815 protein-coding genes, 11 tRNA genes, 7 pseudogenes and 2 riboswitches (1 of these 835 only partly in view) are annotated in these 911742 nt (G+C 72.8%); of the genes and pseudogenes, 330 read left to right on the top strand and 503 right to left on the bottom strand.

What is annotated here, in order from left to right; genetic code table 11:
* Positions 1-146 precede the first annotated feature (146 nt).
* The 9 genes and pseudogenes from AGRA3207_RS31885 to AGRA3207_RS31845 form a co-directional block, all read right to left on the bottom strand.
* Entirely contained in the window at positions 147-1748 is a 1602-nt protein-coding gene (locus AGRA3207_RS31885) for an alpha/beta fold hydrolase (protein ID WP_231330831.1), read from the bottom strand.
* Between the two features lie 383 nt (positions 1749-2131).
* Positions 2132-3778 carry an alpha/beta hydrolase gene (locus tag AGRA3207_RS31880; protein ID WP_231330830.1) on the bottom strand — a complete coding sequence of 549 codons (1647 nt, stop codon included), beginning with the start codon at positions 3776-3778 and terminating at the stop codon, positions 2132-2134.
* Between the two features lie 312 nt (positions 3779-4090).
* Positions 4091-5284: a flavodoxin-dependent (E)-4-hydroxy-3-methylbut-2-enyl-diphosphate synthase gene (gene ispG / locus AGRA3207_RS31875; protein WP_231330829.1), complete on the bottom strand. Its 1194-nt coding sequence runs from the start codon at positions 5282-5284 to the stop codon at positions 4091-4093.
* Positions 5285-5420: 136 nt separating this feature from the next.
* Positions 5421-6620, bottom strand: coding sequence for a M50 family metallopeptidase (locus AGRA3207_RS31870; protein WP_231330828.1), 1200 nt, complete (start codon positions 6618-6620; stop codon positions 5421-5423).
* Positions 6621-6655: 35 nt separating this feature from the next.
* Entirely contained in the window at positions 6656-7891 is a 1236-nt protein-coding gene (gene dxr / locus AGRA3207_RS31865) for a 1-deoxy-D-xylulose-5-phosphate reductoisomerase (RefSeq protein WP_231330827.1), read from the bottom strand.
* A 70-nt stretch (positions 7892-7961) separates the two neighbouring features.
* A pseudogene (locus tag AGRA3207_RS40500) lies at positions 7962-8342 on the bottom strand (sensor histidine kinase); the annotation flags it as partial.
* A gap of 126 nt (positions 8343-8468) precedes the next feature.
* Positions 8469-8729 (bottom strand): annotated as a pseudogene (locus AGRA3207_RS40495) (histidine kinase dimerization/phospho-acceptor domain-containing protein); the annotation flags it as partial.
* A 1118-nt stretch (positions 8730-9847) separates the two neighbouring features.
* Positions 9848-11053: an extracellular solute-binding protein gene (locus AGRA3207_RS31850; RefSeq protein ID WP_231330824.1), complete on the bottom strand. Its 1206-nt coding sequence runs from the start codon at positions 11051-11053 to the stop codon at positions 9848-9850.
* A gap of 410 nt (positions 11054-11463) precedes the next feature.
* Positions 11464-11811 carry a hypothetical protein gene (locus AGRA3207_RS31845; protein WP_231330823.1) on the bottom strand — a complete coding sequence of 116 codons (348 nt, stop codon included), beginning with the start codon at positions 11809-11811 and terminating at the stop codon, positions 11464-11466.
* A gap of 338 nt (positions 11812-12149) precedes the next feature.
* Between AGRA3207_RS31845 and AGRA3207_RS31840 the strand changes: the two genes are divergently transcribed.
* Positions 12150-13742 (top strand): phospholipid carrier-dependent glycosyltransferase, encoded by a 1593-nt coding sequence (locus tag AGRA3207_RS31840; protein WP_231330822.1) that lies wholly within the window; start codon positions 12150-12152, stop codon positions 13740-13742.
* Here AGRA3207_RS31840 and AGRA3207_RS31835 read toward each other — a convergent pair.
* Together AGRA3207_RS31835 and AGRA3207_RS31830 are read right to left on the bottom strand one after the other, a co-directional pair.
* Positions 13678-15192 (bottom strand): CoA-acylating methylmalonate-semialdehyde dehydrogenase, encoded by a 1515-nt coding sequence (locus AGRA3207_RS31835; RefSeq protein ID WP_231330821.1) that lies wholly within the window; start codon positions 15190-15192, stop codon positions 13678-13680. The two genes, AGRA3207_RS31840 and AGRA3207_RS31835, sit on opposite strands and share 65 nt — an antisense overlap.
* The gene (locus tag AGRA3207_RS31830; RefSeq protein WP_231330820.1) at positions 15189-16496 is read right to left on the bottom strand and encodes an aspartate aminotransferase family protein; all 1308 of its coding nucleotides are present in this window, start codon (positions 16494-16496) and stop codon (positions 15189-15191) included. The genes AGRA3207_RS31835 and AGRA3207_RS31830 overlap by 4 nt, the downstream gene beginning before the upstream one ends.
* 112 nt (positions 16497-16608) lie before the next feature.
* On the opposite strand from AGRA3207_RS31830, the gene AGRA3207_RS31825 reads away from it, so the two are divergent.
* The 3 genes from AGRA3207_RS31825 (at position 16609) to AGRA3207_RS31815 (ending at position 20407) form a co-directional block, all read left to right on the top strand.
* A complete protein-coding gene (locus AGRA3207_RS31825; RefSeq protein ID WP_231330819.1) occupies positions 16609-18228 on the top strand; it encodes a PucR family transcriptional regulator in 1620 nt (539 codons plus the stop codon).
* Between the two features lie 105 nt (positions 18229-18333).
* Positions 18334-19113 carry an alpha/beta fold hydrolase gene (locus AGRA3207_RS31820; RefSeq protein ID WP_231330818.1) on the top strand — a complete coding sequence of 260 codons (780 nt, stop codon included), beginning with the start codon at positions 18334-18336 and terminating at the stop codon, positions 19111-19113.
* A gap of 172 nt (positions 19114-19285) precedes the next feature.
* On the top strand, positions 19286-20407 hold the full coding sequence (locus tag AGRA3207_RS31815; protein WP_231330817.1) for a glutamate--cysteine ligase: 1122 nt from the start codon (positions 19286-19288) through the stop codon (positions 20405-20407).
* A 174-nt stretch (positions 20408-20581) separates the two neighbouring features.
* Here AGRA3207_RS31815 and AGRA3207_RS31810 read toward each other — a convergent pair whose 3' ends face one another.
* On the bottom strand, positions 20582-21070 hold the full coding sequence (locus AGRA3207_RS31810) for a helix-turn-helix transcriptional regulator (RefSeq protein ID WP_231330816.1): 489 nt from the start codon (positions 21068-21070) through the stop codon (positions 20582-20584).
* 204 nt (positions 21071-21274) lie between these two features.
* Here AGRA3207_RS31810 and AGRA3207_RS31805 point away from each other — a divergent pair, with 204 nt between their 5' ends.
* From AGRA3207_RS31805 to AGRA3207_RS31770, 8 genes are all read left to right on the top strand, one after another.
* Positions 21275-22471 carry a hypothetical protein gene (locus tag AGRA3207_RS31805; protein WP_231330815.1) on the top strand — a complete coding sequence of 399 codons (1197 nt, stop codon included), beginning with the start codon at positions 21275-21277 and terminating at the stop codon, positions 22469-22471.
* Between the two features lie 482 nt (positions 22472-22953).
* Positions 22954-24990, top strand: coding sequence for a serine/threonine-protein kinase (locus AGRA3207_RS31800; protein WP_420830923.1), 2037 nt, complete (start codon positions 22954-22956; stop codon positions 24988-24990).
* Entirely contained in the window at positions 24987-26264 is a 1278-nt protein-coding gene (locus AGRA3207_RS31795) for a protein phosphatase 2C domain-containing protein (RefSeq protein WP_231330814.1), read from the top strand. Before AGRA3207_RS31800 ends, AGRA3207_RS31795 begins: the two co-directional genes overlap by 4 nt.
* 3 nt (positions 26265-26267) lie before the next feature.
* Positions 26268-27632 carry a vWA domain-containing protein gene (locus AGRA3207_RS31790; RefSeq protein ID WP_231330813.1) on the top strand — a complete coding sequence of 455 codons (1365 nt, stop codon included), beginning with the start codon at positions 26268-26270 and terminating at the stop codon, positions 27630-27632.
* A gap of 2 nt (positions 27633-27634) precedes the next feature.
* On the top strand, positions 27635-28390 hold the full coding sequence (locus AGRA3207_RS31785; protein ID WP_231330812.1) for an FHA domain-containing protein: 756 nt from the start codon (positions 27635-27637) through the stop codon (positions 28388-28390).
* The gene (locus AGRA3207_RS31780; RefSeq protein ID WP_231330811.1) at positions 28387-29910 is read left to right on the top strand and encodes a hypothetical protein; all 1524 of its coding nucleotides are present in this window, start codon (positions 28387-28389) and stop codon (positions 29908-29910) included. The genes AGRA3207_RS31785 and AGRA3207_RS31780 overlap by 4 nt, the downstream gene beginning before the upstream one ends.
* A gap of 148 nt (positions 29911-30058) precedes the next feature.
* Positions 30059-30865 carry a glutamate ABC transporter substrate-binding protein gene (locus tag AGRA3207_RS31775; RefSeq protein ID WP_231330810.1) on the top strand — a complete coding sequence of 269 codons (807 nt, stop codon included), beginning with the start codon at positions 30059-30061 and terminating at the stop codon, positions 30863-30865.
* Positions 30866-31024: 159 nt separating this feature from the next.
* Entirely contained in the window at positions 31025-32278 is a 1254-nt protein-coding gene (locus AGRA3207_RS31770) for a hypothetical protein (RefSeq protein ID WP_231330809.1), read from the top strand.
* 40 nt (positions 32279-32318) lie between these two features.
* Here AGRA3207_RS31770 and AGRA3207_RS31765 read toward each other — a convergent pair whose 3' ends face one another.
* A complete protein-coding gene (locus AGRA3207_RS31765) occupies positions 32319-33044 on the bottom strand; it encodes a hypothetical protein (protein WP_231330808.1) in 726 nt (241 codons plus the stop codon).
* 190 nt (positions 33045-33234) lie between these two features.
* Between AGRA3207_RS31765 and AGRA3207_RS31760 the strand changes: the two genes are divergently transcribed.
* Positions 33235-33753 (top strand): PH domain-containing protein, encoded by a 519-nt coding sequence (locus tag AGRA3207_RS31760; protein WP_338028235.1) that lies wholly within the window; start codon positions 33235-33237, stop codon positions 33751-33753.
* Here the strand turns inward: AGRA3207_RS31760 and AGRA3207_RS31755 are convergent.
* The 5 genes from AGRA3207_RS31755 to AGRA3207_RS31735 all read right to left on the bottom strand — a co-directional run bounded on the left by AGRA3207_RS31755 (position 33699) and on the right by AGRA3207_RS31735 (position 39337).
* Positions 33699-34550: an ABC transporter permease gene (locus AGRA3207_RS31755; protein ID WP_231330807.1), complete on the bottom strand. Its 852-nt coding sequence runs from the start codon at positions 34548-34550 to the stop codon at positions 33699-33701. The genes AGRA3207_RS31760 and AGRA3207_RS31755 overlap by 55 nt on opposite strands.
* Positions 34551-34621: 71 nt before the next feature.
* Entirely contained in the window at positions 34622-35482 is an 861-nt protein-coding gene (locus AGRA3207_RS31750; protein WP_231330806.1) for an ABC transporter permease, read from the bottom strand.
* Positions 35482-36669 carry a polyamine ABC transporter substrate-binding protein gene (locus tag AGRA3207_RS31745; RefSeq protein ID WP_231330805.1) on the bottom strand — a complete coding sequence of 396 codons (1188 nt, stop codon included), beginning with the start codon at positions 36667-36669 and terminating at the stop codon, positions 35482-35484. The genes AGRA3207_RS31750 and AGRA3207_RS31745 overlap by 1 nt, the downstream gene beginning before the upstream one ends.
* A gap of 44 nt (positions 36670-36713) precedes the next feature.
* A complete protein-coding gene (locus AGRA3207_RS31740; protein ID WP_231330804.1) occupies positions 36714-37865 on the bottom strand; it encodes an ABC transporter ATP-binding protein in 1152 nt (383 codons plus the stop codon).
* 44 nt (positions 37866-37909) lie between these two features.
* Positions 37910-39337 carry a gamma-aminobutyraldehyde dehydrogenase gene (locus AGRA3207_RS31735; RefSeq protein ID WP_231330803.1) on the bottom strand — a complete coding sequence of 476 codons (1428 nt, stop codon included), beginning with the start codon at positions 39335-39337 and terminating at the stop codon, positions 37910-37912.
* A 164-nt stretch (positions 39338-39501) separates the two neighbouring features.
* On the opposite strand from AGRA3207_RS31735, the gene AGRA3207_RS31730 reads away from it, so the two are divergent.
* Entirely contained in the window at positions 39502-39984 is a 483-nt protein-coding gene (locus tag AGRA3207_RS31730; protein WP_231330802.1) for an Lrp/AsnC family transcriptional regulator, read from the top strand.
* 94 nt (positions 39985-40078) lie between these two features.
* A complete protein-coding gene (locus tag AGRA3207_RS31725) occupies positions 40079-40336 on the top strand; it encodes a type II toxin -antitoxin system TacA 1-like antitoxin (protein ID WP_231330801.1) in 258 nt (85 codons plus the stop codon).
* Between the two features lie 120 nt (positions 40337-40456).
* Here AGRA3207_RS31725 and AGRA3207_RS31720 read toward each other — a convergent pair whose 3' ends face one another.
* Positions 40457-40843 carry an HIT family protein gene (locus AGRA3207_RS31720; RefSeq protein ID WP_338028234.1) on the bottom strand — a complete coding sequence of 129 codons (387 nt, stop codon included), beginning with the start codon at positions 40841-40843 and terminating at the stop codon, positions 40457-40459.
* A gap of 126 nt (positions 40844-40969) precedes the next feature.
* Between AGRA3207_RS31720 and AGRA3207_RS31715 the strand changes: the two genes are divergently transcribed.
* The 3 genes from AGRA3207_RS31715 (at position 40970) to AGRA3207_RS31705 (ending at position 43032) form a co-directional block, all read left to right on the top strand.
* A complete protein-coding gene (locus AGRA3207_RS31715; RefSeq protein ID WP_231330799.1) occupies positions 40970-41761 on the top strand; it encodes an ATP-binding cassette domain-containing protein in 792 nt (263 codons plus the stop codon).
* A complete protein-coding gene (locus AGRA3207_RS31710) occupies positions 41758-42447 on the top strand; it encodes a hypothetical protein (RefSeq protein ID WP_231330798.1) in 690 nt (229 codons plus the stop codon). Before AGRA3207_RS31715 ends, AGRA3207_RS31710 begins: the two co-directional genes overlap by 4 nt.
* A 132-nt stretch (positions 42448-42579) precedes the next feature.
* Positions 42580-43032: a VOC family protein gene (locus AGRA3207_RS31705; RefSeq protein ID WP_231330797.1), complete on the top strand. Its 453-nt coding sequence runs from the start codon at positions 42580-42582 to the stop codon at positions 43030-43032.
* Between the two features lie 632 nt (positions 43033-43664).
* Here AGRA3207_RS31705 and AGRA3207_RS31700 read toward each other — a convergent pair.
* From AGRA3207_RS31700 to rlmN, 3 genes are all read right to left on the bottom strand, one after another.
* Positions 43665-44492 (bottom strand): DUF1963 domain-containing protein, encoded by an 828-nt coding sequence (locus tag AGRA3207_RS31700; RefSeq protein WP_231330796.1) that lies wholly within the window; start codon positions 44490-44492, stop codon positions 43665-43667.
* 60 nt (positions 44493-44552) lie between these two features.
* On the bottom strand, positions 44553-45059 hold the full coding sequence (locus AGRA3207_RS31695; RefSeq protein ID WP_231330795.1) for a DivIVA domain-containing protein: 507 nt from the start codon (positions 45057-45059) through the stop codon (positions 44553-44555).
* Positions 45060-45122: 63 nt separating this feature from the next.
* Complete coding sequence (gene rlmN, locus AGRA3207_RS31690; RefSeq protein ID WP_231330794.1) at positions 45123-46280, bottom strand: dual-specificity RNA methyltransferase RlmN; 1158 nt, start codon at positions 46278-46280, stop codon at positions 45123-45125.
* Between the two features lie 129 nt (positions 46281-46409).
* Between rlmN and AGRA3207_RS31685 the strand changes: the two genes are divergently transcribed.
* On the top strand, positions 46410-47555 hold the full coding sequence (locus tag AGRA3207_RS31685; RefSeq protein WP_231330793.1) for a suppressor of fused domain protein: 1146 nt from the start codon (positions 46410-46412) through the stop codon (positions 47553-47555).
* 25 nt (positions 47556-47580) lie between these two features.
* Here AGRA3207_RS31685 and AGRA3207_RS31680 read toward each other — a convergent pair whose 3' ends face one another.
* The 5 genes from AGRA3207_RS31680 to rpsB form a co-directional block, all read right to left on the bottom strand.
* A complete protein-coding gene (locus AGRA3207_RS31680; RefSeq protein WP_231330792.1) occupies positions 47581-48588 on the bottom strand; it encodes a phosphatidate cytidylyltransferase in 1008 nt (335 codons plus the stop codon).
* Complete coding sequence (gene frr, locus AGRA3207_RS31675) at positions 48588-49145, bottom strand: ribosome recycling factor (protein WP_231330791.1); 558 nt, start codon at positions 49143-49145, stop codon at positions 48588-48590. The genes AGRA3207_RS31680 and frr overlap by 1 nt, the downstream gene beginning before the upstream one ends.
* Positions 49146-49237: 92 nt before the next feature.
* On the bottom strand, positions 49238-49939 hold the full coding sequence (gene pyrH / locus AGRA3207_RS31670; RefSeq protein ID WP_231336452.1) for a UMP kinase: 702 nt from the start codon (positions 49937-49939) through the stop codon (positions 49238-49240).
* 153 nt (positions 49940-50092) lie between these two features.
* Positions 50093-50929: a translation elongation factor Ts gene (gene tsf, locus AGRA3207_RS31665; RefSeq protein WP_231330790.1), complete on the bottom strand. Its 837-nt coding sequence runs from the start codon at positions 50927-50929 to the stop codon at positions 50093-50095.
* A gap of 85 nt (positions 50930-51014) precedes the next feature.
* Positions 51015-52004, bottom strand: a complete 990-nt coding sequence (rpsB, locus tag AGRA3207_RS31660; RefSeq protein ID WP_231330789.1) for a 30S ribosomal protein S2 — start codon at positions 52002-52004, stop codon at positions 51015-51017.
* Positions 52005-52400: 396 nt separating this feature from the next.
* On the opposite strand from rpsB, the gene AGRA3207_RS40380 reads away from it, so the two are divergent.
* On the top strand, positions 52401-53363 hold the full coding sequence (locus AGRA3207_RS40380) for a M23 family metallopeptidase (protein WP_420830809.1): 963 nt from the start codon (positions 52401-52403) through the stop codon (positions 53361-53363).
* Positions 53364-54174: 811 nt separating this feature from the next.
* Here AGRA3207_RS40380 and AGRA3207_RS31655 read toward each other — a convergent pair.
* Positions 54175-55101, bottom strand: a complete 927-nt coding sequence (locus tag AGRA3207_RS31655) for a tyrosine recombinase XerC (RefSeq protein ID WP_231330788.1) — start codon at positions 55099-55101, stop codon at positions 54175-54177.
* 157 nt (positions 55102-55258) lie between these two features.
* On the opposite strand from AGRA3207_RS31655, the gene AGRA3207_RS31650 reads away from it, so the two are divergent.
* Genes AGRA3207_RS31650 through dprA form a run of 3 tightly spaced genes read left to right on the top strand, consistent with a single transcriptional unit; the run spans position 55259 to position 58296 of the window.
* Complete coding sequence (locus AGRA3207_RS31650) at positions 55259-55612, top strand: YraN family protein (RefSeq protein ID WP_231330787.1); 354 nt, start codon at positions 55259-55261, stop codon at positions 55610-55612.
* Positions 55613-57160: a YifB family Mg chelatase-like AAA ATPase gene (locus tag AGRA3207_RS31645; protein WP_231330786.1), complete on the top strand. Its 1548-nt coding sequence runs from the start codon at positions 55613-55615 to the stop codon at positions 57158-57160.
* Positions 57157-58296 carry a DNA-processing protein DprA gene (gene dprA, locus AGRA3207_RS31640; protein WP_231330785.1) on the top strand — a complete coding sequence of 380 codons (1140 nt, stop codon included), beginning with the start codon at positions 57157-57159 and terminating at the stop codon, positions 58294-58296. Before AGRA3207_RS31645 ends, dprA begins: the two co-directional genes overlap by 4 nt.
* A gap of 311 nt (positions 58297-58607) precedes the next feature.
* On the opposite strand, the gene AGRA3207_RS31635 is transcribed toward dprA, so the two are convergent.
* The 16 genes from AGRA3207_RS31635 to AGRA3207_RS31560 all read right to left on the bottom strand — a co-directional run bounded on the left by AGRA3207_RS31635 (position 58608) and on the right by AGRA3207_RS31560 (position 75656).
* On the bottom strand, positions 58608-58922 hold the full coding sequence (locus AGRA3207_RS31635; protein ID WP_231330784.1) for a DUF2469 domain-containing protein: 315 nt from the start codon (positions 58920-58922) through the stop codon (positions 58608-58610).
* On the bottom strand, positions 58919-59644 hold the full coding sequence (locus AGRA3207_RS31630) for a ribonuclease HII (protein ID WP_231330783.1): 726 nt from the start codon (positions 59642-59644) through the stop codon (positions 58919-58921). Before AGRA3207_RS31630 ends, AGRA3207_RS31635 begins: the two co-directional genes overlap by 4 nt.
* A gap of 2031 nt (positions 59645-61675) precedes the next feature.
* Positions 61676-62554 carry a signal peptidase I gene (lepB, locus tag AGRA3207_RS31625; RefSeq protein WP_231330782.1) on the bottom strand — a complete coding sequence of 293 codons (879 nt, stop codon included), beginning with the start codon at positions 62552-62554 and terminating at the stop codon, positions 61676-61678.
* Between the two features lie 171 nt (positions 62555-62725).
* Positions 62726-63076 carry a 50S ribosomal protein L19 gene (gene rplS, locus AGRA3207_RS31620; protein WP_067461562.1) on the bottom strand — a complete coding sequence of 117 codons (351 nt, stop codon included), beginning with the start codon at positions 63074-63076 and terminating at the stop codon, positions 62726-62728.
* A 118-nt stretch (positions 63077-63194) separates the two neighbouring features.
* Complete coding sequence (gene trmD / locus AGRA3207_RS31615; RefSeq protein WP_231330781.1) at positions 63195-63977, bottom strand: tRNA (guanosine(37)-N1)-methyltransferase TrmD; 783 nt, start codon at positions 63975-63977, stop codon at positions 63195-63197.
* Positions 63974-64486, bottom strand: a complete 513-nt coding sequence (gene rimM, locus AGRA3207_RS31610) for a ribosome maturation factor RimM (RefSeq protein WP_231330780.1) — start codon at positions 64484-64486, stop codon at positions 63974-63976. Before rimM ends, trmD begins: the two co-directional genes overlap by 4 nt.
* Before the next feature lie 467 nt (positions 64487-64953).
* Positions 64954-65196, bottom strand: a complete 243-nt coding sequence (locus AGRA3207_RS31605; RefSeq protein WP_021598307.1) for an RNA-binding protein — start codon at positions 65194-65196, stop codon at positions 64954-64956.
* 1 nt (position 65197) lies between these two features.
* The gene (gene rpsP / locus AGRA3207_RS31600) at positions 65198-65647 is read right to left on the bottom strand and encodes a 30S ribosomal protein S16 (protein WP_231330779.1); all 450 of its coding nucleotides are present in this window, start codon (positions 65645-65647) and stop codon (positions 65198-65200) included.
* A gap of 233 nt (positions 65648-65880) precedes the next feature.
* Positions 65881-67458, bottom strand: coding sequence for a signal recognition particle protein (gene ffh / locus AGRA3207_RS31595; protein WP_231330778.1), 1578 nt, complete (start codon positions 67456-67458; stop codon positions 65881-65883).
* Positions 67459-67623: 165 nt separating this feature from the next.
* The gene (locus AGRA3207_RS31590; protein ID WP_231330777.1) at positions 67624-69996 is read right to left on the bottom strand and encodes a [protein-PII] uridylyltransferase; all 2373 of its coding nucleotides are present in this window, start codon (positions 69994-69996) and stop codon (positions 67624-67626) included.
* Positions 69996-70334, bottom strand: coding sequence for a P-II family nitrogen regulator (locus tag AGRA3207_RS31585; protein ID WP_231330776.1), 339 nt, complete (start codon positions 70332-70334; stop codon positions 69996-69998). The genes AGRA3207_RS31590 and AGRA3207_RS31585 overlap by 1 nt, the downstream gene beginning before the upstream one ends.
* Entirely contained in the window at positions 70331-71668 is a 1338-nt protein-coding gene (locus AGRA3207_RS31580; RefSeq protein ID WP_231330775.1) for an ammonium transporter, read from the bottom strand. Before AGRA3207_RS31580 ends, AGRA3207_RS31585 begins: the two co-directional genes overlap by 4 nt.
* 287 nt (positions 71669-71955) lie before the next feature.
* Positions 71956-73107: a signal recognition particle-docking protein FtsY gene (ftsY, locus tag AGRA3207_RS31575; RefSeq protein WP_231330774.1), complete on the bottom strand. Its 1152-nt coding sequence runs from the start codon at positions 73105-73107 to the stop codon at positions 71956-71958.
* 133 nt (positions 73108-73240) lie between these two features.
* Positions 73241-74089 carry a DivIVA domain-containing protein gene (locus AGRA3207_RS31570; protein WP_231330773.1) on the bottom strand — a complete coding sequence of 283 codons (849 nt, stop codon included), beginning with the start codon at positions 74087-74089 and terminating at the stop codon, positions 73241-73243.
* A gap of 5 nt (positions 74090-74094) precedes the next feature.
* Positions 74095-75246, bottom strand: a complete 1152-nt coding sequence (locus AGRA3207_RS31565; RefSeq protein ID WP_231330772.1) for a globin domain-containing protein — start codon at positions 75244-75246, stop codon at positions 74095-74097.
* Between the two features lie 2 nt (positions 75247-75248).
* A complete protein-coding gene (locus AGRA3207_RS31560; RefSeq protein ID WP_231330771.1) occupies positions 75249-75656 on the bottom strand; it encodes a globin domain-containing protein in 408 nt (135 codons plus the stop codon).
* A gap of 687 nt (positions 75657-76343) precedes the next feature.
* On the opposite strand from AGRA3207_RS31560, the gene AGRA3207_RS31555 reads away from it, so the two are divergent.
* Positions 76344-76874, top strand: a complete 531-nt coding sequence (locus AGRA3207_RS31555) for a hypothetical protein (RefSeq protein WP_231330770.1) — start codon at positions 76344-76346, stop codon at positions 76872-76874.
* A gap of 2 nt (positions 76875-76876) precedes the next feature.
* On the opposite strand, the gene AGRA3207_RS31550 is transcribed toward AGRA3207_RS31555, so the two are convergent.
* The 3 genes from AGRA3207_RS31550 to AGRA3207_RS31540 form a co-directional block, all read right to left on the bottom strand.
* Positions 76877-77800, bottom strand: coding sequence for a glycoside hydrolase family 16 protein (locus AGRA3207_RS31550; RefSeq protein ID WP_231330769.1), 924 nt, complete (start codon positions 77798-77800; stop codon positions 76877-76879).
* 188 nt (positions 77801-77988) lie between these two features.
* Positions 77989-78660 carry a response regulator transcription factor gene (locus AGRA3207_RS31545; RefSeq protein ID WP_231330768.1) on the bottom strand — a complete coding sequence of 224 codons (672 nt, stop codon included), beginning with the start codon at positions 78658-78660 and terminating at the stop codon, positions 77989-77991.
* Positions 78660-79904 carry a sensor histidine kinase gene (locus AGRA3207_RS31540; RefSeq protein WP_231330767.1) on the bottom strand — a complete coding sequence of 415 codons (1245 nt, stop codon included), beginning with the start codon at positions 79902-79904 and terminating at the stop codon, positions 78660-78662. Before AGRA3207_RS31540 ends, AGRA3207_RS31545 begins: the two co-directional genes overlap by 1 nt.
* 145 nt (positions 79905-80049) lie before the next feature.
* Here AGRA3207_RS31540 and AGRA3207_RS31535 point away from each other — a divergent pair, with 145 nt between their 5' ends.
* Entirely contained in the window at positions 80050-81129 is a 1080-nt protein-coding gene (locus tag AGRA3207_RS31535; RefSeq protein ID WP_231330766.1) for a hypothetical protein, read from the top strand.
* Positions 81130-81132: 3 nt separating this feature from the next.
* Here AGRA3207_RS31535 and smc read toward each other — a convergent pair whose 3' ends face one another.
* The 13 genes from smc to recG form a co-directional block, all read right to left on the bottom strand.
* The gene (gene smc / locus AGRA3207_RS31530; protein WP_231330765.1) at positions 81133-84807 is read right to left on the bottom strand and encodes a chromosome segregation protein SMC; all 3675 of its coding nucleotides are present in this window, start codon (positions 84805-84807) and stop codon (positions 81133-81135) included.
* Between the two features lie 636 nt (positions 84808-85443).
* Entirely contained in the window at positions 85444-85641 is a 198-nt protein-coding gene (locus tag AGRA3207_RS31525) for a hypothetical protein (RefSeq protein ID WP_067461544.1), read from the bottom strand.
* Between the two features lie 178 nt (positions 85642-85819).
* Positions 85820-86116, bottom strand: coding sequence for an acylphosphatase (locus AGRA3207_RS31520; protein ID WP_231336451.1), 297 nt, complete (start codon positions 86114-86116; stop codon positions 85820-85822).
* A gap of 157 nt (positions 86117-86273) precedes the next feature.
* Positions 86274-87185: a bifunctional DNA-formamidopyrimidine glycosylase/DNA-(apurinic or apyrimidinic site) lyase gene (mutM, locus tag AGRA3207_RS31515; protein WP_231330764.1), complete on the bottom strand. Its 912-nt coding sequence runs from the start codon at positions 87183-87185 to the stop codon at positions 86274-86276.
* Positions 87178-87918 carry a ribonuclease III gene (gene rnc, locus AGRA3207_RS31510; protein WP_420830922.1) on the bottom strand — a complete coding sequence of 247 codons (741 nt, stop codon included), beginning with the start codon at positions 87916-87918 and terminating at the stop codon, positions 87178-87180. The genes mutM and rnc overlap by 8 nt, the downstream gene beginning before the upstream one ends.
* A 419-nt stretch (positions 87919-88337) precedes the next feature.
* Positions 88338-88517, bottom strand: a complete 180-nt coding sequence (gene rpmF / locus AGRA3207_RS31505) for a 50S ribosomal protein L32 (RefSeq protein WP_067461541.1) — start codon at positions 88515-88517, stop codon at positions 88338-88340.
* Position 88518: 1 nt separating this feature from the next.
* Positions 88519-89166, bottom strand: a complete 648-nt coding sequence (locus AGRA3207_RS31500; protein ID WP_231330762.1) for a YceD family protein — start codon at positions 89164-89166, stop codon at positions 88519-88521.
* A gap of 177 nt (positions 89167-89343) precedes the next feature.
* A complete protein-coding gene (gene coaD, locus AGRA3207_RS31495) occupies positions 89344-89823 on the bottom strand; it encodes a pantetheine-phosphate adenylyltransferase (RefSeq protein WP_231330761.1) in 480 nt (159 codons plus the stop codon).
* 93 nt (positions 89824-89916) lie between these two features.
* Positions 89917-91368 (bottom strand): penicillin-binding transpeptidase domain-containing protein, encoded by a 1452-nt coding sequence (locus tag AGRA3207_RS31490; RefSeq protein ID WP_231330760.1) that lies wholly within the window; start codon positions 91366-91368, stop codon positions 89917-89919.
* A gap of 10 nt (positions 91369-91378) precedes the next feature.
* The gene (gene rsmD, locus AGRA3207_RS31485; protein WP_231330759.1) at positions 91379-91960 is read right to left on the bottom strand and encodes a 16S rRNA (guanine(966)-N(2))-methyltransferase RsmD; all 582 of its coding nucleotides are present in this window, start codon (positions 91958-91960) and stop codon (positions 91379-91381) included.
* A gap of 304 nt (positions 91961-92264) precedes the next feature.
* Positions 92265-93179, bottom strand: coding sequence for a HEAT repeat domain-containing protein (locus AGRA3207_RS31480; protein ID WP_231330758.1), 915 nt, complete (start codon positions 93177-93179; stop codon positions 92265-92267).
* A 43-nt stretch (positions 93180-93222) separates the two neighbouring features.
* Positions 93223-93303, bottom strand: a complete 81-nt coding sequence (locus AGRA3207_RS40375) for a putative leader peptide (protein ID WP_369688404.1) — start codon at positions 93301-93303, stop codon at positions 93223-93225.
* Between the two features lie 65 nt (positions 93304-93368).
* Positions 93369-95555, bottom strand: a complete 2187-nt coding sequence (gene recG, locus AGRA3207_RS31475; protein ID WP_231330757.1) for an ATP-dependent DNA helicase RecG — start codon at positions 95553-95555, stop codon at positions 93369-93371.
* A 252-nt stretch (positions 95556-95807) separates the two neighbouring features.
* Between recG and rpmB the strand changes: the two genes are divergently transcribed.
* Entirely contained in the window at positions 95808-96002 is a 195-nt protein-coding gene (gene rpmB, locus AGRA3207_RS31470) for a 50S ribosomal protein L28 (protein ID WP_030164391.1), read from the top strand.
* 68 nt (positions 96003-96070) lie between these two features.
* Here the strand turns inward: rpmB and thiD are convergent, their stop codons facing one another.
* The 3 genes from thiD to AGRA3207_RS31455 form a co-directional block, all read right to left on the bottom strand.
* Positions 96071-96886, bottom strand: coding sequence for a bifunctional hydroxymethylpyrimidine kinase/phosphomethylpyrimidine kinase (gene thiD / locus AGRA3207_RS31465; protein ID WP_231330756.1), 816 nt, complete (start codon positions 96884-96886; stop codon positions 96071-96073).
* Between the two features lie 30 nt (positions 96887-96916).
* The gene (locus AGRA3207_RS31460) at positions 96917-97690 is read right to left on the bottom strand and encodes a cellulose binding domain-containing protein (protein WP_231330755.1); all 774 of its coding nucleotides are present in this window, start codon (positions 97688-97690) and stop codon (positions 96917-96919) included.
* 101 nt (positions 97691-97791) lie between these two features.
* The gene (locus AGRA3207_RS31455; protein WP_231330754.1) at positions 97792-98712 is read right to left on the bottom strand and encodes a thiamine-phosphate kinase; all 921 of its coding nucleotides are present in this window, start codon (positions 98710-98712) and stop codon (positions 97792-97794) included.
* Between the two features lie 133 nt (positions 98713-98845).
* Here AGRA3207_RS31455 and AGRA3207_RS31450 point away from each other — a divergent pair, with 133 nt between their 5' ends.
* Both AGRA3207_RS31450 and AGRA3207_RS31445 read left to right on the top strand, forming a co-directional pair.
* Positions 98846-99079: an Lrp/AsnC family transcriptional regulator gene (locus AGRA3207_RS31450; RefSeq protein ID WP_231330753.1), complete on the top strand. Its 234-nt coding sequence runs from the start codon at positions 98846-98848 to the stop codon at positions 99077-99079.
* Between the two features lie 55 nt (positions 99080-99134).
* A complete protein-coding gene (locus AGRA3207_RS31445) occupies positions 99135-99521 on the top strand; it encodes a DUF3515 domain-containing protein (protein WP_231330752.1) in 387 nt (128 codons plus the stop codon).
* Positions 99522-99535: 14 nt separating this feature from the next.
* On the opposite strand, the gene AGRA3207_RS31440 is transcribed toward AGRA3207_RS31445, so the two are convergent.
* The 4 genes from AGRA3207_RS31440 to AGRA3207_RS31425 all read right to left on the bottom strand — a co-directional run bounded on the left by AGRA3207_RS31440 (position 99536) and on the right by AGRA3207_RS31425 (position 101489).
* Positions 99536-99617 (bottom strand) — tRNA-Tyr (locus AGRA3207_RS31440).
* 26 nt (positions 99618-99643) lie between these two features.
* A tRNA-Leu gene (locus tag AGRA3207_RS31435) sits at positions 99644-99716 on the bottom strand.
* 5 nt (positions 99717-99721) lie between these two features.
* Positions 99722-99795: transfer RNA gene (locus AGRA3207_RS31430), tRNA-Leu, on the bottom strand.
* Between the two features lie 224 nt (positions 99796-100019).
* Positions 100020-101489 (bottom strand): protein kinase domain-containing protein, encoded by a 1470-nt coding sequence (locus tag AGRA3207_RS31425; RefSeq protein ID WP_231330751.1) that lies wholly within the window; start codon positions 101487-101489, stop codon positions 100020-100022.
* 150 nt (positions 101490-101639) lie between these two features.
* On the opposite strand from AGRA3207_RS31425, the gene AGRA3207_RS31420 reads away from it, so the two are divergent.
* Entirely contained in the window at positions 101640-103610 is a 1971-nt protein-coding gene (locus tag AGRA3207_RS31420) for a beta-propeller domain-containing protein (RefSeq protein ID WP_231330750.1), read from the top strand.
* 67 nt (positions 103611-103677) lie between these two features.
* On the opposite strand, the gene AGRA3207_RS31415 is transcribed toward AGRA3207_RS31420, so the two are convergent.
* From AGRA3207_RS31415 to AGRA3207_RS31405, 3 genes are all read right to left on the bottom strand, one after another.
* Entirely contained in the window at positions 103678-104802 is a 1125-nt protein-coding gene (locus tag AGRA3207_RS31415; protein ID WP_231330749.1) for a D-alanine--D-alanine ligase family protein, read from the bottom strand.
* A gap of 77 nt (positions 104803-104879) precedes the next feature.
* Entirely contained in the window at positions 104880-105869 is a 990-nt protein-coding gene (locus tag AGRA3207_RS31410; RefSeq protein ID WP_231336450.1) for an NAD(P)H-dependent glycerol-3-phosphate dehydrogenase, read from the bottom strand.
* Between the two features lie 17 nt (positions 105870-105886).
* Positions 105887-106738: a lysophospholipid acyltransferase family protein gene (locus AGRA3207_RS31405; protein ID WP_231330748.1), complete on the bottom strand. Its 852-nt coding sequence runs from the start codon at positions 106736-106738 to the stop codon at positions 105887-105889.
* An 85-nt stretch (positions 106739-106823) separates the two neighbouring features.
* On the opposite strand from AGRA3207_RS31405, the gene cofC reads away from it, so the two are divergent.
* Together cofC and AGRA3207_RS31395 are read left to right on the top strand one after the other, a co-directional pair.
* Positions 106824-107492: a 2-phospho-L-lactate guanylyltransferase gene (gene cofC, locus AGRA3207_RS31400; RefSeq protein WP_231330747.1), complete on the top strand. Its 669-nt coding sequence runs from the start codon at positions 106824-106826 to the stop codon at positions 107490-107492.
* 9 nt (positions 107493-107501) lie between these two features.
* The gene (locus tag AGRA3207_RS31395; RefSeq protein WP_231330746.1) at positions 107502-107708 is read left to right on the top strand and encodes a hypothetical protein; all 207 of its coding nucleotides are present in this window, start codon (positions 107502-107504) and stop codon (positions 107706-107708) included.
* Positions 107709-107786: 78 nt separating this feature from the next.
* Here AGRA3207_RS31395 and AGRA3207_RS31390 read toward each other — a convergent pair whose 3' ends face one another.
* The 4 genes from AGRA3207_RS31390 to leuC all read right to left on the bottom strand — a co-directional run bounded on the left by AGRA3207_RS31390 (position 107787) and on the right by leuC (position 110599).
* Positions 107787-108068, bottom strand: coding sequence for an HU family DNA-binding protein (locus AGRA3207_RS31390; RefSeq protein WP_231330745.1), 282 nt, complete (start codon positions 108066-108068; stop codon positions 107787-107789).
* 158 nt (positions 108069-108226) lie between these two features.
* Complete coding sequence (locus AGRA3207_RS31385) at positions 108227-108460, bottom strand: SCO5555 family protein (RefSeq protein ID WP_231330744.1); 234 nt, start codon at positions 108458-108460, stop codon at positions 108227-108229.
* 134 nt (positions 108461-108594) lie between these two features.
* Positions 108595-109182: a 3-isopropylmalate dehydratase small subunit gene (leuD, locus tag AGRA3207_RS31380; protein ID WP_231330743.1), complete on the bottom strand. Its 588-nt coding sequence runs from the start codon at positions 109180-109182 to the stop codon at positions 108595-108597.
* Position 109183: 1 nt separating this feature from the next.
* The gene (leuC, locus tag AGRA3207_RS31375) at positions 109184-110599 is read right to left on the bottom strand and encodes a 3-isopropylmalate dehydratase large subunit (protein WP_231330742.1); all 1416 of its coding nucleotides are present in this window, start codon (positions 110597-110599) and stop codon (positions 109184-109186) included.
* A gap of 102 nt (positions 110600-110701) precedes the next feature.
* Here leuC and AGRA3207_RS31370 point away from each other — a divergent pair, with 102 nt between their 5' ends.
* The 6 genes from AGRA3207_RS31370 (at position 110702) to AGRA3207_RS31345 (ending at position 114373) form a co-directional block, all read left to right on the top strand.
* Complete coding sequence (locus AGRA3207_RS31370) at positions 110702-111421, top strand: IclR family transcriptional regulator (protein ID WP_231330741.1); 720 nt, start codon at positions 110702-110704, stop codon at positions 111419-111421.
* Positions 111422-111627: 206 nt separating this feature from the next.
* Complete coding sequence (locus AGRA3207_RS31365) at positions 111628-112257, top strand: MerR family transcriptional regulator (RefSeq protein ID WP_231330740.1); 630 nt, start codon at positions 111628-111630, stop codon at positions 112255-112257.
* A gap of 127 nt (positions 112258-112384) precedes the next feature.
* Positions 112385-112768 carry a YidH family protein gene (locus AGRA3207_RS31360; protein ID WP_231330739.1) on the top strand — a complete coding sequence of 128 codons (384 nt, stop codon included), beginning with the start codon at positions 112385-112387 and terminating at the stop codon, positions 112766-112768.
* Positions 112765-113124 carry a DUF202 domain-containing protein gene (locus AGRA3207_RS31355; protein ID WP_231330738.1) on the top strand — a complete coding sequence of 120 codons (360 nt, stop codon included), beginning with the start codon at positions 112765-112767 and terminating at the stop codon, positions 113122-113124. Before AGRA3207_RS31360 ends, AGRA3207_RS31355 begins: the two co-directional genes overlap by 4 nt.
* Positions 113125-113150: 26 nt before the next feature.
* Positions 113151-113972, top strand: a complete 822-nt coding sequence (locus tag AGRA3207_RS31350; RefSeq protein ID WP_231330737.1) for an SAM hydrolase/SAM-dependent halogenase family protein — start codon at positions 113151-113153, stop codon at positions 113970-113972.
* A 5-nt stretch (positions 113973-113977) separates the two neighbouring features.
* Positions 113978-114373, top strand: a complete 396-nt coding sequence (locus AGRA3207_RS31345; protein ID WP_231330736.1) for an NUDIX hydrolase — start codon at positions 113978-113980, stop codon at positions 114371-114373.
* A 57-nt stretch (positions 114374-114430) separates the two neighbouring features.
* On the opposite strand, the gene AGRA3207_RS31340 is transcribed toward AGRA3207_RS31345, so the two are convergent.
* Genes AGRA3207_RS31340 through AGRA3207_RS31300 form a run of 9 tightly spaced genes read right to left on the bottom strand, consistent with a single transcriptional unit; the run spans position 114431 to position 122843 of the window.
* The gene (locus AGRA3207_RS31340; protein ID WP_231330735.1) at positions 114431-115846 is read right to left on the bottom strand and encodes an NADH-quinone oxidoreductase subunit N; all 1416 of its coding nucleotides are present in this window, start codon (positions 115844-115846) and stop codon (positions 114431-114433) included.
* A gap of 17 nt (positions 115847-115863) precedes the next feature.
* Positions 115864-117351: a complex I subunit 4 family protein gene (locus AGRA3207_RS31335; protein WP_231330734.1), complete on the bottom strand. Its 1488-nt coding sequence runs from the start codon at positions 117349-117351 to the stop codon at positions 115864-115866.
* Position 117352: 1 nt separating this feature from the next.
* Entirely contained in the window at positions 117353-119191 is a 1839-nt protein-coding gene (locus AGRA3207_RS31330) for an NADH-quinone oxidoreductase subunit 5 family protein (protein WP_231330733.1), read from the bottom strand.
* Positions 119188-119493 (bottom strand): NADH-quinone oxidoreductase subunit NuoK, encoded by a 306-nt coding sequence (gene nuoK / locus AGRA3207_RS31325; protein ID WP_231330732.1) that lies wholly within the window; start codon positions 119491-119493, stop codon positions 119188-119190. The genes AGRA3207_RS31330 and nuoK overlap by 4 nt, the downstream gene beginning before the upstream one ends.
* Positions 119490-120002, bottom strand: coding sequence for an NADH-quinone oxidoreductase subunit J family protein (locus AGRA3207_RS31320; RefSeq protein WP_231330731.1), 513 nt, complete (start codon positions 120000-120002; stop codon positions 119490-119492). The genes nuoK and AGRA3207_RS31320 overlap by 4 nt, the downstream gene beginning before the upstream one ends.
* A 54-nt stretch (positions 120003-120056) precedes the next feature.
* On the bottom strand, positions 120057-120947 hold the full coding sequence (locus AGRA3207_RS31315; RefSeq protein ID WP_231330730.1) for a complex I subunit 1 family protein: 891 nt from the start codon (positions 120945-120947) through the stop codon (positions 120057-120059).
* On the bottom strand, positions 120940-121998 hold the full coding sequence (locus AGRA3207_RS31310) for a hypothetical protein (RefSeq protein ID WP_231330729.1): 1059 nt from the start codon (positions 121996-121998) through the stop codon (positions 120940-120942). Before AGRA3207_RS31310 ends, AGRA3207_RS31315 begins: the two co-directional genes overlap by 8 nt.
* The gene (locus AGRA3207_RS31305) at positions 121989-122336 is read right to left on the bottom strand and encodes an NADH-quinone oxidoreductase subunit A (protein ID WP_231330728.1); all 348 of its coding nucleotides are present in this window, start codon (positions 122334-122336) and stop codon (positions 121989-121991) included. Before AGRA3207_RS31305 ends, AGRA3207_RS31310 begins: the two co-directional genes overlap by 10 nt.
* Before the next feature lie 60 nt (positions 122337-122396).
* Positions 122397-122843, bottom strand: coding sequence for a helix-turn-helix domain-containing protein (locus tag AGRA3207_RS31300; RefSeq protein WP_231330727.1), 447 nt, complete (start codon positions 122841-122843; stop codon positions 122397-122399).
* Between the two features lie 207 nt (positions 122844-123050).
* Here AGRA3207_RS31300 and AGRA3207_RS31295 point away from each other — a divergent pair, with 207 nt between their 5' ends.
* Positions 123051-123635 (top strand): ArsR/SmtB family transcription factor, encoded by a 585-nt coding sequence (locus tag AGRA3207_RS31295; protein WP_231330726.1) that lies wholly within the window; start codon positions 123051-123053, stop codon positions 123633-123635.
* Between the two features lie 114 nt (positions 123636-123749).
* The gene (locus AGRA3207_RS31290) at positions 123750-125810 is read left to right on the top strand and encodes an MMPL family transporter (protein ID WP_231330725.1); all 2061 of its coding nucleotides are present in this window, start codon (positions 123750-123752) and stop codon (positions 125808-125810) included.
* 59 nt (positions 125811-125869) lie between these two features.
* Here the strand turns inward: AGRA3207_RS31290 and AGRA3207_RS31285 are convergent, their stop codons facing one another.
* The 14 genes from AGRA3207_RS31285 to AGRA3207_RS31220 all read right to left on the bottom strand — a co-directional run bounded on the left by AGRA3207_RS31285 (position 125870) and on the right by AGRA3207_RS31220 (position 139381).
* Complete coding sequence (locus AGRA3207_RS31285; RefSeq protein WP_231330724.1) at positions 125870-126811, bottom strand: SLAC1 family transporter; 942 nt, start codon at positions 126809-126811, stop codon at positions 125870-125872.
* 417 nt (positions 126812-127228) lie between these two features.
* On the bottom strand, positions 127229-128077 hold the full coding sequence (locus AGRA3207_RS31280; RefSeq protein WP_231330723.1) for an alpha/beta fold hydrolase: 849 nt from the start codon (positions 128075-128077) through the stop codon (positions 127229-127231).
* A gap of 82 nt (positions 128078-128159) precedes the next feature.
* Positions 128160-128232: transfer RNA gene (locus AGRA3207_RS31275), tRNA-Glu, on the bottom strand.
* Positions 128233-128380: 148 nt separating this feature from the next.
* Positions 128381-128453 (bottom strand) — tRNA-Glu (locus AGRA3207_RS31270).
* 22 nt (positions 128454-128475) lie between these two features.
* Positions 128476-128547, bottom strand: a tRNA-Gln gene (locus tag AGRA3207_RS31265).
* Positions 128548-128732: 185 nt separating this feature from the next.
* Positions 128733-129368, bottom strand: coding sequence for a DUF2461 domain-containing protein (locus AGRA3207_RS31260; RefSeq protein ID WP_231330722.1), 636 nt, complete (start codon positions 129366-129368; stop codon positions 128733-128735).
* A 60-nt stretch (positions 129369-129428) separates the two neighbouring features.
* The gene (locus tag AGRA3207_RS31255; protein WP_231330721.1) at positions 129429-130193 is read right to left on the bottom strand and encodes a fumarylacetoacetate hydrolase family protein; all 765 of its coding nucleotides are present in this window, start codon (positions 130191-130193) and stop codon (positions 129429-129431) included.
* A gap of 53 nt (positions 130194-130246) precedes the next feature.
* Entirely contained in the window at positions 130247-131542 is a 1296-nt protein-coding gene (locus tag AGRA3207_RS39985) for a cellulose binding domain-containing protein (protein ID WP_273699963.1), read from the bottom strand.
* 65 nt (positions 131543-131607) lie between these two features.
* On the bottom strand, positions 131608-131979 hold the full coding sequence (locus AGRA3207_RS39980) for a hypothetical protein (protein WP_273699962.1): 372 nt from the start codon (positions 131977-131979) through the stop codon (positions 131608-131610).
* A 133-nt stretch (positions 131980-132112) separates the two neighbouring features.
* Positions 132113-132394 carry a GNAT family N-acetyltransferase gene (locus tag AGRA3207_RS31240; protein WP_231330720.1) on the bottom strand — a complete coding sequence of 94 codons (282 nt, stop codon included), beginning with the start codon at positions 132392-132394 and terminating at the stop codon, positions 132113-132115.
* A 39-nt stretch (positions 132395-132433) separates the two neighbouring features.
* Positions 132434-134011: a citramalate synthase gene (cimA, locus tag AGRA3207_RS31235; RefSeq protein ID WP_231330719.1), complete on the bottom strand. Its 1578-nt coding sequence runs from the start codon at positions 134009-134011 to the stop codon at positions 132434-132436.
* A 290-nt stretch (positions 134012-134301) separates the two neighbouring features.
* A complete protein-coding gene (locus AGRA3207_RS31230) occupies positions 134302-135402 on the bottom strand; it encodes a branched-chain amino acid aminotransferase (RefSeq protein WP_231330718.1) in 1101 nt (366 codons plus the stop codon).
* 171 nt (positions 135403-135573) lie between these two features.
* Positions 135574-136629: a 3-isopropylmalate dehydrogenase gene (locus AGRA3207_RS31225; RefSeq protein ID WP_231330717.1), complete on the bottom strand. Its 1056-nt coding sequence runs from the start codon at positions 136627-136629 to the stop codon at positions 135574-135576.
* A gap of 43 nt (positions 136630-136672) precedes the next feature.
* The gene (locus tag AGRA3207_RS31220) at positions 136673-139381 is read right to left on the bottom strand and encodes a LuxR C-terminal-related transcriptional regulator (RefSeq protein ID WP_231330716.1); all 2709 of its coding nucleotides are present in this window, start codon (positions 139379-139381) and stop codon (positions 136673-136675) included.
* A gap of 149 nt (positions 139382-139530) precedes the next feature.
* Positions 139531-139701, top strand: a riboswitch (cobalamin riboswitch).
* Positions 139702-139732: 31 nt separating this feature from the next.
* Between AGRA3207_RS31220 and AGRA3207_RS31215 the strand changes: the two genes are divergently transcribed.
* Both AGRA3207_RS31215 and AGRA3207_RS31210 read left to right on the top strand, forming a co-directional pair.
* On the top strand, positions 139733-139963 hold the full coding sequence (locus tag AGRA3207_RS31215; protein ID WP_231330715.1) for a CbtB domain-containing protein: 231 nt from the start codon (positions 139733-139735) through the stop codon (positions 139961-139963).
* 10 nt (positions 139964-139973) lie between these two features.
* Positions 139974-140714, top strand: a complete 741-nt coding sequence (locus tag AGRA3207_RS31210) for a CbtA family protein (protein WP_231330714.1) — start codon at positions 139974-139976, stop codon at positions 140712-140714.
* Positions 140715-140747: 33 nt separating this feature from the next.
* On the opposite strand, the gene AGRA3207_RS31205 is transcribed toward AGRA3207_RS31210, so the two are convergent.
* The 7 genes from AGRA3207_RS31205 to AGRA3207_RS31175 all read right to left on the bottom strand — a co-directional run bounded on the left by AGRA3207_RS31205 (position 140748) and on the right by AGRA3207_RS31175 (position 150482).
* A complete protein-coding gene (locus AGRA3207_RS31205; protein WP_231330713.1) occupies positions 140748-141449 on the bottom strand; it encodes a (2Fe-2S)-binding protein in 702 nt (233 codons plus the stop codon).
* 602 nt (positions 141450-142051) lie between these two features.
* Positions 142052-143641: a phosphoglycerate dehydrogenase gene (gene serA, locus AGRA3207_RS31200; RefSeq protein ID WP_231330712.1), complete on the bottom strand. Its 1590-nt coding sequence runs from the start codon at positions 143639-143641 to the stop codon at positions 142052-142054.
* A gap of 336 nt (positions 143642-143977) precedes the next feature.
* Positions 143978-144616, bottom strand: a complete 639-nt coding sequence (locus AGRA3207_RS31195; protein WP_231330711.1) for a thymidylate synthase family protein — start codon at positions 144614-144616, stop codon at positions 143978-143980.
* A gap of 378 nt (positions 144617-144994) precedes the next feature.
* On the bottom strand, positions 144995-146527 hold the full coding sequence (locus AGRA3207_RS31190; RefSeq protein WP_231330710.1) for a DUF2079 domain-containing protein: 1533 nt from the start codon (positions 146525-146527) through the stop codon (positions 144995-144997).
* Positions 146528-146566: 39 nt separating this feature from the next.
* Complete coding sequence (locus AGRA3207_RS31185) at positions 146567-149185, bottom strand: FtsX-like permease family protein (RefSeq protein ID WP_231330709.1); 2619 nt, start codon at positions 149183-149185, stop codon at positions 146567-146569.
* Positions 149182-149898, bottom strand: a complete 717-nt coding sequence (locus tag AGRA3207_RS31180) for an ABC transporter ATP-binding protein (protein ID WP_231330708.1) — start codon at positions 149896-149898, stop codon at positions 149182-149184. The genes AGRA3207_RS31185 and AGRA3207_RS31180 overlap by 4 nt, the downstream gene beginning before the upstream one ends.
* A complete protein-coding gene (locus tag AGRA3207_RS31175) occupies positions 149895-150482 on the bottom strand; it encodes a PadR family transcriptional regulator (RefSeq protein ID WP_231330707.1) in 588 nt (195 codons plus the stop codon). The genes AGRA3207_RS31180 and AGRA3207_RS31175 overlap by 4 nt, the downstream gene beginning before the upstream one ends.
* Positions 150483-150621: 139 nt before the next feature.
* Between AGRA3207_RS31175 and AGRA3207_RS31170 the strand changes: the two genes are divergently transcribed.
* Positions 150622-151395: a hypothetical protein gene (locus AGRA3207_RS31170; protein WP_231330706.1), complete on the top strand. Its 774-nt coding sequence runs from the start codon at positions 150622-150624 to the stop codon at positions 151393-151395.
* A gap of 177 nt (positions 151396-151572) precedes the next feature.
* On the opposite strand, the gene ilvC is transcribed toward AGRA3207_RS31170, so the two are convergent.
* The 4 genes from ilvC to AGRA3207_RS31150 all read right to left on the bottom strand — a co-directional run bounded on the left by ilvC (position 151573) and on the right by AGRA3207_RS31150 (position 157976).
* Positions 151573-152556, bottom strand: a complete 984-nt coding sequence (gene ilvC / locus AGRA3207_RS31165) for a ketol-acid reductoisomerase (RefSeq protein ID WP_231330705.1) — start codon at positions 152554-152556, stop codon at positions 151573-151575.
* Positions 152557-152613: 57 nt separating this feature from the next.
* The gene (gene ilvN, locus AGRA3207_RS31160; protein ID WP_067461481.1) at positions 152614-153138 is read right to left on the bottom strand and encodes an acetolactate synthase small subunit; all 525 of its coding nucleotides are present in this window, start codon (positions 153136-153138) and stop codon (positions 152614-152616) included.
* A gap of 5 nt (positions 153139-153143) precedes the next feature.
* Positions 153144-154892, bottom strand: a complete 1749-nt coding sequence (locus tag AGRA3207_RS31155; protein WP_231330704.1) for an acetolactate synthase large subunit — start codon at positions 154890-154892, stop codon at positions 153144-153146.
* Between the two features lie 237 nt (positions 154893-155129).
* The gene (locus AGRA3207_RS31150; protein WP_231330703.1) at positions 155130-157976 is read right to left on the bottom strand and encodes a putative bifunctional diguanylate cyclase/phosphodiesterase; all 2847 of its coding nucleotides are present in this window, start codon (positions 157974-157976) and stop codon (positions 155130-155132) included.
* A gap of 428 nt (positions 157977-158404) precedes the next feature.
* Here AGRA3207_RS31150 and AGRA3207_RS31145 point away from each other — a divergent pair, with 428 nt between their 5' ends.
* Positions 158405-159484 (top strand): PQQ-dependent sugar dehydrogenase, encoded by a 1080-nt coding sequence (locus tag AGRA3207_RS31145; protein ID WP_231330702.1) that lies wholly within the window; start codon positions 158405-158407, stop codon positions 159482-159484.
* Positions 159485-159576: 92 nt separating this feature from the next.
* Here the strand turns inward: AGRA3207_RS31145 and gatB are convergent, their stop codons facing one another.
* Genes gatB through gatC form a run of 3 tightly spaced genes read right to left on the bottom strand, consistent with a single transcriptional unit; the run spans position 159577 to position 162877 of the window.
* Positions 159577-161061 carry an Asp-tRNA(Asn)/Glu-tRNA(Gln) amidotransferase subunit GatB gene (gene gatB / locus AGRA3207_RS31140; protein ID WP_231336448.1) on the bottom strand — a complete coding sequence of 495 codons (1485 nt, stop codon included), beginning with the start codon at positions 161059-161061 and terminating at the stop codon, positions 159577-159579.
* A gap of 14 nt (positions 161062-161075) precedes the next feature.
* The gene (gene gatA, locus AGRA3207_RS31135; protein ID WP_231336447.1) at positions 161076-162572 is read right to left on the bottom strand and encodes an Asp-tRNA(Asn)/Glu-tRNA(Gln) amidotransferase subunit GatA; all 1497 of its coding nucleotides are present in this window, start codon (positions 162570-162572) and stop codon (positions 161076-161078) included.
* A gap of 5 nt (positions 162573-162577) precedes the next feature.
* Complete coding sequence (gene gatC / locus AGRA3207_RS31130; protein WP_231330701.1) at positions 162578-162877, bottom strand: Asp-tRNA(Asn)/Glu-tRNA(Gln) amidotransferase subunit GatC; 300 nt, start codon at positions 162875-162877, stop codon at positions 162578-162580.
* A 171-nt stretch (positions 162878-163048) separates the two neighbouring features.
* Between gatC and AGRA3207_RS31125 the strand changes: the two genes are divergently transcribed.
* The gene (locus AGRA3207_RS31125; protein WP_231330700.1) at positions 163049-163306 is read left to right on the top strand and encodes a DUF6458 family protein; all 258 of its coding nucleotides are present in this window, start codon (positions 163049-163051) and stop codon (positions 163304-163306) included.
* Positions 163307-163569: 263 nt separating this feature from the next.
* On the opposite strand, the gene AGRA3207_RS31120 is transcribed toward AGRA3207_RS31125, so the two are convergent.
* The 4 genes from AGRA3207_RS31120 to mnmA all read right to left on the bottom strand — a co-directional run bounded on the left by AGRA3207_RS31120 (position 163570) and on the right by mnmA (position 170368).
* A complete protein-coding gene (locus tag AGRA3207_RS31120) occupies positions 163570-165705 on the bottom strand; it encodes a putative bifunctional diguanylate cyclase/phosphodiesterase (protein WP_231330699.1) in 2136 nt (711 codons plus the stop codon).
* Between the two features lie 253 nt (positions 165706-165958).
* On the bottom strand, positions 165959-168127 hold the full coding sequence (gene ligA, locus AGRA3207_RS31115) for an NAD-dependent DNA ligase LigA (RefSeq protein ID WP_231330698.1): 2169 nt from the start codon (positions 168125-168127) through the stop codon (positions 165959-165961).
* 119 nt (positions 168128-168246) lie between these two features.
* On the bottom strand, positions 168247-169257 hold the full coding sequence (locus AGRA3207_RS31110; RefSeq protein WP_231330697.1) for a methionine synthase: 1011 nt from the start codon (positions 169255-169257) through the stop codon (positions 168247-168249).
* A 34-nt stretch (positions 169258-169291) separates the two neighbouring features.
* Complete coding sequence (gene mnmA / locus AGRA3207_RS31105; protein WP_231330696.1) at positions 169292-170368, bottom strand: tRNA 2-thiouridine(34) synthase MnmA; 1077 nt, start codon at positions 170366-170368, stop codon at positions 169292-169294.
* Between the two features lie 258 nt (positions 170369-170626).
* On the opposite strand from mnmA, the gene AGRA3207_RS31100 reads away from it, so the two are divergent.
* Positions 170627-171709: a DUF695 domain-containing protein gene (locus AGRA3207_RS31100; RefSeq protein WP_231330695.1), complete on the top strand. Its 1083-nt coding sequence runs from the start codon at positions 170627-170629 to the stop codon at positions 171707-171709.
* A 16-nt stretch (positions 171710-171725) separates the two neighbouring features.
* On the opposite strand, the gene AGRA3207_RS31095 is transcribed toward AGRA3207_RS31100, so the two are convergent.
* The gene (locus tag AGRA3207_RS31095; RefSeq protein WP_231330694.1) at positions 171726-172556 is read right to left on the bottom strand and encodes a DUF1206 domain-containing protein; all 831 of its coding nucleotides are present in this window, start codon (positions 172554-172556) and stop codon (positions 171726-171728) included.
* Between the two features lie 61 nt (positions 172557-172617).
* Positions 172618-173793, bottom strand: coding sequence for a cysteine desulfurase family protein (locus tag AGRA3207_RS31090; RefSeq protein ID WP_231336446.1), 1176 nt, complete (start codon positions 173791-173793; stop codon positions 172618-172620).
* A gap of 85 nt (positions 173794-173878) precedes the next feature.
* On the opposite strand from AGRA3207_RS31090, the gene AGRA3207_RS31085 reads away from it, so the two are divergent.
* From AGRA3207_RS31085 to AGRA3207_RS31075, 3 genes are all read left to right on the top strand, one after another.
* Positions 173879-174400 (top strand): TetR/AcrR family transcriptional regulator, encoded by a 522-nt coding sequence (locus tag AGRA3207_RS31085; protein ID WP_231330693.1) that lies wholly within the window; start codon positions 173879-173881, stop codon positions 174398-174400.
* A gap of 177 nt (positions 174401-174577) precedes the next feature.
* Positions 174578-175783, top strand: coding sequence for an MFS transporter (locus AGRA3207_RS31080; protein WP_231330692.1), 1206 nt, complete (start codon positions 174578-174580; stop codon positions 175781-175783).
* Between the two features lie 64 nt (positions 175784-175847).
* The gene (locus tag AGRA3207_RS31075) at positions 175848-177653 is read left to right on the top strand and encodes a serine/threonine-protein kinase (protein WP_231330691.1); all 1806 of its coding nucleotides are present in this window, start codon (positions 175848-175850) and stop codon (positions 177651-177653) included.
* A gap of 52 nt (positions 177654-177705) precedes the next feature.
* Here AGRA3207_RS31075 and AGRA3207_RS31070 read toward each other — a convergent pair whose 3' ends face one another.
* The 8 genes from AGRA3207_RS31070 to AGRA3207_RS31035 all read right to left on the bottom strand — a co-directional run bounded on the left by AGRA3207_RS31070 (position 177706) and on the right by AGRA3207_RS31035 (position 186676).
* A complete protein-coding gene (locus tag AGRA3207_RS31070) occupies positions 177706-178656 on the bottom strand; it encodes an electron transfer flavoprotein subunit alpha/FixB family protein (RefSeq protein WP_231330690.1) in 951 nt (316 codons plus the stop codon).
* Positions 178657-178677: 21 nt separating this feature from the next.
* Positions 178678-179457 carry an electron transfer flavoprotein subunit beta/FixA family protein gene (locus AGRA3207_RS31065; RefSeq protein WP_231330689.1) on the bottom strand — a complete coding sequence of 260 codons (780 nt, stop codon included), beginning with the start codon at positions 179455-179457 and terminating at the stop codon, positions 178678-178680.
* A gap of 277 nt (positions 179458-179734) precedes the next feature.
* On the bottom strand, positions 179735-181048 hold the full coding sequence (locus AGRA3207_RS31060) for a hypothetical protein (protein WP_231330688.1): 1314 nt from the start codon (positions 181046-181048) through the stop codon (positions 179735-179737).
* Between the two features lie 78 nt (positions 181049-181126).
* Positions 181127-183031, bottom strand: a complete 1905-nt coding sequence (locus tag AGRA3207_RS31055) for a serine/threonine-protein kinase (protein ID WP_231330687.1) — start codon at positions 183029-183031, stop codon at positions 181127-181129.
* A 54-nt stretch (positions 183032-183085) separates the two neighbouring features.
* Positions 183086-183910 (bottom strand): serine/threonine-protein kinase, encoded by an 825-nt coding sequence (locus tag AGRA3207_RS31050; RefSeq protein WP_231330686.1) that lies wholly within the window; start codon positions 183908-183910, stop codon positions 183086-183088.
* A gap of 102 nt (positions 183911-184012) precedes the next feature.
* Complete coding sequence (locus AGRA3207_RS31045; protein WP_231330685.1) at positions 184013-184963, bottom strand: acyl-ACP desaturase; 951 nt, start codon at positions 184961-184963, stop codon at positions 184013-184015.
* A 200-nt stretch (positions 184964-185163) separates the two neighbouring features.
* Entirely contained in the window at positions 185164-185931 is a 768-nt protein-coding gene (locus tag AGRA3207_RS31040) for an SDR family NAD(P)-dependent oxidoreductase (RefSeq protein ID WP_231330684.1), read from the bottom strand.
* A gap of 79 nt (positions 185932-186010) precedes the next feature.
* Positions 186011-186676: an NADPH-dependent F420 reductase gene (locus AGRA3207_RS31035; protein WP_231330683.1), complete on the bottom strand. Its 666-nt coding sequence runs from the start codon at positions 186674-186676 to the stop codon at positions 186011-186013.
* Between the two features lie 82 nt (positions 186677-186758).
* Between AGRA3207_RS31035 and AGRA3207_RS31030 the strand changes: the two genes are divergently transcribed.
* On the top strand, positions 186759-187157 hold the full coding sequence (locus AGRA3207_RS31030) for a winged helix-turn-helix transcriptional regulator (protein WP_231330682.1): 399 nt from the start codon (positions 186759-186761) through the stop codon (positions 187155-187157).
* Here AGRA3207_RS31030 and AGRA3207_RS31025 read toward each other — a convergent pair.
* Entirely contained in the window at positions 187144-187926 is a 783-nt protein-coding gene (locus AGRA3207_RS31025) for an enoyl-CoA hydratase/isomerase family protein (protein ID WP_231330681.1), read from the bottom strand. The two genes, AGRA3207_RS31030 and AGRA3207_RS31025, sit on opposite strands and share 14 nt — an antisense overlap.
* Before the next feature lie 102 nt (positions 187927-188028).
* Here AGRA3207_RS31025 and AGRA3207_RS31020 point away from each other — a divergent pair, with 102 nt between their 5' ends.
* The 4 genes from AGRA3207_RS31020 (at position 188029) to AGRA3207_RS31005 (ending at position 192661) form a co-directional block, all read left to right on the top strand.
* Complete coding sequence (locus tag AGRA3207_RS31020) at positions 188029-191070, top strand: DEAD/DEAH box helicase (protein WP_231330680.1); 3042 nt, start codon at positions 188029-188031, stop codon at positions 191068-191070.
* Positions 191070-191858 (top strand): SWIM zinc finger family protein, encoded by a 789-nt coding sequence (locus tag AGRA3207_RS31015; protein ID WP_231330679.1) that lies wholly within the window; start codon positions 191070-191072, stop codon positions 191856-191858. Before AGRA3207_RS31020 ends, AGRA3207_RS31015 begins: the two co-directional genes overlap by 1 nt.
* 84 nt (positions 191859-191942) lie before the next feature.
* Positions 191943-192182: a helix-turn-helix transcriptional regulator gene (locus AGRA3207_RS31010; RefSeq protein WP_231330678.1), complete on the top strand. Its 240-nt coding sequence runs from the start codon at positions 191943-191945 to the stop codon at positions 192180-192182.
* Positions 192179-192661: a hypothetical protein gene (locus tag AGRA3207_RS31005; RefSeq protein WP_231330677.1), complete on the top strand. Its 483-nt coding sequence runs from the start codon at positions 192179-192181 to the stop codon at positions 192659-192661. Before AGRA3207_RS31010 ends, AGRA3207_RS31005 begins: the two co-directional genes overlap by 4 nt.
* On the opposite strand, the gene glgP is transcribed toward AGRA3207_RS31005, so the two are convergent.
* The gene (glgP, locus tag AGRA3207_RS31000; RefSeq protein ID WP_231330676.1) at positions 192658-195270 is read right to left on the bottom strand and encodes an alpha-glucan family phosphorylase; all 2613 of its coding nucleotides are present in this window, start codon (positions 195268-195270) and stop codon (positions 192658-192660) included. The two genes, AGRA3207_RS31005 and glgP, sit on opposite strands and share 4 nt — an antisense overlap.
* 268 nt (positions 195271-195538) lie before the next feature.
* On the opposite strand from glgP, the gene AGRA3207_RS30995 reads away from it, so the two are divergent.
* The 3 genes from AGRA3207_RS30995 (at position 195539) to AGRA3207_RS30985 (ending at position 200829) form a co-directional block, all read left to right on the top strand.
* Positions 195539-197551 (top strand): alpha-1,4-glucan--maltose-1-phosphate maltosyltransferase, encoded by a 2013-nt coding sequence (locus AGRA3207_RS30995; RefSeq protein WP_231330675.1) that lies wholly within the window; start codon positions 195539-195541, stop codon positions 197549-197551.
* 90 nt (positions 197552-197641) lie between these two features.
* Positions 197642-199417: a maltose alpha-D-glucosyltransferase gene (treS, locus tag AGRA3207_RS30990; protein ID WP_231330674.1), complete on the top strand. Its 1776-nt coding sequence runs from the start codon at positions 197642-197644 to the stop codon at positions 199415-199417.
* Between the two features lie 2 nt (positions 199418-199419).
* Positions 199420-200829, top strand: coding sequence for a maltokinase N-terminal cap-like domain-containing protein (locus AGRA3207_RS30985; protein WP_231330673.1), 1410 nt, complete (start codon positions 199420-199422; stop codon positions 200827-200829).
* Here AGRA3207_RS30985 and AGRA3207_RS30980 read toward each other — a convergent pair.
* A complete protein-coding gene (locus AGRA3207_RS30980; RefSeq protein ID WP_231330672.1) occupies positions 200811-201569 on the bottom strand; it encodes a GntR family transcriptional regulator in 759 nt (252 codons plus the stop codon). The two genes, AGRA3207_RS30985 and AGRA3207_RS30980, sit on opposite strands and share 19 nt — an antisense overlap.
* Positions 201570-201795: 226 nt before the next feature.
* Here AGRA3207_RS30980 and AGRA3207_RS30975 point away from each other — a divergent pair, with 226 nt between their 5' ends.
* The 3 genes from AGRA3207_RS30975 (at position 201796) to AGRA3207_RS30965 (ending at position 205146) form a co-directional block, all read left to right on the top strand.
* Positions 201796-202005 (top strand): hypothetical protein, encoded by a 210-nt coding sequence (locus AGRA3207_RS30975; protein WP_231330671.1) that lies wholly within the window; start codon positions 201796-201798, stop codon positions 202003-202005.
* Positions 202006-202329: 324 nt separating this feature from the next.
* The gene (gene glgB, locus AGRA3207_RS30970) at positions 202330-204774 is read left to right on the top strand and encodes a 1,4-alpha-glucan branching protein GlgB (RefSeq protein WP_231330670.1); all 2445 of its coding nucleotides are present in this window, start codon (positions 202330-202332) and stop codon (positions 204772-204774) included.
* A 9-nt stretch (positions 204775-204783) separates the two neighbouring features.
* Positions 204784-205146, top strand: coding sequence for an ACT domain-containing protein (locus AGRA3207_RS30965; protein WP_231330669.1), 363 nt, complete (start codon positions 204784-204786; stop codon positions 205144-205146).
* A 3-nt stretch (positions 205147-205149) separates the two neighbouring features.
* Here the strand turns inward: AGRA3207_RS30965 and AGRA3207_RS30960 are convergent, their stop codons facing one another.
* Positions 205150-206010 carry an NUDIX domain-containing protein gene (locus AGRA3207_RS30960; protein ID WP_231330668.1) on the bottom strand — a complete coding sequence of 287 codons (861 nt, stop codon included), beginning with the start codon at positions 206008-206010 and terminating at the stop codon, positions 205150-205152.
* 125 nt (positions 206011-206135) lie between these two features.
* Here AGRA3207_RS30960 and AGRA3207_RS39975 point away from each other — a divergent pair, with 125 nt between their 5' ends.
* From AGRA3207_RS39975 to AGRA3207_RS30945, 3 genes are all read left to right on the top strand, one after another.
* Positions 206136-207641: a serine/threonine-protein kinase gene (locus AGRA3207_RS39975; RefSeq protein ID WP_273699961.1), complete on the top strand. Its 1506-nt coding sequence runs from the start codon at positions 206136-206138 to the stop codon at positions 207639-207641.
* 120 nt (positions 207642-207761) lie between these two features.
* Entirely contained in the window at positions 207762-209465 is a 1704-nt protein-coding gene (gene sppA / locus AGRA3207_RS30950) for a signal peptide peptidase SppA (RefSeq protein ID WP_231330667.1), read from the top strand.
* Between the two features lie 41 nt (positions 209466-209506).
* Positions 209507-209944 carry a flavin reductase family protein gene (locus AGRA3207_RS30945; protein ID WP_231330666.1) on the top strand — a complete coding sequence of 146 codons (438 nt, stop codon included), beginning with the start codon at positions 209507-209509 and terminating at the stop codon, positions 209942-209944.
* Here the strand turns inward: AGRA3207_RS30945 and hutI are convergent.
* The 5 genes from hutI to hutH are packed head-to-tail and all read right to left on the bottom strand — an operon-like array spanning position 209926 to position 216922.
* Positions 209926-211098 carry an imidazolonepropionase gene (gene hutI, locus AGRA3207_RS30940; RefSeq protein WP_231330665.1) on the bottom strand — a complete coding sequence of 391 codons (1173 nt, stop codon included), beginning with the start codon at positions 211096-211098 and terminating at the stop codon, positions 209926-209928. The genes AGRA3207_RS30945 and hutI overlap by 19 nt on opposite strands.
* Positions 211099-211110: 12 nt before the next feature.
* Positions 211111-212457 carry a formimidoylglutamate deiminase gene (locus AGRA3207_RS30935; protein WP_231330664.1) on the bottom strand — a complete coding sequence of 449 codons (1347 nt, stop codon included), beginning with the start codon at positions 212455-212457 and terminating at the stop codon, positions 211111-211113.
* Between the two features lie 10 nt (positions 212458-212467).
* Complete coding sequence (locus AGRA3207_RS30930) at positions 212468-213682, bottom strand: allantoate amidohydrolase (RefSeq protein WP_231330663.1); 1215 nt, start codon at positions 213680-213682, stop codon at positions 212468-212470.
* The gene (gene hutU, locus AGRA3207_RS30925) at positions 213679-215367 is read right to left on the bottom strand and encodes a urocanate hydratase (protein WP_231330662.1); all 1689 of its coding nucleotides are present in this window, start codon (positions 215365-215367) and stop codon (positions 213679-213681) included. Before hutU ends, AGRA3207_RS30930 begins: the two co-directional genes overlap by 4 nt.
* Before the next feature lie 10 nt (positions 215368-215377).
* Positions 215378-216922: a histidine ammonia-lyase gene (gene hutH / locus AGRA3207_RS30920; RefSeq protein ID WP_231330661.1), complete on the bottom strand. Its 1545-nt coding sequence runs from the start codon at positions 216920-216922 to the stop codon at positions 215378-215380.
* Between the two features lie 92 nt (positions 216923-217014).
* On the opposite strand from hutH, the gene AGRA3207_RS30915 reads away from it, so the two are divergent.
* Positions 217015-217782 carry an IclR family transcriptional regulator gene (locus tag AGRA3207_RS30915; protein WP_231330660.1) on the top strand — a complete coding sequence of 256 codons (768 nt, stop codon included), beginning with the start codon at positions 217015-217017 and terminating at the stop codon, positions 217780-217782.
* On the opposite strand, the gene AGRA3207_RS30910 is transcribed toward AGRA3207_RS30915, so the two are convergent.
* Together AGRA3207_RS30910 and AGRA3207_RS30905 are read right to left on the bottom strand one after the other, a co-directional pair.
* On the bottom strand, positions 217783-218214 hold the full coding sequence (locus AGRA3207_RS30910; RefSeq protein WP_231330659.1) for an ATP-binding protein: 432 nt from the start codon (positions 218212-218214) through the stop codon (positions 217783-217785). It abuts the gene before it with no gap.
* 208 nt (positions 218215-218422) lie between these two features.
* Positions 218423-220513, bottom strand: coding sequence for a GAF domain-containing sensor histidine kinase (locus tag AGRA3207_RS30905; protein WP_231330658.1), 2091 nt, complete (start codon positions 220511-220513; stop codon positions 218423-218425).
* Positions 220514-220677: 164 nt separating this feature from the next.
* Here AGRA3207_RS30905 and AGRA3207_RS30900 point away from each other — a divergent pair, with 164 nt between their 5' ends.
* Complete coding sequence (locus tag AGRA3207_RS30900) at positions 220678-221334, top strand: response regulator transcription factor (protein ID WP_420830807.1); 657 nt, start codon at positions 220678-220680, stop codon at positions 221332-221334.
* Positions 221335-221475: 141 nt separating this feature from the next.
* On the top strand, positions 221476-222009 hold the full coding sequence (locus AGRA3207_RS30895) for a hypothetical protein (RefSeq protein ID WP_231330656.1): 534 nt from the start codon (positions 221476-221478) through the stop codon (positions 222007-222009).
* 98 nt (positions 222010-222107) lie between these two features.
* Here AGRA3207_RS30895 and AGRA3207_RS30890 read toward each other — a convergent pair whose 3' ends face one another.
* The 5 genes from AGRA3207_RS30890 to AGRA3207_RS30870 form a co-directional block, all read right to left on the bottom strand.
* Complete coding sequence (locus tag AGRA3207_RS30890) at positions 222108-223031, bottom strand: ABC transporter substrate-binding protein (RefSeq protein ID WP_231330655.1); 924 nt, start codon at positions 223029-223031, stop codon at positions 222108-222110.
* Between the two features lie 25 nt (positions 223032-223056).
* On the bottom strand, positions 223057-223743 hold the full coding sequence (locus tag AGRA3207_RS30885; RefSeq protein WP_231330654.1) for an ABC transporter permease: 687 nt from the start codon (positions 223741-223743) through the stop codon (positions 223057-223059).
* Positions 223740-224390, bottom strand: a complete 651-nt coding sequence (locus AGRA3207_RS30880; protein ID WP_231330653.1) for an ABC transporter permease — start codon at positions 224388-224390, stop codon at positions 223740-223742. The genes AGRA3207_RS30885 and AGRA3207_RS30880 overlap by 4 nt, the downstream gene beginning before the upstream one ends.
* Entirely contained in the window at positions 224390-225553 is a 1164-nt protein-coding gene (locus AGRA3207_RS30875; protein ID WP_231330652.1) for an ABC transporter ATP-binding protein, read from the bottom strand. Before AGRA3207_RS30875 ends, AGRA3207_RS30880 begins: the two co-directional genes overlap by 1 nt.
* A gap of 547 nt (positions 225554-226100) precedes the next feature.
* Positions 226101-227099, bottom strand: coding sequence for a LacI family DNA-binding transcriptional regulator (locus AGRA3207_RS30870; RefSeq protein WP_231330651.1), 999 nt, complete (start codon positions 227097-227099; stop codon positions 226101-226103).
* Between the two features lie 366 nt (positions 227100-227465).
* Between AGRA3207_RS30870 and AGRA3207_RS30865 the strand changes: the two genes are divergently transcribed.
* Positions 227466-227990, top strand: coding sequence for a cysteine dioxygenase (locus AGRA3207_RS30865; RefSeq protein ID WP_231330650.1), 525 nt, complete (start codon positions 227466-227468; stop codon positions 227988-227990).
* A gap of 129 nt (positions 227991-228119) precedes the next feature.
* On the opposite strand, the gene AGRA3207_RS30860 is transcribed toward AGRA3207_RS30865, so the two are convergent.
* Both AGRA3207_RS30860 and AGRA3207_RS30855 read right to left on the bottom strand, forming a co-directional pair.
* Positions 228120-229019, bottom strand: coding sequence for a hypothetical protein (locus AGRA3207_RS30860; RefSeq protein WP_231330649.1), 900 nt, complete (start codon positions 229017-229019; stop codon positions 228120-228122).
* A 98-nt stretch (positions 229020-229117) separates the two neighbouring features.
* A complete protein-coding gene (locus AGRA3207_RS30855; RefSeq protein ID WP_231330648.1) occupies positions 229118-230299 on the bottom strand; it encodes an acyltransferase family protein in 1182 nt (393 codons plus the stop codon).
* Between the two features lie 188 nt (positions 230300-230487).
* On the opposite strand from AGRA3207_RS30855, the gene AGRA3207_RS30850 reads away from it, so the two are divergent.
* Positions 230488-231255 carry an SGNH/GDSL hydrolase family protein gene (locus tag AGRA3207_RS30850; protein ID WP_231330647.1) on the top strand — a complete coding sequence of 256 codons (768 nt, stop codon included), beginning with the start codon at positions 230488-230490 and terminating at the stop codon, positions 231253-231255.
* A 41-nt stretch (positions 231256-231296) separates the two neighbouring features.
* On the opposite strand, the gene egtD is transcribed toward AGRA3207_RS30850, so the two are convergent.
* From egtD to egtA, 4 genes are read right to left on the bottom strand one after another with little or no spacing between them, the layout of a single operon-like run.
* On the bottom strand, positions 231297-232253 hold the full coding sequence (gene egtD / locus AGRA3207_RS30845; RefSeq protein WP_231330646.1) for an L-histidine N(alpha)-methyltransferase: 957 nt from the start codon (positions 232251-232253) through the stop codon (positions 231297-231299).
* 11 nt (positions 232254-232264) lie between these two features.
* Positions 232265-232999 (bottom strand): ergothioneine biosynthesis protein EgtC, encoded by a 735-nt coding sequence (gene egtC / locus AGRA3207_RS30840; protein ID WP_231330645.1) that lies wholly within the window; start codon positions 232997-232999, stop codon positions 232265-232267.
* A complete protein-coding gene (gene egtB, locus AGRA3207_RS30835; RefSeq protein WP_231330644.1) occupies positions 233000-234346 on the bottom strand; it encodes an ergothioneine biosynthesis protein EgtB in 1347 nt (448 codons plus the stop codon).
* Positions 234343-235560, bottom strand: coding sequence for an ergothioneine biosynthesis glutamate--cysteine ligase EgtA (gene egtA / locus AGRA3207_RS30830; RefSeq protein ID WP_231330643.1), 1218 nt, complete (start codon positions 235558-235560; stop codon positions 234343-234345). Before egtA ends, egtB begins: the two co-directional genes overlap by 4 nt.
* A 317-nt stretch (positions 235561-235877) precedes the next feature.
* Between egtA and AGRA3207_RS30825 the strand changes: the two genes are divergently transcribed.
* A complete protein-coding gene (locus AGRA3207_RS30825; protein ID WP_231330642.1) occupies positions 235878-237161 on the top strand; it encodes an RNA polymerase sigma factor in 1284 nt (427 codons plus the stop codon).
* A 218-nt stretch (positions 237162-237379) separates the two neighbouring features.
* On the opposite strand, the gene AGRA3207_RS30820 is transcribed toward AGRA3207_RS30825, so the two are convergent.
* Positions 237380-238990 (bottom strand): MFS transporter, encoded by a 1611-nt coding sequence (locus AGRA3207_RS30820; RefSeq protein WP_231330641.1) that lies wholly within the window; start codon positions 238988-238990, stop codon positions 237380-237382.
* 165 nt (positions 238991-239155) lie between these two features.
* On the opposite strand from AGRA3207_RS30820, the gene AGRA3207_RS30815 reads away from it, so the two are divergent.
* Positions 239156-239827 carry a TetR family transcriptional regulator gene (locus tag AGRA3207_RS30815; RefSeq protein WP_231330640.1) on the top strand — a complete coding sequence of 224 codons (672 nt, stop codon included), beginning with the start codon at positions 239156-239158 and terminating at the stop codon, positions 239825-239827.
* A 72-nt stretch (positions 239828-239899) separates the two neighbouring features.
* Here AGRA3207_RS30815 and AGRA3207_RS30810 read toward each other — a convergent pair whose 3' ends face one another.
* On the bottom strand, positions 239900-241072 hold the full coding sequence (locus tag AGRA3207_RS30810) for an acyl-CoA dehydrogenase family protein (RefSeq protein ID WP_231330639.1): 1173 nt from the start codon (positions 241070-241072) through the stop codon (positions 239900-239902).
* Entirely contained in the window at positions 241072-242178 is a 1107-nt protein-coding gene (locus tag AGRA3207_RS30805) for an acyl-CoA dehydrogenase family protein (protein WP_231330638.1), read from the bottom strand. The genes AGRA3207_RS30810 and AGRA3207_RS30805 overlap by 1 nt, the downstream gene beginning before the upstream one ends.
* A 298-nt stretch (positions 242179-242476) precedes the next feature.
* Between AGRA3207_RS30805 and AGRA3207_RS30800 the strand changes: the two genes are divergently transcribed.
* From AGRA3207_RS30800 to AGRA3207_RS30790, 3 genes are all read left to right on the top strand, one after another.
* Entirely contained in the window at positions 242477-243115 is a 639-nt protein-coding gene (locus AGRA3207_RS30800; RefSeq protein ID WP_338028231.1) for a TetR family transcriptional regulator, read from the top strand.
* Positions 243116-243343: 228 nt separating this feature from the next.
* A complete protein-coding gene (locus AGRA3207_RS30795) occupies positions 243344-244789 on the top strand; it encodes a S1 family peptidase (RefSeq protein ID WP_231330637.1) in 1446 nt (481 codons plus the stop codon).
* A gap of 129 nt (positions 244790-244918) precedes the next feature.
* Entirely contained in the window at positions 244919-245152 is a 234-nt protein-coding gene (locus AGRA3207_RS30790) for a DUF397 domain-containing protein (RefSeq protein WP_231330636.1), read from the top strand.
* A 193-nt stretch (positions 245153-245345) separates the two neighbouring features.
* Here the strand turns inward: AGRA3207_RS30790 and AGRA3207_RS30785 are convergent, their stop codons facing one another.
* Complete coding sequence (locus AGRA3207_RS30785) at positions 245346-246152, bottom strand: GntR family transcriptional regulator (protein ID WP_231330635.1); 807 nt, start codon at positions 246150-246152, stop codon at positions 245346-245348.
* Positions 246153-246190: 38 nt separating this feature from the next.
* Between AGRA3207_RS30785 and AGRA3207_RS30780 the strand changes: the two genes are divergently transcribed.
* Complete coding sequence (locus tag AGRA3207_RS30780; RefSeq protein WP_231330634.1) at positions 246191-247477, top strand: MBL fold metallo-hydrolase; 1287 nt, start codon at positions 246191-246193, stop codon at positions 247475-247477.
* Positions 247478-247772: 295 nt separating this feature from the next.
* On the opposite strand, the gene AGRA3207_RS30775 is transcribed toward AGRA3207_RS30780, so the two are convergent.
* The 11 genes from AGRA3207_RS30775 to uraD form a co-directional block, all read right to left on the bottom strand.
* A complete protein-coding gene (locus tag AGRA3207_RS30775; protein WP_231330633.1) occupies positions 247773-248000 on the bottom strand; it encodes a hypothetical protein in 228 nt (75 codons plus the stop codon).
* Positions 247997-248917 (bottom strand): hypothetical protein, encoded by a 921-nt coding sequence (locus AGRA3207_RS30770; RefSeq protein ID WP_231330632.1) that lies wholly within the window; start codon positions 248915-248917, stop codon positions 247997-247999. Before AGRA3207_RS30770 ends, AGRA3207_RS30775 begins: the two co-directional genes overlap by 4 nt.
* Before the next feature lie 69 nt (positions 248918-248986).
* Positions 248987-249985, bottom strand: a complete 999-nt coding sequence (gene alc / locus AGRA3207_RS30765; protein WP_231330631.1) for an allantoicase — start codon at positions 249983-249985, stop codon at positions 248987-248989.
* Positions 249982-251286, bottom strand: a complete 1305-nt coding sequence (allB, locus tag AGRA3207_RS30760) for an allantoinase AllB (protein ID WP_231330630.1) — start codon at positions 251284-251286, stop codon at positions 249982-249984. Before allB ends, alc begins: the two co-directional genes overlap by 4 nt.
* On the bottom strand, positions 251283-253601 hold the full coding sequence (locus AGRA3207_RS30755) for a molybdopterin cofactor-binding domain-containing protein (protein WP_231330629.1): 2319 nt from the start codon (positions 253599-253601) through the stop codon (positions 251283-251285). Before AGRA3207_RS30755 ends, allB begins: the two co-directional genes overlap by 4 nt.
* Positions 253601-254953 carry an 8-oxoguanine deaminase gene (locus AGRA3207_RS30750; protein ID WP_231330628.1) on the bottom strand — a complete coding sequence of 451 codons (1353 nt, stop codon included), beginning with the start codon at positions 254951-254953 and terminating at the stop codon, positions 253601-253603. The genes AGRA3207_RS30755 and AGRA3207_RS30750 overlap by 1 nt, the downstream gene beginning before the upstream one ends.
* Positions 254950-255435, bottom strand: a complete 486-nt coding sequence (locus tag AGRA3207_RS30745) for a (2Fe-2S)-binding protein (protein WP_231330627.1) — start codon at positions 255433-255435, stop codon at positions 254950-254952. The genes AGRA3207_RS30750 and AGRA3207_RS30745 overlap by 4 nt, the downstream gene beginning before the upstream one ends.
* Positions 255435-256313: an FAD binding domain-containing protein gene (locus AGRA3207_RS30740; protein ID WP_231330626.1), complete on the bottom strand. Its 879-nt coding sequence runs from the start codon at positions 256311-256313 to the stop codon at positions 255435-255437. Before AGRA3207_RS30740 ends, AGRA3207_RS30745 begins: the two co-directional genes overlap by 1 nt.
* Positions 256314-256345: 32 nt before the next feature.
* On the bottom strand, positions 256346-257212 hold the full coding sequence (pucL, locus tag AGRA3207_RS30735) for a factor-independent urate hydroxylase (protein ID WP_231330625.1): 867 nt from the start codon (positions 257210-257212) through the stop codon (positions 256346-256348).
* A gap of 8 nt (positions 257213-257220) precedes the next feature.
* Positions 257221-257535 (bottom strand): hydroxyisourate hydrolase, encoded by a 315-nt coding sequence (gene uraH, locus AGRA3207_RS30730; RefSeq protein WP_231330624.1) that lies wholly within the window; start codon positions 257533-257535, stop codon positions 257221-257223.
* Positions 257532-258068: a 2-oxo-4-hydroxy-4-carboxy-5-ureidoimidazoline decarboxylase gene (uraD, locus tag AGRA3207_RS30725; RefSeq protein WP_231330623.1), complete on the bottom strand. Its 537-nt coding sequence runs from the start codon at positions 258066-258068 to the stop codon at positions 257532-257534. The genes uraH and uraD overlap by 4 nt, the downstream gene beginning before the upstream one ends.
* A gap of 143 nt (positions 258069-258211) precedes the next feature.
* On the opposite strand from uraD, the gene AGRA3207_RS30720 reads away from it, so the two are divergent.
* Positions 258212-259714: a PucR family transcriptional regulator gene (locus AGRA3207_RS30720; RefSeq protein WP_231330622.1), complete on the top strand. Its 1503-nt coding sequence runs from the start codon at positions 258212-258214 to the stop codon at positions 259712-259714.
* Here the strand turns inward: AGRA3207_RS30720 and AGRA3207_RS30715 are convergent.
* The 8 genes from AGRA3207_RS30715 to AGRA3207_RS30680 all read right to left on the bottom strand — a co-directional run bounded on the left by AGRA3207_RS30715 (position 259647) and on the right by AGRA3207_RS30680 (position 268111).
* Positions 259647-260795, bottom strand: coding sequence for a DUF4037 domain-containing protein (locus tag AGRA3207_RS30715; RefSeq protein ID WP_231330621.1), 1149 nt, complete (start codon positions 260793-260795; stop codon positions 259647-259649). The two genes, AGRA3207_RS30720 and AGRA3207_RS30715, sit on opposite strands and share 68 nt — an antisense overlap.
* 42 nt (positions 260796-260837) lie before the next feature.
* A complete protein-coding gene (locus AGRA3207_RS30710) occupies positions 260838-261722 on the bottom strand; it encodes an alpha/beta fold hydrolase (RefSeq protein ID WP_231330620.1) in 885 nt (294 codons plus the stop codon).
* Between the two features lie 50 nt (positions 261723-261772).
* Positions 261773-262504: a Clp protease N-terminal domain-containing protein gene (locus tag AGRA3207_RS30705; protein WP_231330619.1), complete on the bottom strand. Its 732-nt coding sequence runs from the start codon at positions 262502-262504 to the stop codon at positions 261773-261775.
* Between the two features lie 38 nt (positions 262505-262542).
* Positions 262543-263478 (bottom strand): NAD-dependent epimerase/dehydratase family protein, encoded by a 936-nt coding sequence (locus AGRA3207_RS30700; protein ID WP_231330618.1) that lies wholly within the window; start codon positions 263476-263478, stop codon positions 262543-262545.
* 97 nt (positions 263479-263575) lie between these two features.
* Positions 263576-265090 (bottom strand): class I adenylate-forming enzyme family protein, encoded by a 1515-nt coding sequence (locus tag AGRA3207_RS30695; protein WP_231330617.1) that lies wholly within the window; start codon positions 265088-265090, stop codon positions 263576-263578.
* Positions 265087-266268 carry a cytochrome P450 gene (locus AGRA3207_RS30690; protein ID WP_231330616.1) on the bottom strand — a complete coding sequence of 394 codons (1182 nt, stop codon included), beginning with the start codon at positions 266266-266268 and terminating at the stop codon, positions 265087-265089. Before AGRA3207_RS30690 ends, AGRA3207_RS30695 begins: the two co-directional genes overlap by 4 nt.
* A 35-nt stretch (positions 266269-266303) precedes the next feature.
* Entirely contained in the window at positions 266304-267074 is a 771-nt protein-coding gene (locus AGRA3207_RS30685) for a glycosyltransferase family 2 protein (RefSeq protein WP_231330615.1), read from the bottom strand.
* Positions 267075-267085: 11 nt separating this feature from the next.
* The gene (locus AGRA3207_RS30680; RefSeq protein ID WP_231330614.1) at positions 267086-268111 is read right to left on the bottom strand and encodes a 3-oxoacyl-ACP synthase III family protein; all 1026 of its coding nucleotides are present in this window, start codon (positions 268109-268111) and stop codon (positions 267086-267088) included.
* A 240-nt stretch (positions 268112-268351) separates the two neighbouring features.
* On the opposite strand from AGRA3207_RS30680, the gene AGRA3207_RS30675 reads away from it, so the two are divergent.
* A complete protein-coding gene (locus tag AGRA3207_RS30675; protein WP_231330613.1) occupies positions 268352-269542 on the top strand; it encodes a cytochrome P450 in 1191 nt (396 codons plus the stop codon).
* A 32-nt stretch (positions 269543-269574) separates the two neighbouring features.
* Here the strand turns inward: AGRA3207_RS30675 and AGRA3207_RS30670 are convergent, their stop codons facing one another.
* On the bottom strand, positions 269575-270615 hold the full coding sequence (locus tag AGRA3207_RS30670) for an SCO2583/SCO2584 N-terminal domain-containing protein (RefSeq protein ID WP_231330612.1): 1041 nt from the start codon (positions 270613-270615) through the stop codon (positions 269575-269577).
* Positions 270616-270752: 137 nt separating this feature from the next.
* Here AGRA3207_RS30670 and AGRA3207_RS30665 point away from each other — a divergent pair, with 137 nt between their 5' ends.
* Positions 270753-270890, top strand: coding sequence for a hypothetical protein (locus AGRA3207_RS30665; RefSeq protein ID WP_231330611.1), 138 nt, complete (start codon positions 270753-270755; stop codon positions 270888-270890).
* Positions 270891-270960: 70 nt separating this feature from the next.
* Positions 270961-271113: a hypothetical protein gene (locus tag AGRA3207_RS30660; RefSeq protein ID WP_231330610.1), complete on the top strand. Its 153-nt coding sequence runs from the start codon at positions 270961-270963 to the stop codon at positions 271111-271113.
* A 482-nt stretch (positions 271114-271595) separates the two neighbouring features.
* On the opposite strand, the gene AGRA3207_RS30655 is transcribed toward AGRA3207_RS30660, so the two are convergent.
* From AGRA3207_RS30655 to AGRA3207_RS30645, 3 genes are read right to left on the bottom strand one after another with little or no spacing between them, the layout of a single operon-like run.
* Entirely contained in the window at positions 271596-272651 is a 1056-nt protein-coding gene (locus AGRA3207_RS30655) for a hypothetical protein (protein WP_231330609.1), read from the bottom strand.
* Between the two features lie 56 nt (positions 272652-272707).
* Positions 272708-274135 carry a sugar porter family MFS transporter gene (locus AGRA3207_RS30650; RefSeq protein ID WP_231330608.1) on the bottom strand — a complete coding sequence of 476 codons (1428 nt, stop codon included), beginning with the start codon at positions 274133-274135 and terminating at the stop codon, positions 272708-272710.
* 16 nt (positions 274136-274151) lie between these two features.
* Positions 274152-275201, bottom strand: coding sequence for a glucose 1-dehydrogenase (locus AGRA3207_RS30645; RefSeq protein WP_231330607.1), 1050 nt, complete (start codon positions 275199-275201; stop codon positions 274152-274154).
* Between the two features lie 285 nt (positions 275202-275486).
* Between AGRA3207_RS30645 and AGRA3207_RS30640 the strand changes: the two genes are divergently transcribed.
* The 4 genes from AGRA3207_RS30640 to AGRA3207_RS30625 all read left to right on the top strand — a co-directional run bounded on the left by AGRA3207_RS30640 (position 275487) and on the right by AGRA3207_RS30625 (position 280154).
* Entirely contained in the window at positions 275487-276755 is a 1269-nt protein-coding gene (locus AGRA3207_RS30640; protein WP_231330606.1) for a cytochrome P450, read from the top strand.
* Positions 276756-276978: 223 nt separating this feature from the next.
* On the top strand, positions 276979-278241 hold the full coding sequence (locus AGRA3207_RS30635) for a glycosyltransferase family 4 protein (RefSeq protein WP_231330605.1): 1263 nt from the start codon (positions 276979-276981) through the stop codon (positions 278239-278241).
* A gap of 52 nt (positions 278242-278293) precedes the next feature.
* Positions 278294-279052 (top strand): class I SAM-dependent methyltransferase, encoded by a 759-nt coding sequence (locus AGRA3207_RS30630; protein WP_231336444.1) that lies wholly within the window; start codon positions 278294-278296, stop codon positions 279050-279052.
* Positions 279042-280154, top strand: a complete 1113-nt coding sequence (locus AGRA3207_RS30625) for a prenyltransferase/squalene oxidase repeat-containing protein (RefSeq protein ID WP_231330604.1) — start codon at positions 279042-279044, stop codon at positions 280152-280154. Before AGRA3207_RS30630 ends, AGRA3207_RS30625 begins: the two co-directional genes overlap by 11 nt.
* Positions 280155-280164: 10 nt before the next feature.
* On the opposite strand, the gene AGRA3207_RS30620 is transcribed toward AGRA3207_RS30625, so the two are convergent.
* Positions 280165-280551, bottom strand: coding sequence for a hypothetical protein (locus AGRA3207_RS30620; protein ID WP_231330603.1), 387 nt, complete (start codon positions 280549-280551; stop codon positions 280165-280167).
* A complete protein-coding gene (locus AGRA3207_RS30615) occupies positions 280548-280778 on the bottom strand; it encodes a hypothetical protein (protein ID WP_420830806.1) in 231 nt (76 codons plus the stop codon). Before AGRA3207_RS30615 ends, AGRA3207_RS30620 begins: the two co-directional genes overlap by 4 nt.
* Before the next feature lie 185 nt (positions 280779-280963).
* Here AGRA3207_RS30615 and AGRA3207_RS30610 point away from each other — a divergent pair, with 185 nt between their 5' ends.
* Positions 280964-282259 (top strand): XRE family transcriptional regulator, encoded by a 1296-nt coding sequence (locus AGRA3207_RS30610; RefSeq protein ID WP_231330602.1) that lies wholly within the window; start codon positions 280964-280966, stop codon positions 282257-282259.
* Positions 282260-282507: 248 nt separating this feature from the next.
* Here AGRA3207_RS30610 and AGRA3207_RS30605 read toward each other — a convergent pair whose 3' ends face one another.
* Positions 282508-282945 carry a winged helix-turn-helix transcriptional regulator gene (locus tag AGRA3207_RS30605; protein ID WP_476692284.1) on the bottom strand — a complete coding sequence of 146 codons (438 nt, stop codon included), beginning with the start codon at positions 282943-282945 and terminating at the stop codon, positions 282508-282510.
* Between the two features lie 141 nt (positions 282946-283086).
* Between AGRA3207_RS30605 and AGRA3207_RS30600 the strand changes: the two genes are divergently transcribed.
* Positions 283087-283959, top strand: coding sequence for an aldo/keto reductase family oxidoreductase (locus AGRA3207_RS30600; protein WP_231330600.1), 873 nt, complete (start codon positions 283087-283089; stop codon positions 283957-283959).
* A gap of 168 nt (positions 283960-284127) precedes the next feature.
* Here the strand turns inward: AGRA3207_RS30600 and AGRA3207_RS30595 are convergent, their stop codons facing one another.
* Complete coding sequence (locus tag AGRA3207_RS30595; RefSeq protein WP_231330599.1) at positions 284128-284913, bottom strand: protein-L-isoaspartate O-methyltransferase family protein; 786 nt, start codon at positions 284911-284913, stop codon at positions 284128-284130.
* Between the two features lie 180 nt (positions 284914-285093).
* On the opposite strand from AGRA3207_RS30595, the gene AGRA3207_RS30590 reads away from it, so the two are divergent.
* Both AGRA3207_RS30590 and AGRA3207_RS30585 read left to right on the top strand, forming a co-directional pair.
* Positions 285094-286083, top strand: a complete 990-nt coding sequence (locus AGRA3207_RS30590; protein WP_231330598.1) for an XRE family transcriptional regulator — start codon at positions 285094-285096, stop codon at positions 286081-286083.
* A gap of 370 nt (positions 286084-286453) precedes the next feature.
* Entirely contained in the window at positions 286454-287443 is a 990-nt protein-coding gene (locus AGRA3207_RS30585; RefSeq protein WP_231330597.1) for an XRE family transcriptional regulator, read from the top strand.
* Between the two features lie 36 nt (positions 287444-287479).
* Here AGRA3207_RS30585 and AGRA3207_RS30580 read toward each other — a convergent pair whose 3' ends face one another.
* The 4 genes and pseudogenes from AGRA3207_RS30580 to AGRA3207_RS30565 form a co-directional block, all read right to left on the bottom strand.
* Entirely contained in the window at positions 287480-288346 is an 867-nt protein-coding gene (locus tag AGRA3207_RS30580) for a hypothetical protein (RefSeq protein WP_231330596.1), read from the bottom strand.
* Positions 288347-288349: 3 nt separating this feature from the next.
* The gene (locus AGRA3207_RS30575) at positions 288350-288772 is read right to left on the bottom strand and encodes a hypothetical protein (protein WP_231330595.1); all 423 of its coding nucleotides are present in this window, start codon (positions 288770-288772) and stop codon (positions 288350-288352) included.
* 254 nt (positions 288773-289026) lie between these two features.
* Positions 289027-289335 carry a hypothetical protein gene (locus AGRA3207_RS30570; RefSeq protein ID WP_231330594.1) on the bottom strand — a complete coding sequence of 103 codons (309 nt, stop codon included), beginning with the start codon at positions 289333-289335 and terminating at the stop codon, positions 289027-289029.
* A gap of 120 nt (positions 289336-289455) precedes the next feature.
* A pseudogene (locus AGRA3207_RS30565) lies at positions 289456-289523 on the bottom strand (hypothetical protein); the annotation flags it as partial.
* A gap of 757 nt (positions 289524-290280) precedes the next feature.
* Here AGRA3207_RS30565 and AGRA3207_RS30560 point away from each other — a divergent pair.
* A complete protein-coding gene (locus AGRA3207_RS30560) occupies positions 290281-290601 on the top strand; it encodes a hypothetical protein (RefSeq protein WP_231330593.1) in 321 nt (106 codons plus the stop codon).
* Between the two features lie 57 nt (positions 290602-290658).
* On the opposite strand, the gene AGRA3207_RS30555 is transcribed toward AGRA3207_RS30560, so the two are convergent.
* The 12 genes from AGRA3207_RS30555 to AGRA3207_RS30500 all read right to left on the bottom strand — a co-directional run bounded on the left by AGRA3207_RS30555 (position 290659) and on the right by AGRA3207_RS30500 (position 305452).
* Complete coding sequence (locus AGRA3207_RS30555) at positions 290659-291687, bottom strand: acetylserotonin O-methyltransferase (RefSeq protein ID WP_231330592.1); 1029 nt, start codon at positions 291685-291687, stop codon at positions 290659-290661.
* 26 nt (positions 291688-291713) lie between these two features.
* Positions 291714-292319: an NADPH-dependent FMN reductase gene (locus AGRA3207_RS30550; protein ID WP_231330591.1), complete on the bottom strand. Its 606-nt coding sequence runs from the start codon at positions 292317-292319 to the stop codon at positions 291714-291716.
* Between the two features lie 17 nt (positions 292320-292336).
* The gene (locus tag AGRA3207_RS30545) at positions 292337-293014 is read right to left on the bottom strand and encodes a VOC family protein (RefSeq protein WP_231330590.1); all 678 of its coding nucleotides are present in this window, start codon (positions 293012-293014) and stop codon (positions 292337-292339) included.
* Positions 292996-294102, bottom strand: coding sequence for an NAD(P)/FAD-dependent oxidoreductase (locus AGRA3207_RS30540; RefSeq protein ID WP_231330589.1), 1107 nt, complete (start codon positions 294100-294102; stop codon positions 292996-292998). The genes AGRA3207_RS30545 and AGRA3207_RS30540 overlap by 19 nt, the downstream gene beginning before the upstream one ends.
* Positions 294089-295168 carry a hypothetical protein gene (locus tag AGRA3207_RS30535; RefSeq protein ID WP_231330588.1) on the bottom strand — a complete coding sequence of 360 codons (1080 nt, stop codon included), beginning with the start codon at positions 295166-295168 and terminating at the stop codon, positions 294089-294091. The genes AGRA3207_RS30540 and AGRA3207_RS30535 overlap by 14 nt, the downstream gene beginning before the upstream one ends.
* The gene (locus AGRA3207_RS30530; RefSeq protein ID WP_231336442.1) at positions 295165-296400 is read right to left on the bottom strand and encodes a metallopeptidase TldD-related protein; all 1236 of its coding nucleotides are present in this window, start codon (positions 296398-296400) and stop codon (positions 295165-295167) included. Before AGRA3207_RS30530 ends, AGRA3207_RS30535 begins: the two co-directional genes overlap by 4 nt.
* Complete coding sequence (locus tag AGRA3207_RS39970; RefSeq protein ID WP_273699960.1) at positions 296397-298670, bottom strand: lantibiotic dehydratase; 2274 nt, start codon at positions 298668-298670, stop codon at positions 296397-296399. The genes AGRA3207_RS30530 and AGRA3207_RS39970 overlap by 4 nt, the downstream gene beginning before the upstream one ends.
* The gene (locus tag AGRA3207_RS30520; protein WP_231330587.1) at positions 298667-300133 is read right to left on the bottom strand and encodes a hypothetical protein; all 1467 of its coding nucleotides are present in this window, start codon (positions 300131-300133) and stop codon (positions 298667-298669) included. The genes AGRA3207_RS39970 and AGRA3207_RS30520 overlap by 4 nt, the downstream gene beginning before the upstream one ends.
* Positions 300133-302403, bottom strand: a complete 2271-nt coding sequence (locus AGRA3207_RS30515) for a lantibiotic dehydratase (RefSeq protein WP_231330586.1) — start codon at positions 302401-302403, stop codon at positions 300133-300135. The genes AGRA3207_RS30520 and AGRA3207_RS30515 overlap by 1 nt, the downstream gene beginning before the upstream one ends.
* Positions 302404-302449: 46 nt before the next feature.
* Entirely contained in the window at positions 302450-304255 is a 1806-nt protein-coding gene (locus tag AGRA3207_RS30510) for a hypothetical protein (protein ID WP_231330585.1), read from the bottom strand.
* 11 nt (positions 304256-304266) lie between these two features.
* Positions 304267-304527 carry an ammosamide/lymphostin RiPP family protein gene (locus tag AGRA3207_RS30505; protein WP_231330584.1) on the bottom strand — a complete coding sequence of 87 codons (261 nt, stop codon included), beginning with the start codon at positions 304525-304527 and terminating at the stop codon, positions 304267-304269.
* Between the two features lie 268 nt (positions 304528-304795).
* Positions 304796-305452, bottom strand: coding sequence for a class I SAM-dependent methyltransferase (locus AGRA3207_RS30500; protein ID WP_231336441.1), 657 nt, complete (start codon positions 305450-305452; stop codon positions 304796-304798).
* A gap of 237 nt (positions 305453-305689) precedes the next feature.
* On the opposite strand from AGRA3207_RS30500, the gene AGRA3207_RS30495 reads away from it, so the two are divergent.
* From AGRA3207_RS30495 to AGRA3207_RS30485, 3 genes are all read left to right on the top strand, one after another.
* Positions 305690-305881 (top strand): ferredoxin, encoded by a 192-nt coding sequence (locus tag AGRA3207_RS30495; protein WP_231330583.1) that lies wholly within the window; start codon positions 305690-305692, stop codon positions 305879-305881.
* 191 nt (positions 305882-306072) lie between these two features.
* Entirely contained in the window at positions 306073-307956 is a 1884-nt protein-coding gene (locus AGRA3207_RS30490; protein WP_231330582.1) for an endonuclease/exonuclease/phosphatase family protein, read from the top strand.
* A 129-nt stretch (positions 307957-308085) separates the two neighbouring features.
* Entirely contained in the window at positions 308086-308271 is a 186-nt protein-coding gene (locus AGRA3207_RS30485) for a hypothetical protein (protein ID WP_231330581.1), read from the top strand.
* A gap of 285 nt (positions 308272-308556) precedes the next feature.
* Here the strand turns inward: AGRA3207_RS30485 and AGRA3207_RS30480 are convergent, their stop codons facing one another.
* The 3 genes from AGRA3207_RS30480 to AGRA3207_RS30470 all read right to left on the bottom strand — a co-directional run bounded on the left by AGRA3207_RS30480 (position 308557) and on the right by AGRA3207_RS30470 (position 312442).
* Positions 308557-309099: a GNAT family N-acetyltransferase gene (locus tag AGRA3207_RS30480; RefSeq protein ID WP_231330580.1), complete on the bottom strand. Its 543-nt coding sequence runs from the start codon at positions 309097-309099 to the stop codon at positions 308557-308559.
* An 8-nt stretch (positions 309100-309107) separates the two neighbouring features.
* A complete protein-coding gene (locus tag AGRA3207_RS30475) occupies positions 309108-311699 on the bottom strand; it encodes a hypothetical protein (RefSeq protein WP_231330579.1) in 2592 nt (863 codons plus the stop codon).
* A gap of 125 nt (positions 311700-311824) precedes the next feature.
* Positions 311825-312442: a DUF1707 SHOCT-like domain-containing protein gene (locus AGRA3207_RS30470; RefSeq protein WP_231330578.1), complete on the bottom strand. Its 618-nt coding sequence runs from the start codon at positions 312440-312442 to the stop codon at positions 311825-311827.
* Positions 312443-312626: 184 nt separating this feature from the next.
* Here AGRA3207_RS30470 and AGRA3207_RS30465 point away from each other — a divergent pair, with 184 nt between their 5' ends.
* Positions 312627-313211 (top strand): Uma2 family endonuclease, encoded by a 585-nt coding sequence (locus AGRA3207_RS30465; RefSeq protein WP_231330577.1) that lies wholly within the window; start codon positions 312627-312629, stop codon positions 313209-313211.
* Positions 313212-313329: 118 nt separating this feature from the next.
* Entirely contained in the window at positions 313330-314265 is a 936-nt protein-coding gene (locus AGRA3207_RS30460) for an NADP-dependent oxidoreductase (protein ID WP_231330576.1), read from the top strand.
* A 15-nt stretch (positions 314266-314280) separates the two neighbouring features.
* Here the strand turns inward: AGRA3207_RS30460 and AGRA3207_RS30455 are convergent, their stop codons facing one another.
* Positions 314281-316173, bottom strand: a complete 1893-nt coding sequence (locus tag AGRA3207_RS30455; protein WP_231330575.1) for an elongation factor G — start codon at positions 316171-316173, stop codon at positions 314281-314283.
* 254 nt (positions 316174-316427) lie between these two features.
* Here AGRA3207_RS30455 and AGRA3207_RS30450 point away from each other — a divergent pair, with 254 nt between their 5' ends.
* Positions 316428-317138: a cupin domain-containing protein gene (locus tag AGRA3207_RS30450; protein WP_231330574.1), complete on the top strand. Its 711-nt coding sequence runs from the start codon at positions 316428-316430 to the stop codon at positions 317136-317138.
* A 183-nt stretch (positions 317139-317321) separates the two neighbouring features.
* Here the strand turns inward: AGRA3207_RS30450 and AGRA3207_RS30445 are convergent, their stop codons facing one another.
* The 8 genes from AGRA3207_RS30445 to AGRA3207_RS30410 form a co-directional block, all read right to left on the bottom strand.
* Positions 317322-317924, bottom strand: coding sequence for a GTP-binding protein (locus AGRA3207_RS30445; RefSeq protein ID WP_231330573.1), 603 nt, complete (start codon positions 317922-317924; stop codon positions 317322-317324).
* Positions 317905-318345: a DUF742 domain-containing protein gene (locus AGRA3207_RS30440; protein WP_231330572.1), complete on the bottom strand. Its 441-nt coding sequence runs from the start codon at positions 318343-318345 to the stop codon at positions 317905-317907. Before AGRA3207_RS30440 ends, AGRA3207_RS30445 begins: the two co-directional genes overlap by 20 nt.
* Before the next feature lies 1 nt (position 318346).
* Entirely contained in the window at positions 318347-318802 is a 456-nt protein-coding gene (locus AGRA3207_RS30435; RefSeq protein WP_231330571.1) for a roadblock/LC7 domain-containing protein, read from the bottom strand.
* A complete protein-coding gene (locus tag AGRA3207_RS30430; RefSeq protein WP_231330570.1) occupies positions 318799-321495 on the bottom strand; it encodes a sensor histidine kinase in 2697 nt (898 codons plus the stop codon). Before AGRA3207_RS30430 ends, AGRA3207_RS30435 begins: the two co-directional genes overlap by 4 nt.
* 160 nt (positions 321496-321655) lie before the next feature.
* Entirely contained in the window at positions 321656-322192 is a 537-nt protein-coding gene (locus AGRA3207_RS30425) for a GTP-binding protein (protein WP_231336440.1), read from the bottom strand.
* A gap of 190 nt (positions 322193-322382) precedes the next feature.
* Positions 322383-322757 (bottom strand): DUF742 domain-containing protein, encoded by a 375-nt coding sequence (locus AGRA3207_RS30420; RefSeq protein WP_231330569.1) that lies wholly within the window; start codon positions 322755-322757, stop codon positions 322383-322385.
* A gap of 3 nt (positions 322758-322760) precedes the next feature.
* The gene (locus tag AGRA3207_RS30415; RefSeq protein ID WP_231330568.1) at positions 322761-323219 is read right to left on the bottom strand and encodes a roadblock/LC7 domain-containing protein; all 459 of its coding nucleotides are present in this window, start codon (positions 323217-323219) and stop codon (positions 322761-322763) included.
* Complete coding sequence (locus AGRA3207_RS30410; protein WP_231330567.1) at positions 323216-325858, bottom strand: sensor histidine kinase; 2643 nt, start codon at positions 325856-325858, stop codon at positions 323216-323218. Before AGRA3207_RS30410 ends, AGRA3207_RS30415 begins: the two co-directional genes overlap by 4 nt.
* Positions 325859-326263: 405 nt before the next feature.
* Between AGRA3207_RS30410 and AGRA3207_RS39965 the strand changes: the two genes are divergently transcribed.
* A complete protein-coding gene (locus tag AGRA3207_RS39965; protein WP_273699959.1) occupies positions 326264-327109 on the top strand; it encodes a sirohydrochlorin chelatase family protein in 846 nt (281 codons plus the stop codon).
* Positions 327110-327190: 81 nt separating this feature from the next.
* On the opposite strand, the gene AGRA3207_RS30400 is transcribed toward AGRA3207_RS39965, so the two are convergent.
* The gene (locus AGRA3207_RS30400; RefSeq protein ID WP_231336537.1) at positions 327191-327337 is read right to left on the bottom strand and encodes a hypothetical protein; all 147 of its coding nucleotides are present in this window, start codon (positions 327335-327337) and stop codon (positions 327191-327193) included.
* 205 nt (positions 327338-327542) lie between these two features.
* On the opposite strand from AGRA3207_RS30400, the gene AGRA3207_RS30395 reads away from it, so the two are divergent.
* Entirely contained in the window at positions 327543-328613 is a 1071-nt protein-coding gene (locus AGRA3207_RS30395) for an NAD(P)H-dependent amine dehydrogenase family protein (RefSeq protein ID WP_231330566.1), read from the top strand.
* A gap of 3 nt (positions 328614-328616) precedes the next feature.
* Here AGRA3207_RS30395 and AGRA3207_RS30390 read toward each other — a convergent pair whose 3' ends face one another.
* Together AGRA3207_RS30390 and AGRA3207_RS30385 are read right to left on the bottom strand one after the other, a co-directional pair.
* On the bottom strand, positions 328617-329321 hold the full coding sequence (locus AGRA3207_RS30390; RefSeq protein ID WP_231330565.1) for a DedA family protein: 705 nt from the start codon (positions 329319-329321) through the stop codon (positions 328617-328619).
* A gap of 130 nt (positions 329322-329451) precedes the next feature.
* Entirely contained in the window at positions 329452-330396 is a 945-nt protein-coding gene (locus AGRA3207_RS30385; protein ID WP_231330564.1) for a serine/threonine-protein kinase, read from the bottom strand.
* A 139-nt stretch (positions 330397-330535) separates the two neighbouring features.
* Between AGRA3207_RS30385 and AGRA3207_RS30380 the strand changes: the two genes are divergently transcribed.
* From AGRA3207_RS30380 to AGRA3207_RS30360, 5 genes are all read left to right on the top strand, one after another.
* Positions 330536-331207 (top strand): AIM24 family protein, encoded by a 672-nt coding sequence (locus AGRA3207_RS30380; protein ID WP_231330563.1) that lies wholly within the window; start codon positions 330536-330538, stop codon positions 331205-331207.
* Positions 331208-331363: 156 nt separating this feature from the next.
* Complete coding sequence (locus tag AGRA3207_RS30375; RefSeq protein WP_231330562.1) at positions 331364-335071, top strand: multifunctional oxoglutarate decarboxylase/oxoglutarate dehydrogenase thiamine pyrophosphate-binding subunit/dihydrolipoyllysine-residue succinyltransferase subunit; 3708 nt, start codon at positions 331364-331366, stop codon at positions 335069-335071.
* Positions 335072-335132: 61 nt separating this feature from the next.
* Complete coding sequence (locus AGRA3207_RS30370) at positions 335133-335309, top strand: DUF6104 family protein (RefSeq protein WP_231330561.1); 177 nt, start codon at positions 335133-335135, stop codon at positions 335307-335309.
* Positions 335310-335403: 94 nt separating this feature from the next.
* On the top strand, positions 335404-336228 hold the full coding sequence (locus AGRA3207_RS30365; RefSeq protein ID WP_231330560.1) for a DUF4097 family beta strand repeat-containing protein: 825 nt from the start codon (positions 335404-335406) through the stop codon (positions 336226-336228).
* Between the two features lies 1 nt (position 336229).
* The gene (locus AGRA3207_RS30360) at positions 336230-336958 is read left to right on the top strand and encodes a PadR family transcriptional regulator (protein ID WP_231330559.1); all 729 of its coding nucleotides are present in this window, start codon (positions 336230-336232) and stop codon (positions 336956-336958) included.
* Between the two features lie 79 nt (positions 336959-337037).
* Here AGRA3207_RS30360 and AGRA3207_RS30355 read toward each other — a convergent pair whose 3' ends face one another.
* From AGRA3207_RS30355 to AGRA3207_RS30335, 5 genes are all read right to left on the bottom strand, one after another.
* Positions 337038-338006: a zinc-binding dehydrogenase gene (locus tag AGRA3207_RS30355; RefSeq protein WP_231330558.1), complete on the bottom strand. Its 969-nt coding sequence runs from the start codon at positions 338004-338006 to the stop codon at positions 337038-337040.
* A gap of 228 nt (positions 338007-338234) precedes the next feature.
* Positions 338235-338825, bottom strand: coding sequence for an RICIN domain-containing protein (locus AGRA3207_RS30350; RefSeq protein ID WP_231330557.1), 591 nt, complete (start codon positions 338823-338825; stop codon positions 338235-338237).
* Between the two features lie 172 nt (positions 338826-338997).
* Positions 338998-339750, bottom strand: coding sequence for an amino acid ABC transporter ATP-binding protein (locus AGRA3207_RS30345; RefSeq protein WP_231336439.1), 753 nt, complete (start codon positions 339748-339750; stop codon positions 338998-339000).
* Between the two features lie 65 nt (positions 339751-339815).
* Positions 339816-340730, bottom strand: coding sequence for an amino acid ABC transporter permease (locus AGRA3207_RS30340; RefSeq protein ID WP_231330556.1), 915 nt, complete (start codon positions 340728-340730; stop codon positions 339816-339818).
* Positions 340731-340733: 3 nt separating this feature from the next.
* Positions 340734-341633: an ABC transporter substrate-binding protein gene (locus AGRA3207_RS30335; RefSeq protein ID WP_231330555.1), complete on the bottom strand. Its 900-nt coding sequence runs from the start codon at positions 341631-341633 to the stop codon at positions 340734-340736.
* A 371-nt stretch (positions 341634-342004) separates the two neighbouring features.
* Here AGRA3207_RS30335 and AGRA3207_RS30330 point away from each other — a divergent pair, with 371 nt between their 5' ends.
* Together AGRA3207_RS30330 and AGRA3207_RS30325 are read left to right on the top strand one after the other, a co-directional pair.
* Positions 342005-343195 carry an NAD(P)-dependent malic enzyme gene (locus AGRA3207_RS30330; RefSeq protein WP_231330554.1) on the top strand — a complete coding sequence of 397 codons (1191 nt, stop codon included), beginning with the start codon at positions 342005-342007 and terminating at the stop codon, positions 343193-343195.
* Positions 343196-343367: 172 nt separating this feature from the next.
* On the top strand, positions 343368-343940 hold the full coding sequence (locus tag AGRA3207_RS30325) for a CGNR zinc finger domain-containing protein (protein ID WP_231330553.1): 573 nt from the start codon (positions 343368-343370) through the stop codon (positions 343938-343940).
* On the opposite strand, the gene AGRA3207_RS30320 is transcribed toward AGRA3207_RS30325, so the two are convergent.
* On the bottom strand, positions 343832-344311 hold the full coding sequence (locus AGRA3207_RS30320) for a S24 family peptidase (protein WP_231330552.1): 480 nt from the start codon (positions 344309-344311) through the stop codon (positions 343832-343834). The two genes, AGRA3207_RS30325 and AGRA3207_RS30320, sit on opposite strands and share 109 nt — an antisense overlap.
* A 193-nt stretch (positions 344312-344504) precedes the next feature.
* Here AGRA3207_RS30320 and sodN point away from each other — a divergent pair, with 193 nt between their 5' ends.
* Together sodN and AGRA3207_RS30310 are read left to right on the top strand one after the other, a co-directional pair.
* The gene (gene sodN, locus AGRA3207_RS30315) at positions 344505-344906 is read left to right on the top strand and encodes a superoxide dismutase, Ni (RefSeq protein ID WP_231330551.1); all 402 of its coding nucleotides are present in this window, start codon (positions 344505-344507) and stop codon (positions 344904-344906) included.
* A gap of 131 nt (positions 344907-345037) precedes the next feature.
* A complete protein-coding gene (locus tag AGRA3207_RS30310; RefSeq protein ID WP_231330550.1) occupies positions 345038-346459 on the top strand; it encodes a M1 family metallopeptidase in 1422 nt (473 codons plus the stop codon).
* A 13-nt stretch (positions 346460-346472) separates the two neighbouring features.
* On the opposite strand, the gene AGRA3207_RS30305 is transcribed toward AGRA3207_RS30310, so the two are convergent.
* Positions 346473-346943 carry a GNAT family N-acetyltransferase gene (locus AGRA3207_RS30305; RefSeq protein WP_231330549.1) on the bottom strand — a complete coding sequence of 157 codons (471 nt, stop codon included), beginning with the start codon at positions 346941-346943 and terminating at the stop codon, positions 346473-346475.
* A gap of 812 nt (positions 346944-347755) precedes the next feature.
* Here AGRA3207_RS30305 and AGRA3207_RS30300 point away from each other — a divergent pair.
* Together AGRA3207_RS30300 and AGRA3207_RS30295 are read left to right on the top strand one after the other, a co-directional pair.
* Complete coding sequence (locus AGRA3207_RS30300) at positions 347756-348184, top strand: ATP-binding protein (RefSeq protein WP_231330548.1); 429 nt, start codon at positions 347756-347758, stop codon at positions 348182-348184.
* Positions 348181-348993, top strand: a complete 813-nt coding sequence (locus AGRA3207_RS30295; RefSeq protein ID WP_231330547.1) for an RNA polymerase sigma factor SigF — start codon at positions 348181-348183, stop codon at positions 348991-348993. The genes AGRA3207_RS30300 and AGRA3207_RS30295 overlap by 4 nt, the downstream gene beginning before the upstream one ends.
* Here AGRA3207_RS30295 and AGRA3207_RS30290 read toward each other — a convergent pair whose 3' ends face one another.
* On the bottom strand, positions 348994-349467 hold the full coding sequence (locus AGRA3207_RS30290; protein WP_231330546.1) for a hypothetical protein: 474 nt from the start codon (positions 349465-349467) through the stop codon (positions 348994-348996).
* A gap of 88 nt (positions 349468-349555) precedes the next feature.
* Between AGRA3207_RS30290 and AGRA3207_RS30285 the strand changes: the two genes are divergently transcribed.
* Positions 349556-350497, top strand: coding sequence for a diacylglycerol/lipid kinase family protein (locus AGRA3207_RS30285; RefSeq protein WP_231330545.1), 942 nt, complete (start codon positions 349556-349558; stop codon positions 350495-350497).
* 291 nt (positions 350498-350788) lie between these two features.
* Entirely contained in the window at positions 350789-351055 is a 267-nt protein-coding gene (locus AGRA3207_RS30280; protein WP_231330544.1) for a WhiB family transcriptional regulator, read from the top strand.
* A gap of 242 nt (positions 351056-351297) precedes the next feature.
* Here AGRA3207_RS30280 and AGRA3207_RS30275 read toward each other — a convergent pair whose 3' ends face one another.
* Positions 351298-352968 (bottom strand): sensor histidine kinase, encoded by a 1671-nt coding sequence (locus AGRA3207_RS30275; RefSeq protein ID WP_231330543.1) that lies wholly within the window; start codon positions 352966-352968, stop codon positions 351298-351300.
* Between the two features lie 74 nt (positions 352969-353042).
* Between AGRA3207_RS30275 and AGRA3207_RS30270 the strand changes: the two genes are divergently transcribed.
* The 3 genes from AGRA3207_RS30270 to AGRA3207_RS30260 all read left to right on the top strand — a co-directional run bounded on the left by AGRA3207_RS30270 (position 353043) and on the right by AGRA3207_RS30260 (position 355828).
* Positions 353043-354215 carry an 8-amino-7-oxononanoate synthase gene (locus AGRA3207_RS30270; RefSeq protein ID WP_231330542.1) on the top strand — a complete coding sequence of 391 codons (1173 nt, stop codon included), beginning with the start codon at positions 353043-353045 and terminating at the stop codon, positions 354213-354215.
* Positions 354216-354252: 37 nt separating this feature from the next.
* The gene (locus AGRA3207_RS30265; RefSeq protein WP_420830804.1) at positions 354253-355056 is read left to right on the top strand and encodes a GntR family transcriptional regulator; all 804 of its coding nucleotides are present in this window, start codon (positions 354253-354255) and stop codon (positions 355054-355056) included.
* A 106-nt stretch (positions 355057-355162) separates the two neighbouring features.
* Positions 355163-355828, top strand: a complete 666-nt coding sequence (locus AGRA3207_RS30260) for a Uma2 family endonuclease (protein ID WP_231330541.1) — start codon at positions 355163-355165, stop codon at positions 355826-355828.
* A 79-nt stretch (positions 355829-355907) separates the two neighbouring features.
* Here AGRA3207_RS30260 and bioB read toward each other — a convergent pair whose 3' ends face one another.
* Both bioB and bioD read right to left on the bottom strand, forming a co-directional pair.
* Positions 355908-356903 carry a biotin synthase BioB gene (gene bioB, locus AGRA3207_RS30255; protein ID WP_231330540.1) on the bottom strand — a complete coding sequence of 332 codons (996 nt, stop codon included), beginning with the start codon at positions 356901-356903 and terminating at the stop codon, positions 355908-355910.
* Entirely contained in the window at positions 356900-357628 is a 729-nt protein-coding gene (gene bioD, locus AGRA3207_RS30250; RefSeq protein ID WP_231330539.1) for a dethiobiotin synthase, read from the bottom strand. The genes bioB and bioD overlap by 4 nt, the downstream gene beginning before the upstream one ends.
* Before the next feature lie 112 nt (positions 357629-357740).
* Between bioD and AGRA3207_RS30245 the strand changes: the two genes are divergently transcribed.
* Positions 357741-358538, top strand: coding sequence for a hypothetical protein (locus AGRA3207_RS30245; protein ID WP_231330538.1), 798 nt, complete (start codon positions 357741-357743; stop codon positions 358536-358538).
* 33 nt (positions 358539-358571) lie between these two features.
* Here the strand turns inward: AGRA3207_RS30245 and bsaP are convergent, their stop codons facing one another.
* The 7 genes from bsaP to AGRA3207_RS30210 all read right to left on the bottom strand — a co-directional run bounded on the left by bsaP (position 358572) and on the right by AGRA3207_RS30210 (position 365401).
* Positions 358572-358757: a biotin synthase auxiliary protein BsaP gene (gene bsaP / locus AGRA3207_RS30240; RefSeq protein WP_231330537.1), complete on the bottom strand. Its 186-nt coding sequence runs from the start codon at positions 358755-358757 to the stop codon at positions 358572-358574.
* A 10-nt stretch (positions 358758-358767) separates the two neighbouring features.
* Complete coding sequence (locus tag AGRA3207_RS30235) at positions 358768-360111, bottom strand: acetyl-CoA carboxylase biotin carboxylase subunit (RefSeq protein ID WP_231330536.1); 1344 nt, start codon at positions 360109-360111, stop codon at positions 358768-358770.
* Between the two features lie 114 nt (positions 360112-360225).
* Entirely contained in the window at positions 360226-361578 is a 1353-nt protein-coding gene (locus AGRA3207_RS30230; RefSeq protein ID WP_231330535.1) for an HD-GYP domain-containing protein, read from the bottom strand.
* An 11-nt stretch (positions 361579-361589) separates the two neighbouring features.
* The gene (locus AGRA3207_RS30225; protein ID WP_231330534.1) at positions 361590-362936 is read right to left on the bottom strand and encodes an HD-GYP domain-containing protein; all 1347 of its coding nucleotides are present in this window, start codon (positions 362934-362936) and stop codon (positions 361590-361592) included.
* Positions 362937-363442: 506 nt separating this feature from the next.
* Positions 363443-364372, bottom strand: coding sequence for an NAD-dependent epimerase/dehydratase family protein (locus tag AGRA3207_RS30220; RefSeq protein WP_231330533.1), 930 nt, complete (start codon positions 364370-364372; stop codon positions 363443-363445).
* A 40-nt stretch (positions 364373-364412) separates the two neighbouring features.
* Positions 364413-364709, bottom strand: a complete 297-nt coding sequence (rsrA, locus tag AGRA3207_RS30215) for a mycothiol system anti-sigma-R factor (protein WP_231330532.1) — start codon at positions 364707-364709, stop codon at positions 364413-364415.
* Positions 364710-364795: 86 nt separating this feature from the next.
* Entirely contained in the window at positions 364796-365401 is a 606-nt protein-coding gene (locus AGRA3207_RS30210) for a sigma-70 family RNA polymerase sigma factor (protein ID WP_231336437.1), read from the bottom strand.
* Positions 365402-365761: 360 nt separating this feature from the next.
* Here AGRA3207_RS30210 and AGRA3207_RS30205 point away from each other — a divergent pair, with 360 nt between their 5' ends.
* Positions 365762-366625: a class I SAM-dependent methyltransferase gene (locus AGRA3207_RS30205; protein WP_231330531.1), complete on the top strand. Its 864-nt coding sequence runs from the start codon at positions 365762-365764 to the stop codon at positions 366623-366625.
* Positions 366626-366814: 189 nt separating this feature from the next.
* On the opposite strand, the gene AGRA3207_RS30200 is transcribed toward AGRA3207_RS30205, so the two are convergent.
* Positions 366815-367597: an SOS response-associated peptidase gene (locus AGRA3207_RS30200; RefSeq protein WP_231330530.1), complete on the bottom strand. Its 783-nt coding sequence runs from the start codon at positions 367595-367597 to the stop codon at positions 366815-366817.
* A 50-nt stretch (positions 367598-367647) separates the two neighbouring features.
* Between AGRA3207_RS30200 and AGRA3207_RS30195 the strand changes: the two genes are divergently transcribed.
* The 7 genes from AGRA3207_RS30195 (at position 367648) to AGRA3207_RS30165 (ending at position 375450) form a co-directional block, all read left to right on the top strand.
* Complete coding sequence (locus AGRA3207_RS30195) at positions 367648-368346, top strand: DoxX family membrane protein (RefSeq protein ID WP_231330529.1); 699 nt, start codon at positions 367648-367650, stop codon at positions 368344-368346.
* A 122-nt stretch (positions 368347-368468) separates the two neighbouring features.
* Positions 368469-369071 (top strand): sigma-70 family RNA polymerase sigma factor, encoded by a 603-nt coding sequence (locus tag AGRA3207_RS30190; RefSeq protein WP_231330528.1) that lies wholly within the window; start codon positions 368469-368471, stop codon positions 369069-369071.
* Positions 369068-369898: an anti-sigma factor family protein gene (locus AGRA3207_RS30185; protein WP_231330527.1), complete on the top strand. Its 831-nt coding sequence runs from the start codon at positions 369068-369070 to the stop codon at positions 369896-369898. Before AGRA3207_RS30190 ends, AGRA3207_RS30185 begins: the two co-directional genes overlap by 4 nt.
* Before the next feature lie 229 nt (positions 369899-370127).
* Positions 370128-371492, top strand: a complete 1365-nt coding sequence (locus tag AGRA3207_RS30180) for a CHRD domain-containing protein (protein ID WP_231330526.1) — start codon at positions 370128-370130, stop codon at positions 371490-371492.
* A gap of 44 nt (positions 371493-371536) precedes the next feature.
* Positions 371537-372823 carry a 3-phosphoshikimate 1-carboxyvinyltransferase gene (gene aroA, locus AGRA3207_RS30175; RefSeq protein WP_231330525.1) on the top strand — a complete coding sequence of 429 codons (1287 nt, stop codon included), beginning with the start codon at positions 371537-371539 and terminating at the stop codon, positions 372821-372823.
* Positions 372796-373848, top strand: a complete 1053-nt coding sequence (gene rsgA / locus AGRA3207_RS30170; protein WP_420830803.1) for a ribosome small subunit-dependent GTPase A — start codon at positions 372796-372798, stop codon at positions 373846-373848. Before aroA ends, rsgA begins: the two co-directional genes overlap by 28 nt.
* A 102-nt stretch (positions 373849-373950) precedes the next feature.
* Entirely contained in the window at positions 373951-375450 is a 1500-nt protein-coding gene (locus AGRA3207_RS30165) for an FAD-binding oxidoreductase (RefSeq protein ID WP_231330524.1), read from the top strand.
* Positions 375451-375453: 3 nt separating this feature from the next.
* On the opposite strand, the gene AGRA3207_RS30160 is transcribed toward AGRA3207_RS30165, so the two are convergent.
* Positions 375454-376305: a hypothetical protein gene (locus AGRA3207_RS30160; protein WP_231330523.1), complete on the bottom strand. Its 852-nt coding sequence runs from the start codon at positions 376303-376305 to the stop codon at positions 375454-375456.
* 137 nt (positions 376306-376442) lie between these two features.
* On the opposite strand from AGRA3207_RS30160, the gene hisN reads away from it, so the two are divergent.
* The 3 genes from hisN to lhgO all read left to right on the top strand — a co-directional run bounded on the left by hisN (position 376443) and on the right by lhgO (position 378744).
* Positions 376443-377246, top strand: a complete 804-nt coding sequence (gene hisN / locus AGRA3207_RS30155; protein ID WP_231330522.1) for a histidinol-phosphatase — start codon at positions 376443-376445, stop codon at positions 377244-377246.
* Between the two features lie 97 nt (positions 377247-377343).
* Positions 377344-377535, top strand: coding sequence for a hypothetical protein (locus AGRA3207_RS30150; RefSeq protein ID WP_231330521.1), 192 nt, complete (start codon positions 377344-377346; stop codon positions 377533-377535).
* Between the two features lie 21 nt (positions 377536-377556).
* The gene (gene lhgO, locus AGRA3207_RS30145; protein ID WP_231330520.1) at positions 377557-378744 is read left to right on the top strand and encodes an L-2-hydroxyglutarate oxidase; all 1188 of its coding nucleotides are present in this window, start codon (positions 377557-377559) and stop codon (positions 378742-378744) included.
* 3 nt (positions 378745-378747) lie between these two features.
* Here lhgO and AGRA3207_RS30140 read toward each other — a convergent pair whose 3' ends face one another.
* The 3 genes from AGRA3207_RS30140 to AGRA3207_RS30130 all read right to left on the bottom strand — a co-directional run bounded on the left by AGRA3207_RS30140 (position 378748) and on the right by AGRA3207_RS30130 (position 384353).
* Positions 378748-379800: a hypothetical protein gene (locus tag AGRA3207_RS30140; protein WP_231330519.1), complete on the bottom strand. Its 1053-nt coding sequence runs from the start codon at positions 379798-379800 to the stop codon at positions 378748-378750.
* Positions 379801-379957: 157 nt separating this feature from the next.
* Positions 379958-381313 carry a cytochrome P450 gene (locus AGRA3207_RS30135; protein ID WP_231330518.1) on the bottom strand — a complete coding sequence of 452 codons (1356 nt, stop codon included), beginning with the start codon at positions 381311-381313 and terminating at the stop codon, positions 379958-379960.
* 76 nt (positions 381314-381389) lie between these two features.
* A complete protein-coding gene (locus AGRA3207_RS30130) occupies positions 381390-384353 on the bottom strand; it encodes an AMP-binding protein (protein ID WP_231330517.1) in 2964 nt (987 codons plus the stop codon).
* 300 nt (positions 384354-384653) lie between these two features.
* Between AGRA3207_RS30130 and AGRA3207_RS30125 the strand changes: the two genes are divergently transcribed.
* Entirely contained in the window at positions 384654-385838 is a 1185-nt protein-coding gene (locus tag AGRA3207_RS30125; protein ID WP_231330516.1) for a Kelch repeat-containing protein, read from the top strand.
* Between the two features lie 4 nt (positions 385839-385842).
* On the opposite strand, the gene AGRA3207_RS30120 is transcribed toward AGRA3207_RS30125, so the two are convergent.
* Complete coding sequence (locus AGRA3207_RS30120) at positions 385843-386697, bottom strand: alpha/beta fold hydrolase (RefSeq protein ID WP_231330515.1); 855 nt, start codon at positions 386695-386697, stop codon at positions 385843-385845.
* 98 nt (positions 386698-386795) lie between these two features.
* On the opposite strand from AGRA3207_RS30120, the gene AGRA3207_RS30115 reads away from it, so the two are divergent.
* Positions 386796-387185 carry a winged helix-turn-helix transcriptional regulator gene (locus AGRA3207_RS30115; protein ID WP_231330514.1) on the top strand — a complete coding sequence of 130 codons (390 nt, stop codon included), beginning with the start codon at positions 386796-386798 and terminating at the stop codon, positions 387183-387185.
* On the opposite strand, the gene AGRA3207_RS30110 is transcribed toward AGRA3207_RS30115, so the two are convergent.
* The gene (locus AGRA3207_RS30110) at positions 387182-387550 is read right to left on the bottom strand and encodes a hypothetical protein (RefSeq protein WP_231330513.1); all 369 of its coding nucleotides are present in this window, start codon (positions 387548-387550) and stop codon (positions 387182-387184) included. The two genes, AGRA3207_RS30115 and AGRA3207_RS30110, sit on opposite strands and share 4 nt — an antisense overlap.
* Positions 387551-387687: 137 nt before the next feature.
* Complete coding sequence (locus tag AGRA3207_RS30105) at positions 387688-388050, bottom strand: DUF3054 domain-containing protein (RefSeq protein ID WP_231330512.1); 363 nt, start codon at positions 388048-388050, stop codon at positions 387688-387690.
* Positions 388051-389029: 979 nt separating this feature from the next.
* Between AGRA3207_RS30105 and AGRA3207_RS30100 the strand changes: the two genes are divergently transcribed.
* Positions 389030-389422: a peptidase inhibitor family I36 protein gene (locus AGRA3207_RS30100; protein WP_231330511.1), complete on the top strand. Its 393-nt coding sequence runs from the start codon at positions 389030-389032 to the stop codon at positions 389420-389422.
* Between the two features lie 77 nt (positions 389423-389499).
* Positions 389500-389874, top strand: coding sequence for a hypothetical protein (locus tag AGRA3207_RS30095; RefSeq protein ID WP_231330510.1), 375 nt, complete (start codon positions 389500-389502; stop codon positions 389872-389874).
* A gap of 163 nt (positions 389875-390037) precedes the next feature.
* On the opposite strand, the gene AGRA3207_RS30090 is transcribed toward AGRA3207_RS30095, so the two are convergent.
* Together AGRA3207_RS30090 and AGRA3207_RS30085 are read right to left on the bottom strand one after the other, a co-directional pair.
* Positions 390038-390655: a dihydrofolate reductase family protein gene (locus AGRA3207_RS30090; RefSeq protein WP_231330509.1), complete on the bottom strand. Its 618-nt coding sequence runs from the start codon at positions 390653-390655 to the stop codon at positions 390038-390040.
* Positions 390656-391316: 661 nt separating this feature from the next.
* Entirely contained in the window at positions 391317-391934 is a 618-nt protein-coding gene (locus tag AGRA3207_RS30085; RefSeq protein WP_231330508.1) for a hypothetical protein, read from the bottom strand.
* Between the two features lie 142 nt (positions 391935-392076).
* On the opposite strand from AGRA3207_RS30085, the gene AGRA3207_RS30080 reads away from it, so the two are divergent.
* On the top strand, positions 392077-392835 hold the full coding sequence (locus AGRA3207_RS30080) for an SAM-dependent methyltransferase (RefSeq protein ID WP_231330507.1): 759 nt from the start codon (positions 392077-392079) through the stop codon (positions 392833-392835).
* Positions 392836-393130: 295 nt separating this feature from the next.
* Entirely contained in the window at positions 393131-393937 is an 807-nt protein-coding gene (locus AGRA3207_RS30075) for a protein-L-isoaspartate O-methyltransferase family protein (protein ID WP_231330506.1), read from the top strand.
* 343 nt (positions 393938-394280) lie between these two features.
* On the opposite strand, the gene AGRA3207_RS30070 is transcribed toward AGRA3207_RS30075, so the two are convergent.
* From AGRA3207_RS30070 to AGRA3207_RS30045, 6 genes are all read right to left on the bottom strand, one after another.
* On the bottom strand, positions 394281-394769 hold the full coding sequence (locus AGRA3207_RS30070) for a MarR family winged helix-turn-helix transcriptional regulator (RefSeq protein WP_231330505.1): 489 nt from the start codon (positions 394767-394769) through the stop codon (positions 394281-394283).
* A gap of 87 nt (positions 394770-394856) precedes the next feature.
* On the bottom strand, positions 394857-395915 hold the full coding sequence (locus AGRA3207_RS30065) for a PDDEXK family nuclease (protein ID WP_231330504.1): 1059 nt from the start codon (positions 395913-395915) through the stop codon (positions 394857-394859).
* A 35-nt stretch (positions 395916-395950) separates the two neighbouring features.
* Entirely contained in the window at positions 395951-396643 is a 693-nt protein-coding gene (locus AGRA3207_RS30060; protein WP_231330503.1) for an exonuclease domain-containing protein, read from the bottom strand.
* Positions 396644-396812: 169 nt separating this feature from the next.
* Positions 396813-396889: transfer RNA gene (locus tag AGRA3207_RS30055), tRNA-Met, on the bottom strand.
* Between the two features lie 100 nt (positions 396890-396989).
* Positions 396990-398621 (bottom strand): L-glutamate gamma-semialdehyde dehydrogenase, encoded by a 1632-nt coding sequence (gene pruA / locus AGRA3207_RS30050; protein ID WP_231330502.1) that lies wholly within the window; start codon positions 398619-398621, stop codon positions 396990-396992.
* Between the two features lie 17 nt (positions 398622-398638).
* Positions 398639-399553: a proline dehydrogenase family protein gene (locus AGRA3207_RS30045; protein WP_231330501.1), complete on the bottom strand. Its 915-nt coding sequence runs from the start codon at positions 399551-399553 to the stop codon at positions 398639-398641.
* A 118-nt stretch (positions 399554-399671) separates the two neighbouring features.
* On the opposite strand from AGRA3207_RS30045, the gene AGRA3207_RS30040 reads away from it, so the two are divergent.
* From AGRA3207_RS30040 to AGRA3207_RS30020, 5 genes are read left to right on the top strand one after another with little or no spacing between them, the layout of a single operon-like run.
* Positions 399672-402236 carry a helix-turn-helix domain-containing protein gene (locus AGRA3207_RS30040; protein ID WP_231330500.1) on the top strand — a complete coding sequence of 855 codons (2565 nt, stop codon included), beginning with the start codon at positions 399672-399674 and terminating at the stop codon, positions 402234-402236.
* The gene (locus AGRA3207_RS30035) at positions 402233-402517 is read left to right on the top strand and encodes a hypothetical protein (RefSeq protein WP_231330499.1); all 285 of its coding nucleotides are present in this window, start codon (positions 402233-402235) and stop codon (positions 402515-402517) included. The genes AGRA3207_RS30040 and AGRA3207_RS30035 overlap by 4 nt, the downstream gene beginning before the upstream one ends.
* Positions 402514-404235 (top strand): glycosyltransferase family 39 protein, encoded by a 1722-nt coding sequence (locus AGRA3207_RS30030; RefSeq protein WP_231330498.1) that lies wholly within the window; start codon positions 402514-402516, stop codon positions 404233-404235. Before AGRA3207_RS30035 ends, AGRA3207_RS30030 begins: the two co-directional genes overlap by 4 nt.
* Positions 404236-404258: 23 nt before the next feature.
* Positions 404259-404987: a response regulator transcription factor gene (locus AGRA3207_RS30025; RefSeq protein WP_231330497.1), complete on the top strand. Its 729-nt coding sequence runs from the start codon at positions 404259-404261 to the stop codon at positions 404985-404987.
* On the top strand, positions 404984-406471 hold the full coding sequence (locus AGRA3207_RS30020) for a sensor histidine kinase (protein WP_231330496.1): 1488 nt from the start codon (positions 404984-404986) through the stop codon (positions 406469-406471). Before AGRA3207_RS30025 ends, AGRA3207_RS30020 begins: the two co-directional genes overlap by 4 nt.
* A 16-nt stretch (positions 406472-406487) precedes the next feature.
* Here AGRA3207_RS30020 and AGRA3207_RS30015 read toward each other — a convergent pair whose 3' ends face one another.
* The 6 genes from AGRA3207_RS30015 to AGRA3207_RS29990 form a co-directional block, all read right to left on the bottom strand.
* A complete protein-coding gene (locus AGRA3207_RS30015; RefSeq protein WP_231330495.1) occupies positions 406488-407300 on the bottom strand; it encodes a phosphotransferase in 813 nt (270 codons plus the stop codon).
* Between the two features lie 17 nt (positions 407301-407317).
* Positions 407318-407596: a hypothetical protein gene (locus tag AGRA3207_RS30010; protein WP_231330494.1), complete on the bottom strand. Its 279-nt coding sequence runs from the start codon at positions 407594-407596 to the stop codon at positions 407318-407320.
* 378 nt (positions 407597-407974) lie between these two features.
* Positions 407975-408048 (bottom strand) — tRNA-Met (locus AGRA3207_RS30005).
* A 45-nt stretch (positions 408049-408093) separates the two neighbouring features.
* Positions 408094-409143, bottom strand: coding sequence for a YlbL family protein (locus tag AGRA3207_RS30000; RefSeq protein ID WP_231330493.1), 1050 nt, complete (start codon positions 409141-409143; stop codon positions 408094-408096).
* A 28-nt stretch (positions 409144-409171) separates the two neighbouring features.
* Positions 409172-409624 carry a molybdenum cofactor biosynthesis protein MoaE gene (locus AGRA3207_RS29995; RefSeq protein ID WP_231330492.1) on the bottom strand — a complete coding sequence of 151 codons (453 nt, stop codon included), beginning with the start codon at positions 409622-409624 and terminating at the stop codon, positions 409172-409174.
* A gap of 10 nt (positions 409625-409634) precedes the next feature.
* A complete protein-coding gene (locus AGRA3207_RS29990; protein ID WP_231330491.1) occupies positions 409635-410165 on the bottom strand; it encodes a PPA1309 family protein in 531 nt (176 codons plus the stop codon).
* A gap of 117 nt (positions 410166-410282) precedes the next feature.
* Between AGRA3207_RS29990 and AGRA3207_RS29985 the strand changes: the two genes are divergently transcribed.
* Positions 410283-413204, top strand: a complete 2922-nt coding sequence (locus AGRA3207_RS29985; protein ID WP_231330490.1) for a UPF0182 family membrane protein — start codon at positions 410283-410285, stop codon at positions 413202-413204.
* 124 nt (positions 413205-413328) lie between these two features.
* Here the strand turns inward: AGRA3207_RS29985 and AGRA3207_RS29980 are convergent, their stop codons facing one another.
* The gene (locus AGRA3207_RS29980; protein WP_231330489.1) at positions 413329-414411 is read right to left on the bottom strand and encodes an NAD-dependent epimerase/dehydratase family protein; all 1083 of its coding nucleotides are present in this window, start codon (positions 414409-414411) and stop codon (positions 413329-413331) included.
* An 89-nt stretch (positions 414412-414500) separates the two neighbouring features.
* Here AGRA3207_RS29980 and AGRA3207_RS29975 point away from each other — a divergent pair, with 89 nt between their 5' ends.
* The 3 genes from AGRA3207_RS29975 to AGRA3207_RS29965 are packed head-to-tail and all read left to right on the top strand — an operon-like array spanning position 414501 to position 416655.
* Complete coding sequence (locus AGRA3207_RS29975; RefSeq protein WP_231330488.1) at positions 414501-415943, top strand: zinc-dependent metalloprotease; 1443 nt, start codon at positions 414501-414503, stop codon at positions 415941-415943.
* On the top strand, positions 415940-416116 hold the full coding sequence (locus AGRA3207_RS29970; RefSeq protein WP_231330487.1) for a hypothetical protein: 177 nt from the start codon (positions 415940-415942) through the stop codon (positions 416114-416116). The genes AGRA3207_RS29975 and AGRA3207_RS29970 overlap by 4 nt, the downstream gene beginning before the upstream one ends.
* Positions 416113-416655 (top strand): NUDIX hydrolase, encoded by a 543-nt coding sequence (locus AGRA3207_RS29965; protein WP_231330486.1) that lies wholly within the window; start codon positions 416113-416115, stop codon positions 416653-416655. The genes AGRA3207_RS29970 and AGRA3207_RS29965 overlap by 4 nt, the downstream gene beginning before the upstream one ends.
* 22 nt (positions 416656-416677) lie before the next feature.
* On the opposite strand, the gene AGRA3207_RS29960 is transcribed toward AGRA3207_RS29965, so the two are convergent.
* From AGRA3207_RS29960 to AGRA3207_RS29950, 3 genes are all read right to left on the bottom strand, one after another.
* Positions 416678-417310, bottom strand: a complete 633-nt coding sequence (locus tag AGRA3207_RS29960) for a hypothetical protein (RefSeq protein WP_231330485.1) — start codon at positions 417308-417310, stop codon at positions 416678-416680.
* A complete protein-coding gene (locus AGRA3207_RS29955) occupies positions 417307-417867 on the bottom strand; it encodes a M48 metallopeptidase family protein (protein ID WP_231330484.1) in 561 nt (186 codons plus the stop codon). Before AGRA3207_RS29955 ends, AGRA3207_RS29960 begins: the two co-directional genes overlap by 4 nt.
* 165 nt (positions 417868-418032) lie before the next feature.
* Positions 418033-418881, bottom strand: a complete 849-nt coding sequence (locus AGRA3207_RS29950; RefSeq protein ID WP_231330483.1) for an enoyl-CoA hydratase/isomerase family protein — start codon at positions 418879-418881, stop codon at positions 418033-418035.
* A gap of 199 nt (positions 418882-419080) precedes the next feature.
* Between AGRA3207_RS29950 and AGRA3207_RS29945 the strand changes: the two genes are divergently transcribed.
* Positions 419081-420412: an ABC1 kinase family protein gene (locus tag AGRA3207_RS29945; RefSeq protein ID WP_231330482.1), complete on the top strand. Its 1332-nt coding sequence runs from the start codon at positions 419081-419083 to the stop codon at positions 420410-420412.
* A 208-nt stretch (positions 420413-420620) separates the two neighbouring features.
* Here the strand turns inward: AGRA3207_RS29945 and AGRA3207_RS29940 are convergent, their stop codons facing one another.
* The 5 genes from AGRA3207_RS29940 to AGRA3207_RS29920 all read right to left on the bottom strand — a co-directional run bounded on the left by AGRA3207_RS29940 (position 420621) and on the right by AGRA3207_RS29920 (position 424940).
* Positions 420621-420818, bottom strand: coding sequence for a hypothetical protein (locus AGRA3207_RS29940; RefSeq protein ID WP_231330481.1), 198 nt, complete (start codon positions 420816-420818; stop codon positions 420621-420623).
* A gap of 72 nt (positions 420819-420890) precedes the next feature.
* The gene (locus AGRA3207_RS29935; RefSeq protein WP_231330480.1) at positions 420891-421169 is read right to left on the bottom strand and encodes a WhiB family transcriptional regulator; all 279 of its coding nucleotides are present in this window, start codon (positions 421167-421169) and stop codon (positions 420891-420893) included.
* 121 nt (positions 421170-421290) lie between these two features.
* Complete coding sequence (locus AGRA3207_RS29930) at positions 421291-421635, bottom strand: hypothetical protein (RefSeq protein ID WP_231330479.1); 345 nt, start codon at positions 421633-421635, stop codon at positions 421291-421293.
* A 299-nt stretch (positions 421636-421934) separates the two neighbouring features.
* Positions 421935-422795, bottom strand: coding sequence for an acyl-CoA thioesterase II (gene tesB / locus AGRA3207_RS29925; protein WP_231330478.1), 861 nt, complete (start codon positions 422793-422795; stop codon positions 421935-421937).
* Positions 422796-422855: 60 nt separating this feature from the next.
* Positions 422856-424940 (bottom strand): ATP-dependent DNA helicase UvrD2, encoded by a 2085-nt coding sequence (locus tag AGRA3207_RS29920; protein WP_231330477.1) that lies wholly within the window; start codon positions 424938-424940, stop codon positions 422856-422858.
* Positions 424941-425061: 121 nt separating this feature from the next.
* Between AGRA3207_RS29920 and AGRA3207_RS29915 the strand changes: the two genes are divergently transcribed.
* On the top strand, positions 425062-425352 hold the full coding sequence (locus AGRA3207_RS29915) for a mycoredoxin (RefSeq protein WP_231330476.1): 291 nt from the start codon (positions 425062-425064) through the stop codon (positions 425350-425352).
* A gap of 17 nt (positions 425353-425369) precedes the next feature.
* Here the strand turns inward: AGRA3207_RS29915 and nudC are convergent, their stop codons facing one another.
* Both nudC and AGRA3207_RS29905 read right to left on the bottom strand, forming a co-directional pair.
* Complete coding sequence (nudC, locus tag AGRA3207_RS29910; RefSeq protein ID WP_231330475.1) at positions 425370-426287, bottom strand: NAD(+) diphosphatase; 918 nt, start codon at positions 426285-426287, stop codon at positions 425370-425372.
* Positions 426288-426321: 34 nt separating this feature from the next.
* Positions 426322-427707: a dipeptidase gene (locus AGRA3207_RS29905; RefSeq protein ID WP_420830802.1), complete on the bottom strand. Its 1386-nt coding sequence runs from the start codon at positions 427705-427707 to the stop codon at positions 426322-426324.
* Positions 427708-427833: 126 nt separating this feature from the next.
* Here AGRA3207_RS29905 and AGRA3207_RS29900 point away from each other — a divergent pair, with 126 nt between their 5' ends.
* Positions 427834-428049, top strand: a complete 216-nt coding sequence (locus AGRA3207_RS29900; RefSeq protein WP_420830801.1) for a DUF4031 domain-containing protein — start codon at positions 427834-427836, stop codon at positions 428047-428049.
* On the opposite strand, the gene AGRA3207_RS29895 is transcribed toward AGRA3207_RS29900, so the two are convergent.
* A complete protein-coding gene (locus AGRA3207_RS29895) occupies positions 428046-428654 on the bottom strand; it encodes an HD domain-containing protein (RefSeq protein ID WP_231330472.1) in 609 nt (202 codons plus the stop codon). The genes AGRA3207_RS29900 and AGRA3207_RS29895 overlap by 4 nt on opposite strands.
* A 136-nt stretch (positions 428655-428790) precedes the next feature.
* On the opposite strand from AGRA3207_RS29895, the gene AGRA3207_RS29890 reads away from it, so the two are divergent.
* The 5 genes from AGRA3207_RS29890 (at position 428791) to AGRA3207_RS29870 (ending at position 435984) form a co-directional block, all read left to right on the top strand.
* Complete coding sequence (locus AGRA3207_RS29890) at positions 428791-429930, top strand: ATP-grasp domain-containing protein (protein WP_231330471.1); 1140 nt, start codon at positions 428791-428793, stop codon at positions 429928-429930.
* The gene (locus tag AGRA3207_RS29885; protein WP_231330470.1) at positions 429927-431498 is read left to right on the top strand and encodes an IucA/IucC family protein; all 1572 of its coding nucleotides are present in this window, start codon (positions 429927-429929) and stop codon (positions 431496-431498) included. The genes AGRA3207_RS29890 and AGRA3207_RS29885 overlap by 4 nt, the downstream gene beginning before the upstream one ends.
* Positions 431489-433084, top strand: coding sequence for an IucA/IucC family protein (locus AGRA3207_RS29880; protein ID WP_231330469.1), 1596 nt, complete (start codon positions 431489-431491; stop codon positions 433082-433084). Before AGRA3207_RS29885 ends, AGRA3207_RS29880 begins: the two co-directional genes overlap by 10 nt.
* The gene (locus AGRA3207_RS29875; protein WP_231330468.1) at positions 433084-434241 is read left to right on the top strand and encodes a type III PLP-dependent enzyme; all 1158 of its coding nucleotides are present in this window, start codon (positions 433084-433086) and stop codon (positions 434239-434241) included. The genes AGRA3207_RS29880 and AGRA3207_RS29875 overlap by 1 nt, the downstream gene beginning before the upstream one ends.
* 141 nt (positions 434242-434382) lie before the next feature.
* The gene (locus tag AGRA3207_RS29870; protein WP_231330467.1) at positions 434383-435984 is read left to right on the top strand and encodes an AMP-binding protein; all 1602 of its coding nucleotides are present in this window, start codon (positions 434383-434385) and stop codon (positions 435982-435984) included.
* Positions 435985-436118: 134 nt separating this feature from the next.
* Here the strand turns inward: AGRA3207_RS29870 and AGRA3207_RS29865 are convergent, their stop codons facing one another.
* The 7 genes from AGRA3207_RS29865 to AGRA3207_RS29835 form a co-directional block, all read right to left on the bottom strand.
* Positions 436119-436427 carry a hypothetical protein gene (locus AGRA3207_RS29865; RefSeq protein ID WP_231330466.1) on the bottom strand — a complete coding sequence of 103 codons (309 nt, stop codon included), beginning with the start codon at positions 436425-436427 and terminating at the stop codon, positions 436119-436121.
* A gap of 85 nt (positions 436428-436512) precedes the next feature.
* On the bottom strand, positions 436513-437292 hold the full coding sequence (locus AGRA3207_RS29860) for a class I SAM-dependent methyltransferase (protein WP_231330465.1): 780 nt from the start codon (positions 437290-437292) through the stop codon (positions 436513-436515).
* A 106-nt stretch (positions 437293-437398) separates the two neighbouring features.
* The gene (locus AGRA3207_RS29855) at positions 437399-440806 is read right to left on the bottom strand and encodes an ATP-dependent helicase (protein WP_231330464.1); all 3408 of its coding nucleotides are present in this window, start codon (positions 440804-440806) and stop codon (positions 437399-437401) included.
* Positions 440807-440821: 15 nt separating this feature from the next.
* Positions 440822-444094 (bottom strand): ATP-dependent helicase, encoded by a 3273-nt coding sequence (locus tag AGRA3207_RS29850; protein ID WP_231330463.1) that lies wholly within the window; start codon positions 444092-444094, stop codon positions 440822-440824.
* Positions 444095-444290: 196 nt separating this feature from the next.
* A complete protein-coding gene (locus AGRA3207_RS29845) occupies positions 444291-444611 on the bottom strand; it encodes an MGMT family protein (RefSeq protein ID WP_231330462.1) in 321 nt (106 codons plus the stop codon).
* The gene (locus tag AGRA3207_RS29840) at positions 444611-446149 is read right to left on the bottom strand and encodes a S8 family peptidase (RefSeq protein ID WP_231330461.1); all 1539 of its coding nucleotides are present in this window, start codon (positions 446147-446149) and stop codon (positions 444611-444613) included. The genes AGRA3207_RS29845 and AGRA3207_RS29840 overlap by 1 nt, the downstream gene beginning before the upstream one ends.
* Positions 446143-447048, bottom strand: a complete 906-nt coding sequence (locus AGRA3207_RS29835) for a hypothetical protein (protein WP_231330460.1) — start codon at positions 447046-447048, stop codon at positions 446143-446145. The genes AGRA3207_RS29840 and AGRA3207_RS29835 overlap by 7 nt, the downstream gene beginning before the upstream one ends.
* Positions 447049-447227: 179 nt before the next feature.
* Between AGRA3207_RS29835 and moeZ the strand changes: the two genes are divergently transcribed.
* Positions 447228-448409, top strand: a complete 1182-nt coding sequence (gene moeZ, locus AGRA3207_RS29830) for an adenylyltransferase/sulfurtransferase MoeZ (protein WP_231330459.1) — start codon at positions 447228-447230, stop codon at positions 448407-448409.
* A gap of 99 nt (positions 448410-448508) precedes the next feature.
* Here moeZ and AGRA3207_RS29825 read toward each other — a convergent pair whose 3' ends face one another.
* From AGRA3207_RS29825 to AGRA3207_RS29815, 3 genes are all read right to left on the bottom strand, one after another.
* Positions 448509-449174 carry a response regulator transcription factor gene (locus AGRA3207_RS29825; RefSeq protein WP_231330458.1) on the bottom strand — a complete coding sequence of 222 codons (666 nt, stop codon included), beginning with the start codon at positions 449172-449174 and terminating at the stop codon, positions 448509-448511.
* Positions 449171-450454 carry a sensor histidine kinase gene (locus tag AGRA3207_RS29820; RefSeq protein ID WP_231336435.1) on the bottom strand — a complete coding sequence of 428 codons (1284 nt, stop codon included), beginning with the start codon at positions 450452-450454 and terminating at the stop codon, positions 449171-449173. Before AGRA3207_RS29820 ends, AGRA3207_RS29825 begins: the two co-directional genes overlap by 4 nt.
* 174 nt (positions 450455-450628) lie before the next feature.
* On the bottom strand, positions 450629-451342 hold the full coding sequence (locus tag AGRA3207_RS29815) for a TetR/AcrR family transcriptional regulator (protein WP_231330457.1): 714 nt from the start codon (positions 451340-451342) through the stop codon (positions 450629-450631).
* Between the two features lie 144 nt (positions 451343-451486).
* Between AGRA3207_RS29815 and AGRA3207_RS29810 the strand changes: the two genes are divergently transcribed.
* The 3 genes from AGRA3207_RS29810 (at position 451487) to AGRA3207_RS29800 (ending at position 454865) form a co-directional block, all read left to right on the top strand.
* On the top strand, positions 451487-453655 hold the full coding sequence (locus AGRA3207_RS29810) for an MMPL family transporter (protein WP_231330456.1): 2169 nt from the start codon (positions 451487-451489) through the stop codon (positions 453653-453655).
* A gap of 249 nt (positions 453656-453904) precedes the next feature.
* Positions 453905-454207 (top strand): hypothetical protein, encoded by a 303-nt coding sequence (locus AGRA3207_RS29805; RefSeq protein ID WP_231330455.1) that lies wholly within the window; start codon positions 453905-453907, stop codon positions 454205-454207.
* A gap of 127 nt (positions 454208-454334) precedes the next feature.
* Complete coding sequence (locus AGRA3207_RS29800; protein WP_231330454.1) at positions 454335-454865, top strand: superoxide dismutase family protein; 531 nt, start codon at positions 454335-454337, stop codon at positions 454863-454865.
* A 20-nt stretch (positions 454866-454885) separates the two neighbouring features.
* On the opposite strand, the gene ku is transcribed toward AGRA3207_RS29800, so the two are convergent.
* A complete protein-coding gene (gene ku, locus AGRA3207_RS29795; RefSeq protein ID WP_231330453.1) occupies positions 454886-455851 on the bottom strand; it encodes a non-homologous end joining protein Ku in 966 nt (321 codons plus the stop codon).
* A 113-nt stretch (positions 455852-455964) separates the two neighbouring features.
* Here ku and ligD (AGRA3207_RS29790) point away from each other — a divergent pair, with 113 nt between their 5' ends.
* From ligD (AGRA3207_RS29790) to AGRA3207_RS29755, 8 genes are all read left to right on the top strand, one after another.
* Complete coding sequence (gene ligD / locus AGRA3207_RS29790; RefSeq protein ID WP_231330452.1) at positions 455965-456939, top strand: non-homologous end-joining DNA ligase; 975 nt, start codon at positions 455965-455967, stop codon at positions 456937-456939.
* Positions 456929-457822: a non-homologous end-joining DNA ligase gene (gene ligD / locus AGRA3207_RS29785; RefSeq protein ID WP_231330451.1), complete on the top strand. Its 894-nt coding sequence runs from the start codon at positions 456929-456931 to the stop codon at positions 457820-457822. Before ligD (AGRA3207_RS29790) ends, ligD (AGRA3207_RS29785) begins: the two co-directional genes overlap by 11 nt.
* A 142-nt stretch (positions 457823-457964) precedes the next feature.
* Positions 457965-459317: a dihydrolipoyl dehydrogenase family protein gene (locus AGRA3207_RS29780; protein WP_231330450.1), complete on the top strand. Its 1353-nt coding sequence runs from the start codon at positions 457965-457967 to the stop codon at positions 459315-459317.
* A gap of 11 nt (positions 459318-459328) precedes the next feature.
* Positions 459329-459541, top strand: coding sequence for a hypothetical protein (locus AGRA3207_RS29775; RefSeq protein ID WP_231330449.1), 213 nt, complete (start codon positions 459329-459331; stop codon positions 459539-459541).
* Positions 459542-459745: 204 nt separating this feature from the next.
* The gene (locus AGRA3207_RS29770; RefSeq protein WP_231330448.1) at positions 459746-460366 is read left to right on the top strand and encodes a TetR/AcrR family transcriptional regulator; all 621 of its coding nucleotides are present in this window, start codon (positions 459746-459748) and stop codon (positions 460364-460366) included.
* Between the two features lie 147 nt (positions 460367-460513).
* Complete coding sequence (locus AGRA3207_RS29765) at positions 460514-460747, top strand: DUF3107 domain-containing protein (RefSeq protein WP_231330447.1); 234 nt, start codon at positions 460514-460516, stop codon at positions 460745-460747.
* A gap of 163 nt (positions 460748-460910) precedes the next feature.
* Positions 460911-461201: a GlsB/YeaQ/YmgE family stress response membrane protein gene (locus AGRA3207_RS29760; protein WP_231330446.1), complete on the top strand. Its 291-nt coding sequence runs from the start codon at positions 460911-460913 to the stop codon at positions 461199-461201.
* Between the two features lie 535 nt (positions 461202-461736).
* Positions 461737-463320, top strand: coding sequence for a DEAD/DEAH box helicase (locus AGRA3207_RS29755; protein ID WP_231330445.1), 1584 nt, complete (start codon positions 461737-461739; stop codon positions 463318-463320).
* A gap of 58 nt (positions 463321-463378) precedes the next feature.
* On the opposite strand, the gene AGRA3207_RS29750 is transcribed toward AGRA3207_RS29755, so the two are convergent.
* On the bottom strand, positions 463379-464080 hold the full coding sequence (locus AGRA3207_RS29750; protein ID WP_231330444.1) for a glycerophosphodiester phosphodiesterase: 702 nt from the start codon (positions 464078-464080) through the stop codon (positions 463379-463381).
* A 69-nt stretch (positions 464081-464149) separates the two neighbouring features.
* Here AGRA3207_RS29750 and AGRA3207_RS29745 point away from each other — a divergent pair, with 69 nt between their 5' ends.
* Together AGRA3207_RS29745 and AGRA3207_RS29740 are read left to right on the top strand one after the other, a co-directional pair.
* Positions 464150-465025 carry an alpha/beta fold hydrolase gene (locus tag AGRA3207_RS29745; protein ID WP_231330443.1) on the top strand — a complete coding sequence of 292 codons (876 nt, stop codon included), beginning with the start codon at positions 464150-464152 and terminating at the stop codon, positions 465023-465025.
* 42 nt (positions 465026-465067) lie between these two features.
* Positions 465068-466270: a serine hydrolase domain-containing protein gene (locus AGRA3207_RS29740; protein ID WP_231330442.1), complete on the top strand. Its 1203-nt coding sequence runs from the start codon at positions 465068-465070 to the stop codon at positions 466268-466270.
* Here AGRA3207_RS29740 and AGRA3207_RS29735 read toward each other — a convergent pair.
* The 3 genes from AGRA3207_RS29735 to AGRA3207_RS29725 form a co-directional block, all read right to left on the bottom strand.
* Positions 466200-467207, bottom strand: a complete 1008-nt coding sequence (locus tag AGRA3207_RS29735) for a RecB family exonuclease (protein WP_231330441.1) — start codon at positions 467205-467207, stop codon at positions 466200-466202. The two genes, AGRA3207_RS29740 and AGRA3207_RS29735, sit on opposite strands and share 71 nt — an antisense overlap.
* Positions 467208-467282: 75 nt before the next feature.
* Positions 467283-467984 carry an MBL fold metallo-hydrolase gene (locus AGRA3207_RS29730; protein WP_231330440.1) on the bottom strand — a complete coding sequence of 234 codons (702 nt, stop codon included), beginning with the start codon at positions 467982-467984 and terminating at the stop codon, positions 467283-467285.
* A 10-nt stretch (positions 467985-467994) separates the two neighbouring features.
* Complete coding sequence (locus AGRA3207_RS29725; RefSeq protein ID WP_231330439.1) at positions 467995-468840, bottom strand: PHP domain-containing protein; 846 nt, start codon at positions 468838-468840, stop codon at positions 467995-467997.
* Positions 468841-468987: 147 nt separating this feature from the next.
* On the opposite strand from AGRA3207_RS29725, the gene AGRA3207_RS29720 reads away from it, so the two are divergent.
* Positions 468988-470277, top strand: a complete 1290-nt coding sequence (locus tag AGRA3207_RS29720; protein ID WP_231330438.1) for a hypothetical protein — start codon at positions 468988-468990, stop codon at positions 470275-470277.
* Here AGRA3207_RS29720 and AGRA3207_RS29715 read toward each other — a convergent pair.
* Complete coding sequence (locus AGRA3207_RS29715) at positions 470274-470882, bottom strand: DUF6758 family protein (RefSeq protein ID WP_338028230.1); 609 nt, start codon at positions 470880-470882, stop codon at positions 470274-470276. The two genes, AGRA3207_RS29720 and AGRA3207_RS29715, sit on opposite strands and share 4 nt — an antisense overlap.
* 122 nt (positions 470883-471004) lie before the next feature.
* Here AGRA3207_RS29715 and AGRA3207_RS29710 point away from each other — a divergent pair, with 122 nt between their 5' ends.
* Complete coding sequence (locus AGRA3207_RS29710) at positions 471005-471394, top strand: NUDIX hydrolase (RefSeq protein ID WP_231330436.1); 390 nt, start codon at positions 471005-471007, stop codon at positions 471392-471394.
* A gap of 55 nt (positions 471395-471449) precedes the next feature.
* Here AGRA3207_RS29710 and AGRA3207_RS29705 read toward each other — a convergent pair whose 3' ends face one another.
* On the bottom strand, positions 471450-472610 hold the full coding sequence (locus AGRA3207_RS29705) for a CPBP family intramembrane glutamic endopeptidase (RefSeq protein ID WP_231330435.1): 1161 nt from the start codon (positions 472608-472610) through the stop codon (positions 471450-471452).
* Positions 472611-472834: 224 nt separating this feature from the next.
* The gene (locus AGRA3207_RS29700; protein ID WP_231330434.1) at positions 472835-473776 is read right to left on the bottom strand and encodes an HpcH/HpaI aldolase/citrate lyase family protein; all 942 of its coding nucleotides are present in this window, start codon (positions 473774-473776) and stop codon (positions 472835-472837) included.
* 39 nt (positions 473777-473815) lie between these two features.
* On the opposite strand from AGRA3207_RS29700, the gene AGRA3207_RS29695 reads away from it, so the two are divergent.
* On the top strand, positions 473816-474319 hold the full coding sequence (locus tag AGRA3207_RS29695) for a hypothetical protein (protein WP_231330433.1): 504 nt from the start codon (positions 473816-473818) through the stop codon (positions 474317-474319).
* A 22-nt stretch (positions 474320-474341) separates the two neighbouring features.
* Here the strand turns inward: AGRA3207_RS29695 and AGRA3207_RS29690 are convergent, their stop codons facing one another.
* Entirely contained in the window at positions 474342-475238 is an 897-nt protein-coding gene (locus tag AGRA3207_RS29690) for an RNA polymerase sigma-70 factor (protein WP_231330432.1), read from the bottom strand.
* A gap of 168 nt (positions 475239-475406) precedes the next feature.
* On the opposite strand from AGRA3207_RS29690, the gene AGRA3207_RS29685 reads away from it, so the two are divergent.
* A complete protein-coding gene (locus tag AGRA3207_RS29685; RefSeq protein ID WP_231330431.1) occupies positions 475407-476729 on the top strand; it encodes a magnesium transporter MgtE N-terminal domain-containing protein in 1323 nt (440 codons plus the stop codon).
* 11 nt (positions 476730-476740) lie between these two features.
* Positions 476741-477244 (top strand): DUF1003 domain-containing protein, encoded by a 504-nt coding sequence (locus AGRA3207_RS29680; RefSeq protein ID WP_231336434.1) that lies wholly within the window; start codon positions 476741-476743, stop codon positions 477242-477244.
* A 14-nt stretch (positions 477245-477258) separates the two neighbouring features.
* Here AGRA3207_RS29680 and AGRA3207_RS29675 read toward each other — a convergent pair whose 3' ends face one another.
* Positions 477259-477783: a MarR family winged helix-turn-helix transcriptional regulator gene (locus AGRA3207_RS29675; protein ID WP_231330430.1), complete on the bottom strand. Its 525-nt coding sequence runs from the start codon at positions 477781-477783 to the stop codon at positions 477259-477261.
* A gap of 88 nt (positions 477784-477871) precedes the next feature.
* On the opposite strand from AGRA3207_RS29675, the gene AGRA3207_RS29670 reads away from it, so the two are divergent.
* Positions 477872-479011: an Mrp/NBP35 family ATP-binding protein gene (locus AGRA3207_RS29670; RefSeq protein ID WP_231330429.1), complete on the top strand. Its 1140-nt coding sequence runs from the start codon at positions 477872-477874 to the stop codon at positions 479009-479011.
* Positions 479012-479078: 67 nt separating this feature from the next.
* Here AGRA3207_RS29670 and AGRA3207_RS29665 read toward each other — a convergent pair whose 3' ends face one another.
* The 5 genes from AGRA3207_RS29665 to sigE all read right to left on the bottom strand — a co-directional run bounded on the left by AGRA3207_RS29665 (position 479079) and on the right by sigE (position 484080).
* Positions 479079-479426, bottom strand: coding sequence for a sec-independent translocase (locus AGRA3207_RS29665; protein WP_231330428.1), 348 nt, complete (start codon positions 479424-479426; stop codon positions 479079-479081).
* A gap of 117 nt (positions 479427-479543) precedes the next feature.
* Entirely contained in the window at positions 479544-481310 is a 1767-nt protein-coding gene (locus AGRA3207_RS29660; RefSeq protein WP_231330427.1) for a S1C family serine protease, read from the bottom strand.
* Between the two features lie 115 nt (positions 481311-481425).
* The gene (locus tag AGRA3207_RS29655; RefSeq protein WP_231336433.1) at positions 481426-482535 is read right to left on the bottom strand and encodes a MucB/RseB C-terminal domain-containing protein; all 1110 of its coding nucleotides are present in this window, start codon (positions 482533-482535) and stop codon (positions 481426-481428) included.
* On the bottom strand, positions 482532-483203 hold the full coding sequence (locus tag AGRA3207_RS39960) for an anti-sigma factor family protein (protein ID WP_273699958.1): 672 nt from the start codon (positions 483201-483203) through the stop codon (positions 482532-482534). Before AGRA3207_RS39960 ends, AGRA3207_RS29655 begins: the two co-directional genes overlap by 4 nt.
* A 136-nt stretch (positions 483204-483339) precedes the next feature.
* Entirely contained in the window at positions 483340-484080 is a 741-nt protein-coding gene (gene sigE, locus AGRA3207_RS29645; RefSeq protein ID WP_231330426.1) for an RNA polymerase sigma factor SigE, read from the bottom strand.
* Positions 484081-484332: 252 nt separating this feature from the next.
* Here sigE and AGRA3207_RS29640 point away from each other — a divergent pair, with 252 nt between their 5' ends.
* Positions 484333-484935 carry an O-methyltransferase gene (locus AGRA3207_RS29640; protein ID WP_231330425.1) on the top strand — a complete coding sequence of 201 codons (603 nt, stop codon included), beginning with the start codon at positions 484333-484335 and terminating at the stop codon, positions 484933-484935.
* An 8-nt stretch (positions 484936-484943) separates the two neighbouring features.
* Positions 484944-485573 carry a hypothetical protein gene (locus tag AGRA3207_RS29635; RefSeq protein WP_231330424.1) on the top strand — a complete coding sequence of 210 codons (630 nt, stop codon included), beginning with the start codon at positions 484944-484946 and terminating at the stop codon, positions 485571-485573.
* A gap of 65 nt (positions 485574-485638) precedes the next feature.
* Here AGRA3207_RS29635 and AGRA3207_RS29630 read toward each other — a convergent pair whose 3' ends face one another.
* The 4 genes from AGRA3207_RS29630 to AGRA3207_RS29615 form a co-directional block, all read right to left on the bottom strand.
* Positions 485639-486379, bottom strand: a complete 741-nt coding sequence (locus AGRA3207_RS29630) for an anti-sigma factor (protein WP_231330423.1) — start codon at positions 486377-486379, stop codon at positions 485639-485641.
* Positions 486376-486954 (bottom strand): sigma-70 family RNA polymerase sigma factor, encoded by a 579-nt coding sequence (locus AGRA3207_RS29625; protein WP_231336432.1) that lies wholly within the window; start codon positions 486952-486954, stop codon positions 486376-486378. Before AGRA3207_RS29625 ends, AGRA3207_RS29630 begins: the two co-directional genes overlap by 4 nt.
* 100 nt (positions 486955-487054) lie before the next feature.
* A complete protein-coding gene (locus AGRA3207_RS29620; RefSeq protein WP_231330422.1) occupies positions 487055-488518 on the bottom strand; it encodes a leucyl aminopeptidase in 1464 nt (487 codons plus the stop codon).
* 114 nt (positions 488519-488632) lie between these two features.
* Positions 488633-488800 (bottom strand): DUF3117 domain-containing protein, encoded by a 168-nt coding sequence (locus tag AGRA3207_RS29615; RefSeq protein ID WP_075022250.1) that lies wholly within the window; start codon positions 488798-488800, stop codon positions 488633-488635.
* Between the two features lie 207 nt (positions 488801-489007).
* Between AGRA3207_RS29615 and AGRA3207_RS29610 the strand changes: the two genes are divergently transcribed.
* The 3 genes from AGRA3207_RS29610 to AGRA3207_RS29600 all read left to right on the top strand — a co-directional run bounded on the left by AGRA3207_RS29610 (position 489008) and on the right by AGRA3207_RS29600 (position 493226).
* The gene (locus AGRA3207_RS29610) at positions 489008-489793 is read left to right on the top strand and encodes an enoyl-CoA hydratase-related protein (RefSeq protein WP_231330421.1); all 786 of its coding nucleotides are present in this window, start codon (positions 489008-489010) and stop codon (positions 489791-489793) included.
* A gap of 77 nt (positions 489794-489870) precedes the next feature.
* Positions 489871-490635, top strand: a complete 765-nt coding sequence (locus AGRA3207_RS29605; RefSeq protein ID WP_231330420.1) for an ABC transporter ATP-binding protein — start codon at positions 489871-489873, stop codon at positions 490633-490635.
* A gap of 5 nt (positions 490636-490640) precedes the next feature.
* Complete coding sequence (locus AGRA3207_RS29600) at positions 490641-493226, top strand: FtsX-like permease family protein (RefSeq protein ID WP_231330419.1); 2586 nt, start codon at positions 490641-490643, stop codon at positions 493224-493226.
* A 10-nt stretch (positions 493227-493236) separates the two neighbouring features.
* Here the strand turns inward: AGRA3207_RS29600 and AGRA3207_RS29595 are convergent, their stop codons facing one another.
* The 3 genes from AGRA3207_RS29595 to AGRA3207_RS29585 are packed head-to-tail and all read right to left on the bottom strand — an operon-like array spanning position 493237 to position 494711.
* Entirely contained in the window at positions 493237-493812 is a 576-nt protein-coding gene (locus AGRA3207_RS29595; RefSeq protein ID WP_231330418.1) for a DNA-3-methyladenine glycosylase I, read from the bottom strand.
* A 15-nt stretch (positions 493813-493827) separates the two neighbouring features.
* On the bottom strand, positions 493828-494265 hold the full coding sequence (locus AGRA3207_RS29590; RefSeq protein WP_231330417.1) for an SRPBCC family protein: 438 nt from the start codon (positions 494263-494265) through the stop codon (positions 493828-493830).
* Positions 494262-494711 carry a hypothetical protein gene (locus AGRA3207_RS29585; protein ID WP_231330416.1) on the bottom strand — a complete coding sequence of 150 codons (450 nt, stop codon included), beginning with the start codon at positions 494709-494711 and terminating at the stop codon, positions 494262-494264. Before AGRA3207_RS29585 ends, AGRA3207_RS29590 begins: the two co-directional genes overlap by 4 nt.
* A 66-nt stretch (positions 494712-494777) precedes the next feature.
* Between AGRA3207_RS29585 and AGRA3207_RS29580 the strand changes: the two genes are divergently transcribed.
* Entirely contained in the window at positions 494778-495095 is a 318-nt protein-coding gene (locus AGRA3207_RS29580; protein WP_231330415.1) for a hypothetical protein, read from the top strand.
* Between the two features lie 66 nt (positions 495096-495161).
* Here AGRA3207_RS29580 and AGRA3207_RS29575 read toward each other — a convergent pair whose 3' ends face one another.
* The 4 genes from AGRA3207_RS29575 to AGRA3207_RS29560 all read right to left on the bottom strand — a co-directional run bounded on the left by AGRA3207_RS29575 (position 495162) and on the right by AGRA3207_RS29560 (position 499561).
* Positions 495162-496478: an alkaline phosphatase PhoX gene (locus tag AGRA3207_RS29575; RefSeq protein WP_231330414.1), complete on the bottom strand. Its 1317-nt coding sequence runs from the start codon at positions 496476-496478 to the stop codon at positions 495162-495164.
* Positions 496479-496607: 129 nt separating this feature from the next.
* Positions 496608-497252: an LOG family protein gene (locus tag AGRA3207_RS29570; RefSeq protein WP_231330413.1), complete on the bottom strand. Its 645-nt coding sequence runs from the start codon at positions 497250-497252 to the stop codon at positions 496608-496610.
* A complete protein-coding gene (locus AGRA3207_RS29565) occupies positions 497252-498052 on the bottom strand; it encodes an LOG family protein (protein WP_231330412.1) in 801 nt (266 codons plus the stop codon). The genes AGRA3207_RS29570 and AGRA3207_RS29565 overlap by 1 nt, the downstream gene beginning before the upstream one ends.
* 60 nt (positions 498053-498112) lie before the next feature.
* Positions 498113-499561, bottom strand: a complete 1449-nt coding sequence (locus AGRA3207_RS29560) for an MFS transporter (RefSeq protein ID WP_231330411.1) — start codon at positions 499559-499561, stop codon at positions 498113-498115.
* 101 nt (positions 499562-499662) lie between these two features.
* Between AGRA3207_RS29560 and AGRA3207_RS29555 the strand changes: the two genes are divergently transcribed.
* On the top strand, positions 499663-500259 hold the full coding sequence (locus tag AGRA3207_RS29555; protein WP_231330410.1) for a TetR/AcrR family transcriptional regulator: 597 nt from the start codon (positions 499663-499665) through the stop codon (positions 500257-500259).
* 13 nt (positions 500260-500272) lie between these two features.
* Here AGRA3207_RS29555 and AGRA3207_RS29550 read toward each other — a convergent pair whose 3' ends face one another.
* Positions 500273-500947, bottom strand: coding sequence for a 4'-phosphopantetheinyl transferase family protein (locus AGRA3207_RS29550; protein WP_231336431.1), 675 nt, complete (start codon positions 500945-500947; stop codon positions 500273-500275).
* Between the two features lie 30 nt (positions 500948-500977).
* Here AGRA3207_RS29550 and dapE point away from each other — a divergent pair, with 30 nt between their 5' ends.
* Positions 500978-502048, top strand: coding sequence for a succinyl-diaminopimelate desuccinylase (gene dapE / locus AGRA3207_RS29545; RefSeq protein WP_231330409.1), 1071 nt, complete (start codon positions 500978-500980; stop codon positions 502046-502048).
* 205 nt (positions 502049-502253) lie between these two features.
* On the opposite strand, the gene AGRA3207_RS29540 is transcribed toward dapE, so the two are convergent.
* Positions 502254-503180 (bottom strand): trypsin-like serine protease, encoded by a 927-nt coding sequence (locus AGRA3207_RS29540; RefSeq protein ID WP_231330408.1) that lies wholly within the window; start codon positions 503178-503180, stop codon positions 502254-502256.
* A 236-nt stretch (positions 503181-503416) separates the two neighbouring features.
* A complete protein-coding gene (locus tag AGRA3207_RS29535) occupies positions 503417-504253 on the bottom strand; it encodes a 2,3,4,5-tetrahydropyridine-2,6-dicarboxylate N-succinyltransferase (protein WP_231330407.1) in 837 nt (278 codons plus the stop codon).
* A 44-nt stretch (positions 504254-504297) separates the two neighbouring features.
* Here AGRA3207_RS29535 and AGRA3207_RS29530 point away from each other — a divergent pair, with 44 nt between their 5' ends.
* The gene (locus AGRA3207_RS29530; protein ID WP_231330406.1) at positions 504298-505203 is read left to right on the top strand and encodes a hypothetical protein; all 906 of its coding nucleotides are present in this window, start codon (positions 504298-504300) and stop codon (positions 505201-505203) included.
* 63 nt (positions 505204-505266) lie between these two features.
* Here AGRA3207_RS29530 and AGRA3207_RS29525 read toward each other — a convergent pair whose 3' ends face one another.
* From AGRA3207_RS29525 to AGRA3207_RS29500, 6 genes are all read right to left on the bottom strand, one after another.
* Positions 505267-505860: a hypothetical protein gene (locus AGRA3207_RS29525; protein WP_231330405.1), complete on the bottom strand. Its 594-nt coding sequence runs from the start codon at positions 505858-505860 to the stop codon at positions 505267-505269.
* Positions 505857-507116, bottom strand: coding sequence for a DUF7224 domain-containing protein (locus AGRA3207_RS29520; RefSeq protein ID WP_231330404.1), 1260 nt, complete (start codon positions 507114-507116; stop codon positions 505857-505859). Before AGRA3207_RS29520 ends, AGRA3207_RS29525 begins: the two co-directional genes overlap by 4 nt.
* Position 507117: 1 nt before the next feature.
* Positions 507118-507903: an ATP-binding cassette domain-containing protein gene (locus AGRA3207_RS29515; RefSeq protein WP_231330403.1), complete on the bottom strand. Its 786-nt coding sequence runs from the start codon at positions 507901-507903 to the stop codon at positions 507118-507120.
* Between the two features lie 11 nt (positions 507904-507914).
* Positions 507915-508358, bottom strand: coding sequence for a hypothetical protein (locus AGRA3207_RS29510; protein ID WP_231330402.1), 444 nt, complete (start codon positions 508356-508358; stop codon positions 507915-507917).
* A 321-nt stretch (positions 508359-508679) separates the two neighbouring features.
* Entirely contained in the window at positions 508680-510143 is a 1464-nt protein-coding gene (locus AGRA3207_RS29505) for an MFS transporter (protein WP_231330400.1), read from the bottom strand.
* A gap of 20 nt (positions 510144-510163) precedes the next feature.
* A complete protein-coding gene (locus AGRA3207_RS29500; RefSeq protein WP_231330398.1) occupies positions 510164-510778 on the bottom strand; it encodes a hemerythrin domain-containing protein in 615 nt (204 codons plus the stop codon).
* Positions 510779-511127: 349 nt separating this feature from the next.
* Here AGRA3207_RS29500 and AGRA3207_RS29495 point away from each other — a divergent pair, with 349 nt between their 5' ends.
* The 3 genes from AGRA3207_RS29495 to AGRA3207_RS29485 all read left to right on the top strand — a co-directional run bounded on the left by AGRA3207_RS29495 (position 511128) and on the right by AGRA3207_RS29485 (position 512475).
* Positions 511128-511667 carry a DUF6232 family protein gene (locus AGRA3207_RS29495; protein ID WP_231330397.1) on the top strand — a complete coding sequence of 180 codons (540 nt, stop codon included), beginning with the start codon at positions 511128-511130 and terminating at the stop codon, positions 511665-511667.
* Entirely contained in the window at positions 511660-511992 is a 333-nt protein-coding gene (locus AGRA3207_RS29490) for a hypothetical protein (protein ID WP_231330395.1), read from the top strand. The genes AGRA3207_RS29495 and AGRA3207_RS29490 overlap by 8 nt, the downstream gene beginning before the upstream one ends.
* A gap of 108 nt (positions 511993-512100) precedes the next feature.
* Positions 512101-512475 (top strand): glyoxalase superfamily protein, encoded by a 375-nt coding sequence (locus tag AGRA3207_RS29485; RefSeq protein WP_231330393.1) that lies wholly within the window; start codon positions 512101-512103, stop codon positions 512473-512475.
* A gap of 72 nt (positions 512476-512547) precedes the next feature.
* On the opposite strand, the pseudogene AGRA3207_RS40370 reads toward AGRA3207_RS29485, so the two are convergent.
* The 4 genes and pseudogenes from AGRA3207_RS40370 to AGRA3207_RS29460 all read right to left on the bottom strand — a co-directional run.
* A pseudogene (locus tag AGRA3207_RS40370) lies at positions 512548-514794 on the bottom strand (Hsp70 family protein); the annotation flags it as partial.
* Between the two features lie 269 nt (positions 514795-515063).
* Entirely contained in the window at positions 515064-515198 is a 135-nt protein-coding gene (locus AGRA3207_RS29470; protein ID WP_231330391.1) for a DUF397 domain-containing protein, read from the bottom strand.
* 204 nt (positions 515199-515402) lie between these two features.
* Positions 515403-515666: a DUF397 domain-containing protein gene (locus AGRA3207_RS29465; protein ID WP_231330390.1), complete on the bottom strand. Its 264-nt coding sequence runs from the start codon at positions 515664-515666 to the stop codon at positions 515403-515405.
* Complete coding sequence (locus tag AGRA3207_RS29460; RefSeq protein ID WP_231330388.1) at positions 515663-516475, bottom strand: helix-turn-helix domain-containing protein; 813 nt, start codon at positions 516473-516475, stop codon at positions 515663-515665. The genes AGRA3207_RS29465 and AGRA3207_RS29460 overlap by 4 nt, the downstream gene beginning before the upstream one ends.
* A 157-nt stretch (positions 516476-516632) precedes the next feature.
* Here AGRA3207_RS29460 and AGRA3207_RS29455 point away from each other — a divergent pair, with 157 nt between their 5' ends.
* Positions 516633-516848, top strand: coding sequence for a hypothetical protein (locus AGRA3207_RS29455; protein ID WP_231330386.1), 216 nt, complete (start codon positions 516633-516635; stop codon positions 516846-516848).
* 357 nt (positions 516849-517205) lie between these two features.
* Positions 517206-517655, top strand: a complete 450-nt coding sequence (locus tag AGRA3207_RS29450) for a DUF3592 domain-containing protein (protein ID WP_231330384.1) — start codon at positions 517206-517208, stop codon at positions 517653-517655.
* Here AGRA3207_RS29450 and AGRA3207_RS29445 read toward each other — a convergent pair.
* Entirely contained in the window at positions 517652-518944 is a 1293-nt protein-coding gene (locus AGRA3207_RS29445; RefSeq protein WP_231336430.1) for an ATP-binding protein, read from the bottom strand. The genes AGRA3207_RS29450 and AGRA3207_RS29445 overlap by 4 nt on opposite strands.
* 115 nt (positions 518945-519059) lie before the next feature.
* Positions 519060-520202 carry an acyl-CoA dehydrogenase family protein gene (locus AGRA3207_RS29440; RefSeq protein ID WP_231330382.1) on the bottom strand — a complete coding sequence of 381 codons (1143 nt, stop codon included), beginning with the start codon at positions 520200-520202 and terminating at the stop codon, positions 519060-519062.
* Between the two features lie 82 nt (positions 520203-520284).
* Between AGRA3207_RS29440 and AGRA3207_RS29435 the strand changes: the two genes are divergently transcribed.
* Complete coding sequence (locus AGRA3207_RS29435; protein ID WP_231330380.1) at positions 520285-520986, top strand: MerR family transcriptional regulator; 702 nt, start codon at positions 520285-520287, stop codon at positions 520984-520986.
* Positions 520987-520992: 6 nt separating this feature from the next.
* On the opposite strand, the gene AGRA3207_RS29430 is transcribed toward AGRA3207_RS29435, so the two are convergent.
* The 7 genes from AGRA3207_RS29430 to fdxA form a co-directional block, all read right to left on the bottom strand.
* On the bottom strand, positions 520993-522504 hold the full coding sequence (locus tag AGRA3207_RS29430; protein WP_231330378.1) for a polyamine aminopropyltransferase: 1512 nt from the start codon (positions 522502-522504) through the stop codon (positions 520993-520995).
* Positions 522505-522608: 104 nt separating this feature from the next.
* Positions 522609-523034 carry a DUF350 domain-containing protein gene (locus AGRA3207_RS29425; protein WP_231330376.1) on the bottom strand — a complete coding sequence of 142 codons (426 nt, stop codon included), beginning with the start codon at positions 523032-523034 and terminating at the stop codon, positions 522609-522611.
* 10 nt (positions 523035-523044) lie between these two features.
* The gene (locus AGRA3207_RS29420) at positions 523045-523488 is read right to left on the bottom strand and encodes a DUF4247 domain-containing protein (RefSeq protein WP_231330374.1); all 444 of its coding nucleotides are present in this window, start codon (positions 523486-523488) and stop codon (positions 523045-523047) included.
* Positions 523485-524000, bottom strand: coding sequence for a DUF2617 family protein (locus AGRA3207_RS29415; RefSeq protein WP_231330372.1), 516 nt, complete (start codon positions 523998-524000; stop codon positions 523485-523487). Before AGRA3207_RS29415 ends, AGRA3207_RS29420 begins: the two co-directional genes overlap by 4 nt.
* 2 nt (positions 524001-524002) lie before the next feature.
* On the bottom strand, positions 524003-524617 hold the full coding sequence (locus tag AGRA3207_RS29410; protein WP_231330371.1) for a DUF4178 domain-containing protein: 615 nt from the start codon (positions 524615-524617) through the stop codon (positions 524003-524005).
* A gap of 194 nt (positions 524618-524811) precedes the next feature.
* Positions 524812-525897 carry a succinyldiaminopimelate transaminase gene (gene dapC, locus AGRA3207_RS29405; protein ID WP_231330368.1) on the bottom strand — a complete coding sequence of 362 codons (1086 nt, stop codon included), beginning with the start codon at positions 525895-525897 and terminating at the stop codon, positions 524812-524814.
* Positions 525898-526034: 137 nt separating this feature from the next.
* A complete protein-coding gene (gene fdxA, locus AGRA3207_RS29400; protein WP_231330361.1) occupies positions 526035-526358 on the bottom strand; it encodes a ferredoxin in 324 nt (107 codons plus the stop codon).
* Between the two features lie 113 nt (positions 526359-526471).
* Here fdxA and AGRA3207_RS29395 point away from each other — a divergent pair, with 113 nt between their 5' ends.
* Positions 526472-526735 carry a putative acetyltransferase gene (locus AGRA3207_RS29395; RefSeq protein WP_231330359.1) on the top strand — a complete coding sequence of 88 codons (264 nt, stop codon included), beginning with the start codon at positions 526472-526474 and terminating at the stop codon, positions 526733-526735.
* Between the two features lie 36 nt (positions 526736-526771).
* Here the strand turns inward: AGRA3207_RS29395 and AGRA3207_RS29390 are convergent, their stop codons facing one another.
* Together AGRA3207_RS29390 and AGRA3207_RS29385 are read right to left on the bottom strand one after the other, a co-directional pair.
* Positions 526772-527758, bottom strand: a complete 987-nt coding sequence (locus AGRA3207_RS29390; protein ID WP_231330358.1) for a polysaccharide deacetylase family protein — start codon at positions 527756-527758, stop codon at positions 526772-526774.
* Positions 527759-528058: 300 nt separating this feature from the next.
* Positions 528059-528391 carry a hypothetical protein gene (locus tag AGRA3207_RS29385; RefSeq protein ID WP_231330355.1) on the bottom strand — a complete coding sequence of 111 codons (333 nt, stop codon included), beginning with the start codon at positions 528389-528391 and terminating at the stop codon, positions 528059-528061.
* Between the two features lie 67 nt (positions 528392-528458).
* Here AGRA3207_RS29385 and AGRA3207_RS29380 point away from each other — a divergent pair, with 67 nt between their 5' ends.
* On the top strand, positions 528459-529253 hold the full coding sequence (locus AGRA3207_RS29380; protein WP_231330354.1) for a class I SAM-dependent methyltransferase: 795 nt from the start codon (positions 528459-528461) through the stop codon (positions 529251-529253).
* Between the two features lie 10 nt (positions 529254-529263).
* Positions 529264-529956, top strand: a complete 693-nt coding sequence (locus AGRA3207_RS29375; protein WP_231330352.1) for a cysteine--tRNA ligase — start codon at positions 529264-529266, stop codon at positions 529954-529956.
* An 8-nt stretch (positions 529957-529964) separates the two neighbouring features.
* Here AGRA3207_RS29375 and AGRA3207_RS29370 read toward each other — a convergent pair whose 3' ends face one another.
* The gene (locus AGRA3207_RS29370; protein WP_231330350.1) at positions 529965-531938 is read right to left on the bottom strand and encodes a glycohydrolase toxin TNT-related protein; all 1974 of its coding nucleotides are present in this window, start codon (positions 531936-531938) and stop codon (positions 529965-529967) included.
* Positions 531939-532058: 120 nt separating this feature from the next.
* Here AGRA3207_RS29370 and AGRA3207_RS29365 point away from each other — a divergent pair, with 120 nt between their 5' ends.
* Both AGRA3207_RS29365 and AGRA3207_RS29360 read left to right on the top strand, forming a co-directional pair.
* The gene (locus tag AGRA3207_RS29365) at positions 532059-532580 is read left to right on the top strand and encodes an NADAR family protein (protein ID WP_231330348.1); all 522 of its coding nucleotides are present in this window, start codon (positions 532059-532061) and stop codon (positions 532578-532580) included.
* A 67-nt stretch (positions 532581-532647) separates the two neighbouring features.
* On the top strand, positions 532648-533826 hold the full coding sequence (locus AGRA3207_RS29360) for an alpha/beta hydrolase family protein (protein ID WP_231330346.1): 1179 nt from the start codon (positions 532648-532650) through the stop codon (positions 533824-533826).
* Here AGRA3207_RS29360 and AGRA3207_RS29355 read toward each other — a convergent pair.
* On the bottom strand, positions 533804-534781 hold the full coding sequence (locus tag AGRA3207_RS29355; RefSeq protein ID WP_231330344.1) for a zinc-binding dehydrogenase: 978 nt from the start codon (positions 534779-534781) through the stop codon (positions 533804-533806). The two genes, AGRA3207_RS29360 and AGRA3207_RS29355, sit on opposite strands and share 23 nt — an antisense overlap.
* A gap of 149 nt (positions 534782-534930) precedes the next feature.
* Here AGRA3207_RS29355 and AGRA3207_RS29350 point away from each other — a divergent pair, with 149 nt between their 5' ends.
* The 8 genes from AGRA3207_RS29350 to AGRA3207_RS29315 all read left to right on the top strand — a co-directional run bounded on the left by AGRA3207_RS29350 (position 534931) and on the right by AGRA3207_RS29315 (position 547067).
* On the top strand, positions 534931-535533 hold the full coding sequence (locus tag AGRA3207_RS29350; protein WP_231330343.1) for a hypothetical protein: 603 nt from the start codon (positions 534931-534933) through the stop codon (positions 535531-535533).
* A gap of 23 nt (positions 535534-535556) precedes the next feature.
* Entirely contained in the window at positions 535557-536330 is a 774-nt protein-coding gene (locus AGRA3207_RS29345; RefSeq protein WP_231330341.1) for a hypothetical protein, read from the top strand.
* A gap of 332 nt (positions 536331-536662) precedes the next feature.
* The gene (locus AGRA3207_RS29340) at positions 536663-538138 is read left to right on the top strand and encodes a hypothetical protein (RefSeq protein WP_231330330.1); all 1476 of its coding nucleotides are present in this window, start codon (positions 536663-536665) and stop codon (positions 538136-538138) included.
* A gap of 125 nt (positions 538139-538263) precedes the next feature.
* Positions 538264-539943, top strand: a complete 1680-nt coding sequence (locus AGRA3207_RS29335) for a VMAP-C domain-containing protein (RefSeq protein ID WP_231330329.1) — start codon at positions 538264-538266, stop codon at positions 539941-539943.
* Complete coding sequence (locus AGRA3207_RS29330; protein WP_231330328.1) at positions 539944-540909, top strand: AAA family ATPase; 966 nt, start codon at positions 539944-539946, stop codon at positions 540907-540909. It begins immediately after the preceding gene.
* Positions 540899-545182: an SAV_2336 N-terminal domain-related protein gene (locus AGRA3207_RS29325; RefSeq protein WP_231330327.1), complete on the top strand. Its 4284-nt coding sequence runs from the start codon at positions 540899-540901 to the stop codon at positions 545180-545182. Before AGRA3207_RS29330 ends, AGRA3207_RS29325 begins: the two co-directional genes overlap by 11 nt.
* Positions 545183-545225: 43 nt before the next feature.
* A complete protein-coding gene (locus AGRA3207_RS29320) occupies positions 545226-545798 on the top strand; it encodes a TetR/AcrR family transcriptional regulator (RefSeq protein WP_231330326.1) in 573 nt (190 codons plus the stop codon).
* An 81-nt stretch (positions 545799-545879) separates the two neighbouring features.
* The gene (locus tag AGRA3207_RS29315) at positions 545880-547067 is read left to right on the top strand and encodes a Cmx/CmrA family chloramphenicol efflux MFS transporter (protein WP_231330324.1); all 1188 of its coding nucleotides are present in this window, start codon (positions 545880-545882) and stop codon (positions 547065-547067) included.
* 16 nt (positions 547068-547083) lie between these two features.
* On the opposite strand, the gene AGRA3207_RS29310 is transcribed toward AGRA3207_RS29315, so the two are convergent.
* The 3 genes from AGRA3207_RS29310 to rraA form a co-directional block, all read right to left on the bottom strand.
* A complete protein-coding gene (locus AGRA3207_RS29310) occupies positions 547084-548313 on the bottom strand; it encodes a hypothetical protein (protein WP_231330322.1) in 1230 nt (409 codons plus the stop codon).
* Positions 548314-548501: 188 nt separating this feature from the next.
* Positions 548502-550571 carry a M6 family metalloprotease domain-containing protein gene (locus tag AGRA3207_RS29305; protein WP_231330320.1) on the bottom strand — a complete coding sequence of 690 codons (2070 nt, stop codon included), beginning with the start codon at positions 550569-550571 and terminating at the stop codon, positions 548502-548504.
* A 138-nt stretch (positions 550572-550709) separates the two neighbouring features.
* Positions 550710-551189, bottom strand: coding sequence for a ribonuclease E activity regulator RraA (gene rraA / locus AGRA3207_RS29300; RefSeq protein ID WP_231330318.1), 480 nt, complete (start codon positions 551187-551189; stop codon positions 550710-550712).
* Between the two features lie 116 nt (positions 551190-551305).
* Between rraA and AGRA3207_RS29295 the strand changes: the two genes are divergently transcribed.
* On the top strand, positions 551306-552250 hold the full coding sequence (locus AGRA3207_RS29295; protein ID WP_231330316.1) for a protein kinase family protein: 945 nt from the start codon (positions 551306-551308) through the stop codon (positions 552248-552250).
* 99 nt (positions 552251-552349) lie between these two features.
* Here the strand turns inward: AGRA3207_RS29295 and AGRA3207_RS29290 are convergent, their stop codons facing one another.
* Complete coding sequence (locus AGRA3207_RS29290; RefSeq protein ID WP_231330314.1) at positions 552350-552805, bottom strand: Lrp/AsnC family transcriptional regulator; 456 nt, start codon at positions 552803-552805, stop codon at positions 552350-552352.
* Between the two features lie 131 nt (positions 552806-552936).
* Between AGRA3207_RS29290 and rocD the strand changes: the two genes are divergently transcribed.
* The 5 genes from rocD to AGRA3207_RS29265 all read left to right on the top strand — a co-directional run bounded on the left by rocD (position 552937) and on the right by AGRA3207_RS29265 (position 558672).
* The gene (gene rocD, locus AGRA3207_RS29285; RefSeq protein ID WP_231330312.1) at positions 552937-554127 is read left to right on the top strand and encodes an ornithine--oxo-acid transaminase; all 1191 of its coding nucleotides are present in this window, start codon (positions 552937-552939) and stop codon (positions 554125-554127) included.
* Between the two features lie 106 nt (positions 554128-554233).
* A complete protein-coding gene (locus AGRA3207_RS29280) occupies positions 554234-555241 on the top strand; it encodes a glycosyltransferase family 2 protein (protein ID WP_231330310.1) in 1008 nt (335 codons plus the stop codon).
* A 111-nt stretch (positions 555242-555352) separates the two neighbouring features.
* The gene (locus AGRA3207_RS29275) at positions 555353-556318 is read left to right on the top strand and encodes an LCP family protein (RefSeq protein WP_231330308.1); all 966 of its coding nucleotides are present in this window, start codon (positions 555353-555355) and stop codon (positions 556316-556318) included.
* Between the two features lie 96 nt (positions 556319-556414).
* Positions 556415-557062 carry a PadR family transcriptional regulator gene (locus tag AGRA3207_RS29270; protein ID WP_231330307.1) on the top strand — a complete coding sequence of 216 codons (648 nt, stop codon included), beginning with the start codon at positions 556415-556417 and terminating at the stop codon, positions 557060-557062.
* On the top strand, positions 557059-558672 hold the full coding sequence (locus tag AGRA3207_RS29265) for an MFS transporter (protein WP_231330305.1): 1614 nt from the start codon (positions 557059-557061) through the stop codon (positions 558670-558672). The genes AGRA3207_RS29270 and AGRA3207_RS29265 overlap by 4 nt, the downstream gene beginning before the upstream one ends.
* Positions 558673-558691: 19 nt before the next feature.
* Here AGRA3207_RS29265 and AGRA3207_RS29260 read toward each other — a convergent pair whose 3' ends face one another.
* Genes AGRA3207_RS29260 through AGRA3207_RS29245 form a run of 4 tightly spaced genes read right to left on the bottom strand, consistent with a single transcriptional unit; the run spans position 558692 to position 562138 of the window.
* Positions 558692-559201: a flavin reductase family protein gene (locus AGRA3207_RS29260; protein WP_231330303.1), complete on the bottom strand. Its 510-nt coding sequence runs from the start codon at positions 559199-559201 to the stop codon at positions 558692-558694.
* Between the two features lie 24 nt (positions 559202-559225).
* Positions 559226-559732 (bottom strand): DUF6113 family protein, encoded by a 507-nt coding sequence (locus tag AGRA3207_RS29255; protein ID WP_231330301.1) that lies wholly within the window; start codon positions 559730-559732, stop codon positions 559226-559228.
* Positions 559733-559751: 19 nt separating this feature from the next.
* Complete coding sequence (gene mshB, locus AGRA3207_RS29250; protein WP_231330299.1) at positions 559752-560651, bottom strand: N-acetyl-1-D-myo-inositol-2-amino-2-deoxy-alpha-D-glucopyranoside deacetylase; 900 nt, start codon at positions 560649-560651, stop codon at positions 559752-559754.
* 59 nt (positions 560652-560710) lie between these two features.
* The gene (locus AGRA3207_RS29245; RefSeq protein WP_231330297.1) at positions 560711-562138 is read right to left on the bottom strand and encodes a serine/threonine-protein kinase; all 1428 of its coding nucleotides are present in this window, start codon (positions 562136-562138) and stop codon (positions 560711-560713) included.
* A 176-nt stretch (positions 562139-562314) separates the two neighbouring features.
* Between AGRA3207_RS29245 and AGRA3207_RS29240 the strand changes: the two genes are divergently transcribed.
* The gene (locus AGRA3207_RS29240) at positions 562315-564396 is read left to right on the top strand and encodes a S9 family peptidase (RefSeq protein ID WP_231330295.1); all 2082 of its coding nucleotides are present in this window, start codon (positions 562315-562317) and stop codon (positions 564394-564396) included.
* A 78-nt stretch (positions 564397-564474) separates the two neighbouring features.
* Here the strand turns inward: AGRA3207_RS29240 and AGRA3207_RS29235 are convergent, their stop codons facing one another.
* Both AGRA3207_RS29235 and AGRA3207_RS29230 read right to left on the bottom strand, forming a co-directional pair.
* The gene (locus AGRA3207_RS29235) at positions 564475-566205 is read right to left on the bottom strand and encodes an ABC transporter ATP-binding protein (protein ID WP_231330293.1); all 1731 of its coding nucleotides are present in this window, start codon (positions 566203-566205) and stop codon (positions 564475-564477) included.
* Between the two features lie 76 nt (positions 566206-566281).
* The gene (locus tag AGRA3207_RS29230) at positions 566282-568012 is read right to left on the bottom strand and encodes an ABC transporter transmembrane domain-containing protein (protein ID WP_231330291.1); all 1731 of its coding nucleotides are present in this window, start codon (positions 568010-568012) and stop codon (positions 566282-566284) included.
* Between the two features lie 386 nt (positions 568013-568398).
* On the opposite strand from AGRA3207_RS29230, the gene AGRA3207_RS29225 reads away from it, so the two are divergent.
* From AGRA3207_RS29225 to AGRA3207_RS29210, 4 genes are all read left to right on the top strand, one after another.
* Positions 568399-569562 (top strand): PP2C family protein-serine/threonine phosphatase, encoded by a 1164-nt coding sequence (locus AGRA3207_RS29225; protein WP_231330289.1) that lies wholly within the window; start codon positions 568399-568401, stop codon positions 569560-569562.
* A gap of 323 nt (positions 569563-569885) precedes the next feature.
* Positions 569886-570521 (top strand): succinate dehydrogenase cytochrome b subunit, encoded by a 636-nt coding sequence (locus AGRA3207_RS29220; protein WP_231330288.1) that lies wholly within the window; start codon positions 569886-569888, stop codon positions 570519-570521.
* Between the two features lie 2 nt (positions 570522-570523).
* Positions 570524-572461, top strand: coding sequence for a fumarate reductase/succinate dehydrogenase flavoprotein subunit (locus AGRA3207_RS29215; RefSeq protein ID WP_231336429.1), 1938 nt, complete (start codon positions 570524-570526; stop codon positions 572459-572461).
* A 2-nt stretch (positions 572462-572463) separates the two neighbouring features.
* Positions 572464-573216: a succinate dehydrogenase/fumarate reductase iron-sulfur subunit gene (locus AGRA3207_RS29210; protein WP_231330286.1), complete on the top strand. Its 753-nt coding sequence runs from the start codon at positions 572464-572466 to the stop codon at positions 573214-573216.
* A 77-nt stretch (positions 573217-573293) separates the two neighbouring features.
* On the opposite strand, the pseudogene secY reads toward AGRA3207_RS29210, so the two are convergent.
* Positions 573294-574579: pseudogene (gene secY / locus AGRA3207_RS29205) on the bottom strand (preprotein translocase subunit SecY).
* Positions 574580-574806: 227 nt separating this feature from the next.
* Complete coding sequence (locus AGRA3207_RS29200) at positions 574807-575325, bottom strand: hypothetical protein (protein ID WP_231330284.1); 519 nt, start codon at positions 575323-575325, stop codon at positions 574807-574809.
* Between the two features lie 117 nt (positions 575326-575442).
* On the opposite strand from AGRA3207_RS29200, the gene AGRA3207_RS29195 reads away from it, so the two are divergent.
* A complete protein-coding gene (locus AGRA3207_RS29195; protein ID WP_231330283.1) occupies positions 575443-576720 on the top strand; it encodes an MFS transporter in 1278 nt (425 codons plus the stop codon).
* 5 nt (positions 576721-576725) lie between these two features.
* On the opposite strand, the gene AGRA3207_RS29190 is transcribed toward AGRA3207_RS29195, so the two are convergent.
* From AGRA3207_RS29190 to AGRA3207_RS29155, 8 genes are all read right to left on the bottom strand, one after another.
* Positions 576726-577724, bottom strand: a complete 999-nt coding sequence (locus tag AGRA3207_RS29190) for a LysR family transcriptional regulator (RefSeq protein ID WP_231330281.1) — start codon at positions 577722-577724, stop codon at positions 576726-576728.
* A gap of 81 nt (positions 577725-577805) precedes the next feature.
* The gene (locus tag AGRA3207_RS29185) at positions 577806-578600 is read right to left on the bottom strand and encodes a Crp/Fnr family transcriptional regulator (protein ID WP_231330278.1); all 795 of its coding nucleotides are present in this window, start codon (positions 578598-578600) and stop codon (positions 577806-577808) included.
* A 238-nt stretch (positions 578601-578838) separates the two neighbouring features.
* Positions 578839-579735, bottom strand: a complete 897-nt coding sequence (locus AGRA3207_RS40155) for a VOC family protein (protein WP_338028228.1) — start codon at positions 579733-579735, stop codon at positions 578839-578841.
* Positions 579736-579871: 136 nt separating this feature from the next.
* The gene (locus AGRA3207_RS29175; protein ID WP_231330276.1) at positions 579872-580642 is read right to left on the bottom strand and encodes a succinate dehydrogenase/fumarate reductase iron-sulfur subunit; all 771 of its coding nucleotides are present in this window, start codon (positions 580640-580642) and stop codon (positions 579872-579874) included.
* Positions 580639-582573 (bottom strand): fumarate reductase/succinate dehydrogenase flavoprotein subunit, encoded by a 1935-nt coding sequence (locus AGRA3207_RS29170; RefSeq protein WP_231330274.1) that lies wholly within the window; start codon positions 582571-582573, stop codon positions 580639-580641. The genes AGRA3207_RS29175 and AGRA3207_RS29170 overlap by 4 nt, the downstream gene beginning before the upstream one ends.
* Positions 582574-582585: 12 nt before the next feature.
* Positions 582586-583416: a hypothetical protein gene (locus tag AGRA3207_RS29165; RefSeq protein WP_231330273.1), complete on the bottom strand. Its 831-nt coding sequence runs from the start codon at positions 583414-583416 to the stop codon at positions 582586-582588.
* Positions 583417-583836: 420 nt separating this feature from the next.
* Complete coding sequence (locus AGRA3207_RS29160) at positions 583837-585168, bottom strand: hypothetical protein (protein ID WP_231330271.1); 1332 nt, start codon at positions 585166-585168, stop codon at positions 583837-583839.
* Positions 585169-585179: 11 nt separating this feature from the next.
* Positions 585180-585884 carry a CHAP domain-containing protein gene (locus AGRA3207_RS29155; RefSeq protein ID WP_231330270.1) on the bottom strand — a complete coding sequence of 235 codons (705 nt, stop codon included), beginning with the start codon at positions 585882-585884 and terminating at the stop codon, positions 585180-585182.
* Positions 585885-586188: 304 nt separating this feature from the next.
* Between AGRA3207_RS29155 and AGRA3207_RS29150 the strand changes: the two genes are divergently transcribed.
* From AGRA3207_RS29150 to AGRA3207_RS29120, 7 genes are all read left to right on the top strand, one after another.
* Entirely contained in the window at positions 586189-587703 is a 1515-nt protein-coding gene (locus AGRA3207_RS29150) for an LCP family protein (protein WP_231330268.1), read from the top strand.
* Positions 587704-588030: 327 nt separating this feature from the next.
* Positions 588031-588342, top strand: coding sequence for a DUF4282 domain-containing protein (locus tag AGRA3207_RS29145; RefSeq protein WP_231330266.1), 312 nt, complete (start codon positions 588031-588033; stop codon positions 588340-588342).
* A gap of 102 nt (positions 588343-588444) precedes the next feature.
* On the top strand, positions 588445-590832 hold the full coding sequence (locus AGRA3207_RS29140) for a serine/threonine-protein kinase (protein WP_231330265.1): 2388 nt from the start codon (positions 588445-588447) through the stop codon (positions 590830-590832).
* Positions 590829-591959, top strand: a complete 1131-nt coding sequence (locus tag AGRA3207_RS29135; RefSeq protein WP_231330263.1) for a response regulator receiver protein — start codon at positions 590829-590831, stop codon at positions 591957-591959. The genes AGRA3207_RS29140 and AGRA3207_RS29135 overlap by 4 nt, the downstream gene beginning before the upstream one ends.
* A 51-nt stretch (positions 591960-592010) precedes the next feature.
* The gene (locus AGRA3207_RS29130) at positions 592011-593930 is read left to right on the top strand and encodes an AAA family ATPase (protein WP_231330262.1); all 1920 of its coding nucleotides are present in this window, start codon (positions 592011-592013) and stop codon (positions 593928-593930) included.
* On the top strand, positions 593927-594721 hold the full coding sequence (locus AGRA3207_RS29125; RefSeq protein ID WP_231330260.1) for a 4Fe-4S single cluster domain-containing protein: 795 nt from the start codon (positions 593927-593929) through the stop codon (positions 594719-594721). Before AGRA3207_RS29130 ends, AGRA3207_RS29125 begins: the two co-directional genes overlap by 4 nt.
* A complete protein-coding gene (locus AGRA3207_RS29120; RefSeq protein WP_231330258.1) occupies positions 594709-596082 on the top strand; it encodes an FHA domain-containing protein in 1374 nt (457 codons plus the stop codon). The genes AGRA3207_RS29125 and AGRA3207_RS29120 overlap by 13 nt, the downstream gene beginning before the upstream one ends.
* Positions 596083-596346: 264 nt before the next feature.
* Here the strand turns inward: AGRA3207_RS29120 and typA are convergent, their stop codons facing one another.
* A complete protein-coding gene (gene typA / locus AGRA3207_RS29115; RefSeq protein WP_231330257.1) occupies positions 596347-598200 on the bottom strand; it encodes a translational GTPase TypA in 1854 nt (617 codons plus the stop codon).
* A 194-nt stretch (positions 598201-598394) separates the two neighbouring features.
* Positions 598395-598528, top strand: a riboswitch (cyclic di-AMP (ydaO/yuaA leader).
* A gap of 7 nt (positions 598529-598535) precedes the next feature.
* On the opposite strand from typA, the gene AGRA3207_RS29110 reads away from it, so the two are divergent.
* Positions 598536-599543 carry a C40 family peptidase gene (locus AGRA3207_RS29110; protein WP_231330255.1) on the top strand — a complete coding sequence of 336 codons (1008 nt, stop codon included), beginning with the start codon at positions 598536-598538 and terminating at the stop codon, positions 599541-599543.
* 20 nt (positions 599544-599563) lie between these two features.
* Here AGRA3207_RS29110 and AGRA3207_RS29105 read toward each other — a convergent pair whose 3' ends face one another.
* Entirely contained in the window at positions 599564-599956 is a 393-nt protein-coding gene (locus AGRA3207_RS29105) for a (deoxy)nucleoside triphosphate pyrophosphohydrolase (RefSeq protein WP_231336428.1), read from the bottom strand.
* A gap of 34 nt (positions 599957-599990) precedes the next feature.
* On the bottom strand, positions 599991-600710 hold the full coding sequence (locus tag AGRA3207_RS29100) for a Mut7-C RNAse domain-containing protein (protein ID WP_231336427.1): 720 nt from the start codon (positions 600708-600710) through the stop codon (positions 599991-599993).
* 278 nt (positions 600711-600988) lie between these two features.
* On the opposite strand from AGRA3207_RS29100, the gene AGRA3207_RS29095 reads away from it, so the two are divergent.
* Positions 600989-601408: a guanyl-specific ribonuclease gene (locus tag AGRA3207_RS29095; RefSeq protein WP_231330253.1), complete on the top strand. Its 420-nt coding sequence runs from the start codon at positions 600989-600991 to the stop codon at positions 601406-601408.
* 3 nt (positions 601409-601411) lie between these two features.
* On the opposite strand, the gene AGRA3207_RS29090 is transcribed toward AGRA3207_RS29095, so the two are convergent.
* The 8 genes from AGRA3207_RS29090 to ychF form a co-directional block, all read right to left on the bottom strand.
* On the bottom strand, positions 601412-602461 hold the full coding sequence (locus AGRA3207_RS29090; RefSeq protein WP_231330252.1) for a C40 family peptidase: 1050 nt from the start codon (positions 602459-602461) through the stop codon (positions 601412-601414).
* Positions 602458-603111 carry a conjugal transfer protein gene (locus AGRA3207_RS29085; protein ID WP_231330250.1) on the bottom strand — a complete coding sequence of 218 codons (654 nt, stop codon included), beginning with the start codon at positions 603109-603111 and terminating at the stop codon, positions 602458-602460. The genes AGRA3207_RS29090 and AGRA3207_RS29085 overlap by 4 nt, the downstream gene beginning before the upstream one ends.
* Positions 603111-605747: a type IV secretion system protein gene (locus tag AGRA3207_RS39955; RefSeq protein WP_273699957.1), complete on the bottom strand. Its 2637-nt coding sequence runs from the start codon at positions 605745-605747 to the stop codon at positions 603111-603113. The genes AGRA3207_RS29085 and AGRA3207_RS39955 overlap by 1 nt, the downstream gene beginning before the upstream one ends.
* Positions 605744-608233 (bottom strand): ATP-binding protein, encoded by a 2490-nt coding sequence (locus tag AGRA3207_RS29075; RefSeq protein ID WP_231330248.1) that lies wholly within the window; start codon positions 608231-608233, stop codon positions 605744-605746. Before AGRA3207_RS29075 ends, AGRA3207_RS39955 begins: the two co-directional genes overlap by 4 nt.
* 157 nt (positions 608234-608390) lie before the next feature.
* Positions 608391-612035, bottom strand: coding sequence for a conjugal transfer protein (locus tag AGRA3207_RS29070; RefSeq protein WP_231330247.1), 3645 nt, complete (start codon positions 612033-612035; stop codon positions 608391-608393).
* Between the two features lie 87 nt (positions 612036-612122).
* Entirely contained in the window at positions 612123-612410 is a 288-nt protein-coding gene (locus tag AGRA3207_RS29065) for a hypothetical protein (protein WP_231330246.1), read from the bottom strand.
* A gap of 63 nt (positions 612411-612473) precedes the next feature.
* Entirely contained in the window at positions 612474-613490 is a 1017-nt protein-coding gene (locus AGRA3207_RS29060; protein WP_231330245.1) for a conjugal transfer protein, read from the bottom strand.
* A gap of 549 nt (positions 613491-614039) precedes the next feature.
* Positions 614040-615131, bottom strand: a complete 1092-nt coding sequence (gene ychF, locus AGRA3207_RS29055; protein WP_231330244.1) for a redox-regulated ATPase YchF — start codon at positions 615129-615131, stop codon at positions 614040-614042.
* Positions 615132-615309: 178 nt separating this feature from the next.
* Here ychF and AGRA3207_RS29050 point away from each other — a divergent pair, with 178 nt between their 5' ends.
* Together AGRA3207_RS29050 and AGRA3207_RS29045 are read left to right on the top strand one after the other, a co-directional pair.
* Positions 615310-616737 (top strand): DNA recombination protein RmuC, encoded by a 1428-nt coding sequence (locus tag AGRA3207_RS29050; RefSeq protein ID WP_231330243.1) that lies wholly within the window; start codon positions 615310-615312, stop codon positions 616735-616737.
* 56 nt (positions 616738-616793) lie between these two features.
* Entirely contained in the window at positions 616794-617300 is a 507-nt protein-coding gene (locus tag AGRA3207_RS29045) for a DUF6542 domain-containing protein (protein WP_231330242.1), read from the top strand.
* A gap of 19 nt (positions 617301-617319) precedes the next feature.
* Here AGRA3207_RS29045 and AGRA3207_RS29040 read toward each other — a convergent pair whose 3' ends face one another.
* Positions 617320-618282 carry a 4-hydroxy-3-methylbut-2-enyl diphosphate reductase gene (locus tag AGRA3207_RS29040; protein ID WP_231330241.1) on the bottom strand — a complete coding sequence of 321 codons (963 nt, stop codon included), beginning with the start codon at positions 618280-618282 and terminating at the stop codon, positions 617320-617322.
* Between the two features lie 249 nt (positions 618283-618531).
* Between AGRA3207_RS29040 and AGRA3207_RS29035 the strand changes: the two genes are divergently transcribed.
* Positions 618532-619374 carry a DUF8129 domain-containing protein gene (locus AGRA3207_RS29035; RefSeq protein WP_231330240.1) on the top strand — a complete coding sequence of 281 codons (843 nt, stop codon included), beginning with the start codon at positions 618532-618534 and terminating at the stop codon, positions 619372-619374.
* A gap of 89 nt (positions 619375-619463) precedes the next feature.
* Here the strand turns inward: AGRA3207_RS29035 and AGRA3207_RS29030 are convergent, their stop codons facing one another.
* Entirely contained in the window at positions 619464-619889 is a 426-nt protein-coding gene (locus AGRA3207_RS29030; protein WP_338028227.1) for a MarR family winged helix-turn-helix transcriptional regulator, read from the bottom strand.
* A gap of 106 nt (positions 619890-619995) precedes the next feature.
* On the opposite strand from AGRA3207_RS29030, the gene xseA reads away from it, so the two are divergent.
* Both xseA and AGRA3207_RS29020 read left to right on the top strand, forming a co-directional pair.
* Positions 619996-621210 (top strand): exodeoxyribonuclease VII large subunit, encoded by a 1215-nt coding sequence (gene xseA, locus AGRA3207_RS29025; RefSeq protein WP_231330239.1) that lies wholly within the window; start codon positions 619996-619998, stop codon positions 621208-621210.
* Positions 621211-621261: 51 nt separating this feature from the next.
* Positions 621262-621489, top strand: a complete 228-nt coding sequence (locus tag AGRA3207_RS29020; protein ID WP_231330237.1) for an exodeoxyribonuclease VII small subunit — start codon at positions 621262-621264, stop codon at positions 621487-621489.
* Between the two features lie 111 nt (positions 621490-621600).
* Here AGRA3207_RS29020 and glpX read toward each other — a convergent pair whose 3' ends face one another.
* The gene (gene glpX / locus AGRA3207_RS29015; RefSeq protein WP_231330236.1) at positions 621601-622635 is read right to left on the bottom strand and encodes a class II fructose-bisphosphatase; all 1035 of its coding nucleotides are present in this window, start codon (positions 622633-622635) and stop codon (positions 621601-621603) included.
* Positions 622636-622817: 182 nt separating this feature from the next.
* On the opposite strand from glpX, the gene AGRA3207_RS29010 reads away from it, so the two are divergent.
* A complete protein-coding gene (locus AGRA3207_RS29010) occupies positions 622818-623495 on the top strand; it encodes a TetR/AcrR family transcriptional regulator (protein WP_231330234.1) in 678 nt (225 codons plus the stop codon).
* 20 nt (positions 623496-623515) lie between these two features.
* A complete protein-coding gene (locus tag AGRA3207_RS29005; protein WP_231330233.1) occupies positions 623516-624214 on the top strand; it encodes a DUF4245 domain-containing protein in 699 nt (232 codons plus the stop codon).
* A gap of 56 nt (positions 624215-624270) precedes the next feature.
* Here the strand turns inward: AGRA3207_RS29005 and AGRA3207_RS29000 are convergent, their stop codons facing one another.
* The gene (locus tag AGRA3207_RS29000; RefSeq protein WP_231330231.1) at positions 624271-624888 is read right to left on the bottom strand and encodes a DUF1707 SHOCT-like domain-containing protein; all 618 of its coding nucleotides are present in this window, start codon (positions 624886-624888) and stop codon (positions 624271-624273) included.
* Between the two features lie 79 nt (positions 624889-624967).
* Between AGRA3207_RS29000 and AGRA3207_RS28995 the strand changes: the two genes are divergently transcribed.
* The 3 genes from AGRA3207_RS28995 to AGRA3207_RS28985 all read left to right on the top strand — a co-directional run bounded on the left by AGRA3207_RS28995 (position 624968) and on the right by AGRA3207_RS28985 (position 627944).
* Positions 624968-625900: an ABC transporter ATP-binding protein gene (locus AGRA3207_RS28995; protein WP_231330229.1), complete on the top strand. Its 933-nt coding sequence runs from the start codon at positions 624968-624970 to the stop codon at positions 625898-625900.
* Positions 625897-626688 (top strand): ABC transporter permease, encoded by a 792-nt coding sequence (locus AGRA3207_RS28990; RefSeq protein WP_231330228.1) that lies wholly within the window; start codon positions 625897-625899, stop codon positions 626686-626688. Before AGRA3207_RS28995 ends, AGRA3207_RS28990 begins: the two co-directional genes overlap by 4 nt.
* Before the next feature lie 74 nt (positions 626689-626762).
* Positions 626763-627944: an MFS transporter gene (locus tag AGRA3207_RS28985; protein WP_231330226.1), complete on the top strand. Its 1182-nt coding sequence runs from the start codon at positions 626763-626765 to the stop codon at positions 627942-627944.
* On the opposite strand, the gene AGRA3207_RS28980 is transcribed toward AGRA3207_RS28985, so the two are convergent.
* Positions 627930-628160, bottom strand: a complete 231-nt coding sequence (locus tag AGRA3207_RS28980; protein ID WP_231330225.1) for a hypothetical protein — start codon at positions 628158-628160, stop codon at positions 627930-627932. The genes AGRA3207_RS28985 and AGRA3207_RS28980 overlap by 15 nt on opposite strands.
* 29 nt (positions 628161-628189) lie before the next feature.
* On the bottom strand, positions 628190-629692 hold the full coding sequence (gene pdxR / locus AGRA3207_RS28975) for a MocR-like pyridoxine biosynthesis transcription factor PdxR (protein WP_231330223.1): 1503 nt from the start codon (positions 629690-629692) through the stop codon (positions 628190-628192).
* 115 nt (positions 629693-629807) lie between these two features.
* Between pdxR and AGRA3207_RS28970 the strand changes: the two genes are divergently transcribed.
* From AGRA3207_RS28970 to AGRA3207_RS28955, 4 genes are all read left to right on the top strand, one after another.
* A complete protein-coding gene (locus AGRA3207_RS28970; RefSeq protein ID WP_231330221.1) occupies positions 629808-630722 on the top strand; it encodes a DMT family transporter in 915 nt (304 codons plus the stop codon).
* Position 630723: 1 nt separating this feature from the next.
* Complete coding sequence (locus AGRA3207_RS28965) at positions 630724-632367, top strand: fumarate hydratase (RefSeq protein WP_231330220.1); 1644 nt, start codon at positions 630724-630726, stop codon at positions 632365-632367.
* 91 nt (positions 632368-632458) lie between these two features.
* Complete coding sequence (locus AGRA3207_RS28960; RefSeq protein ID WP_231330219.1) at positions 632459-633739, top strand: serine/threonine-protein kinase; 1281 nt, start codon at positions 632459-632461, stop codon at positions 633737-633739.
* 96 nt (positions 633740-633835) lie between these two features.
* Positions 633836-635251 carry a class II fumarate hydratase gene (locus AGRA3207_RS28955; RefSeq protein ID WP_231330218.1) on the top strand — a complete coding sequence of 472 codons (1416 nt, stop codon included), beginning with the start codon at positions 633836-633838 and terminating at the stop codon, positions 635249-635251.
* Between the two features lie 43 nt (positions 635252-635294).
* Here AGRA3207_RS28955 and AGRA3207_RS28950 read toward each other — a convergent pair whose 3' ends face one another.
* The 4 genes from AGRA3207_RS28950 to AGRA3207_RS28935 form a co-directional block, all read right to left on the bottom strand.
* Positions 635295-636302 (bottom strand): aggregation-promoting factor C-terminal-like domain-containing protein, encoded by a 1008-nt coding sequence (locus AGRA3207_RS28950; protein WP_231330217.1) that lies wholly within the window; start codon positions 636300-636302, stop codon positions 635295-635297.
* A 449-nt stretch (positions 636303-636751) separates the two neighbouring features.
* Complete coding sequence (locus AGRA3207_RS28945; RefSeq protein ID WP_231336425.1) at positions 636752-638068, bottom strand: PhoH family protein; 1317 nt, start codon at positions 638066-638068, stop codon at positions 636752-636754.
* 144 nt (positions 638069-638212) lie between these two features.
* Positions 638213-638947 carry an isoprenyl transferase gene (locus AGRA3207_RS28940; protein ID WP_231336424.1) on the bottom strand — a complete coding sequence of 245 codons (735 nt, stop codon included), beginning with the start codon at positions 638945-638947 and terminating at the stop codon, positions 638213-638215.
* Between the two features lie 282 nt (positions 638948-639229).
* Positions 639230-639751, bottom strand: a complete 522-nt coding sequence (locus tag AGRA3207_RS28935) for a hypothetical protein (protein WP_273699956.1) — start codon at positions 639749-639751, stop codon at positions 639230-639232.
* Between the two features lie 115 nt (positions 639752-639866).
* Between AGRA3207_RS28935 and AGRA3207_RS28930 the strand changes: the two genes are divergently transcribed.
* Both AGRA3207_RS28930 and AGRA3207_RS28925 read left to right on the top strand, forming a co-directional pair.
* A complete protein-coding gene (locus tag AGRA3207_RS28930) occupies positions 639867-641405 on the top strand; it encodes an MFS transporter (protein WP_231330216.1) in 1539 nt (512 codons plus the stop codon).
* Complete coding sequence (locus tag AGRA3207_RS28925) at positions 641386-642024, top strand: acyl-CoA-like ligand-binding transcription factor (RefSeq protein WP_231330215.1); 639 nt, start codon at positions 641386-641388, stop codon at positions 642022-642024. The genes AGRA3207_RS28930 and AGRA3207_RS28925 overlap by 20 nt, the downstream gene beginning before the upstream one ends.
* 30 nt (positions 642025-642054) lie before the next feature.
* Here AGRA3207_RS28925 and AGRA3207_RS28920 read toward each other — a convergent pair whose 3' ends face one another.
* The 7 genes from AGRA3207_RS28920 to mca all read right to left on the bottom strand — a co-directional run bounded on the left by AGRA3207_RS28920 (position 642055) and on the right by mca (position 649938).
* Positions 642055-643230, bottom strand: coding sequence for a C40 family peptidase (locus AGRA3207_RS28920; protein ID WP_231330214.1), 1176 nt, complete (start codon positions 643228-643230; stop codon positions 642055-642057).
* Between the two features lie 213 nt (positions 643231-643443).
* Complete coding sequence (locus tag AGRA3207_RS28915; protein WP_231330213.1) at positions 643444-645423, bottom strand: thioredoxin domain-containing protein; 1980 nt, start codon at positions 645421-645423, stop codon at positions 643444-643446.
* A 31-nt stretch (positions 645424-645454) separates the two neighbouring features.
* Complete coding sequence (locus tag AGRA3207_RS28910) at positions 645455-646813, bottom strand: dihydrolipoyl dehydrogenase family protein (protein WP_231330211.1); 1359 nt, start codon at positions 646811-646813, stop codon at positions 645455-645457.
* 31 nt (positions 646814-646844) lie between these two features.
* Entirely contained in the window at positions 646845-647777 is a 933-nt protein-coding gene (locus tag AGRA3207_RS28905; protein ID WP_231330209.1) for a ribonuclease Z, read from the bottom strand.
* A gap of 83 nt (positions 647778-647860) precedes the next feature.
* Positions 647861-648727: a tetratricopeptide repeat protein gene (locus tag AGRA3207_RS28900; RefSeq protein WP_231336536.1), complete on the bottom strand. Its 867-nt coding sequence runs from the start codon at positions 648725-648727 to the stop codon at positions 647861-647863.
* A 57-nt stretch (positions 648728-648784) separates the two neighbouring features.
* Complete coding sequence (locus AGRA3207_RS28895; protein ID WP_231330207.1) at positions 648785-649078, bottom strand: hypothetical protein; 294 nt, start codon at positions 649076-649078, stop codon at positions 648785-648787.
* Positions 649078-649938 (bottom strand): mycothiol conjugate amidase Mca, encoded by an 861-nt coding sequence (gene mca, locus AGRA3207_RS28890; RefSeq protein ID WP_231336423.1) that lies wholly within the window; start codon positions 649936-649938, stop codon positions 649078-649080. Before mca ends, AGRA3207_RS28895 begins: the two co-directional genes overlap by 1 nt.
* Positions 649939-650128: 190 nt before the next feature.
* Between mca and AGRA3207_RS28885 the strand changes: the two genes are divergently transcribed.
* Positions 650129-650515, top strand: a complete 387-nt coding sequence (locus AGRA3207_RS28885; RefSeq protein ID WP_231330205.1) for a DUF4307 domain-containing protein — start codon at positions 650129-650131, stop codon at positions 650513-650515.
* A 195-nt stretch (positions 650516-650710) separates the two neighbouring features.
* Positions 650711-651211, top strand: coding sequence for a transcription elongation factor GreA (gene greA, locus AGRA3207_RS28880; RefSeq protein ID WP_231330203.1), 501 nt, complete (start codon positions 650711-650713; stop codon positions 651209-651211).
* A 203-nt stretch (positions 651212-651414) separates the two neighbouring features.
* On the opposite strand, the gene AGRA3207_RS28875 is transcribed toward greA, so the two are convergent.
* Entirely contained in the window at positions 651415-651918 is a 504-nt protein-coding gene (locus tag AGRA3207_RS28875) for an Lrp/AsnC family transcriptional regulator (RefSeq protein ID WP_231330202.1), read from the bottom strand.
* Between the two features lie 103 nt (positions 651919-652021).
* On the opposite strand from AGRA3207_RS28875, the gene hppD reads away from it, so the two are divergent.
* From hppD to AGRA3207_RS28845, 6 genes are all read left to right on the top strand, one after another.
* Entirely contained in the window at positions 652022-653113 is a 1092-nt protein-coding gene (hppD, locus tag AGRA3207_RS28870) for a 4-hydroxyphenylpyruvate dioxygenase (RefSeq protein WP_231330200.1), read from the top strand.
* A 162-nt stretch (positions 653114-653275) separates the two neighbouring features.
* Positions 653276-654049: an RDD family protein gene (locus tag AGRA3207_RS28865; RefSeq protein ID WP_231330198.1), complete on the top strand. Its 774-nt coding sequence runs from the start codon at positions 653276-653278 to the stop codon at positions 654047-654049.
* A gap of 77 nt (positions 654050-654126) precedes the next feature.
* A complete protein-coding gene (locus tag AGRA3207_RS28860; protein WP_231330197.1) occupies positions 654127-655023 on the top strand; it encodes an RDD family protein in 897 nt (298 codons plus the stop codon).
* A 61-nt stretch (positions 655024-655084) separates the two neighbouring features.
* Positions 655085-656677, top strand: a complete 1593-nt coding sequence (locus AGRA3207_RS28855) for a M1 family metallopeptidase (RefSeq protein ID WP_231330195.1) — start codon at positions 655085-655087, stop codon at positions 656675-656677.
* A 93-nt stretch (positions 656678-656770) separates the two neighbouring features.
* Positions 656771-658168: a M1 family metallopeptidase gene (locus AGRA3207_RS28850; protein ID WP_231330194.1), complete on the top strand. Its 1398-nt coding sequence runs from the start codon at positions 656771-656773 to the stop codon at positions 658166-658168.
* Positions 658169-658285: 117 nt separating this feature from the next.
* Positions 658286-659722, top strand: a complete 1437-nt coding sequence (locus AGRA3207_RS28845) for a M1 family metallopeptidase (protein WP_231330192.1) — start codon at positions 658286-658288, stop codon at positions 659720-659722.
* Positions 659723-659855: 133 nt separating this feature from the next.
* Here AGRA3207_RS28845 and ilvA read toward each other — a convergent pair whose 3' ends face one another.
* The 3 genes from ilvA to AGRA3207_RS28830 are packed head-to-tail and all read right to left on the bottom strand — an operon-like array spanning position 659856 to position 663236.
* A complete protein-coding gene (gene ilvA / locus AGRA3207_RS28840; protein ID WP_231330191.1) occupies positions 659856-661076 on the bottom strand; it encodes a threonine ammonia-lyase in 1221 nt (406 codons plus the stop codon).
* 25 nt (positions 661077-661101) lie between these two features.
* Positions 661102-662085 carry an ROK family protein gene (locus AGRA3207_RS28835; RefSeq protein ID WP_273699955.1) on the bottom strand — a complete coding sequence of 328 codons (984 nt, stop codon included), beginning with the start codon at positions 662083-662085 and terminating at the stop codon, positions 661102-661104.
* Positions 662082-663236: an FIST signal transduction protein gene (locus AGRA3207_RS28830; RefSeq protein ID WP_231336421.1), complete on the bottom strand. Its 1155-nt coding sequence runs from the start codon at positions 663234-663236 to the stop codon at positions 662082-662084. The genes AGRA3207_RS28835 and AGRA3207_RS28830 overlap by 4 nt, the downstream gene beginning before the upstream one ends.
* Positions 663237-663385: 149 nt before the next feature.
* Here AGRA3207_RS28830 and AGRA3207_RS28825 point away from each other — a divergent pair, with 149 nt between their 5' ends.
* The 3 genes from AGRA3207_RS28825 to AGRA3207_RS28815 are packed head-to-tail and all read left to right on the top strand — an operon-like array spanning position 663386 to position 667533.
* Positions 663386-664807 (top strand): sigma 54-interacting transcriptional regulator, encoded by a 1422-nt coding sequence (locus AGRA3207_RS28825; RefSeq protein ID WP_231330189.1) that lies wholly within the window; start codon positions 663386-663388, stop codon positions 664805-664807.
* Between the two features lie 24 nt (positions 664808-664831).
* Complete coding sequence (locus AGRA3207_RS28820; RefSeq protein WP_231330188.1) at positions 664832-666928, top strand: VWA domain-containing protein; 2097 nt, start codon at positions 664832-664834, stop codon at positions 666926-666928.
* A gap of 38 nt (positions 666929-666966) precedes the next feature.
* On the top strand, positions 666967-667533 hold the full coding sequence (locus tag AGRA3207_RS28815; RefSeq protein ID WP_231330186.1) for a hypothetical protein: 567 nt from the start codon (positions 666967-666969) through the stop codon (positions 667531-667533).
* Between the two features lie 3 nt (positions 667534-667536).
* On the opposite strand, the gene AGRA3207_RS28810 is transcribed toward AGRA3207_RS28815, so the two are convergent.
* Together AGRA3207_RS28810 and AGRA3207_RS28805 are read right to left on the bottom strand one after the other, a co-directional pair.
* A complete protein-coding gene (locus AGRA3207_RS28810; protein WP_231330185.1) occupies positions 667537-668613 on the bottom strand; it encodes an alpha/beta hydrolase in 1077 nt (358 codons plus the stop codon).
* A 160-nt stretch (positions 668614-668773) separates the two neighbouring features.
* Positions 668774-669919 carry a cystathionine gamma-synthase gene (locus tag AGRA3207_RS28805; protein WP_231330184.1) on the bottom strand — a complete coding sequence of 382 codons (1146 nt, stop codon included), beginning with the start codon at positions 669917-669919 and terminating at the stop codon, positions 668774-668776.
* A gap of 157 nt (positions 669920-670076) precedes the next feature.
* Between AGRA3207_RS28805 and AGRA3207_RS28800 the strand changes: the two genes are divergently transcribed.
* Positions 670077-672239 (top strand): MMPL family transporter, encoded by a 2163-nt coding sequence (locus tag AGRA3207_RS28800; protein WP_231330182.1) that lies wholly within the window; start codon positions 670077-670079, stop codon positions 672237-672239.
* A gap of 122 nt (positions 672240-672361) precedes the next feature.
* On the opposite strand, the gene AGRA3207_RS39950 is transcribed toward AGRA3207_RS28800, so the two are convergent.
* The 5 genes from AGRA3207_RS39950 to AGRA3207_RS28780 all read right to left on the bottom strand — a co-directional run bounded on the left by AGRA3207_RS39950 (position 672362) and on the right by AGRA3207_RS28780 (position 681328).
* Positions 672362-672493 (bottom strand): hypothetical protein, encoded by a 132-nt coding sequence (locus tag AGRA3207_RS39950; RefSeq protein WP_273699954.1) that lies wholly within the window; start codon positions 672491-672493, stop codon positions 672362-672364.
* A 359-nt stretch (positions 672494-672852) separates the two neighbouring features.
* Positions 672853-673098 (bottom strand): Imm74 family immunity protein, encoded by a 246-nt coding sequence (locus tag AGRA3207_RS28795; protein ID WP_231330181.1) that lies wholly within the window; start codon positions 673096-673098, stop codon positions 672853-672855.
* A gap of 53 nt (positions 673099-673151) precedes the next feature.
* Positions 673152-673829 (bottom strand): SUKH-4 family immunity protein, encoded by a 678-nt coding sequence (locus tag AGRA3207_RS28790; RefSeq protein ID WP_231330180.1) that lies wholly within the window; start codon positions 673827-673829, stop codon positions 673152-673154.
* Positions 673830-673903: 74 nt separating this feature from the next.
* Positions 673904-674323: an Imm1 family immunity protein gene (locus AGRA3207_RS28785; protein WP_231330179.1), complete on the bottom strand. Its 420-nt coding sequence runs from the start codon at positions 674321-674323 to the stop codon at positions 673904-673906.
* 159 nt (positions 674324-674482) lie between these two features.
* Positions 674483-681328 carry a DddA-like double-stranded DNA deaminase toxin gene (locus tag AGRA3207_RS28780; RefSeq protein WP_231330178.1) on the bottom strand — a complete coding sequence of 2282 codons (6846 nt, stop codon included), beginning with the start codon at positions 681326-681328 and terminating at the stop codon, positions 674483-674485.
* Between the two features lie 450 nt (positions 681329-681778).
* Here AGRA3207_RS28780 and AGRA3207_RS28775 point away from each other — a divergent pair, with 450 nt between their 5' ends.
* A complete protein-coding gene (locus tag AGRA3207_RS28775) occupies positions 681779-683380 on the top strand; it encodes a hypothetical protein (RefSeq protein ID WP_231330177.1) in 1602 nt (533 codons plus the stop codon).
* A 47-nt stretch (positions 683381-683427) separates the two neighbouring features.
* Here AGRA3207_RS28775 and AGRA3207_RS28770 read toward each other — a convergent pair whose 3' ends face one another.
* Positions 683428-685230, bottom strand: a complete 1803-nt coding sequence (locus AGRA3207_RS28770) for a glycoside hydrolase family 9 protein (protein WP_231330176.1) — start codon at positions 685228-685230, stop codon at positions 683428-683430.
* A gap of 117 nt (positions 685231-685347) precedes the next feature.
* Here AGRA3207_RS28770 and AGRA3207_RS28765 point away from each other — a divergent pair, with 117 nt between their 5' ends.
* Positions 685348-686523, top strand: coding sequence for an ROK family transcriptional regulator (locus AGRA3207_RS28765; RefSeq protein WP_231330174.1), 1176 nt, complete (start codon positions 685348-685350; stop codon positions 686521-686523).
* Between the two features lie 10 nt (positions 686524-686533).
* Here the strand turns inward: AGRA3207_RS28765 and AGRA3207_RS28760 are convergent, their stop codons facing one another.
* The 4 genes from AGRA3207_RS28760 to AGRA3207_RS28745 form a co-directional block, all read right to left on the bottom strand.
* Positions 686534-687964, bottom strand: coding sequence for a gamma-aminobutyraldehyde dehydrogenase (locus tag AGRA3207_RS28760; RefSeq protein WP_231330173.1), 1431 nt, complete (start codon positions 687962-687964; stop codon positions 686534-686536).
* Positions 687961-688917: an agmatinase gene (gene speB / locus AGRA3207_RS28755; protein WP_231330171.1), complete on the bottom strand. Its 957-nt coding sequence runs from the start codon at positions 688915-688917 to the stop codon at positions 687961-687963. Before speB ends, AGRA3207_RS28760 begins: the two co-directional genes overlap by 4 nt.
* Positions 688914-690215 (bottom strand): flavin monoamine oxidase family protein, encoded by a 1302-nt coding sequence (locus AGRA3207_RS28750; protein ID WP_231330170.1) that lies wholly within the window; start codon positions 690213-690215, stop codon positions 688914-688916. The genes speB and AGRA3207_RS28750 overlap by 4 nt, the downstream gene beginning before the upstream one ends.
* Positions 690216-690352: 137 nt before the next feature.
* Entirely contained in the window at positions 690353-691864 is a 1512-nt protein-coding gene (locus tag AGRA3207_RS28745; RefSeq protein ID WP_231330169.1) for a PucR family transcriptional regulator, read from the bottom strand.
* Between the two features lie 147 nt (positions 691865-692011).
* On the opposite strand from AGRA3207_RS28745, the gene AGRA3207_RS28740 reads away from it, so the two are divergent.
* Together AGRA3207_RS28740 and AGRA3207_RS28735 are read left to right on the top strand one after the other, a co-directional pair.
* Positions 692012-693589 (top strand): APC family permease, encoded by a 1578-nt coding sequence (locus AGRA3207_RS28740; RefSeq protein WP_231330168.1) that lies wholly within the window; start codon positions 692012-692014, stop codon positions 693587-693589.
* Complete coding sequence (locus AGRA3207_RS28735; RefSeq protein WP_231330167.1) at positions 693586-695193, top strand: amidohydrolase; 1608 nt, start codon at positions 693586-693588, stop codon at positions 695191-695193. Before AGRA3207_RS28740 ends, AGRA3207_RS28735 begins: the two co-directional genes overlap by 4 nt.
* Before the next feature lie 18 nt (positions 695194-695211).
* Here AGRA3207_RS28735 and AGRA3207_RS28730 read toward each other — a convergent pair whose 3' ends face one another.
* Positions 695212-696585, bottom strand: coding sequence for a cystathionine beta-synthase (locus AGRA3207_RS28730; RefSeq protein WP_231336420.1), 1374 nt, complete (start codon positions 696583-696585; stop codon positions 695212-695214).
* Positions 696586-696762: 177 nt separating this feature from the next.
* Here AGRA3207_RS28730 and AGRA3207_RS28725 point away from each other — a divergent pair, with 177 nt between their 5' ends.
* Positions 696763-697755: an SGNH/GDSL hydrolase family protein gene (locus AGRA3207_RS28725; RefSeq protein WP_231330165.1), complete on the top strand. Its 993-nt coding sequence runs from the start codon at positions 696763-696765 to the stop codon at positions 697753-697755.
* Positions 697756-697758: 3 nt separating this feature from the next.
* Here AGRA3207_RS28725 and AGRA3207_RS28720 read toward each other — a convergent pair whose 3' ends face one another.
* The gene (locus tag AGRA3207_RS28720; RefSeq protein WP_231330164.1) at positions 697759-698637 is read right to left on the bottom strand and encodes a phosphotransferase; all 879 of its coding nucleotides are present in this window, start codon (positions 698635-698637) and stop codon (positions 697759-697761) included.
* Between the two features lie 217 nt (positions 698638-698854).
* Between AGRA3207_RS28720 and AGRA3207_RS28715 the strand changes: the two genes are divergently transcribed.
* The 4 genes from AGRA3207_RS28715 to AGRA3207_RS28700 all read left to right on the top strand — a co-directional run bounded on the left by AGRA3207_RS28715 (position 698855) and on the right by AGRA3207_RS28700 (position 701987).
* Positions 698855-699676, top strand: a complete 822-nt coding sequence (locus AGRA3207_RS28715; RefSeq protein WP_231330162.1) for a helix-turn-helix domain-containing protein — start codon at positions 698855-698857, stop codon at positions 699674-699676.
* On the top strand, positions 699673-699996 hold the full coding sequence (locus AGRA3207_RS28710; RefSeq protein WP_231330161.1) for a DUF397 domain-containing protein: 324 nt from the start codon (positions 699673-699675) through the stop codon (positions 699994-699996). Before AGRA3207_RS28715 ends, AGRA3207_RS28710 begins: the two co-directional genes overlap by 4 nt.
* A 344-nt stretch (positions 699997-700340) precedes the next feature.
* Complete coding sequence (locus tag AGRA3207_RS28705; protein WP_231330159.1) at positions 700341-701561, top strand: acetyl-CoA C-acetyltransferase; 1221 nt, start codon at positions 700341-700343, stop codon at positions 701559-701561.
* Positions 701562-701759: 198 nt separating this feature from the next.
* Positions 701760-701987 (top strand): DUF4287 domain-containing protein, encoded by a 228-nt coding sequence (locus AGRA3207_RS28700; protein ID WP_067455898.1) that lies wholly within the window; start codon positions 701760-701762, stop codon positions 701985-701987.
* A 155-nt stretch (positions 701988-702142) separates the two neighbouring features.
* On the opposite strand, the gene AGRA3207_RS28695 is transcribed toward AGRA3207_RS28700, so the two are convergent.
* The 4 genes from AGRA3207_RS28695 to AGRA3207_RS28680 form a co-directional block, all read right to left on the bottom strand.
* Positions 702143-702982 (bottom strand): Bax inhibitor-1/YccA family protein, encoded by an 840-nt coding sequence (locus AGRA3207_RS28695; protein WP_231330158.1) that lies wholly within the window; start codon positions 702980-702982, stop codon positions 702143-702145.
* A 122-nt stretch (positions 702983-703104) separates the two neighbouring features.
* Positions 703105-703177, bottom strand: a tRNA-Leu gene (locus tag AGRA3207_RS28690).
* A gap of 179 nt (positions 703178-703356) precedes the next feature.
* On the bottom strand, positions 703357-704598 hold the full coding sequence (locus tag AGRA3207_RS28685) for a class I SAM-dependent methyltransferase (protein WP_231330157.1): 1242 nt from the start codon (positions 704596-704598) through the stop codon (positions 703357-703359).
* 28 nt (positions 704599-704626) lie between these two features.
* Positions 704627-705988 (bottom strand): NAD(P)/FAD-dependent oxidoreductase, encoded by a 1362-nt coding sequence (locus AGRA3207_RS28680; RefSeq protein WP_231330155.1) that lies wholly within the window; start codon positions 705986-705988, stop codon positions 704627-704629.
* A gap of 295 nt (positions 705989-706283) precedes the next feature.
* Here AGRA3207_RS28680 and AGRA3207_RS28675 point away from each other — a divergent pair, with 295 nt between their 5' ends.
* Positions 706284-706931, top strand: a complete 648-nt coding sequence (locus tag AGRA3207_RS28675) for a DUF4232 domain-containing protein (RefSeq protein WP_231330153.1) — start codon at positions 706284-706286, stop codon at positions 706929-706931.
* 9 nt (positions 706932-706940) lie between these two features.
* On the opposite strand, the gene AGRA3207_RS28670 is transcribed toward AGRA3207_RS28675, so the two are convergent.
* On the bottom strand, positions 706941-707756 hold the full coding sequence (locus AGRA3207_RS28670; RefSeq protein ID WP_231330151.1) for a uracil-DNA glycosylase: 816 nt from the start codon (positions 707754-707756) through the stop codon (positions 706941-706943).
* A 148-nt stretch (positions 707757-707904) separates the two neighbouring features.
* On the opposite strand from AGRA3207_RS28670, the gene AGRA3207_RS28665 reads away from it, so the two are divergent.
* Positions 707905-708690, top strand: coding sequence for a DUF2510 domain-containing protein (locus AGRA3207_RS28665; RefSeq protein ID WP_231330150.1), 786 nt, complete (start codon positions 707905-707907; stop codon positions 708688-708690).
* A gap of 90 nt (positions 708691-708780) precedes the next feature.
* Here AGRA3207_RS28665 and AGRA3207_RS28660 read toward each other — a convergent pair whose 3' ends face one another.
* From AGRA3207_RS28660 to eno, 4 genes are all read right to left on the bottom strand, one after another.
* Entirely contained in the window at positions 708781-709731 is a 951-nt protein-coding gene (locus AGRA3207_RS28660) for a Ppx/GppA phosphatase family protein (protein WP_231330148.1), read from the bottom strand.
* Positions 709728-710249 carry a DUF501 domain-containing protein gene (locus tag AGRA3207_RS28655; RefSeq protein ID WP_231330146.1) on the bottom strand — a complete coding sequence of 174 codons (522 nt, stop codon included), beginning with the start codon at positions 710247-710249 and terminating at the stop codon, positions 709728-709730. The genes AGRA3207_RS28660 and AGRA3207_RS28655 overlap by 4 nt, the downstream gene beginning before the upstream one ends.
* 230 nt (positions 710250-710479) lie before the next feature.
* Entirely contained in the window at positions 710480-710950 is a 471-nt protein-coding gene (locus tag AGRA3207_RS28650; RefSeq protein WP_231330144.1) for an FtsB family cell division protein, read from the bottom strand.
* A gap of 107 nt (positions 710951-711057) precedes the next feature.
* On the bottom strand, positions 711058-712341 hold the full coding sequence (gene eno / locus AGRA3207_RS28645; RefSeq protein WP_231330143.1) for a phosphopyruvate hydratase: 1284 nt from the start codon (positions 712339-712341) through the stop codon (positions 711058-711060).
* 190 nt (positions 712342-712531) lie between these two features.
* Here eno and AGRA3207_RS28640 point away from each other — a divergent pair, with 190 nt between their 5' ends.
* The 4 genes from AGRA3207_RS28640 (at position 712532) to AGRA3207_RS28625 (ending at position 716801) form a co-directional block, all read left to right on the top strand.
* Positions 712532-713590 carry an ABC transporter substrate-binding protein gene (locus AGRA3207_RS28640; RefSeq protein ID WP_420830797.1) on the top strand — a complete coding sequence of 353 codons (1059 nt, stop codon included), beginning with the start codon at positions 712532-712534 and terminating at the stop codon, positions 713588-713590.
* A complete protein-coding gene (locus AGRA3207_RS28635) occupies positions 713587-714381 on the top strand; it encodes an ABC transporter ATP-binding protein (protein ID WP_231330141.1) in 795 nt (264 codons plus the stop codon). Before AGRA3207_RS28640 ends, AGRA3207_RS28635 begins: the two co-directional genes overlap by 4 nt.
* Positions 714371-715273 carry an ABC transporter permease gene (locus tag AGRA3207_RS28630; RefSeq protein ID WP_231330139.1) on the top strand — a complete coding sequence of 301 codons (903 nt, stop codon included), beginning with the start codon at positions 714371-714373 and terminating at the stop codon, positions 715271-715273. The genes AGRA3207_RS28635 and AGRA3207_RS28630 overlap by 11 nt, the downstream gene beginning before the upstream one ends.
* 76 nt (positions 715274-715349) lie before the next feature.
* Entirely contained in the window at positions 715350-716801 is a 1452-nt protein-coding gene (locus AGRA3207_RS28625) for a sensor histidine kinase (protein WP_231330138.1), read from the top strand.
* 273 nt (positions 716802-717074) lie between these two features.
* On the opposite strand, the gene AGRA3207_RS28620 is transcribed toward AGRA3207_RS28625, so the two are convergent.
* The 6 genes from AGRA3207_RS28620 to mfd form a co-directional block, all read right to left on the bottom strand.
* Complete coding sequence (locus AGRA3207_RS28620; protein ID WP_231330137.1) at positions 717075-717284, bottom strand: hypothetical protein; 210 nt, start codon at positions 717282-717284, stop codon at positions 717075-717077.
* 8 nt (positions 717285-717292) lie between these two features.
* The gene (locus AGRA3207_RS28615; RefSeq protein WP_231330135.1) at positions 717293-718237 is read right to left on the bottom strand and encodes an NADP-dependent oxidoreductase; all 945 of its coding nucleotides are present in this window, start codon (positions 718235-718237) and stop codon (positions 717293-717295) included.
* A gap of 101 nt (positions 718238-718338) precedes the next feature.
* Positions 718339-720852 carry a penicillin-binding protein gene (locus tag AGRA3207_RS28610; protein ID WP_231330133.1) on the bottom strand — a complete coding sequence of 838 codons (2514 nt, stop codon included), beginning with the start codon at positions 720850-720852 and terminating at the stop codon, positions 718339-718341.
* A gap of 70 nt (positions 720853-720922) precedes the next feature.
* Positions 720923-721936 (bottom strand): nucleoside triphosphate pyrophosphohydrolase, encoded by a 1014-nt coding sequence (locus AGRA3207_RS28605; protein ID WP_231330132.1) that lies wholly within the window; start codon positions 721934-721936, stop codon positions 720923-720925.
* A complete protein-coding gene (locus tag AGRA3207_RS28600) occupies positions 721933-722601 on the bottom strand; it encodes a SurA N-terminal domain-containing protein (protein ID WP_231330131.1) in 669 nt (222 codons plus the stop codon). Before AGRA3207_RS28600 ends, AGRA3207_RS28605 begins: the two co-directional genes overlap by 4 nt.
* Positions 722602-722655: 54 nt before the next feature.
* Entirely contained in the window at positions 722656-726189 is a 3534-nt protein-coding gene (gene mfd, locus AGRA3207_RS28595; protein ID WP_231330129.1) for a transcription-repair coupling factor, read from the bottom strand.
* A 221-nt stretch (positions 726190-726410) separates the two neighbouring features.
* On the opposite strand from mfd, the gene AGRA3207_RS28590 reads away from it, so the two are divergent.
* The 3 genes from AGRA3207_RS28590 to AGRA3207_RS28580 all read left to right on the top strand — a co-directional run bounded on the left by AGRA3207_RS28590 (position 726411) and on the right by AGRA3207_RS28580 (position 730196).
* Positions 726411-727478 (top strand): class I SAM-dependent methyltransferase, encoded by a 1068-nt coding sequence (locus AGRA3207_RS28590; RefSeq protein ID WP_231330127.1) that lies wholly within the window; start codon positions 726411-726413, stop codon positions 727476-727478.
* Between the two features lie 152 nt (positions 727479-727630).
* The gene (cysC, locus tag AGRA3207_RS28585) at positions 727631-729103 is read left to right on the top strand and encodes an adenylyl-sulfate kinase (protein WP_231330125.1); all 1473 of its coding nucleotides are present in this window, start codon (positions 727631-727633) and stop codon (positions 729101-729103) included.
* A 160-nt stretch (positions 729104-729263) separates the two neighbouring features.
* Complete coding sequence (locus AGRA3207_RS28580) at positions 729264-730196, top strand: sulfite exporter TauE/SafE family protein (protein ID WP_231330123.1); 933 nt, start codon at positions 729264-729266, stop codon at positions 730194-730196.
* On the opposite strand, the gene AGRA3207_RS28575 is transcribed toward AGRA3207_RS28580, so the two are convergent.
* Genes AGRA3207_RS28575 through AGRA3207_RS28565 form a run of 3 tightly spaced genes read right to left on the bottom strand, consistent with a single transcriptional unit; the run spans position 730173 to position 734202 of the window.
* Entirely contained in the window at positions 730173-731477 is a 1305-nt protein-coding gene (locus AGRA3207_RS28575) for a polysaccharide biosynthesis protein (RefSeq protein WP_231330122.1), read from the bottom strand. The two genes, AGRA3207_RS28580 and AGRA3207_RS28575, sit on opposite strands and share 24 nt — an antisense overlap.
* 23 nt (positions 731478-731500) lie before the next feature.
* A complete protein-coding gene (locus AGRA3207_RS28570; protein ID WP_231330121.1) occupies positions 731501-733036 on the bottom strand; it encodes a hypothetical protein in 1536 nt (511 codons plus the stop codon).
* A gap of 14 nt (positions 733037-733050) precedes the next feature.
* Complete coding sequence (locus AGRA3207_RS28565; RefSeq protein WP_231330120.1) at positions 733051-734202, bottom strand: glycosyltransferase family 4 protein; 1152 nt, start codon at positions 734200-734202, stop codon at positions 733051-733053.
* Between the two features lie 216 nt (positions 734203-734418).
* Between AGRA3207_RS28565 and AGRA3207_RS28560 the strand changes: the two genes are divergently transcribed.
* Together AGRA3207_RS28560 and AGRA3207_RS28555 are read left to right on the top strand one after the other, a co-directional pair.
* Positions 734419-735498, top strand: coding sequence for a glycosyltransferase (locus tag AGRA3207_RS28560; protein ID WP_231330118.1), 1080 nt, complete (start codon positions 734419-734421; stop codon positions 735496-735498).
* 10 nt (positions 735499-735508) lie between these two features.
* A complete protein-coding gene (locus tag AGRA3207_RS28555; protein WP_231330117.1) occupies positions 735509-736480 on the top strand; it encodes a phosphotransferase in 972 nt (323 codons plus the stop codon).
* Positions 736481-736611: 131 nt separating this feature from the next.
* On the opposite strand, the gene AGRA3207_RS28550 is transcribed toward AGRA3207_RS28555, so the two are convergent.
* On the bottom strand, positions 736612-738252 hold the full coding sequence (locus AGRA3207_RS28550) for an NHL repeat-containing protein (RefSeq protein ID WP_231330116.1): 1641 nt from the start codon (positions 738250-738252) through the stop codon (positions 736612-736614).
* A gap of 263 nt (positions 738253-738515) precedes the next feature.
* Positions 738516-741695, bottom strand: coding sequence for a LamG-like jellyroll fold domain-containing protein (locus AGRA3207_RS28545; RefSeq protein ID WP_231330115.1), 3180 nt, complete (start codon positions 741693-741695; stop codon positions 738516-738518).
* Between the two features lie 249 nt (positions 741696-741944).
* On the opposite strand from AGRA3207_RS28545, the gene AGRA3207_RS28540 reads away from it, so the two are divergent.
* Both AGRA3207_RS28540 and AGRA3207_RS28535 read left to right on the top strand, forming a co-directional pair.
* The gene (locus AGRA3207_RS28540; protein ID WP_231330114.1) at positions 741945-742529 is read left to right on the top strand and encodes a hypothetical protein; all 585 of its coding nucleotides are present in this window, start codon (positions 741945-741947) and stop codon (positions 742527-742529) included.
* Positions 742530-742751: 222 nt separating this feature from the next.
* Entirely contained in the window at positions 742752-744539 is a 1788-nt protein-coding gene (locus AGRA3207_RS28535; protein ID WP_231330113.1) for a right-handed parallel beta-helix repeat-containing protein, read from the top strand.
* Between the two features lie 45 nt (positions 744540-744584).
* Here the strand turns inward: AGRA3207_RS28535 and AGRA3207_RS28530 are convergent, their stop codons facing one another.
* The gene (locus AGRA3207_RS28530) at positions 744585-745469 is read right to left on the bottom strand and encodes a sulfotransferase domain-containing protein (protein ID WP_231330112.1); all 885 of its coding nucleotides are present in this window, start codon (positions 745467-745469) and stop codon (positions 744585-744587) included.
* A 66-nt stretch (positions 745470-745535) separates the two neighbouring features.
* Between AGRA3207_RS28530 and AGRA3207_RS28525 the strand changes: the two genes are divergently transcribed.
* Positions 745536-746882 carry an O-antigen ligase family protein gene (locus AGRA3207_RS28525; protein ID WP_231330111.1) on the top strand — a complete coding sequence of 449 codons (1347 nt, stop codon included), beginning with the start codon at positions 745536-745538 and terminating at the stop codon, positions 746880-746882.
* Here the strand turns inward: AGRA3207_RS28525 and AGRA3207_RS28520 are convergent.
* Positions 746829-747905 (bottom strand): hypothetical protein, encoded by a 1077-nt coding sequence (locus AGRA3207_RS28520; protein WP_231330110.1) that lies wholly within the window; start codon positions 747903-747905, stop codon positions 746829-746831. The genes AGRA3207_RS28525 and AGRA3207_RS28520 overlap by 54 nt on opposite strands.
* 77 nt (positions 747906-747982) lie before the next feature.
* On the opposite strand from AGRA3207_RS28520, the gene rfbC reads away from it, so the two are divergent.
* Complete coding sequence (rfbC, locus tag AGRA3207_RS28515; RefSeq protein WP_231330108.1) at positions 747983-748543, top strand: dTDP-4-dehydrorhamnose 3,5-epimerase; 561 nt, start codon at positions 747983-747985, stop codon at positions 748541-748543.
* A gap of 25 nt (positions 748544-748568) precedes the next feature.
* On the opposite strand, the gene rfbD is transcribed toward rfbC, so the two are convergent.
* The 12 genes from rfbD to AGRA3207_RS28455 all read right to left on the bottom strand — a co-directional run bounded on the left by rfbD (position 748569) and on the right by AGRA3207_RS28455 (position 761176).
* Positions 748569-749435 (bottom strand): dTDP-4-dehydrorhamnose reductase, encoded by an 867-nt coding sequence (gene rfbD, locus AGRA3207_RS28510; protein WP_231330107.1) that lies wholly within the window; start codon positions 749433-749435, stop codon positions 748569-748571.
* Positions 749432-750421, bottom strand: a complete 990-nt coding sequence (gene rfbB, locus AGRA3207_RS28505) for a dTDP-glucose 4,6-dehydratase (protein WP_231330106.1) — start codon at positions 750419-750421, stop codon at positions 749432-749434. The genes rfbD and rfbB overlap by 4 nt, the downstream gene beginning before the upstream one ends.
* Positions 750418-751485, bottom strand: a complete 1068-nt coding sequence (locus AGRA3207_RS28500; protein ID WP_231330105.1) for a glucose-1-phosphate thymidylyltransferase — start codon at positions 751483-751485, stop codon at positions 750418-750420. The genes rfbB and AGRA3207_RS28500 overlap by 4 nt, the downstream gene beginning before the upstream one ends.
* A 175-nt stretch (positions 751486-751660) precedes the next feature.
* Entirely contained in the window at positions 751661-752953 is a 1293-nt protein-coding gene (locus AGRA3207_RS28495) for a sulfate adenylyltransferase subunit 1 (protein ID WP_420830796.1), read from the bottom strand.
* Complete coding sequence (gene cysD, locus AGRA3207_RS28490) at positions 752953-753867, bottom strand: sulfate adenylyltransferase subunit CysD (protein WP_231330104.1); 915 nt, start codon at positions 753865-753867, stop codon at positions 752953-752955. The genes AGRA3207_RS28495 and cysD overlap by 1 nt, the downstream gene beginning before the upstream one ends.
* A gap of 127 nt (positions 753868-753994) precedes the next feature.
* Positions 753995-754993 carry a 3'(2'),5'-bisphosphate nucleotidase CysQ gene (locus AGRA3207_RS28485; protein ID WP_231330102.1) on the bottom strand — a complete coding sequence of 333 codons (999 nt, stop codon included), beginning with the start codon at positions 754991-754993 and terminating at the stop codon, positions 753995-753997.
* Positions 754994-755114: 121 nt separating this feature from the next.
* Positions 755115-756590: a sugar transferase gene (locus tag AGRA3207_RS28480; protein ID WP_231330100.1), complete on the bottom strand. Its 1476-nt coding sequence runs from the start codon at positions 756588-756590 to the stop codon at positions 755115-755117.
* Positions 756591-756772: 182 nt separating this feature from the next.
* Positions 756773-757348: an aminoacyl-tRNA hydrolase gene (gene pth / locus AGRA3207_RS28475; protein WP_420830795.1), complete on the bottom strand. Its 576-nt coding sequence runs from the start codon at positions 757346-757348 to the stop codon at positions 756773-756775.
* Positions 757349-757415: 67 nt separating this feature from the next.
* Positions 757416-758039, bottom strand: coding sequence for a 50S ribosomal protein L25/general stress protein Ctc (locus AGRA3207_RS28470; protein ID WP_231330096.1), 624 nt, complete (start codon positions 758037-758039; stop codon positions 757416-757418).
* A 274-nt stretch (positions 758040-758313) separates the two neighbouring features.
* Positions 758314-759294 carry a ribose-phosphate diphosphokinase gene (locus AGRA3207_RS28465; protein ID WP_273699953.1) on the bottom strand — a complete coding sequence of 327 codons (981 nt, stop codon included), beginning with the start codon at positions 759292-759294 and terminating at the stop codon, positions 758314-758316.
* Between the two features lie 207 nt (positions 759295-759501).
* Positions 759502-760938, bottom strand: coding sequence for a bifunctional UDP-N-acetylglucosamine diphosphorylase/glucosamine-1-phosphate N-acetyltransferase GlmU (gene glmU, locus AGRA3207_RS28460; protein WP_273699952.1), 1437 nt, complete (start codon positions 760936-760938; stop codon positions 759502-759504).
* Positions 760939-761104: 166 nt separating this feature from the next.
* Positions 761105-761176 (bottom strand) — tRNA-Gln (locus AGRA3207_RS28455).
* A 511-nt stretch (positions 761177-761687) separates the two neighbouring features.
* On the opposite strand from AGRA3207_RS28455, the gene AGRA3207_RS28450 reads away from it, so the two are divergent.
* Together AGRA3207_RS28450 and AGRA3207_RS28445 are read left to right on the top strand one after the other, a co-directional pair.
* Positions 761688-762641: an acyl-CoA desaturase gene (locus AGRA3207_RS28450; protein WP_231330095.1), complete on the top strand. Its 954-nt coding sequence runs from the start codon at positions 761688-761690 to the stop codon at positions 762639-762641.
* 17 nt (positions 762642-762658) lie between these two features.
* A complete protein-coding gene (locus AGRA3207_RS28445) occupies positions 762659-763438 on the top strand; it encodes a TetR/AcrR family transcriptional regulator (protein ID WP_231330094.1) in 780 nt (259 codons plus the stop codon).
* Positions 763439-763603: 165 nt separating this feature from the next.
* Here the strand turns inward: AGRA3207_RS28445 and AGRA3207_RS28440 are convergent, their stop codons facing one another.
* Both AGRA3207_RS28440 and AGRA3207_RS28435 read right to left on the bottom strand, forming a co-directional pair.
* Complete coding sequence (locus tag AGRA3207_RS28440) at positions 763604-764392, bottom strand: trans-aconitate 2-methyltransferase (protein WP_231330093.1); 789 nt, start codon at positions 764390-764392, stop codon at positions 763604-763606.
* A gap of 117 nt (positions 764393-764509) precedes the next feature.
* Positions 764510-765505 (bottom strand): aldo/keto reductase, encoded by a 996-nt coding sequence (locus tag AGRA3207_RS28435; protein WP_231330092.1) that lies wholly within the window; start codon positions 765503-765505, stop codon positions 764510-764512.
* A gap of 192 nt (positions 765506-765697) precedes the next feature.
* Here AGRA3207_RS28435 and AGRA3207_RS28430 point away from each other — a divergent pair, with 192 nt between their 5' ends.
* Positions 765698-766195, top strand: a complete 498-nt coding sequence (locus AGRA3207_RS28430; RefSeq protein ID WP_231330091.1) for a MarR family winged helix-turn-helix transcriptional regulator — start codon at positions 765698-765700, stop codon at positions 766193-766195.
* A gap of 173 nt (positions 766196-766368) precedes the next feature.
* On the opposite strand, the gene AGRA3207_RS28425 is transcribed toward AGRA3207_RS28430, so the two are convergent.
* The 9 genes from AGRA3207_RS28425 to metG all read right to left on the bottom strand — a co-directional run bounded on the left by AGRA3207_RS28425 (position 766369) and on the right by metG (position 775608).
* The gene (locus AGRA3207_RS28425; RefSeq protein WP_231330090.1) at positions 766369-768129 is read right to left on the bottom strand and encodes an ABC-F family ATP-binding cassette domain-containing protein; all 1761 of its coding nucleotides are present in this window, start codon (positions 768127-768129) and stop codon (positions 766369-766371) included.
* Between the two features lie 78 nt (positions 768130-768207).
* Positions 768208-768417, bottom strand: coding sequence for a hypothetical protein (locus tag AGRA3207_RS28420; protein WP_231330089.1), 210 nt, complete (start codon positions 768415-768417; stop codon positions 768208-768210).
* A gap of 55 nt (positions 768418-768472) precedes the next feature.
* Positions 768473-768637, bottom strand: a complete 165-nt coding sequence (locus tag AGRA3207_RS28415) for a hypothetical protein (protein WP_231330088.1) — start codon at positions 768635-768637, stop codon at positions 768473-768475.
* Positions 768638-768732: 95 nt separating this feature from the next.
* Positions 768733-769653, bottom strand: a complete 921-nt coding sequence (locus AGRA3207_RS28410; protein ID WP_231336415.1) for a 4-(cytidine 5'-diphospho)-2-C-methyl-D-erythritol kinase — start codon at positions 769651-769653, stop codon at positions 768733-768735.
* A 56-nt stretch (positions 769654-769709) separates the two neighbouring features.
* On the bottom strand, positions 769710-770816 hold the full coding sequence (locus tag AGRA3207_RS28405; RefSeq protein WP_231330087.1) for a glycoside hydrolase family 26 protein: 1107 nt from the start codon (positions 770814-770816) through the stop codon (positions 769710-769712).
* Positions 770719-771735, bottom strand: a complete 1017-nt coding sequence (gene rsmA, locus AGRA3207_RS28400) for a 16S rRNA (adenine(1518)-N(6)/adenine(1519)-N(6))-dimethyltransferase RsmA (RefSeq protein ID WP_338028226.1) — start codon at positions 771733-771735, stop codon at positions 770719-770721. The genes AGRA3207_RS28405 and rsmA overlap by 98 nt, the downstream gene beginning before the upstream one ends.
* An 18-nt stretch (positions 771736-771753) precedes the next feature.
* Entirely contained in the window at positions 771754-772563 is an 810-nt protein-coding gene (locus AGRA3207_RS28395) for a transglycosylase family protein (RefSeq protein WP_231330086.1), read from the bottom strand.
* Positions 772564-772990: 427 nt separating this feature from the next.
* Positions 772991-773818, bottom strand: coding sequence for a TatD family hydrolase (locus tag AGRA3207_RS28390; RefSeq protein WP_231330085.1), 828 nt, complete (start codon positions 773816-773818; stop codon positions 772991-772993).
* Positions 773815-775608 (bottom strand): methionine--tRNA ligase, encoded by a 1794-nt coding sequence (metG, locus tag AGRA3207_RS28385; protein ID WP_231330084.1) that lies wholly within the window; start codon positions 775606-775608, stop codon positions 773815-773817. Before metG ends, AGRA3207_RS28390 begins: the two co-directional genes overlap by 4 nt.
* A 225-nt stretch (positions 775609-775833) precedes the next feature.
* Here metG and AGRA3207_RS28380 point away from each other — a divergent pair, with 225 nt between their 5' ends.
* Entirely contained in the window at positions 775834-777447 is a 1614-nt protein-coding gene (locus tag AGRA3207_RS28380) for an ArnT family glycosyltransferase (RefSeq protein ID WP_231330083.1), read from the top strand.
* 96 nt (positions 777448-777543) lie between these two features.
* Here AGRA3207_RS28380 and AGRA3207_RS28375 read toward each other — a convergent pair whose 3' ends face one another.
* Both AGRA3207_RS28375 and AGRA3207_RS28370 read right to left on the bottom strand, forming a co-directional pair.
* Positions 777544-779367, bottom strand: a complete 1824-nt coding sequence (locus tag AGRA3207_RS28375; protein WP_231330082.1) for a hypothetical protein — start codon at positions 779365-779367, stop codon at positions 777544-777546.
* A 183-nt stretch (positions 779368-779550) separates the two neighbouring features.
* Positions 779551-780888, bottom strand: a complete 1338-nt coding sequence (locus AGRA3207_RS28370; protein ID WP_231330081.1) for a glycosyltransferase family 2 protein — start codon at positions 780886-780888, stop codon at positions 779551-779553.
* Positions 780889-781199: 311 nt separating this feature from the next.
* On the opposite strand from AGRA3207_RS28370, the gene AGRA3207_RS28365 reads away from it, so the two are divergent.
* Entirely contained in the window at positions 781200-783047 is a 1848-nt protein-coding gene (locus tag AGRA3207_RS28365) for a hypothetical protein (RefSeq protein WP_231330079.1), read from the top strand.
* A gap of 21 nt (positions 783048-783068) precedes the next feature.
* Here the strand turns inward: AGRA3207_RS28365 and AGRA3207_RS28360 are convergent, their stop codons facing one another.
* Positions 783069-783371 (bottom strand): DUF1062 domain-containing protein, encoded by a 303-nt coding sequence (locus AGRA3207_RS28360; protein ID WP_231330078.1) that lies wholly within the window; start codon positions 783369-783371, stop codon positions 783069-783071.
* A gap of 112 nt (positions 783372-783483) precedes the next feature.
* Complete coding sequence (gene rsmI / locus AGRA3207_RS28355; protein ID WP_231336414.1) at positions 783484-784317, bottom strand: 16S rRNA (cytidine(1402)-2'-O)-methyltransferase; 834 nt, start codon at positions 784315-784317, stop codon at positions 783484-783486.
* A gap of 68 nt (positions 784318-784385) precedes the next feature.
* Between rsmI and AGRA3207_RS28350 the strand changes: the two genes are divergently transcribed.
* The gene (locus tag AGRA3207_RS28350; RefSeq protein ID WP_231330077.1) at positions 784386-786083 is read left to right on the top strand and encodes a dolichyl-phosphate-mannose--protein mannosyltransferase; all 1698 of its coding nucleotides are present in this window, start codon (positions 784386-784388) and stop codon (positions 786081-786083) included.
* Positions 786084-786107: 24 nt separating this feature from the next.
* On the opposite strand, the gene AGRA3207_RS28345 is transcribed toward AGRA3207_RS28350, so the two are convergent.
* Positions 786108-787295: an MFS transporter gene (locus tag AGRA3207_RS28345; RefSeq protein WP_231330075.1), complete on the bottom strand. Its 1188-nt coding sequence runs from the start codon at positions 787293-787295 to the stop codon at positions 786108-786110.
* A gap of 111 nt (positions 787296-787406) precedes the next feature.
* Between AGRA3207_RS28345 and AGRA3207_RS28340 the strand changes: the two genes are divergently transcribed.
* From AGRA3207_RS28340 to AGRA3207_RS28320, 5 genes are all read left to right on the top strand, one after another.
* Positions 787407-788405, top strand: coding sequence for a LacI family DNA-binding transcriptional regulator (locus AGRA3207_RS28340; protein WP_231330074.1), 999 nt, complete (start codon positions 787407-787409; stop codon positions 788403-788405).
* A gap of 35 nt (positions 788406-788440) precedes the next feature.
* Positions 788441-789469, top strand: a complete 1029-nt coding sequence (locus tag AGRA3207_RS28335; RefSeq protein ID WP_231330073.1) for a magnesium transporter CorA family protein — start codon at positions 788441-788443, stop codon at positions 789467-789469.
* Positions 789470-789531: 62 nt separating this feature from the next.
* A complete protein-coding gene (locus tag AGRA3207_RS28330; protein ID WP_231330071.1) occupies positions 789532-789750 on the top strand; it encodes a hypothetical protein in 219 nt (72 codons plus the stop codon).
* 137 nt (positions 789751-789887) lie between these two features.
* Complete coding sequence (locus AGRA3207_RS28325) at positions 789888-792581, top strand: AAA family ATPase (RefSeq protein WP_231330069.1); 2694 nt, start codon at positions 789888-789890, stop codon at positions 792579-792581.
* A gap of 91 nt (positions 792582-792672) precedes the next feature.
* Positions 792673-794289, top strand: coding sequence for a toprim domain-containing protein (locus AGRA3207_RS28320; protein WP_231330067.1), 1617 nt, complete (start codon positions 792673-792675; stop codon positions 794287-794289).
* Here the strand turns inward: AGRA3207_RS28320 and AGRA3207_RS28315 are convergent.
* On the bottom strand, positions 794286-795581 hold the full coding sequence (locus AGRA3207_RS28315) for an amidase (RefSeq protein WP_231330066.1): 1296 nt from the start codon (positions 795579-795581) through the stop codon (positions 794286-794288). The genes AGRA3207_RS28320 and AGRA3207_RS28315 overlap by 4 nt on opposite strands.
* A 510-nt stretch (positions 795582-796091) precedes the next feature.
* On the opposite strand from AGRA3207_RS28315, the gene AGRA3207_RS28310 reads away from it, so the two are divergent.
* The 5 genes from AGRA3207_RS28310 to AGRA3207_RS28290 all read left to right on the top strand — a co-directional run bounded on the left by AGRA3207_RS28310 (position 796092) and on the right by AGRA3207_RS28290 (position 803433).
* On the top strand, positions 796092-797651 hold the full coding sequence (locus tag AGRA3207_RS28310; protein WP_231330065.1) for a gamma-glutamyltransferase: 1560 nt from the start codon (positions 796092-796094) through the stop codon (positions 797649-797651).
* 103 nt (positions 797652-797754) lie between these two features.
* Positions 797755-800127 (top strand): phosphoketolase family protein, encoded by a 2373-nt coding sequence (locus AGRA3207_RS28305; RefSeq protein ID WP_231330063.1) that lies wholly within the window; start codon positions 797755-797757, stop codon positions 800125-800127.
* A 10-nt stretch (positions 800128-800137) separates the two neighbouring features.
* The gene (locus AGRA3207_RS28300) at positions 800138-801211 is read left to right on the top strand and encodes an acetate/propionate family kinase (RefSeq protein WP_231330062.1); all 1074 of its coding nucleotides are present in this window, start codon (positions 800138-800140) and stop codon (positions 801209-801211) included.
* Between the two features lie 12 nt (positions 801212-801223).
* Positions 801224-802594 carry a sigma-70 family RNA polymerase sigma factor gene (locus AGRA3207_RS28295; protein WP_231330061.1) on the top strand — a complete coding sequence of 457 codons (1371 nt, stop codon included), beginning with the start codon at positions 801224-801226 and terminating at the stop codon, positions 802592-802594.
* A 59-nt stretch (positions 802595-802653) separates the two neighbouring features.
* Positions 802654-803433 carry an SDR family NAD(P)-dependent oxidoreductase gene (locus AGRA3207_RS28290; protein ID WP_231330060.1) on the top strand — a complete coding sequence of 260 codons (780 nt, stop codon included), beginning with the start codon at positions 802654-802656 and terminating at the stop codon, positions 803431-803433.
* An 18-nt stretch (positions 803434-803451) separates the two neighbouring features.
* On the opposite strand, the gene AGRA3207_RS28285 is transcribed toward AGRA3207_RS28290, so the two are convergent.
* The gene (locus AGRA3207_RS28285; protein ID WP_231330058.1) at positions 803452-803952 is read right to left on the bottom strand and encodes an Lrp/AsnC family transcriptional regulator; all 501 of its coding nucleotides are present in this window, start codon (positions 803950-803952) and stop codon (positions 803452-803454) included.
* 102 nt (positions 803953-804054) lie between these two features.
* Between AGRA3207_RS28285 and AGRA3207_RS28280 the strand changes: the two genes are divergently transcribed.
* Positions 804055-807630 carry an indolepyruvate ferredoxin oxidoreductase family protein gene (locus AGRA3207_RS28280; RefSeq protein ID WP_231330057.1) on the top strand — a complete coding sequence of 1192 codons (3576 nt, stop codon included), beginning with the start codon at positions 804055-804057 and terminating at the stop codon, positions 807628-807630.
* 7 nt (positions 807631-807637) lie between these two features.
* Here the strand turns inward: AGRA3207_RS28280 and AGRA3207_RS28275 are convergent, their stop codons facing one another.
* Positions 807638-808456 carry a transporter substrate-binding domain-containing protein gene (locus AGRA3207_RS28275; protein WP_231330056.1) on the bottom strand — a complete coding sequence of 273 codons (819 nt, stop codon included), beginning with the start codon at positions 808454-808456 and terminating at the stop codon, positions 807638-807640.
* A 173-nt stretch (positions 808457-808629) separates the two neighbouring features.
* Here AGRA3207_RS28275 and AGRA3207_RS28270 point away from each other — a divergent pair, with 173 nt between their 5' ends.
* Positions 808630-809172 carry a peptidoglycan-binding domain-containing protein gene (locus AGRA3207_RS28270; protein WP_231330054.1) on the top strand — a complete coding sequence of 181 codons (543 nt, stop codon included), beginning with the start codon at positions 808630-808632 and terminating at the stop codon, positions 809170-809172.
* A gap of 202 nt (positions 809173-809374) precedes the next feature.
* Here the strand turns inward: AGRA3207_RS28270 and AGRA3207_RS28265 are convergent, their stop codons facing one another.
* The 5 genes from AGRA3207_RS28265 to AGRA3207_RS28245 form a co-directional block, all read right to left on the bottom strand.
* Positions 809375-810190: a hypothetical protein gene (locus tag AGRA3207_RS28265; RefSeq protein WP_231330052.1), complete on the bottom strand. Its 816-nt coding sequence runs from the start codon at positions 810188-810190 to the stop codon at positions 809375-809377.
* Positions 810187-811005, bottom strand: coding sequence for a hypothetical protein (locus tag AGRA3207_RS28260; RefSeq protein WP_231330050.1), 819 nt, complete (start codon positions 811003-811005; stop codon positions 810187-810189). Before AGRA3207_RS28260 ends, AGRA3207_RS28265 begins: the two co-directional genes overlap by 4 nt.
* A 47-nt stretch (positions 811006-811052) precedes the next feature.
* Positions 811053-811772, bottom strand: a complete 720-nt coding sequence (locus AGRA3207_RS28255; protein WP_231330049.1) for a hypothetical protein — start codon at positions 811770-811772, stop codon at positions 811053-811055.
* 228 nt (positions 811773-812000) lie between these two features.
* Entirely contained in the window at positions 812001-812660 is a 660-nt protein-coding gene (locus tag AGRA3207_RS28250; protein WP_231330048.1) for a TetR/AcrR family transcriptional regulator, read from the bottom strand.
* A 297-nt stretch (positions 812661-812957) separates the two neighbouring features.
* Complete coding sequence (locus AGRA3207_RS28245) at positions 812958-814400, bottom strand: MFS transporter (protein WP_231330046.1); 1443 nt, start codon at positions 814398-814400, stop codon at positions 812958-812960.
* Positions 814401-814473: 73 nt separating this feature from the next.
* Between AGRA3207_RS28245 and AGRA3207_RS28240 the strand changes: the two genes are divergently transcribed.
* The gene (locus AGRA3207_RS28240) at positions 814474-815010 is read left to right on the top strand and encodes a winged helix-turn-helix transcriptional regulator (RefSeq protein WP_231330045.1); all 537 of its coding nucleotides are present in this window, start codon (positions 814474-814476) and stop codon (positions 815008-815010) included.
* Between the two features lie 170 nt (positions 815011-815180).
* Here AGRA3207_RS28240 and AGRA3207_RS28235 read toward each other — a convergent pair.
* The 28 genes and pseudogenes from AGRA3207_RS28235 to AGRA3207_RS28105 form a co-directional block, all read right to left on the bottom strand.
* Positions 815181-815798, bottom strand: a pseudogene (locus tag AGRA3207_RS28235) (GTP-binding protein); the annotation flags it as partial.
* Positions 815779-816210, bottom strand: coding sequence for a DUF742 domain-containing protein (locus AGRA3207_RS28230; RefSeq protein WP_231330043.1), 432 nt, complete (start codon positions 816208-816210; stop codon positions 815779-815781). The gene AGRA3207_RS28230 and the pseudogene AGRA3207_RS28235, both read right to left, overlap by 20 nt.
* A 27-nt stretch (positions 816211-816237) precedes the next feature.
* Positions 816238-816657, bottom strand: a complete 420-nt coding sequence (locus tag AGRA3207_RS28225; protein ID WP_231330042.1) for a roadblock/LC7 domain-containing protein — start codon at positions 816655-816657, stop codon at positions 816238-816240.
* Complete coding sequence (locus AGRA3207_RS28220) at positions 816654-819293, bottom strand: sensor histidine kinase (protein ID WP_231330041.1); 2640 nt, start codon at positions 819291-819293, stop codon at positions 816654-816656. The genes AGRA3207_RS28225 and AGRA3207_RS28220 overlap by 4 nt, the downstream gene beginning before the upstream one ends.
* Before the next feature lie 4 nt (positions 819294-819297).
* The gene (locus AGRA3207_RS28215) at positions 819298-819675 is read right to left on the bottom strand and encodes a hypothetical protein (protein ID WP_231330040.1); all 378 of its coding nucleotides are present in this window, start codon (positions 819673-819675) and stop codon (positions 819298-819300) included.
* Positions 819676-819805: 130 nt separating this feature from the next.
* Positions 819806-820324, bottom strand: a complete 519-nt coding sequence (locus AGRA3207_RS28210) for an ATP-binding protein (RefSeq protein WP_231330039.1) — start codon at positions 820322-820324, stop codon at positions 819806-819808.
* 135 nt (positions 820325-820459) lie between these two features.
* Positions 820460-821041: a PadR family transcriptional regulator gene (locus AGRA3207_RS28205; protein ID WP_231330037.1), complete on the bottom strand. Its 582-nt coding sequence runs from the start codon at positions 821039-821041 to the stop codon at positions 820460-820462.
* Between the two features lie 116 nt (positions 821042-821157).
* Positions 821158-823038 carry a fatty acyl-AMP ligase gene (locus AGRA3207_RS28200; RefSeq protein ID WP_231330035.1) on the bottom strand — a complete coding sequence of 627 codons (1881 nt, stop codon included), beginning with the start codon at positions 823036-823038 and terminating at the stop codon, positions 821158-821160.
* Positions 823039-823044: 6 nt separating this feature from the next.
* A complete protein-coding gene (locus AGRA3207_RS28195) occupies positions 823045-824814 on the bottom strand; it encodes an acyl-CoA dehydrogenase family protein (RefSeq protein WP_231330033.1) in 1770 nt (589 codons plus the stop codon).
* 100 nt (positions 824815-824914) lie between these two features.
* Positions 824915-825310, bottom strand: a complete 396-nt coding sequence (locus AGRA3207_RS28190) for a nuclear transport factor 2 family protein (RefSeq protein ID WP_231330031.1) — start codon at positions 825308-825310, stop codon at positions 824915-824917.
* A 107-nt stretch (positions 825311-825417) separates the two neighbouring features.
* The gene (locus tag AGRA3207_RS28185) at positions 825418-826248 is read right to left on the bottom strand and encodes an SGNH/GDSL hydrolase family protein (RefSeq protein WP_231330029.1); all 831 of its coding nucleotides are present in this window, start codon (positions 826246-826248) and stop codon (positions 825418-825420) included.
* Between the two features lie 32 nt (positions 826249-826280).
* Entirely contained in the window at positions 826281-826922 is a 642-nt protein-coding gene (locus tag AGRA3207_RS28180) for an SGNH/GDSL hydrolase family protein (protein ID WP_231330028.1), read from the bottom strand.
* Positions 826919-827176, bottom strand: coding sequence for an acyl carrier protein (locus AGRA3207_RS28175; RefSeq protein WP_231330027.1), 258 nt, complete (start codon positions 827174-827176; stop codon positions 826919-826921). Before AGRA3207_RS28175 ends, AGRA3207_RS28180 begins: the two co-directional genes overlap by 4 nt.
* A gap of 485 nt (positions 827177-827661) precedes the next feature.
* On the bottom strand, positions 827662-828738 hold the full coding sequence (gene hypE / locus AGRA3207_RS28170) for a hydrogenase expression/formation protein HypE (protein WP_231330026.1): 1077 nt from the start codon (positions 828736-828738) through the stop codon (positions 827662-827664).
* On the bottom strand, positions 828735-829853 hold the full coding sequence (gene hypD, locus AGRA3207_RS28165) for a hydrogenase formation protein HypD (RefSeq protein ID WP_231330025.1): 1119 nt from the start codon (positions 829851-829853) through the stop codon (positions 828735-828737). The genes hypE and hypD overlap by 4 nt, the downstream gene beginning before the upstream one ends.
* Positions 829853-830122: a HypC/HybG/HupF family hydrogenase formation chaperone gene (locus AGRA3207_RS28160; protein WP_231330024.1), complete on the bottom strand. Its 270-nt coding sequence runs from the start codon at positions 830120-830122 to the stop codon at positions 829853-829855. The genes hypD and AGRA3207_RS28160 overlap by 1 nt, the downstream gene beginning before the upstream one ends.
* Positions 830122-830802 carry a D-sedoheptulose-7-phosphate isomerase gene (locus tag AGRA3207_RS28155; protein WP_231330023.1) on the bottom strand — a complete coding sequence of 227 codons (681 nt, stop codon included), beginning with the start codon at positions 830800-830802 and terminating at the stop codon, positions 830122-830124. The genes AGRA3207_RS28160 and AGRA3207_RS28155 overlap by 1 nt, the downstream gene beginning before the upstream one ends.
* Complete coding sequence (locus AGRA3207_RS28150; protein WP_231330022.1) at positions 830799-831002, bottom strand: HypC/HybG/HupF family hydrogenase formation chaperone; 204 nt, start codon at positions 831000-831002, stop codon at positions 830799-830801. Before AGRA3207_RS28150 ends, AGRA3207_RS28155 begins: the two co-directional genes overlap by 4 nt.
* Complete coding sequence (locus AGRA3207_RS28145; protein WP_231330020.1) at positions 830999-831616, bottom strand: D-sedoheptulose-7-phosphate isomerase; 618 nt, start codon at positions 831614-831616, stop codon at positions 830999-831001. Before AGRA3207_RS28145 ends, AGRA3207_RS28150 begins: the two co-directional genes overlap by 4 nt.
* Positions 831617-831619: 3 nt before the next feature.
* Positions 831620-831751, bottom strand: a complete 132-nt coding sequence (locus AGRA3207_RS39945) for a DUF6893 family small protein (RefSeq protein ID WP_273699951.1) — start codon at positions 831749-831751, stop codon at positions 831620-831622.
* Complete coding sequence (locus tag AGRA3207_RS28140; protein WP_231330019.1) at positions 831748-832578, bottom strand: hydrogenase maturation protease; 831 nt, start codon at positions 832576-832578, stop codon at positions 831748-831750. Before AGRA3207_RS28140 ends, AGRA3207_RS39945 begins: the two co-directional genes overlap by 4 nt.
* Complete coding sequence (locus AGRA3207_RS28135; protein WP_231330018.1) at positions 832575-833591, bottom strand: hypothetical protein; 1017 nt, start codon at positions 833589-833591, stop codon at positions 832575-832577. The genes AGRA3207_RS28140 and AGRA3207_RS28135 overlap by 4 nt, the downstream gene beginning before the upstream one ends.
* Entirely contained in the window at positions 833579-834280 is a 702-nt protein-coding gene (locus AGRA3207_RS28130) for a DUF6084 family protein (protein ID WP_231330017.1), read from the bottom strand. Before AGRA3207_RS28130 ends, AGRA3207_RS28135 begins: the two co-directional genes overlap by 13 nt.
* Entirely contained in the window at positions 834277-834480 is a 204-nt protein-coding gene (locus AGRA3207_RS28125; RefSeq protein WP_231330016.1) for a hypothetical protein, read from the bottom strand. The genes AGRA3207_RS28130 and AGRA3207_RS28125 overlap by 4 nt, the downstream gene beginning before the upstream one ends.
* A complete protein-coding gene (locus AGRA3207_RS28120; protein ID WP_231330015.1) occupies positions 834477-835187 on the bottom strand; it encodes a DUF5947 family protein in 711 nt (236 codons plus the stop codon). Before AGRA3207_RS28120 ends, AGRA3207_RS28125 begins: the two co-directional genes overlap by 4 nt.
* Positions 835184-835678, bottom strand: a complete 495-nt coding sequence (locus tag AGRA3207_RS28115) for a hypothetical protein (protein ID WP_231330014.1) — start codon at positions 835676-835678, stop codon at positions 835184-835186. The genes AGRA3207_RS28120 and AGRA3207_RS28115 overlap by 4 nt, the downstream gene beginning before the upstream one ends.
* Complete coding sequence (locus AGRA3207_RS28110; protein WP_231330013.1) at positions 835675-837459, bottom strand: nickel-dependent hydrogenase large subunit; 1785 nt, start codon at positions 837457-837459, stop codon at positions 835675-835677. Before AGRA3207_RS28110 ends, AGRA3207_RS28115 begins: the two co-directional genes overlap by 4 nt.
* 45 nt (positions 837460-837504) lie before the next feature.
* A complete protein-coding gene (locus AGRA3207_RS28105; RefSeq protein WP_231330011.1) occupies positions 837505-838557 on the bottom strand; it encodes an NADH-quinone oxidoreductase subunit B family protein in 1053 nt (350 codons plus the stop codon).
* 115 nt (positions 838558-838672) lie between these two features.
* On the opposite strand from AGRA3207_RS28105, the gene AGRA3207_RS28100 reads away from it, so the two are divergent.
* On the top strand, positions 838673-839074 hold the full coding sequence (locus AGRA3207_RS28100) for a hydrogenase maturation nickel metallochaperone HypA/HybF (RefSeq protein WP_231336413.1): 402 nt from the start codon (positions 838673-838675) through the stop codon (positions 839072-839074).
* Complete coding sequence (gene hypB, locus AGRA3207_RS28095) at positions 839067-839801, top strand: hydrogenase nickel incorporation protein HypB (protein WP_231330010.1); 735 nt, start codon at positions 839067-839069, stop codon at positions 839799-839801. The genes AGRA3207_RS28100 and hypB overlap by 8 nt, the downstream gene beginning before the upstream one ends.
* A gap of 103 nt (positions 839802-839904) precedes the next feature.
* On the opposite strand, the gene AGRA3207_RS28090 is transcribed toward hypB, so the two are convergent.
* Positions 839905-840354, bottom strand: a complete 450-nt coding sequence (locus tag AGRA3207_RS28090) for a lamin tail domain-containing protein (RefSeq protein WP_231330009.1) — start codon at positions 840352-840354, stop codon at positions 839905-839907.
* A 246-nt stretch (positions 840355-840600) separates the two neighbouring features.
* Here AGRA3207_RS28090 and AGRA3207_RS28085 point away from each other — a divergent pair, with 246 nt between their 5' ends.
* The 5 genes from AGRA3207_RS28085 to AGRA3207_RS28065 are packed head-to-tail and all read left to right on the top strand — an operon-like array spanning position 840601 to position 845182.
* On the top strand, positions 840601-841134 hold the full coding sequence (locus tag AGRA3207_RS28085) for a 2,4'-dihydroxyacetophenone dioxygenase family protein (protein WP_231330008.1): 534 nt from the start codon (positions 840601-840603) through the stop codon (positions 841132-841134).
* A gap of 2 nt (positions 841135-841136) precedes the next feature.
* Entirely contained in the window at positions 841137-842420 is a 1284-nt protein-coding gene (locus AGRA3207_RS28080) for an MFS transporter (protein ID WP_231330007.1), read from the top strand.
* Positions 842417-843442: a 2,3-butanediol dehydrogenase gene (locus AGRA3207_RS28075; RefSeq protein ID WP_231330006.1), complete on the top strand. Its 1026-nt coding sequence runs from the start codon at positions 842417-842419 to the stop codon at positions 843440-843442. Before AGRA3207_RS28080 ends, AGRA3207_RS28075 begins: the two co-directional genes overlap by 4 nt.
* The gene (locus tag AGRA3207_RS28070; protein WP_231330005.1) at positions 843439-844185 is read left to right on the top strand and encodes an SDR family NAD(P)-dependent oxidoreductase; all 747 of its coding nucleotides are present in this window, start codon (positions 843439-843441) and stop codon (positions 844183-844185) included. The genes AGRA3207_RS28075 and AGRA3207_RS28070 overlap by 4 nt, the downstream gene beginning before the upstream one ends.
* A 58-nt stretch (positions 844186-844243) precedes the next feature.
* Positions 844244-845182, top strand: a complete 939-nt coding sequence (locus AGRA3207_RS28065; protein WP_231330004.1) for a helix-turn-helix domain-containing protein — start codon at positions 844244-844246, stop codon at positions 845180-845182.
* 132 nt (positions 845183-845314) lie between these two features.
* On the opposite strand, the gene AGRA3207_RS28060 is transcribed toward AGRA3207_RS28065, so the two are convergent.
* The 5 genes from AGRA3207_RS28060 to AGRA3207_RS28040 all read right to left on the bottom strand — a co-directional run bounded on the left by AGRA3207_RS28060 (position 845315) and on the right by AGRA3207_RS28040 (position 850415).
* Positions 845315-846991: a sulfatase-like hydrolase/transferase gene (locus AGRA3207_RS28060; RefSeq protein ID WP_231330003.1), complete on the bottom strand. Its 1677-nt coding sequence runs from the start codon at positions 846989-846991 to the stop codon at positions 845315-845317.
* A 128-nt stretch (positions 846992-847119) separates the two neighbouring features.
* Positions 847120-847782, bottom strand: a complete 663-nt coding sequence (locus tag AGRA3207_RS28055) for a TetR/AcrR family transcriptional regulator (protein WP_231330002.1) — start codon at positions 847780-847782, stop codon at positions 847120-847122.
* 155 nt (positions 847783-847937) lie between these two features.
* Complete coding sequence (gene merB, locus AGRA3207_RS28050; RefSeq protein WP_231330001.1) at positions 847938-848633, bottom strand: organomercurial lyase; 696 nt, start codon at positions 848631-848633, stop codon at positions 847938-847940.
* A 64-nt stretch (positions 848634-848697) separates the two neighbouring features.
* On the bottom strand, positions 848698-849618 hold the full coding sequence (locus AGRA3207_RS28045; RefSeq protein WP_231330000.1) for a dihydrodipicolinate synthase family protein: 921 nt from the start codon (positions 849616-849618) through the stop codon (positions 848698-848700).
* Positions 849618-850415: an aldolase gene (locus tag AGRA3207_RS28040; RefSeq protein ID WP_231329998.1), complete on the bottom strand. Its 798-nt coding sequence runs from the start codon at positions 850413-850415 to the stop codon at positions 849618-849620. Before AGRA3207_RS28040 ends, AGRA3207_RS28045 begins: the two co-directional genes overlap by 1 nt.
* Positions 850416-850583: 168 nt before the next feature.
* Between AGRA3207_RS28040 and AGRA3207_RS28035 the strand changes: the two genes are divergently transcribed.
* Positions 850584-851156, top strand: a complete 573-nt coding sequence (locus AGRA3207_RS28035; RefSeq protein ID WP_231329997.1) for a helix-turn-helix domain-containing protein — start codon at positions 850584-850586, stop codon at positions 851154-851156.
* A gap of 8 nt (positions 851157-851164) precedes the next feature.
* Here AGRA3207_RS28035 and AGRA3207_RS28030 read toward each other — a convergent pair whose 3' ends face one another.
* Positions 851165-854587 carry a CHAT domain-containing protein gene (locus AGRA3207_RS28030; RefSeq protein WP_231329996.1) on the bottom strand — a complete coding sequence of 1141 codons (3423 nt, stop codon included), beginning with the start codon at positions 854585-854587 and terminating at the stop codon, positions 851165-851167.
* 15 nt (positions 854588-854602) lie between these two features.
* The gene (locus tag AGRA3207_RS28025; protein ID WP_231329995.1) at positions 854603-856429 is read right to left on the bottom strand and encodes a WD40 repeat domain-containing protein; all 1827 of its coding nucleotides are present in this window, start codon (positions 856427-856429) and stop codon (positions 854603-854605) included.
* Between the two features lie 105 nt (positions 856430-856534).
* Here AGRA3207_RS28025 and AGRA3207_RS28020 point away from each other — a divergent pair, with 105 nt between their 5' ends.
* A complete protein-coding gene (locus tag AGRA3207_RS28020) occupies positions 856535-856894 on the top strand; it encodes a hypothetical protein (protein ID WP_231329994.1) in 360 nt (119 codons plus the stop codon).
* Positions 856895-856898: 4 nt separating this feature from the next.
* On the top strand, positions 856899-857810 hold the full coding sequence (locus AGRA3207_RS28015; RefSeq protein ID WP_231329993.1) for a hypothetical protein: 912 nt from the start codon (positions 856899-856901) through the stop codon (positions 857808-857810).
* 36 nt (positions 857811-857846) lie between these two features.
* On the opposite strand, the gene AGRA3207_RS28010 is transcribed toward AGRA3207_RS28015, so the two are convergent.
* Entirely contained in the window at positions 857847-858263 is a 417-nt protein-coding gene (locus AGRA3207_RS28010; RefSeq protein WP_231329992.1) for a DUF3052 domain-containing protein, read from the bottom strand.
* 182 nt (positions 858264-858445) lie between these two features.
* On the opposite strand from AGRA3207_RS28010, the gene AGRA3207_RS28005 reads away from it, so the two are divergent.
* A complete protein-coding gene (locus AGRA3207_RS28005) occupies positions 858446-859150 on the top strand; it encodes a S1 family peptidase (RefSeq protein WP_231329991.1) in 705 nt (234 codons plus the stop codon).
* Between the two features lie 58 nt (positions 859151-859208).
* On the opposite strand, the gene AGRA3207_RS28000 is transcribed toward AGRA3207_RS28005, so the two are convergent.
* Complete coding sequence (locus AGRA3207_RS28000; RefSeq protein ID WP_231329990.1) at positions 859209-861062, bottom strand: amidohydrolase; 1854 nt, start codon at positions 861060-861062, stop codon at positions 859209-859211.
* A gap of 755 nt (positions 861063-861817) precedes the next feature.
* Between AGRA3207_RS28000 and AGRA3207_RS27995 the strand changes: the two genes are divergently transcribed.
* Together AGRA3207_RS27995 and AGRA3207_RS27990 are read left to right on the top strand one after the other, a co-directional pair.
* Positions 861818-862810, top strand: a complete 993-nt coding sequence (locus tag AGRA3207_RS27995) for a diacylglycerol/lipid kinase family protein (RefSeq protein WP_231329989.1) — start codon at positions 861818-861820, stop codon at positions 862808-862810.
* 206 nt (positions 862811-863016) lie between these two features.
* Positions 863017-864636 (top strand): outer membrane protein assembly factor BamB family protein, encoded by a 1620-nt coding sequence (locus AGRA3207_RS27990; protein ID WP_231329987.1) that lies wholly within the window; start codon positions 863017-863019, stop codon positions 864634-864636.
* A 25-nt stretch (positions 864637-864661) separates the two neighbouring features.
* On the opposite strand, the gene AGRA3207_RS27985 is transcribed toward AGRA3207_RS27990, so the two are convergent.
* Positions 864662-865420, bottom strand: a complete 759-nt coding sequence (locus tag AGRA3207_RS27985; RefSeq protein WP_231329986.1) for a hypothetical protein — start codon at positions 865418-865420, stop codon at positions 864662-864664.
* A gap of 229 nt (positions 865421-865649) precedes the next feature.
* Between AGRA3207_RS27985 and AGRA3207_RS27980 the strand changes: the two genes are divergently transcribed.
* Entirely contained in the window at positions 865650-866708 is a 1059-nt protein-coding gene (locus AGRA3207_RS27980) for an L-type lectin family protein (protein ID WP_231336535.1), read from the top strand.
* A gap of 237 nt (positions 866709-866945) precedes the next feature.
* On the opposite strand, the pseudogene AGRA3207_RS27975 reads toward AGRA3207_RS27980, so the two are convergent.
* A pseudogene (locus AGRA3207_RS27975) lies at positions 866946-867692 on the bottom strand (helix-turn-helix transcriptional regulator); the annotation flags it as partial.
* 120 nt (positions 867693-867812) lie between these two features.
* Between AGRA3207_RS27975 and AGRA3207_RS27970 the strand changes: the two are divergent.
* Positions 867813-868427 carry a type 1 glutamine amidotransferase domain-containing protein gene (locus AGRA3207_RS27970; protein ID WP_231329985.1) on the top strand — a complete coding sequence of 205 codons (615 nt, stop codon included), beginning with the start codon at positions 867813-867815 and terminating at the stop codon, positions 868425-868427.
* Between the two features lie 44 nt (positions 868428-868471).
* Here AGRA3207_RS27970 and AGRA3207_RS27965 read toward each other — a convergent pair whose 3' ends face one another.
* A complete protein-coding gene (locus AGRA3207_RS27965; protein ID WP_231329984.1) occupies positions 868472-869650 on the bottom strand; it encodes an acyl-CoA dehydrogenase family protein in 1179 nt (392 codons plus the stop codon).
* A gap of 148 nt (positions 869651-869798) precedes the next feature.
* Here AGRA3207_RS27965 and AGRA3207_RS27960 point away from each other — a divergent pair, with 148 nt between their 5' ends.
* From AGRA3207_RS27960 to AGRA3207_RS27950, 3 genes are all read left to right on the top strand, one after another.
* The gene (locus AGRA3207_RS27960; RefSeq protein ID WP_231329983.1) at positions 869799-870971 is read left to right on the top strand and encodes a CaiB/BaiF CoA transferase family protein; all 1173 of its coding nucleotides are present in this window, start codon (positions 869799-869801) and stop codon (positions 870969-870971) included.
* Positions 870968-871645 (top strand): GntR family transcriptional regulator, encoded by a 678-nt coding sequence (locus tag AGRA3207_RS27955; RefSeq protein ID WP_231329981.1) that lies wholly within the window; start codon positions 870968-870970, stop codon positions 871643-871645. Before AGRA3207_RS27960 ends, AGRA3207_RS27955 begins: the two co-directional genes overlap by 4 nt.
* A gap of 225 nt (positions 871646-871870) precedes the next feature.
* Positions 871871-873031, top strand: a complete 1161-nt coding sequence (locus tag AGRA3207_RS27950; protein WP_231329980.1) for an alpha/beta hydrolase family protein — start codon at positions 871871-871873, stop codon at positions 873029-873031.
* Between the two features lie 8 nt (positions 873032-873039).
* Here AGRA3207_RS27950 and AGRA3207_RS39940 read toward each other — a convergent pair whose 3' ends face one another.
* Positions 873040-874770 carry a sigma-54-dependent Fis family transcriptional regulator gene (locus AGRA3207_RS39940; protein ID WP_273699950.1) on the bottom strand — a complete coding sequence of 577 codons (1731 nt, stop codon included), beginning with the start codon at positions 874768-874770 and terminating at the stop codon, positions 873040-873042.
* 392 nt (positions 874771-875162) lie between these two features.
* On the opposite strand from AGRA3207_RS39940, the gene AGRA3207_RS27940 reads away from it, so the two are divergent.
* The 12 genes from AGRA3207_RS27940 to AGRA3207_RS27885 all read left to right on the top strand — a co-directional run bounded on the left by AGRA3207_RS27940 (position 875163) and on the right by AGRA3207_RS27885 (position 887624).
* Complete coding sequence (locus AGRA3207_RS27940) at positions 875163-876095, top strand: hypothetical protein (protein ID WP_231329979.1); 933 nt, start codon at positions 875163-875165, stop codon at positions 876093-876095.
* Positions 876092-876925: an ABC transporter permease gene (locus AGRA3207_RS27935; RefSeq protein WP_231329978.1), complete on the top strand. Its 834-nt coding sequence runs from the start codon at positions 876092-876094 to the stop codon at positions 876923-876925. The genes AGRA3207_RS27940 and AGRA3207_RS27935 overlap by 4 nt, the downstream gene beginning before the upstream one ends.
* A complete protein-coding gene (locus AGRA3207_RS27930) occupies positions 876922-878538 on the top strand; it encodes an ABC transporter ATP-binding protein (RefSeq protein ID WP_231329976.1) in 1617 nt (538 codons plus the stop codon). The genes AGRA3207_RS27935 and AGRA3207_RS27930 overlap by 4 nt, the downstream gene beginning before the upstream one ends.
* A gap of 55 nt (positions 878539-878593) precedes the next feature.
* Entirely contained in the window at positions 878594-880117 is a 1524-nt protein-coding gene (locus AGRA3207_RS27925; protein WP_231329975.1) for an ABC transporter substrate-binding protein, read from the top strand.
* The gene (locus AGRA3207_RS27920; protein ID WP_231329973.1) at positions 880114-881133 is read left to right on the top strand and encodes an ABC transporter permease; all 1020 of its coding nucleotides are present in this window, start codon (positions 880114-880116) and stop codon (positions 881131-881133) included. The genes AGRA3207_RS27925 and AGRA3207_RS27920 overlap by 4 nt, the downstream gene beginning before the upstream one ends.
* A gap of 19 nt (positions 881134-881152) precedes the next feature.
* Complete coding sequence (locus AGRA3207_RS27915; protein ID WP_231329972.1) at positions 881153-881902, top strand: cupin domain-containing protein; 750 nt, start codon at positions 881153-881155, stop codon at positions 881900-881902.
* Between the two features lie 182 nt (positions 881903-882084).
* Complete coding sequence (locus AGRA3207_RS27910; protein WP_231329971.1) at positions 882085-882909, top strand: helix-turn-helix domain-containing protein; 825 nt, start codon at positions 882085-882087, stop codon at positions 882907-882909.
* 295 nt (positions 882910-883204) lie between these two features.
* Complete coding sequence (locus AGRA3207_RS27905) at positions 883205-884065, top strand: NAD(P)-dependent oxidoreductase (RefSeq protein ID WP_231329970.1); 861 nt, start codon at positions 883205-883207, stop codon at positions 884063-884065.
* A complete protein-coding gene (locus AGRA3207_RS27900) occupies positions 884055-884462 on the top strand; it encodes a nuclear transport factor 2 family protein (RefSeq protein ID WP_231329969.1) in 408 nt (135 codons plus the stop codon). Before AGRA3207_RS27905 ends, AGRA3207_RS27900 begins: the two co-directional genes overlap by 11 nt.
* Positions 884459-885529, top strand: coding sequence for a maleylacetate reductase (locus AGRA3207_RS27895; protein WP_231329968.1), 1071 nt, complete (start codon positions 884459-884461; stop codon positions 885527-885529). Before AGRA3207_RS27900 ends, AGRA3207_RS27895 begins: the two co-directional genes overlap by 4 nt.
* A complete protein-coding gene (locus AGRA3207_RS27890; RefSeq protein ID WP_231329967.1) occupies positions 885526-886410 on the top strand; it encodes an intradiol ring-cleavage dioxygenase in 885 nt (294 codons plus the stop codon). Before AGRA3207_RS27895 ends, AGRA3207_RS27890 begins: the two co-directional genes overlap by 4 nt.
* Before the next feature lie 146 nt (positions 886411-886556).
* Entirely contained in the window at positions 886557-887624 is a 1068-nt protein-coding gene (locus AGRA3207_RS27885) for a zinc-dependent alcohol dehydrogenase (RefSeq protein WP_231329966.1), read from the top strand.
* Between the two features lie 354 nt (positions 887625-887978).
* Here AGRA3207_RS27885 and AGRA3207_RS27880 read toward each other — a convergent pair whose 3' ends face one another.
* On the bottom strand, positions 887979-888170 hold the full coding sequence (locus AGRA3207_RS27880; RefSeq protein ID WP_231329965.1) for a hypothetical protein: 192 nt from the start codon (positions 888168-888170) through the stop codon (positions 887979-887981).
* Positions 888171-888394: 224 nt separating this feature from the next.
* Between AGRA3207_RS27880 and AGRA3207_RS27875 the strand changes: the two genes are divergently transcribed.
* From AGRA3207_RS27875 to AGRA3207_RS27865, 3 genes are read left to right on the top strand one after another with little or no spacing between them, the layout of a single operon-like run.
* Positions 888395-889039, top strand: coding sequence for a 3'-5' exonuclease (locus tag AGRA3207_RS27875; RefSeq protein WP_231329964.1), 645 nt, complete (start codon positions 888395-888397; stop codon positions 889037-889039).
* Positions 889017-889520: a dTMP kinase gene (gene tmk, locus AGRA3207_RS27870; RefSeq protein WP_231329963.1), complete on the top strand. Its 504-nt coding sequence runs from the start codon at positions 889017-889019 to the stop codon at positions 889518-889520. The genes AGRA3207_RS27875 and tmk overlap by 23 nt, the downstream gene beginning before the upstream one ends.
* 4 nt (positions 889521-889524) lie before the next feature.
* Positions 889525-889695, top strand: a complete 171-nt coding sequence (locus AGRA3207_RS27865; protein ID WP_231329961.1) for a hypothetical protein — start codon at positions 889525-889527, stop codon at positions 889693-889695.
* 376 nt (positions 889696-890071) lie between these two features.
* Here AGRA3207_RS27865 and AGRA3207_RS27860 read toward each other — a convergent pair whose 3' ends face one another.
* Together AGRA3207_RS27860 and AGRA3207_RS27855 are read right to left on the bottom strand one after the other, a co-directional pair.
* Entirely contained in the window at positions 890072-891181 is a 1110-nt protein-coding gene (locus AGRA3207_RS27860) for a methyltransferase domain-containing protein (RefSeq protein ID WP_231329960.1), read from the bottom strand.
* Between the two features lie 39 nt (positions 891182-891220).
* Complete coding sequence (locus AGRA3207_RS27855) at positions 891221-892711, bottom strand: helix-turn-helix domain-containing protein (protein ID WP_231329958.1); 1491 nt, start codon at positions 892709-892711, stop codon at positions 891221-891223.
* A gap of 248 nt (positions 892712-892959) precedes the next feature.
* Between AGRA3207_RS27855 and AGRA3207_RS27850 the strand changes: the two genes are divergently transcribed.
* The 5 genes from AGRA3207_RS27850 to AGRA3207_RS39935 all read left to right on the top strand — a co-directional run bounded on the left by AGRA3207_RS27850 (position 892960) and on the right by AGRA3207_RS39935 (position 894842).
* Positions 892960-893292 (top strand): hypothetical protein, encoded by a 333-nt coding sequence (locus tag AGRA3207_RS27850; protein WP_231329957.1) that lies wholly within the window; start codon positions 892960-892962, stop codon positions 893290-893292.
* Complete coding sequence (locus AGRA3207_RS27845) at positions 893289-893657, top strand: hypothetical protein (protein WP_231329956.1); 369 nt, start codon at positions 893289-893291, stop codon at positions 893655-893657. The genes AGRA3207_RS27850 and AGRA3207_RS27845 overlap by 4 nt, the downstream gene beginning before the upstream one ends.
* On the top strand, positions 893657-894004 hold the full coding sequence (locus tag AGRA3207_RS27840) for a hypothetical protein (protein ID WP_231329955.1): 348 nt from the start codon (positions 893657-893659) through the stop codon (positions 894002-894004). The genes AGRA3207_RS27845 and AGRA3207_RS27840 overlap by 1 nt, the downstream gene beginning before the upstream one ends.
* Before the next feature lie 202 nt (positions 894005-894206).
* Positions 894207-894518, top strand: a complete 312-nt coding sequence (locus AGRA3207_RS27835; protein WP_231329954.1) for a hypothetical protein — start codon at positions 894207-894209, stop codon at positions 894516-894518.
* Positions 894519-894719: 201 nt separating this feature from the next.
* Complete coding sequence (locus AGRA3207_RS39935) at positions 894720-894842, top strand: hypothetical protein (protein WP_273699949.1); 123 nt, start codon at positions 894720-894722, stop codon at positions 894840-894842.
* Positions 894843-894925: 83 nt separating this feature from the next.
* On the opposite strand, the gene AGRA3207_RS27830 is transcribed toward AGRA3207_RS39935, so the two are convergent.
* The 7 genes from AGRA3207_RS27830 to AGRA3207_RS27800 all read right to left on the bottom strand — a co-directional run bounded on the left by AGRA3207_RS27830 (position 894926) and on the right by AGRA3207_RS27800 (position 900320).
* A tRNA-Ala gene (locus AGRA3207_RS27830) sits at positions 894926-894999 on the bottom strand.
* A 49-nt stretch (positions 895000-895048) separates the two neighbouring features.
* Entirely contained in the window at positions 895049-895600 is a 552-nt protein-coding gene (sepX, locus tag AGRA3207_RS27825) for a divisome protein SepX/GlpR (RefSeq protein ID WP_231329953.1), read from the bottom strand.
* A gap of 218 nt (positions 895601-895818) precedes the next feature.
* The gene (locus AGRA3207_RS27820; protein WP_338028304.1) at positions 895819-896442 is read right to left on the bottom strand and encodes a GNAT family N-acetyltransferase; all 624 of its coding nucleotides are present in this window, start codon (positions 896440-896442) and stop codon (positions 895819-895821) included.
* Positions 896443-896487: 45 nt separating this feature from the next.
* Positions 896488-897327 carry a class II fructose-bisphosphate aldolase gene (locus AGRA3207_RS27815; protein ID WP_231329951.1) on the bottom strand — a complete coding sequence of 280 codons (840 nt, stop codon included), beginning with the start codon at positions 897325-897327 and terminating at the stop codon, positions 896488-896490.
* Complete coding sequence (locus tag AGRA3207_RS27810) at positions 897305-898231, bottom strand: 1-phosphofructokinase family hexose kinase (RefSeq protein ID WP_231329950.1); 927 nt, start codon at positions 898229-898231, stop codon at positions 897305-897307. Before AGRA3207_RS27810 ends, AGRA3207_RS27815 begins: the two co-directional genes overlap by 23 nt.
* A gap of 8 nt (positions 898232-898239) precedes the next feature.
* Positions 898240-899421: an N-acetylglucosamine-6-phosphate deacetylase gene (gene nagA / locus AGRA3207_RS27805; protein ID WP_231329949.1), complete on the bottom strand. Its 1182-nt coding sequence runs from the start codon at positions 899419-899421 to the stop codon at positions 898240-898242.
* Positions 899418-900320 (bottom strand): SIS domain-containing protein, encoded by a 903-nt coding sequence (locus AGRA3207_RS27800; protein ID WP_231329948.1) that lies wholly within the window; start codon positions 900318-900320, stop codon positions 899418-899420. Before AGRA3207_RS27800 ends, nagA begins: the two co-directional genes overlap by 4 nt.
* A 180-nt stretch (positions 900321-900500) precedes the next feature.
* Between AGRA3207_RS27800 and AGRA3207_RS27795 the strand changes: the two genes are divergently transcribed.
* Positions 900501-901286: a DeoR/GlpR family DNA-binding transcription regulator gene (locus tag AGRA3207_RS27795; RefSeq protein WP_231329947.1), complete on the top strand. Its 786-nt coding sequence runs from the start codon at positions 900501-900503 to the stop codon at positions 901284-901286.
* A 24-nt stretch (positions 901287-901310) separates the two neighbouring features.
* Here AGRA3207_RS27795 and AGRA3207_RS27790 read toward each other — a convergent pair whose 3' ends face one another.
* The 4 genes from AGRA3207_RS27790 to galU form a co-directional block, all read right to left on the bottom strand.
* Positions 901311-901796: a MogA/MoaB family molybdenum cofactor biosynthesis protein gene (locus tag AGRA3207_RS27790; RefSeq protein WP_231336412.1), complete on the bottom strand. Its 486-nt coding sequence runs from the start codon at positions 901794-901796 to the stop codon at positions 901311-901313.
* A 75-nt stretch (positions 901797-901871) separates the two neighbouring features.
* Positions 901872-902354, bottom strand: a complete 483-nt coding sequence (moaC, locus tag AGRA3207_RS27785; protein WP_231336411.1) for a cyclic pyranopterin monophosphate synthase MoaC — start codon at positions 902352-902354, stop codon at positions 901872-901874.
* Between the two features lie 5 nt (positions 902355-902359).
* A complete protein-coding gene (gene glp / locus AGRA3207_RS27780; protein WP_231336410.1) occupies positions 902360-903568 on the bottom strand; it encodes a molybdotransferase-like divisome protein Glp in 1209 nt (402 codons plus the stop codon).
* Positions 903569-903749: 181 nt separating this feature from the next.
* Positions 903750-904655, bottom strand: a complete 906-nt coding sequence (gene galU / locus AGRA3207_RS27775; RefSeq protein WP_231329946.1) for a UTP--glucose-1-phosphate uridylyltransferase GalU — start codon at positions 904653-904655, stop codon at positions 903750-903752.
* 33 nt (positions 904656-904688) lie between these two features.
* On the opposite strand from galU, the gene AGRA3207_RS27770 reads away from it, so the two are divergent.
* From AGRA3207_RS27770 to cpaB, 6 genes are all read left to right on the top strand, one after another.
* Positions 904689-905270, top strand: coding sequence for a 5-formyltetrahydrofolate cyclo-ligase (locus AGRA3207_RS27770; protein ID WP_420830794.1), 582 nt, complete (start codon positions 904689-904691; stop codon positions 905268-905270).
* 415 nt (positions 905271-905685) lie between these two features.
* The gene (locus tag AGRA3207_RS27765; RefSeq protein WP_231329945.1) at positions 905686-907170 is read left to right on the top strand and encodes a potassium/proton antiporter; all 1485 of its coding nucleotides are present in this window, start codon (positions 905686-905688) and stop codon (positions 907168-907170) included.
* 242 nt (positions 907171-907412) lie between these two features.
* Positions 907413-907796, top strand: a complete 384-nt coding sequence (locus tag AGRA3207_RS27760; RefSeq protein ID WP_231329944.1) for an FmdB family zinc ribbon protein — start codon at positions 907413-907415, stop codon at positions 907794-907796.
* Positions 907797-908578: 782 nt separating this feature from the next.
* A complete protein-coding gene (locus AGRA3207_RS27755) occupies positions 908579-910654 on the top strand; it encodes an MMPL family transporter (RefSeq protein WP_231329943.1) in 2076 nt (691 codons plus the stop codon).
* A gap of 129 nt (positions 910655-910783) precedes the next feature.
* A complete protein-coding gene (locus AGRA3207_RS27750) occupies positions 910784-911608 on the top strand; it encodes an S-methyl-5'-thioadenosine phosphorylase (protein WP_231329942.1) in 825 nt (274 codons plus the stop codon).
* A protein-coding gene (gene cpaB / locus AGRA3207_RS27745) for a Flp pilus assembly protein CpaB (RefSeq protein ID WP_231329941.1) crosses the window boundary here: on the top strand, positions 911605-911742 show its 5' portion. 486 nt of this gene lie beyond the right edge of the window; the window shows 138 of its 624 coding nt (coding positions 1-138); the start codon lies at positions 911605-911607; the stop codon falls past the right edge of the window. Before AGRA3207_RS27750 ends, cpaB begins: the two co-directional genes overlap by 4 nt.

The following is a 911742-nucleotide window of genomic DNA, read 5'->3' as shown; positions in this document are numbered from 1 at the left end:
AGTTGCGCGATTCCATCCCGAACCGGGACCTCTCCCACCAAGAATCGTGATCTCTCACGACAAGTCGCGGCGTGCCCGCCGTCCTCCTCGGGCGCGGGAGGACGGCGCGCACGCCGCGACATCTCAGCGGGCGGTGTGACCGGCCGCTACGGGCGTCCGACCGGGAGGTCCTTGCCGGCCACCGCCCCGGCCGCCTTCGCCGACGCCGCCGTCGGGTCCGGGTCGTTCAGCTCCGGGACGGCCTTGCAGAGGGCGTCGGGACCACGGTGGCTCTCCGGGAGCGCTCCGCTGTCGAGGTAGGCCGCGACCTTGTCGTCCAGGCAGGCATTGCCGTTGAGGGTGTTGGCGTGGGTCTTGCCCCCGACCTCGAAGACGAGACGCGAGGCCGGGAACACCTTGTGCATCTCCAGGCCGCCCGCGACCGGCGTCGCCGCGTCCTGGGTGGACTGGACGAGCAGCATGCCCGGGGCGTGCCTGCCGTTCAGCTTCAGCGCCGGGCCGCCCTGGAACGGCCAGAACGCGATGGGGGCGTTGAACCAGACGTTGCTCCAGGTGTTGAACCGGTAGCCCTGCTTGTAGAGCTTCACGGCGTCCCTGTGCCACGTGCGCCAGTCGCGCGGCCACTTGGCGTCCGCGGCCTGGACGGCGTTGTAGACGGCGAAGCCGTTGTCCTCGCCGCCGGCGTTGAGCCAGCCGAGCAGTCCGGAGGGGTCCTTGCCGTTGACCCACTGCGACAGCGCCTGGGCGAACGGGATGTAGTAACCGGTGTTGTACCCGGCGCTGAGGACGATGTCGTCGAGCTCGTCCGGCCCGATCTTGCCGCCGATCGGGGCCTTCTTCGCCGCGGTGCGCGCCTTGTAGTAGGCCGCCTCGACGGCCTTCTCGGTCGCGCCGAGGTGGAAGAGCCCGTCGTACTTGGCGGTCCAGGCCCACCAGGACTTCATGTTGCGCTCGAACGCCTTGTCCTGTTCGAGCTGCGAGTCGTACCACACCGTCTTCGGGTTGACGTTGCCGTCCAGGACCATGCGGTGCACGCGCCGGGGGAACAGGGTGGCGTAGGTGGCGCCGAAGTACGTGCCGTACGAGAAGCCGTACCAGCTGATCTTCTGCTGGCCCAGGAGGCCGCGGATCGTCTCGATGTCGCGGGCGGCGTCGGTGGTGCGCATGTGCGGCAGCAGCCATCCGAACCGCTTCGCGCAGTCCTGGGCGTATTTCTTCGACCTGGCGATCCAGACCTTCTCCTCCTTGGCCGACCCCGGGACGTAGTCCGGGCGGATCGGGTCGGAGTAGTTCGGGTCGCAGGACAGCGCGGGCTTGCTGGAGCCGACGCCGCGCGGGTCGAAGCCGATGATGTCGTACTTCGCCGCGGTCTTCGCGTGGCCCGCGCCGCCCAGCCACCGGGCGAGGGCCGGCGCGTACGCCAGGCCGCTGGCGCCCGGGCCGCCCGGGTTCACGAACAGGACGCCCTGGTAGTCCTTGGTGTCGGTGTGCTTGAAGCGCGACACCGCGATGGAGATCTTGCGGCCGCCTGGCTTGCGGTAGTCGAGCGGGACCGGCACCTGGGCGCACTCGGCCTTGGCCATGGGGTCGTCCGGGCCGGTGGTCTCGCAGGCGCCCCAGGCGATGCCGGGCGCCGCGACGGTGCCCGCCGTCCCCGGGGCGCTCGCGTTCGCGGTCGCGGAGACGGCGGCGGCGGTGCCGCCTGCTGTCACGGCCACCGCGGCCGCGACGATAACGATCCTCTTCACCTAACCCCCTCGGACCGGCGGCTCCGCGGGCCGGCGAGAGCCGGGGGAGGCACGCCGATGCATAGCCGATACGTGGATTGGTCGAGATTGTCGCGGTCCCGCCGCGGAGCCGCGAGGGCCGTTCCGAGTGGATGCCGAATCGTGACATCCGCTACGGAACTTCGTGATGTGTGCCGTCGTTCGCGTGCCCGTCCCGCGCGGCGGCGGACGACGGGGCGGGACGGCGTGCCCGCGCCGGAACGGCGCAGGGCCCGGGGATCGTGCTCCCGGGGCCCCTGCGCGCCCGGTGACACCGCGCCGGCGGGAGGCCGTGGTCTCGGCGGTCGCCCGCCGGCGCGAGGACGGTGTCCGTCGGACACCGCTGTGTCAGGTGGCCGGCGGCGTCAGCGGATGACGTCGTTCTCCAGGATCCCGGTGCCGGCCAGGGTCTTGGCCGAGGCGCCCGACGGCGGGGTCGGGTCGCCCAGCTGCGGGACGTGGACGGTCGGCTTGCCGGGCAGCTCGCCCTTGAGGAAGTAGGCGTCGAAGTAGGCGTCCACGGCCGCCGAGCCGCGGTGCACGATGCAGTGCGTGCGGTCGCCGTCCTGGACGACCAGGTGCGAGCCCTTGAGCCTGCGCTGCATCTCCAGCGCGCCCGCGTACGGCGTGGCCGCGTCGGCTGTGGACTGGAACAGCAGGATGTTCTTCGGCAGGTCCTTGGTGCGCCCGACGTCCACCGGCTTGCCGGCCTTCGCGGGCCAGTACAGGCAGGGGGCGTTGTACCAGGCGTTGCCCCAGGTCAGGAACGGGTGCTTCTTGTTGATCTTCTCGTTGTCGCGCTGCCACTTCTTCCAGCTGAGCGGCCACTGGACGTCGGTGCACTGCACGGCGTCGTAGACGGCGTAGCCGTTGTCGTCGGCGCCGCCGGTGGTCTGCGCGCCGAAGGTCTGCGCGAACGCGGCGGTGTTGCCGGCCTTGAGCGCCGAGAGCCCGGCGGCGTAGCCGTGCCAGACGGCCTGGCTGCGGCGGTACGCGGCGTTCTGGATGGTGTCGGTCAGCTCGTCCGGGCCGACGGCGAGGGTCTGGCCGCTGTCGGGGTCCTTGAAGTAGACCGGCTCGTTCTTGAGGTGGGCGCGCAGCCTGTAGAAGTACTGGCGGACGTCCGACTGCTTCGTGCCCAGGTGGTACACGGAGTCGTACTTGGCGATCCAGCCGAAGTAGTACTCGATGTTCTCGTCGAACGCGACGTCCTGGTTGAGGTTGGCGTCGTACCAGACGTCGGACGGGCCGACGTTGCCGTCGAGCACCATGCGCCCGACCTTCTTCGGGTACAGGGTCGCGTACGTGGAGCCGAGGTAGGTGCCGTAGGAGGCGCCGTACCAGTCGAGCTTCTTGTTGCCGAGGGCCTTGCGGATCGACTCGACGTCGTTGACCGAGTCGACCGTCTTGATGTGGTCCAGCAGCCCGATCTTGTCGGCCTTCTTGCAGGCGTCGGCGTAGCCCTTCGCCTTCTTCAGCCAGATGTCGACGGACTTGCGGTCGCCGGTGCCGTAGTCGGGCCGCGGGGCGTTGGTGTAGTCCGGGTCGCAGCTGAGCGCGGGGACGCTCATGCCGACGCCGCGCGGGTCGAAGCCGATGACGTTGAACGCCTCGCGCATCGGGGCGGAGTTCTGCGCGAACACGCGCGGGCCGAACAGCGCGCCGCCGCCGCCGGGACCGCCCGGGTTGACGACGATGTCGCCCTTGGCCGCACCCTTGCCCGTGTGGGGCGTGCGGGTGAGCTGCAGCGTGATCTTCTTGCCCTTGGGCTTGGCGTAGTCCAGCGGGACCTGGAGTTCCGCGCACTGCACGATCTTGGAGACCGGGTACAGCACGTCGTACAGGTCGTGCACCGTCTTCACGAAGTCCGCCGGGCAGGCGTGCCACTTCACCGCGGCGGGGTCGAACGCTCCCGCCGATCCGGCGGTCGGGCCCTGGGCCTGTGCGCTTGTGGCGCCGAGCCCGGCGAGACCGAGCCCGGCCGCTGCGGCCACGACAACGATCCTCTTCACATATCCCCCTAACGTGCCAACTCAAGTTGAGTCAGACATACGGGCAAATCGGTGAAGATTGTGGCGCCCCAGTCGAGCGTCCCGACAGAGCCCCCCACGAGTGGATGCCGAATCGTGACAAGATCAACGGAACCTCGTGATCGTCCTGGACGTTCCGGTTCCGGACACATCCCCACAGTGAACACAAAGCACGGCGGAAATGGACAGAAAAATGGACCCCGGGGTCACACCCGGGGTCCTCGTGTCGCGGCCGTCAGATCACGGCGCCGCCGTGCGCGTCAGTCCACAGCGCGCGTCAGCCCGCCGTGCGGATCAGCCGACGACGACTTCCGCGCCGGGGCCGGAGAGCGATCCGTCCTCGCCGATCTCGAAGCCCATCTCCTCGGCGATGCGCATCGCCTCCTCGATCAGGGTCTCGACGATCTGCGACTCGGGGACGGTCTTGACGACCTCGCCCTTGACGAAGATCTGCCCCTTGCCGTTGCCGGAGGCGACGCCGAGGTCGGCCTCGCGCGCCTCGCCCGGCCCGTTCACCACGCACCCCATCACGGCGACGCGCAGCGGGACGGGGAAGTCCTTGAGCCCGGCGGTGACCTGCTCGGCGAGCGTGTACACGTCCACCTGCGCCCGCCCGCAGGACGGGCACGACACGATCTCCAGGCCGCGCTTGCGCAGCCCCAGCGACTCCAGGATCGCCGTGCCGACCTTGACCTCCTCGACCGGCGGCGCCGACAGCGACACCCGGATCGTGTCGCCGATGCCCTCGGCCAGCAGCGCACCGAACGCCACGGCCGACTTGACGGTGCCCTGGAAGGCGGGCCCGGCCTCGGTGACGCCCAGGTGCAGCGGGTAGTCGCACGCGGCGGCGAGCCGCCGGTACGCCGCGATCATCACGACCGGGTCGTTGTGCTTGACGGAGATCTTGATGTCGCGGAAGCCGTGCTCCTCGAACAGCGAGCACTCCCACAGCGCCGACTCCACCAGCGCCTCGGGCGTGGCCTTGCCGTGCTTCTCCAGCAGCCGCTTGTCCAGCGACCCGGCGTTCACGCCGATCCGGATCGGGGTGCCCGCGTCCGCCGCGGCGCGCGCGATCTCGCCGACCTTGTCGTCGAACTTCTTGATGTTGCCGGGGTTGACGCGGACGGCCGCGCACCCGGCGTCGATGGCAGCGAACACGTACTTCGGCTGGAAATGGATGTCGGCGATGACCGGGATCGGCGACTTGCGCGCGATGGCGGGCAGCGCGTCCGCGTCGTCCTGCGACGGCACCGCGACCCGCACGATCTGGCAGCCGGACGCGGTCAGCTCCGCGATCTGCTGCAGCGTGGCGTTCACGTCCGCGGTGAGGGTCGTGGTCATCGACTGCACCGACACGGGGGCGTCGCCGCCCACCGGCACGCTCCCCACCATGATCTTCCGGGACCGGCGGCGGGGGGCGACCGGACCCGGCTCCCCTTCCCCGTCACCCTCGCCACGGACCGTCGGAATACCCAGTGAAACGCTCATCCCACTCCTCTGCATCGCCTCAGCTCACCCCGGAGGCGCCGGCCCCTACCAGCCTAGGCGTCCGGGACGGATGCGGTGACGGTGACCAGTACGCACTAGTGTGACCATACAAATACTATGCGTAAACATATTGGAATCATTGCGGCGGCCGGAGCGGATTGACCAGGTCCGCGAGGATCAGCAGCACCCCCAGCCCCACCAGCAGCAGCACGGCCAGGTAGGTGAGCGGCATGAGCTTCGTCATATCGACCGTTCCCGGATCCGGGCGGCCCCGGAAACGGGCCACACGCGCGCGGGCGCGCTCATAGGCGACCACGGCCAGGTGACCGCCGTCCAAGGGCAGCAACGGCAGGACGTTGAGCGCCCCTAGGAAGATGTTCACCGAGATGACCAGCGACAGATACAAGGTGAGCTTGTCGCGCGTGGTGCTCTCCGAGGAGAAGATCTGCCCGGACACCTCCGTCGCTCCGACGACGCTGCCGACCTGCCCGCCGGGCGTGCTCTCGCGCTCCGGCGTGAACAGCTTGGGGATCGCGGACGGGAGGTCGACCAGGACCTTCCCGATACCGGCGACGGTGGTGCCGATGGCGCGTCCGGCGAACGCCGCGGCGTCCACGGGGCCCTCCCGGGTGTACCCCTCGCCGACCGTCCGCGCGGACATGCCGAGGAACGGCCGCCCGTCCACCTTCGCCAGGCGCACCGGCAGCGTCAGCGGCCGGGACGTCCCCGGCCGCAGCACCACCACCGGCACCGTCCGCCCCGGCGCCGCGTCCGCGATGGCCGCGCGCAGCTCCGCCCAGTCGGCGACGCGGACGCCGCCGAAGGAGACCACCCGGTCACCCGCGCGCAGCCCGGCCGCGGCCGCCGGGGAACGCGTCCCGCCGCCGGCGCAGTCGTCCTGGACGTGCTCGGGCACGCAGGCCGTGACCTCGTCCACCGTCGTCGTGACCGAGCCGGGATCGCGGACGCCGACCGTCATCGCCATCGCCATCAGCAGCACGAACGCGAAGGCGAGGTTCACGACGACCCCGGCGCCGATCACGACGGCGCGCCGCCCGGCCGGCTGCCGGTAGAACGCGCGGTCCCGGTCGGCGGGGTCGATCTCCTCCAGCGGCGTATAGCCGACGATCTTCACGAAGCCGCCCAGCGGGATCGCCTTGACGCCGTACTCGGTCTCCCCCCGGCGCCACGACCACAGCGTGGGGCCGAACCCGACGAAATACTGGGTGGCCTTCATCCCGAACCGCTTGGCCGTGAGGAGGTGCCCGCCCTCGTGCAGCATCACCGACACCAGCAGCGCGACGACGAAGGCGACGGCGCCGAGGAGAAAGGCCATCCGAGCCCCCAGGGATCCCCGGGGCGCTCCCGGGGTCAGTCCAGTCCGGTCAGTTCCCTGGCCCTGGCACGTGCCCACCCGTCGGCGGTGAGGACGTCGTCCAGAGTCAGCTCCGCTGACATGCCCGAACCGTTCCCTTCTATACGGTCGCCCGCACAGTGCTCGTCCACGACCCTGGTGACGGTGTCGACGATCCCCAGGAAGGGCAGCCGTCCCGCGCGGAACGCCTCGACGCACTCCTCGTTCGCCGCGTTGTAGACGGCGGGCACGGTGCCGCCCAGCCCACCGGCGCGGCGCGCGAGCGCCACCGCCGGGAACGCCTCGTCGTCGAGGGGGAACAGCTCCCAGGTGTGGGACGCCGTCCAGTCGACCGCGGGCGCGGCGTCGGGGACGCGGCCGGGCCAGTCGAGGCCGAGCGCGATCGGCAGCCGCATGTCGGGCGGGCTCGCCTGGGCCAGCGTGGACCCGTCGGTGAACTCGACCATCGAGTGGATCACCGACTGCGGGTGGACCATGACCCCGATCCGGTCCATCGGGACGTCGAACAGCAGGTGCGCCTCGATGACCTCCAGGCCCTTGTTGACCAGGGTCGCGGAGTTGATCGTGATAACGGGCCCCATGTCCCAGGTCGGGTGGGCCAGGGCCTGCTCGACGGTGACGTCCGCCAGCTCCGCGCGGCTCCGGCCGCGGAACGGGCCGCCGCTCGCCGTCAGCACCAGGCGCCGCACCTCGTCCGCCCGCCCGCCGCGCAGGCACTGCGCGATCGCCGAGTGCTCGGAGTCGACCGGGACGATCTGCCCCGGACGCGCCCGTCCCCTGACCAGCGGGCCGCCCATGATGAGCGACTCCTTGTTGGCCAGCGCCAGCGTCCGCCCGGCGTCCAGCGCCGCCAGGGTGGAGGCCAGGCCGAGCGCGCCCGTCACCCCGTTCAGCACGACGTCGCACTGCCACGCGGCCACGTCGGCCACCGCGTCCGGACCGGCGACGATCTTGGGGATGGCGTACTCGCCGGCCGCGTAGCCGCGGCGCTTGGCCTCGGCGTAGAAGGCGAGCTGCAGTTCCTGCGCCGCGGACGCCTTCGCCACCGCGACGATCTCGGGCCGGAACTCCAGTGCCTGCTCGGCCAGCAGGCCGACCCGGCCGCCGCCGGCCGCGAGCCCGGTGACCCGGAACCGGCCGGGGTTGCGGCGGACCACGTCGAGCGCCTGGGTGCCGATGGAGCCGGTGGAGCCGAGCACGACGATCTCGCGGACGGCGTCTGAGGGAGACATCACCCGTCCATTGTCGGGTATCGGCGCGCCCGTCCCGGGAGTCCGCCCGGGACACCGGGGCCGCCCGCCCTCACCGCAGCAGCGGCAGCCGGAGGACGAAACGGGCACCGTACATGCCGTCGGCGACGTACAGGCGCCCCCCGTGCGCCATCGCGATCTGCCGGGCGATGGCCAGGCCGAGGCCGCTGCCCCCGGCGCCCCGGTCGCGCGCGGAGTCCAGCCGCGCGAAACGCTCGAAGACGCGGTCGCGGTCGGCGGGCGGGATGCCGCGCCCGTCGTCGCGGACCTCGACGACCGCGTCCGACCCCTGGGCGCGCACCTCCACCTCGATCATCGCGGCGGCGTGCCGCTCGGCGTTGCCGAACAGGTTGACCAGCACCGTGCAGAGCTGCGACCGGTCGGCCTCCACCCGCACGCCGCCCTCCACCTTGGCGGCCAGCGCCACCGGCGGCGTGCGCCGGGCGAGCTCCTCCTCCACCAGCGCCGCGAGGTCGACCTCCTCCAGGTCGGGCACCTCCCCCGAGTCGAGGCGGGCGAGCGAGAGCAGGTCCTCCACGATCCGGTGCAGCCGCTCGATGTCGCGCACGGCCTGCCGCAGGGTGTCCGGCAGCTCGCTGTCCTCGGGGTCGGCGAGGGCCAGCTCGATCCGGGTGCGGAGCCCGGTGAGGGGGGTGCGCAGCTCGTGCGAGGCATCGGCGATGAACGCCCGCCGCTGGAGCGCCGAACCCTCCAGCCGCGCCAGGACGGCGTTGACGCGGGCCGCCAGCCGCGCGATCTCGTCCCCACTGGACGGCACCTCCACCCGCCGCGCCATATCGGACATGCTGATCTTGAGCATCTCCGACTCCAGCCGCGCCACCGGCCGCAGCAGCCGCCCGGTGGCCCACCAGACGCCCCACCCGTACAGCCCGAGCGCCACGGCGCACAACCCGGCCATGCTCCCCGCCAGAGCGACGTCGTGGCCCGGCCCGACGAGCACGCGGAGCACGACCGCCGTCACCGTCACGGCGGCCGCCAGCAGAGTGCCGATCACGCCCATCGCCTCGCGCGTCACCCGCGCCCGCGCGGAACGCGGCTTGGACGACCGGGCGCGCGGCGATGCACCCCGGACCGACATGTCTCCTTTGTACGCAGTGAGCGCCCAAAGAACGGCAAAGGGGCCCCTCACGGGGGGCATAGCCCTAGACGATCTTCAGTGGCACGCCCTCGCGAGAGCCTTTGCCGCCCCTTGCACCTGCCGTACCAGGGACAACAACCTCCCCCGCCTATAAAGGGAACCTACGTGAAGTCGACTCCCGCCAAGGGGATGGACACATGGCCCAGACGGACGAGCCGACGATCGACCCCGCCCCGCTGACCCACGCTCAGCGCCTCGGCGACGCCTGCGTCGTCTGCCGCAAGAAGTGGCCCCGGCCACGCATCCGCGTAGGCCGCCTCCCGGACACCTCCGCAGTATTCGCCTGCGAAGACTGTGTTCCTGTGTCGTCCTCGGCGGTCGGGCCCTGGAGGCCCTCCCTTCAACGGACAACACGGCGATCGCTGCATCACTCCGACTCGCCTTAGAAGGCTCGCTCTTCTTATCTGTGTTGTCCTCGGCGGTCGGGCCTTGAAGGCCCTCCCTTCAACGGACAACACGGCGATCGCTGCATCACTCCGACTCGCCCTAGAGGGCTCGCTGCGCGATCAAGTTCTCGCACGCTCGAACCTGGCTTCGCACGCGATCGCTCTGCTTACTGTGTCGTCCTCGGCGGTCGGGCCCTGGGGGCCCTCCCTTCAACGGACAACACCGCGATCGCTGCATCACTCCGACTCGCCCTAGAGGGCTCGCTGCGCGATCAAGTTCTCGCACGCTCGAACTTGGCTTCGCACGCGATCGCAACGTGGCGGTTTGCTTCTGGCTGGGGTTACTACACCCTGTGGCTGGTGCGATCAACTGTTGTGCGTGGTCGTGCCGTTCTACTGCTTGGTTGACTGGATCCAGACTCTTGTCCAGTCGGCGTAGTCGGTGCAGTCGTGCTTGCCTGTGGGGCGGCCGTTCGGGGCGCACTCCTTGGTGGGGGTGTGGGCGAAGATGACCTTCTCCAGGTAGGCGCGGTCGCCCACGTGGTAGGCGTTGCAGAAACCGGGCTTGAGGCGGTCGCCCGCGCACGCCTGGGGGTTGGCGGGGGCCACACCGGTCCACTCGGCCACCTGCTGCTGGACGTCGGGAGAGGCCGTCCACTGCAGCCACTGGTACATGCAGTTGGGGTGCTGGACGCGTGCGCCGATCATCCAGGCGTCCATCCAGCCGGTGACGCCCTCGGACGGGACGACGCCCTGGACGGGTTTGGACGCGCGGGTGAGCACGTCCACCTGGTAGGGCCACGCCTCGCCGAGGACGGCCTCGCCACCGGCGAACGCGCTGACGGCGTCGGCGGGCAGCTCCCAGTACTTCTTGACGTGCGGGCGCTGCCCGGCGAGGGCGCGGCCCGCGGCGGCCAGCTGGCGGGCGTTGAGGGAGTACGGGTCGGTGATCTTGAGCTTGCGGTTCCTGCCCTTGAGGTAGAGGGCGGCCTCCGCGATGGACAGCGGGCTGTCCCGGACGACCAGGCGGCCGGAGTAGCGGCGGGCCTGGGCGGGGTCGAACAGCGCGGCCCAGCTCGACGGCGGCTGGACGACGCGCGTGTCGTACATGAGGAGGTTGGAGCCCCAGACGTAGGGGACGCCGTAATACTTGCCGCTGCGCTTGAGGAGGGCCCGCAGCCTCGGCTCCAGCTTCTTGTAGCCGTCCACGAGGTTGGTGTTGACGGGGGTGACCTCACGGTCGGCGATCAGCTGGCCGGCGACCTCGGGCGGGGCGGCGACGCCGTCGTAGCGGCGGTCCTTGTCGTGCATGAGGTCGGTCATCTCCCGCGGGGTCTTCACCACCCTCCAGGCGACCTTGCAACCGGTGCGCTTCTGGAAGGGGGTGACCCAGTCGACGCGGGGATCGCTGCTGCCGCTCTCGACCGCGCCGGGCAGGGTGACGAGGTTCAGCGAGCCCTCGCCCGGGCCCAAGGTGCTGACCACCTTGACGGTCCCGACCGGCTCATCGTCGGAGCTGCAGGACAGCAGGCCCGCCACGCCGAGGACCGTGGCCACCGCCAGCGCCGTGATCGCCTTGGCCGTGGCCGTCAGCCGCATGTCGCTCCGTCCGCCGTGCTTTCCCCGTCGGCGCAGCGTAGCGCCTTCGGTGGGGCGGGACGGGCCGTAACCCGCGCGGACGCCGGAACGCGTCGGCCGGAACCGCCATTCCCGTCAGGACGGAGGGCGGCGGACGAGCCCATCGCCAGTGGGCCGGAAGTTTTCCACCGGTCGGCGGATGAATGGCGCGGCATTACAAAGATCACGACTGCGGCGAGCCATTCGATGCAATTTTCGCCGTAGGGATTCCGGACTGCTTCTTAAGGGGGATACGCCACGGCCCCGGGGGCAGTGGGTGCTGGCGTCCGCGCCACACACGGAGGTTTCTGGAGAGGGATGTGGCGCGGGCTACTGCCTTTCCCGGGGCCGCGGCGGCACCGGCGGACGTGGCGAGGTTGGGGAACAGCGGATCACCTTGCAGTGCTGCCTGGCCACGCGACCGCCGGAACCCGGCGGAACGGCGTCGGTGTGATGCCCTCGAGACGGAGGAGGTTCGAGGGACGGCGCGCGTCCAGCCGGGGGTCGCGGGACGGCCATGGGCCGTCGTCGATCATGGGGGGTCCTGGTGCGGCGTACTCCACCACCTCGATCCGTGCGATGAGCAGCTGCGGGGTGTCGGCCTCCAGGAACTCGCGGGAGCCCGTGCCGCGGGGCGGCAGCGCCCACCAGTGCCGGGTGTACGGGCCGAACCATATGGTCCAGCCCGGAAATCGCCTTCCGAGCGCGTCGACCTCTGCTGCGTGGTCGTCGGCGGACATAGCGCGGCTCCCTGTGCCGACCCGGGTCACGATCCTGACTGCGAACCCTGACCTTTATTAATTCGCGGAAATGAATTGCCTTAGTAAGAGTGTGTCGCCCGTCACAGGGTCAGTCAATAGACGTTGCTATTATTTATGCAGGGCGAATGGACGAAAATTGACGACGGAAAGCTCCGTTCGGTGGAAATTGTCGTACCCGGTGGGACCAGCCCGTTCTCACCCTGGGCCCACCGCGGCTCACGCCCGGCAACCCCCCGTTCACCGGCGGGCCACGGCAGGCGCCTACCGTGACCGTCCTGCCGATCAGGACGACCGAGGACCAGCGAGGCGGAGCACGCGTGCCCTCACGGCTTTTCGCGGCCTTTGCTGCGATCTGGGGTTTTCGCCCCGTTCTGCGTCATGGACCGTTCCTCGTCGCCCTGGCGGGCGGGGCCCACCTGCGCTGGACGGCGGTGCGCGCCTACCCGCACGGCCTGTGGTTCACCGGCGACTCCTACTTCTACCTGGGTTACGCCCTGCATCCCACGCCACCTGCCAGCAAGACGCTCGGCTACTCCCTCATGCTCCGCCTGATGGAGCCCCTGCACAGCCTGACGGCCGTCGTGGTCGTGCAGCACGTCATGGGGCTGGCGATCGCGGCGATGGCGTACGCGGTGCTCTGCCGCGCCCGGCTGCCCGCGTGGGCGGCGGCCATCGTCACGCTCCCGGTCCTGTTCGACGCGTACCAGATCGAGCTCGAGCACCTGCTGATGTCGGAGGCGCTGTTCACCTTCCTCATCGCGGCCGCGTTGACCCTGCTGCTGTGGCACACCGGCGGCGGGTGTCCGGGCCCCGCCTGGTGGGCGGCGCTCCCCGCCGGCCTGCTGCTCGGCTACGCCGTCCTCGTCCGGTCGGCGGGCGCCCCGCTGATCCCGGTGATCCTTCTTCTGCTGCTCCTGTACCGGCCGGGCGGGCCGCCGAGGCTGCTGCCCCGGCTGCTCCCCCGCTCCCGGCCCGCGCTGCTCCCGGTGTCGGCGTTCGGCGCGCTCGCGGCCGTGCCGCTTGTCGCCTACGCGCTGTGGTTCCACGCCGAGCGCGGCACCTACGCCCTCACCACGTCCGACGGGATCTACCTGTGGGGCCGGACGGCCGGTTTCGCCGACTGCGCGAAGATACGCCCTCCGGCGGACGAGCAGGGGCTGTGCCTGGACGCGGCGTCCAGGGCGGAGAAGGACCCGCCGGGGCACCTCATCTGGCGCGCCGACATCCCGCCCCGGCAGCGGTTCTCCAGCGTCGTCTCCCCGGAGGCCAACGCCACGCTGCGGAGCTTCTCGGTCCACGCGATCCTCGCCCAGCCGGGCGACTACCTGCGGGCCGTCGGCGAGGGCATCGGCATGGCCTTCGGGACGGGGCGCCATCCGCATCCGACCGCCGCGACCGAGGGCCTGTACCACTTCCCGGACAGGCCGCAGCTCTTCCCCGGCGGGCGGAGCTGGACGGGCGGCGGCACGGCCCTGGCGGACGCGATGCGCTACGGCCGCACCGACGAGCCGAGCCGGGTCGTCCAGCCCTACGCCGACCGCATGATCGGCTACCAGGGGCGGTACGGCCTCCCGGGCCCGGCGCTCGCCGCCGCGTTCGCGGCCGGCGGCGCCGGGGTGCTGCTCGCGCGGCGGCGGCGCCGGGAGGTGCTGCTGGCCTGGGGGACGGCCGTGACCCTGCTGGTGTTCCCCATCGCCAGCGCCGACTTCGACTACCGCTACGTGGTGCCGCCAATGCCGTTCGCGTGCCTGGCGGCCGGCCTCGCCCTGTCCGCCCTCCGCGCCCGCGGCGACGGGCCTGGGCGCGGCGTCCCGGACGCGGAGGAGGAGGACGAGGAGAAGAGCGTCAGCCGTTGGTGGGGAAGCCGAGGTTCACGCCGCCGTGACTCGGATCCAGCCACCGTGCCGTGACGGCCTTCGTCCGCGTGTAGAAGTGGACGCCCTCCATGCCGTGCGCGTGGCTGTCGCCGAACAGGGAGTCCTTCCAGCCGCCGAAGGAGTAGTACGCCATCGGCACCGGGATCGGGACGTTGATCCCGACCATCCCGACCTCCACCTCGTTCTGGAAGCGGCGTGCCGCGCCGCCGTCGTTGGTGAAGATCGCGGTGCCGTTGCCGTAGGGATTGGCGGAGATCAGCTCCATGGCCTCCTCGTAGGAGCCGGTCCGCACGACCGACAGCACCGGGCCGAAGATCTCGTCCTTGTAGGCGTCCATGTCGGGGGTGACGTGGTCGAGGACGGACGGGCCGAGCCAGAACCCGTCCCCTCCGCCGCCGGTCACGGGCGTCCCGCGGCCGTCGATCGCGAGGGTGGCGCCCTGGGCGACGCCGCTGTCGAGATAGGAGGCGACCTTGTCGCGGTGCTGCCCGGTGACGAGCGGGCCCATGTCGGACGCCGGGTCGTCGCCGGGGCCGATCCGCAGCTTGGCGACGCGCTCGCGGACCTTGGCCAGCAGCTCGTCCGCGACCGGCTCCACGGCGACGACGACGGAGATCGCCATGCAGCGCTCCCCCGCCGATCCGAAGCCCGCCGACACGGCCGCGTCGGCGGCGAGGTCGAGGTCGGCGTCCGGCAGCACCACCATGTGGTTCTTCGCGCCGCCGAGCGCCTGGACCCGCTTGCCGTTGCGCGCCGCCGTCTCGTAGATGTAGCGGGCGATCGGGGTGGAGCCGACGAAGCTGACGGCCTTCACGTCCGGGTGGTGGAGCAGCCCGTCCACGGCGGCCTTGTCGCCGTGGACGACGTTGAACACCCCGTCCGGCAGGCCCGCCTCGGCCCATAGCTCGGCGATCCGCACCGACGCCGACGGGTCCTTCTCGGACGGCTTGAGCACGAACGTGTTCCCGCACGCGATCGCGACGGGGAACATCCACATCGGCACCATCGCCGGGAAGTTGAACGGCGTGATCCCGGCGACGACGCCGAGCGGCTGCAGGATCGAGTACGCGTCCACGCGGGTGGAGACGTTCTCGGAGAAGCCGCCCTTGAGCAGGTGCGGGATGCCGCAGGCGAACTCCACGACCTCCAGGCCGCGGGCCACCTCGCCCGCCGCGTCCGAGACGACCTTGCCGTGCTCGGAGGAGATGAGCCGGGCGATCTCGTCGCGGTGCGCGGTCAGCAGCTCGCGGAACCGGAACAGCACCCGCGCCCGCTTGCTCAGGGACGCGTCGCGCCAGGCCGGGAACGCCGCCTTGGCCGCCGCGACGGCGGCGTCGACCTCGGCCTCTGAGGCGAAGTCGACCGTCCCGGCGACGCGGCCGGTGGCGGGCTCGTAGATGTCGCCCCGGCGGTCGGAGCCGCCGTCGAACGGCTTGCCTCCGATCCAGTGGGTGACGTGCTTGCTGGGAGTCGGGTCGGTCACGATGTCGCGGCCTCATTCACGGCTTCGAGGGATGCGGTCAGGATGCCGAGGCCCTCGGCGGCCTCGGCGTCGGTCAGGGTCAGCGGCGGCGCCATCCGCACGACGTTGCCGTACAGGCCGCCCTTGCCGACCAGCAGCCCGCGCTCGCGGGCCGCCTCCATCAGCGCGGCGGCGAGCGGGGGGGCCGGCTCGCCGGTGGCCGGGTCGGCCATCTCGATCGCGAACATCAGCCCCTTGCCGCGCACCTGCCGGACCACGGGGAGCCCGGCGGCGGCACGTTCCAGGCCGCCGATGATCGTCGCGCCCTGCCGGGCCGCGTTGGCCTGGAGGTCGTGGTCGAGGACGTAGTCGAGGGTGGCGTTCGCGGCGGCCATCGAGATCGGGTTGCCGCCGAACGTGGACAGGCCCACCGCGTGCAGAGCGTCCATCAGCTCGCCGCGGGCGACGACGCCGCCGACCGCGAACCCGTTGCCGAGGCCCTTGGCGAAGGTCATCATGTCCGGCGTGACGCCGTGGTTCTGGATGCCCCAGAAGCCCTGTCCCGTCCGTCCCCAGCCGGTCTGGACCTCATCGGAGATGAACAGGGCGCCGAACTCGTCCAGAACCTCCTTGTAGGCGGCGAACAGCCCGTCGGGGGCCATCGTGAAGCCGCCGACGCCCTGCATCGGCTCGGCGATCAGCGCGGCCACGTCCCCGCCCGTCGCGGTCGCGAGCACGTGCCGCAGGTCCTGGACGCAGACGTCGATGTACGTCTCGTCCGACATCCCGGCGAACTGCGGGAGGTGGCGGTCGGCGCCGTGCAGGAAGTGGGCGTTCAGCGGCGAGTACGGGATGTTCGTCCAGGCCCGGTTGCCGGTGACGCCGATCGCGCCGAAGGAGCGGCCGTGGTAGCTCTGCCGCATCGCCAGCACCTGGTCGCTGCGCCGCGCGTAGGCGGCCAGCAGCAGCGCCGTCTCGTTCGCCTCGGTCCCGGAGTTGGTGAAGAACACCTTCGCGTCCGGGATGCCGGACAGGCGGGCGATCTTCTCGGCCAGCTCGACCTGCCCGCGCAGCAGGTAGGCGGTCGAGGTGTGCACGACGCCGGTGGCGATCTGCCGCTCCACCGCGTCCCGCACCTCGGGCACGTCGTACCCGATCATGTTCGTGAGGATCCCGGTGAAGAAGTCCAGGTACCCGCGCCCTTCGGCGTCGGTCACGCGGTTGCCCTTGCCGCCGACGATCTCGATGGGGTCCTCGTAGTTGAGCGCCAACCAGGACGGCATGACCGCCTTGTGGCGCCGGAGCAGGTTCGCGTGTTCCGACATGCCCCAAGTCTCATCTGCCGGGCCCCTCCAGGGCCACCGGCAGAGTGTCAGGACCGGGACCGAAGGTTTGACGGTCTGCCGGTGAGGAGGCCCCCGGATATCATCGCGGCTGATGCTGCCTACTCTCGACGACGTGCTCCAGCTGGACGCGGTCCGCCGCGGCAAGCCGCGCGTCGTCGCGGGCGCGGACCGCACCGGGAACCGGGTCCGCTGGGTGCACGTCGCCGAGGTCACCGACATCGCCCACCTGCTGCACGGCGGCGAGCTGGTGCTGACCACCGGCATCGCGCTCCCGGACGAGCCCGACCGCCTGCGCGCCTACATCGGCGAGCTGGCGGAGGTCGGCGTGAGCGGGCTGATGATCGAGCTGGGCCGCCGCTACGCCAGCGTCCTGCCGCCGGCGCTGATCTCCGCGGCCGAGGACCACGGCCTGCCGGTGATCGTGCTGGCCCACGAGCCCGCGTTCGTGGACATCACCGAGTCCGTGCACGCGCGCATCCTCCAGGACCAGTTCGCCGAGCTCCGCGCGTCCGAGCAGCTCCACGAGATCTTCACCCAGCTGTCGGTCGAGGGCGCGTCCACCGACGAGGTGGTCCGGCAGGTGGCCGGGCTCGCCGGGCATCCCGTGGTGCTGGAGAACCTGTCCCACCAGGTGCTGGCCGCCGACGCCGACGGCGGCGACCCGTCGGAGCTGCTGTCGGCCTGGGAGACCCGCTCGCGCGCCGTCCATCCCGGGCAGCGCACCGGCTTCGACGAGACGTCCGGCTGGCTGGTGACCACGGTCGGCGCCCGCGGCGAGGACTGGGGCCGGCTGATCATCGTGCTCGGGTCCCCGCCGTCGGCCCGCGAGACCGTGCTGATCGAGCGGGCCGCCACCACCCTCGCCCTCGGCCGGCTCCTGGACCGGCACGCCGAGAGCGTCGAGCGCCAGGCGCACGGGACGATCATCACCGGCATCCTCGCGCACGCCTACTCCGACCCGCAGGAGGCCGCCGCCCGCGCCCGCGCGCTCGGCGTGCCGCTCTCGGGCCGCCGCCTCCTCGGCGTCGTGCTGCGGCACCGCGGCCCCGGCACGTCCGCCCCGCCCGTCGCGGAGCTGGCCCAGCTCGCCGAGACGGCCGCCGCCGCCTGCAAGGACGCCCGCCTCGCCGCGCTCGTCGGCGTCCTGGACGAGGGCGGCCCGCACGCCCGCGTCGGCGTCCTGGCCTCCCTGCCCGCCCGCGCGGACGTCGAGACGGTCCTGAAGGAGGTCGCCACCCGCATCCGCAAGCGCCCGGGCGGCGACACCGTCATGGCGACCGGCTCCGTCGTGGACTCGATCCGCGACGTCCGCCGCTCCTTCCTGGAGGCCGAGCAGGTCGCCGACGTCGCCTCCCGGGGCTCCGGCGGCCGCCTGTTCTACCGCCTCCCCGACCTGCGCCTGCGCGGCCTCCTGCACCTGCTGCGCGACGACGCCCGCGTCCAGACCTTCGTCGAGCGCGAGCTCGGCCCCCTGCTGTCCTACGACGCGCAGCGCGGCAGCGACCTCACCCGCATCCTGGAGCTCTACCTGGAGTCCGGCCGCAACAAGGCCGTCGCCGCGCAGCTCGCCCACCTGTCCCGCCCGGCGTTCTACGAGCGCCTCCGCCGCATAGAGCGCGTCCTGGACGCCGATCTGGACGACGTCGAGTCCTGCGTCTCCCTCCACGTCGCGCTTCTGGCCCTCAGCTCCGTCCGCTGGGAACGCCCCTGAGACCGGCCTCGGCAGGGGCTTCGACGCCGCCCCCATCGAGATCCGCCCAGTTCTGACCGGTGAAGGCCCTCTCCCAGGGACGCCGGGGCGCCTACGCTTTCGACCATGACCGACGCGGCGCTGCACGTCCACCGGTACGGAGACCCTTCGGGGCCGCCGCTGATCGCCCTGCACGGGGTCACCGGGCATGGGGGCCGGTTCCGGAGGGTCGCCGAGGACCATCTGGCGGACCGGTCCGTCCTGGCGCCCGACCTGCGCGGGCACGGCCGGTCACCGCACGAGCCGCCGTGGACGGTGGAGCGGCACGTGGCGGACGTCCTCGCGCTCATGGACGCCGAGGGCGTCGGGCGGGCCGACCTCCTCGGGCACTCCTACGGCGGGATGATCGCCCTGCACCTGGCGCGGACGGCGCCGCGGCGGGTGGGCAGGCTCGTCCTGCTGGACCCGGCGATCGGCCTTGACCCCGCGGCGGCGGCCGAGAGGGCCCGCGGCTACATGTCCATGGAGTCCTTCGCCGACGTGGCCTCGGCGCGGGCGTCGCTGGCGGCGCGGTGGCCCGGGGCGTCCGAGGGCGTGCTCGACGACGAGGTGACCGAGCATCTGGCCCGGTGCCGGGACGGCCGAATGCGCTGGCGGTACGAGACCGCCGCCGTCGTGACCGCGTACTCGGAGATGGCCCGCCCGCACCTGCCGCCGCCCGCGGACGTCCCCACGCACCTGGTGATCGCGACGCGCGCCGACCTGGTGCGGCCCGGGTTCGTGGTGGAGTGCCGCACGGCGCTCGGCCCCCGCCTGGCCGTGTCGGAGATCGAGTCGGGGCACATGCTGTTCGTCGACGCCCCGGACGAGACGGGCACGCTGGTCGGCGGCTGGCTCGCGTCCTGACGACGCGTCCCCGCGCCGCCTCCGGCCGCCCTCCGGACGGGCGTGACCTTCCAGCCTCGTTCCGCCGGGGCTCCTGGTCAAGCGGCGGATTCCGGCCGCGGCCAGAGGGAGTGCATAGCCGTACATAGGCGGCTTAGGGGGCACAAACAGGAATGTGAGACTTCGTGGGTCCGTGCGCACGTTCGGGGTCGAGGAGGAACTGCTGCTCGTCGACCCCGACAGCGGCGCGCCCCAGGCCGTGTCGGGCTCGGTCATCCGGTGGGCGCGGCGGCACGAGGACCTCGCGCTCGCGGGCGGGCGGCGGACCGAACCACCCGACACCGAGCTCCAGCGCGAGCAGCTGGAGATCGTCACACCGGTCTGCAGCACCCTGGACGAGCTGTCCGCGCACATCAGGTCGGCGCGGCTGGCGGCGGCGCGGGCGGCGGCCGGGGCGGGCGCGGCGGTGGCGGCCCTCGGCACCTCGCCGGTCGTGGTGCGGCCCTCGCTCACCCCGACCCACCGCTACCGCCGCATGTCGGACACCTACGGGCCCACCGCCGACGAGCAGCTCACCTGCGGCTGCCACGTCCACGTCGGCGTGGAGTCGCCCGAGGAGGGGGTCGCCGTGCTGGACCGGATCCGGCCGTGGCTCCCATCACTGTTGGCACTGAGCGCCAACTCGCCGTTCTGCCAGGGGGCCGACACCGGTTACGACAGCTGGCGCCAGCAGCTCTGGGGGCGCTGGCCCTCCAGCGGCCCGACCGAGCTGTTCGGCTCCGCCGGGGCCTACCGGACGACGATCGAGGCGATGCTCGACAGCGGCGCGCTGGTCGACGAGGGCATGGTCTACTTCGACGCGCGGCTGTCGCGGCGGTACCCGACCGTCGAGATCCGGGTGGCGGACGTCTGCCTGGACGCCGACGACACCGTGCTGATGGCCGCGCTGATCCGGGCGCTGGTGGGCACCGCCGCCGACGCCTGGCGACGGGACGAGCCGCCCGACCCCGTCCGCACCGACCTGCTGCGCCTAGCGACGTGGCGGGCCAGCCGCTCGGGGCTGCGCGGCGACCTCGTCCACCCGCTGACCCGCCGCACCGCCCCGGCCCGCGCCGTGGTGGCCGCGCTGCTCACCCACCTGTCGCCGGCGCTCGAACGGTCCGGGGACCTCGGCGCCGTCCGGCACCTGCTGGGCGCCCTGCTCGACCGGGGGAACGGCGCCCGGCTCCAGCGCCTCGTCCACGCCCGCACCCGCGACGTCACGTCGGTCGTCTGCGACGCCGTCCGGCACACGGTGATGTTCGGGGGCGCCTGAGCGCCCCGCCCGGGCCGTCACGGAGCGCGCGGGCCGGCCTTCGGCTGGTGGATCTGGGACCGAGGGGGCGGCGCTCCCCGGTCGCGGCGGCCAGCGGCGGGCTGGGCCTGGCCGCCGCGCGAGCACTGGTGGACGAGGGCGCCGAGCGGTCCTGCTCTGGGTCAGCGGCCTGCTCTAGGCCGCCGGCCGGGTCCTGCGCTGGAAGGGAAGGTAGCGGTCGGCGCGGCGGGGGCGGGCGAGGAGGCCGGTGGACTCGACGGCCAGGACGCGGTCGAAGCGGAAGGCGCGCACGCCCCGGCGCATCCGGCACCAGCCGACGAGGTACCAGTGGTCGCGGTGCACGAGGCAGGTGACGGGCTCGACCTCGCGGATCGTGACGTTCGCGCCCGCGTCGCCGTAGCAGAGCCGGACGACGCGGTGCTCGGTGATGGCCGCGGCGATGACGCGGGCCCGGTCGGAGGTCGAGGCGTCCAGGGGCTCGGTGAGGGTGGCCAGGGTAGCGGTGACGACGTCGTCCTGCGCGGCGTCGTCGAGGAGGGTGCGCAGGGCGCGGCGCGCGGTGGTGGCCTGGGGGCCGGCGCCGAGGTGCGCCAGGGAGAGCGCGAGGGCGGCGATCTCGGCGGTGGTGAGCGCGGTGTCGGGGTGCGTCGCAACGTTCGCCATGGTTCGATCATACGTTCGAGCACCGACATTGTGGAGCTTCCGCGAGGGTCATGTGACGCAGCGCGACAGCGTCCTGGGCCCCGGCCTTGAGCCGATGGTGGCGCATGGGGAAAACTGATCCCCAAAACGGGCTCTACACGGGGGAATCGGGGGCGGACTTGGGTCGGTTGCGGGGTCGGCTTGAATGAGAGGGAGCGCCCGCCGATGAGCCGGGACGAGGCCGACCGGGCCCTGGCGCATCTGCGGGACGAGAAGGAGCGCATCGGTTCCGCCCTGCTGGAGCTGGAGGACCACCCGGGGTACCGGCTGCTCAAGGGAGCGGCCGTGGACGGTGAAACGCGGCGCGTCCAGGCCGGTGTGCAGTCCCGCGTGTCGGAGCTGTGGGCCCTGTTCGACCTGTACGGGCGGGTGCTCGGCGCCGCGGAGGAGCTGAGGGCACGGCAGCCCAGACCGGGCCAGGAGCAGCTCGCGCGGCTGACGTGGCTGCTCGCGGGTCCCTCGGTGGAGCTGCCCGCCGAGGAGGTCCCGCTGGAGCGGCGGACGCTGCTGTCCGCCCCGTCCGGCGAAAGGCTGACACTCCAGGCCGCGGTGGAACGGATGACTCCGCTGTACGAGGAGGCCGCGCGGTCGGTCGCCGCCGTGGACGCGGTCTGGTCGGCGCTGCTGTCCAGGCTGGCCGAGGTCGAGGCCGAGCGGCGGGCGGCGGTGGCGCTGCGGGAGACGCTGGGCGGGGCCGACCCCGGGCTCGACGGCCTGGTCGCGGAGCTGGCGGCGGCCGCCGCGGCCGTCCGCTCCGATCCGATGGGCCTGACCAGTGACGGGCGCGCCGACACCGCGCGGCTGGACGCCCTGCACGCCTCGCTCACCGCCGTCCGGCGCGGGCTGGAGGAGGCGGACCGGCTGCGCACCGGATTCGACGACCGGATCCGCGGTGTCGCGGACGTCCTGGAAAGGCTGCGCGAGGCCGAGGCGGAGGCGCTCGCCCGCCGCGACGCCGTCATCGCCAAGATCGCCGCACCCGCCGTGCCGGAGGTGCCCGTCGTCTCGGCCGCTCTCGCCGACCGGCTCGCCGCGCTGCGGCAGGGCGGTGCCTGGGACGCCCTCGCCGAGCGGGTGACGGGCCTGGAGCGTGCGGCGGACGCCGCGCTCGGCGAGGCGCGCGACACCGCCCGCGTGATCCAGGGGCTGCTGGACAGGCGCGAGGAACTGCGCGGCCGGTTGGAGGGGTACCGGGCGAAGGCCGCCAGGCTCGGCCTCGCGGAGGACTCCGGGCTGGCGGAGATCTACGAACGTGCGCGCGGGCTGCTGTGGTCGTCGCCGTGCGATCTCAGGAAGGCCACCGTGACGTTGTCGGATTACCAGAAGACCATCACCTCGCGGACGAAGGGAGCGGAGCGTTGAGCCAGTGCACCGCGCCGGGCTGTACCGGAACCATCGACGGCGGCTACTGCGTCGTATGCGGCATGTCGGCCGCGTCGAGCCCGCCTCCCCCTTCCTCCGCCGGCCCGTCGGCGCCGTCCGCCTGCGCCCAGCCGGGCTGCACGGGCACGATCGTGGACGGCTACTGCGACATCTGCGGCTCTCCCCCGGTGGTGAGCGCCTCGGCGAACGCCCCCGCCGCGCACGTCCCGGCCGCGCACGTCCCGGCGCCGAGGCCCCCGGTGACCACTCCGCCCGCGTCGGCACCGGACGGCCGATGCCGTCAGGGGGGCTGCTCCGGCACCGTCGTGGACGGCTACTGCGACGTGTGCGGCTCACCGCCCTCGGCCCAGGCGTCCTCGGGCGCGACCTCCGGCGGCACGGTGGGCAGCGGTTCCACCGGCTCCACCGGACGGACGGGCAGCACGCGCACCGGGTCCTCGCGCTCGTCCGGCCGCCGCGGGATGCTCGGCGCCGGGCTCGTCGAGGTGCCTCGCGTCCCGTACCGGGACCCGTCCACGGCGGTGATGCGCGATCCCCAGGTCGCCGAGGGCAAGCGCTTCTGCAGCAGCTGCGGCGAGCCCGTCGGCCGCAGCCGCGGCGACAGGCCCGGCCGGACGGAGGGCTACTGCCCGAAGTGCCGCGCCGCGTTCTCCTTCACGCCGAAGCTCGGCCCCGGCGACCTGGTCGGCGGCCAGTACGGCGTGCTGGGATGCCTCGCCCACGGCGGGCTCGGCTGGATCTACCTGGCCAAGGACAGGAACGTCAGCGACCGGTGGGTGGTGCTGAAGGGCCTGCTGGACAGCGGCGACGCCGACGCCATAGAGGCGGCCAAGGCCGAGCGCGCCTTCCTCGCCGAGGTCGAGCACCCCAACATCGTCAAGATCTACAACTTCGTCGAGCACGACGGCGACGGCTACATCGTCATGGAGTACGTCGGCGGGCAGTCGCTCAAGGACATCCTGCTCCAGCGGCGCAGCGACTCCGGCGAGGAGGCGCTGCCGGTCGCGCAGGCCATCGCGTACGCGCTGGAGGTGCTGCGCGCGTTCGACTACCTGCACGCGCAGGGCCTCGTCTACTGCGACTTCAAGCCGGACAACGTCATCCAGTCCGAGGAGCAGCTGCGGCTCATCGACCTCGGCGGCGTGCGGCGGCTGGAGGACCAGGACGGCGCCATCTACGGGACGGTCGGCTACCAGGCCCCCGAGATCGCCGACGTGGGCCCGTCCATCACCTCGGACCTGTACACGGTCGGCCGGGCGCTGGCCGTGCTCAGCTTCCCGTTCAAGGGCTACACCCGGGCGTACGCCGACAGCCTGCCTCCGCGCGCGGAGGTGCCGCTGCTCCAGCGGTTCGAGTCGTTCGACCGGTTCCTGCGCCGCGCCACGCACAAGGACCCGGCGCAGCGGTTCCAGGACGCGGCGGAGATGGCCGAGCAGCTCACCGGCGTGCTGCGGGAGGTGCTGGCGGCCGAAGACGGCGTGCCGCGGCCCGCGCCGTCCACGCTGTTCGGACCCGAGCGGTTCGCCGCGGGCGCGGCCGGAGCGGCCGGCGACCCGGGCGGGCCGGGCGACGGCACGGCGGCGCTCCCGCCCGTCCCCCCGGCGACGGCCGCCGCGGCGCTGCCGGTGCCGCTCGCCGACCGGGACGACCCGGCCGCCGGGTTCCTGGCCGGGCTGACCGCGCTGGACCCCGAGCAGCTCGCCGCCGCCATCGCGACCGCCCCGGAGCGGACGCACGAGGTCCGCCTGGCGCTCGCCCGCGTGAAGGTCGAGCTGGGCGCGTTCCAGGACGCGGCGGCCCTCCTGGACGAGCTGGCCCTGGAACGTCCCGACGACTGGCGGATCGAGTGGGCCCGCGCGGTCGCGATCCTCGCCGAGGGCCGCGTGGACGAGGCCGGCGCCCGCTTCGACCGGCTCTACCAGCGGCTGCCCGGCGAGGCGGCGCCGAAGCTGGCGCTCGCCTACTGCCGCGAGCAGAGCGCCCCGGCGGAGGCCGTCCGGCTGTACGAGCTCGTCTGGCGCACCGACCAGAACTACATCGGCGCGGCGTTCGGCATCGCGCGCATGCACCTGGCCGCGGGTGACCACGGCGGCGCCGTGGCCGCCCTCGACTCGGTCCCGGAGACCTCCATCCGGTACGTGCCGGCGCAGATCGCGGCGGTCGCCACGGCGGTGCGGGGACGTCCCGCCGCCGACCTCACCGCGGCCGACCTCGTCGCCGCGGGCGACCGGCTCACCGGCCTGCGCCTGGACGGCGAGCGCCGCGACCGGCTCGCCGCCGAGGTGCTGGAGGCGGCCCTGGACTGGCTCGTCGACGGGCCCGGCGCGGGCGGGGGGACGCGCGGCGGCGCGCTGCTCGGCGCCCAGCTCGCCGAGGCGCCGCTGCGCGGCCTGCTGGAGCGGACCTACCGGGAGCTGGCGCGGCTCACCCGCGATCGCGACGAGTGCCGGCTGCTCATCGACGCCGCCAACACCGTCCGCCCGAGGACGCTGCTGTGAGCGGCGAGCAGGCGGGCGCCAAGCCGGCGGAGCTGTCGTGCCCTGGATGCGGCGAGATCGTGTACGCCGGGGAGCGGTTCTGCGAGGAGTGCGGGCACCGCCTGGACGGCTCCGCGCCCGAGACCGCGCCGGGCGCCCTCACGCCGGCGTCGCGCGCGGGCCTGACCATGAGGCAGGGCTCCGCCTCGACCCGTCCGCGCCGCGTGGCGTCCGCCGGGCCGTGCGCCGAGTGCGGCGGGACGGCGATCGACGGCGACGGCTACTGCGAGACGTGCGGCCTCCGGCAGCCCGCCGGCCGCGACCACGTCGAGATCGAGCTGCCCGCCCCCGCGACGGCGCCCGGGTCGGCGAACGGACGGCGGCGCGTCGCCGCCGCGGGCGTCAGCGACCGGGGGCTGCGCTACCCGCGCAACGAGGATGCGATCGCGCTCGTCCGGCACGCCTCCGGGATCGCGGCCGTGGTGTCGGACGGCGTGGGATCCTCGCCGCACCCCGAGGACGCCTCGCGCAGGGCGGCCGAGACCGGCGCCGCCGAGCTGGCGGCACTCCTGGACGCCGGTACGGACGCCGAGGACGCCACCCGCACCGCCGCGCTGAAGGCGGCCGAGGCCGTCGCCGCACTGGCGGGATCGCCGCATGAGGCGCCGTCGTGCACGTACGTGTCGGCGGTGACGCGGGACGGGTCCCTGACCGTCGGCTGGGTCGGCGACAGCCGCGCCTACTGGCTGGCACCGGCCGGGCCCGGCGGGACGGACGGCGACGGCGACGGCGACGGCCCCGACACCGCGGAGTTCGCCCTGTCCGACATCGACACGGCCGACCTCGACACCGGCGACATGGGCGCGCTGGGTCCCTCCCGGCAGCTCACCGAGGACGACTCCTGGGCGGCGATCATGGTGGCGCAGGGCGCGCTGACCGAGGCCGAGGCGGAGGCGCATCCGAACGCGCACGTCATCACCGCCTGGCTGGGCGCGGACGCCGAGGAGGTCCTCCCGCACGTGGCGACGTTCCGCCCGTCGGGTCCGGGCACGCTGCTGGTCTGCAGCGACGGCCTGTGGAACTACTTCCCGCGGGCCACCGACCTCGCGGCGCTGCTGTCCGGGCCGGCCGCCGACCCCGCCGCGGACCCGTCCGCCGACCCGCTCGGCACGGCCCGGGCGCTGGTCCGCCACGCCCTCGACGCGGGCGGGCGCGACAACATCACGGTCGCCGTGATCCCCGTCCCGCCTCCCCTCCCGACCCCGAGCCCCCCGACCCCCGAGCCCGGAGCATGACCGATGAGCGACCAGCCGCAGTTCACGATCAAGATCGACCAGAACAAGTTCCTGCCCGAGGGCGGCCGTGAGGTGCACGCCATCGTGTCGGTGGAGGCGGACTCCCCCGGCGGCGGCGGGCCGGCCGCCGCGCCGTCCGCGGACGCCTCCGAGGTCATCATCATCGACACGTCGGGGTCGATGTCCTATCCCGACACCAAGCTGCGCGCGGCCATCGCGGCGGCCCAGACCGCGGTCGACACGCTCCGCGACGGCGTCCACTTCGCCGTCGTCTCCGGCTCCAACAACGCCGCGATGGTGTTCCCCCAGCAGGGCGGGCTCGTCCCGGCGGGCGAGGAGACCCGGCGGCTGGCGAAGCAGGCGCTGAGCGGGCTCCGGGCGTCCGGCGGCACCGCGATCGGGTCGTGGCTGCGGCTGGCCGACCAGCTGTTCGACGCCCGGCCGGGCGGCATCCGGCACGCGATCCTGCTGACCGACGGCAAGAACCAGCACGAGTCGCCGGAGGAGCTCGACGCGGCCCTGACCCGCTGCGGCGGCCGGTTCGTCTGCGACTGCCGCGGCGTCGGCACCGACTGGGAGGTCGCCGAGCTGCGCAAGATCTCCTCGGCGCTGCTCGGCAGCGTGGACATCATCGCCGACCCGGCCGGGCTCGTCGCCGACTTCCAGGCCATGACGCAGGCCGCGATGGGCAAGGCCGTCGCGGACGTCGCGCTGCGCGTCTGGACGCCGCAGACGGCGAAGCTGCGGTTCGTCAAGCAGGTCATGCCGTCGGTGGAGGACCTGACCGTCCGGCGCGTGGAGTCCGCCCCGCAGGCGGGCGACTACCCGCTGGGCGCGTGGGGCGCGGAGAGCCGCGACTACCACGTCTGCGTGGAGGTCCCGCCCGGCGACGTCGGCAAGGAGCTGCGCGCCGCCTGGGTCAAGCTCGTCGTGCCGGGGGCGCCCGGGGAGGAGGCGCAGGTCCTGGCGACGGGGAACGTGCTCGCCCAGTGGACCGACGACGAGGCGCGGTCCACCCGGATCAACGCGCGGGTCGCGCACTACACCGGGCAGGCCGAGCTCGCCGCCGTCATCCAGGAGGGGCTCCAGGCCCGCAAGGACGGCGACGTCGAGACCGCGACCGCGCGGCTCGGACGGGCCGTCGTGCTGGCGGACGAGGCGGGCAACGACGCCATCACCGCGATGCTGCGCAAGGTCGTGGACGTCGTCGACCCCGCCACCGGGACCGTCCGGCTGAAGCGGAACGTGGACAAGGCCGACGAGATGCAGCTCGACACCCGCTCCACCAAGACCGTCCGGACCCGCAAGGACGAGACGGTCCATACCCGGCGGGACGAGACCGTGCACACCCGCCGGGGCGAGGGCTGAGCATGGCGACCTGCCCCAATGGCCACGCCTCGCAGGCCGACGACTACTGCGACGTGTGCGGGGAACGCGTCGGTTCCGTCCCGTCCGGCCCGCCGGGCGGTGCGCCGGGCGCGGGCCGAGGCGCGCAGGCGCCGCCCGCCCGGCCGCCGGGCGGCACGCCCTGCCCCGACTGCGGGACGCCCGCGAGCGACCGTTTCTGCGAGGAGTGCGGCTATGACTTCGCCACCGGCGGAGGCAAGCCGACCCCGGCGCCCGCGGCCCCCGGCCGTGTCCCTCCCGCCCGGTCCGAATCCGCGCCGTCCGCGGCGGGCCCGCCCGCGTCAGGCACGTCGGCGCCGGGGGCCGCGGCGTGGACGGCCGTCGTGATCGCCGACCGCGACTACTACAACGCGGTCATCGCGGAAGAGGGGCCGGACTCGGTGTCCCTGGCGTTCCCCCCGTACGCCCCGGAGCGGCGCATCCCGCTCGCCGGGCACCAGATCCGCATCGGGCGGCGCGGCTCGTCCGACCCGTCCGCGCCCGAGATCGACCTCCGCGATCCCCCCGAGGACCCGGGCGTCTCGCACATCCACGCGGTCCTGCTGGCCAAGCCGGACGGCACCTGGACGCTGGTGGACCCCGGTTCCACCAACGGGACCTGCGTCAACGGATCGGCCGAGCCGATCCCGGTCAACGTCGAGGTGCCGCTGTCCGAGGGGGACCGCGTCCATGTCGGCGCCTGGACCACCATCACGCTCACACGAGGCGAGGCGACATGACCGCCGTTCAGCAGACGCCCGCGACCGGCGCGGCGCCCACGACGGGCCCGGCCGCCAACGCCACCGCGTCCGGTGCGCCCCCGGCCCGGCGCGGACCCTCCTCCGTCCGGCGGGGGCCCGCGCCGTCCCGTCCGCCCACCGGGCTCGCCCGCGCGCTGCCCCGAACCGTCGCCGCGCGTGTGCGCGCGCTGACGGCGCTGGTGGTGGTCCTGCTCCTGGTCCTGCTCGGGGTCGCCTGGGCGGCCGTCGCGAGCGCCCGCGAGGGCGTGCGGGTGATCGGCCGCGACGCCGGCCCGCAGGTCGTCGCGACCGGCGACCTGTACTTCCAGCTCACCGAGATGGACTCCCAGCTCGCCAACGCGCTGCTCATCGGCGACGCGCCGGGCGGCGGGAAGGACCGCGCCCTCACCGCCTACGACCGGAGCCGCGCGAAGGCCGGGGAGGCGCTGCTGAAGGCCGCCAAACTCGCCGACGAGACCACTGAGGACAACACCGCCCGCGAACTGGTCTACGCCCTCGGGCGGTACGAGCGGCTCGCCGCGCAGGCGCTCATGCTCGACCAGCAGGCCAAGCACACCTCCGGCCCGCCGCCGCAGCCGGTCGTCGAGCGGTACCGCGAGGCGACCGACCTGATGAAGCTGGACCTGCTGCCCAAGGCGTACAACCTGACGCTCGACAACGGCACCCTCGTCCGCCACACCTACGAGGACAAGCGGTCGGACATCCTGACCGGCCGGATGTGGATCCTCGTCTCGGGCGTGGCGCTGCTGGCCGCGCTTGCCGCTCTCCAGCTCTTCCTCACCGTCCGCTTCCGCCGGCTGCTGAACCCGGCTCTGGCGCTGGCCACGCTCGCCACGCTCGTCCTCGTCCTGGCGAGCAGCACCATGCTCTCGGGGCAGGCGGACCACCTCCGGGACGCCAAGAAGGACGGTTTCGACTCCATCCTGGCGCTGTCCCGCGCGCGCGCCATCAGCAACAGCGCGAACGCCGACGAGACGCGTTACCTGATCGACCCCGGGCGAGCGGACGCCTACGAGCAGGTGTTCCTGAGCAAGTCCCAGACCGTCCTGTACCTCAAGGCCGGGAACCTGAACGAGTACAACCAGGCGGTGCAGAAGGGCGTGGACTTCGAGCCCGGCCGGGTGCCCTTCCTCGGCTTCTTCGGTACCGAGGCGACACGCTCGACCGAGGACGAGCAACGGCGCGCCCTTGTCAGGGTGCTGGAGGAGTACAAGCGGTTCCAGGCCAACGACCGGCGGATGCGCGACCTCGTCAACGGCGGGCAGCGGGCGCAGGCCGTCGCCACGCGCGACGCGGCCGCGGGCGACTACGTCCGCTATGACAAGTCGCTGCAGTCGCTGATCCAGACCCACCGGACCGCGTTCCTGGAGGCGGTCGAGGACGGCGAGGGCGGGACGGGCGGCTGGTACGGCGTCCTGCCGGCCGCGGGAGTGGTCATCGCGGTGCTCCTCCTCGTCGGGGTGCGTCCCCGGCTGGCGGAGTACCGGTGGTCGAAGTGAACGACGGGGAGGCGCGGGCGTGAGGATCGGCGCGGGGACCGGACCAAGGCCACGGACGGCGGCCGCAAGGAAGGCCGCACGAACGGCCGCACGGACATGGTTCGCGCAGGCTGCGGCCGTTCGGCCGGGGCGCGTGTGGAGGGCGGCGGTGGCGGCGGCGACGCTGCTCGGGGCCGCGGCCTGCGGCGTCGCCGACGCGGGCGAGACGTCCGTGACGACGAAGGACCGCCTGGTCATCGGGGTCAACGCCGACCAGCCGGGGGTCGGCTCGCGCGTCGGCGACTCCTACGAGGGCTTCGACATCGACATCGCCCGCGAGGTGGCCCGGCGGCTCGGCGTCACCGGGGGGCGGCTCTCGTTCAAGCCCGTGACCTCGGCGACCCGGGAGTCGATGCTGCGCTCGGGCAAGGTCGACCTCGTCGTGGCGAGCTATTCGGTCACCCCGGAGCGCAAGGTGCAGGTGACGTTCGCGGGGCCGTACTACGTCGCGCACCAGGACATCCTCGCCCGCGCGTCCGACACCTCCATCAAGACCGTGCACGACCTCGGGGGCAAGCGGCTGTGCCGGGTGCCCGGCTCGGTGTCGTTCCCGCGCGTCCACGACGAGAGGGGCGTGCCCGCGCTGCCGGTCACCGCGAGCGGCTACGCCGACTGCCTCGCCCACCTGTCCGCCGGGCGGCTGGACGCGGTGTCCACCGACGACCTCATCCTCGCCGGCCTCGCCGCGCAGGCCGCGCGCAAGGGCGGCAGGCTGAAACTCGTGAACGCGCCGTTCTCGGACGAGCCCTACGGCATCGGCGTCCGCAAGGGCGACCTCGACGGCTGCGAGGCGGTCAACAAGGCGATCACGGGGATGTACCAGGACGGCACGGCCGCCGGCCTGCTGCGCAAATGGTTCGGGCCGGTCAGGCTGAACGTCACCACGACCGTCCCGCAGTACGAGGGATGTGACTGAGCGCGCCCGGGAGGTGACAGGGCGGTATTCGACGGGCGGTTGAGACCTCACAGTCACTGAGATCAGTCGGTTACGTAAGTGCCGGTCGGCGAGCCCGATCGTAAGTTATGGTCGCGATCAAAACCCGAATCGGTGGGAATCGGCCGCCCGAGGAGTGCCATGACGACGGTCGTTCTGGTGGTGATGTGCCTCGCGGTCGGGGCACTGGAGCTCTATGCCGGCAGGCGCAGCAGGGATCAGGCGGAGGCGTTCACCCGCCGCATCGAGGAGCTGAACGAGCAGGTCACCAAGCAGAACAGCGTCCTGGTCACGGTCGGCGAGCAGCTCACCGCCGAGCTGTCGCGGGTCAAGCAGGACGTGCTGCCCGCCCTCGACACCCGGCTCCGGCACAACACCGGGCAGGTCGAGGAGCTGGCCGGGATCGTCCACAACGCCGACGAGTACCTGCGCACGCAGTCCTCGCGGCTGCACGACCTCGAACAGCAGCGGATCACCCTCGCGGCGCTACGCCGCAAGCTGACCGAGGTCGAGACGTCCGTCCGCGCGGCGGCCGGGATCGACGCCACCGCCGTCGAGGGCCGGGTCGAGACCGTCGAGGGGCAGGTCGGCAGCGTCGAGGGCAAGGTCGAGACGGTGGAGGGCAAGGTCGACACCGCCCTCGGGCGGCTGGCCGACCTCGAAAAGGGCGGCTCGGAGATCCTGGAGCTGCAGCGCTCCCTCGCCCGCACCCTGGAGGGCCTTGAGGACGTCGTCGCCGAGCTGCTGCGGTTCACCGAGGGCGAGCTGGACGGCACCGTCGCGGCGGCGCTGACGGCAAGCCCCCCGCCGCGTCCCGGCGGCCTCTCCGTCACCGCGACGGGACGCCTCTGGACACGCGACGACCAGCTCCAGGACATCCTCGCCGACATGTACGAGCGATGCGTGCGGGCGAACCGGCTCGACATCCGTTTCCGCACGTCGGAGGGCGCGGACGGACCCGCGCCGGGCTCGGCCGGACGGCTCCGCTACTTCCTCGGGGGGCAGCCCGTCGAGGACCTCGCCGGGGCGTTCAGCGCCCTGCTCATCTCCACCGGCGCCGACCTGCCGCACAACGGCAACGGCCGGCGCGGGCTGGCGCGGGTCGAGGCGGGCCGTCCCTCGGGTGTGGAGCCGCCGCGCCCGCCGGAGGACGAGGCGGCGCTCAAGGCGCTGCTGCGCACCCTGTTCGAGAGCACGGGCGCGGTCGCGCAGATCGGGCCGCTGATGGCCGTCCGGACCCGGGAGGAGCTGCTGTGCGCGGTCCTGACGTCCGGGCAGTCGCTGGAGCTGGAGAACGACGAGGTGTTCTGGGACCCGGCCACCGCGACCGTCCGGCTGCGGCGCCTCCCGTCCCATCAGCTCTGGGACCTCACCGCCTGGGCGTCCACACCGTAGCGCTCGCCGGGCCTTTCCGAAGGCCCGGCCGCGGGGGGCCTTACATGCTGCCCGTAGCCGTCTCGTACGCGCGGACGGTGCGTTCCGCGGGGCCGCCGATGCGCACGTACACCGGGCACCGGGCGAAGCGCGTCATGGGCTCCACCTCGGCGCACAGCCCGATCCCGGCCGCGCGGTCGAGGAACACCACGTTCTCCACCGCGCGCGCGCCGCGTACCGCATACGGCACCGAGTCGGCGTCGGCGGTGTCGAAGAGTTCCTCGAACGTCAGCCTGCGGGCGAACCTCATCAGCGCCGCCGCGTCCACGACCCGCGTGCCGATCGCCGCCGAGGGCCCCGCGACCACGATGCCGAAGCTCGGGTTCTCGCGTCCCCGGACGTAGATCTCGCGGTCGGGTTCCAGTCCCCGGCGCCGCTCGGGCAGCTGGAGGCCGAACCCCGCGTCGCCGTTCAGGAAGGCCGGCGGCCCGAACCCCTCTGCTCCGCCATTGAACGCGTGCGTCCGGGCTTCATGTCCTTCACCCGCGGACCCCTGACCTGCGTGCCCGGGACCCGTGTGCCCTGGGCCCGTGTGCTCCTGGGGTGGCGAGCCGCCCGGCACGTTGGCCGTACCACCGAGGCCGGTCTCCATCCCGCCCGCGGTGACGGCCGCCGGACCACCGTCCGACACCCGCCGCACGCCTGCGGGTGTCTCCCAGCCCGGCAGGTACACGCCGAGCCCCCGCAGCAGCAGGCGCCAGATGGGCCTTCCGGTCACGTCCGCCACGGGCGCCCCCTGCCGGATCCGCCGCCGCCCGGACCGTCCTCCCGCACGCCGTCCATGCCGACCATCATCAGCCGCCCGTCCCGCGCGCACAAGGTCGCCAAGGGTCGCCCGCCCTTACCGTAGGGGCTCTGCAGCGGGGGCCGCCGGTCGGCTACGGTTGGAGCCACCAGATCATGACGAGGACGCCACCGTGAATCTGCAGGACATGATGGTTCACCGCGACACCTCCTCGCGGACCGTCGACAAGTACCTGATGTCCTACGAGGGACGGGTCATCGCGGTGCGCCGCCACCCGGCCGTGCTGATCATGCCCGTCGGGATCGTGGTCGCGGGCCTCATCGCATGCGGCGCCGCCTACGCCGCCTCCCGCGTCTCCTGGATCTGGTGGCTGTGGCTCATCGCGATCGGCTACCTGGTCTGGAAGGTCCTCGCCTGGTCGATCGAGTTCTTCCTGGTCACCGAGCACCGCATCATGCTGATCAGCGGCATCCTCAACCGCAACGTCGCGATGATGCCGCTGGCGAAGGTCACCGACATCGCCCTCGAACGCTCCGTGGCCGGGCGGATGCTCGGGTACGGGGAGTTCGTGATGGAGTCCGCCGGCCAGAAGCAGGCCCTGCGCAACGTCGGCTTCATGCCGTACCCGGAGCAGCTCTACCTGGAGGTCTCCTCGGTCATCTTCGGCACGATCGACGAGTCGCCCGACTGACCTCCGGTGGATCCCGGCAGGCGGCCGGCCCGGGCCGTCCGGCGCGCCGCCAGCGCGGCGGCCAGCGCACCCGCCGCGAAGATGAGCGTGCCCATCACGTTGACCTGCGGCGGCATGCCCGTCCGCGTCGAGCCGTAGATCCACAGCGGGAACGTCACCGTCGCGCCGCCGGTGAAGTCGGTGATGACGAAGTCGTCGATGGACAGCACGAACGCCAGCAGCGCCCCCGCCACCACCCCCGGCATGATCATCGGCAGGGTGACCAGCCGGAACCGCGTCCAGGGCCCGGCACCGAGATCCTGCGCGGCCTCCTCCACCGCCGGGTCGAGGCCCGCCACCCGGGCGCGGACGGTGACCGCCACGAACGCGATCGAGAACATCACGTGCGAGGCGAGGATCGTCAGGTGGCCGCGGGGCAGACCGAGCGTGACGAACATCGACAGCAGCGAGGCGCCCATGACGATCTCCGGGCAGCAGATCGCCATGAACAGCAGCAGGCCCGCCACCCCCTCGCCGCGGAACCGGTACCGGCCAAGCGCGAGGCCGGCGAGCGTCCCGACGACCGTGGTGACGAATGTGCTGGCCAGCGCGATCGTCAGCGAGTTGACCACGGCGGCGGTGAGGTCGTCCTTGTCGAGCAGGCGGGCGTACCACCGCAGCGTGAACCCCTCCCACCGGAAGTTCTGCTTGCCGTGGACGTCGTTGAACCCGAACATGACCATGATCGCGACGGGCAGCAGGAGCCACGCGATGAGCAGCATTGTGTAGACGTGCAGGCCGGAGACCTTGCGCGGCATGCGCCGTCGGGTTCGCCGTGGGATGCGACGCCGCAGGGCGGCGCGGCAAGCAGCGTCTGGTCTCCTGGCCGTCATCGTCCTTCCGCCCCCAGGACGCCGCGGGTGCCGAGGGCCCGCGCGTAGGCGAAGACGCCGAGCAGCAGGAACGCCATCAGCAGGAACGACAGGGCGGACGCGACCGGGTAGTCGCTGTTGTCAAAGTACTCCGACTGGATCACGTTGCCGATCATGGTGTTGCGGGGGCCGCCGAGCACCTCGGCGTTGACGTAGTCGGCCGACACCGGCGCGAACGTCATGACCACACCGGCGAGGACGCCCGGCAGCGACAGCGGCAGGATCACCCGCCCGAACGCCTGTGCGCGGCTCGCGTACAGGTCACCGGCGGCCTCCACCAGCCGAGGGTCGATCCGCTCCAGGGCCACATAGATCGGCAGCACCATGAACGGCAGGTAGTTGTACGTCAGTCCCGACACCACCGCGAACCCGGTGTCCAGGACGTGGAAGCCCTGCGGCAGGATCCCGTGGTCGCGCAGGGGGCCGAGGACCGGCCCGTTGTCGGTCAGGACGAGCTTCCACGACACCGTCCGGAGGACGAACGACACGAAGTACGGCAGCAGCAGTAGGAACAGGTACGCCGACTTACGGTGACCACCCCGGAACGCGATCCAGTACGCGGCCGGATAGGACAACGCCATGCAGGCGACCGTCGCCAGCAGCCCGTACCAGAGCGACCGGGCGAAGGTGTCACCGTAGGCGCCCAGGCCCTCGGTGTAGTTCTGCCAGTGGAACGTCTGCCGGAACCCGTCGACGAGGTTCCCGGTCTGCAACGACAGCGACACCATCAGCACCAGCGGGGCCGCGAAGAACACCGTCAGCCACAGGCCGCCCGGCAGGATCATCAGGTAGGGCGCGATCCTCCGCCGCCCGGCCATCACGCCCCCTTGGCGATGGGTTCGAAGACCTTCTGGTACTGGATCTCCTCCGCCTGGGTGAGCCGCCGGTAGTGCCGCAGCCGGGCCAGGTCCGCCGCGGACGGGAACACAAGCGGGCTGGTGCTCAGCCTGGTCAGGTCCTTCCTGTCGTCACCCGTGGCCTTCGCCGCGTCCGCCGCGATGATCTGCCTGGTCGCCGGGACGGGCGTGATGTAGTTGACGAACTCGGTCAGCGGGGCGTTGTTCGCCGGGACGTAGAGCCAGTCCATGAGGGTCAGCGCGTCGACGGGGCTCTCTGCGGTCTTCGGGATGCACATGTTGTCCGTCCAGAGCGTGCCGCCCTCCTCTGGCACCACGAACCGCACGTCCGGACTGGTGAGGCTGTAGACGTCACCGGACCACGCCATGGTCAGCCACACATCGCCCTTGCTGACCGCGTCGACGTAATCCTGCCTGTAGTACTTGCGGACGATCCCGCTGTCACGCTGCTCTCGGAGCTTGGCGGCGGCCTTCTCCCAGTCGGCGGGCGCCGACTTCTCCGGGTCGATGCCCAGCAGGAGCATCCCGAAGCTGCCGAGCTCTTGCGAGTCGCCCATCATGCCGACCCTGCCCTTGTAGCGGGGGTCGAACAGCTGGGCGATGCTGGTGATCTCGTCCTTGACGTACTTGGTGTTGTAGGCGATCCCGGTGATACCGGCCTGGTACGGCACCGTGAACGCGTTGCCGGGATCGTAGGAGGGGTTCTTGAAGCCGGGCCCGGCGTTCGCGGCGAAGTTCGGCAGCCGCGACGGGTCGAGCGGCGCCAGGTATCCGAGCTGCCTGCACTTCTCCAGCTGGATCCCGTTCGTCATGACCATCAGGTCGAAGCCGATCGACTGGCCGGCCGCGAGCGGGGCCTGGATCTTGCCGAACCACGGCCCCGTCTCCTGGATGACCTCCTTGTAGGTCACCTTGATGCCGGTGGCCTTCTCGAACGCCTTGATGGTCTCGCGGTCGTCCTGCATGTAGCCGGGCCAGTTCGCCCAGCTCAACCTCCCGGTCTTGGCCTTGCCCGACCAATACTCCTGGACATCGCTCTGGCTGACCTTCTCTTTGCCGCCCTGTCCGTCCACCCCGCACGCCGCAAGGGCGAACCCTGCGCCGAGCAGCTGAACGGCACGGCGGCGCGAAATGGTGGAGCGTGCCATACGCGGCTCAGTGAGTCCGCGCCGGAACGCGGGATCGGCAGCGCTCACCGGGACGCTCCGAGGACGTAGGAGTGGCGCGGATCCCAGGAAAGCCAGACGTCGTCCCCTCGCGTGGCGATGCCCTCGGCGGACGTGCTGTTCTGCGAGAAGACCACGACGTCGGCCCCGGCGGATGTGCTGACGTTGTAGCTGGTCGACGTCCCCAGGTAGACGACCTCGGTCACCGTGCCGCGGACGCCGCACAGCCCGTCCGCCGGCCTGCCCGGGCCGATGCCGATCTTCTCCGGCCGGACGGTCAGCTCCAGCCGCTTCCCCGCCGCGATCTCCACACCGTCCCGCACCGGCACCTCGATCCGCCCGTCCGGCCCGTAGGAGATCACCGCGGTCGCGGGGCCGACCCCCGCGACCTCGCCGCCCAGCAGGTTGGACGTCCCGATGAACCCGGCCACGAACCGTGTCGCGGGGCGCTCGTAGATCTCCCTGGGCGTCCCCAGCTGCTCGACCAGCCCGCCGTTCATGACCGCGATGCGGTCGGACATGGTGAGCGCCTCGCCCTGGTCGTGCGTCACGTATATGAACGTGATGCCGACCTGGCGCTGGATGCGCTTCAGCTCTACCTGCATGGCCTGGCGGAACTTCAGGTCGAGTGCGCCTAGCGGCTCGTCCAGAAGCAGGGCGCGCGGCCGGTTGACCAGCGCGCGCGCCAGCGCCACCCTCTGCTGCTGCCCACCGGACAGCTCGGCCGGACGGCTCCGCTCCCGTCCGGCCAGATCGACGATGCCGAGCATCTCGCCCACCCGCGCTTTGATCTCCGCCTTCGGAAAACCGCGCCGGCGGAGGCCGAACGCGACGTTCTCGAAGACGTTCATGTGCGGGAACAGCGCGTACGACTGGAACACCATGTTCACGTCCCGCCGGTTGGCGGGAACCCCTGTGACGTCCTGCCCATGCAGGTGGACCACACCGGCGCTCGGCTCCTCGAATCCGGCGACCACCCGCAAGGTCGTGGTCTTGCCGCAGCCGGACGGTCCCAGGAGGGAGAAGAACTCCCCCTGCGCGATGCTCAGGTCAAGACCGCGGACCGCCGCGAGCGTCTCACCGGAGGCGCGGTACACCTTCTCCACTCCCGCGAGCTCGATGGCGGGAACGGGACGGTCCGTGTCGTCGCGCGCGCGGGCGGCTTCGGGCTGGGCCATGGACGGAATTCCTTCGGTCGTGATGGTGAGCCGCTGATGCGCGCTCAGCCGCCGATGTAATGCATGACGTGCTTGATGCGCGTGTAGTCCTCGATCCCGTACATCGACATGTCCTTGCCGTAGCCGGAATGCTTGAAGCCGCCGTGCGGCATCTCCGACACCATCGGGATATGGGTGTTCACCCAGACGGCGCCGAAGTCGAGGGCCTTGGTCATGCGCATGGCACGCCCGTGGTCGCGCGTCCAGACGCTCGCCGCCAGACCGTACCTCACGCCGTTCGCCCACTCGACGGCCTGCCGCTCGTCCGAGAAGCCCTGCACGGTGATGACGGGACCGAACACCTCGTTCTGCACCATCTCGTCGTCCTGCCGGAGCCCGCCGACGACGGTCGGGGCGAAGAAGTACCCGCGCTCCCCGACCCGCGCTCCCCCGGTCAGGACCCGCGCGTGGTCGGGCACCCGATCGAGGAAGCCCTGCACGCGGTCGAGCTGCCCGGCGCTGTTCACGGGGCCGTAGTACGCGTCCGTGTCGCTCGGGGGCCCGACAGCGGTCCCCTTGGCGGCCTCCGTGAGCGCCGCGGTGAATTCCTCGTGCAGCCGGTCGGCGACCAGGACCCGCGTGGCGGCCGTGCAGTCCTGCCCGGCGTTGAAGTACCCGGCCCCCGCGATGCCCGCCGCGGCCGACTCCACGTCCGCGTCGTCGAAGACGACGACCGGCGCCTTCCCTCCGAGCTCCAGGTGCACCCGCTTGAGGTCCTTGGCCGCGGCGGCGGCGACCTCCATCCCCGCGCGGACGCTGCCGGTGACGGACACCATCTGCGGCGTCGGATGGTCCACGAGCGCGCGGCCGGTGTCCCGGTCACCGCAGACGACGTTGAAAACCCCCGGCGGCAAGAACTCCGCCGCGATCTCGGCCAGCATCAGCGTGCTCACGGGCGTCGTCTCGGACGGCTTGAGCACGATCGTGTTGCCCGTGGCCAGGGCGGGCCCGATCTTCCAGACGGCCATCATCATGGGGTAGTTCCAGGGCGTCACCTGGGCGCAGACCCCGATCGGCTCGCGCCGGATCGAGGACGTGTGATCCGCCATGTACTCGCCAGAGGCCCGCCCCTCCAGCACACGGGACGCGCCCGCGAAGAACCGGAGGTTGTCCACCATCGGGGGGACCTCCTCGTCCATGGTCAACTGCAAGGGCTTGCCCGTGTCGCGGCTCTCCGCCTCGACGAGGTCCCGCGCCCTGGCCTCCACCGCGTCCGCGAACCGCAGCAGCGCCAGGCTGCGCTCTCCCGGCGTCGCGTCCCGCCAGGCGGGAAAGGCCCCGGCCGCCGCCTGGAACGCGGCATCAACGTCCTCAGGGCCGGACAGGGGCGCCTCGGCGTACGGCTCGCCGGTGCTGGGGTCGACCACCTCCAGGGTCCGCCCGTCCTTCGTGTCCGCGTACCCTCCGCCGATAAAGTTGCGCAGCCGGCTCATCCTCGATCCCTCCCGCGTTGTTTCGCCCGAAGTGTCCCTGTCGTCCCGACCCTTACAGAGGATCCTCGCTGATACAAGTGATTCCGTTGTTACAATCAACGTTTACAACTGATTCACTTGAATCGGATATCCGTCACTTCCGATGCCGTAGCGAGGAGATCACGATGACGGCCCAGCCCCCTGCCCGCCGGGGCTCCCCCGCCGTCCCGCTCGACGAGACGGCCAGGCAGATCATCGAGCAGCTCCAGCAGGACGGCCGGCGCTCCTACGCGGCGATCGGCAAGGCGGTCGGGCTCTCCGAGGCCGCCGTCCGCCAGCGGGTCCAGAAACTCCTCGACACCGGCGTCATGCAGATCGTCGGCATCACCGACCCGCTCATGCTCGGCTTCTCCCGCCGGCTGATGATCGGCGTCAGGTGCGAGGGCGACCTGGAGCGGATCGCCGACGACCTCGCCGCCGTCGAGGAGATCGACCACGTGGTCGTCACCGCCGGATCGTTCGACATCCTGCTCGAACTCGTCTGCGAGGACGACGCGGGCCTCCTGGAGCTCCTCGGCCGCATCCGCGCCGTCCCCGGCGTCGTGTCCACCGAGAGTTTCGTCTACCTCAAGCTGCGCAAGCAGACCTACTCCTGGGGCACCCGCTGATCCACCACACCGACACCGATTATCGTCCTTAATGGGGATGTCCCGGCCGCTCCTCCCGACGTACTTTTAAGTGCCGCAAGGAAGGAGACCGGCCATGTCTGAGTCGGTTCGCCAGGACCTTCCCGCCACCGATCACATCGGTTTCCAGACATCCACGGAACAGAGCCTCGTGATCCGCAAGGCGGCCGAGCTGATCGGCTGGACGGTCCCCGAGTACGTACTGTCCGCAGCCCTAGACCGGGCAGAACGTGACCTCTACGAACACGCTGCCGCCCTCGCGGGCACCGAACCCACCCCACCCGAGACGGAGACAGTCGAACCCTACGTGGCCATAGTGGCGGCCCTGGGCTGACCCACCCGGCAAGGCCCCGGCCGGGCCTTGCCGGAAGACACGTCCCCCGATCAGGCGTCATCGTCCACACACCCGCCCCTGGGGCCGGTCAACGCCGCAAGGCCACGTCGGTGAGCGGTTTCAGGGCCCTTCCCGGACCGCATCCGCCAAGCGCGCCGCATACCCGGCCGCCTCGGCGTCGGACTCGTACTTCTGCCGCGGCCAGAAGAAGCCCCGCAGCCCGTCCTTGCGGTTCCGCGGGACGACGTGGACATGCAGATGCGGCACGCTCTGGCTCACCCGGTTGTTCATCGCCACGAACGACCCCGCCGCTTCGAGCACGGACTCCATCGCGCCCGCCAGCCTCTGCGCCTGACCGAAGAACGGCCCGACCAGATCAGACGGCAGATCCACCAACGTCTCGTAGTGCGCGCGCGGGACCAGCAGCGTGTGCCCCTTGAACAGCGGCCGGGTGTCGAGGAACGCCACCGCGTCCGGTGCGTCGAGCACGACGTGCGCAGACCGCACCCCCTTCACGATCTCGCAGAAGACACACGCGGCCGCAGAAGCACCCATTCCCACACTCTCCCGTCCCCGCAATGACCGCATGGACTAACACCACCCTTACAACGGCGTCGCTACCGTCCGTTGCCCATGCGGCTTGAACGCGTCGCCTTCCGGTACCGCCGGAAGGATCCCTGGGTGCTCAAGGATGTCACCCTCAGCCTTCCCCCAGGCCAGGTGACCGAGGTGACCGGAAGCAACGGCGCAGGGAAATCCACGCTCCTCAGACTGATCGCAGGGCTGCGAGCCCCACGCGAGGGCGTCATCAAGGACCGGCCGAGCCGCGTTGGATACGCACCCGAACGCTTCCCCGTGGACCAGCCGTTCACGGTCCGCTCTTACCTCGCCCACATGGCGGCTATCCGCCGCGCCCCCTCCTCCACGGTGGGCCATTGGGCGGAACGACTGGGCTTCGAACACCTCCTCAACGTGCGCCTGGGCGAACTGTCCAAGGGAAGCGCCCAGAAGGTCGGACTAGCTCAGGCACTGCTCGACGACCCGGCCCTCCTCATCCTGGACGAGCCCTTCGCCGGCCTGGACGCCACCACCCGCGCCGCGCTCCCGTCCCTGATCGCCGAACTCGCCGCCACGGGCACGACCGTGGTGGTCAGCGACCACCAGCGCTGCATAGAGACGCTCCCCGGCATCGACCGCCTGCGCGTCGCCGATGCCACCATCACCCCTCTCGCCCCCGAGGTGACCAAGACACCCCAGACATCCCAGACGACCGAGAGGTCCCAGGAGGTCCAGAGGACCCAGACGGCCCAGACGACCGAGAAGGCCGAGTGGACCGTTCTGGAGGTGATCGTGCCCAAGCACGAGGCCGACTCCGTCGAATCCAGGCTCCGCGCGGAAGGCCACGACGTCCGGAGGCCCCGGTGATCGCGCTCACCCGCTTCCAGATCGCCGGATACGTCCGTTCCCTGCGCGTCCTGCACCCGGTGATCGTCATCGCTCTCGTCGTGGCCCTCGTCCTCCTCAACGGGCCCAGCGGGCCGGACGCGGACGACCTCGCCGTGGGCACCTTCGGCGACGTCGCCGCCTTCATGTTCCCCATCTGGGCCTGGGCGTCCCGAGCCCTCCTCGACACCCAGCCCGACGAACAACGCGCGCTCTCGGCCACCGCCGCGCGCCACCGTTCGACACCCACGTGGGCGGGCCTCCTGGCCGCCTACACGGTGAACCTCTGCCTGGCCCTGATCGCCCTGGTGGTGCCGCTGATACAGGCGATCCTGGCCGACGCACCCGGCACAGCGATCCTGACGGGCCTTGCCCTGTCACCGCTCGTCGCCGCTACCGGCACCCTCCTCGGCGCCTGGACGAGCCGCGCCGTCCTCGCGGATCCCGGCGTCTCCCTCCTGGCGCTGCTGGGAGGCGTGGTCGTCTTGGTCCTCCTCGGCCTCGGCCGACTCTCCTGGCTCTCCATCCCCATGATCGAATGGCTCCGCGCCGCCCACGACAGCCCTCAGGAGTTCACCTCGGCCTTCCCTGCCCTGACCGTGCACCTGCTCCTCTGGACGGCGGTGACCGGCGCCGCCTACGCGGCTGTCCCCCGTTTCCGCTATTAAAAGCCCAGCTGGAACCGTCACCGGGACCATTCCAGGCGCGAGGCCCGGGGACACGATTTAGTTGCCAACCTGCGAGAACCCGCATCACCCCATGGTTGCACCGGTCTAGACGAAACTACTATAACTGGTTACATGGCACTCAGTTGGAAGCTGGTCATCGACAGCGCGAACGCGGCCACCCTCGCGGACTTCTGGGCCGCGGCCCTCGAATACGAGGTGGAGGATCCCAGCAGGCTCGTCGGCCAGCTGCTGGCCGCAGGCCACATCGGACCGGAGGCCGTCCTGGAGCACGGCGGTCGCCAGACCTTCCGCGGCTACGCCGCGGTCCGGCACCCCGAGGACCCCTACGACGAGACCAGCGGCGTCGGACACGGCCGTCGGCTGCTTTTCCAGGACGTACCCGAGGGCAAGACCGTCAAGAACCGCCTGCACATCGACATCCACAGCGGGCCCGGCGGCCTTGAGCAGCTAGCAGCCCGTCTGGAAGGGCTGGGGGCGACCCGTGTCCAGGAGATCGACAAGGGCCCCGCCGGTCACTGGTGGGTCATGCAGGATCCCGAAGGCAACGAGTTCTGCGCAACCTGACACCCACCCGCGCCGCCTCCACAAGGCCCCCAGCCACGGCACCTCACCGCCCTAGGGCAACCCACCGCCCCACGGCAGCCCACCGCTCTTTGGCAGCTCACCGCTTCATGGCAACTCACCGCACCACGGCCGCTCACCGCCCCACAGGAGCTCACCGTCCCACAGCGGCCACCGCCCCGCGGCCGCCCACCGCTCTATGGCACCTCACCGCCCCACGGCACCTCACCGCCCCACGACAACTCACCGCCCCACGACAACTCACCGCTTCATGGCCACCCACCGCCTCACGGCTACTCAGCGCCCCACGGCAGCTCACCGCTTCATGGCAGCTCACCGCTTCATAACAGCCCACCGCCCGCGGCCCCCGCCGCTCTATGGCAGCCACTGCCCCACAGCCGCCCACCGCTCTTTGGCAGCTCACCGCTTCATGGCAGCTCACCACTCCACGGCCGCCTTGTCGTCCCGCGATCAGCCGATTACGCCGACTCACAGTGCTCGGCCATGCCGACCAACACCGCGCAACCGCGCGGACGACGAGACCGGTACACGCTTCACCCTGGCCGACTTGGCCGCCCTCGTCGCGTCCCGACGCGGAGTACGGTCAGGCGGAGGCCTGGGACGGTGGGCCGGAGTCAGGTCGCCTGGACAGTCAGCCATGTCCGCTCCAAGGGTTCGTCTCGGCGGGCGCAGAAGTACACGCGGCCCGGATCGCCCCAGTGCCATCCGAGGCGGCGGTCGGAGTCGAGCTGGAGCAGCAGGCGCCACTCGTCCACGGCCGCCTCGTCCGCGGCCGAGAGCTCGACGGGCCGGAAGGAGTCCAGGTCACGGCCAGACGAGGCGTACACGCAGTCGGGGCCGATCGGGCGCTGCACGAGCGCGGGCCAGCCTCCCAGCTGATGGACGGGGGTGTCGTCGGGCCAGGCGTGCTGTGACCAGGCCGCGTGGAGCTGCTCGTACACGTGCAGGCAACCGTTGAAGGTCTGTTCCAGGTGGCGGATGGCGGGCTCCTGCGGTGAGGGCAGTGACAGGAAGGGAGCAGCCCCCAGCGCGCATCGCGGGTACTTGGAAGCGCCAGGTGGCGCGGTGGCCTCCCGCAAGCGTCCCGTGAAGATGCGCCAGCCGTCGCGCTGGTCCGCGGCGTCGCCCCACGGACGGGGTGCCTCGCACGCGTAGTAGAAGGCGGCCTTACCCGTGGAGGGCAGCCCGGGGATCTCGCCGAGGACGGCGAGGTCGGCGAAATCGACGGCGCCGAGGAAGTCGAGGGGGCGTCCTTGCCATTCGGGCCAGCGCTCGCCCTCCGGGAGCAGGGGGGTGCCGCCGAGGTGGACGTTGACCACGCCTTCGCCACCGAGCCGCAGCGCGGGACGGGTGAGGGGGAGCAGCGCGGCGGTAACCTCGGGAGCGAAGAAGAGGCCGAACAGGGAGCGCAGGCGCCGCCGCTGCGCGTCGAAGTGATCCATGTCACGTAGCGTTGCGCGCCGCGGCCCCCGGCGCCAGTCCCCCGGCGAATTGTGGATAACTCAGCGGCGTTCGAGGGCGCCCGCGAGCTGGACGAGGAACCGGTCGACCTCCTGCTCGTCGTAGCCGGGTCCGAGCCGGACCACCCGGAACGCGCTTTCGCGCACGTCACGGGCGGTCACCGGCGGGGCGGAGCCGCGCAGGCCCGCGACCACGCGGTCCAGGAAGGCGTCCACGTCGCGGACGTCGTAGCCCGAGCGGAATCCCGCGCCGGAGAACCGTGCGTTCTGGATCCAGTTCACCAGCCAGCCGGGATGGACGCGGGGACGCCCGGGGCGCTCACTGTGAGGGCCGGTGGTCTGGAGCTCCCTGATGCATTCGCGCACCAGTTCGTCCACGGCACGCTGCTCGTAGCCCCGCAGGACGATGTCGAACCGTGCGGCGCGAACCTGATCCGCTGACATCGGCGGCCCGCCGTTCAGCGCCCGCGCGATGCTCCTGAGCAGCTCGTCCACCTGCCGCCGGTCATATCCCCGCAACGCCACCGGCAGCCGTGCACCCGTTCTCACCGGCACCGTGCTCCTCAGTCCGGCCCGCCCGCCGGGCGCGCGTGGACACGCCCGCCGGCGCGCTCAGTCCCTCGTCGCCGCGGCCAGCTGCCCGCAGGCCCCGTCGATCTCCCTGCCCCGAGTGTCGCGCACCGTGACCGGGACCCCGTGGGCCTCAAGGCGCCGGACGAACTCGCGCTCGTCCTCGGGCCGTGAGGCGGTCCACCTGGATCCCGGCGTCGGGTTCAACGGGATCAGATTGACGTGTACGAGATGGCCGCGCAAGAGCCTGCCCAGAAGGTCGGCCCGCCACGCCTGGTCGTTGACGTCCTTGATGAGGGCGTACTCGATCGAGACGCGGCGGCCGCTGCGGTCCGCGTAGGCCCAGGCGGCGTCGAGGACCTCGGCGACCTTCCAGCGGTTGTTGACCGGGACGAGCTCGTCGCGGAGTTCGTCGTCGGGCGCGTGCAAGGAGAGCGCGAGCCGCACGGACATGTCCTCGGCGGCGAGCTTCTCCATCGCCGGGACGAGCCCGACCGTCGAGACCGTGACGGACCTCTGGGAGATCCCCAGCCCGGCCGGTGCGGGATCCGTGATGCGCCGTACCGCGCCGATCACGGCCTTGTAGTTGGCCAGCGGCTCGCCCATGCCCATGAAGACGATGTTGGAGACGCGCCCCGGGCCGCCTGGGATCCGCCCCCGGGCGAGTGCGCGCGCGCCCGCAGCGACCTGTTCGACGATCTCGGCCGTCGAGAGGTTGCGGGTGAGCCCGGCCTGACCGGTCGCACAGAAGGGGCAGTTCATGCCGCACCCCGCCTGGGACGAGACGCACATCGTCGCGCGGTCCGGGTAGCGCATCAGCACCGACTCGAACAGCACGCCGTCGAACGCCTTCCACACGGTCTTCAACGTCGTGCCGCCGTCGCAGTCCATCTCCCGCACCGGGGTCAGGAGCGAGGGCAGCAGTTCCGTGACGAGACGGTCGCGGACGGCGGCGGGAAGGTCGGTCATCTTCGCCGGATCGTCGGTCAGCCGCACGAAGTAGTGCCGTGACAGCTGGTCGGCCCGGAACGGCTTCTCCCCGAGCGCCGCCACCGCCTCGCGCCGCTCGGCGGTGGTGAGGTCGGCGAGATGCCGCGGCGGCTTGCCGCGGCGCGGGGCGGCGAAGACGAGCTTCGCGGGGGTCTTCGTGGGGCCGGTGGTGGCGGAGCCGGTGGAGGCAGACCCGGTGGTGGCAGACATGGTCCTTACAGTGTCGCAAACACCCGGCCATGCCTCGTCCGTCCGCGGTACCGCCCCGATTCCCAGCCGGGACACAAGCGAGACACGACATCCCTGCACATGACCTTGTCTGCGACTAAGGTGCCGATCATGTCGGTATTGCGCAGGGGCGCCGCATCCCCCCGGAGCCCCGCCGCCACGGTCGTCCACGCCGAGGCCAGCCCGTACGGCAGCCGCAGGCTCGTCATCGAGACCGATGGGGACGTCACCGCGGCCTACCTCAAGGACGCCCGCGACTCGGTGGTCGGGGCGGTCTGGGTCGCCAACCACCGCGAGGCCCCGTCCGAGCTGGACCGGCCGCGGCTGGACTCCGGCAACGCGCCGCTGCTGCCGGAGTCCCACGTCAGGCACCCGGAGGGGCGCGGGACGCTCGACACCGCCGACCTTGAGGCCGTGTGGTTCGAAGAAGGCGACGGGGTGGCCGTCCTTGAGGCGGGGGACCCCCTGTTCGTCATCCCCGGCTGGTCGGACATGGGCCGTGGGATCCCCGGCTACTGCCGGGACGCGGCGGAGCAGAGCCCTTTCGCCTTCCCTCTGGAAGAAGAGATCGAGGACTTCGGGCCCAGGATCGACCGCGCACGCGAGCACTGGAAGACCTGCCGTGCAGACGGATCCTGGGCGGAGTTCCAGCAAGCCATCCTCGGTCACCTGCTGCAAAGGCTCGGGCCAGGTGGCCACTACTGGCACGATGTCGGACGCCAACTGGCCGGCGGACGGCCGAGCGTGGCGCCGACCGTGGGCGTATCGGAACGCCCCCTACGCGGCGACCGTGATTTCACCGTTCTCAGTACGGTCGGCATGAGCCGCCAGAGGATGCCCACGGTGGAGCTGTACGAGGACGACGTCTCCCCCTACGGCAGGATCGAGCTGGCCGTGGCGAGCACCCTGCCCAGCCAGCGAGCGGGCAGTATCTTCCCCTGGCTCGCGCAGTACCCGTGGCGGTCCGTGACGTGGTTCGCGCCCGGGGACGTGGTCAAGTGGTACCACGAGGCCCGCACGTTCCCTCTCGGCACTGGTGAGGCCGCCTGGGAGGGGGTCTTGCTTCTGGAGGACCCGGGAAGACTCGCCGGGCCGCCTGCCCCGGCTCTGACCGGGCTGTCGATCCAGGGCGACCCTGTGCGGTGGCTGTGGCTCGTCCCCATCACCGGCGAGGAGCACCGCCTCGCCAAGAGCGAGGGTTCGGACGCCCTGGTGCGCCGCCTCGCGCAGCAAGGCCGCTCCTGGGTCGTCTCCTGACCCGGCCCAGCCAGAATGTCCCGGCTCAGCTGGGGATGAAGAGCTCCAGCAGCAGCCAGACGACCGGGGCCGTGGCCACCAGCGAGTCCAGGCGGTCCATCACCCCGCCGTGGCCGGGCAGGAGCGTCCCCATGTCCTTGATGCCGAGATCCCTTTTGATCATCGATTCGATGAGGTCGCCGACGGTCGCGGTCACGACGGCGGCGAGGCCGACCAGCACGCCCTGCCAGACCCTGCCGTCGTCCAGCAGCCACCACACGAGCCAGCCGCCGACGAGCATGCAGGTGAGAGCGGAACCGGTGAAGCCCTCCCAGGTCTTCTTCGGGCTGATCGTCGGGGCCATCTTGTGCCTGCCGAGGAACGACCCGGCGAAGTAGCCTCCGATGTCGCTGGCCACGGTCGTCGCGATGAAGATGACGATGCGGTGGTCGCCGTCGTCCGGGCGCATGAGCAGCGCGACGATGCCGCCCATCAGGACCAGGTAGCCCACTGCGAGCGCGCCTGCGGCGACGTCCCGCACATAACCGTCGGAGCCCTCGGTCATCCGCGTCATGAGCAGTGCCAGGACGGTGAGCGAGACCGCCGCGACCACGGCCGTCGGGCCCCACACGTACGCGACGACCGGCGTGGCGACCATGCCCGTCGCGACGGGGATGAAGGGCACCCGGATGCCGCGGCTCTTGAACGCCTCCGTCAGCTCGCGCATCCCGAGGAACAGGAAGACCACCATCACGCCAAGGAAGATCTCCTTGACCGTGTAGAGCGACAGCAGCACCAGGGCGCCGAGGGCGCTGCCCACGCCGATGGCGATCGGAAGGTTGCGTCCGGCCCTGCCCTGCCCCGGGCCGCCGGGAGCCGTCGCGCCGGACCGGTCCTCCTCAGGCTGACCGGCCGGGGAGGCGGCGCTGTCGGGGAAGGCCCCCGGATCGTCACCGGGAAGCGAGGCCGGCACCTCGTCCGTCGGCGGGCCGGGAACACCTGCCGCCGGCTCGTCCGGGGAGCCCGCGGGCTCCCCGGCGTCGTCGAGTCTCATCAAACCTCGAGCAGTTCGGCCTTCTTGTGCTCAAGGAGCTCGTCGATCTGCGCCACGTACCGGTGCGTGGTGTCGTCGAGCTCCTTCTCCGCGCGCCGGACCTCGTCCTCGCCGACCTCGCCGTCCTTGGCGAGCTTGTCGAGGGTGTCCTTGGCGCGCCGCCGGATGTTCCGGATGGAGATCTTGCTGTCCTCGGCCTTGCCGCCCGCGACCTTGATGAACTCCTTGCGGCGCTCCTCCGACAGGTCGGGGAAGACCACCCGGATGACGTTGCCGTCGTTGGTCGGGTTCACGCCGAGGTCGCTCTCGCGGATCGCCTTCTCCACGGCCTGCATCGACGACTTGTCGAAGACCTGGACGATGACCATCCGCGGCTCCGGCAGGGTGAACGAGGCCAGCTGGTTGATCGGCGTCGGCGTGCCGTAGTACTCCGCCGTGATCTTGTTGAACATGGCGGGGGTGACCCGTCCGGTACGGATGGCCTGGAAGTCCTCCTTGGCGACCGCGACCGCCTTCTCCATCTTCTCCTCGGCTTCGAGGAGCGTCTCGTCGATCACTGCGACTCCCATGTCATCTGGTCGGCCCTGGTCACTGCGGTTCCACAGTCCGGTCGCGCGCCGCGCTCGCGCACTGCGGTCAGGGGCTGCGGTCAGCCCTCCGCCGGGCTGACCAGCGTGCCGATCTTCTCACCCCGGACGGCCCGGACGATGTTGCCCTGCCCCATGAGGTCGAAGACCACGATGGGCAGCACGTTGTCCATGCAGAGGCTGATGGCCGTGGCGTCCATGACCTTCAGTCCCCGCTGTAGGACTTCACCGTAATCCAAACGGTCGAACTTGACTGCGTCTGGATTCTTTCGGGGGTCGGCATCGTAGACGCCGTCCACCTGAGTGGCCTTCAGGACGGCCTCCGCGCCGATCTCCAGCGCCCGCTGGGCGGCGGTGGTGTCGGTGGAGAAGAACGGCTGGCCGAGCCCCGCGCCGAAGATGACCACGCGGCCCTTCTCCAGGTGCCTGATGGCGCGCCTCGGGATGTACGGCTCGGCCACCTGGCTCATGGTGATGGCCGTCTGGACGCGGGTGTCCATGCCGAGCTTCTCCAGGAAGTCCTGGAGCGCCAGGCAGTTGATGACCGTCCCGATCATTCCCATGTAGTCGCCGCGGCCGCGGTCCATGCCGCGCGCGGCGAGCTGGGCTCCGCGGAACATGTTGCCTCCGCCGCACACGACCGCCACCTGCACGCCGTCCCGCACGGCCTCGGAGATGGCCTCGGCCACGTGCTGCACGACCTCGGGGTCGATGCCGAGGGGTTCGCGCCCGGCGAAGGCCTCGCCCGAGAGCTTCAGCAGCACCCGTTTCCAGCCGGCACGGGGTGCGTGCTGGTCGTGCCCGCGTTCATGCGGGCCGGACGACGAGGCCGCCGTCGCGCTAGTGGTCGTCTTCTCCGGCACGTCGGCGGCCTCCTCGTTGCGTCGCGAATCTCGGGTCCCGTCTCCAGGGTGCCCCTACACCTGCCCGACCTTGAAGCGGGCGAAGCGGACGACCTTCACACCGGCCTCGTCGAGGACCTTCGCGATCGTCTTCTTGTTGTCCTTGACGAACGCCTGCTCCACGAGCACGAAGTCGCGGAAGTAGGCGTTCACCCGGCCCTCGACGATCTTGGGGATGGCCTGCTCGGGCTTGCCCTCGTCGCGGGTGAGCTGCTCGGCCAGCGCCCGCTCCTTCTCGATCGCCTCGGCGGGGATCTCCTCGCGGGTGAGGTACTTGGGCGACATCGCCGCGATCTGCTGGGCGACGTCCTTGGCCACCACGGCGTTCTCGGAGTCCAGCTCGACCAGGACACCGGTGGTCGGCGGCAGGGACGGGTCGGACTTGTGCAGGTAGCTGGCCACGTAGGCGCCCTGGAAGTGGGCGAAGCGACGCAGCTCGAGCTTCTCGCCGATGGTGGCGCTGTGCTCCTCGATCAGGGCCTGGACGGTCTTGCCCGGCTCGATCTCGGCGCCCAGCAGCGCCGGGGCGTCCGCGGCGCCGCTCGTGGCGGCGAACCGGACCAGGCGGGCGGCGAGCTCGATGAACTGGGAGTTCTTGGCGACGAAGTCGGTCTCGCAGTTCAGTTCCAGCAGCGCGCCGTCGCCGGAGCCCTCGAAATGCTCGGCGACCAGGCCGTTCGCCGCGGTGCGCTCGGCGCGCTTGCCCACGTCCTTGGCGCCCTTGAGGCGCAGCAGCTCCGTGGCCTTCTCGAAGTCGCCGTCCGCCTCGGTCAGGGCGTTCTTTACGGCCATCATGCCGGAGCCGGTCAGCTCGCGAAGCCGCTTGACGTCAGCGGCGGTGAAGTTAGCCATCGCTCTCTTCGCTTCTCTCGTCGTTGGTCGTACGACCCGCGACGGTCCCGGCGGCACCCTCGCAGGGGCCGCCGGGACCGCGGGATCAAGCCTGCTCGGACTCGGCCTTCGCCTCGGCGGCGACCTCCGCCACCGGCTCGGCGGGCTTGGCGTCGTCGCTCTCGGCGGCGGGGGCCTCGGCCGGAGCCTCGGCGGGGGCTTCGGCCGGGGCCTCGGCGGCCGGGGCGTCAGCGGCCGGGGCGTCAGCGGGGGCTTCGGCGGGGGCCGCGGCCTCCTCGGCGGGCTTGCCCACCAGCAGGTCCCGCTCCCACTCGGCGAGCGGCTCGCTGGCACCGGACGCGGCGCCCTCGGCGGGCTTCTCGTCGCCGCCGGAGGACGCGCCCGCGCGGGCGATCAGCCCGTCGGCGACGGAGTCGGCGACCACGCGCGTCAGCAGGCTGACGCTGCGGATGGCGTCGTCGTTGCCCGGGACGGGGTAGTCGACCTCGTCGGGGTCGCAGTTGGTGTCCAGGATCGCGACGACCGGGATGCCGAGCTTCTTGGCCTCGTTGACCGCGATGTGCTCCTTCTTGGTGTCCACGATCCAGATGGCGCTCGGGACCTTCGCCATGTCGCGGATACCGCCGAGGGTGCGCTCCAGCTTGTCCTTCTCGCGGCGCAGGCCGAGCAGTTCCTTCTTGGTCATGCCGGAGCCGGCCACGTCGTCGTAGTTGATCTCCTCCAGCTCCTTGAGCCGGGTGAGCCGCTTGTGGACGGTGGAGAAGTTGGTGAGCATGCCGCCCAGCCAGCGCTGGTTCACGTAGGGCATGCCGACCCGGGTCGCCTGCTCGGCGATGGACTCCTGAGCCTGCTTCTTGGTGCCGACGAACAGGATCGTGCCCCCGTGGGCGACCGTGGCCTTGACGAACTCGAAGGCCCGGTCGATGTAGGACAGCGACTGCTGCAGGTCGATGATGTAGATGCCGTTGCGCTCGGTGAGGATGAAACGCTTCATCTTCGGGTTCCACCGGCGGGTCTGGTGACCGAAGTGGACGCCGCTCTCCAAGAGCTGCCGCATGGTGACGACGGGTGCCATGGCCCGTGCTCTCCTTCTCTGGCCCTGGCGGGCCGCATTTGGTTGTCTGCCTGCGCCCGGGCGCCGCCCCACCGTCGCCGTGGGCGACGGACCGAGGGACAGCGCCCCACCATGTCTGCGGTGGCATGCGGACGCGTGAAATCAGCCGCCGGGGTACCCCAGGCGGCTGTGATCCGGAGCCTTTCCCGGATCCGGCTCTTCCGCTCACCTGAAGCGGCTTCTCGCCTCCCCGACCGGACGGTGGATCGGCGACGGCCTGGCCTGGCCGGTGTCCTTTCGGGCACGCCTACAGATTATCAGGGCTCCGACGTCGCCGGGAATCAACGGCCGCGGCAGTTATCCACAGTTCGCGGACCTCCTCGACGAGCGTAGCGGGCGGCGGGCAGGCTGCCGGGCATGACCCTGCTCACAGTCCTGCTCACCTGCGTGATCACTTCGGCGTCTCCCGCCTCGGCCGTGCCAGAGCCCCCTCGCACCGTCTCTGCCGGGACGGCCGCCTTGAAAGCGCGTGCGCCTGACCTGGACGCGGGAGACCGGCAGGTGAATCCGAACGCGCCGGACCTGAACATGCGAACAGCTGACCTGAACAAGCCGAAGCCGCTGCTGAGCACGCATACCCGGAGACCGGCCCTTCCAGTGGCGACCCCGAGCAAGCCAGTCCCCGGCCTGACGGGGCGGGCGCCCGATCCAGATTCGCCTCAGCCTGCGCCGGACACATGGCGCTGGCCCTTAGGACCACCCGCTCCCAAGGTCCTGCGCGTGTTCTCGCCGCCGCCCACTCCGTGGACGGCCGGCCACCGCGGAGTGGACCTCGCCGCCCGCCCAGGGCAGATCGTCCGGGCAGCGGCCTCGGGCGAGGTCTCCTACGCCGGACGCCTGGCGGGCCGGGGCGTCATCGCGATCACGCACGGCACCCTGCGCACGACATACCTGCCCGTACGGGCGGGCGTCCGCGTCGGACGCCAGGTCAGGATCGGCGCCCGAATCGGCGAGTTGGAGGACGGTCCCTTCCACTGCCCCACGGCCTGTCTACATTGGGGCCTCCTTCAGGGGCGCATCTACCTGGATCCGCTCAGTCTGGTGAGACGCCATGTCCGCCTGCTTCCCTTCTGGACACCACCATCACCGGCGGCGACTCCGCCCCCGGTCCCCGCCCGGCAACCCCACCCGGAACCGCGTATGGGCCTCCGAGACGCCACGACCGCGACGGGCGGCGCCTGTGTGGGCCTCGCCCTCGCCTACGGCCTCGCGTTCACCTTGCGCCGCACTCGAACCCGCTCCGCTATGCGGCGTCCGCACCGTCCGCCACCGGGCGTCGTGGACCTGGCCAGAGAGCGCCGCCTGCGACGCACCCCCTAGCTGTGTTTCACAGTCCCGGCCCGCTCCGCTCGCCTGGCGGCTCGCTACGTGACCGGACCTGGGCGAACGCGGCATCGCTTCGCGATCTGCCCGCTTCCGCCCGCCTTCGGCTTCGCGGCACCGGGTAGGTCACGCGTTCGCGCGCATGGCCGAGCCCACTTCGAGACAATCCCTGGGCTCGCCCCTGGGCTCTTCGACCCATACCTGGCCAACAGGCCGCGTTCCTCGTCCCCGAGCGACAGCCCAAGACCTGCCGACCTGCCGCCCCCACCACACCGGTGCGGCAGGTCGGCAGTGCCCAAATCAATCATTGATCTCGGGCCCACCAATCCTCACGCCAGCCAGGCCGAAGCAGGCTTCGAGAGAACACGCCTTCACCCACATGGCGTATCCCCAAGCAGGGCCATCCGAGAACCAATACAGCAGGCAACAGCCCCCCACCCGTCCACCAAACCTCGCCTAATCGTCCAGCGGACACGCCGCCGACTCCAGGCAAGTGAGGACCAGCAGGGGTGCACTGCGCCACGCCCGGCAGCAACCCGGAAAGACCATGAACGCGCTGCCTCACCGCTCACCCCAGCGGCCGCCCCACGCGACCGCCTCCGCCAACGCGCCGACCCCGAAGCAGAAGAGACCACGCTGAGTGCATTGCCGCCACACCCGGCGGCACCCTGGAGCAGCATGACCATGCTGCCGCGCTGCTCACCGGCCCCTCCAGCGCAGTAGCCCCTCCTTACGCGTCGTCGCCCCCCGCGATGCGCTCTCAACGCGATCCGCACTCAACGCGATCCGCACTCAACGCGATCCGCACTCAACGCGAGTCGCTCTCGTGGTCCCGGACGCTGCGCGGGTGGGCTTGGCGGTGAACCTGTTTGAGCCGTTCAGCGGAAACGTGCGTGTAGAGCTGGGTGGTCTGCAAGGAGGCATGGCCGAGGATCTCCTGGACGCTCCGCAGATCCGCGCCGCCCTCAAGCAGGTGGGTCGCAGCGCTGTGCCGTAGACCGTGCGGGCTCAGGTCGGGCACTTCGCCGACCTCCGCTATCCGGGTGTGGACGATCCTTCTAGCACTCGTCGGGTGGAGACGTCCTCCCCTGGCGCCGAGGAAGAGAGCGGGCCCGCTCTCCTCGTTCGCCAGTGCGGGACGCCCTGCCCGGAGCCAATCCTGGACGGCGCGCACGGCCGGCTCACCGACTGGGACGGTGCGTTCCCGCCCGCCCTTGCCGAGCACACGTACGGTACGTCGGCCGGTGTCCAGATCGTCGATGTCCAGTCCGCAGAGTTCGCTCACCCGCACGCCTGTGCCGTAGAGCACCTCTAGCACCGCCAGGTCCCGAAGACCTACGGGCCCCTGAGCGTCCAGCTCGTCCAGGAGGCGGGCGGCGTCGTCCTGAGTGAGCACGCCCGGCAGATCCTGCGTGCGCTTGGGCGTCCCAAGGAGCAGGCCCGGATCGTTCTCCAGCAGCCCGCGCCGGTGCAGGTGGCGGGTGAAGGTCCGCACTGCCGCGGTGCGGCGGGCCAGGGTCGCGCGCGAGCGTCCGAGGGCGTGCTGGCGCGCGAGCCATGCACGCAGCAGGGAGACGTCCAAAGCCTGAGGCTCGGTCAAGCCGACGCTCCGCGCATAGGTGCACAAGTCCTCCAGGTCGCCAAGGTACGCGCGCAGTGTGTGCGGGGACACGTCACGTTCTGCGCGCAGATGACGGCCGAACTCAAGGACCGCTTCCTCCAAGGGGTTGCTCACAACGGCCACGCTGCGGCACCCACCCGACCGAAGCAAGCACCGAGGGCCGAATCGCACCGATTCGCCCTCCGATGCTCTCTGCTCTATCCACAGAATGTCGTTCTACTTCCGAGTCGCCCGCGGTTTCGGCACCGTCGGAGACCGGAGGTGAGGACGCATGAGAACCCACATCAACCTCGGCCGACGCGGTGAGGAAGCCGCCGCCGCGTACTTGGCGAAGCTCGGCTGGAGCATCCTCGACCGCAACTGGCGGTGTCCCGAGGGCGAGCTCGACATCGTCGCCCACGACGGCGCGGCGCACGTCGCCTGTGAGGTGAAGACACGCAGCTCCGCCCGGTTCGGCGACCCGCTCGACGCGATCACGCCGATCAAGGCGGCACGGCTGAGGCGCCTCGCCTGGCGATGGGCCGCGGCCAACGGAGTCGGCGGCACCCTCGTCAGGGTCGACGTGATCGGGCTGGTCGCCGAAGGCGACGGCTTCTCGATCGACCACATGCGGGAGGTGTGCTGAATGACGCTCGCCAAGACCCGCTCGGTGTCACTGGTCGGCGTGGACGGTTTCGTCGTGGACGTCGAGGCCGCCATCACGAGCGGGGTCCCCGGGCTACACCTGGTCGGCCTGCCCGACACCGCCCTCAGCGAGGCGCGGGACCGTGTCCGTGCCGCCATCTTCAACTCGGGAGAGGACTGGCCCAACAGACATGTGACGGTGTCGCTCTGTCCCGCAAGCCTGCCGAAGAAGGGCTCGACTTTCGATCTTGCCATCGCGATCGCGTTGCTCGCCGCCGCCGAGGCCGTCCCGCCCCGATCCTGCGCAGGGCTGGTGTTGGTCGGCGAACTCAGTCTCGACGGCCGGCTCCGTCCGATCTCCGGGGTCCTGCCCGCCGTCCTGGCGGCCGCCAACGCCGGTTGCCGGACGGTGGTCGTGCCGCGCGCGAACGCCGCCGAGGCCGAACTCGTCCCGGAGGTGGAAGTGGTCTCCGCGGGCTCCCTCCACGCTCTCCTGTGCTTCTTGCGCGACGAGCCGCCACCGCTCGACGACGAAGAACCCGACGTTCCGACCGCACGCGCCGACGGCCTGGCCCTCCGCCGTCCGGACGCGCGGAAGGACCTCGATCTGGCCGACGTCCGGGGCCAGGCCGAGGCCAGGCGGGCGTTGGAGATAAGCGCCGCAGGCGGGCACCACCTGTACTTCTCCGGGCCTCCAGGCTGCGGGAAGACGATGTTGGCCGAGCGGCTGCCGACGCTGATGCCGCCTCTGGAACCCGACACGGCGTTGGAGGTCACGGCCATCCATTCGGTCGCGGGAACCCTCCCTCCCGGCCAGCCGCTGATCGTCCAGCCGCCGTTCTACGCGCCGCACCACACCGCCACACGCGCATCGATGGTCGGCGGTGGCTCGGGCCGTGTGCTCCAGCCTGGCGCCGTCTCACTGGCCCACCGCGGCATCCTCTTCCTGGACGAGGCTCCGGAGTTCCAGCATGGGACGCTCGACGCCCTCCGGCAGCCCCTCGAAGAAGGTGAAGTACGGATCTCGCGGGCGGAAGGCACCTCCACCTTCCCGGCCCGCTTCACTCTCGTGCTGGCCGCCAACCCATGTCCGTGCGCGGCGGCCAAGCAGGTCGACTGCTCCTGCGCGCCGGGACTCCGCCGCAAATACACCTCGCGAATCTCCGGTCCGCTCATCGACCGGATCGACCTCAAGCTCGAACTGGCCCCCGCCAGCCGCGCCGAGCTCCGGTACGACCTGGAATTCGCCGAGTCCAGCACGGTCGTCGCCGAACGGGTCCTGCTGGCCAGGGAGAGAACCCTCAAACGCCTGGTCGGCACTCCCTGGCGCTCCAACTCCGAGATCCCCGGGCCGGAGATGCGCCGCCGCTTCACCCCCGGGCCCGAGGCCATGTACGCGGCCGACGAGGCCCTCCAAAGAGGCAGCCTCAGCGCGCGCGGCCTCGACCGCATCCTCCGGGTCGCCTGGACGATCGCGGACCTCTCCGGCCACGACGAACCCAGCGCCGACGACGTCGGCGGCGCGCTCGCGCTGTGGTCCCGCCCATGAACGCCGAACGGACCGCCCGCGCGACGCTCACGGCGGTCGCGGAGCCGGGCGACGCCCTGCTCAACCGCATCATCGACCTCTCCGGAGCCGAAGCGGCCATCGAGACCATCCGCACCGGCCGGGCTCCGCACGACCTGCCCGTCACGGCGAAGGGCGCCCAGCGTCTCGACCACTGGCGGATCCGGCTCGCCACCATCGACCCCGACCAGGACCTGGCCGTCTGCGACCGGTTCGGCGGTCGCCTCATCTGCCCGGGAGACCCGGAATGGCCCACCACACTCGACGACCTCGCCGATCACCGCCCCTACGCGCTGTGGCTCCGCGGTCCCGGCGACCTGCGGTACGGGTGCCTGCGTTCGGTCGCCATCGTCGGATCCCGCGCCGCGTCCCCCTATGGCCTGCGCGCGGCCTCCGACCTCGCGGCCGACCTGGCGGACCAGGGCTGGACGGTGATCTCCGGCGGCGCCCTCGGCATCGACGCCGCCGCCCACCGCGGCGCCCTGGCCGCCGACGGCTCCACGGTCGCGATCTTCGCCAACGGCGTCGACGTCCCCTACCCCGCCTCGAACGAGGGGCTGTTCGCCGAGATGGCCCGGCGCTCGCTCCTGGTGAGCGAATCCCCGCCGGGCGCCGCCCCGAACCGGCTCCGGTTCCTCATCCGCAACCGCGTGATCGCCGCGCTGTCCAGAGGAAGCCTGATCGTCGAGGCGGAGGCGCGCAGCGGAGCACTGAACACCGCCACGTGGGCCCGCAAGCTGGGCCGCGTCGTCATGGCCGTCCCGGGCCCGATCACCTCCCGGACATCGGTCGGCTCCCACAAACTGCTCCGCGAGGAGGGCACGATCCTGATCACGCGCGCCGAAGAGGTCATCGAAGCCGTGGGCCTCATCGGCACGGACCTCGCGCCGCCTCCGCACACTCCCGTCCTCCCCCGCGACCGTTTGGAGGAGGTCACCCGCTCCGTCCTGGAGGCCGTTCCCGCCCGAGGATCGTCCGGCCCGGCCCAGCTGGCCGCCAGGGCGGGAGTCGACCTCTCCACCGTCAACGCCAAGCTCGGCCTCCTCGCGGCGTCGGGCTTCATCGAGCGCTCCCCGGGCGGATGGCGCCTGACGAGACAAGCCAGAGCACCCAAATGACCAGCACACACCCGACACCCGAAACAGTGCCGCCGGATCGAAAGCTGGCGCACACAACCATCACCGACATCTCAGCGGTGCCGCTTCCGAACCCCGCCATACGCAGGCCGAGGCATCACCGCGCCCGAAACCGCCTGGCCGTTGTGATCGAAATTCATCAGGAGGAAACGATGAATCCGTCGCCCATCCAGGAGAACAGGCGCCCCACCGGCAGCTCACGACACGTTCTTCAGACAGTCCGATCCGCACCCTCCGGCACGGGCATCCCAGAGCAGGACGGTCTCGCCGCGGTCGGGGAAGTGAGGGGCGTCCTATTGCTGCGAAGGGAGCTCGAAGTCACTCTTGGCGAGCTCTTCGACGTTGACGTCTTTGAACGTGACGACACGCACGTTCTTCACGAAGCGGGCGGGCCGGTACATGTCCCAGACCCAGGCGTCCTGCATGGTGACCTCGAAGTAGATCTCACCGTTCTCGGCGCCGCGCACCTGGAGGTCGACCGAGTTGGTGAGGTAGAACCTCCGCTCGGTCTCGACGACGTAGGTGAAGAGCCCGACGACATCGCGGTATTCGCGATAGAGCTGCAACTCCATCTCGGTCTCGTACTTCTCGAGATCCTCGGCGCTCACGCTCGTGCCCCTTCCGTACGGCCCTCGCCAGGGACCTCTCCTTCGGTTCCCTCCCCTAGGGCCACCTCTCCATTGTTACGCAACGCACGTCCGACATTGACGTAGGAGAAGCGATGCTCCGCACACGGACCGTGCTCGGCCAGCGCCGCACCGTGCGCGCGGGTCACATAACCCTTGTGGACGTCGAAACCGTAGAGGGGATAGCGGTCATGCAGTTGCACCATGAGCCGGTCTCGGGTGACCTTCGCGACGATGGACGCGGCGGCGACACACGCCGCGACCTGGTCACCCTTGATCATTGCAAGGGAGGGGACCTCCAGGCCCGGCACCGGGAAACCGTCGCTCAGCACGTACGCGGGCCGCTTGTCCAGTGCGGCCAAGGCCCTCCGCATACCGGTGATGTTGCAACGGTGGAGCCCGATCCGGTCGATGTCGTAGCACGGGATCACGACGGCACTCCACGCGAACGCCCGTTCGGTGATCTCGGCGTACAATTCCTCGCGGCGCGCCGGAGTGAGGAGCTTGGAGTCGGTAAGCCCCTCGATTCTGCCGCGTCCCCCTTGCAGGATCACCGCCCCGATCACCATGGGCCCGGCGCACGCCCCCCGCCCCGCCTCATCAACGCCGGCGACGGGACTGAACCCTGCGTGGCCCAGGGCCCGCTCGAAAGCGTGAAGCCCTGCGTCACGGCGTGGCGTGAAGCGGAGTGGACGACCCTTCATGCTCCGCAGCGTACGTCGCCGAACCCCCTCGCCGGTCCCGAATGCCGCCTTCTCCGACATGTCAATGATCACGCCCCGGACAGCCCTGCAGACGCCCACACAGAGGGCACTGCCAAGCCGGTGAGGAGACCATGGCCCACCACGCCACATATCCGTCCCGCGGACGCGGTCACCACCTCTTGGCCGAGCGATCACCGAGGCCGAGGGCATCCGTCCCTCCAACCCACGCATGGGCCAACCGCAGCCTCGGGACGGATTACCCGGTTGCGCATGGGGATCCGAAGAGCAGAAGACAACGCCCGGCGCGAAACGTGGCGCACCAGAGCACGAGCGCACACGCGCCCTGGAACCTGGACGCCATTCGACCTCCAGCGGCAGGGACCCGGCCGACTGCGGCGCCGGCCTGCCCACGCGCTGGCCGACAGGGCCCGTTCCCCAGGGGCCAACCGCAGGTACCTGCGACGGCGGCAGGTACCTGCGACGGCGCGTCTTCGAGGCGGTGCTGACCGGGGTGCCCGCGGACGCCGGGAGTCCCCTCTCCGTGTGAGGGCTGGTGCGCCAGCGAGACCACGGCCGCCGCCAGCGCGGGATGAGGCACGCCATCCCCGAATCGGTCGATCAGCAGTGTCATCACCGCGACCGTGGACGGCGCGGCGGGCGTCCCCCGCCTTCGATTCCGAGCGCTACAGGGCACGCAACACCGTCGAGCGCATGATCAGCCGACTCAGTCGACGATGTCGCGCGGTGACGACTCAGCTTCGGTGAATGCGCCTATGCCTTCACCGGCACCATCACGGCTGCCGTCCTGCTCATCTGGCTCCGCACCTGATCCAAGGAGCAGTGCCTGTTCGGGTGAACGTGGTGAGGCGCGAGAAGGCAGCCCATGGGACGTTGGTAACCCGGGTCATGAGCGGGCCGGTCCTTGAGGCAGGCGGTATAGGCCGCAGAACGCCATGGCCAGGGCCCTCGCGTTGGCCCTCACGTTGGGCCCTGGCGCTGAGCCCTCACCTTGGGCCCTGGCACTGAGCCCTCACGCTGGACCCTGGCGCTGGCCCTGGCGCTGGGCCCTCACGTTGGGCCCTGGCGTTGGGCCCTGACGCTGAGCCCTGACGCTGAGCCCTGACGCTGAGTCCTCACGCTCAGCCCTGGCGTTGCGCCCTCACCCTGGACCCTGGCGCTGCGCCCTCACCCCTGGACCCTGGCGCTGCGCCCTGGCGCTGCGCCCTGGCGCTAGGCCCTGGCGCTGGGCCCTGGCGCTGGGCCCTGGCGCTGGGCCTCGGCGTTGGACCCTCGGCGTTGGACCCTGGCGCTGCGCCCTCACGCTGAGCCCTCACGTTGGGCCCTGGCGTTGGGCCCTGGCGTTGGGCCCTCGCGCTGGGCCCTGGCGTTGCGCACTGGCGCTGCGCCCTCACGCTGAGCCCTGGCGTTGGGCCCTGGCGCTGGGCCCTGGCGCTGGGCCCTGGCGCTGGGCCCTGGCGCTGGGCCCTGGCGCTGGGCCCTGGCGCTGGACCCTGGCGCTGGACCCTGGCGCTGGACCCTGGCGCTGGACCCTGGCGCTGGACCCTGGCGCTGGACCCTGGCGCTGGACCCGCTGGCCTGGCGCTGGACCCTGGCGCTGGACCCTGGCGCTGGACCCTGGCGCTGGACCCTGGCGCTGGACCCTGGCGCTGGACCCTGGCGCTGGACCCTGGCGCTGGACCCTGGCGCTGGACCCTGGCGCTGGACCCTGGCGCTGGACCCTGGCGCTGGACCCTGGCGCTGAGCCCACACGCTCAGCCCTCACGTTGGGCCCTGGCGCTGGCCCTCGCGTTGGGGCCTGGCGTTGGGGCCTCGGGGGTGGGTCGTGGCGTTGTTGGGGCGGATTACGGGAGCGATGCTCAGCTAGCACGGCGATTGGGGCACGGGAATCGGCGAAGTGCTGGCCCGGGTTATGGGCATGTCGGTCTTTGGCGGGGGCGGTGTGGGGCGCTATGGCCGACGGCCTTGGGGCGCTCGTGGAGGTGCGATGGGAGCGGTGTGGCGGGTTGGCGGTTATTTGAACCGGCGGCGGCGCAGCAGGTAGGTGAGGGGGAACGCGCCTGCCAGGCCCAGAGCCAGGGGGGTGCCGGGAAGGGCCATGGCGGTGCCCTTGAAGGCGGATTGCTTGAAGGTGCCGGGGATCGGGAGCGTGTCCAGGCGGTTCAGGGGCCAGACGATCACGAAGGCGCGGCCGATGACGCGGTCGGTGGGGATGGTGCCGCCGCCCGGGTCGCCGCGGTGGGAGCGGGAGTCGTAGGACAGTTCCCGGTGGTCGCCCATGACCCAGAGCTGGCCGGGTTTCACGGTGACGTCGAACGGGTCGTTGGACGGTTTGTTCTGCTCGTGCGTGATCGGGTCGGTGAACAGGTAGGACTTCTCGTCCAGGGGGACGCCGTTGACGGTGACACGGCCTTGGGCGTCGCAACATTTGACGTGGTCGCCGGGGACGCCGATGACCCGCTTGATGTAGTCCTTCTCGTTGGGGGCGACGCCGAAGGCGCTGCCGACCGCGTGCAGGGCCTTGGAGATGGGGTTGCCGGGCTCCTCGACCTGGGTCTCGGGGTCCCACGAGTCGAGGCCGTTGAAGACCACGACGTCTCCGCGCGCGATGTCGCGGGTGTGGTAGACGATCTTGTTGACCAGGACGCGGTCGCCGACCTGGAGGGTGTTCTCCATCGAGCCGGACGGGATGTAGAACGCCTGCACGGCGAAGGCCTTGATGACCAGGGCCAGGACGACGGCGACCACGATGAGGACGGGGAGCTCTTTCCAGAACGAGCCCGGCTTCTTCTTACGTTTCCCCTTGTCAAGGGACTCGTCGTCGGCCGTCTCATCGGAGGAGGTCACGGTCTGCTCGTCTTCGGGCACCGCGCCCTCGGCTTCGGATCGCACGTTTCTCCGATCGTCCTCGTCAGTCATCAGAGCGAAAGCCTAGCGGCGCCGGGGACCGGGAAGCTCCGCCCGAAGGCGTGTCGCCGGGGACCATGCCGGTCACCGCCTACCGAAACGGGCAACGCCCCGGTGACCGCGAACGGTTCCCGGGGCGTTGAGGAAGGCATGGGCTCAGAAGTCGCGCTTCTCCTTGATGCGCGCGGCCTTCCCGCGAAGGTTGCGCAGGTAGTACAGCTTGGCGCGGCGGACGTCGCCGCGGGTGACGACCTCGATCTTGTCGATCGAGGGGCTGTTGAGCGGGAAGGTCCGCTCGACGCCGACGCTGTAGCTGACCTTGCGGACGGTGAACGTCTCGCGGGCGCCGCCGCCCTGCCGCCGGATCACCACGCCCTGGAACACCTGGATACGGCTCCGGTTGCCTTCGGTGACGCGGACGTGCACCTTCAGCGTGTCGCCCGGACGGAAGTCCGGGACGTCGGCGCGCATCGCGGCCTTCTCGATCTCCTGGATCAGGGTGTGCATCGCAGCGGTTCCTCATGGTCGAACGCGGGCGTCGAGAGGCCCCGATGGGTCCTTCGTGGGGGCGTCGCGCCGCGGGAAGCGGTATGTGGGTGCCGTGCGATCAGAACGCACGGACGCTCTAGTTTGCCATACCTTCGCCGTCAACCGGAAAACCGGCCGCGCGGAGGACGTCACGGTCGTGGCCGTCGAGGGAGCCGGGGTCCAGGCGTCCGAGAAGTTCGGGGCGGTTCAGGGCGGTACGCCGCAGGGCCTCGTCGCGGCGCCAGCGGGCGATGGCGCCGTGGTGGCCCGACAGCAGGACGTCCGGAACGGGCCGTTCGCGCCAGATCGGGGGCTTGGTGTAGACGGGGCCCTCCAGGAGCGACTCCATGGCGCCGGGGGCGAACGAGTCGTCGGCGACGGAGTCGGCGTTGCCGAGGACGCCGGGGAGGAGGCGGCCGACCGCCTCGACCATGACGAGCACCGCGACCTCGCCCCCGGCGAGGACGAAGTCGCCGAGGCTGACCTCGTCGACGGGCATGCGGGTCCTGGCCTCCTCGGCGACGCGGGAGTCGATGCCCTCGTAGCGGCCGCAGGCGAACAGCAGCCTCGGCTCGGCGGCGTACTCGACCGCGAGGGCCTGGGTGAACGGGCGTCCGCTGGGTGTCGGGATCACCAGGCGGTTGGCCGAGCCTGGTGGCGCGAGGGCATCAAGCGCCTCACCCCAGGGTTCGGGTTTCATCACCATGCCGGGGCCCCCGCCATACGGGGTGTCGTCGACGGTGCGGTGCCGGTCGTGGGTCCAGTCGCGCAGATCGTGGACGTGGACGTCCAGCAGCCCGTTGCGCCTGGCCTTGCCCAGCAGGGAGACGTCCAGGGGCGCGAAGTACTCGGGGAAGATCGTGAGGATGTCGATGATCATGATTCGTCGAGCAGGCCGGGGGGTGGGGCGATCACGAGCCGGCCGCCGGGGATGTCGACCTCGGGGACGAGCGCGGCCACGAAGGGGACGAGCCTCTCGCCCGCGGCGCCCCGCACGACCAGGAGGTCCTGCCCATGGTGGAGGATTTCGGCCACCCGGCCGACGTCGGTGCCGTCGGCGGTGACGACGGCGAGGCCGATCAGCTCCTGGTCGTGGAAATCGTCCGGGTCGGCGGACGGCGGGATGTCGTCCTCGTCGACGACGAGCCAGGTGCCGCGCAGTCCCTCGGCGGCGTCGCGGTCGCCGACCCCGGCGAAGCGCAGGAGGAGCCGTCCCGAATGCCACCGGGCGCGTTCGATCACGACCGGCCCGGCGTCGGCGGGGTCGGTGGCGATCTCGCTGCCGGGGGCGAAGCGGGCGTCCGGTTCGTCGGTGCGGACGTCGATGGTGACCTCGCCGCGGATCCCGTGCGGGCGGCCGATCCGTCCGACGACGAGTTTCTCGCCCATCAGGACCGTTCCCTCACGGGACGCGGCCCCCCACCGGGGCGGATGGCCGGGACGGAACTGAACCCGCTCAAGCCCGACGGGTCGGAGGAAGGGGCGATCACGACGGAGCGGGCCCCTCCCAAGATCGCCTGTGGCGCGGTCTGGCGGATGCGGACACGGGTGGCCGACGCGTCGGCGGCTGCGGCTGGTGCCGCTGTTGCGGTTGCGCGAACCTGGCCGACCGGGCGGGGGTGGTGGGAGGGCCTTGTTGGGGAGGGGGGTTTGGGAGGCGGGGTGGGGGCGGCGGGTGGGGGTGCCGCCTGGGAGCAGCCATCCCGGGAGGTGTCTCCCGGGATGGCGCGGTCCAGGATGCCGCATCGGGGCGTGGGCGTCCGGTGCGGTCCGCCGGGGGCGGGGGCCGGGTCGGAGACCCGGGCACGTCCCCGGGCGCCGAGCGGCCCCCGGCATGCGCGATGCCGGGGGGTCACTCAGCGGACCTCGTTGACGTCGAGCAGGTCCACGCGCACGTACCGGCCCCCGGAGAGGGCGCTGATCACGGTGCGCAGGGCCTTGGCGGTGCGACCGCTTCGGCCGATGACCTTGCCGAGGTCCTCGGGGTGCACGCGCACCTCCAGGACCCGGCCACCCCTGATCCGGCGGGCGCGGACCCGGACGTCGTCCGGGTTCTCGACGATCCCGCGGACCAGGTGCTCGAGCGCTTCTTCGAGCACGTCAGCCCTCGCTCTTGACTTCGGTTGTCTCGGCGGCCTTGGCCTCGGACTTCTTCGGCTCGGCCTTCTTCCTGCCCCGGGTGGCGGTGCCGGTGGCCTCGTCGTCGCCCAGCGACTCCTTGACGGCGGCCTCGAACACCGACTTCTTGTCGGCCCTGGGCTCGGCGACCTTGAGGGTGCCCTCGGCGCCCGGCTCGCCCTTGAACTTCTGCCAGTCGCCGGTGATCTTCAGGAGGTTGAGGACGGGCTCGGTCGGCTGCGCGCCGACGCCGAGCCAGTACTGCGCGCGCTCGGAGTCGATCTGGATGAGCGACGGCTCCTGCTTGGGCTGGTAGAGCCCGATCTCCTCGATGGCCCGTCCGTCGCGCTTGGTGCGCGCGTCGGCCACGACGACCCGGTACTGCGGGTTCCGGATCTTCCCCAGACGCTTGAGCTTGATCTTGACTGCCACGGGTGTGGTGTACTCCAGACTTCATTACAGGGTGAGCGGGCCCGCTCCAGGTGGGGAACACCGGCTCACGGCCGCCCGATGGACTCCGGCCGCCGAGGACGAGAGAGGGCGCCTGGCGCTTCCGGGGTTTCCAGCCAGTCATTCTGCCAGACGAACCACGGAAAAGCGCAATCGTGCGATGACACGCGGCGACTTCTCTGCGTATCCGTCCGGTCGACGCAGCGTCCGGGCGGCTACTTCTTCTTACGGCTCTGGAGCTTGTTCAGGTCGGGCATCTGGAAACCGGGGGGCAGCTGGCCGCCGAGACCGGGCGGCAGGCCGCCTTGGCCGCCGCCGAGGCCGGGCGGGAGGCCCTGGGGCGCGCCGTCGGCCGTGGGCTGCCCCTCGGGGCGCCGGCCGCCCGCGGCGCGCTTGCGCGGGTCGCCGCTGCGCTGCTTGCCCTTCTTGTTCTTGGCCTTCGCCGCCTTGGCGGCCTTGCGGCGGCCGCCGGGCATGCCGGGAAGGCCCATGCCGCCGGCCATCTGGCGCATCATCTTCTGCGCGTCGAAGAACCGGGTGACGAGGCTGCTGACCTCGCCGACGCCGACACCCGAGCCGCGCGCGATGCGGGCCCGCCGGGAGCCGTTGATGATCTTCGGCTGGGCGCGCTCCTGCGGGGTCATCGAGCGGATGATCGCGGCGACGCGGTCGAGGTCCTTGTCGTCGATCTGGCTGATCTGGTCACGGACCTGCCCCATCCCGGGCATCATCCCGAGCAGGTTGCCGATCGGCCCGAGCTTGCGGATCATCATCATCTGCTCAAGGAAGTCCTCGAGGGTGAAGTCCTCGCCCGAGGCGAACTTGCTGGTCATCTTCTCGGCCTGCTCGGCGTCGAACGCCTGCTCGGCCTGCTCGATCAGGGTGAGGATGTCGCCCATGTCGAGGATGCGGCCCGCCATGCGGTCCGGGTGGAAGACGCTGAAGTCCTCCAGCTTCTCCCCGGTCGAGGCGAACATGATCGGACGGCCGGTGATGTGCCGGACCGAGAGCGCGGCGCCGCCGCGGGCGTCGCCGTCGAGCTTGGTGAGGACCACGCCGTCGAAGCCGACGCCGTCCATGAACGCCTGGGCGGTGTTGACGGCGTCCTGGCCGACCATCGCGTCGACGACGAACAGGACGTCGTCGGGGCGGACGGCGTCGCGGATGTCGATGGCCTGCCGCATCATCTCGGCGTCGATGCCGAGCCGTCCCGCGGTGTCGATGACGACGACGTCGTGCTGGGCGTGCTTGGCCTGGTCGATGGAGCGGCGGGCGACGTCCACCGGGTCGCCGACGCCGCTGCCCGGTTCGGGCGCGAACACCGGGACCCCGGCGCGCTCGCCGACGACCTGGAGCTGCTGGACGGCGTTCGGGCGCTGGAGGTCGGCGGCCACCAGCATCGGCGCGTGGCCCTCGGACTTCAGCCAGCGCGCGAGCTTGCCCGCCAGCGTCGTCTTGCCGGCGCCCTGGAGGCCCGCGAGCATGATCACGGTCGGGGGGGTCTTGGCGAACCGGATCCGGCGCGTCTCGCCGCCGAGGATGTTGATCAGCTCGTCGTTGACGATCTTTACGACCTGCTGGGCGGGGTTCAGCGCCTGCGAGACCTCCTCGCCCCGCGCGCGCTCCTTGACCTGGGCGATGAAGTCCTTGACCACGGGAAGCGCGACGTCGGCCTCGAGCAGCGCGATGCGGATCTCGCGGGCCGTCGCGTTGATGTCGGCCTCGGAGAGCCGGCCCTTGCTGCGCAGCGACGAGAAGACCGTCGTCAACCGGTCGGAGAGCGTCTCGAACACGTGTCTGGACCGTCCTTGGAAAGCTTCTGGGATCGCTATCAGCGTATCGGGTCACCGGCCGGGTCCCGCCCGGTCGCGTGACCCGTTTGAACCCCATCGCGTCCGGTCCCGTACATCGGGATGTGGCGCGTCCTGTGTTGATCCCGTCCGGCGGGGTGTTCGGGGTCAGCGCAGGACCGCTATGACCTGGGTGCGGACGGAGGACAGCGCGGCGGGATCGGTGAGGGACCGGCCCGCCTCGTCCACGACGTAGAAGACGTCGACGGCCTCGGCCCCCAGGGTGTCGACCCGGGCGGCGCGGACCTGGAGGCCGCACGCCCCGAGGGCCCGGCCGATCCGCCAGAGGAGGCCGGGACGGTCGTGGGCGCGGACCTCGACGACCGTGGCCGTGCTGGAGGCGTCGTCCACGAGCCGGACGCTCGGCGGCGGGACGGTCACGCCCGGGCGGGGGCGCACCGAGCGCGCGCGCCGTTCGAGCCGCGCGGCCACGTCCAGGCGGTCGGCGAGCATGCGGCGCAGGTCGGCCTCCAGGGTGGCCGGATCCGGTGGCGTCCCGTATTCGGGGACGGCCGTGAAGTCGAGGACGGTGGTCCCGGCGCCCGAGGACACGACGCGCGCCGTCCGCACCGCGAGGCGGTGCAGGGCGAGGATCCCGGCGGCACGCCAGAGGAGGCCGGGGCGCTCGGGCGCGGCGATGGTGATGCGCGTCCCGGCGACGCGCACGGCGGCGCCGTCGTGCCTGGCCAGCGCGAGCTTCTCGGGTCCCGGTTCGGGGACGGGCGGCGGGGTGCCGCCTGAGAGCGCGGCGGCGGCGCGGCGGGCGAGGTCGGAGACCAGCCCTGCCTTCCAGGTGCCCCAGGCGGCGGGGCCGGTGGCGTTGCCGTCGGCCGTCGCGAGGGCGCGGAGGATGTCGAGGGTCTCGCGCTCACGGCCGGGCACCTCGGACAGGGCGGCCACGACGGTCTTGACGGTGACGGGGTCGTCGAGGTCGCGGCGTGTGGCGGTCTCGGGGAGCAGCAAGTGGTGGCGGACGACCGCCGCCAGGACGGCGACGTCGCCCGCGGGGAAGCCCAGCCGCGCCGCGAGGTCGCGAGCGATGGCGGCGCCGGTGACCGAGTGGTCGCCGCCGCGTCCCTTGCCGATGTCGTGCAGCAGCGCGCCCACCAGCAGCAGGTCGGGACGGGCGACCTCGCGGGCGAGGGCGGCGGCGCCCGCCGCGGTCTCGACCAGGTGGCGGTCCACGGTGAAGCGGTGGACCGGGTCGCGCTGCGGCCGGTTCCGGACATGCTCCCAGTCGGGCAGCAGCCGGACGATCAGCCCGGCCTGGTCGAGCGCCTCCCAGACGCCGATGGCCGCGTGCCCGGCGCCCAGCAGCGACACCAGCGCGTCGCGGGCAGGGGCGGGCCAGGGCACCGGGGGCAGCGCGGCGCGTTCTGCGAGCCGCGCGACGGTGGCGGGGGCGAGGGGCAGCCCCGCCTGCGCGGCGGCCGCGGCGACGCGCAGGATCAGCGCGGGGTCGCCGAGGTCGGCCCCGCGGGCGAGGACGACCTCTCCGTCGTGCTCGACGGCCCCGTCGCCGAGGGGCCGCCGTTCGATCTCCCGCGCCCGTCCGCCGGGACGGGCCGTCCGCGGCCCGCCCCGCGGCCGGTCGGAGCCGTGCCGCCACGCTCCGTGGCGTCCCACGCCGTGCGCGGGGCCCCGGGCGATCCCGGACACGGCGGGCCGCGGGCGGCGGGCGAGGCGGTCGGCGTGGCGCCAGAGGTGGTCGGCGGCGTAGGCGATGGCGCGGGCGGATTCGGCGGTCGCGCGCAGCAGGGCGTCGGCGCCGGGCAGGCCGAGGGCGCGGGCGACGGTCTCCTGCTCCTGCAGGACGAGGCGGTCGGCGGAGCGGCCGGTGGCGTCGTGGAGGGCGTGCCGGACGTCCAGCAGCAGGTCGTGGGCGGACTGGACCGGCTCGCCCGGAGCGGAGGCCACCCACGACGCGGCGACCGCCCGCATCGCGTGGACGTCACGCAGGCCGCCGCGGGCCTCCTTGAGGTCGGGTTCGAGCAGGAACGCCAGCTCGCCGCCGGACTCCCAGCGCTCACGGCACAGGGCGGACAGCTCGGGCAGCCGGACCGGGGCGTCGGCGCGCCAGTCGGCCAGGACGGCGGCGCGCAGGTCGTCGACGACGGCGCGGTCGCCCGCGATGTGCCGGACGGTGAGCAGGCCGAGGGCGGCCTTGAGGTCCTGCCGGGCGATGGAGCGCGCCTCGGGGACCGTCCGGACGGAGTGGTCCAGGCGGACGCCGGAGTCCCAGACCGGGTACCAGACGCGGTCCGCGATCTCCGCGACGTCGGGGCGGCCCCGGTGCAGCAGGACGAGGTCGAGGTCGCCTCCGGGGGTCAGCTCGCGGCGGGCGTGGCTGCCCACGGCGGCGAGCGCGACGTCCGCGGGGGCGTCGTGCAGCAGGCCCGTCAGCCATTCGTCGAGGGACGCGGCGCGGGCGGCCCGCGCGGCCTTGAGGGTCGCGCGGGCCGGCCCGGGATCGCGGTCCACTACAGGGCTTCCGGGCCGGTCTCGCCGGTGCGGACGCGGACGGCGGTGTCGACGGGGACCGCCCAGACCTTCCCGTCGCCGATCTTGCCGGTGCGGGCCGCCTTGACGAGCACGTCGATGATGTCGTCGGCGTCCTCGGCGTCGACCAGGACCTCGATCCGCAGCTTGGGCACCAGGTCGACCTTGTACTCGGCGCCCCGGTAGACCTCGGTGTGCCCCTTCTGCCGGCCGTAGCCGCTGGCCTCGCTGACGGTCATGCCCCGGACGCCGAAGGACTCCAGGGCCGCCCTGACCTCGTCCAGCTTGAACGGCTTGATGACCGCGGTGATGAGTTTCACGCGTCCGCCTCCACCTTCGTCCCGGCCGGCTCCGCCACCGGCTCGGCGATGATCCTGGCGCGGGTCGCGCCGCCGCCCGCCGCGGCGAGATCGTAGGCGGTCTCGGCGTGGACGGTGACGTCGGCGCCGGTCGCCTCGTCCTCCTCGGGGAGGCGGAATCCGAGGGTCCTGTCGATGATCTTCCCGATGATCCAGGCCATCGCGAAGGAGTACAGGCCGATCGCGGCCGGTCCGAGGGCCTGCAGGCCGAGCTGCTGGACGCCGCCGCCGTACAGCAGGCCCTTGTGCTGCTCCGGCAGGAACGGGTACGCGGCGAGGAGGCCGAGCGACAGCGCGCCGATGGCGCCGCCGACGAGGTGGACGCCGACCACGTCCAGGGAGTCGTCGAAGCCGAGCCGGTACTTCAGGCCGACGGCGTAGGCGCAGGCGGCGCCCGCGACCGCGCCGAGGACGATCGACGCCCACGGGTCGACGAACCCGGCGGCGGGCGTGATGGCGACGAGGCCGGCCACGGCGCCGGACGCGACGCCGAGGGTGGTGGCGTGGCCGTCGCGGAACCGCTCCACGATGAGCCAGGCGCCCGCGGCGACGGCGGCGGCGATCTGGGTGTTCATGAACGCCAGGCCGGTGGTGCCGTCCACGGCGAGCTCGGAGCCGGCGTTGAACCCGAACCATCCGAACCACAGCAGGCCCACGCCGAGCAGGACGAACGGCAGGTTGTGCGGGCGCATCGGCTCCCTGGGCCAGCCGCGCCGCTTGCCGAGGACGAGCGCCAGCGCCAGCCCCGCCGCGCCCGCGTTGACGTGGACGACGGTGCCGCCCGCGAAGTCCTCGATGCCGAGCTTGTTGAGCCAGCCGGTCCCCCACACCCAGTGCGCGACCGGGAAGTACACGAGGGTCGCCCAGGCGGCGGTGAAGGCCATCCAGGCCCCGAACCTGGCGCGGTCCGCTATGGCGCCGCTGATGAGCGCGACGGTGATGATGGCGAAGGTCAGCTGGAACGCCGAGAACACCATCGTGGGGACGTTGTCGCTCTGGTCGGGCAGCAGCCCTTCGGAGACCTGGGTGGCGACGCCGTCCAGGCCGAGCGCGCCGGCGCCGCCCAGGAACTTGTTGACGAACGTGTTCCCGTTGTCGGTGAACGCGAGCGAGTGCCCGTAGAGGACCCAGAGGAGCGTGACGGTGATGATGCTCCCGAACGACATCATCATCATGTTGAGGACGCTCTTCGCCCGCGTCATGCCCCCGTAGAAAAAGGCCAGCCCGGGCGTCATGAGCAGCACCAGCGCCGTGGCCGTGAGCAGCCAGGCGGTCGCGCCTGTATCGATCTTCATCGCGGGGAGTGCCCTCCTCGGCCGGAGAATGTGACTGCCCAGCAGACTCCTGCGCCGCCGTTTCGCCCGATCGGCTCCGGTGTTTCGGGAGTGTGAAACCCCGTCCGGCCATGTTTCGCCGATGTTTCGGGAACCTCACCGCCTTACCCGGATGACCGGATCACCTGGCTGGACGGCCCGCCCCGCGGGTGAATTCGCCCGGTCCGCCCGGAGAAGCGGGTAAAAGCAGGCACCCCGCGACCGTCAGGGTCGCGGGGCGCCGGGCACGCGCGGATCGGCCGCCGGGATCAGTCCCCCAGGATGGCGTCCACGAACGCCTCGGGTTCGAAGGGCGCGAGGTCGTCGGGCCCCTCGCCGAGGCCGACCAGCTTTACCGGGACGCCCAGCTCGCGCTGCACCTGGACGACGATGCCGCCCTTGGCGGTGCCGTCCAGCTTGGTCAGCACCACGCCGGTGACGTTGACGACCTCGGCGAACACGCGGGCCTGCTGCATGCCGTTCTGCCCGGTGGTCGCGTCCAGGACGAGCAGGACCTCGTCGACCTCGGCCTGCTTCTCCACGACGCGCTTGACCTTGCCGAGCTCGTCCATCAGCCCGGTCTTGGTGTGCAGCCGCCCGGCGGTGTCGACGATCACCGCGTCGACCTTGGTGTCGATGCCCTGGCGTACGGCGTCGAACGCGACGCTGGCGGGGTCGGTGCCCTCGTCCTTGCGGACGACCTGCGCGCCGACCCGCGAGCCCCAGGTCTCCAGCTGGTCGGCGGCGGCGGCGCGGAAGGTGTCGGCGGCGCCGAGCAGCACGGTGCGGCCGTCGCCGACGAGGACGCGGGCGAGCTTCCCGCAGGTGGTGGTCTTGCCGGTGCCGTTGACGCCGACGACCATCAGGACGGCCGGGCGGTTGCCGTGCGGCTCGGTCTTCAGCGAGCGGTCCAGGTCGGCGCCGATCTGCTTGACGAGCTCGTCCTTGAGCATCGCACGCACCTCGGCGGCGTCGCGGGTGCCGAGCACCTGCACCCGGGTGCGCAGGTCGTCGGTGACCTGGCGGGCGACGGCGGTGCCCATGTCGGCGGTGATGAGGGTGTCCTCGATCTCCTCCCAGGCGTCGTCGTCGAGCGTCTCGCGCGACAGGAGGCCGAGGAGGGTCTTGCCGAAGGTGTTCTGGGAGCGGGCGAGCCGGGCCCGCAGCCGGACGAGCCGCCCGGCGCCCGGCGGCGGCTGCTCGATCTCGATCGTGGGCGGGGGCGCCGGCGCCTGCGTGGGGGGCGGCCGCTCAAGGGTGGGCGCGGCGCCCCCCGCCTCGTCGACGGCGGTGGCGCCGCCGCGCCGCTCCTCCGGTTCGACGGGCGGGCGGGGCCCGCGGCGGCCCGGCCGCAGCAACGCGACCCCGCCGACGATCAGGGCGACGGCGACCAGCCCTGCGATGACGATCAGATATTCCATAGCGCCCCCAGTTTTCCAGACCGGCGCCCGTGCGCCGACCACGCTGCGCCCATCCCCCGGTCACGCGCGTCCCCCGGCGCGCGCGAACAGGCCCGCCCGCCGCGAGGGCGCACGGGCCGGGCTCCGGGGCGCGTCAGCTCCGGGACTGCGGCCCCGGCAACCCGCGGGGCAGGGATGCCCGTTCGGAACTCTCCCACTCGTCGACGTTCCGCAGAAGGGCCTCAAGGTAGGAACGCAGGTGGGTCCGGTAGACGTCGCTGTAGGTCCGCAGGTAGGCGATCTCCTGCTCCATCCGGCGGCGCTCCTCGTCCGACTGGCCTACCAGTCCGGGCACCAGGCTCCCGGACGCGGCGGACGGAGCGGCCCCGGCGGTCCCGGACGCGGTGGCCCCGCCCGTCCCGGACCCGGCGCCCGCGACCACCTTGTCCGAGGTCTTGCCCGCGTTGTTGGAGCCGGGCGCGGCGCCCCCCGCGGGTACGGCGGGCTGGGCGGGCGGCACGGCCGCGGAGGGCGACGCCCCGGAGCGGACCACGGCCTCGGCCACCTCCGCGGCCTTGCGATGGGCGTCCTCCAGGAGGTGCTCCGCGCGGCCCTTGGCGTCGAACAGGATCGCCTCGCGGTGCAGCCTGGCCTCGTGCGCCAGCTCGCGGGTGTAACGCTCGGCGTCGGCGACGTACAGGTCGGCGGTCTGCTGGGCCTGCGACAGGATCCGGACGGCCTGGAAGTGGGCGTCCTCGGGTGCCAGGACCGCCGGACCGCCCTTGGCGACCTGCGCGCGGAGCCGGTCCACCTCACCGGTGAGCGCTGCCTTGTCCTTGAGGATCTGGACGAGTTCCCGCTCCACGCGCCGCAGGAAGGTCCGGACCTGCCCCTCGTCATAGCCGCGCCGGCCCCTGGCGGCCCGCGCGAACACCACCGACTGGATCTCGCCTGGCGTCAGCCTGGCTCCATCGGACACGACGGGAAGGTTCGGGGAGTTCATCGGGCTCACCTCTGGGCGTCTGCGAAGGTTTCCAGCCGGATGCGCGCACGCTCCACGCCGAGCGACTCCAGCCGCTCGACGGTCCGGCCGACCATCTCGGCCGGGCCGCAGACGTAGGCGTCGTGCGCGCTCCAGGGCCCGTGACGGGCCACGACGTCGGGGAGGTTCCCGTACTCCACGTCGCCGTCCCCCGACTGGAGCAGCGTGGAGAACCCATGCCCGGCCGACTCGTCCGACACGGCGGGCACGACCGTGAGCCAAGCGTGCTCGTGGGCGAGCTTGGTCAGGTCTTCAAGGTCGTACAGGCCATCCCGGTTCCGGGCGCCGAAGTACAGGTGCACGCGCGGCGGAATGGGGCGGCGCGCGACCTGTTCGAGGATGGCCTTGAGCGGGGCCAGGCCGGTGCTGCCCGCGACGAGCAGCATGTCCCGGCCGGACGACTCGTCCAGCGTGAGCACGCCGATGGGCGCGCCCATGCGCAGGTGGTCGCCGGTCTTCATGGTGCGCACCAGGACGGAGCTGACGGGCCCGCCGTCCACCAGCCGGACGTGGAAGTCCACGGTGTGGTCGGGACGGGGGGCGTTCGCCATCGAGTAGTAGCGCCACTGCCGCAGCCGCGCCGGGACCTCCACGGCGACGGACTGGCCCGCGAGGTAGGGCAGCGGCCGGTCCGGCTGGACGCGCAGGACGGCGATGTCGAAGCGCCGCCGCTCGACGCCGATGACCTGGCCGTTCCACCAGGCCGGGCGGGAGAGGGCGTCCTCGTCGGCGGCCTCCAGCATGACCTTGGCGACCAGGGTGTAGGCGGCGTTCCAGTCCTCGGCGATCTCGTCGGTCCAGGTGGACCCGGAGAAGTGGCGCAGGGTCGCGATCAGGCTGGCGCCGACGCTCGGATAGTGCTCGGCGATGATCCCGAACCTGCGGTGGTCGCGGCCGAGCTGCTGCAGGAAGGGAACGAGGGTGGGCAGGTCGTCGGCCTGGGAGACGATCCGCCCGAGCGCGCGGAGGAGCTTGTCGCGCTGGCCGGTCATCCCGACGGGGAACATGTCGCGCAGGTGCGGGTTGCGCACGAACAGGTCGGAGTAGAAGAACAGTGCGACCGCGTCGCCCTGTTCGGCGACGTGTGCGAAGTTGTCCTTCAGTCGTTGTGCGTCCACGGTCAGATGGCGGGCTCGGTGGCGGCTTCGGACATGACCTGGGCGACTTGGGAGTAGGCGGTCTGCCAGTCGCGTTCCAGGTCCTCGTCCCAGTCCTGGCCGGTGAAGTAGGCGAGGGTGGTCATCAGGCTGGCACCCACCATCGGGTAGTGCTCCCGGACGACGCCGAACAGGCTGTGCCGACGGCCGAGGTCACGCAGGAACGGAACGAGGCCGGGGGCGTCGTCGACCATCGACACGATATGCGACAACGCGCCGAGAAGTTTCTCGTGCTGCTTTGTCATCGCGGCCGGGAACATCGGCCTGAGCTGCGGTTCCCGCCCGAACAGATCAGCATAGAAGTATTCGGCCACTTCAATTCCGTTCGCATCGACCATGGCGAAGTTCTCCTTGAGTCGTTGCGCGTCCATACCACACCTCTCCAGTGGCTCTCCGCGCCGGGCGGGGTGTCCGGGGAGGGAGCCGGAGAACCACGGTGCACATGCGTAGTGGATTCGCTGATCACACACAAGCCCTGCCAGGGTCGCCGAGCCATTACAGCCGGTGCATCCGAATCCGGGCGGCCTGCACCGTTACCACTGCGGTGGAATCGATATTTCACGCTGTTTTGCAACGGTCCTGTGGAAACCAGGGCGGCCGGACGGTCCACCCCCCGGCCCGGACGGCGGCCGTGGCTGGTGACAGGCGCAGTCGCGTGCCACGGAGCGCGGTCGCGGGGTGGCACCGACGCACTCCGCTCACCATGCCCGCATGTTCCGCGCGCCCACGCGGGGGTACGGCCGTCCCCGCCGTACGGCACCGTCGCGGATCTGCGGACTTCCGCGCGGGAACTCCCGGACGGCACGCTTTCCCGATCCCCGGTGCATCGGAACGCCACGGATCCGCAATTCCTAGGACCAGGGTCCTAGGACCCTTCATATGGTAAAGGAGGCCCACCAGTGGAATGCCGTTCGGCGAACGCGGCCGCGGCGTCATTTCCGGCCGCTGGCCTTCCACGGCGGGGGGCGTTAATCTTCGCAGCGCCACCTGATCACGAACAAAGCGGTGGTCAGACCCGGGAAACGAGCGCGGAGACACCCGCCCGAGGAAGGCTCGCCATGGCTCATGCATCTCTGGTCCGCTCCGGTTGCGCGTCGCTCGCGATCTCGCTGCTGGCGGCGGCGTGCGGCGGCGGTGGCGACGACGCCGAGGGCCGGAAGGTGTACACGCCACCGGCCTCCGCGACGCCCGGAGGCACGGCGTCTCCGCAGGCCACGGCCACGGCGCCCGACCCGGGCGCCGTGGACGGGATCGGGGGCGCGCGGGCGGCCCTGCAGGCGTTCCTGCGAGGGCAGGCCGCGGGCGACGCGGCGGTCTGCCGCTATGTCGCCGTGAACGAGGCGTTCGTCAACGGCCCCGCCCTCAAGGGCGACTGCACGCGCGGCGTGGAGAACACCCCGCACGTCCTGCGGCCCCAGGAACGGCAGGCCATGCGCACCGTGGTCGTGACGGGCGGGCGGCTCAGGGACGGCGACGCGGTCATCCCGTTCACCGCCCTGCACTGGACGTCCGGCAACATGACCGTGAACACGCTCCAGGACACGTTCATCCTGCGCCGCACCAAGCTCGCCTGGCAGATCGTGGGCTGAGGTCACCGCCCGGCGAGGGAGTACATGCGGATCCAGTCGACTTCGAGCGTGGCGTCCGCGGTACGGCTGACGCCCTTCACCGTCGTGGGCGTCAGGCCGGGGAACCAGTCGAGCTGGATGGCCTGGCCCATCGCCCCCGGTGGCAGCGCCGCCCGCTTCCCGGTGCGGAACCACCGGCGTCCGTCGACGTAGCCGGTCATGGACGAGCCCGTCCACTCGACGGCGAACGCGTGCCACGTCCGCAGGTCGATGTCCAGGTGCGCGTCTAGGCGCAGCGACCCCTGCTCCGGCCCGTAGTGGAGGAAGAAGTTCGTCCCGTCGCGCAGACCTCTGTCGCCGTAGGTCTCCATGTAGTCGATCTCACCGCCGCCACCCCGGGGGCCGGTGCCGCCACCGCCCTCGACCGGCCAGAGCAGCAGGTTGGCGTTGTAGCACGCGCAGGCGCGGTTGACCCGGACCCGTGCCTCCCAGCGGCCCCGCTTCCGAGCGCCCCGCATCCACGCGACCCCGCCGGTGACGCCCTTCCCGTCCCCGGTGATCTTCAGGACGCCGTTCGCCACGCCCACCGCCTCCGCCGAGCGCCGGCCGAGGCCGCCGTTGCCCGCGCCCTCGTAGATCTCCCAGTCGCGCGGATCGAGGACGCGGAAGTCCTCGGAGGCGACCGGACGCCCCCACCCGTAACGCTGTGCGGCGGTCTTCGGAACGGTCCTGTTCCGCCCGCCTGCCCGGTCCTTCCCGCGCGTCCTGTCCTTCTCCGCGTCCTGCATGTCCTTATGGGGTCCCGGTCCGGGCTTGCCGACCACGATGGCGGGCGCCGGGCGATCCAGGACGCCGGCGGGGGCGGTGGAATGCGCGGGCCCCGCGGGCACGTCCTGCACGGCCGCCGCGGCGCACAGGCCCACGGCCAGGACCCCGGCCGTGAACACCACCATTCTTTTTCTGGCCGTAAAACGCACACGGACCTCCAGGCACGGATTGGCGCGGCGGTCCGGAAAAGTGGTGACCGGCCTTCTCTCACCGCTTGCCCGGAACGTTACGGAGCCGACCGGGAACGCCCGTAGGGCCCTAGGGCCCTACCCGTCTCCGCAGGGGACCCCAATCGCGAAGGCCCAGCTCAGCCCTGGGGAGGCATCCCGATCCAGGTGACGATGGCCGTCGCCCGATTCGGCGCCCCCAGTTTCGCGTAAATGCGGTTGATGTAGTTCTTGACGGTCTTCTCGGTGAGAAATAGCTTGGCCGCGATGTCCTGATTCGCATGACCGCGCACGATGAGGTCCATGACCTGGACCTCGCGGGCCGAAAGGCCGAACCGCGCGCGCCGCTCCGCCGGATCGGCGGCCGGCGCGGTGGCACGGTCCGTCCGCGCGGCGTCGATGAGCGCGGCGCTGGCCGCGTGCGAGAGGGGGTGGGCGCGGTGCCGTACCGTGTCCCGGATCGCCTCGGCGAGCTCGTCCACCGTGAAGGTGTTGTGCACGAGGTAGCCGACGGCGCCGTTGCGGACGGCCGACAGCACCACGTCGGGCTCCTCCACCTGCGTCAGCATGATCACCCGGCTGATCCTGCTGAGCGCCGCGGCGGCGCTGACCCCGTCGGTGCGCGGCATCCGCACGTCCAGCAGGACGACGTCGGGCATCAGCCGCCAGGCCAGCTCCTGGGCCCGGTGCCCGTCGGCGGCCTCGCCCACGACCTCGATGTCGTCGGTCGCCTCCAGCGCGGAGGTCAGCCCCGCGCGGATGAAGGCGTTGTCGTCCACGACCATGACCCGGTAGCGGCCGGCGTCGTCCATCACTGCCTCCCGAGCGCCGCCGGGGCGGGTTCGTCCGCGGTGCCCTCCGCGGGCATCCGCACCATGATCGTGGTGCCGCCGCCCGGAGTCGAGACCACGGCCAGCCTGCCGCCCGCCCGCCGGGCCCGCTCGTGCATGCCGACGAGGCCGTAGCGGCCCTCACGGGCGAGGGCGTCCAGCCAGCCGTCGCCGCCGGGCCGTCCCGGAAGCCCCCGCCCGTCGTCGCGCACCCGCGCCTCCAGGCCGCCGTCCGCGGACGTCACGGCGATCTCGACCCGGGACGCGTGCGCGTGCCGCCGGACGTTCTCCAGCGCCTCCCGCACGATCGTCACCAGCTCGTGCCGCGCCCGCAGCGGCAGGTCGGCGCCCTCCTCGGCGTCCACCCTTGCGGGGATCCCGGCGACGCTCTCCCACTCGGCCGCCAGCTCCGCGAGCGCCTCGCCCAGCGGGAGCCGGACGGTGTCGTCGCGCAGCTCGGCGATGAGGGACCGGGCCTCGCGGGTGGCGACCTGCGCCGCGGTGGCGATGCGCCGCGCCTCGGTCTCGGCGCGCTCCGGCGACCTGCGCACCCAGGCGGGCAGGCCGGTCGCCGACAGCGCGATCCCGGCGAGCGTCGCGGTCAGCGAGTCGTGCATCTCCCGGGCCAGCCGGGTCCGCTCCTCGGCCGCCATGGCGTGGGCCTCCATCCGCCAGCGGGCCTCCTCGGCCGCGGCGTGCTCGTCGAACAGCCGCCGCAGGACCGCGCCCACCAGCGCGCCGATCGCGTAGAAGGCGGGCAGCGCGACGAGCAGCGGCATCGCGGCGCCGGTCTTGCCCGGGCCGCTCTGGTACAGCGCCGTGTAGTACAGGACGGTCTGCTGGAGGCACAGCAGCGTCGTCGCCTGCCACCGGTACAGCAGCCCGGCCAGGCCCGCCGCGACGACCGTCAGCAGGAAGTACGGGCCGAAGATCCCGCCGACCCTCAGCACCGCGTAGCCGATGAGCACGTCGAAGGCCAGCAGCGCGGGCTGCTCGAACAGCCGCAGGACGACCCGCTCCCAGCCCGCCAGCACCACGCCCGACACCAGCGCCGCCACCGCGAGCACGCCGAGCGCCCACGGGTCGGCGCGGACCCTGTCGTCCGCGAGGACGGTGGCGCCGACGATGAGCACGCGCAGCTGCATCAGCAGGACGAACGTGGTGCCGATCCTGGTCTCGACGGAACGCCGCAGGGTCCGCGGGGACGGATCGCCGGAGCGCGGCATCGCAGGGCCCTCCATCGGACGAGCGCCGGATTCGTGGCGCGATGAACCAAGTCAAGAGACCGCACAGCGAACCTTAGTCACTTCGCCCGAGGAGATCGCTACGATGCCCACGAAATCACGTGCCCCCGGTCGCGAGAGGACTCCCGTGTCGGTTGCCAGGGCGGTGCCGCAGCCGGACGACGCCGGCACCCCGGCCGAGTTCCTCATGCTCCTGCGCCATCTCCAGGAGTGGTCGGGCCTGCTGCCGCCCGAGATCGACGAGCGGATCGCGGCGGCCGGCGTGCCCGTCCCCGGGGGGACGGCCGGGCTGCTCGGCGGGACCGTCCTGCCGGACCGGGAGCTGCTGGTGGCCTTCGTGTCCGCTTGCGGCCTCGTCCCCGACGAACGTGAGAAATGGATGCGGGCGCACGCGCGTCTCGGATCAGGCGTTCCGGCCGCCGTCGCACACCCGGCGGCAGACCGTGCGGGGCACCCGGCGGCAGACCGTGCGGGGCACCCGGCGGCAGACCGTGCGGGGCTCCCCGCACCGCCGTCCAGGCCACCGTCCCGGCACCGGCACCGCAAGCCGTCCGGCCGGGGCCCGGGGTCGAAGCGCCCGGTGTCGCTGATGGTGGCGGCGCCCGCCTTCATCACGATCGCGGTCGTGGCCTCGACGCTGCTGGGCGCGTTCGGCGGCGGGTCCCGGCACGACAGGTCGGGGACGCCGTCGGCGGCGTCCACGCCCATCCCGCCGCCCCGGCCCGGCTGGTACACCGTCATGCCGCTCACCGGCGGCGCGCCGGACGGCGAATGCCTGTCGATCCTCCCCGACGACGCGCTGAGACCACGGGTCGCGCGGGACAAGTGCGCGCCCGGCGACCGGTACCAGCGCGTCGAGGTCGCCGACGGCCCCGGGGCCGCTCCGCTGTACCGGCTCCGCGCGTGGACCCCGCAGGGTCACCTGCGCTGCGCGACGCTGGACACCGAGGCCGAGCGGTCGGCGCTCCACATGAAGCCGTGCGGGGACGATCCGCTCCAGCTGTTCCGCCTCGCCCCCGCCGGGAAGGCGCTGAAGGCGGGCCAGCCGTTCCGGGTGGTGCCGGAGGCGACGCGCGCGGACGGCATGTGCGTGGGCATCGACCTCGGCAGCACCGGCGGCGCGCACGCCGTCCAGGCGCCGTGCGGCCGGACGGGCATCGACGGCTACCTGTTCACGCCCGCGTCGGACCCGGGCGGCGGCGCGTGACGCTCAGGCGTGCTCGTGCTCGCGGAGCCGCTGGCTGACGACCTGGGTGACGCCGTCGCCGCGCATGCTGACGCCGTAGAGCGCGTCGGCGCCCTCCATGGTGCGCTTCTGGTGGGTGATGACGATGAGCTGCGACGACTCGCGCAGCTCCTCGAACACCGTGATGAGCCGCTGGGTGTTGGTGTCGTCCAGCGCCGCCTCGACCTCGTCCAGCACGTAGAACGGCGACGGGCGCGCCTTGAACACCGCCACGAGGAACGCGATGGCGACCAGGGACCGCTCCCCGCCCGACAGCAGTGACAGCCGCTTGACCTTCTTGCCCGGCGGGCGGGCGGCGACCTCCACCCCGGTGGCGAGCATGTCCTCGGGCTCGGTGAGCGACAGGCTGCCCTCCCCGCCGGGGAACAGCCGCGCGAAGATCCGCTCGAACTCGCGGGCGGTGTCCTCGTAGGCGGAGGCGAACACCTGCTGGACGCGGTCGTCGACCTCCTTGACGAGGCCGAGCAGCTCACGCTGGGTCTTCTTCAGGTCCTCCAGCTGGGAGGTGAGGAAGGCGTGCCGCTCCTCCAGCGCCGCGAACTCCTCCAGGGCGAGCGGGTTGACCTTGCCGAGCTGGTTGAGCTGGCGTTCGGCGGCCTTGGCACGCTTCTCCTGGACGGCCCGCTCGTAGGGGACGGGCAGCGCGTCCTCGCCCTTGTCGGGGTCGGGCGGGACGGGCTGGGCGGGCCCGTACTCGGCCACCAGCGACTCGACCTCCAGCCCGAACTCCTCCAGCGCGCGCTGTTCGAGCTGCTCCATCCGCAGCCGCTGCTCGGCGCGCGCGACCTCGCTGCCGTGCACCACGTTCACGAGGCGCTCCAGCGTGCCCGACAGTTCGCGGACCTGCGCCCGGACGACCTTCAGCTCGGCCTCGCGGGCGGCGCGGGCCTGCTCGGCGGCCTCCCGCCGCCGTACCGCCTCCGCCAGCGACAGCTCGATGCGCTCCAGTGCCGTCCGGGCGCCCGTGAGGACGGCCTCGGCGACCCTTGCCTGCTGCTCGCGGCGGGCGCGGCGGCGGGCGGCGCGGGCGCGCTCCTCCCGCTCGCGGCGGGCGCCGCGTTCGAGGGCGTCGGCGCGCCCGGCGATGGCCTGGACGCGCTCCTCGGCGGTGCGGACCGCCAGCCGCGCCTCCATCTCGGCGGAGCGCAGCTCCTGGCAGCGGGCGTTCAGCTCGTCGCGCGCCTCGGTGTCGTGCCCGGCGTCGTCGGCGACCTCGGCGGCCTCCTCCGACTCGGCGAGCCGCATGGCGAGCTCGTCGGCGGCCACCGTGTCCCGTTCCAGGGTCTCGTTCGCCGCGTCCAGCGTCTTCGTCAGCCGTTCGGCCTCGCCCCGGGCGGCGCGGACGTCGGCCTCCAGGCCGGCGGCGCGCCTGGCCTCGCGCGCGGCCTGCGCGTCGGACTCCCGCACGCGCGCGCGGACACCGTCGAGGTGGGCCTGGGCCTGGTCCACCGCCGCCTGCGCCTGCCCGGCGGCCGCCTGCGCGGCGTCCAGAGCGGCCTGCGCCGCCTGCTCGGACCCGATCGACGCGGCCAGCTCGCCCGCGGCCGTCTCGGCGGCCGTCTCGGCGGCGGCAAGGTCCTCGGTGGCCTGGTCGAGGGTGGCGCGCATCTCCAGCAGGCCCTGCCCGCCGCCCGACCCGCCGCCCTGCGCCCAGTGCGCGCCGACCAGCTCACCGCCGCGGGTCACGGCGCGCAGCGACGGCTCCCGCCGGACGAGCGCGGCGGCGGCGTGGACGTCGTCGACCACGGCGACGTCGCGCAGCAGATGCTCCAGCGCGGGCCGGACGGCGCCGGGGACGGTGACGGCGTCGATCGCGTAGTCGGCGCCCGCGACGCGTCCGGGCCCGCCGGGCGCCACGGCGGGGCCTCCGACGACCAGCCCCGCGCGCCCGGCGTCGCGGGAGCGCAGCAGCGCCAGCGCCGCCTCGGCGGTGTCCAGCGAGCCCACCGCGATGGCCTCGGCGGCGTTGCCGAGGGCGGCGGCGACGGCCGTCTCGTAGCCGGGACGGACGGTCAGCAGCGACGCGACCGTGCCCAGCACGCCGTCGAGCGAGCCGTCCGCGCCCGCCGCCAGCAGCGCCTCGCCGCCGTCGGCGGCGCTCGCCAGCGTCAGGTTCAGCGCCTCGATCCGGGCCTGGAGCGCGGTGACGCCCTTCTGCGCGCCCTGGTCGGCCGAGCGTGCGGAGGCGACCGCGGCGCGCGCCTCCTTCAGCGCCCCGCGCGGGGCCTCCTCCGCGGCCCGCGCCTGCTCGGCCGCGTCCTTGGCGGAGGCGAGGGCCTCCTGGGCGTGCTCGTGCTCGGCGGCGAGCGCCGGGTCCTCGACCACCTCGGCCTCGAACGCCTCGAACTCGCCCTGCGCGACCGCGGCGCGCTGCTCCGCCTCGTCCCGCGCGGCGGTGAGCCGCCCGATCTCCGACCGGCCCGCCTGCGCCTTGCTGCGCAGCGCCTCGACCCGGCCGCGCAGCCGGGCCAGCTCCTCGCGGCGGTCGGCGGCGGCGCGGGCGGCGGCCTGGAGGCGGCGCTCCTCGGCGGCGAGCGCGTCCTCGGCGCCCGAGCGCCCCTCCACGGCGGTGGCGAGCCCGCCCTGCGCCTCCTCCAGCGCGGCGCGGAGCATCTCCTCCTGCTCGCGGATCTCGACGGCCTCGCGCTCCATGTCCTCGGGGTCGCGGCCGCGCCGGTCCTCCTCGCGCGCCTCGGCGGCGTTGCGGTGCCGCTCGGCGGCGAGATCGGCGACGCCCCGCAGGCGCTCCTTCAGCGCCGACAGCTGGAACCAGGTGTCCTGCACCTGGGCCAGCCTCGGCGCCTGCTCCGCCTCCTCGGCCTCCAGGACCGCCTCGCGCCCCTGCGCCTCGCCCAGCGCCCGCTCGGTCTCGGCGCGGCGCTCGCGGACCGCGGCCTCGTCGGCGGCCTCCTGCTCCAGCCTCGTCCGCAGCGTGACCAGGTCGTCGGCGAGCAGGCGGAGCCGGGCGTCGCGCAGGTCGGCCTGGATGACGGCGGCGCGGCGCGCGATCTCGGCCTGTTTGCCGAGCGGCTTGAGCTGGCGGCGCAGCTCGCCGGTGAGGTCCTGGACGCGGGTCAGGTTGCCCTGCATCGCGTCCAGCTTGCGGAGCGCCTTCTCCTTGCGCTTGCGGTGCTTGAGGACGCCCGCGGCCTCCTCGATCACCGCGCGGCGCCCCTCCGGTCCCGAGTGCAGGACGCGGTCGAGCTGCCCCTGGCCGATGATGACGTGCATCTCACGGCCGATGCCCGAGTCCGACAGCAGCTCCTGGATGTCCAGCAGGCGGCAGGAGTCGCCGTTGATGGCGTACTCGCTCGACCCGGACCGGAACATCAGCCGGCTGATCGTGACCTCGGAGTAGTCGATCGGCAGCGCGCCGTCGGAGTTGTCGATCGTCAGCACGACCTCGGCGCGGCCGAGCGGCGCCCGGCTGGCGGTGCCGGCGAAGATGACGTCCTCCATCTTGCCGCCGCGCAGCGACTTGGCGCCCTGCTCGCCCATGACCCAGGCCAGCGCGTCGACGACGTTGGACTTGCCCGACCCGTTGGGCCCGACGACGGCGGTGATGCCGGGCTCGAACTTCAGGGTGGTGGAGGACGCGAAGGACTTGAAGCCGCGCAAGGTCAGGTTCTTCAGGTACACGTTCCTCCTCGCGTCGCCCTCGGCGTCGGGCGCGGAGCGCCCTTCTTCGACGGGCGACGCGCGCGGTCGCCGGTCGCTCCGACTCGCCGGGGGGCTCGCTGTGCGATCGGGTCGTCGCTGACTCGGACCCGGTCCCGCACGCGATCGCGGCGCTTCCAGTTGACGGCTCGGGTGATGTCTGATGCCGCAGTGTTCCGTTATACCCCGGCCGCCGGGAAGATGGGCGCAGGACGCGCGGACGAGAGACGGGATTCGGGGCACTACGCCTGTGTGACGTCGACATGCCCCAAAAGCCGACAATTACCTCATAGGCCCCCAGAATCGGATAGGACGAAATCCGATGAAGGTTTGACCGGAGGCTGACCCTGCGTGACGGGTCCCCGCGGCGCGGCGCCGGAGGCGCGCACGCCGCCGTTCTCCACGATCACGCAGTGTGCCCGGGGACGGGCCGCGCGGTGCGGGAGCCGACCTGCCCGGTGATCGGGCGGGGAGCGTGGGCCCCCGGTGCCCGTGGGTCCCCGGAGGGGCCCGCGGAACCCGAGGGCGGCGCCCCGGCCCCGGGAGCCGGGGCGTGGGGCAAACAGAAGGGACGCCGGGTGAAGGCGTCCCTGTCCACTCTCAAGAAGAAGGCGCCGATCAGGTCAGCGCCGGTTCACGGTCCTTCACCGCAAGGGACATCACGTCGTCCTCCGTCGCCGTCGCCAGCGCGTCGTTCTCCGCCTGGAGCCGTACGAGCTCGGCTTCCAGATCACGTACGCGCTGCTGAAGGCGCCGCATCTCCGCGACCATCCGGGGGTCGGGACCGCCGACGTGGCCGAGTAGAGCCTTCGCCATGACTAAGGGTCCTCCACGCTGAGTAACCAGCAGGGATCGCGCACGAGAAGCAACTCACATCGGTGCGCGTATCGTCTAGAGTCGCACCGGCCGCTGTCCTGGTCAAGACGCACATCACAGGCCGGTAACAACCTGTCTCCTCTAGTTTAGCAGGTACAAACCGGAATTCCCTACCCGATCACCGTTCATGGAAGCCGGAGGTCCCTCCGCGTGGCGCGCTCCACCGCTCGGTGACCCCGGTGACCCGCCCCGGACGGCCCGGAAGATCGTCCGATGGCCTCGGCCCGTGCGCCGCGTCGGAGCCCAGCAGGCCGAGCAGCCGCAGGCAGGCGCTCCGCGGCCCCTCCGCGACGACCTCCACGCGCCCGTCGCCCAGGTTCGTCGCGGTGCCGGACAGGCCCAGTTCGAGGGCCCGCGCCCGCACCCACCAGCGGAAGCCCACGCCCTGCACACGGCCCCGGACCCATGCCGTCAGCCGGACCGCCTCGTCCGCGGAGCCAGCCTCTGAGCCGCCCGTTGGGCCGCCCGTTGAGGTGTCTCCCCCGCCGGCTCCGGCGGTGTGCCCGACACGCTGCTCGCCGCTGTCCCCGCCGTCACGTCCGTCCATCATGCGCCCCTTCCGATCCCCCGCCCTAGTACCGTGCCCGGCGGGGCCGCGGCTGGCACGTGGGGCAGCTGTAGGACGACCGGTTCATGAACACGTCCCGGCGGATCGGCGTGCCGCAGCGGCGGCACGGCTCGTCCCGCCGCCCGTAGGCGTCCAGCGACCGCTCGAAGTAGCCGCTCTCGCCGTTCACGTTGACGTACAGGCTGTCGAAGGACGTGCCGCCGACGTCCAGCGCCGCCCCCATGACCTCACGGGCGCCCTCCAGGACGCGTGCGGCCTCCGCCCGCGTCAGCGTCTCGGTCGGCCGCGCCCAGTGCAGTCCGGCGCGCCAGAGCGCCTCGTCGGCGTAGATGTTGCCGACCCCGCTGATGAGCGACTGGTCCAGCAACGCCCTTTTGATCCCGGTCTTGCGGCGGCGCAGCGCGCCGAAGAACGCCTCCGGGTCGAACGCCTCCTCCAGCGGATCGGCGGCGATGTGCACGATCGGCTCGGGGACGAGCCCCTGCCCGGCCGGGCCGGGCACGCCGAAGGTGTCCGGGACCAGCTCGCAGACCATCAGGTGCCCGAAGGTCCGCTGGTCGACGAAGCGCAGGTCGTGGCCGCCGTCGGTGAAGACGATCCGGACCCGCAGGTGCTTCTCGCGCTCCCTGCCGGGTTCTCCGACGAGCAGCTGCCCGCTCATCCCGAGGTGGGCTAGCAGCGCCTCCGACGGCTCCTGGGCCGCCCCGGCGTCCTGGAGGGGGATCCACAGGTACTTGCCGCGGCGGCGCGGCGCCAGCATCACGCGCCCGGCGAGCCGCCCCGCGAAGTCGGCGGGCCCCGCCGCGTACCGGCGGACCGCCCGCGGATGCAGCACCTCGGCGGACGCGGCCGTCCGCCCGGACGTCCAGCGCTCCAGGCCGCGCCGGACGACCTCGACCTCGGGAAGCTCAGGCACCGGGCAGCCCGGCCGGCCGCGAGTCCCCGGCAGGCGCCGCCGCCCTCCGGGTCGCCGGGTCGCGCTCGATGACGATCTCGCGGATCGCGTTCCAGGCCGCCTCGGCGGCGTGCTGCTCCGCCTCCTTCTTGCTGCGGCCCTCGCCCGCCCCGTAGGTCGTCCCGCCGACCCGCACGGACGCGCGGAAGGTCTTCTGGTGGTCGGGGCCGCTCTCGGCGACGTGGTACTCGGGGACGCCGAGTTCCTCGACGGCCGTGAGCTCCTGCAGGGACGTCTTCCAGTCCAGCCCGGCGCCGAGCCCCGCCGAACGGGTGATCAGGGCGTCGAACAGCCGGTGCACGAGCGCGGACGCCTCGTCCAGGCCGCGGTCGAGATAGACCGCGCCGATCAGCGCCTCCAGCGTGTCGGCCAGGATCGACGCCTTGTCCCGCCCGCCGGTGCCCTCCTCCCCGCGGCCGAGCCGGATGTGGGCGCCGACGCCGAGCGCCCGGGCCACGCCCGCCAGCGCCCGCATGTTGACCACCGCGGCGCGCAGCTTCGCCAGCTGCCCCTCCGGCAGGTCCGGATGCCCCCGGAACAGGGTGTCGGTGACGACGAGCCCGAGCACCGAGTCGCCGAGGAACTCCAGACGCTCGTTGGTCGGCAGCCCGCCGTTCTCGTACGCGTACGAACGGTGCGTCAGCGCGCGTTCGAGCAGATCGCCGGTGATCTCGATGCCGAGCGCGCGGGTCAGTTCCGCGCGGTCCGGCGCGGGATCGGATTTCTTGCCGCTCACAGGCCCTCCTCGCAGGCCGTGGCGCCGCGCGTCGGGCGCGGTCGCCGATGTGGCGCGTACGGCCGGACGGCCGCGACGGCGAGGACGGACGGGCGCGGGTACGGACCGGGCTCCGGCCATGGCCCTCCACGCATGAGGACCACCGGGCCCGGCCACGACGTCCGGGGTCGCCCCCGGGACGACGGCTCCGCGAAGACGAGGTGCGCGCCGGTCGGTTGATCCCGGCGTGCACCACGGCTCCGGGCGCAGTGTCGAGGAGACGTCCCTGCCGCACCGGTCACCACGCCGACGTCACGCGCCGGGTGGTCGGGTGCCCGCGCACCTTGAGGGGCGGGCCGCGCCGTCCGCGCGGATCCGCCCCCCAGGATGCGAAAAGCTCAGGCCGACGGGGCGATGACCTGCCGCCGGTCGTAGGTGCCGCAGGTCGCGCACGCGGTGTGCGGCAGCTTCTTGTCGCGGCACGTCGGGCACTCGACCAGGGTCGGCGCAGCGGTCTTCCACTGCGAACGACGGTGCCGCGTGTTGCTCCGCGACTTCTTCCGCTTCGGGACGGCCACGTCAGCCCTCCTGCTTTCCTTCTCGTCGGTCGGTTCTTCCGCGGGACCCCGCGTCACCGCGTCCCCCGGGCGGGGGCGCCGGCGCCACGCCGCCGGCCAGGCCCTGCAACGCCGCCCACCGGGGGTCGGCGACATCGTGGTGGTGGTCGGGGCCGGCGTCCGCCAGCCGCGCACCACAGTCCGGGCACAGGCCAGGACAGTCGTCCCGGCACAGCGGCGACAGCGGCAGCGCGAGCACCACCGCGTCCCGGAGCACCGGTTCGAGGTCGATCAGATCGTCCTCAAGGCGGAGCTCGTCGTCGTCGGCGTTCCCGCCGGAACGGGTGTCAGGATAGACGAAGAGCTCCTGGAAGTCCGCCTCGAAGGTCGAGGCGATCGGATCCAGGCAGCGGGCGCACTCCCCCTCCAGGGGGACCGTCGCCGTGCCGGTGACGAGCACCCCCTCCAGCACCGCCTCAAGCCGCAGGTCCAGCTCGATCGCGGCGCCCTCGGGCACGCCCACCATCTCGACGCCGAAGTCCTCCGGTGCCGGCACGGACAGGCGCTTCTCCTTCGACGACCCCGGTTGCCTGCTGAGAGCTCGAGTGTCGAGCACGAGCGGGGCCTTGGGATCGAGGCGAGACAGCGGAACCCTGCTTTCGTGTGGCATGGCGGACGACGACAACCGGTGATGTTCCAGGGTAGCTTATTGCGGTGCCCTTGGCGTCAGGCGCTGGGGCGCCTCCCTACGGCGGGCACTTCGTGCGATCGCCGCAGCGCTCCGAACCCGCCTTGCCTGGCCGTGCTTCGAAGCGTGATCTTGGCGTGGGAGGCCGTCGTCTGGGGGTCAGTTTTCCTGGAGGCGTTCCACCAGGCGCTCGTGGACGATGTCGGGGACCAGGCCGGAGATGTCGCCGCCGAAGCGGACGACCTCCTTCATCAGGCTGGACGACAGGAACGCGTACTCGGGGTTGGTCGCCATGAACAGCGTCTCGACCCCGGCGATGCGGTGGTTCATCTGGGCCATCTGCAGCTCGTACTCGTAGTCGCTCACGGCGCGCAGACCCCGGACGATCACCGGGATGTCTTGCTTGCGGCAATAGTCCACGGTGAGCCCGTAGAAGGTGTCCACCGTGACGTTGCCGTACTCCTTGGTGACCTCTGTGATCATGCCGGCGCGCTCGTCGACGGTGAAGAGGCTCTTCTTGCTCTTGTTGATCAACACGGCGACGACCACCTCGTCATAGAGACGGGAGGCGCGGCTGATGATGTCGAGGTGCCCGTTGGTGACGGGGTCGAACGATCCCGGACAGACGACACGGCGCACGAGGTGAACCCCTTCGGTCCCGGTTTCCGACCTGCGGCGCGAACGTACCAAAACCGGTCGGCGGACCTCGCACCCGGGTACGGCGGCACGGGGTCAGCCCAGCGCGTCGAGGATCTTCGCGGCGATCGGGCCGGACTCGATGCCGTAGCCGGACGCCTCGGTCATCACCGCGACCGCGTACCGGGCGTCCGAGCGCGGGCCGAAACCGATGAACCAGCGGTCGTTGTAGGCGGCGCCCTCCACGTCGGCGGTCCCGGTCTTGCCACCCAGGACGGACGTGCCCCGCAGCGACTTCCCGGTGCCCTCCGTGACGACGGCCTCCATCAGCTCCCGCATCTGCGCCGCCTGGTCCGACGTCAGCGCCCGGGCCAGGCGTTCCGGTGTCCCCCGCCCGACCTCCTGGCCGTCCGCGGCGGTGAGCCTGGAGATCAGGTACGGCCGCATCACCTCGCCGTCGTTCTGGACGGCCGCGGCGACCATGGCCATCTGCAGCGGCGTGGCGACGGTGCTGCCCTGCCCGATCGAGCCCAGCGCGCTGAGCGACGGCTGGTCGGTCGAGGGGAAGGAGCTGGCCGCGCTCCGCATGCCCGGCTCGATCTTGATCGGCTTCCCGAAGCCGAACTCCGCGGCCCGCTCGCCGACGGCGTCGTTGCCGGGCCGCTGCGCGCCCATGTAGGCGAACGTGGTGTTGCACGACTGGGCGTAGGCGCTGATCAGCGGGATGGAGGGCAGATCGCACTCGCCGCCGATGTCCCCCGCGTCGTTGTTGATCGCCTGCCCGGCACCGGGCGGCCGGTAGCTGCGCCCGGCCCTGACCCGGGTCTCGGCGTCGCCACCCGCGGCCACCGCGGACGCGGCGACCACGGTCTTGAACGTGGATCCGGGCGGGAACAGCTCGTTCGTCGCCTTGTCCAAGAGCGGCTTGGACGGCTGGGCGTTGAGCCGCGCGAAGACGCGCTGCGCCTGCTCGCCGTCCAGCACGGACACGTCGTTGGCGTCATAGGACGGGGTGGACGCAAGCACCAGGATCGCGCCGGTCTTCGCGTCCAGCGCCACCGCCGCGGCACGGCGGGCGCCGCTCGCCTGTAGCGCCTCATAGGCGGCCTGCTGCGCCGCGACGTCGACCGTCGCCTCGACGGTGCCGCCCGGGACGTGCTTGCCGAGGAGCTTGTCGACGAAGCTGGTCGTCGCGAGACGCGGGTCGGTGCCGTCCAGGACGTGGTTGGCGGCGTTCTCCAGGCCCGTCTGCGAGAACGGCGAGAAGTACCCGGTGACCGGAGAGAACACGGTGCCCTGCTTGTAGCGGCGCCGGTACTTCTCGCCTCCGTCCACGGGCTCGGACCAGGCCAGCCGCTGGCCGTCCGCGACGATGGGACCGCGGTCGATCTTGTTGCGGTCCTCGTACTGGCGCGCGTTGAGCGAGTCGTCCCGCAGGTCCTGCGCAGCGAACCCCTGCACGTAGGTGACGTTCACCAGGAGCGCGATGATCATTACCAGGGAGATGACCCAGGTGCGCCCCACGGCGCGGTCGATGCCGGGCCTCATGCGCCAACCCCTACCCCGTGGCGGAGACCTGACCCGTAGCGCGCCCGTACCAGAAGACGGCCTCGCCGTAGCGCCGGTCGCGTTCTGCGGCGTACCCGTCCGGCCATCGCAGCGCGGGTCCCCGCGCGGCCCGCTCGACCGCGACCAGGGCGCCGGGAGCGGCCCAGCCATGGTCGCGCAAATCCTCCAGCAGACCGGTGACGGACGCGTCCGGATGGGCGTAGGGCGGATCGGCGAAGATCAGGTCGTACGGCTCGTCCGGCGGCCTGCGCACGAGCCGCTCCACCCTGTCCGCGCAAGGCACCGCCCCAGGCAGCCCAAGCGACTCGGCATTCTGCCGGACGACCTTCATCGCCCGCGGATGCGACTCGACCAGCAACGCATGCGCGGCGCCCCGGGACAGCGCCTCAAGCCCGACCGCCCCCGACCCCGCGTACAGATCGACGACCCGAAGCCCGTCCAACGGGCCCAGCAGGGCGAGGACGGTAGAGAACAAGCCCTCCCTGGCACGATCGCTGGTCGGCCTCGTATCCCGTCCCGCAGGCACGGCCAGCCGCCGCCCGCCCGCACTCCCCGCGATGACCCTCGTCACGCTCACAAATTACCGGGTTCGGCCGCGGCGACGGGTCGTCGGTGGCGCCCAGCTCAGCGCACCGACGACCCGGCCGCGGAGCGCCGGTGCCCCAGCCAAGTCACCGGCGATCCGGTCACAGACCGTCGGTGCCCCAGCTCACCGCACTGACGGTCTGACCGCAGGCCGCCGGTTTCCCAGCCCAGAAACCGGCGACCTGCGCTCCCCAGCGGTCCCACCCGCAGTTCGTGACCCCGGCCCCGCAGCGAGCGCGATGGAGAAGACCCGTGCCGCGCAGCCGGGGGGTTTGGGGGGTCGCCCCGAGTTAGCTCAGCGCCCAGCGGACTTGGGTGCGGACGCCTGGGTCGGGGTCTGTGAGGGCTTCTGTCAGGGCCGTCACCACGTCGGGGTGATCCCCGGCCCACTGTTCCAAGGCTTGGACGGCGGCGCGGCGGACGTCCACTGTGCGGTCGTTCAGGGCGGCCAGGAGCGGCTGCACCGCCACGGCGGGGTCGGCGGTGCCCAGGGCCAGGACGGCGCGGCGGCGGACCTGCCAGCTGGCGTGGGCGGTGGAGGTGATGACGCGCCCCTCCAGGGGCGCGGGGACTCCGATCTCCGCCGCGGTGTCGAGGGCGGCCATCCGGACCACGGGGTCGCGGTCGGCGAGGAGGGCCTCCAGCGCGGCGAGCCCCGCGGGGAGCGGGAAGCGGGCCAGGCCCTCGGCGACGGCGACGCGGACCTCGCGGGACGGGTCGTCGGCGGCCTCGGCGACGCGGGTGGCGGCGCGCAGGGCGACCAGGCCGAGGACGGCCTGGATCCGGACGTGCGGCTCGCCGTCCTGCAGGCCCTGGGCGTACAGCTCGGCGGCGCCCTGGGCGAGGATCTCCAGCAGGTCGGACGCCGTCTCGCGGACGAACGGGTCGCGGCCGCGGGCGGCGGCCAGCTGGAGGGCGGCGACGCCGTCGTCGCCCAGGTAGAGCTCGGGAAGGCCGCGCAGGGCGTCGGCGGCGACGCGGCGGACGTCCTCGTGCTCGTCGGCGAGCGCCCAGGCGAGGGTGTCGCCGGTGCCGCGCGGGGCGTTGCCCTTGCGGACGGCGCCGGTGAGCACCGTGAGGGCGGCGGCGCGGACCTCGGGCCGGGTGTCGCGCAGATACAGCTCCACGTCGTCCAGGCCAGGGTTCTGGATGCGTTGCAGTTCGAGGACGCGGGCGAGCGGCCCGGGTCCCTGGGTGATCGTCATGGTGCGGCCTCCTGTGAGCCGTCGGATCCGGAAGAGTGCGGGATCAGCGACGGGAACACAGGGCGCTCGCCTGCCGCCGGAGATCGACGTGCAGGCGCATGGTCAGGGCCTCACTCGGGTTCACGCGCCCATCGTGACCCGGCCCGGCGATGAAGTCAACTTAATTAGTCGGAAAAATCGGGAACACGACTAACCCTTTTCCAGGAAGTCGGCCCTGTCCTCGTCGAGCAGGGAGTCAAGGACGGTGGCGAGCCCCGGATGGCCGGTCAGATCGGGATCGTCCCCGACCAGCGCGGTCGCCTCGTCGCGGGCGTCGCGGATCACGTCCTCGTCCCGCTGGAGGGTGAGGAGCCGGAGGCTGGACGAGCGGCCGGCCTGCGCGGCGCCCAGCACGTCGCCCTCCCTGCGCTGCTCCAGGTCGAGGCGCGACAGCTTGAAGCCGTCGGTGGTGGAGGCGACCGCGTCGAGGCGCTCGCGGGCCTTGCTGCCCGGCTCGGCGTCGGTGACCAGGAGGCACAGCCCGTGCAGGGACCCGCGGCCGACCCGGCCGCGCAGCTGGTGGAGCTGCGACACACCGAACCGGTCCGCGTCCATGATCACCATGACGGTGGCGTTCGGCACGTCCACGCCGACCTCGATGACCGTGGTGGCGAGCAGGACGTCCAGCTCCCGGTCGGTGAACCGGCGCATCACCGCGTCCTTCTCGTCCGGGTGCAGTTTCCCGTGCAGGACGCCGACGCGCAGCCCGTGGAGCAGTTCCTCCAGCTTCGGCAGCAGTTCCATGATCCCGAGCGGTGAGCGGCGGTCGCCCTCCTGCTCGAAGGAGTCGCCCTCGTCGCCCTCCTGCTCCCCGATCCGCGGGCAGACGATGTAGACCTGCCGCCCCTGCGCCGCCTCCTCCCGGATGCGCTCCCAGGTGCGGGCGAGGAACGCGGGACGCTCGGGCGGCACCACATGCGTCCTGATCTCCGAGCGGCCCGCCGGGAGCTGACCGAGCACCGACGTCTCCAGGTCGCCGAACACGGTCATCGCGACCGTCCGCGGGATGGGCGTCGCGGTCATGACCAGGACGTGCGGGCGGCCTCCGGCGGTCTTCTCGCGCAGCGCGTCCCGCTGCTCGACGCCGAAGCGGTGCTGCTCGTCCACCACGACCAGGCCGAGGTCGGCGAACTGCACGCTCTCCTGCAGCAGCGCATGGGTGCCGACGACGATCCCCGCGCCGCCGGACGCGGCGTCCAGGAGGGCGGCCTTGCGGGCCTTCGCGCCCTGCGACCCGGTCAGCAGCGCGACCCGCGTCGCGTGCTCGGCGCCGCCGATCTGGCCCGCCTGCGCCAGGTCGCCGAGCATGGCCGTGATCGACCGGTGGTGCTGCTGGGCGAGGACCTCGGTGGGCGCGAGCAGCGCCGCCTGCCCGCCGCCGTCCACGACCTGCAGCATGGCCCTCAGCGCGATGACCGTCTTGCCGGCGCCCACGTCGCCCTGGAGGAGCCGGTGCATCGGGTGTTCCAGGGCCAGGTCGGCGGCTATCTCGTCGCCGACCTGGCGCTGGCCCTCGGTGAGCTCGAAGGGCAGGCGCGCGTCGAACTCGGCGAGGATGCCGCCGAACGAGGGGGGCCGCGGCGTCGCCGGGAGCGCGGCGGCGGCAAGGCGCCGCTGGGCCAGGGCCACCTGGACGACGAACGCCTCGTCCCACTTGAGGCGGGCCTTGGCGCGGCCCAGCTCCTCCCATGACCCCGGACGGTGGATCCCCTCGTACGCCTCGCGCAGGCCGATCAGCCTCCGGCGGCCGAGCAGCGGCGCGGGCATCGGGTCGGCGGGGAGGTCGAGCTGGTCCAGCACCATCCCGACGGACGTGCCGATCGTCTCGATGGCCAGGCCCTTGGTGGACGGGTAGATCGGGATGATCTCGTCCGCCCACTCCTGCGCGGCCTGCTCGGCGGACTTCTCGGCGACCACCTTGTACTGCGGGTGGGTGAGCTGCCGCTGGACGTTGCCGCTGCGCGGCACATAGGTGCTGATCTTCCCGGCGAACAGGCCGCGGGTGCCGGGCGCCAGCTCCCGCTCGGCGCGGTAGGAGCCCTTGCGCCCGAAGAAGCTGAGCTTGAGCTGCCCGGTGCCGTCGGTGACGGTGATCTCCAGCACGTAGCCGGGGCTGCGGGTGATGGCGCGGCCCTGGACCTTCACGACCTCGGCCATGACGGTGACGTGCTCGCCGTCCTGGAGGCCGCTGAGCGGCGTCAGCTCCCCGCGGTGGGCGTAGCGGCGCGGGTAGTGGTGGACGAGGTCGCCTACCGTCCTCAGGTCGAGGCCCTTCTCCAGCACCTTGGCCGTCTTGTCGCCGAGGACATTGCGCAACGGCTCGTCGAGATTCGCCACGCAGTCTTTTCTAGCCCATGGCGGGGACGGGATTCACTCGACGCCGGCGACCGACGCCCGGCGCTTCTGCCCGCGCCGGGGCGCCGGGACCGCGGGCGGGCCGATTCGCCTCTGCGGTGCGGGGTCGGCTACTCTGATTCGTGCGCCTCGTCCCGGGGCGCCGATCAGTGAGCGCCCATGCTGCCCGGCTCGCCCTCAACGGCGTCGGGTGGCGCTCCGGTTCAGAGCATCGACACCCACTTGGAGTTTCCCGTGGCTTCCGTCTGCGACGTCTGCGGCAAGGGACCCGGTTTCGGCATGCGCGTCTCCCACTCGCACCGCCGCACCCCGCGCCGCTGGAACCCCAACATCCAGCGCGTCCGCGCCGTCGTCAACGGCAGCACCAAGCGGATCAACGCCTGCACCTCCTGCATCAAGGCCGGCAAGGTCGTCAAGCCGACGGTCTAGCCGGGGCCGAGAGGCTTCGGCCGGCTCACCGGGTCCGATCCGGTGGGCCGGTTTTCGCGTGTCCGGGGTCAGGCGCGGTGGCGCCAGGCGTGGTCGACGGGGCCGATGCCCGCGCCGAGCGGGAAGCCCGCCGCGATGGCGCCGGTGACGTACTCCTTGGCCTTGCCGACGGCCGCGGGGACGTCCTCGCCGAGGGCGAGGCGGGACGCGATCGCGGACGCGAGGGTGCAGCCGGTGCCGTGGGTGTGCCGGTTGTCGTGCCGGGGCGCGGTGAAGCGGTACTCGCGCTCGCCGTCGAACAGCAGGTCGGCGGGCTCCCCGGGCAGGTGGCCGCCCTTGATCAGGGCCCAGCGTGGGCCGAGCGCCCAGACGGCCTCGGCGGCCTCGCGCAGGCCGCCCTCGTCCACCACCTTGATGCCGGTGAGCTGCTCGACCTCGTACAGGTTCGGCGTCACGACGGTCGCGGCGGGCAGCAGGGCCTCGCGTACGGCGTCGACGGCGTCCGGGGCGAGCAGGGAGTCGCCGTGCTTGGAGACGCCCACGGGATCGACGACGGACGGCGCCTCCGAGGCGCTCAGGGCCTCGGCGACGGTCTCGACCAGGACGGTGGAGGCCAGCATGCCCGTCTTGATCGCGTGGACGCCGATGTCGGACAGCACCGAGTCGAGCTGGGCGCGCACCGCCTCGGGCGGCAGTTCCCAGTAGCCCTGCACGCCGAGGGAGTTCTGCGCGGTGACCGCGGCGATGACGCTCATCCCGTGGACGCCGTGGGCGAGCATCGTCTTCAGGTCGGCCTGGATCCCGGCGCCCCCGCCCGAGTCCGAGCCCGCGATGGTGAGGACGAGCGGCGGGGCCTGCGCGGCGGCGGGCGGGTTCTGCGTCATGCCGTCCACTCTAGGGCGGCGCGGGGGCCGTCAGACGAGGGTGCAGGCGAGCCGGTTCAGGATGCAGTAGTTCGGCTTCCTGGGCGTGCCGGTGGCGGTGAAGACGATCCGCACGGACTGGCCGGGGGCGATCTGGGTGCGGCCGCGGACGAACGCGAGCGCGCCGGTCCTGACGACGGAGGCGCCGCTCACCGCCCGTACCGACACGGCCTGGATCTTGAAGGCGAGCGCCCACTGCGGGACGGCCGCCTGACCCTGGTTGGTGATCGTGGCGGTCGCCCGGAACGCGCGGGGGGTGCGGGAGACGACCCGGAAGGCGATGACGACGCCGTCGGGACGGCCCGCGCCGCGGCTGGCGCGCTGGCCGGGGCCGCGCTGGGAGACCTGGCTGTCGCGGGGGGCGTTCGCGGGCTCCTTGGGGGCGCCGCCGGCGAAGTTGAGGGAGATCTGCTGGGTGCTGAGCGCATAGGCGACGACGCCGACGGCGACGACGAGCGCGACGATCGGCAGCAGCGGGACGGGGACGAGCGCGAGCAGCCGGGCCGCGCGGTTCCCGGAGGGCGGGTCCTGGAGGGCGGCGGGTTCGGCGGAGGGCTCCTGCCAGAGGCGGGCGTCCGGGATATGGTCCTCAGTCTCGTAGCGTGACACAGCCTCGTAGCGTGACACGAACACCTGGTCGTCGGTCGGGCCGGAGAACGCGTCGTAGGACGGGCCCGGAGGGGCCGAGAAGAACGGTCCCGCGGGCGCTCGGGCGTCCGGTGCGGGCTCGTCGTCCGGTTGGCCGAGCTTGGTGTGTCGTCCCATCCCATTCCTCTTCGATCACAGGAGGTATACCAAACCAGTACCGGACATGCCTACCGGATGCATGAACGGGCACCGGCGGACACGGTCCGTCATGGGGGCCGTCAGGCACGGAAATGATCCCAGCCGCCGCGTCCCGGCTCACGCCCGTCCACCAGCACTCCCGTCCCCTCGGCGACGACTCCGACCGGACTCCAGGATGAGGGCAGGACGGCCTCCGCGGGGAACGTTCCGGCGAATGCGTGGTCCTCGCCACCGGTGAGGGCGTGGCGCAGCCCGCCGGGGCCGAGGACGTCCGGGACGGGCACGGCGGACGAGTCGAGGTCGATCCGCACGCCGCTCGACGCGGCGATGTGCCCGAGGTCCTGGACGAGCCCGTCGCTGACGTCGAGGAGCGCCGTGGCGCCCGCGGCGCGCGCCTCCGCGCCCGCCGCGTACGGGGGTTCCGGGCGGCGGTGGGCGCCGATCAGGACGGCGGGCCCGTCCCGCCCCTCTTCCAGGAGCGCCAGACCGGCGGCGGACCAGCCGAGCCTGCCACGGACGGCGACGACGTCGCCCGGCCGCGCCCCGGAGCGGGTCAGCGGCGGCCGGCCGCCCAGATCGCCGAGCGCGGTGACCGCGAGGGTGATCGCGTCGGCTCCGACGACGTCGCCGCCGGCGACCGAGGCCCCGGCGGCGCGGCACTCGTCGGCGAGCCCGTCGTAGAGGCCCTCGGCCCAGGCCGCGTCGGTGGTGAGGGGCGCCGCGAACCCGACGAGCAGGGCCGTCGGCCGGGCGCCCATCGCGACCACGTCGGCGAGGTTCTGCGCGGCGGCCTTGCGGCCGATGTCGTAGGGGCCCGACCAGTCACGGCGGAAGTGCCGTCCCTCGACCAGCAGGTCGGTGGTGGCGACGGCGCGGCCGTCCGGCGCCGCGACCACCGCCGCGTCGTCGCCGGGGCCGAGCCGGACGTCCGGGCCGCGCGGCAGCCGCCGCGTCAGCAGGCCGATCAGCCCGAACTCCCCCAGCTCCCCGATCGTCCCCATCGGCCCCTTTTCCTGGCATTTCAGCTCTCCCATGCCCCGTGCCGGGCACATGCGGCACCCCGTCCGCCCACCGGGGCCCGTAACACGATACGGTGACCGTTCGACGGCAAATTCTCCGCCCGGGGAGGACGTGATGGTGCAGGCCTACATCCTCATCCAGACCGAGGTCGGCAAGGCGGCCGAGGTGGCCGGCGAGATCGCCGATGTCACGGGGGTCACCCTGGCGGAGGACGTCACGGGTCCTTATGACGTGATCGTCCGAGCGGAGGCGCGGAATGTGGACGAGCTGGGCAAGCTCGTCGTGGCGCAGATCCAGTCGGTCGAGGGGATCACACGCACCCTCACCTGCCCGATCGTCCATATCTAAGGCGCTCGCGCTCGCCGCGCTCGCCCTGCTTCCCGCCGCGTGCGGCGACACCGCCGTGGAGGTCCCCCCGCCCAGGCCGGACGCGGCGACGGAGCGGCTGTGCCAGGGCCTCCGGCTTCCCGAGAAGGTGCACGGGCAGTCCGGGCGGGACACCTCCCCCGACTCGCCGCTGACGGCCGCCTGGGGGTCCCCGGCCATCGCGCTGCGCTGCGGCGTGCCGAGGCCGCCGACGCTGCGTCCCGAGTCCCAGCTGGTCACCATCAACGGGATCGACTGGTTCGGGGAGCCCGTCGACCGTCCCGTGACCTTCACGGCGGTGGCGCGGCAGGCTTACGTCGAGGTGACGGTTCCTGCCAAGTACGCCCCGCCGGGGAACGTCCTCATCGAGCTGGGCGGCCCCATCGGCTCGACGATCCCGCAGAAGCCCGAAGGCCAGATCTGACCCGGGGGCCGATGTGGGGCGGGTGGGATTCGAACCCACTCAGCCGAAGCACCTGGGTTACAGCCAGGCCCGACTCTCCAGCGTCGGCGCCGCCCCCTGCCGGGCCCGCGTGGGCCCGCCGGTACCCCTGGCAGGATTCGAACCCGCATCGCACAGCACCTCATGCTGCCGTCTCTGCCGTTGGACTACAGGGGCATGCGTGCGGCCCCCGGGACTCGAACCCGGAACATCCACTTCCTGAAAGTGGCCCCTCTGCCGGTTGGGGTAGAGCCGCATGACGTTCGCGAGGCGGCGTCACTCGCGGCGGCTCCGGCGGGGGCCTCTAGGAGAGGGGATACCGGCCGGGTCGGGCGGGCGACGCCGAGGGCAGTCGGTGGCGGAGCTGCTCCAGGGCCATGGCCGGTCCTCCTCTCAAAGTCTCGTGACGCCCGTTCGGACGGGCCGGCGTCGTCCACGGTGCCAGCGCGGCCGGGGCGGCCGCAACGGGTTTTCCCCGGGTCAGGGGGTGGGCTCGTCCGGCAGGGACATGCCGAAGGCGACGAGCGCCCAGAACGCGACCATGATCCAGCCGAGCGCGATCCCGGTGACCGCCATGCCCGCGCCGCGCTCGCCGGTGCGCCGCATCTTCACCCAGGCGATGTGCCCGGCGACGATCGCGGGGATGGACGGCAGGCCGCAGGTGATCAGCCCGACCAGCCCGAACGACAGCGCGTAGATCGCGGCGTGGTTGTAGGGCGGCTTGACGTGCGGGTTCGCGTGGCCGTGGGAGGCGTGTGCGGGCCGTGTGGCGGTGTAGGCGTCGTAGCCCGCGGACTGCGGGTACGCGGACGCGCGGGCCGCGACCGCGTTGGCGTACTGGTTCCACGTCTCGGCCTCCGCGGTGCGTCCCTGCTGCCCGAGCAGCACGGCCAGGTTGCGCATCGCGGCCGGATCGCCCGCCTGCGCGGCCTGCCGGTACTGGCGCTCGACGAGGGCCTCGGCCTCGCCGTCGGCCAGTGCGGGCGCCGGTGGCGCCATGGTCGGCGGGCCGGACCGGGGCGGCGGGGTCGCCGGGCCGGACTGAGGCGGCGGGGTCCGCGAGCCGGGCCGCGGGCCGGGCACCGAGGTCGCCGGGCGGGGCTCCTGAGACTGCGGGCGGGGCTCCTGCGGGGCCGGGCGGGGCTCCTGGCGCGGGGCGCCGCTGGAGATGAGCCGGTCCAGGAGCGCCTGCGCCGTCGGGCGGGACGCGGGGTCCTTGGCGAGGGCGCCGCGCACGGCCTCCAGCAGCGTGCCGCCCAGGCCGCCGAGATCGGGTTCGCCGCTGACGATCTGGTGGATGATCGCCGGGATCGAGTCGCCGCCGAAGCACGGCCCGCCGCGGGCGGCGAACGCCACCGTCGCGCCCCAGGCGAACACGTCCGAGGCCGGGGTGGCGCCGAGGCCGTGCAGCTGCTCGGGGGCCATGAACGCGGGGGTGCCGACGATGCCGCCGGTCGCGGTCAGCCGCGTCCCGTCCACCGAGCGGGCGATACCGAAGTCGATCACGCGCGGGCCGAACGTGGACAGCAGCACGTTGGACGGCTTGAGGTCGCGGTGCACGACGCCCGCGTCGTGGATGGCGGTCAGCGCGGTGGCGATCCCGACCGCGACGGCCTCCAGGTCGGCGCCCCGCAGCGCCCCGTCCTTGACCACCGCGTCGTCCAGGCTCGGGCCGTTGACGAACTCGGTCACGAGGTAGGGCGGCTCGGCGCCGGGATCGGCGTCCAGGACGGGCGCGGTGCAGAACGGGCGGACGCGCTGCGCCGCGGCGACCTCGGCCTCGAAACGCGCCCGGTACTGGCGGTCCGCGGCGTACTCCCGCCTGATCACCTTGATGGCGACCTTGCGGCCCGAGGAGTCCAGCCCGGCGTACACGGTGCCCATCCCGCCCTCGCCGAGCCGGTCCACCACCCGGTAGGGGCCGATGCGGCCCGGCAGTTCGGTCGGCAACGCGCGCGCTCCTCGGGGGATAGGGACCAAACCCCTCAAGGTTGGCATATCCGACGGCCGTCATGGCCCGCGGCGGGTCACAAGTCGAGCGTGATCCGCCCGCCGGATCCCCGGCGGGAACCGGAGACGCAGAACGGGCGTCCAAGGTCAATGCGAGCCCGCACCTACGCTCCCCTGGCACCGGCCGCGGCCATGCTGCTGCTCGCCGGATGCTCGGGATCCGCCGGATCCTCCGCCGAACGCCCGGCCGAGGCGCCGCCGATGCGCCTGGTGGCCTACGACGGCTGCGACGCCCTCCTCGACGGGCTGCGCGGCGCGGCCGCCGAGCGGGTCGGGCCGTACGGCCTGGAGGGACTCCAGGTGCCGCTGGCCGCCGCGGAGGACGGCGGGACCGCGCTGAACAAGGGCGCCGTCCCCGCCCCCGCGGACGGGCGGTCCGCGGCCGCGCCCGGGCACTCCACCACCAACAGCCACGAGGCCGCCGCCGACGAGCCCGACATCGTCAAGACCGACGGCCGCCGGATCGTCGCGCTCGCCCGCGGCAGGCTCCAGGTCATCGACGCCGCGTCCCGCAAGGTCGTGCACACGCTGAGCCTGGGCGAACGCGACGCCTACCCGTTCGGGGGCGGGAACGCGCGGCTGCTGCTGAGCGGCGACCGCGCCCTGGTCGTGACGCCGCAGGCACCGATGATCCTGGAGGACCGGCCGTCGCCGCGGACCGCCGGAGCCGCCTCACCGCTCCCCCCGGGCCCCGCGCGCCCGCAGACGCGGATGACGCTGGTCGACCTCTCCGGCGCCCCGAAGGTGGTCGGCACGATGACGTCCGACGGCTCCTACATCGACGCGCGGCAGACCGGCGCGACCGTGCGGGTCGTGGTCCGCTCCTCTCCGCGCGTCGCGTTCCCCACGCCGCCCCGGACGCCCGGCGACCCCGCGTCGGAGCGGGAGGCCACGGAACGCAACCGGCAGATCGTGCGCAAGGCCCCGCTCGACGCGTGGCTGCCCGGGTTCACGGTCGGGGAGGGAAAGGCCGCGAAGACCTTCCGCACGCCGTGCGACCAGGTCAGCCGCTCCGCCTCGTACACCGGGACGACCATGCTGACCGTCCTGACACTCGACCTCGGGCGGGGGCTCGCCGACCCGTCGCCGGTCGGCGTCGCCGCCGACGGGGACACCGTCTACGGGAACGGGTCGAGCCTGTACATCACGGGCGCCCCTCCGCGGCCGCCGACCCGGGAGACGCCCCGCAAGGACCCCGCGCCCGCCGCGCAGCGCACCGACATCCACAAGTTCGATGTCCGCGGCGCCGGGCGGCCGCGCTACGTGGCGTCCGGGTCGGTGACGGGCACCCTGCTGAACCAGTACGCGCTGTCGGAGTTCGGCGGCCACCTGCGCGTCGCGACGACGGACGCCCCCCAGCCGGGCATGCCGCGGCCGGGCACGTCGGCGCCGCCGTCCACGAGCACGCTGTACGTCCTCGCCCAGAACGGCCCTCGGCTCGAAGAGACCGGACGGGCCGGAGGGCTCGGCAAGGGCGAGCGCATCTACTCGGTCCGCTACATCGGCGCGACGGCCTACGTCGTGACGTTCCGGCAGGTCGACCCGCTCTACGTGCTCGACCTGAAGGACCCGCGGCGGCCCCGCGTGACCGGCGAGCTGAAGATCAACGGCTACTCCGCGTACCTGCATCCGATGGCGGACGGCAAGATCCTCGGCATCGGGCAGGACGCCGACGGCTCCGGCAGGACCAAGGGCCTGCAGGCGTCGCTGTTCGACGTCGGCGGCGAGCCCCGGCGGGTCGGCGTCTACCGGCTGCCGGGCGCCTCGTCGGAGTCGGAGTTCGAGCCGCACGCGTTCATGTACTGGCCCTCGACCGGGCTGACGGTCGTCCCGGTGTCCGGGAACGGCGGCGGGATGAACGAGGCCCTCGCGCTGAAGGTCACCGGCACCGGCATCACCAAGAGCGGGACGGTCCGGCACCCCGGCCGCGACTACGGCAACTCGATCCGCCGTTCCCTCATGGTCGGCGGCACGCTGTGGACGTTCTCCGAGGACGGGGCGCGCGCCACCGACGCGGCGACGCTGGCCGACCGCGCCTGGCTCCCCTTCACCGCGGGCTGAGCGCGGGCGCGGGACCGGCGCGCGCAGGAGCGGCCCGGCGCGCGGAAGCCGCCCGGCGCGGGTGCGCTCAGCGCAGGCCGGTGGAGCGGCCGGCGGCCGTCTGGATGAGGCGGTCGACCAGCGCCGGGTAGTCCAGCCCGGTCGCGGCCCACATCTTCGGGAACGCCGACGCCGGGGTGAAGCCGGGCATCGTGTTGATCTCGTTGAGGATCCAGCCGCCGTCGGGGGTGTGGAAGAAGTCGACCCGGGCGAGACCCTCGCAGTCGAGGGCCTCGAACGCCAGCACGGCCAGGCGCCGCACCTCCTCGACCTCCGCGGCGGCCAGGTCCGGCGGGATCGCCATGGTGGTGGCGCCGTCGAGGTACTTGGTCTCGAAGTCGTAGAAGTCGTGGCCGCCCGCCATCAGCACCTCGGCGGGCAGGCTCGCCTCGGCCGGGCCGTCGTCGAGGCCCTGCAGGACGCCGCACTCGATCTCGCGTCCCTCGATCGCCGCCTCGACGATCACCTTGGGGTCGTGCTCGCGGGCCGTCTCGACCGCGGCCTCCAGGGCGTCCTCGGCGGTGACGCGGGTGATGCCCATGCTCGACCCGGCGCGGGCGGGCTTGACGAACACCGGCCGGCCGTCCGCCAGGCCCAGCTCCTTGACCTCGTCGATCTTGCGTTTGCGCTCGCGGCGCCACTCGCGGTCGCCGATCAGCGCGTACGGGCCGACCGGCAGCCCGCTCGCCTGCCAGACGAGCTTCATGAAGCCCTTGTCCATCCCGACCGCGCTGGCGAGCACCCCGGCGCCGACGTAGCGGACGCCCGCCATCTCGAGCATGCCCTGGATGGTGCCGTCCTCGCCGAAGGGGCCGTGCAGCAGCGGCAGGACGACGTCGACCTCGCCGAGCGTGTCCGGCACCCGGCCGGGCTCCACGACGAGCAGGCCGCGGCTGCCGGGGTCGAACGGCAGGGCGAGCGCGCCGCCCTCGCCGGTGACCTCGGGGAGCCGGCCGTCCTCGATGGTGAGGCGCAGGCCGGCGGGGGCGAGCACCCAGCGGCCGTCGCGGGCGATGCCGATCGGCACCACCTCGTAGCGGTCCCGGTCGATGGCGGCCATCACCGCGCCGGCGGTGACGCAGGAGATCGCGTGCTCCGAGCTGCGCCCGCCGAACACCACCGCCACGCGGATCTTACGAGAGTCCTGGGACATGATGCCCGACCCTACCGGTGATCACCCGGGTCGGCCATGAGCGGGCCGGTGGCGGATGCGGCCGCGGCGCGGGCGCGTCACAGCCCGTAGCGCTCCGGCTTCGGGGACCGCGAGATCAGCGAGATCGCCGCCTCCCTGATCGGCATGCCGTGGTAGAGGACCGCGGTCACGGCCTCGGTGATCGGCATCTCCACGTTGTGCTTGCGCGCCAGCTCCAGCACCGCCTCGGAGGACTTGACCCCCTCGGCCGTCTGCTTGGTGACGGCGATGACCCGCTCCAGCGTCATGCCGCGCCCGAGGTTCTCGCCGAAGGTGCGGTTGCGCGCGAGCGGCGAGATGCAGGAGGCGACGAGGTCGCCCATCCCGGCGAGCCCGGCGAAGGTGTGCTCGTCCGCGCCGAGGGCGGCGCCCAGCCGCGCGATCTCGGCGAGCCCGCGGGTCATCAGCAGCGCCTGCGTGTTGGCGCCGAACCCGAGCCCGACCGACATCCCGACGCACAGCGCGACGATGTTCTTCACCGCGCCGCCCAGCTCGCAGCCGATCACGTCGGCAGAGGTGTAGACCCGGAAGTAGGACGTCATGGTGGCGGATTGGAGGCCCCGCGCCGCGTCCTCGTCCGCGCACGCGGCGACCGCGGCGCTGGGCTCGCCGTTGGCGATCTCGCGTGCCAGGTTCGGCCCGCTGAACACCGCGACCCGCTCCTCGGGGACGTCGGCGACCTCCCTTATCACCTCCGACATCCGCCGGGTGGTGCCGAGCTCGACGCCCTTCATCAGGCTGACGAGGACGGCGTCCGGCGGCAGGTGCGCCACCCACCCGGACAGGTTCGCGCGGAGCGTCTGCGCCGGGACGGCCAGCGCCACGAAGTCGGCGCCCGCGAGCGCCTCGGCGGGGTCGGTGGTCGCCCGGAGCGCCTCGGGGAGCCGGACGCCGGGGAGGTAGTCGGTGTTCTCGTGCCGTTCGTTGAGCGCCTCGACGACCTCGGCGCGGCGGCCCCACAGCACGGCCTCGCCGCCGGCGTCGTGCAGCATCTTCGCGAACGTCGTGCCCCAGGATCCGGAGCCCATCACGGCGGTGCGGAAGGTCACGAGCCGTCCGCCTTCCTTTCGGCGGCCTCGGACACGGCGGCGTCCGGTGACGCGACGCCGTCCGGCCCCGGGCCGGGCACGGCGGCCGCGCCCGCGCGGCGCCGCTCCTCCAGCACCTTGTGGTGGTCGTAGCGCTCCGCCGGGGGACGCTGGCCGCGCAGCTCGGCGAGCAGGCCGGTGATGGCGTCCATGATGTCGTCGGTGGCGGCCCGCAGGGTGCCCTTGTCGAGCGGGCGCTCCCGGTAGCGGGACAGGTCCACGGGCGGCCCGGCGATGACCTTCATCGTCTTGCGGGGGAACGGGTGGAAGCCCTTCTTCAGACGTCCCGCCAGCCCCTTCTGCTCGCCCTTCTTGTAGGGCAGCAGCTCGTGCGCGCCCCAGTTCGCCACCGGGACGACGGCGGCGCCGGTTCGCAGCGCCATCCGCGCCACCCCGGTCTGGCCGGTCATCGGCCACAGCTCCGGGTCGCGGGTGCAGCTCCCCTCGGGGTAGAACATCAGGCATTCGCCGTCCACCAGCGCCTTCTCGGCGTCCTCAAGCGCGAGCGCGGCGTCGGCGCGGTCGCGGTGGACGGGGATCTGGCCCGTCCCGCGCAGCACGCCCCGCAGGAACCGGACGTCGAACAGCGTGGACTTGGCCAGGTAGACCGGGTAGCGGCCGGACTCGTAGACGAAGTGGGCGAGGGCCAGCGGGTCCGACTCGGAGATGTGGTTCGAGGCGATGATCAGGCCGCCCTTCCCGGGCACGTTCCCCTGGCCTTGCCAGTCGCGCTTCAGGAGCCCGGACAGCAGCGGGCGCAGGATGACGATCGTGAGCTTCCGCCATGCCGGCGAATACCCGTGGCCCATGCCCCGTCCCTCCTCGGTCGGTCCCCCACGTGAACGCGGGGTGTCCTCAAGTCTCGCGGTTGCGTGCGCATAGTGTCGAGTTGCCATGTCTACAGCAGCGCCCAGCGCGCCTCATCTCCAGTGGTCGCTCGTCGTGCCGGTCAAGGTGCTGGCGCGGGCCAAGACCCGCATGTCCGCGGCGGCGGGCCCGCACCGGCGTGACCTCGCGCTCGCGCTGGCGGCCGACACCGTCGCCGCGGCGCTCCGCTGCCCCCGGGTCGGCGATGTGATAGTGGTCACCGACGATCCCCTCCCGGCCGCCGAGCTGGCCGCCCTCGGCGCCCGTGTGGTCCCCGACGAGCCGGACGCCGGCCTGAACCCGGCCCTGGTGCACGGCGCGGGACGCGGCCGGGAGCTGTCCCCGGACGCCGGAGTGGGTGCACTTTCAGCCGACTTGCCCGCTTTGAGGGCGAATGAACTCGCCCGCGTCCTCGAAGCCGCCGCGCTGGCGCCCGAGGCGTTCCTCCCGGACGCCGCGGGCACCGGGACCACCCTCTACACCGTCCGGCCCGGCGTCCCCTTCTCCCCCGCCTTCGGCGCCGGCTCCCGCGCCGCGCACCGCGCGAGGGGCGCCCGCGAGCTGCTCCTGCCCGCGACCGACAGCGTCCGCCGCGACGTCGACACCCCCGAGGACCTGAGGGCCGCCCTGGCGCTCGGCGCGGGCCCGCGCACCACCGCGGTCGCGGCCCGGCTCCGGACCGCGGCGCCGGGGTAGGGTGCGGGCATGCAAGGGACCGTGAAGGCGTTCGACGCGGAGACGCGATCGGGGAGCGTGCTGCTCGACGACGGCACCGAGCTGCCCTTCGACGCCGGGGCGTTCGACGCGGGCGGGCTGAGGCTGGCGCGGTTCGGGCAGCGGGTCAACCTGGCGATGGACGGCGACCGGGTGTCGGCCGTGACGCTCTCGACGTTCCCGCTGCCGCCGTCCTAGGCCATGACGCGCGCACGATCAGGGCCAAGGGGGCGAGCCCCCCTGGCCCTGATGGAAAACGAATAACGCGCGGCGAGGCTACTTCTTGCCCGCCACCAGGTTCTTGAAGTCCGCGCCGGCCTTGAACTTCGGCACGGACGTCGCGGGGACCTGGATCGTCTTTCCCGTTGCGGGGTTGCGGGCCGTGCGGGCAGGCCGGTCGGCCTTCTCGAACGAACCGAACCCCGTGATCGCGACCTTGTCGCCCTTGGCGACGGTTTCCTGGATCGTCTCCAGGATCGCGTCGAGGGCCTCGCCTGCGATCTTCTTGTTGCTGCCCAGCCGGCCAGAGATGGCGTCGACCAGCTCACGCTTGTTCATGGGTTACTCCTCTAGTTCCCCCCTTGCCCGAACGAAACTAAGGGACCTCTAGCATTGACACAATCACCTGCACGCATGAGTTGCCGTGTCGCTGGCGTTTTTGTCGGCCTCGCCCCCGTCTCGCCGGGTGACCGGACCGGATCCGGCCACTGGGCACGTTAACGGACGTCGGGCACCTCGTGGAAATCGGCGAGGAACGCGTCGAGCCTGCGTGCGGCCAATTCCGCGTCCCTCTTGGCCAGATCGGTGATCGCCAGCAGGTGGCGGATGAGCCGCTGGCGCGTCTCCGGCGGCAGCGGCGCGACGGCCCTGTGGGCGTCGCGCAACCGCCGTGCGAGCCGGGTCAGCGCCGGGTCGTCCCATTCCGGCGCGGTCCATGGGACCGTGCTCAAATCATGCCCCCAACAGTTCGAACGGGCTTCGTACAAGGGAATTGTCCCTTGCGCGAGGTCGGGGGCGCACATCCGGGGTCGCCGAAGGCCCGGCGCGCCGTATCGGACGGCGGGCCGGGCCTGGGCGGAACGGGTCAGACGGTGACGGGCAGCCAGGGGGCGCGCCGGGCCTCGAACGCCGTGATCGCGTCGCCGTGGCGGAGGGTCAGCCCGATGTCGTCCAGGCCCTCCATGAGGCGCCAGCGGGTGTAGTCGTCGATCTCGAAGGCGGCGGTGACGGCGCCATAGCGGACCTCGCGGGCGGCCAGGTCGACGGTGATCTCCAGGGCCGGGTCCTCCTCGACCCGGGCCTGGATCTCCTCGACCTGCTCGCCGCCGAGGACGACCGGGAGCAGCCCCATCTTCGTGGAGTTGTTGCGGAAGATGTCCCCGAAGCGCGGCGCGATGACGACGCGGAACCCGTACTGCTGGAGCGCCCAGACGGCGTGCTCGCGGGAGGAGCCGGTGCCGAAGTCGGGCCCGGCGACCAGGATCCCCGCGCCCTCGTACCGGGGCTGGTTCAGGACGAACTCCGGGTCCTCGCGCCAGGCGGAGAACAGGCCCTTGTCGAAGCCGGTGCGGCTGACCTGCTTCAGCCAGACCGCCGGGATGATCTGGTCGGTGTCGACGTTGCTGCGCCGCAGCGGCACCGCGCGGCCGGTGTAGGTGGTGAACGCTTCCATGTCAGCCCTTTCCAGAGTCGCCGAGGTCCTGGGGCGCGGCCAGGCGGCCGGTCACGGCGGTCGCGGCGGCCACGGCGGGCGACACCAGGTGGGTGCGGCCGCCGGGGCCCTGCCGGCCTTCGAAGTTGCGGTTGGACGTGGAGGCGCTGCGCTCCCCCGGGGTGAGCTTGTCGGGGTTCATGGCGAGGCACATCGAGCAGCCGGCCTCGCGCCACTCGGCGCCGGCGGCGGAGATGACCTCGTCCAGGCCCTCGTCCTCGGCCTGCTTCTTGACCTTCATGGAGCCGGGGACGACCAGCATCCGGACGCCGTCGGCGACCGTGCGGCCCCGGAGGACGCCCGCGACCGCGCGGAGGTCCTCGATGCGGCCGTTGGTGCAGGAGCCGACGAAGACGGTGTCCACGGCGATCTCGCGCAGCGGCGTGCCGGCGGTCAGGCCCATGTACTCCAGGGCCCGCTCGGCGGCCTGCCGCTGGGCGGGGTCGCCGTAGGACGCGGGGTCCGGCACGGACTCGCCGAGCGGCAGGCCCTGCCCGGGGTTGGTGCCCCAGGTGACGAACGGCGTCAGCCCGGCCGCGTCGATCACGACCTCCTTGTCGAAGACCGCGTCGTCGTCGGTGCGCAGGGATTTCCAGTACTCGACGGCCGCGTCCCAGTCGGCGCCCTGGGGCGCGTGGGGGCGGCCCTTCAGGTAGGCGAAGGTCGTCTCGTCAGGGGCGATCATCCCGGCGCGGGCGCCGGCCTCGATGGACATGTTGCAGACCGTCATGCGGCCCTCCATCGACAGCGACCTGATCGCCTCGCCGCGGTACTCGATGATGTGGCCCTGGCCGCCGCCCGTGCCGATCCGGGCGATGACCGCCAGGATGAGGTCCTTGGCGGTGACGCCCTCGGGCAGCGCGCCGTCCACGGTCACGGCCATGGTCTTCGGCTGGATCTGCGGGAGGGTCTGCGTGGCGAGGACGTGCTCGACCTCGCTGGTGCCGATGCCGAAGGCGAGGGCGCCGAACGCGCCGTGCGTGGAGGTGTGCGAGTCGCCGCACACGACGGTCATGCCCGGCTGGGTCAGGCCCAGCTGCGGGCCGATGACGTGGACGATGCCCTGTCCCTCGTCGCCCATCGGGTGCAGCCGGACGCCGAAGTCCGAGCAGTTCTTGCGCAGCGTCTCGACCTGGGTGCGCGACACCGGGTCGGCGATCGGCTTGAGCAGGTCCGTCGTCGGGACGTTGTGGTCCTCGGTGGCGATCGTCAGGTCGGGGCGGCGGACCTGGCGGCCGGCCATGCGCAGCCCGTCGAACGCCTGCGGGCTGGTGACCTCGTGGACGAGGTGGAGGTCGATGTAGAGGAGGTCCGGCTCACCCTCGGCACGCCGCACGGCGTGCGCGTCGTACACCTTCTCGGCCAATGTACGGCCCATCACTCCCACCTCACTGTCATGATCGGCGACGCGCCGTCGCGTCGCGGAGCCCTGCTCGTCCCCCGACTTGCATCTCAAATTGCGAGACGGCAATATCAAGTCATGGACAACTCTAGCGGAGTCGGCGTACTTGACAAAGCGGTTCTCGTGCTGAACGCCCTGGAGGCGGGGCCGGCCTCGCTCGCGCAGCTCGTCCAGACCACCGGGCTGGCCCGGCCGACCGCGCACCGGCTGGCCGTCGCGCTGGAGCACCACCGCCTCGTCCACCGCGACACGCAGGGACGTTTCATCCTCGGCCCGAGGCTCGCGGAGCTGGCGGTCGCGGCGGGCGAGGACCGCCTGCTGGCCATCGCCCAGCCGATCCTGGCCCAGTTGCGCGACCTGACCGGCGAGAGCGCCTCGCTGTTCCGCCGCCAGGGGGACGTCCGGGTCTGCGTGGCCTCCGCCGAGCGCACCAGCGGCCTGCGCGACACGATCCCGGTCGGCGCCGCCCTCCCCATGACCGCGGGCTCGGCCGCGCAGATCCTGCTGGCCTGGGAGGAGCCCGACCGGCTGCACCGCGGGCTGCGCGGCGCGAAGTTCGAGGCGGCGACGCTGGCCTCCGTCCGCCGCCGGGGCTGGGCCCAGAGCGTCGGCGAGCGGGAGCAGGGCGTCGGGTCGGTCTCGGCCCCGATCCGGGGCGCCGGCGGTCGGGTGATCGCCGCCGTCTCCGTCTCCGGCCCCCTGGAGCGCCTGACCCGCGCGCCGGGCAGGCTGCACGCCGGCCCCGTCGTCGCCGCCGCGGAGAAGATCTCCGAGGGCATGCGCCGCACCGCCTCGTGACACGGAACCGGGCCCCCAAATCCGTGCCGCCCACTTGACACGATGTCCGACATGCCCCGGCCGGACGGGTCGGCATCGGCCCCGCAGCCCCCGGTGCGTCTCGTTTCCAGTACGGATCTGGTCTTGACCATGTGAGCCCGTTGGATAGTGACAGTATCCAATGGGTCACCCTGGATAGCGTTAACCTCCAGTCAAGGGGGTGAGCGGTGCAGATCTCCGAGCTCAGCGATCGCAGCGGCCTGACGGTCCAGACGATCAAGTTCTACATCCGGGAGGGATTGCTCCCGAAGGGGTCGTCGGTGAGCGCGACCCGCTCGGAGTACGGCCGGCCGCACCTGGAACGGCTGCGGCTGATCAGCGCGCTGCGCGACGTCGGCGACCTGCCCGTCGCCGCGATCCAGCAGATCATCGCGGCCATCGAGGACGACGGGGTCAGCCTGCACGAGCTGTTCGGCACCACCCAGTACGCCATCGGCCCGCACGTCGCCGCCCCCCACGACCCCCACTGGCGCGCCGCCCGCGAGGACGTCGACGCCCTCGTCCGCGAGCTCGGCTGGACCGTGACCGACCGCGCCCCGGCCCGCGACCTGCTGGCCCACACCTTCGTCGCGCTGCGGCGGCTCGGCTTCCCGATCACCCTGACCGACCTGCGGCCCTACGTGAAGGCCGCGACCGAGGTCGCCGACCACGAGATCGGCCGCGTTGCCGCCGACATGCCGCGCGCCAGGACGGTCCATTCGCTGCTGGTGTCCACGGTCCTGTACGAACAGGTCCTCACGGCGCTCCACCGGCTCGCCCAGGAGGACGCCTCGGCCCGCCGCTTCGGTACCGGCTGACCAGGGGCGTTGTCGTTAATTCCGGTTTATTGTGTCGGAATTCGATGTCCCTTTTTCACCTAATATGAATGCTCTGGGGGCGGTGTTCGCCGCCTCCGAACACCGAGCATTGCAGAGTGACCCTTCGATGACCGCAGCACCGGACCCCCCGGGCGGCAGGTGGACCGACCGCCTCCTGTCCGAGGGCACCGACCCCGACCCGCGCTTCTCCCTGGCCAACGAACGCACCTTCCTGGCGTGGATCCGCACGGCCCTCGCCCTGATCGCGGGCGGTGTCGGGGCCGCCCTCAGCGGGGACCTGCTGGGCGCACCGCTGCGCGCCGCCCTGGCGATCGGCTTCTCCGCGACCGGCGCGCTGGTGGCCGCGCTGGCCTTCCGCCGCTGGCTGCGGACCGAGCGGGCGCTCCGCCGCTGCGAGACGCTGCCGCCTCCGGCGCTGGCGCCGATCATGTCCTACGGGCTGGCCGTCGGCGCCCTGACGCTCCTGGCGGCGCTGCTGGCCACCCGGTGACCCGGGACACGGGCCGGACACCCGGACCGGGCGCGGGTCCGCCGCCCGACCGGGGCGCGCAGCCGGAGCGGACGGCACTGGCGTGGTCGCGCACCACGCTCGCGCTGATCGCCGGAGGGCTGCTGTGCGTGCGGTTCGCGCCGTCGGCGCCGGGGACCGCCGCGGCGGCGGCGGTCGTCTGCGGCGGGGCGGCGCTCCTGCTCCGCCGGTCCGGCGCCGCCCTGCGGGACCGGCGCCGCCGGATCAGGGAACCGGCACCGCGGGGCACGGTCGCCGACCCGCTGTCCATCCTGATCGCGACCGGTGTGACGATGATGCTGGGCCTGGTGGGCGTGCTCTCCGCCCTCCCGGGGTGAGCCCGTCCCGCGAGTAGGGTCGTCGTGTGCCGGCCGCCCGCCCTTTCGTCAGCCTCACCACCGACTTCGGCGCCGCCTACACGGCCATCTGCGCCGGTGTCGTCTACTCGATCGCCCCGGCCGCGACCGTGCTGGTGCTGTCCGACGAGGTGACGCCGTACGCCGTCGCCGAGGGCGCGATGCTGCTGCGGCAGGCGCTGCCCTACCTGCCCCCGGGCGTGCACGTCGGCATCGTCGATCCCGGTGTCGGCACGCCGCGGCTCCCGCTGGCGATCGAGACCGGGCGCGGAGACCTGCTCGTCGGCCCCGACAACGGGCTGTTCGTCCCTGCGGCGGAGGAACTGGGCGGCGTGGTGCGCGCGCACATCCTGGAGGACCGGTCGTACCGGCTGCCCTCGGTGTCCGCCACGTTCCACGGGCGGGACGTCTTCTCCCCCGCCGCCGCGCACCTCGCGCTCGGCGTGGACGTCGCGGAGCTGGGCCCGCCCGCCGTGCCGCTGCCCCTCGACGTCGCCCCACCGGAGACCGGCGGCCGTGCCCTGACCGCCGCCGTCCTGTACGTCGACCGGTTCGGCAGCGTGATCCTCAACGCCGGGCCCGGCGACCTCGCCGAGGCCCTCGGCGACCTGGAGTACGGCGCCGCGCTGGTGGCCCGGGTGCACGGCACGGGCGGCCCGGCCGCCGAACCGGTCGTGTTCGCGGAGACGTTCGGGAGCGTCGCGGTGGGCGACCCGCTGCTGTGGGTCGACTCGTCCGGGCATCTCGGCCTGGCCGTCAACCAGGGTTCCGCGGCGGCGCGGTTCGGCCTGGGACGCGACGGCACCGTCACGATCGGGCTGGCAGACTGACCGGCATGGAGCTCGACGTGGTCGCCTGGGTGCAGGTGACGGAGGGGCGGCTGCTCGCCGTCCGCTCCCGCGGCCGTGACCTGCTCTACCTGCCGGGCGGCAAGCGCGAGCCGGGCGAGAGCGACTGGTCCGCGCTGTCCCGCGAGGTGCGCGAGGAGCTCGACCTGGAGCTGGACGAGGCGTCCTTCCGCGAGCTGGGCGTGGTCCGCGCCGCCGCGCACGACCAGCCCGGCTTCGCGCGGGTGCGGATGGCGTGCTTCACGGCGTCCTACAGCGGCGCGATGGCCGCCGCCGGGGAGGTCGACGAGTACCGCTACGTCGCACCGGGCGAGCGGCATCTGCTCGCGCCCGCCTCCCGCGCCGCCCTCGACCTCGCCGGGGAGCGCGGCCTGCTCGCCTGATCGATCTTCGGGCGCGGTCCCCCCGACTTTCGTCGTGGACGCCGGTACGCGCCCCGGTCAGGCGGCTAGCGCGATGCCGCTGCCGACGCCGAGGGCGATCGAGGCGAGCGCGGCGACGGCGGCGACCGCCGTGGGCGCGCGTGCGGGGCGCGGCGCGTTCCCGTCCGGGCGGCCGAACAGCGGGACGATCCAGCGCAGGTAGTAGAAGACGCTCGCGACCGTGTTGGCGGCGGCGACCACGGCGAGCCAGGTGGAGCCGCCGTCCAGCGCGGCGCCGAACATCAGGACCTTCCCGACGAACACGGCGGTCGGGGGCGTGCCGACGAAGCCGAGCAGGCAGACGATCAGGGAGAGGCCGAGGGGCGGTGAGGCGCGGAGGAGACCGGTGTAGCCGGGCAGGCCGTCCCGGCCCGCCGCGACGACCACGGCGAACGCGCCGATGTTGGTGACGGCGTAGGCGGCGAGGTAGTACAGCAGCGCCGGGCGCGCGAGTTCCGTCCGCCCGGCCATGGCGACCGGGACCAGCAGGTAACCGGCCTGGCCGACGGTCGAGTAGGCGAGCAGCCGCCGGACGTTGTCCTGGCCGAACGCGGCGAGGTTGCCCAGCGTCATCGTCGCGGCGGCGACCACCCCGACGAGGGCGGGCCACCCGGCGGCGCCCGGAGGCAGCGCGGCGGCGCCGATCCGGTAGAGGACGGCGAACGCGCCGATCTTCGGGACGGTGGTGACGAACGCGGCGACGGGCGGTGAGGCCCCTTCCGCGACGTCCGGGACCCAGAAGTGCCCGGGGACGGCGCCCGCCTTGAACAGCGGCCCGGCCAGCAACGCGACGACGCCCACGGCGACGGCCGCCGCCGGTGCGTCGCCCAGGTTCTCCCGCAGCACGGTGAAGGACGTGCCGCGCCCCACCCCGTACAGCAGGGTGACACCGGTCAGCATCAGCACGCCGAGGAACGCGCCCATCAGGTAGTACTTCAGCGCGGCCTCGGTCCCCGGGGGGTCCTTGCCGAACCCGGCGAGCGCGTACGCGGGGATGCTCGCCAGCAGGTACGCGCTCACCAGCACCAGCAGGTCGGACGAGGCGCCCAGCACGAGCGTGCCCAGCGCCGAGAACAGGATCAGGACGTAGTGCTCGCTCTCACGCGGATGCCCGCGCACCCGTGCGGCGGCGAGGACGATGACGGGCAGGGCCGAGCCGAGGACGACGGCCCGGGTGACGTGGGTGACCGGGTCGATCTCGAACGAGGCGAACGCCGTGAGGTCGGCGCGGGTCGCGGCGGCGGCGGTCGCGGCCAGCCCGGCGAGCAGACCGGCCGAGCAGATCACCGCCACCGGCCACTGCCGCGCGCGGGGCAGGAAGAGGCCCGTGACCAGCCCGAGCACGGCGGCGGCGAGCACGCACAGCTCCGGCGCGAGGTCGGCCGGGTTCTCGTTCATCATCGCTTCACCGGCCACGACCGCCCCACCGGCCATCACCGCTCCACCGGCCATCACCGTCCCACCAGCGCGATCACGGCGGCCGACAGCGGCTCTACCGTGTCGAGCAGCACGCGCGGGACGACGCCGACGAGCACCGACACCGCGAGCAGCGGCACGACGGCCCCCGCCTCGTCCCGCCGCACGTCGGTGACCCGGGCGGTCAGTTCGCCGGGCGCTCCCGTCAGGACGCGGTGCAGCACGCGCAGGAACAGCCCGGCGGTGAGGAGGATGCCGAGGACGGCCAGGGCCCCGGCGACGGCCGCCGCGGTGGTGCCGCTCCCGATCGTCCCGGCGAAGATCTGGAAATCGGCGATGAACCCGGACAGCCCGGGCAGGCCGAGCGAGGCGAACGCCGCCACCGCGAGCAGCGCGGAGAAGACGGGCGCGGTGCCCGCGACGCCGCCGAACCGTCCGAGGCCGTACTCGCCCGCCCGGTCGTACAGGACCCCGCACAGCAGGAACAGCGCGCCGGTCACGAGCCCGTGGCTGACCATCTGCGTCACCGCGCCCGTCACGGCCAGCCGCCGCGCGTCGGCGTCGCCGGAGGCGTACCCGGCCGCGCCGAGCGCCAGGACCACGTACCCCATGTGGTTGACGGAGGTGTACGCGACGAGCCGCTTGGCGTTCTCCTGCGCGAGCGCCACCAGCGCCCCGTACAGGACGCCGGCCAGGCCGACCGCCAGGAACACCCAGGCGAAGCGGCGCCACGCGTCCGGCAGCACCGGCATCGCGATCCGGACGAGCCCGTACGTCCCCATCTTCAGCATGACCCCGGCGAGGATCGCCGACCCGGCGGCGGGCGCGTCGGTGTGCGCGGGCGGCAGCCAGGTGTGGAACGGGACGACCGGCGTCTTCACCCCCAGGCCGATCCCGATGGCGAGCAATGTCAGCCCGGCCAGACCGGCGGATCCGGCCAGCGGCGGCGTGCGGGTCAGCTCGACGATGTCGAAGGTGTGGGGGTCGGCGCCCAGGTACAGGCCGATGAACCCCAGCAGCAGGACGAGCGACCCGAGGAAGGTGTAGAGGAAGAACGTCAGCGCCGACCGCGCGCGGCCGCCGTGACCCCACAGCAGGATCACGAAGTACATGCCGACGATCGACAGGTCGAAGAAGACGAAGAACAGCAGCAGGTCGAGGGCCGCGAACACCCCCAGGCACACCGTCTCCAGGAAGAGGAACAGGACGGCGTACTCGCGCACCCGGTGCTCCTGCCGCAGCGAGTAGACCGCGCACGCGGCGAAGAGCACGGCGGTCAGGGTGAGCAGCGGCAGCGACAGCCCGTCGGCGCCCACGTGGTAGCCCGCGTGGACGGAGGGGATCCACCGGACGTCCGTCTCGTACGACACCCCCGGACGCGTCCCGTGCGCGACCCACAGGGCGATGACGAGCGCCAGGTCCGCGAGGCACGCGCCCGCCCACACCCGCGTCACCGCGCGCCGGGGGACGACCGCCGCACCGAGCGCGGCGGCCAGCGGAAGGAAGATCAGCAGCGAGAGCACGTCACCCCGCCAGGACCGCGACGGCGACGAGCACCGCGAGCACCACCGCGGCCTGGGCGAGGTACATGTGGAGCTGCCCGGTCTGCGGGCGCCGGGCGAGCGCGGCGAGCGCGCGGGTGGCGTGCGCGACCGCGCCGACCAGGCCGTCCACGCGGAGCTCGACACCGCGTGCGGCCAGCCGTGCCGTCCGCAGCCCGCCGCGGGCGGCGCCTCGCACCGCGCCGTCCACGACGTGGTCGTCGAACCACGCCAGCGCCCGCGCCAGGCCGAACACGGGACGGACGACACCGGCCTCGGCCGCCCGTTGCAGGTAGAGCCATCCCAGGGCCCACCCCGGCTGCGGGACCCGCGGCCTCGTCCACGCGATGACGATCACCAGGATCGCCAGCAGCCCGGACACGGCCAGCCCCCGCACGTCCGGGCCGCCGGCGCCCGGAGCCGCGGGCGGGGCGTCGAGGACCCGCCGCCACGGGACGGCGCCGAGGACGCAGGCGGCCACGGCCAGCGCCGTCAGCGGCAGCCACTCCAGCGCGCCCGCCCCGGTCCCGCGTCCAACGGCCGAGGCTGGACGCCACACGATGCGCAGGGCCCTCGCCGCGTAGGCGGCGGACAGCGCGGAGGCGGCCAACGCCACGGCGAACAGGGCGGACGAGCGCTCCCCGGCCGCCACAAGCACGGTGTCCTTGGTGATCCAGATCGAGAGGGGCGGCAGCCCGGCCAAGGCGAGCGCGCCCGCGGAGAACGTGAGGCCGGTCAGGCGGCGACGGCGGGCGGCGCCCTCCAGCCCGGCCAGGCGTTGCGTGCCGAGGGCGGTCAGCCACGACCCCGCGCACAGGAACAGCAGGCTCTTCACCGCCGCGTGCGCGACGAGGAGGGACGCGCCGCCGACCACCGTCCCGGCCCCGGCGCCCAGCATCATGAAGCCGAGCTGCGCGCAGGTGGACGCCGCCAGCAGCTGCTTCAGGTCGTCCTGGACGAGCGCGACCCCTCCGAGGACGAGCGCGGTCAGCGCACCGGCCCAGGCGACGAACGTGTCCGCCCAGCCGGTCGCGTCCAGAAGCGGGTTCAGGCGGAGCAGCAGGTAGGCCCCGGCGGCGACCATGGTGGCCGAGTGCAGCAGCGCCGAGACCTGGCTGGGACCTGCCATCGCCTTGGACAGCCAGAACGAGAACGGCGGCTGCGCGGATTTTCCCATCGCCGCCAGGACGACACCGGCCGCGACGAGGTCACGCCACGGCGACCCGGCCGCGGCCAGGTCTCCGAGCCCCAGTGACCGGGTTCCCGCGAGGGCGAAGCCCGCCGCCACGTACAGGCCGACGTCTGCGGCCCGGGTGGTGAGGAAGGCGAGATCCGCCGCGCGCACGCGGTCCGCGTCCCGCCAGCGGTAGCCGATGAGGGCGTACGACATCGCGCCCATCACCTCCCAGCCCATCAGGAGCAGGACCAGGTCGGACGCGGTGACGGTGACCAGCATCGCGCCCGCGAACACCAGCATCAGCCCGGTGAACCGGGCCCCGTACCGCTCCCCCGCAGCGTGCAAAAGGACCGCCAGCAGGACGGACGCGACGGTCAGCGCCAGGACGGCGGACAGCGCGTCCACCGCCAATCCGCCCGGCCGTCCCGGGAGCAACGCGAACCGCGCGACCGGACGGGTGACGGCCACGGTGACCGCAAGGCCGAGCACCAGGAGGGCGGTGGCGACGCCCGCAACCGGCGCCACTCGGTCGGCCCGGTGGCCGGCGAGCAGGTGACCCGCGGACAGACGGCTCGCAGGCAGGTGGGCCGCGAGCAGCAGCAGCGTCCCGGCCAGCAACGGCGTCCCGCAGAGGGCGAAGATCATCCCTTGAGGTCCCCCGCGTCGTCGGTGACGTCCACGTCGCGGGCCCGGAACAGGGCGGTGACCACGGCGAACCCCATCGCCATCTCCAGCGCCATCACCGTGATCGCGACCAGCACGAGGACCTGCCCGTCCGCGCCGGACGGGGAGACGCGCAGCCAGAACCCGCCCGCCGCGACCAGCAGCCCGTTGATCATGAGTTCGAGGCCCATCAGCAGCATCACGACCGACTGCTGCGACAGCGCGCCGAACAGTCCCACCGAGAAGAGCGCGGCGGCGAGCAGCAGGAACGCCTGGAGGCTCACCGCGCGCGGTCCCGGTCGTAGCGGCCGCGGTCCGTGGCCAGGACCACGGTGGCGATCATGGTGACCAGGATGGCGAGGCCGATCACGATCATCACGAGCATCGCCGGTCCCATGACCGCCTCCCCGAGCGCGAAGGCGGGGTCGCGCGGCGGGCGGCCCCGGCGCTCCGGCCACGGGACCGTGAGGATCCCCGCCGTCATCGCCGCGAACGCGGCGCCCGCGATGGCGAGCGCGCCGCGCGTGTTGTGCAGCATCGTCATCGGCATGAGCCCGGCCGGGTTCATCATGTACATGACCATGAAGACGGCCATCACCAGCATCTCCATGATCATCATCAGGATCACCAGCACGCCGAGGTAGTGCAGGCCGGCGAGCAGCAGCTCGCCCCCGGTGCACAGGAACGAGGCGAGCAGCGCGAACGTGGCCCGTGCCATCGAGTCCACGGCGAACACCGCGGCACCGGTCCCGACCGCCGCGACTCCCAGGATCCAGAACGCGACCGTTTCCATGTTCCCCCTCCCGGCCATATCCCTTCCCGCCCGTCCCGCCCCGTTTGTCCCCTTCTAACTCACGACGACGATCCCGACCACGAGCATCTGGAGCAGGACGGCCGGGATGAGCACCGTCCACGCCGCCTCCATGAACCGGTCCATGCGCAGGACCGGCACGCGCCGCCGCACCCACACCAGCAGCGCCAGGACCGCGCACGTCTTCACCAGCGACCACAGCGGGGCCGGCAGCAGCGGGCCCGCGCCGCCTCCGAGGAACAGCGGCACCGCGACCGCCGCCGCCACCGTCAGCAGCCCGTACCGGCCGGCGGAGAGCACCAGCCGGTCCGGGCCGGACAGCTCCGCCATGGCTCCCCCGGCGAGGTCGGCCCCGACCGGGTGCGCGAGCGGCCCCCAGAAGGCCATGGCCGGCACCGACAGCAGGTAGACGGCGAACGCGACCGGCATCCAGACGACGAACCAGAGGCCCTCCTGCGCGGCGGCGATCCCGCGTGGGTCCAGCGAATGCGCGGCCAGCGCGGCCGTGATCAGCGCGAGCATGTGCGGCAGCTCGTAGGCGAGCCCCTGGGCGAGGAAGCGGTACCCGCCCACCAGCGCGAACGCCGAGTTCGCCCCCCACCCCGCAAGCCACACCGACGCCCAGGCCACGACCTCCATCGCGTTGAACCACACGATCCCCACCGGCAGGTCCGCCGCCGCGCGGTCGCCTAGCGGGACCACCACCGCCGCGAGCGCGGCCGCCACCGGCAGCGAGACCACCCCCGTCCGCGCCAGGAGGCGGTCGGCCCTCCAGGTGGTCCGGCGCTGCTGCGCCAGCAGCCTCCCGGCCTCCCGCAGGGGCGCGGCGGCGGCCCGCACGCCCGGCCCGGACCGGCCGTCCGCGAGCACCGCGTCCAGCGACGCGGCCGCGAGCGCGAGGACGCCGAGCGCCAGCACCTCAACCATCGGCGAGATCCGGGTCGAGGCTGGCGACGATCAGCCGGGCCGCCGCCAGGTCGGTGCCCTCGACCAGCGCGGGCAGGAGCCCCGCCAGCGCCTGACCGGACGCCGCGCCGACCCTCCCGCGAGGCCCCTCGTCCCCGGCCACCCGCCCAGAGCGGCCTCTTCCAAGGAGACGACCCCCCACACCCCCCGAAACGGACCTACCTCTCGTGGGGGGACGACCCCCCACACCCCCCGAAACGGCCCTTTCCAGAGCACTGCCGGTCTCGACAAGCCATCCGTCCAGGCGGTCCTTCACGTCGCCCGGGTGGCGCAGTGCGGGGCCGCCCGCCCCGTGCCGCTCCACCTCGTCCGATGTCAGGACGCCGAGTCCGCGTGTCATCCAGCGCAGGGCCCGCGACCGCCCCACCCGCCGAGCGAAGGGGACGAACCTGGACAAGAGCGTCTCGTCCGCGACTCCGCCGAGGGCCGCGTCACGCAGCTCGGCCGCCCGCGCCGCCGCGACCGGCCAGCCCGCCACGTGCAGGAACCGCGCGATGCTGTCGAGATGGGACGCCGCGCGCCGCCGTTCGGCGCCGCCGCCGTCCCCGTTCCGCCACGGCTCGTCCCAGAACGAGCCGCTCGCGGTGTCGACCAGGGTGACGCCCGCGCTCTGGATGACGTCGCCCTGCACCGCCAGGTCCAGCCTCAGTCCCGCGGGCCAGTGCGCCAGGACGGGGCCGAGCGGCAGGTGGAGCACGTCGAGCCGCAGCCCGTCGCGGTCGTCCGCGCGGTCGGCCATGGCGACGTCGTCACGAGGGGGCGGGGCGCTCCGAGGCGGGCGGCCGACGCGGACGCGAGGCTCCGGCATGTCCCGCCACACCGTCTCGATGGCCTCGCCCAGCGCCGCGCCGGGTTCCCCGCAGACCACCAGGTGGCCGGTCTCCACGGGAGAGAGCGCCTGGCGGCGGCCGCGGGCCCGGAGATCGGCCTCGACCGCGAGCCGGTCCCGCGTCCCGTCCGCCGCCGTGACCACGAACGGGCGGTCCGCCGCGAGCCGCTCCCTCAGGCCCACCGCAGCGCGCCCTCCCGCCACGCGTAGAGGACGCCGACCAGGAGCAGCCCGAGGAAGACGAACATCTCCACCACCGCCTTCGCCCCCACGGACGCGACGACGAGCGCCCACGGGTACATGAAGACCATCTCCATGTCGAAGGCGAGGAAGAGCATGCTCACCGCGTACCAGCGGACGTGGAAGCGCGACAGGGCGTGCTCGGCGGGCCGGGCGCCGGACAGGAAGGGCCCCGCGTCCACCGTCCCCGGAGGCGCCGCCAGCCACGAGACGGCGTAGATCCCGGCGATCACGGCCCCCACCAGGCCGAGCACCGAGAGGATCACGGCATACGGCGGCATCGTCCCCTCCCGGTGGCGGCTACGTGCACCTCCTCCCCGGAAACGGCCCCGCCATTCCGGCTAGATCACGCGGCGGTTCCGGTCGGCCGCGGCGGCGCCGAGGATCATCTCGTCCACGATCCAGCGGGCCTCCGGCGACAGGTCGACCAGGGCGCGCAGCACCTCCGGGCGGATGAGGCCCTGTTCCACCTCGCGGCGCAGCGCCTGGAGCGTGAGGTCGTCGTCGATCGGGCGCGCCTCGCCCGCGAAGCCGAAGTAGCCGATCGGCACCCCGAAGAACGTGGCGAGCGCGGTGAGGGTCTTGAGCTGGGGGTTCTCCTGGCGGCCGGTGCGCAGCTTCCAGACCGTGGTGGACGAGATGTCCTCGCCGGTGGCGCGCGCGATCGCGCCGGCCGTCTCCACGTTGTTGCGGGGCGGCTCGGCGTCCGCGGGCCACAGATTGCGGATCAGCCACTCGACCCTCTCCGCGAGCGACGCGCCTGGCGAGGTCTCCTGAACGGTGCCCACCTGGTCCCCTTCCCTCCTCGGACTGCCGAATGATTTTAATTGACCGCCGTCGCGCCCGTCAGCCATGGACACGGGAACACTTCTCGGCCCCCGGAGTGAGCCCGCCGCTCCCTCTCAGGTCGTGCGGGAAGGCACACCCTCACCCCGTCCGGTGAACCTTGCCAACAACCGTTGCAAAGGCTCTTTGCACGCCATAGCGTCCTGCTCATGACGGACCAGCCTCCTCCCGAGGAGCTCACCGACCCGCGCCAGGTGCGGCTCCTCGCCCACCCGCTGCGGCAGCGGATCGCCGAGATCATGCGGGACGGCCCGGTCTCGTCCACCACGCTCGCCCGCGCGCTCGGCCAGAGCACCGGCGCGACGAGCTACCACCTGCGCCAGCTCGCCAAGCACGGCTTCATCGAGGAGGTCCCCGAGCTCGGACGCGGCCGGGAACGCTGGTGGCGCACCGTCCCCGGCGACCGGCGTCTCCCCCGCTACAGCGAGCAGTCGCCGCGGATGCGCGAGGCGGTGGAGGAGCTCACCCGGCTGGAGTTCGCGACCGAGATGGAACAGCTCGCCCGGTTCCAGCGGGCCCGCGACGGCCTCGGCGACTGGGCGGACGCGCTGCTGTTCTCCTTCTCCAGCGTCACCCTGACGATGGACCAGGTCCGTCCCTTCTTCGAGGACTACATCGCGCTGCTGTACCGCTACAAGCGGGCCGACGGCGACCCGCCGCCGGACGCGCGCACCCTCCTCGTCAGGTTCCTGGCGTTCCCCGAGACCCGCGAGGAGGACGACCCGGCCGACTGAGGCCCGGGCCGCCGGGTGGCAGCCCGGCGGCCCGGGCGGGCGGAAGCCCCGCATCACCACGCCTTCCGGCGTGCTCACCGCGACACGACACCTCCACGGAAAGGAGAGCACCTCGTGCTGCTCTCACGCAAACTCGCCGCGCTGCCCACAGGGCGCCTCACCAAATGGGCGGTCCTGCTGCTCTGGATCGCGATCGTCGTCCTGGCCGTCCCCCTGGCGGGGAAGCTGTCGGACGTGGTCGAGGGCAGGTCCACCGCCGAGCTTCCACGCGGAGCCCAGTCCACGAAGGTCGAGGAGCTGACGCCGCGTTTCGCGGGTGGCCAGATGGCACCGGGCATCGTCGCCTACGTCCGCGACTCCGGGATCACCGCCGCCGACCGCGCGCGCGCCGAAGCCGACCGCCGCGCCCTGGCCCCCGTCGCCGAGGGCCGGATCGCCCCGGCCGTCCCGTCCCGCGACGGACGGGCGCTGATGCTGACCATCCCGCTGCCGGACGGCGACGACCTCTCCGAGAACGCCGGGAGGATCCGCGACCGGGTCGAGCGGGACGCGCCGCCGGGACTGCGGGTCCGCCTCACCGGCCCCGCCGGTTCCGCGCTCGACGTCGGCGACGCCTTCGAGAAGATCGACAAGCTGCTGCTGGTCATCACGATGGTCCTGGTCACCGCCGTCCTGCTCATCACCTACCGCAGCCCGCTCCTGTGGCTGCTGCCGCTGGTGAACGCGGCGATCTCCCTCCAGGTCACCAGCGCCGCCGTCTACCTCCTGGCCGAGCACGCCGGCCTCTACGTCGCGGACGGCATGTCCGCCATCCTCAACGCGCTGGTCTTCGGCATCACCACCGACTACGCGCTGCTCCTGCTCGCCCGCTACCGCGAGGAGCTCCGCCGCCACGCCGACCGGCACGAGGCGATGCGCGTCGCCCTCCGGCGCGCCGCCGCCCCGGTCATCGCCTCCGCCGCCACCGTGTGCCTCGGCCTGCTGTGCCTGCTCGCGGCGAAGATGGGCTTCAACTACGCGCTCGGCCCGATCGGCGCGATCGGCGTGCTCGGCGGCCTCGTCGTGGTCATGTCCCTGCTGCCCGCCCTGCTGGTGATCTTCGGCCGCTGGATCTTCTGGCCCCGCATCCCGCGCCACGGCGACGCGCCGCCGGCCGGGGGCGGCGTCTGGGACCGCGTCGGACGCCGCGTCGCCGCCCGTCCCCGGCTCGTCTGGATCGCCGGGACGGCCGTCCTCGCCGGTCTCGCGGCCGGGGCGCTCGGCATCAGCACCGGGCTGGACCGCGAGCACTTCCTCACCACCACGCCCGCCTCCGCCGTCGGCGAGCGGCTCCTGAACGCGCACTACCCCGGCGACCGGACCCGCCCGATCCAGGTCGTCTCCGACTCACCGGTCACCGCCGCACTGCGGAACGTCCCAGGGGTCGCCGACGTCGGGACGCCCCAGCCCAGCACCGACGGCCGCCTCACCAGGACGGACGTCGTGCTCACCGCGCCGCCCGACAACGAGGCCGCCAGAGACGCCGTCAAGCGGATCCGCGCGGCCGTCCCGCACGCGAACGTCGGCGCGGGCGCCGCCGGTGAACTCGACCTGGACGAGGCCCAGGCCCACGACCGCCGCGTCGTGATCCCGCTCGTCCTCGGCGTCGTCCTGCTGATCCTCATGGTCCTGCTCCGCGCGCTGGTCGCCCCGCTCCTGATCATCGCCACCGTCGTCGCGTCCTACTTCGCGGCGCTCGGCGGCGGCTGGCTGCTGTTCCGGTACGCGTTCGGCTTCCCCGCCCTGGACACCCAGCTGGCCCTCATGGGCTTCCTGTTCATGGTCGCCCTGGGCGTCGACTACAACCTGTTCCTCGTCTCCCGCGTCCGCGAGGAGGTCGCCCTCTCCGACCACCGCACCGGCACGCTGCGCGCCCTCGGCCTCACCGGCGGCGTCATCTCCAGCGCCGGGGTCGTCCTGGCCAGCACCTTCGGCGTCCTCGCGGTCATGCCCATCACGATGATGGTGCAGATCGGGGTCCTGGTCGCCCTCGGCGTCCTGCTGGACACCTTCCTCGTCCGCTCGGTCATCGTGCCCGCCCTGGCCCTCGACACCGGCCGCCGCTTCTGGTGGCCGGGCAGCCTGTCCCGCACCCCCTCCGCCCACGCCCGCCCCCGCGAGGTCGCCCACCACTGACGGCGTGCGGGCCCCGGCCGGCCGGCCGGGGCCCGCACGCGTCCACGGCCGTCCGGCCCCTAGTCGACCGGAACGGGGCCGGGACGCCGGGACCGGGGCCGTCCGGACGCACGGCGGACGGCACCGGACGCGACGATCAGCCAGGCGAGCACGGCGGGGCAGAGGAGGGCCTCGCCGACCGGCCTGAGCCACGGGACGGCGCAGACCGTCGCGGCCGTCATCGCGCTCACCGCCGTCATGCCGAGCGGGAAGACCGTGGACCAGCGGCGCGGGTCGTAGCGGGGACGCGGGCGCACGACCTCCAGGACGGCCAGCACCGCGTACCAGGAGAGCGCCGCGGCCAGGATCGCCAGCGTCAGCCACGTCAGCGGTTCCGGGCGGCCGGTCGCGGCGGCCAGCCGGGCGCAGGCCAGAGCGGAGATCGACAGGCTTCCGGCCACCACCCAGTGGTCGCCCGCGCCCCGGTGGAGCTGGCCGAGATCGAAGCGGGAGAGCACCAGCGCGTACAGGGCGAGGCCCGCGGCGAGCAGCACGCCCGCCGCCCAGGTGAGCCAGGGCGCCGACAGCGGGACGGCCAGCGCCGCCGCGAGCCCGGCCACCGACTGCGTCGCGACCGTCACCAGGTACGCCGCCCCCGGCAGGCTCCGCCCGAGACGGCGCAGCACCCGCGGCAGGAGCAGCAGCCAAAGAACCGCGGTGACGGTGAGGAGGACCGCGGCCGCCGCGGAATGGCCGGTCAGCGCGATGCCGTTGCCGAGGACGCCGGTACCCGCCACGCTCGTCAGCACGGCGGGGGCGGCCAGCTCCTCCCTGCGGGCGCCGTCGAGCAGCAGCCCGCAGAACGTCACCGCCAGGACCAGCCACAACGCCGCGGTGATCACCAGCAGGCCACGCGCGGCCCAGAGGAACCCGGCGAGACGCAGGCCCAGCGAGACGATGCCGGTGGCCATGACCTGCGCGCCCCAGGGCTGGGCGGCGCGTCCGGTCGCTCGGCTGTCCACCGCCTTTCTACTACCGTGTCGCGGCGGTGTTGGCGAGGAGCGGTCACGCCCTTTCCACCGGCGTGGCAGTCCGTATCGGAGGCCGTCCCCGCCACCGCTGATCGCGCACATGGGGGCGGGCGGACCGGCGCTCGTCCAGGCCCGCGTCGGCGAGGATGCCGAGGTCGGCTCCACCTTGCGCAGCGCGCCAGGGCCGTGCTGCGCGCGGGTCGTCACTATCTCCGCCAGCCCGGGGCAGGCGGCCAGCTCGCGGCGCATTTCGGTTCGTCGGCGCCCGAGGCCGGGCTGATTCTGCTGCCGGTCGCCCTTGTCATGATGGTCGCGAGCCCGGCCGCCGTCCGGATCGCCCGAGGTCACGAGCGCGCCTGCCGCTCTCAGCGGGGACGCTGTTCGCTGGGGGCCTGCTCGCCGCCGCCCTCAGCTTGCCGCGTCACGTGTAGCGAGCCATTCCAGGGCCGCTTCGGCGGAGTTCAGGATGGAGATGTGCCCGTCTTCCGGAGAGAGCCGCAACTCCGCGGGACCGCATCGCGAGGCGAGCCATGCGCCGTGCGCGCTCGGCACGATGCGGTCACGCGCCCCGTGCAGGAAGAGGGCGGGGACGCTCATGCGGGCGGGGTCGAACCCCCAGGGGGCGACGTAGGCGAGGTCGTCGTCGATGAGCGCCGCCGGACCGGCCTCGACCGCCGGTCCGACGACGTCGTTCAGCCAGGACCACGCTCCGGCGAGCGCGTCGTGGTCCGCCGGGGTGAACATCTCCGGGTCGAATCGGGCGGACGCCTCGTGACGTTCCTTCTCCGCGCGTCCGCCCGCCGCGGCGCGCAGGGACGCGGCGGACGCCGCCCCCATCCCCTCGTACCAGTCGAGGCCCTCCGCGTGGAACGGCGCGGGGCCGGCGATGGCGACCACGCCCACGACCCGGTCGGCCAGCAGCGTCCCACAGGCGAGGGCGTGCGGGCCTCCGCCGGAATGGCCCATGACCGCGAACCGCCCGATGCCCAGCGCGTCGGCGACGCGGGAGACGTCGGCGGCGGCGGACGCCACGTCCCGGCCGGGGAGCGGCGTGGAGCCGCCGTATCCCGGCCGGTCATGGGACACCCAGCGGACACCGAGACGGGCGGCGGCCGGGAACAGGGGTGCGGGGGGCGCGCCGATGTTCGGTGTGCCGTGATGCCAGAAGACGGTGAGGCGCCCGGCGGCGCCCGCGCCGGTGTCGTAGACGTGCAGGGTCCGGCCGTCGTCCAGTTCCAGATCGGTCTCGATGACCATCGGCTCAGCGTAGTGATGGCCTCGGTGCGGCTCGACCCGGACCTCGGGGACATCCCGGCATCGGGTCGTGTGGCGCGAAAGGTACCCCCGAGCGGATTCGAACCGCCGTTACCGCCTTGAGAGGGCGGCGTCCTAGGCCACTAGACGACGGGGGCCGGACTGCGGCCTTCGCGATCTCCCGCTCGGGCCTCGCCCAGCCTACCGGAACCCGGCCCGCGCCTCGAACCGGATTCCCGATATCGGCGGGACGGAAAAGCCCCGGTCACCATTGACGGTGAACGGGGCTGGAAACTGCGTGCCGTGTACCCCCGAGCGGATTCGAACCGCCGTTACCGCCTTGAGAGGGCGGCGTCCTAGGCCACTAGACGACGGGGGCGTGTCCATAAGAATGGACGCAGCTGGGGTACCAGGACTCGAACCTAGACTAAGTGAACCAGAATCACTCGTGCTGCCGATTACACCATACCCCAGTGTGGTACGGAGCTCTGGCCGTCTCCGGCCGGTCGCTCGCGCCTCAAGGAGAATACAGGACCCGGGGACCTGCGCCAAAACGATTCCCGAGGTTCACGCGGACGGTCCCGACGCCCGAGGTGAGGGCGGTCGGGAGGGGGCGGCGAGCCCCGCCGGGCGCGGCCGGCGGAAGGCCGCGGGGACGTCAGCGGGTGGACTCGGCCGGGCCGATGTGCTCGTTCCCCCAGTCGACGAGCGGGCGGAGGCGCCGCCACGACTCGCGGACGCGTGACAGGACCTCGGGGGTCTGCATCCACGGATCGGCGGGCCAGCCTTGGTGGGCGTACAGGGAGCGGTGCCGCAGCAGGTCGAGGCGGGGATGGTCCGCGGGGGTGCCGCGCGGGCGGGTCTTGAGCCGGTCGCCCGCGATCTCCATCCCGGACGAGCGGAGGTCGTCGACGATGGCCTGGAGCTCCTTGCCGGAGGCGCTGGAGTCGACGGCGGCGCGGTAGCGGCGGAGCTGCTCGGGCGTGGGCGCGTACATGCCGCCGGCGACCATGAGGCCGTCGGCGTCGACCTGGACGTAGAACCCACCGCTGATGTGAGCGCCCTGATGCGCCTTGTAGGGGGTCTTGTCCTTGCTGAACCGCACGTCGCGGTAGGGGCGGAACAGCTTGGCCGTGCCGAACTCCTCTTCGAGCTCGGCGCACAGGTCCGTCATGGGCCCGCGCACGTGCTGTTCGTAGGTGTCCTTGTGGGCCGTCCAGTAGGACTTGCTGTTGTCGGCCAGGAGGCCCTCATAGAACTCGAAGGTCTCACTGGTGAAACCGGTGAACGTCATGACCTCCCCCTTCGTGCGGCGCCCCTCCCAGCTTAGGGACGCCGTACGACAGGCCGCCCGTCACTCCCGGGCGACGACGCGGTTGGTGAGGGAGCCGACGCCCTCGACGGTCACGGTCACCTCGTCGCCGATCTCCAGGGGGCCGACCCCGGCGGGGGTGCCGGTGAGGATCACGTCGCCGGGCAGCAGCGTCATGACCTGGCTGACGTACTCGACGAGCGCCGGGACGTCGTGGAGCAGCTGGGAGGTGCGCGCGTCCTGGCGGGCCTCGCCGTTGACGGTGGTGGAGATCGCGAGGTCGGACGGGTCGGCCTCGGTCTCGATCCAGGGGCCGAGGGGGCAGAAGGTGTCGAAGCCCTTGGCCCGCGTCCACTGCCCGTCCTTCTTCTGCAGGTCGCGGGCGGTGACGTCGTTGGCGCAGGTGTAACCGAGGATCACCTCGGCGGCGCGGGAGGCGGGCACCTCGCGGCACATGCGGCCGATGACGAGGGCCAGCTCGCCTTCGTAGTCCACCCGCTCGGACAGCTTCTGCGGGTAGGCGACGGCCTCTCCGGGCCCGATCACGGCGGTGGAGGGCTTGGCGAAGAGCACCGGCTCGGCGGGCGGTTCGGCGCCCATCTCGCGGGCGTGCTCCGCGTAGTTCTTGCCGATCGCGATGACCTTGCTCGGCAGGATCGGCGCCAGCAGCCGGACGTCGGCGAGCGGGAGGCGCTGCCCGGTGAAGGTCAGCTCCCCGAACGGATGGGCCGCGACCGCGGCGACGGTGTTCTCCTCCACCACTCCGAAGGACATGCCCTCGTCCGTGGCGAACCTGGCGATACGCATGTCAGAAGCCTAGCGCCGCGTCGGCGGCGGGTTTCCCGCGCCGTGGAGGCCGGTCAGAAACCGCAGGCGCGGCCGTTGATCCGGCACCGCTCCGGCGTCGCCGCCGTCCCTTCGGCGCCGAAACGGACCTCCCAGGTGCCGCCCGGCGGGATCGCGGCGGCACCCGGCAGGTTCTCGATCTCGGCCCTGCCGCCGCCGCGGACGAGCCTGGCGCCCCAGATGTTCTTGACGTCGGCCGACGGCGCGTCGAACGTGAGGCGCCACGTGGTCATGGGCCGTCCGGTCCGGTTGGTGATGACCAGGCTGCCCTCGTAGTAGCCCTCGTCCTGCTGGACGAGCCGGTAGGTGATGCCGTTCCCGGTCAGCACGGGTCCGGCCGGGGTGGCGGGCACCGCTGGAGTGGTCCCTCCGGGCGGCGCCCCGGGGGGCGTCGCGACCGGCGCGCCGGACGGGGCGGGCGTCGCCGGTCCGGTCGGCCCGCCGCCCGGACCGCCGGTGGGGGCCGGTGAGGAGGCGCCGGTCGGCACCCCCGACGCCCCGGCCGAGGGTGTCGCGGACGCGGCGTCCTTCCCGCCGGAGCCGCCGCCCATGAGCAGCGCCGCGCCGACGACCCCGATGACGATGAGCACGGCGGCGGCGCCTGCGGCGGCGAGCAGCGGGCCGCGACGGCGGGACCGGGTCCCGCCGTCCGGGGACGCGACCGGCGGGAGGGAGACCGGTGAGGCCGGGGCCGTCACCTGGTTCGGCGGAGCGGCCGCGGGCGGTGCCGGAGACGGCGAGGGGGGCGGTGGGGGCGCGGGCGAGCGCATCGCGGCCGCGGCCGGGAGAGGGACCGGCGGCGCGGGCGGCGCGGGCGGGCGCTCCTCCTCGGCGCCGAACTGCGCCGTCCAGGGGAACGTTCCCGCCGCGGGCACCGACGGAGCCCCGGCGGCCGCGGGGCGCGGCGACTCCACCGTGGACGAGTCGTCCGGTGATGCCGGGGACTCGACGACGGCGTCGGTCAGCGTCGTCGGGGCCTTTCCGGCGTCCGCCGACGTCGCGAGGGCCTCCTCGGGGTCGGTCAGGGTCGCCGGGGCCTTCTCGGGGTCCGTCAGCGTCGCCGGGGCCGGCTCGGGGTCGGTCATCGTGACCGGCGGCGGCCCGGCGAAATCGGTGACCGTGGCGGGCGGAAGGTCGTCGGTGGGGTCGTCCGCGATGTCGTCGGACGGGAGGTCCCGGGACGTCGCGTTCGGGTCCGCCGGCCCGTCGACGGAGGTCGCGCCCGCGCCGGGGGTGGTGCCGCCGGGCGCGGCGAACTCGGCGGTGGTCCTGTGGTCCGGGGGGACGTACCCGGGCTCCTCGCCGCTCAACTGGTCACCTTCCGCAGTCGTCGATCTCATGGAGTCCGACGACGGAAAGCGCCGATCGGTTCGGGTCAGCCGGTGGCGGCGGACTCTAGGCCGCGGCGGGCGGCCTGCCGCTGATGCCGGTTGAGCAGGTCGGTGATGAGCTCGATGGCGTCGGGGGCGGCGGCGAGCGGGACGCCGCTGAGCCAGCGGGTGGCCTCGGCGAGCAGATCCTCGGCGCTGTCGTCGGCGCGGCCGTCGTCGGCCATGCGGCCGAGGACGGCGCCGAGGCGCAGCGCGGCCCGGGCGTGGTCGGACTCGGCGGCGCGCCGGTACCAGTCGGCGGCCGACTCCAGGTCGTCCTCGTGCTCGTACGTCTCGCCCAGCCCGAACGCCACATCGGCCCAGGACCCGCCCGCGGGACGCCCAGGGTCCTCGGGATTCCAGGGTCGGACAGGCATGCGATCACTCCGGTGGTCCGGTGGCTGGGAGACGGCGCGCGGGAACGTCACACGTGCCGTGCTGGTGACCATGGTGACGGCGGAACAGGAAATCCGCCACCGATTTCCCCAGTTTCGCCGGAATTCCTCCCGTTTAGGCGGCGACGAGGTCCCGGTAGTCGGGGTGCTTGTCGATCCATGTCCTGATGAACGGGCAGCGCGGCACCACCGTCAGGCCCTTGGCCCGGACGTCGTCGAGCACTCCCCTGGCCAGGGCGCTGCCCACGCCCTGCCCCTCGAAGGCGCCGTCGACCTCGGTGTGGGTGAGGACGACCTGGCCGGGACGCGTCTCGTACTCGGCGAACCCGGCGAGGTCCCCGTCCACCCTGATCTCGTAGCGGCCGCGGGCGGCGTCGTCGGTGATCTCGTTTCCCATGCCCCCGATAATGCCCGCGGGGCGCCGGTCATTCCCGGATCATCCGGCCTCGTAGCCCGCACGCAGGAGGCAGTAGGTGACGGCCTCCTCCAGCGCCTGCCAGGACGCGGCGATGACGTTGTCCTCTACGCCGACCGTGCCCCACTCGCGCTCGCCGTCGGCGGACTCGATGAGGACGCGGGTCCGCGCGCCGGTGCCGTGCGTCCCCTCCAGGATGCGGACCTTGTAGTCGATGAGCTCCAGCCGCGCGAGCTCGGGGTACAGGCGCCCGAGCGCGACGCGCAGCGCGTTGTCCAGGGCGTTGACGGGGCCGTTGCCCTCGCCGGTGGCGATGATCCGCTCGCCCTTGGCGCGGAGCTTGACGGTGGCCTCGCTGATCATGGAGCCGTCGGGGCGGCGCTCCACGATGGACCGCCACGACTCGACCTCGAAGTGCCGCTGCCGGACGCCGGTGAGCTCCTCGCGGAGCAGCAGCTCGAACGAGGCGTCGGCGGCCTCGAAGGTGTAGCCGGTGGATTCCAGGTCCTTGACCCGGTCGACGACGGCCTTGGCCTTCTCGCCGGACAGGTCGTAGCCGAGTTCCCTGCCCTTCAGCTCGACGGAGGCGCGCCCGGCCATGCTGGAGACGAGCATCCGCATGTCGTTGCCGACGGCGGCCGGGTCGATGTGCTGGTACAGGTCGGGGTCGATCTTGACGGCGGAGGCGTGCAGCCCGGCCTTGTGCGCGAACGCCGACACGCCCACGTAGGGCTGCTGCGAGCCGGCCGCGACGTTGGTGACCTCGGAGACGGCGTGCGCGATGCGGGTCATCTCGGCGAGCTGGGCGTCGGTGACGAGCGGCATCCCGCGCTTGAGCTGGAGGTTCCCGACCACGGTGAACAGGTTGGCGTTGCCGCTGCGCTCGCCGTAGCCGTTCGCGCAGCCCTGGACGTGCGTCGCGCCGGCCCGGACGGCGGCGAGCGTGTTCGCGACGGCGCAGCCGGAGTCGTCGTGGCAGTGGATGCCGACCCGTACCCCCAGCGCGACCACGTCGTGGACGACCTCGGCCAGTTCGTCGGGGAGCATGCCGCCGTTGGTGTCGCAGAGCGCGACGACGTCCGCCCCGGCCTCGGCGGCGGTGCGGACGGCCTCCAGCGCGTAGGCGCGGTTGGCGTGGTAGCCGTCGAAGAAGTGCTCGGCGTCCAGGAAGACCCGTTGGCCCTCCGCACGCAGGTGGGAGACCGTGTCGCGGATCATCGCGAGGTTCTCCTCCAGCGTCGTGCGGAGGGCCAGCTCGACGTGCCTGTCGTGACTCTTGGCGACCAGGGTCACGACGGACGCGCCGGATTCGCGCAGGGCGGCGACCTGGGGGTCGTCGGCCGCCTTCACACCGGCCCGGCGGGTCGCGCCGAACGCGGTGAGCTGCGCGTGCCTCAGGCCGAGCTCTGTTCGAGCCCGCCTGAAGAACTCGGTGTCCTTGGGGTTGGCGCCCGGCCAGCCACCCTCGATGAAGCCGATGCCCAGGTCGTCGAGGTGCCGCGCGATGGCGAGCTTGTCGGGCACGGAGAGGTTGAGCCCCTCCTGCTGCGAGCCGTCGCGCAGGGTGGTGTCGTAGACGTGGAAAGCGTCGCCTTGCATGGTGTGGACCCCCAGGGGATCAGCGCCAGGACACAAAAAAGACCCCTCACGGACGTGAGAGGTCTGCGCGCCGGCGCTGTCCCGTTAGATGCCGGCGCGCCAGCCGATAATCACGAGGCTGTGGCGCATGATGACCACAGTCTGCCACACCGTCCACGATGACGGCACACCCGTCTCATATGACGAGACACCTCGCCCGCGACCAGCCCGGCCGGGGATCGCCTGCGGGCGCCGCCCCGACCGGGCCGACCGCGAAGCGAGGTCGCGCTCACCCGGGCCGGACGGGCGGATCAGATCGGGTGCACCCAGCCGTAGGGGTCGGGGCGGGTGCCGTACTGGATGCCGATCAGTTCCTGGCGCAGCCGCATCGACACCTCGCCGGGCTCGCCGGAGCCGATCGACCAGGCGCGGTCGGCGCCCTTGACGTACCCGACCGGGCTGATGATCGCGGCGGTGCCGCAGCCGAACACCTCGGTGATCTCGCCGGAGGCACAGCCGGCCTCCCACTCGTCGATGCTGATCTTGCCCTCCTCGGCGGGGATGCCGAGGTCGGGGGCCAGCTTCAGCATGGAGTCGCGGGTCACCCCGGCGAGGAGGGTGCCGGTGAGGGCGGGGGTGAGCAGGCGGGCGCGCGAGCCGGAGCCGTAGACGAACATCAGGTTCATGGAGCCGACCTCCTCGACCCAGCGGTGCTCCACCGCGTCGAGCCACACGACCTGGTCACAGCCCTGGGCGACGGCCTCGGCCTGGCCGGCGAAGGACGCCGCGTAGTTGCCGCCGAACTTGGCCTCGCCGGTGCCGCCCGGGGCGGCGCGGGTGTAGTCCTGCGACAGCCACACCGAGACCGGCTTGACGCCGCGGGGGTAGTACAGGCCGGACGGGGACGCGATGATCATGAAGAGGAACTCGTTCGCCGGGCTGTTCACGCCGAGGGCGCGGGTGGTGGCGAACATGAAAGGCCGCAGGTAGAGGCTGTGCCCCTCGGCGTCGGGGACCCATGCGCGGTCGGTGCGGACGAGCAGCTCGACGGCGTCCACGAACAGCTGCTCGGGGATCTCGGGCATGGCCATCCGGTGCGCGGAGCGGTTCATCCGGGCGGCGTTCATGTACGGGCGGAAGGTGACGACGGAGCCGTCCGGCTGCTTGTACGCCTTGAGGCCCTCGAACAGCTCCTGGGCGTAGTGGAACACCTGGCTGGCCGGGTCCATCGGGATGGGGCCGTAGGGTTCGAGCCTCGCGTCGTGCCAGCCCCGGTCCGCGGAGTACCGGATGGTGACCATGTGATCGGTGAAGTGCCGCCCGAAGCCAGGATCGGCCAGGACGCGCGCCCGCTCCTCGGCGGACGCGGGCCGTTCGCTGAGGGTGATCTCGAAGTCCAGGGTCGTACTCATCGCGGTTTCCTCTCGCGGATCGCCGTGTGCGGCCCCATTGCCACATCGACGTCTTAGTCCTCATTGTCGTACTTCGTCTAGCCCTGCTCCTCAGCGCACGGCGCACACAGAAATCCGGGCGCGCCGCGCGGCGCGCCCGGAATGTCCCTGATCAAGCCGGGGAGGCGCGCCCTAGCCGGATACTCGCTTGGCGATCGCGTCGCCGATCTGGGTGGTCGAGCGGGCCCCGAGGGCGGCCCGCTCGGCGAGGTCGTCGGAGACGGCGCGCTCGACACGGCGCGCGGCGTCGGCGGCGCCGACGTGGTCCAGCAGCATGGCGACCGACAGGATCGTGGCGGTCGGGTCGGCCTTGCCCTGGCCCGCGATGTCGGGGGCGCTGCCGTGCACGGGCTCGAACATCGACGGGGCGGTGCGGCCCGGGTTGACGTTGCCGGACGCGGCGAGGCCGATCCCCCCGGCGACGGCGGCGCCGAGGTCGGTGATGATGTCGCCGAACAGGTTGTCGGTGACGATCACATCGAACCGCCGCGGCTGGCTGACGAAGAACATCGTGGCCGCGTCGACATGGCAGTAGTCGGTGGTGACCTGCGGGAACTCCGCGGCGACCCGCTTGAGGGCGCGCTGGTAGAGATCACCGGCGAAGGTCAGGACGTTGTCCTTGTGGACGAGCGTGAGCTTGCGCCGCGGGCGGGACGCGGCGACCTCGAAGGCGTAGCGGATCACGCGCTCGACGCCGTAGGCGGTGTTGACGCTCTCCTGCGTGGCGACCTCGTGCGGGGTGTCCTTGCGCAGCACGCCGCCGACACCGGTGTAGGGGCCCTCGGTGCCCTCGCGGACGACGACCATGTCGATGTCCTCGGGCGTCACGCCCGCCAGCGGGGTGGCGACCCCCGGGTACAGGCGGACGGGCCGCAGGTTGACGTAGTGGTCCAGCTCGAACCGGGCCCGCAGCAGCAGACCGCGCTCCAGCGTGCCGCTGGGGACGCCGGGGTCGCCGACCGCGCCGAGCAGGATGACGGCCTGGCCGCGCAGCTCCTCCAGGACCGAGTCCGGCAGCGTCTCGCCGGTGCGGTGCCAGCGCGCGGCGCCCAGGTCGTAGGACGTCCGCTCGAACGTCAGGTCGCCGGACGACGCGACGGCGTCGAGGACCTTCAGGCCCTCGGAGACCACCTCGGGGCCGATCCCGTCACCGGGGATGACGGCCAGTCGAATACTGCGGGAAGCCATGCGCGCACTCTACTGCAAACGTCTCAGTGCTTGGGCTTTCATCTCAAATCCCGGGACGTCGGTCTCGCCGCGGGCGTTCTACCTGCGGACCCGCCGGAGGGCCGTCCCGGGTGAGCGCGGCGGGCAGGTCGCCGCGGTCACGGACGCCGAGCCGTTCGTAGACCGCGCCGAGGTGGTTGGCGACCGTCCGGACCGACAGCACGAGCCGCTCGGCGATCTCCCGGTTCCCGAGGCCCTGCGCGGCGAGTCGCGCGACCTCCAGCTGCCGCTCGGTGAGCCCCGGCGCCGCGAGGCCCGTGAGCGCGGGCGTGCGGGCGCCCTGGCAGTGCCGCGCGAGGCCCCACGCCCGGATCTCCGACGCCTGGGACGCGCGGGCGGCGCCGGCGCGCCGGTGCGCGCGGGCGGCCATCGCGGCGGCCTCGGCGGCGTGCAGGAGCAGCCCCATCCCCGCGAAGTCCTCGGCGACCGCGTCGAGCGCGTCCCCGTCCCGGGCGACGGCGGACGCGGCGTGCCGGGCGCAGGCCCGCACGAGCGGCCCGTCCACCCGCACGGCCAGCTCGGCGAGGCGCGCGGCTGCCCGCCCGGGGTCGCCCAGCCGGACGGCGTCGTGCAGCGCGAACATCTCGTAGCCGTGCATGCCCCGCGCGGCGGCCTCGGCGGCCGTGGCGAGCGCGGCGTCGCGGGCGGCGGAGGCGCCGTCGCGCAGCAGCGTCACCCACGTCCCGGCAAGCCGGTGCGGGAAGTCGACCAGGTAGTAGGTGGGCAGCGTCCGCCGCGCCGCCTCGGCCAGCGCCCGCTCGGCCGCGGGCAGGTCGCCGAGCAGCGCGGCGGAGTGCGCCATCTCGCCGTGGCACAGGCCCGCGAACCCGGTGCGCCCGTCGCCGGACCCGGCGCCGAGGCGGGCGACGCCCTCCCGGCAGGAGCGCAGCGCGTCCTGGACGGCCCCGCGGGCCCGCTGGACCTGCGCCCGGTGACCGAGGAGCCCGGCGACGCCGAGGTCCCACTCGCCGTAGCCGGCGAAGCGTTCGATCATGCCGCGGCCCGCCGTCTCGGCACGGCCCGCCGCGCCCGAGAACAGCAGGGCCGACATCCGGGCGCAGGCGATGTCGAGCTCCACCACCGAGACCTCGTGGCGCGGCCCGGCCGCGCCGCGAGGCAGCCCCCCGGCCAGCCGCAGGCACTCCCCCGTCCGCCCGGCGTGCGCCGTCTCCAGGCACTCGGCCGCGATGGCGTGGACGGCCTGGTCCTCGCGCAGCCGCCCGGACGACCGGACGCGGCCGAGCGCCTCCCGGGCCTGCGCGAACTCGCCGAGGAGCAGGTGGACGCGGGCGCCGAGCAGGTCGATGTCCCGCAGCTCGACACGGCCGGTCATGCCCGCCCTCGCCTCGTCCAGCAGGCGCAGCGCGTCATCGCCGCGCCCGAGCGCGAGGACGAGCCCGAGCGCGCGGGTCGTGGCGTACCTGGAACGCTCCCGGTCGGTGCGGGGACGGTCGGCCGGGGACGCGGCCACCGACTCCAGCAGCGCCTCGCCCTCCTCGCCCCGGCCGGTGACGTACAGGATCCCGGCGAGCGGGAGCGCGGCCTCCAGCCCGCCCCCCGCGTCCAGCGCCGCCCGCGCGAACCGCTCGGCGAGGGCCAGGTCGTAGGCGCCGCGGGCCCGCAGGCACGCCTGGAGGGCGAGCGCCGGGTCGGCCGCGGTGCCGCTGTCCAGCCGCCAGACCGCGACGCGCAGCAGGTCCTCGCGGCGGCGCATGCCGGTGCGCTCCACCGTGTCGGCGAGGGCGGCCCGCCGGCGCCGCGCCCGCAGCACCGGCGTGCGATCGCGGGTCACCTCGCCGAACAGCGGATGCGCCAGCCACGCCTGGAGCCGCCGCCCCCGCCGGGCGCAGACGATCATGTGCCGTTCCTCGGCCCGCTCGACGGCCTCCGGCGAGGTGAGCGCGGCCAGCACCGGCACGCCGACCGGCTCCCCGAACGTCACGTACTCCAGGACGGCCAGTTCCTCGGGCCCGACGGCGCCGAGACGCGCCCCGACCAGCTCCCCCAGCCGCGGCGAGACCGGCAGGTCGCCCTTCCAGCGCCACACGCCCCGCACCTGCCCCAGCCGTCCCGCGGCGGTCCCGGCCAGCACCAGCTCGCGCAGGAACAGCAGGTTGCCGCGGGTCTCCCGCCACAGCCTGCGGGTCGTGCCGTCTTCCACCTGCCCGCCGAGCACCGCCTCCAGGACCGCGCCGGTCTCGGCCGCCGGCAGCGGTTCCAGCTCCAGGCGCCGCGCCAGCTCGTCCTTCCATAACGCGAGGACGGGGTCGGGCATCGCCTCCCCGGCCCGGACGGTCGCGAGCACCCGCGCCCGCTCGTGCACGACCAGATGGTGGACGAGCGCCGCCGAGCTCGGGTCGAGCAGGTGCGCGTCGTCCACCGCGAGCAGCAGCCGCGCCGGGTCGCCCTGCGCGCCCACCGCGTCCGCCGCCCACCGCAACGGGTTGACCACCGCGGTCCCGGGCCGCCGCGCGGGCAGCACGTGGCCGAACGCGCCGAAGGGGATGCGGGCGCCCGCGCGGGTGGCGCCGACCCGCACCACCCGGTACCGGCCGGGCTCCAGCCCCCGCAGCGCCTCCGCCGCCAAACGGGTCTTGCCGACTCCGGCCTCCCCCGCGACCACGACACCGCGCCCGCCGCCGCCCGTCCCGAGCAGTTCGCGCACCTCGTCCAGCGTCGCCCCGCGGCCGGTGAAAGGCCAGGTTGTCCCCACCTGCCGATGGTAAGGACGCGGGACCCGCCACGGATACACGGCAGCCGGAAACGGCCACGGCGCGTCACCGCCCGGTCGCCGGAACCGGCCGCTCCCCAGGTCGCCGACTTGACGCAGGGGCGGGCAAAGGGGACGCTCTGAGCGACAAGTCAACATAAGAGGCGACGGTGCGCAGGAACCTGGTGCGATTCCAGGACGGTCCCGCCACTGTGACCAGGGAGTCTCCCCCGCTTCGCGACCACGGCCGGGCGTCCGGCCGGAAGGTCGGGAGGAGGCGGCGATCTGGGAGTCAGGACACTGACCCGTCGTCCTCCCGCTACCGGGGCGAGTGCACCCCGTGAGGAGACCCCCATGGCCCAGTCCGCCATCCCGTCCGCGACACCGTCCCCGCGGACGGAGCCCGCGCCGCTGCGCGTGCCGGTCCGCGAGATCCTGCCGTGGGCGGTCCTCGCCGCCGTCCTCGGCGTTGTCCTGATCTACTTCGTCGGCGCCGAGCAGGGCGCCACCTCGCTCTTCGGCGGGACGTGGGTGCACGAGTTCACGCACGACGGCCGGCACCTGCTCGGCTTCCCCTGCCACTGAGCCGCCGCACATGATGAGATCTCTGCTGGTCCGCGGCATGCTCGTCGGTCTCGCCGCCGCGGCCGCCGCGCTGCTGATCGCCTGGCTCTACGGCGAGCCGCAGGTCGGCCACGCCATCGCGTTCGAGGAGGCCAAGGCGCACGCCGCGCACGAGGGGCACGAGCCGGAGGTGGTGAGCCGGACCGTCCAGAAGACGTCCGGGCTGATCACGGCGATGGCGGTGTACGGGGTGGCGCTCGGCGGGCTGTTCTCGATCGCGTTCGCGTTCGCCCACGGGCGGCTCGGGAACCTCGGCGCCCGCGCCACGGCGGCCCTGGTCGCCCTGGCCGGGTTCGTGGCGATCGAGCTCGTCCCGTTCCTGAAGTACCCGGCGACGCCGCCCGCGGTCGGCGACCCCGAGTCCATCGGGAGCCGGACGGCGCTGTACTTCGGCATGGTCGCGCTGGGGCTGCTGGCCACCATCGCCGCGGTGATCGTGTGCCTGCGGCTGGTCCCGCGGCTCGGCGCCTGGAACGCGACGATCGCGTCCGTCCTCGGGTTCGCGGTGGTGGTCGGGGTGGTCTACCGGCTCACGCCGAAGCCCGACGCCATCCCTGAGCATTTCCCGGCCACCGTCCTCTGGGACTTCCGGATCGCCTCGCTGGGCGTCCAGCTCGTCCTGTGGGCGACGATCGGGCTGCTGTTCGGGTACCTCACCGAACGGGCGTTCGCGCGCCGTCCGTCCGGCGCCGCGGTCCCCGCCGGCGCCTGACCCGCACGTGCCGCCCCGCCGCCGGCCTCCGGGTCAGCGGCGGGCCGGCCGGCCGGGCAGCAGGGCGCAGTCGCCGCACATCTCGCCGCCCGGCGGCACCCGGTAGTACAGGCAGCAGTTGCGGCGGACGAAGCCGCCCGCCTCGAACGCGCCCGTCCCGGCGAGCGGCTCACGGGCGAGCACCTCGCGGACGAGGGCGGCGCGTTCCGGCGAGGGCGGGCCGACGTTCAGGGACCCGGCGAGCGCCGACGCCGCGTTGCCCCAGAGCAGGCCGTCCGCCAGGCCGACGAAGGTGAGCATCGTCTCGCGCAGCGGCCCGAGCTGCCCGGTGACGACCTCGCGGTGGAGCAGCCCAGCGGTCTCCCGCACACTCGCGGCCCGCCATCCGGAGGGCCGGGCGAGCCACAGCGCCACGGGCGCGCCGGGCGCCCAGCGCCAGTGCAGCCCGGACAGGTCGGGAACGACACCGCGCGCCGCCGCCGCGACCATGGGCGACCACAGCCGCGACGCGAGCCCCTGGAACAGGATGGACGCGGCGACACGCCGTTCACCGGTCCCGAGCCGTTCGGCGTACTTGGCGGTGAGGTCCATGAGCCGGTCGCGGTCCCGTTCGGGGAACGGCCGCCAGGTCGGGTCCGCCTCCTCGGCGGGCTCGGTGACGATCTCGAAGTAGGGCCCGAGCCGCGCGGCCTCACGCAGCGCGTCCACGACCTCGGAGGGCTCGGCGAGGAGCATCCGCCCACTGTAATGCGATCAGGGACCGTCCCCGGACGGGACGGTCCCTGATCGGCGGGCGCCTACCTGGACGGGTGGCCGCCGTTGTCGCGGCGGTCCAGGGCGGTCTGCAGGGCGCGGGCCGCCTCTTCCTCCGCGTCGTCGGCGGGCGCGTTGTTCATGACGTGGTTCATGCCGTTCACTCCGGGATTCGCTGTGCTGTGGCCGTGGGCCGCCGGGGGTCCGTGGGTCGCACGGACCGGTGTCGTATCGGACTCACGGCCAGGCAGAGCCTCCGCAGCGGGTGCCGGCCTGCCGATGATCAGGCCCCGCTGCGGCAGCGAAGGATTACCACGAAGCGCCGCATGACTACCGCCACGTTACCCGCCGTCCGGACCAACGTCCCGACCCGTGGCGTAAAATCTCACAATCTGAGACACGCAAAGACCACGATCATCCCTCGGGACGACCTCAACGGTCACGCGAGCGCGCTACCAGCCCGGGAAGGCGATGCCGAAGGCGAGCCTTCCCGGGCTGATCGCGAAGCGATGACGCGCTCGCCCAAGCACGGTCAAGGGGGCGAGCCGCCAGGCGAGCTCCCTTGGGCCGGGATTGCAATAAATTCAGCCTTCGAGGTCGACCCGGCGGCCCATGTCGGCGCCGACCTCGGCGGTGATCGCGTCGACGAGCTGCGGGGCGATGGCGGAGTCGACGGTGAGCGCGATCAGCGCCTTGCCGCCCTTGGCGGCCCGGCCGACCTGCATCCCGGCGATGTTGACCTCGGCGTCGCCGAGCAGCTTGCCGACGGCGCCGACGATGCCGGGCCGGTCGACGTAGGTGAAGAACGCCATGTGCTCGGTCGGGACGAGCTCCATGTTGTAGCCGTTGATCTCGATGATGCGCTCGGCGTGCCGGGGGCCGGTGAGGGTGCCGGACACCGAGACCACCGAGCCGTCGGACATCGTGCCGCGGACCTGCACGACGTTGCGCCAGTCGGGGCTGTCCTCGCTGGTCGTGAGCGTGACCTCGACGCCGCGGTCGCGGGCCAGGAGGGGCGCGTTGACGAAGGTCACGGCCTCCTCGGTGACGTCCACGAACACGCCCTTGAGCGCGGCGAGCTCCAGGACCTTGACGTCGTGCTCGGCGATCTCGCCGCGCACCACCACGTCCAGCCGGACGGGGACGCCGCCGGCGAGCGCGGTGAAGATCCGTCCGAGCTTCTCGGCGAGCGGGAGGCCGGGCTTGACGTCCTCGGCGACGGCGCCGCCCTGGACGTTCACCGCGTCGGGGACGAACTCGCCGGACAGCGCCAGCTTCACCGAGCGGGCGACCTGCGTGCCGGCCTTCTCCTGCGCCTCGTGGGTGCTCGCACCGAGGTGCGGGGTGACGACGACGGAGTCGTGGTGGAACAGGGGGCTGTCGGTGCACGGCTCGGTGCTGAACACGTCGAGGCCGGCGCCGGCGACCCGGCCGTCCTTCAGCGCGAGGTCGAGGGCCTCCTCGTCGACGATCCCGCCGCGGGCGGCGTTGACGACGCGCACGCTCGGCTTGACCCGGTGCAGCTCGCGGTCGCCGATGAGGCCGAGGGTCTCGGGGGTCTTCGGCAGGTGGACGGTGATGAAGTCGCTCTCGCGGAGCAGCTCGTCGAGCGTGACGAGCTTCACTCCGAGCTGCGCGGCGCGGGCGGCCTGGACGTAGGGGTCGAAGGCGATCACGTTCATGTCGAACGCGGCGAGGCGCTGGGCGACGAGCACGCCGATGCGGCCGAGGCCGAGGACGCCGGCGGTCTTGCCCTGGAGCTCGACGCCGGTGTACTTGGAGCGTTTCCACTCGCCCTGCTTGAGGGCGGCATGGCCCTGTGGCACGTTCCGCGCGGTGGCCAGCAGCAGCGCGATGGCGTGCTCGGCGGCGGTGACGATGTTGGAGGTCGGGGCGTTGACGACCATGACGCCGGCCTTGGTGGCGGCTTCCACGTCCACGTTGTCGAGGCCGACGCCGGCGCGGGCGACGACCCGGAGCCGCCGGGCGCTCTGGAAGACCTCGGCGGTGACCTTGGTGGCGCTGCGGACGATCAGCGCGTCGACGTCGGCAACGGCGGGCAGCAGGAGCGCCTTGTCGCTGCCGTCGACGTGACGGACCTCGAAATCGGACTCCAGCACGGCGATGCCGGCCGGGGAGAGCTCTTCTGCGACGAGGACGACGGGCTTGCTCAAGGAAACAGTCCTTCGGATGTCGGATGTGCGCGGTCGGATGTGCACTCTGCGGGGCGGCGCGCGTGCCGGTGGGCACGGTGCGCCGCTGAAGGCGTGCAGGTGAAGTCGCGAGTCACCTCGTCGTGCTCTCGGCCCCCGCAGGCGAGTCTATCCCTCGCCGGCCTCCGGGTCGGCGGCAGCCGGGACTTCCGCGGCGGCCCGTCCGGACCTGGCCCCACCACATTCCGTCAAGCCACGTCAAATCGGGTCAGGTCCGGCCCCGGCACGGTCCCTTGTGGGGGGCCGACCTCCCACACCCCCCGGAACGGCGCGGTGTCCAGGCCGCGTCAGGCCGCGTCAGGCCGCGTTGTGCTCGGGCATCGCGGTCAGCACGGAGGCGACCCGCTCGGCGTCGGCCACCAGCAGGTGCGGGACGTCCACGAACACCCGCAGGGGCCCCGCCGGCAGTCCCAGCTCCTCGGCGACCTGGAGCTGGACGCCGCGCAGCGGGATGTAGGTGAGGTAGCAGGGGTACACGTCCTGCGACCGGAACATCCCGGTCATGATCAGCCGGTATCCGCGGATGCGGAACGACAGCGCGGTCAGCCTGGGCAGGCCCTCGGACGGCTCGCCCGGGAGCGTCAGCGAGATCCACGCGCTCGTGGTCCACGGCCGGGCCCGCAGCAGGCCCACGACCCAGGCGAGCTGGTCCACCCCGTCGAGGTCGTGCAGCCGCGGCCCGTACCGGCCCTGGACGACGCGCCTGGTGCGCTCCTGGGCCCGCCGGACGAGGCCCGCCCGGTCGCCGTGCTCGCGGAGGATCGGGTCCTCCCAGCTCAGCGAGGCCACCTCGAAGAGCAGCGGCGGGCCCTCGATGATGGGCCCGCGGTCGTCCATGCCGGCCTCGCCGGCCGTCCACACGTGCCGGAGCACGCCGATCCACGCCTGCCCGCACGTCTCCCATCGCTGGACCTCACGGCCCTCTGGCGCCGCCATGTCACGGCTCCCCGCCAAGGGCCGCCCTGCGGCCCGCTTTGCCGAGAGGGTGATTACCTGCCTCCGGCATTGGCGCGGGGGGAAGAAATTCCGCCGCCCGCCGCCGCAGCCCGTTCGCGTTGTTCTCGATCAGCCCGTCACCGCTCATGCGCTCCGCCCCAACGCCGCCCGGCAGCGGTCACACGAGTGTTAGCGCAGGCAGGTCTCCTGGCCGGCCGCGGCCGTCGCGACTTTCTTCAAGTATCCAGCAAAGCAGACGAAAAGTGTAGGTTTATTCGTCCTCCGCCGCCCTTCACCGGCATTCTGACTGGATCTGTGACGCACTGTCATTGGACGCCTTGTCCAAAGGTCCGGGTTTATCGGCCGTACAGGCCGCGTTCACCAGGGATCGGCTACGTTCCGGTGAAGGACGACGTATCCGTCCTGGCGGTAGACCTCCCGGTATCCGGCCGCGAGCAGCGATTCCACCCGGCGGCGCTGCTCGGCCACCGTCCGGAAGGGGAACTCCAGACGCTCGACGTCGGCGATCACCCAGGGAGCGCGGCGCGGCTGCCCGTCCCACAGCAGGACGCGGGTGCGGGTCGTGAGCGCGGGGCCGATCGCGTTGGCCGACTCGACGAGGACCCCGTCGGGGATCCGGGACGCGACGGCCGCCGCCGCGCGGGCGCGCTCGTTCCGCCGCCACAGCGCGGGATCGGCCAGGTGGGCGAAGGCGAAGAAGGGCACGCACACGACCGCCGCGGTCAGCAGCGCGGCGCCGGGCAGCGGGGGCGGGATCCGGGTGGCCCGCAGCGGCCCGAACCGCCCGCGCAGCCGCGCGGCCCCGTCCACGGCCGCCATGACGAGCACGGCGACGATGAACGCGTTGTAGTGGTAGTGGGGCTCCCACCAGTTGCCGAAGCGGCTGGCGAGCATCCGCTCGGCCAGCAGCGGCAGGACGGTCAGCGTCAGCGGCGACGCCAGCGGGAGCAGCAGCAGCGGCAGGACGAGCAGCGCCATCGTGCCGAGCTTGTGCGGGGGCGTGCCGAGGACGGCCAGCACGTCCCACGGGTGCGTGAGGGCGTACACGGCGGCGTGCGGCAGGTCGGGGCCGAGCGACCCGTAGGCCCAGTAGTAGTCGTTGTCGCCGCCGAAGACGGCGATGATCAGCCGCGAGCACACCCAGGTCGCGACGAGGCCGCCGACGATGTAGGCGAGGCCCGCGCGCCGGTCGCCGCGCGGCAGCCATCCCCCGCCGTCGGCGTCGCGGTGCTCGTGCCGGGTGAGCAGGAAGATCCCGAAGCCCACCAGCAGGAGGCCCATGTCCTCCTTGACCAGCAGGAGGGCCAGGGCGGCGGCCGCCGCCGCGCCGCGGCGCCCCGCGTCGTAGCGCTCGACCATGAGCGCCGACAGCACCGGCACGAACGCGACCTCGTGGAAGTCGAAGGCGAGGGCCTCGGCGACGGGCCAGGACAGCGCGTACGCGGCGGCCGCGCAGTACGCGGCGCCCGCGCCGAAGCGGCGCTCGGCGTAGCGCCAGATCGGCACGATCGCGAGGGCGAACAGCACCGCCTGCGCGACCAGCAGCGTCCCCGGCCCGTCGTGGACCCAGTACAGCGGGGCCAGCAGCGCGAGGATCGGAGAGAAGTGGTCGCCGAGGATCGCGAAGTGGGGGCCGAACCCGTTGTGGACGCCCTTGACCATCGCGACGGGCAGCTCGAACCGGCTGTAGGAGCGGATGGCCTGGTCGAAGATCACCAGGTCGTAGCTGCTCGCCCGGAACGCGCGCAGCCGCATGAGCGAGTACGCGGCGTACAGCGCCGCGCTCGCCGCGACGAGCGCCCACAGCGCCACGCGCCGCCGCCGCGTCCCTTCCCGGCGGCCGACCGGGGCCTCGTCCACGGGCCCCTCCACCACAACCGCCTCAGCCACGCGCCGGACGCTACCAGCCCACCGGCACCGCCCGGGCGATCAGGAGGCGATGCGGTGCGACATGGGGAGGCGGGACCGGGTGAGGATCCCCGCCGCGAGCATCGCCACCAGCGGCACCGCCACCCCGATGATCAGAAGGACCTGCCCCGGTATGTCCACGATCGTCCCGTGGGACGGCGCGGCGCCCCCGGGTTCGGCGGGCTCGTTGGTGAGGGGGCCGGCCGCGGCGATGCCCGGGACGGCCCCCGCCGCGATCCCGAGCCAGCAGCCGAGTGTCGCGACGAAACCCGCCTGCCCCGTCATCAGCAGCCTGCGGGTCCTCGGCCGGGCGCCGATCGCGGCGAGCGTGGCGAGATCCGGGCGGGCGTCGGCGGACGACAGCCCGGTGGCGATCAGCGCGCCGCCGAGCGCCAGCACCCCGCCCGCGGCCGCGAGCAGCAGCATGACCACGTCACCGGACCGGGTGAAGCCCCGCTCGACGTAGACGGCGCCGTCCGCGGGCACCTCGCTCGCCCCGGCGACCACCTCGGTCAGCCGGGCCTGCTCGTCCGCGGTGAGCCGGTGGCTGGCCCGGTCCACGCCGAGCCCCTCGACCCGGGCGGGGACGCCGATCTTGGCGGCGGCCGACGGGGGCACCAGGGCGGGCACGTGCGGGTCGGCCTCGACGCCGACGGCGGGCAGCCCCGGAACCTCCTTGAGGACGCGCGGCCGGTCGTTCTCCCAGACCGACACCGTGGCCGTCGTCGTGCCGCCGGGCAGCGGCCGGGAGGCGAACACCACGATCTTGCCCTGGGCGAGGGCCGCGGTGACGGCGGGGTCGTCGCGGCCCAGCACCATCCGGGCCTCGGGGGCGCCGCCCACGACCGCGTCCATGTACCCGCTCCTGGTCCCGCCGAGGTCGCGGCCGGCGAACCGCACCGAGGGACATTTGGACGTGTCGGCCTCCAGGCACGACGAGTTCTCTCCCGGCAGCACCCGCATGTCGAGCAGCGGGACGCCGGGGAGCTCCCGCGCGAACGCCGGGCGCAGGGCGTCGATCCGGTCCAGTGGCGGGCGGATCAGCGCCGATCCCATCGGGAGCCGGGGGACGTAGTCCATCCGGGCCTGGCGGAGGTCGCTGGCGTTGGCGATGGCCAGCGCGGTGACCCCCGCCACCGCCGCCATGATCGCGGCGACGGCGGGCGCGGACCGGCCGCGGTTGCGCGCGCCGTCCCGGACGGCGAGGCGCAGCGGCACCGGCAGCCGTCCGGCGGCCCGCCCCGCCGCGCCGACCAGCCACGGCCCGGCCATCACGCAGCCCGCGATGATCGCCGCGGCGCCGAGGGCCGCCCCGAACTCGCGCAGGACCCGCACGCCGACGAGGCTGAGGAACACGCCCGCCGCGATGGCCGCGGCGCCCGCGATCGGCCAGCCGCCGCGTGGCATGCCCCTCTCGCGGCGGCCCGCGAGGGCGGCGACGACGTCCATCCGCGCGGCCTGCCGGGCGGGCACGTACGCGGCGACCACGCCGCTGCCCGCGCCGAGCGCCATCGCCAGGGCGACCTGGAGCCACGGCACGTCGAACGGGCCGAGCACGTCGTCGGACATGGACTGGACGACCAGCGTGGCCACGCCCGCGCCGGCGACGCCGAGCGCTCCTCCGGCCAGCGCGGCGGCGCCCCCGAGCACCAGGCCGCCCGCCAGCACGATGGCCCGCAGGTGCCCGCCGCTCCCGCCCGCCACCGCGACGAGCGCCAGCATCCGCCGCCGGCGGCGGATGCCCACGGCGAACGCGGGCCCGGCCAGCAGCACGACCTCCAGCACGATCATCACGACCACCATCGCGACGATCGCCCCCGCGGCGCCGCCGTCGCTCCCGGCGCCCGGCGGCGAGGCCGCGGGCGGCGGGTGCCCGACGACCGCGCGGGACAGCACCCCGATCCCCTCCTTGTTGAGCTCGGTGACGTCGGCCCAGGTCACCGGCCTGCCGGTGCCGACCAGCCAGCCCGGGACCGCGGTCGCGCCGAGCGGGTCGGGAAGGACGCCGGGCAGCGCGAGCGCGAGGTGGTCGCCGGGCGCGCGGGGATCCTCGACGGTGCCGACGACGCGCTTGACGGTGCCCTGCCGGTCGATCGGCGCGGCCGAGCCGATCGGGAACTCGCGTCCGGCCAGCGACGGCGAGAGCGCGATCTCCCCGGGCCCGGCGGGCGCCCGGCCCCGGGTGATCCTGTAGAGGCCGCGCGCCAGGGGGTCGCGCACGTCCACTTCGACGCCCTCGGACCGCCGGTAGCCCCGCGGGGTCTTCAGTTCCACGCCCTTCCCCCGGTTCAGGGGCAGGACGCGGGCGCGCGGGCCGTACTCGGCGGTGATCCGCCGGGTGATCTCCTGCGTGGTCCAGGGCCTGCCCGCGGACGCCCCGCCCCGCGGGAACGTCATCTCGTCGTCCACCGGGTCCTGCCGGATGGGGGCGTGCCCGGCCCCGCTGATCCGCGCGTCGGCGGTGCCGAGCTCGTAGGGCAGCGACTCGCGCGGGGACCAGTCCATGGTCGCCACCAGCACGGCGACGGCGACGATCACCGCGACGGGCAGCCCGATCATGCACATGACGAGGGTGGTGCGGCCCTTGGCGCGCAGCGCGTCCCGCCGCGCCATGCGCAGCGCCGGCCGGTAGCCCCTCACCGGGTCTCCTGCAAGAGCGTCTCCGGGCCGGGGCGGCCGGGCGTGGCGTCGACGATCCGCCCGTCGCGCAGGAACACCACGCGGTCGGCCCAGGCGGCGTGCCGCGACTCGTGCGTGACCATCAGGCAGGCGGCGCCCGCGTCGCAGCGGCTCCGCAGGATGCGCATCACGTCCTCGCCGGTCTGGCTGTCGAGGGCGCCGGTCGGCTCGTCGGCCAGGACGAGCCGCCGGTCGCCGACCAGCGCGCGGGCGATCGCGACGCGCTGCTGCTGGCCGCCGGACATCTCGTCGGGGAAGCGGCCGGCCAGGTCGCCGACGCCGACCTCCTGGAGGGCGCCCACCGCCTCGCGGCGGGCGCGGCGGGCCCGGACGCCGTCCAGCTCGCGCGGCAGCATGACGTTCTCGGCGGCGGTGAGGGCCGGGATGAGGTTGAGGTCCTGGAAGACGTAGCCGACGCTGCGGCGGCGCAGCGCCGACCGCCCGGCCACGCCGATCGCGCCGAGGTCGGCGCCCTCGACCACGATCCGGCCGGACGTCGGGGTGTCCAGGCCCCCGGCCAGCGTCAGGAGCGTCGACTTGCCCGATCCGGACGGGCCCATCACGGCGACGAACTCGCCCGCCGCGACCTCCAGGTCGACCTCCCGCAGCGCGTGGACGAGCCCCGCGCCCGTCCCGTGGTCGCGTGACACGGCGTGCATGGCCAGGACGCTCATCGGTGCGCCTCCTCGTTGTCGGCCGGGTCCGGCGCGGGCGCCGGCGGCGCGGAGGCGGGGAAGGCGCGCACGACGTAGGACTCGCAGTGGTCCAGCCAGCGCACCTCCGCCTCCGTCTGGAAGATCATGGATTCCAGGACGAGCCGCCACGCGGTGTCACCCCGGTCGGCGGGCGTGGCGGGCGCGTCCGCCTTCAGCCGGGTGAGGTCCTGGAGGGCGCGCAGCGACGCGGTGCGCTGGGTCTGCACGACCTGCCGGACGTCGACGCCGGGTGTGGTGACGGCCATCGCCAGCTTGATCGCCAGCTCGTCGCGGGGCCGGTCAGCGCGGGCGATCGGGGTGGCGAACCAGCGCCGCACGTCCTCCTCGCCCGCGGGGGTGATCCGGTAGACGAACCGCCCCTCGTCGTCGGCGCCGACCCGGGTGACCATCTCGTCGCGTTCGAGGCGGGACAGCGTGGAGTACACCTGCCCGATGTTCAGCGGCCAGGTCGCACCGGTGGACGACTCGAACTCGGCGCGCAGCTGGTAGCCGTAGCGGGGCCCCTGGGACAGCAGTGCCAGCAGGCCGTGACGGATCGACATACCTACCAAGTATGCATACCGCGTATGTCACTGGCAATACCGAGTATGCATCCCCCGGGACACGCTCCCCGGATTTCACTGTCCGCGCTCGATCGGGGGCTTAGCGTGACCGTGACGAGCGACCGACAGGGAGGGGCCCGTGAGCCCGGACAGCACCATCAGCGTCCTGCGCGACGTCCTGCGCGTGTACGACCACCGCTACCTCGACCTGGACCTTCACCAGCGGGAACGGCTGGTCGAGGGCACCCGGCGGGTGATCGGCGAGGAGGGCCTCAGCGACGCCGCGCGGGCCGCGCTCCCCGCCTCCGTCCGGCTCCGGGCGTTCTGCATCCAGCACGGCCTGCGCGAGGAGCTGGAGCGGCTGATCCGCGACGAGGCGGAGGGCGCCCCCGGCGGCGCCGTCGTGGTCGGCGGGCGGATCTACGCGCTGTACCCGTACCTGCGCGGCGTCTCCCGGCAGGACGCCGACATCACCACCGAGGTCGGCGTCGACCACCGGCTCGACGCGGTCGGCTGGCAGGGCGGAAGGCTGCGGATCCGCGGCACGGCCGCCCTCCAGCGCGTCGAGACCCCACGGACGGACGCCGAGCTGATCCTCCGGAACCGGGCGTCCGGAGGCGAGCGGCGCTTTCCCGCGGAATCCCGCGAGGCGGGCTTCGAGGTCTTCGCCGACCCGGCCGTCCTCGGCCCCGGCCGCTGGGAGGCGCACGTGGCCGTCACGGCTCTGGGCGTGACGAGAGAGGCCCCCTTCGGCGCCATCCGCGCGCCCCGCTTCAAAGCCGCCCCACAGCGCCGCACACTCGGCGCGGCGAAGAGCGCCACGGCCGACTTCACCAAGGAAGGCCACCTGGCGGTCCAGATAGACACCGGGAACCCCCACCGCGAAAGCCTGCTACGCCGCCTCTTCAGCTGAGGAGACGAGCAGGGGCCCAGGCACCTCAACCGTCACGCGAGCGCGCGACCAGCCCGGTGAGGCAAGGCCGAAGGCGAGCCTCCCCGGGCTGATCGCGAAGCGATGACGCGCTCGCACAAGCACGGTCAGGAGGGCGAGCCGCCAGGCGAGCCCTCCTGGGCCGGGATTGCAATAAAGCTAGTCGTTCAGCCAGCTCATCATCGGGCGGAGCTCGGCGCCGGTCTTCTCGATCGGGTGCTGGGCGAGCTCCTCGCGGTACTTGCCGAAGCGGGCCTGGCCGCCCTCGAACTCCTCCACCAGCTCCTTGGCGTACGCGCCGGACTGGATCTCGCCGAGGATCTTCTTCATCGCGGCCTTGGTCTCCGGGGTGACCACGCGCGGGCCGCGGCTGTAGCCGCCGTACTCGGCGTTGTCGGACACCGACCAGTACATCTTGGCGATGCCGCCCTCGTACATGAGGTCGACGATCAGCTTCATCTCGTGGAGGACCTCGAAGTAGGCCACCTCCGGCTGGTAGCCGGCCTCGGTGAGCACCTCGAACCCCGTCTTGATGAGCTCGGAGACGCCGCCGCACAGCACGGACTGCTCGCCGAACAGGTCGGTCTCGGTCTCCTCGGTGAAGGTGGTCTTGATGCCGCCCGCGCGGAGGCCGCCGATGGCCTTGGCGTAGGACAGCGCCAGCGGCCAGGCGTTGCCGGACGGGTCCTTCTCCACGGCCACGATCACCGGGACGCCGCGGCCGGCGACGAACTGGCGGCGGACGAGGTGCCCCGGGCCCTTCGGCGCGACCATCGCCACGTCCACGCCCTCCGGCGGCTGGACGAGGTCGTAGCGGATGCTGAAGCCGTGGCCGAAGAACAGCGCGTCGCCCTCGACGAGGGCGGGCCTGATGTCCTTCTCGAAGATCTCCCGGTGGTGGTGGTCGGGGGCCAGCAGCATGATGAGGTCGGCCTCCTCGGCCGCCTCCGCGGGGGTGACGACGCGCAGGCCCTCGGACTCCGCCAGCTCCCGGCTCGCGGAGCCCTCGCGGAGCCCGACCCGCACGTCGACGCCGGAGTCGCGCAGGGAGAGCGCGTGCGCGTGCCCCTGGCTGCCGTAGCCGATGACCGCCACATGCCGACCCTGGATCACGCTCAGGTCGGCGGCGTCGTCGTAGAACATCTCAGCCACTGTGCTGTTGCCTTTCAGAGTTGTCGATAAGGACGGGAATCGCGCGGGTCACGCGCTGCGCTCGATGGCGCGCAGCGAGCGGTCGGTGATGGAGCGGGCGCCGCGGCCGATGGCCACCATGCCCGACTGCACCATCTCCTTGATGCCGAAGGGCTCCAGGACCCGGATGAAGGCGTCCAGCTTGTCGCGGTTCCCGGTGACCTCGATGGTGACCGCGTCGGGCGCGACGTCCACCACCTTGGCGCGGAACAGCTGGACGGTCTCCAGCACCTGGGAGCGCGTCTCGGCGTCGGCGCGCACCTTGACCAGGACCAGTTCGCGCTGGACCGACGCCGGCTGGTCGAGCTCGACGATCTTCAGCACGTTGATCAGCTTGTTGAGCTGCTTGGTGACCTGCTCCAGTGGCAGGTCGGCGACGTTCACCACGATCGTCATCCGGGAGATGTCCGGGTGCTCGGTGGTGCCGACGGCGAGGGACTCGATGTTGAAGCCGCGCCGGGAGAACAGCGCCGCGACCCGTGCCAGGATGCCGGGCTTGTTCTCCACCAGCACCGAGAGGGTGTGCAGGCTCATCGGGGTCAGTCTCCGTTCTCCCAGTCGGGGGCCATGTCCCGCGCGATCTTGATGTCGTCGTTGGTGGTGCCGGCGGCGACCATCGGCCAGACCATCGCGTCGTGGTGGACGACGAAGTCGATGACGACCGGCGCGTCGTTGATCTCCATGGCCTTGGTGATGACGTCGTCGACGTCCTCCGCGCGGTCGCAGCGCAGCCCGACGCAGCCGTACGCCTCCGCGAGCTTGACGAAGTCGGGGATGCGCCTGGCCGAGTGCAGGTCGGTGTTGGAGTAGCGGCCGTCGTAGAAGAGCGTCTGCCACTGCCGGACCATGCCCAGGTTACCGTTGTTGATCACGGCGATCTTGACCGGGATCCCCTCGATCGCGCAGGTCGCCAGCTCCTGGTTCGTCATCTGGAAGCAGCCGTCGCCGTCGATCGCCCACACCTGCGTGTCCGGCGCGCCGACCTTGGCGCCCATCGCCGCGGGGACGGCGTAGCCCATCGTCCCGGCGCCGCCGGAGTTGAGGAACGCTCCCGGCCGCTCGTACTTGATGAACTGCGCGGCCCACATCTGGTGCTGGCCGACGCCCGCGACGTAGTACGCCTCGGGCCCGGCGAGCTCGCCGATGCGCTCGATCACGTACTGCGGGGACACCGACCCGTCCGCCGGGGTGTCGTAGCCGAGGGGGTAGGTGTCCCGCCAGGCGTTCAGCTGCCGCCACCAGTCCCCGTAGTCGCCCTTGCGGCCCGCCTCGTGCTCGTTCTGGACGGCGACGATCAGGTCGGCGATGACCTCCCGCGCGTCGCCGACGATCGGGACGTCGGCGTGCCGGTTCTTGGAGATCTCGGCGGGGTCGATGTCGGCGTGCACGACCTTGGCGCCGGGCGCGAAGCCGTCCAGCTTGCCGGTGACCCGGTCGTCGAACCGGGCGCCGAGGGTGACCAGCAGGTCGGCGCGCTGGAGGGCGCCGACCGCGCCGACGCTGCCGTGCATGCCCGGCATCCCCATGTGCAGGGGGTGGCTGTCGGGCAGCGCGCCCTTGGCCATCAGCGTGGTCACGACGGGGGCGCCGGTCAGCTCGGCCAGCACCTTCAGCTCGGCGGACGCGCCGGCCTTCAGGACCCCCCCGCCGACGTACAGCACCGGGCGCCGCGCCGCGCCGATCAGCCGTGCCGCCTCGCGGACCTGTTTGGAGTGCGGCCGGGTGACGGGGCGGTACCCCGGGAGCTGGAGCTGGACGGGCCACTCGAACGCGACGGTGGCCTGGAGGGCGTCCTTGGCGATGTCGACGAGGACCGGCCCCGGGCGGCCCGTCCCGGCGATGTGGAACGCCTCGGCGATCGTGCGCCCGATGTCCTCGGCCTTGGTCACCAGGAAGTTGTGCTTGGTGATCGGCATCGTGATGCCGGCGATGTCGGCCTCCTGGAAGCCGTCGGTCCCGATGAGGGACGAGGCGACCTGGCCGGTGATCGCCACGATCGGCACCGAGTCCATGTAGGCGTCGGAGATGGCGGTGACGAGGTTCGTCGCGCCGGGCCCGCTCGTGGCCATGCAGACCCCGACCTTGCCGGTCACCATCGCGTAGCCCTGGGCGGCGTGGCCCGCGCCCTGCTCGTGCCGGACGAGGATGTGACGCAGCTTGCCGGAGTCGTACAGCGGGTCGTAGGCCGGGAGGATCGCGCCGCCCGGGATCCCGAACACGGTGTCGACGCCGACGTTCTCCAGGGCGCGCACCAGCGCCTGGGCTCCCGTCATCTGTTCGGTCGTCATGATCTGCGTTTCCTTGGGGAGAGATATCTAAGATCGCCGGGCAACAAAAAACCCCCGCCGCCGTGAGGCGGTCGAGGGGAGGCGCGCAGGTCGGAAAGCTTGGTCAGCCTGCGCGCCGACCAAGTACTACGAGAATGGTGGTAGTGCTCCGCACGGAGTCAACTGTCGCCGACTTCGGGCCGCCGGTCAAATCCGTGGACGCATTGTCTCACCTCGTGAGACATCGACCGGCTCCGGTCAGCCGGGCAGCGGCAGCGGGACCTCACCCGGCCTGCCCTGCGCGGACAGGTTCGTCCGGACGAGCGACTCCACGCGCCCGGCCGCCATCGGCCGCGCCACGAGGAAGCCCTGCCCGCGCGGGCAGTCCATCCCCCGCAGCAGGTCCAGCTGCTCGGGCCGCTCGATGCCCTCCGCGACCACCGTGATGCCGAGGTCGCTGCCCAGCCGGACGATCGTGCGGGTCAGCAGCGTCAGCGTCTCGTCCGACCCGAGCCCGGCCACGAACGACGGGTCGATCTTGATGACGTCCACCGGGAGCTGCCCGAGGTAGGCGAGCGAGGCGTATCCGGTGCCGAAGTCGTCGATGGCGAGCCGGACACCGAGGTCGCGCAGCTGCGACAGGCGCTCCACGTTCTGGCCCGCGTCCTCGACGAGGACCTCCTCGCGCACCTCCAGCGTCAGCGCGTGCGGCGCCAGCCCGGTCTCGGCCAGCGCCGCCGCGACCGACTCCACGAACCGCGGCGCGGCGATCTGCCGGGCGGTGAAGTTCACCGACACGCCCACGTCCCAGGAGTCACGCCGCCACCGGGCGACCTCGCGGCACGCCTCGCGCAGCACCCAGTCGCCGAGCGGGACCATCAGGCCGGACTCCTCGGCGGGGCCGATGAACTCCTCCGGCGGCACCGACTCGCTCCCCCGCCACCAGCGCAGCAGCGCCTCCACCCCGGTGACCCGGGACGTGGCGAGGTCGACCACCGGCTGGAACTCCACCGCGAACTGCTCCTCGGCGAGCGCCCGCTGGAGATCGCTGCCGAGTTCCAGCCGCCGGACGACGTCGGCGTGCATGTGCGGGGCGAACACCTCGACCCGCCCGCCGCCGAGCTCCTTCGCCCGCGCCATCGCGAGGTCGCCGTTGCGGATCAGGTCGGCGGCGGTGCGCCGGACCCGCCGTCCCGCCTCCTTCCCGGTACCCGAGCCGCCGGGCGCCGCGCCTCCCGCGGGCGTCCCCTCGTCGGCGGGCGTCTCCTCGTCACCGGCGAAGGCGATGCCGACGCTGGCCGTCAGCAGCATGTACTTGCCGCCCACCTGGTACGGGTCCGCCGACAGCACGCGCAGCAGCCGCCCGGCCAGCTCCACCGCGGCCTGCGTCTCCCGGTCGTCGGACGGGAGCTGGACGAGCACGGCGAACTCGTCGCCGCCCCAGCGCGCCACCGTGTCGTCGGCCTGGACGGTCGCGCGCAGCCGCCGCGCGGCCTGCGCGAGGACCTGGTCCCCGGCGGCGTGCCCGGCCGAGTCGTTGACCGCGGTGAAGCCGTCCAGGTCGACGAAGACGACCGCGACCCGCCCGCCCTCCCGCTGCCGGGTCAGCACCTCCCGCGTCCGCTCCTCGAAGTAGGAGCGGTTCGGCAGGCCCGTCAGCCCGTCGTGGAACGTCAGGTGCGCGACCTGCCGCTGGAGCGCCGCCTGCTCGCTGAGGTCGCGGGTGGTGACCAGCAGCCGCCCCGGCGCCTCACCGGTGCCCGCGTACCGGGAGATCGTGGACTCGGTGGGCAGCCAGGTGCCGTCCGCCGCCCGTACTCGGCACGACACGCGGAGCGAGTCCGGTGGCGTGTCCTCTTCGAGGAACTCGGTGAACACCGCCTCGACGCGCGGCAGGTCCTCCGGATGGATGATCTCGTGCAGCGGCCGCCCGAGCAGTTCCTCGGAGGTGTAGCGGTAGGTGCGCAGGGCGCCCGCGCTCGCGTACTGGACGGTCGCGTCCAGATCGCAGATCAGCACCGCGTCGTTGATGCTCTCCGACAGGGCGCGGAAGTGCTCCTCCCCCGTCCCGACCGCCCGGCGCAGCGCGTCGTTCTCGCGCAGCAGCCCGGCGAGCCGGGCGAGCAGCACCAGCACCGCCGAGCCCGCGACGATCGACACGACCGGCTCCAGGCCGTTCTTGCCGGTCAGGGAGTGTCCCGCGACGAACAGGCCGGCCGCGGCGGCGATCGCGGCGGGCGCGAGGCCCGGCCCGATCATCCGGCCGCGCTCGCCGGCGGGGGGCGGCGCCACGTCCTCGGGGATGTCGTCGACCTCGCCCGCCGGGACCGGCGCGGGGCCCGTCCACGGCACGAGCAGGAGCAGCAGCAGCCCGCCGAGGCGCAGGATGTCGGCGGGATCGTCGGCGGGGGCGCCGCCGTCCAGCCGCACGACGGTCGTGACGATGTCGGCGACGGCGAACGCGGTGAGCGCCCCGTACCCCATCCACGCCTGCCGCCGGTGCCCGCGTCCCGCCCCGAGCACGAACGGGAGCGCGCAGCACATCAGCACGATGTCGATCAGCGGGTAGAGCAGTTCGAGGAAGAACTCGGGCGGGGACTCCCCGGTCCGGTGGTAGAGGGTGCTGAACACCCCCACCCAGCCGAGGACGAACAGCCCGCACGCGCACACGTAGGTGTCGGCGGCGTACCGCAGCCAGGTCCGCGCCTCCCGGGGCAGCCTGATCGGCACCACGAGGCCCGTCACCAGCGCGGCCACGGCGACCAGGTAGAACAGGTCGGAGACCGACAGCGACAGGGCGCTGCGGCTGGGGGCGTCCGCGAGGGCCCCGCCTAGCGCGCCCGCGAACCAGGAGGCCGCGGCGAGGCCGTACCAGCGCCAGGACGTCCGCCAGACGGCGCCGTCCACGCCCCGTCCGCCGGGCGCGCGGGCCGACATCAGCAGTGAGACCGCGGCGGCGCCCGCGGCGCCCGCCTCCGCCCAGGCGATGAACGCCGTGCCGCCCCAGCCCAGCAGCGACCCGGTCGCGTACAGGACGCCGACGATCGCGGCCAGGGCGACCGGCAGCGCCCGCGGGGGCATCCGCCTCGCGTACTCGCCGCTCATCGCGCCCTGTCCCTTCCTGCCCCGAGGAGAACGCCCGGCCCCTCCCGGGCGCGGCGTCGCGCCGGAAGGGGGCATGAATCCGGGAACCTCACCGGCCGCTCGGGTAACGCCCGGAAGGTCATGAATCGTGCCCCGCGCGGGTTCGGCGCGAGGCGGACGGCGCGCGCATGGCCCTGCGCAGGCCGGAGATCAGCGACGTTGCTGCAATGCGGGATCACCGTGTCGCTCAATGTACGTTCCGTAGGTCACGGAGCGATTGAGGCTGGGCGTCCTCCCGGCGACAAACGACCGCGGTATCGCCCCACTTCGGACGTCCGAAACCCACTCGTCACCTTCGTCCGCATCACCGTGAGTGATCATTTTCACCCCTCCGAAGAGTGTGATACCCGCCTCGTCCCTGCTGGCATGCTGGTAGCCGGAGGCGATACATGCGACAGCACCCGTTCATCCTCGCCGTGGCCGCACTGGTCCTGGCGGCCTGCTCCTCGTCCCCGTCCACGGACGGCGGGGCGCACACCCCGACGCCCCTGGCATCGGCGAAGAGCAGCGCACCCGGCGAGCCCCGCGAACTCGTCACGGGCTTGGACATCCCGTGGGCCGTCGCCTTCCTGCCGGGAGGCGACGCCCTCGTGACGGAACGGGACACCGCCCGGCTCCTGCGGGTCACCCCGTCGGGTCGGAAGACCGACGTCGGCAAGGTCCCGGGCGTCGAGCCCGAGGGCGAGGGCGGCCTGATGGGCGTCGCGGTCTCCCCGTCCTACGCCCAGGACCGGCAGATCTACCTGTACTACACCGCCGCGTCCGACAACCGCGTGGTCAAGGCCACCTACGACGGCCGCCTGAAGACCCCGGCACCGATCATCACCGGGATCCCCAAGGGCGGCAACCACAACGGCGGCCGGCTCGCCTTCGGCCCCGACGGCATGCTCTACGTCACCACGGGCGAGACCGGCGACACCGGCCTGTCCCAGGACCGGGACTCCCTCGGCGGCAAGATCCTCCGCGTCACCCCGGACGGCGCGCCCGCCCCCGGCAACCCCTTCGGCACCCGCGTCTGGTCCTACGGCCACCGCAACGTCCAGGGCCTCGCCTGGGACGACGAGAAGCGACTCTTCGCAACCGAATTCGGACAGGACCGCTTCGACGAGATCAACCACATCGTGAAGGGCGACAACTACGGCTGGCCGGTGGTGGAGGGCGTCGGGGACCGCCGGGGCTACACCGACCCCCTGCTCACCTGGACGACGGAGGAGGCGTCCCCGTCGGGCCTCGCCTACGCGGGCGGCTCCCTGTGGGCCGCCGGCCTCCGCGGCCGCCGCCTGTGGCAGGTCCCCCTGAACAACGGCGAGCCCGGCCGCCCCGTCGCCCGCTTCGAGAACACCTACGGCCGCCTCCGCGCCGTGGTCGCCGCCCCCGACGGCTCCCTGTGGATCACCACCAGCAACAAGGACGGCCGCGGCGCCGCCACCTCCAGGGACGACCGCATCATCGTCGTCCCCGTCCGCTGATCAGTACTCCAGCTCCGCCCACCCGATCGGGCTGTTCGCGGCTACGGGCGCCCGGCCGTCCCGCGGTGGCGTGGGACGGCCGGGCGGTGCGGTCAGGACGCGCCGAGCCGCTCCAGGATGAGCTCGCGGGCGCGGCCGGCGTCGGCCTGGCCGCGGGTGGCCTTCATCACGGCGCCGACCAGGGCGCCCGCGGCGGCGACCTTCCCCGCGCGGACCTTGTCGGCGACGGCGGCGTTGCTGGCGATGACCTCGTCGACGATCGCGGCCAGCTCGCCCTCGTCGCTGACGACCTTCAGCCCCCGGGCGGCGACGACCTCGTCGGGGGTGCCCTCACCGGCGAGGACGCCCTCGAAGACCTGGCGGGCCAGCTTGTCGTTCAGCTCCCCCGCGGTGATCATCGCCTGGACGCGGGCGACCTGCTCGGGCGTGATGGGCAGGTCCGCCAGCTCGGCGCCCTGCTCGGTGGCGCGGCGCGACAGCTCGTTCATCCACCACTTGCGGGCCGCCGGGGCGGGGGCGCCCCGCGCGATCGTCGCCTCGATGAGGTCGACGGCCCCGGCGTTGACGACGTCGCGCAGCTCCAGGTCGGACAGGCCCCACTCCCCCTGGATGCGGGCGCGGCGCGCGGCCGGGAGCTCCGGCAGGGACGCGCGCAGCCCGTCCACCCACTCGCGGGACGGGGCCATCGGCACCAGGTCGGGCTCGGGGAAGTAGCGGTAATCCTGCGCCTCCTCCTTGCTCCGCCCGGCGGTCGTGCGGCCCGTGTCCTCGTGGAAGTGCCGGGTCTCCTGGACGATCCGCCCGCCCGCCGCCAGCACGCCGGCCTGCCGCTCGATCTCCGAGCGGACGGAGCGCTCGACCGAGCGCAGCGAGTTGACGTTCTTGGTCTCTGTGCGGGTGCCCCACTCGGCGGCGCCGCGCGGCATCAGGGAGACGTTGACGTCGCAGCGCATGGAGCCCTCCTCCATGCGCACGTCCGAGACGCCGAGCGAGCGGACCAGCTCGCGGAGCTCGGTGGCGTAGGCGCGGGCGACGAGCGGCGCCTTGTCGCCGGTCGCGGGGATCGGCTTGGTGACGATCTCCACCAGCGGGATCCCCGCCCGGTTGTAGTCGACCAGGGAGAACTCGGCGCCCTGGATCCGGCCGGTCGCGCCGCCGACGTGCAGCGACTTGCCGGTGTCCTCCTCCATGTGGACGCGCTCGATCTCGATCCGGTACGTCTCGCCGTCCACCTCGACGTCGAGGTGCCCGTCCACGCACAGCGGCTCGTCGTACTGGGAGATCTGATAGTTCTTCGGCATGTCCGGATAGAAGTAGTTCTTCCGGGCGAACCTGCACCACTCGACGATCTCGCAGTTCAGCGCGAGGCCGATCTTGATGATGCCCTCGATCGCCGCGTGGTTGGTCACCGGCAGCGACCCCGGCAGCCCGAGGCACACCGGGCAGACCTGCGTGTTCGGCTCGGCGCCGAAGCCCGTCCGGCAGCCGCAGAACATCTTCGACGCCGTGCCCAGCTCGATGTGCGTTTCGATGCCGAGGACCGGCTCGAACCTGGCCAGCGCCTCGTCGTAGTCCATCAGCGTCGGGGTGCTCACTTCGCCTCCACCAGTTCCGGGGCCTTGGCCAGCAAGGGGCCGCCCCAGCGGTCCTCCAGGGCGCGCTCGACGGCGGCGGCGACGCGGTACGCGCGGTCGTCGCCGAGGACGGGCGCCATGACCTGCAGGCCGACCGGCAGGCCGTCCGCCAGGCCGCAGGGCACCGAGATCGCGGCGTTGCCCGTCAGGTTCGCCGGGATGGTGTACAGGTCGGCCAGGTACATCGCCATCGGGTCGTCCGCGCGCTCGCCGATCGGGAACGCGGTGGTCGGCGTCGTCGGCGAGACCAGCACGTCCACCTGCTCGAAGGCGGTGTCGAAGTCGCGCCTGACCAGCGTGCGGACCTGCTGCGCCTTGCCGTAGTAGGCGTCGTAGTAGCCCGACGACAGCGCGTACGTGCCGAGCATGATGCGCCGCTTGACCTCGGGGCCGAAGCCCTCGGCGCGGGTCAGCGCCATGACCTCCTCGGCGCTGCGGGTGCCGTCGTCGCCGACGCGCAGGCCGTAGCGCATGGCGTCGAAGCGGGCCAGGTTGGACGACGCCTCCGACGGCGCGATCAGGTAGTACGCGGACAGCGCGTAGGAGAAGTGCGGGCAGGACACCTCGACGACCTTTGCGCCGAGCGACTCCAGCAGGTCGACGGCCTCGCCGAAACGGGCCGAGACGCCCGCCTCGGCGCCCTCCCCCGCGAACTCCCTCACGACGCCGACGCGCAGCCCGGCGACGTCGGCGCGCCGCGCCGCCTCCACCACCGGCGGGACGGCCGCGTCGACGGACGTGGAGTCCATCCGGTCGTGGCCGCTGAACGCCTCGTGCAGCAGCGCCGCGTCCAGGACGTTACGCGCGAACGGCCCCGGCGTGTCGAGCGAGGACGCGAACGCGATGACCCCGTAACGGGACGAGCCGCCATAGGTCGGCTTCATCCCGACGATGCCGGTGACGGCGGCGGGCTGCCGGATCGACCCGCCCGTGTCGGTGCCGGTGGACAGCGGCGCCTCGTACGCGGCGACCGCCGCGGAACTGCCGCCCGACGACCCGCCCGGGACGCGCTCCAGGTCCCACGGGTTGCGGGTGGTGAAGAAGGCGCTGTTCTCGGTGGAGGAGCCCATGGCGAACTCGTCCATGTTCGTCTTACCGAGGATCACCAGGCCCCGCTCGCGCAGCCGCGCCGTGACGGTCGCGTCGTAGGGGGGCCGCCACCCCTCCAGGATCTTCGACCCCGCGGTGGTGGGCATGTCGTCGGTGGTGAAGACGTCCTTGTGCGCGATGGGCACGCCGGCCAGCGGGCCGAGCTCCTCCCCCGCCGCGCGCCGCTCGTCGACCCTCCGCGCCTGCGCCAGCGTCGCCTCGCGGTCGACGTGCAGGAACGCCTTGACCTGCCCGTCCACCGCGGCGATGCGGTCCAGGTGCGCTTCGGCGACCTCGGCCGCCGACACCTCACCGGCGGCGATCAGCCCGCCGAGCTCCGCCGCGCCCTTCCCGACCAGCTCCATGGCGCTCACGCCTCCTCGTCCAGGATCCGCGGCACGCGGAAACGCTGCTCCTCGGCCGCCGGGGCCGCCGCGAGCGCCCGCTCGGGCGCCAGGGACGGCCGGACCTCGTCGGCGCGGTAGACGTTGGTCAGCGGCAGCGCGTGCGAGGTCGGCGGGATGTCCTGCGCGGCGACCTCCTGCACCCGCGCGACCGCGGAGATGATCTGGTCGAGCTGGGCGGCGAGATGGTCGAGCTCATCGTCGCCGAGCGCCAGCCGGGACAGCCGGGCGAGGTGGGCGACCTCGTCGCGGGTGATGGCGGACATGGTAGACAACCGTTCCTGCGATGACGTGGTTTCACCGGTCATCCTATTGGCCGCGCCCGCGCCGACCGACCGGTTTACGCGGGCGTGCCCGCCGCGGCCACCGCGCCGTTTCGTTTCCTCGTGGTGGGAAGGGATGTGTCGTCCACCCCGGGACGACGAGAGGAGCCCGCCGTGACCATCGGCGGCAGCATCGCCCTGATCATCATCGGCGCGATCCTGGCCTACGCGGTCAACTACGAGTTCAGCGGCGTCGACATCCGGCTGGTCGGCCTGATCCTCATGCTGGGCGGGCTGATCGGGCTCGTCATCGGCATCGTGCGGCTGGCCTCGGCGCGCCGGACGGTCGAGCGCCGTCCGCCCGCCGCGGTGCGTGAGGAGCACTACTACGAGGACCTCCCGCCCGGCTACGACCGCAGACGGCAGTATTGATTTTGATCTCGGCCCAAGCGGGCTCGCCTGGCGGCTCGCCCGCTTGACCGTGATCGTGCGAGCGCGTCATCGCTTCGCGATCAGCCCAGCGGGGGCTCGCCTTCGGCTTTGCCCCCGCTGGGCTGACACCGCGCTCGCTTGACGGTTTCGGTCGTTGGGTTGGTGCTCCCGGGCTTCAGGATCGTGGGGGCATATCTGCGGGGTCCGGCTGGGTGCGGGCCGAGCATCACTCCGCTGCCGCGTTGTTCATGTCGCGTGGGGGATTACGCGGCGGGCTCGGGGGCGCGTTCCATGCGGCGGCGGAGCCAGTCGGTGGCGGTCGCGGCGTCCATGGGACGGCCGAAGTGCCAGCCCTGGGCGGCGTCGCAGCCCATCTCGCGGAGCATCCTGGCGGTCTGCGGGTCCTCGACGCCCTCGGCGACCGAGCGCAGGCCGAGGGTGCGGACGAGGTCGACGATCGAGCGGACGATGACGGCGTCGTCGGACGACTCGGTGAGCCGGCCCACGAACGAGGAGTCGATCTTGATCTCCTCGACCGGCAGGCGCTTGAGCCGGACGAGGGAGGAGTAGCCGGTGCCGAAATCGTCCAGGCTGAGCGGGATGCCCAGCTCGGCGAGGGCCGTCACCGTGTCGGAGGCGTACGCCTGCTCGTTCATTAGGATCCGCTCGGTGATCTCCAGCTGGAGCGCCGCGGCGGGCAGCCCGCGGGCGAGCAGGCCCTCCTCGATGGTCTCGGTCAGGCCGGTGTCGAGCAGGTCGCGGCCTGAGGCGTTCACCGCGACCTGGACGGCGAGGTCCTCGCGCCACCACGCGGCGGTCTGGGCGAGGGCCGCCTCGACGACGTGCCGGGTGATCGAGCGCATCAGGTAGGTCTGCTCGGCGATCGGCAGGAACGTCTCGGGTTCGAGCAGGCCCCGGTCGGGGTGGCGCCAGCGCAGCAGCGCCTCCATCCCGACGAGCTGGCCGTCCCGCAGGGAGATCTTGGGCTGGTAGAACAGCTCCAGCTCGGAGCGGTCGACGGCGCGGCGCAGGTCGCCGAGCATGCTGAGCCGGTCCGGGGAGTTGCGGTCCTTGCCGGGCGAGTACACCTCGACGCCGGTGCGGGCCTCCTTGGCGTTGTACATCGCGACGTCGGCGCGCTGGAGCAGCAGCTCGAAGTCGGGCGCGTGGTCGGGGAACAGCGCGATGCCGACGCTGGCCTCCAGGTCGAACGACATGCCGTCCAGCCGGACGGGCTCGCCGAGCGCGGCCCGCAGCCGGGCGGCGACCTCGCGGGCGGCGGCCTCGTCGCGGACGGTCGGCAGCAGCACCGCGAACTCGTCGCCGCCGAGCCGGGCCACGAGGTCGCCGGGGCGGACGCTGTGGGTGAGCCGGTGCGCGACGAGCTGGAGGAGCCGGTCGCCGGTGTGATGCCCGAGGGTGTCGTTGACCTCCTTGAACCGGTCGAGGTCCAGCAGGAACAGCCCGGCCCGGTGGTGCGGCGGCTCGGCGACCTTGAGCAGCCGGGACGGCTTGATCACGGCCGGGCGGCGGCCGAAGCGCCCGGCGCCGCCCTTGCCGCGCCGCTCGGCGCCGCGCGCCTCGGCGAGGGCCTCCTCGGTGCGGACGATCAGCAGCTTGCGGTTGGGCAGCCCGGTGAGGCCGTCGTGCAGGGCCTGGTGCTCGCGGCGGACGGAGACCGAGGCGTTCAGGTAGACGGCGATGAACGGCAGGACGATCAGCGGGACGAACACGGCGGACCTGTCCATCGCGACGACCATCAGCGGGGCCAGGCCGAGCAGCGCCATGTGCACGAGGATCTGGTAGCCGAGGTCCCAGCGCAGCGCCTTGAGCAGCGAGACGCGCTCGTGCAGGGCGATGGCGGCGCCGACGAGGGTGTCGTTGCAGCCGAAGTAGACGGCGCCGGCGAGCGCGATCACCGGCAGGTCCTCGCCGGCGGGCACCCAGAGGGCCGTGGGGGTGGCCATGTCGCCGGAGACCGCCAGGACGAGCTGGGCGGCGGCGAGGCTGAGGGTGTACTGCGCGGCGTTGAAGGCGATGCGGTGCGCGCTGCGCCCGCGGAAGATCCCGCAGGTGACGACGGCGACGACCTGGAGGGCGGCGGCGACGGGGAGGCCGGCGTACAGGAGCGCGGCGAACGCGAAGGTGGTGGAGGTGGTCGCGCCGTTGTTCTCGGTGGAGCCGGGCGTGATGATCGGCCGCAGCTCGCCGAAGATGATGAAGCAGGCCAGGATCCAGAAGACGGGGTTGCGGGCGAGCGCGTCCAGGTCGGCGCCGCTCAGCCCGGAGAACGCGGTGCCGCACGCGGCGACGCCGAGCAGGATGACGACGACGAAGTAGATCCACAACGGGGAGCCACGGCGGGGCGCCGTGTTCCGCGTGTTGTTCGGGTCCTTCATCACATCCTCGGGGGGTTCGGGGGGCCGTCCCCCGGAGCGGAGCGCGCCGGACCGCGGGGGACTCACCCCGGGCGGGACGTCCGAACGTTCAGTGGGTCGTGATGACTGGGAGAGTACGGCCTTTGCTCAACTTCGCGAAACCGATTGCGTACGTTCCGTTATGCCCATTCCGTACCCGCCTCTCGTCGGTGGGTAGTGGGATTGTACCGCTGGGTAACGCGGCGCTGGTGGCAGTATGCACAACCACAACCGGTCACTCCTCCGCGCGCAAAGTCATGTTTTTGGCCGCATCTGGCCCGTCGGCCAGCAGTGCGCGGAACCCTTCCTCCGCCAGAACCGGTACGCCCAGCTTGACGGCTTTGTCGTACTTGGATCCGGGGTTGTCCCCCACCACGACGAAGTCCGTTTTCTTGGACACCGACCCGGACACCTTCCCGCCGAGGTTTTGCACCGCCTCCTTCGCCGAGTCGCGGCTGAAGCCCTCCAGCGACCCGGTGATCACCACGGTGAGGTCCTTCAGCGGCCGCGGCCCCGCCGCGCCCTCGTCCTGCATGCGGACCCCGGCCGCCCGCCACTTCTCGACGATCTCGCGGTGCCAGTCGACCTCGAACCACGCCCTGATCGAGGCCGCGATCGTGGGGCCGACGTCCTCGACCGCCGACAGCTCCTCCTCGGTGGCGGCCGCGATGGCGTCCATGGAACGCAGCTCGCGGGCGAGGTTCTGGGACGCGGCGGGCCCCACGTGCCGGATCGACAGCGCCACCAGCACCCGCCACAGCGGCTGCCGCTTGGCCTTCTCCAGCTCCTCGAAGAGGATCTCGACCGTCTTCTTCGGCTCGCCCTCCTTGTTCGCGAAGAACGACACGACCTTGGGCTCGCCCGTCTTCGGGTCGTTCTTGGGCGTGCCCGTCCTGGCGTCCAGGACGAGGCTCCTGATCGGCAGGAGCTGGTCGACGGTCAGATGGAACAGGTCGCCCTCGTTCCTGACCGGGGGCTCGGCGGGCTCCAGCGGCTGGGTGAGGGCGGTCGCCCCGACGTAGCCGAGCGCCTCGATGTCCAGCGCGTTGCGGCTCGCGACGAAGTACAGCCGCTCGCGGAGCTGGCCCGGGCAGAGCCGCGCGTTCGGGCAGCGGATGTCGGCGTCGCCCTCCTTCTCGTACGCCAGCGCCGTGCCGCACTCGGGGCAGTTCGCGGGCATCTCGAACTCGCGTTCCGAGCCGTCCCGCAGCGCGGCGACCGGCGCGACGATCTCGGGGATCACGTCGCCGGCCTTGCGCAGGACGACGGTGTCGCCGATCAGCACGCCCTTGCGCCTCACCTCGCCCGCGTTGTGCAGGGTGGCCCGCTCGACCGTGGAGCCCGCCACCTTCGTCGGCTCCATCACGCCGTAGGGGGTGATGCGCCCCGTCCGCCCGACGCCGACCTTGATATCGAGGAGCCTGGTGTTGACCTCCTCCGGCGGGTACTTCCACGCGATGGCCCAGCGCGGCGCGCGGCTCGTCGACCCGAGCCGGCGCTGGAGGGCGAACTGGTCGACCTTGACGACCACGCCGTCGATCTCGTACGCCGTGTCGTGCCGGTGGTCGCCGTACCGCCCGATGTACTCCCGGACGGCGTCCAGCCCGCCGAGGACCTCGTACCTGTCGCTGACCGGGAGCCCCCAGCCGCGCATCAGCTCGTACGCCCCGGACTGGCTCTCCGGCTGCGTCCCACCCCGCCACGCGCCGAACCCGTGCACGAGCATCCCGAGCGGGCGGTGCGCCGTGACCCGCGGGTCCTTCTGCCGCAGCGACCCCGCCGCCGCGTTGCGGGGGTTGGCGAACGGCTCCTTGCCGGCCTCGACCTGCGCGGCGTTGACCTGCTCGAACCCCTCCACCGGGAGGAAGACCTCGCCGCGCACCTCCAGGACGTCCGGCCAGCCCTCACCGGCCAGCCGGTCCGGGATGTCGGCGATGGTGCGGATGTTGTGCGTGACGTCCTCGCCGGTGCGCCCGTCGCCGCGGGTCACCCCGCGCACCAGGCGGCCCCGCTCGTACGTCACGGCGATGGCCAGGCCGTCGATCTTCAGCTCGCACAGGTAGCCGGCGACCTCGCCGACCTCCTTGACCACCCGCTCGTCCCACGCCAGCAGCGCCTCGTCGGTCATCGCGTTGTCAAGGCTCTGCATCCGCTCCAGATGATCGACCGTCGCGAAGTCGGTGGTGATCGGCGCGCCGACCCGCTGCGTCGGGGAGTCGGGGGTGACGAGCTCCGGATGCCGCTCCTCCAGCTCCTTGAGCTCGCGCATCATCGCGTCGTACTCGGCGTCGGTGAGCGTCGGCTGGTCGAGGACGTAGTAGCGGTAGTTGCCGTCGTCGATCCGCTCGCTCAGCTCATGGTGCCGCTCCCGCGCCTCGCCGGGAACCCCATCACTCGTGGTCATAGGCCCATTGTCGCCGCCGGGACCGACAATGCGACACCGGCGCGCCCCGTCCGGCGAGCGGATCGTCCGTGCCGTCTCCGCGGGGCCCGGCCTCCCGGCCTGCCTGGTGAGGGGGCCGGTCAGTCCGCCTCGTGCAGCATCCGGGCGGCGTCGCGGCACTGCTTCAGCGCCGCGCGGACGTAGCCCGGCGACGCCCCCGCCATCCCGCACGCCGGTGTCAGCACCACCTGGCGCGACAGTTGCGCGCGCGGGAATCCGAGCCGCCGCCACAGCTCCTGCGCGGGCCCGGCGGTCGCCTTCAGCGGCGGCAGGGCGGCGCCGGTCGCGGGCACCGCGCCGAGGAACAGCCCGACCCCCGCGTCGATCGTCTCGCCCACGGCGTCGTCGTCGCGGCGGGGCACCAGGCCGAGGTCCACCGAGATCGCCTTGGCGCCCGCGCCGCGGAGCAGCCCGTAGGGGACGTTCCGGGCGCAGCAGTGGACGACCGGGAACGCGGCGCCGTCGGCGCACGCCGTCTCCAGGACCGTCCGCAGCGCGTCCTCGGCGGCCGGCTCCTCCACCGCCCGCAGCCGCGAGAACCCGCTCGCGGTCGGCAGGGTACCCGCCAGCGCCGCGGGCAGGCCCGGCTCGTCCAGCTGCAGGACGATCCGCGCGTGCGGCAGGCGCCGCCGGACGTCGGCCACGTGCGCGGCGACGCCCTCGGCCAGCGACGCCGTCAGGTCGCGAACGGCGCCGGGGTCCTTGACCGCGCGGTCGCCGTGCCGCAGCTCGATCGTCGCGGCCAGCGTCCACGGGCCGCACACCTGCACCTTGAAGGGCCCGTCATGACCGCCCGCGACCTCCTCCAGCACGTCCAGGTCCCGGGCGAGATGGTCGAGGGCGCGTTGCGTGTCGCGTCCCGGGCGGTCGGAGAACCGCCACCCGGACGGCTCCAGGTGGATCGGCATGTCCACCAGCAGCCCGGCCGTCCGGCCGGTCATGTCGGCGCCGGGGCCGCGCGCGGGGAGCTCCGGAAGGTGCGGCAGGTCGGGAAGCTCTCCGAGGACGATCCGCAGCGCCTCCGCCGGGTCCTCGCCCGGATAGGAACCGATCCCGGTGGCCGACCCGGGCTGCCAGGGGTAATCCGTCACGCCCGGAACCCTACCGACAGCCGCCTCGGCGGCGTCAGACGGCGACCCGGGCGGTGTCGGCGATCGTGGCGGACCCGAGGACGCGGTCGCCCTCGTACAGGACGGCGGCCTGCCCGGCGGCGACCCCCCGCGCCGGGGTCTCCAGGCGGACGCGCAGCCGGTCGCCGTCCCGTTCGGCGGTGCACGGGAAGACCTCGCCGTGCGCCCGCAGCTGGACCTCGCACGCGAACGGCCCGGCGGGGACGTCGCCCAGCCACACCGGCCGCTCCCCCGTGATCTCGCGGACGTCCAGCGACTCGCGGGGGCCGACCGTCACGGTGTTGTCCACCGGGGAGATGTCCAGGACGTAGCGGGGGCGGCCGTCCGGCGCCGGGGTGCCGAGCCGCAGGCCCTTGCGCTGCCCGACCGTGTAGGCGTACGCGCCCTCGTGCTCGCCGACCCGGTTGCCGTCGGTGTCGAGGATCGGCCCGGGGGCCGTGCCGAGCCGCTCCGCGAGGAAGCCCCGCGTGTCGCCGTCGGCGATGAAGCAGACGTCGTGGCTGTCGGGCTTGTCGGCCACCTGGAGGCCGCGCGCCTCCGCCTCCCGCCGGATGTCGGCCTTGGCGGTGTCGCCGAGCGGGAACAGGGCGCGCGCGAGCTGCTCGGGCGTGCAGACGGCCAGCACGTACGACTGGTCCTTGCCCGCGTCCACGCCGCGCCGCAGCACGCCGCCGTCCAGCCGCGCGTAGTGGCCGGTGCAGACGGCGTCGAACCCCAGGGCCACCGCGCGGTCCAGCAGCGCCTCGAACTTGATCTTCTCGTTGCAGCGCAGGCACGGGTTCGGGGTGCGGCCCGCCGCGTACTCGCTGACGAAGTCCTCGACGACGTCCCGGTGGAACCGCTCGGCGAGGTCCCACACGTAGAAGGGGATGCCGATCACGTCGGCGGCGCGGCGCGCGTCCCGGGAGTCCTCCAGGGTGCAGCATCCGCGCGCGCCCGTCCGGTACGACCGGGGGTTGCTGGACAGGGCCATGTGGACGCCGGTGACGTCGTGCCCGGCGTCGGCGGCCCGTGCGGCGGCCACCGCGGAGTCGACGCCGCCCGACATGGCGGCGAGTACGCGCAGAGTCATAGTCCTCCGAGCGTACGCGCCGCCGCGTGGTCCCCGCCGCGCGGCGGGGCGCCGGGCCCCGCATCGTGGTGACGATGAGACCGATGCCCGCGCCCGCCGGGCACCTGCCGTGAACGATCGTGCACGCGGGGAGGCGGAGCCTGGACGCGCGGATCGCCCGGCGGGACGGGCCACGGGACGGGCGGCGGCTCGCGTAAGGTGACGGGGCGGGCTCCGGATGGGGAGCCGCATGACCCCACGACAAGGAAGAGACGACAGGTGGGAATCTTCCGCCGTCCGCGTGACACGCCCGCAGCGGTCCCGCCCGCCATCGGCGAGTTCTGGGAGTGGTGGGCGCAGGCACGCCCGACGATCGAGGCGTCGCTGGCCGCCGCGCCGGGCGCCGAGCCCGCCGAGCCGGGGACGCCGGGCGAGGGGCTGTCGGCGGAGACGATCGAGGAGCTCTCACGGCGCGTCCACAAGATCCACGCCGAGCTCCAGTGGGAGATCGGCGGGGCGGACGACCGGGCGCCGTCGCTCACGGTGACCGGCGGCGGCGACCCCGAGCTGCGCGGGGTGGCGGAGCGCTGGTTCCGGGCCCGGCCGGGCGGGTCCGCGGCGGGCGGCTGGACGTTCCACCCGGCGCGCCAGGCCGACCCTGAGATGCTCTCCCAGGACCTCGTGCTCGGCGACCACGAGTTCGACCTGGAGTACGTGCGGCTCGGCATGCGCGCCGACGCCGACCGGGCCCGGGTGCACATCAGCGCCTACCACCCCGACTTCCTGTTCGTGTCCGAGGAGCAGCAGCTGCAGGTGGCGCTGCACGTCCTCGACTGGGCCCTCGGCGAGGACGACGTGGCCCGCTGGGTCGGCGAGGTCTCGATCGCGACCGAGGCGCCGATCGACTCGCTGCCGCCGTCGATGCTGTCGGCGGTCGTGGAGCAGGTGGCCGAGCCGTTCGCCGAGCCGTCCTGGCTGAGCGGCGAGGGCCGCACGCCGCGCGGGCACCCCGCGCGCCTCGGTGCCCGCTTCCCGCTGCACCGGCAGGACTACCCGCTCTGCGACCTGCACGTGGCGATCACCGTCCCGTACGCCAACAGCAACCCCGACCGGCTGCCGGTGGAGCCCTCGTCCGGTGCGCTGCGCGCGTTCGAGAAAAAGCTCACCAAGCTGGGCGACCGGGCGGTCCTCGCGGTGCGGGAGACCGGTGACGGGCTGCGGGTCTTCCACCTGTACGCCGACCCCGACTCCGGGGTGATCGGCGAGCTGGACCAGCTCGCCGCAGGCTGGACGGAGGGCAAGGCCAAGGTCGCCTCGTCCAACGACCCCGGCTGGCGCGCCCTCGCCCCCTACCAGCCCTGACGGCCCCCGCGGCGCGTCAGGAAACGGCCTCCACCTTGCGCCAGCGGGCCTCACAGAAGGAGTAGAGGCCGAAGAGCAGTACCCCGGCGGCGACGGCGACGAGGCCCCACACACCGGCGGGCGTCGAGGCGAACTCGCGGAGGGTGCCGTCCAGGCCCTGGGCCTTGTCCGGCTCGAAGCTGATCGCGGCGTAGGCGAGGAAGACGCCGACACCGCTGCCGACCAGCCCGCGCGCCAGGTTCCCGGCCACGCCGAGCGGCTGGACGACGTGCCGCGCCGCCCGGCCCATGCCCGTGAGCTCCTTGAGGAACTCGCGGCGGACGGCGTGGACCACCACGACGACGCCCCAGACCACGAACCCGATCCCGATCGCCAGCACCAGCCAGCGGCCGCCGGGCTCGCCCATCGCCCGCGCGGTGTAGGTCTTGGACTGCTGGTCGCTGGAACTGCCGGTGTGGCCGAACAGGAAGCCCAGGGTCGCCGCGAACCCGACGGTGTAGACGACGGCGCGGGCCGCGGATCCCAGCCGCTTGGTCGCCTTGTGCCCGTCCGGGATCGGCCGCCCGTACAGCGCCTCGGCGACCTGCCAGAGGGCGAGGGCGGCGAAGCCGACGGCCATCAGGACCAGGACGGCCGGGCCGCCCGGTTTCTCCGCCACCGCCTGGAGCGCCCCCTTCCGGTCCGCCTCCTTGCCGCCGCCGTCACCGAACGCCACCTGGAGCGCCAGCCAGCCGATGAGGAGGTAGAGCAGCCCGCGCGCGACCAGGCCCACGCGGGACATCAGATGGAACCACGGGTGGCCCGCGGCCTTACGGCCCACCCGCTCTACTGCACTGTCGCTCGTCACGTCCGCCGCCCTCCTGAGGAACGGCAACGCTGTCCCCGGTACAGCGAAGGTAAAACCTCGGTCAGCCGAGGCCGGCGCGGCGCGCGCGCTCCACGACGGGCCCGATGGCGTCGGCGAGGGCCTTGACGTCCGCCTCCGTGGAGGTGTGGCCCAGGGTGAAGCGGAGCGAGCCCCGCGCGCGCTCTGCGCCCGCGTCCATCGCCATGAGGACGTGACTGGGCTGCGACACCCCGGCCGAGCACGCCGAACCCGTCGAGCAGGCGATGCCGCGCGCGTCCAGCAGCATGAGCAGGGCGTCGCCCTCGCAGCCGGGGAACGAGAAGTGGGCGTTGCCCGGGAGCCGGTCGGCGGGGTCGCCGTTCAGCACCGCGTCGGGCACCGCGGCGTGGACGGCGTCGATCAGCCGGTCGCGCAGCTCGGCGAGGCGGGCGCCCTCGGCCGCGCGGCGGCGGGACGCGACCTGGACGGCGGCGGCGAATCCGGCGATGGCCGGTGCGTCGAGGGTCCCGGACCGGACGTCGCGCTCCTGCCCGCCTCCGTGCAGCAGCGGGACGGGGTCGAGGAACAGCGGCTCCTCCGGCTTGGCCAGCAGCAGCGCCCCCACGCCGATCGGGCCGCCGAGCTTGTGGCCGGTGATGGCCAGGGACTGCACGCCGCTCGCCGCGAACCCGACGGGCAGGGTCCCGGCGGCCTGGACGGCGTCGGTGTGGAAGGGCACGCCGTGCTCGCGCGCGACGGCGGCCAGGTCCGCGACGGGCTGGACGGTGCCGACCTCGTTGTTGGCCCACATGACCGTGGCGAGCGCGACGTCCTCGCCGGTGCCGAGGGCCTCCCGCAGCGCCTCGGGCCGGACACGCCCCAGCCCGTCCACGGGGATCCACTCGACCTCGGCGCCCTCGTGGTCGGCGAGCCACTGCACCGAGTCGAGGACGGCGTGGTGCTCGACGGCGCCCGCCAGCACGCGGGTGCGCGCCGGGTCCGCGCGCCGGCGCGCCCAGAACACGCCCTTGACCGCGAGGTTGTCGGCCTCGGTGCCGCCCGAGGTGAACACCACCTCGCTCGGGCGGGCGTCGAACGCCTCGGCGATGATCTCGCGGGACTCCTCCACGACGCGCCGGGCCCGCCGGCCCGCCGCGTGCAGCGAGGAGGGGTTGCCGAGCCCGCGCAGCTCCGCGGTCATCGCCTCGACGGCCTCCGGGAGCATCGGTGTCGTCGCCGCATGGTCGAGGTAGGTCACCACGCGGACAACAGTAGCCGCGTGACGGGCCCGCTCCCGCCGCGGCTCGACAGGTATACCGTCCAGCCGGTACACTGAATCCGCCATGAAGAGGGAAGCCCTGCTCGACGCCGCCGAGTCCGTGCTCTTCGAGCAGGGGACGCAGGCGCTGACACTCGCCGCGGTCGCCGACCGCGCCGGGGTCAGCAAGGGCGGGCTGCTCTACCACTTCCCCACCAAGGAAGCGCTCGTCAAGGCCATGGTGGCGCGGGTCATCGAGGAGTTCGACGACCTGATCGCCTCCTACGACGACGGCACCCCCGGCTCCTACACCCGCGCCTACGTCGAGGCCACCTTCGAGATCCTCGCCGGCCAGGCGCGCACCCACCGCCGGTGGTCGGCGATCGGCGCCGCCGCCACGGATCCGGAGCAGGCCGAGCCGCTGAACGAGGCGATGCGCCGCTGGCACGGCCGCGACCCGGGCGGCGACCCGGACCCGGGGGCCGCGACGGTCGTCCGGCTGGCGGCCGAGGGCCTCTGGGAAGTGATGAGCCGCGCACCCGAGTTGTACGACGGTGACCAGCTCGAAGCGCTCAGGCTGCGCCTGCTGGCACTGCTGGAGCGATGAGACGGGGCGCCGAGCGCGCCCGACCGTCCACCCCCGAATGGAGCGCTCCACTGCGCCGCTTCCCGGCCCGCCCGCCCCACCCGCCCCCCTAACACCCCCGTCACCCGATCCCCCGACCACTGCGACGGAATCCCCAGCGGGGCTCAGCGCCCCGCCGAGTCCAGAAAGAGGTGAACCATGCTGTTCCGTGCCCGCTTGGGGGCGTTCCTGACCTTCGCCCTGGCCGGTCTGCTGACCGGGGTGTGGGTGGCCCGCATGCCCGCGCTGGCCGCCAAGTTCGGGACCACCGAGGGCGAGATCGGCATCGTCGTCCTCGTCTGGGGGCTCGGCGCGATCTTCGCCATGCAGTCGCTGCGGGCCGTGATGGCCCGCGCGGGCAGCCGGTCCGTCCTGCGCCTCGCGCTGCCGCTGACCGCGGTGTCCTACGCCGGGGTGGCGCTCGCCCCGACCTACGCCGTGCTCCTCGCGGCCGTCGCGGTGTTCGGCATGGCGTTCGGCGTCACCGACATCGCGATGAACGCGCAGGGCAGCGCCGTCGAACGGGCGCACCGCCGTTCGATCATGAGCGGCCTGCACGCCGGCTGGTGCGTCGGCGCGATGAGCGGCGGCCTGTTCGGCGTCGCCACCGCCGCCGCGGGGCTGGGCTTCACCGCGACGGTCCTCGCCGCCGCGGCGCTGACGCTGCCCGTGGGGCTCGCGCTCGGCCGCACCTACCTGCCCGACCCCGCCGCCCCCGCCCGGGACGGCGCGGGGAACGGCAGGCGCCGCATGCCCGCCGCCGTTTACCTGATCGGGATCCTCGCGTTCATCGCGTTCATGACCGAGGGCTCGATCGCCGACTGGAGCGGGCTGCTGCTCCACGAGGAGATGGGCGCCACCCAGGCCGTGGCGGCGCTCGGCTACCCGGCGTTCGAGCTGGCGATGCTGCTCGGGCGGCTCGTCGGCGACCGCGTCCGGACGCGGCTCGGCACCCGGCGGCTGCTGGCCGGCGCCGGGGTGGGGACCGCGCTCGGCATGACCGTCGTCGTGCTGGCGCCCGCCGCCCCCGTCGCCGTCGCCGGGTTCTTCGTGACCGGCCTGGTCGTCTGCACCGTCGTCCCGACGACGATCTCCCTGGCGGGCACCGCCGACCCGGACCGCCCGGCCGCCGCGGTCGCCCAGGTCGGCGCGATGGGCTACGGCGGCCTGCTGCTCGGCCCCGTGGTCGTCGGGTTCCTCTCGGACGCCACGTCGCTGCGCGTCGGCGTCGGCATCGTGGTCGTGCTCGCGCTGCTGATCGCCGTCGGCGCCCGATTCGTCCCACTTCGGATGGACACCGATGTCGTCGCGCACTCCTCCGAGGGCGCCGTCGCCGCCGCCGAACCCGAACCGGCGGCCGCCTGACACGGTCATAACGGCCCGCCATCCGGTATAACGCCCTCGGGATTGTCGTGCGGAGGGCGGTTGCATGGGCGGATGGCGGGTCCCGGGATACAGCGAGCTGCGCGTCCTCGGGGAGGGGGCGCAGGGCCGCGTCGTGCTGGCGCGGCACGACGCGAGCGGGCTCCCCGCGGCGATCAAGTACCTCGCGGACGCGGCGGGGTCGGACGCGGGGTTCCGCGCGCGGTTCCGCGGCGAGGCGGACCTGCTCCGGCGCCTGCGCAACCCCTTCGTCGCCCAGCTGTACGGGCTGGTGGAGACACCGGAGGGCGCCGCCATCGTGATGGAGGCGGTCGACGGCGCGCCGCTCAAGGCCGTGCTCGCCGAACGGGGGCCGCTGGAGCCGGAGGCGGCGCTGGCGGTGCTGAAGGGGTCGCTGCTCGGGCTCGCGGCGGCGCACGGCCTCGGGATCGTCCACCGCGACTACAAGCCGGCCAACGTGATCGTGCGGGGCGACGGGCTGAGCAAGCTCATCGACTTCGGCATCGCGGTGGACGCGGGCGAGGCGGGGCGGTCCGGCACGCCCGTCTACATGGCGCCCGAGCAGTGGCGCGACGAGCCCGCCTCGCCCGCCACGGACGTGTACGCGGCGACGTGCGTGTTCTTCGAGTGCGTGACGGGACGGCGGCCCTACGCCGCCGAGGACCGGGCCGGGCTCATGGGCCGCCACCTGACGGCGCCGATTCCGGCCGGGGACGTCCCCGGGCCGCTCCGCCCGCTCGTCGAGCGCGGGCTGGCGAAGAACCCGTGGGACCGCCCGGCGGGCGCGTCGGCGTTCGTGTCGGAGCTGGAGTCCGCCGCGTCCGCCGCGTACGGCGCCGACTGGGAGGGACGCGGCGTGCGGGCCCTCGCGGGCGCGGCGGCCGCGCTGTCGATGCTGTTCCCGCTCACCGCCCTCGGCCTCGCCTCGGGCGGCGCGGCGGGCGGCGCCGGGGCCGCGGGCGCCGCCGGGGCGGCGGGCGCGGCGGGAACCGGCGCCGGTGGGGCCGGGGCGGGCGCCGGCGCGGCGGGCAAGGGGGTGCTGGGGACGCTCGGCGCCAAGGGCGCCGCGGCGGTCGCGGGCGGCACGGCCGTCGTCGCGGCGGGCGGCGCGGCGACCTATGTGGCCGTCGCGCACGGCAGCACCGAGGCCAAGCCGATCGTGACCGCGCTCGCCGCGCTCAGCGGCCCCCGGCAGGACCTCGGCAACGGCACGACCTTCCAGGCGCGGGGACGGGTCGTGACGGTCTCGGGCGGGCGGCCCGCGCTCACCAGGAAGATCAACCAGGCGCTGCGGGCACCGCTCGAAGAACGCTGGGCCAAGACGCGCAAGGGTCTCGCCGGGATCGGCCGCGGCGGCTACACCGACCTCGTGACGCCGACGATCCTCATGCGCAACGACCGGCTGCTCTCCGTCTGGTACAAGGTCGAGCTGCGCGGGGAGCGCGGGACGGGCTGGGACCACTCGCCCGCCGCCACCGTCGATCTGCGGACCGGCGCGTCCTACCGCCCGCTCGACCTGTTCCGCGTCCCGACCGACCGGGGCCTCGCCCCTCTCGACACGAAGATCAAGTCGCATCTGCCGGGCGGCGCCTACTGCGACGGCGAACAGGATCCCGGGCCCGGGCCGGTGGAGATGCACGGGACGGACGACCCGTCCAAGTTCGTCAAGTCCGGCGACGTGACGATGGCGCTCACGCCGGCCGGCCTGCGGGTCGCGTTCTACGGCTCGGTGCTGGGCTACTCCGCGGCGTGCGGCGAGCTGGACACCGTCGTCCCGTACGCCGAGGTCGGGGACATGCTCAAGCCCGCGCTGCTGTCGGCCGTCCGCCGACCGGCGCCGGCGCGCTCCTGAACGCGGACGCCCCGTCCGGCGGGATCGGCCGGACGGGGCGCGCGGGAGCAGGTCACCGGCGCTTGGTGATCTCCTCGGTCAGCTGCGGCGCGACCTGGAACAGATCGCCCACGACGCCGTAGTCGACGAGCTCGAAGATCGGCGCCTCGGAGTCCTTGTTGATGGCGACGATGGTCTTCGACGTCTGCATCCCGGCCCGGTGCTGGATCGCGCCGGAGATGCCGACCGCGATGTAGAGCTGTGGCGACACGGTCTTGCCGGTCTGGCCGACCTGGAACGAGTGCGGGTACCAGCCGGCATCGGTCGCGGCGCGCGACGCGCCGACGGCCGCGCCGAGCGAGTCGGCCAGGCCCTCGATGATCGCGAAGTTCTCGGCGCCGCCCACGCCGCGCCCGCCGGACACGACGATCGCGGCCTCGGTCAGGTCCGGGCGCTCGCCCTTCTCCTGGACGACCCGCTCCACGATCCGCGCGGCCCGGTCGGTGTCCGACAGCGTCACCGAGACCTGCTCCTCCACCGGCGTCACCGGGGACGCCTCGGGCGCCACGGAGTTCGGCCGGACGGCGATGATCGGCGTGCCGGTCCGCACCCGGGCGTGCGCGATGATCCCGCCGCCGAAGATCGAGTGCTCGGCGACGAAGCCGCCGGCGACGTCCACCACGTCGGTGAGCACGCCGGAGCCGGTCCTGACCGCGAGGCGGCCGGCGATCTCCTTGCCCTCGGCGGTCGCGGAGACCAGCACCGCCGCCGGGGAGCGCTCGGCGACGAGCTGCGCCAGCAGCGCGGCCTTGGGCGCGACGACGTAGGAGGTCAGCTCCTCGTCGGCGGCCACGTACACCTTCCCGGCGCCGTACTCGCCGAGCTTGTCCTTCGCGCCCTCGTAACCCGGGCCCGCCCACACGGCGGCGGCCTCGCCCAGCCGGCCGGCCAGCGTCAGCAGTTCGAGGGTGACCTTCTTGACCTCACCGTCGACATGGTCGACGAGGACGAGGATCTCAGCCATCGTTGTCCGTTCCCTTCCCCGTCAGACGAACTTCTTCGAGGCGAGGAACTCGGCGATCCTCGCGCCGCCGTCGCCCTCGTCGGTGACGATCTGCCCCTGCGCGCGCGGCGGCGCCTCGGCGAAGTCCACCACCTCGGTGGCGGCGTTCGCCAGGCCGACCTGCGACGCGTCGATGCCGGCGTCGGCGGCGGCGAGCGTCTCCACCGGCTTCTTCTTGGCCGCCATGATCCCCTTGAACGAGGGGTAGCGCGGCTCGTTGATCTTCTCGACGACGCTCACCACCGCGGGCAGGCTCGCCTCGACGCGGTCGTGGCCGTAGTCGGTCTGCCGCTGGATCGTGACGGACGTCCCGTCGATCTCGACCTTGTTGGCCAGCGACAGCTGCGGGACGCCGAGCCGCTCGGCGAGCATCGCCGCGAGCACGCCGGTGCGCGCGTCGGTGGACTCCGAGCCGAGGACCACCAGGTCGAAGCCGGTGCGGCCGAGCGCCTGCTGGATCGCGTAGGAGGTCTGGAGCGCGTCGGAGCCGGCGAGCGCGTCGTCGGCGAGGTGGACGGCCTTGTCCGCGCCCATGGCGAGGGACTTGCGGATGGAGTCGGCGGCCTTGTCGGGGCCCATGGTCAGGACGGTCACCTCGCCGCCGTGGGCCTCCTTGATCCGCAGTGCCTCCTCGATGGCGTACTCGTCGAGCTCGTTGATGACGCCGTCCGCGGCGGCGCGGTCGAGCGTGCTGTCATCGGACTTCAGCTTGCGCGGGCTCTCCGTATCGGGAACCTGCTTCACCAGGACGACGATGTTCATGGCCGGTGGCCGACCTCCCTGCACTCGTTTGGCCGCTGGGGTGAGCGGACAGAGGGGCGCCGCCCATGACGGGTCGACGCGGGAAACGCGTTGTCGCTGTCACAGCCTGCCAAAGACCCGAACGCGTTTCGGCGGCGGGTCCCCGTTTCGGCCGTCCAGTCAATGTTACCCATGGGTAGCCTCCTGGTCGATCCCAAGGGGTGAGACATTACCCACGTCCCGCGGGTCTCGCGTGGACGCGTCCCGGGCCGGCGGGACACCCCCGGCGCGGCGCCCCTCACATCCGGTCGACGGCGTTCTGCAGCCGGTCGATCGAACTCTCCAGGGAGCTCTGGAGCCCGTACATGGGCGCGAAGCTCGGCGTCAGCGACATGGCGCCGACGATGGCGAGCAGCGCCAGCACACCGAGGACCACGCCCGCCGCCGCGATGCCGCGCGGATGCCGCGCCGTGGCGAGGGCCATCCGCTCCATCTGGCGCCGCGGGCCGCTGACGCCGGGCGCCGTCCACAGCACGGCCGCGCCCGCACCGGCGCCGAACGCGCAGGCGCCCAGCGGGTCGATCTCGCCGCCGACCGCCGACGCCGCGACGAGCGCCAGCGGCACCGCGACGGTGAACGCCGCCGCGTACGGCACGGTCAGCAGCGTCCGCCCGAGCGCCCACGCCCAGCCCCGGACGCTCGTCGCGGCGGCGGCGCGCAGCAGCGTGACGGCGGCCAGTGACAGCGCCAGCCCGGCGATCGGCATCATCACCGCGACGCCCACCGCGATCACCACGACCATCGCGGCGAGCAGCCGCGCCCATCCCCGCGCCACGGCCAGCCCGCGCGCCACGGCGGCGGTGCCCGACGCGTCGGCGACGGCCGGGGCCGGCGGGACGGCGGACGGCGCCACGGGCGCGGGAGCCACGGGCGCGGGCCGGGAGGAGGGCGCGCCGGACGGGCGCGAGGTCCCGGGCACGGGCGGCAGGTCGAGCGCGGACGCCGCCTCGGCCAGGTCCGCCGCGGACGGGCGGGCGCCCGGATCGGGATCGGTGGCGGCGGCCACGAGAGGCCGCAGCTCCGCGGGCAGGGCACCGGCGGGCGCGTCCGGTCCCCCGGCGGCGAACGCCACGACCGCGCCCCAGGCCGCCACGTCGGCCGGCGCGTCCCCGCCGGTCAGGCCGAAGTCGACGACGACGGGGGCGGCGTCCACGACCAGGACCGTGCCGGGGCCGAGGGCGCCGTGCGCGAGACCTTGCCGGTGGAGGGCGGCCAGGGCCTTGGCCAGCCCGAACGCCATGCGGCGGAGCGCCGCGCCGCCCACCGGCCCCTCCGCGGCGACGTGCTCGTCCAGCGGCCGCCCGGGGACGAACCGGGAGACGACATACGGGACGGGCCCGGCGGGCTCGCCGTCCAGCACGTCCACCACATAGGGGCTGCGCACGGCGCGCATCCGCGCGAGGTCGGGTTCCGTGCCGGGCGGGAGCAGCCGGATCGCCACGTCGCGTCCGTCCGGATCCGCCGCGCGGTGGACGGCCCCCGCGCCGCCGCCCAGCGGGGACAGCAGACGGTACGGTCCGATGTGCTCCTGGTGGCTCGTCTCACCGCTCATATCGGTCGCCACCCTATCGACGGACGGCGGATCCGGGCGCCGGATCACCGCCATGGACCGCGCGGCGCCGGTACGGGGTCAGGATCCCGAGCCGATGACCGGGAGCCCGTCCACGAGGTCGCGGACGTCGCTGCGCAGCCCTTCCAGGTCCTGGCTCATCCCGTCCAGCGGGGTGGTGTCGGGCGGCTGCTTCTGCGACAGCCCGGCCAGCATCGCGGCGAAGATCCCGAGGATGAGGACGGCGGCGAGGGCGGCCCCGGTGCGCGGGAGCAGCGCGCCCCACATCCGGGCCATCTGCCGCCGGGGGGCGCCGCTGCCCGGAGCGAGGCACAGCAGCCCGATCACGGCCATGGCCGAGTAGGCGATGGCCCGCGAGGCGGTCATGTCGGACTTGGCGAAGATCAGCACACCGAGCAGGACCAGCCCGGCGAGGGCGCTGAGCCCCGCCAGCAGGCCCGTCATCAGCACCGCGCCCGGCAGGTGCAGCGGCGTCTTGAAGGCCGCCGCGACCACGTCGCCCGAGCGGGGCCCCCGGCGCGTCCGCTTGTCCTCCATGCCCTTGGCCGCCTTGTCGGCCATCCGCAGCACGAGCACCCCGGCGACGGTGAACCCGACCGCGAGCAGCGGCGCGATGTTGGCGAATCCGAGCAGCGCCACCAGCAAGATGAAGCTGAGCACCCGGTACCAGCCGTAGGGCTTGCGGGCGTCCTTGTCGCGCTCGCCGCGCGTCCGCTCGGCCTGCCGCCGGACGTCCTCGACCCGCTGGTCGTAGGGCCCGCCCCCGCGCTGGAGCGAGCCGGGCGGGGGCGCGGCGTACGGCGGCGGGTACCCGCCAGGGCCCCCGCCGTCGTAGGCGCCCTGGCCGTAGTCGCGCTGCGCGTACTGCTGCGAGTCGTAGGGCCCCGGCGCGGGCGGCGGGACGGGCGGCGGCGCCGCCGGGGGCAGCTGGCCGACGAAGTCCTTGGGCTGCGCGTGGACGGGGGCCGGCACGGGCGTGGGCGCCGGCGTGGGCATCGGGGTCGGCGGCGGGGTGTCGGTCCGCGTGGCCGGCTCCGGCGCGGGCGGCCCGGGCGCGGGCATGGAGAACTGCCGCATGTGGTCCGGCTGCGCCATCGGCTGGGACGTGGCGTCCGGCCGCGTGTAGTGCTGGTCGACCCGCGTCTGGTCGGTGATGGTGGCTTCGAGGTGGATGCGCCGGGTCAGCTGGACGAGGTTGACCGCCTTCGGACGCTCGACCGGGTTGCGGGCCATCGCCGAGCGCAGCACCGGGAGCATCGCGTCCGGCACGCCGTCCAGGTCGGGCGTGCCCTGCATGATCTTGTAGAAGATCGACTCGAAGGTGCCCGAGCCGAACGGCGGCCGCCCGGTCGCGGCGTAGGCGAGCGTGCCGGCCCAGGCGTGCACGTCCGACGGCGGGCCCGCGTCCTCGCCCTCGATGATCTCCGGGGCGAGGTAGCCGGGGGTGCCGATCACCATGCCGGTCGCCGTCAGCCGGGTCGCGTCGGCGCCCTGCGCGATCCCGAAGTCGATCACGACGGGCTCGCCGTCGACCAGCATCACGTTGCCGGGCTTCATGTCGCGGTGCACGATCCCCGCGCCGTGGATCGCCGACAGCGCGGACGCCAGCCCGACGCCGAGCCGCTGGAGGGCCTGCCCGTAGATCGGGCCGGACTCCTCGACGATCTCCTCCAGGGTCCGCCCGGGCACGTACTGGGTCACGATGTAGGGCTGGTCGGCGGTGACGTCGGCGTCGAGGATCTCGGCGACGTGCGGGCTGTGCACCCGCCGCATCGAGTCGACCTCGCGCGCCAGGCGGCGCCGCGCCGTGGCGTCCCCGGCCACCTGCGGCCGCAGCACCTTGATGGCCACCTTGCGCCCCTCGGGGTCGGCGCCGAGGTAGACGACGCCCATGCCCCCTTCCCCCAGGGTCTGGAGCACGCTGTAGTGGCCGATTCGGTCCCCGGACGTGACAACCCCCTTCATCGTTTACGAAACCCTACCCTTCGGCTCTGAGCCCAGAGGGATCCAACCGGCATGTCAGGCCGCCCTCCCGCCGCCGCCCACGGTGACCTCTCCGGCACCCTGTGCGAGGGCCCCCGCGAACCACCTGGCGGTCGGGCGCCGGGACGGGTCCCTCCGCAGCGCCATCCCCAGCAGCCCCGCGACGGGCTCCGGCACCCCTTCCAGGTCGGCCTGCCCCCGCAGGATCCGGAAGCACACCCCGTGCAGCGACCCCCGCCCGAACGGCGGCCTACCCGTCGCCGCGTAGGCGACGGTCGCCGCCCACGAGAACACGTCCGACGCGGGGGTGGCACGTTCCCCCTCGATCAGCTCGGGCGCCAGGTACGCGGGGGTGCCCACGACCATCCCGCGCCTGGTGATCTGCTCGGTGCCCGGCTCGTGCGCGATCCCGAAGTCGATCAGCGTCGGGCGGTCGCCGAGCACGATCACGTTGCCGGGCGCCACGTCCCGGTGCAGGACCCCCGCGTCGTGCACGTCCCCGAGGGCGAGCGCCAGCCGCCGGGCGAACCGGACCAGCCGCTGCCCGCCCAGCGGGCCGTACGCCGGGACGAGATCGCCGAGCGGGCAACCCGGCACGTACTGCGAGACCACATACGGCCGCTCCGCGGCGACCCGCCCGTCCAGCAGCCGCGCCACGTAGGAACTCCGGACCCGTGCCTGCGCCGACATCTCCCGTGCCAGCCGCCCGATCGCCTCCGGCTCCCCGGCCAGCTCGGGCAGCAGCTCCTTCACCGCGACCTCGCGCCCCCGCGGGTCCATGGCGAGATGGACGACACAGGTGCTCCCCCGGCCGATCTCGTCCAGCAACCGATACCCGCCCAGCCGCCGATGCGTTCCCATGACCCCTTTGACGCCAAGAAACGCCCCCGCGTTCCCGTGACAAGCCCCATAAGACGCAAGGCCCAAGACCCAGGTTCCCGATTTATCTGGGGCAGGACGGCGTCAGGATCGTCGGGCGGCTTGGCGGGCTCGGCGCTCTTCGCGGCGGGTCTCGAACTTGGTGGCGGAGGCGTCGAGGTGCTCCAGGAAGGCGGCGAGGTCCTCGCGGGCCCGCTCGCCGTCGGCGTTCAGGCCGGTCAGGTCGAAGACGCCCCACTTGCGCAGCACGGGGGTCAGCACGTCGTCGTGGTGCAGGCGCAGGTCGTAGATGCCGGCGTTGGCGATCACGACGGACTTGCGCAGGAACCCCTCGATGCCGGCGCCGGGCATCTCGAACGACTTGACGACGTCGGTGATGGCCCGCATGGTCTCGTTCGGCGCGAGTTCCAGCGCCGCGGCGAGCAGGTTCCGGTAGAAGATCATGTGGAGGTTCTCGTCCGCCGCGACGCGGGTCATCATCTGCTCGCAGATCGGGTCGCCGGACGCCCTGCCGGTGTTGCGGTGCGAGACGCGGGTCGCGAGTTCCTGGAAGGCCACGTAGGCGGCGCCGTGCAGGAAGGAGTCGCCGTGGGTGGGCTCGTAGCCCGTCTCCATATGGTGCATCCTGGCGCGCTCCAGCGCGATGGGGTCGACGGCCCGGGTGACGGTGAGGTAGTCGCGGATGACGATGCCGTGACGGTTCTCCTCGGCGGTCCACCGGTTCACCCAGGTCCCCCAGGCGCCGTCACGGCCGAAGACGGTGGCGATGGCGTGGTGGTAGCCGGGGAGGTTGTCCTCCGTGAGCAGGTTGACGATGAGCGCCTCGCGCGCCTCGTGGCTCAGCTTCGACTGCTCCAGCGACCACGCCTCGCCTTCGAGCGGCCCGTCGAAGTCGCGTCCCTCTCCCCACGGCACGTACTGGTGCGGGAACCATTCCCTGGCCATTGACAGATGACGGTCGAGCTCCTTCGCGACCACCGGCTCCAGCTCGCGCATGAAGCCGGTCTGGATCTTGTCTTCGGGGGTGACGGACATACCGTTCCTTCGCTGGACGACAGGGACTACCGGGCGGTGCCGCCACGCCCGCGGCACGCTGATCAGGGCGCCCAGCAGGCCCGACTCAACCTACTCAAGCGTAGGTTCGATCGTCGCCAGTGGTCGGGGACCCCGTCAAGTCACCCGGTTCACAAGCAACGCGGGGCCCAGTTTGTAGGGGGACGCGAAAAGCGCCCGCGTCACCGGCTGTCGGCGGCCAGCCGCCACACGCGGACCACGGCCGCCCGCAGCAACGACCTCGGGACGAGCTTCAGCGCGGGCAGCGCGGCCTTGTACTGGGCGCCGGGGACGGACAGCGCCCGTCCCGTCGTCACCGCGACCAGGCCCGCCTTGGCCACGTCGTCGCGGCGCAGCCAGATGAGGCCGGCGGGCTCCTCGTCCTGCGTGCGTGTGAAGCCGGGGCACAGCGCGGTCACGTGCACGCCCTTGGCCGCGACCTCGGCGTGCAGGCTCTCGGAGAAGGCGATCACGTACGCCTTGGTCGCGCCGTAGGTCGCGCTGCCCGGCGACGGCGCGAACCCCGACATGGACGCGACGTTAAGGACGCCGCCCCGCCCGCGCGCGACCATGCCGGGGAGCGCGGCGTGGGTGAGCCGCACCAGCGCGGTGACGTTGAGGTCGATCTGCGCGAGGTGGTCGTCCAGCGGCAGCTCCGCGAACGCCCCGAAGGCGCCGTGCCCGGCGTTGTTCACCAGGAGCTCCACCGGCTCGGCGCGCAGCCGCCGCTCGACCTCGTCCCGCTCCACCGGGTCGGTCAGGTCGGCCGCCACCACCTCGACCGCGACGCGGTACCGCTCGACCAGCTCGCGCGCCAGCCCGTCCAGCGGCTCGGCGCGGCGGGCCACGATCACGAGGTCGGTGCCCCGGGCCGCCAGGAGCCGGGCGAAGCTCTCGCCGATACCGCTGGACGCCCCGGTCACCAGCGCGGTTCGGTACGCCTGTCGCATGGCCGCCGATGCTATCGGCGCACCTCCGGCGCGGGCGGGCGCCATGGCCAAAAAAGCCGCGAAGAACGGCGGGGGCGGTTCATCCCTCCGGTTCCGAGGTGCGCCGCGGGTCGCCGCCCGCGTACTCGGGCGGGGGGAGCATCGTGGACGGGTCCTCGCCCGCGACCCACAGCCCGACCATGAACGCCGCGGCGGCCTCCATCAGCGCGGCCCTCTCCAGGCCCCCGCCGTCCAGCGGGACGCAGCCGAGATCGGTCACGAGCGCGCGGACGACGTCCAGGGCGCCCGCGTCGTCGCCGCACACCGGGACGCCGAGCGGGCGGCCTCCGAAGGACGGCGGCGTCATTCGCCACACGCTCTCGTGGCACAGGGTGAACGCCTTGACCACGCGGGCCCCCGTCGCGTCCGCGACGCGGCGCGCCGCCGAGGGGCCGCCCGCCGTCTTCAGCCGCTCGAACGGCGGTTCCATCGGGTTGACGCAGTCGATCAGCACCCGGCCCGCGAGCGGACCCGCCGCGCGCAGCACGTCCGGGACGCCCTCGTACCAGACGGCGAGCAGCACCACCTCACCGAACCGCGCCGCCTCCCGCAGCCCGCCCCCGGCCGTCCCTGCGCCGATCCGTTCGGCGAGCGCGACCGCTTTGGCGGGCGTGCGCGCCCCGATCCGCACCTGGTGGCCCGCGCGCACCCACTGCGTCGCGAGCGCGTCCGCCATGTTGCCCGCTCCCAGGACTCCGATCCGCATGACGACCTCCCGTTCGATTACCGTCGGACGGGACGCTAGGCGGTCCGTTCCGCACCATCCGGTGCGTATCGGGAGGGGGACGATGTCAGGCGAGCCGATGCAGACCATGCCGATGCAGACCGCGACGCGGGCCGAGGGGTTCGTCGCGGACTGCCAGACCCGTCTCGCCCTCGACGTGCTGTCGGGCACCTGGACGGGCGTCGTGCTCTGGACGCTGCGCGACGGCCCGCTCCGTCCGGGCGAGCTCCAGACCCGGATCGGCGGCATCCGCCACAAGGTCCTGAACGGCACGCTGCGGCGCCTCGAACAGAACGGCCTGGTGACGCGCCGCCGTTACGCCGAGGCCCCGCCGCGTGTGGAGTACGAGCTGACCGCCCCGGGAAGGGGGCTGCTCGGACCCCTCTCCGCGCTGGGTTCCTGGACCGAGCGTCACGCGGAGGAGGTCCTGGACGCGCAGGAGCGCGCCCTCACCGGCCGGTGAACTCGGCCTTGCCCGGCCCGTGCTCCATGAAGCTCTTCATGCCGTTGGCCTGGTCCTCGGTCGCGAACAGGGCGGAGAACTGGAGGCGCTCGATCTCCAGGCCGGTGTCCAGGTCGGTCTCCAGGCCCGCGTCGATGGCCTGCTTGGCGGCGCGGAGGGCGACCGCCGGGCCGCCCACGAACGTCGCCGCCCACTCCTTCGCCGCCGTGTAGACGTCGGCGTCCGGGACGACCCGGTCGACGAGGCCGATCGCGAGGGCCTCGTCCGCCGCGACGTGCCGCCCGGAGAAGACCAGGTCCTTGGCCTTCGCGGGGCCGACGAGCCGCGCCAGCCGCTGCGTGCCGCCCGCCCCGGGGATGACGCCGAGCCGGATCTCCGGCTGCCCGACCTTCGCGCCCTCCCCCGCGACCCGGAAGTCGGCGGTCAGCGCCAGCTCCAGCCCGCCGCCGAGCGCGTACCCGGTGATCGCGGCGATGACGGGCTTGGGGATGGCGGCGAGCGCCTTCGCGAAGTCCTGGAGGAGCCGGGACGGGCCCGCCGACATCTCCGCGTAGCCCAGCGGCGCCATCTCCTTGATGTCCGCGCCCGCCGCGAACACCCGCTCCCCGCCGTACAGGACCACGGCGGCGACCGCGCCGTCCCCGGTGACCTGCGCGGCCGCCTCGATCAGCTCCGTCTGCACCCGGGCGTTCAGGGCGTTCATCTTCGGGCGGTCGAGCCTGATCGTCGCGATCCCGTCCTCGACCTCGACCCGTACGAACTCGCCCACGGCGACCCTCCTGAAATCTCGGCGGTGAACGCCACGAGCCTAACCAGAGCCGACGGCGGTGACGGAAGAGGACGTCCGAGGCGGCTGATAGCTTCGGGGACCATGCTCGTCGGTCACGCCACCTGGCATGGCGGTGCGCTCTGCCTGTGGGCCGAACGCACCGGCCCGGACGAGCCCGTCCCCGGCGTCCACCCGTTCGCGACCCGGGATTTCTCCGGCACGTCCTACGAGCCGCTCGTGCGGGGCGCGTTCCGCGTCGAGCTGACGATGTCGCTGCCGACCCTCGCCGGCCGTCCGCTGCCGTCCGCCGAGCTCGGCCCCGGGCCGGTTGACGACGAGCCGGAGCTGCGCGCGTGGCGGGTGCCCGCGCTCGTCCTGGAGCCGTTCCCGGCGATGGCGCTGCTCCAGGCCGCCGAGCACTCCGGCGACGTGGTCGCCGGGACCGACCTGCGGTTCCTGTGCCTGCTGGCCGCCGAGGCCGTGCACCTCGCCGGGCGCGGCCAGGTGCTGCCCGCGCTGCTGCGCGAGGACGGCGACCTCGTGGCGCGCTGGCGGCCCGTCGCCGCCGACCCGGCGCGGTTCCGGGCGCTCGCCGCGGCGATGCCCGCCGCGTGCCGCGCCGCGGACGGCGGCCGTCCCGCCGCCGAGGTGCTGCGCGAGGCGCTGCACGGCATGGTCGACACCGCGGTCCGGGGTGTGGTGCCGCATCCGCTGCTGCCGCTCCGGCGCGGCGCGGTCCCCGACCGGCTGCCGCTCGCCGAGCGGTGGGTGGAGGCGCTGACCGGCCCGTCCGCCGGGGTCGCCCGCGAGCCCGGCGACGACCCGGGCGAGCTGATCGCGGAGCTGGACGCCTGGGCCGCCGCGTCGCACCGCCCGTCCGGCCCGCTGCGCGTCTGCTTCCGGCTGGCCGAGCCGGGCGCGCCGGAGTTCGATCCCGCGCCGGAGTCGGCTCTCGCGCCGGCGGAGCCCGCCGGGCGGTCCGGGCACGACGACGCCGACACGTGGCGCGTCGAGTTCGCGTTGCAGGGCACCGACGACCCGAGCCTCTACGTGCCCGCCGCGCTGGTGTGGGCGGGCGAGGCCGCCTCGATCCCCGGCGCCGGGGAGGCGCTCCTCGCCGGCCTCGGCCGCGCGCTGCGGCTGTTCCCCGACATCGCCCCGGCCCTCGACGGCCCCGCGCCGGACGGGCTCGTCCTCGACACGGCGGGCGCGTTCCGGTTCCTGCGCCAGGCCGCGCCGATGCTGGCCGCCGCCGGGTTCGGGGTCCTGCTCCCGCAGTGGGCGGGCAAGGCGCGCCTCGGCATGAGGCTCACCACCCGCCCGGACGACCCGGAGTCCGCGGCCGGGGCCGCCGCGCCCTCGGGCTTCGACCTGAAGGGCATGGTGCGGTTCCGCTGGGACCTCGCGATCGGCGACGAGACCGTCGACGAGGACGAGCTGGAGGAGCTGGCGCGGCTGAAGACGCCGCTCGTGCGGCTCCGCGGCCGCTGGGTGGAGCTGGACGAGCGGCAGCTGGAGGCCGCCCTCGACTTCCTGCGCCACCCGCGGCGGGGCCGGATGACCGCCGCGGAGGCGATCCGCGCGATCGTGCACGCCGGCGACGACGCGCTCCCGCTCACCGGCGTCGACGCCGCCGGGACGCTCGGCGACCTGCTGTCCGGTGAGGCCGAGCGGCGCCTGACGCCGCTGCGGACCCCCGACGAGCTGGACGCCGAGCTGCGCCCCTACCAGGAGCGCGGCCTCGCCTGGCTGGCCTTCATGAACGACCTCGGCCTCGGCGCGCTGCTCGCCGACGACATGGGGCTGGGCAAGACGATCTCGATCCTGTCCCTGCTCGTCCACGAACGGGAGGGCGGCGCGCGGCCCGGCCCGACCCTCGCGATCCTGCCGATGTCGCTGGTGGGGAACTGGCAGCGGGAGGCGGCCCGCTTCACGCCCAAGCTGCGCGTCCACGTCCACCACGGGACGGGGCGGCACCGCGGCGGTGAGCTGGCGGCGGCCGTCGCCGCGGCCGACCTGGTGCTGACCACCTACGGGACGGCGGCGCGCGACGCCGAGGCGCTGGCGGGCATCGGGTGGGAGCGGGTGGTCTGCGACGAGGCGCAGTCCCTCAAGAACAGCGGGACGCGGCAGGCCAGGGCCGTGCGGGGCATCCCGGCGCGCAGCCGGATCGCGCTGACCGGCACGCCGGTGGAGAACCACCTGACCGAGCTGTGGTCGATCATGGAGTTCGCGAACCCGGGGCTGCTCGGCCCGCGCGCGGCGTTCCGGGAGCGGTTCGCGGTCCCGATCGAGCGGGACGGGGACGAGCAGGCCGCGCAGGCGTTGAAGCGGGCGACGCGGCCGTTCGTCCTGCGCCGCCTCAAGACCGACAGGTCGATCATCTCGGACCTGCCCGACAAGCAGGAGATCAAGGTCTACTGCAACCTGACGGCCGAGCAGGCGTCGCTGTACCGGGCGACGGTGGACGACATGCTCGCCCAGATCGCCGAGGCCGACGACAAGCGGCGGCGCGGGCTGGTCCTGGCGACGATGGCCCGGCTCAAGCAGGTCTGCAACCATCCGGCGCAGCTGCTGAAGGACGGCTCGCGGCTCCCGGGCAGGTCGGGGAAGCTGGAGCGGCTGGAGGAGATCTGCGCCGAGGTCCTGGAGCAGGGCGAGAAGGCGCTCGTGTTCACGCAGTACGCCGAGTTCGGCTCGATGCTCCAGCCGTACCTGGCGGCGCGGCTGGAGCGGCCCGTGCTGTGGCTGCACGGCGGCACCTCCAAGCAGGCGCGCGACGACCTCGTCCAGCGGTTCCAGGACGACCCGGTGCCCGCGGTCTTCCTGCTGTCGCTCAAGGCCGCCGGCACGGGGCTGACGCTGACGGCCGCCAACCACGTCGTCCACGTCGACCGCTGGTGGAACCCGGCCGTCGAGGACCAGGCGACCGACCGGGCGTTCCGCATCGGGCAGACCCGCGACGTGCAGGTCCGCAAGTTCATCTGCGTCGGGACGCTGGAGGAGCGGGTGGACGAGATGATCGAGCGCAAGAAGGCCCTGGCCGACTCGATCGTCGGCACCGGCGAGGAGTGGCTGACCGAGCTGTCGGTCGCCGAGCTGCGCGACGTCCTGCGCCTGTCCCCCGACGCGGTGAGCGGCTGATGCGCGGCGCACCGGACGGGGGCGAGGGCAGGGACGCGGGCCTGGGCACTCAGTGGTGGTCGCGGCGTTTCCTCGGGATCGTCGAGTCGTTCGCCGACGCGGAACGGCTCCGCCGCGGCCACGCTTGCGCGCGCGAGGGCGCCGTGTCCGACCTGAGGGTCGCGCCTTACGAGGTGACCGCGAAGGTGCGGGGGGACGCGCCGGAACCGTACGGCGTGGCGCTCGGGATCGACGCGATCGACGACGCGGGCTGGCGGGCCGCCGAGCGGGAGCTGTCGTCCCGCGCGGTGTTCCGGGCGCGGCTGCTCACCGGCGAGCTGCCGCCGGAGATCGAGTGGGTGTTCGCCGAGCTGGGGCTGGCGCTGTTCCCGGGGTCGGCGTCCGAGCTGCACCTGATGTGCGACTGCGCCGACTGGGGCGACCCGTGCGAGCACGCGGCGGCCGTGCTGTACGCGCTGGCCGAGGCGTTCGACGACGACCCGTTCCTCGTCCTGGAGTGGAACGGGCGCGGCCGGGACCGGCTGCTCGCGGCGCTGCGGCGCGACGCGGGCCCCGGCGCCGGGCCCGACCCGTTCGAGATGGACGGCGAGCCGCTCACCGCCGCCGGGTTCTGGACGCCGCCGTCCGGGCTGGCGGGGCTGCGCGAGCGGCCGCCCGCACCGCCCGTCCCGCCGGGCTTCGTCCTGCGGGTCGCCGCTCCCCCGCCGGTCCGGGTCCGCCGCCGGGACCTGGCCGACGTGCTCGCCCCCGCCTACGAGGCCCTCGCGGACGACCCGTCCCCCGAGTAAAGGCCCCCCGGTGGGCAGGTCCTTCGGGCGTCGCGTCACGCGGCACACGGCGCGTCCGGGCGCCGACTGCGGAAGACTGGACCGGTGTCCGCGGAGAGGGAGAGCGTCTACAACCGGATCGCGGTGCTGAGGGCCGAGCGGGGCGTCTCGCGCCGCGAGCTCGCGGCGGCGCTGGGCGTCCACTACCAGACGATCGGGTACCTGGAGCGCGGCGAGTACAGCCCGAGCCTGCACCTCGCCCTGCGCATGGCGCGGTTCTTCGAGGTGCCCGTCGAGGTCGTGTTCTCGCTGGCGCCCTTCCCCCGGCTGGGAAGCGCCCGGTGAGACGGCCCGTGCACGCGACGCGGCGGCGGCGCAGGGCCGCGGTGGTGGCCGGGCTGGCGGCGGTGGCGATGCCGTGGGCGGCCTGCGTGGTGTCGTGGAACCACGCGCCGGGCGACACCGCGACGTACGCGACGATCGCCCTGCTATGCCTGTCGGCCGTGGTCGCGGTGCCGGTGATCGGCGTGCTGGGCGCCGCGACGCGCGGGACGACGTCGCTGTCGGAGCGGGGGCTGGACGAGCGGCAGGTGGCCGAGCGGCTCCGCGCCCACACGGTCGCGCACCGGATCATGCTGGCGGTGCTGGTCGTGGTCGCCGCCGTCGTGCTCGGCACCGGCGACGGCCGGGAGGCGCACATCCCGATGGCCGCCATCGCCGACGGCGTCGTCGCGCTGTTCCTGACGCACCTGCTGCTGCCCGTCCTCGTCGCCGGGTGGCGGCAGCCGGACCCGCCACCCGACGACGAGGAGGACGGCCTCTAGCGCAGGTCGCCGTTCGTCATGCCGGGCGGCGCGGCGGGCAGCGCGACCAGCCCCATCTCCGCGCGCCCGGACAGCATGGGATGGCTCGGCACGACGCGGACGCTGTACCCGAACGCGCCGCTGCGCGCCAGCGGGATCTCCCCCGCGTAGCGGATCCGGCCGTCCTCCGCCGGTTCCCCGCCGCGCAGCTCCAGGTAGGCCGGGTCGACCAGCGCGTCGGAGTCGTCGACGCGGCCGTAGGCGGCCTCCACCGTCACGTCGCCGGGTTCGAGGGTGCCGAGGTCGACGAGGACCCGCACGGTCAGCAACCCGCCGACGTGCGGGCTCTCCTCCCCCGTGGACTCGACGTGCTCGACGGCGACGCGCGGCCACGCCGCGGCGACCCGCCGTTTCCACGCCGCCAGCGCCCGCGCCCCCGCGTACTTGTCGGCCGACATGGCGCGGGCGGACGCCGCGGCGGGCTCGTAGTACCGCTCCACGTAGTCGCGGACCATCCGCGACGCCAGCACCTTCGGGCCGAGCGTGGCGATCGTGTGCCGGACCATCTCCAGCCAGCGGCGGGGCAGGCCCGCCGCGTCCCGGTCGTAGAAGGTGACCGCGACGTGGTCCTCGATCAGCTCGTACAGCGCGGCGGCCTCCAGCGCGTCGCGGCGCTCGGGGGTGGCGAGCCCGTCGGCGGACGGGATCGCCCAGCCGTTCTGCCCGTCGTACCACTCGTCCCACCAGCCGTCGCGGATCGACAGGTTCAGCCCGCCGTTCAGCGCGGCCTTCATCCCGGACGTCCCGCACGCCTCCAGGGGCCGCAGCGGGTTGTTCATCCACACGTCGCAGCCCTGGACGAGGAGCTGCCCGAGCGCCATGTCGTAGTCGGGCAGGAACACGATCCGGTGCCGGACGTCCTCGGACCCGGCGAACCGCACGATGTCCTGGATCAGCCGCTTGCCCCCCTCGTCCGCCGGGTGCGCCTTGCCCGCGATGACGATCTGCACGGGCCGGTCGGGGTCCAGCAGGATCGAGCGGAGCCGCTGCCTGTCGCTCATCATCAGCGTCAGCCGCTTGTACGACGGGACGCGCCGCGCGAACCCGATCGTCAGCACGTCGGGGTCGAGCGCGTCCTCGATCCAGGACGTCTCGGCCTCGCTCGCGCCGCGCTGCCGCCACGACTCGCGGAGCCGGCGCCGGGCGTCCACGACGAGCCGCTCGCGCAGCAGCCGCCGCACCCGCCAGATCTCGCCGCCCCGGACGTTGCGGACGCTTTCCCAGCCGCTCGCCGACTCCGGCACGGAGGGGGCCTCGCGCGCGGCCAGCTCCAGGATCTCCGGCGCCACCCACGTCCCGGCGTGCACGCCGTTGGTGATCGATCCGATGGGGACCTCGGCGGTGTCGAAGCCGCCCCACAGGCCGCCGAACATCTCCCGGCTGACCTGGCCGTGCAGGGCGCTGACCCCGTTGACCCGCTGGGCCAGCCGCATCCCCATCACGGCCATGTTGAAGACGGTGCGGTCGCCGCCCGGGTAGTCCTCGGCGCCGAGGGCGAGGACCCGCTCCACGGGGACGTCGTCGTCGCCCGGGCCGCCGAAGTACCGCTCGATCAGCTCGCGGGGGAACCGGTCGATGCCCGCCGGGACGGGGGTGTGCGTGGTGAACACCGTCCCCGCGCGGGTGGCCTCCAGGGCCTCGTCGAACGTCAGGCCGTGCTCGGACACCATCTCCCGGATGCGCTCCAGGCCGAGGAACCCGGCATGGCCCTCGTTGGTGTGGAACACCTCCGGCTCCGGATGCCCGGTGATGTCGCAGTAGGCGCGGATCGCCCGGACACCGCCGATGCCGAGGAGCATCTCCTGGAGCAGCCGGTGGTCGCCGCCTCCCCCGTACAGCCGGTCGGTGACGTCCCGCGCGGCCTGGTCGTTGTCCTCGACGTCGGAGTCGAGCAGCAGCTGCGGGACGCGCCCGACCCGCGCGAGCCACACCTGCGCCCGCAGGTCACGGTCCTTCGGCAGGGCGACGCCGACCCGCACGGGCGTCCCGTCGGGCTCGCGGAGCAGGGTGAGCGGCAGCCCGTTCGGGTCGAGCGGCGGGTAGCGTTCCAGCTGCCAGCCATCTGGCGACAGCGACTGCGAAAAGTAGCCGTGCCGGTAGAGAAGTCCCACCCCGATGATCGGGACACCGAGGTCGCTCGCCGTCTTCAGGTGGTCGCCGGCGAGGATGCCGAGGCCGCCGGAGTACTGCGGCAGAGCGGCCGTGATCCCGTATTCGGGTGAGAAGTAGGCGATGGACGTCGGTGACTCGCCGCCCTCCCCGGGGGGTGTGGAGCGCGTCTGGTACCAGCGCGGGGCGGTGAGGTACTCGTGCAGGTCGTCGGCCGTGTCCTGGAGGCGGCGCAGGAACCGCCGGTCGCCCGCGAGGGCCGCCAGGCGTTCCGGTGCCACCTCGCCGAGCAGCCGCACCGGGTCGTGGCGGACGGCCCGCCACAGCGCCGGGTCGACGGCACGGAACAGGTCGAGCGTCTCGTGGTGCCAGGACCAGCGCAGATTGAGGACCAGCTCCTCAAGCTGCCGCAGCGGCTCGGGCAGGACGGTGCGTACCGTGAATCGTCGGATTGCCTTCACGCACAACCACGCTATGCGGTCCCGTCGGGCGGATGCGACAGGGGGGACCCCACCGTCACCTCGGAGACCGATCCGCGGCCGGGCGTTTACGGAATCCCGACCGTGCCCAGACCACGCGGGCCGCCCCCGATCGAGGCAAATGATCGTTTTGTGGTGATTGCTCCCTGTATCAGGTCACCAGCGCAAAGTTATCGATAATTACGGGGCGGTAAGCGGCGGATCCCGGGCATGTGACGTTTTGGATGTCTCGAACGGGTAGGGGTGGCACATGCAGGTCGAGTCCGGAACGTCCCAATTGACCGGCATTCCGAGGCTCGGTCGGATACCGATCCTGGACGTGTCGCCGGTGGTGGATGGGGGCCGGTGGCCGGCGAAGGCGGTGTCGGGGGAGACGATCGAGGTCGCCGCGACGGTGTTCCGTGAGGGGCACGAGATGCTGGGTGCGGCGGTGGTGCTGCGGACGCCGGAGGGCGAGGAGCTGCCGCCGTCGCGGATGGCGGAGGTCGGTGAGGGGCTGGACCGGTGGGCGGCGCCGGTGACGCCGGGCGAGCCGGGGTCGTGGTCGTTCCGGGTGGAGGCGTGGGGCGATCCGGTGGCGCACTGGCGGCATGACGCGGAGATCAAGGTGCCGCGCGGCCAGGACGTCGAGCTGATGTTCGCCGAAGGGGCCCTGCTCTACGCCCGCGCCGCGGAGGGCGTCCCGAGCAAGGACCGGGCCACGCTGACCCGGCTGGCCGCGTGCCTCGCCGACGAGACCGTCCCGGTGGCCGAGCGGCTGGAGGCGTCACGCGACCCGGACGTCGAGGACGTGCTGGAGCGCCATCCGCTGCGGGACCTGCTGACGGTGAGCGAGTGGTTCCCGCTGGCCGTGCACCGGCAGCGCGCCCTGACCGGCGCCTGGTACGAGTTCTTCCCGCGTTCCGAAGGCGCGTCCTTCGACCCGATGGGGCGGCGAGGACCGATGTCGGGAACGTTCCGCACGGCGATGAAGCGGTTGCCGGCGATCGCCGAGATGGGTTTCGACGTCGTGTACCTGCCGCCGATCCACCCGATCGGGACGACGTTCCGCAAGGGCCCCAACAACACCCTGGACGCCGGGCCCTACGACCCCGGCTCCCCCTGGGCCATCGGCTCGGCCGACGGCGGCCACGACGCCGTCCACCCCGACCTGGGCACCCTCGCCGACTTCGACGCCTTCGTCGAGTACGCCCACGACCACGGACTCGAAGTCGCGCTCGACCTGGCATTGCAGTGCTCGCCCGACCATCCCTGGGTGAGCGAGCATCCCGAGTGGTTCACCACCCGCGCCGACGGCACCATCGCCTACGCCGAGAACCCGCCCAAGAAATACCAGGACATCTACCCCCTCAACTTCGACAACGACCCCGAGGGCCTGTACACCGAAGTCCGCCGCATCCTCCACCACTGGATCGGCCACGGCGTGCACATCTTCCGCGTCGACAACCCCCACACCAAACCCGTCCCCTTCTGGGAACGCCTGCTGGCCGACATCGCCGCCACCCACCCCCACGTGCTCTTCCTGGCCGAGGCCTTCACCCGCCCCGCCATGATGCACACCCTGGCCAAAATCGGCTTCCACCAGTCCTACACCTACTTCACCTGGAAGAACTCCGCCCAGGAACTACGCGACTACTTCACCGAGCTCACCGGCCCCGCCGCCGCCTACATGCGCCCCAACACCTTCACCAACACCCCCGACATCCTCAGCGAATACCTCCAGCACGGCGGACCCCCCGCCTTCGCCATCCGCGCCATCCTGGCCGCCACCCTCTCCCCCGCCTGGGGCATCTACACCGGCTACGAACTCCACGAGAACACCCCCGTCCGCCCCGGCAGCGAGGAATACCGCGACTCCGAGAAATACCAGTACCGCCCCCGCGACTTCGACGCCGCCGCCCGCCACCACACCACCCTGGCCCCCCTCATCACCCGCCTCAACACACTGCGCAACACCCACCCCGCCCTCCAGCAACTACGCAACCTGCACTTCCACACCATCGACCAACCAGAACTCCTGGCCTACTCCAAACACCACCCCACCGGCGACACCGTCCTGACCGTCATCAACCTCAACCCCCACCACCCCCGCGAAGCCACCCTCCACCTCGACCTCCCCGCCCTCGGCCTCCCCGACGACCCCGACCACCCCCACACCGTCACCGACCAGCTCACCGGCGCCACCTACACCTGGCACCGCTCCAACTACATCCGGCTGGACCCCCACGACCAACCTGCGCACATCCTCACGTTCGGGGAGTAACGAGAGTTGAGCGGACCCCACGAGCCACGTTTTCCCGGGACGCCGGACCCCGAGCCCGGCCCGGTCCACCCGGGCGAGCCCCCTGCCGAGATGCCTCCCGCGGAGGTCCACACACCGGCCGAGCCGGTGCCGGACGCGTTCAGTCCAGAGACGCCGCGCGATCCGCACTGGTTCAAGACGGCGGTGTTCTATGAGGTGTCGGTGCGGGGATTCGCCGACTCCAACGGCGACGGCTACGGCGACCTGCGCGGCCTGATCAGCAAACTCGACCACCTGCAATGGCTGGGCATCGACTGCCTGTGGCTGCTGCCCATCTACCAATCACCCCTGCGCGACGGCGGCTACGACATCGCCGACTACACCCGCATCCTGCCCGACTTCGGCGAACTCGGCGACTTCGTCGACCTCATCGAACAAGCCCACGCCCGCGGCATCCGCGTCATCGCCGACCTGGTCATGAACCACACCAGCGACGCCCACCCCTGGTTCCAGGCCTCCCGCACCGACCCCCACGGCCCCTTCGGCGACTTCTACATGTGGGACGACACCGACACCCGCTACCCCGACGCCCGCATCATCTTCATCGACACCGAATCCTCCAACTGGACCTACGACCCCGTCCGCGGCCAGTACTACTGGCACCGCTTCTTCTCCCACCAGCCCGACCTCAACTACGACAACCCCGCCGTCCAGGACGCCATGCTGGAGGTCCTGCGCTTCTGGCTCGACCTGGGCATCGACGGCTTCCGCCTGGACGCCGTCCCCTACCTGTACGCCCGCGAAGGCACCACCTGCGAAAACCTCCCCGAAACCCACGCCTACCTCAAACGCGTCCGCGCCGAAGTCGACCGCCTCTACCCCGACCGCGTCCTGCTCGCCGAAGCCAACCAATGGCCCGCCGACGTCGTCGAATACTTCGGCGACCCCGCCGCCGGCGGCGACGAATGCCACATGGCCTTCCACTTCCCCGTCATGCCCCGCATCTTCATGGCCGTCCGCCGCGAGCAGCGCTACCCCATCTCCGAGATCATGGCCCAGACCCCCAAGATCCCCGACTCCTGCCAATGGGGCATCTTCCTGCGCAACCACGACGAACTCACCCTGGAGATGGTCACCGACGAAGAACGCGACTACATGTACACCGAATACGCCAAAGACCCCCGCATGAAGGCCAACATCGGCATCCGCCGCCGCCTGGCCCCCCTCCTGGACAACGACCGCAACCAGCTCGAACTGTTCACCGCCCTGCTGCTGTCCCTGCCCGGCTCCCCCGTGCTGTACTACGGCGACGAAATCGGCATGGGCGACAACATCTGGCTCGGCGACCGCGACGCCGTCCGCACCCCCATGCAATGGACCCCCGACCGCAACGCCGGCTTCTCCCGCTGCGACCCCGCCCGCCTCTACCTGCCCGTCATCATGGACCCCATCTACGGCTACCAGGCCGTCAACGTCGAAGCACAAGCCCACAACCCCGGCTCCCTGCTCCACTGGACCCGCAAAATGATCGAAATCCGCCAGCGCCACCCCGTCTTCGGCGTCGGATCCTACGTCGAGCTATCGGCCTCCAACCCCTCCGTCCTCGCCTTCACCCGCGAGATCCACAACGGGGACGCCAACCAGTGGGGCGGGGTCGACACGATCCTCTGCGTGAACAACCTGTCGCGTTTCCCGCAGCCGGTGGAACTGGACCTGCGGCGATTCCGGGGCTCCACTCCGATCGAGTGCATGGGCGGCGTGCAGTTCCCGGCCATCGGGGAACTGCCCTACCTGCTGACGTTGCCGGGCCACGGGTTCTACTGGTTCCTGCTCCCGCCACCGCCCGAGGAGCAGGACCCGGCGGCGCCTGGCGCGGGGACGGTGTAGCCATGCGGCCGGCCGACCCGTCCCTGGAGCGGCTCCTGGCGGGATGGCTGCCCCGGCAGCGGTGGTTCGGCGGCAAGGACGGCCCCATCGACCACCTCACCATCGGCACCACCACCCAGCTGCTCACCGGCGACCCCGCCCTCCACCACCTCGTCCTCGACGTCCACCAGAACACCACCACCGACCACTACCAGCTCCTCCTCGGCACCCGCCACCACCTCCCCGACCGGCTGCGCCCGCACGAGATCGGGCACCTCGCCGGTGACTCTCCCGGGCACCTCTACGACGCGGCGCACGACCCGGACCTGACCCGGATCCTGCTGGAGCACATGGCCCGGGAGACGTCCGTCGGCCCGCTGCGGTTCCGGCATGCGCCGGGCGCCGACATCCGGGCGGACCTTGAGGGCGCGCCCGTCATGGCCGAGCAGAGCAACACCTCGCTGGTCTTCGGCGGGACCTACATCTGCAAGCTGTTCCGCCGCCTGTCCCCCGGCGTGAACCCGGACCTGGAGGTCAACCTCGCGTTGTCGCGCGAGGGCTGCACGCATGTCCCGGCCGTGCACGGCTGGATCGAGCTGGAGCCGGACGCCGCGGGCGGCGAGCCGGTCACGCTCGGGCTGCTCTCGGAGTTCCTGAGCACGGGCACGGACGGCTGGCGGCTCGCGCTCACCAGCGTCCGCGACTGGTACGCCCAGCCCGAGCCGCTCCAGGCGGCGGCCGCCGGGGGCGACTTCGCCGCCGAGGCCGGGCGGCTCGGCGCCGCCACCGCCGAGGTCCACCGCGACCTCGCGGCGGCGTTCGGGGTGACGCGGGCGGCGGCGGACGAGGTGCGCGCGATGGCCCGCGGGATGGCCGAGCAGCTGGACCTGGCCGGCGCCGCCGTCCCCGAGCTGCGCCCGCACGCCCCGGCGATCCGCGCGGCGTTCGACCGTCTCGCGGCGGGCACGGAGGCGCTGCGGGTGCAGCGCGTCCACGGCGACTACCACCTCGGGCAGGTCATGCGGACCGAGTCCGGCTGGGTGCTGCTGGACTTCGAGGGCGAGCCCGCGCGGACCCCGGCCGAGCGCCGGGCGCCCGCGCATCCGCTCCGCGACGTCGCCGGGATGCTGCGCTCCTTCGAGTACGCGGCGCGGTTCCCGCTGGCCGGGGACGACGCCGTGCCCTCCGGCGCTGCGGACGCGCTGGAGCGGCGGGCGCGGGCGTGGGCGGAGCGGAACCGGGAGGCGTTCTGCGCCGGGTACGCGGCGGCAGGCGGCCCCGACCCGGCCGCGCACGAGACGCTGGTGCGGGCGTTCGAGCTGGACAAGGCGGTGTACGAGGTCCGCTACGAGGCGCGGAACCGGCCGTCCTGGCTGCCGGTCCCGCTCCGCTCCCTGGAACGCCTGGCGGGCGTTCAGAGGTCGATCGAGTAGTCCAGGACGACGCGGTCCGCGGGCAGGACGATGTCGCGGCACACCTCCATGACGCCCGCGCCCGCCAGCATCCGGCGGGTGATGGCGAGGACGGGGACGCCGCCGGTCATCCGGAGCGCCTCGGCCTCCTCCGGCGTCGGCATACGGGAACGGACGGCCTCCTCCACGCGGGTCGGCGGGTGGCCGAGATAGGCCAGTTGCGCGAGCGTCCCGCCGGGCCACGGCTCGCGGCCGGGGTCGGAGACCGGCGTGTCGCCGACGAGGTCCCACGGCAGGAAGTTGACGGAGATCTGCTGCGGCTCGCCGCGGGCGTAGAAGACGAACCGGCGGCGGAGCAGCTCGGTGCCGGTGGGCAGCTCGAACAGCGCGCCCAGGTCGTCGTCGGCGCGCACGCGGGTGAACTCCTTGTCGAGGCGGTACTCCTCCCAGGTGATCCGCTGGTCCCGGGTGAACGTCGTCTCGGGAACGGCCATCGGCCGGGTGACCGCGCGGTAGCGGTCCATCGCGACACGGCGCGCCGGGGGGACGACCCGCACGACGGTGCCACCACCGCGCCTGGTCTCCACGAGCCCCTGCTGGCGGAGCAGCGCGACGGCCTGCCGCACGACGATCTCCGAGACGCCGTGGATGTCGCACAGCTCGGCCATGGTCGGCAGCCGGGCTCCTTGCGGAAGGCTGCCGTCCCGGATCCCCTCTCGCAGCGTGTCGGCGATGCGCAGGTAGGCGGGACGGTCCGGCACCGGCGTCACCTCCCCTTCGTTTCGGGCGCTGTTCCCGGCGCGGCCCCCCGTGTACGGCCCCCCGTGATTCGACGCGGCGTTCGATCCTGACCCGTCTCCCACTCTCATCCATACCTTCCTCGCGCTATCTCAAGGGAGACGGTCCGCTTACGGACAGCTTGACACCTCTTTGACCGAGTAAGACTTTTGTATACAGAAGAGCCGCCTCGGGGAAAGGACGACCTTGATGGGCGACTTCGAAGATCAGAAGGCGGCCATCGAGAGCGGCTTCCCCGGCTGGCAGGTCTGGCGCAGCGACGCCGGCCGCTGGTACGCCACCCGCAGCACCGACCTGACCGACGCCCAACTCCAGGCGGGATACGCAATGACGGTCGCCGCCGACGACGCGGACGGGCTGCGCGAGCTCCTCGCGGAACAGGCACGCGAGGACCTGTGAAGCCGTGGTGCGGCACCGGGCGCGGCCCGGTCCGCGAGCGGGGGCGGGCCGGGCTGGGACGAACCGGTACGGAAGGTACCTCTGGCGCTGAGGTGACACAGGAGTGGAGGCCAGGGCGGCGGGGTCGGTGTAACCCCTGGGCGCAGGAGACGTGACCGCACGGGCGGCGCGCACGGCGCGACCCCCAATCGAGAGTCGTGGCGCCCGTGCGGTCGCAACAAATCGCGATCTCCCGGAAACAGGTCGCCTTCCCGCGTGAAACGTGCGGATCTCCGGGCACTCCTAGGGGGGACCAGCCACCGGTGACGAGGAGGCCATCACGTCATGGCACGGGTGACGCGCGCGGAGATCGAGCGGCTCGTCGGAGGCGACCACCACGATCCGCACGGCATCCTCGGAGCCCATCCCGACGGCGGCGTCGTGACCGTGCGCGCGCTGCGGCCGCTCGCCGAGCGGGTCGAGGTCGTGCTGCCGGACGGCGGCCGGCATCCGCTGCGCCACGTCCACGAGGGCGTCTTCGCGGGCACGCTGCCCGAGGGCGCCGCGCTCGCGGGCGGCGACGGGGACCGCGCGCCGCTCGCGGTGCCCGACTACCGGCTGGCCGTGACGTACGGGGACGGCGCCGAGACCGTCCAGGACGATCCGTACCGCCACCTCCCGACGCTCGGCGAGCTCGACCTGCACCTGATCAGCGAGGGGCGGCACGAGGAGCTGTGGCGGGCGCTCGGCGCGCGGGTCCGCACCTACGCCTCCGCGTTCGGCCCGGCCGGCGGCGTCGGCTTCGCCGTGTGGGCGCCGACCGCGCGGGGCGTCCGGGTCGTCGGCGACTTCAACCACTGGGACGGCCGCGCCCACCCCATGCGCTCGCTGGGCTCCACCGGCGTCTGGGAGCTGTTCGTCCCGGGCATCGGCGACGGCACGCGCTACAAGTACGAGATCCTCGGCGCCGACGGCGTGTGGCGCACGAAGGCCGACCCCCTGGCCCAGGCCACCGAGCAGCCCCCGGCCACGGCGTCTCGGGTGTTCACCCCGTCCTACGAGTGGCGCGACAGCGCGTGGATGGACGGCCGCAAGGAGCACGACTGGCTGCGCGAGCCGATGAGCGTGTACGAGGTGCACCTCGGCTCCTGGCGATCCGGCCTCGGCTACCGGGAGCTGGCCACGGAACTGACCGCGTACGTGAAGGACATGGGTTTCACGCACGTGGAACTGCTTCCCATCGCCGAGCACCCCTATGGGCCGTCCTGGGGCTACCAGGTGACGTCCTATTACGCGCCGACCTCGCGCTTCGGGAATCCGGACGACTTCCGGCACCTCGTGGACGAGCTGCACCGGGCCGGCATCGGCGTGATCATCGACTGGGTGCCCGCGCACTTCCCCAAGGACGAGTGGGCCCTGGCGCGCTTCGACGGCACCGCCCTCTATGAGCACGACGACCCCCAGCGCGGCGAGCACCCCGACTGGGGCACGCTCGTCTTCGACTACGGCCGCGCCGAGGTCCGCAACTTCCTGGTCGCCAACGCCTCGTTCTGGCTGGAGGAGTTCCACATCGACGGGCTGCGCGTCGACGCGGTGGCCTCCATGCTGTACCTGGACTACTCCCGCAACGAGGGCGAGTGGTCGCCGAACATCTACGGCGGGCGGGAGAACCTGGAGGCCATCTCCTTCCTCCAGGAGATGAACGCGACGGTCTACAAGCGCAACCCGGGCGTCATGACGATCGCCGAGGAGTCCACGGCGTGGCCCGGGGTCTCCCGTCCCACCCACCTCGGCGGGCTCGGCTTCGGTTTCAAGTGGAACATGGGCTGGATGCACGACACGCTCCAGTACCTGAGCCACGAGCCCGTCTTCCGGCACTTCCACCACAACGAGATCACGTTCTCGCTGGTGTACGCGTTCTCGGAGAACTACGTCCTGCCGCTGTCGCACGACGAGGTGGTGCACGGGAAGGGCTCGCTGCTCAGCAAGATGCCGGGCGACACCTGGCAGCAGTTCGCGGGGCTCCGCGCCCTGCTCGCCTACATGTGGTCGCATCCGGGCAAGCAGCTGCTGTTCATGGGCCAGGAGTTCGGCCAGGGCGCCGAATGGGCCGAGGAGCGCCCGCTCGACTGGTGGCTGCTGGACAACGCCGCCGAGGGCGCCCTGCATCTCGGGCTCCAGAAGCTCGTCCGCGAGATGAACCACGCCTACCAGGCGGCGCCCGCGCTGTGGACGCGCGACAGCGACCACGAGGGCTTCCGCTGGATCGACGGCAACGACGCGGGCGGGAACACGCTGTCCTTCCTGCGGTACGGCTCGGCGGAGACGGGCGAGCCGCCGGTTTTGGCGTGCGTCGTCAACTTCGCGGGGAATCCGCACGAGGGCTACCGGCTCGGCCTCCCGCGTGCGGGCGTCTGGCGCGAGGTCCTCAACACCGACGCCTTCGAGTACGGCGGCAGCGGCGTCGGCAACCTCGGGCGCGTCGAGACGACCGACGAGCCGTGGCACGGCCTCCCCGCGTCCGCCGTCCTGCGCGTCCCGCCGCTGGGCGCGGTCTGGCTCGTCCCCGAGGAACAGAAGCCCGAGGTACCGAGCGCCGAAGGACAAGCAGCCGAGGCACAGAGTGCCCAGGGACAAAGCTCCCGGGAACAGGGTTCCCGGGCACGAAGCCCCCAGAAACGAAGCCCCCAGAAACGAAGCCCCCAGAAACGGAGCCCTCGGAAACGGAGCGCGGGAGAACCGGAAGCCGGGAAGCAGAGCACCCGCAGGGGGCTTCCTCAGGGCGACTAGGGTGACGGCATGACCGCCCAGCGCCTGCACGTCGTCCCGTCACAGTTCATGGTGGAGCACCTGCCGAACGCGACGTTCCCCGAAGACGACGAGTGGATCGCGCTGGTGCGGGCCCCGGAGGGCCTCACCGTCGTCCGGGACGCATCGCCGTTCGCCGAGACGGAGCGGTGGGCCGGCTTCTACGGCGACGCCGGTCACGGCCTGGACACCCCGGGGATGCTGGCCGCGGTCGTCGGGCCCTTGGCCGAGGCCGGGGTGCCGGTCTTCGTCGCGTCCACCTACCACGCCGACCTGGTGCTTGTCCCCGAGCACCGCCTGAAGGACGCGACCGACACCCTCGCGGGAGCCGGGCACCGCGTCACCGCGCCCTGACGGTCAGGGGAGGCGGTCGAGGAGCCAGCGGGGGCCGGTGACGGCGGCGCCCTCGCCCTCGCAGCGGGCGCGGAGCTCCCGGTCGGCCGTCACGACCAGGTGGACCGTGTCCGGGCGGGGATCGCCGAGGAGCCCGACGATGTGGTCGTCGCCGCTGCCGGGCGCCGCGACGACGCGCACGCCCTCGCCCTGCTCGTCGGCGACCTTCCGCGCCGCGCCCTCGACGACCAGGACGACCTCCGGGAACGCCCGGTCATAGGAGACGAGGCCGCCCGGGATCCCCTGCACGCCCCTGTTCAGCGTCGCGAGCTCGTCACGCAGACGGGCGTTCGCGCCCGCCCTGTCCTTCCACCAGCCGTCCGCGCGCGCGCCGACGACGTTCGCCGCGTCCACGACGAGGACGAGTTTCTTCATCGCGTCCTGGAGACGCGGCCAGGAGCGGGCGAACGGTGCGAACAGCTTGCGGTCCTCGACCTCCTCGGCGCGCACCCACTCGGCCTTGCGCGTCTCCCGCGACGCGGGCCTCACCTCGACGCGCTCGGGGAGCGCCCCTGTCACGGACGTGAACGACCAGCCGCCGTGGTCCTCGACGCTGGTGCCCTGCACGTCCACGTCCCCGGGATCGAGCGTGCACTCCTCGGAGGTTTCGCGGAGGGCGCCGGTCACGGCGTCCTCATGGCTGTGCAGCGCGCCCCCGAACATGCCCCACGTGCCACCGCCGAGGCCCCACCAGGCGCGCTGCTGGAGCAGCACCCAGAGCTGCCCGCCCGCGTCGCGGTGGTAGGCCAGCAGCCCGGCGGCGCCGAACCGGCCCCAGTGGGTGTGGCCCTGCCCGCATCCGGCCCAGCCGTCGCCGTCTCCCATGGGGCCGACGATATCCGCCGGCCGATCCCAGTACGGTGGAGGCGTCGTTGGGGGGCGACACCGGTGGACCCTGTCCGAGTGCGACCGGGACCCTGTCCGAGTGCGACGGCCCCGAGGAGCCTGCGATGCCCGTCCTGCCCCTGGACCGCGACGATCCCCGCTCCGCCGGCGATTACCGGCTGACGGGCCGGCTCGGCGAGGGCGGCCAGGGCGTGGTGTACCTCGGTGAGGGGCCGTCGGGGGAACGCGTCGCGGTCAAGATGCTGAAGACCACCGACTCCGCCGCCCGCGCGCGCTTCGCGCGGGAGATGCGCGCGGCCCAGCAGGTCGCCGCGTTCTGCACCGCGGCCGTCCTCGACTCCTCGGCGGACGGCGAGCTGCCCTACGTGGTCAGCGAGTTCATCGACGGGCCGTCCCTCCAGCAGCGCGTCCAGGAGCACGGCCCTTTGCGCGGCGGCGAGCTGGAACGGCTGGCGGTCAACACCGCGAGCGCGCTCGCCGCCATCCACGGCGCCGGGATCGTGCACCGCGACCTCAAGCCCGCCAACGTCCTGCTCGGCCCGGACGGCCCCCGGGTCGTCGACTTCGGCATCGCGCGGGCCATCGACGCCGAGACCCACACCCAGCTCGTCGGCACGCCCGCCTACTTCGCCCCCGAATGGCTGGACGGGCACCCGCCGACGGACCGCTCCGACGTGTTCGCCTGGGCGGGCACCATGGTCTTCGCGGCCACCGGCCACCCGCCATTCGGGCCCACCACCAGCGTCGCGGCCACCATGCACCGCATCGCCAACGGCGCGCCCGACCTGGGCGGGGTGCCGCCGTCCCTGCTGCCGCTGCTCGCCGAGTGCCTCGCCAAGGACCCCGCCGGGCGTCCCGCAGCCCGCGAGCTGATGGTGCGGCTCGTGGACCCTTCCGCCGGGCCGCCGACCGTCCCGGGTCCCTCGGGCGCGCCGGTCCCGTCACCGGTTCCGCCGTCCTTCCCGCCGCCGGTCCCGTCGCCGGGACAGGCCGCGCCGACGCTTCCGCCGGTCCCGCTCTCCCAGACCGCCGCCCCGACCGCCGACCCCACCGTCGTCCCAGCCGCCGGCCGTCGCCGCGGGCGGCTCGCCGTGGCCGTCGCCGTCCCCCTCGCCGCGCTCGTGATGGCGGGCGCGGCGGCGTACGCCCTGACGAGGGAGGGCGAGAAGCCACCGCAGGCCGGGCGCTCATCAGCCGCCACGGCCTCCGACGTCTCCGGCCAGAAGTCCGCCACTCCCGGCCCGTCCGCGACGCGCCCGTCCGGCACGGCCGCCGTCGTGCCCGCCGAGTTCGGCGGGACCTGGAAGGGGACGCTGACGCAGACCGGCGGGATCACCACGGGCGACTCGTCCACGACCGCGACATTGCGGCTGGAGGGCGGCACCGGGGGCGGCACCTCCGAGTACGCCACCTGGGGCTGCGAGGACACCCTCGCCGTCACCAGCGTGTCCGGTTCGACGGTGGTGTTCCAGGAGACCCCGCGGACCAGCGACGGGACGGCCGGGTTCTGCATCGGCGGCACCGTGACGCTGAAACTGGTGTCCGGCACGCTGGAGTACACCTCGCCCGGCGTGGGGACCACCAGGGGAACACTCCGCCGCGCCGGCTGAGACCGGTGCGCTGGGCGGCGGCGCACGGGATCGGCCGGGCGCGCCGGCGTCGGCTGCGTGTCCTCCCGAACCGCGCCTTCGCGCGCCGAGGGGCCCCGCGGCAGCGCATAAGGTGGGGTCATGGTGGATCCCGGCACGGTCGTCAACGTCATCAAGCAGGCCCGGGACCGGCGGACGGCCCCGCTGATCCTGGAGCTGGACCTCACCGAGGGCATCGTGGAGACCGCGCCCGCGGACCCGATCTCGGCGATCATGTCCATGCGCCGCACCAACCTGCGGGACGTCCTGGACGGGCTGCGCCGCGCCCGCTCCGACAGCCGTGTCCGGGCCCTGGTCGTGAAGGTGACCGGCGGGGCCGGGCTGGCGCTCGCGCAGGAGCTGCGGGAGGCCGTCCAGGCGTTCCGCGAGGCGGGCAAGCTCGCCGTCGCCTGGGCGGAGACGTTCGGCGAGGGCGGCCGGGGCACCGTCCCGTTCTACCTGGCCACCGCCTTCGACACGATCTACCTCCAGCCCACCGGCGAGGTCGGCCTCACCGGCGTGGCGCTTGAGGAGCCCTTCTTCGCGGGCGCGCTGGAGAAGGCGGGGGTCCGGCCGCGCTTCGCCAAGCGGTACGAGTACAAGACCATGGCGAACACGTTCATGGAGCGGACGTACACGCCCGAGCACGAGGAGTCGTCCCAGCGGCTCGTGACGTCCATCGGCGAGCAGATCACCGAGGGCATCGCCGCCGCCCGCGGGCTGACCGCCGAGAAGGTCCGCGAGCTCACCGACCGCGGCCCGCTGCTCGCGGACGAGGCCCTGGAAGAGGGCCTGGTCGACCGGCTCGGCTACCGCGACGAGGTGTACGCCGACCTGCGCGAGCGGTTCGGCGAGACCGCCCAGCTGCGCTACGTGGCCCGCTACAACCGCACGCACGGCCTCGCCCGGCGCCTCCCGCAGCCGGGGCGGCAGGACTTCGTCGCCCTGATCAACGGGCACGGCCCGATCCGCCTCGGCCGCAGCGGGCGCGGCGGCCCGCTGCCGAACTCCGGTCCCGCGATGGGCTCGGACACCGTCGGCGCCGCGTTCCGGGCCGCCACGAAGGACGACCGGGTCAAGGCGATCGTCTTCCGGGTGAACAGCCCCGGCGGCTCCGCCGTGGCCTCCGACGCGATCTGGCGCGAGGTCGTGCTGGCCCGCCGCGCCGGCAAGCCCGTGATCGTCTCGATGGGCGACGTCGCCGCGTCCGGCGGCTACTACGTGGCGATGGCGGCGGACACGATCGTCGCGCAGCCCGGCACGATCACCGGCTCGATCGGCGTCGTGGTCGGCAAGGCCGTGGTGAACGGCCTGCTGGAGCGCGTCGGCATCGGCCTCGGCACCGTCGCCGACGGCGAGCACGCCCGCATGTTCAGCGCCACCAAGGACTTCAGCGACTCCGAGTGGGAGCGCGTCAACGCCTCCCTCGACCGGATCTACGACGACTTCACCACCAAGGTCGCCGAGGGCCGCGAGCTGTCCCGCGACCGTGTCCACGAGCTTGCCCGGGGCCGGGTCTGGACGGGCGCCGACGCCAAGGACGGCGGCCTGGTGGACGAGCTGGGCGGCCTCGACCTGGCCCTCGACCTGGCGCGCAAGCGGTCCGGGCTCGCCGCCGACGCGCCGGTGCGCACCTACCCGCACACCTCGCCGCTGGAGCGGCTGCGCCCGCCGGAGTCCAGCGAGGACCGCGCGGCCGCGGCCGCCCGCTTCGACGGCTGGGGCTCCCTCGGCGGGCTCGCCGCCCGGCTGGGCCTGCCCGCCGCAGGTCCCCTCACCCTCCCCGGCTCCTGGGAGATCCGCTGACCACCGGCTTCGTCGAGGCCGTCGCGTCCTTCGCCACCGGCGTGGCCGTGCTGACGGTCCGGGACGGCCGCGACGACCTCGGCACGACCGTGACCTCGTTCACGTCGGTGTCCCTGGAGCCGCCGATGGTCCTGGCGGGCGTGGGCTCGTCGTCCTACCTGGCCGAGGTCCTGCGGCGCCGCGAGCGGTGGGCCGCGACCGTCCTCGCCGCGGGCCAGCGCGCCCTCGCGGGACGCTTCGCCGCCGAGGGCCGCCCGAGCGCCCGCCTGCTCCTCGCGGGCGAGCCCCACCACCGCGGCCCCCTGACCGGCGCGCTCATCCCCGGCTCCGGCCTGGCCGCCCTCGAATGCGAGACACGCCAGGCCGTCGACGCCGGCGATCACACGCTCTTCGTCGCCGAGGTCCTGTCCGCGGACTACGTCGCCCGCGGGGAGAAGCCGCTGATCCGGGTCAACCGCCGCTACCTCGGCGCCACCTGACGTCCGCCCTTCCACACGGCGGCGACCTGGGGGACGCCGGGGCGGTAGGCGAGATGGATGTGCGACGGGGCGTCCAGTAGCAGAACGTCCGCGCGCGCGCCGGGCCCTAGGCGGCCCACGTCGGTACGGCGTAGCGCGTGGGCACCGCCTGCGGTGGCGGACCAGACGGCCTCGGCCGGGGTCATGCGCATGTCGCGGACGGCCACGGCGATGCAGAAGGCCATGCTGGAGCTGAAGCAGGAGCCGGGGTTGCAGTCGGTGGCGAGGGCGACGGTGGCACCCGCGTCCAGGAGGCGGCGCGCGTCCGGGTAGGGCTGGCGGGTGGAGAACTCGACGCCGGGCAGCAGCGTCGCGACGGTGCGGGAGGACGCGAGGGCGTCGACGTCGGCGTCGCCGAGGAACGTGCAGTGGTCGGCGGACGCGGCGTCCAGCTCCACGGCGAGGCGGACGCCCGGGCCCTGGGTGAGCTGGTTGGCGTGGACGCGGGGGGCCAGGCCCGCCTTCACCCCTGCCTGGAGCACGGCGCGGGCCTGGCCGGCGTCGAAGGCGCCCTCCTCGCAGAAGACGTCCACCCAGCGGGCGTGGGGGGCGCAGGCGGAGAGCATGCCGGTGGTGACCAGGTCGACGTAGGCGTCGGTGTCGTCGCCGTACTCGGGCGGGACGACGTGCGCGCCGAGGTAGGTGACCTCGTCGGCGACCTCCGCGGCGATGCGGACGGCGCGTTCCTCCTGCTCGACGGTGAGGCCGTAGCCGGACTTGCACTCGACGGTCGTCGTCCCCTGCCGGGCCATCTCGTCGACGAGGCGGCGCAGGTTGGCGCGCAGGCGGTCGTCGGACGCGGCGCGGGTGCGGGCGACCGTCGTGCGGATGCCGCCCGCGCCGTAGGGGCGGCCGCTCATGCGGGCGGCGAACTCCTCGGCGCGTTCCCCGGCGAAGACGAGGTGGGCGTGGGAGTCGACGAAGCCGGGGAGGACGGCGCGTCCGGCGGCGTCGAACGAGGTGTCGGCGGCGGGGGCCCGGGAGGCCGGGCCCGTCCAGGCGACCGTCCCGCCGTCGATCACGACGGCGGCGTCGCGGAGGACGCCGAGCGGGCCCTCCCCGGTCCCGGGCTCGTTGGTGACCAGTTCCCCGATGTTCGTGACGGTGATGCTCACGTGGGCAGGGTCTCACGCGTCCGTCACGGCGGTGACGGCTTCCGCCAGCGCGTCCGCGACATCGTCGACCAGCAGGTGGCGGCCGTCGTGGACGATCTGGCGGCCGGAGACGACCACGTGCCGGACGTCGGCGGCGGTCGCGGCGAAGACGGCGGCCTCGGCGGCGTGCGCGGCTCCGGCGCCGGCGGTGCGGACCGAGCCGAGGTCCACGGTGACGAGGTCGGCGTAGGCGCCGGGCTCCAGCCGTCCCGCCTCGGGCCAGCCGAGGGCGGAGTGGCCGGCGGACGTGGCGGCGGTGAGCAGCTCCCCGGCCGTCCAGTGGCCGCGTGCGCGGGTGCGGAGCCGCTCGTCCAGCTCCACGGCACGGGCCTCCTCGAACAGGTCGAGGACGGCGTGCTGGTCGGAGCCGAGGCAGATCGGGGAGCCCGCGTCGGCGAGGTCGCGGGCGGGGCCGATGCCGTCGGCGAGGTCGCGTTCGGTGGTGGGGCACATGCACACGCCGGTCATGGTGGCGCCGAGGAGCCCGATGTCCTCCTCGGTGAGGTGGGTGGCGTGGACGGCGGTGGACAGGGCGCCCAGGGCCCCGGCCTCGGCGAGGAGGCGGGTGGGCGTCATGCCGTAGGCGTCCTGGCACGCGCGGTTCTCGGCGGGCTGCTCCGACAGGTGGACGTGCAGCGGCGCCCGGTGCTCCCGCGCCCAGGACGCGACGGCGCCCAGCTGCTCGCGGGGCACCGCGCGGACGGAGTGGACCGCGGCGCCGACGCGGGCGTGCAGGCGGCGTTCCTTGCCGGTGTGCTCGTGGAGGCTGTCGACGCGGCGCGCCCAGTTGCCCGCGGTGCCGTCGCCGAAGCGGAGCTGGGGTCCCTGGAGCGGCCGCCCGATGCCGCCGGTGAGGTAGCAGGCGTCGAGGAGGGTGATCCGGATGCCCGCGTCGGCGGCGGCGGCGATCAGGGCCTCGCCCATCGCGTTGGGATCGTCGTAGGGCGCGCCGCCCGGCCGGTGGTGCAGGTAGTGGAACTCGCCGACGCAGCTGATCCCGGCGAGGGCCATCTCCGCGAAGACGGCCCGCGCCAGGGCGCGGTAGGAGCCGGGGTCGAGGCGGTCGGCGACCTCGTACATCTGGTCGCGCCACGTCCAGAAGGTGCCGCGCCGGGCCTGGACGCGGCTGCGGAGCGCGCGGTGGAAGGCGTGGGAGTGCGCGTCGGCCAGTCCCGGCAGGGTCAGGCCGGGCAGGCGGGGCGCGTCCCGGGGGGCGGGGACGTCGCGGGTGACGCCGGTGATCCGTTCGCCGTCGGCCTCGATGAGGACGTCCGCGGCGACGCCGTCTCCGAGCCATGCGTATTGGGCATGCCACTGCATAGTCGGTTATCTACCCGCAGGCCAGGTCGGCAAGTACCCCGGTGAGGGCCTCCACCCCCGCGAGGCAGTCGGCGGTCTCGGCGGACTCGGCGGGCGCGTGCGAGATGCCGGTCGGGTTGCGGACGAACAGCATCGCGGCCGGCACGCGGGCCGACAGGATGCCCGCGTCGTGTCCCGCCCCCGTCGGCAGGACGGGGACGCCGCCGTCCAGGACGCCCTCGGCGGCGTCGCGGACGCGGTCGCGCAGCGCGAGGTCGAGGTCGACGATCTCGGTGTAGGACTCCTCGGCGAGGTCCACGCCGACCCGGTGGGCGCGGGCGGCGGCCCGCGCGGCCTCGTCGACCTCCGCGACCGTCCGCCGGACGGCGTCGTCGGCGGGGCCGCGGGCGTCCAGCCAGGCGGTGACGGACGAGGCGATGGCGTTTACCCCGCCCGGCTCGACCCTGACCTTCCCGACGGTCGCGACGGTGCCGTTGCGCCGGGCGGCCTCGCGCGCGGCGAGGACCATCCCGGCGAACGGCAGCATCGGGTCGCGCCGGTCGCCGAGCAGGGTCGTCCCGGCGTGGTTGCCCTCGCCGTGGAAGTCGAACCGCCACCGGCCGTGCGGGACGATCGCGCTAGCCACCCCCACCGGCCCGCGCAGCGCCCGCCCCTGCTCGACGTGGAGCTCGACGTGGCAGCCGACGCGTCCGAGGAGGTCCTCGTCGGGGCCGATGGCCTGCGGGTCGAGCCCGGCGTTGTGCATGACCTCGGCGAAGGTGCGCCCGTCGGCGTCGGTGAGCGCCCGCGCCCGCACCGGGTCGATCGCCCCGGTCAGCAGCCGCGACCCGAGGCACGCGACCCCGAACCGCGCGCCCTCCTCCTCCGCGAAGGCCGCGATCCCGATGGGCCTGCGGAGCCGCGCGCCCCGCTCGCGCAGCAGGTCCACGGCCGCGAACGCCGAGACGACGCCGAGCGGCCCGTCGAACGCGCCGCCGCCGGGCACCGAGTCCAGGTGGCTGCCGGTCAGGACGGCATCGCCGCGTCCCCCGCCGTCCGGGTACCACCAGGCGACCATGTTGCCGTTGGTGTCGTGCTCGACGGGCAGGCCGCGGCGGCGCGCCTCGTCGGCGAACCAGGCGCGGCACTCAAGCTCCGGCGGCGTCCACGCGAACCGGTGGTAGCCGCCGGTCGCCCCGTCCCGCCCGACGGGCAGCAGCGCCGCCCACATCTCCTCGAAGCTCACGCCGTCCCCCCGCCGGCGGGCGACGGCCCGCCGGAGGCGCGCATGGGCACCCGGACGCCGCGCTCGTCGGCGACCTCGGCGGCGCGGTCGTAGCCCGCGTCGACGTGCCGCATCACGCCGGTGCCGGGGTCGTTGGTGAGGACGCGCCGGAGCTTCTCGGCGGCGAGCGGCGTCCCGTCGGCGACGCAGACCTGGCCCGCGTGGACGGACCGCCCGATGCCGACGCCGCCGCCGTGGTGGATGGACACCCACGTGGCGCCGGACGCGGTGTTGAGCATGGCGTTCAGCAGCGGCCAGTCGGCGATGGCGTCCGAGCCGTCCGCCATGCCCTCGGTCTCGCGGTAGGGGCTGGCGACCGAGCCGCAGTCGAGGTGGTCGCGGCCGAGCACGATCGGCGCGCTGATCTCGCCGCGCGCCACGAGGTCGTTGAACAGCTCCCCGGCCCGGTCGCGCTCGCCGTAGCCGAGCCAGCAGATCCGGGACGGCAGGCCCTGGAAGTGGACCCGCTCCCCCGCCATCCTGATCCACCGGGTCAGGGGCTCGTTGTCGGGGAACAGGTCGAGGACGGCCCGGTCGGTGCGGGCGATGTCCCGCGGGTCGCCCGACAACGCCGCCCAGCGGAACGGGCCCTTGCCCTCGCAGAACAGCGGCCGGATGTAGGCGGGCACGAACCCGGGGAAGTCGAACGCCCGCGCGTACCCGGCGACCTGCGCCTCCCCGCGGATGGAATTGCCGTAGTCGAACACCTCGGCGCCCGCGTCCTGGAAGCCGACCATCGCCTCGACGTGCGCGGCCATCGACGCGCGGGCGCGGGCGGTGAACCCCGCGGGGTCCTTGTCGCGCTCGGCGGCCATGTCCTCGAACGCGACGTCCTCCGGCAGGTACATCAGCGGGTCGTGGGCGCTGGTCTGGTCGGTGACGACGTCGATGGGCGCGCCGCGCCGCAGCAGCTCCGGGACGACGGCGGCGGCGTTGCCGAGCACGGCGATCGACAAGGGCCGCCGCCGCGCCCTGGCCTCCTCGGCGAGCCGGAGCGCCTCGTCCAGCGAACCGGCCCGCACGTCGCAGTACCGGTGCGCGACGCGCCGCTCGATGCGGGACGGGTCGCACTCGACGCAGATCGCCACGCCGCCGTTCATCGTGACGGCGAGCGGCTGCGCGCCGCCCATCCCGCCCAGCCCGGCGGTCAGCGTGACCGTCCCGGCGAGCGAGCCGCCGAACCGCTTCCCGGCGACCGCGGCGAACGTCTCGTAGGTCCCCTGGAGGATGCCCTGCGTGCCGATGTAGATCCACGACCCGGCGGTCATCTGCCCGAACATCGTGAGGCCGAGCGATTCGAGGCGGCGGAACTCCTCCCAGGTCGCCCACTGCGGCACCAGGTTGGAGTTGGCGATCAGCACCCGGGGCGCCCACTCGTGCGTCCGGAAGATCCCGACCGGCTTGCCCGACTGGACGAGCAGCGTCTCGTCGCCCTCCAGGTCGGCGAGGGACCCGACGATGCCGTCGAAGGCGTCCCAGCTGCGGGCGGCCTTCCCCGACCCGCCGTAGACGACCAGCTCGTCGGGGTGCTCGGCGACCTCCGGGTCGAGATTGTTCTGGATCATGCGCAGGGCGGCCTCCTGCGGCCAGCCCTTGGCGGTCAGGGAGGTGCCGCGCGGCGCGCGGACGGGACGGGGACCGGACATTGCGGGCTCCTTAGGAGAGGGGGCCGGTGACGGCCTCGGCGGCGGCGGTGAGCGAGCCGTCCCGGACGAGCGCGGTGGCGGCGGCGATCTCGGGGGCGAGGTGGCGGTCCGGCCCGGGCGGCGGGACGGCCTCCCGCAGCCGCGCGACGACCGCGGCGGTCGCCGGCCCGGGACGCAGCGGGAAGCGCAGGTCCAGGGCCCGCGCGGCGGTGAGGATCTCGATGGCGACCACCTGGGTCAGCCCGTCCACCGCCCTGCGGAGCTTGCGGGCCGCGTTCCACCCCATGGACACGTGGTCCTCCTGCATGGCCGAGCTGGGGATGGAGTCGGCGCTCGCGGGGACGGCGAGCCGCTTCAGCTCGGAGACGATCGACGCCTGCGTGTACTGGGCGATCATGTGCCCGGAGTCGACGCCGGGGTCGTCGGCGAGGAAGGCGGGCAGCCCGTACGAGCGGCCCTTGTCGAGCATCCGGTCGGTGCGCCGCTCGGACATCGACGCGACGTCGGCCGCCGGGACCGCCAGGAAGTCCAGGACGTAGGCGACCGGGGCGCCGTGGAAGTTGCCGTTGGACTCCACCCGCCCGTCCGGCAGGACGACGGGGTTGTCGACGGCGGACGCCAGCTCCCGTCCGGCGACCAGCTCGGCGTGGACCAGGGTGTCCCGCGCGGCGCCGTTCACCTGGGGGGCGCAGCGCAGCGAGTACGCGTCCTGGACGCGGGTGCAGTCGGGCCCCCGGTGCGACTCCATGATCTGCGACCCGGCGAGCAGCGCCCGCAGGTTCGCCGCGGACGCGGCCTGCCCCGGATGCGGCCGCAGCTCCTGCAGGTCGGCGGCGAACACCCGGTCGGTGCCGAGCAGCGCCTCGACGGTCATGGCCGCCGCGACGTCGGCGGCGGTCAGCAGCCGGTGCAGGTCGCCGATGGCGAGGACGAGCATGCCGAGCATGCCGTCCGTCCCGTTGAGCAGGGCGAGGCCTTCCTTGGCGCCGAGCGTCACCGGCTCGATCCCGGCCGCGGCCAGCGCGTCGGCCGCGGGCACCAGCGCGCCTCGGGCGTCCCTGACCGACCCCTCCCCGATCAGCGCCAGCGCGACGTGCGCGAGGGGGGCGAGGTCCCCGGAGCAGCCGAGGCTCCCGTACTCGAACACCTGGGGCGTGATGCCGGCGTTGAGCAGCGCGGCCATGGTCTGTGCGGTGACGGGCTGGACACCCGTCCGGCCGGTGGCGAGCGTCCGCAGCCTGAGCAGCATCAGCGCCCGGACGACCTCGCGCTCGACCTCCGGCCCCGACCCCGCCGCGTGCGACCGGACGATGTTCAGCTGGAGCTGGGCCCGCAACCCGGGCGGGATGTGCCGGGTCGCCAGTGCCCCGAACCCGGTCGAGACCCCGTAGACGGGTGTGGGACGGGCCGACAGTTCCTCGATATGCGCACGCGAAGCGGCGATCAGCTTCAGCGCCTCGTCGGTCAGCGAGATCTGCGCGCCGTCCCGCGCGACCGCTGCGACCTGCGCGAACGTCAGCGGATCCGGCCCGACGCGGACATCTGTGCCCCCCATGACGAAACCCATACCCCCACTATCGTCGGCGGGACGGCGCGGAAGGCAGGGCCGTCCGGCGACCTCTGTCTCACATACGAGACAATGGGCGCATGAGCCAGGTCCCCGCGGCGCGGCGGGCCCTCGCCGTCCTGCGCCTCCTGGCCGGGGCCGCGGGCCCGCTGCCCGCGTCCGCGATAGCCCGCTCCCTGGCCCTGCCGCGTTCCAGCACCTACCACCTGTTGACCGCGATGGCCGCGGACGGCTTCGTCGCCTACCTCCCCGAGGAGCGGCGGTGGGGCCTCGGCGTCGCCGCGTTCGAGGTCGGCTCCGCCTACCTGCGCCATGAACCCCTCGAACGCCTCGCCCGCCCCCTGCTCCGCCGCCTCGTGGACCGCGTCGGAGAGATCGCGCAACTGGGCGTCCTGCACGGGCCGGAGATCCTCTACCTGCTGAAGGAGCAGCCGCCCCGGCACGCCACCCTCGTCACCGACGTGGGCGTCCGCCTGCCCGCCCAGCTCACCGCGAGCGGCCGCTCCTTGCTGGCGCACCTGCCCCCGGCGCAGGTCCGCGCCCTGTTCCCCGGCCCGTTCGTGGACCGCACCGGCCGCGGCCCGGCGACGCTCCGCGACCTCCGCCGCGTCCTCGCCGACGACGCCCGCCGCGGCTGGTCGGCCGAGGACGGCCACGTCACCGCGGGCTTCGCGAGCATCGCCGCCTGCGCCTTCGACCACACCGGCCACCCCACGGCCGCCGTCACGGTCACGTTCCGCCGCGAGGACCGCCCCCCGGACACCTGGCCGGCGCTGGCGGCCCCCGTCCGTGAGACGGCCCGGGCCCTGACGACCCGCCTGACGGGCCGCCCGCCCTCCGAGTCCTGACTAGTAGAGGGGCGCGGCGCGGTGCGCGGGGAACGTGGCGCGGACGACACGCCCGCGCGCGTCGCCGGTCCACGACCAGGTGGCGGCGAGCGCGTCCACGGTCAGCAGCCCGCGCCCCCCTTCGGCGAGGTCGAAGACGCTCCGCAGCCGCGGCTCCCCCGGCCCGCCCTGGTCGGCGACGTAGACGATGACACCGGCGACGTCCATGCTCACGTCCACGGTGAACCGGCCGCCCTCCTGCCCCGACCGCGTGTGGCGGATCGCGTTGACGGCCAGCTCGTCCAGCACGAGCAGCACGTCGTCCAGGACCGGGAAGTCGACCAGCAGTTGCGCGGCGAACGCCCGGACGAGCCGGATCCGGTCGGCCGTGCCGCGGAACTCCCGCCGCCAGTACATCGAGACGGCCGGTTCCGCGCGAGCGAGAGCGAGCATGGTGCACCCCAAAAGGACGGTGTGTCATCAGGTCCGATCGTCGACGACACGGCCCGCCGGTCAGCGAGAGCCCCGGCCGGACCGCCCGCTGCGAGGCCGGGCACGCCGCCGCCACGGACGTCCCGCCCCGTTCACCGAACGGCCGGAACAGTCCGCCTACAGAGCATTCGCACACCGACCACCCCCGGATCGGTGCGACTTCGGTTCCTTACGGGGCCGGGTCTGGGGCCGTCCAGGGGAGGCGGGCTCGGACGATGGTGCCACGGGCGCCGCTGGAGATGTCGAAGGTGCCGCCGAGTTCCGCTGCGCGTTCGGCCATGGACTGGAGGCCGACGCCGGTGGACGGGCGGTGCGGGGTGATGCCGATGCCGTCGTCGCGGACCCCCACCCTGACGGCGGAGCCGTCCGCGGACAGCGTGACCAGGGCGTGGCGGGCCCGCGCGTGGCGGACGAGGTTGGTGATGGCCTCGGCGGCGATGCGGTAGGCGGCCGTTTCGAGGGCGGCGGGCAGGGGCGGCAGCGGGTCGGGGCGGAGGCGGACGTCGATCCGCGTGCTCGTCCCGGCGAGCCGTTCGGCCAGGCCGCGGACGGCGGGGCCGAGGCCGACGTCGGCGAGCGCGCCGGGGACCAGCCCCGCGGAGATGCGGCGGACCTCGTCGATCAGGTCGGCGACGTGGCCGGAGATCTGGCCCAGGGACGCCGAGGCGCCGGAACCGTCGGGGACGGCGGCCCGCGCGGTGTCGATGCGCAGGCGCAGCGCGGAAAGGGCGGGGCCGATGCCGTCGTGGATGTCGCGGCGCAGCCGCCACCGTTCGGTCTCCCGGGCGGTGAGGAGCTGCTCGCGGCCCGCGCGCAGGTCCTCGTACAGGCGCAGGGACGCCACGGCGGGGGCGGCCTGGTCCGCGAGGAACCGCAGGACCTCGCGGTCTTGGCCGTCCAGGGCACCGGCGTCGCGGGGCCGGACCCGCAGGTGCCCGATGACCGCGCCGTCGTAGGCCAGCTCGAACTCCTCCTCGGGGCCCTTGCCGCCGTCGTGCCGGGCCGGGTCGGCGGGGCGGCCGGCGGCGGCCAGTTCGCGGGCCCCTCCCTGCGTGGGGACGACCAGGCGGGCGCCGGGCAGGCGGAGGTCGTCGACGGCGGTCGCGCACAGCAGCGCCGGCGCGTCCTGGGGACGGACGGTCCGGCTGAGGCGTTCGGCGAGGTCGCGCGCGAGCTGGTAGGGGCGGGAGCGTTCGCCGTAGTAGAGGCGGTCGACCGCCCGGGCGCACCAGCGGGCGGTCGGACGCAGCGCCGCGCCGGCGGCGAAGATCAGGCAGGCCGGCAGCACGACCGCGGTGCCGCGGCCGTCCCACCGGGCGGCCGTGACCACCGCGATCACCGCGCCATAGACCAGGATGACCCCGGTGACCAGCACGAACGCGGTCAGCAGGCGGCGTGTGGGCCGGTCGATCACCCAGATCCGGTCGCGGGTGAAGACGCAGGCGAGGGCCACCGCCCAGCCCAGCGCGCTGCCGCCGAGCAGCCCCAGCCGCGGCCATCCCTCCAGCGTCATCGAGCGGTCGAGCGTGAGGGCGGTCACCCAGACGGCGAACGGGACGATGAACGCGACCGTCTGCCACCAGGGCGGCCCGCCGCCGCGCCGCCAGCGCGGGACCATCACCGCAAGCGTGACGGCCAGCAGCAGCGGCCCGGTCATCGCGATCGGGAAGTCCAGCGCGGCCGACAGCTCCCGCACCGTCCCGCCGGTCGCGCCGGGGACCAGCGGGTTGGGGACGCCGAACGGCTCGGGATGGCGGGCGAGGTCGAGGTAGGCGCGCAGGGCCCCCCAGACCGCGACGGCCGCCCCATACCAGCGCAGGGCGCGCCGGGGCAGCCGGCCGGAGGGGAACAGCATCGGCAACATCGCGATCACCACGGTGACCAGGGTCATCACGGGGATCCTGACCAGCAGCACGGCCAGGGCCGTGACGGCGGATCCAGGACGTGCCGCGACCGCGACCGCCGCCACGCGGGCGACGACGAGGAGCGGCCCGCTGGCCAGCAGCAGCCACCCCACCGCCCGGCCGGAGCGGTGCGCGACGATCAGCAGCCCGGCGACGGCCAGGAGCAGCCCGACCAGCGCCACCGCGGCGTCGTCCGCGAGGAGGACGGGCGGGCCGACGCCGTGCCGGTGCCGTTGCAGCAGCGCCACTCCCCACACCACCAGCGCCACCTGCGCGACGGTGCAGGTCGCCGCCGCGGCGAGGAGCTCCCGGTTCGGCAGGCCCCTCTCCGTTCGGTCCGGCACAAGGAGCGACATACCGGTGTCCTTCCTGAGCCTGGCCAGGGACGTCTTCCACACTCGCCCGCCCGCCGCCCCAGGCGCGTGGGACCAGTGCCTCAGGGTCGCCTGCCGTCCCGGACCGCATTCCATCCCCAGGATGTCACCTACGGTCGCGGCCGGTCACCCTTAGTATGACCTCTGTGGACGCCGAGCCGACCGTCCGTGTCCTGATCGTGGACGACCATCCGCTGTTCCGCTCCGGCCTGCGCGCCGCGCTCGACAGCAGCGACGACATCCGGGTGGTCGCCGAGGCCGACACCGCCGCCGAGGTGCCCGACGCGGTCGAGCTCCACCGGCCCGACGTCGTGCTGATGGACATCATGCTTCCCGGCGCCTCCGGCATCGAGGCCACCCGCACCCTCGCCGAGCGCGCGCCCGGCGTGCCGGTGCTGATCCTGACCATGTGCGACGACGACAGCCTCCTGCACGCCCTGCGCGCGGGGGCCCGCGGCTTCCTGCTCAAGGGCGCCGGACGGGACACGGTGCTGCACGCGGTCCGCACGGTCGCGACGGGCGGCGCGGCGTTCGGCCCTCACATCGCCGAGCGCATCGGCGCCCTGCTCTCCGGCCTCGGGCCCGCCGGGGCCCCGCAGGTCCTGCCGATGCTCACCGCCCGCGAGCGCGAGGTGCTCGACCTGGTGGCACGCGGGCACAACAACCACCGCATCGCGCGGGAGCTGGTCGTCGCGGAGAAGACCGTCCGCAATCACATCGGGCACATCTTCGACAAGCTCCAGGTCGACTGCCGCGCGCAGGCCGTCGCCCGCGCGCGCGACGCGGGTCTCGGCACGGACTGATCTCGCGCCGTCCCGTCCGGGCACCGGGCGGGACGGATTGAGCCGGCCGCCTCATGCGCCCGGGCCGTCGGGCGCCGCAGAGTCGTGACCGTCACCGCGGGTAGCGGCGGAGAACGGAACGCGACGAAAGCGAGGAGACCGATGGCCACCTGGACCACCATCGACCGGCCCCGGCGCCACGCGAACGGCGGGGGCGCCCCGGGCCGCAGGAAGACGACGTTCACGGTGAGGTCCGCGGCCCTCACCCTGCTCGTGGCGGCGCCACTGGTGGCCGCCGCCCCGGCCACGACCGCGACCCCGGCGACCGCCTCGGTCAAGGACTGCGACAGCTGGACCTGGCCCCACCCGAACACGACTCATCTGCGGACGGTCCGCCAGGTGGCGGTGCCCGGCGGCGGGGCCGTGAAGCTGGAGGAAGGCAAATCCAACGCGAACGGCAAGAAGGTGGTGTGGGGACACTTCCCTCCGAACAGGGCGGGCAAGGGGAAGTACCTCTGGATGGACGTGAGCTTCGACCACGGCCGCACCTGGCTCCAGTGCGGGCCGTTCCGGACCTCGAACGGGGACGACAAGGCCACCAAGTTCCACTTCACCTCGCCGGATCCCGCGTGGAGGATGCGGGCCTGCGGGAGCAACGTCGGCATCGAGCAGTTCGCGTGCACCACCTGGTACTGAGCACCGGCCCGATCGGGGCGGTGCCCGCGGTACCCGCGTGACCGTCCCCGTAGGCGCCCGTGCGGGGCGGGCGCCTACGGGGACTCGGCCGTCTTGCGTCAGGCGAGGCCGGACTTCTTCAGCCAGTCCTTGGCGACCGTCTCCTGGTCGTCCTTGTCGATGGCGACGCGCTTCATCATGTCCAGGAGGTCCTGGGTGGTGAGCTTGGCCGAGACGGCGTTCAGTGCCGTCCGGGCCTCGGTGTTCACGGCGGTCTTGTTGACGAGCGGTGTCACGTTCTGGGCGCTGAAGACGTTCTGCGGGTCTTCGAGCACGACGAGCTTCTTCTGCTGGATGGTCGGGTCGGTGGTGAACAGGTCGGCGGCCTGCACCTTGTCCTCGGTCAGCAGCTTGACGAGCGTGGCCTGCGCCCCGGCGTCGAACGGCTGGAACTTCTTGAACTCCAGCCCGTACTTGGCCTTGAGGCCGACGAGGCCCTGCTGGCGGGTCTTGAACTCGGACGGGCCCGCGATGATGAGCTGCCCCGCGACCGGCTTCAGATCCGCGATCGACTTCAGCTTGTACTTGGACGCGGTCTGGGGGTTGACGGTGACGGAGTCCTTGTCCTCCGCCTTGGCCGAGTCCAGGATCTCGACGCTCGGCGGCAGCTTGGCCTTGAGCGCGGCGTTGATCTCCTCGGTGGTGGCCGCGGTGCTGGACTTGTCCACCGACGTGGTGAGCAGCGCGCCGTTGTACTCGGGCATCACGCTGATGCCGCCCTTGACGACCTGGTCGTAGTAGATCTCGCGGGCGCCGATGTTGAACTTGCGCTGGACCTTCAGGCCCTTGGCCTCCAGCGCCTGCGCGTACAGCTCGCCGATGAGGCCGCTCTCGGGGAAGTTGGCCCCGCCGACGGTGATGGTGCCCTTCTCGCCACCGCCGGACAGCGGGTTGCCGTCGCCGCCGTCGTCCCCTCCGCCGCAGCCCGACAGCGCCAGGACCGCCACGAGGCCGAGGGCCGCTCCACGGATGATGTTCTTCATTGTCATTCCTTTTTCTCTGGGCCGTTCAGGACGAACGGGCCGAGCCCAGCAGGCCCGGCGACACGACGAGGCGGCGCAGCGCCGCGAAGATCAGCTGGACGAGGACGGCGAGCAGCACGACGAGGACCGTTCCTCCGACGACCAGCTGGTAGTCGTTGCGTGCGAGGCCGTCGATGATGTAGCGGCCGAGCCCGCCGAAGCCGGGGTAGGCGGCGATGGTGGCGGTGGCCACGACCTGGATCGCGGACGTCCGCAGGCCCAGCAGGATGAGCGGCAGGGCCATCGGCACCTCCGCCCGCCACAGCACCTCCCACTCCGACATGCCGACGCCCCGCGCGGCGTCCTTGGCGTCGGGATCGACGCCGCGGAGTCCCTCGAAGGTGTTGACGAGGATCGGGGGCACGGCGAGGGCGACGAGCGCGATCAGCACCGGGGTGATGCTGTACTCGATGACCACGATGAACAGCACCAGGCCGAACGTGGGGATCGCGCGGGCGATGTTGGCCACGCTGATCGCCAGGAAGCCGCCCCGGCCGGTGTGCCCGACGAGCAGGCCGAGCGCGAGGCCGATCAGCGCGGCGAACAGCAGCGCGACCCCGCTGTAGTAGAGGTGCTGGAGCAGCCGGTGCGGGATGCCGTCCTCGCCGTGCCACTGGGACGAGGCGGTCAGCCACGTCCAGGACAGGTCGATCTGGTTCCACAGGTCGTTCATGACGCCCTCCCGCGCGCCCGGGCCCAGGGGGTGAGCAGCCGCTGGACGGTGACCAGGATCGCGTCGGTGACGAGGGCCAGCGCGACGATCAGCACCGAGGCGGCGATGATCTGGGTCTGGAACTGCAGCTGGTAGCCGCGGATGATGTCGTAGCCGAGCCCGCCCTGGCCGATGAGCTGGCCCACGGCGACGAGGCTGATGGAGGAGACCGCGGCGACCCGCACCCCGGCGATCACGATCGGCACCGCGATGGGCAGCTCGACCCGCAGCAGGCGCCGCAGCGTCCCGAACCCCATCGCGGTGGCCGCCTGCCGGACGGGCTCGGAGACCGAGGCCAGGCCGTCCACCACGTTCGGGATGAGGACCGACAGGCTGTAGAGGGTCAGCGGGATCATGACCGTGGCCGCTTCCAGCCCGGTGTACTGGATGAAGATCATGAAGAGGGCCAGCGACGGGATCGCGTAGAACACGTTGGAGGCGGTCAGCAGCGGCGGGTAGAGCCAGCCCCAGCGGCGGCACAGGATGCCGAGCGGCAGCGAGATCAGCAGCCCGAACAGCACCGGCAGCAGCGCGAGCCGCAGGTGGACGAGCGCGTGGTCGGTGAGGGTGTCGGTGTGGTCGCCGATCCAGCCCCAGTCGATGTCCATCAGCCCGAGACCCCGTTCCCGTTCCCGGACACGGGCCCGGCGTCGTCCGCCGCGGGCGTCCGGGGATCGCCCGGGCGGCGGTGGCCCGCCCCGTGCGTGGGCACGGCGAGCAGCTCGGCCCCGCCGGTGACGCCGACGACGGCACCGCCCCCGTCGACCCCGACCGCGAGCCCGGACGGGGACAGCACGGCCGCGTCGAGGGCGCCGCGCACCGAGTCGGTGCCGACCTCGAACGTCGCGCCGACCGGCGCCAGCGCCTCCTCGCCGAGCGGGCCGGCGGCCTCGGCGCCCCGCGTCCACCCCAGCGGGCGCCGGGCCTCGTCGACGACCAGCACCCAGTCCAGCCCGGCGATGTCGGCGCCGGTGGCGGTCGCCGGGTGGACGAGGTCGTCGCGCAGGCTGAGGCCGGAGGTGTCGGCGAACGACAGGCTCCGGATGCCGCGGTTCTGGCCGACGAAGCCCGCCACGAAGTCGTCGGCGGGATGGGCCAGCAGGTCTTCGGGGCTCGCGACCTGCACGAGCCGGCCGCCGGTGCGGAACACCGCGATCCGGTCGCCGAGCTTGATGGCCTCGTCGATGTCGTGGGTGACGAACACGATCGTCTTGTGCAGCTCCGCCTGGAGCCGCAGGAACTCGGCCTGGAGCTCGCCGCGGACGACGGGGTCGACGGCGCTGAACGGCTCGTCCATCAGCATGACCGGCGGATCGGCGGCCAGCGCGCGGGCGACGCCGACCCGCTGCTGCTGCCCGCCCGACAGCTGGAACGGATAGCGCTTGGCCATCGCCGGTTCGAGCCCGACCCGCTCCATCAGCTCGCGCGCGGTGTCGCGGGCCTTCTTCTTGTTCCAGCGCAGCAGATAGGGGACGGTCGCGATGTTGTCCTCGATCGTCCGGTGCGGGAACAGCCCGGCGTGCTGGATGACGTAACCGATGCCGCGCCGCAGCTCGGCGGGCTTGCGGTCACGGACGTCCCGCCCGTCGATGAGGACGCGGCCGCCGGTCGGCTCCACCATCCGGTTGATACTGCGCAGCGCCGTCGTCTTGCCTCCGCCGGACGTGCCGACGAACACCGTGATCTGTCCGGCGGGGCACTCCAGGCTCACGTCGTCGAGCGCGACGGTGCCGTCCGGGTAGCGCTTGGTCACGCTCTCAAAGGTGATCAAACGATTCACGTCCTCGCTGGGCGCCGCAACGCCGATGATCGAATTCGGCCTTCTACCCAACCGTAGCCAACCGCTACCGTCGACCCAGAGACCCGACATGTCCGGAACATTGCTTGTTGAGCATAACTACCGGAAATAACGGGAAAGAAGCGCACCCCCGTGGAGAACAGCCGAATCGTTATCGACGGCACCGCCCCCACCTGCGCTCAGCCCCCTGCAAACCACGCACCAGAGAGTGACGATCGCCATAGATCCAGAGGCCGTCAGACAGCCCAGAGACGCCCAACACATCGCAAACGAGCCGGTAGTGGCCAGCCAAACCTCAGAACCGCAGCGCGCCCACTGACAGGCTCCGCAGAGATCTGACAGGCCCCGTAGAGATTCGCTCGACTGCAACCGCCCGAGCCGTCACGCGAGCGCGCTACCAGCCCGCCGGGGCGAAGCCGGAGGCGAGCCCCGGCGGGATGATCGCGAAGCGATGACGCGCTCGCCCAAGCACGGTCAAGGGGGCGAGCCGCCAGGCGAGCCCGCTTGGGCCGGGGTTGAGTCAAATACGAGTCGAGTCCCGGGCGCGCAGTGTCGGTTCGCGGACGACGCGGCGCTTGCGCGGCTTGCCGTCGATGACGTCGACGATGAGCCGGACGGCGGCGTGCACGATGCCCTCGATGTCCCAGTCGACGGTGGTGAGCGGCGGGGTGAGCAGCGCCGACATCGGGTGGTTGTCGTAGCCGCAGACGGCGACGTCGCCCGGTACCGCGAGGCCCAGCGCGCGGGTGGCCGCGTAGACGCCGTAGGCGATGGAGTCGGCGAAGCAGAAGACCGCGGAGGGGCGGCCGGGGCCGCCGAGCACGCGGATGGCGATCTCGGTGGCCTCGGCCGGCGACTGCGGCGCCACCACGACGTCCACCCGCAGGCCGAGCCGTTCGGCCTCGGCGTTGACGTGCACGTCGGCGGGGCGGTCAGGGGTGCTGGCCCGGGTGGGGGTGAACACGGTGAGCCGCTGGTGGCCGCGGTCGCGCAGGTGTTCCAGCGCGAGCGTGACGCCCCGCCGGTTGTCGAACACGACCTCGCCCTGCGCCTTCCCGCCGTGCAGGGCGTCGCCGATGGACACGACCGGGATGGTGTCGGCCAGTTCCGACCACAGCGCGGCGGACGGGTCGAGCGGCTGGACGATCAGGCCGTCGACGCGCTGGTCGCGCAGCCGCCGGGCGAGGGCCAGCTCCCGCTCGGGGTCGCCGCCGGCGTCCACGATCAGGGCGTACCGGTCGCGGGCGAGCAGGGCCCGGCCGATGCCGACCGCGAGGGACTGCTGCCAGTAGTCCTCCAGGGAGCCGCACAGGAGGCCGACCTGCCCGCTCCGGCCGCTGGCCAGGGCGCGTGCGATCGGGTGTGCCTCGTAGCCGAGCTCCTCGGCCGCGGCGCGGACCCGCTCCTGCGTCTCCTCGGAGGTCTGGATGCCGCGCAGCGCGTAGGACACGGCCGCGGGCGACAATCCCGTCGCCTGCGCCACTTCGCGGATGGTCGCGCGCTTGCGCCTGTCTGGCACCCCCCAACCCTAGAGGCCCGCACCGACGAAACCTGCGAGGCATCTTGACGCCCTGTCACCTGAACCGGTTCACTGAAACGGTTAACTGATACGGTTCAGTGCACTCTCCGGAAGGAGTCGGCCAGCGTGCGGGCGCGTGACGAAACGCACATCGACGTGCACCGGCCCGCGTGGAGCGCGCCACTGGCCGAGGCACTCCACCGCCGCGCCGTTCCCCCTTACCTCGACGGCTGGAAACTCCATCCGGCCGGTGAGCCACCTAGCGAGGTCGACCCCGCCGGAACGCTCCAGCCCACTGTTCGCCGTCCTGGAGGACCGGGACCCCCCTGCTCGCCCACCGTCTGCTGTTCGGAGAGGAGCGACACCGTGTCGTCTGAGGTCCTGCCCCGCACTTCCGGTTTCGAGGGGCTGCCCGACCGTCCGCTGGACAAGCGCGAGCTGCGCGCGCTGGTCGACGAGCTGGCGGGGCGCCCCGGCGTGTGGCGGCAGCACGTGGCGTTCTCCCGCGACCGGCGCCATTACGCGTCCCTCTACCGGGACGAGTACGTGGACGTCTGGCTGCTCTGCTGGACGCCGCAGGACGACACCGGCTGGCACGACCACGACGTGTCCTCAGGGGCGGTCCGGGTCGTAGCGGGGGCATTGGAGGAGAACAACCCGCGGATCGGCGGCGCCCACGTGCGGACGATCGTGCCGGAGGGGCGGTCCTTCTGCTTCGGCCCCGACCACATCCACCGGCTCGTGGGGGCGGCGGCCACGAGCGTGTCCATCCACGCGTACTCGCCGCCGCTGTGGCGGCTCGGCCAGTACTCCATCGACGGGACGGGCGTGATGCGGCGCCTCTCGGTCGGCTACGCCGAGGAACTGCGGCCGCCCGAGGGCACGCGCTGACGTCCGGCCTCCGGCGGGCCCGACCGGGGGAGACGGACCCGCCGGAGGTGGGGGGCCGGCCGATGCCCGCTCACATCGGCCGACCGCCCACACTCCCCTCAGCGACGTCACCCGCGAAAACGTCACACATCAGGCCCAATCGACCGCCCAGCGACGAAGTTCGCGGAACGCCGCGACCGGATCGGGGCCGTAGGCGGCCCAGGGCCGCTCGGTGGCGCGATGGCCGATCCGCTCGAACATCTCCGCCGCGAGGCGCGGCTCGCCCGCCATCACGAACGCGAACGCGAAGGCGTTGTGGATCGCGGGCCAGCCGGGACGGGCGCGGAAGGCGGCGTGCCGGACCGAGCGGTCCGCCGCCGCGACGAGATCGCCGCGCACGGCGCTCCCCGACATGTACGGGTTCCGTTCCGGAGGAGGAAGCGACTCCCACCGGCCCACGTGGGCGTCCGCCACCAGCACCCCCAGCGGGCCGCCCTCCGGGGACGCCCCGGCCGCGTCATGGGCGAACCCGAGCGCCTCGCCGTGGCCGCCCTCGTGTCCGAGGTAGGCGAGCATCTCCCGGTGCCCGGCCAGATGACCGGGATGGACGGCGACGACCTGCTCGAAACGCCGCAGCGCCTCCTTGCGGCCGAGTCCTCCGACGCGGGCGGCGCCGACGAGCAGCGACCACGCGGCGGCGTCGCCCGCGTCACGCGCGACGACCTCGTTCAGGCACTCCTCCGCGAGGGCGGGGGCGTCCGACGACAGGGCGTGCGCCCCGCGGATCACCGACGGCAGCGTGTCCCCCGGCCGCGCCCGGCACCACTCGGCGATCCAGTCCCGGACGCCGGGCGCGCCCGCGCAGACGCCGATGTAGAACGCCCGGTCGTCCGGATCGGTCACCGTCTCGAAGAAGCCGGTCACCGCCGACCAGTCGTGGCGCCGCATGGCCTCGCGCACCCGCTGCGCTCCCGGGTCGTCCATGCAGGGGTCGATCGCCGCGTCTGGCGGCAGCACGGGTTCCGGATCGTGCTGGCCGAACCGCCACATCCGTCACTTCCTCGCCTTCGGGCCTCTGAACACTCAGATCAGCGGTGATCAGCGCGAAAGCGTTACGATATCCACCACATCTCACGAACGCGTCGGCGTCAGTTGCGCACGAGCTCGGCGTCCGGCGGACGGGCATCGGGGACGGACCTCGCCGACCCGGACGAGGACTCCGGCGACGTCTCGCCAGGCGCCCCGGACGGCCCGGACGACCGGCCCGCCGACGGCCCGGACGGTGCGGCGGTCGAGCGCATCGGCTCCAGCGACTCCAGCAGCCGCGCCCGCATCCACCGCGCCCCCGGCTTCTCGACCAGCCTGTGCAGCGCGTACGCCAGGACGAGCGACGCCGCGATCACGGCCGCGAGCGCCGCCCACCGGTTCAGCCCCGGGTACACCGCGTCCAGCAGGGGCAGCGCGAGCTGCGAATGGACGAGGTACAGCGGGTAGGTGAGCGCGCCGAGCACCGTCAGGCCGCTCCACCGGACGCGGCCGAGCCGCCCGGTCGCGACCAGGATCATCACCAGGAAGATGCCGGTGACGGCCACCGACACGACCATGTCGTCCGATCCCTTGAACGCGTTGCCCGCGCGCCATGCGCCCCAGTGCAGTGCCAGCAGCCACGACGCCGCCACATACCCCCACAGCAGCAGCGTCGGGCCGAACCGGTGGATCATGTAGAGCGCCATGCCCGCGATGAAGTACGGGCTCCACGTCGGCACCAGCATGATCTGCAGCAGCCTGTTCCCGGCCTCGTCTGCGAAGACGCCGCCGAACATCCACGCCGCCATGAGGACCAGGCAGGACCGGTAGGTGATGCCGATGCCCGCGAGGACGGCGACCAGCACGTAGAAGTGCATCTCGACCCAGAGGGTCCAGTACACGGCGTCCACGTTCCGGAGACCGAGCCCGCCCTGCATCATCGTCAGGTTCGGCACCACCAGGCCGGGGACGCCGTTCCCCTCGCGGAACACCGCGTAGACGGCCGCGCCCAGCAGCACGCTCGCCCAGTACGCGGGCATCAGCCGGACCAGCCGGGAGATCCCGAACCCGCCGGGCCCGCGTCCCCACGCGCTCATCAGGATGACGAACCCGCTGATCATGAAGAACAGGTCCACGCCGAGGTAGCCGTAGCGCGTGATCCCCTCCAGCTCGGGGAAGACGTCCCGCGCGGGCTCGGGCCACGCCCCGGCCCCGCCGAAGCCGGTGAAGTGGTAGAGGACCACCGCCAGAGCCGCCACGAAGCGGAGCAGGTCAAGTTCGCGCAGCCGCGCACGCCCGGTCACCGCGGAACCCTCTCGGTGCCCGGTTGCGCGGCACCGGCCGCGGGGTGAGGGCGCGGTGAACGCACGGTGTAGGAAACGATGCGGTCTCGATCGGGGGAGGAAGCGGTCAACCGGCGTGGACGGCCGCGGGTTCGGCACCCGCCTCAGTAGGATGCCTGTACATCCCCCGGAACATTTGGTGGTCCTCCATGACATCTCGCCGCGCCCGCCGCGGCGCGGCGATCCTCATGCTGTGCCTGAGCCTGCCCGTCGGCCTTTCGCTGGCGGGCTGCGGCGGGCTCGTGGGGTCGGTGCACAAGTCCGCCGCGGCGGCGGGCCCGGCCCGCGCGCCGGACCGCGCCGCCCCGCCGGTGGTGATGTTCCTCGGCGACAGCTACACCGTCGGGGAGCGGGGCGCCGTTCCCGAGACGACCTACGCCCCCGCGACCGCGCGCCTGCTCGGATGGCAGGTCATCGTCGGCGGACGGGCGGGCACGGGGTTCGTGGCGCGGGGCGGGCAGGCGCACCGCGAGGCGTTCCTGGAGCTGTTCGAGAGCCAGCTCGGATGGCGGCCCGCGCCCGACATGCTCATCGTGTCCGGCGGGCACAACGACTGGCGCTTCCCCCCCACGCGGGTCGCGGTGGCGGCCCACATCCTCCTGGAGCGTGCCCGGCAGCGCTGGCCGGGCACGCGGCTGGTGCTGATGGGCCCGCTGTGGGGCGGCGGAAGCCCGCCGCCGAGCGCGCTCGCCGTCCGGGACGCCCTGAAGACGCTGGCCGCGCAGCTCGGGATCCCGTTCGTCGACCCGATCGGCGAGCAGTGGATCACCGGCGGCCGCCTGTCCGACTCCGGGAACGCGCACCAGTTCATCCGGCGCGACGGCACGCACCCGAACCAGGCGGGCCACCGTTACGTGGCGACCCGCCTGGCCGACGACCTCAGGCGCCTGAACCTCGCCCGGCCGGCGCGCGGCTAGACGGACCCGGCCGGCCCCGGACGGGGCCGGCCGGAGGCGGGTCAGTCGAGGGCGGGGCGGGCCAGGGTGAGGGAGAAGTCCCCCGCCTCGTCCGTCCAGAAGGCGACCAGGTCCAGGCCGGAGGCTCCCAGCTCCGCCTCCATGCGCTCGCGGCGGAACTTCGAGGAGATCTCGGTGCGCATCTCCTCGCCCGCCGCGAACGCCACCTCCAGGTCCAGGCCGGCGACATGGACGCGCTGGTCGCGGGTGGAGCGCAGCACCATCTCGATCCACTCCTCGGCGGCGTCCCAGCGGGCGACGTGCTCGAACGCGGACGGGTCGAAGTCGGCGCCCAGGTCCCGGTTGATGACGCGCAGGACGTTGCGGTTGAACTCGGCGGTCACGCCGTCCGCGTCGTCGTAGGCGCGGACGAGCCGTCCGGTGTCCTTGACGAGGTCGGCGCCGAGGAGGAGGAAGTCGCCCTCGCCCATCGTGGCGCGCAGGCCGCCGAGGAAGCCGATGCGGGCGGCGGGCGGCATGTTGCCGATCGTGCCGCCGAGGAAGGCGATGAGGCGCCGCTCCCCGGCGGGCAGCAGGTGCAGGTGCTGCTCGTAGTCGGCGACGACGGCCCGGACGGCGAGGTCCGGGTGGTCGGCGGCGATGCCCGCGGCGGCCTCCTCCAGGAAGTCGCCGCTGACGTCCACCGGGACGTAGGAGCGGAGGGTCCCGGCGAGGGCGTCCAGGAGCAGTCGGGTCTTCTCCCCCGAGCCGGCGCCGAGTTCCAGGAGCGTCCGGGCCCGGGTGACGGCGGCGATCTCGGGGGCGCGGGCGGCGAGGATCTCGCGTTCGCGGCGGGTCGGGTAGTACTCCTCCAGCCGGGTGATCTCCTCGAAGAGCGCGCTGCCGCGCTCGTCGTAGAACCACTTGGGCGGCAGCGTCTTCGGCGTGCCGGTGAGCCCCTCCCGGACGTCCTGTCGGAGCGTCTTGGCGAGGTCGTCGGCGGTCAGGAACCTGTCCACGCGGTTCTCCTTCAGAGCGGGTCTATCCGGACGCCGGTCGCGTGCGCGGCGGTGACGAGCGAGCGGTCGGGGACGGGACGCCAGCCGGGGCCGCCGTCGAGCGGCTCGGAGGCGATCCGGATCGCGTCCCCGGACTCGCGGACGAACAGGGAGTCGCCCCAGGTGGTGGCGGCCAGCGCCGTCCCGTCGGAGGCGAGCAGGTTGTAGCGGCCGGGGGCGAGCGCGGTGACCGTGGCGAGCACGGCGGCGAGGCCCTCGCCGAGCGGGGCGCCCTCCCGCCACAGCTGCGCGGCCAGCGCGAACAGCGGCGCGGAGTCGACCGGCGCCCGCGCGTCCGGGATATCGCCGAGGTCCCCGGCCAGCTCGCGCAGCTTGCCCTCGACCCCGGCGTATCCCTCGATCTTGCCGTTGTGGCTGAACAACCGGGTCCCGGCGCGGAACGGCTGCGCACACGACTCGTCCACGGGGAACCCGGGGGTCGCCGAGCGGACCGCCGCGACCGCGCACGACGCCCGGACGGCGCCGGCCACCTCGCGGAACGACTGGTCCGTCCAGATCGGCTGGGCCCGCCGGAAGCGGACGGCCGCGCCGTCGTGGTACCAGCCGACGCCGTACCCGTCGGCGTTGAGCAGGTTGCCCTGCGTCATGCGCGGCGCGTACGCCTGGTGCTCCAGGGAGTGCCCGCCCTCGTAGACGATCGATCGCAGCGCCCGTTCGGGACCGAGGTATCCGAGATGACGGCACATTCAGGTCCCCTCCCCCGCCGACCGTGCGCAGCGGAACCCGGAGAAGATCTGGCGGCGGATCGGATAGTCCCAGTTGCGGAAGGAGCCGCGTATGGCCAGCGGATGCGTTGCCCAAGAGCCGCCTCGCAGGACCTTGTATTCGGGTCCGAAGAAGACCTCCGAGTACTCCTTGTAGGGGAAGGAACGGAATCCGGGGTATCCGTGGAAGTCCGAGGACGTCCACTCCCACACGTCCCCTAGCAGGCGCCGCACTCCGTACGCCGACGCGCCGGAGCTGTAGGAGCCGCTCTCGGACGGGTGGAGCGCCTGCTGCCCCAGGTTGGCGCGTCCCTCCTCATACACCTCGCCCCACGGGTAGCGCCGGGAGTGCTCGGTGACGGGATCCCAGCGGGCGGCCTTCTCCCACTCGGCCTCGGTCGGAAGGCGTTTCCCGGCCCACCGCGCATAGGCGTCCGCCTCGTACCAGCACACGTGCTGGACGGCCTCGCCAGGCGGGACGGGTTCGACGCGTCCGAACCGGCGCCGTACCCACTGGCCGCCGTCGCGTGTCCAGAAGGCGGGGGCGCGTTTGCCACTGGAGTTGCGCCAGTCCCATCCGGCGGGATCCCACCAGCGCGGGTCGTCGTACCCGCCGGCCTCGATGAACGCCGCGTACTCCGCGTTCGTCACGGGCTCGACGTCGATGTAGAACGCGGCGACGTCCACCAAGTGCACCGGGCGCTCGTTGTCGTAGGCCCATGGGTCGTCCGAGGTGCCCATCTGGAACGGGCCCGCCTCGACCAGCACCTCACCCGCCCCGGTGGGTCCGCCCGGTATCTGGAGGGGCTCGGCGGGCGGGTCCAGGAGCGCCGGGGCGCCCTTGCGGAGCTGGTGGGTGGCCAGCATCGTCTCGTCGTGCATGTGCTCGTGCTGGACGACCATCGTGTACACGAACCCGCCGTCCGTGAGCGGATCGCCGGAGTCGAACCGCACGGACGGCAGCGTGTCGAGCACCTTGGCGCGGACGGTCTCGATGTAGGAGCGCGCCTCCCCCGGGGGCAGCAGCGGCAGGGACGGGCGCTCGGCGCGCGGATGCTCGAACGCGTCGTACAGCCCGTCGATCTCCGGGCGCATCGGCTCGATCCCGGCGGCCGCGCGGAGCAGCCACAGCTCCTCGTAGTTGCCGATGTGGGCGAGGTCCCACACGAGCGGCGACATCAGCGGCGAGACCTGCGCGGTGAGGTCGGCCTCCGCGAGGACGTCGGTGGTCAGGCCGAGGCTGCGGCCGCGGACCGCGCCGAGCTCGTCGGCGATCAGTTCCTTCAGCGCCTCCTCGTCGTGCCCGGCGGCCGTGCCCGGGGAGCTCATCGGGGCCATGCTGGGTCCTCCTCGGACATCGGGGAACGGGACGCCGCGTCGTCGGCCGGACTGCGGCCCCGCTCGACGTAGCGGACGGTGTACTCCTCCACCAGCGGGACGAGCCCGGGCGCGCCGAGCCGGGGCAGCGCGTCCAAGGCGGCGCGGAAGCACGCCCGCGCGGCGGCGGCGAGGGCGGGATCGGCGAGGCCGCACCGCGCCGCCTCCGTCCACAGGTGCGCGACGGGTTCGGCGGCCGCCTCGGCCGCCCGCGAGGCGCCGGGGTCGTCCAGCAGGGCGGTGGCGACGGCGACCGGGACCGGCCAGTACGGGCCGGGCAGCGCGTCGATCATCCTCAGCTCCAGCCATCCGCGCGGGCGGACGGGCGGGAACAGCGTGGACAGGTGGTAGTCCAGGTCCTGCTCGTCGGGCTCGCCCTTGTCGATCCACTCCCGGAACGACAGCCCGGGGGCGGACACCCACTCGCCCTCCGCCGTGTGGACGAGCATGACCTGCGCGTCCAGGGCGTAACGCGTCCACGCCTCGGCCGGGTCCGCGTCGGCGCCCTTCCGCAGGACGGGCAGCGTGCGGCACGGGTCCAGCTCCGTCCAGATGCCCTGCCGGGACGAGCGCAGCCCCGTCCGGCGCCCGCAGTGCACGGGCGAGTTGGCGAACGCGGCGACGAGCACGGGGCCGAGCGCGTGCGCGAGACGCCAGCGCCGGGCCGCGTCGGCGGCGTCGGCGCCGATGTCCAGGCACACCTGGACGGACGCGGTCGAGCACATCATCGCCAGGCCGACGTCCTCGAAGCCGCCCGAGACGTAGTAGTCGCGCATGCACTGGTAGCGCGGGTGGTCGGCCTGGAAACGCGGGCGCCGCACCGGGTCGACGCCGTGCCCGGCGAGCGCGAGCCCGGCGGGTTCCAGCGCGCCCTCGATGTGCTCGATGTCCGCCTTGAGCGCGCGGTGCAGGCGTCTGAGGCCGCGGAACGGCGCCGAGCTGAGCTCCAGCTGGCCGCCGGGCTCGTAGGTCACCATGCTCCCGCCGGACGGCGGGCCGGCCGCCTCGACGAGTCCGCGCACAAGCTCGCGGGGGACGTGGGCGGCCGGGTCGCCCGCGTCGACCACGAACCACTCGGTCTCCGCGCCGACCGTGCCGGGCGGGCCCGTCTTGAAACAGACGCCGCGAATGTGCTGGTAGACACCGTCCACGGTCAACCGCGTCACTCTCAACTCCTCCGAAATTCGATCACGGGTTCGAATCCTTCCCTGCTGAACCGGATCAGGAATCCGACAAAATCGGAGAAGTTCCTTAAATCTCCGTGTACGTCACTCTCCGCAGGTAGGCCGCATACCATCCGTCTCCGCGGAACGGTCCCAGCCGTCTCCCCGCGTCGCAGCTCTTGACGGGAGACGCTAGAGTCCCGGTACCCGCCGGTATGTCCGCTTGCGGACGTTCGACACCGGCAGCGTCACCGAAGGGTCACCGAAGGCTGACCGAGCCACAGTCAGGTGACACCACCGAGCACACTTCCGGAGGCAACATGCGCGGGGACCTGGGTTCCCTCTACGACGCGCACTCCGCCCGCCTCTACGCCTACTGCTGGTCGCTGGTCGGCGACGCGGAGGCGGCCTCGGCGGTCGGCGACACGTTCGCCGCGGCGGTGCACCAGCCGCCGCGGGGCGACAGCGTGCTCTGGCTGTACTCGCTGGCCCGCACGGCCTGCGCCGGACGCGGCGCGCCGGGCCACATGCCAGACCGCGCGCCGCACGGACGCCAGACGCCACACGGACGCCACACGCCGGACGGACGCGGCGCGCCGCTGTTCACCGGCACGGACCCGCTGCTGCGCGCCGCCGCCGGCCTGCGCTCCGACCACCGCGAGGTCCTGCTGCTGTGGGCGGGCGAATGGCTGGAGCCGTACGACATCGCCCGCGTCCTCGGCATCGCGCCCGACACCGTCGCCCAGCTGCTGCACGCGGCCCGGACGCGGCTGGAGCGGGCCGTCCTCGACACCCTCATGCGCGGGGCGCCGCACCACGACCTCATCACCGCGTTCGAGAAGGGCACGCTGCCCCGGCTGCTGGCCGAGCGCGCGCCGTCGCGGCCGCCCGCCTGGCTGCGCGACCGGGTCCTCGCCGCGTGCGAGGAGGAGGCGGTCCGGCCGCTGCCGAGCGTCGCCGCGCCGAGCCCGCTCATCGTCATCGGCCCCGGCACCGGCGCGCGGCACGACCGCGGCAGCGGGCTCTCCAAGGGCGCCGGCGCGGTCGCGGGCCTCGCCGCCTCGGCCGCCGCCGTCCTCGGGCTGCTCGCGACGTGGCCGACCGCGAAGGGCGGCAGCGCCGCGTCGCTGATGCCCACGGCCAGCACCGGCCGTACCGAGCAGGCGTCGACGGGCGCGAGCGGCACAGGGGGCCTGCCTCCCGGCCTGACGGGCGCCGAGCGGGGCACGCACCCCGGGGCGCCCGCCACCGCCGCCGGCGGCGACACGCCTCAGCCGGCCGGCACGTCCCCCGGCGGCACCGTGCCGGGTACGCCCGCGCGCTCACCGTCCGGCACGCCCGCTCCGCGTGAGGAACCGGTGACGCCCAAGCCGGGCAAGCCGTCCACGCCCGGCAAGCCGTCCCCCTCGCCGGGCACCCCGACCACGTCCCCGACCGGTCCCACCGGCCCGACGACCCCGCCCGGTCCCACCGAGCCGACCACGCCCCCGGGGACCCCGACGGACCCGCCGGCACAGGAGCCGGGGACGTCGAGCCCGAGTCCCACGTCCAACCCGGCGCCGAGCCCCACGTCCAACGCCGCGCCGGATCCCGGGGAGGGCTGAGCCGCCGCCGGGCGGCGCCGCTCGCGCACCAGCAGCGCGCCGCCGATATCCGGGACGTCCCCCGCGAAACCGCGCCGGACCAGCGCGAAGACCGCGCCGGACGCACGCCCGCCGTGGCGCGGCCGTCACGCCACGGCGGGCGTAACGGCGCGTCACGGCGGCGAAGGACGCGGCACGCCGTCCCAGGGCGGCATTCGCGGGACGGCGTGCCGCGGGTCTCACGCGACGGCGGCGCCCTCGACGGGCGAGGCACCGCGCCGGACGAGCAGGGCCGCGAGGATCGCGACCAGGGCGACGGCCCCGGCGACGGTCAGGGAGGTCTGGAAGCCGTCCATGAACGCCAGGTGGCTGCCGCTGGTGATGGCGTCCGCCGCCGGCGCCGGGGTGCCCGGCGGGACGGGCGCGACGCCCTGCGCGACGAGCCCACCCTGGCCGGACAGCCGCTCCGCCGCGGGGCCGGGCAGCCCCTGGTCCGTCAGCCGGGTGACCAGCACGTCGCCGACCTTGGTGGACATCAGGACCCCGAGCACCGACGTGCCGAGCACGCCGCCGACCTGCGCTGCGGTCTGCTGGAGACCGCCCGCGACCCCGGCGAGATGGGCCGGGGCGTTGCCGACGATCGCCTCGGTGCCCGCGACGATCACCATCCCGAACGCCACGCCGACCAGCACGAACCACGGCCAGAGCTGGATGTAGGGGGCGTCCACCCCGATCCGCGACAGGCCGAACATCGCCGCCGCGGTGAAGGCCATCCCGAGGGCGAGCGGCAGCCGCGGCCCGAACCGGTTCGTCAGCGCGCCCGCCACCGGCGAGGCGATGATGAACACGCCGGTCATGGGCAGCATCCGGACGCCCGCGTCCACCGGGCTCATCCCGTGCACCTGCTGGAGGTACAGGGTGATGAAGAAGATCGTCCCGAACATCCCGAAGAAGCCGAGGACGATGAGCCCGGTCGCCGCCGACAGCGACACCGACCGGAACAGCCCGAGCGGCAGCAGCGGGCGCTCGACCCGCAGCTCGTTCCACACGAACGCGCCGAACAGCACCACCGAGGCCGCGAACGACACCAGCGGCACCGCGTCCCCGAACCCGTTCTCACCGGCCTTGATCAGGCCCCAGACCAGCGCGAACAGCGCGCCCGTCAGCAGCGCGACGCCGGGCAGGTCGAACGAGCCCGCGGCCTCCTCGTCCCGGGACTCGCGGATCACCCACACGCCCATGAGGAGCGCGATCAGGCCGAGCGGCGCGTTCAGGAAGAACACCGACTCCCAGTTGACGTTCTCCACGAGCAGCCCCGCGACGATGGGGCCGCCGGCGATCGAGATGCCGACCGTGGAACCCCAGATGCCGATCGCGGCGTTGAGCTTGGCGGGCGGGAAGGTGTTGCGGAGGATGGCCAGGCTGGCGGGCTGCAGGAGTGCCCCCGCGAACCCCTGCACGACACGCCAGAAGATGACCATGCCGAGGCCGCCGGACAGGCCGATCAGCACCGAGGAGACGGCGAACCCGATCACCCCGGCCAGGAAGGTGCGCTTGCGCCCGAACCGGTCGGCGATCTTCCCCGCCGGGATCAGCGTGACGGCGAGCGCCAGGAGGTAGGCGTTGGTGACCCACTGGAGGCCGGACAGGCTGGCCCCGAGGTCCTGGGCGATGGCGGGGTTGGCGATGGTGACCACCGTGGCGTCCAGGCCGACCATCATGACGCCGAGCGCCACGGCGACGAGTGTGAGCCAGGGGTGGCCGTGTCCCGATCTCGTGCGCCGGCCGGGCGGCGCGCCGTGCTGGGGGGCTCCCGGGCGGAGCACCTCGGCGCCCTGCGACTGAGTCATCTTCCGCCTCCGAACGAGGGTGTGTGCGACTGCGAGGGGTCAAAACTGTCACAGCACGACACTTGTCGTCAAATGCCTGTCGTTATCCTGCGACATGATTCATCTCACGACAGCTTCGGGCCGCGGGCGGTTGGCCTCGGGTCCACCGCTCGTTACACTTCGCACATGACCGCGACCGCCCCCGAGGCGCACCCCTCGTGTCCCGGCACCCCGCCCCCGGGCAGGCGCGAACGCAAGAAGCAGCGCACCCGGGAGGCGCTCGTCAACGCCGCGTTCACCCTCTTCGCCGAGAAGGGGTTCGACGCGACCACCGTCGAGGAGATCGCCGACGCCGTGGACGTCTCGTCCCGGACCTTCTTCCGCTACTTCGCCTCGAAGGAGGACGTCGCGCTCACCTTCCAGGAGGAGCAGACCCGCGCCGTCATGACGGCGCTGGCCGGCCGTCCGGCGCACGAGCCGATCATGACGGCGCTGCGCCGCACGGTGGTCGAGATCGCGGGCGCCTGCGAGCGCGGCGAGCTGGGCTTCAAGCCCGAGCGGTTCCAGTGCCTGCTCAGCATGATGGCCGACAGCCCCACGCTCATGGCGGGCAGCCTGGAGCACGCGCAGCGCAAGCAGCAGCTGCTGACGGAGGTCATCGCCGAGCGGATGGGCCTGGACGTCGAGTCCGACCTGCGCCCGCACGTGATCGCCGCCGCCGCGACCTGCGGCTTCCAGGCGGCGGCCGACGTCAGCCGCCGCCACGAGGCGGCCTTCGGCTCGCTGTCGGAGACGATCGACCAGGCGTTCGCCATCCTGGAGTCCGGCCTCAACATCCCGCCCGGCGAGTCCGCCTGACCACGGCTCCGGGCACCGCGCCGGACACCCGCGCGCCGGACACCCGCGCGCGCCGGCGCGTCGGACCGCCCGTCAGCGGGGGGCGCGGGGCAGGCCGAGGCCGATCATCGCGATCAGCTCGCGCTGGATCTCGTTGACGCCGCCGCCGAAGGTGAGCACCACCGCGCCCTTCACCCCGTGGTCGAGCGCCTCGACGAACCGGGCGGTCACCGGGTCGCCGGGATCGCCGTGCCGGGCGAGGACGTCGCCGACGATCCGGCCGACGTCCTGCATCCGCTCCGAACCGTAGACCTTGGTGGCGGACGCGTCGGCGGCGCCGAGCGGGCCGGGGCCCTGGTCCGCGGCGACCTGCCAGTTGAGGAGCTCGTTGACGCGCAGATAGGCGTACACGCGCGCGACCGCGCGGCGGACGGCGGGCTCCTCGATGAGCGCGCGGCCGTCCGGGCCGGTGGTGGTGCGGGCCCACCGCGCGAAACGGTCGTAGGTGCGGCCGATGTTCCCGGCGGGCCCGAGCGTGACGCGCTCGTGGTTGAGCTGGTCGACGATGAGGTCCCAGCCCCGGTTCTCGCCGCCGACCAGCATGTCCGCCGGGACGCGGACGTCCTGGTAGTAGGTGACGTTGGTGTGGTGGCGGCCGTCCATCGTGACGATCGGCGTCCAGGAGAACCCCGGGTCGCGGCAGTCCACGACGAGCATCGAGATGCCCCGGTGCTTCTCGGCGCCGGGGTCGGTGCGGGCGGCGAGCCAGACGTAGTCGGAGCGGTGCGCGCCCGAGGTGAAGGTCTTCTGGCCGTTGACGACGTAGTGGGCGCCGTCCCTGACGGCGGTGGTGCGCAGGGACGCGAGGTCGGTGCCCGCGCCCGCCTCGCTGTACCCGACCGCGAAGTGGCACTCCCCCGCGAGGATGCGGGGAAGGAAGAACCCCTTCTGCGCGTCCGTGCCGTGGTGCAGGATCGTCGGCGCGACGGAGTTCAGCGTGATGATCGGGTACGGGACGCCCGCGCGGGCGATCTCGTTGGCGAAGATCTGCTGCTCCACCGGGCCGTAGCCGCGTCCGCCGTACTCCGGGGGCAGCGCGACGCCGAGCATCCCGTCGCGTCCGAGGCGCCTGCAATGCTCCAGGTAGGACGGGCCGAACGGGTCGGCGGCGATGGCGGCGCGCCCGTCCTCGCCGAGGCAGCCCCGGAAGTACTCGCGCAGCTCGCCGCGGAGCCTCTTCTGCTCATCGGTCAGGTCGATGAACATCACGCCTCCCGGGCGACGAGCGCGCCGAGGGCGTCGAGACGGTCGTCCGCGCCGCCGAGCAGGTGCCCGCAGTGCTTGGCCCACGCGAAGTAGCGGTGCAGCGGGTACGTGACGTCCAGCCCGATGCCCCCGTGCAGGTGCTGGCAGGTGTAGAGGGCCTTCACGACGGGGCCGCACGCGTTGTAGGAGGCGACGGTGAGGACCTCGTCGACGTCGTCGGCGTCCTCGGCGAGGCGCCACACCCCCGCCCACATCGCCACGTCCAGCGCGCGCTTGGCGATGTAGACGTCGCCGATCTGCATCGTGACGGCCTGGAACTCCGCGAGCGCCTGCCCGAACTGCTCGCGCGCCTTGACGTACTCCTTGGTGAGGTCAAGGGCGCCCCTGATGACGCCGGAGCACAGCGCGACGATGCCCGCGACGGCGGAGCGGCGCAGGGTGTCCCAGGCGGCGCCGTCGGCGGCGCCGCCGAGCAGCGCCTCGCGTCCGACCCGGGCCCCGCCGAGCGCGAGGCGCGACAGCGGCTCGGTCGTCGCGGACGGCTGCGGGGTGATCGTCACCTCCGGCGGCTCGACCAGGAAGACCCCGACGCCCGCGCCCTCGACGCGCGCAGGCACGAGGATCACCGACGCCTCCCGCGCGTACGGGACGAACGTCTTCACCCCGTCCAGGACGTAGCCGCCGCCGTCCGCGCGGGCCGTCGAGGCGACCCGCCCGGGCGGCCCGACCTCGCGGTAGGCGCCCGTCAGGACGCCCGTGCCCCCGGCCAGCGGCGCGAGCAGGGCACGCTGGCCCGGAGTGCCGTGCCGGGCGATCGGCGCGGCCCCCAGCGCGAGCGAGGCGTGCAGCGGGACGGGCGCGGCCCGCGCGCCGGCCTCCCGCAGCAGGACCGCCATCCCGACCGGGCCGAGTCCCGCGCCGCCCGCGTCCGCGGGCAGGACGGCGCCGAGCAGCCCGGTCCGCGCGAGCGCCCGCCAGGTCGCGCCGTCATAGGCGGCGCCGCCCCTCTCGAACGCCTCCAGCCGCGCCGGCGCCGCCTCGCGCGCGAGCACGTCGGCGGCGAGGCCGCGCAGCTCCCGCTGGGCCCCGTCCAGGTCGAAGTCCACTCGTCCGCTCCCTTCCCGCTCCGCTCGCGGGGCCGCCACCGCCTCGGCCCACTCTCCGCCCCGAAAGTAGAACAGATTCTAGTCAGTGTCCAGGGAACTTTACTGGCACCTGTCAGATCCTGTTGTGGCCCGTCTTGCAGGGTCTGCCACGTACAAGGCCCGGTTCTCGCGACGCGCCGACGCCGGACGATCAGATAACAGGTTCTCGCGAGGGTTGTACTCTGGTGGACGCAAGGGAAGGGCGAACGGGCCGGACCCGCCACCGAGCGGCGCGGCCCCCGTCCATGGAAGGAAGACCGTGACCGCAGATCCGACGGTGACCGGGGACGAGCCCCAGGGCCGGCCCGCGCCGGGGCGGACCGCGGGCCAGAGCGTCCGTTCCCGCAGCCAGCACCAGCGCCGCAGGCGCATCGTGCAGGCCGCCGCCGCGCTGGCCTCGCGCGGCGGCGTCGAGGCGATGCAGATGCGGACCGTGGCCGAGCGTGCCGGGGTCGCGCTCGGCACCCTCTACCGCTACTTCCCCTCGAAGATGGACCTCGTCGTCGCGGTGGTCGGCGAGGAGCTCGACCTGCTGGAGGGCAGCATCGAGCGCCGCCCGCCCCGCGCCGGGACCGCCCCGCAGCGCGCCGTCGACGTCCTGATGCGCGCCACCCGCGGCCTGATGCGCGAGCCCGAGCTGGCGGAGGCGCTGATCCGCTCGCTGCTGCTGTCGGACGTCAGGACCGACTTCGGCGACCGGATGACCGGGCTGCTGCTGCGCGCCGCCGCCGGCCCCGGCGCCACCGTCCCCGCCGACGATCCGCGCCGTGTCGTGGCCGGGGCCCTGACCAGCGTCTGGACGATGGAGATGATCGAGATGCTGCGCGGGCATGCGGACGCCGAGGAGATCCAGGCCCGGCTGGAGGTCTCCGCCGCGCGCCTGCTCACCGACTCCTGACGCCCGGTTCCCGGCCTACGGCGGCCCCGCCGCGTCCTTGCGCGGCCCTTCACTTCCTGTTCACACCGGCCTTGCGCGCAGTGTCCGAATTCATTCGACAGGAACGCAATCAACACTGAAAAACAACTTTAGAGCGATGAATTGTGGCCATTGTGACGCGGCCGTACAGTCCGGGCAGGGCAGCCCTGTTTCTCTCCCCACCCCCCCGCCACCCCCCAGGAGAGTGATATGTCCCGCAAACACCTTGTGCTGGGCATAGGTGCCGCGGCCGGCCTCGTCGCGGCGCTGGTGACCCCGGCGCATGCAGGCGAGCCGGCATCCCCCGCGGCGCGTCCGCAGGCCGCACCCGCCGCGCCCATCGCCCCCGGGCCCGGCGACCGCGCCGCCCGCGTGCAGAAGCAGCTGAAGATGAGCCTCGGCACGAAGTTCGGCGGCGCCTGGATCGGGCAGGGATCCCAGGTCGTCGTCGCCACGACCGACGCGTCGGCCGTCGCGAAGATCGAGGCGGCCGGCGCCCGGGCGAAGGTCGTGCCGTTCGGCGAGGCGAAGCTGGCCTCCGTCCAGGACGGGCTGAACCGCCACGCCGCGTCCGCTCCCAAGTCGGTGACCTCGTGGCGCGTGGACGCCGCGACCAACCGCATCGTCGTCAACGCGACCTCCACGGCCGCGGCGCAGCGGTTCGTCGCCGCGAGCGGCGTGGACGCCGCGACCGTGAAGATCGTCCGTTCCGCGCAGCGGCCGCGGCTGGTCCACGACCTCGTCGGAGGCGAGCGCTACTGGACGACCAAGTACGGCTGCTCGGTCGCCTTCTCCGTCACCGGCGGGTTCATCAGCGCCGGCCACTGCGGCAAGACCGGCGAGACGACGAAGGGCTCCAACCAGGTCGACCAGGGCACCTTCGGCGGCTCGTCCTTCCCGGGCGACGACTACGCGTGGATCGACACCAACAGCCAGTGGACGCCGACGCCCAAGGTCACCAAGTGGAACGGCTCGTACGAGACCGTCCTCGGCGCGACCGACGCCGCCATCGGCGCGCGCACCTGCCGCTCCGGCGGCACCACCAACACCCAGATCTGGTGCGGCCCGATCCAGGCGCGGAACGTGACCGTCAACTACCAGGAGGGCGCGGTCAAGGGACTCATCCAGGCCAACATCTGCGCCGACCCCGGTGACTCCGGCGGCGCGCTGATCACCGAGACCGGCGGTCAGGCGCAGGGCATCACCTCGGGCACGTCGGGCTCCTGCAAGAACGGCCAGGACTCCCAGGACACGACCTACTTCCAGCCGGTCGACGAGGTCCTGCAGATCATCGCCAAGGACGGCCGCAGGCTCATCACCCAGGGCGGCGGCGGCAGCCCCGCCAACCCGTGCGACGGCCACCAGACCAAGGCCGCCGGCTCGCTGACCTCCGGCACCAGCGTCTACCAGCCGGACGGCAGCTACACCACGACCGCGTCGGGCACGCACACCGCCTGCCTGGACGGCCCGGACGGCGTCGACTTCGACCTGTACCTGCAGAAGCAGAACGGGAGCACCTGGACGACCGTCGCCAGCTCCACCAGCCCCAACCCCGACGAGAGCATCACCTACAACGGCACCGCCGGCACCTACCGGTACCGCGTGCACTCCTACGACGGCACCGGTGAGTACACCCTGGGCTTCACCAGGCCCTGACCGGCGCCTCTGATCGTCCCCGGCCGTCCCTCCCCACACTGGGCGGCCGGGGACTGCTTTTCCTGTGGCGCGGGTTCCGCTCCCACTAGCCTGGGACGCGAACAGGAGCCGGGACGAAGAAGGTGCGCAGTGAGCGAGCAGGAACCGATCCTGAGCGACGGGGTCATCATCGAGTTCGTCGATGGCAAGGACGTGCCCGCCCAGCACAAGGACTTCGGTGAGAGGGCCGTCGTGATGCGCGACGCCAAGAACCCCGAGGGGCCGATCCTCTACTTCACCGAGGCCGAGTGGGACGCCTTCATCGCGGGCGTCAAGGACGGCGAGTTCGACGACCTGCTGGAGGAGCCCGTCGAAGGGGTCTGACCCCCCAGCGGCATTCGGCCCCGCGGCTCCGCCACAGCCGCGGGGCCGTCGCATCGGACGACCCGCTCCCCCACGGCTCGCGCCCCGCGCCACACCAGGACCGCCCGCCCGCCGCGCCCGTCCAGCGGGACACTCCTCCACCGGACCAAAGGCCCGTGGGCGGCGAACCTGCTGGAGACGCGAAGTCGATCGTTCAGCTGAGGGTGCCGGCCACGCTCAGTTCGTATCCCGCCCGTCCCGAGAACCGGGCGACGACCGCGAAACGGTCGCCCCGCACCAGTGTGCGGCGCCATTCCAGTGGACGGCCGTCCTGTTCCGCGAGGCGGTCGACGGCGAAGGCGGCGACGCCCCGTCCGACGCCGAGCAGGCGCCGCTCCGCCGAGGTGGGCACGACGGCCCGGATGTGCTCGCGCCCGCCGGTCGGCCGCACGCCGCAGCGTTCCGCCAGCGCGTCGTACAGGCCGGTGTGGGCGAGGTCGGCGTCCAGCAGAGGCGCGGCGACGTGCGCGGGGAGCCACACCCGGTCGAGGGCGAGCGGGTCCTCGTCCGCCAGACGCAGCCGTTCCACATGCAGCAGCGGCGTGGACTCCTCCAGCCCGAGCCGCGCGGCGACCACCCCGTCCGCCCGGACGTCGAGGACGCGGACGACGCTGCGCTGGTGCCGCCCCGCCGCCTCCACCGAAGCGAACAGGCTGTACAGGGCGCCGAGCGGCTGCTCGATCGCGACCGGCTCGGCGAGCCGGGGTGCCCGTCCGCGGCCGGCGACCACGACCCCGTCCGCCCGCAGGCGCCGCAGCGCCTCCCGCACCGTGTGCCGGCTCACCCCGTATTCGGCGACCAGTGCCAGCTCGCCCGGGAACGCCCGCCGGAACTCACCGCCCTCCAGCCGCCGGACGAGATCGGCGTGCAACTGCGCCCACAGCGGCAGGGCGCTGGACCGGTCGACCGGCCGTGGCCCCGGCATCGCCTGACCCCCGTTCCACCCGCGCACCTCGTTCATCGCATAATGTACGTACATTCGGACTTTTAGGCAACGGGATGGACATCGTGGACGTCGAGACCATCGAGACCGCGGAGCTGGGCGACCGCAGCTACGTCGCGCACGACGGCGAGCACGCGATCGTCGTGGACCCGCAGCGCGACCTGGACCGCGTCCGGCGGGTGCTGGACGACCGTGACCTGCGCTGCGCGCTGGTGCTGGAGACGCACATCCACAACGACTACGTCTCGGGCGGCCTCCAGCTGGCCCGCGCGACCGGCGCGACCTACGCGGTGTCCGCGGACGACCCCGTCGGCTTCGTCCGCAGGCCCCTCACGGACGGCGACGCCCTGCGAGTGGGCGACCTGTGGGTCCAGGTGGTCGCCACACCCGGGCATACCGACAACCATCTGGCGTACATCGTGAACGAGTCCGCCGTCTTCACCGGCGGGTCCCTGCTGTACGGCAGCGTGGGCCGCACCGACCTCGTGGACCCGGCCCGCACCGAGGCGCTGACCCGGGCGCAGTTCCGCTCCGTCCAGCGCCTCGCCGAACTCTGCGAGGACGACGCGCGTGTCTACCCGACGCACGGGTTCGGGAGTTTCTGCTCGTCCGGCTCCATCGCGGACGGCGCGTCCGTGTCCACCGTCGGCGAGGAGCGGGCCCGCAACGACGCGCTGGTCGAGACCGACGAGGACGCCTTCGTGTCCCGGCTCGTCGCCGGGCTCACCGCCTACCCCCGCTACTACGCCCACGTGGGACCGCTGAACCTGGACGGCGCCGGGCCCGCCGACCTGTCACCCCCGGCGCCCGTGGCGCCCGGCGACCTCGCCGCGCGCGTCGCCGCCGGCGACTGGGTCGTGGACCTGCGCGCCCGCACCGCCTACGCCGCCGGGCACCTCGCGGGCACGATCGGCATCGAGCTGGGCCGGAACTTCGCGACCTACCTCGGCTGGCTGATCCCGTGGGGCACGCCGCTGACCCTGCTCGGGGACACCCCGTCCGAGGTCGCGGACGCGCAGCGGCAGCTCGTGCGCATCGGCATCGACCGTCCGTCCGCCGCGCTCGGCCTGCCGTCGGCGGGGCTGCGCGGCTACCGCACCGCCGCGTTCGCCGACGTCCCGCCCGGGGCCAACGTCCTCGACGTCCGCCGCGACGACGAGCGCGCCGCCGGATCCCTCCCGGACTCCACGCACATCCCCCTGCACTCCCTCACGGCCCGCCTGGACGAGGTCCCGCCCGGCGACGTGTGGGTGCACTGCGCGACCGGCTACCGCGCGTCCATCGCCGCGAGCCTCCTCGACCGCGCCGGACGCGACGTCGTGCTCATTGACGACACCTACTGACGACGACCGAAGGGCATTTATGGACCTTCACGAAAATGCGGCCGTTCCCGCCGCTTAAAGATCGCACATAGAACCTTAGAGACATTCGCAACCGATCACCGCTTTCCGGCACCCGAGGAAGGGGGCCCCACGCATGGAGAACCCTCCCCCGGAGCCGGGCGGCGTGCTGGTCGAACGGATCGAAAGCGCGTTCCTGGGCGTCTACCGGAGCATGATCCAGGGCGTCGGCCTCAGCGTCCTCGCGGAGCGCGCCTCGGCGTCGCCTTCGCCGACCCCAGTAACCCCAGTGCGCGGCTCAGCCCAACAACTCTTCAGCAGACTGGACCGCAGCGACCCGCAAGAGCCAGCCGGTCAGAACATCCTGATCCTCGCAGGCCAGAATCCTCCGCCGCACCTCGTCCGATACCGACAATCCCCGCCCAGCGAGAACCGTCAACACCGCCTCCGCTTCACCCTCGATCTTGCCTATGGCCTGGTTACGGAGGGCGAAGTCGCTCTTAAAGACATGGCCCTCGGCGCTCACGGCACTTCGTCGAACAGTTCCTCAGCGAACTCGACCACAGCGACCCGCAAGAGCCAGCCGGTCAAGACATCCTGGTCCTCGCAGGCCAGGATCCTCCGCCGCGCCTCGTCCGATACCGACAATCCCCGCCCGGCGAGAACCGTCAACACCGCCTCCGCTTCACCTTCAATCTTGCCCTCGATCTTGCCTTCGATCTTGCCCTCGATCTTGCCTATGGCCTGGTTGCGGAGGGCGAAGTCGCTCTTGAACTTGTAGTCGGCGGTACCTGTGGTCACTAGCTCCTCCAGGACTTTCCGGGCGGCTTGTGGGAGCACGCCGAGCACCATGTCAGTGTACAGCGTGGCGTTCTCGTGCCCTGTGTTCTCGATGGTCGCCAGGGCGGCGTGGGTGATCTCCAGAGATTCCTCTGTATGCGGGCTGACGTTGGTCAGGGACGCGACGATGGTCAGTTCCGGCATCTGGGCGGCCTGGGCCGTGGACGTGACGAGGGGGCCGGTGCCCGGGCCGATGACGAGAGGCGTCAGGGTGAAGCCGGGGTGGCCGATGACGACGGGTTCGCGGGCCCAGTCGGCGACGCGGCGGGCGGGGCAGAAGACGAGGAGGTAGCTCGGGCAGCCGGATCTCGCGTGGAGGGCCGTCAGGTAGACGGGCCAGCTGCGGCATTTCCTCCGGTCGACGGCCCGCTGTGTCTCGGCGACGACACTGATCTTCGGCTTGGAGCAACCCCGTTCGCGGATCTCGACGACGTTGTCGGCGCGGTAGGCGGCCGGGGTGATCTGGGTGAAGTCCTCCGAGACCGTCCGGACGACGAGGTCGTCGGGGACCTCGATGTCGAAGGCCGTGCGGAGTAACTGCGCGAGGACCTCGGGGTGGTCGCGGACGATCTGGATCGGCGACTCGTGTTCGACGGTGACCATGCGCAGAACGCTACGTTGCGACCGGCATTGGATACCGGCACTATTGAATGACCCTGCGTGTGTTCTACATCACGTTCCGTGACGGAGATTTTGCCAGCGGGTGGTGAGGTCCCGTTCGGCGTCGGGGGTCAGGTCGCCCCAGAGGCGGAGCCGGGCGATGCCGCCGTCGGGGTGGATGTCCAGGCGGACGCTCGTGACCTCGGGGGACGTGAGGCGGAAGCGGTGGCGGGCGTCCGGCTGGAGGCGGACGCGGGTGAGGAGCGGTGTGGCCTTGCCCTGCTCGTCGATGCCGGTGAGGGTGAAGGCGCCGGGGGCGTTGAACTTCAGGTGGGTGGTGTCGACCTCGACGAGGCGGATGGTGCCGGGGGCGGCGAGGGCGATCAGCGCCCAGTCGTCGGGGCCCTCGCGGCGGCGGGCGGTCTCCCAGCCCTCGGCCTGGTTGCGGGCCAGGCCCGGGAACAGCATGTTGTCGGGGGACGAGTAGAACATGTTGGAGCATTCGGTGACGCGGGCGCCGTTCTCCAGGGCGGCCAGGTCGACGGTGAGGCCGGTGAGGTGGGCGGGGTCCGGGACGACCTCGCCGTGGACGCGCAGGCGGGCGATGCCGCCGTCCGGGAACATGTTCAGCCGGACGTGGGTGACCAGGCGGCCGGTGTCGACGGGGAAGGCGTGGGCGGCGTCGCCCTTGAGGGGGGACCTCGGGACGATCTCGGTCCAGTCGGCGGCGGCGAGCTCGTCCGGGGACGGGTGGCCGTCCACGGCGCACGCCTCCACGGACGCGTGGGAGGGGTAGTTGCCCTCGAACCACGCGGTGTCGATGACGACGCCGTGGACGACGCCGGGCAGGCCGAGGCGGATCAGGGTCCAGTCGTGGCCGCCGTCGCGGCGGCGGGCGGTCTCCCAGCCGTCGTACTCCTGGCCCTTGGGCCCGAACGTCTTGGGCCGGAACTCCGGGGTCCAGGGGTTGAGGAGGTTCTCCTTGGCCGCGAAGGACTCGTCGCTGGCCGCGATGACGGACCCTCCGAGGGTCCGGACGGCGAGGTCCGGGAGCGTCGTGAAGCCGGTCAAGGTGTCTCCGTTCGGCTGAGCAGTCGTCCGGCGGGCGTGTCGCCGGTGGGGGTGCCGCGCAGCCAGGTGGCCGTGACGGCGCCCGTGAGGGTGCGGCCCTCGTACGGGGTGACGGGGTGGCGGTGGTGGAGGGACGACGGGTCGACGGTGAACGTCGCGTCGGGGTCGAAGGCGACGAGGTCGGCGTCGCAGCCGGGGGCGATGCCGCCCTTGGGCAGGCCCACGAGGGCGGCGGGCGCCTCGGACATCCAGCGGACGACGGCGGGCAGGCCGTGGCCGCGGGCGCGGGCGGCCGTCCAGACGGCGGGCAGGCCGAGCTGGAGGGAGGAGACGCCGCCCCAGGCGGTGGCGAAGTCGCCGCGCTTGAGCTCGGGTGTGCAGGGCGAGTGGTCGGTGACGACGCAGGAGATCACGCCGGCGGCGAGGCCGAGCCAGAGCTCGTGGCGGTTCGCGGCGTCGCGGATCGGCGGGCAGCACTTGTAGGACGGCCCGCCGACCTCCTCCGCGGACAGCGTCAGGTAGTGCGGGCAGGTCTCGGCGGTGACGCGCAGGCCCGCGGCCTGGGCCTCCGCGAGGGGGATGAGGCAGTCGGCGGCGGACAGGTGCAGGATGTGCGCGCGGACGCCGGTCTCCTCCGCCAGCCGGATGACCCGCTCGACGGCGAGGCGCTCGGCGGAGGGCGGGCGGGAGGCCAGGAAGGCGGCGTATCCGCCGTCGGAGGGCGTCCCGAGGGCGGCCGGGTCCTCGGCGTGCACGATGACGAGCCCGTCGAACGAGGCGATCTCCTGGAACGCCTCGCGCATCCCCTCGTGGGTGAGGGGCGGGAACTCCGGGACGCCGGAGTCGGAGGTGAAGCACTTGAACCCGAACACGCCGGCGTCGTGGAGGGCGCGCAGGTGCGGGACGTTGCCGGGGACGGCGCCGCCCCAGAAGCCGACGTCCACGGCGCAGTTCTGCTCGGCGGCCTTGCGCTTGGCGGCGAGGGCGTCGGGGTCGACCGTCGGCGGCACCGAGTTCAGCGGCATGTCGATCAGGGTCGTGACGCCGCCGGAGGCGGCGGCGCGGGTCGCGCTGGCGAAGCCCTCCCATTCGGTGCGGCCGGGTTCGTTGATGTGGACGTGGGTGTCGACGAGGCCCGGCAGCAGGGCCGTGGTGCCGAGGCTGACCTCGGTCTTGGCGGGCAGGGGGGCGTCGTGGTCGGCGACGGCGGCGACGCGGCCGTCCCGGACGGCGACCGCGGCGGGGCGTTCGCCGTCCGGGAGGACGGTCCGCAGGGATCTGATGACCAGGTCGTGCGTCATGCGAGCGTGATGTGCTCGGGGCGGACCGGCACGCGGGTGAGCGCCCGGCCCGTGGCGTCGCGGACGGCCGCGACGACGGCGGGGGTGGACGACAGCGTGGGCGGCTCCCCGGCGCCGCGGAGGCCGTAGGGGGCCTCGGGGTCGGGGTTCTCGAGGATGTCGAGCCGCATCGGCGGCATGTCGAGGATGGTCGGGATGAGGTAGTCGGTGAAGGACGGGTTGCGGACGAGCCCGCCGGACACGACGATCTCCTCCATCAGCGCGAGGCCGAGGCCCTGCGCGGTGCCGCCGTGGATCTGGCCCTCCAGCGACAGCCGGTTGAGGATCTTGCCGACGTCCTGGACGGCGGCCAGCTCGACCACCTTGACGAGGCCGAGGTCCACATCCACGTCGACGACGGCGCGGTGGACGCAGAGGGCGAGCTGGGTGTGGCTGCGGCCCTGGCCGGTGACGGGGTCCATCCGCTCGGTGGGACGGTGATGGTATTCGCGGGTCTCCTCGATGACGGCGTCGCCGAGGACGTCCTCGATCGTGGCGAGCACCCCGCCCGACCGTGAGATGATCTTGCCGCCGGCGACGTCGAGGTCGGCGATGGCGCGGGCGGTGCCGAGGCGGCGGCGGGCGCGCGCGAACAGCTCGGCGCGGACGGCCTCGCAGGCGGCCTTGACCGCGCCGCCGGACATGTAGGACTGGCGCGAGGCGCTGGACGAGCCGGCGTCGCCGACCCGGTCGTCGGCCGGGGCGATGGTGACCTTCTGGACGCCGAGCTCGGTGCGGGCGATCTGCGCCTGGAGCGTGACGAGGCCCTGCCCGACCTCGGCGGCGGCGGTGTGGACGAGCGCGGTCGCCTCCCCGCCGATGACCTCCAGCCGGACGCGGGCGGTGGAGTAGTCGTCGAACGCCTCGGAGAAGCAGATGTTCTTGATCCCGACGCCGTAGCCGACACCGCGGACGACGCCCTCGCCGTGGGTGGTCTGGGAGACCCCGCCGGGCAGGTGGCGCAGGTCGGCCGGGTCGAGGGCCGGGGGCATCGGCATGGCCTCCAGCCGCGTCAGCATCTCGGCGAGCGGCGCGGGCGCCTCGATGATCTGCCCGGTCGCGAGCCGGGAGCCCTGCGAGACGGCGTTGCGGCGGCGGATCTCGACCGGGCCGATGCCGCAGGCGGCGCCGAGCTTGTCCATCATCGACTCGTAGGCGAAGCACGCCTGGACCGCTCCGAAGCCGCGCATCGCGCCGCAGGGCGGGTTGTTCGTGTAGACCCCGTAGGCGTCGATCCTGATGTTGGGGATCTCGTAGGGGCCGACGCCGAGCGAGGCGGCGTTGCCGGTCACGTTGATGGTGGACGAGGTGTACGCGCCACCGTCCAGGATGATCTCGACGTCGGCGTACAGCAGCCGCCCCTCGGAGGTGGCGCCGTACTCGTACCGCATCAGGGCGGGATGCCGGTGGACGTGCCCGAAGAACGACTCGTACCGGTTGTAGGACATCTTCACCGGCTTGCCGGTGCGCAGCGCGAGCATGCCCGCGTGGATCTGCATCGACAGGTCCTCGCGGCCGCCGAACGCGCCGCCGACGCCCGCGAGCGTCATGTGGACCTGGTCCTCGGCGAGGCCGAGGCACGGCGCGATCTGCCGGAGGTCGTTGTGGATCCACTGGGTGGACACGTACAGGTCGATGCCGCCGTCCTCGGACGGGATCGCCAGGCCCGCCTCGGGGCCGAGGAACGCCTGGTCCTGGATGCCGACCTCGTACTCCGACGTCACGACGACCTCGGCCGCCGCGCGCGCCGCCTCCACGTCGCCGACGACGACGGGCTGGTGGCGGGTGATGCCGCCGCGGTCCTGGACCTTCATCCCCTCGGGGTCGGCGACGACGGCGCGGGGGTCGGTGATCGGCTCCAGCACCTCGTACTCGACCGTGATCGCCTTCAGCGCGCGGCGCGCGATCTCGGGGTGGTCGGCGGCGACGAGCGCGACGGGCTCGCCCTGGTGCCGGACCTGGTCGATGGCGAGGACGGGCTGGTCCTCGGTGTGGTCGATGCCGAACATCTTGCGGCCCGGCACGTCCTCGTGGGTGAGGACGGCGCGGACGCCGGGCATCGCCACGGCCTCGCCGATGCCGATCGAGCGGATCAGCGCGCGGGGGTGGGGGCTGCGCAGCGTCGCGCCCCACAGCATCCCGTCGATCCACAGGTCGGACGCGTACGCGAACTCGCCCGCGACCTTCAGGGTGCCGTCCGGGCGCAGGGTGCTGGCGCCGACGCCGCCCAGTCCGGGCGCTTCGACGTGGCTCGGGCTCTTCACCGGGGCCGCCATCAGAGGACCTCCTCCGCGAGTGTCATGAGGCGGCGGTGCGCGGCGGCGCCGCGTCGTCCCGCCTCGTCCTGGGGGACGGTGACGAGGGCGTCGTCCCGTACGATCGTCCGGCCGCCGACGAACAGCCGCCGCAGCGGCGGGGTCTGCCCGAACGTGAGGGCGACCACCGGGTCGTCGATCGCGGCGTGGAACCCGTCGAGCCGCCACAGGGCGATGTCGGCGAGCTTGCCGGGCTCCAGGGTGCCGATCTCGGCCTCGCGGCCGAGGCAGCGGGCGCCGCCGAGCGTCGCCATCTCCAGGGCCTGCCGCGCGGTCAGCGCGTCCGGGCCGTAGCGGGCGCGCTGCATGTAGATCGCCTGCCGCATCTCCCCGGCGAGGGGGACGAGCTCGGCGGACGCGGGGCCGTCCACGCCCAGCCCGACCGGCGCGCCCGCCTCCAGCAGGTGCGCGACGCGGGCGATGCCGGAGCCGAGGCGGGCGTTGGAGCTCGGGCAGTGCGCGGTGCCCGTGCCGGTCTCGGCGAGGCGCTTGACGTCGGCGTCGTGCAGGTGGACGCAGTGCGCGAGCCAGACGTCGGGGCCGAGCCAGCCGATCGAGTCCATGTACTCGGCCGGCGTCATGCCGAACTGCTCGGAGGTGTGCTCCTCCTCGTCGAGGGTCTCGGCGAGGTGGGTGTGCAGCCGGACGCCCCTGGCGCGTGCCAGTTCCGCCGACCGGGTCAGCAGGTCGCGGCTGACGGAGAACGGGGAGCAGGGCGCGACGGCGACGCGCAGCAGGGAGCCGGGCGAGGGGTCGTGGTACAGGTCGATGGCGGCGGCGGTCTCGTCGAGGATCGTGTCGAGGTCCTCGACGACCTCGTCGGGCGGGAGCCCCCCGTCGGACCGGCCCCGGTCCATCGAGCCCCGGCAGGGGTGGAAGCGCACGCCGAGCTCGGCGGCCGCCTCGATCTCGGCGGCGAACAGGTCGCCGCGCCCCTTGGGGAAGATGTAGTGGTGGTCGGTGCTGGTGGTGCAGCCGGACTTGGCGAGCCACGCCAGGCCGGCGGTCGCCGCGCCCCCGGCGATCTCCGCGTCCATCTTCGACCAGGGCTTGTAGAGCGTGGTCAGCCACTCGAACAGCGTGCCGCCGGTCGCGATGCCCTGGCTCGCCCACTGGTAGAGGTGGTGATGGGTGTTGACGAGGCCGGGCGTGGCGAGGCAGCCGCGCCCGTTGATCCGCTCGACCCTCCCGGCGGTCGGGGCCGGCCCCGGGCCGACGGCCGTGATCCGGTTGCCGTCGATGACGATGTGCCCGGTGGGATGCTCGTCACCGGACACGGTGACGATGTGGGCGTTCTCGATGACGACCGTCATGTGCGGGCCGCCTTCCGGCGCGCCGCGAGGCGCACCGCGTCCAGGATCTTCTCGTAGCCGGTGCAGCGGCACAGGTTCCCGGCGAGGGCCTCGCGGATCTCGGCGTCGGACGGCGCGGCGTTCCGCTCGATCAGGTCGTGCGCCTGGACGATCAGTCCCGGCGTGCAGAACCCGCACTGGACGGCGCCGGACTCGACGAACGCCTCCTGGACGGGGTCGAGCCGCTCCTCGCCGGACGGCCCCTCGGCGAGGCCCTCCACGGTGCGGACCTCACGGCCCTCGGCCTGGCCCGCGGCGACCAGGCACGCGCAGGCGGGGACGCCGTCCAGGTAGACGGTGCAGGAGCCGCACTCGCCCTGCTCGCAGGCGTTCTTGGAGCCGGGGAGCCCCATCCGCTCGCGCAGCATGTACAGCAGGCTCTCGCCCTCCCACACGTCGTCGACGGTCTCCTTGGACCCGTTGACGGTGACGTTGACGCGCATCAGGATGCCTCCTCGCCCGGAATGCGGGCTCTGTAGTCGTTCCAGGCCCAGGTCAGGGTGCGGCGCGCCATCACCGACAGGGCGTGCCTGCGGTAGTCGGCGGTCCCCCGGACGTCGTCGATCGGCGCGGCGGCCTCCTTGACCAGCTCGCCGAACCGCTTGGACAGCGACACCGCCAGCGGGCCGCGGCCGTCCCAGTCCAGCTCGCCGGAGAGGAACTCCTCGGCGGCGGTGGCGCGGCGCGGCGTCGGGGCGGCCGAGCCGACGCCGGTGCCCACGCGGCGCTCGGCCGGGTGCAGGGCGAGCGCGAACGAGCACACCGCGATGACCATCGCGTTCCGTGTGCCGATCTTGGAGAAGTACTGCGGGCCGGCGGCTGGAGCGCTCCAGAACGCGCGGATCAGCTCGTCGGGCTCCAGCGCGTTGCGCTTCACGCCCAGGTAGAAGTCGGTCACGGGGATCATCCGGACGCCGCGGGCTGCGGACTCGACCTCGATCACCGCGTCCCCCGCCAGCAGCGCGGGGTGCGTGTCCCCGGCGGGCGAGGCCGCGCCGAGGTTGCCGCCGACCGTGCCGCGGTTGCGGATCTGCGGCGAGCCGACCGTCCGGGACGCCTGCGCGAGGCCGGGCAGCCGGTCCCCCAGCTCGGCGATCAGCCGGGTGTACGGGACGCCGGCGCCGACCCGCAGCCGTCCGTCCGCCTGCTCCCACTCCGCCAGCTCGCGGACCCGGTTCAGGTCCAGCAGCGCACCGGGGCGGTGCACATCGAAGTTGATCTCGACCATGACGTCGGTGCCGCCCTGGACGGGCAGCGCCTCGGGCCGCTCCGCCTTGACGGCGAGCGCGTCCGCCCAGGTCATCGGTCGCAGAAAGTCCATGATTCGGGTATACCTCCTCTGTTCCGGGCGGATCAGTGCCAGTGCGGCGGGACGGGCGGGGCGTCGTCGGTGAGCACGGAGCCCTCGATGAGCCCGTACGGACGGTCCGCGGCGAAGTAGACCTCGTTGTCGTTGTCCATGCCGAACGGCTCGAGATCGACCAGGAAGTGGTGCTTGTTGGGCATCGACATCCGCACCTCGCAGAGGCCGGGCTGGCCGTCCAGGACGCGGCGCCCCATCTCGTAGAGGGTCTGCTGGAGCGACAGGCTGTGCGTCTCGGCGAACCCGGCGAGCAGGCCCGCGCGGGCGGCGCGGTAGGACTCGCCCCAGGACGCGGCGGTGCCCCGGTGCCGCCACCACGCGGTCACGGCGGTGGCCAGGATCCGGTCGTCGGTGGGCGCGAGCGTCGTGTACTCGTCCTCGGCGAAGCCGTGGAACTCGCTGCCGGTCGAGTTGAGCAGGACCAGGTCCGTCAGGCCCGACACGACCGACTCGGGGCCGTCCGATCCGTCGCTGCGCACGAGCGCGGTGCGGATCTCGCCGCCGTCGCGGATGAAGGAGTGCGGGCCGGAGATCCGGTCCCAGGTGTACTCGCGGATCTCCACCCGCGCGTGGTGGATCGTCGGCTGGGAGTCCACGAAGTGCCGGGCGAGCAGGAGCCCGAAGTCCTCGATCTCCCCGATCCCGTACTTCTTCGCGAACGCGAACACCGTGTTCTTCTGCGTGTCGGTCGTCAGCACGGCGGCGTTGTCGCCGGTCAGGTGCACCTCGTCCATGGCGCCGGAGAGGGAGACGCTCACGTTGAGATCCTTGATCCGGTGGACGACGCCGTCCCTTTCGACCCGGACGACGCGGATCTCGGCCTTTCCGTAGCGGTTGGGCCCGAGCACGATGGCCATGGCGGGATCTAGCTCCCTCGGTAGGTGGAGTAGGCGAACGGGCTGAGCAGCAGCGGGACGTGCAGGTGCCGCGACGGGTCGTCGATGGTGAACGCGACCGTGACCTCGGGGTAGAAGTCGGACAGCCCGGCGGTGTCGAAGGTCAGCCGGTGCACCCCGGCGCCGGGGGTGACGCCCCAGTCCCGGATCCGGCCGTCCGCGTCGGTGCGGGCCTCGGCGAGCGTGGTCCAGCGGCCGTCGGGTCCCCGGTGGTCCAGCCGGACCGCCACCCCGGCGGCGGGCAGGCCCCGCGCCGCGTCCAGCACGTGCGTCGACAGGCTCATGCGGACCTCCCGTCCCCCTCGGTCCCTTCCCCGTCGAGCAGCCTGCCCAGGCGCAGCTCGACGATCTTGGCAAGCTCTTGGCGGACGACCGCCCGCTCGGTCCCGGGGTCGTTGCGCAGGCGGGCCCGGAGCGCGGCGAGCATCTCCTCCCCGCCGAGGCCGGTGGCGCAGATGAGGAAGACGTGGCCGAAGCGCTCCTCGTAGGCCCGGTTGCCCGCCGCGAGCGCGTCGCGCAGGCCGTCGGCGGCACCGTCCACGCCGGACTGCTCGGCCCGGGACCAGGCGGCCTCGCGGTCCTGGCCGCCGACCCGGTCGCCGATGCGGGGGTGCGCGGCGAGCGCCTCCTCGATCCCGGCCCAGTCCTGGGCGGCGAGGGCCGCCGCCGACGCCGCCCGCAGCGCGGCGGGGTCGGCGTAGGGGCGTCCCGCGATCACCGCGTCGGCCCAGCGGCGGGCCGTGCAGCAGGTGAGCAGCTCGGCGCGGGCGGCCTCTGCGTCCAGTGAGTTCATCGACGTCAGCCATTCCGTCGTCACTGGCACTTCCCTTGTCTCACCGTCACCCGCTGCACTGCTGTAGTACACACAGGGAGCGGGATCGGCGTCGAGGGACAGGAGATCCGAACTGTGAGCGGTCTTCCCGGCGCGTCTTCGTACGATGCTCCAGTTAACTTGAGTCCATGAAGCTGCGCGCGCTGCTCACCCTGCCGGATTCGCGGCTGGAGCTCGTCACCGGACGGGACGGGCTGGACCGTCCGGTGCGGTGGGTCGTCACCACCGACCTGCCGCAGCCCGGCCGGTACCTGCGCGGCGGGGAGCTGGTGCTGTCGGGGCTGATGTGGCGGTCCGGGCCCGCCGACTCCGAGGCGTTCGTCGAGGAGCTGGCCAAGGCGGGCGTCTCCGCCCTCGCGGGCGGCCTGGCCAGGGGCGCCCTGCCGGACGATCTCGTGGCGGCGTGCAGGCGGCACCGGATGCCGCTGTTCTCGGTGCCCGAGGACGTGGCGTTCGCGACCGTCACCGAGGAGGTCGTCCGGCACCTGTCGGGGGCCCGCGACCTGACCGCGGTCCTCGACCGGCACCGGCGGCTCGTCGCGGGCGCGGGCGAGGGCGCGGGCCTCGGCGCCGTCCTGGACCTGGTGACGCGCGACGTCGGCCTGCGCTGCTGGGTGCTGACCCCCACCGGGCGGGTGGTCGCCGGCCCGGAGCCCCCGCCAGCGGGCGGAGAGCTGGCGCACGCGTTCCTCACCGCGCCGCGGCTGCCGCACCCGCACGACGGTGTGACGATCTTCCCGGTCGCCGCCGAGACGGTGCCCAGGGCGGCGGACTGGTTCCTCGCCTTCGAGGGCGACGCGCGGGACTGGCCCCCCGAGCACCGCGCCCTGGCGGCCGAGCTGGCGGCGATCGTCGCGCTGGAGCGTGCCCGGCTGGACGACCGGCTGAGCGTCGAGGGGCGCCTCGCGCAGGAGCTGGTCCGGCTGGTCGTCTCGGCGGCGGGGGCCGGGGAGATCGCCTCGCGGCTGGCGCTGGCCGGGCTGGACGCCGGGGCGTCGTTCACCGCGGTCGCCGCGTCCGGCCGGCCGCCGCTGCGCCCGGCCGAGGTGCGCGCGGTGCTCGGCGAGGCCATCCCCGTCCCGCGCCCGGTGGTGGGGCTGCTGGAGGAGGAGGTCATCGCCCTCGTCCCCGTACCCGAGACCGAGAAGGACGTGGCGGACCGGATCCAGGCGGCCCTGGCGGCGCTGGCCCCCGGGTTCACGGACGGCGGCCTCGCGGTGGGGGTCAGCGACGTCGTCGCGGCGGGCGAGCTGCGGGGCGCGGTCGAGGAGGCGCGGTTCGCGCGGCGGCTGGCGGCCCAGCGCGCCGACCCGGTGTGCGTGGTGCGCCACGACGAGCTGGCGACGCACGTACTGCTGCTGGCCAGCGTCCCCGACGACGTCCGGGACATGTTCCGGGTCCGGCTGCTGGACCCGCTGCGCACCTACGACGAGGTCCACAACGCCGACCTGGTCCGGACGCTGGAGACGTTCCTCCAGAACTCGGGGTCGTGGACGCGCTGCGCCGAGCGGCTCCACCTGCACGTGAACTCCGTCCGCTACCGGATCCAGCGGATCGAGGAGCTCACGGGCCGTGATCTGTCCCGCCTTGAGGACCGGGTCGACTTCTTCCTGGCCCTGCGTCTCGGCTGACCCCGGCGTCCCCGCCGGTCCGCGCGTCCCCGCCGATCCAGGCGCGGTACGCGGCGGCGAGGGCGGTCCGCCGATCGGGCGCGGTCAGGACGTCCACGTTGTCGGACCACTGCTCCACCGAGCCCGCGCCCGGAGGCAGCGCGGCGACCTCCGGGTCGCGGACCCCGGCGAGCAGGCCGGCCGAGAGCCCCTCGTCCACGGTCCGGTACGGCCGGTCCCAGAAGGGAATCACCGCGGGATCGGGGACGGGCAGCCCGCGCCGCCGTTGCAGGCGGGACAGCGTCAGGACGGCCTCGGCCAGCGCCTGCTCGCGGTCCTGCCAGCGGGGCTCCGCGACGGCCGCGGCGAGCGGCCCTTCCAGCGCGCCCGCGATGTCCAGGCGGGCGAACGCCGTCCCGCGCCACTTCGCGTACGGCGCCCATTCGCGGGAGAGCGCGAACGCCAGGCGGCACAGATCTTCGGCGAGGCGGGCGCCGAGGATCCGGGAGCCGGTCCCGTCGCCGCGCGCGGCGGTGCGCCCGGCCACCGGCATCCACTGCGACACCCGCCGCCACCAGGCCGCGAGGACGTACCGCTCGACGTCGGGCGGGTAGCGGCGCAGCGTCGCGCGGACGGGCGCCAGCGTCGCCGTCGTGTCCTCGAACACCGGCCCGGCGGTCACCTCCAGGACGGACTGGCCGGTGAGGCACAGCCAGTCCACGGCCGACAGGGCGCGCGTCGGGTCCAGGCCGAGGCGGCTCCGGCAGAACCCCGCGACGGTCGCGACCTCTACGTTGTGGGTGTCCGAGGCGTCCCAGGTCACCGGGAACCGGACCGGGTACCCCCGGTAGTGCCCGGGCAGGCCGCGTTCGAGAAGGCGTCCCACCACGGGCACCGCGCCGGGGTCGTCGACCAGCAGCGTCAGGCGGCAGCCCCAGTCGTGGTCGCGGCTCATCACGTCGTCGAACCCGAGCACGTCGGACCCGGAGCCGAGCCGAGCCGCGGCGTACCGGAGCCGGGGCATCGCCTCGGCCAGGAGCGGCCGGACGACGTCGGCGTGGAAGGCCCCGGCGAGGGCGGCGCCGCGTAGGTGGTCGTCCACGCCGCCACCCCATCAGAGGACGCCGGGGCCGGGCGAGCGGTTTTATCCGGCCGCGGCGGCGCCGGAGGTGTGCTGGAGGATCGCGGGGACGATCACGTCCCATGCCGCGCGGGGCAGCCCATGGCCCATCCCGGGGACGGTGACCAGGCGCGCGCCGGGGATCTCCGCGGCGAGGGCGCGTCCGTTGCCCAGGGGGAAGAACGGGTCGTCCTCCCCGTGGACGACCAGGGTGGGCGCGGTGATGCCGCCGAGCCGCTCGCGCCAGCGATCACCGCTGTCGAGCTCGGCGAAACCGGCCGCCATCTGGTCCGCGCGGTGGGCCGCGCCGGGGTCGCCGTCCGGGGACGCCGGGTCCGGGAGCACGGTGCGGCCGGCGATCCGCTCGGCGCGCTCGCGCGCCTCGGCCTCGTCGAACGCCGGGCCCGCGAGGTGGCGCGCGTTCTCGACCATGAACGCGACGACGGACGCCCGGTCGGACCAGTCGACGGGCGGCGGGGCCATGAAGTGCGCCATCACCTCCGGGGCGTGCTCGGGGAGGTCGGGGTCGGCCGGGCCGGGCGCGGTCGGCCGGGCCGCGACCAGCGTGAGGGTCGTGACCCGGCCGGGGTGGTCGAGCGCGAGGAGCTGGGCGATCCAGCCGCCCACGCCGAAGCCCGCGACGTGCGCCCGGGGCAGGCCGAGCGCGTCCAGCAGGGCGGCCGCGTCGGCGACCAGGTCCCGCAGGGTGTGGCGGGGGGCGCCCTCGCCGGCGCCGGTGGACCGCCCGGTGCCGCGCAGGTCGTAGCGGACGACGAACCGGCGCAACGCGCTCAGCCGCGCGCACAGGCCGCCGGGCCAGGTGAGCATGGTGTTGCCGATGAGGAGGAGCGGAGGGTCGGCCGGATCACCGAACGTCTCGGCGCACAGCTCCACCCCGTCGGCCTTCATGAGGGTCTCCATGCCGATGTGGACCAGGGCCGCGCCCGGAACTCATCGGCTCACGCCTGCGGGCGGGCCGCGATGGCGTCCAGTGCCTCGGTGATCGTCGCCTCCACGGCGTCCTTGCCGAGGCCGAGGCCGGACAGCGTCCCGGTGCCGTCCTCGAACTCCAGCAGGGCGAGCAGGATGTGCTCGGTCCCGACGTAGTTGTGGCCGAGGCGCAGCGCCTCGCGGAAGGTCAGCTCCAGGACCTTCTTCGCGTCCTGGTCGAAGGGGATCAGCTCGGGGACCTGGCCGGCCGCCGGGGGCAGCACGGCGGCGGCGGCCTCGCGGACGGCGTCGAGCGCCACCCCCTGCGCGACGACCGCCCTGGCCGCGAGCGCCTCCGGCTCGCCGAGCAGGCCGAGGACCAGGTGCGCGGGGACGATCTGGTCGTTGCCCGCCGCGCGGGCCTCGTTCTGCGACCCGATCGTGACGTTCCGGGCGCGCTGGGTGAACCGGGAGAACCCCTGGGACGGGTCGAGGTCCGCCGGATGCGCCTTGGGGACGAACCGCTTCTGGGCGGCCTGCTTGGTGACCCCCATGCTCTTGCCGATGTCGGTCCAGGACGCGCCGGAGCGCCGTGCCTGGTCGACGAAGTGGCCGATGAGATGGTCGGCCACCTCGCCGAGGTGGTCCGCGGCGATCACCGCGCTGGTGAGCTGGTCGAGGGCGTCGGAGTGCACCTTCTTGATGGCGTCGATCAGTTCGTCGAGGCGGACCTGGCCGGTCGCCTGGAGGGGATCCGTCATGCGTCAACGATAGGTTGACGCTCCCCGAGTCGTCAACCTCAGGTTGACGACCAGCCGGCGGCCCCGGCGAAGCTCGTCTCATGCGGGGCATAGCCGAGGACCGCGCGCGCGGCGCCGATGTCGAGGGTCCGCTCGACCGCGAGGTGCCCGACGGCGTACCGGGTCAGGCGCGGGGGCCGTGGACGCCGCGCCAGCAGGAACGCGCCCTCCACGGCCGTGGCCAGGGGCATGGCGAGGCGGGCGGGGGCGTAGACGGGCCTGGCGCGGACGCCGCGCTCGCGCAGGAGCGCCCGGAGCGCGTCGTCGACCGTGACCGGCGAGGCGTCCGCGACGTTGAAGACGCCCGAGGCGACCGGCCCGGTCGCCGCCAGCACGCACGCCTGGACGAGGTTCGCGATCGAGGTGAGGCTGACGCGCTGCCGGCCGGTGCCCACGGCGGGCAGGACCGGGCCGCGCACCGCGGACAGGACGCGCGGGAGCAGCGTGGTGTCGCCCGGCCCGTAGACGGCGTGGGGCCGCAGCACGATCGCCCCCCGGGCCAGGGCCGCGCGCTCGGCGGCCGCCTTCGACGCGCCGTAGGCGTTGAGGTAGCGGGCGACGGGCGCCTCGTCCTCGGTGACCATGACGCCGGGCCGGAACGGGTCGTAGACGCTGGCCGTGCTGACATGGACGAAACGGGCGCCGGGGAAGGTCACCAGCGCGTTGCGGGTCCCGGTGAGGTTCCCGGCGAACACCTCCGCGGCCGGGCCCCAGTCGGTGACGCTCCCCGCGCAGTGGACGACGGCGTCGACGTCGGGGGGATCTTCGAGCGGGCCGAGGGTCAGGTCCCATGTGCGGTACCGGGCGCCGCCCAGGTGCTCCCCCGGCACGTTCGTCCGGCGCCCGAATCCGCAGGTGGTGACGCCCCGGCCCGCCAGCGCCCGGCACACCGCGCCGCCCACGAACCCGGACGCCCCCGTCACCGCGATCCTCACCGCGTCTCCCTCCTCACCGCGTCCCCCTCACCGCGTCCCCCTCACCGCGTCCCCCTCACCGCGTCCCCCTCACCGCGTCCCCCTCACCGCGTCCCCCTCACCGGGCGACCTGCTCGCGGAGCCGGTCCCGGTCGAGCTTGCGGGTGCGGCCGGAGCGGGGCAGCCCGTCCAGGACGACGATCCGGTCCGGGAGCGCGTCGTGGTCGATGACGTCGGGGAGGGCACGGCGCAGCCGGGAGGGCAGGCCGGGAGGGCCGACCACCGCGAGGACGACCTCCTCGTCCCCGGTCCCGGGGTCGGGGACGCCGACGATCGCCGCGTCCGCCACGTCCGGGAGCGCGGCGATGGCGGGCTCGTACAGGCCCGGGTAGAGGTTGAACTTGCCGCGGATCAGCATGTCCTTCTTGCGGCCGACCAGGACGAGCCGCCCCTCGTCCAGGCGCGCGAGGTCGCCGGTGGGCAGTTCGCCGCGGGGCTCGGCGCCGAGGTAGCCGCGGCAGAGGTTGGGGCCCGACAGCAGCAGCTCCCCGTCCGCGGCCAGCCGCGCGCCGACGCCGGGGAGCGGTGCGCCGAGGAGGTCGCCGCCCGCGCCGGACGCGGTGTGCGCGAGCTTGTCCCGCGCCGACGCGATGGCGACGGGCAGGATCTCCGTCATCGCGTACACCGACAGGACCTCGGCCGTCGGAGCCGCGGCGATCGCGCGCCGCAGGATCCCGGCGGGCGCGGGCGCCGCGCCGAGCAGCACGTGCCGCAGCCCCGGCGGCAGCGTCGGCGCCGCGTCCAGGATCTCGGCGAGGTGGGCGGGCACGCAGAAGGTGTGGGTGGCGCCGCGCCCGCGCAGCATCCGGGCGAAGTCCGCGGGCGCGCAGCCGGGGGGCGGCATCGACCAGCGGGCACCGGAGATCAGCGTGGGCAGCCCGAGCATGAGCTGGTCGGTGTGCACGACGTCGCCGGGGCCGAGCGGCATCCGCTCCCGGAACAGGCCGAGCGCCGCCGCGAGCGAGCCCTGGGTGTGGACGACCGCGCGCGGGTCGTCCGTGGTCCCGGAGGTGAAGATCACGGCGGCGGGCGCGCCCGGGTCGCCGTCGTCGTCCGGTTCGGGCGCAGGGCCCCGCGCCAGGGACGCGAACGACAGCGACCCGCGCGGGACGCCCGGCAGGCGGCGCCCGACGTGGACGTGCGACATCGGCCCCCCGCCGGGCACCTCCAGGTCACCGAGGTCCGGCAGGAGCAGCCCGCGCCGCCGCGCGTACGCCCGCACCGGCCGCAGCCTGCTGCCCGCGTACAGGACCGACTCGGCCGCCGACCAGCGCGGGCGGGCCAGCCGCAGCCGCGCGGTGAACATCGCGGGCCCGGCCCCGGGGTCGGCGAACACCACGACGCCGCCCGCCGCGACGACCGCCAGCGCCAGGACGAGCGACTCCGGCGAGGGCCGCACCGAGAACAGGACCCCGTCCCCCGGCGCGAGCCCGCCCGACAGCAGCCCGTGGCGGACGGCGAGGACCCGCCGCCGCAGTTCCCCGTAGGTCAGCTCCGCGCCGTCCCCGGCGACGAGGGCGACGTGGCCGGGCGTGCGCCCCGCCTGGTCCAGCAGGGCCCGGATCAGTGTCACGGCGCGCTCCCCTCCGAGCGGACGGCCAGGTGCCGGTAGGTCGGGATCAGCACGTCGCGGGCGGCGGCGCGGCGGGTGATCCGCAGCGGCGTGGCGGCGAGCAGGGTGCGGGCGACCAGCCGGATCTCGGCCATGGCGAGCGGATAGCCGATGCAGAAGTGCGGGCCCGCGCCGAACCACAGGCGGCGCAGCTCGGGCGGGTGCGGCCGGTCGAGGTCGAACGGGCCGAGGGCGCGGCAGCAGTTGTGCGTGGCGATGAGGACGCGGTCGCCCGGCCGGACCGCGACCCCGGCCACGGCGGCGGGGCGGTGGACGCTGCGCAGCATGACCGGCGTCGGGGTCGCCGCGCGCATGGCCTCCTCGACGGCCCGGTCGAGGAGGCCGCCGGGGTCGGCGGCGACGCGGCCGAGCTGCCCGGAGTCGGCGAGGAGGGCGATCAGGCGGGGCAGCAGCGTCGCGACGGTCTCGGTGCCGGTGAGGAAGAACGCCCCGGCGGCGCCGCGCGCCTCGTCCGGGGACAGGCCGAGGGCGCGCATCCGCCCCATCACGGTGGTCTCGTCCCCGGCGGCGTAGGACGCGGCGGCGATGTCGCCGAGCGGGTCCAGCACCGCGCGGGCCCGCGCCACCTGCGGCGGGGAGAGCCGGCGCGTCCGCAGCGAGATCATCGAGACGATCCGCTCGCCGCGCTCGAACAGGGCGCGGTAGGCCGCCTCGTCCCGCGCGTCCAGGCCGATGACCTCGCCGATCACCGCGCCGGCCATGACGCGGGAGGCGTCGACCAGGTCGACGGCCGCGCCGCGCGCCAGCCGGTCGGCGAGCCGCTCCAGCGGCGCGGACAGCACGCGGGAGCACAGCGCCGCAGCGTAGGACGGCGTGAACAGGTCGGCCAGGCGGCGGCGGAGCGCGCGGTGCGCGTCGCCTTCCATGTTGAGCAGGACGGACGGGCCGAGCACCGGCGTCCACAGTTCGGCCGGGGAGCCCGGCCCGTCCTTGCGGAACGTCTCCCCGTCCATGAGGACGGCGCGGGCCGCGGCCGCGTCGTTGACCACCACGCCGACGCCCGGGACGCGCACGGCGGGGCCGCGGCGGGCGATGCCGCGCAGCAGCGGGTACGCGACCGGGTGCGCGGCCAGGTAGAGCCGCCGTTCCCAGGCGGCGGCACGGTCCCCGGTGAGCACGGGGCGTCCACGGCGTGCACGCGATTCGACGGCGTTCACCGGATGTCCACGACGGCCGGGCGGTAACGGTGGTCGGCGTACCAGCCGAGCGTCCTGACCAGCCCGAACGCGCGCAGACGCCGGACGGAGCCGTAGACGGCCACGTCCTCGCGCAGCCCGTAGGCCGACGTCAGGCGCCGGACGCGGTTGACCAGCGCCCGGTCCTCGTGGACGTCCTCGATGCGGGTGCGCGGGAAGCCGCCCGCGCGCTCGTACAGCCCGGCGGTGATCGCGACGTTGCAGCCGGGCATCATCACGTACGGGCCGAGGAAGGACGGGTCCTGGTTGCCGGGCCGGAACCGCCCGAACAGCGCGGCGACGTCGATCACGGCGGGCAGCAGGCGCCGCTCCCAGAACTTGAGCGGGAACTCGTCGGTGCGGGGGCGCAGCGGGCCGGACACCATCTCCAGGCCCTCGCCGAAGGCCCGCTTCACCGCCGCCACCCAGCCGCGGTCCGGCAGGCAGTCGGCGTCGGTGCGGGCGATGTGCGTCGCGCCCGCGGCGATGGCGTGCCGGACGCCGGTGTCGGCGGCGGCGCCGGTGCCCTTCTCCGGCTCCGCGACGATCCGGACGTCCATCGACGGGTGCCCGGCGGCGAACTCCCGGACGACCCGCGCGGTCCCGTCGGTGCTGCCGTTGTCGACCACCACGAGCGCGAAGCCGGTGTCGGTCTGCCCGGCGAGGCGCCGCAGCGTCGCGCCGATCGAGCGCTCCTCGTCGTAGGCGGGGATGACGACCCACAGCCGCATGGTCACCCTGTCGGTCACAGCGCGCCCGCTCACAGCTCGGCGAAGACGACGCCGAGGCTGATGCCCCCGGCGAGCCCGGCCAGCGCGATCCGGTCGCCCGGCCGGCAGCGGCCCTCGGCGAGCGCGGTCGCGAGCTGGAGCGGCAGGCTCGCCGAGGCGGTGTTGCCGTGCTCGGGGAGCGTGACGACCAGCCGGTCCGCCGGGATGCCGAGCGTCGCCCGCAGCGTCTCCAGGTACGGCAGGGTCACCTGGTGGACGGCGATGACCGCGAAGTCGTCCCAGGCCAGCCCGGTCTTCTTCAGCGCGGTGTCGAACAGCTCGGGGCCACCGGCGACGAACGCGTCCTTCAGCCGACGCCCGTCGCCGCTGAAGTAGCCGCGCTCGGGGTCGCGCGGGTGCATCGACCCGCCACCCGGGAGCGTTCCGATCCGCCAGGCGCTGGAGACGGCCGCGAAGTCGCGGTAGAAGATCCCGCCGTCCGGGGCGGCCTCCACGAGCATCGCGGCGCCGCCGTCGGAGAGGGTGTAGCCGGCGAACGCGTCCGCGAACTGCGCGCGGTCGCGGACCTTCCACCGGATCGCGCGGGACGGGCTCTCCCCCGTGCACACCAGCACGCGCTCGTGCTGGCCCGTGCGGATCAGCGCGTCCGCCATCTGGAGGCCGTTCAGGAAGCTGTTGCACGCGTTCTTGACGTCGAACACCGGGCACGCGGCGCCGAGCTTGGCGGCGACGATGTGCGCCGTGGCGGGCTCGACGAGGTCCTGGGACGCCGAGCCGAAGATCAGCAGATCGAGGTTCCCGGGGACGGCGCCGCGTTCGCCGAGGACGCGGCGCGCGGCGGCGACGGCCAGGTCGGACGCCTGCTCGTCGTCGCGCATGACGTGCCGTCGGCGGATGCCGGTCAGCCGCTCGACGATCGTCGGCGGCGGCCGGTAGCCGCCGCCCCCGGATCCGGGCGGGACGGCGCTCTCGGCCGCGATCCTGGCCTCGACCTCGGCGCTGGTGACGGTCCGCGCGGGCAGGTGCGCCGCGACGGCCGTGATGCGGGCTCTCATGGGTGTCCCCCGGTTCCTCGTGCTCCGTGGACGGCGGCGCGGCGGCGGCCCCGTCCGCCCGTCCGGCCGCCTCGTGCCTGGTCGGACCAAGGTTCGCCGACCCCTGCCGTCCCCGGACAGGGAGACCTTACGGAACATCCCATGGGCGTTGTAACCCGGTTCGCCGTGAGTACTACCACTCATCCGGTTCATAGGCCATCGCGGTGTCGGGACGGCCGCGCCGCCCGGCACAATCGCGGAGTGACCAGCACAAGGACCAAGAACGCGGCCCGGCACGAAGCGCGCCTGCTCTGGCAGGGCAACCGCGGGCTCTACGCGCTCCTCCAGGCGGCCAGGCACACGGGCCCGATCACGCGCGTGCCACGGCTCGGCTGGGTGGTGACCGATCCCGTCCTGGCGCGCCGCGTCCTCAACGACCACGACCGCTTCGGGATGAACGGGGAGGGCGGCGTCGGGCATCTGTGGACGCAGCTGTTCGGCGACGAGATGGCGCAGTTCTTCGGCGGCGCCCGGCACGCGGAGGTCCGCACCCGCGCCCGCGGCCTGTTCACCGAGGACGCCGCCCGTGACCTGGTCGAACGCTCCCAGGGGAGGCATCACGCCGAGCTGGCCCGGCGGCTGGCCGCCGGCGGCACCGTGGACGTCGCCGACGCGGCCCGCGTCCTGGCCGGGCGGATGGTCGCCGACCTGCTCGGCCTGCCCGCGGACCGCCCGGACCGCGCGTACCGGGACCTGTTCGGCGCGGGCGAGCGGCTCGCCGGGCTGGCCCTCGGCACCACCGCCTCGACCGGCCTCGACCCGGCGACGATCGCGCGGGCCCGCGCGATCGTGGACGAGATCACCACCGGGGTGCCGCGCGGCTACGCGGACGGCGGGCCCGGCACCCTCCTCGGGCGCTGCCGCGCGATGGGCCTCGGCCTGCCCCTGGCGCGCGGGCTCGCCACCCTGCTGGTGATCGCGGGCACCGAGACCGGCGCGTCCGGGACGGTCCGCACGGTCGCGCTGCTCCACGACACCGGCCAGCAGCGGGCCCTGCTCGCCGACCCGTCACTGAGGGAGGGCGCCGTGCGCGAGGGCCTGCGCGTCGCCGCCCCCGCGCCGGTGATCGGCCGGCACGTCGCCCGCGACGCCGTCGTGGACGGCCGGAGGCTCCGCGCGGGCGACCGGGTCCTCCTGCTGACCTACCTCGCCACCAACGGCGCCGGGCCGTTCGACGTCCACCGCGCGTACGTCCCCGAGACCCGGCAGCTGTGGTTCGGCGGCGGGAGGCACCTCTGCCTGGGCGCCGCCGTGGCCCGCACGCAGGTCGCGCGGATGCTGTCGACGCTGCACTCCGGCGGGCGCCCGTACCGGATCGTGTCCCGGCGCGCGGCACGCCGCGTCCTGGTGCCGTCGTACGCGGAGCTGCGCGTGACGCTCGCGCGCGGCTGACACCCGGTCCCCCCGGGCGCCGGGCTCGCGGGTCAGACGCGGACGGTCTGCTCACAGCCCTGGTCACGCCGGACCGGGCCGGACTGGTCGTAGGGGTCCACCGGCTTCCCGGTCGGCGTCCCGCCGGGCGTCCCCGGGTACAGCGGGTGGACGAAACCGTCGCCGTAGTCGCAGGCGGACGGCGCTGACGAGGTGTCGGTCCCGGTGACCCACAGCCTCACCGTCCCGCCCTCGCGGTGGACGAACACCTCGGTCACCCTCCGGACCACCTCGCGGATCACCGTCTCGGGCCGCCCGGGACTCCGGACCGCGTACACGAACAGGTGGTCGGCCTTCACCAGCACCCCGTCCGCGCCCCGCTCGGACGCCTCGCCCGCTGTCGCCGTCCCGTGCACCTTGACGGTCTCGGCGGCCTGCTCGGCGGTGCCCGCGGCGAAGCTCGTCAGCCAGCCCCGGGTGTTGCCCTCGCCCGCGCGGTCGAGGTTCGCGCGGAAGTCGCGGCGCTGCCCGGGGTGGAGCAGTGCCGCGAACGCGTCGGGGCTGCGGCCGAAGACGGTGCCGGGGTCGAGGTTCGCGGCGGCGATCAGCTTGCGGACGCGGCCGTAGGCGAGCGCCAGGTCGGCGGCCGACAGCCCGTTCATCGCCCGTGGCCCGGGCATCCGCAGGCCCGCCTCACCGTCGGCGTAGGAGGCGGCGGGCGACCCGGCGAACGGGTCGGCGGGCGGGACGCCGCCGGTCGGGGCGGGCACGGGGACGATCGCCGGTGGCGCGGGGAGGGCGGCGGGGTCGCCGGGGCGATTCCACCACCACAGCCCGGTCGAGACCAGCAGCAGCACCAGCACCCCGGCGATCACCTGGACTACGGCCCCGCGGTGGCTCGGCTCGTGGAACTCGCGCCGCCGCGCCCGCCCGAGGCGGCGGCGGGCCCGGTGCCGCCTGCGCTCGGCCCGGCGCGCGCGGACCCGCTCGATCCGCCCGGGTGCCCTGGCGCGTTCGCGCGCGGACGGCTCGATGAACGCGGCGCCCCTGATGAAGTCGTCGTCGAACACGGGCTCGTCGGCATCTGCGGACATCTCGGGCTCTCTCCGGCGCGGGGGGGAGGGTGAGCCCAGGCTAACCGACCTTCCGCGCCTCACGCCGGGACGAGACGAGGTGGCCCCACCCGCGAGGGAGGACGGTCAGCTGACACCCGAGGACCTCGGCGGAGAGGGTGTGGAGCATCCCCGTCCCCCTCCCCGGCAACCCGCTCGGCGGCACGATCGTGGACGCGCTGGAGACCTCCCGCGGTCCCGAGGCGTCCGGCGCCTGGGTGGCCATGTGGCCGCCCTCCGCCGCGCAGGCGCGATGAGGACGACCTGCCCGACGCGGATCCGCTCGGCGATTTCCCCGGCTCACTGGAAAAGATCTCCGCGCTGCGCGTGACCGAGGTGCTGCCCGCGCGCCAATACCGCTTCGGCGATCTTTCCGGGTGCGCCCGGGAGATCATCGCGCATCATGAGGAACGCTTGGCGGAAGTCGCCGCCCTGCCGTCGGACTCCCCATTTGCCCTTGGGATCTCACCGCGATTCTGAGCTGGCGGGCATCCGTGCGCCGAAATGGCTTTATGGCTCGTCGCATGGGGACCGGTGAGGCGGCGGCCCGTCTGCGCACCCCGGAGGACCGGGGCATCGCCCGCCGCGCGGGCACGGGCGATCTCCTCCGCCACTCCCGTCCCTGAGGGCGGCGGGATCGATCCGCTGCCCTTTCAGCCACTCCTGATCCGCCACCGTCCAGCCCGGTGGGACGTTCCCGTCCCGACGCCACGGCCGCCGCCGGACGGCGGTTCTCACGACATCGGCCAAGGCGTACAGGAGAAGCGCCACGACGATCATTTTGAAATACGTGACGGCACCCCCGCTCTTTCGGCGATGCTCGAAGACGATACGCCTTTCGAGCGCGCGAAAAGAGACCCGTGTCCGCGTTGTTCCCCGGCGGGACGCAGAGGCGGCCGGAGGCGGCCGCAACCCGTCAGCCAGAGCCATTGACAGATGCCCGGAGGACCGCTCCCGGCGCGCTACCCGGCGGCGGGTTTGGTCTTGGAGAGCCAGTGCGCGGCCTCGCCGGGGTCCAGGGCGCGGTCGAGGGTGAGGACCGGCCGCATCAGCACGTAGGTGCGGCCCGCCTCCCACGTCTTCGGGGACGGCTCGGGCCCGGCGACGATGACCCGCCTGCCCTCGACCTGCGGGATGTCGGACGGCCTGCCCTCGGCCGGGATCGGCGCGCCGTGGGCGTCGGTGAGCGCGAGCCGCACCTTGACGCCCCCTTCGGGACGGGTCTCGCCGTCGGTCGCGGCGATCACCCACTCCGGGGCGGGCGCCTCGCCCTCCATGAGGCCGTCGCCGATGAGCGTCGCGGCGAGCAGGATCGTGAGCTGGGCGTTGTCGCCGATGCCGCCGATGGTCATCTCGTAGCCGCGGCCGCCCGCGCGGTCGAGGACGATCACGGTCTCGCCGTCCAGCACCCGCAGCAGCCCGTCCAGCAGGGCGGCGGCGGGGACGCGCCCGGACGCCGCCTCGACGGCGCGCACGAGGACGTCGCGGTGGGGCAGGTCGGCGCGCACCTCCGGACGCTGGAGCGGGACGATCACACCCCGCGCCCAGGTGCCGACGGAGAACCACGCCTCGGTGGCGTGCCCCGCCTCCTCGGGGGGCAGCGACAGCCGCTCGTGGTCGGCGTTGAGCAGCTCCAGCACCTCGCCGATCTGCGCGATGTCCTCGGGGGACGGCAGGCCCTCGCCTCCCGCGCTCTCCCACAGCTCCGGGAAGCGCGCGGCCGACTCCAGGCCCTCGGCGACACGCGGGACCAGGGCGTCCAGGCCGATCGCCGTGTCGGCGCCGAGGTCCATCAGCTCACCGGCCAGGATCGCCAGCTCGGGGCCCTCGCCGAGGGGGGCGTCGGCGATGGCCTCGGCGAGGACGACCAGGCCGTCCGTCAGCTCGGCGGGGTCGGCGTGGTGCGAGCGGAGGATCGCGAGGTCGTGTGCGAGGCCCGCGCCGTCCCAGTCGTGGCGCCGGGTCGTCCGGACGAGGTCGGCGCAGTGGTCCGGGAGCGCGCCTTGATTCCCTAGCATCGGCGCATCGTAGCCAGCGGCGGGGCGGGCGGAGCCCCGGCCGCGGGCATTGGGCACTAATCCGCAAGCCGGCGTCCGCCGAAGCGGCTCTGGAGGTCCCGGTCCACCTCCGCGAAGCCGCGCGCCTTCGTCTCCGGGACGAACCGGGCGGTGAAGAGCAGCCCGAGCATGGAGATGGCCGCGAACACCCAGAACGTCTCGCCCTCGCCGATGAGCCCGACGGCCGGCAGGAACACCAGGCTCACCGTGAAGTTCGACGCCCAGTTCACGGCCGTGCAGGCGCTCGCGCCCGTGGCGCTCGCCGAGGGCGGGAAGATCTCGCCGATCAGCGTCCAGAACACCGGCCCGACCCCGCCGGCGTACCCGGCGATGTAGAGGACCATGAACAGCAGCGCGAGGACCGGGGCCCAGCCCGCCACGAACGCCAGGCCGAGCAGGCCCATCGTGACGACCATCGCCGCGAACGACCACAGCAGCAGGTCGCGGCGCCCGGATCGGTCGATCAGCCGGATCGCCACCAGGGTCATCACGAGGTTGATCACCCCGATCGCGATCGAGTAGACGATGGCGTTGGACGCGGTCAGCCCCGTCCGCTCGATGATCGTCGGCGCGTAGTAGATGATCGTGTTGATGCCGCCGAACTGCTGCCCGGCGGCCAGCGCGAGGCCGACGACCAGCGCGGGCCTGACGCGGCGGGTCCGCAGCGCGCGCCATCCGGCCGTCTCCTCGCCCGGCGGCGCGCCCGGGTCCGAGGCGGCCCGGTCCCGCTCGCGCCGCTCGATCAGCCGGTCGGCGGTCGCCTCGTCGCTCACCGACGCGACCAGGGAGCGCGCCTCCGCGCGCCGCCCGTGCGCCAGCAGCCACTCGGGCGACTCCGGCAGCGCCCACAGCGCCGACGCGACCATCACCAGCGCGGGCACCGCGCCGACGCCGATCATCGCCCGCCACGTCCCGCCGCCGGAGAAGGCCAGGTTGACCAGGTACGCGACGAGGATCCCGAGCGTGATCATCAGCTGGTTGAGGGTGAGCAGCCGGCCCCGGACCTCCTTCGGGGAGATCTCCGCCAGGTAGGGCGGGACGGTCGCCGACGCCGCCCCCACCGCCAGCCCGAGCACCAGCCGCCCCGCGATGAGCGTCCAGTAGCCGGTCGACAGGACGGCGACGACGGTGCCCACGAGGAAGACCGCGCCCTCCAGGCAGAAGATCCGGCGGCGGCCGATCCGGTCGGCGAGCCGCCCGGAGCCGAGCGCCCCGGCCATCGCGCCGAGGACGAGCACGCTCACCACACTGCCCTGCTGGAAGGAGTCCAGGTCGAAGTCGTCCTTGATGAACAGCAGGGCGCCGGAGATGACCCCGGTGTCGAAGCCGAACAGGAAGCCGCCGACCGCGATCAGGACGGCGTGGAACCGGATCCTGCGGAGCCCGGCGGGCGAGACGCCCTCCACGGGGCCCTGGGCGATCGGGGCGCTGGAGTATCCCTGCATGCCTGGTCCCCCTTGGTCATGCCCGCAGGTCGACCACGACCTTGATGTCGTCCTCGTCCTTGTGCAGGCCGTCGGAGAACCCCTCCATCGGGACCCTCCTGGTGATCAGCCGGTCCAGCCAGCCGGGATCGGCCTTCGCCAGGGCCCCGGCCGCCTGCTCGAAGTTGCGGCGCCCGGCGTTGACCGTCCCGAGCATCACGATGTTCTCCAGCACCAGGTCCCGGTTGATCCGGTCGGCGCCCAGCGGCACCCGGCCCGCGTCCGGCGAGATTCCGGTCAGGCAGATCACCGCGCCCGGCGCGACCATCTCGACGAGCCCGAAGACCAGCGGCCCGTGGCCGGTGCACTCGATCACCACGTCGGGTGCGATGCCGGTGTCACGGACGTCGCCGGTGTGGAAGGCCGCGCCGAGGCCGGTCACGAGGGCGCGCTTGGCCGGGCTGTCGCGGATGTCGGCGACGTGGACCTCCAGCCCGCGCTGGACGGCCATCAGCGCCGCGAACAGCCCGATCGGGCCGGCGCCGGTCACCAGCGCCACCCGGGGCCGCCACGAGGCCCGCGCGAGGACGTGCTCGATCTGCTCCCACGCCTTGGCGAGCACCGACGCGGGCTCCAGCAGGACGCCGCGGTCACCGAGCCCAGGGTCCAGCTTGACGGCGTACTCCGCCTCGGTCAGCCAGCGCTGCGCGCCGAACCCGTCCAGTTCTCTGATGCCGCGCTCGGTGTACCGGCCGTTGCGGCAGAAGTCGGCCTCGCCGTGCGCGCAGGGCGTGCACGGGACGGGGTCGGGCCGCCGGACGACGCCGACGACCAGGTCGCCCTCCTCGAACGGGGCGTAGGGCGGCGCGGCCAGCACCCGGCCGAGCGACTCGTGCCCGATCACGAGCCGGTCGCGTCCGGGCGGAACCCAGCCGTAGCCCTCGCCCTCGACGATGTCGTAGTCGGTGCCGCAGATGCCGAGCAGCGACCCCTCGACCAGCAGGTCCCCGGGGCCCGGGACGGGGTCGGGCCGCTCCTCGACCCGGACCTGGTCGGGACGGCCGGGGACCACGGTGAGCGCCTTCATTCCGCCGTCCCTTCGCGGTCGGTCAGTACCGGGCGTGCCTTCCCCTGCCGGGGCACTCATTCCTGACTTCCCTGAGTGATACGGAAAACACACCCAGTAATAGGTCATTGGTGGGCCGAGGGGTGAACCATTGACAATCAATGACAGCCGACCGGTGTCAACGGCCACACCCGGGGGTGCGGACAGGATTACTTCCCTGGACAGAGCCCTAATGAGACTCCAGTCTCATGTGAGAACCAGCTCTACCAGGCAAGCGCTCAATCAGGCGCGACCGGAGGCTCGTCCATGGCCGTCGACATCCGCTCCGTCCCCGCCCGGTCCCCCCGGGCGCCTGAGATCGACGTCATCGACCCGGGCGTCTACGAGCGCGGCGGCATCCCCCACCGGCAGTTCGCGTGGCTGCGCGACAACGACCCCGTCCACTGGCACCCCGACCCCAACGACGGCGTGCCCGGCTTCTGGGCGGTGACCCGGCACGCGGACGTCGTCCATGTGTCGCGGCACCCCGAGCTGTTCTCCTCCCACGCGCGGACGGCGATGTTCGAGGAGTTCGCCGACGACGACATCGCCCTCTACGGGCAGATGATGCTGTTCCAGGACCCACCCGGCCACGCCCGGCTCCGTGGCATGGTCAACAAGGGGTTCACGCCCCGGATGATCGCCCGGCTCCAGGACCACGTCCGCGGGATCTGCGACCGGCTGATCGACGAGGCGGCCGCGCTCGGCGAGTGCGACTTCGTGGAGCACGTCGCCGCGCCGCTGCCGCTGTACACGATCTGCGAGCTGCTCGGCGCGCCGCTGGAGGAGCGCGAGCAGATCTTCCGCTGGTCCAACCGGCTCGTCGCGTTCAACGACCCCGAGTTCATCGGCGACCGGGCGGAGTCGCAGCTGTGCGCCGCCGAGTTCGCCGGATGGGCGGGCGAGCTGGCACGCGACCGCGCGGCCACCCCGCGGGACGACATCGTGACCAGGCTCCTGCGACCCGGCGCGGACGGGACGCGCCTCACCGAGGAGGAGTTCCAGCTCTTCGTGATCATGCTGTCGATCGCCGGCAACGAGACCACCCGGACGGCGACGGCGGGCGGCATGCAGGCGTTCTTCCAGCACCCCGACCAGTGGGAGCGGCTGCGGGCCGACCGGAGCCTGCTGCCCACGGCGGTCGAGGAGATCGTCCGCTGGGTGACCCCCGTCAACCTGTTCCGCCGGACGGCGCTCGCCGACACCGAGCTGGGCGGAAGGCGGATCGGCGCCGGTGACAAGGTCGTCCTGTTCTACGGCTCGGCCAACCGGGACGAGCGGGTCTTCGACGACCCGTTCTCCTTCGACGCCGGCCGCGACCCGAACCTCCACCTCGGCTTCGGCGGCGGCGGGCCCCACTTCTGCCTCGGCACCCACCTCGCCCGGCTGAACCTGAGGATCGTGTTCGAGGCGATCCTCGACCGGATGCCCGACATCCGCCCCGCGGGCCCGGCCCGCAGGCTCCGCTCCAACTTCGTCAACGGGCTCAAGGAACTGCCGGTCGCCTTCACCTCGTCCGCCCCGAAGCGGGCCTGACCTCCCGGCCTGCGGAAAGGTGCAGGTTACACCCGCGGACGCCCGCCGGGGCCGGGGCCGAAGTGCGATCGAGAACACTTTTGGACGCCGTGCCCAATATGGAACTGAGCGGTAACGTGCGGAGGCCAGGGTCGAGTTTCATCGACACCTTCACGGGGATGCCCGGTGCGTGTGCGACGGGCGTCCCGCGACCGACGGGAGTGGTGCGTGACCAGAGGCCGACGTGGCTGAGGCAGGCGGGGCGGGCCGTCCCTTGCGGGTGGCGCTGCTGTCGTACCGGAGCAAGCCGCACTGCGGCGGCCAAGGCGTCTACCTCCGGCATCTGAGCCGCGAGCTGGCCGACCTCGGACACACCGTGGAGGTCCTGTCCGGGCAGCCCTATCCCGAACTCGACCGCGACGAGATCACGCTGACCCGGATCCCGAGCCTCGACCTCTACCGGGACGAGGACCCCTTCCGCACCCCGGCGCTCGCCGAGTTCCGCGACTGGATCGACGTCCTGGAGTTCGCCCACATGCGGACGGGCGGCTTCCCCGAGCCCCTCACCTTCAGCCTGCGCGTGCTGCGCGCCCTCCGCGCCCGCCGCCACGACTTCGACGTGGTGCACGACAACCAGGTCCTCGGCCTCGGCAACCTCGGCATCACCCGGCTCGGGCTGCCGCTCGTCACGAGCATCCACCACCCGATCAGCGTCGACCGCCGCATCGAGCTGGAGGCCGCCCGGGGGCTGAAGCAGAAGCTCGGCAAACGCCGCTGGTACGGGTTCGTCGCGATGCAGTCGCAGGTGGCGCGGCGGATCGGGCCGGTGCTGACCGTCTCCGGGTCGTCCAAGACCGACATCGTCAAGGACTTCAAGGTCCGTCCCCGCGACATCGAGATCCTGCCGCTCGGCGTCGACACCCGCGTCTTCCACCCGCGCGGCGACCGCGTCCCCGGCCGGATCGTCGCGATGGCCAGCGCCGACGCGCCGATCAAGGGCGTGGACGTGCTGCTGCGCGCGGTCGCCAAGGTCGCCACCGAACGCGACGTCCACGTGATCGTCGTCAGCCGCCCCCAGAAGGACGGCCCCACCGAGCGGCTCGCCCGGGAACTGGCCCTCGGCGAGCGCGTGCGGTTCGTGTCCGGCATCAGCGACGAGGAGCTCGGCGCGCTGATGGCCTCGGCGGAGACGGCCGTCGTCCCGTCCCGCTACGAGGGGTTCTCGCTGCCCGCCGTCGAGCACATGGCGTCCGGGACGCCGCTGGTCGCCAGCCGCGCCGGTGCGCTGCCCGAGGTCGTCGGCGACGCGGGCGTCCTGGTCCCTCCCGGCGACGCCGAGGAACTCGCCGCGACCCTGCGCCGCCTGCACGACTCCGCCGAGGAGCGCGCGCGTGTCGGCGCCGCCGGTCTCGCCCGCGTCCAGGAACGCTTCGCCTGGCCCGCCGTGGCACAGGCCACGGTCGAGCACTACCGCGCCGCCATCGAGCGGCGGTCCCCCCGGCGGTAGGCACAGCGAGGGGCCGCATCGGCGGATCCCTCTGTACGGAAGGAGCACGATCCTGCTGACCGTGGATTTCCAGCGGTTCCGCGTGACCCCCGGAGACCGCGTCCTCGACATGGGCTGCGGCGCCGGGCGGCACGCCTTCGAGCTGTACCGCAGGGGCGCCGACGTCGTGGCCTTCGACCAGGACGCCGGCGAGCTGGACGGCGTCGAGAAGATGTTCGCGGCCATGCGCCTGGAGGGCGAGGTGCCCGAGGACGCCGCCGCGGAGACCGTCCAGGGCGACGCGCTCGACCTGCCGTTCCCCGACGACCACTTCGACGGGATCGTCGCGTCCGAGGTGCTGGAGCACATCCCCGACGACATGCGGGCGATGCGGGAGCTGCTGCGCGTCCTGAAACCCGGCGGCAGGCTCGCGGTGACCGTGCCGAGCTGGCTGCCCGAGCGGGTCTGCTGGGCGCTGTCGGAGGACTACCACACCGCCCCAGGCGGGCACGTGCGGATCTACACCCGCGCCGAGCTGGAGGCCAAGCTGAAGGCGACCGGCTTCAAGGTCGGCGGCCACCACCACGCGCACGGGCTGCACGCCCCCTACTGGTGGATCAAGTGCGCCGTCGGCGTGGACAACGACGGCAACCCCCTCGCCAAGGCGTACCACCGGCTCCTCGTCTGGGACATCATGAACCGGCCGCTCGCCACCCGGCTGGCCGAGCGCGTCATGAACCCCCTGATCGGCAAGAGCGTCGTCGTCTACCTCACCAAGCCCGCGACCCCGGACGGTCCCGTCCCCGCCAAGGAGACGGCGGATGCGCTCTGACGCCGTCCCGCCTTCGGTCCCGGGGGTCGTGACCAGGGACGGCGTCGTCGCGACGGCCCGCAGCATCGCCGCGCAGCAGGAGGACTCGGGCGCGATCCCCTGGTTCTCCCCCACCGCGGGCGTCCCCGGCCACGTCGACGCCTGGAACCACGTCGAGGCCGCGATGGCCCTCACCTCCGCCGGGCTCCGCGCGGAGTCCCGGCGCGCCTACGAGTGGCTGCGCGGCGTCCAGCGCCCCGACGGGTCGTGGCCCGCGAAATGGGTGCTGGGCGAGGTCACCGAGCCGGGCGGGGAGTCCAACCACGCCGCCTACGTCGCAGTGGGCGTCTGGCACGAGCTGCTGATGACCGGCGACGGCGACTTCGCGCGCCGCATGTGGCCGACCGTCCGGCGGGCGGTCGACTTCGCCCTCGGCCTCCAGACCCGCCGCGGCGAGATCATCTGGATCCGCGGCGAGGACGGCGCCCCCGCCGACCACGCGCTGCTGACCGGCTGCTCGTCGATCTACCAGTCGCTGCGGTGCGCGGTCGCGCTGGCCGAGCACCTCGGCGAGCACCAGCCGGGCTGGGAACTCGCCGCCGACCAGCTCGGCCACGTCGTCGCCGCCCACCCGGAGGCGTTCGCCGACAAGAGCCGCTGGTCGATGGACTGGTACTACCCGGTGCTCGGCGGCCCCGTCCGCGGCGAGACCGCCGCACGGCGCCTCGCGGAGCGCTGGGACACCTTCGTCGTCCCGGGCCTCGGCTGCCGCTGCGTGTCCGACCAGCCGTGGGTCACGGCGGCGGAGAGCTGCGAGCTGGTGATGGCCCTGGACGCGGCCGGCGACCGCGACCGCGCCCTGGAGCTGTTCGCCTCCATCCAGCACTTGCGCCACGACGACGGCTCGTACTGGACGGGCTGGCAGTTCGAGCACCGCCGCCACTTCCCCGGCGACCGCTCCACCTACACGGCCGCCGCGGTCGTACTGGCGGCGGACGCCCTGGAGGGCGCCTCCCCCGGCTCCCGCCTCTTCAAGGAGATCGCCGGGCGGCCCCTGGGCCCCTGCGACGCGTCCGACCCCCTGGCCTGCGGCTGCGCCCTGGTCGCGACTGCCCGCCGCTGACGGGCCGGGCTCAGCCGCCCGTCCGGGCACTCCCGTCCGGCCGCCACCACATCCCGAACGCGGTCAGCAGCCGGCCGAGGGAGCGCCGCGCCCGCGTCTCATCCGGCCTGGACGCCGCCCTGTAGGCCGCGGCGAACGTCACCCACGGCTCAAGACGCCTCCCGATCTCCGCGACGGCGCCCTCAAGGTCGTGGCAGGGCGCGATCGGGTCGCCGGTCGAGGCGATGAACCACGGCACCCCGCCCACGCCCGGCTTCACGTGGACGCTCTCCCCGATCGACGGAAGGCACGGCGAGTACACGTGCAGCCGCGCCGGGTCCTGCTCGTACCGCGGCCGCGACGACCACCCGGCGGTCGCGAGGACCCGCGCGAGCAGGTCGAGATACGGCGACGTCACAGCCCGTCCCGCGCGGGTACGTCCAGCGCCCGGATCCCGCTGCGCAGGCCGTCGGGGGTGTCGGCGTCCACCGTGGCGGTCTTGTCCATGTCCTCCCGGCGCAAAGGCCCGCGCATCGCCCACCACCGTCCGGTGTCGGTGGTGTGGATGATCGACCAGCCCGGGAACTCCTCCCGCAACGCCGCCTTCTGCGCGTCGGCGCCGTCCACGACCGGCATTTCTCTCACAGTGGGACCTCATTCCCGATTCGGCACCCGAGGCCGGGGCCGCTCCCTCGTCGGAACGCGGGCCCGTTGGCGTCCGCCCGCGCCAACCGAATGAAACGCCTGCACGGAGCGTCACGGAACACTGACAATGAATTACCCGCAGGGGGGCACCGCCTGCCCCCGGCTCCGACGGAGGGCTCAGGACCATGACCGACACCCGTCCCGCATGGTCGGCACGGCTGGAGACCGAACGCCTCGACCGCCACTGGGGCAAGCACGAGATGGCGCGCCGACTCCTCATCCACCTGGGGATCACCCCCACCCCGGACAAGGTGAAGAACCTCGCCAACCAGATCCGCGGCTACGAAAACGGCGCCCACTACCCCCGCAACTGGGACTACGTCTTCTCCGAAGTCCTCGGCATCCCCTACGACGAACTCTTCCCCAAGCACGAGACCGCCCTTCTGGGTACCGTGCAGGAAGGTTCAACTCCCAGGCAGGGGGACGACAACGTGAAGCGCAGAGCCGCAATCCACATCATCTCCGCCATCGCAGCCGGAACCGCCATCCCCCCAGGAGCCATCGAGACCCTGTTCTCCGGCCTCGACGACTCACTGGGCCGCCCCCTCGGCCTCTCCGAATGGGAGGCCACCGTCCACGAATACGGCCAGGTCGTCGGCACGCTTCCGGCCGGAGAACTTATCAAGGACTTGATCGCGGACATCGTCGCCGTGGGCGAGCTGCTCAACCGTCCCAACAGCACCGATGATCGGGCCGCCCTCATGCGTGTGAATGCAGGGTTGGCCGGTGTGCTCGCCGTCGACTTTGGCGATGTCGGCGAGAAACGAGCCGCCCGCATGTCATGGGCTGCAGCGAGACAGAGCGCCGACGCCTCCGGTGATCGGGATCTTCGCGTCTGGGTACGCGGCAAGGCCGCCCAGAAGGCGTTCTGGACAGAACGTCCCGATTCCGTCGTCGCGGAGCTCGCAAGCGAGGCGATCGGAATCGCCGACGGGACACCGTCGGCAGGACTGGCCGACGCATACGCCGCCCGCGTCTACGTCGCCGCCGCCAGAGGCGACACAGACCGGGTCGACAGCACACTCGACGACCTGAGGCGGGTCTTCGACCACCTGCCGCAGGACACAAACGATCAGTCCGCACTCGCGTTCCGGGAGAGTCAGCTCCGCTGGGCGGAGTCGTACGCCCGAACATGGAACGCTGATCCTCGCGCAGAGGTTTCACTGGAGCACGCGCTCAGCCTCTACCCCAGCAACGCCTTCGCGCCCAGGACCAATCTGGCGCTCATGAAGGCCGCGGTGATGATCAACGACCGCGAGATAGAGGCGGGTCTGCAACACGCCATCACGACGATGGAAAACGACTACCGGCGCTGCGCCGGACGGGCCCAACTGGTCAAGAGGGTACTGCACACCCTCCCAGGCAACGCGCGAACACTCCCCGCCGCACGAGAACTCCACGCGTTCACCACCGCCACCTGAACTCTCACCCTCGAACGATCTCGCAGGACGAGCCGACTCGGTCAAGCAACACCACGTCCAACCAACGCGGCCACGCTCCGCTGACGCAGAGACCGCACGGACGTGCCCAGCGCCTCCCGGAAACGCCTTTCAGATGGGGCACGCCGGACGGGGGCTACGCGGCGTTCACCGCCGTAACAGGCTTTCCACAGCTAAGGGCGGTGTAGGGCTGAGAATGTAGAGCTGTCGGACGGTTCGGATGTGAGTCGTCACGAGGTGCGAGCGTCGTGCTCCTCGCGGTTTGCCAGGACCTCGTCCATGTGCGTCTGCGCCCAGCTTCTGAGCCCGCGCGTCACGTGGTGGAGCGAGAGACCGAGGTCGGTCAGCTCGTAGGAGACGGTGACAGGGACGGTCGGCGTGACGGTACGGGTGAGCAGACCGTCGCGCTCCAGCGACCGTAGCGTCTGGGTCAGCATTTTCTGGCTGACCCCGGCCAGAAGACGAGCGATCTCGGAGTAACGCATCGCCTTCGGAGCGTCTGCGTGTGCTGCACCGGGCTGGGCGGCGTTGTTGTCGCCGCCCAGCGCACACAGGATCAGGACGACCCACTTGTCCGAGATCCGGTCGAGCAGCTTCCGGCTGGGACATGCCGCCAGGAACGCGTTGTACTCCACCTTGGCCTGAGCCCTCTTCTGGGCCGCCTTCATCGTCGTCACTGATCGCACCTCTCACCGACGGGTGGGTTACGCACTCCAGAGTGCCTACTTCCCGAAAGGAAGTTTCTCTCTAATGCTGATGCAGACAGGCAGCAGGCGCCACCCCTCACAGGCACGACGAAAGGCACCAGGATGAGCGCACCCTCCCCTTCTCTCCCCGGCGGCACCTGGGCTCTGGGTGACCTGACCGTCACCCGGTTCGGCTACGGGGCCATGCAACTGGCCGGCCCGTGGGTCATGGGGCCGCCCGCCGATCGCGAGGGCGCCCTGGCCGTCCTGCGTGAAGCGGTCGACGTCGGTATCACCCACATCGACACCAGCGACGCCTACGGGCCGCGCGTCACCAACGAGTTGATCCGCGAGGCACTGCACCCCTATCCCGAGTCGCTGCACATCGTGACCAAGGTGGGCGCGACCCGCGACGAGAAGGGTGGCTGGCCTCCGGCCCGGCGACCCGAGGATCTGCGCCGCCAGATCCACGACAACCTCAAGTCACTCCGGCTCGACGTACTCGACCTGGTCAACCTCCGGCTCGGCAACGCCGAAGGCCCCCAGCCCGGCTCGCTCGCCGAGCCGTTCGAGACGCTCGTCGAACTCCAGCAGCAGGGCCTGATCCGCCACCTCGGGGTCAGCAACGCCACCGAGGAGCAGGTCACCGAGGCACAAGGCATCGCGCCGATCGTGTGCGTGCAGAACATGTACAACCTCGCCCACCGCCACGACGACAAGCTCATCGACCGGCTCGCCACCAACGGCGTCGCGTACGTGCCCTTCTTCCCCCTTGGCGGCTTCACCCCGCTTCAGTCCTCGGCGCTCTCGGCGGTCGCCGCCCGATTGGAGACGACGCAGATGTCCGTTGCACTGGCCTGGCTGCTGCAACGATCACCCAACATCCTGCTCATCCCTGACACGTCATCCACGGCACACCTACGCGAGAACATCGCCGGTGCAGGACTCTCCCTCTCTCATAAGGACGTGACCGAACTGGACGACATCGGCCGCTGAACGCCCCAGAGCCAAACAGCCCACAAGCCACAATCGAAGACAGGCTTCGCCCGCCCCTTAACACGGCCTCGCCAGATGCTGCGGATCACATTCCCATGCGCCACCAGGCAGAGCCATCAACACTCATCCCTGCCGCACAAGTTGAGTCACGGACGAGTCGCAAGACGTCTAAGCAACGGGGCTATCTGGCGAGTCCAGCCAGACGATTTGGCCAGCAGACGTGACGGTGACCCCGTATCGCGACGCCTCAGGCCGACCGGCCGCAATCCAACGTTCCTCAGTTTCATCGCGGACCATCGGCGGCAGTTGCTGGCCTCGGAGCGGCATGAAACGCGCTGGCGCCGTGAAACGCCCCTCGGCGCTTCCGTCCCCCTTGACGACGAGCACGGCCAGCGGCCCGGCCGGATGGAAGGTGGCCGCCCAAGGAACCACGATCACGCCTCCGACCTTCGTCTGTTCGATCCACGCACGAGGGACGGTGTGAGCAGCCGCGGTGGCGATCACTCGATCGAACGGGCCATGTGACGGTGCCCCGGACTCCCCGTCACCAGTGATCACAACCACCTCGGGACGGCCTGCGGCGCGCAAAGCGTCCCGCGCATGGTCGGCCACCGACGCGTCGACCTCGACCGACACCACCTCGGCACCGAGGGCCGCAAAGCAGGCCGCGTTGTACCCGGTTCCCGTACCGATCTCCAGAACGCGCATACCAGGCTTGAGATCCAGAGATTCGATAATCTGAGCCATCATCGACGGGGCGGTCGAGGAGGACACCGGCCACATACCGTCCTTGAGCCGCGTGACGACCGACTCATCGGACATCACCAACTCTTGCCACTCTTCCGGCGCACCGGCCCGCGATAGCTCCACGAACCGCCGATGCCGCACCACCCAGATCGTTTCGGGAATGAACAAACGGCGGTCGACGGGCGGAAGCCCATGGAAATCACTCATCCACGCCCACTCCCACTACACAATCCACACACCGCTCCGGTCACTCGCCGACTCCAGCATGACGAACGAAGCAGTCCGTATCAATCGCTTCACCGATACAGAGACGCAACCACCCGATTTTCAACACCACCCCAGGGAATACCGTAGGAAAAGCCCCACCACCAGGCGGGAGATTCTCAAATGAAGCGTCGCACCGCACTCCAGATCATCTCCGCCATCACAGCCGGAACCGCAATCCCCCCGGGAGCCACCAAGATCATGTTCTCCGGTCTCGACGACTCGCTGGGCCGCCCCCTCGACCTCCCCGAATGGGAGGCCACCGTCCACCAATACGGCCAAGCGATCGTCAGCCGACCAGCGGGAGCGCTGATCAAAGACTTGACCGCCGACGTCGTCACCGTAAGCGAACTCCTCGACCGCCCGGACAGTGCGACCGACCAAGCGGCCCTCTTCCGCATCAGCGCCGGACTGTCCGGCATCCTCGCCATCGACCTCGGCGACGTCGGCGAAAAGCGCGCCGCACGCATCGCCTGGAACATTGCAAGACGAACAGCCGACGCCTCAGGCGACCAGGACCTGCGCGTATGGGCACGCGGCCGCGCCGCGCAGGATGCGTTCTGGTTGGAACGCCCTCGGACCGTGGTCATGACATTGGCAGCAGAGGCAATCGAGATCGCAGACGGAAAACCATCTGCCGGTCTGGCACGGGCTCACGCCGTTCGCGTCTATGCGGCGGCAGATGGGGACGACGCAAGTGAAGCCGAGAAGGCACTTCGCGACCTCAAGGACGTCTTCGCTCGACTGCCACAGGATACGGACGATCAATCTGTGCTCGCGTACCGCGAAAGCCAACTACATTGGGCAGAGTCGTATGCTCAAACGTGGCGGGGGGACCGACACGCTGAGACCTCATTGGCAAACACACTCTCATTGTATCCACTCCACGCCACCGCCCCCAGGGAGAATTTGTCGCTCATGAAGGCGGCCGTCCTGATAAAGAACCGTGAGGTCGATGCCGGACTAGATCACGCCCTCGCGACGATGGAGAACTCTCACCGGGGGGCGGCAGGACGGATCCGTCTGGTCAAACAAGTCCTGCGTATCCTCCCAGAAAATGCCCGAACACTCCCCGTCGCACGAGAACTCCACGCATTCACCGCCGCCAACTGAACTTCACCTTAAACGAGCTTGCAGGACGAGTCGACCCGGTCAACGCGAACACACTCAGCCGATGCATAAGACCGCACGGACGCGCCCATCGCCCCCCGGAACCGCCTCCCAGATAGGAACGCCGGACGAGAGCTACGCGCATCGGCACGCGACAGCTTCACGTACCGACGATCCCGCGTCCACCAAATGAAACGCGCGCACGAAGCGTCACCGAACATTGGCGATGAATTACTTGCAGGGGCGCCGCCTGCCCCCGGCTCCGGCGGAGGGATCAGGACCATGACCGTCATCCGTCCCGCATGGTCGGCGCGGTTGGAGACCGACGCCTCGACCGCCACTGGGACTACTCCTACTGTGAAGGAACGACGACGTGAAGCGCCGAGCCGCAATCCACATCATCTCCGCTCTGGGTGCAGGAGGGGTCGTACCACCGGGAGTCCTTGAGGAGTTTCTTTCCGGCATCGATCACGTCCTTGATGCCGGGACCGACCTCGAAGAATGGGACCGAGTGGTCTACGACTACGGTCACCAGCTCTACCGGCGGCCGTTCACTGTTCTCATCTCGGCTCTGACGGCGGACATCGTCGCCGTCGGGGAACTCCTCGAAACGAGCCGTCCGCCCAACGAGCAAGCGGGGCTGCTGCGAGTGAGCGCCGGGCTCTCCGGCATCTTGGCGGACACGCTCGGCAACATGGGGGACGATCGCGCCGCACGCCGGACGTGGAGCACCGCACGCCGGGCAGCGGACGCGTCCGGCGATCGAGCACTGCGCGTCTGGACGCGTGGCAGAGCCGCTCAGCACGCGACGTGGGCAGGCAGCTCACACCAAGCCGTCATGACCATGGTCGACGCGGCCAGCGAGATCGCCGATGGCGTCCCGTCCTCCGGACTCGCACGGGCCTACGCCGCAGGCGCCTACACCGCGGCCCTCTACAACGACCACAAGACGGCGTCCACCAACCTCACAAAGCTGAAGCGGACCTTCGACCAGCTCCCTCACCGTCCAGGCGAGCCAACCGTCCTCGGCTTCCAGGAAAGCCAACTGCACTGGAACGAGGCTTACGTCCGTACGGCCTCCGGCGGCAAAGGCGCATCGGACGCAATCGACAATGCCCGCACCCTCTACCCCTCCACCGCCGTCGCCCCGATCGTCAACCTCCATCTCATGCAGGCCATCAACCTGGCCGCGGACAACGACGTGCACGAGGGCCTGAACCTGGCCGTCACATCTCTCACCGACCGCCCCCGCCCGGTCATGGCCACCCGCCAGCTGGTCGAGCAATTGCTGAACACCATCCCCCGGGCCGCCCGCGTGCTTCCCGCGGCGCGAGAACTCCACGCACTCACCGCCGCCATTTGAACTCTCGGGCTAGAACCACCTCACCCGGGCATTGGATCATTTGGCGGTGACGATGAGCGTGATGTCACTTGTGGTGACGTTGCCGTCCACGAAGCCGGTGTGGGTGGGCCGCTGAAGCATCCTGCCGGGCAGGTAGTAAACGTCGTGAACGCCGTTAGGGGCTATTCCGTCGAACTGAGCGAGTTTCTCGTTCAGTTTGTTCTGTAGCGTCACGGCTCCGTCGCGTACCCGCCAAACGAATCGGTCGCGGACGTTCTCATGCAGGGCGCCGCCGTCGACGTACCACCAATACTGGGGAACGTGAGCGCGGACGCCGGTGCCGCTGGGGTACAGGTAGATCCAGTACTCCATCCAGATGTGGTAGTCGGTGTACGGCCAGGGGACGAGCGCCATGAGGTCCTGGTGGACCTTGAGGTAGGTCAGCTTCGGGTCGAGCCACTCGTAGCGCGGGTCGGCGGGGAACAACTCCCATGTGAGAACGGGGTCGACGTCCCGGCGGATGGAGTCACCCTTCATCTGGTCGATCATGGTGATCCATTCCTGGAAGAACATGTCCCGGTAGCTCAGCCGAAGTTCGTTCTCCCCGTCCCTGGACGTGGCGACCAGGAGATAGCTGCGCACGGGACCCCAGTTGCCCGTGATATTCAGGAATCCCTTTCCCTTGAGCGCGTACCACGACTGGTACACCTTGTCGTACTGGTCGCCGGTGAAGAAGATCTGGCAGACATCCTGTACCGACGAGTCGAACAGCTTCACGGACTGGGTCTGTTCGTAGAAGCCGGTGTCCTGGAGGTCGCGGCTGTTCTCATGACCGTATCGGTCATCCTGGGCGAGATAGCCGTATTTGGATTCGCCGGTCTGATTCGGGCCTTTGTAGAGGATCGTGGTGGCCTGAACGGACATCTGTCAGCCCTCCTCGGGGCGGCGAGTGCCGCTGAGCCGGATGATCCGATGCATGACGTCGCCGGTCAGCCGTTCGGTGATCAGGGCTGAGAACGCCGGGTCGCGGCCCAGCTCGGTGAGGAGCGCGTGCGTCTCCAGAAGCGTCTTCTGGTCGGGCCGGGCCAGCACCCGTGCGATGACCGCGTCCACGAGCGACCCGGGGTCGTCCTGAAGACCGTCGGCGTTCTCGTGCAGCCAGGATGCGGCGGCGTCACGGTGCTCCGCGAGCACGGGTTCCGACCGGACCGTTCCGGCCTGCCGCCGGGCGAACTCCGCCGCCTGGGCCGGCCGGTCGGGCCCGGGACCGCCTTCGCCACCATGCGTCCACGCCACCGGGGGCAGGACGGTCTCATGGCCCGGATCGTTGGGCACTTGGTCATCGGTCATGAGAAGTCTCCACACGCGTCGAATCTGCCGTGGCGAGGTGTTCTCGAAGCGTCGCTGACCGGCCGGTACGGAGGTATCCCCAACATTGGGGGGTTGCGTCGGCGACGACCAGTAGGTCGACCCCCGGGTGTGATCGAGCGGACGACGAGCGCGCGAGGGCGGCAAAGTGGACCGGCGCGAGCGTGCGGTTTTGGATCAGGGGACGCGCGGCCGGTCCTGGCTGGACGATCGCAAGGAGCAGTCGGTGGACGGCGTTAGGCGACGGGGTCGGCGGGTGAGTCCAGCCAGATGTGTTGGCCCTTCGGCGTGACGGTGATCCCGTATCGCGTTGTTTCGGGTTTGCCAGCTTCCGTCCAGCGCTTCTCGGTCTCGCGGATGGAGTACTGCGAGAGGCGCTGGCTGCGCATCGGCATGAACCAGGCCGGAGTGCCGAAGCGGCCCACCGCTGTGCCGTCCGCTTGGACTTCGAGCGTGGCCAATGGCTCGTCCGGATGGAACGACGCCACCCAGGGCACCACGATGAGCCCGCCCACGCGGGTCTGCTCCACCCAGGAATACGGCACTTCGCGTACGGCGGCGGTGGCGGTGATCCGGTCAAAGAGGGCCTTGGCTGGTAACCCCGCATGCCGTCGCCGGTCACCACCGTGACCGGATATCCGGCCCTCTCCAAGGCCGCCCGTGCGTGTTCTGCCAACGACGCATCGACCTCCACGGTCGTGACGTTCTCCGCGCCTGCCAGTTCGGCGAGCAACGCGGCGTTGAAGCCGGTTCCCGTACCGATTTCAGCACTCGCATGCCACTGCGAAGGGCGAGCGTTTCGAGCATCGCCTTGACGATGCGCGGGGCGCTACTTGAGCTCGTCGGCCACACGCCGCGACCGGTGGCGCCGTCGTCGACCTGAGTGATCACCGAATGCTGCGACTCGACTTCCGCCCTCCAGGCTTCCGGGTCGTCCTCGCGCCGCAGAGGCTTGAACCAGCCGGTCCCTTCGACCGGAACCCAGATCGTGTCCGGGATGAACTGCTCGCGCCGCACGGTCCGGAGGGCACCCTCCACCGACATCACACCTCCGGGTCCTGTTTCTTGAAGCTTTTTCGCAAATTTCACGGGGTTCCTCTCTCCGATCTAGCCGTCGTGCATCGGGGGGCGATCATTGGCGGTCGAGCTGCACATCGGGCTCGGCCTCGCTATGGCTTCGAGCGTGCGTTTTTTCTTACTGGGATATGGGGCGATCCTCAGGGCTACCGAAGTCGGGTTGTTCGGTGAGGGGGTCTTGCGAGATCTTTTGGCGGTGGGGGTCGTCCGCGCCACTCTGTTTTCCTGTTCTCACACTGCTTGGGGTGGGTTTCTGATGTCTGCCCGCTCGGCAACCTCCCAACTTTGGGGATACCTGCATGCCTGTCGTCCGGGTGACCGTGGGGACCGGCAGAACAGGCCGTGGTGATCACTCGCAAAGGTGACTCCCGGCTGGAAACGGTGCAATGCCCGCAAAGAGAGGAAAAGGGACTATGGGGCTACCGACCGTCGACGCGAGTATCGAGACGGGCGCGGAGGATCTCGCCGAGTCCACCAGGGCCGTCTTCACCGGCTTCGCCTTCTTCAACACGCGCGGACAGGTGATCCTCAACGCCACCTCGGGCGCGTTCACCCCCTCGACGCGGGTCGTCGTCTCGATCGTCGAGGTCGACGCCAACAACGTGCCGTTCATCGGGTCGGCGCGCATGACCATCCACAACGTGCGGCCCTACCAGGGGGGCGTGCACGTCTGGGCGAACATCGAATGGGACAGCAACCTGCGCGTGCGGGCCACCTTCCAATGGGAGAGCTGATCCCGGCCCGGTGACGGGGTGCGGGCGGTCCACGGGCCGCCCGCATTGTCGCGTGCGTCAGGGACCGGCGGCGTGGCGGAGGTCGAGGATGGTCATTTCTCCTGCGGGGTGGGCCTGGTGGACGCCGAGGCCGGTGGCGGCCGCGAGATCGGCCATCTGCGGCAGGCTGCGCTGGCTGCCGCCGAACAGGACCAGCATGCGCAGGTCGAGGGCGGTTCCGGGGACGCTGTCGTCGGCGCGCAGGTGCTCGATCACGATGACCCGCCCGGTGTCACCGGCCGCTTCGCGGCAGCGGCCCAGGATCCGCCTGCATGATTCGTCGTCCCAGTTGTGCAGGACGTTCGCCAGGAGATAGCCGCCGCCCCCGGCGGGCAGGGGGCCGAAGAAGTCGGCCTCCGTCACGTCGGCGCCGGTCCCGGCCAGGGTGGCGCGGGCGGTGGACGCGGGGCCGGGACGCTCGACGAGGGTGCCGCGCAGCAGCGGGAAACCGGTCAGCAGCGCGGCGAGGAGCCGTCCGTCGCCGCCGCCGACGTCGACCACGCGGCCCAGGGACGACCAGTCGTACGCGCGGACGATCGCCGGCAGGCAGGTCAGCATGCGGGACGACATGAACGCGTCGAACCCGGTGGCCAGGTCGGGTGAGTCCTCCAGGTCGCGCCAGATGGTCCGGCCGTAGCGGGTGGCGTAGGCCGCTTGGCCGGTGCGGATGCTGTGGAGCAGTTCGACGAAGGTGAGTTCCGCCCGGCCCAGGGCGCCCTCCATGTCCAGGACGGCGCGGACGCTCTGCGGATGGTCGTCCCGCAAGGTTCGGGCGTGGGGCGTGAGCCGGTAGCGTCCGGTGCCTTCGCGGGCGAGGACGCCTCCGGCCGCCAGGTGACGGAGCAGCCGTTCCAGCGCGTCGGGGTCCGCGCCCACGCGGCCGGCGAGTTCGCCCGCCGTGCTTCCCCCGTCGGCGATGTGGTCGGCCAGCCGCACCGTGGCCGCGACGCGGATGGCCATCGGGAGGGTCAGGTCTGCCCGGCGCCGTAGCTCGGCGTCGCCCCACGCGCCGTCGGGGACGGCGGCCTGGGGTCTCTGCTCCGGCATGGCCGGTCCCTCCTGATCGGTGGACGTCACGGGCGGGTGCCCGCCGGGGTCCGGGCGGCCCGTCTCCGGGCGCTGAGGGTGGAGTGCGAGACGACCTGGCCGAGCATCACCTGGAGCTGGGCGCGCGTCCGCTCGGCCACGGGCATGCCGGTGCCGTCGACGAGCGCCTGGTCGTTCGAGAGGGCGACGCCGAGGGGGGTGGGCCAGCCGCGGAGGGCGTGGCCGATCGTCCGCAGCATGCCGAGGGTGCTCGCCGCGCCCTGCTCGCCGCGGGCCACCGCGACGCAGCCGATCGCCCGGCCGTCCAGGAGCGGCCGGTCCGGTCCGGTGAGCTCGTTCACGTAGTCGATCGCGTTCTTCAGCAGGCCGGACACGGCGCCGTGGTAGGCGGGCGACACCAGGACGACGGCGTCGGCCTGCTCCATCGCCCGGAGGTAGTCGTGGATCTCCGGGCCATGGTCCGCGGCGCCGCCGTGCCGGTAGAAGGGGAACTCCAGGTCGGTGCCGCGGAAGACCCGGGTGACGGCCCGGTACCGCGCGCAGTGGGCGGCGCACCAGTCGGCGATGCGGCCGGTCTTGGAGTTCCCGCTGAGGGAACCGCTGAGGAAGACGATCTTCGGTGCCACGTTCACGGGGGCTCCTGTCCTGGTCATGGCAGCGTCAGGGTCACCTCGCCGCGCCCGGCGTCACCGTCGCGTACGGCGATCGTGACCTCCCGCACGCCGGTCGGCGCGGACGGGTCGATCTCGACGGGCAGGCCGGGGCCGCCGAGCCAGTCCGCCAGGTCGTCGAAGCCGCCCACCGTGATGGACGAGAACGCCGTGGGCGTGCGCCGGTGCGCGGCGGCGGCCAGCTCGCGCGGGACGCGGGAACGGCGGGCAGGCTGCTCGCCGAACTCCAGGAAGAAGGGCCGGGAGGGCTGCCGCCACGCGGCGGCGAAGCCCGCCTCCGCCCAGGGCAGGCGCTGCCCGTCGGCCCGCACGGACTCTCCGTGGCGGAGCCCGGGATCGTCGCCCAGGACCTTCCCGATCCGCGCCGCGGTCTCCTGGATGTCATCGACATGGACGACCCAGGTCAGGTAGGCGGGACCGTCCGCGGTCCGCTCCATGAACGCCTCGCGCAGCCCCCTGCCCTCCATGACGGCCTCGTCGTGCGGGACGACCACCTCCAGGTACTGGACGTCGGGCGTGTCGAACGGCACGATCCAGCAGGTCGTGCCGTTGTGCAGCCGCCCGCCGCGCACGAGGCCGAAGCCGTGGCGCTCGCGCAGCAGGTCGCGCACGGGTCCGACGTCGCGGGCGCCGATCATCACATGGTCGATGCGCATGTCTCCCCTCCCAGCGCCCGGTGCGGGCACATGATCCACGGGACGGTGTCCCACTGTCCTTCGGTCAGCCCGGCGGTCAGGCCCCGCGCGCTGTGCCGGGCCGTGAGGAGCCCGTGCCCGTCGTGCCCGGTGGCGAGCCAGAGGCGCTCGCGTCCCGGCACGCGGCCGATCAGGGGACGGCCCGTCGCCGACGCCGCGCACAGCCCGGCCCGGAACCCGGCGGGGGCGGCGCGGGCCAGCGCGGGCATCGCGGCGGCGGCGAAGCGCAGCAGCCGGGCGACGCCGGAGACGTCGCAGCGTTCGTCGAAGCCCGCGTCGTCCTCGGCGCCGCCGACGATCACGTCATCGGCGGGGCCGGGGACGAGGAGCCGGGTCGACGCCACGACCAGCGGCGGGACCGCCTCGGCCGCGAGGGTGACGAGCTGGTGGCGCCGTGGTCGCACGGGCACGGCGCGGCCCGCGAGCCCCGCCGTCGCGGACCACGCCCCCGCGGTGACGACGGCGACGTCGGAGCGGACAGCCCCGGCGGACGTCGCCAGCTCGACGCCGCCGCCGGTGTGCGCGATGTCCCGGACGGTGGTGGCCTGCCGCCAGTCCACGCCGAGCGCGGAGCAGCAGGCCCGGACGGCCGAGAGGTATTGCAGGCCGTCCACCACGAGGCCCGTCTCGTCCAGCAGGTAGCGGCGGTCGGCGGGCAGGCGGAGACCCGGTGCCAGCTCCGCCACCCGTTCGTGCTCGACCCAGGTGCCCGCACCCGCCGCGTCCACGTGGGCCGCCAGGCGGTCGGCGTGCCCGGTCCGGAGCACATGCAGGACCGGGTGGGACGCGCTGAACCGATCGTGCTCGGCCTCCAGCCGGGTGACGTCCTCGCGGAGGCGCCGCGACGCCTGCCGCAGCCAGCCGTAGAAGTCGTGGTCGGCGGCGTGCCGCGGCGACGGCACCGCCGGGCCGACCGCGCGGCGGCTGGCGTGACCGGCTGCGGGGCCCGCGTCGAGCACGGTCACCGAGGCACCGGCCGCGGCGAGCTCCTCGGCCAGGCAGGCGCCGACGATACCGCCCCCGACCAGCGCGAAGTCATGGCGTCTCAACGGCGCACCTTCCCTCCCCCGCCAGGTCGCGGGCGCTCGGCAGCAGCAAGGGCGGCACGGTCGCGTCGGCCTCGGCGCAGACCACCGCCGCGCCGTCCCCGGCCGCGCCCCGGACCGCGCGCATGATCGTCTGCGGGCGGGCCCGGAGGCGGACGGTGAAGCACCGCCCCGGGTCGCCGGAGACGTGGGCGACGCAGATCAGGGACAGGTGGCCGTCGGGGTCGTACCGGCGCAGGCCCTCGACCGGCCATCGAAGTTCGAGTGCCGGTCCCGGCGGCGGCGCGGGCGGGACGGACAGCCGGAGCCGGGGCTGCGCGGTGGGGCGCAGGGCCTGCCGGTCGTGGTCCCACACGGCGCGCCCGCGCGGGGCCCCGGGGACCCGCCCGGCCCGCAGCGGCCGCAGGACGCCGTCCTCGACCAGCCGGACCACGCCGGCCGGGTGACCGGCGTCGTCGGGCGTCGCCTCGGGATGCGCCGACGGCAGGTCGTCCAGGGCCTGCTCCCCCAGCACGCGGCGGCCGCCGAGGCGGTCCACCCTGCCCCGCGCCGCACGGGACGTGAGCACGAGCGCGGTTCCGGCGACCGGCACCGCCGCCACCGCGGGCCGCATGAGCAGGGGAAGCGCGCGCCAGCCGTCCGGCGGCGTGCCGGGACGCGCCTCGTAGGGCGGCACGTCGAGGACGCCCGGAGCACCCCGCGCGCGCCCGGTCGCGGGCGCGTCGCCGGGGGCCGTGAACCCCGTGCAGGTGGGCCCGAGGGCCGTCTCGACCCGCGCGAGGACGCGGGACCGCCGCCACCCGCGCGCGGGCAGCCACCGCACCTCGGCGAGGACGCTCTGGACCGGCGCCCCGTCGAGCGCGACCGCCGCGGCGGCGAGCAGCCCGCGGACGGCGTCCACGGCGGTGTCGCCGTCGGCGTCCCCGCCGCCGGGCGAGCGCCGTGAGCCGCGGACCGCTCCCGAGCCGTCGCGGGTCATCAGGACGAGGTCGGCCGACAGCCGCAGAGCGGGACCGCCCGGGCCGGGGGTCATCGTGCCCCGTGCGAGGACGAGCGGCTCGCCGCTCACGGCCCGGCCGCCGTGATCGAGACCGTCCCGGCGGGGAGCAGCACACCGGCGTTGGCGAAGGTCACGGGCAGGGGGAACTGGCCGAGCTTGCCGCAGCCGCGCCGGGCCCGGCCGTCCTCCCGGACCCTGGGGTCGGCGGGCCGCAGGGCGGCGAGGACGGTGCGGGCGTTCCCCGCGATCCGCAGCCGGGGCAGCCGCAGCGGCGGCGCGTCCCACCGCCGGAGCAGCGGGGCGAGCGCGAGGAAGGAGAAGTCGCCGGTCGCGGGGTTCACCGTCTCCGGCCGGAGCCCGTACGGCTCGATCCAGTCGCGCGGTGGCGGCTCGGGGCCGGCGTCGGTGTCGGCGAACGCGCACGTGTGGGTCATGCGCGGGATCGCGGGATACCGGTAGTCGAGGCGGCGGCCGTGGCCGGTCGGCCGGAGCCGGGCGTCGTGCTCGGCCACGGCACGGTCGGTCATGGGCTCGGCGACGACCCCGCGGCTGACGAGGACGGCCTCGGTGCAGGCGCTCCCCTCGTCGTCGATCAGCGCGCGGTAGCCCTCGGCCGCACGCACCGCGCCGTCCACGACGGTCAGCCACTCCGGGCCCAGCCGGACGCCGGGACGCAGGTAGACGGTGCCCGTGCGCAGCACGTCCGCCTCCATCGGATGCCCGACCAGCTCGTGGAAGAACGCGCCTGCCCGCCCCGGCGCGAGCAGCACGTCCGCGTGCGCCGGGACGGTGTCGGCGCGGGCACAGGCCCCGCGGCGGCGGAGCCGGTCCACGATGCGTCCCGCGGCGGCCAGGCTGCCGGGCGGCGGGACGGCGCGCCGCCACGTCACCGCCTCGGTGATCCCGCGTTCCAGGATCGCCTCCACCGCGCACACCCTCCGCTCGTCCGTGTGCGCGCCGCCGTCGCCCCCGGCCGCGACGTGCTGGTGCAGGCCGCTCAGGATGAGCGTGACCCGCGTGTCGCGGCTCAGCTCGCGCAGCGCCGCCTCCGCCTCCGCCCCGACCCGGGCCAGCGGCCGCTCCAGGACCCGCGCGGCGACCTCGGCGGTCTCGGCGGTGACGGGCCTGCGCGCGGCGCGCAGCAGCTCGTCGCCGTCGGCGAAGCGGTGGAGCACCTCTCCCGGGCCGAGGTGCTCGTCGACGCACGCGCCCCGCCGCACCACGGCGTCGCGCCGCACCTGCCCGTCCGGCCGGAACTCCAGGCTGAACCGCAGCGAGTGCTCCGCGAAGACCACGATCACGGCGCGTCCCGCCCGATCGCCTGGATCCGCAGCTCGCAGACGTAGCGGCGGCCGTGGGCGTCGCGCAGCCACAGCCCGTCCGGGCCCGGGTCCATGGCCTCGGCGGTCAGCGGCCCGCCCGCCGAGGCCACGTGTCCCAGCAGGTCCGCCGCGGGCGGGGCCTCCAGGTCGATCAGGTACGGCTTGCGCTCGCGCCCGCTGCGCACGAACACGAACCGGTGGCCGGTGCGGCGGGCCAGGCGCCGCAGCACTAGGAACCGCGCCTCCGGGGTCGCACCGGACGCACCACACATGCCGGACGTGCCGGACACCTCGGACGCCTCGACGCGCCAGCGCGTCCGCTGGACGACGACGTCCCCGACGCCCACCTCGGCGTCGCCGCCGGCATCCGAGGCGAACACGGGGTGCAGCACCTGCGGGTGCGACAGGGCCGCGTACGGCGGATACTTCACGAAGTCGCTGAGCGGCAGGTAGGCGAGCAGGTCGTCCTGGCCCGGCCCCGCCAGCCGCACGCGGTCCTCCTCGATCCGCACCGTCAGCTCGTCGGCGCGCAGGAGGCCCGGCCGGGCGGCGTCCGTCCATGACGGCGCGCGCAGCGCCACCTCCCGGCCGGGGAACCGGTAGTAGCCCTTGTTGCGGCGCCCGAAGTCGAAGCCGACGACGCGCCCGCCCTGCCCGGCGACCCAGGCCGCCGCCTCGGCGGCGAAGGCCGCGGGGTCGGGGTGCATCACGTCCAGCCAGCCCGGGACCTGGAGGTGGTGGTGGGTGCGGGCGACGACCAGGGAGGCCCGCCCCAGGCCGGCGACGTCCCCGGCGCGGGGGCACAGGTCGATCACGGCGTACCGGTCGCCGCCGAGGGCCGCCGCCTCTCCCAGCAGCCGCGGCACGTCCTCCGCGTCCCGGTAGCGGGGGGCGTGGTCGGCCTGGAAGACGCTTCCGCTCGGCTGGAACAGCTCCGTCGTGCGGTGCGCGTAGGCCGCCAGGGTCATCTCCCGCCTTCCATCAGGCCCGGGCGGGTGTCCCCCGGCGCGGATCGCGGTGGCGACCTGCCGCGACGCCTGCCGCTGCGCGGCGTGGCCGTGGGCGGTGCAGATTTCCAGGACCGGGGTGAGCCGCCGCTCCCACTCGCGCAAGAGATCCTCGCCCACGTCCAGCAGGAATCCCGAGGAGCACTCCTCGTACACGATCGCGCGGTCGGCGTACGTGCGCCCCGCACCACGCCTGGCCGGGACGCCGGTGTGCTTCTCGAACAGGACTTCCATCTCGTGCAGGGTCTCGGCCTTGCCCGGGAACGGTTCGGTCTCCAGCGCCGCGCGGAGCCGGTCCAGCTCGCGCAGGCGCAGGAGCCACTCGTCCCGCGACGGTGAGACGGGAAGCCCACCGAGCTGCCCGGTGAGCGTGCCGAGCGGGTCGAGGTCGTAGGGGCCCCCGCCGAGGGCGACGTCGAGGACGCCCGCGGCGACCAGTTCGCGCAGGGCACCGGCCGCCTCCCGGGCGGAGAGGCCCGTTTCCCGGCACAGGCCGCGCAGGGTCCGCCCGTCCTGACCGATCGAGGCGAGGACGGCGGCGGCGCCCGCCGAGGCGAGCGCGGCGCCGTGCCCGTCGGCGTCGCGCCGGGTGCGGTGGAACCGCAGGTCGGGCAGCAGCCTGGGGTCCCGGGCGAGCGCCCGCACCAGTTCCCTGGCCGCCCAGATCGCGAGGAAGACGCGCCGCACCCGCGGCCGGCCGGTGTGCAGGACGGCGCCGGCCCCCGCCCGCGTCCCGCCGTAGCCGATCGGCCCGAAGAAGCTGACGGTCTCGGCCTTGCCGCAGAAGCGCTGAAGGTAGGTGTAGAGCTGCCGCCGCGCGCGGCGCCGCCGCGAGTTGAGCGGGCCCGCGGCGTTCAGCAGCGGGAGCAGCATGTTGCGGTGGACGTCCGGGTTCGACAGGAACACCGCTTCGCCGACCGGCGGATGCCGCAGCACCGCCCGCAGCTCCTCGGTCGCGCGGGCGTCGGCGTCACGGTAGAGCGCGCGGAACCGCCCGGCCTTGTCGCACCACGCCTCCAAGGTGGCCCGCGCGGCGGGTGGCAGCCGCTCGGGCGCGCAGGACGCGACGGCGGCGCGCACGGGCCCGGCCGCTTCCTGGACGGCAGGGGACTCCTCGATGTCCAGCAGCTCGTCGGCGGCCTCCAGCAACGCCGGCGACGCGCCCAGCCCTTCCAGCCAGTCGAACGGCATGCCGCTGTGCCGCAGGACGAACACCCGGCCGAGGCGCCATTGCCTGGTCACGGCCGTCTCCCGACCACTCCGGCCTTCTCCAGGTGCGTCACCAGCCGGTCGCGGGACGCGCCGGACAGCGCGTCCAGCACGCCCTCCTCGCGGGCGGCCAGCCGCCGCACCAGCGGCACGAGACGGGGGTTCAGCCGGAAGGCGCGCCCCCAGCGCAGGTTCACCACGTGGGCGCCGTCCGGGCCGGTGACGACCTCCGCCGAGTCGTCCCAGCGCAGGCCGCCACGCGGTGAGGAGGGCACCGGCCCGAGGACCGTCGACGCCGCCAGCCGCCCCGGATACAGGTCGGCGCGGGGGGCGAGCCGGTCCAGCCAGGCGGCGACCAGGGCGCGCGCCGTCTCGGGCGGAAGCGTCCGCGGCGCCTCGAAGCGGGTCCACCGGGCGAGGTCGTGCTCCGGGTCGGGCCCCAGGCAGAGCAGCTCGCCCGCCCAGCCGGAACCGCACGGCATACGGTACGGGCGCAGGCCCGCGAGCCGATGGGCGCCGCCGCCCGTGAGTGCCCGCACGGACTGGTCGACCACGGACTCGTCCATCCCCGGCGCGCCCACGACCAGCTCGAACGACAGCGGCGCGGACGGTGGGAGGGCGTCCAGGACGGGACGCAGGTCGACCAGCGTGCCGTCCGTCGCGGTGGCGACCGCCATGCTGGCGTACCCGGTGACGGTGACCGTCAGCCCCCGGCACCGGCCGAGGGTTTCACGGGGCAGCGCCGCCGCCCGCTCGGCGTCCAGCCAGCCGGCCCACGGGCCCGACCGTCCCGGCCTGCCGCCGCCGGTCACCCAGACCGTCCGCCGCGGGACCGGACCGCTCTCCGGTGGAGGGACGGCCCCCCACGCACCACGGAGCCGACCGGGCGGATGCTCCCCGGCGGCCCCGGCGCCGCGGACCACCCGGCACGGCGACCATCCCCGCAGCTCGACCTCCGCCAGGTCCGGGACGCGTCTCAGCGCCCCCGCGTGCCGGGCCACGAACCCGCCGCACAGGGCAGCGCCGCCCGGCCCGAGCCGGCGGACGAGCGCGAACGCGGCGGGGAGGGCCTGGTCGGCGTCCACCAGGATCCAGGCGCGCCGCCCCCGGGCGGCCGCCTCGGCCTCCTCCAGCTCCGGCCCGAACACGCGGCAGCGGGCCGCCGCGCCCAGCACGTCCCGGCTGCTCTGCGTGGTGCCCCCGGTCAGTTCCAGGTCGTCGAGCGTCAGCCGGACGGCGGGGTCGCGGGCCAGCCGGAGCGCGAACCCGATGGCGCGCAGGTGCCCGGCGGTGCCGCCGCCGCGCTCCAGCAGGGCCGCGGCCGCCCGCGCGAACAGCGCCTCGGTCGGGTCGAGCCGCTGCTCCTGCGCCCTGAGCCGGACGGGATCGGCGAGCCTGGCCGTCATCCGCGCGTTGAGGTCCAGGACCTCGGTGCCCGGCGGCGCCACGACCTCGGTCGTGAAGTCCGTGAGCGCGGGCACGATGAGCAGGTCCATCACCCGGCCCCCCGCAGGTAGACGCAGCGCAGCTCGGCCGCGAAGCGGTACGGCCCGTCCCGCAGCCAGGACTCCGGAGGGCCCGGCAGCGCCTCCGACACCGTGATCCGCTCCGCCGTGCGGGCCAGCCGGAGCAGCCCGTCGAGCAGGGCCGGGGAGTGGGCGTCCACGTAGACCGGCTTGCGCTCGCCGGCGGAGGAGGCGAAGAAGCGGGCGGGCAGGCCGCGGGCGGCGCGCAACCGCGCCATCGCGGTCAGCCGCCCGCAGTCGCCCGCCGCGTCGGCCAGCGTCGCGGTCTCCGACTCCTCAAGGCGCCAGCAGCGACGGGACAGCACCACGTTGCCCCACGTCAGGCGCGGGACGTACGGAAGGTCGGGCAGGCGGGGACGCCGCACGCGGGGAAGCGCGAGCGCGGTGTGCACCGCCGTCTCCAGCTCGCCGTTGTGGAACAGCAGCGGCTCCCCGGCGCCCTCCGCGCGCAGGGTGACCCGCTCGCCGTCGCTGTGCACCTCCAGCCGGTCGAGGCCGATGCGCCCCCGCCCGGGATCGGCGGAGGTGCCGCCCAGTTCCAGCACGGGCCCGGGGAATTGCAGCGGCGGGAGCCCGGTCCGGCGCCGGGCGATGACGTTCAGCGCGGTGTGGCCGGTGAGGGCCCGCTCGATCGCGCCGTCGCGTTCCTCGATCGCCTGCGGCGCGCCCGGATGGAACTGGAGCGCCCACGGGGTGAGCAGCGCGGCGTCGTGGATGTCGCCCAGGACCAGCGGGGTCCGGCCGGGCCGGTACTCGGCGAGGTCCGCCGCGGCGACCATCACGTCCACCGAGCACAGGACGGGCACGGACGGCGGAGCCGGGTCGTCCAGCCGTCCGGCCAGGTCCACCGAGGTGGTGCCGGGGGCGGCGTCCCGCAGGATCTCGGCGACCCGCCGGGTCAGGTGGTCGCCGTACCGGACGCGCAGGCCGGCGCCCGTCCTCAGCACGTCGGACAGGCGGAAGACGCCGCGGCCGAGGCGTTCGGCGAGCAGCGCCCCGGTCAGCCGCCGGGTCTGCTCGGCGTCCTCCGCCAGCGGGGCCAGCGCACGCGGGACGAGCCCGGCCAGGTCGGCGGCGAGCGGGCCGCCGACGGTGACCCGCAGCGTGCCGACGGCCGCCTCGTGCACGATGACGCGGTCGTTGTAGAAGCGCCCGCCGGTGCCCTTCCCGGTGTCGCCGCCCGCGAGCTCGGCGACCCGCGCCTGGACGGAGAGCTTCTCGTCCGGCGACGCCGCCGGGTACCCGCCGAGCAGCGCGGCGAGGCCGTCCGCCGTCTGTGCGAGCGGCGTCGCCGGTGCGCCGGGGTCCTCCCGGGCGCGCAGCCGTTCCCGGAGCCAGCCGAGGGCGTCGGGGACCGTGGCCGGCGGGCACAGGTCATGGGTCAGCAGGCCGCGCCGGACGGCCGCGGCGACCTCGGCGGCCGTCTGCTCGACGCCCCTGCCCGCCGCGCGGGCGATCTCGGCGACCGTCCGCGCGCCGTCGCACTGCCCGACGACGCCGCCGCGGGGTTCGGCCGTCCACGTCTTCCGCCGGGCGACCAGCCCGGCCAGCAACGCGGGATCCTTGAGGACGCGGTCGACGAGCCCGTCGAGCACGCGGGCGGCGGGGAAGGCGGTCCGCCGCGGGCATTCGCGGTGGCCCGACCAGGCGAAGCCGGTCGTCCCTGCGGGATCGACCCGCCCGTAGTTGATCGGCCCGAAGAAGCTCATGGTCTCGCACTTGGCGCAGAACCGCTGGACGTAGGAGGCGATCTGGCGCCGCAGCCGGGCGCCCGGCCTGCCGCGCCGCAGGTCGCGGTAGACGCCGGGTGAGGAGCACACGACCGCGTCGAGGAACCGGCCGTCCGAGGCGACCTGGTCGAAGGCGTCGCGGGTGAGGGTCCCCTCGGCCTCGACGAGGCCGGCGAGCCGCCGCCGGGACAGCTCCAGCCGGGACGTCGTGGCGTTCCACGCCGCCAGCCAGTCGTCGCGGACCGGCGTGCCCGGCGGCAGCGGCCGGAGGTTGCGCAGCCTGCTCAGCGTGCCCCGGTTCGGCCTCCCGGCGGCCGGCGGCGGCTCGGCGAGCAGGTCCCGCGCCTCGGCCTCCAGGCCGGCGACCTCGTCGGCGAGCGCGCCCGCCCCGGGACAGGCGATGTCCGCGGCCATCTCCCACGGGAACGCCGCGCTGCGCACGACCAGCGTCGGCAGCAGCTCCCACCCGGCCGCCGCGTCGCTCCGGGGTCCGCGCTCGCCGGGGCTCACCGGGACGCCTCGGGACGGCCCCATGGTCGAGGGGGACGCGCGCCCGTCACGATCGCCCCTGGAAGTTGACCAGGTCGAAGGGACGGTTCAGCTTCGTGCGCGGTGTGGGCAGCAGCGCGCGGGGGTCCTGGGCGGAGGAGACGCTCCGGCGGAGCTCGCCCGCCTTGCCCGCGTTGGCCAGACTGAGGCCGGCCAGACGCGTCACCTCGTCGCCCGGCGGGGTGTTCGAGCACACCGCGAGGCCCGCCTTCGCCAGCGCCATGCGGTACGGGTCGCCCAGCCGGGTCGCGGCCGCGCCGGCGGCGGTGAAGTGGGCGGCACCGGGCCCGTCCTCGCCCGCGCGGACGTGCAGGCCCCCGAGCTCCAGCCGGATCTCGCACTCGTGGAAGTCGTCGGCGAACTCACCCGCGCAGCCCAGCGACCGGTCGAGCTCGTCCAGGGCCGTCACGCGGTCGCCGGTGAGCAGGGCGAGACCGGCGGCGCGGTAGGCGTGATGCTTGACGAAGGCCGTGTTCGACGAGCCTCCCGCCTTTTTGAATCGTTCCCACGTGCGCGCGGCCTGCTGGTGCCGTCCGGCCTTCTCTTGGAGCACGCTGACGTTGGACAGCAGGTTGATGCGCAGGTGCACCGAGCTGGGGTCACCGAGCCCCTCGATGCACGCGAGGGCGAGCTTCTCCCGCTCGAACGCCGCGCGCAGCTCCCCGCGCGCGAAGTGCGTGAGCCCCCGCAGGTTGTGCAGCCAGCCGCGCTCCCGGCGCAGGCTGTCGGCCTCGCCGTCGCGGGGGCCGACGGCGGAGAACCCCTCGTCGAGCTCGCCGATCGCGTCGCCGACGCGGTCCATCCGCTTGGAGAGCGTGAGCGCGCAGTACAGATGCGACTGCGCGCGCAACTCGGGCAGCAGCCGGCCCGTCCCCTCGCGCATGGCCCGGAAGTACGTCAGCGCCTCGTCCTGACGGCCCCGGAACGTCGCCTGGACGCCGAGGACCTTGTACAGGAAGGCGCGCAGATCGACGGCCGTCTCCAGCGCACCGGGCTCGAACTCGATGGCCTCGGCCTGCTCGTCGTCCAGCCGGGCCTTCTGCAGCAGGCCGGGCACCCGGGCGTCGGCGACGTGCTCCGCCAGCCTGAGCGCGGTGCTCGCGACCACGGCCGTGCCCTCCCAATTCGCCGAGAAGAAGGCCGCCCGGCAGTACCCGAGCACCGCGGCGAGACGGTCGGCCGCGTCCGCGTCCGGGTCCGTGGCCAGCGCGTACAGCTCGCCCTCGCGCGACGCCGGGGGCACCGGGGACGCGGCGGGCGCGGGAAGCTCGGCGCGCAGGTCGCCCGCGTCCATCGCCAGGCCCATGCCCCGCAGGCAGCACGCGCGCTCGGCGCGCAGGTCGGCGGCGGCGTCGAGCGGGGGGCGCACGCGTTCGGGCGCGTGCGTCACGATGCCGGCTCCGGGCAGGGTGCGGGCGTGCTCGGCCGCCCGCATGAACCCGCGGAGCGAGGGGAGGTCGGCGCCGCCGACGCCGTGCAGGACCAGCGGCCTGCCCACCTGCGAGCATCCGCGGCACAGTGCGGCGGCGGCCGTGCTGAGGACGCGGAACACCTGCTCGGACTCCCGGTGCAGCCGCCGCTCCGACGCGGCCAGGGCGATCTCGGCGAGGGGCGTGCCCGGCCCGCCGTCCGCCCGGGGGAACAGCTCGGCCCACTCCGGCCCGCGCGCGCCGCGGACGTCGTCGAAGGTCGCTCCCGCCTCGCGCAGCGCGTCGAGCGCCCGGCGCAGGCCCTCGTAGGCCGCGGCGGGACCGACGTTCACGTCGACCTCGACTCCGGCCGGCCGCGAGACCGGCGGATCGGCACGGACCATGTCAGCCCTCCTCAGGCCAGCGCCAGCGGAGCGATCTTGTTCTCGACCTCGTCGAGGTCGAAGCCCAGGTCGTCCAGATCGTCCAGGTCGTCCAGGTCGTCCTGGTCCGCCTCCTGCTCGACGGCCTGGTCGGCGCCATGGTCGGCGGCGTGGACCTCCTGGTCAGTGGCCTGGTCGGCGGCCGGGGCATCGGTCCCGAGGTCGTCCACTACGGGCTCTCCGCCCGGCACGCCCGGTTCCGGGCGGGTGATGTCGTCGTTCGCGGTTCCCATTCCAGTCTCCTCATGTGGAGTCGAGACTCGGGCCGGACACGCGGCGTGTCCGGGCAGGGTGGCGTTCCTTGCCCTTGGTGGACCCTTTGAGTGATCCACACCACTTCATATACCTACCGTAAGCTCATGACTACGATTCGTGACCTGGCGTTACAGTGATGACCGCCTGTCTTGTGACACAGAGTTCACATCCCCCGCGTAAACGCAGTTCAGAAGCAGGAACCGATGAGCGACGGTCGTCACAGACGGTCGCGGGAGGGGGCGTTGATCAGGCGGCGGTCAGGGGATCCCCGGCGCCGGTGCGTTCCAGGACCCTGAGGGATCCCTCCACACGGCGTTCCTCGAAGGCGCCGCTGGACAGCGCCCGCTGCCAGACGCGGAACGGGGCCTGCCCGCCGTCGGCCGGGTCGGGGAAGACGTCGTGGATCACCAGGGCCCCGCCGACGGCGATGTGGGGCGCCCAGCCCTCGTAGTCGCCCTGCGCGTGCTCCTCGGCATGGCCGCCGTCGATGAACAGCAGGGCCAGGGGCGTCCGCCAGAGCGCCGCGACCGTGCGGGACTGGCCGACGACGGCCACGACCACGTCCTCCAGCCCGGCGGCGCCGATCGTCTTGCGGAAGGAGGGAAGGGTGTCCATCCGGCCCGTGCTCGGGTCGACCAGGGACGGGTCGTGGTGCTCCCAGCCCGCCTGGTTCTCCTCCGAGCCGTGGTGGTGGTCGACGGTGACCACGACGGTCCCGGCCTGCCGGGCCGCCGCGCCGAGGTAGACGGCCGACTTGCCGCAGTAGCTGCCGACCTCCAGCATCGGGCCGGCCCCGGCCAGGCGCGCGCCGTAGGCCAGGGCCGTCTCGTAGAGGGCGAGGCCCTCGGCGTCCGGCATGAAGCCCTTGGCCCAGCGCGCGGTGCGCAGCAGGGCGGCCGGCATCCCGGACTGCGTCGCGGACTGCGTGGTCGGCGTGGTCGCCCCCGGATCGGTGGACGCCTCGGTGTGGGTCATCGCTCTCCTCCGCCGGGCACTGTATCCAAGGTTCCAGGCATTCCTGCCCCGTCAGGCTGTAACGCGTTCTACTTTCCCGGCGGACGCATCACTCCGAACATGGTTCTGTACGTTGGCGTCGAAGGCGGGCCGGGGAGCCCGGCGCGACCGTGAACGGAGAAGGCGATGAGAGTACGAGTCGACCCGCTGGTATGCGAGGCCAACGGCGTCTGCGCGGGGCTCGCACCCGAGGTGTTCGAGCTCGACGACGATGACGAGCTCCACATCCTCCTGCCCGACGTGCCGCCCGCCGAGGCCGACCGCGTCCGGCACGCCGTGCGGTCCTGCCCGAAGGCGGCGCTCACGCTGGAGGAATAGGCCCGCGCCGCTCGCCCTCCGGCACGCGGGCCGGGGACCCAGAACGCGTTCTCGCCGCTGTTCGATCGACGGTCCCGGCGGCCCGTCCGCCCGGTCCCGGCCATTGCGCGAGTGGTTGGTCAGGGCTCGCCCGCGCGTGCCATCCTTCTCCGTGTCCGGTCGTGGACCTTGAAATCGATGATGGAGTGCGGGTGGCGTTCGCGGGTGCGTGGGGACGGGCCGCGGCGGCGCACGCGATGCTCGCGGCGCCGGTGGCGGTGGCGACGGCGGCAGCTCTCCTGACGGCCGTCCCGCCGGCCTCCGCGGCGGGGCCCGTCCGCATCCACGACATCCAGGGGGCCGGGCACGTCTCACCGCTGGAACGCGCCACCGTCTCCGCCGTCCCCGGCGTGGTGACCGCCCTGACCGGCAACGGATTCTGGATGCAGGACCCCCGTCCCGACCGGGACGACGCGACGTCCGAGGGCGTGTTCGTCTACACCCGCACCCGCCCGTCCGCCGTGGTGGGCGACTCCGTCCGGGTGGACGGCAGGGTCAGCGAGTTCCGCCCCGGCGGCGCCCGGTCCGCCGGGCTCACCCGGACCGAGATCGACGCGGCCGCCACGGTCGTCGACGCGCACGGCACCCCGCTGCCCGCCCCCGCCGTCCTCGGGCCCGGCGGGCGGCGGGCACCCGCGAGCGTGGTCAAGGACGGGCGCGGCGACGTCGAGAAGGGCGGCCGGTTCGACCCGCGCCGCAACGGGCTGGACTTCTACGAGTCGCTCGAAGGGATGCGGGTCCGCATCCAGGACGCCGTCGCCGCCGGGCCGTCCCGCTACGGCGAGCTGCCCGTCCTGCCCGCGAACGGCGCCGGGGCCGGGACGCGGACGGCGCGCGGCGGCGTCCTGCTGCGCGACGGCGACCCCAACCCCGAACGGGTGATCCTGGACGACGCGCTCGCGCCGCTGCCGGGCATGAACGTGGGCGACCGGCTCCCGGGCGCGGGCGACGGCGTCCTCGACTACGGCTACGGCGACTTCAAGCTGCTGCTCACCGCCACCCCGCGCCGCGCGGACGGCGGCCTGCCGCGTGAGGCGACCCGCCCGGCGCGGCCGGGGGAGCTGGCCGTCGCGACCGCCGGGCTCGACGGCCTGGACCCCGACTCCCCGCCCGAGCGCTTCCGGGCCCTCGCCGACGACATCGTCCGGGGGCTGCGCTCCCCCGACCTCGTCGCGGTCAGCGGGCTGCGTGACAACAGCGGCGAGGCCGACGACGGCACGGTCGCCGCCGACCAGACCGTCGCCGAGCTGATCACCGCGATCAGCGAGGCGGGCGGGCCCGGCTACGACTGGCGGTCGGTGAACCCGCGCGACAACGCCGACGGCGGCGAGCGCGGGACGAACGGCCGCGTCGGGTTCCTGTTCCGCACCGACCGCGGGCTCGCGTTCGTCGACCGTCCCTCCCCCGCCGAGCCGATGGCGGACGGGCCGCCGCCGGGCGGGCCCGACCCCGCGGTCACGCCGGTCAGGGCCGTCCGGCGGGACGGCGCGGCGGGGCTGACGCTCAGCCCCGGCCGGATCGCGCCGGGCGACGCCGCGTGGGGCGCGTCCCGCAAGCCGCTCGCCGGGGAGGTCACCTGGCAGGGACGGCGGATCATCGTGATCGCGGCGCAGTGGTTCGGGCAGGCGGGCGAGGACCAGCCGCTCTTCGGCCGCTTCCAGCCCCCGTCGCGCCCGAGCGAGTGGCGCCGCGACGCGCAGGCGAAGGTGGTCGCCGGGTTCGTCCGGTCCATCCGGAACATCGACGGTGACGCCGGGGTGATCGTGGCAGGGGACCTCAACGGCGGCGAGTTCTCCGCACCCGTCCGCACCCTCGCCAAGGAGGGAGGGCTGGCCGACCTTCCGGCCGGGCTCAAGCCCTCCGAGCGCTACACGGCGGTGTCGGACGGCAACTCCCAGCTGCTCGACCACATCCTGCTCAGCCCGTCCCTGAAGCGGCGGCACGAGTTCGACGTGGTGCACCGCAACGCGGAGTTCGCCGACCGGGCGGGCGATCGCGATCCGGCCGTCGTCCGCATCGGCCTCTCGGGGAGGTGAACCGGCGCCCCGAATTTGGGATGCGCCAAAAAAACGACATCGAACCGCCCTGAATGCCGCCGGTGTTTTCCCCGCACGGCCCCGGGCAACGGTCGATCGTCACACCCCCCACGGGAGGAGACGCCCTTCATGGCGCATCGATATCGGCCGGGGATCAGCCTGGTCGGCCTCATCTACATCATCATCGGCCTCTTCGTCGCCTTCGACCGCGACTACATCGACGCGTCCCTTCTGCGGCGGGTCGGCAGCGCGTTGCTGGCGATCTTCCTGTGGTTCCTCGTCCTGCTCGGCGTGGACCTGCACATCCACGGCTGATCCGAAACGGGCACGGGCCGCGCCGCGTTCCCCCCACGTGGGCGGCCCGTGTCTCACCTCCAGCCCCGCCGACAGGTCGCCCTCGCCGCCGGGTCATAGACGGGCGCGCGATCCGGGGGTTACTTTCCGCCCATGACGACAAAGGGATGCAGTTGCGGGCACAGCGGCGGATGCTCATGCGCGAAGGGATGCTCCTGCGGCTGCAACGGCTGAGCAGACCCGGAGCAGGGCCAGGAGCAGGTCCAGGAGCAGGTCCAGGAACGAAACCCCGGTGAGCGGTGCGCGTCAGGGCGCCGTCGGGACCCAGTAGCGCAGCTTGACGCCGCGCCGGTCCTCAAGGACGCCGCCGTTCTTCTCGATGATGCGGCGCGACCCCTCGTTGTCCTCGTCGCACGTGACCAGCGCGCGTTCGATGCCCAGCCCGGCCGCCACGGGAAGCGCGGCCCGGAGCATCGCCGTGCCGTGGCCCCGACGCCGCGCGGACGGGCGCACGTCGTAGCCGATGTGACCGCCCACGTCCAGCAGCCACGGGGTGAGCCGGTGCCGGATCGACAGTGCGCCGAGGAACTCCTTCTCCTCCACCCACCACAGTGCCGTGGAGGGGACGAACCCGTCCGGACGCGGCGTCGTCTCGACCGACTGGAGGCGCAGCGACCACACGAACCGTGCGAAGACATCGGGATCGGCCCAGTCCGCGGCGTCCGCGCCGGTCTTCCGGCCGATCCCGCCGTCGTCGCCGGGGCAGTCCCGCCCCTCCAACCGGAACTCCTCCATCGCCTCGACGTAGGAGCGGTGGACGGCCATGGCCGGCGCCACGAGCTCGGGCATGCTCCTCCTCAGGGCGCGACGGCGCGCCACAGGAGGGCGGCCTCGCCGCGGTGGTCGGCGCTGGTGCCGATGCCCAGCAGGTCGCCGCCCACCGGCGTCAGCGCGGTGAGGCGCTGGTCCCCCGGGCCGCCCAGCCCGGCGGCCGGGACCCGGCGCCAGGACACGCCGTCCGGCGACGTCCACACGGCGGCGTCGCCCCCGGCGGTCCCCGCGGCGGCGAAGCCCGTCGTGGTCGCGGCGACGGCGGTCGCGGCCGCCCCGGCGCCGAGGGCGCGCGGCGTCCACGTCGCGCCGCCGTCGGCGGACACCAGCGGCATCGCGCCCTGGCCGAGGGCGATGACCGTGTTCCCATGCGCCGCGACCTCGGTCAGCGGCCCCGACGGCGGCCCGGTGGCCGGGGCGCCCCCCGGTGCCGCGGACCCGGAGGCGGGTGCCGCGGGACCCGCCGCAGGAGGCGCGGGGAGGTTGACCGGCGTCCACTTCAGGCCGTCCGGGGAGGTCCAGGCGGCGGGCGCCTTCTCCCGCCCGCCGACCGCGACGTATCCGGTGGCGGTCGCCGCGACGTCCATCGGGTTGCCGTCGATGTCGGAGCGCTTCCAGGCCGCCAGGTCGGTGGAGTGCCAGGCCGCGCCCGTCCCGACCGCCACGTAGCCGGACGGGCCCGCCGTGGCGGCGGCCGGTGCGGGGCCCGAGGGGAACGGGGCCTTCGTCCAGGACGCGCCGTCCGGTGAGGTCATCGCGAGCGGCCCCGGGGAGGCCCCGGACGTGCGGCCCACGGCGAGCCACCCGCGCGCGCCGTAGGCGACCTCGGACAGCCAGCCGCCGGACCCGGGGAACCCGGCGCGGGCCCATCGCCGCCCGTCGGGCGAGCTCCACACGGCCGTGGTGCCGTTCGTGCTGCCGACCGCGACGACCCGCCCGGGCGCGGCGGCGACGGACCTGATCGTCCGCTCGGGGTGGACGGCGCCCGGCACCGACGCGAGGTCCACGCCGGACAGGTAGGCGTCGCCGCCCTCGTGCCCGGAGACCGCGACCGCGCCGGCGGCGACCGCCAGGCCGCTGACCTCGGGCGGTCCCGCGACCGTGCCGCCCGGCTGCCACACGCGCCCGTCCATGCTGCGCAGCACCGCGCGTTCCTTGCCGCGGACGAGGACGGCCATCCCGGCGGCGCCGCCGCCGAGGCGCTCGACGCCGGTGAAGCCGGGGCCGCCGAACCGGCCCGCGGCCCGCCAGCCCTGGCCGTCCGCCGAGGTGAACACGACGCCGAACCGCGTCGTCTTGCGGTGCTTCTTACGTCCCGTCGTGCGCCGCCCCTCCCGGACGGTCGCGAACCCGCCCGGCACGGCGGCCAGGCCCTTCGTCGCGCCGTAGGACCCCTGGGCCTGCGGGACCGTCACGGCCTTCCACGTACGGCCGCCGTCGGCGGAACGCCACAGCCCGTCGCCGCTGACGGTGCGGGTGACCTTCCTCCTGCGCTTCTTCTGGGTGACCTTCTTGCTGAAGGTCCCGTGGGTCACGAGGGCGGTCCCGGACGCGGCCACCCGGTCGAGCCCGGTGATCCCGGAAATCTCGGCGCGCTGCCAGGCCCGGCCGTCCGCCGAACTCCAGACCAGCGCCTTCCCCGCCGCGCCGCCCACGGCCACGAACCCCTGCGCGGTGCGGGTCAGGGCGTTGACCTCGTCGGCCGGGCGGAACGCGGGGTCGGGCGGCTGCCGCGTCCACGTCCCGGCGTCGTTGCTGGTCCAGACGACGGCACCGGCGGTGCCCCGGCCCAGCGCCAGCCACGCGCCGCCGCCGCCGGACAGCAGGCGCGGGCGGTCGCCGAGCGGCGGTTCCGTGCCGTTGGCGGCGCGGACCCGCGCCGTCCGCCAGGCGCGCCCGGAGTCGGCGGAGCGCAGGAACGCCGCGCGTTCCCCTCCCTCCACACCGGTGCCCTCGGTGCCCGCGGCGACGATCGTGGCGCCGTCCGCGGCGATGGCCGCGAGGTCCTGGACGAGCCCGTCGGACGCGGCCGCCGGGTCGGCCGCGAACAGCGCGTCCGCGGTCACCGCCGCGGCCGGGCGCGGCGGGGCGGGCTCGCCGGCGTCCCGTCCGAGGACGACGATCACCCCGCCCGCCACCAGGACGAGCCCGGCGGTGACCGCGATGCCCGACCGCAGCCCGCGCGTCCGCGCCGGCTTCGCGGGACGTCTCGCCCGCCGCGCCGCCTTCGCCGCCCGCTTCGCCGCCTGCTTCGCCTCGGCGGCCGAGTACACCTTCTCGTCCACGGGTACCGGTCTCGGCCGCGCGGCGGGCGCGGCCCGCTCCGCCTGCACCGGCGCACTCTCGGACTCGACAGGCCCGGCGGACGCCACGGGCTCGGCGGCCTGCGCGGACACCACGGTGTCCGCGGGCGCGGCGGGCGGGGGGCCGTGCCTCCAGTCCAGCCCGGCGGACCTCCACGCCTCGTAGGCGCGCTGCCAGGGCGTGAGGGACGCGGGCAGCCCGGCGAGACCGCCGGCGACGCCGAACGTCAGACGCCGCCGGACCTGGCGGGAGTCGGCGGGCCCGTTCTCGGCCGGGGGCCTGGCCTCGTCCTGCTCGGGGGTCCTCGCCGTCACACGCGCTCCTTCACCCGGTCCGCCCTTGGACCGTCGATGGCACCATCAAACCGCGCCACACCGGCCCGTGTCGGGACATCGGCGTGAACGGCGGCCGATCTTAGCCGCGGGAGCGTTCTATCACCTCAGGCCCGGCTAAACCGATCCTTCGCCTCGATCGTCCCCTTGTAGGCGAAACCCTGAATATGGATGACGGGCGCGTCCACCGCGGGGACGCCGTGCACCTCGGCCGACACCCCCACGCCGCCCGCCTCGACCCGGACGCCGGGCGGGACCACGACCTCGACCGTGGACTTGTAGGCCAGGACGCGGATCGTGGTGACGGGCCCCTCCAGCTCGGCCGAGCGCAGGTCGAGCAGGGAGTGCCCCTTGTAGATCATGGCGGTGAACCGCTCGGGCAGGCGCCACCGGCCGCTGCGGCGGACGGCGCTCTTGTAGGCCATCTGGAAGCGGCTCGCCGGACGCGCCGAGGCGGGCCGCGCGGCGGCGCGCGGAAGGTCCACCGAGACCCGGTCCAGCTCCGCGTGCGTCCGGGCGGCCAGTGCCAGGTCGATGCGCTCGTCCAGCTCCGCCTCGGTCAGGCGGCCCTCGGCGTAGGCCGTGTGCAACCCCACGAGGGTCTCGTCGCGATCCCGGTCGGAGGCGCGCACCTCGGGCGCGGGCACATCGGGGACGCCGATCTCCGGGGTGCCGATCTCAGGGGCGCACAGACCGGACCCGGTCCTCCGCTGCTCGACGCTCACTGCCCTCTCCCCTCCGCACCGCGGACGAATCGCGATGTATCGTAACTCGCCTTCGCTCGTTTCGCGAGACATTCGCCCGGATCCGGCCGTCCCGTCCCGACGCGCGATCTTGGTTCCGGCCCCCGCGGACGCCCGTCCACTAGATTCGGAGGCGGCCAGAACGTCGAGGTGAGGAGGACGGTCCATGGTCGGCACGCCCGGCCACGCGCACGGCCCGTACACGCTTTACGACCTCGACGCGCTCCCCGAGGAGGGCCGCCGCTACGAGCTCGCCGACGGGTGGCTGCACGAGCTGCCCGGCGACGTGTGGCACGACCACGCCGCCGAGCAGCTGAAGACCGTCCTCAAGGACGCGGCGCGCCAGGCCGACGCCGACGTCCACATCGCCGGCGCACCGCAGGACGTGACGACCCCCGCGGGCGTCCGCAAGCCCGACGTGTTCGCCGTCGGACGCGACGTCGCCCGCGCCGCGCTGGAGCGGCGCACCCGCACCTACTACGGCCCCGACCTGATCCTCGTCGCCGAGGTCGTCACGCCCCGCACGGTCAACGAGCAGATCGACCGCGTCCGCAAGGTCGACGAGTACGCGGCGACCGGCATCCCCCACTACTGGCTCGTCGATCTGGAGCCGCGGCCGACCGTCACGATGCTGGAGCTGGAGGACGGCGGCTACCGCGTCACCGGCAAGGTCCGCGCGGGCGAGACCGTCGCCGTGGGCCGTCCCTTCGCCATCGAGTTCGACCCCTCCCGTCTCTCCGAGATGGAGTAGCCGCCGCGGTTTGGCCGGATCCCTGCGGTTGTTGACGGTCTCGCCACTGCCAGAGTCCCGGCGGCGCGGGCAGGCTGAGGGGCACGGCCAGAGGGCGGCGAGAGAAGAGGGGACTCCGATGCCAGAGCTGATGCGCGCGGTGAGCCAGGACGTCCTGGGCGGGCCCGATGTGCTGAGGATCGTCGAGACCGAGCGGCCCGAGCCCGGGCCCACCGAGGTGCTCGTGCGGGTGCGGGCGGCAGGGGTGAACCCGACCGACTGGAAGCACCGGGCCGGGCTGGGGTTCCTGAGGGAGCCGCCGTTCATCCTCGGGTGGGACGTGTCGGGGGTCGTGGAGGCGACCGGCGTGGGCGTGACACTGCACAAGCCGGGCGACGAGGTGTTCGGGATGCTCCGCTACCCGTTCAGGGGCGGATCGCACGCCGAGTACGTCGTGGCGCCGTCGCGGACGTTCGTCGCCAAGCCGCCGGGCATCGACCACGTCCAGGCGGGCGCGCTGCCGCTGGCCGCGCTGACCGCGTGGCAGGCGCTGGTGGACACCGCCGGGGTGGGCGAGGGGCAGCGCGTCCTCGTGCACGCGGCGGCGGGCGGGGTGGGGCACCTCGCCGTGCAGATCGCCAAGTCCCGCGGCGCGTACGTGATCGGGACGGCCAGTGGCGCCAAGCACGGGTTCCTGCACGGGATCGGCGTGGACGAGGCGATCGACTACCGCGAGGTCGACTTCGCCGAGGCCGTCAAGGGCGTGGACGTCGTCCTGGACACGATCGGCGGCGACTACGGGCCCCGCTCACTGCGCACCCTGCGCCGCGGCGGGATTCTGGTTTCGCTCGTGCTCCGCGACCTCGTGCCCGTGGACGCGGCCGCGGCCGGGGTCCGGACGGAGGCGCTGCTGGTCGAGCCCGACTTCGCCGCGATGACGCGGATCGCCGCGCTGGCGGAGGAGGGCGCGCTGCGCGCGGAGATCGACACCGTGCTCCCGCTGGAGGAGGCCGCCTGGGCGCACGAGCGCGGCGAGACCGGCCGCGTCACCGGCAAGATCGTCTTCACGGTCTAGGTCACCGGAGCACGGCTAACGCCGGGCGAGGTGGCGCAGGTAGGCGTCGCGGTCCCGGGGGTCGCCGTCCGTGCGCTCGCGCGCGGGCGGCCGCCCGGCCACCGGCCGCTCCCCGGACGGCCGCGACCACCACACCCCCTCCCCGCCCGTCAGCGCGGGAAGCGACCGCTCGGCCTCGCGGACGCGGGACGCGGGGATCTCGCCGCGGACCGTCCAGCCCTCGGGCGCGGGCTCCGGTTCCAGGGCACCGGCGCCGAGCGCGGTCAGCCGGGCCAGGACGGGACTCAGCGCGTCGCCCGGGATCTCCGCCTCGAACGCGTGGCACGGTTCGTACACGCGCGTCCCGGCCTCGGCGAGCGCACGCATGAGGACGAGCGGGGTGAGGCCCCGGAAGTCGGCGGCCGTGCTGAGCGGCGCCGCGTACCCCGACCGGGTGAGGACGACCGCGCAGCCGGTCACCGGCCAGCCGTGGAGGCCCTGCTCCAGCGTGCGGTGGACGGTCTCCTCGATGGCCCGGTCGAGCGCGTGCGGCAGCGCCCCCATCTCGACCTCGCGGCGGAACGTGACCCCGGCGCCCGGCTCGACGCGCAGCCCGACGGTGGCCCAGAAGTCGGGCGTGCGGCGCCGCCATTTCATGTCCTCCTCGGCCTCACCGGTCCCGGCCGGGCGTTCCAGGTAGACGACGCGGCTCGCCTCGAAAACCGCCTCCACGCCCGCGTCCGCGAGCAGCCGGGCGCCGATGATCTCCTTCTGCACCTCCCCGAACAGCAGGACGGACGTGGCGCCGCCGGGCGCGGGCCGCGCCCGGATCAGCGGGTCCTCGTCGGCGAGGGCGAGCAGCGCGGCGCGCAGCCGTGCCGCGTCCCCGGGCCGCCGCGCGCGGACGACCGTCTCCAGGCTCGGCGGGTGGAACGGCGGGACGGCCCGCACCGGCGCCCCGATCCGGTCGCCGACGCGGACCCCCGCGAGTCCCCGGACACGGCCGATGTTCCCGGCGGTCAGGTGGGGGGCGGACGGGCCCACCACGTCCAGCCCGGTGATCCGCCCGGCGTGCCCGCCGACGGTGACGCGCTGGCGAAGCCGCAGCCCGCCGGAGAACAGCCGCAGGAGGGCGGTCCGCTCGCCGGACGGACCGCGCTCCACGGCGAACACCGTGCCGCGCGTCTCCCCCGCCGCGTCGCCACCGGCCGGGGGAAGGAGATCCGCGATCCCGTCCAGGAGGTCGGCGACACCGGCGCCGGTCACCGCCGACCCGAAGTAGAGGGGCTGGACGAGCCCGGCGGCCGTCTGCGCGCGCAACGCGTCCCGTACCGCGCCCGGCGCCGGGTCCCGTCCGTCCACGAGGTCCGCCAGGAGGACGTCGTCGTGCTCGGCGAGGACCTCCGCCGAGGGGCGGAGCGGGACGGTGCGGGCACCGGGCGTCCCGGCGCCGCGGACGTCGTTCAGCGGGACGGCGCGGCCCGGCAGCCGCCGCCCGATCGCGGTGAGGGTCCCGTCGCTGCCGGCGCCCATCCGGTCGATCTTGTTGACGAAGACGAGGGTGGGCAGGCGCAGGGCGCGCAGCGTCCGCATCAGCACGCGGGTCTGCGCCTGGACGCCCTCCACCGCCGACACCACCAGGACGGCGCCGTCCAGCACGCCGAGGGCGCGCTCGACCTCGGCGACGAAGTCGGCGTGGCCGGGGGTGTCGATGAGGTTGACGTCCAGCCCGCCGACGCGGAAGGGCGCGACGGCGGTGCGGATCGTGATGCCGCGGCTGCGCTCCAGCTCGCCGCGGTCGGTCTGGGTGTCGCCCGCGTCGACGCTGCCGAGCCGCCCGATGGCGCCGGTGTCGAACAGCAGCCGCTCGGTCAGGCTGGTCTTGCCCGCGTCAACATGCGCGAGGATGCCGAGGTTGAGGGTGGCCATGTGCGGTGAAGTCCTCGAAGGCTCTCGTCCTGACAGGGAACCGGGAGATTTCGAAGAACCGCCGCATCTCGCCTCCAACGCTCGGTCGGCACAACCCGGCCATGCTCCCAGCGGCGCAACGCCATGGGAAACGGTTTTTCACAGACCGGATTTCGGGCGCGCGCGGGAGACCCGCCTGCGGCTTTGTCCCCCGGCCCGGTCGCGCGGTCGCGCGGCGGCCGGGGCCACTCCGGGACAGGCCCTAGGCTCGGGGTGTGCTGCTCCTGACGACTTTGGAAGCGTGGCGGGCCCAGCCCGGGCCGCGGTTCGTCCTGGCCGACGCGGGCGCCGTGTGGGCTCCCGACGACCGGCCCGACGCGGAGGACGCGCTCGCGATCGCCGACGACGTGTTCGAGGAGGGCCAGGTCGTCGCCGTCTCCCTCGATCCCGAGCCCGGCCTCACGCCGCCGCGCGGGACGATCGACCGGACGACGGCGACCGACGTCCGGTACGCGCGGCGGGGCCCGGACGGACGCCACGTGGCGTTCCTGACGCGTCCCCCGACCGCCGGCGCCCTCGACCTGCTCCCCCACCCGGAGGGCGGCTGGTTCCGCGAGACGTGGCGCTCGGACGTCCGCTTCACACCCGGCGGCTACCCCGGCGAGCGGTCCAGCGCCACCGGCATCTACTTCCTGCTCCCGCCCGGGGAGGAGTCGATGTGGCACGCCGTCCGCTCCGCCGAGATGTGGCTGTGGCACCGGGGCGGCCCGCTGTCGCTGCTGCTGGCGGGCGACGGCGACCACCCGGCGGACGTCCCCGAGACGATCACACTGGGCCCGGACGTGGAGTCCGGTCAGTCCCCGCAGGCGGTCGTCCCCGCCGGTTTCTGGCAGGCGGCGCGCCCCGCCGCCGGGGAGGAGGTCCTGGTCAGCTGCGTGGTCTCCCCCGGCTTCGACTTCACCGACTTCCGCGCCGCCCAGAACTGACACCGACACAGACCCCGCCGCGCCCCGGCGACGGCATCAGCCACCGACCGAGCGCGCTACCAGCCCGGTGGGACGAAGCCGGAGGCGAGTCCCACCGGGATGATCGCGAAGCGATGTCGCGCTCGCACAAGAACGGTCAAGCGGGCGAGCCGCCAGGCGAGCCCGCTTGGGCCGGGATTGCATTCAATACGCCACCTGGCGGCCGCTCATGGTGCGCATGATGTGCTCGACGAGCGTGATGAGCACCATCTTGGCGTCCTCGCGGTCGCGGACGTCGCAGTCGATCACGGGCACGTCGGGGGGCAGGTCCAGGGCGTCGCGGACCTGCTGGGGGGAGTGACGTCCGGCGCCGTCGAAACGGTTGACGCCGACGATGAACGGGACACCGCGGCGCTCGAAGTAGTCGACCGAGGCGAAGCAGTCGGCGAGCCGCCGGGTGTCGACCAGGACGACCGCGCCCAGCGCGCCCTTGGCGAGCTCGTCCCACATGAACCAGAAGCGGTCCTGGCCGGGGGTGCCGAACACGAACAGGACGAGGCCGTTCGGCAGTGTGATCCGGCCGAAGTCCATCGCGACGGTCGTCGTCGTCTTGGCGGCCACCGCCGACGTGTCGTCGATTCCGACGCTCTTCTCGGTGAGGGCCTCTTCTGTGCGCAGCGGGCGGATCTCGCTCACCGCGCTCACCAGTGTGGTCTTGCCGACGCCGAAGCCGCCGGCCACAAGGATCTTGACGGTCAGCGCGGAGTCGCCCGGTGCGGCCGCCGCGTCAGAGCGCACGGATTCCATCGATCACTTCCTTGAGTACGCGCTCGCTGGGGAACTGCGCCACCGGCGCGGGGCGTCGGACCTGGATCAGCGAGTGATCGAGAAGGTCGCCGAGCAGGACGCGGACCACTCCGAGGGGGAGTTCCAGGTCCGACGCTATCTCGGCGACCGACAACGGTGTGCGGCAAAGCTCCAAGATCATCTCATGTTCGGGCTCCGGCGCCCACGGGGACGCGGAGGCCGGCGGGGGGTCCCCGGCGGACCCGGGCGGGTCCGCGGCGACCATCAGCGCGACGAGGTCCAGTTCGGCGCCCTCGTAGTGCGTCCGGCCGCCGGTGAGCGCGTAGGGCCGCACGACCGGGCCGGCGGCGTCGTCGAACCACGCCGTCACGCCCGTGCCGTGCCCGTGTCCCGGCCGGCCGGGACCGTGTCGGCGGTCCACCTCACACGCCACCCGGCTCGGACGGGACGGACGGCGCGGTCCGCGGGTTCGCCGACAGGTGCTGCCCGACGCGGGCGACCAGCATCGCCATCTCGTAGGCGATCATCCCGAGGTCGGCGTCGCCGGAGGCGAGGACGGCCAGGCACGCGCCCTGGCCGGCCGCCGTGACGAACAGGAACGACGACTCCATTTCCACGATCGTCTGCCGGACGGGCCCGCCGCCGAACGACTCCCCGGCGCTCCGCGCGAGGCTCTGGAAGCTCGCGGCGACCGCGGACAGGTGGTCGGACTCCTCGCGCGCGAGGCCGCGCGAGGCGGCGATGCGCAGTCCGTCGCTGGAGAGCACCACCGCGTTCCGCACCGGGGTGACGCGCTGGACGAGGCTGTCGAGCAGCCAGTTCAGCTCACCTCCGGCTCCGCCCCGGACCTCCGTGCCGGAGTGCTGGGCATCTGTCATGGGGTGTCGTCCTCCTGGTCGCCGTCGTTCTGCCCGGCCTCGGCGCCGGCCGCCTCGTGGCGGCCGCGCTGCCAGCCGCGCTGCATGGCAGACATCTTCGATCGCAGCGCCTCGGGCGAGCGCGCGTCGCCCGCCTCCGGCCGGTCCTGTGGAGCGGTCCCGGCGGCGCCCGTCCCCCCGGCCCCGGCCCCGGACGCGGCGTCCGCGACCGGAGGCCGTGCGAGCGGATCCTCCGCCAACGGCACGTCCGCGGGCGGTGCCTGCGCGGGCGGTGCCTGCACGGGGAGGACGTCGGCGGGCAGGGCGTCGGCGGGCACCGGCGCGGACAGCGGCATCATGCCGCCCGGATCGGGCCTCGGCTTCGGCTCGGGCGGGCCGTCCTGCGCGGCCAGGTGCGCGTCGACCCGCTCCTTGAGCTGCGGCGCGAGATGCGTCTGACGGCGGCGCTTCGGCAGCTCGCCGTCCCCCTGAGGCGAGGCGGGCTCCGGCGAGGCGGGCTCCGGCGGGGCCTTCGCCGGTTCTGGCCGCGCCTGCTCGGGACGCTTGCGCCCGCCGCCCGTCCGCTCGGCGGGGGCCGCCTCGGCGACCAGGCGGACGACGCCGTCCTGCCGCGCCGCCGGACGGGCGGACGCCGACAGCGCGGGCGCCGCGGCGGCCGGCACGCTCGGCATCGGGCCCGTGGGGCGGCGCGCGACCGGCTCCTGCTCGGCGCCCTCCACGATCAGCGGGCCCGGGATCAGCGCGATCGCCGTCGTGCCCCCGTACGGGGACTGGCGCAGCGTCACCTTGATGTCGTGGCGCTGGGCGAGCCGCCCGACGACGAACAGGCCGAGCTGCGCGCTGTCGGACGGGTCGAACTCCGGCGGCTCGGCGAGCCGCGCGTTGGCGGCGCGCAGCGCCTCGTCGGTCATGCCGAGGCCGCGGTCCTCGACCTCGATCGCGAACCCGTGCGCGACGGGGTGCCCGCTGACCCGCACCGGCGACTGCGGCGGCGAGAACGTCGTGGCGTTCTCCACCACCTCGGCGAGCAGGTGGATGACGTCGGCGACCGCGGCGCCGAGCAGCGCGATCCTCGGCAGCGGCTGGACGCGGACGCGCGGATAGTCCTCCACCTCGGCGACCGCGCCGCGGACCACGTCCACCAGCGGGACGGGACGGCGCCAGCCGCGGCCGGCGGTCTTGCCCGCGAGGATCACCAGGCCCTCGGCGTGGCGGCGCATGCGGGTCGCGAGGTGGTCCAGGCGGAACAGGTCCGACAGCTCGGCCGGGTCCTCGGTGCGCCGCTCCATGGTGTCGAGCAGGGCGAGCTGCCGGTGCAGCAGCGCCTGGTTGCGGCGGGCGAGGTTGACGAACACCTCGCTGATGCCGCGCCGGGCGGCGACCTCGCCCGCGGCGGCGAGCAGCACCGCCTCGCGGGCCCGGTCGAACGACTCGGCGATCTGCCGGATCTCCCTGATCCGGTACTCGACGTCGGGGACCGGCTCGGGCTCGGCGGGCTCCCCGGCGCGCACCTGCTCGGCCAGCAGCGGCAGCCGCTGCCGCGTGAAGTCGACGACGCCTCCCGCGAGGGTGCGGCATTCGCGCAGCAGCCGCCGCGCCACCCGCACCGCGATGTAGGTGGACAGCACGACCGCGAGGAGGCCGAGGCCCCCGGCGAGCGCCAGCCGCGTGACGACGCCGACCGCGATGCCCTGGGCGCGTCCGGTGACGTCGTCCAGGAACCGGTTCTCGAAGCCGTACAGGCGCCCGTTCGCGGTGTCGGCGACGGACCGCCACACGGCCGGGTCGACCGGCAGCGGCGCGCGGGCCGCCTGGACGCCCTTGCCCGCCCTGGCGCCCTGCCCGCGGGCGGCCGCCGCCGGGGCCGCGCCGCCGGGACGGCTCGCCCGCGACGTGCGGGGAGCGGCCTCGGAGCCGCGGATGACCTGGTCCTCCATGAGCCGCAGCCGGGTGGTCTCCGGCGAGTTCGCGATGGCGTCGTAGCGCGCCTGGTCGGCCGCCGGGAGGTTGGGCGTGGTGTCGGCGTACAGCATCCGCTGGGCGCCGACGAGCTGGGCGAACTCGCCGCGCTCGGCGGCGGTGACGCGGCCCGCCACGAGCGCGCCGGTGAGCAGCGCGTCCTCGCGGGCGAGGAACTCCCGGGCGCGGCCGACGGAGGTCAGCGTGCGGGCGTCGGCGGTGATGGCGCCGTTGCCCGGCGTGGTCGCGTTGTAGACGGCGAAGCCCGCGTCGATGAGCGCGGAGTAGTCGCCGAGCGCGCGGGCGCGGTCGATGACGCGGTCGTCCACGCCGCGGCGGATCGCCGCCAGCGAGCCGAGCCGCGTGACGAGCGCGTCGATCCGCCGGACGACCTGGGGCTGGATCGCTCCGCGCAGGCCGCCGTCCCGGCTGCCGCGCACCACCTCCTCGCGCGCCGCGTCGGTCGCCTCCCGCTGCGCGCGGATCGCGCCGCGGTCGGCCGTCCGCGCCCCGCCGAGCTCGGCCACCGACAGCCGCCGCTCCTTCTGCAGCCCGTCGATGAGCCGCTGGGTGGGCAGCAGCGACTTGCGCTGGAACTCGCGGCTCTGCAGCAGCAGGTGGGCGTCCCCGTAGGTGATGCTCGTGACGAACACCCACAGCGAGGCCAGCGCGACCAGCGGCACGAGGACCAGCACGATGATCCTCGACCGGATGCTGGAGAAACGGCGCGCCATCACGGCGTGCGGACCATGCTCACTCGGACGGCCTCCGGCAGTGGGGGCAGGGACAACGCCGGGACTTCTGACATGCTGCGAAACCTCCCCGATGCGGGATGTACGGGGGTCTGCCGGAGCCTACTACGTCGGGGCTCCGGGCAGGCGGGGCGGCCGAACGTCATCCGGCGGGCACCGCGCCGCCGCCCGCCCCCGCCCCGGCGCCCTCCCCGGACTCCGCCCAGTTCAGGACGTGTTCCATGAGGGTGACGAGGACCTGCTTGGACGACTCGCGGCGGCGCACGTCGCACAGCACCACCGGGACGCCGCGGTCGAGGTCCAGCGCGATGGCGATGTCCTCGGGACGGTGCCGCTCGGCGCCGTCGAAGCAGTTGACCCCGATGACGAAGGGCAGCGAGCGGCGCTCGAAGTAGTCGATGGCGGGGAAGCAGCCGGTCAGCCGCCGCGTGTCGGCGAGGACCACGGCGCCGATCGCGCCGGACGCCAGCTCGTCCCACATGAACCAGAAGCGCTCCTGGCCGGGCGTGCCGAACAGGTAGAGCAGCAGGTGGTCCGACAGGGTGATGCGGCCGAAGTCCATGGCGACGGTGGTGGTGGACTTGGCGTGCACCCCGGAGGTGTCGTCCACGTGCGTGCCGCGGTCGGTGAGGGGTTCCTCGGTGTGCAGCGGCCTGATCTCGCTGACCGAGCCGACCATGGTCGTCTTGCCCGCTCCGAAGCCTCCCGCGATGAGGATCTTCGTGGTGACGAGTTCTGGGGCCGGGTACCCGCCGCCGTATCCGCCCCCGAAGCCGCCGCCGTATCCGCCGCTGTTCCCAGCACCGTTGCCCGCGCTGTTCCCGCCGCCGCCATAGCCGCCGTAGTCGGGGCCGTAGCCGCCCGTCCCGTCATAGTGCGCGGAGCCCATTGAGCACCTCCCTCAGCACTCCGGCGGCCGGGCGCACGCCCGCCGGTCCCCCCGCGGCCACGACCGCGACGAGCCCCTCGTCCCGCAGGTCGCCGAGCAGGACCCGGACCACGCCGAGCGGCAGCCCGACGTCGGCGACGAGGTCGGCGACCGTCACCGGCCGCGCGCAGCCGCGCATGATCCGCAGGTGGTCGGGGCTGTAGCGGAGCCGGTCGTCGGTCGGCGGGCGCACGGCCGCGACGACCGCGATCAGCTCGAAGCCCTCGCCGTCGGGCCTCGTCCGGCCGCGCGTCCGGGCATACGGGCGCACCAGCGGACCGGCGTCCCGGTCCAGCCACCGCTCTCCCGAGGCCATCGGTCAGTATCCCCGCGGGGCGGTTCCCCCGGGGCCGCCGCCCTCGGCCGCCGTCCGGTCGCCGGTCCCGAACCGGGGGTTGGCCTGCATGTGCTGGCCGACGCGCTTGACCAGCACCGCCATCTCGTAGGCGACCAGGCCCGCGTCGGCCTCCGCGTCGGCGAGCACCGCGAGGCAGGTGCCGTCGCCCGCGGCGGTCACGAACAGCAGCAGCGCGTCCATCTCGATGATGGTCTGCCGGACGGCGCCGCCGGCGAAGTGCCGCCCGGCGCCGCGCGCGAGGCTCTGCACGCCCGACGCCAGCGCGGACAGGTGCTCGGCGTCCTCCCGGCCCAGCGCGCTCGACGCGGCGATGGCCAGCCCGTCGCGGGACAGGATCACCGCCTGCCGGACGGTCGGCACCCTCCCCGCGAAGTCGTTGAGCAGCCAGTTGAGCTCACCGGACACGGCGTTGTGGGTCATCGCGTCTCCTCGTCCCCGATGTCGGACGCGAGCCCGCGCCGCCATCCCTGCTGTATCGATGCCATCAGCGAGCGCGCCTCCTCCGGCGAACGGGCCACGCCCGGCACCGCCCCGTCTTCGGACGCCGGCCGTGGCGGCGGCGCCTTGCGGAGCTGCGGCGCCAGATTCTCCTGGCGCACCCTGCGCGGCAGGCCCGCGTAGGTTCCGGCGGAATGCCCTTTGTCGCCGCCGACGGTACCGCTCTCCGGCATCCCGCCACCCGGCTCGGTGCCATCGGGCCGCGTGGCCGGCTCCAGGTCAAGCGGACCGGCGTCCGGCGGACCGGCCTGGAACGGCTCGGCCCGGAACGGCTCGGCCTGGAACGGCTCGGACTCGGGCGGATCCGGTTCCGCCGCGTCGTCCGACCAGGGGTTCACGGGAGGGCGCGGCGGCGGCACGGACGGGACCGACGGCACCGGACGGGGCGCCGGGGGAAGCGGCCACGGCGTCGCCTGGCCCGTCAGCTGCGGGACCGCGGGCACCCCTTCCACGGGCCGCGTCGCGAACCGGCCGGCCGGTGTCCCGTCGCGGAACGGCACCACGGTCGTCTCCGGGAACGGCGTCGCGTGCACCGTGGGCGCATCCGCCACCGGGACCTGCGCCTCCTCCGCCGTCGCCTCGTCGCCCAGCTCCTCGTCGCCCATCACCTCGGCGGGCACCACGAGCGCGTTCGGCAGCAGCACGACCGCCGTGACCCCGCCGTACGGGGAACGCTGGAGCGTGACCGTCACGTCGTGCCGGGCCGCGAGCCGCGCGACGACGAACAGGCCGAGCTGGTCGGTGTCGACCAGGTCGAACTCGGGCGGCTCGGCGAGCCGCCGGTTGGCCTCGGCGAGCCGCTCCGGGCGGACGCCGAGACCGCGGTCCTCGATCTCGATCGCGAACCCGGTGCCGACCCGGTCGGCCATCATCCGGACCTCGGTGCCCGGCGGGGAGAACGACGTCGCGTTCTCCAGCAGCTCCGCGAGCAGGTGGACGACGTCGGTCACCGCCGCGCCGACCAGCCCGTCCTCGGTGTCGGTCAGCACGCTCACGCGCGTGTAGTCCTCGATCTCGGCCACCGCCGCGCGCAGCACCTCCCCGACGCGGACGGGCCGCCGCCAGCCGCGTCCCGGCGTGGCCCCGGACAGGATGATCAGGCTCTCGGCGTGCCGCCGCATCCGGGTGGTGAGGTGGTCGATCCGGAAGAGGTCGGCGAGGTCGTCGGCCTCGGCGCGGCTCTCCAGGCCGTCCAGCATCGTGAGCTGGCGGTGCAGCAGCGACTGGTTGCGGCGGGCGATGTTGAGGAAGATGCGGCTGATGCCCGCGCGCAGCTCGGCCTGCCCGACGGCGGCGTCCACCGCGGTCCGCTGCACGGCCGAGAACGCGTCGGCGAGCCGCGCGATCTCGGTGGTGCGGCCGGGTTCCAGCGGCGGGACCTCGGCGGCGACGTCCACCGTCTCGTCCCGGCGGAGCCGTTCGACGACGTCCGGGAGCCGGCGCCCGGCCAGCTCCTCGGCGGCGCCGCGCAGCCCCACCAGCTCGCGGACGAACCCGCGGCTGAACCGCAGCGACAGCAGGACCGAGACCAGGACCGCCAGCAGCCCGAGCCCGCCGACGGCGCCGAGCCGGGTGTAGGCCGCGCGTCCGAGGTCGTCGGCGTGCTCGCCCGCGCGCCGGGAGTTGCCGAGCACCATCGCGTTGACCGACAGCACCAGCGGCTGCGCGGCCGACTGCCACTCGACGGCCGTGACCGGGAGCGGGCCGCGGGTCCGGTCGGCGATCCGGTCCTCCATCGCGCTGAAGGCGCGATACCGGGCGGACTCGAAGATCTGCCGTGTGCCGGTGTCGTAGACGCGCGGGTCGAGCAGCGAGCGCTGCCTGCTCCACTGCCAGCGCTGCTCGCCGACCATCTCGACGAACAGCCGGTGCTCGGCCGGCGTCATCCGGCCGCCGCCGGCGAGCGCGCCCGCGACCAGCGCGTTCTCCCGCTGCATCAGCTCCATCGCCCGCCCGGCGGCGCGCGTCGACAGCGTCCACTGGTAGAGGTCGGAGTCGTCGATGACCACGAGCGCGTCGTACAGCCGGTGCATGGCGTCCACCATGACGCCGTAGCCGTTGATCGCGGTGAGCCGGTCGACGGAGCGGGCGTCCACGGAGCCGCGCAGCCGCCCGAGGCCGTCCAGCGCGGCCAGCACGTCCGCGACCCGCCGTTCCATCTCCGCGCTGGTGGCGCGGCGTGCGGCGTCGGACGTGGCCTCGCGGCGGAAGAACTCCACCGCCGCGTCCAGCCGGGGACGCTGGGCGGCGAGCTCGGCGAGGGTCACGGTGCCGGGCCCGCCGAGGTAGGCCGCCGACGCGAGCCGCTCCTTGCCCAGTTCGACCAGCACGCCCTGCCCGCCCGGCGCGAACCGGCGGTCGAGCGTGTGGTAGCGGCGCTGGGCGAGCGCGTCACCCCCGGTGACGCTCGCGGCGTACCCCCAGAGCGCGACGAGGGAGAGCAGCGGCACGAGGAGCAACGCCGCGACCTTCAGGCGGATCGACGACTGCCGCGGACGGCGGACGGCGGTCCTGACCGGCGGATCTGGGGGGCGGTCCCCCCACGGCTGATCGGTTTTCATGGGACCTCGGGCGTTCCGGGGCGCAGGTTCTTGCGATCATAAAGGCGCACCTTGTCGGCACCGCAACCCCTTCGACACCTTTCATGCCCATTGCCGTTATTCACTGGTTCGTGGGGGTACAGCCGCTTACCGCACCCGGCCCGGACGGGTCCATCCGGAATGAGATATCGGCAAATCTGGACAAGATAGTTCATTTCCCCCTGTTCTTCGGGGCAGAATGCGCCATACTCTGCTGCTTCACTCTGATGCTCCGCCCCACCGTCCGCCGCCGACACGGAAGGGAGATCGACGATCTATACAGGCAGTGACAGAGACGGCAACGAAGGTGCGCCCGGAACGCCCCGAGACCGGTCCGGCCAGGGCGGGAGGCCGGCTCCCGGCCCCGGGGGCGTTACGATTCCCGCCGTGAGTCCCGAAAGCCAGGCATCCGAGGCACTCCCGTCCCGACGCCGCCGCACCCCCCGTGGCGGACGCCACCGCGGCGACGAGTCCTTCCTGCTGCCCCCCGGATCCCCCACGCTGGTCCTCGCCGTCCCCGGCCCCGCGAGGCGGGCCGGCGCCGAGATCGCCGTCGAACTCGCCCGGCTCGTCGAGATCGAGCACACCGGCCAGCCCGCCTACGTCGGGCACGTGGAAGGCGCCGAGGCCGGCCTGCCCGCCGTCCTCGCCGGCCTCCGCCAGGAACGGCCCGACGAACCCGCCGCGGTCGTCGTCCCCCTGTCCACCGGCCCCGACCCGGCCCTGGAGAACGCCGTCCGCGCCGCCGTCGCCGCGGCCCCCGTGCACGTGGTCGCCGCCGAACCCCTCGGCCCCCACCCCCTCATCGCCGAGGCCCTCCACGACCGCCTCGCCGACGCCGGCCTCGCCCGCGCCGACCGCATCAGGATGATGACGATGGTCACCGGCGCGTCCGGCTTCGTCGTCGGCACCCCCGGAGACGCCGCCGCCGTCCGGCAGGCCGAGGTCACCAGCGTGCTCCTCGCCTCCCGCCTCGCCGCCCCCGTCTTCACCGCCCCCCTCGCCGACGAGGCCGCCGTCAAGGCCGCCGCCGACCAGCTGCGCGCCGCCGGCGCCGCCGCGGTCGCCATCGCCCCCCACCTCATCGGCCCCGAACCCGAATGGCGCTACGTCGCCCCCGCCGCGGCCCTCATCGGCGCCGCCCACGCCGCCCCGCTCGGCGCCCACCCCGCCCTGGCCCGCCTGGCAGCCCTCCGCTACGTGGAAGCCCTCGCAACAGCACTGGCGGATTGACCCGCCGGGGTTCGGGCTGGCGGAGGTGGCGTTCACATTTTCAGGTGGGGGCCTCGATGGCCGGTGGGGCGTGGCCGGGCGTCAGGTGGTGAGTTGCTGGACGAGGTGGCCCATCTGGTCGCCCAGACTTCTGTGGACGGTCCCCCCAGGTGGACGGCGATGACGGCGTCGAAACTCGCCCGCGGTCATGTTCTTGAACGACCTGTCGCGCAGGCGCAGTTCCAACATCCTGTCTCCTCACCCATCGACCGACACAGTGCCACCAGCCGGCCGAATCCCGCTCGGTCGCGGGCCCGGACGGGCTCACCCGGCGCACGCTGCAACTTCCCGAGAAAGTTGCGGCAAATGCCGCATTTCACCGGCAATCCGCGTAGTGTCCACACCCATCGCGGCATCCCCCGCCGCTGCGATGGAGCACGGAGGTCCGGTCTCGATGAGCCCTGCCGACGCGATCTCGTCCTACCCCCGCCCGTACCGCGTCGTCCAGTGGGCGACCGGGGCGTTCGGCCGCCGGGTGATCCGGGGCGTCCTGGACCATCCCGGCCTGGAGCTGGCCGGTGTCTGGGTGCACACCGCCGCCAAGGACGGCGTGGACGCGGGCACGCTCGCCGGGCGCGGGCCCGCCGGGGTGACCGCCACCCGGGAGCTGGCCTGCATCCTCGACCTGGACGCCGACTGCGTCGTCTACGCGCCCGGCCCCGCCGGGGACCCGTACGGCGACCTCGACACGGTCTGCGCCCTGCTGTCGTCGGGCAAGAACGTCATCTCGATGAACGGGCTGGTCTACCCGCAGGCGCACGACCCGTTCGTGGTGAACGAGCTGGAGCAGGCGTGCAAGCGCGGCGGCGTGTCCGTGCACGGCAGCGGGATCAACCGGGGTTTCATGGCGGACGTGCTGCCGCTGATGCTGTCGCGGCTGTCCCGCAAGATCAGCCACGTCTACGCGCGGGAGTGCACCGACCTGGCCCGGCACCCGTCCTGGCCGCTGGTCCACGACATGATCGGGTTCGGCCGGGACGAGGAGTCCTACCTGCGCGGGCTGCGGCCCGCCCGCAGCGCCATGCGCGCGCTGTACTCCGAGAGCCTGCACCTCATGGCGGCCGGGCTGCGCGTCGACGTGGACGAGGTGGACGTGGACGTCGACCACCGGCTCGCCGGCGCCGACCTGCCCATCGCGGCGGGCGTGGTCCCGCGCGGCACCGTCGCCGCGGCGCGGTGGACGTGCAGCGCCCTCGCCGGCGGGCTCCCGGTGATCACGATCGAGGCGATCCACAAGGCGGACGCCTCGCGCACGCCCGATTGGGGGACGCCCGGGTACGCGATCCGGATCTGCGGCCGCCCGTCCCTCGCGCTGACGACCGGCGAGGACTGGATCACCGACCCGCTGTCGGCCGCGGCGGCGCACGTGCTCAACTCGATCCCGGTGGTGTGCTCCGCGGAGCCCGGCATCCGTACCTATCTGGACCTGCCGCTCGTCAGTGGGCGCATGGACCTCGACCACTAGCGGTCACGCGGAGGGGCCGCCCGACGGGCCGCCCTGGGCCGGGATCGCGGAGGACACGGTCTGCTCCAGGGCGGGGTCGGCGTTCTCCGCGGCCTCGTCCCGGGCCTCCCTGCGGTGCTTGCGGACGCTCCACACGATGAGGGCGATGACCGCGGCCACCGCCAGCCCGATCGCGAGGCCGCGCCCGGCGAGCTTGGCGGCGTGGTCGAACGCCTCGCCCGCGAAGTAGCCGCCGAGCGTGAACGTGAGCACCCAGGTGACGCCGCCGATCACGTTGAACACCAGGAACTTCGGATAGGGCAGCCGGGCACTGCCCACCAGGGCGGGCATGAGCGCCCGCAGCAGCGCGGTGAACCGCCCGATGAACACGGCGAACGCGCCCCGGCGGCGGATGAGGTCCTGCGCCTTGCCGACCTTGGCCCGGTGCTTGCTCATCGCCCGGGTCTCCAGCAGGCGCGTCCCGTACTTGCGGCCGATCTCGTAGCCGACCGAGTCGCCGGTGACGGCCGCCACCACCGAGATGATCAGCAGCAGCGGCAGCGAGAGCTTGTCCTGGCTGGCCAGGACACCGCCGACCACGATCGCGGTCTCACCCGGGAAGACGAAGCCGAAGAACAGCGCCGCCTCGGCGAACACCAGGCCGGCGATGATCAGGTAGATCAAGGCCGGCGGCAGCCCGTCCACCAGGGCGTTGAAGTTCTCGAGCATGCGTCTCCCGCCACCTGTCGCCGCCGTCGTCCGCCAAAGCTACAGACGGTCATCGTAGCCGCGGGGTTCCCGCACCGGATCCACCGAACGGACGACCATCCGGTGACGCCTGAGGAGGAGCCCGTGTGGGTCAGCCCATGCGGAGCAGCATCAATGCGGCCCCCGCGAGCAGGAGCGCGGCGCCCGCGTAGGCCAGTGCGCCGCCGAGGCGCCACGAGGGCCTGCTCTCCTCCTCGGGCTCGTCCTCCGCGATGGCGAGCAGGAGCCTTTCGGCCACGTCGGCGGGCATGCGGCGCGCCGGGTCCTTGACGAGTAGCCTCTCCAGGACGGGACGAAGGGGCCCGGCGTGCTCCGGGATGTGCGGCTCCTCGGTCAGCACGGCCCCGAGCACCGACACCGGGTCGTCCCGCTGGAACGGCGCGCGGCCCGTGACGGCGGTAAGGAGCGTCACGCCCAGCGCCCACAGGTCCGATGCCGGGACGGCGGGCAGCCCCTGGATCCGCTCGGGGGCGATGTAGGCGGGCGACCCCGGCAGCGTCCCCGTCTGCGTCAGGCTCGCGTCGCCCTCGATGACGGCGATCCCGAAGTCGGTGAGGACCGCGCGGTCACCCCGCGCGAGCAGGACGTTCCCCGGCTTGACGTCCCGGTGCAGGATCCCGGCCGCGTGCGCGGCGCCGAGGGCCCCGGCGAGCCTGGCCCCGATCCGCGCGGCCCGCCCGGCGTCGAGCGGGCCGTCGCGGGCGACCGTCTCCCGCAGCGACAGGGCCGGGACGAGCTCCATCACCACCCACGGCCGCCCGCCCTCCTCCACGACGTCGAACACCGTGACCACGCCCGGATGCGACAGGCGCGCCGCCGACCGCGCCTCGCGGATCGCCCGCCAGGGCAGGACGCGGCGCCCGTCCTCGTCCAGCCCCGGCGGGGGGACGATCTCCTTGACCGCCACGTCGCGCTCCAGGAGGCCGTCCCGCGCGCGCCACACGACGCCCATGCCGCCGCGGCCGAGCTCGTCGAGCAGCCGGTACCGGCCGGCGACCGTCCGTCCCGCTCCTGACACGCCGGGCACTTCGTCCACCGTCACACCCGTTGTTCGTCGGCAAGGGCGCCGCGGATTGCCGCGGGAGCCGGGGAAGTTCAGATCCCGTCGCATCCCGTCGTTATGCTGGCGCACCTCCACAAGATCCCCACAACAGGACACGAGAGGCCAGCCGACCATGCGCAGCCAGTTCTTCGGAAACATCGACCAGGGCCAGCAGTTGCCCGGTCACTTCGCGCTCCAGAACTCCAAGATGCTCCGGATCCACCTCAACGGGGACGTCCTGGCCCGGCAGGGATCCATGGTGGCCTTCCAGGGCCAGATGGACTTCGACTACGAGGGCTCCGGCGGCATCGGCAAGTTCATGAAGAAGGCCCTGACGGGCGAGGGCGTCCCGCTCATGCGCGTCAAGGGGCAGGGCCTGCTGTTCGTCGCCAACGACGCCGACGACATCCACCTGTTCTACCTGGAGAACGAGGGGATCACCGTCAACGGCAAGAACATCCTCGCCTACGACTCGACCCTCCAGTCCGACATCCAGCGGGTCCAGGGCGCGGGCATCGCCGCGGGCGGCCTGTTCAACACGACCCTCCAGGGCAGCGGCTGGGTGGCGCTCACCACACACGGCACGCCCGTCATGCTGGACTGCGGGCGCGCGCCCACTTTCGCGGACGGTCAGTCCGCCGTCGCGTGGAGCACCGGCCTCCAGGTGGGCGTCAACCGGACGTTCAAGGCCGGGGCCCTGATCGGCCGCGGCAGCGGCGAGGCGATGCAGCTGGCCTATCAGGGGCAGGGTTTCGTCCTGGTCCAGGCCAGCGAGGGACCGACCGTGCCCGCGCACAGCCACTGATGTCCCCTGGGCCGTCGATCGGCTCGAACCCCCGGCCTCGCGGCCGGGGGGTTTGGGGTGTGGTCAGCCCAGTTGGACATGATGAGGTTCAAGTACGAGTAGCCTTGACTAGTCTCAGAACTCACCTGCGAGCTGCGGAAGAGGGCGATCTCCGCCGTGTCGACAGAGTCGTCGCAAACTAGTGCCGACCCAAAGATCACAGACTTCGGTGCCAACGAGTGGCTGGTCGACGAGCTGTACCAGAAGTACCTCGAGGACCCGAACTCGGTTGACGAGGCCTGGTGGAACTTCTTCGCGGACTACCAGCCGGACACCCGGCCGTCGTCCGTGACCACCCCGGCCACCGAAGGAGCGGCCACGAAGGCCGCCAACGGCACCGCGGCCGCTCCGCCGACACCCAAGCAGCCACCGGTCTCGCCGCCGAAGGCGCCGGCGAACACCGGATCCCAGCCCGCCCCCCGGGCCGAGTCCAGGCCCGCGCCGCCTCCGGTGCCCGCGGGCGCCGAGGAGGTCCGGCTGCGCGGCGTCGCGGCGCGGACGGCCACCAACATGGAGGCCAGCCTCGGCGTGCCGACGGCGACGAGCGTGCGCGCCGTCCCGGCGAAGCTGCTGATCGACAACCGCATCGTCATCAACAACCACCTCAAGCGCGGCCGCGGGGGGAAGGTCTCCTTCACCCACCTGATCGGGTATGCGATCGTCAAGGCGCTCGCGGCGATGCCGGAGATGAACGCCGCGTTCACCGAGGTGGACGGCAAGCCGGTGCTGGTCAGGCCGGAGCACGTCAACTTCGGCCTCGCGATCGACCTGCAGAAGGCGGACGGGCAGCGGCAGCTGGTGGTGCCGAGCGTCAAGGCCGCCGAGACGCTGGACTTCCGCCAGTTCTGGGCGGCCTACGAGGAGATCGTCCGCAAGGCGCGCGGCAACAAGCTGACGCTGGAGGACTTCCAGGGCACCACGATCAGCCTGACGAACCCGGGCACGATCGGCACCGTCCACTCGGTGCCGCGGCTCATGCCGGGCCAGGGCACGATCATCGGCGTGGGCGCGATGGAGTACCCCGCCGAGTTCGCCGGCGCGTCCAGCGACACGCTGTCGCGGATGGGGATCAGCAAGGTCATGACGCTGACCTCCACCTACGACCACCGGATCATCCAGGGCGCGCAGTCCGGCGACTTCCTGCGCCGCATCCACGAGCTGCTGCTCGGCGAGGACGGCTTCTACGACGAGATCTTCGAGGCCCTGCGCATCCCGTACGAGCCGGTGCGCTGGGTCAAGGACATCTCCGCGACGCACGAGGACGACGTCGCCAAGGTCGCCCGGGTGCACGAGCTGATCCACGCCTACCGGGTCCGGGGCCACCTGATGGCCGACACCGACCCGCTGGAGTACAAGCAGCGCCGCCACCCCGACCTGGACATCCTCAAGCACGGCCTCACCCTGTGGGACCTGGAGCGCGAGTTCGCGACGGGCGGGTTCGGCGGCAAGCCGACCATGAAGCTGCGCGACATCCTCGGCGTGCTGCGGATGGCCTACTGCCGGACGGTCGGCATCGAGTACATGCACATCCAGGACCCCGAGGAGCGGGCCTGGATCCAGGAGCGCGTCGAGGTCCCGCACGACAAGCCGTCGCGCGAGGAGCAGCTGCACGTCCTGCGGCGGCTGAACAGCGCCGAGGCGTTCGAGACGTTCCTGCAGACGAAGTTCGTCGGGCAGAAGCGGTTCTCGCTGGAGGGCGGCGAGTCCGTCATCCCGCTGCTGGACTCGGTGATCTCCGCGGCGGCGGCCGCGAGCCTGGACGAGGTCGTCATCGGCATGGCGCACCGCGGCCGGCTGAACGTCCTCGCCAACATCGTCGGCAAGTCCTACGGGCAGATCTTCGGCGAGTTCGAGGGGAACCTCGACCCGCGCAGCGCGCAGGGCTCGGGGGACGTCAAGTACCACCTGGGCGCCTCGGGCGACTTCATCGCCGGCGACGGATCCAAGATCCACACCGAGCTGGTGGCGAACCCCTCGCACCTGGAGACGGTCGACCCGGTCCTGGAGGGCGTCGTCCGCGCCAAGCAGGACCTCCTGGACGTCGGCGAGGCCGGGTTCAGTGTGCTGCCCGTCCTGATCCACGGTGACGCGGCGTTCGCCGGGCAGGGCGTGGTCGCCGAGACGCTGAACCTGTCGCAGCTGCGCGGCTACCGCACCGGCGGCACCGTGCACGTCGTGATCAACAACCAGGTGGGCTTCACCACGGCCCCCGAGTACTCGCGCTCCAGCGTCTACTCGACGGACGTGGCCCGGATGATCCAGGCGCCGATCTTCCATGTCAACGGCGACGACCCCGAGGCGTGCGCGCGGGTGGCGCGGCTGGCGTTCGAGTACCGGCAGACGTTCAAGAAGGACGTCGTCATCGACATGGTCTGCTACCGGCGGCGGGGCCACAACGAGTCCGACAACCCCTCCTTCACCCAGCCGCTGATGTACGACCTGATCGACGCCAAGCGCTCGGTGCGCAAGCTGTACACCGAGGCGCTGATCGGGCGCGGCGACATCACGGTGGAGGAGGCCGAGCAGGCGCTCCGCGACTACCAGGAGCAGCTGGAGCGGGCGTTCACCGAGACCCGCGAGGCGGTGAAGAAGCCGCTCGAACCGGGGTCGGTGGTCAAGCCGGACGTCGAGGAGAGCATCCCGATCGACCACGGCAAGGCCGGGTCGGCGATCTCGCAGGAGACCGTCAAGCGGATCATCGAGTCCCAGGTCAGCCTGCCGGAGGGCTTCGAGGTCCACCCGCGGCTCAAGCCGATCCTCCAGCGCCGGGCCCAGATGATCGAGGAGGACGCGATCGACTGGGCGACCGGCGAGCTGCTGGCGCTGGGCTCCCTGCTGATCGACGGCCACCCGGTGCGGCTCGTCGGGCAGGACACCCGCCGCGGCACGTTCGGGCAGCGGCACTCGGTGCTGGTCGACCGCAAGACGGGCGAGGAGTACACGCCGCTCAAGCAGTTCGGGCAGGGCGTGTCGAAGTTCTACGTGCACGACTCGCTGCTCAGCGAGTACGCGGCGATGGGCTTCGAGTACGGCTACTCCATGACCCGCCCGGACGCGCTGGTGGCGTGGGAGGCGCAGTTCGGCGACTTCGCGAACGGCGCCCAGTCGATCATGGACGAGTACATCTCGTCGGGCGAGCAGAAGTGGGGCCAGCACTCCAGCGTCGTGCTGCTGCTGCCGCACGGGTACGAGGGCCAGGGCCCCGACCACTCGTCCGCGCGGATCGAGCGCTACCTGCAGCTGTGCGCGCAGGACAACATGACCGTGGTCTACCCGACCACCCCGGCGAACTACTTCCACCTGCTGCGCTGGCAGGTGCTGTCGGGGCGCGGCAAGCCGCTGATCGTGTTCACGCCGAAGCAGCTGCTGCGGCTGAAGGCGGCCACCTCGACGGTCGCGCAGATCACCGGCGGCGCGTTCCAGCCGATCATCCCCGAGAGCGCCCCGGCGGTCGACCCGGCGGGCGTGCGGCGGGTGCTGCTCACCACCGGCAAGATCTACTACGAGGTGGTCAAGGCCCGGGACGCCGCGGGGGCGAACGACACCGCCGTGATCCGGGTGGAGCGGCTGTACCCGCCGCCGGTGGACGAGATCAAGGCGGAGCTGGCGAAGTACCCGGGCCACACGGAGGTCGTGTGGGTCCAGGACGAGCCCGCCAACATGGGCGCCTGGCCGTTCATGGCGCTGAAGCTGCCGCACCACATCGAGGGCCTGAGGCTGTCGCGGGTGTCGCGCCCGGCGTCCTCGTCCCCCGCGGTGGGGTCGGCGAAGCTGCATCAGGCCGAGCAGGAGGCCCTCCTGGCCCGCCTGTTCGGCGAGGGGTAACGCACACGGTCGAGGGCCCCGGCGCGCGCCGGGGCCCTCGGCGTCCTGGAAAGAGAACGCCATGTACTTCACCGATCGGGGCATCGAGGAGCTCACCGACCGCCGCGGGGCGGAGGAGGTCAGCCTCACCTGGCTGGCCGAGCGGCTCCGCGAGTTCGTCGACCTGAACCCCGAGTTCGAGACGCCGGTGGAACGGCTCGCCACCTGGCTCGCCCGCCTCGACGACGAGGACGACTGACCCCCGTCCCCGCGTCAACGCGATACATCTTGACTTTCCCCGGTCGCGACATATCGTGTTACAGGTCAGGGGCGTACGACCGAAGGGCGGCACGATGTCACGCTGGACGATCGCCGAGCCGACCGCTCTCGACTTCGACGGGGTGGTCGCGCTGCGGGCCACGCTGATCGCGGGGAGCGTCTCGGTGCTCGCCTCGGACGAGCGGCCGTCCATCATGGTCGGCGAGGTGGAGGGGCCGCCGCTGGTGGTCGGCCACGAGGCGGGGATGCTGACGGTCACCCACGAGCGGCTCTGGGAGGGCGTGCTGAGCTGGCTGCGCACCCAGCGGTGCCGCGCGTCGATCACCGTGACCGTCCCGCACGACTGCCCCGTCTCGCTCAACCTGGTGTCGGCGGACGCCCTGATCACCGGGATGACGGCGCGCACGTCCATCAAGAGCGCCTCGGGCGAGGTGACCCTGGACGGGGTGCTCGGCGCGGTCGACGCCAACACCGTGTCCGGCGCGATCGAGGCGCAGGGGCTGGACGGGACGGTGTCGTTCACCTCGGTGTCGGGCGACCTGTCGATCGCGGGCGGCTCGGTCGAGCGGCTGGCGGCCCGCACCGTCAGCGGCCGGATCGCCGCGGACGTCGACCTGGTCGGCGACTCCCGCGTCGACGTGAACACGGTCTCCGGGGAGGTCGCGCTGCGCATCCCCGGGTCCGCGGGCGCGCAGGTCTCGCTGAACTCCGCCGCGGGGCGCATCGAGACGTCCTTCCCCGGGCTCGGCCGGCTGGAGCGGCCCGTCATCGCCGGCCTGAGCGGTGAGCTCGGCGACGGCACGGGGCGGCTCACGGTCAACACGGTGTCCGGCTCCATCACCCTCCTCGGACGCGAGGACGAGGAGCCGGAGATCACCACACCCCGAATGGAGAAGTGAGTTGAGCCCCGTTTTCGGCCACGGCCGCCTGCGGCTGTACCTGCTGAAGCTGCTGGAGGAGAGCCCGCGGCACGGCTACGAGGTGATCCGGCTGCTCCAGGACCGGTTCCTCGGGGTGTACTCGCCGTCTCCCGGGACGATCTACCCGCGGCTGGCCCGGCTGGAGTCGGAGGGGCTGGTCACCCATGAGGTGATCAGGGGCAAGAAGGTCTACTCGCTCACCGACAAGGGCCGCGACGAGCTGGAGCGGCGGATGGACGAGCTGGCCGAGCTGGAGGAGGAGATCACCGCGTCGGCGCAGGAGTTCGCGCGGGGCGTCCAGCAGGACGTCCGGCAGACGGTCCGGTCGCTGCGCGAGGAGCTCACCCAGGCCGCCCGGGAGATGCGCGAGGAGGGCAAGGCCACCTCCAAGGAGGCGTGGAAGGAGACCGGCGAGCGCCAGAAGGAGGAGTGGCGGCGGCAGAAGGACCACTGGCGCGAGCAGAAGCAGGCGTGGAAGGAGGAGTGGCGCCAGAACTGGGAGGACGCCTGGAAGACGGCGACCGGCACCAGCCATGACATCGAGCGGCTCAAGCTGGAGCGCCTGCTGCGCAAGTTCGTCGAGGACGTCCGCAAGGGCGCCAAGAAGGCCCGCCTCGACGAGGAGGGCCTCGCCTCCTGCGAGGCGCTCCTGCGGGAGACCCGGGAGCGGCTCAGGGACGAGATCTTCCGCAAGGACCGCAGGGACTGACCCGTCCGGGAGGGGTGGACGCGGGCCGCGGGAGCGGTCAACGCGGGCCGTGGCCGCCGCGACGGCCCGCGCGGCCGTCTCAGGGCGTGAAGACGATCTTGCCGAAGAGGTCCCCGTCCGCCATCGCGGCGAAGCCCTCACGGGCGCGGGAGAGCGGCAGCGTCCGGTCGATCGGCGGCCGCACGCCCGTCTTGACCAGGAACCGCGCGAGCCGTTCGAGCTGCGCGCGCGTCCCCATCGTCGAGCCGACGACCTGGAGCTGGAGGAAGAACACCCGGTTCAGCTCCGCGGGCGGCACCGCGCCGCTGGTGGCGCCCGACACCACGATCCGCCCGCCCGGCCGCAGCGACTTCAGCGAGTGGGACCAGGTCGCCTCGCCGACCGTCTCGATCACGGCGTCCACCCGCTCGGGCAGCCGCGCGCCGGGCTCCAGCGCCACGTCCGCCCCGAGTTCCCCGGCCCGCGTGCGCTTGGCCTCGCTGCGGCTCGTCGCGTAGACGCGGAACCCGGCCGCCGACGCCAGCGCGATCGCCGCCGTGGCCACTCCCCCGCCCGCGCCCTGCACCAGGACGGACCCGCCGGGCTCCAGCCCGGACTTGCCGAACAGCATCCGGTACGCGGTGAGCCACGCCGTCGGCAGGCAGGCCGCCTCCTCGAACGACAGCTCCGCCGGCTTCGGGACGAGGTTGCGGCGCGGCACGGCCACCCTCTCCGCGAGCGTCCCCGGATGGTGCTCCGACAGCAGCGTCCGCTTGGGGTCGAGGGTCTCGTCGCCGCCGCCCCGGGCGGGGTCGCCGACGACCGCGTGGACGATGACCTCGTTGCCGTCCTCGTCCACGCCCGCCGCGTCGCAGCCGAGGATCATCGGGAGCCGCTCGGCGGGCAGCCCGACGCCCCTGAGCGACCACAGGTCGTGGTGGTTGAGCGCGGCGGCCCGCACCGTGACGGTCGTCCACCCGTCCGGGACCTCGGGATCGGGCACCTCACCGGCGGTGAGCCCGGTCAGCGGCTGGTCTGCGTCGAATTGCGAAACCGTGACAGCGAACATGCCGCCACCCTAGGTCCCGCCCGTCCGCCGCAACCACGCCGCCCCACCCGACCGCGGCCCGGCCCTCACCCCGCATCCCGGGGGCGATGTGCGGCCGGGGTCCACCGCCGCGGCGGCGAACCCCGACCGGACCGACTCCGCGGATTCTCGCGGCTTCAGCGCAGTATCGCGGCCGCCCCATTCCCCGTCATCGGCGAGGCATTTCATCCGCGGCCGCGGCGCAGGCGGTCAGGCGGGCCGCGTGTTGAGCCGCTGGTCGGCGGAATTGTTGCACCGCCACTGAATGTACGGGGCGTTGTTCGCCTTGCTGCCGCCCTTGATGCTCAGGCACTTGTTGCTGTGGTGCGCGACCATCCGCATGTTGCTGACCTGGATGTTCCGGAACAGCTGGTCCCCCGCGCCGTTGCAGATCCACTGGATGACCCGCGCCCCGTCGCGCTTGGATCCGCCGGAGACCGACAGGCACCGGGCACTGTGCCTGACCTGGAGGGAGGAGCCACCCGAAACGTTGACGATCCGCCACTGCTGGTTCTGCCTCCCGACGCAGGTGTACTGGTTGACCACGGCGCCGTCCGCGGTGCTGGCGCCGGAGACCGTGATGCACTTCCCGCTGTGCTTGGCGACCAGATAGCGGAAGCCGGGAGCGTTGGCGACGGGTACCGCGCGAACATTTCCGAAGACGCCTGAGGCGAGCGCCTGAACGGCGTCCCCTTCACCGGAGGGTGCGGCTGCATGCGCGGATCCCCCCACTCCGGCGATCGACGCTGAGACGGACACCGCGATCACGGAGAGGGCCTTTGCCGCACTTAAGATCTTCATGACCGTGAACGTAACAGAGGGGTATTTGCGAGTCAATGAATTTATAAAGAGGATCCGATCCGCGGGGAATCAGACAACGGCGCCGAAAACTCCTGGGCGTCCACCGCAGAAAGGGCGACCCCGGCCGGTCGCCGGAGCCGCCCCGCGGATTCTTGGACGGTCCAAAATGTCGTTACAGCACCTTGGACAGGAAGTTCCTCGTCCGCTCGTTCTGCGGGTTGGCGAGGACCTCGCGTGGGGCGCCCCGCTCCACCACGACGCCGTCGTCCATGAAGACCAGCGAGTCGCCGACCTCACGGGCGAAGCCCATCTCGTGGGTGACCACCAGCATGGTCATGCCGTCCAGGGCGAGCTGCTTCATGACCTCCAGCACCTCGCCGACCAGCTCCGGGTCGAGCGCCGAGGTCGGCTCGTCGAACAGCATCAGCGCCGGCTCCATCGCCAGGGCCCGCGCGATCGCGACCCGCTGCTGCTGCCCGCCGGACAGCTGCGCCGGGTAGTTCCGCGCCTTCTCGCTCAGCCCGACGCGGTCCAGCAGCGCGAGGGCACGCTCCCTGACCTGGTCCTTGGGCTGCTTCTTCACCCAGACCGGTGCCCCCATGACGTTCTCCAGCACCGTCTTGTGGGGGAACAGGTTGAAGCGCTGGAACACCATGCCGATCTCGCGGCGCTGCGCGGCGACCTCGCGGTCGCGCAGCTCGTACAGCCGCCCGCCGCGCTCGCGGTAGCCGACCAGGTGGCCGTTCACCCACAGCCGTCCCGCGTTGATCTTCTCCAGGTGGTTGATGCAGCGCAGGAAGGTGGACTTCCCCGACCCGGACGGGCCGACGACGCACATCACCTCGCCCTGCCGCACCTCCAGGTCGATGCCCTTGAGCACCTCCAGCCGGCCGAAGGACTTGTGCACGCCCTCGGCCCTCACCATCGGCCCGCCGCCCTCGGGCGCGGGCACCTTCGCCAGCGGATCGCCCACCGCGTCCTCATCTCCGGTCACTGGCCGCCACCCCCGCCGCGCAGCCGGAGCAGCGGCCCGCGCGCCCGCGACTCCCTGCCGACGCCCCGGCTGAAGTGGCGTTCCAGGTAGTACTGGCCCACCATCAGGACCGACGACAGCAGCAGGTACCACAGGCACGCCATGACCAGCATCGGAATGATCTTGTAGGTGCTGGCGTAGATGGTCTGCGCGGTGAACGTCAGCTCCGAGAACGGGATGGCCGCGACCAGCGAGGTGTTCTTCATCATCGAGAGCACCTCGTTGCCGGTCGGCGGGACGATGACCCGCATCGCCTGCGGCAGCACGATCCGTCCCATGGTCTGCATCCGGGACATGCCGAGGGCGCCCGCCGCCTCCTGCTGGCCCTCGTCCACCGACAGGATCCCGGCCCGGATGATCTCCGCCATGTAGGCGGCCTCGTTGAGGATCAGCCCGAGGCCCGCCGCGAGCATCGGCGAGACGAGCGCCTGCGTCTTCCAGGTGTGGAACTCCGGCCCGAACGGGATGCCGACGCCGAGGGTCGGGAACAGCGAGCCGATGGCACCCCAGATCAGCAGCTGCGTGTAGAGCGGCGTGCCGCGGAAGAACCACAGGTAGAACCACGAGGCACCGCTCAGCAGCGGATTGGCCGACAGCCGCATCAGCGCGAGGACGGTGCCGAGCAGCATCCCCCCGGCCATCGCGGCGACGGTGAGCAGGATCGTGTTGCGGACGCCCTTGAGCACGGCGCTGGAGGTGATGTACTTGCCCTGCTCCGACCATTCCAGCGCGTCGCTGGTCAGCAGGAAGTGGACGAACATCGCGACCAGCACCAGGACGACCGCCGCCGCCACCCAGCGCCCCGGATGGCGGACGGGGACGGCCTTGATCGCCTCGGGCCGTCCCCGGCCGGCGTCGCTGTCGATCGTCATGGCTCAGCTCTGCGCGGCGTTGACCGCCGGATCGGTGATCGCTCCGCTCTCCACGCCGTTCTCCTCCAGGATCTTCTTGTAGGTGCCGTCGGCCATCAGCGCCTTGAGCGCGGCGAGGACGGCGTCCCTGAGCTGCCCGGAGGACTTGCCGAACGCGTAACCGTACGGCGCGGTGTCGTAGACCTGCCCGATGATCTCCAGCTTGCCGGTCTTCTTCACCGCGCCGCCGACGATCGGCGAGTCGGCGGCCATGGCGTCGACCTTCCCGGCGACCAGGTCGTTGTTGACCTCGGTCTGCTGCTTGCGGACGACCGGCTTGACGGGCGGCTTGCCCGCGTCGGCGCACTTCTTGCTGCGCGCCTTCAGGTCGTCCACCTGCACGGTGCCCTGCTGGACCCCGATGCTCTTGCCACAGGCGTCGTCGGGGTTGACGCCCTTGGGGTTGCCCTTGAGGGTGGCCCAGGCCGTCCCGGCGGTGTAGTAGCTGACGAAGTCGACGACCTTCTCCCGCTCCTTGTTGTCGGTGAAGGACGAGACCCCCGCCTCGTACTTGCCGGACTGGACGCCCGGGATGATCGTGTCGAAGCCCGCGTTGTGGTACTCGGTCTTCAGGCCGAGCTTGGCCGCGATGGCGTCGAACAGATCGACGTCCCATCCGACGATCTTCTGCGATCCGGGGTCGACGCTCTCGTTGGGCGGGTACGACGCGTCCGTGCCGATCGAGATCTTGCCGTCGCTCTTGATCGAGGCCGGGACCATGGCCGCGAGCTTGGCGTCCGCACTCGCCTTCGGGACGGACGAGCCCGAGTCGTCGCCGTCGCCGCACGCGGACAGGGCGAGGACGCCGGTCAGCGCGAGCGCGCTCGCCGTGAGGGCACGGCGGCGCAGAGAACCGGTGGTCACTGGTCCCCCTCCAGATGGTTTCGTCGGATCCGTAGTGGTTCGTACTGATCCGTAGGTCAGATGCACATCTTGGCGCACACCGGCCCGTTCCGGATTAAGGGTCCGACACGATCGGACAACGAGGTAACCCCGGGACAGTGCGCCTACCTCGACATTCCCCACAACCGGCCATTGATCCGCCACGCACCGTCAGCGGGCGGGCGACGGCCGCCCCCACCGCCGCCCCCGGGCCGCTTAAGGGCCGTGTGGCACAATCGGACAACGGGTGACCCCCGTACGTCGCGAGATGCCCGACCCGGTGATCAGGCCACCAGACCGTCACCACCGCGGCGGCATCGCCCGAAGGCACACTCTCACCGACAGGGGTCGCTGTGGCTGCTGAGCCCATTCCCAACGAACCGCCGAGACTCGACGACGATCCGGCCTTCCCGCTGCACCGCGGCGGGAAGCTGGAGATGCGGTCGACGATCCCCGTCCGCAACAAGGACGATCTCTCCCTCGCCTACACGCCGGGCGTCGCGCGGGTCTGCACCGCCATCGCCGAGAACCCGGACCTGGTCCACGACTACACCTGGACGTCCAAGGTCGTCGCGGTCGTCACCGACGGCACCGCCGTGCTCGGGCTCGGCGACATCGGCCCGGCCGCCTCGATGCCGGTCATGGAGGGCAAGTCCCTGCTGTTCAAGGAGTTCGCGGACGTCGACTCGGTGCCGATCGCGCTCGGCTGCACCGGCGTGGACGAGATCGTCGACACGGTCGTCCGGATGGCCCCGAGCTTCGGCGGCATCAACCTGGAGGACATCAGCGCTCCCCGCTGCTTCGAGATCGAGGACCGGCTGCGCGCCGAGCTCGACATCCCCGTCTTCCACGACGACCAGCACGGCACCGCGATCGTGGTGCTCGCCGCGCTCACCAACGCCGCGCGCCTGGTCGGCAGGCCCCTGGCGCAGCTGCGCGCCGTCGTGGCCGGCGCGGGCGCGTCCGGCATCGCGGTGTCGCGGATCCTCATCGAGGCCGGCATCGGCGACATCGCGCTGTCGGACAGCAAGGGGCTCATCTACGAGGGCCGCGACGGCCTCAACCCGGTCAAGGAGCGGATCGCCGCGGTCACCAACCGGTCGCGGCTGACCGGCTCCACCGAGGAGGCGCTGCGCGGCGCCGACGTGTTCATCGGGCTGTCCGGGAGCACCGTCCACGAGTCGTCGGTCGCCACCATGTCGCAGAACGCGATCGTGTTCGCGCTGTCCAACCCCACGCCGGAGGTGCATCCGGAGGTGGCCCGGCGGCACGCCAGGGTCGTGGCGACCGGGCGCAGCGACTACCCCAACCAGATCAACAACGTGCTGGCGTTCCCCGGCATCTTCCGCGGCGCGCTGGACGTCCGGGCCCATTCGATCACCGAGGGCATGAAGCTGGCCGCCGCGGGCGCCCTCGCCGGCATCGTCGGCGGCGACCTGTCGGCCGACTACGTGATCCCCGGCCCGTTCGACGACCGGGTCGCGCCCGCCGTGGCCGCCGCCGTGGCCACCCAGGCCCGCCGGGAAGGGGTCAATCGGATCTGATCCGGAGGACCAATGACGGGCCCGCGCCACCCGGCGCGGGCCTTTTCCCTGCCTGAGACTCCGAGCAATTCGGACACCGGACTGGCCAGTGACCCAAAGACGGTGTAATTCTCGTGTCGGGGGAATGACCCTGACGATTCGCCGATCGGGCCGGACTCTGTCGGGAGCGAATGTGGACCTCGCCTCTTACGCGGACCTGGCGGTCGATCTCGTGAACACGCAGCATCCCAGCCACGACCCGCTGCGCGATCTCGAAGGGCTGCAGGCCCTGCTGCTGCACCGCCCGCATCTCGGGGGACGGACGGCGCACCGCGATCTGGACGCCATGCGCGACCTGCGCGCCGAACTGCGCGCGATCTTCGTCTCCGCCGCGCGCGGGGACGCGGAGGACGCCATCGAGCGCCTCAACATCCTGCTCATCCAGCATCCCGTCCATCCGCAGATGACCCGCCACGACGGGCAGGACTGGCATCTGCACTTCAACGAGGGCGGCTCGATCCCCGACCGCGTCGCGGCCCGCACCGCGATGGGCCTCGCCGCGAAGATCGGCTCCCAGGGGATCGACCGGCTCGGCGTCTGCCGCGCCGAGGACTGCGGCCGGGTCTACTTCGACACGACCGCCAAGGGATCGCGCCGCTACTGCTCGGACCTGTGCGCGGGCCGTCCGAGCGTGACCGCCGCGTGCCACCCGAGCGCGCCGCGCGTGTCGGTCCCCAGGCGGCCGGCGCGGCGGAGCGGCCAGTAGCGGGCGGCGGCCCGTCCCACGACGAGCGCGTCAGGAACGGCACCGAAGTCCCAGCTGTCGCGGCGCCCCCGGGCGCCCTGGTTGTCGCTCTCCAGCCACCAGCCGACGCCCGCGCGGCGCGCCGCCCGCTTGACGATGAGCAGCTCCGGACGGCCCGGATGACGGGCGACGACGACGTCGCCCGGGGCGACCCGTCCTCCGACGCGCACGACGAGCCAGTCGCCGGGACGCAGCACGGGCAGCATCGAGTCGCCCGAGACCGCGACCGTCATGACCCGGCCGCGTGCCCTGACCAGCGCGAACAGCGCGCCCCCCAGCACGGCCAGCACCAGGCCGGCGAGTGCCGGGCGGCGTGGCCGGGCCGCTTCCATGGCCTCCCCTTTCCGCTACGTCCGCGTCGCATACTCCGGGGCCTCACGGCCATTACCCTCAGGAGGGTTCCGGGTCGCGCGGCAGCCCGGGTCTTAGGCCGAAATACCGAGCGCCCTGCCCGGACGGGCTTAAGGGCACAAGGGTAATGTCGGTGACCTGAGCATGATCCGAAACGAGGGAAGGGAATCGCAGGTGTTGCTCAAGCTTCTGCGTCCGAAGACCACGGTCTCCGCGCACTGCGACCTGCCGTGCGGTGTCTACGACCCGGCGCAGGCCCGGATCGAGGCCGAGTCGGTCAAGGCCATCGCCGAGAAGTACGCGGCCAATGAGGACCCCGAGTTCCGCGCGCGGGCGATCCTGATCAAGGAGCAGCGCTCCCAGCTGGTCAAGGAGCACCTGTGGGTGCTGTGGACGGACTACTTCAAGCCGCCGCACTTCGAGAAGTACCCGCAGCTGCACCAGCTGTTCAACGAGGCCACCAAGCTCGCCGGGGCGTCCGGTACCAAGGGCAGCCTGGACGTCAAGGTCGCCGAGGAGCTGCTGGGCAAGATCGCCGAGATCGACAAGATCTTCTGGGAGACCAAGCAGGCGTGACGCGGGCCGCGCAGACCGCGGGGGTCGTCCGGATTTCCGGACGGCCCCCGCGGCGTATTTGGGTCTAGGTCTACTGACATCTCACGACATGCATGGTCTTCTATGCGGCACATCCAGAGAGAGGATGATCCATGACCACACGGATCAAGCCCACGATGGCCGCGGTCACGCTCACCCTCGCGTGCCTGGTCGCCCCGGCGCCCTCCGCCACCGCCGACACCGCCGGCGTGCAGGACCGTTTCACCCCCGGCGCGCCCGGCGTCGGCGACCCGTACTTCCCCGAGGAGGGCAACGGCGGCTACGACGTCGGCCACTACGACCTCGCCCTCGACTACGACCCGGCGTCGAACGCGCTGGTCGCCACCGCCCGCATCAAGGCCCGCGCGACGCAGGACCTGTCGCGCTTCGACCTCGACCTCAAGCAGCTCACCGTCACCGGCGTCGAGGTGGACGGCAGGGCCGCCGCATTCACCCGCGCGGGCCAGGAGCTGATCGTCACGCCGCGGCGCGGCCTGCGCAAGGGCAAAACCTTCACCGTGACCGTCGCCTACGCGGGCACCCCGAAGCCCGCAGAGCGGCCCGACCTCGGCACGTTCGGGTGGATCAGGACCCCGGACGGCGCGTACGTGGTCTGCGAGCCCGACGGCGCGTCCACCTGGTTCCCGAGCAACGACCACCCGACCGACAAGGCCACCTACACCTACCGTGTCACGGTCCCGGAGGGCACCCAGGTGCTGTCCAACGGCGTGCCGGGCGGCGAGTGGACCCGGGGCGGCAAGTCCACGTTCGTCTGGAAGGAACGCTCCCCCATGGCGAGCTACCTCGCGATGCTGGCCATCGGGAAGTTCACCGTGCAGAAGGGCGAGACGGAAAGCGGCATCCCGGTCGTCACCGCCGTGGCCCCGAACCGCGCGGACGAGCTGAAGGGCATCCACGAGGGAACGATCCAGGCGATCGACTGGGAGGAGAAGGTCTTCGGCAGGTACCCGTTCGCGTCCACAGGCGGCATCCGCGTCGGCGTGGACGTGGCGTTCTCGCTGGAAACGCAGAGCCGCCCGATCTACGGCTACAAACCCGACACGGCGACGATCGTGCACGAGCTGGCGCACCAGTGGTTCGGCAACAGCGTCAGCCTGAGCCGCTGGAAGGACGTCTGGCTGAACGAGGGCTTCGCGACCTACGCCGAATGGCTCTGGGACGAGCAGCACGGCGGCCCGACCGTGAAGCAGACGTTCGACAACCTCTACGGCAAGGGCGACAACTGGCCGTACTACGACGAACTGTGGATCAAACGGCGGACCGGCGATCCCGGCACGGACGAGCTGTTCACGATCACCCCGTACTGGCGCGGCGGCCTGACCCTGCACGCCCTGCGCGAGCGCATCGGCGACAAGGCGTTCTTCGCGCTGATCAAGGTGTGGACGCGGGCGAACCGCGACGGCAACGTCACGACGGAGCAGTTCGTCGCGCTCGCGGAGCGCATTTCGCACCAGCAGCTCGACGGGCTGTTCAACGCCTGGCTCTACACCAAGGAGAAGCCCGCGACGTGGTGACGGACGCGGCCCGTCAGGCGCGGGCGGCCGCGGTGAGGGCGTCGCCGGTGAGCCGGTAGACGGTCCAGTCGTCCTGGGGACGGGCGCCGATCGCCTCGTAGAATCCGATGGCGGGCGCGTTCCAGTTCAGCACCGCCCACTCGACGCGCGCGTACCCACGCCGCTCGGCGACACGCGCCAGCCCGGTGAGCAGCGCCTTGCCGTACCCATGGCCGCGGACCGCCGGATCCACGTAGAGGTCCTCCAGATAGATGCCGTGGACGCCCTCCCACGTCGAGAAGCTGAGGAACCACAACGCGAACCCCACGACCGCGCCGTCGTGCTCCGCGACATGCGCGAAGACCTTGGGGTCGTCGCCGAACAGGCTCGCGCGCAGCTGCCCCTCGGTGGCCTTCACCTCGTGCAGGGAGCGCTCGTACTCCGCAAGATCACGGATCAGCCGCATGATCGCGGGGACGTCGTCAGGCGCAGCAGGTCGGATCACACACGCCAGGCTATGCGAGCGTGGCAGGTGGGACGCACGGGCCTCTCCGTGCAAATGAGGCGCCCCCGGGCGGGAGGTGGGCCCGGGGGCGCGCGGGGAGCGGCACCGCCGTGGACGGTACGGACATGGGCCGCCGGTCTAGGGGATCGGACAGGTCGCCATCACCGGATCGTCTACGATCCGGCTCCGGTAGACCGTGACAATACGGTAGTTCTCAGCGCTTGGTCCTTCTATTCGATCCAAGCCGTAGACATCACAGAAGACCACCAAATAGCCAGACAAGGCCACCCCCCAGCCCCGAACCGTTACCCAGGAGCGCGACAAACGGTACATCCACCCCAAACACAGCACGAACCACAACCGTCACGTCCCCCCGGACCACAGCCGCCGAAGGAGGGCCCCCAAGGCCCGACTTAAGGCAAACCCCCACCAGGACGCCGCGATCGCGTGCGGAGCCAGGCACGAGCGAAGCGAGGGCCTGATCGCGAAGCGAGCCCCAAGGCGAGCCGGAGCGATGCAGCGATCGCGCGTTGCCCGCCGAAGGAGGGCCCCAGGCCCGACTTAAGGCAAACCCCCACCAGGACGCCGCGATCGCGTGCGAAGCCAGGCACGAGCGAAGCGAGGGCCTGATCGCGAAGCGAGCCCCAAGGCGAGCCGAAGCGATGCAGCGATCGCCGCGCTGCCCGCCGAAGGAGGGCCCCCAAGGCCCGACGCCAAGGGCAACGCAAACAAACACAGCGTGCCGGAGTCTCGAAGCAGGCCCAGTAGGCGGTAGTTTCGGAAGCAGCAGGACCATCCTGCGAGGGAGTGACGTGACCGAGGAAACCGCTGCAATGCCGGCCAGTACACAGTTGTCCGTCCGCGACGTGGTGACCGTGAGGTTGCCCGCCGCGAGCGCCTACCTGTCCGTCCTGCGGACCGCCACCGCGGGTCTGGCGGCCAGGCTGGACTTCACGCTCGACGAGATCGAGGATCTGCGCATCGCGGTCGATGAGGCGTGCGCGATGCTGCTCGCCCAGGCCGTCCCCGGAACCGACCTGACCTGCGAGTTCGAGCTGACCGGGGATGCGATGCGCATCTCCGTGGCGGTGCTGACCGTGGACGGCCAGGAGCCCAGCCGCGACACGTTCGCCTGGACGGTCCTGTCGTCGCTGGCGGGCGAGGTCGACGCCCAGGTGGGTTCCGATGACCGGGTCACCGTGACGCTGCAGAAGCGGCGCGGTGCGGCGGGGGCCCCGTGACGGAGAAGACGACCATCGCCGGCGCCGGCAACGAGCGGTCCGAGAGCGCGGTACCGGACCGCGCGAGGGCCCGTGGGCTGTTCGAGCGCCTCGCCGAGCTGCCCGAGGGCGACCCGGAGCGCCAGCGCATCCGCGACCAGCTCGTGGAGCTGCACCTGCCCCTGGTGGAGTACCTCGCTCGCCGCTTCCGCAATCGCGGCGAGTGGCTGGACGACCTGATCCAGGTGGCGACGATCGGGCTGATCAAGTCGATCGACCGGTTCGATCTGGGGCGCGGGGTGGAGTTCTCCACCTACGCGACGCCCACCATCGTGGGCGAGATCAAGCGGCATTTCCGCGACAAGGGCTGGGCGGTGCGGGTGCCGCGCCGGCTGCAGGAGCTGAAGCTGTCGCTGACGAAGGCGATCAGCGACCTGGCCCAGCGGGAGGGGCGCGCCCCGACCGTCAGCGAGCTGGCCGCCCACCTTCAGATGAGCGAGGAGGAGGTGCTGGAGGGCCTGGAGTCGGCGAACGCCTACTCCACGGTCTCCCTGGACGCGCCGGACTCCGGTGACGAGGACGCCCCCGCGGTCGCCGACTCGCTCGGGATGGTGGACGAGTCGCTGGAGGGCGTGGAGTACCGCGAGTCCCTCAAGCCGCTGCTGGAGAAGCTCCCCGCGCGCGAGAAGAAGATCCTTCTGCTGCGCTTCTTCGGCAACATGACCCAGTCGCAGATCGCGGCCGAGCTCGGCATCTCCCAGATGCACGTGTCGCGGTTGCTCGCCCGGACCCTGGCGCAGCTGCGCGAGGGCCTCACCGCCGACGAGTGATCAGCCGGTGGAGCGCGGCCTCGTGCCCGCTCCATCGCCGTCTCGGCCGCCTTCGTCGCGGTCCGTACGGGCCGGGTCGTCGCCGGGGTCGTCGCCGGGGTCGTGGACGAGCCAGGCGGTGCTCGGCGGGCTGAGCACCGCGATCAGCGCGAGGACGGCGGCGACGCCCATCGGGACGGCGATCCCGGGGCGGTCGCTCTGCCACAGCGACCACGCGACCGGCAGCGCGAACAGCTGCGTCAGGACCGTGGGGGCCCGGCTCCACTGGTCCGCACGCAGGAGCCCCCGGGCGCAGCCCAGCATGGCGAGCCCGCCGACCAGGGCCAGGACGGTCACCCCGATGGCGCTGACGGGGTCGGCGGCGGTCCCGGCGGCGGTCTCCACGCCGGTGTACACCCCGAATCCGGCGGCCGCGGCGCCCTCCGCGGCTTCGAGGGCGGCGGCGGCGTACACGGTGATGGGACGCTTCGACACGTCCAGAACCCTACTCGGCGCCGGCGGAGGCCGGTGTCCGGACCCGCTGTGGGGAGAAGCTCCCGGGAACGGTCGATACGCTGGCGCCGTGCGCGCCATGCTCATCGCCAACCCCAAGGCGACCTCCACCTCCCGGCGGGCCCGCGATCTCCTCGCGCGGGCCTTCTCCGGCGATCTCGACCTCGTCATCGCCGAGACCTCCCATCGTGGCCACGCCACCGAGCTCGCGCGGCGGGCGGCGGCGGAGGAGTACGACGCGGTGATCGCGCTCGGCGGGGACGGGACCGTGAACGAGGCCGTCAACGGGCTGCTGGAGAAGGGCCCGTCGCCCGATCTGCCGGCCCTGGCGGTCCTGCCGATCGGCAGCGCGAACGTGTTCGCCCGGGCGCTCGGCCTGCCCGGCGACCCGGTCGGCGCGACCCGGGTGGTGCTGGACGCGCTGCGCGCGGGCCGGTACCGGACGGTCGGGCTCGGCACCGCCTGCCACCCGGGTGGCACGGAGCGCTACTTCACGTTCTGCGCCGGGGTGGGGCTGGACGCGGAGGTGGTGCGGGAGGTGGAGCGGCGCCGCGGCGCCGGCGCCAAGGCCGACCCGTCCCTCTATGTGCGCACCGCCGTCCGGCATTTCTTCTCCGGCACCGATCGGCGGCGCCCCGCGGTAACACTGGAAGTGCCCGGGCGGCCGCCGATATCCGGGCTCTTCCTCGCCTTCATCTCCAATACATCTCCGTGGACTTACATGGGTCCGCTGCCGGTGAATCCGAGCCCGAAGGCGAACTTCTCGCGGGGTCTCGACATCTTCGGGATGCGGTCGCTGGGCGTGGTGCCGACGGTGGAGGCGCTGGCCCGGATGCTGACCGCCCGGACCCGTCCCGTCCAGGGCCGTCACATGCTGAACCTGCACGACGTGGCGGAGGTCACGCTCCGCGCGGAACGTCCAGTGGCGTTCCAGTTGGACGGTGACTACCTCGGCGAACAGGAGCACATCACGTTCCGGTCGGTCCCGAAGGCGATACGCATCGTCATATGAGGCCGACCGATGCCTCCGTTAACATCAAAGCAACACGGGCGACCCACTGATGTGACACATGCGACACCCATACTTTGAGAATCCTTTCTCAAAGGTCTTGCGTGTGCCCGTGACCGGCTGACACGCTCAAAGTGCGCCGGCCGCCAGGGGTCACAACGTCGTCACTCCTGATGCCCGGTGCCGCCGAACAACCACCCCTGGACCTGGCCACCGCCGCTCCAGGTGTTCGCGACATGTGAACCCGTTCACAAACGTGGAGTGATTCCACCACCTGACGAAGGAGTGGACCGCATGGACTGGCGCCACCGCGCAGCCTGCCGTGACGTGGACCCCGAGCTGTTCTTCCCCATCGGCAACACCGGGCCCGCGATCCTGCAGATCGAAGAGGCCAAGCAGGTGTGCAAGCGCTGCGACGTCACCGACGCCTGTTTGCGATGGGCACTCGAATCCGGCCAGGACTCGGGCGTGTGGGGCGGCATGGGCGAGGACGAGCGCCGCGCCCTCAAGCGCAGGGTCCGCCGGAGTGTTCATGGCAGTGCCCTCGGCGTCGGGCGCTAGGCGCGCTGTATCCATTGCAGTGCCCTCGGCGTCGGGCCTTGGCGGCCCTCCTTCCACGGGCACTGCGTGTGATCGCTGCATCGCTCCGACTCGCCCTGGAGGGCTCGCTGCGCGATCGGATTCTTGCTTCGCTTGAATCCGGCTTCGCTCGCGATCACAACGTTCCGGCTCGTGATCGCTAAGGTTCGAACCCTCTTGCGGGCTTGCCGACCCCCTCGGGCGGTGACCTGTTAGGCCGAACGCTATGGACGGGGCGGGCCGGGGCGGTGGTGCGGGTCCACCGGGACGTCCACCACCACCTCCGTCCCGCCGCCCTCGTGCGGCCTGAAGTCCAGGTGGCCGCCCAGCTCGCCCACGATCAGCGTCCGGACGATCTGGAGCCCCAGGCTGTCGCTGCTCTCCACGTCGAAGTCCGCCGGGAGGCCCTTGCCGTCGTCGGCGACGACGACCACCAGGCGGGGGCCCCGCGTCCTCGGGCCCTCCGCGCCCTGCTGCGGCCCGTGCCCGCCGGGCGCCGGCCACTCCCCTTGGACCGGCACGCCGCCCGGGTCCGGCGCCGGGCCGCCGTCGCCGTAGCGGTGCGCCGCCACCTCAAGCGTCCCGAACCGGTTCGCCAGGCCGTGCTCCAGCGCGTTCTGCAGCAGCTCCGTCAGCGCCATCGCCAGGGGCGTCGCGACCTCGGCGGGCAGGACCCCGAAGTTCCCGGTCCGCTTCGGCGTCACCTTCGTCTCCGGCGTCGACACCTCGCCCGCCATCATGATCACGCGGTCCGCGATGTCGTCGAAGTCGATCAGCTCGTCGGGGGTGTGGGAGAGGGTCTCGTGGACGATCGCGATCGACCCGACGCGGCGGACGGCCTCGTCCAGGGCGGCGCGGCCCTCGGGGATCTGGAGGCGGCGCGCCTGGAGGCGCAGCAGCGCCGCGACCGTCTGGAGGTTGTTCTTCACCCGGTGGTGGATCTCCCGGATCGTCGCGTCCTTGGTCATCAGCTCCCGGTCGCGCCAGCGCAGCTCGGTGACGTCGCGGCACAGCACGATCGCGCCGATCCGCGTCCCGCCGACGACCAGAGGGATCGTCCGCAACTGCATGACCGACCCGTGCGCCTCCACCTCCACCTCGCGGGGCGCCCGGCCGCTGAGGACGACGCTCAGCGCCTCCTCCCTCGGCTCGCCGGTGTCGCACAGGTCCGCGGTGACCTGCCCGAGCGACTCCCCCACCAGGTCGGCGGGGAACCCGAGCCGCCGGTAGGCCGACTGCGCGTTCGGGCTGGCGTAGCTCACGCGCCCGGAGCGGTCCAGGCGCATCAGGCCGTCCCCGACCCGCGGCGAGCGGACGAGGTTCGGCTCCTCGCCCGGCACCGGGAACCGCCCCTCGGAGATCATCTTCGCGAGGTCGCTGGCGCTCTGCAGGTAGGTCAGCTCCAGCCGGCTCGGGGTGCGCGCGGAGCTGAGGTTCGTGCTGCGCTGGATCACGCCGAGGATCTTGGCGCCGCGCCGCACCGGGATCGACTCCTCCCGGACGGGGATGCCGCTCCCCCATTCCGGGTCGCCCTCCCGCACGATGCGGCGCTCCCGCCAGGCCACGTCGATCAGGCCGCGCCGTCCCGTCCGGACGACCCTGCCGACGAGGTCCTCGGGGTAGGCGGTCGGACCGGTCGTCGGCCGCATCTGCGCGATGGCCACCCAGCCGGGCACCGCCGCGCCGGTGTCGAGCACGACCGGCTGGCGGCGGGCGGGACCGGTCCCGGCGTCGGCGGGCAGCACGTCCGCCGACCGCAGCGGCACCCACAGCAGCAGGTCGGCGAACGACAGGTCCGCGAGGAGCTGCCAGTCCGAGACCAGGGCGTGCAGCCACTCCACGTCCGTCTCGGTGAGGTCGGTGTGATCGCGGACGAGATCGGTCAAGGTAGGCACCCGACCATCATCGCCGATGGGTTTTGGAGGCCCCCGGCCGTCCCCCGGGCATCCCAGACTGGGAGGATTCCGGAATGACCGCAACGGGAGACCCGCTGGCCAGGTTCCGCGACGCCGCCGTGCGCCGCGCCGACGCGGGGCTGCGCCGCACCCTGCGGCCGCGCACCCCCGACCACGACGGCCTGGTCGACCTGGCCTCCAACGACTACCTCGGGCTCGCGGGCGACCCCCGGCTCGTCGCGGGCGCGGTCGCCGCCGCCCGCGAGTGGGGCACCGGCTCCGCCGCGTCGCGGCTGGTCACCGGCACGACGCGGCTGCACGACGAGCTGGACCGCAGGCTCGCCGCGTTCGCCGGGGCCCCCACCGGGCTCGTGTTCTCCTCCGGCTTCATGGCCAACCTCGGCGCCGTCACCGCCCTCGCCGGGCCCGGCACGCTGGTGGTGTCCGACCAGGTCAACCACGCCTCGATCGTGGACGCCTGCCGGCTGTCGCGGGCCCGCGTCGTGATCGTCCCGCACGGGGACGCCGCCGCCGCCGAGGAGGCCCTCGCCGGACGCGAGGAGGAGCACGCCCTCGTCGTCACCGACGCGGTGTTCTCCGTGGACGGCGACCTCGCTCCCCTCGCCGGGCTGCACCGCGCCGTCCGCGCGCACGGGGCGCTGCTGGTGGTCGACGAGGCGCACGCCCTCGGCGTCGTCGGCGACCGGGGCCGGGGAGCCGTGCACGCCGCGGGCCTGGCCGGGGAGCCGGACGTGGTCCGCACCCTCACGCTGTCGAAGTCGCTGGCGTCCCAGGGCGGCGCCGTCCTCGGCGCCCCCGAGGTGATCGACACGCTCGTCGACACCGCCCGCGCGTTCATCTTCGACACCGGCCTGAACCCGCCCGCCGCGGGGGCCGCGCTGGCCGCGCTCGACGTCCTCGAATCGGACCCGGACCTGCCCCGCCGCGCCCGTGACCGGGCCCGGCGCATGGCAAACCTCGCGACCGGTTCCGGCCTGGAGACCGCCACCCCTGCCGCGGCCGTCGTCCCGGTGTTCCTGGGCGAGCCGCACGCGGCGCTCCGGGCCGCCGAGATCTGCGCTGAACACGGCGTCCGCGTAGGGTGCTTCAGGCCCCCCTCGGTCCCCAAGGGCCGCGCCTGCCTCCGGCTGACGGCACGCGCCACCGTGGACGAGGCAGACCTCACAAGGCTCGCGGCAGCCCTGGCGGAGGTCGCACGCTCTACCGCCCGTAGTCTTCACGCATAACATCGGGGAAAACCGATGATGAACGTGAGGAGATGCCGTGACGGAGGTCAGGGGCGGGCCCCGGCACGGGGGCGGATTCGACCACGGATTCGAACGGGCCACACTCGGGGAGATCAGCAGGCACCACGCGAGCCAGGCGCCGCGCATACCGAAGTACTACAAACTGAAAGAGCTCCTCGTGGAGCTGATCCAGTCGCTGCCCCCGGGCAGCCCCCTCCCGCCTGAGCGGACGCTCGCCGAGAAGTACGCGACGTCCCGCACCACCGTACGGCAGGCCCTCGCCGAGCTCGTCGTCGAGGGCCGCCTCCAGCGGATCCAGGGCAAGGGCACCTTCGTCGCCAAACCCAAGGTCTCCCAGGAGCTCCAGCTCGTCAGCTACACCGAGGACATGCGCCACCACGGGCTGCGGCCCGAGACCCGCATCCTGGAGGCGGGCTACGTCAGCGCCGACGAGCGTCTCGCCACCCTGCTCCGCATCCGCCCCGGGGGACGGGTCCTGCGCATCCACCGGCTGCGCCTCGCCGACGGCGAGCCGATGTCCGTCGACACCTCCCACCTGCCGGCACGCCGCTTCCCCGGCCTGCGCCGCGAGCTGCCCCGCCATCACTCCCTGTACGAGACGCTCGCCACCGCCTACGACGTCCACCTGACCGAGGCCGAGGAGACGATCGAGACCGTCCTCGCCACCCCGCACGACGCGCAGCTCCTCGGCGTGGACGTCGGCCTCCCCATGCTGCTGCTCTCCCGTCACGCCTTCGACACCACGGGCCAGCCGGTGGAGTGGGCCCAGTCCCTCTACCGCGGCGACCGCTACAAGTTCATCACCCGCCTCCGCAGGTGACCCCCGGGTGCCACGTTCGGTGACGCGAATTCCGCGATCCGACTACGCTCCGAACACACGTTCCCCACGATGACCGGAGCAGATCGCGAGGAAGGAGTCACCGAAAGTGACGGTTGTCGATCACACCGGGCCCATGCTGTTGCCGGACACGGCCTACGACATGTGGGCCCGCGGCGAACTCGACGACTTCGTCCACGCGCCCGAAAGCTCCCGGGTCGAAGTCATCGGAGGATCAGTCGTCGTGTCACCGCCCCCCGCGCTGGAGCACAACGCCGTCGTCGGCGACATCTCCTATGCCCTGGCCCAAGCCCGCGCCGGACGAGAAGGATTCCCGTGGCGTGCCGACCAAGGGACCGGACTCTCGCTCGTGGGCATCGGCGAGGGGTTCAGCCCGGACCTGGTGGTCCTTGACCGCGACGTGTACCTCGCCGCCCGGCGATCACGTGTGAAGACGCTGGTCCCCGACCAGGTCGAACTCGTCGTCGCGGTCACCTCGTCCAGCACCGCCGAGAACGACCGGCGTCCCGCGAAGAGCACGAGGAAACAGCCCGAGAGCAGCAAGTGGAACCGCTACGCGGTGGCCGAGATCCCCTACTACCTGCTGGTCGACCGCTCCCCCAAGATCATGAAGTCGACCCTGTACTCCATCCCGGACCGGGGCTCGGCCGCCTATCTGCATGAGGAGTCGTGGCCGTTCGGGGACACCGACCGGCTCCCCGATCCGTTCGACTTGGACATCGACACCTCCGAGTGGACGCCCTGGCAGGACTGAGACACCGGCTCCGGCTCCCGCCGTGCGCTCCCGTCCGGGGGATCACGGCGGGAGGCGGGTCACAGGCTCTTGGGCGGGGTCACAGGGTCTTGGAAAGGGCTTTGATCGGCATCTGGAGCTCGGTGAGGAGGTCCAGGTCCTTCTCGGCGGGGCGGCCGAGCGTGGTCAGGTAGTTGCCGACGATGATCGCGTTGATGCCGCCGAGCATGCCCTCGCGGGTGCCGAGGTCGCCGAGGGTCAGCTCCCGGCCGCCCGCGTACCGCAGGATGGTCCGGGGCAGGGCCAGCCGGAACGCGGCGATCGTGCGGAGCGCCTCGGTGCCCTCCACCAGCGGGAAGTCGGCGAAAGGGGTGCCCGGGCGGGGTGCGAGGAAGTTCAGCGGGACCTCGTCGGGGTCCAGCTCGGCGAGCTGCGCCGCGAACTCGGCGCGCTGCGCGACGGTCTCGCCCATGCCGACGATGCCGCCGCAGCACACCTCCATCCCGGCTCCCTTGACCATGCGGAGGGTGTCCCAGCGCTCCTCCCACGAGTGGGTCGTCACCACGTTCGGGAAGTGCGAGCGGGCCGTCTCCAGGTTGTGGTTGTAGCGGTGGACGCCCATCGCGGCGAGCTCGTCCACCTGCGCCTGGGTGAGCATGCCGAGCGAGCACGCGATGTTGATCTCGACCGCGTCGTTGATCGCCTTGACGCCGTCGCGGACCTGCGCCATCAGCCGCTCGTCCGGGCCCCGGACGGCCGCGACGATGCAGAATTCGGTCGCGCCCGTCCGCGCGGTCTCCTTCGCGGCCTCGACCAGCTCGGGGATGTTCAGCCACACCGAGCGGACGGGGGACTCGAACTTGCCCGACTGCGAGCAGAAGTGGCAGTCCTCCGGGCAACCGCCGGTCTTGAGCGACACGATGCCCTCGACCTCGACCTCCGGGCCGCACCACCGGACGCGGACCTCATGCGCGAGGGCGAGGAGGTCCTCCAGCCGGTCGTCGGGCAGGGTCAGGCACTCCAGCACCTGGTCCGCCGCCAGCCCCCGGCCCTCGTCCAGCACCTGCCGCCGCGCCACATCGAGGATGTCGGTCACGTGTCCCCCTTCTCCAGCACCGAATCCCGGAAGGTAGCAGGGTCGAATCCGCCGCCGAACGCCGGGGCGAGGCCCCGCCGCGCGGCGGCGAGGAACTCGGCCGGGCCGAGGGCGCCCGCGCCCTCCGGCAGCACGCCCGCCAGCGGCCGGGCGGCGATCGTCTCCAGGTCGCGGACGTTGCTGCGCATGGCGAGGTCGGGCTCGTCCGGCCACGCGCCGATCACGACGCCCGCGAGCTGGACGCCGCGGTGCGCCATCGCCTCCAGGGTGAGCGCGGTGTGGTTGAGGGTCCCGAGTCCCGGCCGCGTCACCACGACGACGGCGGCGCCGAGCCAGCGCGCCAGGTCCGCGATCGTGGTCCCCTCCTCGTCGTAGCGGACGAGCAGCCCGCCCGCCCCCTCCACCAGCACCAGCCTGTTGCCCGCGGACAGCTCCCGGACGCGTTTCGCCACGTCCGGCAGCCGGACAGGCGGGAGCCCCGCGCGGCGGGCCGCGGCGGCGGGCGACAGCGGGTCGGGGAACCGCGCGAACTCGTGGACGTCGCCGATCCCGGCGAGCCGCGCGACGTCGTCGAGGTCGCCGGGCTCCCCGTCCCCCACCCCGCTCTGGCCCGGTTTGACGACGGTGACCGGCGCGCCGCGCGCGGCGGTCACCGCGGCCAGCGCGGCGGTCACGACGGTCTTGCCGACCCCCGTGCAGGTCCCGGTAATCACGAGCACGCTCACGAGCCGCACACTAGCGCGCGGGAGCGGCGGCGTCGGGTACCGGATCCCACAGTCTTCGGCGCCGGATCTTGTCGCGGGGAACCGGCCGGGCGTCCCGCGCGTCCAAGGGCGCATGGCCGGTCCGTACGCACGTCTCAGCTGGGTCGTGGCGCTCGCCTGCACGAGCGCCCTCACCGCCTGCGACGGGGACTCCCGCGTCACCAAGCCCCCGCATTCGCTCGCGTCTCCCACCGCTTCCGCGCCGCCGTCCTCGGCCGCGCCCTCGACCGCGCCCCCCGCCGACAAGGACCCCGCCGGTGAACACCTCGTGCTGCGATGGCGCGAGACCGGAGGATTCGTCGGCAAGGGCGGCCCGGGATCCCTGCCTGACTTCTCCCTCTACTCGACGGGCCGCGCCGTGGTCGCGTCCGGGGGCGACCCCGTGGAGTACCGCCTGAAACCGGCGGCGCTCCGGCGTCTCCTGGACGAGGCGCGCGCGGCCGGTCTCGGACGCTCCCACACGACCGGCTCCGGTCAGGTCGCCGACGCGATCACCCTGGAGTTCACCTTCGGCGACGCCACCACGAAGATCATCCAGCCGGAGTCGCAGTCCGACCCCGCGGTCAGGTTCCGCGAGCGGCTGGACCCGCGCGGCTGGCCCGCCGCCGACCTCGCCGCCCCGCGCCGCTCCTACTCGCCCGCGCGGGTCGCGATCCTCGCGGGCGAGGGCGCCGACGGGACGGTCAAGAGCTGGCCCCTGTCCCCGCTCGGGAAGGGCGAGCAGTCCGCCGGCGGCATCTGCACCCTGGCCCCCGCGGCGAAGGTCCCCGACACCCGTCCCGGCATCGCGTGGCGCAGCCAGGGCAAGACCTACTCCGTCCGCCTCCGGCCGCTGCTCCCCGGAGAGTCCACCTGCCGCGACATCGCCTGACGGCCCGCCGCCGCCCGGCCGCCGGTCCCGCGTTCAGGACGGCCCGAGCGCTCCGTGAGCGGAGCAGCGGGCCGTCCAGCCCAGGGGCGTGACCTGGACGACCAGGCGGCGGCGGCACCGCGGGCAGTACCTCGGCGGTTCCATCAGCCGGGCGGCGCGGCACGCGTCGTGGTCGCCGTCGCGTGCGGGGCCGCCGCACCGGTCGCAGTAGGTGTCCACGGCGGCCCCCTCAGGCCGGGAGCGGGCGCATCCGCGCCACGACACCGGTGTCGTACGAGCCGTCCGTGAACTCGGGACGGTCGAGGAGCTCGTCCAGGAACGGCAGGTTCGTGTGGATCCCCTCGATCCGGAACGCTCCCACGGCGGCCCGTGCGCGCCGCAGGGCGTGGTCGCGGTCGTCGCCGTGCACGCACAGTTTGGCCAGCAGCGGGCCGTAGTAGGGGGTGACGGTGGTGCCCTCGGCGTAGCCCGCGTCGATGCGGATGCCGTCGCCGACGGGCTCCTCCCAGACCTTGATCTCCCCCGGTGAGGGGCGGAAGCCCCGCGGGTCCTCGGCGTGGACGCGGAACTCGACCGCGTGGCCGCGCGGGGTCGCGTCGGTGAACGAGACGGGCTCGCCCGCGGCGATCCGCAGCTGCTGCTCGACGAGGTCGATGCCGGTCACCAGCTCGGTGACGGGATGTTCGATCTGGAGGCGGGTGCTCATCTCCAGAAAGAAGAACTCCTGCGCGACGGGATCGACGACGTATTCGACGGTGCCGGCCCCCCGGTAGCCGACGGCCTCGCCGGCGCGGACGGCGGCGTCGAGCATCCGCGCGCGCAGCCCCGGGGAGACACCGGGCGACGGCGTCTCCTCGACGATCTTCTGGTGGCGGCGCTGGACGGAGCAGTCCCGCTCGCCGAGCGCGAGGACGGTGCCGTCGGGCAGGCCGAGGATCTGCACCTCGACGTGCCGGGCCCCCTCGACGTACCGTTCCAGGAGGACGCCGGGGCCGCCGAACAGGCGCTCGGCGTGGCCCCGCGCCGCCTCGTAGGCGCCGCGGAGATCGGTCTCGTCGTAGGCGGCGGCGAGGCCGATGCCGCCCCCTCCGGCGGCGGGCTTCACCATCACGGGGTAGCCGATGCGCTCGGCCTCCTCCACCGCGGTGGCCGCGTCCGGGACGGGCTCCCACACGCCGGGCGCGACGGGGACGCCCGCCTCCTTCATCAGGTTCCGGGCGTTGATCTTGTCGCCCATGCGGGCGACGACGAGCGGCGGCGGCCCGACCCAGACCAGGTCGTGCCCGGCGACCTCGCGGGCGAACGCGGCGTTCTCGGCGAGGAACCCGTACCCGGGGTGGAGCGCCTGGGCGTTCGTCCGGCGCGCGGCCTCCAGTACGGCGGCGGCGTTGAGGTAGCTGCGGGCCGGGTCGCCGGGCCCGAGCAGGATCGCCTCGTCCGCCTCGGCGACGAACGGCAGGGACGCGTCGTCCTCGGAGTACACCGCGATGGCCTTGAGCCCCATCGAGCGGACGGTGTGGATGATCCGGCTGGCGATCTCACCGCGGTTCGCCACCAGAACGGACTCGAACACCCGCGGGCCTCCTTCTGCGGTGGGGGCGGGCCGACCCGGCCGACACTAGCGCCCGCCGCGCCGCCGCGTCCGCCACGGATCGACAAAGTCGGGACGGCGGATTTGTCACCGCCCTCAGGACCGGGGGCGGCGGTCGACGACGCGGCTGAGCGCCTCGACGACGGTCGGGTCGTACTCGGCGGCGGAGTCGAGCCGCAGCCGTTCCAGGACGGCGGCGCCGCGATCGCGGTCGGCGGAGTCGCCGACGAGGTCGTCGTAGGCGTTGGCGACCTTGATGACGCGCCCGGCGAGCGGCGGCGGGACGGGACGGGACGCGGCGGCGGGGTCGGCGGCGGGGTCGCCGGCGGCGCCCTCGCGGCCCGTCCGGTAGGGGTGCGACGACAGCCGGACGATGTGGGCGACCCGGTCCAGCACGCCCGTCTGCTTGATCACCTCGGCGCCCAGCTCGGCGATGCGGCGCTGCTCGGCCGGGGAGGCCAGCACGGTGGCGCCGCCGGGGATGGGGTCGCCGAGGGACAGCTGCCCGATGTCGTGCATCAGCGCCGCGTACTCCAGTTCGAGCAGTTCCTCCTCCGACATGCCGAGCTCGCGGCCCATGGACACGGCGAGCTGCGACACCCGCCGCGAGTGCCCGGTCTCGACGTAGCCGCCGACCTCGGTGACCCGCGACAGGGCCCGGACGGTCTGCAGGTAGGTGGCGCGGATCCCGGCGTACCTGCGGAACGCGAACTGGGTGACCAGGATCGGCACCGTGAAGATCAGCAGCGCGGCCTCGCCCATCGCGGTGGTCGCGACGGCGATCAGCATGGCGGTGGCGCTGGTGGCCGCGCACAGCCCCAGCTTCGCGTCCACCTCGTCCCGCAGGGCGATGCCGAACCGCGCGCGGACGGCCTCCGCGCGGATCATCGCCGCGATCAGGACGTCGGTGAAGCAGGCCGCGACCACGGCGACGCCCATCACGGCCAGCAGCAGCTGCCAGGGCAGGCGGAACGACAGCAGCGGGCGGAAGCACAGGGCGACCACCGCGACGGTGAACAGCCGGCGCGCCATCGCGTCGGGACGCGGGGAACGGCCGACGGCGATGTGCGGCAGCGACCCGACGAGCATCCCGGCGGCGGTCACCGCGACGACCTGGAGGGGCGAGTGCGCGGCGGCCTCGACGCCGAGCGGCGCGCCCGGCGGGGCGTTCTCCGGCCCGACGCCGACCAGCAGGGCGTATCCGGTCGCGCCGGCGCTGGCGATGGGCGCGACCTCGCGGTTGCCGGGCATCACCATCCGGAACAGCTCGCCGAGCGCGATCAGCACGCCGAAGATGATCGCGACGTCGGGCTGGACGAGCCGCACGGCGGCGACCTGGGTGATCGCGACGATGACGAACAGGCCGGCCGTGGCGATGAGCAGGAGCTGGCCGGAGTCGATGGTCTGCCACGCGGCCCGCTCCCGGGACCGCATCTTGGTGCTGCTCATGGGGGGCCGTGTCACCGCCGCGCTTCGTCGCCGGCGACCTTGAGCGGGGCGCTCGGGTCGTCGTGGTCCTGCTGGGTGGTCTCGACGACGTCGTCGTCCGGCAGGACGACCGGGTCGGGCGGGTCCCAGCCGTCCCGCTCCAGCGCGCGCAGGAACGCCTCGACCATCGCCGGGTCGAAATGGTCCCCCATGCCGCGGCGCAGCTCCCGGACGGCCTCCCGCGTGGTGCGGGCGGCGCGGTAGGAGCGGGTCGAGGTCATGGAGTCGAACGCGTCGGCGACGGAGATGACCCGGGCGAACTCGGGGATCTCGTCGCCGGCGAGGCCCATCGGGTAGCCGCGGCCGTTCATCTTCTCGTGGTGGTGCATGATCCCGGCGAGCGCCTCGTCCAGGAACCCGATCTCACGGACGATCTCCAGCCCGCGCATCGGGTGCAGCTGGATCGCGGCGAACTCCTCCTCGGTCAGGGAGCCGGACTTCTGCAGCACCTTGGTGGGGACGCCGAGCTTGCCGACGTCGTGCAGCATCCCGGCGTACCGGATCGCCTCGACGCGGTCGGCGCGCATCCCGATCTCCTGGGCGATCATCACCGACCCGCGGGAGACGCGCTCGGAGTGGCCGCGGGTGTAGAAGTCCTTGGTCTCGACGGCCTGGCACAGCGCGGCGAGGGTCGCGGCGTGCGCCTGCTGCTGCGCGTGCGCCTGTTCGAGCGCCCACCGGGCGACGAACAGCGGCAGCAGCACCAGGACGGCCGACAACGGCCCGACGCGCGGCCACAGGCCCGCGATCAGCAGGCCGAACATGCCGTAGCCGAGGCAGCCGAACGCGAGCTGGCCGCTCTCGCTCAGCAGCTCGCGCGGCGCCGCCTGCCGGCTGAGCAGCAGCACGCCCGCCATCAGGGACAGGTTGACCAGGACGAACGTGGCGAGGGCACCGAGGAAGGGGCCGGTGACGTGCTCGACCCAGTGGGCCTTGCCGGGCTTGAACTCATGCCCGCCGAGCAGGTCGAAGACGGTTCCGGCGATGAAGCCGCTGATCGCGAACTGGGCGCCGTTGAACACTCGCTTCACCGGGGCGAAGAAACGCTGGCCGGTGACCAGCGCGCAGACGCCCAGCAGCGCCGCGCCCTCCGGGCCGAGCAGCACCACCGAGGCCAGGCTCGCGGCGAAGCTGAGCGAGACCCTGGCGCGCTCGACGTTCAGGCGCGCGGGCGCGGAGTCGCAGATCAGGAAGAGCAAGGCCAGCACGGCCAGCTTGGTCCAGTCCAGCTCCGCGAAGGACGACGTCGCGATGAGCCCCGCCGCGAGGGCGGCCACACCGCACACGTACGCCCAGGCAGCAGGAGGAAGTCCACGCATTGCCGCCCCCTCGGGAGTGACGAATGAGCGGGCCGCCGCCGGGATCGGTCGTGCCTGCCGGCACTAGACCCAGGACACGCCCTTGGGCATCATCAGCGACGACGACGCCGAGGCGCTCGGGTGCCGGCCGTCACCGGCCGGCATCTCACGCTTCATGCCTGCTCTGCCTCCCCCCGCCGATCCGGGCCGTCCGGCCTCGCGGCCGGCCGCCGGGACCGTCCGGTCCCGGTCCTCCCGGGCGAGCACATACCCCGATTTCCGGGGCGTGCACTTGCTCCCGTCGCTGATTTCGGCACAAGCCTAACGCTCGCGGCCCGGGCCACACAGGCAAGCAGAGAATCGTGAGCAAAGCGTGAACCAATCGTCACCTCACGTGATCATTTGTCCGTCCGGAAAGGGCCACGTCGTTTGCCTTCAAACGCTCGTCCGGGCACGCCATGCACGTGCACCACCACGAGAAGTCACAAACGCAGTCAGAATCGGGTCCGGAAAACATTCCGCAGCGCTCAGGCGCGTCCGGCGGTGCTGCGTTCCCGCGCCCAGGCGACGGTGTCGGCGAGCCCTTCGCGCAGGCCGGTCGCCGCGGTCCAGCCGAGGGCCTCTCGCGTCGGGCCGGGGTCCACCGCCATGGCGGGGAGGTCGCCGAGCCGGGGCGGCGCGGACCCTGGCTCGTCGGGGGCGCCCGCCGCGGCGGCGACGAGCGTGTGCAGCTCCCGGTCGGTCGTCTGCAGCCCCGTGCCCACGTTGAACCGTCCGCCGCCGCCCTGGTCGCCGGTGGCGCGGGCGAAGGCGTCCACGACGTCCAGGACGTGCACGTAGTCGCGGGTCTGCGTGCCGTCGCCGAACACCCGCGTCGGACGGCCCGCCAGCAGCGCGTCGGTGAAGATCGAGATCACGCCCGCCTCGCCCTCGGGCGTCTGCCGCGGCCCGTACACGTTGGCCAGCGTCAGCGTGGTGAAGTCGAGGCCGTGCAGCTCCCGGTACATCCGCGCGTAGATCTCGCCGGAGACCTTGGACGCCGCGTACGGCGAGGCCGGGCGAAGCGCCGCGCCGGGCGGGACGGGCAGCGCGTCCGGCACCCCGTACACCGCGCAGCTGGACGCGAAGACGACCTTGCGCGCGCCCGCCGCCCGCGCCGCCTCCAGCACGTTCGCGGTGCCCACCACGTTGACGCGGGCGTCGCGCAGCGGATCGGCGACGCTGACGCGCACGCTCACCTGGGCGGCGAGGTGGCAGACCACCTCGGGAGGCCGCGCGGCGACCCGCACGGCGAGCGCCGGGTCCGCGACGTCCATCTCCCACAGTTCCATGGCCGGGTTGACGTGGGAGCCCGAGGACAAGTCGTCCACGCCGACGACCTCGTGGCCGTCGGCCAGGAGCCGGTCGACGAGATGGGATCCGATGAATCCGGCCGCGCCGGTGACGAGAACGAGCATCCCCCGCACGATACCGAGGGCGCCCTGCCCCGAGGCCCGCTCAGGCGGTCTCGGTCCTCCCGGCGTCGCCGGCCTTCTTGATCTCGCCGCAGATCTCCTCGATCCGGCCGAGGACCTTGCTGCGCAGCTCGTCCGGCGCCTGCTCGCAGGCGCACGACTTGCTGACGAGCTTCTTGACGGCCTCCTCCAGCCCGTACTCGCGCAGGCAGGGCCCGCATTCGTCGAGGTGCTCGCGCACCTCGCCGCAGCCCCCCTGGTCGAGTTCGCCGTCAAGATAGGTGTACACCCGCGCGAGCACCTCGTCGCACGGGGTCTCGTGGTGGTTGCCACAACTCATGGCTCACTCACCCTCCTCATGCACCGCGTGGGCGGGCGCGGTGTCCGGCCTGCCGCACGCCTCCGCGCGGCGGACGCTCTCCCTGCTCATGCGGGGCCTCCGCTCGTGCGCGTGAGGCCACGGTCCCGAGCGTAGTCCTCCAGCATGCCGCGCAGCTGCCGGCGGCCCCGGTGCAGCCGCGACATCACGGTGCCGATGGGCGTGCCCATGATCTCGGCGATCTCCTTGTAGGCGAAGCCCTCGACGTCGGCGAGGTAGACCGCGATGCGGAACTCCTCGGGCAGCTCCTGCAGCGCCCGCTTGACGTCGGAGTCGGGCAGGTGCTCCAGGGCCTCGGCCTCGGCGGACTTCAGCCCGCTGGAGGTGTGCGACTCGGCGCGCGCGAGCTGCCAGTCCTCGATCTCCTCGGTGGCGGCCTGCTGCGGCTGGCGCTGCCTCTTGCGGTAGGAGTTGATGAACGTGTTGGTCAGGATGCGGTAAAGCCACGCCTTGAGGTTGGTGCCTTCCTTGAACTGGTGGAAGGACGCGAACGCCTTGGCGAAGGTCTCCTGGACGAGATCCTCGGCGTCCGCCGGGTTGCGCGTCATGCGCAGCGCGGCCGAATACAGCTGGTCCAAGAACGGGAGCACGTCGCGCTGGAACCGCTCCTGGCGCTGCTCCACGGTCTCCGTGGTGCCCGGTACCTGACCCACCCCCTTGACTGCGGCGACGCCGGCGGCGTCGTACCTCACAGACGATATCGGTCCGCGCGGCCTGATCACGCGGGCGGGGGCCTTGGCGTCGCCGGGCGGCGCCGTCCTCCCGGCGTTCCGCGTGGGATCGGCAACGGCCGTGGTCATCAGTCACACCTCCGCTGTACTGGTGTTTGTGAGACGGTGCAACGCCGGGGCGTCCCCGACGATTCCCTGACCGGGGGCGGCACGCGAAACGGTTTCCGGAGGTTTCCCGGAGGCCGGGTCACCCACCCCGACCTGCACGGAGGGTGATGACGGCCGCCGGACGGGGAAAGAAGTCACATACATGGCGAGAACAGGAGCAAACCGTTGCTACCGGTGCCGGCGCGACCTCCCGAGCCCACCATCGCCAGCCTGCGCGACGCCCCCTCGGAGGAGGCCGGGGACTCGCTGGCGAGCTACTGGACGTTCTACTGGGCGGTCGCGGAAGCCCAGCTCACACGCTGGTTGCCGCGCCGCCCGTCACGGGTGCTGGACATCTCGGGGGACCGCGGCCGCAGCGCCCGCCGCGCCGCCGGCGCCGGCCACTCCGTCCTGGAGGTGCGGGACCCCCTGCTGGAGCGCCCCGGTTCGGCCGGGCACGCGGCGTCCGGTAACGGGCATCGGCGGCCGGGAAACGGACGGTCCGCAAGGGGACGCGGCGCGACCGTCGTGGCCGGTGACTCCGGCGCCCTCCCCTTCGTCGCCGACGCCTCGATCGACGCCGTCATCGCCGAGAACCGCGTCCTGTCCCGCCACCTCGCCACCGAGGCGACGGTCACCGAGATCGCCCGCGTCCTGCGCCCGGGCGGCCGCGTCCTGCTGTGCGTCGACTCCCTGACCCTGGGCATGGCGCTGCTGGCCGAGCAGAACTACTGGGCGCACCTGTCGGACGTCCCGTCCGCCGAGGTCGTCCTCGTCCCCTGGCCCGACGGGACGATCACCCGCTGCTTCTGGGCCGAGCAGCTGCGCGAGCTCCTCACCGAGGCCGGCCTGGAGGTCGAATGGATCAGGCCGCGCACCGTCCTGTCCCCCTCGACCGTCGAACACGTCCTGTCCTCGGCCCCGCGTGCGCTCCCCCGCCTGGTCCGCACCGAGCTCAACGGCCCCCCGGCCGACGACTCCCTGGGAATCCACCTCCTGGCCAGCGCCAGAAGGCTGGACCGAAAAGCAACCGAACACCCACCCGAATCGAACAAGTAGTAACCAAAGCCCCAACAACCAGACCGTTGCGATCGCGTCCGAAGGCAGTTGCGAGCGAAGCAAGCAACTGATCGCGCAGCGAGCCCTCCGGGCGAGTTCGAAGCGATGCAGCGATCGCCGCAGTGCCCGCCGAAGGAGGGCGCCCCAGCGCCCGACGCCAAGGGCACCGCAATGAACACAGCGCCGCGGTTAGAACAGGGCGTCGGAATCGTTACCCGGGCTATCCCCGTCCGTGGCGGGTTCTATGAGTTGCGGCCCGTTGTTCTTGACGTTGTTGACCGCCTTGGACACCGGGTAGGCGTCCATCGTCCCGGCCATGGCGGGGACGAGCAGGCCGCGGACCTCGTCGACGTCGGTCAGCTCGGGGTCGAGCCAGGACTCCCAGCGGCCGGGTTCGACGACCATCGGCATCCGGTCGTGGATGCGGCCGAGGTCGTCGGGCGCGTCGGTGGTGATCACCGTGCAGGTCCAGACCCACTCGTCCTCGGGGCTCTTCCACAGCTCGTAGAGGCCGGCGATGGCCATGAGGGCGTCGTCCCTGGGGCGGATGAAGAACGGCTGCTTGCGCGGCTTCGGCTTCTTCCCGTTCTTTCCGGCGGGCTCGTCCTGGCCTTCGAGGGTGTACCACTCGAAGTAGCCGTCGGCGGGCAGCAGGCAGCGGCGCTTGGCGAAGGCGCGGCGGTAGGACGGCTTCTCGTGCGCCGTCTCCACCCGCGCGTTGATCATGCGGGAGCCGATGGACAGGTCCTTGGCCCAGGAGGGCACGAGCCCCCAGCGCAGCGTGCGCAGCTGGCGGACGGCGGCCTCCTCCTCGGGGGCGTCCTTGGGCCGCCGGGTGAGGACGGCGGGGACCTGCTTGGTGGGGGCGACGTTGTAGTCGGGCTCGATGTCCCCGTCGACGGCGTCGAGCTGGACCTGGAACTCGTCCAGCAGCTCCTGACGGGCCCGGGTGGTGGCATAGCGACCGCACATGCCTCCATCCTGCCCGCTTGAGGCGCTGCGCGGTGGGCATGTAGCGGGTCATGCGACCCATCACGACCTTGGCCCGCCCGTTCGTGGCGGCGCCGTACATCATGTCCGGGCTGGACGCGCTCCGGGATCCGCGCGGGCGGGCCGAGCAGGTCGGCCCGTCCGTCAAGCCGATCGCCGACCGCGTCGAGTGGCTGCCGAAGGACCCGGAGGCGCTCGTCCGGATCGAGGGCGCGCTGAGCCTCGGCACCGGCGCGCTGCTGCTGACGGGCAGGCTGCGGCGGCTGACGACGCTGCTGCTCGCCGCGCAGCTGCTGCCCGCGCTGGCCACCGAGCACCGCTACTGGACCGAGGACGACCCGGAGCGCCGCGCGAACGAGCGGTCGCATCTGCTGAAGAACGCCGGGCTGTTCGGGGCGCTGCTGATGGTGGCGGGAGAGCCGCGCCGCGCGCCGCGGACGGCGCAGCTGCGCAGGCGTGCGCGGGAGACGCAGATCCGCAGCGGCGCGGAGGTGAAGGCGCTGCGCCGCGAGGCCGCGCTCACGCTCAGGGAGGCGCGGCGCGAGGCGGCCCGGCAGGTGCGGCAGGCGCGTGCCGAGGGCGCGCGCAAGGCGGCCAGGTCCGGCAGGGGCGCCGCGAAGGCCGCCAAGACGGCGAAGGCAGCTGGGAAGGCCGCCAAGGTGGGCAAGGCGGGCAAGTCCGTCAAGGCCACGGCCAGGAAGGGCAGGGCGCTGGCCGGGTCCCGGCGCTGACTCCGGGGGCCGGTTTCCGAAGACAACCTTAAAAAAGGCTCAAGAGGGTTGAACCGTGCGCCGCCGCGTGCCCGTACTGCAGGCTGACCGCCCGTTCCCCCGACCGACGGAGACGCCCGGCCATGGCAGCACCCGGATCGACCGGACGCCGGACCGGCGGGCTGCGGAGCCTCATCCGCAGGCCCGGCGCGCCGGACCGGCCGCAGCCGAGATCGGCTGACGACGACGAGCGCATCGTCGCCGAGCTGTATCGCGACTATCACCGTCCGCTTCTGGCGTTCGTTCTGAGGCTCACCGGCGGGGACCGCCAGTGGGCCGAGGACGTGGTGCAGGAGACCATGATCCGCGCGTGGCGGAGCGCCGACCGGCTGGACGACCGCACCGCCTCGCTGATGCCCTGGCTCGCCACGGTCGCCCGGCGTATCGTGATCGACAACCGGCGGTACCGGGAGGTCCGGCCGCCGGAGGTAGGCGACAGCCCCCTGGAGCACCTGCCAATGGCGGACGAAATGGACGGTCTGCTGCACAAGGTCGTCGTGGCGGAGGCGCTCGCCTCACTCTCGCCCGCGCACCGCCAGGCGCTGACGGAGACCGTGCTGCGGGACCGGACGGTGAACCAGGCCGCTGAGGCGCTCGGAATCCCGGTCGGAACAGTGAAATCCCGGGTGTACTACGCATTGCGCGCATTGCGCGTCGCCTTGGAGGAAAGGGGCGTGACAGCATGAGCTCTCAGGTCGAGCACACCGATGTCGGCGCCTACGCGCTGGGCCTCCTGGAGGAGGCCGACCGCCGCGCCTTCGAGGCGCATCTCGCCGAATGCGGGTCGTGTTCGGGCGAGCTGCGGCAGATGGCGGGAATGGCAGAGGCCCTTTCGGGGATCGGACCGTTCCTGGAGTCGGCGGACCGGGCGGCGGACGAGCCTCCCGCGGGCCCCGGCCGGCACGGCGGAGCGAGCGGCGCGTCCGCCGGGCCGCCCGGGACGGTGCCGTCCATCAGCCCGCCCGCGCCCGGGGAGGAGGACCCGTCCGCCCCGGCGGCGCCGGTCATCGACATGCTGCGCCAGAAGCGGCGGGCCGAGCGCCGGTTCCGGCGTGGGACGTACATCATCGGGACGGCGGCCGCCGCCGCGCTGCTCGCCACCGGCGTGACCATCGGCGCCTCGCTGGACGACGGCGCCGCGCCGTCCGACCAGCACTCCGGTCACGGCCCCGCGCAGGCCCTGGTCATCTGGGGCGAACGCCACCGGGCCAGCAATGCCGCGACGGGCGCCTCCGGCGTCGTCGGACTGGAGAGCAAGGGCTGGGGGACGCACGTCGGGCTGGAGCTGCGCGGCGTCAAGGGCCCGCTGAAGTGCCACCTGGAGGCCGTGTCGCGCAGCGGCGAGCGCAGCGTCGTCACGGGCTGGCAGGTCCCGGTCAAGGGGTACGGCGTGCCCGGCTCGCCCGCCCCGCTGATCACGCACGGCGGCACCGGGATCGTCCGGGGCGACCTGAGCCGCTTCGAGGTGGTCGTCGACAACGGCGGGCCCGTCCTGCTGACCATTCCGCTCTGATTCCGCTCTGATTCCGCCGGTCATCGACCGAGAACCGCCAGGCCCGGTATTCGCACCGGGCCTGGCGTTTTTCTGCCATTAATGGCACGCTCCATCATCTTCTGCACGCAAAAAAGACCTGTCACCACTGAACCCTGGGCCCGGCGCCGTCCGTGCGACTGGTTGAAGGCAGAACAACATTTCCGCACAGCCGAAGTGACGGACGATCCTAGAGACCAGGGATAAATCGATGTCCATTCGTAAAATCGCACTTCCGGCGCTCGCCGCCGCCGCTTTCATCGCCGCCGGGGCGGGCGTCGCCGGCGCGGCGGGAATGGCCGGTGCCGCGGGCGGCCGACCCGGGACCGCCGGTGGCCGGGACGACGTGACCTTCCTCGCCGCGAGCCTCAACGGCGGCAACGAGGTGCCGGCGAAGGGCGGGCCCGCCGTCGGGGACCGTGACGGCAGGGCCCTGGCGGTGCTGCGGATCCAGGGCGACCGCCTCTGGTACGCGCTGCGCTGGCAGAACATCGCGGCCCCGACCGCCGGGCACATCCACCTGGGCGCCGCCGGGACCAACGGCGCGGTCAAGGTGCCGTTCTTCGCGGGGACCCTGCCGGGGTCGGCCAGGGCCGTGACCGGCACCGTCACGATCACCGACAAGGACACCCTCGCCCGGCTCCGCGACGACCCGGGCGGCCTCTACGCCAACCTGCACACCGGTGAGTTCCCCGGCGGCGCCGTCCGCGGGCAGCTGCACAAGCTGACCCGGCCCGCCGACCTCAACGGGGTCCTGAACGGCGGCTCCCCCTCGACGCTCCAGTCCATCGCGGACGGGGCGCAGGAGGTCCCGGCGCCGGACGGCAAGCCGACCGGCGACCCGGACGGCCGGGCGAGCGGGCTGGCCCGCGCCCACGACGGGACGCTGGCGTGGAATCTCACCTGGTCGTCGATCGCGCCGCCCACCCTCGGGCACATCCACCGGGGCGCCCGGGGCGCCAACGGGCCGGTCGTGGCGGACCTGTTCGCCGCGCCGTCCGGGCTCCCGGCGTCGGTGACCGGCATCGCCGGCGTCTCGCAGGTCGCGCCCGGCCTGGCGCGCGAGATCACGAACGCGCCCGGCGGCTTCTACACCAACCTGCACACCGCCGAGTTCCCCGGTGGCGCCGTGCGCGGCCAGCTCGCCCCCGCCCCCGGCCGCACCCCCCGGGCGTTCACCAGGGCGGTCGTGTCGGGTGGGCAGATCTACCGCTGCACCGCGCAGCCGTCCGGCGGGAACGCCTACACCCAGGAGGGCGTCGCCGCGGTGCTGGAGGACTCGGTGCGCCACAGCTTCGTCAACCCCGGGCCCGCGGGCCCGCCGCAGTGGGTGGCCCCCGACGGCAGCGCGGTGACGGGCAAGGCCGTGATCAAGACCCCGCACGGCGATGGCAACATCCCCGAGCTGGTGCTGGACGCCACGCAGACCGGCGCGCAAGGCGGCCTGCTGTCGAGCACGGCGCAGATCCTGAGGCTGAACACGGTCGGCGGCGTCGCCCCCGCCGGGACCTGCGACCCGGCGACGCGGCCCCTGGTCCGCGTCCCGTACAAGGCCGACTACGTCTTCATCGGATGATCTTCGGAACGCCTCCGCCGACCGGGGCCGATAGCCTTGCGGGTATGTCCTCACCGCACTGGCCGGCCCCGGTCGCGCACGTCCCGGTCGACGCCACCGTGCCGCTGCCCGGCTCGAAGTCGATGACGAACCGGGCGCTGGTCCTCGCCGCGCTGGCCGAGGGCCCGTCCCGCGTCACCCGGCCCCTGCGCAGCAGGGACACCGAGCTGATGGCCGGGGCCCTGCGCGCCCTGGGCGCCGGGATCGAGGCCGACGAGGCCGGCGGGGGCCACGACGGCTGGCGGGTGCTCCCGGCGGACCTCACCGGCCCGGCGCGGGTGGACGTGGGCCTGGCCGGGACCGTGATGCGGTTCCTGCCGCCGGTCGCGGCGCTCGCGTCCGGCAAGGTCGCGGTCGACGGCGACCCGCGCGCCCGCGAGCGGCCGATGGGCCCGATCATCACCGCGCTGCGGGCGCTCGGCGCCGACGTCGACGACGGCGGGCGCGGGGCGCTGCCCTTCACCGTGCGGGGCACCGGCGCGGTGCGGGGCGGGCCGGTCACGATCGACGCGTCCGGGTCGTCGCAGCTGGTGTCGGGGCTGCTGCTGGCCGCCCCGCGGTTCGAGAAGGGCGTGGAGGTCCGGCACGAGGGGCCGCCGGTGCCGTCGGCGCCGCACCTGGCGATGACCGTCCGGATGCTGCGGGACGCCGGGGTGGCGGTCGAGACCGGCGAGGACGTCTGGCACGTCGCGCCCGGTCCCGTCCGGGCCCGCGAGTGGCCCATCGAGCCGGACCTGTCGAACGCCGCGCAGTTCCTGGGCGCCGCGCTGGTGACGGGCGGCCGGGTGACCGTCCCCGGCTGGCCGGAGGCGACGACCCAGCCGGGCGACGCGCTGCGCGGCCTGCTCGCCGCCATGGGCGCCGAGGTCTCCCGGGGGCCGGACGGCCTGACCGTGCGGGGCCCGGGCGGGTTCTGCGGGCTGGACGCCGACCTGCACGAGGTCGGGGAGCTGACGCCGGTGCTCGCCGCGCTCGCCGCGCTCGCGGACTCGCCGTCCCGGCTGACGGGGATCGCGCACCTGCGCGGCCACGAGACCGACCGGCTGGCGGCGCTGGTCACCGAGATCAACGCGCTGGGCGGGGACGCGCGCGAGCTGCCGGACGGCCTGGAGATCCGGCCGAGGCCGCTGCACGGCGGCGTCTTCCACACCTACGACGACCACCGGATGGTCATGGCCGCGGCGGTGCTGGGACTCGCCGTTCCCGGCGTGCGGGTGGAGAACCCGGCCACCGTGGGCAAGACTCTTCCGGACTTCACAGGGTTGTGGGCGTCGATGCTGGCGCCCGCCTGAGACAGGGACGCGGACCACTGGCACGACGAGCACGCGACTACGACGAGGACGACGTCCGGGTGCGCCCCGGGCGCCGCGGGTCACGCCCGCGCACCCGCCGCCGTCCCGCGCACGAGGACGCCTCCCCCGGGTTCGTCACCGCCGTGGACCGCGGCCGCTACCGCTGCCTGGTGAACGCCGGGGCCCCCGGGGAGCGCGCCGTCACCGCCATGCGGGCCCGCGAGCTCGGCCGCAAGGGCGTCGTCGTCGGCGACCACGTCGCGCTGGTCGGGGACGTGTCGGGCGACACCGACACCCTCGCCCGGATCGTCCGGGTGGAGCCGCGGACGTCGTCGCTGCGCCGCACCGCCGACGACACCGACCCGTTCGAGCGGATCATCGTCGCGAACGCCGACCGGCTCGTGATCGTCACGGCCCTCGCCGATCCGGAGCCCCGCCCCCGCATGATCGACCGGCAGCTCGTCGCCGCCTACGACGCGGGGATGGACCCGCTGCTCTGCCTCACCAAGGCCGACCTCGCCGACCCCGCCGGGCTGGTCGCCGAGTACGCGCCGATCGGCGTCCCCTACGTCGTGACCCGGCGCGGCGGCGGCCTGGAGGAGCTGCGCGGCCATCTGTCCGGGCACACCAGCGTGCTCGTCGGTCACTCCGGCGTCGGGAAGTCCACCCTGGTCAACGCGCTGGTCCCGGACGCCGAGCGCGCGGTCAGCCACGTCAACGCGGTCACCGGGCGCGGCCGGCACACCTCGTCCTCGGCCATCGCGCTGGAGCTGCCCGGCGGCGACGGCTGGATCATCGACACGCCGGGCGTGCGGAGCTTCGGGCTGGCGCACGTCGAGCCGGAGAACGTCGTCCAGGCGTTCGAGGACCTCGCCGAGGGCGCGGCGGAGCGCTGCCCGCCGCAGTGCGACCACCTCCAGGACGACTGCGGCCTGGACGGCTGGGTGGAGGACGGCCACGCCAGCCGCGCCCGCCTGGACTCCCTGCGCCGCCTGCTCGCCAGCCGCGAGGGCGAGGCCGAGTAGCCGGACACGGGCCGCCGGTCCGCCCCGGGAGGCCATGTCCCCTATTTCGAGACGTTTCCCAAAACGCTCCGGGCGCCGTCCCGAGCCCGGGACAATGACCGCATGGAACGGCGAGCGGTGCTCAAGGCGGCCCTGGGCGGCCTGGCCGCTGCCGGGTGCTCCGGCGAGGACCGGCCGTCGCCCGCGCGGGCGACGCGGCCCGCCGCCGGGTCCCCTGGAGCGACCGTGACCCCTTCCGGCTGGGACGCGCTGCCCAAGTACCTCAAGGGCAGGCTCGTCCGTCCCGATGACGACTCCTACGACGAGGCGCGCCGCCTCTACATCCCCAGGTACGACGGCATACGGCCGCAGGGGATCGCCTACTGCGCGTCCCCCGCGGACGTGAGCACCTGCCTGGCGTTCGCCGTCCGGAGCAAGGTGCCGGTGGCGGTGCGCTGCGGCGGGCACAGCTACGCGGGCTGGTCCACGGGCACCGGCCTGGTCATCGACGTCTCCGCGATGAGCGCGGTGACGGTGGACGGCGGCCGCGCCACCGTCGGCGCGGGGACCCGGCTGATCGATCTCTACGACCGGCTCGCCCGCGAGGGCGTGGGCGTCCCGGCCGGAAGCTGCCCGACGGTCGGGGTGGCCGGGCTGACGCTGGGCGGCGGCCTGGGCGTCACGTCCCGCGCGTACGGGCTCACCTGCGACGTCCTGGAGTCGGTCGAGGTCGTGACCGCGGACGGGCGGATCCGGGTCTGCGACGCCCGCCGCGACGCAGAGCTGTTCTGGGCATGCCGGGGCGGGGGCGGCGGGAACTTCGGGGTCGCCGTCTCGTTCACCTTCCGCACGCACCGCGTCGGCGACGTCACGCCGTTCACCCTGCGCTGGCCCTGGTCGCGGGCCGCCGAGGCGATCCGCGGCTGGCAGCGCTGGGCGCCGTCCGCGCCGGACTCCGTGTGGACGAGCCTCCAGCTCAACAGCCGGCCGTCCGACGGCGTCCCGAGCGTGGAGGTGTCCGGGGTGGCGCTCGACGACGCCGGGCCGCACATGGACCGGCTCACCGCGGCGGCCGGCGTCGATCCCGGCACGTCCAGCGCCCGGGCCCGCCCCTACATGGACGCGATGAAGTTCATGGCCGGCTGCGCCGGGAACACGGTCGAGCAATGCCACGGCCAGGGCACCCTTCCCGGTCAGCGGCCCGGCGGCGCCTTCCCGAGGACGGACTACGCCGGCCGGTCGCACGTCGCGTACCGGCCGCTGCCGGACGCCGCGATCGGCGCGCTGCTGCGGCGCTTCGAGCAGGGGAACGGCGTCGCCGACCGGTCCGTGCTGATGGACGCGATGGGCGGCGCCATCGGGCGGGTGCGCCCCGGCGACACGGCGTTCCCGCACCGGGCCGCGCTGTTCTGCGTCCAGTACCTCGCCCCCGACGCGGCCTGGCTGGACGGGACGCACCAGGCGATGGAGCCCTACCTCGGCGGCACCGCCTACGTGAACTACGTCGACGGCTCGCTGAAGGGCTGGGCGCGCGCCTACTACGGCGCCAACCTGGAACGGCTCGCGAAGGCGAAGGCGGCCTACGACCCCGGCCGCCTGTTCAGCTTCCCGCAGGCGGTCTGACCGTCAGCCGCCGGCGGGCTCCTCGAACAGCGTGCGGGCCCGGGCCTCGGCCTCGTTCAGCGCCTTGACGTGCTCGGGGGCCAGCTCCTCCACGCACCGCGTCATCTCCTCGGTGACCTGGCTGAACGCGCTCTCCTCCGCCCCCCGCAGAGCCGCCCGGACGCTCGCCGAGCGGGCACCGAGCGCGGCCCACTCCAGCTCCAGCCGGGCGACCGCCTCGTCGAACGCGCGCGCCGTCTCGGCCCCCGCGTCCTTCAGCTCGCCGGGGATCGGGCCCCGGCCGGCCTTCCGGGCGTGGCTCGACAGCGTGGAGATGCGGCTGGCCAGGGACAGGCCCTCGCGGGCGAGCGGCAGCACCTCGTGGATCAGGTCCGTCACGGCCTTCGCCAGTTCCTCGACGCGGGTCAGCAGCGTCTGCGTCGCCTCCTCCAGCGCCGCCGACGTCCGCGCGGCGACCCGCTCCGCCACGTCCTGCTGCTGCTTGGACAGGGCGGGGACGATGTCGCTGTCGAGCCGCCGCCGCAGCTCCCGCTCGCGGGCCCCGCGGTCGCCCGGCCCGGCGCGCTCGGCCCAGTCGGCCCACACCCGCTCGATGCGCTCCTCCCCCGAGGCGGCGATCTCCGCCGTGATCTCCTCCAGGGCCTCGCCCGCACGGGCCTTCAGCCGTTCCACCCGCCCGTAGAGGGCCTCGCGTTTGAACGGGTCGTTGAGCTCGTTGAGTTGCGCCTGCAATCGACGGGACACATCGATGGCGTGCTCGGCCAGGGGGACGAGGCGGTCGGCGAGCTCGTCGAGCGTCTGGGCCCGGCGTGGGTCGGTCAGCTCGGCCACCCACCCGGGAAGGTCGTGCGCCATGGGCTCCATGCTGCCATCTCACCGCCCCGGGAACGGTCCGCAACGCCCTCGGCGCGCCCTACCGGGACGACCGAAAAGCCGGAACCGCATGGGTAAGTGTGTCGGCGCCCCGCGTGATCAGGGTAGCGTTGCACGCCGTGGCGGGCTATTCCGATGACCTGCGTCTCGCGCACGTACTGGCGGACGGGGCCGACGACATCACGACCAGGCGTTTCCGCGCGCTCGATCTCCAGATCGAGACCAAGCCGGACCTGACGCCGGTCAGCGACGCCGACCGCAGCGTGGAGGAGCAGATCCGCGGCACGCTGAAGCGGGCCCGCCCCCGCGACGCGGTGGTGGGCGAGGAGTACGGCAAGACGGGCTACGGCAACCGCTGCTGGATCATCGACCCGATCGACGCCACGAAGAACTTCGTCCGCGGCGTGCCCGTCTGGGCGACGCTCATCGCGCTGATGGAGAACGACCAGATCGTCGTGGGCATCGTGTCGGCGCCCGCCCTGAACCGCCGCTGGTGGGCGGCGCGCGGCGGCGGCTCCTGGACGGGCCGCAGCCTGACCCGCGCGACCAGGATGAACGTCTCGGCCGTCTCGGACCTCTCGGACGCGTCGATGTCGTTCTCCAGCCTGAGCGGCTGGGAGGAGCAGGGCCGCCTCGACCGGTTCCTGGACCTCACCCGCGAGGTGTGGCGGACGCGCGCGTACGGCGACTTCTGGTCGCACATGATGGTCGCCGAGGGCGCCATCGACATCTCCACCGAGCCCGAGGTGTCCCTGTGGGACCTCGCGGCGCTCCAGGTCATCGTGGAGGAGGCCGGCGGGATGTTCACCGACCTGTCCGGCGTCCCGGGCCCGGACGGCGGCAGCGTCGTGTGCACCAACGGCAAGCTGCACGCCGACGTCCTGCGCACCCTGGGCGGCGGCCAGCTCTCCCTGCGCATCTGACGGTTCCCGCGCACGCGATATATCGTGGATGACGGACGGTCCCGGAACCACGACCACGCGGCGGCCGTTCTCCCGGTAGAGCCTCGGAGGTGCAGGGATGGGAAAGAAAGTCGTCTACGTCGTCGGCGGTGTGGTGGTCTCGCTCATCGCCCTCAAGATCCTCGGCCCGCTGATCGCCCTGCTCATCGTCCTGGGCGTCGTCGCCCTGCCCGTCGTCGCCTACATGATGCTGGACCCGTCCCAGCGCAAGAGGGTGCGCGCCCAGGGCCGCAAGCGCCTCGGGAGCTGATCTCCCCGTAGGGTGCGGGGTGTGGCGGAGACAAGGATCGGCGTGGTCGGCGCGGGCATCCTCGGGCTGGCCATCGCGCGCCGGCTGACCGAGACGCGCCCGGACGTGAGGGTGACGGTCCTGGACAAGGAGGACCGCGTCGCGGCCCACCAGACGGGGCACAACAGCGGCGTCGCGCACGCGGGCCTGTACTACGCGCCGGGCTCGCTGAAGGCGACGCTGTGCCGCCGCGGGATCGGACTCCTCAAGGAATACTGTGCGGACCGGAACCTCCCCTACGAGGAGTGCGGCAAGATCGTCGTCGCCCGGAACGCCGCCGAGACGGGCCCGCTGGAAGAGATCGAGCGCCGCGCGACGGCCAACGGGGTACCGGGACTGCGGCGGCTGGGCGCCGCCGAGCTGCGCGAGATCGAGCCGCACGCAGCCGGGGTCGCCGCCCTGCACTCCCCGACCACGGCGATCGTCGACTTCCCGGCGGTCGCCCGCGCGTTCGCCGACGACGTCGTCAAGGGCGGCGGCGAGGTTCGCCTCGGATTCGAGGTCGTCCGGCTGGGCCGCAGGGGCGAGGCGGTCACCGTCGCCTCCCGCGCCGAGGAGCTCGTCTTCGACCGCCTCGTGGTGTGCGCGGGCCTGCACTCCGACCGCGTCGCCCGCATGGCGGGCGACTCCCCCGCCCCCGCGATCATCCCGTTCCGCGGCGAGTACCACCGCCTGGTCCCCGCCCGGACGGACCTGGTCCGCGGCCTCATCTACCCGGTGCCCGACCCGCGCTACCCCTTCCTCGGCGTGCACTTCACGCGCCGCGTCGACGGCGGTGTGGACATCGGCCCGAACGCCGTCCTCGCCCTGGCGCGGGAGGGCTACCGGCGGCGCGACGTCCGCGCGGCGGACCTCTGGGAGACCCTCCGGTGGCCCGGCTTCCGCCACCTGGCCCGCCGCCACTGGCGCACCGGCGTCCGGGAGGTGTACGGCTCGGCCGTCCGCCGCGCGTTCGTCGCCGAGGCCAGGTCGTTCGTCCCGGAGCTGACGGCGGCGGACGTCGTCCCCGCCCCCGCGGGCGTCCGCGCGCAGGCGGTGGACCCCGACGGCTCCCTCGTGGACGACTTCCGCATCGGCCGCCGGGGCCCGGTCACCACGCTGCGCAACGCCCCGTCGCCCGCGGCGACGTCGTCCCTGGCCATCGCCGAACACGTCACCGCGGGCCTCTGAGGGTCACCCCAGGCGCTCGACGAACGACACTCCCCCGGTCTGCACGATGGACAGGATCGTCCGGGTGCCGGGCACGTTGCGCATCGCGCCGACGTACACCCGGTCCTGGGCGTTCCGTTCCGGGCCTTCCGCGGTGGTCCACTCGCCGCCGTTGTAGTTCACGTACTGGGATCGGCCGACCCCGTTGCCGGTACCGAGCCAGACGCCTCCCCGCCCATCCGAGGCCAGGCGCGGGTCATAGTCGATCCACTCGGGGGTCGGGATGTCCTCCCAGTCGCCGCCGGTCCAGCGGAGCAGCGTCCGCCCGTTGGGGACGGCGCTACCGCGGCGGTACGCCCACGCGAGGCGGCGCCCGACGGGAAGCACCTCGATGAGTTCCTGGGCCGAGCCGTGCGGCGAGACGGTCGTGACCTTCGTCCAGTCCCGGCCGTCCCAGTGGAGGTTGTACGGCACGACGTCCCTGGTGCGCACCGTCACCCAGATATCGCGGGACGAGCCCACGTAGACGCGCCTGGGCTCGTCCGTACGGTCCAGCGGCAGGGTCTGCCGGACCCAGGCCCCGTTCTCCCAGCGCAGGACGGGGTAGTCGGGCACCTTGTAGTTCTCCATGACCGCCCACGCCGTCGTGCCGGGCGCGGCCGACAGGGCATCACCGGCACGCAGGGCCGGGCGCTCCACCTCCGTCCACTGCCTCCCGTCCCAGTGGGAGGCCCGCCCCCAGTCGTTCCGTAACGTCCAGGCGTTGCGGGGGCTGGAGGCGGCGAACAGGTTCCCGCCGACACCGAACTGGGCCGGCAGCATGGACCGCGTCCAGCCGTGCCCCCGCCAGCGCAGAAGGAGCGCCCCTGCGAGCCCTGCCTCCGCCCCGAGCAGCCAGATGTCGCGCGGGCCTGTCGCGGCGAGCGCCTCCAGCGTCCGCGGCGACGCGGGCTCGGGCAGCGGAACGTTCCGCCAGGTGGGGGCGGCCGCTGCCGCCGGGCGGGCGAGAGGCAGCGACAGCGCGGCTGCCGCGCCGGTCACCAGTGCGGTGCGGCGGCTGACGGGACCACTGGTCATCCGGACTCCTGAAGCGGGGGAAGGGTGACGGTCGCAGACAAGAAGACAAGACACCCCACCTCCCCGCAATGCTCACGACCGGATGCGGGCAGTCACCCCCCGTACGACCACCATTGTCCGGACCCGGCCGGTTTGACCCCGATGGCGGCGACCGTGCTCACGCGGTCTCGCAGCGGTCGAGCCGGACGGGCAGCCCGTCCTTCGGCGACGGCAGGGACGTGGTGTCCAGGGGCCATTCGTACCGTTCCGGCACGCTCCAGCGATAGCGCACCAGCATCTGGTGCAAGATCGCCTTCACCTGCATGCCCGCGAAGTACAGGCCGATGCACTTGTGCGCGCCGCCGCCGAACGGCGACCACGCGTACTTGTGGATCCTGTCCTCGCGGCGATCGGGCCCGAACCGGCCGGGGTCGAACCGCTCCGGGTCCGGCCACCAGTCGGCCATGTGGTGGTTGGTGAGCGTCGGGACGACCACGGTCGCGCCCTCGGGGATGTGGAAGCCGAGGATCGAGGTGTCCTTGACGACCTTGCGGGGCAGTGCCGGGACGGGCGCGACCAGCCGCAGCGACTCCTTCATCACCATGTCCGCGCCGGTGAGGGAGTCCAGCTCGGCGTCGGTGGGCGAGGCCGTCCCGAGCGCCAGGGACTCCTCGCGCAGCCGCTCCTGCCATTCGGGATGCCTGGCCAGGTGGTACGCCATCGTCGTCAGCGTGATCGTCGTGGTGTCGTGCGCCGCCATCAGCGCGAAGATCATGTGGTTGACGACGTCCTCGTCGGTGAAGCGGTGGCCGTCGTCGGTCTCGGCCTCGCAGAGCGCGGCGAACAGGTCGTCGCCGCCGTCGCGGCGCTTGGCGGGCACCTGGTCGCGGAAGAACCCCTCCAGCACTTTGCGTGCCCGCAGCCCGCGGTGCCAGCGCAGCCCCGGGACCGGGAAGCGCACGTACGCGGTGCCCGCCCGGACGGCGTCGACGAAGGCGCCGTTGACGCGGTCGCGCTCGGCCCTGCTCAGCCCGACGCCCATGAACACGTCGGTGGCGAGGTCCAGGGTGAGCTGCTTGACGTGGTCGTAGACCTTGAAGCCGGCTCCGGGCCGCCACGCGTCCAGGCCCGTGACGATGCCGGGCGCCATCGCGTCCAGGTAGGAGCGGAGCCGCGCCCTGGTGAACGCCTGCTGCATGATGCGGCGGTGGTGCAGGTGCTCGTCGAAGTCCAGCAGCATGATGCCGCGGTAGAAGAACGGGCCGATGAAGTAGCTCCAGGCCGGGCCGTTGGCGAACGCCTTGTCCCGGTTGACCAGCACGACCTCGGCGGCCTCCGGGCCCTGCACCGTGACCGTCCGCTGGCCGAGCAGCCATCCCCAGGCGACCGCGCCGTACTCGTCGTAGCGCTTGCGGGCGTAGTCGAACGGGTGCCGCATCACCTGCAGCGTGTTGCCGATGTAGGGGATGCCGGGCACGCCGGGGACGGCTTTCAGCCCGCTGCCCTCCGGCGGTGGCGCGAGGACGCTCGTCATGGACCCTCCGGCCGTGCAACAAATGAGCGATTTCTGTCGCTTTCTTGTAACGCAGCGGATGACCGGGAGTCCAGGGCTATCCGCGCGTCCCCCCGGCCGGGGGCGCCGGGCGGTAGGCGCCCGTCCCGTCCCGGACGTAGGTGCGCCCGTCCCCGCCTGCGGGGACGCCCTCCTCGCGCAGCCGCGCCGTCTGCGGCCGCCACCCGGCCGTGACGGGGATCTCGTCCACGACCCGGACGATCGCGGGACGCAGCGCGGGCTCCACCCGCAGCAGCGCCTCGGACAGGTCGACCGGCTTGAGCGCCTCCCGCTCGGCCGCGGCCACCTGCCCGGCCAGGGGGGCGCGCAGGGTGACCGCGGCCGCCGCCAGCTCGGTGTCGCCGTCCGGGATGCCGTACACGGCGACGGAGTCGACGCAGGGCAGGTCGCCCAGCGCGTCCCTGATCGGGCCGGGCGGGACGATGCCCTCCGCCGTCCGGATCAGCTCGGCGTCCCGTCCGACCAGCCAGAAGTCGCCGTCGGCGTCGCGGCGGAACAGGTCCCCGGTGGCCGTCCAGGCGTCCCCGGGCGCGAACACGCCCCGCATCGGACGCGACCCGGACGGCGCCGCGCCCGGGGCCGAAGGCCGGACGCGTGCCAGCAGCATCCCGATCTCGCCGGGCGCGCACTCGACCGCGAAGCCGTCCGCCCCCTCGGCGAGGCGGCCGCCCTCCAGGTCGTAGCGGGCGAGCCTGACGGGCGCGCCGCCCGGCATCGGGCGGCCGAGCGATCCGGGCTTCTTCCCGCTCAGGTTCACCAGGATCGTCCCGCCCTCGGTGGAGGCGTAGAACTCCAGCACCCGCGCGGGCGCGAACCGCTCCTCGACCCGCCGCCAGAGCCCGCGCGGCATGCCCGAGCCGATGAACAGCCGGACGGGATGGTGCCGCTCCCCCGGGTGCGGCGGCGCGTTGACGAGATCGCGGAGCAGCGTCCAGGTGTAGGACGCGACGGTCACCCCGTAGCGGCGCGCCTCGTCCCAGAACGTCTCCGGGTCGTAGGCGCTGGCCAGGGCCAGCCGCGCGCCGCCCGCGACGGCGCCGCCGAGGCTCATCAGCAGCGCGGAGGGATGCTGGATCGGGGTGAGGCTGAACACCGTGTCCGCCGGGGACAGCGCCGCCGACGAGGCGGTGCCGAACGCCGACAGCGCCCACCGGCGGTTGGTGACGCGCCCGGCGCGCAGGTGCTCGCCGTCCCCGGTGAACACCACGAAGGCCAGGTCGTCGGCCCTTCCCGGATTGGGCCGGTACCAGCCGGGGAGCGTCACCCGCGCGGGATCGATCAGCTCCATGTCCGGCAGCGCGCCCCGGTCGCCCGTGCCGCGCCCGCCCAGCAGGTACGCCCGGACGCCGTCCAGCCCGGCGGCGCGCCCGGCGTGCCCGGGGTCGGCGATCACGCGCGTGACCTGCCCCAGCCGCGCCTCCGCGGCCGTGTCGCCGTCCGGCCGCAGCAGCACCGCGACGGCGCCGAGCCGGCTCAGCGCCGCGACCAGGGCGAGCGCCGTCGGGCGGGTGTCCATCAGCACGCCCACCGGCTCGCCCTGCCGGACGCCGATGTCGATCAGCCCGCGGACGATCGCGTCGACGCGGGTCTTGGCGGCCTCGTGCCGGTGCGCCCGGCCCTGGTAGAGGAAGAACACCTCATCCGGCCTGCGCGCGGCCTGCTCGTCGAGCAGCAGGCCCAGCGACATGCGCGTGTCGGGCCCGATCCGCTCCAGCCGGGTGAGCCGCGGCAGGTTCTGGGCGGCCTCCCCGGCGAGCCGCCGCGTCCCGCGCACCGTCCGCGCCGCCGCCGTGAACGCCTGACGGGCCGCGTCGGCGCCCGCGCCCGCCGCGAGCCGCAGCCCGTATCCCGCCGGCCCGCCGGGCAGCCCGGCGGGCGTGGCCTCCTCGTCGCCGCTGACGGGCGTGACGATCTCCGGCAGCGCGCCCCCGTCCTCCCGCCAGCGCGCCCACCCGGCCACCGCCGGCCACGTCCGCCCGATCGCGAGACCGCCGACCACCAGCCCGAAGTGCCCGGCGCGCAGCGACGCCTCGTACACCGGCGCGCGCGGCGCGGCGCGGCGGATGCCGCGGACCATCGGCGGCGGCGCGATCTCGTCCACCTCCCCGACGAACGTAAGCACGGGGCAGGTGATGTCGGCCAGTGTCACCAGCCGGTCGCCGATGACGAACCCGCCCGTGAGCATCCGGTTGTGCTGGACGAACTGGCGGACGAACTCGGCCAGCGCCGGGCCCGGCCACGACACCCAGCCCTCCCGCTCCAGGAAGCGCCGCTGCCGCTCACGCGACGCGAGCCGCTCCCGGTCGTGCAGCTGGAGAATGAAATCGACCCGCGAGCGCACCGACTTCACCGGGCTGAGCAGCTGGAACCCCGTCCGCGTGACCCATCCGGGCACCGCGAAGGCCCCGAGGAGCCAGTCGGGGATCCGCTCGGCGCCCTCGGCCGCGAGCCGGCCCGGCAACCCGAACGGCAGGCCCACGCTCGTGTCTGACGGGCTGCCGAACGTCACCACCGACGCTATGCCCTCGGCCCGCCGGTACGCGGCCGCCTGGTAGACGAACATCCCGCCCTGCGAGTATCCGGCGAGGTGGACGTCCCGTCCGGTGATGTCCCGGATCCGGTCGACCGCGTCGTCCACCGCCAGCACGTGGTCGGTGATCGTCCGTTCCAGCCCGCCGGGCTCGCGCTCCGGCGCGCCGAAGTCCACCACCCACGGGTCGATCCCGAGCCGCCGCAGCGTCGCCACCGCGCTGACCCGCGACGAGATGTCGTACACCTCCGCGGTCATCATCAGCGGCGGGACGAGCAGCATCACGGGCCCGCCGCCCTCGCCGGGGAAGTAGTGCCGCAGCCGGTGCACCCGCCGCTCGCTCACGACCTCGTACGGCGACGCGTCCTCATCGGTGTCGAAGCCCCCGAACCGGGCGACCTCAAGGGCGTTCTGGGCCGTGGAGCCCAGGCGGGCGCCCAGTCGGAGCAGCGTGTTCGCAGCAGACGGCATCGTCGACCTCTCAGAACCTCACCGCCATGGTGTCCACAAATCCCCATTAATACCAACGATCAAGGACGAGCCCACCCCGGCGACGGGGCGTGGCCCTGTGCTCAGGGCGGGGCGTCGCGGACTTCTCGCGTGGCCTGGCGTCACGCTCTGTGCACAGAACGGTGAGAACATGCTGGCCGCGGCGTCAACTCTCTGTGTTCGCGATGTCGCTCGGATCGTCCGGTGGCCGAGACTCGGGTCGTGGGGAAGCGCGTGGGGTACGGCCGGCGACCAGGTCAGATCCATCCGGGGGGCTCGATCATGATCACAGGGGCTGCGGGGACGGTGCGGGACGCCGCGGCGGGCGCGGCCCCGGGACGCTGGTCGGCGGCGGGCGGGCTGGCGGAGCCCACGTGGCTGGCCACGAACACGGCGGTGCTGCTGGGCGACGGCACGGTGCTGCTGGCCGGTGGTGAGAACGCGCGGCGCGACGCCTACGGCGGGGCATCGGTGTACGACCCGGCCGCCAACGCCTGGACGGCGACCGGCGCCCTGACCGCGACCCGCAGGCTGCACACGCTCACCCGCCTCGCCGACGGGCGCGTCCTGGCCGCGGGCGGGATCGGCGGGCCGTTCTCGACGCCGCCGGGCGAACTCGCCACGGCCGAGATCTACGACCCGGGGACGAGGACGTGGACGCCGACCGGGAGCATGGTCCAGGCCCGCTACCTCCATTCCGCGACGCTGCTGCCGGACGGCCGGGTGCTCGCCGCGGGAGGGACGTCCGTCCGCGACGAGGAGTCGTACCGGACGCTGGACTCGGCCGAGCTGTTCGACCCGGGCACCGGCACCTGGTCCGCGACCGGTCCGATGAACGGCGCCCGGACCGGGCACCCCGCCGTGCCGCTGCCCGACGGCCGGGTCCTGGCCGCCGGGGGCATGGTGATCGTCACCAGGGACGACGCCGCGGGCACCGCCCACTGCGAGACCTACGACCCCGCGAGCGGGACGTGGCGGCCGACGGGCAACCTGGTCACGCCGCGGATCAGCGCGGCCGCCGCGCCGCTGCCGGACGGCTCGGTGCTGCTGACCGGCGGCGGGCAGGGCATCTTCCAGAACTGGGCCTACAGCCCCTACAGCCTGTCCTCGACCGAGCGCTACGACCCCGCGACCGGGCGGTGGAGCGCGTCCGCGGACATGCCGTGGGCGCTGAGCTTCCACCGCGCCGTCCCGCTGCCGTCCGGCAAGATCCTGGTGGCGGGCGGCACCGACACCGGCTGCGTGGACGTCGGCTACCGGGCGACGTTCCTCTACGACCCGGCCACGCGCGACTGGAGCGTCACCGGCGGGCTGGGCGTCGGCCGCTGGGACTTCGCGGCCGTCGCGCTCGCCGACGGGCGCGTGCTCGCGGCGGGCGGCATCGCCTTCGGGCCCCTGGCCACCGCCGACGCGGCCGCGGTGGAGCTGACCCGCACCGCGGAGATCTTCACCCCCGACCGGCCCTAGCCGGTCACGCGTCCCGGTCCGCGCCGAGGAACGGCGCCATCAGCCCGAGCAGGGCGTCAGGGCGGTCCAGGGGGACGATGTGGCCGCAATCCTCGATGACGTGGCCGGTGAGGTCGTCGGCGACGGGACGCAGCCGCCGTTCGAGGGCGTCCCCGACGGGATGGGCGCCGATGGCCATCGTGGGCACGGTCAGCCGATGCGAGGCCGCGGCGTCCCGGATCTGCCGCGCGCTGACAGGAAGGGCACGGTAGTGGGAGAAGGCGCAGCGAAGGGACTCGACGCCGGTGTAGGCGCCGACGAAGGCGTCCCGGATAGGACGTGGCACGCCGCGGCCGTGCGTGCCCGTGCGCAGGAACCAGTCGACGTACTCGGCCTCGTGCCCGGCCAGGACCGTCTCGGCGAGGCCCGGGACCGCGTGGAAGCCGAACCACCACGGCGGACCGGCGCCGGGCGGGTCCTCCGCGCCGGGCAGCCCCAGCAGCGACTCCATCAGGACGAGCCGCCGCACGCGGCCGGGCCGCCGCAACGCGAGCAGGAACGCGGGAAGGGCCCCGGCGTCGATGCCGGCGACGGCCGCAGTGGGCTCCCCGAGTGCGTCGAGGAGTGCCTCGGCGTCGGCCGCGAGGGTCCCGGCGTCGTACCCGTCCCGCGCCCGGGTGGTGCCGCCCGTCCCCCGCAGATCCGGGGCGATGACGCGAAACCCGCCGAGGCCGGCGGCGACCTCCGTCCACAGCCGCCAGGTGTGCGGGAAGCCGTGCAGCAGCAGGACGGCGGGCCCCTCCCCGGCGACCGCCACGTTGATCTCGATGCCGTTGGCCGCGACCCGGCGCGTGGCGGGCACGGAGACGGTGCCGGGCATGGCCCCTCCCGGGTGGTAACCATTGGTGACATGATGACGATAAGTAATCCCCGCTGCATGTCCAAGACGGCACTTTCCCGACAGGTGGTGAGCTCCGGGTGACCTCCTCACGGCGGCCCGCGGCGAAGGGCGACCTCTTCGACCCGCAGTGCCCGACCCGCAAGCTGCTGGACCGGATCGGCACCAAGTGGACCTCCATGGCCGTCAAGGTCCTCGCCGAGGCCGCACCGCACGAGCTGCGCTTCTCCGAGCTCCGGCGGCGGATGCCGGGGGTCTCGCAGAAGATGCTGTCCTCGACCCTGCAGAGCCTGGCGCGGGACGGCCTGGTCGCCCGCCGCGTGGAGCCGACCGTCCCGCCGCACGTGCACTACCGGCTCACCGACCTGGGCCTGTCACTCGAAGTCGTGCTCGCGGGCGTCCGGACCTGGGCCGAGGAGCACATGGCCGAGGTCGACCGCGCCAACGCGTCCGGCCCCGCCGGTCACTAGCGCGGGGTCGCCGGGGCGCGCTCGGCCAGGGACAGGGCGCAGAAGACCAGGCCCGTCACCAGGCCGGCGCACTGGACGACCGTCCCGGCGAAGGCCAGGACGTCCCCGGGGTCTCCCAGGGCGTCCCGCGCGTTGTCGGTGACGACCGCGCCGAACGACAGGAAGACCGCGATCACCGCCGGCACGATGAGCGCCCATCGCGGGCGCGCGAGCAGGGCGACCAGCGCACCGGCCGCGAGGATCACCAGCCCGGGCGGGACCACCGGGTAGTCCATGCCCCCGGCGATCTGCACGGGGATGGCCGCGGCGGCGACCGCCAGTCCCGCCGCGGCGAGCCTGCGGTTGGCGGACGAGGCGACGTACATGATCGGTTTCCTCCCGACGGCGGGTCATGACGCCGACCATCGTCCGAGGGGGACGCCGGTCCCGTCGTCATGGCCAGGGAGGCTTCCCGGCTACACCACCGGGCGCAGATCAACACGGGGCGCGTGCTCCCACCGCGCTAGGGCCGGCCGCGGGAACCCGCGATCCGCCCGGCCGCGAACCGCCACCCGAGGAGCACCAGGGCGAGGAAGGCCAGGGCGACCAGCACGAACGCGAACGCCGTCCCCTGCCCGGACACCACCCGCAGCACCATCCCCGCGGCCACGGTCACCAGCCAGACCCCGACGCCCGAGGGCACCACCGCGTCCGGCCGCCGCCAGGCCCTGACCGCGCCCCACCCCACCGCGAGCCCCACCAGGAACGGCCACGCCGTGCTCGCGAACCCCGTCACGCTCCCGGCCTCGTCATGCGAGGCCCGTCCGATGGCGACGAAGGCGAGCACACCACAGACGTCCAGCCCGCCCGCAACAAGAATCCGCACAAGGGAAAAGATAGAGGCAGGCCACTAGACCACTCCCCGCGGCACGGACATGGACAGCTCGATCCGCCCCGCCCAGCCTGCACCGCACTGACTACGACACCGGCTACATCCGAGGGCGGGCCCTCGACGCCCGCTTCGCGCGCTGCCCAGAGGTCTCTGGAGAAGAACCCCTCCATCACCTATGTGCGGATCTTCGGGGTCGATGCCCGGTACCGTCCCGAGACCGGCATGACCAGGCCCTCGGCTTCCGGGTACCGGTGCGGCGATCCCCGGCGCCACCACAGTGCGAGGGATTTGGGCAGATTCGGCTACAACGGCCGCCGCTTGGTCGCCGATGCTCCTGCGCGGTGCACCGCCCCGCCGGACGTCCTCACGCCAGGCGGCACCCGGTCGGCGACGGGATCTACATCTCGCCCAAGAGTGCGAGCCAGCATGCCTGGCGAGCGGTGAGGGCGAGTAGCCCTACCTGAACCAGCGAGGACGGTCCCGTCGCTCACCCGGACAAGATCACGCTCATGTACGTGATAACGCGTAGCTGTCACGCACATGAGCGATCAGCGCTCCGGCCGATCAGGCGATCCCGTCGGTTCGCCCGCTCTGGTCGCCTCCTGACAGGACGAGCTCATGGAGGAGACCTCGCCACGACCAGGACTCAGACCTCCCAAAGCAGATACTCCGGGCAAACAGCGACTTCGGGCAGCCCCAGGACGTGATCATCTATTGACCAGTCCAGCGGCGTCCCGGGCGCGCGACCTCGGCTCGCACACGACACCCGGCACCTCCAGCGCTCGCCGGTCGACTACCCTTCACAGCCACCCAAATGGGCACACTCGGTTGAACATTCTTCACTGTGTGTCATAGAAGTGGGCGGCGCGGACAGCCAGAGTCGATCCCAGCGGAGATGAGGGCGGCACCGCTGAACATCTCGAAGTCGGCCTCTCCCGCGAAGAGGTCAATCGAGATGAACAGGAGCATCGACATGCACCGACTGGAACGCACGATGGTCGCGGCCATGGCCGCAACGGTCACCTCGATGGCGATCCCCGCGCTGGCGCACGCCGCTGCTGCGCCGACGCAAGCGGGCGCGCTCGCCTCCTGGGAGTGCCCGCCGGGATCCGTCTGCCTGTACGACGACAGGGGAGGAAACCGCCGCTTCTATGCCAAGGCCGACGGCTGCTGGTTCGACAACATCGGCCTCCAGGGCCTGGGTGACCGGGCCGAGTCCATCCGCAACCGCACCCGCCACAAGGTGAACCTGGCCAACTGGAACGGCCGCGCCTGGGAGCACCTGGTCTCCGCCGCCCCCGGCGAGATGTTCAACCTCGGGCCGTCGGTGCGCAACAAGACCGACGCGGTGCACGTCATCTGCTGACCAAACCCGCCCGCAGCACCTCTCGGGCCCTGCGGCCATGGCCGCAGGGCCCGCCTTCCCGCGCCATGCTGACCGCGATGGGTGTGCAGCACATCGGCTCGGACCGGGTCCGGCCGTTCGGCCGCGCCGCCCCCGCAGACGGCCACGACCCGGGCGAGTCATCCGGCCGCTGCGGGCGGGACAACACGGTGGTCCTGGCCTTTGGCTCCCTCACGCCGTGCCCGATGTCGCGGTGGACGGCGCACGGCGACGTCCACACCAGCCCGCTGGCCGTACTGGTGATCGAGGCCTGGGAGCGCTCCCAGGCCCAGATCGTGCCCACACACGCCTGGTGCGGCTCGCACCACGGCTGCCAGCCGCCCTGCGAACCACAAAAGCGCGACCCCGGGGCCGAGCAGCCGTCCCCGCTGGCTGCAACCGCGAGAAGCAGCAACGTTTGTGCGTTGCTCTGAGCGACGGTTGTGGGCGTGAGAAGGGGACCGTGTCGAAGGGGTTCAACGACAGGCGGAGGAGCCGCAGGTGCAGTCCCGACCCGGGGGGTGGTGATGAACATGGATGACGGCGCCCGGCGGGACACCCGTTGATCGCCCGATGCAGAGTTCCGCTATGACATTGTCAGGTGACGACGTCGTAGATCAGGTGCGTCGCGGTCGACGTCGAGGTCACACTCCGCTGCACCAGCGTGTGCGGCGCTTCGCCGGTGAACAGCGGCGTCCCGGTGCCCAGGACGACGGGCGCGATGTGCAAGCTCAGCACATCGATCAGCCCGGCGTTGAGCGCCGAGCCGATCGTGAGGCCGCCGCCCATGAGGACGACGTCGAGGTCCTTGCCGCTCCCGGCCGATGCCGCCTCCGCGCGCTCGCGCGCGGCGGTGACGGCGTCGGCCAGGCCGGTGGTGACGAACGTCCAGTCCAGGCCGGTGAGCCGCAACGACTTCGGCGGCGAGCTCGTCACGACGACGAACGCGGGCTTGCCGACCTCGCGGGCGCCGTAGCCGGAGTCGTCGTTCCAGCCCTTCGGCCCGTCGACCACGTCGAAGAGCCGGCGGCCAAGGACGACGGCGCCCGAGCCCGCGGTCGCCTCGCGCAGGATCCGGCGGTCGTCAGGGTCGTCAGAGAACGCCCAGGTGTGCAGGGCCTCGCCGCCGGTGCCCAGACCGTTGTCGGGATCGGGGTCGGGCCCGGTGACGAGACCGTCGACGGAGACCGAGATGTCGGCGATGATTCGAGTCATACCAGGACAGACCAGGTCGGCCGCGCGAACTCACCGCTCACACCGATGAACTGGGTCAGGGAGCAGAAACATAAGTGCTTGTGTCACAACCCGTCCGCCCTGGTGGGTGCCAGTCTGGCCAAGACAAGCGCGGGCCAGCGCCGTGGCCGACGTGCCGCCAGGCAATGCGGTGAGAGGCGCCCGATCGCGGGGCTGAGTGGCCGTGCTCATGGGTGTGGGAGGTCGAGGTCATGCGAATGCTCCCGCCTGAATCGCGATCAGTCCGGCGTAGAGACCCTCGCGTGTCACCAGATGGCCGCTGAACTCGACGGGCCGGCCGGAGGCCACCTCCACATCCGGTCGGCGTCGCGCACGCGGGTCAGCCGGTGCGCCGATGACGAGCGTCGCCCAGGCCGGGGGCCCGGGTCGATGAAGGCGACGGCGGCGGATATCAGGGTGAGGGCCCGGATCGGATCCTCCGGTCGGCATCGACCACCTCCACACCCGCAACGCGGTCAGGACCGTACGAACCGGAACCTGCCGGGTATCAGTGCAGGTCAGCGAGGTCCGATCAGAATCTCCCGGGATGACAGCGAGGCCGCGTAAAGCCGTCCGGACCTGGCGGAGCGGCGTGGAGTGCCCCGCCTCCGGCAGTGGGGACGGAGGCGGGGCCGGTGTTCGGTCAGCAGAAGGCGGACAGGGAGGCGTCGGCGCGGCGGCCGACGGCGTCGAAGACGGTTACCGAGACGTAGGGGTTGTTGACGCCTCGGCAGGTGCCCTGGAAGGTGACGTAGTCCTGGTCGTAGTGGTTGGTCCGGCGGCCCATGTTGGTGTTCGAGCTGATCTGGACCTGGGTCGGGTCGGTGCCGCCGGTCCAGGACAGATAGCAGTCGAAGTGGCGGTAGTACTCCGAGCCGGCCTGGTCACAGCTGAACGCGGTGATCTCCGGGGGCGGCGCCGTGCTGCCCGGGCACCTGACCCGATCGCTTCCCGTGCTCTGCTCGACGTCGTCGATGAAGCCGATCGTCACCCCGATCACGAACGTCTGGCCGGGTGTGCAACCCACCAGGATCTGCCGGATGTCGTCGAACTGGGGAAGGGAGGCACCGTCCCTCGTCCATTGGATGAAGTCGATCCTCCGACCGTCGGTATCCGCAGGGACGGTGCAGATGACTTCGGGTGTGCCGGTCAACGTCGGCCTGCACACGGGGTCGGAAGCCTGGGCGGCGCCTGCTCCGGTCAGCAGACCTCCGAGCACCGCGGTCAGCAGCACGAGGACGGCGCCGAATCGTCGTCGCATCTGATCTCCTCTCAGGTAGACCTTGATCGATCAGTGGCCCGCGCGGACTACGCAGGTGATTCGCGCACGGGGACCCTGCGGATGCTCGGTTCCGCGAGGAAAGTCCGATCTTGTTCGGACGACGGAGTTCGCGGCAGGGGGCGTGCCGCATGCGGCCCGGATCTGGAACTACCTGCTGGGCGGCAAGGACAACTACCCGGCCGACCGGACGGCCGCCGAGCAGTACGCCGCGGCCTACCCTCCCATCAGGGACCTGGCCCGCCAGGGCCGGTCCTTCCTGCAGCGGGTCGTGCGGTACCTGGCGGCCGAGGCCGGGGTGCGGCAGTTCCTCGACGTCGGCGCCGGGCTGCCCACGGCCGACAACACCCACGAGGTCGCCCAGCGGGCCGCGCCCGACTCCCGGGTGGTCTACGTCGACAACGACCCGCTGGTGCTGGTCCACTCCCGCGCCCTTTTGACCAACCTCACCTCGCAGGGCAGGACCCACTACATCCCCGCCGACCTGCGGATGCCCGGCCCCATCCTGGACCAGGCTCGCGAGCACTTGAGCTTCGAGGAGCCGATCGGCGTGCTGTTCATGGGCGTGCTGGGCTTCCTGCCCGGCACAGAAGAGGTCCACGACGTGGTCGGCAGGATGATGCAGGAGGTCCCCGCCGGCAGTTACCTGGCTTTGTGGGACGGCGCCGACGTCCAGCCGCCCGGCTCCATCGACGTCTACAACAACAGCGGCACCCAGCCGTACCACCTGCGCTCACTGCAGGAGCTCCGCGGCTTCTTCGCCGGGCTGGAACTGGTCGAGCCCGGCCTGGTCCCGGTCTCGCACTGGCGCCCCGACACCGGCCCGCCCCCCGACGTCGAAGCCTACGGCGGCCTGGCCCGCAAACCCGCCGCGGCCGTGTAGGCCGCCCACAACCCGCGCGAAGCCACCGCCCGCATGGGCAGCCGCCGCTACCGTCTGGGCCGGGTGCCGGGCCGGTGCCTGCGCCGCATGCGCGCTCGGCTGACGCCCTCGTCCCGGCACGAGCGGGGGAAAGAAGTCCCTGTCCGTTCCGGTTCAGAACCGGTGAGCTGCTGGCGCCCGGCCGCTCGCGGGGACACCCTGGTGCCATGGGCAAACACTCAAAGCAGGTCTCGTTCCCGGCCTGCGGCGGGTCGGGCAAGGTGCCCGGATGGCAGGACGGCAAGGAGGACGTCACGTGCGGGGTGTGCAGCGGGTCGGGAAACTTTTAGACCGCGTCCCCCGGCGGCTGTTCGTCCCGGATGTGATCTGGGTGCGCGACCGCGCGGGTGAGCCGCTGGCGCCGCTGGACCGCGCCGAGGATCCGGCCCGCTGGCAGCAGTTCGTCGACGCCGACGACGCCGTCACCGTCCAGGTGGAGGACGGCAGTCCCGGCCGGTGGGCCATCCCCTACTCCACCTCCTCTTCGACCGCGCCATGGCTGATGGAGCAGATGCTGGAGGCCCTGGCCCTGGAACCGGGCATGAAGGTGCTGGAGATCGGCACCGGCACCGGCTGGAACGCCGCCGTCCTGGCCGACGCCGGCGCGGCGGTGACGAGCGTGGAGATCGACCCCGTCCTGGCCGCCCAGGCGCGCGCCACGCTGGACCGCGCCGGGTTCGACGGCCGGGTCCAGGTCATCACCGGCGACGGCAGCCACGGCGCCCCCGGGCAGGCCCCCTTCGACCGGGTCATCGTCACCGCCTCGGCCCACACCATCCCCTACGCCTGGGTGCAACAGACCCGCGACGGCGGCCGGATCGTCGTCCCCTACAGCGGCGAGCACGCCGGAGGAGTCCTGCTGGTCCTGGACGTCACCGACAACGACAGCGGCGGGGGCGGCGGGCAGGTCGCCGCCGGGCACGCCGCCGGTGAGGGCGCCTGGTTCATGCCACTGCGCGGGCAGCGGCTCCCTGCCACGCAGCTGCGGCAGATCCCCGACGGCGCGGCCGACGGGCTGAAAGTCCGCATCACCCCCGAAGGCCAGTACTTCACCCGCCCCTGACAACCCCCGGCGCCGCTCCCGCACCACCCGGACGCCTGAAAGGAGCCCGGTGCCGTGCGGCCGTCCGGCACAGCCCCCCGCGTCGGCTCATGGCGTCCTCCGCCGGGTTCTCTGCGCCATGACCACCATCGCAATCACGACGCGGGGCCGCTGCCCGGTCTGGCGGGGCGCTCACCTGGACCCGGACCTGGGGGGCGCCGCCGAGCGGGTGTCGCTGCAGGCTCCAGGTCACGAGCGCCGTGGGCTGTCCGGCTTCGGGATGGGCAAGGACGAAGTCGTACGGGTGCTCGGGCTCGTGTCCGCGACCGGCTGGCGCGGGCTGCCCCGTCGTCCGGTCAGGGGTTCACTCGGACGCCGGTCCGCCGTCGGGCGTCGCGTCGTGGTCGGTTTCGGGGTCGGCGTTGAGGAGGGACCAGATCTCGGCGAGGCCGCGGAGGTGGTCCTCGTCCAGCCGGCTGAAGAAGTGCGCGCGCAGGTCGCTGTGATGCCGGCGCCGCGCCCTGCGTATCAGCGCGCGTCCGCTGCTCGTCAGGGTCGCGTCGAAGCCGCGGCCGTCGGTGGCCGACCGCCGCCGTTCGATCAGGCCGCGGCTTTGGAGACGGTCGGCGAGGCGGGTGAACCCGCCGCTGGACATCAGCCTGCGCTGGGCGAGCTCGGACATGCGCATGCCGTTCGGCCCGGCCTCGTGCAGCAGGTTCAGGACGCTGTACTCGGCCATGCTCACGTTCAGCGGGGCGAGACCCGCCTCCATCTCGCGCCAGAGCCGGTCGTGGGCCAGCAGGAACCCACGCCACGCCTCCTGCTCCAGGTCGCGCAGACCGTCGGTCGCCATGGCCGCACGCTATCCGGATCGGGCGCCCGCGACCAACCCAAAGTATTTGCCTGCGCAGATAAATTGTGTCGAGATCGCGGGGCGGCGCTACCGCGGTGCGGCGGCCTCCCGGTAGGCGTCGGTGAACAGGTTGAGGACGTCGTCGCCGAGCGGGCAGGTGAGGTGGCCGTTCTGCCGGATCCGGCCCGGGAGCCGCTGGTCGAGGACGGCCAGCGTCCGGGGCGCCTCGGCCTGGAGGACCGACCGCTGCGGGCTGAGTGAGGCGCCGCCGTCGTTCCAGATGGTGACCAGCCCCCGCTCCTGCCCGGGAAGCCGCGGATTGAGGACCCAGCGTCCCTTGCCGATGGTGGTGAAGAGGGTGGCCAGGCCCTCGGCCTCCAGAGCCTGAGCCCAGTCCAGCAGCCGCCGCAGCGGTTCCCGGTGCGCGGGGCCGGATCCGTCGATGCCGTCGGCGAAGGACTGCGCGCCGGGTATCGGCCTGGCGTCCCGGCGGGTCGGCGGCGGCGGCGGTGGGCTCGTCACGCGCTGGGGCTCGACCAGCTGGGGCACCAGTACCCGGACGCCCTGGAGGGTGTAGGCGGTCACGGTCACCAGGTCGATGTCGAGGCGGTCGTTGGTGACGGCCTGGAGGAAGCCGGTGAGCTCGATCAGGTCGGCGGGCGCGGCGTCCAGGACCACCACGCAGCGGATCCGTCCTCCCTCCAGCGCTTCGGTCATCATGGCGTCGAACGACTCTGGGGCGGCCGAGCCGTCGCCGACCTCGGCGGCGACCGCCTCGGAGATCGACGCGTGGCCGCGTCGAGCCAGGTGGGGACGCATGAGACGGTCGAAGGTCTCGGCCGTCAAACCGAACAGTGCGGAGGCGTAGCCGAGCGTCTGGGTGAACACCTGCCTGCGGTCGGCGTTGGAGGCGAGCTTCACCTCGATCACCACGGGCCGTCCCGTCTCGGCCTCCACCGCGATCAGGTCGGCGGATCCGTGGCCGAGTTGCACCTCCCGCCCGAGGATCACCAGCGTCGGCTGGCCGGGAAGCGGGAGCATCGCCGCTCCGCGCTCGATGCTGTCGTGCAGGACCCGCTCCCGCTCGAACGGCTCGGCCTGCAACGCCACGAGGCCGTCGGCGGTTTCGCGCCAGATCCCCACCATCGATGCCCCTGTCCTCGAATTCTGCCGACAGCCTTTCAGGCTCGGCGGGGACGGACCGGCCATGTTCCGTCGATGGTGTGGTCCCTGCCCTGTGATCGCCAGTACTGGTTGAGCGAGTCGGCCCACTGCCGGGACCATTCCACTTGCCTGTCGTGCAGTTCCGCCAGGGGCGGCTCGCCGACCTGTGCGACGTAGTGGCGGGCGAGCCGCCAGGCGAGCCGGGCGGCGGCGAGGGCGTCCTCGGTGGCGTCGTGCGCGCCGTCGAGCCGCACCCGGTAGTGGCGGCAGGTCTCCTCCAGTGTCCGCTTGCCGCGGCGGCGGTCCAGCGCCCGGTCGATGATGTGCGGGTCCACGACCGGGCCGGTGACGGTGACGCCGGCGCCCAGGTGCCTGCCCAGTTCGCGGTCGAGGACGGTGAGGTCGTAGGAGCCGTTGAAGGCCACCACCGGGACGCCGCGCTCCCACGTCGTGCGCAGGAGCCGCGTGATCTCGGCTAACGCGTCGGCGGGCGCGCGCCCCTCGGCCCGGGCCCGCTCGTTGGTGATGCCGTGCACCGCGGTCGACGCGGCCGGGATCTCGACGCCCGGGTCGACCAGCAGGCGGAAGGTGTGCGTCGGACGTCCGGCGCCGACCAGCACGACCGTGGCGGAGACGATCCTGGCCTGTTCCGGATCAGCGCCGGTGGTCTCGACGTCGAACCCGCACAGCCGCCCGTTCGCCCAACTCACAGCCGCCCTCCCGGTCCGTCCGATGCACCGATCGTGGTCCATCGCGGAGCCGGATATGACCGACCGGCGCCGGTTGCCGGGAAAAGTGACCCGAAACTGACCGAGTCGCCATATGGGGTGGACGATCAAAAGGCCCGGTCCTCGATGACGAGAACAGGGCCCTCTTGCGTGGTAGCGGGGGCAGGATTTGAACCTGCGACCTCTGGGTTATGAGCCCAGCGAGCTACCGAACTGCTCCACCCCGCGGCGATGTCCCAACTCTATGGGGCGCCTGGGGCTTGCGCAAACCGGTCGGGAACCCGGCGCGGCTGGGGCGTGAACCGGGCTTTGCGGAGCGGGCCGCCGGTCAGCCCATGTGGGGGTAGCGGTAGTCGGTCGGCGGCACGAACGTCTCCTTGATGGAGCGCGGCGACGTCCACCGGAGGAGGTTGAAGACGGACCCGGCCTTGTCGTTGGTGCCGGACGCGCGCGCGCCGCCGAACGGCTGCTGCCCCACGACCGCCCCGGTGGGCTTGTCGTTGACGTAGAAGTTCCCGGCGGCGTAGCGGAGCACCTCGGCGGCATGGGCCACGGCCGCCCGGTCGTCGGCGATGATCGCGCCGGTCAGCGCGTACTCCGACACCGCCTCCATCTGGGCGAGCATCTCCTCGTAGCGGTCGTCCTCGTACACGTGGACGCCGAGGATCGGGCCGAAGTACTCGGTGCGGAAGATCTCGTTGTCCGGGTCGTCGGAGACCAGGACGGTCGGCCGGACGAAGTAGCCCACCGAGTCGTCGTAGGTCCCGCCGGCGACGATCTCGACGGACGGGTCGCCCTTCGCCCGGTCGATCGCCGCCTTGCTCTTCGCGAACGCCCGCTCGTCGATCAGCGCGCCCATGAAGTTGGACAGGTCGGCCACGTCGCCCATGGTCAGCCCGTCGGCCTCGGCAGCGAGCGCCTCCTTCAGGCCGCCGTCCCAGAGCGACCGCGGGACGTAGGCGCGGGACGCGGCCGAGCACTTCTGCCCCTGGTACTCGAAGGCGCCCCTGACCAGGGCGGTCTTCAGGATCCCGGGGTCGGCGGACGGGTGCGCGACGATGAAGTCCTTGCCGCCCGTCTCGCCCACGAGCCGCGGGTAGGACCGGAACTTCTCGATGTTGTTCCCGACCGTCTTCCACAGGTGCCGGAACGTCGCGGTGGAGCCGGTGAAGTGGATCCCGGCCAGGTCCGGGTGCGCCAGCGCCACGTCGGACACCGCGAGCCCGTCACCGGTGACCAGGTTGATGACGCCCGGCGGGAGCCCGGCCTCCTCCAGAAGCCGCATGAGCAGGACGGCCGAGTACGTCTGTGTCGGCGACGGCTTCCACACGACCACGTTGCCCATGAGCGCGGGCGCGGTCGGCAGGTTCGCGGCGATGGCGGTGAAGTTGAACGGGGTGATCGCGTAGACGAACCCCTCCAGCGGACGGTGGTCGGACCGGTTCCACACGCCGGGGCTGCTGATCGGCTGCTCGGCGACGATCCGCCGGGCGAAGTGCACGTTGAAGCGCCAGAAGTCGACCAGTTCGCACGGGCTGTCGATCTCCGCCTGCTGGACGGTCTTGGACTGCCCGAGCATGGTCGCGGCCAGCAGCGTCTCCCGCCACGGGCCGGACAGCAGGTCGGCGGCCCGCAGGAAGACCGCGGCCCGGTCGTCCAGGGACAGCGCCCGCCATGCCGGGGCCGCCTTCAGCGCGGCGCCGATCGCGTCCCGGGCGTCGTCCTCGGTGGCCGTGCCGAACGTCCCGAGGACCGAGGCGTGCCGGTGCGGCTGGACGACCGCGACCTTCGCCCCGGCGCCCAGCCGCCGCTCCCCGCCGATCGTCATGGGCAGGTCGACTGGCGCCCGCGCGGTCAGCTCGGCGAGCCTGGCCTCCAGCCGGGCCCGCTCGGCGCTGCCGGGGGCATAGCCGCGCACCGGCTCGTTCACCGGCGTCGGAACGTTGGTCACGGCGTCCATGACAGGGACCCTCCTGGTCAGCGAGAGACGAACGAACGGAGAAAGAACACGAGGTTGGCGGGGCGCTCGGCCAGGCGCCGCATGAAGTACCCGTACCAGTCGGCCCCGTACGGGACGTACACGCGCATCCGGTGCGCCTCCGCCAGGCGCCGCTGCTCGGCGGCGCGGATCCCGTAGAGCATCTGGAACTCGTACGAGCCGGGCGACCGCGAGGTCCTCGCCGCCAGCGCGAGCGCGATCTCGATGACGCGCGGGTCGTGGCTGCCGATCATGGGGTATCCGGCGCCCTCCATGAGGATCCGCAGGCCCCGCACGTAGGCGCGGTCGATCTCCGGCTTGCCCTGGAACGCCACCGAGCCCGGCTCGGCGTAGGCGCCTTTGACGAGCCGCACCCGGGAGCCCTCGTGGGCGAGGTCCCGGAGGTCGCCCTCGCTCCTGCGCAGCATCGCCTGGACGGCGACGCCGACCCAGGGGAAGTCGGCGCGGAGCTTGCCGAGGGTGTCGAGGGTGGAGTCGACCGTGGTGTGGTCCTCCATGTCGAGCGTGACGGTCATGCCCGCCCGTCCGGCCGCCGCGCAGATGGCGCGCGCGTTGTCGAGCGCGAGATCGCCGGGAAGCCGCTGCCCGAGCGCCGAGAGCTTCACCGACGCCTCGGAGCCCTCCGCGAGCCCCTGCTCCCTGAGGGCCGCGAGGAGTTCCAGGTAGGCGTCCCTCGTGGCGTCGGCCTGGTCACGGTCGGTGGTGTCCTCCCCCAGATGGTCGAGCGAGGTGCGGAGACCGGCCCCGGACAGCTCGCGGACCACGGCGATCGCATCGTCCAGGGACTCACCGGCGACGAAGCGGTCGACGACCCCCCTGGTCAGGGGGACGGTCGTCACCACACCGCGGATCCGGTCACTGCGGGCCGCCGCGAGCAGAAGGGGACTGAGCATCGGGACCTCCAACCACGAGGGACACCCCGCACGGTAGAAGCGACTCCATACGCCCGCGTATAGTCAATTGCCACTTTCAGGCCCTGATTATTTCATACAAACGTCACAAGGATCTCGGATGGCCCTCGATTTGCAGGAGATCGTGGAGCTCGCGGCGGACCTGCTGGGGGCGCCCGCCACCCTGGAGGACCGTGATTTCCATCTCGTCGCCTACGCCGCGCACGGCGACACCATCGACCCCGTCCGGATGGAGTCGATCCTGCACCGGCGCGCGACCGAGGCCGTCCGGACCCGCTTCGAGCGTCACGGCATCGCCCGCGCTACCGGTCCGGTCCGCATCCCCGCCGACACGTCCCTCGGGCAGCTCGGGCGCCTGTGCCTGCCCGCCCGCTGGAACAACGTCACCTACGGCTACCTGTGGCTGCTGGACGACCAGGAGCGCATCACCGGCGCCCGAGCCGCCCAGGCCATGCCCCTCTGCGAGCGCGCCGGGCTCCTGATGGCCCGCCAGGCCCGCGAGCGCGACGACCTCGGCTACAAGGTCGCCGACCTGCTGTCGGCGCAGCCCGACATCCGCGCGCAGGCCGCCGCCGAGCTGGCCGAGGCCGACCTGGGCGTCCCCCTGGCCGTCGCCGTCCTGCGCACCCGGACCGCCGAGCCCCTCAACCCGTGGCTGCTCCCCCATTCCGTGCTCATGACGATCTGGCAGGGCGACCACGTCCTCGTGCTCCCGGCCTCCTCCCCCCGTGCCGTCGTCGACCGGGCCCGCCGCCTCCTTGAGGAGCGCGGCACCCCGGTCCAGGCGGGCCTGTGCACCCCCTGCCCCACCCTCGGCCACATCCACGAGGGATGGCTCCGCGCCCGCGTGGCCGCCCGCGTCGCCGCGCCCGGCGAGATCCGCGACTGGACGTCCCTGGGCGTCCTCCGCCTCCTCCGCTACACCGGCGACGAGTCCCTCGCCCAGGCCACCCGGACCGGCGGCACCCGGGAGCTGCTGGAACACCCGGACCTCGCCGAGACGGCCCGCACCTACCTCGACCTGGCGGGCAACGTCCAGCAGACGGCCAAAGCCCTCAGCATCCACCGCCAGACCCTCTACCACCGGCTGCGGCGCATCGAGGAGCTGACCTCCCTCTCGCTGGCCGACGGCCAGGCCCGCCTGACGCTCCACCTGGCCCTGACCCTGACCCCCACCTCGACCCAGCCCAGTGAGGGCCGCCGGGCACCGGCCCGGAGAACTCTCGGCGAATTCCCCGCCTCCTCCCGGTTGATCTTCCGGAGGCTCCGGGAGTGTCATGGGGTCCCCCGCTCCGGGACGCGGCAGGCGTCCCCGCAGGCCCGGCGCGGGCGGCGCTCCCGCTCCCTGCCCTTCGAGGTTCCCATGACGCCCGCACCCAGTGAGGTGGGCTCGACCGCGGACAGCGCGGCCGGGTCCTTCCAGCCCCCCGCCGCCCCGGCCGCGGAGACGGCCGCGATGCCGACCGTCGAGATCGTCCTCCCCGTCCACAACGAGGAAAGAGCACTGCCCGGCTGCGTGCGCACCCTGCACGCCTACCTTCTCGACCATCTGCCGTTCCCCTGGCGCATCAGCGTCGCCGACAACGCCAGCACCGACCAGACCCTCCGGGTCGCGCGGTGGCTCGCGTCCGAGCTGCCCGGGGTGAACGTGCTGCACCTGGACCGCAAAGGCCGCGGCCTGGCCTTGCGCAGGGCCTGGGCCACCAGCGACGCCGACATCGTCGCCTACATGGACGTCGACCTGTCGACCGGGCTGGACGGGCTGCTGCCGCTGCTCGCGCCCCTGGCCAGCGGGCATTCGGACATGGCGATCGGCAGCCGCCTCGCGCCCGGGGCCCGCACCGTGCGCGGCCCGCGCCGCGAGCTGGTCTCGCGCTGCTACAACGCGCTGCTGCGCTACGGGCTCGGCGCCCGTTTCAGCGACGCGCAGTGCGGCTTCAAGGCCGCGCGGGCCCAGGTCGTCCGGCCGCTGCTGGCGGTGACGCGTGACGACGCGTGGTTCTTCGACACCGAGCTGCTGGTGCTCGCCGAGCACAACGGCCTGCGCATCCACGAGGTGCCGGTCGACTGGGTCGAGGACGTCGACAGCCGCGTCAACGTCGTCCGGACGGCGCTGGACGACCTGAAGGGCATGTGGCGGATGACGCGGCTGAAGGCTTCCGGGTCCGCCGACGTCGTGCTGCCCCGCCGGGCCGGGCCGTCCGCCGCGCATCCCGACGCGGTGCTCGCGCCCGCGCGCCGACGGGCCGTCCTCACCTGGGAGGTGGCCTGCTTCGTGGCGATCGGCGTCGTCTCGACGGCGGGTCAGGCGCTCCTGTACTGGCTGCTGCGGTCGTGGTGGCCGGCGATCACGGCCAACCTGGTCTCGTTGGTGGTGCTGACGGTGCTCAACACCGAGGCGAACCGGCGGCTGACCTTCCGCGGCTCCACGGTCGGCGCCGGGCGTGCCCATCTCGGCGCGGGCGCCCTGTTCACCGTGGGGTACTCGGTGACGTCCGCGGCCGTGCTGCTGTTCCAGCGGGTCGAGCCCGACGCGTCGCACGCCGCCGAGACCCTGGTCCTCGCGGCCGCGTCGGTGCTGGTCACCGCGGTCCGCTTCGTGGTGCTGCGGACGGCGGTCTTCCGCCGCCGCCCCGCCGCCTCCGATGAAGGCGAGTCCTCATGAGCTCCGACGTCGTCGCCTCACCCGGCTCCCGGCCGATGCCGCCCGCGGCCCGGCCGCGGTCCCTGCCCGGCTGGGCCCCTCCCGCCGCGCTCGGCGCGATCCTCGTCCTGGCCTGCGTCCTGTACGGCTGGTCCCTGGGCTCGCTGGGCTGGGCGAACACGTACTACTCCGCCGCCGTGAAGTCGATGGGCGCAAGCTTCACCAATTTCATGTTCGGCTCGTACGACCCGGCGGGCGTCGTCACCGTGGACAAGCCCCCGCCGGGCTGTGGCCACAGGTGATCAGCAGCAAGCTGTTCGGCATGCACGGCTGGGCGCTGCTGCTGCCCGAGGTGGCCGAGGGCGTCCTGGCCGTGCTGGTGCTGCACCGGACGGTGCGCCGGTGGGCGGGCGAGGGCGCCGGGCTGGCCGCCGCGCTCGTCCTCACGCTGACCCCGATCACCGTCGCGATCACCCGCAGCAACAACCTCGACACCCCGCTGCTCCTGCTGCTGGTGTGCGCGGCGTACGCGCTGACCCGGGCCGTCCAGGAGCCCGCGGGCCGGGCCGCGACGTGGTGGCTGTGCGGGTCCGCCGCCCTGATCGGCTGCGGGTTCGTGACCAAGATGCTGGCCGCGTGGCTGGTGCTCCCCGCCTTCACCCTCGCCTGGCTGATCGGGGCGGGCGGCCCCTGGATCGCGCGATTCCTGCGGTTGGCGGCGGCCGGCGCGGTCCTGGCCGCGACGTCGCTGTGGTGGGTGGCCATGGTGGCGCTGTGGCCGGGCGACCGTCCGTACATCGGCGGCAGCGAGGACGGCTCCGCCTGGGACCTCGTCGTCGGCTACAACGGCCTCGGCCGCGTCTTCGGGCAGGGCCCGGGCCCCGGCGGACCCGGTCCGGGAGGCCCGGAGCGCGGGCGGGGCCCCGGCCCGATGTTCGGCGGCGACACCGGACCGCTGCGGATGTTCGGGGACGAGGTCGGCGGGCAGATCAGCTGGCTGCTGCCGGTGTGCGCGGCGGCGATCGTGACCGCGGTCGCGGTGGCCGTGCTGCGCCGCCGCGGCCGCCTGCCCGAGGCGGCGGTGCTCCCCACCACGGGATGGATCCTGTGGGGCCTCTGGCTGGTGGTGTGCGCCGCCGTGTTCTCCCTCCAGAAGGGGATCTTCCACCCGTACTACACGACGCAGCTGGCCCCGGCGATCGGCGCCCTGTGCGGCGGCCTCGTGGCCGTGCTCGTCCGCGCGCACCGGGAGGGGGCCCGGTGGCCCGCACCGGTCGCGGCGATCACCGTCGCGCCGACGGCGGCATGGGCGGTCTGGGTGATCCGGCGGACCCCGCACTGGCACGGATGGCTGGTGTGGCCGGTGGCCGCCGCCGGGGTGGCGGCCGTCGTCCTGCTGTGCGCCGCGTCCGTCCGCCCGGCCCGGCTGCTGCCCGCCGCGCTCGTGGCCGGGGCGCTGGCGGTGCTGGCCGCGCCGGGCGCCTGGGCGGGGCTCGTCCCGTTCGGCGGCGCGTCGATGAACGGCGTCATCCCCGCCGCGGGCCCGATGATCGCTCCGCCGTTCTGGGAGGGACGGGACATGCCGCGCGACCTCCCGGGACCCGGCCGCCCGGGAGGCCCCCCGAGGTCCGGCGGCGGGCTCACCCCCGGCCAGAAGAAGATCCTCGACTACGCCCGCCGCAACGCCGGCAAGGCGCGGATCACCCTGGCCGTCGAAGGCGGGGCCATGGCCGCGTCGGGGTTCATCCTCTCCGGCGACTCGCGCGTCATCGGCATGGGCGGCTTCATCTCGGCCGACGACGCCCCGTCCGTCCGGCTGCTGGAGAGGTGGACGCGCGGCGGCGAGCTGCGTTTCGTCCTCGGCTCGGCGATGCGGCCGGGCGGCCCGTTCCCGGGGCCGCGCGGACACGCCGCGCAGCGGACGGCGTGGGTCTCCGCCCACTGCCGGGTCGTGCCCCCCGCGGCCTACGGAGGTTCCGGGGGAGGTGCCGCTACCCTCTACGACTGCGCGGCTCACTGAACCGGTTGGCGAGGTGATCGATCGTGGCCGAGCAGACCCCGCGGCGCGTGCTGGTCGTGGAGGACGAGGACGGCATCCGCGTCCTGCTGGAGTCGACGCTGCGGCTGTCGGGCTACGAGGTCGACAGCTGCGGCACCGGCCAGGACGCGCTGCTGGCCGTCGAGCGGTTCGGCCCCGATCTGATCCTCCTCGACGTGATGCTCCCGGACGTGGACGGCCTGTCCGTCACCGAGGTGCTGCGGGCCGTGGGGGTGGACACCCCGATCCTGTTCCTCACGGCCCTCGGCGAGGTCCGGGACCGCATCGCCGGGCTGGCCGCCGGCGCCGACGACTACGTCACCAAGCCGTTCAGCCTGGAGGAGGTGCTGCTGCGCGTCCAGGCGATCCTCCGGCGGACCCGCGCGGCCGACGGCGACGGGACGTCCTCCGGCGTCCTGCGCTACGCCGACCTGATCTTGGACGAGGCCGCCCACGAGGTGCACCGCGCGGGCGAGTACATCCGGCTCTCCCCCACCGAGTTCAGCCTGCTCGCCTACCTGATGGCCAACCCGAACCGGGTGCTGAGCAAGTCCCAGATCCTCGACCGCGTGTGGCGCTACGACTTCAACGGCGATGGCCGCATCGTCGAGACCTACGTCAAGTACCTGCGGCGCAAGATCGACCGCTTCGACCCGCCGCTCATCCACACCGTCCGGGGCGTGGGCTACTGCCTGCGGCTGCCGCGCGGGCACGCCGAGGCGGCGGAGCCGTGACCGGCCTGCTGCCCGGCGGACGGGGATCGCTGCGCCGCCGCCTGGTGCTGGGCGCCACCGCGCTGGCGGCGGCCGCGGTCCTGACCACGCAGGCGATCGGGTTCGTCGTCCTGCGGTCCTGGCTGCTCGGGCAGGTGGACGAGCAGCTGCGCGGGTTCCCCCCGTCCCCCAGCAAGGTCGGACGCTGGGAGCCCACCCCGCCACCGCCGGGCGTGGACCTGCCGTCCGACTTCCGCCTCTACTTCTACGACCACTCCGGACGGCTCTCGGCCCGGTCCCTGGGACGCGGACCCAAATCGGCGCCCCGCCTGCCGCACAGCGCGTCCCGGCTCCCCCTGCGCCCGGGCGCCCTCGCGACCCTCCCCGCCGTCGCCGGCGACGGCCGCTGGCGGGTGCGCCGCGGGACGACCCCCACCGGCGAGACCTTCGTCGTCGCCCTCCCCATGGACACCGTCGACGGCGCGATGTCCAAGCTGCTGTGGCTCAACGCGGTCGTCCTGATCGTGACGCTGGGCGCGCTGGTGGTCGTCGGCCGCTGGGTGGTGCGGCTGGGACTGCTGCCGCTGACGCGCATGGAGCGGACCGCGGAGGAGATCACGGCGGGCCGCGTGGACGAGCGCATCAGCGACACCGACCCGCGCACCGAGGTCGGCCGCCTGGGCGGCGTGCTGAACACCATGCTGGAGCAGGTGCAGGGGGCGCTGCGGGAGCACGAGGCGTCCGAGGCCCGGCTCCGCCGTTTCGTCGCCGACGCCGGGCACGAGCTGCGCACCCCCCTGACCGCCATCCAGGGGTTCGCCGAGCTGTCCCTGCGCCACCACGACCTCCCGGCCCGCCAGCGCCGCGCGGCCGACCGCCTGATCCGCCAGAACGCCCAGCGCATGAGCGTGCTGGTCGACGACCTGCTCCTGCTGGCCAAGCTGGACGAGGAGCCCACCTACCGCAGCGAGCCGGTCGACCTCCTCGCCATCGCCGCGGACACCATCGGCGCCACGGCCGTCCACCATCCCGAGCGCCTCATCAGGCTGAAGCCCCTCGGCGACGGCGCCGGGGAACTGGAATTGGCGGAGACCACCGGAGACCCCCACCGGCTCCGGCAGGTGGTGACGAACCTGGTCTCCAACGCCCTGGTGCACACCCCGCCCGGCACCGCGATCCACGTACGCGTCGGCACCGCCCACGCCGCACCCGACCGCGAGGGCCGGGTCAGCCCGTCCCCCGCCCTGAAGCCGGGAACGCCGATCTGCGTCATCGAGGTGGCCGACGAGGGCCCCGGCCTCACCCCCGACAAGGCCGCCCACCTCTTCGAACGCTTCTACCGCGTGGACCCGTCCCGCTCCCGCGACCACGGCGGCAGCGGCCTGGGCCTCGCCATAGCCGCCGCCATAGCCGAAGACCACGGCGGACGCCTGGAACTGGACACGGCCCCCGGCCAAGGCTGCACCTTCCGCCTAACCCTCCCCCAACCCCCAAAAGCACCCTGACCCGCCAAGAGCCCCGTCACCACCCATGCCCCAGCCGGTGGTCAGCCCATCGCCGGGCGGCGTCGGCATGCTCCCGCGCCCACTCGGCGTCATTGGCGGCAAGGTTGAGCTTCCACTTGTCGGCGAAGACACGGCTGAACAGGTCGATGGCTGCAGGGTCGGTGTTCGTCCACGCAGGGAACCGACTGACCCAACTCTCGGCCTCGGCGGGCGTGTGCCCGGCCTTCAGCAGCCAGGGAACGAGCAACGCCAGTTCCAGGAACGCGGCACCACGGCCGGCGAACGTCCAGTCCACCAGGCAGACCGACCCGTCGTCACCGAGCAGGACGTTGGCGGGATTCAGATCGGCGTGCAGCAACGTGTCGCCACCGAGGATGGTGACGTCGGCCATCGCCTCCCACCGTCGCTCGACGCGCTTGCGTTCGAGCACGGGCGGGACCGGGCGAGCCTGGAGGCCGTCGATGACCTTCGTCAAGACGTCCAGGTCCGCCGAACCCGGCGCATAGTCGGCGTGGCGGGCCTGGACATGCTCGAAGGCCAAGACGAGCCACCCCCCGGCCTCCACCGTCCAGTGGAGGCGGGGGGCGTACTCGGTGACGTGGGGATTGATCGCCGCCTCCCAGCGCAGGGACCGGACCTCCGGGCCGTCGGTGTCCGGCCCGGTCTTGCGGGCGGCCTTGAGGAACATCCGCCCACCGCGGACGTGGACGGTCGCGGCGATGTCCGCGTGGTTGCCTGCGGGCGAAGGCTCGATCCCGTGGACCGGCCCCGTATGCGCCGTGATCGCTCCGAGCACCTCGGACGGCAGATCGGACCAGTCGCCACGCATCGATCAATCCCGTCGGATCAGGCCGTGTGAGGTGGTTGTGCACAATTCTCCGGGCAGCAGGACTCGCCGTCCGTCCACCATTCCAGATCCACGCGGTACCCGGTGGCGCGCATCGCCGCCAGACCGCGCTCGGACGCCTGCCCGGAACGGATGTCCTCATCCATGATCGGCAGGTGGTGCATGTACCGGCCCGCGACACGGTCGCACACCTGGTCAAGGTGGACGGCCAGGCAGTTTCCGCCCTGCGTGTCCGGGTCGATCGCCAGCAACCGTAGCGCCATGACGGCCTCCGTCATCGGTGGTGAGGCGAAGAGAGGCACCTCGCCAACAGGCTCTCCTGCCCTTACGACCCTGGGAACTAGCCTCTGAGTGAGGGCGGCGCACGGCGTTTGCCGACAGCCGCGATACCAAGGCCCAAGCCGACCCAGCGCACCTCGGCTCACCCTCCCCCAAGTCCAAGGAGCGCCCTAGTCCGCACCCAAGACCCTCCCCGAAGGGGGCAAGGGGCGCAGCCCCAAACCGGGCGAAGCCCCGGGGGGGCAAGGGGCGCAGCCCCAAGGGGGTGTGGGGGCGGAGCCCCTGCATCGGGGGGTCCGGGGGGTCGTCCCCCCGGGAATGGCGAAGGGGCCCGCAGGGAGTGCGCAAAGCGCACGACATGCGGACCCCAGAAACCGTAGCGGGGGCAGGATTTGAACCTGCGACCTCTGGGTTATGAGCCCAGCGAGCTACCGAACTGCTCCACCCCGCGGTGATGTCCCAACTCTATTGCATGGCGGGGAGTGGTTCGAACGGTTTACTTCGGGCACTCGGGGACGGCGCCTTTGCCGGAGGTGAGGGCGTTGATGGCCTGGACGGCGTCGTGGAGGGTGTCGGCGCGGACGAGGCGGAGGCCGTCGGGGCGGGCGGACGTGGCGTCGGAGCAATTGTCCTTGGGGGTGAGGAAGAGGGTGGCTCCGGCGCGGCGGGCGGCGACCATCTTCTGCTGGATGCCGCCGATGGGGCCGACCTTGCCCTCGGGGGTGATGGTGCCGGTGCCGGCGATGAACTTGCCGCCGGTGAGGGGGCCGGGGGTGAGTTTGTCGACGATGGCGAGGGAGAACATGAGGCCGGCGCTGGGGCCGCCGATGTCGCCGACGCTGATGTCGATCTTGAAGGGGAATTTGTAGCGGTCGCCGAGGACGACGCCGACGACGGCGCGTTTGCCGGTGGGGTCGGCGACGGTGGTGAGGGTGTGCTTCTCCTGTTTGCCGGCGCGCGTGACGGTGAGGGTGACGGGGGTGCCGATCTTGCGCTTGGCCATGGTGCCGGTGATCTGGGCGACGCTGGTGACCTTGGTTCCGTCGAGGGCGGTGATCTCGTCGCCGGGTTTGAGCCTGCCGTCGGCGGGCTTGCCCTTCTGGACGCCGTCGACGACGACCTGGGTGCTGATGGGGATCTTCAGCTCGTTCAGGGCGGCGGCCTCGGCGCTCTGCTGGGAGTCCTGCATCTGGCGGGTGTTCTCCTCGTCCACCTGCTTCTGCGACTCGTCCTTGGGGAAGATCGTCTCTTCGGGGACGATCGCGGTGTCACTGGCGAGCCAGCCGCGCAGGGCGGTGAACAGGTCGATGCGCCCGCCGGGGCCGCCGCGGTAGGTGACGGTGGTGAAGTTGAGGTGGCCCTTGTCGTCGTAGGTCTGCCGGCCTTCGATCTTGATGAGCGGCTGGCCCTTGTCGTTGGTGCCGAGGGTGTTGCTGGTCGGGCCGGGCTTCAGCGCGACGTACGGCACGGGCATGAGGGAGCCGACGAGGGCCAGCGCGAGGACGAGCACGCTCGCGACGGTCAGCGTGGCGGCACGACGAGACATGGCGGAAAGCCTATGCGGCACAGGGGCCTCAGCAGGCCCCGACCCACTCGTCTCCCCCGTCGGCGAAGGTCTGGTGCTTCCAGATCGGCACCTGCGCCTTGAGGTCGTCGATGAGGCGGCGGCAGGCGTCGAAGGCCTCGGCGCGGTGGGGGCAGGACGCGGCGACGACGACGGCGATGTCGCCGATCTCGAGGTCACCGACGCGGTGGAGGGCGGCGAGGGCGCGGACGGGAAGGTCCGCGGCCACCTTCTCCATGACGGCGCGGAGCTCGCGTTCGACGGTGGGGTGGGCGCTGTAGGAGAGCCGGTGGACGGCGCGGGCGTGGTCGTGGTCGCGGACGGTCCCGACGAACACGGCGGTGCCGCCGGCGGCGGGGTCCCCGGCGGCGGCGAGGACCTCGTCCACCGACAGCGGTGTCTCGCGGACGCCGATCAGCCGGATGACGTCGCGGGTCGTCCCGGGGGCGCTTGCTTCGGTCACGTTCCGCAGGCTACCCGTCCCGGCCCGGTTCGTCCGGTTCGAAGGTCGCGGCGAGGGCCTCGGCGAGGGCGGGGACGAGGTCGGGGCCGGCCAGCACCTCGTCCTCGGCGTCGTGCCTGCGCAGCCGGAGGGCGGAGTGGCGGGCGCCGTCGCGCAGGACGCCGACGACCATCCGGACGTCCTCGCGGCCGGGGTGGGCGGCGGCGTAGGCGGCGGCCTCCGCCTCGTCGTCGGGGATCTCCTCCTCGGCCTCGGGCGGCAGGACGACCCGCTCGATCACCAGGGCGCAGCCCTCGACCGTGTCCGGCCACGCGATGGACGCGAGGGCGTCCTCGACGGCGTCCCGGTCGGGCAGGCCGGGCTGTTCGAGCGCGGCGAGGGTGTCGGCGCCGCCGGTCAGGCCGAGCTGGTCCGCGAGCTCGGGTTCGGCCTTGCGGAGCTCGGTGCTGCGCACCAGCGCGTAGAGGCAGGGCTGGGCGTCCCAGCCCCGTCCGGCCCAGTGACGTTCAAGATCGAGTACTACTTCCTCCAGAAGGCTCACGGGCCCATCTTTCCCCCAATCAGCTCGGGGAAGTGCGGGAACCCCCCGCCCAGTCGGTAAGTTGCATACACAGCACCGGCCGGTGGCCGGTGGGCGCGATCTCGATCGGAGGGGCCCTTGACCTTCCGGACTCCCGGCTTCGGGCGCCGGCTCGGAAGCGGGCGGACGCGGCTGGTGCTACCGGTTCTGGTGGCGCTGGCCGCGCTGCTGATCGCCTACCTGGTGTTCACCGCGGTCTACACCAACTGGCTGTGGTACGACTCGGTGGGCTTCTCGTCGGTGTACACGACGCAGCTGCGGGCCAAGCTCGTGCTGTTCTTCGGTTCCGGCCTGTTCATGGCGCTGTTCGTGGGCGCGAACGTGTGGACCGCGCACCGGCTGAGGCCCGCGTACCGGCCGCTGTCGGTGGAGCAGCAGGGCCTGGAGCGGTACCGGTCGGTCATCGACCCGCGCCGGAGGCTGATCGCCGCGGGCCTGCTGACGCTGCTGGCGGTGCTGACGGGCTCGTCGGTGGCGGGACGGTGGCCGGTGTGGCTGGCGTTCCTCAACCGGACGCCCTTCCACATCGAGGATCCGCAGTTCCATAAGGACGTCTCGTTCTACGTCTTCACGTACCCGTTCCTGCGGCTGGTCCTGGGCGTCGTCTTCGCGACGGTGATCCTGTCGATCCTGGCCGCGGTGATGGTGCACTACCTGTACGGGGGCCTGCGGCTGCAGGGTCCCGGCGACAAGGCCAGCCCGCCCGCGCGCGCCCATCTGTCGGTGCTGGTGGGGCTGTTCGTCCTGCTGAAGGCGTTCGCCTACTGGTTCGACCGGTACGGCCTGGTGCATTCCGAGCGCGGCGGGACGACCGGCGCGTCCTACACGGACGTGAACGCGCTGCTGCCCGCGAAGACGATCCTGGCCGTGATCGCGCTGATCTGCGCGGTGATGTTCGTCAGCAACCTGCTGCGGCGCGGCATGATGCTGCCGGGCGTGGGCTTCACGCTGCTGGTGCTGTCGGCGATCCTGCTCGGCGGCGTGTACCCGCTGCTGATCCAGCAGTTCCAGGTGAAGCCGGACGAGCTGGCCAAGGAGCGCGCGTTCATCCAGCGCAACATCGACTTCACCCGCAAGGCGTACGGGGTGGACGGGGCGCGGGTCGTCCCGTACGGGACGCGGCCGGTGACCGACGGGAAGCAGCTGGAGGCCGAGCGGGCGAAGCTCGGCGGCGTCCGGCTCCTGGACCCGAACGTGCTCGGCGAGACGTTCCAGCGGCTCCAGCAGATCCGCCCGTTCTACAAGTTCCCCGACACGCTGGACGTCGACCGCTACAGCGTCGACGGCAAGACCATCGACACGATCGTCGCGCTGCGCGAGGTGTCGGGGGCCCCTGCGGGGCAGCACAGCTGGGTGAAGGACCGGATGGTCTACACCCACGGGTACGGGTTCGTGTCCGCCTACGGCGACCATTTCACCAAGAGCAGGGTGCCGGAGTTCATCACCAGCGCGATGCCGGTCACCCCCCAGCAGAAGATCAAGGTGACCCACCCCGAGATCTACTTCGGCGAGCGGTCCGCCCCGTACTCGGTGGTCGGCGGGCGCGGCCAGCAGGAGCTGAACTATCCCGACGGGACGAGCAGGTCGGGCCAGCGCAGCAGCACCTACGGCGGCCGCGGCGGCGTCGAGATCGACTCGTTCTTCCGCAAGCTGATGTACTCGACGCGGTTCCAGGACAAGAACCTGCTGCTGTCGGGCGCGATCAAGAAGGACGCCCGGATCCTCTACAACCGGACGCCACGGGAGATGGTGCACCGGGCCGCGCCGTGGCTGACGCTGGACGGCGACCCGTACCCGGCGGTGGTGGGCGGCCGCATCGTGTGGATCGTGGACGGCTACACCTCGTCCGACGGCTTCCCGTACTCGGAGGAGATGAGCCTCGGGGAGGCCACCCGCGACACGATCACCGACACGCGGTCGGCGGTGGCGCGGCAGGCCAACGACCACATCAACTACATGCGCAACTCGGTCAAGGCCACGGTGGACGCCTATGACGGGACCGTCCACCTGTACCAGTGGGACGAGGACGACCCGATCACCAAGACGTGGATGAAGGTGTTCAAGGGCACCGTCCAGCCGCGCTCGTCGATCCCGCCGGAGCTGGAGAGCCATTTCCGGTACCCGCAGGACCTGTTCAAGGTGCAGCGGCAGATCCTGTCGAAGTACCACGTGACCGACCCGGCGGCGTTCTTCAGCGGCGAGGGCTTCTGGGAGGTGCCGGAGGACCCGAGCGCCAAGGGCAAGCGGCAGCCGCCGTATTACCAGAGCCTGCGGATGCCGGACGAGACGGCGCCGAACTTCGCACTGACCACGGTGTTCAACCCGAACAAGAACGCGCAGCTCGCGGCGTTCATGTCGATCGGGTCGACGCCGGGGTCCAACTACGGGCAGATCCAGATCCTGGAGATGCCGCGCAACGCGCAACCGGACGGGCCCGGCCTGGTGCAGAGCTCGTTCGAGACCGACACGCAGGTGAAGGGCGACCTGTTCGCGCTGAGACAGGGCGGCACCAAGACGGTGCCGGGGAACCTGCTCACCATCCCGTTCGCGGGCGGTCTGCTGTACGTGGAGCCGATGTACGCCAAGGCGGCCGGGGGGTCGGAGCAGCAGCCGTACCCGTTCCTCGGGAAGGTGCTGGTGCGGTTCGGGGGTGCCGTCGCGGCGGCCGACACCGTGGACCAGGCGCTGGACAAGGTCCTCGGCAGCCCGGGCGTGCCGTCCTCCTCCGGGGTCCCGCCGGGCGGGACGCTGACCCCCGAGGCGGAGAAGGCGATCAGCGAGCTGCGGGCGGCCGTGGACGCCTACGAGAAGGCGCAGCGGGAGGGCGACTACCCGGCGATGGGCGAGGCGTGGAAGCGGATCAGGCAGGCCAGGGACGCCCTGGCCGCCGCGCAGCAGGCCAAGCCCAAGACCCCGGCCGTCTCCCCGACCACCACGCCGTCGGCGCCTCCGCAGGCGTCGGCGTCGCCGTCCCCGTCGGGCGCTCCGCCCTCCGACTGAGGGCCCTGGCCAGGGCCCCCGCCGTCCGGCCGAGGCCCTGGGCGGACCCCTGGACGGGCGGTTCGACCCCCGAGGTCGGACGGCCCGCCCGGTGGCGGGGGTCCCCGCTCCCGGGGGGCGGGTATCAGCGGCGGCGCCTGCGGGCGCGGCGGATGGCCGCGGCGGCGCCGATAGCGGCGACGGTGGCGCCCGCGGCGGTGGCCATGGTCGCCTCCTTGCCGCCGACGCGGCGGCCGACGACGGCGTGCCGCCCGGCGGTCTCCTCCATCACGGCGCGCAGCGCGGAGGCGTTGTCGTAGAGGGGTTTCCAGCCCGCGGCCCGCAGCCGCGCGCAGTCGACGACCCACGGGTAGGCGACGTAGTGCAGGTCGGTCGCCGGGGCCGGGGTCATCCCGAGCCGGTGCAGCCGCTGCGCCATCCCGAAGGTCAGCGCGGCGGGCAGCTCGAAGCCCCGCTTGCCGGTGATCTCGGCGACCTCGGCGGGCCCGAGCCACCCCTCGCCCCCGACCGCGACGGGCCCGGTCACGTCCTCGACGACGACGACCTCCAGCGCGGACGCGAGGTCCTCGACGTGGCAGAACTGCCAGCCGGGCGTGCTGCCCTTCACCGACAGCAGCCGCGGCGCCTCGAAGTGCCGGGTGACGACGGTGTCGACGCCGGGCCCGGCCAGCGCGGCGGGGCGGACGACGGTGACCTGCAGGCCGGGGTGGGTGAGCGGCGCGTTCGCGGCCAGCTCCTCCATCTCCAGGAAGTCGCCGGCGATGGAGGCGTTGGCCTCGGCGCGCAGCGGCGCGTCCTCGGGCAGGGGCACCTCGTTGCCGGGCCCGGCCCCGTAGACCATGGCGCTCGTGACGAGGATCACCCGGCGGACGCGGGCCGCCGCCGCGGCGGTGACCACGGTCTGGGCGCCGCGGACGTTGTGGGTGCGGCGTTCGCGGGCGTCCGCCTCCGGGGAGTGCTCGACGTCCAGGTTGACGATCACGTCCACGTCGGAGAGCCGGTTGGACAGCAGCGGATCCCTGATGTCCACGACGCGCCATGTCGCGCCGGGCACATCGCCCCGGTGCGCGTCGATGGCGACGACCTTGCGGATCTCTTCCCGTTCGGCGAGCCGGGCGGCCAGCAGCCGTCCCGCGCCGGTGGCCGCGCCGGTGACGGCGACGACCGGGCCCTTGCTACGCCGAGGGCGAACCTTGCCCGTTGCCACGGAGGTGCCCCCTTCCTTGTGTACGCGACCTTGCCTTGACCGGCTAACGTTGCGGATATGAGCCCATCATGCATCCCAGGGGCAAACCGATGAGTGACACTCCCTTCGGCTTCAACCGTCCCGGCGACGGAGACGACGACCGGCCCCAGGATCCATTCAAGGGCATGGGCGGCGACATGGCGCAGTTCGCCGACATGCTGCACCGGTTCGCCGACATGATCGGCGGCCAGGGTGCGGGCGGTGCGGGCGGCGGCCCGCTGAACTGGGATCTGGCCAAGAACATCGCCCGGCACTCGGTGGTCGAGCAGGGCGACCCGTCGATCGTGGACGCCGAGCGGCGCCAGGTCGAGGAGGCGCTGCGCCTGGCCGACCTGTGGCTGGACGAGGGCACCACGCTGCCCGCCGGCATCCGGACGCCGCGGGCGTGGAGCCGGTCGGAGTGGATCGAGCAGACGCTGCCCGTCTGGTCCAAGGTGTGCGACCCGATCGCGGAGCGCATGGTGGAGTCCATGGGCGGCGCGCTCGGCGGCGGCGGGGACATCCCCGCCGACATGCAGGCGATGGCGGGCCCGCTGATCGGGATGGTCAAGCAGATGGCCGGGGCGATGGTCGGCGGCCAGGCGGGGCAGGCGCTCGGCGCGCTGGCCCGCGAGGTGACCGGCTCCGCCGACGTCGGGCTGCCGCTGGCGCCGGACGGCGTGGGCGCCCTGCTGCCCGCCGGGGTCGAGGCGTTCGGCGCGGGCCTGGAGGTCTCCGACGACGAGGTCCGGCTGTACCTGGCGCTGCGCGAGGCCGCCCACCAGCGGCTGTTCGCGCACGTCCCGTGGCTGCGCACGCACATGCTGGGCGCGGTCGAGGAGTACGCGCGGGGCATCACCGTCGACCTGTCGGGCATCGAGCAGGCCGTCCAGGGGCTCGATCTGAGCAACCCGGAGGCCCTGCAGGAGGCGCTCGGCGGGGAGATCCAGCTCCAGCCCGAGGAGACCCCGCGGCAGAAGGCGGCGCTGTCCCGGCTGGAGACCACCCTCGCGCTGGTCGAGGGCTGGGTGGACACCGTCGTCAACCAGGTCGCCGAGGGGCGGCTGCCCGGGTCGGTGAAGCTCGCCGAGGCGGTGCGGCGGCGCCGCGCCACCGGCGGCCCGGCGGAGCGGACGTTCGCGACGCTGGTCGGCCTGGAGCTGCGGCCGCGGCGGCTGCGGGAGGCCGCGGCGCTGTGGCGGACGATCGACGAGGTGCGCGGCAACGAGGGCCGGGACGCGCTCTGGGGCCATCCCGACCTGCTGCCGACCGCCGCCGACCTGGACGACCCCGACGGGTTCGTGCACGGCCGCGACGAGATCGAGGGCCTGTCCGACCTCGACATCTCCAGGCTCACCAAGCCCGTGGGCGACGACCCCGGCGACGCCAAGCCCGACGACGCCAAGCCCGACGATGCCAAGCCGGACGACGCCGAGAGCGGTGGGACCGGGTTCGGCGACGGCAAGCCCGGCGACGAGGAGGACGGGCCGGACGCCGCGGGGCCCCGCCCGTGAACCGGACGCACGGGTCCCGCGTGAGCGGCTGCCGCTACGAGCCGGACTCGTCCACGAACGTGATCCGCAGGCGGATCGCGCGGGCGACGCTGTGCTGGCACCGCCCGGTCGACCAGGAGCGGCGCCGCCGCCATCCGGCCAACTCGCGGTATCCGCGCCTCGGCCGGACGTGACGGTCCCCCTGTACGAGGACGCCCGGCGCGTCCTGGAGTCGTGGCACGCGCCCGACTCCGGCCAGGAGCGGGCGCGGCTGGATTTCCTGAGGCATCTGGAGGAGCACCCGGCGGACGGGCTGTGGCGGGAGTGCGCGGCGGGGCACATCACCGCCAGCGCCGTCGTCCTGGACTCCTCGCGGTCCCGGGTGCTGCTGACGCTGCACGCCAAGATCAAGGCGTGGCTCCAGCTCGGCGGGCACTGCGAGCCCGGCGACGTCACGCTCGCGGGCGCGGCGCTGCGGGAGGCGACGGAGGAGTCGGGCATCGACGGGTTGCGGCTGCTGCCGGGCCCCGTCCAGCTCGACCGGCACGCGGTGCGCTGCCATCCGGAGGGCACCTGGCATCTGGACGTGCAGTTCGCCGCCATCGCACCGTCCGGGGCGCGCCACACCGCCAGCGACGAGTCCGATGACCTCGGCTGGTTCCCCGTCGACGCGCTCCCGGAGCCGACCGACGACGTCGTCCGCGGCCTGGTGGCGAGGGCCCTGGCGTCCTGAGGGCGCCGCCCTGAGGGCGACCTCAGGCGCCGAGCGGGCGGCCTTCCAGGAGCGCGCGCGTGTTCTCCCAGCCCTCCAGGCCGGGGTCGAGCGACCGCAGGTCGCCGGGGGTGCGCAGGCGGTGCCAGCCGGGGCCCTGCGGCACCAGGCCGGGGCGCGGGGCGGCGGCGCGGAGCCGGGACAGCGCGTCCGGCGTGTCGAGGCCGATCCCGGTCAGGGCGGCGGCGAGCCAGCCGGGCAGCGGCAGCCGGGCGGCGAGGGCGACCAGCCCGTGCCCGTCCGCGGCGCGGCAGGCGGCGGCCGGGGCGCCGCCGAGGGCGCGGAACAGCTTGCCGATCAGCAGCGGCGGCAGGTCGGGGGCGTCCGCGGCGACCAGCGCGGCCTCGCCGGCGCCGAGCGCGTGCAGCGCGGCGAACGCCCCCGCGAGCGTCGGCTCTCGGACGATCTCCGTTCCGGGCCAGGTGACGGCCTCGGCGTCCGGCTGGTCGGGCGGGTCGAGGACGAGCGCGGGCGTGACGGACCGGAGGCCGGCGACGACCTCGTAGGTGTCCTCCAGGAGCGCGAGGCGGAACTCGGCGGGATCGACGCCGGGCGGGGCGTCCGGGGCGGAGGCGGGGAGCGAGAGCACGGCGGCGCGGCGGCCGGCGGTGCTCACCCGGCGGCCTCGCGGGGGTAGCCGCCCGGGAGGTCGCCGCCGGGGTGCAGGCCGTCGACACGGTGCAGGTCCTCGGCGGGTTCGCCGCCGGGCGCGTCGGCCTCCATCGGCAGGTGCGCGGCGGCGGCGACGCCTTCGAGGTAGCCGCGGGCGCGGTCGGCCTTCGGATAGTTGCCGACCAGCTCCCAGAAGTCGGCGCCGTGACCGGGGATGAGCAGGTGGGCCAGCTCGTGCACCAGGACGTAGTCGACGACCCAGCCGGGCATGCCGCGCAGCCGGGTGGACAGCCGGATCGTTCCGTCGTCCGGCGTGCACGACCCCCAGCGGGTGCGCTGGTTGGCGACCCAGCGGACGCTGACGGGGTCGGCGCGGCCGTCCAGGTAGCGGCGTGACAGCTCGCGTGCGCGGGACTGGAGGTCGGCGTCGCTGGGGCGCCGGCGGCGTTCCCGCTCGGCGAGCCGCTCCAGGATGGTCGCGATCCACTGTTCCTCTTCGGCCTTGCTCAGCCTTGACGGAACCATCACCACCACCTTGTCCCCGTCGCGATATGCGGACACGGTACGCCGGCGTCGGTGGCTGCGGCGGACCTCAACGTTAGGGGGCACGCCTGAACCGTACCCAAAATTTTGCGTCCTCCACAGGGGGTCTTTGACGTTATCCCAGGTCAAAGACCATGTTTTTGACAGTCGCCGGAGGGTTTCCACAGCCTTCGGGGCGGGTGTTCAGGCTCCGGTGAACCGCGGGGGGCGCCTGTCCCGCTGGGCCGCGATGCCCTCGATCATGTCCCGGGTGGCCATGGTGACCGGCTGGGCGAGGGACTCCCAGCGGAGCGCCGACTCCATGTCGGGGTGCCCGCCGCCCGACAGGGCGACCTTGGTGAGCCGGGTCGCGACCGGTGCCCGCGCGGCGACCAGCTCGGCGGCGGCGAGGGCCTCGCCGAGCACCCGCTCGCGCGGGACGGCGTGGTTGACCAGCCCGCGCGCCTCGGCCTCGGCCCCGGTGAGGGCGCGTCCGGTCAGCAGCATCTCGCGGGCCAGCGGCAGCCCGGCGACCTCGGGCAGCAGCCAGGTGGCGGCCATGCCGGGGTGCAGCCCGAGGGCGGTGAACGGGGCGAGCAGCCGGGCGTCGGACGCGGCGTAGCGCAGGTCGCAGGCCAGCGCGAGGCAGAGGCCGGCGCCGACCGCGGGCCCGTTGATCGCGGCGATCGTGGGCACTTCGAGGGTCCGGACCGACAGCCACGTCCGGTAGAACTCCAGCATCCGGTCGCGGAGGGCGGGGACGGCCTCGGCGCCGGTGTCGGCGAGCCAGGCGAGGTCGCCGCCGGAGGTGAAGGCGCCGCCCGCGCCGGTGATCACGACGCAGCGCAGTGCCTTGTCCGCGCGGAGACCGGACACGGCCGTCCTCCAGGCCGCGGTCATCGCGTCGGACATCGCGTTGCGGCGGTCCGGGTCGTTCAGCGTGAGGACGGTGATCCCGTCGGCGCGGCGCTCGACCAGCAGCACGCCGGACGGCCCATCGGACGACTCACCGGACGGCTCACCGGACGGCTCATCGGACAGCTCATCGGACATGGCCCGCAACCTATCCCGCGAGGCCGCCGGGCGCGTCCCGCGGGGCCGCGGGGGCGCCGCCCGGCCCGCCCCCCGGCGGGTGAGAAAGCGCACACTTACATCGTCGCCGCAGGTGACGCGGGCGCGCCGGTCCGGGTGACCGGGATCGGGCGCGGATGGTTGTGGCGAGAACGAGAGTGGATCACCGACAATGGACGGCGTGAGCGATCTTCCCCGCCGCGCGGTGACGCGGTCCGCAAAGCTGGCGTCCCTCCCGATCGGCTTCGCCGGACGCACCGCGCTCGGCCTGGGGAAACGGACGTTCGGCCGGTCCGCCGAGGCCGTCGCCATGGAGATCCAGACCCGGACCGCCGAGCAGCTGTTCACGGTGCTCGGCGAGCTCAAGGGCGGGGCGATGAAGCTCGGCCAGATGCTGTCGATCTTCGAGGCGGCGCTGCCGCCGGAGATCGCCGGCCCCTACCGCGCGACGCTGACGAAGCTCCAGGAGGCCGCTCCCCCGCTGCCCGCCTCGACCGTCCACACCGTCCTCGCGGGCGCGCTCGGCGAGGACTGGCGTGAGCGGTTCGTGTCGTTCGACGACCGGCCCGCCGCGGCGGCGTCGATCGGCCAGGTGCACCGGGCGGTGTGGCACGACGGCCGCGCCGTCGCCGTCAAGGTGCAGTACCCGGGCGCGGGCAAGGCGCTGATCAGCGACTTCAACCAGCTGGCCCGGCTCGGCCGGCTGTTCGGCGTGCTGATGCCGGGGCTGGACGTCAAGACGATGCTCGCCGAGCTGAAGGAGCGGGTCGCCGAGGAGCTGGACTACACGATCGAGGCCGAGTCCCAGACGATCATCCGGGACGCCTACGCCGACGACCCCGACTTCTCGATCCCGGAGGTCATCGCCCAGTCCGGCGACGTGCTGGTCACCGAGTGGATGGACGGCACCCCGCTCTCGAAGATCATCAGCGACGGCGACCAGGAGACCCGGGACCACGCGGCGCTGCTGTACTGCCGGTTCCTGCTGTCGGGCCCGAAGCGCTCGGGGATGCTGCACGGGGACCCGCACCCCGGCAACTTCCGCCTGCTGGAGGACGGCAGGCTCGGCGTCCTGGACTTCGGCGCCGTCGACCGCATCCCCGGCGGCTTCCAGCAGCGGCTCGGGCTGCTCCTGCGCATCGGCACGATGGCCGACATCGACGAGATCGAGGAGGCCCTGCGCCGCGAGGACTTCATCCGCGAGGGCGTGGAGGTGGACGCGGAGTCCCTCCAGGCGTTCCTCGCGCCGATCACCGAGCCGTTCGTCACCGAGACGTTCAAGTTCAACCGCGAGTGGCTGCGCGACATGGCCGCCCGCGTCACCGACCTGCGCCCGACCAACGTCGTCCGGCAGCTGAACCTGCCGCCCGAGTACGTGATCATCCACCGGGTGCTGTCGGCGGGCACGGGCGTGCTGTGCCAGCTGGAGTGCGAGATCCCCGCCCGCGCGGAGTCGCTGAGGTGGGTCCCGGGCTTCGCCGACGACGCGGACGGCGAGCTGGTCACGGGCTGACCCCCACCGTGGGTGTGGGGGTCGTCCCCCACAAAGATCGGCCGGAGACGATCAGGACCCCGCGCACTGATGGAATGCGCGGGGTCCTGTTCTCGCGCGTCCGGTGAGTGGGCCACCGGCGCGCTTCGGGTGCCCGCCCGGGGAGGTCCGCGGCTCGTCAAACCATCCAAGAAGGACGGGCGGCGGCCTGCGACCCGGGCGGGCCAGGTCAGTCCCGGTGCCTCTCCGGGACGTAGGTGTAGTCCTCCCCGCTCGCGGTGGGTGCGAGCAGGACGCGCCGCACGCGGGACGCCCGGGTGCGCGCGTCGCGGCGGGCGCGCCGCAGCGCGTGCACGCGGACGGCGAGACCGTCCGGGACCGTCACGGGCGTCCGCTCCCGGGACGGCTCCTGGTCGAGCGTGATCATCTTCTTCTCCACGGCGGCTGGTCACGGCCTGCCGGGCGGGCGGTGCCTGAGGCAGCGCCCGCCCGGCGGGCATCACACGGTCACTTCGTCCGGCAGCGGGTGCTTCCGGGGACGGCCACGCGGCCGCTTGCGCGGGACGATCACGCCCCGGACGAACAGCTCGCCACCCCAGACGCCCCAGGGCTCCTTGCGCTCAAGCGCCCCGGCCAGGCACTCCCTGCGGAGCGGGCACTCCAGGCACAGGGCCTTGGCGAGCTCGACGTCGGCGGGAGACTCGGCGAAGAACAGCTCCGGGTCGGTCCGGCACGGAAGCGTGAGGTCCTCCTCGCTCACTGCGAGTGCCCCCTGCATCACAGTCACCCTTGTTCCTCTCGTTGGATCTCAACGGGCGTTTCGGTGGGTTGTCTGGGCAAATAAGAAGGCCGCGGATCCGGTGTCTGGATCCGCGGCCTGGGGGCTTGCCGGTGTCTAGCTAGACCGGTCGCCTCCAGGGGTACGGACCCGACACGCCACCCGTGCGGGGGGCGCCCTTGTGGGCCGTGGCCGGAGCCTGGGTGCTGATGTCGTCGAGGTGTTCGAAGACGGTCCGCACCTGCTCGTCCTGGACTCGCTGCTCGATGCGCAGATCACGCAGTCGCATGCCGAAGGCGGAGCCCTGCCCGCCGGCAGGGGCCTCGCCGGGCCGCACGTCCGCGTCGCCGTTCGCGACGGCACCGCCGGGCTTCAGGCCCGGCCGGCTCCACACGGACGCGGCGGAATAGGCGGTGGAGTCACCAGAGCAGGCGAGGGTCCAGATCGGCGCAGATTTGATCAACATGCTCATCACCGGACGACACACCACCTCTCTGGCTACTCGGGCCGCTACCGCTGGATCCAAGATCCATCCGGACCGGCCGGCTGATTGCTCGCAACGAGCGTACGGGGACTTCCGCGAATCAATCAAGGTATTTTTGACCTGCGGTTTCGTAGGTCAGTCCACCCTCTCGCCGAAGAAACCCCGGACGCCCGGAAGGGCGTTGGAGACCCTCGGAGATCCCACGCAAACGATCATCTCACGAGTCGCGCGCGCAGGCGAGCCCCGTTCGGCCGCCCGTTCGGCCGCCCGTTCGGGCAGGGTCAGTCCGCGACGCGGATGAGGCCCTCCTGCATCACCGATACGACCAGCTCACCGCCGTGGGTGAAGACCTGCCCGCGTGCGAGCCCGCGCGCGCCGCCCGCGAAGGGCGTGTCCTGGGAGTACAGGAGCCAGTCGTCGGCGCGGAAGGGCCGGTGGAACCACATCGCGTGGTCGAGGCTGGCGCCCATCGTCCGCTTGTCGCCCCAGGCCAGGCCGTGGTTGAGCAGGACGGTGTCGAGCAGCGTCATGTCGGACGCGTAGGTCATCAGGCAGACGTGCAGGAGCGGGTCGTCGGGGAGCTCGCCGTCCACTTTCAGCCACACCCTGGTCTCCGGGGTGGCCAGGGACGGGTCCTTGGCGGCCTCCCACGTCAGCGGCGTCGCGTGCCGCACGTCGAAGGGGCGCTGCTCGGTGAACGCGCGGGCGCCCGCCTCGCCGAACAGGGGGGTGAGGCGCTCCAGCGCGGTGGGCAGCGTCTCGGGGGCGGGCGCGTCCGGCATGGGCGCCTGGTGGTGCGGGCCGTCCTCGGCGATCTGGAAGGACGCCGACAGTGTGAAGATCGCCTTGCCGTGCTGGATCGCGACCACCCGGCGGGTGGTGAAGGACCTGCCGTCGCGGACGCGGTCGACGGTGTAGACGAGCGGGACCAGCGGGTCGCCCGGGCGGATGAAGTAGGCGTGCAGCGAGTGCACGGGGCGGTTCACCGGGACGGTGCGCCCCGCGGCGACCAGCGCCTGCCCGGCGACCTGGCCGCCGAAGACCCGCTGCTGGCGGTCCTCGGGACTGCGGCCGCGGAAGATGTCGTTCTCGATCTGCTCAAGGTCGAGGAGGTCCAGCAGTGACTTCAGTGACTCCTTCACACCGGCCAGTGTTCCCTATGGCCAGGTGTGAGCGGTGTCTCACCTCCGCCTGGGGGCGCGTCACGCGCCGCAGAGGGCGAGGACGGTCTCGCCGTAACGGTCGAGCTTGACCTTGCCCACGCCGGGGATGCGGGCGAGTTCCTCCAGCGACTCCGGGGCGTGCTCGGCGATCGCCTGGAGGGTCGCGTCCGTGAAGACCACGTAGGCGGGGATCCGCTGCTCCGCCGACACCTCGGCGCGCCACTCCCGCAGCGCGATGAGCAGCTCCTCGTTCAGCTCGGACGGGCAGTCCTCGCAGCGGCCGAGCTTGCGCTCGACGGCGGCGGTGAGCGGCCGCCCGCACACCCGGCACGGCTGCGGGCCCTTGGCCGCGCGGCGCTTCGTCCGGTCGGCGGGGGCCGGGGTGTGGGTGGTGGTCTTGCCGGAGAGGCCGTCCAGGAACCGGGACGGGCGGCGGCGGCGCGCGCCGCCGGGCGAGCGCGACAGCGCCCACGACAGCGCCAGGTGGACGCGGGCGCGGGTGATGCCCACGTACAGCAGGCGGCGCTCCTCCTCGATCTGCTCGGGCGTCTCCGCGTAGACGATCGGCAGGGTGCCCTCGGCGAGGCCGACGAGGAACACCGCGTCCCATTCCAGGCCCTTGGCGGCGTGCAGCGACGCCAGCGTGACGCCCTCCAGCGGCGGGGCGTGCTGCGCGGCGGCGCGCTCCTCCAGCTCGGCGACGAACTCCGGCAGGCCCGCCTTCGGGTCGTCGGCCGCCATGTCCTCGGCGAGCTGCGCCAGCGCGGCGAGCGACTCCCAGCGCGCGCGCGCGGCGCCCGCGCCCTCGGGCGGCCGGTCGGAGAAGCCCGCTCCGGACAGGACGTGCCGGACGGTCAGTATCAGGCCCGTGCCGTCGGTCTCGGCGTCGGCGCCCGCGCGGGCCGCGCCGCGGAGCCGGACGACCGCCTCGCGCACCTCGGGGCGCTCGAAGAACCGTTCCGCGCCGCGCAGCACGTAGGGGACGCCCGCCGAGGACAGGGCCGCCTCGTACGTCTCGGACTGGGCGTTGATCCGGTAGAGGATCGCGATCTCCCGCGCCGGGACGCCCTCGTCGATGAGCTTGCGGGCGCGCCGCGCCGCGTCGTCGGCCTCGGCGACCTCGTCGTCGTACTCGTTGAAGACGGGGTCGGGGCCGTCCGGGCGCTGCGCCACCAGCTCCAGCGCGGGCCCGCGGGCGCCCTCGCGCGGGCGGTGGCGGGCGGCGCCGATCACGCCGTTCGCGAGCCGCACGACCTGCGGCGTGGACCGGTAGTCGCGGACGAGCCTGACCACCTTCGCGTCCGGGTGCCGGCGGGTGAAGTCGAGCAGGTGCGACGGGCTCGCGCCGGTGAAGGAGTAGATCGTCTGGTTGGGGTCGCCGACGACGCACAGGTCGTCGCGGTCGCCGAGCCAGGTGTCGAGGAGCATCCGCTGCAGCGGGTTGACGTCCTGGAACTCGTCCACGACGAAGTACCGGTACTGCTCGCGGACCTGGTTCGCGACCTCGCGGTGCTCGGTGAGGACCGCTGCCGTCAGCTCCAGCATCCCCTCGAAGTCGAGGAGGTTGCGTTCGCGCCTGAGCTGTTCGTACATGGCGTAGACACGGGCCACGTCCACGACGTCGGCGGACGGCCTGCGCCCCGCGCGCGCGACCGCGCCGGGATAGTCCTCGGGACGGTTCTGGGTGACCTTCGCCCACTCGATCTCACCGGCGATGTCGCGCAGCTCGGTGCGCCCGTACGACAGCCGGCACGCGCGCGCCGCGTCCGCCACCAGCCCGATCTTCGAGTCGATGATCTTGGGCGGCTCGCCGCCGACGACGCGCGGCCAGAAGTAGGTGAGCTGGCGCAGCGCCGCCGCGTGGAACGTCCGCGCCTGCACGCCGGGCGCGCCGAGCGTGCGCAGCCGGCTGCGCAGCTCCCCCGCCGCGCGGGTGGTGAACGTCACTGCCAGCACCCGCTGCGGCGTGACCACGCCGGTGAGCGTGGCGTAGGCGATGCGGTGCGTGATGGCCCGCGTCTTGCCGGTGCCCGCACCTGCCAGCACGCACACCGGGCCCTGCACCGCTTCCGCGACCGCCCGCTGGTCGGGGTCGAGTCCCGCCAGCACCGACTCTGCCAACATCCCCCCATCTTTGCAGCCGCGCGCACCGTCCCCGGGGGTAGGAATGAGAAGCGGGGGCCCGCTGTTCTCTGATAGGCGTATCGAACGGATCGCACGAACGAACGAGGGAGACGACGCACCGATGGCGACGCCGACCACCGAGCGGGCCAAGGGCCCCGCCGGGCAGCTCACCATGTACACGACGTCCTGGTGCGGCTTCTGCCGCAGGCTCAAGAGCCAGCTCGCCCGCGACGGCATTGAGATGGTCGAGGTCGACATCGAGCGCGATCCGGCCGCGGCCGACTACGTGATGAGCGTCAACGGCGGGAACCAGACGGTCCCGACGGTCACCATCGGCGACGCGGTCGTCCTGACGAACCCGAGCGCCAAGGAAGTGAAGCGGCATCTGGCCGCACTGACCCGCGAGGTCTGAGCGGCACGGGCCGTCCGTCAGAAGTGCGGCATGTCCGGCAGGCTCCCGCCGTACCAGCGCTTGATGAGCTGCGCGGCGATGGACAGCGGGCCGGGCGCGACGAGGTCCCCGGCGTCGATGGCGGCGCGGAGCTCCTCGCGGCCGTACCAGGCGGCGTCCAGGATCTCCTCCGGGTCCGGGCGCAGCGGGACGTCGCCGTCGGCCTTGGCGGTGAAGCCGAGCATGAGGCTCCGCGGCAGCGGCCACGGCTGGCTGCCCACGTAGCGGACGTCGCGGACGGGGAGGCCGACCTCCTCGTCCACCTCGCGTGCGACGGCCTGCTCCAGCGACTCGCCGGGCTCGACGAACCCGGCGAGGATCGAGCGGCGGTCGGCGGGCCACTGCGGGCCGCGGGCCAGCAGGATCCGGTCGGACGCGTCGGTCACCAGCATGATGACGGCGGGGTCGACGCGCGGGAAGTGCTGCGAGCCGTCGGCGGGGCAGACCCGGACGTGGCCGGCGGAGGCGACCTCGGTGGGGGTGCCGCAGCGCGGGCAGAACCGGTGGCCGGCGTGCCAGTGCTCCAGCGCGACGACATGCGTGAGCAGTCCGGAGTCGCGGTCGCCGAGCAGCGCGCCGACCCGCCGGAGCCCGGCCGGCTCGGCGCCCTCGACGGCGGGCAGCGGCGCCGCGACGCCGAAGTAGGCGGTGCCGTCGCCGTCGACGCCGAGGAGCCAGCGGTCGCCGTCCGGGGCCCGTCCCGGCGGGACGAACACCAGTGCCGGGGCGGGTTCGTAGGTGACGAGCGCGCGCCCGTCCTGGACGATCAGCACCCGCGTCCGGGGGTCGGCCGACGCGCGGGCGAGCCATCGGTCGTCGCGGCGGTTGAGCGCGGCCCTGTCCAGGGTGCCGCGCGCCAGGGCCAGCCACTCCAGGGGGCCGTCCTTCGCCGTCACCTGACTCCTCTCACGTCCGGGGTCCCACCCCGGTTCAGCGCAGCGCGGTGGCGAGCTCTTCCCACAGGTAGGCGGCCGCCTCGGCGCCCTTGAGCAGCAGCGGGATCTCGACCTTCTCGTTCGGGGCGTGGATCCGGTCGCCGTTCAGCCCGACCGCGACGAAGATGAGCGGCGCGTCCAGGATGTCGGCAAGGTCGGCCTCGGGTCCGCTGCCGCCCTCGCGAGTGAGAAGGATCTCACCGCCGAACGCCCGTTCCATGGCGCGGCGGGCGGCGCGGACGCCGGCGGAGTCGATCGGCGAGAAGCACGGGCGGACGCCCCCGCCCGACGTGCGCACCTCGGCGAGGACGCCGGGAGGGGTGCCGTTGGCGACCCAGGCGCGGAAGGAGTCCCGTACCGCGGCCGGGTCCTGCCCGGCGACCAGCCGGAAGGAGATCTTGGCGTGCGCCTCGCGGGGAACGATCGTCTTGCCGCCGGGACCGGTGTGCCCGCCCCACATGCCGTTGATCTCCGCGGTCGGGCGCGCCCAGATCCGCTCCAGGGTGGAGTAACCCTCCTCGCCGTACGCGGCGCGGCTGTCGCCCGCGGTGCGCAACCAGGCGTCCTCGTCGAACGGCAGCCGCGCGAACAGCGCGCGCTCCTCGTCGGTGAGCGGGACGACGGTGTCGTAGAAGCCGGGGAGGGTGACCCGCCCGGCGTCGTCGTGCAGCGACGCCAGCAGCGCGACCATGGCGTGCAGGGGGTTCGGGACGGCGCCGCCGAACGAGCCGGAGTGCAGGTCGGACGAGGGGCCGCGCAGCGTGAGCTCGACCTCGGTGAGGCCGCGCATCCCGGTGCACATCGACGGGACGTCCGCCGCCCACATCGTGGTGTCGCTGATGACGACGGCGTCGCAGTCCAGCCGCGCGCGGTGGGTGCGCAGAAGCTCGGCGAAGTGGACGGAGCCGGACTCCTCCTCGCCCTCGACCAGCAGCTTGATGGTGACGGGCGGGGCGTCCGCGCCCGACGCGGCGAGGGCGGCGCGGAGGCCGAGCGTGTGGAACAGGACCTGGCCCTTGTCGTCGGACGCGCCGCGCCCGATGAGCCGGTCGCCCTTCTCCACGGGCTTGAACGGGTCGGTCTCCCACTCCGACAGCGGCTCCACCGGCTGGACGTCGTGGTGACCGTAAACGACGACCGCCGGCGCGTCCGGATCGGCGGCGGGCCATTCGGCGAAGACGGCGGGCAGCCCGGCGGTCTCCCAGGTCTCGACGGTCGGGAAGCCCTGCTCCCTCAGGTACGCGGCGAGCCACTCGGCGGAGCGCCGCACGTCGGGGGCGTGCGCGGGGTCCCCCGAGATGGACGGGATCGCCAGCCAGTCCTTGAGGTCGGCGAGGAAACGGTCACGGCCGTCCTGGATGTGCGCGACTACGTCGTTCACCTTCATGCCCCCTCGCATGTCGTACTGTCAGGCACTGTAAAGGATTTCGGTCACTGGTCCCCCGGAGCATTCTTGATCCTCATAGATCCGCCTCTGTGGCCCGCGCGCGGGCGGGTGTGGTCGCACATGGTGAGCGACGTCTCGTACGAGGAGCTGCATGCATTCGCGGCCGACCTGGGGATGACGCCACGGGCGTTCGAGCGGGACCACTATGACGTCCCGTCGGAGCTCTACGGGGCGGCGGTCGCGCAGGGCGCGGTGGCGGTGGGCTGTCAGGAGCTTCTCCTGCGGCTGACCCAGGCCGGTCTGCGGCGCCGCAAGGTCGTGCGCCTTTCACGTTAGGCGTTCAGGAGCATCAGTTCGGTCTGTATGTTACGCCTGGCGCGGCCCTCGTAGCGCTCGCGCGCGGGCGGAGTATGGAAGAGCGCGGGCAACGCCAGGAGCCCGTTCAATATCTCCGCACGTCCGGCGCGGTAGAGCTCCTCGGGGACGAAAGCGTATTCCTCCCGGACGGCCGCCGCGTAGGCGGCGTACCGGTCGGGATCCGCGCCGAGGATCGCGAGATCGGCGTCGCACAGGACCTGCCCGTCGCGGTCGTCCGCGCCGGGGGCGTGGGTGGCGGTCAGCTCCACCAGCCGGACGACCCGCCCGACGTCGTCGTCCGCGAGGTCGGTGTCGGCCAGCATCCGCGCGGCGAGGCGGGCGCTGCGCTCCTCGTTGTCGGCGCGCTCGGGGTCGTAGACGGCGTCGTGGAACCACGCCGCGAGCCGGACGGCGCCGGGGTCGGCGGCGTGGGCGGCGAGCTCGTCCACGAGGTCGAGGACGGCGGTGAGGTGCTCGCGCGTGTGGTAGCGGCGGTGCGGCTCGCCGTAGCGGGCGTCCAGTTCCGTTCCGATGTGCCGGGTCTGCGGCCCGGCCAGGGCGATCCACCGCTCGACGAGGTCCATGGGCCCATCCTCGCGGATCCGGGGGGCGGGGCGGGACACGCGATGTCACCGATCTTGCCCGCGTCGCCCGCGCCCGGCCACTAGGGTGACAATCTCACTTAGGCAAGCCTTACCTCACTCACTGGAAAGGCCCACTGTGGCCGCCTCTGTCTACGTGGTCGCCGGGAAGGCGACCGACTCGGTGACGCACGGATTCCTGCCCGCCGCCGCGCGCCTGGGCCTGGACGCGGTCCTGCTCACCGACCGCCCCTCCGCCCACCGGCACGACGGGCCGGTCGCCGCGTGCGACGTCTCCGACTTCCGGGAGGTCATCGCCCGCGTCGGGGACGGGCCCGGCGGGATCTTCTCCAACAGCGACTTCCTCCAGGCGCCGGCCGCGCTCGCCGCCGCGTACTTCGGGCTGCCGGGCAAGGACTGGCGGGCGGCGACCCGGGCGAAGAACAAGTCCCTCATGCGCCGCCACCTCGCCCCGCTCGACCCGGTCTTCTCCGCGGACGCCTCCGCGGTCCCGGCGGACGCGCCGTACCCGCTCGTCCTCAAGCCGCGCGAGGGCGTGGCCAGCGAGGACGTGTTCCTCGTCCACGACGCGCGGGAGCTGACCGCGCGGCGCGAGGAGATCGCCGCGCGGCGCGGCGGCCCGCTGGTGGCCGAGGAGTACCTGCCCGGCGCGCTGCACACCCTGGAGACGCTCGGGGACGGCCATCGGCTGCGCGTGCTCGGATCCTTCCGGACGCGGGTGTCCCCGCCGCCGTTCTTCGTGGAGGAGCGCCTCGAATGGGCGCAGCCGCCGCCGGAGACGCCGCAGGTCCTGGCCCAGCTGGAGGCGCTGGGCGTCGGGTTCGGGGCGTGCCACACAGAGTTCGTCGTCCACGAGGGACGCGCCCGGCTCATCGAGGTGAACTACCGGCTCATCGGCGACCACTGCGACTTCCTGCTCGCCGACCTGCTCGGCGTTCCGCTGTTCGAGCAGATCCTGCGCGTCCACCTCGGCGAGCGCCTGGAGCCGGGCGGGCCTCCCCCGCCGGGGCACGCCGTCGCGGAACCGGTCATCGCCGACCGGCCGGGCAGGCTGGCCGCCGCGCCGGGCGCCGTCGAGGCCGACGACGGCGCGGTGCGCGTGGTGTACCGGCCGCAGCGCGGCGTCGGCGACGCCATCGCCCTCACCCGCACCAACCGGGACTACCTCGGGACGATCCGCGCCATCGGTCCCGACGCGGCCCAGGTCGAGGCCGCGCTGGCCCGCTTCCGCGACGCCCACACGTGGACGATCGCGTGACGGACGGCGAGGCCCGGCTGGCGGCCCGGGTCCTGGACGCCCTGCTGCGCGAGGACTACGCGGGCCTGCGCCGTCTCGCCGACCACCGGACCCTCACGCTCGCCCTTCCGGCGCGCGCCGTCCGCCTCGTCCGCGCGGACCCGCCCTTCCTCTCCGACCTCGTCGTGGACGAGACCCAGCCCCTCGGCCTCCGCGACGTCTTCGCGGCCGTCCGCGCACTCGCGGATCCGCGCGACGACGTGGCGGCCTTCGAGCGGGAGTGCCGGGAGGCGCTCGCCGCCATCCACCTGCACGAGGACGCCCGGCCCGCGGTGATGCGGCACCTCGCCCGGATTCCGGACGGCCTGCGATCAGGTCCGGGCACCTTCTACGAGACCCTCGCCGCCTTCGGCGACCATCCCGTCCATCCGACGGGCCGGGGCCGGGCGGGGCTGAGCGCGGCGGACCTCAGCCGGTACGCGCCGGAGTTCAACCCCGCCTTCCCCCTGCGCTGGGCGTCGGTCCCCAACGCGACGACCACGGGAGTGCGACCGAAATGGTGGCCGGACCCTGCCGATGTGGGACTGCCGTCGGCCGCCGACCTGTTTCCCGTCCATCCTCTGGCAGTGTCACAGGTACGGAAGGAAAGCAGGGCGACGATCGCGCCGGAGGGGTTTCTCCAGGTCGCCCCCACCCTGTCGATGCGCACCGTGGCCGCGGCACCGCTGGACCATCTGAAGATGCCGCTGCCGACGAGCACGCTGGGCCTGCGCAACCGCCGCACGATCGTCCCGGGCACGCTGCCGGACGGGGCCCTCGTCGAGCGGATCCTGCGCCGCGTCCTGGAGCGGGAGAAGTTCCCGGTCCTGCTGGCCGACGAGCAGACCTACGGCCACGCGGGCTCACCCCTCCTCGGCTACCTCGTGCGGCGGTTCCCGCCCGAGACGGCGCGCGCGCACATCGTCCCCATCGCGGCGTTAGTCGCCGAGGCCCCGGACGGCCGGCTGGTGGTCGAACGCTGGGACGTCGCGTCACTCTTCGGCGCCTACCTGTCGGCACTGCTCTCCTGGAACGTCACGCTGTTCCGCTACGGGATCGCCTTGGAGGCGCACCAGCAGAACGTGGCGCTCGTCCTGGACGACGGCCCGCCGCGTCTCCTCCTCAAGGACAACGACGGCGCCATGATCGACCCGGACGTCCTGCACGACCGTCTCGGCGTCTCACCGTCCGCCGATCCCCGCGACCTCGTCGACCGGCGGATGGTGACGCGCGACCCCGAGGCGCTCGCCCGCGTGTTCACCACCATCACCCTGCACCTGTGCGCCGCCGCGCCCGCCGCCGCGCTGGCCCGGCGCGGGCTGCTCCCCTGGCGCACGGGCCGGGCCATGATCCGCGACCGGCTCGACGCGGCCCTCGGACCCGGCGACGCGTTCCTGCGCTCCCGCACGCTGGACGCCGCGTCACTGCCGGGCAAGGCCATGGTCACCGCCGGAACCCTCGTCGACAAGGCCAGGACCGGCGCGGCCGACATCAACAAGCACTACGGCCCGCCGGGGCCGAACTACCTACGGGACGACACGTGCTGCTGACAGACCCGGCCCTGACGGCCGACGACGCCACCGCCACCGCCCTGCTCAACTGCCTGATCCGCGAGGTCTGCGCGCCCGAGCGGCAGGTCTGGCCGGACGGCGGGCGCGTCGTCCTGCGCCTGCCGCGCGCGGGCGTCGTGCTCCGCGCGGGACTCGCGCGGCCCCCCTCGGGCCCGACCTACCGGCTGGTCCCGCCCTACGAGGAACGGCGCGAGGACGAGTGGATGCCCGCCCCCTGGGACCGCCTGTCCGACCTGGTCGCCGGTGAGCTGGAGCTGGCGACCGGAGTGGCGAACCCGGAGTTCCCGGCGCAGGTCGCCGAGAGCCGCGGCGCGCTGGCCGCGATCCTCGCCGTCCGGGGCGCGGGCGACGGCCGGCACGGCGACCCCTACATCGCCTCCGAGCAGGCCCTCGTGGCGGGCCATCGTTTCCACCCGTCGCCGAAGGCGCGCCAGGGCTCCCCCAGCGAATGGCTCAGGTACGCGCCGGAGACCCGGTCCCGTTTCCGCCCGCATTGGCTGGCCGTCCCGTCGGAGCTGGTCGCCGAGGACGGTGACCCGGACGCGTTCGCGGGGCTGGAGGCGTACGGGCCGCCGGTCCCTCCCGGCCGCAGGCTGCTGCCCGTCCACCCGTGGCAGTTCTCGCTGCTCGCGCACCGTCCCGTCCTGCGCCGTGCCCTCACCGGGAACCTCGTCACCGACCTCGGGCCGTCCGACGCCGAGGCGCTGCCCACCTCGTCCGTCCGCACGCTGTACCTCCCCGACGCGGACCTGTTCTGCAAGTTCAGCCTGGACGTGCGCATCACCAACTGCGTCCGCAAGAACGCCTGGTACGAGCTCTCGGGCGCCGCCGTCCTCGACCGCCTCCTCGCGGGCGTGTTCGCGGCGCTGGACGCCACGTTCCTCAGCGAGCCCGCCTACCGCACGGTCGCGCTGGCCGACCGCCATCTGTACGAGGGACTCGGCGTCATCCTCCGGCAGGGCGTCCGGGACCTGCCCGGCACGCCGCTCCTGGCCGGGGCGCTGGCCGACCCCTACGGCACCTTCCTCGCGGACCTGCCCGCCATGGCGACCCCGGAGGGCGCCCACGCCTGGTGGGACGCCTACGTCGCGCGGGTCGCCCCGCCCGTCCTGCACGCCTACCTCGACCACGGAGTCGTCCTGGAACCGCACCTCCAGAACGTCCTGATCTGCGTCGACGCCGACGGGATGCCGGTCCGCGCCGCGTTCCGCGACCTGGAGGGCACCAAGCTGACCGCGGGGCGCTGGGACCTGGCGCACCTCCCGCCCCGGGTCGCCGAGGCCCTCACCTACGCCCCCGACCAGGGCTGGAACCGCGTCGTGTACTGCCTGCTCGTCAACCACCTGACCGAGATCGCCGCGGCGGTGGCCGACCTGCACCCCTCCCTCGGCCTCTGGCGGACGGCACGCGGGCACTTCGCCGCCCTCGGCGCGCACCCGCAGGTCGCGGCGCTGCTCGCGGGGGCACCGCTGCCCGCGAAGGCCAACCTGCGCACCCGCTGGGCGCGGACGGCCGACCGCGCCGCGGCCTACGTCCCCGCCCCCAACCCGCTGGCGGTGCCGTGATGGCCCTGGACGACGCCCGCGACCTGACCGGCCGCACCGGTCCCACCGGTCTGCCCGATCCCACGGACCTCGCCGGGGCGTCCTACCCGGCCTACGTCTACGACCTCGCCGGGCTGGCCCGTCACGCCACCGCCATCCGGTCCGCGCTCGGCGGGACCGAGCTGCTCTACGCCGCCAAGGCGAACCCGGACGCGGAGATCCTCCGCGCCCTGGCGCCCTGCGTCGACGGCGTCGAGGTCTCCTCCGGTGGGGAGATGGCCCACGTCCGGAAGGCCCTCCCGGACGTCCCTCTCGCGTTCGGCGGACCCGGCAAGACCGACGAGGAGCTGGCGCGCGCCCTCGCGCTCGGCGTCCACCGGATCCACGTCGAGAGCCCGGGAGAGCTGACGCGGCTGCAACACCTCGGCCCGGCCGAGGTGCTCCTCAGGGCCAACCTGCCCATCGACGTGCCGGGCGCCGTGCTCACCATGAGCGGCCCCTTCGGCATGGACGAGCACGCGCTGGACGAATGCGCCCGCCGCATCGCCTCGGCACCGCACATCACCCTCTGGGGGATCCACGCCCACCTGGCGTCCGGGCTGGACGCCCCGGCGCTGCTCGACGTGGCGGGCCGCATCACCGCGTGGGCGCTCCCCTGGCTGGAGGCCCGCGGCGTCACCGAACCGGAGATCAACCTCGGCGGCGGCATGGCCGTCGACTACACCGACCCCACCGCCCGCTTCGACTGGGCGGCCTACGGCGCCGGGCTCTCCGCGCTCTCCGCCACGCTGCCGCCCGGCACGCGGCTCCGGGTCGAACCGGGCCGCGCCGTCACCGCCTACCACGGCCGCTACGTCACCGACGTGCTGGACGTCAAGTCCACGCGCGGCGAGACGTACGTGATCCTGCGGGGCGGGACGCATCACCTGCGGACGCCCGCCGCCAAGGGCCACGACCAGCCCTTCGAGGTCCTCGCCCCGAGGAGCGGGCCCGCCGCGAAGGCCACCCTCGTCGGGCAGCTCTGCACCCCGAAGGACGTCTTCGCGCGCGACGTGCCCGTCCCGCCTCTGGAGCCGGGTGACGTCATCGCCTTCACCATGGCCGGGGCCTACGCCTGGAACATCTCCCATCACGACTTCCTGATGCACCCCCGCCCGGCGTTCCACTACCTGCGCTGATCACCGCGCGTCCGGCATGACGCGGGGGCGCCGCCCGCGGCCCTCGGAAACGGGACCCTTATCGCGGGCGCTCGCGGGTAGGGACGTGACGGCCGGCCCCCGTCCCCGGAGAAGGCCCGTCGACAGAAGAGAGGTCCCCTGGTGGTGCTCGACCGGGCTCTTTCGTGCGCAAGCCTCGGGCTGCGCGCGACCCGCGCCGTCCGCGACGCCGGGATGCTGGCCCCGGTGCGTCCCGACCGTGCCGCGCGGCTGCTGTTCCCCTACGTCCGTTTCGGGCCGGTCCCCGCGACGCTCGGCGCGATGTCGGCCCTGCGCTTCCCCGGCCGGACGGCCCTGATCGACGAGCGCGGCGCGCTGTCGTACGCCGGGCTCGAACGCCGGGCCGCGTCCCTGGCCACCGCCCTCCGCGCCAGGTCAGGCGACCCCGCGCGCGACAGGATCGGGATCCTGTGCCGCAACCACCGGGGATTCGTGGAGGCGGTGCTCGCGGCGTCCCGGCTCGGCAACGACGTCGTGCTGCTGAACACCGACTTCTCCGCGTCGCAGCTCGGGCGCGTCGCCGACCGCGAGGGCATCGGCCTGCTCGTCCACGACGAGGAGTTCGGCGCGCTCGTCGACGAGTCCGGCGCACCCGTCCGCAGGGTCCTCGCCTGGACCGAGGGCGGCCACCCGGAGAGCATCGACGCGCTTGTGACGGCGACCGCGCCGGTGCCGCTCAGCCCCGCCCGGACGAGCCGCGTGATCGTGATGACGTCCGGCACCACGGGGACCCCGAAGGGCGCCCGGCACGACGTCTCCCTCGGCGCGCTGCTGCCCGTCGCGCTCAGCCATCTCATGCGCGTCCCGGTCCGCTCCGGGGGCCCGATCGTGATCGCGCCGCCGCTGTTCCACATCCTGGGGTTCGCCTACACGGCGGTCGGGCTCGGGATGGGCATGCCGCTCGTCCTGTCGCGGCGCTTCGACGCCGCCGGGACGCTGCGCGCGATCACCCGCCATGACGCGGAGGCGCTGGTCGCCGTGCCCGTGATGCTCCAGCGCGTCCTGGACGTACCGGACCGCCCGCGGACGCCGTCCCTCCGCGCCGTCGTCTGCGGCGGCTCGGCGCTCCACCCGCACCTGTCCGAGGCGTTCATGGACGCGTTCGGCGACGTGCTCGTCAACGTGTACGGCGCGACCGAGACGGGCTGGGCCACGATCGCCACGCCCGGCGACCTCCGGGAAGCCCCGGGCACCGTCGGGAGGCCGTCGTACCGTCTCACCGTCAGGGTCCTCGGCGAGGACGGGCGGACGCTGCCGCCCGGCGAGACCGGCGAGGTCCACACCGGCGGCGGGCTGCGGTTCGCGGGCTACACGGGCGGCGGCGGCACGACCGTCCGGCACGGCCTGACGGGCACCGGCGACCTCGGCCACTTCGACGCCGCGGGACGGCTGTTCATCGACGGCCGCGCCGACGACATGATCGTCTCCGGGGGAGAGAACGTCTTCCCCGGCGAGGTCGAGAACCTGCTCGGCGGCCACCCGGACGTCGCGGAGGTATCGGTGACGGGGGTGGACGACGAGCGGTTCGGGCAGCGCCTCGCCGCGAGCGTCGTGCGCGTGCCCGGCTCGCGGGTGGGCGAGGACGACCTCAAGGAGTACGTGCGGAGGCACCTGGCGCGGTACAAGGTGCCGAGGGACGTCCGGTTCGTCGGCGAACTGCCGCGCACCAGCACCGGCAAGGTGCGGGCGGCGCCGCGCGGCTGACGACTCCGCCGCGCGGCTGACGGCGGCACCGCGCGGCCGACGGCGGCGCCCGGACCCGGGCCGCGGAGGATTCGGGCGCCGCCCCGCCCCGTCCCGCCCCCTCCCGTCCCGCGTCGGCGGGCCGGGAAGGGCGGTCAGGCGGCGCCGGCGCGGCGCTTGGCGGCCATGCAGATGCGGGCGAGGTCGTTGAGGGCGTCCGCGCGCCGCTCGTCCACCGACCGCCCGTCGTCCGGCCCGGCCTCCGCGAGCGTGTCGATCACCAGGGAGAACACCGGCCACTCGGCGGGACCGATGGCGCCCTGGAAGTCGACGCCGTCCGCGAGGTCGTCGAGGTCGAGGTTGCGGGCGAAGGTGGCGAGGGCGGCCTCGGCCGCCACGACGCCGATGCGCATCGCCAGCGCGGCCGGCTCGCGATCGAGGGAGCGCACGTTGCTGGAACCCATGCGCGACAACTTAGAACATACGAGCGACCCGCGTCGAACGTTTGCTCGAAAAAATCGTCCGGGAGGGTACCGCGCGACGCGGACGTCACCTGGCGACGGCGTGCTGGAACAGGTAGGTGTGCGTGAAGTGCAGCTCGCCGTCCACCTCGCTGGGCCGCATCCCGGTGGCGGGGCCGCCGGCCAGCTCGCCCTCCAGCTCCTTGCGGATCCCGGCCGCGACGTCCGCGGGCGTCCGCGCCAGCTCCAGCCAGGGCCCCAGCGGACGGGTGAACTCGAACTCCTCGGTCCGCTTCACCTCCGCGCCCGCCGCCGCGGTGATGCCGGCGATCCGCGCGGCGGTGAGCGCGGTGCCGTGCGAGGGGTCGCGGAGGCGCTCGATGCGGTCGGGGTCGCCCTCGATCCCCTCCGGCCGGACGAGGTCGGCGATGATCAGGGCCGCGCCGGGCCTGCTGACGCGGGCCATCTCCCGCACGACGGCCTCGGGGTCGGCGGCCTGGTGCAGGGAGAAGCGCGTGACGACCAGCGTGAACGAGCGGTCGAGGTAGGGCAGGGCGGTGGCGTCGCCGCGCGCGAACGTGACATTGGTGACGCCGTCGCGGTCCGCCGCGCGCTTGCCCTCGGCGAGCATCGCGGGCGTGAGGTCGAGCGCCGTCACGTGCCGGACGCGGCGGGCGATCGCGCGGGAGACGAGCGCGGTCCCGGCGGCGACCTCGAGCACCACGTCCTCGGTGTCGAGCTCCGGTTCCATGAACCGGGTGAGCCGGTCCAGGTCGCGGGTGAACGCGACGTTCAGCCGGGGGTCGGCGAACCCTGCCGCCTGCCTGGAGAACTCCCGTACGACCTTGTCGTCATGCGTCACCGTCACGCCGCCTCCCTAGGGTTGCCCGGATCATCCCCGAAACCGGGCAGGGTGAACAGAGGTGAACGGGGTTCATCACCCGACAAATCGGACACAGTGCGGTGGGTGCCGCTCAGCCGGCCGGGATGCCGTCGAGCAGCGCGGCGAGGCCCGCCGCGTCCAGCAGGTCGGCGGGACGGACGGTGACGTTCGCGCCCACGTAGTGGAACGCCGCGCTGACCTGCCCGATCTCCACCCCCGCCAGTTCCGCCCAGGCCAGCCGGTAGGCCGCGAGCTGGACGGACGCGGGCCCGGCGTCGTCCTCCCGGGGCGGGGCGCCGGTCTTCCAGTCGACGATCTCGTACCCGCCGTCCCGGGTGCGGAAGACGGCGTCCATCCGGCCCCGGACCAGCCGGTCGCCGATGACGGTCTCGAACGGGACCTCGATGTCCAGGGGCTCCCGCGACGCCCATTCCGACTCCTCGAACCGCTCCCGCAGCCGCGCCAGTTGCGCGTCGTCGGCGGCGCCCTCGTCGGCCGCGCCGGGAAGCTCGTCGGGGTCCAGGAGGCGCTGCTGGCCCCAGCGGCCCTCCAGCCAGGCGTGGAACGCGGTGCCGCGGCGCGCGTAGGGGGCGGGCGGGCGCGGCATCGGCCGGCGGATCTGGCGGGCCAGCGCCGCCGGGTCCCGCGCCAGCGACACCAGCGACGACACCGACAGGTTCGCGGGCAGCTCGACCAGGAGCCCGTCGCCGCCCCGGCCTCGGTCCCGCTCGGCGAGCAGCAGCTCGACGTCGCGGGCCCACGCCGTCATGCGGCCGCGGTCGGCGCCGGACAGCCCGTCGTTGCCCGCCCAGTGCCGCGCCCGCCCGGCCATCGCGTCCTCGACCATGCGGGCGCCCTCGACGACGGCGGCGTACCGCTCCCGCGCGGTCGCGCCGCCCCGCTCCCCCGGGCCGGCGGGCCACCGCGCCTCGTCGGGGTCGGCGAGCAGCGGGTTGGCGGCGTCCTCCCCGGGCGGGTCGGCCCACACCGCGACGGTCCCCGCGCCCGCCACGCACACCGCCCGCACCTCCTCCAGGAACGGCGAGGGGCCGAGCGGGCGGCCCGACGCGCCCCACCAGTACCCGGTGGTGATGAGCAGGGCGGACGCGCGGGTCACCGCGACGTAGGCGAGCCGCCGCTCCTCGCGCAGGTCCCGCTCCGCGCACGCCTGCTCGAACGCGGCGAGGTCGTCCTTCTCCAGGCCGTTCAGCGGGGGGAGGTCGGCGCGGTCGCCGCGCAGCATGAACGGCAGGACGCGCGGGTTCGCGGTCCAGCGGGTGGCGTTCTGCGGCGGCGACGGGAACACCGAGCCCTTCGCGGGGCCGCCGTTCTTCTGCGGCACGTACGACAGCCCCGGGACGACGACCACCGGCCACTCCAGCCCCTTGGACGCGTGGACGGTGAGGAGCTTGACGCTGTCGGTCTCGCCAACCCGCCCGGCCTCCAGCCCGAACTCCTCGGACTCGGCGGCCTTGAGGTAGGCGAGGAACGCGCCGAGCGTGGGGTCCTCGGCGTCCCCGGCGAAGGTGGCGGCGGCGTCGACGAAGGCGTCCAGGTCGGCGCGCGCTGTCACCGGGTCGAGGCCGGACCGGGCGGCGACCTCGATGTCCAGCCCGAGCGTCCGCTCCACCTCGGTGACCAGGTCGGGCAGCGGCAGCCCCACCTGGCCCCGCAGTCCCCGCATCTCGTCGCGGAGCCGCCGCAGCCGTCCGAAGCCCTCGGGCGAGTAGGCGGCGGGGTCGCCGAGGTCGTCCAGCGCGTCCACCAGGCTGCCGGTCTCCTGGTTCAGCTCGCTGACGAGCTGCCGCAGCGGGTCGCCGCCCGCCCCGCCCTCGGACGGGCCGTCACCGGGCGTGTCCCCCGAGACGGCATCGGACGTGGCGTCGCCGGGCGGAGGTGCCTCGGCGGACGGCGCCGGCGCCGCGGGAGGGGTCACGTCGCGGGCGGCCTCCTGGGCGAGCGTCCGCGCGCGCCGGCCCAGTGCGACGAGGTCGCGGGGGCCGAGCCGCCAGCGGGGCCCGGTGAGCAGGCGCGCGAGGGACGCGCCGGCCGTCGGGTCGTGCATGGCGCGCAGGGTCGCGACGACGTCCTGCACCTCCGGGACGGTCAGCAGCCCGCCGAGGCCGACGACCTCCACCGGGATGCCGCGCGCCTCCAGCGCCCGCCGCACGAGCGGGAACTGCGACCGCTTGCGGGCCAGGACGGCGATGTCGGAATACCGGAGCGGCTCCGCCTGCACGCCTCCGTCCGGGGCGGTCCCGGGATCGGCGGCGATCAGCCCGGCGACCCGCGCGGCGATCCGGTCGGCCTCCTCCTCGACGGTCGTGAACAGGGCGCACTCGACCCGGCCGCGCCCGTCGCGTCCGGCGCCGGGGACGAGCCGCGGCACCGCCGCCGTCTCCGCCCGGAGCTCCTCCTGGATCGTGGCCGCCGCGTCCAGGATCCGCTCGCCGTTGCGGAACGAGCGGCTGAGCTGGACGACGGGCGCCGGGACGGGACGGCGCCCGGCGACGGCGGGCTGCGCGGGGAAGTCGTGGGCGAACCGCAGCAGGTTCCCGGCGCTCGCGCCGCGCCACCCGTAGATGGACTGGCAGGGGTCGCCGACCGCCGTCACCGGGTGCCCGCCGGAGAACAGCGACGTCAGCAGCACGAGCTGCGCCTGGCTGGTGTCCTGGTACTCGTCGAGCAGGACGACGGAGAAGCGCGACCGCTCGAACATCCCCACCTCGGGGTGCTTGAAGGCGATCCGCGCGGCGAGGGCCATCTGGTCGCCGTGGTCGATGACCTCCCGCTCGGCCTTGGCGCGCCCGTACGCCTCGACGAGCGGCATGAGCTGCTCGCGGACGGCGTGCTTGGCGAGGATGTCGCGCTGCGGCTTGAGCGCCTTCTTCAGCGACGCGAACCGCTCGTCCAGCCACCGCCCGACCTTGCGGACGTCCTCGGGCGTGCGCAGGTGCTCCGACAGGTCGCCGGACAGCTCCATGACGGCCTTGGTGACGGTGTCGGGCTGCCATTCGACGCGGTCCATGGGCCCGTTGTAGGCGTCCACGACGCGGGAGCAGATCTGCCAGGCGACGGCCGGGGAGATCAGCCGCATCGTCGGTTCCAGCGCCTCGCGCAGGGCGTGGTCGCCGAAGAGCCGCGCGGCGTAGGAGTGGTAGGTGGAGACCATCGGCTCGCCGTCGAACAGGGTCTCGCCGCCGAGCCGCTCCAGCTCGTCGCCGGGCAGGACCTCGCGGAGCTTGTCGAGCCGTTTGCGGACGCGGACGCCCAGCTCCGCCGCGGCCTTGCGGGTGAACGTCAGCCCGAGGACCCGCTCGGGGCGCACGAACCCGTTCGCGACCAGCCACACCACCCGCGCGGCCATCGTCTCGCTCTTGCCCGACCCGGCGCCGGCGATCACCGCCAGCGGCGCCAGCGGCGCCTCGATGACCCGCGCCTGCTCGTCGGTGGGCGCGGGGATCTCCAGCAGGCGGGCCAGCTCCCCGGGCGTGATCACCGCGCTCCCCCCGGGCTAGTCGCCAACCTGTCCGCCCTCGTCGTGCACCGGGCAGCACGACCGTACGGGACACGTCCGGCATTTGTCGTTGGCGCGCGCCTGGAAGACCTCGCCCGCCATGCCGGTCGCGACGATCTCGATGAGCTTCTTCGGCCAGTCGGGGTCGGCGTCGTCGCCGGGCGGCGGCTGCTCCTGCTCGCGGGCCCGCGCGGCGAAGGCGGCCTTGCCGACCTGGACGAGCTTGGCGCCGCCGGGCTCGATGAGCCCGTGCCGCTCGAACGCGCCGAGCATCACCGCGTATTGGTAGACGCCGAGCTGCGGGTGCCGGGCGAGGTCCTCCTTCGGCACGGCGCTGCTGGAGGTCTTGATGTCGATGATGACGGCGCGGCCGTGCTCGTCGCGCTCGGCGCGGTCGATGCGTCCCTTGATGACGACACGGCCGAGGTCGACCTTGAACGACTCCTCCAGCGCGACGACCTCGTTGGGGTTGTCGCGGTGCCAGGACAGGAACTTGTCGACCATCCTGGCGGCCTGCTCGCGCTGTTTGTCGGAGTACCAGGCGCTGCGGAAGTCCAGGTCGTTCCAGATCTCGTCGAGCCGCTCGGCGACGTGGACCTCGGCGATCCCGTCGTCGGCGCCCGCCATCTCGGCGACCGCGTGGATGACCTTGCCCATGGTGCTGAACTCGTTGGGGCCGCCCTCCTGCGCGCCGACCGCCGAGGCGAGCAGCCACCGGAGCCCGCAGGTGGTGAACGCCTCGACCTGCGACGGCGAGATCGTGATCTGCTCGTCCTCGGCGAACGCGGGGCCCGGGTCGGACAGCGCGGTGATGGCGTACCAGTTCTCCGGCCTGGCGCCGCGCACGCCGGCCCGCGCGAGCCGCGCCAGGTGCCCGGCGGCGGCGCGGCGCAGCGGCCCGGGGCGGGACGGGTCGGCGACGACCGAGCGCAGGTCCGCGACCAGCGCGGGCAGCGACAGCCACCGGGTCTTCTCGTCGAGCTGGGACTGCTCGATCGCGCCGGGGAGCAGCTCGTCGAGGAACCGGGACGGCCGCTCCTCGGTGTCGTCGCCGCCGATGGCGGTGACGACGAGCCGCCTGCGGGCCCGCGTGACGGCGACGTAGAACAGCCGGCGTTCCTCGTCCAGCATCTTGGCGGCCATCGACGCGCCCGCCGCCTCCGCGCCGTCGGGCTCGGCCCCGGCGGCGTGCTCGACGAGTTCCTCGACGCCGAGCAGGGAGCCGCGCAGCCGCACGTCCGGCCACACCCCCTCCTGCACTCCGGCGACGATGACGACGTCCCACTCCAGGCCCTTGGAGCGGTGCGCGGTGAGGATGCGGACCGCCTCGCCCTCCGGCGCCTGCTCGGCGAGGGTGTCCCCGGCGATCTCCTGCGCGGCGATGTTGTCGACGAACAGCTCGGGTCCGGCCTGCGGGAGACGGTCGACGAACCGCGCGGCGTGGTCGAACAGCGCGACGACGGCGTCCAGGTCGCGGTCGGCGGCGGCGCCGCGCGTGCCGCCCTTCACGCTCTGCGCCAGCAGGGTCTCGGCCTGGCCGCTCTCCTTCCACACCGCCCACAGCACGTCCTCGGCGCTGCCCCCGTCGTGGACGCTGCGCCGCGCGACCTCGATCAGGTGCGCGACGCGCTCGGCGGGGGCCCGCACCTTCTCGTGGACGGGCACCAGCTCGCGGGGGTCGTTCACCGCCGCGACGAGCAGCTCGCCCAGGGGACGCTGCCCGCCCGACAGCTCCTCCAGGTCGCGCAGGGCCCGCTTGAGGCGCCGCATGGCGAGCGCGTCGGCGCCGCCGAGCGGGCCGGTGAGCAGGTCCTCGGCGACGACCTCGTCCAGGTAGCCCTTCTTGAGCGCCGCCCGCAGGAGGACCAGGAACGGGCGGACGGCGGGTTCGGAGACGAGCGGCACCTCGTCGCCCGCGACGACCACCGGGACCCCGGCCTGGGCGAGGGCGCGGCGCAGTACCGGGACCTGCCGGACCGCGCTGCGGACGAGGACCGCCATCCGCGACCACGGGACGCCGTCGAGGAGGTGCGCGCGGCGCAGTTCGTCGGCGACCAGGGCGGACTCCTGGCTTTCGGAGTCCGCTATCACAGCACGCACTTCGTCGGGGGGTACAGGGGGGGCGCCCCCCCTGACAGACACAGCGCGTACTTCGTCGGGGGGTCCCGAGGGGGTGTGCCGGGTGCCCGGGGTGGGCGCCTCGCGGGGCTCCGTGCCGTCGGGCGGGCGGAGCGCGCGGTGCTCGGCGGCGCCCGCGGCGCCCGCGGGCAGGCGGCGCGCGATCCGGCGGGACGCCTCCAGGATCTCCGGGCCCATGCGGCGGCACGTGCGCAGCGCGACCACCGGCGCCGGATCGCCGTCCAGCGTGCGGAAGCGGTCGGGGAACTCCTGGATGCCGCGGACGTCGGCGCCCCGGAACCCGTAGATGGACTGGTCGGGGTCGCCGACGACGACGAGGTCGCGGCCCTCGCCCGCGAGGTGGTGCAGCAGCGCCTCCTGCGCGGGGTCGGTGTCCTGGTACTCGTCGACGAACACGACGTCGTAGGCGTCGCGCTCGCGGATCCGCACCTCCTCGTCGGCGAGCATCCCGGCGGCGAGCTGGATCAGCTCGCCGTAGTCGTAGGTCGGGACGGGGTCGAGCAGGAACCGGTCGGCGTAGCGCTCCATGAAGGCGGCGATGGCGGGCCAGTCGTCGCGGCCCCGGACCCGGCCGAGGCCCTCCAGCCTCTCGGCGTAGTACTGGCGCTCGACCGCGCGGAGCGTGAAGTCGCGCAGCTCCTCGGCGAAGCCGCGGGTCGCCAGCGCGGCGCGGAGCCGCTCCGGCCAGTCCCGCGCGCCGTCCGCCAGCTCGCCCTCCAGCAGGCGCCGGACCTCCAGCAGCTGCTCGGGCCCCGACAGCAGCCGCGGCGGCGGCTCCTCGTTCAGCACCGCGTCCCGGCGGAGCAGCGCGTAGGCGTAGCTGTGGAAGGTGAGCGCGAGCGGGGTCCGCGTCGTGCGGTGCAGGCGCCCGGTGATGCGCTGCCGCAGCTCCCCCGCGGCCTTGCGGCTGAACGTCAGGACCAGGACGCGCTCGGGGTCGGCGCCGCGCGCCTCGATCCGGTCGACGACCGCCTCGACGATCGTGGTCGTCTTGCCGGTGCCCGGCCCCGCCAGCACCAGCATCGGCCCGCCCGCATGCTCGACGACCCGCCGCTGCTGCTCGTCGAGCACGGGCGGGACCGACCGCGCGGGACCCGCGCGGCGCACGAGACGGTAGGAAGCAGACGGCACAACATTTCATTGGAGCAGATCACCGGGGCTGTTCGGACCACAAAGCACGCATGTCGCGCACGAGAACCTGTGTTCCCGGTGCTCACGGGGTGGCGCGCGGCCGCTCGCGGGACCCTCGGACGCGGCTCGGCGCGCAGCACGGGCGGCGCGCCGATGACGTCGGCGTCGCAGCCCGGGTGGACGGATCAGGGCGGGCTCAGGGGGCCGCCGGGCCGGGGCCGTCCCAGCGGGCGCGGGCCATGTCGACGCGGTCGCCGGCGGGGCGCAGCGGGGTGCCCTCGGCGCGGTAGTGCTCGTGGGCGCGGATCTCGTGGCCGCTCGGCGGGCGGCCGTCCGCGCGGATGACCCGCCACCACGGCACGGCGCCGCCGTACAGGGACATGACGCGGCCGACCTGCCGTGGCCCGCCGCGTCCGACCAGCTCGGCGAGGTCGCCGTAGGTCAGGACGCGGCCCGGCGGGATCCGCTCCACGGCGTCCAGGACCGCTTCGGCGTACTCGTCGGGTTCAGCGAACATCACCCGATCCTCCCACCGGCAGGAGGCTCCTCCGGCGGGTCGGTGTGCGGGCCGGGACGCGGGTCCGCGGGTGCGCCCGGGGGCGCGAACGACGGCGCACCGGACGGCGGGCGCGCGTGCGGCGGGCCCGCCGGATCGTAGGAGGGGCGGGACGCGGACGGCGACGGCGGCCGGGCACCCTGCGGCCCGTACCCTTCCGGCCCGTACCCCTGCGAGGCGTACCCCTGCGGGCCGTGTCCCCGCGGGCGGTATTCCTGCGGGCCGAGACCCGGTGCGCCGAAGCTCCGGGGGGCGGACGGCGCGGCGCCGGGCATACCGGACAGGGCCGGGCGGGGGTGGCGGCGGGCGAAGGCGACCGAGATCGCGGCGGCCGCCAGCGTGCCTCCGGCGCCGACGGCCAGGATCGTCACGATCAGCGGCGTGACCCAGCCGGGCCGCTCGATGACCTCCACCGGGCCGGGCCGGGCGCCGCCGAACCGTTCGCGGGGCGCCTTCCCGGCGACGGCGCCGGTGCGGCCGGACGTCAGCGTGTCCGCGGCGGCGAGGGCGCGCTGGGCGTTGACCTCGCCGAACCCGACCTCCGGGTCGTACCTGCCGCCGGGCCCGTAGCGGGTTCCCGCCACGAGGGCCTGGGACACCAGCGCGGGCGGCAGCTTCGGGTGCCTGGCGCGGATCAGCGCCGCGATCCCGGACACGATCGCGCAGGAGTCGCTGGTGCCGCCGCTGACGTAGTAGTTGCCGTCCGGCGCCGCGACGGGCAGCCCCACGCCGGGCGCGGCGAGCAGGACGGAGTAGTTGCGGTTGGAGAACGGGACCCGTCCGTGCGTCGCGTCCGTCGCCGCGACCGCGATGACCCCCGGGTAGGACGCGGGGTAGGAGTAGGGCGCGAAGCCGTCGCCGTCGAGGAGCCTGCCCTCGTCGCCGTCGTTGCCGGCCGCCGCGACCACCACGACCCCCTTGCCGATGGCGTAGCCGACGGCCGCGCGTTCCTCCGAGGACTCCTGGTTCTCGCCGAGGGAGAGGTTGATGACGTCGGCGCCGTGGTCGGCGGCGTAGCGGATGCCGCGCGCCACCGCGCTCTTGGCCCGCTCGTCGGTGCGGAAGCGCCGGAAGCTGGCGTCCTCCTTCTCGCCGATCACCCGGATCGCGAGGACGCGGGCCTCGGGCGCCATCCCGATGACGCCGGAGCCGCCGCCCGCGCCGTGGCCGTGCCCGGCGATCAGCGAGGCCATGTTGGTGCCGTGCATGCGGGCCGGCTTCGTCCCCGCGTCGATCGGGGCGAGCATGTTCGGGCCCGTGGTGACCGACCCGGACAGGTCGGGGTGGCCGGCGTCGACGCCGGTGTCGACCACCGCCACCGTCACGCCCCGGCCGCGGGTGACCTTCCAGGCGGCGTGGATGTCCAGGACGTCCAGGATCGGCTTCTGCCGCCGGCGGACCTCGTCGGCGTGCGCCGTCACCGGGACCAGCCACGCCCCGGTGACCGCCGCCGCGAGGACGGCCGCGGCCGCGCGCGCCGCCCGCGCCCGGGTCAGCATCGCCACTCCCGGCTGGAGCAGTCCGGCAGGGAGCGGATGGACATCGCCCGCGCGATCGTGTGGCCGATCTGCGGCGCCACGCCGAACGGCTCCCCGGGGCGCTTCTTGGTGATGGCCTTCGCGGGGCGCCCGTCGCTCTGGCCGGAGGTGGTCAGCACCACGTACGGCCCGCCGCGGTCGAAGGTGCGGTCCTGCCGCGCGGCGTCGGTGAACGTGGCGGACGCCGTCCCGGGGAACGCGGCGGCCTTCAGCGCGGGCTGGACGGAACCCGTCCCGTCCGGGCCGTGCGAGTCGGGGAGCTCCTTGAACGCGCGGTCGGCCTCCCAGGGGTCGGGGAAGACCGCGACGCCGACCGTGACGACGATCCCTTCGAGCTGGTCGGTGTAGGTGGCGCGCAGCACCGCCTTGCAGCCGTGCTTGCGCAGCGTGGTCAGGATCCCGGCGTCGACGGCCTGCTCGCAGGCGGTGTCGGGGACGACGCCCGTGCGCGTCGCGTATTCGCTGCGGCCCTCGTCGGGGGTGTAGCTGATCCGGCCCGGGAAGACGCGCTCGACCGTCCACGCCTGCCAGCGCCGCGCCACCTCGGCGTTCGCGGCGCGCTGGAGCTCGGCGTTGGTGGGGTCGCGGTGCAGGGTCGTCCAGGCCCCGGTGAGGGCGACGGCGGTCGTGACGAGGTAGACGGCGGCGAGGACGATGGCGACGACCATCCACTGCCGCGCGCGCAGCCCCAGCACGGTGATCTTGGGGCCGGGGGGCGGCACCGCCATCCCGGGGGGAGCGCCCGCGGGCATGCCCCCGAACGGTCCGGCAGGCGGGCGCCGCGGGTCGGCGGCGGGCGGGCCGGGCGGGTACGGGGGCCGCCGCGGGGGCGGCTGCTGGGAGGAGGGCAGGAATGCCACAACAGCCAAGATTAGCCGCGGTGGACAACAATCCGCCCTGACATCGGGGTAAGGCACCCGTCCGGTGCCCGGCGGGACGCCGCCGTCCGGGAATTCCCCTGGACATGGCAAGGTTGTGCCGAGAGGACGAACACGTCCGCCCCCGTCCCAAGCCGAGCGTCAGCACAGGAGCATCCACCGTGTCGTTGCCACCTCTGGTCGAGCCCGCAGCCGAGCTCACCCGCGACGAGGTCAACCGCTACTCGCGGCACCTGATCATCCCCGACGTCGGGATGGCCGGGCAGAAGCGCCTCAAGAACGCCAAGGTCCTGGTCGTCGGCGCGGGCGGCCTCGGGTCCCCGGCCCTGATGTACCTCGCCGCCGCCGGGGTCGGCACGCTCGGCGTCGTCGACTTCGACGTCGTGGACGAGTCCAATTTGCAACGCCAGGTCATCCACCGGCAGTCCTCGCTCGGCAAGCCGAAGGTCGAGTCGGCCGCCGCGACCGTCCGCGAGATCAACCCGCTGATCGATGTGGTGGTGCACAACACCGCGCTCGACCGCGACAACGTCCTGGACGTCTTCCGCGGGTACGACCTGATCCTGGACGGCACCGACAACTTCGCCACCCGGTACATGGTGAACGACGCGGCCGTGCTGCTCGGCAAGCCGTACGTGTGGGGCTCGATCTACCGGTTCGACGGGCAGGCGTCGGTGTTCTGGGCCGAGCACGGCCCCTGCTACCGCTGCCTGTACCCCGAGCCGCCGCCGCCCGGCATGGTGCCGTCCTGCGCCGAGGGCGGGGTGCTCGGCGTGCTGTGCGCGTCGATCGGCTCGATCCAGGTGAACGAGGCCATCAAGCTCCTCGCGGGCATCGGCGAGCCGCTCGTCGGCCGGCTGATGATCTACGACGCGCTGGAGATGACGTACCGGTCGGTCAAGGTCCGCAAGGACCCCGAGTGCCCGCTGTGCGGGAAGAACCCGACGCAGACCGAGCTGCTGGAGGACTACGAGGCGTTCTGCGGCGCGGTCTCGGAGGAGGCCGCCGAGGCCGCCGCGCAGTCCACGATCTCCGTCCGCGACCTCAAGGACATGCAGGACCGCGGCGAGGACATCTTCCTGGTGGACGTGCGCGAGCCGAACGAGTACGAGATCGTCTCGATCCCCGGTGCGACGCTGATCCCCAAGGGCGAGTTCCTCGACGGCTCGGCGCTGGAGCGGCTCCCGCAGGACCGCAGGATCGTCCTGCACTGCAAGTCGGGCGTGCGGTCGGCGGAGGCGCTGGCCGTGGTGAAGAACGCCGGCTTCGGCGACGCGGTGCACGTCGGCGGCGGCGTCCTGGCCTGGGTGAACCAGATCGACCCCAGCCTCCCGTCCTACTAGGGCCGGAACGAGGACCCCGGGCCCCTGCGGGTCCGGGGTCCCGTCATGCCGGGCGCGGGTCCACCGGGCGCGGGTCCACTCCGTCGGCCGGGCGTGCCGTCAGCCGGGCGTGACCCCGGTCTGCACGGCCAGGACGGCGAGCCGGATGCGGTTGGGGCAGCCGGTCTTGCGCATCAGGTTCGCGACGTGGGTCTTCACGGTCGTGACGCCGAGGTGGAGGCGGTCGGCGATCTCCCGGTTGGACAGCCCGGCGCCGACCAGGCCCAGCACCTCCTCCTCCCGCGCGGTCAGGCCCGCGGGCGCCCGCCGCGCGTCCTCCGCCGCCTCCGCGCCGGCCTCCGCGCGGGCGCGGACCGCCTGCTCGACCAGCCGCGCGAGGACGTCCCGGCCGTAGGGGGCCTCGCCGTCGGCGGCCATGCGGATCGCGCGCAGCAGCTCGGTCGGCGGCGCGTCCTTCACCAGGAACCCGGCCGCGCCCGCGGCGAGCGCGGGGTAGAGGTGGTCGTCGTCGTCGAACGTGGTGAGCACCACGACCCGGACGGACGGCCGGGCCGCCGCGATCCGGCGGGTCGCGGCGATGCCGTCGACCCCGGGCATCCGCAGGTCCATCAGGACGACGTCGGGGTGCAGCTCCTCCACCAGCCGCGGCGCGTCCCGCCCGTCGCCGGCCTCCCCGACGACCTCCATGTCGGGCGCGGAGTCGCAGAGCATCCGCAGGCCCATCCGGACGAGCTGCTGGTCGTCCACCAGCAGCACGCGGATCACGCGGCCCGCCCGGACGGCTCGGACGGCTCGGACGGCTCGGACTCCGGCGCGGGGTCGGGGGCGGGCGCCGGCGCGGGGATCTCGGCCAGCAGCCGCCAGCCGCCGCGCTCGCGCGGCCCGGCGGCGAGGGTGCCGCCGAGCAGCTCGACGCGCTCGGTCATCCCGGCGAGCCCGTGGCCGGACGGCCCGAACGGCGCGATCGGCCCGCCGGAGGGCCCCGGACCGGCGGCGCCGTCGTCGGCGATCTCCAGCCGGACGGCCTGTCCGTCGACCCGCACCGACAGCTCCGCGGACGTGCCGGGCCCCGCGTGGCGGGCCACGTTCGCCAGCCCCTCCTGGACGATCCGCAGCACGGTCAGCCGCCGGACGGCGTCCAGCCCGGTGACCTGCGGGTCGATGGCGGCGTCGATCGCCAGCCCGGCCCGCCGTCCCCGCTCCAGCGCCGCCTCCAGCGCGGCGGGCAGCCCGGCGCGCTCGACCAGGGACACGCCGGGCTCGCCTTGGACGAGGCCGGGGTCGCGCAGCACCGCCACGAGGTGCCGCAGGTCGGCGAGCGCGGACGCGCCGGAGGCGTGCAGGTCGTCCAGGACCTCGGTCACCCGCGGGTCGGCGGACGGCAGGACGTGCCGGGCGATCCCGACGCGCAGCACCATCGACGACACGTGGTGCGCGACGAGGTCGTGCAGCTCGCGGGCGATGACGGTGCGCTCGGCCGCACGCGCGGCGAGGGTCTCCGACCGGCGCCGCCGCTCCTGCTCGGCCATCGCCTCGCGCGCCCGCCGCGCGTTCTCCCGCGCGAGCCGGATGGAGGAGCCGAGCAGCAGCGGGACCCCGATGAGCACCGAGAGCCGGAACAGCGTCGGCGGGACGTCGCCCGCGGTGCCGACCGCGTGCGCGCACAGCAGCGCCGCGACGAGGACGGCCACGGCGGCGAGGACACGGCCGCGGTGCGGGCGCAGCGCCAGCTCGAACAGCGTGAACGCGATCATCGCCTTGAGGGTGATCGCGGCGTGCGCGCCGAGCACGTCGCCGAGGACCAGCAGCGCCGCCAGCGCGACCGGCGCGACCGGCGCGGCAGGTGCGGCGCGCGACGCGGGGGGCAGCAGGCAGCCGGCGACGCAGGCCGCGAACCCGGTGAGCGCGATCACGAGGTCGGTGGCGTCCTGCGGGCGGTGCAGCAGGCACACGTCGCCGAGTCCGAGCGCGGTGAGCACGACCAGGCGCGCGGGGGCCGAGCCGCCGTCGGGGCCGCCGTGGAAGGCCCGCTCCGTCCATCGCATCAGCACGCCTCGATCGTAGGAGCCCGCCCGCCGCGACGGCTCCTCCGGCTGGAGGAGGGCCGTCCTCCCACCGGCCGCGTCTGCGGCCCGGCGGCGGAGGCGGGGCCGCCGGGCGGCGCCGAGAGTGGTGCGCGTCCGGCCTCCACGGCGAAGGGACGTGACGTGATCGGCGGGTCAGCGCGGAGGCGTGTAGGTGAGGCCCAGGGTGGGACCGACCTCGGAGAGCATCAGCTCGAACATGGGGGCGGCGTCGTCCAGGGCGAACTCCAGGTGCCCGAAGACCTCCAGGCTGACGCCGCCCTGGAGCCGGATCCAGCACTTCAGGAACTGCTGGAGCACCCCGAGCGGCAGGTCGAGGCCGAGGACGTCGTCGCGGTAGCGGCGCAGCTGCGGGCGCAGGGCGGGGGCGATCTCCTCGTCTGCGGGAATGGGGAACGGGCTCTTCTGCCACAGCTCCAGGAAGAGCGCCATGAACGTCCAGCCGAACTCGCGGGCGCACTCCTCGGCGAAGTCGACCTCCTCCTGCCGGGTGGCGCCGCGGACGGGGGTGCCGAAAAGCAGCGCGTACTCGCGCGGGTGCGCGAGCGCCCACAGGCGGAACTGGCGCGCCACCGCGAGGAACTTGCCGCTCATGTCGGTGCCCTCGACGGCGTGCATGGCGCCGTGCAGCTCCTCGGTCAGCTCGGTGAAGATGTCGCCGACGAGGTGCCGCAGCAGCTCACTGTGGCTGTCGAAGTAGCGGTACAGCGCCGGGGCGGTCATCCCCATCGCGCGGGCGATGGCCCGCAGCGAGACGGCCTCGGGGCCCTCCTCGACGAGGATGCGCCGGGCCGTCTCGGAGATCTCTTTGACCGTCGCCGCCCGCAACCGGTCGCGCCGTGTGCCCACCTCGCCCACCTTCCCTCCCGTGCCGCCCCCGCATGATTCCGCAAGAAACACCATTGACGAGAGTGAACGACATATGCAATGTTAACACCGTTAGCAGTAAACGACGTTAACCAGCGTGAGCAGCGATAACCGGGAGTGACGACGATGTTCGAACGATGGGGCCGGTGGGTGCACCGGCGGCGGCGCGCGGTGCTCGCGGTCGCGGGCGTCCTGCTCGTGATCGCCGCCGTCTGGGGGACGGGCGTCTTCGGCGCCCTCAGTTCCTCCGGCGGCTTCAACACGCCGGGCAGTGAGAGCGCCCGCGCGGCGGAGATCGCCGAGCGCGACCTCGGCCGCGACGAGGCGGACGTGGTGGTGCTCTACCAGGCGCGCCCGGGCACGACGGTCGACGACCCGGCCTTCCGGTCCTCGGTCGAGCGGGCGCTGGCCGCGCTGCCGCCCGGCAAGATCGCCTCGGCCGCCACCTTCTGGACGACCAGGTCGCCCCAGTTCGTCAGCCGGGACCGGACGGCCGCGTACGCCGTCCTGCGGCTCGCGGGCAAGGACGAGGCCGCGCGTGAGGACGTCTACGACGCCATCAAGGGCGACCTCGCGTCGGTCGGCGGCGGGCTCACCGCCAAGGTCGGCGGCCCCGTCGGCACCGGGAGGGCGATCAACGAGCGCGTCGCGTCCGACATCGGGCGGGCCGAGTCCATGGCCATGCCGATCCTGCTGGTGCTGCTGATATTGATCTTCGGGGGGCTGGTGGCGGCGAGCCTGCCGCTGGCGGTCGGCGGCATCGCCATCCTGGGCTCGTTCACCGCGCTGCACCTGCTGACCTACGTCGGCGACGTGTCGATCTTCGCGGTGAACATCACGACCTTCCTCGGGCTCGGCCTCGCGATCGACTACGGCCTGTTCGTGGTGAGCCGGTTCCGCGAGGAGCTCGGGCGGGACCCCGGCCGCGCCCGCGTCGAGGACGCGGTGGCCGCCACGATGGCCACCGCCGGTCGCACGGTCGCGGTCTCCGGCGTCACGGTCGCGGTGTCGCTGTCCGGGCTGCTGCTGTTCGACCAGAACTTCCTGCGCTCGATGGGCTACGGCGGCATCGCCACCGTCTTCGTCTGCATGATCGGCGCGCTGACCGTGCTGCCCGCGCTGCTGGCCGTCCTCGGGCCCCGGGTGAACGCGCTGCCGGTCCGCCGCCGCAAGGCCGCCGGCGCCCGGCGGGTGGAGGGCTGGTGGGGGCGGCTCGCGCACAGCGTGATGCGCCGTCCCGTGGTGTACGCGGTCGCCACGATCGCGCTGCTCATCACCCTCGGCACCCCGTTCCTGCGGATCGACTGGGGCGGCGTCGACGCCAAAGTCCTGCCCGCCGGCACCGACGCCAGGGCCGTCACCGAGGCGCTGGAGACCCGCTTCACGCGCAACGCCACCGCCCCCATCGAGGCCGTGGTGACCGGCACCGCCGACCGGCGGGCGATCCAGGCGTACGGGGACCGCCTGGACGCCCTGCCCGGCGTGACGGGCGCCGCCGTCACCGGCGCCAAGGGCACGACCACCCGGATCGCGCTGCGCTACGACGCCGACCCGAACTCCGGCGCCGCGCGGGACCTGGTCCGCAGCGTCCGGGACGTCCCGCCGCCGCCCGGCGCGCAGGCGCACGTCGGCGGGCGGACCGCCGAGATCGTCGACCAGCTCGGCAGCATCGGCGCGACGCTCCCCTGGCTCGCCCTGTTCGTCGGCGGCGTGACGTTCGCCCTGCTGTTCCTGGCGTTCGGCTCGATCCTGCTGCCGCTGAAGGCGATCGTGATGAACCTGCTGTCGCTGTCGGCGACGTTCGGCGTGGTGGTGCTGATCTTCCAGGACGGCCACCTGTCCGGCCTGCTGGACTTCACCGCCACGGGCACGATCGAGCCGTCGATGCCGATCCTGATGCTGGCGATGCTGTTCGGCATCTCGATGGACTACGAGGTGTTCCTGCTGTCACGGGTCCGGGAGCAGTACGACCTGACCGGCTCCAACACCACGGCCGTCGCCACCGGCGTGCAGCGCACCGGCGCGATCATCACCAGCGCGGCCCTGCTGTTCATCGTCGTGATCGGCGCGTTCGCGACCTCGGGGATCAGCTTCATCAAGATGACGGGCGTCGGGATGGCCATCGCGATCGTGCTGGACGCGACGGTCGTGCGGGCCCTGCTGGTGCCCGCGACCATGCGGCTGCTGGGCTCGGCGAACTGGTGGGCGCCCGGCCCGCTGCGCCGGCTCTACGGCCGGTTCGGGATCCGGGAGGGCGAGCAGCCCGCGCCGCCGAAGCCGGCCCCGGTGGGCTGACGAGGCGGCCGGGACGCACCGCCGCGGCGGGGGCGGCGGTGACGTGGGGCGGAGCGGAATGCTCCGCCCCACAGCGCTTTTCCGCCGCCCCGAAACACCCGAAAGCGGTTGTGATCTCTACCTCACGGCGCCAGACTGGACGCGATCCCCCGGCCCGTGCCGCGGCGTGACGCGCACCGCGACGGCCCCGCCCGGGGCGCTGCACCTCTTCCCTCACCCGCTCGTGGGGCGTTTCCCCTTGGAGGAACCATGTCCGTGCAGACGATCAGCGACGCCGAGACGGCGCTCGGGCATCTGGAGCGCCTGACCGACGTCCTGCGCGGCCACGGCTGGACGGTGGAGGTCTCCGCGCCCGCCGACCGGTGGCCGTCCGCCCTGGTCGCCAACCCCCGGATGCGGGCGCTGAACGAGAACGTCATCGCCGTCCTGGAGCGCCCCGGCGACACGTGGGCCTACTACTACGGCTGGGGTGAGCGGATCGCCCCGTGCACCGACGTCTCCGGCGCCGTCAAGGCGCTCTCCCGCGTCCTCGCGGTCCGCGGCGAGATCTGACGGCTCCCTTCCGCTGGTCCTCTTTTGACCCGACACGGGGACGGCGCGCCGCGGGACGGTCACGGTCCGCGGGCATGATCGTGAGCCACCGGCCGTCCGTGCGCCGGTCCTGCGGAAGAGGAAGATCATGCACCTGCCCGCCCGCGTGCCCGTCCGCGCCGCGGTGACGCTGGCCGCGGCCGGCGCCGCCGTCCTGGCGCCGCTCCCGATCCCCGCGCTCGCCGGCCCGCAGCCGCGTCTGATCATCATCGACGGGCCGACCAACGTCCACGACGCCGCCTACTCCGGCGTGCGGACGCGGGTCATCGTCCGCGAGGGGCGCCGCACCGACGTCCGGCTCACCGCGACCGGGTTCCCGGCCGCGGCCGCCGGGAAGACGTTCGGCGCCCACGTCCACCGTGACCGGTGCGGCGCCGAGCCCGCCGCGTCCGGCCCGCACTACCGCAACCCCCACGCCCGGCGGCATGCCCCGGTCCGCGAGAAGGAGATCTGGCTGGACCTGAAGGTCAAGCCGGACGGCACCGCCGAGTCGCGGACCCTCGCCCGCTGGCGGATCGCCCGTGGTGCGGCGCACTCGGTCGTCATCCACGCCCACCCGACCGACCCGAAGACGGGCGACGCGGGGCCCCGCCTCCTCTGCACCACCGTGCCCTTCTGACGTCCGCGGCGGGCGGGACGTCAGGCGGACCTGCGGCCGCGTCCCTTGGCGGGCGGCTTCTTGGCGCCCGCCTTCTCGCCCGCCTTCTCGGACGACTTGGCCGACGACTTCGCCGACCCGGCCGACGACGACCCGCGCGCGGGCCGCTTCTTCGCGCCCCCGCCCTTGCCCGCGTCCTTCTCCGCGCCGCCCGCGCCGCCGCCCTTGCCGCCGCGGCTCTTCTTCGCGGCCTCGACGCTGGCGCGCAGCGCGCTCAGCAGGTCCGCGGCGGGCTCCTCCGCCGCCTCCTCCGAAGGCCGGGTGACCTCCCGGCCCTCCACCTTGGCGTCGATCACCTGCTGGAGCGCCTCCCGGTAGGCGTCCTTGTACTCCGACGGGTCGAACTCGCCCTCCATCGACTCGATCAGCGACGTCGCCATCGACAGCTCCTGCTTGCGGACCTCGATGTCCTCCTCCAGGAACGGGAAGTCGGGCGTGCGGACCTCGTCCGGCCACAGCATCGTCTCCAGCACGAACACGCCCTCGCGGACGCGCAGCGTCGCCAGGGACTCCCGCTGCCGCAGCGCGACCTTCACGATCGCGACCTGCCCCGACTCCTCCAGCGCGTCCCGCAGCAGCACGTACGGCTTGGCGCCCTGGGCGTCGGGCTCCAGGTAGTAGGACTTCGCGAAGTAGATCGCGTCGACCTCCTCCTGCTCCACGAACTGCAGGACGTCGATCCGGCGGCTGGTCGACAGCGGCAGGTCGGCGAAGTCCTCGTCGGTGAGGATGACCATCTCCCCGCTCGGCAGCTCGTACCCCTTGGCGATGTCGGAGTACGCCACCTCCTCGCCGTCGACCGTGCACACCCGCTTGTACTTGATGCGCCCGCCGTCCTCGCGGTGCACCTGGTGGAAGGCGACGTCCCGCTGCTCGGTGGCCGAGTACAGCTTCACCGGTATCGTCACCAGCCCGAACGAGATCGCGCCCTTCCAGATACTGCGCATGATCTCTCCCTACCCAGCGCGTTCCTCCCCCTAGCCTCGCAACCTCGTTCGATTTGCTCCATAACGAGCCCTTGATCCTTTTCTTGGAGACGGGCAGCGGGTAAGACGGCGGTATGACCATGCCGTGGCCGGTCGAACCGATGATGGCCGCGACCGGGGACCTCCCCGGCGACGGCGAGCGCTGGGGGCTCGAACTGAAGTGGGACGGGGTCCGCGTGCTGGCCCATGTCGGCTCCGGCGGGGTCCGCGCCTGCGGGAGACGCGGCGGCGACGTCGCCGGCCGCTACCCCGAGCTGTCGGGTCTCGCCGACCTCCTCCCCCACAACGACGTCGTCCTGGACGGCGAGATCGTCGCCTTCGACCAGGGCCGGCCGAGCTTCGAGCGCCTCCAGCGGCGCATGCACGTCACCCGCCCCGACCCCCGGCTGATCCGCGAGGTGCCCGTCCGCTACGTCGCGTTCGACGTGCTGTTCCTCGGCGGGCGGCCGCTGTACGACCTGCCCTACGCCGACCGCCGCGCGCTGCTCGCGGAGCTGGACGTCGCCGGCACCGGGCCCGTCGAGGTCCCCCCGTACCTGCACGGGGCCGACACCGACCAGGTCAAGGAGCTGCTCGACTTCACGCAGGAGCAGCACCTGGAGGGCCTGCTCGCCAAGCGCCTGGACTCCCCGTACCGGCCGGGCAGGCGGGTCGACTTCTGGCGCAAGGTGAAGAACTTCATGACCCGCGAGGTCGTCATCTGCGGATGGAAGCCCGGCAAGGGGCGGCGCGAGGGCGGCGTCGGGTCCCTGCTGCTCGGCGAGTACGACGCCAAGGGGCGCCTCTGCTTCGTCGGGCACGTCGGCACCGGGTTCACCGACCGGGCACTGGACGAGCTGTACGGCATCCTGTGGCCGCTGCGCCGGCCGACGAGCCCCTACGACGAGGCCGTGCCCCGCGAGTACGGCCGCGACGCCCAGTGGGTTGAGCCCCGCCTGGTCGGGGAGGTCGCCTACGGCGCGCGCACCAGGGACGGGCGGCTCCGCCACCCGTCCTGGCGCGGGCTCCGCGACGACAAGGACCCCCTGGAGGTCGGGTTTGAGCAGTGAGCAGGTCGAGGTCGAGGGACGGCGGCTCAAGCTGTCCAACCTCGGCAAGGACCTCTATCCGGAGTTCACCAAGGGCGAGGTGATCGACTACTACGCGCGCGTCGCGCCGGTGATGCTGCCGCATCTGCGGGACCGTCCGTCCACCCGCATCCGCTGGCCGGACGGCGTGCACGGCGGGAAGTTCTTCGAGAAGAACGCGCCGTCGCACACACCCGGATGGGTCCGCACCGCGACCGTGCCGACGCCGGGCAGCTCCACCGGGCGTGACACCCTCGACTTCGTGGTGGTCGACGACCTGCCCACGCTCGTGTGGTGCGCCAACCTCGCCGCCCTGGAACTGCACGTCCCGCAGTGGAAGGTCGGGCCGCGCGGCAAGGTCCACGACCCCGACCTGGTCGTGTTCGACCTGGACCCCGGTGCCCCCGCCACCGTCGTGGAGGCGTGCGAGGTGGCCTGCCTGCTGCGCGCCCTGCTCGCCGAGGACGGCCTCGAATCCCACCCCAAGACCAGCGGGAAGAAGGGCCTGCACCTCTACGTCCCGATCAAGGAGTCGGCGCGCACGTCCGAGTACGCCAAGGCCGCCGCGCAGCGGCTCGCCGAGGAGCATCCCGGCCTGGTCGTCGCGAAGATGGACAAGCGGCTCCGCAAGGGCAAGGTCTTCGTCGACTGGAGCCAGAACAACCCCGCCAAGACCACCGTCGCGCCCTACTCGCTGCGCGCCGGGGACGCCCCCTCGGTCTCCACCCCCCTCACCTGGGACGAGGTGGAGTCCTGCGAGGACGCCGCCGACCTTTCGTTCACGCCCGGTGAGGTGCTGGAGCGCATCGACGAGCACGGCGACCTCCTCGAACCGCTGCTGACGGACCGGCTTCCGCTTCCCTGAGGCCGCGTCCGGTCGCGCGTTCCGCGCGGCCGATCCTCCAGCGTCACGTCCGGCCGGCGGCGTCTTTGTGTCCGAACCGGCACTCTCCGCCGTCGCGTTCCGTCACCATGGGGTCACGGGGACATCCTGCGGGTGCTGGAGGATGAGCGCTTTGTCGAAGAACCAACACGGGGTCGTGGTGCTCGGAGGGGGAACGGCGGGCGAGCACGTCGCGGCGGGCCTGGCGCGCGCGGGACGCGACGTCGCGCTCGTGGAGGACCACCTGGTCGGCGGGCGGTCGCCCTACTTCGCGTGCGTCCCGTCGAAGTCGCTGCTGATGTCGGCGCGGCGCGGCGAGACCTGGGAGCTGGCCGTCGCCCGCCGGGACCGGCTGGCCGCGCACCGCGCAGACGACCGCGCGGCGGCCCGCCTCGCCGAGGACGGCGTGACCGTCGTGCGGGGCCGCGGCCGGATCCTCGGGCCCGGCCTCGTCGACGTGGACGGGACCGAGCACGCCTGTGACGACCTCGTGGTCTGCACGGGGAGCGAGCCCGTCCTGCCGCCCGCGGACGGCCTCCCCGGCGTGCCCGTCTGGACCAGCGACGAGGCCCTGTCGGTCCCGGACCTGCCGCGCCGGCTCGTCGTCCTCGGCGGCGGTCCCGTCGGCTGTGAGATGGCGCAGGTGTACGCGGCGTTCGGGTCGCAGGTGTCGGTCGTCGAGGCGTCCGGGCGGCTGCTGACCGCCGAGGCACCGTTCGCGGGCGAGGCGCTGGCCGACTCCCTGCGCCGGATGGGCGTCGACCTGCGGCTCGGCGCCGCGCTCGCCCTGGCCGAGCGCAAGGACGCGTGCGTGCGGCTGTGGCTGTCGGACGGCGGGACGATCGACGCCGACCGCGTCCTGTCCGCCGCCGGGCGCCGCCCGCGCGTGGAGGGCCTCGGCTTGGAGACGCTCGGCGTCGCCGTCGTCCCCGGTGAGGGCGTCCCGGTGGACGAGACGTGCGCCGTCCCGTGCGCGGGGGGCGGCGTCTGGGCGGCCGGGGACGTGACCGGCGTCGCCCGCACCGCCCACGCCGCCCGGTACCAGGCCCGCGTCGTGCTCTCCAACCTGCTGGGGAAACGCCGCGAGGCCGACTACCGCGCGATCCCCCGCGTCGTCCACACGACGCCCACCGTCTACTCGGTGGGGGTCTCCCCCGGGCGGGCGGCGGAACTCGGCATAGACCTTGTCACCGCCGGGTACGACCTCGCCGCGACGGCCAGGGCGGCCGTCGAGGCCGACGACCGGGGACGGGTGGAGCTGTACGCCGACCGCGCCCGGGGGCTGCTGATCGGCGCCACCGCGGCCGGGCTCTACGCTGAGGAGTGGATGAGCGAGATCGCGCTGGCCATCCGGGCGGAGACGCCCCTGAGCCTGCTCGCCGACGTCGTGCACGCGTTCCCGACGTACGGCGAGTCCATCGAGGCGCCGCTGCGCGACCTGGCCGGGCGCCTGTGCGGAACCGCCGAGCGACCCTGAGGGAGGACGCGATGAGCGAGACCGAGGACCATGGACGGCCCGTACCCGACGATGCGCCCGTGCCGGACGACGCGCCGGAGGCCGACATCGCCGAGCAGCGCGCCGGCGTCCAGGACGACGACGAGCAGGACGCGCCGCCGGCCCGGCTGCCGTACGACGCCGACGAGGCCGACGTCACCGAGCAGCACCGTGAGGTTCGGCTCGACGAGGACGACTACCGCTGAAACGGGCCCCGCGGGCCGTCCGGCGGACGAACCGCCGAACGGGAGCGCGAGGCCGCTGCCGGAAATACACTGACCTGCGTGAAGGAACGTTCGCGGGTTCCGCTGGTGTCCCGTGAGGTTACCCGCACGTAGGATGGTGGGATCGAGTTTCCCTCGTGGCGGACGCCGTTGATCCGCCGCAACGAACGGTGATCGGAGAGTGTGGTGACCGCGACCCCGGACGCCCGCCCCCGCGGCACGAGGCTGCCGCGGCTGGCGCGCCGCAGGCAACTGCTCGGCGCCGCCCAGGAGGTGTTCGTCGCGCAGGGGTACCACGCTGCGGCGATGGACGAGATCGCCGAGCGCGCAGGAGTCAGCAAACCCGTGCTCTACCAGCACTTTCCGGGCAAGCTGGAGCTGTACCTGGCCCTGCTGGACGAGCACGCCGAGGCCCTCGTGAAGACCGTCCGCGACGCCCTGGAGTCCACCACGGTCAACAAGATGCGCGTGCAGGCGTGCATGCAGGCGTTCTATGACTTCGTCGCCGGCGAGGGCGAGGCGTACCGGCTGGTGTTCGAGTCCGACCTGCGCAACGTGGCGCCCGTCCGCGCCCGGGTCGACCGCGCCAACCAGCAGTGCGCCGAGATGATCGCCCAGGTGATCGCCGAGGACACCGACGCGCCGACCGACGAGGCGCACCTGCTCGGCATGGGACTGGTCGGCATGGCGGAGGTCAGCGCCCGCTACTGGCTGTCCCAGCACCGGGCCATCCCCAAGGACACCGCCGAGAAGATCATCGCGCGGCTGGCCTGGCGTGGCATCTCCGGCTTCCCCCGCACCGGCTGACCCGTCCCCGCCGTCCGGGCCGGTCATGGCCGGGTGGCGGGTTTCACTCGCGGCGAAGCGGCCGCGGGGGCGGGTCCGGTGATCGTCGTGCCACCATCGGAGGCGGGACCGCCGGCGGTCGGCGGGACGGATGGACGGGAGCATCGCGTGCAGGTTCGCATCGGCGTGCAGTTCGTGCCCAAGGAGCTCGTGGTCGACACCGCGCAGTCAGCCGACGAGGTCCAGGCGGCGCTGGCCGACGCGCTGGCCGCCGAGCACGGCGTGTTCGTGCTCAAGGACCGCCGCGCCGGGCGGGTCGTGATCCCCGCCGACCGGGTGGGCTACCTGGAGATCTCCGAGGACGAGCAGCGCAGCGTCGGCTTCGGCACCCAGTACACCTGAGGCCCCCGGACCCGCCGTCCCGAGGCCCCCCGGACCCGCCGTCACGGGCGTTGCCGTCGCCTTGGTCGGCCGTTGACCTGCGTTTTGTTTGAACCGGACAGTACGGGCATATCGATCTCCGACCACGGGCCGCGGGCCCACGGAAACGGAATGGATGATCAACATGCTCACGACGATCCTCTGGTTCATCGTCGTCGGTGCCGTCATCGGAGCCCTGGCACGGCTGCTCGTCCCCGGGCGCAACCCCATCGGTGTCCTGCTGACCATCCTCGTCGGCGTCGCCGGTGCGATCCTCGGTGGTGTGATCGCCGACGCGCTCGGCGCGGGCACCGTCATCGCCTTCGTCTTCGCGGTGGTCATCGCCGCGCTCGGCGTGGCGGGACTCACCGCGGCGAACGGACGCGGACGGGGCGGCCGCCGGCACGGCTGGCGGACCGGGCGGCGCAGCTTCTGACCCGGCGACCTGATCCGATGACCTGATCCGATGACCTGATCGGATGACCTGATCGGATGACCTGATCGGATGACCTGATCGGATGACCACGGTCTCCGGACTCGCCGCCGGAGACCCCCGGAGGAGGCCCCCGTCCTGCGCGGGGGCCTCCTTCTTGTCCGAGACGCCCTTGATGTCCGGAAGTGGCCGTCTCTCCCCACCTCTCTCCGCGCGTCCCGCGGGCGCCACGGGAGTCCCATTCCCCCTGACGAGCAGGGGATGGAATACATCGAAGAGACGAAACGTTAGGCTGTGTGATCGGCTATTGGTGTATGCAACTGACGGTCGGTACACTGCGTGGCGGAGTGTGACCGCACGCAGCCACAGCGAGTGACTGCGCTCAACCCCTGACTGCGGTCGCCGAGACATTTGATTGACGGCTGGTCCCTCCCGCGCGAGCGCGCGGCCACAGGAAGCGATCGGCGGGCACGCCAGGACGGCGACGGCCCGGCCGGCGGACCTGTGTCCCTGAGCCGGGCGGCCCTGATGGGCCCGTATGCGGGCCCGTCCAACGGCATCCGGCCGGCCCGGGCACCGGGCCGCGCCGCACCGGGGGAGCGAGGACCCCGCATATTGGAGGCTGAAAGCCCTGACTACCTTTCATGAACTCGGGGTCGTCCCCGAGATAGCCGATGCCCTGCGAGCCGAGGGCATCGTCGACGCGTTCCCCATCCAGGAGCTCGCCCTGCCGATCGCGCTGGGCGGCCACGACATCATCGGCCAGGCCCGCACGGGCACCGGCAAGACCCTCGCCTTCGGCGCCGCGCTGCTCCAGCGCATCGAGCACGGCGGCCGCAAGCCGCAGGCGCTCGTCGTCGCGCCGACCCGCGAGCTGGCTCTCCAGGTCACCGACGACCTCCTCGTCGCCGGTGGCAAGCTCGGCACCCGCGTGCTGTCGGTCTACGGCGGCCGCGCGTACGAGCCGCAGATCAGCGCCCTGCGCGACGGCGTCGAGGTCGTCGTCGGCACGCCGGGCCGGCTGCTGGACCTCGTCAAGCAGAAGCACCTCGACCTCTCCCAGGTCGGCGTGCTGGTGCTGGACGAGGCCGACCGCATGCTCGACCTGGGCTTCCTGCCCGACATCGAGCGGATCATCGAGCGGATCCCCGCGCAGCGGCAGACGATGCTGTTCTCGGCGACCATGCCGGGCGAGATCGTCGCGCTGTCGCGCCGGTACCTCACCCGCCCGACCAACGTCCGGGCCGAGGCGCACGCCGAGTCCGACGCGACGCCGCAGGTCGTCCAGCACGTCTTCCAGGCCCACCAGATGGACAAGCCGGAGATGCTGGCCCGGCTGCTCCAGGCGGAGGGCCGCGGGCTGACCATGGTCTTCTGCCAGACCAAGCGGGCCTGCGACCGAGTGGCCGCCGACCTCGCGCAGCGCGGCTTCGACGCCGCCGCCGTGCACGGCGACCTCGGGCAGAGCCAGCGGGAGCGGGCGCTCCGCGCGTTCCGCAACGGCAAGATCGACGTGCTGGTCGCCACGGACGTCGCGGCGCGCGGCCTCGACGTCGACGACGTCACCCACGTCGTCAACTTCGAGTGCCCCGACAGCGCCGAGACCTACGTGCACCGCATCGGCCGCACCGGCCGCGCGGGCAAGGAGGGCGTCGCCGTCACGCTCGTCGACTGGGCCGACCTCACCCGCTGGAAGCTGATCAACGGCACGCTGGACCTGCCGTTCGCGGCCCCGGAGGAGACCTACTCCACCTCGCCGCACTTCTTCGAGTCGCTCGGCATCCCCGCCGGCACCAAGGGCAAGCTGCCCAAGGACCAGCGCCACGAGCGCGCCGGGCTGGACGCCGAGGAGCTGGAGGACATCGGCGAGACCGGCAAGACCCGCACCCACATCCGCGACCGCGACCGGGACCGGGACCGCGAGCGGCCCCGTCCGCGCAACCGCAAGCGCGCCCGCACCCGCGCGGGCAAGCCCGTGGAGGGCGCCGCGGAGGCCGAGACCGCCGCGGAGGCCAAGGTCGTGGACGCGGTCGCGACCGAACGCAAGCGGAGCCGCACCCGCCGCCGCACCCGCGCCGGCAAGCCCGCCGCCGAGCGCGGCGAGGCGTCGCAGAGCGCCTGACCGGTTCCGTCCGGCAACCGCGAGACGTCCGCCAGGTCTCGCGGTTGTCGCCCCGCGGTCAGCCCCGGCGCGTGTCGCGGCCCGTGTCGCGCATCGCCAGGGCGGCGCCCGGATGGTCGGTGACCAGCACCGCCACGCGCGGATCGCCGAGGAACCGCCGCATCAGCGGCTCGGCGTTCACCGTCCAGATCATGGCGGGGAAGCCGGCCCGTGCGCACTGCCGCAGCACCCCGACCCGGGCCAGCCGGTGGTTCAGCGCGACCATGTCCGCACCGGCCCGGCGGATCAGCCCGAGCGGCGCGAAGTCCCGCGCCGCCCCGCGTTCCAGCAGCCCCCTGCCCACCGACAGGGCGGTCTTGACCTGCGGGAACCGCGTCTTGATCTCGACGAGGGAGGCCACCTCGCGGGTGGTGACGACGAACCCGTCCGGCCCGAACGCCTCCAGGCCCAGCCCGACCGCCTCGTGCTCGCAGCCGCGTTCCTTGAGGTCCAGGTGCCCCCGGGCCCGGCCGGCGATGATCTCCATGGCCTCGCCGACCAGCGGGACCGGCCGAGAGGCGAGCCGTTCCACCCGCTCGTAGGAGAGCCGGTTCAGCGGCAGCCCCCCCAGCCGCGCGTCGTGGTGGACGACCAGCTTGCCGTCGCCCGTCCGCCGCACGTCGATCTCGACGTACTCGGCCCCGGACTCGACCGCGTCCTTGAGCCCGGACACGCCCGCTTCGTCCCTCCGGTGGGCCGAGACGGCCGGCTTCGGATCCACGAGGTGGACGCTACCACCGCGCGATCACGACCCGTGTCCGCCGGTCCCCATTTAGTATGGTGGCCCCCTGTGAGCACGCCCCGGTTCCTGACCCTGCCCCCCGGTGTTAACCGGACGATCATCGAGACCCCCCGCGGCCGGTTCGCCGCGCTGGAGGCCCTCCCTGGTTCGGGTGCGACCGAGCGCTGCCCCGCACTGCTGGTGCCCGGCTACACCGGCAGCAAGGAGGACTTCCTCGCCGTCCTGCAGACCCTCGCCGCGTCCGGCCGCCGCGTCGTCGCGATCGACATGCGCGGCCAGTACGAGTCCGACGGCCCCGACGACCCGTCCGCCTACGGCCGCGCCGCCCTCGGCGAGGACATCGCGGCCCTCCTGGACGTCCTCGGCCCCGACCCCGTCCACCTGGTCGGGCACTCCTTCGGCGGCCTGATCACCCGCGAGGCCGTCCTGTCGGGCGCGCTGCCCGTGTCCTACACCCTGATGAGCTCGGGTCCGGGCGCCGTCACCGGCCCGGCCGCGGCCCGCGCCCGCGCCCTGCGCGACGCGATCCCCGAGCTGGGTCTCAAGGCGATCTGGACGATCGGCCTCGAACCCGACTACACCCGCCGCGGCGTCGGCCCCGAGATCATCGACTTCCTGAAGGCCCGCACGCTGGGCAACTCCGAGGCGGGCCTGGTCTGCATGGCCCGCGAGCTGCTCACCGCCCCCGACCGCGTCGACGAGCTCGCCAAGCAGTCCGAGGAGGGCCCGCTGCCCATCCTCGTCCTCTACGGCGAGGACGACGACGTCTGGGACCCCCGCGCCCAGGCCGCGATGGCCGACCGCCTGGGCGCCGCGAAGGTCGTCATCCCGAGCGCCGCCCACTCCCCCGCCGTGGAGGCCCCCGAGACCACGGCCGGCGCCCTCCTCGCCTTCTGGGCCAAGGCCGAACGCGCTCTCCGCTGAGGGCTTACAGCGGGGAAACGCGCCGCGCTGTTGCATGCCCCCATGACCGATCACAGCCCCTCGCCCTCCCCCATGCGGCCGTCACGGCGGACCGCGCTCAAAGCCCTCGGCGGCACCGTCGTGTCCGGGGGCGTCGCCGCGACGCCCACCGGCACCGCCGCCGCGTCCGCGCCCGGCCGGATCCCCCGCGACCTCAGGCCCGGAGGAGCGCTCGACCGGCTCGTCGCGGACCTGGCCGCCGAGGACCGGTTCTCCGGATCACTGCTGCTGACCTGCCAGGGCAGGACGGTACTGAGCCGCTCCCACGGAATGGCCGACAAGGCGGCGGGCGTCCGCAACGGCCCAGAGACCCGCTTCGCGCTCGCCTCGGTCACCAAGCTGTTCACCGCGACCGCGGTCCACCGGCTCGTCCAGGAGGGGAGGCTGTCCTACACCGACACGGTCGGCGCCCACCTCGACGGCTTCCCACCAGAAGTCGCCACGAAAGTGACGATCCACCACATGCTCACCCACACGTCCGGCCTCGGCGACGTCTTCACGCTCCCCGGCTATCCCGAGGAGTCCATGACCTGGACCAGCGCGGACGCGGTCCTCAACGGCACCGTGGACTTCATCCGCAAGACCAGGCCCGCCTTCCCGCCGGGCGCCGGGCACCTCTACAGCAACGCCGCCGTCTGCCTGCTCGGAGCGATCATCGCCGCCGTGTCCCGCCGCCCGTACTACGACTACGTGGCCGAGCACGTCTTCGAGGCCGCCGGGATGCGCGACAGCGCCTTCCACACCAAGCCGCAATGCCGCTCCGACCCGCGCATCGCCCGTCCCTACGCGAGGAACCCGGGCGAGCCCCACCGGACCGACAACCTGGAGAAGGGCCTGTTCATCGGGCTTCCCGCGGGCGACTCCCACGCCACCTGCGCGGACATGGAACGCTTCGCCCACGCCCTGCTGGACGACGACCTTCTGGACGCCCCGTACACCGACCTCATGCTCGGGGCGAAGGTCCCCCTGCCGCCCAGGAACCCGCCGACGCCGTCGTCCGCCGGGTTCGCCGGATACGGGCCGGTGACCTCGCTGAGCCACGGCCGGTGGGTCCACGGCCACGGCGGCGGCAACCTCCTCGGCGCCTCCACCTCGCTGGACATCGTGCCCGCAAGCGGCTGGGTCATCGTCGTCCTCAGCAACTACGAGGCCGGGACGGTCGAACCCATCGCCACGCTAGCCCGCCGCCTGGTCCTGGACGCCTAGACCGTGTTTCACAGCCCCGGCCCGCTTCGCTCGCCTGGCGGCTCGCTACGCGTCGGGATTGCGTCCGGCAACGCCGCCCAGGGGTCTTTGCGGGGGGCGGCTTCGCGGCCTTCGGGGCAGTGGCGGGCGAAGTCGCACCAGGAGCAGAGGGCGCCCGGATTCGGGGGAACAGGTCGTCGTGGGGGGTGTGGTCGACCGGGAGGCCGTCGCCCTGGCGGGGGCGCGGGAGGTCCCGGCGGTAGGCGTCGTCGGCGGCCGACGCCTCGGCGGCGATGCCTTCGGCGCGGCGGAGGTGGCGCTGGAGGGACTCGTCGGTGTGCTCCCAGACCGCGACGTCGCCGGTGGGGAGGTGGTGCAGTTCGACGCGGCGGCAGGGGCGGCGCAGGACGCGGGACGCGGCGACCGCGTAGATCGCGAGGGCGAGGGAGCCTCGGGCGTCGTCGGAGGTCAGGACGTGCCGTCCGGTCTTGTAGTCGACGACGACGAGTTCCGTGCCGCGGGCGTCGAGGCGGTCGATGCGGCCGGACACGGCGATGCGGCCGGTGCGGGTGGCGACGGTGCGCTCCACGCCGAGCGGCTCGTCCGCGGGGTCGAGGGTGGCGACGTAGCGCTCGGTCATCTCGCGGGCGCGTTCGCGCCATTCGGCGGACTGGGCCTCGTCGCGGAAGCCGTCGGTCAGCCAGCCCCGGACGAGGAGGGTCCCGGCGGCCTCGGGGGTGCGGCCGGGCTCGGGCAGCCGCCACCAGGCGGCGAGGGCGTTGTGGACGCTGGAGCCGACGCTGTTGTGCGCCCAGCGCGGGCCCTTGGGCGGCATCGGGCGGTCGAGGTAGGTCATCCGGTAGCGGCGCGGGCAGTCCAGCCAGGTGTTCAGCCGGGACGGCGTGCAGGTGTACAGGCGCTGGGGCATGCCTTCGAGTCCCAGTTGCTCGGCCCCCACGGTCGGGTTCCCTCTCCGTCGTCCGGTCCGGGCACGGCTCCGCCTGCGGGTCCGGCCGGGGCGGAGGGTGCCGCGTCAGTCGTCCTGGGCGAGCGAGCCCCACGTCTCCCAGCGGGCGTCCTCTTCGCCGACCGTGGTCTCCTCGCCCTGGCCGGGGAGGACCCGCAGGTCCTTGGGGAGCGGGGTGAGCAGGGCGCCGATGGAGTTGAGCTGCTTGCGCATGTCCTCGTACACGCCGCCGATGGAGCCGGGACGGCCGCGGTGCAGGGTGTCGCCCGCGAACAGCACGCCGAGCTGCTCGCTGATGACGCTGACGCTGCCGGGGGTGTGGCCCGGGGTGTGCACGATCTCCAGCTGGGCTTCGCCGATCTCGAAGATGCCGCCGTCCTCCAGCCAGATGTCCGGCTCAAGGGCCCGGAGCGCCTTGGCGTCGTCCTCGTCGTCCTCCTCCTTGGCGAGGCGGCCGAAGTAGTCACGCCAGAGGAGCCGGTCCGCGCGGTGCAGCGCGATGGGGGCCCAGTTCTCCTCGTCGTCCTCGCCCGCGGCGGCGACCTCCAGCACCACTTCGAGGTGGTGCTCGTTGCCGTCGGTGAGCAGGACGGCCATGACCTCGCGGTCGCCGACCTCCTTGAGGATGGCCTCGGCGTCGAAGGCCGGGTCGATCACGATGACCTCGTCGTCGTCGCCAACGATGTAGGTGTTGGCCTCGACGTCGTGTTCGGTGTCGTCCAGGGTCAGCGTCCCCGACGTCACCACCTGTTCGATGCGCGCGTCCACGCCACGCACCCTACCGCGATTTGCGGACCCGGTCGGGGCCCACGGCGATCAAGGACTCGTAGTCCCCGGGCGCGGTGGTCTCGGCGCCGAGGCGGTCGCCGGTCGGCGCGCCGTGGTCGTCGCTGGAGCCGGTGACGGCGAGGCCGAGGGACGCGGCGAGGCCGCGCAGGTCGGCGCGGTCGCGGGCGTCGTGGTCGGGGTGGTCGACCTCGATCCCGGCGAGCCCGGCGGCGGCGAGCCGCTCGATCACCTCGTCCGCGAAGACGTATCCGCGGCGCCGGGCGCGGGGATGCGCGAGGACGCACACGCCGCCCGCCGAGCGGACGAGCCGGATCGCCCGCTCGGGGTCGAGCGCGTACCGCTCGGCGTAGGCGCGGCCGCCCTGGGCGATCCACCGGGGGCCGAACGCCTCGTCGGCCGTCCGCACCGCGCCCGCGTCGACCATGGCGCGGGCGATGTGGGGGCGTCCGACGGCCTCGCCGCGGGCGAGGGCGCGGACCTGCTCCCAGGTGACGTCCACGCCGAGGTCGCGGAGCCGGTCGACCATCGCGCGGGCGCGGACGACACGGTCGTCGCGGATGCGGGCCAGCTCGGCGGCCAGCTCGGGGTCGGACGGGTCGAACAGGTAGCCGAGCATGTGCAGGCTGCGGCCGTCCTCCTGGCATGACAGCTCGATCCCGGGGACGAGGGTCAGGCCGTCCGGCAGCGCGGCGATGGCCTCGTCCCAGCCGCCCGCGGTGTCGTGGTCGGTGAGCGCGAGGACGTCCAGGCCGTTCGCCCGGGCGCGCCGGACGACCTCGGCGGGCGGGCGGGTGCCGTCGGAGACGTCGCTGTGGCTGTGCAGGTCGATCCGCATGTGCTCCTTTGTACCGGTCCCCCGCGTCCGGCGGCGCGGCGCGACCCGTCCCGATTCGCCGATTGGGACAGGGCGTGACTTTTCGGATTTCACGCCCAGGACTACCTTCTCGGTGATCAGTTTCGCCTCCGGAAGGAGCGGACACCGATGACCGGAGCCGCCCGCATCTCGGCCTGGCCCGGCCTGCCCCGGCACAAGCGGCACCGGCTGCGGGAGCCGTGGTTCGCCGGGCGGTCGCCCGCGAGCATCGACTGGTACCTCGCGCGCCCGTCCCCGGCCCGGCTGGCCGCGGCGGGCGTGTCCGTGGCGCTGGGGGCGTGGGCGGTCGCCGCGGGCGGCCTGCCGGAGGTGGTCGAGGCGGCGGCGTGCACGGCGCTCATGGTGCCGGCGATCGGCGCGCTGTTCGTCGCCGTGGGCGCGGTGAGCCTCCGGCTGGGCAGCCGCCGCCGGGCCCGCGGCCTCGCGCCCGGCGTCTATCTCCGGCCGGACGACCTGGAGGGACCGGCCCAGGAGGCGCTGGGACGGATCCAGCGGGCCACGGACGTGATCCTGGCGTCGTCGGTGCTCTACTCGCCCCGGATGAGCGCCGTCCTGCGGCACGTGCCGCTCCTGGACTACGAGTGGGAGTTCGCGAAGGCGCTGTACCGGGGAGGCGGCGGCCCCGCCGGGCGTCCCGGGATCCTCGCGGAGCTGGCCGAGCCGGTGGCGTCCCTGGAGTGGTTCGCCGAGCGGGTCGTCGCCGCCGACGGCGCCTTCATGCGCGTCAGCTCCGGTGAGCCCGCCGGGCCGGTGCCCTGGGACGACCTCGTGAACGGCGCCGTCAACGCGGCGATGGCGTTCCAGTACGTCGCCGCGTCGCACGACTGGGGCGCGCCCCCGGAGTCCGGGGACAGGTGGGACGGGCCGGGCGGCGGCGCCGGATCCCGTCCGGAGAACCCCGCGGCCCTGCGGGTGGGCGTGGGCGTGCTGCGCGCCCTGGCCATCGGCATCGGGCTGGTGTGGGCGCCGTCGGTCGTGCTGACCCACCGTCTCGACGGCCCGGCCTGGTGGCGGGTCCTGCTGGCGATCATCGGCCTGGGGGCGGCGGCGCCGATGCTCGGCGTGGGGATGCGCCTGGCGTTCCGGGGACGGCGGGCGGGCGAGGAGGTCCTGCATCTCGCGGGCCTCGTCCTGGCGGGCACGCTGTTCGGGACGATCGTGGCGTTCGTGGCCGCGCCGTTCGCGGGGCAGCCGTGGCTGATGCCGTCCGCGGCGGCTCTGGCGATGATCTGCATGATGGCGAGCGCCGCGGTCGGCTACGGCGTGTCCAGCCTGTCGCTGACGATGGGCGGGGCCACCCTGAGCCTCGGCGTCCCGACCTCGGTGGAGCAGCTCGCGGAGGGGTGGCGGGAGGCGTCGATCGGCACCGGCGCGTCCCGGGGCGGACCGGGCGGCTAGAGGTCGAGGCGGGGGCAGTGGGCGCCGAAGGGCAGGTCCAGGTCCATGCCCGGCTCGCGCAGGTCGAGGAGGTTCTGCTGCTCCAGCATGAGCACCCCGGCCTCGGCGGGCCACAGCACCGTCCACAGCCAGTTGCCCATCGCCTCGCCCACATAGGCGGCGCGGTCGGGTTCGGCGGCGACCGCCCACATGGAGACCGAGTGCCCGCAGGTCGCCGCCGGGCCGCTGACGTCGAGCTTGACGTGCGGCGGGCTCCCGTCGAACACCTCGCCCGGGTCGCTGCCCTCCAGCCCGGCGTAGTGGGCGCCGAGGCCGATCCCCGGCTCCTCGGCGATCACCACCATGTCGGCGGGGCCGCTGAGCAGGCCGGGCCCCGAGACGGCGACGGCGGCGGCCCGCGCGCCGCTGCGGTCGTCCCCGACGGTGACGAAGCCGGTGACCAGCCAGCCCAGCGGAAGGGGCCAGGGCACCCAGACGGGGACGCGCGCGTCGTGCACCGCGGCGGCGAGCCCCTCGGGGCCGGGACGTTTCGACGGCTGCCTCGGCAGGACCGGGCCGTGCACGCCGCACACCCAGTCGCTCGACCACAGGCTGGGCGCGCTCACCGGGCCCGCGCATCGCGGGCACATGGGCTCCGCCATCACGGTTACCCACATTGCGCGGGCACGCCCCGCCCCGTCAAGTTCCGGCGGGTAGCCGTCGGGGAAAGGGGGGACAAAATGGGGTCATGCGTGTGCGCTGCGTCGGCGGGATCATCGTGGACGGGAGCGGGCGGCTGCTCCTGGTGCGCCGGGGGCGGCCGCCCGGCGAGGGGCTGTGGTCGATCCCCGGCGGACGGGTCGAGCCGGGCGAGGACGACGCGGCGGCCGTCGTCAGGGAGCTCGGCGAGGAGACGGGGCTGGACGTCGCGGTCGGCGCGCTCGTCGGCTCGGTGGACCGCCCGGGCCCCGGAGGCGTCACCTACGAGATCCACGACTACGCGGCGACGGTGACGGGCGGGACGCTCCGCGCCGGGGACGACGCGTCCGACGCGCGCTGGACGACCCCCGCCGAGCTGCGGGCGCTCCCGGTCACGCCCGGGCTGGTCGAGGCGCTGGAGTCCTGGGGGCTCCTGTGACGCGCCCGGGAGCCTAGAGCCTGACTCGAAGTGGGCCGGGACGGGGGAACACGGTCTAGGACACGAAGCCGACGCCCGGCCTGCCGCCCACCGGGGCGGAGGCCGCGGGGTCGGCGGGGTCCGCCGGGCGGTCCGGTGGCGCGTCCGGTCCGCTGCCGTCGCCCGGCCCGGCCGTGAGGGTCTGGATCCTGCGCCGCCGTACCAGCCACACGACCGCCGCCGCGTACAGGGCCATGGGGAAGATGTCCGCCACGACGTACTGCCAGGGCACGCCGCCCTGCTCGATGTCGAGCTTCCCCACCGCCGCCGGGAAGAGGAAGGCCATCAGGTTGTTGAACACGTGCAGCGCGATGCCCGCCTCCAGGCCGCCGCTGCGGACCGTGAGCCACGCCGCGATCGCGCCGAACGCGAAGATGTCGAGGATGCCCCAGCCGGTGTAGCCGTGCCCGGCGGTGAACAGGGCCGAGCCCACGACGATCCCCGGCCACGGCGTGCGGAAGAGCACGCTGAGGGCGCGGCCGATCCGTCCTCTGAGGGTCTCCAGGGTGCAGGAGCCGACCGCCTGGAGCAGCCAGCCGCGGAAGACGTACTCCTCGGCCGCCGACTGGAAAGGCACCAGCAGCACGATCACGATCGCCGGGGCCAGGAAGCGGCCCCAGCCCACCCAGTGCTCGTCGCCGCCCGAGTCGTCGTCCATCAGGGTGCTCGCCAGCGCCGACGTCCCGTAGGACACGACGCAGAACAGCACCGCGAGGCCGCAGCAGGCCAGCAGCCACCGCCAGCGCAGCCGCCCCGCGACCGACGAGAGCGTGCCCGGCCGCCGCCGCTGGATCCCCCACGCCGCCAGGAACGCGACCGGCAGGAACACCGCGAGCGTGGCCAGGTTGAACGCCAGGTCGGCGGTCTGGTCGCCGAAGACCGCGTCCGCGTCGGAGGCGCCGGAGGTGTCGGGCAGGTCCCCGGTCACCGCGAGCTGGACGAGGATCCCGGCCACCATCAGCCCGAGCGCCAGCCCCAGCCCGAGCGCGGCGATCGCCAGGGTCCCGAGCAGGGGCCGCCACCAGCGGTGCACTGCCGTCCGCGCCATCCGGTGGAACGGCATGCCGGACGGCGCCGGCACCGTCCAGGCGCGCTTCGGCGGCTGGGCCGGGCTGGGGTAGGCGGGCAGCCCGTAGGGGCCGGGCCCCGGCGCCCCGTACTGGCCGTGGTACGGCACGGGCGCCTGCTGCGGCCGGCCCCATCCCGGCTGGGGAGGCGGGGGTCCGTGTGAAGCGGGGGGAGGCAGGGCCGGCTGGGGCCCGGACGGCGGGACGGGCGCGGGCCCCCGCCGCCCCGGAAGGCCGGGGTCGAGCGGGGCCCAGCCGTTCGCGTCCCCGGATTCCGACACGAGTGTCCCCCTACTCGGCTTCGGTGTGTGGGACGAATCGTACGTGCCCGCGGTCAGCCGCCGGGCGGTTCGAACCGCTTGGTGCGCTCCAGGCCCGCGGCCCGCCCCTTCGCGGCGACGACGAGCGCCATCTTCCGGGACGCCTCGTCGATCATCTCGTCGCCGAGCGTCACCGCGCCCCGCCCCTCGACGGTCACGGAGTGCTCGTAGGCGTCCAGGACCAGCTCGGCGTGGTCGTAGTCCTCCTGCGACGGCGAGAACACCGCGTTGCCCGCCTCGATCTGGGACGGGTGCAGCACCCACTTGCCGTCGTACCCGAGGGCGGCCGAACGCTCGGCGACCCGGGTGAAGGCGTCCACGTCCCGGACGTTGAAGTACGGCCCGTCGACGGCCTGGAGGTCGTGCGCGCGGGCGGCCATCAGGATCCGCATCAGGATGTAGTGGTAGGCGTCGCCCTCGGTGTAGCCGGGCGGCTGCTCCCCCACGGTGAGGGTCTTCATGTTGATCGAGGCCATCAGGTCGCCCGGCCCGAGGACGAGCGCCTCCAGCCGCGGCGAGGACGCGGCGATCGCGTCCACCTCGACCATCCCCCGGGCGTCCTCGATCTGCGCCTCGATGCCGATCCGGCCGACCTCGTAGCCCATGGCCCGCTCGATCTGGGTGAGGAGCCGGTCGAGCCACTGGACGTGGGAGGCGTCCCGCGCCTTGGGCAGCATGACGGCGTCCAGGGCGGCGCCGGCGCCCTCCACGACCTCGATCACGTCCCGGTACGCCCAGGGCGTCTCGAGGTCGTTGATCCGCACCACGCGGACCTTGCCGTCCCAGCCGCCCTCGTTGAGCGCGGCGACGGCGGCCCCGCGCGCCGCCTCCTTGGCCGACGGCGCGACCGCGTCCTCCAGGTCCAGGAAGACCTCGTCCGCCGCGAGCCCCCGCGCCTTGTCGATGAAGCGCTGGTTGCTGGCGGGCACGGCGAGGGTGGTTCGTCGCGAGCGCATGTGCCGGATGCTACCGAGCGGGTGTGAGACGCTGTCCGCATGGGTGACCTCAACGTGGCTCTGGTGGAGGAGGCGGCCAGGAAGTCGGGGCTGCTGTGGCTGGATCTGCCCGGCCTGCCGCAGCCCAGGGCCGCCTGGCACGTGTGGCACGAGGGCTCCGCCTACGTGCTGACCGGCGGGGAGGGCGAGCAGCCGATGCCCGGCCTCCCGGAGGCCGACCGGGTGACGGTGATCCTGCGCAGCAAGGACAAGGGCGGGCGGCTGGTGTCGTTCGTCGCCGGCTGCTCGCAGGTCGTGCCCGGGACCGCGCTGTGGGACGAGGTCGCCCCCCAGCTCGCCAAGGCCCGGCTCAACGCCGCCGACCACGAGGCCCAGGCGGACCGGTGGGCGGCCGGCTCCTGGATCGTCCGGCTCACGCCGGTGGAGGCGGCGGCGCAGGCACCGGACGCGTACGCGGCCGTCCGCCCCGTCCCGACCCCGGCGACGACGGCGGGCCCGCCGCCCCGGATGCTCGGCGGGAAGCGCCGCCAGGCCGACCGGTAGCCGCACCGCCCGCGGGCGCCGCTCACAGCGGCAGCTCGCGGCCCCTCGCGACGGAGCGGAGCTTGTCGGGGTTGGCGACCATGTGGACGGCCTCGACCCGGCCGCCCTCGGCGACGGTCGCGACGACGGTGGTCAGGGGGCCGTCCGGGCCGTCCACGACGAGCGCGGGCTCGCCGTTGAGGGTGACGCGGCGCACCCGCATGTCCGCGAACTCGATGCCCTGGTAGGCGTGGCCGACGACCGCCGTCAGCCAGCGGCCCACCTTGTCGGCGCCGTGGATGACGCGGCGCGCCGCGCGGACCTTGCCGCCGCCGTCGGTCCACAGGGTCACGTCGGGGGCGAGGACCTCCATGAGCCGGTTGATGTCGCCGCCCATGACCGCGTCGAAGAACCGCTCGGTCGCGGCGCGCCGCTCGGCGCCGCGCGCCTCGAAGCGGGGGCGGCGGGCCTCGACGTGCTTGCGGGCGCGGGTGCCGAGCTGGCGCACCGACGGCTCCGAGCGGTCGAGCGCCCGCGCGATCTCCGCGTAGGGGTAGCCGAAGACCTCCTTGAGGACGAACACGGCGCGTTCGAGCGGGCTCAGCGTCTCCAGGACGACGAGCATCGCCATCGACACCGACTCCGACATCTCGGCGCCCTCGGCGACGTCCGGGGAGGTCAGCATCGGCTCGGGCAGCCACGGGCCCACGTAGGACTCGCGCTGCGCCCGCGCGGACCGCAGCCGGTCGAGCGCGAGGTTCGTGGTGATCCGGACGAGGTAGGACCTGGGCTCGGCGACGTCCGAGCGGTCCGCCGCCGACCAGCGCAGCCAGGCGTCCTGGACGGTGTCCTCGGCGTCGGCGGCGGTCCCGAGCATCCGGTAGGCCACCGCGAACAGCAGGTTCCGGTACTCCTCGAAGGCCACCGCGGTCTCATCCATGATCGTCCAGTCTGCCGGAGCGCCGCCGGCGGGTCGATGCGGGGTGCGCGCTCACCCCCTCTGACGGGACGTACCGCCCGGGATGTGACATTCCCGTCGCCGATGTGACGCGCGCCGCACGCACGCCGGACCCGGATGAGCTGCAAGATCACGGGTAATGTCCTGCCCATGAGCGGAGCTCCGACACGGGTGTTCATCGCCCGTCTCGCCGGGATCGCGGTGTTCGACCCGGCCGGCGACCAGGTCGGCCGCGTCCGCGACGTGGTGGTCGCGCTGCGCCTCGCGCCGCGCCCGCCACGCGTCCTCGGCCTGGTGGTGGAGGTGGCGCCGCGCCGGCCGGTGTTCCTGCCGATCACCCGGGTCACCGTGATCGAGGCGGACGCGATCATCTTCGACGGCCGGCTGAACGTGCGCCGCTTCCAGAAACGCGGGTCCGAGACGCTCGTCATCGCCGAGATGCTCGACCGGACGGTCAAGTTCTCCGGCACCGGCGAGCCCGTCTCCGTGGTGGACGTGGCGATGGAGCCGACCCGCACCCGGGACTGGCTGATCGGCAAGATCGCCGTCCGCCGGGGTGGGCGGGGGCTGCGGCGGGGGGCGGGGCTGCGGCGGCGCGGCGAGACCCTGATCGTCGACTGGGACGCGGTGGAGGGGTTCTCCGCGGTCGAGCACGGGCAGGGCGCCGCCGGGCTGATCGCCGCGTTCGAGCGGATGAAGCCCGCCGACCTCGCCAACATCGTCCACGAACTGCCCGAGAAGCGCCGCACCGAGGTCGCGGTCGCGCTGGACGACGAGCGGCTCGCCGACGTCCTGGAGGAGCTGCCCGAGGACGACCAGATCGAGATCCTCGGCAAGCTGGAGGCCGACCGAGCCGCCGACGTCCTGGAGGCGATGGGCCCCGACGACGCCGCCGACCTGCTCGGCGAGCTGCCGACCGAGCAGCGCGAGGCGCTGCTGACGCTGATGGAGCCGCAGGACGCGGCGCCCGTCCGGCGGCTGCTGACCTACGAGGACGACTCGGCGGGCGGGCTGATGACCACCGACCCGGTGATCGTCGCGCCGGACGCGACGGTCGCCGAGGCGCTCGCGCAGATCCGCAACCCCGACCTGAACCCGGCGCTGGCCGCGCAGGTGTACGTGTGCCGGCCGCCGACGGCGACGCCGACCGGCCGCTACCTCGGCACCGTGCACTTCCAGCGGCTGCTCAGGGAGCCGCCGCCGACGCTGGTCAGCGGTATCGTCGACGCCGAGCTCGACCCGCTGCGCCCGACGATGTCGCTGGCGGCGGTCGCGATGTTCCTCGCCACCTACAACCTGGTCGCCGGGGCGGTCGTGGACGACGACGGGCACCTGCTGGGCTCGGTGACCATCGACGACGTGCTCGACCACCTGCTGCCCGAGGACTGGCGGGAGACCGCGATGGACGCGGGCGCCGCGGTGTCCGCCGATCCCGAGGAAGAGGCCCTGCGGGGCACCGGGGGGACGACATGACCGCACGCGAGATGGCCACGCGCCTGGACCAGCCCCGCGAGATCCGCCGCACCCTGCTGCCGCGGCCCCACTACGACCCGGAGTCGTTCGGGCGGCTGTCCGAGCGGATCGCGCGGTTCCTCGGCACCGCCCGGTTCCTCGTCTACATGACGGTGTTCGTCGCCGTGTGGATCGTGTGGAACCTGCTGGCGCCGCCGGCGCTGCGGTTCGACCCGTACCCGTTCATCTTCCTGACGCTGATGCTGTCGCTCCAGGCGTCGTACGCGGCGCCGCTGATCCTGCTGGCCCAGAACCGGCAGGACGACCGGGACCGCGTGCAGTACGAGCAGGACCGGGCCCGCAACGAGCGGTCCATCGCCGACACCGAGTACCTCACCCGGGAGATCGCCGGGCTGCGGGTCGCGCTGAGCGAGGTCGCCACCCGGGACTTCGTGCGGTCGGAGCTCCAGCAGATCATCAAGGAGCTGGACGCCAAGGACCGGCCCCCGTCCTTCCCGCGGAGCCCCCGCCTGTGAGCCCGGGGAGCCCGCTATCCGGCCGCGTGGGCGGCGAAGGTCTCGGGTTCGTCGGCGAGCTTGCCGAGGATGTGGCCGAAGGTGTGCAGATCTTCTTCGTCGAGGCGGCTGAGGACATAGTCGCGTACCCCCTGCCGGTAGGTGGGAGTGGCCTCGGCGAGCCTGTCCCGGCCCGCGGGCGTCAGCACCGCGTACAGCCCGCGGGCGTCGCTCGTGCAGGATTGGCGGACGACCAGGCCCTCCCGCTGGAGCCGGTCGACCAGCCGTGTCAGCCCGCTGCGCGACAGCAGCACCCGGTCGGCGAGGTCGTTCATGCGCAGCCGCCCGCCCGGCGCCTCGCCGAGGTGCATGAGCACGTCATAGGAGCCCAGAGCGAGGTCGTGCTCGGCCAGCAGGCCCGACTGGAGCCTGCGGGAGATCCGCGCCTGGGCGCGGAGCATGGTACGCCAGACGGTCAGCTCGGCGGCCGCATTCCGGCCGCTTGCGGCCCCGCCGCCGGGAACGTGGGCCGCGGCCATGGGGCTGGGCTGGGTGGTCACATACCCGATCGTACGGCGGCCGGACACGGCCGGTGAGGGCGGACACCCGGATTGGCGGGCACGGCCACCCAGTTCATACCATGGGGACATGGCCTCCCAGTTGACGACCGAGCAGGTGACCGCGGCGCTCGCCACGGTGAACGATCCCGAGATCCGCAAGCCCATCACCGAGCTCGACATGGTCAAGGACATCGACATCGCGGCCGACGGCGCCGTCCGCGTCGGCGTCTACCTGACCGTGGCCGGGTGCCCGATGAAGGACACCATCACCAGGAACGTCACCGAGGCCGTCGCCAGGCTCGACGGGGTCACCTCCGTCCAGGTGGACCTCGACGTGATGAGCGAGGAGCAGCGCAAGGACCTCCAGACCAAGCTGCGCGGCGGCGAGCCCGCCAAGGAGATCCCGTTCGCCAGGCCGAACTCGCTGACCAAGGTCTACGCGGTGGCCAGCGGCAAGGGCGGCGTCGGCAAATCGTCGGTCACCGTGAACCTGGCGGCGGCGCTGGCGGCCCAGGGCCGCAAGGTGGGCGTGGTGGACGCCGACATCTACGGCCACTCGGTGCCGCGGATGCTGGGCGTGCGGAACCCGCCCACCAAGGTCGAGGACATGATCATGCCGCCGTCCGCGCATGACGTGAAGGTCATCTCGGTGGGCATGTTCACCGCCGGGAACCAGCCGGTCGTGTGGCGCGGGCCGATGCTGCACCGGGCGCTCCAGCAGTTCCTCGCCGACGTCTACTGGGGCGACCTGGACGTCCTGCTCATGGACCTGCCCCCGGGCACCGGCGACATCGCGATCTCCGTCGCGCAGCTCCTGCCGTCCGCGGAGATCCTGGTCGTCACCACCCCGCAGCAGGCGGCCGCCGAGGTCGCCGAGCGGGCCGGCGCCATCGCCGCGCAGACCCACCAGCAGGTCGTCGGGGTGATCGAGAACATGTCCTACCTGACGTGCGCGCACTGCGGCGAGCGGCAGGACATCTTCGGCACCGGCGGCGGCCAGACGGTCGCGGACGCCCTGACCCAGACGCTCGGCACCCGCGTCCCGCTGCTCGGCCAGGTGCAGATCGACACCCGGCTGCGCGAGGGCGGCGACAACGGCACCCCGCTGGTGCTGTCCGACCCGGACGCCGGAGCCGCCAAGGAGCTGCGCACCATCGCCGACGAACTGGGCGGCCGCAGCCGCGGGCTGGCCGGCATGTCGCTCGGGATCACCCCGAAGGGGCGCTGACCCGCCGCCGACCCGGCACTCCGTGCCGTGCCGGGACCGCGATGACCACGCGGGGGCGCGCCCGCCGTCAGGTCGCCTCGTTGTCGTACGGGGGGCGCTCGTCGTAGGCGAGGCCGCCCACGGCCGCGTAGGAGTCGTCGTCGGCGAGGTGGCCGCCGCCGTTGCCCGAGAACGGGTCGTCGTCCTCGAAGAGGTGTTTGCGGACGAACGTCTTCGGGTTGAGGTCGGCGATGTCGAAGTCCTTGAACTCCGGGCCGAGCCCTTCCTGGAGGTCCGCCTTTGCCGAGTTGGCCATCTCGCGGAACTGCCGCAGCATCCGGCCCGCCTGCCCGGCGACCTGGGGCAGCTTGTCGCCGAAGATGACCAGGGCGAGCACGACCAGCACGGCCATCTCGCCGAGTCCGACGTCGAACAACCTGTCCTCCACAGCAGCCAAAGGGACCGGCCCGCGCGGGCCGGTCCCCCCAGCGTATCCCGGGTCCGGACGAACCGGACCTGAACAAACCGCCCCCACCCCGGGGGCGGAGCGCGTCTAGTCGGAGCCCAGCGTCACCTCGACGGTCGACTCCTTGCCCGCCCGCTGGTACGTCACCTTGATCCGGTCGCCGGGCGCGCGGCTGCGGATCTGGGCGATCAGGTCGGTGGCGTCCTCGATCGGCTTGCCGTCCAGCGCGGTGATCACGTCGCCGGGCTTCAGGCCGGCCTTGTCCGCCGGGCCGTTCTTGGTCACCGGGTCCTGCCCGTTGACGCCCTGCGGCAGGATGCGCGCGCCGCCCTGCTGGTAGCGCGGGTCGGGCAGCACGCCGAGCTTGGCCTGCTTGACGGTGCCGGTGCGGATGATCTCCTCGGCGACACGCCTGCCCTGGTTGATCGGGATGGCGAAGCCGAGGCCGATGCTGCCGCCCTGGCCCTCGCCGCCCATCGCCTGGCCGCCGACGGTCGCGATGGCGGTGTTGATGCCGATCACGCGGCCCTTGGCGTCCACCAGCGGCCCGCCCGAGTTGCCCGGGTTGATCGCCGCGTCGGTCTGGATCGCGTTGAGGTAGGACGCGTCCGCGCCGCCCTCGCCCTGGGTGGGCACCGCGCGGTTGAGGGAGCTGACGATCCCGGTGGTGACCGAGCCCTGGAGCCCGAGCGGCGAGCCGATCGCGATCACCGGGTCGCCGACGGCGATGGCGGCGGAGTCGCCGACCTGCAGGGCGGGCAGCGAGTGCTGGCCCTCCGGCTTGAGGACGGCGACGTCCGAGCTCGGGTCGGCGCCCTTGACCGTGGCGGGCAGCGTCTTCTTGTCGTTGAAGACGATCTGGATCTGCCCGCCGCCGCCCCCGGCGACGACGTGGTTGTTGGTGACGACGTAGCCGCCGTTGACGATGAACCCGGTGCCGCCGACCTCGCCCTGCGAGGACTGCACGCGGATCATCACGACACTGGGCAGCACCCGCTGGGCGACGCCCGCCACCGAGTCCGGCGGCCGGTTCTGCACCTTGGTCTCGTTGCCGGTGGCGCCGCCGAGGCTCACCGCGCCGCCGTCGTCGTCACCGCCGGTGGCCATGACCCCGATCCCGGCGCCGACCGCGCCCGCGACCAGCGCCACGATCAGCGCCACCACGGCGAGCAGGCCGAGACCGGGGCCGCGTCCCGACGAGGACGGCATCGCGGGCACCGGCGCCCAGTTCGGGCCGGTGCCGGGCGGGCCCCCGAAGCCCATCGGGCGCGGGCCTCCGGGCGGGCCCATCGGAGCGGGCGGCGGGCCCATCGGCCCCCGTCCGCCCGGCGGGACGGTCGGCGGCCCCTGGTGGGACTGATGCGGCCATCCCCCGTACGGCGGCGGCGAGCCCTGGGCGCGCGGGTCCTGGTGGTGCGGGACGAACCCGGGCCGCGGGCGGCCCTCGGGGCCCTCCACCATCGGCCTGTCCAGCGGGACGGGCGGGGGCGGCTGCGGCATGTCGCGCGGCGGCACGTCCTGGAGGGGGACCTCCTGGGGGCCCATGTCGCGCGGCGGCGTGTCGTGCAGGTCCTGGAGGAACATGTCCTGCGGGGTGTCGCGCGGGGGGGCCGTGTGCCCGGACCCGCCGAGCGACGCGTCCGGCGGGGCGAATCCCCCGGCCACCAGCCGGTCGGAGGCCCCGTCGTCCTCCGGCCCCGGCCCGGAGCCCGCCCCCGGCTTCTCCTGGGGGATCTCCCGGTCGGCCACCGTCTCGGGGGGAGCGGCCGCCTCCTGCCTCTCAGGCTCGTCGCCGGGGGAACGGTCGTCGTCCCCCGGCCGCGCCTCGACCGGACCGCGGTTGTCTTCCGTCATCCCCATCTCTCCTACCGAGCATGGTTCTCTTCATCCGCGCTCATCGTGCCCCTCGGGGCATGTGGCGAGCATAAGACCTCCCGTGACCGACCGACGAACCGAGAGGAACCGCCGCTCAGCCGAACGGGTTGGCCGCCGAGCCCAGCCGGCGGGAGCCCCTGGCGACGCGCTTCCAGAACGGCGTGCCGCCGCGGGGCAGGTTCAGGGCGACCGCCTCGGCGGTGCTCTGCGGGACGTCCGTGAGGACCGTGGACACATACCCGCCTCCCGCGGACACGGCCCACCGCCGCAGGGACTCACGACGATAGACCGTCCGTCCCCTGCGGGCGCTCTTCTGCCAGCCGATGAACCGGGTCTCGTCCAGGCTCCCGCGCTGGACGAAGACGGACACGGCCGCCAGGCCGTCGGAGTAGCTGAGGTGGACGGTGCCGTTGTCACGGCGGGCCTCGTAGAGGGTGAGCCTGCCCGGCAGGCTCTTCGGGACGGGCCAGCCGTCCGCGCGGAGGGCGGCGAGCTGCGCGCGGTCGAGCCGCTCCTCCCAGGGCGCCAGGGTCGCGGCGGGGGCGCTCGTCATGTCGGGGTCGGTGCGGTCGGCCCCCCTGGCGGGCGGGGCGGACGGCGCGGAGTGCAGCTGCGTCCGCACCCCGGACGGCGTTCCCAGGGCGATCTCGGTGAAGCCGGAGGCGACGACGCGGCGGCCGGTGGCGTCCACCAGCTCGCGCCGCAGCATCAGCCCGGTCTCGGAGTCGAGCCAGAACCGCCCGGCGGTGCTGCCGTCCGCGCGGCGCGCCTCGACGACGCGGGCGCGGCGCCCGCAGACCGCCGCGTCCGCCGCCCGTACGACCGAGTAGTTGCGGGTCAGCAGGGTCAGCGTCGCGGCGGTGAAGCCTGTGGTCTCGCCCGCGGCGGACTCGGGACGGTAGCCCTCCGTGCCCGACGGGGACACGTAGCGGGCGCCCTCGCCCGGCCGGTGCGCCACCCCGGCCTCGGACGTGGCCGAGCGGGTGCGGTTCCACGTGGTGAGGAAGCGCCGGCCCTCGTAGGGGACGCGGCGGGCGGCGTCGGCGGCGGCGCGCAGCAGCCCCACGGCGCCCGGGTCGCTGCGGACCCCCCGGGCGGGACCGGCGTCGCCGGTCAGGGCCCCGGCGAGCGCGAGCGCCCCCACGAACCCGCCGGCCATCAGGGCGCAGCGGCGCGCCCGGCCGGTGACGGTGCCCGCGATCACGGTCCCGGGGACGTCTGGACCTGGTTGACCGGGTCGGTGAGCGGGTCGGTCATCGGCGCGTCGCCGGAGGTCAGCGCGTGCTCGACGGCGAACCGGTCGAAGGCGGGGGTGACGGCGGCGGGCTCGTCGCGCCCGCCGGCCGCGTAGGAGGCGGTGCCGAACCCGATGAACAGGGTCGCGGCGCCCACCACCAGGTAACGGCGGCGCGAGTGGTCGCGGAGCACGGCGGCGGCGGTGCGGCCCGCCGGGCGGTTGTCGCGCGGGCGGCCCGCCCCGGACGGCCTGGCCGCCCGCGGTGATGATCGCGGCGGACGGGCGGGGGCGCTCTGGGAGGACTCCGGCGGACCGGGTGGCCCGGACGGACCGGGCGGCGTGGTTGGGGGCGCCCCGGCGGACCCGGCCAGCGAGCGCAGCCGCGCCACGAAGTCGTCGGTGGGAAGGTCGTCGGCGACGGCGCCACCGGATCCGGTGGTCACGGCGGGTGCGGAGGGTCCGGAGGGTCCGGAGGGTCCGGACAGCTCCCGCAGCCGGCCCTTGAGCCGCCGCAGCGCGTCCGCCTCGGCCCGGCACTCGGCGCAGCCCGCGAGGTGGGCGAGTGCGCGGTCGCGCTCCTCGTGGCCGAGCTCACCGTCGACCAGGGCGGTCAGGCTCTCCCCCAGGCAGCTCACACGCCCTCCTCACGGGAGAGCGGCCTCCTACGTCCCCCGGCAAGAGCCACGCTCATGCCCTCGCTTCGCTCCGTCATGCCGCCCCTCGTCGTCATCCATGCGCGCGCGGTCCCGATCCGCGCGCGGGCCGCTTGCCTTACACGCCCTCCGCGAGCGCCTGACCCGCCTGGTATCCGCTCCCCGTACCCGGGCCGTGCGTCCCGGCCGCCGCGGCGGCCTCGCCGGGCAGGCCGTTCTGGTACTCGTTCCTCGTACCGGGGCGCCTTCTCGTCGGGGCGCGGTGCTCCAGTGCCGCGCGCAGCTGGGCGCGGCCACGGTGGATCCGGCTGCGCACGGTGCCGAGCTTGACACCGAGCGTCGCGGAGATCTCCTCGTAGGACAGGCCCTCGATGTCGCACAGCACCACGGCCGCCCGGTATTCGGGGGCCAATGCATCGAGTGCCGCCTGCACGTCCGCGTCGAAGTTGTTGTCGTCGAACGCCTGCGCCGGGGTGGGCTCGCGGCCCTGGAGGCGCTCGGCGGCGTCGTCGGCGAGCCCCTCGAAGCGGATCCGCTGGCGGCGGCGCGCCATGTCGAGGAACAGGTTCGTGGTGATCCGGTGCAGCCAGCCCTCGAACGTTCCGGGCGTGTAGTTCGACAGCGAACGGAACACGCGGACGAAGACCTCCTGCGTGAGGTCCTCGGCGTCGTGCTGGTTGCCGGTGAGCCGGTAGGCGAGGCGGTAGACACGCGCCGAATGCTCGCGGACGACCTCGTCCCAGGACGGCGGCGCCCATTCGGCCTCGGGTGCGTTCTCGCGCGTGCGCGCTGCGTTCCCCAGCCCCTGCCTGGGGCCGACCCCCACAGCGCCTCTAAAACTCAGTGCTGCGACTCCCATGGTGCCGGGCTGTTCCTCTCTCGTGGGCCAAGGTCTCCACCTTGGAACGGCACGGTCTCGCCTGGGCTGGGGCGGTTCTGAACCGACTCTGTTCTGCGACTCGGCCCATCGGGGTGATGTGCTCCGTCGCTGGTTAGAACGCGCTGACACTCCAGATGGTTCCCTGTCAGCGATATGGTCTTTCCAGCATGAGCCAGGCGGGGGTCCCGCGAGGAGGCAGCCATCGACGCCATTCAGGCCACCCTGGCCTACGTGGAGGAATTCCTCCCCGAAGACGAACCGCTCGTGGCCGCCCGGCGCCGCGGCGAGGAGATCGGCGCGTCGCCGATCGGCCCCGCGGGCGGGGCCGCGCTGCGCTTCCTCACGACGTTGATCGGCGCCCGGCACGTGGTGGAGATCGGCTCGGGCTGCGGCGTGTCCGGGGTCTGGCTGCTGCGCGGCATGGTCAAGGACGCCGTGCTCACCAGTGTGGACGTCGAGCCCGAGCACCAGCGGCTGGCGAAGCTGGCCTACCGGGAGGCGGGGCTGGGGTCGTCCCGCACCCGCATGATCGTCGGACGGGCGCTGGAGGTGCTGCCGAGGCTCACCGACGGCGCCTACGACATGGTGTTCTGCGACGCGGTGAAGCAGGAGTACCCCGAGTACCTGACGGCGGCGCTGCGGCTGCTGCGGCCGGGCGGCGTGGTCGCGTTCGACAACGCGCTGTGGGGCGACCGGGTCGCCGATCCCGACCGGCGCGACCCGGAGACCGAGGCGATCCGCGAGACGCACCGGATGATCCGCGAGGACGAGCGGCTGGTGCCGCTGCTGGTCCCGGTGGGCGACGGCCTGCTGTGCGCGGTGAAGCGGGACTGACCCCCGGGATGGACCGTACCGGCGGGACGGGCGCCGGGGGCGGCACGTCCGGCGAGGTCTTCGCGGTAAGGAACCGGGTGACCTGGTGGGCCGTCCGGCAGCTCGTCGCGGTGCTGATCCTCTTCCTGGCCTCGGCGGGGTTCGTCGCCGGGGCCGTCATGCGCGGGACGGGCGTCGGCAGCCTGGCGTTCCTGCTGCTCGGGCTGGCGGGCGCCGCGCTGTTCGGCACGGGCCTGCTGCTGTCGGCGGGCGGCATGCTCGCGCGGCGGCCCGTCCTGGTCCTCGACGCCGACGGCGTGCGGCGGCCCGCGCGCTGGCCGCTGCCGCGCGCGGCCGGGCGCGTCCTGCCCTGGGCGGAGGTGACGGCGATCACGGCGCTGCGGCGGAGCGCGGCGCGGGGGCGCGGCGCCGAGCAGGACTACGTGGTGTTCCTGCCGACGGCGGAGCTCGCGGAGATGGCCCGCACCGCCGAGCGGCCCCGGCTCGTGGCGCTGACCATGCGGGACGTCCCGGCGACGGTGGAGGCGGCCGCGTGGTGCTTCGCGGTGGAGCCGGGCTGGGACGCGCGGCTGCCGCAGATCGTCAGGCAGGCGCGGCGGCGGCGTCCGGTCCCGCTGATCGACCGGCGCGCCCGGTGACCGGCAGGCCCGGTGCCCCCGGAGGCACGGTGACCGGGAGGCGCGGCGGTCGGGAGGCGCGGCGGTCAGGCGGGCAGGGCCGCGGCGAAGATCGGGGGCGTGGTGGGCGCGGCCGACCCGGCGGCCGGCTCGATCGTGAGCCCGACCTGGGTCGCGGCCCCGATGCCGTCCAGGAGCACCGGTCCCGACGCGCCCTCCGTCAGCCCGGCCGGGCGGGGCGCGCCGTCCCCGAGCAGCCACAGCTCGTAGGTCCGGGCGGCGGAGACGGACGGGAGCCCGGCGAGCACCACCACGGCCTTGTCCAGCCGCCGCGACACCACGACGGTGCCCTGCCCGCCCCGCCTGACGTGCCCGGTGACGGCCCGCGCGTCCGGGGCCGTCAGGACGGACGCGACCAGTTCCTGCCGGGCCTGGAGGCGGTCGGCGCGCTCGTCGGCGCGTTGGGCGAGGACGCCGAGCGCGACGGCGACGGCGAGGCAGGCCGCGGCGGCCACGGTGAGCAGCCGCGGGAGGACGCGCCCCGTCCGCCGGTGGGGCCGTGGTTCCGGGCGGGGCATCGCCTGGTGGGGGGCCACCTGGCGGGTCCGCGCGACCTCGACGAGGACGCGGGAGCGCATCCGGGGCGGCGCGGAGACCGCGGCGGCCGCTCCCAGGCGCGCCGCGGTCTCCTGGAGGCCGCGCACTTCCAGCGCGCAGTCTCCGCACCGGCCGAGGTGGTCCTCGAACCGGCGCCGTTCATCCTCCGACAGCCCGTCGAGCGCGTAGGCGCCGGACAGGGCGTGGACGGTCGGCGAGGCGTGGCTCATCGGTCCACCCCCAGGCAGTCGCGCATTCTGATCAACCCGTCGCGCATCCGTGTCTTCACCGTCCCGAGCGACACCTTCAGGAGCTCGGAGACCTCCCGGTAGGTGTAGCCGCCGTAGTAGGCGAGGGTCACGGACTCCCGTTGCAGCTCGGTCAGGCCGCCCAGGCAGCGCCGGACCCGTTCGCGTTCCATCCGCGTCTCCACCTCCTCGGCGACCTCGTCGAACGCGGGCACCGACGCCCGGTGGGCGCGCTCCTCACGGTCGGCCGCCGCCTGTGCCGAGCGGACCCGGTCGACGGCGCGGCGATGCGCGAGGGTCAGCACCCACGACATCGCGCTCCCCCGCTCGGGGTCGAACCGGGAGGCGGTGCGCCACAGCTCGACCAGGACCTCCTGGGCCACCTCCTCCGACTGCGCGGGGTCGCGCAGCACACGCAGGACCAGCCCGTACACGGGCGCCGACACGAGGTCGTAGATCCGCGCGAACGCCGCCTCGTCGCCCCGGGCGACCTGGTCGAGCAGCGCACCGGGCTCGTCCGGCGGATCCGCCGGACGAGCCCGGTGCCGGGGCCTCAGAGGCCGCACGTGACTGGTGTCCACACTTGTAGTTCGTCTCCCGGCGCCGTTCGGATTGCCGAAAGTCCGAAAAGTTTCGGGCGATCCGCCGCCGGGACGGTCAGGCGGGGGTCAGCCATTCCAGCAGGAGGCGGGTGCCGAAGCCGGTGGCGCCGCGGGTGATCTCGGCGTCCTCGAAGGTGGACCGGCCGGGTCCGGCGACGTCCAGGTGCGCCCAGGGGCGGCCGCCGACGAACTCGCGCAGGAACAGCGCGGCGGTGATGGAGCCGCCGCCGTAGCCGCCGCGGCCGATGTTGTTGATGTCGGCGACGTCGGAGTCGATGGCGGCGCGGTAGTCCTCGACGAGGGGCAGCCGCCACAGCGGCTCGCCCGCCGAGCGCCCGGCACCGGTCAGCGCGGCGGCGAGGGCGTCGTCGTTGGCGAACAGCGCCCCCGTCTTCAGCCCGAGGGCGACCTTGGCGGCGCCGGTGAGGGTCGCCACGTCCACGATGACGTCGGGGTCGAGCTCGGCGTGGGCGTAGGCGAGCGCGTCGGCGAGGACGAGCCGCCCCTCGGCGTCGGTGTTGAGCACCTCCGACGTCTTCCCGCCGAAGTGGGCGATCACGTCGCCGGGGCGCATGGACGATCCGGACGGCATGTTCTCGGCCGCCGCGACCAGGCCGGTGACGCGCGCGCGGACGCCGAGGGCGCGCAGCGCGCCCATGACGGCGATGACCGCACCGCCGCCCGCCATGTCGGTCTTCATCGTCTTCATGTTGTCGTTGGGCTTCAGCGACAGGCCGCCGCTGTCGAACGTGATGCCCTTCCCGACCAGGACGACGTGCCGCTCGGGCTTCCCCTCGGGGACGTAGGACAGCTCGATCAGCCGCGGCGGCCGCGCGGACCCGGCGCCGACGGCCAGCAGGCCCCCGAAGCCGCCCTCGGCCAGTTCCTTCTCGTCGCGGACGCGGACGGTGACACCGGCGCCGTCCGCGGCCCGCGCCGCCTGCCCGGCGAGCCAGGAGGGGTCCTTCTCACCGGAGGGCGTGTTGGCGAGGTCGCGGGCGAACGCGGTGGCCTGCGCGCGGGCGGTGCCGCGCGCGATCGCCGGGGCGTCGGACTCCGGCCCGGCCTCGGTCAGCACGGCCAGGGTGCCCAGCGGGCCCTTCGGCGACGGCGCGCCGATCGTGAAGCCGTAGCAGGCGAGCAGCGCGCCCTCGACGAACGCGGCGAGGTCGCCGTCCGGGACGCCCGCGACCAGGGCGGCCCGTCCGCGGCCCCGGCGGGCGAGCGCCGCGCCGGCCCTGCGCAGGTCGGCCGGGGACGCCTCGCCCACCCCGTACAGCAGCAGCTCGCGGACCTGCCCGCCCACCCGGACGGGGACGGACACGATCTCGCCCGGCTCGCCCTTGGCCCTGTGCAGCGCGAGCAGCTCGTCCAGCGTGAACGGCAGCGTGGCCGCGACCTCGGCGGCCGGGGCGGCGGGCCCGGAGCGGACGGGCACCGCGACCACCTCGGCCCCGAGCTCGACCGCGGTCTGCGAGACGGTGCCGGCGGCGCCGCGGATACGGGTCTCGATGGGCATGGCGGTCGGTTCCCCCTGTGTGGTCGGCGGGCGGTGTGGTGACGCGTCCTGGAACGGCGAGGGTCCCGGCGGTTCCGCCGGGACCGTCACCTCAAGCAGGGAAGGGCGGAGCCGTCAGCCCACGACTTCCTTGAGGGCCTCGCCGAGCTCCTTCGCCTCGTCGGCCGAGAGCTCGACCACAAGGCGGCCACCGCCCTCTAGCGGGACCCGCATGACGATTCCGCGCCCCTCCTTGGTCACTTCGAGCGGACCGTCTCCCGTCCGCGGCTTCATCGCCGCCATGCGTGCATCCCCTTCCTGCCTAGGGCCGCTGGGGCCTCCGGGCACCGTTGGCCACGGGGCCGCCGGTCGCATTCGCGTCATCAGTAGTGGTCCATTATCTCGTCTTCCGGGCGCGAAGTGGTAACGATCAGCCTCCAGATCGGAAGTCCGAGATCAGAGGCCCCTTCGCCGCCTGTGAAAGGATCTCCTCGGAAGGGAAGGACGGCGATGTCCGAGACCGTGTTGTACGACGTGTCCGACGGTGTGGCCACCATCACGCTCAACCGCCCGGACGGCATGAATTCGCTGACCGGGGAGATGAAGGAGGCGCTGCGCGCGACCGTCCGGCGCGCCGCCGCCGACCCCTCGGCGAGGGCGGTGATCCTCACGGGCGCCGGACGGGCCTTCTGCGCAGGTCAGGACCTGCGCGAGCACGCCGACAACCTCGCGGCGGGCAAGGGCCTGGACGACACCGTCCGCCGCCACTACAACCCCATCGTGCTGGGGATCACACGCATGGCCAAGCCGGTCGTCGCGGCCGTGAACGGCGTCGCGGCGGGCGCCGGGGCGTCGCTGGCGTTCGCCTGCGACCTGATCATCGCGTCCGACGGGGCCCGGTTCGCCACCGCGTTCACCGGGATCGGGCTCGCCCCCGACAGCGGCATGTCGTGGACGCTGCAACGCCTCGTCGGCCGCGCCAAGGCGGCGGAGCTGCTGCTGCTCGCCGAGCCGGTGAAGGCCCCGGAGGCGCTGGAGCTCGGGCTGGTGAACCGCGTCGTCCCGGCGGACGAGCTGGCCCCCGCGTCCGTGGAGCTGGCCCGGCGCCTGGCATCGGGGCCGACCGTCGCCTACGGCGCCGTCAAGGCGGCGCTCGACCACGCGGCCACGAGCGACCTGGCCTCCGCGCTGGAGAGGGAGGCCGTCCTCCAGGACGAGTGCGAGGCCACCGGCGACCACCACAACGCCACGGAGGCGTTCCTGAAGAAGGAGCGGCCCACCTTCCAGGGGCGCTGAGGGTGGGGCTGCCCCCACCCGCGACTCTGGAGTCCGCGCCAATGTGGGCGGGGGGCGTGCGGCGGTTGGCTTGAGGCATGATGCAGACAACCCCCGCCCCGGCCGCCGGGCACGTCGGCGAACCCGTGGCCGTCGCGTCCGACCTCGTCAAGTCCTACGGGACGGGCGACGGCGCCGTGACCGCGCTGCGCGGCGTCTCCGCGGCGTTCGCCCGCGGCCGGTTCACCGCGATCATGGGACCGTCCGGGTCGGGCAAGTCGACGTTCCTGCACTGCCTGGCCGGGCTGGACACCGTCACCTCCGGGACGGTCCGCATCGGCGACGTCGAGATCACCGCGCTGTCGCGCACCCGGCTGACCAAGCTGCGCCGCGACCGGCTCGGCTTCGTCTTCCAGTCCTTCAACCTGCTGCCGATGCTGACGGCGGAGGAGAACATCCTGCTGACCGGGCGGCTCGGCAACCGGCGCGCGGACCGCCGGTGGTTCGACACGATCGTGGACGCGCTGGGCCTGCGCGAGCGGCTCTCGCACCGGCCGGGCGAGCTGTCGGGCGGGCAGCAGCAGCGGGTCGCGGTGGCGCGGGCGCTGCTCACCCGCCCCGAGGTGCTGTTCGCCGACGAGCCGACCGGCAACCTCGACTCCCGCTCGGGGGCCGAGGTGCTGGGGTTCCTGCGCACGGCCGTGGACGACCACGGGCAGACGGTGATCATGGTGACGCACGATCCGGCGGCCGCCGCGTACGCCGACCGGGTGCTGTTCCTGGCCGACGGGATGATCGTGCACGGGCTCGCCTCGCCCACGATCGACCAGGTCCACGCCGTGATGCGCCGGATGGAGGGCTGAGCGGCATGTGGCTCATCGCGCGCCGTTCGTTCGCCGAGGGGTGGATGCGGCTCACCGCCACGCTGCTGGCGGCGCTGTTCTCGATCGGCCTGATCGCGGGATCGCTCCAGTTCACGCTGCGCGCCCAGGAGGCGGTGTCGGGCAGCGACGCCAGCGAGTACGCCGCCGCCGACGTCCTCGTCCAGGGCGGGTCGGTCGACCCCGACGAGGTCTACGCCGCGCCGGACGGCCGGGTCCCGCTGGCCCGGGTCGCGGGCCGTCCCGGGGTCGCCGCCGTCTCCGGCGACGCCATGGTCGAGGCGACCGCGAGCGGCGCGGACGGCCGGACGATCGTCCCGCCCGCCGGGGCCATGACCCGGCTGCGGCCGTGGCCGTCCGACGGCCGCCTCAACGCCTACCACCTGGAGTCGGGCCGCGCGCCCAGGGCGCCGGACGAGATCGTGGTCACCCGGCACGTGGCCCGCGCCGGGAAGCTGCGCACCGGCGACCCGATGCGGATGTCGCTGCCCCGCGAGGCCCGCGCGATGAAGGTCGTCGGGATCGTCACCGTCCGGGGCCGCAGCGCGGTCGCGAGCGGCGACCTGCTGCTCGCCACGCCCGAGACCGTCCGGCAGGTGAGCGGGCTTCCGCCCGGGACCTGGCAGGCGCTGTGGGTGAAGGCCGCCCCGGGCGTCGCGCCCGCGACGCTCAGGGACGGGCTGTCGCGCGACCTGGGCCGCACCGCCACCGTGCGGACGGCCGGGTCGGTCCGCGACGCCGAGTCCGCCTCCATCCGCTCCACCGGGGTCTCCATCGGCGGCTCGATCGGGATGCTGTCGTCGGTCGCGGTGTTCGTCGGGCTGTTCGTCGTGGCCAACACGTTCGGCACGCTCGTCCGGCAGCGGACGCGCCGCCTCGCCCTGCTCAGCGCGATCGGCGCCACGCCACGGCAGATCAAGCGGCTGATCCGGTTCGAGGCGCTCGCCCTCGGCGTGGTCGCCTCGATCGGCGGCGTCGCCGCCGGCTATCCCGTGTCCGCGCTGCTCACCCGGCTGTTCGCGCAGGACGGCTTCGACATCTCCGCCGCGGACGCCCAGTACGGCTGGGTCGCGCTCGCCGCCCCGGCCGCCGCCGGCGTCCTGGTCACCCAGCTCGCCGCCTGGCGCGCCGCGCGCCGCGCCGCGCGGATCGCGCCGATGCAGGCGCTGCGCGCGGCGAGCACCGAGTCCACCGGCCGCCGCCGGCCCCGGCTGCTCGGCGCCACCGTGATCTTCGGTTTCGCGGCGATGCTCTACGGCCTGACCTTCGCGATCAAGGCGGAGGAGCCGCCGGGGCCCGACCTGACCGTCGGCGTCGCCGTCATGATCCTCATGGGCTCGATGACGGCGGTCGGGGGCCTCGCCGTCCTCGCCCCGTTCTTCGTCGGCCCGCTCGGCGGGCTCGTCGGGCGGCTCGGGATGGCGGTCAGCGGCGAGGCGGGCCGGCTCGCCCGCGCCACCATCACCCGCAGCCCCCGCCGCGTCTCCTCCGCCGCCTCGTCCCTGATGCTGGGCGTCGCGCTGGTCGGCACGACCGCGCTGATGGTGCTGTCGGCGGACGCGCGCTTCGAGGAGGCCGGTGGCCAGGTGATGCGCGCCGGGCACGCCGTCGCCGCGACCGGCACGACCTCCGACGGGCCCGCCCCGCTCCCCCGGGACACCGCCGCCCGCGCCGCCCGCGCGCCCGGCGTCTCCCACGCGGTGGCGATCACCACGGCGTCCGCCAAGCTCGTCGACCCGCCGCCGAGGCGGCCGTCGCCCGAGGAGGCCCCCGAACCGGTGTACCTCACCGTCACCGGCGCGGACCAGGCGGCCCTCCCGTCCGTCCTCAGGCTCGGCGGACGGCCCCGGCCGCTCGGCGCCGGGGAGATCGCCGTCACGTCACGGGTGATGAAGGCGAACCGGCTCACGGTGGGACGGCGGATCGTCGTGCGCGGCGCCCGGGGCCAGGTCGCGCTGACGGTCGCCGACGTCTACCACGACCCGTCCCACCTGTTCGCCGACGAGGCCCTGGTGTCGCCCGCCACGATGGAGCGCCTGGACCCGGACGCCGCGACGCAGGCGGTGCTCGTCCGCGGCGGCACCCGGGAGGCCATCGGCCGCGCGGTCGCCGGCGTCCCGGGCGTCGAGGTCATGGACAAGGACGGCTACGTGAAGACCGCGTCCGGCGCGATGACCAAGGGAATGCGGGTCATATACGGCTTCATCGGCATGGCGCTCGTCCTCGCGCTGTTCGGGATGGCCACCACGGTGTCGATGAGCGTCGCCGAGCGGACCCGCGAGTTCGGACTGCTCGGCGCCGTCGGCGCGACGGCCGCGCAGATCCGCTCGATCGTCCGCTGGGAGGCCGCCACGGTCGTCCTCCTCGGCGGGATCCTGGGGATCGGCACGGCGTTCGGCACGGTCGCGCTCATGGGCGCGGCCACGGGCAGCTCGTTCCTCACCCCCGCCGCGCCCTGGTGGCTGTTCGTCCTGATCATCGCGGGCGCCGCCGCCGTGGCCCTCGCCACCTCCGCCCTCCCCGCCCGCCGCGCCGCCGCCGTCCCCGTCCTCGACGCGGCGAAGACCGGCTGAGGGGGCAGGGTCAGCGGTAGGCGCCGCGGCGGTGGCAGCCGGTCAGATGGTCGTCGACCAGGCCGCACGCCTGCATGAGGGCGTAGGCGGTGGTCGGGCCGACGAACCGGAAACCGTGCCGCTTCAGCTCCTTGGCCAGCGCGGTCGATCCTTCGGTGACGGCGGGGACGTCGTCCATGTCGGCGTGGCCGGGGGCGTCCGGGTCGGCGTGGCGCCAGATGGTGGCGGCGAGGCCGCCGGGGATGCCGAGCGCGGCGCGGGCGTTGCCGATCGCCGCGTCGATCTTCGCGCGGTTCCGGACGATCCCGGCGTCCGACATCAGCCGCTCGACGTCGGCGGGGCCGAACGCGGCGACCTTCTCGGGGTCGAAGCCGTGGAAGGCGGCGCGGAACGCCTCGCGCTTGCGCAGGATCGTCAGCCACGACAGGCCCGACTGGAACGCCTCCAGGCAGAGCTTCTCGTACAGGCCCTGGTCGTCCCGGACGGGACGGCCCCATTCCTCGTCGTGGTAGGCGACGTAGTCGGGGGCCGACAGCCCCCACGGGCAGCGGGCCAGCCCGTCGTCGCCCCGGATCGCGGTGCTCATCCGACCCGTTCTACCTCATGACGCCGACATCGCCGACAGGGCGGCCAGGCGGCGGAGCCCGAGGCCCATGAACGCGCGGACGGCCGGTCCCGCGACGAGCCAGCCCGCGCGGCCGAGCGGCCCGAGCGGCAGGTCGACGCGCTCGGCCCACACGACCCGGCTGCCCGAGCCCTCAGGCCGCACCGTGAACCAGGCTTCGCCGCGCACGACCCGGCCGGTGTGCCGGACGGCGACGCGGCGGCCGGGGCGCCAGTCGGTGATGACCATGGTGTCGAGGAACCCGACGGGCCCGACGCCCGTCCAGGCGCGCAGCTCCGCGCCCTCCTCGCGTCCGCCCTCGGCGCTGGTGAACGGCATCCACTCGGCGTGCCTCGGCCAGTCCGTCAGGACCTCGAACAGGCGTTCCGGCGGAGCGTCGGATACGGCCTCCGCATGGACGGCCACCACGCTCACGGGCGCTCCTCCCCTACCGGTTCCTCCCTCAGATCATCGCGCGGGCCGTCCCGCGGGGGCGGGGCGGGGTCCCTGTAGGCCGGGGCGCCGTTCGCGGCGGCCTGCTCCTGGATGCCGTGCAGGGCCCCGATGGGCCCGTCGGGCTCGCCCAGGCGGCGGCGCAGGTCGTCCACCTGCCGTTCGAGGAAGGCGAGACGGTCGTCACGCTCGGTGAGCGCGCCCGCGAGCCGCCGCAGCGCCTCGTCGGTCACCGGGGCCTGGTAGCCCCACAGGCCGCGCGGCAGGCGCAGGAGCGTGACCTCGGGCCCGGTGAGACGCCGTCCCTCCGGGAGCGGGAGCGGCGGGTGGTCGGGATGGGTCTCGGCCAGCTCGCCGCCCCTGCCCATGGCGAGGACGACGACGGCGCCCAGCACGGCCAGGCCCGCCAGGACGAAGACCACGACCACGTTGCACTCCGATCTGTCACCGACTCCCAACGTCCGCGCATCTCAGATCGTGCCACGCTTGGCGGCATGGGTTTGCATGAGCAGTGGGTCCTGCCGCCCGGCGCGCCCGTCCCGGACGGGGTGGCGGACGCGGGGACGGCGCCGCCCGCCGCGCGCGTGGCGGAGCTGGCGGGCGCGGGCGGGCCGGTCCTCGTCACGCTGGTGTCGGACGAGGCGGAGCCGGATCCGGGCCTGCTGGCGGCGGTGTCGGTCTACGCGTGGGTCGGCGCGGCGGCGTTCCGGGTGCCGGAGCCGCAGGCCGACGGGGTACGGCAGGTCCTCGACATGGTCGCCTCGATCCGGGGCACGCGGCCCCCGGCGGTGGCGCGCCGCGGCCTGGCGTGACCCGCCCGTCCCTCGTCCTCCCGGGGAGCGGCCCAGGAGAACGGAAGGACTGCGTGCCGGTCGCGTTCAGCCGCGGAGCTTGTTCCAGGGGCCGGTGATGGCGAACGTGGCGCCGGGGTCGGACTGCCGGTTGGCGAACAGGATGCGCCCGTCCGGGGAGAACGTGACGCCGGTGAACTCGCTCTCGTTGAGGGCGTTGCGGGCCATCGCGAACGGCTTGTTCTTCTTGGTGGTGCCGATGAGGTACTGCTCACCGTCGCCGTCCTCGGCGAGGATCACGCCGCCGCCGTACGGGGACACGGTGATGTTGTCCGGGCCGTCGAAGCGCCCGCCCGGCTTGAAGATGAGCTGGAGCTCGATCTCGTCGGTGTTCGGGTCGTAGGTCCAGACCTGCCCGGCGTGGTCGGCGGCGGCGCCGTCGGACTTGCGGGAGTAGCTGCAGACGAAGTACGCCTTGCCGTGCCCCCACCAGGCGCCTTCGAGCTTCTGGCTGCGGGTGATGCTGTCGAACTGCTTGCGGACGGACGTCTGCTTCGCCGACGGGTCGGGGACGGCGACCCAGCGGGCGTGCAGCTTCGTGCCGGGCTCCTGGACGGCCGAAAGGTCGGGGACGCCCCGGACGTTCAGCGCCTCCAGCCGCCCGCCCTCCAGGTAGGCGTGGTAGTCGCCGCGGTGCGCGCGCGGGCGGAACCGGTAGAACAGCCCGAAGGGCTTGGACGCGTCCTCGGTGAGGTAGGCGGTGAGCGTGTGCGGGTCGACGGCGACGGCCTCGTGGGAGAAGCGCCCGAGACCGGTCAGCGGGACGGGCTTGGTCCGCTTCCCGGACGGGTCGACCTCGAACACCCAGCCGTGGCTCTTCGTCTGACCTGTGAAGCCCTCGGTCTCCTCGCAGGTCAGCCAGGTGCCCCAGGGGGTGCGGCCGCCCGCGCAGTTGGTGGCCGTCCCGGCGAGGCTCACGTACTGCGACAGCAGCGTCCCGTCGCGGTCGACCTCCAGGGTGGTGGTGCCGCCGTTGGCGGCCGGGTCGTAGGTCCACTCGGGGCGGCCGACGGCGCGGGTGCCGTTGTTGCTCTGCTCGTGGTTGCGGACCAGCCGGGTGCGGTGCGGCTTGCTGCCCGGGAACGTCGCCGTCCCGTCGTGGTGGCCGGGGACGACGACGCCCTCGGAAATGGGGTCGCCCTCCACCGACAGCGTCGTGTACGTGAAGCCCTCGGGCAGGTCCAGCACGCCCTTCGGGTCGGGGATCAGCGGGCCGTAGCCGTACGCCTCGCCGACATCGGCACCCGCGGAGGTCTGGAAGATCGAGTCGAGGCTTCCGGCCAGGGCGATGGACAGCGCGCCGGCGGCGCCGCCCTTCACCACTCCGCGACGGGACACGGACATGGGCACTCCTTCTCACGTGATGGGATCACGCGGGAGCCTGGTCGGCGCTCCTGAACCGAGGATGAACGAACTCATGACGAACGGCAAACCCCCAGGACAATCTTGCTTTGGGACGTCCCGGGGGCCCCCTCACAGCTCGGCCTCGGCGTAGTCCTCGGGGGTGGCGTCGATCCGGGGCTGGGAGCGTTCCAGCAGGTCGAAGGCGTCGCCGACGTCGCCCGTCCAGCCGATGGCGTCGAAGACCTTCGGGCGGGCGAGCCCCTGCTCGACGAGCCCGGCCATCAGCTCGCGGAGCGGGTCGTACACGCCGGCCGGGTCGAGGATCACGACGGCCTTGCGGTGCATGCCGAGGACACGGGCGGTCCAGATCTCGAACAGCTCCTCCAGCGTGCCGATCCCGCCGGGCAGCACGAGGAAGGCGTCGCTGCGGCGGTCCATCTCGCCCTTGCGGGAGCGCATGTCGGGGGTGACGACCAGCTCGTCGTTGTCCTCGTCGGAGATCTCGACGCTGACGAGGCCCTCGGGGATCACCCCGACCGTCCGGGCGCCGCCCGCCCGCGCGGCCCGGGCCACGGCGCCCATGCACGACACCTGGGCGCCGCCGCTGACGAGGCTGTGCCCGCGCCGCGCCAGCTCCGCGCCGACCTCCGCCGCCAGCTCCAGATGCCTCTTGTCGATCTTGCTGCTGGAGGCGCAGAACACGCAGACCGCGAGCCCCGGGGAGCGGGGGCGCGCCGGGGGGCCGTCCTCCGCGCGGGGGTCCGGGGAGGGCATCAGGTGCCCTCCGCGGCCGCGGCCTCGACCGCCGCCGCCTCCTCCTGCAGGCGCCGCTCGGCCTTGAGGTGCGCGTCCCGGACGACCTGGACGACCTCGTCCGGGTCGTCGGTGAGGTGCACCAGGTCCAGGTCCTCCGGGGAGATCTTGCCCGACGGGAGCATGACCTTGCGGACCCAGTCGAGCAGCCCGCCCCAGAACTCGGTGCCGACGAGCACGATCGGGAACCGGGTGATCTTCTTGGTCTGGACGAGGGTGATCGCCTCGAACAGCTCGTCCAGCGTCCCGAACCCGCCGGGCAGCACCACGAACGCCTGCGAGTACTTGACGAACATCGTCTTGCGGACGAAGAAGTAGCGGAACTCCAGCCCGATGTCGAGGTAGTCGTTCAGCTTCTGCTCGAACGGCAGCTCGATGCCGAGCCCGACGGACGTGCCGCCGTTCTCGTCGCAGCCCTTGTTGGCCGCCTCCATGATCCCGGGACCGCCGCCGGTGATCACGGCGTATCCGGCCTCGTGCAGCCGGGCGCCGATGTCGACGGCGAGCTCGTACTCCTGCGAGCCGGGCTTGGTGCGGGCGCTGCCGAACACGCTGACGGCCTTCGGCAGCTCGGCGAGCAGGCCGAACCCCTCGACGAACTCCGCCTGGATCCGCAGCACGCGCCAGGGGTCGGCGTGCACCCAGTCGGCCGGGCCGCGGCTGTCCAGGAGACGCTGGTCGGTGGTCGTCTGCGGGACGGCCCGGCCGCGGAGCATGGCCGGCCCCTGCCGTCGCGTGCGGGGGTTCACTTCGGAAGTCATGCGCTCAACCGTAGCCAAGCTCCGGGCCTCTCACCTGCCGAACCGCCACCCGCCGGGCCGTCACCGGCCCGGCCGCGGGGCCTCGTCCGCCGCGACGGGCACGGGGACGGGCGCCTCCGCCCGGCGGCCGGGCAGCAGGAGCAGCGCGACCAGGGCGGACGCCAGGGCGATGCCCGCGCTGGCGAGCATGGCCGCCTGGAACCCCTCGTTCAGCGCCGTGGCCACCACACGCTCGCCACCGGCGAGGGCGTCCTCGGTGGCGGCCGTGGACACCGCGACCGCGATGGCGAGGCCGATGGCGCCGCCGACCTGCTGGGTGGTGTTGATGAGCCCGGACGCGAGGCCCGACTCCCCTGCGGCGGCCCCGGCCGTGGCCGCGATGGTGACGGCGACGAACGCCACCCCGCCTCCGAGGCCCATCACGACGGAGGGGCCGAAGACGTCCTGCCAGTAGCCGCCCGGCGAGGACATCCGGGAGAACCACGCCAGCCCGGCCGCCACGATCACCAGGCCCACGCCCAGCGGCGCCCGCACCCCGAGCCCCGTCACCAGCCGGGACCCGCCCCCGGCGCCGAGCGCCAGCGCGACCGCCACCGGCAGCATGCCGAGGCCCGCCTCGACCGGCTCGTCCCCCAGGACCTGCTGGAGGTAGAGGGTCATCACGTAGAACATCGGGAAGACCGCCATCGTCAGCAGGCCGGCGGCCAGGTTGCCGCCGCGCAGCTCCCGTCCCCGGAAGATCCCGAGCGGCACCAGCGGGTTCCGGACGCGGGCCTCCACCAGCACGAACACCGCGAGGAGCAGCAGCGCCAGCGCGCCGAGCCCGTAGGTCTGGGCGGAGTCCCAGCCCGCGTCGCCGGCGTCCACGACCGTGTAGACGAGCAGCGCCAGGCCGCCGGTCACCGTCACGGCGCCGAGCAGGTCGAAGCCGCGGACCCGCTCGTCGCGCGCCTCGGGCAGCACGGCGGGCGCGAGCGCGATGGCGGCGGCGCCGATCGGCACGTTGACGAACAGCACCGACTCCCAGCCGAACCAGTCGGTGAGCAGCCCGCCGAGGATCGCCCCGGCGGCGCCGCCCGCGCCCGCCACGGCCCCGAACAGCCCGAGCGCGCGGTTGCGCTCGGGGCCCTGCTCGTACAGCGTCATGATCAGCGACAGCGCGGCGGGCGCGACGAACGCGGCGCCGAGGCCCTGGAAGGCCCGCGCGGCGACGAGGGTGCCGGCGTTCTGCGCCAGCCCGCCGCCGAGCGAGGCGACGGTGAACAGCGCGAGCCCGGCGACGAACATCCGGCGGCGGCCGACGAGGTCGGCGATCCGCCCGCCGAACAGCAGGAACCCGCCGAAGACGAGCCCGTAGGCGTTGCCGACCCACGACAGGTCGGCCTGGTCGAAGTGCAGGTCCCCGCCGATGGACGGCAACGCCACATTGACGATCGAGGCGTCCAGGACCAGCACGAACTGAACACTGACCAGCAGTGCGAGGGCGATCCCCCGGTGCCGTCCCGGCATGTACCCGCTCCCATAAGGAAGTTGAATTCCGCTTCCGTTTCGTGCCGGGGCAGAATACGGAATCTGGATTCCGGTTGTCAATCCGTGGTTCACTGGGGGCGATGTCCACCACACAGCCCGCCGCGGTGCCCGCCCGGGGGCCCGCCACGGAGGAGCGCCCGATGCGCGCCGACGCCCGCCGCAACCGGCGCCGCGTCCTCGACGCCGCCAGGGCCGCCATCGAGGAGCACGGCGCCACCGTCCAGATGGAGGACATCGCCAAGCGCGCCGGTGTCGGCGTCGGCACGATCTACCGGCACTTCCCCACCAAGCAGGCGCTGATCGACGAGCTGACGGACCAGTGGATGGACGACGGCGCCATCAACGCGGCCAAGGCGCTGCGGATCGACGACGCGTGGGAGGCGCTCGCGGCCTTCGTCCGGCTCAGCTCGGAGGTGATGGCCCGCAACCGCGGCCTCCGCGAGATCTACAGCGACGTCTCCAAGCCCATGAACGACTCCGGCGAGGACCATCCCGAGCTGCGCGCCAACGTCGGCCGGCTCCTGGACCGCGCCCACGAGGCCGGGGTGCTGCGCGCCGACGTCGGCTACACCGAGTTCCAGGCCCTCATGTGCGGCCTGGCCATCGTGACGACCTACACCGCGCCCGGCCTGCACCACGTCTACGCCGACGTCATCCTCAAGGGCCTGCGCAGCTAGCGCCGGCCGCGGGCTACCCCTGCTCGGTCACCCTGAGCGGACGTCCGGTCAGCACGGCGAGGGACGCCGCGTAACCGGCGCCCGGCGCCAGGTCGGCGAGCCGGACGGGCGACACGGCGGCGTCGCCGTCCCACGCGATGACCTGGGCGGGCTCGTCCGGAGGCGAGACGTGCAAGGCGGACATGGGGGCCGCCAGGCCGTGCCCGGTCGCCTTCAGGACGGCCTCCTTGCGGCTCCAGTACGTGAAGAAGGCCCGCCTGCGCTCGTCCGGCGGAAGGGCGGCGAGCACCCCGCGCTCGGCCTCGGCGAGGACCTTCTCCGCCAGACGGTCCACGTCCCGGTCGCTCTCGCGCTCCACGTCCACGCCGACCTCGGCGCCCTCGGCCACCACCAGGACGACGCGGTCTCCCGAGTGCGACAGGGAGAAGTCCACGGCATGTCCGGGCAGGCGGGGCTTGCCGTGGGACCCGCCGCAATGGGGGCAGTCGGTGGTGAAGGCGATGTCGCGCACCGGCAGCCCGGTGACGTCCGCGAGGACGGTGCGGGCCAGGAAGCGCCCGGTGACGAAACGGGCCCTGTCCTCGGGACGCCGGAACCGCTCGTAGCGCCCCCGCTCCGCCTCGTCGAGGAGGCCGCGCATACGGGGCCCGTCGGCCGGCGGCGCCCAGTGGACGCGGCATTCGAGCATCTCCACGAGGGCGATGATAGGACTTGGTCCATGCAGCTGGATCTGTTCTCGGACGCGGCGGACCTGACGGCGGCGATCGTCGACATCGAGTCGGTGAGCCGGGACGAGAAGGCCCTCGCCGACGCCGTCGAGGAGGCCCTGCGCGCCCTCCCGCACCTGACGGTCGACCGCGACGGGAACACCGTGGTCGCCCGCACCGATCTGGGGCACGCCGAGCGGGTCGTCCTGGCCGGGCACCTGGACACCGTCCCGCTGAACGGCAACCTGCCATCGCGCGTGGAGGGCGACCGGCTCTACGGCTGCGGCACCACGGACATGAAGAGCGGCGTCGCGGTCGCGCTGCGGCTGGCCGCCACCATCCCCGCCCCGACCCGCGACGTCACCTACGTCTTCTACGAATGCGAGGAGATCGAGGCGGAGCACAACGGGCTGAAGCGTCTCGCGGCGGGCCGCCCGGAGCTGCTCCGCGGCGACTTCGCGGTGCTGATGGAGCCGACCGGCGGTCAGATCGAGGGCGGCTGCCAGGGCACCCTGCGGGTGGAGGTCACCGCGAAAGGCGAGCGGGCGCACAGCGCACGCTCATGGATGGGCTCCAACGCCATCCACACGGCCGGGCAGATCCTGGACGTGCTGCGCGCCTACGAGCCGTCCCGCCCGGTGGTGGACGGGCTGGAGTACCACGAGGGCCTGAACGCGGTCTTCATCCGCGGCGGCGTCGCCGGAAACGTCATCCCGGACGAATGCGTCGTCACGGTCAACTACCGGTTCGCGCCCGACAAGTCCCCCGCCGAGGCGGAGGAGTACGTGCGGGGCGTGTTCGCCGGGTTCCACGTGGAGGTCACCGACAGCGCGTCCGCCGCCCGCCCCGGCCTCACCCACCCCGCCGCCGCAGCGTTCGTCAAGGCCGCCGACGCACCGGTCCGTGCCAAACTCGGCTGGACGGACGTGGCGCGCTTCGACGAACTCGGCATCCCGGCCGTCAACTACGGCCCGGGAGAGCCCACCCTCGCCCACACCAAGGACGAGTACGTGGAACTCCCCCTCATAGCCGACTGCGAACGCCGCATGCGCTCGTTTTTGATTGCAACCCCGGCTGTATAAAAGCAACCCCGGCTGTATAGAAGCAATCCCGGCTGTATAGAAGCAATCCCGGCCCAAGCGGGCTCGCCTGGCGGCTCGCCCGCTTGACCGTGCTTGTGCGAGCGCGACATCGCTTCGCGATCAGCCCGTCGGGGCTCGCCTCCGGCTTCGCCCCGACGGGCTGGTAGCGCGCTCGCGTGACGGCTGAGGCGCTTGGACCTGCTTCCTAGCGGGCGTGGCCTGGGGACAAGGGGGCCTGCTCCGATGTGCCGATGCCGGTGCCGGGGCCGGCTTGTCCGGACTCGCCCACGCCGCCCGGGGCCGGGTCCGCCTGACCGGACTCGCCGATGCCGCCCGGAGAGGGGTCGTCCCGGCCGGACTCGCCGATGGCCTGGCCGGAGTCGGGGACGACGGGCGGGCCCGCGAGGGTGTCGCTGATCCAGGTGGCGTGGAAGGGGACCTCCACCGCCCAGGCGGCCTCCTGGCCGGGGTCGTCCTCCCATTCGGCGTGGATCGCGACGAGCCTGCCGCCGTAGATGACCGGGCTGCCGGAGTCGCCACCGTCGGGTCGCCCCGAGGTCGCCGTGGTCTCCTTGAGCTCCAGGCCGTCCTTGACGTCGCCGATGGTGCCGCCGTTGTTGCCGGTGCTGTTCACCCGCATCGTCGCGATCTTCATGTCGCCCAGGTGGCCGAAGCCGTGCAGCGCGACATTGGCGTTGATGGGCGGCACCTGGGCGCGGCGCTCGATGATCTGATTGGTCTGGGAGACGTTCTCGGTCAGCCGCGCGAGCGCGATGTCGGCGTACTTGGGCCGCGATCCGGTGCCCACGTTGTGACGGACGAAACCCGCGATCCCGTGCCTTTCACCCTGCCCGAGGCGGTGATCGCCTACATAGACGGTGAACTCGTTGACGGGCAAGGGCAGATCATCCTCGTAGAGGCAGTGCGCGGCCGTGAGAATGTAGTTCTGGGCGACGAGCGCGCCGCCGCAGATGTAGTGGCCGTTCTGGTAGATCTGCACCGCTCCCTGCACATGGGAACTCGGAACGCCACCGGTGATGGCCGAGGCCGGGGACGCGGTCAGCGCACCCGCGGCCAGTGTGGCGGCCGGCAGCGCGACCGCAATGGTCTTCCACGATTTCCTGATCTTCATCACAGCACCTTTCCGCAGCGTCGTAACACGAAAATGGAACGGTTCCTGCGCGAGAAAGTGAAGGTCACAGGAAGAGGGCCTCCCGCTTCCGCTCGGGCGCGCTCGGACTGAACACGCTTCATCTTGTTGAGATGACGGTCATCGCCGTGATGTTCGCGTAGAAGCGCAAAATCCCGGCCGATCACGATGATCGGCCGGGATCCCGGTGACGCCACCTGGATGTTCGTCCAGGAAATTCAGGTGTTCATGCCATGGTCCCTCAGGATGTCGTTGAGGGCGGCCTTGTCGTGCCGCTGGCCCTCTTCTAGGCGCTTCAGGATCAGGACGGCGGGCAGCCCGAACGTCCCGCCCTTGAACTCCTTGGTGCGGGTGCCGCCGACGGCGACGCACCAGTCGGGGATGCGCCCCCGGCTGATCTCCTCGCCGGTCTCCACGTCGATGACGGGCATGGACGCCGACAGGTTCGTGCCGGAGCCGACCATGGCGCCGCGCCCGACCCGGGCCCCCTCGACGATCATGGAGCGGCTGCCGATCATGGCCTCGTCCTCGACGATCACCGGCTTGGCGTTCGGGGGCTCCAGCACGCCGCCGATGCCCACGCCCCCGGACAGGTGGACGTTCTTGCCGATCTGCGCGCAGGACCCCACGGTCGCCCACGTGTCGACCATCGTCCCGGAGTCGACGTAGGCGCCGATGTTGGTGAACGAGGGCATGAGCACCACGCCCGGCGCGAGGTGCGCGCCCCAGCGGGCGATGGCGCCGGGGACGACGCGGACGCCGTCCAGCCGGCTCTTGAGCGGGATGCGGTCGTGGTAGCGGAAGTCGCCGACCTGGGAACGCACCATGCCGAGCACCTTGAAGCTCAGCAGGATCGCGCGCTTGGCCCGCTCGTCGACGACGACCTCGTCGGTCGCCGGGTCGATGAGCGCGACACGGGCCTCGCCGGTGTCGAGCTGGTCGACGGCGGCCACGATCGCGGCGCGCGCGTCGCCGTCGTCCGGTGTGAGGTCGGCGCGCCGCTCCCACAGCTCGTCGATGACGCCGGAGATCGGGCTGGTGAACGTTTCGGTCATGAAGCTTGAGCTTACCGACCGCCGGATCCCGGTACCGTCGTCGCGTGGCTGTTTGGGCGAGGTTGAAGACACGCCCCGCGGAGGGCTCGGGCGGCGGGCACCGTCCCCGGTGGCGCTGGACCGCGGTGGCCACGGCCGTCGTGGTCGCTCTCGGGGTGGGCGGGTACGTCCTGTTCCAGCGCGCCCGCCCCTACCTGCACGGCTCCGGCTGCGAGGTGCGCACCGCCGCCGCGGGCAAGATGCCGCTGGACCTCGACCAGGCCGCGAACGCGGCGACGATCGCGGCGGTGGCGTTCCGCAAGCAGCTCCCCGAGCGCGCCGCGGTGATCGCCTACGCCACCGCGATCCAGGAGTCGCACATCCGGAACCTTCCGGGCGGTGACCGCGACTCGGTGGGCATGTTCCAGCAGCGCCCGTCGCAGGGCTGGGGCAAACCGCCGCAGCTCCGCGACCCCGTCCAGTCCACGAGCAAGTTCTTCGACGCGCTGGTGAAGGTCAAGGACTACCTCGACCGCGACCTGCACGACGCGGCGCAGCGGGTGCAGCGCAGCGCCGACGGCCGCGCCTACGCCCAGCACGAGCCCGACGGCAAGCTGCTGGCGCGGGTCTTCACCGGCCGCGAGCCCGGCTCGGCGCGCTGCTGGTATCCGCCGGGCAAGAAGACGGCGCCGCGACGGCCTGAGGCGATCAGGGAGATGCGCCGCGCCTTCGGCGGCCGACTCCAGGTCGACGGCCCGAAGGCCGCGCCGGGCTCCGTCCCGTCCTGGGACGCGGTCAAGGTCACCAACGCCCGCGCGGGCTGGGCCGTCGCCGCGTGGAGCGTGACGCACGCGCAGGTCTACGGCCTCACCGAGGTCCGCTACGCGGGCCGCCACTGGGAGGCCGACTCGGGCCACGACGGCTGGACGAAGGACGAGGAAGCCCCCACCGACCACGTCATCATCCACTGACCCGGACGCCGTTCATGGCGTCGGGCCGGCGCCCTTCAGCCGCGCCTGGCGCGCGCCACCGGCTCAGAGCTGCTGTCGCGGATCTCTTCGATTGCGGCAGGTGAGGAGGATTCCGGCGGCCAGGGTGATCACCGACACCGCCGCCGCGGGCACGTCGCCGGAGTCCGCCAGCGGCCAGACCCAGACCTGCACGCGGTCCGGAGGGGCGCCGGTGAGGATGACCAGGAACAGATACGCGGTCGGAACCGCGGTGGCACCATGGCGCCCAAGGAAGAAGCCTCCGATAAGGGCGGCGCCTGTATAGCCGGTCAGGTTGCGGCCGGCGGCGAATCCCAGGGGTTGGACGTCCGACAACGTCAAGAGGAGCCCGAACCCGAGTGCGCAGGCGCAGACCGATGCGACGAGCATGAGCCTGTAGCGCCTGGTCGTCCGGCTGGCCACCAACTCCAGTTCCCGCGGGCCGCCGGCCAGTCCGTGCATGAGCAGCGCCACCGAGATCAGAGGCACGATGAGGGCCAGCGGGGTTCCGATCAGCGCCTCTTGCAGGAGGCTGGGTGCCGGCACCGTACTGCCACCCGATATCGCGACGACGCCCAGCATCCCGGCCAGGCCGAGGAGAATGCCCAGCAGATTGTGCGCCCGCATCCAGAGAATCATTGTGTGGAGACTTCACGCGGCTCGATGTCGCAATCGGTCAAGGCGGCCAGGTTCTGCCTGAACCAGGAAAGCTGCGCGCTCTCGGATCTGGCCAGAATGTGCTGGATCATGGCGACGTTCTCGTCTCCGACCTTGGCCACGAGCTGAGCGGGTTCCACGCCCCCCTTGACGGCCAGCCACGCGCCGACGAGGTTGTAGGCGCCGCCACCATCCGCGGCCGATCTTTTCGGGCAATCGAGTTCTGCGCTCGGAAGGAAGCCACCGGCGAGGGCGACGACGAGATCCGCTTCCGACGAATCGGGGGCCGCGACGAAGGACCACGAGGTCTTCTGGTCCGCCGGACCCTCGGTGACCCGCTCGGGACGGGGAAGCCCGGCCGCCGAAATCCTCGTCACAGCCGGGTAGATCAGGCGGGCGTCGCGATCGAGGTCCTTTCGACGCTCGTTCCACACGCACACTTGCAGCCGGGAATAGGTACGGCACACCAGACCGGAAGAACGCGGCCTCTCGGCATAGGGCCCGAGACCCTTCACGAGCCCTATCGCGATGACCGTCGCGGTCAGAGGCAAGAGCACGGCGGATGCCCGTAATAGAACGGGCCGCCTGCTGCTCGACCAGACCAGGAACGCCGCGACCAGGAGAGAACCGGCGAGGACGGCCTGAGCGGCTAGGACCCGACCGTCGAAGACCGCGTCGGTGCGGCAGCAGGCCCCGTCGTTGTACCCGGTCAGATGCCTGAGCCAGAGCGGGTCGAGCGCGACCGGATAGGCGAGCCAGAACCACGCCGCCACGAGGAGCACCGGCACGCCTATGGCCGGATGCGACCAGCGTCCGGCCGCGAAGCCGACGACGGCCCATGACGACAGGACCAGCGTCGCGGTCCCTATGACCAGCACATCGGGCGTGCCCGGCACATCGCCGAGCTTGGTGAACAGCGCGCCGAATGCCGCGAGCATCCCGACGGCCGCGCAGCCCAGCATGGGCAGCAGGGACCACATCATGATCCTGGCAGGGCCGCGGACGCCCACCCCCGGATGGACACCCGCCCGCCGGAGCCGCCACGACTCCCACGCGGCGATGGCCGCGAGCGGCGGCGAGAACGCCAGAACGGCGGCCGACGTCGCCTTGACGGTTCCGTCGCGCCAATTGTCCTCGACGAAATCCAGGCCATCGCCGAGAAGGATGACGAGGTAGACGGCGAAGAAAGGCATGACGTAGACGGCGACGGCCGAGCGCAGCCAGCGATGCAGCGGCACGTCACGCCTCCTCTGACACGAACCGCGCGTAGGAGTCCTCGATGGAGCCGGCCGTCTCCACGAACCGGGCGGTCGCGCCCGAGAAACGCACTGTCCCGTCGTCGACGACGATCACCGAATGGTAGAGGTCGGTCAGATCCTCCGTCTGATGGGTCGAAACGACCACATGGCACCGTTCACTCACCCGGGAGATCACCTCTCGGAAGGTCTCACGCTGCCGCGGGTCGAGCCCTGCGGTCGGCTCGTCGAGAAGGATCACTTCGGCATCGTGGATCAAGGCGGAGGCCAGCCCGACGCGCCGGAGCTGCCCGCCGGAGATGTTCGACGCCCGCCGGTCGGCGACGGACCCGAGATTGACGTCCTCAAGAGCCGTTACGGAACGGCGCCAGGCGTCGGCCCTGGACAGTCCCTTGAGCCACCCCGAGTAGCTGACCTGTTCCCGCACCGTAAAGCCGGGAACAGCGCGGATGCTCTGTGGCATCCACCCCACCCTGCGCCGATACGATGAGCGTTCCCTGCGATACGCCGGGTCGATCCGGTCATAGGAAACAGACCCGCTCGAAGCGTAGAGCAACGAAGCGGCGAGACCGAGCAACGTTGACTTTCCCGCCCCATTCGGCCCCAGCAGGACCGAGCATCCGGCCGGGAACTCGAAAGTGAAATCCCGCAGAACCGGCTGCCGTCGTCGGTAGCCGAATGTGCAGCGGTTGAAGGTTATCGGCATGGTCCCCTCGTACAGGAGAACGAGATGAATCCCGCCCACCGTTCCTCCGGTGGACGGGTTCACCTCGACGAAGCTCAGTAGTGGACTTGCATCCATCCCGCTGAGAAGCGATACCAGCTGGGAGGGCTACCCGAGCCGTAGATCTTGACCAGGGTGAAGTGGTACTTTCCCGACCTCTGATCACCCCACTGGCCTCGCTGCATGCGGTTCCCCCTGCATGCGTTGCCGTAGGACCGCTCCCCGTACTTCGGATCCGGACGGCCCCGCAGTTCCCGATACAGGTTGAACGTTCCCGCCGGGCTCGGGGCGTTCGACGAGCAGTACTTCATTTCGAGTGCGGTGACCCAGTCGTCCCCGTTTCGATCGTTCCAGGAACGCGACTCCCTGCCGGTGGCCCAACTGTTGATGTTGGACTGCAAGGAGCCCTCGGCACTGGCCAGAGTCGACCAGCCTGATCCCACAGCCACGGCCACGAGGGTGACCGCGGCAACCCTCACCAGACGAATCATGCCAGGCATGAATCATCCCTTCCTGATCAGCTGCCACCGTATGGTGACATACCGAACCTCGGAGACCTGTACTGCGGGGTGAGTGCCGATATTGACAGGGTTACACAAGATCGGTCAAGGCTTTCGCCAGGTTCCGAGCGGACACGTCGCATTCGAGCTGCCACCGGGGGAGGTTTTTGTTGCGGGAAGGAGGTATGGGTGATGTGCGTCCCAACCCCTCCCGATTTGCACGAGCCGTTCCGGTATCCGCGTGGCGGTGAGAGGGCGGCCGCTGCCGAGCGTGTGCCGGCCGGTGGCTTCGGCCTGGAACGGCCGCCCACTCCCCGGGACCTACTTCGTGGGGACGGGTTCGGGGACGGGCGTCGCGGCGGGCTGGTCCTGGGCCTCGCCGCGGCTGTTCGCGGCGCGGAGCGCGACGATCGCGGCGGCGGCAAGGAAGAGGCTGCTGGCCAGCAGCGCCCGCGCGAAACCCGAGGTGAGCGCCTCGGGCATGGGACGGCCGTCGGCCACCGCGTCGCCCGTCCTGGACGTGGCGAGCGCCGAGAAGATCGCCAGCCCGAGCGCCCCGCCGAGCTGCTGGGAGGCGTTGAGCAGCGCGGCGGCGAGCCCGGCCCGGTCGGGCGGGACGTTGGCGTTGGCGGCGGTGGTGATCGCCACGAACGCCATGCCGAGTCCCACCGAGGAGATCAGCAGGCCAGGCAGCAGGTCGGTCGGGTACGAGCCGTCCACCGGGATCCGTGACAGCAGGTAGACGCCGGCTCCCGCGATCAGGAGCCCGGCGATGATCAGCGGGCGGGTGCCGACGCGGGTGAGCAGCTGGGCGGTGATCCCCGCGGCCACCGCGACCCCGGCGCAGAGCGGGAGATAGGCCGAGCCGGTCTTCAGCGGCGAGTAGCCGAGGACGTTGACCATGTAGAGGCTGAGGAAGAAGAACATCGAGGTGATGCCCGCCACCGCGACGAGCATCGCGACGTCGGCCGCGGCGAGACCGCGGGTCCGGAAGATCGACAGCGGCAGCAGCGGGTTGCGCCCCCGCTGCTCGTTGACGAGGAACGCCAGCAGCAGCACCGCCGCGCCCGCGAGGCCGCCGATGGTGCGGGCCGCGCCCCAGCCGGCCTCCGGCGCCTTCACCAGGGTGAACACGAGCAGCAGCATCCCGCCGGTGACGAGGGCGGTGCCGAGGAAGTCGAAGTTCGCGAGCCGCGCCGAGCGCCGGTCGCCCTCGACGAGCACGAACATCCCGACGAGCACCAGGACGCAGACGGGGACGTTCACGAGCATCACCCAGCGCCATCCCGGCCCGTCGGTCAGCAGCCCGCCGAGCAGCACCCCGGCCGCGGAGGCGCCGCCGGCGACGCCGCCCCACACGCCGAGCGCCTTGTTGCGGTCGCCGCCCTCCTTGAACATCGTGGTCAGGATCGACAGGGTGCCCGGCAGCATCAGCGCCGCGCCGACGCCCTGCGCGAGCCGCGCGCCGACCAGCATGCCGGGGGTCTGCGCGAGCCCGCCGGCGACCGAGGACAGCGAGAAGACGACGGTGCCCGCGACGACGACCCGGCGGCGTCCGAGCAGGTCGGCGAGGCGCCCGCCGAGCAGCATGAACCCGCCGTAGGTGAGCAGGTAGCCCGACGGCACCCACTGCAGGTCCTGGACGGTGAACTCCAGGTCGCCGCGGATCGCGGGCAGCGCCACGTTGACGATCGAGGCGTCGATGAAGTCGAGGAACGCGATGGCGCACAGCAGGGTCAGCGTGATCTTGCCGCGTGCGGTCGCGAGGAAGGACGGTTCGGCCATGTCGTGAACTCCGTTCGGTGTCAGGCGCCGACAGGGGCGCGCCAGCGCGGCGCGCGGCGGTAGCGGGGGTTCCACACACAGCGGTGGAGCACCCGGACGGGGGGCGGTACGACGCCGAGGACCTTGCGCCGCATGGCGGGTTCCGCGCCGTCCAGCAGCCAGGGGAAGAACGCGGCGGCGCCCTTGAGGCCGAGCAGGCGGCGCTGCTCGGCGCCGAACGCCGCCCACTCGTCCCCGGTGAGCAGGTCCTGGACGAGCGGCAGCGCGAACTGCTCCTCGTGCTCGCAGTGCGCGCCGAGCCCGTCGGCGAGCCGGTCCGCGCCCAGCGCGAGCCGGTCCGCCGAGCCCGCCTCGACCGCCGCCCCGACGGCGTCGAGCAGCGGCTCCAGCCCGGCGTGCTCGTCCTCCATCCGGTCCAGGACGGCCGGGTCCGCCGCCTTCGCCCGCAGGACGGGCCACAGATGCGTGTCCTCGGCGGTGTGGTGGATGTGCAGGAACCTCTCGAAGCGCACCCAGCCGGCCTTCACCGCCGGGCTTGAGGCGTCCCCGTCCCGCGCCATGGCGGCGAGACGGTCGAGATCGCGTTGGAATGCGTCGTGGACGGCGTACATGAACGTCACGTCGATGCCGCTCATTCGTACCCCCTTGTCGAGCCGTGTCGCATCTATGAGGGGTCCAGGCCAGGCACATGTGACAGCGGGCCCCAGAATGAGGCCCACATCACATCCGGCCGGGTGGTGGCGCATCCTCCGGCCCACCGGCCGTCCGGGGCACCCCGGTGAGGCCCGAGTCGGCGATCAGGAAAGGCGGCGGAATCGGCGGAGCCCGCCGCTCCGCGTCTTTGAGGAGGACGGCCAAGAAAGGATCTTCAGCGCTGTTTCCGGATCCGGCCACAAAGGTGATTCCAGGGAAAGCACGGGGCCGCCGAACGCCGATGCTGGCTACGATTTCAACGACATCGGCTATCGGCGGACGGGGTGTCCTATGGCGAAGAAGCCCGAGGCCAAGGTCATCGAGGTGCACAGGCGCACGCTGTCCATAGGACCCGACTATCAGGTGTACCAGCTGAACAACGTCGCGCGCGTCCAGGTCCTGGACTGGAAACCTGATCTCGGCTACGGATCCCTTTCGAGCGTCCTAGGGAAGCTGCTCGTCACGCTCGTCGCGGCGGGCGTGGCCACGATCCTCGCGAACTCCTCCGATTCCACCTCGGGGGACGTCACGACCGTCATCAACTGGGCCGCGCTCGTGCTCCTCATCCGGTACGCCTATCAGGCGATCCGCATCGTCGCGAGGCAGACCCAGTGGGCGCTGGTCCTGGAGACGACCGGGTTACCGATCGCCGTCATCACCGGAAAGCACCGCGAACCCGTCGTCGAGCTGCACCGGTTCATCGTCAATTCGATCGAGAACCCGCCGGAGCGCGCCCAGTCGTGGCACATCGGTCACCTGAACATGGTCGGCGGCGACCAGATCAACCAGTCGGGCGAGGGCAACAAACTGGGGAAGGTGCTCAATGGGTGATTTCAACGTCGTCGGCGGCGACCAGATCAACCAGTCCGGATCCGGCAACAAGATAGGAAAGATCGTCCATTCCGAGGAGACCCGCACCGACGCGGCGCGGGACCTGTCCGAGCTGATCGCGCATCTGCGCGGGGCGGGCCTGGTCGACGCCAACGGCGACCCGACCGACATGCCGCGTCTCCGCGCCGAGGTCGCCCGCCAGCGGGGACGGTTCGGCAGGCTGGCGGACTTCCTCAGGCGCGGGGGCGAACCCGTGGCGGTCAGCGCGACCGGCGGCACCATCGCGGGCGTCGTGATCGCCGTGCTCCGCCAGCTCGCCTCCTGACCCGCGGGGCCCGCCGAGAACGTCGGTGCCCGGCCCTACGCTGAGTCTTCCGACCTGGGAGGGGAAGGCCCCCAGAGAAGATCACTCAACGCGGACTAGGGGGCACTGATGGACTTCAGGCTTGAGCTGGTGACGGTTCCCGTCTCGGACGTCGACCGGGCGAAGGCGTTCTACACCGAGAAGGCCGGGTTCAACGCCGACCACGACCACCAGGTGAACGAGCAGATCCGTTTCGTGCAGCTCACGCCGCCCGGGTCGGCGTGTTCGATCGCCATCGGCACGGGCCTGGAGGACTCCATGACCCCGGGTTCCGTGCAGGGGCTCCAGTTGGTCGTGGCGGACGCCGACGCCGCGCGCGCGGAGCTGGCCGGGCGGGGTGTGGACGTCAGCGAGGTCCACGAGTTCCCGTGGGGCCGCTTCGTCTTCTTCAAGGACCCCGACGGCAACGGCTGGAACGTCCAGGAGATCGTGCGGCCCTCCTGATCATTCACGCTCGGCGTCGAGGGGACAGGGGGCGTCCTCCAAGGTGACCGGCGTGTCCGACGTGTCGTCCGGGAGACGCAGTGTCCGCTCCCGTCCCGTGCCGAGGTCTTTGACGGAGACCTCCGTGACGCCATTGGAGTCGGTGTCCATCATGACCTCGATCCGCGGGACGCCGCGCGGCGCCGGGGGGAGGTCGAGGCGGAGGACGCCGATCCTCCGGTTGTACTCCGCGATCTCGCGTTCACCTTCGTAGACCGCGACGACCACGGACGTCTGGTCGTCGCGGCCGGTGGTGAAGATCTCGGAGCGCTTCGTCGGCAACGTCGTGTTCCGCTCGATGATCTTGGTGTGGAGGCCGCCCCTGGTCCCGATGCCCAGCGACAGCGGCGCGACGTCGAGCAGCAGGGTGTCCTTGACCTCGCCCTTGAGGCAGCCGGCCTGGAGCGCCGCGCCGACCGCGACGACCTCGTCGGGGTTGACGCTCCTGTTCGGCTCCTTACCGGTCAGCTCCCTCACCAGGCCGGAGATCGCGGGCATCCGGGTGCCCCCGCCGACCAGGACCACGTGGTCGAGCTCGTCGACGGTGAGTTCGGCGTCCTTGACGGCCCGCAGCAACGGCCCCTTGCAGCGTTCGAGCAGGTCGGCGGTGATCCGCTGGAACTCCGCCCGGGTGAGGGTCTCCCGCAGGCGCAGCGGCCCGTCCGCTGTGGACGCGATGTAGGGCAGATCGATCACGGTCTCCTGCGCGGAGTGCAGCTCGATCTTGGCCTTCTCCGCGGCCTGGCGCAGGCGTCCGAGGGCCGTCTTGTCCTCGGCCAGGTCGATGCCATGGGCCTCCTGGAAGCGTCCGGCGAGCCAGTCGCGGATCCTGGCGTCCCAGTCGTCGCCGCCGAGGAACTGATCGCCGTCGAGCGCCTTCACGTCGACCACACCGTCGCCGATCTCCGCGACAGCGACGTCGAACGTCCCGCCGCCCAGGTCGAAGATCACAATGTTGGCGTTGTCATCGCGGTACCGGTTCTCGTGGTAATAGGCCAGGGCCGCCGCGACGGGCGCGGGGATCAGGCGCAGGACGTCCAGGCCGGCGGCCCGCGCCGCCCGGCGCACCGCCTGCCGCCGCGCGGTCGTGCACCCGGCCGGGACCGCGATCACGGCGGAACCCAGCCCCTCGTCCAGATAATTCTGGGCGTCGTCCTTCAGCTTGCGCATGATCACCGCGCCGATGTGCTCGGCGCCGAGTTCGCGGTCGTCGACGACCGTCGTCCAGCCCGTGCCCAGCTCCCGCGCGGACGAGCGGACGGTCCGATCGATGTTGCCGATCTCCTGCCTGCGTGCGTTCTCCCCGACGGCCGTCCCGCCACCGGCGGTGAAACCCACGACCGACGGCAGGGCCCGCGCTCCCTCCGAGGTGGTGACCACCGTGGGATCCCCGCCCTCCAGCAGGGAGATGACGGACTCGGACGTCCCGAGGTCCAGCCCGACCGCACGGCTCCCTCCCCGCCGGACGGTCCGGAGCCGCGCGGCGACCTCCCGTCCGTCCCCCGGACGTTCCGCGGGCGTCTTGGCCAGCAGCTCGTCGATCAGATCGACCAGCGCGGGCGGCGCGTCATGCCGGTGAAGGTCGGCGCCGAGCGGTGACGTGGTCGCATGCTGGTGGCGCAGCGACGTGGGGGTGCCGCTGAAGGGCGGCACGCCGGCAAGCAGCGTGTAGAGCGTGCAGCCCAGCGCGTACAGGTCGGTGCGCGCGTCGGCTTCGAGTCCCTCGAACTGCTCCGGCGCCATGAACTGCGGGGAGCCCATCCGCCCGTACTGCTGCGTCAGGCCGATCGTCGCGCCCTCCATGTGGGCGATGCCGAAGTCGCAGATCTTCACCCGCCCGTTCTCGACGAGCATGATGTTGCCGGGCTTGACGTCGCGATGCACGACACCGGCCGCGTGCGCCGCCGCGAGCCCTTCGGCGATCTGGATCCCGTAGTCGACGACCGTCTCCAGGTCCAGGCCGACGGGATTGCGCGAGATGACCGTCTGAAGGTCCTCGCCGTGCAGGTACTCCATGACCAGGTACAGGTAGCCGTGGTGAAGGCCCTGGTCGTAGACGGTGGCGATGGCCGGATGGTGCCGCCCGTTCAGCCAGGCGATGATCCTGCCCTCGCGGCGGAGGCGGGCGTTCAGATCCTCCCGGGAACTGTCGGGGACCAGCTTCACCGCGACGGGCCGCTCAAAGGCCAGATCCAGGCCCCGCCACACGTGCCCGTTGCCGCCCCGGCCGAGCAGTTCGTCCAGCCGGTACTTGCCGTCCAGAACCTGGCCCTGCCACAAAACGCGCCTCCACCGAACCGTCTCCATGCCTTACCGGCATTGGATCAACCCGCCCGGGCCACGTCCACTGCATTAGGAAAACAGACGCCACGAAGTGATGCCCCGCGACGTCCGCACGCCAGAATCCACCTACCCCAGAAATGCGCCGCAAAATTCTTCCACGAATGACACGCCAACAGCCCCGCCCAACGAAGCGCGACCGAAAACGGCCACCGCCGCAGAAGATCACTCAGATCCTCACCCACCGAAGCCGGACGGTACCACTCCGCCTACACGTCATGCCGCCCGGCGCGGATCTCGCCCAGCAACGCCTCGAAGGCGCGACGCCCGACCCGCAGCCTGGCCCCGTCGGGATCCTTCGAGTCTCGGACGGCAAGATCAAGGGCGGCTCTGGCGACCTCCACGCAATTCCCTCCCGAAGAGTCGCTGTATGTGCTCCTGCGCCAACACAAAAGCGACGGGTCAAGCTGGCTCACAAGCCCTCCGTAGTCGTTCGATCCGGTTCCTCGCCCCACCATGACAAACGCACCCTCGCTGACTGGCCGCACGCGTCGAGCGCGTCCAGGTCCTCTGGGCCGTCATTGTTGGCCCGTGACCTCACACGCCGTTCAGCGGTCGTACCGCCCGGCGCGGATCTCCGCCAGCAACGTCCCAAAGGCGCGACGCCCGACCCGCAGCCTGGCCCCGTCGGGATCCTTCGAGTCTCGGACGGCCACCCCAGAAGGGAGTCCCGCAACCTCCACAGAGATACCGCCCTCCGAACCACTCCTCGTACCCTTGCGCCAAGCGGCGACCTCGACACAGTCCCCACCCGACGCGTCACTATGTGTGCTCTTGCGCCAGCCGACGGACGATGAATCCTGACTGCTCACGCACCCTCCAGGTACTTGCGGATCAGACCTTCGGACTCCCCCGCCGACAACGCGGTGGCTCTTATCACGTTAAACGACAACGCTATTCTGTGCACCTCGCCGGGATCCAGGATCACTTGACCGTGACCGCATGCTCCGTCCACATAGGCGATATCCGGCGCTTCAGAAAAGCTCAGCAGCTGGAACCCGCTGCTCTGAGTGACCGCGAACCCTGACGGAATGAGTTGGATGCAGAAATTTGACCGCTGGAGCATGTCAAGCAGCCGTCCGTACTGGCCATTGCGGATCTCGCCTGGAAGATCCCTGAGCACAGCCTCACGGAGAAGGACGAACAGCCAAGGCGGGTTCGGTTTCGCGAAGACCGCCTGCCGCTCCATTCTGAGGGCGACGAGCTCCTCGGCTTTCTCCTCCAGGTGTTCCGTCTTCAAGACAAGACGAGCGTGTTCCTCCGTCTGGAGCAGGCCAGGGACGACCAGTGGCGCGAAGATGCAGAGTTGTGAGGCCAGCTTCTCCACTTCGGTCAGCGGACGGAACCCGACAGGGATCAACCCTATTTTTCGCGCCTCCACGTGCTTCTCCCAGATGCGGCGGAACATGCCGTCGGCTTGGTAGTAGGTGTCGAGGTCGTCGGCGAGGCCCTCGGACGGCGGCTTCTCGAAGGTCTCGACCTTGGCGATCCACTGGGGGGTACAGCCGAGCGTTGCCGCGAGCTTGTTGCGGGACAGGCCCTCCGCCTCGCGTCTGGCGCGGAGCTCGTTGACGAACACTTCTTGGTACGCGGAGGGGCTGGTGTCACGCGAGGGTGTCATCGGGTGTCTCCCGGGTGTCGGCCCGCCTGGTGGGGGGTGTCACGCTCTCTGGCCGGGTGCCCGCTGGGGAGTGAGCGGTTCGTAGCTCAGAGTAATCGGGCGCTGCGAGCCTCGTCCTGGAAAAGACCGACGACGACCTCACAGGGACCCCACCCCCATGGACGATCAAGAAGAACTGCGGCTCCAGCAGCAGTACCCCATGTGGCACATCCGGCGGATCCCGGCGATGGACTGCTTCATGGCCACTCGCCTGGGACGGCCGCTGACACAGCGGGAGCTCTACTACGGGCTGTGCGCCACGGTTATCGAGGACACCTTTCAGGATCTCCGAGAGACCCTCTCCGGCCAGAGCAAGATCGAGGAGGATCTGTGATCCTCGTCGTCGCCCTTGCTGCTCTTTCGCTCATCGCCATCTGGACGTTCGTCAGCCTGACCCCCTCTGGCACCGGCTACAGGGGACGGCATCGTGAGAGGGCCGTCTCACAGAAGGCGCCTCCCAGGACGGGGCGCCGCGCTGTCAGTGCTCCTCGGTCGTACCATCGGACGGTCGGACGGTCGGACGGCAGGGCGACAGAGTGGCCCCGCGCCGTTCAGCGATCGGTGGCGTGACTTCTGGGCGGAAATAGCACGGCGGCGCGTGGACGAACGCGATGCGCGGCTGTTGTGATGAGCCGTGGGCAACAAACGACGCGGGTCTTCGGTGGTCCTTCGAGATCGGTCGTTGCCCGGGATGGCGGCCTATCTGGTCGTCCCGCTGCTGGTCGCCGGATTCGGCTGTGCGCTCCTGGTCGGAACCGTGAAAAGGATGCATGACACCTCGGTGTTCGGCGGGCGCGGTGTGCACGCGATCGGGACCATTGTGGCGCGGGACGGGCAGCCGGGCCCGCCGAGGACCAGCGCGATCGTTGTCCGGTTCACGGCGGCCGACGGATCCCGCCGCATTTTCAGGGAGTCGGGTGACGGCCGGGTCGGCGACACCGTGCGGGTGCTGTACGACCCGCAGGATCCAGGCAGGGCGACGACCCGCTCGCCCGCGTACCGGTGGGTCATGACGGGTGTGCTCATGGTGGTCTGCGCGGTGGTGATCCTCGTGGGGGGCGGCATCTTCGTCGTGCTGGGCCGGGATGTCCTCCGTGAGGTCAGGCAAAGGGACCGGCGGACGGCGCGTTCAGGCTCCTAGGTGGTCGGATCCAAGGTCCACAGGGCCGACATCGGCAGTGCTGACAGCCGATCTCCGAAGGAGAGTCCTCGCTCCCCGGCGTAGAGGACGATCCCCGCGCGGAACCGCTCACCCAGCCGGGCCGCCAAATGGCGTAGACCCCGGAAATCATCGCGGCGTACCGTCTCGGCGGCTTTCACCTCTACGCCGATCACACTTCCCGAAGCGTGTTCGAGGACGATGTCCACCTCGACTTTGTCGCGGTCGCGGTAATGGAAGAGCTGTACCGGTTCTTCTGCCCATGTGAGCTGGCGCGCGACCTCGCCGATGGCGAAGTTCTCCAGGAGCGGACCCACCTGCGCCGTGGGATCCATGGCCCGTTCTTCGGACAGGCCGATGAGCCGACCCCCCAGTCCGGAGTCGGTGACGATCAACTTCGGCGTGGAGATCGCACGGCTGGTGAGGTTGGAAGACCAGGCCGGAATCCGCCTGATCACGAAGACCAGCTCCAGCAGGTCCAGATAGCGGGACAGCGTGTTCCTGGGCAGTCCCATGTCGTTGGCGATCGACTGGGCCACGGAGAGGGTGCCCATCCGGGCCGCGACGACGCTCAGCAGCCGGCGCAGTTCGGCCGGACGCTCGATGTCGGAGATCTGGCGGACGTCCCGGGTGACGAGGTCCGTCACGTAGGAGTCGAAGAAGCGGGCCCGTCTGCGGCCCGGATCCCTCCGGACGGCCTCGGGGTAGCCGCCGCGCAGTGCCCTGGCGACGTAGTCCCGTTTGGTCAGCCCAGACGGCTCGACGGTGACGACCCCGTCCCGCTGGAACAACGCATCGACGAAACCGTCCGGAGCGGAATCGATCTCGCCCTGCGACAACGGCCAGAGCTCGATCGTCTCGCTGCGGCCGGGCAGGGCGTCGGGGAGGTCTCTCAGCCCGAGCAGGCGGGCTGAACCGGTCAGCAGGAACCGTCCGGGGCGGGTGTCGCGATCGACCTCGCGCTTGATGGGCAGGAGCAGTTCCGGCACCCGCTGGATCTCGTCGATCAGCAACAGCCCATCGTGCCTGACGAAAGCGCTCGGGTCGGCCTGGGCGGCGCCGCGGGTAGTGGGCTCGTCCAGGTACAGCTCGCGCGCGCCCGGCGAACGCCCGGCCACCAGCTTGGCGAGCGTGCTCTTGCCCACCTGGCGGGCACCGTTCACCACGACGACCCGGGTGTCCGCCAGGGCTTCACACGCCATGCGTTCGGCGTGCCGGGAGTAGAGACCAGAATCGACCATGCTCACCATGTTATGACAGATCAGCGCCATCACGTGGACGTTCCGCCGAAGGGGTCATGGACGTCCTGCCGAGATATTGATGGACGTTTTGCCGAAAGGAACGTGGACGTCCTGCCGCTCTGTGTGCGGGGGCTCGGCCGCCGGGTCAGACGCCCAGGCCGCGGCCGATGATCTCTTTCATGATCTCGGTGGTGCCGCCGTAGATGGTCTGGACGCGGACGTCCTGGTACGCCCTGGCGATCGGGTACTCGGTCATGTAGCCGTAGCCGCCGTGCAGTTGGAGGCAGCGGTCGACGACCCTCTTGCACAGTTCGGTGTTCCAGTACTTGAGCATCGCGCCCTCTTCGGGGGTCAGCTCGTCCCGGGTCTCCTTGGCGATGCAGTCGTCGGTGAAGGCGCGGGTGACGGTCAGCTCGGTCTTCATCTCGGCGAGGGTGAAGCGGTTGTGCTGGAATCTGCCGATCGGGCGGGCGAACGCCTGGCGGGTCTTGCAGTATTCGAGGGTCTGCTCGAACGCGGCCTCGGCGGCGGCCTGGGCGGCGACGCCGATGGACAGGCGCTCGCGGGCCAGGTTCTGCATCAGGTAGACGAAGCCCATGCCCTCCTCGCCGAGGAGGTTGTCCTTGGGGACGCGGACGTCGTCGAAGAACAGCTCGGCGGTGTCCTGGGCGTGCATGCCGATCTTGTCGAGGTTGCGGCCGCGTTCGAAGCCGTCCATGCCGCGTTCGACGATCAGCAGGCTGACGCCCTTGGAGCCCGCGGACGGGTCGGTCTTGGCGGCCACGATCACCAGGTCGGAGAGGATGCCGTTGGTGATGAACGTCTTGGAGCCGTTGAGGACGTAGTCGTCGCCGTCCCGGATCGCGGTGGTCGTGATGCCCTGGAGGTCGGATCCGGCGGCGGGCTCGGTCATCGCGATGCCGGTGATCAGCTCGCCGGAGCAGTAGCCGGGCAGCCAGCGGGCCTTCTGCGCGGGGGTGCACAGCCGGCGCAGGTAGCCGCCGTTGATGTCGTTGTGGACGGCGAAGCCGGGCCCGTGCACGCCGGACCTCGCCAGTTCCTCGTTGAGCACCGCGTAGTAGCGGTAGTCGAGGTCACCGCCGCCGCCGTACTCCTCGGGCATGTCGATGCCGAGGAGGCCCTGCCGCCCGGCGGCCAGCCACACCTCGCGGGACACGACGCCGTCCTTCTCCCACTGCCCGTGGTGGGGGGCGATCTCCTTGGCGATGAAGGAGCGGACCATCTCACGGAACGCCTCGTGCTCCGCGGTGAAGATCTCCCGTGCCATCCCGCGCTCCCCTTGTAAGTGCGTGCTGATACATCGCTAATGTAACACTGACACTGTCACATAGCTCGTGCTGGGAGGCCCGATGGAACTCACCGTGGACGAGCTGGCCGCGCGGGCGGGCGTCACCGTCCGGACCGTCCGCTACTACGCGGGGCGGGGCCTGCTGCCGCCGCCGCGGCTGCGGGGGCGGACGGGTCTGTACGGCGACGACCACCTGGCGCGTCTTGAGCTCGTGCGGGAGCTTCAGACGCTCGGGCTGACGCTCGCGGCGATCGAGAAGCATCTGCGGCGGATCCCGGCGGACGCGACGCCGGAGGACCTCGCGCTCCAGCGGGCGCTGCTGTCGCCCTGGGCGCCCGAGCGGCCCGAGGTCCTCGACCGGCACGAGCTGGACCGGCGCGTCGGGCGGCGGCTCGACGACGGGGCGCTCGCGCGGCTGGAGGCGCTGGGCGTGGTCGAGGCCGTCCCGGACGGCGCGGTGCGGGTGATCAGCCCGCTGCTGCTCGGCGTGAGCGCCGAGGTGGCGGCGCTGCCCCTGCCGCTGGACACGCTCGTCGCCTCGCACGAGGCCGTGGAACGGCACACCACCGCGCTGGCGGCCGAGCTCCAGCAGGTCTTCCAGGACACCGTCGTCCGCCGCTACCGGGAGGGCGGGCGGGCGCCCGAGGAGCGCGCCCGGCTCATAGAGCTGGCCGGGAAGCTCAAGCCCCTGCTGGCCCGGTCGGTCGTGACCTCGTTCCAGCGCTCGGTGGACAAGGCCATCCGCCGGTCCACCCACCGCTGACGGGTGTCAGGAGTCCTTCCACTCCTCGCCCTCGTACTCCACCAGCCGGGGGTGGACGAGGGTGTTGACGTCCACGTCGCGGGCCCGGCGGTCCTTGGGGAAGACGGCCGCGGCGCGCAGCACGTCGGCGTCCAGGAACCTGAGGTCGGGGACGCCGGGGGCCAGGGAGAGGGCGGGCGCCGCCGTGCCGGGGGCCGCCAGGACGAAGCCCCAGTCCCCGAAGCTCGGGACGTCCACGTGGTACGGGGTGGTCTCCAGACCGGCCGCGGCGACCGACTTCCGGATGCTCCAGAACGACCTGGGCGCGAAGTAGGGCGACCCCGACTGGACGACGATCCGCCCGCCCGGGGCGAGCGCCCGCTTGACCAGGCCGTAGAACTCGACGGAGTACAGCTTGGCGGTGGGGACGTCGTCGGGGTCGGGCATGTCCACGATGACCGCGTCGAACCGCTCACCGAGGCGGCGCAGCCAGGAGAACGCGTCCGCGTTGACGATCTCGGCGCGCGGGTCGTCCAGGGCGTGCCGGTTGAGGGACGCGATCGGCCCGTAGGTGCGGGCGAGGCGGATCATCTCCGGGTCCAGCTCGACGAGCGTGACGGCGCGGACGTCCGGGTAACGCAGGACCTCGCGCAGCGCGAGGCCGTCGCCGCCGCCGAGGATGAGGACCCGGCCGCGCGTCCCCGCCAGCACGGGGTGGACGAGCGACTCGTGGTACCGGTACTCGTCCACCGAGGAGAACTGGAGGTCGCCGTTCAGGAAGAGCCGCACGTCCGACGGGCCCGTCAGCGCCGCCTTCCGGGTGATGACGATCTCCTGGTACGGGGTGCGCTCGGCCACCGCGATCGGGTCGGCGTACAGCGCCTGCCGCGCCGACACCTCGAAGCGGTCGGCGAGCGCGTACGTCCCGCCGAGGACGGCCAGGACCGCCGCCATCGCGCCCCACAGCGCGGCCCTCGGCACCCGCCCGACCCGGTGCCGGAACAGCCACAGCACGACGGCGATCCCGGCGACCGCGTTGACCATGCCGACCAGCAGGGCGCCCTTGATGTGCCCGAACGTCGGGAGCAGCAGGAAGGGGAACGCGAGCCCGCCGACGAGCGCCCCCACGTAGTCCGCTGCGAACAGGTCGGCGACGGCGCTGCCCGCGTCCTGCCGCCGGATGCGCTGGAGCAGCGTCATCAACAGCGGGATCTCCGCGCCGATCAGCGCGCCGACCGCGAACGCGACGACGACGAGGGCGGGGACGTACAGGTCCAGCCACGCGAACGCCGCGTACAGCGCCAGCACCGACAGGCCGCCGACCAGTGCCAGCGCGCCCTCGACGACCGCGAACGCCACCACGGGACGGCCCTGGAGGGGCTTGGCCAGCAGCGACCCGGCGCCCATCGCGAAGACCATCACCGACAGGACGATCGACGCCTGCGTGACCGAGTTGCCGACGAGGTAGCTGCCCAGCGCGACCAGGGCCAGCTCGTACACCAGCCCGCAGGCCGCGCACGTGAACACGGCGGCCAGCACGAGGCTCCGCGCCGCCCGCGCGGGGACCCGCGTCCCGCCGCCGTCCCCGTCGGCGGCAGGCCGTTCCGCCGGGAGCGCGGGGGGCTCGTCGAGGTCGCGCGCGGTCAGGAGACCGCCCCGGCCACGATCGCGGCGACGGCCAGGTCGGCGGCGGCGACGACCCAGCCGGCCGGGTGCACCGCCGCGCCGTCCACGAGGGTCGCGCCCAGCCGGCCCGGGGTGATCATGTCGAGGAGGTAGAACGCGAGGACCATCAGCGCGATGCCGAGCAGCCCGTACACGGCGGTGTCGACCAGGCCGTCGCTGAGGTCGGAGTCGCTGGTGACGATCGCGGTCGTGACGATCAGGCCGGTGCCGAGCAGTTTGACCGCGAGCAGCAGCGCGGCGCCGCGGTTGCCCTCGGTCCAGATCTGGTGGCCGAGCCGTCCCGGCGTGGTGATCTCGACCACGAGGAAGCCGAGCGCCATCAGCGCGATCCCGAGCGCGCCGTAGGCGAGCGTCGCGCCGCCCTCATGCAGGATGTCGTTCATCGATTGCTCCTCACTTGCCCGACCCGGGCCCGCCGCCGCGGAACGACGCGATGCCGCTGCTGTTCCAGCCGTTCGTCCCGGGACTGCTCCAGCGCCCGCCGACATGGGAGTGGTAGCGGCCGTAGCCGCCGGACGGGGTGTCCACGGTGATCCGGCTGCCGGTCCCGTCCGGGAGGACGCCGACGACGAGCTTGGGGTAGCGCATGAAGATGCCGCCGAGCGCGCCCAGCGCCACCAGGTCGTCCACCCGGTCGATCGCCTTGTGCTTCTTGTCGATCTCCGCGGCGACGGCCGCGGGCGCCTTCGGCGACCGGTAGGTGTCCACGCCGATCCGCGAGTACTTCTTGGAGATCCACTTCTGCGGCGAGCCGTCGTCCTTCAGGACGGCCACCAGCACGATCGCGGCGATCACCGCGGCCGAGATGCCGCCGATCACCCAGAACTTCCTGCTCACGACGGCCTCACCAGCCGGCTCCGCGTCATCACGATCTCCCGCGTCTGGGGATAGGCGTGCCAGGTCCGCCAGCCGATCCCGATGTCGGTGTCCTCCACGGCCAGCGCGGTGACGGCGTGCTCGGAGCCGGGGAAGTCCCCGGTCAGCGCGTCGCCGCGGTCCGCCAGCCGCGCGCGGACCGTCTCGACGGCCCGCGCGAACGCCGCGGCGTCCGCGTGGGCGGCCGTCGCGGCGGTGAACTCGTACGCCCAGGCGGGGCGCGCGGCGTCCGCCGGGAGGCTCGCGGACGCCCGTCCGGGCAGCGGCCCGGCGCCGGCGGGCAGGCACGCCACCGTCTCGCTCAGCGGGCCGGCGATGACCTGGTGGGACGCGCCGAGCAGGCGCAGCTCGACGGTCAGGCCCGCGCGCTCGACCGGCAGGACGGCCAGGGCGTCCAGCGGCGGCAGCCCGAGCGCGAACGACAGCGCGTCGGCGCGCGCGTCCAGGTAGGGGGTGTCAAGGGTGGTGCGCAAGATCAGCTGCCCGGGTAGATCGTGAGGGAGCCGGTGGGGACGCGCTCCCCGAGCCCGGCCTCCCACTGCCCGCCGCCGTACTGCTCGAACGACAGGTAGCGTCCGCGCGGGCCCTCGTAGTCGACGTACTCGACCCGGCCCTGGACGCCGACGCCGGTCGTCCCCTCGCTGGTGTAGTCGGCCGTGCCGTGCTCCTCGCGGCGGTACTCGACACCGTCCACGACGATCGTCCTGTCACCGGGGGTGAGGTCGCCGATCTCGTGCCCGGTCCACCAGACGACCTCCAGGTCCGGGTCCTCCTCGACGGAGAGCCACACCTTCGCGCCCTCGATGGTGTCGGCGTCCAGCAGGTGCTCGCTCCAGGTGAAGCCGCCCTCGCGGAGGCGGACGGAGCCGCGCACGAAGTAGCGGGTGCCGAGGTACTCGACCATGTCGCCCGCCTTCAGCGTCCGCGGGTCGCCGGCGACCTCGTCCCCGGCCGCGAACGGGTCGCGGGGCGCCGCGGGGGCCGGGCCGCCGGACGGCGCGGGCGAACGGCGGCGGAGCAGCACCACGATGAGAACGATCAAGGCGACCAGGATCAGCGCCAGCAGAATCACGATCGCGGTTCCACCCACGGGCACCTCCGTCTTTCCGCCAGCAATGGGCACGGACCTGCGGGATCATATCGATACTTACAGGTCAAACCCATACCGCGTTCAGACGTCACAAAGTCACCACTCGTTCCATAACGAATGGGCCCGGTCCACGGGCGCGGGGCGGACGGCGCCGCCGCGCGGCAGGGGATGGCGGACGAGGACGGCGGGTGGGGTCAGAGGCGCTCGACGGCGGCGGCGACGCGCTCGTCCGTGGCGGTGAAGGCGACGCGGACGTGCCGGCCGCCGGCCGGGCCGTAGAACTCGCCGGGCCCCGCGAGGACGCCGAGGGAGGCCAGGTGCGCGACGGTGTCCCAGCACGGCTCGTCCCGGGTGGCCCACAGGTACAGGGACGCCTCTGAGTGCTCGACGCGGAACCCGTGCCCCTCCAGCGCGGCGCGCAGGGCGGCGCGGCGGCGCGCGTACCGCTCCCGCTGCTCGTCCACGTGCGCGTCGTCGTCGAAGGCCACGGCCATCGCCGCCTGCACCGGCGCCGGGACGATCATCCCGGCGTGCTTGCGGACCTCCAGCAGCCGCCTGACGAGCGCGAGGTCGCCGGTGACGAACCCGGCCCGGTAGCCCGCCATGTTGGAGCGCTTGGACAGCGAGTTGATCGCCAGCAGCCCCTCGTGGGACCCCTCGCACACGTCCGGGTGCAGGACCGACACCGGCGGGTCGTCCGGCTCCCAGCCGAACTCCAGGTAGCACTCGTCGCTGATGACGACCGACCCGCGCTCGCGCGCCCACGCGACGACCTTGCGCAGGTGCTCGGCGGGCAGCACCCTGCCGGTCGGGTTGGACGGCGAGTTCACCCAGACGATCTTCGGTGCGGCGGGGCCGAGGGAGAGCAGGCCGTCGGTGCGGACCGGCTCCGCCCGGGCGAGGCGGGCGCCCACGTCATAGGTGGGGTAGGCCAGCTCGGGGAAGACGACGCGGTCGCCCGGCCCGGCGCCGAGCAGCGTCGGCAGCCACGCCACCAGCTCCTTCGTGCCGATCACGGGGAGCACCGCGTCCGGGTCGGCGGCCGTCACGCCCGCTCGGCGCCGCAGCCAGCCCGCGACGGACTCGCGCAGCCGCGGCGTCCCGTAGGTGGCGGGGTAGCCGGGCGCGTCGGAGGCCCCCGCCAGCGCGGCCCGGATCGGCTCGGGCGTGGGGTCCACCGGCGTGCCCACCGACAGGTCGACGATGCCGCCCGCGTGCTCGGACGCACGACGCTTGTACGGCTCCAGCCGATCCCACGGGAAGTCCGGCAGGGTGAACACGACCCACTCCTCGAAGAGTACGGCGGGGATCCGACCACGAGGCCGTGGTCTCCGCGAACGCGGAAGACCACGGCCCGACCTTACGCACAGGAAACGCAGGCTCAGGGGATCGCGAAAGGCGATCCCTCAAGCCGCCCTTACTCCTCGGCCTGCGGGGGCAGGGCCGCGACGATCGGGTGGTCCTTGTCGATCTTGCCGACCTTGGACGCGCCCCCGGGCGAGCCGAGGTCGTCGAAGAACTCCACGTTGGCCTTGTAGAAGTCCTTCCACTGCTCAGGCGTGTCGTCCTCGTAGTAGATCGCCTCCACGGGGCAAACCGGCTCGCACGCACCACAGTCGACGCACTCGTCCGGGTGGATGTAGAGCATGCGCTTGCCCTCGTAGATGCAGTCGACCGGGCACTCCTCGATGCATGCCTTGTCGAGCAGGTCCACGCAGGGCTGCGCAATGACGTAGGTCACGTCAGTGACTCCTCTCGGGTTTCCGGCCCCGCCGCACGTCACGGCTCACCGCAAGCTCGCTGTGAATAGTATGGCCACCGGAGCGCAGTCGATTCGACACGGGGGTCCCACATATGACTGGCCGCTTTGCCGCGAGGCTGGTGGTCTCCATCAGCCGCGCGGACGTGGGTCAGCGGGTCTCGCTGCGCCGCCGCCTGCCAACGGGAGAGTACAGCGACGTGGTCGGCGTGCTCGAATCCTGGGCCGCGGGGACGCTGCGCGTGCGCCGCCGGGACGGCGAGGTGGTCGAGGTCCCCGAGGGCATCGTCGTCGCGGGCAAGGTCGTGCCGCCGCAGCCCCCGCCGCGCCGCCGTCCGCGCACCGGCGAGCCCGGCTGAGCGCCACGCCACTGTGGCGCCCCGGCGACCCCGCCGCTACCGGCCCGAGGGGACGGGCGCGCCGGGCGCGAGCGGGCCGGGTGCCGGGGTTCCGGGCACCGAGGTCCCGGGCCCGGGCACCCCGGGCACCCCGGGCACGGGCGAACCCGGGCCGGGCACTCCGGGGACGGACGATCCGGGCACCGGCGACGCCGGCGCGGGCGATCCCGGTTCAGGCGATTCCGGGGCGGACGGCGCCGAAGGCGACGCTCCGGGCGTCCGGGGAGGCACCGGCGGCTTGGGGACGACGGCCTCGGTGTAGGTCTGGCCCGGCTTGAGCGCCTTGCCGTGGAACATCTCCGTCACCGTCACGAACGTGAACCCGCGCCGCCTCAGCCCCTCCAGCACCTTCGGCACGGAGTCGACGGTGGGCTTGTGGATGTCGTGGAACAGGACGATGCCACCCCGCTTCGGGGCGGTGACCCCGATCCGGGTGTCACGGCTGACGCTGCGGTAGCGCCAGTCCAGCGTGTCCACGCTCCAGAGGATCATGGGAAGCCCGGCGGCGTGCCCGACCTTGGCGTTCGTGGCCCCGTACGGCGGGCGCAGCAGCGTGGGACGGACCCCGCCGGACGCCGCCGCGATGGCCTGCTGCGTGCGCTGCACCTGGGACCGCACCTCGGCCGCTGACAGGGAGGTCAGGTTGGGGTGCGACCAGGTGTGGTTCGCGAGCTCGTGACCGTCCAGCGCCATTTTCCGCACCACGCCGGGGAAACCGTGCACGTTCTCACCCAGCATGAAGAACGTGGCGCGCGCGTGTGCCGCCCGCAGCGTGTTCAACAGCCGGTCGGTGTAGGGCCCGGGGCCGTCGTCGAAGGTGAGGGCGACGCACCTGATCTTGTCGCAGTCGATGCGGCGGGGAGGCGGCGGAGAGGGCGGCGCCTTGCGGGCCTGCCCGGCGGCCTTTCTGTCACCCGCCGTCCGCGCCTTCTTCTCGGGGGCGTGGCCGCACCCCGAGACGAACAGCAGACCGGCCCCGACCATGGCGATAAGGCCAATTCTCGTCATCCGCACCACGCACCCCCGAAACGTGTTGCCTCGGGCGGCTTCATACCCTCCGCCACTCTGGTAACACACGTCACCAAGGTCCGGAAACGCCAAGATCATCACCCTGACCCACGGGAGGGGGGACTGCCTCCATAATGACTTCCCGCTTCCGGCGCCAGATCACCCGTCCCGCGTCATCCGGCAGGCCGGTCGCGTACGGCCGAGGGCATGCGGGGGCGCGGGGGCGTGCGGGGCGCGCGGGGACGACCGGAGGCGCGCGGGGGTCCGGGCCCGGGGTCAGGTGCGGGCTTCGGGGAACAGGCGGACGACGACGTCGTGGCGCCATTCGTCCTCGTCACGGCCGGGCGGCGGGCCGGGGACCAGCGTGCCGTCGGCGCCGGGCGTGAGCCGGACCGTGACGTCCGGCGTCAGGACGACCTCGTCCGGGACCTCGCCGGAGGCCGCCAGGCGCCCGGCCAGGGCGGCGAGGACGCGCGCCCACCCCTGCCCGAGGTAGGGCGGGAGCCCGGCGGCGCGGAGTTCGGGCAGTCCGCGCGCGGAGAGGCCGGCGGTGCGCAGCGTGAGCCCGCCCGGACCCTCCGCACCCATGATCCGGACCTCTCCGGTCATGCCCGCCATCGGCAACGCCGCCTCTTCCCTCCTGATTGTCCGATAAATTATGACAGTGAATTGGGCCGTGACGACGTACGACTCCGCCTTCGGGTACGTCTCCGCGCACGGCGCGCCCCTGGTCGACCTGCTCGATCCGCAGCCCGGCGAGCGGGTCATCGACCTCGGGTGCGGCACCGGGACGTTCAGCGCGGAGATCGCCGAGCGGGGCGCCGAGGTGCTGGGCATCGACGGCAATCCGGACATGGTCGCGCAGGCGACCGCGCTGCACCCCGGGCTGTCGTTCATCCTCGGCGACGCCCACGACTTCACCATCAGCGAGTCGTTCGACGCGGTCGCCTCCAACGCGGCGCTGCACTGGATGACCCGCGATCCCGACCAGGTGATCGGCCAGGTGCACGCGGCGCTGCGGCCCGGCGGGCGGTTCGTCGGGGAGCTCGGTGGCGCCGGGAACTGCGCCGAGCTGATCGCCGCCATGCAGACGGCGTGGCGCGTGTTCGGCCTCGGCGAGCCCGAGCTGCCCTGGTACTTCCCGAGTCCCGCCGAGTACGCGACCAAGCTGGAGGAGGGCGGGTTCACGCTGCGGCTGCTGGAGCACGCCGACCGGCCGACCCGCATGACCGAGGGCCCGGACGGCGCCGCCGACTGGGTCCGCGCCTACGCCGGGCGCGCGCTCGCCGACGTGCCCCCGGAGCTGGTCGAGCCCCTCCTGGACCGTGTGAACGACCTGGCGGCGCCCGCGCTGCGCCGCGAGTCGGGCTGGGTCGCCGACTATGTGCGGCTGCGGTTCGCGGCCGTCCGGAAGCCGGACGGGGCGGCGCCGCTGCCCATCGGCCCCGCGCTCTCCGACCGGCCCCTCTAGTGTTGGAGGCATGCTGCGCCTGTACGACCCCCGCTCAGGGCGGCCCGAGGCGCTCCCGGGCGGCCGGGTGCTGCGCGTCCGCGTGCTGGACGGCGCCGGCCTCCGCACGCTGATCGTCGCCGATCTGCTGAGGCGGGTCGCGGGACGGGCCGGGCGGCACGTCCAGGTCACGGCGTCCCGCGAGTTCATGGACGGCGGACCGGCGGACTATGCGCGGTACAACGTCCAGCCCCTCGACGCCGCCGGAGACGCGGCCGGGGCGGACCCGCCGGACCTGTACGTGTCCGGGGAGCGCGAACCGCCCGTGGACGGGTTCTGCGTGACGGCGCCGCACGAGACGGGCGACTGGCGCTCCGCCGGGGAGACCGAGGCCCTCGCCGTGCGGCTCGCGATGCTGGAGGCGCCCTACCGGGAGCCCCTGGACCTGTCGGCGGCGCGCCTCGCCCGGGCCCGGGGCCGCCTGGACGGGTGGCGGGGCGAGGTGGCCGGGTGGGCGTCGAGCCCGGGCCGTCCGATCGACCGTGCCTACGCGGCCAGGGCGGAGGCGGCGCTGGCGGACGATCTCGACGGCCCGTCCGCGCTGGCCGTCCTGGACGCTCTGGCAAGCGACCCGGACGTGCCGCCGGGGGCGAAGCTGGAGACGTTCGTCCACCTCGACCTGCTCTTCGGCCTGGATCTGGTGGCCGCGATCGGGCGTGCCTGACCGCGTGGTCAGGGCCCGCCGATCACGGTGAGCGTGCCGTCCATGAGCAGGTCGGCGATCGGGCGCCGGAACACGTACGCGGTTCCTCCGCCGGGCTGGTCGAACCAGGGCACGGCCGTTCCCGTCAGCGCCTCCACCGGTCTTTGCACCCGGTAGGCGTGGTACGGGCGGTTGCGCCAGTCCGGCGGAAGCGACCGCTGCTCGAAGGGCGTGCGCGCCGCGTAGACCACGTTCCCGCTCGGGCCGCCATAGCGGTCCACAGCCGTCCCCTCGGGGAGTTCCGTGGTGCGGCGGTCGCGCAGGAGGCTGAGCGGTGGTTCGCCTTCGAGCGGCTCGATCGCACCGGTCTGCTTGGGGACGGCCTGGCGCCGCTCCAGGAGCACACTGCCGAGAAGGTGCGCGGCGGCCTGGTCGGCGTCGTCGAACGAGACCGTCTTGCGCCGCTCACCGTCGCGTGTCTGGAACACCGTCCAGCGCGGCCCGTCTCGGAGGACGGACCAGGCCCCTTCGGCGGTCGCCTGGATGCGGTAGGCGGCGGGGTCGACGCCCAGGTCGCGCAACCGGCTCCTGAGGACGGCGAAGTGGTCCGGCCCGGGTGCGGGGTGGTGTTCCGGCTGGTGCTCCGGCGATGGGTGCCGGTTCGGCTCGGGCCGGGGCTCCTCCCGGACGCGCGCGGGCGCGTCGCGTCCGGTCACGGCGGCGCTCGCGGCGTCCATCGCGTCGTCGTCGACGGCCGGGACCTCGAACCCCCGGGCGCGGATGTGCGCGACCAGATCGGGTTCCGGCGGGACGCCGTGCTCGCGCAGGTAGTAGCCGACCGCGCCCGACCACACCCACGTCCCGTCGGTGTGGAAGGTGAGCGGGACGCGCGCGCCGCGCGCCGGGTCGAGCTGGTCGGGCGCGCTCGACCGCGCCGCGAGCACGACGGGCGCCCCCCTCAGGTACGCGGCCACCCGCTCGGCCTCCTCCGGCGGGACGGGCGGACGGGAGACGGCCGGACGGTCGCCGTCCGGACCGGCGTGGTCGAACACGCGGGCCTTGCGTATCCCCTCCCGCCGTATCCCTTCCTGTGGCGCCCCGCCGCCCGCCGGAGGGGGCGGGGCGGATCCGAGCCGCCGCGTCATCCACTCGGGGACGTCGCCGAGCGGGAACCGTTCGAGCTCCAGCCGGACGTCCTCGGCCGACGGCTCGCGGTTCCATTTCGGCTCGTCGTAGACGAAGCCCGCCCGGCAGCGCGCCGCGCCGTCCTCGTAGAGGATCTCGAAGTCGATGCGGGACCAGGTGGAGCCCTGGAAGGCGTGCGTCCCCGCGCGGAGCCGGTCGAGGAGCGCGGCGGTCTCCGCGGGCGGCGTCCAGACCGTCATGGTGCCGTCGGCGCCGTAGAGCATCATCGGCGGGAACTCCACGTGGCCGCCCACGGCCTGGTAGTACCCGAAGACCTTCTTCCACAGGCGCGGGGCGCGGTCGGCGACCAGGATCGTGACCCGGTCGGAGAGCAGCTCCATCTGCTCGACCGGGTTCATCGGCCCGGGGTCGGGCGCGGGACGCGCGGCGGGCTCGCGGTCCTCCAGCCGGTCGCGCAGCCAGCCGGGCATGTGGGCGCCGTCGCGCGGCATGACGATCTGGTCGCGGCGCCAGGCGTCCGGCGGGAGGGGCGGGTCCCACTCCGGGTCGAAGTCGTAGTTGTACAGGGGACGCGCGGTCTCCGGCTCGATGATGAACGTCATCGAGAACCAGGTGCCCTGCTCGGACAGGTAGTGCGCGCGGCGCAGCTCCGCGAGCAGGCCCGCCAGCTCGTCCGGGGCCCGCCCGGCGTCCCGGACCTGCCCATCGCCCGTGAGCACCGCCAGCGCGATGTCGCTCCCCACCACGGTCGCCTTGGCGCGCAGGTCCGCGCGCCGCCATCCGGGCGGCGACGTCCGCCGGACGTACTCGACGACTCGCCCCTCGATCTCCGCGATCCGCTCGTTCTGACCCGTCACCCGCGACCCCTTGGAATCCCATACCGCCCGCCGGCGCCCCGATCGACCGGCGGATGCCCGGCAGGGTATCCACCCGGAAACCCCGTTGCGGTCGAACCGGGCGTTCGGAAGGCTCGGGACATGGGCATCGACGAGCTGATCGGGCTGGAGGAACGCGGCGCGCTGCCGGAGTTCGTGCTCTTCTGGGGCGGACGCCGGGCCGAGGGCCGCCTCAGCCAGTGGTACCCCTCGCCCTTCACGCTCGACGGCGTCGAGTACGCCACGGCAGAGCACTACATGATGGCGGAGAAGGCGCGGCTGTTCGGCGACCGCCGGACGGAGGCGGAGATCCTCCGCGACCTCGACCCGCGCAGGGCCAAGGGCCTCGGACGCCGCGTCGCGGGCTTCGACGAGCAGACGTGGGCGCGGCACCGGTACGACATCGTCGTGCGCGGCAGCGTCGCCAAGTTCGCGGCCCGCGACGACCTGCGCGGCTACCTTCTGTCCACCCGCGGCAAGGTCCTCGTCGAGGCGAGCCCGCTGGACGCCGTCTGGGGTATCGGGCTGGACGAGCACAGCCCCGACGCCGTCCGGCCGTCGCGCTGGCGGGGCCTGAACCTGCTCGGCTTCGCCCTCATGGACGCCAGGGACGCGCTCGGCTGACCGTCCTCCGCCAGGGGATCGCGCCTCCGTCGCGGGATCGCGCCCGGAGTGGGTTACCGTCGGGTCTGTGACGACCCGCGCCCCCGAGTCGCCCGCCCCGGCGACCCCCGAGCCATCGCGCCCGCGGCGGGCCCGCCGTGTCCGCCGGGCCGTGGCCGCGTTCCTCGCCGTCGTGCTGCTGCTGTGCGCGGCGGTCGGCGGCATCGGCTGGTACTTCGCGGGACTGGCCGCCCAGGTCGACCACGCGGCCGAGTACCCGCTCACGATCGTGGACACCGCCCCCGGGACGGTGACGCTCGCCCGCGGCCCGGAGACCGAGCGTTCCGGCACCTGGGCGCTGGCCTGGGAGGGCGGGCGGGCGATGCTCGGCCCGGTCGTGGGCGGCGACGCCCGGCACGTCGTCCGGCGGGTGACGTCGGTCCCCAAGGGGCGCCTGGTGAAGGGCGCGAAGGCCACCATGGACCACTGGCTGTACGACGGGAACCCCAAGACCGCGCTCGGCCTGGACTTCAGGGACGTCACCTATGCGTCGCAGGTCGGTCCCATGCCCGCGTGGCTGCTGCCCGGCGCGTCCCCCAAGAGCACGTGGGTCATCGCCGTCCACGGACGGAACGCCGACAAGGCAGAGACGTTCCGGTCCATGAAGGCCGTGCACGCGACCGGCCTGCCTCTGCTGTCCATCGCGTACCGCAACGACGTGGGGGCGCCGCCGTCCGCCGACCGCAAGAACCATCTGGGCGGCACCGAGTGGAACGATCTGGCGTCCGCCGTCGCCTACGCCCGCTCCCAGGGCGCCACCGGGGTCGTCCTGTACGGCTGGTCGATGGGCGGCGCGATGGCGCTGACGGTGCTGCGCAAGGACCCGTCGTTCGTGCGCGGCGTCGTCCTGGACTCGCCCGTCATGGACTGGAGCGCCACCCTCGACAAGCAGGGCGACGCCCGCCACCTGCCCCGCTTCATCACGAGTGTGGCCAAGCGCGTCCTGGAGTACCGCATCGGCATCGACCTGCGCGACTTCGACCAGCGGCGGTTCGCGCCCCGGCTGCGGACGCCGACGCTGATGTTCACGACGGCCGAGGACGCCACCGTAGCCAACCGCCCGGCGTTCGCCTTCGCCGCGGCCGCCCCGCCCGGCATGGTCACCCACGTCGCCGCGCAGGGCGACCACACCGAGGCGTGGAACACCGACCCGGCCGGCTACGAGCGCGCCCTCACGTCCTTCCTCACCCGGGCCGGCCGTCCCTGACGGGCCCGCCCCGCCGCACCTCCAGCAGCGTCTTGCCGACCCCGGCGCGTGATTCGATCACCGCGTGCGCGTCGGACGCGCGTTCCAGGGGGAAGCGCTGGCCGATCACCGGGCGCAGCCGCCCGGCCGCACCCTCGCCGAGCGCGCTCAGCGTGAACTCCCGCAGCTCCTCCGGGGACGCGACCGGCCGGACGAGCGTCACGCCCCGCGCCGCCGCCGCGTCCTCCGGGATGTCGGCCCACTCGCCGCTGGCCAGCCCGAAGGCGACCATCCGCCCGCCGGGCCGCAAGAGCGTGAACGCCTCCCGCGCCACCTCGCCGCCGACGCCGTCGAAGACGACGTCCACCTCCCCGGCGGCCCCGCCCCATCCCGGCTCCCGGTAATCCACGGTCTCGTCGGCGCCGACCCCGCGCGCCACCTCACGCTTCGGCCCGCCGCCGGCCGCCGCGACCACCGTCGCGCCCGCCGCCTTCGCCAGCTGGACGAGCAGGGTCCCCACCCCGCCCGCCGCCGCCTCCACCAGGACGCGCTCGCCGGGCTTCGGCGCCGCCGCGCGCAGCATCATCGTCGCCGTCCGCCCGTCGGCGAGCAGGGCCACCGCGTCGTCGAGGGCCAGGCCGTCCGGCACCTCGAACAGCGCCGCCGCGTCCACCGCCGCGCGCTCGGCGTACCCGCCCGACCCGCCGGTGCCGCTCACGACCCGCCGCCCGACCAGCGCCGGATCGGCCCCCGCGCCGACCTCCGCCACCACGCCGCCGACCCCGTTCCCCGGGATCAGCGGCAGCTCCGGGCGGAACGGTGATGGCCCGCCCGACCGGAACTGCGTCTCCACGAAGGTGATGTTGGCGAACTCCACGTCCACCAGCGCCAGCCCGTCCCCGGCCACCGGATCGGGCGCGTCACCCGGGACCAGCACCTCCGGCCCGCCGAACTCCCGCAACCACACCGCACGCATGACGTCCTCCGTCCGTAGGCCGCCAGCCTGCAACCTCAAGCGCGGTCGAGGTCAATCGGGACGCAACGAATCCCTTTTCCCGCCCCACCCGCCTCTGTAAGCTTTCGCGCGTATACCGCCCCGCTGTCGGCCGACGCCCAGGGATGACGATGCGCGCCCGGTTGGTACGTCCCCCCACGCAGGGGGTCCGCCGCGCCGCCCCGATACCGGCGACGCTGCTGCTGTCACTGGCGCCGCTGCTCGCGGCGTGCGGCACGTCCCACCCGTCCTCCGGCGCCCTCAAGCCCGAAGGGTCCTTCGACACCGGCGCGGCGGCCGCCCCCACGTCGACCGCGGCGGCCCCCTCGGCGCAGCCCACCGAGCAGCTGTACAAGACGGTCCTCCAGCGGTACCGCGACTACCAGGCCGTCTACAAGCGCGTCTACGAGAGGAACGACCCCGCCGAGCTCGCCACGGTCGCCGTCAACCCGCTTCTCGCCGAGGTCACCCAGGACGTCGAGAGGACCAAGGCGAGGGGCGAGATCTGGCGTTTCGCCAACACCCACAACCCCCGCGTCTACGCCCGCTCGACCGACGGCACCAAGGTGTACGTCATCGACTGCGTGCGCACCCTCAGCGGCTACCGCTTCTCGGCCACGACGGGCAAGCGCGTGGGCGGCGGCAAGGGCGGCTCGTACCTCTACCGCTCCACCGTCCTCTACGACTCAGGCGCCTGGAAGGTCGCCGCCACCGTCCAGGACCGCCCATGCTGACGGCCTTCAGCAAAGGACATCCGATGTCTGCCCACACCCCCGCGTCCGCCCGCACCCCCGCACGACGCCGGAACGCCGTGATCGCGGCGACCGCCGTGGCGCTCCCGCTCGTCGCCGCCGTGCCGTCCGCCGAGGCGGCCCCCTGCCGGCTCCCGGAGAAACTGACCTGCGCCCCCAGGAACACCACCGGCGGGTCCGGCGGAGGCTCGCGGGGACCCGCGGGCGGAGGCGGAGGCGGCGGCCCCGTCGCGCCTCCCCCGCCCGAGGGGCTGAACGACAACGAGGCCATCGGCGTCGTCCCGGTCAACGGCGGGCCCGCCCCGGCGGCCGCGCCGCCCAGCACGGCCCAGCTCGTGGAGGAGGCCCTGAGCGCGAAGGCGTTCCCCGTGCCCGTCGTCCACACCGCGCCGAAGGGCAAGACCTACGTCCGTATGCGGACGTCGCTGTGGGTCGACGGTTTCGACGTCGTCCGCACCGACCCGGTAAGCGCGGGCGCCCAGACCGTGCAGGCCACGGCGCAGCCCACCGCCGTGGACTGGGATCTGGGCGAGAAGAGGCTGACCTGCGCCGACGGGGGCAGCAAGGCCGGCACGACCTGCCACTACACCTACCGGCGGTCGTCGGCGGGCAAGCCCGGCGGCTCCTACAAGATCACCGCGACGGTCCGGTGGCATGTCACCTGGACGTGCGCCGGCGCCGACTGCGACGCCGCCGACGGAGACCTCGGCGAGCGCACCGAGACCTCCCCGCCCGTCGCGCTGGTCGTGAGCGAGATCCAGACCAACACGGGCCAGTAGCCGCGACCGGGCACGGCCGCCTCCGCGGGCCGGGGATCGCCACCGCGCGTCCCGCGCGCGGGCACCCGCCGTCCCCGCGGGCGGGCACCGCGTCCGGGTGCCGCCACTTGCGATGCAGGGGCGGGCGGCCGGGCTGCGCTGCTATGATCGCCGCCATTGCGTGGGCGGACGCGGCGACGGACCTCGGAGTCCTCGCCAGGCGGGCAGGCGACCCGCACCTCCCCGGCTCCCCCGCGCCGCCGTCGTAGCCGACAACCGCATAGGAGACCGGTCGCCTCGGCGGTCCGCGCCGGCCTTCGACCCGCCGCACGTCCACAGTTAGGTTCCCGGTGTTGCTAACCCCTCCCAAGGCCAGATGGCCGAAGGCAGAGCCCGTCCGGGCCGCCGTCAGGGGCAACCGGCCGTTCACGGCGCTGCTCCTCGCCGGCGTCCTGCTCAGGCTGGTCGCGATGCTGGGCTACCCTCCGGCGCTCTGGTTCAACGACAGCTACGACTACCTGCGGATCGCCAACGCGCCGTTCCCGCACCCGCTGCGGTCGGAGGGGTACGGGCTCTTCCTGTGGCTGCTCAAGCCGTTCCACAGCCTGTACCTGGTGACGGGGTTGCAGCACGCGGCGGTCGTCGCGATGGCGGCGTTCGGGTACCGGGCGCTCGTCCGGGACTTCCGGGTACGGCGGCACTGGGCGGCGCTGGCGCTCGCGCCGGTCCTGCTGGACGGCTACCAGATCGAACTCGAGCACCTGCTGCTGTCGGACACCCTGTTCACCGTGCTGGTGTTCTGCGCCGTGCTGCTGATCGCGCGGCCGGGGGCGGCGGGATGGCGGCGGGCGGGCCTCGCGGGGGCGCTGCTCGGCCTGGCGGCCGTCACCCGGACGGTCGGGGTCCCGCTGATCGCGGTCGCCGTCCTGTACCTGCTCGTCCGGCGGACGCGGTGGCCCGCGCACGCGGCGCTCGCGGCGGCGTTCCTGCTGCCGCTCGGCGGGTACGCGGCGTGGTTCCACCACGACCACGGGCGCTTCGCGATGACCGGCGCCGACGGCGTCTACCTGTGGGGGCGGGCGTCGGCGTTCGCGGACTGCGACAGGTTCGCGCCGCCCCCGGACCTCGCGGCACTGTGCCCGTACGGCGCGCCGGGCGACCGGCCCGCCTCGTCCCACCAGATCTGGGAGGCGGGCTCCCCGACCGGCTGGAGGGACGGGCGCCCGTTCGACCCCGTAACCAACGACAAGGCCCAGCGGTTCGCGATGTGGGCGATCGGGAACCAGCCGCTCGACTACGCCCGGGTCGTCGCCTACGACTTCTTCGGCCGGACGTTCACCTGGCGCCGCAGCCCGTACCCGCAGCCCGGCACCGAGAACAAGTACCGCTTCCCGGAGCGCCCCGACCGCATGCGCCCGCTGCCGGTGATCGGCGGCGGGGACCGGCTGTCGGTGGTGCGGGAGTACGAGCACGGCTCGGGGCGGACGCGGGTCGTGAGCCCGTTCGCCGACATGATCCGCGGCTACCAGTCCGTCGTGAACGTGCGCGGGACGATGCTCGGGGCCGTCCTGCTGGCGGGGGCGGCCGGGATCCTGCTGCGGCGGGCGCGGCGGGGCGCCGGGCTGTTCTGGCTGACCGGGACGGCGCTGCTGGCCGTCCCGCCGCTCACCGCCGACTTCGACTACCGGTACCTGCTGCCCGCCCTGCCGTTCGCCTGCCTCGCCGCCGTCACCGCGTGGGGGCGGCGGCCGGACGCCGGGCCGGAACCCGAGCCGGCCGAGCCGGGGCCCACCGAGCGGGAGGCCGAGGTGCAGCCCGCGGGCCGCTGACCGCCGTGTCCTGCCGTGTCCTGCTGTGGCCGCCCGCCGCGGAGCGGACCACCCGAAATGGGTGATCTTGATAGATTTGACGGCTGACAGGGGGCTGCGGGCGAGCGGACTGGAGTGGCCGCACGGTGGACGACTGGGAGTGGCGCGCCTGGGTCGGCCATCCGGCGGGGCGCAAGCTCGGCGCCGCGTTCCTGGTGACCCCGACCACGCTGGTGACCTGCGCGCACACCCTCCACGGCCTGGACGAGGCGCGCGTCGGGTTCCCGGGGCTGCTGGAGGACCTGCCCGCCTCGGTGGTCGCGCGCGGCGGCTGGGACCGCGCCGGCGACCCCGGCGACGTCGCCGTCCTCGAACTGCACGAGCCCGTCCCGTACGCGCCCGCGCGGCTGGCGGGACCGGCGGACCTGCCCGCCCGGACGGCCGGCGGCCACGCGTTCACCGCCTGCGGCTTCCCGAACCGCAAGGACGACGGGGAGCGGTACGCGTCGGTCACGACGAGCCCGCACCAGCGCATGCGGCGCGAGTGGTGGGAGCTGCGGACGCTCCCCGGCCACTGGCTGGAGGAGGGCTTCAGCGGGTCGGCCGTCCACGACGAGGCCACCGGGGAGGTCATCGGCATGGTGACCAACGCCGAGCTCGGCCGCGACCGCCGCGCCTCCCTCGGCTGGATGCTGCCGATCTCCCGGATGAGGCTGTACTGGGAGGAACTGGACGACCTCCTGCCGCTCGGCTGGCTCACCTCCCCGGCGCGCCGCGAGCTGCGGACGCTGCTGGACGGCGTCCCCTTCACCGCGCCGCTCGCCCGCGACCTCGGCGCGGTCACCGGCCGGCCCCCGGTCGAGGCGCCCCGCTCGGCGTGGGACTCGGTGCGGCTCGTCGCCGAGGGCTTTCCCGAAGACCGGCTCACCCGCTACCTCGGGACGCTCGGACGCCACCTGCCCGGGCCCCGGCGCCACCACCTCGACACCTGGACGGCACGCCATCTGCGCCCCGCCCCTGGCCCGCCCCGCGCGGACACCGCGTCCGCGCTCGCGTCGCTGATCGTCCGGCTGGAGCGGGTGACGTTCGGCAACGCCTTCGACGTCACCGTGCACACCTGGATCGACGGCGCCGAGGGCCCCTCGCAGCGGACCGAGCGCGTGCGGGAGCGGCAGGTGCGGACGGCCGTCGAGACGAGCGTGGCCCGCTCGCTGCACGCCGTCGTCGACCGCGACTGGATGATCGAGTTCGCCGTCCCGGAGACCTGGCTGAGCAAGCCGTTCGAGACCTGGCACGTCGACCGCGTCAAGAAGATCGCGATGCGGAAGTACCCGGTCGTCGTCCGGGACGTGGACCGGTTGCGCCCCGACTCGATCCGCCGCGACCAGGCCCGGCTGCGGTGGCGGCTGCTGTACGAGCGCGGGCGCAGCGAGCCGCAGCGGATCGGCTGCGACGACACGCGCAAGGGCGCCGAGTTCCAGGACTGGCTGGAGGCCAACGACGACTACTGCGTCCTGGTCTACGGATGCCGGCCGGTGCGGAGCAGGCTCGCCGCCGCGCTCAACAACGGCGTCCCGGTGATGCTCTGGACGCGCACCGCCTGCGACGCGCCCGACCACGCCACCTGCCGGAACCACCGGCTCCTGGACGACCTGGCCGCCGCGGTCGAGCGCGAGCACCCCGGCGACCTGCCGAGGGTCGCGCTGGCCCTGCGCAAGAAGGCGCTCTCGGCGCCCCACGACCAGCCGCACTGCGGCCGCGACCTCACCCTGCTGTGGGACGACCCGTCCCGGCTCCCCGATCCCCCGCTCGCCATGGAGGTATAGGTGCCCGACTGGCTGCTCTACACCGGGAGCCGGCGCCCGCACGACGGCGTCGACCGCCTGCCGCCGCCCCCGCCCTGGCGGGCGTTCGACGGCGGCCCCCTCCTGCCCTTCCCGCCCGGCCCGTCGGGGAACGCGCATTCGGCGACGACGTACCGCCCGTCCGAGGACGCCGTCGAGCAGGTCAACGCGGCCCTGTACCTGCGCCGCCCGCTGCTGGTGACGGGCCCGCCCGGCACGGGCAAGTCCACCCTCGCCTACGCGGTCGCCCACGAGCTCGGCCTCGGGCCCGTCCTGCACTGGCCCATCACCAGCCGGACGACCCTCCGCGACGGCCTCTACCAGTACGACCCGCTGACCCGCCTGTACGCGGCGGGCCGCGAGGGCGCGCCCGCCGACGAGGACGTCGGCCGCTACATCCGGCTCGGCCCCCTCGGCACCGCCCTGCTCCCCTACGGCCGCCCGCGCGTCCTGCTCGTCGACGAGATCGACAAGAGCGACATCGATCTGCCCAACGACCTCCTCACGATCTTCGAGAAGGGCGAGTACGAGATCCCCGAGCTGGTCCGCCGCGCCGACCCGTCCGCCGAGGTGATGACCGCCGACGGGCCGCGCGTCGCGGTGACCGGCGGCACCGTCCGCTGCCGCGCGTTCCCGCTGGTGGTGATGACCAGCAACGGCGAGCGCGAGTTCCCGCCGCCGTTCCTGCGCCGCTGCGTCCGCGTGGACCTGCGGCAGCCCGCGGGCGAGGCCGAGCTGGCCGCGATCGTCCGCGAGCACCTCGGCCCCCTCGCCGACCAGAGCGACGACCTCGTCCGCCGCTTCTTCGAGCGCTCCTCGTCGGGCACGCTGGCCACCGACCAGCTCCTCAACGCCGTCTACCTGTGCCGCCACGCCGACTCCGGTGACCGCCAGGCCCTGGCCGACCGCGTCATGCCCTACCTGAGCGGGCCCGCGGATGACGATTGACCGGCTGCGGGACGTGCTCGGCGCCGTCGGGCCGCGCGCGCCCGACGCGCTGGAGATGAGCGAGCTCCTCTGGCTCGCCTGCCACCTCCCCACCACCGGCGGGGAACCGGAGCGCACCGGACCGGCGCCCGTCCCGCCCGCCGCGGAACCCGCGGACGCGGCGTCCCCGCCCCCGGTCCCCGCCACCCCCGGGCCTGCACCGGTCCCCCGGCCCCGGGCGGCCCTGCATCCGCGTCCCGCCAGGGGGGCGGCGACGGCGGGCGGAACGGCGGGCGGGGCGGCGGGCGGGGCGGTCGAGGTCCTCGTCCCGACGGCGCCGATGCTGGCCGACCCTCTGGGCGTCCAGCGGGCGCTGCGCCCGCTGAAGCGCCGCGTCCCGTCGCGGCACCGCCTGGAGCTGGACGAGGACGCCACGGCGGCGCGGATCGCCGACGCCCGCATGACCGGCGCCCTGAACACCGGCGCCCACAGCGTCGGCGCGCGCCGGTGGACGCCCGTCCTGGTCCCCGCGCCCGAGCGCTGGCTGACGCTGACCCTCGTCGTGGACGGCGGCCCCACCATGCGCCTCTGGCAGCCCCTCGCCCGCGAGCTCGCTGAGGCGCTCGTCCGCCAGGGCGCGTTCCGCGACGTGCACGTCGGCCACCTGGACGTCACCGGACGCGTCTCCTCCGCCGCCGGGGCGCCGCCCCGGGATCCGGGCACGCTGCTGGACGGCTCCGGCCGCCACGCCGTCCTGGTCCTCAGCGACTGCTCCGGGCCGCACTGGTGGGACGGCCGCGCCGCCCGCGCCGTCCGGCGCTGGGCGCAGGCCGGGCCGGCCGCGATCGTCCAGCCGCTGCCCGAGCGTCTCTGGCGGCGCACCGCGGCCCCGGCCTCGCCGGGCCTGGCGGTGCTGCCGCGTCCCGGCGCCGCCAACGCCGATCTGCGCTTCACCCCGTACGACGGGGCGCCGCCCCCGGGCGTCCCCGTCCCGGTGCTGGAGGTCGCCCCGCACTGGTTCGCCGCCTGGGCGCACCTGGTGTCCGGCGCGGGCCCGCAGCCCGCCGCCGTGACGACGTTGCCGTCGCGGACGCCGGGGGGCGTGCCCGTCCTGCGCGAGCGTGAGCTGCCGGTCGCCGAGCGCGTCCGCCGCTTTCTCTCGACGGCCTCGGCGGAGGCCGCGGAGCTGGCCGCGCACGTCGCGGTGTCCGATCCGTCGCTGCCGGTCATGCGCCTCATCCAGCACCGCGTGCTCGGCGGCTCCGGCCCGGGGCGGCTCGCCGAGGTGCTGCTGAGCGGGCTGCTCCGCCCGGCCGGCGGCGTCCGCTACGCGTTCGTCCCCGGCGCCCGCGAGGCCCTCCTCGACACCCTCCCGCGTCCCGAGGCCCAGCACACCCGGCACGTCCTCGAAGCCGTGTCCGCCGAGATCGAGCGCCGCGCCGGGACGGCCGCCGAGACCTTCCGCGCCCTGCTGCCCGCCGACGGCGGCCCGGTGCGGCTCGCCGCGGACACCGACCACTTCGCCCTGGTCACCGCCGAGACCGGCGCGACGCTCGCACCCGCGTCCTCCGGTCCCCCGCACCTGCTCGACCTCTACGGACGGCAGGTCGACGACCTGATCGGCCAAGGCTGGGACCGCCCACCGCAGCCCACCGCCATCGGCGAGGACGAGGACGGGGCCGCGGTCTGGGTCGACATCCTGCCCGGCGGTACTCCCGCCTCGCACGGCCTCATCATCGACGCCTCGCACGACAGCCGCTACCGGCTGCTGGAGACGATCGTCCTCGGCCTGGCGCTGAACCACTCACCCGGCACGGTCACCTTCGCGTTCCTCGATCTGGACGCCCCCAGTCCGTACTACCGGTTCCCGCTGGACACGCTGCCGCACACCACGGACGCCATCGACGGGCTTCCGGCCCTCGGAGCCGAGCGAGCGCGCCGCAGGTCGGTCCTCCGGGCGGCGACCTGGGACGCCTACCAGGCGGCCATCGCCGGTGGACGGGACCTCGCCCCGCTCCCCGCCCTGGTCGTGTTCGTCGAATCCGTCGGGCGGCTGCCGACGACGGGCCGCGAGATGGACGAGATCGCCGCGCACCTCGGCCAGGACGACACCGACCTCGGCATCCGGCTCGTCTTCCTCACGTCGGTGCGGCCGGACATACCGCCCGCACGGTGGGAGATCACGTTCCCCGGCGACGGATCCGCCCTGCTCAAGCACGAAGGACGGAAGCGTCAGACCCGTTTCCGCCCGGCGGAGACGCCGTACGCCGACATGCTCGCCCTCCAGGGCAGGATGGCGCACCGGTGGTTCGCCTCCGGAGAGCCGCAGGCGCCGTCCTGCGTGATCGGCCTCGACGAGGATGGCCACGAGGTCGAGTTGAACCCGCTCGACCCGTCCGCGGGCATGCCGCACGGGCTGGTCGTCGGGGAGCAGCCCGTGCGGCAGCGGGTGGTGCGGGCGGTCGTCTCGGCCCTCACGGACGCCTACCCTCCGTCCGACCTCGGGATCGTCTTCGCCGGGCTGGGCACGCACCCCCTCGGCGTCCAGTTCGACCTCCTCCACCAGAGGCGCTCCTACGAGGAGCTTCTGGGTGACCCCAAGAGGCTCCGCGAGTTCGTGGGCTTCCTGGAGGAGCTGGAGTCGCGTTCCCGGGCGCGGCCGGAGCGGCGCCTGCTCCTGGTCGTCGATGTCTCCCTGACGTTCTCCCTGACGTTCCCGTCCAGCAGGCCCGAGGTGGCCGAGGCGCTCCTGGCGCTGGCACAGCGGGGCGAGTCTCTCGGCGTCCACCTGCTGCTCTCGTCGACGACCGTCGAGGAGAGCAGGACCTGGAACCGGTTCCTCCCGCTCCTCGGCTGGCGCGTCGCGGCGAACCACCTGACACCCGCCGAACTCAGCCAGGTCGTCGGCCAGGGCGCGCTCGCGTTCCCCGACGGCCGCACCGCTTACCTGAAGACCCCCGGGGACGGCCCGCGCCGCTTCGAGGTCGCACTCTCGCCATCCCACGAGCAAGAGCCGCCCGACCCGCCGGAACCGCCGGACCTTCAGACGCTCACGGGTCTGTGGTGGGAGGTCGAGGACGGTCCCGAACCCGAGTGGGTCAGGAACATCCTCCGCGGGCTCCTCACCGTGGAGGAGGAGATTTTGCGGGGGCGGCGGGCCGCGGGCTCCCGCCATCTGGTCTTCCACGGTCCCCCAGAGCCGGAGATGAGGCAGACGGCGCGACGCTACGGTCAGATGCTCGCCGATCTCGGCGTCCTGCCGAACGCCACCGTGACGGACCTCTCGTGGCAGGCACTGGCCGCGTCCGGTCCCGGCGAGGCGTTGTCCAGCGTCTCTGGGATGCTCCGGCAGGCGGGCGGCGGCGTCCTGCTCCTCTACGGCGTGGACGCCCTCGCGCCCCTCATGGGCACCGACGAGGGCGAGGTCCTCGTCGAGCGGCTGATCGCGCTCGTCGAGCGGCATGGGCGCGACACGGTCGTCATCCTCAGCGGCGAACGCCCCGGGCTGGAGGAGATCCTCTCCGCCGACTTCAGGCTCGGCGCGCTCTTCCCCCGCTCGGTGAACCTCGTCCCGCCTCCCGCCGTCCCGGAATCGCCCGGCCTTCCCGAGACGCTCAACGTGGGCGATCTCCCGCCGGTCACCGGAGACCGCGTCCCGATCGGGGTCGAGGGCCTGACCCGCGCGCCCGTGCTCCTGGACTTCACGGCCGAGCCCCACCTGCTGGTCATCGGTCACGCCGGGTCGGGACGGGCCAACCTGATCCATCTGATCATCGAGGGGATCGTGACGCGGCGGGAAGGACCGCCCACCGTGTACGTCCTGGACCCCGACCGGTACCTGCGCGGGATCGCCACCGAGTTCGGGCTTAACTCACCGGTCCCCCGGGGCGTCCACTACACCTACTACACCGCGGAGTTCAAAAGGTTCCTGAACAGGCACCTGCATCAGAAGCGGCCTACCGAGAGCTTCTTCATCTCGATCGACGTCGCTTCACCGGACGACGACCCGCTCGCCCAGCTGCCGGGTCTCGGGGCGTTGGCCCAGAAGGACATGCACCTCATCGTCGCCCGCCGCCCGAGGCTCCCCGGGCGGGAGCCCGATCCGGTGGTCACGGCGATGCACGACTTCGGGGCACCGGCGCTGCTGCTGGGACGCGCCCGCGGGCAGGAGGCGGACCGCTACGGAGCCCTGATCCCGGACGAGGAGGCACCGCCGGGCCGGGGCGTGTTCGTCCGGCGCGGGGAGCAGCGGCCCGTCCAAGTCGCGCACGCCTCACCGCCCGCGGGCCCCTGACCCTTTTTGGATTGATCAGTCCATAACGTGGTAGCGTGACGGCATGGCGAGACCGCGGAAGTTCGACGAGGCACGCGCCGTGGACGCCGCCATGCGCGCGTTCTGGACGGCGGGATACGAGGCGACGTCCACGGAGGATCTCTGCGAGGCCACCGGCCTCGGCCGCAGCAGCGTCTACAACGCCTTCGGGAGCAAGCACGAGCTGTTCGAGAGGGCCCTGGACCGCTACATCGAGGAGCGGACGGCGGCGCTCATCGAGTTGCTGGACGGCGACGGGCCCGCCCGCGAGAGGCTGCGGACGCTGCTGGAGCGGACCGCCGACACCGAGACCGGCGACCCGGCCGGGTGCCTGGTCGTCAACGCCATCGTGGAGATGGCGCCGCGCGATCCGCAGATCGCCGAGCGGATCGCCCGTGACCAGGAGCGGCGGCTCGCGGCCCTGCGGGCGGCCATCGAGTCCGGGATGCGGTCGGGCGAGATCGACGCGGGCAAGGACGCGCGGGCGCTCGCGCACTTCGTCGTCGCGACCGTCAGCGGGATGCGGGTCGCGGCCCGAGGGGGTGCCGACCGGGCGACGCTGTCGGGGATCGCGGAGACGGCGATGAGCGCGATCTGACCCGGAGGGGCGGCACGCGGGCCGTCCCCTTTTTTGCGCTGATTTTGAACTGAACAATCTAAAACAGGGAGGCGATGGCCGATGCCACGGGCCGTCTACGTGCTGGGACTCGCGATCTTCGCGCAGGGCACGTCGGAGCTGATGCTCGCGGGGCTGCTGCCGGAGATGGCCGCCGACCTCGGCGTGTCCGTCCCCCGCGCGGGGCTGCTGATCTCGGCGTTCGCGATCGGGATGCTCGCGGGCGCGCCCGTCCTCGCCGTGCTGACGCTGCGGTGGCCGCGGCGGCGGTCGCTGCTGGCCTTCCTCGCGGCCTTCGCCCTCACGCACGCCGTGGGCGCGCTGACCCCCGGCTACGGGGTGCTGTTCGCCACCCGGATCGCGGGGGCGTTCGTGTACGCGGGGTTCTGGGCGGTCGCCGCCGTCGTGGCGGTCGGGCTGGTCCCCGGCGGCGCCCGCGGCAGGGCCATGGGGATCGTCGCGGGCGGCCTCACCCTGGCGACGATCGTCGGGCTCCCGGCGGGGACGGTCATCGGCCAGCATCTCGGCTGGCGCGCCGCCTTCTGGGCGGTGGCGGCGCTGTCCGCGCTCGCGATGGCCGGGGTGGCGGCGACCGTCCCGCCGGGCCGTCCCGAGGGGAAGGCGCCGCGCGTCCGGGACGAGCTGCGCGCGCTGGCGCGGCCCCAGGTGTGGCTCACGTATGCGACGACGTCCCTGGCCACGGGCGCCTTGCTGGTCACGTTCGGCTACCTCGGCGCCATGCTGACCGGCACGACCGGCCTCGCCGAGCGGTGGGTGCCGGCCGTCCTCGCGCTGTACGGCGTCGGCGCGCTCATCGGCATCACGGCCGGCGGGCGGACGGCCGACACGCGCGCCGTCCCCACCCTCTACACCGGCGTCGCGGGCCTGGCGGTCACCTCGGCGGCGCTGGCCCTGACGGCGGGCTCGCCGGTGCCCGCCGTGGCCCTGGTGTTCCTGCTGGGCGGGTTCGGGTTCGCGACCAACCCGACGCTGAACACGCGGGTCTTCGCGCTGACCGGCGGCGCCCCGACCCTCGCCGCCGCGGGGAACGTCGCGGCGTTCAACGTCGGCATCACGGCCGGGCCCTGGCTCGGCGGGCTGGCCCTGGACGCCGGGGCCGGATACCGGGCCACGGCGTGGATCGGCGCCGTCCTCGCCGTCGCGGCCCTCGGCACCGTCGCGCTGGGACACGCCGCCGGGCGACGTCCCGTGTCCGGCGCGGCGCCCGCGCGTCAGGAGGTCGGCGCCTGAGCGTCCCGGCGCGCGGTCAGTAGCAGGAGCGCGCGGGCAGGCCGTAGAGCGCCCGCCGGTGGGCGTGCTCGGCGACCGTCCAGAGGCGGCCCTGCCCCCGGTAGCAGGACAGGTCCTCCGGGCCGTGGGAGATCGTCATCCGCCGCACGCCGCCCCACTCGTCCCAGTCGCGGTACGCCGTGAGGAGCTGCCCGCGCCGCGTGCCCCGGTTGTGCGTGAACCACCACTGGCCGTGCGTGCGGACACCGCCCTGGATCTTGTCATCGGGCAGGAGCGCGATCCAGTCGGCGCGGACGTGGGAGGCGCCGCCGGTCAGGCCGCTGAGCGGCCAGGTGACGACCCGGCCGCGCGGGGCCGACGGACGGCAGTACTCGCCCGCGATGAGCACCGGGCGGTAGGTCGTCCGGTCGATGGAGAGCCAGGACGTGCGCAGCGGCCCGGCGCCCCGGCACCGGGGACCGGCGCCGCCCCGGGCGTAGAGCCAGCTCCCCGTCTGCGCCAGCACGTAGCGGAAGCCGTGCCCGTAGTACTTCCCGCCGTGCAGCCCGATCCGGTCCTCGTGCTCGGTGGAGCCCGCCCTGCTCGCGGCCAGGTCGTAGATCTGCCTCATGTCGAACTCGCGCACCCCGCGCCGCGTGTCCGCCACGTACAGCCTGTTCCCGAACCAGGCGATACCGCCGGCGTGGACGTCGATGTCGCCGAACGTCGGCCGCCCGCCGCGCGTCCCCGGCTCGACGAGCAGGACGTGCCGGTACGAGCGCCGGTCGGGGTTGACGAACGTGACCCGGGTGCTGCCCTTGTCGTGCCACGACACCAGCAGCGGGCGGCCGCCGCCGCTCCACCGCTCGTCGTCGACGGCGTCGGAGATGCCCGTCACGCCCTGCGGGACCCACGTGCGGGTGACGGAGTCCTCCCGGTCCCAGCAGTGGACGAGGGAACCGGCCGGGACGCCCGCCGCACGTCCGCAGCCGCCGCCGAGCCTGCGCTGCCCCGCGGAGCCGATCACGGCGTCGACGCCACTGCGCCGGAGCCTGCCGTCGAGCCCGCGCACGGGGCCGCCGAGGTCGGGGCCACGGCGCAGGTCGGCGTCGGACGTCCGCGGGGCGGCGGCACTGCCGGCCGGTGCGGATCCCGCGCGGGCGGCACCCGGGACCGCGGCGAGCAGGGCGGCCACGGAGACCGCGGCCACGAGGACCACGACGCACGGCCTGCGGATCCCGGTTGCTCTGCGCTGCGATATCGTCACGATTCGTAACGTAGCCCAGGACGCACCCTTTTACCGCCGCCGATAGCGCCTGCGGACGGGCAGCTTACCTAGAAATGATCATTACGTGGCGCGTGTCGGCCCGCCGCCTCCCGCGGGCGTCCCGGACGCGCGGCGGCCGCCGTCACGTGTGGCTCCGTGACGGCGGCCGCCGCTGTTCAGATGGTCGTTCAGGGAAGGCGGCACGTCCCGGAGGCGGTCTGGGACGGGTCGCTCTCGGAGGTCCCCGTCAGCCGCAGCTCCGACTTGGGGTCGGCGCCCGGGCCCGCCTTGGCCCAGACGTCCACCTTCGTGGTGCCCTGCGCGGTGGCGGTCGCCAGCGCGTTCGGCAGCCAGGCCGTCCAGCCCTTGCCGGTCACGTCGGCCTTGAGGCGGAACACGTCGGAGCCGTAGTAGCCGGTCCCGCCCGTGCCGGTGTTCTGGAGGTCCAGCGTGCACTTGGCCCAGCCGCCGTCACCGGGGGCCGCCTCGCCGGAGCCGACCTTCACGCCGCGGCGCTGGGAGCCCGCGCCGTCCAGGGAGCGGATCGCGACCGTGTACGACAGCACGCCCTTGGCGTCGCGGGCCAGGTCGAGGACGTAGAAGTGCAGCCGGTTCTCCTTGTCGACGTACTCGTACTCGCTGCCGGAGTCGGTGCCCGCGTGGTAAAGCGCGTCCGAGAGCTGCCGGTAGTCGCCGATCGTCATCTTCTGCGGCGTGCCGTCCGGCCGGACGAAGTCGACCTTGTCGATGTCCTGCGGGTTGGCGTCCTTGACCCAGATGAACGGCGCGTCGTCCGCGTTCTTGGTCTTGGCCAGCAGGACCCCGGAGTCCGTCGTGAAGGAGTCGAAGCCCATCCGGTCGACGACCTCGATCGTGTAGTTGTCGTATTTGTGCTGGGCGTCGCCGTCGCACAGGGGGTCGCTGGAGGTGTTGCAGCCCGGGCTCTTGTCACCGCCCGAGCCGAACTTCAGGTTGATGCCCGACAGCCCGCCCTTGCCGGGCTCGACGGCGCGTGCGGTGATCTTCGCGACGAGGGTGCCGGAGGAGCGGATCGTGTCCCGGTCGAGCTGGAGCACCTTGCCCGTGTCGATGATGCCGAGCTTGAGCTTGTTGCGCAGCATGTGCTGCGCGCCCATCGAGGCGCCGCCCGTCGCCGGGATCATCCACCGGCTGTGCGGGCCGCCGGGGCCGTTGAAGGTGCCGCGGCTGAGCATCTCCCAGGGGCCGCTGTAGTCGCGGCGCGCCGGGACGCCGTACGGGTTGTTGTAGTTGTCGCCGATGCCCAGGATGTGGCTGAACTCGTGGGCGAAGACGCCCATGCCCGAGCTCTCGGCCTGGATGGAGCTGCCGCTGACGGCGTCCGGCCACAACGTGGAGCCGGCCTGCCAGGACGTCCAGGGCACGTACCGGGTCTTCACCCAGTTCGGCAGCCGGGAGTCGCCGGAACCCCACGCGGCGGGCACGTCCTGCTGCGTGGTGAACTTCATCTGGCCGAACTCCTGCCAGGTGGACGACTCGTCCTGGCCGGCGCTGAGGTAGAAGACGAAGTCGTACTTCTTGGCCTCGGCCTCGCCGACGGCGGCGACCCAGGCGGCGCGCGCGTCGCGGCGCAGATCGCGCTGGCAGGTGTCGCCGGACGGGCAGCCCGAGCCGCCCTGCATGCCGTCCACACCGTACTCGTGGTCCTTGGCCGGCATCTTGTACGCGCCGAATCCCGTGAGGTCCACGCCGTACCGGCCGCCGGAGTCCTCCATCCAGTACTCGTGGATGGTGTGGCCGTTGTTCAGCTTCTGCGGCTTGTTGAGGAAGTCCTGGTAGAACTTGGCGACCTCCGAGCGCGGGACGTCGCTGGTCACGGTCGGGTTGCCGAAGATCGAGGAGTTCTTCGGCTGTGTCACCACGAACGGCTGGTTGCTGTAGTCGACCAGCACCAGCGCGCCCTTGAAGTTCTTCACCGACCCCTTGCGGGCCGGGTCGGACCATGTCGTCCCGGGGACCGCCTTGTAGTCGTCCCAGGTCATGGTGTCGGGGAGCTCATAGTTCTGGGGGTCGAGCGGACGCGGCGCGTCCATCGGGAGCACCCGTGACCGCTGGCCACGCTGCCAGGGCTGCGTCTGCGGCCAGTGCCGCATCTGCCACGGGTTGGCGGTGGGCTTCGGGATCGGAGGTCTCACCTGCGCGGCGGCCGGGCTGACCGCGAGTCCCGCGGCCAGCACCATCGCCGCCGCGGGCACCAACAGAGTCTTCTTGGCGCGCATGTCTCTCCTGTCTCAGTCGTTGCCGAGAAAGTAGAGACAAGCCGTTCTGCCGGACAACGGCCGAATTGTACGACCTTGCACGGATCGGCCTGGCATGAACCGCCCAGAAGGGGAGAATCTCTCCTTTTCAGGACGCCTTTAGCGCACTTTCCGGCCCGCCACGACGATGCCGTCCTCGTCGCTGTAGAGCCAGTCGCCTGGCCGGAACTCCACGCCTCCGAACGAGACCGGCACGTCCACCTCCCCGGCGGCGTCCTTGGCGCTCTTGCGCGGATTCGACCCGAGCGCCTTCACGCCGAGGTCCATCCCGCGCAGCGCCGCCACGTCCCGGACGGCGCCGTGGATCACCGCGCCGGCCCAGCCGTTCTGCACCGCCGAGGCCGCGATCATGTCGCCCATCAGCGCGGACGCGAGCGACCCGGCACCGTCCACGACGAGGACGCGGCCGTCGCCGGGCGTGTTGAGGACCCGCTTCACGAGCCCGTTGTCGCGGTGGCAGCGCACGGTGGAGACGGGCCCGGCGAACGCGACGCGCGCCCCGTACTGCCGGAACTGCGTCTCGCAGCTGCGCAGCTCGTCCCCGAAGTCGTCGATGAGGTCAGCGGTCCCGACATCCATGGTCACGCACCCTACTTCCCGGCATTCCGGCACAGTCGGGCACCGCCCCAGCATCCCGGACGTTAGGCTCCTACGACCGAGGCCGCCGCACCCGGCCCGGCTCCCAGGAGGCCGCCATGCAGTCCCCCGCCGCGCAGTCCCCCGCCGCCCCGCCCGCGTACGAGCCGCTCCGGCCGGGCGACCCCGCGCTGATCGGCGGCTACCGCGTGCTCGCGCGGCTCCGCGGCGGCCGGGCGTACCTGGCCACGACGCAGAGCGGGCGGCGGCTGGCGATCACGCGCCTCCCGTCGCGGCTCGCGGACGACGCCGCCCTCCGCGACCGCCTCAGGGCGCGGATCACCGCCGCGCGGCGGGTCCGCGGGCCTTACCTCACGGCGGTGTTCGACGGGCACGCCGACGAGACGGGCGCGTGGGCCGCGACCGACCACGTCCCCGGTCCCACGCTGGAGCGCGCGGTCGCCGAGACCGGGCCGCTGCCCGTCGCGGCGGTGCGGACGCTGGTCGCCGCACTGGCCGCGGCGATCCGGGCCGTCCACGACGCCGGCCTCGCCCACGGCGGCCTCGCGGCCCACACCGTCCACCTCACCGAGGACGGGCCGCGCGTCTCCGCCCTCGGCTGGGCCGGGGCGGGGGCCGAGCCCGTCCCGTCCGGCGACGTGCTGCTCCTCGGCGGCGTGGCCCACTTCGCCGCGACCGGCCGCAGCCCGTTCCGCGACGGGACGCACGACCTGACCGGCTGCCCGGACGAGCTGCGCGGGCTCGTCGGGCGCTGCCTGGCCGACGACCCGGACGACCGGCCCGGGCCCGGCGCCGTCCTCACCGCCGCGGGGGGCGCCCCGCCCGCGCCGGGCTGGCTGCCGCCCGACGTCGCCGCGCTCCTGCCCGCCTACCTGGCCGAACCGCCGTCCCGGCCCGTCGCGTCAGGGGGCGAGCGGAGGCGACCCGTCGTCCTTCCCCCGGACGCGCCGCCGCCCGCGTGGCAGGGCCCGATGCCGGGTGCCGCGGGACGAGGCCCGGCCGCGCCCGTCACCCTGCCCGACGCGCCGCGTCCGGCACGCTGACCTGCGACCGCCCGGCCGCGTGCGCCGGGGGGCACGCCGGGCGAGGGCACGCGCGCGAGGGCACGCCGGACGGGCGCGCCTCAGCCGGACAGGCGAGCGTCAGTCGGACGGTGCGTCGATCGGGCGGCCGATCAGGCGGGACAGCACGATCGCCGTCTTCGTCGCGGTGATGTTGTCCTCGCGCCGCAGCCGTTCGAGGGCCTGCTCGAGATGCTGGATGTCGCGGGCCCGCACGTGCACCAGGGCGCTCGCGTCCCCGCTGATCGTGTACGCGGCGACGACCTCGGGATGGCCGCGGACGCTGGAGTAGATCTCCTCCGGGGACGTCGCGCCGGTACAGAAGATCTCGATGAACGCCTCGGTCGTCCAGCCGAGCGCGGCGGGGTCCACGACCGCCGCGAAGCCGTTGATCACACCGTCCGAGCGGAGCCGGTCGACACGCCGCTTGACCGCCGGGGCCGACAGCCCGACCTTGTCCCCGATCTGCGCGTACGAGGCCCGGCCGTCCTCCAGGAGCCGTGCAACGATCCGACGGTCCAAGTCGTCAAGACGCAACAAATAACACCCCCCAAGTCGGTTTCCGTCATTGGTCGCCGCTTGATGCCGAACATACGCTGGAAGTGGGCCGACGGCCACCCGACCGGCCCCGGGGACCCGGCCGCCGACGAGGGTGACGAAAGGACGGCATGTCGACCGAGCAGCTGCGAGCGCTGTCGGAGGAGCACAGCGCGCACAACTACCACCCCCTCCCGATCGTGGTAGCCGACGCCGAGGGCGCGTGGCTGACCGACGTCGAGGGGCGCCGCTACCTGGACATGCTCGCCGCCTACTCGGCGGTCAACTTCGGGCACCGCAACCCCCGCCTCACCGAGGCCGCCCGGCGGCAGCTCGACCGGGTGACGCTCGTCAGCCGGGCCTTCGACCACGACCAGTTCGGGCCGTTCGTCACCGAGCTGGCCGCGCTGTGCGGCAAGGACATGGTCCTGCCGATGAACAGCGGCGCCGAGGCGGTGGAGTCCGCGCTGAAGACCGCCCGCAAGTGGGGGTACGAGGTCCGCGGCGTCCCCGCCGACCAGGCGAACATCATCACCTTCGAGGGCAACTTCCACGGCCGCACCACCACGATCATCAGCTTCTCCACCGACCCGGACGCCAAGGACTCCTACGGCCCGTACACGCCGGGGTTCCGGACCGTCCCCTACGGCGACGTGGACGCCCTCAAGGCCGCCATGGACGGCTCCACCGTCGGCGTGCTGGTCGAGCCGATCCAGGGCGAGGCGGGCGTGAACGTCCCGCCGAGCGGGTTCCTGCGCGCGGTGCGGGAGCTGTGCACGGCCAACGGCTCCCTCATGATCGCGGACGAGATCCAGTCGGGCCTCGGCCGCACCGGCACGACGTTCGCCGTCGAGCACGAGGGCGTCGTCCCCGACGTCTACATCCTCGGCAAGGCGCTCGGGGGCGGCATCATGCCGGTCTCCGCGGTCGTCGCCGACCGCGACGTCCTCGGGGTGTTCAAGCCGGGCCAGCACGGCTCGACGTTCGGCGGCAACCCCCTCGCCTGCGCGATCGGCCGCGAGGTCGTCGCGATGCTGCGGACCGGCGAGTTCCAGGAACGCTCCCGGACGCTGGGCGCGCACATGCACGAGCGGCTCGGCGCGCTGCCCGGCGGGACGGTCCGCGAGGTGCGCGGGCGCGGCCTGTGGGCGGGCGTGGAGCTGACCGGCAGGGCACGCCCGGTCAGCGAGCGGCTGATGGGGCTCGGCGTCCTCGCCAAGGAGACGCACGAGACCACGATCCGGCTGGCGCCGCCCCTGGTCATCAGCCCCGCGGACCTCGACTGGGCGCTGGACCGCCTGGAGATCGCCCTCCAGGGCTGACCCGCCGCCACCGACCACCATCAACCCCAAACCGCCATCAACCAGTGCGACACACTCGTTCCGGGCTCCACCGGTTCGCCCCGGCCCTGCTCCGAGAATGTGGTGCATGTCACCCGAAACCACCGGGCCGCGGATCGCGGTGGTCATCACCACGACCGGCAGGCCCCGCCTGCTGGACCGCCTGCTGCTCTCCCTGGCCGGGCAGACCCTCCCCCCGCACGAGGTCGTGGTCGTCGACCAGGGCACGGGCCCCGGCGCGGCGGCGGTCGTCGAGCGCCGCTCGGACCGGCTCGCGATCCGCCGCGTCGCCTCCCCCGGCGGCGCGTCCGCCGGGCGCAACGCCGGCCTCACCGCCCTCGGCCTCCTCCCGGAACCGTCCGCCCGGCCGGCCCGCACGGCGCTCGCGGCGGCGCGCCCCCGGGGGCCGCGCGCGGACGGCCCCGCCCCCGCGGCCGTCCTGTCCCCTCCCGCCGGGATCGTCGCGTTCCCCGACGACGACACCTGGTACCCGCCCGACGCCCTGGCCCGCGCGGCGCGCGCCCTGGCGGGCGGTCCCGACGTCGTCTCGGGGCGGCTGCTCGCCAGCGACGGCGACCGCGCCCAGTGGCGCTACGCCGACGAGCCGTGCCCGATCGACGCCCGGACGGTCTGGTCGCACGCGCGCACCGAGACCTGCTTCTTCCGGGCGGACCTCCTGCGCACGACCGGCGGATTCGACGAGGACCTCGGCGTCGGCTGCGGCACGCCATGGCAGTCCGGCGCCGAGACCGACCTGCTACTGCGCGCCCTGAAGACCGGACGGACGCTCACCTACGACCCGGGCATCCGCGTCTACGAGCACAACCCTGACGAGCCGGACACCTCCGACCCCGTCCACAGGGCGAGGGCACGCCACGCGGCACGCGGCGCCGGACGCGTCTACCGGCGGCACTACGGCGTCCTCACCTGTACCAGGGTCGTGGCCCGGCCGATCGGCGACGCCCTGCTGAGCGCGGCGCGGGGCCGCGTCCCCGACGCCCGCAGGCACCTGCACAAGGCCGTCGGACGTTTCGAGGGCATGACCGGGCTTTTGCTCAAGGCTCCGGCCTCTCCGCGGCGAGAAGAACCCATGTAGACGGGGCCGGTGGCATGCAAACGGTCACGGGCGGACCCCGGGTCCGTCAAGGACTCACCGCCGTCCTGCCTGCGTGACATGCGGGCGGTCACGCGCGGGCAGGCTGAGCGCATGCTGGAGAGCGGGAGAAGGCGCCGGGTCATGATCGGCTGTGGCGGGCTGGCACTGGGGGCCCTGCTGCTGCTCGGCGGCGGGGCCTTCCTGCTGCAACGCGCCTACAACGGGCAGGTCAAGCGCATCGCGGGCGCGATGCCCGGCTCGGCCGGGCGGCCGGCGTCGGGACGCGGCGAGAACTGGCTGCTGATCGGCTCCGACCGGCGCGCCGACCGGCCCTCGATGGGCGCCCGCGCGGACACGATCATGCTCGTGCACCTGTCCGGGCGCGGCGACCGGGTGTCGGTGATCGCGATTCCCCGGGACGGCTGGGTCGCCGTCCCCGGGCACGGCACGACGAAGATCAACGCCGCGTTCGCCCACGGCGGCCCGCCCCTGCTGATCCGCACGGTCGAGCAGCTCACCGGCGTGCGCGTCGACCACTACGCGGCGCTGGACTTCGGCGGCTTCGTGAAGATGACGGACGCGCTCGGCGGCGTGGACGTGACCGTGACCAAGCGCACCCACGACCCGATGCACGACCGCACCTGGCCCGCCGGGCACCAGCACCTGAACGGCCTGGAGGCGCTGGACTTCGTCCGGCAGCGCTGGAACCTGCCCGCCGGCGACCTCGACCGGATCAAGCGGCAGCAGGCGTTCCTGCACGCGCTCGCCGACAAGGCCATGGACACCCGCAACCCGATCAAGCTCGACCGGTTCCTCCGCGCGACGACCCGCTCGGTGACCGTGGACGACTCGGTCTCGTCCGGCACGCTGCGCGGCCTCGCGGGACGGCTGACGCGGGTCTCGCTGCTGGAGTACCTCACGGCCCCGGTCGACGGGCCCGCGATGAAGGACGGGCAGAGCGTCGTGCTGCTGGACGACGGGCGGGTGCGGCAGCTGTTCACCGCCGTCCGGGCCGACCGGATCGGCGACTACGTGACCCGCAACGGCGCCGCGAACGCGGTGGAGACCGTCCGCTGACCCGCCCGGCAGATCGGCAGGGAGAACATGGACTAGCGGCGGTCTGGATGGATTAGTCTGAGTGGACTAATCGACTCCGACCACGAGGCCGCCGTCATGTCCCGACCCCTCACGCCGCTCGCGCTGGCCGTCCTGCGCATGCTGTGCGACGGGCCCATGCACCCGTACGAGATGCAGCAGCGCATCCGCGACCACGCCTACGACGTCGCCGTGAAGATCACGCACGGTTCGCTCTACCACTCGGTGGAGCGGCTCGCGTCGGCCGGGCTGATCGAGCCGCTGGAGACGAGCCGCGAGGGCCGGCGTCCGGAACGCACCGTCTACGCGGTCACGAGCGCCGGGCGGGACGCCGCCCACAACCGGCTCGCCGAGCTGCTCGCCAAGCCCGCCGAGGAGTTCCCGCTCTTCGGCGCGGGCCTGGCGTTCCTGAACCTGCTGCCCGAGCCGGAGGTGGCGCGGCAGCTGCGCAACCGGGCGATCTTCCTGGAGGCACAGCTCGCCGGGGACCAGACGGCCCACGAGTCGCTCCGCAAACAGGGTGTGGAACGCTACAAGCTGATCGACCACGAGTGGACGCTCGCCCGGGCGCGCGCCGAGCTGGACTTCGTCCGGAGCCTGGCCGACGACCTGGAGTCCGGACGGCTCACCTGGAAGGACGACGGCATCACCTCATGCCACCCGCGCGACGAGCACGGGCGCGACCACCATTCCCACGCGCACTCCACCGACAAGGGGACCTCATGAGTAGATGGCGCGGAAACCCGTGGGCGATCCTGCTCACCCTCTCCCTCGGGTTCTTCATGACGCTGCTCGACCTGACGATCGTGAACATCGCGATCCCGAGCATGATCGACAAGTTGGACGCCTCGCTGGACCAGGTGCTCTGGGTCGTCAACGCCTACATCCTGGTGCTGGCGGTCCTGCTGATCACCGCCGGGCGCCTGGGCGACCGGTGGGGCAAGAAGAACCTGTTCATCGCCGGCGTCGCCCTGTTCACCGTCGCCAGCCTGGCCTGCGGGATCTCCCAGACCCCGACGCAGCTGATCGCCGCGCGGGCCGTCCAGGGCCTCGGCGCCGCGCTGCTGATGCCGCAGACCATGTCGATCATCATCGGGGTGTTCCCCCCCGAGCGGCGCGGCACCGCCCTCGGCGCCTGGGGCGCGGTGGCGGGCCTGTCCACCATCGCCGGCCCCACGGTCGGCGGCCTGCTGGTCACCAGCCTCGACTGGCGGTGGATCTTCTTCGTGAACCTGCCGATCGGTGTCGTGGTGCTGGCCCTGGCCGTGCCGATCCTGCCCGGCCACACCCCGGCCGTCCGGCACCGCTTCGACATCGCCGGCGTGCTGCTGGCCTCGGCCGCGCTGTTCTGCCTGACGTTCGCGCTCACCGAGGGCCAGAAGTACGACTGGAACGAGGGCATCTGGGGGCTCATCGCCGCCGGGGTGGCGCTGTTCGTGGTGTTCGGCCTCCACCAGCGCACCCAGCAGAAGGGCGAGCCGCTGGTGCCGTTCTCCCTGTTCAAGGACCGCAACTTCACGATCCTGAACGTGGTCGGCGCGGCCGTCTCGATCGGCATGATCGGGCTGATGCTGCCGATGACGATCTACATGCAGTCGGTGCTCGGCTACAGCGCCCTCAAGGCCGGCCTCGTCATGGCCCCGGCCTCGGTCGTGTCGATGTTCCTCGCGCCGGTGGCGGGCAAGCTGTCGGACCGCATCGGCGGCAAGTTCATCCTCATGTCCGGCCTCACCCTCTACGGCCTCGGCATGCTGTGGCTGATCGCCATCACCGACGTCGGGACGGGCTGGACCGCGTTCATGGCCCCCTTCGCCGTCTGCGGCCTCGGCATCGGCGGGGTGTTCGCCCCGATGGCCACCGAGGCGACCCGGCACGTCCCGCCGCACCTCGCGGGCGCCGCGTCCGGCGTCAACAACACGATCCGGCAGGTCGGCTCCGTCCTCGGCAGCGCCGCGGTCGGCGCCGTCATGCAGAACCAGCTCGCGTCCGCGCTGAAGGACGAGGCCGTCACCCGCTCGGCGTCGCTCCCGCCCTCCGTGCGGACCGGGTTCGTCGACGGCTTCGCCGGCGCGGCCAAGGGCGGCCTGGAGGTCGGCGCGGGCCAGACGGGCGCCCAGCAGCACCTGCCGCCCGGCGTGCCCCCGAGCGTGGCGCAGCGCGTCCAGGAACTGGCGGGCCAGGTGTTCTCCCACGGCTTCGTCCACGCGATGAAGCCGACGATGGCGCTCCCGCTCGTCATCATCCTCATGGCCGCGGTGGCCTGCCTGGGGGTCAAGGGCTACCACTCGGAGACCCCCACGAACTCCAAGCCCGAACCGGCGCCCCTGGCGGGCTGACCCCCGGAGCCCCGGCCCCCTACAGGTAGCCGCCTCTGTAGTAGATGAGAGGGGCGGCGTGGGGGGCCGGGGTGTCGAGCGTGAGGACCTCGCCGACCACGATGCTGTGGTCACCGCCATCGTGGACGGCGTGGGTGCGGCACTCCAGGGCCGCGACGGCGCCGGCGAGGACGGCGGCGCCGGTGGCGGGGCCGCGGGTGTGGGGCCGGCCGTCGAGCTGCCCGTCGAGCGCGCGGCCGCGGGTGGCGAACCACTCGGAGGCGTCGCGCATGGTGTCGGGCAGGATCGACACCGCCCACAGGCCGGTGTCCAGGACGACGTCGTGGAAGCGGGCGATCTTCTCGGCGCAGAACAGGACGAGGAGGGGTTCCAGGGAGACCGAGGTGAAGGCGTTCACCGTCATCGCGTGGTCCTCGGCGCCCGCGACGGTCGTGACGACGGCCACGCCGGTCGCGAACCTGCCGACCACCTCGCGGAACAGCGCGGCGTCGTCGCCGGGGGCACCGGCGGGGAGGGGGTCACTGGTCACAACCAGCCCACTCTACCGGCGCGCTTACGGGCGGTTACGCGCCGCCCTCCCCAGGAGCCACTGGCCCGGCGGCCCGGCGGCGGGGACGCGCATCACCCCGAGGACGGCGGCGGCCATGCCGCCGATGATGTACAGGTACCCGGAGAGGTTCGCCGAGACGACGAGGTCGCCCTCGGGACGTTGCAGCGACAGGGCGAACACGACCACCCCCCACACGATCGCGGGGATCGTCGCGCCGAGCCGTCCGCCCATGCCCCATCCGGAGAGCCGCACCATCGCGAACACCAGCGCGACGAGCACGGCCGCCACCACGGGCACGCCCGCGGGCGACCAGTCCTGCGCGAAGGAGCCGAGCAGCCCGGCGATGCCGCCGAGGAGGCCGAGCGCGGCGTAGGCGGCGCCGGACACGAACGCCTCCACCGGGCCCTCCCCCGGGCGCGGGGCGGCCCCGGCGGGCGCGTCGCCGTCGGGGGGCGCGTCGCTCCCGGCGGGCGCGTCGTCCGGCGGAGCGGGTGCCTCGTCCTTGTCCACGGACGCCAGCGTATCCAGCTCAGTCATCCGCGCCCGGCAGACCGGCGAACAGGTCGCGTTCGCGCCGTCCCGGGCCGACCGGCCCGAGCTCGCCCTTCTGGAGGACGAAGTACTCGGTGCCGAACGCCTGCTGGCCCAGGTTGTTCGACAGCGCGAAGTACGGGCCGACCTCCTCGGGGGCCACGACGATCTGGGTGCGGTGGGCGCGCAGCGCGTCCAGCTTGGCGGGCAGGTGCGCGCGGGCGTCCACGACGGTGGTGACCTCGTCGTCGGCGACGGCGCTGCCCAGCTCGTCCAGCCCGGCGACCCGCGCGAACGGCAGCTTCTTCTCGCGCATCACCGCGATGGCCCGGGCGAGGACGATCCGCGGGGTGGCGTAGGCGTAGAACTTGGCGGCGCGCCACGGCTCGGCGCCGTCGTCGTAAGACGGGTCGGCCGCGAGCTCGTGGGCGCGCCGGGCGACGCGGTGCGCCTGGATGTGGTCGGGGTGGCCGTAGTTGCCCCGGTCGTCATAGGTGACGATCACCTGGGGCCTGACCTCGCGGATGACCGCCGCGAGGTCGGGCGCGGCGGCGGACGGGTCGGCCTGCCAGAAGCAGCGCGGATCGTCGTTGGTCGCGGCGCCCATCATCCCGGAGTCGCGCCAGCGGCCCGGCCCCCCGAGGAAGCGGTGGTCGCGGACGCCGAGCGCCGCGCAGGCCGCCTCCAGCTCCCCCATCCGGTACTCGCCGAGCCTGTCCTCCTTGTCGGAGGCCAGGTGGCGCAGCTCGTCGGGGATGACCTCACCCTCCTCGCCCAGTGTGCAGGTGACGAGACAGACGTGGGCGCCCTCGGCGGCGTACTTGGCCATGGTCGCCCCGGTCCCGATGGACTCGTCGTCCGGATGGGCGTGGACGAACAGGATCCGCGGCTCCTTCATAGACAACGAGCCTACTCAGGACACGGACCTCCGTCGTTCGCCGCCCTGCTCGGACCGTCCTAATCGCCGGTGCCCTGCCCGCCCCCATCGCCGCCCCCATCGCCGCCGCCCCCGCCGCCACCGGAGGTGGGGGTGGTCGCGGGCGTGGTCGGCGGGGTGGGGGTGTCCGGCTGCTCGCTGGTCGGCGGCGTGTCGGGCGTGGTGGGCTCGCTGGTCGGGGTCTGGGGCGGGGGCGTGTCGGACCTGCGGGTGCGGGTCCGCGTCGGCTCCGGTTCCTGGCTCTCCTCCTCCGACGGCGTCTCCGACGCCGACTCGGACTCGGACACGGTCGGGGAGACCGGTGAACTCGGGTCGTTGTTGTTCCGGTTCGCCATGAACAGCCCGACGACCAGCGCGAGCACGGCGATGGCCGCGACCGCCGCGATGATCGGGAGCTTGGACTTGCGCTCGGGCCCGAAGTCGTCGTAGCCGGTGCCCCGGGTGCGCCCCCCGTACGGCGGCTGCTGGACGGGCGGCAGCGTCCCGGTGTACGCGGCGGGCGACACGCGCCGGGTCGGCCCGGCGGGCGCGCCCGCGCCCGGCATCATCGCCGCGGCCGCCCCGGCGCCCGCGGCGAGCGTCGAGCCCTCCGCGAGCATCGTGGTGGCCTGCGCCGGGTCGTCCATGCGGGTCTGCCCGGCGCCGCCCGGCCCGCTGCCGATCAGCGCCATCATGAGCTGCTGGGCGGTCGGCCGCCGCGCCGGCTCCTTGACCAGGCAGGCGGCGACGAGCCGGTGGAGGTCGGCCGGGACGCCCTCCAGCGACGGGGGCTCGTGCATGACCCGGTTGATCACCGCGACGACGGTGTCGTCGCCGAACGGGGGACGGCCGGTCGCGGCGAACACCAGGGTGGTCGCCCACGCCCACACGTCCACCGCCTCGGTGAGCGTGGCGCCCGCCACCTGCTCGGGCGCCATGTAGGACGGGGTGCCGATCGCCTTGGTCGCGGCGGTCTGCCCGGTGTCCAGGGCCCGCGCGATACCGAAGTCGATCACCCGGGGCCCGTCCGGCGCCATGATCACGTTGTGCGGCTTGAAGTCGCGATGCACGATGCCGGCCTGGTGGATCGCCACCAGCGCGGTCGCGGTGCCGATCGCGAGCCGGTCCAGGGGCGCGCCGGTGATCGGCCCGGCGTCGGTGACCTGCTTGTACAGCGACGGGCCCGGCACGTACTCGCTGGCGATATAGGGCTGATCGCCCGCGACGTCGGCCTCCAGGACCTGCGCGGTGCAGAACCGCGCGACCTGCTTGGCCGCCTGCGCCTCGCGCACGAACCGGTTGCGCGCGGACGCGTCACCGGCCAGGTCGGCGCGCAGCAGCTTGATCGCGGCCCGGTTCCCGGAGGCGTCGACGCCGGCGTAGACGACGCCCTGGCCGCCCTCGCCGAGCCGTTCGACGATCTCGTACGAGCCAAGCCGCCGGGGATCACCCGGCTGCAGCTCCGGCATGGACCACTCCTTCGGCACCCGCGACGACAACGTGGTTGGGAGGCTTCGAGCTTACGCGAGCGCGGGCCGGGCCACGGGTCTTCCCGGCCGCACGGCGACGACCCGTGATCATACGGGCACGCGGACGTCCCGCGTCGTACTTCCAGGGCCTTGCGGGGCTGGCAGACTCGGATCCCATGAGCATCAGCTATCCGCGGCAGAGCGCCCGCACCCGCCGGTTCACCCTCGGCGTCCCGCGCGCCTTCCAGATCGCGCCGGACGGCGCGCGCGTGGCCTTCCTGCGAACCAGGGCCGGCGACGACCCGGTCACCTGCCTGTGGACGCTGGACACGGCCACCGGCGAGGAGCGCCTCGTGGCCGACCCGTCCGCCCTGGACGTCCCGGGCGAGGGGGATCTGCCCGCGGAGGAGCGGGCACGGCGCGAGCGCGCCCGCGAGCAGGCGGGCGGCATCGTCGGCTACGCGACCGACCGGGCGATGAGGCAGGCCGTCTTCACCCTGGCCGGGCGGCTGTACGTCGCCGACCTCGGCTCGGGGGCGGTCCGGGACCTGCCGGCGCAGTCGCCGGTCTTCGACCCCCGCCCGGACCCGGCCGGGCGCCGTGTCGCCTACGTGTCGGGCCGGACCCTGCGGGTCATCGAGATGGACGGCACCGGCGACCGGGCGCTCGTCAACCCCGAGACCGACCAGGTGTCCTACGGCCTCGCCGAGTTCGTCGCGGCCGAGGAGATGGGCCGGATGCGCGGCTACTGGTGGTCGCCGGACGGGGGGACCCTGCTGGCCGCGCGGGTCGACGAGACGCCCGTGCAGCGCTGGCACATCGCCGACCCCGCCAACCCCGACCGGCCGCCCGCCGAGATCGCCTACCCGGCGGCGGGCACGCCCAACGCGCTGGTCTCCCTCGTCCTGCTGAAGGTGGACGGCGGGCGGACCGCCGTCGCCTGGGACCGCGGCGAGTTCCCCTACGTCGTGACGTCCGCGTGGGACCGGCACGGCCTGCTGATCGTCGTGCAGCCGCGCGACCAGCGGTCGCAGCGGGTGCTGAAGGTGGACCCGTCCAACGGGGAGACGGCGCTGCTGCACACCGAGCATGACCCGGTGTGGACGGACATCGTCCCCGGGATCCCCGTCCGGACCGGCGGCGGCGACCTCGTCTGGATCACCGAGGACCACGAGACCGACACGCGCCGGATCACCGTCGGCGGGAAGCCGGTCACGCCGCCCGGCCTGCAGATCCGGTCGGTCCTCGGGGTGGAGGACGGCGCGATCCTGTTCACCGCGTCCGAGGAGCCCACCGAGATCCACGTCTACGCCTGCGAGGCGGGCGAGGTGACGCGGCTGACGGAGGGCCAAGGCGTGTTCGGCGCCCTCCGCTCCGGCGGCGTCACGGTGGTCACCGGGTCCCGCCTCGACCGGCCGGGCTCGGAGACGGAGGTCCGCGGGCCGTCCGGCACCCACCCGGTCACGTCGTTCGCCGAGACCCCGGTGATCACGCCGCGGGTCGAGCTGCTGCGCCTGGGCGACCGCGAGATCCGCACCGCCGTGCTGCTGCCGGAGGGCTGGGAGCCCGGCCACGGCCGGCTGCCCGTCCTGCTGGACCCGTACGGCGGGCCGCACGCTCAGCGGGTCCTCGCCGTCCAGCGGATGTACTGCGAGGCGCAGTGGCTGGCCGACCAGGGCTTCGCGGTCGTCATCGCCGACGGCCGCGGCACCCCGGCGCGGGGGCCGGTGTGGGAGCGCGCGGTGCGCGGGGACTTCGTGGAGCCCGTCCTGGAGGACCAGATCACCGCGCTGATCGAGGCCGCGCGGCGGCACCCCGACGCGTTCGACCTCGACCGCGTCGGCATCCGCGGCTGGTCGTTCGGCGGCTGGCTCGCGGGCCTGGCCGTCCTGCGCCGCCCGGACGTGTTCCACGCGGGGATCGCCGGGGCGCCCGTCACCGACTGGCGCCTGTACGACACGCACTACACCGAGCGGTACCTCGGCCATCCCGACGAGGAGCCGGAGGGCTACGCCGCCAACTCGCTGATCGAGATGGCCGGGGGGCTGGAGCGCCCGCTGATGATCATCCACGGGCTGGCGGACGACAACGTGGTGGCGGCGCACACGCTGCGGCTGTCGTCGGCGCTGGTGGCGGCGGGCCGCCCCCACACCGTCCTCCCGCTGTCGGGCGTGACGCACATGACCCCGCAGGAGGTGGTGGCGGAGAACCTCCTGCTGATCCAGGTCGACTACCTGAAGACGGCCCTGGCCCGCTGACCTGGCCCGCTGACCTGGCCCGCTGACCTGGCCCGCGGGACGGGTCCCGCGGGCCGGGCCCCGCTGGGCCGGGGCCTCTCAGCGGCCGCCGTGCCAGGACGACCAGAGCGCCGCGTACGAGCCGCCGACGGCGATCAGCTCGTCGTGGGTGCCCAGCTCGGTGATCCGGCCGTCCTCCACGACGGCGACCCGGTCGGCGTCGTGGGCCGTGTGGAGGCGGTGGGCGATCGCCACGACGGTCCGCCCGTCCAGCACGGCGGCCAGCGAGCGCTCCAGGCGGCGGGCGGCGCGGGGGTCGAGCAGCGACGTCGCCTCGTCCAGCACCAGCGTGTGCGGGTCGGCCAGGACGAGCCGGGCCAGCGCGAGCTGCTGCGCCTGCGCGGGCGACAGCGTCTCGCCGCCGGAGCCGACGACGGTGTCCAGGCCGGGGCCGTCCCAGTCCACCGCCTCCAGCACCTGCGCGACCTCGGCGTCGGACGCGCCGGCGCGGGCCATCACGAGGTTCTCGCGGACCGTGCCGCGGAACACGTGGTGCTCCTGCGTGACGAGCGCGACGTGGCCGCGCAGCTCGTCCAGCGGCAGCCCGGTCAGCGGGACGGCCTCGGCGGAGCCGACCGTCACCGACCCCGAGCGCGGGCCGTCCACACCGGCGAGCAGGCGGCCGAGCGTGGACTTGCCCGCGCCGCTCGGCCCGACCACCGCCAGCCGCTCCCCCGGCCGCAGGTCCAGGTCGACGCCGTGCAGGACGTCCAGGCCGGGCCGGTAGGAGTAGCGGACGCCGCGCGCGGTGAGCCGCTCGCCGTCGGGCAGCCGGTCGCCCGGCGTCCGGTCGGGCGGGACGTCGCCCACGCCGAGCAGCCGCGCCAGGGACGCGCCGCCGAGCTGGAGCTCGTCCAGCCAGGACAGCATCGTGTCCACGGGCTCGATGAGCTGCTGCGCGTACAGGGTCGCGGCGGTCACCTGCGCGAGCGAGGCCATGCCGTTCATGTAGAGCAGGCCGCCGACCAGCAGCGTCGTCACGACGGGCAGGACGAACCCCATCTCGGCCGCCGGGTACAGCACCATGCGCAGGCGCAACGTGTACCGCTCGGCCTTGTAGGAGTTCCGTATGTCGTCGTCGCCGCGCGCGTGGCGGCGGTCCTCCAGGCCGAGGGCCTCGACCGTCCGGGCGCCCTGGACGGTCTCGGTCAGCCCGTCCGCGATCCGCGACCACGACGCGTTCTCCCGCAGGTAGCCGCCGTGGGCGCGGGGCAGGTACCAGCGCATGACCGCCACCAGCATCGGGACGGCGACCAGCGCGGGCAGGGCGACCAGCGGCCCGTTGAGCAGCAGCGCGCCGACCGTGAACGCGCCCACCACGACGGCGACGAGCGTCTCGGGCATGGCGTAGCGGACGGACGTGCCCAGCGTGTCCACGTCCCGGGACGCGCGGGTGACCAGGTCGCCGGTGCCCGCGCGCTCGACCCGCGACAGCGGCAGCGCCAGCACGCGGTCGACGAACTCCTCGCGCAGCTCGGCCAGCACCCGTTCGCCCAGCGCCGCCGACGCGAGATACGCGTACCAGGTCAGGATCGCCTGGACGACCACGAAACCGGCGATGGCCAGGCCGGTCGTGTCGATCGCGGCCCGGCCGTCGCGGACGTTCTCGACCAGCTCGCCGAGCAGCCGCGGCGTCACCAGTCCCGTCACGGCGGCCAGCGCGTGCAGGCCCAACACCGCGGCGAGGTACCGCGGATGCCGCACGACGAGCCGCCGCGCGTAGGCGCGCACCTGCGCGGGCGTCGCGACCGGCAGCGTCGCCGCGCTCATGTCCCCGCCTCCGAACTCATGTCCCAGTCTCCGAACTCAGCTCGCCGTCGCCGCACTCACGACGCCTTCTTCACGCTCACATCGCCGTCTCGGCGGTCACGGTCGTCGCTTTGTCGGCGGCCTCACCGCGGGTGACGGTGGCCGCGTAGCGTTCGTCGGTCTCCAGCAGGTCGCGGTGGGTTCCCTCCGCGACGACACGTCCGTTCCTTATGAACGCGACGTGGTCGGCCCGGTCCAGGAGAAGCGGGCTCGTCGTGCACACGATGGTGGTGCGGCCCGCGCGCGCTTGGCCGAGCCGTCCGGCGATGCGGGCCTCGGTGTGCGCGTCGACCGCGCTCGTGGGCTCCACCAGGACGAGGACGTCCGGGTCGGCCGCGAGCGCGCGCGCCAGGCGCAGGCGCTGCTGCTGGCCGCCGGAGAACTCCCGCCCGGCCTCGGCGACGTGGGTGTCCAGCCCGGCGGACGCGACGACGTCCTCGGCGCAGGCCGCCCGGATCGCCGCCCGCAGCACGTCGGGGCCGCCGCGCCGGGCGTCCGCCGGCGCGAGGCTCTCGGCGAGGGGGCCGGAGAAGAGCCGGTCCTCGTTCACCGCGACCAGGATCCGTTTCCGGACGTCCGCGACCCGTCCGAGCGGCACGCCCCCGAAGTCCACCTCGCCCTCGGCGTACCGGCCGAGCCGGTCGGCGACGGCCTGCGCGTCGCGCGGGTCGGCCGCCGCGACGGCGGTCACCCGCCCGGGGCGCACGACCAGCCCGGACGCGATGTCGACCAGGTCGGCGGAGGCCGCCGGGCGGGCGGTGCCGGTGGCCGGCAGCTCGGGCTCGATCGCCAGCAGCGCGGTGACCCGCCCCGCCGCGACCAGCCCCTTGGTGATCTTGCCGGCGGCCTCGCCGAGCGTCTTCAGCGGGATGATCAGGAACACCGCGTAGCCGTAGAACGTGACGAGCTCGCCCACGCCGATCGTCCCGGCCGCGGCGAACCGGGCGCCGACCCACGTGACCAGCGCGATCAGCAGGCCCGGCAGCAGCACCTCGGCGCCGTTCATCCGCGTCTCGGCGCGCGCGGCCGCCACGCCCGCGACGCGGACCCGCTGCGACTCGGCGCGGTAGCGGCGGGAGAACAGCGGCTCGCCGCCGATGCCGCGCAGCACGCGCAGGCCCGCGACCAGGTCGGTGGCGTGCGTGCTCAGCTCGCCGACCAGCTCGCGGTGCTCCAGCTCGCGGTCGCGGTAGGGGCGCAGCAGCGGCGCCGCGGCCAGCAGGATCAGCGGGACGCCCAGCAGCACGATCAGGCCGAGCGGCGGCGAGGCCGTCAGCAGGATGCCCGCCACGACGACGATGGCGACCACGGCCCCCGCCCCGCGCGCGACGATGTCCAGGGCGTCCCCGATGTGCGCGACGTCCGAGAGGCCGATGCTCACCACCTCGCCGGCGCTCAGCCGCTTCGGCAGCGTCCCGCCGAGCCGGGTGGCCTGCCGGGTGACGAGCTGCACCGTCCGGTACGCCGCCGACAGCCAGTTGAACACCGCGTAGCGGTGCCGGACGACGCCCGTCACCGCCGTCAGCACGCCGAGGCCGAGCAGCACGCCGGACCACGCCAGGAGGGCGCCCTCGTCCCGCGCCACGACGCCGTCGCCGATGGCGCGGCCGATCGCGGCGGGCATCAGGGCCTGGCCCAGCATCCAGGCCACCCCGAGCACCGCGCCCGCGGTGCTGCTGCGCCACTGGAGGCGCAGCGTCCACAGCAGGTAGCGGGAGGGTGAGCGTCGATCGGGGCTGCCCGGATCTTTTTCCGGCAACGGTTTCACCGGACGAAGATACGCATCCGGTCACACGAAGTTCGACTCGTTTTTCCGGAACGGGCCAGTACGGTCAGACCTGCGGTCAAGACGTGCCCGGGACCTGCGGGACGTCCCGGGATGGCAGTCGAGGGGGGTGCGGGGGGCCGAGAGGAGGCGCTAAGGTCGGAGCGTATGGAGCGAAGCCTCACGCTCCTTGAGCCGGGAACCTGGCGGCTAGGCAGACGCCGCTGCCCCGGCGCGGTCCGGTCCTCCCATTCCTGCGCGCAGGAATAAACCGGAACGGTCCGGCCGTTGCCAGTGCCGTTGCCATGCCGTCGCCAGCCCCGACTTCCGGAAGCCTTGTGAGCACAACGAGTCACCAGACGCATTCCCTCGCGCCAGGGGCAGAGGACATGATCGACCTGCTCCTCATCGACGACGACCCCGCCGACGTCCTCATGGTCGAGAAGATGCTCGCCGACAGCGGCCTGGACATCCAGATCACCGTCGCGGCCGACCTCACCGCCGCCAGGCGCAGGCTGACCCGGCGCACCCAGTGCATCATCGTGGACCTGTCCACCCCCGGGATCGACCGGCTGGACGGGCTGCGGCACGTGCTGGCCATGTCCGGCCCCGCCGCCGTCGTCGTGCTCACCGGGCTGGACGACGCGCACCTCGGCGTGCGGGCCGTCGCCGCGGGCGCCGAGGACTACCTGGTCAAGCAGGAGGTGGACGGCCCCCTTCTCGCCCGCGCCATCCGCTACTCCATCGAGCGCAAGCGCGCCGAGGAGACCGAGCGGCGGCTGGTGGAGGCGCGCATCCTCGGCCGGGAGAACGCGCGGCTGGAGCGCGGGCTGCTGCCGGTCCCGCTGATCGACGACCCGTCGCTGCGGCACCACACCCGCTACCGGCCCGGCCGGCGGCGGGCGCTGCTCGGCGGCGACTTCTACGACACCGTGCAGACCGAGGGCGGCGCCGTCCACCTGATGATCGGCGACGTGTGCGGCCACGGCCCGGACGAGGCGGCGCTCGGCGTCCAGCTCCGGATGGCGTGGCGGACGCTCGTGCTGGCCGGGCACACCGGCGAGCAGCTGCTCGGCACCCTCGACACCGTCCTCGGCCACGAGCGGCGCAGCGAGGAGATCTTCACCACCCTCTGCATGATCACCATCGCGCCGTCGCGGCGGACGGCCCGGATGCACCTGGCCGGCCACCCGGCGCCGCTGCTGTTCCGGGAGCGTCCCGGCAACGGCGGCGGCGAGGTCGCGGCGCTGCCCGAGTACGCACACGGCCCGGCGCTCGGCCTGGTGCCCTCCGCCGAATGGCCGACGACCGAGATCGACCTCGGCGAGTCCTGGGGTCTGATGCTCTACACCGACGGCCTGATCGAGGGCCGCGTCGGGCGGGGCTCGGCGCGGCTCGGCACCGACGGGCTGGTCCGGCTGGCCCGCGGCGCCCGCGCCAGGGGCGCGACCGGCCGGTCCCTCATCGACGAGCTGGTCACCGAGGTGGAGCGCCTCAACGGCGACGCCCTCACCGACGACCTCGCCGTCCTGCTCCTGTCCCGGCGGGCCTGACCCGCGGCCACCGGCCTGGCCGCTCCTCCGGCGGGGGCTGGTCGCTCCTCCGGCGGGCCGATCGCGGGTTCGGACCGCCCCCCGAACGGGTCAATGTCGGGTGTGTCACTGGGTGGGCGGTTCCCAGAGTCGGTATGAGGTCACTCACTTTCGTGTCCGGCCCGTGACGGCCCGCAGGCCCCGGCCGCTCGCTTCATAGCCTGCGGCTATCGAAACGAGTGCCCTGATGACTTGGAACTCTTTCCCCAGGTAGACGTAGCGTGCGCGGTGTGTCTATAGCGATACCTGCGATCTACCGATCGACCGTCGGGAAGAAGGCCGTCATGGCCGTGACCGGCGGAGTCCTCGTGTTGTACCTGGTCGCGCACATGGTCGGGAACCTGAAGATCTTCCTCGGGGCGGAGGACTTCAACCACTACGCGCACTGGCTGCGGACGATCGGGGAGCCCGCGGTACCGCACCGCACCGTCCTGACGCTGGTCGAGGTCGTGCTCGGCGTCTCGATCATCCTGCACATGTGGTCGGCGGTGTCGCTCGCCCGCCGCGCCTCCGCCGCCCGGCCCGTGAAGTACCAGGCGAAGAAGAAGTCCCACGCCCAGGGCTACGCCACCCACACCATGCGGTACGGCGGCGTCATCATCGCCGTCTACGTCGTCTGGCACCTGCTGGACCTCACCTTCTTCGTGGTGAACCCCAAGGGCGCCGACGCCACCCCCTACGACCGGATGGTCGCCGACTTCGACCCGTCCCGCTGGTACATCACGCTCTGGTACGTCATCGCGCTGCTGCTCGTCGGCCTGCACCTGCGGCACGGCATCTGGAGCGCGTTCCAGACGCTCGGCCTGCGCACCCCGCGCAGCGAACGCACCCTGCGGGCCCTCGCCGGGACCGTCGCCTCGGTGGTGACGCTCGGCTTCGTCTCCGTCCCCCTGTCCATCACGTTCGGGTGGGTGAGCTGACCATGAACGACGACTTCTACAGGTCCGGCGGTCCGATCGCCGACACCAAGGCGCCCTCCGGCCCGATCGAGGACCGCTGGACGAGGCGCAAGTTCGAGGCCAAACTCGTCAACCCGGCCAACAAGCGCAAGAAGAAGATCATCATCATCGGCACGGGGCTCGCGGGCGGCTCGGCCGGCGCGACCCTCGGCGAGGCCGGCTACCACGTCCAGCAGTTCTGCTTCCAGGACAGCCCGCGCCGCGCCCACTCGATCGCCGCGCAGGGCGGCATCAACGCCGCGAAGAACTACCGCAACGACGGCGACAGCGTGCACCGGCTGTTCTACGACACGGTCAAGGGCGGCGACTTCCGCGCCCGCGAGTCCAACGTGCACCGGCTCGCCGAGATCTCCACGCAGATCATCGACCAGTGCGTCGCACAGGGCGTGCCGTTCGCCCGCGAGTACGGCGGCCTCCTCGACAACCGCTCCTTCGGCGGGACGCAGGTCTCCCGCACCTTCTACGCCCGCGGCCAGACGGGGCAGCAGCTCCTCCTCGGCGCCTACCAGGCCCTGATGCGGCAGGTCGAGGCCGGCAACGTCGAGCTGTACCCGCGGCACGAGATGCTCGACCTGATCATGGAGGACGGACGGGCGCGCGGCGTCGTCGTCCGGAACCTGATCAACGGCGAGATCAAGCACTACACGGCGGACGCGGTCGTGCTGGCGTCCGGCGGCTACGGCAACGTGTACTTCCTGTCCACGAACGCGATGGGCTCGAACGTCACCGCGTCCTGGCGCGCGCACCGGCACGGCGCCCTGTTCGCCAACCCCTGCTACACCCAGATCCACCCGACCTGCATCCCCGTCAGCGGCGACCACCAGTCCAAGCTCACGCTGATGTCGGAGTCGCTGCGCAACGACGGCCGCGTGTGGGTGCCGAAGAAGGGCGGCGACGGGCGGCGCCCGTCCGACATCCCCGAGGACGAGCGCGACTACTACCTGGAGCGCATCTACCCGTCGTTCGGCAACCTCGTCCCCCGCGACATCGCCTCCCGCGCCGCCAAGAACGTCTGCGACGAGGGACGCGGCGTCGGTCCCGGCGGCCTCGGCGTCTACCTGGACTTCGCCGACGCGATCGCGCGGCTCGGCCGCGGCACGGTCGAGGCCAAGTACGGCAACCTCTTCGAGATGTACGAGCGCATCACCGGCGAGAACCCCTACGACACGCCGATGCGCATCTACCCGGCCGTCCACTACACGATGGGCGGGCTGTGGGTGGACTACGACCTTCAGTCGAACATCCCCGGCCTGTTCGTGATCGGCGAGGCGAACTTCTCCGACCACGGCGCGAACAGGCTCGGCGCGTCGGCCCTGATGCAGGGCCTCGCGGACGGCTACTTCGTCCTGCCCAACACCATCGGCGATTACATCGCCCGCAACGACCTCCCGCCGGTCGCCGGCACCGCGGTCGCCGAGGCCGAGACCCGCGTCACGTCCCAGATCGAGCGGCTGCTGTCCATCGACGGCGACCGGTCCGTCGACTCCTTCCACCGCGAGCTCGGCCACATCATGTGGGAGTACTGCGGCATGGAGCGCACCGAGGAGGGCCTGCGCAAGGCGCTCACCCTCATCCCCGAGCTGCGCGCCGAGTTCTGGACGCGCGTCAAGGTCACCGGCAAGGGCGAGGAGCTCAACCAGCAGCTGGAGAAGGCCGGCCGCGTCGCCGACTTCCTGGAGCTCGGCGAGCTGATGGTCATCGACGCGCTGCACCGCACCGAGTCGTGCGGCGGCCACTTCCGGGCCGAGAGCCAGGACGAGGACGGCGAGGCCAAGCGCGACGACGACCGCTTCGGCTACGTCGCCGCCTGGGAGTGGGCCGGGGAGGGCGAGCAGCCCGTCCTCCACAAGGAGGACCTGGACTTCGAATACGTCAAGCCGACTCAGAGGTCGTACAAGTAATCATGAAGCTCACACTGCGCGTCTGGCGCCAGAGCGGCCCCCGGGACAAGGGCGCGATGGTCGAGTACAAGCTCGCCGACATCTCCCCCGACGCCTCCTTCCTGGAGATGCTGGACGTCCTCAACGAGAGGCTCATCGCCTCGGGCGAGGAGCCGGTGGCCTTCGACCACGACTGCCGCGAGGGCATCTGCGGCATGTGCTCCCTGGTCATCAACGGCACCCCGCACGGCCCCGAGCGCGCCACGACCACCTGCCAGCTGCACATGCGCAAGTTCAAGGACGGCGAGGTCATCGACGTCGAGCCGTGGCGGGCCCGCGCGTTCCCGGTCGTGAAGGACCTGGTCGTGGACCGGTCCGCGTTCGACCGGATCATCCAGTCGGGCGGGTTCATCACCGCGCCGACCGGCACCGCCCCGGAGGCGCACTCCACGCCCGTCCCCAAGCCGGACGCCGACGCCGCCTTCGAGGCCGCCGAGTGCATCGGCTGCGGCGCCTGCGTCGCGGCGTGCCCCAACGGCTCCGCCGCCCTGTTCCTCGGCGCCAAGGTCACCCACCTCGGGCTGGTGCCGCAGGGCCAGCCGGAACGCTGGGACCGGGTCGTGTCCATGCTCGACACCCACGACGGCGAGGGCTTCGGCGGCTGCACCAACACCGGCGAGTGCACCGTCGCGTGCCCGAAGGGCATCCCGCTGGACGTCATCGGCCGCCTGAACCACGACTACCTGAAGGCCACCGCGGGCGGGAAGAAGAAGTAGCCCGCGCACGGCCCCGCTCCTGAGGCCCCGCTCCTGAGGCCCCGCCCGGCCGTCGTCCGGGCGGGGCCTTCGCGTGCTCAGGCGAGGAACCCCTTGTAGTTGCGTTGCTGCAACCGGCTCTCGACCTGCTTGACGGTGTCGAGGCCCACGCCGACGACGATGAGGATGGCCGTCCCGCCGAAGGGGAACTGGTCGCCGACGTCCAGCAGCGCGAGCGACACCATGGGGACGAGCGCGACGAGGCCGAGGTACACGGCGCCGGGCGTGGTGATCCGGGTGAGGACGTGGTCGAGGTACTCGGCGGTCGGACGCCCGGGGCGGACGCCCGGCACGAATCCGCCGTACTTCCTCATGGTGTCGGAGACCTCCGCCGGGTTGAATGTGATCGCGACGTAGAAGTAGGTGAAGAACACGATGAGCGTGAAGAACGCGGCCATGTGCCAGGGGTCGGCCTGCTGGAGGTAGGGCTGCGTTCGCTGGAGCCACGTGACGTCCGGCCACAGCTGCGTGGCCAGCACGGGAAGGTACAGCAGCGACGAGGCGAAGATCACCGGGATGATGCCCGCCTGGTCACCTTCAGCGGGATGTAGGTGGACGTACCGCCATACATCCGGCGTCCCACCATCCTCTTCGCGTACTGGACGGGGATCCGGCGCTGGGCCTGTTCGACGAACACGACCCCCGCCATGATGGCCAGGCCCACGAGGACGACCAGCGTGAAGACGAACCCGTGCTTGGTCTGGTAGATGCCCCACAGCTGGCCGGGGAAGACGGCGACCACCTGGGTGAAGATCAGGATCGACATGCCGTTGCCGACCCCGCGCTCGGTGACCAGCTCGCCCAGCCACATCGTGACGGCCGTCCCGGCGACCATGCAGATCACCATCGTGCCGATCGGGAAGACGCCGTCGTCGTGGAGGACGTCCCCGGACGACCGGAACAGCTGCCCGCTGGACGCCATCGCGACGATGCTCGCGGCCTGCAGGACCGCCAGCGCGACGGTCAGGTAACGGGTGTACTGGGTGATCTTCGTGGTGCCGGACTGCCCCTCCTTCTTGAGCGCCTCCAGGCGGGGGACCACGACCGTCAGCAGCTGAAGGATGATGCTCGCGGTGATGTAGGGGTACACGCCCAGCGCGAACACCGACAGCTTCAGCAGCGCGCCGCCGCTGAACAAGTCGAGCAGGCCGTAGAGCTGGTCGCCCTCCTTGGCCGCGTCCGACGCCTCCTTGACGGCCCGGACGTCCACGTTCGGCGCGGGAAGGTTCTGGCCGACGCGGAACACGACGACGATGAACAGCGTGAACAGCAGCTTCTTGCGCAGGTCGGGTGTGCGGACGGCCCGCGCGAACGCGGTCAGCACGCCGCGTCCAGGTCGGTATCGAGGGCCTCCGGCGCCGGAAGGTCGCGGGCGGGCTGGATGTGGGTGAGCTGAATCCGGGCGGGCTGAATACGGGCGGACTGAATCCGGGCGGGCTGAATCCGGGCGGGCGTCGAGGACGCCCGCCGCGTGGCGATGCGGTGAATGACAAGCCTCCATACGGGCATGCCGCAGCGTCCGCGGGACGTCGCGGCTGATGACTGTGAACGTCAGGAACCCGTGATGGTGGGAGGCCCTCGGACCTGGACGGCGGACAGGTGAGCCGACTTCGGCGGCACCGCGCACGGTGCCGCGGCGAAGGCCGGACGCGTCCCGCGGCCGGGAGAAGAAGTACCCGCAGGCAGGACGGCATGCTGGGCATGTGCCCCGGTGTGGGAGAGCGGTTTCGCGTCGGGGGACGGCCCGTACCGGTGCCACAGGTAGGCGGCGTCGGCCGCGGTCCAGCGGTTCCAGACGGCCGTCGCGCGGCGGTCCCGGTTCACGGCCGCCCTGGCGGCGGCCTCCCTGCTCCCCGCGCCGTTGGCCGCGGCGGCGGTCCCGGCGCGGATCACCTCGGCGACGCCGGAGCCGGGGACGATCGAGAGCGTCGCGGTGACGGCGAGGCCGAAGAAGCCCGCCAGCAGCGTCAGCAGACGCCGCTGCCGGGAGGTGCGGCTGTTCACACCCGCCCTCCCCTCGGCCGTCCCGTCGTACGAACCGTACATCGCGCGCCGGGCGGAGATCACCACGAACGGCCCATCCCGCCGTGACGGCCTTCGCGTATCCGGACCCCGATGGCCAGATCCTCACGAAGGTTGACATCCAGCTCACTTTTCGCCGAACAGGACGTCCCGCAGGCTGACCGGGTGATCAGAATCCCTCATCCGCACCGCGCGTGGCCGGTGGCCGCCGTCGCGTTCGTCGCCCTGGTCGGCGCGGCGGGGTTCCGGGCGACGCCCGGCGTCCTCATGGTGCCGCTCCAGGACGAGTTCGGCTGGTCGCGGGCCACGACGTCGGCGGCCGTCTCGGTCAACCTCGTCCTGTACGGGCTGACCGCGCCGTTCGCGGCGGCCCTGATGGACCGGTTCGGCGTCCGCCGCGTCACCGCCGCAGCGCTGACGCTCGTGGCGGCGGGGAGCGGGCTGACCGTGTTCATGTCGGCGAGCTGGCAGCTCGTCCTGTGCTGGGGCGTGCTGGTGGGCCTCGGGACCGGGTCCATGGCGATGGTGTTCGCCGCGACCGTGGCGGGCCGGTGGTTCGTGCGGCACCGCGGCCTCGTCATCGGCGTCCTGACGGCGGGCGGCGCCGCCGGGCAGCTGGTGTTCCTCCCGCTGCTGGCGTGGCTCACGGACGCGCACGGGTGGCGGCCCGCCTCACTGACGGTCGCGGCCGCCGCGCTCCTGGTGGTGCCGCTGGTCGTGCTGGTCATGCGTGAGCGCCCCTCGGACGTGGGCCTCCTGCCCTACGGCGCCGCGCAGGCGGAACCCGACCCGCCGCGCACCGGCGACGCCGCCCGCACGGCCCTCCGCGCGCTCACCGGGGCCTGGCGGACGAAGGCGTTCTGGCTCCTCGCCGGCGGGTTCTTCATCTGCGGGGCCTCGACGAACGGCCTCGTCGGCACCCATTTCATCCCCGCCGCGCACGACCACGGGATGCCGGAGACGACCGCCGCCGGCCTGCTCGCCCTGGTCGGGGTGTTCGACATCGCCGGGACGGTGGCGTCCGGGTGGTTCACCGACCGGCTCGACAGCCGCGTCCTGCTCGGCTGGTACTACGCCCTGCGCGGCCTGTCACTGCTCGTCCTGCCGGCGCTGTTCGCCGACTCGCCGCACCCGAGCATGCTCGTCTTCGTCATCTTCTATGGCCTGGACTGGGTCGCGACCGTCCCGCCCACGATCGCGCTGGCGCGTGAGGTGTTCGGGCCGTCCGCGGGCACGATCGTGTTCGGCTGGATCTTCGCGTCCCACCAGCTGGGCGCGGCGGCCGCGGCGGCGGCCGCGGGGCTCCTGCGCACCTCGCTCGGCTCGTACACGCTGGCCTGGTGGGGTGCCGGGGTGCTGTGCCTGTTCGCCGCCGGGATGTCGATGTCGATAGCGCGCGCTCCGGCGGCACGTCCGAAAGTGCCCGAGCCCACCGGCGCCTGACCGCCTCAGGCGTTGACGAGGTTCTCGACCCCTGCCGGGAGGCTTCCCGCAAGACCCGCCTCGACGAGGAACGTCTCCAGAGTGTCCTGGAAGGCGCGCGCCGCGTGGGTCAGCTCCACGTCCTTGCGGTGGGCCAGCGCGATCGTCCGGAGCAGGCCCGGGCCGTGGTGGCGCCGCGTCGCCTCGTCCTCACCGTCCAGGACGAGAGGGGTCCCGCGCAGCCCGGGCCGCCCGGCGAGGACCATGCTCGGGACGACCGCGATCCCGAGGCCCGCCTCGACGAACCGCAGCACGGCGTCCATCTCGCCGCCCTCCACGGCGAACTTCGGCTCGAAACCGGCCGCCCTGCACGCGCTGATGGTCGCTTCGCGCAGGTCGTAGCCGGGCCGGAACATCACCAGCGGACGGTTCCGCAGGTCCTCGATGCGCAGGAACGACCGGCGGGGCACATGCGCGGCCCTGGACGCCCGCTCGCCCACGCCCGGACCGGCGGGCGAGGCGACCACGAGGTACTCGCGCAGTATCGGGGTGGTGTCCAGCGGCGGATCCCCGTGCAGCGGCAGGATCACCAGGGCCATGTCCAGCGAACCGCGGGTCAGCTCCCGGACGAGGTCGCGCGAGCCGCCCTCCTCGACCAGCAGCTGGATTCCCGGGTAGGCGTCGTGGAAGCGCCGCAGGACGTCGGCCAGCAGCCCCGCGCACAGGGACGGCGTCGCGCCGAGGCGCACCCGCCCGCGCCTGAGCCCGGCCAGCTCCTGCACCTCCACCCGCGCGGTGTCGACGTCGGCGAGGATCCGCTTGGCCAGCGGCAGCAGCGCCTCCCCCGCCGGGGTCAGCGTGATGTTCCCCCTGGCGCGGCTGAAGAGGGAGACGTTCAGCTCGGTCTCCAGGGCGCGGATCTGCTTGGACAGCGACGGCTGCGCCACATGCAGCAGCTCGGCGGCCTGGGTGAAGTGGCGTACCTCCGCGACCGCGACGAAGTAGGCGAGCTGCTGCAACTGCATCCTGCACAGAGTACGGGTCACGCTTCGGGCCGCTTGTAGCCGCCCGTCCCGTTCGGGCTGTTCAGCCCCCCGCGCCGGGGATCACTTGGCGTGCCGCCGGAGGGCCTGGAGGTCGTGGACGATGACGCGCCGCCGTCCCGTCTCGATCCACCCGTGGCGGCGGAGCGTGCGCAGCGCCTTGCTGACGGCCTCCCGCGACGCCCCCACCCAGCCCGCCAGCTCCTCCTGCGACAGGTTCAGCGTGATGCGGACGCTCTGACCGGCCGGATCCGCCCCCGCCTGCCCGTTCACGCCGCCGCCCGCCAGGCCCCCGCCGCCCGCCGGACCCCCGCCGCCCGCCGGGCCCGCGCCGGCCACGCCGCCGCCCGCCGCGCCGTGCCGCTCGTACGGCACGCCGAACCGCTCGGCCAGTTCCACGAGCCGCTGCGCCACGCGTCCGGTCGCGTCGAACATGCCGAACTCGACACGTTTGCGGTCGGCGTCGCGCCAGCGCTGGCACAGCGTCCGCATGATGAGGATGGACACGCGCCCATGCGCCTGGAGGAACGCCATGAACTCCTCGGCCGTCACGGCGAGCGCCTGCGCCGGCTCCAGCGCCGCGACCGTCGCCGAACGGGGGAACCCGTCGATGGCGGCGAGCTCCCCCAGCAGCGCGCCGGGCCCGCGCACCGCCAGCAGCGCCTCCCCGCCGTGCTCACGGTAGGAGAACGCCTTGACCCGCCCTTTGAGCAGGACGGCGATCCAGCTGGACTGCTCCCCTTCGATGAACAGTGTCTCCCCCCGGTCGAAGTCACGGACGCGACCGCGTGATTCCAGCTCGACGCGTTCCGCCGGAGTGAGTTCGGCGAGGAACGAGCCCGGTTCAAGGGCGCTCATGTCCCCCACGCTAAAGGGAACGAGGTTCCATGTGTCACCCGGTGAGGAATCACGAATGCGTCACGCGTTGTGTGCACTTCTCCCTGTTCGCCGTCCTAGAGGTGCGCGAAGGTTGGACCCGGCGTGTGCGGCCGAGAGGTCGCCCAGCGGCCACGGCGTTCATTGGGGAACGGCGGTACGGCGGGCGGCGGTCCGGGGGCGCGCCGCCCGCTGTGGTGTCCCGACACCGTCCGCGCCCCTAGCCGTCCTGGCCGGTCCCGAGAATGGGCTGGCCGATGCCGTGCAGGTTGCCTTCGCTGTCACGGAACCATGCGGCCCGTTCGCCTCGTCCACCGGCGGACGGGTAGTTCCCGGTGACCTCGGCGATCCCGTCCACGGTGCGCAGGCCGGGGACGTCCACGTCCTCGAAGACCACCCCGCGCCGCCGCATCTCCGCGACCGCCGCCTCGATGTCGTCGACACGCCAGCCCATCTGGGTGTGCCCGCCGGACGGCCGTCCCGCCGACTGGAACACCGAGAAGCCGCCACTGCGGGTCTCGTAACGCAACCCGCCGGGCCGTGTCTCCACCGGCTCCAGTCCCAGTTTCTCGGCGTAGAACCGCCTCGCGCGGTCGAGATCCTGCGCAGGCAGCCGGGACGAGACCGAGGCGTCCGCGAGCGACCACGCGTCCTGCCGTCCCTCACCACGCGCCGCGCCCTCGGCCTGCTCGACGCGCTCGGCCTGCTCGGCACGCTCGGCACGCTCCTGGCGCGCCACCCAGTAGGCGTCCGTCAGCTCGATGATCTGGACGTGGTTGCCGTCCGGGTCGATGACCGTCCCGAACCAGGCCCCCGCCTGGTCCCGGTACTCCAGCGGGGCCAGCCACGCCACCCCCATCGCGTCGAGGTGCCGCGCCACGCTGCGCGCGTCGTCGACGTGGAAGTTGAGGATCACCCGCGACGGTTCCACCGCCTTGCCCGCCACGTCGTCGCGCCCGTCCACGAGCAGCCCGACTCCGCCCAGGCGCAGGAACCCGTCCATGTCGGCGGTCACCCCGAACGCCGTCTCGTACCAGGCGCGCAACCGGCCGGGCTCCGCGCTGGCCAGCAGCACGCTGCCGATCTCGGGCACGGCGCCCCTCGTCGTCTGCGTCACGGCTCTCCCCCTGGGTCGTCGATGTGCCGTCCCTCATACAGACCGGCCGCCCCGCTGGAACTCATCGCGTCGTCCCCCGGAACACCGGCGCCCCCCGGCGCAGCGCGCAGGGGGGCGTCGGGTCGTGATCGGGGAATCAGGCGGACGGGGTGTCCTGGCCCTTCTTGACGATGCCCAGCTTGCTGCCGAGCCAGACCACCGGGTCGTAGCGGCGGCCCACCACGCGCTCCTTCATCGGGATGAGGGCGTTGTCGGTGATCTTGATGTGCTCGGGGCAGACCTCGGTGCAGCACTTGGTGATGTTGCAGAAGCCGAGGCCGTGGTCCTCCTGCGCGATCTCACGCCGGTCCGCGGCGTCCGCCGGGTGCATCTCCAGCTCGGCGATCCGCATGAGGAAGCGCGGGCCCGCGAAGCCGGGCTTGTTCTCCTCGTGGTCGCGGATCACGTGGCAGACGTTGTTGCACAGGAAGCACTCGATGCACTTGCGGAACTCCTGCGAGCGCTCGACGTCCACCTGCTGCATGCGGAACTCGCCCGGCTGCACGTCTCCCGGGTCGAACGAGGGGATCTGCCGCGCCTTCTCGTAGTTGAACGACACGTCCGTGACGAGGTCGCGGATCACCGGGAACGTGCGGACGGGCGTGACCGTGATGGTCTCGTCCGGCTCGAACGTCGACATCCGCGTCATGCACAGCAGCCGCGGCAGGCCGTTGATCTCCGCCGAGCACGATCCGCACTTGCCGGCCTTGCAGTTCCACCGGACGGCGAGGTCGGGCGCCTGCGTGGCCTGCAGCCGGTGGATGATGTCGAGGACGACCTCGCCCTCGTTCACCTCGACGGCGTAGTCCTTGAGCTCGCCGTCGCCCTCGTCGCCGCGCCAGACCCGGAACTTGGCCTCGTAGCTCATCGGTCGCCCTCCTGCTTCCCCGCCACCTGGGCGGGCAGTTCCTCGGCGGTGAGGTACTTCTTCAGCTCGTCGCCCTCGAACAGCCTGATCAGGTCGTCCCGCATCGGCTCCATGGGCTGCCGCCTGAGCTCGACCCGCGGCGAGGAGGGGTCGCCGGCCAGCCGGCAGACGAGGTTGACCTTGCGCCATTCCGGCGACATGCCCGGATAGTCGTCGCGGGTGTGGCCGCCGCGGCTCTCCTGCCGCTCCAGCGCGGCCTTGGCGATGGCCTCCGACACGATCAGCATGTTGCGCAGGTCCAGCGCGAGGTGCCAGCCCGGGTGGTAGCCCCGGCCGTCGTTGACCGCGACGGGCTCGACGCCGACGTTCGCGACGCGGTCGCGGAGCTTGTCCAGGGACTCCAGGGCCTGCTCCAGCTCACCCTCCTTGCGGATGATGCCGACCAGGTCGTTCATCGTCTGCTGGAGCTCGGCGTGGACGGCGTAGGGGTTCTCGCCGCCCTTGCGCGCGAACGGGGCCAGCGCCTCGTCCGCCGCGGCCTGGACCGTCTCGTCCGACACCACGGGACGTTCGGCCAGCGAGTCGACGTACTCGGACGCGCCGAGCCCGGCCCGCCGCCCGAACACGAGCAGGTCGGTCAGCGAGTTGCCGCCGAGCCGGTTCGAGCCGTGCATGCCGCCCGCGACCTCGCCCGCGGCGAACAGCCCCGGGACCAGCGCCGCCGCCGTGTCCGGGTCGACCTCGACGCCGCCCATGACGTAGTGGCAGGTCGGGCCGACCTCCATGGCCTCCTTGGTGATGTCGACGTCCGCCAGCTCCTTGAACTGGTGGTGCATCGACGGGAGCCGCTGGACGATCTCGGCGGCGCCGCCCGGCATGCGGTCGACGACGGTGAGGAACACACCGCCGTGCGGCGATCCGCGACCGGCCTTGACCTCGGAGTTGATGGCCCGGGCGACCTCGTCGCGGGGCAGCAGCTCGGGCGGCCGCTTGTTGTTGTCCGGGTCGTCGTACCAGCGGTCGCCCTCCTCCTCGGTGGTCGCGTACTGGGACTTGAACACCTCGGGGATGTACTCGAACATGAAGCGCTTGCCGTCGGAGTTCTTGAGGACGCCCCGGTCACCGCGCACCGACTCGGTCACGAGGATGCCCTTGACGGACGGCGGCCAGACCATCCCGGTGGGGTGGAACTGCACGAACTCCATGTTCAGCAGCGTCGCGCCCGCCAGCAGGGCCAGCGAGTGCCCGTCGCCGGTGTACTCCCAGGAGTTCGACGTGACCTTGAACGCCTTGCCGATGCCGCCGGTGGCCAGCACCACCGCCGGCGCCTCGAACACCACGAACTTCCCGGTCTCGCGGACGTAGGCGAACGCGCCGCAGATGCGGTCGCCGTCCTTCAGCAGCCGCGTGACCGTCGTCTCCGCCCACACCTTGAGCCGGGCGTCGTAGTCGCCGTGGTCGCGGTGGTCCTCCTGCTGCAGCGCGACGATCTTCTGCTGCGCGGTGCGGATCAGCTCCAGGCCCGTCCGGTCGCCGACATGCGCCAGCCGCGGGTACTCGTGCCCGCCGAAGTTGCGCTGGCTGATCTTGCCGTCCTTGGTGCGGTCGAACAGCGCGCCCCAGTGCTCCAGCTCCCAGACACGGTCGGGCGCCTCCTTGGCGTGCAGCTCGGCCATCCGCCAGTTGTTCAGGAACTTGCCGCCGCGCATGGTGTCGCGGAAGTGCACCTGCCAGTTGTCGTTGGGGTTGACGTTCCCCATCGCCGCGGCGGCGCCGCCCTCGGCCATCACCGTGTGCGCCTTGCCGAACAGCGATTTGGAGATGACCGCCGTCTTCTTGCCCTGGAGGCGGGCCTCGATCGCCGCCCGCAGCCCGGCGCCGCCGGCGCCGATCACCACGACGTCGTAGGCGTGCCTCTCGATCTCAGTCATGATCCCTTGGCCTCAGTTGACGATGCGCAGGTCGGAGATGGTGCCGCCGGCCACCAGCGCGACGTACAGATCGGCCGCCACCAGCGACCCCAGCGTGATCAGGGCGTACATGCCGTGCCGCTGGTTGATCTTGGACACCCATCCCCACATCCGGTACCGGACGGGGTGCTTGGAGAAGTTCTTCAACCGCCCGCCGACGATGTGCCGGCACGAGTGGCACGACAGCGTGTACAGCCAGAGCAGCACCACGTTCGCGACCAGGATGACGGTTCCGAGCCCGATGCCGAAACCGCCGTCCTTCCCGTGGAAGGCGCGGACCGCGTCCCACGTGTTGATGAGGGAGATGAGGAAGGCGGCCATCCAGAAGTAGCGGTGCAGGTTCTGGCCGATCAGCGGGAAACGGCGCTCCCCGGTGTACTTGGCGTGCGGCTCCCGCACCGCGCACGCGGTGGGCGCCGCCCAGAACGACCTGTAGTACGCCTTGCGGTAGTAGTAGCAGGTCAGCCGGAACAGCAGCAGGAACGGCAGCGAGATCGCCGCGAAGGGGATCCAGCCCCTCGTCCCGGCCGGGAGGAACGTGCCGAACTCCGCCGCGTCGCCGGTGTGCCCGTCCACCGTGACGTTGTTGCAGATCTCGTTCAGGCACGGCGAGTAGAACGGCGTCAGATAGTGGTACTCCGGGACGTAGAAGGCGGAACCCCAGAACGCCCGGACGGTCGCGTAGACCACCCACGCCGTGAAGATCACGAACGTGGTGATCGGATAGAGGCGCCAGTTGTCCTTCCGGAGCGTGCGTTCCTTGATCTGGGCGCGCGATTTGGCCGGCGCCTCCACAGTGCTCATCGATCGCTCTCCTGAGCTCGGGTCGTCGTGTCCCCGTACCACGGGTCCGAGCGCACCCATGCGGCCGTCGCGCCTCGGCCGGGGCCTGCCGCATGCGGGCGGTGACGCCTCGTGTGCGCTTCCAGCGAAGCGACCCTACGCCACCTGCCGGGCGCTGTGACATACATAACAAGCAGACCTGCATGTGACCCTGACCACAGACTTTAGACCCGAAACCGCCCCCCGCACCGCCCGGCTTCCATAACCAGTCGTTATGGCCGAACGGAATCGAGACGAGCGTTCCCAGGCATGACCCGCACCCCCCGCCGACCCGCCACACGACCATCACGCAGAGTAATCACGATCATGATGGCGGCTCACCCACAAAGCCACCCCGCCTCGCCGTCCGGGCGAGACAGGGTGGTTGCTCCGCGGGTGTGATCAGTAGGCGTCGGGATAACCGACGTCGAGGTGCGCGGAGGTCAGCGACGTCCACCCGGAGCCGTTGAAGCTGTCACAGCGGACCTGGTCACCGGGCACGCCGACGCGGCGGCAGAACGACACCGTGCCGTTGGCGTTGGCGAGCCAGCCCCGGTCGGAGTCATACCCCCAGTCGCCGGCGGGCGCGTTGGCAGTCGTCCAGCCGTTCCCGGTCAGGACATGGCACACCAGCGTCTGCGAGGACGGAATCCCCGCACGCCCGCACATCGCGGGTCCGTCGCCGGTCGCCACGAACGCCCGGTTGTCGGGATAGCCGACGTCGAGGTGCGCGGAGGTCAGCGACGTCCACCCGGAGCCGTTGAAGGTGTCACAGCGGACCTGGTCACCGGGCACGCCGACGCGGCGGCAGAACGACACCGTGCCATCGGTGTTGGGCACCCATGCCCGGTCGACGGCATATCCCCAGTCGCCGGCGGGCGCGTTCACGGTCGTCCAGCCACTTCCGGTCAGGACATGGCACACCAGCGTCTGCGACGACTCGAGACCCGCACGCGCACACATCGCCGGGCCATTGGCGGTCGGCAGGAAAGCCCGGTTGTCGGGATAACCCACGTCCAGATGCGACGACGTCACCGACGTCCAACCCGAACCATTGAACGTGTCACACCGAACCTGATCCCCCGGAACCCCCACCCGCCGACAATACGACACACTCCCATCACCATTCGCCACCCACGAACGATCAGAGTCATAACCCCAATCACCCGGCGGCGCATTCGACGTGACCCACCCACCACCCGTCAACACATGACACACCAACGCCTGCGACGACGCGATACCCGCACGCGCACACATCGCCGGGCCATTGGCGGTCGGCAGGAAAACGCGGCCGTCGGGATAACCCACGTCCAGATGCGACGACGTCACCGACGTCCAACCCGAACCATTGAACGTGTCACACCGAACCTGATCCCCCGGAACCCCCACCCGCCGACAATACGACACACTCCCATCACCATTCGCCACCCACGAACGATCAGAGTCATAACCCCAATCACCCGGCGGCGCATTCGACGTGACCCACCCACCACCCGTCAACACATGACACACCAACGCCTGCGACGACGCGATACCCGCACGCGCACACATCGCCGGGCCATTACCGGTGCGCAAGTAGGCACGGTCTCCGGACTCGGTGGTCGTCTGCACGAAGAGGCTCGTCGGCGGGGCGACGCCGTTCTGGTTCCGCGCGATGACGGCATAGGTGTACGCCTGCGCGGGCGAAGCCTGGGAATCCAGATAGCCCGTCCCGGTGACGGTGGCCAGGACCACCCCGTTGCGCGTCACCTGGTAGTCGGCCGCGTTCGCTCCCAGCGCAGGCTCACGCGTGAACCGTGCTGGAGAGCGGAGATCGCGCCAGCCTGGCCGGGGAGCTGTTGTTGCGTCTCGGTGGGAGAATCCCGAACGTGGATGAACTCCGCCGAGGCGAATTTGGCGGCGGACCGCTCGATCCGCCGCCGTGAGGAGTACCCGTAGGCATCGGTGATGTAGGAGTCCTCGCTGATCTCGATGTACGCCGAGGTGACGACCTCGACATAGGCCACATGGCCGTAGCCGCCGTCCCACTGTGCGATGGAACCCACCACCGGATTGGCATCGACGGTGACACCCGCGCCGCGGGCCTTCTCGTCCCAATCGGACGCGTTGCCGATCGCTCCCGCCCAGGGTTTGGACGCGCCGTTCGCCGACAGCCGATATGCTGTGTAGCTGACACAGTTGTGCCCGGGGCCCCATGAACCCCACACGCTCTGCCCGCTGTAACCGGTGCCCGACAGGCAGCTGTAACTGCCCGACTGGCACAGGACGGTCTCTCCCCCGGCCGCCAGCGCACGGGTGGGTAAGAGCATGTCCACAGCCATGACGAAAAGGACGACGAGCAGGGTCGGCGGCATCAGCGGAACCCGGAGCCTCCCGAGCGATCCGGCCGGTAAAGGCGATGAACGTCCCAGCGCGAAGATCGAATTCGGGCTCTTTCCGGGCACGCGCATTCAGACTCCTTCGCGACGGTTTCCTTCCCTGGCCGGGACCAGCGCGACAGCCCTCGTCCGGCAATTGACAGGAAAGCACTGAATTCGACAAAGTCCAGGACTTTCATGTGGCCGAGTGTGGCCCTCCGGGAACCGTCCGGGTGCACCCCGGAGACCGTCTGGACGTCTCGCGCGGTGACCGCGGCCGATTGATTTCGGAACGCGTGTCAACACAACGGGCCCGCCGCGCATCCAACGAGAGGGGCCACACCCCCGTGCTGACCGACGACGTGCCCTCTCCAGGGCCCATCTCAGACAGGACCGGATGAGCGACAAAGACCCCAGCGGCGACGACCTCGCCGGGGACACCGCCGCCGACGAACCGGCGGGCACCTCCGCGCCGGAGGAGGTCATTCCCGACCCGGCGGAGGCGACCCCCGCTCTGGAAGAGGTCACCTCCGCGCCGGAGGCGGCGGCGCCGCGAGCCGGTCGGACCCGCCGCCGGACGATCCTGCGGCGCACCGCGATCGGCATGACGGCCGTGCTGCTCCTGGCGGGCGCGGGAGCGGTCGTGCTCTACCGCGACCTGGTCGGCGGCATCGACCAGAAGCACGTCGGCGGGCACCTCGGCGCCAACCGTCCCAAGAAGCTCAACAAGAGCCTGAACGTCCTGCTCATCGGCTCCGACACCCGCGAGGGCGACAACGCCAGGTACGGCGCCGCCGCCGGGATGTCCGGGGCGCGGTCCGACACCGCGATCCTGCTGCACCTGTCCCCCAACCGCGACCAGGCGGTCGGCGTCAGCTTCCCCCGCGACTCGATGGTGAAGATCCCCGAGTGCGAGAAGGAGAAGGGCGGCACCGTCCCCGCGCAGTTCGGGATGCTGAACGCGGCGTTCGCCTACGCGGGCCCGACCTGCACCTGGAAGACGCTGGAGTCGCTGACCGGCATTCACATCGACCACTTCGTCCAGATCGACTTCTCCGGTTTCAAGCGGATGGTGGACGCGCTCGGCGGCGTGGAGATCTGCCTCGACCGGCCCGTCGACGACCCCCGCGCGGAACTGCACCTCAAGGCGGGCAAGCAGACGGTCAAGGGGGAGGACGCCCTCGGGTACGTCCGCGCCCGCTACTCCCTCGGCAACGGCTCCGACCTTGAGCGCATCGAGCGGCAGCAGCGGTTCATGGCGGCGGTCGTCGACAAGGCCACCGGCGGCTCGATGCTCACCGACCCGGCCAAGACCTACAAGTTCCTGAAGGCGGCCACGAAGTCGATGACGACCGACGACGAGCTGGACCTGTCCACGATGCGCAGGCTCGCGGACGGCCTGAAGGGCATGAGCGCCGGGCAGGTGCGGTTCGTGACGGTTCCGGTCGAGGGGTACGCGGCCGACCCGAACCGCGTCCAGTGGGACATGGAGCGGGCCAAGCCCCTCTTCGCGGCGATCCAGCACGATGACGACCTGCCCGCCGAACCGGTCGCGCAGAAGCAGAAGCCACCTGCGCCGGCCGAGGTCAAGGTGACGGTGGTGGACGCGGGCGGCGACGCCCGGCTGGTCGAGCGGACCGTCCGGCAGCTCGGCCGCCGGGGCTTCGACGTCGCCGCGAAGGTCGAGAAGAGCCCTGCGGCGGCCGAGAGCCGCATCGTCTACGCCCCCGCCGCCGAGGCGCAGGCGTCGGCGCTGGCCCGGATCGTCCCCAATGCCCTCCTGATCCCGGACGACCGCGCCCCCAAGGACGGCGTGCGCCTCACCATCGGGACGGGCGGCGTCCGCCTCACCCCGCCCCCGCTCAAAGTCGCAGGGGGTGTCAAGGCCGGCCGGAAGAGCCCCTGCGGATAACGGTCCGCACCCCGCGGCGGCGCGCCGGTACGGCCTTGCCCACAGGCGGGCCGAGGCGCGTTCCAGGCTCTAGAGTTTTCCCGTAGGCGGCCCACCCTGGAGGCGACGGCGATGACGCACCCATCGAACCCCGGTCACCCACCGCGCCCTCCCGGGCACGGCTCCCAGGGAGACCCGTACGCACCTCCCCAGCCCGTCCCGGGCCAGCGTCCACCGAACTACCCCCCTGGCCCAGGCCCTCAGGGTGGATTCCTCGGCAGCCCCCAGAGCGGACCCCAAGGTGGACCCCAAGGTGGGCCTCAACGCGGGCCGCAGGAGTGGGCACCGGTGGAGCGGTCGGACAAGGGGCTGATCGGTGCGCTCCTCGACGCCAACTTCAATCATCTTGTGACGCCGAAGCTCGTCAAGCTCTTCTACGTTGTGGCCCTGCTGCTGATCAGCCTGCAGTGCCTGTTCGACCTCGGGCTCGGATTGTGGGTGACCACCTGGGACGACTTCTGGGCATGGGGGGTCGTCGTGCTCATCGCCACACCGCTCGTCTGCCTGTTGGAACTGCTGCTCGTCCGCATCTTCCTGGAGGCGGTGGTGGTCCGGTTCAAGACGGCCGAGCATCTGCGGGTCATCAAGGACAAGATCTAGACGGGCGGGCAGGTGGGCGAATTCGGCGGGCCGGGGGACGGCGGGACGACTCCCCCGCGCGAGACGCGGCGCGATGCCGGGGCGACGCGGCGGGATCCGCGGGTGCCCGGGCCCCGGGAGGCGCCTCCGGGCGGCGCGGGGGCCACCCGGCGGGACGGGGAGGCGGCGGGCGGGTCGCTGATGCGGTTGCCCGCGGCGCTCGCCGAGCGGTACGAGGCGGTCGCGGAGCTGCCGGTCCAGGGCGCGGAGTCCGACCTGCTCCTGGTGCGGGAGCCGGGCGGCGCGGACGAGTACGTGGTGAAGATCTTCCGCCGCGGGTACCGCGCCGACCGGGAGGTGTGGGAGAAGCTGCCCGGGCTCGACTCCCCGCACGTGCTGCGGATCCTGGAGACCGGGCACGCCGACGGCCGGGACTACGAGATCACCGCGTACGCGCCGGACGGCAACCTCCGGGCGCTGATGGCGGGGCCGCTGCCGCCGGAGACGGTCGCGGAGATCGCGGCGCAGCTCGCGGCGGGGGTGGCGGCGCTGCACCGGGCCGGCATCGTGCACCGCGATCTCAAACCGGAGAACGTGCTGGTCCTGGCCACGGCGCCGTTGCGGGTGGCCATCGCGGACTTCGGGCTGAGCAAGGTCCTGGACCAGAGCGTGGTGTTCGCGTCGTCGTCGCGGACGCTGGCCTACGCCGCCCCGGAGTCGCTGTCCGGCCAGGTGTCGCCGGCCCGTGACTGGTGGTCGCTGGGGATGATCGTCCGGGAGCTGGCGACCGGGCGGGCGCCGTTCCTCGGGCTCAGCGAGACCGTGGTGGTCGACCACCTCGCGACGCGTCCGGTGCCGGCGGACGACGTCGCCGACCCGCGGCTGCGGCTGCTGTGCCGGGGGCTGCTCGCGCGCGATCCGCGCCGCAGATGGGCCGCCGAGCAGGTCACCGAGTGGCTGGACGGAGGATCGCCGCCGGTCGCCGAGGAGACGCACGCGCCCCCCGGCACGGGGCTGCCGTTCAAGGGACGCCGCTACGCCGACCGCGCCGAGCTGGCGCGCGCGCTGGTCGAGGAGTGGGAGCATGCCGCGCTCTACTTCTTCGGACGCGGGGAGACCGGCGAGGCGTGGCGGAGCCTGCGGGAGTGGCTCTCGGACGTCCAGGACGACGGCCGGATCGAGCTCATCGACGGGTATCTGACGGCGCGCCTGCCGCCGGATGTGAAGCTGCTGCATCTGGTGCGGTGGCTGGATCCGGCGCTGCCCCCGCACTACCTGGGCCGGAGGGTGACGGCGGAGGACCTGCCGGGTCTCGCCGCGCTGGCCGCCGACCCCGGGCATCCCGACCACCGCACCGCGTGCCTGCTGGGCCGGGGCCTGTGGGAGCAGGATCTGCTGCGTGTCCTGGCGGGGTTCGAGGGCGCGGGCGAGCTTGCGCGGGTCGGTGACCAGTGGCGCGCCCACGTGGCGGCCTGGAACGACCTGGCGCGGTGGCTGCGGGGCCAGGCCGCGGGACCGCCCGGGCTGGCGGCGCGGCTGCCCGACGCGGGGACGGACGGAGCGGGAGTGCGGGTCGCGGGCCCGCCCGGTCCTGCCGACGACCCGCCTGTCGTCCTTTTCACACTGCTCGCCCTGGCGGCCCGTCCCGCGGAGACGCGCAGGTTGCTCGCGGACGCTTCGGCCAGCGCGCGCGCCGCGGTGGCCGAGCCGGTGCCGTGGTTCGCCTGGCTGGCCGACGGAGCGGGCGATGATCCGCTGCGGCATCTCGCCGTGGTCCGGGCCGCACCCGAGGCCGTCCTGGAGACCGAGTCCCGGGCCCGGGACCGTCATGCCGCCGAACGGCGGGACGAGGCGTTGCGCGCGCAGTGGGCGGAACAGGAAAGGCTGCGTCTTGCAGGACGCGGCGCGGCCATGACCCGCGCCGTCCTCTGGACGCTCCCTCTGCTCGCCCTGTGGCTGCTCGGAAGCGCCGTCGTCGATGCGCTGTTCGGAGGCGTGGACGGTCCTCGGACCACGTCGGCCGGATTCCATCTCCAGAAGTCGTCGTGGGTGTCGTTCAGCCTCCTCGCCGTTTTCTCCGTCCTCGCGTGGGCGGTGCACTGCGCCTGCGAGGTGGTGGTGGCGCGCGCGCAGGGCAAGGACTACCTGCTGTATGGGCCGTGGTCGTGGATGTCCAAGGTCCTGGGAGCGGGCGGGCGGGGCCTGTCCAAGGCGTCCCAGACGATGTCGGGGGCCGCGCAGCGCACCGGACGGCGCGGCTGCGGTGTCCTCCTCCTCGCCGGGACGGTCCCGCTACTGATCATTCTGTTGCTCCTCGGGGCCGTGACGTCCGTGGCGGCCCTGCTGTGGATCCTTCTTCTCCTCGCGGTCCCCGCCGCGCACGCGGTCGGCGCGGGACTGCGGCTGCACCGGTGGCGGGAGGACCGCGCCGCCGGACCCCCCGGCGTCCGTCCGGCAGGCCCGGCCGGACGCCCCGCACATCCGACCGATCGCCCCGGAGGGACAGCATGAGCAGCGGCGTCGAGGCCGACATCGCCCTGGACGCGGCCGTGATCCTCACCTTGGGGATGAACCGCGTCCTCGGCCGGGGCGCGGGGCTCGCCGGGCGGGGCGCGGAGGCCCTCGCGGCGCTCGCCGCGGGACGGGCCGAGGCGCGGGCCGCCGCGCTCGCCGAGGTCAGGACGCACGAGCGCGCGCTCCGCGAGGTCGTCGAGCGCAACGCGCGCATCGCCGCGCTCGCCGAGACCCGAGCACGGATCGGCGCGGACGTCCCGCTGCCCGCGCCGCTCCAGCCGGACGAGCAGTCCCCCGAGGAGCTCGCCGCCTGGTGCGCCGCGACCGATCCCGCGCTGGACGAGGCGGAGCGGCGGCTGTCGGAGCACCTGGCCGCACAGGTGACCGCGCAGGTGTTCGCCGTCCCGGACGCCGGGTTGCAGACCGACACCGGCCAGGGCGCGCCGCCCGCGCCGCGCGTCCAAGACGATGTGCGAACGACTCTGGAACGCGTCATGACCCGGCTGCTGCCCGACACCGGCGACGAGGAGCGGCGCGCGGTCGCGGAGGCCGCCCGGCTCCTCGCGGGCGCTGGCACCGCGGACGAGGCGGAGACCGTCCTGCAGGAGGTGCGGCTGCGGATCCAGGCCGCCAACCGGCGGACCGAGGAGCACCGGGAGGCCGGGCGCAGGCGCGCAGCCGAGCGGGACGCCGCCGAGCAGGCCGAGGCCGAGCGCCGCTACGTCCTCGACTCGATCACCACGGCGTTCGAGGACATGGGCTATGAGGTCCACAGCGGTTTCGAGACGCTGACGGCCGACGACGGCGCGCTCGTGCTGACCAGGGGCGGCTGGCCCGACCACAGCGTGAAGATGCGGGTCGACGACGCGGCGCACGTGCGCGCCTCGATGGTGCGCGAGCGGCCCGCCGAGAGCGAGGACGACCGGCGCGTGGACGTCGAGCGCGAGCGCGAGTGGTGCGAGGCGTTCGAGGCCGCGCGGGAGCGGCTGGCCGAGGCCGGGATCGGCTCCGAGGTGGCCTGGCGGATGGACCCCGGGGTGCGTGAGCTGCCGGTTTCGGACGGATCACGGCAGACTAGGGGACGTGCCGGGCGGCGTGAGCGTCACCGGGAGCGTGATCGATGACGGTTCGGGGGCCCGGCGGGGGCAGGGTCGGAACGGAGTGGAGCGAGCCTGATGAGCATTGATTCGCCGACCCTGGGCGGGCGGCTGCAGGGCTGGCCGCCGTTCATCCGCGAACTGGACGCGACGCTGTCGGTGCACTCCCAGTACGTCCTGTCGGGCAACCTCTACGACAGCTTCCTCGCGCCGCCGCTGGAGGGCGGCGGGCCCGCCCGGCTGCTGCCGCTGCGCGGCCTGCTGTGGGAGACGCTGCGCTCCAGCGGCGCGTCCTGCATGATCGTCTACGACCCGGTGGACGGCCTGCAGGTCTACCCCGACACCGGTGACGAGATCGCCGAGGAGGCCGAGCGGGCCGCCGACCAGCTGCTGGGCAAGCGCAAGCCGGACGAGAAGCCCTCGCTGGAGGGGCTGACGCGGCAGCTGGCCGCGGTGGCGCGCCCCGCGGAGAACATCCGCGCCGCGTTCGTGATCGACTCGGCGTCCCGGATCGCCCGGACCCCCACCGACCTGGAGCCGGCGGAGCGCGACTTCTTCCGGTTCTGCGCGAAGCTGTCGCGCAACGCCCGTCCGGTCCGGGTGGTGGGGGCGCGGCCCAAGCCGCTCTACAACCCGATCCTGTGGCTGGTGGAGCGGCCGGGCGACCTCCCGCCGTGGCTGACCGCCGACAACGAGAACGTCCGCGAGATCACCATCCCCCGCCCGCACCTCGGTGACCGGCAGGAGACCGCCCGGCTGCTGGCCCGCGCGTTCGGCGTCGGCGACGTGGGCGGCGACGACGCGGCGGCCGCGGCGTGCGACGCGTTCGCCGAGCAGGCCGACGGGCTCACCCTCCAGTCCATGATCGAGGTGACGCGGCTCGCCAAAGAGCGCAACGTCGATCTGGCCGACCTGCCCGACGCGGTCCGCACGTACAAGCTGGGCGTGCTCGACAACCCGTGGAGCCGCGGCCACCTGCGGCGGCGCGTGCTGGAGGGCGAGAAGCGCGTCCCGGAACGGGTGATCGGGCAGCCGCAGGCCGTCACCAAGACCCTGGACATCCTCAAGCGGGCGGTGCTCGGGCTGTCGGGCGCGCAGGCGACCCGGTCGGGCAGCAGGCCGCGGGGCGTGCTGTTCTTCGCCGGGCCGACCGGCACCGGCAAGACCGAGCTGGCCAAGGCGATCACCGAGCTGGTGTTCGGGGACGAGTCCGCCTACCTGCGCTTCGACATGAGCGAGTTCTCCGGCGAGGGCTCCGGCGACCGGCTGATCGGGTCGCCGCCCGGATACGTGGGGCACGAGGCGGGCGGCGAGCTGACCAACGCCGTCCGCGAGGACCCGTTCCGGGTGATGCTGTTCGACGAGATCGAGAAGGCGCACCCGCGGATCCTCGACAAGTTCCTGCAGATCCTGGAGGACGGCCGGCTCACCGACGGGCGGGGCAACACCGTCCACTTCTCCGAGTCGATCCTGATCTTCACCTCGAACCTCGGGATGTACGTCCCGGGGCGCGACCTGACGACCCGCGACGGCGCCGCCTCCTACGCCTCCGCCGCGCGTGTGCAGAACATCACGCCCGGGATGACCTACGACGAGGTCCAGCAGCGGATCAAGGGCGCCGTCGCCGAGCACTTCACCGAGGTCCTCAACCGGCCGGAGCTGCTCAACCGGTTCGGCGACAACATCGTGGTGTTCGACTTCATCTCCGACGAGGCCGCGCACAAGATCTTCGACCTGCAGTTCGCGAACATCTGCAAGCGGGTCGCCGAGGAGCACCGGCTCGTCCTCGCGGTGAAGGGCGACGCGCTCCAGACGCTCCGCGGCTGGTGCACGGACGAGCTGGACAAGGGCGGACGGGGCATCGGCATGGCCCTGGAGTCCTACTTCGTCAACCCGCTGGCGCGCGCGCTGTTCGACCGTGAGCTCGTCCCGGACGAGCGGGTCACCGTGTCCGGGATCCGCCGCGAGGGCAGCATCGTCCACCTGGAAGTCCAATGACGGACGCCGAATCCGGAAGAGACGATCCCGGGTGGGACGGTCCCGGTCGGGACGGTCCCGGGGAGAGCCTGCTCCTCGCCAAGGCCCACTATCCGGTCACGACGCTCGGCCCCGGCACGCGCGCCGGGATCTGGACGCAGGGTTGCACGCTGCACTGCCACGGCTGCCTCTCGCGTGACACGTGGGACGCCGATCCCGGCAAGGCCGTTCCGGTCAGGGCCATCCTGGGCTGGCTGGAGTCGCTGCCGGGGCCCGTCGACGGCGTGACGATCTCGGGCGGCGAGCCGTTCCAGCAGCCGTCCGCGCTGGCGGCGCTGCTGCGAGGGATATGCGCATGGCGGGACGGCCTCCAGCATGAGACGATTAGGTTGGACATATTGGTCTACAGCGGATATGTCTACTCTCGGCTCTCGCGGACCGAAGCGATGCGGGAGATCCTGAACATGTGTGACGCCGTGATCACGGGGCCGTACGTCGACCGGCTCAACCCGGGGGGGCGACACTCCGAGAGTGGCTCTCTACTCTGGAAGGGGTCGGCCAACCAGCGCGTCGTGCCGCTGTCCCCGCTGGGACGCGAACGGTACGGGGCACTGGCCGGCATCGGAGAGACTAGGCAAGACGCAGAGTCTGGAGAAGCGGCAGGGCCCCGAGTGCAGGTGTCCGTGGACGAGGGGCCGGAGGGAAGGCGGGTGTACTACATCGGGATCCCGCGAAGGGGTGACATGGATCACCTCACGTCGAGGCTCGAACGCGCCGGGGTGCGCGCGGGGGATGTGTCATGGCGACCTTGAACTGTCCTGTCTGTGACGAACCGTTCCAGCCGGGCGATCTGCTCTGCCTGAGCTGCGGGGCCAACCTGGCACGCGCCGGCAGCGCCCACCAGCACGCTCAGGGCGGCTACGGCGGCCCGCAGCAAAATGCCCCCCAGTACGGCGGACCCCAGCAGGGTGGTCCCCAGCACGGCGGCCCGCAGCACGGGGCCCCCCAATACGGCGGCGGTCCCCAGCAGGGCGCACCTCAGTACGGTGGCCCCCAGCAGGGCGGCCCCCAGCAGGGTGCCCCCCAGTACGGCGGACCCCAGCAGGGCGGCGCGCAGCACGGCGGCCCCCAGCACGGCGGCGGACCTCAGCACGGTGGCCCCCAGCACGGCGCTCCCCAGCACGGCGCCCCCCAGCACGGTCAGCAGCCGTACCAGCAGCAGCCCCAGCACGCTCCGCACGACCCGTACCAGCAGCAGGCCCCCCAGCAGCAGGCGCGCGACCCGTATCAGAACGCGCCGCAGCAGCAGGGCCCGCCCGGGCAGTCGCAGGACCCGTGGGGTGCGCCGCAGCAGCAACAGCAGCCCGACCCGTGGGGCGCCCCCATGCCCCAGCAGTCGCAGCAGCCCTCCGGCCCGCCTCAGCAGCAGGGCCCTCAGGACTACGGGCAGCCCGACTACGGACAGCAGCAGGGCCAGCACGGCGGTCAGCCGCCCGCGCAGCACCAGCAGCAGTCCCCCGATCCCTGGGCCGCCGCGCCGCAGCCGCAACAGCAGCAGCCCGACCCGTGGGGCGCGCCCCCTCAGCAGGACCAATACCAGCAGCAGAACCAGTACGGCGCCCCCCAGCCCGGTCCAGGCGACCACGACTTCGGCGCGCCGCCGGCCCACCAGCACGAGAACCGCCCGGTGATACCTCCGCCGCACGGCCGTGAGGCGACGCTGCTGCCGCCGGACCACAGCCCGTCCCGGTCACAGCCGCCGAGCGACAGCACCGCGTTCATGTGCCCGTACTGCGAGGCGGTCCTGACCAACCCGGGCGCCGCGCAGTGCGACTCGTGCCTGCGCGCGCTGCCGCAGAAGGGCACGCCGGTCCTGCGGATCCAGTTCCCCACGGGCGAGCTGAAGATCTCGGTGGGACAGCACCTCGTGCTGGGCCGCGACGCGGGCCAGTCGCCGGTGGCGGCCACGTTCACGCAGTACGACAACGTGTCGCGGCGCCACTCGACGCTCTGGCTCGACCCGTCCGGCACCGCCTGGGTCCGTGACGAGGGCTCCACCAACGGGACGTTCGTCAACGGCGAGCGACTCCCCCGCGGCGTGGAGGCGCCCCTCCGCGACGGCGACCAGCTCCGCCTCGCCGCGGACGTGACGGGGACCGTCCAGCTCAGCTGACGCGGAGCGGAGCACGAAGCGAACGATGACGGCGGCGGCCCGGGGATCTCCCCGGACCGCCGCCGTTTTCGGCCCGTCCATAAATCGCGGGCGAGAAGCGGGGGCCGCCTGTGCGGGCGGCCCCCGCTCCCTCTAGCGCTCGGTCGGCCGGGAAGGCTCGGCCGCCGCGGTCGGCCGCAGCGCTCGGTCCGCCGGAACGCTCGTCTGGCTTCTGCCGGACTCGGTCTTCTGTGGTGCCCGCCCCGAACCCGGCTAATCCGCGGGTCAGCCGGCGCGCTTGGTGCGGGCGCGGGTGCGCTCGCGCTCCTTGGCGTCCAGGACGACCTTGCGGATGCGGACGGCGGCCGGGGTGACCTCGACGCACTCGTCCTCACGGCAGAACTCCAGGGCCTCCTCCAGCGACAGCAGCCGCGGCGGGGTGAGCCGCTCCAGCTCGTCGCCGGTCGAGGACCGCATGTTCGTCAGCTTCTTCTCCTTGGTGATGTTGACGTCCATGTCGTCGGAGCGGGAGTTCTCCCCGACGATCATGCCCTCGTACACCTCGGTGGTCGGCCCGACGAAGAACGTTCCGCGCTCCTGCAGGTTCGTGATCGCGTAGGCGGTGGCGGCGCCCGCGCGGTCGGCGACGAGGGACCCCGACGGGCGGGTGCGCAGCTCGCCGAACCAGGGCTCGTAGTCCTCGAAGACGTGGTGGGCCATGCCGGTGCCGCGCGTCTCGGTCATGAACTCGGTGCGGAACCCGATCAGGCCCCGCGCCGGGACGAGGAACTCCATCCGGATCCAGCCGGTGCCGTGGTTGGTCATGTGCTCCATGCGGCCCTTGCGGACGGCCAGGAGCTGCGTGACCGCGCCCAGGTGCTCCTCGGGGATGTCGACGGTGAGCCGCTCGACCGGCTCGTGCTTCTTCCCGTCGATCTCCCGGGTGACGACCTGCGGCTTGCCGACGGTCAGCTCGTAGCCCTCGCGGCGCATGTTCTCGACGAGGATCGCCAGGGCGAGCTCGCCGCGGCCCTGTACCTCCCAGGCGTCCGGGCGCTCGGTCGGCAGGACGCGGATCGACACGTTGCCGACCAGCTCCCGGTCGATCCGGTCCTTGACCATCCGGGCGGTGACCTTCGTGCCCTTCTCGCGGCCCGCCATCGGCCCGGTGTTGGTGCCGATCGTCATCGAGATCGCGGGCTCGTCCACGGTGATCAGCGGCAGCGGGCGCGGGTCGTCCGGGTCGGCGATCGTGTCGCCGATCATGATCTCGGGGATGCCGGCGATCGCGATGATGTCCCCGGGCCCGGCCTCGTCGGCGGGCCTGCGGGTGAGCGCCTCCGTCATCAGCAGCTCGGTGATCTTCACCTTCTCGACGCTGCCGTCGTGCCGGCACCAGGCGACCTGCTGGCCCTTCTTGATCGTCCCGGCGTGCACGCGGCACAGCGCGATCCGGCCGAGGTAGCTGGAGGCGTCCAGGTTCGTGACGTGCGCCTGGAGCGGCGCGTCCGGGTCGTAGGCCGGCGCCGGGATCGTCTCGGTGATGACGCCGAAGAGGGGCTCCAGATCCTCGCTGTCGGGCATCTGCCCGTCGGCGGGCTTGTTCAGCGAGGCCCGCCCGGCGCGGCCGGAGGCGTACACGATCGGGAAGTCGATCTGGTCCTCACCGGCGTCGAGGTCCATGAACAGCTCGTACGTCTCGTCCACGACCTCGTCGATGCGGGCGTCGGGACGGTCGGTCTTGTTGACCACGAGGATCACCGGCAGCCGCGCGGCGAGGGCCTTGCGCAGGACGAACCGGGTCTGCGGCAGCGGACCTTCGCTGGCGTCCACGAGCAGCACGACGCCGTCCACCATCGACAGCCCGCGCTCGACCTCACCGCCGAAGTCGGCGTGGCCGGGGGTGTCGATGATGTTGATCGTCAGGCCGTTGTGCCGGACGGCGGTGTTCTTCGCGAGAATGGTGATGCCCTTCTCGCGCTCCAGGTCGTTGGAGTCCATGACGCGGTCGTCGACGTCCTGGTTCTCGCGGAAGGCACCGGACTGCCAGAGCATGGCGTCGACCAGCGTCGTCTTGCCGTGGTCGACATGGGCGACGATCGCGACGTTCCGGAGGTCGTCTCGCGTGGAGATGGGCATGCGGGCTCGCCTTGCGTGAGAGTTCAGGAGTCGCCGCAGACGCGCGGCAGGCCCCATTCTACTTGGCCGGGCGCCCGACCCCGCCCGAGTAGGACGTACCGCCCGTCACACGGTTTTCGGATTGGCCAACTTTGCCCATCCTTTGTACTCTCCCTCAAGATCCGGTCGTCTGGAGGCCCCGCCCCCCGGGGTCTGCGGCCGGAGCGCCGAGTCTCCCACCGCGGAGAACCGGGGACCCACCATCCCTGGGGTGAATCGACGCACGTCGTAGGGCGCCTCCTGGCCCGAACCCGTCAGCTAACCCGGTAGGCGCGCAGGGAGAGGAGAACACCGGCTTGGCACCGGATTCCCACCGGCGGCGCCGCCGCGCGCCCGCCGCCACCGCGGCCACCGTCATCCTGATCGCCCTCGGCGCCACCGCGCCGATCGCCGCGCACGCGGCGCAGCCGTTCGGGGCGCCGTCCCCGGACCCGCTGCCGACCTCGGAGAGCGGCCTCCGCAAGAGCCTCGGCGAACTCAACGTCGAGGCCGAGAAGCTCACCGAGAAGTACAACAAGACCCGCGTCGACCTGGGCAGGGCCCGCAAGGACGAGCAGGCCGCCGCAGAGGCCGCCGCCGCCCTGGAGGCCCAGGCCGCCCCCGCCCGCGAGCGCCTCGGACGGCTGGCCGCAGCGAACTACATGAGCGGCGGGCCCGACGCGATCTTCGGGACGGGCGGCTCCACCGACGGCCTGTCCGACCGGGCCTACCTTGCCCAGAATCAGGCCACGGCCGTCGCGGCCCTGCGCAAGCAGATCGACCAGGCCTACCAGGCAAGACGCGCCGCCGAGGCCAAGACCGCGCAGGTCCGCCAGGCCGCCGCCCAGGCCGAGGCCGCCCGCCGCGCCGCCAAGGCCAAGGTGACGGAAGTCACCAAACGGCTCGACAAACTGACCACCACCCACATCAAGGACCCCCGCACCGGCCTTTCGGCGACGATCAAGGGTTCCGGCCTCCCCGCCAAGATGGCCCGCAAGGCGCTCACCAAGCTCGGCTCCCCCTACGTGTGGGCCGCCGCCGGGCCCGGCACCTTCGACTGTTCCGGCCTCGTCGTCTGGGCATACGCCCAGGTCGGCAAGCCGGGCCTCCCCCATTACACCGGCGACCTGCTCGCCCTCGGCCACCGCGTCTCCCGCGGCTCCCTGCGCTCCGGCGACCTGGTGTACTTCGGCAGCAGCGTCCACCACATGGGCATCTACCTGGGCGGAGGCAAGTTCCTGCACGCCCCGCAGACCGGCGATGTGGTGAAGATCTCCAACCTCTCCGACCGCTCCGACTTCGCCGGCGCCAACCGCATCGGTTGATCCCGGCCGCCTGGGTCGGGTCAGGGGTGCCAGGGATGGGAGTGGGCCAGTTCTTCTATGACGGGACGGTCCCCGGGGAGCCAGTCGACGTCGTAGAGCTCGGCGGGGGTGAGCCAGCGTAGTTCGAGGTGCTCCAGGGCGCGTGGCTTGCCCTGGATTATCTCGGCCGTCCACACCCTGAGGAGACTGCGTTCGCTCAGGCGCCAGTCGCCGCCGATGCGGCGGCCCAGGCGGACCTTGATGGCGAGTTCCTCGTGGCACTCGCGGACGAGGGCGTCCTCGTCCGACTCGCCCGGGTCCACCTTGCCGCCGGGCAGCTCCCATCCGCCGGCCATGTGCGGCGGCTCCGCGCGCTGGGCGCTGAGCAGCCGTCCGTCCGAAATGATCGCGGCACCCACCACGACGAGGTCGATCGTCACCAGCTCCTTGGGTTTCCTTCCGCAACGTTCACTCTGAGACGGTGGCGCGGGCCGGGCCGGTTCCGTTCACGACGCGTGTCGCGTCCCGGACGATCGCCTCCAGGTGGCCGCCGTGCGCGCCGCGCCAGTAGACCCGCCCGCACTCGGCGCACCGGCCGTAGACGTCGTAGCTGCGGCGGGTGCCCGCCTCCAGGTCCCGCTCGATGTCGCGTTTGTCCACCTGGACGAGGGGGCCATTGCAGGCGGTGCAGCGCGTCCAGGGCGCCAGGGCGGGCGCGAACCGCTCCAGGAGGTCGCGGAGCTGGTCGTCGGGGCGCGAGCCGCGGACGTACGCGCCGAACCACAGGGCGCGGCGGCGGAGCAGGCCGCGGTCCTGGGTGAGGAGCACGCGCCGCTCCGCGTTGGCCTGGACGACCAGCGCCGGGTCGTCCATGTCGTTGTGGTAGGCGGTGTCGAGGCCGAGGAGGCGCATGCGCCGGGCCAGCGTGCCCAGGTGGACGTCCAAGAGGAAGCGGGGTGCGGCCTGCCCGGGCTCCAGCGGGACGGGCTGCGGACGCGGCACCGCCTCCACAAGAACCTCGTCCCCGGCCGCGGGACGGGACGCCGGCTCGACCCGCTCGCCGCGGATCGTCATCGGGCCGGCCTCGGGCAGCGGCACGCCGAGCGACTCCACGAGGTGCCCCAGGGTCGAGGTCCCGTCGTAGGTCACCCGGCGCGCGGGCTCGCGCCGGGCGGCGGGCAGGAACATCAGCAGGTCGTCGGCGATCCGGATGTGTATCTCGGGCTCCACGCCGCCAGCATGACACGGGACCCGCCCGATCCCCTCCGGATTATGCGGCCGGGCGTCCCGCCGAGGCGGCCAGGGAGCCCAGCAGGGCCGGGACGTCCTGCCCGCCGAGCGGCACCGCGCGGAGCACGTCGGACGTGGTGAACCCCGCTGACCGTCCGGTGACACTGTCGGCAAGTTCCCCTGAATTGCCGGATCGGGCAGTGACGGGCGGGGGGTCCGCGGGCGACACTCACCCTATGAGCTCCCCCCGCTACCGCATGTTCGTGATCGCGCCGCTGCTCGCCGCCGGGCTCCTCGGCCCGGCTTCCGCCCCCGCCTCGGCCGCCCCCGCCGCCGTCTCCGTGACCGGCGTCCACGCGCAGGCGATCCCCCCGATCTGCGAGACACGGCTCCCCGAGCAGGCCGGCGACACCATCGCCCTGATCGACAAGGGCGGACCCTATCCGTACCCGCAGGACGGCTCGGTGTTCCAGAACCGGGAAGGCCACCTGCCCGCGAAGCCCCGCGGCTTCTACCACGAGTACACGGTGAAGACCCCCGGCAGCCCGGACCGCGGCGCGCGCCGCATCATCACGTCCGGCGATGAGGGCCACGATGGGATGTACTGGACATCCGATCACTACCGCACGTTCTACGACATCGACTTCGGCTGCTGAGCGCTACTGGGCCGCCAGCTCCGAAAGCTTCTTCTGGAGGTCCTTGCGGGCCAGCGGACGCGTCGTCCCCACCCAGTCGGAGCGCTTGTAGGGCTTCACCCCGATGTTGGGCACGCACGTCGAGCAGCTCGCCACCACCATCTTCCCGCCGCCAATCACCATGCCGACGTGCCCGGGGTTGTTGGACGAGGTGCCGGGTCCGGAGTTGAAGAACACCAGGTCGCCGGGCTGCTCCTTCCCCTTGGCGATCTTCACGCCGAACGGCCACTGCTCGAACGTCGTCCGGGGGATCGCCACCCCGGCGGACCGGTAGGCCGCCTGGAGCAGGCTGGAGCAGTCCCACGCGTCCGGGCCGGTCGCGCCGAAGATGTACCGCTTGCCGCGCTGCGCCATCGCGAACGCGATGATCCTCTGGACGAGCTCGCCGGCGTTCGCGGGGAGGTCGTTGTCCTGGCACTCGACGCCGTTGGACTGGACGACCTCGAAGTCGCCGCCGACATACTTCTTCGCCCAGTCCAGGACGAGGTTCACGTAGTCCCACGAATGGTTGTACATGAAGATCGCGGTACGCATCCGCTGCGGTGCGCCGTTGTGCTTGAGGTAGGCGGCGGCGGTGGGGATGGCGTCGGCGGGGTCGTAGCGGTCCTTGCGCCCGTCCTTGTCGCCGTCCACAGCGAACGCCTTGAAGGTGGGCGCAAGGAACTGCATGGGCCCGCCGGCGCCCGCGTAGTTCTCGCCGCTCTTGACGCCCGGGAGGTTGGACGTGCCGTGCCCGGTCTCGACCTTCCCGATGCCCGCGAGGACGTTCCACGGGATGCCGTACTGGCCGCCCGCCTTCTTGTAGAAGCCCAGGTAGTCGGCGGGGATCGCCCTGGCGTCCGTCGCCGCGGCGGGTTGCGCGTTCGCCTGGGAGACGTCCACGCAGCCGCCGCCCACGCCGCCGCCGAACATGAACTGGCTCGCGCCGAACAGCACGGGCACGAAGATCATCGCTATGAAGACCGCCGTGGCGACGCCGAGGGCCGCCACCGCCATGAGCCGCCGGGGGGTCATCCCCGATCACCCGTGTCGCCCGCCTGGCCCGCCTCGGCGGGCTGGAAGGAGTAGACCTTCAGGGATCCCCCGTCCCGCGCGACCGTCACGGCGTACTGCTTGCTGTCCGCGCCGTCCTTGCCCGCCCTGGTGATCTGCTGCTTCCCGGTCACCAGGAAGATGATCGAGTTGTCCTCGATGTCGCGGACCCGGTCCAGCGTCGAGGACCCCACCGCGACGACCTGCTGCTGCCGGCGCTCGTCCAGGATGCCGGGCGCCGCCGCGCCCCGTGCGAGCTCGCCGCGCAGCTCGTCGGTGACGAGTCCCGACAGCCGCCCGATGTACGCCTGCGGATTCTCGTCGAAGCGGTACGTCCCGTACGCGGCGACGAATCGCTGCGCCAGGTCCGCCGCCGTCGCGAACTCCTGCCGGGAGAACGGCAGCAGCCGGTACACGTCGAAGTCGCCCGGGTTCACGGCGCTGTGGATGCCCGCGGGGGGCGACGCCGGGCCGGTCGGACCCGCGGTGGCCGAGACGGCGGCGCTCGGACGGTCCGAGGGATCGTCCTGCTCGTCGCCGGGAGAGGCGACCGTCAGGTACACGCCGACGAGCGCCAGCGCCACCACAAGCCCGGCGAACAGGACCTTGCGCTGCCGGTCGTTCAGGTTCATCACTCGTCCCGATCCGCCTCACCGGACGGGCCTTCCACCGGACGGAGCCAGAACGGGATCGGCGGTCCCTCTCCGGACCCGCGCTTCCCGCCCCACAGCGGCGGGGGCTGCTGCCGCCCGCCCGGCCCGGGTGCCGCGGACGGGCCCTGCCCGCCACCGGAGCCACCGGCGCCGCCGCGCGGCTTGGGGACGTTGGACGCCGGGTCGGCCGCAGGTGCGCCGCCACCGGAACCACCACCGGATCCCCCTGCGGAACCGCCGGAACCTCCTGAGCCGCCGGAGGACGAACCGCCGCCGGAGAACCAGCCGCCGCCGGAGCCCGAGTCACCGCCGGATCCACCTCCGGCCCGCCCGCGCCCTCGCTCGGCGGAACCGGACGAACGTCCGACACCACCGAACCAGCCGCCACCGCCTCCCGAGTCGCCACCGGCCCCGCTCCCGCCGCCATTGCCTCCGCTCGAACCTCCGGATCCACCGGATCCACCGGATCCACCAGAACCGCCCGAGCGGCCGTTGGAGCCCTTACCGCCCGAGCCGCCTCCGGATCCGGCGGTCACGTCGGAGCCTCCGCCGCGTCCTGTCCAGGACGTGGGACGGACGGTGCCCTTGCCCGAGCCCGCACCCGACGACGATTTCCCGCCGCCCGCACCGGCCGCAGCCGCACCACCCGCACCGGCACCACCGCCCGCGCGCGCGCCTGCGACGCCAGCACCCGCGACGCCCGCGGGACGCGCGGCGGAGGTGCCGTTCGCGTCGGCGTGCGTGTCGCTGAGGGAACCCGCGCGGGACGGAAGGTTCAACGGAGGCGCACCGCGCCGTGAACGCCCCTGCGCGGCCGCGGCGCCCGCCGTCCGCGGCTTGGCCGCGAGGACCGGCGCCTCCCCGGGCGAGGGCCCGTCCCCCGCCCCGGCCACGGCGACACCGGCCCGCCGGTCGGCGGTCACACCGGCGCCCGCGGGCACGTCGGACTGCGCGCCCGCGGCACCGGCCTCGGACGTCGCCTCGCGCTTGGCCCAGCGGCCGAGCCGGTACCCCGCCGCGCCGGGCACCACGGCGCCCGCCACCGCGGTCGTGCTGCGGCGCGCCTCGGCGACCGACTTGTCGAGCTGCGTCTCGCTCTTCTCGCGCGCCCCGACCGCCGAGTAACCGACGGCGGAGAACAGGTGCTGGAACGGCTTGCGGTAGATGAACGCCGCGAACGTCACCAGCGCGATGAGCAGGATCTGCAGGCCCCAGGGCAGCGTCTCGCCGAGGATCAGCCCGTACGCCCACAACAGCAGCGACAGCACCCCGATGAGCGCCGCCTGTTTCAGCAGCATCGACAGCAGCAGTTCCAGCCACCGGACGGCGATCACCCGTCCGATGCCCGGATGGATCCCGATGCCGAGGAAGATCGGCCCGGCGACCAGCAGCAGCAGGAACGCGATCTTCACGACGATCAGCGCGATCGCGATCACCATGATCAGCAGCCCGGCGACCAGCGCGGCGAACAGCCCGCCGAACGCGACCGCGAGCCGGTTCTGCCAGTTCTTGCCCTGGAAGAGCGAATAGCTCCCCGGATGGTTCTCCTTGATGTCCTTCGTGACGTCCTTGTAGGCGTCCGACTTCTTGCCGAGATCGACCTTCTGCCCGCCGTACGTCTCCGGCATGTCCACGGCCTGCGACCACAGCAGCTTGTCCGCGTTGTCCTTGACGATCTTGGCGTTGGGGTCGGTCGTCCCGAACTCGCCCTGCAGCCACGGCTTGCAGACCAGCGCCACCCACAGCCCGTTCGCGTTGCGCGTCGTCGCGTCCAGGTTCGCCGACGCCGCCGGATCCTGCTTCCCGGCGGGCGGCGGGACGCAGGTGCCGCCCTTGGTGTCGCTCTGCGGCAACGCCGCGTTGAACGCCGCGCTCGTCGCCTCCGACACCTTCGTCCCGAGCGTGGTGAAGTCCGCGGGCCGCGCGACCAGCCAGATCAGCGCGACCATCGCCGCGACCATCCAGATCACGCCCTCGGTGACCTTGCTCGCCCGCCTCCGGACGAGCCCCCACCAGGCGAGCCACATCGCCCCGAGGATGACCACCCACGACCAGTACCGCGCGTTGAACGTCTTGCCCATGCCGCTGATGACGCCGTCGACGGTGTCCTTCAGCCAGCCCAGCAGCGACTCCGACGCCGCCGCCTGGTAGACGCTGATCGTCGTCCGGTCGATCGCCCGCACGAGGGTGAACGTGGTGTTGGCGAGGGCGTTGCCCATCATCGCCATCGCGTCCGAGCAGCCCATGTCGACCGCGTACCAGTTCTGCCCGGCCGTCCCGTACCGGTCGTAGTACGTCAGCTGCTCGACCGGCGCCTTCCTCAGCTTCTCGCTGGGATAGTCGGGCGGCTTGATGAGCCCGTCCGTCCCCGACCCGTACTGCTCCGGGGATGGAGTGTCCGCCGGACGGCACGGATCCGACCCGAACGGCCCGGCACCCGCCATCGGCGACAGGCCGACCATGAACAGGGTCACGACCATGACGAACAGGACGGAACGGCGGCGGTTCCGGCGGGTGCCGCGGGCACGGCGGCGGGCGCCGGGACGGCTGGTGAGATCGAGCCCTTCACCGGGTGAGCGCTGCAGGCGCGCCATCCGGTCGCGGGGACTCCTCATCGACGGACCTCCTCGACCTCGGCCCCCGCGGTGGTGAGTTCGGACGGACCCGGATGGGGCCGGGTCGGGTTGGTGTCCAGCCAACGCTGCAGTTCCTCGGAGATCAGGTCGACGCCGATCCGTCCCGCCCGGCCGTCGAGGTCACGGAAGATGCATTCGCCGTTGCCGAGGTTGCGCAGCACGGCCTTGTGCTCGTCGGACGCCTCGACCCCCAGGAGCGACATGACGTTGCCGACCTCGACGCGTTCGGTGGAGCGGAAGCAGAAAACCGACGACAGGCAGTTGGTCACCTGCTCATTCAAGAGGTCACCCGCGTTCTGCGAGACCAGGATCAACGCAGTGTTGCGGGATCGCCCCATGCGCGACACTTCCGGCACCAGCTTGGCGCCTTCCGGTGTCGATGTGATGGCCCACGCCTCGTCCAGGAAGATGGCCTTGGGGAGCCGCCTGTCGAGACCGTGCATGAGCCTCCGCGCGAATTGCGACACCAGGTACATCAGCGCGACGGAGAGCCGCTGCTCGTAGGAGTAGTCCTCGCGGGAGATCGCGACGTCCGGCAGCGTCAGGCCGCCGAGCGTGAACACGGTCGTCCAGCCCGCGCTGTCGATGCGCTCGCCGCCGGACGGGTCGAAGCACAGCCGCGCGAGCCGCATCTCCGACATCGACCGCAGCACCGCGCCGAGGTTCTTGGACGCCGGGTCGGCGGCGGCCTCCAGGTAGTCGACGACCCGCCCGAGGGACGGCCGGTCGGCGTTCGCGACCGCGCCGACCGCCTGGATCATCGCGGACTCGCGCTCCTCCGACATCCTCGGCAGCAGCAGCCGCAGCGTCTCGGTGGCCATCGTCTTCTTGGCCGCGAGGTCGTCGCCGAACGAGAACGGGTCCAGCAGGCCGGGCGCCGCCGATCCGAGCGGCAGGGTGCGCGCCTTGCGTCCCCGCGCCTTCAGCAGCTCCACCAGCGACTCGGCGTCGCCCTTGGGGTCGATCGCGGCGACCGTGACCCCCCGCAGCGCCATCTGGTAGATCAGCAGCAGCGCGAGCGTCGTCTTGCCCCCGCCCGGCTCCCCCGTGACGGCCACCGCCGTCGGGCGGTTGCGCGCCGCGGCGACCAGGGGGTCGAAGTGGACGATGGACCGGGCCCGCCCCAGCGTCTCGCCGATGTAGGGGCCGATCCACCCCTCGGCGTTCTCGTCGGGACGGTCGCCGAGGTCGACGGTCGCGACGGGCATCCCGCCGGCGATCGTGCGGAGCGGCTGCCGCTGCGCGTACGCGTTCAGCCGGATCCGGTCGCCGGGCAGGGACTCCAGGAACAGCGAGAACTGGTCGCCGGTCGAGTTGACCACGTCGATGCCGATGTCGCGGTAGTGCTCCACCACCGCGTCCACCCGCTGGGCCAGCAACTGCTCCGTCGCCGCGGACACGATCAGCCGGTGCCACCCGTACACGAAGGGCAGCCGTTCCTTGGTGATGCCGTGCTCCAGCATCCGCGCCGCGTCGATCTGCTCCGCGAGCGCGATCGGCGCCTCCGCGCCCGCCTCCCGGATGTGCTGGTCCATGTCCCGCGCGTGCGCCAGTTTCCGCGAGACGTCCTTGGACGCCTTGGCGGGCGGGATCAGCTTCATCCGCGCGCTGATCTCCACCGGGAACGGGAGCGCGTCGGCGTAGTGGAACCACGGCTCGCCGTCGGGGAACGGCATGACGTCGGGGAACCGCGCGAACGACAGGTACGCCACGTAGGACGCGGCCGTCGCGCCGCCACCGGCCCCCGTGAAGTTCGGCTGCTCCACCCGCAGGTACGAGCGCCCGTTGTGGATGGCGCCCTCCACCAGCGACTCGATCTCGCCCTTGCCCCACGTCCGGCGCGGCACCGCGGACGGCGGCGGGTCGGCCAGCGAGCCCGTCACGGCGTGCTGGAACAACCACGCCACCTCGGTCGAGGTGGCGTGCCGGGCGTAGAGGGCCGACGCCCCTAGGGCGCGGCCGATCCGCTCGGCCTGCTCCGTCCAGCGGCCGATCTCCTTCTTGTCGACCGCGTCGTCGTTCACGCCGAGGACGCTCTCGCTGCGCTTGTAGAACCCGAGCAACTGGGCCAGGACCCCGCCGGACAGGTGCGCGCCCATTCCCCGCGGCCCGAGCCGGACGCCCAGGTAGACCTCCTTGGTCCAGAAGTCCTTGGCCCACACGTGCGCGTAGGTCTCCTCCAGGTACTCCCGCCACCCTGATCCGGCGTCGGACGTCCGGTCCAGCGCCAGCGCCCACTCCGCCGCCGGATACGTCCGGTGCGCGATCCTGAGGTGCACCTCCGCGTCCTGCATGCGGATGCCCGCGAGCGCGATGGTGATGTTGGTGGCGAGCGCCTCGCGCTCCTCACCGGTGGTGAACTCGTACGACACCGTTGGCAGACGGAAGTACGCCCAGGCCGCGTTGTCGGTGAGCAGCACGCGGTCGTCGAAGTACCGCACCGCCAGCCGGCTGGACTTGCTCATGCCGTCCTCCCGACCACTGATTGTCCCGGTGCGCGCCGGCCGGTGAAGGGTTGGCCGGGAAAGTGTTTGCCTTCCGGACGGTCAGCAACATCAGGCGTGCCGGCCAGGCCCGGCCGCGCCGTGCCGCTCCGCTCCGCTCGATGCCCGCGGGGGGCGCTCATCGGGTGGCCTCCTGCTCCTGCTGGAACTCCTGGTAACGCTCGGGCACGACGGTGAATCCGCCGGCGACCACGCCGGCGAGGGCAAGATAGGCACGCCGTGTCGGCGCGCGCAACGACTTCAGCTCGTTGCGCGGCGCGCGGTCCATGCTGAGGTGATCGTCCCACGGGATGCGGACGAGGGCCCGGCACCGGCCGCGCGCCACGGCCTCGGCCTGCTCGACGTCGTCCATGCTGCGGCGGCTGACGCCGTTGATGACCGTGACGGCACGCGACCGCAGTTCCTCGTATCCGTGCCCGTCCAGCCACTCGAACGTCATCGCCACCGCGCGCGGCGCGTCGGAGCTGGCCGGGGCGACCAGCACGATCTGGTCGGCGTACGGCAGCACCCGCGCGACGACGGCCGCCGCCGCGTCCAGCAGCGTCACCGAGTAGAACCTGTCGATGGTGCGGATCGCCAGCGCGTAGTCGCGGTCGTCCAGCGCCTGGAGCGGGTTCTTGCCCGCCGCGACCACGTCGAGGCCGGACTTGGCCTGCGAGGTGTACCGGCGCATCGCGGTCAGGCTGCCGACCTGGTCGGCCCGCGCGATGAGCCCGGTCAGCGTCTCGTTAGTCTCGCTGCGCGTCCGCCGCGCCAGCGCCCCGGGCCCGGGGTTCACGTCGATCGCGACGACGGGCTCGCCGTTGTGCTGCGCGAACGTGTGGCCGAGCATCAGCGAGGTCACGGTCTGCCCGGCACCGCCGGTGCATCCGAGCACGACGATGTGGCGGGTGCCGTGGAACGGCTGCTGCAACCGCATCTGGTACTCGGCGTCGACGTCGCCGTGCCCGCCGCCGACGGCCTGGATGAGCCGCCGGAGCCCGCCGGTCGTCACCTCGTGCTCGGGGTCCGGCGGTGTGATCGCGGGACCGGACGGCGGCGGCGCGGGCGGCGGCGGCAGCGGACGCGGCCGCACCGGCGAGGCGGGGCCCGACCGGACCTCCCGCGGTGGTGCCTGCTCGTCCGCCTGCGGCGGGACCGCCATCGGACGCGGCGGCCCGGCATGCGGCGGCGCCGGCGGCTGAGGTGCCGCCTGCCGGGGCAGCGTCGGCGGAGGCACCGCGTGCGGGGGCGGCCCGGGCGGCGGCACCGCGGGCGGCTGTACCGGCTGCGGGGGCATCGCCCGCGGTGGTGGCCCCTGCGGAGACGGCGGCTGCTGGGGCGCCGGGGCCGGGGCCTGCGGGCGCCCGGCCGCGGGGGCCGGACGTGCTGGGTTCGAGAGTCCCTTGGACCACGGCTTCGGCGGCTCCTTGCGGGGCGGCGCCGGGGGCTGCGGCCGCTCGGCGGCAGGCCGGGCACCGAAGGCCCCGGGGACCATCGGCACGTCCGGCCGCGTCACCGGCGCCGGGGGCCCCGGTTGCCGTTCCTGCACCGGTATGCCGGGCTGCCGTTCCTGTCCGGGGGCGTCGGGCTGCCTTTCCGGGGCGGGAGTGTCGGGCTGCCGTTCCGGGGCCGGGGTGTCGGGGCCGCGCTGCGGACGAATCCGCCGCACCGACTCGTCCGGGACGATCACGGGCCGCGCGGGGGCGGGCCGCGAAGACTCCCCCACCCCGGCGACCTTCTTGTCCCCCGGCTCACCACCAGCAGGCTGCGACGGACGCGCCGCCGCCCACGGCTGCGCAGAAGCACCGGCCGCCGGAGCGTCAACAGGCCAGGGCGCCTCCTCGGCCTCAGGCTCCTGCGGTACCGGACCCTCCTGAGCCACAGGAACAGCAGGCGCAGGCGCTGAGGGGTTCCCCACGACCTTCCTATCCCCCGGCTCCCCGCCAGCGGGCTGCGACGGACGCGCCGCCGCCGCCCACGGCTGCGCAGACGCACCAGCCGCCGGAGCGTCAACGGGCCAGGGCGCCTCCTCGGCCTCAGGCTCTTGTCGCCCAGGGCCCTCCTGAGCCACAGGAACAGCAGGAGCAGGCGTCGAAGGGTTCCCCACCCCCACAACCTTCCTGTCCCCCGGCTCACCACCAGCAGGCTGCGACGGACGCGCCGCCGCCGCCCAAGGCTGCGCAGAAGCACCGGCCGCCGGAGCGTCAACAGGCCAGGGCGCCTCCTCGGCCTCAGGCTCCTGCGGCACCGGACCCTCCTGAGCCACGGGAACGGTGGGGGCAGGTGTCTGGGGGGTGTCCTGAGGCGAACCCTCGTCCGGGGCCGTCTGACCCGTTTCTGGTCGCGTCTGCGGCTCCTGTGCGGGGACGCTCTCGGCGGCCGTGTGCTCGGGCTGCGGGGCGTCCTCTTGCGCAGACGGTTCGGCGGCGGGGGCCCTCTCTTCGGTGGGCTGGTCGGATTCCTGGCGCGGCTGCTCACCGGCGGGTGTGGCCTGGGCGTTCGGCGAGGGCGACGCGGAGACGATCGAGATTCCCAGGGGCGGGGTGTTCTCGCCGTCGCCTGGGACAGGGGACTCCTGACGTGCCCGCTGCCGCTCATCGGCGGGCGCGGTGGCACTGCTCACGGGCGACGCGGGCTCGGGGGGCGGCGCTGTTTCCTGCCTGGCGCGCACGGCGGGTTGCTGTGGTGCGGCCTGAGGCGGCTGCGTGTCGGCGGGGCCGGGGGCCTGGGCGGCTTGCTGGACGGGCGCGTCCCCGTGACGTTCGGTGGTCGGCCGCGCGGTGGGGGCCGGGGGCTGCTGGGGGATGTCGGGGCGCGTGGGTGCCGGGGGCGTGGCCTGCCAGAACTCGGCGGGCTCGCCGGGGCGGCGGACGCCGGAGGCCAGGGCCCGCTTGCCGGAGCCGGGGGTCTCCAGCTGGGGGGTCGCGGGCGGGCGTTCGATCTCCTGGTGCACCACGAGGACGTCGTCTTCGTGCGAGATGTCGCGGGTGGTGCGGCGCCAGGGCTTGGGCTGGCGCGGGGGGACGCGGTGGCCCGCGCGCGCGTCCTGGCCGACGAACTCGGCCGGAGGTACGCCGGTGACGGGCGCCTCGGCGGGTGGCGTGTCGGCGGTGGCGACGTGGAGGTCGGCGCGCGCGACCTGGACGTCGGGAGGCGCGCTGCGCGCGGCGGGGACCGCGGGGGCCTGCGCCTGGATCGGGGTCGCAGGGGTCGGTGTCGCCTGCGGGCCGCGTTGGGCGGCGTACTCGGCGAGCGGCTGCGGCGCGGAGGCCACGGCGGGGCTCTGGCCGAGGACGGCCGGGATCCGCTCGTGAGCGGGCACCGGTTCGGGCGCGGGCGCCGCCTCGGCGGCCTTGCGCTTGCGGCGGGACTTGATCGCGGCGCGTTCGTAGGCGGCGACCGGCGCCGGGGCACCGGGACGGCGCCACACGCGGGCGACGATGACGACCTCGCGGGGCTCGCGGATCGGGGTGAGGCGGCACCAGGTGCGGGGCTCGGCGAAGTAGCGGCCCTGGGAGAGCAGGAGCTCGGTGAGCCGCTTGCCCTCGATGACGGGCCGGGTGGCCAGCCAGGTGAGGACGCCCGGCGGGACGATGTAGAGAACGTGCCAGGGTGACTCGAAGGGGATTCCGGCGACCTTCAGCAGCACGATCCAGGGGACGAACACGCCCGCGAACACACCGATCTGGACCAGCGGCAGTGGCATCGGAAGCCGCAGGTCGTACAGCTTGTAGAGCCGCTTCTCGATGCGCCAGATGCTCGTGTACGTGCGTAGATCCACGCCCCTACTCCCTAACTGTGCAAGCACAGTGTCGACTGCCGGGCCCCGCGCGGGGCCCTCCGACCTCGGTGTCCGCCGGTACGGAGATCAGGTGATGTCCACTCCCAAAGCCTTGGCTATCGCCTTGGCCGTCGTCTCGATGATGTTCGGTACGTAGAAGACCACCCCGATCCCGATCGCCAGCACGATGAACTGGACGAAGCGCGTGATCTCGCGCGTGAACAGAAAGAAGATCGCCACAATGGAGACGATCACCAGGAAAAGGGGACCGAAAATCTGGCGGAGCCAGTCCGCGAGCTGGTCGGTCTTGAGTTCGTCGTTCTCGGGCGCCGCCAGGATCTCGTGCGGAATCGACGCCATGATGTGGTGCAGCATCGACTGGTTACCTTCCTTGGTCGGCGGGGGCTGATCTGCACGGTCGGGTCATGTCGCGGCCTCTCATGATGCGTTCGGTTGCGTGGTGCCGCGAATGTCTCGGACGAGCCACTTCGTCCCCCTCTTCACCATGGCGAGCTGGTAGGTCTGCTCCAGCTGGCCTCCTCCTCCGACGGTGAGCTGCCACACGACCGTCGCGGTGACGGTGCGCTCGCCCGGGGAGCCCTTCGCCGCGACGACCTCCTTGACCTGGACGAACGTCACGGAGCTGGCCAGCCCGGCGATGGTCGTCCCGTCGGAGAAGCGCGACAGGGCGGCCTGGTTGCCGGTCGCGTACTCCTGGAAGAAGGTGCCGAGGAAGGGCTGCAGCTCGGCCTCGAGCGCGGTGTCGCGGTCCTGGACGCCGCTCTGGGGAAGCTGGGCCTTGGTCGGCGGGGGAAGAAGGGCGGGACGGGCGGAGACGACCAGCGAACCGGCACCGTCGGCGTACACGGGAACGGCGAGGCGCAGCCATTTGTCGGCCGTGCGGGCGAGCAGCGTCACGGTGGCGTTGCCGGCGTCACGCACGTCGACTCCGGCGACCTGGACGGACTGGACCTGCAGCGTTCCGACGCCGTCCCAGCCGAATTGGGCGTCCGCGCCGTCGGGGAGGAAAGTGCGCAGCTGCGCCTCGCGGGCGGGCGCGTTCTTCTGGTCGTAGTTGAGGTAGACATTGGCGAACTGGAGCGCGAACGCGCCGGCGGAGCTGCTCGGGAACTGCACGCCCTTCACGGGCTTCTGGGCGGTGCCGGGGGACGCGGTGTCGTCGGCGGTGAACCGCTCGAACGGCGCGCGGATGCCGTTGACGAGGATGACGAGGATGACGGCCCACAGCACGGCGCGTCCGGCCCAGACCCACCAGCGGCCGCCGGAACCGCCCCAGCGCCCGCCGCGCGAGCCGCCGGAGCCTCCGCGGCGCCGGTCGCGGTCCGCCGCGTCCCAGGGGTCGGCGGCGGGCATGGCGAGCGCCCGGCCGGGCGCCGCCGTCTCCTCGACTACGGCGGTGTCACGGCCGCGTGCAACGGCCGACCTGCGAGCCATCCTGCCTCCGCTCGCGCCTCGCCCCCGGTCGGCGCGGTCATGTGTGCCTGGTCCTGTGCTGGTGGCCTCTTTCTGAACCCACCCCGGGCCCAGCGTAACCACGAGCGTCAATTGTTCCAGCGCATCGCAGCGAAGCCCAGCCCCGGCACGCGGTTGTGGATAATGCAATCCACCTCAGCAGGAACAGGGAAGATTGCCAAACGGTGACGATCCCCTACCCCAGCCTCCGAACGAGGCGCGTTAGGACGTTCCGGACAAGCACCTCGGATCGGAAGGTGCTTGGTGACGTGGTGGCGAACACGACCGCAATCTCTTCCCGAATGAAACCGGCAAACTATCCTTCACGGGACATATCACCGTAGAACGCGCAGCTCATGGACGTTCTCCAACATCACATGTAACACCCGTCACAATCGCTGCACAACCCCCCGACACGCCCGCCCGGCCCGCCCCGTCCGTCCCGGGACGCCGTTCTCGACCCGCCGTGTCCGCCCGGTCACGCCGCGTACCCCCGCCGACGCTCCGGCGAGGGCACGCGAGGGGACGGCGTCAGACGTTGAAGCGGAACTCCACCACGTCGCCGTCCCGCATGACGTACTCCTTGCCCTCCATGCGCACCTTGCCCGCCGTGCGGGCGGCCGCCATGGACCCGGCGCCGGTGAGGTCGTCGAACGAGACGACCTCCGCCTTGATGAAGCCGCGCTGGAAGTCGGTGTGGATGACGCCCGCGGCCTCGGGCGCGGTGGCGCCCTTGCGGATCGTCCAGGCCCGCGACTCCTTGGGACCGGCGGTCAGGTACGTCTGGAGGCCGAGCGTGGCGAACCCGATCCGGACGAGCTGCGACAGGCCGGACTCCTCCTGGCCCATGCCCTGGAGCAGTTCCAGCGCCTCGTCGTCGGGCAGCTCGATCAGCTCGGCCTCGATCTTGGCGTCCAGGAAGATCGCCTCGGCGGGCGCGACGAGGTCGCGGAGGCGGGCGCGGACCGCCTCGTCCGGCAATTCCTCCTCGTCCAGGTTGAAGACGTAGAGGAACGGCTTGGCGGTGAGCAGGTGCAGCTCGCGCAGCAGCGCCAGGTCGATCCCGGCGTCCGCGGCGCCCGCGAAGAGCGTGACCCCGCCGTCCAGGAGCTTCTGGGCGGCGTTGACGGCGTCGACGACGGCGAGCTTCTCCTTGTCCTTCTTGGTCCGGGCCTCCTTGTCGAGACGCGGCAGCGCCTTCTCGATCGTCTGGAGGTCGGCCAGGATCAGCTCGGTGTTGATCGTCTCGATGTCGCGGGACGGGGCGACGTCACCGTCCACATGCGTGACGTCGGCGTCCTCGAAGGCCCGGATGACCTGGCAGATCGCGTTGGTCTCGCGGATGTTGGCGAGGAACTTGTTGCCGAGCCCCTGCCCCTCGGACGCGCCCTTGACGATGCCGGCGATGTCCACGAACTCCATCGTCGCCGGAATGATCTTCTGCGAGCCGAAGAGCTCCGCGAGCACCTCCAGCCGCGGGTCGGGCACCCCGACCACGCCGACGTTGGGCTCGATGGTCGCGAACGGGTAGTTCGCCGCGAGCGCGTCGTTCTTGGTCAGCGCGTTGAACAGCGTGGACTTGCCGACGTTGGGCAGCCCGACGATTCCGATGGAGAGGCTCACGGCCGTCAAGTTTATGGGTCCGGCGTGCCTGCTCCCGACGACGATCAGGTGAACCTTTCCGGCGCACTAGGACGGATCGGGAGCAGCGCCTGGGAGCGGTGGGGTCAATTGTCCGGTCCGGTGGTCGTTTCCGGCGCGTCGCGGTCACGGTTCGCGCGTCCGCTGCCACGATGAGCGGATGGATCTCGCGCTGTTCGCCGGACTCCTCGTCGGCGCCGTCTTCGGCGCCGTCGCCGGGTACGCGCTGGCGACGGGGCGGCAGGGCGCGCTGATCGCCAGGGCGCGGGCGGCGGAGGAGAAGCTCGCCTACGCCGAGGAGCGGATGGCCGAGCACTTCGAGAACCTGTCGGCCAGGGCCCTGGACGCCAGCAACCAGCGCTTCCTCGAACTGGCGGACGCGCGGCTCAAGGCCGCCGGGGCCGAGGCGGCGGGCGAGCTCCAGCGGCGCCAGCAGGCCGTCGAGCATCTCGTCGCGCCGCTGCGGGAGACCCTCGCGAAGGTGGAGGAGCAGCTCCGCGAGGTCGAGACGGGCCGCCGCGAGTCGCACGCGATGCTGGCCAAGCAGGTCGACTTCGTCCGGCAGAGCTCCGACCAGCTGCGCCGTGAGACCCAGTCGCTGGTCCGGGCGCTGCAGCGGCCCGAGGCGCGGGGCCGCTGGGGCGAGTTGCAGCTCCGCCGCGTCGTGGAGATCGCGGGGATGGCCCACCACTGCGACTTCGACGAGCAGGCGAGCTCGGCGACCGCCGACGGGACGGTCCGGCCGGACATGGTCGTCCGGCTGGTCGGCGGCAAGAACGTCGTCGTCGACTCCAAGGTGTCGCTGGCCGCCTACCTCCAGGCGGCGGAGAGCGGCGACCCGGTGCGGCTGGACGCGCACGCCCGGCACCTGCGCGACCACGTCGACCGTCTCGCCGCCAAGTCGTACTGGCAGGCGTTCAGCCCGGCGCCGGAGTTCGTCATCCTGTTCATACCGGGTGAGGCGTTCCTTGCCCCCGCGCTCGACCGCGACCCCGGGCTGCTGGAGTACGCGATGAGGCGGCGCGTCCACATCGCCACGCCGACCACCCTGATCACGATGTTGCGGACGGCGTCGTACGCCTGGCAGCAGGCCGCCCTCTCCCGCAACGCCCGCGCGGTCTTCGAGCTGGGCAAGGAACTGTACGAGCGGCTCGGCACGATGGGCCAGCACGTCGACGAGCTGGGGCGCGCGCTGACCGGCGCCATCAAGTCCTACAACCGGACGGTCGGCTCGCTGGAGACGCGCGTGCTCGTCAGCGCCCGCCGCCTGAACGAACTGGGCGTTGTAGAGAACTCCTTGAGCGCCCCCCAGCCGGTGGAGGAGAGCCCGCGCGCGCTCTCGGCCGCCGAGCTGACCGCATACGACCACGAGACCCACGACGGCCTACCCGGCGACCACGAGTCAGGAAAACGGCAGCCCGACGACGGGCAGCCCCATGACCAGCAGGGCCCGGAGGTACCGGCGCCCGGCGTCCCGTTCGGTGAGGAGCCCTTCGACGAGCACGACGGCGATCACGACGGCGAACCGGTAGGTTTCGCCGGACGGGCCATCCCTGATCAGCTCGATCAGCGAGAGAGGTGGCAATGAGCAACTCGACGGTGGACGACGCGCCGGGGGGCGCGTCGCCGGCCCCAGGGGGTCCAGTGCGACGTCAGCGCGGTGCGTCCTCGCGGGCGCGCTCGGACGCCGCGTCCACGGCGCCCGTCACCCTCACCGGCCGCGGCGGGATCGTGGTGATGTTCGCCACCGGGCTGGCGTGCGCGCTGCTCTCGCGCTGGCTCGGCGTCGGCCTGCTCGCCGGCGGCGGCTTCGCGGCCGGCTGCGCGCTCGCCGCGTTCGCGACCCGGCCCGCCGACCTGCTGACCCTCGCGGTGAGCCCGCCGCTGGTGTTCTTCGCCGCGACGTTCACCGCGGTGCTCGTCGACACGCTCGGCGACGGGTCGCTGCTGCGCGGCCTGACCGTCGGGGTCCTGACGTCGCTCGCCGCGACCGCGCCCTGGCTGTTCTTCGGGACGCTGCTGGTGCTGGTGATCGGCCTCTTCCGCGGGCTCCCGGCGAACGTGCGGGAGCTGCGCGGCAAGCTCGTCGGCGTCCGCCTCTTCGAGAAGGAGGAGAACGCGGACCCGGTCCAATGGGACGAATCGTCCTGAAGCAACCCCGGCCCGCGGGTCAGACCGGGGTGATGCGGAGGTCCTTGCGGAGTTCGTGCGGGAGCGCGAAGCGCATGCTCTCCTGGACGGACTCGATCTCCTCGGCCTCCCCGTAGCCACGGTCGGACAGCCATGCCAGGACGTCCTGGACCAGCTCGTCCGGGACGGAGGCGCCGCTGGTGACGCCGACCGTGGTGACGCCCTCCAGCCAGGCCGGGTCGATGTGCTCGGCGTAGTCGACCAGGTAGGCGGCGTCGGCGCCGTGCTCCTTGGCGACCTCGACGAGGCGCACCGAGTTCGAGGAGTTGGTCGAGCCGACGACGATGACGAGCTGCGACCGGGCCGCCATCTCCTTGACCGCGACCTGCCGGTTCTGGGTGGCGTAGCAGATGTCGTCGGAGGGCGGGTCCGTCAGTTTCGGGAAGCGCTCGCGGAGCTTCTCGACGGTGGCGATGGTCTCGTCCACCGACAGGGTGGTCTGGGAGAGCCAGGCGACCTTTTCCGGGTCGCGGACGGTCACGTTGGCGACGTCGTCCGGGCCGTCCACCAGGTGGATGTGGTCGGGGGCCTCGCCGGTGGTGCCGATGACCTCCTCGTGGCCCTCGTGGCCGATCAGCAGGATGTCGTAGCCCTGGGCGGCGAAACGGACGGCCTCCTTGTGGACCTTGGTCACCAGCGGGCACGTCGCGTCGATGGTCCGCAGGTCCAGGCCCCGGGCCTCCTCGTGGACGACGGGGGCGACGCCGTGGGCGGAGAACACCACGATCGAGCCCTCGGGGACCTGCTCGGTCTCGTCCACGAAGATCGCCCCGCGCTCCTCCAGCGTCTTGACGACGTGGACGTTATGCACGATCTGCTTGCGCACGTAGATCGGCGCGCCGTACTTCTCCAGGGCGATCTCGACCGTCTGCACGGCGCGGTCGACGCCCGCGCAGTAACCACGCGGCTTGGCGAGCAGGACACGGCGCTGGCTGTTGGTCATGGGTCTATCGTACGAGTCGTCCCCTCCGCTCCGTGCTGGGCGGGACAAGGCGTCCGGTTCGGCGTGTCCCGGTGCCGCGAGGCCGGAAGCCCTGGTGAAGCCCGCTGTGTGACCCACTCCACGCGGCCCCCGGACAGAAATCCGTTAACCCGGGGTGACCACGATCGCACCCATGGGGCAAAGTGAAAACCGACGAGACGATGCCGTCCGACCCTCTCCCGTGTCGGGACGGCAGGAAGAGGAAAGACGATGACGAGATCGCCGCGCCGCCTCAAACAGCAGGTCCGGGACACGGTGGGCGAGCAGGTCCGCGACCTCCCGCTGCACGCCGTCCGGCTCGCCATGTTCGGCGTGGGCCGCGCCCTGCTCCTCAGTGACCGGGTGACCCGCGACTACAAGGAGATCACGGAGGGTGGCGGTGTGCGGCCGGTGATCGGCCGGCTCCGCACCGACGTCCAGAACACGGCGGGACGGCTCGCCGGGCGCGTGGTGGAGCGGGTCCGCGGCGAAGAGCCCGAGCCCGGACCGGAGACGGACGAGCACCGGACGGCCCCGCGGCACGCCGGCGGGCACAAGGACGGCGAGATCTCCATCGGCAAGCCCGCCGAGGCCGGGCACGCGCCCAAGCACGCCCGTCCCGAGCCCGGGCCGGCGAAGCCGGTGGCCAAGCCCGCTCCGAAGCCCGAGGTCGACCGGCCCGGGCCGGAGTCGGCCGCCCAGGCGAAGCCCGCCCCCAGGCCCACCCCGGACCCCTCGCCGAAGCCTGCTCCGAAGCCGGAGCCGAAGGGCAACGCCGCGGACGCGGACGGCCAGAAGGCGGGCAACGTGGCAGACAGAGTGGCAGACAAGGCGGCGTTCGACCCGAAGCCCGAGGTCAAGCCCGCCGCGCAGGCGGAGGCCGAGCAGGCCGCCAAGGACCTTCCGGTGCCCGACTACGACGCCGCCACCCTGCCGCAGCTGCGCGCGCGCCTGCGGGGCCTGTCGGCCGACCAGGTGAAGCTGCTGCGCGAGTACGAGCGCAAGCACGCGTCCCGTCCCGAAGTGATCAAGATGTACGAGAACCGCATCGCCAAGCTGAACGGGCTCAACTGACGCGGGCGCTGTGGAGCGCCCAGAGGGCGCGGAATGAACGGCCCCCCGGGATCCCGGGGGGCCGTTCGCCGTCCCCGGCCCCGCCGGGCTCAGGGGGAGGCGAAGAGCTTGTCGAGGGCGGGCAGCGCCGCGGCGACCGCCGCGCGCTCCTCGTCCGTCAGAACCGCGAACCGTCCGGCCAGGAAGTCGATCCGCCGCGCGCGCCCGGCGGCCAGCTGCCCGCGTCCCGCCGCGGTGAGCCGGGCGGTGACGACGCGGGCGTCGGCACCGTCCCGGCCGCGCTCGACGAGGCCGTCGCGCTCCAGCCGGTTGATCTGGGCGGTCATGGTCGGCAGCCGGACGCCGTGCTCGGCGGCAAGCTCCGTCATCCGGCGCGGCCCGTGCTCCAGTGAGCCGAGCACCGACAGCTGCTGGCTGGTGATGGGCTGGTCCGCCCCCGCCTGGCGCAGCATCAGCACGACGTGGCGCAGGCGCAGGTTGAGCAGCTCGGCCAGCTCGCGATCGGAAACGGTCACGGTCGCTCTCCTCATTACTTAGCCAATCTAAGTTAGGGTGTCCAAGCATTTCCGGGGTGCCGGGTGTTCCGCCGGTCACACCCGCGCCACACCGTAGGCTTCCGGCATGGCGATGGAGACCACGGCCGAGTCCCCCGTCCCGGTGCGGACCGTCCTGCAGGCGGTCGGCGGCTGGATCGGCAAGCTGGGACGGATCTGGGTCGAAGGCCAGATCACCGACCTCAACGCGCGCGGCGGGACCGTCTACATGACGCTGCGGGACCCGGTCGCGAACATGTCGGTGCGGGTCGTCGGGCCCCGCACGGTGGTCGAGGCCGCGGGCCCGGCGGTGACCGACGGCGCCCGCGTCGTCGTGCACGCCAAGCCCGACTTCTGGATCAACCGCGGGACGTTCTCGCTGAGCGTGCTGGAGATCCGCCCGGTCGGGGTCGGCGAGCTCCTGGCCCGCCTGGAGCGGCTCAAGCAGGTCCTGGCGTCCGAGGGCCTGTTCCGGCCCGAGCGCAAGCGGCCCCTGCCGTTCCTGCCGTCCAAGATCGGGCTGATCTGCGGCCGCGACTCCGACGCCGAGCACGACGTCCTCCAGAACGCGCGGCGCCGCTGGCCCGCGGTCGCCTTCCAGGTGGAGAACACCGCCGTCCAGGGCTCGTACGCGGTCGGCGAGGTGATGGAGGCGCTGCGGAAGCTGGACGCCGACCCCGCCATCGACGTGATCATCATCGCGCGCGGCGGCGGCGCGATGGAGGACCTGCTGCCCTTCTCCGACGAGGCGCTCGTGCGCGCGGTCTCCGCGGCCCGCACCCCGGTGATCAGCGCGATCGGGCACGAGCAGGACGGCCCGATCCTGGACCTCGTCGCGGACGTGCGGGCCTCCACCCCCACCGACGCGGCGAAGAAGGCCGTCCCGGACGTGCGGGAGCAGCTCCAGCTCGTCCGGCAGCTCCGCGACCGGGGCCGCCGCTGCCTGGCGGGCGGCGTGGAACGCGAGCTGGCCTGGCTGAAGGCCGTCCGGTCGCGTCCCGCGCTGGCCGATCCGGTCCGGGAGGTGGAGCGCCAGTCCGAGCGGGTGCTCGCCCTCCGGGACCGGACGCGCCGCTGCATCGCCGGCGCCCTCGACCGCTCCGGCGACGAGCTGTCCCACACCCGCGCCCGCCTCCTGGCCCTGTCCCCCGCCGCGACGCTGGAACGCGGGTACGCGATCGTCCAACGCCGTGACGGGACGGTCGTCCGGGAGCCCGCCGACGCCGAGGACGGCGAGCGGCTCCTCGTCAGGCTCACCGGGGGGCGCCTGGACGTGACGGTCTCCGGCGACGGGACGTCCTGACGATCCGCGGGGGGCGGGTAAAGCGTCCCCCCGGGATGAAAGGGTGGGGCGGTGGCCGAAGAGAAACTGTCGTACGAGCAGGCACGGGACGAGCTGACCGACGTCGTCAAGCGGCTGGAGGCCGGGGGGCTGACGCTGGAGGAGTCCCTGGGCCTGTGGGAGCGGGGCGAGAAGCTCGCCGCGATCTGCGAGGAGTGGCTGGAGGGCGCCCGCGCCCGCCTGGCCGCCGCCATGACCCCGCCCGACAACGGGGGCGCCGGCGCCCCCGCCCCCTTCTGATCCCGCACGGGGCGGCGGCCCGCCGCGACCACGCGGGGGCGTGGTGCGGCGCTCAGGGCCGTCCGGTCGGCCCGCGGGCCCTCGGGCGGGCGGGCCGGGCCGGAAGGCAAGCTAGACCGCCGTGTCGAAGTTGATGGAGCTGTAGGCGCGGAGCTTGCTGAGCTGGTGCTCGCTGGAGATGGTGCGGATGGTGCCGCTGCGCGCCCGCATGACCAGGGAGTGCGTCACGGCGGTGCCCTTGCTGTAGCGGACGCCGTCGACCAGCTCGCCGTCGGTGATCCCCGTCGCGGCGAAGAAGACGTCGTCGGAGGTCACGAGGTCGTCGGTGGTGAGCACGCGGCCGAGGTCGTGGCCCGCGTCGGTCGCCTTGCGCCGCTCCGCCTCGTCCTGCGGCCAGAGGCGGCCCTGGATGACGCCGCCCAGCGCTTTGATCGCGCAGGCCGCGATGATGCCCTCGGGCGTGCCGCCGATGCCGAGCAGCAGGTCGACGCCCGTGCCCGGACGGGACGCCATGATCGCGCCGGCGACATCGCCGTCCAGGATGAACTTGATCCGGGCGCCCGCCTCCCGGACCTCCTTCACGATGCCCTCGTGCCGCGGCCGGTCCAGGATGCAGACGGTGACGTCGTGCGGGGACGAGCCCTTGGCCCGCGCGATGGCGCGGATGTTGTCGGCGATCGGCCGCTCGATGTCGACGGCGTCGGCGGCCTCCGGCCCGGTGACCAGCTTCTCCATGTAGAAGACGGCGGACGGGTCGAACATCGACCCGCGCGGCGCCACCGACAGCACGGCGATGGCGTTGTTCATGCCGAGCGCGGTCAGCCGCGTCCCGTCCACCGGGTCGACCGCGACGTCGCATTCGGCGCCGCCGCCGTCCCCGACCTCCTCGCCGTTGTACAACATGGGCGCGTTGTCCTTCTCGCCCTCGCCGATCACGACCACGCCCCGCATGGACACGGTGTTGATCAGCTGGCGCATGGCGTTAACGGCGGCCCCGTCGGCGCCGTTCTTGTCGCCCCGCCCGACCCAGCGGGCCGCGGCCATGGCGGCGGCCTCGGTCACGCGGACCAGCTCCATCGCGAGGTTGCGGTCCGGCGCGGCGGGCTCGGTCTCCAGCGGCGAGGAGACGGTGGTGTCGTCGGTCATGGCGGGGCGCCCCTTAGGTCGGTGGTCACTCGGATTCTCTGTGGACCGGACGGCGGCCGACAAATTGGACCAGACCAGAGCCGGTGCCCGGTGGACGCCGGGACAACACCGGGAGACGGAATCCGGCGGCCGACGAGCATGAAATCGTTTCCCCCGCGCGAGAGGGCGTAATCTCAAGCCTCATGAGCAGCGACATCGACGTCTCATCCGGCGGGGTGGCCCAGGGCGGCGCCGCGCGGGCCGCCGACGCCCCCGCGCGGACCTCCGACCGGGGGGCCGCGACCCGCAGCGCCCTGCTGGCCGCGGCCAGGGACGTCTTCTGCGAGTCCGGCTTCGCGCAGGCCGCGGTGACCGACATCGTCGCCAAGGCCGGCGCCAGCGTGGGAAGCCTCTACCACCACTTCAACGGCAAGGCCGACCTCTACCTCACGCTGTTCGAGGAGTTCCAGGCCGGGCAGCAGGAGCGCACCCGGGAAGCGATCAACGCCCTCCGGGAGGCGGGCGAGGCCGACCCGATGCGGCAGTTCATCGCCGGGGCGGGCGCCTACCTCGACGGCTGCGTGGCCGAGCGCGCCGTCGCCCGGCTGTTCATCTCCGGGGACGGCCCGCCCGGGTTCGACCGGGTGATGCGGCAGCGCCTCGACAAGTGGGCGCGCCGCAACGCCGCGCTCTTCCACACCGAGGACGGCGGGGTGGACGACGCCCTGGTCATGGTCCTGACCGGGGCGATGGCGGGCGCCGTGTCGGAGATCTCCCTGATGGACGACGAGGGCGCCGCGCGGAAGCTGGCCGACGAGGTCATGGGGATCCTGGGCACGATCAGGAACCCCCGTACGGACCCCCGTACGGGGCAGCGCTGACCGTGCGGGATCCTGGAGGGGTGACCGACAAGATCCCCGCCCCCGCCGAGGGCGCCGAGGACACCGCCGCGGGCCCCGGCACGGGCGCCGGCCGCCCGGGACCGGAGGACGGGCCCGCGCCCATCCCGGTGTCCCCGGCCGTCCACAAGCGGCTGACCACCGGGCTCGGCGGCTTCACGATGGCGATGGGCGCCTGCCTGCTGATCGTGCTGGCGATCTTCGTCATCACGCCGCGCAGCAACAAGGAGGTCCTGCCGACCGTCGACTACGGCTCGCAGCTGTGGGCGATGCGCAACGACGCGCCCTACACCGCGTACGCGCCGGAGGGGCTCCCTCCCGGCTGGCGTCCGACCAGCTCCCGGCTGCACGGCCTCGACGAGGCCGGGAAGAAGCCCGTCGCCTGGCATCTGGGGTTCGTGACGCCCAGCGACGAGTACGCCGCGCTGGAGCAGAGCAACGAGAAGGCGTCGGACTACGTCCCGCGCATGACCAACAACCGCAACCCGCTGGGAACGCAGCAGGTCGGCGGGGTCACCTGGACCAAGTACCACCGCAAGGACAAGAAGGCGAACTCGCTGGCGCGGACCCTGCCGGACGGGGTGAGCCTCGTGGTGACCGGCACGGCCTCCTACGAGGAGCTGGCGATCCTGGCGGCGTCCCTGAAGCCCCTGGTCAAACAGGGAGCGAGCCCCAAGCCGTCCGCCTCGCCGACGCCCTAGCGGCGTCCGCCGCGGACGCCCTAGCGGCGCCCGAGCGGCGTCCGCCGCCGAGGTGCTCAGCCCTGCCGCCCGCGGCCGAGCCGTCCCCGCACACGGTCGCGGAGCGAGCGTCTGGGCGCCCTGGCCCGCACCGAGCCGAACACCAGCGTGCCGCCGACCTCGATCGTCGGCCCGTCGGACGCGGGCCGGGTGCGCACCTCGCGCGTGCTGAGGATGGTGCGGCCCGTCACGTCCACGCGGACGCCCTCGGGGACCAGCAGCCGGATCCGCCCGCCGAGCACCAGCGAGTCCAGCACGATGTGCCGCCGCTGGAGGACGGCCTCGCGCAGGTCCAGCTCGACCGTCCCGAACAGGGCCAGCAGCGGCAGCTTCACCGGCACGACCCAGCGGCCCTCGCGGCGCGTCCGGCCGAAGACCACCGAGACCGGCCGGTCGTCCACGAGGATCGGCTGCGCCTCCTCCGGGCTGAGATCGCCGGTGAGGCCCGTCAGCTCCCCCAATGTCCGGGCCTCGTACGCGCGGGACGCGCGGTCGGCGTGCTCCTCGGCCGTCAGCCGCCCGTCGGCGAGGGCCTCGGCGAGCACCGACGCGACACGCTCGCGGTCGGCGTCGGAGGCGCGCAGGTCGCGGACGCGCGTCGGCTGTTCGGCGGCCGGACGACGGGGGATGTCCACATCTAGAGAGTAGCGGCCGGACTGCCCGGCCCGAGAAAACCAGTGGGGTTCCCGCGGCCCCCTACCTAGGGTGACGGGCATGACGGTGCAAAGGGACGGCGGGGCGACGCCCGCGATCAGCCTGCGCGGCGTCGTCAAGCGTTTCGGTGACTTCACCGCGGTGGACGGGCTCGACCTGGAGGTGCCCGCCGGGAGCTGCCTCGGGCTCCTCGGCCCCAACGGCGCGGGGAAGTCCACCACGATGAAACTGCTGACCGCGCAGGCCCTGGCGGACGAGGGCACCATACGCGTGCTGGGCTTCCCGGTCCCCCGCGAGTCGAAGCGCGCGCGGGCCGCGATGGGGGTCGTGCCCCAGCAGGACAACCTCGACGAGGAGCTCACCGCCCAGGAGAACCTGGAGGTCTTCGCGCACCTGTACCGGGTGCCGCGCCGGTCGCGGCGCCAGGCCGTCGACGACGCGCTCGCCCTCGCCCACCTCACCGAACGGCGGCTCACCAAGGTCGACGACCTGTCCGGCGGGATGCGGCGCCGCCTGCTGATCGCGCGCGGCCTGGTGCACCGCCCGGCCCTCGTCCTGCTGGACGAGCCGACCGTGGGCCTCGACCCGCAGGTCCGCGCGGAGCTGTGGGGCCTGATCGACGGGCTGCGCGCCGCGGGGACGACCGTCCTGATGTCCACGCACTACATCGAGGAGGCCGAGCGCCTCGCCGACGAGTGCGCGCTGATGTCGCACGGCAAGGTGATCGCCCGCGGCACGCCCGCCCGTCTCGTCGCCGAGCACGCCGGGGAGCGGGCCGTCGAGCACTACGGCCCGCCGGACCGTCTCTCCGACGTCGAGCGGCTCGCCCGCGGCGCCGGACTCCCCACCCGCCGCACCGGCCCGTCGGTGTCGGTGCTGAAGGCCGAGACGATCCCGCCGTCCCTGGACGAGGAACTGGGCCCGGACGGGGTCCGCCGCGCGTCCAGCCTGGAGGACGTCTTCGTCGTCCTCACCGGGGAGCGTGTGGAATGACCACGGAGCGCGCGCCACGGCTGCGGCGGTTCGAGCTGGCGCCCGTCCGGGGGATCTGGCGGCACGAGCTTGCCCTCTACAAGCGCTACTGGAAGTCGCAGTCGTTCGCCTCGATGGTGGAGCCGACGTTCTTCCTGCTCGCCTTCGGCTACGGGTTCGGCTCGATGGTCGCCGCCATCGGCGACTACCGCTACCTCGACTTCGTCGCGACCGGCGTCGTCGGCACGGCGGTGCTGTTCACCTCCGTGTTCCCGGGCATGTTCAACGGCTACATCAGGCGCGTCTTCCAGCACACCTACGACGCGATGCTGGCCGCCCCGGTCGACGTCCACGAACTCGTCACGGCCGAAGCCCTGTGGATCGCGGCCAAGTCGTCGATCTACTCGTGCACGCCGCTGGTCGTGGCGCTGTTCTTCGGCCTCGACCCGTCCTTCGGCATGCTCCTCGTCCCGTTCGTCTCCTTCTTCGCCGCCCTGGGCTTCGGCCTCTTCGGGATGTGGACGTCCTCGATCGTCCCGTCGATCAACTCCTTCGACTACGTGATCACCGGCGTGGTGACGCCCCTGTTCCTGATCGCCGGGACCTTCTTCCCCGTCGGCGCACTGCCCGGCTGGGCCCGGAACGCGGCCCAGGCCAACCCCCTCTACCACTGCGTGGAACTGGTCCGCCACGCGGTCTTCGGCCTGCACCCCCTGGCCGACCTGGGCCACCTGGCCGCCCTCGTCCTCTTCGCCGCCCTCATGTGGCTGATCGCCGTCCGCGGAATGCGCAAAAGGCTCGTGGACTGACGAGACGGTAGCGCTGGTGAAAGCCAGCTAGGCTCTCGCGAATACTTTTCATGTTTTGGCGGGAGGCGGGGCTGGTGGGTGGTCGTGACCGTCGGGCCCGGTACGGGGCGTATGCGGCGTTCGCCGTGCAGGGGTTGTGCTTCGCGTCGCTGGTGACGCAGGTTCCGCGGATGCAGGAGGAGCACCACCTCAGCGACGCCACGCTCTCGCTGGTGTTGTTGATGGTGCCGCTGGTCGCGGGGGTCGGGAGCGTCGTGTCGGGGGCGCTGTTCCAGCGGGTCGGGAGCGGGACGGTGCTGCGGGTCTCCCAGCCCGCCGTGGCGGCGACGATCGCGGTGATCGGGCTCACCGGCGACGACGATCTGGCCCTGTACGCGGCGGTCGCGCTGTTCGGGTTGTTCGTCGGCGCGGTGGACGCGTCGATGAACGCGCAGGCGGTGGCCGTCGAGCGGCGGTACGGGGTCAGCCTGATCACCGGGTTCTACGCGGTGTGGAGCGTCGCGGGGATCGCCGGGGGGCTGTGGGCGTCGCTCGCCAACAAGGCGGACCTCTCGCTGTTCACCGGGTTCGCCATCGCGGCGGGCGTGGGCGCCGCCGTCTCGCTCGCCACCGGGCATCTGCTCTACGGGCGCGCGGAGGAGGGCGACGGCCCGACGGCCGAGGAGCTCAGGGCCGCGGGGCACAGCGTCCCGTGGCGGCCGATCCTCGTCGTGGGGGCGGCGATGGCCGTCGCGTATCTGGCGGACTCGGCGATCTCCGGCTACGGCGCCAAGTACCTGGACGACGAGCTGGCCGGAAGCGACTGGGTGGCGCCGCTCGGCTACGTCGCCTACCAGGTCGCCATGGTGGCCGGCCGCGCGGTCGCGGACCTGGCCGTGCGCCGGTCGGGGCCGGTCCGGGTGGTGCGGCTCGGGGGGATCGTCGGCATCGCGGGGATGGCCGGGGTGGTGGCGGCCCCGGACGCGGCCGTCGCGATCATCGCGTTCGCGGTCGCCGGGCTCGGCCTCAGCGTGATCGCGCCCGTGGCCTTCACCGCCGCCGGACGGGTCGATCCGACGGGGCTCGGCATCGCCGTCGCACGCGTGAACATCTTCAACTATGTCGGATTCGTGCTCGGCGCGGCCGTGGTCGGCGCCATCGCCCCCGTCAGCGCCGACCACGGGCTGCGCCTGGCCTTCATCGTGCCCGGGCTGCTGATCCTCGTCGTCCTCGCGGCCGCCGGGGGGTTCGCGCCGGCCCGGTCACGCGTCCTCTAGGGCGATGATGGCGCGTTCGCCCTCCAGCTGAGCCTGTTCGGGCGTCATGTCCTGCAGTGCGCGGCTCAGCGCGACCTCGGCGGCGTCGGCCGCCGCGCGGAGGGTGACGGCGTGCTCCTGTGCGCGCTCCAGGTCACCGAGACCCACGCAGTCGAAGGCCACCTGTGCATCGTGACCGGCCATCTTGAGCTGCCGCGCGGCCTCTTCCAGACTCATCCATACCTCCTACACCGGGGACCGTGGTCCTACCCACGAGCATCGGGGGCAATCGCCTGCCCCAGCAGTTCCGCCGCTTTGACCAGCCGCGCCTCGCCGAGCCGCGCGTAGCCCAGGACGAGCGCCGGGGCGGCGGCGTCCGCGCGGCCCGTGGAGCGCATGGGACGGGCCCCGGCGACCGAGACACCGGCACGGGCGGCGGCGTCCACGACCCGGTCCTCGTCGCATCCGCGGGGAAGCTCCACGTACAGATGAATGCCCGCGGAGACGCCGTGAACCACGGCGCCGGGAATGTTCTCGCGGATCGCGGCCGCGAGCGTGTCCCGGCGTGTCCGGTACCGGCGCCGCATCGTGCGCAGATGCCGGTCGTAGGCGCCGCCGCGGAGGAACTCGGCGAGCGCGTGCTGCTCCAGGACGGGCGCGCCGAGGTCGGTCCGCCCGCGGTGGGCGCGCAGGCGCGCGGCCAGGTCCGGCGGGGCGACCGCCCAGCCGAGGCGGAGAGCGGGGGCGAGGGACTTGCTGACCGAGCCGAGCAGGACGACCCGGTCAGGGTCGACGCCCTGGAGGCAGCCGACGGGCTCCCGGTCGTAGCGGAACTCGGCGTCGTAGTCGTCCTCGATGACGACGCCGTCGACGGTGCGGGCCCACGCGATCAGCTCGGCGCGGCGGGACGGCGACAGGACGACGCCGGTCGGGTACTGGTGCGCGGGCGTGACCAGCACCGCGCGCGCGCCCGACCGCGCCAGCGCCTCGACGCTGAGCCCCTCGCCGTCGACCGGTATGCGGACCGTCCGGACGCCGGCGGCCTCCAGCATCGGCAGCTGCCGGACGCTGGTCGGGTCCTCCACCGCGAGCGTCGTGTGGCCGTCCGCCCCGAGCAGGCCGGCGAGGGCCGACAGCCCGTGCGCCACCCCGTTCATGATCACTACGCGGCCGGGGTCGGCGTGCGCGGCGCGGACGCGGCACAGGTACCCGGCGAGCTCGGCGCGCAGCGCGGGGACGCCCGCGGGGTCGGGGTAGGTGAGCGCGTCGTGCGGCAGCGTGCGCAGCGCGGCACGGGCGGCGGCCAGCCAGCGGTCCCGCGGGAAGCCCGACAGGTCGGGATTGCCGGGCGACAGGTCGTAGTCGTGCGCGTCGTCCGCCGCCGCGCAGGGGAACGGCTCACCCCCACGGTGGAACGGCCCGGTCCCTTGTGGGGGGACGACCCCCCACGCCCCCCGGAACGGCCCGTCCTCCGGGTCGGAGGGCATCGGGTAGGAGAGTGCCGGGCCGCCCGCATCGGGACGGGCGAGCGGCGCGATGCGGGTGCCGTCGCCGCGCCGGGCCACCAGGAACCCCTCGGCGGTGAGCTGCTCGTAGGCGGCCACGACGACGCCGCGCGAGACGTCCATGTCGCGTGCCAGGTCGCGGCTGGAGGGCAGCCGGGTCCCGGCGGTCAGCCGGCCGGACCGCACGGCGGCGCGGAATCCCGCGGCGATCTGGGCGGAGAGCCGTCCCGCGGCCCGGTCGAGCGGGAGATGAAGGTCGGTCACATCACGTTCAGCGTCCGGACGCGGGGCTGGTGTCACGGTCCGTCGTTTTGGTCCAGATCGGCGGGACGGCATTGGCCCTGTCTCAGGGTCCAAACACCCTTTAACGTGCCATGTCATGACCTCGAACTCCAGCGCGCGCGGCATGGCCGGCGCCGGGACCGCCATGTGCCTCGTCGGCTCGCTGACCGCCGTGTCGGCGACGATCTCCCGCTACCCGGTGTTCGGCGGGCAGGCCGTCCGGTACGCGGCGGCCGCGCTGATCCTGCTGCTCGTCACGCGCCTGTCCGCCGGCCCCGGGCGGTGGCCCACGGCGCGCGAGTGGGCGCTGCTCGCGGCCCTGGCGGCGACGGGGCTGGTCGCGTTCAACGTGTGCATCGTGGCGGCGACCCGGGACACGGGCCCGGCCACGATCGGCACGGTGATCGCGACGGTCCCGATCGTGCTGGCGCTGGTCGGGCCGCTGCTGGAGCGCCGCCGTCCGGCGCCCGCGGTGGTGCTGGCGGCGTGCGTGGTGGCGTCCGGTGCGGCACTGGCCAACGGGCTTGGCGGGGGCAGCGTGCGGGGGCTGCTGCTGTCGCTCGGCGCGCTCGGCGGCGAGGTGTGCTTCTCGCTGCTGGCCGTGCCGCTGCTGCCCCGGCTCGGGCCGCTGCGGGTGTCGGCGTACTCGGCGGGCCTGGCGGCGCCGATGCTGCTGGCGGCCGGGCTGGTCACCGACGGGTCCGCGGTCCTGCGGGCGCCCACGGCGGCCGAGGCGGCGGGCCTGGCCTACCTCTCGGTGATCGTCACGACGGTCGCGTTCCTGCTCTGGTACGACTCGCTCGGGCGCCTCGGCCCCGACCGCGCGGGCCTGTTCGCGGGCGTCATCCCGGTCAGCGCGGTGCTCACGACCGTCGCGCTCGGCCTCGACCGCCCGGGACCGGCCGACCTGGCGGGGGCGGCGCTCGTGGCGGCGGGGGTCGTCGTCGGGCTGCGCGCCCGGGTCGTACCCTGTGAGGCGGCCCCCATCGGAATCGCGCGAGGACCTGCCTGAGATGCCTGAATTCTCCTACACCGACCTGCTGCCCCTCGGCCCGGACGAGACCGAGTACCGGCTCCTGACGTCCGAGGGCGTGTCGACGTTCGAGGCCGGCGGGCGGACGTTCCTCCAGGTCGAGCCGGAGGCGCTGCGGCTGCTCACCGAGACCGCGATGCGCGACATCTCGCACCTGCTGCGGCCGGCGCACCTCGCGCAGCTGCGCCGGATCCTGGACGACCCGGACGCCTCCCCGAACGACCGGTTCGTGGCGCTGGACCTGCTGAAGAACGCGGGCATCGCGTCCGGCGGCGTCCTGCCCATGTGCCAGGACACCGGCACGGCGATCGTGATGGGCAAGCGGGGCCAGCACGTCCTCACCGACGGGCGCGACGAGGAGCACATCTCCCGCGGCGTGTACGACGCGTACACGAAGCTGAACCTGCGCTACTCGCAGATGGCGCCGGTGACGATGTGGGACGAGAAGAACACCGGCAGCAACCTGCCCGCGCAGATCGAGCTGTACGCGGCGCCCGGCGAGGCGTACAAGTTCCTGTTCATGGCCAAGGGCGGCGGCAGCGCGAACAAGTCGTTCCTCTACCAGGAGACCAAGGCCGTCCTGAACCCGACGCGGATGATGGCGTTCCTGGAGGAGAAGATCCGCTCGCTGGGGACCGCGGCGTGCCCGCCGTACCACCTGGCGATCGTGGTGGGCGGCACGTCCGCCGAGTACGCCCTGAAGACCGCCAAGTACGCGTCGGCGCACTACCTGGACGCGCTGCCGGCCGAGGGCTCGCCGCTCGGGCACGGATTCCGCGACCTGGACCTGGAGCTCCAGGTGTTCGAGCTGACGCAGCGGCTCGGGATCGGCGCGCAGTTCGGCGGCAAGTACTTCTGCCACGACGTGCGCGTGATCCGGCTGCCGCGGCACGGCGCGTCCTGCCCGGTGGCCATCGCGGTGTCGTGCAGCGCCGACCGGCAGGCCCTCGCCAAGATCACGGCGGAGGGCGTGTTCCTGGAGCGGCTGGAGTCCGACCCGGCGCAGTACCTGCCGGAGACGACCGGCGAGGAGCTGGACGACGCGGTCGTGCACATCGACCTGAACCGGCCAATGGCCGAGATCCGGGCGGAGCTGACCAAGTACCCGGTGAAGACGCGGCTGTCGCTGACCGGCCCGCTGGTCGTGGCCCGCGACATCGCGCACGCCAAGATCAAGGAGCGGCTGGACGCGGGCGAGGCGATGCCGCGGTACCTGCGCGATCACGCCGTGTACTACGCGGGGCCCGCCAAGACGCCGGAGGGATACGCCTCCGGGTCGTTCGGCCCGACCACCGCCGGGCGGATGGACTCCTACGTCGAGCAGTTCCAGGCCGCGGGCGGCTCGCTGGTCATGCTGGCCAAGGGCAACCGGTCCCAGCAGGTCACCGACGCCTGCGCCGCGCACGGCGGCTTCTACCTCGGTTCGATCGGCGGCCCCGCGGCCCGGCTCGCGCAGGACTGCATCAAGAAGGTCGAGGTCCTGGAGTACGCGGAGCTCGGCATGGAGGCGGTCTGGAAGATCGAAGTGGAGGACTTCCCCGCGTTCATCGTGGTCGACGACAAGGGCGGGGACTTCTTCGCCGACACCGCGGGGCCCGTTCTGAGGATTGGCAGAAGGGGATAACACCCGGTAGATCACATTTATTGGTCTAAAATCCAACTCGGTAGCGAGGTCTCACCGCTGACCGGCTGGCCACTCCGGTATCTTTTCCGCCATGTCTCAGTCAGAGCGCTTCGTGCTCGCGACGCGCTACCGGCTGGTCTCGGAGCTTGGTCAGGGTGCGAACGGCACCGTATGGAGAGGGCACGACGAACTCCTTGACCGGCCCGTCGCGATCAAGGAGCTGCGGCTCCCCCACGAGCTGTCCGAGGACGACCGGGTCGTCTTCTACCGCCGCACCCTCCGCGAGGCGCGCGCTCCCGCCCAGCTGCGCACGCACAACATCGTCGAGGTGTACGACGTCGTCATCGAGCAGGGCCGGCCCTGGATCGTCATGGAGATGATCGAGGCGCCCAACCTCGAACAGCTCATCGTGCGGTCCGGGCCGCTGCCGCCCGACCGCGTCGCGCACATCGGCCGCTCGCTGCTGGACGCCCTCGGCACCGCGCACAAGGCCGGGATCGTGCACCGCGACCTCAAGCCGAGCAACGTGCTGCTGGACGGCGACCGGGTCGTCCTCACCGACTTCGGGCTGGCGTTCTCCTCGGGCTCGGCCAGCCTCACCAAGACGGGCCACTTCATGGGGTCGCCCGCGTACGTGGCCCCCGAGGTCGCCGCCGGGGAGAAGGCGACCCCCCGGTCGGACCTGTGGTCGCTCGGCGCGACCCTGTACGCGGCGCTGGAGGGCCGTCCGCCGTTCGAGCGCGAGAACGTGATGGCGACGCTCAGCGCGCTGGCGACCGAGTCCACGCCGCCCCCGCAGAACGCGGGCGCGCTCGCGCCGATCATCACCGGGCTGCTGGAGAAGAACCCCACGCGGCGCCTGAGCCACGCCCGCGCGGCCGACCGGCTGGAGCGCGTGCTGGCCGGGCCCCGGTCCGGCCGCGGCCGCCGCTCCCCGACGCCCCGCTACCGGATGATGGTCGTGATCGCGCTGATCGGCGCCACCGTCGCGTCCTGCGGTATCGGCGCCACCGCCCTCATCGTCGGGATGATGCGGGAGAAGCCGGGCGCCTCCCCGTCCGCGTCGACGTCGGGCACCGTCGACCCGCCCGTGCGCGGCACCCCGCCGCCCGGTGTCACGGCCAGCACGCTGGCGGTGCGCGCCCGCACCTCCGGGTGCCGGATCTTCGTCGCGATGCCCGGGGACGTGATCACGGTGCTCACCGACGCGACGCTCACGATCGGCGAGGTCCGCAAGTACGACCAGTCGCTGCTCAACGCCGTCATCTACGACGCGTCCGCCTGCGACGTCTGGGTGAACGGACGGCAGCAGCCCCTCGGCAACCCCGGACAGCGCAAGAGCTACAACCTGAACAGGACCGGCGGGGGCTGACCCGCCCGGGAGCGGACGCCGCCGGGAATGGGCGGGACGTCCGCGGAGCTGCCACCGATGACGGCGTTAGATTCGTAGTCGGAGGTGGCTTCTCGCATGACCGATCAGGAGTCGACAGGGCAGGGGTTCCGGGTCGAGCGCGACTCAATGGGCGAGGTCCAGGTGCCCGCGGCGGCCAGGTGGCGGGCGCAGACCCAGCGCGCGGTGGAGAACTTCCCGATCTCGGGCCGGACGCTGGAGCCCGCGCACATCGCCGCGCTCGGCCACATCAAGGCCGCCGCCGCGGCGGTCAACGCCGAGCTCGGCGTCCTGGACGGCGACGTCGCCGCCGCGATCAGGGAGGCGGCGCTGGAGGTCGCCGCCGGGAAGTGGGACGACCAGTTCCCCGTCGACGTCTTCCAGACGGGCTCGGGCACGTCGTCCAACATGAACGCCAACGAGGTCGTCGCGACGCTGGCACAGGAGCGGCTCGGCCGCCCGGTGCACCCCAACGACGACGTGAACGCCTCTCAGTCGTCCAACGACGTGTTCCCGTCCTCGATCCATGTCGCGGCCACCGGGGCCGTCCTGAACGACCTCGTGCCCGCGCTGAGGCATCTGGAGGCGGCGCTGGGGCGCAAGGCGGCCGAGTTCGCGACGGTGGTGAAGTCCGGGCGCACCCACCTGATGGACGCGACGCCCGTGACGCTGGGGCAGGAGTTCGGCGGGTACGCCGCGCAGGTCCGCTACGGCGTGGAGCGGCTGGAGGCCGTCCTGCCCCGGCTGGCGGAGCTGCCGCTCGGCGGCACGGCGGTCGGCACCGGGATCAACACGCCGGAGGGGTTCGGCGGCCGCGTCATCGCCGAGATCGCCCGCGTCACCGGCCTCCCGCTGACCGAGGCGCGCGACCACTTCGAGGCGCAGGGCGCGCGGGACGGACTGGTGGAGGCCAGCGGCGCGCTCCGCACGATCGCGGTCGGCCTCACCAAGATCGCCAACGATCTGCGCTGGATGGGATCGGGGCCGCGCGCCGGGCTCGCCGAGATCCGGCTGCCCGACCTGCAGCCCGGCTCGTCGATCATGCCGGGGAAGGTCAACCCCGTGATCCCCGAGGCGGTCGCGCAGGTGGCGGCGCAGGTGATCGGGAACGACGCGGCGGTCGCGTTCGGCGGCGCGTCCGGCAGCTTCGAGCTGAACGTGATGCTGCCGATGCTGGCCCGCAACGTCCTGGAGTCGATCGCGCTGCTGGCGAGCGTGTCGCGGCTGCTCGCCGACCGCTGCGTGGACGGCATCGAGGCGGACGTGGACCGGCTGCGCGAGTACGCCGAGTCCTCGCCGTCGATCGTGACGCCCCTCAACCGCTACCTCGGGTACGAGGAGGCGGCGCAGATCGCCAAGCAGGCGCTGCGGGAGCGCAGGACGATCCGCGAGGTCGTGCTGGAGCGCGGCCACGTGGACGAGGGGCGGCTGACGGTCGAGCAGCTCGACGAGGCCCTGGACGTCCTGGGCATGACCAACGCGTCACGGGGCTGACCCGTGACGCGCGGCCGGCCCGTGATGCGCGGACGGCCCGTGGTCAGTACCAGCCCACCGACTCGGAGTGGCTCCAGGCGCCGCAGGGGCTGCCGTAGCGGCCCTTGATGTAGCCGAGGCCCCACTTGATCTGGGTGGTGGCGTTGTTCTGCCAGTCCGGCCCGGCGCTGGACATCTTGGTGCCGGGAAGCGCCTGCGGGATCCCGTAGGCGCCGGACGGGTTGGCGGCGTGAGTGTTCCAGTGGCTCTCCTTGTTCCACAGGTTCACCAGGCAGCCGAACTGGCCCGACTTCCGGAAGGCGGCGCCGTAGCCGGGCATGAGGCGCTTGGCGATGGCCTGGGCCTGGCCCGCGGGGACGGGGTCGCCGGTCGGGCCGCCGCCGCTGCCCCCGCTGCCGCCGCCGCCCTTGTCGTCCTCGGGCTTCTTGGTCGGGAGCGGCTTGCCCTTGGGCTGGAGGGACGGGCCCTTCCCGGCGCCCTCGCGGACGGCGCGGGAGGCACGGTCGAGCGCCTGCTTGCGGCGCTGCTCCTCCAGGACCTTCGGGTCGACCTGGGGGACCTCGGCGTCGGCCAGCGGCTTGGAGGCGACGGTGGCCTGGTCGGCGCCGTCGTCGCCGCCCGTCAGGGCGAGCGCGGCGACCGCGCCGCCGCCGACCACGACCGCGGCGCCGGCGAGGACCGCGGCGATCCGGACGCCGTTGCGGCGCCCGGCGCGTGCCTTGGGGGCGTCGGACGGCGCGGACATGGCCGCCGGTGCGGCCGGGCCGCCTCCGGGCGGGGTGAACGCGATCTCGTCCGGGACGCCGGCGAAGGCGTCCGTGCGCGGCGACTCGGGCGCGGGGACGGAGCCGAGGGACTGGAAGCCGAGCGTGTCGCCCGCGGGGGCGGGCTGCGCGGGCTGGGAGCCGGCGACCTTGATGTCGTCGTTGGAGGCGAAGTCGTCATGGGGGGCGAAAGGCCCGTAAGGCGCGCCAAAGGGCCCACCTGACCCCTGGGGGGCGAAGCTTTGTCGATCGTCTCGCCTAGGGGACCCGGGGCGGTCTCCGGACAAGGCGGTCCTTCCGACGGTCGCACGCGCATGGACGCGCGCACGAGCTGTTTCCACCCTCGGCCCGGCCGTCCGGAAGGCGGACGGCCACGGGCCCCGCCCGGCGTCGTCCGCGGCGCGCGTTGTCGGGGGCGCGCACTGGCCGGATGCCGGTCTGGGGGTGCTTACGAGGGGACACAATGCCCGAGTCCGGGGGCTGCTCCGCAACCAGAATGGGACAACTCACCCCCGCGCGGAGCGTTGTCAACTCAGCGCGAACAGCGCTGAAACGGCGAGGAGACCTGGGGTTCTCGGCCCTCTTTCCGGCATGTGTGACGTTCATCACATATCAACGCAGCGCAATTGGATTCTTACATTACGTAAAGGCCGCGGAGGCCGTGCCCGAGGGCGCGTGAGAAGCCCCGGCGGCCCGTTCCTCCACGTGGCCGCCGAGACTCACGGGCGGGCGCCGGTCAGGCGCCGACGTCGCCGAGCATGTCCGTCACCAGGGCGGCGATCGGCGACCGCTCGGACCTGGTCAGTGTCACGTGCGCGAACAGCGGGTGGCCCTTGAGACGTTCCACCACCGCGGCGACGCCGTCGTGCCGTCCGACCCGCAGGTTGTCGCGCTGCGCCACGTCGTGGGTGAGCACGACCCGCGAGCCCGCCCCGATCCGGGACAGGACGGTGAGCAGCACCCCGCGCTCCAGCGACTGCGCCTCGTCGACGATCACGAACGCGTCGTGCAGCGAGCGGCCGCGGATGTGGGTGAGCGGCAGGACCTCCAACATGCCACGATCCAAAACCTCGTCGATGACGTCCGGCGTGGTCACCGCCGACAGGGTGTCGTAGACGGCCTGCGCCCACGGCGACATCTTCTCGTTCTCCGAGCCCGGCAGGTAGCCGAGCTCCTGCCCGCCGACCGCGTACAGGGGCCGGAACACCACGACCTTGCGGTGCCGGTGCCGCTCCATGACGGCCTCCAGCCCGGCGCAGAGCGCGAGGGCGGACTTGCCGGTCCCGGCGCGCCCGCCGAGGGAGACGATCCCGACGTCCTCGTCCATCAGCAGGTCCAGCGCGATCCGCTGCTCCGCCGACCGGCCGCGCAGGCCGAACACCTCGCGGTCGCCCCGCACCAGCTTGACCGACTTGTCGGGCAGGGTCCGCCCGAGGGCCGAGCCGCGCTCGGACAGCAGCCTCAGCCCGGTGTGGCAGGGCAGGCCGAGGGCCTCCTCGACGTCCGCGCCGCCCGTCTCGTACAGCTCCTCGACCAGGCCGGCGGGGACCTCCAGCTCCCGCATCCCGGTCCAGCCGGACTCGACCACCGCCAGCTCGGCGCGGTACTCCTCGGCCGCGAGGCCGACGGCGGACGCCTTCACCCGCATCGGCAGGTCCTTGGAGACCAGCACGACGTCGCGGCCCTCCTGGGCCAGCCAGCCCGCGACCGACAGGATCCGGGTGTCGTTGTCGCCGAGCCGGAACCCGTCCGGCAGGACGCTCGGGTCGGAGTGGTTGAGCTCGACGCGCAGCGTGCCGCCCTGGTCGCCGACGGGCAGCGCCTCGTCCAGCCGTCCCTCCCGCACCCGCAGGTCGTCCAGCGTGCGCAGGGCCTGGCGGGCGAAGTAGCCGAGCTCCGGATGGTGGCGCTTGGCCTCGAGCTCGGAGATGACGACGATGGGGAGTACGACCTCGTGCTCGGCGAACCGGGTCATCGCCCCCGGGTCGGCGAGCAGGACGCTGGTGTCGAGGACGTACGTGCGCCGGTCCGGGACGCTCGTCCCGGACGGGATCCCGGAGCCGGGACGGCGCGGGGAGGTTGTGGCCACTCGATCTCCCTGACTATGGGGAACCAACCGGTGGCGCGACAGTCCGCCCCCGTACGGCCCGCGCCCCCGCTGGGGGACGGGCCTGGGGCGGTGATCAGGGCTTGACCGTCAGGAACCGTAGCGCCGGTGCCGCGCGGCGTACGAGCGCATGGCCCGGAGGAAGTCGACCTTGCGGAAGTCCGGCCAGTGGACCTCGCAGAAGTAGAACTCCGAGTGGGCGCTCTGCCAGAGCATGAAGCCGGAGAGACGCTGCTCCCCCGAGGTGCGGATGACCAGGTCCGGATCCGGCTGGCCGCGCGTGTAGAGATGCTCCGCGATGTGCTCCACGTCGAGGACCTCGGCGAGTTCCTCGATGCTGGTGCCCCGGCTCGCCTGCTCGACGAGCAGAGAGCGCACCGCATCAGCGATCTCACGTCTACCTCCATACCCAACCGCGACGTTCACAATCAGGCCGGGAGCACCGGATGTGGCCTCACCCGCATCTTTCAGGACGCGGGCGGTCTTATCGGGTAGCAGGTCGAGGGCGCCGACGGGCTTGACGTGCCAGCCGTCGGCGGCGAGCCGGGTGACGGTGTTCTCGATGATCTCCAGCAGCGGTTCGAGCTCGGCGGCGGGGCGGCCCAGGTTGTCGGTCGACAGCAGCCAAAGCGTGACGTGCTCGACGCCCGCCTCGGTGCTCCACTGCAGCAGCTCGGAGATCTTCTGGGCGCCGCGCTGGTGCCCGGTGTTGACGTCGGCCAGCCCCATCGACCTGGCCCAGCGCCGGTTGCCGTCCAGGATGACGCCGACGTGCCGGGGGGTGATGTCGGTGGGCAGGGACGCCTCGACGCGGCGCTCGTACATCCGGTAGACGGCGTCGCGGATCGCCGCGTACGGGCCGCTGCGGCGGATCGCGGACGCCAGCGCGGCACCGTCCGAGGGGTTGCGCCTGATCCCGTCCCGGCGCGCCCCGCCGCGCGACATCCCGCTTCGCCGAACCCCCATGCAGGCATCCTTTCGAGCGCCGGTGCACAGCGACAGTCCCTGACGCGGCCGGCATGTGACGGGCCGGCACCCGTGATGGGTCGCTGCGATCGCGCTCAATTATGGCCCGAGGGGGACACTTCTCCCACCGTTCCGGTGATATCAGGCTTGCGGGCCGGCGGCACGGGCGCGCTCGACGTACTCCAGGGCCGTCCTGAGCTCGGAGAGCCACTCGTCGGTGTTCTTGCCCACGAGGCGCACGCACCACGCGAGGGCGTCGCTGCGGCTGCGGGCCACGCCCGCGTCCACGAGGGTGTCCAGGACGCGCCGCTCCGGCTGCCGCAGCCGGGTCATGACCGGCACCGACAGCGTCGTGAACATCTCGCGCCGGTCGCCGCAGTCGGCGCCCCAGGAGACCTTGTGGCCGAACCGGTGCTCGGCCTCGCGGGCGATGGCGATGCGCTGGTCGCGGGTGTCCTCGCGGAAGCGCTGGATGTGCCCTTCCGCGAGGGCGGCCCGCTCGGCCTGCGAGGCGTCCGGCCCGGCCTCCGGCTCGGGCAGGCGGCCGACGACGCTGACCTCCTCGCGGTCGACGACGACCTCCAGGGGTCCCTCGAACCAGCCCTCGGGGAGCCGTCCGGAGAACCAGCCCCGTAGCTGCTCCGCCGTTTCACTCGTAGTCATGTAATCAAAATTACAACCCCGTCCGGACCGGCGCCAGCCCCGGCCCCGATTGACAGTGGACATCTTTTGAAAGTTACTGTCATTTAATACTAACTTTCAATTGGAGGCCGCTATCATGGAGGTCCCGTACGCCCGGCGCTGGCTCGGCCTGGGCGCCCTGGCGCTGGCGATGCTGGCGCTCGGCTTCGACATGACGATCCTCAACCTGGCGCTGACCACGCTCTCGGAGGAACTCGACGCGGGCACCAGCGCCCTTCAGTGGATCGTCGACTCCTACCTGCTGGTCTTCGCCGCGCTGCTGCTCCCGGCGGGCCTGCTCGGCGACCGCTTCGGCCGCAAGCGGCTGCTGCTGGCCGGGCTCGCGGTCTTCGGCGCGGCCTCGCTCGCCGGCGCGTTCGCGGGCGGCGCCGCAGGCGTGATCGCCGCCCGCCTGTTCATGGGGCTCGGCGCCGCGGTCGTCACCCCGCTGTCGATGTCGATGCTGCCCGCGGTGTTCCCGCCCGCGGAGCGGACGCGCGCCGTCGCGGTCTGGTCGGCCTCGATGGCGCTCGGGCTGCCCCTCGGCCCGCTGCTCGGCGGCTGGCTGCTGGAGCACTTCTGGTGGGGCTCGATCTTCCTGATCAACGTCCCGGTGGTCGCCGCCGGCGGCGTCGCCATCGCGCTGCTGCTGCCCGAGACCAGGGATCCCGCCGCGCCCCGCGTGGACGGCAAGGGGGCGGTGCTGTCCATGGGCGGGCTCGCCGCGCTCGTGTACGGGGTCATCGAGGCGCCGGCCCGGGGCTGGGGCGACCCGGTGGTGCTCGCCGCGCTCGCCGCCGCGGCGCTGCTGCTGGCCGGGTTCACGCTGTGGGAGCGGCGCGCCCCGGAGCCGATGATGGACGTCCGGCTGTTCCGCGACCCGGCGTTCGTGTGGCCGATGGTCGCCGCCGTCGCCGCGAACCTGGTGATGGCCGGGGTGCTGTTCGTCCTGCCGCAGTACCTGGAGGCCGTCCAGGGCAACGGCGTGCTCGGCACCGGCGTGCGGCTGGTCCCGATGCTGCTGGGCCTGCTCGCCGGCGGGATCGTCACCGACCGCGTCGCCCCGCGCACCGGCCACAAGCCGGTCATCGTGACCGGGCTGCTGGTGATGGCGGCGGGCCTCGGCTGGGGCGCCCTCACCGACGCCTCCGACTCCTACGGCACGACCTGCGCGTGGCTGGTCGTCCTCGGCCTCGGCTGCGGCCTGACGCTGATCCCGTCCATGGACGCGCTGATCGCGGCCCTGCCCGAGGACCAGGCGGGACGCGGGTCCGGCCTCGTCCAGACCCTGCGCCAGACCGCGGGCGCCCTCGGCGTCGCGGGCCTCGGCAGCCTGCTGTCGGCCGTCTACCGCGGCGGCGTGTCCACCGCCGGGCTCCCCGGCGACGCGGCCGGCGCGGCCCGCGACTCGATCGGCGGGGCGGCGGCCGTCGCGGACCGCCTCGGGGACGGCGCGCTGCTCGCCTCGGCCCGGGACGCCTACGTCCAGGGAATGGACGCGGTGCTCGGCGCCTGCGCCGTCGCCGCGCTGGCCGCGGCGGCGCTGCTGTGGGCCTTCCAGCCGCGCCGCGCGGCGCGGGATGCGGGCCCCGGCGCCGATGACAGAGAATCGGACCATGAGCACGCCGCTTCCTGAGTACGCGATCGACCGGCTCCGCGACCGTCTCGACCGGCTGCCGCTGCGGGAGCGCAAGAAGCTCAGGACCCGGCGGGCCATCCAGGACCACGCCCTCCGCCTCTTCAGCGAGCGGGGCTACGACGAGACCACGGTCGAGCAGATCGCCGCGGCGGCGGAGATCTCGCCCAGCACGTTCTTCCGCTACTTCCCGACCAAGGAGGACGTCGTCGTCACCGACGAGTACGACCCGATCATGGCGGAGATGTTCCGGGAGCAGCCCGCCGAGCTGTCCCCGATCGAGGCGCTGCGCGCGACGTTCGGCGAGATCCTCCCGCAGATGTACCAGGACGAACTGGAGACGATCACCGCGCGGATGCGGCTGACCGCGACCGTCCCGGCACTGCGGGCCCGCACGTTCGAGTCGCTCCGCGAGGGCACCCACGCCGTCCTCAAGGAGATCATCGCCGAGCGGGTCGGCCGCTCCACCGACGACCCGGACGTGAAGACCTTCACCTGGGCGGTCCTGGGCGTCCTCCAGGCGGCGATGTACGAGTGGCTGGACGGCGCCCCGATCGAGGAGCTGCCCGCGCTGGTGGACCGCAACCTGGAGTTCCTGTCCCGCGGCTGCCCGCTGTGACCCGCCGTCCCGGCCCGGCCGTCCGGCCGGCTAGCCCGCCAGGCGGGCTGCCATCTTGGGGCTGACGCGGACGGCGCCCCGCATGTTGCGGGTGTAGACGTTCTGGATCTGGACGACGGTGCCCGTCCTGGGCGCGGCCAGCATCTTGCCGTTGCCGAGGTAGAGCGCGATGTGGGAGATGTAGCCGGGCGCCGTCGGGTCGTTGGCCCAGATGAGCATGTCGCCCGGCTCGGCCTTGCCGTAGGGGATGATCCAGCCCGCGCGCGCCTGGTCGGCGGCCACGCGCGGGAGCTTGATCCCGGCGCGGCCGAAGGCGTACAGCATCAGGCCGGAGCAGTCGTAGCCGTGCTCGGCCTCGGACTCGCCGCCCCACACGTACGGCCAGCCGAGACGGGAATAGGCGGCCTGGATGACGGTGCGGACCTGGGCCGCGGTCATGACCTGGCCGCGCGCGGTCGGCGCGCTCCCGCCGGACTTCGGATAGTCGATCTCCGGGTTGACCTCGACCGCCTTGGTGCCCTTGGGCAGCGACTTCCTCAGCTTCTTGATGAAGGCGGCGGGCCCGCTCTTCGGCACGCTGATCAGCATCGCGTTGGAGGTCGGCATACCGAGGGCCTGCGCGGTCGCATGCGAGACGACCGCGTCGACGTCGCCGATGCCCATCGTGGCGTACGCGCCGACGCGCAGCGGTGTCTGGTTCTGCCGCCCGCCCACCGGGACCTGGCTGCCGAGCTGCACGCCGCCGTCGCTGCCCATCGTGAAGGAGATGGCGACGTCGCCCGCGGCCACGTTGCGCCACAGGGCGTCCGACTGGGCGGTCGGCTTCGGCGTGTAGTTGCGGAACGTGGACGGCTCGACGCCCATCAGCCCGACCCGCTTGCCCGCGACCATGCCCTGCACCGCGTCCACGATCTCGACGCCCTGGACGCCCTTGGTGGTGCGGACCTTCTGCACGACGTCCTCGGGCAGGGTGGTCTGCGCGGCCACGAGGACGTGCGGGGTGAGCCGCTTGCCGAGCGGCGCCACGGCGGTCGGCGAGAGGTCGGACGTGCCGGACGCGGCGACGAACCGGGCGTACTGCTCGGCGCGGGGGGCCTGGTCACCGTCGCCGTGGCGCGCCGCGAGGACGGCGCCGTTGACGGCCAGGGTCGTCAGCGCGGAGACACCGATGATCGTCGGCAGGACCCGGCGGTTCGGCTTTCGCACTGCGACGCTCCCTCGTTCATCGGCAACCCCGGGCTCCACTGTGACCCAGCAACGACTATGGCTCAGAGGGGCGACCATCGTCCAGGTACCCGGCAGTCCGCCGGTCACTCCCGCACCACACGCCCCCGAAGCCCTGCCGCACCTCCGCTACTACTAAGTAACATCTCGGGTCGGTGAGATCAAGGTCACGTTCTCATAAATAGGGCCCGCCGTTCAATTCCCGCGAAGTTCGCGGATCAGGTCCGCGGGCGCCGTCACGGGCAAACGGCAGGTGAACCCGCGGCACACGTACGCCGCGGGGCCGCCGTCGACGAGCCCGCGGCCCTCCAGCAGCGGCACGCCCGCCGCGTCCGGCGGCCCCACGCTCACCACCGCGCCCGGCGCCGCCGCCATGAGCGCGGTCCGGTGCAGGGCCCGGGTGCGCCCGTCGTCCCGGTCCCCGATCACGGCGATCTCGACGGGTCCCGCCACGTGCGCCTCCGCCACCGCCAGGCCCCAGCCGGCGAACCGCGCGTGCTTCTCCGCGAGCGGCCCGGCCGGCGCCAGCGCCGCGCCCGCCGACTCCCGGTGCCAGTCCGATCCCGTCAGCGCCGCGAACGACAGCAGCGCCCCGGCCGCCGCGAACTGCCCCGACGGCGTGGCGTTGTCGGTCGGGTCCTGGGGCCGCCGGAACAGCCGCTCGGCGTCGTCGGCGGTGTCGTAGAACCCGCCCGAGCCGTCCGCGAACCGCTCCAGGACCGTGTTCAGCAGTTCCCCGGCGAGCCTCACGTGCGCAGGGTCGCCGCTTACCGCGTGCAGGGCCAGCAGCCCTTCGGCGACGTCGGCGTAGTCCTCCAGGACGCCCGCGTTCGCCCCAGCGGACCCATCGCGGGATGTCCGCACCAAACGTCCGTCCCGTATGTGCACATCGAGGAGGAGCCGCGTCACCTCCTCCGCCGCCCGCACCAGGTCCGGACGTTCGAACAAGGCGCCGCACTCGGCCAGCGCCGCCACGGCCAGCCCGTTCCAGGCGGCGACCACCTTGTCGTCTCTCGCAGGCGGGACCCTCTGCGCGCGCGCCGCCAGCAGGGCCGTCCGCACACGCTCGTACCGCTCAGGATCCTCCGGGTCGCTCAGGAGCTGGAGGACGGACGTCCCATGCTCGAACGTCCCGGTGACCTCGAACAGCGCCTCCGCGTACGCGCCGTCCTCCTCGCCGAGGACGTCCCGTAGCTGCGCCGGGGTCCAGACGTAGTAGCGGCCCTCCTCGCCCTCGCTGTCGGCGTCCAAGGCCGAGGCCAGACCGCCCTCGGCGGTCCGGAGGTCGCGCAGCATCCAGTCGCACGTCTCCAGGGCCACCCGCCGCGCGAACGGCGTCCCCGTCAGCCGCCACCAGTGCGCGTACACCCGCGCCAGCAGGGCGTTGTCGTAGAGCATCTTCTCGAAATGCGGGACGACCCACTCCGCGTCCACCGAGTAGCGGGCGAAGCCCCCGCCGAGCTGGTCGTACATCCCGCCCCTGGCCATGGCCTCCAGGGTGTGCCCGGCCATCGCGAGCGCCTCGGGGTCCCCCGTCCGCGCGTTGTGCCGCAGGAGGAACTCCAGCGCCATCGACGGCGGGAACTTCGGCGCGCCGCCGAACCCGCCGCGCGCCGCGTCGTAGGAGCCCGCGAGGACCCGCACCGCGTGCGCGAGCTGCTCCTCACCGGGCGCCCCGTCCCCCGCCAGGGCCGATCCCCGCGACGTGAGCGCCGCGACGACCTGCCTCCCCTGCCCCACCACCTCGTCGCGCTGTTCCTTCCACGCCTTGTCGACGGCCTGGAGCAGCGCCCGGAACTGGGGCCGCGGGAAGTACGTGCCGCAGTAGAACGGATGGCCCTCCGGGGTCATGAACACCGTCATCGGCCAGCCGCCCTGCCCGGTCATGGCCTGGGTGGCCTCCATGTAGACGGCGTCGATGTCCGGCCGTTCCTCCCGGTCCACCTTGATGTTCACGAACAGCTCGTTCATGACGCGCGCGGTCTCACCGTCCTCGAAGGACTGGTGGGCCATGACGTGGCACCAGTGGCAGGCCGCGTAGCCGACGGACAGCAGGACCGGCGCGTCCCGCCGTCTCGCCTCGGCGAACGCCTCGTCCCCCCACTCCCACCAGTCCACCGGGTTGCCGGCGTGCTGGAGCAGGTAGGGGCTGGTCGCGTCCTTGAGCCGGTTCATGCCACCGATCCTGCCCGATCCGGGCGCGGCCTCACGCGTCCAGATCGGCGAGGGCGGCCTCGATCGCACGGTGGAAGGTGGGATAGGCGTAGATCATCTCGCGGAGGGCCGCCGTGGTGGCCTCGGTGTGGACGGCGACGGCCAGGGCGCCGAGGACCTCGCCGCCGGACGGGCCCGCGGCGGTGGCGCCGACCAGGGTGCCCCACTCGGGGTTCGCGACGAGCTTGATGAAACCGTCGTTGCCCACCTTGTGGATCCAGCCGCGGGCCGACTCGGGGATCTGGGCGGTGCCGGTGCGGACCGGCAGGTTCTGGTCGCGGGCCTGCGCCTCGGTGAGGCCGACGGACCCGATCTCCGGGTCGGTGAAGGTCACCCGGGGGACGGCGCGGTAGGAGGCGGGCGGTCCCTCCTCGCCGAGGATGTCGCGGACGGCGACGGACGCCTGGTACATCGAGACGTGGGTGAACGCGCCCTTGCCGGTGATGTCGCCGATCGCCCAGACCCCGTCGGCGGCGCGCATACCGCCGTCCACCGGGATCTGCCGGGCGCCCTCGTCCAGCCCCACCACGTCCAGGCCGAGGCCCTTGAGGTTGGGACGGCGGCCGGTGGCGACCAGGAGCCGGTCGGCGGTCAGCCGCTCGTCGCCGAGGTGGAGGGCGAGCTCACCGCCCTCCTGGGACGTGCCGGTGACCTTGACGCCGGTGCGGACGCCGATGCCCTCGCGCTCGAAGACCCTCCTGAGCAGGTCGCCGGACTCGGGTTCCTCGTTGGCCAGCAGCCGGTCACCGGCCTCGACGACGGTGACGCGGGTGCCGAAGCGGGAGAAGACCTGCGCCATCTCCACGCCGACGACCCCGCCGCCGAGGACCAGGAGCGAGCCGGGGGCCTCGGTGGCCTCGACGGCCTCGCGGTTCGTCCAGTAGGGAAGGCCGTCCAGGCCGTCGATCGGCGGGGCGGCCGGCGAGGTGCCGGTGTTGAGCAGGACGCCGCGGCGGGCCCGCAGCACCCTGCCGTCCACGGTGACCTCGCGGGGCGCGGTGATGCGGCCCCGGCCGCGGACGAGCGTGACGCCCTTGGCGGTAAGGCGGTCGGCGGCCGCCGTGTCGTCCCAGTCGTCGGTGGCCTCCACGCGGATCCGCTTCGCGACCGGTGCCCAGTCGGGGCCCACAGTGGCGCTCCCGGCCATGCCCGGGACGCGGCCGCCCTCGGCGAGCAGCCCCGCGGCGCGCACCATCATCTTGGTCGGGACGCACGCGTAGTAGGGGCATTCGCCGCCGACCAGACGCGACTCCACGGCGGCCACCGAGAGCCCGGCCTCGGCGAGCCTGCCCGCGGCGTCCTCTCCCCCGGGACCGAGCCCGATCACGACGACATCGACATCTTCAGCCATGCCCGGAATCCTGCCCAGAAGCGGCCCGCTGTCACGCACGCGCCGCCCGCCGCCGCGGCAGCGGGACGCGGTCCAGGTCGCGGACGAGGGTGATCTCGCCGTCGAACACGGCGGCGGCCTCGTCGCGGAAGCGATGCTCGTCGTCGGTCCCGTAGCGCTCGGAGAAATGGGTCAGGACGAGATGCCGCACCCCGGCGTCCGCCGCGACCCGCGCCGCCTGCGCCGAGGTCAGGTGCCCGTACTCGGCGGCGAGGGCGGCGTCCTCGCCGAGGAAGGTGGACTCGATGACGAGCAGGTCGACCCCGTCCGCCAGTTCCGCCACGCCCTCGCACAGGCGGGTGTCCATGACGAACGCGGCCTTCTGCCCCGGGCGAGGGACGCTGCACTCGTCCAGGGTGACCGTCCGGCCGTCCACGGCGACCCGGCCGTCCCGCTGGAGGCGCCGGACGAGGGGCCCGCGGACGCCGCGCGCGGCCAGCTCGTCCGGGAGCATCGTCACCCCGTCCGGCTCCTCCAGCCGGTACCCGTACGCCTCGACCGGGTGGGACAGGCGGCGGGCGACCAGCGTGAACGGGCCGTCCGCCAGCACCGCCCGGTCGCCGGACACCGGCCGCTCGCGGATCACCCCCGTGTCGTGGAACACCGACGCGTGCCGCAGCCGCTCCCAGTACCGCGCGCCGCTCGCGGGGAACGCGGCGTCCACCGGGTGCGCGACACCGTCGCGGGCGATCCGCTGGACGATCCCGGGGACGCCGAGGCAGTGGTCGCCGTGGAAGTGCGTCACGCAGATCCAGGTGATGTCGCTCGCGGAGACCCCGGCCAGCGACATCTGCCGCTGCGTGCCCTCGCCGGGGTCGAACAGCAGGCCCTGGCCGTCCCAGCGCAGCAGGTAGCCGTTGTGGTTGCGGGACTTGGTGGGCACCGCGCTGGCGGAGCCGAGGACGATCAGATCACGCGCCGACATGCCCCCATCGTGCCGGGTGGGGAACCGGGCAAGCGCCCGGCCATCCTGACCGGGCATGCCCGCGATCGGCGGGCGGGGCGAGGTCAGGGGGCGAGCGCGGCGCGGCGCCCGGCCGCGGCGTCCGCCTTCGGGCTCGGGACGGACGCGTACAGCGCCACCGCCCGGTCCAGCGCCGCGCCCTCGGCTGCGGCGTCGCCGCGCAGCCGGGCGGCGTCGGCGATGTGCACGAACGCGTCGCCCTGCTGCTCGACGGCCTCCTCCGCCCGCATGATCTCCAGCGCCTGGCCGAAGAAGTTGATCGCGGTGACGGGACGGCGCATCCGCAGGTACGCCTGCCCGAGGCTGATCAGCGACCTGCCCCGGTTGTAGCGGTCGGGCTCGGGCAGCGCCGCGAACCCGTCCGGCAGGGGGGCGAGCAGCTCCAGCGCCCGGTCGAGCGCCCCCGTCTCGGTCAGCGCCCGGCCGAGGTGGTGGCGGGCCACAAGGATCTCGCGGGGGTCGCCCTCCCGCTCGGCGCGGCGCAGGCCGTCCTCCAGGGCGTCGGCGGCCTCCGTCCAGCGCTCGCGCTCCAGCAGCGCCAGGCCCTCCGCCCCGACGGCCCCCTCACCGGCGAGGTAGTGGTCGAGGACGCGGCGCAGCGCGGCCTCCCGGACCTCCTCGGGGTCCTCGCGCTCGGCGAGCTCGCGGGCGTGGTCGCGCAGCGCCCCGGGCAGCGTGAACCGCCCGCCGTCCTCCTCGGCCAGGAGCCCGCGCGCGGCGAGCGTCCCCAGCAGCCGCCGGGCCTCGTCCCGGGGCAGGTCCGCGAGCGCCGCCGCCGCCCGGGGCCCGACGTCCTCGCCCGGGAGCATGCCGAGCAGCCGCAGCAGCCGGGCGGCCTCCGGCGGGAGGTCCCGGTAGGCGTCCTCGAAGTTCGCGCGCACGTCGAGGGTCCTCCCCGGCGGGACGCTCATCCAACCCGCCCGGACGGGCCCGCGATCATCTCCCCGGGCGTGCCGGGGACCGGCGCGTCAGGCGCCGCCGGAGGGCCGGTCGCCTCCGGGCCCGGGTTCGGGCCTCACCGCCGCGCCGCCGGACGGGGCGGCCGCCCGGCCCTCGGACTCGGCGGCTGCCCGGGCCGCCTGGGCGCGCTCCCATTCCTGCTGCTTGAGATCGGCCTCCCGCGGCGCCTGGATCTTCTTCATCTGCTTGTTCATCGAGCGGATGAGGAACACCGTGGCGACCACCAGCGCCAGGAACACCCCGAAGCCGAGCAGACCGGGACTGACCGTGTCGTCGTTGAGCGGAACGGCGAGTGGAAGCACTACAAAGACACCTTCTCCCGGATGCCGGCGAACAGATCGTCCTCCGGCAGTTCGGTGTCGACCAGGGACCTGGCCAAATGGTAGTCCTCCGTCGGCCATGCCTCCCGCTGGACGTCCATCGGGACGACGAACCAGAAGCCGTTGGGGTCGATCTGGGTGGCGTGGGCGAGCAGCGCCTTGTCGCGGGTCTCGAAGTGGTCGGCGCAGGGCACCTTGGTCGTCACGGCCCAGAGCGGGGGCACCTCGTCCTCGTCGAACCGTTCCAGCCACTCGGCGTAGGGCGACTCCAGCTCCGCCTTCAGCATGGCCGCGTGCAGCGCGAGGATCCGCTCCTTGGTGAACGTCATGTGGTAGTAGAGCTTCAGCGGCTGCCAGGGCTCGCCCGCGTCGGGGTACCGCTCCGGGTCGCCCGCGGCCTCGAACGCCTCCACCGACACCTCGTGGCACTTCACGTGGTCGGGGTGTGGGTAGCCGCCCTTCTCGTCGTAGGTCAGCATGACGTGCGGACGGAAGTCGCGGACGGCCCGCACCAGCGGCGCCGCCGCGGTCTCCAGCGGCTCCAGCGCGAAACAGCCCTCCGGCAGCGGCGGCGGCGGGTCGCCCTCCGGGAAGCCGGAGTCGACGAAGCCGAGCCAGCGCTGCCGGACGCCGAGGATCTCCCGCGCGCGCGCCATCTCCGCCTCGCGGACCTTGCCGATGTCGGCCTTGACCTCGGGACGGTCCATGGCCGGGTTCAGGATGTCGCCGCGCTCGCCGCCGGTGCACGTCACCACGAGCACCTCCACCCCGTCCGCGACGTACCGGGCCATCGTGGCCGCGCCCTTGCTCGACTCGTCGTCCGGGTGGGCGTGCACCGCCATCAGGCGCAGGGTCTCCGCGCCCCCGCCCGGCCGTTCGAGCGTCGTACCGTCGATGACCTCGGACACCTGGGGATCTCCCTCTCCGCGAACTGGACAGACAGCGCCGAGGCAGGCCCCGGTTCGGGGCACGCGCCGCGACAGACGAGAATTGTCCCTGACAACGTCCGCATCCCGCACGGAGATTCCCGCCATGACGACCAGCGTGTCCGGAGCAGAGGCGCCCGCCGAGCCGAAGCGCGGCCGGCTCGGGCTCGTGGTCATCGGCGTCGTGACGGCGGTGGCGGCGGGCGGCTTCGGCATCCTCGCCGGTCACGCCGGGCAGACCCCCGGCATCGTCCCGCAGACCATCACCTACGAGGTGGTGGGCGACACCACCGTGAAGATCGACTACTCGGTGGCCAAGTCGAAGGGCGACGAGGTCCGCTGCAAGATCGACGCCTACGACGAGAACTTCGCGGTCCTCGCCGAGAAGGAGATCGTCGTCCCGGCCGGGACGTCCGGCGTGACGAGGGCCGACACCCTCCAAACGCCGAGGCGGGCGACCGGCGCCCGCGTGAAGGACTGCCGCAAGGTCTGAGCACCCCACCGGCACCGGCTACGGACGCCCGGAACGCCGAAGCGTGTTTGGCCGGTTGCAGACGCCGACTTCAGGGAACCTTTACCCGCACACACCGGATAGGCTAGAGGTTTCACCCGGCCGCACTTCATGTCGATGTGGCGCCCTCCCCTGTCGGGGTGGGCGAGGATCGCAACATGTGGATGAGGAGTACCCGTGACCGAGACCCGCGCTGACAACGTCACCTGGCTGACCCAGGAGGCGTACGACCGGCTCAAGGCTGAGCTGGACCACCTGTCGGGCCCGGGCCGCATCGAGATCGCTCAGAAGATCGAGGCGGCGCGGGAGGAGGGCGACCTGCGCGAGAACGGCGGCTACCACGCGGCCAAGGAGGAGCAGGGCAAGATCGAGGGCCGCATCCTCCAGCTCCAGGGCATCCTGGAGAACGCCCGCGTCGGGGAGGCGCCCCGCACCGAGGGCGTCGTCGGGCCGGGCATGACCGTCACCGTCGCGTTCGAGGGAGACGACGAGGAGGTCACGTTCCTGCTCGCCTCCCGCGAGGAGAGCGGCGCCCCGATCGACGTCTACTCCCCCAAGTCCCCCCTGGGCGCGGCGATCAACGGCAAGAAGGTCGGCGACAAGGCCACCTACACCCTCCCCAACGGCCGCAGCATGACGGTGGAGATCCTCGACGCGACCCCCTACGCGGGCTCATAGCGCTGCCTTCGGCGTCAGGCGTTGGACGCCTTCCTTCCACAGGCACCGCGGTGATCGCTGCATCGCTTCGGCTCGCCTGGGGGCTCGCTGCGCGATCAGATTCTCGCTTCGCTTGAATCTGGCTTCGCACGCGATCACGGCGGGTTTCGTTGCTTCTCCTCCTTGCAGGGTCGGTGGTCTGGTCCATGGCTGGGTCGGCGGTTCTATCCGCCGGGGCGGGCGCGGGCCACTGCTCTCACCAGGGGGAGGGTGCGGTAGGTGACCTGCTCGGCCAGGGAGATGACCGAGGACGCCCGCTCCACGCCCGCCACGTCCACGATCACGTCGATGACGCGCTGCAGGTCGGTGTTGCTGCGCGCGACGATGCGGCAGAGCATGTCCCCCGGGCCGGTGATCGTGTGCAGCTCGATCACCTCCGGCACCTGCGCCAGCCGGGTGGCGACGGGGTCGTGCCCGCCCGCCTGCTGGAGCTGGAGCGTCACGAACGCCGTCACGCCGTAGCCGAGCGCCGCCGGGTCGATGTCGGGGCCGAAACCGCGGGTGACGCCGTCGCGGGCCAGCCGGTCCAGCCGCGCCTGGACGGTGCCGCGGGCCACCTTGAGACGCCGGGACGCCTCCAAGACGCCGACCCGGGGCTCCGCGGCGAACAACTCGATCAGCCGTCCGTCCAGCTCGTCGATCGACACCGCGCCTCCCGTTGTGGTCATCCTGTACAGAGCCGCCGGTCAGAGCCTATGCGTGCTGCACAGATTGCTCAGCGTTTCGTTCCACTGTTGCGCACGTTGTCGCCCCTTGTCGAGATTAGGTGGCATGGATGAGTTTCCGGTCAAGGGCATGGACGCCGTCGTCTTCGCCGTCGGCAACGCCCACCAGGCAGCGCATTACTACTCGACCGCCTTCGGCATGCGGAGGGTCGCCTACCGCGGACCTGAGAACGGCCTTCGCGAGGAGGCCGTGCATGTACTGGAGTCCGGGAGCGCCCGGTTCGTCTTGCGCGGACCCACGCGGGCGGGCACCGAGGTCGGGCGGCACGTCGCCGCGCACGGCGACGGCGTGGTGGACCTCGCGATCGAGGTGCCCGACGTCGAGGCCGCCTACCGGCACGCCCTCGCCCACGGCGCCACCGGACTGGAGGAGCCGAACGTCCTGGAGGACGAGCACGGCAAGGTGACGGTCGCCGCCATCGCCACCTACGGCGAGACGCGGCACTCGCTGGTCGACCGCTCCCTGTACTCGGGCCCGTACCTGCCCGGCTTCGAGGCGGCCGATCCGATCGTCGAGCCGCCGGACAAGCGGATCTTCCAGGCGATCGACCACTGCGTCGGCAACGTCGAGCGCATGGACGAGTGGGCCGACTACTACCACCGCGTCATGAACTTCACGGACATGGCCGAGTTCGTCGGAGCCGACATCGCCACCGAGTACTCCGCGCTGATGTCCAAGGTCGTCGCGGACGGCACCCGCAAGGTGAAGTTCCCCCTGAACGAGCCGGCGGAGGGCAAGCGCAAGTCGCAGATCGACGAGTACCTGGAGTTCTACGGCGGCCCGGGCGTCCAGCACATCGCGCTGGCGACCAACGACATCCTGGCGTCGGTCGACCGGATGCGCGCGGCGGGGGTGGAGTTCCTCCAGTGCCCCGACTCCTACTACGAGGACCCGGAGCTGCGCGCGCGCATCGGCCAGGTGCGGGTCCCGATCGACGAGCTGCAGAAGCGCCGCATCCAGGTCGACCGCGACGAGGACGGCTACCTGCTGCAGATCTTCACCAAGCCCGTCCAGGACAGGCCGACGGTGTTCTTCGAGCTGATCGAGCGGCACGGCTCGATGGGCTTCGGCAAGGGCAACTTCAAGGCGCTGTTCGAGGCGATCGAGCGGGAGCAGGAGCGCCGCGGGAACCTGTGACGCCCCGTCCCACCGGTCGGGGGCTCGGCCCCGGACGTGCCGCGCCGCGCCCGGGGCCGAGACCGGAGGTCACTCCGGCAGCCCCTTGGATGCCCTGACCGGTCCGTCCACGCATACCTCCGGGTGACATTGCACCGTCCCGGACGGGCACACTGTGTGGCCATGAGCGAACCGCCCCAGAAGCCGCAAGACTGGCAAGCCCCCGACACCGCCCCGCACCAGGACGAACCCGCCGACCGTCCCCCGCCGTACCAGGGCTCGTACGGCAGCGGACCGGCCGGGGCCCAGCCGCTGCCCGCCTACCCCCAGCCGGGTGGCGCGCAGCAGCCCTACGGGCAGCCCGCCTACGGCCCTCCCGGGCATGGCGGCCCGGGCGACCACCTGGCGGGACGCTGGGCCCGGCTCGGCGCGGCGCTGCTGGACGGCCTGATCGTCGGCGTGGTCTCGCTCCCCTTCCTCATCCAGGCGATCCGCTGGGACCGGCTGAAGGAGATCTCCGAGTCCGGCGAGACCGCCACCCCGTCCGACATGTACGACATCCCGCGTCTTCTCATCGGCTACGCCGTCGCGTTCGTCCTGGGATTCGCCTACTACACGGTCCTGCACGCCAGATGGGGGCAGACGGTCGGCAAGCGGGCCGCCGGGATCCGGCTGGTCCGCGCGTCCGACCAGGCGGCGGTCGGCTGGGGACAGGCCGCGGCCAGGCAGGGGTTCGTCTACCTGATCACGATCGGCACGGCCGTCCTCAACCTCCTCGGGCCCGCCGGGGGCCTGGTGGGCATCGCGGGACTGCTCGACAACGCCTGGATCCTCTGGGACGCGCGGCGTCAGGCCCTTCACGACAAGGTGGCCGGGACGATCGTGGTGAAGGCCCCTTCGTGGGCGCCCAATCCGTACGCCAAGCACCCGGTCCCGGGTGATCCCGGCAATCTTTGATCATTCAAATGTAAATTTTCCCGGCGCTCCGGGCGCGGCGACGTTTAGGCAGGGTCTGTCCGGCCCACTTTGACGGCATGACGCAACCGCCGAACGACCCCGCGCCCGGGGAAGAGCCGGAGCACCGCCCCCACTCTCAGGAACCGTCCTACGGCGGGCAGGAGGACCCTAGAGGGCCCGGCCCGTACGAGGGTCCCCCCTATGGGGGCCAGCAGCAGCCTGGTTATGGACAACAACCCGGTTACGGGCAGCAGCCTGGTTACGGGCAGCAGCCTGGTTACGGAGAACAGCCCGGATACGGGCAACAGCAGCCGGGATACGGCGAGCAACCTGGCTATGGGCAGCAGCAGCCTGGGCAGGGCGGGCAACCCGGGTACGGCCAGCAGCCCGGCTATGGGCAACAGCCCGGATACGGGCAGCAGGAGCCATATCCCGGGACGCCGGGGGCCGGGGGGCTTCCCCGGTACGGCGGGGGCGCCGGCGAGTACGTCGATCCGGCGGCGGGGCTGGCCAGCCGGTGGGCGCGGCTGGGAGCGGCCATCGTGGACGCGATCCTCCTCGGCATCGTGACCGGGCTGGTGTCGCTGCCGTTCGTCGACTGGGGCCGCGTCTTCGACCCGGACGAGGGCGACTCCTTCTACGACGGCGGCCAGGCGGCGTCGAACGCGTTCGGCATCGTGCTGGGGTTCCTGTACTTCTGGCTGATGCACGCCAAGTGGGGGCAGACGGTCGGGAAGAAGCTGCTGAAGATCCGGGTCGTCCGGGAGGAGGACGGGGGGCCGATCGGGTTCGGGAGGTCCGCGGGCCGGTCGGCGTTCTACACCGTCCTCGGCGGGATCTGCGGGTGCATCGCGCTGATCGACGTCGCATGGATCCTCTGGGACCAGCGCAAGCAGGCGCTGCACTGCAAGGTCGCCCACACCGTCGTGACGAAGGCCGATCGGCACGCACCCGACCCGTACGCCCGCCGCTGAGGCGGTTGAGCCTGTCCTTCCGAGTTGCCCAGCGTGCCCGATCACGGGCAGGCTGGTCGGTGTGCATAAGGCCGGAAACACGCCCAGTCCCCGCCGCAACGGCACGCGCGTCGCGTTCCGCGCCGCGGCCGGGCTGGCCGCTCTCGCCGTCGCGGGGTCGCTGACCGCCTGCCAGACCCCGTTCGGCGACGAGGACGACCCGGGGGCGGGGACGTCGGGCCCGCCCCCCGCCGCTCCCCCCGACGGCCCGGCCGTCTCCGGACCGGCGGGCCCCACCAGCGCGGGCGACACGTACGTGCCCGGTGACGGCAACGGCGGCTACGACGTCCAGCACTACGGGCTGAAGCTGGCCGTCACGCCGGGCGGCGCGAAGGAGCTCGACGGCACCGCCACCATCACCGCGACCGCGACGGCGCGGCTGGCGCGCTTCAACCTCGACCTGACGGCGCTGGACGTCTCGTCCGTGACGGTGGACGGGGCGCCGGCGCGGCAGCAGCGCGGCGGGAGCGAGCTGGAGATCACCCCGGCCAAGGCCCTGGAGAAGGGCGCGAAGTTCACGACGGTGGTGAAGTACTCCGGGACTCCGCGGCCCGTGTCCGACCCGATCCTCGGCAAGTACGGGTGGGTGCGCACGCCCGACGGGGTGTTCGTGGCGTGCCAGCCGAGCGGCGCGCACACCTGGTTCCCGAGCAACGACCATCCGAGCGACAAGGCGGCGTTCGACTTCGAGGTGACCGTGCCGCCGGGGCTGACGGCCATCGCCAACGGCGAGCCCGAGTCCCCGCTGCCCGGATCATCCGGCGGCGGCGCGCCCAGCTCGGGCCCGGGCGGGGGCACGCCGCCCGGCGGCTCGCAGGACCCGACGGTCGTCCCGGCCGCCGCGCGGCTGGCGACCACCACCAAGTGGCACGTCAAGGACCCGATGGCCACGTACCTGGCGACGGTCACCGTCGGCCGGTTCGATGTCCGGACGGGCCGCACCGCGGGCGGCGTGCCCGTCATCACGGCGGTCGACCCGACGCTGCCCACGGTGAACGTCGATACCTTCCACAAGCTGAACGCCCAGATCACCGAGGAGTGGGCGAAGCTGTTCGGCCCCTATCCGTTCACGTCGACCGGCGGGCTGATCGACAACGCGGGGGTCGGGTTCGCGCTGGAGACGCAGACGCGCCCGGTGTACGGGGCGTTCGGCCTCCAGCCGACGATCGTCGCGCACGAGCTGGCGCACCAGTGGTTCGGCGACAGCGTGAGCGTCACGCGCTGGCAGGACATCTGGCTGAACGAGGGCTTCGCGACCTACGCCGAGTGGATGTGGGACGAGAAGACCGGCGGCCGGTCGGTGAAGGAGCACTTCGACGAGCTGTACGGCGACCCGGGGAACCGGGAGCTGTGGGACGTCCCGACGGGCAACCCGGGCCGCGGGCAGATGTTCGGCAGGTCCGTCTACGACCGGGGCGGGCTGACGTTGCACGCGCTCCGCACGAAGGTCGGGGACGCCACGTTCTTCAAGATCCTCCAGGCGTGGACGAAGGAGCGGCGGCACGCCAACGCGACGACGCCGCAGTTCATCGCGGTGGCGGACCGGGTGTCCGGGCAGAGGCTCGACCCGTTCTTCGACGCGTGGCTGTTCAAGCGGGGCCGTCCGTCCCTCTGAGGACCGTCCGGGGCGGGTGAAGAACGGGCAAGGACACGGTCAAGCACGGCCGGGCGGCACGCCTCCGGGACGTGGCCGGGCCATGATCTGCCCGTGAGCGGCCCACCTGGACGGATGACCACGGCGCTGGCCGCCGCGACCCTGCTGGTGTCGGCGCACGGCGCCTCCGCCACGGCGGACGGGCCGCCCGGCGCACCGGGCGCCGCCGGGATCGGCGACGCCTACTTCCCCGGCGCCGGGAACGGCGGCTACGACGTCGCCCACTACGACGTCGCGCTGGCCTACGCCGGGCCGCGGACCGGCGAGGTGGACGCCACGATCGCGGTGACCGCGCGTGCCACGCAGGACCTGTCGGCGTTCAACCTCGACTACAGCGGCCCCCGGATCGTCGGCGTGACCGTCGACGGACGGTCCGCCCCGTACACGCGCGCGGGCCAGGAACTCACCGTCACCCCCGGCGCGGCCATTCCCGACGGCCGGACGTTCACGACCATCGTCCGGTACGCGGGCAGGCCGGGGCCCGTCCGGAAGCAGGGCGCCGGGACGTACGGGTGGGTTCCGTCCAAGGACGGCGCGCTCGTCGTGGCCGAGCCGGACGGCGCGCCGACGTGGCTGCCCGTCAACGACCATCCCCGCGACAAGGCCACCTGGTCGTTCCGCGTCACCGTCCCGAAGGGCCTGCGGGCCCTCGCCAACGGCACGCCGGGCCCCACCGTCCAGGACGGCGCCACCACCACCTACCGGTGGGACGAGCGGTCGCCCATGGCGACCTACCTCGCCACGGTCGCGATCGGCTCCTTCCAGGTGCGCGAGACCATGGCCGGGCGCATCCCCGTGATCACGGCGGTGGACCCGAAGTTCGCGGCGTCCGCCAAGGAGCTGGAGAGCCGCACCGTCAAGGCGCTGACCTGGGCGTCGAGCGTCTTCGGCCCGTACCCGTTCGCGACGGCGGGCGGGATCGTGGACGACGTCCGTCTCGACTACGGGCTGGAGACGCAGGAGCGGCCCGTCTACGGCGGCTTCGTCCCGGACGACGACTTCGTCGCCCACGAGATGGCGCACCAGTGGTTCGGCGACAGCGTCAGCGTCCACGAGTGGCGCGACATCTGGCTGAACGAGGGCTTCGCCACCTACGCCGAGTGGCTGTGGCGCGAACACGGCGGCAAGGACTCCGCCAAGAAGATCTTCCAGCGCTACCACGCGCAGCCGGCGGGCTCCCCGGTCTTCGTCCCGCCGCCGGGCGACCCCGGCGCGAGGCACCTGTTCGGCTTTTCGGTCTACGTCCGCGGCGCGATGTGCCTCCAGGCCCTGCGCGACCGCGTCGGTGACCCGGCCTTCTTCTCGATCCTGCGGACGTGGGCGGACGCGCGGCGCGACTCGTCGGCGACGACGTCCCAGTTCATCGCGCATGCCGAGCGCGTTTCCGGCAAGAAGCTCGGAACCCTGTTCACCGCGTGGCTGTTCACCCCGGGGAAACCGGAGAAGTGGTGATCTACAACCGGACTTATCCGACAATTCCACACCGGGCCGGTCGCTCCTAGGGCGGATCGCTCTTGCGAACCCGCAGCCCACCAGAAATTCTATGGCTTCATGACGAGGACGAGGTCCATGACCAGAACCCCCAAAGCGCTGTCCGCCGTCGCGCTGAGCGTCGCCGCGGGCCTGCTCGTGCCGGCCGCGCCCGCCGACGCCGCCGGCCATTTCACCCCCGGTGCCCCCGGCGCCGGGGACCCGTACTTCCCCGATATGGGCAACGGCGGCTACGACGTCGCCCATTACGGCATCGGCCTGAAGTACGACCCGAAGACGAAGGCCATCACGGCGATCACCCGGATCACCGCGCGGGCCACCCAGAACCTTTCCCGTTTCGACCTGGACTTTCTCGGCCCCCTGAAGATCTCCTCGCTGAGGGTGAACGGCCGCACGGCGTCCTACGCGCGGACGGGCGCGCAGGAGCTGGTCATCACGCCGCGCAAGGGGCTGCGCAAGAACCACCGCTTCACCGTGACCGTCGCGTACTCGGGCGTCCCGCAGACCGTGCAGGACCCGGCGCTCGGCACGTCCGGGTGGGTGCCGACGCCGGACGGCGCCGTCATGCTGAACCAGCCGACGGGCGCGGCCACGGTCTTCCCCGTGAACGACCACCCGACCGACAAGGCGACCTACACCTTCGTCCTGACCACGCCCAAGGGCATCACGGCCCTCGCCAACGGCAATCCCGCGGGCAGCCGCACCCGGAACGGCTGGACGACGGCGCGCTGGGAGGTCCGCGATCCGATGGCCAGCGAGCTGTCCATGCTCGCGATCGGGAGGTTCGACGTCCTCACCGGACGCACCCGCGGCGGCGTCCCGAACCTGACCGCCACCGACAAGGTCCTCGGCATCGGCCCGGACCTCGCGAAGCAGTTCCTCGACCAGACCGCGCAGGTCACCGACTTCCAGTCGTCCCTGTACGGCCGCTACCCGTTCACCGCCACTGGCGGGATCGCCGTCAAGGCGGGCATCGACTACGCGCTGGAGACGCAGAGCCGCCCCGTGTACGACATGCGCCGCGGCGGCGCCATCCCGAGCGGGACCCTGCTCGCGCACGAGCTGGGCCACCAGTGGTTCGGCGACACGGTCTCGCCCAAGCGGTGGGCCGACATCTGGCTGAACGAGGGCTTCGCGACCTACTCCGAGTGGCTGTACTCGGAGAAGTTCTCCGGCATCCCCGTCCAGAAGAGCTTCGACGACGCGTTCTCGGCGCCGCCGACCAGCTCGCTGTGGAAGGGCAAGGTCTCCGACCCGGGCCGCGACGGCATCTTCGACGGCCTCGTCTACGACCGTGGCGCCATGGCCATCCACACCCTGCGCCGCACCATCGGCGACAAGACGTTCTACCGGCTGCTCAAGGCGTGGCCCGCCGCCTACCGGCACGGCAACGCCTCGACCGAGGACTTCGTCCGCTTCGCCGAGCGGCTCTCGCACCGGAGCCTGCGCACGTGGGCCACGACCTGGCTCTACTCCGAGGGCAAGCCCCCGCTCAGCCACCCGAAGGGGAGTTGACCGCACGAGTCCGTGCCAAGGACCCCGGCCACCACGCGCACGCCACCGGCCCGCGTGAGGCGACGCGGAAACGAGCCTCACGCGGGCCGAACGCCGAGCGAGGACGTCCTCGCATCGCCGCGCCGGGGCCGGATCAGCTGCTGATCGTGTAACCCTTCTCGCGCAGGCGGCCGATGACGTCCTCGGAGTGGTCGGCGCCGCGGGTCTCCAGGTGCATCAGGACCTCGGCCTCCTCGACGTGCAGACGCGCGGCGACGCGCTCGTGCATGACGTCCAGGACGTTGACGCCGAGTTCGGCCAGCTCGCTGAGCAGCGTCACGAGGGCGCCCGGGCGGTCCTTCAACCGGCACCGGACGACGAGGTAGCGGCCGGTGCCCGCCAGGCCGTGGCGCAGCACCTTCGACAGCAGCAGCGGGTCGATGTTGCCGCCCGACAGCAGCACCACCACGGGCGTCCGGACGGCGTAGGAGTGTTCCAGCAGCGCCGCGACACCGGCGGCGCCCGCCGGTTCGACGACCTGCTTGGCACGTTCGAGGCAGAGCAGCAGCGCCTGCGAGATCGACTCCTCGGTCACGGTGACGACCGCGTCGACGAGCTCGGTGAACAGGTCGAAGGTGAGGTCGCCGGGGCGTCCGACGGCGATGCCGTCCGCCATCGTGGCCTCGATCTCGACGCGGGTGGGGCGGCCCGCGGCGAGCGAGGCGGGGAACGCCGCCGCCCGCTTGGCCTGCGCGCCGACCACCTTCACGTCGTGGCCGCCGGTCTCCTTCGCGACGCCCTTGAGCGCGACGGCGATGCCCGACATCAGCCCGCCGCCGCCGACGGCGCCCACCACGGTCCGGGCGTCGGGGCACTGGTCGAGGATCTCCAGCCCGATGGTGGCCTGCCCGGCGACCACGTCCGGATGGTCGAACGGGTGGATCAGGACGGCGCCGCGCTCGGCGGCGTACTCCTCGGCGGCGACCAGGCAGTCGTCCACGGTCGGGCCCGGGAAGACCACGTCGGCGCCGTATCCGCGGGTCGCGGCGACCTTCGGCAGCGGCGCGCCCGCCGGCATGAAGACCGTCGCCTTGCAGCCGAGCATGGACGCCGCCAGCGCGACGCCCTGCGCGTGGTTGCCCGCACTGGCCGCGACGACGCCGCGGGCCCGTTCGGCGTCGCCGAGCCGGGCGATCCGCACGTACGCGCCGCGGATCTTGAACGATCCGGTGCGCTGGAGGTTCTCGCACTTCAGCAGGACGGGCCCGCCGATGGCCTCCGACAGGACCCGCGAGCGGATCAGGGGGGTGGTGACGGCCACGTCACGGAGCAGCTCACGCGCGGCCCGGACGTCGTCGACGCTGACGAGGGTCATAGCCCCGATCTTCCCATGACCTTGATCAGTCGGCGCTCCAGTAGCGGTCACCTGCGAAGACCAGGGCGGCGGCGCCGATCAGGCCCGCGGTCTGGCCGAGGGCGGCAGGGACGATCCGGACCCTGCGCGCGAAGTCCATCCGCGCGTGCGCGCGGAACGCCTCCTCCAGCGGGTCGAACAGCAGCGCGCCCGCCTGGGAGACGCCGCCGCCGATCGCCGTCACCTCCAGGTCGCACAGGTGGGTGGCGGACGCGACCGCGACGCCGATGGCGTGGCCGGCGCGGCGCATCGCGGCGACGGCGACGGGGTGGCCGCGGCGGGCGTCGGCGGCCAGCTCGATGCCGGTCACGTCCGGGCTCCCGGGACGCCAGCCCTGCTCCTGCGCCCACGCGACGAGGCCGGGGCCGCGCGCGACGGCCTCCAGGCAGCCCCGCCCCCCGCATTCGCAGGGCGGCCCGTCGGGGTCGACGACGACGTGGCCGATGTGCCCGGCGTTGCCGCTGGCGCCGTCGACGAGCCGCCCGCCGAGGACGAGGCCGCCGCCGACGCCCGTCGACACCACCATCCCGAGGACGTTGCCGCGGCCGCGTCCCGCGCCGCGCCAGTGCTCGCCGATCGCGACGCAGATGGCGTCGTTGTGGACGCGGACGGGCAGCCCCGGGTACCGGTCGCGGAGCCGCGCGCGCAGCGGGAACCCCCGCCAGGCGGGGATGTTGAGCGGGGACACCTCGGCGCCGGGCCAGGTCATCGGGCCGCCGCAGCCGGCGCCGACCCCGGCGAGGGGCGGGTCGCCCGCGTCGGCGGCGAGCTTGCCCAGCAGCGCCTCCAGGGTCCGCCACAGGCCCTCGGCGTCCAGCGCCGTCCCGTCCGGGGCGGGGCCGTCGGGGGTGGCGACGCGGTCGTAGGCGGCGACGCGGCCGCCGGGCTCGACGAGCGCCGCGGCCATCTTCGTCCCGCCGATGTCGACGGCGAGGACGGGCGCCTGGCCGGGCGCGGCGGGGTCGGTCACGCGGGCCGCCCGAACGCCAGGATGGACGCGGTGAACCCGTGCACGTGGTTGCGTCCCGCGACGGGGCCGATCTCGCCCGAGGCGAAGAACCCGCCGATGCCCGCGGGCCCGAACGCGCGGTCGAGCACCTTCGCGTCGTGGTCGGAGTCGGGGAACATCGCCTGGCCGCGCCCGTTGCAGGAGAACAGCAGCGCGCCCTCGACGGGCGCGAGGTCGAACCGCTCCAGGAGCGCGGCGAGGTCCTCCTCGGCGGCGCCCGCGTCGCGGACCTGGAAGCGGACGGTCCGCCCGACCTCCACGACGTCGCCGATCGCGATGGCGCCGCTGTCGGTGTCGGCGCCCACCACCCCGCGGACGAGGAAGTCGCCGTGCTCGTGCTCGTCGGCGTACTCGTCCATGGCCACGCCGATGAGCAGCCCCTGCCCGGCGAGCTCCTGGTCCTCCTCGGGCAGCCCCACGACGATCTGCTCCAGCTTCTCCAGCGCCGGGACGCCCGCCAGCTCGTAGAGGACGTTCTCGTCGGCCCGCGTCACGACCATGTCGGGCCCGATCGGGCGGGCGCCCTGGCTGACCACGGTGGCGGCGGCCACGTCGCCGCCGATCACCACCCCGACCGCGCCGTCGTCGTAGACGTCGCCCCCGACGAACAGCCGGGTCTCGCCGCGCTCCTCGCCGCCCGCGAGGCCGCCGACGAGCGGCAGGCCGGGCAGGGCGTCGTCCGAGCGCTCCACGAACGCGTCCACCGGGAAGCTGAACGGGTCGGCGAGCAGCACGGCCACCACGTCGTCGGGCCGACCCTCCGGCATCCCGACGACGATCAGCCGGTCCTCGGCCTTGAGCGTCTCCAGCCGGTACGGCTCCAGCCGCGCGCCGGGCAGCACCGCCGCCCACGCGCTGACCGCGCCCGTCTCCTCGACGCCGCGGCCCGCGCCGATGACGCCGGACGCGCTGCACCCGAGCACCAGCGCGGGCGCGGCGGCCGCGGCGGCGTGCCGCGCCGCGGCCGCCACCTCGTCGGGGTCGTCGCCGCGGACGAACACGCACACCAGGTCCGGTGCCGCGCTCAGCGGCGCCAGGGCCTGCTCGACCGCGGACCCGGCCGCGCTGGTCAGGTCCGGGCCGAGGGCCAGGCCATCACCGAATCGCGCCATCGGCGCCGCCTCCCTCTCCGCGTTCACCGGCTCGCCTCACATCTCCAGTCTCCCCCGCCGCGCGCCGGACACCCAACACGTCGCCGGGCGTGGGACGAATACCGGCGTGAGGGTGCGATTCCCCGTACCGGCGACGTAATGTCGATCGCGTGCGTTCATCCACACCTCGCGAGACCACACTGGGCGATCTGCGCACCAGCGGTCACGTCCAGCGATCGGTGAAGGCCGAGATCCGCCACAACCTGCTCGCCCGGCTGAGGGCCGGCGAGCCGCGGTTCCCGGGGATCCTCGGATTCGACGACACCGTCCTCCCCCATCTGGAACGCGCCCTGCTCGCGGGGCACGACCTGGTGCTGCTGGGCGAGCGCGGCCAGGGCAAGACGCGGCTGATCCGCACCCTGGGCGGGCTGCTGGACGAGTGGACCCCGGTGGTGGCCGGCTGCGAGATCAACGACCATCCGTACGGGCCGGTGTGCGTGCGCTGCCGCCGCCTGGCCGCCGCCGAGGGCGACGCCCTGCCGGTCGCGTGGAAGCACCGGGACGAGCGGTACGGCGAGAAGCTCGCCACGCCCGACACCAGCGTCGGCGACCTCATCGGCGACGTCGACCCGATCAAGGTGGCCGAGGGCCGCACGCTCGGCGACCCCGAGACCGTCCACTTCGGGCTCGTCCCGCGCACCAACCGCGGGATCTTCTCCATCAACGAGCTGCCCGACCTCGCCGAGCGCATCCAGGTGGCGCTGCTCAACGTACTGGAGGAGCGGGACGTGCAGGTCCGCGGGTACGCGCTGCGGCTGCCGCTGGACGTGCTGCTCGTCGCGTCCGCCAACCCCGAGGACTACACCAACCGGGGCCGGATCATCACGCCGCTGAAGGACCGCTTCGGCGCGGAGATCCGCACCCACTACCCCCTCGAACTGCGGGCCGAGCTGGACCTGATCCGGCAGGAGGCCGACTTCGCCGATCTCGCGGGGTTGCCCGCGGAGGTCCCCGACCACCTGGTCGAGGTGATCGGGCGGTTCACCCGCCTCGTCCGGGAGTCGACGGCGGTGGACGCCCGCTCCGGCGTGTCGGCGCGGTTCGCGCTCGCGGGCGCGGAGACCGTCGCGGCGGGGGCGGTGCGGCGCGCCGCGCTCACCGGCGAGGAGCGCGCCGTCGCGCGGGTCTGCGACCTGCCGGCGGTCGTGCCGTCGCTGATGGGCAAGGTGGAGTTCGAGGTCAGCGAGGAGGGCCGCGAGCAGGAGGTGCTGGAGCACCTGCTGCGCCGGGCCGTCGCCGAGACCTACCGGCGGACGCTGGGCGCCGCCGACCTGACCGGGCTGCTGGACAAGTTCGACTCGGGCGAGCGGGTCGAGTCGGGCGAGCTGGTCGCGGCGGCCGAGCTGCTGCGCCGAATCGGCCAGGTCCCCGGGCTCGCCAAGATCATGGAAAGGCTGGGCATGAGCGGGGAGTCGCCCGGGCAGGCGGCGGCCGCGCTGGAGTTCGCCCTGGAGGGGCTGTTCCTCACCAGGCGTCTGTCGAAGGACGTCTCCGATGGACGAGCCGACGGGACGGCCACCTATCGCACCTGAGGTCTCCACGGGCAAGGAGGGTCGATGAGCGGTTACCGCTACGGCGCGTACGAGGACGGACCCGATCCGCTGGCCCCGCCGTACGACGTCCGCGACGCCCTGGACGCCATGGGCGACTCGGTGCTGGACGGCACCCGCCCCGACGACGCGCTGCGGGAGCTGCTGCGGCGGGGCCTGCCCGGCGCGGAGGGCCGCCGTGGGCTCGATGACCTGCTCCGTGAGGTCCGGGAGCGGCGCCGCGCGCTCCGCAACCGGGGTCGCCTGGACGGCACCCTGGAGCAGGCGCGCGCGCTGCTCGACACCGCCATCGGCCAAGAGCGCGCGGAGCTGTTCCCCGATCCGAGTGACGAGGCGCGGCTGCGCGAGGCGGAGCTGGACACGCTGCCGGACGACACGTCCCAGGCGATCCGGCGGCTCTCGGACTACGAATGGCGCTCCGACGCGGCCCGTGCCACGTTCGAGCAGCTGAAGGATTTGCTGCGGCGCGAGGTGCTGGACGCGCAGTTCCAGGGCATGAAGCAGGCCCTGGAGAACCAGGATCCGGCCGCCATGCAGCGCGTCAAGGACATGATGGCCGCGCTGAACCAGATGCTGGAGCGCGACGCGCGCGGCGAGCACACCCAGGAGGACTTCGACCGGTTCATGGAGCAGTACGGGGACATGTTCCCCGACGCGCCCCGGAACCTGGAGGAACTGGTCGACGCGCTGGCGCGCCGGGCCGCCGCGATGGACCGGCTGCTGGCCTCGCTCAGCCCCGACCAGCGCGCCGAGCTGGCGGGCCTCATGGACCAGGCCATGCAGGACGCGGGCCTGGCGATGGAGATGACCCGGCTCGGCGACGCGCTGCGGGCGCGCCGTCCCGACCTCGCCTGGGGCGACGCCGAGCAGATGACCGGGCAGAACCCGCTGGGGATGGGCGACGCGACGACCGCGCTGGCGGAGCTGGCCGACCTCGCCGAGCTGGAGTCGGCGCTCGGCCAGGAGTACCCCGGCGCGCGGCTGGACGACATCGACGAGGACGCGGTCCGCCGCGCGCTCGGCCGGCAGGCCGTCGACGACCTGGCCGCGCTGCGCCGCATCGAGAAGGAACTGGAGCGGCAGGGCTTCCTCCAGCGCCGCCGCGGGAAGCTGGAGCTGACGCCGAAGGCGGTGCGGCGGCTCGGCGAGACCGCGCTGCGCCGGGTGTTCTCCCAGCTCACCTCGGGCCGTCAGGGGGACCACGACCAGCGGGACGCGGGCCAGGCGGGCGAGCTGACCGGCGCGAGCCGGGAATGGCGGTTCGGCGACGAGCAGCCCCTGGACGTCGTCCGGACGGTCGGCAACGCGATCCGCCGCAGCGCCATGGACGGCGGGCGCGGCCCCCTCGACGGCGGGCTCGTCACGCGCGTCCCGGCGACGGCGGCGGGCCCCGCGGCACCGGCGCCCGCGGTGCCCGCACCCGCGGCACCGGGCGCGCCGGACCGGACGGGCCTGGGGGGCGCGCGGCGTCCCGGCGGCGTCAGGCTCGGCGTGGACGACTTCGAGGTGCACGAGACCGAGCGGCGCACCGGCGCGGCCGTGTGCCTGCTGGTGGACCTGTCGTACTCGATGGTGCTGCGCGGGACGTGGGCGGCGGCGAAGCAGACCACGCTGGCGCTCCACACGCTGGTGACGAGCAAGTTCCCGCAGGACGCGATCCAGATCATCGGGTTCTCCAACTACGCGCGGGTCCTGCACCCGACGGAGATGGCGGGCCTGGACTGGGACATGGTCCAGGGCACCAACCTGCACCACGCGCTGATGATCGCGGGACGGCATCTGGACCGGCATCCCGACTTCGAGCCGATCGTGCTGGTCGTCACCGACGGCGAGCCCACCGCGCACCTGCGGCCCGACGGGCGCTCGCTGTTCGACTACCCGCCGTCCACCGACACGCTGGTGCTCACGCTCGCCGAGGTCGACAAGATGACCCGCCGCGGCGCCTGCATGAACTTCTTCATGCTCGCCGAGGACCGGCGGCTCGTGTCGTTCGTGGAGGAGGTCGCGCGCCGCAACGGCGGCCGGGTGTTCGCCCCGGACGCCGATCGGCTCGGCGAGTACGTCGTCAGCGACTACCTGAGGGTGCGGCGCGCCCGGCGCTGAGGACCCGCCGCGGGGGGAACGGGGCTAAGGTCGGCGTCATGTCGACTTCCGACCGCCTGCTCCTGCTCCTGCACATCGGTTTCGCGATCTTCACGCTGGGGCCGCTGACCGCCGCGACCATGTCCACCCCCCGCTACATCCGCAAGCGGAACGTGGTCGTGGTGCGCTACCTGCACCGCACCACGCAGATCTATGGTGTCGCGACCCTGGGGATCTTCCTGTTCGGCCTGGCCCTCGCGAAGGGCGACCTGGCGCAGGTGTGGTTGTCGGTGTCGATGACGCTGTTCGTCGTGGCGCTGGTCCTGCTGCTGATCGTGGAGCGCGACCAGCGGAAGGCGTCGCACCTGCTGGAGACCGCCGCGGCCGCCGGTGCGGCGGCGGCCGGTCCCGCGGCCGCCGCGTCGGCGACGCGTCCGGAGGGCGAGGCGGAGAAGGCGCGGGAGGAGGACGCCGGGAAGGACGTCCCGGCCGCGGGTCAGGCCGCGGCCACGCCCGCGGCGCGCGGCGACGTCGCGCAGGTGGAGCGGGGACGGATCGCGGCCATGTCCGGCGTCGTCGCCCTCATCTGGCTGGTGATCCTCGTCCTGATGGTGTGGAACGGCTGACCGTCATTTCATGTGCGCGTCGAGCCAGTCCACGATCTGCGGGTAGGTGTGCTCGTCCTCCAGCAGCCCGGACGCGTGCATCTCACCCTGGACGACCTTCACCGTCGCGGGGACCCCCGCGGCGCGCAGCGCGGCGGCGAGGCCGGTGCTCTGGGTGACCGGGACGAAGTCGCCGCTGGCGTGCATGAGCAGCATCGGCGCGTCACCCCCCGAGACGTGGTTGGTGGTGTTGGCGTCGTCCAGCCGCTTCCAGCACGGCGCGCCCGCACGCCCGCCGGGCACGCAGCGGACGAGGTCGACGACGGCCTTCCGCAGCATCCGCTTCGCGGGGACTGCGCCGGGCTCGGCGCCGTCCTGGTAGGCCAGGAACGGGTTGTTCGGCGGTGACAGCGCGATCACGCCGCGCACCCGCTGCCCGCCGGTGCCGTAGGTGCCGAGCTGGGTCGCGAGCATCCCGCCGGAGGACGAGCCGATCACGGCGATCCGGTTCGGGTCGAGGTTCCAGACCTTCGCGTGCTTCCGCATGAAGTCCAGCGCGGACATGGCGTCGTTGCGCTGCGCGGGCCACACCGCCTTCGGCGCGAGCCGGTAGTTCGACGCGAGGACGACGTACCCCTCGGCGGTCAGCCGCCGCGCGAGGTACTTCCAGCTGCTCTTGTCGCCGCCCTGCCAGTAGCCGCCGTGGATCACCAGGACGGCGGGGCGCGGCGCCGCCTTGGGCGCCGACGGCCGCCAGTAGGCGTCGATCCGCTGCCGGGACGCCTTGCCGTAGGCGTAGGTCTTGAACTTCGGGAGGCGGGGCGTGACCATCACGGCGCTGCCGGAGACGATGCCGTCGGTCGTCCCGACGCCGCCGGAGGAGCCCCCGGACGGCGCGGACGGGGACGCGGGCGGCGTAGTGGCGCCGGTCTCTGGGCTGCCCGACGGCGCGCCGGTGCCCGTCTCCTCGGACGGCCCGACGGTCGGCGCGGGCTTGGCGGGGCTCGGACCGGGGGCGGTGGCCTCGGCCCCCGTCGGAACGGCCAGCGCGGCCAGACATGTCGCGGCGAACGCCGCACCACACACCAGTACTTTGCGCACCCCGGGCCCTTTCTTGATGGAACCTGGCGGGCACATCATAGATGTTTGATCAAGTCCGGTGCGGGAAGGATGGGCAGTTCGTCCCATCGCCACCCGCGGGCGGCCGGTCGTCCCGCACCGGCCGCCCAGGGTGTTCTCGCAGGTCAGGATCGTTCCAGGGTCAGTCCAGCGCCTGCCGCAGATCCCGCAGAAGATCGGCAGCGTCCTCGATACCCACCGACAGCCGGACGAGGTCGCCGGGCACCTCCAGCGGCGAGCCCGCCGCCGACGCGTGCGTCATCCGGCCCGGGTGCTCGATCAGCGACTCGACGCCGCCGAGGGACTCTCCGAGCGTGAACAGCTTCGTCCGCTCACAGACCCGGACGGCCTCCTCCTCCGACGCCATCTGGAACGACACCATCCCCCCGAACGCCTTCATCTGCTTCGCCGCGACGTCGTGGCCGGGGTGCCCGGGCAGCCCCGGGTACAGCACCGTCCGGACGGCGGGGTGTCCGGTGAGCATCTCCACGATCCGCTCCGCGTTGGCGGAGTGCCGGTCCATGCGCACGCCGAGCGTCTTGATCCCCCGCAGGGTCAGCCACGCGTCGAACGGCCCGGCGACGGCCCCCATCGCGTTCTGGTAGAACGCCAGGCGCTCCCCCAGCGCGGCGTCCGCGGCGATCAGCGCGCCACCGATGACGTCGGAGTGACCGCCCATGTACTTGGTGGTGGAGTGCACGACCACGTCCGCGCCGAGGTCCAGCGGCCGCTGGAGGTACGGCGAGGCGAAGGTGTTGTCGACGACCAGCAGGGCGCCCGCGTCGTGCGCGACGACGGCCAGCGCCCGGATGTCGGCGATGTTGAGGAGCGGGTTGGTCGGCGTCTCCACCCAGATGATCTTCGTTTCGGGACGGACCGCCGCGCGGACGGCCTCGATGTCGCTGAGCGGCGCCGGGTCGAACGTCACCCCCCATGGGCCGGCCACCTTCGCGAAGAGCCGGTACGTCCCCCCGTAGGCGTCGTCCGGGATGATCACGTGGTCGCCCGGCTCGCACACCGCGCGCACGAGGGCGTCCTCGGCCGCCAGTCCCGACGCGAACGCCAGCCCCCGCTCGCCCCCCTCGATCCCGGCCAGACATACCTCCAGCGCGGTACGCGTCGGGTTCGCCGACCGGGAGTACTCGTAACCGCCCCGCAGTCCCCCGATGCCGTCCTGCTTGTAGGTCGAGACCTGGTAGATCGGCGGCACGACCGCCCCCGTCACCGGGTCGGCCTCCTGCCCCGCGTGGATCGCCAGGGTCTCGAACCCCTGAACCTCGTTGTCCATGGGAACGAGGCTATCCACCAGCGAGCCCTCCTGGAGGAGGAGGAGCTCCCCCGTAGGTATCACGCCCTAATTCGGCTCGGGGGTTGACCACAAGAGGGTGTCCGTTCCCTACCGTTTTACAGGTACCTCTAACCCACCCTTGATTGAAGGAAGACGCATGTTCGCTCGGCTCGCGCGCTTCGTCGTGAGACACCCGTGGTGGACGATTGTCGCCTGGCTCGTCGTGGCCGCGGTCGTCATCGTGTTCTCCCCCAAGCTGACCACCGAGTCCGACCAGGGCGACTTCCTGCCCTCGAAGTACGAGTCGGTCCAGGCGATGAAGGTGGCGGAGAAGGCGTTCCCCCAGCAGGAGGACACCTCCTCGCTGATCGTCGTGAAGCGGTCGGACGGCAGCCCGCTGACCCCGGCGGACAACGCCCGGGTCGACCAGGCCGCCAAGTCCCTCAACGCCAAGAAGCCCCCGACCGTCCAGGGCTTCGCCACGGGGGCGGACGCCGTGGCCCCCAACAAGGCCGTCCAAGTGATCATGGTGCCGATGAAGGGCACCTCCACCGAGGACAGCGAGAAGCAGGGCGACGCGGTCAAACAGATCCGCAAGGACCTGCCGGCGCTGCTCAAGGGCAGCGGGCTGGAGGCCAAGGTCGGCGGTGACGTGGCCGGCTTCGTCGACAACGAGGACTCCTTCAACAAGTCCTTCGAGATCGTCGGCATCGCCACCTTCGTCCTGATCATCGGGTTGATCCTGCTGATCTTCCGGGCACCGATCGCGGCGATCCTGCCGATCGTCGTGATCATGTTGACGATGCAGCTTTCGATGGGCCTCATCGGGGCCGCTTCGAAGGTGTTCGGCTTCTCCGGGGACGACAGCCTCAACACCATCATCCTGATCGTCCTGTTCGGCATCGGCGCCGACTACTACCTGTTCCTGATGTTCCGCTTCCGCGAGCGGCTCCGGGCCGGGGACGACAAGAAGACCGCGATGATCACCGCGGTGGAGCGCGTCGGCGAGGTCATCTCCTCGGCCGCCGCCGCCATCGCCGTGACGTTCCTGGTCCTCCTCCTCGCGACCTTCGGCGTGTTCAGCGCCTGGGGCCCGTCCCTCGCCATCGCGGTCGTCGTGATGGGCATCACGTCCCTCACCCTCTTCCCGGCGATCGTCTCGCTGCTCGGCACGGCCGTGTTCTGGCCGTCCAAGGCGTGGAAGAAGCAGCCGAAGGGCACCGTCTCCGCGGCGATCGGCCGCGGCGTGGGCCGCCGTCCCGCCGTCGCCGCGCTGCTGGCCGGCGTCGTGATGGTCGTGCTGGCCGCCGGCACCTTCGGCTTCAAGGCCGACTACGACTTCGCCGCGGGCTTCCCGCAGGACACCGAGTCGGCCCAGGCCACCAAGGACATGGAGAGGGGGTTCCCGCCCGGCCTCACCACGCCCGTCCAGGTGTTCATCAAGAGCAACGACGGGAAGCCGGTCACCGGGGCGCAGCTCGCCTCCTTCAGCCAGGCCGCCAAGTCCGCGCCGGGCGTCGGGAGGGTGCAGGAGCCCGTCCAGAACGCGGACAAGTCCGTCGCCCGCGTCGACCTGGTCCTCAAGACCAACCCGGTGTCGAACACGTCCATCAGCCTGGTCAAGAACGACCTGACCCCGGCCGTGCACAAGATCGCACCGGAGGGCACCCGCGCCTACGTCGGCGGTCAGACGGCGATCTTCGCCGACATCAACACCGTCAACAACCGCGACCTGTCGGTCATCCTGCCGGTGGCCGCGGTGCTGATCGCGCTGATCCTGGCCCTGCTGCTCAGGTCGGTGGTCGCACCGATCTACCTGGTCATCTCGGTCCTGCTGGGCTTCGCGGCCACGCTCGGTTCCGCGGTGTACGTCTTCCAGGGCGCACAGGGGGAGGCCGGCGTCACCTTCCAGCTGCCGATCGTCCTCTACCTGTTCGTCCTGGCCATCGGGACCGACTACAACATCCTGATGACGGCCCGCCTCCGGGAAGAGGCGAAGGAGGGCAACGAGCCACGCCAGGCCGCCGCCCTCGCCGTCCAGCACGGCGGCCCCACGGTCGCCGCGGCGGGCCTCATCCTCGCCGGCACCTTCTCGGTCATGATGCTGGCCCCGGTCTCGATGCTCAAGCAGATGGGCTTCTCGGTCGCGATCGGCATCGCCCTGTCGGCCTTCGTGATGTCGGCCTTCCTCGTCCCGGGCATCACCGCCCTGCTGGGCCACAAGGCCTGGTGGCCGGGCCACGGCGACGAGCCGAAGAAGAAGCTCCAGGGCCCGCAGGACCAGGTCCACCAGTACGCCCCTTCGGGCTACCGCCCGTAGGGCCACAGACGTCGGGTTGTGGGACCCCGGTCAGAAATGCCGCCCACAGGCCAGGGCCCCACAACCCGACACCCTCACCAACGAGACCCCCGGCGAAAGCCGGGGGTCTCCTCGTTGGATCCCTACTCCCAGCGGAACCGCAGATCATCACACTCGACCACGATGACCCCGCCGGTGAGCACGACCTCATGGCTGCACCCGCGCCCCAGCGGAAGGACCTCGTCCAGCACCCGCCAGTTCCAGCCCCTTGACACACCGCGGACTGGAGAAGTCGTAGTGCCCGGCGTCCAGCGCGAACTCCCGAGCCCCCTCCGGCAGACTCCCAGCCAACACCGGTAACTCGGCCAGATAAGCACTGACATCAACCGAGAACCCCACCCGCCCCGGCCCAGAGATCACCCGCCGAGTACCACTCGCCGATATGACCTTCCGATCCCAAGGTCTGTATGACATCTTAGATAAGGCGAGATTGCTCTTCCAAGCCCTCGGCGTGGCGCCAGGCCCGACCGGACAGAACATTGAGTATCAGGGTCGCCGCCTCGTGTGACATTGACTGCACCAGCGCGACTCCGGGCTTGAGCGCAAGAATCTAGCGTCCAGCGCGCTCACCCTGTCACGGCCTTTCACCTTCCCGTATCTCGAAGATCCAGCCCCGCTTGCCGGCCTCCTCGATGATCTCCGCGAGGAGCTCGCGTTTCCGCTCCGGGTCCAGCGGAGCGCCGTCCTCCCAGTGGGTGATGTATTCAGGGAAGATCAGGAAATCCGGACACCTCTCTAGAAGCGCTTCACCGACGACCTTCAGCCTCCTCTCATCGACATCGACCAGGACCAACCCCCTGCTAGGCCACTGCAACTGCATTTCTCACCCTGTCGATGATGAGCCCGGCCTCCGTCATGGAGTGCGCCAGGCTCCTACCCGTAGTCACCGTTCGCCACGTCACTGAGGAAGTCCGCCCAGTAACTGCCTGCGGCGAGTGATGGTGGATCCATCGAGGCGATCCGCTCGCGGATGGCCTCCGATACCGCGACCCAGCGTTGGACGTAGTCCTCGTCCATTTCCTCGTCCGCCCCATCGTCCAGATACTCACATCCGGAGATCAGCTCCTCACTCACGGCCATGATCTCTAGGAACGAAGCGAGATCCGAATTGATGAGCGACATCCCACCCCCCGCCTTAGGAACTTCCCAGATCGAGGAGCCCGCGGCCGAGATGCAGATTAGATCACCATCCCGCGTGAACCCTATGCCCACGGACTGCTCGGCTGAGAGCAGAGCCGACCGGAGGTCCTCAACCGCCTGGAAGCAATGGAAGAACCTGGCAGGGAGACTCTCTACGATCGGCTCGAATTTGAGCCCGGGACGCTGCTCAATCCGTCTCTGCAGGGGGATGCTCCCGTGTCTCGAATATCCATCCTCGATCGCGCGCCTCCTCGATGATCTCCTCGAGGAGCTTGCGCTTCCGGTCCCGGTCCAGTGGAGTCCCGTCCTCCCAGTGGGTGATGTACTCAGGGAGATCAGGAAATCCGGTCGCCTCTCCAGAAGGGCCTCTCCGATGACCTTCAGCCTCCTCTCGCCGACCTCGACCAGCACCGTTCCCCTCGTCGGCCACTGCAATCGCATCTCTCACCGCGTCAAACGATGGCGAATTCATTCAGGTGATCCACTCAGGCGAACGGATCGACTTCATCGACGAGCTCATCCTCGGGTTCATCGAGACGCTTTCCATTGGCGCGACCGGGGACCCAGTCGATATTTTCCGGCCGGTCCCCCGTCCCCAGACGGCAGAACTCCTCCACGGCCGCCCGAACCCGTGGAATTGGAAGGGCGCAGCGCGGATCAAAGAACAGCGGATAGCCGGGGTCCGAGACGACGCGCGGATCGAAGTCAGGCGGTTCAGGATTATCGGAAACCCAAACACCGTCAGAGACGCCCTCCCTCCGGGGACTGTCGTCAGTGATCCCCCAGACAAGGCCACCGTAACCGGTCGAACCGTTCAGAGCGACGCGGAGGAAATTGTCCGATACCGCATTCTTATCGCTATGCTCCTCCTCTGCAAAGCAGAACCACGCCACATCACCCGCCACATACCAATCACCAACGCGACGTTCCGGCCTAAGGGCGTCCATGACATCAGAGACAAGGCGGTACCTATCTTTCCGACTCTCGGCGTGACGCCAGACCCGACCGGACATGACACTGAGAATCAGGATCGATCACCTCTCCAAAATCGTTCACTTCGCACGTTAACGGGCCGCTCTGCCCGTCAAGCGGACGGAAGACATCCCGCCCGACCCATCGGGAAACCATACTGTCATGGACGAGCCATTGGGAAGTATCGCCTCTACTGCATTACTACACGAGAACACTCCGGTGCACGGACCGTCGGCATTATTGATCACGACGTCGGCGGACTGGATACCGCGCTGGCGCATGAACCATGCGATCTTCGTCTCCACGTGGGTGATCGATGGATGAGGTCCGGTCAACGGATTCGCGATTTCAGAAGACCCCATGAGAAAGTCATCGATGTCTCCCGATATGGCGCTTCCACCACTCCTGACCGGCTGGCCGATCGCCGTGACGCCATCGTCGGTTATATTGACGACCTGCCCCCTGGTCGGGGCATCCCTTCCGCGCGTCCCAAGGCCCCGGGCAACGCTTTCGAGCGTTGTGCAGTTGTGTACCAGAACCGGCGTCTCCCCGGCCGACACATAGTACGTACTGAGGTTCGAGACGGTGAGGTTGTGGACTCGTTGGTCGGGGCTCGTACGGGCCTTGACGGCGGTGACCTGGACGTAGGTGCCAGCGCTGGTGCGCAGCCACATCCCCGGTTCGAGGTCACGGGCCCGGACCCAGGCGCCGGTGTCACCGGCCACCCAGAACGGATGCTCGTCGGTGGCGATCACCGTGCCCTGTGATCCCGCATTCGGGAGGGCGGCGGGGGCGGCCGCCGTTCGCCGTTCGCCGGTCTTGGGGAGCCAGTGCGCAAAGCGGCCGTCGACAGTGATCTGTACGAGGTTCTTCTTGCCCTTGCTCGTGATGGTGTCCTGGACGGTCTGGACCTCGGCCCTGCCGGTCGTGGAGTCGGCCGCGAGAACCTTGTCGCCCTTCTTGACCTCGTTGATGGGCCTTCTGGTCCCGTCCGCCATCACGACGGCGGTTCCGGGCACGAAACTGCTGCGGCGGCAGAGCTTGAGGATCTTGGACAGCCATCTGATGCCGCGAGGGAGCTTGGCGGCGGGGAGGCCCGGAAGAGGAACCCCGACGACGTAGCCGACGGTGCGGCCGGCTCTGTAGGACGGGCTGTCACGGTCGACCGGCACGCGGGGGATCCGGAATCTGGGGGCCTTGTGCTGCTTGGGCGGGTCTCCTGCGCTCGGCCTTTCCGGGCCGGCGGGGTTCATTCCCATCCCTATGAAGGCCGCGGTGCTCTTCTTGAGGTCGTGGGCGGAGTTCCTGGCGTAGTTCGCGGCCGCGTAGAGGTCGTCGAGCGCGGCCTGCATGGCTCCTTCCACCAGGCCCACGATCTGCGTCGGGAGGTTGGTGACGCGCTCCTTCGGCGTCGGGGTCTTGTGGCCGCAGGTGATGGGGTTGCGGACGCAGGGCGGGAGTGGGAAGAGGCCGTCGGGGTCGCTGGAAGTGACCGGGTTGTTGCCGCCGTAGGCATAGGCGTTCAGCAATTGCGGGTCGCCCGTGTCGACGACGGGGTCGGCGGAGATGAAGCGGCCGTTGTTGGGGTCGTACTCCCGGGCGCCCAGGTGGGTGAGGCCGGTCGGGTCCTTGGTGCCGCCCAGGAAGCCCTTCTGGTCGGGCCAGGTCTCTTCCTCGATGGTGCCGCGGGCTTGTCCGAATGGGGTGAACCGGCGAGTGATGGACTTCTGGTCGGTGGCATTGACCGCGACTTGGGAGGTCCCCTGGTGGTCCCCGGTCAGGTACCGCACTCCGGAGGCGTCGCGCATGGCGACGGTCTGGCCGTTGTGGTCGTAGTAGCGGGTGCCGACCGCGGTCGCCGAGCCGTTGGTCGCGCGGAGTTCGGTGCCGGGCAGGTAGAGGGTGGCGCCGGTGAGGTCCTTGCGGATCAGGCGGTTCCCGTCGGCGTCGTAGACGAACCGGACGGTGGCGTCCCCCTGGGTGATCTTGTCGAGGTCGCCTTCGCTGTTCCACTCCAGGGACTGGGTGGTGGTTCCCACGGTGCGGGTCGTGGGGTTTCCCGCGGCGTCGTAAGCGTAGGTCTCGTCGTTGGTCTCGGGCCCGGTGATGGGGTTGGCTCCGGTCTGGTCGACCTTGCCGAGCATGTGGCCCTTGACGCTGCCGCCGACGTCGGGGTCGCCCTGGTAGCGGTAGTCGCGGGTGGAGATCTGGGTGCCGGCCTGGTTGTAGAACTCCTCCTTGGCGCGGCTGCCGTCGGTCTTGTAGGTGTAGTGCATCCGGTACGGGGCGGGGCCCGCGGACGTCGAGGGCGACTGGGGGCAGTCCGGCGTCGCGACGGCCCAGGCGTCGGTCATGCGGCGCAGGTGGTCGTACTTGAAGCACTGGGTGTCGGTTCCGGCGTTGGAGACGTCGGAGATGCCCAGGATGTTGCCCTCGTCGTCATAGGTGTAGGCGGCGTTGCGGTCGTAGCCCGCGACGTTCTCGCGGCTGGTGCTCGACCCGGCGAGGCGCTGGGTGCCGTACTGGTAGGTGAGGGTGTTCCAGGTCCGTTTCCCACCTGTCCCGAGCTCGATCAGCTTGGGCTTGCCCGTGGGCGTGTAGTCGGTGTGCCCGACGTAGGTGGCCTGGGCGCTGGTCAGGCGCGTCGGACGCTGATAGTCGTCGTAGGCGTGGGCGAGTGTCTCCTGAGGGAGCCCGCCCGCCGCCGGGAGGACGTCCTCGCGGACGGTGCCGTCGAGGTTGTAGGTCTGGGCGTGGGTGTAGGTACCGGCCAGCGGCCCCTCGGACACGGGGATGGTCATCGCGGTGGATTCCGGACGGCCCAGGACGTCGTAGGAGGGCACGGCGCTGACGTAGTCGCCGTTGTCGCCGTGCCGGGTGGCGGTCGCCGGCTTGCCCTTGCCGCGGACGGCGGTGTCGTAGGTCCACGACGCGAGCAGCCTCCCGGCCGCCGAGCCCTCGCGCGTCTGCGTCCTGCGCCCGAGCGCGTCGTAGGCGTGGAAGATCGTCTTGTTGCGGGCGTCGGTGGTGGACTCGATCTGGTCGAGGACGTCGTAGGTGAGGGTGCTGGTGCCCGTGTCGGGGTCGGTGCTCCTCGTCCGGCGGCCCCGGAGGTCGAAGGTGTTGGCCCAGGTCTTGCCGGACGGGTCCTTCACCGTGGTCAGGCGCCCGGCCGGGTCGTAGCCGTAGGTCGTCGCGTCGTAGGCGCCGGACGGGGCGTCACCCCGGTACTGGCGGCGTTCGGTGACCTGGCCGCGGGCGTCGGTGATCTGGGCGGTGGGGGTGCCGCCCTGCGGCGGGTCAACCGTGATCCAGTTCCCGCCGTAGCCGATGGTGGTGCGCCATTTCTCCTGGGTGGTGCCGTTGCCCGTGAGGAGGCGTTCCACCGTCTGGCGGCCGAGGCCGTCGTAGGAGAAGTGGCTCTGGGTCTCGACGTTGCCGGGTGCGTCGACGCCGAACAACGCGGTCTCGGGGGCGCCCGCCGCGGAGTAGGGCGCGTACGTCTTGGCGACCTGGCCGCGGTCGTCGTAGAAGGTGTCGGTGATCAGGCGGCCCCCGGGGCCGGGCGCCTGGACCTGGCGCGGACGCAGATGCCCGTCGTACAGGGTGATGGCGACGCGCTGGGGGCCGGTGTCGGCGAGGGTCTTGGTGGTGACGGCGGCGATCTGGCCGTCGGCGATCCGGTACGCGTGCTCAAGGTTGGGGATGTCGCCGGCCGTCTTGGAGCGGTTGGGGAGCCAGACCTTCTGGAGCCGGCCGAGCGCGTCGTACGCCAGATCGGTGCGCAATGGCCTGCCCGCGCCGTCGGTGTTGTTGTTGTCGGTCTTCGCGATCGGCGATCCCCAGGCCGGGTCGAGGTCCTCAGTGGCCGACAGCCCCGCGGCGCCCGGGGACGGGGGCGGCGACATGACGGTGGTCCTGCTGGTCAGCCCGTTGGTGTTGGTGTATCGGGTGGTGGTGGTCTGGTCGGCGGCGTTGGTAACCGTGAGGGTGCGCCCGAAGGTGTCGAAGCTGGTCTTGGCGACCGTGCTGTAGGTGGCCCGGCTCCCGTCGTGCTCGGCGATCCTCTCGGTCTGCGTGACATTGCCCTTTGTGGGCGCGTCACCGAAGCCTCCGCCGTCGTAGAAGGCCCGCGCATCGGCGATGACGTGCTTGGACCGATCGGGTTCGGTGGCACAGGCGACCGACACGGTTTCGGCCCGGGACTGGTAGGAGACCATCCATCTGGCGACGTTGTCGGCGTAGCCGGTGCGGGTGCACCTGTCGTCGGCGGGGAGGGCGACGTCTCCGAGGTCGTCGACCTGCTTCACCCGGCCGACCTTGGTGAAGTCGGTCTCGAACTCGCTGACGATCTTGGTCTCGCGCCAGGCGCCGCCGTCCATCGCGGTCCAGGTGCGTGAGTTCCCCACCTTGACGGCGTTGGCGGTGACGGTCCCCCAGGAGCGGGTACGGGTCGCGGTCTGGTGGCGCCAAGCGGTGTTGACGGTCTTGTCGTGCACCGCGCCGCCGGGGGCGGTGTAGTTGACGGTCTTGAGGGTGAAGCCCTCCAGTCCCTCGGCGTCGGTGTGGGTGCCGCCTTCGCCGTCGGGGACGGTGACGGTCTTGGTCCCGCCGTCCGGGCCGGCGCGGTCGCCGTGCATGCCGCGCAGGTAGTAGGCGTCGGCCTGGGTGGACGGGCCATCCGGGCTTCCGGTCCTGATGCGGATCTGCCCGTAACCGCGCCATTGGGACCAGGTCTTGAACTTCTCGCGTGTCAGCCCGTCATCGTCGTCGTAGTGCCATGCCGCGCCGCCGATGTAGTCGTAGAGGGTGGCCATGTCGGGCGCGTGGCCGGTGCGGTCCTTCTCGGCCACGGACGTGACGACGTATTTGTTGAACCAGTCGGTATAGGGCGTCGTCTGGCCGGGCGGGTGCCAGATCGAGGGGAAGCAGCGTTTGGTGTTGCTCTGTGGTGTCGGGGGTGCGGTGCGAAAGCATTCCTGGCCGGTGTAGCCGATGTCGATCTGGCCGCCGGACTCGTCGAAGATCTTGCTGACGCGGTAGCGGGTGTAGGGCGGGACGCCGTCACCCGCCTGGTCGACGCGGTTGGCCTTGGCGACGTGGTTGAAGGTGACCTTGGGCAGTGCGAGGTCGTCGGCGGTGGTGGCGCCGGCGAGGCCGGTGTGCTGGATGCCGGCGGCGAGCAGGTCACGTTCGTCGGTGTCGGCGCCCCATCTGTGGTCCAGGGTCCAGGAGTCGACGTTGCGGTAGGGCCAGCCGGCGCCCTTGTTGATCTGGGTGGTGACCTTGGTCAGGCGCTTGCGGGACCAAAAGGTGGGCGAGGTGGAGCCGTGCCCGTCCTTGCACGGGGTCTTGGCCTCGCAGTTCATGTCCCAGGGGACATCGGCCCACTGGCCGGGATTGGTGGAGATCTTGGCCGGGGCGCAGTCGAACGCGGTGGTGGGGATGCAGCGCTCGGAGACCTCGAAGTTCACCCGGGCCGCCGGGGCGCCGACCATGTTGTTGCCGCGCAGGCCGTACTCGGCGCTGGTGAGGTGGCCGCCGCGGGTGTAGGGGGTGGCGTCGGCGGGGTTGAGGTTGCGGCCGTAGTGGTTGGTCTCGGGCTGGTAGTGGTAGGCGATGGCGTTGTCGTTGGAATCGAGGACCATGTCCAGGTTCCAGCGCCATGCCTGCTGGCACCAGGAGTCGGCGAATCCGGACGCCTTGTGGCACGGTTCGCCGTCGTCGTCGCCGAACACCGGGACCGTCCAGGCCGAGTTGGTGGCCGCGCCGCCCGAATCGCTGCCGGGCAGGTGGTTGCGGCCGAAGAAGTACTGGGTGCCGTCGGTGGTGGTGACCTTCCAGTACTCGCCGTCGTCGTCGCCGTTTCCGGTCTTGGTGTCGGTGAGCCGCTCGAATCTGGTGCCGTCGTCGTCTTTGAGGCGCCAGGTGCCGTCGGCGGCCTTGATCAGCTCACCGCCCTTGCCGTTCCAGGTGACGACCGCGTTCTCATATCCCCAGCACAGGTCCCCCGGTGGCTTTCCGCCCGGCCCGTTGGGGACGCCGTCGTCCTCACACGCCTTGTAACGGCGCTCGATGAATCCGGGCGAGAACTCGAACCCCTCCCCCGCCCACGACGGTTGGTTGTTGGTGTTGCCCGTACGGCCATCGACACTCTGCGCCGAATATCCGAGTTCCACCGCTGGGACGAGATCCCCGGGAACGGGCGGCACGCGCATCGGGTAGGTCCAGGTGAAGTCGCCGGTGTTGCCGGTGACCGCCCACGTTGCCGACGCTTCCAGCTTGGTGGCCTTGAAGTCGCCCTGGGAGCCCTCGGGTGCCGCGACGGCGGCGAGGACGGTGGGGGTCGCCACGTCCGCTGTCAATGTCCTGGTCTCGCCGTTGTTGGTGGTGGCGACCGGTGTCGAGGTCTGGCATTCGGGTTCGGCCGGAGTGGTCAGCGCGCACACGGGGAGCCGGACCAACCGGAGCCTGCTGCCGTAGGAGCCGCCGAACGCCTGGGCGAAGGCGGAGTAGTCGACCCGGACACCCACCCGCTCAGCCGCCGCCTTCCCGTCGGGGGTGAGGGTGAACACCAGCCCGTCGACACCCGCGCGCCGGGCCGCCGCGCGGTCCAGCACGGCGACCTTCGCCCGCCCGCCCGTCACTGTGACGTCGGTGCTGCCGGGCTTCGGCCAGGACGCATTGGGCCGCGCAACCGACCGGGTCGCCGGATCGGGCGTGCGCGGACGGACCTTCAGATCCTTGCCACCGACGGTGCGCTCGTGGTCGGCGACCTTCGGACGTTCGGAATGCGGCGGGTCGGCATGCGCCGCCGGAGCCGTCGCCAATCCGGCCGCCATGACGACGCTCACACCGGCAGATACATGTCGCAGTGACCGCCGCATACCCAGGAACAGCCGCCTGCGGGACGGATTGGACGCAGAACTGAACAGCACGCCGCTTCTCCTCGGGGGTATTGGGAGCGCCGGGATGAACACGCGGACCGCGCGCCTCCCGCACACCTCACGAGGTTGTCAACTCACTGAAACCATCGGTTGTCAAGGTGGATCGATCAAGCCCTCAAAGCGGACTTCAGGACACCCGAACACGCGTTCGTCCTGGCCACGGAGAAGTTCGGGGCCATGTGTGGACGCCGTGACAACCGGTCGCGCCCTACGAACGTCCGCGCGCCCGAGAAAGCAAGATTCACTTAACTTTCAACCGAAGTCATGAAGAAGGTCAGGATGACTTGTCCGTCCGTCCGAAAGATGTGACCCTCGGTCGTGCCAGAGCCGTATGATCACGGGAGAGAATCCATGGCACGAGCAAATCCCTCCCCGCCACCGCCCCTCTTCCGAAACCTTTCTCCATGGCGGCGCGCTTTCGCCTCGCTGGGGCTTTCCGCCGTGTCCGCCCTCGTCCTCACCGCCCCGCCCTCCGCCGCCACCGCCGACACCGCACCGGGGCCCGGCGAGCCGGTCACCATCACGGCCGACGACCTGCCCACCTGGCAGACCGACGGCGTGGTGTGGACCATCGCGATGCTCGGCGACACCGTTTACGTCGGCGGGAACTTCGACCACATCCGTCCGCCCGGCACCAATCCCGGCGACCCTCAGGAGCAGCCTCGAAGGAATCTGGCGGCGTTCAACGCGGCCACCGGCCTGCCGCTGGCGTGGGCTCCGACCGTCGAGGGAACGCCCTTCACCGACACCACGCACCAGTTCGACTGCGACGACCTCGGCAACAACCGGTGGAACTGCGACGCCGTCTGGGAGCTCAGGCCGAGTCCCGACGGGACCCGGCTCTATGCCGGCGGCGACTTCACGAAGGTCGATGGGCAGCGCCGCGGGAAGATCGCCGCGTTCGACCTGCCGTCCGGCGGTCTCAACGGCTTCGCCCACGAGTTCAACAGCCGGGTCAAGGCCCTCGCCGTCACCGCCACCACCGTGTACGCCGGGGGATTCTTCATCAAGGTCGACGACATCCGGCGCGAGCGCCTGGCCGCGTTCGCCGTGTCCGGCGGCGCGCTGACCGGGTGGGCGCCGACCGCCGACCGCGGCGTCCACGCCATGATCATCTCACCGGACGGCGGCCGGGTGGTCATCGGTGGGGACTTCGACCACCTCAACGGCAACCTGCCCCACGGCCTCGGCGCCGTCCGCGCCGACACCGGCGCGAGCGTCCCCTGGGCGACCGGCGTCGACCGCGTCTCCGACAGCCGCCGCTCCTGGGTCACCGACCTGGTGAAGGATAACGAGGCGATCTACGCCTCCGCCAACGGGCAGAGCACCTTCGACGGACGCCTGGCCGTCAACCCCGGCGACGGGACCCTCCGCTGGATCGACAATTGCCTTGGCGCCACCCAGGCCATCACGGTCATGGACGGCCTGCTCTACAGCGGTTCCCACGCCCACGATTGCAGCAGCCAGCCCGATGGCTTTCCCGAACTCGTCCCGGGCATTCCCTACCAGCGCCTTCTCGCCGAACCCACGCATCCCGATCCCGCCCGCTTCGACACCCCGCCACTGCTGCACTGGTTCCCCAACACCAATGGCGGTCCCACCGCCTACAACCAGGGTCCCCGCGCCCTGGACAACAACGGGAAGTACCTGTGGGCGGGCGGTGACTTCACCAATGTCAACGGTGAGAAGCAGCAAGGGCTCGCGCGGTTCGCGAGCCTGAGCGTCGCCAAGGACGTCAACCCGCCGGAACCCGTCCGCAAGCCCGCCGTCGCCAAACCCGACGGCACCACCGGGCAGCTTCGCGTCACGTGGGTCCAGACGTGGGACCGCGACAACAAGAAGCTCAAGTACGAGGTGATCCGCGACGGCACCACCGTCGTCCACACCGTCGAAGCCGAGTCGAGGTTCTGGGATCTGAAGAGCCTCACCTACACCGATACGGGACTCGTGGCGGGCAGTTCGCACACGTATTCGGTCCGCGCCATCGACCCGTTCGACAACCGGGTCCGTTCGCCCTCAAGCGATCCCGTCCAGGCCGGATAGAGGCCCGCAGGGCCCGGGCGGGCCCGTGGTCCGCCCGGGGCCTTTGGTCAGCCGGTGGCGACGGCGTTCATGTACCAGGTGGTGTGGGGCAGCCATTGCTCGCCCCAGCGCCAGTCGTCGTCCTTGCCGGTCTGGTCGTATCCGTGGTCCCACAGAATGCCGCTGCCGTCGTCGTTCTTTCCGGTGATGCCGTTGACGATGCCTCCGGCGGTCTGGAGGAACTGCCACGACCCGAGCCAGAAGTACTGCGGGTTGTTGCGCCCGGATCCGTCGAGCATGCAGACGTCGTAGGGGTTGGCGCCGAGGATCCAGTTGAGCTGGTCGGCGGCGTAGGAGCGCAGTTCCGCCGCGAACGGGGGGTCGTCGGAGAACTGCCGGGCGGCGAGGCGGGCGGCGGTGGCCAGTGAGGCGATGCGCGCGTTCTCGCCCTGCCACCACTGGTCCTTGGTCCGCGGGGTCACGTTGTGCGGGAAGAAGAACCGGCCGGCCCGGTTGCCGTCCTTGTCCTGGACGAGCTGGCGGGCGTACCCGAAGGGGTTGCGGACCTCCCTGGTGACCGCCAGCTCGAACCGCAGGGACCGGCGGACGGCGTCGAGCGCACGGTCCCTGGCCCGGCCGTCGGCGATGGCGGCGTAGGCGAGCAGGGCGACGACCGGGAGTCCGGCGTCGGACGGGTGGAAGTACGGGCGGTCCTTGTCGTCGGCCCGCCAGTAGTCGCGGTAGCGGCTCCACGACACGAGGCGGGACGCCAGGTTCGCCGCGCGTTCGTCCGCGGACGCCCTGTAGGAGCCGTCCTTGGTGGCGCGATACAGCTCGATCGCGGCGAGCAGCGCGTTGTAGTCGTCCTGGATGTTCTCCTTGCCGTCATTGGTGAGGCGGACGTTGTTGGCCTGGAGATAGGCGAAGGCGTCCTTGGCCGCCGACAGATAGTCCGCGTTCTCGTAGTCGCCGGAGACGTCGTGCGTGCTCGCGATGGCCAGCGCGGCGATGGCCACGCCGCCGCCCTCCCGGTAGTTGACCTGGGCGGTGCCGAGGGTGCGCTTGAGCGGGTCCTTCGGCGGGCCGGGCTGGCTTATGGAACTGTAGAACGACTGCCCGGGAACGTGGACGCGGCGGATGTAGTCGGCTCCATAGAGCGCCTCGTCCTGCAACCAGGTGCGCAACTGGGTGAAGTTGTCGTCCTTGCGCGCGGTCAGTTCCCGATGGGAGACGAACAGCGACCAGGCGGTGAGCGGAATCTGCAGCGTGTTGAAGTAGGAGAGGTTCGACAATTGCGTGAAATGTTTGCCGAAATCGCCGGTCGCGTCGTACCATCCGCCGTGGGCGTCGACACTCTTGCCGGTGGTGCCGAGCGGCACATGGCGGTCGAACTTGTCGTACTGGCCGGAGCACCGCCAGCCCTTGAAGTGGCGGACGACATGCGCGAGCGTATAGCGCTCCAGCACGGTGGCCGCGATCCGGAACTGCGCGGAACGGGCCGGGCCGACGGCGACGTAGTAGTCGCCGGGGCGCTCCACCTGCGAGAAGTCGGCGGTCCAATAGTTGCGGCCGTCCCAGTCCGCGACCGTGCCCGCGTCCTCGGGCCGCCCGCTGTGGACGGTCTGGCCGCTGCCGGCGTCCACGATCTCGAACCGTTCGGGGGCCGTGCGCGCCGTGATCACCGCGCGTTTGGGGGCGCCGGGGTCGTACCCGACGTTGTTGACGAAGATCTGCGTCGTCGCGTCGTGGTCCGGCGCCGCCGCGGCCTCGGCCGGTGCGCCGGCGGGTGCCACCGCGGAGGCGGCCGTGTACCCGGCCCCGACGGCGGCCGCGCCGATCAGAAAGCGACGGCGACCGTGTCCTGTGCTCATGCTCCACCACCCTGTGTCGTTGGAGCCCCCGTCGCCTCCCCCCTGCCGGCGTAATTCTGTTAAGAACAGTGCAATATTCTGTGATCTTGCGGTGAGGGTCAAGAGGGGGACGACCGGATGATCGGGGGAGGCGGGCGGCCCGCGCTGCTCCGCCGCATCAACGAGACGACCGTGCTGGCCCGGCTGCACCAGGCCGGGCCGCTCCGGCTGGGCGACCTGAGCGACCGGACCGGGCTGTCGCGCCAGACGGTCGCGCAGGTCGTGGCCTCCCTCGCCGGGGACGGCCTGGTCGAGTACGTCGAGGCGGGCCGGGAGGCCCCGCGCTCGCCGGGGCGCCCTGCCCGGCTCGTGCGGCTGCGCCCGGACGCCGCCCACGTCGTCGGCATCGACATCGGCCCGCACCGGACGCTGGTCGTGGTCGCCGACCTGACCGGCCGGATCGTGGCCGAGGACCGCGGCGACAGCAGCCGCCTGCGCGGCCCGGACGAGATGCTCGCCCACGTCCGCGCACGGGTCCGCGCGGCGCTGTCGCGCGGCGGGGTGGCCCGGGAGACGGTCCGCGCGGTCGTCGCCGGGACTCCCGGCATCGTCGAGGCCGAGCACGGCGTCGTCGTCAAGGCACCCGACATGCCGGGGTGGACGTCGATCGACCTGGCCGACCGGCTCCGTCCCGGTTTCGAGTGCCCGGTGATGGTCGAGAACGACGTCAACCTCGCCGTGCTCGCCGAGCGCTGGCGGGGGCACGGCCGCGACGCCGGGATCGTGGTCGCGGTGCAGTGGGGCGGGCGCGTCGGCGCGGGCATCCTCGTGGGCGACCGGCTGCTGCGCGGCGCGCACGGCGCCGCCGGTGAGATGGGGTTCCTCCCCGGCGGCGGGGGGCCGCCGGTCGGCGCGGCGCCCTTCGGCCCGTTCGAGCGGAGGGTGGGCACCGCCGCCATCGCCGAGCTCGCCGGGGACGACGCCTCGCCGGAGGACCCGGGGGCCGCGACCCTGACGGCCGCCGCCGCAGGGGATCCGGCGGCGCTGGAGGTCGTCGACACGATCGCGGCGCGGTTCGCCGAGGGGCTGGCGCCGCTGGTCCTCATCCTGGACCCCGACCTGGTGGTCATCGGCGGCGGTGTCGTCCGCGCCGGGCCCGCGCTTCTGGACGCCCTCGGACGTCACCTGCGGGACCGGACGCTCGTCCGCCCGGCGCTGGCCCTGTCCGCCCTCGGCGACCGGGCCGTGGCCCTGGGCGCCGCCCGCCTGGCCTTGGACGACGTCGAACGCCGGCTCTTCACCGTCCGGTCGTGACGGCCCCGGGTCAGTGACCGTGCATGACGTGCTTGACGCGGGTGTAGTCCTCCAGCCCGTACTGGGACAGGTCCTTGCCGTAACCGGAACGCTTGAACCCGCCGTGCGGCATCTCGGCCACCAGCACCATGTGGGTGTTGATCCACACGCAGCCGAAGTCCAGGCGCGCGGCCAGGCGCATGGCCCGCCCGTGGTCGGAGGTCCACACGCTGGAGGCCAGGGCGTGGTCGACGTCGCAGGCCAGCCGCAGCGCCTCGTCCTCGTCGGAGAACCGCTGGACGGTCAGCAGCGGCGCGAAGTTCTCCTCGCGCACCACGGCGTCGTCCTGCCCCACGCCGGTGACGACGGTGGGCGCCAGGAAGAAGCCGCGCTCCCCCACCCGGTGGCCGCCGGTCGCGACGGTGGCGTGCGCGGGCAGGCCGTCCAGGGTCCGCAGGACGCGGGCGAGCTGGCCGGCGTTGTTCAGCGGGCCGTAGTAGGCGTCGTGGTCGGCGGGTGGGCCGGTGCGGACGGCGGCGGCGCGCTCCACCAGCCGTGCGGTGAACTCCTCGTACACCTCCCGCTGGACGAGGACGCGGGCCGCGGCCGTGCAGTCCTGCCCGGCGTTGAAGTACCCGGCGCCGACGATGCCGTCGGCCGCCCGGCCGAGGTCGGCGTCGGCGAACACGAGCGCGGGCGCGTTGCCGCCGAGCTCCAGGTGGGTGCGGGCGACCCGGTCCGCGGCGGCGTGGGCGACCTGCACGCCGGCCCTCGTCGACCCGGTGATCGACACCATGGCGGCGGCGGGGTGCGCGACGACGGCGCGGCCGGTGTCCCGGTCGCCGCACACGACGTTGAGGACGCCCGGGGGCAGTGCCCCGGCGGCCAGCTCGCCGAGCATCGCGGCGGTCACGGGGGTGGTGTCGCCGGGTTTGAGCACCACGGTGTTCCCCGCCGCGAGGGCGGGCGCGATCTTCCACATGGCCATCAGCAGCGGGTAGTTCCAGGGGGCGACCTGGCCGATGACCCCGACGGGCTCGCGCCGCACGTAGGACGTGTGGCCCGGGGTGTACTCGGCGGCGCCGATGCCCGGCAGCAGGCGGGCGGCCCCGGCGAAGAAGCGCAGGCAGTCGGCCGCCGCGAACACCTCCTCGGTCCGGGTGGCGGCGACCGGCTTGCCCGTGTTGCGGCATTCAGCGGCGACGAACGCGTCGGCCCGCTGCTCCAGGAGCTCCGCGCAATGCAGCAGGGCCCGCTGCCGCTGCCCTGGAGGCGTGGCGCGCCAGACGTCGAACGCCCTGATCGCGGCGCCGTAGGCGTCGTCGACGTCCTGAACTCCGGACAGCGGGGCGCTGCCGTACACCTCGCCGGTGCACGGATCGACCAGGTCGCCGGCGCGCCCGTCGGCGGCGGCGCGGAGCTCGCCGTCCACGATGTTCCGGACGGTCACGGACCCGGTCACCGGCCCGTCCTCTGGAGGAGGGCGAGCAGGTCGTAGGTCACGTGCGCCGCCGCGATGCCGGTGATCTCGGCGTGGTCGTAGGCGGGGGCGACCTCGACCACGTCCGCCCCCACCAGGTGGAGGCCGTCCAGCCCGCGCAGGACCTCCAGCAGCTCACGGCTGGAGAGCCCGCCCGCCTCGGGCGTCCCGGTGCCGGGCGCGTACGCGGGGTCGAGCACGTCGATGTCGATCGAGACGTACACCGGGCGGTCCCCCAGCCTCGCGCGGACGCGTCCGATGACGTCGTCGATCGGCTGCCGGGCGAAGTCGCGGGCGTGCACGGCGGTGAAGCCGAGCCGCTCGCTCTCGTCCAGGTCCAGCCGCGAGTACAGCGGGCCGCGGAGCCCGACGTGCGCCGAGTGGGCCGCGTCGATCAGCCCTTCCTCGCTGGCGCGGCGGAACGGCGTGCCGTGGGTGTAGGGGGCGCCGAAGTAGGTGTCCCAGGTGTCCAGGTGCGCGTCGAAGTGCAGCACCGCGACCGGGCCGTGGCGTTCGTGCTGGACGCGCAGCAGCGGCAGCGCGATCGTGTGGTCCCCGCCGATGGTGATCAGGCGGCGCCGGGTGCCCGACAGGGTCCGGGCGGCGTCCTCGATCGCGGTGATCGCGGCGTCCAGGTCGAACGGGTTGACGCCGGCGTCCCCGGCGTCGGCGACCTGGCCCACCGCGAACGGCTCGACGTCCAGGGCGGGGTGGTAGGGGCGCAGCAGCCGGGAGCCCTGCCGCACGTGCGCGGGGCCGAACCGGGCGCCCGGACGGTAGCTGACGCCCGAGTCGAAGGGGACGCCCCAGATCAGTACGTCGGCGTCGGGGACGTCGGTGAGCCTGGGGAGCCGGGCGAAGGTGGAGTCGCCCGCGTAGCGGGGGACGCGCGTCGCGTCGGCGGGGCCGACGGGCGGGGTGTGCGGGGAGGTCACGGGGTCTCCAGGATCTCGGCCGCGGCGCGGCGGCCGCTGTCGATGGCACCGTCGATGAAGCCGGGCCAGCGGTGCGCGGTGTGGGCCCCGGCGAAGTGCACGCGGCCCTCCGGCGTGGCGAGATGGCCCTCGTGGGCGGTGATCTGCCCGGCGCGGAACGTGGTCCACGTCCCCCGGGACCATTCGTCGTGGACCCAGTCGTGCGTGGCGGTGGCGACGATCTCGGCGGCGGGGGCGAACTGGCGGACGGCGCGCCGCACCGCGGCCGGGTCGTCGCCGTCCACATGGTGGCCGCCCGGGGCGAAGCACACCAGCAGGACCCCTTCGGGGAGCGTGCGCATGGCGCCGACGTAGTCGAAGTCCGTCCCCCAGCCGTAGCCGCTCAGGTCCTCCGGGACGCCGCGGGCCAGCGCCCAGATCTTCTGCCCCTGGCCGGCGTGGTTCTCCTTCGAGATCGCCAGCTTGGCGGGGGCGAGCGCGGGTTCGAAGTGGATGTCCTGGAGCACGCCGAGCGGGACGGTGATCAGCACGCGCCGGGCGGTGGCGGCGCCGCCGTCGTAGGCCACGGCCACGTGGTCGTCGTATTGGCGCACGGACCGCACCGGCGAGGACAGCCTGATGTCCGCCCCGCCGTCGTCGGCGAGGGCCCGCGCCAGGGACGCGGTGCCGTCGGTGAAGGTCTGGCCGAGGACGCTGGCCTCGACCATGCCCCAGAGCGAGTTGTCCATGGCGGCCAGCCAGCGCAGCACGTCCAGCGCCGATCCCGTGTCGGCCGAGGCGTTGCCGCAGCCGCAGAGCCAGGAGATCAGCAGCTCGCGGGCGTCGCCCTCCAGGCCGGCGTCGTCGGCCCACTGCCGGATCGGCACGTCGAGGTCGGCCAGGCCCTGCCCGGACAGCGGCCGGTCCACGTCGATGCGGGCGCCCGCGGCGAGGAGGGCGCGGACGGCGTGCTCCAGCCGTCCCAGCTCGGCCGGGGGGACGGGCAGCAGCGTGTCCAGCACGGTGCCCCGGTTCGACCAGGTCATCCGGCCCGGCAGCTCACTGCCGGTGATCGCGATTCCGTAGCGGCGGGCCTCGGCGGAGACGAACGTCTGCTGCGGGACGATCCACGTGCCGCCCATTTCCAGGCCGCAGCCGCCGATGAGGTCCGTCCGGTACCAGGTGCGGCCGCCGATCCGGTCGCGCGCCTCCAGCACGCGGACGCGCCTGCCCGCGGCCCCGAGGTCCCGGGCCGCGGTCAGGCCCGCGAATCCGGCGCCGATCACCACGACGTCGGCGTCGACTTGCGGTTGGTTCATGGCAGAGACGTCTCCAGGTGAGGGGCGGGCGTCCGAGGCCGGGACGCCGGATGCCCGCTCACGCTAGGGCGCCGCCGACGGCCGGTCGATGGCCGGAATGTCCAACGACTCCATGCGGGCTTCGACTCCTTGTCCAGCTAGGTGCGGGCCGGCGGGGTGTGCGCGAGGACGTCGCGCGTCTCCAGCGCGAGCCACAGCTCGTGCCGCGTGGCCGCCGAGGCGATCGGCCTCCCGGTGAGCCGTTCGACCCGGTCGATGCGGTTGCGCACCGTGTGCCGGTGCACGCCGAGACGGCCGGCCGCGACGTCCCAGACCCCGTTGGCGTCCAGCCAGGTCCGCAGCGTGGCGAGGATCTCCCCATCGGGGTCGGCGGCGTCGATCGGGGCGAGCACGGCGTCGGCGAACGCGGCCAGCAGGTCCGGCGGGCCGAGGGTGAGCAGCAGGCGGCCGATGCCGTGCCCGGTGGCCTCGGCGGGACGGCCGAGCCGCGCGCTCGCCGCGAGCAGGGACCGCGCCTGGCGCAGTGTGATCGCGGCGGTGCCCGGGTGGAAGGCCGATCCGATGCCCGCCGGACGGCCCGGGGCGAACCGCGCGAGCACCGCGGGCACGTCGACGCCGTCGACCGCCAGCGCCTCGACGATGTCGCCGTCGAACCGGACGAGGCCGCCGGGCAGGGCGAGGGAGAGGTCGGCCGCCAGTTCCTCGGCCTCGCCGGGCGGCGCCTGGACGGCCAGCCCGCGCAGGTTCTCCGTCGAGACCTCCAGCGCGGCGAGCAGCCGCCCGGCGCGCTCCTCGGAGATCCCGCCCGACACCAGCCTGCCCATGGCGGCGGTCCGCGCCCGCCGGTGCGGCTCGCGGGCCAGGTGCCGGCGCTCCAGCTCCATCGTCAGCAGGGAGACCAGCGCGGCGTCGAGCAGCCGGTGCCCGCCGCCGGGCGGGCCGGCCAGCAGGACGTGGCCGCGCAGCCGCCGCGCGCCGATCGGCTGGACCCCCACGGTGAGGTCGGCGGCGTCCACGACCGCGCTGCCGCGCAGCCCGCGGGGGGTGATCTCCTCGATGATCGTGCGGGCGGCGTCCAGCAGCCGCCCGGGGGCGTCGCCCACGGCGGCCAGCTGCCGTCCGAGGGCGTCGGTCACCACGGCCGGCCGCCGGGTGGCGTCCAGCCACACCTTCAGGATGACGTCGAGGCCGCCGCCCGAGGCCGCCGCCACGGTGAGCCTGCGCTGCACGTCGGCGGTGTGCTCCAGCGCCCGCCGCTCCTCGGCGGCCCGCGCCGCGAAGACTGCCTTGGTGACGGCGATGAACGGGACCTCGTCGGGTACCGTGAGCAGCGGAAGGCCCGCCTCCTCCGCCGCCTCGACCAGGTGCGCGGGGGGCCGCCGGTGGGGCTGCCCGCGGCCGAGGCCGAGCGCCAGGGCGGCGGCACCGCCACCGACCACGTCCCGGACGAACCCGTCGCAGGAGGAGCGGTCGACCGGCAGCACCAGGCCGGTCGTCATGAGCAGCTCGCCGCCTTGGAGCCACTCCCCCGGCCGCAGCATCTCCGAGACGTGGGCCGCCTCGATCACCCGGTGCCGTCCGGCGGCCCCGGCGACGAGGCTCAGGTGAAGGTCCCGGACGGCGAGCAGATCCCCCACGGTGAACGGCATGGACATAGTGTCCGGCATCACACCCGATGCTTCGACACCACGTCGATCGACCAGGTCTCGGCACGTCACCTACTGTCACCGCACCGCCGACCCGCCGGTGCACACCGCCCGGCGCGCGGCACGCGAGACGACGACGGAGGACGTGCCATGAACGAGAACGACACCGCCGGGACCACCCCGGCCCCTCCCCCCGGCGGCACGGACGCCTCCCACGGCACGGACGCCTCCAACACGGACGTCTCCAACACGGACGCCGCCGACGACGCGCGGCTGCGTGAACTCGGCTACGAGCAGCGGCTCAGCCGGCGGCTGGGGGTGTTCGGGTCCGTCGCCATGGGCTTCGCGACGGTCTCGCCGGTCGTGGGCCTGTACGCGGTGGCCCTGGTCGGGACGGTCGTGGCGGGCCCGATGTGGGTGTGGACGCTGCCGATCTGCTTGGCGGGCCAGTGCCTGCTGCTGGCCGTCTACTCGGAGCTGGCGTCCCAGTTCCCGATCTCGGGCGGCCCCTACCAGTGGACCCGCAGGCTGATCGGGCCGTCCTACGCCTGGCTGACCGGGTGGGTGTCGCTGTGCGGCTACCTGGCCGCGAACACGACCATCGCCTACCTGTCCACGCCCTGGTTCCTCGCGCTGTTCGAGATCACGCCGACACCGCGCCTTCAGGTGGCGGTCGCGGCCGTGTTCATCCTCGCGTGCTCGCTGGTCAACGCGCTGGGCATCGACGTGCTGCGGCGCATCCTGAACGCCGGCATCGCCGCCGAGGCCGTCGCGTCGGTGGGAGTCGGCCTGGCCCTGCTGCTGGCGTTCCGGGAGCAGCCCTGGTCGCTGCTCACCGACACCCTCGGCGCGGAGGCGGGCTCGGGCGGGTCGGTGTCCGCGGCGATGCTGGCGGCGCTCGCCGTCGGCGGATGGGCGTTCGTCGGCTTCGACGCCACCACGATGTCCTCGGAGGAGACCCGCAACGCCGCGCGCCACGTCCCCCGCGCCATCTGGTGGGCGCTGCTCAGCGTCGGCGGCCTGGTGATCCTCAACGCGTTCGCGGCCACGCTCGCCCACCCCGACCCCGCGAAGATCGTGGCGAACCAGGACCCCGACCCGATCACCACGGCCGTCATCACCTCGTTCGGGGACTGGTCGTCCAAGCCGTTCATCTGCGTCGTGATCATCGCCTTCATCGCCTGCGGGCTCGCCGCGCAGGGCGCCAGCGCCCGCGCCGTGTACTCCGTCGCCCGGGACGACGTCCTGCCCGGCTCGCGGTTCCTGCGGATCGTCAACCGCAGGCAGGCACCGATCGGCGGCACGGTCGCGGTGACCGCCGTGGGCTGCGCGGGCCTTCTGCTCGCCCTCGACAGCTCCGCCATCGGCAGCCTGATCACGTTCGGCACCGCCGGGCTCTACCTGGTCTTCCTCCTGGTCGCCCTGGCCGCGCTGATCGCCCGGGTCCGCGGCACCTGGACACCTGCCGGGCACATCCGGCTGGGCACCGCGGGCACCGTCGTCAACGCGCTCGCCGTCGTCTGGCTGGCCTTCGAGTTCGTCAACATCACCTGGCCGCGCACCATCCTCGCGCCCCCCGGCGCGCCGTGGTATCAGATCTGGGCCGCGCCGCTGGTCACGGCCGGGCTGCTGGTGATCGGCGTCCTGTATCTCCTCACCGCCCGCCCGCAGGACAAGGTCCGCGTCAGCAGCGCCTTCGCGGACCGCGGCGAGGAGGTGACGCGTTGACCGCGGCCGACCTGGTCATCCGCGACGCCGTCGTCCACACCCTCGACGCCGCGCGGCCGCGGGCCACGGCCCTGGCCGTCCGGGAGGGCCTGATCGTCGCGGTCGGCGACGCCCGCGACGTCCGCCCCCACATCGGCCCGCGCACCGAGGTCGTCGAGGGCCCAGGGCAGGCCGTCACGCCCGGCCTGGTCGATTCCCACCAGCATCCGCTGCTGGGGGTCGCCGGTAACCGGGGCGCCGACGCCGGAGGGTTCACCACGCTGGACGGGCTGACCGGCGTGATCCGCCGGGCCTGCGAGGGGCTCCCCCCGGACGCGTGGATCGTCGTGACGGGGGTCGAGTACAGCGCCCTTCCCCCGGAGGCCATGCACCGGCGGCTGATCGACGACGCCGTCGGCGGGCGGCCCGCGTTCCTGTGGTCCGCCGACGCCCACAACGCGCTGATGAGCACCGAGGGGCTGCGGCGCGCCGGGATCACCGGCCCGGTCGGCTTCGGTGACCGGGCCGAGGTCACGGTCGACGGCGACGGCGTGCCCACGGGACGGCTCCACGAGCTGTCGGCGGTGCTGCTCGGCTACGGGGCGGTCCCGCCGCCGGACGCGGGCGAGCTCGCGCGCGACGCGGCCCGGCTCTTCGCGGCGCAGGCCGCGGCCGGGATCACCGGCGTCCACGTCCCCGACCTGTGGCCGGGTACGGCGGCCGTCCTCGACGCGCTCGACGACGGGGACCGGCTGCCGCTGCGGGTCCTGCTCGCCCCCTGGGCGCTGCCCGGCGACGTGGAGGAGACCCTGGACACCGTCCGGGCGCTGCGGGACCGCGGCCCCGGACGCCGGTGGCGCACCGGCGCGGTCAAGTTCTTCCTGGACGGCACCATCGACGGCGGCTCGGCCTGGCTGCACCGTCCGGACTGCGCGGGCGAAGGCCGGTTCCCGGTGTGGGAGGACCCCGGACGGTACGACGCCGCGGTCCGCCGCGTGGTCGAGCTGGGGCTGCCCTGCTTCACCCACGCCATCGGCGACCACGCCGTCACCCACGCGCTCGACTCCTACCGGCGCGCGGGAGCACCGCGCCGGGGCCGCCACCGGATCGAGCACGCCGAGATCATCGACGACGCCGACATCGCCCGGTTCGGCGAGCTCGACGTCGTCGCGTCCATGCAGCCCACCCACCTGGACTGGACGCTGCCCGACCACACCGACAACTGGTCGCGGCGGCTCGGGCCGGACCGCTGCGGGCGCGGCTGGCGCTGCGCCGACATCGTCCGCGCGGGCGGCCGCGTGGCGCTCGGCTCCGACTGGCCCCTCACCTGCTACGACCCGCGCGTGATCATGGCGGGCGCGGTCCTGCGCAGGCCGGCCGGGCGGCCTGACCGCCGTCCGGTGGGCGGCGACCAGGCGCTCACCCCGGCCCAGGCGCTCGCCGGGTACACGGCCTGGGCCGCCTACGGCGCGGGCGAGGAGCACCTCGCGGGACGCATCCGCGAGGGCCTCCGCGCCGACCTCACCGTGTTCGGCGGCGACCCGCTCGCCACGCCCCCGGACGAGCTGCCCGACCTGCCGGTGACGATGACCGTCCTCGGCGGCCGCGTCGTCCACCGGGCCTGACGGCGTCCTCCCTGCCTCTCAGTAGTTCCCGGCGAGGAAGGCCAGGAGGTCCTGGCGGGTGACCAGGCCCTTGGGCTTGCCGTCCACGAGGACCACGGCGGCGCCCGACTTCTCCAGGACCCCGACGGCCTTGCTGACCGGCTCCCCGGAGCCGAGGGTCGGGAGCGGCGCCGACATGTGGAGCTCCACCGGCTCGGTCAGCTTCGCGTGCTCCTTGACCAGGATGTCGAGCAGATCGCTCTCCACCACCGAGCCGACGACCTCGGCGGCCATGACCGGGGGCTCCTCCTTCATCACGGGGAGCTGGGAGACCTCGTACTCGCGCATGATGGAGATGGCGGTCTGGACGCTCTCGTGGGGGTGGACGTGGACGAACTCGGGCAGCGTCCCGCCCTTGCGCGTCAGGACCTCGCCGACACGGGCCTCCTCGGTGGACGGGGTGAGGAAGCCGTAGTCGGCCATCCACTCGTCATTGAAGATCTTGCTGAGGTAGCCGCGCCCGCCGTCCGGGAGCAGGACGACGATCACCGCGTCCGGGCCGGCCTCGGCGGCGACGCGGAGCGCGGCCACGACCGCCATCCCGCAGGACCCGCCGACCAGCAGCGCCTCCTCGCGGGCCAGGCGGCGGGTCATCGTGAACGAGTCCTTGTCGGAGACCGCGATGACCCGGTCGCAGATGCCGCGGTCGTAGGTCTCGGGCCAGATGTCCTCCCCGACGCCCTCGGTGAGGTACGGGCGGCCGCTGCCGCCGGAGTAGACCGACCCCTCCGGGTCGGCGCCGATGATCTGGACCGTGCCGCCGGAGACCTCCTTCAGGTACTTGCCGGTGCCGCTGATCGTTCCGCCGGTCCCGATGCCCGCGACGAAGTGGGTGATGCGGCCCTCGGTCTGTTCCCACAACTCAGGGCCGGTGGTCTCGTAGTGCGAGACGGGGTTCTGCGGGTTGGAGTACTGGTCGGGCTTCCACGCGCCGGGGATCTCGGCGGCGAGCCGGTCCGACACCGAGTAGTAGGAGTCGGGGTGGTCGGGCGAGACGGCCGTGGGGCACACGACGACCTCGGCGCCGTACGCGCGCAGGACGTCCACCTTGTCCTTGGCGACCTTGTCGGGGCAGATGAAGACGCAGCGGTAGCCGCGCTCCTGCGCCACGATCGCGAGCCCGACCCCGGTGTTGCCGGACGTCGGCTCGACGATCGTCCCGCCGGGTCGCAGGGCCCCGGACCGCTCGGCGGCGTCGATCATGCGGACCGCGATGCGGTCCTTCACCGAGCCCCCGGGGTTGAAGTACTCCACCTTGGCCAGCACCTGCGGGCCCCTGCCGCCGGTCACCTTGCGGAGCCGGACGAGAGGGGTGTTCCCCATCAGCTCGACGAGCGAGTCGTGTACGTGCACCGCGACGTCCTTGTCGTTCAGCGTGTCGGTCATGGGCCCGTTCCGCCGCGTCCACCGCGGGTGGAACGGGACGGAGAGCCCGGGGGGCTCCCGTTTCCGACGGTAGCCGAGAAAGGACGGCACGGCATCAACGTCCCCGGGCGGGGGTAAAAGACAGTTACGGAGGGTCAGCGGGGTATGTGGAGAGCGTTCACAGCGCGCCGGATCGCGGCGGCGGCGGCCTACGGGGGCGGGGGCATCACGGCCCTCGGCGGCATCACGTTCGGGCTCGTGGTCGTGGAGGCCAGGCTCGCACGCAAGATCATTCAGGCGACACCGAACGGCGACCCGCCGGTCGCGGACGGCCTCTACGGCGGGACACTGGGCGGGTCACCGCTGTCACTGGTGATGATCGGCGACTCGACGGCGGCCGGGCTCGGCGTCCACGATCCGGAGGAGACGCCCGCGGCCCTGCTGGCGGCCGGGCTGTCGGCGATCGCGGACCGTCCCGTCCGGCTGACGAACGTCGCCCGGCCGGGCTCACGCTCGCACGCCCTCCCCGAGCAGGTCGGGCAGGCACTCCAGGTGCGCCCCGACCTGGCCGTCATCATGATCGGCGCGAACGACGTGACCGGCCGCGTGCCCGCCGCCGAGTCCGTCCGGCACCTCGCGGACGCGGTCGGCCGGCTCCGCGCGCACGGCTGCCACGTCGTGGTCGGCACCTGCCCCGACCTGGGGTCGGTCAAGCCGCTGATGCAGCCGCTGAAGTGGATCGCGCGGCGCGCCAGCCGCCAGCTCGCCGCCGCGCAGACGATCGCCGTCGTCGAGCGGGGCGGGCGCTCGGTCTCCCTGGGCGACCTGCTCGGACGCGAGTTCGCCGCCGACCCCCGCACGATGTTCAGCGAGGACCGCTACCACCCGTCCGCCCGGGGCTACGCCGCCGCGTCCGCCGCCATCCTGCCGTCGATGGCGCACGCGCTCGACCTGGAGCCCGACATGCCCGACCCCCTGCTCGGCGAGGGCGTCCTCCCCGTCTACCTGGCCGCCGCAGAGGCCGCCGAGGTGTCGGGCACCGAGGTCTCGGGCGCGACGGTCGCCGGACGCGACCGCGGCCCCCGCGGCCGCTGGGCCACTCTCCTGCACCGCCGCTCCGTCCCCGACCTCCCCACCATCACCCCCAACGCCACCTGAACATCACCAACGGGCAAGATGGCGCAGCCACGCCCATCCCGCCTCGGCGGCGCGAGTCCGGAATCCCCGATGCTCCCGGGGGCCGTAAAGGGCCTTGTACTCACGGAACATCGTCCAGAGAGCGGCCAGGCCGGTGACCGCCTCGGCGGGCGCGGCATCCCAGGTGGGCAGACCCGCCACAAGCGCCTCCGCCCGCGCGGGCGTGTGCCCGGCCTCGACAAGCCGGGGAGCCAGCAAGGCGGCGTCGACCCACCTCGCTCCCCGGCACGCGAACGACCAGTCGATGACGAAGGTCTCGCGGCCGGTGGCCAACAGATTCCCGCTGTGCAGGTCGTAGTGCAGCAGCTCGTCCCCTTCCAGCGCCGCCCAGGGGAGAGCATCGAGCGCTTCGGCGTACGTGCCCCGTCGCGAACCGCCGAGCCCCTCGGCCAGAAACGCCGCAGCCGTCTTCTTGAGCATCTCCAGATTCACCGAGACCGGCGGCAGCACACCACCCGATCCCTCGATTCGCGACACGGCATCGAGCACACCAGGCAGATCGCGAGACCCCGGAGACAGATCGGCGGACCGCCCGCCGTCGACGAAGTGGAAGAGCAGCAGCAGCCAGCCTCCGGCCTCCCCCGACCACAGCATCGGAGGCGCCGGAACCCCGTCCGCCATCCCGAGATTCGCAGCTCGCTCACGGAGGTGGAGCCGCACAGCCGGCCCGTCCCGCGGAATGGCCTTGAGGAAGGCGCTCTCCCTGCACTCGGTGTCCAGCCGCGCCGCGACCCCCGGCATGATCCCGCGCTCCGCCGATTCAGCCTTGAGGACGGCCCCGCACCGAGCCTCGATAGCGTTCCGCGCCGCATCGGACAAATCGTCCCACTGGAGTTTATGCAAACTTACAACTCCTTCGGAGAATCAAAGCGGGCCGTCTGCGTCGGGTTCCAGACGACGCATTGGCCCTTGGGGTGACATATCGGGCCCTTTCCGGCCTGCCAATGGTCCCGGCGGGTTTGGAGGTGCAGTCATTTGACTACTTTCGGCAATGCATCGCTTCGTAGTGTGATACACCCGAGGTGACTGCGCCATCCGGCCTTCACCCCCGGAGGGGACCATGGCAACAAGAAGCGAGGCATACGACGCCCCGGCCATCCGTGCATTCGCGAACGAGATGACCGCCTGGCGCGAGGACGCCGGGCTGACGAAGACGGCATTCGCCGACCTTCTCGGCTATACCGCCCAATGGATCTGCCAGGTCGAAGGGATGAAGAGCATCCCGTCCGAGAAGTTCGCCCTAGACGTCGACACCTACTTCAAAACCAATGGCGTCTTCCAGCGCCTATGGCTGCTCATCAACGACACCCGCTTCCTGGCCGTCCTCCCTCCAGGCTTCGCGGAGTTCGTCCAGCAAGAAGCCCTCGCATCGACGTTGTACACCTTCGATCCACTGGTGATCAAAGGGCTGTTCCAGGCGCCGGAGTATGCCCGCGCGGTCCTGAAGTCCGGCCGCAGCGAGAGCGAAACCGACGCCCTGGTCACCAGTCGGATGGAGCGCCAGCAGATCCTCACTCGCGCCAACCCGCCTCGCGTCGTCGCGATCTTCGATGAATGGGCGGTCCGCCGCATCGTCGGCGACCAGCAAGTCATGCGCAGCCAGCACCGTCATCTCGCCGACCAGGCTCGGCTCTACAACGTCTCGCTTCAGATCGTCCCCATGGCTGCGGGCGCATATGCGGGGCTACCAGGAGCGTTCACGATTCTCAGCTTCGATGACGCTCCCGACGCCGTCTACACCGAAGGGCATGTGAGCGGACATCTCACCAACCACCGGGCCACTGTTCAGGAGTACCGTCGACGCTACGATCTGATCAGGAGTGCGGCGATGTCAGCCGATGACTCCCTGGAACTCCTGAACGCCGCGTTGGAGGGAACATGATCAGAATGAACCTCTCGTCCGCGAACTGGCGTAAGAGCAGCCGGAGCACCGACACCGGCGGACAGTGCATCGAGGTCGCCGACGTCTCTTGGATCAGGAGCAGCCACAGCGGTGACACGGGCGGGGAGTGCATCGAGGTCGCCGACCTCACCTGGGTAAAGAGCAGCCACAGCACAGACACTGGTGGTGACTGCGTCGAGGTGGCTCGGGTCGATCCGGCGGTGGCGGTTCGGGATTCCAAGGATCCTGATGGGCCGAAGCTGGTTCTCGACGCCGGGGAGTGGCGGGCGTTCCTCTCCGAGGTCAAACGGGCCCTGTGAAGGTCTGAGCAGAGGACCGGGGCCCGTCCGGTCACCAATGACGAGCCCCGGTCGTTTTCCGCGACCCCTGCCCCGCCGCCATCCGCGCAGAGGCGGCCCGGCCGGGCGCGTGGTTACAGTCTGTGTCCTCCTGGTCCCGCTCGCATGGGGCGCGTGTCACAGTGGGGCCGGGATTTGCGGGTGGCGTGCCGTTTGCGCCTATTGGACACTTTGTCGGCGCTGAGCGGGACCCGGCGTGGGCGTGCGTCGAGGCCACGGGCTAGATTGCTTGTGACCGGCGGGTAACGCGGTCTCCGCGGGGAGCCCGCCCGGCAGACCGGCCCGCTGAGACAGGAGTCCCGCACATGCCCGAGGCAGTCATCGTCGCCACCGCGCGCTCGCCGATCGGCCGCGCCTTCAAGGGGTCGCTCAAGGACATTCGGCCCGACGACCTCACCGCCCAGATGGTCACCGCCGCGATGGCCAAGGTCCCGGAACTCGACCCCTCGCAGATCGACGACCTGCTGCTCGGGTGCGGGCTGCCCGGCGGGGAGCAGGGGTACAACATGGCGCGCGTCGTGTCCGTCCTGCTGGGCTGGGACGGCGTGCCCGGCGCGACCGTCACGCGGTACTGCTCGTCCTCGCTCCAGACGACCCGGATGGCCCTGCACGCGATCAGGTCGGGTGAGGCCGACGTCATCGTCTCGGCCGGGGTCGAGACCGTCAGCCGCTTCGCCAAGGGCAGCAGCGACGGGCTGCCCGACACGAAGAACCCGGTGTTCGCGGGGGCCGAGGACCGCACCGCCAAGGCCGCCGAGGGCGGCGCGCCGGTGTGGCACGACCCCCGGGAGGACGGCGCCGTCCCTGACATCTACATCGCGATGGGGCAGACCGCCGAGAACGTCGCCTCGATCCGCGGGGTGACGCGGCGCGCGCAGGACGAGTTCGGCGTCCGCTCGCAGAACCTCGCGGAGAAGGCCCTCGCCAACGGGTTCTGGGAAAGCGACATCACCCCCGTCACGCTGCCGGACGGGACGGTCGTCGCCAAGGACGACGGGCCCAGGGCGGGCACGACCTACGAGAAGGTCTCCGAGCTCAAGCCGGTGTTCCGCCCGGACGGGACGGTCACCGCGGGCAACTGCTGCCCCCTCAACGACGGCGCCGCCGCGGTCGTGATCATGAGCGACGCCAAGGCCGCCGAGCTGGGCGTCACGCCGCTGGCGCGGATCGTCTCGACCGGCGTCACCGGCCTGTCCCCCGAGATCATGGGCCTCGGCCCGGTGGAGGCGTCCCGCAGGGCGCTCGCCCACGCGGGCATGACGATCGCCGACATCGACCTCGTGGAGATCAACGAGGCGTTCGCGGCGCAGGTGCTGCCGTCCGCGGAGGACCTCGGCATCGACCTCGACAAGCTGAACGTCAACGGCGGGGCCATCGCCGTGGGTCACCCCTTCGGCATGACGGGCGCGCGGATCACCTCGACTTTGCTCAACGGGCTCCGGTTCCACGACAAGCAGTTCGGCCTGGAGACGATGTGCGTCGGCGGCGGGCAGGGCATGGCGATGGTGCTGGAGCGCCTGTCCTGACGGGCGTCCGGGCGTCCGCCTCGTGGAACGCGCGAACCCGCAGGTGGCCCGCGCGCGGGTCACCTGCGGGTTTCCGGAGGATATCCCCGTTACGAATGATCTACGTAACGTAAAAGATAGGTCCCCGTTAGGGGGTTGTCACATCCCGGCCGCTGTTGCAGAGTCGGCAGGAAGAGCCCCGCGACCTGGAGGTGCCAATTGTCACTGAACCACTCGCCGGAGACGCACAGCAAGCTGATCGCCCGCATTCCGCAAGTCACAGGACGTGACATCCCCGAGTGGTTCACCGCCATCGAGAACGGACCGTCGTTCTCCCGCTGCGAGGAACGCTGCACCTGGCTGGCCGACGAGCACAACCTCTCCCACGGCTACGCCGCGGCGCTGGTGCGCGAGCACGAGCGCGCGCGCCGCGCACGCCACTACTGACGAAACCCATACGAACTTGGTGGGATCCCGCCAACGGACGTCCTCCGCCGTCGTGCCGGACCGCCGCCACGACCCTGGCGCAGAGATCCCACAACGATCAGCCCCTCCGCGCGTGCGGAGGGGCTGATCGTTTCCGTGGGTCCCTGCCGGGAGGGTCAGTCCCTGCCGGAGAAGTAGGAGAGCAGGCGGAGCATCTCCAGGTAGATCCACACGAGGCTGAGGACGAGCCCGAACGCGCAGTACCAGGCGAACTTCTCCGGCGCGCCGGAGCGGACGCCCTGCTCGATGGCGTCGAAGTCCAGCAGCAGGAAGAAGCAGCCGACGAGGATCGCGGCGACGGAGAACACGTAGGCGAGCGGATTGCCGGGGTCGCGGATGCCGATCCCGTCGTCCCCGCCGAAGACCTGCACGATCACGTTGACGAGCATCAGCCCGATCAGCGCGAGGCCCGCCGCGATGACGAACCGCCCGAACTTCGGCGTGACGCGGACGATCCGCAGCGCGTACACCGCGAGCGTCGCGCCGAACGCCAGCGCGGTGCCGACCACGGCCTGGAGGGCCACCCCGTGGTAGATGTCGTTGTAGGAATGGCTGATGATGCCGACCGCGATGCCGTAGACGGCGGCGAATGCCAGCACGAGGGGCGCGTTGGCCTTGCGCCCGAACGTGATGAAGGCCCAGATCCCGATCTCCGCGAGGAGCGTGACGATCAGGACGGGTGCCGCGAGGCTGGTGGGCACCAGCGCCCACGCCAGCGCCGCGGTGATCATCAGTGTGGCCAGCGTCATGAACCCGCGGACGACGACGTCGTCCATGGTCATGGGCCGCGTGTCCGGTGGCGCGTACCCGGGCGGCGCACCGCCGGGGGCGCCGTAGGGCTGCGTGCCGTACTGGCCGCCGTAGGGCTGCGCGCCGTAGCCCGCGGTGCCGTATCCCGGGCCTCCGGCCCGTTGGCCGAAGGCATCACCCCGGAACGCCGGGTTCCTGCTCTCCATGTGGAGCCTCCATGTTGGCCGACCTGACGACCAGTCTAAGCGGCTGACGCACATCTGATCGGGACCGGCGCCCCGAAGGCGTCCGGCCGGTGCCCCTGGCAGGGCGCCGGCCGGTCGTCGGGTGCCCCTGGTCGGACTCGAACCGACACATAGGCTCTTTTAGGGAACCTGCCTCTGCCATTGGGCTACAGGGGCGGCGTCATCATACCGGGACATCATCGGATGTCCCGCGGTGTGATATTCGACTGAGACCACATTCGCCCCAGAAGCTCCGCCGATTCCCCTCTGCGGCCTACGCGGGTTCACGAAACCGCAGGTCAGCCGCTTACCATGCCTTTCTGTGTAAAAGTGGACACACTAGGAAAAGGTGCACCTTAACGGCTTATTACGGCGCGCCCTTCCACCAGCGTGGTCCCCGCGCGCCCATCCCGGTCACGGCGAATTGCACAGATTTCATTCATACCGATGCGTCCACTCTCGAACGCCAGAGCGGACGCCGCGAGATACAGCAGCCACACCCGGGCGCGTCCCGTCCCGGCGAGCTCCGCGCACTCCGCCCAGTGACGTTGCAGGTTGGCCGCCCACGCCCGCAGCGTCCGCGCGTGGTGCTCGCGCAGCGCCCCCACGGCCCGCACCTCCAGCCCCGCGTCCTCCAGCTCGCCGACGATCGCGCCGAGGGGGCGCAGCTCGCCGTCCTCGGGGAACATGTAGCTCGTCGTGAACGTGCGGCGGATCTGGTGCGGCCCCGGGCGCCGCGCCGGCTGGTGCAGGACGAGGCGCCCGCCCGGCGCGAGCAGCCCGTACAGCCGGGCGGTGGCGCGGTCGACGGACTCGATGCCCGCCAGGCCGACGATCGCGTCATACGGCCCGTCGCCCGCCTCGGCCAGGTCCCAGCCCCGCGCCTGCACGTCGCCGTCCACCTCGGCCGCCACCGCGCGGACGTGGTCGGCCTGCTCGGGGGTGCGGGTCAGCCCCACCACGCGGGCGCCGCACTCGGCGGCGGCGTACCGGGCGAACGCGCCCCACCCGCAGCTGAGGTCGAGCAGCCGGGCGCCGGGGAACAGCCCGAGCCGCTCGGCGACCGAGCGGTGGGCGGCGTCCCGCGCCTCGTCGAGGTCGACGGCCTGGTCCCACAGCCCGGTACCGTGCGCCAGCCCCTCCCCGAACAGCCGGACGAGGAACGCAGCCGACTCCGCCATCGGCTCGGCGGCGCGGCCGGGTGAGAACTCCTCCGGCGGCGGCTTCGGCTCGGGGCCGACGGCGCCGAGCATCACCGCCGTGCGGACGATGTCCCGTTTGTCGTCGGCGCTCAGCCGGATCGGCCGGTCCCCGCTGCGCATCACCTGCTGGACGGCGTCCAGCGCGGCGAACACGTCGCCCTCGATGTCCAGCTCCCCGGCCACGTACGCGCGGGCGAGCCCCATCTCGCCCGGCTTCCACAGCAGCCTGCGGAGCGCCCGGCGGTTCCGGATCACGAACGCGGGGGCGCCGTCCGGGCCGGTGGAGCTGCCGTCCCACGCCCGCACCTGGATCGGCAGCTCGTCGGCGGCCTCCCGGCCCTCACCGAGCATGATCTTGGTGAGCAGCGGGGCGAGCCGGGAGGCGACTCCGGTCACGGGGGCGCGCCTCCTCGGGGGGCCGGTGTCAGGTGTCCTTGCGCCTCCCGGCCGCCAGCTCGAACTCCTGGCGGGGCCACTCCAGCTCACCGAGGGAGACGATCTCGCGCCGGAAGAACAGGGCGAGCGTCCAGTCCGCGGTGATCCGGAACTTGCGGTTCACGGTCGGCATCCGAGACAGATGGTATGTGCGGTGCATGAGCCAGGCGAGGACGCCCCTGAGTTTCACGCCGTAGACGTTCGCGACGCCCTTGTGCAGGCCGAGGCCCGCCACCGAGCCGACGTAGGCGTGCACGTACGGCTTGCGGGGCTTCCCGCGCAGGTCCGCGACGATGTTGTCGGCGAGCCGCTTCGCCTGCCGGACCGCGTGCTGGGCGTTGGGCGCGGTGAAGTCCCCCGTGTCGGTCAGGTCCGGGACGGCCGCGTTGTCGCCCGCGGCGTAGACGCGCTCCAGCCCGTCCACGGTCAGCTCCGCCGTCGCCTTGATGCGGCCCTTGCCGTCGAGGGGGAGGTCGCTGTCGCCGACGACCGGGTGCGGCTTCACCCCGGCGGTCCACACGAGCGTCCCGGCCTCGAACTCCTCGCCGTCGCTCAGCACGATGTGCCGCTTCTCCGCCGACTTCAGCAGCGTCTCCAGCTTGACCTCGATGCCGCGGCGGCGCAGCGCCTCGGCCGTCCAGCGGCCCATCTCGGGTCCGACCTCGGGCAGGATCCGGTCCGTCGCCTCGACCATCATCCAGCGCATGTCGCCCGCGTCGATGTTCGGGTACCACTTGCACGCGTCGCGGGCCATGTCCTCCAGCTCGGCCAGCGCCTCGATGCCCGCGAAACCGGCGCCGACGAACACGAACGTCAGGGCCCGCCGCCGGATCCGCTCGTCGTCGGGGTTGGACGCGGCGATGTCGAGCTGGTGCAGGACGTGGTTGCGCAGGAAAATGGCCTCCTCGACGGTCTTGAAGCCGATCCCGCACTCGGCGAGGCCGGGGATCGGCAGCGTCCGCGAGACCGAGCCGAGCGCCACCACCAGCAGGTCGTAGCCGATCCGCCGCTCCGGGGCGCCGGTCGAGTCGGCGCCCGCCGGGCGGACGGTGACCGTCCGCGAGGCATGCTCGATCCCCGTCACGAACCCGTTCAGGATCCGGCAGCGGCGCAGGACCCGCCGCAGCGGCGCCACGACGTGCCGGGGCTCCAGGTTCCCGGCGGCGGCCTCGGGCAGGAACGGCTGATAGGTCATATAGGACTGCGGGTCGATGACGGTCACCACCACCTCGCCGCGCCGCAGCTCGGACCGGAGCCTCTTCTGCAGGCGCAGGGCGGTGTACATGCCGACGTACCCGCCGCCGATGATCACGATGTGCTGGGCGTCGTCCGTGGTGCGCTCGGATGGCATAACGGGAGCGATACCCGCATAGGCGTCCAGCTCACCCCGATCGCGGACCGGACGGGCCCGGACGGCCGGACGCGGGGCCCGCCGGCACTCAGATCATCCGGGGCCCTCGGCCCCGAACTTCTCTCCCTCCCCCGGCATCACATGGATGTACCGCCAGAAAGACAACGGCGGGGACAGGGCCGGACGGGGGCGTCAAGCGGCCGGGACCGGCGGGCCGCAACAGGGGTCGGCCCTCACCCGGCGGCCGCTTGGCCCAGGCCCTGCCCCGCCGTCATCCATTCCAGGGGGATCTCACATGCACCGCATCATCTGGGGAACGCTCGCCGCCGCGGCCCTCGCGACGTCGCTGACGGCCTGCGGCTCCTCGTCCAACGCGGGCACGACCTCGGCGGGCGGCACCCAGCCGACGTCGCCCGGCACCCCGCTCTCCGACGGCCCGACCACCGGCACTCCCGGCGCCGGTGCTCCCGGTGCCGGGACGCCCGGTGCCTCGGCGGGTGCGGGCGGCAACGGCCACGGGACGGGCGCCGGAGGGCTGCGCTGCACCACGCCGATGCTCACGGCGTCGCTGACGGGATACGACGCGGGCGCGGGACAGCGTTACCTGACGCTCGTCCTCACCAGCAAGTCCTCGAAGCCCTGCACCACCGGCGGCTGGTCCGGGCTCGCCCTCGCCGGCCCGGACGGGCCCGTCCCGACGCAGGTCGTCCGCGAGGGGACGGCGCGCACGATCACCCTGCCGCCCGGCGGCAGCGCCTACCAGAAGCTGCACTGGACCGTCGCCCCCGCGTACGACGAGGACGAGGAGACGTGCCGGCCCACCGCGACCACCCTGAGGGTGATCCCGCCGAACGAGACCACGCGGCTGACCGTCCCGTGGAAGTACGGCCAGGTCTGCCAGCACGGCCGCATCCGCACGACCCCGCTCTCGCTCACCCGCTAGGGCGGCCGGTCACGCGTAGTCGCGGGCGCGGGTGAAGACGTCGTCGAGCATGGCCTCGGTGACCCGCCCGGTGAACGTGTTCTGCTGGCTCGGGTGGTAGCAGCCGAGCATCAGGACCGGATCGCGGCGGGCCACCGACGGCGGCGGCTCCAGTTCCACCTCCGCCCCGTGCCCGAACGCCGGGCGGGGACGCGGCAGCCCGTACCCGGCCTCCCGCAGAGCGGGCCAGACGCCCTGCCACGCGAACCCGCCGAGGCACACGACGCACCGCACGCTCGGCGCGACGAATCCGACCTCGCGGGCCAGCCAGGGCAGGCAGGCGGCCCGCTCCTGCGGGGTGGGCTTGTTGTCGGGCGGCGCGCACCGGACGGTAGCCGCCATCCGCGCGCCGATCAGCCGCTGCCCGTCGTCCGCGCGGACGCTCGTCGGCTGCGCGGCGAGCCCCACCCGGTACAGCGACGCGAACAGCCAGTCGCCCGACCGGTCGCCGGTGAAGATCCGCCCCGTGCGGTTCCCGCCGTGCGCGGCGGGCGCGAGCCCCACGATGAGGATCCGCGGGTCGGCGTCGCCCCAGCCCGCGATGGGTCGCCCCCAGTACCTCTCGTCCGCGAAGGCCCTGCGCCGTTGCACCGCCACCCGCTCCCGCCATTCGACGAGACGGTCGCAGGCGCGGCACACCGACTGACGGGCGCACAGCCCTTCCAGATCGGGCGCCTTCGCCGCCAGATCGACGACGTCGCCGGGGTCGTGCGCGACCGGCGTACCGGGCCCGGCGGGGTCGCCCGGCCACCCCGACCCGGGCGGCACGAACGGAGGGTTGCCCATAACCCAATTCTCCCATGTACCCAAGATGGTGGCGGGGAGTGGCCGACTGTGCGCGTGACCGATCAGTAGCAGTGCTGATCTCGATACGATGCGTTGGCCGGTCGGGGAGGCGGGTGTCCGGCGCGCCATTGCGAAGCGGAGGCATGCCTTGTCGCAACCGGGCTGGTATCCCGATCCTTACGGAACCGGCAGCCTGCGCTGGTGGGACGGACAGGTCTGGACCGAGCGCCTCAACCCGGAGCCGGCCGGGCCTCCCCGCCTGCGGGCACCCCAGCCGCCGCGTCAGGAGCCCGTCCAGGAGCGGGACCCCTACTATGCGGCGCCGCTGGGCCAGGTGAACGACTGGGGGAGGCAGCCCGCCGTCCATCCGGTCGAGGTGAACGTGCGCGGCATCCGTCTCCACGCCGACGACCAGGTCGTCTCGTACGGGACGTCGGCGCTGCCCTGGCCCCGGGTGGAGTGGGTGGCGTACTGGGCGGCGCAGGTACCGGCCGACATCGGACAGCGGGTCTGCACCCGGTGGATCTTCCAGGCGGGCCGTTTCCCGTTCCACGGCGGCCCCCGCGTCGAGGCCGTCATCGACCCGGACGCGATGCCGGGGCGCCCCCTCGGCCCGGAGGGCGAGCCCGAGCGGATCTGGGGGCGTCTCATCGAGCTGTGCCAGATCTACGCCGAGCAGCGGCTGGTCGCCGAGCTGGCCGGGCGGGTCAGGGCCGGCGAGTCCATCGACGTGGCGCAGGGGCTGACCGTCCACCCGGGCGGCGTGCGCGGGAACCGGGTGTCGCTGAGCTGGTCGGCGATCTCCGGCGCCGTCGTGGACGGCGGGCGGGTCTGGATCCAGCAGTCCAGCAACTCCTCGCCGGTGCTCTACGTCCCGCAGCAGAACCCGAACGCCGTGCTGATCCCGGCGCTGCTCGCCCAGTTCAGGCAGTAGGCACGGCGGCCCGGGAGCCCGGGAGCGGCCCGGATCCCACGGGTGCCCCCGGATCCCGGGTCCCCGGATCCCTGGGGCGGAGCAGGATGCTCAGACCAGGGACCAGGCGAGGCCGTCCAGGATGTCGTGTTCGCTGACGACGACCGCGCCGAACCCGTACTCCCGCATCACGCGGTCGAGGATGAGCGCGCCCGCGCCGATCACGTCGACCCGTCCCGGGTGCATCACGCCGAACGCGGCCCGCTCGGCGCGGGTGGCGTGCAGCAGCCGCCGCGTCACCTCGTGCACCTGCGTGCCGGTGATCCGGGACAGGTGGATCCGGGACGAGTCGTACTCCGGCAGGCCGAGCACGATCCCGGCGACGGTGGTGACCGAGCCCGCGAGGCCGACCAGCGTGCGGGCCTCGTCCACCGGGACCGCCTCGCGGACCTGCGCGAGCGCGGCGTCGATGTCGGCGACCGCGTCGGCGATCTGCTCCGGCGACGGCGGGTCGCCGTCCTTGAAGTGCCGCTCGGTCATCCGGACGCATCCGATGTCGACCGAGCGCGCGGCGTCGGCGCTCGAACTGCCCAGCACGAACTCGGTGGAACCGCCGCCGATGTCCACCACCAGGTAAGGACGGGCGGGACGCAGCCCCGCCAGGTCCCCGGTCGCGCCGGTGAACGACAGCGCGGCCTCCTCGTCCCCGGTGATCACCTCCGGCACCACACCGAAGATGTCGACGACGCCGTCGACGAAGTCGGACCGGTTGGCGGCGTCGCGGGTGGCGCTGGTCGCCACCACGCGGGTCTTGACCGGGCCCCCGCCCGCCTCGGCGCCGTGCCGCTCGATCAGCCGGGCGTAGCCGCGCATCGCGGTGAACGTCCGCTCCAGGGCGGCGGGCGACAGCCGCCCGGTCCGGTCGACGCCCTCCCCGAGCCGGACGATCTCCATCCGGCGCTCCACGTCGGTGAGCGTGCCGCCGTCGTCGCCGGGGGTGATGTCGGCGATCAGCAGCCGGACGGAGTTGGTCCCGCAGTCGATGGCGGCGACACGCGTCACTGGGCCTCCTCGGCGGTGCGGACACAGGAACCGGAGCGCCACCAGTCCGGCAGCGCCTCCAGCGCCTCCCGGCCGAACGGGTTGGAGCCGGGCACGGCGAGTTCGTGGGCGATGAGGGCGTGCAGGCACTTCACGCGGCCGGGCATGCCGCCCGCGCTCTGCATCCCCTCGGGCAGCGGCTCGATACCGTCCTCGCGGGCGGCGTCGCCGCGGCGGCGCAGGTAGTCCTCGTGGGCGGCGGTGTAGCGGGCCTTCAGGGACGGGTCGTCCGCGAGCCTGGCCTGCATCTCGCGCATCATCCCGCCGCCCTCCAGCGTCCCGATCGCCGAGGCCGCCTTCGGGCAGGTGAGGTAGAACAGCGTCGGGAACGGGGTGCCGTCGGGCAGCCGGGGCGCCGTCTCGACCACGTCGGGCCGCCCGCACGGGCAGCGGTGGGCGACCCGCCGCATCCCGCGCGGCTCGCGGCCGAGCTGGGCCGCCACCGCCGCCACGTCGTCCGCGTCGATCTTGGCGGGCATCTCAGAGACCGTTCCAGTCCCGGACACCCGGGCATCCGCGGCGTCCGCGGCGGCCTCCTGAGGGGACGGCCCCTCGGGCTCCCCAGCCATGGCGCCGTCACCCTGGGGGGACGACCCCCCGGACCCCCCGGACGCTGCCCGGGGAGAGCGTTCCTCGATCATCTGTGTCCCCACCCGCGGATCCTGCGATCCCTGTCGCGCGTGCTCGCCGCCGGAGACGCCGGCGGCCGTCAGCGCGGCCGGTCGGCGGCCTCCACCGACCGCCACAGTGTCTCGTACCATGGCGGCCTGCTCGGCGTGCCGCCCTTGCGCGTCTGCTGCCCCTCGCTCCCGCCGCCGTCCAGGACGATGTAGCACTTCACGTCCGGACGACAGTAATGGAGCCTTCGTGTCGCCTCACGCTCAATGTACGACTTATCCCCTAGTTGTCGCTTACGTTGGGCGAGCTCGTCCACGTGGCGGCGGGCGAGGCCCTCCTTGTGCTCGAGATCGGCGATCTCCTTGCGCTGGGCGATGTACTCGCGCACGGGGTAGGCGAGGCTCAGCGCGATGGCGCACACCACGACCGCGAGGATGGCGGCGCGGCTGGTCAGCGCGGGGTTGCCGCGGCGCCCGCCGTCGCCCTCGGACTCGGCCCGCTCGGCCCGCTCGGCCCGCTCGGCCCGCGCAGCCCTGGGGCGGGCCTTCTCGTCCTGCGCCATGGCGTGTCCCCTGCCTGTACGAGAGCTGTTGCCGGGGTCCGGGGGCGCACCCCCGGGAGGGCGGGTGCCCGGCGTGCGGACGTGCCGGACGCCGGGCCCCGTCCGCGTCAGCCCCGCGCGCCGAACCTCGGGAACGCGGCGGCGCCGGCGTAGCGGGCCGCGTCGCCGAGCAGTTCCTCGATGCGCAGCAGCTGGTTGTACTTGGCGACGCGGTCGCTGCGGGCCGGGGCGCCGGTCTTGATCTGGCCGCAGTTCGTCGCGACGGCCAGGTCGGCGATCGTGGTGTCCTCGGTCTCACCGGAGCGGTGGCTCATCATGCACCGGTAGCCGCTGGTCTGCGCGAGGGACACGGCGTCGAGCGTCTCGCTGAGGGTGCCGATCTGGTTGACCTTGACCAGCAGGGCGTTCGCGGCGCGGTCCCTGATGCCGCGGGCCAGCCGCTCGGGGTTGGTGACGAACAGGTCGTCCCCGACGATCTGGACGCGGTCGCCGACGGCGGCGGTGAGGCCCTCCCAGCCGGCCCAGTCCTCCTCGTCCAGCGGGTCCTCGATGGAGACCAGCGGGTAGGCGCCGAGCAGCTCGGCGTAGTAGGCCGCCATCTCGTCGGCGGACCGCTTGGTGCCTTCGAACGCGTACAGGCCGTCGGCGTGGAACTCGGTGGCGGCGACGTCCAGCGCGAGCGCGATGTCGCGGCCGGGGGTGAAGCCCGCCTTGCCGATCGCCTCCACGATGAGGTCGAGCGCGTCCCGGTTGGAGGGCAGCTCGGGGGCGAAACCGCCCTCGTCGCCGAGGCCGGTGTTCAGGCCCCGGGACTTCAGCACCGACTTCAGCGCGTGGTAGGTCTCGGCGCCCCAGCGCAGCGCCTCGGAGAAGGTCCCCGCGCCGATCGGCGCGATCATGAACTCCTGGACGTCGACGTTGGTGTCGGCGTGCGCGCCGCCGTTCAGGATGTTCATCATCGGGACGGGCAGCAGGTGCGCGTTGGGGCCGCCCACGTACCGGAACAGCGGGAGCCCGGCGGCGTCGGCGGCGGCCCTGGCGACGGCGAGGCTGACGCCGAGGATCGCGTTGGCCCCGAGCGCGGACTTGGCCGGGGTGCCGTCCAGGTCGAGCAGGAGCTGGTCGATCAGCCGCTGGTCGGAGGCGGGGTAGCCGACGAGCTTGTCGTCGATGGTCTCGTTGACCGCCCGGACGGCGTTACGGACACCTTTGCCGCCGTACCGCTCGCCGCCGTCGCGCAGCTCGACGGCCTCGAACTGGCCGGTGGACGCTCCGCTCGGGACCGCGGCCGACGCCTCGGTCCCGTCGGCGAGCAGCACCTCGACCTCGACGGTCGGGTTGCCGCGGGAATCAAGGATCTCCCGGGCGATTACGGCCTCGATCGACGACACGGCGACTCCCTGATCATGAATGGTGCGGTGCGGTCACCGAGCCTATCCGGCGGCTCCCCAGGCGGCCCAACTGGCTCGCCGTTCTCAATTGGGGCGGCTGTTACGAAACCGTTCCGGGCAAGCGACTTGACGAAGGTATTGCCGACCTTATCTACTGTTCACGTCAAACCGACCTGAGAAGTAGGAAAACATGACATTGCATCGCAGACTCGGCGGACGCATCGCCGCGGTGGCACTGGCCGTTCTCACGGGGGCGGGGACGCTCAGTGCATGCGGCGATGACGACGGCGGCTCCGGCGGCTCCGGTGCGGCGACCCAGCTCAAGCTGGGGTACTTCCCCAATATCACCCACGCCACCGCCCTGGTGGGCGTGGAGAAGGGGATCTTCACGAAGCACCTCGGCACCGCGCCCAAGACGGCGACGTTCAACGCGGGGCCCGCGGCGGTGGAGGCGCTGTTCTCCGGTGCGATCGACGCCACATTCGTGGGGCCGAATCCGGCCATCAACGCATGGGCCAAATCACACGGGAAGGCCGTCCACATCATCTCCGGCGCCGCCTCCGGCGGTGTCTCGCTGGTCGTCAAGCCCGGGATCAAGGGCGTCCAGGATCTCAAGGGCAAGAAGATCGCCACGCCGCAGCTCGGCAACACGCAGGACGTGGCGATCCGCTACTGGCTGAAGAAGAACGGCCTCACCGCGAACAAGGACGGCAGCGGCGACGTGAAGGTCGTCCCGCAGGAGAACTCGCAGACGCTCCAGACCTTCGCCCAGGGCACCATCGACGGCGCGTGGGTCCCCGAGCCGTTCGCCTCCCGGCTCATCCTGGAGAGCAAGGGCAAGAAGCTGGTCGACGAGAAGACGCTCTGGCCCGGCGGCAAGTTCGTCATCACGAACCTGCTGGTCAGCCAGAAGTTCGAGAAGGCGCACCCGGACCTTGTGAAGAAGCTCCTCCAGGGCGTGGTGGAGAGCAGCGACTTCATCAACCAGAACCCGGCAGAGGCCAAGACCGTCGTCAACTCCGCCCTCGGCAAGCTGAGCGGCAAGCCGCTCAAGCCGGAGGTCCTCGACTCGGCGTTCAAGGAGATCCAGTTCACGACCGACCCGGTCGCGGGCTCGCTGTTCGCCGGGGCCCAGCACGCCGAGGAGATCGGCCTGCTGGAGAAGACCGACCTGAACGGCATCTACAACCTCACCCCCCTCAACGAGGTGCTCAAGGCGAGCGGGAAGGCACAGGTCAGCGACAAATGACAGCGGCCACGGCGGTCCGCCTCAGTGAAGTGTCGAAGGCGTTCGGAGCCGGCAAGGCATCCCTGCTGGCCCTGGACCAGGTCTCTCTGGACGTGGCGCCCGGCGAGTTCGTGTGCCTGCTCGGTGCCTCCGGGTGCGGCAAGAGCACGCTGCTCAACCTGGTCGCCGACCTCGACCGTCCGAGCGCGGGGACGATCGACAAGAACGGTGCGCGCGTCGCGCTCATGTTCCAGGAACCGGCCCTGTTCCCGTGGCTGACCGTCACGGGGAACCTGGAGCTGGCCCTGAAGATGCGCGGGGTGCCGCGCCAGGACCGCCGTGGCCGGGCCGCCGAACTGCTGGACTCGGTGCACCTCGGCGGGTTCGCCAAGAGGCGCCCGCACGAGCTGTCCGGCGGGATGCGGCAGCGGGTCGCGCTGGCCCGCGCGCTGGCCCTGACCGTCGAGGCGGACAAGGCGGCGAAGGAGGCGGAGGGGTCCGGCGGCACCGTCCTGCTGATGGACGAGCCGTTCGGCGCCCTGGACGCCATGACCCGCGACCTGCTGCACGACGAGATCGAGCGGATCTGGCGGACGCGCGGCCTGACCGTGCTGTTCGTCACCCACAACGTGCGGGAGGCGGTGCGGCTGGGCGACCGGGTCGTGCTGCTCAGCAGCCGCCCCGGCCGGGTCGTGGAGGAGTTCCCCGTCCCCATGGAACGTCCCCGCAGGATCGACGCGACCGACGTGGCCGCGCTCGCGTCGACCATCACCAACCGGCTGCGCGAGGAGGTCGGCCGCCATGGCGCATGACGTGAAGTCCCACAGCGCACCCGCCCCCGAGGTGACGGCGCCCGGCGGGAACCTCGACCGGGAGATCGCCGGGCTGGACGCCCTGGAACTCGGCGGCGGCACGTCGCGCCGGGTGCTCCAGCGGGTCTGGTCGGCGACGTGGCCGATGGTCAGCGCCATCCTCATCGCCATCGCCGCCTGGCAGATCGTGGTGTGGAGCGGCTGGAAGGAGCCGTGGGTCCTGCCGGGGCCGGCCGACACCCTGCCGGTCTTCAAGGACCAGATCACCAGCTCCCGCTTCTGGGACGCGGTGGCGCTGACGATGCAGCGGGCCCTCGTCGGGTTCGCGCTCGCCGTCGCGATCGGCGTGCTGATCGGCGCGCTGGTGTCGCAGTTCCGGGTGCTGCGCCGGGCGTTCGGGTCACTGATCACCGGCCTCCAGACGATGCCGTCGATCGCGTGGTTCCCCCTCGCGATCCTGCTGTTCCAGCTCAGCGAGAGCGCGATCCTGTTCGTGGTGGTGCTCGGCGCCGCCCCGTCCATCGCCAACGGGCTGATCGCGGGCGTCGACTACACGCCGCCGATCCTGCTGCGCGCCGGGAAGGTGATGGGCCTGCGGGGCCTGAACCTGTACCGGCACCTGATCATGCCGGCGTCGCTGCCGTCGTTCGTGGCGGGCCTGAAGCAGGGCTGGGCGTTCGCCTGGCGCAGCCTGATGGCGGGCGAGCTGCTGGTCATCATCGGCGACACGACCTCGCTCGGTGTGCTGCTCTCGCAGGCCAGGGAGCTGAACAACACCGCCGACATGATCTCGTACATGATCGTCATCCTGATCATCGGCATCCTGATCGACCAGCTGTTCGGCTTCGTGGACCGCTCGATCCGCACCCGCTGGGGCGTCGACCAGGACTGAACGATCTTTTTACCCCCCGACCACGGTCGCGTTTGCCCCGCTCTGGCAAGAAAGAACGGGTAGTGGCATACGCACTGTGGAGGTCGCCATCCCTGTCCGGCGCCGCCGGTCCCTCGGGGTCCTGACCCGCCGGATCTGGCAGGTCGCGCTCCGGCACCCGGAGATCCGCGTCCGGGTGACGCTGTCGGCGGTCCTCTCGGCACTCGTGCTGTCCACGGCGCTGTACGTGGTCCTGCTGGCGGTGGTCCGCCGGCAGGTGGCCAACGACATCGTGGACGACCTGTCCCGCGAGGGCCGCCGCATCGGCACGCTGCTCCACACCGAGACGCTCGGCCCGCGCCTGTCCTCCGCCTACGTCCGGCGCGTGCAGATCCAGGACGGCGAGGGCCAGGTGATCGCCGCCAGCCGCCCCATGGAGGGGCGGCCCCCGGTCCGCTTCCCCGCCCCGGAGGGCGACGCCCGGCGCGCCGGCCGCAGCTGCAAAGTGGACGCGCCGGGCGGGCACTGCTTCCTCGTCGTCGTGACCCGGGAGGGCGTGGGGCAGGACCAGCGCCTCGTCTACACGCTGGCGCCCGAGCCGGGACTGCTGCCGCGGCCGCTGCTGGCGGGCCTGCTGGCGCTCGGCATCCCGGTCATCATCGGGCTGGTGGGCTGGGGCACCTGGATGTCGGCGAGCCGCACCCTGCGCCCGGTCGAGGCGATCCGCCGCGAGCTGGACGAGATCACCGCCACCGACCTGGAGCGCCGGGTGCCGGTGCCGCCCCGCCGCGACGAGGTGGCGCTGCTCGCCCGCAGCGTCAACGCGACCCTCGACCGGCTGGAGAAGGCGGTCGCACGGCAGCGCGCGTTCGTCTCCGACGTCTCCCACGAGCTGCGCAGCCCCCTCACCGGGCTCCGGATGGAACTGGAACTGGCCCTGTCCGCCCCGGACGCCACCGACCTGCCCGAGACGCTCCGGGCGATCCTCGACAACACCGACCGGCTCACCGCCGTGGTGGACGACCTGCTCGCCCTCGCGCGGCTGGAGGCCGACAGGGACTTCGCACGCGAGACGGTGGACCTGACCGAGCTGGTGGACCAGGAGGTCCTGCGGCGCCCCCGCCGCGCGCAGGTGACCGTCCTGTCGGAGGGTCCGGTGCGGGTCAACGGCGGCCGCAACGAGCTGGCCCGGCTCCTGACCAACCTGATCGACAACGCCGACCGGCACGCCGAGAGCGCCGTCACGGTGATCGTGGGCACGGCGCTGCCCGCGATCGCGCTGGTCGAGGTGATCGACGACGGCATCGGCATCGCCCCCGAGGACCGCGAGCGGGTCTTCGAGCGCTTCACCCGGCTCGCCGAGGGCCAGCACCGCGACGCCGGCGGCACCGGGCTCGGCCTCGCCATCTCCCGCGACATCGCCGAGGCCCACGGCGGCACCCTCGCCCTGACCGACCGCGCCGACGGCTCCCCCGGCGCCCGCTTCGTCCTGCGGCTTCCTAGGACAACCTCGGCCCAAGAACGCTCGCCTGGCGGCTCGCGTCCTTGACCGCGCTTGGGCGAGCGCGACATCGCTTCGCGATCATCCCGTCGGGGCTCGCCTCCGGCTTCGCCCCGACGGGCTGGTAGCGCGCTCGCGTGACAGCTGAGGTCACTCGCTTCCGTGTGAGAGTTCTTGTGGGCCGAGGCGCTAGGCCGTGTTCCAACGTCCCGGCTCGCTATGTCACCGGTCCTGGGCGAACGCGGCATCACTTTGCGATCTGCCCGGCTCCGCCCGCCTTCGGCTTCGCGGCGCCTGGCAAGTCACGCGTTCCGACAGGCGCTAGCCGAGTTCGGTGAGTTCGTCTTCTAGGCGCTGGCGCTCGGCCTCCAGGACTTCGATCTGACCGGCCAGTTCCTCGCGGGCGGCCAGGTCCTGGCCGCCGTCCACGAAGTCGCGGGGGGCCTCGGGGGGTGGCGTGAGATCCGCGCGCAGGCGGGCGAGGTCCTCGTCGATCACGCGGAGCCTGTCCCTTCTCTCGGCGTCGTTCATGGTCCTCCTCAGATGCGGATGACGGTCTTGCCGCGCGCGCCGCCCACCCGGTTGTCCGCCAGTGCCTCGGGCGCCCGTTCCAGCGGCACCTCGCGCTCGATCATGACGCGCAGCGTGCCCGCGTCGATGAGGTCGGAAACACGCTCCAGCAGCGCGGCGGTCGGCTTGCCCTGGAAGTTGATGCCGCGGATCTCCTGGGCCGCCATCGAGTCGGGGTTCACCGACCACGTGGTGCTGAGGTAGGTCCCGCCCGGGCGGAGCAGCCGCGCGAGCGTCTCGATGCGGGCGGTGTCGCTGACCATGTCCAGCACGACGTCGACGCCGTCGGAGTGCGCGGCGAGGACCTGCTCGTTGAGGTCGCCCGCCGAGTGGTCGACGGTCTCGGACGCGCCGAGCCGCCGCATGGTCTCCGTCATGTCGGCGCGGGCCGTGGCGATCACCTTGGCGCCGGTGGCGGCGGCGAGCTGCACCACGGCCTGGCCGACGCCGCCGGTCGCGCCCACGACCAGGACGGTCTGCCCGGTGTCGACGTGCGCGGCCTCGACGAGCTCCAGCGCGCTCATGCACGCCGTCGGCACCGCCGCGGCCTGTGTGTAGATCATGCCCTCGGGCATCCGCGCGACCGGGCCGTCCTCGGCGGCCAGGGTGTACTCGGCGTAGGTGCCGAGCCCGCGCGTGACGCCGAAGAAGGAGCCGTAGACCTGCTCGCCGTGGCGCAGCCGGGTCACGCCCTCGCCGGCCTCGTCCACGACGCCCGCGCCGTCCAGGCCGAGGACGAGCGGGAACGTGGCGTCGACGTCGTCCTTGAGCGCGCCGTCGGCGACCTTCCAGTCGAGCGGGTTGAGACCGGCGGCGACCAGCTTCACCAGGATCTCCCCCGGGCCGGGCTCCGGCCGCGGCACGCGCGTCAGCGCTGGCGTCGCGCCGTATTCGGACACGGCGATGGCTCGCATGTCGATCGTTCCCCCCGATCGGATCCATCGGGGCGCAATGCCCCGGAACCCGATCTACCCGACCTCCGGACGATCACACGGCCGAGCAGGGAAAGGGCAGGTCAGGCGGGGTTCTCGCGCTGGTCGGGCGGGGTTCCCGCGAGGTCGGGCGGCGTGGTCGGCGAAGGGAAGTCCGGTGGCACCGGGACCTGCTCGCCGCCACCGCCGCCACGGGGGTCGCGGGGACCGCGGGGCCCGGGGCCGCTGCTCGGACGCAGCGTGATGGTGTCGCCCGGCTCGGCGGAACCGGCGGCCGGGGACGTCTCCGCGACCGTGCCCTTCTTGTACCTGTCCGACTTGACCGGCGGGCCGAGGCGGACCTTGAAGCCCGCGCCGCGCAGGCGGACGACCGCCTCGCGCAGCCTCATGCCGCGGACGTCCGGCACCCGCACCCTGTCCTCGCCCGAGCCCCTGCTGAAGAAGTGGTCGGGCGGGCGGTGGAAGGAGCCGGCGGAGGTCTCCGACAGCGCCCCGGACATGCTCTGCTGCCAGATCGGCGCGGGGATCGTCGCCCCGAAGACCGCGCCGTAGCAGCGGCCGTCCATGCAGAGGTTCTCCATGGGGTACCGGTAGCCGCCGCGCGGATCGCCGACCCACACGGCCGCCGCCAGCTCGGGGGTGTACCCGGCGAACCAGGCGGCGGAGAAGTTGTCCACGGTGCCGGTCTTGCCCGCCGCGGGACGGCCGAGCCCGAGGCCCTTCGCCGTGCCCTTGGTGAGGACGCCGCTCAGCACGTAGTTCACCGCGTCCGCGACGCCCTTGTCGATCGCCTGCCGGCAGTCGGCGCCGGGGACCTTCATCTTGCGTCCGGACGCGACGGTGACCTGCGTGATCGCGATCGGCGCGCAGTAGCGGCCCCGGGCGCCGAACGCCGCGTAGGCCGCGGCGAGCCGCAGCGGCGAGACCGGGTTGAACCCGAGCGTGAACGACGGGTACTGCTCCAGCGCCTGGCCGTTGGCCTGCCGCATCCCGAGCCGCTCGGCCATCTTGACCGTCTCGCACAGCCCGACCTTCCGCTCCAGCGCCAGGAAGAAGGTGTTGACCGAATGGTGCGTTCCGGTGACGAGGCTGAAGGTCCTGCCGCCCTCCCCGTCGGCGGAGTTGCGCAGCTCGCTGTCGGGGTCGTTGCGGGCCTTGCCGTCGCAGTCCCGGTAGCCGACGGGCGTGAAGCTGCTCGGTGCCAGCAGCCGGGTGCCGAACGGCAGGCCCTCGTCCAGCGCGGCGGCGAGCGTGAACGCCTTGAACGTGGACCCGGCCTGCATGCCGATGCTGGACCCGTGGCTGGCGTCGGCGGCGAAGTTGATCCAGGTCTTGCCGCGCTCGCGGTCCGGGCCGAGCGCGCGGTCCACGACCAGCGCCTTGATCTTGCCTGTGCCGGGCTCGACCATCGCCTCGGCGGCGGCCTTGTGGGCGGAGTTGCGGCGCGGGACGTGCGCGTCCACGGCGCGCTGCGCGGCCCGCTGCGCATGCCGGTCCAGGGTGGTCCGGATCGTGAGCCCGCCGCGTTTGAGCAGCTTCTCCCGCTCCTGCGGGGTGGCGCCGAACACGGTGCTGGTGAGGATCTCCCGCTGGACGTAGTCGCAGAAGAACGGCGCCGAGCTGGTCACGCATCCGCTCTGGACGTGCTGCACGCGCAGCCCGATGGGCTCCCGGACGGCGGCCTCCGCGGCGTCCTTGTCGAGCCAGCCGAGCTCGGCCATCCGGCGCAGCACGATGTCGCGGCGCTCGCGGGCCGCGCCCGGGTGGTGGACGGGGTCGTAGGCGTAGGGGTAGCGGATGACGCCGGCGAGCAGCGCCGCCTCGCCGAGCTCCAGCTTGGACGCGGGCTTGGAGAAGTAGTGCCGGGCCGCGGCCTCGATGCCGTACGCGCCGTCGCCGTAGTAGGCGATGTTGAGGTAGCGGCGGAGGATCTCGTCCTTGGAGTAGCGCTTCTCCAGCGCCACCGCGTACCGCAGCTCGCGGATCTTGCGGGCGGCGGAGACCTCCTTGGCGGCGCGCACCTCGGCGGCGGACTCGGCGGTGGTGAGCAGCAGGTTCTTGACGTACTGCTGGGTGATGCCGGATCCGCCCTGCGTCACCTGGCCGTTGGACAGGTTGCTCGCGAGCGCGCGCAGCGTCCCCTGGGAGTCGATGGCGCCGTGCTGGTAGAAGCGGCTGTCCTCGATGGCGAGGATGGCGCGCCTGGCGACGGGGGCGATCCGGTCCAGCGGGACGTCCACGCGGTTCTGGTAGAAGAACGTCGCGAGGACGGAACCGTCGGCGGCGAGGATCCGGGAGCGCTGCGGGACGCCGGAGGTCGTCAGGCCGTCGGGCTCGCTCTCGAACCAGCCGGCCGCGTCGCGGGCGCCGACACCGGCGGTGCAGGCGGTGGGGAGCAGCATCAGGGCGACGAGCACGCCCGCGAGCCCGCCCAGCGCACCAAGGCCGCGGAGCGCGCGCGCCTTCTCTGCGCGCGTCGTCGTCGCGGCGAACACCCGGCGCCGGCGGCGTCCTTGTAAGGGGCCGCGCCCCGGAGGGAGACGCCGCCCCAGTGAGGGGATGGCGTCCCCGCCGTCGCTTTCCGCCTCGTTCGGCACGCGCCTAGGGTAGACGTGCGTTCCCCGCCAGACCACCCCATCCGCGATCTTTCGGGTTATATCCCCCGAATCAGGCGTCTCGCTCGCGTCGTTCCCAGGCTCGGACACGATCGCGGAATACCCGCGATACCGCGCGCAACTCGGCCTCCGGATCAACGCCCCGCCCGACCGCCTCCCGGACCAGGCCGAAAAGCCGTATCCCCAGGTCGTTCCCGGTGTCGGCGCCGTTCCCCGCAGCGGGACCGGCCCCGTTCCCCGACGCCTCCCCGGGCTCGGGCCCGGCCGGCGCGCCGATCCGCGCGGCCCGCCGCTGGAGCTGTGCCGCGAGCGACAGCGCGGGCTGCCCCATCGGGACCCCGTCCAGCGCCGACGCCTCCTCGCCGCTGCGCTCCGCCCGCTCGGCCGCCTTGATCTGCTCCCAGTTGGCGTTCACCTCGTCCGCGCCGGAGACCGTCACGTCCCCGAACACGTGCGGATGGCGGCGGACGAGCTTGTCGACGATCCCGCCCGCCACGTCGTCGATGGTGAACGCCGTCTCGTCGTCGCGCTCGGCGGCCACCACCGAGTGGAACGCCACCTGCATCAGCACGTCGCCGAGCTCCTCGCGCAACGCCCCGAGGTCGCCGGACTCGACGGTGTCGAGGACCTCGTACGCCTCCTCCAGCAGGTACGGGACGAGCGTCGCGTGCGTCTGCTCGCGGTCCCACGGGCAGTCGCGGCGCAGCGTCTCCATCACCGAGACGAGGTCCAGCAGGCGCGCGCCGGGCAGGTCGTACGACCCGTGCAGCACCTCCACGTCCAGCGGGTCGTCCACGACGAGCGCGCCGATCTCGCGCATCAGCCCCTCGTCGCCCTCGGGGGCCGCCACCCACACGACGTCCCCGCGCCGCGCCGCCGCGACCAGCGCGGCCGCGTCCGGCTCGTCCGGCTCCTCGGGGACGACCCCGGCCTCGCGCAGGTAGGGCAGCAGCGGGTGGCCGGCGCGCGCCAGGACGCGCGCGCCCGAGCGGAGCACGTCCCACGCCTTCCAGGTCAGCAGTCCGGGCGCCACCCGGTGGGTGGTGGCGAGCAGGGTCAGGCTCATGTGCGGCCGATACCCGATTCCGGCGTCGACAGCCGGTACAGGACCGGCCCGACGTTCCCCTTGACCGGGTCGAACGTCCCGTACCGGGGATTGACCTCGATGTGCATGCCGTCGGCCGTGCTGCGGAACAGCTCGTTCCAGCGCTTCCCTGCCGCCGCGGTCTGGAGGCTCTGCGGGTTGCCGTCCGCGCCGAGCCGCTGCATGACGAGCCGCTGCGTCGCGATGAAGCGGGCGAGTTCGCGGGTCCTGTCCCGGGGCAACCCGCTCGCCAGCGTGATCGACCCGGCGCCGCCCTTCTCGTTGAGCAGGTCGACGGCCTGGTCGGTCTGCCCCTCGGGCACCGCCACGCCCTGGGTCCGCGCCATCTTCTCGGCGACGCGGAAGTTGACCAGCAGCGTCAGCGCGTCCCGCAGGTCCGACTCGCCCGACTCCGAGCCCATCCCGTCGGCCGGGTTGATCGACCCGGCCCGCATCCGGTTGGCCAGCGGGTCGTCCTTGAACTGCTCCCGCCAGTCCCGGACGGTCTGGCTGAGCGCGGTGACGGTGATGCGGTCGTCGCCGACCACGGCGGCGGTGCCCGCCTTCGGGGAGCCGCCACTACAGCCGGCCAGCGCGCCGGCCGCCACCAGGGCGGCCGCCGCGGCCTTCACGGACCTACCGAGCACGGGGACCCCATCTCGTCGCTGTCTCGTCGATGATCAATTCCGGACCGCGCCAGCCTAGACGCGGACCGGTTCGAGGAACAGTGCCTCCACCAGGTCGGTCGCCCACGCCAGCAGCTCCTGGTCGCGCAGGGGGCGGCCGCCGAGCGGCGCGGTCTTCGGCGCCGGCACCAGCAGCGTGTCCGTCGCCGGTTTGAGGATGCTCTTCGGGTACAGGCGCTGCAACCTGACCTGCTTGGAGTCGGGCAGGCTCACGGGCGTGAACTTGACGAACGTGCCCTGGAGGGTGACGTCGGTGAGCCCCGCCCGGCGGGCCTTGGCGCGGAACCGCGCCACCTCAAGCAGGTTCAGGACGGGCACGGGCAGCGGCCCGAAGCGGTCCTTCAGCTCCTCGTGCACGCCCTCGATCTCGTCCTCGGACGTGATGGCGGCGATACGGCGGTAGGCGTCCAGGCGGAGCCGCTCCCCCGGCACGTACTCGTGCGGCAGGTGCGCGTCCACGGGCAGCTCGACCTTGGTCTCGACGGCCTCCGGCTCGCCGCCGCCCTCCTTCAGCTCCCGGACGGCCTCCCCCACCATCCGTACATAGAGGTCGAACCCGACTCCGGCCACGTGCCCGGACTGCTCGGCGCCGAGGATGTTGCCCGCGCCGCGGATCTCCAGGTCCTTCATCGCCACGTACATCCCCGCACCGACCTCGGTATGCTGCGCCAGCGTCGCGAGCCGCTCGTGCGCGGTCTCGGTCAGCGGCTGCTCCGGCTGGTACAGGAAATAGGCGTACGCGCGCTCCCGCCCGCGGCCGACCCGCCCCCGCAGCTGGTGGAGCTGCGACAGCCCGTACATGTCGGCGCGGTCGACGATCAGCGTGTTGGCGTTCGGCACGTCCAGCCCGGACTCCACGATCGTGGTCGCGACCAGGACGTCATAGTTCTTCTCCCAGAAGTCGACCATGACGCGTTCCAGCTCGTGCTCGTTCATCTGGCCGTGCGCGACCGCGACGCGCGCCTCCGGGACGAGCTTCGCCAGGTTCGCCGCGACCTTGTCGATCGACCGGACCCGGTTGTGCACGAAGAACACCTGGCCCTCGCGCAGCAGCTCCCGCCGGATCGCCGCGGCGATCTGCTTCTCCTCGTAAGGCCCGACGAACGTCAGGACGGGGTGCCGCTCCTCGGGCGGGGTGAGGATCGTCGACATCTCCCGGATCCCGGTGAGCCCCATCTCCAGCGTCCGCGGGATCGGCGTCGCGGACATGGCGAGCACGTCCACCTGCGTCCGCAGCCGCTTCAGCTCCTCCTTGTGCTCGACGCCGAACCGCTGCTCCTCGTCGATGATCACCAGGCCGAGGTTCTTGAACCGGGTCTGCGACGACAGGATGCGGTGCGTCCCCACCACCACGTCCACCGCGCCCTCCGACAGCCCGCGCAGCGTCTCGCCGATCTCGCCGTCGGTCTGGAACCGGCTCATCGGCTTCACCACGACGGGGAAGGGCCCGAACCGCTCGGAGAACGTGGACAGGTGCTGCTGGACGAGCAGCGTCGTCGGGACGAGCACCGCGACCTGCTTGCCGTCCTGGACGGCCTTGAACGCCGCCCGCACCGCGATCTCGGTCTTGCCGTAGCCGACGTCGCCGCAGATCAGCCGGTCCATCGGGACGGGCTTCTCCATGTCGCCCTTCACCTCGTCGATGGCGGCGAGCTGGTCGGGCGTCTCCACGTAGGGGAAGGCGTCCTCCAGTTCCCGCTGCCACGGGGTGTCGGCGCCGAACGGGTGCCCGGGGCTCGCCATCCGCGCCGAGTACAGCCGGATCAGCTCCCCCGCGATCTGCTTGACCGCCCTGCGGGCCCGGGACTTGGCCTTCTGCCAGTCGGCGCCGCCGAGCCGGTGCAGGCTCGGCGCCTCGCCGCCGACGTAGCGGGTCAGCTCCTCCAGCTGGTCGGTCGGGACGAACAGCCGGTCGCTCTTGGCGTACTCCAGGATCAGGTACTCGCGGGTGGCGCCCTGCACCGTCCGGCTGACCATCTCCACGTACCGGCCCACGCCGTGCTGCTCGTGGACGACGTAGTCGCCCGGCTTGAGCTGGAGCGGGTCGATGCCGCCGCGCCGCCGCGACGGCATCCGCCGCATGTCCTTGGTCGAGGACCGCTGCCCCGACAGGTCCGTCTCGGTCAGCACCGCGAGCTTGGCCGACTCCCACGCGAAGCCGTTCTCCAGCAGCCCGGTCGCGACGGTGACCAGCGACGGCTCCGGCGGCCCCGGGAGGTCGGCGAGCCGCGCGCCGAGGCCCTCCTCCCCCATGAGCTGGACGAGCCGCTCCGCGGGCCCGTGCCCGGCGGTGACCATCACGACGTGCCAGCCGCCGTCGATCCAGCCCTTGACGTCCCCGACCACGCGGGAGGTGTCGCCCCGGTACGCCTCAGCGGGCTGGACCCCCAGGTTGAGGGCGTCCCCTTCCGGGTTGAGGGCTGTCACGCTCCAGCGGGGCAGGCCCAGCTCCACGCTGTGGGCGCGGACGTCCTCCAGCGTCCGGAACGCGGCGGCGCCCAGGTCGATGGGCGCCTCGCCTCCGGCGGCCGCGTTGACCCAGCTCGCCTCCAGGAACTCCTGGCTCGTCCGGACGAGCTCGACCGCGCGGGTCCGGATCCGCTCCGGCTCGCAGACCAGCAGCACCGACCCCTCGGGCAGCAGGTCGGTCAGCAGCTCCATGCTCTCGGCGAGGACGGGCGAGAACGCCTCCATCCCCTCGACGGTGTCCCCGTCGGCGATCCGGCCGAGGATCTCCTCCAGCGCCGGATGCTCGGACGCCAGCCGCCGGGCGCGCCCGCGCACCTCCTCGGTCAGCGGCAGCTCCCGGCACGGCGGAGCCCACAGCCCGTCCCGCGCCACTTCGAGGGAGCGCTGGTCCGCCGCCTTGAAGTAGCGGATCTCCTCGACGGTGTCGCCCCAGAACTCCACCCGCAGCGGATGCTCCTCGGTGGGCGGGAACACGTCCAGGATCCCGCCGCGCACCGCGATCTCGCCGCGCTTCTCCACCAGGTCGACGCGGTGGTAGCCGGCGTCCACCAGCCGCCGGACGGCGTCGTCCATCTCGGCGTCCTCGCCCGAGGACAGCCGCACCGGCTCCAGGTCGGCCAGCCCGGACACGATCGGCTGGAGCACCGCCCGGATCGGCGTCACGACCACGTCCAGGCCGCCGCCCCGCCCGGGGCCCGCCCCCGCCTCGCGGGCCGGGTCCCCGGCGCCGGGGTGGACGAGCCGCCGCAGCACCGCGAGCCGCTGCCCGACGGTGTCCGAGCGCGGCGACAGCTTCTCGTGCGGAAGCGTCTCCCACGCCGGGAAGTGCGCCACGCGGCCGGGGTCGAGCAGGCTCGACAGCGCCGCGGTGAGGTCTTCGGCCTCGCGGCCCGTCGCGGTGACCGCGAGCACCACGCCGCGCCGCCCCGCCGGGGCGCCCGTGGCACGGCTCAGCGCCGCGGCCAGGATCGGCCACAGTGCGGGCGGCGCGACGACCTCGTGGTCGGTCCGCGCGCGCTCCAGCGCGCGCGCCAGCCCGGGGTCGGTGCACGCAAGGTCGACAAGTCCGTTGAGCGTCATTTCGCCAGCTACCCGATCCGCCCCTCAGGGGGCCGCTCCGGCTGTCCCGCCGGTTCCCGCGCGAGCCCCCCGTCCGGTCTCAGGGCAGCCCGAAGTACCGGAATCCCAGCGGATCCCGGTGCCGGATACCAGGGTACGCGTCCCTCGGGGCGCGACACGACGCCACCCAAGAATGGGCAAATAGCGGACACAGCGCAGTCGGGCGATTACGCTGCGAGACTGTGACCGATCTGCGTACGCCGCCGGTCAGCGACGGCGATCTCTTCTCCGAACGCGCCCGCCAGTACGCCCTCGAGAAGCCCCTGCAGCGGATCCACATCCTGGAAGCGGGGTGCGGCTGGGGGGCGGGGCTGGAGCTCGGCGACCGCGACCGCCAGGTCACGGGCGTCGACCTGGAGTCCCCCGAACTGCGCGCCCACACCTGCGAGCGCACCGATCTCGACACCTGGTACCTGGGCGATCTGCGCACGGTGCCGATGCCGCCGCGCGCCTTCGACGTCGTGCACGCCTCGTACCTGATCGAGCGCGTCCCGCACGCCGAGCTCGTCCTCGACCGGTTCGTCGCGGCGCTGAAGCCCGGCGGGCTGCTGCTGGTCCACCTGCGCGACCGCAACACCGCCTTCGGGTTCCTCGACCGGCACCTCCCCCGGTGGATGCACGCGTCCGGCCGCCGCAGGAAGTCACGCGCCGTCCGGGCGGCCCGGGCCGCCCGCGGCGCGCACGCCCGCGTCGCCTACCCCGCCACCGATTCCGCCGCCGATTCCGCCGCCGGCGCGGACACGCCCGCCCAGCCGCCCCCGGTGACGTCCGCCGGGGCACTCGCCGCCCGGACGGAGCCGGGCCCGCGCCCCGAGGCCCGCCGAACCGCCGAACCGCCCGCCCGGCAGGACCCCGCCCGGCAGGAGGCGCCGCCGCCCGCCGGGTTCCCTCCGCGGCCCGAGGACGAGCCGTCCACGCGGCGCCCGGAGCCGCGGCGGCGGCACCGGGCCGCGGCCAAGGACGCCGACGCCCGCTCCGCGCGGGCCAGGATCGCCCACCCGCCCCGCGCGGTCTACGACCGGGTCGCGTCCCGGCAGGGCATGCAGTGGTACTGCGTGATGCGCGGGCTGGTCGTCGCCGAGGAGTACACCTCCCGGCAGGCCATCGACGCCCTCGGGGCCGGAACCGGCCTCGCCGACCTGCTGTGCCGCCTCGTCTCGGCGTTCAGCCGCGGACGCCTCACCGCAGACCACAGCGAGGTCACGCTGGTCATCCGCAAACCGGAGAACCGGTTCGCCAGGGTCATCTGAGCCGCCCGGCCCGGGGCGGGGATGCGCCCACCGGCGCCCCCGCAGTATTTTCTCCTGGTGGGACGGGGCGCGGGGTGGCGTCCGCGTGCACACGACACTGGCACATGACACGGATCGGCCCGGCCGCGCGCCGGGCGGGATCGGAGACTGCGGTGACCGCCGACACCGGCCTACCCGACACGCTGCGCGACCTGCCCGCCTGGACGCCGGACGCGCGCGAGCTGGCCGACATGGAACTCGTCCTGGCCGGGGTGTACCGGCCGCTGACCGGGTTCCTCGGCTCGTTCGACACGGCGATGGTCATCGCCGGCGGGCGGCTCTCGGACGGGACGCCCTGGCCGGTGCCCGTCACGCTGGCGGTCCCGAAGGAGCTCACCGACCACGAGCGGATCGTCCTCCAGGACCCGGAGGGCGTGCCGCTGGCGGTGCTCCGGGTCACCGAGACATGGCAGGACCCCACGGACGGCGGGTGGCGGCTCGCGGGGCCCCTGGAGGCTCTCCGCGCGCCCGCGCACGGACCGTTCCACGGCCTGCGCCGCCGTCCCGACGAGGTCGAGCCCGGCGAGGGCCCCCTGCTCGCCGTCGCCACCGGCGAGCCCCTGCACCGCAAGCAGCTCGGGCAGCTGCGCCAGGTCGCCGAGCGGCTCGGCGCCCGCGTCCTGGTCCTGCCGCTGCTGAGCGGGGAGCACGATGAGTCGCTCGTCCGCGCGCTGCTGGGGGTGCGCAAGGAGCTGCCCGAGGGCGCCCGGATCATCCCCGTTCCGCTGCCCGCGCGCGGCGACGACCCGGACCGTGACGTCCTCCTGCACGCCCACGTCGCCGCCGCCTACGGCGCCACCCACCTGCTCGCCGACCGGGAGGTGGACGGCACCGCGATCCCCGTGGCCGTCCCCGAGCCGTGGGCCTACGACGCCGACGTGGAGGTCTGGCGGCCCGTCGCGCGGATCGAGCCCGACCACGTCCAGGCGGAGCTGACGCCCGAGCGGCTGGGCGAGCTGCTGGACGCCGGGGAGCCCGTCCCCGACTGGTTCACCCCGCCCGCCGTCGCCGCCGAGCTGGCGCTGGCGCGCCCGCCCAAGCACTCGCGCGGCATCACGGTGTTCTTCACCGGCCTGTCGGGGTCGGGCAAGTCCACGGTCGCGCGCGGGCTCGCCGACGCGCTGGTCGAGCGCGGCGGCCGGACGGTCACGCTGCTGGACGGGGACGTCGTGCGGCGGCTGCTGTCGGCCGGGCTGACGTTCTCGCGCGCCGACCGCGACGCCAACATCCGGCGGATCGGCTTCGTCGCCGCGGAGATCACCCGGCACGGCGGGGTCGCGATCTGCGCGCCGATCGCGCCGTACGCGGCGACCCGCGCCGAGGTGCGCCGCATGGTGTCGGCCGCCGGGGACTTCGTGCTGGTGCACGTCGCGACCCCGCTGGAGGAGTGCGAGCGCCGCGACCGCAAGGGCCTGTACGCCAAGGCGCGGGCGGGCCTGATCCCCGAGTTCACCGGCATTTCCGACCCCTACGAGACGCCCGACGACGCCGACCTGACGCTGGACACTTCCCGGACGACGCCCGAGGAGGCGGTCGCGCGCGTCCTGGACCTGCTCGTCGAGGGCGGCTGGGTCAGGCCGGAGTAGCGTCCGGGCCACCCCCAGGAGACCGGGCCGTCCTGGGGGCGCCCTGTCGGGCATGCACGATCTTCGTCCCCGTTTATCCCGCGTCACCCGGGTTACCGCCGTGATACGACGTCCTTTAAGGTATTAGGGGTTTTTCCGATATAGCTGGTAGGTCATGGCGATGGACTTCGATTGGACGATGGCGGGCGGCTCCTTCCTGGTCGCGATCGTCGTCGGGCTGACCGGGATGGGCGGCGGCGCCCTGATGACGCCGATGCTCGTGACGTTCTTCGGCGTGAGCCCGCTCGCGGCGGTCTCCAGCGACCTCGTGGCCGCGGCCGTGATGAAGCCCGTCGGCAGCGCCGTCCACTACCGCCAGGGCACGATCAACATGCGGCTGGTCGGCTGGCTCTGCCTCGGCTCGGTGCCCGCCGCGTTCTCCGGCGTGCTGCTCGCCCGCGCGATCGGGCACGGCGCGCGGGTCGAGGACGTCATCAGCAAGGCGATGGGCGTCGCCCTGCTCATCGCGGCGGCCGGGCTGGTCGTGCGCGGCTACCTGGCCCACCGGGCACGCTCCGGCGCGGACCCCGCGGACGGCGGCACGCCCGAGATCACGATCCGGCCGGTGCCGACCGTGCTGGTCGGCCTCGTCGGCGGCCTGGTGGTCGGGATCACCTCGGTCGGCTCCGGATCGCTGATCATCGTCGCGCTGCTGGCCCTGTACCCGGCGCTCAAGGCCAACCAGCTCGTCGGCACGGACCTGCTCCAGGCGGTCCCGCTGGTGTTCGCCGCCGCGCTCGGCCACCTGCTGTTCGGCGACTTCCGGATGGAGGTCACCGCCGCGCTGCTCGTCGGCTCGGTCCCCGGCGTCTACCTCGGCTCGAAGGTCTCCTCCCGCGCCCCCGGCGGCCTGATCCGCCGCGTCCTCGCACTGGTGCTGGTCGCGTCGGCGCTGAAGATGTTCGGCCTCGGCGCGGTGCCGCTGGCCTGGACCATGGTCACGCTGGCCTCCGCGACCGTGGCCTTCTGGCTCGTCCAGCGCTCCCGGTCCACCCGGGCCGGGGACGGCGGGGACGCGGCGCGGGACGCCTCAGCCGACCAGCTCGTCCACTGACCCCTGCTCCGGGTGGGGGGCCGGCGGCCGCTCCTCCGGGACGGGGTCGGTCCTGCGCAGCGTCCGCCACAGCATCGCCGCCGAGACCAACCCGCCCGCGCCCAGGCAGTAGGGGGCGATGGACGCGTGGCCCGGATCGGTGATCAGCAGCACCAGCAGGACCACCAGCCCGCTCGCGCTCTCCACCCCGCGGACGGTGAACACGGCCCTGGACATCTTCCGGGCCGTCGCCAGGCTGGCCAGCGGCAGTGTGCACGCGAAGCAGACCGCGTAGACGCCCCAGCCGACCAGCGCCACCCGGTCCACCGCGAACGACCCGCCGGTGACCAGCGGGCCGAGCCAGTCGACCAGCAGGATCCCCGCCAGGCTCATCACCAGCGCGATCACCGACAGCAGCACGCAGACGCGCACCGCCCGGCGGGCGGGCATGGGCTCACCGGTGCGCTCGGCCTTGGCGAAGTCGCCGAGCAGGAACCCGCCGGCGCCGTTGACGAACGTCAGCGCCGGCGCCAGCAGCAGCCGCGCCGCCTCGATCCCGGCCAGCGCGGCGGTCGACGCGAACGCGGCGATCATGACGCGGGCGAGCAGCAGCGACCCCGGCCGCAGCCCCGCCTGCACCGACCGCCACACGGCGAACCCGGCGATCTCCCGGAACGCGGTGCCGCGCATCGGGGCCAGGGCGTACTCGGGCGCCGGCAGCCGCAGCCGGGCCAGCACGATGGAGACCGCGCAGCCAGCGCACATCGCGGCCAGCATCAGCTCCAGCGAGGCGGCCGCCCCGAGGGCCAGCGCGCCGCCGAGGGTTCCGAGCGTCACCACCAGGTAGGAGGTGTCGTTGAGGGCCAGCCGCCAGAACTCCATCCGCGCGGTGAAGATCCGCCGCCCGGTCTCGTTGAGCAGCCAGAGCGCCACCAGCAGCGCGAACATCCCGATCCCGGCCGGGCCCGCGAGGCCCATCACCGCGGTGACGGCCGCGCCCGCCACCGCGCCCGCGCCGACCGTGACGCACACCGACAGCAGCAGCGCGCCCCGGATGCGCGGGTCGAACCGGTCGAACACGGTGAGGCTGTCGCCCACCCAGCTCGTCTGCACCGCCGTGATCATGACGAGGACGGACACGAACAGCGCGTAGGCGCCGTACCCGGAGGGGCCGACCGTCCGCGCGCACAGCGCCTGGACGACCAGGCTGCCGCCCGCCGTGACGAACTGGACGGTGACCGCGCCGCCCGCCGACGCCAGCAGCCGGCCCGCCTTGCCGCGGAGCCCTCCGGCCCCGCCCACGCCCCGCCCTGAAGGGGCCTGGTTCACCTGTCCACGTCGTAGTGCATCAGGGACGTGTCGCCTTTTCCCTTGCCGGACCCGCTGCCCTGCTCCGGCTTCCCCGAGGAGGGCTTGCCGGAGGAGGACTTGCCGGAGGACGAGGTCCCGGAGGAGGGGCCCTTGCCGCCGAGGAGGGACGCCGGGTCCTCGGCGGTGCGGGTCGGGTCGCCCCCGCCGTCCGCCCACAGGTCGACGGGCAGGTCGGAGGCCGGGCCCTTCTCAGGGTCGGACGGGGTCTCACCGGGCGGGGGCTTGGCGCGGGTGCCCTTGCCGCGCGGAGCCTTGCCCGGCGTGGACGATCCGCTGCCGCCGCCCCGCGTCCCCCGGGACCCCGACCCCGAGGAGCCCGACCCGTTGAGCCGGGACCTGCCCCGGTCGCCGGACGGGGCCGGGGCCGGGGGCGGCGGAGTCGCCGGCGCCGTCGCCGGGACGGCCTGCGTCGCGGACGCGGACGGCGTGGCGGGGACCGAACGGGAGCGGTGCGTGCCCCGTCCCCGCCCGGACGACGGCGCGGCGGACTCCTCGGGCCGCTCGCGCAGCGCGTCGCGTCCCTCGGGCGGCAGCCCGCCCACCCGCACGTCGGAGATGTGCCTGCGGCCCTGGTAGGACCGCCCGGCGGGAAGCTCCGGGACCTCCGCGGGCCCCTGGCCGCCGCCGAGTGCCAAGCCGGGCGCGGCCGGCGCGCCGCCGAGGTCGGGGAGCGGCCCGTCGGCGGCCACCGGACCGCCCGCGGGCCGCCGCGGACGGGCCGACGCCCGCAGGAACGACACGACGCACGCGATGATCACGCCGAGGGCGAGGCCGATCGCCCCGTTCTGCGGCAGCTTGCTGGGCGTCGGCGCCGACGGGTCTGCGGTGTCGAGGAACTGGACGCCGTCGTTGGTCTTGGACCGGGCCGACAGCAGCCCGCTCTCCTCGGACTGGAGCTTGGTGAGCTGCGCGGCGAGCAGCCGGTAGGAGCGGCTCCCGGCCTGGGTCAGTTCCATGTCCTGCGTGACCTTGGTCTGCAGGGACTTGATGCTCTTGATCTGCTCGTCCAGCTTGCCGGTGTTGGTGGAGATCGTCACGTCCTGGTACGCCTGCAGGACCGAGTTGGCGATCACCGCGGCCTCGGTCATGCTCGCGCCGGTCGCGGTCACGATCACGACGCCGCCGTCCGGCTTGCTGGAGGTCTTGACCCGGCCGCGCAGCTGCTCACCGGTCAGCTTGGGGCCGCGCTTCTCCCGGACGAGCTGGGCCGCGCGGGCCATCACGGGCGTGGACCCGGCGAACGCCGCCCGCTGCGCGGTGTAGGTGGCGTACCCCTGGCCGGAGACGACGCCCATCCGCAGCGCGTTGTTGTTGTTCGTCGGGTCGGTGACCGCGAACCTGGCGGTGGCCGTGGCGCTGCCGAACAGGATCTGCGTCGCCGCGACGGACGCCAGGACGCAGGCCAGCACGATGATGAGCGACATCAGCCGGTAGCGCCAGACGGCCTCGACAAGGCTGATCTCCGGGGTGGCGGGGGTCTGTGCTGTCATCGGGTGGTGAGTCCTCAGGAGGCCGGGGGCAAGGTCGCTGATGGGGCCGCGGTCAGGCCGTGCACGGCCGCGCGCAGCTCGCGGTGGTAGCGGTCCGTGCCGAACCGCAGGGCGGCGTCGGCCCTGGCCCGCTTGGCCATCGCCAGGGCGCCGTCCCAGTCGTCCAGCAGCCGGGCGACGCCGTCCGCCAGGGCGGCGGGATCGTCCGGCCGGACGACGACACCGTTGTCGCCGTCGGTGAAGATCTCGACGAGGCCCTGGGTGGCGCAGGCCACCACCGGACGCCCGGCGAGCATCGCCTCGACCGCGCCGTTCCCGAAGGATTCGACGCGCGAGGGCACGATCGCGATGTCCGCCTCGGCGAACGAATTCCAGACCGAGGAGCGGAAGCCCGCGAAGACCACGGAGCCGTCGTCACCGACCAGGGTCCTCAGCTCCTCCTCGAACCACTCGTAACCAGGGTAGACGCTGCCGACCAGTGTCAGGTTAACCTCGTACCCCCGCTGCCGCAGCAGTTGGACGGCCTTGACCCCGATGTCGGACCCCTTGCGCTGTGACAGCCGTCCCACCAGGACGATCCTGGCCGGCGGGCCCGGTTCCGCCCGCGGCGGCGCCGGCTCGTCCGGCGGCCCGTCGACGCCGTTGTAGATCATCTGGGTGCCGGAGCCGCCGACCGCGGCGGCGCTCGCCCGGCTGTTGACGACGACGGAGCGCGCGAGGCGCAGGGGCGCGTACAGCAGCGTCCGCATCGGGCGCGGCATCCCGTCCTCGGCCTCGTGGACGTGGCAGAGCGCGGGGACCCGGGCGAGCCGTCCGGCGAGCAGCCAGAACGGGAGCGTCACGGTGTTGACGTAGAGGGCGGCGGCGCGCTCGCGGCGCAGCAGCCGCCGGGCGCGGGGCAGGGCGCGGGCGGCGGCGAACATCAGCCGCACGAGCCCGGCCGGGGTCAGGTACGCCTTGCGCAGGACGGGCACCGGCAGCACGACGATCTCCGCGCCCGCGTCGCGGAGCACCGCCGACAGCGGCCCGTCCTCCGGTAGCGTGACGACGACGCGCCACTCGGCCGCGAGCCCCCGCACCGACTCGATGAAAGTCCGGTCGGAGCCGTACAGGTCGGGTGACGGGTGCGCCAGCACCACCGTGGAACGTGCGTCCCGTTCGGCCACTTGCCCTCCTCCAGGCACCCTGACCTATCCAGGGCACCAGTCTCCCGCAACCTTCAGATTAACTGTTATTTGCCACCAAGACGTGCGACGCCCCTTGCGCATAATCTGTGCGGATCGTAACGAGAGCGTCCTGCAAACAGAGTGGGGGTCAGAGTGCGCATCGCCATGGTAGGTACACGCGGAGTACCTGCGCGATACGGCGGCTTCGAAACGGCGGTGGAGGAGATAGGCAAGCGGCTCGCGGCGGGTGGCCATGAGGTGATGGTCTACTGTCGTGGCGAACGCCATCCCGAACCCGAGTACCTGGGGATGCGGCTCATCTATCTCCCCGCCATCGAGAAGAAGGTGGCCGAGACCCTCAGCCACACCGGCCTGTCGGTCCTGCACGCGTTCCGCGGCAAGATCGCCCGCGAGGGCGCCGACGTGGCGCTGGTGTTCAACGCCGCGAACGCGCCGCTGCTGCCGGTGCTGCGGACGCTGCGGATCCCGGTGGCCACGCACGTCGACGGCCTGGAGTGGAAGCGCACCAAGTGGAGCGGTACAGGCCAGCGCTACTACCGTGCCGCCGAATCCATGGCGGTGCGCTGGTCGGACGCCCTGATCGCCGACGCGGTCGGCATCCAGGAGTACTACCGCGAGAAGTTCGGCGCGGCGTCGGTGTTCATCCCCTACGGCGCGCCGATCCTCGCCTGTACCGACACCGCCAAGCTGGCGGAGGCGGGCTACGAGCCGGGCGGGTTCCACCTGGTCGTGGCACGGTTCGAACCCGAGAACCACGTGCACCTGGCCGTCGAGGGGTACCGGCGGAGCAGCGCGCGCAAGCCGCTGGTCGTCGTAGGGTCGGCCCCCTATGCCGACGAGTACACCAACCGTGTCAAAGAGCTTGCGGGCGACGATCCGCGCATCACCTTCCTCGGCGGCGTGTGGGATCAGGACCTGCTGGACGCGCTGTACGCGGGCGCGCTGACCTACGTCCACGGGCACTCGGTCGGCGGGACGAACCCGTCGCTGCTGCGCGCCATGGGGGCCGGGGCGTCCGTGCTCGCCTACGACGTGAACTTCAACCGCGAGGTGCTGGGCGAGGAGGCGGGCCGGTTCTTCGGCGACGCGGCGGAGCTCACCGAGCGGATCGAGGCGGCCGAGGCCGACCCCGGCGCCGCGGCCGACCGGGGCGACGCGGCGCGCAAGCGGGCCTCCGAGCGGTACGTCTGGGACGACGTGGCGGCCGCGTACGAGCGGCTCTGCTCCGACCTCGCCGAGCGCAGGCTCACCCGCAAGACCGTGCGCGCGAAGTGAGGAGCGGACGATGACGGAGCGTGAGAAGGCCGAGCCCGCGGGCACCCCGCCCGCGGGAGCCGGGCACGGGATGGCCACATCCGGCCACGAGTTCATCCGGCCCGGAATGGGGACCCGGAACGTCCTCATCCCGGCCCGGTCGCGGCGCGGCGCGCTCGCGGGCGTGTCGCTGATCACGCGCTCCAAGACCGTGGCGCTGGCCGCGCAGTGGGCGTTGTACGGCGCGGTCGCGGCGTTCGGGACGCGCGTCGTCCCCGGGCCGCGCGTCCGCTGGGAACCGCCGGGAGGCCCGGAGCGCTGGGAGGCGCTGGCGACCCGCGTCGGGCCGTTCGACGGGCTGGCCCTCTACGAGCGCCCGCAGGCGTCACGGACGGGGCTGGCGGCCGTCCTGCTGCGCTCGGGCAGGCCCGTGGGCTTCCTCAAGCTCCGCGACGAGCCCGGCGAGCTGGACCGCGAGGAACGGGCCCTGTCGGCGTTCCCGGGAGGCCGGGCGGAGGGGTTCCGGGTGCCGCGGGTGCTGGACCGGGGGGAGACCGCCGGCTGGCACTGGATGGTCATCGAGGCGATGCCGCCGCGGCCCGCCCGCCCGGTCCGCGGCGTCGCGCTGGAGCCGCTGCTGACGGACCTCCAGCGGCGGCTCAAGGAGGTGCTGCCCCGTCCGCAGGAGGTGCCGGCGCACTGGGTACCGATGCACGGCGACCTCACGGCGTGGAACCTGCGCCACTGCGGGCCCGGCGAGCCGTGGCTGATCGACTGGGAGGACGCCGCGTGGGCGCCGCCGGGCGCCGACCTCGTCTACTACGAGGCGACGCACACCACGGTGTTCGGCAAGCCGTCGAGCCCGGGGGCCGGCCGGGGGCACGCGGAGGCCGCGGAGTTCTGGCTGAAGCGGGTGGCGCTGCGGTCCGACGCCGACCACGACGCGCCGATGAAGGCGCGGCTGAGCGAGGTGCTGCGGTCCCTGGGCCCGCACGTCCCCTGAGAGACGGCGCCTGTGCTGCGGGCCCGCGGCCGCTGAGCGGCGGCGGGCCCAAGACGAGGAACACGCCCCGGCATTGCCGGGGCGTGTTCCTGTTGGTCAGGCCGTACGGCCTCTGACGGGCGGGGGCCCGGTCAGCCGACCGACGCGGAGGCCGCGCTGGTGAGCGTGTTGCCCAGCGCGTCCTTCACGCGGATGCGGTAGGTGTGCGAGCCCTTGGGCGGGTTGGTGTCGGTGAAGGTCAGCGTGGGCCGCACCCAGAACGAGGAGTTCTTCGTGATCGTGGTGAGCGGCGTGGTGCCGGCGTCGCGCAGGACCTCGTAGGTGAGCGCTTCGTTGTCCTGGTCCCAGGTGGTCTTCCAGGACACCTTGATCTGCGTGGACATCCACGACTTCGACGCGGTCGGCGCGGCCAGGTCGGCCTTCACCGGGCCGGTCTTGTTGGGCGCCTTGGCCTTGACGGCGAACCGGACGAGGCCCTGCTGGGCCTTGCCGTTCACCTTGGGGAACTCCCCGCCCATCGCGACGTAGTCGTCGTTGCCCGTGACGGCCCAGGCCGCCTGGTACTGCTTGGTGAACGTCCCCTGGGACAGGGTCGGGAACCAGTGCAGCAGGCTCGGGATCGGCTGGTTGCGGTAGTTGCTGTTGGAGCCGGGAGGCGCCTTGTCGGTACCGGTGGCGACCTTGGTCTCGGCGAGCGCGCGGTGCCACGTCGTCGGCCTGGTCTCGGGGAACGCGCCGAGCGAGGAGCAGTCGTGCGCGTGCGAGACGCTGTAGAGCGCCTGGCCCTGCGAGAAGACGCCGTAGGTGGCGCCGTAGCAGTTGTCGAGCCAGACCAGGTCGCCGGTGGCGGCCTTGGCGGCGAACCGCCCGTCGAACCAGTGCCCGCCCTCGCCGTCCGCGGCGCCGAAGACGGTGTCACCGGACACGAACAGGTCCGTGACGTAGGAGAAGTGGGTGCTGTCGAGCTTGGTGGGGATCGGCTTGCTGCTCCACGGCAGGGACGCGCCGGTGGTCGTGTTCACCGCGCCGATGCCGACGTGCTGGGCGCCGTTGAGCTTCTGGAAGCGGCCGCCGATGAGGACGCGCTCATTGCCGGGCGCCATCGCGAGGGCGTAGACCTCGTTGTCGTCGGCCGTCGGGCGCCAGGTGTCGACGTTGTCGCCGTTGGAGGCGTTCACCGCGGCGAGGCGCGTCCGGGACTTGCCGTTGACGTTGAAGAAGTTCCCGCCGAAGTACACGGTCGAGTTCGTCGCGGCGATGCCCCGGACGATGTTGCCGACCTTGGGGTCGAAGGCGTCGACCAGGGCGCCGGTCGCGGTGTCGAACGCGGCGAGGCGGTTGTGCGCCTTGCCGTCCACCGTGGTGAACTCGCCGCCGACGTACACCCGCTTGCCGTCCGGCGAGGCCACGATCCGCAGGCCCTGGCCGTTCAGCGAGTGCGCGAACGAGGTGATGAGGTTCCCGGTGGCCAGGTTGAACGCCAGGATGTTGTTGCGCGTGACCTCGCCCGCGCCGCCCACGGCGACCCCCGGCGGACGCGCCTTGGTGAAGTTCCCGGTCGCGTAGACCGTCGTCCCGACCGTCGTCATGCTCCACACGACGCCGTTGACCTGCCACGTCGGCAACGGATCGGCGCTGACGGTCGTCGGCGTGCCGCTCGGCGGCACGGTGTCGGCGCCGGCGGTCGTCGCCGGCATGAAGGACGCGCCCGCGAGCGTGAGGGTCGCGGCGGCCGCCAGACCCGCGCGCACGCCCGCCCGGCGCTGTCGCATTAGAGCTTTCACGAGTCGGATCCCCTAGCCCATCAGACCCTTGTGACCCCTACGGCCACTCTGGATCTGGAGAGCCTAGCGGTCTCCCCGGACGGCGCATCGGCGCCCTTATGAAATCGTGACCGAATTCATGGAACAAGCGACTTCGGGCGCCTTGGTGATCGAAGTCATCGACGTCGCGGAAAAGAAAGACGCCCCGGGATGTCAACCCCGGGGCGCTTTCATGCGTCAGCGATTTCTCCACCGATGTCCGGTGATTTCCGTCAATCGGCGACGCGGACCGCCCGCAGATCGTCCACCGACACCACGACGGGTGCGTTGGTGGTGTTACCCGCGAGATAGGTCCATACGCCGATGGAGCCCGCGGACTGCAGCCCGGCGGTCGCGTCGGTTCCGGTGAGCTGCCAGTCCGGCTCGGCCGCCCCGTCCGCCCACGCCTTGGCCTTCAGCGTGGTGGGCGAGGTGCCCGTCACCTGGAGCCGCACGTGCAGCCGCTTGCCGGGTTCATACGTCAGCCCGGCGACGGTCTGCTCCGCGACGATGTCGGTCTCGGCACCGCCCGCGCCCAGGCGGCTGAGCTTGAGGGACACCACCCCGGACGGGCGCAGCCGGAGCCTGGCCCGGTAGTCGCCCTCGGTTCCCACGCGCCGTCCGATGGCCGCCAGGTAGACGCCGTTGCCGGTGCCCTCCTTGTCCAGTGCCGCGGTGAACGTCAGGTCGGTGTCCGCGGACGAGACGCCGTTGAGGTAGCCGCCGCCGCTGTTGCCGGGGGCGCCCAGCTCGATGTGCCCGGTGCCGCCCACGGACAGCACGCCGCCCGAGCCGTTCCGGGTCCAGGCGCCGCCGGTGTCGGCGCTGCCCCACCCGCCGGTCACGGTACGGCCGAACTCGTCGGCCGCGAGCGTGCTGGACTTGGCCGCGACGGTGTGCAGCACCTCGTTCGCCGCGCCCCGGTCGTCGGTCACCTTCAGCTTGACCGTGTACTCCCCGGCCGACGCGTAGGTGTGGGACGGCTTGGCACCGGTCCCGGTCTGCCCGTCGCCGAAGTCCCACGCGTAGCCCGCGACGGACCCGTCGGCGTCGGCGGAGCCCGACCCGTCGAACGTGCATGCGAGCTGGTCGCAGGACGAGGTGAACGCGGCGGTCGGCGGCTGGTTCGGCTGGACGGTGCCGGTGCCGAGGCCGTGGTGCCGCGTCACCTCCGCCGCCGTCAGCGCGCGCGGGTAGACGGCGACCTCGTCCAGCGTCCCGCTGAGGAAGTTGCTGGTCGGCTTGTTCGGCCACCCGCTGAGGTTGTCGCCGCCGACGCGCCAGTAGCCCGCGTAGGTCTCGGCCGTCTTCGCGGCCGGGTCGGCGGCCTTCTGCGCGCCGTCCACGAAGATCTTGAGCCCGGCGCCGCCGTCGAGCGTCCCGACCACGTGGTGCCACTTGCCGTCGTTGAACCCGGTGCCGCTCTGGACGGTCTTCGTCGCGCCCGGGTAGACGCCGAACACGACCCGCCCGTCGTTGGTCATGTACAGGTGCCGGTCGTACTTCGCGCTGAGCCCGGACGCGGCGTTCCCGTACCCGATGATCTTCCCGCCGGACTTGGAGGTGGTCTTCACCCACGCCTCGACGCTGAAGCCCTGCCGGGTGGGCGCGGCGCCGCTGCCGGCCGTCCCGGAGGAGGTGCCGTTGAACGCCAGCGCCCGGTCGGCGTCGCCGGAGATCGCCCCGGCCTGGCCGCGCACCACGCCGGTGCCGATCGTGAGGTCGTTCACGCCCGCGTAGTCGAATCCGGGGCCGCTGCTCTCGCCGAGGCGCCAGTAGGCGCTCGCGCCGTCACCGGTGATCTCCCCCGCGTACGGGCCGGGGGTGCCGCTCCCCGGCGTCGCCGCGTTGGACGCGGCGCCGGTCACGGCGTTGCCCGCCGAGTCCACCACGCGGATCTTGTAGGTGTGGGCGCCGGACGGAGCGCTCTTGTCGAAGAACGCGGCGTTCGGCTGGTCCCAGAATGTGGACGCCTTCTCGACCGTGCCGATGGGCGTCGTCCCGCTGTCGCGGAACACCTCGTACTTCAGGGACGCGTTGTCCATGTCCCAGGTGGTGTTCCAGGACACGCGGACGCTGCCGTCCGCCATGCTCTTCGCGACCGGGGTGCCCAGATCGGCGGCGACCGGACCGGCCTTGTTCGGCGCGCCGGCCTTGAGCGCGAACCGGACGAGACCCTGCTGGGCCTTGCCGTTCACCTTGGGGAACTCCCCGCCCAGGGCGACGTAGGCGTCGTTGCCGGTGACGGACCAGGCCCCCTGGTACTGCCCGGTGAACGTCCCCTGCGCGACGGTCGGGAACCAGTGCAGCAGGCTCGGGATCGGCTGGCCGCTGTAGTTGCTGTTGGCGCCGGGGGGCGCCTGGTCGGTGCCGGTCGGGTAGGTCGTCTCGGCGAGCGCACGGTGCCACGACTGCGGCTTCGTCTCCGGGAACGCCCCCAGCGAGGAGCAGTCGTGCGCGTGCGAGACGCTGTAGACGGCCTGGTTCTGGACGAACATCCCGTAGGTGGCGCCGTAGCAGTTGTCGAGCCAGACCAGGTCGCCGGTGGCGGCCTTGGCGGCGAACCGCCCGTCGAACCAGTGCCCGCCCTCACCGTCCGCGGCGCCGAAGACGGTGTCACCGGACACGAACAGGTCCGTCACGTACGAGAAGTGGGTGCTGTCCTTCTTCGTCGGGACCGGCTTGCTGTTCCACGGCAGCGACGCGCCGTTGGTGGTGTTCACCGCTCCGACGCCGACCTGCGCCGCCCCGTTGAGCTTCTGGAAGCGCCCGCCGATGAGCACGCGCTCATTGCCCGGAGCCATGGCCAGGGCGTAGACCTCGTCGTCGTCCGCGGTGGGACGCCAGGTGTCGACGTTGGCGCCGTTGGAGGCGTTCACCGCGGCGAGGCGCGTCCGGGACTTGCCGTTGACGTTGAAGAAGTTCCCGCCGAAGTACACGGTCGTGTCCGTCGCGGCGATGCCCCGCACGATCGACCCCACCTGGGGCGCGAAGCCCTCGACGAGCGCGCCGGTGGCGGTGTCGAAGGCGGCCAGGCGCTGGCGGGCCTTGCCGTCGACCGTGGTGAACTCACCGCCGACGTACACCCGCTTGCCGTCCGGCGAGGCCACGATCCGCAGTCCCTGGCCGTTCAGCGAGTGCGCGAACGAGGTGATCAAGTTCCCGGTGGTCAGGTCGAACGCCAGGATGTTGTTCCGGGTCACCTCACCGGCGCCGCCCACGGCGACCCCCGGCGGACGCGCCTTGGTGAAGTTCCCGGTCGCATAGACCGTCGTCCCGACCGTCGCCATGCTCCACACGACGCCGTTGACCTGCCACGTCGGCAGCGGATCGGCGCTCACGGTGGGCGGCGTCCCGGCCGGGGGGTCGATGTCCGCGCCTGCCGGGGCGGCGGTCAGGGCCGAGCCGCCCACCAGCGCCAGCGAAAAGGCGGTGAAGGCGGCTGTGGCCGTTCTGCGTGCACGCGAGGCACGCCAATGCGAAGGTACAAGTCTCACTGGGTGGTTCCCCTGCCATCCGCTCCCGTGCCCCCCAACGGACACGCGAGTAAAGGCAGGGTAACGGAGTCACCGCACTACACTGGTCACCCCCAGGCCGGTTTCGCACGGGGCCCGCCCTCCGCCCTTGACTTTCCCAGTCCGACCACATTCGAGGAGAGCCGCATGTCCGACCGAGGATCCCGCCTGCCGAAGGGACCCGTCGCGACGGCCGCGACGCTGGCCCTGGCGCTCGCACTGGCCGGATGCGGCGGGGGCGGGGACAAGTCCTCGGGCAAGCAGGCGCCGCCGCCCCCGCCGAGCACGCAGCCGGAGTCGTCGGCGAACGCGGCCCCGGGCGCGCTGGACCTGAAGTCCTCCACCGGCCTGCGCAAGCCCGTCACCTACAACGACAAGATCACCGTGAAGATCAGCGGCATCCGCTACGTCAAGAACAAGGCGGACGGCCCCGGCCAGATCGCCGGGCGGGTGCTCACGATCTTCACGCTGAGCTTCGCGAACGGGTCGGCCAAGCCGCTGGACCTCAACCAGGTCCGCGTCGTGGCCAAGTACGGCCCCCGCAAGGCCGAGGCGAAGCCCACGTCGTACGCGAACATCAACGACTTCTACGGCACGGTGGCGCCGGGCAAGGACAAGAAGGCGTCCTACGCGTTCGAGATCCCGCCCGCCGGCTACAAGTCGGTCGCGCTGGGGGTCAAGTTCGACGCCCAGCACCGCGCCGCGCTGTTCGCGGGAGCGCTGCACCCCTGAGCCCCGCGACCCAGAGCAGTTCCGGGGGTGCGGGGGTCGCCCCCCGCAAGAGACAGAGCAGTTCCGGGGGTGCGGGGGTCGCCCCCCGCAAGAAACAGAGCAGTTCCGGGGGTGCGGGGGTCGCCCCCCGCGGGAGACCGGAACGGTGACTGGAGTGGCCGGACGGCCCCGTGGTCGGTACGTTCCTTATGTCAGGGCTTTCCGGGGGTAGGGAGTCTCACCATGCCGCACAGCTCGAACCGGACGACGATCGTCCGGGTGCTCGCACTGCCGGTGATCGTGAGCGTCGGCTTCCTCGGCTGGCAGATCCCGCGGCAGGACGGGAAGGCACCGGTGTCGTCGCTGCCCGCGCGGCCCGGCGCGGCCCCCGTGGGCAGCACGTCCTACAAGGTCCCGGACGGGGCCGTGTTCGTCTCACCGTCCGGCGACGACGGGGCGCAGGGCACGCGCAAGCACCCGCTGCGCACCCTCGGCAGGGCGATCGGCAAGGCCCCCGCCGGCGGGACGATCGTGCTGCGCGGCGGCGTCTACCACGAGAGCGTCACCGTCCCGCGCGGCAAGCGGCTGACGATCCAGTCCCACCCCCGCGAGGCCGTCTGGTTCGACGGCAGCTCGCGCGTCTCCGGATGGGCCGCCGAGGGCGACGCCTGGGTGCACGGCGGCTGGACCGCCCGGTTCGACTCCAGCCCCACCTACACGCCCGGGGCGCGGCCCAGCTCGGACGTCGACTTCCAGTTCGTCTCCCCCCGGCATCCGATGGCCTCCCACCCCGACCAGCTCTGGCTGGACGGGGCGCCGCAGAAGCAGGTCGGGTCCCGCGACGAGGTCGGGCCCGGCACCTTCTACGTCGACGAGGGCGGCTCGCGCCTCTACGTCGGCTCCGACCCGCGCGGCCACGACGTCCGCGCGAGCACGCTCGGCAAGGCCATCACGATCGACAGCGAGGGGAGCACCCTGCGCGGCATCGGGGTGCGCCGCTACGCGACGTCGCTGCCCGACATCGCCACGGTCCGGGCCACCGCTCCGAAGATCACCGTGGAGAACGTGGTCGTCACCGAGTCGGCGACGACCGGCCTCACCGTCGTCGCCGCGCACGGCCGCGTCCGGCACGTCACCAGCTCCGGCAACGGGCTCCTCGGCATCCACGCCAACACGGCCGACGACCTGCGGCTGGAGGGCGTGCGCCTGGACCACAACAACCGGGAGCGGTTCAAGTACTCGCCGGTATCGGGAGGCTTCAAGATCACCCGGTCGCGCAAGGTCGCGGTGGTCGACAGCACGGTCGCCGACAACCTCGGCAAGGGCCTGTGGATGGACGAGTCCGTCTACGACATCACGATCACCGGTTCCCGGATCCTGCGCAACGCCCACCACGGCATCTCCCTGGAGCTGAGCGCGAAGGCGGTGGTCGCGGGCAACGTCATCAGCGGCAACGCCGGCGACGGGATGAAGGTGAACAACACCTCCGACGTCCGGATCTGGAACAACTCGATGGCGGGCAACGGCCGCGCCGTCTTCCTCGTCCAGGACCCGCGGCGCCGCGACGACCCGGGTGTGCCCGGCCGCGACCCGCGCCAGAAGGGGCCGGACCCGGCCATGACCTGGCGGATCGGGAAGACCACGGTGAGCAACAACACCTTCGCCGACGCCCGCCCGGACACCCCCTGCCTGCTGTGCGTCACCGACCACACCGGCGAGCGCACCGCCGCGCAGATGAACCTGACGGTGAACGGCAACGTCTACGTCCGCCCGGACGCCGCCAACCCCCGCACGCTGATCCTGTGGTCCCGGCACTCCTTCGCCGACCTTGGCCGCTTCCGGACGGCGACCGGGCAGGAGACGCGGGGCGCGTTCCTCGGCACCGCGACCGCCGCCCGCACCGAAGGCGACCTCGAAGACGCCGTCGCGCCGGGCGCCGACGCCAACAACGCGATGCCCCTCCCCGCCGACATCGCCGAGCTGCTCGGCGAGCCGAAGGGGACCCGCCACATCGGCTCGTTCTCGTTCTGAGTCACCGGCCGGCCCCCGCGGGGGACCGGCCGGGCCCAGGACGGGTCAGGGGCGGGTCCAGGGGAACGTGCGGCCCAGGAGCGCTTCCAGGTCGGCGTTGAACGGCGCGTAGTGCTCGGCGAGACGCTGCCGCGTCGCGGGGTCGAGGTCCTGGCTCGGCGCCGCGTTCCACACCTTGACCGCCGACGGGGGCAGCGGCGCCGGTTCGAGGCCGAGGAACACCGCCACCTCGTCGCAGGCGGCCTGCGGGTCGGCGTAGAACTCCTCGGCCGCCAGCACACGGACCTGCTCGGCGGGGAAGTGCTCCATCCAGCGCCGCAGGTGCGGGGCGTACTCGCCCTGCGCCCGGTAGGACTGCTGCTCGTGCGCGTAGCTGAGGTAGCCGGGCTCGGAGACGATCCGCTCCTCCTCGCCGTCCAGGCGCCCGGCCTCCGCCTCCAGGGCCTCCTCGAACGTCGCGAGGTCCTCGGCGTTCTGGCGGCGCCGCTCCCGGTAGTGCGAGAAAGCCCGCTCGATCGGGTCCCGCAGGACGAGGAGGATCTTCGCCTCCGGGACGTCGCGCCCGGCCCGCTCCGCCGCCAGGGGGTGGAACAGGTAGTACGGCGACCCCTCCCCCACGACCTTGCCGGAGCGGCGGCCCGAGGTCGGGAAATGCGACCGGTACCAGGTGGCGCCCTTGTCGTAGTTGGAGTCGAAGTAGTGGACGCCCTTGGTGTGGTTGTCCTTGGGCAGCAGCCGCGCGTTCGGGAACAGCGGCATCACGTTCGGATGCTCCAGCAGCGTGTAGTAGAGCGACGTGGACCCGCCCCGTTTCGCGCCGATCAGGAGGAAGTCGGGGCCGGGCCGCAGGGCGGCCGTGCTCATCCCGTACCCGCGGATCACACTGCGGCCCGCGGACACGACCGGGCCGGGCAACGTCGCTCGATTCACAGCGGACAGATTACCGGCCCGCCGCCCGTATTCTTGGACACGTCTTTAGAGCCAGTGAGGGCGCCCATGACCGTGAAAGGGATCTTCCCCCGCCGGGCGGCGCCACCGCCCAGCGCCGGGTGGTGGGCCGTCGCGCTGCCGCTCGCCCTCATGCTCGCCAGCGACTACAAGCTGCGCAGCCGCGAGGTCGACCAGGCGGTGGGCGGCAGCGCCGACCTGACCGTCCTGATCGAGGTCGCCGTCTACGGCATGGCCGCGCTGTACCTGGTGTACCGGTTCGGCCTGCGGCCGCCGACGCGGCGCATCTCGGGCCTGCTGTTCGCGGCGTGGATGTTCTGCGCCTACGTCGCGTTCTCGGCGCTGTGGTCGCCGTTCAAGTCGCTCGGCATGGTCCGCGGCACACAGCTGATGATCACGATGCTGCTGGCGCACATCCTCGCCACCCGGGCGACGCTCGCGGACCTGCGGCGCCTCGCGCACGTGTTCATCGGCATCGTGATCGTCTCGGTGGGCATCGGCGTCGCGCACCCGTTCCCGCGCACCCGCCTCACCGAGGAGCGCTTCAACTGGCTGTACGTCCACCCCGTCCAGGCGGGCGTGTACCTGGGCATCGCGGTGCTGCTGACCGTCGGGTACCTGATCCGCTGGACGACCCCCCGCGACCGGCTCTGGCATCCGGCGATCTACGTGGGGGCGCTGGCGGTGCTGACGGGCGCGCTCGTCGCGACCGGCACGCGGGGCGCGGCGCTGGGCGCCGCGCTCGGCCTGGTCGTCATGCTGGCCACGGCGCGCGGGCCGAAGGGCCGGGTGGACGTGGTGGTGATGGGCGCCGCGGTCGCCGTCCTCGGCGTGCTGGCGTTCTCCGACTCGATCCTGGCGTTCGTGGCGCGGGGCGAGTCCGCCGAGACCCTGTCCTCGCTCAACTCCCGCACCGACCTGTGGTCGCTGGCGATGACGGCCTACGCCGAGGAGCCGATCTTCGGGCGGGGGCTGGGCGCCTCGCGCGGGCTGTTCCTCGACGACATCGGCCTCGGCGGCGGCCACAACGCGTTCGTCAACGCGCTGGTGGACAACGGGACGGTCGGCACGGCGGCGTTCGTGACGCTGCTGCTGACGCTCGCGTTCGTCCTGCTGATGCTGGCCCGGCACCGGACGCTGCGCGCCGACGCGGGGATGCTCCTCGGCATCCTCGGCTTCTTCCTGGCCGACAGCATCACCACCGAGGGCCTGGCCGCGCCCGCCAACGTCTCCAGCGTGTGGCTGCTGCTGCTCGTGGCCTGGGCGGAGACGATGCGCAGGCGCGGCGGCGACCCACCGCCCGGTGCACCGGGGGACGATCAGGCGGCGCGGGTGCGGGTGTCAGCCACGGTTCCGGCGTCCCCGCACGTAGAACACGCCGCTGAGCAGCCCTAGCAGCACCAGCCCGATGAGCGCCCCGGTGCCGAGCAGCCCCCCGGGCGGCCCCGACTCGGACGGGAACGACACCGGCGAGCTCTGGTCGTTGACGGACACCGTGCCGGACGGCTGCGGCACCCCGGCGCCGGTCGCGGAGGCCGCCCCGGTGGGCAGCGCGATCGAGCGGAAGACCGGGCGCGTTCCAGGGTCGGCCATGACGGCGCGCCGGCCGTCCGCGGACACCCCGAACGCCGCGCCGGTCATCTTGGCGGACGTCCGCACGACCTGCCCGGCCTTGTCCCTGATCCCGCCGAGCACCCGCAGGTCCCGGGTCGTCTTGAGGACGACCCGGCCGTCGCGGGTGAACTCGCCGCCGCGCACGGGGTACGACAGCGTCCGCAGCCGGGTCAGCTCGTTCACCTGCGGGCCGAGGACTCCCGGCAGCGCGAACACGGCCGCGGCGGTCGCGCCCCTGGTGATGATGTAGACGCGGCTCTCGGCGGGGTCGGCCAGCAGCGCGCCGCCCTGGTGGCCCCCGTCGGGGTAGCGCAGCCTGAACGACTTCACCTGGAGGGTGCCGCCCGTGAGCGCGGCGGGCTCGGGCACGCGGTGCAGGGTGAGGCTCCCGGCGCGTCCCTCGTCGAGGTCCCCGACGAACAGCCCGGACTCGCCCGCCCCGTTCTTCACGATGGTGATCGCGGTGAGGCGGGTGGTGACGGCGCCGGCGAGGGTGTAGGCGGCGCGGGTGCGGCCCCGCGCGTCGAGGGCGAACAGCAGGGGGCGGCCGGAAGCGGCCCCGATCGTCCACCAGATCTCCGGGTGGACGACGCCCGCGACCAGCCCGGCGGGGACGGCCAGCCGGGGATCGGCCGCCCGGAACGCGGCCGTCGCGGCAACGGTGCTGGTCACGGCGGGGGTGGGCTTCGGCGTCGGCGCGGCCGCCGCCGGCGGGCCCGTCAGGATCGGGCCTGTCAGGACCACGAGCGCCGCCGCCGCGCTGCCGGCGGCGAGGTGGGGCGCACGCGGAGAGTGTGCTCTCACTGTGTGACGTCCATCTCTGCGGGGGACCGTGTGGCATTCTTGCGCATGTGGATCCACTCGGCATCAAAGGTACTTACATGTTCACCCCGCCCGTGCACGGTGATGAGCGCGGGTCGTTCCATGAGTGGTTCCGGAGCGACGACCTCCGGCAGCATGCCGGGCACAGCCTGAACCTGGCCCAGGGCAACTGCTCCATCTCGTCCAAGGGTGCCCTGCGCGGCATCCACTTCGCGGACGTTCCGCCAGGGCAGGCGAAGTACATCACCTGCCTGCGCGGCGCGATCCTGGACGTGGTCGTGGACATCCGTGTGGGCTCGCCCACGTTCGCCCAGTGGGAGGCGGTGCGGCTGGACGACAAGAACCGCGCCTGCCTGTACATCGGCGAGGGGGTCGGCCACGGCTTCCTGGCGCTCACCGACGACGCGACCGTCATCTACCTGTGCTCGGAGCCGTACACGCCGTCCCGCGAGCACGGCGTCCACCCGCTCGACCCCGAGATCGGCATCGAGTGGCCGTCGGACGTCGAGCCCGTCCTGTCCCCGAAGGACGCCGAGGCGCCGACGCTGGAGGAGGCCCACCGGGCCGGCCTCCTCCCCGACTACCAGTCCTGCCTCGACTACTACGCCAAGCTGGGCTGACAGGCCCCTCACGGAGTTTCAGCGGTCAAGCGGGTGAGCCGCCTGGCGAGCCCGATGGGGCCGTGATCGCGGTGAAAGCAGCCTGAAGGGCTTCTTTCCAGTCGCGCATGGGCGGCAGGCCGGCCTCGGCCCAGCGCGCGTGCCCGAGGACGCTGGACGCCGGGCGCGCCGCCGGGCGGACGAACCGGTCGCTGGTCGTCGGCCGCACCCTGGCCGGGTCGAGGCCGAGCAGCGCGAACACCTCGCGCGCCAGCCCGTACCAGGTCGTCCGGCCGGAGTTGGTGCCGTGGTAGATCCCGGCGGGGGCGCCGGAGCCCGCCAGCGCGATGATCCGGTCGGCGAGGTCGCCGGACCAGGTGGGCTGCCCCGCCTGGTCGTCGACGACGTCGACGGTGTCGCGCTCGGCGGCCAGCCGCGCCATCGTCCGGACGAAGTTGCCGCCGTGCGCCCCGTACAGCCACGCGGTGCGGACGACGTAGCCGCGGCCGTAGCCGAGCACGGCCCGTTCCCCGGCGAGTTTCGTCCGGCCGTAGGCGTTGATCGGGGCGGTCGGGGCCTCCTCGGGGTAGGGGGCCGTGGCGGTGCCGTCGAAGACGTAGTCGGTGGACACGTGGACGAGCCGCGCGCCGATCTCCGCGCAGCCCGCGGTGATCGCCTCGACGGCGGTGCCGTTGACCGCGAGCGCCTCGTCCTCGTGGGTCTCGGCGTCGTCCACGGCGGTCCAGGCCGCGCAGTTGACGACGACCAGGGGCCGGTGCCGCCGCAGGGCCTCCCCCACCGCCGCCGCGTCGGTGATGTCCAGTTCGCCGCGCCCGGGGGCGACGACGTCGTCCAGCCGGGCGGTGAGGTCGGTGCCGAGCATCCCTCCCGCGCCGGTGACGAACCAGGTCATCGCGCGTCCTCCGACCGCTTGCGGAGCGGCTCCCACCAGTCGCGGTTGTCCTCGTACCAGCGGACGGTCTCGGCGAGGCCCTCCTCGAAGGGGACCTGGGGCGCGTAGCCCAGGCGCCGGAGCCTGGCGTCCGACAGGGAGTAGCGGCGGTCGTGGCCCTTGCGGTCCTCGACGCGCTCCACCCGGTCCCAGCCCGCGCCGAACGCGTCCAGGAGCCGCCGGGTCAGCTCCAGGTTGGACAGTTCCGCGGTCCCGGCGATGTGGTACACCTCACCGGGCTCGCCGGCCTCGGCGACGACCTGGATGCCGCGGCAGTGGTCGGACGCGTGGATCCAGTCGCGGACGTTCCCGCCGTCGCCGTACAGGGGCACCGTCCGGCCGTCCATCAGGTTGGTGACGAACAGCGGGATGACCTTCTCGGGGAACTGGTACGGCCCGTAGTTGTTGCCGCAGCGGGTGATGGAGACCGGCAGCCCGTGGGTCCGCGCGTAGGCGCGGGCGATCATGTCGCCGCCCGCCTTGGCGGCCGAGTACGGCGAGTTCGGCGCGAGGGGGGCGTCCTCGTCCCAGGAGCCCTCGTCGACGCTGCCGTAGACCTCGTCGGTGGAGACCTGCACGATCCTCGGCGTCCCCGCGTCCAGGCACGCCTGCATGAGGGTCTGGACGCCGAGGACGTTCGTCCGCACGAACTCCCCGGCGCTCTCGATCGACCGGTCGACGTGCGACTCCGCGGCGAAGTTCAGGACCACGTCGTGCCCGGGCACGAGGCCGGCGAGCAGTTCCGCGTCGCAGACGTCCCCGTGCACGAACGTGTACCCGCCCTCGACGGGCTCCAGGTTCCGCAAATTCCCCGCGTAGGTGAGCTTGTCCAGGACGGTGACCTCGGCGCCCGCCCACGCCGGGTACGCCCCGCCGACCAGGTCCCGCACATAGTGGGAGCCGATGAATCCGGCCCCGCCCGTCACCAGGATCCGCCGCGCGCTCATCTGCTGATCTGCACTTTGCTGTGGTCTCCCAACACGAGACGGTGGGCCTTCGGGACTCGGGGCGCGGGCGTGACCTCCGCCTCGCGGCCGATGAGGGAGCATTCGATGCGGCCGACGCCGTCGATGGACGCGCCGCGCAGGACGATGGAGTACTCGATCTCGCTGTCCAGGACCCGGCAGTCCCGGTCGATGGAGGTGAACGGCCCGACGTAGGAGTCGCGGACGGCCGAGCCGGCGCCGACGATCACCGGGCCGACGATCCGGGACCCGGTGACGTGCGCGCCCTTCTCCACGACGACCCGGCCGATCAGCTCGCTGGCCTCGTCGACCTCGCCCTCCACGCGGGGCTCGACGCTCTCCAGGACGAGCCGGTTGACCTCCAGCATGTCGGTGACGTTGCCGGTGTCCTTCCAGTAGCCGGTGATCACCGTGGACTCGACCCGGTGGCCCTTGTCGATCAGCCACTGGATGGCGTCGGTGATCTCCAGCTCGTTCCGGCGGGACGGCTTCAGCGCCGCGACCGCCTCGTGCACGGCGGGGCTGAACAGGTACACGCCGACGAGCGCGAGGTCGCTCTTGGGGAACTCGGGCTTCTCCTCCAGCGCCACGACCCGGCCGTCCATGTCCAGCTCGGCGACGCCGAAGGCGCGCGGGTCGGACACGTGGGTGAGCATGATCTGGGCCCGCGGCCGCTCCGCCCGGAACCGCTCCACCAGCCCGTCGATGCCGCCGACGACGAAGTTGTCGCCGAGGTACATGACGAAGTCGTCCTCGCCGAGGTACTCGCGGGCGATGAGGACGGCGTGGGCCAGGCCGCGCGGCGCGTCCTGGACGAGGTAGGTGACCTCCAGCCCGAACCGCGAGCCGTCGCCGACCGCCTCGCGGATCTCGGCGGCGGTGTCGCCGACGACGATGCCGACCTCGCGGATGCCCGCGTCCCGGATCGCCTCCAGCCCGTAGAACAGCACCGGCTTGTTCGCGACGGGGACGAGCTGCTTGGCGGAGGTGTGGGTGATCGGGCGGAGCCGGGACCCGGCGCCGCCCGCCAGCACGAGGGCCTTCACGCGGCGGCCGGGAGGCGCGGGGACCGGGGGGAGGGCAGGTTCAACGGGACTCCAAACGGGGCGGGTACCGGGGCCGGGGGATCGACACCCGAGGTTACCGGCACCGGCGCCCGGTGGCGCCGATGCGTCCGGCCCTGGCCGCGCAGGTCAACGCCAGGGCCGGGTTCCGCGTCGGCTACCGCGCGCTGGTGATCATCCCGGCGGCGACGGTGTTGTGGGTGGCCTCGTCGATGAGGATGAAGCCCCCCGTCAGCCGGTTGCGGCCGTAGTCGTCGACGAACAGCGGCTGCGTCACCCGCAGCGAGACCCGGCCGATCTCGTTCAGGCTCAGGCGCTCCGCCTGCTCGTCGCGGTGCAGGGTGTTGACGTCCAGCCGGTAGTGCAGCTCCTTGACCATGGCCTTCGCCGTGCGGGTGGTGTGCTTGATCACCAGTTTCATCCGCGGCGACAGCGGCCGGTCGGGGGTCATCCAGCACACCATCGCGTCCAGGTCCTGCGCGGACTCCGGCCGGTTGTGCGGCCGGGCGATCATGTCGCCGCGGGAGATGTCGATGTCGTCGGCGAGCCGCAGCGTCACCGACATCGGCGCGTACGCCTCCGCGACCGGCCCGTGCGGGCCGTCGATGTGCGTGATCGTCGTGGTCAGCCCGGACGGCAGGTGCACGACCTCGTCGCCGGGCTTCAGCACGCCGCCCGCGACCTGCCCCGCGTAGCCGCGGAAGTCGTGCAGGTCGGGGTCGGTGGAGGCGTGCGGGCGGATCACGTACTGCACCGGGAACCGGACGTCGATCAGGTTGCGGTCCGAGGCGATGTGGACGTGCTCCAGGTGGTGCAGCAACGACGACCCCTCGTACCACGGCATGTTCACGCTGCGCTCGACCACGTTGTCGCCGTGCAGCGCCGAGATCGGCACGAACGTCAGGTCGGTCACCTCCAGCTTGGAGGCGAACGCGGTGAACTCGTCCACGATCTGCTCGTAGACGTCCTGGTCGTAGTCGACGAGGTCCATCTTGTTGACCGCCACCACCAGGTGCGGGACCTGGAGCAGCGTGGTGAGGAAGGCGTGCCGGCGGGACTGCTCCAGGATGCCCTTGCGCGCGTCCACCAGGATGATCGCCAGGTCGGCGGTGGACGCGCCGGTCACCATGTTGCGGGTGTACTGGATGTGCCCGGGGGTGTCGGCGATGATGAACTTGCGGCGCGGCGTCGCGAAGTACCGGTAGGCGACGTCGATCGTGATGCCCTGCTCCCGCTCGGCCCGGAGGCCGTCGGTGAGCAGCGCCAGGTTGGTGTACTCCTCGCCGCGGTCGGCGCTGGTGCGCTCCACCGACTCCAGCTGGTCCTCGAAGATCGACTTCGAGTCGAACAGGAGCCGCCCGATCAGCGTCGACTTGCCGTCGTCGACGCTGCCCGCCGTCGCGAACCGCAGGATGTCCATGCTCTTGGGGGTGCCCTGCACGGTGGCCATCAGAAGTAGCCCTCCTTCTTGCGGTCCTCCATGGCGGCCTCGCTCGCCCGGTCGTCGGCGCGGGTCTGGCCCCGCTCGGTGACCCGCGTCACCGCGATCTCCTCGATCACCTGCTCCAGCGTCGAGGCCGACGACTTCACCGCCCCCGTGCAGGACGCGTCGCCGACCGTCCGGTAGCGGACCGTCGCCTCGAACGCCGGCTCGTCGTCGCCCCGGTTGGCGTACGGCAGGTCGGCCAGCAGCATCCCGTCGCGTTCGAACACCGCGCGGGTGTGCGCGAAGTAGATGGACGGCAACTCCAGCTCCTCACGCCGGATGTAGTCCCAGACGTCCAGCTCCGTCCAGTTGGACAGCGGGAACACCCGGACGTGCTCACCGCGGGAGATCCGGGTGTTGTACAGGTTCCACAGCTCAGGCCGCTGGTTCTTGGGGTCCCACTGCCCGAACTCGTCCCGGAACGACACCACCCGCTCCTTCGCGCGGGCCTTCTCCTCGTCCCTGCGGGCGCCGCCGAACGCCGCGTCGAACGCGTTCGACTCGATCGCGTCCAGGAGGGTGACGGTCTGCAACCGGTTGCGGGACGCGCGGCGCCCCTTCTCCTCCACGACCCGCCCGGTGTCGATCGACTCCTGGACGGACGCGACCACCAGCCGCACCCCCGTCTCCGCGACCCGCCGGTCACGGAAGTCGATCACCTCGGGGAAGTTGTGGCCGGTGTCGACGTGCATCACCGGGAACGGGATCGGCGCCGGCCAGAACGCCTTCTGGGCCAGGCGCAGCATCACGATGCTGTCCTTGCCGCCCGAGAACAGCAGCACGGGCCGCTCGAACTCGGCCGCCACCTCCCGGAAGATGTGGATGGACTCGGCTTCGAGGACGTCTAGCTGGGATAGAAGGTAATCGCAACGCTGCATGGTATACGGCTCTCTCCACGCTGGTCGGGCGGATGCACCGGTGGCACGGGGGTCGGCGGAGCGCCTTCCCACCGGATCGAACGTCTCCTCGCCGGGCTTTCGTCCCGCCGGGGCGACGGAGGGGCGGTTACGGCAGGGCACCGTCCAGGTCCCGGATGCCGGTCAGCAGCGTCGGCGCCGACGAGGGATGGCACACCAGGATATCCGGCAACCGGGGGTCCTCCCGGTTGTAGGCGAGCGGCGATCCGTCCACGCGCGAGGCGTGGGCGCCGGACGCGAGCGCGACCGCCGCGGGCGCGGCCGAGTCCCACTCGTACTGGCCGCCCGCGTGCACGTAGGCGTCGACCTCGCCGAGCAGCACCGCGGAGATCTTCGCCCCCGCGGATCCGATCGGCACCAGCTCCACGTCGATCCCGCCGGGATCGCCTCCGGAGCCCGGTCCGCGCAGGTCGGCCGCCAGCCGCCGGACGAACTCGGGCGGCCGGGTGCGGCTCACGGCGACGCGCAGCTTCCCGGCGTCGGGCGCGGGCGCGTGCAGGGGCACCTCGCGGGGCGGCCCGCACCGGCTCCCGGCGCGCGGCCCCGACGTCCCGGGCTCCCCCGGGTCGTCCCGGACGAGCAGCGCCCCGCCCGTCGCGTCCGTCCGCAGCGTCAGGCCCTGCGCGGGAAGCGCCACGGCCCCCGCCACCAGCCGGCCGCCGCCGGCGTCACGTTCCCACAGCGCCACGTGGACGGCCCAGTCGCGGCGGCCCTCCTCGGAGAACTCGCGGGTGCCGTCCAGCGGGTCCACGATCCAGACGCGCCCGGCGGTGAGCCGCTCGGCGTCGGCGGTGTTGGCGGTCGGGGCCCGGCCGTCGCCCTGCGCGCGCTTGCCGGCGACCGAGGAGCGGCCTTCTTCGGAGAGGACGGCGTCGCCGGGACAGCGCTCGGCCAGCGCCGCCATGAGGTACTCGTGCGCCCGCAGGTCGCCCGTGTCCTTGAGGGCCCGCGCGTCGGCGAAGCCCACCTCGTCCCGTACGCCCAGCAGCAGACGCCCGGCCGTCGCGGCGAGCTCCGCCGCCAGCGCATGGTCGTCCGCCGCCACACCGCTGGGGGTGGTCCCCCCATGGGCGGCACTGTCCGTCATCCCTCGATCACGTTCCCGACTCGAAAAGTTCTCTATCGGCCCGGCCCCCTGGGGCCCGGCCGAACTACAGTCTCATGGATACCCGATGACGGCTTGTGCCAGGGTGCCAGGATGGGGCGCCTCAATAGGCGCCCGAACCGCGGAACACCGCGGACCAGGTCTTCCACATGATCTGCAGATCGAGCGCCAGCGACCAGTTGTCGACGTAGCGCAGGTCGAGCCGGACCGACTCCTCCCAGGTGAGGTCGGAGCGCCCGCTGACCTGCCAGAGGCCGGTCAGTCCGGGCTTCACCACGAGCCTGCGGTAGACGTCGCCGCCGTACTGGGCGACCTCCTCCGGCAGCGGCGGACGCGGCCCGACCAGCGACATGTCGCCGCGCACCACGTTGATGAGCTGGGGCAGCTCGTCGAGCGAGTAGCGGCGCAGCCACCGGCCCACCCGGGTGATCCGCGGGTCCCGCTTGATCTTGAACAGGACGCCGTCGTTCTCGTTGTTCTCCATCAGGGCGCCCTTGCGGGCCTCCGCGTCCTGCACCATCGTGCGGAACTTCAGCACGGTGAACTCGCGGCCTCCGCGCCCCACCCGGACCTGCCGGAACATCACCTGGCCCGCGCTGGTCACCTTGATCAGGAACGCGACGACCAGCATGAGCGGGCTCAGCAGGAACAGTCCCGCGAGCGCCGCCGTCCTGTCGAACAGGCCCTTCAGCACCTTGCGGCCGCCGTCCAGCTCCGGATGCTCGACGTGCAGCAGCGGCAGCCCCGACACCGGGCGGATCGAGATCCGCGGGCCGGTCACGTCCATCAGCGCGGGCGCCACCACCAGCTCGACGTCGTCGCGCTCGATCTGCCACGCCAGGCGGCGCAGCGCCACGCCGTCCATCTCCGGACACGCCAGGACGGCGACGGAGTCCGCGCCGATCCGGTCGGCGACGGCGGCTGCCTGGCCGAAGTCGCCCAGCACCGGCACGCCCTCCACCTCGCTGACGGCGTCCTCCCCGGACGCCAGCGCGGGCGGCAGGCACACCGCCGCGATGTCCATCCCGTGGTAGCGCTTCTGCTGGAGCAGCCGGATCAGGTCGGCCACGGACGTGCGGTGCCCGACGGCCACCACCCGCCGCATGCACTCGCCGTTCCATCGCTTGCGGTGGAGCCACTTGCGCAACCGATACCGCGCGACGACGGCGAGGAACGTTCCGAGGGGCATGGCCATGACCACGTAGCCGCGAGCGACCTCGGTCTTGGTGGCGTAGGCGAGGATCGCGAGCGTGGCGGTGAAGACGAACCCGGCGCGCAAAACCCGGTGGAACTCCTCGTAGCCCACGCCGATGTACCGGGGCTGGTACGCCCGGCACAGCATCAGTATCGGCACCCACAGCACGGGCAGCGCCACGGTCAGGGCCACGTAGGGCGCCGTCGGATCGCTGGGCACCCCCGGGAAGCGGAGCACGAACGCGATCACCCCGGCCGCCAGCATGCTGAGGAAGTCGAGGGCGCCGGCCAGCCGGCGGTACCACCCACTCCAGCTCTGCGACTGGTGGCGACGTTGCTCGTGGCTGATCGGTGACTCGGATAGAACCTTGTCAACGACGGCCATACGCCCTCACCAACCTTTGTAACGCGCGCCCCGGAAAGCTCGATCCACCTCGAAGACGGCTGAAGGGCGCTTCAGGTTCACAAACAACCTGAACCTCATTAGTGATGCATCTTACGAGCGCATTGCCATCACGCCAGACCCAAGTCGGGCTTCCGCGTCAAAGCGGTCGTGTCCCAATCCGGTCAGCTCGCGTGGAAGGTGTTCTGCGCCGCGGCCAGTCCCCCGCCGACCAGCGCCTCCACCGCGTCGGCGGCCCGATCCACCTCAAGGGCCAGATCCCTACGCTCCACGGCGGAGAAGTCTTTCAGGACGAACGCGGCGGCGTCCATCCGCCCCGGGGGACGACCCACCCCAAATCGGACACGTAGGTAGTCCTTCTCCCCTAGCGACTTGGTGATGGACCTCAGACCGTTGTGACCGTTATCACCGCCGCCCTGCTTCAACCGCAACACCCCAAAGGGGATGTCCAGTTCGTCGTGGACGACGACGATCCGCTCGACGGGAACCTTGTAGAAGTCCCGGAGCGCCTTCACCGGACCACCGGACTCGTTCATGAACGTCCGCGGCTTCGCCAGCACCGCGCGCGCGCCGCCGAGCCGTCCCTCCAGGACGTCCGCGCGGGCCTTGTGCGACTTGAACCGCCCCCCCGCGCGCTCCGCCAGGAGGTCCAGCACCATGAACCCGGCGTTGTGCCTGTTGCCCGCATAGGACGGCCCTGGGTTGCCCAGTCCGACGACCAGCCAGACGTCCGCGTTCACCACTGCTCCTTACCGGCGACGGCCCCCGCGGATGCTCCCGCGGGGGCCGTGGCATTGCTCTTGGGGGCTACTCGGCGGCGGACTCGCCCTCGCCCTCGGCGGCCTCGCCCTCGCCCTCCTCGCCTTCCGCCTCGGCGGCCGGCTCGGTGGAGACCGTCGCGTCCACGATCTGGACGATCAATGTCTCCTCGTCGGCGGCCAGCGTGGTGGCTGAGGGCAGCTTCAGGTCCTTCGCGAGCACCTGCGAGTCGATCTCCAGGCCGGTGATGTCCAGGTCCACCGACTGCGGGATGTGCGTCGCCTCCGCCTCGATCGAGATCTGCACCTCGGTCTGGACGAGCCGCCCGCCCGCCACCACGTCGCCGACCACGTTGACGGGCAGGTCGACGACGACCTTCTCGCCGCGCTTGACCAGCAGCAGGTCGACGTGCTCCAGGAACCCCTTGATCGGGTCGCGCTGCACGTCCTTCGGCAGCGCCAGCTCCGACCCGCCGCCGAGGCCCTCGATGGTCAGCAGCACGTTGGGGGTCTTGAGCGCGAGCATCAGCTCGTGGCCCGGCAGGGAGATGTGCTGGGGGTCGGTGCCGTGACCGTAGAGGACGGCGGGCACCTTGCCGGCCCGGCGGGTGCGCCGCGCGGCACCCTTACCGAACTCGGTGCGCGGCTCGGCGGCAATGCGTACCTCGGACACGGCGAAAACTCCTCGTTGTTGCGATCCACGGCCGTCCGGCATGGACGTCCGCTGCGGACAGAGCGAATCAGGCGATGCTCGATGCGTCAGGCGCCTCGAAGATTCTTTGCGTTCCCCAGGGAGTACGGCTCCAGATCAGGCACCGCACTGGACGACCCGGGGCTTACGCGGATTGAACAAGTCTAGCCGATGGCCGCGACGCGCAAAGCCAGCACGGTAGGGCGGGCGGCGCCGGAGCATCCCCTCGACACCGGCGAAGACCGGCTGCCCGGTACTAGCTGTGTCCTCCGAAGAGGCTGGTCACGGAGCCGTCGCTGAAGACCTCGTTGATGGCGCGGGCGACGAGGGGGGCGATGGAGAGGACGGTGAGCTTGTCGAACTGCTTGTCCTCGGGGATGGGGAGGGTGTTGGTCAGGACGACCTCGGAGACCCGGGAGTTCTTCAGGCGGTCGACGGCGGGGCCGGAGAGGACGCCGTGGGTGGCGGCGACCACGACCTTGGCGGCGCCCTGGTCGAAGAGGGCGTCGGCGGCCTTCACGATGGTGCCGCCGGTGTCGATCATGTCGTCGACGACGACGCAGGTGCGGCCCTTGACCTCGCCGACGACGTCGAAGACCTTGACCTCGTTGGCGACGTCGGGGTCGCGCTTCTTGTGGATGATCGCCATCGGGACGCCGCCGAGGCGGTCGGACCAGCGTTCGGTGACGCGGACGCGGCCGGCGTCGGGGGCGACGACGGTGACCCGGGAGGTGTCGAGGCGGCTCTCGAAGTGCTGGGCGAGCAGGTCGAGGGCGAACAGGTGGTCGACGGGGCCGTCGAAGAAGCCCTGGATCTGCGCGGTGTGCAGGTCGACGGCGATCAGGCGGTCGGCGCCGGCGGTCTTGAACAGGTCGGCCATCAGCCGGGCGGAGATCGGCTCGCGGCCGCGGTGCTTCTTGTCCTGGCGGGCGTAGCCGAAGAAGGGCGCGACGACGGTGATCCGTTTGGCGGACGCCCGTTTCAGCGCGTCCACCATGATCAGCTGCTCCATGATCCACTGGTTGATGGGCGCCGTGTGGCTCTGGATCACGAAGGCGTCGGAGCCGCGGACCGACTCCAGGAACCGGACGAACGTCTCACCGTTGGCGAAGTCGTACGCGGACGTCGGCGTGAGCTCGACGTGGAGGTTGTCGGCTACTTCCTTGGCCAGGTCCGGGTGGGCTCGGCCTGTGAAGAGCATGAGCTTCTTCTGGCCGCTCGCTTTGATCCCACTCACCTCTGACAACTCCCCCTCAATGGAACTCTTCCTTCACGTGGGGTGTTGTCCCCACTTCCGCGCATCACAAGGGTCTCTGTGCCGCACGGTCGTCTTCAGTCCGTGTTGTCTTGTGGCTGTGGGGAACGCCGCTGTCCCTCCACCTCCCCGCCGGTGGGCGGGGCAGTCCTGTGATCGCGGACGGGGCGTCCCGTCCGCGCGAGGGGCCTACCCCTCGGCCTCCCGCGCCGCGCGCGCGGCCTCGGCCGCCGGGGTGCCGGGCCGCTTGCGCTCGACCCAGCCCTCGATGTTGCGCTGCCGGGCCCGCGCGACGCCCATCGCGCCGGCGGGGACGTCCTGGACGATCACCGAGCCGGCGGCCGTGTAGGCGCCGTCCCCGACGGTGACGGGCGCGACGAACATGTTGTCGCTGCCGGTCTTGACGTGCGATCCGATGACGCTGCGATGCTTCTCGACGCCGTCGTAGTTCACGAACACCGAGCTGGCGCCGATGTTGGAGTGCTCGCCGATCTCCGCGTCGCCGACGTAGGTGAGGTGCGGGACCTTCGTGCCCTCGCCGATGTCGGCGTTCTTCGTCTCGACGTAGGTGCCGATCTTGGCCTTGCGCGCCAGCACGGTGCCGGGACGCAGGTAGGCGTAGGGGCCGACCGTCGCCTCGGGGCCGATGACGGCGCCGACGCAGACGGCGTTGACCACGTGGGCGCCCTCCCCGACGCGGGTGTCGGTGAGGGTGCAGCCGGGGCCGACCCGGGCGCCCTCGCCCAGGTGCGTGGCGCCGTGGAGCTGGGTGCCGGGGTGGACCTCGGCGTCGGGGGCGGCGGTCACGCCCACGTCGATCCAGGTGGTGGCCGGATCGATGATCGTGACGCCGGCGCGCATGTGCGCTTCGAGGATGCGGTCGTTGAGCTGCCGGCGCGCCTGCGCGAGCTGGACCTTGTCGTTGACGCCCTGGGTCTCCACCCAGTCGGCGGCCAGGTGGGCGCCGGCGCGGTGCCCGTCGCCGCGCAGGATCGCCACGACGTCGGTGATGTACTCCTCGCCCTTGGCGTTGTCGGTGGTCACGCGCTTGAGCGCGTCCTCCAGCAGGGCCCCGTCGAAGGCGTACATGCCGACGTTGATCTCGTTGATGGCGCGCTGCGCCTCGTCGGCGTCCTTGTGCTCGACGATCGCGGAGACGCTGCCGTCCGCCGCCCGGACGATCCGCCCGTACCCGGTCGGGTCGGGGATCTCGGTCGTGAGGACGGTCGCGGCGTTGCCCTCGTCCTCGTGGGCGCGGACGAGGGCGGCGAGCGTCTCCCCGCGCAGCAGCGGGTGGTCGCCGTTGGTGACGACGACGGTCCCGGTGAGGGCGCCGGTCTGCTCCAGCGCCATGCGGACGGCGTGCCCGGTGCCGCCCTGCCGCTCCTGGACGGCGGCCTCGGCGTCGGGGGCGTTCCCGGCGAGATGCTCGATGACCTGTTCCCGGCGGTGCCCGACGACCACGACGAGGCGGTCGGGCCCGAGTTCACGGGCCGCGGCCAGGACGTGGCCGAGCATGCTGCGCCCGCAGAGCTCGTGGAGCACCTTGGAGGTGCGGGACTTCATCCGGGTTCCCTCGCCTGCGGCGAGGACGATGACGGCGGCCGGGTGGCTGGCGGCGCTCACTAGGAGGCTCCTCGGCGTCGCGGACGGGTTCCTTGGTCGGGCTGTCTACCTGCTGTAACAGCCCCATGGCAGGCCACAGCGCGCCCGACACGGGAAGGATACCGCCCGCCGCCGCCGGCTCGGCCGCCGCCCACCCGGCGACCGGGCGGCGGGCATCGGGGGACAGCTCCGGCGCAAGGACTCGAACCTTGTCTAAGGGCACCAAAAACCCTTGTGCTGCCAATTACACCACGCCGGATCAAAGACGACAGTTCGGGCGTACTTCGAACGGTCCGGGCGTCCACGATACCGAGCCGCCGGGGCCCGCCCCACCCTATTGCTCCCGGCGGACGTCCACCCGGGAAGCCGGGGGCGGGACGGGCGCCGCCTGACCTGTTTGTCCGAAACGGTTTAGAACCGCCGGTCTGAGGCACCTCCTTTGCGTGCCGCCCCGGCGGCCACAGGGCGCGGACGGCACCGGCCTCCGCGAAGACGTGACGGCCGACGAGGAGGGAGTCCGATTTCCGCACACGTCACGGTCGGCCGCCCGGTCGGTGAACCTTCGGCGCGGTCCGAGCGTTCTGCCTGGACGAGGGTGTCCGGCCCTCTCCCCTGCGGTACCTGCGGGACCGGCGGCACGAACGAGAGCTTTGTGGCCCGTGGGGCAGATTCACACTGATTTTACCGTTCACCACTGTCCAACCTACGGAGGCGTAGGTTACGGTGGCGTAGGTAAGGCTGCCCAGAGAAGCAAGGAAAGCGGTGAGTACATGACCACGGCCCCCGCCATCGACCCTCCCCGGCCACGGCCACGACCCGAGATCGACCCGGATCAGCAGGGAAACGCCGAGCGGGCGCTCGTGGCGGTCTTCACCGGCGTGCCCTTCCTGGCGCTGTTCGCGGCCGTCCCGCTGGCCTGGGGCAGGTTCCTCGGCTGGACCGACGTCGCGATCATGGCCGTCTTCTACGTGCTGTCCGCGGCGGGCATCACGATCGGCTACCACCGCTACTTCACCCACGGGTCCTTCAAGGCCAAGCGCCCATTGAAGATCTTCATGGCGCTCGCGGGCAGCCTCGCCATCGAGGGTCCCGTCATCACGTGGGTCGCCGACCACCGGCGCCACCACAAGCACTCCGACAAGGAGTTCGACCCGCACTCGCCGTGGCGCTTCGGCGACGACTGGAAGGCGCTCAGCAAGGGCCTCGTCTGGGCCCACTACGGCTGGCTCTTCGACGCCAACCGCACGTCCAAGCCGCGCTTCGCCAAGGACCTGCTGGACGACCGGGACATGGTCCGCATCCACAAGGCGTTCCCCGGCCTGGTCGCCGTGTCGTTCCTGCTGCCCGCCGCGCTCGGCGGCCTGCTCACCATGTCGTGGGCGGGCTTCCTCACGGCCCTCTTCTGGGCGGGCTTCGTCCGGATCACGCTCGTCCACCATGTGACGTGGTCGATCAACTCCATCTGCCACACCTTCGGCAGGGAGGAGTTCGAGGTCCGCGACAAGTCCCGGAACGTGTGGTGGCTGGCCATCCCGTCCCTCGGCGAGTCCTGGCACAACCTGCACCACTCCGACCCGACCTGCGCGCGCCACGGCGTCCTCAAGGGGCAGATCGACATCAGCGCCCGGATCATCTGGGCCTTCGAGAAGGCGGGCTGGGCGTACGACGTCCGGTGGCCGAACCGCGACAGGCTCTCGGCCAAGCGCACCAAGCAGGCAGATTGACCGCCACAATTGAGCCCGTGACAGAACCCGCTCCCAGGCCCCGCAGAAAGCGGATGACCGGCAAGGAACGACGCGAGCAGCTCCTGGACATCGGGCGGACGCTGTTCGCCGAGCGCGGCCTGGACGGCACTTCGGTGGAGGAGATCGCCTCCGCCGCCGGCGTTTCCAAGCCCGTGGTGTACGAGCATTTCGGTGGCAAGGAGGGGCTGTACGCGGTCGTCGTCGACCGGGAGTTCGAGAAGCTCCTCAGCCTCGTCACCGAATCGCTGATCTCGGCGGTCCATTACCGGAGCAAGCTGGAGAAGGCCGCCCTCGCGCTGCTGGAGTACATCGAGGAGAGCCCGGACGGCTTCCGCATCCTCGTCCGCGACTCGCACGGCGGCACCGGCACCGGCAGCTACGCCAGCCTCCTCAGCGAGATCGCCGGTGAGGTCGAATACATCCTCGCCCAGGAGTTCGACCGGCACGACTACGACGACAAGTTCGCGCCGCTTTACGCGCAGAGCCTCGTGGGCATGGTCGCGCTGACCGGGCAATGGTGGCTGGACGTCCGCAAACCCCGCCGCGAAGAGGTCGCCGCCCACATCGTCAACCTCGCGTGGAACGGCCTGTCCGGACTTGAGCCGCGCCCCTCTCTGGATCCCCGCCGCCGCCGCAAGGAAATGGAGCGGCTGGAGAAGCGCGCCGAAAAGGCGGCGGCCAAGGCGGAGAAGGCCGAGGAGAAGGCCGCCGCCAAAGCCGAGAGGGCACAGCGCAAGGTCCGGCGCGAATCCGACGCCGAGCCCCAGGAAGGCTGAACCCCCGGGTGACACCGGTGGCCGTCCGGAGTTCGTCCGGACGGCCACCGGCCGGGGTCGCCGCCGCCGGGTCACGGCGCCGGGTCTTCGGATGACGCCCGCCTCCCGGGCTGGCACACCGCAGGGGAACGAGTCGCTTCCCCCAGAAGGCGGACGTCACCACGTCTAAGGGGCGTTCCGGCGCGCGATGACGAACACCCGCCGGAAGGGGAAAACGGTCCCGTAGGGGGCCGCCGGGTACGCCTCGCGGAGCAGATCCCGGTACGAGGCCAGGAACTCCCCCTGTTCCCCCTGGTCGAGGACGGTCAGGATGGGTCTCAGAGTGGTGCCCTTGACCCATTCGAGGACGGGGTCATCGCCCTGCAGGACCTGCGTGTAGGTCGTTTCCCAGGCGTCCACCGTGCAGCCGTGCCGCGTCAGCAGGTCCAGATAGCCCGCCGGGCTCATGATGGGATCGGTCTGCAGGACGCTCCCGATCCGGTCGACCCATCGGTCCGACCGGCACAGCATCCGCAGCAGCGCGTGGCTGGGCTCGTCGAAGTTGCCGGGCACCTGGAAGGCCAGGCGGCCACCGGGGGCGAGCGCGTCGACCCAGCGCGGCAGCAGGTCACCGTGCCCGGGGACCCAGTGCAGGACGGAGTTGGACACGATGACGTCCACGGCCCTGTCCGCCCTCCATGTCGCGACATCGGCGACATGGAAGTCGAGCCGTCCGGGGATCGCGTGCCCCCGCGCGGCGGCGATCATGTCGGGCGAGCTGTCGAAGGCGTCGATGAAGGCCCCCGGCCAGCGGACGGCGAGCGTCGCGGTCAATTCCCCCGGCCCGCACCCGAGGTCCACGGCGTACCGGGGTTCCTCGCCGCAGATCCGCCCGACCAGCTCGGCGAAGGGCCTGGCGCGCTCGTCCCCGAAGATCCCGTACTGCGCGGGATCCCACTCGGCATCTCTCGACATCAAGACACAGGATGCCCGGCCTGTATCTTGATGTCAAGAATCCCATGCCCGTCAGTAGTCGACAGCAAGGGCCCTTCCGGTCCTCGGCGGGGGCCTTCGCCGAACTGGTAGACCTCCTCAAGCGGTAGTGCCGGAGCGGCCTTCCAGGGGCACGTCGCCGTAGAGCCAGGGGCGGGCCCCGGCGTTGTCGTCGGACGGGTATCCGACGTCGAACTCCACTGCCGCGTCGAGGCGGGCGACCGTGTCCTCGGAGAAGGTGACGGAGGAGGCGCCGAGGTCGTCCCGGAGTTGCCCGGCGTCCCGTGCGCCGATGATCGGGTGGATCGCGCGGGACCGGGCCTGGGTCCAGGCGATCGCCACCTGCGAGGCGGTCACGCCCAGGTCGGCGGCGACCTCGCGGACGGCACGCGCGGCCTTCCGGTCGCGGGGCGTGAGGGAGGCGGGGTCGACGCGGGTGCCGCTCGGGGCTCGTCCGTCCTCGTATTTGCCCGACAGGATTCCGGCGGACAGCACCCCGTACGCGGCGACGCTCAGCCCGTACGCCTCGGCCAGGGGCAGGAGTTCCCGCTCGACGTCGCGTTTGAGCAGGCTGTAGCGGACCTGGATACCGGCGAACGGCGTCCAGTCGCGCCACTCGGCGAGGGTGTTCGCGCGGGACACCAGCCACGCCGGGAGGTTGGACGCACCCACATACAGGACCTTCCCGGCGCGGACGGCGTCGTCCAGTGCCCGCATGGTCTCCTCGACCGGCGTGTTCTCGTCCCAGGTGTGCACCCAGAACAGGTCGACGTAGTCGGTGCGCAGCCGCCGCAGGCTCGCCTCCAGCGAGAGGGTGAGGTTCTTGCGGTGGCTTCCGCCCGAGTTCGGGTCCTTGGCGTCGCGGGTCAGCGTGTACTTGGTGGACAGGACGAAACCGTCGCGCCGGTCCTTGAGGACACGGCCGAGCATCGCCTCGCTGTCACCGTAGGCGGACGCGGTGTCGATCACGTTGCCGCCGGCGTCGGCGTAGACGTCGACCAGTTCGCGTGCCTCGTCCGGGCCCTTGAAGGTCATCGCGCCGAGGAACATCTCCGAGACCCGCAGGCCGGTCGGGCCGAGCAGCCGGTACCGCATCACGCCACCTCCGGCACGGACGGCCGAAAGGCACCAAAATGGGATGTCATGGTGAGAGGCAGGGATGGCATGCCGCGATTCTGCGGCCCGGCCGGGCCGCGAGGGAGGCCGGGCGGAGACCCGCCCCGCGAGGGCCACCCTGGCGGACGTCCGCGGCGGTCGTCTCGATATCAAGACAGGTAGGGTGTCGCCATGGAGGATGAGGTCGACCGGCTGGTCGGGGCCTGGAACGCCGAGCGTCCCGACCTCGACGTGCTGCCACTGCACGTCCTCAGCCGGGTCTCACGCCTCGCGCGGCACCTGGACCGTGCCCGGCGGGCGGTGTTCGCCGCGCACGACCTGGAGTCCTGGGAGTTCGACGTCCTCACCGCGCTGCGCCGGGCGGGCGACCCCTACCAGCTCAGCCCGGGACGGCTGCTCCACGCGACGCTGGTGACGTCCGGCACCATGACCAACCGCATCGACCGGCTGGCCGCGGCGGGCCTCGTCGAACGGCATCCCGACCCGCAGGACAAGCGCGGCGTGCTCGTCCGGCTGACCGGGGCGGGCATGAAGCGGGTGGACGCGGCGTTCGCCGACCTGCTCGACCGGGAGCAGGCGATCTTGGAGGGCCTCACCCCCGCCGAGCGGCAGACCCTCGCGAGCCTGCTGCGGACGCTGCTGGTCCCGTTCGACTCCACCCCGGCATAGGAGCCCTTTTCGACCCGTCCGGCCACGCACGCGAGCGCGCTACCAGCCCGCGGGAGGCGAAGCCGGAGGCGAGCCTCCCGCGGGCTGATCGCGAAGCGATGTCGCGCTCGCCCAAGCACGGTCGAGTGGGCGAGCCGCCAGGCGAGCCCACTCGGGCCGGGATTGCAATGAGTTCAGCCCACGTCTTCTGCCAGCATCAGCCATTCCTCTTCGACCTGGGCGGCCTCGGCCTGGATCTCCTTGAGACGGCCGTCCAGTTCCTGGAGTTTGGCGTAGTCGGTGGCGTGCGCGGCGAGGCTCTCGTGCAGCGCGGCCTCCTGCCCGGCGAGCTTCTCCAGGCGGCGTTCGAGGCGGTCGAGTTCCTTGCGCGCCTTCCAGTCCTGGCCGCCCTTGGGCTTGGGCGCCGGTTCGGCGGGCGGCGCGGTCTCGGCGGGACGGGACGGGGCCGTCCCGGCGGCGCGGCGCTCCAGGTACTCGTCGACGCCGCCGGGCAGGAGGGACACGCGGCCGTCGCCGACCAGCGCCACCACGTGGTCGGTGATCCGCTCCAGGAAGTACCGGTCGTGGCTGACGACGACGAGCGTGCCGGGCCAGCCGTCGAGAAGGTCCTCGACCTCGGTGAGCGTCTCGATGTCGAGGTCGTTGGTGGGCTCGTCGAGGAGCAGGACGTTCGGCTCGGCCATCAGCAGCCGCAGCACCTGGAGCCGCCGCCGCTCGCCGCCCGACAGGTCGCCGATGGGCGTCCACTGCCGGTCTCCGGGGAAGCCGAGCCTTTCGAGGAGCTGGCTCGCGGTCCATTCGCGTTTGCCGACCGTGATGCGGCGGCGGATCTCCTCCACCGACTCCAGGACGCGGCGGGACGGGTCCAGCTCTTCGAGGTTCTGCGTCAGATGCGCGAGCTGGACGGTCTTGCCCCGCGTCACCTTGCCGGCGTCTGGGGTGACCGAGCCGTCGAGGAGGCGCAGGAGGGTGCTCTTGCCGCTGCCGTTGACGCCGACGAGGCCGACCCGGTCGCCGGGTCCGAGCCGCCAGGTCATCCTCTCGAAGAGGGAACGGTCTCCCAGCCGGACGGTGACGTCCTCGATGTCGTAGACGGTCTTGCCGAGCCGCGCCGTCGCGAACCGGGTCAGCTCGACCGAGTCGCGCAGGGGCGGCTCGTCCGCGATGAGGGCCTGCGCGGCGTCCACCCGGAACTTCGGCTTGGACGTGCGGGCCTGCGGGCCGCGGCGCAGCCACGCCAGTTCCTTGCGCAGCAGGTTCTGCCGCTTGGCCTCGGTCGCGGCGGCGATCCGGGACCGCTCGGCCTTGGCGAGGACGTAGGCGGAGTAGCCGCCCTCGTAGCGTTCGACGTTGCCGTCGACGACCTCCCACGTCCGGTCGGTGACCTCGTCGAGGAACCAGCGGTCGTGGGTGACGACGAGCAGCGCGGACTTGCGGGCCTTCAGGTGCCGGGCCAGCCAGTCGATCGCCTCGATGTCGAGGTGGTTGGTGGGCTCGTCCAGGATCAGCAGGTCGGACTCGGGGACGAGCAGCCTGGCCAGCGCGATGCGGCGGCACTCACCGCCGGACATCCCGGCGAGCGGCGCGTCGAGGGCGAGGCCGGTGAGCAGCCCGCCGAGGATCTCGCGGGCGCGGACGTCGCCCGCCCATTCGTGCTCGGCGCGGTCGCCCAGCACGATGGAGCGGACGGTGGCGTCCTCGGCGAACTCGTCCCGCTGGGTCAGGAACCCGAGGCGCAGCCCGCGGGCATGGGTGACGCGCCCGCCGTCGGGCTCGGTCTCGCGTGCCAGGACGGACACGAGCGTGCTCTTCCCGCCGCCGTTGCGGCCGACGACGCCCACGCGGTCTCCGTCGTCCAGCCCGAGGGACACGGCGTCGAGCAGCGGCTTCGGCCCGTACGCCTTGGCGACGTTCTCAAGATTGATCAGATTCACGGCGCTTCAAGCCTATTGCCCCCCGGCGGCCGCTCGTGCGGTGCGGCCGGGCGCTCAGAGCCCCGACGGGTCGTCCGCTCAGGGGCCGGGCGGGCCGGGCGGACCGGGCGGGCCCTGGTACGGGCCGGGGCCCGGGGGCGGCGGGGCGTGGCCGGGCGGCGGGTACGCGCCGTATCCGGGAGGTACGCCGGGGCCCTGGCGCCTGCGCCGGGACGTCGCGACGACGATGACGATCACGACGGCGCCCACGCCCAGGAGCATGACGACCATCAGGAGCAGGAACTCCATCAGTCCGAAACTGGTCGCCATGCACGGCCTCGCAGGGGGTGTCGCGGATCGGGGGTCAGCTCTCGTGCCTCGACATCAGGCTAGTCCCCTGCGGGTGCCCTTCGGCGGACGAACCGGGCGCGTCCCTGCGGATGGCGCGGTCGTGGCGGACCGTCAGGGCGGCCAGCGCTACCAGCATGGCGATGGCCAGGAGACCCAGCAGCCCGGACAGATACGTCATCGCTCCACCTCGTCCGCGGAATCGGCGTCACCGTTCAGACGTCCCGCCGACGGCGGTGGTTCGCTTGTGTGACCACAGCAGCTAGTGGCCCGCAGTCACACTACTGTGGCCCCTGGGACAGGACCGGAGGCCCGGACGATCGTCTCCGCGACGCCCGCGCCGTCCAGGTCGGCGGCCAGCTCCGCGGCGTGCTCGTCGTTCGAGGCGAGGAACGCGCAGGTCGGACCGGATCCGGAGACGAGCGCGCCGATCGCGCCGAGGTCCCGCCCGGCGGCGAGCGTCCGGCGCAGGGACGGGCGGAGCTTGAGCGCGGCGGGCTGGAGATCGTTCACCAGGGCGGCACCGAGGTTCTTGGCGTCGCCGGTGGCGAGGGCCGCCATCAGGTCCTCCGAGACCTGCGGCCGGGTGCCCGGGCGGCTGTCGGCGGCGCGGATCCGGTCGCATTCGGCGTAGACGGCGGGCGTGGACAGGCCGCCGTCGGCGGTCGCGAACACCCAGTGGAAGACGCCGCGGGCGAGCGCGGGGGTGAGCCGCTCGCCCCGGCCGACGCCGATCGCGGTGCCGCCGAGCAGCGCGAACGGCACGTCGCTGCCGAGGTCGGACGCCAGATCCAGCAGGTCGTCCCTGGTCAGGGCGGGGTCGTCGCGGTCGTCCCAGAGGCGCGCGCAGGCGACGAGCGCCGCGGCGGCGTCGGCGCTGCCGCCCGCCATGCCGCCCGCGACGGGGATGGCCTTGCGGATGCGCAGCGCCACGGCGGGCTCGACGCCGAGCCGCGCGGCGACGAGGAGCGCCGCCCGCGCCGCGAGGTTGTCCGCGCCGGTGGGGACGCCGTCGACCGCGACCCGCGAGTAGGGGGCGCTCTCGACGGTCACCTCCAGCCGCCCGGCGGGCGCCGCCGTCACCTCGTCGAAGAGGGACACGGCGTGGAACACGCTGACGAGGTCGTGGTAGCCGTCGTCGCGGATCGGCCCCACGCCGAGCTGGAGGTTGACCTTCGCGGGGACGCGTACGCTCACTGCGGTCACGCCACCGAAGCGTACGGGACGCGGCGGACCGCCACGTCCGCACGCGATCAGTCGCTGGTCACCGGGAGGTTGCGGGGGTTGAAGTAGGGGGTGGTGGCGAGCTCGCGGAGCGCGGACACCGCGCGCTTGTCACCGGTCACGGAGAAGGCGCGGCGCTTGTCGCGGGCGTCCTCGGCCTGCTCGTCGGAGTCGAAGTAGACGACGGCCTTGATCTGCGGGTCCTGGAGGGTCTTGGCGGCCGCGCGGAGCCACTCGGCGCGGCGCTCCCCGTAGGACCGCGGGACCCCGAACTCCGCGATCATGATCGGCTTGGCGCGTCCCCGGGCCCACTCCATGAACAGCTTCACGGCCTCGGACAGGTCGCGGTAGTCGTAGTCGCCGCCCGGCTGGGCGTCGGCGCAGATCCAGTCGACCTCGCCGTCGCCGGGGTAGAAGGACCCGGCGTTGCCGGAGCCGAAACCGCGGGCGGACGGGCACCACACCCAGGCGACGTTGTCCACCTTCTCCTGCTTGAAGATCGCGCGCAGGTGCTTCCAGGCGGCGATGAAGTCCGTGGCGGAGTGCACCTTCGCCTGCGCGCTCTTCTTGTCCATGTCACGCGACCAGCGCAGGAAGACCGGCTTGCCGGTGGCCTTGATCGCGCGGGCACGGTCCCGGATCAGCTCGTCGTGGGTGCCCTGGACGATCTCCCTGGTATCGGCGCCGCCCCAGGTCAGCAGCAGGTAGCGGTTGCCGTCGAGGACGGAGGAGTCCAGGTCGCCGGGGAAGGGCGCCTTCCAGCCGGCGTAGTTCTGGACGATGTCGAGCTGCCGTCCCAGCTCCCGCTCGAACCCGACGACCGGCGCCATACCGGGCCTGTCGGCGTCCTTGACAGCGGGCTTGGCCGAGGACCCGCCGGATGGCGTGGCCGACGTCCGTCCCGGTGAGGGGGCCTTGGGCCCGCCGCCGATGCCGGGGGGCACCCAGGCGCCGAAATAGGCGCCCTTCTCCGGCGGTGTCGGGGCGACCCCGGCCCGCGCGGTCGTCGTGATCTTCGGTGCCGCGCCCGCCCCGCTGCTACAGCCCGCCGCCGCCAGGACCGCCAGAGCCGCCATCACGATCGGCGCCCCCGCGGGCACCCCCGCCCGCGCCGTCCGCGAACGCGCCTTCACCATCGCCCTCCGCCTCTTCCGGATCTGTCGTGCCCCCGGGTCCGGCCGCAGGGGGATTTTGGGCTCCGCCCAAAGGACCATACTCGGCAATACGGGCGAAGGCGGCCACGTCCAGCGCTTCGCCCCGAGCTCGTGGATCAACGTCGGCGGCGCGCAGCGCCCGCTCGGCCTCCGCCGCCGACCCGGCCCACCCCGCCAGCGCCGCCCGCAGCGTCTTGCGGCGCTGCGCGAAGGCGGCGTCGATCACCGCGAACACCCGCTCCCGGCTCGCCGTCGTGGGCGGCGGCTCGCGCCGGGTGAACGCCACCAGCCCGGAGTCGACGTTCGGGGCGGGCCAGAACACCGCGCGGCCCACCGCCCCCGCCCGCCGGGCCTCCCCGTACCAGGCGATCTTCACCGACGGCACCCCGTAGATCTTCGAGCCGGGGGCCGCGACCATCCGGTCGGCGACCTCGGCCTGGACCATGACGAGGGCGCGGCGCAGCGACGGCAGCGACGCCAGCAGGTGCAGGACGACCGGGACGGCGACGTTGTAGGGCAGGTTCGCGACCAGCGCGGTCGGCTCCGGCCCCGGCACCGCCGTGACCTTCATCGCATCGGCGTGGACGATCTCCAGCCGTCCGGCGAGGTCCGGTTCCCGCGCCGCGGCCGTCGCGGGCAGCTCCGCGGCGAGCGCCGGGTCGATCTCCACCGCCACCACGCGCCCCACCTGCGGCAGCAGCGCCAGCGTCAGCGACCCGAGTCCCGGCCCGACCTCGATGACGACGTCGTCCGGGCGCAGGTCCGCCGTCCGGACGATCCGCCGGACGGTGTTCGCGTCGATGACGAAGTTCTGCCCGAGCGTCTTGGTGGGCCTGATGCCCAGCCGCCCGGCGAGGGCCCGCACGTCCGCCGCCCCCAGCAACCCTTGTTTCTCCCCCACGAAACAAGTGTCTCAAACCTACGAGAACAAAAAGCGTCCACAGTTGGGCCACTGCCCCTGCCAACGCCCGTTGACCTTGTTGTAAAGAAGCTGCGCCCGGTACGTCTGCTCGCCCGCGCTCGCGTCGGACGGCCTGCCCTTCCCCCCGACCGACGCCCACGACGCCATCGAGAACTGGTACAGCCCGTAGTACCCGGCCGGGTTCACGGCCTTCGGGTTGTTATTGGACTCGCACTTGGCGAGGCCCTGCCAGTTCAGCCGCGCCGCGGAGCCCCCACCGGCCGACTGCGGCCCGACGGCGAGGATCCGCGCGACGGGCTTGCGCTTGACCTTCTCCGAGATGACCGTCTTGACCTTCTTGCCCTTGCGGCGGACATAGGCGGTCTGCACGATCTTCAGCCCCGGCCTGCCCTTGCGGAGCTCCTTCTCACTGAACGGGGCCACCGACGAGCTCTTCTTGCGGACGGTCGGCGCGGCCACCTTCACGACCTTCGTCACCGGCGCCGACAGCAGCCGCACCACCTTGATCACCTCTCCGGCGGGCCGGTCGCGCGGCGGCGCGACGAGGTCGTGCGGGCCGAGCGGGATCTTCGCCTGGTCGAGCACCTGCTGGACGGTCGTCCCCGTCGTCATCGTCTCGGTCTTCTTCTTGTCGACCACGATGACGATCTTGCGGGGGGCCGGGGCGGGGGCGCTCGTCCGGGGAACGTCCGCGACGGGCGCGGCCTTGCCCTGCGCGCCGGATCCGCCGCCCCCGCCGCAGGCCGCGGCGAGCAGCGCGGTCGCCAGCAGGACGGGTACCGCAGGGGTCGTGGGGGCTCGACGCACCGTTCTCCTCCAAGGCCGGCCGGGCTGGGGGGCGCCCGTCTCACCGCGCCAGAGAGTAGGCCAGCCAACCGTTCTCCGCCACCTCAACGCCCCCAAAGGTCACTTCGGGGGGCGAAACTTCCGCCTCCCACGCCAGCTCACAACGCCCCCACGTCCGACACCGACCCCGAGGATGGCAGCCCGCCAAGCGTTGCGAGCAACGAATGGCGCCCACGCTCGAAACGCGTTCGGTCGCTCCCCGGATTCGGTCGGCTGTGGCCGGGCACGGCGCAACGGACAGGTTGCGGGTGCAGAGCGCGTGCGGTCGTTCTCTGTCCTGTTCTCGCGGCCGGGCCCCGCGCGGGGGTTCGTGTGCGGCGCGGGGACTTGAACGGCTGAGAGGCTCTGAGCCCTGATGTCGGGCGGACAGCCCGCAGGGGCGATGGGGCTACCAGGGGCCGAAGGTGCGTTCTCCGTTTTCGGCTATGGCGGTGCAGAGGTCCGTCACGTCCACGTCCTTGATCTCGGCCATTGCGCGGACGGTGTGCGGGATCAGGTACGAGGCGTTCGGCTTGCCCCGGTGCGGGATCGGCGTCAGGAAGGGCGCGTCCGTCTCGACCAGGACGAGGTCGAGCGGCGCGGCGCGCAGGGCCGCGCGGAGGGGGTCGGCGTTCTTGAACGTCACGTTCCCGGCGAAGCTCATCAGGTAGCCGCGCTCGGCGCAGATCTCCGCCATGCGCTCGTCGCCGGAGTAGCAGTGGAACACGACGCGGTCGGGTGCGCCCTCGTCGAGGAGGATCGCGAGCACGTCGTCGTGCGCCTCGCGGTCGTGGATGACGAGGGCCTTGCCGGTGCGCTTGGCGATGTCGATGTGGCCGCGGAACGACTCCTCCTGGGCGGTCTTGGGCGCCCAGTCCCGGTAGTGGTCCAGGCCGGTCTCGCCGATGGCGCGGACCTTAGGGTGGGCGGCCAGCGCGGCGATGTCGTCCAGGACGGCGTCGGAGATCCGCGTGGTCTCGTTCGGGTGGATCGCCACGGCGGCGTAGACGTCGTCGAACTCGGTGGCGGTGTCGACCGCGAACCGGGAGGACGGCAGGTCGCAGCCGATCGTGACGATCCGCGTGACCCCCGCCGCCTTCGCCGACGCGAGCTGCTCCTCCACCGGCGTCCCGACGATGTCGAGATGGCAGTGGCTGTCGAACACCGCGACGGGCAGCCGGTCGGGCAGCGGCGGATACGAACGGGCGGCCTGCCCGTCCTGCTGGTCGCGGGTCACGGCTGCTCCAGGCGGGCGAGTTCCTCGTCCACCACGGACGTGTCGAGCTTCTTGAACAGCGGGACCGGCTTCTCCAGCGGGACGCCCGCCTTGATCGGCGTGGACTCCCAGCGGCCCTGCGTGGCGTAGTCGCCGGTCAGGATCCGGTAGTCCGGGCCGCCCTCCTCCGACACCGTCTTCAGCTCCGGCATGCCGCTCCACACCCCGTCGCCGCCGAGCATCTCGTACACCTTCTGGGACGAGTTCGGCAGGAACGGCGTGAGCAGCGTTTTGGCGTCGTCCACGACCTGGAGCGTGGTGTGCAGGATCGACTGGACGCGGGCCGGGTCGTCCTTCAGCTTCCAGGGGGCCTGGTCGGACAGGTACCGGTTCGCGTCGCGGACGACGTCGAGCGCCTCGGTGATCGCGTTCTTGAACCGTGACCGCTCCAGCTCGGCGCCGACCGCGGCGAACGCGGTGCGGCTGCGCTCCATCAGCGCCCGGTCGGCGTCGGTGAGATCGCCGGGCCCGGGGATCGCGCCGAAGTTCTTCGCCGCGAGGTTCACCGACCGGTTGACCAGGTTGCCCCAGGCCGCGACCAGCTCGTCGTTGTTGCGGCGGACGAACTCCGACCAGGTGAAGTCGGTGTCCTGGTTCTCGGGACCGGCGACCGCGACGTAGTAGCGCAGCGCGTCCACGTCGTAGCGCTCCAGGAAGTCCTTCACGTAGATGACGACCTGCCGGGACGAGGAGAACTTCTTGCCCTCCATCGTGAGGAACTCCGACGAGACCACCTCGGTCGGGACGTTGAGCGCGCCCAGCGAGCCGGGGGTGCCGCCCTTGTCGCCCTGGCCGCTGTAGCCGAGCAGGATCGCCGGCCAGATCTCGGCGTGGAAGACGATGTTGTCCTTGCCCATGAAGTAGTACGACAGGGCGTCGGGGTCCTGCCACCAGGCGCGCCACGCCTCCGGGTCACCCGACCGCCGCGCCCATTCCACCGATGCCGAGAAGTAGCCGATGACCGCGTCGAACCACACGTAGAGCTTCTTGGCCGGGTTCTCGCGCCAGCCGTCCAGCGGGATCGGCACGCCCCAGTCGAGGTCGCGGCTGATCGCGCGGGGCTGCATGTCGTCCAGGAGGTTCAGCGAGAACTTCAGCACGTTCGGGCGCCAGTCGCCCTGCTTGCCGCGCAGGTACCGGCCGAGGACGTCGGTGAAGGCGGGCAGGTCGAGCATCAGGTGCTCGGTCTCGACGAACTTGGGCTTCTCGCCGTTGATCCGGCTCACCGGGTTGATCAGGTCGATCGGGTCGAGCTGGTTGCCGCAGTTGTCGCACTGGTCGCCGCGCGCGCCGTCGTATCCGCAGATCGGGCAGGTGCCCTCGATGTAGCGGTCGGGCAGGGTCCGGCCGGTGGACGGCGAGATCGCGCCCATGGTGGCCTTGGCGAAGATGTAGCCGTTGTCGTACAGGCCCTTGAAGATCTCCTGGACGACCGCGTAGTGGTTGCGGGTCGTGGTCCGGGTGAACAGGTCGTAGGACATGCCGAGGCCGTGCAGGTCCTCGGCGATCACGGCGTTGTACCGGTCGGCGAGTTCCCGGGCGGTCACGCCCTCCTTGTCGGCCTGCACCTGGACGGGGGTGCCGTGCTCGTCGGTGCCGCTGACCATCAGGACCTGGTTGCCCGCCATCCGCTGGTAGCGGCTGAACATGTCGGCGGGCAGCGCGAAACCGGAGACGTGCCCGATGTGACGGGGCCCGTTGGCGTACGGCCAGGCGGGCGCGGCCAGGATGTGTCGGCTTGACGAGGACATGGAATCAAGGGTAGTCGCGTCCGCCCCCTCGCCCGCACGTTTATCGCGCCTGTGGATAACCCTGGCCCCTGAAGGGTTCCCGAGGATCCCCGACCAGGGCCTCCGAGCGGTCTCTGACGCGAGTAGCCTGGTCCGGCGTTCCGGCGGCACCGGGACTTCGGGCGTAGAGCCCCCCGGCGCCGCGGGACCGGCGGCACCAGGACCCTAGCGAGGCAGAAGCGAGGCATGGCCCAGACCACGGCCGGCGAGCCGTCCGTCAAGGAACCGACGACCCGGCGGGACGAGCCGCCCCGGCCGCTGGCCCGCGCGCTGCGGCGCGTCCGGCGGACGCGGCGCGCCGTGTGGCTGGCCCTGCTGGTGGCGGCCTGCGCCGTGCTCGCCCAGTGGGTGATCATGACGCCGCCGCTGTACTTCGACCCGTACTACGTGTGGCTCGGCGCCCGCGACTGGCCGGACGTCCCGCTCACGCAGTGGCCGTTCGACGAGGTCCCGCACCAGGTGACCCGGATCGGGCTGGTGCTGCCCGCGCGGCTCGTCCAGGACGTCCTCGGACCCGGCCAGGCCGCCTACTTCGTGATCGCGGCGCTCGGGGGCTGCGCGTTCTTCGCCGGGACGTACCTGGTCGTCCGGTCGCTGTTCGGGGACCTCGCGGGGCTGGCGTCCGCGCTGGTCCTGCTGATCAACCCGTTCTTCACCATGACCAACCCGTTCGGCCACGACATCACCTGGTCGACCGGCGTGATGCTGCCCGACATGCCCGGAGCGGGGCTTTTCACCCTCGGAATGGCGGCGCTGATCGTCGCGGGCCGCCGGACGGGACGCGCCCAGACCCGGTACCTGGTCGCCGCCGGGCTGCTCATGGCATCGGCGTTCCTGGTCCGGGAGTTCCTCGCCTTCCTGTTCCTGCCGATCCCCGTGTACCTGTGGCTGCTGCGCATACCGTGGCGCCGCAACATCACGATCGGCGTGCCGATGGTCGCGGTCCTCGCGGTGAACCTCGTCCACAACGCGGTGGTCTGGGGTGACCCGCTGGCGGGCCTGCTGTCGGCGGCCGAGCACGGCGGCCAGTCCCGCGACTACGTGACGAGGGAGCTGGCGCTGCGCTCCTTCCTGCGCGCGATGCACGACTGGCAGCCGCTGGGCACGGTCTTCGTCGGGCTGCTGGTGCTGACGGCCGTCGGCTGCGCCGTCACCCGCGACCGGCGGCTGGCGCTCGTCCTGGTGTGGTTCTTCACCCTCGCCCTGCCGCTGACGGTGCTCTCGGGGGTCCTCGACCCGAACAGCATCTCGCTGCGCGCATGGCTGCCGCGCTACTGGTTCGCGGTGCTCCCCGCGCTGCTCGCGGGCGGTTTCGGGTCACTGATCCTGATGGCACGGATGCTGCCGGACGGCCTGGCCCGGCGCCTGCGCGTCCGCACGGTGATCGCCCCCGTCCTGGCGGTGGCGCTCGGCGGGACGTACGCGGTGTCCGCCGTCCGCGCCGTCCCCGACCTTCCACGCGACACGGCCTGGAACGAGCTGCGCGGCTACCTGGGCGATCACGGCGACATCCGGCTGATCTGCGCCGACCGCCGCCTGGCGCAGACGCTGACGTTCTACACCCGCGACATGTGGGGCGACCCGATCTGGAACGGCGAAATCCGCGACTTCCCGCACTACATGCCTCAGATCCCCCGCAACGCCCTCGAAGGCCCGATGCTCTTCACCCGCTGGCGCGGCCAGGAATCCCCGATAGCCGCCGGCTGGCGCCCCGCCCCGGCCCAAGGCTGGACGCTCATGTGGCACTCCAGCGACAACGTCCTCCAACTCTGGAACCCACCCCCCGGCGCCGCGGACTAACCGCAAGGCCCACGACACAGCGATCGCGCAACGCCCGTTGAAGGAAGGGCCGCCAAGGCCCGACCGCCGAGGGCGATGCACTTGAAAGGGAGGCGCTTAGGCGCCTGACGCCGCGGGGGGTGCGATCCATGCGACCCAGTCGCCTTCTGGGGTGCGGCGGCTGTCGGTGACCTTCCAGCCGTCGGGGGCGCCGCCTGGCCAGGTGGCGGTGGCGGGGACGTTCTTGGGCCAGGACAGGACGACCATGTCGACGTTCTGGGGTGGTTTCGTCCAGCGGGCGTCGAAGATGCTGCCGTCGCTCCACCAGGCCCAGTAGTAGTGGGACAGCCGGATCGTCCAGGGGACGTTCCAGTCGAGGGCGATGGACCGGGTGTGCGGGAGGTCGGCGCGGCCGCGCAGGTCGGTGTGCGCGGTCGTCTCGCGGACGAGCGGGCGGGCGATCCGGTCGGTCGCGGTCACGACCGTGGCGAGGGCGACGGCCGCGAGGAGGCCGGCGAGGACGAGGGGGCCCGCCTCGCGGGAGGGGCGGCGCAGTTGCGTCGAGAGGACGGCCAGGCCGAGCAGGGTGAGGCCCGCGAGCGTCGCGTGCCAAAGGCGGAACGACGTCCAGTCCCAGGTCAGGAACGAGGTCTCGGGGAAGTCGTAGCGGGTGTAGGTGTAGCGGCTGAGCCGGTCGCCCGCGTACCACTGGACGACGCAGGCCGCGAGGACGGTCAGGACGGCCGCCGAGCACACCGCCCGGGGCAGCATGCGCCGCGGGGCGCGCAGCAGCACGGCGACGCCGACGGCGACCAGGATCGGGGTGACGCAGGCGAGGTAGCGGCCGTAGACGTAGTTGCCGATGCGGTACTCGACCGGAAGCGCCGCCGATGTGGCGAACGCGATGCCCGCGACGATCGCGAGGAGGCCGAGCGCGAGGGCGCGCAGCCGCGCGGGCGTTCCCCGGCGGACCGCCGCGAAGGCCACGGTGACCAGGCCGAGCGCGGCGAGGCCGCCGGTGGCGACGGCCTGGTACCAGACCTGGCCGGTGCCGAGCGACAGGGTCCAGGTCATGCCGTCCTGGGTGGTGAGGCGGCGGGCGAGGTTGCCGCTGAGGTCGTTGTCACCGGCCGGGTACAGGTGCGGCAGCAGCGAGTGGTTGAGGAGCGTCCCGGCGAACGTGCCCGCGAGGGCGACCAGTGCGGCGGACGCGGCGGCGCGCCAGGGGCGCCACTTGCACAGCACCGCGGCGGCCAGCAGCGCGCCGTGCACGACGAGGAAGATGGCGCCGCGGGTGTGCGAGGTGTAGGCGAACACGACGAGAAGTGACGCTCCCGCCCCGTACAGAGTGACGCGGTGGGGCGGGGCCGTGTTCGGCGCGGTCAGCCATGCGTGGACGAGCAGGAGCCAGCCGAGCAGCACCACCGGCAGGACCGCGTCGGTCAGCACGAACTCGGAGTAGAACAGCACGCCCGGCAGCAGCGCCGTGACGTGCGCGAACACGTACGACCAGCGCCGCCGCACGTGGAGCGCGCGCAGCAGCAGGTACGCCAGCGGCAGCATCAGCGCGCTGACGAGCGCGTTGATCACCAGCGCGGAGCGGTAGACGGTGACCGGGTCGTCGCCGATCCAGAAGGCGGGGGTCAGCAGAAGGGGGTAGCCGCCGCGGTAGACCGTCCCGTACGACAGGTCCGCGTCGGGGCCGCCGGTGAGGACGCGGGCGGCGAACAGGTAGCCCGCCTCGTCCGGCGTCGCCACCGGCATCGTCTGCCCGGACGCCAGCCAGAGCCGTACGGCGACCTGGAGGACCCAGCCGAGCAGGAACAGCCACACCCAGCGGCCGCGGCGCGCCGGCGCCGGGACGGTGCCCGTGCCGGACGGCTCGGCCCGCGGGCGGGCGGTGCCCGCTCCGGCCCGCAGGGGCTCGATCTCGGTGCTCATGGTCGTCCTGCGCGCCGGAGGCGCGCGGTCAGGGGAGGAAGATCCATTGCCGTACAAGCCTGTCACAGTCCGGACGGGGCGGCGTCCGCGGGCCGGGAACGTTCAGGAAGTTCTCGGCGACCGGCACGCTCCGCGCCGCCGCGTTCATGGACCCGGCCGCGGGCGGCGCGGAGCGGCCCGCCCTCAGCTGTCGGACCTGTCCCCGGCCTTTGCGGAGTTTCCCGGCTTTCCGGACTTCACGGCCTTCTTGGCGGACGCGGCGGTGGCACCGGGACCGGCCGCCTCCAGCGTGGCGGCCTCGCGCTCACCCGCGACCTTCTGGGCAGCGGCGTCGACGACGCCCGCGGCCTCCTCCGCCGGGTCGGTGAGCGGCGGGTGCTGGCGGCGGCGGATGCCGAGGATGCTGACGAACAGCGAGGCGAAGATGGCCTGGAGGCTCATCACCAGCGCGGTCGCGGCGGGCACGACGATGCGCAGCGAGTGCCGCGGGTCCAGCTCGCCGAAGCTGTTGACGCGCCAGTGCAGCAGCGACGCGACGAGACCGCCGAGACCCGCGACCGCGAGCAGGCCGCCGAGCAGCAGGCCGCGTTCCAGGCTCCACCAGTCGATGATCCTCTGGACGCGCCGGTCGTGCGGCAGGAACCCCTCCTGCATCGCGTACACCTTGGTGAGCAGCGCGAACAGCACGGCCTGGAAGCCGATCACCAGCGCGGCGGACGCCCCGACGAGGGTGTCGACGTCGAAGGCGACCTCGCCGACCGTGACCGGCCCGGTGGACAGCGCGATGCCCGCGACGAGCCCTAGCGTCATGAAGACCAGGCCGGGGATCAGGAACAGCCAGCGCGGGCTGTAGAGCATGAGGAACCGCAGGTGGCGCCAGCCGTCCCGCCAGGTGTTCAGGTGCGGGGCGCGGGACCGGCCGTCCGGCGACAGCGTGGTCGGGACCTCGCGGATGTCGTACTTCTGCAGGGTCGCCTTGACGACCATCTCGCTCGCGAACTCCATGCCGCCGGTCTGGAGGCCGAGCCGCAGGATCGACTCCTTGTTGAACGCGCGGAGCCCGCAGTGGAAGTCACCGATCTTGCTGCGGAAGAACAGCCGCCCGACGAAGCTCAGCACCGGGTTGCCGAGGTAGCGGTGCAGCGGCGGCATGGCGCCGGGGGCGATGCCGCCCTTGAACCGGTTGCCCATGACGAGGTCGGCGCCGTCGCGCAGCTCGTCCAGGAACGGGCCGAGGGTGGCGAAGTCGTAGGAGTCGTCGGCGTCGCCCATCGCGACGTAACGGCCCCGCGCGGCGCGGATGCCGCCCATGAGGGCGTTGCCGTAGCCCTTGTCGACCACCGGGACGACCCGGGCGCCCGCGTCCCGGGCGAGCTGCTGGCTGCCGTCGGTGCTGCCGTTGTCGGCGATGACGACCTCGCCGTCGATGCCGCTGTCCTCGAAGAAGCGGATCGTCTTGCGGACGCACGTCTCGACCGTCTCCGCCTCGTTCAGGCATGGCATCACTACGGAGAGTTCCACGCGATCTCCTTCGTTACCCCTGGTGACCGTCTGCGGTGTGATCCACTAATCTCACGTGTGTTCCGCCGGGCGGCCCGTCGTCGTTCATGATGCCTGCCGGGAACGGGAGATGACGGGCGCTCCCCACAAGAGCGCCCGTATCGTGTTGCTCACTTGCAACCGAAAAACCATCCCCGCCACGGTCGCGGGCGGCAGGCTAGGACGTCAAGCATACGGGCACGGCGGCCCGGAAAGGTTGGGTCGGCTGTGACGCGCGCGGGAATTGCATTGCCAGAGGGCGGTACACCGGACAGCGAAGGGGAGGTGCGGTAGTGGCGGGCGAATCGCCGCACGGCACCGTGCTCGACGAGAGCGCGCCCGGGGAGGCGGCGCCCGGCGAGGCCGCGTCCGGCGACACGCCCGGGATCACGATGACCGTCACCGATTCCGCGACCGGGGTCGACACGGGCCCGGACGCGGCGGCGGGCGCGGGGACGGCCACCGGCGCCGGCACCGACGCGGCCGCCGATTCCGGGGAGTCGCCGGGGGACGGGACGTCCTCGTCCGGCGACGAGGGACGGCCCGGCCGCGCGGCCGGGCTGTGGGCGCTGGTCCGCCGGCACCCCGCCTTCACTGTGATCATTGCCACAGCGGCGCTGCTGCGGCTGATCGCGATGATCGGCTATCAGCCCGCGATGTTCTTCAACGACAGCTTCGACTACCTGCACGTCGCGATGGAGCCGTTCCCGCACCCGCTGCGCCCCGACGGCTACTCGTTCCTGCTGCTGGCGCTGAAGCCGTTCCACAGCTTCGCGCTCGTCGTCCTCGTCCAGCACCTGATGGGCCTGGGGATGGGCGTGATGATCTACGCGCTGCTGCGCCGCAGGTTCGGCCTGCCCGGCTGGGGCGCGGCGGCCGCCGCCGCGCCGGTGCTGCTGGACGGCTACCAGATCCAGCTTGAGGAGCTGGTGCTGTCCGACACGATGTTCACCTTCCTGGTGATGTGCGCGGTCACGCTGCTGCTGTGGCGCGACCGCCCGACCTGGAAGGTCGCCGCGTCGGTGGGCCTCATCGTCGGCGTCGCGTGGCTGACCCGGTCGGTCGGCATGCCCGTCCTGCTCGGCGTGCTCGCGTACATGCTCATCCGGCGGGCCGGCTGGCGGCTCATGGCGGTGACGCTCGTCGCGTGCATGCTGCCCGTCCTGGCCTACATGGGCTGGTACAAGGCCGACAGCGGCAAGTTCGCGATCACCGAGAGCAACGGCATCTTCCTGTACGCGCGGGTCTACAAGTTCGCCGACTGCCACAAGATGCACGACCTGCCCGTGAGCGAGTACCCGCTCTGCACCGAGCCCGCGAACCGGCTGCCGAACTCCCAGGACGGCATCTGGAACGCGCGCTCCCCCCTCAACCGCTACACCGGCAAGCGGTTCAGCCCCGAGAACAACGCGCTCGGCAACGACTTCGCCAAGCGCGCGATCGTCGCGCAGCCCGTCGACTACCTGCGTGTCGTCGCACACGACTTCTTCAAGGTGTTCCGGTGGGAGCGGACCGTCTTCCCGGACGAGGCCACCTACCGGCAGTACGAGTTCCGCAAGACCGGGACGCCCCTTCCCGACTGGCACATGGACGCCGACTCCACCGCGTCGGGCGAGGCGCACGCCTACGAGGACGGCGACGCCCGCACCCAGGTCGTCGAGCCGTTCGCCGGTGTCATCCGCGGCTATCAGGACCATTTCTACCTGCGCGGCACGATGCTCGGCGGCATCCTGCTGATCGGCCTCGCCGGGATGGTCGCGCTGTGGCGGCGGCTCGGCGGCGCGGCGCTCCTGCCGTGGACGCTCGCGACCGGCCTGCTCCTGGCGCCCGCGGCGACCGCCGAGTTCGACTACCGCTACGTCCTGCCGGCGGTGCCGCTGGCGGCGCTGGCGGCGGGGATGGCCTTCACGCCGGAGACCCGCAACGGCGCCGCCGTGCTGCTGCGCCGCGCCCGCCGCCTCACGGCACGGCGCAGCGACCGCAGCACGGTGTCGGCCATTACGGGGTCCGCCACCACGGCGTCCGTCACCACGGGGTCCGCCACCACGGGGTCCGCCACCACGGCATCCGTCACCACGGGGTCCCCTGCGCCGAGCACTGCTGACGCGGGTTCCCCTGCGGCGGAGGACGCCCCGGCCTGAGCGGCGCGGGACGGCCCGGCGTCACCAGGCGTGGAGGCGGCGGAGGTGGAAGACCATCGCGATGTCACTGCCGTCGCGGGCCACGGGCACCTCGGTATGCCTGCCGAGCGGCGTCGAGAACACCTTGACGTTCTGGCTCTGGCACCGGGGGCACACGTGGTCGAACCAGGGGGTCATGCACCGCTGCCCGCCCCGCTCGTACACCGTGGCCTCGCCGCCATGCCCATCGTCATAGTGGCGGACCTTGAACTTCTCGTTCCAGGTCGTCCCGCATGCTTCGCATTCGTAGACCCATACTTCGTGACTCGACCATGCGTCGTGCACGGCCGTCACCCCCTCGCGACGCGGGTGCGCGCTCATCCCGTGGTCACGCCGAACGTGACGCTGGACGCGTTATTCCCCGTATTGCGTGGGTTGGACCGCTCTGCGGAAGTGATTATTTCCTGGCCCCGACGACGGCGTCGTAGACGACGCGCTTCGGCAGGCCGTTCTCCCGCGCGATCTCCTGGATCGCCTGTTTCCGGGGGGTCCCCGCGTCCTCCCGGACGGCCACGGCGGCGGCCAGGTCGGACGGGTCGGACAGCCCCTCGGGCTCGGGCGCGCCGCCGACCACGAGCGTGATCTCGCCGCGCACCCCGTCCCGCGCCCACGCCGCGAGATCGCCGAGCGGCCCCCGGCGGACCTCCTCGTAGGTCTTGGTCAGCTCGCGGCAGACGGCGGCCGGCCGTCCCGCGCCGAACGCGCCCGCCATGGCGGTGAGGGTGGCCTCCAGCCGGTGGGGCGCCTCGAAGAACACCATCGTGCGGGGCTCGCGGGCCAGCGCGTCCAGCCGCCGGGCCCGCTCCCCCGGCCTGCGCGGCGGGAAGCCCTCGAAGCAGAACCGGTCGGTGGGCAGCCCCGACACCACCAGCGCGGTCGTGACGGCGGACGGCCCCGGCAGCACCGAGACGGGCACGCCCTCCTCGACTGCGGCGCGGACCAGCCGGTATCCCGGGTCCGACACGCCCGGCATGCCCGCGTCGGTGATCACCAGGACGTCCCGCCCGGACAGCAGGTCCTCCAGCAGCTCGGCGGCGCGGGCCCGCTCGTTCTGGTCGTAGTACGACACCACCCGCGCGGACAGCTCCACGCCCAGGTCGCCCGCCAGCCGCCGCAGGCGCCGGGTGTCCTCGGCGGCGATCACCGGCGCGGACGCCAGCGCCGCCCGGAGCCGCTCCGACGCGTCCTCGGGCCGTCCGATCGGCGCCGCCCCCAGCAGCAAGGTCCCCATCACGCCGTCATTGTCCCATCCGTGCCCGTTCCAGGCGTGCCCCGCGAGAGCACCCCTACGATTGCAGGATGGCGACGACGGATCTGGCGACCGCCCCGGCGACCGCGCCGCGGCGGCGGGCGCCCACCCTCCGCGAGTGGCTCGCGCCGGTGATCCCCGGCAGCGCGCTCCTCGGCTGGCTGGGGCCGCTGCTGGTCACGGCGTTCGCGGGCTACCTGCGGTTCTACCGGCTGGGCTCGCCGAAGGCGGTGGTCTTCGACGAGACGTACTACGCCAAGGACGCGCTGGCGCTGTGGAAGTTCGGCTGGGAGCACAACACCGTCGACAACGCCGACAAGCTGCTCATCGCCGACAGGCACGCGGACATCTGGTCGGACGGGCCGTCGTTCGTGGCGCACCCCCCGATGGGCAAGTGGATGATCGCGATCGGTGAGTGGATGTTCGGCGCCACGCCATTCGGCTGGCGTTTCATGCCCGCTCTGGTCGGGACGCTGTCGGTGCTGATCCTGTGCCGGGTCGCGCGCCGGATGACGGGCTCGACGCTCCTCGGATGCGCCGCCGGGCTGCTGCTGGCGCTGGACGGCCTCCAGTTCGTCACCAGCCGCGCCGCGCTGCTGGACATCTTCGTGATGTTCTGGGTCCTCGCCGGTTTCGCCTGCCTGGTGAACGACCGGGAGCGCTCCCGCCGCGTCCTCGCCGAGAAGATCGAGGCCGGGTCCCTGGCCGCGCGAGGCCGGAACGGCCCGTTCCTCGCGCACGGCTGGCGGTATGGCGCGGGCGTGTGCCTCGGCCTCGCCTGCGCGACCAAGTGGACGGGCGTGTTCTACATCGCCGCGTTCGGGCTCATGGTGGTGCTGTGGGACTACGGCGCCCGCCGCGCCGCCGCCGTCCGCAGGCCGCTGACCGGCACCCTGCTGCTGGAGGCCGGGCCCGCGTTCGTGCAGCTCGTCGTGGTGGCGCTCGCCGCCTACCTCGCGTCCTGGTGGGGGTGGATCTTCAAGCCCGGCGGGTGGGGGCGCGGCGAGGCGTCCGGGAACCCGCTGTGGCGGCCGTTCGAGGCGATGCCGAAGCTGTGGCACTACCACAAGGAGATGTGGCACTTCCACACCGGGCTGGACGCCAAGCACCCCTACCAGTCGTGGCCGTGGGACTGGCCGATCCTGCGCCGTCCCGTCGCGTTCTTCTACACCGAGCCCAAGGGCGGCTGCGGAGCCGCGCGCTGCTCCCGCGAGATCCTCGGCATCGGCACGCCCGCGCTGTGGTGGGGGGCGCTCGCCGCGCTCATCGGCGTCCTGTTCATCTGGCTGGTCCTGCGCGACTGGCGGGCGGGCGCGATCCTGGTCGGCTTCCTCGCGGGCTGGCTGACCTGGTTCCCCTCGGCCTTCGCGGACCGCACGATGTTCCTGTTCTACGCGACGCCGATGATCCCGTTCATGGTGCTGGGGATCGTCCTGGTGCTCGGCTACCTGGTCGGGCCCGCGCCCGCCGCCGCGGTGGGCGCGCACGCGCCGTCCGTCCCCCGGGCGGCGTCGGCCGACGACGGGTACGGCTACGCCTTCGACGAGTACGGGCCCGGCGGCGGGGCGTCCGCCGTCCGTCCGCCGCCGCCCGCCGCGGGGATGCGCCGCGTCGTCGGGGCGGCCGCCGCGGGGGCGTTCCTGCTGGTGGTGCTGGCCAACTTCGCCTACTTCTATCCGATCCTGGCGGCGCAGACCCTGTCCTACGACGACTGGCACGCGCGGATCTGGTTCGGCACCTGGATCTGACGGCCCGGCACCGCCGGAGGGCCGTCAGGCCCAGGCGGGCGGCGGGGCGGGACGCAACGTCCGGGCGCCCGCCAGGCAGAGCAGGAGCGCCAGGAGGCCCCCGGCCCCGGCCCCGGCGAAGGCCCCGGAGACTCCCGCGACGTCCTGGCCGAGCCCGGACACGGCGGAGCCCAGCGAGCCGCCGGCGCCGACCGCGGCGACCACCCACGCGAACGCCTCGGTGACGGTGCCGCTCGGCGCGAGCCGGTCGACGAGGGTGAAGCTGCAGGCCAGCACCGGCGCGAGGAACACGCCGCTGATGAAGGCGAGCACCGACATGGCGGTGAGGCCCGGCACGAGGACGAGCGGGAGGTACCCGGCGGCGAGCGCGGCGAGCAGCCACGGCAGCCTGCGGTGCGGCTCCCCCGACCAGGGCCGGGCGCCGTAGACGATCCCGCCGGCGAGGGCGCCGCCGGACATGGCGGCCAGCAGCAGCCCGGACGCGACACCGGAGTCGAGCCGCTCGGCGTAGGCGACGACGGCCACCGCGTACACGCCGAGCGCGATGCCCGCGCAGGCGAGGGAGGCCAGCAGGACGCGCAGCCCCGGGGAGCGCAGCGGCCCGGCCCAGTCGGAGGCGCGCGGCCGGCCCCGCCACCGCAGCGAGGGCTCCGACAGCGCGACGACCAGCGTCCCGGCGATCCCGAGGAGGCCGGTGAGCAGCAGCGCCGTATCGGTTCCGGCCGCCGCGGCGGCGACGACGAGCAGCGGTCCGACGGTGAACAGGATCTCCTGCGCGGCGGCGTCGAGCGCGTACGCGGCGTCCACCTGCGCGGGGCCGTCCAGGACGTCCGGCCAGAGCGCCCGGAGCCCGGCCTCCAGCGGCGGGGTGGCGGACCCGGCGAGGAGCACCGCGCCGGCGGACAGCGGAAGCGGGTCCGCGCCGACGGCCGCGAGCGCCGCGAACCCGGCGGCGGAGGCGAGCGCGGCGGGCAGGAGGACGCGGGTCTGCCCGTACCTGTCCATGGCGCGGCCGAGGACGGGCTGCCCGGCGGCCATCGACAGGCCGAGCAGCGCGGCGAGGGTGCCGGCCAGGGGGTAGCCGCCGCCGTCCGCCCGCACGTGCAGGACGACGGCGAGCATGCCCATCCCGTTCGGCAGGCGCCCGAGCAGGGTGCCGACGAGGAGCCGTCCCGCGTAGGGCCGCCGCAGGAACCCGGCATAGGCGCGCATCCGTCCGCCCCCCGTGAAGTCATACGTATTACCCGCGCCATCATACGTATCACCCGACGGCCTTCCGGCTCTAGTCTGTTTCCCGTTCCGTCATTCCGCGGGGAGGCGCAGGTGCCGGCGACGAGCCGTCCCACCAGCAAGGACGTGGCACACGAGGCCGGGGTCTCGCAGTCCACCGTCTCCCTCGTCCTGGGCGGGAAGTGGACGGGACGGGTGTCGCCCGCGACCGCGCGGAGCGTCCACGACGCCGCCGAGCGGCTCGGCTACCGGCCGAACCAGGCGGCGCGGAGCCTGCGCCTCGGCACCACCCGCACCGTGATGCTCGTGGTGCCGACCCTGACCGCGCCGTTCTTCGGGCCCGTCTACACCGGCGCGGTCCGCGTCGCGGCCCGGCACGGCTTCGGCGTCGTCGCCTACGTCTGGCCGGACGACGCGGGCCCGGCCGACAGCCCGTTCGCCGCGCCGCACGAGGCGATCGACGGGATCCTCGCCTCGTCGATGGCGGTGGACGCGCTCGCCGGGTTCCGCGGCACGCCCGCGGTGATGCTCGACAGCGACCCGTCCGGCTCCGTCCCGACCGTGGGGTTCGACGTCGAGGACGGGATGCGGGCGGTCGTCGCGCACCTGTCCGGGCTCGGCCACCGCCGCGTCGGGCATGTCGCCGCGGGCGTCGACCAGTGGACGTTCCGCGCCCGCGCCCGCGCGCTCACCGAGGGGATCCGCGCGCTGCCGGGCGGCTCGCTGTCCCGCGCCACCTGCGCGATCGAGGTCGGCTCGGCCAAGGCCGCGGCGGCGCGCCTGCTGACGAGCCCCGACCCGCCGACCGTCCTGGTCTGCGACGACGACCTGATCGCCGCGGGGGCCTACAAGGCGGCACGGGCGCTCGGCCTGGAGGTGCCGTCCGACCTGTCGGTCACCGGCTTCGACGACGTCCTGCTGGCGACGGCGCTGGAGCCGGAGCTGACCACCGTCGCCGTGCCCGCCGAGGAGATGGGGGCGCGCGGCATGGAGACGCTCCTGGAGCTGCTGGACGGCCGGCGCCCGCCCCGCCGCGTCCTCCCCGGCGTCCTGAAGGTCCGGGGCTCGACGGCCGCCCCGGCGCACCGGTAGGTCAAGAAAACGGGTGAAGAGGGTATAGGGGGCGCATGGCATCGCATCCGTCCGAGACCGACATCGATCAGCACCCCGGGAACCGGATCGGCAGCGCCCCGCCCCGGACGCGGGCCTGGCGGGACGGGAAGGTCCAGGCCGAGGGGTTCCCGGTCGCGGAGGTCAGCGACTACCTGGAACGCCCCGGCGTCGTGGTGTGGCTCGACCTGTGCGGCCCCGGGCCCGCGGACCTGCGCGTGATCAGTGAGGAGCTGGGGCTCGACCACCTCGCGGTGGAGGACGCCGTGTCCCGGCACGAGCGGGCGAAGATCGACCGCTATGACCGGTACGCGTTCCTCAACGTCTACGTCCCCCGCGTGGACGGCGGCGACCTCGTCCTGCACGAGGTGTCGGCGTTCCTCACCGAGCGGGCGCTGGTCACCGTGCGGCAGGACTGCGGGTTCGACGTCGACGCCCTCATCCACCGGTGGGACGAGAGCCCCGACATCGGCGAGACCGGTGCCGGGTTCCTGCTGTACGGGCTGCTCGACCTGGTCGTGGACCTCCAGCTCGACGCCGTCCAGTCGCTGGACGACGAGGCGGACGAGGTGGAGGCGCTGGTGTTCGACGACGTCTTCCCGGTCAAGGAGATCCAGCGGCGGAGCTATCGGCTGCGCAAGAACCTGGTCGCGCTGCGGCGGGTCGCGCTGCCGATGCGCGAGGTGGTGAACACGCTGCTGCGCCGGGACCTGCGGCTCGTCGCCCCCTCCCTGGCACCCTACTTCCAGGACGTCTACGACCACACGCTGCGTGTCGGCGAGTGGACCGACGGCCTGCGCGACCTGGTCGCCAACCTGCTGGACACGCGGCTGGCGCTCCAGGGCAACCGGATGAACGAGGTGATGAAGAAGGTCACCAGCTGGGCGGCGATCATCGCCGTGCCGACCGCCGTGACCGGCTTCTACGGGCAGAACGTGCCCTACCCGGGCTTCTCCGAGCATGACGGCTTCGTGGTCAGCACGATCGTCATCATCGTGTGCAGCGTCGGCCTCTACGTGATCTTCAAGTGGCGCGACTGGCTGTGATCACCCGCCGTCCGTGAAGCCGTCTGGAGGGCCCGTCTCACAGGTCCCGGAGGAAGGACGCGGTGATCGGCGCGCAGACGGGCAGGAGCACGCGCAGCAGCACAGGCATACGCACGCGCGCCCGCACAGGCGATCGCACGAACGCCGGCGTGGTGGAGCTGATCGAGGCGGCGTTCCACGACGCCGGCGTGACCGGTTTCCTGCACGCCGCCGACGTGGACGGCGGACGCGACGAGGCGGCGCCGATGATGGCCGCGGGGCGTCCCGCGAGGCCCATGTGATGCCCGTCACCGGCCGTATCCGGCCGGATGCTTAACAAGCCAGTCCCAATACCCGAGATGCGCCTGACCGCTAAACCAGCACCCACTCCGGAAACGTAGGCTGTACCTCTGCTTTGATCACTCTTGGGGAGAATTCGTTGCGGCTGCCGGAGCATCTGGAGCTACTGCTCACCGACGAGCCGGTGCTCGACGTCTACTCGTACGGACCGTGGCGCGTCCCGGACGGTCTGTTCGAGGAGATCGCGTCCCGGATCGACGCGCTGGCCGCCGATCCGAGGGCCGCGGACCTGACGACCGACGAGCACAAGCTGCTGACCCTGCCCGCCTCCCTCGTCACGGCGGAGATCTTCGGCATCCTGGCGTTCCTGCCGGGCGGCGGCGCGATCAAGGCGGGCTCGTGGTCGCAGCTGCCGGAGCGGCTGCTGCACCGCCACCTGGTGAACCCGGGGCCGCTCAGCACCCGCATGACGCGGTGGGACGCGCCGGGCGGCCGGTGGCGGCCCCCGGTGGACTGGCTGATCGAGGCGCCCGACCGGGAGCCGGCGATCGAGCTGGCCCGCGAGTGCCTCGCCGTCCTGGAGGGCATCGAGCCGCTGGACGAGCGGCGCAAGGCGCTGCTGCGGCTGTACGACGACCCGCCCGCGTGCGATGTGAACCTGCCCAAGATGGAGCTGCGCGAGCACTGGCACGCGCACGCCGACGACGCCGCCGTCGCCGCCGTCCCCGAGCTGCTCGGCCCGGTCGGCTACCTGGAGTGGGTGTGCGCGGGGCTGATCGCCGCGTACGCGCACCTGGTGGACGTGGCGCCCCGCGAGGAGACGGTCGAGTCGCACCTGATCCAGCTCCTCCTGCAGGGCAGCCTGGACAGCGTCCCCGCGGAGCTGGCCGCCGCGCTCGGCGAGGACCGGTACCGCGAGCTGCAGCAGCGGTTCGCCGGGGAGCGCCGCGGCTTCAAGGCCGGTGCCTGGCAGGAGCAGACGCGGGCGTGGCTGGTCCGGGCGCTGGTGTCGGGCGCGGCGGACGCCTGCCGGGCCTGGCTGGACATGGCGATGCGGTTCGTCGCGATCGTCCAGGGGCTGCCGGGCGACCCGTGGTTCCCGAAGGCGGAGTGGATCCCGGTGGGGCAGTTCCAGACCGACCTGCGCCGCCTGTACGCGCCGCGCCGCCGCGTCGTGAACCCGCTGACCGAGTCGCTGAAGGTGCCGGCGGGCGCGCAGGGCGAGCCGAAGCCCCGGCCGGAGCTGGAGACCTCGCTCATCGGCCAGCCCGACGTCACCCTCGCGCTGGACGAGCTGACCCGCGGCAAGGACCCCGTCCGGCTGCTGATCGCCGGGCCCGACGGCACCGGCAAGCGGGACGCGGCGCAGGAGCTCGGCAAGGCGCTCGCGCTCGGCCGCGACCCGCTGTGGGTCACCGACAACCTGCTCGCCGGGCAGCGGCTCTCGGACGCGGTCGCCAAGCTGCACGCCGACGCCCGCGACTGCGCCGGCGACCGGCTGCTGATCATCGAGGGCCTGGACGGCATCGTCGCCGACCCCGGCAACGGCGAGGCGCTGGCCGCCGAGCTGCACCGGCTGCTGGCCGTCCACGCCGACCTGCAGGTCGTGGCGCTGTGCGACGCGGGCGGGGACGAGCGGATCCGCGAGATCAACCCCGTCCTGCCGCAGCGGTTCCGGATCGCGCGGACCCGCCCGTTCGACGCCGCCGGGCACGCCGAGCTGTTCCGCCGGGCGCTGGACCGGCACGGCGTCCGCGGCACGCGGCAGGCGCTCGACGCGGCGGGTGCGCTGCTGGCGGCCACACCGCCGATGCAGACGCTCCGCAACGCCCGCCTGGCGCCCTACCTGGCCGAGCAGGTGGTCGCCTCCGTCCGCGCGAGGACCCCGGCGGGCGCGGAGGCCGTCGCCCGCAAGCAGGACGTCCCGGGCACGCTCGACACGTCCCGGTCCACCGGCAACCCGCTCGCCGAACTGCGCGACCTCACCGGGCTGGAGACGGTCAAGCACGAGATCGCGCTGCTGGTCGCGGGCACGCACGCGGCGCGGCTGCGCACCGAGTCCGGCCTGTCCATCACCCCGCCGACCCGGCACATGGTGTTCACCGGCAACCCGGGGACGGGCAAGACGATGGTGGCGCGACTGCTCGGCCGCATCTACAAGCGGCTCGGGGTGCTGTCGTCCGGGCACCTGGTCGAGGCGTCCCGCGCCCATCTCGTCGGCGAGTACATCGGGCAGACGGCGCCGCGCACCCGCAGGCTGGTGGAGCGGGCGATCGGCGGCGTCCTGTTCATCGACGAGGCGTACACGCTGACGCAGTCGCCGCTCAAGGGCGACTACGGCCACGAGGCCATCGCCGAGCTGGTCAAGCTGATGGAGGACCACCGCGACGACCTCGTGGTGATCGTCGCCGGGTACCAGCAGGAGATGGCGGAGTTCCTCCTCGCCAACCCCGGGCTGGACTCGCGGTTCCCGAAGCAGCTGCACTTCCCCGACTACACCGACGACGAGCTGATCACCGTGTTCGGGCAGCTCGCCGCCGCGGACGGCTTCCGCCTCGCCGAGGGCACCGAGGACGTGCTGCTCGCGATGCTGCGCCGCGCGCCCCGCGGCCCCTCCTTCGGCAACGGCCGCCTGATGCGCAACATGCTGGACGTGGCGGTCGCGAACCAGGCCGACCGGGTGGCGTCCGCCGCCGTCACCGCCAGGCGCGACGCGGGCAAGGGCGCCAAGCCCCCGAAGGGCCCGTCCAAGAAGGAGCTCATCACGCTCACCGCCGAGGACCTCCCGCCGCTGCTGGAGCACCCGGAGGAGTTCTTCGGTCTCTATCTGTAGCGGCATACGGTCATGGCCGCGCGGATGGCTACCTCTGGCGCCGGGAGGGGTATGACCCTGGTGGCTTCCCCGCCGCTGTGAGGAGGCTGCCGTGGACGCGACCGTGCCGGGTAACTCCAGGGCGCAGGACGCGCCGGACGCGCCGCACCGGGCGCACCGGCCGCGCACTCCGGACGAGGACAGGCGGCGGCTGCCAGGGGTGCTGAGCGGGATCGCCGACAGGGAGACCGCCCGCCTGCGCGACGGCACGCGCCCCTGGGAGTGGTGGCTGGAACGCGCCGTCCTGCATGGCCGCCGGTACGGGTACACCGACACGCTGCTGATCGCCGCCCAGTGGCGGGCCGCGACCGACGTCCGCTCGTACGAGGAGTGGCGCGCCGTCGGCCGCCAGGTCCGCAGGGGTGAGACGGGCATCCGCCTGCTCTCCCCGCCGGGCGGTCTCCGCGCGGTCTTCGACGTGGCCCAGACGGACGGGCTCCCCCTGCCGCCGCCCGCCCGCGTCTCACCCCTTGGACTCCCCTCAGACCGGGTCGGCGAGCTGTCGGCGGCGCTCCGCGAGCGCCACGGCGCGGACCGGATCGAGGCCGACTCGGCGGCCTTCCTGGTGCTGGCGTGGCTCGGGCTGGAACCGCGTCCTCCGGTCTTCCCGGTCAACGCCTTCTGGGCGGGGGCCGAGACCGGCGACCGGATCCTGCGCCTGGGCAGGCGCGTGTACGAGACCGCCCTGGACCCGTCCGCCGGCGGGGTGATGGCCGCCGCGCACCGGTTCTTCCGCGCGCGGCTCGCCGGGAGCTGGGTCCCCGCCTACCTGGCGGGACGCGGTTTCCCCAGGGGCGCCCAGCGGCGCTGGCGGATCGGCTGGGCGCCGCCGGGCCCCGCGGCGCTGACCGGCCACCTGCGCGGCCTCGGCCACGCAGACGAGGACGTCGTGGCCGCCGGACTGGCGCGCAGGTCCGGCGACGGGCGGCTCTTCGACACGTTCCGGGACCGCGCGATGTTCCCGATCCGCACCCCGGACGGCGCGGTGGCCGGGTTCATCGGCCGCCGTCCCGACGGCGGGGACGGCCCGAAGTACCTCAACGGGCCCGGCACCGACCTGTTCCACAAGTCGGAACTGCTCTTCGGGCTGCACGAGGCGCGCGGCGCGCTGGCGGCGGGTGCCCGCCCGGTCCTGGTCGAGGGGCCGCTGGACGCCGTCGCGGTGGCGCTCGCCGATCCGGCCGGGCACGCGCCCGTCGCGACCTGCGGGCTCTCCCTCACCGGCGCCCAGGTCGGCGCGCTCGGCGGCATCGCCGACCTCGGGGTGACCGGCGTGCTGGTGGCACTGGACGGCGACACGGCGGGACGTTCAGGGGCGATCCGGGCCTGGGAGACGCTCGCGGGCGTCGGCGGGCCGCTGGATCTGGCGGCCCTGCCACCCGGCCGCGACCCCGCCGACCTGCTGCGGGACGGGGGCCGCGCCGCCGTCCGCCGCGCCCTGGCCGCCGGCACGCCGCTGATGGACCTGGTCGTGGACGCCGCCATGGACCGGGCCGGGGGCGGCCTCACGACCGCCGAGGAACGGCTCGCCGCGATCCGCGCCGCCGCGGCGGCCGTCACCGCCCGGCCGTCCGGGGCGGCACGCCAGGCGGTCCGGATCGCGGCCCGCGCGTCGGTCCCCGCCGCGCTGATCACCGAGGCGCTGATCGACGCGGCCGCCTCCGGTTAGCCCCCCGCGGGCAGGACGCCCCCGGAGGCGAGGCGCCCGGCCGCCTCGAAGAGGAGGTCCTCGGACCCGGCCCTGGTGACGAGCTGCGCGCCGACCGGAAGCCCGCCGACCGTCCCCGCCGGGACGCTCAGCGCGGGCAGCCCGAGGACGTTCCACGCGCAGGTCAGGGCGATCAGCAACGGCGTGAGCGGCCCGAACGCGCTGTCGGTCGCCCCGATGGGCGGCGCGGTGAGCGGCATGGTCGGCAGGACGAGCAGGTCGTAGCGGTCCAGGAGCCCGGCGACCTCCGCCCGGATGTCCTCGCGCTCGCGGGACGCGCGCACGTAGCTCCATCCGGGCGTGCGCCCTGCGCGCTCCAGCCGCTCCAGGGTCGGCGGCTGGTACAGCCCCGGCGCCCTGGCGACGCGCTCCGCGTGGACCTCGTACGCCTCGCTGTCCTGGATCGCCGCGAAGATCCGCCGCAGCGCCCGCAGGTCCACCGTCTCGGACGGCGCGTCCGGGAACAGCGCGCGGACCGTCCGCTCCACCTCGGGGTCGATCGCGTAGGGCTCGATCCAGGCCGCCCGCCCGCCGGACGAGGCGCCCCTCGGCGCGGGGAGGTCGGCGAGCGCGCGGTAGGCGGTCCGGCAGTCGGCGGGGGTCGCGGCGAGCACGCCCACGTGGTCGAACGACGTCGACAGCGGGAACACGCCGCCGGTGGGGATCGCGCCGAAGTGCGGCTTGAACCCGCTGATCCCGCAGAACGCGGCCGGGATGCGCACCGAGCCGCCCGTGTCGGTGCCGATCGCGAACGGCACCATGCCCGCGGCGACCGCGACCGCGCTGCCGCTGGACGACCCGCCCGACATCCGCGTGGGGTCGTGCGGGTTGCGGCACGGCCCGTCCGCCGAGACGTCGCCGCCGCCCCCGTACGCGAACTCGTGCGTGCCGGTCTTGCCGACGATCACGGCCCCGGCGGCGCGCAGCCGCGTCACCACCGCCGCGTCGCGCTCGGCCACGTTCCCGGCGAAGTGCGCCGAGCCCATGCCGGTGGGCAGGCCGGCGACGTCGATGATGTCCTTCACCGCGACCGGGACGCCGTGCAGCGGGCCGCGGTCGGCGCCGGACGCGAGCTCGCCGTCGGCGCGGCGGGCGGCGGCCTCCGCGCCCTCGGGATCCAGGGTCACGAACGCGTTGAGCGACGGATCGACCGACTCCAGTGCGCGCGCGAGCAGCCCGGCCGCCGTCTCGGTGCCCGAGCGCAGGCCGGCACCGAGGTCCGCGATCGTCCGTCCCGCAAAGAATCCCGCCATACCGCCTCCTATCAGGTGTTCCGCACGTCTGCGTAGCATCGCAGACCGGTGCCCCCCGGCTCACCCGCCCCCGCAGGACGGGTCCGCGCGCGCCGCGCCGCCGTGATCGTCCGGTCACCGTCCGCTCACCGCAGGCCGCGGACCGTTCGTCGACCGCCGTCCCGGTCCGGCCGGTCTACGCGCGAGTACGCGGCAAGCTTCATCGCACCTTGTGGAGGTGCTCCCACCGGTGCGCTTGGGGGCGGGGCGGGGGCCGCCTGGCCGCCGCCCCCGCACCGGGAGATCCGCACCCCGGGGTGGGGAGACGAGGCCGCGGCGGCGCGGTAGAAGGCGCGCGCCCGCCGCCGTGGCCTCCTCGCCCCCAGGCCAGTACTGTCTAGGGCGTGGACGCGCCGGAAGACGCCGGCCGACCGGCGCGGCGCAGCGGACGCCGCCCTCCCCCGCTCCCGTGCCGGGCCGCCGGGGCGGTGTGCGCCCAGGCGCACGCCGTGAGGGCACCCGGAGGCTCCCGTGACGACGACCGCCGCCGACCGGGCGATGATCTGCTCGGCCGACCACCGCGCGTCCTCCGCCGGGCTCGCGATCCTGCGCGCCGGCGGCTCCGCCGTGGACGCGGCGGTCGCCGCGGGCGCCGTCCTCGCGGTCGTCGCGCCGCAGCGCGGCGGCATGGGCGGTGACCTGTTCGCGATCGTGCAGGCGGGCCCGGGCCCGCCCGAGGTGATGAACGCCTCCGGCCGGACGGGTTCGGGCGCCGATCCCGAGATCCTGCGAAGCGAGGGGCACCTGCGGATGCCCATCCGGCACGACATCCGCTCGGTCCCGGTCCCCGGCTGCGTGGACGGGTGGCTCGCGCTGCACGGCCGGTACGGGAGGCTGCCGCTCGCGGAGGTGCTGCGGTCCGCCGTCCTGCACGCCGAGCGGGGCTTCGCCGCCACGCCCGGCCTGGTCGCCGCCGTCGCGTCCGCGGCGGGCGCGCCCGGCGCGTGGCGGCCCGCGTGGGCCGACCGTCCCGCCGGGGTCGTGGCGCGCCCCGGCGCCGCCCGCGCCCTGCGCGCCATCGTGGACGAGGGGCGCGCCGGCTTCTACCAGGGCGAGTTCGGCCGCGGGCTGCGCACCCTCGGCCGCGGCCTCTACCGCGCCTCCGACCTCGCCGAGCCGGACGCGGAGTGGCGGCGGCCGCTCGGCCTGCGCGCGTTCGGGCACGACGTGTGGACGGCCGGGCCGAACTCGCAGGGCTACGTCCTGCTCCTCGGGCTCGCGCTCGCCGAGGGCCTCGGGCTGCCCGGCTCCCCGGACGACCCCGCCTGGGCGCACCTGCTCGCCGAGTCGGCCCTCGCCGCCGCCGGGGACCGCGCGGAGGTGCTCCACGAGGACGCCGAGGGCGAGGCGCTCGTCCACCCGGACCGGATCCGCTCGCTGCGCTCCGCGATCGACCCCGTCCGGCACTGGCGGCGCCGCGGCACGATCGTGTCCGCCGACACCACCGTCGTGTGCGCGGTGGACGAGCGGGGCACGGGCGTCTCGCTGCTCCAGTCCAACGCCAACGGCCTCGGCTCCCTGCTGTTCGAGCCCCGCACCGGCATCAACCTGCACAGCCGCGGCATCTCCTTCGGGCTGGCGCCGGGCTCCCCCGCCGAGTACGGGCCGCGCCGCCGCCCGCCGCACACGCTCGTCCCGGTGCTGGTCACCCGGCCGGACGGTGCGCTGCGCGCCGTCCTCGGGACCACCGGCGGCGACATCCAGCCGCAGATCCTCATGCAGCTGCTGGTGCGGGTGCTGCGCCACGGCGCCTCGCCGGACGCGGCGCTCGCCGCCCCGCGCTGGCGGCTCGCGACCGGCCTCGGGCGGTTCGAGACCTGGCGGGGCCGCGCCCCGATCCGGCTCGACCTGGAGGACGGCGCCCCTGCCGCCTGGACCGGGGAGCTGCCCGGTTACGGCCACCTCGTGCGCGCCGCGACCGAGGACGACGAGTTCGGCGAGGCCCAGTTCATCGAGGTCGCGCCGGACGGGACCGGCCTCCGCGGCGCCGCCGAGCCCCGCACCCCGCACAGCGCCGCCCTCGGTTACTGAAGCCCGATCGGGGGGACGTGATCTCCGGGCGGTGCGCGGGCGCACCCACCGGGCACACATCCAGGGCACGAGACCGAGACCGCAAGCACCGGGAGGCACACGCATGACCGAGGCCGTCGCGATGACCGACGACGACGTGCGGCGGATCGACGCCTACTGGAGGGCCGCGAACTACCTCTCCGTCGGGCAGATCTACCTGCTGGACAACCCGCTGCTGCGCGAGCCGCTGCGACCCGGGCACATCAAGCCGCGGCTGCTGGGCCACTGGGGGACCTCGCCCGGCCTCAACTTCTGCTACGCCCACCTCAACCGGGCGATCAGGACGCGCGACCTGGACATGATCTACATCATGGGCCCGGGGCACGGCGGCCCGGCGGCGGTCGCGAACGCGTGGCTGGAGGGCACCTACAGCGAGGTCTACCCGCAGGTGTCCCAAGACGCCGCGGGCATGGCGCGGCTGTTCCGGCAGTTCTCCTTCCCCGGCGGCATCCCCAGCCACGTCGCGCCGGAGACGCCCGGCTCGATCCACGAGGGTGGTGAGCTGGGCTACTCGCTGGCGCACGCCTACGGCGCCGCGTTCGACAACCCCGGGCTGGTCGTGGCGTGCATCGTCGGCGACGGCGAGGCCGAGACCGGGCCGCTGGCGGCGAGCTGGCACTCCAACAAGTTCCTTGACCCGGTGACCGACGGCGCAGTCCTGCCGATCCTGCACCTGAACGGCTACAAGATCGCCAATCCGGCGGTGCTGGCGCGCATCCCGGAGGAGGAGCTCGTCCAGCTGTTCGACGGCTACGGGTACCGCCCGGTCCTGGTGAGCGGTGACGATCCGGCGTCCATGCACCGCAAGATGGCCGTCGCCCTGGATCAGGCGCTGCAGGAGATCGCCTCCATCCAGGCCGCCGCGCGCGACGGCCGCGCCTCAGGAGGCGACCCCGATCGCCGCCGCTGGCCGATGATCATTCTGCGGTCCCCGAAGGGCTGGACCGGGCCCAAGGAGGTCGACGGGCTGCCCGTGGAGGGCACCTGGCGTTCGCACCAGGTTCCGCTGGCCGGGGTGCGCGAGAACCCCGAGCATCTGGCGCAGCTGGAGAAGTGGCTGCGCTCCTACCGTCCCGACGAGCTGTTCGACGACCAGGGCCGCCCGGTGGAGGGGCTGCGCGCCCTGGCGCCCGCGGGCGAGCGGCGGATGAGCGCCAACCCGCACGCCAACGGCGGCCTTCTGCTGCGGCCGCTGACGCTGCCGGACTTCCGCGACTACGCCGCGGAGGTCGGCAAACCCGGCACCACGCTCACCGAGCCCACCCGGCGGCTCGGGGCGTTCCTGCGCGACGTCGTCAGGGCCAACCCGTCCGACTTCCGCATCATGGGCGCCGACGAGACCGCCTCCAACCGGCTCGGCGACGTCTTCGAGGCCACCGACCGCGTCTTCGAGGGCGAGCGGTACCCGACCGACGAGCACCAGGGCGCGCACGGCCGCGTCATGGAGGTGCTCAGCGAGCACCTGTGCCAGGGCTGGCTGGAGGGCTACCTGCTGACCGGGCGCCACGGGGTGTTCACCAGCTACGAGGCGTTCATCCACATCGTGGACGCGATGTTCAACCAGCACGCCAAGTGGCTCAAGGTGACCCGGGCGCTGCCGTGGCGCCGCCCGATCGCGTCCCTGAACTACCTGCTGTCCTCCCACGTGTGGCGTCAGGACCACAACGGCTTCACCCACCAGGATCCCGGCTTCCTGGACGTGGTGCTGAACAAGAAGCCGGAGATCGTCCGGGTGTACCTGCCGCCGGACGCCAACACCCTGCTGTCGGTGGGCGACCACTGCCTGCGCTCCCGCGACTACGTCAACGTGGTCGTCGCGGGGAAGCAGCCCGCGCTGAACTGGCTGCCGATGGACGCCGCCATCGCGCACTGCGCCCGCGGCATCGGCATCTGGGAGTGGGCCTCCACCGACGGCGGCGCCGACCCCGACGTCGTGCTGGCCTGCGCGGGCGACATCCCGACCCTGGAGACCCTCGCCGCCGTCGACCTGCTCCGGCAGCTGTTCCCCGAGCTGCGCGTCCGGGTCGTCAACGTCGTCGACCTGATGCGCCTGCAACCCGACCGCGAGCATCCGCACGGGCTGCCCGACCGCGACTTCGACGCCCTGTTCACCACCGACAAACCCGTCATCTTCGCCTTCCACGGCTACCCCTACCTGGTCCACCGGCTCACCTACCGCCGCGCCGGGCACCACAACCTGCACGTCCGCGGCTACAAAGAGGAGGGCACCACCACCACGCCCTTCGACATGGTCATGCTCAACGACCTGGACCGCTTCCACCTGGTCATGGACGTCATCGACCGCGTCCCCTCGCTCGGCGGGCGGGTCGCCCACATCCGGCAGCGGATGTCCGACCGGCGCTTGGAACTGCGCCGCCACACCCGCGAGCACGGCGAGGACGCCCCCGAGATCCGCGACTGGACCTGGCCCTACTGAGGGGACTCCGATGCGCGTCCTGACGGTCAACCCGGGGTCGAGCAGCCTGAAGCTGAGCCTGCTCGACCCCGGCGGCACGGTCCTCACCGAGGCGTCCGGCGCCGGGCACGAGATGGCGCCGCTGGTCGCGGACATGCCGCGGCCGGACGCCGTCGGGGTCCGGTTCGTCCACGGCGGCACGGACTTCACCGCGCCCGTCCGCGTGGACGACGCGGTGACCGAGCGGCTGCGCGCGCTCGCCGACCTCGCGCCCCTGCACCAGCCGGCGTCGCTGCACGCGCTGTCGGAGATCACGGCCGCGCTGCCGGGCGTCCCGGCCGTGGCCTGCTTCGACACCGCCTTCCACGCCACCCTCCCGGAGGCCGCCGCCACCTACGCCCTCCCCGCCGAATGGCGCGAGCGGTTCGGGCTGCGCCGGTACGGGTTCCACGGGCTGTCGTTCTCCTACGCCGTCCGCCGGGCGGGCGAGATGCTCGGCGCCGACCCCGCCGCCCTCCGGATGGTCATCTGCCATCTCGGCTCCGGCGCGTCCCTGGCCGCCGTGGCGGACGGCGTGTCGGTCGACACCACGATGGGCTTCACCCCGCTGGAGGGCCTGGTCATGGCGTCGCGGGCGGGCAGCATCGACCCGGGCATCCCGCTCTGGCTGATCAAGCACGGCCTGTCCGCCGGGGACGTGAACGACATGCTCGAAGGCGGCTCCGGGCTGCGCGGCCTCACCGGCACGGGCGACATGCGCCGGATCCGCGAGCTCGCCGAGGACCGCGACGCGGCGGCCCTCGCCGCCCTGGACGTCTACCACCACCGCCTCCGGGCCTGCGCCGCCGCCATGACCGCCTCCCTCGGCGGCCTGGACGTGCTGGCGTTCACCGGCGGCGTCGGCGAGCACGACCCGTCCGTCCGGATGCGCCTCGCCGAGGACCTCGCCTACCTCGGCACCGCCGTCGACCCCGGCCGCAACGCCGCCGCGGACGGCGACGCCGACATCACGGCCGAGGGCGCCGCCGTCCGCGCCCTTGTGATCACCGCACGCGAGGACCTGGAGATAGCGGCGGGAGTCCGGCACGCCCTGAGCGGCAGGTGAGAATATAGGGACATGCCGCATTCCGTATGCCGTACCTGCGGAAACCCCCTCCCGGCGTCGGAAGGCAGGCCGGGGCGCGCCCCCGAGTACTGCTCGGCGGCCTGCCGCCAGAAGGCGTACCGCTCGCGGCAGGACGGCGGCGCCTCCGTCCACGATCTGATCTCCACCATCGAACGCCAGGTGAAGGGTCTCACCCCCGAGCACCCCGAACCGTTCTACTCCGGCGTGCGGACCCTCGCCTCCTCGGTCGGCAGGCTCCGCCGCATCGCCCAGGTGGCCCGGGACGCCTCGCGAACCGTCACGCCCGCCGGCGTGACGAATGCCGCCGCGCCCGCGGCGGATTCCGTCACAGGGCCGCCCGTGACGGAACCCGCGCCGGGCGTCCCCGCGCCGGGGCCCGGCGAGGCGGCGGCGATCCGGACCGGCGACGAGTGGTCGTTCGCCGCCCTGGTCGAGCCGTACCGGCGCGAGCTCCAGGTGCACTGCTACCGGATGGTCGGCTCCTTCGACGACTCCGAGGACCTCGTCCAGGAGACGCTCCTCAAGGCGTGGCGGAACCGCGGAGGGTTCGAGGGGCGGTCCAGCCTCCGCGCCTGGCTCTACAAGATCGCCACGAACGCGGCCCTGGACCTCCTGCGGCGTGACGGGCGGCGCCCGCGGACGTACGGCGCGAGCCCCGTCCCGCCGTCCGGCGGCGTGACGGCGCCGCCGTTCCTGCCCTGGCTGCAGCCTTTCCCCGACGAGGGGCCCGAGGCGTCCGCGGAGTCGTCGGAGACCCTGGAGCTGGTGTTCCTCGCGGCCATCCAGCACCTGCCGCCGAGGCAGCGCGCCGTCCTGATCCTGCGGGACGTGCTCGGCTGGCCCGCCGCCGACACCGCCGCCGCGCTGGACCTGACCGTGGCGTCGGTGAACAGCGCCCTCCAGCGGGCCCGCCCCGCCCTGCGCGGGCGGCTGCCCGCACGGCGCCGGGAATGGCGGCGCGGCGCTGACCCGTCCGCCGCCGAGAAGGCCCTGCTCGACCGGTACATGAGGGCCGCCGTCGACGGCGACACCGCCGCGATGGCCGAGATGCTGCGCGAGGACGTGCGGATCACCATGCCCCCGAACCCGCTGTGGTTCGGCGGCCGGGAGGCGATCGTCGGAATGCTGGCGCGGACGTTCGACCCGTCCTCCCCGGCCTACATCGGGCGCTGGCGCCACCTGCCGACCCGCGCGAACGGGCAGCCCGCGGCCGGCGGCTACGTCCAGCGCCCGGGCACCCGCGTGTACCGGGCGCAGGTCCTCGACGTCCTGCGCGTCGAGGAGGGCGTGATCGCCGAGATCACCTCCTTCGAACCGCACCTGTTCCCCGCCTTCGGCCTCCCGCTGACGCTGACCGATTAGTTCTCCGGGCCGGCGCGTCTCAATGTCCGTTCGCTCACCACCGAGAACGGAGAACGGCCATGCTGGAGAACAAGAACGCGATCATCTACGGCGGCGGCGGCTCGATCGGCGGCGCCGTGGCACGGACGTTCGCCCGGCACGGCGCGACGGTCCATCTCGCCGGGCGCACCCGCGCGACGCTGGAGGCCGTCGCCGCCGGCATCACCGCGGCGGGTGGCCGCGCCGAGGTCGCCGTCCTGGACGCCGCGGACGAGAAGGCCGTCGAGGAGCACGCCCGGCAGGTCGCCGAGGAGGCGGGCGGCCTGGACGTCTCCCTCAACCTCGTCCCCCGCGGCGACGTCCACGGCACCCCGCTGACGCGGATCGCCGCGGGCGACTTCCTCCGTCCCGTCACCGCGGGGATCACCACCAACTTCCTCACCGCCCGCACCGCCGCCCGCCACATGTCCGAGCGGGGCTCGGGCGTGATCCTCACGCTGAACAGCGGCTCCGCCAAGGGGAGCCCCATGATGGGCGGCACCGGCCCGGCGGACGCGGCGATCGACGCCCTCGTCCGCAACCTGGCGCAGGAATGCGGCCCCTCCGGCGTCCGCGTCGTCGGGATCTGGACGGCCGGGCTCCCCGAGACCATGACCCGCGAGAAGCTCGCCGCCCACGGCGCCGCCATGGACGACGCCGCCTACGACGCCCTCATCGCCCGGCTGGCCGAGATGCGGATGCTCCGCCGCTCCCCCACCCTCGCCCAGATCGCCGACACCGCGGCGTTCCTGGCCTCCGACGGCGCCGCCGCCATCACCGCGACCTTCGTCAACGCGACGTCCGGCATCTTCGCCGACTGACGGGCCGGTCCCGGCCGCTCAGCGGCCGGGCCTGCCGCCCCCGGCCCGGGCGCGGCGTTCCTCGTCCTCCAGGAGCGGGCCGATGCGGAACGGGACCTGGTGGGTGAGGACGATCGAGGTCGTGCTGCGCCGCACGCCCGGGCAGGCGAGGATCGAGTCGATCACCTCGTGCAGCTGCTTGCCGTCCGGGGCCGCCGCGCGGGCCAGCAGGTCGCCCTGGCCCGTGATGCCGAGCACCTCCAGGACGCGGGGGATCGCGGCGAGGGCGGAGGCGGCCTCGCGGAGGCGGCCCTGGGCGACCTCCAGGGTGACGAAGGCGGTGAGGTCGAAGCCGAGGGCGCCCAAATCGACCTCGCGGCCCCGGTGCCCGATCACGCCGTCGCGCTCCAGGCGCTCGACGCGGGCGTGCGCGGTGTTGCGGGCTATCCCGAGCCTGGCGGCCAGCTCGGTGACACCGATGCGGGGCTGCTCGACGAGGCGGCGCAGGACCTGGATGTCGAGCAGGGTGAGGCGCGTCACAGTGCTCACCTCCGGCGGGGAACTCGGCTCCGACTTGAGCGATCCGCTCAATTGTGACGTTCTCATCTTGCACGACGCTCAGCGCGGAGGCTGAATGCACGCATGACCACCATCGTTGCCTCGGGAAACCCGCTCCGCGACCGGCTGGAACTGGAGCGCGGGCGGATCGCCGCCGGCGGTGTGCAGGCCCTCGTCCGGCTGCTGCTCGACCAGCGGCGCGCGGACGCCCGCCGGGGCTGGCGGACCGCCGGGCTCGTCTCGGGGTACCGGGGGTCGCCCCTCGGCGGGCTCGACCAGCAGCTCCAGCGGGAGGCGGCGCTGCTCGACGCCCACGACATCCGGTTCGTGCCGGGGGTGAACGAGGAGCTGGCGGCGACGGTGGTGTACGGGTCGCAGCTCGCCGGGCACCTGCCGGGGCCGCGCCACGAGGGGGTCTTCGGCCTCTGGTACGGCAAGGCACCGGGCGTGGACCGCTCCATGGACGCCTTCAAGCACGCCAACTGGCTCGGCACGGCCGAGCGCGGCGGGGTCCTCGCGGTGGTGGGCGACGACCCGTCCTGTAAGTCCTCGACCCTGCCGTCGGCGACGGAGGGCGCGCTCGCCGAGGCGTTCATGCCGGTGCTGGTCCCCGCGTCGGTCGGGGACGTGCTGCGGCTGGGCCGCGCGGGGTTCGAGATGTCCCGGTTCAGCGGCGCCTGGGTGGGTCTCAAGGTCGTGACGGACGTCGCCGACTCCCACGAGGTCCTGGACGTCGCGCCGGTGCCGGACCACATCGTCCCCGGCTTCGAGTGGCGCGGCCGGCCCTGGAGGCCGACGCGAAGGCCGGGCGTGGACCTGAAGGACACGACGTCGCTGGAGCCCGAGGTCCTGGACGGGCGGCTGCGCGCCGCCACCGCGTTCGCCGCCGCGAACGGCCTCGACCGGATCGAGGGCGCGGCGGACGCGGCGCTCGGCCTGGTGGCCGCCGGGCGCACCTACCTCGAACTGCGCGAGGCGCTCGACCGGCTCGGGCTGGACGAGGACGCGCTGGCACGGCGCGGCGTCCGGCTCCTGCGGCTGGCGCTGGTCCACCCGCTCGACCGGGACCGGATCCGGGAGTTCGCGGACGGGCTCCGCGAGATCGTCGTCGTGGAGGAGAAGCGGGCGTTCGTCGAGACGCAGATCCGGGACGTGCTGTACGACGCGGCGGAGCGTCCCGCCGTCCTCGGCAAGCACGGCCCGGACGGCGCCCCGCTGATCCCGGCCGACGGGGGCCTCGACGCCGACCGCATCACCAGGGCGCTCGCCCGCCTGCTGGCCGACCGGATCGGCGAGGAGCACCTCGACCTGCGCGATCCCGTGCTGCGGCCGCGCAAGCCCGCGCTGAACCTGGTCTCCGCCGCGCGGACGCCGTTCTTCTGCTCGGGCTGCCCGCACAACCGGTCGACGGTCGTCCCGGACGGGTCGGTCGCGGCGAGCGGCATCGGCTGCCACGTCATGACCGTGTTCAACGACCGCAGCATCGGCACGACGCAGATGGGCGGGGAGGGCGCGATGTGGGTCGGCGCCGCGCCGTTCAGCGACACCGCGCACATGTTCCAGAACCTCGGCGACGGCACGTTCTTCCACTCGGGCGGCCTGGCGGTCCGGCAGGCCGTCGCGGCGGGCACGAACATCACGTTCAAGCTGCTGTACAACGCCGCCGTCGCGATGACCGGCGGGCAGGACGCCGACGGCGGCGCCGACCCCGCCGCCGTGACGCGGATGCTGCACGCCGAGGGCGTCGCGAGGATCGTCGTGGTCGCCGACGACCCGTCCCGGTACCCGCGCGGGACGCACTGGGCGCCCGGCGTCCGGGTCCGGCACCGCGACGACCTCGACGCCGTCCAGCGGGAGCTGCGCGAGGTCCCGGGCGTGACCGTGCTGCTGTACGACCAGGCGTGCGCCGCGGAGACGCGCCGCAAGCGCAAGCGCGGGCAGGCGCCGGACCCGGCCGCCCGCGTCCTGATCAACGAGGCGGTGTGCGAGGGGTGCGGCGACTGCGGCACCGCGTCGAATTGCCTGAGCGTCGAGCCGGTCGAGACCGAGTTCGGGCGCAAGACGCGGATCGACCAGACGTCCTGCAACAAGGACTACTCGTGCCTGCACGGCGACTGCCCGTCGTTCCTCACCGTGGTCCCGGGCGGCCGGGCCGCCGCCGCGCCGATGCTCGCGCCGATCGGCCCGCAGCCCGAGCCGGCCGCGCGCCCGGTGTCGGCGGACGTCCTGCTCGTCGGCATCGGCGGGACGGGCGTCGTCACCGTCAACCAGGTCCTCGCGACCGCCGCCCTGCTCGACGGGCGGCACGCCCGCGCGCTCGACCAGACCGGGCTCAGCCAGAAGGCCGGGGCCGTGGTATCGCACCTGCGGATCGGGGACGCCGACCGCGACCGCCCCGGCATGGTCGGCGCGGGCGGCGCCGACGCCTACCTGGTGTTCGACTCCCTCGCGGGCACGGCCGAGGCGAACCTGCGCCGCTGCGCGCCCGCGCGGACCGCCGCCGTGGTGTCCACCAGCGAGGTCCCCACCGGGCGGATGATCACCGACACGTCGGCGGCGCTGCCCCCGGGCGCGTCGCTGGTCCGGCGGATCGCCGACCGGACGGACGCCGCGCGGCTCGTCGCGCTGGACGCCCTCGGGCTCGCCGAACGATGGTTCGGCGGCACCACCACCGCCAACTTCGTGGTGGTCGGCGCCGCGTACCAGTCCGGGTTGCTGCCCCTGTCGGCGACCGCGATCGAGGAGGCGCTGGCGCTCAACGGCGTGCAGGTCGAGGCGAACGTGCAGGCGTTCCGCGCCGGGCGGCGCCTCGTCCTCGACCCCGGCTTCGCCGACGGCGCGTCCGTGGAAGCCGCGCCCGCCGACGACGCGCAGACGGCCGCCGACCGGCCGCTGGACGCCACCGCCCCGGCCGCCCTGGGACTCGTCGCCGCGTCGGGCGCGGACGGCGAGCTGCTGCGCGTCCTGCGGATCCGCGTCCCCGACCTCGCCGCCTACCAGGACCTGACGCTGGCAAGACGCTACCTGGACGCGGTCGCCCGGGTGGCGGACGCCGAGCGCGCCGCGGGCGTCCCCGGGCAGCGGCTCGCCGTCGCCGTCGCCCGCAACCTGTACAAGCTCATGGCCTACAAGGACGAGTACGAGGTCGCCCGGCTGCACCTCGACCCGGCGCTGGCCCGCCACGTCGAGGAGCGGTTCGGTCCCGGCTCGACCGTCCGGTACATGCTGCATCCGCCGGTCCTGAAGGCGCTCGGACTCCAGCGGAAGATCGCGCTCGGCCGGACGGCGCGTCCCGCGTTCCGCGCCCTGCGCGCGATGCGGCGGCTGCGCGGCACCCCCCTCGACCCGTTCGGCGCGACCGCGCAGCGCCGCGCCGAGAGGCGGCTGGTCGCCGAGTACGGCGCGGTCGTCGCGGAGCTGGTCGCGGGCCTGGACGGGGACCGGCACGACCTCGCGGTGCGGATCGCGGAGCTGCCGGACATGATCCGCGGCTACGAGGACGTGAAGACCGCGGCCATCGCCCGCTACCGCGAGGAGCAGCGGGCGCTGCTCGCGTCCTGGCGCGCCGCACCGCACCCGCGGGACACGGGCACGGACAGGGACACGGGCACGGGACGGGACGCGGAGGGGGACGCGGGGCGTGCCGGGGCGATGACCTGAGGGCGGCTCAGGTGCAGCCCTCGAACTGGGGGATCTCCGTGATCGACTGGTCGAGGCCCGTCCCGGCGAACCACTTCGCGATCAGTCGCCGGGCGGTCCCGTCCTGGTACATCTGCGTGATCGCCCGGTTGAGCGCCTCGCACCCGCCGATGTCGCCGCGCCGCACCCCGATGCCGGTGTTCTGCTCGCTGATCCGGGCCTTGACCAGCCGGTAGCCGCGGCGCTCGCGCCGGATGAGCCCGGCCAGGATCACGTCGTTGGTGGTGATCGCGTCGACCGTCCGCGCGCGGATCTTCGCCATGCACTCGTCGTAGTTCCGCGCGGTGACGATCTCCGCCGTCATCCCGTGCACCGCCTGGAGCCGCTTCACCGGGTCGGCGCCCTCGACCGCGCAGAACCGCCGGCCCTTCAGGTCGCGCACATCCTTGGCGGGTTCCTCCGTCCGGACGAGGATGTCCTGGTAGGAGGCGTAATACGGCCCGGCGAAGGAGATCATCGTCTTGCGCTCGGGAGTGACCGACAGGGTCGCGAGCACCATGTCCGCCCGCCCCGAGGTCAGCAGCGGGATCCGGTCGGACGCGTAGGACTGGACGAAGCGGACCTTGCGTCCGATCCGGTCCGCGACGTACCGGGCGACGTCGATGTCGAAGCCCTCGAACGTCCCGTCCGGGCGGCGTTGCCCGAGCCCGGGCAGGTCCGGCCGCACGCCCACCACCAGGGTGTCCTTGTCGAGCAGGGACTCGCCGCCGCCATCCCCGCAGGCCGACAGCAGCCCGCCCAGCAGCACAAACGTCGACAGCAGCCGCATCGGCCTTCCAGTTCGCACACCGGAGATGATCCCGGGTCCGCCGCCACAGTCAAGTCGCGTCCCCGGAGGAGCCCTTTGACTGTCAAGGACCTGTCGCGGTTCGGCACTGGCGCAACCTGGCCACGGCCGAACAATCGCAGGTCAAAGGCCCTCTAATCGTGCATAACCGAAAGAGCTGGAAGGGACTTCCGATGAATCTCAAGCGGATCGCCATCGCCGGGACGGTCGCCGCGGCCGTCGTCGCGGGCGGCACTGCGCTGGCCGCCCCCGCGTCGGCCGACACCACGTCCTACGCCGCGCCGTACGGCTACTGGCCCGTCCTGCGGCAGGGCCAGACCAGCGAGAACGTCCGCGCCCTCCAGTGGTTCCTCAGCTGCGACGGCTACGACCAGCCCGCCCCCTCGCACTTCGGCCCGAAGACCCGCGCGAACGTGGTGGCCTTCCAGCAGCGCTACCTGACGTCCTTCGACGGCAACGTCGGCGCCCAGACCTGGCGGGCCCTGCTCACCCACGCCGCGCCCACCGGCTACGGCCAGAAGAACAACTGCGTCAAGGCCCTCCAGGTGCTGCTCAACAAGTGGCGCTACAGCGACGACCTGCCCATCACCGGCTACCACGGCCCGCGCACCAAGCAGAAGCTCATCCGCTTCCAGTCCGGGCACGGCCTGCCCGCGACCGGCACCCCCGACCTCCGCACCTACCACAAGCTGATCGCGACCGCCTCCGGCAGCTGACCGGCGCGCGGGACGCCCTCCTTCCAGCGACCGGCGGATCCCGGCGGCCAGGGCGTCCCGCCGGTCCACCGGCGCAGGCTCGTCCCGAAGGCGTTCGCGCCCCGCCAATGACCGCCGGACGCGATCAGCTCCCGTAAGGGAAGGGTGTCCGGCCGGGACTTGCGATCACAGGTCGAGCAGGCCGGATCCATGCGAGCCGGTGCTAACGGCGGACGCGAGTCCTGCCCGCGTAGGGCTTGAAGGTCAGGTACTGGACGAGGATCGCCGTGTTCGTCCCGGCCCTGGCGGGCAGCCCGCTCCGCCAGTCGACCAGGCCGTTGAAGAGGCTCCCGGGACCGCAGCCTCCGGCCCTCGGCGCCGAGAACGCGTTGTCGACCAGCGTCATCTTGTAGGTGGGCGGGTCGGAGGCGACGTCGACGGGCGGGCTCCCGGTGATCGGCTTGTTCGGGAGCGGCGGCCTCGTCGTGCCGACGGTCAGCGAGAGGGTGACGGGATCGCCCCCGGTGCCGATCGAGCACCGGTCGCCGACCAGCGGGTTCTGGACGCCGATCCCCAGCTTGAGCCGGAGCAGCGTCTGGGCGTCGACGTTGAACTCGGGGGGCGCGGCCAGCACGGGCTTCGCGGCCACCTGGAGGACGGGCAGCACGTCCGTGCCCGGGACGCCGAGCACGCCGCCGTCCACCCGGATCGGGTCGCCCTTCAGCGGGACCACGACCGACTTCTGTTCGAGCGTCTCGGGGTCGTAGCCGAGCGCGTACGTCAGCCGGAGCGGCTTGACGATCGCCTGGTCGATCCGCCCCACCTGGAGCCGCCCACCGGCGATCACCGCGACGTTGCAATTCCACAGGGACGGGTCGGCTCCCGCGGGCAGCTTCGGGCAGTCCTCGAAGCTGAGGCCGGGGGGCAGCGGTTCGCGGGCGGCGGCGGACGGAACGGCGGCGGACGCGGGGACCGCCATCGTGCCGAGCGCCACGCCGACCGCCAGCGCGGCCGCGCGCCGCGCGGGCCGCGCGTTCATGGGGTGCTTCCCCGCGCCCCGGCCGGCCGGGGCGGGATCTTGGTGTACGGGCGGTAGCCCACGTACTCGGAGAAGATCGCGGTGTTCTTCCCGGCCGCGGACGGCAGCGCCGCCTGAAGGTCGACCGCCCAGTTCAGCGCGCCCGCCAGGCCGCAGCCGTGGGCGCTCGGGACGGCGAAGGAGTTGTCGACCATCGTCGCCTTGAAGACGGGCGGGTCGGTCGACACATCGACCGGGTAGCTGCCGGAGATCGGCTTGTTGGGGGGCGGCGGGCTGGTCTTGCCGAAGGTGAGGCGCAGCTTGACCGGCGCCGCGTCCGAGCCGATGGAGCAGGACCGTCCGAGGACGGGGTTGCTCACGTTGACCTTGAGGTTCAGCAGGACGTCGCCGTCCCGCAGGTCCATGGCACCGGCGTACTCCGGCTGCGCGTACACCGCGGTGAGGATCGGGTCGCCGAAGATGCCCGGTTTGACCAGCATCTTCGCGGCCTCGAAGCCCCCGACGCGCACCTTCTGCTCCAGGGTCTCGGGGTCGAACCCCACCGCGTACGTGATGGTGATCGGGGACGTGAGCCGCTGGTCGAAGCGGCCGAAGGTGAACTGCCCGCCGTTGATGACGGCGACGTTGCAGTTCCAGAAGGACGGGTCGGCGCCCGCGGGCAGCGCCGGGCACTTGGCGAAACTGAAGGTCGGGAGCGGCTCGGCCGACGCGGGCGGAGCGAGGACGGCGGCGGGCAGGACGGTGGCGGGCAGGGCGGCGGCGAGGGCGAGAACGGCTCGTGCCGGCCGGCGGCGCGAGCGGAACGGGGATCTCACGGCGTTCTCCAGGAGGCGGGGGACGGGGAGCACGGGTGCGGCGGCTGTCAGGGCCCGAGGAGGAGGTCGGCGCCGCCGGGTGAGGTCAGGAGCTGGTAGCGGCCGTTGGCCGAGGCGCTCGCGGGGCAGCCGCTGGTGTTCTCGGAACTGGCGACCTTCTGGAGCGACTGGCCCTTCAGCTCACCCTGGGAGTGCGCGTTCGCGGTGTCGGGACGGGCGGGGTTGTTGCCGTTGAACAGGTCGATGGTCAGCGGGGCGCTGCCCGTGAGCCCGTAGTGGCACGTCTCGGTGCGGCCCAGCGACTTGAGGTTCAGGACGGCCTTGACGTCCACGCCCGGGTTCGGCGCGTTGATCTTCAGAACGCCGTCACGCCCCCCGCTCACCGGGTCGTGGACGACGGACCCGCCGGTGTAGGGCAGGTTGCCCACGGTGATCGTGTCGCTGCCGCCGAAGTTGTTCGTGCAGCCGCTGAGCGCGAGGTCCTTGAGGGAGCCGGAGGTGCCGTCGGACACCACCGCGGCGACGAGCGTCGCGCTCGTGCAGGTGGTCGTGATCAGGCCGACGCCCGGCCCGTTCCCCGACAGCCGGGTGCCGTTGATGTTGGTGGCCTTGACGTCGCCGCTGTAGGGCTTGCCGCCCGAGGTGATCGTCGTGGAGAGGGCGGGCGACGGGGCGGGGGCGGTCGCGGCGGGGGCGGTGGTCGCGGCGGCCATCAGGAGGGCACCGGCCCCGAGGGCGGGGAGCAGGAGCGTGAACGGTTTCGGCACCTCGGCTGTCCTTTCACGTGCGGTCGTCGTGGCCCCCGCACCGAAACATAAACTGAAACGTTTCTCAAGTACGCCGCCGTACCCGATGTTTGGTGAAACCCTTTTCGGCGTCGGAGTACCGTGACGTACCCGGTGTCCTTTTCTGAGGCGGGACGCCCGGACGCGCCTTTCCGGACACCGCCCCCGATGGCCTGATACGGCCACACCAAGAAGGGGGCGAGGGGCGGACTAGCGCTGCTGCTCAGGCTCCGGCGGCACGGGGAGGACGAACATGCCGACCAGGCCACGCCACAGGGTGGGGAGCAGGTGGGCCTCGCCCCGGCTGATCCTGCTGTACACGACCTCGTGCACCCCGCCGACGATCACCTCGGCGGTCAGTTCCGGCTCCGGGCAGCCGGGGTACAGCGCCAGCAGGTGCGTCACGATGGTCGCGTTGAAGTGCTGCTTCACCTCGTCCCGCCGCGCGACGGCGTCCGGGCCGGCCGCCATCACCTCCACGACGCACATCCGCGCGGCGAGGGGCTCGGCGGCGAGGAAGTCCAGCAGCGCGCCGAGGCCCGCGCGCAGCCGCGCGTCGGGGGCCGCGTGCGAGTCGAACGCGGCGGAGACGGCGTCGACCAGCCGCGAGGCGACCGAGTCGTAGGCCGCGAAGAACGCCTCCTCCTTGTTCCGGAAATGCTCGTAGAACGTCTTCTTGGACACGGCCGACGACGTCACGACGGAGTCGACGGTCAGCTGCGCGTACCCCTTCGAGCCGACGATGTCGATGACGGACCGGAGGATGCGGGCACGCTGGTTGCCGGCCACATAGCTGCGCGAAAGGCGATGGCGCCCGGACGGCAGCCGTGCCGCGCCCTGCGCCCGGCGCACCCCGTCGACCTGTTCCATGCTCAGCCCGCCGCGTCGGTTCCGTGTACCTGACCGTTCCCCACGGCGATTCTAGTTGCCGCGGGATTCCGGCCCCCGCGGCGATTCCCATTCCTGCCGGGCCTGCCGATCCCTGCGGGCCTTCCTCGGAGCGCTCCGCACCCCAGTGGGCGCCTCCCTCCGGATGGAAGGCGCCCACCGTGGCGAGGGGGCGACGGGACGAACCGGACCGCCTGGCGGGCCGTCCGGGTCAAGGTTTCGTCCGCGCCCGGGCTCTTCTGGTCGTGCTTGCAGGGGTCGTACTGTCGATGGCCTTGCTCACGAGGTTCCGGCGACCGCCTCCTGTTCTCTTTCGGGGATGTGCTCGGGGCCGGGAAGGCTCTGCCGCGGCCGGGAGCGCCGCGGGGACATGCCGAGCCCGGCCGCCGCGGCGGCGACCATGAAGGCACCGACGACGAGCCAGGCGTGCACGTAGCCGGTGTGGGCGTCGTCGTAGCCGCGCGGTGCGCCGAGCACCGCGACGGCCAGGCTCACGCCGAGGACGCTGCCGACCTGGCGGCTCATGTTGACGACGGCGCTGCCGGTCGCGAACCGGCCGTCCGGCAGGTCGGCCGCGGAGGCCGAGAGGATGGTGGGCAGCGCCAGGCCGACGCCCGTGCCGCCGATGAGCCAGCCGGGCAGCAGCTCGGACGCGTACGCCGGGGTCTGCCCGAGACCCGTCGCGATGAGCGCGACGCTGAGCGCGCACATCAGGCACCCGGCGGCGGTGATCCGGCCGACGGGGACGCCGCGGGCGGCCAGCTTCCCGGCGATCAGCGCCATCGGCGGGACCATCAGCGGGCCGGGCGCGACGCCGAGGCCCGTGCGGATCGCCGAGTAGTGCCAGATCTGCTGCATCCACAGCACGCCGAGGAGGAGGTTCGCCGCGAAGGCCACGGTGAAGAGCAGGATGGCCGCGTTCGACCAGAAGAAGGTGCGCACCGCCAGCAGGGACGGCTCGATCACCGGCGACGGGTGGCGCACCGAGCGGGCCCAGAAGCCGCCGAGGACGACCACGGCGGCGGCCACGGCGAGCAGGACGCGCTGCGCGGGCCAGTCGTTGATCTTCACCAGGGCGAGCGCCAGCAGCGCGATGCCCGCCGTCAGCACCGCCGCCCCCGGCAGGTCGGGGACGCGCGCCGCGGCGCCCTCGCGGGAGTCGGGGACGCAGCGCAGCGCGAGCAGCACCGCGAGCAGGCCGATCGGGACGTTGACCTCGAACACCCAGCGCCACGACGCGTCCACGAGGACGCCGCCGAGCGCCGGGCCGGCCGCGGCGGCGAGCGCGGAGGAGGCCGACCAGATCCGCACCGCGCCGGCCCGCCGCCCGGGCGGGAACACCGCCAGCAGCAGGCCGAGGCTGGTGGGGATGAGCGCCGCCGCGCCCACGGCCTGCAGGACGCGGAACGCGACCAGCCACCACAGGGAGGGGGCCGCGGCGCACGCCTGCGAGGCGAGCGTGAACACCACGAGGCCGGCCAGCAGGCCGGACTTGCGGCCGTAGCGGTCGGCGAGGCGGCCGAGCGGGACGAGCAGCGCCGCGAACACGATCGCGTAGCCGTTCAGCACCCAGGACAGGTCGGCGAGCGACTCCCCGCGGAAGTCGCGGCCGATGTCGTCGAAGGCCACGTTGACGATGAACAGGTCGAGGCCCGCCATGAAGGAGGCGACGCAGAGCACGGCGAGCGCCGGCCCGGAGCGAACCTGACTTTGTTGCACCATAGTCAGGGAGGCTAGCGAGGAGGCTGACTTTGGTCAATAGAAGTCAGGTGGATTCGCTGCGTATACTCGGTACGTGACGATCACACTCGAGGGGCACTTCGCCGACCGGTCGGCCTGGTCGATGCAGAACTGCCCGGTGGCCAGGACGCTCTCGGCGCTCGGTCCCCCGTCGGCGGTCCTGGTGCTCAGCGAGGCGTACTTCGGGACGAACCGCTTCGGGGACTTCGTCCGCAATCTCGGCATGACCGAATCCGCGGTCACGGCCCGCCTGCGCCATCTGGTGAAGGCCGGGCTGCTGAGCAGGGAGCCCTACCAGGAGCCGGGCCAGCGCACCCGCTACGAGTACCACCTGACCAAGATGGGACTCGACCTCGCGCCGACGCTCGTCGGGCTCATGGAGTGGGGCGAGACCTACCTCCCGCACGAGGAGGGCCGCCAGGTCATGCTCACCCACGCCGGCTGCGACGAGCCGGTCGCGTCACAGGTCCGCTGCGCGTCCGGCCACGACGTCCCGGTCGGCGAGATCATCATGCGCCCGCCCCGCGAGCCCGAGCCGTGGTCCCCGGAGCCCGGGGAAGCGGACGTCCAGGATGGCGGGGATCACGCCTGACCCCGGACGCCCGCCCCCAGCACCGGGCGACGCGTCCTGCGCCCGGTTGCTCCTCACTCTTCCACAGGGGACCGCGCGCGGGGGACGGCTTCCCACAGGCGCAGTCCCGGCGCTGTCCGCGCCCCCGGCGGGCGGTCCGTGGCGTGGCCCGGCCCGGGTCCGGGCACGGGTGCGCCGCTGGCGAGCCGCAGCGCGTGCTCGACCACCGCGACCAGCACGTCCTTCGCCGACGTCTCCTGCCGGGCGTCGCAGAGCAGGACGGGCACGTGCTGGTCGATGTCCAGCGCCGTCCGGACCTCCGGCGGCTCGTAGCGGTCGGCGCCCTCGAAGCAGTTGACGGCGACGACGAACGGCGTCCCCTTCTCCTCGAAGTAGTCGATGGACGCGAAGCTCGCCGTGAGCCGCCGCGTGTCGGCGAGCACCACCGCGCCGAGCGCGCCGCGCGACAGCTCGTTCCACATGAACCAGAAACGCTCCTGGCCCGGCGTCCCGAACAGGTAGATCGCGACGCCGTCGCGCAGGGTGATGCGGCCGAAGTCCATGGCCACGGTGGTGGTGGACTTGGCGGCCACGCCGTCGAGGTCGTCCACGGCGGCGCCCGCGTCGGTGAGGGCCTCCTCGGTGCGCAGCGGGCGGATCTCGCTGACCGCGCCGACGAGGGTCGTCTTGCCGACCCCGAACCCCCCGGCGATGAGGATCTTGAGCGCGACACGGGGGCCGTCGTAGCGGTCGTCCGTCCCGTCGCCGGGAGGGCCGTCGGGCGGGGGGTCAGAGCGCGCGGAGTTCATCGAGCACCCTCCTGAGCAGGTTCTGGTCGGTATGGGGCTGGACGGACGGCTCCGCCCACCGCTGGACGCGCACGAGACCGGAGTCCAGCAGGTCGCCCGCGAGCACGCGGACGACGCCGAGCGGGAGGTCGAGTTCGGAGCCGAGGTCGGCGATGGTGTGCGGGCGGCGGCACAGCGCGAGCAGGCGGCGCTGCTCGCGCGACATCCGGCCGGGCTCGGGCGGCCGCCCGCCGGTCGCGACGAGGATCGCCACGATGTCCAGCGGCTCGCCGGTCGGCCGGGTCCGGCCACGGGTCACCGCGTACGGGCGGACGATGGGACCGGCGGCGTCGTCCAGCCACCGTTCCCGCCCCGGCGTCCCCGAGCCGCCCGGACCCCCGGGAACGCCGGGCACCCCGGGAACGCCGGGCACGCTAGGGACGCTGGGGTCCATCGGGGATCACCGGGATCCAGGTCCCGGTCCGCCCTGTCTCAGGCCGGTGGACAGCTGCTTGCCGACACGCTTGACCAGCATCGTCATCTCGTAGGCGACGAGGCCCGCGTTCGCGCCGACGTCGCTGAGCAGGGCCAGGCAGCTGTTGGCGCCCGCCGGGACGACGAAGAACAGTCCGCCCTCCATCTCGACGAGGGTCTGCCGGATCCCCCCGGAGTCCAGCTGCGGCCTGGCCCCGATGGCGAGGCTGTGGAACCCGGCGGCCAGCGCGGCGAGGTACTCCGCGTCCTCGCGCCCGACGCCGCGCGAGGCGCCCATGACCAGGCCGTCGCGGGACAGCACGACGACCTTGCGGACCTGCGGGACGCGGTCCACGAGGTCGTCGAGCAGCCAGCCCAGCTCGGCGGCGACACCCTGATACGTCATGTTCTTCCCTCCATACCGTCTGCCGGCCCTTCGTCCTCGCGGCCCCGGAGCCATCCCGCCTGCAGTGATGCGAACAGGTCGCGGGACGCCTCCGCCGAGCGCTCCTCCCACGCGACGAGCGCGTCGCCGGTCTCCGGCGGCGCGGGTCGCGCCGGAGTCCCGGTGTCACGCAGCTGGGGAGCGAGGCTGGCCCGCCGGACGCGGCGCGGCAGCGGTGCGCGCCCGTCCCCCGGCGGTGCGCCGAACGACACCGGCGGGTCCGGAAGCGGGGTTCCGGACACCGGGGTTTCGGACGACGGTGTTTCGGTGAACGCGCTGAAGGCGCCCGTCCCGTGCGCGGGACCGGAAGGCCCGGACAGACCGGCCGGCGGAGGCGGCCCGGGTGCCCTGGGCGGTACGGACGGCCCCGGCGGCGCCCCCGGTGGCATCACCGGCGACGGCGCGGACGGCGGCGGCATGGACGGCGGCGGCATGGACGGCGGCTGCGCAGGGGAGGGCGGCGCGGACGGCCCGTCGTACGCGACCGGCGCGTTGAGCATGGCCGTGGACGTCGGGTAGACGCCGTTCGAGCCGTTCCCCGGGACGTGGTCCACGCGGAACGGCTCCGTCGGGACCGGCCGGGCGACGGGGACGTCCCACCGGCCGCCCGAGACCGGCGCCGCCGGTGCGGCGGTCCGGGCCGCGGGCGCCGCGGCGACGGGCTCGTCGTCGGGCTGCTCCACGTCCACGATCAGCGGCGGGGGGATCAGCACGACCGCGCTGACCCCGCCGTACAGGGACGGCTGGAGCGCGACCTTGATGCCGTGCCGTCCCGCGAGCCGCGCGACGACGAACAGGCCGAGGCGGTCGGTGACGGCGAGGTCGAACTCGGGGGGCCGCGACAGCCGCAGGTTCAGCGCGTCCAGCTCGGCCTGGTCGAGCCCGATGCCGCGGTCGATGATGTCGACCGCGAACCCGTTCGCGCCCATCTCGCCGCGGACCAGCACCTCGGTCGGCGAGGGCGAGAACACCGTGGCGTTCTCGATCAGCTCGGCGAGCAGGTGGATCACGTCGGCGACCGTCTCGCCGATCACGGCGGCCTGGCCGGAGACCACGACGATCTCCACCCGGGTGTAGTCCTCGACCTCCGAGACGGCGGCGCGCAGGACGTCCTCGACGTGCACCGGCTTGCTCCAGCCCCGGCCCGGGGACGTCCCCGACAGGATGACCAGGCCCTCGGCGTGGCGGCGCATGCGGGTGGTGAGGTGGTCCAGGCGGAACAGGTCCTCCAGCGCCTTCGGGTCGGACGCGCCGCGCTCCATCTCGTCCAGCATGCGGAGCTGGCGGTGCAGCAGCGACTGGCTGCGCCACGCGACGTTGAGGAACACCCGGCTGATGCCCTGCCGCAGGTAGGACTCGCGGACGGCGGTGTCGATCGCGGTGTACTGCACCTTCGTGAACGCGTCGCCGACACGCGCGACCTCGCGGCTCTTGCCGATGACGAGCGGCGGCGCCTCCGCGTCGACGTCCACCTCCTCGCCGCGGCGCAGCCGGGCGACGACGCCGGGCAGCCGGTCCTCGGCGAGGTCGAGGGCGGCCCGCTGCAGGTCGCGCAGCTCGCGCGACAGGCTGCGGGCGGCCAGCAGTGACAGCAGGATCGACGCGACCACCGCGAGGAGCCCGAAGCCGCCCGCGAGGACGAGCCGCAGGACGATCCGCTCGCCGATGGGCTTGGCGAGCTCGTTCAGCGCAAGGCTCGCCTGGGTGACCTTCTGCTCCCACGCCTGCGACAACAGTGTGGTGTTCGCCGCCCAGTCACCGGCCTCGGCGGGCAGCCGGTCGCCGCGGGAGTTCACGATCGCCGACTCCGCCGCGCGGTAGCGCTGGAAGCCGTCGGACGCGGCGAGCTGCCGGAGCGGCGCGCGGATGTCCGCGCCGAGGTCTGCGAGCCCGGAGTCGAACTCCTGCCGGCCGTTGGCCGCCCACTGGACGAACGCGGTGTGCTCGGCGGGGGTCAGCCGCCCGTTCTTCGCCATCGCCGCGGTGACCAGGGCGTCCTCGCGGAGCATGTAGGCGCGCGCGTTGCCGATGGCGATGAGCGCGCGGCCCTGCTCGAAGATGGCCAGGTCGTTGACCGCCACGAGGCCGGTGAAGACGCGGATGACGTCGTCGAGGACGGTGCTGTAGGAGTCGATGACCTCCAGCGTCGGGACGCGCCCCGAGTCGACCTTCGCGCGCAGGCCGCGGAGGCCGTCGAGCGACCTGACGGCCTCGCCCAGCCGCTGCTTGGTCTCGGGCTTCGCGGCGTCCATCGCGTCCGCGGACAGCGCCGACTGCCGGAATTTCGCCTGGACGGCGCTGACCCGCGCCCGCTGGGCGCCGAGCTTCTGCCGGTCCTGGGGCGTGCGGGTGCTCAGCGCGACGACGCTGAGCGAGCGTTCCTGCTGGAGCTGCCCGACCAGGTAGATCCCCGGCAGGCCCATCTTTTCGTAGGTGGTGGAGAAGTCGTACTTGTCCTGCGCCGCGCCGAGCGTGATGTTCGCGGCGAACGCCCACAGGGCGATCAGCGACACCAGCGGGACGAGCAGCAGCGCCGTGATGCGCAGCCGGATGGGGCGCCTGCGCCGGCGCCCCTCCGCCGGGCGGCTCGCAGCCATCAGCTCACGTCCCCGGCTCGGGATGGAACACGGCCGACGGCCGTGTCCCGTCCAGCGCGGCCCGGGCGACGAGGTCGCGGAGCCGCTCGGTGATCATTTCGACGGCCTCCGCGTGCCCGCGCGCCGCCTTCTCCCGTGTGGTGTAGCGCCCGATATCGGCGTGCATCGCCAGATCGGACACGATCGTCTGCCATAGCAAAGGTCTCCCATTCGCCGCGAATCCCAGGTCGGTCACGGTGAACCAGGTCGAGACGACCACGACGACCCCGCCGACGCGGATGACGTCCTGCGCGAGCAGCCGCCCCCGTACGTCCAGGAGGAGCCGCTGCGCCTCGTCCGGCGTGACGCGTTCACCGTCCGACCGGTACCAGTCCACGGACATCGCACATCCCATCGCCGCCGGTCCGCGCCGTTTCCGGGTCGGCGCGCCGGCAGGTAGACGCGGGCATGCCGGTGTTACGCGCGTGGCCTCCCGCCGCCCGCGTGACCGGCGGGACACAGCGCCGCGGCGCTCAGTGCGAGGGCCGCTCGTCGCGCGGCCAGGCGCGCAGCTCGCACCAGACGGACTTCCCGGAGGCGGTGTGGTCGGTGCCGTGCCGCTCGGCGATGACCGCGACGAGGAACCAGCCCCGTCCCGTCTCCTCCATCAGGTCGATCTGCCGGGCCCGCGGGACCGCCGGGCTCGTGTCGTGGACCTCGATGCGCAGCCGCGACCCCGCCCGCAGGAGGCGCAGGCGCAGCGGCGCGCCCGGGATCGTGGCGTGCTGGACGGCGTTGGTGACGAGCTCCGAGACCAGGACCTCCGCGTCGTCGCGGACGTGCCCGATGCCGGAGGCGGTGGTGACGGCGCGGCTGAAGCCCCGCGCCCGGGGGACCGAGTCGTGCACCGCGGGCAGGCTCAGCTCGCCCAGCGGAACCGGGGTGCGGGCCACCGCGGCGGGCGGTGCGACCGCCGTGACGGTGCCGGCGTGCTCCGGCGTTTCGGCTTGTGCCTCGTTAGGCAACTCGATGGTGTGGTGTTCGCCCGACATATGGAACGCCTCCTTGACTAAGGCGTAGTGGCCCGGCTGGGGGCCACGCGGGGGTAGGTGTCGCCGCCGGCGCCGTTCGGGCGAGCGCAGGGGCGATGTGCGGGAGGACGCGGCCGGACGGCCCGCGGGCGGGTGTCATGCCGGTTCGCCTCCCTCGGCGTTGGCACCCGCCCTGGCGCGCAGCAGCCGGGCGGTGCTGGTGAACCACTCGTGGTTCTCCTGCTCGAACCGGCGGCCCCGCAGGCAGGTCAGGTACGGGCCGATGGGTGCGGCGCTCCGCAGGAAGGACTCCTCGTCGAGGTCGCCGCGCAGGTGTCGCAGGGTGTGCTCGAAAAGCTCGATCTTGGCCGCGGACGCCAGGGCCCGCTCCTCCAGTTGCGCGATCACCGCGTCCGCCGAGATGTGGTCCACGGCCTGCACCATGACGAGCAGGTTCTCGCGGATGATCCCGGGTTTGGCCGGGGTGGCGGCGAAACGTTCCAGTTCGTCGACACCGGCCGGCGTGACGGTGTACACGCGTTTGTTGGGGCGGTCGTGCTGGATGATCTGCCGTCCGCTGATCAGGCCCTCGGTCTCCAACCTCGACAGCTCCGAATAGAGCTGCTGCGGTACGGCATGCCAGAAGTTGGAGACCGACAAATCAAAGATCTTGGCGAGCTGGTAGCCGCTGTACTCACCGTCGAGCAGCGCCGCCAGCACCGCGTGACGAAGTGCCATCGGCCGTTCTCCCCGCCTTGACTCAGGGTTGCGGACGACGTTAGCAGACAAAGAGCTGAATAGTCATGCTTTTGACTATGATCCGATTTTCTGCCCTTTTTCGGACAGTCTTTCGGTCATTCTTCCGGCGCCGAATCGACGTCGGCCCTCTCGGCGCCGCCGGTGCCGGTGGCCTCCGCCGCGGTGTCGCGGAGGGCGGCGACCCCGCTCTCGACGTGGCCCGCCAGCTCGGTGATCCGCCCGTCCAGAAAGTCCTGGCGGGTGTGGCGGCGCTGCGTCTTGCCGCTGGTCGTCCGCCGCACCGATCCCCGCCCGCAGAGGACGACGCTCAACGCGGGCAGCTCGAACGTCCGCGCGACGCGCGCCTTGATGAGCATCGCCAGCTCGTCCAGGGCCGTCCCCCTGGCCAGCCGCGTGCTGACCTCCTGCACGAGGACGACGTGCTCGGTCCCGGCGTCGACGGCGAACGCCGCGGCGGCGCCCGCGGCCGGGTGGACCGCGCGCGCGGCCTCCTCGATGTCCTGCGCGTGGATGTTGCGGCCGTTGACGATGATCAGGTCCTTGATGCGCCCGGCGATGAACAGCTCGCCGTCGCAGGTGAAGCCGAGGTCCCCCGTCCGCAGGAACGGCCCGTCCCCGTCGGCGGTGAAGGCCCCGAAGGTCTCCCGGGTCTCGTCGGCCTTCTTCCAGTACCCGGCGGCGACGCTGCCGCCGCGCACCCAGATCTCCCCGACGCCCTCGTCCTCGACCGGCACGCCGCCCGCGGGATCGACGACCCGCACGTCGAGCGTGACGGGCCGGCCGCAGCCGACGAGCCGCCGCGCCGCGCCGCCCGGCGCGAGGACGGCCTTCTCCTGCGCCAGGGCCTCCGCGTCGAAGCCGCGGATCACCGGGCCGGTCCCGAGCGGGGCGGCGGTGATGAGGAGCGTCGTCTCCGCCATGCCGTAGCACGGCATCCACATCTCGGGGCGGAACCCGACCGGCGCGAACCGCTCGTTCCAGCTTTCCAGCGTCGCGGCGCGGACGGGCTCGGCGCCGTTCTTGACGGTCCGCAGCGACGTCAGGTCGAGCCCGTCGAGCTGCTCGTCCTTGACGCGGCGCAGCACCAGGTCGTATCCGAAGTTCGGCGAGAGGGTGATCGTGCCCCGGTGCCGGGTGATCATCTCCAGCCAGAGCGCGGGCCGTTTGATGAACGTGATCGGCGAGGTGAAGACGTACCGGCAGCCCAGGTAGAGCGGTTCCAGGAACTGCCCGACGAGCCCCATGTCGTGGTAGTGCGGGACCCAGCCGACGCCGACCGTCTCCCCCGAGCCCCCGATCCGGCGCTTGATCTCCTCGCCGTTGTGGAGCAGGTTCCCGTGGGAGACCATCACCCCCTTGGGCTCGCCGGTGGAGCCGGAGGTGTACTGGAGGAACGCGAGGGTGTCGGGGCCCATCTCCGGCGCGGTCCAGGCGTCCGGGTCGCCGGACTCCGTCTCGGTGTCGAGGCAGCGGACCCGGCCGTCCAGCCCGTCCTCGGCCAGCCATTCCTCAAGCGCGGGCCTGTGGGCGGTGTCGGTGAGGATCCAGGTGATGTCGGCGTCGTCGATGATCCGCCGGGTGCGCCCGAACCGCTCGGCGTCCAGCGCCGGGAGCGGGGCGGGGACGGCGATGGCCCGCGCGTACAGGCAGCCGTAGAACCCGGTCAGGAACTCCAGCCCCTCCGGATATAACAGCAGGACCGCGCGGTCGCGTAACCCCCGCCCCTCCAGGAGGCGGGCCAGCCCGCGGGCACGCCTGTCCATCTCGGCGAACCCGAGCGTCTCCTCCCGGTACCCGCGTCCCCACACGGGCCCGGCCACCGCGCCCGCGGCGGGGCCGGTGCGCGCCCGCTGCTCACGGACGAAGGTGAAGCCCCGCTCGTCCCCGTGAAGGAGGACGTTCCGGCGGGCGGCCGACACGAAGTCGGCGGGCCGGTCGGCGCGAAGGCCCCGGGGAGGGCCTGCCTGGGACGGCATCGCCGGTCACTCCGCCTTGCGCAGGAGCGGACGGCCGCGCTCGGCCATGGACAGGAGCGAGAACCAGCGGCGCTCGTCGAACCCGAGGAACATGGCGTCCTCCAGAGTGGGCAGAAACCCCTCGGACAGGACGGTGTCGGGCTGGACGCGTTGCAGAAGCCGCTGCAAGCAGAGGACGAGCCACTCCCCGCCCGCGAAGGGCCCGCCGAACTCCTGCCGATTGTGCACCCACGTTAGCATGCAGGAGACCATCGCATGCAGCTCGCAGTAGCGGCGTGCGCGGCCGAGGGCGGCCACCGACGTGGTGTCCCCGGCGGCGGCGCGGATCCCCTCGTCCAGCGTGGTGCGCATGCCGCCGATCCCGGCCAGCAGGTCCTTCAGCTCGGCCGCGACGCCCGGGGCGGCGTGGGTGTTGGCCGCGGTGAGCACCTCGTCGGCGATGGCCTCGAACCGCTGCCCGACCTCGTCGCGCCCCTCGTTGGTGAGCTGGAGCAGCCGTCCGTCGGGCGCCCACGCGGGCGGCGTGCGCGTCCAGGAGAACAGGTCGGCGAGCAGCTCCGCCTCGTCGCCGGTCTCCTCCGGCGGCGAGACGAGGAAGGGGAGCTGTCCCGCGACGTTGGCGAGGTTGACGTGCGTGGTGCCCTCGAAGATGCTCGCGATGGCGTGGTCGCGCTGGAGCTTCTGGAACACCCCGTGGGCGACGCCCTCGCGCAGGTAGCCGCGGGCGGCGAGGACCGTCCCGATGCTGGCGACGACCTCCTCCCCGAGGACGGGGACGAAGTACTTCACGATCGACGACCACAGGCTCAGCCGGCCGGGCGCGATCGTCAGCGCCCGCGCGACGGGCAGCGCGACGCACTCGGCGATCAGCAGGTCGAGGTGCGCCTTGACGAGATGGTCGCGGATGACCGGGATGTTGTAGATCCCGGAGCCGTAGAGGGTGCGCTGCCGCGCGTACTCGATCCCGATGCGGACGACCGCGTCCATGGTCCCGACGGACAGGGCGGCGATGGCCGTCCGCGTGATCTGGAGGGTCTTGAGGGTCTGGACGAGCCCGGAGCCCTTCCTTCCGATGACGCAGCTCGCCGGCAGCCGCGCGTCGGAGAACGCGACGCCGCTGAGGTCGTGGCCGCGCAGCCCCACCGTGCGGACGGGCGGCAGCACCGACCAGCACTCGGGGGCCAGCTCGCGCTTGTCGACCAGGAGGAGGGAGAAGTCGCGCGTCCCGGTCCGGGCGTAGGTGGTGACGAACCGGCCCTTGGTCGCGTTGCCGACCGGCCATTTCGTCCCGTTGAGGACCAGCCCGTCGCCCTCCTGCTCGGCGCGCGACTCCGAGGCCATGACGTCGCTGCCGTGGTCGGCCTCCGAGACGCCGAAGCAGGCGAGGTCGCCGCGCAGCACGCCGTCGGCGACGGTCCGGCGCTGCGCGTCGTCGCCCCACAGCCAGACGGGGTTCACCGCCAGCAGCCCCGACCCGTACATGACGGCGACGGTGACGCTGCGCCGCGAGATGCCGCGGGTGACGAGGAACAGCTCCTCCAGCGTGGTCAGGCGCCCGCCGAGGCCGCTCGGCACCAGGTAGGCGGGGAACCCCCAGGCGCGGACGGCGTCGACCGCGCCGGGCGGGATCTCGTCGCGCTCCTCGGCCTCGACGATGGCCTTGTAGGAGAAGGGCCCGGCCTCGTCGTCCATCGGATCGCCGAGATAGGCGTCCAGGTCGGCGGCGATCCGGTGCGCAGGGGACAGCACTGCGCGTGCGGGGACCTTTCTGTCCATGTCTTCCTTCGACTCCCTGTGGATGTGGTGTCGGACGGCCGGCCGGGCCGGGAGAGGGGGCCGGGCGGGGCGGCGACCTGGCCGGCATGGGCCGCCCCGCTCAGGGGGGCGTGCCCGGTTCCTCCATCCGCCGTCCCACCGCGCGGGCGAGCGTCATCGCCGCGGGCAGCGGGCGGACCATGACCGTCAGCCCGGTGACGAGTCCCTCCTCGCCGAACCGGACGAGATCGAGTCCCTGGAGGGACTTGCCCATGACGCGGGCGCTGAAGACCAGCGCCTGGGAGGGCGGGTCCCCGCGGCTGACGAGGTCGTCGGTGTAGCGGAAGTCCTCGAACACCTCCAGCAGGACCCGCAGCAGCGCGGTGACGGCGTCGCGTCCGTGGTAGGGCTTCACCATCACCGGGCTGTGGAACTCGATGTCGGGGTCCAGGGTCCGCGTGATCGCGGCGAGGTCCTTGGACTCCACCGCATGTCGGAACGTTCCGGGAATCGTCACCTGTGCTGCTCCCCTTGCCTTCCTCTTCGGACGCCCCTCCTGCCGGGCGTCTCTCCTGCAGGACGCGCTCTTCTCTCTGGCACAGGTCCCTCCGGCGCGGTCCGTGGTCAGGGCACCGTCCGGGCGGGGAGCGCCCGCGCCAGGTCCTCGGCCCAGGCGCGGTACCCGGCGGGCGACGGGTGGAAGCCGTCGGAGGCGAACAGCCGGCGGTCGCGCGCCATCGCCTCGTCCATCGGCACGTGGACGGCGCCGGCGGACCGCGCGGCGGCGCCCGCGAGCCGGTCCATGGCGCGCGCCCGCGCCCCGAGGACCAGACGCAGCGGCCGCGGGACGGCGGGGAACCGGTGCACCGGCGGCATGCCCGCCACCAGCACCGTCGCGCGCCCGTACCGGTCGCGCAGCGCGGCGACGAGCGCCGTCATGTCGTCGGCCCATTTCCGCAGCGGGCGCCCGCGGACCAGGTCGTTGACGCCGACGGCGACGACCACGAGGTCCGTCGCGCCGCCTGCCCCGCCCGTCCCCGCGGCACCTCCGGCCGGGTCGTGCTCCGGGGGCGGGCCGCCGCGCGCGGGGATGAGGTCGGTGATGACCGTGCGGACGGTCGCGCCGTTCCGCCCGGCGACCGACCAGGCCACGCTCCGGCGGAGCCGGTCCCGCAGCGCCTCGGCGAGGAAGCCGGGGAGCGCCTGCGCGTGCAGGGACGCGCCCACGCCCGCGGCCGTGGACTCGCCGATCACGACGAGCCGGAACTCCGGCTCCGCGCCGCCCGCGACGCCCGCGCCGTCCGCGACGCCCTGCTCGTCGCCCGCCGCCGGATCGAGACGGGGGGTGCGGCGCACGGTCCACCACGCCTGGGCGAGGAGGACCGGCGCGAGCGCCACCAGCGCCACCGGCCGCGCGACGCGGTCGACGGCGATCGGGACGAATGGTCTGTTCATTCTTGTCCTCAGTCATCGGGCCGCCCCGAGGATCAGACGGTCCGCCCTCCGAGCAGATCTCTGGCGATATGCGCGACCACCTCGGCGACATAGGAATGCCCGGCCGCGTTCAGATGGATGCCGTCGGGACTCCACATCGACGGGTCGCCGACCTTGGACACCGATTCCCGATTCGGGAACGTCGTTCCGGACGCACGGGAGACGCGGTCCAGCTCGGCATTGAAGTCGGCGATTCGCTGCACGACCCGTTTTCGCCGGAACTGCGACATCGGCGACCTCTCCAGGAATGGGGGGCGCGGCACCGGAATGGCGATGGCGACGGCACCGCTCTCCCGGGCCCAGCCGAACACCTCCTCCAGCCGCGCGGCGACGCCGGCCCGCTCGAAGCCGTTCAGCGCGTCGTTCATCCCGCAGCCGAGCATCACCAGCCGCGGGTCCAGCCCGCGCGCCCGCGGCAGCTGGACGCGGACCACGTCCTCGATCGTCGCGCCGGGTTCGGCGAGGTTGCGGACCCGGTCGCGGGGGATGTCCAGGTGGCGGGCGAGCCGCCCGGCCCAGCCGATCCAGCCGCCCGGGGGGTCGGGGGCGGGGTCGTGCCATCCCTCGGCCACGCTGTCGCCGAGCACCACCATGGGGCGCCCGGCGGCGCCGGCCTCCGGCCGGCCGGCCCTCACGCGACGAGATCGAGCAGGTAGTCGGTGAGCGCGGCGACCGTCTCGCGGCGCCGTGCCTCGGCCACGTCCACCTCGACCTGCAGGTGGTCCTCGATGTCGCTGATGATGCTGATCGCATAGACCGAATCCACGCCATAGCGGGCGAGCTCGACCCCTGGATCGATGTTTTCCGCGGGCCTGTCGAGGTAGAAGGCGATCCTGTCAAGAAGCCACGTTTGCAGCTCGCCGCGGGAGATAATTTCCGACCCGTTCACCGCATTCCTCCTCTGTCAGAGGATCTTCCAAATCAATCGCGATTGCCGTCGGAGACGAGCACACCGCAAGATACCGGCTCAATGATGGCGTGTCTCAGATTCATATGTGAACGATCGGACACAAGGATGTCACTGTTTCGTAAATTAAGTCAGCCATGCGGTAAAACGGAAGATTTCTACTCAAGGGTAACTATCTCCGTTAACCGCGGGCCGGGAGCGCTCCGGGGAGCGGGTTCACGCAGGTCCCGGTGATCCGCCCGTCTCCCGGACGGCACACGAGGACACGCGACCTGCACGCTTCCCCGTCCGGCCCCGCCGTCCGCCCCTCCCGTCCAGGCACGTTCCAGGCGAGTTTCGGACAAGCGGACACGGCACTCTCGGGCGCACCGATCAACAGGGCCGCCGGTGCCGTCCCGGAGGCCGGAACGGCCGTGGAACGGCCGTCGAACGGGTCGTAAGACGGGCGGCGGGCTCGCGGCGCGCGCTCAGCAGATGCGGGGAAGGGGGTCGCCCACCAGGACGTCCACGACGCGGGTGCCGCCGAACGACGTCTTCAGCAGGACGAGCCCTGGCGGTTCCTCCTCGACGCGGCCGATCACGGCGGCGCCCGCTCCGAGGGGGTGGGCGCGGAGCGCGGCCAGGGCGGCGGCCTCGGCCTCCCCCGACACGACGATCACGGCGCGGCCCTCGCAGGCGACGTACAGCGGGTCCAGGCCGAGCAGCTCGCAGGCGCCCCGGACGGCGGGTCCCACCGGCACGGCGTCCTCGTCGAGGGCCACCGCCACGCCCGCGTCCACGGCCAGCTCGTTGAGCACGGTGGCGACGCCGCCCCGCGTGGCGTCGCGCATCCGGCGCACGGCACCGGGGCAGGCGGCACGGAGATCGGCGATCAGGCCGTTGAGCGGCGCGGTGTCGGAGGCGACGCCGGCCTCGATGCCGAGATCGCCGCGGGCCAGCATCACGGTGACGCCGTGCTCGCCGATCGGGCCGGTGACCAGGACGGAGTCCCCGGGCAGCACCTCACCGGACGGCGCGGACTCCACCACGCCGACGCCCGAGGTGGTGATGTAGCAGCCATCGGCCTTGCCCCGCTCGACGACCTTGGTGTCGCCCGCGACGATCCCGACGCCCGCCTCCCCGGCGGCGCGCCGCATGGACGCGGTGATGCGGCGCAGGTCGGCGACGGGGAAGCCCTCTTCGAGGATGAAGGCCGCCGACAGGTGCAGCGGCGTCGCGCCGGCGACGGCGAGGTCGTTGACGGTGCCGTTGACGGCCAGGTCCCCGATGTCGCCGCCCGGGAAGAACAGCGGCGAGACGACGGAGGCGTCGGTGGTGAAGGCGAGGGCGGGGCCGGCGGCACCGTCCACCGGGAAGACCGCCGAATCGTCCAGGCGATCCAGGAGGGGATTGCCGAACGCCTCGCGGAACACCGCCTCCACCAGCGTGCGCGTCGCCTTGCCGCCGGCGCCGTGGGCGAGGGTCACGCGGTCCTCGCGCAGCCGCGGCCGGGCGGCGCGGGCCCGCTCGATGCGGTCGAGGACCTGTTCTTCGCGGACTTTCACCGGGTCGCCTCCTTGACGCGTTCACGGGTGAAGCGGCCGAAGTTGTAATAGGCGGCGCAGGCGCCCTCGGAGGACACCATGCAGGTGCCGATGGGCGTCTCGGGTGTGCAGGCGGTTCCGAAGACCTTGCATTCGTAGGGCTTCAGGACGCCCTTGAGCACCTCGCCGCATTGGCAGGACCTCGGGTCGGCTACGCGGCTTCCGGGGATGTCGAAAAGGCGCTCGGCGTCGAAGGAGGCGTCCTTCATGCGGAGCGCGGAATGGGAGATGAAGCCGAGCCCGCGCCATTCGAAGTAGGGGCGGGGCTCCATCGTCCGGTTGATGGCCTGGAGCGCCTTGGCGTTGCCGTCCCAGGGCACGACCCGCCCGTACTGGTTCTCGACCTCGCAGCGTCCCTCGGCGAGCTGGGTCAGCAGCATGTGGATCGACTGGAGGATGTCCAGGGGCTCGAATCCGGCGACGACCAGGGGCTTGCCGTAGTCGCGGGTGATGAACCCGTAGGGGCGGCAGCCGATGACGGCCGAGACGTGACCGGGGCCGATGAAGCCGTCCAGCCGCAGGTCGGGCGAGTCGAGGATGGCCTTGATCGCCGGGAGGATCGTCACGTGGTTGCAGAACACCGAGAAGTTCGCGACCCCGGCGGACGCGGCGCGCAGCACGGTCATCGCGGTGGACGGCGCGGTCGTCTCGAACCCGATGCCCATGAACACGACGCGCCGGGACGGGTTCCGCTCGGCGATCCCGAGGGCGTCCAGCGGCGAGTAGACCATCCGGATGTCGGCGCCCGCGGCCTTGGCGTCGAGGAAGGAGCCGCGCCCGCCCGGGACCCGCATCATGTCCCCGAACGTCGTCATGATCACATCCGGGCGGGAGGCGATGTCGATCGCGTCGTCCACCCGTCCCATCGGGATCACGCACACCGGGCAGCCCGGCCCGTGGACGAGCGAGACCGCCTCCGGCAGGTAGTCCTCGATGCCGTGCTTGTAGATGGTGTGGGTGTGGCCGCCGCACACCTCCATGAACGTGTACCGGCGGCCGGGCTCGCACAGGGCGGCGATGGAGGCCGCGAGGGACCGCGCCTTGGCGGCGTCCCTGTACTCGTCGACATGGCGCATCAGCCGATCCTCGATTCGCGGAACGCGTCGATCTCGTCGTCGTAGGCGTCGCCGAGGCCCTCCAGCAGCGCGAGCGTGGCGCGCGCCTCGTCCTCGTCGATGCGGGACAGGGCGAAGCCGACGTGGATGAGGACCCAGTCCCCCGCCGCGAGCGGCGGGCCGTCGAGCAGGCCGGTGTCGACGGCGCGGCGGACGCCGCCGATGTCGACCGTCGCGAGCGGACGGTCCGGCGCGACCTCCACGATCTCCCCGGGGATCGCCAGGCACATCAGAGGGCCTCCTGGGTGAGCTCCCACAGCGCGTGGTAGATCGTCGTCTGCGCCTCCTGGATGCGGTGCACCGAGGTGGACGGGACGACGAACAGGTGGTCCAGGCCCGGCGTCCCGGCCATCTGGCCCCCGCCGTCCCCGGCGAGGCCGACCGTCACCATGCCGCGCCGCCCGGCCTCGCGCAGGGCGGCCAGCAGGTTGCCGGAGTCGCCGCTGGTGGACAGGGCGAGCGCGATGTCGCCCCGGCGGCCGAACGCGGCGAGCTGCCGGGCGAACACCACCTCGAACCCGACGTCGTTGGACAGCGCGGTGAGCACGGCGGCGTCGGTGGTGAGCGCCAGCGCGGGCAGCGGCCGGGCGGGCGGGCCCGGGTTGACGAACAGCGCGGCGACGTCCTGCGCGTCGGTGGAGCTGCCGCCGTTGCCGAAGGTGAACAGCCGCCCGCCGGAGCGGAACGCCTCCGCCATCCGCGCGGCGCAGGCCGTGAGGTCGTCGCCGCACCGGTCGAGGACGGTCGCGCGCAGCGCGACGATCTCGCGGGCCTTCTCGGCGGTCGAGCGCCGGACGTCCGCCAGCACCGCGTCCAGCCCCGCGCCCGCGGGCCCGCCGCCCGGCCCGCCACCGTCGCCGCCTGGCCCGCCGGTGTCCAGGAACGGATAGAGCTGCTTCATCCCGGTCATGTCATGACCCCGATCGCCTCCTTGGCGTGGACGAGGACGGTGTCGCCCTCCGCCGCCTCCACCAGCGCGACGCTGACCCGCTCGATCCGCCCGTCACCGGCGTCGACGTCGGCGAGCCCGCCGTCCATGAGCCGGACGATCCGGACGGCGACGGCCTCGTCCGCGCACGTGACGCAGTGGCCGTCCTCGCATCCGGTCATGGCCGGGCCTCCCCCGCGAGGACGTCCGGCCGCTCCAGGAACACGTGCACCACTTCCCACAGCAGGTGGTAGGCGGTGACGTGCACCTCCTTGACCACCCGCGGGTCCCCGGACGGGACCACCACCAGGTGGTCGACGACCTCGCCCCCGGCGAGCGGCCCGCCGTCGCCGCCCGCCAGCGCGACGGTGAGCATGCCGAGCGCCCGCGCGCCGCCGAGCCCGCGCAGGACGTTGCCGCAGCGGCCGTCCGGCGTGATGCCGAGGGCGATGTCGTCCGGGCCGCCGAAGCAGCGCAGCTGGTGCGCGAACACCTCGGCGAACCCGGCGGACGCGCCGACGCCCGTGAGCGTGGCGACGTCGCCGGTGAGCGACAGCGCGGGCAGCGCCCGCTTCCCCACGATCACCGGGTGGACGAACTCGACCGCCACGTGCTGGGCGTCGGTGGCGGCACCGCCGTTGCCGAAGGTGAACAGCCGCCCTCCGCGATGGAACCGCTCCGCCATGGCGTGGCAGGCGGCGGCGATGGCCGCGGCGTCCCCGGCGAGCGCCTCGCCGGGGCCCGTGCGGCGCCCGAACACCCCGGCGGGCGTGACCTTCTCCCTGACCGGCGCCATCCCTCACATGCTCTCGGACTTGATGTACCGGCGCAGCGCCGGCAGTTCCTTGACCACCACGACGACCGCCAGGACCAGCAGCAGCGCGGTCATGGCCCGGACGATGCCGGGCCGCGTGCGGATGCCCTTCCTCATGTGTCCGCCTCCTTTCCTTCGTGCCCTCCGGGCCTTCCGGCCCTGTCGGCTTCCTCCGCCAGCAGCCGCCCGACCAGCGCGACGGCCTCGTCCACCGCCGCGGCGACCGGTGCGCTGAGCTCCATCTCCCAGGTGTCCTCGGTGACCGGGCCGGACGGTTCGCAGGCCACGAGCAGCACCCGCGGGGGCATCGGCCCGCCACCGGCGGCGGCGAGCCGCAGGACCCGCGCCGGGTCCAGCCCGTGCCCGTCCACGGCCACGCCGTCGAGGCCGCCGGGACCGGGCTCGACGAGCGACACGGTGCCCGGCGCGTGCCCGCGCGCCGCCGCGTCCACGAGGACCGCCGTGCCGTAGCCGTCCTGGAGCGCGTACATCAGGTCGATGCCGCGGATGCCGAAGTCGACGACGTCGACGCCCGGCGGCACCGGCCGCTCCAGCAGCCTCCGGGCGACCTCCACGCCGAAGCCGTCGTCGCCGTGGAAGACGTTCCCGATGCCCGCGACGAGCACCCGCCGCGCCGGGGCGTCCCCGGGCAGCGGCTCCACCTCGTCCGGCCGGACGAAGAACCGGTGGCCCAGCTGGTTGCGGGCGCCGAGGTCGCGGCCCGGGTCGTCGTCGACGGCGACCACCAGGTGCAGCCCGCCCTCCATGTCCTCCTCGACCCGCTCGACGGTCGCGGACCGCCCGGCCAGCGCGAGGCCGAACACGTCGGCGCCGCCGCGCGGGCGGAGCCGGACGCGGCTGCCCGCCTCCATCGCGTGCCCGCCCACGATCGCGCGCCCGTCCGGGGCGGCTCGTTCCCGGCCGTCCGGGAGCGGCCCGGTCACCAGGCGTCCGTCCGCGGGTCGCGCATGGTGCCGTGCAGCGCCAGCAGCTCGTCGGAGGTGAGCGCGGCGCAGCGGTCGAGGATCTCCTTCGCGCGCGGGTCCGTCGACGCCATCTCCCGCCGCTCGTCCTCGGCCAGGCCGAGCACGCTCGCGATCAGCAGCCGGTCGATCTCGCTGCCGTCGAACAGGTCGCCGGGGCTCTCCGGCGACACCCGCGGCCAGTCGTACAGGACGATCGGCGCGGCGAGCACGGTGTGGCGGCTGCCCGGCTCGCCCACCAGCACCGGCCACAGCCCCTCGTTGCGGCACGTCGCCGCCGCGGCGGCCAGCCGCCCGGGCGGGTCGGTGGACGACGCGAACGCGCCCGCCGTGGTCGAGGCCACGAGGTGGGCGCACAGCATCCCGGCGTCCACGGCCTCGTCGCGGCGGCCGCCGTCCGCGCCGCCGCCCATCGTTTCCGTGCCGAGGGCGGCCGTGTTGACCACCTCGGCGCGCAGCCGCACGACGCCCGGGGCGACCTCGGCCGCCGAGACCTCCATCATCCCGTCCAGGCGCTCCCACATCCGGACGAACCAGGCGTCGGAGGCGCCGGGCGGGCCGATCGGCTCCTCCTCGGCGCCCGCCGCCACCGCGACCGGGACGCGGACGGGCGAGCGCAGCAGCCGCGCCACCCGCAGGCGGCCGCTGGTGATCTCCCGCTCGCGCGCCTCCTGCCAGGTCGTGTACGTCTCGCCGCCGACGGCGACCTCGTCCACCGGGGCGTCCCCGCTCATGGCCTGCCGCCGGACGGCGTGCAGGAACCGCAGCGTGACCTCGACGTCGGCGCCGGGGGCGGTCTCCAGCAGGACCTCGGACGACACCGTCCAGCGGTCGCCCTCCCGCTCGGCGTAGGCGCGCGGGTAGACGCCGCCGATCGTCCAGCGGCGCCGGTTCTTCAGCGCCGAGCGCCGGTAGGGCCACAGCAGGTACCCCTCGTACAGGACGGTGTCCGCGATCGTCCTCACCGGGTCCATCCGCGCCGCTCCCTCCCCTGCGCCGACGCGGCCGACAGGCCGCCCGGCGGCTCGGCCAACAGCAGCAGCTCGTCGACCGCGTCGTCGAAGGACGGGTGCGCCCGGCGCGCCCGGTAGGCGGCGAGACGGTCGAAGCGGTCCTCGTCGAGGCGGAGCCAGCGCGCCGAGCCGTAGTACCGGTCCATCAGGTCGCGCCACAGGCCGATCGGCAGCTCCCCCGTCGCCTCGTACTGCCAGGAGATCTGCCCGGTCCGCAGCGCCCCGGCCTCGTCGGGGTAGAAGACCGTCCCGCTGAACGACAGGTCGATCGGCACGTCGCCGTCCCGCAGCGCGTTCAGGTACTGGTCGGCCGCCACCTGCATGTCGTGGCCGCACGGCAGGCCGAGCGTCAGCTCCGTCGAGCCCCGGAACGCCGGGACGGTCGCGGTGATGCGCGCCCAGGTCAGCCCGTGCAGCGACCGGTCCCACAGCTCCGGCGGGCCGAAGACCCCGGCGAGCCGGTCCTGGTCCTCGTCCTCGTAGCCGCGCCGCGCCGCAGCGATGCTCACCACGGTCGTCAGCAGGACGCACTGGACGGGCCCGCCGTCCGCGCGCCGCAGCCCGACCCGCAGGTTCAGCGTCGGCGTCGCCGCGAACCGCTCGGGCTCGATGCCGAGCAGGTCCAGCGCCAGGTCCGGTGTCGGGCTCATGGCGGGGACAGGTTCGGCATGCCGGGCAGGATCGGGTCCCGGTCGGCCGCGTTGATGCCGGTGGACCGGCGCGCGGTCGAGGTCCCGTCGGGCAGGTGGCCCGCCTGCTTGCCGTAGTTGCCCTCGCTGTTGCCCTCGTGGACGCCGCTCGTGTGCGACGGCTTGTCGGGCGTCACGTCGGGCCTGCCGACCTTGATCATGGTCCGCCCCCCATCTCCTCGAAGAACCCTCCGATGCGGGTCCAGACGGCGTCGCCGCCGCCGAACCCCGTCCAGTGCTCCCGCAGCAGCGCGGTGAGCCGGTAGCAGTCGTCGAGCGGCAGGAACCAGTGCCCGGCGGCGCCCCGCGCCCGGTCGACGACCAGCGCCTCCACGTCCGGGCGCAGGTCCGCGAGGACCGGGTTGGCGTCCACCAGCCGCCGCCAGCTCTGGGGGTGGACGTCCGCGCGCAGCGCCCCGGCGGGGCCCGGGTAGCGTGCGGTCACGGCGCCCGCCCGGTCCAGGGTGAAGAACGCGAGCTCGACCGGGACGCCGAGGCCCGCCCAGAGGGTCCCGTCGAGGCGGAACCCGGTGAGCCTGCGCCGCGTGTCCGGGATGAGGCGGTAGTGCCGTCCGGGTGCGTCCGCGCCCGGTGCGTCCGCGCCGTCGAACCGGGCGTCGTCGAAGAGCAGGGAGCAGGCGCGGCACGCGCACGCCAGTTCCGCGTTGGTGAGGTCGAGCAGGTGCCGGTGGACGGCCGGCAGCGGCTCCGCGCACAGCTCGCACCACTCGGCGGGTCCCGCGGCGGCCTCGCCGTCCCCCGCGCCGGGCTCCGCCTGGGCCCCTGCCTGGGCCGCGGCCTGGGCGGCGGCGTTCGCGAGGGCCGCGAATCGCGGCGTGAGCAGCCCCGGCGACGACCCGGAGGTCATACGCGGCTCCGCAGCCGGTCCAGCGGGATCAGCACCGGCTCCGGCGCGGGCGCCTGGACGTCCACGCGGTCCAGTTCCGGCGCCGCCGCGCGCACCGCCCGCACCACCGCGTCCCGCACCGGCCCGGCGGGCGCCGTGCGTCCCTCCGCCGCGATGACGAGCTGGACGGCGGCGCCGTCGATCCCGGCGACCTCGACCGTCGTGCGGTGCCCGGCCAGGTAGGACTCCATCGCGCCGAGCGCGCGGCCGACGCGCACCTCCGGCGGGTCCGGGTGCAGGCCGTGCAGGAGCAGCAGGTGGTTGATCAGCTCGTCGCCGGTCAGCGCGGCGTCGGCGCCCGCGCTCGCCGCGATCCGCTGCACCCGCTCCAGGGCCTCGCCGTACAGTTCGACGAGGGCCCGGACGGTCCGGCCCGCGTGCTCGTCCAGCCGTCCGAGCATCTGCTCCAGATGGCGGACGTGGTCGCGGACGCGGTCGTCGTCCCAGCTCATCCCTGGTCTCCGGGGGACCGCTCACCGAGCATCGGGGAGTGGGTCCGCTGGATCGTGCGGCCCTCCCCCACGTACATGTGCACGCCGCAGGGCAGGCACGGGTCGAAGCTGCGCACGGTCCGCATGATGTCGATGCCCTTGAAGTCCTCGGGCCCGTTCTCCTCGAAGATCGGCTGCCCGGCGACCGCGTCCTCGTAGGGGCCGGGCGTGCCGAGGGAGTCGCGCGGGCTGGCGTTCCACGGCGTCGGCGGGTACGGCTGGTAGTTCACGATCTTCTTGTCGCGGATCACCAGGTGGTGGGACAGGACGCCGCGCACCGCCTCGTGGAACCCGGCGCCGATCGCCTCGTCCGGGACGTCGAAGTCGGTGAAGACCTTGGTGTTGCCGGATCTGACCTCGGTCAGCGCCCGCTCCGCGAAGTACAGCGCCATTCCCGCCGCGTAGGCGATGAAGTAGGCGCGGGCCCGGTCGCGCTCGATCGTGTTGGCGTACTGCGGAGGCTTCCACTCCAGGTTGACCTCGGGCATCCCCGGCGTCTTCGGCAGGTCGATCTTCACGCTGTGGCCGGTGGAGCGGACGTAGGGCGTGTCGACCACCCCGGCCAGCGCGGTCGCCCACAGCCGCGCGAGCGGCCCGCCGCCGGTGTCGAGGGCCAGGTGGTCGCCGCTCGCGGGGTCCAGCCAGCGCGGGCTGACGACCCAGCTGTACTTCCCGCCGTCCAGGTCGCGCTTCTGCGGGCGCGGCAGGGTCGTCTGGTTCCACGGGTGCCGCTTGTCGACGATGTTGCCGAGCGGGTCGTGGGTGACGAACGTCTCCTCGTCCTCCCAGTCGTCGTAGTAGGAGCTGCCGAGCAGGATCCGCATACCGAGGTTGATGTCCACCAGGTCGGTCGTGACGAGCTGACCGTCCACCACGATGCCGGGGGTGACGAACGCGGCGCGCCCCCATTCGCTCATGTGGCGGTACTCGTAGTCGCAGACGTCAGGGTTCTGCAGGGCGCCCCAGCAGCCGAGCAGCGTCCGGCGCCGCCCGACCTGGTCGTAGCCGGGCAGCGCCTCCAGGAAGAAGTCGAAGATGTCGTCGTTCATCGCGACGGCGCGCTTGACGAAGTCGAGGCACCGCGTGAGGCGGACGAGGTAGTCGGTGAACACCTGCGGCGTCGCGACCGTCCCCACGCCGCCCGGGTAGAGCGTGGACGGGTGGACGTGCCGCCCCTCCATCAGGCAGCACATCTCGCGGGTGATCCGGCTGAGGACGAGGGCCTCCTTGTAGATCTCGCCCTCGAACGGGTTGAACGCCGCCATCAGGTCGGCGATCGTCCGGAAGCCGTGCACCGACCCGCGCGGCGCCTCGGTGTTCTTGGCGCGCGCCAGCAGGCCCGGGTTCGTCTCGCCGACCATGCGCTCGCAGAAGTCGACGAAGACGAGGTTGTCCTGGAAGAGCGTGTGGTCGAACATGAACTCGGCGGCCTCGCCGAGGTTGATGATCCAGTCGGCCAGCGGCGGCGGTTTGATCCCATACGCCATGTTCTGTGCGTAGATCGAGCAGGTGGCGTGGTTGTCGCCGCAGATGCCACAGATCCGGCTGGTGATGAAGTGCGCGTCCCGCGGGTCCTTGCCCTTCATGAACACGCTGTAGCCACGGAAGATCGACGAGGTGCTCCGGCACTCCGCCACCTCCCGGTTGGCAAAGTCGATCTTGGTGTAGATACCGAGGTTCCCGATGATCCGTGTGATCGGGTCGAACGCGACCTCGACCAGGTCGCCCCTCTCGCCGGCCATGTCGCTCCCTGTCTGCTCCGGTCCGCGTTCACCCGTGTCCGCTGGTCAGTTCTCGTGCGGCCAGCGCGGCTGATAGCCGCTCGTCAGCGCGACCTCGTTGTGGCGCCACTTCGGTTCCCTGTTGACGTTCTTGTTCGTGATGGACCGCATCGTCCGGATGAACGGCCCGTACGATCGCAACATCGTGGAGGACAGGCTCGCGCCGGGCGGCTCGTCCATGAACGGCATGAACTTGTCGGGGAACCCCGGCATCGTGCAGCCGATGCAGATGCCGCCGACGTTGGGGCAGCCGCCCACGCCGTCCATCCATCCGCGCTTGGTGACGTTGCAGTTCACGACGGGGCCCCAGCAGCCCACCTTCACCTGGCACTTCGGCGAGTTGTAGTCGCGCGCGAAGTCGGCCTGCTCGTAGTAGGCGGCCCGGTCGCAGCCCTCGTGGACGGTCTTGCCGAACAGCCACGTCGGACGGTGCTGGTCGTCCAGCGGGATCACCGGCGCCAGGCCCGCCGCCTGGTGCAGCACCCACAGGAGCGTCTCCATGAAGTTGTCGGGCTGGACCGGGCAGCCGGGCACGTTCACGATCGGCAGGTCGCCCGCGGACCGGAAGTCCCAGCCGAGGTAGTCGGCGAGGCCCATGCAGCCGGTCGGGTTGCCCGCCATGGCGTGGATGCCGCCGTAGGCCGCGCACGTCCCGATCGCCACCACCGCCCAGGCCCGGTGCGCCAGCCGGTCGATCCACTCGTTCAGCGTGATCGGCTCGCCGGTCTCGGGATCGTTGCCCATGCTCGTCCAGTAGCCGTCCCCGTTGATGTTCTCGTTGGGGATGGAGCCCTCGACGACGAGGATGAACGGCTCCAGCTCGCCCCGCGCCGCCTCGTGGAAGACCTTCATGAAATCGTCGCCGGTCTCGTAGGCGAGGACCTTGTTGTGCAGGTGGACCTTCGGCAGGCCCGGCACGGCGCCGAGGACCACGTCCTCGATGCTCGGCAGCGACGCCGCGGTCACCGAGACCGTGTCGCCGTCACAGCTCATCCCCTCGGACGTCCACAGGATGTGGATCTCCTCCACCCCCTGCGCCGCCGGCGCGACGCTCACCATCGCTTCCCCCTCCCGCCGGGCAAGGCCAACGTTCCTTCTCCGGGGGGATGATCTCCCCCTGCCCCGCGGAAAACCCGCGAAACACAGCGCCGGTAAAAGAGGCTTCTTCGTGAAGATGACGTTTGACCTGGGAAGATACCGGGCAGCTAGCGAGCGCCACCACGAGTCGAACGGACGCGGCGTGCACGAACTGGCCATCACCGAAAGCGTGATCGACGCAATTTCTGGACAAATGTCGGAAATGCGGGTTTCCGTGGTCCATCTGGAGATCGGCCGGCTGTCCGGCGTGCTGCCGGACGCCGTGCGCTTCTGCTTCGAGCTGGCGGGCGAGGGCACCTGCGTGGCCGGAGCGCGGCTGGAGATCTCCGAGCCCGCGGGCACCGGGACCTGCCGGGCCTGCGGCGCCGCGTTCACCGCCCGCGACCCGCTCGCGCTGTGCCCGTGCGGCAGCGCCGACGTGACGATCACCGGTGGCGACGGGCTGAGGATCACGGCGGTGGAGGCCGGACATGTGTGACACCTGCGGCTGCGACGCGGACGGCGCCGTCCGGCTGACGACCCTCGGGCGGTCCCGCTCCCGCGTCGTCACCCTGGAGCAGGACGTCCTGGCCCGCAACGACGACCTCGCCGCGCGCAACCGCGCCTGGCTGGACCGGCGCGGCATCACCGCGATCAACGTGATGAGCTCGCCCGGCTCCGGCAAGACGACGCTGCTGGAGCGGACGGTCGCCGACCTGGGGCCGGACCGGGCGGTCTCGGTGATCGAAGGCGATCAGGAGACCCTGCTGGACGCCCGCCGCCTGAGCGCCGCCGGCGCCCGCACCGTGCAGGTCAACACCGGGGCGGGCTGCCACCTGGACGCCGCGATGATCGCCCGCGCGCTGCCGGAGCTCGGCCCGCCGGACGGCTCGACGGTGTTCATCGAGAACGTCGGCAACCTCGTCTGCCCCGCCCTGTTCGACCTCGGCGAGCGGGCCCGCGTGGTGCTGATGTCGGTCACCGAGGGCGCGGACAAGCCGCTGAAGTACCCGCACATGTTCCGCGGCGCGGACGCGGTGCTGCTCAACAAGATCGACCTGCTGCCGTACGTCGACTTCGACGTGGACGCCTGCCGCGCCGCCGTGCTGCGCCTGTCGCCGGGCGCCCGCGTCCTGCCGGTCTCCGCGACGCGCGGCGACGGCCTGGACGGCTGGTACGGCTGGCTCCCCGGCGCCGCCGCCACCGGCCGGTGGCTCGCGCCCTGAGACGAGCCGGAGTCGCCCGCGCGGCCGGTACGTCCGGGCCCCGGAACGGGTAAGGCGGGCCCGGATCGAGTCCGGGCCCGCCTCGTCGCGAGCGTCTCTGGGGTCAGCAGTACTTGTACGACCCCGTCCGGCCCCACGAGCACGAGTCCGCCGCCGAGCCGTTCGGGTAGCGGAGGTAGGCCGTGTCACCGGTGTTGTTCCACACGTAGGAGGACCTGCCCCAGTACCGGTGCGTGGCGTTGTTGGTGCCCTTGCCCGTGTGGACGTACACCGACTTGCGGCCGCCCAGGCTGAACGAGCCGAAGGTGTAGGTGTAGCCCGTCTTGTCGCGCAGCTTGTAGCCCTTGAGCTGCTTGGACGTCCGCGCGGTGTTGAAGAGCTGCACCCACTCGCCGTTCAGCGACGCGTTGGAGCGGTTGTCGCTGCCGGGCGAGTCGTAGTAGACGCGGTAGATCTGCACCGCGCTCGCGGCCTCCGCGGGCCCGGCGGCCAGCAAGGCGGCCCCCGTGGCCCCGGCGATGGCGACGGCTCCCATGACGACGAGTCTCTTCACCCCGTGGTTCCCTTCTGTTTGGTGAGTCCCTAGATGTATCGGTTGGTCACCATCTGTGGTGGCCGTTGGCCACCTGCGGGCCCGCCGCCAACCCAGGGACGTGATCACACGTCTGCGGAGGGCGCCTCCGCCGCCGTCAGAGCCGACGGGGCATGTCTGGGATGTGCAAACCGTGGCGTCTGCCACAGGAAAGACGGGGACGGCCTGGAGGAGGTTCACTCACCGCAAGTGAAAGGAGCCGTTCACATGCCCGAAGCCGCCGGTTCAGAGTTCTGGAAGAACCTCAAGCCGATCGAGAACTCCCAGAAGCCCGACGCCCTTCCCGAGGTGTACCTGTCCAAGGTCGCCACGGACGACGACCGGTACTACGTGCCGTTCACCGAGACGGTCGGATCCCGGCCGCTGTGGATCAACGTCAAGGACAACACCTGGTCCGACATCCTGCGGTCCAAGGAGGCCGGTCTCGTCAACCGGCACTACCACCCGCACGAGGTGTTCGCCTACACCATCTCCGGCAAGTGGGGATACCTGGAGCGCCCCTGGACCGCCACCGCCGGCGACTTCATCTACGAGGCGCCCGGCGAGGGCCACACGCTCGTCGCCTACGAGCACGAGGAGCCGATGAAGACCCTGTTCATCGTCAAGGGCCCGCTGGTCTGGCTCGACGAGAACGGCGACCCCGAGGGCTTCTTCGACGTCCACGACTACATCGACATGTGCCGCAAGCACTACGACGCGGTCGGCATCGGCGCGGACTACGTCAACGCCCTGTTCCGCTGATCATGACCAAGACGGAGACGCTGACGCGCGGCGCGCGCGCCACCGCCGACCGGTACGAGAACAAGCTGCTGGCCATCCTGTTCCTGGCCTTCGGCTTCGTGTTCTTCGACCGGCAGGCGCTGGCGTTCCTCGCGCCCTACATGGACGACGACTTCGGGCTGTCCAACTCCCAGCTCGGCATCCTGTCCGGGGTGCTCGCGCTGACGTGGGCGCTCTCCGGGATGTTCGCCGGGAGCCTGTCGGACCGGCTCGGGCGGCGCAAGCCGATCCTCATCGGCGCGGTCCTGCTGTTCTCGCTGTTCTCCTCGGCGTCCGGCCTGATGACCGGGTTCATCGGCCTGCTGGGCGCCCGCGCCCTGATGGGCACGGCCGAGGGCGCGGTCCTGCCGATGTCGCAGTCGCTGATGGTGGAGGCGTCCCGGGAGTCGCGGCGCGGCCTCAACATGGGGCTGCTCCAGGGCTCCTCGGCGGGCCTGCTCGGCGGCATCGTGGCGCCGGTGCTGGTGGTCTGGCTCGCCGACACCTTCGGCTGGCGGACGGCGTTCTTCGTCACGATCGTCCCCGGGCTGGTGGTCGCCGCGCTGATCGCCAAGTACGTACTGGAGCGCCCGCCGGTCGAGCGCGCGGAGACCGCACCGGCCGGTGCGGCGGTCCGCGGTGCGCCGGTCAAGGCGGCGAAGGTGCCGGTCAGGGAGGTGCTGCGGCTGCGCAACGTGGTCATCTGCATGCTGATCGCCCCGTGCTACCTCACCTGGTTCGTCACGCTGATCACCTTCACCCCGAAGTACCTGACGGACGAGAAGGACTGGGGCTCGGGCACGATGAGCGCCGTCATGACCTGCCTCGGCGTCGCCTGGGTGCTGTGGGGGTTCGCGACGCCCGGGATCTCCGACCGGATCGGGCGCCGGCCCGCGCTGATCGGGTTCACCGCCCTCGCGGTGTGCTGCCCGATCGCGGTCGTGTACGTCCAGAGCCCGGTGCTGCTCGGCACGCTGATGATCCTCACCTACACCGGCCTCGGCTGCTTCACGCTGTTCATGGCGACGATCCCCGCCGAGACCGTCCCGCGCGCCGCGCTCGCCACCGCGCTCGGCGTGATCATGGGCGTGGGCGAGCTGGCGGGCGGGTTCCTCGGCCCGCTGGTCGCCGGTTGGGCGTCCGACACCTGGGGGCTGCAGTCCGCGATGTTCATCGCGGCGGGGGGCGCCGCGCTGGTGGTCGCCCTGTCCTTCGGCCTCCGCGAGACCGCGCCCGCGGTCCTGCGCCGCCGGGGGGTGGCCGCGTGAAGGCGGCGGTCTGGTACCGGGCCCGCGACGTCCGGGTGGAGGACGTGCCGTCCGCCGCCCCCGGCCCCGGTGAGGTGGCGGTCACCGTCGCCTACTGCGGGATCTGCGGCAGCGACCTGCACGAATACGCCGACGGCCCGCACGCCATCCCCGTCGGCACCCCGCACCCGGAGTCGGGACGGGCGGCGCCGCTGACCCTCGGGCACGAGTTCAGCGGGACGGTCGCGGAGGTCGGGCCCGGCGTGACCGGGTTCTCCCCCGGCGACCGGGTCGCGGTCGAGCCGCACTACCGCTGCGGCGACTGCGCGCGCTGCCGGGCGGGCGAGTACAACCTGTGCCGCCACTTCGGGTTCGCCGGGCTGATGGGCGACGGCGGCCTCGCGGAACGCGCGGTCGTGCCGTCCTACATGCTGCACCGGCTGCCCGACGGTGTGTCGCTGGACCAGGCGGCCCTGTTCGAGCCGGCCGCGGTCGCGCTGCACTCGATCAGGCGGTCGGGGCTGCGGGACGGGGAGAGCGTCGCGGTCGTCGGCCTCGGGCCGATCGGGCTGCTGGTCGTCCGGCTCGCCGCCCGGTACGGGGCGGGGCGCATCGTCGCCTCCGACCCGTCCGGCGCCCGCCGTGACCTGGCGCTGCGCCTCGGCGCCACCGAGGTCGTGGACGCCGGGGCCCTGCCCGCCGGGGAGGCCGACGTCGCGTTCGAGGCCGTCGGCACCGAGGGGACGCTCCGCGACTGCCTCGGCGCCACCCGGCGCGGCGGCCGCGTCGTCCTGGTCGGGCTCGGGGGGACCTTCGCGTTCGACGCGTTCGCGCTGGTCAACAACGAGCAGTCGATCATCGGGACGGTCGGCTACCGGGACGTCCATCCCGAGCTGATCCGCCTCGTGGCCGAGGAGGGGATGGACTTCACCCCGATCGTCACCTCGACCGTGCCGCTCGCGGACGTCGTCCGGGACGGCTTCGAGACCCTGCTGGACCGGGGTTCGCCCCAGGAGGAGATCAAGGTGCTGGTGCGGCCATGACCGAGGGATTCGAGCCGGGGCTGTTCGCCGGGCGGCGGGCGTTCGTGACCGGCGGCACGTCCGGGATCGGCGCCGCCACCGCCGTGCTGTTCGCCGAGCTGGGCGCCGAGGTCACCGCCCTCGGCCTGCGCCCCGCCGACGACGAGGAGCTGCCCCGCCACCCGGGCGTCCTGGTGGTGGAGCACGACGTGCTGGACGGCGGCGGGCTGACCGGGCTGATCGCCGACACCGGCGGCCTGGACATGCTGGTGAACTGCGCGGGCGTCAGCCACGACCGGGACGAGTACGACCTGGAGCGCTGGCGCCGCGTCCTGGAGATCAACCTGACCGCCACCATGATCGCCTGCCAGGCCGCCCGGCCCGCCCTCGCGCGGGACGGCGACGGGGGGCGGGGGTCGATCGTGAACATCTCGTCGATGTTCGCCTTCACCGGCAGCCGCGACCGGCCCGCCTACAGCGCCAGCAAGGGCGGGATCTCCCAGCTCACCCGGTCCCTGGCGGCCGAGTACGCCGCCGACGGCGTCCGGGTGAACGCGGTCGCCCCCGGATTCGTCGTCACCCCGCTGGCCCGGGGCCTGATGGACGACCCGCCCGCCGCCGAGGCCGTCCTCGCCCGGATACCGTTCGGACGGTACGGGCGGCCGCGCGAGGTGGCCGCCGCCACGGCCTTCCTGTGCTCCCCCGCCGCGTCCTACGTCAACGGCGCGATCCTTCCGGTGGACGGAGGCTACCTGGCCGTATGACCCTCATCAGCGCATAGGCTCCTTCAAGGACCAGCCAGAGCCCGGGGAGGAGCGCACCATGCCGGCACCCGCACTCATGACCAGCCACGCGACCACCGAGGACATCGATCCGCGCGAGCGCATCGAGTTCTGGGAGGAGTACAACCGCAGGGCGCTGGTCGGGCTGTCCTGCACGTCCTACTCCGAGCGGGGGCTGCTGGCGCGGCAGGCCAACTTCCAGCTCGACGACGTCCGGCTGGCCGAGATCAGCGGCAACGCGCACGCCGTCGAGCGGACCCCGCAGGTCGCCAAGTCCGCGCCGAAGGACTCGGTGTTCGCGACCCTGCTGGTCAAGGGCGAGGCGGTCTTCCTGCACGAGAACGGCTGCCTCGCCGCGACCGCCGGGGACCTCGTGGTGTACGACACGCGGCGGCCGTACCTGTTCGGGTTCTCCTCGACCATGCGGCAGTTCCTCGTCGACATCCCCCGCGACCGGTTCGTCGAGGAGTGCATGGCGGGCGGCGTCCCCGCCCCCATGCTCTTCGGCCGCGGCACGGCCCGGGAGGGCGAGCTGATCGTGGCGCTGCGCGCCGTCCTGGAGAACCCCGGCTCCGGCGCGCGCGGCACCGTCCTGGACCTGATCAGGCTGCTGGCCGAGGGCCGGTCCGGCGGGCGGCCCGCCCCCGCCGCCTACCAGACCCAGCTGATCATCGCGAAGGACTACATCGAGCGGCATCTGCACGACGCCTGCCTCACCCCCGGCCAGGTCGCGGGGGTGATGGGGGTGTCCGTCCGGCACCTCGGGCGGATCTTCGAGTCCGCGGGCACCACCCCGGCCAGGCACATCCTGGAACGCCGCCTCCAGCGCGCCCACGACGACCTCAGCGCCCCGGGTGCCTCCGGAACCACCATCGCCGACATCGCCTACCGGTGGGGATTCTCCAGCCAGGCCCACTTCGCCCGGCACTTCCGCGCGCGTTTCGGACGTACCCCCACCGAGGCCCGTACCCTCTCCTGACCCGGGACGGCGGGACGCCCGACGCGGCGCCCGATACGGTGCCCGACGCGGCGCCGGACAGCGTGCCCGACGCGGCGCCGGACGCGCAGCGCCACGGGGGGACCTGCCGCGGCCTGGGCCGCCTGCACGGTTTCATGATCCGAACGCGGCGAGGAACTTGTCGCGGAACGCGCTCATCGGCCACACCGGGGCGTCCGGCCCGGGCCTGAGGCCGTCCTGCCAGCCCCATCCGGAGATCCGGTCCAGGACCCGGCGGTCGCGGGCGACCACGGTGATCGGCACGTCCCGCCCGGCGCCCGGCCCCGTGATCGTCGAGGCGGGCTGGTGGTCGCCGAGGAAGACCAGCACGAGATCGTCGTCGCCGTAGGCCCGCACGTACGAGATGAGGCTGTTCAGCGAGTACTCGATGGAGCGCCGGTACTCCTCGCGGATGTGCGCGGGCCACGGCGGGTTCTCGTCGGTGACCATGGGGTCGAAGACCGAGCCGTCCCCGACGTCCTTCCAGTCGACCAGCCGCGGGATCGACGCCCACGGCGCGTGACTCGACACCAGCGCCGTCTCCACCATCACCGGCTCCGTCCGCGCCCGCTCGGACCGCTGGATGGCCGAGAGCGTGTACTGGTCGGGCATCGTCGCGTAGCTGAACCGGGGCCCGTGGTAGCCGATGTTCCGGGAGTCGTAGACCTTGTCGTAGCCGAAGAAGCCGCCCTCCGGCCAGGTCCGGACGAGGGCGGGCATCGCCGCCGCCGTCCGCCACCGCGCCCGCTGGAAGGCGCGGTTGAGGGTGAGGCGGTCGCTGCCGACCAGCGTCCGGTACCGCTGCTGGTTGTCGATCCACAGCCCCGACAGCAGCGTCGCGTGCGCCAGCCAGCTCCCCCCGCCCGCCGTCGGCGAGGTGAGGAACCCGCTGCGGGCCGAGAACCCGGCGGCGCGCAGCCGCTTCGTCCCGGCGTCCAGCACCGCGTCCACCTGCGGCGCGTACTGCGGGTCCTCGATCACGTCCCGCCCGTAGCTCTCGACGTAGGCGAGCACGACGTCCTTGCCGCGCAGGCCCGTCAGCAGCCGGTTCCCGGGCGTGCCGCGGTAGGCGTCCTTGGACGCCTCCTTGGCGAACACCTTCTCGTCCAGCAGGCTCGTCCGCACCTCGCGGGCGTGGTCGAAGGCCAGCACCGCCGTCCCCCCGGACGCGATCGGCACCCCCGGGACGAGGTGGGCGCCGAGCGCCGCGCACGCCAGCCACGCCGTCCACAGGGCCGCCGCCCCGCCCACGGTCTGCCGCCGGTACCCGGCCGCGAGACGGCTCAGCCGCATGACCGACAGCGTCATGAGGACGAGCACGGCGACGGCGAGCACGACCACCCCGGCGATCGCGGCGACGGCGCCGCCCCGGCCGAGCGAGGTGTCGAGGAACTCCACCGCCGGGCGCAGCAGCACCCAGTCCAGGACGAGGTCGAACGGCCGGACGAGGACGGCGTCGAAGCCCACGTCCACGACCTTCACGATCGTCAGCAGCCCGAGCAGGGCGCCCGCCACCGCCGCCACCACCCGGCGCGGCCGCGGCGGCAGCACGACCAGGACCACCGCGCCGACGATCCCCTCCACCGGCACGCGCAGCAGCGCCCCGGGCGTGAGCCGTGCGAACTCGCTGGGAACGACCAGGGCGGCGAAGACGAACGCGCACGCCAGCCCGGTGACGACCCGCCCCCAGACCCGGCGTGCCCGGGATCTGCCCGCCGCCTGTCCCTCCCCGGCGTCCAGGACCGCCGTGGCGTCCTGGCCCTCGGCGGTGTCCGGGTGTTCCGTCTTCATCGCGCCCCCCGCAGATGACCCCTTCACCACCTTGAGTACGTCACCGAATACTCGGCCGGTTCAACCGACGCGCCGTCCCCCGCAAGCAAGATCCTCGCGAGGTCGGGCGGCGCGGGCCGCGACGGGGGTCAGGTCTCGTCGTCCGGCAGGTCCTTCAGGGAGGCGCGCGCCTGCTCGGCGAGCTCCTCGGAGAGCAGGACGTCCATGTGGACGTCGAGCGCGGCCAGGGCGAGCCGCCGGTATCCGGCGGGCGAGAGGGTGTCGGCGCCCAGCACCCGGGACATGTGCTCGTGCAGGACGACCAGGCCGAATCCCATGCCCATCATCACCGCCGAATAGGCGTGCAGATCGTCGGTGGTGGGCTTGGACATGCCCGGGTCGTCCCGCTGGAGCAGTTCCTTGTTGAGGGCGACCGCGTCGTCGAAGAGCGCCGCGGCCCTCGGCGAGCCGTCGACCAATACGCGCGCGAGGTAGCGCCGGATCGCGACGCCCGCCCGCATCGCGACGGCCATGAACCCGGGGTCGCCCATCCCGCCGTCGAGCGCCTCGTGCTCGGCGCGGCGGAACACCTCGATCGCGTACTCGTCGCACGCCTGCCGCAGGCTCTCCTTCGTGCCGAAGTAGTGCTGGACCAGCGCGGGCGAGACCTCGGCGGCCTTGGCGATGCCCCTGATCGTGGCGCCCCGCTCCCCGTGCTCGGCGAACTGCGCCAGCGCCGCGTCCCTGATCCGCACCCACGTCGTCTCTTCCGGGGCGTCCTCCCCCATCTCCGCTTCCACCAGCCTGTACACGTGTCCAATGATGATCGGATCGCCGCCATCGTACGTGTGTACAGTAGGGCCGACAAGCGACTTCGCGTGAATTGCCCGTCCGGTCGGCGAGGTCGGCCCTCGCGGTCCGGGGCCACGGATCGGCAGGTTGCCCGAATGGTCCCCCGGAAGCGGGACTACCGGGCGGGCAGGCCCCAGAACGGCCCGCGCAGGCCGACCTCCGCGAAGTAGGCGGACGCGGCGGACGGCTCGCGGCGCCGGTAGCCGCGCTCCAGGCGCCCGGTGTACCAGTTCCGCGCGAGCCGCCACAGCGTCGCCAGGTCCATCGTGTAGCCGTGCTCGTGGCCCGTCCGCTCCAGCCACGCGCGGACGCAGTCGTCCGAGCAGAACAGCCGCTGGTTCGCGCACGAGCGCACGACGTCGTCCCAGACCCGCTGGACGGGGGTGAGGAAGTGGGCGACCTGCCCACCGGACGGAGGCGCGTCGCGTCCGACGGCCCAGGCGTGCGCGGTGCCGCAGGCCGGGCAGCGCGTGGCGACCAGGACCTCCGGCTCGTCCGGGAGGAGGTGCGGCATGGCGAAGGAGTCCCAGGCGCAGCCGCCCCACCACAGCGTGTCCCGGCCCATGACGGAGAAACCGAGCGGGACGGACGTGAACGGGTGCGCCAGGACGACGCGGTCGCCGTCCTCGGCGTCCAGCACGATGTCGCGGCTCGCGTGGAGGGCCCGCATCGCGCGCCTGACCTCGTCCGCGGTGATCCCCAGGTGCGCCGCGATCTCGCCGGGCCGAAGCGCGCTCCCCTCCTCCGCGAAGCCGCGGTAGATGGCCAGCCGGACGTCCTCGACCATGCCGCCTGCCGGTTCCTCCGTCATCGCGCCTCCCAGCGGTGAGCCGATCATCCGCACGAGTGTCGCGTAGGACTCCGGCGGTGCGGCGTCAGCCTGGGGCGGCCGCCGTGGTCAGCGGGTGGGCGTCGAGGCGTTCGAGCAGCTCGCGCAGGCGCCCGGCGTCCGCCTCCGGCAGCGGGCGCAGCGGCGGACGCGGCGGGCCCGCGTGCCGGCCCTGGATCTCCAGCCCCGCCTTGATCGTCCGGGGCAGCCCCCGGTCGACGATGAGCTTCAGGAACGGCAGCAGCGCCTCCAGCAGCGCGTCGGCCCGCTCGGGCGGCCCGTGCAGCGCGGCCGTGTGCAGGTCCAGGCACCACCGCGGGAGCAGGCACGGCGCCGCGGTGCACCAGCCGGACGCGCCCGCCCGGAACGCCTCCAGCGCCACCGGGTTGCTGCCGTTGTAGACCGACAGCGTCCCCTCGGACAGTTCCAGGATCTCGCGGAAGCGCGCGACCTCGCCGGAGCTCTCCTTCACCATCGTGATCGCGGGGATCCTCCGGGCGAGGGCGACGACGGTCGGCGGCGTCAGGTCGACGCCGCTGGTGGCCGGGTTGTTGTAGAGCATGACCGGCAGGCCGGTCGCCTCCGCGACGGCCGCGAAATGGCGTTCCAGCTCGTCCTCGGTGAGCTGCCAGTACTTCTGCGCCAGCACCATGATCGCGGTGGCGCCGTGACGCTCGGCGAGGCGGGCGCGGCGGACGGCGGTCCCGGTGCTCCAGTGCGAGACGCCGACCACCGTCGGGACCCGGCCCGCGACGGTCTCCAGCGTCGTCTCGCAGACGGCGTCCCATTCGGCGTCACTGAGGTAGGCGCTCTCCCCGGTGCTGCCGAGCGGCGCGACGGCGTGGCAGCCGCCGTCCACCAGCTCGGCGGTCAGCCCGCGGAGCCGTTCCAGGTCGAGGTCGCCGGTTTCCGGCGCGAAGGGCGTGACGGGGTAGCCGATGATCCCCGCGACCGGCGGCGCCGCCATCAGATCTCCGTCCCCTCGGCGACGCAGTCGGGGTGGGCGCGCAGGGCGCGGCGCGCGTAGTAGGCGAAGTTGGCCTGGTTGCGCCGTTCGCTGGACGTCCAGTCGTGGGCCTCGCGGGCCAGCTCGGGCGGCAGCGGCCGGATGGTGCCCGCCGCCATGGCGAGGAGCTGGAGCCGGGCCGCGCGCTCGATGAGGATCGCCAGGTGGCACGCCTCCTCGACACTTGCGCCCGTCACGAGCTGGCCGTGGTGGGCGAGCAGGATCGCCCGCTTGTCGCCGAGCGCGGCCGAGATGATCTCGCCCTCCTCGTTGCCGACGGGGATGCCCGGCCAGTCCTTGAGGAAGGCGCAGTCCTCGTAGAGGGGCGTGGTGTCCATCTGGGAGACCATCAGCGGCACCTCCAGCATGGCGAGGGCGGCGGTGTGCAGCGAGTGCGTGTGGACGATGCAGTTGACGTCCTCGCGCGCACGGTAGATCCAGGAGTGGAACCGGTTCGCCGGGTTGGGCATGCCCTGCCCTTCGAGGACGTTCAGGTCCTCGTCGACGAGCAGCAGGTTCTCCTCGGTGATCTCGTCGAAGCCGAGGCCGAGCCGCTGGGTGTGGTAGGTGCCCTCCCGCGGGCCGCGGGCGGTGATCTGCCCGGCGAGGCCGGAGTCGTGGCCGCCGTCGAACAGGATGCGGCAGGTCAGCGCCAGCTTCTGCCGGACGGTCAGCGTGGAGTCGCCGAAGTGCTCGCGCATCTGCCGTTCGGCGCGGCCGACGACGGTGTCCTTCGTGTCGCGCAGTGTCGATGCCATGTCCGCTCCCTTTCCAGGTGAGGAAACTTCGACCACTATATGACACAAGGTTTCCTTCACCAAGGGGCCGGCGGGACGCCCCTGATGGGGACATGTCCCCAGGACGCCATACTTGGATGTCCGCCGGGCCGTCACCGGGCCCGCGGAGCGGCGTGAAAGGCGGCCACGGTGATCAATCGGGTGCGGGAGCTGCGCAAGGAGCGGCTCATGACGCTGGAGGCCCTCGCCGAGCGCGCCGGCGTGACCAAGAGCTACCTGTCCAAGGTCGAGCGCGGCCAGAGCACGCCGTCCATCGCCGTCAGCGCCGCGCTCGCCCGCGCCCTCGGCATCTCCCTCGACAGCCTGTTCGTCGACGCGGAGCAGCTCGCCGACGTCACCGTGACCCGGGCCGGTGAGCGGCGGCCGCTCACGCCCGACGACGAGGCCGGGTCACGCTACGAGGGCATCGCGCTCCAGGCCAGCACCAAGCGGATGACGCCGTTCATGCTGTACCCGCCGCACGACGCCGGTCCCGTCCCCTTCCGGGACCATCCGGGCGAGGAGTTCCTGTTCGTGCACCGGGGGCGCGCCGAGCTCCTCTTCCCGTCCCGCTCCATCACGCTGGAGCCGGGCGACTCCGTCTACTTCAAGGCCACGAACCCGCACAAGGTCCGCTCGCTCGGCCCGGAACGCGCCACGATCCTGCTCATGCTCTGCGACGACCGCGGCGATCACGACACCCCGCACCCCCACATGCCCTGACCCGGCGGTCACGGCCCGCTGTGGACGAGGGGCGCCCACAGATCCGGCCGGTCCGGGTGCTCGTCCCGCAGGCCGAGCGTCACCTCGTGCAGGACGGACGCGGCGTCGTCGGCGACCGGGGTGCCCGGCAGCCCCCGGTAGAAGCGCCGGGCGGCGGACACCGCGACCTCGTCGGCCAGGGGCCACAGGCTCGCCACCACGTGCCGGAACCCGGCGAACTGGAACGCCGAGGCCAGGTGCAGGACCTCGTCGGCGTAGCGGGTGCCGTGGTCGGCGGTGGAGCAGGCCGACAGGTAGGCGAGCTCCGCCCCGTCCAGCCGCAGCCCTCCGACCTCGGGGAGCCGCAGCGTCCTGTCGTGCAGGCGCAGCCCGCCGTCGGCCTGCGAGACGGGATCGGCGACCGCGTGGCAGGCGAAGTGCGCCCACGTCGCCTCGCCGAGGGCGGACAGGACGCGTCCGGCGGTCGCCTGCTCGTCGGCGAGCACCGGGCCGTCCAGCACGGCGGCCTCGCGGGCGGCCCCCGGCAGGTCCCGAAGCCCCGGGGTGTGGTGCAGCGCGACGGTGAGGTGGCGGCGGGAGGTGGCCGGAGGACGGTCACGGGCGTCTCGCAGCGCCCGCAGGGACGGGACGAACGACGACACCATCGCGTCGAGCGCCCCCGGCTTCCCGGGGTGCCCTGCGGCGTGCAGCGGCAGCAGCCCCAGCAGGCCCGTCGGCAGCCACCACACCCGCGCGGCCCCGTGCGGGCGGAGCGTGCGGAGCGCGTGCGCGACCGGCTCGACGGCGGTGTCCCACAACCAGCCCAGCACCTGCGGGACGACGCGGCGCCTGCGCAGCACGCCGGCCAGGGAGGGGCCTCCGCCGACCGCCGCGAGCAGCGCCGCGACCCGCGCCTCCGCCTCCGTCCGCCGCAGGCCGGGCAGCGTCACCGGGACCGGGTCGCCGTCGGCGCGGACGATCACCGCGTCGCCGCGGTCCCGCCCGGCGTTGACCAGCACCGCGTACCCGCCCTCGGCGGCGGCCCGCAGGTCGGCGAGCCGCGGCGCCGCCAGGAACCCCTCCAGGCCGGGCAGCGCGCGGATCTCGGCGAGCAGCGCGTCGTGGTCGGCCCACCAGCGCCGCCGCTCGCCCGCGGGGAAGTCCGGCGTGTTGAGCCGCTCGCACACCCAGCGGAACCGGCCGGCGAGGCGGGGGTCGCGGTCCTCCAGCGCGGCCAGGCCGGCGCGGGTGTTCGCCTGGCTCGCGAGAAGGACACCGCGGCCCAGCTCCGCGAACTCGACCGCGCCCGCGGCGTCGCCTACGGCGCAGTGCGCGGCCACGCCCGTCCCGACGAGCCCGCCGTGCTCGCCGATCCGGTGCTGCTGGTCGGCCCAGCCCGCCTCGCGTGGGGCGACCGACGGCAGCAGCGCGGCGGCGCCGTCCAGCAGGGTCACCGCGAGCCGGTCGTCCCCGGCGGCCTCCGCGAGCGCGCCGGCGGCATGGTGGGCGGCCACCCGGTCGGCCGGGGCCACCGTCCGCGCCTCCCGTGCGGCCGCCGCCAGGGCGTGCAGCCGCTCCGGCCCCGGCGGGCGTCCCCCGCCGTCGAGACGGTCGAGGTAGGCGGCGCAGAGCCCGGCCGTGAGCGCCGCCCGCTCGGGATGGTCGGCCGGGACGCCCGCCAGCGCCCGCTCGCCGAGGTCGACCGCGGCGTCCACGTCGGCGGGATCCCGGTCGAGGCGGTACCGGGCCAGCCGCGCGCCGGCGAGTCCGGCCAGCCGTCCGGGCAGGTCGAGGTGGCAGTCCGGGGTGGCGGCCACGGCGCTCTCGCCGAGGTCGATCGCCCGTTCCAGATCGGCCCGGTCTCCTGCGTGGGCGTGCCTGCGCAGGTGGGCGGCGGCGAGCCGGGCCCGCCGTCCGGCCAGCGCGACGTCGTCCGCGCCGGTGCCCGCCAGCGCCCGCCCACCGAGGTCGATGGCACGGTCCAGGTCGGCGATGTCGCCGGTGGCGCGGTACCGGCGGCGGTAGGCGCGGCCCAGCAGCGACGCCCACTCCGGCGTCTCCCCAGTCCCTGCCGCGACCCGCTCTCCCAGCTCGATCGCCTGGGCGAGGTCGGCGAGCACGCCGCTCCGGGCGTAGCGGGTCAGGTGGATTCCCGCCAGCTCCATGGACGCGCCCGCCCGTCCGGGATGTCCGTCCGGGATCGCCGCGAGCGCCCAGGCGCCCAGCGTCGCGGCCCGGTCCAGGTCGGGGCCGGTGCCCGTGCCCAGGTAGCGCCGGTGGAGCGCGGCGGCGAGGCCGCGCAGGACGTCCGGCCGGCGCGGGTCCTCCTCCGGCAGCGCCGACAGGGCCCGCTCGGTGAGGTCGACGGCGCGGTCCAGGTCGCCCGGGGCCTGCCCGTGCCTGTGCCGTTCGAGCAGGACGGACGCGACGGACGCGAGGTGGCCGGGCCCCTCGGGGTCACCGTCCGGCAGCGCCGCCACGACGCGCTCGCCGATCTCGGCGGCCCGCCACAGATCCGCCTTCGCGCCGGAGGTCTCGTAGCGGCGCAGCAGGGAGCGGCCGAGACCGGCGAGGACACCCGTGCCGGCCTCGCCGCCGGGCAGCGCCGCCGCCCGTTCCGCCAGGTCCACCGCCTTCTCGATGTGCGCGGGGTCGCCGGTGTGCCCGTGGTGGTCCCGGTAGGCCGTCCCCAGGTCCGACAGGAGCGCGGCGCTGGGCCCCTCCATGTCCAGGACCCGCTCGAACAGGTCGATGACGCGCCGCAGGTCGGCCGCGTCCCCGCGCAGCAGGTACCGGCACCGGTACGCGCGGGCGAGGTGGGCCCACGGCTCGGTGGCCTCCTCGCCGTGCGCGTCCGCGATCGCCACGGACTCCTCCCCCGCGGCGACGGCCCGGTCGAGGTCCGCCGCCGTCCCGTCGCGTTCATGACGGCGGCGGAAGGCCAGGCACAGGTGCGACAGCCGGGCGCCACGGACGAGCCCGCGCCGGGGCGCCGCCCCGGCGGCCGGTTCCATCAGCAGGATGGCCGCGTCCAGCAGCGCCGGGTCGGAGCCGCCGCCCGCCGAGGCGCGCAGCAGCACCGTCCCCGTCTCCGCCTGGTCCTCGGCGTGCGTGGCACGCCCGACCAGGGTGTTCACGTCCAGCGGGACGGCGTGGTAGTCGTCGGCGACGGGTTCCAGGCACAGCAGCGCCCTGGCCAGGTCGGCGAGCCCGCGTCCCTCCCCCGCCGCGCGGTACCGCAGGTGGTGCAGGCGTCCGAGCACGGTGCTCGCCGCCGTGAACCGGGCGTCGAGCCACGGGGACGCGGTGTCGAGGTCGACCGCCCGCACCGCCGTCCACAGCGCCGCCGCGTCCCGGTCCGCCTCCGCGGAGAAGAGCACGCCCCGGTCGCGGGTCGCCTCGTACTCCCGGACGAGGTCCTCCGCCCTCGCGGTCAGCTCGTCGAGCGGCATCGGGCGCCCCGCCCGCTACCGGGCCGGGTCCAGCCGCAGGACGCGCGCCGGGGCGTCGCCGCCGCGGCCGGCCGCGAGCAGGAGCCCGCCGTCCTGCCCGGCCACCAGGTCCACGGTCTGCGGCAGCCCGCCCGCCGCGTGCTCCACCCTGGCGAGGACGGCGCCCGACTCGACGTCCCAGGCCAGCGTCTCCCGGCCGCTGGTGGCCGCGACGACCGCGCGCAGGTCGGGCAGCGCGGCCAGCGCGACGCCCGAGTCGCCGTCCTCCGACACCTGCAGGGTCCGGACGGCCCGCCCGGTGTGGCCGTCCCACACGTGCAGGGTGCGCCCCGCGACCGCCGCGACCCGGAACGAGTGGTCGGCCAGGGTCGTCACGGCCACCTCGGGCATCCGCGAGAGCGCGCCGCCGGTCTCGACGCGGAACTCGTGCAGCTTCGCCTTGGCCGTGGCGTCCCACACGTGCACGGCGGCGCCGTCGAAGTCGTCGACCGCGGCGGCCACGCACACGTGACCGTCCGACAGCGCGGCCGCCGCCACCGACCACACCAGATGGACGCGCGGCTCCCCCACCTCGAAGGCGCCGAGCGGCAGCTTCGTCCCGGGGTCCCAGAGGCGCACCGCCGCGTCGTCCCCGCCCGTGACCAGCCAGGGCACCTCTCCCGGCGGGCAGGCCCAGGCGACGGAGTTGACGGGGCCGTCGTGCGCCTCGATCTCCTGGAGGGCCTCGCCCTCCCGCACCGACCACGCGCGGGCGAGTCCGTCTTTGCCGCCCGTCGCCAGAACGGCCCGGCCGTCACCGAGCACCGTCAGGGCGACCGACAGCACCCACTCGCTGTGCCCGGACACCCGCTGGACGCCCTCCCCGCCGCCGATGCTCCAGACGTGGGCGCCGTCATCGTGCGCCGAGGCCAGCAGCCTCCGGCCGTCGGGCAGCGCGGCGAGGGACAGCGCGTTGGCGCGCAGCTCCGGGTCCGCGAGCGTCCAGGCGGCCGGGGTCATGTCCTCGACGTCCACGGACGGCGCCCAGTCCCTCGGCCCGGCCGTCATCGCGCCCACCGGGCCCAAAGGAACGGAGGGACCGGGCGTCTTCGGCCATTCCATGCGCGGAGGCAGGCCGTAGAGGCGGTTGTATTCGTCCAGGTCGCCCTTGTCGAGGATGGTCCCGTCATCGAGCATCGCGACATCGCCTGAGCGCTTCGATTTGCGATCGACCTGTATATCGAAGATGTCTGTGGCCTTGTAGGGGAAGTCCATGTCCCAATTGGCGTACACGGTCTCCTCATATTCCACCTCGGCCGCCGCGCGGTCGAGATGGTCGACCGCGCGGTAGTCCGATCCGGGATCGCGGGCCGTGACGACCGCGTGCCGCCGGACGCCGTCCAGCGGATCGTCATAGGCGACGACCTCGATGTACCCGCCGAAGATCTTGTGGGTCTCGGTGCTGCGCAGCGTCGTGCCCGCGCTGATCGCGGCGAGGTGGGCGTCCCAGAGCCGGTCCCTCTGGTCGCCCCAGCACCCGTACAGGCACGCGTCGTCGTTGATGTCGTAGAGGACCCGCGACCCGTCGGCGCGGCACACCGCCAGGAACGGCGCGGAGTCGGCGGCGACGCTCTCCCACCGGCCCTCGTGCCGGCCCATCAGCCCGCGCGCCGCGTCCCAGGCGGCCTGCTTCCCGTCGAACGCGCGGGTGCCGAACCCCATGTGCCGGACGTACCATCTCCCGTCGGAAAGCGTCCCGACCTGGACGTTCACGGGGCCGTCCATGGGACCGTGATCCGTCAGCGCCCATTGCGCGACGGGCCGGTACCGCCCCTCGTCAAGGGCGATGTCCTCGTTCTCCACCCGCAGAATCCTAACCGCGCGGCCGGTACGGGTTACGGGGCTTGGAGAATCGGGACTTGACGTCCTCCCGCCGCCGAAGGATAACGTTCCCGTCCCGTGGAGGAAATGCGCGGTAATCCCGCCGAACGAGTGGCGCTGAGCGCGTTGTGCGACGAACTGCCGGCGCTGCGGGAGCAGTGCGCCGCGGAGCCGGAGGACAAGCGGCTGCTCCTGACCCGGATCGAGGCCGAGGCCCGCGCCCGCCGGCCGATCCTGGCGCTGCTCGGCGAGCTGCTGGGCACGGGCGCGGAGGACACCGGCGCCGTGCGCGGCCTGGGCGCCGGGCTGCCGGGCGCCGGACCCGGCCGGGCCGACGAGGAGCGCTTCGGCTGCCCCGACGGCGCCTGCGACCGGACGGCCGTCGCCGTCCCCGCCGGTCCCGTCCCGCACTGCGTGCTCACCGGCCTGCCGATGTCCGGGCGCTGACGGCGTGGGCAACTTCTTCGGTGAGCTGGCGAAGAAGCTGGCCGAACGCTGGGTGGGCCTCCTCGCCGTCCCGGGCCTGCTGTTCGTCGCGTGCGCGTGGGCCGGCGTCCGGCTCGGGTGGGGCCACGCCCTCGACACGGGCCTCCTGGCCTCGAAGGCGACGGCGCTCGGGTCCACCCTGGGCGGGAAGCCCGGGCCGTACCGCGTGCTGGTCCTCGCCGGGCTGCTCCTCGCCTCCTGCGGCGTCGGCCTGGTGGTCCAGGCGCTCACCGGCCCCGTCCGCGCCTGGTGGCTGGGGCAGTGGCCGCCGGGGCTGCGCTGGGCCGGACGCCGCCGCACCGCCGCGCGGGCCGCACGCTGGCACCGGCTGGTGGCGGCCCGCAGGGAACTCCAGGACCGCCATCCGAAGGCGACCCGCACGTCCGGCCAGCAGGCCGCGATCGACGCCGCGGCGGACCGCGTCAACCGGCTGGCCCTCGCCGTCCCCGCCCGTCCCACCTGGATGGGCGACCGCGTGGCCGCCGTCGACCAGATCGCCGTCGATCGCTACGGGCTGGACCTCCGGTTCGGCTGGTCCCGCCTCTGGCTGGTCCTGCCCGACACCGTCCGCGCCGAGCTGGTCGCCGCCAACGGCCAGTTCGCCGCCACGGTGGTCACCGCCGCCTGGGCGCTGCCCTACCTCGTCCTGGGCCTCTGGTGGTGGCCGGCCCTCCTGATCGCGCTCACCGTGGGCCTGACGGGATGGACCCGCGCCCGCGCCGCGCTGGCCGAGCTGACCGACCTCGCCGAGGCCGCCCTGGACCTGCACGGCCGCACCCTGGCCATCACCCTGGGCACCGTCCCGCCGGACAGCTTCGGCCCCCTCACCACCCCCGAGGGCAGGCAGGTGACCCGCCATCTCCGCAAGGGCCGCTGACTCCTGCCGGCAGGAGCGTCCCGGCGCGAAGGCGTTCTACGGACGGGACGCGCGGTTCTCCTTGCGGCGGACGAACTTCAGCCCCGACCAGGCGTCCCCGAGCGCCGCGACCTTCACGTCGACGACGCCCAGCGGCAGGAAGAGGTCGCGCAGCGCGTTCTCGGTGATGTCGCTATCGTGTCCGGCCGCCCGCCTGGGCCAGGCGATCCAGACCATGGCGTGGTCCGCCAGGTCCGAGACCAGCCGGGCGGCCTCGGCGGCCAGATCCACGTGTTCCCGGTAGAAGGCCACGGTGACATCGGCGTCCGCCGTGCCGCCGTCGGCCACCACGCAGCCCTCGGGAAAGTCGGGGACGTCCCACGACTCCGGGCGGTGGGCCAGGTGCACCCGATGGCCGGGCTTGATGCCGATCTTCTTGGCGAGCGGGGTGCCCGAGTATCCGGAGGAGGCCACGGGCCAACCCTAGCCACGTCCACGCCGCCTCCGCCGACGGCTGCGCACTGTGGCCGGACGGACGCGCGCTGTTGACAGCCGGCCGCCCGGAACCTTGGCACTTTCCTCTCTTGGCCGGGGCCGGCGAACCTCCGCATCATCCGGGAAACACCGCCGGGCACTTACTCCCGCAGGAGACTCCCGTGAGATCCCGCATCCTCATGACGGCCGCGGCCGTCATCGCACTCCTGGCCGTCCCCGCCACGACCGCGACCGCGTCCACCACGACCGCGTCCACCACGACCGCGTCCACCGTGTCCCGTGCGACCGCCGCGCCGGGCGGCGAGGGCGGACGGCCCGTCTTCGCCGGCGGCGGCGTCCGCTGCACCCTCGGCTTCAACGTCCGCAAAGGCGGCGACCACCACTTCCTCACCGCGGGCGGCTGCGCGAAGACCGGGTTGAAGATCTACGGCGATCCGGCATTGACGATCGAGCTCGGCACGGTCGTCGCCGTCACCGCCAACGCCGTCGCACTCGTCCGCTACGTCGAGCCGCAGGTGGAAAGGCCCGGAAGCGTGCACACCCACCCCGGGTCGCAGGACATCACGGCGGCGGACGTCCCGGCCGTGGGACGGCGGGTCTGCCGCAGCGGCCCCATCACCGGCATGCGCTGCGGCTCGGTGACGGCGGTCGGCCTGACCGTGAACTTCCCCGAGGGCACCATGACCGGGCTGGCCAGGACGACCATCTGCGCGGAGCCCGGCGACACCGCCGGCGCGCCCTACTTCTCCGGCTCGCTCGCGGTCGGGCTGGGCGTCGGCGGCAGCGGCACCTGCGGCAGCGGCGGGACGTCCTACTTCCAGCCGGTCGGCGAGGTCCTCAGCGCCTTCGGCGTCAGCGTGTACTGACCGCCGGGCGAACGCACAGGGGCCGGGGAGGAACGGCCTCCCCGGCCCCGAGCGGGGGCTATCCGGAGATCTCCTCGGAGAGCTGGCAGCAGCACCGCTCACCGGCCTGGCAGGTGTGCCCGGTCCTGCCGCCCTGGACGAACGCCGCGGGCACGGCGGCGGTCCGGGCGCCGGACGGCCGCTCGTAGACCACCCGTCCCGCGACCACCGTGGCCGTCACCGGCATCTCGTCGAGGGCGTGCGGGTCCCGGGTCAGCAGGTCGCCTCCGACGACGCAGACGTCGGCGGCCATCCCGCGTTCGAGGGTGCCCTTCCAGCGCTCCGCGTGGTCCTGCCACGCCGCGGTGCGCGTGTACGTGGCCAGGGCGTCCGGCAACGCGATGCGCTCGGCCTTGCCGGCGACGCTCCCGTCCGCCCCCTCCCGCAGGAGGGCCGTCATCACGCCGCGCAGCCAGTTCGGCGCCACCACCGGCGCGTCCGACCCGGACGTCACCTTGACGCCCGCCTGGATCGCGCTGCGGTAGGGCCACTGGTACTCCGTGAGCTCCTTCCCGATGATCGATTCGAGCACCCGCCCCTGGAGGTAGAGGATCTCCGCGTTCAGGTTCGCGCCGATGTCGTGGCGCGCCATCGTCCGCAGCGTCCGCGCCGACGGGAAGTTGCAGTGGATCACATAGTGGCGCAGGTCGGCCCGGTGCCAGTGGGCCCCTCCCGCCTTGACGTACCCGGCGACCACGGCGTCGGTGGTGGCGTCGCCGCACGAGTGCGTCCCGACCTGGAACCCGGCCTGCACCGCGATCTTGATCATCTCGTGCAGGTTCGCGAGCTGCTCGGCGGGCGAGGCGCCGTCGATGGTGAGGCTGCCGTTGGCCCCGTTCAGGTACGGCTTGTTCATCCACGCGGTCCTGAACCGGGGGATGCCGTCCGCGAAGACCTTCACGCCCGCGACGCACAGGACGTGGGGGTCGACGCCGCGCAGCGGCTGGTAGGCGTCCAGGACGCTCCGCAGCGACTGCGGCCCGCTGCCGCTCCCCAGCAGCGCGGTCAGGCGCAGCGGCAACGCGCCGGCGCGCGCCTTCTCCGCGTAGATGTCCAGCGTGGACCCGTCGATGCCCGGCTCGGTGGCGCTCGTGACGCCCAGTGAGTGCAGCACCTTCACCGCGGCGTCGATGGCCTGCGCGCGCTCTTCCCGGGAGAACGACGGGACGATGTTGCGCACCAGGCCCTGCGCGGTCTCCCGCAGGACGCCGGTGGGCTCGCCGTTGGCGTCCTTGTCGATGACGCCGCCGGGCGGCGGCACGGTGTTGCGGGTGATCCCGGCCTTGCGCAGGACGACCGTGTTCACCGAGGTCGCGTGGCCCGAGAAGTCGTTCAGGATGACCGGGTGGTTCCCCGAGACGGGGTCGATGTCGGCGGCGACCGGAGGCCGCGGCAGCCGGAGCTCCTGCCAGCCCCGCCCGCGGATCCACGAGTCCGGTGCCGGCGCCGCCTCGGCCGCCGCGCGCACCACGGCGACCAGCTGCTCGATCGTCGCCGTGTCGACGTTGATGTTGAACGGCGCGACGCTCAGCCCCTGCGAGGCGAGGTGCAGGTGCGAGTCGTTGATGCCCGGGAGCACCGTGCCGCCGCCCGCGTCGAGGACCTTCGTCCGGCTGCCGGTGTACCGCCGCATGTCACGGGACCGGCCGACGGCCAGGACGCGCCCGTCCCGGATGGCGACGGCCTCCGCCTTGCGGAAGTGCCCGTCGAGGACGAGGACCCGTCCGTTGTCGATGATCAGGTCGGCGTTGCCGTCCCCGTGGCCGGTCCCCGCGTGCGCGGTCCCGGCCGGGAGCATTCCCGTGGCCGCCGTGCCGGCGGTCACGGCCGCAGCCCCACGCAGTACTTGGCGACGGTCCATCTCAGGGGTCATGACGAGTTTCTCCTTGGGGACTCGTGTCGAGATCTCTCCTTGTCCCGCCCCGGTCCTTTCACCGGTGCGCGCACGTCTGCGGCGCGGCCCACGGACGCTTCGCACGGCGGGACTGGCATCGCCGCCCGCGCGCCCGGAGGGATGCGGGCGGCGGTGCGGCCGGCCGCCCGCCCCGGCGTGGCCGGTGGTGGGCGGTGAGGGGGTGGTGGCCGGCTTCGGCGAGCGTCAGCGAGCCGGTCTCGGAGGTGCGGTGGCACCGTTCCGCCGGGCGACGGAGGGCATGTTCAGGTCCGCGTCGCCTGGTGCGAGAAGGGGTTCTGGTCTGGCTGGACCGTGAAAGGCCCGGGATAACGCGGCACGCCGGCCGTGGAGGAAGAACGGTTCAGGCAGGACCGGAACGGACGACGGAGGTGACATGCCCGGGACCTCCCTGAACGGGTGACCGCGACGATTGGGGACAGTGTCCCCAGCGGTGTTGATGAAGTCAACACTTGACGGAATCGAATTGCCGTGGAGGCTCGACGGCACCGCGACCCGCCGCATTGGACGCCATGCTGTCACCTGCGAATATGTCACCAGAGTCAGCCGGGCGGCGACACTTGATGAAGTCGGAAGTCAAACGTCCGTGCTGGGTGTTGTAGTCGTCACCACTTGCAGTCGTCCGGAGGGGTTCGGCGCGGCCACCGGCACCGGCGCCCGTCCGGGGACGCGGCGGGTCGGCATGATCGCGGCGGACGGGGGAATGCTGAGGTGCCGTGAGCACACCCCCTTCCTCCGCCCCGTCCCCCCGCGGCGGCTCAGCGGTCCCGCCCCGGTCGCCCCGGGGGGACCTGCTGGTCTTCGCCAACGCCAATGCCGGCACGCACGACGCCAGGACCCTGGAGCGCGTCGCCGGCCTGCTCCGCGACGCCGGACGGCGGGTCACGGTGTGCCCGTGCTCGGCGCCGGACGACCTTGAGCGGGCCCTCGACGCGCACACCCCCGGCCGGGACGGGCCCTCCCCGTGCGCGGTGGCCGTCGGCGGCGACGGGTCCGTCAACCGCCTCGTGTCGGTCCTGCGCCGGCGTGGCGGGCTCGGCCTGTGGACGGTCGGCCTCGTCCCCATGGGCACCGGCAACGACCTGGCGCGCAACCTGGGCATCCCCCTCGACGCCGACCGTGCGGCGCGGCTGCTGCTCGACGGCGGCGAGCGTCCGCTCGACCTGCTCGCCGATGACGCCGGCGGCGTCGCGCTCAACGCCGCGCACGTCGGCATCGGCGCCGCCGCCGCCCAGAGCGCCGCGCGCTTCAAGCCCCGCCTGAAGGCGCTGGCGTTCCCGGTGGGAGCGGTCCTGGCGGGCCTGCGCCATCCCGGGTGGCGGCTGCGCGTGGAGGCCGACGGCCGCGTCGTGGGCGAGGGGAAGTTCCTGATGGTCGCGCTGAGCAACGCCTCGGGCATCGCCGGGGGGACGGCCGAGCTCGCCGCCGACGGGCACCCCGGCGACGGCGTCCTGGAACTGGTGATCTCGGCCGCCACCGGCCCCCTCGCCCGTGCCGGTTACGCGCTGCGGCTGCGGGACGGGACCCACCGGGACCGCGACGACGTCCTGCACACCACCGCCCGCAGCGTCACGATCAGCGGCGAGGAGTTCCGCGTCAACAGCGACGGCGAGGTGTCGGAACCGGTCACCCACCGCGCCTGGACGCTGGAACCGGGCGCCTGGCGCATGATCGCCCCGCCCCGGGACCCGGCCCCCCGCACGGCCTGAGCGCGCCCGTTTCCGGGGACCGGCCGAACCCCGTCCCGCCCTACTGGCTGCTTCCGGCCCGCAGGTCGCGTTAGCGCGGAATCCCGTCCGGCGCCTGTCGGCTCCTGCTTACTTCTCGCCGCGACAGTCATCGCGGTGATGAGAGGCGGGCGCCGCCTCCCGGGCATCGGATACGTGATCGTGCGTGCTCGGCCAAAGGAGGGGCGATGGCGGCGTTCAGGGTGGGCGGCAGGCTGGCGAAGCTGGCGGTCCTGGTCGGCTTGCTGGTGGTCACGGCCTCGGCCGTGGCCTTCGCGATGACGTCGCGCTCGGATCCCGACGGCGCCGACTGGCCCTCGGGCGGGCAGAACACCTTCAATACGCGCGCCAATCTGGACGAGCATGAGATCGGCACGTCCAACGTCGGGAAACTGGCCGTCCGGTGGAGCCACAAGATGCCCGGCAACGTCTCGGCGACGCCCGCGGTCGTGGACGGAGCGGTCTACGTGCCGGACTTCGGAGGCTCCTTCACCAAGTTCGACGCCGAGACCGGAAAGGTCATCTGGCGGCACCAGGTCTCCGAGTACAACGGTGAGGCGCACACGTATTCGCGGACCTCTCCGGCTGTGTCCGGGGACACCGTCTACATCGGCGACCATTACGGGCTGCACAGCACAGGAATGGCGTCGCCCGTCACGACCAACTCCTCGCAGCTTCTGGCGATCAACACCAAGACGGGCGAACTGCGCTGGAAGACGGTGCTCGACACCCAGTACTCCAGCTGGGTCACGCAGGGGCCCGTGGTCCACGACGGCGTCGTCTACCAGGGCGTCTCGTCCGGCGAGACCGACCAGGCCATCCACACCGACTTCACATGCTGCCGGTTCCGCGGCAACATGGTCGCGGTCAGCGAGAAGACCCACAAAATCCTCTGGAAGACCTACATGGTGCCGCCGAACGGAGGCAAGCCCGGCGGCTACAGCGGCGCCTCGGTCTGGGGCGGCACACCCGCACTGGATCCCGTCAACAAGACCGTCATCGTCACGACCGGGAACAATTACCTGGTGCCGGCCTCGGTGGAGAAATGCCGGAAGAAGGGCGGGACACCCGGCGAGTGCTTCTCCCCGGACAACCACGTGGAGTCGATCCTCGCCCTGGACCAGCGCACCGGCAAGATCCGCTGGGCGTCCGGCGCCAGGATCTTCGACTCCTGGACGTCGGCGTGCCTGCCGGGGGCGCCGCCGAACAATTGCCCGGTCGACCACGGCCCCGACGCCGACTTCGGCGACGGCCCGCACATGGCATGGATCACGCGCGGCGGCCACCGGCAGCTCGTGGTCGGCGGCGGCCAGAAGAGCGGCATCTACTGGCAGCTCGACGCCGCCACCGGCAAGGTGCTGTGGAGCGCGGCCCCGGCGCCGGGCGGCCAGCAGGGCGGCATCCAGTGGGGCAGTGCGACCGACGGCCGCCGGGTCTTCACCGCGGAGTCCAACTCGCTCAACGTCAAGTACCGGCTGCCGGACGGCCGGACGATCGACTACGGCTCGTTCTCGGCGCTGGACGCGGCCACCGGCAGGCTCCTGTGGCAGGTACCCGACCCGTCCAAGGGCCATGACAAGGCACCGCTGACCTACGCGAACGGCGTCCTCTACGGCGGTTCGACCTCCGGCCACATGTACGCCATGGACGCCGACACCGGGAAGATCCTCTGGGACTACAAGGGCGTCGGCTCGTCCCTGGCAGGCCCCGCGGTCGTGAACGGCTTCGTCTACTGGGGCAACGGCTACACCGCCGACTGGGCGACCGAGGGCAGCATGTTCTACGCCTTCGCGCTTCCCGGGAAGTGAGCCGGGGCAGTCCTTGGGAGCCGGGTCAGTCCTTGGTGGACGGGCGTCCGGCGACCAGGTCGCCCACCGCGTTGCCGAGCCGCTCGATGGGACGCCGGTACCGCCGCTCGCGGATCCGGGCACGGCGCTCCTTGCGGGACCCAGCCGGGTATCGGTGACGGGCCCAGAGCGAGTCCGGACGCGCGAGCCGGATCGCCCCGACCAGGGCCAGCACGCCGACGAACAGGCCGATCAGACCCGTCCAGATCTTGCCCTTGAGAAGCGCCACGACCGAGACACAGAGGTCGAACAGGAGCACGAAGGCGACGTTCCACAGCCCGCCGCCGGAGGATCCGCCCTCTTCGACGACGTCGTCCACCCCCAGCGGCCGCAGCCCCAGCAGCAGCAGCCCGCACAGCGCGACGGTGATGAAGACGACCTCGACCGAGAGCCTGCCCTGCTCGCTCCAGTAGACGTCCTCCAGGTGCAGCACCAGGGCGAACTCGTCCAGCACCAGCGCCGCACCCGCCCCGAAGAGCGCGGCGGCGGCCGCGGCCCATCCGGACGACCCGTCGGTGATGGCCAGGCCGCCCACCCCGCCCACGCACATGAACACCAGCCCGAACACCACGTGGTGGACGTGCTGTCCCCCGGGCGTGACGTTCCCCGGCCACCACCGCACCTGCCGCCGGATCATCCGCACGCTGAAACGGATGAACAAGAACGCGGCGATGAACGCCACGAGAAAGCAGAACAGCCTGAGCCGGCCCGTGTCGGCGATCTCCTTCGTGAACCACTCCCCCATGCGCGGCACCTCCAGGTGCTACCTTCCCCACCACACCCCGAAGGGCGCCGCACATGGCGAACGCCTGACCATCCCATGGGAGGACACGCGTTCCCGCAATGCTTGAACCCGCTTATCTTCACGCGGAGGCCAACAAACGGCCGATCGCCGCGAGTACATGATCAGATGTGGGCCGTATGGGAGATCGCTTCGAACTCGCAGAGAAAGAGCCGGCGATATGAGACTTGGGGTGACTCGCGTAATCACGGCGATCGGGCTCGTGGCGGCGGCCGCGTCGACCGCGCACGCCTCGGCGGCGCACCGCGCACCGGGTTCGGTCCTGGTCGACGAGCCGTTCACCGGGGCCACCGCGGACGCGCGCTTCGTCGGCTACGGCGCCGCCTGCCTGACGGGGGCGGCCCGGGGACCTGCGGCGGCGGAGGGCACGAACCATCCGCTCGGACGATGCCGCCGTGACCCGGCCGGGCCCGTGCCACCGGGCAACGCGGCACCGCGCGGATATCTCCAGCTCACCGACGCCCACGCCGAGGAGACCGGCGCCGCCCTGTTCGACTCGCCCGTCCCGTCCGAGGACGGGATCCAGGTGACCTTCGAGCAGTGGCAGTACGGCAACACCACACGCGCACCGGCCGACGGCATCTCGTTCTTCCTCACCGACGGCGACCAGCGCCTCACCACACCGGGCGCGTTCGGCGGAAGCCTCGGCTATGCCCAGAAACTGCCGGGAGGCAATTCCTCCGCCCAATTCGTCCCGGGGGTCAACGGCGGGTACCTCGGCATCGGCCTCGACGTCCTCGGAGAATACTTCGGCGACGGCGAAAGGCGCGGGAACGGCTGCGACAGGCACTCTCCGGCCGGCACCCTGCACCCGTCCGCCCCCGGCCCCAATATCGTGACCGCCCGCGGCCCGGGAAACGGCGTCGAAGGATATTGCCTGATCGACGCCACGACCGCCAACAAGTCGTCCACCGGCCCTTGGCCGTCGTCGCTTCCCGGGCAGTTGCACGGCAACCTGAGGAAATTGCCCGCCGATGCCACGCCGAAGCGCGCGGACGGCCTGCTGGACCCGGCGAAACGGACCGTCCGCGTCACGGTGACGCCCGAGCCGAACCCGATGGCCACGGTAGAGATCGACTTCCGCAACGGCCGCGGCTTCCAGCGGGTGCTGAGGTTCCACGCCCCCGAGCCGATCCCCGACACCTACAAGTTCGGCTTCGCCGCGTCCACAGGCCCGCTGACCGACGTCCAGCTGATCCGCCGCGTAGTCCTGCGCACCCCACCCGACTGACCAACGAACACCCAGAAAACGGGCCACCAAGGACGACATCCAACGTCGACCTATAGGTGGCCCGGCGTCGTTCCTGGGCGGGTCGTCAGGGGTCGGGGGTGGGGCCTGGGTGGTGGCTCTGGCGGTGGGTGGCGGTGGGCGGGCCGGTCGCCGTCCAGCTGGCGAGGAGGTCGATGGCCGCCGGGAGGGGGATCCGGCTTCGGTGGTGTAGATGAACAGGGTGGTGTCGGGGTCGCCGGGCGGGGTGAGCGTCTCGTACTCGACGGTCAGGTCTCCGACGAGGGGGTGGCGCAGGCGCTTCGAGCCGTGGGTGCGCTGGTGGACCCGGTGCTGTTCCCACCACTGGTCGAACTCGCGGCTGTGCTCGCGCAGGTCCGCGATCAGCTCGACCGTGGCGCGGTCACCGGGGTCGCGTCCGGCCTCGAACCGCAGGCTCTCGACCGCGGCCCGGGCCTGGTCCGGCCAGTCCACGAACAGCGTCCGGGCGTCCTCGTCCAGGAACATCCAGCGCGCGTAGTTGCGCTGGACGGCGGGCATCCGGTCGAAGTCGGCGAACAGCGCCCTGGCCATCGCGTTGGCGGCCAGCACGTCGGTGCGGCGGCCGAGCACGAGCACGGGCTCGCCGTCGAGGGCATCGAGGAGCTGGTGGAGCCCGGGACGCACACGCTGCACAGCGCGGGGGCGCCGGCGGGCCGGTGCCGCCGACAGGGCGAAGAGGTCCGTGAGATGTGCGCGTCCCGCCGCGTCGAGTTCGAGGGCACGCCCGATCGCCTCGACGACGGCCTTGGACGGCGTGACACGCCGCCCCTGCTCAAGACGGGCGTAGTAGTCGGTGGACACCCCGGCCAGCAGCGCCACCTCCTCGCGGCGCAGGCCGGGCACCCGGCGCACCCGGCCGTCCGGCGGCAGTCCCGCCCGTGCCGGGTCGACCTGGGCCCGGGCCCGCCGCAGGAAGTCGGCGAGTTCCTGATTGGCCTCGGTCATGAGGACCAGTGTCCCCCCGCTCCGCCGGTTCGCGCCTGGACCTGTGCGTCCTAGGTCGCCGGGTCCGCGGTCGCGGCGGGCCCGAAATGGGCGTCCGCAGCGGATCACGGTGAACCACGCTTGAGCCATGAAGTGGCCGCGCCGCACGCGGAATTCGCCAACGCCGGATTCGCCGTCGACTTCGCCTCCCCTGACGGGATCCTTCAGCCACTCGACCGGCACAGCGCCGATCCGGAGGTCGCCGGAGCGGACTGCGCCCGTCACGTGGAATACGCCGAGAAGGCCCTGCGGGAATTCGGGCCGCTGCTGAAGCTCCGCGACGTCGGCATCGACGACTATGCCGCGGTGGTGCTGCCCGGCGGGCACGGCCCGGTGGTCGACCTCTACCGGGACGCCGACCTCGGACGCCTGCTCACCGCCGCCGACCAGGCCGGAAAGCCCATCGGAGCCGTCTGCCACGGACCCGCCGCCCTGCTCTCCGCCGTGGACGCCGAAGCCGGGTGGCTGTTCACCGGGCGGAGGATGACGGCTTTCACCAACGAGGAGGAGCAGTTGTTCGGCACCGCGGAAGGTGCTCCGTGGCTGCTGGCCGACCGGCTGCGCGACATGGGCGCCGACCATTCCGGCGGACCCGCCTACCAGCCGTTCACCGTCCACGACAGGAACCTGTTCACGGGCCAGAACCCGGCATCGAGCGCCCCGATGGCCGAGGCCATGATCGCCGCGCTCGTATAACGCCTTCGGGGGCATGTGCGTCCGCCGTCCAGCCGGTCATGCTTTCATCGGAACGCCTGTATGCCGGTGAGCGCGCGGCCGACGACGAGGGTGTGGATCTCGGAGGTCCCTTCATAGGTGAGCACCGATTCGAGGTTCGCCATATGCCGCATCACGGGGTACTCCAGGGTGACGCCGCTGGCGCCGAGGACGGTCCGGCAGGTGCGGGCGATGGCGAGGGCCTCGCGGACGTTGTTGAGCTTGCCGGCGCTGACCTGCTCCGGGCGGAGGACGCCGGACTCCTTGAGCCGGCCGAGGTGGATCGCCAGCAGCAGGCCCTTGCCCAGCTCCAGGGCGGCGTCGGCGAGCTTCTCCTGGGTGAGCTGGAAGGATGCCAGCCGGCGGCCGAAGATCTCGCGTTCGACGGCGTAGGCGATGGTCGTCTCCAGGCAGTCGAGCGCGGCGCCCAGCGCGCCGAAGACGATCCCGAGGCGTGCCTCGTTCAGGACCTGGAGCGGACCGGCCAGGCCGAGGGCGCCGGGGAGCGCGGCGTCCGCGGGCAGCCGGACGTCCTGCAGGACGAGTTCGCTGGTCACGCTGGCGCGCAGCGAGAGCTTGCCGCCGACCTCGTGCGCGGTGAAGCCGGTGGTCCCGGCCGGGACGAGGAAGCCGCGGATCCCGTCCTCGGCCCGTGCCCACACCACGGCGACGTCGGCGATCGACCCGTTCGTGATCCACATCTTGGTCCCGTCCAGGACCCAGTCGTCGCCGTCGCGCCTCGCGCGCGTGCGCATCCCGGCGGGGTCGGAGCCGAAGTCGGACTCGGTCAGGCCGAAGCACCCGATGCGCTCCCCCCGCGCCATGGCGGGCAGCCATTCCTGCTTCTGCTCCTCGCTCCCGTACCGCCAGATCGAGTACATCGCGAGTGAGCCCTGCACGGACACGAGGCTGCGCAGCCCGGAGTCGGCGCCCTCCAGTTCGAGGCAGGCCAGGCCGTACGCGACGGCGCCGAGCCCCGCGCAGCCGTGACCTTCCAGATGCATGCCGAGCAGCCCGAGGGATCCGAACCGCCTGGCCAGGTCCCGTGCGGGGAACCGGCCCTCCTCGAACCACTGGGCCAGGTGGGGGCGCAGTTCGTCGTCGCACATCCGGCGGACGGTCTGGCGGATCTCGCGTTCTTCGTCGGTCAGCAGACCGTCCACGGCGAACAGCGCGGACGGGTGGACCGGTGATGGTGTGTTCACGGCGCCCACTCCATCACAAATCCTATTTTGGATCCAGTATTGATTATCCAAAATCTCTGACCTAGGGTCCTGCCCGAGAGGTCCTGGGAGGTCCCGGTCGGCGGACCGCCGAAGGTCCTCGACCCCGACGCGGCTTGGAGCACTACGGATGGACGACCACCACGGCACCGGCACGGCGGACGGCGCGCTCTCCGGCGTCCTCGTCGCCGACTTCACCCGCGTGCTGGCCGGGCCGTACGCGACAATGCTGCTGGCCGACCTCGGCGCGGAGGTCGTCAAGGTCGAGCGCCCCGGGACGGGCGACGACACGCGGGCGTGGGGACCGCCCTACGCGGACGGCGAGGCGACCTACTACCTCGGCCTCAACCGGAACAAACGGTCGATCGCGCTGGACCTGCACGATCCCGGCGACCGAGAAGTCGCGCGTGCGCTGGTCGCCCGCGCGGACGTCCTCATCGAGAACTTCCGTCCCGGGACGATGGAGCGGCTCGGCCTCGGCCACGAGCAGGCGGCGGAGCTCAATCCCGGGCTGGTCTACTGCTCCATCACCGGGTTCGGCACCGGCAAGGGCGCCGACATGCCCGGCTACGACCTGGTCGTCCAGGCGGTCGGCGGCCTGATGAGCGTCACCGGCGAACCGGGGAACGAGCCCGTCAAAACAGGCGTGGCGCTCGTCGACGTGATCACTGGGCTGCACGCGGTGGCGGGTCTGCTGGCCGGGCTGCGGCATCGCGACCGAACCGGCCAGGGGCAGCGGGTCGAGGTGTCGCTGCTCAGCTCACTGCTCTCGGCGCTGACCAGCCAGGCCGCGGCCTACGTCGCGGCCGGGGTGGTGCCGCGGGCGCTGGGCAACCGGCATCCGAGCATCGTCCCGTACGAGGTGTTCGAGGCCGCCGACCGTTCGATGGTCATCGCCGCCGGGAACGACCGCCAGTTCCGCGCGCTGTGCGCGGTCCTGGAGCGGGACGATCTCGCGCGTGATCCGCGCTTCGCCACCAACCCCGGCCGTGTCACCGACCGGGAGGCGCTCGTCGCCGCCCTGTCGGAGTCCCTCGCGCGGCGCCCCGCGGACGCCTGGTGCGAGGCGCTCACCTCGGCGGGGGTGCCGTGCGGCCCCATCAACGACCTCGCGGCCGCCTTCGACCTCGGCGCGAGCCTCGGGCTGGAGCCGGTCGTGCAGGTGGACGACCCCGGACGCGCGGAGAGCGTCCCCCAGGTCGCCAACCCGATCCGGCTCGGCGCCACCCCGGCGCGCTACCGGCTGGCGCCGCCCCACCTGGGAGAGCACGACGCATGGGTTCGTGAGATATTGGGCCGATGAACCCGGCCGAGGGACATCGCAGGCCACCGACGGCGCAGGAGTTCGTCCTCACCGAACTCCGGCGCGCCATCACCACGGGCCGGTTCCGTCCTGGCACGCCGGTCCGGCAGGACGCGATCGCCGAGGAGTTCGGCGTCAGCCGTGTCCCGCTGCGCGAAGCCCTCAAGACCCTCCAGGGCGAGGGGCTGGTGGGCTATCGCGCCCATCGCGGCTACTTCGTCGAGGAACTGTCCCTGGACGATCTGCGCGAGGTGTACCGGATTCGCGAGCTCCTGGAAGGCGAGGCGATCCGCAAGGCCGTCACCCGGCTCACGCCCGAACGGCTGCAAGAACTGGAACGCGCCCAGGACGAGGTGGAGCGTGCCGCCGCCGACATGGACGTGCTCACCATGGCCGCGGCGAACCGCAACTTCCACATGACGCTCTTCGAATGCGCGGGCATGCCCCGTCTGACCCGGCTGATCGCCACCCTCTGGGACGCCACCGACGCCTATCGCTCCATTTACTACGCCGAGGACGACAACCGGGAACGGGTCATCGCCGAGCACCAGGCCACCCTCGACGCCCTCCGCCGCCGTGACGCGGAAGAGGCCCGGAGAATCCTCGACGTCCACCGCGCCCACGCCGTCTCGGCCCTGGAGCATGTGCTGTCCGAACACCCATCACCCGCCTAACGCGCGCTCACCACACACCCGGGCGGCGGTATTTCCGTAGGCGTCCAACACGAATCCCGTCGCGTCAAAGAATGGCTTACGGACCGGCACGACCCGCGTCGCAAAGTTGAGACACGCCGGACGCCCGACCTGCGGCGATACTGGGGACGCCGAGCATGCGACGTGTCCTTCAGACGTCCGCGATGCCCGGGCTTCATGGCCTTCGCTAGTAGGACGGACTACGCGGTGTTCGAATACTTTCCCGGCAACTACGTCTGGAACATGACGGTCAACCACGCCATCGTTTCGGGAGCCCGCATCGGCGAGATCGACCAGATGTGCCGGCCCCTCCTGGACGCCTCGAAGGCCGACGGGAACGACGCGTCCGCGACCGAGGCGTTCCTCGCCTCGTGGCGCGTGGTCGCCGACCGCCTCGTGGAGCAGGCGAAGGCCGATGAGAAGGCGGGCCACCTCATCTCGGCCGGTGAGAAGCTCGGCCGCGCCTCCATCTACTACCTGACCGCCGAGCGCATGCAGCGTCCTGGCGCGCAGGGGCGGGAGGATCTGTACCGCAAGGTGGTGGACACCTTCCGCCGGAGCATCGAGTTCGGACGCGAGAACTGTGAGTTCGTCGAAGTCCCCTACAGCGCCGACGGCCGGGACACCACCTTCCCGGCGCTGTTCATCCGCGGCGAAGGCGACGGCCCGCGACCCTGCGTGGTGGAGTTCAACGGACTCGACTCGACAAAGGAAATGGTCTACGGCAACGGGCTCGCGCAGAAATTCGCCAAGCGCGGCATCTCAACACTGATCATGGACCATCCCGGTTCCGGTGAGGCCCTCCGGCTGCGCGGGATGACCGGCTCCCATCAAAGCGAGAAGTTCGCCACTGCCGGTCTGGGCTACCTCGCCTCGCGTGACGACTGCGATGCCGGCCGGTGTGGCGTGGCGGGCTGGTCGCTCGGCGGGTACTACGCGCCGCGCGCCGCCGCTTTCGAACCGCGTTTCAAGGCGTGCGTCTCCTGGGGCGCGATCTACTCGTGGGCCGAACTCGGTGCGTACAGGGAAGAGCGGGGGACCCAGCCGTCGGTACCGCACTTCGCCGAGCACATCGCCTGGGTGTTCGGCCTGAAGAACCTTGAGGAACTCCCGCCTTTCGCGGCGAAGATGAGCATGGCCGAGCACAGCCACCGGATCACGATGCCGTACCTGGTGATCCACGGTTCGAACGACCGCCAGATTCCGGCCCTCTTCGCCCAGAAGCAGTTCGACGCCGCGGTGAACAGTTCACGGAGGGAACTGCACATCGTCACCCCCGAGGAGGGCGGCGTCGAGCATGTGGGCTTCGACAATCCGACCTTCACCACGTCCTACATCGCCGACTGGCTGGCCGAGACGCTCGCCTGACGGACCGCTCACGAGCCGAGCCCGAGGGCGGAGAGCTTGCGGTAAAGGGTCGCTCGCGAGATACCGAGTTCCTTCGCCACATCACTGCGCCGGCCGTCGGCCGCACGCAGCAGCGCGGCGATCGCCTCCCGCTCGACGTTCTCAAGGTAGGTCAGCCGCCGCCGCGGTCCCGCACCGCGAGCGGGACGAAGATCGTTCCGGGTGATCCGCCCGCCGGTGGCCGTCGCATACGACTCGTCCAGCACCTCGAAGAGTTCACGGATGTTCCCGGCCCAGCAGCGACGCTCCAGCTCCCGTACCGCGTCCGGCGTGACGGAGACGCGTCGCTGCCGGCGGGTGCTCCACGAGCGCACGAGATCCGCGATGTCGGAGACGCGGTGGGCCAGGCTCGGGAGGTCCACCGTCACGAGCCGCGGGACGGACGGCGGGAGGCCGGTGGCGCACACGAGCAGGACCCGGCAACCAGCCGTGACATGGGCTTCGAGCGCGGCCTGCCACTCGACGACCCCGTGCCCGGCCGGGTCGATGCCATCGACCACGACGGCTCGGGCGTCGGCCGGGACGGCCGGGATCTCGCCGGGTCCCCGCGTCGATGCGTCGATCATCGACACCAGACGCGGGTCCCGTGCCCAGAGCAAGGCCGCAGTCACCGCCAAGGCGGACTTGCCGCTGCCTTCAGCACCGGTGATGAGCACGGGACGGCCGCTGGCGACCGCGTCGGAAACGGCGCCGACCGCGTCGATCCAATGCAAGCTCCGGCCGGGAAGGGCGGAACGCACACTCGACGCAAGGGCGTCGGCCTGTGGCGAGGACTTCGGCGCCCGCGACCGCTGCCCGGCCGGTTTCAGTTGCAGCGCCGCACCGCCGCCGTCGACGACGCGGATGAGCGCGTCGACCGGTGCGCCCGAGCCGCGCCCATCGAGGAGCAAAGTCTGCCGACCTTCGGCGACGGCCCCCTGGACCATCTCCCAGAGCTCGTCGTGCGGGTATCCGGCAAGAAGCCGGTCCACCTTGTTGTTCGCCACCAGCAGCCTGCTGTTGATCGCGATCATCGGGCGCCGCCGCCCCCGGCGCTCGATCCGCATGAACGAATCCATCAGGGCACGGTCCTGGCGCGCGAACCCGCTCGCGAGGAGCTCACCGGCCTCGCGCGCCGCGCGGGACACCAGAGGCAGCATCAACCCGGGGGGCGCGCCGGTGAGGGACACCAGGTCGAGGACTCCCGCGACGACCCCGGTCGCGGGATTGACGATCGGGGCGCCCGCGGCGATGACGTCGTCGAAGGTGCTGTTGTAGTGCTCGGTCCCGTCCACGAACGCGGGGACGCCGTCCTCCAGCGGCGTCCCGAGGCCGGTCGATCCGACATGGGCCTCGTCGAAGACCGCGCCGGTGACCGAACCCATCTCGTCGAGCCGCCGTTCCATCCGGCACCCCGTGCTCCAGCGCCCGACGATGACGGCGTTCCGGTCGATCAGCAGCATGGCCAGGTCGTCGGAATGGAACTGGCGCATGAGATCCGCGGTGACCGGACGTACCGCACGCAGCAGGGCGCTGTCGTGGTCGAAATGCCCATCACTGAAATGGCTCACGGTGCCCGCGGCTGCGACACCGGCCGCCTTGGAACGGCGCCAGGAGGCGAGGGTCTCGGGCCGAATCCCGGCCGTCTCGACACCGTCGCTGATGAACGCGTCGCGTGCGGCCGCGATGAACTCCTGGCTCAGTGCTTCCACAATGGCCATAGTGCCTACTCCTCCTTGCAAATGGGCTACCGCCGACCCACGAAGAACCGCACTCCCCTGGCGACCACGCCTTTCGCCTTTGACCGAAGGTCACCGTGACCGTCCACATGATTGATCATGCTTACTGAACCTCGTTCACTGTAGCTATACAGCCTATCAGGACGTAACCACCCTGCCCGCAGCCATCTCGGGCACGGTGACCGTCGCCCGGAGCGGCACCTGACCCGTCTCGAATCAAGATCACATGCGGTTCCACCTCGTGCGGCTCGCGGGCACGTCGGACAGGCTCACCGCCGCCAGACCGCCGACAAGCCCTCGTCCAGGGGCTCACTGTGCAGTCAGATTGAACAATCTGATCGCTATCACTTGACATCCACGCCGCGAGCTTCTTAATGTACGACCACGGCGTTCGCCAGCAGCCGTTCCGGCATCGGAGGAAGGCGCGGATTCGCACCGTCCTCATGAATGGATCATGGCCGCCCCGTGGTGGGCTTCGACCCTCTGAGACCTATTCCGGCGACCAAGGAGATGGCGGGAAGCCCATGCCTCTGACAATTCGGCATTACTCGGAAGTCGAACCGGTCAATCCGTTCGGCCCGGTGACGTGGGGCAAGACGCCACGGCACCGACGGATTTTCGGCACGGAACATGACAACGCATGGCGCGTCGATGCCGGATACAACGAATACCCGGCTCCTCGCGTGGGCGGCCCGGTCATCTACAACGACGACGAGATCTGCTACATGCCGTCAGGCGATCACGTCCAGCTGCTGGCCTCCGGGAAGCTGCTGCACGTCCGGGCGGGATCGTTCATGCTCCGCCTTGAGGGCGCCGTCAGCTACGTCATCATGCCCGAGGAACTGACGAGCATCTGCTTCCACGCGCCCGGCCGGCCCCCGGGCTGGCGTCCGCGTTACGAGCCGACCACCGAGACCGTGACGGGCGATCCGATCTGGGTGCATCCGGACGACTTCGCGGCGTTCGACGAGCCGGAGGCCGAGGTTCCCGGCACCGTCGCCACCAAGGTCATCTTCGGTGCGGACGTGAGTCCCCGCGCGCAGGTCCGGTGGACCGTGATGGAGCCGGGCTCGCGGGTGGCCGCCGGGCCCGGGAATGCCGAGCGGATCCTGGCCGTGGTCGAGGGTGAGGCGACGATCGGGCAGGGAGATCGCGAATCGGCTACGGCCCGGGGGACGTTCGTCCAGTGGCCGGCGGGCGAGACGCTCACCATCGGCTCTGCGGAAGGCGCGGCCTACTTCGTCGTGTCGGCCCCCGTGCTCGAAGACACGGCGACCGGAGACACGGCGATCGAGGACACGGCGTGAGCGCCGCGGCCGAGCCGATCCTCGCGCCTGCCAAGGCCACGGACGCCAGGCGATCCGGCCTGTTCCCTGTGCGGGGCTGGGTGGGACTCGCCTTCATCGTCGCGATCGTGGCGCTGCCGTGGGTGGTGCCGGACGCGGCGCAGAGCCCGGACGTCCTCCGGTCCCCGTCGGCCGGCCATCTGCTGGGCACCGATCGGTACGGCCGGGACACCCTGCTGCGGACGTTGAACGGCGGGCAGGCGATCACGCTGATGGCCGCCCTCGCGGGCGCCATCTCGGTGGTCCTCGGCACGGCGCTCGGGGCGACCGCCGCCTACGTCGGCGGCTGGTCCGATCGGCTGCTGATGCGATTCACCGACCTGTTGCTGGCGACCCCGCCGCTGCTGGTGATCCTGGTGATGGGGAGCGCCGTGCCGCGTTCGAACGTGGTCCTCACGGTGGTGATCGGGCTGCTGCTGGCGCCCGGCGTCGCCCGGGTCCTGCGCGCCGTGAGCATGCCGATCGTCGCGCAGGAGTTCGTCGCCTCGGCGGAAGCGGCGGGGGCCTCACCGCTCGAGATGCTGACGCGCGAGATCTTCCCGAACATCCGCGCCCGGATGGTACTCGAATGGGCGATCCGGAGCAGCATCGCGGTCCTCGTCCTGGCCGCGACGAACTACCTCGGTGTCGGCATCGTCCCCCCGTCCCCCGACTGGGGGCTGGCGTTGAACGACGGCCAGCCGATCCTCAGCACCGCGCCGTGGGTCTGCCTGGCGCCCGCGACCGCGATCGTCCTCCTCGTCATCGCGATCAACGTGGTGGCCGACGCGACGGGGGAGCGATGGCTGTGACGTCGCCACTCCTCGCCGCCGCCGAGATCGAGATCGTCCCGGCGGACGCCCCCCGGAGCCCGGTCGTCCACAACGCCTCCTTCGAGCTCGCCAGGGGCGGAAGTCTCGGCATCTGCGGGGAGTCGGGCAGCGGGAAGACGGCGCTGGTGCACGCGTTGCTCGGCTACTCCCGCGAGGGTCTGGACCTGACGGGCGGCACCGTCACGATCGGCGACACCGGGTCGCCGCTGCGCCTCCGCCTCGGACACGACGACTTCCGGAAGGTCCGTGGTACCCGCATCGCGCTGGTGCCGCAGGCGGCGAGTTCGGTGCTCGACCCGATCATGACCATCGGCCGGCAGCTCATCGAGGTGCTCCACGCCGTCTCGGGCAAGGACGCCGACGTCCACGCCCGGGTGCGGGAGATCCTCGAAGAGGTCGGCTTCGAGGAGCCCGGCCGTGTCCTGAAGCGCTACCCGCATCAGCTGTCCGGTGGCCAGCGTCAGCGGATCAACCTCTGCCTGGCGCTGCTCGGCGACCCGGAGATCCTCGTCCTGGACGAGGCGACCACCGACCTCGACGCGATCACCCAGCGGCGCGTCATCGAACTGATCCGGCGGCTGAAGGCCGACCACGGGCTGACGCTGATCGCGGTGAGCCACGACCTCAGGGTGCTCGCCGATCTGTGCGAGGACCTGATCGTGATGCGACGCGGAGTCGTCGTGGAGCAGGGCCCGACCAAGAACGTCCTCGCGGCGCCGTCTCACGAGTACACGGAGTCCCTGGTCCGGCGCTTTCGGGAAGGCCCGCTCGCCGGGTATGAAAGGGCGGACCGCCGGACGAACCCGGACGACTCCACACCCATTCTCGACGTCCGGGGCCTGCGCGCCGCTCACAGGGATTTCAGCAGTGGCCGGGCCCGCTCCGTCGAAGTCCTGCACGACATCTCGCTCGGTCTTCAGGCCGGCGAGTCGCTGGGCATCGTCGGAGAGAGCGGGAGCGGGAAGTCGACCTTCGCCCGATGCGTCCTGGGAATCCACGCCGAGCGCACCGGTGACCTGCTGTTCGGCGACGCGCCACTGGTCACGAAGGCCCGTAAGCGGAAGGTGGACGTCCGCAGGTCACTGCAGATCGTCCTGCAGAACCCGGACTCGACCTTCAACCCGCGTCTGACGATCGCCCAGTCCATCGGGCGGCGCGTTCGGAAGTTCGAGGGACTCAAGGGCGAGCAGGCCGAAGAACGCGTTCACGATCTGCTCGGCGAGGTCGGCCTGGAGCCCGGTCTGGCCGGGCGCTACTCGTCCGCGCTGAGCGGCGGGCAGCGTCAGCGGGCATCGATCGCGCGGTCCCTGGTCGGCGATCCACGGCTGCTGGTGTGCGACGAGGTCGTGTCCGGCCTGGACGTGGAGTCCCAGGCGCGGGTGATCCAGCTGCTCAGCCGGCTCCAGGACGAGCGCGGGCTGACCCTGGTGTTCATCTCGCACGACATCAGCGTCGTCGCGGCGCTCACACAGCGCATCGCCGTCTTCCGGTACGGGGAGATCGTCGAGCTCGGCCCGGCGGACCAGGTCATCAACAACAGCACGAGCACCTACACCAAAGAGCTCGTGGAAGCAGCGTTCATCTCCGAGTAGTCGTCAGAGGAGCCCAACCGCGATGGAAACAACTCGTCGTCACGCGCTAGGAATCATGGGTGGAGGTGTGGCCGCGCTGCTGATGTCCGCGTGTGCGGGCAGCGGCAAGACCTCCGGGGCGGGCAGCGGCGCGCAGGCCAAGACCGGCGGCACGCTGAAGGTCGCGGATTATCTCGGGGGCGCGACCGACACCCCGGACCCGCTCACCACGGTCTACTCGGGAAGCATGGCCGCCTGCCTCTACGATCGCCTGACCTCGTTCAGCGGGCAGACCGGATTGCAGCCCGAGCTGGCAGAGTCGTGGTCGAGTTCGGAGGATCTCAAGACCTGGACCTTCACACTGCGCAAGGGCGTCAAGTTCCACAACGGCGCCGACTTCACCGCCAAGGACGTCGTCCACACCTACAAGCGGCTGATGTCGCCGTCCTCACCGCCGAACCCGCAGACGACCTGGCAGAACCTCATCGACGAGGACAGCGTGGTGCAAGGCGACGACGAATACACCGTCGTCTTCAAGCTCAAGGCCGGTGCCTGGGACCTGCCGTATCTGGTGAGCCACGCCTATGGCGCCATCGTGCCGGACGGCTTCACCAGCGAGCAGCTGAAAAAGAATCCCGTGGGGACCGGGCCGTACAAGTACAAGAGCTTCGTCTCGGGCCAGAAATTCACCGGGACCAGGCACGCCGGCTATTGGCGCACCGGTTTCCCCAAGCCCGACGCCATCGCGATCACCAGCGTCGTCGACGTCGCGCAGCGGCTGAACGGCCTGCGCTCCGGGCAGTTCAACATCGCGCTCAGGCTGGATCCGGTGGGCGCGAAGGCGGTGAAGGGGAACCCGGAGATCACCGTCGCGCATATCCAGACCGGTGGATTCACCCAGCTGAACATGCTGTGCAAGGGACCCCTGGCCGACGCCCGGTGCCGGAAGGCGATGAAGCTGGCCATCGACCGTCCGGCCCTGCTGCAGAGCATGTACCTGGGCTGGGGACAGGTCGGGCAGGACCATACGATCGCCCCCAACTCACCCGTGAACCCGGCCCTGCCGGTGATCAAACGGGACGTGGCCCAGGCGAAGCGGCTGCTGGCCGAGGCCGGGCACCCGGACGGGATCACGGTGGACGTCCATTTCGTGAGCGGCAGGTCCGGTCAGAACATGGCGCAGTTCTACCAGGCACAGGCCGCTGCCGCGGGAATCAAGATCAACCTGGTCCCGACGCCGCCCGCCACCTTCGTCGAGGGGATCCTCGGCCAGAAGTTCCCGATGCACGCGGGGCAGTACGAGGAGCGACCGGGCATCGCCCTGACCGACATCATCTTCGGCGAATGGGGCAGCACCAAGAAGTCCTACGCGCTCTGGAGCAACGCGGAGTTCCCCGCCCTGTCCGCCCAGGCGAGGGCTGAACCGGACGTCGCCAAGCGCAAGGCGCTCTATGTGAGGCTGGCGCGGCTCCTTGAGGACGACGGGAACCTGATCGTGGCGTGCTACGAGCAGAACGTCGTGGCCACCAGGGGCGTCACCGGCTTCCAGATCTCGACCCTCGGCACCCAGCCGGAGTGGTCGACGGCGCTGTCCCGATGAGTTCCGCGACCGTCGAGCGGCCCGCGGCCGCCACCTCGGCGGAGGGCTCCCGGCCGCTGCTGCGCTGGATGCTCGGTCGGATCCTGGGTGGTCTCGGCGTGCTGGTGTTCCTCTCGGCGGTCGTGTTCACCGCGACCAACGCGATTCCGGGAAGCATCGTCGACGCGCTGCTGGGAACGGATGCGACGCCGTCGGCGCGCGCGCAGCTGGAGACGCGGCTGGGCTTGGACGACCCCTTCTTCGAGCGCTACCTCACGTGGGCCGCCCACCTGCTCTCCGGCGACTTCGGCCATTCGCTGGCCGACGACAGCGCCATCGGACCGCAGCTGTGGTCGGCGGCCGGGCACTCGCTGATCCTCGCGGCCGTGGCCTCGGTGGTGACGATCCCGGTGTCCATCGCGCTCGGCACCCTCGCGGGGCTGAAGCCGGGGTCGGGGCCCGTCAAGGTCGTGAACGGGCTGTCGTTCCTGCTGCTCTGCGTGCCCGAGTTCGTGCTGGGCATGTTCCTGGTCCTGCTGTTCGCCGTCTGGATCCCGGCCTTCCCCGCCATCAGCGGCGTCGACGGCGGATCGTCCATGGCGGAATGGGCGGCGGCGCTGGTGCTGCCGGCGTTGACGGTGATCCCCGGCAGCGTCGCGTTCCTGATCCGGGTGCTGCGTTTCCAGGTGGCCGACACCAACCGGGAGGACTTCATCCGGATGGCGCCGCTGCGCGTCGGATACAGCCGCCGGAGGACCATCGGCCGGCACGTCCTCCCGAACACCCTGGCCCCGACGGCGAGCGCGATGGCGCTCAACCTCGTCCACGTCGTGACCGGCCTGGCCGTGGTCGAGACGCTCTTCCAGTATCCCGGGCTCGGCATGCTGCTCTACAACTCGATCGGACTCCACGACATCCCCGTCGTGCAGGCGTGCGCGCTCGCCATCGGCGCGATCGTGATCGTCCTCAACATCGTCGCGGACCTGATCGCACGCCTGCTCGACCCGCGGGTCGGCACCTTGGAACAGGCCAGATAACAACGAAAGGCAAGTGCGCATGTCATTGACCATCTTCCAGACCGATGCCATGACTCCCCCGGACAGCGGCGCTCCCGGCTGGACGCCGAGCGCCGACTACCGGCGGGTCGTCGACCGGACGGAGCACGGCGCGACCGCCGTCGACGGATGCCTCAACAAGTACGTCGGGCCCCGCGCGGCCGGACCGGTCCTCTACCCGGGCTACGTCGAGGTGTGCTACCTGGTCCAGGGCGATCACACGCAGCTGCTCGCGTCCGGGGAGCTCATCGACGTCCCCGGTGGCACGTTCGCCATCCGCTACGACGGGGCGACCAGCTACGTGATCACCCCGGAGTCGCTGACCAGCGTGTGCTTCTTCTCGCCGGGCCGCCCCGCGGACTGGCCGGGCCGGGGCGCCGCCACCAGCGAGACCGTCAAGGGTGATCCGGTCTACATCGATCCGAAGAAGCTCGACGCGGCTCCGGAACCCGAGACCGTGACCGGGACCGCGCGCACCCGGGTCGTGCTGTCGTATTCGGAACTCCTGCCGGTGAACGTGCGATGGACCGAGATGGACGCCGGCGCCAGGATCGGCCTCGCGGCGAGCGCCGAGGACCGGATCCTCTACCTCGTCGAGGGTTCCGTCCGCCTGACCGATGCCGCAGGCGAGCATGGCGCCGACGCGGGGGCGTTCGTCCAGTGGCCGGCGGGAGAGGCCCTCACCATCGCCGCGGAGGGGGCGGCGACGTACTTCACCGTCGGTTCACCTGACGGCGTGGCGTCGGCCTGAACACGGTCCGCCGTCCGGCCGGGCTCTCCAGCCCCTGATCTGGTGCGGTGCCGGGTGCCGACGCCCGGCACCGCACCTCCGCCTCACCCCCGAGCGCAGGGAAGACGCGTGCGATCGTCGATTTCGCGTGAGGGCGGGTACTCCGGGTAGTGTTTAGTGGCATCAAATAGGGTGGCTGTGAGGTGGACGGGGGCGGCGTGATGCAGGAGCGGATCGGACCGGGACTGCGGCAGGCGCGGCAGGAGCGCAAGCTGAGCCTGCGCAGCGTCGCGTCCGCGATCGGGATCTCCGCCGGCCTGCTCTCCCAGGTCGAGACCGGCAAGTCCCAGCCGTCGGTGAGCACGTTGTACGCGCTGGTGAACCACCTCGGCATCTCGCTGGACGAACTGCTCGGCCTCGGTGGCCAGAGCGGGCAGCACGCCCGGCCCGCCGTCCCCGGAGGGGCGCCCGCGTCCCACATGTCCCCCTTGTCGCCCTCCGGCGTCGTCCAGCGGGCCGCCGACAACCCGGTCCTGGAAATGGCCAACGGCGTCCGGTGGGAGAGGCTGGCCGTCGGCGGGCGGCCGGACGTGGACGCCCTGCTGGTCACCTACGATCCCGGGGCCGCGAGCTCGGTGGAGCGCAAGCTCATGCGGCACAGCGGCATCGAGTACGCCTACCTGTTCTCGGGCGAGCTGACCCTGTTGCTCGACTTCGAGCAGTACGTCCTTACAGCAGGGGACTCGCTGTGCTTCGAGTCCACCAGACCGCATATGTACGTGAATCAGGGTGAAGAGCCCGCCCGTGGGGTGTGGTTCGTCTCCGGCCGTCACGATCTCGACCACACCCGGGAGTGGGTGGCTTCACGCCTCGGCGACGCCGTCCCCGGGGCGTCCTCCGGCCCGTCGAACGCGGTCGAGGCGCTCGACCTGCTCAGCACGGCGGGACCGTCGTCCCCCCGGGCGTCCGCGACCGAGTCCGGCCCGGAGGACGAGCCGGACGGACGCCAGGACGACACCGGCCGCTGACCAGCGGCTCGTCCCGGAATCACCGACGTGGCCGCTCCCGTTCCCCGAGGTCCTGCTGCTCACCGCACGGCTCCGCGCCTGCCCTTTCCACAACGCTGTTTGCTATTAGTTGACACTACTCCACATTCGTTCAATTATATTGAACACTAGAGAGGGCGTCGCTGCCGTGCCGCGCAGCCGTTCTCGTCATCGGCGACAGAGGAGCCTCGGTGCCACACAAACGACCCGGTCACCCGGCGGCCCGCCCGGAGCACGGCCGCACGCTCCCAGGCGCGCGGATCGCAGGAGACGCGCGGTGCTGATCGGATTCGCCGGACTCGGGCGCATGGGCCGGCCCATGGCCTCCCGCCTGGCGCGGGCCGGGCACACCGTCCTCGCGCATGATCCGGCGCTCGACGAGGCGGCGGGCCTCACGATCGTGGACTCGGCGGCCGGGCTCGCCGACGCGCCACTGACCATCAGCATGCTGCCGGACGAGGCGACGACGCGGGACCTGGTGGTGAACGGGCTGGCGGGCACCGCGCCGGACCATCTGCACGTGGTGATGGGCACCGTCGGACCCGAGCTCGTCCGCGAGCTGGCCGAGGCGACGGACGTCATCGACGCGCCGGTGTCCGGGAGCGTGTCCATGGCCGAGACCGCCACGATCACCACCATGGTCGGAGGGACCACGGACCAGTTCCACCTGGTCCGCCCGGTCCTGGCGGCGATGACCTCGGCGCAGTTCCACGTGGGTCCCGTCGGCGCGGGTTCGACGGCGAAGCTCGCGGTCAACACCGTGCTGGCCGCGCTCAGCGAGGGCGTCGCCGAGGGGATGCTCATCGCGGAGGCGGGCGGACTCGACCTCGCCGTCTTCTACGACGTGCTCCGCAACAGCGCGGCGGCGGCACCGTACGTCGGGTACAAGCGGGAGGCGTTCCTGTCACCGGCCTCCGCCGACGTCGCCGCCCCGGTGTCCTTGATCCGCAAGGATCTCGGCCTGGCCCTCGACCTGGCCCGCCGGCGGCGGCTCAGCCTGCCGGGGGCCGAGGCGGCGTTCGCCGTGCTGGACGACGCGATGGCGACCGGCCTCGGCGAGGCGGACATGGCCCAGATCCTCGCCGCCCTGCGCCTGCGCAACGCCGCCCCTGGAAGGGAGACGGACCGTGACCGGTGACACCACGCCCGCCGACGTCGAGACGGCGATCCGTGCCCTGGAGGACGCCCGCTACGCCGCGATGATCGCCGGCGACGTCGACCGCTTCGCCGCCCTCGCGCATCCCGACCTGGCGTACACCCACTCGAACGCGGTCGTGGACACCCTGGACTCCTACCGGGAGAAGGTCCGGTCGGGCTATTACGTGTACCACCGCATCGACCATCCCGTGGACCGGATCCTCGTGCACGGGACGACCGCCGTCGTGGTCGGGGAGATGCACGCCGACATCACCGCGGGCGGGACCCGCAAGACGCTGGCGAACCGTGCCATCGCCGTGTGGGTGTTCGAGGACGACCGCTGGCTGCTGCTTGCCTACCAGCCCACCGTCCTCCCCGAGCCGGAGCCGCGCCGATGAGGGCGTTCACCTACGACGCGCTGCCCGGACGCGTGGTGTTCGGGTCCGGAGCCGCCCGCGACGGGCTGCCAGGTGAGGTCGAAGCATTCGACGCCGAGCGGATCCTGCTCGTCTCGTCCTCTGCCGATTCCGGTCTGGCCCACGAGCTGTGCACCCCGTTCGCCGACCGGATCGCGGCGACATTCTCCGCGATCCGCCCGCATGTCCCCCTCGACGTCGCCGAGCAGGCTCGCGAAGCCGCCGCCGACGCGCACGCCGACCTGGTCCTGTCGATCGGAGGCGGATCCACCACCGGTCTGGCCAAGGCGGTCGCGCTGACCACGGGCCTGCCGATCGTCGCCGTCCCCACCACCTATGCGGGCTCGGAGGTCACACCCGTGTGGGGCCTGACCGAAGGGACCCGCAAGACCACCGGCACCGACCCGCGCGCGCTCCCGCGGACCGTGATCTACGACCCCGACCTCACCCTGACCCTGCCCGTACCGCTGTCGGTGGCCAGCGGCCTCAACGCCATGGCCCACTGCGTCGAGGCGTTCTGGGCCCCTCGGCGCAACCCGGTGTCCAGCGCCGTCGCCGAGGACGGGATCCGCAACCTCGCCTCGGCCCTGCCCGCGATCACCGCCGACCCGGCCGACCGCGACGCCCGTGCCGGCCTGCTGCTCGGCGCCTACCTCGCCGGTTCGGCGTTCGCCGTCGCGGGGTCCGGGCTGCACCACAAGATCTGCCACGTCCTGGGCGGTGCCTTCGACCTGCCGCACGCCCAGACGCACGCGATCGTGCTGCCGCACGTGCTCGCCTACAACGCCCCGGCCGCCCCCGAGGCCACGTCCCGCATCGCCTCCGCGCTCGGCCGGCCCGACCCGATCGAAGGGCTCCACGGACTGGGACACGAACTCGGCGTGCCCGATGGCCTGCGGGAACTCGGCCTGCGCGAAGGCGACATCGACACCGTCCTCGACGAGATCCTCGCGCTCGCGCCCGCAGACAACCCGCGCCGCGTCACACGCCAAAGCCTGAGGACGCTGCTGCACGCGGCCTGGACCGGCTCGGCGAAGGAGACCGCATGACCGCCGAACGCACCATCGACCAGGAACGAGCGGTGACCGAGGAGGTCCTCGCCTCCTTCGACGGAACCGCCGATCCGCGACTCCGCGAGGTCATGCGGTCCCTGGTCCGCCACCTGCACGCCTTCGCCCGGGAGGTCCGGCTCAGCGAGCGCGAGTGGGAGACGGCGATCGACTTCCTCACCCGCGCCGGGCACATCACCGACGACCGCCGCCAGGAGTTCATCCTGCTGTCCGACGTCCTCGGACTGTCCATGCTCACCGTCGCGATCAACGAGCCGAAGGTGCCTGGCGCGACCGAATCGACGGTGTTCGGGCCGTTCTACGTCGACGGCGCTCCCGAGGTTCCGCTCGGTGGCGACATCGCCCGCGGAGCGGCAGGCACCCCGTGCTACGTGTCAGGACAGGTGCGTTCCGTGGACGGCGGCCCGGTCGCCGGAGCGCGGCTGGACGTCTGGGAGGCCGACGAGGACGGCTTCTACGACGTCCAATATCCCGGGGACCGCTCCGTCGGCCGCGGCCGGCTGCGCTCCGGCGCCGACGGCGAATACCGATTCTGGTCGGTCCTCCCTGCGCCGTACCCGATCCCCTACGACGGCCCGGTCGGCGATCTGCTAGCGGCCACGGGCCGGGGTCCGATGCGTCCCGCGCACCTGCACTTCAAGGTCACCGCCCCGGGCCACCGGCCCTTGATCACCCACATCTTCGTCGCGGGCGACCCGTACCTCGACCGCGACGCGGTCTTCGGCGTGAAGGACGGCCTCGTGGTCGAAGCCGAGCACCACGCGGCAGGCCCGGCCCCTGACGGCTCCCACCCAGAAGGCACCTGGACGAGCATGCACTTCGACCTGGTGCTGGTCCCCGAATCGAAACTCCCGCGCTGACGCCCGGGCCCAGAGGCATCACCCTCGACCGACCGACTTCGTCCCAGCCCTCGAAACCCGCGGAGAACGACCATGCCGCCACCAAGATCCGCAACCACAGGCACCCCGCCGACGCACGCCATCCTCAACGTCCTCAGGAACGGCTCATGACGGCCACGATGCGGGCCGCCGTCTATCACGGGCCCGGTGACGTGCGCATCCAGCGGGCACCGATCCCGCAGCCACGCGAGGACGAGGTGCTGCTGGCGGTCCGGCGGAGCGGCATCTGCGGCACCGACGCGACCGAGTGGACGAACGGCCCGGTCATGGTGCCCTTGCACGCCCGGCATCCCGCAAGCGGACATCTCGGCCCGATGATCCCCGGACACGAGTTCATCGGCGAGGTCGTCGACAACGGCTGCGGACTCCGCGCGGGCACACTCGTGGCCGCGGGCGCCGGAGTCTGGTGCGGCCACTGCGATCGCTGCGCCGAAGGGCGCACCAATATCTGCCGGAACTACTACACCCTGGGCCTGAACGCGCCGGGTGGGCTGGCCGAGTACGTCGCGGCACCCGCACGCACACTGCGGCCGATTCCGAACGGGCTGTCCCCCGACGCCGCCGCTATGGCGCAGCCGCTGGCGGTCGGCCTGCACGCCGCGCGCCGCGCACGCGTCCGCGACGGCGACTCCGTGGTGATCATCGGTGCCGGAGCGATCGGCACGTTCGTGCTCGCGGGCCTGAACCATCTACAACGAGCCGACGTCACGGCGATCGACCTGCCAGGCGCCAAACTGGATCGCGCCACCGCCCTAGGCGCGGCGCACACACTGTCCGCCCGCGAGGACGTGGTCGGAGCGATCCTGGACGCCACCGCAGGCCGGGGCGCCGACGTGGTGATCGAGGCCAGCGGAGCACGGGGGCAATTCGAGAACGCACTGCGGATGGTGACCACCGGCGGCCGGGTCCTGGCCGTCGGCCTGCCCAAGGAAAAGCCGCAAATCGACATGTTCACACTCGCACTGCGCGAAGTCACTATCGACTCCACCGTGGCACACGTGTGCGACGAAGACCTCGGCCCCGCCCTAGACATCCTGTCCACAGGCACACTCGGGCCTCTACTGCTCGACTCGGTCATTCTTTTGGAGGACCTGGTCCCCCGAGGTCTCGAACCACTAGCGACCGGCCAAGTGGACGGCAAAATCCTCGTAGCACCCACAAGCATCACCGGCTGACCTCTTCCGTACCGCATCGGAAGAACGTCTCCCCATCCCGCGAAAACCCCCACCGTCCAGCCGAACACCCTCAACATCCCCAGCAAGCCCCTACCGGCGCGTCCCACGCCATCATTCTGACCGCCAACAACAACGCCAGCGTGCCCGAAGACGACGGCACGTCCCTACGACACCCCGGCGCCGAGCTCGCACATCACGAAGGGCCCGAATAGACTGAGCGGGGACGTCCTTGCGGCGCCGCTCGCGGAGCGGCGCCCCTTTCTCACCCCGCGCGCGAGGCGCAGCGTCCACTCCGCCCTTTGGAGACTGACACCTCGCGACGGACGAGGGGCGCCGGTGCATCGCATGGCGAATTCAGACGGGCTCGGCCCAGTGTCCAGCTGCAATCACATCGAGGTGATCGACAAGATCGAAGTCCTTCACCGTCAGCCTGTGACCGGCATCGTGCGTGGTGATCGCGAATCGGATGCGTGCCAGGTGATGTGGATATCGGGATTGTGCCCGATCTCGCAGGCCTTGGGCCGTGACGTACATCGCCAGGTGCACCGTCGCGCTCCCAGCCCGGCCGGGTCTCCAGATGCTTAGCGATCTGTGCGTCCGTCGAAGGCTCGGGACTGGACACGACTACCTCCCTTTGAAGACTTTCCTTTTGCCTGAAGCTGCCAGCCTGGACGTCGGCGACATCACGGAGCGGGCAGCGGTCGTGTCCGGCCTGGAGTCCGAACAGTCTCGGTACTACCTGCAACACGCACTCGGATTCCAGGTCCACGATGAACGTCATCCACACCATGAGCGGCGGCATGGTCGCGCCGACATCGGCTGGAAGGGTGAACAAGATGACTGACTGGACCAGGCTGCGCTACGTCGTGGTGGACGTCGAGGGCAATGGCCGACAACCGCCCGACCTCGTCGAGCTGGCGGCCGTCCCGATCGTCAACGGGAAGATCGGTGAACCGCAGAGCTGGCTGGTACGGCCCGAATCGCCGATCAAGCACTTCGCGAGCCGCATCCACGGCATCAGCAATCGGGACGTGGCAGATGCGCCGAGCTTCGGCGTCATCAGGCACGACGTGGCCGCGGCGCTATCGGACGCTGTGCTCGTCGCCCACAACGCGCACGTGGATGTCGGTGTGGTTCAGCGCAAGCTCGACGACTGGCACGTGCCCGAGGTGCTCGACACGCTGAAGCTCGCCCGCCGGCTTCTGCCCGACGAGAAGAGCTACAAGCTCGGCTCGTTGGTCGAAGCTTTCAAGCTGGCCGAGGACTTGCCGGAGGATCTCCAGCCGCACCGCGCCACCTACGACGCGCTCGTCACGGCCCGGCTGTTCGTGCTGCTCGCCGCCCACCGGTCGATCGAGGACCTCCGTGGCCAGGCACCAGAAGGGGGCAACGATGAAGCTTCGACCCTTTTCTGATCGCCCGCGGGGTGTCTTCGCCAGCGTCGATGGGCCGAGTGGTGCCGGAAAATCGACCATCGTGCACCACCTGGCGCAGCTGCTCGTGGCCAATGGCGAGGACGTCCATGTCACGGTTGAGCCATCGACCGGACCGATCGGGGTGCTCTGCCGGGAACTGACCGAGACGACCACCGGCCACACGCTGGCCTGTCTCTACGCGGCCGATCGCTACCACCATGTCGAGACCGAGATCCGGCCTGCGCTCGAGGTCGGACGGACGGTCATCTCTGACCGCTTCCTACCGTCTGGCCTGGTGATGCAGCGCTTCGACGGCATCGATCCGGCGTTCTTGTGGCAGATCAATGCCGAGGTGGAGCGGCCCGACCTGGCGGTGATCCTGTACCGGCCTGTCGGCCGAGACCCGCGAGTTGCTCGCGGCCATCCGCAAAATGCTCGACCCGCCGTTCCCGGCCGCGCCGGGCGGCGGGGGCGAGCGTGACGACTTGCTGCGCATCCGCCGGGCCGTAGTCGTCAGCACGCTGGTTTTCGGCCGGGACGGGGAGTCCTCCGCCAGCCAAGAGGTCGCCTTGGCCGCGCGGATCCTCCGTGGCGACCTCGCCAAGAAGCCCGTCGACTACGCCGTCAAGGGCGAGTCGGTCAGCACCATCGCGTAGCGATACTCCCAGTCGATCTCCTGCGGATGTCGCTGCGAGACCACCGGCTCCCACAGCTCACGGACGTACCACACTCGGAATCACCTCGGCCGCGTCGTTGTGGCGCGCCGAGTCGTGACTGCAGTCCGCGCGCTACGTACCGGAATGACGAGGACTGCCGAGAGCGCTCTCGCGACCACCTGACGCGTGGAGAGAACCTGCCCCGGCCGTGTCGGCGGTGGGCCTCCAGCCGTTTGAGGGCAGGCGCCTTCAGACCTTGCCGGAGCCGTTGCAGCCTGGGCAGTTCCGCTCTTCGGTCTTGTTGTCCACGTTGTAAATCTGCTTTCCAGCGCCATTGCATATGGAGCAGTTGACGGTTTTCGCGTGTTTGCCCATATCAGGGACCCTCCAACCGCTGCGCCGGGTCATCAAGCCATACCCTTGTCCCCTCACGGGTCGATGAGAGACCGAAACGCTCCTTCCCTGGCCTCCCCCACTCGATCCACCTCTGGTATACGGCGACGATCTCGTCCCATAGGTCGCGCGGACCGGTCATCTCGACCTCGGCCACCGGTTGCCCGGGACGATGGACGACCAGCGCGCGTGACCGGCCGTCACGAGCCATCAGCCGGTAGGAGCCATCGTCATTGGCGAATCCGCCGCCCTCCACGCCGGGTAGGCAGCCCGCCAAGGCGACCTGGAATCCCTCTCCGGCCTCGGCGATCTCGCGCGGCGCCGTTTCGGTCTGTGAGGTGCGCACGTCCTCCTCGGCCGGGTTCGGTGGCCTGCGCTGTCCGCGTAGCAGCATGAACCCGCACGGCTCGCCGAGCCGCCCGGACGCCGTCCCGTCATCGGCAACGGTGAGCTTGACCAGATGGCCTGACCTCCACCCGGGCATCCACGGCAGCACAATCGCCCCGCCGGGTCTGGTCTGCTCCACCCACGCATAGGGGATGTCGGCCGTGCCGACTGTGACGTGCACCCGGTCGTAAGGGCCTGCTGCGGGCCAGCCCTGTGCCCCGTCCGCAGTGACGACCTGGGCCCCGACTCCGGCGGACTGCAGGTTCTCGGCCGCCCGCGCCGCGACGGCGGCGTCGATCTCGACGCTGACGACGTTGCCCTCGCCCACCCGGTGAGCCAGCAGGGCCGCCGTCCATCCGGTCCCCGTGCCCACCTCCAGCACCCGGTCCCCGGGACCGGCGTCCAGGAGGTCCAACATCGCGGCGACCAGGTGCGGCGCCGATGTCGAACTGGTGGCGACCGCGCACGGGTCGGCGCTGGTCTTGGCCACCAGGTCGATCGCGCCGTCGTCGAGCTGGACGCCTATCGCTGTGTCGCTGTGCACGACCTCCCACCAGCGTTCGGGGTCGGCGGTCCGGTCGATCCACGATGCCGGGTCGTCGATGACCGGTCCCACCACGGCGATGTCCGGGACGAACAGGTCGCGTGGCACCTCCTCCAGCAGCCCTTTCCAGCGGGCGTCCGTCTGGACGTCGGGGCCGGTCACGGTCCCGCGCCCATGAAGTCGGCCAGGTCGTGTCAAGGGTCAGATCCCCGCGGTCAATGCCCGCAACTCACGCGCGGCTGGAAGCGACCGAGCCTGTTCGTCAGGCAACGCCTTGCATACAGAGCCAACGAGGGTCTTCATGGTGGACGTGCGGTGATCCAGGGGAAGAACCGCCAAAGCCTGAGCGGCATCGCTCACCCCGTCGTTTACGCCGCCTGCGTTGATACAGGCCCATGCGGTCTTAAGCTCGCCGATCACCTGATTGCGTGCTCCGGATGTGCTCGTGGGCCTCTTCGGCAGCTCGTCATACAGACTCGGATCTCCGAGATTCAGTCGGACGTTGGTGCGCTCTCCGATGTAGCGTTGCTGAGGCCATCCCCAGATGGCGGCTTCGTCCCCGGTCACGTCTGCAGGCAGTCGACCGTAGAGTTCATCGAGATCGCCTAGTGCCTTCTGGGCGCCTGTCCGGTCCCCCTTCCGGGCGAGGATCACGGCGCGTGTCGCCTGCGCTTCTGCGAGTCCGGCGCTTGGGCGGCCTTGGGCAAGCTCTATTGCTCGCTGGGCTTTCTGCAATGCGCCGGGACGCGTAGTGGTGGCACGGGCTTGCCGAGCGCGTGTGTACACCTCCAGATGCCGATCACCTGCGCTTGCGGCGGCTGCGTGTGCCGTACGCCACCAGCGGGACGCGAGAGGGTTGTCGAGTTCTTCCAGGGCCATCGCCATCAGCGCGGCGAGTTTGGCCGACACCCGGTGCATATCCGCCCGGTCAAGGTCGGCCCGGTTGTCCAGGGTGCGGCGGATGTCGGCGACGTCGACCGACAGCACGCCAACGAGGGCAGCCGGAGGCATGACGCGCAGCGCGTAGGCATGATCATTGACGGTCTCCTCCCAGTCGTCGACGGTGAAGGAATCGCGGACGTCAAGCGCCCGCCCGAAACCCGAGAGCAGCGTCTCCAGATGCTCGGCGGGAATCGCGGCCCCCGAGCCCGTGACCATGAGCAGGTTCAGCAGCGCGCGACGCTCCATGTCGTCATCCCTTGCGTGCGAAGGTTCCGAAATTAACACGTTAGCGCGCGGAATGGCCCATGCATCCTCTTCAGGGACGACCTTGCCAATGTCACGTTTCGTATCCGACAGGAGGACGGCGCCGTCTTCGTAGAGACCTGGAAGAAGTCCGAGTAACTGGCCGGGGATGCGGAGGCCGTCGCGAAAGGACTCGACCTCATCGATCGTGTATCGCTTACGCCGGCCACGGTGAATCAAGGACACGTTGCCCTGGCTGCTGTCGATCAAGAGCGCCACGGCCTCCTGCGTGAGCCCGGTCGCGGCCCGGTAGATCCGCAGGACGGTATGGAGATCCCGGCGCTTCAAGGCGTCCCGCATGGCGGGCTCGGTCCAGAAGCGTTCCGGGAGGGCGGGGGGTTGGCCCGTACGGGCGCGGGCCTCCCAGGCGCAGGAGCCACAAAGATCACCGGGGCTGTATCGGTTGAGATCTTTTCCGCATTCGGAACACTTGCGCGATTCGGTCATTTCACGTCCCTGAGCAGGCGGTACAGGGATAACGGAATTTGAATACTCGCACTCCGATGGCCCGGATGCACGCGGTTGGCTTCACTCGGTGATGCGGGGCCACGTGCCGCAGCCACCGAAGTTCCCCGTGTGGTTCGCAACACCCGATGTAACACCAGCGGTGCGTGGCCTCGCCCAAGACACAGGGCGGCCCCGGAATCGCGGTGTTAGGAGCACCGGCCGGGGCCTGACCGGAAGGAAGTCCGGCTATGGGACAGGGTAACGAACCGGGCGGAGCGGCCATGGGCAACCGCCTCGATGGCATCGAGCAGCGGCACGCCCGCCCGAGGCTGACCGAACTGAAGGCGGTCTTGGAGGGGCACCGCTTCAGCGTGGACTTCGAGACCGACCCGCTGCGCATCGTCGTGACCAGGCCGGGCGACCGCACGGGCGCGAGGCAGACGGTCACGTGCAAGCCGCGCGTCACCGACCAGGACCGGATGTGGTTCTTCGACGAGGCCAACGGCGAGCCGATCGCCGAGGACACCCACATCGTCGACGCCGCGGTCATCATCGCGGGGAACCTGTCCCCGGCGCCGTGAGCGGCGGAATCGGCGCGCCCTACCTCGATCTGCTCGCGCGGGTCCTGGCCACCGAGGGATGGGCGGTACGCCGCCGCTACGAGCAGGCGCCCCCGCGGCTGCGTGTGCTGTCGCCCGGCCTTCCCGCGGTCGGGGAGAGCGTCACCGTCGAGACCGGTGAGGGCGGGGTGCCCTGGTTCGTCGCCTCCACCGGTGACCCGCTCGCGCCCTGTCACGACCTGCCCGGAGCGGTTGCGGAAATCGGCACGCGGCTGGCCCCGCAAGCCATCGCGGCCGCCGTCCGGCGAGCGGCCGGCACCGCAGAACAGCGCGAACCTCCGCGCTGGGTGACCAGCAGGGTCCGGACCTGGCAGAGGCGGATGTGATGGACGAGCGAGACGAACTGAAGGTAGAGCCGTTCGGGCCCCTGGACGCGCTGTATGCCGCGGTGCGGCGGCGGGCACCGCAGATCGCGGCGACGTGCGCGGAAACACCGGTGGAAACACCGGAGACGCTCGATCTGCGGGAGCTGGGCAAGCTCGGGTTGCGGCTGTGTGTGAGCTACCGGGATCGCCCGGCGCGGCGGATCGCCTGGGACAGCGTGTCCGAGACCTACGTGTGGTCGTCGGGACCGGACGCCGGCGCAAGGCTCGCCGCCGATGTCGAGCAGGCGGCGACGCGGATCGCGTGGGCCCTCGGCGCGCCGATCTCCCCGGAGCCGCCCGCCGGATAGAGCTGGGGCGGCTGCGCTTCGCACAGGTGACCGCTGGCGCAGCCGTCCCGCCGCGGCCCCGGACCGGGCGCGTAGCGTCCGGGGGCCGCGGTACCACGTGAGACGCCCGAGAAGCTGCGAGCCATGGGAAGGCACGGCGTCTGATGATCGGTGAGATCATTCCGCGCACCTGGCAGGCGACTACCTGCTGCAGTCGGGCTGGATGGCGCGCGGCAAGAAGACGTCCTGGTGGCCGGCGGTCGCGCACGGACTCGCCTACACCCTGCCGTTCGCCGCCCTGACCCGGTCGCCGCTGGCGCTGCTGGTCATCGGCGGCACGCACATCGTCATCGACCGCTTCCAGATGGCCCGCCATGTCGGGTGGGCCAGGGATCACCTCGCCCCGCGCGGCGCCTGGCCCGACAGGGCGGCGCTCGGTGTTCGGGCCGAGGGGAAGGAGCATGCGATCGAGATCGTCGCCGACAACACCATGCACCTTCTGATCAACACCGCCGCGCTGACCTGGCTCGCCTAGCAACGGACTTCGCCGCCGCTGGGCTCGATCACCAATCAGACCTGGACGAGGCTGAAGTGACGGTCGGCTGGCAACTCCAGCGCATCCGGGGGCGGCTGCTCCACCGCGAGACCAAGACCGAATCCTCGGACGCCGTCATGCCCCTGCCGGACATCTGCGAGACCGCCCTCCGCGAGCGCCGGAGAGACCAGCAGGCGGCTCGTGAGGAATCACAGCCAGATCTCGGTCACCATGAACATCTACAGCGAGGTCTCGTCCGCCGCGACCCGCCAGGCGCTCAAGCGGCTCGGCAAGAGCCTCGACTCGCAGCGACCGGGGTCCTAGCCGTACCGCGCTGCTGTACTTTGCTGCTGTACAGGCATCGAAAAGGCCGGTTCTGAAGATCGGAACCGGCCTCTGACCTGGGGTGGAGCTGAGGGGATTTGAACCCCTGACCCCCTCGATGCGAACGAGGTGCGCTACCGGACTGCGCTACAGCCCCGAGGACTCCGTAAGGTTAGCAAACTCCGGGGTGTGCTCGCGCACGTGATTCACTCGCCGACGGCGCGGCGGTCGTCGGCGTACTGGTCGAAGACCTCGTCGGGGGTGACGAGCTCGATGACCTCGGCGGGCTCGGTGGCCTGCTCGGCGAGGCGGGCGGCTTCGCGGGCCCTGGCGCGGGCCAGGGCGCGGGCCTCGGCGGCGGCCTGGCGGCGGGCGGTGTCCATGCCGACGGCGACGCGCAGCAGGGCGAGGTGGCCGGTGAGGAGGGCCGCCGGGGGCAGGACGGTCCACCAGGGGGCGACACCGGACGCGATGACGGCGGCGACGGTCGTCAGCAGCAGGGACAGGCCCGCGGTGCGGCGGCGGCGCCGGGCGATGACGGTGGCGCGGCCCGCGCGGCGGCGGGGGGCGGGCGCCTCCTCGCGCGGGGCGTCGCCGGGCTCGGGGACGGTCTCGGTGTCGTCCTCGGCGGCGGGCTCCTCGGGACGCTTGTGGAGGAGCCGGGTGATCCCGGCCTCGCCGTCGCGGCGCAGCCACATCGGGACGAGGACGACGGCCCAGACGGCGACGATGGCGAGGTAGAGGACGGCGCTGCTCACCGGCTCACCGCCGTTCCCAGGGCACGCTTGACAGGCGGGCCGACTTTCGGCGCGCGAACGTGCAATGGGAGCAGGGTCACGCCCCGCACGGTACGAGCCGGTGTCAGAGGTTGACGAGCATAAGGGGCGGTGTGTCGCGAGATCGAGTCCGCCGTTACTCTCCGTTTGCCGAGCCTTCTCGTTCGCAGGATTCTTACGGGCGGAAAGTCAGCCGGACGTCACGACGTCGAGCGGGGAAAGGCCCGGTTGCGTTCGGCGAGCCAGCGGGCGCGCAGGCCGCCGGGGACGTCCTCGACGGTGAGGGCGTAGCAGATGTGGTCGCGCCAGGCCCCGTCGATGTGGAGATGGCGGCGGCGAATTCCCTCCTCCCGGAATCCGAGCTTTTCGACGACGCGGCGGCTCGCGGTGTTCTCCGGGCGGATATTCGCCTCGACGCGGTGCAGGCCGACGGTGAAGAAACAGTGATCGACGGCGAGTGCGACGGCGGTGGGAATGACGCCGCGTCCGGCGGCCTGGCGGTCGACCCAGTAGCCGATCTGGGCGGAGCGTGCCGAGCCCCAGACGATCGCGCCGACGGTGAGCTGCCCGGCGAACCGGCCCTCGTGGGTGACGACCCAGGGCAGGGCCAGGCCGTGGCGGGCCTCGCGGCGCATGGTGTGGACCATGCTGATGTAGGGGCCGAGGCCGCTGCGGAACAGCGGGGTCTCGGGGTTGGTGGGCTCCCAGGGGCGGAGCCAGTCGGCGTTGCGGACCCGCAGCTCGCGCCAGGTGGCGGCGTCGCGATGCCGTAGCGGGCGCAGCCCCACAGGGCCCTCGGTCAGGGTGACCGGCCATCCCCGCAAGCGTTCCACGGTTCCATGATTCCCTGGCAGGACGGGTGGACGCCATCAATTGTCGCCGAGAATTCCGCCGCGGAGCACCTCCAGGAGCCTCGCGACCTCCTGCGACACGGCCGTCCGGGCCGATCCGAGGTAGCGGCGGGGGTCGACGAGGCCGGGGGCGTCGCCGAGGGCGCGCCTGATCTCCGCGGTGAGGACGGCGTTGAGGCGGGTCGCGATGTTGACCTTCGTGAGGCCGTGCCGGACGGCGGCGGCGAGGGTCTCGTCCGGGACGCCGGACGAGCCGTGCAGGACGAGCGGGACGGGCACGGCATCGCGCAGCTCGGAGATCAGCGCGAGGTCGAGGACGGCGTCGCGGGTGATCATCCCGTGGGACGTGCCGGCGGCCACGGCGAGGGCGTCCACGCCGGTCGCGGCCACGTAGGCGGCGGCTTGGGCGGGGTCGGTGCGGGCGCCGGGGGCGTGGGCGCCGTCCTTGCCGCCGACCTCGCCGAGCTCGCCCTCGACGAGGACGCCGCGGATGTGGCACCAGCGGGCGACCTCGGCGGTCGCGGCGACGTTGTCGTCGTAGGGGAGGGTGGACGCGTCGAACATCACCGAGCCGACGCCGAGCTCGACGGCCTCGTAGACGAGGTCGATGGACGTGGCGTGGTCGAGGTGGACGGCGACGGGCACGGCGGCGCGGCGGGCGGTCGCGAGCGCGGCGGCGACGACCGGCGCGGCGGCGCCGTGGTACTTCACGGTGTTCTCGCTGATCTGGAGGATGACGGGCGCGGCGGCGGCCTCCGCACCGGCGGCGATGGCGGTGGCGTGTTCGAGGAGGACGGCGTTGAACGCGCCGACGCCGGGGCCGCCGGCGATGATCTCACCGGTTCCTACGAGGGGCATGGGACTCCTGCCGGGTGTCGAGGGCGTCGATGACGACTTCGGGGAGCAGGCGGGCGTATTCGCCTGCGTCGAAGTCGCCTGCCACGGGGGCGCGCACTGCGGACGCTGAGAGCGCCACCGCGTCCCGTAGCAGGGCGGGCCAGGGAGTGGACGAGAGCAGTGCGCGCGCGGTGGCTGCCACTACGGCGTCTCCCGCGCCGGTTGGGTTCCCGGAAATGCGCTTTGGCGGTTTGGCGTGCCAGGCGCCGTCGGGTGTCACGCCTAGGAGGCCCTCTTGCCCGAGGGACACCAGAACAGCGCGCGCGCCTGCCGCTTGTAGCGCACGGGCACCGGAGAGGGGTGGTCGTCCGGTGGCGCGGACGAGTTCGTCCGCGTTGGGTTTCACGACAGTGGGTCCTGCGGGGACGCCCAGGGAGAGCGCGTCGCCGTCGGCGTCCAGGATGACCGGACGGTCGGCGAGCCGGGTCAGCAGGGCGTAGGCGTCCCGTGGCACGCCCGGCGGCAGGCTTCCGGAGAGGACGACCACCTGTGCGTGCGGCAGGAGGGCCCGGTAGTGCTCCAGGAATCCGTCCCACTCCCCCGGCGTGACCTCGGGCCCGGCCTCGTTGAAGACGGTCGCGCCGGACGTGTCGGAGGTGACGGTGAGGGTGTGCCGGGACGTCCCGGCGATGGGGAAGAACGCGTGCCGGAGGGCCGATCCGTCGAGGTCGGCCCGGATGGCGTCCGCCGTCGCGCCTCCGGCCAGCCCGGTGATCAGGACGTCCTCGCCCAGCGCGGCGGCCACGCGGGCGGCGTTCACGCCCTTGCCGCCCGCGCGCCGGTGCGCCGCGCCGACGCGGTTGGAGCCGCCCCACGCCACGCGGGCCATCGCGTAGGTGACGTCGAGCGCGGCGTTCAGCGTCACGGTGAGGATCACAGCCAGCGCCCGCGCTTCATGACCCGGGCGACGGCGAGGTCGTCGTCCAGGACGAGGAGGTCGGCGTCCTTGCCGGGTTCCAGCGAGCCGACACGCGAGTCGATGCCCAGCGCGCGCGCCGGGGTCAGTGCCGCCGCTTCGGCCGCCTGCGCGATCGGCACGCCGACGCCGGTGACGGCGTGGCGGAACGCGTCCGCCATCGTGATCGTGCTGCCCGCGATGGACGACCCGCCCGCGAGGGTCGCCCGCCCGTCCCTTACCCGGACGTCCATCACGCCGAGCCGGTAGTCGCCGTCGCCCATCCCGGTCGCCGCCATCGCGTCGGTGATCAACGCGACGCGGCCGGGGCCGGCGGCCCGGAAGGCCAGCGCGACCACACCGGGCTCGACGTGCACGCCGTCGTTGACGATCTCGACAGTGACCCGCGGGTCGTTCAGCGCGGCGGCGACCGGGCCGCCCTCACGGTGGTGCAGCGGCCGCATCGCGTTGAACAGGTGCGTCGCCACGCGCGCGCCCGCGTCGAAGGCCGCGCGGGCGACCGCCCCCGGCGCCTCGGTGTGCCCGACCGCCGCGATCACGCCCGCGTCCGCCGCCGCGCGGACGAGTTCTAACGCGCCCGGCAGCTCCGGCGCCAGCGTGATCATGCGGACATGGCCGCGCCCGAGGCCGGCGAGGTGCCGGAACTCGGCGATGTCAGGGGGTCTGAGCAGCGCCGGGTCGTGCGCGCCGCAGCGTTCCCGCGCCAGGTAGGGGCCTTCGAGGTGGATACCGGCGATCAGGCCGTCGGCGGCCGGGCCGGCGAGCGCGGCGACGGCGTCCGCGAGTTCCCGCCCGGTGCCGGTGACGAGGCTCGCGATCGTGGTCGTCGTCCCGGCGGCGAGGTGGAACCCGGCCACGCGCCGCGCGTCCTCGTCCGAGCCGCTCTGATAGGACGCCCCGGCCCCGCCGTGAACGTGCATGTCGACGAAGCCCGGGACCACATAGCGCCCGCCGAGGTCGATCTCGTCGGCGCCCGGCGTCTCTGCGGTGCGCGGAGTCTCGGCGGTGCGCGGCGTCTCGGTGGCATGCGGCGTGGTGGCCGGTGGCCCGTTCGCGGCGATGCGGCCGTCCCGGACGTGCAGGTCACCGCGCCGGACGCCGCCGGGGAGGACGAGGCGGCCGTCCCGCAGGACGATCACCGCGCGTCCAGGATGACCGAGCGGGTCAGGTTGCGGGGCGTGTCCGGGTCGGCGCCGCGGGAGCGGGCGGTCTCGACGGCCAGCCGCTGGACCCGGACGAGGTCGGCGAGCGGGTCCAGCCCGCTCGTGATCATGGTGCCTCCGGCGTCGGTGACCTGGCGGGCCAGCCCTGGCGGCGCGTCGCCGAACATCCAGGTGACGCGGCCCGGACCGGTGACGCTGATCGGGCCGTGCCGGTACTCCATGGCCGGGTACGACTCGGTCCAGGCGCCGGCGGCCTCGCGCATCTTCAGGGCCGCCTCGTGCGCCAGCCCGGCCGTCCAGCCGCGTCCGAGGAAGGTGAGCTGCTCGGCGCGGACGGCCACGTCCGGCAGCGGCATGGCGAGCGCCCGCGCCGCGTCGGTGATCACTCCCGTGAGGTCCTCGCCGAGGTGGGCGCGCAGCAGGGCGAGCTGGGTGGTCGCGAAGCGCGTCTGCACCACCGACCTCTCGTCGGCGTAGCCGAGGACGACGGCCTCGTCGGCGGCCGACATGACGGGCGTCGCGGGATCGGCGGTGATCGCCGTGGTGGGGATCGTCCCGCGGACGTGGGCGAGCACGTCCAGCACCTCGGTCGTCGTCCCGGAGCGGGTGAGGGCGAGGAGCCGGTCGTAGGCGCGGCCCCGCGGGTACTCCGACGCCGCGAACGCGTCGGTCTCGCCGTGCCCGGCGGCCTCGCGCAGCGCCGCATACGCCTGCGCGACGAACCAGGACGTCCCGCAGCCGATCACGGCGACGCGCTCACCCGGTCGGGGCAGCCTCGGCGCGAGCCCGGGGGCGGACGCGGCGGCGCGGCGCCACAGCCCGGGCTGGGAGGCGATCTCGGCCGCGGTATGACCGGCTTCTGCCACGTCTGCCATAGAGATGCCCCTTTGCTCTCCTTTGCTTGTTAATGAGTTTTTCATAGGGAGATAGCGCATAAAAGACCATCAGTGTGCATCGCTAGAATCATTTCGTGACCTCGCCCCGCATGTCCGTCCGATCCCCGGCCCCCCTGCCCAGGCCCGCACCGGCGCCCGCACGCGCGGAGGAGGGCTTGCGTGGCCAGGCATGAGCGCTGGAACGCGCTCCTGGAACTGCTGTCGGAGGCGGGGCGGCTGACCGTCGAGGAGGCCGCCGCGCGGATGAAGGTGTCGGCCGCCACGATCCGCCGCGACTTCGACCAGCTCGCGCAGCAGCAGATGCTCACCCGCACGCGCGGCGGCGCCGTCGCGCAGAACGTCAGCTACGACCTGCCGCTGCGCTACAAGAGCGCGCGGCACGCCTCGGAGAAGCAGCTGATCGCGGCCGCCACCGCCGAGCTCGCGCGTCCCGGCTCGGTCATCGGGCTGAACGGCGGGACGACGACCTCCGAGGTCGCGCGGGCCCTCGCCACCCGCGCCGACCTGCACGCCGAGGGCGCGTCCCCGGCGATCACGATCGTGACGAACGCGCTCAACATCGGCAACGAGCTGGCCGTCCGGCCGCACGTCAAGATCGTCCTGACGGGCGGGGTGCCCCGGCCGCAGTCCTACGAGCTGACCGGCCCGCTCGCCACCGGCATCTTCGACCACGTGACGCTGGACGTCGCGATCCTCGGCGTGTACGGGGTGGCCGTGGAGCACGGCGCCACCTGCCACAACGAGGGCGAGGCGGACGTCAACCGCCTCATGGCCGAGCGCGCCGAGAAGATCGTCGTGGTGGCGGACGGCTCCAAGATCGGCCGCCGCGCGTTCGCCAAGATCTGCGACACGTCCCGGATCGACGTCCTGGTGACGGACGGCACCGTCGCCGAGGACGACGTGGCGGCCTTCACCGAGGCGGGTGTCCGGGTGATCCGGGCCTGACGCGCCGCGCCCGGAGGGGGCCGCTCAGTGCGCGGCGGGACGGGGGTGGTCGCCGCCGCGGATCTGGTCGACGGCGTGCGCCAGGACGCGCCCGAGGACGGTCATGCCGTCGCGGACCCCACCCGTCGAGCCCGGCAGGTTGACGATCAGCGTGCGGCCCGCGACACCGGCCAGGCCCCGCGACAGGATCGCCGTGGGGACCTGGTCGCGTCCCTCCGACCGGATGGCGTCCGCCAGGCCGGGGATCTCGCGCTCCAGCACCGGCCGCGTCATCTCGGGCGTCCGGTCGGTCGGGGTGAGGCCCGTCCCGCCGGTGGTCACGACCACGTCGTAGCCGTCGCGCACCGCGTCCCGCAGGACACCGGCGACCGGCTCGCCGTCCGGGACGACCACGGGCCCGTCCACCTGGCAGCCGAGATCCTCCAGCATCTCCACCAGCACCGGCCCGGACCTGTCGGCGTACACGCCCGCCGCCGCCCGGTTCGACACCGTCACCGCCATCGCCCGCATCGTCATCCCTTCACCGTCCCGCCCGCACCGTCCTCGCCGTCCTCACCGCCGTCGCTCCCGACCCCGCCGGGGACCTCAGGGGGAGTCAGGGCGGCGCCAGACGCCGGTCTTGCCGCCGGTCTTCTCCTCGACCCTGACGTCGGTGATGACGGCGGCGGGATCGACGGCCTTCACCATGTCGACCAGGGCGAGCGCGGCGACGGAGACGGAGGTGAGGGCTTCCATCTCGACGCCCGTCCGGTCCGCGGTCCGCGTGGTGACGGTGATCGCCACACCCTCGTCCTCGATGGCGAGGTCCACGGTGACGCCGTGCAGCGCGATGGGATGGCACAGCGGGACGAGGTCGGGGACGCGCTTGGCGCCCATGATCCCGGCGATGCGCGCCACGGAGAGGGCGTCGCCCTTCGGCATGTCCCCCGCGCGCAGCGCGGCGACGCACTCGGCGGACAACCGGACGAAACCCGTCGCCGTGGCGGTGCGGGAGGAGACGTTCTTGGACGAGACGTCGACCATGCGGGCCGCGCCCTTCTCGTCCAGGTGGGTGAATTCGGTGCCCATTGCGCTCATGACGGCAACCTCATCACATCGACGTGGGAACCGGCGGGCATGGCCTCGGCCTCCTCCGGCAGCACGATGAGCGCGTCGGCGGACGAGAGCGAGCCGAGCTGGTGCGAGCCCTGCCCGTCGGCCGGGGTGACGGCGTAGTGGCCGCGGTTGAAGGAGAGCCGCCCGCGGACGTAGTGGCGCAGCCCCGCCGGGGACTTGACGTCCGCCCCGAGAACGGCGCTGACCGTCGGCAGCGGCTCGGGACCCAGCCCCTGCATGGCGCGCAGCGCAGGACGGACGAAGACCTGGAAGGAGACGTAGGCGCTGACGGGGTTGCCGGGGAGCGTGAAGACCGGGACGCCTTCGAGCAGCCCGAAGCCCTGGGGCCTGCCGGGACGCATCCGCACCTTGTGGAACTCGACCGTCCCGGTGCCGCTCAGCACCTCCTTGACGACGTCGCGGGTCCCCATCGAGACGCCCCCGGAGGTGACGATGGCGTCCGCGCGGACGAGCTGGTCCCGCAGGGCCTCCATGACCTTCGCGGGCTCGTCCTCGACCGTCGCCTGCCGGTAGCCGACGCCGCCCGCCTCGACGACGGCGGCCGTCAGCATGAAGGAGTTGGACTCCCAGATCTGGCCGTCGCCGAGCCGCTCGCCGGGTTCCCGCAGCTCCGTCCCCGTGGACAGCACGACGACGCGCGGCCGCGGCCGGACGACGGCGCGGGACCGGCCCACGGCGGCGATCATGCCGATCTGCGCGGCGCCGAGCCGGGTGCCCGCGTCCGCGACGACCTGCCCGGCGAGGACGTCCTCGCCCGCGCGGCGGATGTAGTTGCCCGGCGACGCCGGACGCGAGACCCGCACGGTGGCGTTGCCGCCGTCCGTCCACTCGACCGGTATGACGGCGTCGGCCCCGGCGGGCATCGGCGCGCCCGTCATGATCCGCGCGGTCAGCCCCGGCCGGATCGCGGACACGCCGGGGTCGCCCGCGAGGATGTCCCCGACGACCGGCAGGACGACCGGCTCCGCCTCGGTGGCGCCCGCGATGTCGGAGGCGACCACGGCGTAGCCGTCCATCGCGGAGTTGTCGAACGGCGGCAGCGGCACGGGCGCGGAGACAGGCTCGGCGAGCACCGTCCCCTGCGCCTCCAGCAACGCCAGATCGAGCGGCGCCAGGACGGGGACGCTGCCGAGGATGTCCGTCAGATGCTCGTCGACCGATCTCATGCCCACGCACACAGTCTGACGTGTCGTCCGGGGTCCCCGGCGCATCCCACGCCGCCGCGCACCGCCATCCCGTCCCGCGACCGGACCGTCCGGGCGGTCCGGGACGACCGGCACGACCGGGCGGGCCGGGACGACCGGGCGGGCCGGCCCGGAGACCGGCCGTCAGCGCGGGACGGGGAGATCACTGATCGTGCTGGCGGACGAACTCGCGCAGCCACGGCATGAACTCCGGCGCCAGGTCGGGACGCTCGGAGGCGAACTGGACGACCGTCCGCAGGTACTCCAGCTTGTTGCCCGTGTCGTAGCGGCGGCCGCGGAACTTGACCCCGAACACGCCGCCGCCCTGGTCGGCGGGGGTGTCGGCGAGGGTGCGCAGCGCGTCGGTCAGCTGGATCTCGCCGCCGCGGCCGGGCGGGGTCTTCTCCAGCACGTCGAAGACCGCCGGGTCGCAGACGTACCGGCCGATGATGATCCAGTTGCTCGGCGCCTCGTCGGGGGCGGGCTTCTCGACGAGGTCGCTGATGCGGACGACGTCGTCCTCGCCGGTGGCCTCGATGGCGGCGCAGCCGTAGGACGAGACCTGGTCGGGCTCCACCTCCATCAGCGCCACGACGCTGCCGCCGTGCTGCCCGCGGACCTCGATCATCCGCTTGAGCAGCTGGTCGCGGGCGTCGATCATGTCATCGCCCAGCAGGACCGCGAACGGCTCGCGGCCGACGTGCTGGCGCGCGCAGTGCACCGCGTGCCCGAGGCCGCGCGGCTCGCCCTGCCGGACGTAGTGCATGATCGCCAGCTCGCTGGACTCGCGGACGGCGCCGAGCCGCTCGTCGTCGCCCTTGGCGCGCAGCGCCTCCTCCAGCTCGTAGGCGCGGTCGAAGTGGTCCTCGATGGACCGCTTGCTGCGTCCGGTGACCATGAGGACGTCGGTGAGGCCGGCATCGACCGCCTCCTCGACGACGTACTGGATCGCCGGTTTATCGACGATCGGCAGCATTTCCTTGGGTGTCGCCTTGGTGGCGGGCAAGAATCGGGTACCGAGGCCGGCCGCCGGGACGACCGCTTTGAGCACTGGTGCAATGTCGGCCATGAGAAGACCCTAGTCATCCGTGAGGACCACAGCGTGCACGACATAGCGACGAAGACCCGCCTCCGCGCGGAGCTCCTGGAGAAGCGTGCGATGATGCTCCCCGGCGCGCGCTCCGAGGCCGGGCGGGCGATCCGGGACGCGCTGCTGTCCGTTCCCGAGGTCGAGATGGCGGGGACGATCGCGGCGTATGTGTCGATCGGCGCCGAGCCGGACACCCGCGGCCTGCTGTTCGCGCTCTGGAAGCGCGGCGCGTACGTCCTGCTGCCAAAGCTCCTGCCAGACGGCGACCTTGACTGGGCCTCCTACGAGGGTCCCGACTCCCTGGCGCCGGGCCCGCGCGGCTGCCTGGAGCCGACCGAGCCGCCGCGCGGGCCCGGTGCCGTGGCCAGCGCCGATGTCGTCCTGGCTCCGGCGGTCGCCATCGACCGCACGGGGATGCGCCTGGGTCGCGGAGGCGGCTCGTACGACCGCGCGCTGGCGCGGGTGGGCCCGGCGATCTTGACGGTGGGGCTGGTGTACGACGGCGAGCTTGTGCCGGAACTGCCCGCGGAGTCCCACGATCAGCGTGTTCGCAGCGCCGTGACCCCTTCCGGAGGTCTGCTCAGGTTCACCTGATCAGTGCGACCGGTCCATCCGCACCCTGCCTGACCTGCGGACGTGGCCGCTTTGGGCCATTCTGCGCCCTCGCCGCTCACGCGGCTTCCGGTCCATGCGGATGCGAATCTGCGGCGGACGGAGGCAGACGGAGGCACACGGAGGCGGACGGAGGCGGACGAGGCGGATCTGCGGCGGACGGAACGGCACACAAGGCCGCCCGGTGGCGGCCGAAGCTTGTCGCCTGGGCGCGACGACATCGCCGGGGCCGTACGGGGCGCGAGGTGCAGAACGTTGTGAACGGGGTAAACCCGCAGGTCAAGCGATGCCGGACAGCGCCCGCGACATCCTGTCCCTCAACCACAAGTGTGCGATTTCTCCATGAATGTGTAGGATTCCTAAACGATCAACTTTGACGACCCCGGAAGGGCGGGATGTGCACCTAGACATCTGGCTACTCCTCGGGGCCACGCTCGTACTCAGCGCCATCGTCGCGGTCAGGCTGTCGCACCAGGCGGGCCTGCCCACCCTGCTGGCGTACATGGGCCTCGGCCTTCTCATCGGCGAGTCCGGCCCCCTCCACATCGACTTCGACAACGCCGAGCTGGCCGAGACGCTCGGCCTCGCCGCCCTCGTCCTCATCCTGGCCGAGGGAGGCATCACCACCAGCTGGCGGCACGTGCGGCCCTCGGTGCCCGCCGCGCTCAGCGTGTCCACCCTCGGCACCCTGATCAGCATCGTGGTGGTGGCGGCCGCCGCCATGTGGCTGATCGACCTGGACTGGCGGCCCGCGTTCCTGCTGGCCGCGGTGCTCGCCCCGACCGACGCGGCCGCCGTGTTCTCGGTGCTGCGCCGCCTCCCGCTGCCGTCCCGGCTGACCGGGCTGCTGGAGGCGGAGTCCGGCTTCAACGACGCCCCCGTCGTGATCATCGTGATCACGCTCAGCTCGCACGCGGCCGCCCCGAACCTCGCCGAGCTGTTCGGCGTCATGGTGTACGAGCTGATCGCCGGCGGCCTGATCGGCATCGCCATCGGCTGGCTGGGCGCGCAGGCGCTGCGCCGCATGGCACTGCCCGCGTCCGGCCTCTACCCCATCGCCGTCTTGTCGCTGTCCGTCGGCTCCTACGGCGCGGCCACGCTGCTGCACGCCAGCGGATTCCTCGCCGTATACGTCAGCGCGCTCGTCCTGGGCAACGCGCGTCTACCCCACAGACCCGCCACACGTGGTTTCGCAGAGGGGATCGGTTGGCTCGCCCAGATCGGGCTGTTCGTGATGCTCGGGCTCCTGGCGTCGCCCAGCGAACTGCCCGGGCAGATCGTCCCCGCACTGGTGATCGGGTTCATCCTGCTGCTGGTCGCCCGCCCGGTGTCGGTGGTGCTGTCGACGATCGGTTTCAGGCTGACGTGGGGCGAGAAGCTGTTCGCGTCCTGGGCGGGCCTGCGCGGCGCCGTCCCGATCGTCCTCGCCACCATCCCCATGGTGAAGGAGGTCCCCGACGCCGGACGGCTGTTCTCCATCGTCTTCACGATCGTCGTGGTGTTCACGCTCTTGCAGGGCCCCACGCTGCCCCTTGTGGCGCGCTGGTGCCGTCTGGAAAGCGACGAGCAGGCACGCGAACTGGACGTGGAAGCGGCGCCCCTGGAGGAACTCCACGCGGACCTGCTGGAAGTGCGGATCCCGTCCGATTCGCAGCTGAGCGGTGTGGAGATCTTCGAACTGCGGCTGCCTCCGGGCGCGTCCGTCACCCTGGTCGTGCGGAACGGGTCGAGCTTCGTCCCGGAACCCACCACGCCTCTGCAATCGGGTGACACCCTCCTGGTCGTGACCACCGATGCGGTACGGGAGACGACCGAACGCCGCCTGCGTGCGGTCAGCCGACGCGGCAAGCTGGCGGGCTGGTTCGGCGAAAGCGGAATCTGACCAACGGCACTTGTCCTGGCTCTTGCCCTTGCACTTGCCCTGGCGCTTGTCCGGTACCGGCACCTGACCAGCCGACCCGGCCAGCAGGCTTGGCCCGGGCCCCGCCCGCGTGGAGCGACTCCAGGCGCGGGGCCCGGGAACAGGGCGAGGACGATTCCCGTTCCACGCATGGGTACCATTAGCAGTCGTTCAGAGTGAGTGCCAGTCCGGACACCACCGGGCTGAGTCAGCGAGGAGGAACCGTGCCGACGTATCAGTACGTTTGCACCGAGTGCGGCGAGCCTCTTGAGGTCGTGCAGAAGTTCAGCGACGCCGCGCTGACCGAATGCCCGGCTTGCAGCGGCAAGCTGCGCAAGGTCTTCTCCGCCGCGGGGATCATCTTCAAGGGCTCCGGCTTCTACCGGACGGACAGCCGCGGCTCCAGCAAGACCTCGACCGCGGGCGCCTCGTCCAACGGGTCCTCCTCGAACGGCGATTCGGGCGGCTCGAACGGATCGGCCGAGTCGAGCGGGTCCGGCGACTCGGCCAAGGCCGGCACCTCGTCGTCCTCGTCGGGCGACTCCTCGTCCTCCGGCTCGTCGACGTCGTCGTCGTCTTCGTCCTCGTCGTCCGAGAAGGTCGCCTGACCCTCTGGGACGCGCGCACGCTCCCCCCGCACCTGCCCCGAGGGCGCCGAGCCGGGAGCGCGCTCTACCGCGCCCAGGCGGCGCCACACTGCCGTCCGGTGCACGGCACAGAGGCGGCCCGAGGCGAACCAGAGGCGGGCCGAGGCGTACTAGATCGCGTTCGGAAGCCTCAGCCCACGTCAGACGTCTGAGCCTTCAAGTAGGGCTTCAGCGGACACCCAGCACCCACAGCCGAGGGCCCTGGTCAGACCAGCTCTGACCAGGGCTCTCGTCACATACCGCATCGCAGACCCCGACCAAGCCGATCGACGGGCACTCCACTGAAGGGACGAGGGCTCCGGCAGTCGTCTCCGACGTGCTGCGCATGCGTTTCGGCGCCGCCTACATCTTGAGGGGTAGCCCCTCGATCGTTTCTGCCTCGTGCGAGGTAGCGCATCTCCCAACTCACGCCCGACGCGCGCCCGGCCGTCCGCGACGACGATTGTTGCGATGGCGAACACATCGGGACGACTCATCCGACGGCCACCGAAACGGCCGCACGGCCCCCGGCCAGGGCCCGCTTGACAAGACTCCATAATAGAGAGACTCTTTGAGCGAGAAGCTCACTCCCCTGAGGAGCGAGGAGTCAACGCGATAGTACTTGACTTCTCTCTCCTAACGAGACACTCTCCTACTGAACACGACATATCGCGATCTGCCCGGGATGTCCCGGTACAGGAGAAGGAACCATGAGCGCACCCAGCCCAGCTCCCCCCAGAACGGCGTCCCATCGCCTTGCCGGATTGATCGCCGGACGGCGCACCAAGTGGGCCGTGCTGGCCCTGTGGATCGTCCTGCTGGCCGCCCTCGGGCCCCTGGCCGGCAAGCTCGGCGACGTCGAGAAGAACGACGCGGCGGCATGGCTCCCGGGCGGGGCCGAGTCGACACAGGTCGTCGAACTTCAGGAGAAGTTCCGCAAGGACGAGACCATGCTCGCCGTGGTCGTCTACGAGCGGCCGGGCGGGATCACCGCCGCGGACAAGGCCAAGGCCACGTCCGACCTTCCCGGGCTTGAGAAGCTTCCCGGCGCGCAGAAGGCGCAGGGACCGTTCCCGTCCAAGGACGGCAAGGCCCTGCAGACCCTCGTGCCCTTCACCGACCAGGACGTGACCGGTGCCATCGACGGTGCGCGCGATCTCGTCAAGCGAGGGCCGCCCGGGTTGAACGCGCACGTCACCGGCCCCGCCGGCGGCGGCGCCGACATGTTCGCGGTCTTCGAGACCCTCGACGGCTTCCTGCTCATGGCCGCCGGCATCGTCGTGATCGTCCTGCTCCTGATCATCTACCGCAGCCCGATGCTGTGGTTCGTCCCCGTCCTGAGCGCGGTGTTCGCCCTCGGGCTCGCGCAGTCGGTCGTCTACCTGCTGGCCAAGAACGCGGGCCTGACCGTGAACGGGCAGAGCGCCGGGATCCTGACCGTCCTGGTCTTCGGCGTCGCCACCGACTACGCGCTCCTGCTCGTCGCCCGCTACCGCGAGGAACTGCACCGGCACGAGGACCGGCACGAGGCCATGGCGTACGCGCTGCACCGCGCCGCGCCCGCCATCGTCGCCTCCGCGGCCACCGTCGCGGTGGGCCTGCTGTGCCTGATGCTCGCCGACATGAACTCCACCGCCGGGATGGGCCCGGTCGCCGCCGCGGGCGTCATGACCGCGCTGGCCTCCATGGTGACGCTCCTGCCCGCCCTTCTCGTCATCTTCGGACGCTGGCTGTTCTGGCCGCTCGTCCCCCGGTACGACGCGAAGTACCTGGAGCCTGAGGCGTACGAGTCGGAGCACGGCATCTGGAGCCGCGTCGCCGGCCTCGTGGGCAAGCACCCGCGCGCGCTCTGGGCCCTCACGTCCGTCGGACTGCTCGCCCTCACGTTCGGTCTCGGCTCGCTCAAGGCAGAAGGGCTCTCGGACGCGGGCCAGTTCACCGGACGTCCCGACTCCGTGGTCGGCGCCGAGATCGTCTCCAAGCACTACCCCGCCGGTTCCGGCGCCCCCGCGGTCGTCATCGGCAAGGCGTCCGAGGCGGGCCCCCTGGGCGCGGCCATACAGAAGACCTCTGGAATCGCCGAGGTCGGCAAGCCCGTCACCGCGGGCGGTCTCGTCCAGTACGAGGCGACCCTGCGCGACTCGGCCGACAGCAAGGCCGCGCAGGACACCATCGACCGGCTGCGCGACGTGGCGCACTCCGTCCCGTCCGCGGACGCGAAGGTGGGCGGCACCACGGCCACGGCCCTGGACATCAAGCGGGCCTCCGACCGCGACAACAAGGTCATCATCCCGATCGTGCTGGCCGTGGTGTTCCTGATCCTCATCCTGCTGCTGCGCGCCCTGGTCGCGCCGCTGCTGATGATGGGCACCGTCGTCCTGTCGTTCCTCGCCTCGCTCGGCGCCTGCGCCCTGGTCTTCCGGCACGGCTTCGGCTTCGAGGGGACCGACACCGGCTTCCCCCTGCTGGCCTTCATCTTCCTGGTCGCGCTCGGGGTCGACTACAACATCTTCCTGATGCACCGCGTCCGCGAGGAGTCGCAGAGCCTCGGCACGCGCCGCGGGATCCTGCGCGGCCTCACCGTCACCGGCGGCGTCATCACCTCCGCCGGGCTGGTCCTCGCCGCCACCTTCGCCGCGCTCGCGACGCTGCCGCTGGTGGCGATGGCCGAGATGGGCTTCGTGGTCGCGTTCGGCGTCCTGCTCGACACGCTGATCGTCCGGTCCCTGCTGCTGCCCGCCCTGTCATACGACATCGGACGGCGCATCTGGACCCCTGGCCGCCTCTCCAAGCACCACACGGCGCCCGAGGAGCCCCGCGTCCTCGACCCGATCGGCTGATGGCGCGACCCCGCGAAATCCCCCGGAGGCCCGGCCACCCGGCCGGGCCTCCGGCACGTCTTCGCGGAGTTATCCACAATCGGCGGAGGGCCTGCCGGGTGCCGGTGGGGGGTGGCTAGTGTCGGCGACATGTCCACTTCGCCTTCCGCAGGGCCCGCCGCCGAGATCGGGGTGATCGGCGGCTCCGGCTTCTACTCCTTCCTCGACGACGTCGAGGAGGTGCGGGTCGAGACCCCTTACGGTCCGCCGAGCGACCCGATCGCGGTCGGCGAGCTCGCCGGCCGCCGCGTCGCGTTCGTCCCCCGGCACGGCCGTGACCACCGCTACCCGCCGCATAAGATCCCCTACCGCGCCAACCTGTGGGCGCTGCGCTCCCTCGGCGTCCGCCAGGTCCTCGCACCCAGCGCCGTCGGTTCCCTCGCCCCCCACCTCGGTCCCGGGACGTTGGCCGTCCCCGACCAGCTGGCCGACCGCACCCACGGCCGCGCCCAGACCTACTACGACGAGGGCGCCGCGGTCCACGTGTCGTTCTCCGACCCTTACTGCCCGGCGGGCCGCCGCACCGCCGTCGGCTCCGCCCGCACCGCCGGCTGGGACCCCGTCGACGGCGGCACCCTGGTCGTCATCGAGGGCCCGCGCTTCTCCACCCGCGCCGAGTCCCGGTGGTTCGCCTCCCAGGGCTGGACGCTCGTCGGCATGACCGGGCACCCCGAAGCCGTCCTCGCCCGCGAGCTGGCGCTCTGCTATACCCCGCTGTGCCTCGTCACCGACCTCGACGCCGGTATCGAAGAGGGCGAGGGCGTCACCATGGACGAGGTGCTCCGCGTCTTCGGCGAGAACATCGGCCGCCTCCGCGCCCTCGCGGCGGACGTGATCGCGACCCTGCCCGCCGAACGCACCTGCCCCTGCCCCCGAGCCCTGGACGGCATGGAAATCCCCCTGGAGCTGCCATGAGCGCCCGCCTGGCACGTCTACGGCGACCCCTGGCGGCCCTCTTCGCCGCAGCCGCCGCCGCGTCCGCCCTCGCCGCCCTGCGCCCCGGCCCGTTACCGTCCATCCGCGTCCTCGCCGCCGCCCGAGACCTCCCC

Origin of the sequence: Actinomadura graeca, assembly GCF_019175365.1 — a bacterium.
GTDB classification, from domain to species: domain Bacteria; phylum Actinomycetota; class Actinomycetes; order Streptosporangiales; family Streptosporangiaceae; genus Spirillospora; species Spirillospora graeca.
This window is presented reverse-complemented; position numbering and strand designations above follow the sequence as displayed.

What these genes read in the sequence shown, in the direction of transcription:
- AGRA3207_RS28065 (WP_231330004.1), top strand. Translation starts at nt 844,244, where the DNA reads ATGCCGGCACCCGCACTCATGACCAGCCACGCGACCACCGAGGACATC.
- AGRA3207_RS30340 (WP_231330556.1), bottom strand. Translation starts at nt 340,730, where the DNA reads ATGACGATCGACAGCGACGCCGGCCGGGGACGGCCCGAGGCGATCAAG.
- AGRA3207_RS27920 (WP_231329973.1), top strand. Translation starts at nt 880,114, where the DNA reads ATGAGTTCCGCGACCGTCGAGCGGCCCGCGGCCGCCACCTCGGCGGAG.
- AGRA3207_RS28480 (WP_231330100.1), bottom strand. Translation starts at nt 756,590, where the DNA reads ATGGCCGTCGTTGACAAGGTTCTATCCGAGTCACCGATCAGCCACGAG.
- AGRA3207_RS29875 (WP_231330468.1), top strand. Translation starts at nt 433,084, where the DNA reads ATGGCCCTGGACGACGCCCGCGACCTGACCGGCCGCACCGGTCCCACC.
- aroA (WP_231330525.1), top strand. Translation starts at nt 371,537, where the DNA reads ATGTCCTCACCGCACTGGCCGGCCCCGGTCGCGCACGTCCCGGTCGAC.
- AGRA3207_RS28335 (WP_231330073.1), top strand. Translation starts at nt 788,441, where the DNA reads ATGGCATCGCATCCGTCCGAGACCGACATCGATCAGCACCCCGGGAAC.
- AGRA3207_RS28080 (WP_231330007.1), top strand. Translation starts at nt 841,137, where the DNA reads ATGACCAAGACGGAGACGCTGACGCGCGGCGCGCGCGCCACCGCCGAC.
- rfbB (WP_231330106.1), bottom strand. Translation starts at nt 750,421, where the DNA reads ATGAGCGCGCGGCGGATCCTGGTGACGGGCGGGGCCGGATTCATCGGC.
- rocD (WP_231330312.1), top strand. Translation starts at nt 552,937, where the DNA reads ATGTCGACCGAGCAGCTGCGAGCGCTGTCGGAGGAGCACAGCGCGCAC.
- AGRA3207_RS29780 (WP_231330450.1), top strand. Translation starts at nt 457,965, where the DNA reads ATGAGCGCTTTGTCGAAGAACCAACACGGGGTCGTGGTGCTCGGAGGG.
- AGRA3207_RS29920 (WP_231330477.1), bottom strand. Translation starts at nt 424,940, where the DNA reads ATGTTGGCAGAGTCGGTGCTGGCGGGACTCGACCCCGACCAGCGGGCG.
- AGRA3207_RS40380 (WP_420830809.1), top strand. Translation starts at nt 52,401, where the DNA reads ATGACCCTGCTCACAGTCCTGCTCACCTGCGTGATCACTTCGGCGTCT.
- AGRA3207_RS27890 (WP_231329967.1), top strand. Translation starts at nt 885,526, where the DNA reads ATGACCGCCGAACGCACCATCGACCAGGAACGAGCGGTGACCGAGGAG.
- AGRA3207_RS30130 (WP_231330517.1), bottom strand. Translation starts at nt 384,353, where the DNA reads ATGCCGTCTGCTGCGAACACGCTGCTCCGACTGGGCGCCCGCCTGGGC.
- AGRA3207_RS29710 (WP_231330436.1), top strand. Translation starts at nt 471,005, where the DNA reads ATGCGTGTGCGCTGCGTCGGCGGGATCATCGTGGACGGGAGCGGGCGG.
- AGRA3207_RS30065 (WP_231330504.1), bottom strand. Translation starts at nt 395,915, where the DNA reads ATGGTGGGGATCTGGCGCGAAACCGCCGACGGCCTCGTGGCGTTGCAG.
- AGRA3207_RS31830 (WP_231330820.1), bottom strand. Translation starts at nt 16,496, where the DNA reads ATGTCGGAACACGCGAACCTGCTCCGGCGCCACAAGGCGGTCATGCCG.
- AGRA3207_RS29820 (WP_231336435.1), bottom strand. Translation starts at nt 450,454, where the DNA reads ATGCGATGGACGGAGCGGGCCTTCCACGGCGGCCCCGACGGCGGCTCG.
- mca (WP_231336423.1), bottom strand. Translation starts at nt 649,938, where the DNA reads ATGGCGGTGCACGCCCACCCGGACGACGAGTCGAGCAAGGGCGCGGCC.
- AGRA3207_RS30460 (WP_231330576.1), top strand. Translation starts at nt 313,330, where the DNA reads ATGCCAGAGCTGATGCGCGCGGTGAGCCAGGACGTCCTGGGCGGGCCC.
- AGRA3207_RS31555 (WP_231330770.1), top strand. Translation starts at nt 76,344, where the DNA reads ATGGCTCATGCATCTCTGGTCCGCTCCGGTTGCGCGTCGCTCGCGATC.
- AGRA3207_RS29485 (WP_231330393.1), top strand. Translation starts at nt 512,101, where the DNA reads ATGGACTTCAGGCTTGAGCTGGTGACGGTTCCCGTCTCGGACGTCGAC.
- AGRA3207_RS28925 (WP_231330215.1), top strand. Translation starts at nt 641,386, where the DNA reads ATGAGCACGCCGCTTCCTGAGTACGCGATCGACCGGCTCCGCGACCGT.
- AGRA3207_RS31210 (WP_231330714.1), top strand. Translation starts at nt 139,974, where the DNA reads ATGATGAGATCTCTGCTGGTCCGCGGCATGCTCGTCGGTCTCGCCGCC.
- ftsY (WP_231330774.1), bottom strand. Translation starts at nt 73,107, where the DNA reads ATGGAATATCTGATCGTCATCGCAGGGCTGGTCGCCGTCGCCCTGATC.
- AGRA3207_RS28550 (WP_231330116.1), bottom strand. Translation starts at nt 738,252, where the DNA reads ATGCGACAGCGCCGGGCGGGCGTGCGCGCGGGTCTGGCGGCCGCCGCG.
- AGRA3207_RS29245 (WP_231330297.1), bottom strand. Translation starts at nt 562,138, where the DNA reads ATGCCGGAGCTGCAGCCGGGTGATCCCCGGCGGCTTGGCTCGTACGAG.
- AGRA3207_RS29435 (WP_231330380.1), top strand. Translation starts at nt 520,285, where the DNA reads ATGGAACTCACCGTGGACGAGCTGGCCGCGCGGGCGGGCGTCACCGTC.
- AGRA3207_RS30350 (WP_231330557.1), bottom strand. Translation starts at nt 338,825, where the DNA reads ATGAAGATCTTAAGTGCGGCAAAGGCCCTCTCCGTGATCGCGGTGTCC.
- AGRA3207_RS28435 (WP_231330092.1), bottom strand. Translation starts at nt 765,505, where the DNA reads ATGCGGTACCGGCTGCTCGGCCCGACCGGCCTGCGGGTCTCGGAGATG.
- AGRA3207_RS28830 (WP_231336421.1), bottom strand. Translation starts at nt 663,236, where the DNA reads ATGGCGCGATTCGGTGATGGCCTGGCCCTCGGCCCGGACCTGACCAGC.
- AGRA3207_RS27990 (WP_231329987.1), top strand. Translation starts at nt 863,017, where the DNA reads ATGGCGGCGTTCAGGGTGGGCGGCAGGCTGGCGAAGCTGGCGGTCCTG.
- AGRA3207_RS28270 (WP_231330054.1), top strand. Translation starts at nt 808,630, where the DNA reads ATGAATCTCAAGCGGATCGCCATCGCCGGGACGGTCGCCGCGGCCGTC.
- AGRA3207_RS29570 (WP_231330413.1), bottom strand. Translation starts at nt 497,252, where the DNA reads ATGCCCTCCCCGGACCCCCGCGCGGAGGACGGCCCCCCGGCGCGCCCC.
- AGRA3207_RS27885 (WP_231329966.1), top strand. Translation starts at nt 886,557, where the DNA reads ATGACGGCCACGATGCGGGCCGCCGTCTATCACGGGCCCGGTGACGTG.
- mnmA (WP_231330696.1), bottom strand. Translation starts at nt 170,368, where the DNA reads ATGACTCTGCGCGTACTCGCCGCCATGTCGGGCGGCGTCGACTCCGCG.
- AGRA3207_RS28220 (WP_231330041.1), bottom strand. Translation starts at nt 819,293, where the DNA reads ATGGCTGCGAGCCGCCCGGCGGAGGGGCGCCGGCGCAGGCGCCCCATC.
- AGRA3207_RS30705 (WP_231330619.1), bottom strand. Translation starts at nt 262,504, where the DNA reads ATGACGGATCCCCTCCAGGCGACCGGCCAGGTCCGCCTCGACGAACTG.
- AGRA3207_RS28160 (WP_231330024.1), bottom strand. Translation starts at nt 830,122, where the DNA reads ATGTGCCTGGCGATCCCCGGGGAGATCGTGGAGGTCGCGCCGGACCGT.
- AGRA3207_RS28145 (WP_231330020.1), bottom strand. Translation starts at nt 831,616, where the DNA reads ATGGCGCCGGTCAGGGAGAAGGTCACGCCCGCCGGGGTGTTCGGGCGC.
- AGRA3207_RS28195 (WP_231330033.1), bottom strand. Translation starts at nt 824,814, where the DNA reads ATGGACAGAAAGGTCCCCGCACGCGCAGTGCTGTCCCCTGCGCACCGG.
- AGRA3207_RS31180 (WP_231330708.1), bottom strand. Translation starts at nt 149,898, where the DNA reads ATGAGCGTCCTGGCCATGCACGCCGTGTCACGCGACCACGGGACGGGC.
- AGRA3207_RS29220 (WP_231330288.1), top strand. Translation starts at nt 569,886, where the DNA reads ATGGCCGTGACCGGCGGAGTCCTCGTGTTGTACCTGGTCGCGCACATG.
- AGRA3207_RS28200 (WP_231330035.1), bottom strand. Translation starts at nt 823,038, where the DNA reads ATGCCGTCCCAGGCAGGCCCTCCCCGGGGCCTTCGCGCCGACCGGCCC.
- AGRA3207_RS31490 (WP_231330760.1), bottom strand. Translation starts at nt 91,368, where the DNA reads ATGAGGCCCGGCATCGACCGCGCCGTGGGGCGCACCTGGGTCATCTCC.
- AGRA3207_RS28110 (WP_231330013.1), bottom strand. Translation starts at nt 837,459, where the DNA reads ATGGCCGGCGAGAGGGGCGACCTGGTCGAGGTCGCGTTCGACCCGATC.
- AGRA3207_RS29365 (WP_231330348.1), top strand. Translation starts at nt 532,059, where the DNA reads ATGGGCATCGACGAGCTGATCGGGCTGGAGGAACGCGGCGCGCTGCCG.
- AGRA3207_RS27895 (WP_231329968.1), top strand. Translation starts at nt 884,459, where the DNA reads ATGAGGGCGTTCACCTACGACGCGCTGCCCGGACGCGTGGTGTTCGGG.
- AGRA3207_RS28000 (WP_231329990.1), bottom strand. Translation starts at nt 861,062, where the DNA reads ATGACCCCTGAGATGGACCGTCGCCAAGTACTGCGTGGGGCTGCGGCC.
- AGRA3207_RS28845 (WP_231330192.1), top strand. Translation starts at nt 658,286, where the DNA reads ATGACCAGAACCCCCAAAGCGCTGTCCGCCGTCGCGCTGAGCGTCGCC.
- AGRA3207_RS29950 (WP_231330483.1), bottom strand. Translation starts at nt 418,881, where the DNA reads ATGTCCGATGAGCTGTCCGATGAGCCGTCCGGTGAGCCGTCCGGTGAG.
- rlmN (WP_231330794.1), bottom strand. Translation starts at nt 46,280, where the DNA reads ATGTCTGCCACCACCGGGTCTGCCTCCACCGGCTCCGCCACCACCGGC.
- AGRA3207_RS31330 (WP_231330733.1), bottom strand. Translation starts at nt 119,191, where the DNA reads ATGATCTTCGCCCTCTGCGGGACGCCGTTGCTGGCCGGGACGCTGCTG.
- tsf (WP_231330790.1), bottom strand. Translation starts at nt 50,929, where the DNA reads ATGGCTAACTTCACCGCCGCTGACGTCAAGCGGCTTCGCGAGCTGACC.
- AGRA3207_RS30785 (WP_231330635.1), bottom strand. Translation starts at nt 246,152, where the DNA reads ATGAACGAGGTGCGCGGGTGGAACGGGGGTCAGGCGATGCCGGGGCCA.
- AGRA3207_RS30575 (WP_231330595.1), bottom strand. Translation starts at nt 288,772, where the DNA reads ATGACCGATGACCAAGTGCCCAACGATCCGGGCCATGAGACCGTCCTG.
- AGRA3207_RS29755 (WP_231330445.1), top strand. Translation starts at nt 461,737, where the DNA reads ATGCGGGCCCGTCCAACGGCATCCGGCCGGCCCGGGCACCGGGCCGCG.
- ligA (WP_231330698.1), bottom strand. Translation starts at nt 168,127, where the DNA reads ATGACCACGAGTGATGGGGTTCCCGGCGAGGCGCGGGAGCGGCACCAT.
- AGRA3207_RS28555 (WP_231330117.1), top strand. Translation starts at nt 735,509, where the DNA reads ATGACGGAGCGTGAGAAGGCCGAGCCCGCGGGCACCCCGCCCGCGGGA.
- trmD (WP_231330781.1), bottom strand. Translation starts at nt 63,977, where the DNA reads ATGATCATCGACATCCTCACGATCTTCCCCGAGTACTTCGCGCCCCTG.
- AGRA3207_RS29805 (WP_231330455.1), top strand. Translation starts at nt 453,905, where the DNA reads ATGTCCGTGCAGACGATCAGCGACGCCGAGACGGCGCTCGGGCATCTG.
- AGRA3207_RS28350 (WP_231330077.1), top strand. Translation starts at nt 784,386, where the DNA reads ATGGCGACGACGGATCTGGCGACCGCCCCGGCGACCGCGCCGCGGCGG.
- AGRA3207_RS28740 (WP_231330168.1), top strand. Translation starts at nt 692,012, where the DNA reads ATGAACGAGAACGACACCGCCGGGACCACCCCGGCCCCTCCCCCCGGC.
- AGRA3207_RS31295 (WP_231330726.1), top strand. Translation starts at nt 123,051, where the DNA reads ATGACGGACCAGCCTCCTCCCGAGGAGCTCACCGACCCGCGCCAGGTG.
- AGRA3207_RS29315 (WP_231330324.1), top strand. Translation starts at nt 545,880, where the DNA reads ATGCCACGGGCCGTCTACGTGCTGGGACTCGCGATCTTCGCGCAGGGC.
- AGRA3207_RS29445 (WP_231336430.1), bottom strand. Translation starts at nt 518,944, where the DNA reads ATGGCGCTGATCTGTCATAACATGGTGAGCATGGTCGATTCTGGTCTC.
- AGRA3207_RS28135 (WP_231330018.1), bottom strand. Translation starts at nt 833,591, where the DNA reads ATGGACCCGGTGAGGACGATCGCGGACACCGTCCTGTACGAGGGGTAC.
- AGRA3207_RS29325 (WP_231330327.1), top strand. Translation starts at nt 540,899, where the DNA reads ATGACGATTGACCGGCTGCGGGACGTGCTCGGCGCCGTCGGGCCGCGC.
- AGRA3207_RS31370 (WP_231330741.1), top strand. Translation starts at nt 110,702, where the DNA reads ATGGACAACTCTAGCGGAGTCGGCGTACTTGACAAAGCGGTTCTCGTG.
- AGRA3207_RS31050 (WP_231330686.1), bottom strand. Translation starts at nt 183,910, where the DNA reads ATGGGAACGCATCGGCGGCTGGGCGGGTATCGGTTGCTGGACGAGATC.
- AGRA3207_RS28130 (WP_231330017.1), bottom strand. Translation starts at nt 834,280, where the DNA reads ATGAGCCCGACACCGGACCTGGCGCTGGACCTGCTCGGCATCGAGCCC.
- AGRA3207_RS31340 (WP_231330735.1), bottom strand. Translation starts at nt 115,846, where the DNA reads ATGGCCGGTGGGGCGGTCGTGGCCGGTGAAGCGATGATGAACGAGAAC.
- AGRA3207_RS31740 (WP_231330804.1), bottom strand. Translation starts at nt 37,865, where the DNA reads ATGGCCCAGCCCGAAGCCGCCCGCGCGCGCGACGACACGGACCGTCCC.
- AGRA3207_RS29185 (WP_231330278.1), bottom strand. Translation starts at nt 578,600, where the DNA reads ATGAGCGCCCTTGAACCGGGCTCGTTCCTCGCCGAACTCACTCCGGCG.
- AGRA3207_RS28315 (WP_231330066.1), bottom strand. Translation starts at nt 795,581, where the DNA reads ATGGCGGGATTCTTTGCGGGACGGACGATCGCGGACCTCGGTGCCGGC.
- AGRA3207_RS29760 (WP_231330446.1), top strand. Translation starts at nt 460,911, where the DNA reads ATGCTCACGACGATCCTCTGGTTCATCGTCGTCGGTGCCGTCATCGGA.
- AGRA3207_RS30355 (WP_231330558.1), bottom strand. Translation starts at nt 338,006, where the DNA reads ATGTTCGCTGTCACGGTTTCGCAATTCGACGCAGACCAGCCGCTGACC.
- AGRA3207_RS28970 (WP_231330221.1), top strand. Translation starts at nt 629,808, where the DNA reads ATGACCTCGAACTCCAGCGCGCGCGGCATGGCCGGCGCCGGGACCGCC.
- dprA (WP_231330785.1), top strand. Translation starts at nt 57,157, where the DNA reads ATGAACGCCGAACGGACCGCCCGCGCGACGCTCACGGCGGTCGCGGAG.
- AGRA3207_RS27925 (WP_231329975.1), top strand. Translation starts at nt 878,594, where the DNA reads ATGGGTGGAGGTGTGGCCGCGCTGCTGATGTCCGCGTGTGCGGGCAGC.
- AGRA3207_RS31540 (WP_231330767.1), bottom strand. Translation starts at nt 79,904, where the DNA reads ATGCCGCGCTCCGGCGATCCGTCCCCGCGGACCCTGCGGCGTTCCGTC.
- typA (WP_231330257.1), bottom strand. Translation starts at nt 598,200, where the DNA reads ATGCCCATCTCCACGCGAGACGACCTCCGGAACGTCGCGATCGTCGCC.
- ilvA (WP_231330191.1), bottom strand. Translation starts at nt 661,076, where the DNA reads ATGACCCTCGTCAGCGTCGACGACGTCCGGGCCGCGCGTGAGCTGCTC.
- AGRA3207_RS28680 (WP_231330155.1), bottom strand. Translation starts at nt 705,988, where the DNA reads ATGCCATCCGAGCGCACCACGGACGACGCCCAGCACATCGTGATCATC.
- AGRA3207_RS28245 (WP_231330046.1), bottom strand. Translation starts at nt 814,400, where the DNA reads ATGGTGCAACAAAGTCAGGTTCGCTCCGGGCCGGCGCTCGCCGTGCTC.
- AGRA3207_RS31480 (WP_231330758.1), bottom strand. Translation starts at nt 93,179, where the DNA reads ATGACGATCACCCAGGGACCCGGGCCGCTCGCCCGCGTCCTCGAACTG.
- AGRA3207_RS27855 (WP_231329958.1), bottom strand. Translation starts at nt 892,711, where the DNA reads ATGACCGAATCGCGCAAGTGTTCCGAATGCGGAAAAGATCTCAACCGA.
- AGRA3207_RS30150 (WP_231330521.1), top strand. Translation starts at nt 377,344, where the DNA reads ATGGGAAAGAAAGTCGTCTACGTCGTCGGCGGTGTGGTGGTCTCGCTC.
- AGRA3207_RS31410 (WP_231336450.1), bottom strand. Translation starts at nt 105,869, where the DNA reads ATGGGCTCCGGATCCTGGGGCACGACGTTCGCGAAGATGCTGCACGAC.
- AGRA3207_RS30655 (WP_231330609.1), bottom strand. Translation starts at nt 272,651, where the DNA reads ATGCTAGGGAATCAAGGCGCGCTCCCGGACCACTGCGCCGACCTCGTC.
- AGRA3207_RS29215 (WP_231336429.1), top strand. Translation starts at nt 570,524, where the DNA reads ATGAACGACGACTTCTACAGGTCCGGCGGTCCGATCGCCGACACCAAG.
- AGRA3207_RS30885 (WP_231330654.1), bottom strand. Translation starts at nt 223,743, where the DNA reads ATGAACGACCTGTGGAACCAGATCGACCTGTCCTGGACGTGGCTGACC.
- AGRA3207_RS29670 (WP_231330429.1), top strand. Translation starts at nt 477,872, where the DNA reads ATGGCCTCCCAGTTGACGACCGAGCAGGTGACCGCGGCGCTCGCCACG.
- AGRA3207_RS39955 (WP_273699957.1), bottom strand. Translation starts at nt 605,747, where the DNA reads ATGAGGAGTCCCCGCGACCGGATGGCGCGCCTGCAGCGCTCACCCGGT.
- AGRA3207_RS39980 (WP_273699962.1), bottom strand. Translation starts at nt 131,979, where the DNA reads ATGCCTGTCCGACCCTGGAATCCCGAGGACCCTGGGCGTCCCGCGGGC.
- AGRA3207_RS28805 (WP_231330184.1), bottom strand. Translation starts at nt 669,919, where the DNA reads ATGGACAACGAGGTTCAGGGGTTCGAGACCCTGGCGATCCACGCGGGG.
- rfbD (WP_231330107.1), bottom strand. Translation starts at nt 749,435, where the DNA reads ATGACCTGGTTCGTCACCGGCGCGGGAGGGATGCTCGGCACCGACCTC.
- AGRA3207_RS28860 (WP_231330197.1), top strand. Translation starts at nt 654,127, where the DNA reads ATGACGCAACCGCCGAACGACCCCGCGCCCGGGGAAGAGCCGGAGCAC.
- AGRA3207_RS28290 (WP_231330060.1), top strand. Translation starts at nt 802,654, where the DNA reads ATGCTGGAGAACAAGAACGCGATCATCTACGGCGGCGGCGGCTCGATC.
- AGRA3207_RS29535 (WP_231330407.1), bottom strand. Translation starts at nt 504,253, where the DNA reads ATGACCGAAACGTTCACCAGCCCGATCTCCGGCGTCATCGACGAGCTG.
- AGRA3207_RS29390 (WP_231330358.1), bottom strand. Translation starts at nt 527,758, where the DNA reads ATGGTCGGGGCCGGTCTGCTGTTCGTCTCGGGGTGCGGCCACGCCCCC.
- AGRA3207_RS28100 (WP_231336413.1), top strand. Translation starts at nt 838,673, where the DNA reads ATGACGTTTGACCTGGGAAGATACCGGGCAGCTAGCGAGCGCCACCAC.
- AGRA3207_RS28570 (WP_231330121.1), bottom strand. Translation starts at nt 733,036, where the DNA reads ATGACAGCACAGACCCCCGCCACCCCGGAGATCAGCCTTGTCGAGGCC.
- AGRA3207_RS30425 (WP_231336440.1), bottom strand. Translation starts at nt 322,192, where the DNA reads ATGGTCGGCTCGGTCAGCGAGATCAGGCCGCTGCACACCGAGGAACCC.
- AGRA3207_RS31735 (WP_231330803.1), bottom strand. Translation starts at nt 39,337, where the DNA reads ATGAGCCGGCTGCGCAACTTTATCGGCGGAGGGTACGCGGACACGAAG.
- AGRA3207_RS31725 (WP_231330801.1), top strand. Translation starts at nt 40,079, where the DNA reads ATGTCTGAGTCGGTTCGCCAGGACCTTCCCGCCACCGATCACATCGGT.
- AGRA3207_RS30415 (WP_231330568.1), bottom strand. Translation starts at nt 323,219, where the DNA reads ATGACCCACAACGCCGTGTCCGGTGAGCTCAACTGGCTGCTCAACGAC.
- AGRA3207_RS31175 (WP_231330707.1), bottom strand. Translation starts at nt 150,482, where the DNA reads ATGTCGATCCGTCACGGCCTGCTGGCACTGCTGTCCCAGGGGCCCCGC.
- AGRA3207_RS31195 (WP_231330711.1), bottom strand. Translation starts at nt 144,616, where the DNA reads ATGGCGGCGCCAGAGGGCCGTGAGGTCCAGCGATGGGAGACGTGCGGG.
- AGRA3207_RS29495 (WP_231330397.1), top strand. Translation starts at nt 511,128, where the DNA reads ATGGCGAAGAAGCCCGAGGCCAAGGTCATCGAGGTGCACAGGCGCACG.
- AGRA3207_RS29075 (WP_231330248.1), bottom strand. Translation starts at nt 608,233, where the DNA reads ATGAGCAAGTCCAGCCGGCTGGCGGTGCGGTACTTCGACGACCGCGTG.
- AGRA3207_RS30160 (WP_231330523.1), bottom strand. Translation starts at nt 376,305, where the DNA reads ATGGCGCACGACCTTCCCGGGTGGGTGGCCGAGCTGACCGACCCACGC.
- AGRA3207_RS27940 (WP_231329979.1), top strand. Translation starts at nt 875,163, where the DNA reads ATGTACGACCACGGCGTTCGCCAGCAGCCGTTCCGGCATCGGAGGAAG.
- AGRA3207_RS29915 (WP_231330476.1), top strand. Translation starts at nt 425,062, where the DNA reads ATGGCGACGCCGACCACCGAGCGGGCCAAGGGCCCCGCCGGGCAGCTC.
- AGRA3207_RS29845 (WP_231330462.1), bottom strand. Translation starts at nt 444,611, where the DNA reads ATGTTCGCTGAACCCGACGAGTACGCCGAAGCGGTCCTGGACGCCGTG.
- AGRA3207_RS28655 (WP_231330146.1), bottom strand. Translation starts at nt 710,249, where the DNA reads ATGCCCGCCAAGATCGACGCGGACGACGTGGCGGCGGTGGCGGCCCAG.
- AGRA3207_RS28105 (WP_231330011.1), bottom strand. Translation starts at nt 838,557, where the DNA reads ATGGTGAGCGTCGCGCCGGCGGCGCAGGGGGTGGAGGAGATCCACATC.
- AGRA3207_RS30220 (WP_231330533.1), bottom strand. Translation starts at nt 364,372, where the DNA reads ATGCTCGTTCTCGTCACCGGCGCGGCCGGATTCATCGGATCCCATCTC.
- AGRA3207_RS31415 (WP_231330749.1), bottom strand. Translation starts at nt 104,802, where the DNA reads ATGTCCCAGGACTCTCGTAAGATCCGCGTGGCGGTGGTGTTCGGCGGG.
- AGRA3207_RS28150 (WP_231330022.1), bottom strand. Translation starts at nt 831,002, where the DNA reads ATGACCGGATGCGAGGACGGCCACTGCGTCACGTGCGCGGACGAGGCC.
- AGRA3207_RS29275 (WP_231330308.1), top strand. Translation starts at nt 555,353, where the DNA reads ATGCTGGAGAGCGGGAGAAGGCGCCGGGTCATGATCGGCTGTGGCGGG.
- AGRA3207_RS31785 (WP_231330812.1), top strand. Translation starts at nt 27,635, where the DNA reads ATGGCGACCTGCCCCAATGGCCACGCCTCGCAGGCCGACGACTACTGC.
- AGRA3207_RS28715 (WP_231330162.1), top strand. Translation starts at nt 698,855, where the DNA reads ATGGCAACAAGAAGCGAGGCATACGACGCCCCGGCCATCCGTGCATTC.
- AGRA3207_RS30595 (WP_231330599.1), bottom strand. Translation starts at nt 284,913, where the DNA reads ATGAGTGATTTCCATGGGCTTCCGCCCGTCGACCGCCGTTTGTTCATT.
- AGRA3207_RS29660 (WP_231330427.1), bottom strand. Translation starts at nt 481,310, where the DNA reads ATGACGGAAGACAACCGCGGTCCGGTCGAGGCGCGGCCGGGGGACGAC.
- cofC (WP_231330747.1), top strand. Translation starts at nt 106,824, where the DNA reads ATGTCTACAGCAGCGCCCAGCGCGCCTCATCTCCAGTGGTCGCTCGTC.
- AGRA3207_RS30435 (WP_231330571.1), bottom strand. Translation starts at nt 318,802, where the DNA reads ATGACAGATGCCCAGCACTCCGGCACGGAGGTCCGGGGCGGAGCCGGA.
- AGRA3207_RS28495 (WP_420830796.1), bottom strand. Translation starts at nt 752,953, where the DNA reads ATGGCCACCGTGCAGGGCACCCCCAAGAGCATGGACATCCTGCGGTTC.
- AGRA3207_RS29280 (WP_231330310.1), top strand. Translation starts at nt 554,234, where the DNA reads ATGTCACCCGAAACCACCGGGCCGCGGATCGCGGTGGTCATCACCACG.
- AGRA3207_RS28650 (WP_231330144.1), bottom strand. Translation starts at nt 710,950, where the DNA reads ATGGCGCAGGACGAGAAGGCCCGCCCCAGGGCTGCGCGGGCCGAGCGG.
- AGRA3207_RS31730 (WP_231330802.1), top strand. Translation starts at nt 39,502, where the DNA reads ATGACGGCCCAGCCCCCTGCCCGCCGGGGCTCCCCCGCCGTCCCGCTC.
- AGRA3207_RS29345 (WP_231330341.1), top strand. Translation starts at nt 535,557, where the DNA reads ATGTCTGCCCACACCCCCGCGTCCGCCCGCACCCCCGCACGACGCCGG.
- AGRA3207_RS30320 (WP_231330552.1), bottom strand. Translation starts at nt 344,311, where the DNA reads ATGGAAGCGGCCCGGCCACGCCGCCCGGCACTCGCCGGCCTGGTGCTG.
- AGRA3207_RS28935 (WP_273699956.1), bottom strand. Translation starts at nt 639,751, where the DNA reads ATGACTACGAGTGAAACGGCGGAGCAGCTACGGGGCTGGTTCTCCGGA.
- AGRA3207_RS31045 (WP_231330685.1), bottom strand. Translation starts at nt 184,963, where the DNA reads ATGTCCGTCACCCCCGAAGACAAGATCCAGACCGGCTTCATGCGCGAG.
- AGRA3207_RS31075 (WP_231330691.1), top strand. Translation starts at nt 175,848, where the DNA reads ATGGGCGGATGGCGGGTCCCGGGATACAGCGAGCTGCGCGTCCTCGGG.
- egtC (WP_231330645.1), bottom strand. Translation starts at nt 232,999, where the DNA reads ATGTGCCGTCATCTCGGATACCTCGGTCCCGAACGGGCGCTGCGATCG.
- AGRA3207_RS29440 (WP_231330382.1), bottom strand. Translation starts at nt 520,202, where the DNA reads ATGGCACGGGAGATCTTCACCGCGGAGCACGAGGCGTTCCGTGAGATG.
- AGRA3207_RS31240 (WP_231330720.1), bottom strand. Translation starts at nt 132,394, where the DNA reads ATGGGAAACGAGATCACCGACGACGCCGCCCGCGGCCGCTACGAGATC.
- AGRA3207_RS30120 (WP_231330515.1), bottom strand. Translation starts at nt 386,697, where the DNA reads ATGCCCGGCACCGTCTCCGTGCCCGCCACGCGCCGGGTCGCGGCCAAC.
- AGRA3207_RS29695 (WP_231330433.1), top strand. Translation starts at nt 473,816, where the DNA reads ATGGGTGACCTCAACGTGGCTCTGGTGGAGGAGGCGGCCAGGAAGTCG.
- AGRA3207_RS29505 (WP_231330400.1), bottom strand. Translation starts at nt 510,143, where the DNA reads ATGGCCGAACCGTCCTTCCTCGCGACCGCACGCGGCAAGATCACGCTG.
- mshB (WP_231330299.1), bottom strand. Translation starts at nt 560,651, where the DNA reads ATGAAGGAGCCGCGGATCCTGTTCGTCCACGCCCATCCGGACGACGAG.
- AGRA3207_RS31015 (WP_231330679.1), top strand. Translation starts at nt 191,070, where the DNA reads ATGCGCGGCGCACCGGACGGGGGCGAGGGCAGGGACGCGGGCCTGGGC.
- AGRA3207_RS29460 (WP_231330388.1), bottom strand. Translation starts at nt 516,475, where the DNA reads ATGACACCCTCGCGTGACACCAGCCCCTCCGCGTACCAAGAAGTGTTC.
- AGRA3207_RS30480 (WP_231330580.1), bottom strand. Translation starts at nt 309,099, where the DNA reads ATGCCCGAGCTCGTGGCGCCGGCCATGGCCGTCCACCGCTCCTACGTC.
- AGRA3207_RS31120 (WP_231330699.1), bottom strand. Translation starts at nt 165,705, where the DNA reads ATGAAGGACCCGAACAACACGCGGAACACGGCGCCCCGCCGTGGCTCC.
- AGRA3207_RS30905 (WP_231330658.1), bottom strand. Translation starts at nt 220,513, where the DNA reads ATGTCGCTCCTTGTGCCGGACCGAACGGAGAGGGGCCTGCCGAACCGG.
- AGRA3207_RS39945 (WP_273699951.1), bottom strand. Translation starts at nt 831,751, where the DNA reads ATGAGGAAGGGCATCCGCACGCGGCCCGGCATCGTCCGGGCCATGACC.
- AGRA3207_RS31260 (WP_231330722.1), bottom strand. Translation starts at nt 129,368, where the DNA reads ATGACGTTCACCGGTTTCACCAGTGAGACCTTCGAGTTCTATGAGGGC.
- AGRA3207_RS30815 (WP_231330640.1), top strand. Translation starts at nt 239,156, where the DNA reads ATGACCGCGACCGCCCCCGAGGCGCACCCCTCGTGTCCCGGCACCCCG.
- AGRA3207_RS31700 (WP_231330796.1), bottom strand. Translation starts at nt 44,492, where the DNA reads ATGGATCACTTCGACGCGCAGCGGCGGCGCCTGCGCTCCCTGTTCGGC.
- AGRA3207_RS30825 (WP_231330642.1), top strand. Translation starts at nt 235,878, where the DNA reads ATGCGCGGGGACCTGGGTTCCCTCTACGACGCGCACTCCGCCCGCCTC.
- AGRA3207_RS28695 (WP_231330158.1), bottom strand. Translation starts at nt 702,982, where the DNA reads ATGGAGAGCAGGAACCCGGCGTTCCGGGGTGATGCCTTCGGCCAACGG.
- AGRA3207_RS31455 (WP_231330754.1), bottom strand. Translation starts at nt 98,712, where the DNA reads ATGGGGACGATCGGGGAGCTGGGGGAGTTCGGGCTGATCGGCCTGCTG.
- AGRA3207_RS30910 (WP_231330659.1), bottom strand. Translation starts at nt 218,214, where the DNA reads ATGCTCGCTCTCGCTCGCGCGGAACCGGCCGTCTCGATGTACTGGCGG.
- AGRA3207_RS29240 (WP_231330295.1), top strand. Translation starts at nt 562,315, where the DNA reads ATGAGCATCAGCTATCCGCGGCAGAGCGCCCGCACCCGCCGGTTCACC.
- ispG (WP_231330829.1), bottom strand. Translation starts at nt 5,284, where the DNA reads ATGAGCGTTTCACTGGGTATTCCGACGGTCCGTGGCGAGGGTGACGGG.
- AGRA3207_RS29085 (WP_231330250.1), bottom strand. Translation starts at nt 603,111, where the DNA reads ATGAACCTGAACGACCGGCAGCGCAAGGTCCTGTTCGCCGGGCTTGTG.
- AGRA3207_RS28995 (WP_231330229.1), top strand. Translation starts at nt 624,968, where the DNA reads ATGACGGTGCAAAGGGACGGCGGGGCGACGCCCGCGATCAGCCTGCGC.
- AGRA3207_RS31850 (WP_231330824.1), bottom strand. Translation starts at nt 11,053, where the DNA reads ATGCGGCTGACGGCCACGGCCAAGGCGATCACGGCGCTGGCGGTGGCC.
- AGRA3207_RS30000 (WP_231330493.1), bottom strand. Translation starts at nt 409,143, where the DNA reads ATGTCTCGTCGTGCCGCCACGCTGACCGTCGCGAGCGTGCTCGTCCTC.
- AGRA3207_RS29235 (WP_231330293.1), bottom strand. Translation starts at nt 566,205, where the DNA reads ATGAGCGCGGCGACGCTGCCGGTCGCGACGCCCGCGCAGGTGCGCGCC.
- AGRA3207_RS28380 (WP_231330083.1), top strand. Translation starts at nt 775,834, where the DNA reads ATGGCCCAGACCACGGCCGGCGAGCCGTCCGTCAAGGAACCGACGACC.
- AGRA3207_RS30645 (WP_231330607.1), bottom strand. Translation starts at nt 275,201, where the DNA reads ATGAAGGCGCTCACCGTGGTCCCCGGCCGTCCCGACCAGGTCCGGGTC.
- AGRA3207_RS30380 (WP_231330563.1), top strand. Translation starts at nt 330,536, where the DNA reads ATGCGCAGCCAGTTCTTCGGAAACATCGACCAGGGCCAGCAGTTGCCC.
- AGRA3207_RS31255 (WP_231330721.1), bottom strand. Translation starts at nt 130,193, where the DNA reads ATGCGTATCGCCAGGTTCGCCACGGACGAGGGCATGTCCTTCGGAGTG.
- uraH (WP_231330624.1), bottom strand. Translation starts at nt 257,535, where the DNA reads ATGAGCCTGTCGACGCACGTGCTGGACGCGGCGCGGGGCCTGCCCGCC.
- AGRA3207_RS29540 (WP_231330408.1), bottom strand. Translation starts at nt 503,180, where the DNA reads ATGAAGATCAGGAAATCGTGGAAGACCATTGCGGTCGCGCTGCCGGCC.
- pucL (WP_231330625.1), bottom strand. Translation starts at nt 257,212, where the DNA reads ATGGCCATCGTGCTCGGGCCCAACCGCTACGGAAAGGCCGAGATCCGC.
- AGRA3207_RS30445 (WP_231330573.1), bottom strand. Translation starts at nt 317,924, where the DNA reads ATGGAATCCGTGCGCTCTGACGCGGCGGCCGCACCGGGCGACTCCGCG.
- AGRA3207_RS27955 (WP_231329981.1), top strand. Translation starts at nt 870,968, where the DNA reads ATGAACCCGGCCGAGGGACATCGCAGGCCACCGACGGCGCAGGAGTTC.
- AGRA3207_RS28060 (WP_231330003.1), bottom strand. Translation starts at nt 846,991, where the DNA reads ATGAAGACGGAACACCCGGACACCGCCGAGGGCCAGGACGCCACGGCG.
- AGRA3207_RS28525 (WP_231330111.1), top strand. Translation starts at nt 745,536, where the DNA reads ATGACCGTGAAAGGGATCTTCCCCCGCCGGGCGGCGCCACCGCCCAGC.
- AGRA3207_RS31755 (WP_231330807.1), bottom strand. Translation starts at nt 34,550, where the DNA reads ATGCCGCGCAAGGTCTCCGGCCTGCACGTCTACACAATGCTGCTCATC.
- leuC (WP_231330742.1), bottom strand. Translation starts at nt 110,599, where the DNA reads ATGGGCCGTACATTGGCCGAGAAGGTGTACGACGCGCACGCCGTGCGG.
- AGRA3207_RS28765 (WP_231330174.1), top strand. Translation starts at nt 685,348, where the DNA reads ATGATCGGGGGAGGCGGGCGGCCCGCGCTGCTCCGCCGCATCAACGAG.
- AGRA3207_RS29680 (WP_231336434.1), top strand. Translation starts at nt 476,741, where the DNA reads ATGGCCACGCGCCTGGACCAGCCCCGCGAGATCCGCCGCACCCTGCTG.
- AGRA3207_RS28930 (WP_231330216.1), top strand. Translation starts at nt 639,867, where the DNA reads ATGGAGGTCCCGTACGCCCGGCGCTGGCTCGGCCTGGGCGCCCTGGCG.
- mfd (WP_231330129.1), bottom strand. Translation starts at nt 726,189, where the DNA reads ATGACGCTCAACGGACTTGTCGACCTTGCGTGCACCGACCCCGGGCTG.
- AGRA3207_RS39975 (WP_273699961.1), top strand. Translation starts at nt 206,136, where the DNA reads ATGCCCGTCCTGCCCCTGGACCGCGACGATCCCCGCTCCGCCGGCGAT.
- AGRA3207_RS30810 (WP_231330639.1), bottom strand. Translation starts at nt 241,072, where the DNA reads ATGTTCATCGACCTGACCGATGAGCAGAAGAGGCTCCGCGGCGAGCTG.
- AGRA3207_RS28155 (WP_231330023.1), bottom strand. Translation starts at nt 830,802, where the DNA reads ATGACCGGGATGAAGCAGCTCTATCCGTTCCTGGACACCGGCGGGCCA.
- AGRA3207_RS29210 (WP_231330286.1), top strand. Translation starts at nt 572,464, where the DNA reads ATGAAGCTCACACTGCGCGTCTGGCGCCAGAGCGGCCCCCGGGACAAG.
- AGRA3207_RS30100 (WP_231330511.1), top strand. Translation starts at nt 389,030, where the DNA reads ATGCACCGACTGGAACGCACGATGGTCGCGGCCATGGCCGCAACGGTC.
- AGRA3207_RS31020 (WP_231330680.1), top strand. Translation starts at nt 188,029, where the DNA reads ATGCTCGTCGGTCACGCCACCTGGCATGGCGGTGCGCTCTGCCTGTGG.
- cysD (WP_231330104.1), bottom strand. Translation starts at nt 753,867, where the DNA reads ATGCAGCGTTGCGATTACCTTCTATCCCAGCTAGACGTCCTCGAAGCC.
- rfbC (WP_231330108.1), top strand. Translation starts at nt 747,983, where the DNA reads ATGTTCACCCCGCCCGTGCACGGTGATGAGCGCGGGTCGTTCCATGAG.
- AGRA3207_RS29900 (WP_420830801.1), top strand. Translation starts at nt 427,834, where the DNA reads ATGGTGAGCGACGTCTCGTACGAGGAGCTGCATGCATTCGCGGCCGAC.
- AGRA3207_RS29690 (WP_231330432.1), bottom strand. Translation starts at nt 475,238, where the DNA reads ATGGATGAGACCGCGGTGGCCTTCGAGGAGTACCGGAACCTGCTGTTC.
- hypD (WP_231330025.1), bottom strand. Translation starts at nt 829,853, where the DNA reads ATGCGCCATGTCGACGAGTACAGGGACGCCGCCAAGGCGCGGTCCCTC.
- AGRA3207_RS30640 (WP_231330606.1), top strand. Translation starts at nt 275,487, where the DNA reads ATGGCCGTCGACATCCGCTCCGTCCCCGCCCGGTCCCCCCGGGCGCCT.
- sigE (WP_231330426.1), bottom strand. Translation starts at nt 484,080, where the DNA reads ATGGGAGTCGCAGCACTGAGTTTTAGAGGCGCTGTGGGGGTCGGCCCC.
- ilvC (WP_231330705.1), bottom strand. Translation starts at nt 152,556, where the DNA reads ATGTTCTACGACGACGCCGCCGACCTGAGCGTGATCCAGGGTCGGCAT.
- AGRA3207_RS29060 (WP_231330245.1), bottom strand. Translation starts at nt 613,490, where the DNA reads ATGGCTCGCAGGTCGGCCGTTGCACGCGGCCGTGACACCGCCGTAGTC.
- AGRA3207_RS28070 (WP_231330005.1), top strand. Translation starts at nt 843,439, where the DNA reads ATGACCGAGGGATTCGAGCCGGGGCTGTTCGCCGGGCGGCGGGCGTTC.
- AGRA3207_RS30070 (WP_231330505.1), bottom strand. Translation starts at nt 394,769, where the DNA reads ATGGCGACCGACGGTCTGCGCGACCTGGAGCAGGAGGCGTGGCGTGGG.
- AGRA3207_RS29395 (WP_231330359.1), top strand. Translation starts at nt 526,472, where the DNA reads ATGACTGGCCGCTTTGCCGCGAGGCTGGTGGTCTCCATCAGCCGCGCG.
- AGRA3207_RS30500 (WP_231336441.1), bottom strand. Translation starts at nt 305,452, where the DNA reads ATGCCGGCCGCCCTGCTGCGCACCGCGCGCTGGGCCAAGGGCTTCATG.
- AGRA3207_RS28630 (WP_231330139.1), top strand. Translation starts at nt 714,371, where the DNA reads ATGGCGCATGACGTGAAGTCCCACAGCGCACCCGCCCCCGAGGTGACG.
- AGRA3207_RS29150 (WP_231330268.1), top strand. Translation starts at nt 586,189, where the DNA reads ATGAGCGACAAAGACCCCAGCGGCGACGACCTCGCCGGGGACACCGCC.
- rsmI (WP_231336414.1), bottom strand. Translation starts at nt 784,317, where the DNA reads ATGGGGACCTTGCTGCTGGGGGCGGCGCCGATCGGACGGCCCGAGGAC.
- AGRA3207_RS29595 (WP_231330418.1), bottom strand. Translation starts at nt 493,812, where the DNA reads ATGAGCACCGCGATCCGGGGCGACGACGGGCTGGCCCGCTGCCCGTGG.
- AGRA3207_RS28770 (WP_231330176.1), bottom strand. Translation starts at nt 685,230, where the DNA reads ATGAGCACAGGACACGGTCGCCGTCGCTTTCTGATCGGCGCGGCCGCC.
- AGRA3207_RS28115 (WP_231330014.1), bottom strand. Translation starts at nt 835,678, where the DNA reads ATGAGCTGGGACGACGACCGCGTCCGCGACCACGTCCGCCATCTGGAG.
- AGRA3207_RS28725 (WP_231330165.1), top strand. Translation starts at nt 696,763, where the DNA reads ATGTGGAGAGCGTTCACAGCGCGCCGGATCGCGGCGGCGGCGGCCTAC.
- AGRA3207_RS29940 (WP_231330481.1), bottom strand. Translation starts at nt 420,818, where the DNA reads ATGATCACGCTCGACCAGGAGCCGTCCCGGGAGCGGACGCCCGTGACG.
- AGRA3207_RS30860 (WP_231330649.1), bottom strand. Translation starts at nt 229,019, where the DNA reads ATGTGGCGGTTCGGCCAGCACGATCCGGAACCCGTGCTGCCGCCAGAC.
- AGRA3207_RS31305 (WP_231330728.1), bottom strand. Translation starts at nt 122,336, where the DNA reads ATGCCGCCGTATGCCGTGATCCTCTCGGTGCTCGGCCTGGTGGGGGCC.
- AGRA3207_RS28990 (WP_231330228.1), top strand. Translation starts at nt 625,897, where the DNA reads ATGACCACGGAGCGCGCGCCACGGCTGCGGCGGTTCGAGCTGGCGCCC.
- AGRA3207_RS30165 (WP_231330524.1), top strand. Translation starts at nt 373,951, where the DNA reads ATGGAACGGCGAGCGGTGCTCAAGGCGGCCCTGGGCGGCCTGGCCGCT.
- hutU (WP_231330662.1), bottom strand. Translation starts at nt 215,367, where the DNA reads ATGTCCGGTCCCCGTCCCGTCCGCGCGCCGCGCGGCACCTCCCTGACC.
- AGRA3207_RS29575 (WP_231330414.1), bottom strand. Translation starts at nt 496,478, where the DNA reads ATGTCCGTGTCCCGTCGCGGAGTGGTGAAGGGCGGCGCCGCCGGCGCG.
- AGRA3207_RS31320 (WP_231330731.1), bottom strand. Translation starts at nt 120,002, where the DNA reads ATGGAAACGGTCGCGTTCTGGATCCTGGGAGTCGCGGCGGTCGGGACC.
- AGRA3207_RS29510 (WP_231330402.1), bottom strand. Translation starts at nt 508,358, where the DNA reads ATGCCTGGCATGATTCGTCTGGTGAGGGTTGCCGCGGTCACCCTCGTG.
- pruA (WP_231330502.1), bottom strand. Translation starts at nt 398,621, where the DNA reads ATGGACGCCGTGACCAACGTTCCGACGCCGGTGAACGAGCCGGTGCGC.
- AGRA3207_RS29270 (WP_231330307.1), top strand. Translation starts at nt 556,415, where the DNA reads ATGTCCCGACCCCTCACGCCGCTCGCGCTGGCCGTCCTGCGCATGCTG.
- AGRA3207_RS30680 (WP_231330614.1), bottom strand. Translation starts at nt 268,111, where the DNA reads ATGAGAGCCCGCATCACGGCCGTCGCGGCGCACCTGCCCGCGCGGACC.
- AGRA3207_RS30010 (WP_231330494.1), bottom strand. Translation starts at nt 407,596, where the DNA reads ATGACGGAGGCCGTCATGGCGCTACGGTTGCTGGCGATCGACCCGGAC.
- AGRA3207_RS31525 (WP_067461544.1), bottom strand. Translation starts at nt 85,641, where the DNA reads ATGGCGAAGGCTCTACTCGGCCACGTCGGCGGTCCCGACCCCCGGATG.
- AGRA3207_RS31650 (WP_231330787.1), top strand. Translation starts at nt 55,259, where the DNA reads ATGAGAACCCACATCAACCTCGGCCGACGCGGTGAGGAAGCCGCCGCC.
- rpsB (WP_231330789.1), bottom strand. Translation starts at nt 52,004, where the DNA reads ATGGCACCCGTCGTCACCATGCGGCAGCTCTTGGAGAGCGGCGTCCAC.
- AGRA3207_RS30545 (WP_231330590.1), bottom strand. Translation starts at nt 293,014, where the DNA reads ATGCGCATCGACCATGTGATGATCGGCGCCCGCGACGTCGGACCCGTG.
- AGRA3207_RS30915 (WP_231330660.1), top strand. Translation starts at nt 217,015, where the DNA reads ATGAGCCAGGTCCCCGCGGCGCGGCGGGCCCTCGCCGTCCTGCGCCTC.
- AGRA3207_RS27750 (WP_231329942.1), top strand. Translation starts at nt 910,784, where the DNA reads ATGTCCACTTCGCCTTCCGCAGGGCCCGCCGCCGAGATCGGGGTGATC.
- AGRA3207_RS29620 (WP_231330422.1), bottom strand. Translation starts at nt 488,518, where the DNA reads ATGCCCATCGAGACCCGTATCCGCGGCGCCGCCGGCACCGTCTCGCAG.
- AGRA3207_RS29615 (WP_075022250.1), bottom strand. Translation starts at nt 488,800, where the DNA reads ATGGCGGCGATGAAGCCGCGGACGGGAGACGGTCCGCTCGAAGTGACC.
- AGRA3207_RS31680 (WP_231330792.1), bottom strand. Translation starts at nt 48,588, where the DNA reads ATGAGACTCGACGACGCCGGGGAGCCCGCGGGCTCCCCGGACGAGCCG.
- AGRA3207_RS29305 (WP_231330320.1), bottom strand. Translation starts at nt 550,571, where the DNA reads ATGCGCGCCAAGAAGACTCTGTTGGTGCCCGCGGCGGCGATGGTGCTG.
- AGRA3207_RS30140 (WP_231330519.1), bottom strand. Translation starts at nt 379,800, where the DNA reads ATGACCAGTGGTCCCGTCAGCCGCCGCACCGCACTGGTGACCGGCGCG.
- AGRA3207_RS30190 (WP_231330528.1), top strand. Translation starts at nt 368,469, where the DNA reads ATGGCAGCACCCGGATCGACCGGACGCCGGACCGGCGGGCTGCGGAGC.
- AGRA3207_RS28540 (WP_231330114.1), top strand. Translation starts at nt 741,945, where the DNA reads ATGTCCGACCGAGGATCCCGCCTGCCGAAGGGACCCGTCGCGACGGCC.
- AGRA3207_RS28910 (WP_231330211.1), bottom strand. Translation starts at nt 646,813, where the DNA reads ATGGCTGAAGATGTCGATGTCGTCGTGATCGGGCTCGGTCCCGGGGGA.
- AGRA3207_RS28085 (WP_231330008.1), top strand. Translation starts at nt 840,601, where the DNA reads ATGCCCGAAGCCGCCGGTTCAGAGTTCTGGAAGAACCTCAAGCCGATC.
- AGRA3207_RS30095 (WP_231330510.1), top strand. Translation starts at nt 389,500, where the DNA reads ATGGGTGTGCAGCACATCGGCTCGGACCGGGTCCGGCCGTTCGGCCGC.
- AGRA3207_RS29935 (WP_231330480.1), bottom strand. Translation starts at nt 421,169, where the DNA reads ATGCAGGGGGCACTCGCAGTGAGCGAGGAGGACCTCACGCTTCCGTGC.
- AGRA3207_RS28415 (WP_231330088.1), bottom strand. Translation starts at nt 768,637, where the DNA reads ATGACGTATCTGTCCGGGCTGCTGGGTCTCCTGGCCATCGCCATGCTG.
- AGRA3207_RS30015 (WP_231330495.1), bottom strand. Translation starts at nt 407,300, where the DNA reads ATGCGTGGCGACTGGTCCGATCTGCCGTCCGAGGTGCTCGGAGCGATC.
- AGRA3207_RS31055 (WP_231330687.1), bottom strand. Translation starts at nt 183,031, where the DNA reads ATGAAGGGGGTTGTCACGTCCGGGGACCGAATCGGCCACTACAGCGTG.
- AGRA3207_RS28345 (WP_231330075.1), bottom strand. Translation starts at nt 787,295, where the DNA reads ATGCGCGCCTATGCCGGGTTCCTGCGGCGGCCCTACGCGGGACGGCTC.
- AGRA3207_RS29125 (WP_231330260.1), top strand. Translation starts at nt 593,927, where the DNA reads ATGACGGACGCCGAATCCGGAAGAGACGATCCCGGGTGGGACGGTCCC.
- AGRA3207_RS28045 (WP_231330000.1), bottom strand. Translation starts at nt 849,618, where the DNA reads ATGGCGGCGCCGCCGGTCGCGGGGATCATCGGCTACCCCGTCACGCCC.
- rraA (WP_231330318.1), bottom strand. Translation starts at nt 551,189, where the DNA reads ATGGATGTCGGGACCGCTGACCTCATCGACGACTTCGGGGACGAGCTG.
- AGRA3207_RS28535 (WP_231330113.1), top strand. Translation starts at nt 742,752, where the DNA reads ATGCCGCACAGCTCGAACCGGACGACGATCGTCCGGGTGCTCGCACTG.
- allB (WP_231330630.1), bottom strand. Translation starts at nt 251,286, where the DNA reads ATGACGCACGACCTGGTCATCAGATCCCTGCGGACCGTCCTCCCGGAC.
- AGRA3207_RS28030 (WP_231329996.1), bottom strand. Translation starts at nt 854,587, where the DNA reads ATGCCGCTCGACGAGCTGACCGCGAGGGCGGAGGACCTCGTCCGGGAG.
- AGRA3207_RS29165 (WP_231330273.1), bottom strand. Translation starts at nt 583,416, where the DNA reads ATGAGCACTGTGGAGGCGCCGGCCAAATCGCGCGCCCAGATCAAGGAA.
- AGRA3207_RS30740 (WP_231330626.1), bottom strand. Translation starts at nt 256,313, where the DNA reads ATGGACTTTCTGCGACCGATGACCTGGGCGGACGCGCTCGCCGTCAAG.
- AGRA3207_RS28210 (WP_231330039.1), bottom strand. Translation starts at nt 820,324, where the DNA reads ATGTCGGGCGAACACCACACCATCGAGTTGCCTAACGAGGCACAAGCC.
- AGRA3207_RS29355 (WP_231330344.1), bottom strand. Translation starts at nt 534,781, where the DNA reads ATGCGTGCGGTGTGGTTGCGGGAGTTCGGCGGGCCGGAGGTGCTGGTC.
- AGRA3207_RS31845 (WP_231330823.1), bottom strand. Translation starts at nt 11,811, where the DNA reads ATGTCCGCCGACGACCACGCAGCAGAGGTCGACGCGCTCGGAAGGCGA.
- AGRA3207_RS31560 (WP_231330771.1), bottom strand. Translation starts at nt 75,656, where the DNA reads ATGGACGCGCAACGACTCAAGGAGAACTTCGCCATGGTCGATGCGAAC.
- AGRA3207_RS30625 (WP_231330604.1), top strand. Translation starts at nt 279,042, where the DNA reads ATGCGCTCTGACGCCGTCCCGCCTTCGGTCCCGGGGGTCGTGACCAGG.
- AGRA3207_RS28745 (WP_231330169.1), bottom strand. Translation starts at nt 691,864, where the DNA reads ATGCCGTTCACCGTGGGGGATCTGCTCGCCGTCCGGGACCTTCACCTG.
- AGRA3207_RS30880 (WP_231330653.1), bottom strand. Translation starts at nt 224,390, where the DNA reads ATGGACATCGACTGGGGCTGGATCGGCGACCACACCGACACCCTCACC.
- AGRA3207_RS31770 (WP_231330809.1), top strand. Translation starts at nt 31,025, where the DNA reads ATGACGACGGTCGTTCTGGTGGTGATGTGCCTCGCGGTCGGGGCACTG.
- AGRA3207_RS29685 (WP_231330431.1), top strand. Translation starts at nt 475,407, where the DNA reads ATGAGCGGAGCTCCGACACGGGTGTTCATCGCCCGTCTCGCCGGGATC.
- AGRA3207_RS31790 (WP_231330813.1), top strand. Translation starts at nt 26,268, where the DNA reads ATGAGCGACCAGCCGCAGTTCACGATCAAGATCGACCAGAACAAGTTC.
- AGRA3207_RS27875 (WP_231329964.1), top strand. Translation starts at nt 888,395, where the DNA reads ATGAACGTCATCCACACCATGAGCGGCGGCATGGTCGCGCCGACATCG.
- AGRA3207_RS29050 (WP_231330243.1), top strand. Translation starts at nt 615,310, where the DNA reads ATGGATCTCGCGCTGTTCGCCGGACTCCTCGTCGGCGCCGTCTTCGGC.
- AGRA3207_RS28250 (WP_231330048.1), bottom strand. Translation starts at nt 812,660, where the DNA reads ATGGAACAGGTCGACGGGGTGCGCCGGGCGCAGGGCGCGGCACGGCTG.
- AGRA3207_RS31685 (WP_231330793.1), top strand. Translation starts at nt 46,410, where the DNA reads ATGTCGGTATTGCGCAGGGGCGCCGCATCCCCCCGGAGCCCCGCCGCC.
- AGRA3207_RS30965 (WP_231330669.1), top strand. Translation starts at nt 204,784, where the DNA reads ATGACCGCCCAGCGCCTGCACGTCGTCCCGTCACAGTTCATGGTGGAG.
- AGRA3207_RS29740 (WP_231330442.1), top strand. Translation starts at nt 465,068, where the DNA reads ATGACCGATCACAGCCCCTCGCCCTCCCCCATGCGGCCGTCACGGCGG.
- leuD (WP_231330743.1), bottom strand. Translation starts at nt 109,182, where the DNA reads ATGGAAGCGTTCACCACCTACACCGGCCGCGCGGTGCCGCTGCGGCGC.
- AGRA3207_RS29455 (WP_231330386.1), top strand. Translation starts at nt 516,633, where the DNA reads ATGGACGATCAAGAAGAACTGCGGCTCCAGCAGCAGTACCCCATGTGG.
- AGRA3207_RS28215 (WP_231330040.1), bottom strand. Translation starts at nt 819,675, where the DNA reads ATGTCCGTGGACTGGTACCGGTCGGACGGTGAACGCGTCACGCCGGAC.
- AGRA3207_RS29350 (WP_231330343.1), top strand. Translation starts at nt 534,931, where the DNA reads ATGCGCGCCCGGTTGGTACGTCCCCCCACGCAGGGGGTCCGCCGCGCC.
- AGRA3207_RS29175 (WP_231330276.1), bottom strand. Translation starts at nt 580,642, where the DNA reads ATGAGCTACGAGGCCAAGTTCCGGGTCTGGCGCGGCGACGAGGGCGAC.
- AGRA3207_RS30600 (WP_231330600.1), top strand. Translation starts at nt 283,087, where the DNA reads ATGAGCGCACCCTCCCCTTCTCTCCCCGGCGGCACCTGGGCTCTGGGT.
- AGRA3207_RS30890 (WP_231330655.1), bottom strand. Translation starts at nt 223,031, where the DNA reads ATGAAGAACATCATCCGTGGAGCGGCCCTCGGCCTCGTGGCGGTCCTG.
- AGRA3207_RS30780 (WP_231330634.1), top strand. Translation starts at nt 246,191, where the DNA reads ATGGACATCGTGGACGTCGAGACCATCGAGACCGCGGAGCTGGGCGAC.
- AGRA3207_RS29580 (WP_231330415.1), top strand. Translation starts at nt 494,778, where the DNA reads ATGGGTTTGCATGAGCAGTGGGTCCTGCCGCCCGGCGCGCCCGTCCCG.
- AGRA3207_RS28635 (WP_231330141.1), top strand. Translation starts at nt 713,587, where the DNA reads ATGACAGCGGCCACGGCGGTCCGCCTCAGTGAAGTGTCGAAGGCGTTC.
- AGRA3207_RS28120 (WP_231330015.1), bottom strand. Translation starts at nt 835,187, where the DNA reads ATGACCTCCGGGTCGTCGCCGGGGCTGCTCACGCCGCGATTCGCGGCC.
- AGRA3207_RS30580 (WP_231330596.1), bottom strand. Translation starts at nt 288,346, where the DNA reads ATGTCCGTTCAGGCCACCACGATCCTCTACAAAGGCCCGAATCAGACC.
- treS (WP_231330674.1), top strand. Translation starts at nt 197,642, where the DNA reads ATGCCTCCCGCGGAGGTCCACACACCGGCCGAGCCGGTGCCGGACGCG.
- AGRA3207_RS30430 (WP_231330570.1), bottom strand. Translation starts at nt 321,495, where the DNA reads ATGGCGCGCCGTTTCTCCAGCATCCGGTCGAGGATCATCGTGCTGGTC.
- AGRA3207_RS31070 (WP_231330690.1), bottom strand. Translation starts at nt 178,656, where the DNA reads ATGGCTGAGATCCTCGTCCTCGTCGACCATGTCGACGGTGAGGTCAAG.
- AGRA3207_RS28915 (WP_231330213.1), bottom strand. Translation starts at nt 645,423, where the DNA reads ATGAACCGGCTCAAGGACGCGACCAGCCCCTACCTGCTCCAGCACGCC.
- AGRA3207_RS30670 (WP_231330612.1), bottom strand. Translation starts at nt 270,615, where the DNA reads ATGTCCGCAGATGCCGACGAGCCCGTGTTCGACGACGACTTCATCAGG.
- AGRA3207_RS30495 (WP_231330583.1), top strand. Translation starts at nt 305,690, where the DNA reads ATGAGAGTACGAGTCGACCCGCTGGTATGCGAGGCCAACGGCGTCTGC.
- AGRA3207_RS28750 (WP_231330170.1), bottom strand. Translation starts at nt 690,215, where the DNA reads ATGAACCAACCGCAAGTCGACGCCGACGTCGTGGTGATCGGCGCCGGA.
- AGRA3207_RS31065 (WP_231330689.1), bottom strand. Translation starts at nt 179,457, where the DNA reads ATGAACATCGTCGTCCTGGTGAAGCAGGTTCCCGATACGGAGAGCCCG.
- AGRA3207_RS30245 (WP_231330538.1), top strand. Translation starts at nt 357,741, where the DNA reads ATGGCCGGTCCGTACGCACGTCTCAGCTGGGTCGTGGCGCTCGCCTGC.
- AGRA3207_RS29565 (WP_231330412.1), bottom strand. Translation starts at nt 498,052, where the DNA reads ATGACTTCCGAAGTGAACCCCCGCACGCGACGGCAGGGGCCGGCCATG.
- AGRA3207_RS29560 (WP_231330411.1), bottom strand. Translation starts at nt 499,561, where the DNA reads ATGCCGGGACGGCACCGGGGGATCGCCCTCGCACTGCTGGTCAGTGTT.
- AGRA3207_RS30995 (WP_231330675.1), top strand. Translation starts at nt 195,539, where the DNA reads ATGCAGGTCGAGTCCGGAACGTCCCAATTGACCGGCATTCCGAGGCTC.
- AGRA3207_RS27800 (WP_231329948.1), bottom strand. Translation starts at nt 900,320, where the DNA reads ATGGCAGACGTGGCAGAAGCCGGTCATACCGCGGCCGAGATCGCCTCC.
- AGRA3207_RS31450 (WP_231330753.1), top strand. Translation starts at nt 98,846, where the DNA reads ATGGTGCAGGCCTACATCCTCATCCAGACCGAGGTCGGCAAGGCGGCC.
- glgB (WP_231330670.1), top strand. Translation starts at nt 202,330, where the DNA reads ATGGCACGGGTGACGCGCGCGGAGATCGAGCGGCTCGTCGGAGGCGAC.
- cimA (WP_231330719.1), bottom strand. Translation starts at nt 134,011, where the DNA reads ATGCAAGGCGACGCTTTCCACGTCTACGACACCACCCTGCGCGACGGC.
- AGRA3207_RS29555 (WP_231330410.1), top strand. Translation starts at nt 499,663, where the DNA reads ATGTCCACCACACAGCCCGCCGCGGTGCCCGCCCGGGGGCCCGCCACG.
- AGRA3207_RS31035 (WP_231330683.1), bottom strand. Translation starts at nt 186,676, where the DNA reads ATGCGGATCGGAGTCCTGGGAGCGGGCAACATGGCGGACGCGCTCGCG.
- AGRA3207_RS28020 (WP_231329994.1), top strand. Translation starts at nt 856,535, where the DNA reads ATGCGCGGTAATCCCGCCGAACGAGTGGCGCTGAGCGCGTTGTGCGAC.
- AGRA3207_RS28450 (WP_231330095.1), top strand. Translation starts at nt 761,688, where the DNA reads ATGACCACGGCCCCCGCCATCGACCCTCCCCGGCCACGGCCACGACCC.
- AGRA3207_RS30365 (WP_231330560.1), top strand. Translation starts at nt 335,404, where the DNA reads ATGTCACGCTGGACGATCGCCGAGCCGACCGCTCTCGACTTCGACGGG.
- AGRA3207_RS31150 (WP_231330703.1), bottom strand. Translation starts at nt 157,976, where the DNA reads ATGAGCGGCGAGTACGCGAGGCGGATGCCCCCGCGGGCGCTGCCGGTC.
- AGRA3207_RS30310 (WP_231330550.1), top strand. Translation starts at nt 345,038, where the DNA reads ATGACCACACGGATCAAGCCCACGATGGCCGCGGTCACGCTCACCCTC.
- AGRA3207_RS31360 (WP_231330739.1), top strand. Translation starts at nt 112,385, where the DNA reads ATGACCGCAGCACCGGACCCCCCGGGCGGCAGGTGGACCGACCGCCTC.
- AGRA3207_RS31420 (WP_231330750.1), top strand. Translation starts at nt 101,640, where the DNA reads ATGCGAGCCCGCACCTACGCTCCCCTGGCACCGGCCGCGGCCATGCTG.
- AGRA3207_RS31570 (WP_231330773.1), bottom strand. Translation starts at nt 74,089, where the DNA reads ATGAACTCCCCGAACCTTCCCGTCGTGTCCGATGGAGCCAGGCTGACG.
- glp (WP_231336410.1), bottom strand. Translation starts at nt 903,568, where the DNA reads ATGAGATCGGTCGACGAGCATCTGACGGACATCCTCGGCAGCGTCCCC.
- AGRA3207_RS28580 (WP_231330123.1), top strand. Translation starts at nt 729,264, where the DNA reads ATGGACTTCGATTGGACGATGGCGGGCGGCTCCTTCCTGGTCGCGATC.
- AGRA3207_RS30975 (WP_231330671.1), top strand. Translation starts at nt 201,796, where the DNA reads ATGGGCGACTTCGAAGATCAGAAGGCGGCCATCGAGAGCGGCTTCCCC.
- AGRA3207_RS28225 (WP_231330042.1), bottom strand. Translation starts at nt 816,657, where the DNA reads ATGACGTATCAGGGTGTCGCCGCCGAGCTGGGCTGGCTGCTCGACGAC.
- AGRA3207_RS31030 (WP_231330682.1), top strand. Translation starts at nt 186,759, where the DNA reads ATGTCAGGCGAGCCGATGCAGACCATGCCGATGCAGACCGCGACGCGG.
- AGRA3207_RS31745 (WP_231330805.1), bottom strand. Translation starts at nt 36,669, where the DNA reads ATGGCACGCTCCACCATTTCGCGCCGCCGTGCCGTTCAGCTGCTCGGC.
- AGRA3207_RS30135 (WP_231330518.1), bottom strand. Translation starts at nt 381,313, where the DNA reads ATGACGAGCGTCCTCGCGCCACCGCCGGAGGGCAGCGGGCTGAAAGCC.
- AGRA3207_RS27850 (WP_231329957.1), top strand. Translation starts at nt 892,960, where the DNA reads ATGGGACAGGGTAACGAACCGGGCGGAGCGGCCATGGGCAACCGCCTC.
- AGRA3207_RS29155 (WP_231330270.1), bottom strand. Translation starts at nt 585,884, where the DNA reads ATGCGCGTGCCCGGAAAGAGCCCGAATTCGATCTTCGCGCTGGGACGT.
- AGRA3207_RS31280 (WP_231330723.1), bottom strand. Translation starts at nt 128,077, where the DNA reads ATGGTCATCGAGACCGATCTGGAACTGGACGACGGCCGGACCCTGCAC.
- AGRA3207_RS29190 (WP_231330281.1), bottom strand. Translation starts at nt 577,724, where the DNA reads ATGCAGTTGCAGCAGCTCGCCTACTTCGTCGCGGTCGCGGAGGTACGC.
- AGRA3207_RS31345 (WP_231330736.1), top strand. Translation starts at nt 113,978, where the DNA reads ATGGAGCTCGACGTGGTCGCCTGGGTGCAGGTGACGGAGGGGCGGCTG.
- AGRA3207_RS29840 (WP_231330461.1), bottom strand. Translation starts at nt 446,149, where the DNA reads ATGCTGACCCGGGCGCGGGCGGCGCGCGCGGCCGCGGCCGTCCTCGCG.
- AGRA3207_RS29600 (WP_231330419.1), top strand. Translation starts at nt 490,641, where the DNA reads ATGTGGCTCATCGCGCGCCGTTCGTTCGCCGAGGGGTGGATGCGGCTC.
- AGRA3207_RS29700 (WP_231330434.1), bottom strand. Translation starts at nt 473,776, where the DNA reads ATGCGCTCGCGACGAACCACCCTCGCCGTGCCCGCCAGCAACCAGCGC.
- AGRA3207_RS31315 (WP_231330730.1), bottom strand. Translation starts at nt 120,947, where the DNA reads ATGGTTGAGGTGCTGGCGCTCGGCGTCCTCGCGCTCGCGGCCGCGTCG.
- AGRA3207_RS29800 (WP_231330454.1), top strand. Translation starts at nt 454,335, where the DNA reads ATGCACCTGCCCGCCCGCGTGCCCGTCCGCGCCGCGGTGACGCTGGCC.
- AGRA3207_RS29720 (WP_231330438.1), top strand. Translation starts at nt 468,988, where the DNA reads ATGACCGGAGCCGCCCGCATCTCGGCCTGGCCCGGCCTGCCCCGGCAC.
- AGRA3207_RS29385 (WP_231330355.1), bottom strand. Translation starts at nt 528,391, where the DNA reads ATGACCGGAGAGGTCCGGATCATGGGTGCGGAGGGTCCGGGCGGGCTC.
- metG (WP_231330084.1), bottom strand. Translation starts at nt 775,608, where the DNA reads ATGTCCTCGTCAAGCCGACACATCCTGGCCGCGCCCGCCTGGCCGTAC.
- AGRA3207_RS30390 (WP_231330565.1), bottom strand. Translation starts at nt 329,321, where the DNA reads ATGCTCGAGAACTTCAACGCCCTGGTGGACGGGCTGCCGCCGGCCTTG.
- AGRA3207_RS30590 (WP_231330598.1), top strand. Translation starts at nt 285,094, where the DNA reads ATGAAGCGTCGCACCGCACTCCAGATCATCTCCGCCATCACAGCCGGA.
- AGRA3207_RS31820 (WP_231330818.1), top strand. Translation starts at nt 18,334, where the DNA reads ATGACCGACGCGGCGCTGCACGTCCACCGGTACGGAGACCCTTCGGGG.
- AGRA3207_RS31810 (WP_231330816.1), bottom strand. Translation starts at nt 21,070, where the DNA reads ATGGCGAACGTTGCGACGCACCCCGACACCGCGCTCACCACCGCCGAG.
- AGRA3207_RS29865 (WP_231330466.1), bottom strand. Translation starts at nt 436,427, where the DNA reads ATGGGTTCCAGCAACGTGCGCTCCCTCGATCGCGAGCCGGCCGCGCTG.
- AGRA3207_RS29500 (WP_231330398.1), bottom strand. Translation starts at nt 510,778, where the DNA reads ATGAGCGGCATCGACGTGACGTTCATGTACGCCGTCCACGACGCATTC.
- AGRA3207_RS30505 (WP_231330584.1), bottom strand. Translation starts at nt 304,527, where the DNA reads ATGGGAACCGCGAACGACGACATCACCCGCCCGGAACCGGGCGTGCCG.
- AGRA3207_RS28885 (WP_231330205.1), top strand. Translation starts at nt 650,129, where the DNA reads ATGACGACCAGCGTGTCCGGAGCAGAGGCGCCCGCCGAGCCGAAGCGC.
- AGRA3207_RS29525 (WP_231330405.1), bottom strand. Translation starts at nt 505,860, where the DNA reads ATGATTCTCTGGATGCGGGCGCACAATCTGCTGGGCATTCTCCTCGGC.
- AGRA3207_RS30045 (WP_231330501.1), bottom strand. Translation starts at nt 399,553, where the DNA reads ATGCTCAGTCCCCTTCTGCTCGCGGCGGCCCGCAGTGACCGGATCCGC.
- AGRA3207_RS29065 (WP_231330246.1), bottom strand. Translation starts at nt 612,410, where the DNA reads ATGCTGCACCACATCATGGCGTCGATTCCGCACGAGATCCTGGCGGCG.
- AGRA3207_RS31460 (WP_231330755.1), bottom strand. Translation starts at nt 97,690, where the DNA reads ATGGGACGACACACCAAGCTCGGCCAACCGGACGACGAGCCCGCACCG.
- AGRA3207_RS27840 (WP_231329955.1), top strand. Translation starts at nt 893,657, where the DNA reads ATGGACGAGCGAGACGAACTGAAGGTAGAGCCGTTCGGGCCCCTGGAC.
- AGRA3207_RS28940 (WP_231336424.1), bottom strand. Translation starts at nt 638,947, where the DNA reads ATGTACGAGCGCCGCGTCGAGGCGTCCCTGCCCACCGACATCACCCCC.
- AGRA3207_RS28795 (WP_231330181.1), bottom strand. Translation starts at nt 673,098, where the DNA reads ATGCAGTTGCAGTGGCCTAGCAGGGGGTTGGTCCTGGTCGATGTCGAT.
- glpX (WP_231330236.1), bottom strand. Translation starts at nt 622,635, where the DNA reads ATGACCGACGACACCACCGTCTCCTCGCCGCTGGAGACCGAGCCCGCC.
- AGRA3207_RS28205 (WP_231330037.1), bottom strand. Translation starts at nt 821,041, where the DNA reads ATGGCACTTCGTCACGCGGTGCTGGCGGCGCTGCTCGACGGTGAGTAC.
- AGRA3207_RS30605 (WP_476692284.1), bottom strand. Translation starts at nt 282,945, where the DNA reads ATGAAGGCGGCCCAGAAGAGGGCTCAGGCCAAGGTGGAGTACAACGCG.
- AGRA3207_RS29775 (WP_231330449.1), top strand. Translation starts at nt 459,329, where the DNA reads ATGAGCGAGACCGAGGACCATGGACGGCCCGTACCCGACGATGCGCCC.
- AGRA3207_RS28800 (WP_231330182.1), top strand. Translation starts at nt 670,077, where the DNA reads ATGTTCGCTCGGCTCGCGCGCTTCGTCGTGAGACACCCGTGGTGGACG.
- AGRA3207_RS29810 (WP_231330456.1), top strand. Translation starts at nt 451,487, where the DNA reads ATGTTCGAACGATGGGGCCGGTGGGTGCACCGGCGGCGGCGCGCGGTG.
- AGRA3207_RS31630 (WP_231330783.1), bottom strand. Translation starts at nt 59,644, where the DNA reads ATGAAGGGTCGTCCACTCCGCTTCACGCCACGCCGTGACGCAGGGCTT.
- AGRA3207_RS30485 (WP_231330581.1), top strand. Translation starts at nt 308,086, where the DNA reads ATGGCGCATCGATATCGGCCGGGGATCAGCCTGGTCGGCCTCATCTAC.
- AGRA3207_RS30650 (WP_231330608.1), bottom strand. Translation starts at nt 274,135, where the DNA reads ATGCAGGGATACTCCAGCGCCCCGATCGCCCAGGGCCCCGTGGAGGGC.
- AGRA3207_RS29100 (WP_231336427.1), bottom strand. Translation starts at nt 600,710, where the DNA reads ATGTTCCTGCCCGCCGCCCGGCGCGAGCCCGCGCGCCGGGTGACCTAC.
- AGRA3207_RS30370 (WP_231330561.1), top strand. Translation starts at nt 335,133, where the DNA reads ATGTACTTCACCGATCGGGGCATCGAGGAGCTCACCGACCGCCGCGGG.
- AGRA3207_RS29090 (WP_231330252.1), bottom strand. Translation starts at nt 602,461, where the DNA reads ATGACCCCCCGGCGGCTCATGGCGGTGGCGGCCCTCGGCGTCGCCACG.
- AGRA3207_RS28295 (WP_231330061.1), top strand. Translation starts at nt 801,224, where the DNA reads ATGCCGCATTCCGTATGCCGTACCTGCGGAAACCCCCTCCCGGCGTCG.
- AGRA3207_RS30770 (WP_231330632.1), bottom strand. Translation starts at nt 248,917, where the DNA reads ATGGTCACCGTCGAACACGAGTCGCCGATCCAGATCGTCCGCGACCAC.
- galU (WP_231329946.1), bottom strand. Translation starts at nt 904,655, where the DNA reads ATGGCCGACATTGCACCAGTGCTCAAAGCGGTCGTCCCGGCGGCCGGC.
- AGRA3207_RS27985 (WP_231329986.1), bottom strand. Translation starts at nt 865,420, where the DNA reads ATGGGGGAGTGGTTCACGAAGGAGATCGCCGACACGGGCCGGCTCAGG.
- hppD (WP_231330200.1), top strand. Translation starts at nt 652,022, where the DNA reads ATGGATGAGTTTCCGGTCAAGGGCATGGACGCCGTCGTCTTCGCCGTC.
- AGRA3207_RS28980 (WP_231330225.1), bottom strand. Translation starts at nt 628,160, where the DNA reads ATGAGTCTGGAAGAGGCCGCGCGGCAGCTCAAGATGGCCGGTCACGAT.
- AGRA3207_RS28615 (WP_231330135.1), bottom strand. Translation starts at nt 718,237, where the DNA reads ATGCGAGCCATCGCCGTGTCCGAATACGGCGCGACGCCAGCGCTGACG.
- AGRA3207_RS29725 (WP_231330439.1), bottom strand. Translation starts at nt 468,840, where the DNA reads ATGCGGATCGACCTGCACAGCCACAGCGACGTCTCCGACGGCACCCGC.
- AGRA3207_RS29120 (WP_231330258.1), top strand. Translation starts at nt 594,709, where the DNA reads ATGGCGACCTTGAACTGTCCTGTCTGTGACGAACCGTTCCAGCCGGGC.
- AGRA3207_RS31205 (WP_231330713.1), bottom strand. Translation starts at nt 141,449, where the DNA reads ATGCTCCTCGCCGAGCCCTCCGAGGTCGTGGACGCGCTGCGTGAGGCC.
- AGRA3207_RS30125 (WP_231330516.1), top strand. Translation starts at nt 384,654, where the DNA reads ATGATCACAGGGGCTGCGGGGACGGTGCGGGACGCCGCGGCGGGCGCG.
- AGRA3207_RS29320 (WP_231330326.1), top strand. Translation starts at nt 545,226, where the DNA reads ATGGCGAGACCGCGGAAGTTCGACGAGGCACGCGCCGTGGACGCCGCC.
- AGRA3207_RS28875 (WP_231330202.1), bottom strand. Translation starts at nt 651,918, where the DNA reads ATGACCACAACGGGAGGCGCGGTGTCGATCGACGAGCTGGACGGACGG.
- AGRA3207_RS31545 (WP_231330768.1), bottom strand. Translation starts at nt 78,660, where the DNA reads ATGGACGACGCCGGCCGCTACCGGGTCATGGTCGTGGACGACAACGCC.
- AGRA3207_RS29635 (WP_231330424.1), top strand. Translation starts at nt 484,944, where the DNA reads ATGGACCGTACCGGCGGGACGGGCGCCGGGGGCGGCACGTCCGGCGAG.
- AGRA3207_RS30200 (WP_231330530.1), bottom strand. Translation starts at nt 367,597, where the DNA reads ATGTGCGGTCGCTATGCCACCACCCGGGCCCGTCAGGAGCTGCTGGAC.
- AGRA3207_RS30400 (WP_231336537.1), bottom strand. Translation starts at nt 327,337, where the DNA reads ATGTTGGAACTGCGCCTGCGCGACAGGTCGTTCAAGAACATGACCGCG.
- AGRA3207_RS29895 (WP_231330472.1), bottom strand. Translation starts at nt 428,654, where the DNA reads ATGGACCTCGTCGAGCGGTGGATCGCCCTGGCCGGGCCGCAGACCCGG.
- AGRA3207_RS31085 (WP_231330693.1), top strand. Translation starts at nt 173,879, where the DNA reads ATGAAGAGGGAAGCCCTGCTCGACGCCGCCGAGTCCGTGCTCTTCGAG.
- AGRA3207_RS30035 (WP_231330499.1), top strand. Translation starts at nt 402,233, where the DNA reads ATGAGCTCCGACGTCGTCGCCTCACCCGGCTCCCGGCCGATGCCGCCC.
- AGRA3207_RS27835 (WP_231329954.1), top strand. Translation starts at nt 894,207, where the DNA reads ATGGCGCGCGGCAAGAAGACGTCCTGGTGGCCGGCGGTCGCGCACGGA.
- AGRA3207_RS28405 (WP_231330087.1), bottom strand. Translation starts at nt 770,816, where the DNA reads ATGGTGAAGGCGCGTTCGCGGACGGCGCGGGCGGGGGTGCCCGCGGGG.
- AGRA3207_RS29630 (WP_231330423.1), bottom strand. Translation starts at nt 486,379, where the DNA reads ATGAGCCACGCCTCGCCGACCGTCCACGCCCTGTCCGGCGCCTACGCG.
- AGRA3207_RS31805 (WP_231330815.1), top strand. Translation starts at nt 21,275, where the DNA reads ATGAGCCGGGACGAGGCCGACCGGGCCCTGGCGCATCTGCGGGACGAG.
- AGRA3207_RS30610 (WP_231330602.1), top strand. Translation starts at nt 280,964, where the DNA reads ATGACCGACACCCGTCCCGCATGGTCGGCACGGCTGGAGACCGAACGC.
- AGRA3207_RS29605 (WP_231330420.1), top strand. Translation starts at nt 489,871, where the DNA reads ATGATGCAGACAACCCCCGCCCCGGCCGCCGGGCACGTCGGCGAACCC.
- rsrA (WP_231330532.1), bottom strand. Translation starts at nt 364,709, where the DNA reads ATGAGTTGTGGCAACCACCACGAGACCCCGTGCGACGAGGTGCTCGCG.
- AGRA3207_RS28955 (WP_231330218.1), top strand. Translation starts at nt 633,836, where the DNA reads ATGACCGATCAGGAGTCGACAGGGCAGGGGTTCCGGGTCGAGCGCGAC.
- AGRA3207_RS31060 (WP_231330688.1), bottom strand. Translation starts at nt 181,048, where the DNA reads ATGAGCGGTGAGACGAGCCACCAGGAGCACATCGGACCGTACCGTCTG.
- AGRA3207_RS31405 (WP_231330748.1), bottom strand. Translation starts at nt 106,738, where the DNA reads ATGGGCCACGGGTATTCGCCGGCATGGCGGAAGCTCACGATCGTCATC.
- AGRA3207_RS30710 (WP_231330620.1), bottom strand. Translation starts at nt 261,722, where the DNA reads ATGAAGGCCGACGGGGTGGAGCTGTGCGCCGAGACGTTCGGTGATCCG.
- AGRA3207_RS29040 (WP_231330241.1), bottom strand. Translation starts at nt 618,282, where the DNA reads ATGACCAACAGCCAGCGCCGTGTCCTGCTCGCCAAGCCGCGTGGTTAC.
- AGRA3207_RS28375 (WP_231330082.1), bottom strand. Translation starts at nt 779,367, where the DNA reads ATGAGCACCGAGATCGAGCCCCTGCGGGCCGGAGCGGGCACCGCCCGC.
- AGRA3207_RS27915 (WP_231329972.1), top strand. Translation starts at nt 881,153, where the DNA reads ATGTCATTGACCATCTTCCAGACCGATGCCATGACTCCCCCGGACAGC.
- AGRA3207_RS28900 (WP_231336536.1), bottom strand. Translation starts at nt 648,727, where the DNA reads ATGAGCGTCCCGCCGGGGAGGACCCTCGACGTGCGCGCGAACTTCGAG.
- AGRA3207_RS28300 (WP_231330062.1), top strand. Translation starts at nt 800,138, where the DNA reads ATGCGCGTCCTGACGGTCAACCCGGGGTCGAGCAGCCTGAAGCTGAGC.
- AGRA3207_RS31580 (WP_231330775.1), bottom strand. Translation starts at nt 71,668, where the DNA reads ATGAAGATCGATACAGGCGCGACCGCCTGGCTGCTCACGGCCACGGCG.
- AGRA3207_RS31230 (WP_231330718.1), bottom strand. Translation starts at nt 135,402, where the DNA reads ATGAGTACGACCCTGGACTTCGAGATCACCCTCAGCGAACGGCCCGCG.
- AGRA3207_RS30040 (WP_231330500.1), top strand. Translation starts at nt 399,672, where the DNA reads ATGGCCCTCGATTTGCAGGAGATCGTGGAGCTCGCGGCGGACCTGCTG.
- AGRA3207_RS28815 (WP_231330186.1), top strand. Translation starts at nt 666,967, where the DNA reads ATGTCGACTTCCGACCGCCTGCTCCTGCTCCTGCACATCGGTTTCGCG.
- AGRA3207_RS31145 (WP_231330702.1), top strand. Translation starts at nt 158,405, where the DNA reads ATGCGACAGCACCCGTTCATCCTCGCCGTGGCCGCACTGGTCCTGGCG.
- merB (WP_231330001.1), bottom strand. Translation starts at nt 848,633, where the DNA reads ATGACGGAGGAACCGGCAGGCGGCATGGTCGAGGACGTCCGGCTGGCC.
- AGRA3207_RS28620 (WP_231330137.1), bottom strand. Translation starts at nt 717,284, where the DNA reads ATGAACGACGCCGAGAGAAGGGACAGGCTCCGCGTGATCGACGAGGAC.
- AGRA3207_RS29425 (WP_231330376.1), bottom strand. Translation starts at nt 523,034, where the DNA reads ATGAACGACATCCTGCATGAGGGCGGCGCGACGCTCGCCTACGGCGCG.
- AGRA3207_RS28905 (WP_231330209.1), bottom strand. Translation starts at nt 647,777, where the DNA reads ATGTCGGCGCGTGATCTGATCGTCCTCGGCTCCGCCAGCGCGGTGCCC.
- rimM (WP_231330780.1), bottom strand. Translation starts at nt 64,486, where the DNA reads ATGGGCGAGAAACTCGTCGTCGGACGGATCGGCCGCCCGCACGGGATC.
- AGRA3207_RS30410 (WP_231330567.1), bottom strand. Translation starts at nt 325,858, where the DNA reads ATGAAAACCGATCAGCCGTGGGGGGACCGCCCCCCAGATCCGCCGGTC.
- AGRA3207_RS29010 (WP_231330234.1), top strand. Translation starts at nt 622,818, where the DNA reads ATGAGCAGCGACATCGACGTCTCATCCGGCGGGGTGGCCCAGGGCGGC.
- AGRA3207_RS39940 (WP_273699950.1), bottom strand. Translation starts at nt 874,770, where the DNA reads ATGGCCATTGTGGAAGCACTGAGCCAGGAGTTCATCGCGGCCGCACGC.
- AGRA3207_RS30895 (WP_231330656.1), top strand. Translation starts at nt 221,476, where the DNA reads ATGGCCACCTGGACCACCATCGACCGGCCCCGGCGCCACGCGAACGGC.
- AGRA3207_RS30985 (WP_231330673.1), top strand. Translation starts at nt 199,420, where the DNA reads ATGCGGCCGGCCGACCCGTCCCTGGAGCGGCTCCTGGCGGGATGGCTG.
- AGRA3207_RS30850 (WP_231330647.1), top strand. Translation starts at nt 230,488, where the DNA reads ATGACATCTCGCCGCGCCCGCCGCGGCGCGGCGATCCTCATGCTGTGC.
- AGRA3207_RS28430 (WP_231330091.1), top strand. Translation starts at nt 765,698, where the DNA reads ATGGAGGATGAGGTCGACCGGCTGGTCGGGGCCTGGAACGCCGAGCGT.
- AGRA3207_RS29225 (WP_231330289.1), top strand. Translation starts at nt 568,399, where the DNA reads ATGATCGACCTGCTCCTCATCGACGACGACCCCGCCGACGTCCTCATG.
- AGRA3207_RS30555 (WP_231330592.1), bottom strand. Translation starts at nt 291,687, where the DNA reads ATGCCGGAGCAGAGACCCCAGGCCGCCGTCCCCGACGGCGCGTGGGGC.
- AGRA3207_RS28440 (WP_231330093.1), bottom strand. Translation starts at nt 764,392, where the DNA reads ATGTCGAGAGATGCCGAGTGGGATCCCGCGCAGTACGGGATCTTCGGG.
- gatB (WP_231336448.1), bottom strand. Translation starts at nt 161,061, where the DNA reads ATGGACTACGACGAGGCGCTGGCCAGGTTCGAGCCGGTCCTCGGCATC.
- AGRA3207_RS31825 (WP_231330819.1), top strand. Translation starts at nt 16,609, where the DNA reads ATGCTGCCTACTCTCGACGACGTGCTCCAGCTGGACGCGGTCCGCCGC.
- AGRA3207_RS31715 (WP_231330799.1), top strand. Translation starts at nt 40,970, where the DNA reads ATGCGGCTTGAACGCGTCGCCTTCCGGTACCGCCGGAAGGATCCCTGG.
- xseA (WP_231330239.1), top strand. Translation starts at nt 619,996, where the DNA reads ATGGCGATGGAGACCACGGCCGAGTCCCCCGTCCCGGTGCGGACCGTC.
- AGRA3207_RS30110 (WP_231330513.1), bottom strand. Translation starts at nt 387,550, where the DNA reads ATGTACGTCGCCTCGTCCGCCAACCGCAGGCTCGCCGCGGCGGGACTG.
- AGRA3207_RS28485 (WP_231330102.1), bottom strand. Translation starts at nt 754,993, where the DNA reads ATGACGGACAGTGCCGCCCATGGGGGGACCACCCCCAGCGGTGTGGCG.
- AGRA3207_RS29375 (WP_231330352.1), top strand. Translation starts at nt 529,264, where the DNA reads ATGCTGCGCCTGTACGACCCCCGCTCAGGGCGGCCCGAGGCGCTCCCG.
- AGRA3207_RS28420 (WP_231330089.1), bottom strand. Translation starts at nt 768,417, where the DNA reads ATGGAGTTCCTGCTCCTGATGGTCGTCATGCTCCTGGGCGTGGGCGCC.
- AGRA3207_RS28265 (WP_231330052.1), bottom strand. Translation starts at nt 810,190, where the DNA reads ATGAACGCGCGGCCCGCGCGGCGCGCGGCCGCGCTGGCGGTCGGCGTG.
- AGRA3207_RS28865 (WP_231330198.1), top strand. Translation starts at nt 653,276, where the DNA reads ATGAGCGAACCGCCCCAGAAGCCGCAAGACTGGCAAGCCCCCGACACC.
- AGRA3207_RS29450 (WP_231330384.1), top strand. Translation starts at nt 517,206, where the DNA reads ATGGCGGCCTATCTGGTCGTCCCGCTGCTGGTCGCCGGATTCGGCTGT.
- AGRA3207_RS30510 (WP_231330585.1), bottom strand. Translation starts at nt 304,255, where the DNA reads ATGGTCCGTGCCGATCCGCCGGTCTCGCGGCCGGCCGGAGTCGAGGTC.
- AGRA3207_RS31155 (WP_231330704.1), bottom strand. Translation starts at nt 154,892, where the DNA reads ATGACGACCGAACAGATGACGGGAGCCCAGGCGCTGGTGCGCGCCCTG.
- AGRA3207_RS28705 (WP_231330159.1), top strand. Translation starts at nt 700,341, where the DNA reads ATGCCCGAGGCAGTCATCGTCGCCACCGCGCGCTCGCCGATCGGCCGC.
- AGRA3207_RS31395 (WP_231330746.1), top strand. Translation starts at nt 107,502, where the DNA reads ATGCAAGGGACCGTGAAGGCGTTCGACGCGGAGACGCGATCGGGGAGC.
- AGRA3207_RS30820 (WP_231330641.1), bottom strand. Translation starts at nt 238,990, where the DNA reads ATGACTCAGTCGCAGGGCGCCGAGGTGCTCCGCCCGGGAGCCCCCCAG.
- AGRA3207_RS29975 (WP_231330488.1), top strand. Translation starts at nt 414,501, where the DNA reads ATGAGTGACACTCCCTTCGGCTTCAACCGTCCCGGCGACGGAGACGAC.
- gatC (WP_231330701.1), bottom strand. Translation starts at nt 162,877, where the DNA reads ATGTCCGCCATCACCCGCGACGAGGTCGCCCACCTCGCCCGGCTGTCC.
- AGRA3207_RS30465 (WP_231330577.1), top strand. Translation starts at nt 312,627, where the DNA reads ATGGTCGGCACGCCCGGCCACGCGCACGGCCCGTACACGCTTTACGAC.
- AGRA3207_RS30195 (WP_231330529.1), top strand. Translation starts at nt 367,648, where the DNA reads ATGCGACCCATCACGACCTTGGCCCGCCCGTTCGTGGCGGCGCCGTAC.
- AGRA3207_RS28280 (WP_231330057.1), top strand. Translation starts at nt 804,055, where the DNA reads ATGACCACCATCGTTGCCTCGGGAAACCCGCTCCGCGACCGGCTGGAA.
- AGRA3207_RS30745 (WP_231330627.1), bottom strand. Translation starts at nt 255,435, where the DNA reads ATGCGCGTCAACGTCACCGTCAACGGGTCCAAGGAGACCGTCGACGAC.
- ilvN (WP_067461481.1), bottom strand. Translation starts at nt 153,138, where the DNA reads ATGAGCCTGCACACCCTCTCGGTGCTGGTGGAGAACAAGCCCGGCATC.
- AGRA3207_RS29295 (WP_231330316.1), top strand. Translation starts at nt 551,306, where the DNA reads ATGCAGTCCCCCGCCGCGCAGTCCCCCGCCGCCCCGCCCGCGTACGAG.
- AGRA3207_RS29170 (WP_231330274.1), bottom strand. Translation starts at nt 582,573, where the DNA reads ATGACTGAGATCGAGAGGCACGCCTACGACGTCGTGGTGATCGGCGCC.
- AGRA3207_RS29095 (WP_231330253.1), top strand. Translation starts at nt 600,989, where the DNA reads ATGAGCTCCCCCCGCTACCGCATGTTCGTGATCGCGCCGCTGCTCGCC.
- AGRA3207_RS30280 (WP_231330544.1), top strand. Translation starts at nt 350,789, where the DNA reads ATGGACTGGCGCCACCGCGCAGCCTGCCGTGACGTGGACCCCGAGCTG.
- AGRA3207_RS30420 (WP_231330569.1), bottom strand. Translation starts at nt 322,757, where the DNA reads ATGGCCTCGGGAGAGCGGTGGCTGGACCGGGACGCCGGTCCGCTGGTG.
- AGRA3207_RS27960 (WP_231329983.1), top strand. Translation starts at nt 869,799, where the DNA reads ATGGACGACCACCACGGCACCGGCACGGCGGACGGCGCGCTCTCCGGC.
- AGRA3207_RS29550 (WP_231336431.1), bottom strand. Translation starts at nt 500,947, where the DNA reads ATGCTCGAATGCCGCGTCCACTGGGCGCCGCCGGCCGACGGGCCCCGT.
- AGRA3207_RS31040 (WP_231330684.1), bottom strand. Translation starts at nt 185,931, where the DNA reads ATGCGACAGGCGTACCGAACCGCGCTGGTGACCGGGGCGTCCAGCGGT.
- AGRA3207_RS31705 (WP_231330797.1), top strand. Translation starts at nt 42,580, where the DNA reads ATGGCACTCAGTTGGAAGCTGGTCATCGACAGCGCGAACGCGGCCACC.
- AGRA3207_RS31780 (WP_231330811.1), top strand. Translation starts at nt 28,387, where the DNA reads ATGACCGCCGTTCAGCAGACGCCCGCGACCGGCGCGGCGCCCACGACG.
- AGRA3207_RS30935 (WP_231330664.1), bottom strand. Translation starts at nt 212,457, where the DNA reads ATGCAGTGGCATGCCCAATACGCATGGCTCGGAGACGGCGTCGCCGCG.
- AGRA3207_RS28185 (WP_231330029.1), bottom strand. Translation starts at nt 826,248, where the DNA reads ATGAACAGACCATTCGTCCCGATCGCCGTCGACCGCGTCGCGCGGCCG.
- AGRA3207_RS29035 (WP_231330240.1), top strand. Translation starts at nt 618,532, where the DNA reads ATGACGAGATCGCCGCGCCGCCTCAAACAGCAGGTCCGGGACACGGTG.
- thiD (WP_231330756.1), bottom strand. Translation starts at nt 96,886, where the DNA reads ATGACGCAGAACCCGCCCGCCGCCGCGCAGGCCCCGCCGCTCGTCCTC.
- AGRA3207_RS28710 (WP_231330161.1), top strand. Translation starts at nt 699,673, where the DNA reads ATGATCAGAATGAACCTCTCGTCCGCGAACTGGCGTAAGAGCAGCCGG.
- AGRA3207_RS29610 (WP_231330421.1), top strand. Translation starts at nt 489,008, where the DNA reads ATGTCCGAGACCGTGTTGTACGACGTGTCCGACGGTGTGGCCACCATC.
- AGRA3207_RS30270 (WP_231330542.1), top strand. Translation starts at nt 353,043, where the DNA reads ATGACCGCAACGGGAGACCCGCTGGCCAGGTTCCGCGACGCCGCCGTG.
- AGRA3207_RS30455 (WP_231330575.1), bottom strand. Translation starts at nt 316,173, where the DNA reads ATGGCCACCCTCAACCTCGGCATCCTCGCGCATGTTGACGCGGGCAAG.
- AGRA3207_RS29490 (WP_231330395.1), top strand. Translation starts at nt 511,660, where the DNA reads ATGGGTGATTTCAACGTCGTCGGCGGCGACCAGATCAACCAGTCCGGA.
- AGRA3207_RS28965 (WP_231330220.1), top strand. Translation starts at nt 630,724, where the DNA reads ATGCCTGAATTCTCCTACACCGACCTGCTGCCCCTCGGCCCGGACGAG.
- moaC (WP_231336411.1), bottom strand. Translation starts at nt 902,354, where the DNA reads ATGGGCACCGAATTCACCCACCTGGACGAGAAGGGCGCGGCCCGCATG.
- AGRA3207_RS28675 (WP_231330153.1), top strand. Translation starts at nt 706,284, where the DNA reads ATGCACCGCATCATCTGGGGAACGCTCGCCGCCGCGGCCCTCGCGACG.
- sppA (WP_231330667.1), top strand. Translation starts at nt 207,762, where the DNA reads ATGGTGGATCCCGGCACGGTCGTCAACGTCATCAAGCAGGCCCGGGAC.
- AGRA3207_RS28670 (WP_231330151.1), bottom strand. Translation starts at nt 707,756, where the DNA reads ATGGGCAACCCTCCGTTCGTGCCGCCCGGGTCGGGGTGGCCGGGCGAC.
- AGRA3207_RS29265 (WP_231330305.1), top strand. Translation starts at nt 557,059, where the DNA reads ATGAGTAGATGGCGCGGAAACCCGTGGGCGATCCTGCTCACCCTCTCC.
- AGRA3207_RS31215 (WP_231330715.1), top strand. Translation starts at nt 139,733, where the DNA reads ATGGCCCAGTCCGCCATCCCGTCCGCGACACCGTCCCCGCGGACGGAG.
- ligD (WP_231330452.1), top strand. Translation starts at nt 455,965, where the DNA reads ATGACCATGCCGTGGCCGGTCGAACCGATGATGGCCGCGACCGGGGAC.
- AGRA3207_RS31225 (WP_231330717.1), bottom strand. Translation starts at nt 136,629, where the DNA reads ATGGCTTCCCGCAGTATTCGACTGGCCGTCATCCCCGGTGACGGGATC.
- AGRA3207_RS30345 (WP_231336439.1), bottom strand. Translation starts at nt 339,750, where the DNA reads ATGGTGAGGGCCGAGGGCGTGCACAAGTCCTTCGGCCGGCTGGAGGTG.
- AGRA3207_RS30180 (WP_231330526.1), top strand. Translation starts at nt 370,128, where the DNA reads ATGTCCATTCGTAAAATCGCACTTCCGGCGCTCGCCGCCGCCGCTTTC.
- gatA (WP_231336447.1), bottom strand. Translation starts at nt 162,572, where the DNA reads ATGGAGCTGGTCGGGAAGGGCGCGGCGGAGCTCGGCGGGCTGATCGCC.
- AGRA3207_RS28820 (WP_231330188.1), top strand. Translation starts at nt 664,832, where the DNA reads ATGAGCGGTTACCGCTACGGCGCGTACGAGGACGGACCCGATCCGCTG.
- AGRA3207_RS29135 (WP_231330263.1), top strand. Translation starts at nt 590,829, where the DNA reads ATGAGCAGCGGCGTCGAGGCCGACATCGCCCTGGACGCGGCCGTGATC.
- tmk (WP_231329963.1), top strand. Translation starts at nt 889,017, where the DNA reads ATGAAGCTTCGACCCTTTTCTGATCGCCCGCGGGGTGTCTTCGCCAGC.
- hutH (WP_231330661.1), bottom strand. Translation starts at nt 216,922, where the DNA reads ATGGGGGGCACAGATGTCCGCGTCGGGCCGGATCCGCTGACGTTCGCG.
- AGRA3207_RS30230 (WP_231330535.1), bottom strand. Translation starts at nt 361,578, where the DNA reads ATGAGCAGCACCAAGATGCGGTCCCGGGAGCGGGCCGCGTGGCAGACC.
- AGRA3207_RS31645 (WP_231330786.1), top strand. Translation starts at nt 55,613, where the DNA reads ATGACGCTCGCCAAGACCCGCTCGGTGTCACTGGTCGGCGTGGACGGT.
- AGRA3207_RS31750 (WP_231330806.1), bottom strand. Translation starts at nt 35,482, where the DNA reads ATGGCCGGGCGGCGGAGGATCGCGCCCTACCTGATGATCCTGCCGGGC.
- ku (WP_231330453.1), bottom strand. Translation starts at nt 455,851, where the DNA reads ATGCGCAGTATCTGGAAGGGCGCGATCTCGTTCGGGCTGGTGACGATA.
- AGRA3207_RS29130 (WP_231330262.1), top strand. Translation starts at nt 592,011, where the DNA reads ATGAGCATTGATTCGCCGACCCTGGGCGGGCGGCTGCAGGGCTGGCCG.
- AGRA3207_RS28640 (WP_420830797.1), top strand. Translation starts at nt 712,532, where the DNA reads ATGACATTGCATCGCAGACTCGGCGGACGCATCGCCGCGGTGGCACTG.
- AGRA3207_RS31080 (WP_231330692.1), top strand. Translation starts at nt 174,578, where the DNA reads ATGCTGTTCCGTGCCCGCTTGGGGGCGTTCCTGACCTTCGCCCTGGCC.
- AGRA3207_RS28960 (WP_231330219.1), top strand. Translation starts at nt 632,459, where the DNA reads ATGTCTCAGTCAGAGCGCTTCGTGCTCGCGACGCGCTACCGGCTGGTC.
- AGRA3207_RS29930 (WP_231330479.1), bottom strand. Translation starts at nt 421,635, where the DNA reads ATGTTGATCAAATCTGCGCCGATCTGGACCCTCGCCTGCTCTGGTGAC.
- AGRA3207_RS28040 (WP_231329998.1), bottom strand. Translation starts at nt 850,415, where the DNA reads ATGGCATCGACACTGCGCGACACGAAGGACACCGTCGTCGGCCGCGCC.
- AGRA3207_RS28305 (WP_231330063.1), top strand. Translation starts at nt 797,755, where the DNA reads ATGACCGAGGCCGTCGCGATGACCGACGACGACGTGCGGCGGATCGAC.
- AGRA3207_RS27790 (WP_231336412.1), bottom strand. Translation starts at nt 901,796, where the DNA reads ATGCGGGCGATGGCGGTGACGGTGTCGAACCGGGCGGCGGCGGGCGTG.
- dxr (WP_231330827.1), bottom strand. Translation starts at nt 7,891, where the DNA reads ATGTCTCCCTCAGACGCCGTCCGCGAGATCGTCGTGCTCGGCTCCACC.
- egtB (WP_231330644.1), bottom strand. Translation starts at nt 234,346, where the DNA reads ATGAGCTCCCCGGGCACGGCCGCCGGGCACGACGAGGAGGCGCTGAAG.
- dapE (WP_231330409.1), top strand. Translation starts at nt 500,978, where the DNA reads ATGCAGCTGGATCTGTTCTCGGACGCGGCGGACCTGACGGCGGCGATC.
- AGRA3207_RS30085 (WP_231330508.1), bottom strand. Translation starts at nt 391,934, where the DNA reads ATGCGACGACGATTCGGCGCCGTCCTCGTGCTGCTGACCGCGGTGCTC.
- AGRA3207_RS30520 (WP_231330587.1), bottom strand. Translation starts at nt 300,133, where the DNA reads ATGGACCTGCTCATCGTGCCCGCGCTCACGGACTTCACGACCGAGGTC.
- rplS (WP_067461562.1), bottom strand. Translation starts at nt 63,076, where the DNA reads ATGCACACCCTGATCCAGGAGATCGAGAAGGCCGCGATGCGCGCCGAC.
- AGRA3207_RS30225 (WP_231330534.1), bottom strand. Translation starts at nt 362,936, where the DNA reads ATGCGTGGACTTCCTCCTGCTGCCTGGGCGTACGTGTGCGGTGTGGCC.
- AGRA3207_RS30755 (WP_231330629.1), bottom strand. Translation starts at nt 253,601, where the DNA reads ATGGCGGCCCCGGTGAAGAGCCCGAGCCACGTCGAAGCGCCCGGACTG.
- AGRA3207_RS31800 (WP_420830923.1), top strand. Translation starts at nt 22,954, where the DNA reads ATGCTCGGCGCCGGGCTCGTCGAGGTGCCTCGCGTCCCGTACCGGGAC.
- AGRA3207_RS28605 (WP_231330132.1), bottom strand. Translation starts at nt 721,936, where the DNA reads ATGAGCCTGACCCTGCTCGCCACCACCCACCGGGTGGCGCCCGGACTG.
- AGRA3207_RS30395 (WP_231330566.1), top strand. Translation starts at nt 327,543, where the DNA reads ATGAGCCCTGCCGACGCGATCTCGTCCTACCCCCGCCCGTACCGCGTC.
- AGRA3207_RS30750 (WP_231330628.1), bottom strand. Translation starts at nt 254,953, where the DNA reads ATGACGGTCGTCATCGAGAACGCCCACATCGTCACCGTGTCCGGTGAC.
- AGRA3207_RS30960 (WP_231330668.1), bottom strand. Translation starts at nt 206,010, where the DNA reads ATGGGAGACGGCGACGGCTGGGCCGGATGCGGGCAGGGCCACACCCAC.
- AGRA3207_RS30185 (WP_231330527.1), top strand. Translation starts at nt 369,068, where the DNA reads ATGAGCTCTCAGGTCGAGCACACCGATGTCGGCGCCTACGCGCTGGGC.
- AGRA3207_RS31390 (WP_231330745.1), bottom strand. Translation starts at nt 108,068, where the DNA reads ATGAACAAGCGTGAGCTGGTCGACGCCATCTCTGGCCGGCTGGGCAGC.
- AGRA3207_RS30720 (WP_231330622.1), top strand. Translation starts at nt 258,212, where the DNA reads ATGAAGCTGCGCGCGCTGCTCACCCTGCCGGATTCGCGGCTGGAGCTC.
- AGRA3207_RS31870 (WP_231330828.1), bottom strand. Translation starts at nt 6,620, where the DNA reads ATGGCCTTTCTCCTCGGCGCCGTCGCCTTCGTCGTCGCGCTGCTGGTG.
- AGRA3207_RS27815 (WP_231329951.1), bottom strand. Translation starts at nt 897,327, where the DNA reads ATGCCCCTCGTAGGAACCGGTGAGATCATCGCCGGCGGCCCCGGCGTC.
- AGRA3207_RS30795 (WP_231330637.1), top strand. Translation starts at nt 243,344, where the DNA reads ATGTCCCGCAAACACCTTGTGCTGGGCATAGGTGCCGCGGCCGGCCTC.
- hypB (WP_231330010.1), top strand. Translation starts at nt 839,067, where the DNA reads ATGTGTGACACCTGCGGCTGCGACGCGGACGGCGCCGTCCGGCTGACG.
- AGRA3207_RS30560 (WP_231330593.1), top strand. Translation starts at nt 290,281, where the DNA reads ATGGGGCTACCGACCGTCGACGCGAGTATCGAGACGGGCGCGGAGGAT.
- AGRA3207_RS28125 (WP_231330016.1), bottom strand. Translation starts at nt 834,480, where the DNA reads ATGATCAAGGTCGGCAGGCCCGACGTGACGCCCGACAAGCCGTCGCAC.
- AGRA3207_RS30090 (WP_231330509.1), bottom strand. Translation starts at nt 390,655, where the DNA reads ATGACTCGAATCATCGCCGACATCTCGGTCTCCGTCGACGGTCTCGTC.
- AGRA3207_RS31500 (WP_231330762.1), bottom strand. Translation starts at nt 89,166, where the DNA reads ATGCCACACGAAAGCAGGGTTCCGCTGTCTCGCCTCGATCCCAAGGCC.